General features: G+C 71.8%; 587 protein-coding genes, 1 tRNA gene, 7 pseudogenes and 1 riboswitch. Of the genes and pseudogenes, 330 read left to right on the forward strand and 265 right to left on the reverse strand.

Features of this window, described 5'->3' with window-relative positions:
- Positions 1-37 precede the first annotated feature (37 nt).
- From scpB to RAN62_RS07300, 11 genes are all read left to right on the forward strand, one after another.
- Positions 38-826 (forward strand): SMC-Scp complex subunit ScpB, encoded by a 789-nt coding sequence (scpB, locus tag RAN62_RS07250; RefSeq protein WP_305784292.1) that lies wholly within the window; start codon positions 38-40, stop codon positions 824-826.
- On the forward strand, positions 813-1,565 hold the full coding sequence (locus tag RAN62_RS07255; protein WP_305783719.1) for a pseudouridine synthase: 753 nt from the start codon (positions 813-815) through the stop codon (positions 1,563-1,565). The genes scpB and RAN62_RS07255 overlap by 14 nt, the downstream gene beginning before the upstream one ends.
- 35 nt (positions 1,566-1,600) lie before the next feature.
- Positions 1,601-2,281 (forward strand): (d)CMP kinase, encoded by a 681-nt coding sequence (cmk, locus tag RAN62_RS07260; protein ID WP_438874477.1) that lies wholly within the window; start codon positions 1,601-1,603, stop codon positions 2,279-2,281.
- Positions 2,282-2,349: 68 nt separating this feature from the next.
- Positions 2,350-3,699, forward strand: coding sequence for a ribosome biogenesis GTPase Der (gene der, locus RAN62_RS07265; protein ID WP_438874481.1), 1,350 nt, complete (start codon positions 2,350-2,352; stop codon positions 3,697-3,699).
- A gap of 156 nt (positions 3,700-3,855) precedes the next feature.
- Positions 3,856-3,929: transfer RNA gene (locus RAN62_RS07270), tRNA-Pro, on the forward strand.
- A 152-nt stretch (positions 3,930-4,081) separates the two neighbouring features.
- The gene (locus RAN62_RS07275; protein WP_305784293.1) at positions 4,082-5,008 is read left to right on the forward strand and encodes a tyrosine-type recombinase/integrase; all 927 of its coding nucleotides are present in this window, start codon (positions 4,082-4,084) and stop codon (positions 5,006-5,008) included.
- A gap of 258 nt (positions 5,009-5,266) precedes the next feature.
- A complete protein-coding gene (locus RAN62_RS07280) occupies positions 5,267-6,187 on the forward strand; it encodes a tyrosine-type recombinase/integrase (protein WP_305783722.1) in 921 nt (306 codons plus the stop codon).
- Between the two features lie 147 nt (positions 6,188-6,334).
- Positions 6,335-6,466 carry a hypothetical protein gene (locus tag RAN62_RS07285; protein ID WP_305783723.1) on the forward strand — a complete coding sequence of 44 codons (132 nt, stop codon included), beginning with the start codon at positions 6,335-6,337 and terminating at the stop codon, positions 6,464-6,466.
- Between the two features lie 120 nt (positions 6,467-6,586).
- Entirely contained in the window at positions 6,587-7,663 is a 1,077-nt protein-coding gene (locus tag RAN62_RS07290) for a hypothetical protein (protein WP_305783724.1), read from the forward strand.
- 198 nt (positions 7,664-7,861) lie between these two features.
- The gene (locus RAN62_RS07295; protein WP_305783725.1) at positions 7,862-8,263 is read left to right on the forward strand and encodes a helix-turn-helix domain-containing protein; all 402 of its coding nucleotides are present in this window, start codon (positions 7,862-7,864) and stop codon (positions 8,261-8,263) included.
- 725 nt (positions 8,264-8,988) lie between these two features.
- The gene (locus tag RAN62_RS07300; protein ID WP_305783726.1) at positions 8,989-10,152 is read left to right on the forward strand and encodes a tyrosine-type recombinase/integrase; all 1,164 of its coding nucleotides are present in this window, start codon (positions 8,989-8,991) and stop codon (positions 10,150-10,152) included.
- A gap of 1,846 nt (positions 10,153-11,998) precedes the next feature.
- Here the strand turns inward: RAN62_RS07300 and RAN62_RS07305 are convergent.
- A complete protein-coding gene (locus RAN62_RS07305) occupies positions 11,999-12,166 on the reverse strand; it encodes a hypothetical protein (protein WP_305783727.1) in 168 nt (55 codons plus the stop codon).
- A 279-nt stretch (positions 12,167-12,445) separates the two neighbouring features.
- The gene (locus tag RAN62_RS07310) at positions 12,446-12,919 is read right to left on the reverse strand and encodes a transposase (protein ID WP_369077148.1); all 474 of its coding nucleotides are present in this window, start codon (positions 12,917-12,919) and stop codon (positions 12,446-12,448) included.
- A gap of 319 nt (positions 12,920-13,238) precedes the next feature.
- Between RAN62_RS07310 and RAN62_RS07315 the strand changes: the two genes are divergently transcribed.
- The 8 genes from RAN62_RS07315 to RAN62_RS07345 all read left to right on the forward strand — a co-directional run bounded on the left by RAN62_RS07315 (position 13,239) and on the right by RAN62_RS07345 (position 23,712).
- A complete protein-coding gene (locus RAN62_RS07315) occupies positions 13,239-13,991 on the forward strand; it encodes a DNA adenine methylase (RefSeq protein WP_305783729.1) in 753 nt (250 codons plus the stop codon).
- A 3-nt stretch (positions 13,992-13,994) separates the two neighbouring features.
- Positions 13,995-14,522: a hypothetical protein gene (locus tag RAN62_RS41070; RefSeq protein ID WP_369077149.1), complete on the forward strand. Its 528-nt coding sequence runs from the start codon at positions 13,995-13,997 to the stop codon at positions 14,520-14,522.
- Positions 14,522-16,636, forward strand: coding sequence for a DEAD/DEAH box helicase family protein (locus tag RAN62_RS07320; RefSeq protein ID WP_305783730.1), 2,115 nt, complete (start codon positions 14,522-14,524; stop codon positions 16,634-16,636). Before RAN62_RS41070 ends, RAN62_RS07320 begins: the two co-directional genes overlap by 1 nt.
- Entirely contained in the window at positions 16,623-16,814 is a 192-nt protein-coding gene (locus tag RAN62_RS07325) for a hypothetical protein (RefSeq protein ID WP_305783731.1), read from the forward strand. Before RAN62_RS07320 ends, RAN62_RS07325 begins: the two co-directional genes overlap by 14 nt.
- Before the next feature lie 2 nt (positions 16,815-16,816).
- Positions 16,817-18,760, forward strand: a complete 1,944-nt coding sequence (locus RAN62_RS07330; protein WP_305783732.1) for an AAA family ATPase — start codon at positions 16,817-16,819, stop codon at positions 18,758-18,760.
- A gap of 6 nt (positions 18,761-18,766) precedes the next feature.
- Entirely contained in the window at positions 18,767-19,111 is a 345-nt protein-coding gene (locus RAN62_RS07335) for a hypothetical protein (RefSeq protein ID WP_305783733.1), read from the forward strand.
- 1,020 nt (positions 19,112-20,131) lie between these two features.
- Entirely contained in the window at positions 20,132-22,054 is a 1,923-nt protein-coding gene (locus RAN62_RS07340) for an ATP-dependent nuclease (RefSeq protein WP_305783734.1), read from the forward strand.
- Positions 22,051-23,712: a UvrD-helicase domain-containing protein gene (locus RAN62_RS07345; protein ID WP_305783735.1), complete on the forward strand. Its 1,662-nt coding sequence runs from the start codon at positions 22,051-22,053 to the stop codon at positions 23,710-23,712. The genes RAN62_RS07340 and RAN62_RS07345 overlap by 4 nt, the downstream gene beginning before the upstream one ends.
- A 707-nt stretch (positions 23,713-24,419) precedes the next feature.
- On the opposite strand, the gene RAN62_RS07350 is transcribed toward RAN62_RS07345, so the two are convergent.
- Positions 24,420-25,376: a DDE-type integrase/transposase/recombinase gene (locus RAN62_RS07350; RefSeq protein WP_305783736.1), complete on the reverse strand. Its 957-nt coding sequence runs from the start codon at positions 25,374-25,376 to the stop codon at positions 24,420-24,422.
- A gap of 472 nt (positions 25,377-25,848) precedes the next feature.
- On the opposite strand from RAN62_RS07350, the gene RAN62_RS07355 reads away from it, so the two are divergent.
- Entirely contained in the window at positions 25,849-26,445 is a 597-nt protein-coding gene (locus RAN62_RS07355; protein ID WP_305783737.1) for an immunoglobulin domain-containing protein, read from the forward strand.
- Between the two features lie 15 nt (positions 26,446-26,460).
- Complete coding sequence (locus RAN62_RS07360) at positions 26,461-27,006, forward strand: hypothetical protein (protein ID WP_305783738.1); 546 nt, start codon at positions 26,461-26,463, stop codon at positions 27,004-27,006.
- A gap of 10 nt (positions 27,007-27,016) precedes the next feature.
- Here the strand turns inward: RAN62_RS07360 and RAN62_RS07365 are convergent, their stop codons facing one another.
- From RAN62_RS07365 to RAN62_RS07375, 3 genes are all read right to left on the reverse strand, one after another.
- Positions 27,017-27,616, reverse strand: a complete 600-nt coding sequence (locus RAN62_RS07365; RefSeq protein ID WP_369077150.1) for an EcsC family protein — start codon at positions 27,614-27,616, stop codon at positions 27,017-27,019.
- The gene (locus RAN62_RS07370; RefSeq protein WP_305783740.1) at positions 27,501-28,391 is read right to left on the reverse strand and encodes a hypothetical protein; all 891 of its coding nucleotides are present in this window, start codon (positions 28,389-28,391) and stop codon (positions 27,501-27,503) included. The genes RAN62_RS07365 and RAN62_RS07370 overlap by 116 nt, the downstream gene beginning before the upstream one ends.
- Before the next feature lie 129 nt (positions 28,392-28,520).
- Positions 28,521-28,883, reverse strand: a complete 363-nt coding sequence (locus tag RAN62_RS07375) for an aldehyde dehydrogenase family protein (RefSeq protein WP_305783741.1) — start codon at positions 28,881-28,883, stop codon at positions 28,521-28,523.
- A gap of 8 nt (positions 28,884-28,891) precedes the next feature.
- Between RAN62_RS07375 and RAN62_RS07380 the strand changes: the two genes are divergently transcribed.
- A complete protein-coding gene (locus tag RAN62_RS07380; RefSeq protein WP_305784294.1) occupies positions 28,892-29,596 on the forward strand; it encodes an LLM class flavin-dependent oxidoreductase in 705 nt (234 codons plus the stop codon).
- A 26-nt stretch (positions 29,597-29,622) separates the two neighbouring features.
- On the opposite strand, the gene RAN62_RS07385 is transcribed toward RAN62_RS07380, so the two are convergent.
- Both RAN62_RS07385 and RAN62_RS07390 read right to left on the reverse strand, forming a co-directional pair.
- Positions 29,623-31,077 carry a peptide MFS transporter gene (locus RAN62_RS07385; protein WP_305783742.1) on the reverse strand — a complete coding sequence of 485 codons (1,455 nt, stop codon included), beginning with the start codon at positions 31,075-31,077 and terminating at the stop codon, positions 29,623-29,625.
- Between the two features lie 62 nt (positions 31,078-31,139).
- On the reverse strand, positions 31,140-31,307 hold the full coding sequence (locus RAN62_RS07390) for a hypothetical protein (protein ID WP_305784302.1): 168 nt from the start codon (positions 31,305-31,307) through the stop codon (positions 31,140-31,142).
- Here RAN62_RS07390 and RAN62_RS07395 point away from each other — a divergent pair.
- From RAN62_RS07395 to RAN62_RS07405, 3 genes are read left to right on the forward strand one after another with little or no spacing between them, the layout of a single operon-like run.
- A complete protein-coding gene (locus RAN62_RS07395; protein ID WP_305783743.1) occupies positions 31,268-33,163 on the forward strand; it encodes a xanthine dehydrogenase family protein molybdopterin-binding subunit in 1,896 nt (631 codons plus the stop codon). The two genes, RAN62_RS07390 and RAN62_RS07395, sit on opposite strands and share 40 nt — an antisense overlap.
- A complete protein-coding gene (locus tag RAN62_RS07400) occupies positions 33,160-34,017 on the forward strand; it encodes an FAD binding domain-containing protein (RefSeq protein ID WP_305783744.1) in 858 nt (285 codons plus the stop codon). The genes RAN62_RS07395 and RAN62_RS07400 overlap by 4 nt, the downstream gene beginning before the upstream one ends.
- On the forward strand, positions 34,014-34,514 hold the full coding sequence (locus RAN62_RS07405; protein WP_305783745.1) for a (2Fe-2S)-binding protein: 501 nt from the start codon (positions 34,014-34,016) through the stop codon (positions 34,512-34,514). Before RAN62_RS07400 ends, RAN62_RS07405 begins: the two co-directional genes overlap by 4 nt.
- Here RAN62_RS07405 and RAN62_RS07410 read toward each other — a convergent pair.
- Positions 34,472-35,422, reverse strand: coding sequence for a cation diffusion facilitator family transporter (locus tag RAN62_RS07410; protein ID WP_305783746.1), 951 nt, complete (start codon positions 35,420-35,422; stop codon positions 34,472-34,474). The genes RAN62_RS07405 and RAN62_RS07410 overlap by 43 nt on opposite strands.
- Positions 35,419-36,135 carry a substrate-binding periplasmic protein gene (locus RAN62_RS07415; protein ID WP_305783747.1) on the reverse strand — a complete coding sequence of 239 codons (717 nt, stop codon included), beginning with the start codon at positions 36,133-36,135 and terminating at the stop codon, positions 35,419-35,421. The genes RAN62_RS07410 and RAN62_RS07415 overlap by 4 nt, the downstream gene beginning before the upstream one ends.
- Before the next feature lie 290 nt (positions 36,136-36,425).
- Between RAN62_RS07415 and RAN62_RS07420 the strand changes: the two genes are divergently transcribed.
- From RAN62_RS07420 to RAN62_RS07440, 5 genes are all read left to right on the forward strand, one after another.
- Positions 36,426-37,388, forward strand: coding sequence for a hypothetical protein (locus tag RAN62_RS07420; RefSeq protein ID WP_305783748.1), 963 nt, complete (start codon positions 36,426-36,428; stop codon positions 37,386-37,388).
- Positions 37,389-37,455: 67 nt separating this feature from the next.
- Entirely contained in the window at positions 37,456-37,722 is a 267-nt protein-coding gene (locus RAN62_RS07425; RefSeq protein ID WP_305783749.1) for a hypothetical protein, read from the forward strand.
- Positions 37,723-38,071: 349 nt separating this feature from the next.
- Positions 38,072-38,974, forward strand: coding sequence for a hypothetical protein (locus tag RAN62_RS07430; RefSeq protein ID WP_305783750.1), 903 nt, complete (start codon positions 38,072-38,074; stop codon positions 38,972-38,974).
- Between the two features lie 231 nt (positions 38,975-39,205).
- Positions 39,206-40,090, forward strand: a complete 885-nt coding sequence (locus RAN62_RS07435; RefSeq protein ID WP_305783751.1) for a hypothetical protein — start codon at positions 39,206-39,208, stop codon at positions 40,088-40,090.
- A gap of 542 nt (positions 40,091-40,632) precedes the next feature.
- Positions 40,633-41,802, forward strand: a complete 1,170-nt coding sequence (locus RAN62_RS07440) for an SGNH/GDSL hydrolase family protein (RefSeq protein ID WP_305783752.1) — start codon at positions 40,633-40,635, stop codon at positions 41,800-41,802.
- 224 nt (positions 41,803-42,026) lie between these two features.
- Here the strand turns inward: RAN62_RS07440 and RAN62_RS07445 are convergent, their stop codons facing one another.
- Positions 42,027-44,168, reverse strand: coding sequence for an MMPL family transporter (locus RAN62_RS07445; protein WP_305783753.1), 2,142 nt, complete (start codon positions 44,166-44,168; stop codon positions 42,027-42,029).
- A gap of 139 nt (positions 44,169-44,307) precedes the next feature.
- Here RAN62_RS07445 and RAN62_RS07450 point away from each other — a divergent pair, with 139 nt between their 5' ends.
- From RAN62_RS07450 to RAN62_RS07460, 3 genes are all read left to right on the forward strand, one after another.
- Positions 44,308-45,471: an amidohydrolase family protein gene (locus RAN62_RS07450; RefSeq protein ID WP_305783754.1), complete on the forward strand. Its 1,164-nt coding sequence runs from the start codon at positions 44,308-44,310 to the stop codon at positions 45,469-45,471.
- Positions 45,472-45,544: 73 nt separating this feature from the next.
- Entirely contained in the window at positions 45,545-46,228 is a 684-nt protein-coding gene (locus tag RAN62_RS07455) for a response regulator transcription factor (RefSeq protein WP_305783755.1), read from the forward strand.
- The gene (locus RAN62_RS07460; RefSeq protein ID WP_305783756.1) at positions 46,225-47,640 is read left to right on the forward strand and encodes a HAMP domain-containing sensor histidine kinase; all 1,416 of its coding nucleotides are present in this window, start codon (positions 46,225-46,227) and stop codon (positions 47,638-47,640) included. The genes RAN62_RS07455 and RAN62_RS07460 overlap by 4 nt, the downstream gene beginning before the upstream one ends.
- Positions 47,641-47,647: 7 nt before the next feature.
- Here the strand turns inward: RAN62_RS07460 and RAN62_RS07465 are convergent, their stop codons facing one another.
- Genes RAN62_RS07465 through RAN62_RS07475 form a run of 3 tightly spaced genes read right to left on the reverse strand, consistent with a single transcriptional unit; the run spans position 47,648 to position 50,345 of the window.
- Entirely contained in the window at positions 47,648-48,826 is a 1,179-nt protein-coding gene (locus RAN62_RS07465; RefSeq protein WP_305783757.1) for a hypothetical protein, read from the reverse strand.
- A gap of 32 nt (positions 48,827-48,858) precedes the next feature.
- A complete protein-coding gene (locus tag RAN62_RS07470; protein WP_305783758.1) occupies positions 48,859-49,647 on the reverse strand; it encodes an ABC transporter permease in 789 nt (262 codons plus the stop codon).
- Positions 49,644-50,345 (reverse strand): ABC transporter ATP-binding protein, encoded by a 702-nt coding sequence (locus RAN62_RS07475; RefSeq protein WP_305783759.1) that lies wholly within the window; start codon positions 50,343-50,345, stop codon positions 49,644-49,646. Before RAN62_RS07475 ends, RAN62_RS07470 begins: the two co-directional genes overlap by 4 nt.
- 112 nt (positions 50,346-50,457) lie before the next feature.
- Here RAN62_RS07475 and RAN62_RS07480 point away from each other — a divergent pair, with 112 nt between their 5' ends.
- The 4 genes from RAN62_RS07480 to RAN62_RS07495 all read left to right on the forward strand — a co-directional run bounded on the left by RAN62_RS07480 (position 50,458) and on the right by RAN62_RS07495 (position 54,519).
- Entirely contained in the window at positions 50,458-51,687 is a 1,230-nt protein-coding gene (locus RAN62_RS07480) for an amidohydrolase family protein (RefSeq protein ID WP_305783760.1), read from the forward strand.
- Entirely contained in the window at positions 51,684-52,205 is a 522-nt protein-coding gene (locus RAN62_RS07485; RefSeq protein ID WP_305783761.1) for an SMI1/KNR4 family protein, read from the forward strand. The genes RAN62_RS07480 and RAN62_RS07485 overlap by 4 nt, the downstream gene beginning before the upstream one ends.
- Before the next feature lie 700 nt (positions 52,206-52,905).
- Positions 52,906-53,364 (forward strand): hypothetical protein, encoded by a 459-nt coding sequence (locus RAN62_RS07490; RefSeq protein WP_305783762.1) that lies wholly within the window; start codon positions 52,906-52,908, stop codon positions 53,362-53,364.
- A gap of 165 nt (positions 53,365-53,529) precedes the next feature.
- Positions 53,530-54,519, forward strand: coding sequence for a carotenoid biosynthesis protein (locus tag RAN62_RS07495; protein ID WP_305783763.1), 990 nt, complete (start codon positions 53,530-53,532; stop codon positions 54,517-54,519).
- On the opposite strand, the gene RAN62_RS41075 is transcribed toward RAN62_RS07495, so the two are convergent.
- The 4 genes and pseudogenes from RAN62_RS41075 to RAN62_RS07515 all read right to left on the reverse strand — a co-directional run bounded on the left by RAN62_RS41075 (position 54,435) and on the right by RAN62_RS07515 (position 56,523).
- On the reverse strand, positions 54,435-54,758 hold the full coding sequence (locus tag RAN62_RS41075; protein ID WP_369077156.1) for an EAL domain-containing protein: 324 nt from the start codon (positions 54,756-54,758) through the stop codon (positions 54,435-54,437). The genes RAN62_RS07495 and RAN62_RS41075 overlap by 85 nt on opposite strands.
- A 103-nt stretch (positions 54,759-54,861) precedes the next feature.
- Positions 54,862-55,020, reverse strand: a pseudogene (locus RAN62_RS07505) (hypothetical protein); the annotation flags it as partial.
- Positions 55,017-55,340 (reverse strand): hypothetical protein, encoded by a 324-nt coding sequence (locus RAN62_RS07510; RefSeq protein WP_305783765.1) that lies wholly within the window; start codon positions 55,338-55,340, stop codon positions 55,017-55,019. The gene RAN62_RS07510 and the pseudogene RAN62_RS07505, both read right to left, overlap by 4 nt.
- A gap of 40 nt (positions 55,341-55,380) precedes the next feature.
- Entirely contained in the window at positions 55,381-56,523 is a 1,143-nt protein-coding gene (locus tag RAN62_RS07515; RefSeq protein ID WP_305783766.1) for a dienelactone hydrolase family protein, read from the reverse strand.
- Between the two features lie 66 nt (positions 56,524-56,589).
- On the opposite strand from RAN62_RS07515, the gene RAN62_RS07520 reads away from it, so the two are divergent.
- Genes RAN62_RS07520 through RAN62_RS07530 form a run of 3 tightly spaced genes read left to right on the forward strand, consistent with a single transcriptional unit; the run spans position 56,590 to position 60,042 of the window.
- Positions 56,590-57,228: a 4a-hydroxytetrahydrobiopterin dehydratase gene (locus tag RAN62_RS07520; protein ID WP_305783767.1), complete on the forward strand. Its 639-nt coding sequence runs from the start codon at positions 56,590-56,592 to the stop codon at positions 57,226-57,228.
- A 55-nt stretch (positions 57,229-57,283) separates the two neighbouring features.
- Positions 57,284-58,975, forward strand: a complete 1,692-nt coding sequence (locus RAN62_RS07525; protein ID WP_305783768.1) for a sugar ABC transporter substrate-binding protein — start codon at positions 57,284-57,286, stop codon at positions 58,973-58,975.
- Positions 58,972-60,042, forward strand: coding sequence for a glycoside hydrolase family 15 protein (locus tag RAN62_RS07530; protein ID WP_305783769.1), 1,071 nt, complete (start codon positions 58,972-58,974; stop codon positions 60,040-60,042). Before RAN62_RS07525 ends, RAN62_RS07530 begins: the two co-directional genes overlap by 4 nt.
- A 12-nt stretch (positions 60,043-60,054) precedes the next feature.
- Here RAN62_RS07530 and RAN62_RS07535 read toward each other — a convergent pair whose 3' ends face one another.
- The gene (locus RAN62_RS07535; protein ID WP_305783770.1) at positions 60,055-60,495 is read right to left on the reverse strand and encodes a MarR family winged helix-turn-helix transcriptional regulator; all 441 of its coding nucleotides are present in this window, start codon (positions 60,493-60,495) and stop codon (positions 60,055-60,057) included.
- Positions 60,496-60,829: 334 nt separating this feature from the next.
- On the opposite strand from RAN62_RS07535, the gene RAN62_RS07540 reads away from it, so the two are divergent.
- The 5 genes from RAN62_RS07540 (at position 60,830) to RAN62_RS07560 (ending at position 69,273) form a co-directional block, all read left to right on the forward strand.
- A complete protein-coding gene (locus RAN62_RS07540) occupies positions 60,830-61,744 on the forward strand; it encodes a ParB/RepB/Spo0J family partition protein (protein ID WP_305783771.1) in 915 nt (304 codons plus the stop codon).
- 126 nt (positions 61,745-61,870) lie between these two features.
- Positions 61,871-63,052: an MFS transporter gene (locus tag RAN62_RS07545; RefSeq protein ID WP_305783772.1), complete on the forward strand. Its 1,182-nt coding sequence runs from the start codon at positions 61,871-61,873 to the stop codon at positions 63,050-63,052.
- A gap of 197 nt (positions 63,053-63,249) precedes the next feature.
- On the forward strand, positions 63,250-66,225 hold the full coding sequence (locus RAN62_RS07550) for a hypothetical protein (RefSeq protein ID WP_305783773.1): 2,976 nt from the start codon (positions 63,250-63,252) through the stop codon (positions 66,223-66,225).
- Positions 66,206-67,891, forward strand: a complete 1,686-nt coding sequence (locus RAN62_RS07555) for a hypothetical protein (RefSeq protein ID WP_305783774.1) — start codon at positions 66,206-66,208, stop codon at positions 67,889-67,891. The genes RAN62_RS07550 and RAN62_RS07555 overlap by 20 nt, the downstream gene beginning before the upstream one ends.
- Positions 67,888-69,273, forward strand: a complete 1,386-nt coding sequence (locus RAN62_RS07560) for a hypothetical protein (RefSeq protein ID WP_305783775.1) — start codon at positions 67,888-67,890, stop codon at positions 69,271-69,273. Before RAN62_RS07555 ends, RAN62_RS07560 begins: the two co-directional genes overlap by 4 nt.
- On the opposite strand, the gene RAN62_RS07565 is transcribed toward RAN62_RS07560, so the two are convergent.
- From RAN62_RS07565 to RAN62_RS07580, 4 genes are read right to left on the reverse strand one after another with little or no spacing between them, the layout of a single operon-like run.
- Positions 69,239-70,063, reverse strand: a complete 825-nt coding sequence (locus tag RAN62_RS07565; protein ID WP_305783776.1) for a glycosyltransferase family 2 protein — start codon at positions 70,061-70,063, stop codon at positions 69,239-69,241. The two genes, RAN62_RS07560 and RAN62_RS07565, sit on opposite strands and share 35 nt — an antisense overlap.
- Positions 70,060-71,037 carry a glycosyltransferase gene (locus tag RAN62_RS07570; RefSeq protein ID WP_305783777.1) on the reverse strand — a complete coding sequence of 326 codons (978 nt, stop codon included), beginning with the start codon at positions 71,035-71,037 and terminating at the stop codon, positions 70,060-70,062. Before RAN62_RS07570 ends, RAN62_RS07565 begins: the two co-directional genes overlap by 4 nt.
- Complete coding sequence (locus tag RAN62_RS07575) at positions 71,028-72,116, reverse strand: glycosyltransferase (RefSeq protein ID WP_305783778.1); 1,089 nt, start codon at positions 72,114-72,116, stop codon at positions 71,028-71,030. Before RAN62_RS07575 ends, RAN62_RS07570 begins: the two co-directional genes overlap by 10 nt.
- The gene (locus RAN62_RS07580; RefSeq protein WP_305783779.1) at positions 72,113-73,198 is read right to left on the reverse strand and encodes a glycosyltransferase; all 1,086 of its coding nucleotides are present in this window, start codon (positions 73,196-73,198) and stop codon (positions 72,113-72,115) included. The genes RAN62_RS07575 and RAN62_RS07580 overlap by 4 nt, the downstream gene beginning before the upstream one ends.
- 110 nt (positions 73,199-73,308) lie before the next feature.
- On the opposite strand from RAN62_RS07580, the gene RAN62_RS07585 reads away from it, so the two are divergent.
- From RAN62_RS07585 to RAN62_RS07600, 4 genes are read left to right on the forward strand one after another with little or no spacing between them, the layout of a single operon-like run.
- Positions 73,309-74,214 carry a WcbI family polysaccharide biosynthesis putative acetyltransferase gene (locus RAN62_RS07585; protein ID WP_305783780.1) on the forward strand — a complete coding sequence of 302 codons (906 nt, stop codon included), beginning with the start codon at positions 73,309-73,311 and terminating at the stop codon, positions 74,212-74,214.
- On the forward strand, positions 74,211-75,194 hold the full coding sequence (locus RAN62_RS07590; RefSeq protein WP_305783781.1) for a glycosyltransferase family protein: 984 nt from the start codon (positions 74,211-74,213) through the stop codon (positions 75,192-75,194). Before RAN62_RS07585 ends, RAN62_RS07590 begins: the two co-directional genes overlap by 4 nt.
- On the forward strand, positions 75,188-76,462 hold the full coding sequence (locus RAN62_RS07595) for a glycosyltransferase family 2 protein (protein WP_305783782.1): 1,275 nt from the start codon (positions 75,188-75,190) through the stop codon (positions 76,460-76,462). The genes RAN62_RS07590 and RAN62_RS07595 overlap by 7 nt, the downstream gene beginning before the upstream one ends.
- Positions 76,463-76,514: 52 nt before the next feature.
- A complete protein-coding gene (locus RAN62_RS07600) occupies positions 76,515-77,747 on the forward strand; it encodes an FAD-binding domain-containing protein (protein ID WP_305783783.1) in 1,233 nt (410 codons plus the stop codon).
- Positions 77,748-77,772: 25 nt separating this feature from the next.
- Here RAN62_RS07600 and RAN62_RS07605 read toward each other — a convergent pair whose 3' ends face one another.
- Together RAN62_RS07605 and RAN62_RS07610 are read right to left on the reverse strand one after the other, a co-directional pair.
- Positions 77,773-78,144, reverse strand: coding sequence for a DUF4267 domain-containing protein (locus tag RAN62_RS07605; protein WP_305783784.1), 372 nt, complete (start codon positions 78,142-78,144; stop codon positions 77,773-77,775).
- Positions 78,145-78,220: 76 nt separating this feature from the next.
- Entirely contained in the window at positions 78,221-79,066 is an 846-nt protein-coding gene (locus RAN62_RS07610; protein WP_305783785.1) for a helix-turn-helix domain-containing protein, read from the reverse strand.
- 103 nt (positions 79,067-79,169) lie between these two features.
- On the opposite strand from RAN62_RS07610, the gene RAN62_RS07615 reads away from it, so the two are divergent.
- The 5 genes from RAN62_RS07615 to RAN62_RS07635 all read left to right on the forward strand — a co-directional run bounded on the left by RAN62_RS07615 (position 79,170) and on the right by RAN62_RS07635 (position 85,164).
- Positions 79,170-80,090, forward strand: a complete 921-nt coding sequence (locus tag RAN62_RS07615) for a hypothetical protein (RefSeq protein ID WP_305783786.1) — start codon at positions 79,170-79,172, stop codon at positions 80,088-80,090.
- Positions 80,087-80,914 carry an aldo/keto reductase gene (locus RAN62_RS07620; RefSeq protein WP_305783787.1) on the forward strand — a complete coding sequence of 276 codons (828 nt, stop codon included), beginning with the start codon at positions 80,087-80,089 and terminating at the stop codon, positions 80,912-80,914. Before RAN62_RS07615 ends, RAN62_RS07620 begins: the two co-directional genes overlap by 4 nt.
- A 143-nt stretch (positions 80,915-81,057) precedes the next feature.
- The gene (locus tag RAN62_RS07625; protein ID WP_305783788.1) at positions 81,058-83,307 is read left to right on the forward strand and encodes a putative bifunctional diguanylate cyclase/phosphodiesterase; all 2,250 of its coding nucleotides are present in this window, start codon (positions 81,058-81,060) and stop codon (positions 83,305-83,307) included.
- Positions 83,308-83,469: 162 nt separating this feature from the next.
- On the forward strand, positions 83,470-84,318 hold the full coding sequence (locus RAN62_RS07630; protein WP_305783789.1) for an LLM class flavin-dependent oxidoreductase: 849 nt from the start codon (positions 83,470-83,472) through the stop codon (positions 84,316-84,318).
- A gap of 42 nt (positions 84,319-84,360) precedes the next feature.
- Complete coding sequence (locus RAN62_RS07635; protein ID WP_305783790.1) at positions 84,361-85,164, forward strand: inositol monophosphatase family protein; 804 nt, start codon at positions 84,361-84,363, stop codon at positions 85,162-85,164.
- Positions 85,165-85,181: 17 nt separating this feature from the next.
- On the opposite strand, the gene RAN62_RS07640 is transcribed toward RAN62_RS07635, so the two are convergent.
- Both RAN62_RS07640 and RAN62_RS07645 read right to left on the reverse strand, forming a co-directional pair.
- On the reverse strand, positions 85,182-86,333 hold the full coding sequence (locus tag RAN62_RS07640) for an FAD-dependent monooxygenase (protein WP_305783791.1): 1,152 nt from the start codon (positions 86,331-86,333) through the stop codon (positions 85,182-85,184).
- 48 nt (positions 86,334-86,381) lie between these two features.
- The gene (locus tag RAN62_RS07645) at positions 86,382-87,176 is read right to left on the reverse strand and encodes a helix-turn-helix transcriptional regulator (protein ID WP_305783792.1); all 795 of its coding nucleotides are present in this window, start codon (positions 87,174-87,176) and stop codon (positions 86,382-86,384) included.
- Between the two features lie 92 nt (positions 87,177-87,268).
- On the opposite strand from RAN62_RS07645, the gene RAN62_RS07650 reads away from it, so the two are divergent.
- The 7 genes and pseudogenes from RAN62_RS07650 to RAN62_RS07680 all read left to right on the forward strand — a co-directional run.
- Positions 87,269-87,823, forward strand: a complete 555-nt coding sequence (locus RAN62_RS07650) for a helix-turn-helix domain-containing protein (RefSeq protein ID WP_305783793.1) — start codon at positions 87,269-87,271, stop codon at positions 87,821-87,823.
- A 134-nt stretch (positions 87,824-87,957) separates the two neighbouring features.
- Complete coding sequence (locus RAN62_RS07655) at positions 87,958-90,150, forward strand: MMPL family transporter (protein WP_305783794.1); 2,193 nt, start codon at positions 87,958-87,960, stop codon at positions 90,148-90,150.
- 9 nt (positions 90,151-90,159) lie between these two features.
- Positions 90,160-90,843 carry a response regulator transcription factor gene (locus tag RAN62_RS07660; RefSeq protein ID WP_305783795.1) on the forward strand — a complete coding sequence of 228 codons (684 nt, stop codon included), beginning with the start codon at positions 90,160-90,162 and terminating at the stop codon, positions 90,841-90,843.
- A complete protein-coding gene (locus tag RAN62_RS07665) occupies positions 90,840-92,279 on the forward strand; it encodes a sensor histidine kinase (protein ID WP_305783796.1) in 1,440 nt (479 codons plus the stop codon). The genes RAN62_RS07660 and RAN62_RS07665 overlap by 4 nt, the downstream gene beginning before the upstream one ends.
- Entirely contained in the window at positions 92,272-93,297 is a 1,026-nt protein-coding gene (locus tag RAN62_RS07670) for an NAD(P)-dependent alcohol dehydrogenase (protein ID WP_305783797.1), read from the forward strand. Before RAN62_RS07665 ends, RAN62_RS07670 begins: the two co-directional genes overlap by 8 nt.
- Before the next feature lie 32 nt (positions 93,298-93,329).
- Positions 93,330-93,695, forward strand: coding sequence for a MerR family transcriptional regulator (locus RAN62_RS07675; protein WP_305783798.1), 366 nt, complete (start codon positions 93,330-93,332; stop codon positions 93,693-93,695).
- Between the two features lie 119 nt (positions 93,696-93,814).
- Positions 93,815-95,719: pseudogene (locus tag RAN62_RS07680) on the forward strand (endo-beta-N-acetylglucosaminidase); the annotation flags it as partial.
- Here the strand turns inward: RAN62_RS07680 and RAN62_RS07685 are convergent.
- Positions 95,629-96,684: a DMT family transporter gene (locus RAN62_RS07685; protein ID WP_305783799.1), complete on the reverse strand. Its 1,056-nt coding sequence runs from the start codon at positions 96,682-96,684 to the stop codon at positions 95,629-95,631. The pseudogene RAN62_RS07680 and the gene RAN62_RS07685 overlap by 91 nt on opposite strands.
- Positions 96,685-96,756: 72 nt before the next feature.
- Here RAN62_RS07685 and RAN62_RS07690 point away from each other — a divergent pair, with 72 nt between their 5' ends.
- A complete protein-coding gene (locus RAN62_RS07690) occupies positions 96,757-97,668 on the forward strand; it encodes a LysR family transcriptional regulator (protein WP_305783800.1) in 912 nt (303 codons plus the stop codon).
- Between the two features lie 2 nt (positions 97,669-97,670).
- Here the strand turns inward: RAN62_RS07690 and RAN62_RS07695 are convergent, their stop codons facing one another.
- Positions 97,671-97,973, reverse strand: coding sequence for a hypothetical protein (locus RAN62_RS07695; RefSeq protein ID WP_305783801.1), 303 nt, complete (start codon positions 97,971-97,973; stop codon positions 97,671-97,673).
- A 159-nt stretch (positions 97,974-98,132) separates the two neighbouring features.
- Between RAN62_RS07695 and RAN62_RS07700 the strand changes: the two genes are divergently transcribed.
- The 3 genes from RAN62_RS07700 (at position 98,133) to RAN62_RS07710 (ending at position 103,627) form a co-directional block, all read left to right on the forward strand.
- Positions 98,133-101,729: a S8 family serine peptidase gene (locus RAN62_RS07700; protein WP_305783802.1), complete on the forward strand. Its 3,597-nt coding sequence runs from the start codon at positions 98,133-98,135 to the stop codon at positions 101,727-101,729.
- A 75-nt stretch (positions 101,730-101,804) separates the two neighbouring features.
- On the forward strand, positions 101,805-103,280 hold the full coding sequence (locus RAN62_RS07705; RefSeq protein WP_305783803.1) for a competence protein CoiA family protein: 1,476 nt from the start codon (positions 101,805-101,807) through the stop codon (positions 103,278-103,280).
- A 95-nt stretch (positions 103,281-103,375) separates the two neighbouring features.
- Positions 103,376-103,627 (forward strand): hypothetical protein, encoded by a 252-nt coding sequence (locus tag RAN62_RS07710; RefSeq protein WP_305783804.1) that lies wholly within the window; start codon positions 103,376-103,378, stop codon positions 103,625-103,627.
- A gap of 157 nt (positions 103,628-103,784) precedes the next feature.
- Here the strand turns inward: RAN62_RS07710 and RAN62_RS07715 are convergent, their stop codons facing one another.
- Positions 103,785-104,735: a helix-turn-helix domain-containing protein gene (locus tag RAN62_RS07715; protein ID WP_305783805.1), complete on the reverse strand. Its 951-nt coding sequence runs from the start codon at positions 104,733-104,735 to the stop codon at positions 103,785-103,787.
- 52 nt (positions 104,736-104,787) lie between these two features.
- Here RAN62_RS07715 and RAN62_RS07720 point away from each other — a divergent pair, with 52 nt between their 5' ends.
- Genes RAN62_RS07720 through RAN62_RS07730 form a run of 3 tightly spaced genes read left to right on the forward strand, consistent with a single transcriptional unit; the run spans position 104,788 to position 107,423 of the window.
- Positions 104,788-105,633: an aldo/keto reductase gene (locus RAN62_RS07720; protein ID WP_305783806.1), complete on the forward strand. Its 846-nt coding sequence runs from the start codon at positions 104,788-104,790 to the stop codon at positions 105,631-105,633.
- A gap of 22 nt (positions 105,634-105,655) precedes the next feature.
- Complete coding sequence (locus tag RAN62_RS07725) at positions 105,656-106,480, forward strand: rhamnogalacturonan acetylesterase (protein WP_305783807.1); 825 nt, start codon at positions 105,656-105,658, stop codon at positions 106,478-106,480.
- A complete protein-coding gene (locus tag RAN62_RS07730) occupies positions 106,473-107,423 on the forward strand; it encodes an N-acetylglucosamine kinase (protein ID WP_305783808.1) in 951 nt (316 codons plus the stop codon). Before RAN62_RS07725 ends, RAN62_RS07730 begins: the two co-directional genes overlap by 8 nt.
- On the opposite strand, the gene RAN62_RS07735 is transcribed toward RAN62_RS07730, so the two are convergent.
- Positions 107,404-108,321, reverse strand: coding sequence for a MurR/RpiR family transcriptional regulator (locus tag RAN62_RS07735; protein ID WP_305783809.1), 918 nt, complete (start codon positions 108,319-108,321; stop codon positions 107,404-107,406). The genes RAN62_RS07730 and RAN62_RS07735 overlap by 20 nt on opposite strands.
- 210 nt (positions 108,322-108,531) lie before the next feature.
- Here RAN62_RS07735 and RAN62_RS07740 point away from each other — a divergent pair, with 210 nt between their 5' ends.
- The 6 genes from RAN62_RS07740 (at position 108,532) to RAN62_RS07765 (ending at position 116,572) form a co-directional block, all read left to right on the forward strand.
- On the forward strand, positions 108,532-109,440 hold the full coding sequence (locus tag RAN62_RS07740; protein ID WP_305783810.1) for an N-acetylmuramic acid 6-phosphate etherase: 909 nt from the start codon (positions 108,532-108,534) through the stop codon (positions 109,438-109,440).
- Between the two features lie 24 nt (positions 109,441-109,464).
- Entirely contained in the window at positions 109,465-110,724 is a 1,260-nt protein-coding gene (locus tag RAN62_RS07745; RefSeq protein WP_305783811.1) for an ABC transporter substrate-binding protein, read from the forward strand.
- Positions 110,721-111,620 carry a carbohydrate ABC transporter permease gene (locus RAN62_RS07750; RefSeq protein ID WP_305783812.1) on the forward strand — a complete coding sequence of 300 codons (900 nt, stop codon included), beginning with the start codon at positions 110,721-110,723 and terminating at the stop codon, positions 111,618-111,620. The genes RAN62_RS07745 and RAN62_RS07750 overlap by 4 nt, the downstream gene beginning before the upstream one ends.
- Entirely contained in the window at positions 111,617-112,435 is an 819-nt protein-coding gene (locus RAN62_RS07755; RefSeq protein ID WP_305783813.1) for a carbohydrate ABC transporter permease, read from the forward strand. The genes RAN62_RS07750 and RAN62_RS07755 overlap by 4 nt, the downstream gene beginning before the upstream one ends.
- Before the next feature lie 16 nt (positions 112,436-112,451).
- Positions 112,452-115,484 carry an AfsR/SARP family transcriptional regulator gene (locus tag RAN62_RS07760; RefSeq protein ID WP_305783814.1) on the forward strand — a complete coding sequence of 1,011 codons (3,033 nt, stop codon included), beginning with the start codon at positions 112,452-112,454 and terminating at the stop codon, positions 115,482-115,484.
- A gap of 107 nt (positions 115,485-115,591) precedes the next feature.
- Entirely contained in the window at positions 115,592-116,572 is a 981-nt protein-coding gene (locus RAN62_RS07765) for a PLL family lectin (protein ID WP_305783815.1), read from the forward strand.
- 30 nt (positions 116,573-116,602) lie between these two features.
- On the opposite strand, the gene RAN62_RS07770 is transcribed toward RAN62_RS07765, so the two are convergent.
- Together RAN62_RS07770 and RAN62_RS07775 are read right to left on the reverse strand one after the other, a co-directional pair.
- Entirely contained in the window at positions 116,603-118,150 is a 1,548-nt protein-coding gene (locus tag RAN62_RS07770; protein ID WP_305783816.1) for a serine/threonine-protein kinase, read from the reverse strand.
- A gap of 39 nt (positions 118,151-118,189) precedes the next feature.
- Positions 118,190-119,059, reverse strand: coding sequence for a cyclase family protein (locus RAN62_RS07775; RefSeq protein ID WP_305783817.1), 870 nt, complete (start codon positions 119,057-119,059; stop codon positions 118,190-118,192).
- A gap of 66 nt (positions 119,060-119,125) precedes the next feature.
- Between RAN62_RS07775 and RAN62_RS07780 the strand changes: the two genes are divergently transcribed.
- From RAN62_RS07780 to RAN62_RS07790, 3 genes are all read left to right on the forward strand, one after another.
- Positions 119,126-120,922 carry an ATP-binding protein gene (locus RAN62_RS07780; protein WP_305783818.1) on the forward strand — a complete coding sequence of 599 codons (1,797 nt, stop codon included), beginning with the start codon at positions 119,126-119,128 and terminating at the stop codon, positions 120,920-120,922.
- Between the two features lie 115 nt (positions 120,923-121,037).
- Positions 121,038-126,446 (forward strand): DUF6531 domain-containing protein, encoded by a 5,409-nt coding sequence (locus RAN62_RS07785; protein WP_305783819.1) that lies wholly within the window; start codon positions 121,038-121,040, stop codon positions 126,444-126,446.
- A 75-nt stretch (positions 126,447-126,521) separates the two neighbouring features.
- Entirely contained in the window at positions 126,522-127,442 is a 921-nt protein-coding gene (locus tag RAN62_RS07790; protein ID WP_305783820.1) for a hypothetical protein, read from the forward strand.
- A 10-nt stretch (positions 127,443-127,452) separates the two neighbouring features.
- Here RAN62_RS07790 and RAN62_RS07795 read toward each other — a convergent pair whose 3' ends face one another.
- Complete coding sequence (locus RAN62_RS07795; RefSeq protein WP_305783821.1) at positions 127,453-127,617, reverse strand: hypothetical protein; 165 nt, start codon at positions 127,615-127,617, stop codon at positions 127,453-127,455.
- 123 nt (positions 127,618-127,740) lie between these two features.
- Here RAN62_RS07795 and RAN62_RS07800 point away from each other — a divergent pair, with 123 nt between their 5' ends.
- Genes RAN62_RS07800 through RAN62_RS07815 form a run of 4 tightly spaced genes read left to right on the forward strand, consistent with a single transcriptional unit; the run spans position 127,741 to position 135,057 of the window.
- A complete protein-coding gene (locus RAN62_RS07800) occupies positions 127,741-128,646 on the forward strand; it encodes an ABC transporter ATP-binding protein (protein ID WP_305783822.1) in 906 nt (301 codons plus the stop codon).
- A complete protein-coding gene (locus RAN62_RS07805) occupies positions 128,643-129,320 on the forward strand; it encodes an ABC transporter ATP-binding protein (RefSeq protein ID WP_305783823.1) in 678 nt (225 codons plus the stop codon). Before RAN62_RS07800 ends, RAN62_RS07805 begins: the two co-directional genes overlap by 4 nt.
- Complete coding sequence (locus RAN62_RS07810) at positions 129,317-132,388, forward strand: FtsX-like permease family protein (RefSeq protein ID WP_305783824.1); 3,072 nt, start codon at positions 129,317-129,319, stop codon at positions 132,386-132,388. Before RAN62_RS07805 ends, RAN62_RS07810 begins: the two co-directional genes overlap by 4 nt.
- The gene (locus tag RAN62_RS07815; RefSeq protein ID WP_305783825.1) at positions 132,385-135,057 is read left to right on the forward strand and encodes an ABC transporter permease; all 2,673 of its coding nucleotides are present in this window, start codon (positions 132,385-132,387) and stop codon (positions 135,055-135,057) included. Before RAN62_RS07810 ends, RAN62_RS07815 begins: the two co-directional genes overlap by 4 nt.
- A gap of 29 nt (positions 135,058-135,086) precedes the next feature.
- On the opposite strand, the gene RAN62_RS07820 is transcribed toward RAN62_RS07815, so the two are convergent.
- Positions 135,087-135,704 carry a TetR/AcrR family transcriptional regulator gene (locus tag RAN62_RS07820; RefSeq protein ID WP_305783826.1) on the reverse strand — a complete coding sequence of 206 codons (618 nt, stop codon included), beginning with the start codon at positions 135,702-135,704 and terminating at the stop codon, positions 135,087-135,089.
- 85 nt (positions 135,705-135,789) lie between these two features.
- On the opposite strand from RAN62_RS07820, the gene RAN62_RS07825 reads away from it, so the two are divergent.
- Positions 135,790-137,247, forward strand: coding sequence for an MFS transporter (locus RAN62_RS07825; protein ID WP_305783827.1), 1,458 nt, complete (start codon positions 135,790-135,792; stop codon positions 137,245-137,247).
- A 10-nt stretch (positions 137,248-137,257) separates the two neighbouring features.
- Positions 137,258-138,016, forward strand: a complete 759-nt coding sequence (locus RAN62_RS07830) for an SDR family NAD(P)-dependent oxidoreductase (RefSeq protein WP_305783828.1) — start codon at positions 137,258-137,260, stop codon at positions 138,014-138,016.
- A 54-nt stretch (positions 138,017-138,070) separates the two neighbouring features.
- On the opposite strand, the gene RAN62_RS07835 is transcribed toward RAN62_RS07830, so the two are convergent.
- Positions 138,071-138,424 carry a hypothetical protein gene (locus RAN62_RS07835; protein ID WP_305783829.1) on the reverse strand — a complete coding sequence of 118 codons (354 nt, stop codon included), beginning with the start codon at positions 138,422-138,424 and terminating at the stop codon, positions 138,071-138,073.
- A gap of 113 nt (positions 138,425-138,537) precedes the next feature.
- Here RAN62_RS07835 and RAN62_RS07840 point away from each other — a divergent pair, with 113 nt between their 5' ends.
- The 3 genes from RAN62_RS07840 (at position 138,538) to RAN62_RS07850 (ending at position 143,467) form a co-directional block, all read left to right on the forward strand.
- Positions 138,538-141,468 carry an AfsR/SARP family transcriptional regulator gene (locus RAN62_RS07840; RefSeq protein WP_305783830.1) on the forward strand — a complete coding sequence of 977 codons (2,931 nt, stop codon included), beginning with the start codon at positions 138,538-138,540 and terminating at the stop codon, positions 141,466-141,468.
- A 33-nt stretch (positions 141,469-141,501) separates the two neighbouring features.
- Positions 141,502-142,521: an SGNH/GDSL hydrolase family protein gene (locus tag RAN62_RS07845; RefSeq protein ID WP_305783831.1), complete on the forward strand. Its 1,020-nt coding sequence runs from the start codon at positions 141,502-141,504 to the stop codon at positions 142,519-142,521.
- Positions 142,522-142,681: 160 nt separating this feature from the next.
- Positions 142,682-143,467: an SGNH/GDSL hydrolase family protein gene (locus tag RAN62_RS07850; RefSeq protein WP_305783832.1), complete on the forward strand. Its 786-nt coding sequence runs from the start codon at positions 142,682-142,684 to the stop codon at positions 143,465-143,467.
- On the opposite strand, the gene RAN62_RS07855 is transcribed toward RAN62_RS07850, so the two are convergent.
- On the reverse strand, positions 143,460-145,070 hold the full coding sequence (locus RAN62_RS07855; protein WP_305783833.1) for a CocE/NonD family hydrolase: 1,611 nt from the start codon (positions 145,068-145,070) through the stop codon (positions 143,460-143,462). The genes RAN62_RS07850 and RAN62_RS07855 overlap by 8 nt on opposite strands.
- Before the next feature lie 62 nt (positions 145,071-145,132).
- The gene (locus RAN62_RS07860) at positions 145,133-146,161 is read right to left on the reverse strand and encodes a hypothetical protein (RefSeq protein WP_305783834.1); all 1,029 of its coding nucleotides are present in this window, start codon (positions 146,159-146,161) and stop codon (positions 145,133-145,135) included.
- A gap of 129 nt (positions 146,162-146,290) precedes the next feature.
- Here RAN62_RS07860 and RAN62_RS07865 point away from each other — a divergent pair, with 129 nt between their 5' ends.
- Both RAN62_RS07865 and RAN62_RS07870 read left to right on the forward strand, forming a co-directional pair.
- On the forward strand, positions 146,291-147,709 hold the full coding sequence (locus RAN62_RS07865) for a hypothetical protein (protein WP_305783835.1): 1,419 nt from the start codon (positions 146,291-146,293) through the stop codon (positions 147,707-147,709).
- 160 nt (positions 147,710-147,869) lie between these two features.
- Positions 147,870-150,260, forward strand: a complete 2,391-nt coding sequence (locus tag RAN62_RS07870; RefSeq protein WP_305783836.1) for an ATP-binding protein — start codon at positions 147,870-147,872, stop codon at positions 150,258-150,260.
- Here RAN62_RS07870 and RAN62_RS07875 read toward each other — a convergent pair.
- Together RAN62_RS07875 and RAN62_RS07880 are read right to left on the reverse strand one after the other, a co-directional pair.
- Complete coding sequence (locus RAN62_RS07875) at positions 150,236-150,835, reverse strand: response regulator transcription factor (protein ID WP_305783837.1); 600 nt, start codon at positions 150,833-150,835, stop codon at positions 150,236-150,238. The two genes, RAN62_RS07870 and RAN62_RS07875, sit on opposite strands and share 25 nt — an antisense overlap.
- 83 nt (positions 150,836-150,918) lie before the next feature.
- On the reverse strand, positions 150,919-151,377 hold the full coding sequence (locus RAN62_RS07880) for a helix-turn-helix transcriptional regulator (protein ID WP_305783838.1): 459 nt from the start codon (positions 151,375-151,377) through the stop codon (positions 150,919-150,921).
- A 180-nt stretch (positions 151,378-151,557) separates the two neighbouring features.
- Here RAN62_RS07880 and RAN62_RS07885 point away from each other — a divergent pair, with 180 nt between their 5' ends.
- On the forward strand, positions 151,558-152,304 hold the full coding sequence (locus RAN62_RS07885; protein WP_305783839.1) for an AfsR/SARP family transcriptional regulator: 747 nt from the start codon (positions 151,558-151,560) through the stop codon (positions 152,302-152,304).
- 368 nt (positions 152,305-152,672) lie between these two features.
- Here the strand turns inward: RAN62_RS07885 and RAN62_RS07890 are convergent, their stop codons facing one another.
- The 19 genes and pseudogenes from RAN62_RS07890 to RAN62_RS07980 all read right to left on the reverse strand — a co-directional run bounded on the left by RAN62_RS07890 (position 152,673) and on the right by RAN62_RS07980 (position 175,472).
- On the reverse strand, positions 152,673-153,188 hold the full coding sequence (locus RAN62_RS07890; protein WP_305783840.1) for an NADase-type glycan-binding domain-containing protein: 516 nt from the start codon (positions 153,186-153,188) through the stop codon (positions 152,673-152,675).
- Positions 153,189-153,320: 132 nt separating this feature from the next.
- A pseudogene (locus RAN62_RS41350) lies at positions 153,321-154,034 on the reverse strand (zinc-ribbon domain-containing protein); the annotation flags it as partial.
- Positions 154,031-154,612 (reverse strand): phage tail protein, encoded by a 582-nt coding sequence (locus RAN62_RS07900; protein WP_305783842.1) that lies wholly within the window; start codon positions 154,610-154,612, stop codon positions 154,031-154,033. The pseudogene RAN62_RS41350 and the gene RAN62_RS07900, both read right to left, overlap by 4 nt.
- A complete protein-coding gene (locus RAN62_RS07905) occupies positions 154,609-156,558 on the reverse strand; it encodes a putative baseplate assembly protein (RefSeq protein ID WP_305783843.1) in 1,950 nt (649 codons plus the stop codon). The genes RAN62_RS07900 and RAN62_RS07905 overlap by 4 nt, the downstream gene beginning before the upstream one ends.
- A complete protein-coding gene (locus RAN62_RS07910; RefSeq protein ID WP_305783844.1) occupies positions 156,558-156,980 on the reverse strand; it encodes a GPW/gp25 family protein in 423 nt (140 codons plus the stop codon). Before RAN62_RS07910 ends, RAN62_RS07905 begins: the two co-directional genes overlap by 1 nt.
- A 1-nt stretch (position 156,981) precedes the next feature.
- The gene (locus tag RAN62_RS07915) at positions 156,982-157,371 is read right to left on the reverse strand and encodes a PAAR domain-containing protein (protein ID WP_305783845.1); all 390 of its coding nucleotides are present in this window, start codon (positions 157,369-157,371) and stop codon (positions 156,982-156,984) included.
- 11 nt (positions 157,372-157,382) lie between these two features.
- On the reverse strand, positions 157,383-159,149 hold the full coding sequence (locus RAN62_RS07920) for a VgrG-related protein (protein ID WP_305783846.1): 1,767 nt from the start codon (positions 159,147-159,149) through the stop codon (positions 157,383-157,385).
- A gap of 61 nt (positions 159,150-159,210) precedes the next feature.
- The gene (locus RAN62_RS07925; RefSeq protein WP_305783847.1) at positions 159,211-159,936 is read right to left on the reverse strand and encodes a CIS tube protein; all 726 of its coding nucleotides are present in this window, start codon (positions 159,934-159,936) and stop codon (positions 159,211-159,213) included.
- 235 nt (positions 159,937-160,171) lie between these two features.
- Positions 160,172-160,600 carry a phage tail protein gene (locus RAN62_RS07930; RefSeq protein WP_305783848.1) on the reverse strand — a complete coding sequence of 143 codons (429 nt, stop codon included), beginning with the start codon at positions 160,598-160,600 and terminating at the stop codon, positions 160,172-160,174.
- A gap of 64 nt (positions 160,601-160,664) precedes the next feature.
- Positions 160,665-160,850 carry a hypothetical protein gene (locus RAN62_RS07935; protein ID WP_305783849.1) on the reverse strand — a complete coding sequence of 62 codons (186 nt, stop codon included), beginning with the start codon at positions 160,848-160,850 and terminating at the stop codon, positions 160,665-160,667.
- 3,135 nt (positions 160,851-163,985) lie between these two features.
- Positions 163,986-164,144, reverse strand: a complete 159-nt coding sequence (locus RAN62_RS07940) for a DUF6760 family protein (protein WP_305783850.1) — start codon at positions 164,142-164,144, stop codon at positions 163,986-163,988.
- Positions 164,141-164,608, reverse strand: a complete 468-nt coding sequence (locus RAN62_RS07945; protein WP_305783851.1) for a hypothetical protein — start codon at positions 164,606-164,608, stop codon at positions 164,141-164,143. The genes RAN62_RS07940 and RAN62_RS07945 overlap by 4 nt, the downstream gene beginning before the upstream one ends.
- Entirely contained in the window at positions 164,605-165,045 is a 441-nt protein-coding gene (locus tag RAN62_RS07950; RefSeq protein WP_305783852.1) for a phage tail protein, read from the reverse strand. The genes RAN62_RS07945 and RAN62_RS07950 overlap by 4 nt, the downstream gene beginning before the upstream one ends.
- A 22-nt stretch (positions 165,046-165,067) precedes the next feature.
- Positions 165,068-166,612 (reverse strand): phage tail sheath family protein, encoded by a 1,545-nt coding sequence (locus RAN62_RS07955; RefSeq protein ID WP_305783853.1) that lies wholly within the window; start codon positions 166,610-166,612, stop codon positions 165,068-165,070.
- 118 nt (positions 166,613-166,730) lie between these two features.
- The gene (locus tag RAN62_RS07960; RefSeq protein ID WP_305783854.1) at positions 166,731-168,929 is read right to left on the reverse strand and encodes an eCIS core domain-containing protein; all 2,199 of its coding nucleotides are present in this window, start codon (positions 168,927-168,929) and stop codon (positions 166,731-166,733) included.
- Between the two features lie 10 nt (positions 168,930-168,939).
- Positions 168,940-170,988 (reverse strand): ATP-binding protein, encoded by a 2,049-nt coding sequence (locus tag RAN62_RS07965; protein ID WP_305783855.1) that lies wholly within the window; start codon positions 170,986-170,988, stop codon positions 168,940-168,942.
- On the reverse strand, positions 170,985-171,683 hold the full coding sequence (locus RAN62_RS07970; protein WP_305783856.1) for a Pvc16 family protein: 699 nt from the start codon (positions 171,681-171,683) through the stop codon (positions 170,985-170,987). The genes RAN62_RS07965 and RAN62_RS07970 overlap by 4 nt, the downstream gene beginning before the upstream one ends.
- Positions 171,680-174,811, reverse strand: a complete 3,132-nt coding sequence (locus tag RAN62_RS07975; RefSeq protein WP_305783857.1) for a hypothetical protein — start codon at positions 174,809-174,811, stop codon at positions 171,680-171,682. Before RAN62_RS07975 ends, RAN62_RS07970 begins: the two co-directional genes overlap by 4 nt.
- Positions 174,812-174,911: 100 nt before the next feature.
- Complete coding sequence (locus RAN62_RS07980) at positions 174,912-175,472, reverse strand: helix-turn-helix transcriptional regulator (protein WP_305783858.1); 561 nt, start codon at positions 175,470-175,472, stop codon at positions 174,912-174,914.
- Between the two features lie 200 nt (positions 175,473-175,672).
- Here RAN62_RS07980 and RAN62_RS07985 point away from each other — a divergent pair, with 200 nt between their 5' ends.
- Together RAN62_RS07985 and RAN62_RS07990 are read left to right on the forward strand one after the other, a co-directional pair.
- Positions 175,673-177,007, forward strand: coding sequence for a COG1470 family protein (locus tag RAN62_RS07985; protein WP_305783859.1), 1,335 nt, complete (start codon positions 175,673-175,675; stop codon positions 177,005-177,007).
- Between the two features lie 383 nt (positions 177,008-177,390).
- Complete coding sequence (locus tag RAN62_RS07990) at positions 177,391-178,350, forward strand: pectate lyase family protein (RefSeq protein WP_305783860.1); 960 nt, start codon at positions 177,391-177,393, stop codon at positions 178,348-178,350.
- A 59-nt stretch (positions 178,351-178,409) separates the two neighbouring features.
- Here the strand turns inward: RAN62_RS07990 and RAN62_RS07995 are convergent, their stop codons facing one another.
- The 4 genes from RAN62_RS07995 to uxaC form a co-directional block, all read right to left on the reverse strand.
- Positions 178,410-179,174: a class I SAM-dependent methyltransferase gene (locus tag RAN62_RS07995; protein WP_305783861.1), complete on the reverse strand. Its 765-nt coding sequence runs from the start codon at positions 179,172-179,174 to the stop codon at positions 178,410-178,412.
- Positions 179,175-179,242: 68 nt separating this feature from the next.
- On the reverse strand, positions 179,243-181,519 hold the full coding sequence (gene katG / locus RAN62_RS08000; RefSeq protein ID WP_305783862.1) for a catalase/peroxidase HPI: 2,277 nt from the start codon (positions 181,517-181,519) through the stop codon (positions 179,243-179,245).
- Positions 181,516-181,938 (reverse strand): Fur family transcriptional regulator, encoded by a 423-nt coding sequence (locus RAN62_RS08005; RefSeq protein WP_305783863.1) that lies wholly within the window; start codon positions 181,936-181,938, stop codon positions 181,516-181,518. Before RAN62_RS08005 ends, katG begins: the two co-directional genes overlap by 4 nt.
- Before the next feature lie 131 nt (positions 181,939-182,069).
- The gene (gene uxaC, locus RAN62_RS08010) at positions 182,070-183,422 is read right to left on the reverse strand and encodes a glucuronate isomerase (RefSeq protein ID WP_369077151.1); all 1,353 of its coding nucleotides are present in this window, start codon (positions 183,420-183,422) and stop codon (positions 182,070-182,072) included.
- A gap of 117 nt (positions 183,423-183,539) precedes the next feature.
- Here uxaC and RAN62_RS08015 point away from each other — a divergent pair, with 117 nt between their 5' ends.
- From RAN62_RS08015 to RAN62_RS08045, 7 genes are read left to right on the forward strand one after another with little or no spacing between them, the layout of a single operon-like run.
- Positions 183,540-184,853, forward strand: a complete 1,314-nt coding sequence (locus RAN62_RS08015; RefSeq protein WP_305783864.1) for an ABC transporter substrate-binding protein — start codon at positions 183,540-183,542, stop codon at positions 184,851-184,853.
- A gap of 54 nt (positions 184,854-184,907) precedes the next feature.
- Positions 184,908-185,738, forward strand: coding sequence for a carbohydrate ABC transporter permease (locus tag RAN62_RS08020; protein WP_305783865.1), 831 nt, complete (start codon positions 184,908-184,910; stop codon positions 185,736-185,738).
- The gene (locus RAN62_RS08025; RefSeq protein WP_305783866.1) at positions 185,735-186,598 is read left to right on the forward strand and encodes a carbohydrate ABC transporter permease; all 864 of its coding nucleotides are present in this window, start codon (positions 185,735-185,737) and stop codon (positions 186,596-186,598) included. Before RAN62_RS08020 ends, RAN62_RS08025 begins: the two co-directional genes overlap by 4 nt.
- Positions 186,595-187,548, forward strand: coding sequence for a Gfo/Idh/MocA family protein (locus RAN62_RS08030; protein WP_305783867.1), 954 nt, complete (start codon positions 186,595-186,597; stop codon positions 187,546-187,548). Before RAN62_RS08025 ends, RAN62_RS08030 begins: the two co-directional genes overlap by 4 nt.
- A gap of 13 nt (positions 187,549-187,561) precedes the next feature.
- On the forward strand, positions 187,562-188,389 hold the full coding sequence (locus RAN62_RS08035; protein ID WP_305783868.1) for a sugar phosphate isomerase/epimerase family protein: 828 nt from the start codon (positions 187,562-187,564) through the stop codon (positions 188,387-188,389).
- Positions 188,386-189,402, forward strand: coding sequence for a Gfo/Idh/MocA family protein (locus tag RAN62_RS08040; protein WP_305783869.1), 1,017 nt, complete (start codon positions 188,386-188,388; stop codon positions 189,400-189,402). The genes RAN62_RS08035 and RAN62_RS08040 overlap by 4 nt, the downstream gene beginning before the upstream one ends.
- Positions 189,399-190,289, forward strand: coding sequence for a sugar phosphate isomerase/epimerase family protein (locus RAN62_RS08045; RefSeq protein WP_305783870.1), 891 nt, complete (start codon positions 189,399-189,401; stop codon positions 190,287-190,289). The genes RAN62_RS08040 and RAN62_RS08045 overlap by 4 nt, the downstream gene beginning before the upstream one ends.
- On the opposite strand, the gene RAN62_RS08050 is transcribed toward RAN62_RS08045, so the two are convergent.
- The gene (locus RAN62_RS08050; RefSeq protein WP_305783871.1) at positions 190,222-191,217 is read right to left on the reverse strand and encodes a LacI family DNA-binding transcriptional regulator; all 996 of its coding nucleotides are present in this window, start codon (positions 191,215-191,217) and stop codon (positions 190,222-190,224) included. The genes RAN62_RS08045 and RAN62_RS08050 overlap by 68 nt on opposite strands.
- Before the next feature lie 188 nt (positions 191,218-191,405).
- On the opposite strand from RAN62_RS08050, the gene larE reads away from it, so the two are divergent.
- The 3 genes from larE to larC are packed head-to-tail and all read left to right on the forward strand — an operon-like array spanning position 191,406 to position 194,201.
- Positions 191,406-192,242 carry an ATP-dependent sacrificial sulfur transferase LarE gene (gene larE / locus RAN62_RS08055; protein WP_305783872.1) on the forward strand — a complete coding sequence of 279 codons (837 nt, stop codon included), beginning with the start codon at positions 191,406-191,408 and terminating at the stop codon, positions 192,240-192,242.
- On the forward strand, positions 192,235-192,915 hold the full coding sequence (gene larB, locus RAN62_RS08060) for a nickel pincer cofactor biosynthesis protein LarB (RefSeq protein ID WP_305783873.1): 681 nt from the start codon (positions 192,235-192,237) through the stop codon (positions 192,913-192,915). The genes larE and larB overlap by 8 nt, the downstream gene beginning before the upstream one ends.
- Entirely contained in the window at positions 192,912-194,201 is a 1,290-nt protein-coding gene (gene larC, locus RAN62_RS08065) for a nickel pincer cofactor biosynthesis protein LarC (RefSeq protein ID WP_305783874.1), read from the forward strand. The genes larB and larC overlap by 4 nt, the downstream gene beginning before the upstream one ends.
- Before the next feature lie 656 nt (positions 194,202-194,857).
- On the opposite strand, the pseudogene RAN62_RS08070 reads toward larC, so the two are convergent.
- Positions 194,858-195,409: pseudogene (locus tag RAN62_RS08070) on the reverse strand (lactate racemase domain-containing protein); the annotation flags it as partial.
- On the reverse strand, positions 195,410-196,450 hold the full coding sequence (locus RAN62_RS08075) for an Lrp/AsnC family transcriptional regulator (protein ID WP_305783875.1): 1,041 nt from the start codon (positions 196,448-196,450) through the stop codon (positions 195,410-195,412).
- Between the two features lie 57 nt (positions 196,451-196,507).
- Between RAN62_RS08075 and RAN62_RS08080 the strand changes: the two genes are divergently transcribed.
- Together RAN62_RS08080 and RAN62_RS08085 are read left to right on the forward strand one after the other, a co-directional pair.
- The gene (locus tag RAN62_RS08080; protein ID WP_305783876.1) at positions 196,508-197,461 is read left to right on the forward strand and encodes an amidohydrolase family protein; all 954 of its coding nucleotides are present in this window, start codon (positions 196,508-196,510) and stop codon (positions 197,459-197,461) included.
- A 559-nt stretch (positions 197,462-198,020) separates the two neighbouring features.
- A complete protein-coding gene (locus RAN62_RS08085) occupies positions 198,021-199,706 on the forward strand; it encodes a hypothetical protein (RefSeq protein ID WP_305783877.1) in 1,686 nt (561 codons plus the stop codon).
- A gap of 463 nt (positions 199,707-200,169) precedes the next feature.
- Here the strand turns inward: RAN62_RS08085 and RAN62_RS08090 are convergent.
- Positions 200,170-200,349: pseudogene (locus RAN62_RS08090) on the reverse strand (GAF domain-containing protein); the annotation flags it as partial.
- Positions 200,350-200,495: 146 nt separating this feature from the next.
- Here RAN62_RS08090 and RAN62_RS08095 point away from each other — a divergent pair.
- From RAN62_RS08095 to RAN62_RS08115, 5 genes are all read left to right on the forward strand, one after another.
- Positions 200,496-200,684: a hypothetical protein gene (locus tag RAN62_RS08095; RefSeq protein WP_305783879.1), complete on the forward strand. Its 189-nt coding sequence runs from the start codon at positions 200,496-200,498 to the stop codon at positions 200,682-200,684.
- Between the two features lie 25 nt (positions 200,685-200,709).
- Entirely contained in the window at positions 200,710-202,920 is a 2,211-nt protein-coding gene (locus tag RAN62_RS08100) for a glycoside hydrolase domain-containing protein (protein WP_305783880.1), read from the forward strand.
- 8 nt (positions 202,921-202,928) lie between these two features.
- Positions 202,929-204,179 (forward strand): glycosyltransferase family 4 protein, encoded by a 1,251-nt coding sequence (locus tag RAN62_RS08105; protein WP_305783881.1) that lies wholly within the window; start codon positions 202,929-202,931, stop codon positions 204,177-204,179.
- 64 nt (positions 204,180-204,243) lie between these two features.
- A complete protein-coding gene (locus RAN62_RS08110) occupies positions 204,244-204,900 on the forward strand; it encodes a response regulator transcription factor (RefSeq protein ID WP_305783882.1) in 657 nt (218 codons plus the stop codon).
- Positions 204,893-206,119 (forward strand): sensor histidine kinase, encoded by a 1,227-nt coding sequence (locus RAN62_RS08115; protein ID WP_305783883.1) that lies wholly within the window; start codon positions 204,893-204,895, stop codon positions 206,117-206,119. Before RAN62_RS08110 ends, RAN62_RS08115 begins: the two co-directional genes overlap by 8 nt.
- A gap of 316 nt (positions 206,120-206,435) precedes the next feature.
- On the opposite strand, the gene RAN62_RS08120 is transcribed toward RAN62_RS08115, so the two are convergent.
- Together RAN62_RS08120 and RAN62_RS08125 are read right to left on the reverse strand one after the other, a co-directional pair.
- The gene (locus tag RAN62_RS08120) at positions 206,436-206,798 is read right to left on the reverse strand and encodes a hypothetical protein (RefSeq protein WP_305783884.1); all 363 of its coding nucleotides are present in this window, start codon (positions 206,796-206,798) and stop codon (positions 206,436-206,438) included.
- A 210-nt stretch (positions 206,799-207,008) separates the two neighbouring features.
- Complete coding sequence (locus RAN62_RS08125; protein WP_305783885.1) at positions 207,009-207,377, reverse strand: hypothetical protein; 369 nt, start codon at positions 207,375-207,377, stop codon at positions 207,009-207,011.
- Between the two features lie 161 nt (positions 207,378-207,538).
- On the opposite strand from RAN62_RS08125, the gene RAN62_RS08130 reads away from it, so the two are divergent.
- Positions 207,539-208,615, forward strand: a complete 1,077-nt coding sequence (locus RAN62_RS08130; RefSeq protein ID WP_305783886.1) for a glycoside hydrolase family 26 protein — start codon at positions 207,539-207,541, stop codon at positions 208,613-208,615.
- Between the two features lie 32 nt (positions 208,616-208,647).
- A complete protein-coding gene (locus RAN62_RS08135; protein WP_305783887.1) occupies positions 208,648-209,406 on the forward strand; it encodes a glycerophosphodiester phosphodiesterase in 759 nt (252 codons plus the stop codon).
- Between the two features lie 26 nt (positions 209,407-209,432).
- Here RAN62_RS08135 and RAN62_RS08140 read toward each other — a convergent pair whose 3' ends face one another.
- Entirely contained in the window at positions 209,433-210,788 is a 1,356-nt protein-coding gene (locus RAN62_RS08140; protein ID WP_305783888.1) for a DUF2079 domain-containing protein, read from the reverse strand.
- Between the two features lie 94 nt (positions 210,789-210,882).
- Here RAN62_RS08140 and RAN62_RS08145 point away from each other — a divergent pair, with 94 nt between their 5' ends.
- The 4 genes from RAN62_RS08145 to RAN62_RS08160 all read left to right on the forward strand — a co-directional run bounded on the left by RAN62_RS08145 (position 210,883) and on the right by RAN62_RS08160 (position 213,711).
- Positions 210,883-211,566 carry a response regulator transcription factor gene (locus RAN62_RS08145; protein WP_305783889.1) on the forward strand — a complete coding sequence of 228 codons (684 nt, stop codon included), beginning with the start codon at positions 210,883-210,885 and terminating at the stop codon, positions 211,564-211,566.
- Between the two features lie 49 nt (positions 211,567-211,615).
- On the forward strand, positions 211,616-212,656 hold the full coding sequence (locus RAN62_RS08150) for a sensor histidine kinase (RefSeq protein ID WP_305783890.1): 1,041 nt from the start codon (positions 211,616-211,618) through the stop codon (positions 212,654-212,656).
- A gap of 127 nt (positions 212,657-212,783) precedes the next feature.
- Positions 212,784-213,383, forward strand: coding sequence for a hypothetical protein (locus RAN62_RS08155; RefSeq protein ID WP_305783891.1), 600 nt, complete (start codon positions 212,784-212,786; stop codon positions 213,381-213,383).
- Positions 213,376-213,711, forward strand: a complete 336-nt coding sequence (locus RAN62_RS08160; RefSeq protein ID WP_305783892.1) for an MmcQ/YjbR family DNA-binding protein — start codon at positions 213,376-213,378, stop codon at positions 213,709-213,711. Before RAN62_RS08155 ends, RAN62_RS08160 begins: the two co-directional genes overlap by 8 nt.
- On the opposite strand, the gene RAN62_RS08165 is transcribed toward RAN62_RS08160, so the two are convergent.
- The gene (locus RAN62_RS08165; protein WP_305783893.1) at positions 213,683-214,606 is read right to left on the reverse strand and encodes a Clp protease N-terminal domain-containing protein; all 924 of its coding nucleotides are present in this window, start codon (positions 214,604-214,606) and stop codon (positions 213,683-213,685) included. The two genes, RAN62_RS08160 and RAN62_RS08165, sit on opposite strands and share 29 nt — an antisense overlap.
- A 118-nt stretch (positions 214,607-214,724) precedes the next feature.
- Here RAN62_RS08165 and RAN62_RS08170 point away from each other — a divergent pair, with 118 nt between their 5' ends.
- From RAN62_RS08170 to RAN62_RS08180, 3 genes are read left to right on the forward strand one after another with little or no spacing between them, the layout of a single operon-like run.
- Complete coding sequence (locus tag RAN62_RS08170) at positions 214,725-215,117, forward strand: hypothetical protein (RefSeq protein ID WP_305783894.1); 393 nt, start codon at positions 214,725-214,727, stop codon at positions 215,115-215,117.
- Complete coding sequence (locus RAN62_RS08175) at positions 215,114-216,526, forward strand: caspase family protein (protein ID WP_305783895.1); 1,413 nt, start codon at positions 215,114-215,116, stop codon at positions 216,524-216,526. Before RAN62_RS08170 ends, RAN62_RS08175 begins: the two co-directional genes overlap by 4 nt.
- Before the next feature lie 33 nt (positions 216,527-216,559).
- Positions 216,560-216,967, forward strand: coding sequence for a thiol-disulfide oxidoreductase DCC family protein (locus RAN62_RS08180; protein ID WP_305783896.1), 408 nt, complete (start codon positions 216,560-216,562; stop codon positions 216,965-216,967).
- Here RAN62_RS08180 and RAN62_RS08185 read toward each other — a convergent pair.
- Together RAN62_RS08185 and RAN62_RS08190 are read right to left on the reverse strand one after the other, a co-directional pair.
- Positions 216,946-217,788 (reverse strand): MFS transporter permease, encoded by an 843-nt coding sequence (locus RAN62_RS08185; protein WP_305783897.1) that lies wholly within the window; start codon positions 217,786-217,788, stop codon positions 216,946-216,948. The two genes, RAN62_RS08180 and RAN62_RS08185, sit on opposite strands and share 22 nt — an antisense overlap.
- The gene (locus tag RAN62_RS08190) at positions 217,785-218,222 is read right to left on the reverse strand and encodes a hypothetical protein (protein ID WP_305783898.1); all 438 of its coding nucleotides are present in this window, start codon (positions 218,220-218,222) and stop codon (positions 217,785-217,787) included. Before RAN62_RS08190 ends, RAN62_RS08185 begins: the two co-directional genes overlap by 4 nt.
- 257 nt (positions 218,223-218,479) lie before the next feature.
- Here RAN62_RS08190 and RAN62_RS08195 point away from each other — a divergent pair, with 257 nt between their 5' ends.
- From RAN62_RS08195 to RAN62_RS08205, 3 genes are all read left to right on the forward strand, one after another.
- Positions 218,480-219,823 carry a radical SAM protein gene (locus RAN62_RS08195; RefSeq protein ID WP_305783899.1) on the forward strand — a complete coding sequence of 448 codons (1,344 nt, stop codon included), beginning with the start codon at positions 218,480-218,482 and terminating at the stop codon, positions 219,821-219,823.
- Positions 219,824-219,944: 121 nt separating this feature from the next.
- Positions 219,945-221,087, forward strand: coding sequence for a helix-turn-helix domain-containing protein (locus RAN62_RS08200; protein WP_305783900.1), 1,143 nt, complete (start codon positions 219,945-219,947; stop codon positions 221,085-221,087).
- Positions 221,084-221,638 carry a PIN domain-containing protein gene (locus RAN62_RS08205; protein ID WP_305783901.1) on the forward strand — a complete coding sequence of 185 codons (555 nt, stop codon included), beginning with the start codon at positions 221,084-221,086 and terminating at the stop codon, positions 221,636-221,638. The genes RAN62_RS08200 and RAN62_RS08205 overlap by 4 nt, the downstream gene beginning before the upstream one ends.
- 9 nt (positions 221,639-221,647) lie before the next feature.
- Here the strand turns inward: RAN62_RS08205 and RAN62_RS08210 are convergent, their stop codons facing one another.
- Positions 221,648-222,382 carry an IclR family transcriptional regulator gene (locus RAN62_RS08210; protein WP_305783902.1) on the reverse strand — a complete coding sequence of 245 codons (735 nt, stop codon included), beginning with the start codon at positions 222,380-222,382 and terminating at the stop codon, positions 221,648-221,650.
- Between the two features lie 67 nt (positions 222,383-222,449).
- Here RAN62_RS08210 and pcaH point away from each other — a divergent pair, with 67 nt between their 5' ends.
- Both pcaH and pcaG read left to right on the forward strand, forming a co-directional pair.
- Entirely contained in the window at positions 222,450-223,184 is a 735-nt protein-coding gene (gene pcaH / locus RAN62_RS08215) for a protocatechuate 3,4-dioxygenase subunit beta (protein WP_305783903.1), read from the forward strand.
- A complete protein-coding gene (gene pcaG / locus RAN62_RS08220; protein ID WP_305783904.1) occupies positions 223,181-223,702 on the forward strand; it encodes a protocatechuate 3,4-dioxygenase subunit alpha in 522 nt (173 codons plus the stop codon). The genes pcaH and pcaG overlap by 4 nt, the downstream gene beginning before the upstream one ends.
- Here the strand turns inward: pcaG and RAN62_RS08225 are convergent.
- Positions 223,693-224,574, reverse strand: a complete 882-nt coding sequence (locus RAN62_RS08225) for an SDR family oxidoreductase (RefSeq protein ID WP_305783905.1) — start codon at positions 224,572-224,574, stop codon at positions 223,693-223,695. The genes pcaG and RAN62_RS08225 overlap by 10 nt on opposite strands.
- 85 nt (positions 224,575-224,659) lie before the next feature.
- On the opposite strand from RAN62_RS08225, the gene RAN62_RS08230 reads away from it, so the two are divergent.
- A complete protein-coding gene (locus RAN62_RS08230) occupies positions 224,660-225,229 on the forward strand; it encodes a helix-turn-helix domain-containing protein (RefSeq protein ID WP_305783906.1) in 570 nt (189 codons plus the stop codon).
- Position 225,230: 1 nt separating this feature from the next.
- Here RAN62_RS08230 and RAN62_RS08235 read toward each other — a convergent pair whose 3' ends face one another.
- Positions 225,231-226,262, reverse strand: coding sequence for an ATP-binding protein (locus RAN62_RS08235; RefSeq protein ID WP_305783907.1), 1,032 nt, complete (start codon positions 226,260-226,262; stop codon positions 225,231-225,233).
- A gap of 232 nt (positions 226,263-226,494) precedes the next feature.
- On the opposite strand from RAN62_RS08235, the gene RAN62_RS08240 reads away from it, so the two are divergent.
- The 3 genes from RAN62_RS08240 (at position 226,495) to RAN62_RS08250 (ending at position 228,805) form a co-directional block, all read left to right on the forward strand.
- Positions 226,495-227,433, forward strand: a complete 939-nt coding sequence (locus tag RAN62_RS08240; protein WP_305783908.1) for an AraC family transcriptional regulator — start codon at positions 226,495-226,497, stop codon at positions 227,431-227,433.
- Positions 227,434-227,504: 71 nt separating this feature from the next.
- On the forward strand, positions 227,505-227,852 hold the full coding sequence (locus tag RAN62_RS08245) for a PadR family transcriptional regulator (RefSeq protein ID WP_305783909.1): 348 nt from the start codon (positions 227,505-227,507) through the stop codon (positions 227,850-227,852).
- Positions 227,849-228,805 carry a permease prefix domain 1-containing protein gene (locus tag RAN62_RS08250; protein WP_305783910.1) on the forward strand — a complete coding sequence of 319 codons (957 nt, stop codon included), beginning with the start codon at positions 227,849-227,851 and terminating at the stop codon, positions 228,803-228,805. Before RAN62_RS08245 ends, RAN62_RS08250 begins: the two co-directional genes overlap by 4 nt.
- 213 nt (positions 228,806-229,018) lie before the next feature.
- On the opposite strand, the gene RAN62_RS08255 is transcribed toward RAN62_RS08250, so the two are convergent.
- Complete coding sequence (locus RAN62_RS08255) at positions 229,019-230,548, reverse strand: pectate lyase family protein (protein ID WP_305783911.1); 1,530 nt, start codon at positions 230,546-230,548, stop codon at positions 229,019-229,021.
- Between the two features lie 219 nt (positions 230,549-230,767).
- Between RAN62_RS08255 and RAN62_RS08260 the strand changes: the two genes are divergently transcribed.
- Both RAN62_RS08260 and RAN62_RS08265 read left to right on the forward strand, forming a co-directional pair.
- A complete protein-coding gene (locus tag RAN62_RS08260) occupies positions 230,768-233,701 on the forward strand; it encodes a discoidin domain-containing protein (RefSeq protein WP_305783912.1) in 2,934 nt (977 codons plus the stop codon).
- 78 nt (positions 233,702-233,779) lie between these two features.
- Positions 233,780-235,129 carry a YncE family protein gene (locus RAN62_RS08265; RefSeq protein ID WP_305783913.1) on the forward strand — a complete coding sequence of 450 codons (1,350 nt, stop codon included), beginning with the start codon at positions 233,780-233,782 and terminating at the stop codon, positions 235,127-235,129.
- A 93-nt stretch (positions 235,130-235,222) separates the two neighbouring features.
- Here RAN62_RS08265 and RAN62_RS08270 read toward each other — a convergent pair whose 3' ends face one another.
- Complete coding sequence (locus tag RAN62_RS08270; protein ID WP_305783914.1) at positions 235,223-236,011, reverse strand: hypothetical protein; 789 nt, start codon at positions 236,009-236,011, stop codon at positions 235,223-235,225.
- Positions 236,012-236,184: 173 nt separating this feature from the next.
- Positions 236,185-236,340 carry a hypothetical protein gene (locus RAN62_RS08275; RefSeq protein ID WP_305783915.1) on the reverse strand — a complete coding sequence of 52 codons (156 nt, stop codon included), beginning with the start codon at positions 236,338-236,340 and terminating at the stop codon, positions 236,185-236,187.
- A 25-nt stretch (positions 236,341-236,365) separates the two neighbouring features.
- Between RAN62_RS08275 and RAN62_RS08280 the strand changes: the two genes are divergently transcribed.
- The 3 genes and pseudogenes from RAN62_RS08280 to imm40 all read left to right on the forward strand — a co-directional run bounded on the left by RAN62_RS08280 (position 236,366) and on the right by imm40 (position 237,774).
- Complete coding sequence (locus tag RAN62_RS08280; RefSeq protein WP_305783916.1) at positions 236,366-236,746, forward strand: hypothetical protein; 381 nt, start codon at positions 236,366-236,368, stop codon at positions 236,744-236,746.
- A gap of 12 nt (positions 236,747-236,758) precedes the next feature.
- A pseudogene (locus tag RAN62_RS08285) lies at positions 236,759-237,406 on the forward strand (polymorphic toxin-type HINT domain-containing protein); the annotation flags it as partial.
- 2 nt (positions 237,407-237,408) lie between these two features.
- Positions 237,409-237,774 carry an Imm40 family immunity protein gene (gene imm40, locus RAN62_RS08290; protein WP_305783917.1) on the forward strand — a complete coding sequence of 122 codons (366 nt, stop codon included), beginning with the start codon at positions 237,409-237,411 and terminating at the stop codon, positions 237,772-237,774.
- Positions 237,775-238,095: 321 nt separating this feature from the next.
- Here the strand turns inward: imm40 and RAN62_RS08295 are convergent, their stop codons facing one another.
- The gene (locus tag RAN62_RS08295; RefSeq protein ID WP_305783918.1) at positions 238,096-239,475 is read right to left on the reverse strand and encodes a DUF1996 domain-containing protein; all 1,380 of its coding nucleotides are present in this window, start codon (positions 239,473-239,475) and stop codon (positions 238,096-238,098) included.
- 137 nt (positions 239,476-239,612) lie between these two features.
- Here RAN62_RS08295 and RAN62_RS08300 point away from each other — a divergent pair, with 137 nt between their 5' ends.
- Complete coding sequence (locus tag RAN62_RS08300; RefSeq protein WP_305783919.1) at positions 239,613-240,647, forward strand: LacI family DNA-binding transcriptional regulator; 1,035 nt, start codon at positions 239,613-239,615, stop codon at positions 240,645-240,647.
- A 93-nt stretch (positions 240,648-240,740) separates the two neighbouring features.
- The gene (locus RAN62_RS08305; protein WP_305783920.1) at positions 240,741-241,118 is read left to right on the forward strand and encodes an STAS domain-containing protein; all 378 of its coding nucleotides are present in this window, start codon (positions 240,741-240,743) and stop codon (positions 241,116-241,118) included.
- Here RAN62_RS08305 and RAN62_RS08310 read toward each other — a convergent pair.
- Complete coding sequence (locus RAN62_RS08310; RefSeq protein ID WP_305783921.1) at positions 241,112-241,273, reverse strand: hypothetical protein; 162 nt, start codon at positions 241,271-241,273, stop codon at positions 241,112-241,114. The two genes, RAN62_RS08305 and RAN62_RS08310, sit on opposite strands and share 7 nt — an antisense overlap.
- 244 nt (positions 241,274-241,517) lie before the next feature.
- Between RAN62_RS08310 and RAN62_RS08315 the strand changes: the two genes are divergently transcribed.
- From RAN62_RS08315 to RAN62_RS08345, 7 genes are all read left to right on the forward strand, one after another.
- Positions 241,518-241,820 (forward strand): GNAT family N-acetyltransferase, encoded by a 303-nt coding sequence (locus tag RAN62_RS08315; RefSeq protein WP_305783922.1) that lies wholly within the window; start codon positions 241,518-241,520, stop codon positions 241,818-241,820.
- Positions 241,821-242,021: 201 nt separating this feature from the next.
- On the forward strand, positions 242,022-242,270 hold the full coding sequence (locus RAN62_RS08320) for a DUF3040 domain-containing protein (protein WP_305783923.1): 249 nt from the start codon (positions 242,022-242,024) through the stop codon (positions 242,268-242,270).
- A 99-nt stretch (positions 242,271-242,369) separates the two neighbouring features.
- Positions 242,370-243,821, forward strand: coding sequence for an MFS transporter (locus RAN62_RS08325; protein ID WP_305783924.1), 1,452 nt, complete (start codon positions 242,370-242,372; stop codon positions 243,819-243,821).
- Positions 243,790-257,682, forward strand: a complete 13,893-nt coding sequence (locus RAN62_RS08330) for a non-ribosomal peptide synthetase/type I polyketide synthase (protein ID WP_305783925.1) — start codon at positions 243,790-243,792, stop codon at positions 257,680-257,682. The genes RAN62_RS08325 and RAN62_RS08330 overlap by 32 nt, the downstream gene beginning before the upstream one ends.
- A gap of 172 nt (positions 257,683-257,854) precedes the next feature.
- Positions 257,855-259,195 (forward strand): cellulase family glycosylhydrolase, encoded by a 1,341-nt coding sequence (locus RAN62_RS08335; RefSeq protein ID WP_305783926.1) that lies wholly within the window; start codon positions 257,855-257,857, stop codon positions 259,193-259,195.
- Positions 259,196-259,361: 166 nt separating this feature from the next.
- Complete coding sequence (locus RAN62_RS08340; protein ID WP_305783927.1) at positions 259,362-259,538, forward strand: hypothetical protein; 177 nt, start codon at positions 259,362-259,364, stop codon at positions 259,536-259,538.
- Positions 259,539-259,568: 30 nt separating this feature from the next.
- Positions 259,569-260,624, forward strand: coding sequence for a LacI family DNA-binding transcriptional regulator (locus RAN62_RS08345; protein WP_305783928.1), 1,056 nt, complete (start codon positions 259,569-259,571; stop codon positions 260,622-260,624).
- Here RAN62_RS08345 and RAN62_RS08350 read toward each other — a convergent pair.
- From RAN62_RS08350 to RAN62_RS08360, 3 genes are all read right to left on the reverse strand, one after another.
- Positions 260,621-261,769: a hypothetical protein gene (locus RAN62_RS08350; protein WP_305783929.1), complete on the reverse strand. Its 1,149-nt coding sequence runs from the start codon at positions 261,767-261,769 to the stop codon at positions 260,621-260,623. The genes RAN62_RS08345 and RAN62_RS08350 overlap by 4 nt on opposite strands.
- Entirely contained in the window at positions 261,766-262,293 is a 528-nt protein-coding gene (locus RAN62_RS08355) for a SigE family RNA polymerase sigma factor (protein ID WP_305783930.1), read from the reverse strand. Before RAN62_RS08355 ends, RAN62_RS08350 begins: the two co-directional genes overlap by 4 nt.
- A gap of 229 nt (positions 262,294-262,522) precedes the next feature.
- Positions 262,523-262,843: a hypothetical protein gene (locus RAN62_RS08360; RefSeq protein WP_305783931.1), complete on the reverse strand. Its 321-nt coding sequence runs from the start codon at positions 262,841-262,843 to the stop codon at positions 262,523-262,525.
- A gap of 349 nt (positions 262,844-263,192) precedes the next feature.
- On the opposite strand from RAN62_RS08360, the gene RAN62_RS08365 reads away from it, so the two are divergent.
- Positions 263,193-264,305 carry a hypothetical protein gene (locus RAN62_RS08365; RefSeq protein WP_305783932.1) on the forward strand — a complete coding sequence of 371 codons (1,113 nt, stop codon included), beginning with the start codon at positions 263,193-263,195 and terminating at the stop codon, positions 264,303-264,305.
- 9 nt (positions 264,306-264,314) lie between these two features.
- Here RAN62_RS08365 and RAN62_RS08370 read toward each other — a convergent pair whose 3' ends face one another.
- Both RAN62_RS08370 and RAN62_RS08375 read right to left on the reverse strand, forming a co-directional pair.
- Positions 264,315-265,469: an outer membrane protein assembly factor BamB family protein gene (locus RAN62_RS08370; RefSeq protein WP_305783933.1), complete on the reverse strand. Its 1,155-nt coding sequence runs from the start codon at positions 265,467-265,469 to the stop codon at positions 264,315-264,317.
- Positions 265,470-265,711: 242 nt separating this feature from the next.
- On the reverse strand, positions 265,712-266,710 hold the full coding sequence (locus RAN62_RS08375) for an aldo/keto reductase (protein ID WP_305783934.1): 999 nt from the start codon (positions 266,708-266,710) through the stop codon (positions 265,712-265,714).
- A gap of 11 nt (positions 266,711-266,721) precedes the next feature.
- Between RAN62_RS08375 and RAN62_RS08380 the strand changes: the two genes are divergently transcribed.
- From RAN62_RS08380 to RAN62_RS08395, 4 genes are all read left to right on the forward strand, one after another.
- The gene (locus RAN62_RS08380) at positions 266,722-267,660 is read left to right on the forward strand and encodes an MFS transporter (RefSeq protein WP_438874482.1); all 939 of its coding nucleotides are present in this window, start codon (positions 266,722-266,724) and stop codon (positions 267,658-267,660) included.
- A 184-nt stretch (positions 267,661-267,844) separates the two neighbouring features.
- Positions 267,845-269,956, forward strand: coding sequence for an MGH1-like glycoside hydrolase domain-containing protein (locus RAN62_RS08385; protein WP_305783936.1), 2,112 nt, complete (start codon positions 267,845-267,847; stop codon positions 269,954-269,956).
- A 30-nt stretch (positions 269,957-269,986) separates the two neighbouring features.
- Positions 269,987-270,283 (forward strand): GlsB/YeaQ/YmgE family stress response membrane protein, encoded by a 297-nt coding sequence (locus RAN62_RS08390; protein ID WP_305783937.1) that lies wholly within the window; start codon positions 269,987-269,989, stop codon positions 270,281-270,283.
- A gap of 194 nt (positions 270,284-270,477) precedes the next feature.
- Positions 270,478-270,918: a hypothetical protein gene (locus RAN62_RS08395; RefSeq protein WP_305783938.1), complete on the forward strand. Its 441-nt coding sequence runs from the start codon at positions 270,478-270,480 to the stop codon at positions 270,916-270,918.
- On the opposite strand, the gene RAN62_RS08400 is transcribed toward RAN62_RS08395, so the two are convergent.
- The gene (locus RAN62_RS08400) at positions 270,915-271,733 is read right to left on the reverse strand and encodes a helix-turn-helix domain-containing protein (RefSeq protein ID WP_305783939.1); all 819 of its coding nucleotides are present in this window, start codon (positions 271,731-271,733) and stop codon (positions 270,915-270,917) included. The two genes, RAN62_RS08395 and RAN62_RS08400, sit on opposite strands and share 4 nt — an antisense overlap.
- Positions 271,734-271,813: 80 nt before the next feature.
- On the opposite strand from RAN62_RS08400, the gene RAN62_RS08405 reads away from it, so the two are divergent.
- Positions 271,814-272,638 carry an SDR family oxidoreductase gene (locus tag RAN62_RS08405; protein ID WP_305783940.1) on the forward strand — a complete coding sequence of 275 codons (825 nt, stop codon included), beginning with the start codon at positions 271,814-271,816 and terminating at the stop codon, positions 272,636-272,638.
- Positions 272,639-272,714: 76 nt separating this feature from the next.
- Here the strand turns inward: RAN62_RS08405 and RAN62_RS08410 are convergent, their stop codons facing one another.
- Positions 272,715-273,311, reverse strand: a complete 597-nt coding sequence (locus tag RAN62_RS08410; RefSeq protein WP_305783941.1) for a TetR/AcrR family transcriptional regulator — start codon at positions 273,309-273,311, stop codon at positions 272,715-272,717.
- A gap of 58 nt (positions 273,312-273,369) precedes the next feature.
- On the opposite strand from RAN62_RS08410, the gene RAN62_RS08415 reads away from it, so the two are divergent.
- Complete coding sequence (locus RAN62_RS08415; RefSeq protein ID WP_305783942.1) at positions 273,370-274,062, forward strand: alpha/beta fold hydrolase; 693 nt, start codon at positions 273,370-273,372, stop codon at positions 274,060-274,062.
- A gap of 35 nt (positions 274,063-274,097) precedes the next feature.
- Here the strand turns inward: RAN62_RS08415 and RAN62_RS08420 are convergent, their stop codons facing one another.
- From RAN62_RS08420 to RAN62_RS08445, 6 genes are all read right to left on the reverse strand, one after another.
- On the reverse strand, positions 274,098-274,826 hold the full coding sequence (locus tag RAN62_RS08420) for a 3-keto-5-aminohexanoate cleavage protein (RefSeq protein ID WP_305783943.1): 729 nt from the start codon (positions 274,824-274,826) through the stop codon (positions 274,098-274,100).
- Positions 274,823-275,482: a YqeB family protein gene (locus RAN62_RS08425; protein ID WP_305783944.1), complete on the reverse strand. Its 660-nt coding sequence runs from the start codon at positions 275,480-275,482 to the stop codon at positions 274,823-274,825. Before RAN62_RS08425 ends, RAN62_RS08420 begins: the two co-directional genes overlap by 4 nt.
- Positions 275,479-275,841: a DUF2203 domain-containing protein gene (locus RAN62_RS08430; RefSeq protein ID WP_305783945.1), complete on the reverse strand. Its 363-nt coding sequence runs from the start codon at positions 275,839-275,841 to the stop codon at positions 275,479-275,481. Before RAN62_RS08430 ends, RAN62_RS08425 begins: the two co-directional genes overlap by 4 nt.
- Positions 275,841-276,413, reverse strand: coding sequence for a nucleosidase (locus RAN62_RS08435; protein ID WP_305783946.1), 573 nt, complete (start codon positions 276,411-276,413; stop codon positions 275,841-275,843). Before RAN62_RS08435 ends, RAN62_RS08430 begins: the two co-directional genes overlap by 1 nt.
- A gap of 111 nt (positions 276,414-276,524) precedes the next feature.
- A complete protein-coding gene (locus RAN62_RS08440) occupies positions 276,525-277,655 on the reverse strand; it encodes an outer membrane protein assembly factor BamB family protein (protein WP_305783947.1) in 1,131 nt (376 codons plus the stop codon).
- Positions 277,656-277,674: 19 nt separating this feature from the next.
- The gene (locus RAN62_RS08445) at positions 277,675-280,719 is read right to left on the reverse strand and encodes a tetratricopeptide repeat protein (RefSeq protein WP_305783948.1); all 3,045 of its coding nucleotides are present in this window, start codon (positions 280,717-280,719) and stop codon (positions 277,675-277,677) included.
- A gap of 202 nt (positions 280,720-280,921) precedes the next feature.
- On the opposite strand from RAN62_RS08445, the gene RAN62_RS08450 reads away from it, so the two are divergent.
- Complete coding sequence (locus RAN62_RS08450) at positions 280,922-282,103, forward strand: spore photoproduct lyase family protein (protein WP_305783949.1); 1,182 nt, start codon at positions 280,922-280,924, stop codon at positions 282,101-282,103.
- A 16-nt stretch (positions 282,104-282,119) separates the two neighbouring features.
- Positions 282,120-282,410 carry a hypothetical protein gene (locus RAN62_RS08455; RefSeq protein WP_305783950.1) on the forward strand — a complete coding sequence of 97 codons (291 nt, stop codon included), beginning with the start codon at positions 282,120-282,122 and terminating at the stop codon, positions 282,408-282,410.
- An 80-nt stretch (positions 282,411-282,490) separates the two neighbouring features.
- Here the strand turns inward: RAN62_RS08455 and RAN62_RS08460 are convergent, their stop codons facing one another.
- Positions 282,491-283,795 carry an acetamidase/formamidase family protein gene (locus RAN62_RS08460; protein ID WP_305783951.1) on the reverse strand — a complete coding sequence of 435 codons (1,305 nt, stop codon included), beginning with the start codon at positions 283,793-283,795 and terminating at the stop codon, positions 282,491-282,493.
- Between the two features lie 183 nt (positions 283,796-283,978).
- On the opposite strand from RAN62_RS08460, the gene RAN62_RS08465 reads away from it, so the two are divergent.
- Complete coding sequence (locus tag RAN62_RS08465) at positions 283,979-284,473, forward strand: hypothetical protein (protein ID WP_305783952.1); 495 nt, start codon at positions 283,979-283,981, stop codon at positions 284,471-284,473.
- Between the two features lie 50 nt (positions 284,474-284,523).
- On the forward strand, positions 284,524-285,924 hold the full coding sequence (locus RAN62_RS08470; protein WP_305783953.1) for an amino acid permease: 1,401 nt from the start codon (positions 284,524-284,526) through the stop codon (positions 285,922-285,924).
- On the opposite strand, the gene RAN62_RS08475 is transcribed toward RAN62_RS08470, so the two are convergent.
- Positions 285,921-286,796, reverse strand: coding sequence for a LysR family transcriptional regulator (locus RAN62_RS08475; RefSeq protein WP_305783954.1), 876 nt, complete (start codon positions 286,794-286,796; stop codon positions 285,921-285,923). The two genes, RAN62_RS08470 and RAN62_RS08475, sit on opposite strands and share 4 nt — an antisense overlap.
- Before the next feature lie 124 nt (positions 286,797-286,920).
- Here RAN62_RS08475 and RAN62_RS08480 point away from each other — a divergent pair, with 124 nt between their 5' ends.
- Both RAN62_RS08480 and RAN62_RS08485 read left to right on the forward strand, forming a co-directional pair.
- On the forward strand, positions 286,921-287,670 hold the full coding sequence (locus RAN62_RS08480) for an SDR family NAD(P)-dependent oxidoreductase (RefSeq protein WP_305783955.1): 750 nt from the start codon (positions 286,921-286,923) through the stop codon (positions 287,668-287,670).
- An 81-nt stretch (positions 287,671-287,751) separates the two neighbouring features.
- A complete protein-coding gene (locus tag RAN62_RS08485) occupies positions 287,752-288,543 on the forward strand; it encodes an SAM-dependent methyltransferase (RefSeq protein WP_305783956.1) in 792 nt (263 codons plus the stop codon).
- On the opposite strand, the gene RAN62_RS08490 is transcribed toward RAN62_RS08485, so the two are convergent.
- The 3 genes from RAN62_RS08490 to RAN62_RS08500 form a co-directional block, all read right to left on the reverse strand.
- Complete coding sequence (locus RAN62_RS08490; RefSeq protein WP_305783957.1) at positions 288,510-289,307, reverse strand: cytochrome c oxidase assembly protein; 798 nt, start codon at positions 289,305-289,307, stop codon at positions 288,510-288,512. The two genes, RAN62_RS08485 and RAN62_RS08490, sit on opposite strands and share 34 nt — an antisense overlap.
- Positions 289,304-289,750: a DUF2243 domain-containing protein gene (locus tag RAN62_RS08495; RefSeq protein ID WP_305783958.1), complete on the reverse strand. Its 447-nt coding sequence runs from the start codon at positions 289,748-289,750 to the stop codon at positions 289,304-289,306. Before RAN62_RS08495 ends, RAN62_RS08490 begins: the two co-directional genes overlap by 4 nt.
- A 96-nt stretch (positions 289,751-289,846) precedes the next feature.
- Positions 289,847-290,533, reverse strand: coding sequence for an SDR family oxidoreductase (locus RAN62_RS08500; protein ID WP_305783959.1), 687 nt, complete (start codon positions 290,531-290,533; stop codon positions 289,847-289,849).
- Between the two features lie 74 nt (positions 290,534-290,607).
- Here RAN62_RS08500 and RAN62_RS08505 point away from each other — a divergent pair, with 74 nt between their 5' ends.
- Complete coding sequence (locus tag RAN62_RS08505) at positions 290,608-291,174, forward strand: TetR/AcrR family transcriptional regulator (protein WP_305783960.1); 567 nt, start codon at positions 290,608-290,610, stop codon at positions 291,172-291,174.
- Here the strand turns inward: RAN62_RS08505 and RAN62_RS08510 are convergent.
- Together RAN62_RS08510 and RAN62_RS08515 are read right to left on the reverse strand one after the other, a co-directional pair.
- On the reverse strand, positions 291,161-291,913 hold the full coding sequence (locus tag RAN62_RS08510) for an SGNH/GDSL hydrolase family protein (protein ID WP_305783961.1): 753 nt from the start codon (positions 291,911-291,913) through the stop codon (positions 291,161-291,163). The genes RAN62_RS08505 and RAN62_RS08510 overlap by 14 nt on opposite strands.
- Positions 291,914-291,915: 2 nt before the next feature.
- Positions 291,916-292,341 carry a hypothetical protein gene (locus RAN62_RS08515; protein WP_305783962.1) on the reverse strand — a complete coding sequence of 142 codons (426 nt, stop codon included), beginning with the start codon at positions 292,339-292,341 and terminating at the stop codon, positions 291,916-291,918.
- Positions 292,342-292,524: 183 nt separating this feature from the next.
- On the opposite strand from RAN62_RS08515, the gene RAN62_RS08520 reads away from it, so the two are divergent.
- Positions 292,525-295,188: a hypothetical protein gene (locus RAN62_RS08520; RefSeq protein WP_305783963.1), complete on the forward strand. Its 2,664-nt coding sequence runs from the start codon at positions 292,525-292,527 to the stop codon at positions 295,186-295,188.
- On the opposite strand, the gene RAN62_RS08525 is transcribed toward RAN62_RS08520, so the two are convergent.
- From RAN62_RS08525 to RAN62_RS08540, 4 genes are all read right to left on the reverse strand, one after another.
- Complete coding sequence (locus tag RAN62_RS08525; RefSeq protein ID WP_305783964.1) at positions 295,156-296,046, reverse strand: ATP-grasp domain-containing protein; 891 nt, start codon at positions 296,044-296,046, stop codon at positions 295,156-295,158. The two genes, RAN62_RS08520 and RAN62_RS08525, sit on opposite strands and share 33 nt — an antisense overlap.
- A complete protein-coding gene (locus RAN62_RS08530) occupies positions 296,043-296,906 on the reverse strand; it encodes a phosphotransferase (protein WP_305783965.1) in 864 nt (287 codons plus the stop codon). Before RAN62_RS08530 ends, RAN62_RS08525 begins: the two co-directional genes overlap by 4 nt.
- A 110-nt stretch (positions 296,907-297,016) precedes the next feature.
- The gene (locus RAN62_RS08535; RefSeq protein WP_305783966.1) at positions 297,017-297,739 is read right to left on the reverse strand and encodes a 2OG-Fe dioxygenase family protein; all 723 of its coding nucleotides are present in this window, start codon (positions 297,737-297,739) and stop codon (positions 297,017-297,019) included.
- A gap of 32 nt (positions 297,740-297,771) precedes the next feature.
- The gene (locus RAN62_RS08540) at positions 297,772-298,941 is read right to left on the reverse strand and encodes an FAD-dependent monooxygenase (RefSeq protein WP_305783967.1); all 1,170 of its coding nucleotides are present in this window, start codon (positions 298,939-298,941) and stop codon (positions 297,772-297,774) included.
- 71 nt (positions 298,942-299,012) lie between these two features.
- Here RAN62_RS08540 and RAN62_RS08545 point away from each other — a divergent pair, with 71 nt between their 5' ends.
- On the forward strand, positions 299,013-299,528 hold the full coding sequence (locus tag RAN62_RS08545) for a MarR family winged helix-turn-helix transcriptional regulator (protein ID WP_305783968.1): 516 nt from the start codon (positions 299,013-299,015) through the stop codon (positions 299,526-299,528).
- Here the strand turns inward: RAN62_RS08545 and RAN62_RS08550 are convergent.
- The 5 genes from RAN62_RS08550 to RAN62_RS08570 form a co-directional block, all read right to left on the reverse strand.
- Entirely contained in the window at positions 299,493-300,689 is a 1,197-nt protein-coding gene (locus RAN62_RS08550; RefSeq protein WP_305783969.1) for a serine hydrolase domain-containing protein, read from the reverse strand. The two genes, RAN62_RS08545 and RAN62_RS08550, sit on opposite strands and share 36 nt — an antisense overlap.
- 12 nt (positions 300,690-300,701) lie before the next feature.
- Entirely contained in the window at positions 300,702-301,505 is an 804-nt protein-coding gene (locus RAN62_RS08555) for a DUF3152 domain-containing protein (protein ID WP_305783970.1), read from the reverse strand.
- Between the two features lie 394 nt (positions 301,506-301,899).
- Positions 301,900-303,117 carry a cytochrome P450 family protein gene (locus RAN62_RS08560; RefSeq protein ID WP_305783971.1) on the reverse strand — a complete coding sequence of 406 codons (1,218 nt, stop codon included), beginning with the start codon at positions 303,115-303,117 and terminating at the stop codon, positions 301,900-301,902.
- Complete coding sequence (locus tag RAN62_RS08565) at positions 303,114-303,560, reverse strand: hypothetical protein (protein ID WP_305783972.1); 447 nt, start codon at positions 303,558-303,560, stop codon at positions 303,114-303,116. Before RAN62_RS08565 ends, RAN62_RS08560 begins: the two co-directional genes overlap by 4 nt.
- Positions 303,561-303,914: 354 nt before the next feature.
- Complete coding sequence (locus RAN62_RS08570; protein WP_305783973.1) at positions 303,915-304,808, reverse strand: LLM class flavin-dependent oxidoreductase; 894 nt, start codon at positions 304,806-304,808, stop codon at positions 303,915-303,917.
- 59 nt (positions 304,809-304,867) lie between these two features.
- Between RAN62_RS08570 and RAN62_RS08575 the strand changes: the two genes are divergently transcribed.
- Positions 304,868-305,329 (forward strand): MarR family winged helix-turn-helix transcriptional regulator, encoded by a 462-nt coding sequence (locus tag RAN62_RS08575; protein WP_305783974.1) that lies wholly within the window; start codon positions 304,868-304,870, stop codon positions 305,327-305,329.
- 104 nt (positions 305,330-305,433) lie between these two features.
- Positions 305,434-309,030: a SpoIIE family protein phosphatase gene (locus RAN62_RS08580; protein WP_305783975.1), complete on the forward strand. Its 3,597-nt coding sequence runs from the start codon at positions 305,434-305,436 to the stop codon at positions 309,028-309,030.
- 14 nt (positions 309,031-309,044) lie between these two features.
- Here the strand turns inward: RAN62_RS08580 and RAN62_RS08585 are convergent, their stop codons facing one another.
- Complete coding sequence (locus tag RAN62_RS08585) at positions 309,045-309,308, reverse strand: hypothetical protein (RefSeq protein ID WP_305783976.1); 264 nt, start codon at positions 309,306-309,308, stop codon at positions 309,045-309,047.
- A 27-nt stretch (positions 309,309-309,335) separates the two neighbouring features.
- Here RAN62_RS08585 and RAN62_RS08590 point away from each other — a divergent pair, with 27 nt between their 5' ends.
- Together RAN62_RS08590 and RAN62_RS08595 are read left to right on the forward strand one after the other, a co-directional pair.
- Entirely contained in the window at positions 309,336-309,488 is a 153-nt protein-coding gene (locus RAN62_RS08590) for a hypothetical protein (protein ID WP_305783977.1), read from the forward strand.
- Positions 309,488-309,889: a VOC family protein gene (locus RAN62_RS08595; RefSeq protein ID WP_305783978.1), complete on the forward strand. Its 402-nt coding sequence runs from the start codon at positions 309,488-309,490 to the stop codon at positions 309,887-309,889. Before RAN62_RS08590 ends, RAN62_RS08595 begins: the two co-directional genes overlap by 1 nt.
- Positions 309,890-309,968: 79 nt before the next feature.
- On the opposite strand, the gene RAN62_RS08600 is transcribed toward RAN62_RS08595, so the two are convergent.
- The 3 genes from RAN62_RS08600 to RAN62_RS08610 form a co-directional block, all read right to left on the reverse strand.
- On the reverse strand, positions 309,969-311,300 hold the full coding sequence (locus tag RAN62_RS08600) for a glycoside hydrolase family 6 protein (RefSeq protein WP_305783979.1): 1,332 nt from the start codon (positions 311,298-311,300) through the stop codon (positions 309,969-309,971).
- 61 nt (positions 311,301-311,361) lie between these two features.
- Positions 311,362-312,435, reverse strand: coding sequence for a lytic polysaccharide monooxygenase auxiliary activity family 9 protein (locus tag RAN62_RS08605; RefSeq protein WP_305783980.1), 1,074 nt, complete (start codon positions 312,433-312,435; stop codon positions 311,362-311,364).
- A gap of 13 nt (positions 312,436-312,448) precedes the next feature.
- A complete protein-coding gene (locus tag RAN62_RS08610; protein ID WP_305783981.1) occupies positions 312,449-315,052 on the reverse strand; it encodes a cellulose binding domain-containing protein in 2,604 nt (867 codons plus the stop codon).
- A 208-nt stretch (positions 315,053-315,260) separates the two neighbouring features.
- On the opposite strand from RAN62_RS08610, the gene RAN62_RS08615 reads away from it, so the two are divergent.
- Both RAN62_RS08615 and RAN62_RS08620 read left to right on the forward strand, forming a co-directional pair.
- Complete coding sequence (locus RAN62_RS08615; RefSeq protein WP_305783982.1) at positions 315,261-316,577, forward strand: cellulase family glycosylhydrolase; 1,317 nt, start codon at positions 315,261-315,263, stop codon at positions 316,575-316,577.
- 123 nt (positions 316,578-316,700) lie between these two features.
- Positions 316,701-318,467, forward strand: coding sequence for a glycoside hydrolase family 6 protein (locus RAN62_RS08620; RefSeq protein ID WP_305783983.1), 1,767 nt, complete (start codon positions 316,701-316,703; stop codon positions 318,465-318,467).
- Positions 318,468-318,594: 127 nt separating this feature from the next.
- Here RAN62_RS08620 and RAN62_RS08625 read toward each other — a convergent pair whose 3' ends face one another.
- On the reverse strand, positions 318,595-319,032 hold the full coding sequence (locus tag RAN62_RS08625) for a MarR family winged helix-turn-helix transcriptional regulator (protein WP_305783984.1): 438 nt from the start codon (positions 319,030-319,032) through the stop codon (positions 318,595-318,597).
- 70 nt (positions 319,033-319,102) lie between these two features.
- Between RAN62_RS08625 and RAN62_RS08630 the strand changes: the two genes are divergently transcribed.
- From RAN62_RS08630 to RAN62_RS08645, 4 genes are all read left to right on the forward strand, one after another.
- Positions 319,103-319,471 carry a VOC family protein gene (locus RAN62_RS08630; RefSeq protein ID WP_305783985.1) on the forward strand — a complete coding sequence of 123 codons (369 nt, stop codon included), beginning with the start codon at positions 319,103-319,105 and terminating at the stop codon, positions 319,469-319,471.
- Complete coding sequence (locus RAN62_RS08635; RefSeq protein WP_305783986.1) at positions 319,464-319,883, forward strand: EVE domain-containing protein; 420 nt, start codon at positions 319,464-319,466, stop codon at positions 319,881-319,883. Before RAN62_RS08630 ends, RAN62_RS08635 begins: the two co-directional genes overlap by 8 nt.
- Before the next feature lie 117 nt (positions 319,884-320,000).
- Positions 320,001-320,978: a Ppx/GppA family phosphatase gene (locus tag RAN62_RS08640; RefSeq protein ID WP_305783987.1), complete on the forward strand. Its 978-nt coding sequence runs from the start codon at positions 320,001-320,003 to the stop codon at positions 320,976-320,978.
- A 27-nt stretch (positions 320,979-321,005) separates the two neighbouring features.
- The gene (locus RAN62_RS08645) at positions 321,006-321,503 is read left to right on the forward strand and encodes a hypothetical protein (protein ID WP_305783988.1); all 498 of its coding nucleotides are present in this window, start codon (positions 321,006-321,008) and stop codon (positions 321,501-321,503) included.
- 7 nt (positions 321,504-321,510) lie between these two features.
- Here the strand turns inward: RAN62_RS08645 and RAN62_RS08650 are convergent, their stop codons facing one another.
- Positions 321,511-322,230, reverse strand: coding sequence for an SDR family NAD(P)-dependent oxidoreductase (locus tag RAN62_RS08650; protein WP_305783989.1), 720 nt, complete (start codon positions 322,228-322,230; stop codon positions 321,511-321,513).
- Between the two features lie 29 nt (positions 322,231-322,259).
- Here RAN62_RS08650 and RAN62_RS08655 point away from each other — a divergent pair, with 29 nt between their 5' ends.
- Positions 322,260-322,823 (forward strand): TetR/AcrR family transcriptional regulator, encoded by a 564-nt coding sequence (locus RAN62_RS08655; RefSeq protein WP_305784296.1) that lies wholly within the window; start codon positions 322,260-322,262, stop codon positions 322,821-322,823.
- Here RAN62_RS08655 and RAN62_RS08660 read toward each other — a convergent pair.
- The 5 genes from RAN62_RS08660 to recC all read right to left on the reverse strand — a co-directional run bounded on the left by RAN62_RS08660 (position 322,789) and on the right by recC (position 333,958).
- Positions 322,789-323,493, reverse strand: coding sequence for an ANTAR domain-containing protein (locus RAN62_RS08660; RefSeq protein ID WP_305783990.1), 705 nt, complete (start codon positions 323,491-323,493; stop codon positions 322,789-322,791). The two genes, RAN62_RS08655 and RAN62_RS08660, sit on opposite strands and share 35 nt — an antisense overlap.
- 138 nt (positions 323,494-323,631) lie before the next feature.
- Positions 323,632-324,990: an outer membrane protein assembly factor BamB family protein gene (locus tag RAN62_RS08665; protein WP_305783991.1), complete on the reverse strand. Its 1,359-nt coding sequence runs from the start codon at positions 324,988-324,990 to the stop codon at positions 323,632-323,634.
- Between the two features lie 53 nt (positions 324,991-325,043).
- Entirely contained in the window at positions 325,044-327,245 is a 2,202-nt protein-coding gene (gene recD / locus RAN62_RS08670; protein ID WP_305783992.1) for an exodeoxyribonuclease V subunit alpha, read from the reverse strand.
- Positions 327,246-327,341: 96 nt separating this feature from the next.
- The gene (locus tag RAN62_RS08675) at positions 327,342-330,617 is read right to left on the reverse strand and encodes a UvrD-helicase domain-containing protein (RefSeq protein ID WP_305783993.1); all 3,276 of its coding nucleotides are present in this window, start codon (positions 330,615-330,617) and stop codon (positions 327,342-327,344) included.
- Positions 330,614-333,958, reverse strand: a complete 3,345-nt coding sequence (gene recC / locus RAN62_RS08680) for an exodeoxyribonuclease V subunit gamma (RefSeq protein WP_305783994.1) — start codon at positions 333,956-333,958, stop codon at positions 330,614-330,616. Before recC ends, RAN62_RS08675 begins: the two co-directional genes overlap by 4 nt.
- Positions 333,959-334,064: 106 nt before the next feature.
- Here recC and RAN62_RS08685 point away from each other — a divergent pair, with 106 nt between their 5' ends.
- On the forward strand, positions 334,065-334,466 hold the full coding sequence (locus tag RAN62_RS08685) for an NUDIX hydrolase (protein ID WP_305783995.1): 402 nt from the start codon (positions 334,065-334,067) through the stop codon (positions 334,464-334,466).
- A gap of 324 nt (positions 334,467-334,790) precedes the next feature.
- The gene (locus RAN62_RS08690; RefSeq protein WP_305783996.1) at positions 334,791-336,068 is read left to right on the forward strand and encodes an HNH endonuclease signature motif containing protein; all 1,278 of its coding nucleotides are present in this window, start codon (positions 334,791-334,793) and stop codon (positions 336,066-336,068) included.
- A gap of 673 nt (positions 336,069-336,741) precedes the next feature.
- On the opposite strand, the gene RAN62_RS08695 is transcribed toward RAN62_RS08690, so the two are convergent.
- From RAN62_RS08695 to RAN62_RS08710, 4 genes are all read right to left on the reverse strand, one after another.
- A complete protein-coding gene (locus RAN62_RS08695) occupies positions 336,742-337,332 on the reverse strand; it encodes a hypothetical protein (RefSeq protein ID WP_305783997.1) in 591 nt (196 codons plus the stop codon).
- 76 nt (positions 337,333-337,408) lie between these two features.
- Positions 337,409-338,917 carry an FAD-dependent monooxygenase gene (locus tag RAN62_RS08700; RefSeq protein WP_305783998.1) on the reverse strand — a complete coding sequence of 503 codons (1,509 nt, stop codon included), beginning with the start codon at positions 338,915-338,917 and terminating at the stop codon, positions 337,409-337,411.
- A 276-nt stretch (positions 338,918-339,193) separates the two neighbouring features.
- Positions 339,194-341,974, reverse strand: a complete 2,781-nt coding sequence (locus tag RAN62_RS08705) for a helix-turn-helix transcriptional regulator (protein WP_305784297.1) — start codon at positions 341,972-341,974, stop codon at positions 339,194-339,196.
- Between the two features lie 199 nt (positions 341,975-342,173).
- Complete coding sequence (locus RAN62_RS08710; RefSeq protein ID WP_305783999.1) at positions 342,174-344,651, reverse strand: anthranilate synthase family protein; 2,478 nt, start codon at positions 344,649-344,651, stop codon at positions 342,174-342,176.
- A 459-nt stretch (positions 344,652-345,110) separates the two neighbouring features.
- Between RAN62_RS08710 and RAN62_RS08715 the strand changes: the two genes are divergently transcribed.
- The 7 genes from RAN62_RS08715 (at position 345,111) to RAN62_RS08740 (ending at position 353,909) form a co-directional block, all read left to right on the forward strand.
- Complete coding sequence (locus RAN62_RS08715; RefSeq protein ID WP_305784000.1) at positions 345,111-346,094, forward strand: beta/alpha barrel domain-containing protein; 984 nt, start codon at positions 345,111-345,113, stop codon at positions 346,092-346,094.
- Positions 346,095-346,180: 86 nt separating this feature from the next.
- Positions 346,181-347,437 carry a 3-dehydroquinate synthase II gene (locus tag RAN62_RS08720; protein ID WP_305784001.1) on the forward strand — a complete coding sequence of 419 codons (1,257 nt, stop codon included), beginning with the start codon at positions 346,181-346,183 and terminating at the stop codon, positions 347,435-347,437.
- Positions 347,438-347,745: 308 nt separating this feature from the next.
- Positions 347,746-348,588 (forward strand): amidohydrolase family protein, encoded by an 843-nt coding sequence (locus RAN62_RS08725; protein ID WP_369077157.1) that lies wholly within the window; start codon positions 347,746-347,748, stop codon positions 348,586-348,588.
- Between the two features lie 231 nt (positions 348,589-348,819).
- Positions 348,820-350,232 carry a phenylacetate--CoA ligase family protein gene (locus tag RAN62_RS08730; RefSeq protein ID WP_305784002.1) on the forward strand — a complete coding sequence of 471 codons (1,413 nt, stop codon included), beginning with the start codon at positions 348,820-348,822 and terminating at the stop codon, positions 350,230-350,232.
- Positions 350,233-350,256: 24 nt separating this feature from the next.
- A complete protein-coding gene (locus RAN62_RS41080; protein ID WP_369077158.1) occupies positions 350,257-352,041 on the forward strand; it encodes an FAD-dependent monooxygenase in 1,785 nt (594 codons plus the stop codon).
- Complete coding sequence (locus RAN62_RS08735; RefSeq protein ID WP_305784003.1) at positions 352,038-352,784, forward strand: 2,3-dihydro-2,3-dihydroxybenzoate dehydrogenase; 747 nt, start codon at positions 352,038-352,040, stop codon at positions 352,782-352,784. The genes RAN62_RS41080 and RAN62_RS08735 overlap by 4 nt, the downstream gene beginning before the upstream one ends.
- 573 nt (positions 352,785-353,357) lie before the next feature.
- Complete coding sequence (locus RAN62_RS08740; RefSeq protein ID WP_305784004.1) at positions 353,358-353,909, forward strand: isochorismatase family protein; 552 nt, start codon at positions 353,358-353,360, stop codon at positions 353,907-353,909.
- A 524-nt stretch (positions 353,910-354,433) separates the two neighbouring features.
- On the opposite strand, the gene RAN62_RS08745 is transcribed toward RAN62_RS08740, so the two are convergent.
- The gene (locus tag RAN62_RS08745; protein WP_305784005.1) at positions 354,434-355,831 is read right to left on the reverse strand and encodes a helix-turn-helix transcriptional regulator; all 1,398 of its coding nucleotides are present in this window, start codon (positions 355,829-355,831) and stop codon (positions 354,434-354,436) included.
- A 145-nt stretch (positions 355,832-355,976) separates the two neighbouring features.
- Complete coding sequence (locus tag RAN62_RS08750) at positions 355,977-356,678, reverse strand: Crp/Fnr family transcriptional regulator (RefSeq protein WP_305784006.1); 702 nt, start codon at positions 356,676-356,678, stop codon at positions 355,977-355,979.
- A 475-nt stretch (positions 356,679-357,153) separates the two neighbouring features.
- Here RAN62_RS08750 and RAN62_RS08755 point away from each other — a divergent pair, with 475 nt between their 5' ends.
- Entirely contained in the window at positions 357,154-357,537 is a 384-nt protein-coding gene (locus RAN62_RS08755) for an RDD family protein (protein WP_305784007.1), read from the forward strand.
- Between the two features lie 51 nt (positions 357,538-357,588).
- A complete protein-coding gene (locus RAN62_RS41085) occupies positions 357,589-357,957 on the forward strand; it encodes a helix-turn-helix transcriptional regulator (protein WP_369077152.1) in 369 nt (122 codons plus the stop codon).
- A gap of 58 nt (positions 357,958-358,015) precedes the next feature.
- Here the strand turns inward: RAN62_RS41085 and RAN62_RS08765 are convergent, their stop codons facing one another.
- The 14 genes from RAN62_RS08765 to RAN62_RS08830 all read right to left on the reverse strand — a co-directional run bounded on the left by RAN62_RS08765 (position 358,016) and on the right by RAN62_RS08830 (position 372,965).
- Complete coding sequence (locus RAN62_RS08765; protein ID WP_305784008.1) at positions 358,016-358,780, reverse strand: sulfite exporter TauE/SafE family protein; 765 nt, start codon at positions 358,778-358,780, stop codon at positions 358,016-358,018.
- A complete protein-coding gene (locus RAN62_RS08770) occupies positions 358,777-360,378 on the reverse strand; it encodes an amidohydrolase (protein WP_305784009.1) in 1,602 nt (533 codons plus the stop codon). Before RAN62_RS08770 ends, RAN62_RS08765 begins: the two co-directional genes overlap by 4 nt.
- A 202-nt stretch (positions 360,379-360,580) precedes the next feature.
- Complete coding sequence (locus RAN62_RS08775; protein WP_305784010.1) at positions 360,581-362,044, reverse strand: gamma-glutamyltransferase family protein; 1,464 nt, start codon at positions 362,042-362,044, stop codon at positions 360,581-360,583.
- A complete protein-coding gene (locus RAN62_RS08780) occupies positions 362,041-362,679 on the reverse strand; it encodes a cyclase family protein (RefSeq protein WP_305784011.1) in 639 nt (212 codons plus the stop codon). The genes RAN62_RS08775 and RAN62_RS08780 overlap by 4 nt, the downstream gene beginning before the upstream one ends.
- Before the next feature lie 11 nt (positions 362,680-362,690).
- Positions 362,691-363,434 (reverse strand): creatininase family protein, encoded by a 744-nt coding sequence (locus RAN62_RS08785; RefSeq protein WP_305784012.1) that lies wholly within the window; start codon positions 363,432-363,434, stop codon positions 362,691-362,693.
- Positions 363,428-363,838, reverse strand: a complete 411-nt coding sequence (locus RAN62_RS08790) for a cytidine/deoxycytidylate deaminase family protein (protein WP_305784013.1) — start codon at positions 363,836-363,838, stop codon at positions 363,428-363,430. The genes RAN62_RS08785 and RAN62_RS08790 overlap by 7 nt, the downstream gene beginning before the upstream one ends.
- A gap of 26 nt (positions 363,839-363,864) precedes the next feature.
- Positions 363,865-364,632 (reverse strand): amidohydrolase family protein, encoded by a 768-nt coding sequence (locus RAN62_RS08795; protein ID WP_305784014.1) that lies wholly within the window; start codon positions 364,630-364,632, stop codon positions 363,865-363,867.
- Positions 364,629-365,588 (reverse strand): ABC transporter ATP-binding protein, encoded by a 960-nt coding sequence (locus tag RAN62_RS08800; RefSeq protein ID WP_305784015.1) that lies wholly within the window; start codon positions 365,586-365,588, stop codon positions 364,629-364,631. The genes RAN62_RS08795 and RAN62_RS08800 overlap by 4 nt, the downstream gene beginning before the upstream one ends.
- Positions 365,585-366,592, reverse strand: coding sequence for an ABC transporter ATP-binding protein (locus tag RAN62_RS08805; protein WP_305784016.1), 1,008 nt, complete (start codon positions 366,590-366,592; stop codon positions 365,585-365,587). The genes RAN62_RS08800 and RAN62_RS08805 overlap by 4 nt, the downstream gene beginning before the upstream one ends.
- Positions 366,589-367,263 carry an alpha/beta fold hydrolase gene (locus RAN62_RS08810; protein ID WP_305784017.1) on the reverse strand — a complete coding sequence of 225 codons (675 nt, stop codon included), beginning with the start codon at positions 367,261-367,263 and terminating at the stop codon, positions 366,589-366,591. The genes RAN62_RS08805 and RAN62_RS08810 overlap by 4 nt, the downstream gene beginning before the upstream one ends.
- Positions 367,264-367,265: 2 nt before the next feature.
- A complete protein-coding gene (locus RAN62_RS08815) occupies positions 367,266-368,354 on the reverse strand; it encodes an ABC transporter permease (protein ID WP_305784018.1) in 1,089 nt (362 codons plus the stop codon).
- Positions 368,351-369,232 carry an ABC transporter permease gene (locus RAN62_RS08820; protein ID WP_305784019.1) on the reverse strand — a complete coding sequence of 294 codons (882 nt, stop codon included), beginning with the start codon at positions 369,230-369,232 and terminating at the stop codon, positions 368,351-368,353. The genes RAN62_RS08815 and RAN62_RS08820 overlap by 4 nt, the downstream gene beginning before the upstream one ends.
- A complete protein-coding gene (locus RAN62_RS08825; RefSeq protein WP_305784020.1) occupies positions 369,225-370,865 on the reverse strand; it encodes an ABC transporter substrate-binding protein in 1,641 nt (546 codons plus the stop codon). The genes RAN62_RS08820 and RAN62_RS08825 overlap by 8 nt, the downstream gene beginning before the upstream one ends.
- Positions 370,866-371,027: 162 nt before the next feature.
- Positions 371,028-372,965 (reverse strand): primary-amine oxidase, encoded by a 1,938-nt coding sequence (locus tag RAN62_RS08830; protein ID WP_305784021.1) that lies wholly within the window; start codon positions 372,963-372,965, stop codon positions 371,028-371,030.
- Between the two features lie 163 nt (positions 372,966-373,128).
- Here RAN62_RS08830 and RAN62_RS08835 point away from each other — a divergent pair, with 163 nt between their 5' ends.
- Entirely contained in the window at positions 373,129-373,806 is a 678-nt protein-coding gene (locus RAN62_RS08835; protein ID WP_305784022.1) for a GntR family transcriptional regulator, read from the forward strand.
- 142 nt (positions 373,807-373,948) lie between these two features.
- Here the strand turns inward: RAN62_RS08835 and RAN62_RS08840 are convergent, their stop codons facing one another.
- From RAN62_RS08840 to RAN62_RS08865, 6 genes are all read right to left on the reverse strand, one after another.
- The gene (locus tag RAN62_RS08840) at positions 373,949-375,034 is read right to left on the reverse strand and encodes an FAD-dependent oxidoreductase (RefSeq protein ID WP_305784023.1); all 1,086 of its coding nucleotides are present in this window, start codon (positions 375,032-375,034) and stop codon (positions 373,949-373,951) included.
- Positions 375,031-376,326 carry an aminotransferase class V-fold PLP-dependent enzyme gene (locus RAN62_RS08845; RefSeq protein WP_305784024.1) on the reverse strand — a complete coding sequence of 432 codons (1,296 nt, stop codon included), beginning with the start codon at positions 376,324-376,326 and terminating at the stop codon, positions 375,031-375,033. The genes RAN62_RS08840 and RAN62_RS08845 overlap by 4 nt, the downstream gene beginning before the upstream one ends.
- Positions 376,323-377,768, reverse strand: a complete 1,446-nt coding sequence (locus RAN62_RS08850) for an aldehyde dehydrogenase family protein (RefSeq protein WP_305784025.1) — start codon at positions 377,766-377,768, stop codon at positions 376,323-376,325. Before RAN62_RS08850 ends, RAN62_RS08845 begins: the two co-directional genes overlap by 4 nt.
- Entirely contained in the window at positions 377,746-379,272 is a 1,527-nt protein-coding gene (locus RAN62_RS08855; RefSeq protein ID WP_305784026.1) for a glutamine synthetase family protein, read from the reverse strand. Before RAN62_RS08855 ends, RAN62_RS08850 begins: the two co-directional genes overlap by 23 nt.
- Positions 379,265-380,581 (reverse strand): Rieske 2Fe-2S domain-containing protein, encoded by a 1,317-nt coding sequence (locus tag RAN62_RS08860; protein WP_305784027.1) that lies wholly within the window; start codon positions 380,579-380,581, stop codon positions 379,265-379,267. The genes RAN62_RS08855 and RAN62_RS08860 overlap by 8 nt, the downstream gene beginning before the upstream one ends.
- An 82-nt stretch (positions 380,582-380,663) precedes the next feature.
- Positions 380,664-381,410: a Pr6Pr family membrane protein gene (locus tag RAN62_RS08865; protein WP_305784028.1), complete on the reverse strand. Its 747-nt coding sequence runs from the start codon at positions 381,408-381,410 to the stop codon at positions 380,664-380,666.
- 55 nt (positions 381,411-381,465) lie between these two features.
- On the opposite strand from RAN62_RS08865, the gene RAN62_RS08870 reads away from it, so the two are divergent.
- The gene (locus RAN62_RS08870) at positions 381,466-382,125 is read left to right on the forward strand and encodes an MSMEG_1061 family FMN-dependent PPOX-type flavoprotein (protein ID WP_305784029.1); all 660 of its coding nucleotides are present in this window, start codon (positions 381,466-381,468) and stop codon (positions 382,123-382,125) included.
- Positions 382,126-382,196: 71 nt separating this feature from the next.
- Here the strand turns inward: RAN62_RS08870 and RAN62_RS08875 are convergent, their stop codons facing one another.
- Positions 382,197-383,207 (reverse strand): aldo/keto reductase, encoded by a 1,011-nt coding sequence (locus tag RAN62_RS08875; RefSeq protein ID WP_305784030.1) that lies wholly within the window; start codon positions 383,205-383,207, stop codon positions 382,197-382,199.
- A gap of 53 nt (positions 383,208-383,260) precedes the next feature.
- On the opposite strand from RAN62_RS08875, the gene RAN62_RS08880 reads away from it, so the two are divergent.
- On the forward strand, positions 383,261-384,877 hold the full coding sequence (locus RAN62_RS08880) for an amidohydrolase (protein ID WP_305784031.1): 1,617 nt from the start codon (positions 383,261-383,263) through the stop codon (positions 384,875-384,877).
- A 21-nt stretch (positions 384,878-384,898) separates the two neighbouring features.
- On the opposite strand, the gene RAN62_RS08885 is transcribed toward RAN62_RS08880, so the two are convergent.
- Positions 384,899-385,699, reverse strand: coding sequence for a hypothetical protein (locus RAN62_RS08885; protein WP_305784032.1), 801 nt, complete (start codon positions 385,697-385,699; stop codon positions 384,899-384,901).
- Positions 385,700-385,859: 160 nt separating this feature from the next.
- Here RAN62_RS08885 and RAN62_RS08890 point away from each other — a divergent pair, with 160 nt between their 5' ends.
- Positions 385,860-386,249: an ester cyclase gene (locus RAN62_RS08890; protein ID WP_305784033.1), complete on the forward strand. Its 390-nt coding sequence runs from the start codon at positions 385,860-385,862 to the stop codon at positions 386,247-386,249.
- A gap of 5 nt (positions 386,250-386,254) precedes the next feature.
- Here RAN62_RS08890 and RAN62_RS08895 read toward each other — a convergent pair whose 3' ends face one another.
- From RAN62_RS08895 to RAN62_RS08905, 3 genes are read right to left on the reverse strand one after another with little or no spacing between them, the layout of a single operon-like run.
- Positions 386,255-387,133 (reverse strand): hypothetical protein, encoded by an 879-nt coding sequence (locus tag RAN62_RS08895; protein ID WP_305784034.1) that lies wholly within the window; start codon positions 387,131-387,133, stop codon positions 386,255-386,257.
- On the reverse strand, positions 387,130-388,434 hold the full coding sequence (locus RAN62_RS08900) for a hypothetical protein (RefSeq protein WP_305784035.1): 1,305 nt from the start codon (positions 388,432-388,434) through the stop codon (positions 387,130-387,132). Before RAN62_RS08900 ends, RAN62_RS08895 begins: the two co-directional genes overlap by 4 nt.
- Positions 388,431-388,724 (reverse strand): DUF6403 family protein, encoded by a 294-nt coding sequence (locus tag RAN62_RS08905; RefSeq protein WP_305784036.1) that lies wholly within the window; start codon positions 388,722-388,724, stop codon positions 388,431-388,433. Before RAN62_RS08905 ends, RAN62_RS08900 begins: the two co-directional genes overlap by 4 nt.
- A gap of 117 nt (positions 388,725-388,841) precedes the next feature.
- Here RAN62_RS08905 and RAN62_RS08910 point away from each other — a divergent pair, with 117 nt between their 5' ends.
- The 3 genes from RAN62_RS08910 to RAN62_RS08920 are packed head-to-tail and all read left to right on the forward strand — an operon-like array spanning position 388,842 to position 392,168.
- Positions 388,842-389,906: a P1 family peptidase gene (locus RAN62_RS08910; RefSeq protein ID WP_305784037.1), complete on the forward strand. Its 1,065-nt coding sequence runs from the start codon at positions 388,842-388,844 to the stop codon at positions 389,904-389,906.
- Positions 389,907-389,955: 49 nt separating this feature from the next.
- The gene (locus tag RAN62_RS08915; RefSeq protein ID WP_305784038.1) at positions 389,956-391,197 is read left to right on the forward strand and encodes an alpha/beta fold hydrolase; all 1,242 of its coding nucleotides are present in this window, start codon (positions 389,956-389,958) and stop codon (positions 391,195-391,197) included.
- A 2-nt stretch (positions 391,198-391,199) separates the two neighbouring features.
- Positions 391,200-392,168: a quinone oxidoreductase family protein gene (locus tag RAN62_RS08920; RefSeq protein ID WP_305784039.1), complete on the forward strand. Its 969-nt coding sequence runs from the start codon at positions 391,200-391,202 to the stop codon at positions 392,166-392,168.
- Positions 392,169-392,323: 155 nt separating this feature from the next.
- Here the strand turns inward: RAN62_RS08920 and RAN62_RS08925 are convergent, their stop codons facing one another.
- The 3 genes from RAN62_RS08925 to RAN62_RS08935 form a co-directional block, all read right to left on the reverse strand.
- Positions 392,324-393,436, reverse strand: coding sequence for an alpha/beta fold hydrolase (locus tag RAN62_RS08925; protein ID WP_305784040.1), 1,113 nt, complete (start codon positions 393,434-393,436; stop codon positions 392,324-392,326).
- Positions 393,437-393,510: 74 nt separating this feature from the next.
- Positions 393,511-394,695, reverse strand: a complete 1,185-nt coding sequence (locus tag RAN62_RS08930; protein ID WP_305784041.1) for a serine hydrolase domain-containing protein — start codon at positions 394,693-394,695, stop codon at positions 393,511-393,513.
- A 1-nt stretch (position 394,696) separates the two neighbouring features.
- The gene (locus RAN62_RS08935; RefSeq protein WP_305784042.1) at positions 394,697-395,605 is read right to left on the reverse strand and encodes a hypothetical protein; all 909 of its coding nucleotides are present in this window, start codon (positions 395,603-395,605) and stop codon (positions 394,697-394,699) included.
- 158 nt (positions 395,606-395,763) lie between these two features.
- Here RAN62_RS08935 and RAN62_RS08940 point away from each other — a divergent pair, with 158 nt between their 5' ends.
- The 4 genes from RAN62_RS08940 (at position 395,764) to RAN62_RS08955 (ending at position 398,525) form a co-directional block, all read left to right on the forward strand.
- Positions 395,764-396,381, forward strand: a complete 618-nt coding sequence (locus tag RAN62_RS08940) for a hypothetical protein (protein WP_305784043.1) — start codon at positions 395,764-395,766, stop codon at positions 396,379-396,381.
- A gap of 72 nt (positions 396,382-396,453) precedes the next feature.
- Positions 396,454-396,702, forward strand: coding sequence for a hypothetical protein (locus tag RAN62_RS08945; protein ID WP_305784044.1), 249 nt, complete (start codon positions 396,454-396,456; stop codon positions 396,700-396,702).
- Positions 396,703-396,885: 183 nt separating this feature from the next.
- Complete coding sequence (locus tag RAN62_RS08950) at positions 396,886-397,896, forward strand: LacI family DNA-binding transcriptional regulator (protein WP_305784045.1); 1,011 nt, start codon at positions 396,886-396,888, stop codon at positions 397,894-397,896.
- A 74-nt stretch (positions 397,897-397,970) separates the two neighbouring features.
- Positions 397,971-398,525: a cysteine hydrolase family protein gene (locus RAN62_RS08955; RefSeq protein ID WP_305784046.1), complete on the forward strand. Its 555-nt coding sequence runs from the start codon at positions 397,971-397,973 to the stop codon at positions 398,523-398,525.
- Positions 398,526-398,687: 162 nt separating this feature from the next.
- On the opposite strand, the gene RAN62_RS08960 is transcribed toward RAN62_RS08955, so the two are convergent.
- The 3 genes from RAN62_RS08960 to RAN62_RS08970 form a co-directional block, all read right to left on the reverse strand.
- Complete coding sequence (locus tag RAN62_RS08960; protein ID WP_305784047.1) at positions 398,688-399,911, reverse strand: DUF4037 domain-containing protein; 1,224 nt, start codon at positions 399,909-399,911, stop codon at positions 398,688-398,690.
- Positions 399,912-400,150: 239 nt separating this feature from the next.
- Positions 400,151-400,363 (reverse strand): helix-turn-helix domain-containing protein, encoded by a 213-nt coding sequence (locus RAN62_RS08965; RefSeq protein WP_305784048.1) that lies wholly within the window; start codon positions 400,361-400,363, stop codon positions 400,151-400,153.
- On the reverse strand, positions 400,363-400,842 hold the full coding sequence (locus tag RAN62_RS08970) for a DUF2975 domain-containing protein (protein ID WP_305784049.1): 480 nt from the start codon (positions 400,840-400,842) through the stop codon (positions 400,363-400,365). Before RAN62_RS08970 ends, RAN62_RS08965 begins: the two co-directional genes overlap by 1 nt.
- A gap of 106 nt (positions 400,843-400,948) precedes the next feature.
- On the opposite strand from RAN62_RS08970, the gene RAN62_RS08975 reads away from it, so the two are divergent.
- From RAN62_RS08975 to RAN62_RS08995, 5 genes are all read left to right on the forward strand, one after another.
- Complete coding sequence (locus RAN62_RS08975; RefSeq protein WP_305784050.1) at positions 400,949-402,394, forward strand: MDR family MFS transporter; 1,446 nt, start codon at positions 400,949-400,951, stop codon at positions 402,392-402,394.
- Positions 402,395-403,050: 656 nt separating this feature from the next.
- Positions 403,051-406,296 carry an amidohydrolase family protein gene (locus tag RAN62_RS08980; protein WP_305784051.1) on the forward strand — a complete coding sequence of 1,082 codons (3,246 nt, stop codon included), beginning with the start codon at positions 403,051-403,053 and terminating at the stop codon, positions 406,294-406,296.
- A 442-nt stretch (positions 406,297-406,738) separates the two neighbouring features.
- A complete protein-coding gene (locus tag RAN62_RS08985) occupies positions 406,739-409,360 on the forward strand; it encodes an iron-containing alcohol dehydrogenase (RefSeq protein WP_305784052.1) in 2,622 nt (873 codons plus the stop codon).
- Positions 409,361-409,432: 72 nt separating this feature from the next.
- Positions 409,433-411,178 carry an FAD-dependent oxidoreductase gene (locus RAN62_RS08990; protein WP_305784053.1) on the forward strand — a complete coding sequence of 582 codons (1,746 nt, stop codon included), beginning with the start codon at positions 409,433-409,435 and terminating at the stop codon, positions 411,176-411,178.
- A 267-nt stretch (positions 411,179-411,445) separates the two neighbouring features.
- Positions 411,446-412,012 carry a GNAT family N-acetyltransferase gene (locus tag RAN62_RS08995; RefSeq protein ID WP_305784054.1) on the forward strand — a complete coding sequence of 189 codons (567 nt, stop codon included), beginning with the start codon at positions 411,446-411,448 and terminating at the stop codon, positions 412,010-412,012.
- A gap of 108 nt (positions 412,013-412,120) precedes the next feature.
- On the opposite strand, the gene RAN62_RS09000 is transcribed toward RAN62_RS08995, so the two are convergent.
- The 3 genes from RAN62_RS09000 to RAN62_RS09010 form a co-directional block, all read right to left on the reverse strand.
- A complete protein-coding gene (locus RAN62_RS09000; RefSeq protein WP_305784055.1) occupies positions 412,121-412,759 on the reverse strand; it encodes a 3-oxoacid CoA-transferase subunit B in 639 nt (212 codons plus the stop codon).
- Positions 412,760-412,880: 121 nt separating this feature from the next.
- Positions 412,881-413,534, reverse strand: coding sequence for a 3-oxoacid CoA-transferase subunit A (locus RAN62_RS09005; RefSeq protein WP_305784056.1), 654 nt, complete (start codon positions 413,532-413,534; stop codon positions 412,881-412,883).
- Positions 413,531-414,709, reverse strand: coding sequence for a thiolase family protein (locus tag RAN62_RS09010; RefSeq protein WP_305784057.1), 1,179 nt, complete (start codon positions 414,707-414,709; stop codon positions 413,531-413,533). The genes RAN62_RS09005 and RAN62_RS09010 overlap by 4 nt, the downstream gene beginning before the upstream one ends.
- Positions 414,710-414,778: 69 nt before the next feature.
- Here RAN62_RS09010 and RAN62_RS09015 point away from each other — a divergent pair, with 69 nt between their 5' ends.
- A complete protein-coding gene (locus RAN62_RS09015) occupies positions 414,779-415,870 on the forward strand; it encodes a LysR family transcriptional regulator (protein WP_305784058.1) in 1,092 nt (363 codons plus the stop codon).
- Between the two features lie 94 nt (positions 415,871-415,964).
- On the opposite strand, the gene RAN62_RS09020 is transcribed toward RAN62_RS09015, so the two are convergent.
- Complete coding sequence (locus RAN62_RS09020; RefSeq protein ID WP_369077153.1) at positions 415,965-417,296, reverse strand: NAD(P)H-binding protein; 1,332 nt, start codon at positions 417,294-417,296, stop codon at positions 415,965-415,967.
- Between the two features lie 26 nt (positions 417,297-417,322).
- Here RAN62_RS09020 and RAN62_RS09025 point away from each other — a divergent pair, with 26 nt between their 5' ends.
- Both RAN62_RS09025 and RAN62_RS09030 read left to right on the forward strand, forming a co-directional pair.
- Positions 417,323-418,246: a lamin tail domain-containing protein gene (locus RAN62_RS09025; RefSeq protein WP_305784060.1), complete on the forward strand. Its 924-nt coding sequence runs from the start codon at positions 417,323-417,325 to the stop codon at positions 418,244-418,246.
- 271 nt (positions 418,247-418,517) lie between these two features.
- Entirely contained in the window at positions 418,518-419,762 is a 1,245-nt protein-coding gene (locus tag RAN62_RS09030) for an FAD-binding protein (protein ID WP_305784061.1), read from the forward strand.
- Positions 419,763-419,771: 9 nt separating this feature from the next.
- Here RAN62_RS09030 and RAN62_RS09035 read toward each other — a convergent pair whose 3' ends face one another.
- The gene (locus RAN62_RS09035) at positions 419,772-420,608 is read right to left on the reverse strand and encodes an SDR family NAD(P)-dependent oxidoreductase (protein ID WP_305784062.1); all 837 of its coding nucleotides are present in this window, start codon (positions 420,606-420,608) and stop codon (positions 419,772-419,774) included.
- 74 nt (positions 420,609-420,682) lie between these two features.
- Here RAN62_RS09035 and RAN62_RS09040 point away from each other — a divergent pair, with 74 nt between their 5' ends.
- Together RAN62_RS09040 and RAN62_RS09045 are read left to right on the forward strand one after the other, a co-directional pair.
- Positions 420,683-421,327: a TetR/AcrR family transcriptional regulator gene (locus tag RAN62_RS09040; RefSeq protein WP_305784063.1), complete on the forward strand. Its 645-nt coding sequence runs from the start codon at positions 420,683-420,685 to the stop codon at positions 421,325-421,327.
- Between the two features lie 128 nt (positions 421,328-421,455).
- The gene (locus RAN62_RS09045) at positions 421,456-421,752 is read left to right on the forward strand and encodes a hypothetical protein (RefSeq protein ID WP_305784064.1); all 297 of its coding nucleotides are present in this window, start codon (positions 421,456-421,458) and stop codon (positions 421,750-421,752) included.
- Here the strand turns inward: RAN62_RS09045 and RAN62_RS09050 are convergent.
- The 4 genes and pseudogenes from RAN62_RS09050 to RAN62_RS09065 form a co-directional block, all read right to left on the reverse strand.
- The gene (locus tag RAN62_RS09050; RefSeq protein WP_305784065.1) at positions 421,749-422,780 is read right to left on the reverse strand and encodes a glycosyltransferase; all 1,032 of its coding nucleotides are present in this window, start codon (positions 422,778-422,780) and stop codon (positions 421,749-421,751) included. The two genes, RAN62_RS09045 and RAN62_RS09050, sit on opposite strands and share 4 nt — an antisense overlap.
- Before the next feature lie 2 nt (positions 422,781-422,782).
- Positions 422,783-424,294, reverse strand: coding sequence for an alpha-amylase family glycosyl hydrolase (locus RAN62_RS09055; RefSeq protein ID WP_305784066.1), 1,512 nt, complete (start codon positions 424,292-424,294; stop codon positions 422,783-422,785).
- A 204-nt stretch (positions 424,295-424,498) separates the two neighbouring features.
- Positions 424,499-425,608 (reverse strand): annotated as a pseudogene (locus RAN62_RS09060) (fatty acid desaturase family protein); the annotation flags it as partial.
- Positions 425,609-425,616: 8 nt separating this feature from the next.
- Positions 425,617-426,690: a ferredoxin reductase gene (locus RAN62_RS09065; protein ID WP_305784067.1), complete on the reverse strand. Its 1,074-nt coding sequence runs from the start codon at positions 426,688-426,690 to the stop codon at positions 425,617-425,619.
- 76 nt (positions 426,691-426,766) lie between these two features.
- Between RAN62_RS09065 and RAN62_RS09070 the strand changes: the two genes are divergently transcribed.
- The 3 genes from RAN62_RS09070 to RAN62_RS09080 all read left to right on the forward strand — a co-directional run bounded on the left by RAN62_RS09070 (position 426,767) and on the right by RAN62_RS09080 (position 431,794).
- Positions 426,767-427,984, forward strand: a complete 1,218-nt coding sequence (locus RAN62_RS09070) for a PucR family transcriptional regulator (protein ID WP_438874478.1) — start codon at positions 426,767-426,769, stop codon at positions 427,982-427,984.
- Positions 427,985-428,243: 259 nt separating this feature from the next.
- Positions 428,244-429,278, forward strand: a complete 1,035-nt coding sequence (locus RAN62_RS09075) for an aldo/keto reductase (RefSeq protein ID WP_305784068.1) — start codon at positions 428,244-428,246, stop codon at positions 429,276-429,278.
- Between the two features lie 44 nt (positions 429,279-429,322).
- A complete protein-coding gene (locus RAN62_RS09080) occupies positions 429,323-431,794 on the forward strand; it encodes an FdhF/YdeP family oxidoreductase (RefSeq protein ID WP_305784069.1) in 2,472 nt (823 codons plus the stop codon).
- On the opposite strand, the gene RAN62_RS41090 is transcribed toward RAN62_RS09080, so the two are convergent.
- From RAN62_RS41090 to RAN62_RS09110, 6 genes are all read right to left on the reverse strand, one after another.
- Entirely contained in the window at positions 431,773-432,105 is a 333-nt protein-coding gene (locus RAN62_RS41090) for a response regulator transcription factor (RefSeq protein ID WP_369077154.1), read from the reverse strand. The genes RAN62_RS09080 and RAN62_RS41090 overlap by 22 nt on opposite strands.
- A complete protein-coding gene (locus RAN62_RS09090) occupies positions 432,045-432,614 on the reverse strand; it encodes a DUF6518 family protein (protein WP_305784070.1) in 570 nt (189 codons plus the stop codon). The genes RAN62_RS41090 and RAN62_RS09090 overlap by 61 nt, the downstream gene beginning before the upstream one ends.
- Positions 432,615-432,795: 181 nt before the next feature.
- Positions 432,796-433,455: an AraC family transcriptional regulator gene (locus tag RAN62_RS09095; RefSeq protein ID WP_305784071.1), complete on the reverse strand. Its 660-nt coding sequence runs from the start codon at positions 433,453-433,455 to the stop codon at positions 432,796-432,798.
- 96 nt (positions 433,456-433,551) lie between these two features.
- Positions 433,552-436,668, reverse strand: a complete 3,117-nt coding sequence (gene ileS / locus RAN62_RS09100) for an isoleucine--tRNA ligase (RefSeq protein ID WP_305784072.1) — start codon at positions 436,666-436,668, stop codon at positions 433,552-433,554.
- A 263-nt stretch (positions 436,669-436,931) separates the two neighbouring features.
- Positions 436,932-437,333, reverse strand: coding sequence for a hypothetical protein (locus tag RAN62_RS09105; protein ID WP_305784073.1), 402 nt, complete (start codon positions 437,331-437,333; stop codon positions 436,932-436,934).
- A 128-nt stretch (positions 437,334-437,461) separates the two neighbouring features.
- Positions 437,462-437,710: an alpha/beta fold hydrolase gene (locus tag RAN62_RS09110; protein ID WP_305784074.1), complete on the reverse strand. Its 249-nt coding sequence runs from the start codon at positions 437,708-437,710 to the stop codon at positions 437,462-437,464.
- A 98-nt stretch (positions 437,711-437,808) separates the two neighbouring features.
- Here RAN62_RS09110 and RAN62_RS09115 point away from each other — a divergent pair, with 98 nt between their 5' ends.
- The gene (locus RAN62_RS09115; RefSeq protein ID WP_305784075.1) at positions 437,809-438,636 is read left to right on the forward strand and encodes a siderophore-interacting protein; all 828 of its coding nucleotides are present in this window, start codon (positions 437,809-437,811) and stop codon (positions 438,634-438,636) included.
- A gap of 52 nt (positions 438,637-438,688) precedes the next feature.
- On the opposite strand, the gene RAN62_RS09120 is transcribed toward RAN62_RS09115, so the two are convergent.
- Complete coding sequence (locus tag RAN62_RS09120; protein WP_305784076.1) at positions 438,689-440,110, reverse strand: dihydrolipoyl dehydrogenase family protein; 1,422 nt, start codon at positions 440,108-440,110, stop codon at positions 438,689-438,691.
- Between the two features lie 153 nt (positions 440,111-440,263).
- Between RAN62_RS09120 and pulA the strand changes: the two genes are divergently transcribed.
- Entirely contained in the window at positions 440,264-445,477 is a 5,214-nt protein-coding gene (pulA, locus tag RAN62_RS09125) for a pullulanase-type alpha-1,6-glucosidase (protein WP_305784077.1), read from the forward strand.
- Between the two features lie 69 nt (positions 445,478-445,546).
- Here pulA and RAN62_RS09130 read toward each other — a convergent pair whose 3' ends face one another.
- Together RAN62_RS09130 and RAN62_RS09135 are read right to left on the reverse strand one after the other, a co-directional pair.
- Positions 445,547-446,086, reverse strand: a complete 540-nt coding sequence (locus tag RAN62_RS09130; RefSeq protein WP_305784078.1) for an Rv1352/Rv1906c domain-containing protein — start codon at positions 446,084-446,086, stop codon at positions 445,547-445,549.
- A gap of 52 nt (positions 446,087-446,138) precedes the next feature.
- Positions 446,139-447,119, reverse strand: a complete 981-nt coding sequence (locus RAN62_RS09135) for a LacI family DNA-binding transcriptional regulator (RefSeq protein WP_305784079.1) — start codon at positions 447,117-447,119, stop codon at positions 446,139-446,141.
- Between the two features lie 18 nt (positions 447,120-447,137).
- On the opposite strand from RAN62_RS09135, the gene RAN62_RS09140 reads away from it, so the two are divergent.
- Both RAN62_RS09140 and RAN62_RS09145 read left to right on the forward strand, forming a co-directional pair.
- Entirely contained in the window at positions 447,138-448,271 is a 1,134-nt protein-coding gene (locus RAN62_RS09140) for an MFS transporter (RefSeq protein WP_305784080.1), read from the forward strand.
- Between the two features lie 38 nt (positions 448,272-448,309).
- Positions 448,310-449,047, forward strand: a complete 738-nt coding sequence (locus RAN62_RS09145) for an endonuclease/exonuclease/phosphatase family protein (protein ID WP_305784081.1) — start codon at positions 448,310-448,312, stop codon at positions 449,045-449,047.
- Here the strand turns inward: RAN62_RS09145 and RAN62_RS09150 are convergent.
- Positions 449,011-449,598, reverse strand: a complete 588-nt coding sequence (locus RAN62_RS09150; protein WP_305784082.1) for an acyltransferase — start codon at positions 449,596-449,598, stop codon at positions 449,011-449,013. The genes RAN62_RS09145 and RAN62_RS09150 overlap by 37 nt on opposite strands.
- 239 nt (positions 449,599-449,837) lie before the next feature.
- On the opposite strand from RAN62_RS09150, the gene RAN62_RS09155 reads away from it, so the two are divergent.
- The 5 genes from RAN62_RS09155 to RAN62_RS09175 are packed head-to-tail and all read left to right on the forward strand — an operon-like array spanning position 449,838 to position 454,702.
- Positions 449,838-450,908 carry a Gfo/Idh/MocA family protein gene (locus tag RAN62_RS09155; RefSeq protein WP_305784083.1) on the forward strand — a complete coding sequence of 357 codons (1,071 nt, stop codon included), beginning with the start codon at positions 449,838-449,840 and terminating at the stop codon, positions 450,906-450,908.
- On the forward strand, positions 450,905-451,870 hold the full coding sequence (locus RAN62_RS09160) for an NAD-dependent epimerase/dehydratase family protein (RefSeq protein WP_305784084.1): 966 nt from the start codon (positions 450,905-450,907) through the stop codon (positions 451,868-451,870). Before RAN62_RS09155 ends, RAN62_RS09160 begins: the two co-directional genes overlap by 4 nt.
- Positions 451,867-452,988 carry a DegT/DnrJ/EryC1/StrS family aminotransferase gene (locus tag RAN62_RS09165; protein WP_305784085.1) on the forward strand — a complete coding sequence of 374 codons (1,122 nt, stop codon included), beginning with the start codon at positions 451,867-451,869 and terminating at the stop codon, positions 452,986-452,988. The genes RAN62_RS09160 and RAN62_RS09165 overlap by 4 nt, the downstream gene beginning before the upstream one ends.
- Entirely contained in the window at positions 452,985-453,620 is a 636-nt protein-coding gene (locus tag RAN62_RS09170; protein WP_305784086.1) for an acetyltransferase, read from the forward strand. Before RAN62_RS09165 ends, RAN62_RS09170 begins: the two co-directional genes overlap by 4 nt.
- Positions 453,617-454,702 carry a DegT/DnrJ/EryC1/StrS family aminotransferase gene (locus RAN62_RS09175; RefSeq protein WP_305784087.1) on the forward strand — a complete coding sequence of 362 codons (1,086 nt, stop codon included), beginning with the start codon at positions 453,617-453,619 and terminating at the stop codon, positions 454,700-454,702. The genes RAN62_RS09170 and RAN62_RS09175 overlap by 4 nt, the downstream gene beginning before the upstream one ends.
- 5 nt (positions 454,703-454,707) lie before the next feature.
- Here the strand turns inward: RAN62_RS09175 and RAN62_RS09180 are convergent, their stop codons facing one another.
- Positions 454,708-455,367: a class I SAM-dependent methyltransferase gene (locus RAN62_RS09180; protein WP_305784088.1), complete on the reverse strand. Its 660-nt coding sequence runs from the start codon at positions 455,365-455,367 to the stop codon at positions 454,708-454,710.
- Between the two features lie 94 nt (positions 455,368-455,461).
- On the opposite strand from RAN62_RS09180, the gene RAN62_RS09185 reads away from it, so the two are divergent.
- Genes RAN62_RS09185 through RAN62_RS09210 form a run of 6 tightly spaced genes read left to right on the forward strand, consistent with a single transcriptional unit; the run spans position 455,462 to position 461,399 of the window.
- The gene (locus tag RAN62_RS09185) at positions 455,462-456,691 is read left to right on the forward strand and encodes an MFS transporter (RefSeq protein WP_305784089.1); all 1,230 of its coding nucleotides are present in this window, start codon (positions 455,462-455,464) and stop codon (positions 456,689-456,691) included.
- Positions 456,684-457,685, forward strand: coding sequence for a TolB family protein (locus tag RAN62_RS09190; protein WP_305784090.1), 1,002 nt, complete (start codon positions 456,684-456,686; stop codon positions 457,683-457,685). The genes RAN62_RS09185 and RAN62_RS09190 overlap by 8 nt, the downstream gene beginning before the upstream one ends.
- A 17-nt stretch (positions 457,686-457,702) precedes the next feature.
- Entirely contained in the window at positions 457,703-458,884 is a 1,182-nt protein-coding gene (locus RAN62_RS09195; RefSeq protein ID WP_305784091.1) for a glycosyltransferase, read from the forward strand.
- Complete coding sequence (locus RAN62_RS09200) at positions 458,881-460,110, forward strand: glycosyltransferase family 4 protein (RefSeq protein ID WP_305784092.1); 1,230 nt, start codon at positions 458,881-458,883, stop codon at positions 460,108-460,110. The genes RAN62_RS09195 and RAN62_RS09200 overlap by 4 nt, the downstream gene beginning before the upstream one ends.
- A gap of 9 nt (positions 460,111-460,119) precedes the next feature.
- On the forward strand, positions 460,120-460,611 hold the full coding sequence (locus RAN62_RS09205; RefSeq protein ID WP_305784093.1) for a pyridoxamine 5'-phosphate oxidase family protein: 492 nt from the start codon (positions 460,120-460,122) through the stop codon (positions 460,609-460,611).
- A gap of 5 nt (positions 460,612-460,616) precedes the next feature.
- The gene (locus RAN62_RS09210; protein ID WP_305784094.1) at positions 460,617-461,399 is read left to right on the forward strand and encodes an SAM-dependent methyltransferase; all 783 of its coding nucleotides are present in this window, start codon (positions 460,617-460,619) and stop codon (positions 461,397-461,399) included.
- Here the strand turns inward: RAN62_RS09210 and RAN62_RS09215 are convergent.
- Both RAN62_RS09215 and RAN62_RS09220 read right to left on the reverse strand, forming a co-directional pair.
- Entirely contained in the window at positions 461,318-461,989 is a 672-nt protein-coding gene (locus tag RAN62_RS09215; RefSeq protein WP_305784095.1) for a DNA-3-methyladenine glycosylase family protein, read from the reverse strand. The genes RAN62_RS09210 and RAN62_RS09215 overlap by 82 nt on opposite strands.
- A 122-nt stretch (positions 461,990-462,111) precedes the next feature.
- The gene (locus tag RAN62_RS09220) at positions 462,112-462,735 is read right to left on the reverse strand and encodes a TetR/AcrR family transcriptional regulator (RefSeq protein WP_305784096.1); all 624 of its coding nucleotides are present in this window, start codon (positions 462,733-462,735) and stop codon (positions 462,112-462,114) included.
- A 246-nt stretch (positions 462,736-462,981) separates the two neighbouring features.
- Here RAN62_RS09220 and RAN62_RS09225 point away from each other — a divergent pair, with 246 nt between their 5' ends.
- Positions 462,982-463,452 (forward strand): ester cyclase, encoded by a 471-nt coding sequence (locus RAN62_RS09225; RefSeq protein WP_305784097.1) that lies wholly within the window; start codon positions 462,982-462,984, stop codon positions 463,450-463,452.
- Positions 463,453-463,455: 3 nt separating this feature from the next.
- Positions 463,456-463,773, forward strand: coding sequence for an NIPSNAP family protein (locus RAN62_RS09230; RefSeq protein ID WP_305784098.1), 318 nt, complete (start codon positions 463,456-463,458; stop codon positions 463,771-463,773).
- Between the two features lie 18 nt (positions 463,774-463,791).
- Here the strand turns inward: RAN62_RS09230 and RAN62_RS09235 are convergent, their stop codons facing one another.
- The 7 genes from RAN62_RS09235 to RAN62_RS09265 form a co-directional block, all read right to left on the reverse strand.
- Complete coding sequence (locus RAN62_RS09235) at positions 463,792-464,178, reverse strand: nuclear transport factor 2 family protein (protein WP_305784099.1); 387 nt, start codon at positions 464,176-464,178, stop codon at positions 463,792-463,794.
- A gap of 9 nt (positions 464,179-464,187) precedes the next feature.
- Complete coding sequence (locus tag RAN62_RS09240; RefSeq protein ID WP_305784100.1) at positions 464,188-465,615, reverse strand: lipopolysaccharide biosynthesis protein; 1,428 nt, start codon at positions 465,613-465,615, stop codon at positions 464,188-464,190.
- A gap of 7 nt (positions 465,616-465,622) precedes the next feature.
- Positions 465,623-469,255, reverse strand: a complete 3,633-nt coding sequence (locus RAN62_RS09245; protein ID WP_305784101.1) for a DUF4082 domain-containing protein — start codon at positions 469,253-469,255, stop codon at positions 465,623-465,625.
- A 101-nt stretch (positions 469,256-469,356) separates the two neighbouring features.
- Complete coding sequence (locus tag RAN62_RS09250) at positions 469,357-470,727, reverse strand: O-antigen ligase family protein (RefSeq protein ID WP_305784102.1); 1,371 nt, start codon at positions 470,725-470,727, stop codon at positions 469,357-469,359.
- Positions 470,724-471,497: a hypothetical protein gene (locus RAN62_RS09255; protein ID WP_305784103.1), complete on the reverse strand. Its 774-nt coding sequence runs from the start codon at positions 471,495-471,497 to the stop codon at positions 470,724-470,726. Before RAN62_RS09255 ends, RAN62_RS09250 begins: the two co-directional genes overlap by 4 nt.
- Before the next feature lie 92 nt (positions 471,498-471,589).
- On the reverse strand, positions 471,590-473,410 hold the full coding sequence (locus tag RAN62_RS09260) for a DUF4082 domain-containing protein (RefSeq protein ID WP_305784104.1): 1,821 nt from the start codon (positions 473,408-473,410) through the stop codon (positions 471,590-471,592).
- Positions 473,407-474,270 carry a glycosyltransferase gene (locus RAN62_RS09265; protein ID WP_305784105.1) on the reverse strand — a complete coding sequence of 288 codons (864 nt, stop codon included), beginning with the start codon at positions 474,268-474,270 and terminating at the stop codon, positions 473,407-473,409. Before RAN62_RS09265 ends, RAN62_RS09260 begins: the two co-directional genes overlap by 4 nt.
- Positions 474,271-474,449: 179 nt before the next feature.
- Here RAN62_RS09265 and RAN62_RS09270 point away from each other — a divergent pair, with 179 nt between their 5' ends.
- Together RAN62_RS09270 and RAN62_RS09275 are read left to right on the forward strand one after the other, a co-directional pair.
- Positions 474,450-475,217, forward strand: a complete 768-nt coding sequence (locus RAN62_RS09270; RefSeq protein WP_498371876.1) for a WecB/TagA/CpsF family glycosyltransferase — start codon at positions 474,450-474,452, stop codon at positions 475,215-475,217.
- Positions 475,214-476,188 (forward strand): glycosyltransferase family 2 protein, encoded by a 975-nt coding sequence (locus RAN62_RS09275; RefSeq protein ID WP_305784107.1) that lies wholly within the window; start codon positions 475,214-475,216, stop codon positions 476,186-476,188. Before RAN62_RS09270 ends, RAN62_RS09275 begins: the two co-directional genes overlap by 4 nt.
- A 61-nt stretch (positions 476,189-476,249) precedes the next feature.
- On the opposite strand, the gene RAN62_RS09280 is transcribed toward RAN62_RS09275, so the two are convergent.
- From RAN62_RS09280 to rfbA, 3 genes are all read right to left on the reverse strand, one after another.
- Positions 476,250-477,755: a sugar transferase gene (locus RAN62_RS09280; protein ID WP_305784108.1), complete on the reverse strand. Its 1,506-nt coding sequence runs from the start codon at positions 477,753-477,755 to the stop codon at positions 476,250-476,252.
- Positions 477,756-478,058: 303 nt separating this feature from the next.
- On the reverse strand, positions 478,059-478,658 hold the full coding sequence (locus tag RAN62_RS09285; RefSeq protein WP_305784109.1) for a dTDP-4-dehydrorhamnose 3,5-epimerase family protein: 600 nt from the start codon (positions 478,656-478,658) through the stop codon (positions 478,059-478,061).
- Positions 478,655-479,539 carry a glucose-1-phosphate thymidylyltransferase RfbA gene (gene rfbA, locus RAN62_RS09290; protein ID WP_305784110.1) on the reverse strand — a complete coding sequence of 295 codons (885 nt, stop codon included), beginning with the start codon at positions 479,537-479,539 and terminating at the stop codon, positions 478,655-478,657. Before rfbA ends, RAN62_RS09285 begins: the two co-directional genes overlap by 4 nt.
- 46 nt (positions 479,540-479,585) lie before the next feature.
- Between rfbA and rfbB the strand changes: the two genes are divergently transcribed.
- A complete protein-coding gene (gene rfbB / locus RAN62_RS09295) occupies positions 479,586-480,560 on the forward strand; it encodes a dTDP-glucose 4,6-dehydratase (protein WP_305784111.1) in 975 nt (324 codons plus the stop codon).
- On the forward strand, positions 480,560-481,384 hold the full coding sequence (gene rfbD, locus RAN62_RS09300) for a dTDP-4-dehydrorhamnose reductase (protein ID WP_305784112.1): 825 nt from the start codon (positions 480,560-480,562) through the stop codon (positions 481,382-481,384). The genes rfbB and rfbD overlap by 1 nt, the downstream gene beginning before the upstream one ends.
- On the opposite strand, the gene RAN62_RS09305 is transcribed toward rfbD, so the two are convergent.
- From RAN62_RS09305 to RAN62_RS09315, 3 genes are all read right to left on the reverse strand, one after another.
- Complete coding sequence (locus tag RAN62_RS09305) at positions 481,374-483,296, reverse strand: S8 family serine peptidase (RefSeq protein WP_305784113.1); 1,923 nt, start codon at positions 483,294-483,296, stop codon at positions 481,374-481,376. The genes rfbD and RAN62_RS09305 overlap by 11 nt on opposite strands.
- Before the next feature lie 66 nt (positions 483,297-483,362).
- Positions 483,363-484,838 carry an AAA family ATPase gene (locus RAN62_RS09310; RefSeq protein ID WP_305784114.1) on the reverse strand — a complete coding sequence of 492 codons (1,476 nt, stop codon included), beginning with the start codon at positions 484,836-484,838 and terminating at the stop codon, positions 483,363-483,365.
- Positions 484,839-484,893: 55 nt separating this feature from the next.
- A complete protein-coding gene (locus RAN62_RS09315; protein ID WP_305784115.1) occupies positions 484,894-486,210 on the reverse strand; it encodes a class I SAM-dependent methyltransferase in 1,317 nt (438 codons plus the stop codon).
- A 236-nt stretch (positions 486,211-486,446) separates the two neighbouring features.
- On the opposite strand from RAN62_RS09315, the gene RAN62_RS09320 reads away from it, so the two are divergent.
- Positions 486,447-488,012 carry an NAD(P)/FAD-dependent oxidoreductase gene (locus RAN62_RS09320; protein WP_305784116.1) on the forward strand — a complete coding sequence of 522 codons (1,566 nt, stop codon included), beginning with the start codon at positions 486,447-486,449 and terminating at the stop codon, positions 488,010-488,012.
- Here the strand turns inward: RAN62_RS09320 and RAN62_RS09325 are convergent.
- The gene (locus RAN62_RS09325) at positions 487,997-488,704 is read right to left on the reverse strand and encodes a response regulator transcription factor (protein WP_305784117.1); all 708 of its coding nucleotides are present in this window, start codon (positions 488,702-488,704) and stop codon (positions 487,997-487,999) included. The genes RAN62_RS09320 and RAN62_RS09325 overlap by 16 nt on opposite strands.
- Positions 488,705-488,770: 66 nt before the next feature.
- Positions 488,771-490,549: an ABC transporter ATP-binding protein gene (locus tag RAN62_RS09330; protein ID WP_305784118.1), complete on the reverse strand. Its 1,779-nt coding sequence runs from the start codon at positions 490,547-490,549 to the stop codon at positions 488,771-488,773.
- Between the two features lie 80 nt (positions 490,550-490,629).
- Between RAN62_RS09330 and RAN62_RS09335 the strand changes: the two genes are divergently transcribed.
- The 7 genes from RAN62_RS09335 to RAN62_RS09365 all read left to right on the forward strand — a co-directional run bounded on the left by RAN62_RS09335 (position 490,630) and on the right by RAN62_RS09365 (position 498,382).
- Positions 490,630-491,049: a MarR family winged helix-turn-helix transcriptional regulator gene (locus RAN62_RS09335; protein ID WP_305784119.1), complete on the forward strand. Its 420-nt coding sequence runs from the start codon at positions 490,630-490,632 to the stop codon at positions 491,047-491,049.
- A 323-nt stretch (positions 491,050-491,372) separates the two neighbouring features.
- The gene (gene mmsA, locus RAN62_RS09340; protein WP_305784120.1) at positions 491,373-492,920 is read left to right on the forward strand and encodes a multiple monosaccharide ABC transporter ATP-binding protein; all 1,548 of its coding nucleotides are present in this window, start codon (positions 491,373-491,375) and stop codon (positions 492,918-492,920) included.
- Positions 492,917-494,239 carry a multiple monosaccharide ABC transporter permease gene (gene mmsB, locus RAN62_RS09345; RefSeq protein WP_305784121.1) on the forward strand — a complete coding sequence of 441 codons (1,323 nt, stop codon included), beginning with the start codon at positions 492,917-492,919 and terminating at the stop codon, positions 494,237-494,239. The genes mmsA and mmsB overlap by 4 nt, the downstream gene beginning before the upstream one ends.
- A gap of 86 nt (positions 494,240-494,325) precedes the next feature.
- Positions 494,326-495,432: a substrate-binding domain-containing protein gene (locus tag RAN62_RS09350; RefSeq protein ID WP_305784122.1), complete on the forward strand. Its 1,107-nt coding sequence runs from the start codon at positions 494,326-494,328 to the stop codon at positions 495,430-495,432.
- 333 nt (positions 495,433-495,765) lie between these two features.
- Positions 495,766-496,962, forward strand: a complete 1,197-nt coding sequence (locus RAN62_RS09355; protein WP_305784300.1) for an ROK family transcriptional regulator — start codon at positions 495,766-495,768, stop codon at positions 496,960-496,962.
- Positions 496,963-496,965: 3 nt separating this feature from the next.
- A complete protein-coding gene (locus RAN62_RS09360) occupies positions 496,966-497,649 on the forward strand; it encodes a helix-turn-helix domain-containing protein (RefSeq protein WP_305784123.1) in 684 nt (227 codons plus the stop codon).
- 7 nt (positions 497,650-497,656) lie between these two features.
- Positions 497,657-498,382 (forward strand): SDR family NAD(P)-dependent oxidoreductase, encoded by a 726-nt coding sequence (locus RAN62_RS09365; protein ID WP_305784124.1) that lies wholly within the window; start codon positions 497,657-497,659, stop codon positions 498,380-498,382.
- A gap of 3 nt (positions 498,383-498,385) precedes the next feature.
- On the opposite strand, the gene RAN62_RS09370 is transcribed toward RAN62_RS09365, so the two are convergent.
- Complete coding sequence (locus RAN62_RS09370) at positions 498,386-498,790, reverse strand: hypothetical protein (RefSeq protein WP_305784125.1); 405 nt, start codon at positions 498,788-498,790, stop codon at positions 498,386-498,388.
- A gap of 19 nt (positions 498,791-498,809) precedes the next feature.
- Positions 498,810-499,406 carry a hypothetical protein gene (locus tag RAN62_RS09375; RefSeq protein ID WP_305784126.1) on the reverse strand — a complete coding sequence of 199 codons (597 nt, stop codon included), beginning with the start codon at positions 499,404-499,406 and terminating at the stop codon, positions 498,810-498,812.
- A gap of 146 nt (positions 499,407-499,552) precedes the next feature.
- On the opposite strand from RAN62_RS09375, the gene RAN62_RS09380 reads away from it, so the two are divergent.
- Positions 499,553-501,850, forward strand: coding sequence for a putative bifunctional diguanylate cyclase/phosphodiesterase (locus RAN62_RS09380; RefSeq protein ID WP_305784127.1), 2,298 nt, complete (start codon positions 499,553-499,555; stop codon positions 501,848-501,850).
- Here RAN62_RS09380 and RAN62_RS09385 read toward each other — a convergent pair.
- On the reverse strand, positions 501,813-502,352 hold the full coding sequence (locus RAN62_RS09385) for a DUF4760 domain-containing protein (RefSeq protein WP_305784128.1): 540 nt from the start codon (positions 502,350-502,352) through the stop codon (positions 501,813-501,815). The genes RAN62_RS09380 and RAN62_RS09385 overlap by 38 nt on opposite strands.
- Before the next feature lie 193 nt (positions 502,353-502,545).
- Between RAN62_RS09385 and RAN62_RS09390 the strand changes: the two genes are divergently transcribed.
- The 3 genes from RAN62_RS09390 (at position 502,546) to RAN62_RS09400 (ending at position 506,378) form a co-directional block, all read left to right on the forward strand.
- Positions 502,546-503,460 carry a sugar phosphate isomerase/epimerase family protein gene (locus tag RAN62_RS09390; RefSeq protein ID WP_305784129.1) on the forward strand — a complete coding sequence of 305 codons (915 nt, stop codon included), beginning with the start codon at positions 502,546-502,548 and terminating at the stop codon, positions 503,458-503,460.
- A gap of 15 nt (positions 503,461-503,475) precedes the next feature.
- Positions 503,476-505,548: a PQQ-dependent sugar dehydrogenase gene (locus RAN62_RS09395; protein ID WP_305784130.1), complete on the forward strand. Its 2,073-nt coding sequence runs from the start codon at positions 503,476-503,478 to the stop codon at positions 505,546-505,548.
- A 74-nt stretch (positions 505,549-505,622) separates the two neighbouring features.
- Entirely contained in the window at positions 505,623-506,378 is a 756-nt protein-coding gene (locus RAN62_RS09400) for a hypothetical protein (protein WP_305784131.1), read from the forward strand.
- Between the two features lie 10 nt (positions 506,379-506,388).
- Here RAN62_RS09400 and RAN62_RS09405 read toward each other — a convergent pair whose 3' ends face one another.
- From RAN62_RS09405 to RAN62_RS09415, 3 genes are read right to left on the reverse strand one after another with little or no spacing between them, the layout of a single operon-like run.
- Positions 506,389-507,222 carry a hypothetical protein gene (locus RAN62_RS09405; RefSeq protein ID WP_305784132.1) on the reverse strand — a complete coding sequence of 278 codons (834 nt, stop codon included), beginning with the start codon at positions 507,220-507,222 and terminating at the stop codon, positions 506,389-506,391.
- Positions 507,219-509,465, reverse strand: coding sequence for a hypothetical protein (locus RAN62_RS09410; protein ID WP_305784133.1), 2,247 nt, complete (start codon positions 509,463-509,465; stop codon positions 507,219-507,221). The genes RAN62_RS09405 and RAN62_RS09410 overlap by 4 nt, the downstream gene beginning before the upstream one ends.
- Positions 509,462-510,211 (reverse strand): hypothetical protein, encoded by a 750-nt coding sequence (locus RAN62_RS09415; protein ID WP_305784134.1) that lies wholly within the window; start codon positions 510,209-510,211, stop codon positions 509,462-509,464. Before RAN62_RS09415 ends, RAN62_RS09410 begins: the two co-directional genes overlap by 4 nt.
- Positions 510,212-510,291: 80 nt before the next feature.
- On the opposite strand from RAN62_RS09415, the gene RAN62_RS09420 reads away from it, so the two are divergent.
- Complete coding sequence (locus RAN62_RS09420; RefSeq protein ID WP_305784135.1) at positions 510,292-510,879, forward strand: Pycsar system effector family protein; 588 nt, start codon at positions 510,292-510,294, stop codon at positions 510,877-510,879.
- Positions 510,880-510,946: 67 nt separating this feature from the next.
- Positions 510,947-511,636 carry a Crp/Fnr family transcriptional regulator gene (locus tag RAN62_RS09425; protein WP_305784136.1) on the forward strand — a complete coding sequence of 230 codons (690 nt, stop codon included), beginning with the start codon at positions 510,947-510,949 and terminating at the stop codon, positions 511,634-511,636.
- 106 nt (positions 511,637-511,742) lie between these two features.
- Here RAN62_RS09425 and RAN62_RS09430 read toward each other — a convergent pair whose 3' ends face one another.
- The 3 genes from RAN62_RS09430 to RAN62_RS09440 all read right to left on the reverse strand — a co-directional run bounded on the left by RAN62_RS09430 (position 511,743) and on the right by RAN62_RS09440 (position 513,970).
- Positions 511,743-512,192, reverse strand: coding sequence for a hypothetical protein (locus RAN62_RS09430; RefSeq protein ID WP_305784137.1), 450 nt, complete (start codon positions 512,190-512,192; stop codon positions 511,743-511,745).
- Positions 512,185-512,706 carry a Panacea domain-containing protein gene (locus RAN62_RS09435; protein ID WP_305784138.1) on the reverse strand — a complete coding sequence of 174 codons (522 nt, stop codon included), beginning with the start codon at positions 512,704-512,706 and terminating at the stop codon, positions 512,185-512,187. Before RAN62_RS09435 ends, RAN62_RS09430 begins: the two co-directional genes overlap by 8 nt.
- 142 nt (positions 512,707-512,848) lie before the next feature.
- Entirely contained in the window at positions 512,849-513,970 is a 1,122-nt protein-coding gene (locus RAN62_RS09440; protein ID WP_305784139.1) for an epoxide hydrolase family protein, read from the reverse strand.
- A 62-nt stretch (positions 513,971-514,032) separates the two neighbouring features.
- Between RAN62_RS09440 and RAN62_RS09445 the strand changes: the two genes are divergently transcribed.
- The gene (locus tag RAN62_RS09445) at positions 514,033-514,554 is read left to right on the forward strand and encodes a CGNR zinc finger domain-containing protein (protein ID WP_305784140.1); all 522 of its coding nucleotides are present in this window, start codon (positions 514,033-514,035) and stop codon (positions 514,552-514,554) included.
- 105 nt (positions 514,555-514,659) lie between these two features.
- On the opposite strand, the gene RAN62_RS09450 is transcribed toward RAN62_RS09445, so the two are convergent.
- The 8 genes from RAN62_RS09450 to RAN62_RS09485 are packed head-to-tail and all read right to left on the reverse strand — an operon-like array spanning position 514,660 to position 522,854.
- Positions 514,660-515,769: an ABC transporter substrate-binding protein gene (locus RAN62_RS09450; protein WP_305784141.1), complete on the reverse strand. Its 1,110-nt coding sequence runs from the start codon at positions 515,767-515,769 to the stop codon at positions 514,660-514,662.
- 9 nt (positions 515,770-515,778) lie between these two features.
- A complete protein-coding gene (locus RAN62_RS09455; RefSeq protein ID WP_305784142.1) occupies positions 515,779-516,525 on the reverse strand; it encodes an ABC transporter permease in 747 nt (248 codons plus the stop codon).
- Positions 516,522-517,286, reverse strand: coding sequence for an ABC transporter ATP-binding protein (locus RAN62_RS09460; RefSeq protein WP_305784143.1), 765 nt, complete (start codon positions 517,284-517,286; stop codon positions 516,522-516,524). Before RAN62_RS09460 ends, RAN62_RS09455 begins: the two co-directional genes overlap by 4 nt.
- A complete protein-coding gene (locus tag RAN62_RS09465) occupies positions 517,283-518,143 on the reverse strand; it encodes an ABC transporter permease (protein WP_305784144.1) in 861 nt (286 codons plus the stop codon). The genes RAN62_RS09460 and RAN62_RS09465 overlap by 4 nt, the downstream gene beginning before the upstream one ends.
- Positions 518,140-519,123 carry a TIGR03842 family LLM class F420-dependent oxidoreductase gene (locus RAN62_RS09470; protein WP_305784145.1) on the reverse strand — a complete coding sequence of 328 codons (984 nt, stop codon included), beginning with the start codon at positions 519,121-519,123 and terminating at the stop codon, positions 518,140-518,142. The genes RAN62_RS09465 and RAN62_RS09470 overlap by 4 nt, the downstream gene beginning before the upstream one ends.
- Before the next feature lie 6 nt (positions 519,124-519,129).
- The gene (locus tag RAN62_RS09475) at positions 519,130-520,614 is read right to left on the reverse strand and encodes a CoA-acylating methylmalonate-semialdehyde dehydrogenase (protein WP_305784146.1); all 1,485 of its coding nucleotides are present in this window, start codon (positions 520,612-520,614) and stop codon (positions 519,130-519,132) included.
- 12 nt (positions 520,615-520,626) lie between these two features.
- Complete coding sequence (gene hydA / locus RAN62_RS09480; RefSeq protein WP_305784147.1) at positions 520,627-522,021, reverse strand: dihydropyrimidinase; 1,395 nt, start codon at positions 522,019-522,021, stop codon at positions 520,627-520,629.
- A complete protein-coding gene (locus RAN62_RS09485) occupies positions 522,018-522,854 on the reverse strand; it encodes a nitrilase-related carbon-nitrogen hydrolase (protein ID WP_305784148.1) in 837 nt (278 codons plus the stop codon). Before RAN62_RS09485 ends, hydA begins: the two co-directional genes overlap by 4 nt.
- 184 nt (positions 522,855-523,038) lie before the next feature.
- On the opposite strand from RAN62_RS09485, the gene RAN62_RS09490 reads away from it, so the two are divergent.
- A complete protein-coding gene (locus tag RAN62_RS09490; RefSeq protein WP_305784149.1) occupies positions 523,039-524,394 on the forward strand; it encodes an aminotransferase-like domain-containing protein in 1,356 nt (451 codons plus the stop codon).
- Between the two features lie 61 nt (positions 524,395-524,455).
- The gene (locus RAN62_RS09495; protein WP_305784150.1) at positions 524,456-525,745 is read left to right on the forward strand and encodes an aspartate aminotransferase family protein; all 1,290 of its coding nucleotides are present in this window, start codon (positions 524,456-524,458) and stop codon (positions 525,743-525,745) included.
- Between the two features lie 21 nt (positions 525,746-525,766).
- On the opposite strand, the gene RAN62_RS09500 is transcribed toward RAN62_RS09495, so the two are convergent.
- The 4 genes from RAN62_RS09500 to RAN62_RS09515 all read right to left on the reverse strand — a co-directional run bounded on the left by RAN62_RS09500 (position 525,767) and on the right by RAN62_RS09515 (position 529,493).
- A complete protein-coding gene (locus tag RAN62_RS09500) occupies positions 525,767-527,611 on the reverse strand; it encodes an EAL domain-containing protein (RefSeq protein WP_305784151.1) in 1,845 nt (614 codons plus the stop codon).
- Positions 527,608-528,180, reverse strand: a complete 573-nt coding sequence (locus RAN62_RS09505; protein ID WP_305784152.1) for an RNA polymerase sigma factor — start codon at positions 528,178-528,180, stop codon at positions 527,608-527,610. The genes RAN62_RS09500 and RAN62_RS09505 overlap by 4 nt, the downstream gene beginning before the upstream one ends.
- Positions 528,177-528,446: a hypothetical protein gene (locus RAN62_RS09510; RefSeq protein ID WP_305784153.1), complete on the reverse strand. Its 270-nt coding sequence runs from the start codon at positions 528,444-528,446 to the stop codon at positions 528,177-528,179. The genes RAN62_RS09505 and RAN62_RS09510 overlap by 4 nt, the downstream gene beginning before the upstream one ends.
- A gap of 222 nt (positions 528,447-528,668) precedes the next feature.
- The gene (locus tag RAN62_RS09515) at positions 528,669-529,493 is read right to left on the reverse strand and encodes a TIGR03620 family F420-dependent LLM class oxidoreductase (protein ID WP_305784154.1); all 825 of its coding nucleotides are present in this window, start codon (positions 529,491-529,493) and stop codon (positions 528,669-528,671) included.
- Between the two features lie 321 nt (positions 529,494-529,814).
- On the opposite strand from RAN62_RS09515, the gene RAN62_RS09520 reads away from it, so the two are divergent.
- The 19 genes from RAN62_RS09520 to RAN62_RS09610 all read left to right on the forward strand — a co-directional run bounded on the left by RAN62_RS09520 (position 529,815) and on the right by RAN62_RS09610 (position 554,210).
- Positions 529,815-530,324, forward strand: a complete 510-nt coding sequence (locus RAN62_RS09520) for a Panacea domain-containing protein (protein WP_305784155.1) — start codon at positions 529,815-529,817, stop codon at positions 530,322-530,324.
- Entirely contained in the window at positions 530,317-530,766 is a 450-nt protein-coding gene (locus RAN62_RS09525) for a hypothetical protein (RefSeq protein WP_305784156.1), read from the forward strand. Before RAN62_RS09520 ends, RAN62_RS09525 begins: the two co-directional genes overlap by 8 nt.
- 229 nt (positions 530,767-530,995) lie before the next feature.
- Complete coding sequence (locus RAN62_RS09530) at positions 530,996-532,222, forward strand: inorganic phosphate transporter (RefSeq protein WP_305784157.1); 1,227 nt, start codon at positions 530,996-530,998, stop codon at positions 532,220-532,222.
- A gap of 13 nt (positions 532,223-532,235) precedes the next feature.
- Entirely contained in the window at positions 532,236-532,535 is a 300-nt protein-coding gene (locus tag RAN62_RS09535) for a hypothetical protein (protein ID WP_305784158.1), read from the forward strand.
- Between the two features lie 10 nt (positions 532,536-532,545).
- Positions 532,546-532,869: a DUF3349 domain-containing protein gene (locus RAN62_RS09540; protein ID WP_305784159.1), complete on the forward strand. Its 324-nt coding sequence runs from the start codon at positions 532,546-532,548 to the stop codon at positions 532,867-532,869.
- Between the two features lie 441 nt (positions 532,870-533,310).
- On the forward strand, positions 533,311-535,419 hold the full coding sequence (locus tag RAN62_RS09545) for an Agd3-related carbohydrate deacetylase (protein WP_305784160.1): 2,109 nt from the start codon (positions 533,311-533,313) through the stop codon (positions 535,417-535,419).
- Between the two features lie 531 nt (positions 535,420-535,950).
- Complete coding sequence (locus tag RAN62_RS09550) at positions 535,951-538,059, forward strand: Agd3-related carbohydrate-binding protein (RefSeq protein ID WP_305784161.1); 2,109 nt, start codon at positions 535,951-535,953, stop codon at positions 538,057-538,059.
- 34 nt (positions 538,060-538,093) lie between these two features.
- A complete protein-coding gene (gene pelF, locus RAN62_RS09555; protein ID WP_305784162.1) occupies positions 538,094-539,650 on the forward strand; it encodes a GT4 family glycosyltransferase PelF in 1,557 nt (518 codons plus the stop codon).
- Entirely contained in the window at positions 539,647-541,320 is a 1,674-nt protein-coding gene (locus RAN62_RS09560) for a hypothetical protein (protein ID WP_305784163.1), read from the forward strand. The genes pelF and RAN62_RS09560 overlap by 4 nt, the downstream gene beginning before the upstream one ends.
- Before the next feature lie 18 nt (positions 541,321-541,338).
- Positions 541,339-542,067, forward strand: coding sequence for a sugar phosphate nucleotidyltransferase (locus RAN62_RS09565; protein WP_305784164.1), 729 nt, complete (start codon positions 541,339-541,341; stop codon positions 542,065-542,067).
- Positions 542,064-542,939: an NAD-dependent epimerase/dehydratase family protein gene (locus RAN62_RS09570; protein WP_305784165.1), complete on the forward strand. Its 876-nt coding sequence runs from the start codon at positions 542,064-542,066 to the stop codon at positions 542,937-542,939. Before RAN62_RS09565 ends, RAN62_RS09570 begins: the two co-directional genes overlap by 4 nt.
- The gene (locus tag RAN62_RS09575; protein ID WP_305784166.1) at positions 542,936-543,829 is read left to right on the forward strand and encodes a glycoside hydrolase family 191 protein; all 894 of its coding nucleotides are present in this window, start codon (positions 542,936-542,938) and stop codon (positions 543,827-543,829) included. The genes RAN62_RS09570 and RAN62_RS09575 overlap by 4 nt, the downstream gene beginning before the upstream one ends.
- Positions 543,820-545,124, forward strand: coding sequence for a nucleotide sugar dehydrogenase (locus tag RAN62_RS09580; protein ID WP_305784167.1), 1,305 nt, complete (start codon positions 543,820-543,822; stop codon positions 545,122-545,124). The genes RAN62_RS09575 and RAN62_RS09580 overlap by 10 nt, the downstream gene beginning before the upstream one ends.
- Complete coding sequence (locus tag RAN62_RS09585) at positions 545,121-546,068, forward strand: NAD-dependent epimerase/dehydratase family protein (RefSeq protein ID WP_305784168.1); 948 nt, start codon at positions 545,121-545,123, stop codon at positions 546,066-546,068. The genes RAN62_RS09580 and RAN62_RS09585 overlap by 4 nt, the downstream gene beginning before the upstream one ends.
- Positions 546,065-546,766 carry an endo alpha-1,4 polygalactosaminidase gene (locus RAN62_RS09590; RefSeq protein ID WP_305784169.1) on the forward strand — a complete coding sequence of 234 codons (702 nt, stop codon included), beginning with the start codon at positions 546,065-546,067 and terminating at the stop codon, positions 546,764-546,766. Before RAN62_RS09585 ends, RAN62_RS09590 begins: the two co-directional genes overlap by 4 nt.
- Before the next feature lie 29 nt (positions 546,767-546,795).
- Complete coding sequence (locus tag RAN62_RS09595; protein WP_305784170.1) at positions 546,796-550,287, forward strand: NACHT domain-containing protein; 3,492 nt, start codon at positions 546,796-546,798, stop codon at positions 550,285-550,287.
- A 91-nt stretch (positions 550,288-550,378) separates the two neighbouring features.
- Positions 550,379-551,524 (forward strand): hypothetical protein, encoded by a 1,146-nt coding sequence (locus RAN62_RS09600; protein WP_305784171.1) that lies wholly within the window; start codon positions 550,379-550,381, stop codon positions 551,522-551,524.
- Between the two features lie 106 nt (positions 551,525-551,630).
- A complete protein-coding gene (locus RAN62_RS09605) occupies positions 551,631-553,136 on the forward strand; it encodes an FAD-binding oxidoreductase (protein WP_305784172.1) in 1,506 nt (501 codons plus the stop codon).
- Between the two features lie 120 nt (positions 553,137-553,256).
- Entirely contained in the window at positions 553,257-554,210 is a 954-nt protein-coding gene (locus RAN62_RS09610) for an SLAC1 family transporter (protein ID WP_305784173.1), read from the forward strand.
- 154 nt (positions 554,211-554,364) lie between these two features.
- Here the strand turns inward: RAN62_RS09610 and RAN62_RS09615 are convergent, their stop codons facing one another.
- Complete coding sequence (locus tag RAN62_RS09615) at positions 554,365-554,742, reverse strand: hypothetical protein (RefSeq protein WP_305784174.1); 378 nt, start codon at positions 554,740-554,742, stop codon at positions 554,365-554,367.
- 91 nt (positions 554,743-554,833) lie between these two features.
- Positions 554,834-555,130: a nuclear transport factor 2 family protein gene (locus RAN62_RS09620; RefSeq protein WP_305784301.1), complete on the reverse strand. Its 297-nt coding sequence runs from the start codon at positions 555,128-555,130 to the stop codon at positions 554,834-554,836.
- On the opposite strand from RAN62_RS09620, the gene RAN62_RS09625 reads away from it, so the two are divergent.
- Together RAN62_RS09625 and RAN62_RS09630 are read left to right on the forward strand one after the other, a co-directional pair.
- The gene (locus RAN62_RS09625) at positions 555,068-555,280 is read left to right on the forward strand and encodes a hypothetical protein (RefSeq protein WP_305784175.1); all 213 of its coding nucleotides are present in this window, start codon (positions 555,068-555,070) and stop codon (positions 555,278-555,280) included. The two genes, RAN62_RS09620 and RAN62_RS09625, sit on opposite strands and share 63 nt — an antisense overlap.
- Before the next feature lie 44 nt (positions 555,281-555,324).
- The gene (locus RAN62_RS09630; protein ID WP_305784176.1) at positions 555,325-555,666 is read left to right on the forward strand and encodes a hypothetical protein; all 342 of its coding nucleotides are present in this window, start codon (positions 555,325-555,327) and stop codon (positions 555,664-555,666) included.
- A gap of 73 nt (positions 555,667-555,739) precedes the next feature.
- Here RAN62_RS09630 and RAN62_RS09635 read toward each other — a convergent pair whose 3' ends face one another.
- The 5 genes from RAN62_RS09635 to RAN62_RS09655 all read right to left on the reverse strand — a co-directional run bounded on the left by RAN62_RS09635 (position 555,740) and on the right by RAN62_RS09655 (position 561,002).
- A complete protein-coding gene (locus RAN62_RS09635) occupies positions 555,740-556,390 on the reverse strand; it encodes a hypothetical protein (protein WP_305784177.1) in 651 nt (216 codons plus the stop codon).
- A 29-nt stretch (positions 556,391-556,419) separates the two neighbouring features.
- Positions 556,420-556,695 (reverse strand): hypothetical protein, encoded by a 276-nt coding sequence (locus RAN62_RS09640; RefSeq protein WP_305784178.1) that lies wholly within the window; start codon positions 556,693-556,695, stop codon positions 556,420-556,422.
- Positions 556,696-556,950: 255 nt separating this feature from the next.
- Entirely contained in the window at positions 556,951-558,657 is a 1,707-nt protein-coding gene (locus RAN62_RS09645; protein WP_305784179.1) for a glycerol-3-phosphate dehydrogenase/oxidase, read from the reverse strand.
- Positions 558,650-560,167, reverse strand: a complete 1,518-nt coding sequence (gene glpK, locus RAN62_RS09650) for a glycerol kinase GlpK (protein ID WP_305784180.1) — start codon at positions 560,165-560,167, stop codon at positions 558,650-558,652. Before glpK (RAN62_RS09650) ends, RAN62_RS09645 begins: the two co-directional genes overlap by 8 nt.
- Positions 560,160-561,002: an MIP/aquaporin family protein gene (locus RAN62_RS09655; RefSeq protein ID WP_305784181.1), complete on the reverse strand. Its 843-nt coding sequence runs from the start codon at positions 561,000-561,002 to the stop codon at positions 560,160-560,162. The genes glpK (RAN62_RS09650) and RAN62_RS09655 overlap by 8 nt, the downstream gene beginning before the upstream one ends.
- A 105-nt stretch (positions 561,003-561,107) precedes the next feature.
- Between RAN62_RS09655 and RAN62_RS09660 the strand changes: the two genes are divergently transcribed.
- The 6 genes from RAN62_RS09660 (at position 561,108) to lepB (ending at position 566,747) form a co-directional block, all read left to right on the forward strand.
- Positions 561,108-561,860, forward strand: coding sequence for an IclR family transcriptional regulator (locus RAN62_RS09660; RefSeq protein ID WP_305784182.1), 753 nt, complete (start codon positions 561,108-561,110; stop codon positions 561,858-561,860).
- On the forward strand, positions 561,857-563,350 hold the full coding sequence (gene glpK, locus RAN62_RS09665; RefSeq protein WP_305784183.1) for a glycerol kinase GlpK: 1,494 nt from the start codon (positions 561,857-561,859) through the stop codon (positions 563,348-563,350). Before RAN62_RS09660 ends, glpK (RAN62_RS09665) begins: the two co-directional genes overlap by 4 nt.
- A 43-nt stretch (positions 563,351-563,393) precedes the next feature.
- Entirely contained in the window at positions 563,394-565,412 is a 2,019-nt protein-coding gene (locus tag RAN62_RS09670) for a serine/threonine-protein kinase (protein WP_305784184.1), read from the forward strand.
- 61 nt (positions 565,413-565,473) lie between these two features.
- A complete protein-coding gene (locus RAN62_RS09675) occupies positions 565,474-565,680 on the forward strand; it encodes a hypothetical protein (RefSeq protein ID WP_305784185.1) in 207 nt (68 codons plus the stop codon).
- Between the two features lie 42 nt (positions 565,681-565,722).
- Positions 565,723-566,052 carry a PadR family transcriptional regulator gene (locus RAN62_RS09680; RefSeq protein WP_305784186.1) on the forward strand — a complete coding sequence of 110 codons (330 nt, stop codon included), beginning with the start codon at positions 565,723-565,725 and terminating at the stop codon, positions 566,050-566,052.
- Positions 566,049-566,747 carry a signal peptidase I gene (gene lepB, locus RAN62_RS09685; RefSeq protein WP_305784187.1) on the forward strand — a complete coding sequence of 233 codons (699 nt, stop codon included), beginning with the start codon at positions 566,049-566,051 and terminating at the stop codon, positions 566,745-566,747. Before RAN62_RS09680 ends, lepB begins: the two co-directional genes overlap by 4 nt.
- Positions 566,748-566,801: 54 nt before the next feature.
- On the opposite strand, the gene RAN62_RS09690 is transcribed toward lepB, so the two are convergent.
- Both RAN62_RS09690 and RAN62_RS09695 read right to left on the reverse strand, forming a co-directional pair.
- Complete coding sequence (locus RAN62_RS09690; protein ID WP_305784188.1) at positions 566,802-567,179, reverse strand: nuclear transport factor 2 family protein; 378 nt, start codon at positions 567,177-567,179, stop codon at positions 566,802-566,804.
- Positions 567,180-567,228: 49 nt separating this feature from the next.
- The gene (locus RAN62_RS09695; protein ID WP_369077155.1) at positions 567,229-570,174 is read right to left on the reverse strand and encodes a glycine--tRNA ligase; all 2,946 of its coding nucleotides are present in this window, start codon (positions 570,172-570,174) and stop codon (positions 567,229-567,231) included.
- Between the two features lie 43 nt (positions 570,175-570,217).
- Here RAN62_RS09695 and RAN62_RS09700 point away from each other — a divergent pair, with 43 nt between their 5' ends.
- A complete protein-coding gene (locus RAN62_RS09700) occupies positions 570,218-571,360 on the forward strand; it encodes an acyl-CoA dehydrogenase family protein (protein WP_305784190.1) in 1,143 nt (380 codons plus the stop codon).
- Here RAN62_RS09700 and RAN62_RS09705 read toward each other — a convergent pair.
- Complete coding sequence (locus RAN62_RS09705; protein WP_305784191.1) at positions 571,344-571,661, reverse strand: hypothetical protein; 318 nt, start codon at positions 571,659-571,661, stop codon at positions 571,344-571,346. The two genes, RAN62_RS09700 and RAN62_RS09705, sit on opposite strands and share 17 nt — an antisense overlap.
- A 62-nt stretch (positions 571,662-571,723) precedes the next feature.
- On the opposite strand from RAN62_RS09705, the gene RAN62_RS09710 reads away from it, so the two are divergent.
- Positions 571,724-573,481, forward strand: a complete 1,758-nt coding sequence (locus tag RAN62_RS09710) for a phosphatase PAP2 family protein (protein WP_305784192.1) — start codon at positions 571,724-571,726, stop codon at positions 573,479-573,481.
- A gap of 69 nt (positions 573,482-573,550) precedes the next feature.
- Positions 573,551-576,232 (forward strand): hypothetical protein, encoded by a 2,682-nt coding sequence (locus RAN62_RS09715; protein WP_305784193.1) that lies wholly within the window; start codon positions 573,551-573,553, stop codon positions 576,230-576,232.
- 53 nt (positions 576,233-576,285) lie between these two features.
- Here RAN62_RS09715 and RAN62_RS09720 read toward each other — a convergent pair whose 3' ends face one another.
- Positions 576,286-577,392, reverse strand: a complete 1,107-nt coding sequence (locus RAN62_RS09720) for a glycerophosphodiester phosphodiesterase (protein WP_305784194.1) — start codon at positions 577,390-577,392, stop codon at positions 576,286-576,288.
- A gap of 218 nt (positions 577,393-577,610) precedes the next feature.
- Between RAN62_RS09720 and RAN62_RS09725 the strand changes: the two genes are divergently transcribed.
- The gene (locus RAN62_RS09725; protein ID WP_305784195.1) at positions 577,611-578,048 is read left to right on the forward strand and encodes a hypothetical protein; all 438 of its coding nucleotides are present in this window, start codon (positions 577,611-577,613) and stop codon (positions 578,046-578,048) included.
- Between the two features lie 3 nt (positions 578,049-578,051).
- Here RAN62_RS09725 and RAN62_RS09730 read toward each other — a convergent pair whose 3' ends face one another.
- Positions 578,052-578,867: a helix-turn-helix domain-containing protein gene (locus tag RAN62_RS09730; protein WP_305784196.1), complete on the reverse strand. Its 816-nt coding sequence runs from the start codon at positions 578,865-578,867 to the stop codon at positions 578,052-578,054.
- Between the two features lie 91 nt (positions 578,868-578,958).
- On the reverse strand, positions 578,959-579,180 hold the full coding sequence (locus RAN62_RS09735) for a hypothetical protein (RefSeq protein ID WP_305784197.1): 222 nt from the start codon (positions 579,178-579,180) through the stop codon (positions 578,959-578,961).
- A 255-nt stretch (positions 579,181-579,435) separates the two neighbouring features.
- On the opposite strand from RAN62_RS09735, the gene RAN62_RS09740 reads away from it, so the two are divergent.
- Positions 579,436-579,654 (forward strand): hypothetical protein, encoded by a 219-nt coding sequence (locus RAN62_RS09740; protein WP_305784198.1) that lies wholly within the window; start codon positions 579,436-579,438, stop codon positions 579,652-579,654.
- Positions 579,655-579,662: 8 nt separating this feature from the next.
- On the opposite strand, the gene RAN62_RS09745 is transcribed toward RAN62_RS09740, so the two are convergent.
- Both RAN62_RS09745 and RAN62_RS09750 read right to left on the reverse strand, forming a co-directional pair.
- Positions 579,663-580,289: a YdcF family protein gene (locus tag RAN62_RS09745; protein ID WP_305784199.1), complete on the reverse strand. Its 627-nt coding sequence runs from the start codon at positions 580,287-580,289 to the stop codon at positions 579,663-579,665.
- Between the two features lie 22 nt (positions 580,290-580,311).
- On the reverse strand, positions 580,312-581,958 hold the full coding sequence (locus RAN62_RS09750) for a helix-turn-helix domain-containing protein (RefSeq protein ID WP_305784200.1): 1,647 nt from the start codon (positions 581,956-581,958) through the stop codon (positions 580,312-580,314).
- Between the two features lie 122 nt (positions 581,959-582,080).
- Between RAN62_RS09750 and RAN62_RS09755 the strand changes: the two genes are divergently transcribed.
- The 4 genes from RAN62_RS09755 to RAN62_RS09770 all read left to right on the forward strand — a co-directional run bounded on the left by RAN62_RS09755 (position 582,081) and on the right by RAN62_RS09770 (position 587,336).
- Positions 582,081-582,746 (forward strand): esterase/lipase family protein, encoded by a 666-nt coding sequence (locus RAN62_RS09755; protein WP_305784201.1) that lies wholly within the window; start codon positions 582,081-582,083, stop codon positions 582,744-582,746.
- Positions 582,747-582,816: 70 nt separating this feature from the next.
- The gene (locus tag RAN62_RS09760; RefSeq protein ID WP_305784202.1) at positions 582,817-583,350 is read left to right on the forward strand and encodes a hypothetical protein; all 534 of its coding nucleotides are present in this window, start codon (positions 582,817-582,819) and stop codon (positions 583,348-583,350) included.
- Between the two features lie 103 nt (positions 583,351-583,453).
- A complete protein-coding gene (locus RAN62_RS09765; RefSeq protein WP_305784203.1) occupies positions 583,454-586,927 on the forward strand; it encodes an nSTAND1 domain-containing NTPase in 3,474 nt (1,157 codons plus the stop codon).
- Positions 586,928-586,979: 52 nt separating this feature from the next.
- Complete coding sequence (locus tag RAN62_RS09770) at positions 586,980-587,336, forward strand: PRC-barrel domain-containing protein (protein ID WP_305784204.1); 357 nt, start codon at positions 586,980-586,982, stop codon at positions 587,334-587,336.
- On the opposite strand, the gene RAN62_RS09775 is transcribed toward RAN62_RS09770, so the two are convergent.
- Positions 587,333-587,845 (reverse strand): 2'-5' RNA ligase family protein, encoded by a 513-nt coding sequence (locus RAN62_RS09775; RefSeq protein ID WP_305784205.1) that lies wholly within the window; start codon positions 587,843-587,845, stop codon positions 587,333-587,335. The two genes, RAN62_RS09770 and RAN62_RS09775, sit on opposite strands and share 4 nt — an antisense overlap.
- Positions 587,846-587,952: 107 nt before the next feature.
- On the opposite strand from RAN62_RS09775, the gene RAN62_RS09780 reads away from it, so the two are divergent.
- The 4 genes from RAN62_RS09780 (at position 587,953) to RAN62_RS09795 (ending at position 592,316) form a co-directional block, all read left to right on the forward strand.
- Positions 587,953-588,564, forward strand: coding sequence for a hypothetical protein (locus tag RAN62_RS09780; RefSeq protein WP_305784206.1), 612 nt, complete (start codon positions 587,953-587,955; stop codon positions 588,562-588,564).
- A complete protein-coding gene (locus tag RAN62_RS09785; protein ID WP_305784207.1) occupies positions 588,564-590,075 on the forward strand; it encodes a glycosyltransferase family 2 protein in 1,512 nt (503 codons plus the stop codon). Before RAN62_RS09780 ends, RAN62_RS09785 begins: the two co-directional genes overlap by 1 nt.
- A gap of 152 nt (positions 590,076-590,227) precedes the next feature.
- Positions 590,228-591,310 (forward strand): Fic family protein, encoded by a 1,083-nt coding sequence (locus tag RAN62_RS09790; protein WP_305784208.1) that lies wholly within the window; start codon positions 590,228-590,230, stop codon positions 591,308-591,310.
- 10 nt (positions 591,311-591,320) lie between these two features.
- A complete protein-coding gene (locus RAN62_RS09795) occupies positions 591,321-592,316 on the forward strand; it encodes a serine hydrolase domain-containing protein (RefSeq protein ID WP_305784209.1) in 996 nt (331 codons plus the stop codon).
- A gap of 46 nt (positions 592,317-592,362) precedes the next feature.
- Here RAN62_RS09795 and RAN62_RS09800 read toward each other — a convergent pair whose 3' ends face one another.
- A complete protein-coding gene (locus RAN62_RS09800) occupies positions 592,363-592,911 on the reverse strand; it encodes a hypothetical protein (protein ID WP_305784210.1) in 549 nt (182 codons plus the stop codon).
- Between the two features lie 163 nt (positions 592,912-593,074).
- On the opposite strand from RAN62_RS09800, the gene RAN62_RS09805 reads away from it, so the two are divergent.
- Positions 593,075-595,168 carry an FUSC family protein gene (locus RAN62_RS09805; RefSeq protein ID WP_305784211.1) on the forward strand — a complete coding sequence of 698 codons (2,094 nt, stop codon included), beginning with the start codon at positions 593,075-593,077 and terminating at the stop codon, positions 595,166-595,168.
- On the opposite strand, the gene RAN62_RS09810 is transcribed toward RAN62_RS09805, so the two are convergent.
- Positions 595,165-596,715, reverse strand: coding sequence for a sensor domain-containing diguanylate cyclase (locus tag RAN62_RS09810; protein WP_305784212.1), 1,551 nt, complete (start codon positions 596,713-596,715; stop codon positions 595,165-595,167). The two genes, RAN62_RS09805 and RAN62_RS09810, sit on opposite strands and share 4 nt — an antisense overlap.
- A gap of 130 nt (positions 596,716-596,845) precedes the next feature.
- Between RAN62_RS09810 and RAN62_RS09815 the strand changes: the two genes are divergently transcribed.
- Together RAN62_RS09815 and RAN62_RS09820 are read left to right on the forward strand one after the other, a co-directional pair.
- Positions 596,846-598,216, forward strand: coding sequence for a UDP-glucose dehydrogenase family protein (locus tag RAN62_RS09815; protein WP_305784213.1), 1,371 nt, complete (start codon positions 596,846-596,848; stop codon positions 598,214-598,216).
- Positions 598,217-598,282: 66 nt separating this feature from the next.
- On the forward strand, positions 598,283-599,002 hold the full coding sequence (locus RAN62_RS09820) for a hypothetical protein (protein ID WP_305784214.1): 720 nt from the start codon (positions 598,283-598,285) through the stop codon (positions 599,000-599,002).
- Here RAN62_RS09820 and RAN62_RS09825 read toward each other — a convergent pair.
- Positions 598,999-599,667 carry a copper homeostasis protein CutC gene (locus RAN62_RS09825; protein ID WP_305784215.1) on the reverse strand — a complete coding sequence of 223 codons (669 nt, stop codon included), beginning with the start codon at positions 599,665-599,667 and terminating at the stop codon, positions 598,999-599,001. The genes RAN62_RS09820 and RAN62_RS09825 overlap by 4 nt on opposite strands.
- A 167-nt stretch (positions 599,668-599,834) precedes the next feature.
- Here RAN62_RS09825 and RAN62_RS09830 point away from each other — a divergent pair, with 167 nt between their 5' ends.
- The gene (locus RAN62_RS09830; RefSeq protein WP_305784216.1) at positions 599,835-602,297 is read left to right on the forward strand and encodes a LamG-like jellyroll fold domain-containing protein; all 2,463 of its coding nucleotides are present in this window, start codon (positions 599,835-599,837) and stop codon (positions 602,295-602,297) included.
- A 24-nt stretch (positions 602,298-602,321) separates the two neighbouring features.
- On the opposite strand, the gene RAN62_RS09835 is transcribed toward RAN62_RS09830, so the two are convergent.
- Complete coding sequence (locus tag RAN62_RS09835) at positions 602,322-603,608, reverse strand: S1 family peptidase (protein WP_305784217.1); 1,287 nt, start codon at positions 603,606-603,608, stop codon at positions 602,322-602,324.
- Positions 603,601-603,933: a CU044_2847 family protein gene (locus RAN62_RS09840; protein WP_305784218.1), complete on the reverse strand. Its 333-nt coding sequence runs from the start codon at positions 603,931-603,933 to the stop codon at positions 603,601-603,603. Before RAN62_RS09840 ends, RAN62_RS09835 begins: the two co-directional genes overlap by 8 nt.
- Before the next feature lie 79 nt (positions 603,934-604,012).
- On the opposite strand from RAN62_RS09840, the gene RAN62_RS09845 reads away from it, so the two are divergent.
- The 5 genes from RAN62_RS09845 to RAN62_RS09860 all read left to right on the forward strand — a co-directional run bounded on the left by RAN62_RS09845 (position 604,013) and on the right by RAN62_RS09860 (position 607,598).
- Positions 604,013-604,750 carry an LLM class flavin-dependent oxidoreductase gene (locus tag RAN62_RS09845; RefSeq protein WP_305784219.1) on the forward strand — a complete coding sequence of 246 codons (738 nt, stop codon included), beginning with the start codon at positions 604,013-604,015 and terminating at the stop codon, positions 604,748-604,750.
- Between the two features lie 105 nt (positions 604,751-604,855).
- A complete protein-coding gene (locus RAN62_RS09850; protein ID WP_305784220.1) occupies positions 604,856-606,247 on the forward strand; it encodes an OFA family MFS transporter in 1,392 nt (463 codons plus the stop codon).
- Positions 606,244-606,351, forward strand: coding sequence for an MFS transporter small subunit (locus RAN62_RS41355; RefSeq protein WP_438874479.1), 108 nt, complete (start codon positions 606,244-606,246; stop codon positions 606,349-606,351). The genes RAN62_RS09850 and RAN62_RS41355 overlap by 4 nt, the downstream gene beginning before the upstream one ends.
- 48 nt (positions 606,352-606,399) lie before the next feature.
- A complete protein-coding gene (locus RAN62_RS09855) occupies positions 606,400-607,104 on the forward strand; it encodes an SDR family NAD(P)-dependent oxidoreductase (RefSeq protein WP_305784221.1) in 705 nt (234 codons plus the stop codon).
- A gap of 17 nt (positions 607,105-607,121) precedes the next feature.
- On the forward strand, positions 607,122-607,598 hold the full coding sequence (locus tag RAN62_RS09860) for a GNAT family N-acetyltransferase (protein ID WP_305784222.1): 477 nt from the start codon (positions 607,122-607,124) through the stop codon (positions 607,596-607,598).
- A gap of 279 nt (positions 607,599-607,877) precedes the next feature.
- On the opposite strand, the gene RAN62_RS09865 is transcribed toward RAN62_RS09860, so the two are convergent.
- Entirely contained in the window at positions 607,878-608,663 is a 786-nt protein-coding gene (locus RAN62_RS09865) for a hypothetical protein (protein WP_305784223.1), read from the reverse strand.
- Between the two features lie 401 nt (positions 608,664-609,064).
- On the opposite strand from RAN62_RS09865, the gene RAN62_RS09870 reads away from it, so the two are divergent.
- From RAN62_RS09870 to RAN62_RS09920, 11 genes are all read left to right on the forward strand, one after another.
- Complete coding sequence (locus RAN62_RS09870) at positions 609,065-611,209, forward strand: translation initiation factor III (RefSeq protein WP_305784224.1); 2,145 nt, start codon at positions 609,065-609,067, stop codon at positions 611,207-611,209.
- Between the two features lie 28 nt (positions 611,210-611,237).
- A complete protein-coding gene (locus tag RAN62_RS09875) occupies positions 611,238-612,710 on the forward strand; it encodes an NADH-quinone oxidoreductase subunit NuoF family protein (protein WP_305784225.1) in 1,473 nt (490 codons plus the stop codon).
- Complete coding sequence (locus RAN62_RS09880; protein WP_305784226.1) at positions 612,707-613,198, forward strand: TlpA family protein disulfide reductase; 492 nt, start codon at positions 612,707-612,709, stop codon at positions 613,196-613,198. Before RAN62_RS09875 ends, RAN62_RS09880 begins: the two co-directional genes overlap by 4 nt.
- Positions 613,199-613,201: 3 nt before the next feature.
- Positions 613,202-614,035, forward strand: coding sequence for a cytochrome c biogenesis CcdA family protein (locus tag RAN62_RS09885; RefSeq protein WP_305784227.1), 834 nt, complete (start codon positions 613,202-613,204; stop codon positions 614,033-614,035).
- Between the two features lie 20 nt (positions 614,036-614,055).
- Positions 614,056-615,960, forward strand: a complete 1,905-nt coding sequence (locus RAN62_RS09890) for a serine/threonine protein kinase (RefSeq protein ID WP_305784228.1) — start codon at positions 614,056-614,058, stop codon at positions 615,958-615,960.
- Between the two features lie 65 nt (positions 615,961-616,025).
- Positions 616,026-616,898: an FAD binding domain-containing protein gene (locus tag RAN62_RS09895; protein ID WP_305784229.1), complete on the forward strand. Its 873-nt coding sequence runs from the start codon at positions 616,026-616,028 to the stop codon at positions 616,896-616,898.
- A gap of 3 nt (positions 616,899-616,901) precedes the next feature.
- On the forward strand, positions 616,902-617,357 hold the full coding sequence (locus RAN62_RS09900; protein ID WP_305784230.1) for a (2Fe-2S)-binding protein: 456 nt from the start codon (positions 616,902-616,904) through the stop codon (positions 617,355-617,357).
- Entirely contained in the window at positions 617,339-619,720 is a 2,382-nt protein-coding gene (locus RAN62_RS09905; RefSeq protein WP_305784231.1) for an aerobic carbon-monoxide dehydrogenase large subunit, read from the forward strand. Before RAN62_RS09900 ends, RAN62_RS09905 begins: the two co-directional genes overlap by 19 nt.
- A gap of 8 nt (positions 619,721-619,728) precedes the next feature.
- The gene (locus RAN62_RS09910) at positions 619,729-620,553 is read left to right on the forward strand and encodes an XdhC family protein (RefSeq protein WP_305784232.1); all 825 of its coding nucleotides are present in this window, start codon (positions 619,729-619,731) and stop codon (positions 620,551-620,553) included.
- Complete coding sequence (locus tag RAN62_RS09915) at positions 620,540-621,391, forward strand: AAA family ATPase (RefSeq protein ID WP_305784233.1); 852 nt, start codon at positions 620,540-620,542, stop codon at positions 621,389-621,391. The genes RAN62_RS09910 and RAN62_RS09915 overlap by 14 nt, the downstream gene beginning before the upstream one ends.
- The gene (locus tag RAN62_RS09920; RefSeq protein WP_305784234.1) at positions 621,378-622,001 is read left to right on the forward strand and encodes an SRPBCC family protein; all 624 of its coding nucleotides are present in this window, start codon (positions 621,378-621,380) and stop codon (positions 621,999-622,001) included. Before RAN62_RS09915 ends, RAN62_RS09920 begins: the two co-directional genes overlap by 14 nt.
- A gap of 21 nt (positions 622,002-622,022) precedes the next feature.
- On the opposite strand, the gene RAN62_RS09925 is transcribed toward RAN62_RS09920, so the two are convergent.
- Positions 622,023-622,982, reverse strand: a complete 960-nt coding sequence (locus tag RAN62_RS09925) for a ketopantoate reductase family protein (protein WP_305784235.1) — start codon at positions 622,980-622,982, stop codon at positions 622,023-622,025.
- Between the two features lie 84 nt (positions 622,983-623,066).
- Here RAN62_RS09925 and RAN62_RS09930 point away from each other — a divergent pair, with 84 nt between their 5' ends.
- Positions 623,067-623,639 (forward strand): TetR/AcrR family transcriptional regulator, encoded by a 573-nt coding sequence (locus RAN62_RS09930; protein WP_305784236.1) that lies wholly within the window; start codon positions 623,067-623,069, stop codon positions 623,637-623,639.
- Positions 623,636-624,811, forward strand: coding sequence for a vWA domain-containing protein (locus RAN62_RS09935; RefSeq protein ID WP_305784237.1), 1,176 nt, complete (start codon positions 623,636-623,638; stop codon positions 624,809-624,811). The genes RAN62_RS09930 and RAN62_RS09935 overlap by 4 nt, the downstream gene beginning before the upstream one ends.
- Here RAN62_RS09935 and RAN62_RS09940 read toward each other — a convergent pair.
- On the reverse strand, positions 624,795-625,754 hold the full coding sequence (locus RAN62_RS09940) for a LysR family transcriptional regulator (protein WP_305784238.1): 960 nt from the start codon (positions 625,752-625,754) through the stop codon (positions 624,795-624,797). The genes RAN62_RS09935 and RAN62_RS09940 overlap by 17 nt on opposite strands.
- Before the next feature lie 230 nt (positions 625,755-625,984).
- Between RAN62_RS09940 and RAN62_RS09945 the strand changes: the two genes are divergently transcribed.
- A complete protein-coding gene (locus RAN62_RS09945; RefSeq protein WP_305784239.1) occupies positions 625,985-627,733 on the forward strand; it encodes a serine/threonine-protein kinase in 1,749 nt (582 codons plus the stop codon).
- 464 nt (positions 627,734-628,197) lie between these two features.
- Here the strand turns inward: RAN62_RS09945 and RAN62_RS09950 are convergent, their stop codons facing one another.
- Both RAN62_RS09950 and RAN62_RS09955 read right to left on the reverse strand, forming a co-directional pair.
- A complete protein-coding gene (locus tag RAN62_RS09950; RefSeq protein WP_305784240.1) occupies positions 628,198-630,744 on the reverse strand; it encodes a Tex family protein in 2,547 nt (848 codons plus the stop codon).
- A 128-nt stretch (positions 630,745-630,872) separates the two neighbouring features.
- Positions 630,873-631,889, reverse strand: coding sequence for a helix-turn-helix transcriptional regulator (locus tag RAN62_RS09955; protein ID WP_305784241.1), 1,017 nt, complete (start codon positions 631,887-631,889; stop codon positions 630,873-630,875).
- 64 nt (positions 631,890-631,953) lie between these two features.
- On the opposite strand from RAN62_RS09955, the gene RAN62_RS09960 reads away from it, so the two are divergent.
- Positions 631,954-632,676: a PP2C family protein-serine/threonine phosphatase gene (locus tag RAN62_RS09960; protein WP_305784242.1), complete on the forward strand. Its 723-nt coding sequence runs from the start codon at positions 631,954-631,956 to the stop codon at positions 632,674-632,676.
- 124 nt (positions 632,677-632,800) lie between these two features.
- Positions 632,801-633,340, forward strand: a complete 540-nt coding sequence (locus RAN62_RS09965) for a GNAT family N-acetyltransferase (RefSeq protein ID WP_305784243.1) — start codon at positions 632,801-632,803, stop codon at positions 633,338-633,340.
- 76 nt (positions 633,341-633,416) lie between these two features.
- Here RAN62_RS09965 and RAN62_RS09970 read toward each other — a convergent pair whose 3' ends face one another.
- Positions 633,417-633,833 (reverse strand): VOC family protein, encoded by a 417-nt coding sequence (locus RAN62_RS09970; protein WP_305784244.1) that lies wholly within the window; start codon positions 633,831-633,833, stop codon positions 633,417-633,419.
- A gap of 147 nt (positions 633,834-633,980) precedes the next feature.
- On the opposite strand from RAN62_RS09970, the gene RAN62_RS09975 reads away from it, so the two are divergent.
- Positions 633,981-634,493: a DUF4240 domain-containing protein gene (locus RAN62_RS09975; RefSeq protein ID WP_305784245.1), complete on the forward strand. Its 513-nt coding sequence runs from the start codon at positions 633,981-633,983 to the stop codon at positions 634,491-634,493.
- 65 nt (positions 634,494-634,558) lie between these two features.
- On the opposite strand, the gene glgB is transcribed toward RAN62_RS09975, so the two are convergent.
- The 5 genes from glgB to RAN62_RS10000 form a co-directional block, all read right to left on the reverse strand.
- Positions 634,559-636,718 (reverse strand): 1,4-alpha-glucan branching protein GlgB, encoded by a 2,160-nt coding sequence (gene glgB / locus RAN62_RS09980; protein WP_305784246.1) that lies wholly within the window; start codon positions 636,716-636,718, stop codon positions 634,559-634,561.
- A 21-nt stretch (positions 636,719-636,739) separates the two neighbouring features.
- Positions 636,740-638,050, reverse strand: a complete 1,311-nt coding sequence (locus RAN62_RS09985; RefSeq protein WP_305784247.1) for a maltokinase N-terminal cap-like domain-containing protein — start codon at positions 638,048-638,050, stop codon at positions 636,740-636,742.
- On the reverse strand, positions 638,047-639,822 hold the full coding sequence (treS, locus tag RAN62_RS09990) for a maltose alpha-D-glucosyltransferase (protein WP_305784248.1): 1,776 nt from the start codon (positions 639,820-639,822) through the stop codon (positions 638,047-638,049). The genes RAN62_RS09985 and treS overlap by 4 nt, the downstream gene beginning before the upstream one ends.
- Positions 639,823-640,104: 282 nt before the next feature.
- The gene (locus RAN62_RS09995; protein WP_305784249.1) at positions 640,105-642,072 is read right to left on the reverse strand and encodes an alpha-1,4-glucan--maltose-1-phosphate maltosyltransferase; all 1,968 of its coding nucleotides are present in this window, start codon (positions 642,070-642,072) and stop codon (positions 640,105-640,107) included.
- A 137-nt stretch (positions 642,073-642,209) separates the two neighbouring features.
- The gene (locus tag RAN62_RS10000; protein ID WP_305784250.1) at positions 642,210-643,025 is read right to left on the reverse strand and encodes a spermidine synthase; all 816 of its coding nucleotides are present in this window, start codon (positions 643,023-643,025) and stop codon (positions 642,210-642,212) included.
- A 92-nt stretch (positions 643,026-643,117) separates the two neighbouring features.
- Between RAN62_RS10000 and RAN62_RS10005 the strand changes: the two genes are divergently transcribed.
- Entirely contained in the window at positions 643,118-643,741 is a 624-nt protein-coding gene (locus RAN62_RS10005; protein WP_305784251.1) for a hypothetical protein, read from the forward strand.
- 12 nt (positions 643,742-643,753) lie between these two features.
- Here the strand turns inward: RAN62_RS10005 and RAN62_RS10010 are convergent, their stop codons facing one another.
- Positions 643,754-644,500: an RNA polymerase sigma factor SigF gene (locus tag RAN62_RS10010; RefSeq protein WP_305784252.1), complete on the reverse strand. Its 747-nt coding sequence runs from the start codon at positions 644,498-644,500 to the stop codon at positions 643,754-643,756.
- Between the two features lie 224 nt (positions 644,501-644,724).
- Between RAN62_RS10010 and ppgK the strand changes: the two genes are divergently transcribed.
- Positions 644,725-645,504 (forward strand): polyphosphate--glucose phosphotransferase, encoded by a 780-nt coding sequence (gene ppgK / locus RAN62_RS10015; protein WP_305784253.1) that lies wholly within the window; start codon positions 644,725-644,727, stop codon positions 645,502-645,504.
- Complete coding sequence (locus RAN62_RS10020; RefSeq protein ID WP_305784254.1) at positions 645,504-645,965, forward strand: PPOX class F420-dependent oxidoreductase; 462 nt, start codon at positions 645,504-645,506, stop codon at positions 645,963-645,965. The genes ppgK and RAN62_RS10020 overlap by 1 nt, the downstream gene beginning before the upstream one ends.
- 117 nt (positions 645,966-646,082) lie before the next feature.
- Here RAN62_RS10020 and RAN62_RS10025 read toward each other — a convergent pair whose 3' ends face one another.
- From RAN62_RS10025 to RAN62_RS10040, 4 genes are all read right to left on the reverse strand, one after another.
- The gene (locus RAN62_RS10025; RefSeq protein ID WP_305784255.1) at positions 646,083-646,592 is read right to left on the reverse strand and encodes a hypothetical protein; all 510 of its coding nucleotides are present in this window, start codon (positions 646,590-646,592) and stop codon (positions 646,083-646,085) included.
- 1 nt (position 646,593) lies between these two features.
- Complete coding sequence (locus RAN62_RS10030) at positions 646,594-647,781, reverse strand: hypothetical protein (protein ID WP_305784256.1); 1,188 nt, start codon at positions 647,779-647,781, stop codon at positions 646,594-646,596.
- A 76-nt stretch (positions 647,782-647,857) separates the two neighbouring features.
- On the reverse strand, positions 647,858-648,394 hold the full coding sequence (locus tag RAN62_RS10035) for a YflT domain-containing protein (protein ID WP_305784257.1): 537 nt from the start codon (positions 648,392-648,394) through the stop codon (positions 647,858-647,860).
- Between the two features lie 15 nt (positions 648,395-648,409).
- Complete coding sequence (locus RAN62_RS10040) at positions 648,410-649,351, reverse strand: phosphatase PAP2 family protein (protein ID WP_305784258.1); 942 nt, start codon at positions 649,349-649,351, stop codon at positions 648,410-648,412.
- A 192-nt stretch (positions 649,352-649,543) separates the two neighbouring features.
- On the opposite strand from RAN62_RS10040, the gene gsmA reads away from it, so the two are divergent.
- Entirely contained in the window at positions 649,544-650,683 is a 1,140-nt protein-coding gene (gene gsmA / locus RAN62_RS10045; protein ID WP_305784259.1) for a sporangiospore maturation cell wall hydrolase GsmA, read from the forward strand.
- Positions 650,684-650,744: 61 nt separating this feature from the next.
- Complete coding sequence (locus RAN62_RS10050) at positions 650,745-653,006, forward strand: ATP-binding protein (protein WP_305784260.1); 2,262 nt, start codon at positions 650,745-650,747, stop codon at positions 653,004-653,006.
- Here RAN62_RS10050 and RAN62_RS10055 read toward each other — a convergent pair.
- Positions 652,948-653,304 (reverse strand): response regulator, encoded by a 357-nt coding sequence (locus RAN62_RS10055; RefSeq protein ID WP_305784261.1) that lies wholly within the window; start codon positions 653,302-653,304, stop codon positions 652,948-652,950. The two genes, RAN62_RS10050 and RAN62_RS10055, sit on opposite strands and share 59 nt — an antisense overlap.
- A gap of 81 nt (positions 653,305-653,385) precedes the next feature.
- Between RAN62_RS10055 and RAN62_RS10060 the strand changes: the two genes are divergently transcribed.
- The 5 genes from RAN62_RS10060 (at position 653,386) to RAN62_RS10080 (ending at position 661,747) form a co-directional block, all read left to right on the forward strand.
- Complete coding sequence (locus RAN62_RS10060) at positions 653,386-654,162, forward strand: aldo/keto reductase (protein ID WP_305784262.1); 777 nt, start codon at positions 653,386-653,388, stop codon at positions 654,160-654,162.
- A gap of 43 nt (positions 654,163-654,205) precedes the next feature.
- Positions 654,206-658,126 (forward strand): ATP-dependent RNA helicase HrpA, encoded by a 3,921-nt coding sequence (gene hrpA, locus RAN62_RS10065; RefSeq protein WP_305784263.1) that lies wholly within the window; start codon positions 654,206-654,208, stop codon positions 658,124-658,126.
- Between the two features lie 46 nt (positions 658,127-658,172).
- The gene (locus tag RAN62_RS10070; RefSeq protein WP_305784264.1) at positions 658,173-660,470 is read left to right on the forward strand and encodes a putative bifunctional diguanylate cyclase/phosphodiesterase; all 2,298 of its coding nucleotides are present in this window, start codon (positions 658,173-658,175) and stop codon (positions 660,468-660,470) included.
- A gap of 87 nt (positions 660,471-660,557) precedes the next feature.
- Positions 660,558-660,947 carry a DUF6401 family natural product biosynthesis protein gene (locus tag RAN62_RS10075; RefSeq protein WP_305784265.1) on the forward strand — a complete coding sequence of 130 codons (390 nt, stop codon included), beginning with the start codon at positions 660,558-660,560 and terminating at the stop codon, positions 660,945-660,947.
- A gap of 65 nt (positions 660,948-661,012) precedes the next feature.
- A complete protein-coding gene (locus RAN62_RS10080) occupies positions 661,013-661,747 on the forward strand; it encodes a LamG-like jellyroll fold domain-containing protein (RefSeq protein WP_305784266.1) in 735 nt (244 codons plus the stop codon).
- 97 nt (positions 661,748-661,844) lie between these two features.
- On the opposite strand, the gene RAN62_RS10085 is transcribed toward RAN62_RS10080, so the two are convergent.
- Positions 661,845-662,267 (reverse strand): MarR family winged helix-turn-helix transcriptional regulator, encoded by a 423-nt coding sequence (locus RAN62_RS10085; RefSeq protein WP_305784267.1) that lies wholly within the window; start codon positions 662,265-662,267, stop codon positions 661,845-661,847.
- Positions 662,268-662,327: 60 nt separating this feature from the next.
- On the opposite strand from RAN62_RS10085, the gene RAN62_RS10090 reads away from it, so the two are divergent.
- Entirely contained in the window at positions 662,328-663,272 is a 945-nt protein-coding gene (locus RAN62_RS10090; RefSeq protein WP_305784268.1) for an NAD-dependent epimerase/dehydratase family protein, read from the forward strand.
- 94 nt (positions 663,273-663,366) lie between these two features.
- On the opposite strand, the gene RAN62_RS10095 is transcribed toward RAN62_RS10090, so the two are convergent.
- From RAN62_RS10095 to RAN62_RS10125, 7 genes are all read right to left on the reverse strand, one after another.
- The gene (locus tag RAN62_RS10095) at positions 663,367-663,687 is read right to left on the reverse strand and encodes a hypothetical protein (protein WP_305784269.1); all 321 of its coding nucleotides are present in this window, start codon (positions 663,685-663,687) and stop codon (positions 663,367-663,369) included.
- Positions 663,688-663,948: 261 nt separating this feature from the next.
- Positions 663,949-664,995: a cobalamin B12-binding domain-containing protein gene (locus RAN62_RS10100; RefSeq protein ID WP_305784270.1), complete on the reverse strand. Its 1,047-nt coding sequence runs from the start codon at positions 664,993-664,995 to the stop codon at positions 663,949-663,951.
- Entirely contained in the window at positions 664,995-666,656 is a 1,662-nt protein-coding gene (locus RAN62_RS10105; RefSeq protein WP_305784271.1) for a PP2C family protein-serine/threonine phosphatase, read from the reverse strand. The genes RAN62_RS10100 and RAN62_RS10105 overlap by 1 nt, the downstream gene beginning before the upstream one ends.
- 129 nt (positions 666,657-666,785) lie before the next feature.
- Positions 666,786-667,565, reverse strand: a complete 780-nt coding sequence (locus RAN62_RS10110) for an exodeoxyribonuclease III (protein WP_305784272.1) — start codon at positions 667,563-667,565, stop codon at positions 666,786-666,788.
- A gap of 122 nt (positions 667,566-667,687) precedes the next feature.
- The gene (locus RAN62_RS10115; protein ID WP_305784273.1) at positions 667,688-667,855 is read right to left on the reverse strand and encodes a hypothetical protein; all 168 of its coding nucleotides are present in this window, start codon (positions 667,853-667,855) and stop codon (positions 667,688-667,690) included.
- A gap of 204 nt (positions 667,856-668,059) precedes the next feature.
- A complete protein-coding gene (locus tag RAN62_RS10120; RefSeq protein WP_305784274.1) occupies positions 668,060-670,330 on the reverse strand; it encodes a putative bifunctional diguanylate cyclase/phosphodiesterase in 2,271 nt (756 codons plus the stop codon).
- A 23-nt stretch (positions 670,331-670,353) separates the two neighbouring features.
- The gene (locus RAN62_RS10125; RefSeq protein ID WP_305784275.1) at positions 670,354-671,208 is read right to left on the reverse strand and encodes a universal stress protein; all 855 of its coding nucleotides are present in this window, start codon (positions 671,206-671,208) and stop codon (positions 670,354-670,356) included.
- Between the two features lie 179 nt (positions 671,209-671,387).
- Here RAN62_RS10125 and RAN62_RS10130 point away from each other — a divergent pair, with 179 nt between their 5' ends.
- From RAN62_RS10130 to RAN62_RS10155, 6 genes are all read left to right on the forward strand, one after another.
- Entirely contained in the window at positions 671,388-672,671 is a 1,284-nt protein-coding gene (locus RAN62_RS10130; RefSeq protein ID WP_305784276.1) for a citrate synthase, read from the forward strand.
- Positions 672,672-672,785: 114 nt separating this feature from the next.
- Positions 672,786-674,381 carry a gluconokinase gene (locus RAN62_RS10135; protein ID WP_305784277.1) on the forward strand — a complete coding sequence of 532 codons (1,596 nt, stop codon included), beginning with the start codon at positions 672,786-672,788 and terminating at the stop codon, positions 674,379-674,381.
- A gap of 120 nt (positions 674,382-674,501) precedes the next feature.
- Positions 674,502-674,625, forward strand: a riboswitch (cobalamin riboswitch).
- Between the two features lie 35 nt (positions 674,626-674,660).
- A complete protein-coding gene (locus RAN62_RS10140; protein ID WP_305784278.1) occupies positions 674,661-676,673 on the forward strand; it encodes a VWA domain-containing protein in 2,013 nt (670 codons plus the stop codon).
- A complete protein-coding gene (gene cobO, locus RAN62_RS10145; RefSeq protein ID WP_305784279.1) occupies positions 676,673-677,275 on the forward strand; it encodes a cob(I)yrinic acid a,c-diamide adenosyltransferase in 603 nt (200 codons plus the stop codon). Before RAN62_RS10140 ends, cobO begins: the two co-directional genes overlap by 1 nt.
- Entirely contained in the window at positions 677,269-678,663 is a 1,395-nt protein-coding gene (locus RAN62_RS10150) for a cobyrinic acid a,c-diamide synthase CobB (RefSeq protein ID WP_305784280.1), read from the forward strand. Before cobO ends, RAN62_RS10150 begins: the two co-directional genes overlap by 7 nt.
- Positions 678,660-678,995 carry a cobalamin biosynthesis protein gene (locus tag RAN62_RS10155; protein WP_305784281.1) on the forward strand — a complete coding sequence of 112 codons (336 nt, stop codon included), beginning with the start codon at positions 678,660-678,662 and terminating at the stop codon, positions 678,993-678,995. Before RAN62_RS10150 ends, RAN62_RS10155 begins: the two co-directional genes overlap by 4 nt.
- 101 nt (positions 678,996-679,096) lie before the next feature.
- Here the strand turns inward: RAN62_RS10155 and RAN62_RS10160 are convergent, their stop codons facing one another.
- Complete coding sequence (locus tag RAN62_RS10160) at positions 679,097-679,723, reverse strand: sugar O-acetyltransferase (protein WP_305784282.1); 627 nt, start codon at positions 679,721-679,723, stop codon at positions 679,097-679,099.
- Positions 679,724-680,065: 342 nt separating this feature from the next.
- On the opposite strand from RAN62_RS10160, the gene RAN62_RS10165 reads away from it, so the two are divergent.
- The 4 genes from RAN62_RS10165 to RAN62_RS10180 all read left to right on the forward strand — a co-directional run bounded on the left by RAN62_RS10165 (position 680,066) and on the right by RAN62_RS10180 (position 682,058).
- A complete protein-coding gene (locus RAN62_RS10165; RefSeq protein ID WP_305784283.1) occupies positions 680,066-680,500 on the forward strand; it encodes a DUF6232 family protein in 435 nt (144 codons plus the stop codon).
- Positions 680,501-680,616: 116 nt separating this feature from the next.
- Positions 680,617-681,507: a helix-turn-helix domain-containing protein gene (locus tag RAN62_RS10170; RefSeq protein WP_305784284.1), complete on the forward strand. Its 891-nt coding sequence runs from the start codon at positions 680,617-680,619 to the stop codon at positions 681,505-681,507.
- Positions 681,508-681,582: 75 nt separating this feature from the next.
- Positions 681,583-681,771, forward strand: a complete 189-nt coding sequence (locus RAN62_RS10175) for a DUF397 domain-containing protein (protein ID WP_305784285.1) — start codon at positions 681,583-681,585, stop codon at positions 681,769-681,771.
- A gap of 98 nt (positions 681,772-681,869) precedes the next feature.
- Positions 681,870-682,058 (forward strand): DUF397 domain-containing protein, encoded by a 189-nt coding sequence (locus RAN62_RS10180; protein ID WP_305784286.1) that lies wholly within the window; start codon positions 681,870-681,872, stop codon positions 682,056-682,058.
- Positions 682,059-682,061: 3 nt separating this feature from the next.
- On the opposite strand, the gene RAN62_RS10185 is transcribed toward RAN62_RS10180, so the two are convergent.
- The gene (locus RAN62_RS10185) at positions 682,062-683,540 is read right to left on the reverse strand and encodes a glutamate-cysteine ligase family protein (protein WP_305784287.1); all 1,479 of its coding nucleotides are present in this window, start codon (positions 683,538-683,540) and stop codon (positions 682,062-682,064) included.
- 121 nt (positions 683,541-683,661) lie between these two features.
- Between RAN62_RS10185 and RAN62_RS10190 the strand changes: the two genes are divergently transcribed.
- Complete coding sequence (locus tag RAN62_RS10190; protein ID WP_438874480.1) at positions 683,662-683,940, forward strand: DUF3817 domain-containing protein; 279 nt, start codon at positions 683,662-683,664, stop codon at positions 683,938-683,940.
- Positions 683,941-683,966: 26 nt separating this feature from the next.
- Entirely contained in the window at positions 683,967-685,190 is a 1,224-nt protein-coding gene (locus RAN62_RS10195) for a GDSL-type esterase/lipase family protein (protein ID WP_305784289.1), read from the forward strand.
- Between the two features lie 11 nt (positions 685,191-685,201).
- Here RAN62_RS10195 and RAN62_RS10200 read toward each other — a convergent pair whose 3' ends face one another.
- Entirely contained in the window at positions 685,202-685,744 is a 543-nt protein-coding gene (locus RAN62_RS10200) for a hypothetical protein (protein ID WP_305784290.1), read from the reverse strand.
- A gap of 163 nt (positions 685,745-685,907) precedes the next feature.
- Between RAN62_RS10200 and RAN62_RS10205 the strand changes: the two genes are divergently transcribed.
- Entirely contained in the window at positions 685,908-686,873 is a 966-nt protein-coding gene (locus tag RAN62_RS10205; protein ID WP_305784291.1) for an iron-containing redox enzyme family protein, read from the forward strand.
- Positions 686,874-687,014: the final 141 nt, after the last annotated feature.

Genomic DNA, 687,014 nt, shown 5'->3' on the forward strand with positions numbered 1-687,014 from the left:
GCCGGCCGCCGAGTCGCCGGCCGCTGAGTCGCCGGCCGTGAGCGCGGCGACGGCGGAGGAGATCGACTTCGCGGGGATCGTGGCGGAGACGGATGCTCAGGATCTGCTGACCGCTCAGGGTGGCGAGGAGGTGGAAGTCACTGCCGAGGCCGCCAAGCCCTCGTCCGGGGTGCCCGCCCAGTCGCGGCGACGGAAGAAGCCGGCTGAGTCCGACGGCGTTCAGGGCGCGCTTGACGTACGTACGGATGAAGGGGTGGAAGTTGTTGATCTGAAGCCCCTCGATGACCAGGAGATGCGCGCGGCGCTCGAGGCGATCATGCTCGTGGTGGACGAGCCGGTGGCGGAGATGCAGCTCGCGCAGGTGCTGGAGCAGCCGACCGAGCGCGTGGCGGCGATGCTGGAGGACATCTCGGCCCGGTACACGGCGGCGGGGCACGGGTTCGACCTGCGGCGGGTGGCCGGCGGGTGGCGGTTGTACACGCGGCCGGAATACGCGCCGTACGTCGAGCGGTTCGTCTTGGACGGGCAGTCGGTCAGGTTGACGCAGGCCGCCCTGGAGACGCTGGCAGTGGTGGCGTACAAGCAGCCGGTGACGCGTTCGCGCATCTCGGCCATCCGCGGTGTGAACTGTGACGGCGTGATGCGTACGCTTGTCACGCGCGGCCTCATCGAGGAATGCGGCACCGAGAGTGAAACCGGGGCACATCTGTACCGGACCACGGGGCTGTTCCTCGAGAAGCTCGGCCTCAACTCGGTCGGTCAGCTGCCGCCGCTTGCTCCGTTCCTGCCCGACGACGTGGAAGAAGTGCTCGATGCCTCAGGCTGATCCGGACAGCTCCGTGCGGTTGCAGAAGGTCCTGGCGACCGCGGGGATCGGATCCCGCCGTGCCTGTGAAGACCTGATCTTCCGCAGGCGGGTGACCGTCAACGGCCGCGTCGCCAAGCTCGGCGACAAGGTCGACCCCGCCACCGCGACCATCGAGGTCGACGGCTCGCGGGTGGTCACCAACCAGAAGATGGTCTACCTGGCCATGAACAAGCCCCGCGGCGTCGTCTCCAGCATGGACGACGAGAAGGGCCGCAACGAGCTGGCCGACTTCCTCGGCACGTTCGAGCAGCGGATCTTCCACGTCGGCCGGCTCGACGCCGACTCCGAGGGCCTGCTCCTGCTCACCAACGACGGTGACCTCGCTCACCGCCTGATGCACCCGTCGTTCGGTGTGGCGAAGACTTATCTGGCCGAGGTCGAGGGGCCGCTGCCCCGCAACGTCGGCCGCCGGCTCCTCGCGGGCGTCGAGCTCGAGGACGGCCCCGCGAAGGTGGACGCGTTCAAGCTGATCGACGCGCTGGGGCGTACGGCGCAGATCGAGGTCGTCCTGCACGAGGGCCGCAAGCACATCGTGCGCCGCATGCTGGACGAGGTGGGGCACCCGGTGCTGCGTCTGATCCGTACGGCGGTCGGCCCGATCCGCCTCGGTGACATGCGTCCCGGTGGCTTCCGTCACCTGTCGCAGGCCGAGGTCGGCGCCCTGTTCAAGGCCGTCGGGAGCGAAGCGGCAGAATGAACGGCGCATTCGTCAGCGATACCCGGGAGGAAACAGTGGCGGAAGTAGTGCGGCCCTCGACGTGTGTGGTGGCTGTCGACGGCCCCTCCGGATCGGGCAAATCCACTGTTTCCCGGCGGCTCGCGACGCTTATCGACGGCATCTACCTGGACACGGGGGCGATGTACCGGGCGATCACCTGGGCCGTTCTGGAGTCGGGCGTGGACATTTCGGACACGGATGCCGTGACGAAGGTGGCGCACGAAACGGCACTCTTCGTCGGCACGGACCCGGCCGCCCCGACATTCCGGGCGAACGAGGTCACGGTCGACGTCGCGATCCGGGGGCCCGAGGTGACGAAGGCTGTGTCGGCCGTCGCGTCGATCCCGGCCGTACGCGCGCAGTTGGTCGCCCAGCAGAAAGCGATCATCGCCGCGGCTCCCCGCATCATCGTCGAAGGCCGCGACATCGCCTCCGTCGTCGCGCCGGACGCGGACCTCAAGGTCTATCTGACCGCGTCCGCCGCCGCCCGCGCCGCCCGCCGCAGCGCCGAGGACGCCACCGACGTCAAGGCGACCGAGGCGGACCTCATCCGCCGCGACACCATCGACTCGACCCGCAAGGCCGACCCGCTCAAGCTGGCGGCGGGCGCGATCGAGGTCGACACCACGGGCATGGGCATCGACGAGGTCGTGTCCACGCTGCTGGACATGCTCAACAGCAAGGTGAGTAAGTGACTGACTTCCCCGTCGACCTCTCCGAGTTCGACGCCGTCGACTTCACGGACGGGACCGCTGACTCCGGTCTGATCGCCGGTCCGCAGCCCGTCGTGGCCGTGGTCGGTCGCCCCAACGTGGGCAAATCGACCCTGGTCAACCGCATCATCGGCCGGCGCCAGGCCGTCGTCGAGGACGTCCCGGGCGTGACCCGGGACCGCGTCCCCTACGACGCCTCGTGGAACGGCCGCCGCTTCACGGTCGTCGACACGGGCGGCTGGGAGCCGGACGCGCGCGACAGGGCGGCGGCGATCGCTGCCCAGGCCGAGATCGCCGTGCAGACCGCCGACGTGGTCGTGTTCGTGGTCGACGCCACGGTCGGCCCCACGGACATGGACGAGAAGGCCGTCCGGATGCTCCGGCGCAGCTCCAAGCCGGTCATCCTCGTCGGCAACAAAGCGGACAACCAGAACATCGAGGTCGAGGTCACCTCGCTGTGGTCGCTGGGCCTCGGCGAGCCGTACCCGGTCTCGGCCCTGCACGGCCGCGGCTCCGGCGACCTGCTCGACGCCATCCTGGCCGCCATGCCGCCCGCCCCCCCGATCATCGAGGGCGGCCCCCGCGGCCCCCGTCGCGTCGCGCTGGTCGGCCGCCCCAACGTCGGCAAGTCGTCCCTGCTCAACCGCATCTCCAAGGAAGAGCGCGCCGTCGTCGACTCCGTCGCCGGCACCACGGTCGACCCGGTCGACAGCCTCGTGGAGATGGACGGCGAGATCTTCCAGTTCGTCGACACCGCCGGCCTGCGCAAACGGGTCAACCAGGCCTCGGGTACGGAGTATTACGCGTCCCTGCGTACGGCCGGGGCCATCGAGGCCGCCGAGGTCGCCGTGGTCCTGCTCGACGCCGGTGAAACGATCTCCGAGCAGGACCAGCGCGTGCTGACGCAGGTCGTCGAGGCCGGCCGAGCCCTGGTCATCGCCTTCAACAAGTGGGACCTGGTCGACGAGGACCGCCGCTTCTACCTCGACAAGGAAATCGACCGCGACCTGAAGCGGATCCCGTGGGCGATCCGCGTCAACATCTCCGCCAAGACCGGCCGGGCCGTCGACAAGCTCGCGCCGGCCATCCGCCGGGCGCTGGCATCGTGGGAGAAGCGGATCCCTACGGGCGCGCTGAACCAGTGGCTGACAGCTCTTACCCAGGCGACGCCGCACCCTGTCCGGGGTGGGCGGGCGCCGCGGGTGCTCTTCGCCACGCAGGCGGGGGTGGCGCCGCCGCGCATCGTGCTGTTCACGACCGGGCCGTTCGACGCCGGGTATCAGCGCTTCGTGGAGCGCAAGCTGCGCGAGGAGTTCGGCTTCGAGGGGTCCCCGGTCGAGGTGTCCGTGCGGCCGCGCAAGAAGCTGGGCCCCGGTGGGCGCGGTAAGGCCCACGGCTGACGTCCTCCCGGCCGGGCTGCGCGCTTTTACCGGCCGGGCTGCGCGTGCCTTCCGGCCGGGCTGCGCGCGCAGGTGGTGTGCCGGTGCAAACCCGGTTGGGGGGCTGGGGTAAGGTAGTTGTGTTGCCGCGGTACGGGGGAGCCCGGAGCGCGGCATCGGGCTGTAGCGCAGCTTGGTAGCGCACTTGACTGGGGGTCAAGGGGTCGCAGGTTCAAATCCTGTCAGCCCGACAGCGAAGGGGTTTTCGCAGGTCAGAGACTTGCGGGAGCCCCTTTTTCGTGTCTGACGACGTCAGCCGGGTCGAGCACGCCGCTTGTAGACCCCTTGACTCGGCAGGTGACGAGAGATGCCCCTACTGAAGCTCGACTGACTGTGCGAAGGCCTGGAGTCCGGCGACTGGGCCGGCTTCCTCCGCGACTGGGACCGCGCCCTGCGGGCCGGGAATCACCCGGAGACGACCCGCTACAACTATCTCCTGGCCGCCGCCCAACTGGCGAAGTATCTCGCCGAGGAATCACCGGACCCGGACGCGGATGACGCCTCCCAGGACCCGACCGTGGTGACGAAGGCACACATCGAGTCGTTCCAGGCGTGGATGATCGAGACGCGTTCACCGCCGACGGCTTTGAACAAGCACAAGTCGTTGCAGCAGTTCTTCAAGTACCTCCTCGAGGAAGAAGAGATCGACCGGTCTCCGATGGAGCGGGTGAAGCAGCCGCAGACCCCGCAAAAGCTGGTCCCGATCATGGGCGACGACGACACGAAGAAACTGCTCGACGGCACCAAGGGCAAGACGTTCATGTCGTTGCGCGACGAGGCGCTGATCCGGCTGTACTACAACACCGGCGCCCGGCTGTCCGAGATCGGCAATCTGCTGCTGACCGATCTGGACATGAACACCGAGTCGGTCCACCTGCACGGCAAAGGCTCCAAGGACCGCCGGGTGCGGTTCGGCTCGAAAACGTCCCGGGCGATCGCCCGATATCTGCGGGCCCGGGCGAAGCGTAAAGGCGCCGCTGAGGTGCCGCAGCTGTGGATGGCGGAGAAGGGCGGCAAGCCTTTGTCGCCGAACGGCATCAAGCTGATGCTGAAGCGTCGTGGTGCTGCCGTGGGCGTGACGAATACGCACGCGCACCGGTGGCGGCACAACTTCGCCCACGAGTGGCACAAGGGCGGCGGAAACACCGGCGACCTGATGCTGTTGCTGGGGTGGGCGTCGGAGGACATGCCGCGGCGTTACGGCGCGAGTGCTGCGGCGGAGCGGGCGCAAGAGTTGCAGGTGCAGATGGGCATCGGCGAGCGGGTCTGATCAGTTCACCGGCTGCGGCGGCGCGTAGGGTCGACGCAGCCGGACCAGCCGCCGGGGATTGGGTGGGGGAGGAGTTAGGGGAGGACAGCCACAGACAGCTTTCGCCTGTTGCGCCGCAGCTCGGATGATCGAACGAGCGCCGCGCGTACGGGCTCGCGGTGCGATACGTGCCCTTGTACGTAGTCAAGGGATGCACGGTGTCGGCCCGGCGAAGCGTCTGCGAGGTGGATGTGCTCGATCTGCAGAAGGTGTGCCGCGGTGTGCCGCCCGCCTGGTTTCGACTACCTGCGCGATTGGGATCGCATGTTGCGCTCCGGGAACTACCCGGAGACCACCCGCTATAGCTACCTCCTCGCCGGCGCGCAGCTGAGTCGGTTCTTGGCCGACAACGCCGAGCAGCTGGGTGCTCAGGACGCTGCGGAGGATCCGATCGAGGTCGAGCGGGGGCACATCGAGGAGTTCCAGGCCTGGATGGTCCGGACGCGGTCGGCGGCGACGGCGTTGAACAAGCACAAGGGGTTGCAGCAGTTTTTCCGGTGGCTGACCGAGGAAGAGGATCTGGAGCGTTCACCGCTGGACCGGGTCCGACAGCCGAAGACCGCCCAGACGCTGATCCCCATCCTGGGCGACGACACCGCGAAGATCCTAGCCACGTGCAAGGGCAGGGATTACCTGTCGCTGCGCGACGAGGCGATCATCCGGCTGTTCTACAACACTGGTGCCCGGTTGTCGGAAGTCGCCGGGCTGCAGCTGGACGACGTGGATCTCAACAGCGATTCGCTGTTGTTTCACGGCAAGGGCATGAAGGACCGCCGGGTGCGGTTCGGCCCGAAGACCGGCCATGCGCTGACCAAGTTCCTTCGAGCGCGTAGCCGGCGTAAGACGGCCTCGTCGACGGCGATGTGGTTGCCGGCTCGAGGCGCGGTGCCGCTGTCGAGCAACGGGATCAAGCTCATGCTGCGCCGCCGTGGAGGTCTGGCCGGGGTGGACAACGTGCATGCGCATCGGTGGCGGCACAACTTCGCGCACGAGTGGAAGCTCGCCGGCGGTGACACCGGCGACTTGATGCTGGTGTTGGGCTGGTCGTCGGACGACATGCCCCGGCGTTACGGCGCGTCGGCGGCGGCCGAGCGAGCCCAGGCAACTCATGCGCGGCTACGGATCGGCGAACGAGTATGAGCGGGGGACGCAACTATGGCGTTGACGTCGAGGCAGAGGTCCCGGCGGGCGCGGATTGCTGCGCACGCCTCGTGGGCGAACACAGCGGATCGGCAGGGTCGAACTGCGTCGGCGACGGCATCTTTCCTGGCGCGGTTCGAGAAGCAGGTGGATCCGCTGGGCGTGCTGGAGCCGGAGGTGCGGAAGACGATGGCGCTGCATGCGCGGCGGGCGTACATGCTGCAGCTGGCGGAGCGTTCGGCGAAGGCCCGCGCCCGGGCCGCGGGTGGTGACGGCTGATGTCCCCGTTCGAGATACCAGCTCGGCTGTTGTCCATGAGCCGCGCGACGATCGAAGCGGCACCGTGGTTCGAGATCGGCAAGGCGACATGACTCCCGTCTACTTAAGAAGGAGACCATCGTGACCAACTACGCCGTCGACGAGGACACCGGAATGCTACTGCGAGTCTGGCCGACGGGACGAGGGCAGCGTGCGGCCGTGGTGGGCAGCCTGCCCACCACGGCCGCGGTGGAGGACCGGTTATTGCTCGCTGCGGCTCTGACGTCGTTGTCCGAAGCGCTGTGGCGCTGCTACACCCATCCCGGCCTCGCGACCGACGACCGCGACGGCAACGGTGAGGGCTGGCGGCGCGAGCAAAGCCGGCAGGCCTTCTCGCAGCTGGTCGGCTTCATCAAGGAGCCGAACCTGCCCAGGGCGGACGGGGCCATGATCGAGAGCTACGACCCCGTCGAAGAATGGGCTCATCGTGTCGGCCGGGCAGTCCGCGCCGTCGACGACGCGCAGCTGCTCGAGGCGGTCAGCGCGGACGTCGCCGCGGAGATCGAAGCTGTCGAGTCCGCCGAACGCGGTGACTTGGATGGTCGAGCCCAGCAGGCGGTGGTGTTGAGTCGCACCGACGTGAGCCCGGTCCAGGTCGCCGCCGCCGATGGCATTCTGGCGCTGAATCCGTTTGATCGCGAGCGGCTGTTCCTCGACGTCGACCCGACGGCAGCCGCGGTGGCGGCGGCGCATTGGCTCAAGGCGGCAGCCGATGTCGTCGTCGAGGTCTCCGGCATGTCGCCGGACCAGGTGTTATACGCCGCCGATGACATCGAGGCGTTACCGGTCGAGACGCCTAGCGAAGTCTTGGAGCTGTTCGACTTCAGTAACACGTCCTACGGCGTAGTAGTGGAAATGGTCCGCGGGGCGATCGATGTGGGTGAGGGGGTCCTGGCTGACCTTGGTGCTTTTCTGGTCGCGCATGACACCGGAGACGACAACGACGATGTCGACGACGAGGCGACGCCAGTACGGCTGACCCCGCTTGACCCGCGACGACCCGCTGCGGATCTGCTCGAGGATCTGCTCACTGGCATCCGCGCCTGCCGTCTGGTTTACGAGGAATACGCCGGGACCGGAGACGCGGCATCGACCGACGCGCAATTCTGCGCGGCCGTTCGTGAGGAAGCGAGGAAGAACTACACCCGCCTGATGTGAGGACGATCTTGGCAGCACGGCGGCACGTGTTCCTCGCGTACTCTTTGGGCGAGGGACATGGTGCCGTCTCTGCCTCGCTTCCCCGCCACCGCCGTCACACTGGCAGTGTGGGGGTCAGCCCGGACACCTACCAGCAACCATTCTCGCCGATCGATCGTTGCGCCGGGTGGCGTTTCTATTGATATTGAGGTGAATCCCGTGGAAGACAGCAAGCCTCGGCGCGACGACAGGGTTCATGAACTCGCCACCGAGCTCGGGATCGGCGATCTGGAGAAGTTCCTGCGGGCATGCCTGGCGAACAGCGCGATGATGAGCGATCTCGCCTCGCCGTCCCGGCCTGTTCAAAAGATCCGGTATTCGGTGGAGGAGGCGGCGAAGCTGCTCGGAGTCTCGTCGAGGTGGCTCGCTGACGAGTGCCGAGCCGAACGAGTTGCGCATGTTCACCTCGCCCGGCATCGCTCGTTCACGCACGGCCAGTTGCTGGCGCTGCTCAAGAAGCACGAGGTGGAGCCATTGGATTCCAAAGCGGACCGTGCGATCGAGCGCATCAATCGGCGTATTGACCGTGATCGGGCGTTGCCTAGCTATCGTCGCCGTTGAGGGCTGTCGCGCTGCGTGCTGACGAGTCCCTAGCCCAGGCCCCTAGGAAGCTTGCGTTGGCAAAGGATGGTGGATGTCCACGCTCCCCGGTGGCGTTACAACTTCGCCCATGAATGGAAGCGGGCGGGCGGTGAATATCGGGGATCTGACGCTGGTTTTCGGCTGGGCTTCCGGTGATATGCCGCGTTGTTATGGAGCTTCGGCCGCTACCGAGCGGGCTCAGCACACCCACGCGCGGCTACAGATCGGCGAACAAGTCTGAAGCCGGGGGAGTGGTTATGGCGTTGACGGCCAAACAGCGTTCACGGCGGGGGCGGATTGCTGCGCTCGTGTCGTGGGCGAACACGGCGGACCGGCAGGGCGGACCGCGGCGGCAACTGAGTCGTTTCTCGGGCGGTTCGAGAAGCGGGGCGACCCAGCCTGCGTACTGGATCCGGAAGTTCGAGCGGTAAGGGCTGCGCTCGCTCGGCGGCCCTACATGTTGCAACTGGCGGAGCGGTCGGCGAAGCGCGCGCTCGCTCTGCTGCGCGGAACGGGCGCCTAGCGACGGGCGGTCAAGGCCGTAGCCCAGGTTCCTAGGTTGCTCACATAGAGTCAGATGCAAAAACCTACGACGCACTTACATCGTCACCTATCCGAGTGACGCCCAAACGGGGTCCTCTGATCAGCTCATCGTGGGTGGTTGGCTTGGCCGAGTGCCTCTCGTGAATTTGAGCCGCGCTCACATGCATTTGCTCAAAGCCAGCAGCGCCCTCGCCAGGCGAGCTCACGGTTTCACTGATGAGCAGCGCCGCCTGCTGCTAGACGCCCACCAGGTGTTGTGCAACGCGCTCCGAGGCGAGCATGAACATTTCGACCGCCTGCGAGCAGCACCGCGCGACGTCAGCGGCGATGTGACTGCGGACATGACCGTGGAAAAACTCGGCGACGCTTGGATTGACGAAATTCTCATCGAGAACCGGGTCAAGCGACAGACCGTCGACCATTACACCAACAACCTGCATTACTTGATCCTGCCCGCTATCGGGGATATGGCCATCCGGGAGGCCACCGTCGGGGCGATCGACCGCTACCTCAAGACCTTCGCCCGAACCCATCCGGCCGGGGCGCGGCGCTGTAAGAGCACTCTGTTACAGATGTTCAGCCTGGCCGTCCGCCACGGCGCACTTGCCGCCAATCCGGTCCGCGACGTCGGCCGGCTACCGAGACCACACACGACAGTCCAGGCCATGACCTGCAGCGAGATCACCAGAGTCCGGCACGCTCTGCACCTGTGGCACACCACCAAAGCCGTCGGGCCCAGGAAGAGCCGCGCCTGCACCGACCTATTCGACCTGCTCCTGGCGACTGGCTGCCGGATCGGAGAGGCCTGCGCTCTACGCTGGCAGGACATTGACCTGCGCGCCGGAACACTCACGGTCGCCGGCACCATGATCTTCTTGAGGAGCATCGGCTGGCAGCGCCAGGAATTCCCCAAGACCGCCGCCGGGCAACGCACGGTTTACCTACCGGCGTTCGCCGTAACCATGCTCCGGCGCCGCCAGGCGGAGGAACCCCATCGCCCGGACGACCCCCTCTTCGCCAGCCGCACCGGTACGTTCGTACAGCCGGACAACATGCGCCGCTCGCTGCGCTGCGCCCTGCAACGACAGGCCGACCTGAAATGGGTGAGTCCCCACGTGTTCCGCAAGACTGTCGCCACCGTCCTGAGCGGACGAGGCCTGGTCGTCGAAGCCGCCGCCCAACTCGGACACGTCGACGAGAGCATCACGAAAAGGTTCTACGTCCAGAAGCCCTCGACCGCCCCCGACGTCAGCCACGTCCTGGAAATCCTCGTCGATCCCGAATTCGGCGTACTGATCACCACCGAGCCGATGCCGACAAATTGAACCACGCTTGAGTGGTCTCATGCTCGATCCAGTCCAGCAGACGCCGCGCAGTACCCCGGCGTATTCGGTGTGCCTGGCGGCGACCTCGACCCTCGCCGCTAGCCACCGTTCGATCTACTCGTTAAGCAGCACTGGGAGCGGTCGTGTCAATGCCCGGGACGCGGTCAGGTATATCGCCTCAGGCATCTGAGCGAGCTCATCTGCGCGACGAAGTACAAGTCTCCTCGTGCCTGTGTAGAAACTGTAAGTCAACCTTGCCGCGCATCGGAGTGAGGCGGTGTAGACCAGACGGGGAGGGTGATGCGCTACTACACGGGTCAGCGCCACACGTTGCCTGCAAGCCACCAACCACATCGCCGACCTGGTCATATCGTCGGCCGACCGCCCGGGGGCCCACGTGTTCGGGTAACTGCTTGCATGACGGTCTGGGCTGGCGAGGTTGGACCGGCTTTATGCTTCGCGGATGAGTCCACCGGCGCGGCGGTTAACGATCAATGCCGAGTTGATGGTGGAAGGCCGGATCCGGAAGCTTTAGAGGCAGAGGCTTTACGCCGAGTCGCCGCCGCTGAGTTCATGGCCGATGCCGACCAAAGCATCGATGAGATCCGGGGCTGCGGAAAGTGTTGACGTCCGCGGCGACGTGGCGGCGGCTCTGAGTTGGCTCACCAGCTCGTCGATGCTCTACGGGGCGAAGGGTGTGGCTCGTATTCGAGCCGCACCCTTCGTCGCGTTGATCTTCGGTCAGCATGTGATCTGGAAAGTGGCGTCGCCTTGTGCGATCGTGGTAGTGCCGCTATGCCGGGTCAGCCCGGCAGCTGTTGGCGCGGTCGTCCACCCAAAGGAGTTCGCCTTGAGGCGAGACGGACACGGTGCGCAGTACTTGCTTAATACGTTCTGTATAGTCGCCGCCACCTGTCCGCCCGTGCTTGTCGCTTACGTATTGATGCCACCGCGACGGATGCCGAGGGCGGCCACCAACGCACCAGACTTGCCCCTTTCCGCTGGCGGCGAGCCGTTCAGTTATCCAAGAGACTTGGGCGTGGAAGTTGCGCTTGGCTGGCCCGCTCAACGGGCTTACGCCCCATCCAACCAACACTTCCGTTGACCGTGCGATGCCCGTTTCCAACAGGGGGCGGGCCTTCGCCCATCCGTCTGGAGACCGCCCGTGAATGTTGATTGCAGGTAAATCGTCTGTTTGGAGCCCAAATACGTTGGCTACGGTGACCGTCTCACAATGAAGCAAGTCCGCCGCTACCTGCAACTGCCGCAGCGTTCGCGTACCTGTCGTTGTGGGCGGGCTGCATAGGATTGCGCACAGCGCCGACAAAGTTCGACATCCCCTTTTCGACTGTTTCGGACACCGCAAGGATCGCAGAAGCATCTCGTCACCCTTGGGCCGCCCGTCGCTGCAGCGGACCCGGCCCGCGTGCACCGTGCCAAGACGGCCTTCACGCTAGTGCAACTGGGCCGGTGGGCCGCCGGTAAGGTCTTCTCGGCTTGCTCGGGCCGAGGGTGACGGGTGCGTACTTGTCCCGACCCGACTTCGCTGGTTGGCGCCACCTGACGGGCGTTGGCGTGGCCGTCTCGCCCCAGTCCATGGGCGGCCTTGCCACCCCTGGGCACATCCGGCCTGAGTGGCCCGTTCGGGATGCCCTGGACACGTACAGGGCTGTTCTGAACAGCTAGGTTGAACAGCTAGGTTGGCGGTGCGAATTTTCTCTACATCTTCAAGGCGGCTATCCCGGCCGTACGCGAGATCGTCTGCCAGGCCGTCCGCGCCTTGCCGCTTCACTCACGGCGCTGGCCGGCGGCGGTTACCGCGGTTAACGCTACGTCGGCCGAGCACTCATCCGCCCCTCATCAACGGAGTTCCAGGCCTGGCCGAAACGATGCGTTTGATCATGCGGGATTTGACGCGGATCCGGCGGTCGGGCAGCAGGTTGTTCGGGACGTGAGTGCCGATGACGCCGACCAGGTCGATGACGGTGCCGGCGATGACGCCGGCGGCGTTCACGATCTGGTCGGCCGCGCTTTTGAGGGCGGTGGTGAAGCTGGCCCGGTCGGGGTCGAGGCCGGTTGGCTGTCGGTGGGTCGACCATCGCGGTGCGTAGTACTTGGTAGGCGCTGAGCAGGGCGTAGACCTCCGCTCGACATCGTCGGGGGTGCGGGCGCGTAGCACGCATCCGCCCGGACCGAGAATTTGAGTTCGAGGTAGGCGTCTCGGTCTCCCAGCGCTGGTGGTGGAGCGCGACGATCTCGGCGGCGGGATGGGTGACGCGGTCGAGCAGAGTGCTCAGCAGCCGGTAGCCGCCGGTGTGGGTGCCCGTAGTGGTGGTGATCCGGATCTGCGTGTCGATGACCCGGACCCGCCGCTGGCCGATGATGGAGAAGAACGAGCCGTCGCGGTGACGGCGCAGGACCGGCAGTTTGCGTCCGGTTTGCAGCGGATCAGTAGATGCGCCCCCGTCGCGGCGAGGGTGGCGATCAGGGCGGCGGCGGCGTAGTTGCGGTCAGCCAGCAGCAGCATCCCGGGTCGCAGGCTGCGGGCCAGATATCGGGCGTGGTCCAGGTCGCCGGTGCTGACCGGGTCGAACACGGCGTCGATCACCGACCGGGTTCCGCTGGACAGCAGGGCACTCAGTCGTAGTTGGGGGTAGCCAGAACCGGCCGTTGCAGCGTTGTTTGGCATAGCAGTCGGTGCTGCACAGCCGTCACCGACTCCACATGCTGCAGCGCCCGCGGCGGACGGAACACGGCGAGGGAGCATCGCCGTGCCGTCGGGCCATCGGGATGGGTATTACGGGCCCTCCCATCAAGGCTCCGAGCCATGCCTCTCGCGTGGGCGGTGCGTAGTGCACGGATGCCCAGGACGATGATCACGGCGAACGAATCCGTGGGCGGCGCCGGGGACCTGCTCCGCCGGAGGTGGAGGTTGTCAGAACAAAGCACCGTAGGGTTGTTGGCGGCGGGACCAGCCTTCGGTAGCATGCCTTCATGATCCGGCCAACCGCAGATAAGCGACAAAGCAAATGAACAATGGAATTGCGGTTGATGCCCCGGAGAGCGCGAGTGGTGCTCTATTCAGCATGAGGAGCATCCCGAACAGCGCTATCGACCAACCGCAGCTCAGGCCATTCTTCGGGTATTTTGGTGGCAAGTGGCGGGACGCTGTCAAAAATTACCCCGAACCGAAGTACGACACGATTGTTGAGCCGTTTGCCGGATCTGCCGGATACGCGATGCGATATCCAAGCCGGAAAGTCATCCTCTGCGAGATTGATCCAATCCTGGCTGGAATCTGGAAATACTTGATCAACGTAGACCCCTCAGAAATTCTTTCGATTCCCGATATCGGTCCTGACGGTTCGGTCGACGATCTGAAGGTTTGCGAGGAAGCCAAATGGCTTGTCGGTTTCTGGCTCAACCGCGGTGCAGCCAGTCCTCGACGGTCCCCTTCCCGATGGATGAGGGATGGCATCCGTCCCGGATCGTTCTGGGGCGAACGCGTAAAGCAAACCATCGCGACTCAAGTCGAAGCTATCCGGCACTGGCAGGTGGTCGACGGGGGCTACTCCAGCCTGCCGCCACTTCACGCTGCGACTTGGTTCATAGATCCACCGTACGAGACGGCTGGAAAGAATTACCGGTTTGGTTCGGAGCAAATAAACTACGTTGAGCTAGCTGAGTGGTGCAAATCTCGGCCAGGGCAGGTCATCGTTTGCGAAAATGAAGGCGCGACTTGGCTGCCGTTCAGGAGCCTGGCGGATGTCAAGACGACGCGAGCGAACTCGCGATCTAAGGAAGTCGTCTGGATCTCTGATGAGAAATCAGCCGGCTGACCGATGCCTAATATAACTAAGCGCCTACATGCAGCCTTTCTAGAGCCGCTGGAAGATGCAGTCGAGTGGCATTCGGACATAGGTGTTAAGCCCCTCAGTGTTGACTTGGCGTTACCCAACCCTCCGCGCCTGCGCGTCTACATGTATTCCCTGGTTTCCGGCGGCACGGTCAGGCCTAACGAGTATAAGGGTGTTCTGCGCGTTCCTGGCCAGAAAGTCGGCGATTATGGATCGTTCGATCACTCGGGCGGTCGGTTGGCGCTCCTCGTAGCATATCGCGAGGACCTTGACGTCTTCGTGTTATGGGACGCAAGTTTGCACCCTCGTTTCAAAAACGGAGGCAACGTGCAGGTGCGCGACTACACTGTGCATGAGGCTGCTGCCCTTGGCCGAGCACGCCAGAGTCGACCGCTTGTATCAGGTGTTGTCGAAGCAGTTATTGCATGTCAATCTTGCAACCTGCTCGAGGCCCTTCGCGATCGGGTCGCGTGGACCGGCGGGTTCGACCGCACCGTTGTGAGCGGCCGCTGATGCAGGGACTGGCCGAGCTGCACTTGCAGACGTCCTATCACAAGGGCCGCGATGATATCGCTGCCGGCTTCTACCTGCCATGTATGAACCGGTCGACCAAGTATGACCGCGCCGTCGGTTACTTCAGAAGCACCGTCTTTCTGATTGCTTGGCCGGAACTCCGAGGTTTCGTCCAGCGCGGTGGCAAAATTCGGGTTCTTTGTTCGCAAGTTCTGGCCGACAAAGATGTCGACGCACTCGAGCGCGGATACTCTGCACGCGTCAATGCAGAGATCGACTCGAGGCTGCTCGAAGAGGTCCGTAACCTACTCAACGACCCGGTCATTTCAGATCCTGCGCGCGTTCTCGCTGCCCTTGTCGCGCACGGAACCGTGGACCTTAAGGTAGCGATTCTGCGCGACAGCGAGATGCGAAGCGTCAAAGGAAGAATATTCCATGATAAGTTGGGCATCTTTGGTGATGAATACAACAACCGCGTAGTGTTCAAAGGCTCAATGAACGAGACTTGGACGGGGCTAGCCAACGACGGGAATCTCGAATCGGTCGACGTCGCCGTGAGCTGGATGGGTGCACGAGACGTGGAACGCGTCCGCACGGAAGAGAGCTACTTCGCCGACTTATGGCATAACCGGTACCCGACGCTCAATGTCCGTCCGTTTCCTGACGTGGCTAGGCACGAGCTGGAAAATGCAAGTGAAGGCGACTGGCCAGGGTCCCTTACCGACGTCTTGGATCGCATGTCCGCGGGGAGGGACAAGGGCGAAGACGCCCGCGGCAGGACGCTGCACTCACACCAGTCCGCTGGTCTTGCGGCATGGCGAGCCAACGGACGCCGGGGCATCCTTGCCTTCGCCACTGGAAGTGGCAAGACCTTCACCGCGATTACGGCCATCCGTGAGGCGATCACCAAGCACGGTGATGTCGTGGTCGTGGTCGTTCCGGACCGGGTGCTGTTCCAACAGTGGTACCGAGAGCTCGAAGAGACGACCTCTGACCTTGACGTGAGCATCCTCCGGGCCGGCTCTGGATACCGTCGCTGGCGAGACAGTCTGCGGCTCTGGACTCTCCCCGACGGGCAACGTCGGATCGTCCTCGCTACCGTGAGAACGGCTGCCAGTGGAGAGTTCCGGCGAAAGCTGAGTGGGGGCGCCCACCTCATGCTGGTCGCGGACGAAGTCCACCGACTCGGTTCCGCCCGAAACCGCGAGCTTCTCGACGAAGAACTCTTCGGCGCCCGGTTGGGCTTGAGCGCGACTCCGGAGCGCGCCGGCGACCCAGAAGGCACCCAAGCGTTGTTGTCGTATTTCGGTGGAATCCTCCAGCCTCGGTACATGCTGGCGGATGCGGTCCGCGACGGCGTACTCACGAAGTACTTTTACCGACCTCACACCGTGCACCTGACCGAGCTAGAGGCCCAGGAGTGGCAGGAGATCACCGCACGTATCGCGACTCTGCGAGCCCGTATCGCGAACGGTGATCAAAGCAGCAATGCGCTAGCGCAGCGTCTTGATCTGCTTTACATCCGACGTGCTCGAGTGGTCAAGCACGCATCGGCGAAGGTGCCTCTGGCTGTATGCGTCCTCAGGCAGGAGGGCGTGGAGGGGCAGCGTTGGATCGTCTACTGTGAAGACTTGACACAGCTCAACCAGGTCAGCACCGCACTTGCGGACGCAGGGATACCAAGCCTTCCATTTCATTCCCAGATGGAAGGAAGCCGGGAGGAAACGCTTCAATGGCTGGACCGTCGAGGTGGGATCGTTGTGGCTATCAAGTGCCTCGATGAAGGAGTTGACGTCCCGTCTGTGACCCACGCCTTGATCCTCGCGTCCTCCAAAAATCCTCGAGAATTCGTTCAACGACGCGGACGAGTCCTTCGTCGAGCGGATGGGAAGTCGCTAGCTTTCGTCCACGATGCCATCGTGCTACCACCAGCCGGTGGTGGACGTGAAGGTGCGTCAGACCCTATTACCGCCGGCGAACTAGCCCGAGCCGTCGAATTCGCGCAACACGCGGACAATCCAGCGGCATCTGCTGACTTGCAGCAAATCGCCATCGATCTCGGCATCGATCGGCGCACACTCCTCCAGGACGGTTTCGAAGATGCAGACGACTGATCTCAAAGATTTACGAGAAGCCGTTGAACGAGTACGCAACGAACAGCATCCTCATCTCGACCTTGAATTCCTTCATGCGGTCATCCGCGCGGAAGACGAAAATCCCGAGGATGACACTGCGGCACTTCGAGAGATTCAGACCGCATTGAAGATGGCTCTCTCCTCGGCAGGGGCGTAATCGTGCTGCGGCTCACGAGCATCGAGATAGAAGGCTTCGGGCCCTTCGCCGAAAAGCAGACCATCACCTTCCCTTCCGGGCCAGGCGTGACGGTCATCTATGGCGAGAACATGCGAGGCAAGACTTCCTTGCTCAACGCTATCCGATACGCGTTTTTCGGCACGGTTCTGGGACGTGGATCCAGGGCCCAATGGCTCCACACCATCACGAACCGTGACCTTGCCGGCGAGGGGAAGTATGGCTTCCATGTCGCTTTGACGTTCAATTACGATGGGCATGACTACGAACTGGTTCGTGAGTGCCGGCCGTCGGTTGTAGTTCCAAGCAATGACGACGACTACATGGATAGCGTCATGCTTCGACGAGGAAATACGATCCTCGGCCCGGCAGAGCGCAAGAAAGCACTCCAGCTAATCTTCCCCGACGAGGTTTCGCGCTTCTTTCTATTCGACGGTGAACTCCTCCAAGAGTATGAGGAGCTACTCATCAACGAGAGCGACTCAGGCCGTAAGATTTCCGAAGCGATCGAACGTATCCTCGGCGTGCCAATCCTCAAGCGTGGCCGGGCGCACCTTACCCAACTGTCGGAGGACGCCGACAAGTTGGCGGCGCGCGAGGCATCGAAACGCCAGGAGACGCAAGCGCTCGGGACGGCGTTGCAGCAGGCAACGGAACAAAAAGAAGCCCATCAGGGCGAATTGGCACGCCTACAAAAGCAGCTTCAAGAGCTGACCAATCAAAAGACTGAGTACGAACAAGTTTTGCAGTCCATGCAGAAGTATTCCGGCCTGTTACAGGACCGCGATGAAGCGGAAGCCCGACTCGAACAGGCCCGTAAAGACGAAAAGAATTTTCAAAGCGATCTTCAGCGAGTTATGAGCGACTCGTGGAGATCGATTCTCCGTGAACCAGTCCGTGCGGCGCGAGAGCGCGCCGAGGGCGAGGTCAGGTCCGAGTTTGACAACCTCCTAGTAGCTTTGAGAGCTAAGGCGATCGCGGAGCGGCGCTGTGAAGTCTGCGGTCAGGATGTCGACGGTCACACCTCCACCATCCTCCAGCAGGCGCTCCCGCATGGCGCCGAAGCGCATGCCGAATGGGCACCCGTTACATCCACGGCCATGACGAGACTGTCGGATCTCAATCGCTTCAGAGATACAGACAACATTGGAGAAATTCAGCAACTATGGAGGCGGATCCAGAACCTCAAGCTAGAACAGATCACCCTCCAGGATCGCATCTCCGACCTTACGACGGCGCTGGCAGACTCTGACCCCGACACGGTCCGCAGGTCGAGAGCCAATTATGCCGAAGTTATCGAAAGAATGGCCGTCATAAAAAGGGCCATCGACGAAGAAAAGAAGAAGATCGACGAAACCGATCACAGTATCCAACGCTTGACCAAGCGCCTCGAAGCCTCGGGAACTTCCGACCTTCGAGCGGGTCAGGTAAGAGCGAAGATGCTGCGCGAAGCCGCTGAAGTTTTCGGTGGTGCGGTTGAAGCCTACAAAACAAAACTTCGCGCTCGCGTCGAAGATTCTGCTTCGAGTTTTTTCCTTTCGATGACCACAGAAAAGCTTGACTATGTAGGCCTAACTATCAATGAAAGCTACGGCCTTACCATTCGGCACCGCGATGGCAAGGCCGAAGAAGCTCGCTCTGCTGGTGCGGAGCACGTTGTCGCGCTAGCTCTCATGGGAGCACTGCAGAACAACGCTCCTCTGCGCGGCCCGATTGTCATGGACTCGCCATTCGGGCGCCTAGACGAAAACCATACCGCGAATGTTGTGAGCACTCTGCCTAAAATGGCGGAACAAGTCGTGCTGATGGTCTACGAGGCCGAAGTTGGAATCAAAAGAGTTCGCGAGCTTCTGGGCGCTGACTTGGTGCGAGAGTATCGTTTGGAACGAAAATCTGCCCGCCGCACCAACGTCCGTGAAGTAAGGTAGGGGGATATGGATCGCGATCGGGAAAGCATCGGCCTTACCAGCCAATCTCAGGTCTACCTGACCGAGATTGAGGACCGCGGTTGGTTCCTCGAGGGACAGGACATCGCCCGGTTCAGCCTCGCCTATGCCGTCCGCTCCAAGATCGGCGAGGGGTCTACCTCGGGCACGGAAACACGGTGGGCCGCCGGCAACTTCGACAAGACCGGCGAGATTCGGGCGCTACTCTCGGCGCTGTATCCGGACTGTCAAACCCCTGTGCGCCTCATGGAACACCTAGTCAATGAAGGACTCAGGATGGTTGCCGCGAGGGCTCGAACGGAGGACCTCGGGCCCGCCGACCTCATGGACTAGAACTAATACGCGGAGCGTGGGCGCAGTCGACCCCAAAGCGATCGATCGTCAGGCGCCATAACCTCAGACCCATCCAGATCGGGGCCTTTGAGGTTGACTCTGCTGGTCTGCGAGACCAGTATTCGCTGCCTCCTGCCCGATTATTACCCGGACCGAATGTGAGCTAGCAAGTCTCCTGCCACGTGTAGTAAGGCCGAAGCCGGTGCCCATGTCTCGGCCTCGGACACCCATGCCTGTGAAGTCGGCGGTGATCACCACTGCCGTTGGATCGATGGGGACTCGACTCCCACGTCGGGAACTCGGGAGCTGCGCCCAGCGGCAGCGGGCGAGCCCGGTCAGCAATTCCGCGACGGCCACGGCTGATCAGCGAGCGACGTGAGTTGCCGCTTGCTCACGCAGCCGCCGGAGATCGCGCTCGAGATCCACGGTCACGTTGCTGGACCCTTCTCGAGGCCCAGGCGTTTTAGTGCCCAACTCGGCAACACCCCGCCATGGTGGGAGACGTGCACGCACAGCTCTTCTGAGCCGTAGCCGCCTGGAACACCCTCACCCACCGCAGCCCAGAAAGCCTTCGAGTCGGGCATGTGTCCGCTTGCGGCGTACCAGGCCGTCACCTCGGGATGCTCGGCGCGAAGAGCTTCAAGGCCGGCGGCGGCCAGCCCGCGGCGTTGGTATCGCTCGTCGGTATAGGGTCGGTCGACCCACCCAATGTGGCAGTACGGGCACACGGGCCTATTAACCAGAGCGGCTGACGGATGAATCGCCAGGGAGTCGCGCTAAGCCCGGGAAAAATTCGAGCTGCGGCAAGCTGCCGTCATCACATGCTGCGGAAGGCCAGCCCTCGCCGAGCCGAAAGATCGGACGCCGGCTCGATCTGCCGCACCGCCGAGAAGTGGTACGTCAGGGTGATCTCGACCTGCCCGGCAATCGATGCCGCTAGGCTGCGGGCGCGTCAAGCCAGCGCGGCCCGGCTGGGCGATGTCGTGAGAAGCGATCTGCCGGAAAGGTGAGCGAGCGCCGATGAAGATCAAGACGTTGCGGCTGAGCAATTTCCAATCGTTCGGTCCAGAGCCGACGGTCATCGAGCTCGGAGAACTGACCTATGTCCTCGGCCCGAACGGCGCCGGCAAAACCGCCGTGCTCGAAGCTCTCTCGCGTCTGTTCAGCCCGCTGGAGGCCCAGCGTAAGGTCCGCGTCGAGGACTTCCATGTGCCGATCGACCAGAGCGCGGGCGACGTGCAGACCGCGGAGCCGAGCCTATGGCTGGAGGTCGACGCTGAGTTCCCGGAGGCGGGAGCCGAGGGCCAGCACGCTTCGGTCGCTCCGAACTTCTCGCATATGGCGATTGACGACGCGGACGGGATTCCGCGCATCCGCGTGCGGCTGACGGCCACGCTCGCCGCCGACGGCGTCATCGACGAGAAGATCCAATACGTGCTGGCAGCCGATGACACCGGCGAGCCCGTCGAACGTGCCGAGATGTCGCGCTACGACCGCAGGAACATCGAGGTGCACTATCTGCCTGCCCGCCGCGACCCGGCTGACCACATCTCCTACACCACGGCCTCGCTTATCGGGCGGATGCTGCGCGCCGCCGACTGGACGACCGAACGGCAGACGCTGAGCAACCTGACCGATCAGATCACCGCATCGCTCGCCGCCAACGCCGCGGTGGCCGGCATCGGCGTCCAGCTGACCGGCGAGTGGCAGGGCATGCACAGCGGAGCTCACTTTAAAGACCCCTCGATCGCGTTCGGGCGCGGCGACCTGGAAGGCGTGCTGCGCCAGCTCACCGTGATGTTCTCGCCCTCGCACAGCGGCACGCCGCTGCCGTTCGACCGGCTCAGCGACGGGCAGAAGTCGTTGCTCTACATCTCACTCGTGCTCGCCTGGCAGTCGCTGGCCAGGCAGGTGCTCGACGGCACAGAGACCTCCCTCGATCCGGACCGCCTGCGACCACCGGTACACACCGTCATCGCCTTGGAGGAGCCGGAGAACAGCCTCGCGCCGCAGTATCTCGGCCGGATCATCCGGCAACTGCGCCGGGCCACCTCGCACGGGGACGTCCAATCCCTCATCGCCACCCACGCGCCGGCCCTGCTGCGCCGCGTCGACCCCCACGCGATCTGCTTTCTGCGGCTGAACGCGGTGCGGGAGACGACCGTGCACCGCATCCTGCTTCCCACCGCCGACCAAGAGGCCGCCAAGTACGTCCGGGAGGCGGTCCAAGCCTACCCCGAACTTTACTTCTCCCGGTACGTCGTGCTCGGCGAGGGCGACAGCGAGCAGGTCGTCATGCCCCGGGTCCTGGCCGCCGCGGGCATCGCCGAGGACGACGCGTCGGTATCGGTCGTCCCGCTCGGTGGCCGGCACGTCAATCACTTTTGGCGACTGCTCAACGAGCTGCAGATCCCGCACGCCACCCTGCTCGACCTCGACAGCGGCCGCTTCCAGGGTGGTTGGGGCCGAGTGCGTAACGCCCTGAAGCAGTACAACAAGGTCAAGCCTGGGACCTACCCGAAAGACAAGATCGATGCCCTCCCCGCATGGGATGACGACCGCGATTTTCCGACATTCAAAGAAGGCCGGGGAGCCCTCTGGTCCCTGGAACAGCGCGGTGTCTTCTTCTCCAACCCGGTAGATCTCGACCTGATGATGCTCGAGGCCTACCCCGACGCCTACGACACCGACCCGGCCCACCCGGACGACAAGACGATCGTCGCCGTGCTCGGCAAGAGCCACACCAACGAGAGCCGCCTGCCCGATGAGGCGTTCCAGCTCTTCGACGCTTACCACGACAAGTTCGACCTCGCCAGCAAACCCGCCTCCCACCTGGGCGCGCTGGCAGAACTGAGCGACCAGGAACTACTGGACGACCTGCCCGAGGTTCTCGAGCGGTTGGTGGAACACGTACGGGCGAATCTCGACGGGCTACCAGAATGATCCGCCCCGAGCAATGGCATCCGGTCGGCGGCCTGGTCCTGGAACCGAACGCGATGACGGCCGCCACCATGTCCGACGAGAACGTCGTTGTCTCGGCTGGGCCGGGGGCGGGAAAGACGGAACTGCTCGCCCAGCGGGCGGACTTCGTTTTGCGCACAGGCCAATGTCACTACCCGCGCCGGATTCTCGCGGTCTCATTCAAGGTCGACGCCGCCCGAAATCTGCGCGAGCGCATTCGAGAACGGTCCGGGCCGCAACTCGCGGCCAGGTTCGACAGCCTCACCTTCCACGCCTTCGCCAAGCGCCTGATCGACAATTTCCGGCCCGCGCTGACCGGACTGAATGCCCTAGACCCGGACTATCGGATCGATCCCGATAACCGGGTAGCCCGCCGCCAGATCACCTTCGCCGACCTGGTGCCGCTGGCTTTGGAGATCATCGAGACCAATGCCTACGCCCGCGAAGGTCTCCGCCAGACATACAGCCATGTCTTCCTCGACGAATTCCAGGACTGCACCAGCCAGCAGTACCGGCTGATCAAGGCGGCGTTCGGCCAATCCGCCGCCGTCCTGACAGCCGTGGGCGACACCAAGCAGCGAATCATGGCCTGGGCCGGCGCACTCGACGGCGTGCTGAGGACCTTCGCCACGGACTTCGCCGCCACGTCGCTTCCGCTCTACCAAAACCGGCGTTCCGCATCACGTCTGCGCCGGATGCAGAACCGGATGATCGCCTACATGGATCCCGCAGCGGTCAGCCCCGCCGAGGACCTGACCGGCGACGGCGGCGTCATCGATGTGCTGGCCTTCGACACCGACAACGACGAAGCACAAGAGGTCGCGGACCTTATCGAAAACTGGCTGGCCGAAGGCACGGCGCCGCGCGAGATCGCTGTCCTCGTGCGTCAGCAACCACACCTCGTCGCGGCAACACTCGGTGACGTGCTCACCGACCGCGGCATTCCATTCCGCAACGACCAAGAAAGCCAGGACCTCACCGCGGAGCCGGCCGCTGCCCTGGTGTTTAACTTCATCCGGGTGATCGCCGACGACCGGCGACCTGACGCCTACGCCGAACTGATCCGGATGGCGAACCCCATGAGCGCCTCCGAGGACGAGGCCGCCAGGTTCGACAGCCAACTCAAACGGACCCTGCGCGAAGCCCGCTCCACCGTCCGCAATCCCGCGTTCAAGGTCAACCACCCCGCCGCGTGGAGACACCTCGTCGACGAGTTCCTCCAACTGGTGTCGCGACCAGTTCTGACCGCACTGTCACCTGGGTACCAGCAGGGCACACGGCTCGACGACCTGATCGAGCAAGCCTTTGACGCCTTCAGCAGAGAGCTCGCCATTGACGGAGAGTCCGTCCAAGCGCTCAGACGGCTATCGGAAGCCGACGCCATCCGTTTCCTCACGATCCACAAGTGCAAGGGTTTGGAGTTCGAGAAAGTCGTCGTTCTCGGCGTGGAAGAACAACTCTTCTGGGGCAGCGACCCGACAACCATCATGTCCGAGTTCTTCGTGGCGATATCTCGCGCGAAGCACCACCTTCTTCTGACCTACGCCGAGTACCGCGAGCGCCCGGCGAGAGCCACGAGGCGATGGGATGAGTGGCGTACGCCCCACGAACAACTGCTGGGCTTCGCTCAGGACGACTAGCAAACCGACTACCTTGGACAGCGCGACTCTGCCGACAGGTCATCGGCGCGAAGGCTCGGGCGGTGTCCAATTTCGATGCGATTGGTCAGGATCCGGTGACAGGGTTGTCTGGTTTTCGGCTAGAGATAGGCCGTGGCCCTGGCGGGATCCGTATGCAAACAAAGCGAGGCGCCTTCACCACGGCGGAGGCCGCGAGCACCGAGTGCAATGGCTGTGCCGGCGACCTCGGATGCGCTGCATCCGAGACCGCGGCTGAGAGCCGATGTGCTGCGGTAAGGGAGCATCGTTAGGACTGCCGATATGGACTCGGGGCCCCGCGTGAAATCGGCGGAAGGAAATTCTCGCAGGAGGGGAAATGCGATGAAGGCTGGTGCGAGTCAAGGGGTCGCTCCGATGCCGGTGTAGTACGCCGCTCGTTGTCCAAAATCTGCTCGTCGGAGTTGCTGCGAGACACAGGCAACACGTCTAGGAAAACCCATTTGAGAGAACCTGGGCGGCGAAACCGCAGGTAGAGTTGTTGTGGTTGGCTCGGCAGTAGGTGGTTGGTAGCGACACCTTTACTCGGCCTGGTATGCTTATCAGTGACCTGGTAAAACGTTTGTTAGCACGTCGCTGGGCCCTCTAAATGCTGGGGGTCAAGGGGTCGCAGGTTCAAATCCTGTCAGCCCGACAGTTGTGATGTCTCAAGACATCGGAAACGCCCTGACCTACGAAGTTGTAGGTCTGGGCGTTTTGTTTGTGCGGGTGGGGCCGGGTGGCTGGCCGGTGGGCTGGTAGTCGCGGTCGGGGTCGATGGTGAGCTCGCGCAGGAGTTCGCCGGTGGCGGCGTCGAGGACGCGGACGTCGAGGTCCTGGACGAGCAGCAGGACGTAGGTTTCGGCGTAGGTTTTGCCGATGCCGATGTGGCGCAGCCGACCGGCGACGCGCAGGGTGACGGTGCCGGCTTTGCTGATCTTGTCTTTGCGGACCCGGTCGTGGCTGGTGCTGGTGTTGGTGCCGGGGGTGGCTTTCGGTCGGTCGTGATAGGCGGCGGCCGGGGTGGTGCGGTGCGTGAGAGATCGGTGCGGGCGGCGGTGATTGTTTCGTCGATGAATGCGTCGATCAGTGTTTGTAGCTGTGTGATGGTTGCGGGTTGTGGTTGGTGGGATCGCAGCCAGAGTTTCAGGGTTTGGTGGAAGCGTTCGACTTTGCGCCCGGGTGGTGGGATGGTTCGGGCGTGAGTTCTTCTGCACGATGTTCAGACGGTGTAGTTCGTGTTCCAGGCCGTTGCGTCCGCGGCTGCCGCGTCGGCTTCCGCCGGACAGGCGGGTGGCGAACACCATGCCGTTGTCGGTCAGCGTGGAGGCCGGAGTCCCATAGGTGGTAACGGTTTCACGGAACGCGAGCAGGACGACGGGGCCAGTGACGCGCCGGTTGGCGGTGACGCTGAGGGCGTATCGGGAATGGTCATCGATCCAGCACAGGATTTCGACATCGTTGCCGGGACGGGTGTCGGGCCGGGTGAGCCGGTAATGGGTGAAGTCGGCTTGCCGGCATTCGTTGGGTTGTTCGACGGCGAAGCGGATGTAAGACGATTTCGGCCGTTTGGCCGGCTCTGGAACAACCACTGGTACGCCGGCTCGGAAGTGCGTAGGTAGTGCGATCCGCACCGCCTTGTATCTCATCGCACAGATCTCCAGCAACTTCCGTATCGCACCAGCGGGGTACAGAAATCGGCGTGTTCCAGCGAGAAAGACTTGGGGACCTGCAGGTGGCTGAGATCAACCGGTACGAAGCGGGCCCGCCTGGACGGACGAGGTGTCAGGACCGGCCGCAATGCTGACAGCCGAATGGAGGAGCCGCTCGTTGGCGAGGTATCCCGGCTCGACTGTCAGCGTCTTGTACGAGTCTCGGTGAGATCGTAGCTGGGAGGACTCCACCGAACCTGCCGCGGTATGGCCACGCGCGGGCCGGCAAAGCGGTGACGACGAGGCGGGGTAGTGACGCCCGGGTCGATCCTTCTAGCATCGGTCGATGCGAATGTGGTCCGGGGCTTTGCGAGCCGGCGTCGTGGGCGTCGCCGTGGCGGTGCTTGTTGGGTGCGGTGATGCAGCCGCCCCGGGAAGCGGGACAAGGTCCGGGTCTCCGGCTGCGGCGGTGTCCGCGGCCGTGATGCCGTCGGTGGCTGCGGAACCCGCTGCGCCGGTGCGGCGGCCGGATCAGATCCTGGCTGACAACGTCAAGGCTGCCTACTCGGCGTGCAAGGGCTGCGGCGGCGAGCTCAACGCGGACGCCGCTACGGTGCAGAAGCTGGTCAAGAGGTTGGTGCGCGAACATTCCCAGCACAAGACGTTCCCGCTCAGTGCGGAGAACGCCGAGCAGGCTCTGTACGGGCCGCCCGGCTCGGTGCCGAAGCTGGCCGGCGCGAATAATCCGCCGCCGGACGTCTCCTTCCGAGACGCGGACGGCGCGGAGGTGTATCGGCGTGAAGTCAAGACCTTCTCCGGTACGGCGACGACGTTCGCCAAGCAGTTCGAGGACTACGGCAAGAAGCTCGGGTACCGCGGCGAATTGTACGTGCAGGTGCCGGCCGGTACCGATGTGCGGGCGCTCATGGACGCGCTGTGGGCGAAAAATACCAGCGACGCCCGGCTGGCGCGATATGCCGATGTCTACGTTGCGTTCCATGATGAGGGCGGTCGGCGCTTGGGATTGTGGATGATGGGGGCTCGGGGGATGGGGGTTCCGGGTTGACGAAGGGGTCATCGGATGAGTGAGTCGGCGTTTCTGATTTGTTCGTGCAATCGGATCGGCTGGGGGTTGGGGAAGCCGTTGCGGGAGGCGGACGGGTTGGTGGCGCGGTTCAGTGAGACGCCGGGTGAGACGCCTTCGGAGAAGTCCGCGGTGTTGTGGAAGGTGTTCGCGGATCATGCCGGGCATCGGCTGCGGGTGGCGCCGGATTGGGACGAGCAGGTGCACGAGCAGATGAGCACTGTGTTGCTGCCGGCGATGCTCGATGAAGACGTTACGTACGAGCAGTTTCTGGCGGGTTGGCCGGAGGCCGGCTTCGATGAGCTCGCCGAGGCCGGGTTCGAGGTGCGTGGTGAAGGCTTTCTGGTGTGCGCGGAGTGCGGGGAGCGGCTGCCGCTCGGGCGGCCGGTGCTTGATCGGGAGTCGGCCGTGCTCTTCTTCCATTCCGGCGGTAAGGGGGCGGCGCCGAATTCGCATCAGGCCGATGTGAGTGACGCGGCGTGGCGTTTTCTGGCCGAGCACTACGGCCATTCGCTGCGCGCCGAAGTGGATGGACTTGGCTAGTCCTCAGAGGTTACGCCGCGTCGCTCGTCCCCGGCTCTGTGATCACCCCGTCCAGCAGGTCGTCGATCTCAACCGCGGTCGTATCGGTGTCCGGAGCGGGCTCGGAGGCGGGGCTCGCAGCTGGCTTGTTGATCCACTCTTCCCACGAGAGATTGTGCTTCTCGGACAGGTAACGAGCACGGTAGAGCCGCGTCGCGTCCTCGATGGCGGAGCTGAGCATGTTGAAGCTGAGCCCGGCGGCGACGATGCTGCCCGCGATCGGCACGACCTGCGCGAGGCGGGCTTTGGTCAGTCTCAGCCCGAGCAGCTTGAAGATTTGTGCGATGACGGCGACCAAGGGCTCTTTACCTAACTTCCCCCAGGTCGCGCGGCGCATCATTTGCTGGGTAGGGCGCGACAGGCTCGCGAGGGCAGCTGTCTTGCTCGTCGACGAGGATGCCATGCTGTAGTTCAGAACGCCCATGAGGAACAGCTCCTCCTCGGGCCTGCGCGGGTCATAACCATAGTGGACGGCCACCTCGGATACCGCGCGGCCGAGAAGAGCCAGCGAAGCTACGGCATCGCCGGCCACTGCCGTCACGGCGACGGCTGCTGTTGTGCCGCCGCTCACCGTCGTGCTGACCGTTGCTCCGGTGACCGCGACGGAGGCGAGGCCGGTTCGCCAGGAAGCCGATGCCGTTGGTCAAGGCGCCCGCGAGGACCGTGCCGCTGCCGACGTACTTGGGCATGTTGCGGTTGTCGGTTTTCTTGGGCGGTTCGGCTGCCTCGAGGTTGGGTTCAGGCTTGGTCAGCGGCGGTACGGGCTTCCGCTGCTCGCTCATGAAGTCGCCGAACGCCGTCGACGCGTTGACGATGGTCGCGGTGCCGCCGAGCGGTACGGCTTTGAGCGTGGTGTAGGTCGCGCCGGCCCCGAGACCGAAGGCCAGGGAAGCGGCGGCCGCGCCGCGTTCCTTCCACTTGTCGCCGTCGCGGTTGAGCCCTCCGCTGGGCCAGGCCCCCGGCATGTTCGCCGTGACATCCTCCTCGACGACCGGCGCGGGTTCTTCGACAACCGGCGGCGATTCTTCGTGGACCTGCGGCGGATCCGGGATGGGCGGCGGGGTGCGGATGGGCGCGGGCGGCGGGGCCGGGGTGCCCGAGTCCTCGTCCATGATGCGCAAGCTCTCCTGGACGATCGCCGCGAAGGTGGGGTCGGCCGCGATCTGCTGGGCGAGGGCGGCGTCCACCTCCTCCGGAGCGCGGGCGATGATCTGGTTGACGGCGCTGTTGCCGACCTGGCGCTGCAGGGCGAGGAGTGCCTGCGGGCCCTGCTGGGCGGGCCGGGCGGGCGGGGCTGCCGAGCGTACGGCCGGGGCCGCCGGACGGGTGTGGGCGTGCTGCGGCACCGCGGACTCCCCACAGTGGACTCGGCCTCTGTGCCGCAAGATAGGGACGCGGGTGAACGTGGGGTAGCGCCGAGGTTCACGACGTGCTGGACCCCGGCACAGCGACGGGGCCCAGCTGCGGGAGGATCCTCAGAAGGTGGGGTGGCTCTGGGTGTCGCGGACGGTCACCCACTGCCAGACGGTGAACTCGTCCAGGTTGGTCAGCGCGCCGAAGCGGCTGCTGCCCCCGGAGTCGCCCAGCCCGCCGAAGGGCGCCGGGGTCTCGTCGTTGACGGTCTGGTCGTTGATGTGGATCATGCCGGCGCGCAGCCGGTCACCGATCGCCTGCGCGAGGGCGGGCGAGCCGGAGTGCACCCCCGCGACCAGCCCGTACGGGGTGCCGTTCGCCAGCCGGACAGCCTCGTCGTCGTCGTGGAAGGTGGTGATGACGGCGACCGGGCCGAAGATCTCCTCGGCGAAGGCGGGCATGTCCGGGGTGACGCCGTCCAGCACGGTCGGCCATCCTCTCGCCCGGCCGGGTCTTCCTCGGCGTCGGCACCGGCGAGGCCCTCAACGAGCAGGCCGCCACCGGGCGCTTCGGGCGCTATCCCGAGCGCCGGGCCCGGCTGGCCGAGGCGATCGATCCGATCAGGGCGGTCTGGAGCGGCAAGCGTGTGTCGTTCCGGGGCACCTACTACCAGACCGAGGACTACAAGTTGTACGACCGCCCGGCGCGGCCGGTGCCCATCTACGTCGCCGCCAGCGGGCCGAAGAGCGCGTACCTGGCCGGCGAGCGCGGCGACGGGTGGATCACCAGCGCGGCGGACTTCTCCCGGCCCGAGCTGCAGGAGGCCTTCGCGGCCGGGGCGCGCGCCGCCGGGAAGAACCCGGCCACCATGCCGAAGCTGGTGGAGACCTTCGTCGTGGTCGGCGGGCGCCGCGAGGCCGAGTACGCCGCTCGCAAGTGGCGCTTCACCGTCGACGCCTTCGGCGACCTGCTCTACCAGCCGGACCCGGTCGACATCCAGCGCATCGCCGAGCAGCGGTGGACGCTGCCCGAGGTGTACGCGAGCTGGCCGCGCGGCACCGATCCGCAGGTCCACATCGCGGCACTGCAGAAGATCATCGACGCCGGCGGCACGCCCATGGTGCATTCGGGGCAGGCCGACCAGCGCCGGGTCATCGACTTCTACGGCGACCGGGTCCTGCCGCACCTGCGCGCCTGACGGTCACCGCAGCCGGGCGGCGCCGGTCAGCGGACGCCGCCCATCAGGCGCGAGATCGGCCGGGCGCCCAGGGCCAGCGCCGCGCCGAGGACGATCGCGATCACGCCGAGGATGCCGAAGTACGGCGTCTCCCAGTCGGCGCTGTAGTAGCCGGCGAGCGTACCGGACAGGGCGGTGCCGAGCGCGACGGACAGGAAGAACAGGGCGACCATCTGCGTGTGGAACACCCGGGGTGCCAGCTTGGTGGCCAGTGACAGCCCGACCGGGGACAGCAGCAGCTCCGCGACGGTGAACACCAGCAGGATGCCGGTGAGGGCGAGCAGCGGCGCACTGTTCGGGCCCCCGCCCGCGAGGGGCAGGAACAGCAGGAAGGCGACGCCCATGACGGCCGTTCCGGCGGCGAACTTGATCGGGGTGGACGGCTGGCGGGTGCCCAGCCGCGTCCACAGGGCGGCGAACACGCCGGAGAGCAGGATGATGAAGACCGGGTTGATCGACTGCACCCAGGACACCGGCATCTCCCAGCCCAGGATCTCCCGGTCGAGACGCTGGTCGGAGTAGACGGTGACGACGGTGAACTGCTGCTGGTAGAGCGACCAGAACGCGGCGCTGGCCAGGAACATGGGGACGAAGGCGAGCACCCGGCGCCGCTCCTCGCCGGTGATGCGCCGGCTGCTGAGGATGACGACGAAGTAGCAGGCGGCCGCGGCGGCGCTGAGCACCACGACGATGGTGGAGAGCCGGTCCGCGGCCAGGACGCCGGTGACGGCCAGGACGACGACCAGCGCGACGACGGCGGCGGCGGCCACAGCCACGCCCGTACGCGCCCGGGCGGGCAGCGGGTTCGGCACCTCGTTCGCGGACGCGGGCAGCCGGCGCCGCCCGAACGCGTACTGTGCCAGGCCGACGGCCATGCCGACCGCCGCCAGCGCGAAGCCGAGATGGAACCCCGCGTTCTGCTGCAGTAGCCCGGTGAGCAGCGGCCCGGCCAGCGCGCCGAGGTTGATGCCCAGGTAGAACAGCGAGAACCCGGCGTCGCGCCGCTCGTCGCCGGCCGCGTAGAGGGTGCCGACCAGCGACGTGGCGTTGGCCTTGACCCCGCCGCTGCCGACGGCGATGAGCACCAGCCCCACGCCGACGCCCGGCAGCCCCGGGAGCACGGCCAGCGCGATGTGCCCGCACATCACCAGCACCGCGCTCAGGAACAGCACCCGCTCGGACCCCAGCAGCCGGTCCGCCAGCCACGCGCCGAGGATCGTCGACAGATAGACGGCGCCGCCGTAGGCACCCACGATGCTGGTGGCGGTCTCCTCCCGGATTCCGAGCCCGCCGTCGGCCGCCGAGTAGTAGAGATAGATCAGCAGGATGCCTTGCATGCCGTAGAACGAGAACCGCTCCCACAGCTCGACGCCGAACAGGGTGGCCAGGGGACGGGGCTGCCCGAAAAACGTCCGGTCCCGGTCGGTCGCTGTCACGGACATGGGGAGCCTCCCGTTGTCGTGCCGGACTCCTGTCACGTACCCCGGTCGTGGACGACCATGCGTTAGACATCGGCGGGCGGGGGCAGGCCGCTGTCATGAGCAGCGTGATCGGCGCGCGGCTGCCGCGCCGCGAGGACGAGCGGCTGGTGCGCGGCGCCGGCTGCTATGTCGGTGACCTGCGCGTCGACGGGTGCCTCGAGGCGGTGTTCGCGCGCGGGGATGTGGCGCACGGCGAGCTGCGAGGCGTGGAGCTGGACGCGGCGCGCCGGGTGCCGGGGGTGACAGCTGCCTGGGCGTACGCGGATCTGCCGTTCCTGCCCGACCTGCCGCCGAGAAGGAGTTCGGCGACCCGATCGACCCGGAGGTGTGGCGCCGGGCCGCGGTGGTCGTCGAGGCGTCGTACCGTCAGCAGCTGCTCGCGCACACGTCGATCGAGGCCCGCGCGATCCTGGTCCGCCCGGAGGACGACGGTGCGCTGACCATCTGGGTGTCGCACCAGGCGCCGCACCGGCTGCGCCGCGATGTCGCCGGGAGTTTCGGGCTGCGCGAGGAGCAGGTGCGCGTCGTCGTGCCCGACGTGGGTGGGGCGTTCGGCGGCAAGAGCGAGACGTGGCCCGAGTACTTCGCCGTGATCGCGGCGGCGCGGCGGCTGGGCCGGCCGGTGCGCTGGCTCGAGGACCGGGCGGAGGCGCTGACCGGGCCGCCGCACGGGCGCGGGCAGAACCAGCGGGTCCGGCTGGCCGCCGGCGCCGACGGGCGCATCCTGGCGTACGAGCTGCACGTCGACGCCGACATCGGCGGCTATCCGCACACCGGGTCGTTCGTGCCGATGGCGACGTCCATGATGGCCACCGGCGCGTACGCGATCCCGCACGTGCACGTCCGCACCCGCGCGGTGGTGACGAACACCGCGCCCACGGCTCCCTACCGCGGCGCCGGCCGTCCCGAGGCGGCGTCGGCGATCGAGCGTACGGTCGACCTGCTCGCGCACCGGCTCGGCCTGGACCCGGCGGAGGCGCGGAGGGTCAACTTCATCACCCCCGATGCCTTCCCGTACGACACCCCGACCGGCTTCACCTACGACAGCGGCGACTACGCGAAGGCCCTCGACGTGGCGCTCGACGAGCTCGGCTACGCGGGCTGGCGCACCGAGCAGGCGCGCCGCGCCGCGGCCGGGGAGCCGCCGATCGGCATCGGACTGTGCACCTATGTGGAGCGCTCGGGAGCGGGTGAGGAGTTCGGCGCGGTCGAGGCGTGCGCCGACGGCAGCTTCGTGGCGCTGTCGGGCTGCTGCTCCACCGGCCAGGGGCACGAGACGTCGTTCCCGCAGGTCGTCGCCGCCGTGCTGGGCGTGGCGCCGGAGCGGGTGCGCCTGGTCGAGCGGGACACCGCCGTCGTGCCGCGGGGCATCGGCTCGTTCGCCAGCCGGTCGATGCAGACCGGCGGCGCGGCGCTGCACCGGGCCGCCACCAAGCTGATCGGCGCCGCGCGGCAACGCATCGCCGAACGCTGGGCGGTGCCGGTCGCCGATGTCACCTACGAGGCGGGCACGCTGCGCGCGGGGGAGCGGTCGGCGACGTTGGCGGACGTGGCGGCGCACGGGGTGCTGCGCGCCGACGAGACGTACGCACCGCCGGAGGCGTTTCCCTTCGGCGCGTACGCCGCCGTGGTCGAAGTGGACCCGGAGCTCGGCAACGTCACCGTGCTGCGGCTGGTCGCGGTCGACGACTACGGCGTGGAGGTCAACCCGCTCATCGTCGACGGGCAGGGCCGCGGCTCGACCGTGCAGGGCCTCGGCCAAGCCCTCTACGAGGACGTGCGCTACGACGCCGGCGGGCTGCCACAGACGCGCAGCCTGCTCGACTACCTGATCCCCACGATCTCCGAGCTGCCGCCGACCCGCTTCGCCGAGACGTGCACCCCGAATCCGAACACGCCGCTGGGTGCCAAGGGCGCCGGTGAGGCGGGTTGCATCGGGGCGCCGCCGGCCATCGTCAACGCGGTCGCCGACGCCCTCGGGCTGCGCGAGCGGGACACGTTGCAGATGCCGCTGACGCCGTACACCTGCTGGAGTGCCGCCCGATGAAACCCGCACCCTTCGAGTACGTCGCCGCGCGCACCGAGGACGACGTCGTGGCCGCTCTCACCGACGGGCACACCGAGGTTCTCGCCGGCGGGCAGAGCCTCGTCCTCGAGATGAACTACCGCTCCCGCCGGCCCGCCCGGCTGGTCGACATCAACCGGGTGCCCGGCTTCGACCGGCTCGCGACCGGCGGCGACGTGCTGCGTGTCGGCCCGCTCGTGCGGCACCGGGCCTTCGAGGGCGACGCTGTGCCCGGGCCGCTCGGGGTGCTGCTGCGGCGGGTGGTGCGTCACATCGCGCACCCGCCGATCCGCGCCCGCGGCACCATGCTCGGCAGCCTCGCGTACGCCCACCCCGCCGCCGAGTGGCCGGCGGTGCTCACCGCGCTCGGCGCCGACCTCGAGCTGGCCGGACGGGACGGCCGCCGCACGATCAGCGCCGGCGACTTCTTCCTCGGCCCGCACACCACTGCCCGCCGCCCCGGGGAGCTGCTCGCCGAGGCGCGCCTGACCCTGCTGCCCGCCGGCACCCGGGTGGGCTTCGCCGAGCACCGGCGCACCCACGCCAGCTTCGCGCAGCTCGCCGTCCTGGCCGCCGTGACCCTCACCGGCGGGCACGTGTCGGCCGTCCGGGTCGGACTGGTCAACGCGGCGGACCGCCCGGTGCGCGCCCACCACGCCGAGGCGGCGCTGCTCGGCCGCCCGCTCGACGACGCGGCGATCACGGCCGCCGGGCAGGCCGCGGGGGCTCAGGACGCCGACCCGCGCGACCAGCCGTACGCCGGCCTCGACTACCAGCGGCACGCCGTCGCCGTGCTCACCCGCCGCGCCCTCGCGCAGGCCCGGGACGAAGGATGACCACGGTGCATCTCACCGTCAACGGCCGGCCGTACGAGCTGGACGTCGAGCCCCGGCGCACCCTCGCCGACGCCCTGCGCGAGGACTGCGGCCTCACCGGCACCCACCTCGGCTGCGAGCACGGCGTCTGCGGGGCGTGCACGGTGCTGGTGGACGGCACGGCGGTGCGCTCGTGCCTGATGTTCGCCGTGCAGTGCGAGGGCGCGCGGATCCGTACCGTCGAAGGTCTGGCCGCGGACGACGGCACCGCGCACCCGCTGCAGGACGCCTTCTCCGCCGAGCACGCGCTGCAGTGCGGCTTCTGCACGCCCGGCTTCCTGATGCTGGCGGCCGGCGCCCTCGAGAGCGACCCGGAGATGGTGCGGGACGACGAGCGGCTGCGTGAGCTGCTGACGTCGAACCTGTGCCGCTGCACCGGCTACGAAGCCATCCGCCGCGCGGTCGAGGCCGCCGGTCAGGTGTCGATGCGCGACACCGGGGCCACCACCAGGTCGTGAACGCGCCAGTCGAAGTCGCGGGCGAACCGCTCCAGCGCTTCGAGCCGCTCGACGAGGCGGTCGGTGCCGGGGCTCGGGACCACGATCAGCTCCCCGACGAACACGTGACCCTCCTCGCGCAGCCGCAGCCGGGCGTCGGTGATCCAGTCGTGGTCGAGGACGGCGCTCAGCAGCCGGCCGGGCAGGGGATGCTCGCGGCTGCCGTCGACCACGCGCGGCTTGTTGTCCATCAGGTCGGCGACCGCGCCGCGGGTGGTGCGCACGCCGTCGCGGACGATGTCGGCCCCGATGATCAGCGCGGCGACCGCGTCGGCCCACCACAGGCCCACAGCGATGCCGGCGATGCCCAGCACGGCCGCGCCCGCGGTCAGCCAGTCGGCCCTGTTCATCTCCGCGTCGGCGAAGAGCACCTTGTCGTGCAGCTCCCGGGCGATGCGCTGCTTGGCGCGGCCGAGCAGGATCGCCGGCACCATGGTGGCCAGCAGCACGACGATCATGAGCCAGCCCAGCCAGAACCGGTGCCCGAGGATCTCGACCAGCCCGATCGGCGGGCGCTCCCGGGCGAGCAGCCGGACGATCGAGTCGTAGACGACGTACCCGCCCAGCCCGAGCAGCGCCACGGACCCGGCCAGGAAGGCGACGCTGACCGAGCGGTGGTAGCCGTACGGGAAACGGTCGTTGGGTGTGCGGTTGCGATAGCGGGCGGCGATCAGGAAAGCCGCGGGCGGCACGAGCCCGAGCATGTCCTCGATCCAGGCGGCCTTCATCGCCTGCGACTGCCCGAGCGTGACGGCCAGCAGCCCGACCGCGGTGGCGAAGAACACGATCGTCCACCACTCGAGGCGGATCGCGCGCCGGTGCAGGGCCGCCTTGTCCGGGGGCAGCTCGAAGCGGTCGTACATCCTCATCGGCCCGCCTCCGCCCGCTCGGCGGCGACCAGCAGGCGTACGACCTCCGCGTGCGACAGCCCGAGCAGGAACCGCTCCACCTCGGCCTGCCAGCCGTTCTCGCCCGGCGGCAGTGCCCAGACGTGATCGGCGGCGCCGAGCTCGTGCCGCGAGGCCGTGAGACCGAGCTCGGTCAGCCGCCACTCGCCGACCACCACCGGCAGCCCCTCGTCACCGGTCACCTCCGGCACCGCGACGACGTCGGCGCCTTCGCTGGTCAGCGCGGCCACCTCGGCGGTGCCGCCCGTGACGGCCACCCGCTGCCCGGTCAGGTCGCCAGGGACCCGGACGCCGGCCGGGGCGGCGACCAGGGTGCGCATGGTGACGTACGGCTTGGTGAGCGAGGCTTCCTTGGTCCACGGCGCGTCCGCGGTGAGCCCGCCGACGACCAGATCGAGCACGCGGTCCTTGACGGCGGCCATGAGCTCCGACTCGGAGCCGGGATACCACTCGACGCGGGCGCCGAGCCGCTCCGCGAGCCGGGTGACCAGCACGGCCTCGGCACCTGCGGGCTGTTCGTCACCGGCCACGGCGACCCACGGCGGGTTGTCCGTGACCCCGACGCGCAGCACGCCGCCGCGGACGTCCGCCAGGGTCGTGCCGGTGTCGCGCGGTAACCCGCACGCTGTGGCCACCAGCAGCACAAGAACCAGTACAGCGCAACCGCGTCGCATGCCGTCCACTGTATGACGGCGACCTTCCCGAGCCGATCACCGCCGCCGGTGTGGAGGCATCCGGGTAAGAACGACGACGCGAACCGGGCGGGCTCACCCGGACGGCGGCCACGACACGATGATTGTTCGGCGGCAGGGGGGCTTCCGCTGCCGGCCGCCCCAACGGCATCGCCGAGCGCGTGAAGCTCGAGACGTAGCCGTGGGCCGGGCGAAGGTGCGCGGCTGCACCTGGCAGAGGTAGCCACGAGCGGGCCTGGATAGCGGCATTCCGGCGGTTCAGGCTCGTGGACATGACTTACCGCAGAACCGTTACTCGTGCTCTGCTCGCCGCGGCCGTCGTGGCTTCAGGGGCTTTGCCGCCCACCGAGGCTTTCGCCATGAAGGGCGAGGCTTCCGTCAAGGCGCGCGCCATCGTGCATCTGGACCTGGCGGCAGGGCAGATGCCGGAGAACATTGTCCCGGACCGCGACGGCAGCGTGGACGTCACCTTTGCGGGGGCTCGGCAGGTCGCGCGCATCGATGCGTACGGGAAGATCAGGGTGTTGGCCACACTGCCGGCGCCGGCGGATGCCTCGGCGGTGACGCCGTTGCTCGGGTTCCCGCTGACCACCGGGCTCGTGCGGGACGGCGGCACCTTCTTCGTGCTCTACGCGACCGGGTCGGCGGAGACCGGGCTGTGGACGTTCCGGGAGGGGCAGGCGCCCCGCAAGCTCGCCGATCTGCCCGCCGACGGACTGCCCAACGGGCTCACCCGCGACAGCAAGACCGGCATCATGTACGTGACCGACAGTGCCAAGGGCGTCGTCTACGCCGTCACCGCCGGGGGCCGGGTCCGGGTGTTCAGCCGCGACGAAGCGCTCGCGCCGGCCGGCTTTTTCGGGGTCAATGGGGCCAAGGTGCGCGACGGCCACCTGTACGTGTCGAATCTGGACAAGGGCACGGTGTCGCGTACTCCGCTGAGCGGTCGCCGGGCCGGTGCCTTCACGACGGTCGCGACGGGCCTGACCGGCATCGACGACTTCACCTTCACCGGGCGCGGCGAGCAGATCGTGGCGGCCCTGGTCACCGAGAACAAGGTGGTGTTGTCCGACGGCACCACCGTGCTCACCGAGGCCGACGGCCTGTCCAACCCGACGTCCGTCCTGGTGCGCCACGGCAGAGCGTACGTGCCTAGCGCCGCCTACACCACGCAGCGTGACCCCAACCTGCTGGTCGTCCGTCTCCCCGCCCCGGCACCATCCGGCCGCGCCTGAGGGTCCGGCGGGGCAGGATCACCGGCCGTCGATGGCGCCGCGGGCGGGTGGCCGCCACGATGGCGGCATGGACATCGGCTTTCTTCTCGGGGTCATCGGCGGCCCGCTCCTGATCATCGCCGGGGCGCGCCAGATCTGGCCGATCGTCCCGCTGCTCCGGTCCGGCGTGCGGGCCACGGGGACGGTCGTGCGGCTGGACCGGACGTGGGAGAAGGAGGAGAGCGTCTGGCTCTACGCGCCGGTGGTGGTCTTCCGGGACGAGGCCGGCGCCGAGCACGATCGCCGGCACCGAGTTCCCGCCGGCCGAGGCGAGCACGACCATGGCCCGCCGTAATCGAATCGGTGAGCCGGTGCCCCGACGAGTGATACGCAGCAGCGTCTGACCTTCCTGGTCAGGGCACTAGTACTGCCTCTCGGCGCTGGGCTGCCTGGCGGGTCTCCATGCCCACCCGCGCCAGCAGTGCGTCCCGGAAGCCCCGGTGCGGGCACACGTTCACGCTCGACCTCGAACCGAGTGACAAGCACAACCATTTGTCCGTACGAGCGGCCGGCAAGCGCGCCCATCTCCTCTCAGAGTTGGTCCGCCAGGTCGGCGCTGGGCGCGCACGGCCTATGAGCCTGGCCAGGATGGGCTGGCCCTGGCCGGCGCCCCGGCCGCGACGACAACCATTACAGTCGCATTCGTGAGCGCAGACCAGGGTCTTGTCCGGGTGTCCGATTCGTTCGGCGTACGCCGTACCCGAACCGGATCGATCCTCGCGGATGACGGGACGAACTACCAGGTCAAATGGGATGACACCGATGAGGAAGAGCTTGTCCCACGGGGCGCCGGCGTTTACGTCGCGATGAGGGGGTCGTTGCGTTTCCTGGCCCTGTCCGACTCCCGGCTGTTCCACGGCGTCTTCGCTCAAGAGCCCCTCGCGGTGGTTCTCCACCTGCTGGCCGAGTCGTCGGTCCCGCTGAACGTGCGAGAGATCCGGGAGCGTCTGGCCGAGTTCGGTCTCCGGAACGAGACCTGGGCCCGGCATGGGCCCCGCGCGCTGGCGGTTCTGCCCAAGTGGCCAAATGTCGTCCGACGGCAGAAGGGCGACACTCTGGCCTACGCGTGGGTGGGGGACGACCTTCCCGAACTCCCGTCAGAGGCCGAGCCTGACCCGGAGCCGGCACCTCCGCCCGCGCCTGTGTCGAAGCCCCCTTCTTCTCCCGCTAAGCCGATCGCGGCGGCTGCGACACCGGCCGAACCGGCGGTACCGTCCGCCGAGCGCCTTCGGCGCCAGATGAGCGCCGCGCGGAGCCTCGGCGAGGTCGCTCGGCTGCTCACGCTTCCGAGGGAGTTCGTGGCTGAGTTGTCGCCGGAGGTGGTCGCCTCCGCGCTTCGCCGGGTCGCCGCTGAGGATCGGCTGGTCGCGGGCTTGCTCGATGCCCTGACCGCCTCCGGGCCGATCGGTGCGCTGACCGAGGAACTGGCGGCGGCCCGGGCGGCGAACGCCGCACTCCAGAGCCGGGTCGATGAGTTGGAGGAGTGGTGGACGGCTCTTGAGCAGAGCACCGATCCGGGCGCCGCAGCCCGTCAGCCGGGTAGCTGACTCGGAACGACCGAGCTGCTCGCGCAGCCGGCCGTGAACGGTGCCACTCGCATTCTGCTGGCCTGCGGCCGGGTGCCCGCGGACGGGGGGCGCGACGATGCTGGCGGCTGCACGCCACGGGAGGATCGTTAAAGAAACTTTAAGGAACGCTTGCTCAGCGTCATGAACTGCTGCCACATCATTGCTCGTACATCTCGGCACAAGCAGTACCGAGACCAAGAGGAGCCGTGCATGTATCGACGCGGAATCAGCAGCCGGACGCGCAAGCTGGTGATTGGAGGCGCCGCCGCAGCGCTGCTCGGCTCGGCGCTCGCGGTCGGCACGGGGATGAGCCAGGCCGCCGAACAGGGCAACGCCGGGGCCGGCGCCGGTAGCATCGACGCTTTGGTGCCGGCGCTGGGTTTCAGTCCGGGTGATCCGAACGCGACGGCTGACCGTGTGGGCCCCACCGGGGTGAATGTTCCCGGTCGCTGCCCGCCCACTCAGGCTCAGGTGAACGCGCAGGTGGCGCTCAAGAATGGGAGCCTTCCGAGCGGGACGGACCTGGAGAGCCGTATCCAGCGTTTTGAGAGGACCTTGTCGGCGATTCAGGACTTGAAGTGCCCGGCGTCTTCGACGACTTTGCTGGGCCGTTTGAATTCCTTGACCGCGCTGCGTGGAAACGCGGACCGCGATGATGTCCTGCGTGGTTTGGGTCTGAACGAGACGCCGGCGGACACGGGTTCGGGCCAGAGTGGAGCGCCGGGGAACGCCGGAGCCGGCTCCGATGACATCAATGCTTTGGTGCCGGCGCTGGGTTTCAGTCCGGGTGATCCGAACGCGACGGCTGACCGCGTGGGCCCCACCGGGGTGAATGTTCCCGGTCGCTGCCCGCCCACTCAGGCCCAGGTGAACGCGCAGGTGGCGCTCAAGAATGGGAGCCTTCCGAGCGGGACGGACCTGGAGAGCCGTATCCAGCGTTTCGAGAAGACCTTGTCGGCGATTCAGGACTTGAAGTGCCCGGCGTCTTCCACGACTTTGCTGGGCCGTTTGAATTCCTTGACCGCGCTGCGTGGAAACGCGGACCGCGATGACGTTCTGCGTGATCTGGGTCTGAACGAAACGCCGGCGGGATAAAGCCGCGGGGGACGCGGCGCCGCAAAGCGCGCCAGCGAAACAAGCGGCGCCCCGGACAACGGCAACCTGATCCACCGCACGGAACCGCCTCGCCGGAGGCCCCCGCACCACGGAGGGTCTCCGGCGCGTCCGTGTGTGGGCCATGCGCGCGGTGATCGTCGGCTTCTTCGGCACGCTGACCGACCCCGGCGCTGAGGAGTGTCGCGAGCCCCTCGCGCACCGCACCGGCGAGCTGCTCGGCGGCGGCGAGCTGCTCGGCGGCGGCGACGGTCGTCACCGGGGCCTTGGCCGCGGATGTTGCGAACGGTGGGCCGGCGAACGTGAGCATGGGGGCTGCAATGAGCCCAGCTCGGTGTCAGGTTGCCCTCGCCGAAGGCATCGCTATGAAAGACGCCGAAGGCATCACCATGGAAGACACGGCGACTTCGCCGACTGGTGGGGCCGTTCGCGCGGGACGGACAACCGTCGTCGGCCAGCCCTATGATGATCCGGAATTCATCGATGCCCATGGTCACGCCGAGCTCGAGGAGCCTCTCTCCGCCATGCGCCTTCGCCACCTTGCTGCCACGCTCGCCACGCTGCTCGTCGTGGGCGGCGCCAATGCGGCTCCGGCCTGGAGTGCTGCCGGCGACGCGGTCGAGCCCTCGGCGGCGGCCGATGCGGCGCCGGCGGATCTGCTGCAACGGCTCGACAGTGGTCAGCCCACCACCATCACGCTGCTCGGCGACTCCACCGGCGACGCGGAGGACGAGTGGTTCTCCAGCCTCTCCGTCTGGCTGGCCGGCCGCTATCCCGCGCACCGCACCACCTACCAGCTGTGGGACGACCGCGGTCAGGCCTACGGGACCGAGACCGTGCTCGGCGGCGCTGTGGGCGGACCCGCGCTGAAGATCTACAACGGCAGCGTGGCCGGGAAAACGGCCGCATACGCCCTTGATGACGACCATTTCCGCGAGCTCACCAGCCACGTCTCCCACCTGTACGTGATCAACTACGGTCACAACGAGCGCGACGCCACTACCTACCCTGACTACGCCGTACTCACCGGCAGGCTGCACGCCAAGCACCCGGCAGCCGGCATCGTCCCGGTGCTCCAGAACCCCGAGAGCACGGCCAACGCCGTCGCGCACGCGGAGCGCATCCAGACCGTCAGAACCCTGGCCGGCGAGAACCGGTGGCCGGTCATCGACGCCTACAACGCGTTCCGCGCCGACCCGCGCCCCCTGTCCGACCTTCTGATCGATGGCGTGCACCCGAGGCCCGCCGGGCACGCGCTCTGGCTGGCCGCCGCCCAGCGCGTGTTCCTGGACCAGTCCGCGCAGGGTGATTGGACCGACTGCCCGACCGGCACCCCGGCGACCGGCGGATACATCTGCCTGTGGGACAACACCAACTACGACGACGGCCGCCTGCAGCGGACGTACGAAACCCTCAGAAGGACGACTACGGACGGCATCGACGGCTGCTGGAACCTCACGGGCAGCGCGTTCTCCAGCGGCCTCTGGGCCTACGATTCGGCGTCGTCCTGGGCGCTGCGGAAGAACCCCGACAGCAGCACTCGGTACCGGGTGCAGATCTTCGAGTGGATCAACTGCAACACCGAGGGCAACTACCGCACGTACGTCGTCGACCAGGACTTCGCGGCGGCGGACCTCAGGACGATCGGCTGGAACAACACGGCCGCCTCCATCCGGGTCACCATCGCTCCCTGAGAGCGAGTCCTCCCAAGACCGCACAGGTCGACGAGGCGGTCCGCGGCGTCGGGGCCATCCTGTCGCGCTGAGCGAAGGCCCCGGGGGGCGACGGTCATCGGGGCGCCGGCCCACATCCTGTGGCCCGGCGATCCGGAGTTCTCCGGGAAGCTGCGGCGCCGGGCCCAGGGAACGATCCGGACGGGCCCGGGGGCCCGTCCGGGATTTGCTCCGTGCGGACGTGCTCATCGTTGCAGCGCGGGCTCCGCGTCGTCGGCCGGCGAGTGCCGTCCGGTCGGCGGCGCCTCCGCCGGGGGCCGGGACAGCCGGCTCGGCCACCAGATCCGGCGGCCGATCAGCAGGGTGAGGGCGGGCACCAGGACTGACCGTACGAGCAGGGCGTCGAGCAGCACACCGAAGGCGACCAGGAAGCCGACCTCGACCAGCATCACCAGCGGAAGCGAGACGAGGACCGCGAACGTGGCGGCCAGGACCAGACCGGCCGATGTGATGACGCCGCCGGTGGCGGAGAGGGCTTTGAGCATGCCATCCCTGGTGCCGAGACGTACGGTCTCCTCCCGGGCTCGGCTGGTGAGGAAGATGTTGTAGTCGACGCCGAGCGCCACGAGGAACATGAATGCCAGCAACGGCACCGAATAGTCGATGCCCTTGAAACCGAGGATGGTCTCGAAGACGAACACGCTGCCGCCGAAGGCCGCGGCGAAGGAGACGATCACGGTTGCCATCAGGACCAGTGGGGCCACGATCGCGCGCAGCAGCAGCCCGAGGACGATCAGGACGACGGCGAGCACCAGCGGGATCACGAGCTTTTCGTCGCGGCTGGTGGTGACTTCGGTGTCGAGGTTCTCCGCGCTCGGCCCGCCGACGATCGCCTCCGCCCCGTCGATCGCGTGCACGGCGGTGCGTACCCGCTTGATGGTGTCGTACTCGACGGGGGTGTCCGGAGCGTCGGCCGGGTAGACCGAGATGTCGGTCCAGCCTTGGACGGTCTCACCCGGTTCGGCCTGCGCCACGCCGGGAGTGCGCTTGACGACGTCGAGAATCTGCTTCTCGTACGCCGGTCGCGTGTAGATGGTCATCGGCTGGCCGCCGAGCTCGGGGAAGTTCTGGCGCAGCACGGTGAAGCCGGTGACCGACTCCGGCGGGGACAAGAACTGATCCTGCTCCCGCAGCGCGCCGGTGTTGCCCGTCAGCCCGAGGCAGAGAGCGGCGAGGATGCCGAACGAGCCCAGCGTCGCCACCCACCGGCGGCGGCTGATGGCGGTGCCGAGACGTCCCCACAGTCCCGGCTTCTCCTGCGGGGCCGGGTCGAGCCGCGGGATGGCGGGCCAGAAAATCCGGCGGCCAAGCACCACAAGCACCGCCGGGAACAGGGTCAGCATGGCGACCAGCGCGCACAGGATGCCGGCCGCGCCGATCGGTCCGAGCCCGCTGATGCTGTTCAGATCCGCGGCGAGCAGGCAGAGCAGGCCCGCGACCACGGTGGCCGCGGACGCGATGATGGCCGGCGCGGCGCCACGCAGCGCGTGGATCATGGCGACTCGGGCGTTCTGGTGGTGGTGCAGTGTCTCGCGATATCGGGCGATGAGCAGCAGCGCGTAGTCCGTGCCGACGCCGAACACCAGGATCGTCAGCAGTGCCGAGTTCTGGTTGTCGACCACGATGCCGAAGCCCTTGACGAGCAAGTAGACGGTTGCCATCGAGGTCAGCGCGGCCACGCCCACGACCACCAGCGGGACGAACCACAACACCGGGCTGCGGTAGGTGAGGATGAGCAGGATCGTGACGACGATGACGGTGGTGAGAAAGACCTGCAGGTCGATGCCGTCGAAGACGGCGTCCAGGTCGCCGTCGATCGCGGCTGGGCCGGTCACCTCGAGGGTCAGGCCGGTGGGCCGGTCCTCGGTGGCGTCCCGCAACGGGCCGACGAGATCCTCCGGCGGGCCGTAGGCCGTGCTCAGGTCGAGGGTGAACATCATCGCCTGGCCGTTGGTGGAAGGCCTGATCGAGGGATCGTCGCCGGGCATCGCCGTCTTCGGTGGGTACCGCTCGGCGAGGGTGTCGTAGTGGCGTTCGACCGTGGCGTTGTCGGCGGCGGTCAAGCCACCGGCGCGGTGGTAAACGAAGACGAACGTGTTGTCCTCCGCACCGGGGAGGCTCTCCTCCAGCTCCGCCACCTTGGTGGACTCGGCACTGGCGGGCAGGGCGTCCACGGCTTTGTCGGTGGTGACCGAGCTCAACTTGCCGCTCAACGGCACCATGACCGCGGCCAGCGCCACCCACAAGCCGATCACCAACCACGGCACCCACCGGCCGGCCAGCCGGCCGGGCGGCGCTTCCTTGGTCGGGCTTACTTTGGCTGTCATCGATCCTCCTGAGAAACGTCCGAGGCCGAATTCGTACCGAGCGAATCTGAGACGAGCATTAAGCGCCGCATTAATGCTCGTCTCAGATTCGCCAGGTACGAAGTTGGCGTCAGATCAGCGAGGTGAGGAGAGACGTGACATGAAGCCCATGGGACGCCGCAGCTTCCTGGCCGCCGCCACGGCACTCGGCATAGGCGCCGGCGTGTCCTCGCATGCCATCGCCTCGGCGGCGAGCGACACCAAGAAAACCCCGGACCAGGCTCCGGAACACGACGCGGACAAGACCGCGGAGATTTACCGGAGAGATCGGGACCTGCCCTTCATCGGCGCGGAGGAGACGTTCTCCACCCCCGCGTTGCTGAAGCTGAACTCCATCAACGCCGATCACATCGCGTACCTCGAGGAAATCGGTCTTGCGGATCTGGGCCAACGCCGCATCGACGATATGGACGCGGGTGGACTCGACGTTCAGATCCTCTCCGCTCATACACCGTCCGTGCAGAATGTCCCGGGGCGAAGGGGCATAGACCTTGCCCGCCGTCTCAACCGGCAACTCGTGGACGGGCCGATCGCCAAGTATCCGGGCCGCTTCCAAGCTTTCGCCACCTTGCCCTTGCAGAGCCCGGAAGCGGCGGCGGACGAGCTGGAACGCTCGGTGCGGGAAGACGGCTTCCTGGGCGCTCTGACCAACGGGCACATCACGAAGAAGTATCTCGACCATCCCGACTTCGAGCCCGTGCTGGCCCGGGCCGTTGCGCTCGATGTGCCGATCTACCTGCATCCCGGCTACCCGGCTGACGAGATCTTCAAGATTCTCTACAGCACCACGCGGTCTCAGTACACGAAGGAGTTCCAGCCCTACATTTTCAGTGGGTCCGGATATGGCTGGCACCAAGAGGTGCTGACCCAGTGCATTCGGATGATCACGTACGGGGTCTTCGACCGGTTCCCCGCGCTGAAAATCATCATCGGCCACATGGGTGAAGGTCTTCCCTTCTACTACGAACGGATCGTCAACGACATGGGCGAGCCGACCGAAAGCTCGCTCAAGAAGCCCTTCGGGCAGTACTTCCAGGACAACTTCTGGGTCACCACCAGCGCGTTCCCGCAGACCGAACTGCTCACTCTCCTGCTGAGGCACATCAGCGTGGATCGGGTGATGTTCGCAACCGACTACCCGTTCGCGGACATCAAGGCGCAGACCGACTGGTTCCGCGGAGTCGACCTGCCGCGCGAGGACAAGGAGAAGATCGCGTTCCGGAATGCCGAGAAGCTGTTCAGAACGAAGGTGCCCGTGAAGTGAGGCGTCTCGCATGTTGATCGGGGAGGATGAGCGTCAAAGGCGTCGATCGGAGGGGCGGGGCGGAGTGCGGATCATGATCGCGGATGACGAGGCGGCCATCCGTGACTCGCTGGAGCGGGTGCTCCGGATCGAGGGGTATGACACCAGCACGGTGGCCAACGGTCTCGCTGTCCTCGACGGGCTCGAGGCCTTGCGAGGCGACACGCTGGATCTGTTGATCCTGGACGTGATGATGCCCCGTCTCGGCGGGCTGGAGACCTGCCGGCGGTTGCGGGCGGCGGGCCGGGATCTCCCGGTGCTGATGCTGACCGCCCGGGACCAGGTCTCCGACCGGGTCGCGGGGCTGGACGCGGGCGCCGACGACTATCTGCCCAAGCCGTTCGCCACCGAGGAGTTGCTGGCCCGGGTGCGGGCGCTGCTGCGTCGGCGCGCGCCGGCCGGCGCGGAGTCACCGGTCCTGTCGTTCGCCGACGTGCGGATCGATCCCGACCGTTTCGAGGCGTGGCGTGGCGGACGGCCGCTGCGCCTGACCCGGACCGAGTTCTCCCTCCTCGAGGTGTTCGTGCGCAACGCGACCCGCGTGTTGACCCGCGACACACTGTTCGAGGCGATCTGGGGCTTCGACATGAGCACCACCGACAACAACCTGCAGGTGTACGTGAGCTATCTGCGCCGCAAGATGGAGGCCGAGGGTGAGCCGCGGTTGATCTACACGCTGCGGGGACTGGGATACACGTTGCGGGAGACTCCTCCGTGAGCAGAACCGGAGGCCGGGAGCCGCGCCGGTTGACCCGGTGGTGGCGCGGGCGGTCCCTGCGGACCAGGATGACGGTGATCGCGGCGACCGCCATCGCGGTCAGCGTGTTCGTGTCCTTCCAGGTGGCCAGCGAGCTGATGGATCGCAAGCTGCTGGAAACCGCCGAGGATCAGCTGCACGCCGACTCCCGCGTCCTGGCGACCGGCGCGGAGCGCGCCGGTCCGGCGCAGGTTCAGCTGCCGCCGTACCCGGGATCCGGCCGGCTGGTGCGGGTCGTCCTGCCCGACGGCTCGACCCGGACACCGGCCGGCCAACCCGAGCTGCCCCCGGTCAGCGAGCAAGCCGGGCGCGTCGCGGCGGGCGCGTCGGCCGACCTGCTGGAGTCGACCGACTGGAACGACGGCTACCGCGTCTACACCCTGCGGGTGGGCGGCGGCGCGGTCCAGGTGGCCGACCTCGCCGACGACAGCCCGGTCAACCAGTTCGGGTTCGGCATGCTGGTGATCGGGCTGCTCTGCGTGGCCGGCGGCGCCCTGGTCGGGCGGACCGTGGCGCGGGCCGCGCTGGCACCGATCGACCGGCTGACCGCCGCCGCGGTGCATGTCGCGGACACCCGGGATCTCGACGCCGGCATTCCGGACGAAGGCGGTGGGGAGATCCGGCAGCTGATCCAGTCGATCAACAACATGCTCGCCGCGCTGCGGGAATCCCGGCAGGCGCAGCGGCTGCTCGCCGAGGACGCCTCCCACGAGCTCAAGACCCCGCTCACCAGCCTGCGCCTCAACGTCGAGCTGCTGATCCGGCTCGATCGGCGGGGCACCCTGGACAGCGCGCTGCCGGCGGAGAGCCGGACCCGGCTGCTCCACGATGTCGGCGCCCAGGTGGCCGAGTTGAGCACCCTGGCCGCCGAGCTGACCGAGGTGGCGCGCGGTGACGTCAGCGACGAGAGCACCGAGCTGATCGATCTCGCCGACGTGGTGGTGGCCGCCGTGACCCGAGCGCGTTCGCGCATGCCCGGCACAGAGGTCGCACTCGACGTGAGCTCGGTGTGGGTGAGCGGGCGTCCCGCCGCGCTGCAGCGGGCTGTGCTCAACCTCATCGACAACGCGGGCAAGTGGTCTCCCGAGGACCAGCCGGTCCAGGTCCGGCTCCGTGCCGTCGGCGGGTCGGCGGTGCTCGAGGTCGACGACGCCGGACCAGGCATCGACGCCGCCGACGCGCCGCGGGTGTTCGACCGGTTCTACCGGGCCGACAGCGCCCGGGCGTTGCCGGGATCCGGTCTCGGACTGTCCATCGTGCGGCGGGTCGTCGACGCCCACGGCGGCCGGGTCACGGTCGCCCGCTCCGGCCGCGGTGGCGCACTGCTTCAGGTCGGCCTCCCGGCCGCGTCCCCGCCTACCGGCAGCGAATAGACCGGTGCTACTTCAGGCCGATGGAGGTGTCGATGAACTCGTTGGTGTAGAGGTCGCCGACCTTCAGGCCGGCGGCGACGGGGGAGCCCAGTCTGGTGTAGATCGGCTGGGCCGTGCCGAGAAACTTCGCCATCCGGTCGGGGTCGAAGTCGCCGAGGGTGCTGTTGGTGCCGTTGCTGACGAGCTTGGTCTCGATCATGGTCCTGCGGGCGTAGTCGGCGACGCCGGGGCTGTACGTCCATCCGGTGTTGTACTCGGTGACGAGCTTCTGGATGAGATCGTCGGCCGCCGCCGGGTTGGCGAAATAGTCGACCTCAGACTTCTGCAGCACCGGCGTGAGGGCCTTCAGGCAGGGGGAGAGCTTGTCGAAGTCCGCCACCCGGACCGCCATCGCCGACGGGTAGGGATTCCAGCCGGTCTCGGAGATCAGGGCGTACTTCACGGGCTTGCCCCACGCCTTGACCTCGTGCTCGTAGATGTACGGCTCGGAGGAGGAGTACCCCTGCTGGACGTCCTTGCCGCGGGCGGCGACGAAGTTGGCCGGCGTGCCGTCGTAGCCGGCGTCCTGGCTCTTCTTGGAGACCAGGCCGGCGTCGAGGAGGTAGTCCTGGTAGGCCGCGCCCGCGAGGTAGCGCCACACACCGCCCGACTTGTCGAGGGCGCCCTTGAGGTCGGCGACCCGGTTGACTTCGGGATACGTGGCGGGATCCCACATCACCATGGCCGGACTCTGGTCGAGCGGGGCGAAGAACGCCCTGGTCGGTGTCGTGGCCGAGGCGGCGATCTGGTCGTCGGTCGTGATGTAGCCCATCGTGATCGACGTGTCGGTGTACAGCTGCGCGCCCACGCCGGTGTAGCCGATGGCCGGGCCGCCGGCGCGGACCTCGAGCTTCACCCCGGTCGACCGGCCGCCGAGATACAGCGGGCCGGAGACCGACTTCTTGCCCGCGTCGACGACCGCGTCGTCGCCGAGCATCTGGTAGGTGTAGCCGTGCTCCGACTCGGGGTTCCAGTCGGTCTGGACGACGATGGTGGCCGGACAGCCGGCGGCCTTGAGGTCGACAGCGCCGGCGCTCGCGGCGGGAGCCGGTGCGTCCGGCCCGGAGGAATCCGTGCAGCCGGTGATCAGGGGGGCCGAGACGACGAAGGCGCCTAGTGAGGCCATCAGCCTCCGGTGTGCGGTCATGAGCGGATCCCACTTTCGCAACGGGAAGATTGTCAGGTCGCGGGTTGGTACCAGCGGCCGACGGCGAGCTTCGACAGAAAACCGAAGAGCCCGAACATCGTGACCCCGAGGAGCGCCGCCACGAAGATCGCGGCGAAGAGGGCGGTGTAATCGAGCAGGCGGGCGTACGTCTGCAGCAGAGAGCCGAGGCCCGGGGTGCCGCGCTGGAAGAAGAAGTCGCCGACGATCGCGCCGACCACCGAGAGACCGGCCGAGGTGCGCAGGCCGACGAAGATGGACGGCAGGGCCGCCGGGAACATCAATTTCATCAGTACGGTGCCACGGCGTACGCGTTGCAGCCGGAAGAGCTCGTGGAGCGACTTGTCCACCGACTCCAGCCCGAAGAGAGTGTTCGCAACCATCGGGAAAAGCGAGATCAGTACGCACACGACCACACGGGCCCGGAACTCGTAGCCGAACCAGACGCCGATCAGCGGGACGATGGCGAGGATCGGGATGCACTGGAGGATCACGGCGTACGGATATGTCGAGCGTTTGGCCCAGGCTGTCGAGGCCATGGCGACCGCCCAGGCGATGCCGATGACCGCGGCGATCGCGATTCCGGTGAGTGCGACCGCGGTCGAGTGCCAGACTCCGCGCACGATCTGGCCGCGGGTCCGGGAGTCGAGGAATCCGTCGGTGATCACCTGTCCGGGGGTCGGGACGAGGAAGTTCCGGGCCGGTCCGAGCAACGCGTGGACGGCGTACCAGAGGCCGACGATGACGGCGAGGACGAGCAGCGGCGGCATGGCGTTCAGGGCGGCGGAGCGTACACGAATCATCGGCGTCCCTCCCGCAGGGCGTGCGAGACCTGGCCGACCAGTTCGGCGTACTCGCCGGTGTAGCGGATCTCGGGGTCCCGCGGCATCGGGAACGGGACGTCGAACGAGCTCACGAACGTTCCCGGACGGCCGGACATCACGACGACCTTCGTCGACAGATAGACCGCCTCGGCGACCGAGTGGGTGATGAACATGCCGGCGAACCGCTCGGCCACGAAGATGCGGATCAATTCGTCGTTGAGGCGTTCCCGGGTGATGTCGTCGAGCGAGCCGAACGGCTCGTCGAACAGGAACAGCTCCGGATCGAGGGTGAGGGAACGAGCTAGCGAGGTCCGCATCCGCATGCCACCCGAGAGCTGCCGGGGCAGGTGCTTCTCGAACCCTTGGAGTCCGACCAGCTCGATGGCGGCGGCGGCTTTCGCGCGCCGGGTGGCGGCGCCGATCCCCTTCAGCTCGGCCAGAAGTTCGACGTTACGCCGGACGTCGCGCCACGCCAGCAGGGTGGCGTCCTGGAACACGTAGCCGATGCGCTCGGTCCTGGTCGTCACCGTGCCACCGGTCGCCGTCTCCAGGCCGGAGGCGACCCGCAGCAACGTCGATTTGCCGCAGCCCGACGGCCCGACGACGGTGACGAACTCGCCGCGGCTCACGTCGAGGTTTACTTTGGACAAAGCGACAGTGCCATTGGGAAAGCGCATCTCGACATCCCGGAGGTCGATCAGAGTCCCGGCCACGGACGCTCACTCTCGCTCGCCGGCTGAGTGACGCTTAGAGGATATCGTCTTGCGCCGATGTCGAAAGGTGGCCCCGATGCCACTTCCTCGGACTGTGGAAGTGCTCCGGCACGCGCTCCTGCCCGGCGGCCGCCCGGTCGACGTGGTGATCGAGGGGGAATTGGTCGGCTCCGTCGTCGATGCCGGCACTGCGCCGGCCGCCCTCGACGGGCTCGACCTGACCGGCTTCGTCCTGCTCACCGCGCCCGCGGAACCGCACGCCCACCTCGACAAGGCGGGGAGCTGGGACGCCATCCGGCCACCGGCGGGCGACCTCACGCGGGCCATCGGGTCCTGGGTCCGGTACGCCACGACGATGACATCGGCGGAGGTCGCGGACCGGGCCCGCGCGCAGCTCACCCGGCACCTGCGCAACGGCACGACCGCCGTACGCTCCCATGTCGACCTGCTGCCCGACGGAGACCCCCTGCGCGCCGTCCGGGCGCTCGTGCAGGTACGCGCGGAGTTCGCGGGACTCATGGACGTGCAACTCGTCGCGCTCGCGGGCGAGTACGTCGGAGACGAGGCCTACCGCGGCGCGATCGCGCTCGGGGTGGACCTGATCGGCGGCGCACCGCACCTGGCGGCCGATCCGGCCGGGCAGCTCGGCCGTCAGATCGCCCTGGCGGCCGAACTGGGCGTCGGCATCGACCTGCACACCGACGAGTCCCTGCGCGGCCCGGTCACGATCCTCGACTTCGCGCACGCCGTCGCCGGCTGGACTGTACCGGTCACCGCCGGGCACTGCGTCCGGCTCGGCACGATGCCGCCGGCCGAACTCGCCACGGTCCTCGATGCGGTCGCGGCCGGCCCGATGGGCCTGGTCACTCTGCCCATCACCAACCTCTATCTCCAGGGCTGGGCGGAACCCGTGGCTACCCCGCGGGGCCTTACCGCGCTCCGCGCGATCCTCGAGGCGGGCATCCCGCTCGGGGCGGGCGCCGACAACGTCCGCGACCCGTTCAACCCGGTGGGGCGCAGCGATGCGCTGGAGACCGCCTCTCTGCTCGTCACCGCCGGCCACCTCACCCTCGACGAGGCCCTGCACCTGATCACCGACGGCGCCCGGCAGGTGATGGGCATGGTCGCCGCCGGGGCCCACCCCGGCGCCCAGGCCGACTTCCTCGCCGTCCGGGGAACCGGCGCCGGCGAGATCGTCGCCGAGGCGGGTCCCGACCGCTTCGTGATCCACCGCGGGCGCCTGGTCTCCGCGTCGCGCGTTCACCATGACACCGCCCTTCCGCTGACCCCTCGGAAGCCCGCATGACACTCGAGCGGCTGACCCGGGCGGTTCAGCCTCCCCCGCGGCAGGAGGTCCTGTCCGACTGGGACGAGGTCGAGAGCGCCTTGGGGTTCGGGTTGCCCGGCGACTACAAGGAACTCGTCGACCGCTACGGGCCGGGGAGGTTCGACGACTTCCTCGCGATATTCCAGCCGCATCATGAGGTGCAGCGACTGGACCTGCTCCACGCCGTCACGGAAACCGCCGAACTGCTGGAGGCGTACGAAGCGAGCGGCGAGACGCTGCCCGCGCCGGCCCATCAGCTGCTGGCGGCGGGCCTTACCGACAATGGCGACACGCTTTACTGGGTTCGGGACCCGCCGGAGTCCCCGGACCGGTGGCGTGTCGCGGTCAACGCCGCCCGGGACTTCGACGAATGGTTCGTGTTCGACGGCTGCCTGAGCGACTTCCTGGCGGCCGTGCTGAGCCGCGAGCTGGTGGTGCCGGTTCTTGCCGGCGATTTCCCCTACCCCGACAAGGCGCCGGTCTACCGGCCGGACTGACTGGCGCCGAGCGTGCGGAGAACGGAAATCGCGCTGTCCATATAGACCGACCCCGTACTCGCCGGCGAGCGCGCCTCTCGGAGCGACATCGCCGCGATGCTCTGCCACGTGTTGTTGCCTCTGGTCGAAGTCGGCCGCCACGCCGACGCGGTCGAGGCGTACAGGTGGGTCATGCCGGCCATGGCGGGCGGCGTTCACCGGTACGAGACCTATGCGCTTCGCATGGAGTTCTGTGCGCTCACCGGGAACGCCGACGAGGGGTTCGAGCTGCTCACCCTGCTCGACGGGTTCGACCGGTTCGAGCGCCCGGCGGGCAAGATGCATCTCGCGACCGCGATCACCGTGCTGACCTCCGCCTACCTGCGCACCGGCCGCGGCAAGTACGTGGTGGGGCAGGGGGACGGCGAGGGAACTCCGGTGTGGATGCTGCACGACCGGATGCGCATGATTGCCCTCGACCTGGCCGAGCAGTTCGACCGGCGCAACGGCACCACGGCGTGCAGTGACAGGGTGCGGGCGCGGCTCGACCGCGTACCGCTGATCGACTTCCTTCCCCTGCGGCCCGGTGCGGTCTCCGGCGACGTGCACCCCGCCGCCGGGATGAGCGATGCGCACCTGCTCGAACGGGTGCGATGGCACCACGCGCGCAACGAGTTCGCGCAGGCCCGCGCCTGCCTGGAAGCCGTACGCGAGCCGGCTGGTGCGGCGCGACCTTCCGGCCGAGGTGCGCGGCCACCTGCGCCACCTGCGCGGCGCGTATCTCGTCGGCTGCGGCCGGGCCGCCGAGGCCGTCGACGATCTCTACGACGCCCACGGCCAGCTCTTCGCCCGCGCCCAGGAGCACCGCGAGGCGGCTCTGCAGTTGATGCGGGCCTGCGCCGCGGCGGGCCGGCCCCGCGAGGCGCTGGAGGCCGGTGTGCTCGCGACCCGACCGGCCGCGGAGAGCGAACGAAACCCGGCCCGTACGAACCTGCTGCGCTTCACCATGGCCGAGTCGTACGTGCGTATCGGCTGGCTGGAGGCGGCGCTGCCCGAATACGAGTCGCTGGTCGAAGCCCTGCGGCGCCTCGGCGAGACCAGAACACCGATGTACGAGTCCGCGATGACGACGCTGGAGAACCTCCGGGTGGCGGTGACCGAGGACAGGCAGCGCGGCTGAGGTCGAACGGGGTCGGGTGGCGCGGTTGTCAGGTCGGTGCGTCGTCTCCTCGGAACCGTATTGAAGGCCACGCTTCCTCTTGCCTAAGTGAGAAGATGTTCCGTATGGTGAGGCGCATCTGAGAAGCCTTCTCAGTTGCCGATCGTACGTGACCGGAGGTCTGCCATGCCGCACCGCACCCTCGAGAGGGCCGGGACCGCGTCATCCGGGTGGGACACCGCCGCCCGCGTTCTCACCGGGCTGGCCGTGCTCGTCACGGTCGCCATGCCGTTCGCCGGGCTGACCGGCAATGTGGTGATCTTCGCCGCGGTGCCGCTCGCCGTCATCCTGGCCGGGCGCCGGTACGGGTGGAAGGCGGCCGGCATTTATCTGGTCGTGGCCTTCGTCGTGGCCAATGTGTTCGAGAATCTCAGCATCGCGACCGGGTTCCCCTTCGGCACCTACCACTATCCCGGCACCAGCCCGCGGATCGGCGACTTCCCCGTCCAGGTCGCCGTGGCCTACTGCGCGATCGGCATGATCTCGTGGCTGGTCGCGTCGACCTTGCTGGACAATGCCGACCGGCGCCTCGCCGACCGTGATGACCCGGCCCGGCGGATCACCGTCGTGACGCTGCCGGCGCTGGCTGCCGCCGTGATGACCATGTTCGACGTCGGCACGGACTCGGCCGCCTCGACCATTCAGCACGCGTGGGTGTGGGACAACGGCGGCGGTGTGTTCGGGGTGCCGTGGACGAACTATCTGGGCTGGTGGTTCGTCACGTACATCTTCTTCCAGATCTTCGCCCTGGTCCTGTTCCGGGGCGGGGCGACCACCCGGGCCGCCGACGACACCCGCCGCGAACCGCTGGCCCAGGCCGTGACCGTCTACTTCCTGCTGGCCGCCGTCACCATGATCCAGTTCTTCACGCAGGAGAACGAGGTGGTCGTCGACGCGGCCGGCCAGACCTGGAACACCGGCGACCTGTACGCGAGCCTGTTCACGTTCAATCTCTTCGGCCCGGCTGTGATCGTCCTGCTCGCCGCCACCAAGCTCGCCCGCAACGACCTGGCGGCCGGGGCCGTCCGGATTCAGGACAACAGTGGCGCGCGGCGCAACAGGCCGGCGGTGGCCGCCGGGGTGAGCGGAGCGGAGAAGAAGGGGCCGTGGGCGTAGTCGCAGCCGAGTTCCACCAGTTTCCGGGCCTGCTCGGCGGTGTCGACACCTTCCGCGACCGTGGCCAGGCCGAAGGACTGGCCGAGCCGGATGACCGCCGGCGCGATCGGGGGCGCGTCGGCCCCGGCGCGGAAGCCGATGAAGCTGACCGGCAGCCGGCTCAGGGTGTTGAGCTCGAGGTGGCCCGAGCCGACGTCGTGGATCGCGAAGCGGACCCCTTGATCCCGGAGCGTACGCAGGCGGCCGAGAGCGGAGTCGGGGAGCGTGCGGCGCGCCCGAGCCGTTGACGGGCTTGAACTTGTCGAGGTCGATCACGATGACCGCCGAGCAGCGGCCGCCGCGTGAGCCCCGGCCGGTCACCTGGGCGAGCCGGCTGTTGATCAGGCTGCGGTTGGCCAGGCCGGTGAGCGGATCGGTGACGGCCAGCTCCCGGTTCTCGTGCTGCGCGTACATCTGCCGGGCCACCACCAGCACCGTCAGGACGATCGCACCGACGATCATGCCGCCGAGCGGATAGACGTCCTGGTCCCGAGCCAGAAAACCGAGCACGCCGTACGCGACGGCGATCGCGCCGTAGGGCAGCCACTCGAGCGCGGGGCGACGGCCGGCCGGTCGGCTCGATACGCGGCGAGCAGCAGAAGATAGTCGCCGCAGAGCCAGGCGGCGTCGGGCCACATGCCGCTCTCGAACGTCGCGTGCAACTGCAGGTAGCCGTACCCCACGTCGGCGAGCACGAACAGGGTGACGGCGAGGGCCAGGACGCGTACCGCTGGAGGAGCCGCAGCCCGGCGGCGCAGCAGAAGCACCGCCAGGGCCAGCACCAATCGGCATCGCGGCGGGCCGGCTGAGGCGGGGGCGGGGTCACCTCTTCAGCCAGCGGTCCAGCCAGGCGAAGGCGTCCTCCTGCATGGCCCGGTTGAAGACGTGGCCGAGGCCCGGCCACAGGGTGGTGACAAGGCGATCGCCGGCGTGCTGGGAGTTCCAGACCTGACGGAGCTTGGCGTACGCCACGTCGACGCCGGCTGGGGGGAAGAGGGTGTCGAGTTCGCCGTTGAAGACGAGCATCGGGTTCGGGGCGGCGATGCTGGCCACGTCGGGGATGTCGAGGTAGCGGGTCAGGCCCGGGTGCACCATGTGGAAGGCCGAGGCGCCGCGCAGGGTGTTGTTGCCGGTGACCATCATCTCCTTGACGCCGGTCATCCAGCAGACGGCGACGGTCGCGGCGATGTGGCGGGACAGGGCGGCGACCTGCCAGGCGCGATAGGAGCCCATCGAGAAGCCGACCGCGGCGACGCGGCGGTCGTCGACCTCCGGCAGGCCGGCGAGCAGGGCGGCGGCGCGCATGTCCTCGTACGCGAGCAGGCCCGCCAGTGACGAACCGAGGTGGAACATGTTGCTGGCAAGCGCTTGCTGACCCTCGTACGTGAGTCCGCCGCGGTCGCCCCAGCCGAGGGCGTCGACGGCGAGGACCGCGTATCCCCGGGCGGCCAGTTCGTTGCCCACGAAACGGTTCTCGAAGTATCGGGCCGCCCACGCTTGCGCCGAGGCTCGACGGGTTTCGTCGTACCAGGGCTCGATCAGCTTTTCCTTGCCGATGTCGAATTTCGAGCCGTGGTCGTGCAACAGGAGCGCGGCGGGAAACGGGCCGGAGCCTTCCGGTACGAGCATCGTCGCCCGGACGCGGCTGTGGCGAGTGACATTGAACAAGATCTGTCGCCGGCGGTAGCCGTCGCGCGGTTGGTCGTCGACGATCTCCACGTCGTACGGGGTCCGGTCCTCGGGTTGCCACAGCAGCTCGCGCACCTGGGCCCGGGCGCGCCGCTTCCACGTACGGAAATCGCCGCCCGTGTGGGCCCAGGACAGCGGGAAGTCGAGTTCCGCCTTGAGCTGATCGGCGAAGATCGGCATATTGCCCTCGATCACCGAAGGCTCCGCCGCGGGAAGTGCGGTATCGGTGGGCAGGAGGGCGGCAGCCGGCAGCGCGACAAACGTCCGTCGTTTCATACATTCCTCCTCATCAATGTCTTGTCACGGTACCCGGGGATTTCCGGCGGCTGGCATGATGCCGCCATGGACAACGCGCTCACCGGGCAGCAGATCGCCGACGAGAAGCTCACCGGCTGGACGTACTTCCTCAACCGGCTGCGCACCCGGGTCGCCACGCCGGACTTCACCGCCGGCCTGGCCCTGGTCAACGCGATCGCCGCCGAGGCCGGGCGCCGCGACCACCACCCCGGCCTCGACCTGCGCTACACCCACGTCGGCATCACCCTGACCAGCCACGACACGGGCGGCGTCACCGGGCGCGACGTGCGGCTGGCCCGGGCGATCTCGGCGCTGATCGCCGAGGCCGGGCTGACTCAGGAGTACGCCGGGATCAGCCGGATCGAGTTCGGCCTCGACACCCCGGACCTGGCGGGGCTGCTGCCCTTCTGGGTGGCCGTGCTGGGTGGCGAGGCCGTCGACGGCGACGTGCGCGATCCGTACGGTGAACTGCCGGCGGTGTGGTTCCAGCGGTCAGGGTCGCAGGAGCCGCGCCAGCACTGGCACCCGGACGTCTGGCTCGACCCGTCGCAGGTGCAGCCCCGCATCGACGCCGCCGTGGCCGCGGGCGGCACCCTCGTGGACGACTCGTCGGCGCCGGCGTTCTGGGTGCTGGCCGACCCCGAGGGCAACCGCGTCTGCCTGTGCACCTGGCAGGACCGCTGAGCGACTCGGGTGAGATGACGAGGCGCGGGCAGTGATCTTGGTGAATACTTGGTGAATGGAGCGCCTGGATCCGGCGACGGCGATAGCGGTGGTGACGGCGATGGTGGCCGTGGCGGCCGCGGCCGCGGCGATCTGGCAGGCGGTGTCGGCGAAGCGGCAGGCCGGGCACGCCCGGAGACAGGCGGATGCGGCCGACAAGGCCGCGGCGGTCGCGGTCTCGACGCTCGAGCTGCAATCCAAGCAGGACCGCGGGGCCGAGGCCCGGCTGCTCCGGTCGCAGAGCTCGCAGATATCCGCGTGGTGGGGTCAATCGGACCGGGGTGAGGGGTGGGGCGTCCATCTTCGGAACGGGTCGGAGGCTCCCGTCTTCCAGGTTCACGCGACGGTCCTCGGGCCGGACGATCGGGCCGAGATCATCCAGACCCACGTGCCGGTCCTTCCGCCCGGTTCCGATCCTCTCTTCCGAGTGCTGGAGACGGAGGTGGAGACCGGGGACTTCGCCGCCAGCCGGAGTGCCCGGCGCGTGCGGATCACCTTCACCGACGAGGCGGGTGAGAGGTGGATGCGGGACCAGCACGGGCGGCTCCGGCACTTCGAGGCGGGGCTGGTGGTGGTCGCCACCGATGCACCGCGGGCCTCCGGGCTCGAGCAGTTCACCGACGAGTTCCAGGCGGCCTACGGGGTCACGCTGACGTTCGAGGTCATCCGCACCTCCATCTCCGACGAGCTCGGTCCGCTGTTCGGCGTCGGTGACGGGGACGGCAACGTCGATGCCTTGATCGGAGCGCACGACTGGATCGGCGGCCTGGCGCATCACGGGCTGATCGAGCCGACCGTGCTGTCGAGGGAGCACCGCGAGGCGTTCCGTCCGTGGACCCTCGACGCGCTCACTCACGACGGCGCGCTCTACGGCATCCCCACCACGCTGGACACGACCGCGCTCATCCGCAACGTCGACCTCGCCCCCGAGACGCCGAGAACGATGGAGGACCTGATCGGCACGGGCAACGACCTCGTCTACCGGCGCCGGGTGTCCGAGATCCTCGCGGTTCGCGTCACGGAGGAGGGGGACCCGTTCCAGATCTGGCCGCTGTTCGCGAGCGCCGGCGGGGCGCTCTTCGGCAGAGCGGGCGGATCGTGGGACCCCCGGCGGATCGACCTCGACACGCCCGCCTCGATCGCCGCGTTCGAACGGCTGCGCAGCCTGGGCGAGCAGGGCTCTCGCCTGTTGCGTACGTCGATGGACCGGACCGAGGCCCTCGACCTCTTCGCGAGCGGCCGCACGGCCTATCTGATCACCACCTCCGACGGCCTCGAGTACGCCCGCCGATCGGGCGTGCGTATCGCGGTGTCCCCGGTGCCGCCGTTCGCGGGCGGGCAACCGGCGACGGCGATGTCCCTCGTGCACGGCCTCTTCATCACGCGCGAGGGTCGGAACCAGTTGCTCGCGCACGATCTGTTCTCCGACTACCTCACGCATCGGACCGTGATGTCGGCGCTGTCCAGGATCGTCGTGTGCCCGGTTGCCCTGCGGGACACCGCGGGACAGGACGCCGACCTGGAGGCCTATCAGCGCGTCTGTGAGCAGGCCGTTCCCATGCCGTCCTTCCGGCCGATGCGGCATGTGTGGGAGATCGTGGGCCGGGCGCAGGCCGACGTCATCCGCGGGGCGGCGGCCGAGGGTGCCGCGCGGGCGGCGGCGAAGGAACTGGCCTTGGCCGTACGGACGGAAGGCGAGCAGGCATGACAACACCGGCGGTGTCCGCGCTCGTGGCGAACAGCATCTCCTTGATCCGCCGGGAGCAGCACCCGTCCGGGTCCTATCCCGCGTGCCCGTCCTATCCCACGTATCGCTACTGCTGGTTCAGGGATGGTTCCTTCATCGCCGACGCCATGAGCCGGGCTGGTGAGGTGGCCAGCGCCGAGGCCTTCTTCGGATGGTGCACGCGCGTCCTCACCACGCGCTCCGACCGGATAGCGGCGCTGGCCGGCGCGGGACCCGGTTCGCCACGGGTTTATCTCCCCACTCGTTACGAGCTGGACGGCGGAGAGAGCGTCACGCCATGGGCCAACTTCCAGGTCGACGGGTACGGAACCTGGCTGCGCGTGCTCGTCGATCACTGTGCCCGGCATCGGCGGCCGGTGGCGCCGTACTCCGCGGCCTTGAACCTGACGGTGGACTACCTGAACGCGGTGGGAACGTTGCCGTGCTACGACTGGTGGGAGGAGTTCCCCGAGCAGCGTCACACCTCGACTCTGGCTGCGGTGAGCAGTGGTCTGAAAGCGGCCTTGAGCAGCGAGGCGCTGACCAGCGACCGTCGCGGGGCAGCGGTGGCGACATCGGGGGAAATCGATCGGCTGGTGGCGGCCGACACTCGCCGGCACGGCCGGCTCGGCAAGTGGCTGGGCAGCGATGTCGCCGACGGGAGTCTGCTCGCCTGCCTCACGTCGTACGGGACTCTGGCGGTCGACGATCCGGTGGCGGAGCGAACAGTCGCCGCCATCCGCGACTCCCTGGTCCGCGAGGGGGTCTACCGCTATGCCGGTGACACGTTCTACGGCGGTGGGGAATGGATCAATTTGACCGCGTGGCTCGGGTGGTACGAGGTCTTGCGAGGAGACAGCAGCAACGCTCGCCGCCGCCTGGACTGGATCGCGTCCCAGGCGGACGGCGGCCTGCTGCCGGAGCAGGTGACCGGTCGCGCCCAACGGCCCGAGCACATCGCCCACTGGGAGCGGACCTGGGGCGCGGTGGCGACGCCTCTGCTGTGGTCGCATGCGATGTTCCTGACCCTGGCCACCGCCTGCCGGTGATGCGACCGGGCGTCAGTGGCCGCGGATGTGGTCGGCGAGGTCGGTGAGTTCGGGGACTTCGCGGGCCTCTTCGAGGGCTTCCTGCAAGATTTTGTCGTGGACCGGGGCGGCCGAGGCCAGGAGAGCCCGGCCCTCGGCGGTGAGCTCGGTGTAGATGCCGCGGCGGTCGTCGGGGCAGATGCAGCGGACCAGGAGGTTCCGGTTTTCCAGGCGGGTGACCAGGCGGGTGATGGCGCTCGGGCTCAGGGCGGCGGCTCGGCCGACCTGTTGCATGCGCATGTGCCAGCCGTCCTGGCGGCTGAGGGCGTCGAGGACCGTGTATTCGACGACCGACAGCTCGAACTGGGCGCTGAGGGCGCGTTCGAGGGCGGTCTCGATGCGGCCGTGCAGGGCGGCCAGCCGGCGCCAGCCCTGGGCCCTGATCTCGACGGCGGCGTCGTCCGCGACTCCCATGCCGCTCCTTTCCCGCGGGGCACGCGGGATGTCGGCGCGTGCGGGGACCAGTCTACGAGGCGATCGCGCCGGTGTCTCGGATGGTGGGACGGTGAGGGGTGTCGTGATTCACAGGAAGCGATGATGATCAATCGCTGAGGTGGTACGTCATCTGCGCGCAATGTGTGTGACGGGCGGCCGTGGGAATGGGCGTTGCGGGGCGCGTCCGGGGCGGCTTAGTTTCCGCTGCGAAGGTGTGAGCGAATGCGATTGCCGGACGGGGGTCGGCGGCAGTCATGAGCGGGATGCCAATTCCTGCCCGGTGGGTCCGTGCTGCGAGCCGGGAGGGTGCGCCATGAGTCGGGCGGCCGCGGGTGCCGAGAGCGTGCGCATGGTGCCGACCGGCAGTTTGCGCGGGGCTTTCTCGCCGCGTTCCGGCGGGGAGGACGAGGCGCACGTCCGGGTGCTGGCCGAATCGGAGACGGAGCTGCCGCCCATTCTCGTGCACCGGCCCACCGGGCGCGTGATCGACGGCATGCACCGGCTGCGGGCCGCCAGGCTGCGGGGAATGCGCGACATTCCCGCCCGCTTCTTCGACGGCTCCGAGAGCGAGGCCTTCGTCCTGGCGGTCCGGAGCAACGTCACGCACGGGCTGCCGCTGTCGACGGCCGATCGGCGGCAGGCGGCGCGCCGGATCCTGGCGTCGCATCCGCACTGGTCGGATCGGGCGGTCGCGGAGGTGGCGGGCCTGTCCGCGAAGTCCGTGGCGGCGCTGCGGCCCGCCCCGCCGGTGGTGGGGGACGAGCCGGTGGCGCGGCTGGGCCGGGACGGCCGGGCCCGGCCGCTGAGCACCGACGACGCCCGTGAGCGGGCGAGCCGGCTGCTGCTCGACAACCCGGACGCGTCGCTGCGGGAGATCGCCGGCCTGACCGGCATCTCGCCCGGCACCGTGCGGGACGTGCGACGGCGGCTGAAGCAGGGCGAGAGCCCGGTGCCGGCGCGCCGGCGGGCCGGGCCGGCGGAGCGGGAGGGCGCGGCCCTCGAGGAGCTGTCCGGGTCGCTCGAGTTCCTCGTGGCGGATCCGGCGCTGCGCTACAGCGAGTCCGGCCGGGCCCTGCTGCGCCTGCTCACCGCCCATCTGACGCTGGGGCGTCGCCGGCGGGAGCTGATCGCCGCGGTCCCGGCGCACTGCCGTCCCGCGCTGGCCCGGGCGGCCCGGGCGAGTGCCCAGTTGCTGGTGGCCCTGGCTGACGGTCTGGCTGGTAGCTAGCGGTTCGTGCAACTGCGGAGAGGCAGCAGTCGCACACTCGATGTCCGTCTTGCTTGCGCTGATATCCCGCGTACGCAATGATTGCTCGCGACGTATAACAGCGCACACACTCCTCGGAGGTACGACATGCCCCTCGGGCTTATCGCCCTGGCGCTGGGCGGCTTCGGCATCGGGCTCACCGAGTTCGGGATCGTCGGACTGCTGCCCGAAGTGGCCGCGGACTTCGACGTCAGCAGCCAGACGGCCGGCTACCTGGTGTCGGGCTATGCGCTCAGCGTGGCGGTCGGGGCGCTCGCACTCACGGCGGCGATCACCCGCTTCGACCGCAAGAAGGCGCTGCTCGGCCTGATGCTGCTGTTCATCGCGGGCAACCTGATCTCCGCGGTCGCGCCCACCTACTCGGTGCTGCTGACCGGCCGGATCGTCGCCGCTCTGTGCCACGGTGCCTTCTTCGGTGTCGGCGCCGTGGTCGCGGCCGAGATGGTGCAGGCCAACCGCAAGGCCGGCGCCATCTCGCTGATGTTCGGCGGGCTCACGCTGGCCAACGTGCTCGGCGTCCCGCTCGGCACCTTCCTCGGTCAGCAGCTCGGCTGGCGCTCCACCTTCTGGGCGATCACCGTCATCGGCGTCGTCGCCATCGCCGGCATCGCGGTGCTCGTGCCCGCCACGACCGGCATGCCCGCGACCAGCCTGCGTCGCGAGCTCGGCGTCTTCGCGCGGCCGCAGGTGTGGGTGTCGGTGGCGATCAGCGTCCTGGCCTTCGGCGGCGTGATCGGCGGCTTCACGTACATCGCCTTCACGCTCACCGAGGTCACCGGCTTCACGACCGGCGCCGTCCCGTGGCTGCTCGTGCTCTTCGGCGTCGGCACCTTCGCCGGCAACTGGGCCGGGGGCAAGGCCGCCGACCGCGCGCTCAGCAAGGCGCTGATCATCAACATGGCCCTGCTCGCCGTGGTGCTCGCCGGCTTCGCGCTCACCGCCGAGAGCAAGGCCGTGACGATCCTGTCGCTCTTCCTGATGGGCGCGGTCGGGCTCGCCACGGCGCCCGGCCTGCAGCTGCGCACCATGCGGTACGCCCAGGACGCGCCCACGATGGCCTCGGGCGCGAACATCGCCGCCTTCAACGTCGGCAACGCGCTCGGCGCCTGGCTCGGCGGCCTGGCGATCGGCGCCGGCTTCGGCTACGTCTCCCCGCTGTGGGTGGGCGCGGGCGTCGTGGCGGCCGGGCTCGTCGTCCTCGTGGCGGGAACGGTCGCGCCGCAGCCCCGCACGGCCGCCACTGAGCCGGTGCCGGCCGCGGTGAACTGACCCATGAACTGAATTCCGCACAACCCCCGAAAAAGCGCCGGCGACACATTCTCGCAATGTGTCGCCGGCGCTTTTTCTGTGCGAGAGAGACGTTGGTCACCGGCCCGGCCGGCCCGGCAATCGTTGACGGAAAAGCCGATCGATTCTTCAATGGGAATCAAGGTTTGACAGACGGCGCATCCGCTCGGGAGGACCACGTGAAACGGCTCGAAGAAATGCCGGAACAGGATGTCGTGGCGTCGTTGCGCCGCGCTTATCCGCGCGGCCACGCCGCCATTCTGAAAGCAGCGGGAGACGTGTCCGGGCTCGGGGACATCGAGGTCCACGCGGGCCGTCTGCGCCTGGTACCCCGCGACGGCGGCCCGGCACGGGACGTCCCCTTCGACATCGCGGACATCACGCCGCGTGGCGGGACCTTCGATCTCCTGCTCGACCACGACCGGCAGACCGTGCTGACAGAGGCGGTCCACCCGGGACAAGGAGAAGAAGCCGACCCGCTCCGGCCCTGGTACCACCTGGTCGAGGGCGCCGTGGAGCCGGCGGCCGGGGCGCAGGTGCTCGGCTCCCGGCGTACCCGGGAAGTGCTCGACCAGGTCTTGGGCCGCCCGGGCCTGAGCGTCGTCCACGCGCCGGTGCGAGCGGCGGCCCGGGCCGCCGAGCGCTCCCGCGGCAGCGACCCGGCGGTGCTGCGGCACCTGCGGCAGGCGGTCTGGGAGCTGCGGCGCTGCGACCTGGACCCGGCCCTGACGGCCGAGCTGGCCGGCCTCGCCGAGCTGGCGCACCGGCTGCGCGGCGGGGCCCGGCCCGTGCTGGCCCTGCGCCGGGTCCCGCGCGCGACGATCCTGGCCGGGCTGGGCCGCGACGACGCCGAGTCCCTGCGCCGCGTCTTCACGGACCCGGTGGTCCTGGCCCGGCTGAACCCCGCGCACGCGATCGACGCGGCGGCGGTGCCCGGCCTCGCCCGCGACGACCTGCTGCGGCTGGCCGGCGAGCTGCGGGAGTACGAGTTCCTCGCCGTCTTCCTGACGGACGGCAAAAGGCCCGGCGCCACGAGCTTGGTGCCCGCCGGCCTCGACGACACCGCCCAGCTGGTCCGTTCCCTGTCGCGGAGCAGCGCCTTCCTCTTCACCCGGGAGCAGGCGCGCCGGATGGACCTCGCCGTGCCGGAGTACCTGCCGCAGACGCAGAGCGGGCGGATGGCCGGCTTCTTCCCGGGGCTGGGCAGCCGGGCCGCGCACCGGGACCTGGGCCGGACCCTGCTCGACGCCGGTCTCGAGGAGGTGTCCGCCGTCTATGCCGAGGCCGCCCGCGCGCTGGGTCTGGACCGGCCGGAGCAACTGCTGCCGGAGCCGGAGAACCTGCCCGCCAGCCGGATGGCCCGGCAGGGCTTCCTCGGCGCCGCGATGCTCGCGCACGGGCTGGCCCTCGACGCCTGCCTGCGCGCCCAAGCGGCCCGGGAGGGGGTGCCGCTACGCTTCGCCGCGTACACGGGGGAGAGCTTCGGCATCATCACCGCGGCGGTGGCGGGCGGCGCCCTGAGTGTCGCGGACGGGGCCCGGATCGCGCGGGCCTTCACCCCGCTGCTGCTGCAGGCGGCCGAGGGCATCACCGACGGCGGCGCCTTCGAGCGGGACATCGCCTCCTTCCTGCCCGAGGCGGTCCGGGGCCGGCCGCTGGTGCCCGAGCCGCACCACGTGCTCGGACTGGCGGCGGACCCGGAGCACCTGGGCGCGCTGCTCGACGACATCGAGGCGGTCTACCCGCGCGCCGACGTGGAGGTGCACAAGACGTACTCGCCGCGGCAGGTCAATGTCTATGTCCGGGCCGGGGTTCGGGAGTCGTTCGACGTCTTCGTGCGCAAGTTCCCGTCCGTACGGGTGGAGGAGCTCAAGCCCCCGACGACCTTCCTGGCCCACGCCCGGCGGATGCGGCCCGCCCGGGAGGCGCTGGAGAGTTTCCTCGACGCTCACGGCATCGAGTTCCGCCGGCCCCGGGTGCCGATCGTGTCCAACAGCGGCGGGGGGCTGCTGACCACCGCCGCCGAGGTCCGCGCCGGGGTTCTCGCGATCACGGACGAGGTCATGGCCTCGCGGGAGACCGTGCAGACCCTGGCCGACCTGCGCCCCGACCTGATCGTCGAGCTGGGCCCGGGCGGCAGGTCGCTGCGGCTGCTGGCCGACAACGATGTCGACCTGCCCCTGCTCGCCTGGACCGGCGCCCCCGAGGAGGCGGACCTGCTGCTGGCCACGGCGCGGCTGGTGCACGAGGTCGTGGCGGAGCTGGAGAAGCTCTACAGCACCGGCGACCGGCTCACCGAGCGCCACCACGACCTGCTGCGCGAGCTGTTCCGGCTGGCCGGGCGGGCCGAGTTCGCCGAGCGGTCCCTGGTCCGGACGGTGGGCCGGGTGATCACCAACGAGATGCTGCACCCGCACCGCGACGGCGCCCCGGCGTTCTACCGCTTCCTGGAGGTCTTCCAGCACACCCGGCAGCACCTCGGCGAGGTGGACGCCGGGGCCGGCGAGCTGGTCCTGCACGCGCGGATGAAGAAGGACATGACCGGTGGCGCCGGGGCCGCCCCGGTCTACGCCGAGCTCACCGTCGTGGACGCCGCGGGCGCCGTGACCGACCGCCGCACCACCGACGTGCCGCAGCCCGAGGCGCTGGTCTTCCACTTCGACCGGCTGGCCGGCGTGGGCTTCGCCGACCTCGCCCGGCAGACCCGGACGCTGCTCGACGGTCAGCCGCTGGCCCGGCAGATCTACGACCACGAGCTCGGCCGGCTCGGGATCGAGGACGACAGCTTCCTCACGGTGCCCGGGGCGGCGGCGCCCACCCCGGACCAGCTCGCGGTCGCGTACGTGCTCTACCAGTACGTCCTGTTCCACGTGCTGCGCCTGCACCGGCCGGCGATCTTCGCGCACGACTTCTACGTCGAGGGCAGCGACCCGATGGGCTGGCTCGTCGCCCTCGCCGTGGCGGACGCGGTCGCGGTGCCGGACGCGGTCGCGCTCTACCGCTCGTACCTGCGGGGGGAGGGGCCCGGTCCGGACCTGGACCGGGTGCTGACCGGCCTGCGCCGGCCCGGCCGTCCCGTCATCTCGCCGGACGGCGTCCCCCTGCAGTCGACCAAGGATCTGGAGGCAGCCACCCGTGACGTCCTCACTCGCTGACGCGCCCGCCGTGCCGGTGCGCAGCATCAACCTCAACGGCACCTGTCAGGTCGTCTCGCTCGGGTCCGCGCTCGAGCCCGGGACGATGGACGCGGGCGCGCACCAGGTGGAGATCATCTCCGTGCGCGACCCGGCGAGCATCTGGCGCAAGCGCGTCGACCCCGCCCTCGACGACTTCGAGGACCGCTCGACCCTGATCCTCACCGACGAGCACGAGAACGTGCTGCGGCACGCGCAGGGCCGGCGACTGCTCAGCAGCACGGTCAACGCCTATGTGCACGCCCGGGAGCGGGTCGTCGGCTTCGGGAAGGGCGGCAGCGAGTCCATGACGATCTTCCTGCGCAAGGAGGGCCACGACGGCATCACCGTGCGCAAGATCCTCAGCGAGGCCCTGACCACGGCCCGCTGGGACCCCGCCGGCACCGGCGTCATGCTGCCGCCGTTCGCCAAGGCCCGCAAGCAGGCCGAGTTCCTGCAGGGCCTGCCCGAGCCCGTACGCCACAACTTCCCCCTGGTCCACGACGTGCGCGAGCGTCGCATCCCGGCCGGGGCCGGCGCCCTCCGCGAAGTGATCTACGAGATGAGCTATGTGGACGGCGAGGAGGTCAGCCGGTTCGTCGAGCGGCACTCGCCCCCGCCGGCGGTGATCGCCCGGCTCTACGAGGTGATCATCGGCGTGCTGCACGAGAGCATCCACACGGTCAACCGCGTCCCGGCGCCCGGTGACACCCTGGAGACGTCCTACTTCGCCAAGATCGAGGACCGGCTGGCGCTGTGCCGCAGCACCGCGCCGGCGACCTTCACCGCGGATCTGCTCGACACCGACGAGATCGTCATCGACGGGCGGGCCTACCGCAACGCCGGGGCGCTGCTGCGCGTCTTCCGGGCCCGGGCCGACTACCGGCGGATCCTCGAGCCCCGGCACCACGCGCTGGTGATGGGCGACACCAACACCGAGAACATCAAGATCGCGGACACCGGGCCCCTGCTGCGGGCGCAACGGCTGATCGAGGCGGGGGCGCCGGAGGAGCAGGTGGCCGCGGCGCTGGCGGCCGTGACAGCGAGCAGCGTCGGCATCAAGTTCCTCGACCCGCGCGCGATCGGCTTCCGGGGCGAGGGCCGGCAGACCCGCGACGACCCCATGTACGACAACAAGCCCTGGCACAACTCGATAGGCCACTACGACGAGATCCACTACGAGCAGTTCGACCTGCGGGTGACCGTGGGCGGCGGCCGGACGCCCGAGGTGGACATCGCCTTCCACGAGGGGAACCCGTACCAGCGGGCGTACCGGGTGCGGGACGTCACCGAGGCCGGTGAGCCCGTCGACGGCAGCCGGCCGCGCGGGATGGAGGACTACTTCGCGGGCGTGATGACCCGGGCGTACGGGCTCGACGCCCCGCATCCGGCGTTCCTGGACGACGACCCGTACTGGCTGATCCGGTTCGTGTTCCTGATGGGCACCCACTTCACCGCCATGCCGCCGTTCCACTTCCAGGCCGAGCTGGACGGGACGCTGACCGACACGTACCAGACCCAGCGGCGGCCGGTGGCCATCTACTGCACGGGCGTCAAGTGGCTCAACTGGGCCCTGGAGATGCTCGAAGGCACACGCACGGAGTTCCTCGGGCTGCCCGTGCCCGCCGGCGGAAGGACCCCGCGATGATCCGCGCCGATCTGACCGTGGAGAACCGGATGATCGCCACGCCGTGGAGCCGCATCGTGCGCGGCATCGGCCTGGGGCAGTACCCGACCGGCCACGACCCGGTGCTCGCCACCCGGCTGCGCGCGGCCGGCGACCAGCTGGCGGCGCGCGTTCCGGGCGACGCCTACACCGCCTTCGCCCGGCGCACGACCGACCTCGTCCTGACCCTCACCGGCTCCGGCGGCGATGTCCCGTGGCCGCGGCTCGAGACGGATCTGGACGCGGTGCTCGCCGAGCTGCGGGGGGTGGAGAACCCGTACCACCGCGTCACGGGCGGCGCCATCCTGCTCGACGCGCTGGCCAAGCTGGAGGTGCCCCGGCGACTGGTCATCGGGGGCGGACGTGATCTGCCCGCGGAGGTGCTGGCCACGGTCGACGAGATCAAGCCGGACGGGATCAAGGACGAGAACGCCGGGCGGCACGGCGACTACGAGCGGCTGTCGGCCTTCACGGCCGCCTTTCTCGCTTACGGGCAGTGGGGGCTCGGGGAGCGGCTCGTGGCGGGGCCCCGGAACTACGTACTCGAAGCCCTGGATCTGCTGGACCACGTGCCGGCGCCCTTCTTCCGGGGCCGGGGCGGCTCGATGCTGCTGTCCGTCGCCGGCCGGCTCGGGCACGGCCACCTCGTCACGGCGGGCGGGCGCGACCGGATCGCGGAGACCCTCGACCACCTGGACCGGGCGGACGAGGTGAACCTGCCGCCGGCCTTCCCGCAGCCCCTGTCGCCGGCCTTCGGCAAGATCTATCCGCTGCTCACGATGCTCAACGCGGTCGCGTGGAGCGGGACCGGCGCGCATCTGAGCCACGGGCGCGACCGGCTCGCGGAGGCGCGGTCACTGTGGGGGCAGCTCGCGCCGGTCGAGCGTACGCACATGGGCCTCTACTACCTCGTCGCGTTGCACAACCTGGGCCGCCTGCGCGACGAGATCCCTGACACCGGCGCCTTCGTGACCGGGCTCGTCGGGCAGTGGCGTGACATCGATCCGGGCGAGAACTACTTCCTGCACGGCATCGCGTACCCATACCTGATCATGACGGCTCTCATCTCCGGGCGCCGCGACCTGATCACCGGGACCGTGGTCGACCGGCTGGTGGACGCCTTCCCGGACCTGGACCGGACGGCGGAGGACCGGCTCAACCGCCCCTATCCGTTCGCCTATGCCCTGACCGCGCTGGGGGAGCTGGGGGTGGCCGACCGGCTCTTCACCCCGCGCCCGCGCTACGGCGGCAGCAGTCCGGTGGCGTGGGTCATCGACCGGCTGCCCGCCGAGGAGAGCAGCCGCCTCTACATGCTGAACCACGCCCTGATCAATGCCGCCCTGCGGATGCGGGGAGCGGGCTGAGCCCGGCCGTGCGCCGCCAGCCGGTGGGGGTGCGCTCGATCGCGCCGGCCGCCGCGAAGGCGTCGAGCCACCCCCGCATCGGCCAGAAGCCCCAGCGGCCGGCGAAGAGGCGGCCGTTGCGCAGGATGTCGTCGAGGTGCTGCCACGGCGGGGAGGAGGTCGGGTGGTACTGGTGATAGGCGTGGGCGCCGCCGGTCCAGACCAGGGGGACGCCGGCGGCGCGGGCGGTCCAGGCCAGGTCGGTGTCCTCGCCGCCGTAGCCCTCGTAGTCCTCGCAGAAGCCGCCCAGTGTGTCCCAGGTGGATGCCGTCACGGCGAACGACAGGGACCAGAAGAGGCGGTAGTCGTCCGGGCCGGCGACGAGGTTCTCGCCGTCGGGCGGGGCGGGGCGGGCCGCGTGCGGGGAAGTGAGCGACGGGAGTGACGCGGCGTCCTCCGGCAGGACGCTCTCGGGCAGGTAGGTGACCGGGCCGCACAGGATGGCGTCCGGGTGGGCTCGGGCGGCTGCTTCATAGCGCGCGAGCAGGCCGGGCCCGGGCAGGCAGTCGGCGTCGAGGAAGACGAGCAGGTCCGCCCCGGCGGCCGCGGCGCCCCGGTTGCGCCCGGCGGCGAGGCGGAGGCCCAGGGGACCGGGCGGGACATGAACCACCTCCGCGCCGGGGAATGCCGGCGGCGGCGTGGGGTCGAGCCAGACCAGGATCCGGCGTACGGGCTCAGCGGCGAGCAACCGCTGCTGCCGGCGCACGTGATCGAGCCGCGCCTCCGAGCACAGGGTGATGACGGCGATCATGCGTGGACCTCGGCAATCGCGTCGGCCGCACGACGGGCGGCGCCGGTGACACCCCACTGGGTCCAGTCGGGTTCCAGGGCTCGCGCCCGGTCGAGCAGGCCCGGCCAGGCGTCCGCGCCCGGCCAGGCGTCCGAGACGACGGCGAGCCGGCGCTCGGCGAGGATGCGGCCGGTGGCCACCTGCTCGTCGAAGGGGCGGGGCTGCGGCACGACAACGGCTCGGGCCCCGGCGGCGGCGAGGTCCGCGACGCTGTTCTGCCCGGCGGCCGTGACGACGACCTCGGCCCGCTGCAACGCCTCCCACGGGTCCTCGATCCAGGTGGAGGCGGTGCCGCCCGCGTGCTGCCAGCGCGTTCCCGGGGTCGCCGCGGCCGCCGCGGCGAGATCGCTGTCGGCCACGCCGTTGCCCAGCACCAGCACGGTGCCCGGGTCGGGGTCCGACGAGCGCGTGCGGCCGTCGAAGCGCGAGATGCCGCCCACTTCAACGATCCGGTGCGCCGCGGGGGACGGGTGGACGCCGGTGGGCCACGGCGCGAGGATGCGCGACGCGGACGCGTACGCCAGCTTGTGCGGTGTGTCGCTGCGGTCGCCGGGCTGCGTGACGACGACCGTGGGCACGCCGTGGAGGCGGACGAGCAGCGCCACCTCGACCGACACGTCCACGACGAAGCGGTCGAACCGGCGGTGGCCGAGGGCCCCGGCGATGGTGGCGAACCGGCGCGCGTGGCCCGGATGACCGAGCGGCGCCCAGTGCAGGAGGCCACCCACGGTGGGGTCGGCGAGCGCCGGATCGGGCGAACCCGGCGGCCGGTCGTTGTCGGGGTCGAGGCGCACCCACGTGGTGCCCGGCGGCAACGCCGGGGCCGGGAGCGAGCTGAAGACCACGACCTCGCCCGGCAGGTGCGGGCGCACCGCGCGGAAGCGGGTCAGGTGGCCGGCGCCGTGGTGGTGGACGTACCAGCCGGTCAGACCCATGCTCCGGCTCCCGCCTGGTCGAAGACGGTCTCGAGCTCGGCGGCCCGGTGCTCCAGCGAGAAGCGGGCCAGGGCCGCCGCGCGGGTGCGCTGCCGGCCGAAGACGCCGTGGGTGCTCGCGAGCTGCTCGGCCGCGACCGCCAGGGCGTCGGCGTCGCCCATCGGCACCAGCCGGACCGCCGACGCGGACCCCGCGACCTCGCCGATGCCGCCGGTGTCGAACGCGGCGACCGGGGTGCCGGTCGCCAGCGCCTCGGCGACCACGAGCCCGAACGGTTCCTGCCACAGCGGCGTGACCAGGGCGCAGGCGCTGCCGCCGACGAGCTCCGCGAGCGCCGGCTGCCCGAGCGGGCCCAGGTAGTCGACGCCGTCGCCGAGGAACGGGCGGATGTGCTCCTGGAAGTACGGGACGTCGCCGACGCGGCCCGCGATGCGCAGTCGCCGGTCGGTCAGCCGGGCGGCCTGGACGGCGAGATGGACGCCCTTCTCCGGCACGATCCGCCCGAACCACACGAGGTCCCGCCCGCCGGGCCCGAGCCCCCAGCGGCCGGCGTCGACGGCGTTGGGCATCACCAGCGCCTCGACCCCGTGCTCGCGCCACTCGGCGGCCGTGTGCGCGCTGACCGCGAGCAGGCGCCCGTGGTCGGTGAACGACCGGGCCGCCGGGACGAGCCGGGGCAGCGGCGGGGTGTGCAGCGTGGTCACCATGGGCACGCCCAGCTCGCCGGCCCGGGCGAGCGGCTGCGGGTGCAGGCTGTGGTTGTCCACCAGGTCGATCGTGTCCGCGTGCCGCTGGATGAAGTCGAGCGCCCGCTCCAGGGCCGGAAGAGCCACCTCGAGGTGCCCGGGCGGGAAGGTGGAGTCGGTGGCGTCACGCTCGTCGGGCCAGACGACGGCCGGCAACCGGAACTCGGCCGGCCCGTCCTCCTGGAACTGCGAGCCCTCGACGGCGCAGAGCAACACCCGGTGACCACGGGCGCGCAGCACCCGGACGCGGTCCCACACCATGGCCTCGAGGCCGCCGGCGTGCGGTTCCCGGATGGGGTGGCGCAGGGGCGCGATGACGGCGATCGTCTTCATGCGCTCAGCACCCGCTCGTACACGGCGGTGTGGGCGGCGGTGATCGCCTCGGCCCGGGCGATCCGCTGTCCGCGGCGGTCGGCCAGCCGGGCCACGCGCGCGGCCGAGCCCGGGCGGGAACCTCCGGCCAGCAGCCGGCGGACGGCCCCGGCGAGCGCGGCGCCGTCCCCGGGGGCGAAGAGCGCGAAGTCGTCGGGATGCTGCTCGCGCGCATAGCCGACGGGTGGGCCGGCGACCGGGACGCCGAGGTCCCAGCAGAGCTCGGCCCAGCCGGAGTGCGTCCCGGTGCGGTAGGGCAGCACCGCCACGTCGAGGTCGGCGATCGACCGGGCGAGGGCGTCGTCGCCGAGGCGCTCGGTGCGGTGCAGCTCGGCGGCGGCGTGCCCGGCCACCAGCGCGGTGACCCGGTCGCGGGCGGCCTCGTCGCGGACCCGCTCGTTGACGTGCACCCGGGCGGTCGCCGCGATGCCCTGCGCGCGGAGGCGGTCGACCGCGTCGAGCAGGGTCGCGACCGCGCGGACGGCGTCGGTGCCGGGCCGGATGTCGCGCAGGTGTACGCCGAGGACGTACTCCGGGGAAGGTGTCCCGGCCGGGAGGGGTGCGTCCAGCGGCAGCACGTGCGGGTGCGGGACGACCTCGGCGGTACGCCCCCAGCGGCGCTCGATCGCCGCGGCGGCCCCCGGCGTCAGGGTGATCAGCGCGTCGGCCGCCCGGATCAGCACGTCGAGGTGCTCGCGGTGCGGGGCCTGGTCCGTCAGTTGCGGGTTCTCGAGGTCGTGCACGGTGTGGACCAGTGGACGTCCGGTCGCGCGCAGCGCCCGCACGAGCGCGCGCAGGTGGCCGGCCGGGTACGACTCCGTGCCGAAGTGCAGGTGCATGAGGTCGAAGGAACCGGCGTTCGCGGCCACCCAGCCGGCGTCGCACATGACCGGCGGCCACCAGCGCCCGTCCGTGGCGCCCGGCGGCGGCGGATCGGGCAACAGGCGCACGTCGGCCGGGGCGAGCACATTGCGGACGTACGGATGGGCCGCCGGGATCGAGGCCACTCTGACAGCGGGTACGACGGGTGCGGCAAGCGTCATCGTGGCGTCCTCGGGTCGGTGGGAGGCCCCCTACTTCCCTTGCCGCACTGCAAAGAATCTTGTTGTTCACAAGATCACTGAAACGGGGTGGCCCGGGGTACAACCGGGCCGTGTCAGAACCAGACCCGCGCACCCGGCACTACGGGGCGTTCTACGGGCTCGACGAACCGGCCGGCGACGGTCCCGTCGCCCTCGTCCTCGGCAACTGCCAGGCCGAGTCGCTGCGACTCATGATCGATGGCGGCGGGCTGCGCACCGTACGGACCCCGCCCGTGCACGAGCTCACCCCGGCCGACCTGCCGTGCCTCGACCGGTGGCTGGCCGCGGCGGCGATCCTCGTCACCCAGCCGATCCGCGACGACTACCGCGGGCTGCCGCTCGGCTCGGCGCAGCTGCGCGCCCGGCTCGGGTCCGGCGCCCGGGCGCTGCGGGTGCCGGTGATCCGGTTCGCCGGCCTCTACCCGGCGCACGCGATCGTGCGCCCGCCCGCCGATCCGGGGCTCGTGCCGCCCGTCGTCGCCTACCACGACCTGCGCCTGCTCGCCGAGGCCGCCGGGCTGCGCGCCCGGACGCCGCTCGACGTTCCGGCCGTCCGGGCGATCGCCGAGCTCTCCCTCGACGAGCTGCGCAGCCGGGAGGCCAAGCACGACACCGTCGTCGTCTCCGACCTGTTCGCGACGCCGTCGTTCGCGCTGATGCGCACGCTCAACCACCCCGGCAACCCGGTCTGGACGGCGCTGGCCGCCCGGGTCCGCGCGGCCCTCGGGCTGCCGGAGCACGTCGTCGATCCGGGCCGGCCGCTGCTGAACTCCGTCCACGCCCCGCGCGAGGCGGTGGTCCTCGAGGCGTGGGGGCTCGACGAGCCGGAACGCCCGCACTGGATCGTCGAGGACCAGGTCGTCCCGGCCGGCGCCGTCCGGGAGGCCCACCTTGCCTGGTACGCCCGGCATCCCGACGTGGTGCAGGCCGGGCTGGTCCGGCACGCCAACGCGCTGCGCCTGCTGGGGCTGTCATGACCGGGCTCCCGGCGCTGGCCGTCACCGCCGACGCACGGCACGGGGTCACCGTCGCCGCCCGGGACCTCGCCGGGGCCGTCGAGTCGGCGACCGGCGCGCGGCTCGAGGTCGCCGCGGACACGCTGCTCGGTTCCGCGCCTCCGCGACGGGCGCATCTGCACTTCACCGATCGGCTGTGGGCCCGGTCTCCGGAGGAGGCGGCCGCGGTGGTGGAGCGCATCGCCGCCCGGACAGCGCTGACCGTCACCCTGCACGACGTCCCGCAGCCGTCCGACGGGCCCCGGAACCTGCCACGCCGCACCGACTGCTACGCGCGGGTGGCGGCGGCCGCACGCGGGGTGGTCGTCAACAGCCGGCACGAGGCGGCCCATCTCGCCGAGGCCGGGATCGAGCCGCGGGCCCTCGGCGTGGTGCCCCTGCCGGTCAGTCCCGTGTCCCTTTCCGGCGCTCCGGCTCCGGTCGGCCGCGATGTCGCCGTGCTCGGCTTCTTCTATCCCGGCAAGGGACACGCGGAGGTGGTCGACGCGGTCGTCGGCCTTCCCGCGAGCGTGACCGTGCTCGGGGGGCCGTCGGCCGGGCACGAGGGCGACCTGCGGGACTTCACCGAGCAGGCCGCGGCGCGCGGGGTGACCGTCGGCGTGACCGGCTTCGTGCCCGAGGCGGATCTGATCGCGCGGTGCCGGGCGGTCGCCGTGCCGGTCGTGGCGCACCGGCACTTCTCCGCCTCCGGCTCGCTGGCCACGTGGATCGCCGCGGGCCGCCGTCCGCTGGTCGTCGAGAGCCGGTACACCCGGGAGATGGCTGCCCTCCGGCCCGGGACCGTCCGGCTCGTCGCCCCTGACCGCCTCGGGCCGGCCATCGCGGACGCACTCGCCGATCCCGCCTCCACGTGGCTCGCGGCGGACGCGGTCACCCGGCCCCATCTCGACGACACCGCCGCGGCGTACGTGCGCTGGTGGACAGGAGACATCGCATGGTGAACGGCCGTTCCGTGCCCGGCAACCGCTGGGACCTGCTCGACGGTGCCGAGCCCGCCGAGCCGCCGGCCGTGTCGGTGGTCGTCGTGCACTACCGGCAGCAGGCCGAGCTGGACCGGACACTGGCGGCGCTGCGGCGCCAGACCCACCCCGCCGGGCGTACGCAGATCATCGTCGCCGACGACGGATCGCCCGAACCGCCGCGCGTGCCCGCCGAGGTCGAGCTGGTCCGCCAGGCCGACGAGGGCTTCCGGGCGGCGGCGGCGCGCAACCTCGGCGCGGCGGCCGCGACCGGCGACGTGCTCTGCTTCCTCGACGCCGACACGGTGCCCGAGCCGACGTATCTCGAGCGCATGTCCCGGCTGCCCGCCCTCGCCCCCGAAGCGGTCGTCGTCGGCCGGCGCCGCCACGCCGATCTCGCCGGCCTGCCCGTCGACGCCCCGGTCGAGACGGCCGGACCCGCCGCCGAGCTGCCCGAGCCGCAATGGCTGCGCGACGGCTACCGGCAGTCCCGCGACCTGCTCGACGCCGACGACCGCTCCTACCGGTACGTCATCAGCGCCGCGCTCGCGTGCTCCCGCTGGTTCTTCGAGCGGGTCGGCGGCTTCGACGAGACCTTCCGCGTCTACGGCGGCGAGGACTGGGAGTGGGCGTACCGGGCCTGGCTCGCCGGGGCGGTCCTGGCCCACGCCGCCGACGCGGTGGCCTGGCACGACGGCCCCGACTGGGCGGGCCGCGACCTCGACGATCCCGAGCGCCGGGCCCGGAAGGACGCCGAGACGCTGCTGCTGGCCGACCGCATCCCGGTCGCCGGCTCGCGGGGGCACGGGGTGCGCAGCGCCGGGGCCGACGTGGTCGTCCGGCTCGGCTCGGCGCCTTCGGCCGCGGCGGCGTACGTGTGCGTCGACTCACTGCTGGCTGTGCTGCCGTCGGCGCGGGTGAACGTACCCGGGGAATTCTCCGACCTGTTCGAGGCAGACGAGCGAGTGTCGTCCGTGCCTTCGGCATCCGCCCGGGTCGTCGTCGACGTGCCGGTCGCCGTGCGGGCCGACGGCGTGGCGAAAGAGCTGCAGGACGCGGTGGCGTCGGTCGGCGTGGGCACGCTCGGCACCGCGGTGCTCGGCGACATCCGCATCGACTCGGCGCGCGCCCGGGCCCGCCGCGCGACGTGGGGGGAGGAGCTGTTCGAGACCCGGGTGTACGCGGACCCGGGGCTCGCCCCGCTCGGCGCCGACCCGGGCCTGGCCGGCTACCTCGGCGGCTGGGCCTGACCGTCGGCGTGCCGTCCGGTGGCCCGGGCGCCCGGTCGAGCAGACTTGACGCGTGCTGCTTCCCTCGCCCGAGCCGGGCCCCGATGCCGCCGTCGCGTGGGTGACCGCGCATCTCGGCGACCTCTGCGGTGACGTCCCGGCCGCGTCGCCGGGGTTCCGCGGGGGTCAGACGGCCGCCGACGCTGTGCTCGCCGCCCTGGACCTCACGGGTTACGCCGCCCGGCGCAACACCGTGCTCCCGGCCACGCGGCGCGGCGCCAGCCGGATCTCGCCGTACGTCCGGTACGGGTTGATCGACCTCCCGGCGGCCTGGGCGGCGGCGGCCCCGGCGCCGGCGCGGGACCGGACCAAGTTCCGTGACGAGCTGGCCTGGCAGGAGTACGCCCGGCATCTCTACGCCCGGGTCGGCCGGCGGAACGCGGCTGCCCTCCGGCACGCCCCGGCCCGCCCGGCGCGCGGCTGGGACGAGCCGTGGCCGGCGGCGATGAACTGCGTGTCGACTTGCGTCGAAGAGTTGGAGACCGGCGGCTGGCTGGTCAACCAGACCCGGATGTGGCTGTCGTCGCAGTGGACCGTGCGCGCCGGGGCGGAGTGGACCGCGGGCGAGGACCGGTTCTTCACCCATCTGCTGGACGGGTCCCGGGCAGCGAACCGGCTGGGCTGGCAGTGGACGATCGGCGCGGGCACCGGCAAGCCGTACGGGTTCTCGCGCCGGCAGGTCGAGAAGCGGGCGCCGCAACTGTGCCGGGAGTGCGTGCTCAACTCGGCGTGCCCGATCCAGAACTGGCCCCCGGCGCCACCGCCCGCCGATCGGCCCGATCCGGAGCCGCTGCTGCGGCGTGACCCCGACCCGGAGTCCACCGGCGGCCCGCGCATGCCGGTCCGGACCGGAGAGCCCGCCGCGGTCTGGCTGACCGCCGAGTCGCTCGGTGACGCCGATCCGGCGCTCGCCGCCCATCCGGACCGGCCGGCGGTGTTCGTGTTCGACGAGCCGCTGCTGGCCCGGCTGCGACTGTCCGGCAAGCGGCTGGTGTTCCTGGCCGAGACCCTGGCCGACCTGGCCGCCCGGCGCGATGTCGAGATCCGGCGCGGGCGGGTGGCCGAGGAGCTGGGCGGCCGGACGGTGGCCGTCACTTACGCGCCGGTGCCCGGTTTCCGGAGGCGCGCGGAGGCCGTCGCGCCCGGTGTCGTCCACCCGTGGCGGTGGTTGTATCGGCCGCACGCCGGTCCGATCGGGTCGTACTCGGCCTGGCGGAAGGGCCTCGGGGCCGTTCTCCAAGGCTGAGTCGTTCTCAAAGAGTGAGTCGTTTTCAAAGAGTGAGGAGCAGGACGGCGTCGAGGAGGAGGACGGCCGCGGTGGCCAGGTGGACGCCGTAGGCGGTGGCCTTGGGGCCGTGGTGGCGCAGGACGATCAGCATGTCGCCCACCGGGATGATGGCGCCGATGAGCATGTACCAGCCGGCGGCCTCCGGGGTGGTGAAGGCGAGCAGGGCCGCGCCGAGCAGGGCGAGGGTCGAGTCGCGCAGGCCCTTGATGGTCAGGTAGGCGGGGTCGCCGCCGGGGCGGGCGGGGACGCCGTAGCCGGTCGCGGCGACCGTCGGGGCCAGGAGGAAGCGGATGCCGATGGCGGCGACGAGGGCGACGATCACGACGGCGAGGCCGTAGGCGGACCAGGTGTGCATGGCGCATCTCCGTTTTTCTAGCAGCGCTAGGAACGGAGACCACGCTAGCAGAGCGGTGGCATGTTTGCTAGCGGTGCTAGAAAGTGCGGAGAAGGGTGAGGGCCTCGGCCGAGGACGTGCCGGGCTCCGCCGTCATCGTGACGAGGACCTGACCGGATTCGCCGGGGACGCGGAGGGACTGCTGGGTGACGGTCAGCTCGCCGACCAGGGGATGGGCCAGGTCGAAGACGTCGCGGGCGCAGGACTGGACGATGTGGCCGGCCCAGAGGGTGGCGAAGTCGGGGCTCTCGATGGCGAGCTCGCCGACGAGACCGGCCAGGGCGGCGTCGCCCCGGTGGCGGGCGGTCATGATCCGGAGGTTGCCGACCACGGCGCGGGCCTTGCTGTCCCAGTTGCGATAGAGGGCGCGGGTGTGGGCGTCGAGGAAGACCATGCGCGACATGTTCGGGCGGGTGCGCGGGTCGTCGGGCGACGCGGGGTCGAGGTGGCCGGCGAGGAGCGCGTGGCCCGCTCGGTTCCAGGCAAGGACGTCGTTGCGACGACCCACGACCAGGGCGGGGACGTCGGTCATGGCGGTCAGGAGCGTACGCAGATCGGGGTCGCACTCCTCCACCGGCGGCGCCGGCGGGGCCGATCGGTGGCCGGCCGACGCGGACAGGTCGTGCAGGTGCTCGCGCTCGGGCGTGGTCAGGCGCATCGCGGTCGCGATCGCGTCGAGGACCTCGGGGGAGGCGCCCTGCGACTGACCCTGCTCGATGCGCGTGTAATAGCCGGCGCTCACCCCGGCCAGCAGGGCGAGCTCCTCGCGGCGCAGCCCAGGCACCCGGCGCCGGTCGCCGTAGCGGGGCAGACCCACGTCCTCCGGGCGCAGCCGGGCCCGCCGGGCCTGCAGAAACTCGCCGAGCGGCGACCTGACGTCCATGGTCGCCAAGTATGCGCGGGACCGGTGGCCGTAGCCTGCCCCTGACAGGTGCACCCACAAGCGGGTCTGGCTGGCGGCTCCCCGGCGCCGCAGGCTCGTCGGCATGATCCTCACCAAAATCGCCGCGGCCGTGCTGGCCGTCGGCACGCTGCTGCCCACGACGGCCGGCGCCGCCGCGCGGGCGGACATCCTGGTGCACCTCGACCTCGCCGCCGGGCAGATGCCCGAGAACGTCGTCCCGGACCGCGACGGCAGCGTCGACGTCACGTTCGCCGGGGCGCGGCAGGTCGCGCGCATCGACGCGTACGGGAAAATCAGCGTGCTCGCCACGCTGCCGGCGCCCGCGGACCCGGCGGCCGTCACGCCACTGCTCGGCTTTCCGCTGACCACCGGGCTGGTCCGCGACGGGCGCACCTTCTATGTGCTCTATGCCACCGGGTCGGCCCGGGAGACCGGCCTCTGGACCTTCACCGAGGGGCGGGCGCCGCGCAAGCTCGCCGGCCTGCCCGCCGACGGCCTGCCCAACGGGCTCACCCGGGACCCCGCGACCGGCACCATGTACGTGACCGATTCCGCCCGGGGCGCCGTCTACTCCGTCACTGCCCGGGGCCGGGTCCGCGTGTTCAGCACCGACGCGGCGCTGGCGTCCACCGGCTTCTTCGGCGCCAACGGGGCCAAGGTGCGCGCCGGACACCTGTACGTGTCGAACCTCGACCAGGGCACGGTGGTGCGTACACCCCTGAGCGGCCGCCGGGCCGGGGTTTTCACGACGGTCGCCACGGGCCTGACCGGCATCGACGACTTCGACTTCACCGGCCGGGGCGAGCAGATCGTCGCGGCCCTCGTCACCGAGAACAAGGTGGTGCTGACCGACGGCACCACGGTGCTGACCGCGGCCGACGGACTGTCCAATCCCACGTCGGTGCTGGTCCGGGGCGGCCGGGCGTACGTGCCGAGTGCCGCCTACACCACCCAGAAGGACCCCAACCTGCTCGTCGTACGCCTGGGAGGAACCCACCGATGACCACCTTCACCCTCGGCGGCGACCTGACCGTCAACCGCCTCGGCTACGGCACGATGCAGCTCCTCGGCGCCGGCTACTGGGGCGAGCCGCGCGACCGGGCCCAGGCCGTCGCCGTGCTGCGCCGGGCCGTCGAGCTCGGCGTGACGTTCATCGACACGGCGGACGCGTACGGGCCGTTCGTCGCCGAGGACCTGATCCGCGAGGCGCTGCACCCGTACCGGGACGATGTGGTGATCGCCACCAAGGGCGGTGTGCTGCGGACCGGGCCGGACGAGTGGCCGCCGCTGGGCCGCCCCGAGTATCTGCGCCAGGCCCTCGAGATGTCGTTGCGCCGGCTCGGCGTCGAGCGCATCGACCTCTACCAGCTGCACCGCGTCGACCCGCGGGTGCCGCTGGAGGACAGCGTCGGCGAGCTGGCTCAGCTGCGGCAGGAGGGCAAGATCCGGCACATCGGCCTGTCCGAGGTCAGCGTCGCGCAGATCAAGGCCGCGCAGGCGATCGCGCCGATCGTGTCGGTGCAGAACCTCTACAACGTGGCCAACCGGGCCGCGCAGGACGTGCTCGACCACGCGCGGGAGCAGGGGATGGCCTTCATCCCGTGGTTCCCGATGGCGACCGGCGAGCTCGCCCGGACCGGCGGTGTGTTGGACGCGGTGGCCCGGCGGCACGGCGCGACCCCGGCGCAGATCGCGCTGGCGTGGCTGCTGCGGCAGGGACCGAACGTCCTCCCGATCCCGGGCACCGCGAGCATCGCCCACCTGGAGGAGAACGTCGCTGCGCTGCGCTGGGCCGCTGTCGAGGAGGTGACCCAGGCGCTCGACTGACGGCACGGCCGTGGGCAGCTCGCACGAGGTGCCGCAGGACCAGCCGGACCTCGTGCTGCGGGAGATCGAGAAGCGGGTGGCGCCCCGGACTTCGTGATCCGTAACGGCTCACGATCGTCCCGGTCGCGCCGAACAGGGGGGTGATGTTGACCTGGTTCCGGACCGGCCGGGCGGCCGCCGCGAGTGTGCTCGCCTGCGCGGTCCTGCTCGTCGTGCAACAGGCCTGGTACTTCGGCGAGTGGGGTGGCGCCGCGGTCAGCACCTTCGTGACCGACGCCTCGTACGTGCCGCAGGCGCTGGTCTTCACCGTGCTGGCCGCCCGGGTGGCGGTGTCGAGGCGGCAGGAGCCCCGGACCCGGCGCGCCTGGCAGGTGATCACCGTCGCGTTCGCCTGTCAGCTGGTGGCCCACTGCTCCTGGTTCGTCCAGAGCCAGATCCTGCACTCCACCGGCTACCCGTCGACCGCCGACTACTGGTTCCTGCTCTTCTCGCCGTTCATGTTCGCCGGGCTGCTGATGCTGCCCGGCCAGTACCGGCGCCGCCGGGACCGGCAGAAGCTCGCACTGGACGCGCTGATCGTCGGCGCCGGGGGCTTCATCGCCATCTGGTACCTGCTGCTCGGCCCGATCCTCAACGCGCCGGGGATGACGTCGTGGGAGCGCTCGTTCACGGCCGCGCTGCCGATCGGCGACCTGCTGCTCGTCCTGGCCATGTCGACCGCCCTGCTGCGGCGGCACCAGCCCGAGGCGCCCGCCCCGATCCGGCTGCTCGCCGGGGCGATCGCGCTGACCGTGACGGCCGATGTCTCGTACAGCTGGATCCAGCTGCACGGCGGCTTCACCGGCGGCTCGTGGCCGGACCTGTTGTGGCTGGCGGGCTGCTTCCTGCTGGTGGTGGCGGCCGATCAGCAGTATCGCCGGCCGCGGCACCCCGCGCCGCGCCGCCAGGATCGCAACGCGGTCGCCATTTTCCCGTACGTGGCCAGCGTCGCCGCCTACCTCCTGCTCGCCGAGCGGTCGTCCCACCTGCCGCTCAACCCGTACGGCGGAATGATCCTGGGTTCGGCTGTGCTCACCCTGCTGGTCATGGCCCGTCAGCTGCACGCCCTGCGCGACAACCGGGAGATGGCGGTCACCGACGGGCTGACCGGGCTGGCCAACCGCACCCTGGTCGGCGAGCGCCTGGAACAGCTCGCGGCCCAGCCGATCCGCCCGGGCCGGCACGCCGCGGTCATGCTCATCGACCTCGACCGGTTCAAGCCGGTCAACGACACGTTCGGCCACGAGGCGGGCGACGCCGTGCTGATCGCCGCGGCCGACGCCCTGCGCGGCGTGATCCGGGCCGGCGACCTGGCCGGCCGGCTCGGCGGCGACGAGTTCACCGTCCTGCTGCAGGACCTGCCGTCCCGGGAGGCCGCGGGCGCCGTCGCCACCCGCCTGCTGGAAGCGCTGCGCACGCCCGTGATCTTCGGCGAGCACGTGCTCATGGTCGAGGCGAGCATCGGCGTGGTGGTCCGCGACGACCCGGCCGCGTCCGGCGAGACCCTGCTGCAACAGGCCGACACCGCCCTGTACGCGGCGAAGCGCGCCGGCCGCGGCCGCTTCGAGTACTACTCGACCGTCATGGACACCAAGGCGCGCGAGGCCGAGCTGCGCCACGCGGTCGCCCACGACGAGCTGGTGGTCCACTTCCAGCCCATCGTCGCCCTGGCCACCGGTGAGCTGCGGGCGGTCGAGGCCCTGGTCCGCTGGAACCACCCGGTCCGCGGGCTGCTGGGCCCGGGCGAGTTCATCGACCTGGCCGAGGAGACCGGCGCCGTCGTGCCACTGGGCGCGTGGGTGCTGCGCGCGGCCTGCCGGGAGGTGTCGGGCTGGCCTGCCGGCTCGCTGCGGCTCTCGGTGAATCTGTCGCCGAAGCAGGTCGCCCAGGCCGACCTGGTGGAGACCGTCGAAACCATCCTGGCCGAGACCGGCTTCCCGGCCGACCGGCTCACGCTCGAGATCACCGAGAGCGTCATCCTGCAGCCCGACCCGCTCATCATCGGCCGCCTGGAAGCGCTGCGCGACCTCGGCATCCAGCTGGCGGTCGACGACTTCGGGACCGGTTACTCGGCCCTGAGCTACCTGCGCCGGCTGCCGGTCACCACGCTGAAGATCGACCGGTCCTTCGTGACCGGCATCGCCGACGACGCCGAGGCCCGCTCGGTGTGCGAGGCGGTCGTCCACCTCGGCGACGCCTTCCGGATGACCGTCGTCGCCGAGGGCATCGAGACGGCCGACCAGGCGGCCGCCCTCATCGACATGGGCTGCACGGTCGGCCAGGGCTTCCTCTTCCACCGCCCGCTTCCGCCGGGGGACGCCGAGGCGCTGGTCCGTGGCCTGGAGCACGTCTAGCGGATCACGACGGCCTGCGCCGGGCCCAGCTTCCGCCTCGCCGCGCGGTCAGACCGCCCGGATACAAAACCGGTATCCGGACGATCTGCCCACTTGCGAGACGAAACCTGGACTCCGGCTCGGCGACGCCGTGATCCGCCAGACGCGCTCTAGAGTTCACCCATGATGCGGTACGCGGTCAATCTGCCCGTGATCGGTGAGTACGCCGACCCGCGCACGCTGGTGAGCCTGGCCCGCGACGCCGAGGAAGCCGGCTGGGACGCCGTGTTCGTGTGGGACTCCCTCGTCTTCGACACCCGCACCGCGCCGCCCGTCACCGACCCGTGGGTCGTGCTCTCCGCCATCGCCGCCACGACCTCGCGCGTCAGGATCGGCACCATGGTCGCCCAGCTCGCCCGCCGCCGCCCCTGGAAGATCGCCCGCGAGATCGTCGCCCTCGACCACCTCTCGGGTGGCCGCATGATCCTGGGCGCCGGCCTCGGCTTCTCCGGCGAGGCCGAGTTCGAGCAGTTCGGCGAGGACGGCAACGCCCGGGTCCGGGCCGACAAGCTCGACGAGTGCCTGACCATCGTGCGCGGCCTCTGCACGGGCGAGCCCTTCGCCTTCACCGGCAAGCACTACACCGTGAAGGAGACCACCTTCCGGCCGCGCCCGGTGCAGGACCCGATCCCGGTGTGGGTGGCCGGGTACTGGCCGAACAAGCGACCCTTCCGCCGCGCCGCCCGCTGGGAGGGCGCCGCCCCGGCCGAGATGGACATCCGCGACGACGGCTTCTCCATCCTGCCCTCCTCGCCCGACTCCGCCCGCACGATGATCGACTACATCAACCAGCACCGCACGAGCTCCGGCCCGTACGACGTCATCGTGAGCCGCGTGCTGCCGCCGGACCCCGCACCCCTGATCGCCGAGTACGAAGCGGCCGGCGTGACCTGGATCCTGCGCGACATGCTGCCGTGGGAGACGCCGCCGGCCGAAGCGACCCGCATCGTGCGCGCGGGCCCGCTCGGCTGACAGCCTCCGGCGGTCCGTGCGGTGGGCATCTATGGTCTCCGCATGTCGATCAGCGATCAGGACTTGGTCATCGAAGCGGCGGAAGCCGGTGCCGCGGTCGTCCGCTCACACTACGGATCGGCGCTGACCCACTTCCCGAAGGACGCCGGTGACTTCGCCACCACGGCCGACGTCGAGGCGGAGCAGGCCATCGTCGATGTCTTGCGCGGGGCGCGGCCGGAGGATCCCGTCCTGGGCGAGGAAGGCGGGCGCACGGGCCGTGGCGCGACCGATCGGCTGTGGTTGGTCGACCCGCTGTGCGGAACGTTGAACTACGCCGTGCGAAACATGCTGGCCTCGGTGAATGTGGCGCTGCGAACAGGCGCGCGAACCACGGTGGCCGCCTCCGCGGACCCGTTCACGAACGAGGTGTTCTGGACCGGCGGCGCCGCCGCGTACGTGCGTCGCGGTGGAGCGGACGAGCGACTCACCCCCTCGGCCGGCTCGAAGCTGGTCGACGTCAACCTCGACCCGCCGTTCCCCAACCACGCGGTCTTCTCGGCGGCCCGGATGCTCGCCGACGAGGGATTCATCGGACAGTTCCGCCCCCGGGTCGTCTCCACCACGCTGGCCGTGGCCTGGGTCGCCGCCGGCCGCCGCGCCGCCTACGTCACCGACGGCCACCTGCGCGACAGCGTGCACTTCGCGGCCGGAATCGCCCTCTGCCAGGCGGCCGGTTGTGTCGTCACCGGGATCGACGGCGGGCCGATCCACGCCGGAGCCGGCGGTCTCGTGGCGGCCGCGGACGAGCGGACCCACGCCGCCCTGCTGACCCTGATCGCCGGCCAGCGCTCACGACAGGATTGATCCGGGTCTCCGGGGCGCTACTGGTCGTCGAGGTCGGGGCCGGGGGCTGCCTTGCCGCCGGCGCGCAGGGCGAGGGCCCGGCCCACCCGGTTGCCCAGGATCAAGTCGCGCAGGCGGAGGCGGAGACGGCCGGCGGGGGCCAGGAGCTCGGCGGGGGAGGAGCCACCCTGAGTGCGGGCCGCGTACGGGCGGATGATCTGTTCGTAGCGCGCGAAGGCCTGGGCATGGTCGGGGGTGCGCGTCAGCTCACGAGCCAGCACGTAGGCGGCGACCACGGCGAGTCCGGTGCCGGTGCCGCTGAGGGTGGCTCCGCAGGCGGCGTCGCCCAGCAGTGCGATGCGGCCGGTCGACCAGGTGGGGACGGCGACGCGGGCGACCTGGTCGAAGTAGACGTCGGTGGCCTCGGGGAAGGCGGCGAGCATGGTGGGAACTTCCCAGCCCTGGCCGGCGTAGACCTGTTCGAGGCGGCGGTGGCGGTCGGCCCGGCCGACGTGTGGGGACGGGTCGGCGAAGAGGGCGTAGGCGTCGGCGCGGGCCGGGTTGCGGGCGGCGGCGGAGAGGCCGGCGAGGGTGCCCGGGCGGTTGTGCAGGTGGATCTCGCCCTTGAGGTCCCAGGCGTTGGGGAGATCCCAGCCGGCGACCTGGTAGCCGAGGTAGGTGACGCATTCCTCCTCGGGGGCGAACGCCAGGCCGCGTACGACGGAATGCATCCCGTCCGCGCCGATGACCAGGTCGAAACTCTGGTCCGGGGCGTCCCGGAAGGACACCCGCACGCTGCCGGCCGTCTGGTGCAGGGCGGTGATCGTGTCGCCGTAGCGGTACTCGACCGTGCTGCCCCGGTCGTGCAGCAGCTCGGACAGTTCGGCGCGGGGCAGTTCGAGGTCGCCGCCGGTGAACTCGGGCGGCAGGGTGAACAGGGTGCGGCCGGTCTCGTCGACGAAGCGGCTGGTCCGGCCGCCGGTGGCCCGGGCGCGGAGGTCCGGCAGCAGGCCCATGCGGTCGAGCACGGTCAGATGCGCCGGCCCGCTGAAGTCGATGGCATAGCCGCCGGTGCGCCGGGCCGGGGCGATCTCGACGACGGTGACGTCGAAGCCGGCCCGCGCGAGCAGCATCGCCAGGGCGGGCCCGGCGACGCTCGCCCCGGAAATCAGGACTGATCTGGTGGTCACCGGCCGAAGTGTGGGCCCCGGGCCGGCCCCGCAGCCACTGATGGATGATCAGAGGCTGCCCGGCGCGGCCCGGAAGACGGCCAGCCGCTGCCCCGGCCGGTGCCCGGGCACGACGGCGCACTCCAGCTCGACGAGCCCCCGCCGGTGCAGCACCAGTTTCGAGCCGGCGCGCAGCGTCGCCACCTCGTAGTGGCCCCACAGCTCGTCGAACTCGGCGCTGGCCGCGCGCATCCCGCGGACGAAGGCAGCGTCGTCCGGGCCGCCGCGGAGCGAGGCGCGCAGATCCGCCACGTACGCCGCGCTGGTCAGCTGTTGATCTTCTCTGCGCACGAGCGCGTCGCGCCAGGGCCGGTCGGTGAACCACCGCCGCACGATGTTGCCCGGGCCGCCGTGGAACCGGCCGAAGACGGCGACGCTCAGCTCGTTCTCCGCCAGGACGTCGCCGACCTCGTTGCAGATCATGCCGGCGGTCGTGCCCGACAGCGAGGCCAAGGTGGTACGCAACCCCGCGTCGACCCCGGCGGCCGACGTGACCTCCACCGGCAGCGCGAGCCCGGCCAGCGTGTAGAGATGCGTGGTCTCGTCGGGAGACAGCCGCAGCGCCCGGGCCAGCGAGGCGATCACCGCGTCCGAGGGCTGTGGACCCCGCGCCTGCTCCAGCTGCTCGTAGTAGTTCGCCGACATGGCCGCGAGCGCGGCGACCTCCTCCCGGCGCAGCCCCGGGGTGCGGCGCTGAGCCGGCGCCGAGGGCGGCGGAGCGATCCCCGCCCGTCGCCGGCGCAGGAAGACGGCGAGTCCCGCCCGATCGATCCGGCGGTTCGCGGACGACGCTACTCCAGCCATGCCGCGACCCTAGCCGCCCCGGTCAGGCCCGGGCCCGGGCCCCGGCGCCCCGGCGGGTTGCGAATCCTGGTGCGGATCGGGAACCTGGGCCCATGATCGACGCGGATGTCGGGGCTCGGCTGCGGGCGCTGCGCAAGGGCCGGGGGTTGCGGCTGGCCGAGGTCGCCGGGCTGACCGGGCTGGCGACGAGCACCCTGTCCCGCCTGGAGAACGGGCTCATGCGGCCCACGCTGGCCCAGATGGTGCCGCTGGCCCGGGCCTACGACGTGAGCCTGGACACCCTGGTGGGCTTTGCCGGCAAGACGGAGCGGCCGCCGGTGATCCGCCGCCACGGTGCCGAGTTCCACCCGCTTGCGCGGCAGGCGGGCGGGATCCAGGCGTACAAGCTGGTGTCGCCCGCGCGCACGACGCTGCCGGCGCCGGATCCGCGCCGGCATGAGGGACACCAATGGGTGTACGTCCTGAGCGGCCGGCTCCGCGTCGTCGTGGGTGACCGTGACGTGGTGCTGACGCGGGGTGAGGCCACGGAGTTCGACACCGCGCTGCCGCACTGGATGGGGCACGCCGATCACGAGCCGGTCGAGCTGCTGGTCATGTACGGACCCCAGGGTGAACGCGCTCGCATGATCGGCCTCGCCGGAGGTTGACAGCCGGCGCTCGCCGTCGCAATACTCACACCGTCCAGACCGTCAAGGAATCGTCAAGATCGGCGACGGCTGGCCGTCAAGGTGGAGCACGAGGCTGAGCAGGTCCGCAACTCCTGTCTCGGAAAGGCAGTCTCGTGGCCAGATTCCTCTACCGGCTCGGTGCCCTCGCGGCCAAGCGCCGGCTCGTGTTCTTCGGCGCGTCGCTGGCCGTCCTGGTGGCGACGCTCGTCGCGATGGTCCTCTACGGCGGCTCGTTCTCGCCCGGCCAGGCGATCCCGGGCGCGCCGGCCCAGGTCGCCCTCGAGAAGGTCGAGCAGCACTTCCCGGAGCGGCGCGGCGTCGAGGGCACCGTGCTCTTCGTCGCCCCCAACGGCGGCCAGGTCAAGGACGCGCCGGTCGTCCAGCAGATGCGGGCGGTGACGGAGCGGATCAAGACCGTGCACCCGGTCGCCGATGTCAGCGACCCGCTGGAGGACGTCTCCGAGGACGGCCGGATAGCGGTCGCCGCCATCAGTTTCGACCTGCCGCCGGACACCGAGGTGGAGCCCGAGCTGCAGGCGGCCGTACGGGCGACCGGCGGCACGTACAACGACGCCCTCGGTGACCACGGCGGCCGCGTGATGTTCGGCGGTGACGCCTTCGAGGAGGAGCTCGAGCCGTTCGGCGTGCCCGAGGCGATCGGTATCGGTGTGGCGCTGCTGGTCCTGCTGGTGACCTTCGGCTCGGTCCTCGCGGCCGGCATCCCGCTGCTCACGGCGGCCCTCGGCGTCGGGGGCACGGCCGCCGGCACGCTGCTGGTCGCCAACCTCTTCGACGTCTCGCAGCACGCGCTGACCCTGGCGATCATGCTGGGCCTGGCCGTCGGCATCGACTACGCCCTGCTCATCGTCTCGCGGCACCGGGCCCAGCTCACCCGGGGCATGGGCATCCGGGAGTCGATCGCCCTCTCCATCGCCACCGCGGGCAGCGCGGTCGTCTTCGCCGGCCTCACGGTCGTCATCGCCCTCGCCGGCCTGACCCTGGCCGGGGTGCCGCTGCTCACCTCGATGGGCGTGGCCGCCGCCGGGGCCGTCGCGATCGCCGTCCTCTTCGCGCTCACGATGCTGCCCGCCCTCATGGCCCTGGCCGGGGAGCGGCTGCGGCCCAAGCCGGACTCCCGCGCCGCCCGCCGCGAGCTCGACCCCCGCAAGCGCGGCCTGGCCGCCCGCTGGGTCGGCGGTGTCATCAAGCACCCCCGCAAGATCGTGGTCGCGGTCGTGCTCGGGCTGGGTGTGCTCGCCGTGCCGGCCGCACAGCTGGAGCTGGCCCTCAACGACAACGGCTCCGCCGCCCAGGGCTCCGAGCCGCGGCAGGTCTACGACCTCCTGGCCGGCGCCTACGGCCCGGGCGTCAACGGTCCGCTGGTGGTGGTCGTCGAGGGCGCCGGGAGCGAGGCCACCGCGAAGACGGTCATGGACAAGGTGGAGACCATGTCCGGGGTGGCCGAGGTCAACGGGCCCATCCTGACCGAGGACGAGCAGGCCGCGCTGATCCGGATCGTGCCCACCACCGGACCGCGCGACAGCGCCACGGCCGAGCTGGCCGACGACGTCCGCGCCCAGCTCAAGCCGATCGGCAACCAAAGCGGCACCTACGTCGAACTGACCGGTCTCACCGTCGTCAGCCTCGACGCCGTCGAGCAGATCGACAACGCCATGCTGCCCTTCGCCGTCGTGGTCGTCGGCCTCTCCCTGCTCCTGCTGCTGCTCGCCTTCCGGTCCTGGACGGTCCCGCTCAAGGCCACCGCGGGCTTCCTGCTCTCCGTCGGCGCGGCGTTCGGCGCCATGGTGGCGGTCTTCCAGTGGGGCTGGCTGGCCGGCCCGCTCGGCGTACCCCTGGTGGGCCCGGTCCCGAGCTTCGCGCCCATCATCGTGATGGCGGTGCTCTTCGGCCTGGCCATGGACTACGAGGTCTTCCTGGTCTCCGCGATGCGCGAGCACTACGCGCAGCACGGCGACGCCTCCGAGGCGATCCTGGCCGGCAGCCGGGCCGCCGGGCGGGTGGTCGTGGCGGCGGCGGTCATCATGATCACGGTGTTCGCGAGCTTCATGTTCTCCCACGACCCCAACGTGATGCCGATCGCCCTGGCCCTGACCTTCGGGGTGCTCGTCGACGCGTTCATCGTGCGGCTCACGCTCGTACCGGCGGTGCTGAAGCTCCTGGGTGACCGCGCCTGGCGGCTGCCGCGCTGGCTGGACCGGATCGTGCCCAAGGTGGACATCGAGGGCCACCAGGTGGCGGAGACCAAGGAGCCCGTCGTCCGCGAGCCCGAGCCCGAGCTGGTCTGAGAGGACATCATGGACCGCGTACTCGTCGTCGACGACGATCCCGGCATCCGGGGCCTGCTGACCTCCGCCCTGCGGTTCGCCGGCTACGAGGTGGACGTGGCAGCCGACATCCCCGAGGCGCTGCACGCCGTACGCACCGCCCTGCCGGACGTGATCGTGCTGGACGTGATGCTGCCGGGCGGCACCGGGTTCGACGTCCTCGCCCTGGTTCGCTCGCAGTCGATCGGGGTGCCGGTGCTGTTCCTCACCGCGCGCGACGCCGTCGAGGACCGGGTGCGCGGCCTGCAGCTGGGCGGCGACGACTACGTGGTCAAGCCGTTCAGTGTCGTGGAGATCGGGGCCCGGATCGAGGCACTGCTGCGCCGCTCGCGCGGCACGGCGGTGCCCGCCGGGTCGGCCCTGAGCTTCCGCGACCTGTCCGTGGACCCGCAGCGCCACGAGGTGCGCCGCGGCGATCGGCTCGTCAAGCTCTCCCCGACGGAGTTCAAGCTGCTGCACCTGCTCATCACCCGGCCCGGGCAGGTGCTGTCCAAGGCGCAGATCCTCGAGCAGGTCTGGCAGTACGACTTCGGCGGCGCCTCGGTCGTCGTCGAGCGCTTCATCTCGAACCTGCGCCGCAAGGTCGACGAGGGACACGAGCCGCTGATCCAGACCGTGCGCGGGGTCGGCTACACCCTCCGGTACGAGCCGTGAGGCGCTGGCAGTCCGGCATCCGGGGCCGGCTGCTCGCGGGCTTCCTGATGCTCTTCGTCCTGGCCCTCGCCGCCAGCGGGATCATCACCGGCCTGCTGGTCGACGACTACATCAACGAGCGGTCGGTCACCAAGCTCCGCGACGACGAGCAGCGGATCACCGCCCTGGTCCGCTCGGGCCCGCAGACCATCAACGCGGACCAGTTCGAGACCATGCTCGGGCCGCCGCTGGGCATCATGGGCCAGGACGCGAGCCTCGACATCCTCTTCGCGATCGGGTCCAGCGCCGGCCGCGAGTACGAGCTCGCCCGGCTGGCGGCCACCGCGAGCCCGGGGCAGATCCTCAAGACCAGCGACGACGTCGTCGCCGTGCTCATACCCACCCCGGGCATGCGGATGACCTACGACGACCGGGACCCCGACGACGTCGCCCGGCTGATCCTGGTCAACGACGCCCAGGTCGACCGGCGGACCATCCTCGGCTACGCCGGCAGCATGGCGGTGATCGCGTCCGTCGCCGTCGTCGTGCTGATGGGGCTGGGGGTGCTGGTCCTCCACATCGGGCTCAAGCCGCTGGCGGACATGGCCCAGGCCGCCGACGCCATCGCCGAGGGCTCGCGGGACGAGCGGCTGCCCGTCACCGACCGGCACGCCGAGACCGACGTGCTGGCGGCGGCGGTCAACCGGGCCTTCGACGCCCAGGCCCGGGCCGAGGACCGGGCGCGGACCTTCGCCGCCGACGCGTCGCACGAGCTGCGGACCCCGCTGGCCACCATCTCGGGCTGGCTCGAGCTCTCCCGGCAGGGCTCGCTCACCGGCCCGGACCTGGAACAGGCCGTCGCCCGCATCGAGGACGAGGTGGGCCGCATCCGGCTCCTGGTGGACGAGCTGGGCCTGCTGGCCCGCCTCGACACCGGCCGGCCGCTCGACAGCCGGCCGCTCGACCTGGCCGAACTCGCCGACAGCGTCGTGGAGGACGCCCGCGTGATCTATCCCGATCTCTCCGTCCAGCTGCAGGCGCCCCCGGGTGGCCTGCCCGTGCTCGGCGACGCCGCCCGGCTGCAACAGGTCCTGCGCAACCTGGTCGGCAACGCCGTCCAGCACAACCCCCCAGGAACGAAGATCCGATTGACCCTGTACGCCGACCACGGCGACGCCCGCGCCGACGTCACCGACGACGGGGCCGGCATCCCCGCCGCCGATCTGCCCCGCCTCTTCGACCGCTTCTGGCGGGCCGAGGCCAGCCGCAGCCGCGACTACGGCGGCTCGGGCCTCGGCCTCGCCATCGTCCAGGCGATCGTCCGCGCCCACGGCGGCCGGGTCACCGTCGCCTCCGAGGCCGGTCACGGCACCACTGTCAGCCTGCACCTGCCCGCCGCCCCGGGAGAGCTTGCGGTGGAGTGCACTCCAGCGAATAACGTCCCGAATCATGCGTAAGACAACAGGTATGGCCCTGCTGCGCCCGGGCGGGCCCTGGGAACCGTTCTCCTTCGAGCGCCGGGACCTGCGCGCCGACGACGTCGCGGTGCGCGTCACGTGGTGCGGGGTGTGCCACTCGGACCTGCACGCCGCGGAGGCGCTGACCGAGGGCGCGCCGCCGCTGGTCCCGGGGCACGAGTTCGTGGGCGAGGTCGCCGCGGTCGGACCGGACGTGACGTCCTTCCGGGTGGGCGACGCGGTCGCCGTCGGCAACATCGTCGACTCGTGCGGGGCGTGCGCCGCGTGCCGGGCGGGGGAGGAAGTCTTCTGCGCCGAGTTCCCGGCCCTGACCTACGGCGGGGCGGAGAACACCTTCGGGGGGTACGCGCAGGAGTACGTCGTACGCGAGGGATTTGTCTATGCTCTTCCGCCCGGTCTCGACCCGGCGGGCGTGGCGCCGCTGATGTGCGCGGGGGCGACGGTCTTCGGGGCGTTGCGGACGTGGGACGTCGGGCCGGGCCAGGTCGTCGGGATCGTGGGGCTGGGCGGGCTCGGGCACCTCGCGGTGAAGTTCGCCAAGGCCCTCGGCGCCCGCGTCGTGGTCTTCACCACCTCGCCGGACAAGCAGGGCCCGGCCCTCATGCTCGGCGCCGACGAGACGGTCGTGTCCTCGGGCGCCGTGGCGATGGCCTCGCAGGCCGGCCGGTTCGACTTCATCCTCGACACCGCGTCGGGGAAGCACGATCCGACCCCGTACCTGCGGACTCTGAAGATCGACGGCACCCTGTGCATGCTCGGCACGCCGGACCGCTACGAGCCCGAGTCCATGGTCATGGCCATGGGCCGCCGCCGGCTGGCCGCCTCCGCGGGCGCCGGTCGCCCCCGGGTGCGCGAGATGCTCGACTTCGCCGCCCGCCACGGCATCACGGCCGACGTCGAGAAGCTCCCGGCCACCGAGGCCGGCACCGCCCTGGCCCGGCTGGCGGCCAACGACGTGCGGTGGCGGTTCGTCCTCGACCTGCGGGAGCTGGGCTGAGCACCGAGGAGCCGACGCTGGGGATCCGGGAGATGGCCGAGCTGACCGGCCTGACCCCGGACACCCTGCGCTGGTACGAGCGCGAGGGCCTGATCCCGCCGGTCGGCCGCACGGCCGACGGCCGGCGCCGCTACGACGCCGAGGCCGTGCGGTTCGTCCGGCTGATCCAGGCCCTGCGCCGCACCGGCATGCCCATCGCCCGGGTCCGCGACTTCGTCACCCTGGGCCCGGCGACGCCCGCCGCCACGGCCCGCCGCCTGGAGCTGCTGCAACGCCAGGAGGACGAGCTCCACCGCCGCATCGCCGGCCTGCACGACGACCTCCGCGTGATCCACGCCAAGATCGCCGACTATCGCAGCCTCCTCGCCGACGGCCGCGTGTGCCAGCATCCGGACTGATCGGACATTGACCTTGATGCATCTCTTGCCTACCGTGGACCACGCGCGTTGACAACGTTGGCAGACGTGGGGAGACGGCCGTGAGACCACTACGCCTTCTGGTGCCCGGGCTCGTCGCGATGCTGGCCTTCGGGAGCTCCCCGGCCCTCGCGAGCGCGGCGGAATCGGGCACTCAGCCCTACGCCTCCTACTGGCATCCGAGCACCATTCTCGACTGGGACCCGGCCACCGATCCGGACGCCCGGTTCAACCGCTCGCACGTCCCGCTGGCCGGCCGCACGTCGGACCCCGCGCTCAAGGCCAATCCGCATGCCCGCGCCGGCGAGGGGCGGATCGCGTCGCTGGTGTCCTTCGCGCCGACCTCGGACAATCCGTCGCAGGGCTCGGCGGATCCGAATTACTACGCGTTCCCCTACTGGCAGTACATCGACACGCTCGTCTTCTGGGGCGGCTCGGCGAGCGAGGGACTCATTCTCGCGCCCAATCCGACGGTCATCGACGCGGCGCACCGCAACGGCGTGAAGGTCTACGGGACGGTGTTCTTCCCGCCTGTCGCGTACGGGGGTCAGCTGCAATGGGTCCGCGACTTCGTCCGCAAGGACGGTGCCGTCTATCCCGTGGCCGACAAGCTCGTCGAGGTCGCGCGGTATTACGGCTTCGAGGGCTGGTTCATCAATCAGGAGACCGGCGGCGGCGACGCGGCTCTGGCGACCGAGCTGCGCAACGCCATGACCTATGCGCGCTCGCGCGGGCCGGTGGATTTCATGTGGTACGACGCCATGACCGAAAGTGGCTCAGTGTCCTGGCAGGACGGTCTCACCTCGGCCAACGACGCCTTCCTGCAGAGTGGCGCCACGCGGGTCGCCGACTCCATGTTTCTCGACTTCGGCTGGAGCGCGACCAAGCAGAACGCCTCCCGCGCCAATGCCCGCGCGCTGGGCCGCAGTGAGTACGACCTCTACGCGGGCATCGACACCGAGGCGAACGGTTACAACACGTCGGTGCCGTGGAGTGCCGTCTTCCCGGACGGCCAGCCGCACGTGACCGGGCTCGGCCTCTATCGCCCCGAATGGACGTGGAAATCGTCCACCTCCCGCGCCGACTTCTACGCCCGGGACGCGCGGTACTGGGTCGGGGCCAACGGCGACCCGTCGAACACGAGCACCACGTCGGCGTGGAAGGGGCTCGCCACGTATGTCGCGGAGTCGAGCCCGGTGACGGCGAAACCGTTCGTGACCGATTTCAACGCCGGCCACGGCGACTTCTATGCGATCGGGGGCGAGCGGCTGGGCGCCGGCGGCTGGAACAATTTGTCGCTGCAGGACGTGCCGCCCACGTACCGGTGGATCGTGCAGTCCGCGGGCACGAAACTGACGCCGGCGATCGACTTCTCCGACGCGTACGAGGGGGGCAGCTCTTTGCAGTTGACCGGTCGCCTCGACGCCGCGAACACCGTCCGGCTCCATCAGACCCGCCTGCCGGTCGCCGCGGACACCAAAATCGCCGTCACCGTGAAGACCCCGCAGCCCGGCGCCACTCATCTGGCCGCCGCGGTGTCCTTCACCGACGATCCCACCGCATTTACCACCATCGACGTCGGATCGACGAGTGGCCCGGGCTGGGAAAGCAGGACCCTCGACCTTTCCCCGTACGCGGGCCGCACCATCGCCCAGCTCGGTCTGCGCGTGGCGGCCCCCGAGCCGGTCGCCGATTATGCGATTCATGTCGGGCGCCTCGCCGTGTACGACGGCGACGTGGACACCGTCGCCGCCCCGACCGGCGTGTCGATCATCGGTGCGACCGACGTCTCGCCGACGCGCAGGTCTCTGCGCCTGGCCTGGACGCCCGCTCCGGGCTCGGTCGACCACTACGACGTCTTCCGCCGCGCCGCCGACGGCACCCGGACTTATCTCGGCGGCACCACGAACGACGCCTACTTCGTCGCGGCCTTCGACCTGCCCGGCACGGTCGAGGTGGAGGCGGTCGGCGCCGAGGGCGGCCGCTCCGAGCCGGCCGGAACCTCCGCGGGGTAGCCGGCCTCGACCCGCGCCGAGGGTGATCCGGCCGGGGCCTTCGCGCGGTAGCCGGCCTCGACCCGCGCCGAGGGTGATCCGGCCGGGGCCTTCGCGCGGTAGCCGGCCTCGACCCGCTGGCCGTACCAGGTGCCGCCGAGCACGAGCGCGATCCCGGCGATCCCGGCCGGGGTCAGGCGCTCGCCCGCGACGCCGACGCCGATCAGCACCGCCCACACCGGCTCGGTGCCCAGGAGCAGGCTCGCGCGGGTCGCCGACGTGCGGCGGATCGCCCACAGCTGCACCAGGAACGCGAACACGCTGCAGCCCAGCGCGAGATACAGCACGCCGAGCCACTGACCCGGGCCGAAGGACCGCACGGCCGCGGGCAGGGCGGGCGCCGCGACGAGCGTGAACAGCAGCGCGCCGACCACGGTCTGCAGCCAGGTGAGCGTCACCGTGTCGTACCGGCGGCCTTCCGTCAGCCGCCCGGACAACGTGACGTGAGCCGCGCGGACGACGGCCGCGGCGAGCATCAGCGCGTCGCCCGCCGTCGGGGCGTGCAGTCCCGGCCCGGCGACGAGCAGGACCACGCCGGCCACCGCGACCGCCGCGGCCGGCCAGAACCGGCGCGGCAGCCACCGCCGCCGCACGGCTCCCTCGAACGCCGGCGTCAGCAGGATCGTCAGGCTGATCAGCACCCCGGCGTTGGTCGCGCCGGTCAGCGACACCCCGTACGTCTCCAGCACCAGCACCGCCGCCTGGGTGAGGCCGAGCAGGGCCCCGGTCCGGAACTCCGGCCGGCTCGGGCGGCGCACGACCATGGCCGGCGTCAGGGCGAGCGCCGAGACTCCGAAGCGCAGCGCGAGGACGGCCAGCACACCGCCGGCCAGGACGAGGGTCTGGGCGGCGAGGTAGCTGCTGCCCCACACCACCGCCACGGTCAGCAGCAAGAGATCGCTGCGGCGAATCGACATGATCGCAGCCTGAGGCCCGACGATAGTGAAGACAAGATGCGTCCTGCTCAAGCAATGGTGTAGTGATGCCTTATGGATCTGCACCACCTGCGGCTGCTCCGGGAGTTGGGAGACCGCGGCAGCCTGGCCGCCGTGGCCCAGGCGATGCACATCACCCCCTCGGCGGTCTCGCAGCAGCTGCGGACGCTGCAACGCTCGGCGCGGGTGCCGCTGACCGAGCGCCGCGGCCGCCGTCTCGTCCTGACCGAGGCCGGCCGCGCCCTGGCCGCCGCGGCGATCGAGATCTCCACCGCGCTCGACCGGGCCGCCCGGGCGGTGGACGACCACCTCGACGACCCGGCCGCACCGGTCACGGTGGCCGCCTTCCACAGCGCCGCGCTCACCTTCTTCGGCCCGCTGCTCGGCCGGTCGGGCCTGCCGCCGCTGCGCTTCGCGGACGAGGACGTGCCCCAGGCCGGCTTCCCGGCGCTGGCCGCCGATCACGACCTGGTCCTGGCCCACCGGCTGGCGCACAGCCCGCCCTGGCCGGCGGACCGCCTCGCCGTCGTCCCGCTCGTGCGCGAGCCGCTGTACGTCGCACTGCCCGCGCGCCACCGGCTGGCCGCGCAGAGTTCGCTCTCCACCGCCGACGTCGCCGCCGAGCCGTGGATCGGCGTCCACGAGGGCTTCCCGCTGGAGGGCGTCCTGACGGCCGTCGCGGCTGCGGCCGGGCGGCCCCTCGACATCGTCCACCGGGTCAACGACTTCACCGTGGTGGCCGCGCTCGTGGCGGCCGGGGGCGGGCTCGCGCTGCTGCCCGGCCGCACCGGCCGGTTCGATCCCGCCGTGACGCTGCGGCCGCTGGCCGACCTGCCGGTGGAGCGCCACATCGACGTTCTCGCCCGGCCCGAGAGCCTGCACCGGGTCGCGGTGCGGACGGTGCTGGCCGCGCTGCGCGAGACGGCGACCGGGCCGGCGCGGCCCACCGGCGACAGCGGGGCGTGAGGTCAGCGCACCGGCAGCCGCACCTTGCGGCCCAGGCCGAACTGCGGGGCGTTCGTGTTGGTGACCATGGCGAAGGCGCCGGCCGGGACGCCCTTGCGGGTCGCCACCCGGGAGGCCGCCTTGAGCAGGGTCCGCTCGTTCGCGCCGGCGATGAAGAAGATGTAGACGTCGCCGTACTCCTCGCCGTCGTCGTGCTCCTCGATGCCCAGCTCCTCCTCGAGGTCGATCAGGTAGTCGCCGATGTCGTCGACCCACTCGACGACGTCGCCGGTCAACGGAACGTGGATCTCCACCAGCACAGCCATGCCGAGAATGATCCGGCACGGGCCCGGCGCCGGATGTTCCGGGTGGCTACACGTTCGGTTTCCAGGCGGTTAACGGTCAGGATCAAGTGGCCGGACATCGATCTCCGTGCTTGTAGCGTCGGCAGCACTTCAAGCCTCTGATCGAGTCGGGGTGTTCCGTTGACGCGTTTCTCCCTCAGTACAACCGTGGCGGTCGTGACCGCGCTGGCGATGCTGCCGGCGCCCGCTCGCGCCCAGGAAGCCACCAGTGCCCGCGCCACTGCGGCCGGTACGACCATCACGCTGATCACCGGGGACAAGGTCACGGTGCGGCCCGGCGCCACCACGGTGCAGGGGCCGGACGGCGAGCAGGTCGGCGCGCACGTCACCACCGTGGGCCCGGACACCTACGTCTATCCGGACAGCGCCCTGCCGTACGTCGGCACCGGGCGGTTGGACAAGCGGTTGTTCAACGTCACGTATCTGCTGCGCGAGGGCTACGGCGACAGCGCGACCGGGGAGCTGCCGGTCATCCTCGGCTACCAGGCCGCGGCCCCGAGCCGGCGGGCCGACACGCTGCCCGAGGCCAGCACCGAGGTGCGGTCCCTGCCCAGCATCCGGGGCCGTGCGGTCAACACCGACCGCCACCGCGCCACCGACTTCTGGACCTCGCTGACGGGCGCCCGATCAACGACAACCGACACCTCCTTCGCGTACGGCATCAGCAAGGTCTGGCTCGACGGCAAGGTGCACGCCGCCCTGGCCGACAGCGTCGCGCAGATCGGGGCGCCCGAGGTCTGGGCGAGTGGCGACACCGGCGCCGGCGTCGACGTGGCCGTGCTGGACACCGGCGTCGACGCGGAACACCCGGACCTCGCCGGGCGGATCGAGTCGAGCGTGAGCTTCGTCCCGGGCGAGGACGTCACCGACCGGCACGGGCACGGCACGCACGTGGCCTCCACCATCGCCGGGACCGGCGCGGGCTCGAACGGGCTCGAGCGCGGCGTCGCCCCCGGCGCCGACCTGGAGATCGGTAAGGTACTCGACAACGGCGGCTCCGGCCAGGACTCGTGGATCATCGCGGGCATGGAGTGGGCCGCCCGCGAGCGCAAGGCCAAGGTCGTCAGCATGAGCCTCGGCGGCGATCCCACCGACGGCACCGACCCGATGAGCGCCGCGGTCAACGAACTCAGCGCCGAGACCGGTGCGCTCTTCGTCATCGCGGCGGGCAACAGCGGCCCGGACGCCACCACCGTCGGCTCGCCCGGCGCCGCCGACGCCGCGCTGACCGTGGGCGCGGTCGACGGCGACGACCACCTCGCCGACTTCTCCAGCCGGGGCCCGCGGCTGGTGGACAGCGCGCTCAAGCCCGAGATCACCGCGCCGGGCGTCAACATCCTGGCCGCGCGCTCGCAGTTCTCGATCGAGGGCGAGGGCCTCTACCGGACGATGAGCGGCACGTCGATGGCCACCCCGCACGTGGCCGGGGCCGCCGCCCTGCTCGCCGCCCAGCACGGCGACTGGTCCGGGCAGCAGCTCAAAGATGCCCTGGTGAGCACGGCCAAGGAGACCCCCGACTACGGCCCGTACGACGCCGGCAGCGGGCGGCTCGACATCGCCGCGAGCACCAAGGCGACGCTCTTCGCCACCGCGTCGGCGTACCTGGGCATTCACCCGCTCGACGAGGAGCCGGCCGGCGCGACCGAGCGGCCGATCACCTACACGAACACGGGCGCGGCTGACGTCGTACTGACGCTGAAGCTGGAGGGAACCGGCCTGCTCGCGCTGTCGGCGCCGAGCGTGACCGTGCCCGCCGGCGGGACCGCGACCGTGACGGTGTCCGCGGACCTGACCCGCATCACGGAGAAGGGCCACTTCACGGGGTCCGTCGTCGCCACCGGCGCGGACGGCCGCCGGGCGGACACGATCGTCGGCGTCAGCACCGAGGACCAGCCGCGGCACCTCGTGATCAAGCCCACCGGCCGCCACGGCGAGCCCATGCCCGGGTCGATCAATCTGGTCCGCGAGGGCGACCCGGCCGGCGGCTACTACAACTTCTGGACGCAGGACGGCAGCCCGATCGACGTGCTGCTGCCGCAGGGCCGCTACTCGGTGTGGATGTACGGCGACGTCGAGGGCACGCACGGCCCCCACTCGCGCGGCATCGCCCTGCTCACCGCGCCGACCGTCACGGTCGAGGACGACATGACCCTGACGCTGGACGCCGGCGCCACCCGCGAGCTCAAGGCGGTCACGCCCCGGACGACGGCGGACGCCGAGGTGCGGCTCGACTATCACCGTGAGCTGGGCGCCACGGCGTCGGCCACCGACTCGTACATCCTGTCCCGCTGGTACGACAGCATGTGGGTCGTCCCCGGCCAGAAGGCCCGCGACGGCAAGATGTCGATCACCGCCCGCTGGCGCAAGATCCAACCGGCGCTGGCCGTCGACTCCTACGACGACCTGCTCAAGCTGCCCGGCTCGACCCTGCCCGCCGAGGGCACCCGCCAGATCCCGGCGGTCTTCGCCGGCACCGGCACCGCGGCCGAGTTCGCCAAGGTCAACGTCAGGAACAAGATTGCCGTCGTACGCCGCAGCGACCTCGACGCCCAGGTCACAGCGGCCGAGAAGGCGGGCGCCAGCACGCTCCTGGTCGTCAACACCGAGCCCGGGCGCTACTTCGACGCCACGTACCGGACCGCCCTGACCGTGGCGTCGCTCACCAAGGACAGCGGCGAACGCCTGATCACGCAGCTCGGTCAGCGTCCCGTGACCCTGCGCGTCACTTCCCACCCCACCACCGATTACCTGTACGACCTCGTCCGCTACTGGAAGGGCGCGGTCCCCAAGTCGGTCACCTACGCACCGACCGAGCGCGAGCTGGCCCGGGTCGACGTCGACTTCCAGAGCACCTCCGGCCGCGAGATCTCCGAGAAGCGCTTCGACCGCAACCCGGACCTGCCCGTGAAGACCGGCAACACCCTGCTCAACCTGTCCGGCCGCTTCCGCACCGACTGGGTGACCGTGCAGGACGGCGTCACATGGTCGACCGACCTGGACGACCTGCGCTCCTTCCAGCTCGGCGGCACGAAGACCTACCAGGCCGGCACCCGCACCACCGAGAAGTGGCTCGGCGCGATCCAGCGCCCGCGCATCAACGACGCGGTCACGCTGCCCTACCGCTCGGGCGACCGCATCGTGGCGGAGATCCCCGGCTGGGGCGACTCGGGCGCCGACCACGCCGGCGTGGCGTTCCCCGAGACCGGCGAGATGACGGCGACGCTCTCGCAGGGAACGAAGGTGATCGAGCAGAACGCGTACAACTGGATCGACAGCAACTCCGGCCTCAGCCCGCGCCGCCTCCCGTACCGCCTCGTCACCACGACGAAGCAGGACGCGGCCGACTCCCCGTCGACCCGGACCGTCTGGGACTTCCGGTCGGACGCCACCACCACCCGGCTGCCCCTGATCCAGCTCGACTACGACGTGGACACCGACCTCGACCACCGGGCCGCCCGCTCCACCGAGATCACCGTCCAGCCGTCCCACCTGCCCGGCGCCCCGAGCACCCGCTCGATCGTCACGGCCACCCTCGACGTCTCCTACGACGACGGCGCCACCTGGGTGAGCCAGCGCCTGCGCCGGACCGGATCAGGCTGGACCACCGACCTGCGCGCCCCACGCGGCGCCCAGCACGTGACCCTGCGGGCCGGCGCGAAGGACGCGTACGGCAACGGCGTCAGCCAGACGATCGTCCGGGCCTTCGGCCTCCGCTAATTCAGTGCTGCGGGCCGCTCCCACCCGGGGGCGGCCCGCGCCGTACATGTCATACCCCGCCGCTACCGTCGCACCATGTCCACGGACGAGACCACGTCGACCGCCGCCCCGGCGTTCGGCGCCCGTGCGACCGGACGCGACGAGCGGCACCACCAGTTCCAGTCGCGGCTTGGAGCAGGCAAACAGGTTCTCGCCCGTGACCGCGACGACCCGACCGGCCGGATGATCGTCATTCCGGCCGGAGGTGCGGCCAGGCTGCGACCTCTGGCCGACGAGGGGCGTTTGCTGTGCCCCCTCGCGGAGTGCTCCACGCCGGCTATGACCGTCGTCGGAGGTTCCCGCCGGCATCACTTCCGCCATCTGCGGGCGACAGGCGCCGGCTATCCTGGCCCTGAGACGATCGACCATCTGACCGCCAAGGCGGTTCTTGAGCGATGGCTGCTGGCCCAGGCCCCCGACGCTGTCGTCCGACGGGACGGATTCAAGCTGCCCTCTGGGCAGGGCCCAGATCTGTACGCGGAGGTCGATGGGCACCGCGTCGCCTTTGAAGTGCAGTATTCCGCTCTGACCACCGCCCACTGGAAGCACAGGCATCAGCAGTACGTCGATGCTGGGATCGCTGACGTATGGCTCTTCAGCCACCGAGGTATCTACTGTCGTACTGCGACCGCTCCGCGCGGCACCGATGGCTTGTGGCTGAAGATTCCTGATGTCGGCCGAGAGCTCCTCGCCGCCGGGCTACCACTGATGTGGATCAACCCAGCGGAGGGGCTGATCGCTACTGCTGTCATGGAATGGAAAGAGCTGCAGGCGGCTCGATCGCCGAAGACCGGCCCGGTTCGGGCCCGGACAGCTGTCGACCTGCTCGAGGCGTGCCGACTCACCTTCGCCGAGCGCGTCACGTTTGATGACGGTGCCTGGTTCGAGGCGTATCAGAAGCTGCGGAAGCCGCTTGTTCCCGACGCGCACGGTCTGCGAACCCCTGCGACCGACGCGGCACTGGCCGGCTATGCGTCGCACATCGCGGCGTGGGTACGGAGGGTGCCCACTCCATCGATCGCTCACACGGGATCTCCCGCTCCTGTGCCACCAGCGGTTGAACGTCAAGATGAGCAGCATGGCCGGTCGGGCCCCCTCGCCGGCACCTCACTCGCCGCCTCGGCCGGAAGGCCGGTGCCACCGTTCCTCGAGGAAGATTCGACCGGCATGTCCATGGGTGCCGTGCCTGAGGCGGAGTGGCGGCTGGAGCTGCTGCGGATCTTCGACGACATCGCCCCGGCAATCGTTGATTCATGGTGGCTGGCCGCCGCCCTTAGTCAGGCTCGCCCCTCCGCCTCGATGCCGCTGCCTCAGATGGCCGCCATGATCACCACATTCCTCGATCTCTTGGCGCGATACGGCTACGTCACCGCCGCCGAGGGAAAGGTGAGGGTGAACCGAGGGCTGCGAAGGCGGCCGATCGTCACGGTGTCCGGCACGGCCCTGTTGGTCGGTGGTACCGACACACCCACGACCGCGCAACAACTGGATTTGTTCGGTCAGCCCGGCTGACGCAGCCTCACTCGGGCATGCGACGACCGAGCGCTGGGTCGCGGGACATCGAACGGCGCGCAGAGCAGTGTGCCGAGCACTTGGCGGAGCTACCTATGACGACCGATCAAAGCGATCATGCGGGTACAGCCGTGGTCTTTTCGGGTAGTTCGCATCTGTTCGGATCCGCGGTCAGGGCTTCACCGCACTTCCGTGCCGATCTGCGCGGTGCGGCCGCCGTCGGCGCCGCCACCCTCCACACATCGACCGTACCCGGCAAGTCGAAGGCCGCGACGAATGAGGCGTCGTTCGTGATGCCGCCGGGATACGTACAGGTGCCGTCGGCGGCGTGGCGGAAGACATCGTAGTGATCGACCGGGCCCGGGGCAGGCGTCCGGACCAGGGCGTCCACGCGCAGGCCGAGCTGGGCGATGGTGCGGCCTGCGTACGGAAGGTCGAGGGTCTCGTTCCTGAGCCCGTGTCGCAAGTCGATCCGGTGCCGACGGTGGTGGGGACGCTGACTGGTCAACGCCCGCGCGGGGTGGTGCCGAAGTGGTGCTTGAAGGTGCGGATGAAGTGGCTGCTGTCGGAGAACTGGAACCGGGCGGCGACCTCGGAGACGCCGGTGGGGGCCGCGAGCAGCGCCCGGCGTGCCTCCTCCAGCCGGCGCCGCCGTACGTACGCGCTGGCCGGCTCGCCCGTGCCGGCGAAGGCGCGCTGCAGGGTCCGGACCGAGACGCGCAGGTCGCGGGCCAGCGTCGCCGGGCTCAGGCCGGGCTCGGTCAGGCGGCTGTCGGCCAGGTCGCGGGCCGCGCGGACCAGGGCGGGCGCGAGGGCGCTCTCCTGGTCGTCGAAGCGGCCCAGGGCCACCGCCGTGGTGAGCTCGACCAGGGTGCTCTCAGCCGCCCGCAGCCCGGCGTCGCCCAGCTCGGACAGCGTCTCCCGCACCGTTGCGGCGTGGGCGAGGAGCAGGCGCAGCTCGGGTGCGCCGGTCGAGCCGGTGACCACGCGATCCTTGAGGACTTTCTTGAGCGACCGGTGCGGCAGCATCAGGATGGTGGCCGCCGTGTCCGGGGCGGTGGCGAAGTGGCTCGTGGCGGTGACGTGCTGGAGCAGGAAACGGCCGGCCGGGATCCGGTGCGGGCCGCGGCCGTAGGGGTCGGCCAGGTGCCACTGGCCGTGCTTCACGGCCCAGAGCCGGACCACGTCCTCGGCGGCCCGGGGCAGGGCGGCCGTCCGGACAGGGGACAGGGCCCTCATCTGATTGAGGGCCGCGGCGCCGGCCCGGCCCGCCCAGCTCTGCCCGTCGAGCTCCGGCGAGGCGAAGGCCGGCAACGGGATGGCGTCCCCGATCGTGGTCCGCCAGCCGTGGGCGAACGCGGCGCCCATGCCCGGGCCCCGGCCGGACTCCACGAAGAACTCCCGCGGAATGTCGCCTGCGTTCTGCAGTGTGACGCCGGCGTTCAATGCACCCACCCGCCCTCGCCCTAGCTTGGACAAGGAGCTTATAGAGGAGGAGATCGGCACTGTGTCACGCATAGAGGTCGCCGGGAAGTCTGTGCACCGTCTCGGGTTCGGGGCGATGCGGCTGGCCGGGAGCGACATCTGGGACCCGCCGGCCGACCGGGCCCACTCCGTGCGGGTGGCGCGCCGGGCGGTCGAGCGGGGCGTCGAGTTCATCGACACCGCGGACTCGTACGCCTTCGGGGTCACCGAGGAGATCCTGGCCGAGGCGCTGCACCCCTATCCGGAGCACCTGCTGATCGGCACCAAGGTCGGTCAGGTGCAGACCCGGCGGCGGGAGTGGGTGCCGGTCGGGCGCCCGGAGTACCTGCGCCAGCAGTGCGAGGCCAGCCTGCGGCGGCTGCGGGTGGAGCGCATCGACCTGCTCAGCCTGCACCGGGTCGACCCGGCGGTTCCGTTGGAGGACCAGGTCGGCGAGCTGAAGGCGCTGCGGGACGAGGGCAAGATCGGCGCGGTGGGGCTGTCCGAGGTCGGCGTCGAGCAGATCGAGCAAGCCCGCGCCGTCGTCGACATCGCGAGCGTGCAGAACATCTACAACCTCTCGGTCCGGGGCTGGGACGCCGTGGTGGACCACTGCACGCGCGAGCGGATCGCCTTCGTGCCCTGGTACCCGATCCTCAGCGGCGGCCTGGCCGGCGCCGGGGGAGTCGTCGCGGACATCGCCCGGGAGCACGACGCCACCGTGGCCCAGATCGCCCTGGCCTGGTTGCTGGCCCGGTCGGACGTGATGGTGCCGATCCCGGGGACCGGCTCGCTGGGGCACCTGGAGGAGAACATGGCCGCCACGCGGATCGCTCTGAGCCCGGACCAGTACGCCGCACTCCTCGCCGCCCCGGTTCCCACAGATTGACGATCGTTGATTTAATGGCGGGATGGGGATTCCGCGGAGAAAGGTTCTCGGGGGTGCCGTGGGCGCCGCCTGGGGGATTCCGGTGGTGGCCGGGCGACGGCGGCGGACGGTGTTCGTGGCCGGGGACTCGACGGCCGCCACCTATGCGACGGCCGACGTGCCGCGGGCCGGCTGGGGGCAGGCGCTTCCGGTCTTCCTGCGGCCCGAGGTCGGCGTGCACAACGCGGCGCTGTCCGGGGCGAGCTCGAAGAGCTTCGTCGACCTCGGGCGGCTCGACCTGATCCTGGACGCGATCCGGCCCGGCGACACGCTGGTCGTCTCCTTCGGGCACAACGACGAGAAGGCCGAGGACCCGGCCCGTTACACCGAGCCGTGGACGACCTTCCAGGACTACCTGCGGCTCTATCTCGACGGCGCGCGGCGGCGGCGGGCCCACCCGGTGCTGGTGACGCCGGTCGAGCGGCGGCGGTTCACGGCGGACGGTACGCCCTATCTGTCACACGGCGAGTATCCGGACGCCATGCGGGCGCTGGCGGCGCGGACGCGGACGCCGCTGATCGATCTCACGGCGCTGTCGTTCGCGCTGTGGGGGCGGCTCGGGCCGGAGGGGACCAAGGACCACTTCCTGTGGCTGGACCCGGGCGAGTCGGTCAACTATCCGGCGGGCGTGGCCGACAACACCCACTTCCAGGCACACGGCGCGATCGAGGTGGCGCGCCTGGTCGCCCGGCACGGGCCGACGCTGCCGGGGCGGGACCTCGCGGCCGTCCGCGACCCCCACATCCCGGACAACGTGCTGGTGTGGCCGCCGACGAGGCCGGCCGAGAGCGCGGCCGGTCTTGGCTGAGCTGGTCGTCGGGGCCGATGCCGGGGGTACGTCGACCCGCGTCACCGTGGCCACGACGGCCGGCGCCCGGCTGACCACGGTGGCGGGCGGCGGCGCGAATCCGACCACGCACGGGGTCGAGGCGGCCGCGGGCGAGCTGGGCGCCACGGTCCGGCGGGCGCTGGCCGGGCTCGACGAGCAGCGGGTGGCGGCCGTGTTCGTGGGCCTCGCCGGGCGGGCGACCCTGGGCGACCCGGCGGCGGCGCGGCTGTTCAGCGCAGCGATCGGGGTCGCGGCGCGGCCGGTGTTCGTGGCGGACACCGAGGTGGCGTTCTGCTCGGCGACGCCGGCGGCCGACGGGACGGTGCTGGTGGCCGGGACGGGGGCCATGGCCGTGGACATCCGGGACCGGGCGTCCGCGCGGACCTCGGACGGCCTGGGCTGGCTGCTGGGCGACGAGGGGTCGGCGTTCTGGCTGGGCCGGGCGGCCGTCCGGGCGAGCATCGCGGACATCTGCCGGACCGGCCCGGCGACAACACTGACCGCTGCGGTGACAAAGCACCTGCGGGTGAAGCCGGCGGGAAGATCGGCGCTCATCCGGGCCGTGGCCGCCCGGCCGCCGATCGCGCTGGCCGAACTCGCGCCGCTGGTCACCACGGCGGCGGACGCGGGCGACGCGGTGGCCGGGCTGATCTGCGACGACGCGGCCGGGCGGCTGGTCCGGCTCGTTGCCGACGTACGCGACCCCGCCGCGACCACCCCGATCGTGCTCACCGGCGGCGTGGCCGGACCGGCGGGCTCCCCGGTCGGCCGGCGGGTCCGCGAGCAGCTCGAGGGCGAGGTCCTGGCAACGTCCGACGGAGTCGCCGGTGCGGCGTGGCTGGCCGTGCGTGACGTCCACCCCGAGTGGCCGGAGACGCGCCTGGCCGAGGTGCACGCCCGGCTCAGGAGCGGGGTGGCGTAGCCCGGCGCGGGACGTGGCGGGTGCCGACGGCGGTGCGGGTGGCGTCGAGGGCGGCGAGGGTCTGCCCGTACGACCGCTGGGCCACCCCCACGAAGAGGTAGTCGACCACCGTCAGCTGCGCGAGCCGGCTGGCCATGGCGCCCGACCGGAACGTGGTCTCCCGGGCCGCCGTGGTCAGGACGTGCTCGGCGGCCCCGGCGATCGGCGACCGGGGGAAGTTCGTGAGTGCGACCGTCGTGGCGCCGCGGGCGCGGGCCTCGGTCAGGGCGTCGATCGTGTCGGTGGTGGTGCCGGTGTGGGAGATGCCGAGGGCCACGTCGCCCGGGCGGAGGAGGGCGGCGCTGGTCAGGGCCACGTGGGTGTCGGAGGAGGCGAAGGCGACCCGGCCGATGCGCAGCAGCTTGTGCTGGAAGTCGAGGGCGACGAAGGCGCTGGCGCCGACCCCGTAGAGGTCCACCCGCTGGGCCCGGGTCAGCGCCTCGACCACCCGTTCGAGGACGGCGAGGTCCATCTGGGCGCCGGTCTCCTCGACGGCGCGGGCGTCGGCGAAGGTGATCTTCTCGACGACCCGGGCGAGGTCGTCGCCGGGCTCGATGTCGGTGGCGATCGCGCGGCCGTCGTGCCCGGCCCGGCTGTTGCGGCCGGATTCGGTGGCCAGGGCGAGCCGCAGCGGGGGATAGCCGGAGAAGCCGATCGCCTTGCAGAAGCGGATGACCGTGGCCTCGGACACGCCCGAGGCCAGCGCCAGCTCGGTGACGGTCAGCGCGGCGGCAGCGTCGGTGTCGGCGAGGATCTGCTCGGCCACCTGGCGCATCGACGGCTGCAGGCTGGGCAGCAGCGCCCGGATGTGGACGGCGGTGGCGGCGCCGGGCTCGGCGGTCTCGGGGGAACGGGCCATGGCGCTCAAGCTAGCCCAAGCGGCCCGCGCGGATGGGCGAGGTGCTGCCCGCCCATCCGCGGGCCCCCGATGCTGATCCCTGGTGCCACGCGCCGACCTCCGAGCTGATAGGTAGGAAGGTTACGGACAGCAGTCAAGCCGCGTCAATAACTTCCCGGTGTCCGTTGTCAACCGTTGACTCATTCGCGTCGATGGTGGGAAGTTTTCTACGTGACCGCTCAGACGCCTCCCTGGGTCGTCGCTCCGACCGAGGAGCGCCACCCCGGCACGGTCGGCATCGACCTGGCCGGGACCCTCGACATGTTGCGCATGATCAACGACGCGGACGCCACGATCGCCGGCGCGGTCCGCGCGGTGCTGCCGGCCCTGGCGACGGCGGTCGATCTCGGCGTGGCCGCGCTGCGGGGCGGCCGGCGCGTGCACTATTTCGGGGCGGGCACGTCGGGGCGGATCGCGGTGATGGACGCCGCCGAGCTGCGCCCCACCTTCGACATCGACCCGGACCTGGTGGTCGCCCATCACGCCGGGGGCGCCGACGCGACCGTCCGGCCCATCGAGAACCTCGAGGACGACGAGGCCCGCGGCGCCACCGACGCGGCCGGCCTGCAGCCCGGCGATCTCGCGCTCGGCCTGACCGCGAGCGGGCGGACCCCGTACGTCCTCGGCGCCCTGCGCACCGCCCGCGCGCGCGGCAGCCGCACCGTGCTGATCTCCGCCGACCCGCAGGCGCGCTTCGGCACCGAGGTCGACGTGCACGTCGGCGTGGCGACCGGCCCCGAGGTCATCGCCGGGTCGACCCGCATGAAGGCCGGCACCGCCCAGAAGATGCTGCTCAACGCCTTCTCGACCGCGCTCATGGTGCGCATGGGCCGGACGTACTCCAATCTGATGGCCGCGGTCGGCGCGCGCAACGACAAGCTCCGCGGCCGCGTCGTGCGCATCCTGGTCGAGGCGACCGGCCTCGACCCGCGGGTCTGCGCCGACGCCGCCGACCGCGCCGGTGGCGACTGCCGCGTCGCGCTGGTCTGCCTGCTCGCCGGCGTGCCCGTGGACGCCGCGCGCCGGGCGCTCACCGAGTCGGGCGGAGCGGTGCGCCAGGCGCTGACCCTGATCGGCTGAACGATCGAACGGAGATGGCCCACGATGAGAACGCGCACCGGGTTCGCTGTTCTCGCGCTGGTGGCCGCCCTGGCCTCCGCCGCCTGCACCGCGACGGGTTCCACCGACGACCGCACCACCCTGTCGCTCTGGTCGTGGCGGCCGGAGGACGTCGCCGCCTACGAGCAGATCCTCGACACCTTCCACGACGCGCACCCGGACATCCGGGTCGAGGTCAAGGCCTACAAGTCCACCGAGTACAACACCATCCTGTCCACCGGCCTGACCCGCGCGGGCGGCCCCGACGTCATGCAACTGCGGGCGTACGGCGGCCTGCAGCCCCTGATCGACGCGGGCGACCTCGTGCCGCTCGACGACCGGGTCACCGGCCTGGCGAACTTCGAGAAGAGCTCGCTCGACGGCGCCCGCGGCAAGAAGGACGGCAAGGTCTACGGCGTACCGCTGGAGATGTCGACCTTCCAGATCTATTACGACAAGGACGTCTTCGCGAAGCATCAGATCGAGCCGCCGGCCACCTGGGAGCAGATGCTCGCGGCGGCGCGGACACTGCAGGGAGCGGGCATCACCCCGTTCGCCACGGCGGGCAAGGACACCTGGCTGCTTCCCCTGTACGCCGACATGTTCGCCGCCACCCGATACGGCGGCCCGGCCTTCGAGAAGAAGGTGCTGGCGGGCGACGTCACGTTCACCGATCCGGCCTATGTCGCCGCTCTGGACGTCCTCAATCAGTTGAAGTCGTTCTTTCCGAAGGACATGATGGCGCTGGGCGAAACGGATGTGCAGACGCTCTTCGCCACCGGAAAGGCGGCCATGATCCCGGAAGGCTCCTTCGCGCTCGCCCCGTTGAAGACCATCAATCCGAAGCTGAATCTGGGTGTCTTCAACGCGCCGCCCCCGCCCGGCGCCGTGGTGACCGAGCCGCTGCAAGTGGGGTGGGTGGACGCGTCGTACGGGCTCAATGCCACATCCGAGCATCAGGAGGAGGCGCTGCAACTTCTGCAATGGATGACGACCGCGGAGTTCGGGCAGCAGGTGGCCGACACCTTGAAACAGGTGTCGCTCGTGAAGGGTGTGCAGCCGGCCGACCCGTTGCTCGCGGACATGGTCGCCGCCTATCGGGCCGCCCCGACGCCGTACCTCATGCTCGTCGATTTCCGTTACGGCACGCCGCTGGGCAGTGATCTGCAGGCGGCCGGGCTCCAGAAGATGCTGCTCGGGCAGCAGACCGCCGCGGAGGTGGCCGCCGACATCCAGGCCGGCATCTCGCAGTGGTTCCGGCCGTGAGACGAAGGCTGATCGCCTTCTGGTTCGTGCTGCCCGCGTTTCTGCTCTACACCGTCTTCGCCGTCTATCCGCTGCTGTCGGCGCTCGCGAACAGCTTCTGGCGCTGGCAGGGCACCGCGCGGGCCGGATTCGCCGGGACGGACAATTTCACCGGTCTCTTCACCACGTTTCCGCTCGACCAGCAGCTGTGGCCCGCCTTCTGGCACACGATGGCATTCTTCGCCGGCACGATGCTGATGCAGAACACCGTCGGCCTGTTGATCGCCGTGCTGCTGGCCGAGCTGCCGGTGGCGCGGCGCTTCCTGCGGACGGTCTTCACGGTGCCCTATCTGGTCGGCGGGCTGGTCGTCGGCTATCTGTGGAGCCTGCTGCTGAGCCCGGTCTTCGGCCCGGTCGGCGCCGGGCTCGACGCCATGGGCCTCGGCGCGCTGGCCCGCCCCTGGCTCGGCGACCCGGCCACCGCGTTGCCGACGGTCATCCTCGTCAATGCGTGGCATCATCTAGGCTTTCCGATCCTGCTCTTCGGCGCGGCCCTGGCCGGACTGCCGCCCGAATACGGTGAGTGCGCCCGGGTCGACGGCGCCACCGCGTGGCAACGTTTCCGCCGGGTCACCCTGCCGCTGCTCCTGCCGTCGATCGGCGTGATCTCGATCCTGACCTTTCTCGGCTCGATGAACACCTTCGAGCTGGTCTATGCGCTCTCCGGCGCGCAGGGCAATCAGCCCACCGGGCCCGGCGGCGCCACCGACGTGCTCGGACTGCTCTTCTATCGCATCGCCTTCGCCGAGGGCGGCACCAATGCCATCGGCCAGTCCTCGGCCCTGGCCGTGCTGCTTTTCATAGCCACCTTCGTCGTCGCGGTCACGGCCGACCGGTTCATCCGCAGCCGCTCATGACCCGCACTGTCCGGCTGGCCGGCTATCTGCTGCTGTGGTCCTATGCGGCGGTCGCCCTGGCCCCGATGCTCGTGATGCTCCTGAATTCGTTGCGCCCCAATGCCGACGTGTTGTCCGTGCCGCTCGGGCTGCCCTCCACTCTCGACTTCACGAACTACGAGACCGCGTGGACCGAGGCGTCCTTCTCCACGTACGTGTGGAATTCGGTGCTGGTGACGGCGGGCGCGGTGGCGCTCGACGTGGGGGTGGCGCTGCCGGCGTCGTACGCGCTGGGGCGGTTCGGTTTCCGGGGGCGGGCGGTGCTCACGGCGTACTTTCTCGCGGGTCTGATGTTGCCTGTCCGCCTGGGCATTCTGCCGACCTTTCACCTGCTCGGCAGCATGAACCTGATCGATTCGCGGCTCGGCCTGATTCTCGTGTACGCCGCCGGCGGCATCCCCTTCTCGGTCTTCGTCATGACGGCCTTCTTCCGCGGCCTCCCCGCCGATCTCGACGAAGCGGCCCGCCTCGACGGCGCCGGCGAACTCCGCATCTTCGCCCGCATCATGGTGCCGTTGGTCAAACCCGCCATTGCCACCGTGGTGGTGTTTCGTTTCGTGCCCTTGTGGAACGACTTCTTCTATCCGCTCGTCCTGCTCCGCAGCTCGGACCGCTACACCTTGCCGGTCGGCCTCACCCAGTTCTTCGGCGAGTTCCAGACCAACTGGGCGGCGCTGTTCGCCGGCCTCGTCATCACCACCGTCCCGCTCATCGTTCTTTTCGTGGTGGCCACCCGCCAGATCGTCGAAGGGCTGACAGCCGGGCTGGGCCGATAGGTGGTGAGATCGGGACATGGGTGTGCGCGTCCGCCTGCTCGGCCCGGTCGACGTCCTCATGGACGACATGCCGCAGCGGCTCAACGGCAGCAAACGCCAGGCTTTGCTGGCCGGTCTGGCGCTGTCGGCGGGCCGGGTCGTCGGTGGAACGCGGCTCACCGAGCTGATCTGGCAGGGCACCCCGCCGCCCGCCGCCGCGAACGCCTTGCAGCGCCACGTCTCCCACCTGCGCAAGGTGTTCGGGGCCGGCGCGGCGATCGTCGCCCGCCCGCCCGGATACCAGCTGGACCTCGGCGCCGGAACCACCGACGTGCACGTGGCCGAGCGGCTGCTGGGCGCGGCGGCGGCCGCCTCCGGCCCGGAGCAACGCCTGGCCCACCTGCGCACCGCCGCCGGGCTGTGGTGCGGGCCCGCGCTGGCCGGGCTGCGCGACCGGCCCTGGTTCGACGAGCAGGCCCGGCGGCTCGACGAGCTGCTGCTGCGCGTCCGGCTGGAGCTCGCCGACGCCCGGCTGGCCGTGGGCGAGGGACCCCGGCTGGTGGCCGAGCTCGAGAGCCTCACCCGCGCCCACCCCTGGCACGAGGACATCGCCGCGCTGCTGATCCGGGCCCTCTGCAGCGCCGGCCGGCAGTCCGACGCGCTCGCCGTCCACCAGCGGGTGCGGCGGAGCCTGCGGGAGGAGCTGGGCATCGAGCCGGGTCCGCGGCTGCGCGAGCTGGAGATCGCCGTGCTGCGGCAGGACCCGGCGCTGGCCGGGCCCGTGCTGTCCGGTCCTGCGCAACCGCCCGCCCCGGCCGGTCCTGCGCAACCGCCCGCCCCGGCCGGGCCGGCGCAGCTGCCCGCGCCGGTCGCCGCGTTCACGGGCCGGGAGGCCGAGCTCGCCGCCCTGGACCGGCTCGCCGCCGAGACGCAGATCGTCGCGATCGCCGGGACCGCCGGAGTGGGCAAGACCGCCCTGGCCGTGCGGTGGAGCCGGCGCATCGCCGGGCGGTTCCCCGGCGGCGGGCTCTACGTGAACCTGCGCGGGTACGACCCGGACCAGCCGGTGCCGCCGGCGGAGGCGCTCGCCGGCTTCCTGCGCGCGCTCGGCGTGGCCGGGCCGGACGTGCCGCTCGGCCTGGACGAGCGGGCCGGGTGCTACCGGACCGCCCTCGCCGGCCGGCGGGTGCTGATCGTGCTCGACAACGCGGGCAGCGCCGACCAGGTCCGGCCCCTGCTGCCCGGGGCGCCCGGCTGTCTCGTCGTCGTCACCAGCCGCGACTCGCTCGCCGGCCTGGTCGCTCTGGACGGGGCCCGCCGGCTCGACCTCGGCCTGCTGCCGGCCGCCGACGCGCTCACCCTGCTGCGCCGGCTGGTCGGCGCCCGGGTGGACGCCGAACCGGAGCGGGCGGCGGAGCTGGCCGACCAGTGCGCCCGGCTGCCGCTGGCCCTGCGGGTCGCCGCCGAGCTGGCCGTGACCCGGCCGGAGGTCAGCCTGGCCGGGCTCGCCCGGGCCCTCGCCGACCAGCGGCACCGGCTCGAGCTGCTGGACGCGGGAGGCGAGGTCCGCGCCGCAGTCGCGTCGGTCTTCTCCTGGTCCTTCCAGCAGCTCCCGGCCGACGTGGCCCACGCCTTCGCGGCCGCCGGGCTGCACCCTGGCCCCGACTTCGAGGCGGGTGCGGTGGCCGCGCTCATCGGCGGCGACGCCGGTCACGCCGCGCGACTGTGCGCCCGGCTGGCCCGGGCCCATCTCGTCGAGGCGCACGGGCCGGGCCGCTACACGATGCACGACCTGCTGCGCGCTTATGCCCGTACGCGGGCCGCACTGACCCCCGCGGAGGCCGCGGCCGCGATGACCCGGCTGCTCGACCACTATCTGGCCGGGGCGGCCGCCGCCATGGACGTGTTGCACTCCGCGGAGCGGGCGAAGCGTCCCCGGATCGAGCCGGTCGCCACGACGCCGCGGTTCACCGGCCCCGGTGACGCCCGCGCCTGGCTCGACGCGGAGCTGCCCGACCTCGTGGCCGCCTGCGCCTACGCCGCCGCGCACGGCCGGGCGGCACACGCGACAGCCCTGGCGCAGACGCTCTTCCGCCACCTCGACATGAGCGGCCACCACGCGGAGGCGCTCACCGTGCACGAGCATGCCCGCCGGGCCGCGCGGGACTCGGGTGACCGTTCCGCGGAGGCGCGGGCGCTCAACAACCTGGCCGCGGCCCACTGGTGGCGGGCCGAGTACGCGCGGGCGGCGGCGTACTACCGGGACGCGGCCGTGCTGTTCCGCGCGGCGGGCGACCGGATCGGCGAGGCGGACGCGCTGTGCAACCTCGGTCTCATCGCCCGGACGACGGGCGTGGTCGCCGACGCCGCCGGGCACTATGCCGAGGCCCTGCGGCTCTATCGGGAGAACGGCCACGCCCTGGGGGAAGTCAGCGCGCTCAAGGGGCTCGGGGTCGTGCACACACTCACCGGGCGGCTGGACGAGGCCGCCGGGCACCTGGGCGTGGCGCTCCGGCTGGCGCGCGCGGCGGGCAAGGTCGACGGGGAGGCGGACATCCTCACCGACCTGGCCGGCGTCCAGCTGCGCCGGGGCGAGCTCGAGCCGGCCGCCGCGACCCTCGGGCGGGCGCTCACGCTCTACCGGAATCTGGGCTATCCCGGCAACGAGGCGACCACCCTCAACCTGCTGGGCGCCGTCGCCCGCGCGGCGGGTGACCTGGCCGGGGCTCTCGCCTATCACGAAAGCTCGCTCGAACTGCGCCGCGCCACCGGCACTCGCAACGGGGAAGCGGCCGCCCTCAACGACTTCGGCGGCACCCTGCTGGCCACCGGCGCCGGCCCGGCGGCCGCCGACCGGCACGCCGAGGCACTCGCCGTCGCGGCGGCGGACGGGGACCGCTACCAGCAGGCCCGGGCCCACGACGGCCTGGCCGCCGCCCACCGCGCCGCCGGTGACGACGCCGCGGCGCGCGGCCACTGGGAGCAGGCCCTGCGGCTGTTCGCGGCGCTCGGCACGGCGGAGAGCGACGCGGTGCGGAGCCGGTTGCGCGAGCTGCCCCGGGCGGCGTGAACGGGCCTGCGTCAGCGTCGGGTCAGCCCGGCGTCAGGGTGCTCGGGAGGCTGGAGATGCGGGCCGGTGCCGACCGGTCCGCGACTTGAGTCGAAAGGAAGCCTCCTGTGCGCATTCTCCTCGCTGCCGTCTCGAGCGTGGCCGCCGTTCTCTCGGTCACCGCCGCGCCGGCCGCCGCCGCACGTCCGGTGCCGGTCGCACCGTCCCTGGCCGCCACCGTGTTCGGATCGTCGGTGGCCGTCGCCCGCAACGCGGACGGCCGGCTGCAGACCTTCGGGACGAACCCGGCCGACCTGGTCTTCACCCGCACCCAGATCCTGCCCGGCGGGCCCACCGGCTGGACCGGCTGGACGCCCTTCACCGAGGGGCAGCTGCACGCCGTCGGCGCGGAGCGGAACGCGGACGGCCAGGTCGAGCTCTTCGGGATCACCGCCGCCGGTCAGGCCGTACATCGCCGGCAGACGGCTCCCGGGGCGAGCACCTGGACCTCCGTGGAGTCGTTCGGCAAGGCCCTGAACTCGATCTCGGCCGCTCTCAGCCTCGACGGGCGCCTGACGGCCTACGGCACCGACAGCTCCCGGCAGATCTGGTACCGGGTGCAGTCCAGCCCCGGCTCCTGGGACGGGTCGGTCTGGCGGACGCTGCCCGGCCAGCTGTACAACGTCGTGGCGGAGACCGACACCGACGGCCGGATCGAGCTGGTCGGCTTCAATGATCACGGCGTGGTGTTCCACAGCGCCCAGCTGAGCCCCGGGAGCAGCGACTACACGGCATGGACGAGCCTGCCCGGGGTGGCCGCGACCCAGCTGGCGATCGCCCGCAACCAGGACGGCCGGCTGGAGGTCTTCGCCAGCGGCGCCGGCGCCCACGTGTGGCACACCTATCAGCAGAGCGCGGGCTCGGCCGGCTGGAACGCCTGGTCCGACTTCGGCGGGCTGCTGACGCAGGTGGGCGCGGACACCGACAGCGACGGCCGGATCGAGGTGTTCGGCGTCAACGCGGCTGGTCAGGTCTGGCAGCGCTGGCAGATCGGCCCGGGCAACGGCTGGAGCGAGTTCTCGCCGGTGGACGGTGAGCTGCGCCCCTGACCGTCCGCATCCTGCGCGGCGGCGCGGACTTCAGGGCAGCTTGCGGATCTCCACGCTCCGAAAGGCGACGCGGCCGTCGGGGCTGGTGTCGTCGGTCTCCAGGCCCAGCTCGACGCGGCCGGTGCGCAGGCGGCGGTCGTTCACCGCGCCCCGGCCCACGGGCAGGCCGTCGACCTCGACGGTGGCGACGCCGCCGCGCAGGCGCAGGTCGACGCGGTGGTCGCCGCCGCCGGCGAGGACGGGGGAGCGCACGGTGCTCAGCGTCGAACGGTTGTCGTCGGCGTCCTTGGAGAGGGTGACGTGGGCGGCGCAGAGGAAGAGGTTGTAGCCGAGGTCGTCGCTGGTGCGGCGGAAGCCGATCCAGCCGCAGCTGCGCGGGTCGAGGAGGGCGACGGTGACGGTGATCGACTGGTCGCCGGCGATCTGGTCCTCGGGGCCGGGGCAGGAGTTGGCGCCGGAGCCGCGGGCGGTGACCACCATCCGGCCGGCGGCGAAGGAGCAGGTGCCGAACTCGTCGTCGGCGGCGGTCCAGCGGCCGGGCTGGTCGAGCCGGTCGCCGATCAGCAGCCGGCCCGCCGGGGCGGAGGTGGCGGCCACGGGTGGCGCCGGGGCGGGGGCGGGCTGCCGGCTGGTCAGGGCCCAGGCCCCGGCGGCGCCGAGCACGGTCACGGCCGCGGCGGCCACGGCCAGGGTCCGGCCGTGGCGGCGGCGCGGGGTGACGGCGGCGCGGGCCGCCCGGCGCAGGTCCGGCGCGCTGTGCGAGCCGGTGTCGAGCAGCAGCTCCAGCAGCTGGGCGGCGGTGGGCCGGGCGGCCGGGTCCTTGGCCAGCGTGCGGGCCACGATCCCGCGCAGCGGCGCCGGGAGCCGGCCCAGCTCCGGCGGCTGGGTGAGGATGCGGGCGGCGGTCGCGGCGGGGGAGTCCGCGGCGAAGGGCGTACGGCCGGTGCCCGCATAGGTGATCAGCACGCCCCAGGCGAAGACGTCGGCGGCCGGGCCCACGCCGGGACCGTCGGTGTCGAAGCGCTCCGGCGCCATGTACGAGACCGTGCCCACCATCTGGTCGGTGTGCGTGTGGTGGCTCGTCGCCTCGAACGGGCGCGCGATGCCGAAGTCGATCACCTTCGGGGTGCCCAGGGCGAAGAGCACGTTGCGCGGCTTGAGGTCGCGGTGGATGACCCCGGCGCCGTGGATGGCGGCCAGCGCCGTCGCCACGCCGATCGCCACGCTGTCCAGCTCGCCGCCGGACAGCGGGCCGCGCTCGTCGACCACCTCGGCCAGGTCGGGGCCGTCCACGTACTCGACGACCAGGTACGGGGTCGCGTGGTCCGGGTCCGCGTCCAGCACCGGGGCCGTGCAGAAGGACGGCACCGCCCGGGCCCGGTTGACCTCGCTGCGGAACCGGCCCCGGAACTCCGCCTGGCTGGCCAGGTCGGGCCGGATGACCTTGACCGCGACCGGCCGCCCGTCCCGGCCGCGGCCCAGGTAGACGGCGCCCATCCCGCCCGCCCCGAGCCGGCCGAGCAGACGGTAACCTCCCAGCTCCACGGGGTCACCGGGCTGAAGCGGTTGAGTGGGCATGACCAGGTACGGTACCGCCGGTCCACACCGGACGAAAGGTCAGAAGACCGCCAAGGGGTTCACCGGCAGCCCGGTCGTGCCGGTGATGCGGGGCACCGCGACGACGAACTGGAACGTCCAGCGGCCGAGCCGGGCGCACGTCTCCGCCAGGGCGGCCGGGTCGGCGCCGTCGACGAGCGGGATGGCCAGCCGGCCCAGGGCGAAGCGGTGCAGCGCCCCGGGCACCTCCCCGGGCAGCGGCGGACGGGCGTCGCCGATGTCCCCGGCATAGACGGCGACCCCGTGCTCGTGGAGCCAGCGCACCGCGTCGAGGGTCAGCCCCGGCAGCGCCTCGTCGCCGTCGCGCACCCGGTCCCAGCCGCCACGCACCACCACGGCGTCGCCCGGAAGTACCTCGACGCCTGCCCTTGCGGCCGCGGCGTCGAGGACGGCGGCGGTCACCGGGGTGCCCGGGTCCAGCCGGCCGCCCGGTGCCAGGTCGAGCAGGATGCCCCGGGTGACGATGCCGTCGGCGTAGACGTCGGCCGCGCCGTGCCGTACGCCGGCCGGGCCGGAGCTGTCCGCCGCGTCCACGCCCGGATAGACCCGGCCGCCCTCGACCCAGTGACCCATGGCGTCGAGATGCGTCACCTCCGGATGGTGGGTCGTCACGATCATCACTTCCGCCATCGCGGGGGCGCCGGCGCCGGTGAATTGCATGACCGTCTGCACCGCGGTCGTGGCCGCCGTGGTCGCCGCCATCGGGCCGCCGGTCAGCGGGAACGGGACCGTGGCGCGGGCGATCGAGACGGTCAGGCCGGTGCGGGCCTCGGCGGCGGCGCGGGCGCGTACCTCGGCGGTGATGAGGTTGACGGCGCCGCGCTCGTCGTCGGCGCCCCACCGGCCCCAGTTGCTCGGGAAATCAGACATGGCCCGATCCTGACCGGGCCGGACAGGGGCGAAGTGCCCATTCCGGTGCCCAACTAGGGTCTGCGCATGACTCTGCTCGCGGAGACCCTGGACGACCTGCGGCGGCGCTCGCTCGTGGGGCGCGACGCCGAGCTCGCGCTCTTCCGGGAGGCGCTGGGCGGGCCGGGCGTGCTCTTCGTCCACGGGCCCGGGGGTGTGGGCAAATCCACCTTGCTGGACGGCTTCGCGGAGCTGGCCGCCGCGGCGGGCCGGGAGCCGGTCCGGGTGGACGCGCGGCATCTGGCGCTGGCGCCGGGCCCGCTGCCGGTGCCGGCCGGGGTGCGCCCGGTCCTGCTCATCGACACGTACGAGCTGCTGGAGCCCCTCGACGACTGGATGCGCGAGCACTATCTGCCGTCCCTGCCGGGTGGCGCGCTCGTGGTGCTGGCCGGTCGGCGGGAGCCGGGGCCCCGGTGGCGGGCGGACCCGGCGTGGCGGGCGCTGACCCGGGTCGCCGAGCTGGGCAACCTGACCCGGGAGCACGCGCACGCCCTGCTGGCGGCGCGGGACGTCGGCGCCCCGGCGCGGGACCGGCTGGTGACGATCAGCCGGGGCCATCCGCTGACGCTGTCGCTGCTGGCGGACGCGGTCGCCCGGGGCGCCGCGCCGCGTACCCTCGCGGACGTGCCCGACGTCGTGGGGGCGCTGGTCGGGCAGCTGGTCGAACAGGCGCCGAGCCCGCACCACCGGGCCGCGCTCGAGGCGTGCGCGCTGGTCCCGGCCACGACCGAGGACTATCTGCGCGCGATGGTCGGGGGCGACGCCGGGGAGCTGTTCGCGTGGCTCCGGGCGCAGCCGTTCGTGCGCGACAGCCCGTACGGGCTCTGTCCGCACGACGTGGTCCGCGACGTCCTCGACGCCGACCTGCGCTGGCGGGACCCCGAGCGCTACGCCGCCACGTACGCCCGGAAGCTCGTCGCCTTTCGCGACCACGTCCTGGCCCTGGCCGACGAGCGGGCGCAGCTCGAAGTGGTCGTGCGGATGATCGTGCTCAACGGGGCCCGCTCGCGGCTGGAGGCGCTGAGCACGCTGCCGCCGACCATGGGCGCGTACGCCGACCGGCTGCGCGACGGTGACGAGGCGCATGTGGCCGCCGCCGGGCCGGAGCCTGTCACGTACTGGCTGCGGCGTCAGCCCGAGGCGTTCCGCGTCTTCCGGACGGCCGCCGGTGAGTTCTGCGGATACGCCGCCTGCCTGGAGCTCGACGGCACCGATGCGGGCGTGGATCCGGTCGCCGACGCGATGTGGCAGCACGTGCAGCGCCAGGATCCGCCCCAGCCGGGGGAGCGGGTACGGGCCTGGCGCTTCTTCCACGCCCGGAGCCCGCAGGCGGCGACGCTCTTCCTCGCCGGCCAGATGCTCGCCGTCATGCGGCTGGAGGACGATGTCGCCTGGACCCTGGTGGGCCCGCTGGACGACGCGGAGTTCTGGACGCCGGCCATGGAGTTCCTCGACTTCTGGCCGACCGGCGACGGCTGCTTCGCCCACGACTGGCGGCGCACGGGCGTCGAGCGGTACACGCGTGAGCTGCACGCCCGTCAGCTGGGCGGGCCGGTGCGCCGGGAGCCGGCCCCGTCGCGGGCCGAGTTCGCCGACGCCGTGCGCGCGGCCCTGCGTACCCCCGGGAAGCTGTCCCCGCGGCTCGAAGCGGGCATCGCGGGGCTGGATCCCCGGGCCCGGGAGCTGCTGACCCGGACCTACGTGCGGCCCACGATGAGCCAGGAGCGGCTGGCCGTCGCGCTGCACCTGTCGTTCAACACCTACCGGCGGCACCGGGACAAGGCCGTCGAGCAGCTCGTGGCCCGGCTCTGGGAGCGGCAATGAGTCCACATCGGACGTAACACGCGGGTTTCTGGCGTGTCCCCGACAGTCGGTGGAGTTGGATCTCGGCGCGGCGCAAGCATCGACCGGCATCCATTCCGATCACGGGGAGTGAATCATGTCGATATCGTCGGCCGGGCGGATATCCGTCCGGCTCGCCGCGGCCGTCGCCGCCCTGACCGCCGCGCAGTTCCTGGTGGCCCCGGCGGCCTCGGCCGCCCCGCCGCCCGCCCCGCGAGCCGTGGGGGAGACGCCCGAGGCCCCGCCCGGGCCCGGCCCGGTCGACCGCCCGTTGCCCGCCTCGTCCCGGCCCGAGCACGGCCTGCCCGCCGGGCAGCGCCCGCCCGTCGTGCCGCCGGGCGCCGACGCCGCCGGCAAGCCGCGGCAGCTCGGCCGGGCCCAGGTGCGGCAGCGCCAGGGCCTGACGGCCACCGCCGCCCCGGCCGCGGCGCAGAACCTGGTGCTGCGCCCCGGCTTCGCCATCGCCGACACCTCGCTGGTGCTCTACTTCGACGTCGCCGCGCCGGGCACCGGCGACTGGCAGACCTGGCGGGCCACCGTCTACGACCCCGAGACCGGCGCCGCCCAGGAGTCGGTGCCGATCGCCGCGAGCGACCTGTCGCGCTGCGGCACGCCCCGGCAGTTCTGCCGGACCTTCGGAACCCTCGACGGCTGGGTGCTGACCGGCGACCACGACTACTTCGTCACCGTCACCGTCACCCTCAAGGACGGCACCGAGCTGGTCTCGGACGCGTCGCCCACGGCCAAGGCCCGGATCACGGCCGAGCCGCCCGCGCTGCCGGCCGCCCAGGCCGCCGGGTGCGCCTGCGGCAACGTGCTCGCCCCGACCACGGTCGGGCAGGCGGTGCGCGGCGGCGGCGTCAACACCGGCACCGGCGCGTTCACGTTCAGCTCCACCGACCTGCGGATGGCCGGCTTCGCGGTGCCCTTCCGCGCGGTGCGGCGCTACTCGTCGACCAACGGCACGGCCGGGTCGCTCGGGCTGGGCTGGGCCTGGACCTACGACGTCCGGGTCATCCCGCCCGCGGGCGCGGAGACCGCCGTGACCGTCCGCGCCGACGACGGCGCCCAGGTCACCTATCAGCGGGCCGACGACGGCTCCTTCCGGCGCCCGCCCGGCGTCCGGTCGAACCTCAGCGCGGCCGGTGACGGCTGGAAGCTGGTCACGCCGGACCAGATCACCTACACCTTCGACGCCTCGGGCCGGCTCGCCGCGATCCGCAACTCCCGCGGGCTCGGTGCCACCGTCGCCTACACCGCGACGAGCTGGAAGATCACCGACGCGGCGGGCCGGGTCGTCACCGCCGACCTCGGCCCGGACGGGCTCATCCGCAAGATCAGCCTGCCCGACGGCCGCTCGGTCAAGTACACCTACACCGACGGCCTGCTCACCGCCGCCACCGACGCCGAGGGCAACACCTGGAAGTACGGCTACACCGGCCGGCTGCTGACCAAGGTGCTCGACCCGGCCGAGCGGGTGCAGGTGACCACCACCTACGCCGCCGGTCGCGTGGCGAGCCAGGCCGACGCGCTCGGGCAGGTCACCAGGTTCGCCTGGGACACCGCGAAACAGGAGGCGAAGACCACCGACCCGGACGGCGTCAACTACTTCGACGGCTACCGCGGCAACGTGCTGATCTACAGCCAGAACGGCAACGGGGACACGACCAACCAGCGCTACAACGCGCAGGTCGACCCGACGCTGCTGGTCGACGCGAAGGGCAACCAGCTCGCGGCCGGCTTCGACGCGGCGGGCAACATGACCACGATGACGGCGCCCGAGCCGTTCAACTACACGGTCAGCAACACCTTCGACCCGCACAACAACCTGACCGCGCACCGGGACGGGCTCGGCAACACGTCGACGTTCGGCTACAGCGCGTTCGACGAGCTGACCCGGATCACCAGCCCCGGCGGCGACACGACGGTGGTCACCGTCGACGACCGCGGCCTGGTCACCGAGGTGGCCGACCCGCGCGGCAAGAAGACCACGATGACCTACGACGCGGCGGGCAACCTCACCGCGCGCACGTCGCCGCTGGGCAACAAGACCGCCTTCGGGTACGACACCGTGGGCCGCCCGGTCCGTGAGACCGACCCGCGCGGCACTGTCACGGGCGCCGACCCGGACGACTACACCACCCGCTACGTCTACGACGCGCTCGACCGGCTCCGCAAGTCCTTCGACCCGGGCAAGGAGAACGCCTGGGTCACCGACTACGACGCGCTCGGTCAGCTGGTGCGCGCGGCGGACCCGGAGGGCAACGCGACCACGTACGCGTACCTGAAGGTCCTGGGCCGCACCGCCGCGGTGACCGACCCGACCGGCTACCGCACCGAGTACTCCTACACCGCCGCCGGACGCCGCTCGGCCGTCACCGATCCGGCGGGCGGCAGGACGACCTTCGGCTACGACAGCCGGGGCAACCTGTCCACGGTGGTCTCGCCGCGCGGCAACGTCAAGGGCGCCAACCCGGCGTCGTTCACGACCACCTACACGTACGACTTCAACAGCAACCTGGTCCGCGCCCAGCGCCCCTACCCGGGCGGCGGGTTCGCCACCGTGGACACCGGGTTCGACGAGCTGAACCGGGCCACCACGAGCACCGACGCCTTCGGCAAGGTGACCGTCAGCCGCTACGACAACAACCACAACCTGGTCTCGACCGTCGACCCGCTGGGGGAGGAGACCGCCGTCGAGTACGACGCGGACGGCAGCCCCACGGCGGTCACCAGCCCCGAGGGCGGCAGCCTGCGCACCGAGTTCGACGCGGCGGGCAACCCGACGGCGCGGATCTCGGCGACCGGCGGCCGGACGACCTGGACCTACGACGACGACGGCCGGGTCACCACGGCGGTCGAGGCGCGCGGCAACGCCGCCGGCGCCGACCCGGGCGACTTCACCACCCGGTACGCCTATGACCGGGCCGGCAACCTGACCACGGTCACCGACGCGCTCGGCGCCGCCATGACCTTCGGCTACGACGCCACCGACCGGGTCGTGCGCAACGCCGACCGGCTCGGCAACGCCACCACGTACGCCTACGACCAGGCGGACCGGCTGACCAAGGTGGTCGCGCCCGGATCCGCCCGGCCCGCCACGAAGTACGACTACGACAAGGCCGGGCACGTCGTCAAGCGCACCGACCCCAACGGGCACAGCGGCACGTACACGTACGACTCGCTGGGCCGGGTCGCCACGGTCACCGACGCGCTCGAGCGCACCAGCACCTACGCGTACGACGCCGAGGGCAACATGACGCGTTACACCGCGCCGGGTTCCGGCGACGCCGCGGCGCGCAGCATCGTCAACACGTACGACATCCTCAACCGGCACGTCGGGCAGGACCAGAAGGCGGGCGGGCTGATCTACGCGTACGGCTACGACGCGGAGAGCCGGATGACCAGCATGGCCGACCCGAGCGGGCTGCGGACCATGGCGTACGACGCGGCCGGGCGGCTGACCCGGGTGAGCCGCGACGACGGCAGCTTCACCTACGGCTACGACGGCAACGGCAACATCACGTCGCGCACCTGGCCGGACGGCACGAAGATCAGCACCACGGTGGACGCCGCCGACCGGGAGACCGCCGTCACGGCGACCGGCGGGATCGCGGGCGCGGACACCGACACGTGGTCGTTCGGCTACGACCCGGCGGGCCGGCTGACCCGGACCACCATGCCGGGGGCGGAGACGGCCCGGGCGTACGACCGGGCGGGCCGGCTCACCGGGATCAGCACCACCGCGGGCGACGAGGTCCTCGCCCGCTTCGAGGTGGCCCGCGACGCGGTGGGCAACCCGACCACCGTCACGACCACCCGCGGGACGGCGTCGCAGGCCGTCGGCTACAGCTACGACCCGTCGAACCGCGTGACCGCCGCCTGCTACGGCGTCGGGACGTGCGCGGGCTCGCCGGCGAACGCGGTCACCTACAAGTACGACGGCGTCGGCAACCGGCTGTCCCAGACCCTGACCGGCACCGCCGGCTCGGGCACCACGAAGTACGACTACGACAAGGCCGATCAGCTGATCGAGGCGACCACGGGCGGGCGGACCGTCAAGTACGACTACGACCAGCAGGGCAACCTGGTCAAGGCGGGCAATGACAAGTACACCTACAACCTCGACCACACGATGGCGTCGGCGACCGTCGGCGGCAAGCAGGTCGACTTCAGCTACGACGGGCAGGGCCTGCAGCTGAGCGCCGTCTCGGGCACGGGCAGCGACGTGCGGAGCCGCACGTGGCGCTACGACATCAACAACACCGTGCCGCAGCTCGCGCTGGACTCGATCAGCCAGGGCACCGACACCGCCACGCGCGGGTACGTCGCCGGTCCGCAGGAGACTCCGCTCGGGCTGCTGCGGGAGGAACAGACCGACTCGTACGCCCTCGACTGGCTGGGCGGCGTCGCGAACGTCGTCGACGGGGCGGGGGAGACGCTGGCCGCGTACGACTACGACCCGTACGGGAACGCCCGCACCAACGGCACCGCGGCGGGCGTGACGACGGCCGGCGCCGACAACCCGAAGCAGTTCACCGGCGCCTACCAGGACCCGCAGCTGGGCTCCCAGTACTCGTTCCCGGCCCGCACCTACGACCCGGGCACCGGCCGCTTCGGCAGCCAGGACCCGGTCGCGCAGCCGCTGCGGGCGCCGGCGATCAGCTCGTACGGGTACGTGGACGGCCGCACGACCGTCTTCACCGACCCGTCGGGCGCCAGCGCCAACGCCGATCACGACGCGGCCCAGGCCCTCGCGCTCGAACAGCTCGACGCCCGTTACGGCTCCTTCAACGTCTATGCCGACGACGTGCCGGGGCGCCAGATGCTGCAGGGCGTGGGCGGCCGGATCTGCCCGCCCACGGCGAGCCCGATGCCCGGCGACCCGGCGACGGGCTGCCCGGACATCATCGCCCGGTTCGGCGCGCAGACCCTCGTCTGGGACGTGAAGCCGGCCAGCGACCAGCTCTCGTCGATCAAGCCGAATCTGCCCACCCGGGAGGTCGCCAACGCCAACCAGATCGCCCGCTACGTCCGGTCGCTGGCGGCCGCGGGCTATCCCAACGTGCAGCGCGGCCCGGACATCGTGCCGGCCAGCCGCACCGACGCCGACGGCACGCTGACCATCTTCTCGCGCGCGAACTGGGGCGGCTGGGCCCGCAAGGGCGCGCGGCCGGCCAGCGCGGCCAACGCGTCCGGAATCATCTACTACCTGCGGATCAAGCCGCCGCGGGTGCCGGCGCCCAAGCCGACCGGCAAGCCGACCCAGCAGCCCACGCAGCAGCCGGGTCAGCGGCCGACGACCGCGCCGACCGCCCGGCCCGGTGACCAGCCCACCCAGCAGCCGGTCGACTCGCCGGTGGTCAGCGACGTCGTGGTGGGCGTGCTGGTGGCGGTCGCGGTGGTCGCCGTGGTGGCCCTGGCGATCGTCCTGCTCCCCGTCGAGGCCCTCGTCGCCGGCGCGGTCGCCGTCGTCGGCGGCTTGTGGGCCTGGGCGACCGCCTGATACCGCTGTCCCGACCGGCCGCGCGGTCCTTCCTTCCGGGAGGGCCGCGCGGCCCCCTTCCCTCATGAGGTGCCGATGGATCCGCTCCACGACCGGCGGCAGGAGATGCCGCAGGCCGAGTTCGACGCGGTGCACTACTTCGTCCACGAGCCCGGCCGCGCCCCCGCCCCGCCGCCGCAGCCCGCGCTCTACCTGGCCGCCGCCCTCACCCAGCCGGCCCTCGCCGATCGCCTCGACGCCCTGGTGGCCGACGTGGGCGCGCTGGCGCCCGGCTGCACCCCGGTCGCCACCGGCTGGGCCTCGGCGGGCGAGGCCCCGGCCGGATCCCCGGGCGGGCCCGGCGCGCGCGCCCACGCCGCGCTGCGGGCGGGCCGGGTCGAGATGCTGCAGGTGTCCTTGGCCGATGAGCTCGGGCGCCGGATCGTGCTGTCGCTGGAGGCGCTGCCCGACGATCCGCACGCCTGCCTCGGCCTGTCCGTCACCGGCGAGGACGATCCCTGGTCCGCCGGCCCCGACGCCACCGCCGAGGCCCTGCTCACGCTCGTGGCGGCGCGGCAGCGGGAGTGGTCGCTCACCACGGCCGCCGTCACCCTGGACCGCGCGGGTGCCGACCGTACGCCATGGGAGCTCTGGTACTCCGCCCCGAACACGGTCGTGCTGCCCGCCGTGGCCGACCACGTGCGCGGCTACTACTGGGCCAATCTGCTGACCGAGGGGCACGTGGCCGCGTACGGCGGGATCGGCGAGCTGCGCGCCCGGGCTGCGGCCGCCGGCATGACCGTCCACCCCGCCGGTGACGGGGTGGTCGTCCGCGACCCGGGGCCGGTCACCGGTTTCGGCGACGACCGGCTCGCCGCGATGAAGGAGCTGCTCGCCCCGGTGCTCATCGACCGGCCCTACCTGTCCTACCAGGGCTATCCGCTGCGGATCGTCAAGGACCCGGGCACGGCCTTCCGGCGGGTGCCGCCGGGCGACCCGTTCCCCCGGGTCGTCTGACCCGCGGGCGTCAGCGGCCGGAGGCGGCGTGCTGGGCGGCGATCGACCGCTGGATCTCCACGGCGCGGAAGCGGTCGGCCTCCCGGGCGTCCTCCCGGTGCTGGGAGGTGGCGACGCGCTGGGACAGGATGAGCTGCTGGGCGTGGGCGGAGTCGCCCGGCGAGGACGTGGTCATGGAAGCAACCTTCCTGGTAGCCGTTCGGGTGCAGGCTCCCCGTATCGGCCCCGCTCGTGGACGGCTGAGCAGCATGAGCGGGCCTTGAGTCGATCCTGAGCAACCCCCGGCCGTGGTACAAAGGTGCGCTCAAGATCCGAGGGGGAGACGGTGTCGGGGAGCGCGCTGATCGTCTGCGAGAGCCTGGTGCGGATCTATCAGACCGGCTCGATCGAGGTGCAGGCGCTGCAGGGCCTCGACCTCGTCGTGGACAGCGGCGAGATGGTCGCCGTGGTGGGTGCGTCCGGGTCCGGCAAGTCGACGCTGCTGTCGATCCTGGCCGGGATCGACGCCCCGACCGCGGGGAAGGCCCGGGTCGGGGAGTGGGACCTGCTGGCCATGTCGCGCGCGGACCGGGTGCGCTACCGGCGGCACACGGTCGGCTTCGTCCGCCAGCAGACCGCCAGCAACCTGGTGCCCTATCTGACCGCCCGGCAGGTGGTCGACCTGCCGATGGTCGCCGCGCGCCGGCCCGCCCGGGAGCGCCGCGAGCGCGTCGACGAGCTGCTCGAGGCGCTGGGCGTCGCGGGCTGCGCCGATCGCCGGCCGGGCGAGATGTCCGGCGGCCAGCAGCAGCGGGTCGCGATCGCGGTCGCCCTGGCCAACCGGCCCCGGGTGCTCTTCGCCGACGAGCCGACCGGGGAGCTGGACACCGCCACCTCGGCCGAGGTGTTCGGCGCGCTGCGCGAGGTCAACCAGCGCTACGGCGTGACGGTCGTGATCGTCACCCACGACCAGGCGGTCAGCGGGCAGGTCGAGCGGACCGTGGCCATCCGCGACGGGCGCACCAGCAGCGAGGTGCTGCGGCGCACCGCCACGAACGAGGACGGGGACACCCACGTGATCGCCGAGGAGTACGCGGTGATGGACCGGGCCGGCCGGGTGCAGATCCCCCGCGAGTACCGGGAGGCGCTGCAGCTCACGACCCGGGTGCGGCTCGCCCTGGAGACCGGCCACGTGCAGATCCACCCCGACGGGACCGGGCGGTGACCGCGCCGCTGGTGTCCGTACGCGGCATCGAACGTACCTTCGGCACCGGACCGGCCGCCGTCCACGCCCTGCGTGACGTCTCCTTCGACGTCGAGCCCGGGACCATGGTGGCCCTCGTGGGGCGCTCCGGCTCGGGCAAGACCACGCTGCTCAACGTGATCGGCGGGCTGGACCGCCCGGACGCCGGGAGCGTGACGGTCGACGGCGCGGAGATCACCGGGCTGGACGAGGACGGGCTGGCCGAGCTGCGGCGCCACAAGGTGTCGTACGTGTTCCAGACCTTCGGCCTGATCCCGGTGCTGTCCGCGGCGGAGAACGTCGGCGCGCCGCTGCGGCTGGCCCGCACCCCGGCCGCCGAGCGCGAGCAGCGGGTACGCCTGCTGCTCGACCTGGTCGGGCTGGCCGGGCACGCCGAGCAGCGCCCGGGTGAGCTCTCCGGCGGCCAGCAGCAGCGGGTGGCGATCGCCCGGGCCCTGGCCGCCTCGCCCCGGCTGCTGATCGCCGACGAGCCGACCGGGCAGCTCGACGCGGAGACCGGCCGGTCGGTGATGGCCCTGCTGCGTGGGGTGGTCGAGTCCGAGGGCGTGACAGTGCTGGTGTCCACGCACGACCCGGTGATGATGGCGCTGGCCGACCGGGTGATCCGCATCGGGGACGGGCGGCTCGAGGAGTGATCGCGCTCGTGCGCCGCCGGGCCCGCGCCCAGTGGCCCGTCCTGGCCGCCCTGCTCGCGGTGGTCACGCTCGGCGCGACACTGCTCGGGGTCTGCGCGCTGCTGGTGACCCGCAGCGCGTCGCTGGCGCTCGGGGTGGCGGCCGGCCAGACCGAGGCGGAGCGGACGACCGTGACCGCGTACGCGTCGGCCGTCGGCGGGGCCGACACGGCGACCGTCACCGAGGCCACGCGCGACGTGCTGACCTCGGCGCTGGCGCCCTTTCCCGCGCGCACGGCGGCCCGGGCGTCGTCGGTGCTGCGACCGCTGCCCGGGCGCGAGGAGGACGCGCGGACGTACCTCTCGGGGGTCGAGGATCTTCCTTCCCGGGCCGCGCTGACCGGCGGACGCTGGCCCGCCGCCGCCGGGGAGACGGTCGTGCTCGACTCGACCGCCACGCTGCTGAAACTGCACGTGGGCAGCCGGGTGGCGGGCCTGACGGTCGTCGGCGTCGCGCGGCCGCTGCCCGGCGGCGGCTGGGACCGCGACCCGCTGGGCGGCGCCGGGTACGACCCCGAGTTCACCGACACCACGAGCATGCGCAAGTTCCCGGCGTACGGGCCGTTGCTGGTCGGCTTCGACGACCTGATCGCGGGCGGCTCGCCGCTGAGCCGCCTCGAGATCACCGCCCGTCCCGACCTCGCCGGCGCCACCCCGGCCACGCTGGCCACCGTGGCCGCCGGGGTGCGGGCCGCCGACTCGCGGCTGACCGGTGCCCTCGGGGAGCGGGCGCAGTTCGTCCGGGTCGCCTCCGAGCTGACCGGCACCCTGGGCGCCCAGCGGCACCAGCAGGACGTGACCGAGGCCGCCGTGCTCGCGGTGGCGACGCTCGGCACCGTGCTGACCGCGGTCGCCCTGGCCCTCGCCGGCCGGCTCACCGCCGGACTGCGCGCCCCGGAGACCGCCCTGCTGTCGGCCCTCGGCACCAGCCGCGCCCAGCTGGCGGTCGTGGCGGTCGCCGAGGCGGGACTGATCGCGCTGCTGGCGGCGGCGGTGGCCGTACCGGTGTCGGCGCTCGTGCACAGCGGCCTGAGCCACCTGCCGCCGATGGCCGGGGCCGGGCTCGCCACCGGCCCGGCCGCGACCCTGCCGCAGGTGCTCGCGGTGGCGGCCGGCGCCCTCGCCCTCACCGTCGTCCTCGTGCTGATCGCGATCCGGGCCGAGGCGCCGCACGGCGAGCGCGGCCGCCGGGAGCTGCTCGCCCGCTCCGGCGCCGACGTGCTGCTGGTCGTCTTCGCCGCCCTCGGCTGGTGGCAGCTGCACGCGCGTGGCGGCGACACCGACATCTTGCAGGTGCTGGCGCCCGGGCTGCTGCTGATCGCCGGGGCCGCCGTGGCCCTGCGCCTGGTCCCGCCCGCGCTGCGGGTCGCCGACCGGCTGGCCCGCCGCTCCGACGGGCTGCCCCTGCCGCTGGCCGCCTTCGAGGCCGCCCGCCGCCCGCAGGCCGCCGCGGCCGGGCTGCTGATCTGCCTGGCCGCCGCCACCGGCACGTTCGGGGTGGCGTTCGACAGCACCTGGCACCGGTCGCAGCAGGACCAGGCGGACCTGGCCGTGGGCACCGATCTCGCCGTCGCCCTCACCACCGCGCCGGTCGCCGGGCAGGGCGCCGCGATCGCCGCCGCCACGGGCGCGGCCGTCGTCAGCCCGGCCACCGGGCGGGGCCTGGCGATCGGCCAGTGGCTCGGCGACGGCGACCCGCCGCGCCTGGTCGCCACGGACACCACCCGGGCGAACGAGCTGCTGCGGGGCCGGCCGCCCGGCGACGAGGACTGGGCGGGGGCGACCCGCGGGCTCGCCCCGGCATCGCCCGTGCGCGGGGTGCCGCTGCCCGCCGACGGGACGTTCTCCCTGGCGGTGACGGCGACCGGCGACATCCCGCTCGTGGCGACGCCGGCCCTGCTGCTGCAGGATTCCGCCGGACTGCGGACCACGTGCACCGGCCGGCCGCTCCCGGCCGACGGCAGGCGGCACGCGATCACCGGGTGCCTGCCCGTCGCCGGGATGCAGCTGATCGCCGTGCTGGTGCCGGTCGATCCGGGGCCCGGCTACTTCTCGGCCGGCGACACCAGTGAGATCTGGGCCGACCTGCGCCTGCCCGGGCCGGTCGGCGACCTGGGCGCGTGGACCGTCGCCTCGGCGCGGCCCGACGCGGGACGGGTGGCGAACCCGGCGCTGACCGGCACCGGCAGCACCCTGCGCATGACGGCGACGGCCCAGCTCGGCGGCTCCTCGAGCGTCACGCCGACCCTGGTGGCGACGGCTTTCCGGGCGCCGGACGCGGTGCCGGTCGTGATCTCGCAGCGGCTGGCCGACGGGATCGGGGTGCGCGCCGGCGCCGAGCTGGACGTGCTGGTCGGCGACACCGGGGTGCCGGTCGAGGTCACGGGCGTCGTGCCGGCCGTACCCTCCGCACCCGGCGCGGCGGCCGTCCTGGCCGACCTCGACACGCTGACCCGGGTCCTGGTCGCGTCCGGCGACCCGGGCAGCCCGGTCGACGCCTGGTGGGCGGGCACGCCGGCCCGCGACGACGTCGCCGCCCTGCACCTGGGCCCGGTCACCACCCGCGCCGCCGAGACCGCGCGGCTGACCGCCGGCCCGCTCAACGCCGGGCTCCCCGCCGTGCTGCGCCTGCTGGTGCCCGCCGCGGTGCTGTTGTTGCTCGCCGGGGTGCTGCTGCACGTGACCCACGACCTGCGCGACCGGGCCGTCGAGGTGGCCCGGCTGCGCGGCCTGGGCCTGACCGGCCGGCAGATCCGGACCGTGCTGCTCGGCCAGCACGGCTTCGTCCTGCTGCCCCTGCTCGCCGCGGGTGCGCTGGTCGGCGCGCTGGCCACCTGGATCGTCACGCCGCTGCTGGTCCGCTCGGAGACCGGCGCCGCCCCGATCCCCGGCGTGGCCCCGATGTGGCCCTGGGCCGGCGAGGGCCTGATCATCCTGCTGCTGGTGACCGGATGCGGCGCGGCAGCCGGGATCGTCGCCGCCGTCCAGGCCCGCCGGGCCGGCGCCGCCCAACTGCGGGTGGCGTCGTGATCCGGCGACTGCTGCCCGCGCTGCACTGGCCCAGCGTCCGCGGCCGGGCCCGCGCCGACGCCGGACCGCTGATCCTGGCGGCCGTGGTGGTCGCGGCCGTCACGGCGCTGGCCGGTGCCGTGCCGGTGCTGCTCACCGGCACGGCCGACGAGGCGGTGCGGCAGGCCGTCCGGGACGCCGGCAATCAGGCCGAGGTCCTGGTCCGGGCCGACTGGGAGTACGACGACGGTTCCCTCGGGCGCGTGCGGGACCCGCGGTCCACCGACGCGCTCGACGACCTGCGCGACCAGGCCCTCGACCAGCTCGGCCCGCTGCGGGACCAGATGCTTCCCCCCATCGAGTACGCCGAGGGCCCGTACCTGAAGTTCGTCGGCGCTCCCGACCCGCGCAGCATGCGCCTCGCCTACGTGGCGTCCGGCTCGGGCCCGGCGGTCACCTGGGTCGCCGGCAGCGCGCCGGCGGCGTCGGCCGAGCCGCCGGACGTCGAAGTGCCCTACACGGGTGACCCGTGGCCGGTGCAGGTGGGCATCTCGGAGACCACCGCGGCGCGGCTGGGGGCCGGCCCGGGCGATCGGCTGCGGCTCGAGGACGGCCAGGCCAATTCCCGTGACGTACGCGTCAGCGGGGTCTTCCGGCCCGCCGACCGCGCCGATCCGGTTTGGCAGGCCGCTCCCTGGCTGCTCGACCCCACCCTGGGCGCGGACGGGCCGGGCGTCACCCGCTTCGGCGGCCTGCTCTCCGCGGAGTCGCTGCCCGACGCCCGCCTCGCCTTCGCGCTCGACGAGGTCAGCCGGACCGTCCGCTTCCGCCCCGACCCCGGCTCGCTGACCCTGGACTCGGCCGAGCGGATCGTGGCGACCGTGGTGACGCTCAAGGCGACCTCCGGCTCCTCCGCGACCCGGGGCGGCAGCCAGTGGGCCACCGCGCTCGACCGGCTGCTGCGTGCGGTCCACGACCAGGTCGACGCGGCCCGGGCCCAGGCCGCGGTGCTGCTCAGCGCGGTGTCCCTGGGCGCGGTGCTGATCCTGCTGCTGGCCGCGCACCTGCTGGCCGGGCGCCGGGCGGCGGCCCTGACCGTGGCCCGGCAGCGCGGGACCTCCCTGGCCGCGCTCGGCGCCGAGCTGCTGCTGGAGTCGCTCCTGGTCGCCGTGGCCGCGGCCGCCGCCGGCGCGCTGATCGCCGCGGCCGTCGCCGGCGGCGTCGCGTGGGGCTGGCTGCTGCCCGTCGCGGTGACCGCGGTGCTGGCCGGGCCCGGCTTCGGCCTCGTCACGGCGTACCGGGCCACCCGGGACAAGCGGGTCCCGGCCAACCGCAGCGCCCGGCGCCGGGCGGGACGGACGGCGGCCCTGCGCCGGTTCACCGCGGAGTTCGCGGTGCTCGCGGCGGCGGCGATCGCGCTGACCGTGCTCCACCAGCGCGGGGTCCAGGACTCGACGATCCTCCCGGCCGCGGCCCCCGCCCTGGGCGCCCTGACCGGCGCGCTGATCCTGCTGCGGCTGCTGCCCCCGATCACCCGGCTCGTCCTGCGCCTGGCGGTGCGCTCGACGCTGCCGCTCGCCGTCTTCGGTGCCGCCCGGGCCGCCGCGGCGACGCGGGCCCTGCCGGTGCTCGCCCTGGTCACGTCGGCCGCCCTCGCGACGTTCGCGCCGGCGCTCGGCAGCACGATCGGCGCCGGGCTGGCCGACGGGGCCTGGCGCAGCGTCGGCGCGGACGCCCGGGCCGACCTGCCGGCCCGACCGGCCGCCGAGACCACCGCCCTGGTCGAGCGGATCGCGGCCGCCCCCGGGGTCCGCCACGCCGTCGCCGCCCAGGTCACCTCGGCCGCGCCCGTGGTCGTCGGGGGCGCCTCCCGCCCGGTGCGGCTGATCGTCGTCGACAGCGCCGCCTATCGCGCCCTGCTCGCCGACACCCCGCTGCCGGCACTGCCCGCCCTGCCGGCCTCCGGCAATCCACTGCCGGTGCTGGTGCATTCCGCCGACGGTGTGCTGCGGGCCGGCGTGACGCTGCAGCTGACCCGCGAGGGCGCGCCCGCGCTCGACCTGACCGCGGTCGCGTCGGCCCCCGCGATCGGCGACACCGACGACGTGGTCCTGGCCGACGCGGCCGCCATGACCGCCGCCGGCGTCCCGGTGGTTCCGAACACGATCTGGGTCACGGGTCCCGGCGCCGCCCGCGCTCTCGCGGGCACGACGATCGTCGACCGGGCCGTGGTGGAGCGCGAACGCCGGGACGCGCCGCTGGTCGCCGGTCTCGTCGGGCTGGCGTGGGTGGCGACGGGCACGCTGCTGGCCCTCGGACTGCTCGGCTTCGCCCTCGGCGCGGCGGCCGGGGCGCCGGCCCGATGGCAGACCTTGAGCCGGCTGCGGACGCTGGGGTTGCGTACGGGGGAAGCTCGCCGCGTGGCTGCCGCCGAGCTGTTGCCGCTCGCCCTGGCTGCCGCTCTGGGCGGACCGCTGCTCGGCGTGCTGCTCGCCGCCGTGACGCTCGGCCCCCTGGACCTGCGCCTGCTCACCACCCAGCCGACCGATCCGGCCCTGCTCCTGCCCTGGGTCGCCGTCGCGCTGCTGGCCGCCGCCTTCCCGCTCGCCCTGGCCGCCCTGGTCCCCATCGAGGCCGCCGCCCGCCGCCGCCGTCGCCTCAGCGAAGTCCTCCGCCTCGGCGGCGCCTGACCCCCGGCCACCCGCGCGCGGGGGTTTGGTCAGGCGGGCGGGTTCGTGCCGTAGATCAGGCGGAGGATCGCGTCGGTGAGGGTGTCGAGGAGGACGTCGTCGGCGTCGGCGGCGGGGTCGGCGTAGGCCTCGGCGAACGTGGTGCTGCGCAGGTGGACGGCCATGCGGGCGAGCAGGCCGGGCGGGCCGCCCACGGTCAGGCCGGCGCGGGCGTGGCGTTCGATGCGCTCGGTGAAGAGGGTGCAGCCCTGGTCGACGAGGCGGTCGCGGACCTCGCGCACCTCGGGGCCGGGGTCGGGCGCGACGAACGCCTCGCGCAGCCAGCGGCCGTCGACCTTCCAGCGGGCCAGCCCGGAGGCCAGGGCGCGGCGGAGGGCGTCGCGGCCGAGGCCGTCGGAGGCGAGCCAGTCGGCCATTTCCCGGTCGGACTCGGCCATGCCCTGGTCGACCACCGCGGCGAGCAGGGCCGCCTTGGACTCGAAGTAGAAGTAGAACCCGGAGCGGGTGATGCCGGCCGCCCCGGCCAGCTCGTCGATCGTCACCTGGCTGATCGGCTTGTCGCGGAAGACGAGCCGGGCGGCGTCGACCAGGGCCTGCTCCCGCTGGTCGCCCTTGGTGGGGGCGCGGCGACTCCTGATGGCTGGCACGCCCCCGATCCTACTTGCTTGACGTCACATCCAGAATTTTTGACACAGCGTTGAAAATAGTCGGCACCGCGTCTACGTTGAGCGCATGCGAAATCCCGCGCGCGTCGCGCTCCCCGTCGCCTGCTACGTGGTGCTGCTCGTCTCCGCGCTGCAGACCCTCGTCGTCCCGGTCGTCGCCGACATCCGCACCGAGCTGGGCGTCTCGGCCAGCGCGGCCGGCTGGGTCGTGACCGCCAACCTGCTCGCCGCCGCGGTGCTCACCCCGATGCTCGGCCGCCTCGGTGACCTGCACGGCCGCCGTCCCGTGATGCTCGGGGTGCTGGTCGTGGTGCTGCTCGGCGGCGTGCTCGCCGCCACCACGTCGAGCCTGCCGCTGCTGCTCGCCGCCCGGGTCGCCCAGGCGGCCGCCTTCGGGCTCTTCCCGCTGGCCATCGGCGTGCTCCGCGAGGAACTGCCCCCGCACCGGCTGACCGGCGCGATGGCCCTGGTCAGCGGGATGCTGTCGGTCGGCGCCGGCTTCGGTCTCGCGGTCACCGGGCTCCTGATGCGCGACGGCGGCGACTATCACCGGCTGTTCTGGCTGGCCGCCGCGCTGACCGCGATCGGCCTGGCCGGAGTGTGGATGCTGCCGCGCCGGGCGGGTGCCGCCACCGGCACGCTCGACTGGGCGGGCGCCGGGCTGCTCGGGCTCGGCCTGGTGCTGCTGCTCCTGCCGCTGGAGGAGGGCAACGGCTGGGGCTGGGCCTCGGCCCGGGTGCTCGGCTCGCTGGCCGCCGCGGCCGTCGTGCTGGCCGCCTTCGTGCTGGTCGAGCGGCGGGTGACGTACCCCCTGGTCAGCACCCGGATGCTCAGCCACCGCCCGATCGTCATGGCCAACGCGGCCGGGCTGTTCCTCGGGTTCGCGATGTTCGCCGTCTTCCTGGCGGTCTCCGGGCTGGTGCAGACGCCGCCCGCGCTCGCCGGCTACGGCTTCGGCGCCTCCGTGCTCGCCGCCAGCCTCGTCTATCTGCTGCCCGGCACGGCCGCCGGCGTCGTCACCGCCCCGTTGGGCGGGCGCCTGGTCGCCCGCTTCGGCGCCAAGGCGACCCTGGTGCTCGCCGCCGCCGTGGCCGGTGCGGGCTTCGCCCTGCTCGCCGCGCTGCACTCGGCCACCTGGGAGGTCGTCCTGGGCGCGCTGATCGTCAACACCGGGGTCACCTTCGGCTACGCCGCCCTGCCCGCCCTGCTCGTCGCCCACGTCGCGCCGGCCGAGACCGGCATCGCCAACAGCGTCAACTCGATCGCCCGCTCGGTCGGCATGTCCCTGGGCACCGCCTTCGTGGTCACCATGTCGACCCGCAACCCGATCCCGGGCCCGCTCCCGCTGCCGCGCGAGGAGCAGTTCGTGACCGTCTTCGTGGCCGGCGCCGTCCTGGCCGCGATCGCCGCTGTGGCCGTCGCCCGCCTCCTGCCCCGGGCCCCCGAGCCGCACCTGACGGCCGCCGAGGCCGAGGCCGACGACGTCCTCGGCGCGGCCGGCCTGGACATCCCCTCGCACCGTTAGGGAACGAGACATGCTGACTGACAAGATCGCCCTCGTCACGGGTGGCAGCCACGGCATCGGCCGGGCGATCGCCGAGCGGTTCGCCCGCGACGGCGCGGTCGTCGGGGTCGGCTACGGCCGGGACGAGACCGCGGCGGCCGACACCGTCGAGGGTATCCGCAAGAACGGCGGCCGGGCCTTCGCCGTCCACACCGAACTGGGTCTCCCCGGGGACGCGGCCCGGTTGTGGGAGACCTTCGACGACGCGGGCCGCGAGTACGCCCCCGACGGCAAGCTCGACATCCTCGTCCACAACGCCGCCAAGGGCAGCTTCACCCGGCTCGACGGACTCGGCGAGGAGGAGTTCGACCGGGTCTTCGCCACGAGCGTCAAGGCGCCGTTCTTCATCACCAAGCTCGGGTTGCCGCGGCTGCGCGACGGCGGCCGGATCATCAACGTCTCCAGCGTGGCCGCCACGCTCGCGAGCCCGCACCTGATCGCCTACGGCGCGAGCAAGGGTGCCCTGAACGCCTTCACACTCAGCCTGGCCCAGGACCTCGGCCCGCGCGGGATCACGGTCAACGCGGTGGCGCCGGGCGTCGTCCTCACCCGGAACAACGCGCACTTGCGGGAGGACGAGGAGGCGGCGGCCCGGGCCACCGCGCGTGTCGCCCTCGGCCGGCTCGGGGAGGCGGCGGACGTCGCGGGCATCGTCGCCTTCCTCGCCTCCGCCGACGGGCGCTGGGTGACCGGGCAGATCATCGACGCCTCGGGCGGCACCGCGCTCTGAGTGCCGGGTCCGCCGTCCGGGCCGCGCAGGCGGTCCGGACGGCGGTCGGTGGGATCAGCCCCAGTGCAGGTCGTTGATGAAGTTGTTGTAGTAGTGCATGTCGGCGGGCAGGATGCTGTCCCAGTTGGTGCCGTCGGTCAGCAGACCGGGCGTCCAGTCGATGTCCCACTTCATCATGTGCGCCACGACCGGACCGGCGCTGTGCCAGCTGAGGTCGTGGTTCATCAGCGAAGAGATGGCGCCCCAGCTGAGCTCGTGGTTCATCAGGCCGTCCGCGGCGACGCGGGTCCAGCGGCTGTCCGCCGCCGGGCTGAGTGCCGTGGCCGCGACCGGTGCGGCGACCGCGGCCACCGCGGCGGCCACGAAGGCTGAGGCCGCGACGGCGGCTCGCTTGTGGATCTGTCGCATTGTCGTCCTTCCCCGTGGTGGTGCCGGAATTCCTGGCGGCCAGCGTCGTCCGGGCCGCTCTCGACGGGCTCTCGGGCGCTCTCGGCGTGCTCTCGAAAAGTAGACTGGCCGCCATGGAGGACCGCGTCCACCTGCGACTTCTTGGTCAATTCGAGGTTGTCGACGGCCCGGCGACGATCGATCTCGGGGGCAGCCGGCAGCGGATCGCGCTCGCGGTGCTGGCGCTCGCGGCCAACGAGACAGTGTCCGCCGCGCGGCTCATCGAGGGCATCTGGGACTCGCGGCCGCCGGCGACCGCCCACCGGCAGGTGCACATGGTGATCTCGGTGCTGCGGCGGGCGTTGCGGGCGCTGCCGGACGAGGTGGAGATCCGCACCGAGCGCAACGGCTATCGGCTCGTGGTCGCCGGCGACCGGGTCGATCTGCTGCGGTTCGAGGCGGAGGTGGCGGCGGGCCGGCGGTTGCTGGCCGAGCAGCGGGTGCAGGAGGCGGCGCAGGCGTTCCGGTCGGGCCTGGCGTGGTGGCGGGGTCCGGCGCTGGGCGGGCTGGACGGACGGTTCCAGCCGGAGGCGGCCCGGCTGGAGCAGGCCCGGGTGGACGCCTGGGAGTGGTGCCTGGAGGCCGAGGTGGCCGGCGGGGAGTCGCCCGGCACGCTGTCCGATCTGGAGCGCGCGCACGCCGAGCACCCGCTGCGCGAGGGCATCACCGCGGCGCTGATGCTGGCCCTCTACCGGGCGGGCCGGCAGAGCGAGGCCATCGCGGTCTACCGGCGGACGGCCGGGCTGCTCGCCGAGGAGCTCGGTGTCGATCCCGGCCCGGCGCTGGCTGCCCGCTTCACCGACATCCTGCGGGCCGACGCCGGGCTCACGACGACGGCGGGCGCGCCCGCCCCGGGACCCGAGCAGCTGCCGGTGGACGTGTCGTCGTTCACCGGGCGGCAGGGCGAGCTGGCGGCGCTCGACGCCTTCGAGGGCGGCGTCGTGGTGGTCTCGGGCACGGCCGGTGTCGGCAAGACCGCTCTGGTCACGCGGTGGGCGCACCGGCGGCGCGGCCGGTTCCCCGACGGGCAGCTCCATGCCAACCTGCACGGCTACGGGCCCGACGAGCCGACGGGACCGGCCGAGGCGCTCACCGGCTTCCTCCGGGCGCTCGGCGTGGCGCCCCGGGACATCCCGGTGGAGACCGAGCGGCTCGCGGCCGATTTCCGTACGCGCCTCAGCGGCCGCCGCATGCTGATAGTGCTCGACAACGCGGCGACGGTGGGCCAGCTGCGGCCGCTGCTGCCCGGGGCGCCGGGCTGCCTGGTGCTGATCACCAGCCGGGACAGTCTCGGCGGGCTCGTGGCGCGCGACGGCGCCCGCCGGCTCGACCTCGACCTGTTGCCGCATGCCGACGCGATCGCGCTGCTCACCGCGCTCCTCGGGGCCGGGCCGGTCGCCGAGCTGAGCGAGCTGGCGGTCCTGTGCGCCCGGTTGCCGCTGGCGTTGCGGGTGGCCGCCGAGCTGGCGCTGTCGCGTACGGGGGAGCCGTTGTCGGGGTTGATCGCCGAACTGGCCGGGGAGCAGGACCGGCTCGACCGGCTCGACCCGGGCGGCGACCCGTACTCGGCGGTGCGAGCGGTCTTCTCGTGGTCGATGCACCACCTGAGCGAGCCCGCCGTGCGACTGTTCGCGCTGCTCGGGCGGCACCCGGGCGCGGACTTCGACGGGTACGCCGCCGCGGCGCTGACCGGCGGCGACCTCACCGGCACGCACCGGGCGCTGGACGAGCTCGCGCGGGCGCATCTGGTCCGGCGGGAGCCCGGCGGGCGCTTCGGGATGCACGATCTGCTCCGGGCGTACGCCCATGGTCTGCTGAGCGACGACGAAGCCGCCGCCGATCTGCGGCGTCTCTACCACCACTACCTCGCGGCCGCGGCCGTGGCGGCGCGGACGCTCTACCACTCCTTCGGCGGGCGGGCGCCGGCCGTGGAGCCGTCCGGCACGGTGCTGCCCCCGCTGGCGGACCGGCCGGACGCGCTGGCCTGGTTCGACCGGGAGCTGTCCACGCTGCTGGCCGTCACCGCGCGCACGGCCGGCAACGACCCGCCCGGGATCGCCGCCCGGCTGCCCGCCGTCGTGCAGGACTATCTGCTGTCCGGCCGCTACGCCGACGGGCTGACGATGTGCGAGCTCGGGCTGCGCGCCGCGCGGGCGGCCGGGGACACCATGGCCGTGGCCCGGCTCGAGCAGGCGCTGGCGATCCTCAACCTGCACCTGGGCCGGACCGAGATCGGCGTGCGGCACGAGGAGACCACGCTCGTGCTGCTCCGGGAGCACGGCGACGCGGTCAACGAGGGCCGGATGCTCTGCTATCTGGGCGACGTCCGGAAGGCGCGCTGCGAGTACCAGTCGGCGTCGGACTACTACGCCCGGGCGCTGGCCGTCTTCCGGCGCCAGGACTACCGCAACGGCATCGCCGGCGCGATGACCTCCATGGGCAACGCGTTGCGCCGCATGGGCCGGCGCCGGCAGGCGGTCGCCTTCCACGAGTACGCGCTGCGGACCTTCCGGGAGGCCGGCGACGTCTCCGGCATCTGCGTCGCCCTGCACAACCTCGGTCACACGCAGGCCGATTTGGGCCTGCTCGAGCCGGCGCTCGCCAGCCAGCGGGAGGCCATGCGGCACGCCCGCGCCGTCGGTCACCTGACGACGCAGGCGGTGGCGCTGAACGCCGTCGGGGCGATCCTGTCCCGGCAGGGCGACCAGGCCGCCGCGGCCGACCACCATCGCCGGGCCCTCGACCGGGCGCGGGAGCTGGGGGAGCAGCGGTTCGTGGCCGCGGCGCTGACCGGGCTCGGCGACGCGGCCCGGGCGGCGGGGCGGCCTCGGGAGGCGGTTGCCCACCACACCGCCGCGCTGAGTGCCGCCCGCGACGGCAACTGGCGCGACGAGCAGGCCCTCGCGCACGCGGGACTGGCCGCCGACCACGCCGCGCTGGGCGACGCGGTGCGGGCCGACCGGCATCGGGACGCGGCGCGGGAGCTCGATCCGTACCTCCCGTGACATTGATGGACTTCGATGTTAGCGTGCGCAGTCATGAGGCGCATCGTCCTGACCGTCACGGCGGCGCTCGTGCTGAGCGTCGCGGGGCTGACGAACGCGACACCGGCCGCCGCGGCGACCGGTGACGGCTCCCCGTCGGACCCCAACATCAGCTTCACCGGGCGCTGGAACACCACGAACAGCGTCGCCTACGTGCCCTACTGGGCCGGGGCCTACCTGCGGACCGGCTTCACCGGCCGGACCGTGAAACTCAAGCAGCGCAACACCGTAACGCTGTGGGCCAGCATCGACGGTGGCGCCTTCACCGCGTACACCAATGTGTCCGGGACGGTGAATCTCACGCCCACCGCGCTGGCCGCCGGGAACCACACCCTCGTCGTCACCTATCGGCAGGTCGCCGGCTCGTACACGGGGGATGCGGTCTTTCAGGGTCTGGTGCTGGATGCCGGCGCCGCCACCTTCCGGGCGCCCGCGCGCACGAAGCTCGTCGAATTCGTCGGCGACTCGATCACCGCCGGTCAGACCAGCAGCAAGCTGGCCGTCACCGGCTACGGCTTCGTGACCGGCGAGCGGCTCGGCCTCGACCACACGCAGATCGCCATCGGCGGCATGTGCCTCGCCGAGACCGCGGACGGCTGCTGGGCGCACGAGACCCGTTACTGGTTGTCCAGCGGCGGCCAGGTCGGCACCGACCAGTGGACCTTCAGCCGCTACACCCCGGCGGCGGTCGTGATCAACCTCGGCACCAACGACAAGAGCCACGGCGTCACGGGCGCGGCCTTCCAGGCCAAGTACACGACGTTCCTGCAGCAGCTGCGGGGCAAGTTCCCCAACGCCACGCTGATCGCGCTCCGGACCTTCATCGGCCGGTACGCCGCGGAGACGCAAGCCGCCGTGCAAGCGCGCACGGCTGCGGGCGACGCCAAGGTGCGCTACGTCGACACCACGGGCTGGCTCCCGGCCGACGGGCTGAGCGACTCCGTGCACCCCAACGACAAAGGCCACGCGGCGATCGCCGACCGGCTGGCCCCTCTGGTAGGGGGTGTTTCGTGAACCAGGACGGCCGCCGCCGGGCCCAGCTTCCGTCTCGCGGCGCGGTGCGAATGCGCCGATACAACACCGGTATCGACCCATCCGCCCCACTTGCGAGACGAAACCTGGACCTCGCCGGCGACTCGCCCTGGCCCACGAAGCACCCCCTAGGAGCGCTGTGATGAGACTGCTGACCCTGCTGCTGCTCCTCGTCGGGAGCGTGGCCGTCACCCAGACCGTCTCGCCGTCGTGCGCGGCCGCCGCCTCGACCAAGGTGTGGATGGCCGGCGACTCGACGATGATGAACGCCAGTAATTGCCCGATCGGCTGGGGCAGCCAGATCACCCAGTTCCTCACCGCCGACGCGACCGTGCAGAACAGCGCGGTCGGCGGCCGCAGCATCCAGACCTGGCTGTACGAGGGCAATGTCACCGGCACCAAGAACAGCGCCGGCGAATGCGTGCTCAGCTCGACCGCCTACAGCTCCCGCTGGACGGCCATGCTCACGGGCATGAAGGCCGGCGACCACCTGCTCGTCCAGTTCGGCATCAACGACGGCGACACGAGCTGCCCACGTCACGTCGGCTCGGCCCGCTTCCAGGAGCTGCTCGGTGTCATGGCCCAGGCGGCCAAGTCCCGGGGCGTCAACCCGATCTTCTTCACCCCGGTCGCGGCCATCACGTGCAGCGGCAGCACCGCCGTCGGCAACCGCGGCTTCCTCACCGAGACGAGGAACGCAGCCGCCGCGAACGGCGTACCGGTGGTCGACCTGCACAGCCGCAGCGTCGCTCTCTACAACTCGCTGCGGCTGTGCCCGAACAACGGCGACTACACGTCCGGCGCGGTCGGCGCGTTCTTCTGCAATGACCACACCCATTTCGAGGCGGCGGGCGCCCGGCAGATCGCCGGTCTGGTCGCCACGGCCCTGCGCGAGCAGAACCTCCCGCTGGCCGCCTATCTCAGATGACAGTGAATTCCACGGACGACGGATGCGCGTCGTCGTGGAAGACCTCGAAGCGATTGGTACGCCCGGCCGTGGCGGCGCCGAACGGCTCGCCGGTGCCCATGTTCCGGGCGTACCGGGGGAAGGCGCCGCCGCTGACCTGCACCCGCACCCGGTGGCCGGGCCGGAAGCGGTAACCGGTCGGGAACAGCTCGACCTCCACCGCCCTGACCTCGTCCGCGGTGTGGTGCCCGGGATCCAGCCGCTGGATCCCGTCGGTGACGTTGCGGGAGACGCCCTTCTCGTCGACGTCGCAGACCCGGACGAACACATCGGCGTACGGCAGCTCGGTGCGCACGTGGATCGTCGCCCGCACCGGCCCGACGGCGTCGAGCGGCTCGCTCAGCGCCGGACCGGTGAAGACCAGCACGTCGTCGCGGGCCTCGATCTCCCGGTTGTCGGCCTGCTTGCCCGGCGGCTGCAGCAACGGCCCGCCGACCGTGGGCGTGGGGTCGGCCGGGTCGTACGTGAACCCGCTCGACGCCCCCTCCTTGCGCAACCGCAGCTGCCGGGGCCGCGCCTCGGGAGGCGGCCACTCGTCGAACTCCAGCCACTTGCTGGTCTGCTGCAGCTTCACGCGCACCCGGGCGCCCTCCGGGGCCGGTCCGCCGTTGAGGTGATGGTCGAGCCAGGCGGCATCGGTCTTCGCCACCGCCCGCAGCTCACCCGGCTCCCCGTGCAGCCACGGCCCGACCACGAGCCGCGCCTCCACCCCGGCCGCGCGCAGGGCCGTGAAGTCGGCGAGGTTGCCGGCCAGGAAGAGGTCCCACCAGCCGGTGACCGTGCTGACCGGCGGCATCCGGCTCAGGTCGGCGCCGTCGTGGTCGGCCTGCTCCCAGAACGTGTCGCCCGGCGCCGCGTGCCCGACGAAGTCGCGCCAGAACGGCACCGGCGCCCCGGCGACCTGGACGTCGGCCGCCTGCAACGGCAGCTGCCGCAGCGCCTTCCGCACCCGCCGCCGCACCCGCGGGTCCGGCAGCGCCCCGAGCAGGGCGGGCGCCTCCTGCCGGCCGATCTGCGCCGACCAGCTCAGCGCCGTGTGGATCTGCGGCACGCCGTGCTCGTAGAACAGCCGGTCGGTGACGTTCGCGGAGGTGATGTGCGGGGAGACACAGACCAGCGGCGGATCCGCGTACGGCGCCAGGGCCCACTGGGTGTGCCCGAAATAGCTGCCCCCGGTCATCGCGACCCGCCCGTCGCACCACGGCTGTTCCCGCAGCCACGCGAGGGTGGCCAGCCCGTCGTCACGCTCGGTCGTGAACGGCCGGAACTGCCCGCCCGACCCGAACGTCCCCCGCGTGGCCTGCACGAACACCTGGAAGCCGCGGCGGGCCAGGGGCAGGGCGAACATCTGCTTGAAGGCGCCCGCCCGCCCGTACGGCAGGCGGACGAGCACCACGGGCAGCGGCCCGCCCGCCCCGGCGGGACGGTAGTGGTCACCGAGCAGGGTGACGCCGTCCGGCATGGGCACGGCGACCCCCTCCCGGACCTCGTAGGGGGCCGCCGTCACCGGCAGCCCCAGCGCGACGTCCGCGACGAGACCGGTCAACCGGGTGAGTTTGTCCATTCCCGCACCCTACGGCGTGTTGACCTCGAACGGGACGGCTCAGTCGTCCTTCTCGAGCCCCGTCAGCCGGCCTGGGTGAGGATGTCGTTGACCATCTTCTGGACGACGGCCTTGGTGGCCGGCTGGCTGTAGGTGCCGACCGCGACCTGCCACTTCGGGGTGCCGGTGGCGGGGAAGAAGTGGCTCATGCCGAGGGTGTAGCGGCCCTGGCTGTCGGTGCCCTGGATGTACTGGGTGCGGGCGCCCAGGAGGGTGGGCACAGCGTCCTGGCCGAACCAGTCGGCGCTGAGGCGGTCGCGTTCGGTTGTGCCGCACGGGGCGGGGCACGGGCGCAGCAGGAGTTGGAGACGCTTGCCGCGGTCGGGGGCGGGGGCGCTCGCGTCGAAGGGGTCGCCCTCGTCGACGCAGACCCAGCCCTTGGCGTCGTCGATGTCCGTGCGGCCGGCCATGCAGCCCCAGGTGGGCGGGGTCCGGAAGGCGAACGGGACGCCGGACAGGGCCATCGTGTACGTCTTCTCGCCGGCCGCGTAGGACGGGCCGACCAGGGTACGGGCAGGCGCCGGGCGGAGGGTGGCGCCCGGTGACGTGGGGCCCGGTGACGTGGGGGCCGGTGAGGACGGCGGCGCGAGGGAACGGGTCGGCAGCGGCTCGAAGGTCGGGGCGGGGGCCGCCACCGGGTCGTTGCCGGTCAGGTTGATCAGGCCGATCGCCCCGCCGATGCAGCACAGCAGGAGCAGCGGGACCAGCGTGAGCGCGATCGCGGCGCCCACGCCCCGGTAGCGCTGGGGCGCCGGGCCGATCGAGCCGCCGAGCCAGCCGATCACGGGCGCGCGGTACTCGACCTCGACCGTCTGGCCGGGGTGCACGGGAACGAGCGTGTCGGCCGTACCGATGCGGGGTGGAATGAGGTAGGGCACGTGGACGTGGACCTGGTACTGACCGGGTGGCACCGGCACGACCGTGCGGCCCCAGCCCGCCGGGACCGGGTGCCCGTTGATCGCCAGGAACGGCCGGAACAGGGCCAGCATGAACGCCATCCAGTGGTACTTGGCGGTCAGGGCGATGGCGCTGGGCGGCTGCTGGTCGTACATGGTGATCCTCCCCCGTCTGAACCCGGGAAGTGTACGTATCCGCAGCTCAGCGGGCGGCGTCGGGTCGGGGGTACGCGGCGTTCAGGGCAGGGTCGGCCGGCGTTCACGCGGGGGTCGTAGCCTGCGGCGGTGACTCGGTCCAGAGTGGAGCGTACGGCGGATCGGCCGCGCCGGTCCGGGGCGGCCGCGCGCGAGCGGCAGGCGGGCGGCGCCGGGGCGGTGCTGGCGTTGCAGCGGCAGATCGGCAATGCCGCCGTGGGGCGGTTGGTTGCCGCTCAGCGGGCGCCGGTCGACGGGGCTTCCTCGTCCTCTTCCTCGGCGTCGGCGGCGCTTGAGCAGGTGGCGCCGTTGCCGGTGTCGGCGCTCGGGCTCGACTCGTTTCCCGAGGTTTCCGTGACGGTGCCGGAGAGTCTCCGGGAGCAGCCGGCCTACCCGGTCTCGGATGTGAAAGCCTGGTGGGCGCGTCCGGCATACCCGGTCTCGGACGTGGACGCCTGGTGGAAACGGCCCGAGCTGCAAGCCCCGGCGGTGCACCAGGACCCACTCGCGGCGCCGCCGGCGGTGGGCCAGGAGCCGGTGCCGTCGCCCGTTGCCGCCGACCAGATTCCGTTGCCGGCGCAGACGGAGGACGAGCAGCGGGAGCTGCGGACGCCGCGGGAGGTCGAGGAGCAGCCCACGGCGGAGACTTTGGGCAAGAAGTCGCTGCGGGGGGACGTACCCAAAGGTGTCGGCGCGCTTGTCGCGGAGGCCGGGCCTGCCATCAATCAGCGGGTCATCGATCTGCAGATGCGGCAGCAGCCGACGGGCGTGCTCCCGGCCGGGGGCGTCGGGATGGCGAGCGCGTCGGCCGTCGGCGACGCGATCAGTGAGGCGGCCAAGTGGGCCGAGTCGCGGGACAAGTCGACCGTCAACTGGGGCAAGATGCTGGCCGGTGTGGTGACCGCCGCGGGCATCTGGGCGAACGCCGGGGGCATGGGCGGGCAGCCGTCCGTCGGGGCGCGGATCGGTGGCCTCTACACGCAGGGCGTGGGGCTGGGCATCAAGGGCGCCGGCGAGGCGTGGAAGCCCGAGACCGCGGCGAAGGACGGGGTGCTGGCCGGCTTCAAGGACGGCGACTATCTCAAGATGGCCGGCGCGTTCATCTCGGTCGCCGCGCCGATTCTGCAGGCGCACGGCATCAGGGTGGCGAACGCCGGGGGCAACGCCACGATCTGGAACGCCGTCTCGGCCGGGCTCGCCGGGGGCACCGCGCTCGGGGACTTCGGCAGTGAGGCGTACAAGATGCTCTTCGCGGAGGGGCTGCGCAGCGGGGTCACGATCGGGAAGGTCAACCTCGGGAAGATGATGGGCGGGCTCTTCGGCGCCGTCGGGGCGGGGCTCAACGCGGGCGGCATCGCGAGCAACGACCCGTACCTGCGGATCGCCGGACTCACCGTGCAGGAGGCCGGCCTGCTCTTCAAGGCGCTCGGCGAGGGCGTCAAGCTCGAGAACCTGCCGATGGGCGACGCGCCGGCGCTGGCTGCGTGGCTGCGGACCACGCGCGAATAGCGCGGGGTCCGGCCGATCGGCTCATGATAAGTTTCACACTCGTCGATGCAACCCGCCGCTGCTGCTCAGCCCGGCGGTGCGGGATACAGCAAGGTGATCGACGATGTCGGCAAGGTGACTTCGGGTGGTTATCCCAGAATCCTGTGCCATCATCCGCAAGGTGACAGTTGTCGCGGATCTGCTGCGCCGTCACCGGCTGGCGGCCGGTCTCACCCAGGAGGAGCTGGCCGGCCGGGCCGGTGTCGCGGTGCGCACCGTGCGCAATCTCGAGCTCGGCTCGGTCTCCCGGCCCCGGCGGCACACCCTGCTGCAGCTCGCCGACGAGCTGCGGCTGACCGGGCCCGAGCGCAGCCGGCTGCTCGGCACCCGCCGGCCCGCCGCGCCGGAGCCGCCGGCGCCCCCGTCGGTCGTGTCGCTGCCGGCCGACCTGCCCGACTTCGCGGGCCGGGCGGAGCCGCTGCGCCAGATCACCGCGCGGGCCGACGGCGACGGCACCCCGTGGGTCGTCATCGCCGGGCCGCCCGGCATCGGCAAGACCAGCCTGGCCGTCCGGGCCGCCCACCGGCTCGCCGCGCGGTTCCCGGCCGGCGTGTTCTTCGTCAGCCTCCGGGGCATGGACGACGAGCCCACGTCCACCACCGACGCCCTCAGCCAGGTGCTCGCCGCGCTCGGCGTCGCCCGGATGCCCGAGGCCGCGGACGAGCGGATGGCCGCCTACCGGGCGCTGACGGGCGGCGGGCGCGGGCTGCTGGTGCTCGACAATGCGCGTGACGAGGCCCACGTACGCCCGCTGTTGCCCGCGGGGTCCGGCTGGCTGACGCTGATCACCAGCCGCAACCCCCTCGGTGGCCTGTCCGCGGCCGAGCGGATCGTGCTCGGCGTGCTCAGCGCGCAGGAGTCCTACGGCCTGCTCTCCCGGGCCGTCGGCGCCGACCGCATCAGCCTCGAGCCGGCCGCCGCCACCGAGCTGGCCCGGCTCTGCGGCGGGCTGCCCCTGGCGCTGCGCGTCGCGGCCAACCGGCTCGCCGTCCGTCCGGAGTGGAGCGTCCAGTCGCTGGCCGAACGGCTCCGCGACGAGCAGCACCGCCTCGACCAGCTGCACGTGGGCGACCTGGGCGTGCGCAGCGCGTTCGAGCTGTCCTACCGGCTGCTCGACGAGCCCGCCCGCCGCACCCTGCGCCTGCTTTCGGTCGCGCCCCTGCCCGCCTGGCCGGTCCCGCTGGTGGCCGCCCTGACCGGCACCGGCGAGGTCACCGCCGAGCGGCACCTGGACACCCTCGTCGACGCCGGCCTGCTCGACCCGGCCCAGGTCGCCGGGCAGTTCGCGTGGCACGACCTGCTGGCGCTCTTCGCGGCCGGCCGCTCCGAGACCGAGGACGATCCGGCCGAGCGCCTCGCCGCCCAGGACCGGCTCGCCCGTCACCTGCTCGGCCGCTGCTCCGACGCGGGCGCCTGGCTGGAACCCGAGCCGTCCCGGCCCACGGGCGTCTTCCCGGCCGCGGCCGAGGCCCTGGCCTGGCTGGACGACACGCGCGCGGCCCTGTGGTGGGCGGTCCGGCACGCCGCGGCCCGGGGACGCTATCGGGAGGTGCTGACGGCGGCGCGGGATCTTTACTGGTACTCGGATCGGCGCCACGGCGCGCTGCCGTGGTCCGAGTTCTTCCACCTGGCGGTGCACGCGGCCCGGGCGCTCGGTGACGTGGCGGCGGAGTCGCGCCAGGAGAACAATCTGGGCTGGGCGCTGCGGATGGTCGGGAACAGGCCGGCGCAGGCGTACCCGCACCATGTCACGGCGCTGCGGCTCGCGCGGGCGGCCGGCGACCGTACGAGCGAGGGGTGGGCCCTGCGTTATCTCGGCGCGGTGCTGGCCACGCGCGGCGACCTCGACGGCGCGATGGACCGGCTGGCGCAGGCGCGCGACATCTTCGCCGCGTCGGGAGACCGGCTCGCGGGGGTGGTCGTGGCCCGGGCGCGAGCGGAGCTGCTGCGCTCGCGGGGTGATCTGGCCGCCGCGCACGACGTGCTCACGGCGGCGCTGGCGGACTGGGACGGGCTGGCGGTGCGGTTGCCCGGTTTTCCGGTACGGGGTTATCTGCGCGTGCAGCTCGGGTTGGTGCTGGTGGGGCTCGGGGAGCCGGAGCGCGCGGAGGAGACGCTCGAGGCCGCGCTCGCCGATTTCGCGGCTGGCGATGACGCGGGCGACTCGGGGACGGCGCATCTGACGCTGGCGGAGATCGCGCTCGACGGGTCGTCTGCCCTGGCGGCTTCGGGTCCGCTCGACGTGGCCGCGGTGCATCTGGATCGGGCGGCCGCGTTCTTCTCGGCGGCCGGCTTCAGCGCCGGGTTGCTCGAGGTGCAGCGCCTCCGCGACCGCTTGGCCGACCGGGGCCGCGAGGAGGCCGGGCTCGGTGGCGCTGGTCCGGAGCCGGGTCAGCGGGGCGCCGAAGCCGGGCACGTTGCTGGTCATCCCACACAGGCGCGACGTGGCGACGACGGCGGGCTCGGTGGTGCTCGTCCGGGGGCGGGTCAGCGAGGCGCCGGCGCCGGGTGAGTCAGGCGCATGGTGAGGGCGCGGCGGGTCAGGTCGGCGGTGTTGCCGGCGGTCAGCTTGCCCCGCAGCCGGGTCACGTAGGAGTGGACGGTCGCCTCCGAGACGCCCAGCAGGCGGGCCGTCTGGGCGTGGGTGAGCCCCTGCGCGATGAAGTCGAGGGTCTCGCGCTCGCGCCGGTTGAGCACCGTGCCGGGCGTGGCCGTCGCGTGCTCGGTGCGCAGCCGGGCGGACAGTCGCCGGCACAGGTAGCCACCGCCGGCGCGGGCCACCCGCAGCGCCATCCGCACCTCGGCCGTCTCCGCGGACGTGCTCACCACCGCGCGCACCCCGGCTCGCCATGCGGCCTGGACCTGCTCCGGGGCGGCGTCCGGGACCATCGCCACCGTGGCGAAGCGGCCGGCCAGCAGCCGCATCGCCGTGGGCGACTGGCCCACGAGCACCACCACGTCGGGTGACCCGGTCACGGCCGCGGCCGAGTCAACCACCACGCAGGTCCTGACGTTGTCGAGCTCACCGGCCAGCTGACGCATGCCTCGCTGCGCCAGCGGATCGGCGACCACCGCCCACAGCTCCATGCCGGCCTCCCGTGCTTCCCCCGAGATCGAGTCAACCGCGCCGCGACCGGAGGCACGAGGCAACATCACCGGCAAGACCGAAGTCACATCGGCAGATAACCCAGCTCCGCGGCCTTGCGGGTCAGCTCGGCCTTGTTGGCGGCGCCGAGCTTGCGGCGGAGCCTTTTCGCGTACGTGTTGACCGTCTCCTCCGTCACGCCCAGCTGGCGCGCCGTCTGCCGGTGGGTGAGCCCCGCCACGATGTAGCGCAACGTCTCCACCTCGCGCGGGCCCAGCCGCGGGGCCGGCGCGGCGGTCGCGTCCAGCCTGGACAAGATCGAAGGCGACAGGTACGAGCCCCCGGCCAGCACCGCCTCCCGCGCCGCCCCCAGCTCGTCGTCGCCGGCCACCACCGCCCGGGCCCCCGCCGCGACCAGGGCCAGTGGATCCGCCGTCACGCCCCGGGGCAGCACGACCACCGGCAGCGGCACCCGCGTGAGCAGCGTCTCGTCGGTGACCGGCCAGCGGAGAACGGTCAGCTCACCAGGCGTCTCTGCGGGCATGGGGCCTCCCTGCTGCCGACTATGTCCCCGAACTGACGCCTACCATTGTCCCTCCCCGATCATCGACACTTGCCGGGCTGCCCTTCCGCGCCCGTTTTCTCCCCCCGGCGAACGGCTCCACCAGGGTTCCGCCGCGTCGAGCTCCACGACGGGCCCGCCGCATCGAGAGGGAGAAGGACGATGACGCTGCGCTGGTACTGCTTCGGCGGCTTCCGGGTCGAGGACGACGGCCACGAGCTCGACCTCGCCGCCGTCCGCCCGCGCAGCCGCGCCCTGCTCCGCTATCTGGCCGCCGCCGGCGACCGGTCCGTGCACCGCGAGCAGATCATCGACACGCTGTGGCCGGACCTCGCCGAGTCCACCGCGGTCAACAGCCTCCACGTCGCCGTCTCCACCCTGCGCACCTTCCTCGAGCCGGGCGTCGCCCGAGGCGCGTCGCGTTACATCGTCCGCAGTGGGGAGTCCTACCGACTGGCCGTCGGCTCGCCGGACCAGAGCGACGTGACCGCCTTCACCGAGAACTACCGCGCGGGCAAGCGAGCCGCCGCCGACGGTCGCACCGCCACGGCGACGGGACTGCTGCGCACCGCCCTGCAGCACTACGACGGCGACCTGCTGCCCGAGGACGGCCCGGCCACCTGGGTGGTCGCCGAGCGCGACCGCTACCGGGCCCAGGCCACCACCGCCGCCGGGCTGCTCGCCGGGCTGGAACTCGACCGCGGCCGCCCCGCCGCCGCAGCCACCGCCGCCCGGCGCGCCCTCGAACTCGACGGCCACGACGACGCCGGCTGGCGCCTCCTCATCGCCGCCCAGCAACGCGCCGGCGACCACGCGGCCGCCGCCCACTCCCGCCTGCGCTACGACCGCGTCCTCCGCGACCTCGACGTCGCCGCCGCCCGAGCCGCCCTCACCAGCCGCGCCGCCTGACCCCGCCGCCCGGCCCGGCCTGCCCGCGACGGCCGCCTCGCTTGCCCGCGTGGCCCGGCGCAAGTTGCCCTCCACTCCCGCTCCGCTTGCCCGCCTGGTCCGGCCCGGCTTGCCCACGACGGCCACCCCGCCTGCCCGCATGGCCCAGCCCGGCTTGCCCTCGACGGTCACGCCGCTTGCCCGTGTGGTCCGGCTTGAGCTGCCCCCAACCGCCGCCGCGCTTGTTCGCGTGGTCCGGCTCGAGTTGCCCTCAACGGTCGCGCCGAATGCCCGCGCGGTCCGGCTCGAGTTGCCCTTGACGGCCGTCCGGCGTGACCGCGGGGCTCGGCGCGGGCGCGTCCGGGTTCCGATGGCCTCCTCCACGGGCGTCACGGTCGGCGGAACACCTCGATCTCGGCCACGGCCGGCGCCCGGCCCTTGCCCAGCGCGTAGCCGGAGACGATCGTCACGCGCAGCCGCTTCGTGCCGCCCGCGGTGAAGACGAACGTCTGCGGCCCGGCCCGGTCGGCGAGCAGCACCTGCTTGTCTTTGCGCACCCCTTCCGCGGTCCACGCCGACAATTGGACGGCGGCCGGGCGACCCTGCTTCAAATAGTCGTCCTGCTCCGGCGACACGCCGCCACTGATGATGACGTTGAGGATGCGGATCGGCTGGTCGTAGGTCAGCTCCACCCATTGTCCGGCGCCCTTGCCGAGCGCCGGCGACCAGAAGCGGTTGTTCAGTCCGTCGGAAACCAGCTCCGGCTCGTGTCCCTTCGCGGAGCTCGACGCGGCCACCCCGTCCGGCGTGGTCAGCACGGGTTTGGCGAGCCGGTCGCGGACGGCGTCGACCCCGCGTGGACCGTAGGTGATCGCCGCCCACGCCGCCGCCGCGGCCAGCGCCATGATCAGGAGCATCGCGAGCAGCCGCCGCAGCCACGACCAGCGCCGCGGCCACCGAACCGTGAACCGCCGCCGCGCCCGAGCCGCCGGCGCCGCCGCGACCAGTGAGTTGCCGCACTGCCGGCAGAATGAGCGCCCGGCCGGGTTCGCGGTGCCGCACACCGGGCAGACGACCTGCCCGCCGCTGTCACTGTCGGTGAACTCCCGGAGCACCGGCCGCGGCGCCACCGGCTTTCCCGGCTGGACTGCTCCGGGCTGGTCGTCGCCGGGCGCCCTCTCCGGGGCTGGCGGTTCGGTACGCACAGTGGCCCGCACGTGCGCCTCCGACACCGGCACCACGAGCGCTGCGGCCCGATTCGCCCGATCGGGCGCCGCCACGGGCACCGGCGCGTCGTCCGAAGCCGCATCCGCACCGCTGTCCGGAAGCGAGGAGGCCGGCGGCGCGGAGGCCGATGGTGCGGAAGCCGATGGCGCGGAGGCCGATGGCGCGGAGGCCGGCGGCGCGGAAGCCGATGGCGCGGACGGGGGAGAGGCGGAAGCAGAAGGCACAGCAACCGGCGGCACGGAGAAAGGCGACGCCCCGGCCGGAGCCACAGGCGGCGACGCGGAAGACAGCGAAGCGGAAGGCGAAGAAGACGGGGGCGACGCCGCAGAAGACGACGGCGCAACGACCGGAGGCGCGGACGGCAAGGCCGCGGGAGGCAAAGTGGCGGCAGGCGAAGGCGCGGGAGACGAAGAAGCGGCAGGCGAGGGCGACGCCTCATCACCCCAGTCCAGATAAGCCCCGCAAACCCCGCAGAACGCATCCCCCGGCGTCACCGGCGAACCACAGTTGTCGCACAGTGTCATCGGCCGGCCACCTCAACGGTGCAGGGCACGTGCGCCGGCCGGTTCGCCTCGACGAACTCGCGGACCCGGTCGGCGAGACCCGGCGTGACATCGGCGCTCGGGATGCGTACCCGCAGATGGGCGTCCGGACGACCGGGCAGGCGGCCGCCCGGCGTGGCCGACCACGACGTGCCTCCGCTCTCCTCGATCTCGGCCTCGACGCCGAACGTGTCGCGCAGCGCCGCCCGCAGCCCCGGCACCGTGCCCCGGATCCGATGCCCGGCCACCGCGTTGACGACCGCGTGCCGGCGCTGGGCAGCGGGCCAGTCCCGACCGGCGGCGGCGCCGACCCACTCGCCCAGCCAGTCGACGAAGTCGTCCGGGGCGACCGACGGCGTGAAATAGGCCCACAGGTTGTCCAGCGTGGCGTGCACCGGCGCGAGCACGGTGTCGAAGCCCTCGGTGAGCCGCTGGGCCAGGTCGTCGGCGGCATAGACGGCGGGCAGGCGGCGGCCGAGCGGGTCGGGAGTGCTCAGACCGGGGACAGCGGCGCGGCGGCCGGCGACCTCGGCGACGGGGGCGGGGAGCGGGGTGGTCATCGTTCCTCCACGCGGACCTGGTGCTGGTGGGAGAAGACGAGGGCGTGCCGGTCGAGGTCGAGCCGGCTGACCTCGTCGCCGCGGCGGCCGGTGAGCGGGTCGGCGGGGAACATGCGGACCTCGTCGACGACCTCGACGCCGGGCAGCCGCTGCAGGACGCCGAAGACCTCGCCGGCGTGGACCGGGCGGCCGAAGGGCCAGCCCCGGCCGTCGGGGCCGCCGCGCAGCGGATCGAGATAGGCATAGAGGGCGGCCTCGGCCTGGGCGCGCAGCCGCACGGCCGAGGTGTCGGGGCGCGCCCGCAGCCGGGCGACGACCGTGACGCCCTGATAGAACGGCGGCTCGACGACCAGCCGGGCGCCGATCGGGCGGCGTTCGTCGAGGTGGGCGGCGATGGTGGCGAGCATCTCGTCGCTCGGGACCAGGTCCTCGAAGGGGATGCGCCCGGTCTCGTCCGGCGCCACGGCCGGCACGACCAGCAGCCGTACGCCACCCGCGTCGCTGCCGTCCCCCGCGGGCAGCGCGCGCACCCGGGCGGCACCGGGGGCGGCCTGCCGTGCGAGCAGCTCGTAGTCGGCGGCGGTCACGGCCCGGTCCTGGGCGCGCAGCTGCACCGGCCCGCGCAGGCGCGCCTCCGCGACGGTCTCACCGTCGACACCGCCGGCCGCGGGTCCGCGATTCTCGACCACACTCACGTACGGGATGGAGCTGCGCAGCACCGACAACGCGCGCCGGGCCACGTTGCCGCCACGCCCGCCCCCGCTGCGATACTGGCGCACGCGCACCCGCGAGCCGGCTGCGGGCACGGCCCCGTACTGATGCAGTGTGCCGTCGGCCTGCCGCACCGCCGGGCCGAGCGTGATCTCGCCGCTGGTGCGCTCGACCATGAAGTGCCGGTCGGTCGGCTCGGAGCGGCCGAAGCCGTCCACCTCGGACCACGGCACCCACCCGTCCCCGCTCGCGACCTCGACGAGCAGCGGCACGGTGTCGGCCACGATGGGCGGACGAGCAACGACAAACCGCTGCCCGGGTACGCCCTCCGCCTCGCCGATCAGCTCCCCGGTGATCGTCTCGGCGTGCACGGCGGCGACCGTCCCGCCGATCGTCGACACGACCAGCGACCGTACGGTCGGCGACTGCGCGTAGAACGGCTGCCCGGCCTGCGCCTCCACCAGCCGTAGCCGCAGCCACGCCGCCTGCTGACCGCCCTGCACCGAACTCGCGTGGCCCCCGGGCACGTGCAGCACCACGTCGCCGGGCCGGTTGAGCCCGCCCGTCTCGTCCCGGTCGACCTCGCACGTGGTCCAGCCGTCGCCGGTCCAGGCCTCCCACACGATCGGCGGCTGCCGCGGGTCGACGCCGACACCCTCGACGCGGCTGTCCAGCTCGAGCAGCACCGCGCAGTGCGGGACGGGCGCCGACAGCCCGACGAGCAGGCTGTCGCCCACGGCCGGCGTCTCCTGGAACACCGCCGTGTCCCGGCCCTCGGCCACCGGGTCCAGCAGGTCCGCCGGGGCGCCCGCGCTCGGGTGGCGGCGCAGCCGGGTCAGCTCGCCGGGCACGATCGCCAGGTCGGTGACGGTGGTGAAGACCACGCCCTCGTCGGTGACCGTACGCTCGGTGGACACCTCGGTGCCGGCCGGGATGACGACCGGGTTCTCCTGGGCGCCCGACAGCCAGAAGGTCACGTCGCCGCGGGCCGGCGCGGGCGGGAAGAGCGTGACGCCGATCAGGTCCAGGAACGCCAGGTAGTTCTTGTCGGGCACCCTGTTCAGCCGGTAGAGCAGCTGGTCGGTCATGTGCGCGAACGCCTCGATCAGCGTGACGCCGGGGTCGGAGACGTTGTGGTCGCTCCACTCCGGCGCGCGCTGCTGGATGAAACGCTTGGCCTCGTCGACCAGCTGCTGGAAGCGCCGGTCGTCGAGATGGGGTGCGGGCAGCGGCATCAGGCGGCGCTTTCCTGGGCGGCGTCGTCGTGCGACGGGATGACGTAGAACGGGAAGACGAGGTTGCGCGGGTCGTTGGTGCCGCGGATGGCGTAGCGCACGTCGATGTAGAGCACCCCGGTGTCCTCGTCGTCGAAGCCGACCACGACATCGGTGACGTCGATCCGCGGCTCCCAGCGGTCCAGGGCGCGGCGCACCTCGAAGGCGATGCGCCCGGCCGTGTTCTCGTCGGCCGGCGCGAAGACGTAGTCGTGCACCCCGCAGCCGAACTCCGGGCGCATCGGGCGTTCGCCCGGCGCGGTGGCCAGGATCAGCCGGATGGCCTCGGCGATCTCCTTCTCCCGGCTGACCAGGGCGATGCCGCCGGTCGCGTCGACCCGCAGCGGGAACGCCCAGCCGTTGCCGATGAACTGCTCCGCCATCTCAGCCCCCGATCAGCACTTTGCGCGGGAGGGCGGCGTCGGCCGGCGACGGCACGATGACGGCCAGGCAGGTCGCCTTGTCGCCCATCCGGGCGGCCGGGAAGCCGCCGATCAGGACCTGGCCCCCGATCCGCGGCGGCACCGGCGGCAGCAGCGGGTTCGGCTGGATCGCCGCGCCGTCGATCGCGCAGGTCACCAGCGTGCCGGTCACGGCGGCGGGGCGGCCGTTGATGCGTACGGTGCTGATCCCCAGCGTCGGATTGCGCGTCGGCACGGGCGGCGCGGCGATCATGGCCAGCGCGGGCGGCGTGCCGACGGTGCCGGTGGGCATGAGCGGGTTGGCGGTCTGGCTGATCGGGTCGCCGATCTTGGCGGCGGGCAGGTGCGGCATGGGTCGGCTCCTCAGTTCAGCTTCACGATCGGCGCGTGGATGTCCACGTCGACGCGACCCTCGATCTCGACCTGCGGCGCGCTCAATCTCAGCTTGCGGCCGGCCTGCAGGTTGATGTCGCGCCCCCGGATCTCGACGTCGGCCATCGCCTCGATCTCGATGTCGCCCTTGCTGTCCACGACGATCTTTTCCCGGAACCGGTCGAGAAAGATGAACAGCCGGTCCTTCTCGGTGGCCAGGCGGATGCCCTGCGGCTTGAGCCGGAAGTCGAGCAGCTCGATGCGGTCGTTGCTGCGCGAGGCGATCGACCTGCGGTTCACCTTGCCGGTCGTGCGGTCGATCAGGTCGCCCTCGTGGTCCCGCGACGGATTGTCCTTGCCGTTGTAGAGACCCCCGATGACGTACGGGCGGTCGAGCAGCCCCTGCTCGAAGCCGACCAGCACCTCGTCGTTGATCTCGGGCACGAAGACGCCGCCCCCGCCGGCGCCACCGAGCTGCACCGTGCGGACCCAGTCGGTCTGGTACTCGTTGTCGTCGGTCAGCCAGGGGAACCGCAACCGGACCCAGCCCTGGTTCTTGCGGTTCCGCGACCGGCCGCGCGACCGCGGATCGGCGTCGACCTTGGTGTCCGTGACGATGCCGATCGCCATCCCGGGCACGCGCACCGGGCGCACCGGCGCCGAGGTGCCGCCCGCCAGCCCGTACATCGTGCGGTCCTGCCGGCCGCTCACCGTGACCCACGTCTCGTACGGCTCGGCCTGCTGGAAGACGTGCCGGCTGGAGGTGATCGTGTACTTGCCGTCGAAGTCGGGCCCCAGCTTCTGCAGCGACATCGCCACCCCGGCCCGCAGCTCCGGCCGCCCGCGCACCCCGACCTCCAGCTCGGCCAGCGCCGCCGTCACGTCCGCGGCGACGGCGTTCGCCACGGTGCGGGTCTCGGCGTCGGTCTCGTAGGGCACGTCGGTGATGTTGAGCCCGGCGGTGCTACGGAACGGCGCGATCGCCGTCGCGGGCTTCATCCTGATGTCGAGCTCGGCGCTCGGTGCGGTCCTGACCTCGGTCTTGACTGCCTTCTTGCGTACGGGATCCCAGCCGCGCACGGTCACGCGCGGCACCTGCCCCACCGACGTCACGGTCGACCGTACGGCCAGGACGTTCTTCTGGATGTCGACGACCTTGGGGCTCTGCTCGGGCGTCAGCCCCGCACCCGGTCCCGTGGAGGCGCGTTCGCTTTTGCGGAAGAAGAACTTCCCGTCGACCATCACGGCCTCGGCCTCGTTGTCGACGGCCAGCATCTTGAGAAACTCCCAGTCGCTGACGTTCGGCTGCGTGATCATGTCGTACGACCGGCTGAACGAGTCGATCTTCCCGACCGGCACCCCCGCCGAGCTCACCAGGTCCCGCGCGATCACCGACGCCGTCTGCTTCACGAAGCTGCGCACCCGCTGGCCCCGCATCAGCCGGTGCGACAGGTCCAGCGCCCGCACCACCGCGAACGACCCGTGCCCGTCGAACTGCGTCTCCATCGTGACGACCTCGCCGGCGAACAGGTCGACCGCGGCGAGCTGGGCCGGCTTGACCTTGAGGTCGACCTTGCTGCCGATCGTCACCCCGGTCTCGGTGAAGAACTTGTGGTCAGGATCGCGGAACCGCAGCTCGGCCACGGCCGCCAGATTGCTGCTGTCCTCCACGACCGTCTCGACCATGGCCGCGTTCCACTTGGCCTCCAGCGGTCCGGGGAAGCGGATGACCAGGTTGTAGATGTGCTCGGTGCTCACGCCCGGCCCTCCTCGTGCGGCTCGCGCTTCCCGCTCGAGGCCGGTTGTTGACGTTTCGCGCTCACGCCCGTCCCTCCCCGCTCAGCCCGGTGGCGCCGTCCACCGCCGGGATCAGCAGCTGCCGCCCGGGGCGCAACCGCACGGGGTCGTCGATGTCGTTTGCCTCGGCGATGACCCGCCAGGCCGTCGGACTGCCGTACTCCCGGTACGCCAGCATCTCCAGCGTGTCGCCCGCCACGAGCCGGTGCACCCGCTGCGCACTCAGCGACCCCGACGTCGGGTTCTGCCCCGGCGTCGACCCGCTGATCTCGGTCAGCGTCATCGAGCAGGTCGCCCGCAGCGGCGTACCGTCCGGGTCGAAGAGCTTGTAGGTGGCGTCGACCGAGCTCACGTACGAGTAGAAACTCACGGTCTGGAACTGCCCCCACACGAACTTCACCCACGGTGGCGACGGCGCCTTGGCCGCGATGCTCGCCTTCGTGGGCACACAGGTCGTCAGCAGCTTCTCCACCCGCTGCTGCACCGACCGGTCGTGCGTGTCGGTCGCGTCGAGAAAGACGGTGAGCGACAACTCCCGCGGCCCCGACCCACTGAACTCGGCCACGCCCACGTCCTGCGCCGACCGCGCCACGTGCGGAATCCAGTTCGCCGACTTGCGCAGCGACAACTCGTTCGGATTGAACGTGAACGACACCGGCCCGCCGAGCGGCCCGCCCGGCTGATTCCCGCCCGCGGGCGGCGGATTGAACAACTGCAACCCCGCGGCCACCTTCCCGGTCCGAGCCATCAGCCGTCCACCCCCTCCCCGGTACGCCCCACCAGCCGTCCTTCTCCATCCCGGCGCGCACTGTCCGGCGCGCCCGTCCTGTTCGGTGAGGTCGCTCCACGTCCGTCCTTGTGCGCGGCGCCGGTCGTCGACGTCTTGGCCGGTGCCATCGGTCGATGTCCGTCGCGGTAAGCACTGTCAGTCGTCCGCGTCCTGGCCGGCGCCGCCGGTCCACGACCGTTCCGGAGGGTCGCCATCAGTCGTCCACTTCCGAGAAGCCGTGGTAGGCCAGCTCGATGCTCTCCGAGGCCACCTCCGAGCGGCTCGGATCGAACGTCGGCCCGGACCACCGCACGAGCACCACGTCGGCCAGTCCCCACTGCACGAGCAGATCCCGATTGGGCTTGAGCGCCGCGATCTGCGCCGTCCCGCGCCTCACCATGCGCGGCAGCTTCGACAGATACTTGAAGACCTTCTCGGTGTCGTCGGTCAACGGCCGGGTGAGCGTGACATTCGAATAGACGAGCCGCGACGGCAACTGCCACACGAAATCGTTGTTGCCGCCCTCCTGGTGCTCCTCCAGCTCCACCTGGATGCCCAGCCCGTCGCAACTGTTCCACTCGCCGAGGTCGATCCCGTCGATCTGCAGCCGGAAGTGAACACTGGTCCCCGGATCGTCACTCATCTCGTCGTCCCCGTCGTCGTCGTCCCCGTGCTGTCCGTAGCCCCGGCCCCGATGCCCGCCCCCGTCATCGCCAGCCGTCCCGCAACCGCGCCGACCGCTCCCGGCTGGCGCGCATGTCGGCCCGCACCATCCGCTGCAACGGATCGTTCAGCCGATGCGCCAGGGCATCGATGTGCTCCCGCTTGAACTTCCCCAGCAACGCAGTCAGCGTCGAGTCGTCGATCTGCTCCACCAGCGAGCCGATCGTCACCGGCGCCTGCTGCGTCGATGCGGCGCGCTGACCGCCCCCGGCCGACGCTGCGGTGCGCTGACCGCCCCCGGCCGGCGCGCCGGCGCGCTGCCCGCCTCCGGATGATGTCGCGGCGCGCTGACTGCCTCTTGGCGGTGCCGCGGCGCGTTGGCTGTCTCCGGACGCGGCGGCAGCATCCGAGACGGCGCGCCGCGCGACGGTTCCGGGCCGGAGAACCGGTGCCGGTCGTGGCTGGCTCTGGGCTTGTGCCTGAGGTGCGGCCACGGATCGCAGCACTGATGCCGGTTGCGGCTGGCCCTGCGCCTGAGCCGCGCCTGTCCGCTGCACCACCGGCACAGTCTGCGCCGACGCACTCAGCGACCCCTGCGCAACCGGCGCGGTCCGTGGTGGCGCCGCCGCGTTCTGTATCGGGACGATGGGTGCGGGCCGTGTCGCCGCCGCCGCGCTCTGCTGCAGCGGAACGACCGACCGGAACCCGGCGCTTTCCGCCGGCCCAACCGTCCCCGTGGGCTGAATTGCCGGGCCCGGCATCGTGCTCGCCTGCTGAGCGAGTGGACGCCACGCGACCGCCGGACGCGAGCCGGCATCCACCGAACGCGTCCGAAGCGTCGCCGGCGCCGCCTCAGCCCGCTGAACGGACCTTGTCCTCGGTGGACTACTGACCGGCCGCGGGTTCACAGGCGCCGGGCTCGGCCGCGCTCCAGTAGCGCGGCTCGCCGACATGACAAGGGGCGAGCCGTCCGAACCGGATGGCACCGAAGGCGCAGCAACGCTCCCCTGTCCGGCCGCCCGCGCCTCCCGACGCCCCGCTTCACCCAGAGCCGCCGTAGCCCGGGGTACGCCCGGCTCAGTGACAGCCCGAGACGTGACCGCCGGCATAGTGACGCTGCGCTGCACGACGTGCGGGCCCGCCGAGGTGGCCGAACTGACCGAGCGGCCCGAATCCGACGGCCCAGCCGGCAAAGGCGCATCGGTACGCCGCGGATTCACCGGCGCCGGCGCACTCGGCGGCGCCGTCAACGGAGTCGGAGCGCTGGGCGGTGCTGTCAACGGAGTCGGAGCGCTGGGCGGTGCTGTCAACGGAGTCGGAGCGCTGGGCGGTGCTGTCAACGGAGTGGGTGTCGCGGGCGGTGCGGTCGCCGGCTCCGGTGCAGGCCGCGCCGGACCCACAGGCTCCGGCTCCGGCCGACGGCGAAGAGGCACAACGGGGCGCTCCCCGGCCTCCGCCCGCTGCACTGTGCTCCCACGCCGCCCACCCCGACCGTCCTGCCCCGCCTGACCAGTCCGCGCTATCGGAGCAGGCTGACCAGCTTGCGTTGTCTGGGCGCGCTGCTGAACCAAAGCCGGCCGCGCAGTCTCGGCTGGCTCCGAGCTCCGAGCGGATTGCGGGCTCTGGGCGGGCTGCGTCGAATGCCCAGAGCGCGCGGGCTCCATGGCAGGAGCGAGCTGCGTAGGTCGTGCCTCCTCCGCCCGCTGTATCGTTTCCGCTCCTTGCCCACTGCCCGCCCGCAGCACAGTCTCCGGGCCCGGAGCGGAGGCTCCAGGTGACGTGTCTCCGCCAAGTGAGGCCACGGCTCGCTGCACCGGGCCGGCAACCGCGGCGGACTGAGCCGGGCCGGTAGACGCCTCACCCGAGCGAACGTCCCCAGCCGCAGCCTCAAGGACCGGCCGCGGCGTGACTACACGCGGCCGGGCGGACGAGGCCAGTTCCCCCGGAGCCGTCGCGGACACCGCCGGAGGCATCTCGGACATCGAAGAGGGAGTCGCAGGCAGCGGGGCGCCCAGCCCCGCCCGGCGCGGAGATTCCGCCCGCTGAACCGGCTGCCCACCCGTGCTCCGCCCCGCCGACGAGTCGGTCGCACGCGGAGCCCCCACTTCTCCGGTCGTGCTCGACCTCGCTGGTCGGCCGGTAGCACGCGGCTGGGTGGCCTCCTGCGCTTCGGTGACCCGGCGCTGCACCAGCGGCACACCGAGATCCGGCGATGCCCCGCCGCGCGTGGCGGAACGAGGTAAAGCGCCGCCACCCTCGACAGGAAGCGGCGAAGCGGCCCGCGAGTCACTCGACCGAGGCAAAGGTGTTCGAGCGTCCTGCGGTCGCGGCGATGCAGCAGAAGTCTCAGGCAGACGCGGCGAAGTGGCGCGCCGCTCGGCAGGACGCGGCGAAGTGGCCGGACGGCGGGCCCGGTCAACGTCCTGGTGACTGAAGCGGGCCGACGCAGGTGGCCCCTCCATGGGCTCACCCAAGCCAAGAGCACGGCTGCGCACCACCGCCGGAGAGGTCTCCTCACGCTGCCGGCCGTCCCGCAACGACCCCGGCCCGCGCGGCAAAACAGCACGCTGGACCGCCGCGTCCCCCGCAGAAGCAGACCCCGAAGGAGCCGCCCCCTGCGCCGACGTGTCCGAGCCCGGCGGCCAAGCGCCCTCTCCCAAGCGACCGAGGCGAGACTCAGCGTCCGGCGCGCCGGACTCCAGCTGCGACGGCGAGACCATCGCCCGCTGACCAGCGTCGGACGGCGCAACCTGTGCCCCCGTGGCACCGGCAACAGCGGGCACCACGGGCGCCGGATGACTCGCCCAGCGCTGCACAACCCCGGTGGACGGAGCACCGGCAACGGAAGGGACGCCAGGAGGCCTCGGCCGCACGGGCAGCCGGCGAGCCGCTTCGGCCGGCCCGGACGACACCAGCGAACGGGCCCGAGTCACCGCCCGCGGAGCCGTCACCGGACGCGAGGCAGCCGGCACCGGCAGGAGAGAGTCAGGCGCCGGCGTGTCGGTGACGTCCGGCACCGGAGTGCGTACGGGCAAGGGAGACCCGGCGGCAGGACGCCGAGCCGGACCAGCCGGCCGCAGGAAGTCGCGCACCACGCCGACCGGCCCGTCGTGCCGGGTCTCGAGCCCGGACTGGAAGGACGGATCGCGCTGCGTGCTCAACTGGGCCGTGAACCTGTTGCCGTCGCTGAGCAGGCGCGGGCTGTCGGCCAGGGCCGGCCGCAGCGGCGGCACCGACGCCCACCCGGGGTCGCGCGGAGCGGAGGTCACGGGATCCGCCGGAGCATCGACAGGAGCGGGCGCGGGCGAAGGAGCAGAAGAGCTCGCGACTCGGCGCCGCCGGAGCCTGTCCCATACCGCCATCTCTTACCGACCCTCGTTCATCCTCGTGTTGATCCGCGCGATCTCCTCGACGTGGCGGACGCGGTCCGCGTGGGTGAGGCCCATGATCTCCGTGCGCGGCCAGTGGAAGTGGTAGGCGACGTACGCGACCTCCTCGTGCAGCCGGTCGGCCCCGTACGTCACGATTCCCCCGGGCGACCACCTGCCAGGTCGACGTCGAAGGTGGTGTCGCAGTGCGGGCAGGTCACCTCGGCGAGGGTGTGGCCCTCCGCGTTGATCCGCCTGTACATGTCCTGCAGGAACGCCAGGTCGGAGGCGAAGAGCCGCTCGATCGTCTCGGTGCGGATCGTGGTGACGGTGCCGAGGCGGGTGACGACGAGGCTGAGCAGGACCACCGACAGGTAGGCCGGGTTCTGCTTCACCCGCACGTCGATCAGCGGGGTCAGCTCGTCGCGGGCCGTGGCGAGGCGCATGCTGCCGTCGCGGTGGACGGTGCCGTTGTCGTCGACATAGCCGCGGGGGAGCGTGAACGTGAAGTCGGTCTGCAGCCGGGGCGGCGGCGCCGGGCTGACCGGCGCCGCTTCCTCGTCCTGCTGGTCTGCCAGGAGGGTGTCGAGATCTCCGGCGGAGACGGCGCGGCGTCTCATGACGTGGTGATGTCCTCGTAGACCACGGTGACCTTCTCGGTGGCGGCCGTGGAGTCGCCGGCCTTGAGGCTGGGGCCCTCCCACTTGTTGACCCAGGCGTTGGTGAGGTCGAAGCGGCGGCCCTCGTTGCGCTCGGAGTCGTTGATGATGATGCTGATGTTCTGCCGGGCCTCCTCGACCGCGCCGCCGACGAACGTCTTCTTGATCCACTCGGTGAACGAGCTGCTCTTGTCGAGGCCGCGGGTGATCGTGCACTCGCCGCCCTTGCGGGAGCCCGGGATCTTGCGGATGACGAGCTCGCCGGTCGAGGTCACCTGCTGGACCTCGATCGCGTCGAGCTCGAAGGTCAGCCCGCTGACCTCCTGCACATACTCGACCTGGATGCCGCCGAGCTCGACGGCGAAGCTGTGGACGATAAGGGTGTCGCCACCGGCCATGTCCCTCTACCTTTCGGAGAAATTACTCGTTGACCAGGCTGGTGCTGTCGGAGAACTGGGACAGCCGGAAGACCACGAACTCGGCCGGCTTGACCGGGCACAGCCCGATCTCGCAGATGACCTGGCCCCGGTCGATGACCTCGGGCGGGTTGGTCTCGGCGTCGCACTTGACGTAGAAGGACTCCGCGGCGGTGGCCCCGAAGAGCGCGCCGTTGCGCCACTCCTCGGTCAGGAACGCGGTGATGTTGCGCCGGATGGTGCCCCAGAGCCGCTGGTCGTTCGGCTCGAAGACGATCCACTGGGTGCCGAGGAGGATCGACTCCTCGATGTAGTTGAACAGCCGGCGCACGTTGATGTAGCGCCACGCCGGGTCGGAGGAGAGCGTGCGGGCACCCCAGACGCGTACGCCGCGGCCCGGGAAGGCCCGGATGCAGTTGACGCCGATCGGGTTGAGCAGGTCCTGCTCGCCCTTGGTGATGTTGTTCTGCAGGTCGACGACGCCGCGCAGCACCTCGTTGGCCGGGGCCTTGTGGACGCCGCGCTCGGTGTCGGTGCGCGACCACAGGCCGGCGACGTGACCGCTCGGCGGCATCATGATGGTGCGGCCGCCCGCCGGGTCGAAGACCTTGACCCAGGGGTAGTAGAGCGTGGCGAACTTCGAGTCGTAGCCCGCGGTCTCCTGCCGCCAGGCGCGCACCTGCTGGGCGGTGAGGTCCGGCGGCGGGTCGAGGATCGCCATGCGGTCGCCCATGTTCTCGCAGTGGGCGATGAGGGCCAGCTGCGCGGCCTTGACGTCCTCGAGGCCGAGCGCGCCTTGCTGGTAGGCGCCCATCAGGTCGGGCGCCACCACCATGGTGATCTCGTCGATGGCCTCCAGCCCGCCGAGGCCCGAGCGGGCGTCGACGTCCCCGGCGAACTCGTCGACCGACAGGCCGGCCGGCACGATGTCAGCGGCCGGCGCCGGGGCGGGCAGCGTGACGGACTGGTTGGCCGGCCGGGCCAGCGCGTTGGCCGGGGCGGCCTCCTCGAGGGTGATGACCTTCGAGTGCTCGCGGACCTGGGCGACCACGTTGCGGTCGGCGCGGCGGCGGAACGAGCCCTCGAAGGCTTCGACCTCATTGCCGTTCTGCCGGACGATCAGTTTGAACCGATCCTCCCCGGCGCCCTCGGCGTCGGAGTCGACGACCTCGACGCTGACCTCGCCGTTGCCCGCGGCGCTGCCGAGCGCGGCCGCCCGGAACGTGCCGACCTGGGCGGCGTCACCGTTGGAGATCTCCCGGCGGGACGAGCCGTTCGGGGCGGAGGGGGCACCGACGCGCACCACGTAGGCGATGCCGCCGCCGTTGGTGAAATAGCCGTAGACGGCGTTGGCGAGGTAGGTGCCCTCGACCATGCCGCCGAACAGCTGAACGTACTGGCTCCAGTTGGTCACCAGCGTGGGCGTGTGGAACGGCCCCTTCTCGGCGAACCCCACGAACGCGGTCACGGCGGTGCCGACACCCTCGATCGGGCGTGATCCGCTCGGCGCCTCCTCCACGTAGACGCCCGGGGAAAGGTACGTCGGCATGTAGCACTCCTTCAGAGCCAGTTCGACGGACCTTTGCAGCCTTTCTCGCGGGGAGGGGAACGCCAAGGTCCCCATGGGCTGCCGGGCGGGCAGACCTCGTGCCCCTGCGGCCCCGGTCTCAGCCGGTGGCCCGCGGCCCGACGAGTTCCTCGTAGAGCGGCCGCTTGTCCTCGGCGTCCCGCAGGCGCTCCTGCCAGTTGTCCCTCATGTCGGTCAGCACCTCGAGCCAGCCCTTGTCGCCGTCCCGCACCTGGGCCAGCTCCACCAGGCGGGTGTTGTCCTTGGTCTTGCCCTCGCCGATCTTGTCGGCCTTGTGACCGTGCAGCACGGACTCCGGGTTCGCGGTCGCCTCGGTGGACGTCATGCCGTGCACGTAGCCGACCGGGCTGTCCGCGCCCATGGCCACCGTCTCGATGCCGACCAGCAGCGAGCCGTCCTTCCGGGCGGTCGGCGGGGACCAGACGAGCAGCATGTGCCCGTACGAGCCGTTGGGCAGCACGACGTCACCGTTCCAGTCCGTGGTGCCGACGCCGCCGGCCGCGATGTCGATGCCCATCAGCTCGGTGGCGCCGCGGTCGGTGGCCGCCTTGTTGAGCAGTCCGCCGGTGATCTTCTCGCCCAGGTAGCCCGGGCCGTTCACGGCCACGTTGCGGGCCCCGGCCAGCCCGCCGCCCTTCTCCACGAACCGGCCGGGCTGCCCGGCCTTGTTCTCGCCGATGTCGGTGTAATGGGTGGCGCCGCTGCGTCTGTCCACGACGGAGCTGCGCTTGCCGCCCTGCAGGACCCCGAGGTACTCGAGCAGATCGTCGGGCCTCGCGGTGCCGGTCAGCGCCGGGATCCGGATGTTGACCCGGCCGCCGTGCGCGAGCGCGCGGATGACGTCGCCCTCGTAGTTCCGGTAACCGCCGCCGTCGTTGCGGACCTGCAGACCGGCCTGCAGCACCTGCAACACGTTGGTGAGGATCACATTCGCGGCGGCCGCCTTCGTGCGGGCCGCGTCCGGCACCGCGCCGGCCGATTCCGGTGGGTACAAAGTGTCGACGGCGGTGTCGCGAATCTGCGCGTCCCGCTCCTGCTCCAGCGGGGCGCGGCCTTCGTCGCCGGGCTTCAGGCCCTGCGTGGTCATGAAACGCCCCAGGGTGTACGCCGGATTGATGGGCGCGCGCTGGCCCGGCGCCGGCCGCTGGGTGTTGAACGCGATGGTCGCGGCGAGGATCCGTGTGCCCGGTGCCATCTGCATCCACGTCCGGAACCGATCCGGATGCCGCCCGCCGGCCAGGGCCTCGGCCTCCTCGTAGGTGCCGATGCCGATCGTCCTCAGCCAGTCCGGGTCCTCGCCCGAGAGCTGCTGGATGAGCGTGAGCTCCCGCCCCGAGAAGGGCTTGCCCTTGATCACCCGTCGTCCCAGAGCGTCGCGCAGCCGGGTCCGCTCCCGGCTGTAGACGATGTCGGACCACTTCCGCGCGACATAGTCCCAGAGGCCCGCCTTGCCGGGCTGGACGAGCGTGTTGGCGGTGATGTCGTTGCTCAGCTTGTGCCGGGGGTCCCGGAGTCCCTCGGGGGAGACCGGACGGCCCGACGAGACCGGTTCGCCGGCGGCGGGGATCGTCTCGATCTCCTCCTCGCCGAAGGCATCGCCCGCCGTCGAGGACTCCCCGGTCTGGGCGACCCGCTGCACGGCCGCGTGCCCATGCCCGTCCTCCGGATGATGCAACTCCAAGGCGGCACCTGGATCCGGCGCCGGCTTGCGCATCTCCGCGGCGGCGAAGCTGGCCGCCTCCCGCTCGGCGGTGTCGCCGGGATGGCTCAGGTGCAGGCCGCCGGACGTGGCCTGGCCCGGGACGGCCCCGCGCGCCTGCTGCTCGACGTGCTTGGCCTCGTGCAGCAAGGTCTCGGGATCACTCCCGCCGCTGCCCACGACGATGTCGGAACCGACCGTGTACGCCCGGGCCCGCAACGCGGCGGCGGAAGCGGCCGCCTCCGGGCCCGTGTGCACCCGGACGTGCGACATGTCCATGCCCGTGGCGCCCTCGGCCCGTTGCAGGATCGGCTCGTCGAGCGGTTTGCCGCCGCCGCGGGTCACGGCGCCGATCTGCTCGGGAGTCACCTCCTCGACCGTGGACTGCTCTTGCAATGCCGCCCGGCGCTGCGCGACGAGGTGACTGACGGCCCGGTTGCCCGCGAGGTGTTGCAGGCCGGCCGCATCCGAGCGGGAGAACCGGGCGAGGTCGGGCGTCTCGCCGGGGCTCGACGAGCGCCGCCGCGTACCGGGGGAAGTGTCCTTCGCCTCGCTCTGCCGTTCGTGATGTGCGGGCATGGCGGCTCCTTCAGTCGGCGGGCAGGAGGCGGCCGAGCTTGCGGTACTCGCGCTGGGCCGCGGCGATCAGATGCGCCATGGTGACCGGGCCGTCGTCCGCCGCCGCCAGATAGCCCGCAGTCACGGCGCACGCCCGGATCGCGCCGCCCGACAGCTCGTACACCCGGGCGCAGCGGTCGAGATCCAGGTCGCCGGCCCGGGGCAGGTCGCGGCCGAGGCAGTGGTCCCACAACGCGCGGCGCTGGGCCCGGTCGGGCACCGGGAAGTCGACGATGACGTCGAGGCGGCGGATGAACGCCTCGTCCAGATTGGCGCGCAGGTTGGTGGTGAGGACGGCCACACCGTCGAAGGACTCCATGCGCTGCAACAGGTACGCGCTCTCCATGTTGGCGTAGCGGTCGTTCGCGTCGGACACCTCCGAGCGCTTGCCGAAGATCGCGTCGGCCTCGTCGAAGAGCAGCACGCCGTTGACGCCGGCCGCCTCGGTGAAGATGCGCTCGAGATTCTTCTCGGTCTGGCCGACATATTTGTCGACGACCGTGGAGAGGTCGACGACGTACAGGTCGAGGCCCAGATCGGCGGCGATCACCTCGGCCGACATCGTCTTGCCGGTGCCGGAGTCGCCCGCGAAGAGGGCGGTCACCCCGCGCCCACGGCCGCCGCCGGGGCGCAGCCGCCACTGGCCCAGCACCCGCTCGCGGTGCCGCACCCGGGCGGCGAGATCACGCAACTGCGTCGCCGCGTCGTCCGGCAGGACCAGATCGTCCCAGGTCACGGCCGGTTCGACCCGGCGCGCCAGCTGCTCCAGTCCGGCCGCGTTCTGCGTACGCACCCCCGTGCGCAACGCCCCGGCATCGACCACCCCCGACCCGGCCACCAGCGCCTGCTGCGCCGCCACGACAGCGGCCCGGCGCACCTGCGGGGCGGTCAGCGTGTACGGCGCCAGCTCCCGCTCGACATCTACCGTGGCGGCGGCCGGCGTCCCGTACGCGGAAAGCGCCGCCCGCCACGACCGCGCCCGCTGCTCCACCCCCATCTCCGGCGCCGTGACCAGGACCGGCGCCGTCGGTGCCCAGAACGGGTCCCAGCGCGACCGCCCGCTCAGCACCACCGGCACCGGGGCGTCGAGCAGCCCGCGCAGCGACCCCAGCCGGGCCGGGTCGACGGGCCCGGCGATCAGCCCCGCGCCGGTCAGCCGGGCCTCGCGGACGGCGGCCGGAACCACCTCGGCCGGCGCCGGATCGGTGGCGAGCGCGTCGAGGTCGAGCCGCAACGCCGGGCGCCCGGTGGCGAGCAGCGCGGCCGTGGCCAGCTCGTCGGGGGAGCCCGCCCCCGGATCGTGCAGGTAGAAGAGCTGGTGCCCGGCCCGCAGGGCGGCCGCGAGCCCGGCGGTGCCCCGGGGCTGCCAGCCGGGGTCGGGCACCGCGCGCACCAGGCCGGTCAGCCGGGCATCCGGGCGCGGATCGCCCAGCAGATGCCCGATCAGCCTGTCCGGCACCCGCAGCGTCCGGGTGAGGAACGGCCGGTCGCCGTCCTCGGGCAGCACCAGCCCGCCGTCGACCAGCGGGCAGCCGGCGGTCAGGCGGGCGCGGGCGGCGCCGAGCACCGGCGGCAGGCCGCACAGCTCCAGGGCGAGCCCGACGGTCGCCCGGGGCCGGGTCACGTCGTCGTTGAGATAGCCGTAGAGCTTCTCGTAGCGTCGGTCCAGATCCGGTAGCAACGCCACCAGCAGCAGGTCGATATCGAGGGCGGTCAGCCCGAAGGACTGGGCCAGCACGCGCAGCGGCAGCGGCTCGACAGCCCGGTCGGCCGCCTCCTCGACGGCGGTGAAGGACGCGGCGTCCCGCAGGTCCGGCAGCGCACCCGCGGCGGGATCGTCGAGCAGCCGTTGCACGTGCTCCGCGGAGAGGTGCAGCCCGCGCAACGGGTCGTCGGGGTCGGGGTCGACGGACCGCCGGGCGGCCGCGGCCTGCCGGACGCGCAGCTCCACGAGGGACAGCCGCAGCCGGAAGTGCCCGGGGCCGTCCACCCGCAGGTCGTCGGTGGCCGGCGCGCTCATCGGAGCGGCCCGCCCCGGCGCCGGCGAGCCGTGGGCAACTCGCGCTCCCGCTCGGCCCCGAGCGGCGCCGCCGGATCGGCCGCGGCACCCGCGATGCGCAGCCGCCGCGTCTCGTCGGCGGGGCTGTCGTTGTCGTGCAGGCGCAGCCGCATGCCGTCGGTGACCACGGCGCCGGCCCGGATCACGGACGCCGCGAGCGGGGCGAGCACGACCAGATCGAGCGAGGGCTTGAGGTTGCCGCCGACCGCGGTCCAGATGTCGGCCAGGCCCCGGTCGCGGGCGGGCGGCATCGCCACGGACAGGCGTACCGGGATCTCCATCGAGGCCAGCGTGCCGCCCAGCCGGTCGGGCGGCACCGCGTCGTGCCGCACCAGCCCGGCCAGGAGGATGGAGAGGATGCGGTGCTCGTCCTGCGCCCGGTTGGTCCAGGCGGTCACCAGGTACGACAACGCGAAGTACCGTGGCGGCTCGTGCTCGGCCACCAGCACGCCCTCCGCGTCGTACTCGGCCATCGTGCCGTGCTGCCGCAGCTCGGTGTCCTCCTGGATGTCGTAGAGGAAAAGGTTGACGGTCGGAGCGGTCCGCCGGGCCGCCCAGTCCTTGGTGGGCGCGTCAAACGCCACCTGGATGTCCGTGCCCGCCAGGGTCTCCCCGGTCAGCAGCCCTTGCAGCGCGGTGTCCACCTCGTCGATCATTTGCGCACCACCGATCCGGGCGGCTGCTGCGCGGGCAGAACCACGAGGAAGTCCGTGGTGACCCGCCGGAACCCGCTGCCCGTGCCGATGACCTCGCGCGGGCCGAGCTCGTCGCGGAACAACACCTGCAGCTGGGCGTCGAACCGCCCCCGCGCGTCGGGTACGGCCGGGTTGGCCGCGAGCGTGACGCCCTTGTCCCACGTGAGCCGCACGCGCACGCCGGGCGGGAAGTCGGTGCCGCGGATGATCGTGACGAACCCGGGCGGCCCCATCGCGGGGACGGCCTCGATCTTCGGCTCCAGCACCCGCAGCGGCGCCCGCACCGTGCGCGGGGGCAGGGTGGTCGCGGTGATCGTGCCGCGCACGCTGGTCGTGATCTTCTGGCCCGGGACGAGGACGAACACCAGCGTACGCACGGTGCCCGGCGCGAACGTGCCCAGCGCGCACGTCGTCGTGGTGCACACCCCCGGCCGGCTCGCGACCGGGATGCCGGCGGGCAACTGCGGCCGGATGCTCACGTTCGTCGCCGTGCCGTCGCCGACGTTGCGGATCGTGTAGGTGACGGTCGTGCGGTGCCCAACCCAGGTGGGCGTGGGGTTGACGACCACGCTGACCCGGATGTCCGGCGCGGTCGCCGGCCGTGGAACCGGAGCCGGCGGCGTGGTCGTCGGCGGCGTGGTCGTGGGTGGCGCGGTCGTCGGGGGAGCGCTGCTGGGTGGCGGGCTCGACGGGGGCGGGCTGGACGGCGGCGGGCTGGAGGCCGGTGGGCTCGACGGCGGCGGGCTGGTCGGCGCCGCCTCGAAGACCAGCGGCACCTCGGCGGTGTTGTCGCCGGGCACCGCGTCGGCCAGATAGCCGCCGACGGTCCAGCTGAGCACGGTCGTCACGGGCGCGGACGCGGTCAGCTCGGCCCGGATCACCCGCTCGTTGCCGATGCCGATCCCGCCGAGCTGGCACGACTGCTGCACGACGTCGCACGTGGTGCTCTCGTCGGCGGCCGCCAGCCCGGTCAGCTCGACGCCGTCCGGGACGGCCAGGTCGACATGGATCCCGTACGCGGGCGTGGGCCCCTTGTCCGTCACGGACAGCTCCACCGTGGCGGTCTCCCCGACGCCCACCGGGCCCGGCTCGCGCACGACCGCCGTGGCGACGTCGTTGGCCCGCTGCCACGCCGGCCACATGTGCCGCCCGGGGATCTCCCAGGTCAGGCCGTCGGGGAAGTCCGTCTCCAGCTCGTACGTCTTCAGGTATTCCGGCGAGGCGAGGTCACCGAAGCGCCGCGACACGTAGGCCAGCCGGCTGCCGTCCGGCGACCAGTCGATCTGCGCCGGCCGGTGCGGCGCGACGGTCGGCTCGGTGGAGAGATCGTCGCCGCAGGCCCGGCCGGTGGGCTCGAGAACCCGGCACCCGGCGCCGAGCACGTCGGTGACGACCATGCCGTCCGGCGACCGGCCGAAGGCGAGCTGCTGGCCGTCGGGCGAGAAGGCGGGACTGTAGTCGCTGCGGCATTGGCAGCCGGACGCCTCGCTGATGTTGCGCGCGGTGCCCGTACCGTCGGCGGCGATGACCCACACGTGGCTGCTCGGGCTCTGGGTGTGCGGCTGGCCGCGGGTGAAGGCGATCTCCCGGCTGTCGGGCGACCAGGCCGGCTCGGTGTCGCCGTAGCCCTCCGCGGCCGCCGGCAGCGCTGCCACCTCGGCGCCCGTCGCCGCGTCGACGACACGGATCTGGGCCGGCTGCCCGGCCTCCCGGCGTGAGTAGGCGATCCGCGTCCCGTCCGGCGACCAGACCGCTTCCGTCTCGCTGCTCGTGGCGGTGCGGCCGGCGACCGCCAGCGGCTGCGGATTCGACCCGTCGGCGTTGACCACCCACAGCCGCGCCACCCGGGCCGCGCCCGCGCCCTCGAAGATGCTCACGAGGATCTGCTGGGCGTCGGGGGAGTAGGACGGGCGCGACCACCACGGGTCGCCGTTGCTCGTGGCCCAGAGCAGATCGGGGTCGGTGTCGGCGGCCGGGTCCTGCCGGCCCAGCGTCACGCCGAGGTCGCGCGGGTCGATGGCGCCGGGACGGATGTCGGAGAGCCGCACGGTGGAGCGGTCCGGCGCGGTCGTCCGGGTGATCAGCAGCTCCTCGATGCCGCCCGGCGGCGTGTACCACCCCGGGTTGGAGGGCAGCCGGTCCTCCGCCGAGTGCAGAATCGCGGCGCAGGTGCAGCCGTTGTCGGGCGGCACGGCGGTGTAGACCCGCTCGATGCCGTCGGGGGCGATCTCGCCCGTCCCGACGCTCCGGCTGAGGAAGGCCACCGTCGTGCCCGCGGCGTTCCAGGACGGCTGGCGGCCCTCCCACGGCTCGTTGAGCATCGGGCGGTCGGCGCTGCCGTCGCGGTTGGCGAGGTGGATCCGCCGCTGGTCCGGAGTCTGCGGAGCCCGTGTGTACGCGATGAGGCCGCCCCGCCCCTCCGCGGTGTTCCACGACGGCTCGCCGGCCCCGGCGCCGCCCCCGTCGGTGACGATGAGTGCCGAGCCGGGGTCACCGACCGTGACGCACCACACCTTGGGCAGGTCGCCGTCGCGGCGGCCCTCGAAGTCGATCTCGGTGCCGTCGGGGGACCAGCTCGGCCAGTAGTTGTCACCCGTGCCGTCGGTGACCCGGGTCGGCGCGCCGCTGCCGTCCACGTCGGCCACCCAGATGTCGCGCTGGCTGCCCACGCCCTCGCGGGTCAGGGCGAACGCCACGCGCGACCCGTCGGCCGAGACCACCGGGTGGCCGGCCACGTCGTCGACCGGCGTGACGATCCGCCGGACCGGGCCGTCGCCGGCCCGGACGAAGACCTGCGCCCGGAACGTCTCCCGGCGGCTCACCCACGCGACCGTGCCGCCCCGGGCGGACGCCTCGTCGTCGAAGTGCTGCTGGGCCGAGCCGAAGAGCGGCCTGGTGGCCGGCTCGGCGAGCGCGGCCACCCCGATGGACCGGTGCTGGGTGCCCGCGTAGGCCACCCGGAGCTGGTCGGCCGCGGGCGGCGGGTCGCCGGGCGCGGCGTCCGCGTCGCCCGCCACCACGGCCCAGGCCGTGAGCGACGCCACGACCACGGCCAGCGGAGCGGCCAGCAACTTCCGGGGAAAACGCACGACGACACCTCGGGACGGAGGATGGAAAGGTCCAGCATTTCTCTGCTTCCGGCGATCGACACCGGCCATCGGGGCAGCGTTGCGGGCAGACGGGCTGCCCTCAGATGAGGTCGTGCCGCAGCGCGTACGCCACGGCATGCGCGCGGTTGCGCAGCTGCAACCGCGTGGTGAGCTCGTGCAGCACGTTCTTGACCGTGCGCTCCGAGTAGGACAGCTTCGACGCGATGTCCCGGGTCTCCAGCCCGTCGGCCACCAGCCGCAGCACGTCGGTCTCCCGGGTGGTCAGCCCGTGCAGCGTGAGCCCGTGCGTGGGCAGGACGTCGCGCTGCAGCCGGCCCATCTGCTCGAGCAGGCGGCCCAGCAGATCGCCGGGCACGCTGCCCTCGCCGCGAGCCGCGCCCGCCACGACCTGGCCCAGCCGGGCACTGGTGGCGTCGCTACGGCGTACCACGCCGACGATGCCGCACTCGACCGCCCGGGAGAGCTGCCCGTCGTCGATCACCGACGGCACCAGGACCGTCTGCGTGGGCCCTCGCCGGAGCTCGCGCAGAAGTGCGAACGTCTCTTCCGTCACACCGTCGGTCACGACCACCGTGACGACCGCCGGCTCGCCCTCGTCCACCACCCGGATCTCGGGTCGCGCGCTCAGCAGAGCCGTCATACCCTGACCCGTGACCGGGTCCGAAGCCTGTACATGAACCGTTGTCCGTTGCATCGTTCCCCCTGACTTGCCGACGGTCCCCAGTGTCCGGAGGCCGCTTAGCAACGACTTAACGGGCGGTCGGACGGGCAGCGGTTCTGCCCCGGATGCTTCCCCCACGGCTCCTGCCACGGCGCCCGGGGCTTCCTAACATCGGTTTCATGCGCGCATCGGCCTCACTGGGTTCCACCTCCCTCTCCGTGACACCTGGCTCCACGGCCACCGTGCCCGTGACGGTGCGTAACTCCAGTGACACGGTCGAGGCGTACACCCTCGAGGTCCTCGGGGAACCGGGCGAGTGGGCGGTGGTCGAGCCGGCGGAGATCACGCTCTATCCGGCCGGCAGCGCCACCGTGACGGTCACGTTCGCGCCGCCGCGGTCCGCGCGGGTGCCGGCCGGCGAGCGGGCCTTCGGCGTGCGGATCGTGCCGGCCGAGCATCCCGACGCGACCGTCGTCGAGGAGGGCACGCTCACCGTCGAGCCGTTCAGCGAGCTCGCCACCACGCTGCAGCCGGGCTCGCAGTCCGGCTACAAGCAGGGCCGCTACCGCATCGACACCGACAACCACGGCAACGTGAGCGAGGAGCTCACGTTCGCCGCGGCCGACGGCACCGACCAGCTGACCTTCGCCCTGCACCCGGCGAGCGTGGTCGCGGGCAACGGCACCCGCACCGAGACCCGCCTGACCGCCCGGTCGCGGCGCTGGATCTGGTGGGGCGCCCCGCGCGAATACCCGTTCACCGCCGAGGTCCGCGGCACCGACGACCAGCCGCTGACCATGGAGGGCGTGTTCGTGCAGCGCCCGGTCGTCTCGCCGGGGCTGCTCAAGCTGCTCGCCGCGCTGCTCGCCCTGATCCTGCTGCTCCTCGCGCTCTGGTTCGGGCTGGTGCGCCCGGCCGTGAAATCGGCGGCCAAGGAGGCGGTCGACGCCCAGGCCGTCGCCGCCCAGCAGGCCGCGGAGCAGGAGCTCGCGACCACGCCGCCCGACCCCACCCCGACCCCCACGACCGGCGCCAACGGCGGCAACGGCACGCAAGGCGGTGCCAACGGCAACGGCAACGGCTCCGGTACGGGCACAGGCGCGGGAGTGGGCGGCGCAGCGGGCGGCCAGCAGTTCTCCGCCGCCGTGACGTTCCGCACCAACACCGGCGGCTCGGCCGAGCGGTCGTTCACCGTGCCCGCGCGCAAGACGTTCCTGCTCACCGACTTCCTCGTCGACAACGTCCAGGGCGACGAGGGCACCCTGCGCGTCACGGCCAACGAGGTGCCGGTGGTCACCTATGCCCTGGAGAACTTCCGCAACCAGGACTACCACTCGGTGACGCCGATCCGGGTGCCCGCCGGGGCCGAGGTGAGCATGCTGGTGGTCTGCCGCCGGCCCGGCACCCCGGCCAACTCCCGTCCCGCGAGCCAGTGCCGGGAGTCGCTCTACCTCAACGGCCTGATGCAATCCAACCCGGCGCCGAAGAAGACCACCCCCGCGCCCGCCGAATAGCCCGCCGCCCGGAGCCCGACTCGCCCGCGCCGGAGACCACGCGGGCGCAGGAGCCGGCCGAGCGTGCCATGCCCGGCGCGGGGAAGGTCGCCTCAGCATGAGAGGGCCGCCCCGCGCCGGCGAGGCGTCGCCTGCCCGCAACCTGCCTTGGCGCCCGCGCCGCCCCGCGCCCGCGATCTGCCAACAACGTTTTCCATTGACAGGTCTCGATGTTTGGGCCTAGCGTGCGGAAAGCGCTTACCTAGAGGACTTTCCCCCCGCCGCGGGCAGTGCTCGGCGGGGAGGCTCCGTGGTCCCGGGGGCGCAGCGCCGGTCCCGCCGTCACCACCGGCGGCGGACGAAGCCGGTCCACCTGCATCCGCTCCCCCTTGGAGGAAGAGCTCATGTCCATGTCCCGAAGAAGGGTCATCGCCGCCGCCTCGGCCGCCGTCCTGGCCGTCGGCGGTGCCCAGATCGCGGGCCAGTCCACCGCGATCGCGGCCGAGTCCAGCCCGGTGGGCTTCGCCAGTCTCAACGGCGGCACCACCGGCGGGTCGGCGAGCACCGTGGTCACCGTGACCAGTTCGTCCGCGCTGCAGTCGGCGATCAGTTCGGGCACGTCGCAGACCGTGCGGGTGTCCGGGTTGATCTCGGTGTCCGGCATGCTGAACGTCGCCTCGAACAAGACGATCATCGGGGTCGGGTCCGGCTCCGGGATCACCGGCGGCGGGTTCAACCTGTCCGGGGTGCGGAACGTCATCATCCGCAACCTGGTCTTCCGGAACGCGAACGACGACTCGATCAACGTGCAGACCAACACGACGAACGTGTGGATCGACCACAACGACCTGGCCAACGGCTACGACGGGCTGATCGACATCAAGCGCGGCTCCGACTTCATCACCGTGTCGTGGAACAAGCTGCACGACCACGACAAGTCGATGCTGCTCGGGCACAGTGACGACAACGGGTCGCAGGACATCGGCCACCTGCGGGTGACCTATGTGCACAACTGGTTCGACGGCACCAACCAGCGGCACCCGCGCGTGCGCTTCGGCAACCCGGTGCACGTGCTGAACAACTACTACAGCAACATCGGGTCCTACGGCGTCGCCTCCACCGAGAACGCGGGCGTCTTCGTCGAGCGCAACTACTTCGAGAACGTCGACAGTCCGACGATCACGCAGACCGGCGACTCGGCCGAGGGCAACCTGAAGGTGCTCAACAACTACAAGGTGAACTCGGGCACCGAGCAGGTCCGCAACGGCGCCAGCGTCGCGGCGATCCCCTACTCCTACACCCCCGAGTCCAACAACACGGTCAAGGCCACCGTCACCGCCGGCGCGGGGACAGGCAAGATCTGATTTTCCCGTACGACGTGAGCGCCCGGCCGTTCCCCCGCGGAGCGGCCGGGCTCCGCCGTTCAGAGATGCGCGCGCACCGTGAGAGCGTGCGGGCAGTCCAGATAAGGCTTCCAGAACGCCTTGCCCAGCGCCTCGATCCCGGCCTCGGTCACCAGCGGACCGTCCCAGGTCACCCCGGTGAAACCGGCCCGGGTCAGCGCCGTCTCCAACGCCCCGGTGGACCACGTCCACGCGGCGATCGTCTCGTCCAGGTCGTCGTAGACCAGATCCAGGGTGACCGGATCGGGCTCGGCGCCCGTGGCCGCGCCGTGCGTGCGGAAGCCGTACCTCTCGTAGTAGTCCTTGTCCCGGCGCAGGCCGGGGTTGGCCGGGAGCGCGACCAACCGCCCGCCCGGCCGCAGTGCCCGGGCCGCCTGCAGGCAGAAGCCGTCGAGCTCCGCCTGGTCCGGCACGTAGGGCAGCACGTAGACGGCGAGCACCACGTCGAACACGCCGTCGAGCTCCTCGGGCAGCGGGCCCGCCAGATAGTCGATCCCCAGCGGCTGGGCCTCCTCGATCGCCCGGGCGTGCTCGATCATGCCCGGGGTCAGATCGATCCCGACCGCCCGCCGGGCGCCGCGCTGTCTCACCATCCGCGTGTAGACGCCGCTGCCGCAGCCGACGTCGAGCACCGCCAGCCCCGTCACGTCGCCGAGGTGGCTCAGCACGGTCGGAAATTCCAGATAGCGCCGGAACGGGGAGCGCGAGAACGTGTCGTACGCCGGGCCGAGGTCGTCGAACTGCGCGGCCGCCTGCATGCCGGGGGAGCCGGGATCCTGGGTCATGACTTCCAGCAAAGGCAAAAGCCCGGCCGATCACCAAGGATCGGCCGGGCTTTTCAGGTGACGCGGAATCAGGCCAGGTCGAACCGGTCGTTGTCCATGACCTTCACCCAGGCCGCCACGAAGTCCTTGACGAACTTCTCCTTGGCGTCCGCGCTGGCGTAGACCTCGGCGAGGGCGCGCAGCTGGGAGTTCGAGCCGAAGATGAGGTCGACCGCGGTGGCGGTCCACTTGACCTCGTCGGTGGCGAGGTCGCGGATCTCGTACCCGTGCTCCTGGGTCTTCGACGCCACCCACCGGGTGCCCGGCGAAAGCAGGTTGGCGAAGAAGTCGTTGGTCAGCACGCCCGGCTTGTCGGTCAGCACGCCGTCGGCGCTGCCGCCGACGTTGTTGCCCAGCGCGCGCAGACCGCCGACCAGCACGGTCATCTCCGGCGCGGTGAGGTTCAGCATGTACGCGCGGTCGACCAGCAGGATCTCCGGCTGGGTCTTCTCGCCCGGGCGCAGGTAGTTGCGGAAGCCGTCGGCGCGCGGCTCCAGGACGCGGAACGACTCGACGTCGGTCTGCTCCTGGGTGGCGTCGGTGCGACCGGCGTGGAACGGCACGGTCACCTCGACGCCGCCGTCCTTGGCGGCCTTCTCGACGGCGGCCGAGCCGGCCAGCACGATCAGGTCGGCCAGCGAGATCCGCGCGCCGCCCGCGGCGTTGAACTCGCCCTGGATGCCCTCGAGGGTGCTCAGCACCGACGCGAGCTGCTCGGGCTGGTTGACCTCCCAGGAGCGCTGCGGCTCGAGGCGGATCCGGGCACCGTTGGCGCCACCGCGCTTGTCGGTGGAACGGAAGGTCGCGGCCGACGCCCACGCGGTGGAGATCAGCTGCGCGGTGGTCAGGCCCGAGTCGAGCACCTTGGCCTTGAGCGCGGCCACGTCGGCGTCGCTGACCAGCGGGCCCTCGACGGCCGGCACCGGGTCCTGCCACAGCTGCGGCTCCGCGACCCACGGGCCGAGGAAGCGGCTGACCGGACCCATGTCGCGGTGCAGCAGCTTGTACCAGGCCTTGGCGAAGGCGAGCTGGAAGTCGTCCGGGTTCTCGAGGAAACGGCGCGAGATCTTCTCGTACGCGGGGTCGACGCGCAGCGACAGGTCGGTCGTGAGCATCGTGGGCTTGTGCTTGCGCGCCGGGTCGTGGGCGTCGGGGATGATCTCCTCGGCGTCCTTGGCGACCCACTGCTTGGCCCCGGCGGGACTGGTGGTCAGCTCCCACTCGTACGCGAAGAGGATCTCGAAGAAGCGGTTGCTCCACTGGGTCGGCTTGTCGGTCCAGGTGACCTCGAGGCCGGAGGTGATCGTGTCGCCGCCCTTGCCGCTGCCGTGCGTGTTGAGCCAGCCGAGACCCTGGGCCTCGATCGGCGCCGCCTCGGGCTCGGGGCCCACGTGGTTGTCGGCCGGCGCCGCGCCGTGCGTCTTGCCGAACGTGTGACCACCGGCGATCAGCGCGACGGTCTCCTCGTCGTTCATCGCCATCCGGGCGAAGGTCTCCCGGATGAAGTGCGCCGCGGCCAGCGGGTCCGCGTTGCCGCGGGGACCCTCCGGGTTGACGTAGATGAGGCCCATCTCGGTCGCGCCGACGCCCTCGGCCATCGTCGAGTCCGAGACGTAACGCTCGTCGCCGAGCCAGGTGTCCTCGGGGCCCCAGAAGATCTCCTCGGGCTCCCACACGTCGGGGCGGCCGAAGCCGAAGCCGAACGTCTTGAAGCCCATCGACTCGAGCGCCACGTTGCCGCCGAGCACGAGCAGGTCGGCCCACGAGATCTTCTGGCCGTACTTGGCCTTGACCGGCCAGAGCAGGCGCCGCGCCTTGTCGAGGTTGGCGTTGTCGGGCCAGCTGTTGAGCGGCGCGAAGCGCTGACCGCCGTCGCCGGCGCCACCGCGGCCGTCCTGGATGCGGTAGGTGCCCGCCGCGTGCCAGCTCATCCGGATCATGAGGCCGCCGTAGTGACCGAAGTCGGCGGGCCACCAGTCCTGCGAGGTGGTGAGCACCTCGGCGATGTCCCGCTTGAGGGCCTCGACGTCGAGCTTCGCGAACTCCTTCGCGTACTCGAAGTCCTCACCCAGCGGGTTGCCCTTGTTCGAGTGGGCGTGCAGCACCGACAGGTCGAGCGAGTTGGGCCACCAGTCGCGGTTGCTGTGCGGGCGGCCGCCGGTCCGCGGCTTCGGCGAGTCGATCGCCGGGTTCTCGCTCTCGCTGCCGTGCGAGGTCACGGAGTCGTGGGCGACCGGGCAACCGGCCGCCGCCTTCTCGTCGACGCCCTGCGCGCTGGCGGAGACGTTGTCCTGGGTGTCGCTCATGCAATTCCTTCCGAGCAGGCGGGGCAGGTGCCCCAGTAGACGACCTCCGCCTCGTCCACCACGAACCCGTGGTCGTCGGAGGCGGTCAGACAGGGGGCATGGCCGGTCGCGCACGCGACGTCGGCGATCGCGCCGCACGAGCGGCACACGATGTGATGATGGTTGTCGCCGGCCTGGGCCTCGTAGCGCGCGGTGGCGCCGGCGGGCTGGATGCGGCGCACCAGACCGGCGGCGGTGAGCGCATGCAATACGTTGTACACCGCCTGGTGCGACACCATGGGCAGATCGGCCCGGACCAGGTCGATCACCGTGTCGGTGTCGACATGCGGATGGTCCCGCAGCGCGGCGAGCACCGCCAGCCGCGGCCGCGTGACGCGCAACGAGACCGCCCGGAGCTGCGCTGCGAGATCGGACGGCACCGGACGACCATAGGCCCTTTTCTGGAACAGTTCAAGTTTATGCCGCCCCGTAACAGGTGAATCCTGCCCCTCTCAGCGCTGAACGCCCGGGTGTCCGCCGAGCCCCAGGTGCACCACGGGGACCTCCCGCCTCACAGCTTGAACACCGCCCGCGGCTGGTCCACGACGAGGGCACGGAGTGTGTCGTGGGCCTCGTCCTCGTCCAGGCGGTGCTCGGCGACCAGCTCGGCGAGGTGGCCCGCGTCGAGGCGGCGGGACATGTCGTGCCGGGCCGGGATCGACAGGAACGCGCGGGTGTCGTCGATGAAGCCGGACAGCCGGCTGAATCCGGCCGTCTCGGTGACGGCGCGCTGGAAGTTCCGGATCTCGGACGGGTTGTCGAGGAACCACCAGGGCGCGCCGGCGTAGACCGACGGGTAGAAGCCGGCGAGGGGCGCGATCTCCCGGGCGTACACCGTGGGGTCGACCGTGAAGAGCAGCAGGTGGAAGCCGGGATGCGTGCCGAAGCGGGACAGCAGCGGCCGCAGGGCGCGGGTGAATTCCGCGGCCACCGGGATGTCGTGACCGGTGTCCGGGCCGTAGCGCGCCAGCGAGGCGGGGTGGTGGTTGCGGTAGACGCCGGGGTGCAGGGTCATGACCAGCCCGTCGTCGCAGGACATCCGGGCCGACTCGAAGATCATGTGCCGCCGGAAGGCCACTGCCTCGGACGGCGAGACGTCACCGGTGAGCGCGGCTCGATAGATGCGGGTGGCCTCGGAAAGAGAGAGCGGCACCGCGACGGCGTCGTAGTGGCCGTGGTCGGCGGACACCGCGCCGTGTGCGATGAAGTACCGCCGGCGCTCGGACAGCCACGACACGAAGGACTCGTAGTCACCGAGGCCGGCCACCAGCGCGGGCCACCCGGGCTGGTCGATCAGGAAATACCGGTCGGGCCGGAAGGTGGGCGCCACCCGCACCACGGACTGCAGGGCGTCATGAACCGACAGGTCGGAGGCCGGGTCGTCCGTGGTCGCCAGGAACGAAAGGCCGAAGCCGGCGAGAGCGGCTCGCGGCCGGAGCGCCTGGCCGGCGATCTGGTCGTAGAGAGCATCGGCGTTGTCAGCCGAGGGCCGCTCAGTGATCCCGAAGAAGGACTCGAGCGACGACGAGAGCCAGTACCGCACCGGCGTTCCCCGCAGCAGATGCCAGTGCGAGCACAACAACCGCCAGGCGGCGCGGGAGGAAGAAGGCGATAAGGAGCCGGCGCCCACTCCGAGCGCGTCGAGGCTCACCCCGCCGGCGTGCAGCAGCCGCGTCACGTAGTGGTCGGGCTGGATGAACAGCGCCGCCGGATCGGTGAACGGGAGATCGTCCAGCAGCAGTCGCGGGTCGACGTGCCCGTGCGGCGAGATGATCGGCAGCTCCCGGACCGCGGCGTAGAGGCGGCGGGCGATGTCGCGCACGGCCGGGTCCGGGGGCAGCAGCCGGTCGGGATGGAGGGCCATGCCGGTCAGTGTCCGGTCTCCGGGGAGCGGACAGCAATTCATCGATGACAACAAATGGCAACTCGTTGCCTTCCACCGGCCCCGGGGCGAAACCTTCTCGTAACAGAGGGAGGGGCGATGAGCCGGAGAACAAGGCACGCGGCCGTGGCGCTGGTACTCGTGGCGGGGCTCGCCGGCTGCGGCGGGGACGACGGCGGGGGCGGCGACGGCAAGACCCTCGACGTGCTGATCGGGGCCAACACGCAGTACCCGCGGGAGTTCAAGGCCTGGCAGCAGTCGATCGCGGCGCAGTTCAAGGCACAGACCGGCGCCTCCGTGACGTTCGAGGAGTTCGCCAGCGCCAACGACGAGCTGACCAAGATCCAGACCTCGGTCGTCTCCGGTACGGGACCCGACGTCTACGCGGTCGGCACCACGCTCACCCCGACGGCGTACTCGACCGGCGCCTTCGTGAAGCTGGACGACGAGACGTGGGGCAAGGTCGGGGGCAAGGACAAGTTCGTGCCCGCCACCCTGGGCATCTCGGGGCCGGACGAGCAGAACCAGGTGGGCGTGCCCTTCGTCAGCCGCCCGTTCGTCATGGTCTACAACACCGAGCTGTTGCAGGCGGCGGGGATCAGCAAGCCGGCGACGTCCTGGGACGAGCTGCGCGACCACGCGAAGAAGCTGACCAAGGACGGACAGTACGGGCTCGCGGTCGCCTACAAGGACAACTACGACCCGTGGAAGTTCGTCTGGGGCATGTCCGCGCAGGCCGGCAACCCGCTCGTCGACGGCAGGACCGCGAAGCTGCGGGATCCGATCGTCAAGCAGGCGTACGACACGTACTTCGGCTGGCTGACCACCGACAAGGTCGTGGATCCCGCCGCGATCGGCTGGACCAACTCGCAGGCCATCGCCGCGTTCGCCGAGGGCAAGACCGGATACATGGCGCTGACCTCCACCACGTCGGCGAAGGCGCTGGACAGCGGCGCGACCAAGGGCAAGTGGAAGTTCGCGCTGCTGCCCACCGTGCCGCCCGGCGCGACCGCCCGCCCGGCCGGCGGCGTGGAGGCCGCGAGCATCCTGTCCGGCGACAACCTGCTGGTCGCCGACTACTCCGACGACCAGGACCTGGCGTTCCAGTTCGTCAAGCTGGTCACCGATCAGCCGGCGCAACTCGACTTCTACCAGGCCGCCGGCAACCTGCCCGCCAACGCCGCCGCGCTGCGGACCCTGCAATCGGATCCCATGCTGGCCCCGGTGGCGCAGGCCGCGCAGAAGTCGGTGGCGACCCCGTTCACCGGTGCGTGGGCCGACATCCAGCTGGCCCTGACCAACGTGGTCGTGCAGTCGATCCCCGACCTGGCCCAGGGCGGCGCGGTGCCGGTCGACGCCCGGCTCGCCGACGCCCAGAAGGCCGCCCAGTCGGCTCTGGACCGGGCGAAGTAAGTGCCGCGCCCGTCGAAAAGAGATCTTTGGCTGCTGACGCCGGGCGGCGTGCTGATGACGCTGATCATCATCGTCCCGCTGCTGCTGGCGCTCTATCTGTCGCTGATCGACCTCGACCAGTACACGCTGCGCCGCTGGCTCGACGCGCCGTTCCTCGGGCTGAAAAACTTCGGCGAGGCGTTCGGCTCGGGGTTGCCGCACGCCATCTGGATCAGCGTCTCCTTCGCGGTGCTCGCCACGGTCGCCACGGTGCCCTTCGGGATCGCGGCGGCCCTCGCGACGCAGAACGCGTACCGGGGAAGGGGTCTGGTCCGGGCCGTTTTCCTCGTGCCCTATGTGCTGCCGTCGTTCGTCGTGGCCACCGTCTGGCGCACGATGCTGCAGCCCGACGGCATCGTCAACACGGTGCTGGCGAAGGCGGGCATCGACGGCGGGCTGTGGCTGAGCGGGCCGAAGTCGTACTGGACGCTGATCCTGGTCGAGATCTGGGCGGCCTGGCCCTTCATCTATCTGATGGCGCTGGCCGGGCTGCAGAGCGTCGACAGCGAGGTGTACGAGGCCTCGGCGATCGACGGCGCCGACTGGTGGCCCAAGCTCGTCCGCGTCGTGCTGCCCTATCTGCGCGGGCCGGTCCTGCTGGCGTGCCTGCTCGCGACGCTCAACCACATCAACAACTTCACCCTGCCGTACGTCCTCTTCGGCGCACCCGCCCCGGACGACGTCACCGTGATGCCGATGATCGTCTATGTCACGAGCTTCCAGAGCCTGCGCTTCGGGCTCAGTGCCGCCATGGCCATCGTGTCGTTGCTGATCGTCGCCGTTCCGCTGTTCGTCTATCTGCGCGCGCTCCGGCTGGACGTGCACGACGAGGGAGGTCGCCGATGAGTGCCTCGTCCGAGGCGCACCGCCTCTTGCCCCGCCCGCTGCTGGTCACCGTCACCGTGATCCTGTGCGCGATGGTGCTGGTGCCGGTCCTCTACATCCTGCTGGCCTCGCTCAACTCCGACCTGGGCGTGGCCTCCGGCGAGTTCTGGCCGGGCAGCTTCTCGGTGGAGAGCTACGGCAGGATCTGGACGACGGCGGACCTGGCGAACGGGCTCGTCAACAGCATCCTGGTGTGCGCGCTGGTGGCGGTCGCCTCCGCGGTGCTGGGGACCATGACCGCGTACGTGCTGGTGCGCCACACCTTCACTGGCCGGCTGACCATTCTGCGGGGCCTGGTCGGGCTGCAGAGCATTCCCGGGACGCTCATGTTGCTGCCGGTCTTCGTGCTGTTCTCGTCGGCCGGCAACTACCTCGGCGTCACGGTCGTCGGCACGCGGTGGGGGCTGTTCCTGGCCTACCTGACCTTCGCGTTGCCGTTCTCCACGTGGGTGATGGTGACCTATCTGCGCGGGCTGCCCCGCGAGCTGGAGGAGGCCGGCCGGGTCGACGGCGCCTCGACGCCGCGGATCCTGGTCCGCATCATCATGCCGCTGAGCCTGCCCGCGATCGTGGTGTCCGGCATCTTCGCGTTCCTCCTGGGCTGGAACGACGTGCTGTTCGCCTCGGTGCTGACCCGCCCCGGGACGCGGACCGCCGCCGTCGCGCTGTCGGCCTTCGGATCCACGCAGGAGGGCGGCGCGTTGCCGGTCTACTCGCAGGTGATGGCGGCGGCGCTGGTCTCCGCGGCGCCGGTCGTCCTGCTCTACCTGGTGTTCCAGCGCTATCTGGTCGGCGGCCTGACCGCGGGCGGCGTCAAGTGATCCGGGCGGCGGTCGTCGGCTGCGGCGACGTGTCGGTCGTGCATCTGCGGGCGATCGCCAACCTGCCGGACGTGGCGCTGGCCGGGGTGGCCGACCCCGACCCGGCCCGGACCGCCGCGTTCGACGGACCCGTCTTCCGCGATGTGGATACGTTGCTCCGGGCTGTGCATCCCGATGTCGTCCACGTGTGTACGCCGCACGACCAGCACGTGCCGGTCGCACTCGCCGCCCTCGAAGCCGGCGTCGCCGTGCTGCTCGAGAAGCCGGTCGCGCACACGGTCGCCGAGGCGGACAAGTTGATCGCGGCGGCCCGTGCCTCCCGCATACCCGTCGGTGTCTGTCTTCAGAACCGCTACAACGCCACCAGCCGCGCCGCCAAGAAGCTCCTCGGCGAGCTGGGCGCCGTCAAGGGCGCCTCGGCCACCGTGTTGTGGCACCGGGACCAGGCCTATTACCGGGCCCGGCCGTGGCGTGGACAGAAGGCTCGCAGCGGCGGCGGGGTGCTCATCAACCAGGCGATCCACACCCTCGATCTGCTCGAATGGCTCCTCGGCGACGTCGAGCGGATCCGCGGGCACGCCGGCCGGTACGCCCTCGACGACATCGACGTGGAGGACACCGCGAGCGTCGTCCTCGACCACGCCGGCGGCGCGCGCAGCGTCCTGTTCGCCACGGTCGCGAACGCCGTCGACGCGCCGGTCACCATCGAGATCGTCACCGAGCGGGCGACGCTGCTGATCCGCGGCGACCTGACCGTGCGGCACGCCGACGGGCGCGTCGAGACCGTCGCCGAGCCGGCCGCCGCGGGCGGGGGCCGCGCGTACTGGGGGGCCTCGCACGAACTGCTCATCGCCGACTTCTACCGGTCGCTGGCGGGATCCGAGCCGTTCGGGATCGGACCCGCCGAGGGGGCCCGGTCGCTGCGCCTGATCCAGCAACTCACCACCTGAAAGGACCGGATCCATGTGGACCCTCTCCGGATTCGTCGACGAGATCTCCGCCGACTTCACCGAGCAGTGCCGGGTCGCGGCCGGCCTCGGGCTGCGGCACGTGGAGCTGCGCAGCGCCTGGGACGTCAACATCCTCGACCTGGATCCCGGGCGGCTCGCCACGATGCGGCAGACGCTCGCGGAGCACGACCTCCGCGTGTCGAGCATCGGCTCCCCGATCGGCAAGATCGGGATCGAGGACCCGTTCGAGCCGCATCTGCGCCGGATGCGGCACGCGGCCGAGGTCGCCTACTTCTTCGAGGCCCCGTACGTGCGGATCTTCTCGTTCTTCCTGCCGGCCGGCGCGGATCCGGGCGTGTACCGGGACGAGGTGATCGACCGGATGCGCGAGCTGGCCAAGGTCGCCGAGGACGCCGACGTGGTGCTGCTGCACGAGAACGAGAAGCAGATCTACGGCGACGTGCCCGCCCGGTGCCTCGACGTCGTGCGCTCGGTGGGATCCCCGCACCTGCGGCTGGCGTGGGATCCGGCCAACTTCGTGCAGGTCGGCGTCCGCCCGTACACCGAGGGTTATGACGTGCTGCGGCCGCACGTCGCCTATGTGCAGATCAAGGACGCGCTGGCCGCGGACGGCACCGTCGTGCCGACCGGCGAGGGCGACGGGGAGGTCGCCGAGACGATCCGCGCCCTGCACCACGACGGGTTCGACGGGTTCTTCTCGCTCGAGCCGCACCTCGCCGCCGGGCATGCCGCCGGCGGCTTCTCCGGGCCGGAGCACTTCGGCCGCGCCCACCGGGCCTTCACCGGCCTGCTGCAGACCGAGGGGATCGCATTCGCGTGAGCAAGCCCAAGTTCGCCCTGGTGGGAGCCGGTGTCATCGGCAAGCACCACCGGCTCGTCGCCAGTCAGCTGGCCGACCGGCTCGACCTCGTGGCCGTCGCCGACACCGATCTGTCCCGCGCGGCCGCGCTCTCCGGCCGCGCGTACCCCTCGCTCACCGAGCTGGTGGAAAAAGAGGACGTCGACGTGGTCGTCGTCTGCGTCCCGACCGGCCTGCACGGCCCGCTCTCGATCGAGGCGCTGCGGGCCGGCAAGCACGTGATCATCGAGAAGCCGGCCGAGACGACCGTCGCCCGCACCGACGCGATCATCGAGGCGCAGCGGGCGGCCGGCACCCTGGTCACGGTCATCTCCCAGCACCGCTTCGACCCGTCCACCGAGACCGTCCTCGCCGCGATCCACCGGGGCGAGCTGGGACGCATCACGTCCGGGATCGCATCCATCGACTGGTGGCGGGGTCAGAGCTACTACGACTCGGGCGACTGGCGGGGCACGTGGGAGCTCGACGGCGGCGGCGCGCTGATGAACCAGGGCGTGCACACCGTCGATCTGCTGGTCGCGGCGCTGGGCCGGCCGGTCGAGGTGTTCGCCTACACGGGCACCCTGGCCCACGAGCGCATCGAGGTCGAGGACGTGGCCGCCGGCGTCGTGCGCTTCGAGAACGGATCCCTGGGCGTGCTGCACGCATCCACGGCGGCCAACCCGGGACTCAGCGCGCGGCTGCAGGTGCACGGCGACCGGGGCTCGGCCGTCATCGACAACGACCAGCTCGTGTTTCTCGAGACTTCCACCGAGGAGCGCTTGATGGGTACGACCTCCAGCCGCCGCCCGGTCGCCGCAAGCGACCCGGGGCAGCTGTCCGACGCGCACCGCCTGCAGTACCTGAACTTCCTCGACGCCCTCGACGGGAAAGCCCCGCTGCGGGTGACCCTCGAGACCAACCGCCAGTCGATCGCGGTCATCACCGGCGCGTACGAGTCGGCCCGCACGGGGAAGCCGGTGACGCTGTCGTGAACCGCATAGCCGCCAACCCGATCCCGTACTGGCTCGCCGGGGGCAAGACCGTGCCGGTGTTCGAGGAGGCGTTCCGCGACTTCCAGGAGATCGGGTTCACCGCCGTCAAGGCCGACGTCCCCGAGCACATGACCGCGCCCGCCTACGCCCGCTGGATCGCCGGGTACGGCCTGTCGCCGTCCCTGAGCCTCTTCAACTCGTCCTTCGACGGCGACCTCGCGGCGGACGTCGAGCGGGCCAAGCAGTTCGCGGCCACGCAGACCGCGCTCGGGCTCGACCGGACGATGATCTCCTCCATGAGCGTGCCGGCCCGACTGGATACCCCGGCGGTGGGCGCGGACTTCGACGCGGGCCGGTTGGATCGGGCGATCGACCAGTGCGGCGAGGTGTGCCGGGTGTTGCGGGCGGAGGGCCTGCGGCCGCTGCACCACTCGCACGTCGGCGGCGTCTTCGAGACCGAGGAGGAGATCGTCCGGCTGCTCGACGATCTCGGCCCGGACGTCATCGGCTTCGGCCCCGACACCGGGCACCTGCGCTGGGCCGGCGTGGATCCCGCGGCCCTCGTCCGCCGCTACGCCGACCGGCTCGGCGGGATCCACATCAAGGACGTGTACGCCGACCACCTCGACGGCTCGCCGCTGAGCTATCGGGACGCGCAGCGCACCAAGCGGTTGTGGGCCGAGCCCGGCCGGGGCGTCATCGACTTCGCCGCGGTGCTTTCCGCGATCCCGGACGGCTACGACGGCGACTTCATGATCGAGGTGGACGAGCCGAGCGTGGCGACCGCGCGTGAGTCGCACCGGATCTCGTACGAGTGGGCTATCGCCGGTGGGTTGTCGACTGCCGGACGACCAGGCGGACCGGCAGCACCAGGGGAGTGGCGCTGAGGTGGGCCCCCTGGGCGAGGGCGATGCAGTTCCGCACCCCGGTCAGCCCCATCCGGTAGAGCGGCGCCGCCACCGTGGTCAGCGCCGGCTCGACCAGCTCGTCGAGCAGGATGTTGTCGAAGCCGACCACGCTGATGTCGGCCGGCACCGCCACGCCCAGCTTGCGCAGGCCCTTCATCACGCCGATGGCGAGGGCGTCGTTGTAGGCCAGCACCGCCGTCGCGTCGGCCCGGGCCACCCGCCGCGCCGCGCTCAGCCCGGCCAGCACGGTCGGCTCGTGCGGGCCGATCCGCCGCACGTCGAGACCCAGCCGGGCCGCCGCCTCGCGCAGCGCCCGCCAGCGTGTCCCGTCCGACCAGCTCGTGCCCGGTCCCGCCACGTAGCGGATCCGCTCGTGCCCGAGCGCGGCCAGGTGCTCCGCGGCCCGGTGGATCCCGCGCCGGGTGTCGCTGACGACGCAGATCGCCTCGGGCAGGATCCGGTTGAGCAGGACGACCGGCCGCTGCTTGGCCATCATCCGCAGCGCCGAGTCGGTCATCCGGGAGCTGGCGATCACGATCCCGTCGACGTGGGCGAGCTCCCGCTCGATCGTGCGGCGCTCCTCCTCCGGCGACTCGTTGGTGTGCGACAGGACCAGCTGATATCCCGCCCGGCGGGCGGCCTCGTACGCGCCCTTGATGATCTCGCCGTAGAACGGGTTCGTGACGTCGGCGATCACCAGGGCGATGGCCTCGTGGGCGGCGCGGGCGCCCGGCGGCGGCCCGCCGTCGAGCCGCGTGGTGCGATAGCCGAGCCGCTCGGCCGCCGCGAAGACCCGGCGGGCGGTGTCGGTGTTCACGCGGCCCGGCCGGGCGTACGCCCGGGACACGGTCGACGCCGCCACGCCGGCCTCGCGCGCGACGTCGTAGATGGTGGGACGCTGTCCCATGACGCCATGCTAGGGCCTGTGTCAAAGTGGAGGCCGGGCTGCGGCGGCCCCAGACGCCGCCTGGCCGCACGCCGCGATCACCCACATCCAACACCGGGATGCGGGCGACCACGTCGCACACCCAGCCGACGCCTGGACCTCGCCTCGCCGTCGACCCCCACTTGGACACAGGCCCAACGGAGTGATCGATGACTGACGATGATTTCGCGGGCGCCGCCGTGCTCGGCGCGCGGCGGCTGCTCTCGGGCGTCGACCGGCTCGGGGTCGCGTTCTCCGGCGGGGTCGACTCGTCGGTGCTGCTCGCGCTGGCCGCCCGGGCGCTGGGCGCCGATCGGGTGGTCGCGATCCTCGGGGTGTCACCCGCCCTGGCCGCCGACGAGCGGGTCGCCGCGCACGACGTCGCGCGCCACGTCGGCGTACCCGTGGTGGAGGTCGTCACCGACGAGGGCGCGCGGCCGGGCTATCGCGCCAACGGGCCCGACCGCTGCTTCCACTGCCGCGACGAGCTGTTCACCCGCATCGGCGCCGAGGTGGTGAGCGAGCACCGGCTGGACGCGGTCGCCTACGGCGAGAACCTGTCGGACACCGCCCGCCCGGACCGCCCGGGTGCGCGCGCCGCGACCGAGCACCGGGTGCTGCGCCCGCTCGTCGATCTGGGCCTGGACAAGGCGGCGGTGCGCCGGATCGCCCGCGCCTTCGCGCTGCCGAGCGCCGACAAGCCCGCGGCGCCCTGTCTCGCGTCGCGGATCCCGCACTTCTCGATCGTGATCCCGGAGAAGCTGCGCCAGATCGAGCAGGCCGAGGCGGCCCTGCGCCGGCTGGGTTTCCCCGATTCCCGCGTACGCCACCACGGCGACATCGCCCGCGTGGAACTCCCGCCGGAGGATCTCCTCCGAGCCGTCACGCCACCGTTGCGCTCGGAGGTGCACGCGGCAGTGACGGCGGCCGGCTTCCGCTTCGTCACCGTCGACCTGGCCGGGATCCAGTCCGGCGCCTTCACCCTGCCCCTGGTGACCCGTGACTGAGTCCTCGCCTTCCGGCTCGCCCGGGTTCACCGGCCTCAACCTGGACCTCGGCCGGGCCGCGCGCCGGGGCTATCCCGAAGCCGTCTACTGCGAGGGCAAGACGCCGGCGCAGGTGGCCGCCATCGCCGGACAGGTCGGGCAGCTGGACGTGGTCACCCTGTTCACCCGGGCCGCCGCCGAGCACGCGGCCGCCGTGCTGGCCGTGCTGCCCGACGCCTTCCACGACGACGCGGCGCGGCTGCTCGCCTGGCCGCCGCAGCCCCCGCCCCCGACCGGCGGACGGGTCGTGGTGGTCGCCGCGGGCACCTCCGACCTGCCCGTGGCCCGCGAGGCTGAGCTGACCGCGCGCTATCTGGGCCGGACGACCGAGCTGATCGTGGATGTCGGCGTCGCCGGACTGCATCGCATCCTGTCCCATCTGGACACCCTGCGCCGCGCCCGGGTCGTCGTCGTGGCGGCCGGGATGGACGGCGCCCTGCCCAGCGTCGTCGCCGGCCTGATCGCGGCGCCGGTGGTCGCGCTGCCCACGTCGGTCGGCTACGGCACGGCCTTCCAGGGCGTGGCGCCGCTGCTGGCGATGCTCAACGCCTGCGCGCCCGGCATCGGCGTGGTCAACATCGACAACGGCTACGGCGCGGGCCATCTCGCCGCCCAGATCGCGGCGCCGTCGTGACCCGGCACATGTGGATCGACGCGTCCGCCGGGATCGCGGGCGACATGCTGCTGGCCGCCCTGATCGACGCCGGCGCCGACCCGGTTGTCGTGCAGCGGGCGGTGGACGCGGTCGTGCCCGGCGCCGTCCGCATCACCACGGCGACCGTGACCCGGGCCGGCCTGCGCGCGGTGAAGGCGGACGTCGACGTGCTCGTCCCGGATCCGCCGCACCGCACCTGGGACACGATCGAGCGGATGCTGGACGGCAACCCGCGGGCTCGGGCCGTCTTCTCCTGCCTGGCGGAGGCCGAGGCCCATGTGCACGGGATCCCGGCCGGTTCGGTGCACTTCCACGAGGTCGGCGCCTTGGATGCCATCGCGGACGTCGTCGGCATCGGTGCGGCCCTCGACGACCTCGGCATCGCGACCGTGTCCGCGAGCGAGGTGGCGCTCGGCTCGGGCACCGTCCGCTCGGCGCACGGCGTGCTGCCCGTCCCCGCCCCGGCCGTCGCCCATCTGTCGCGCGGGTGGCAGGTGCGTGGCACGCCCGCCGGGGCCGGGCCCGGCGAGCTGGCGACTCCGACCGGCATGGCCGTGCTCCGCACCCTTGCCACCGACTGTGAGGACCTGCCGTCTTTGCTGGTCGAGGCCGTCGGCGTGGGCGCGGGCACCCGTGACACCCCGGGCCGCGCCAACGTGGTCCGCGTCGTCATCGGATCGCCGTCGCGGTCGCCGGGGCCCGCGCCCGCGGGGCAGCCGGTGGATGCCGTGCTCCTCGAGGCCAACGTCGACGATCTGGATCCGCGCCTGTGGCCGGGCGTGCTCACCCGCCTGCTGGAGGCGGGCGCCGACGACGCCTGGCTCGTGCCGATCGTCATGAAGAAGGGGCGCCCGGCGCACACCCTCAGCGTCCTCTGTCCTCCCGGGCGGGCGGCGGCCCTGCGCGACCTGATCTTCGAGCACACCAGCACGCTCGGCGTCCGCGAGCACGACACCCGTAAGCACCCGCTCGGCCGCTACTTCGTGGACGTCCCGGTCGCCGGCGGCACGGTCGCGGTCAAGGTCGGTCACCGGGACGGGATCATCGTGCAGGCGATGCCCGAGTTCGAGCAGGTCGCCGCGCTGGCCCGGGCGCTGGGCCGCCCCGAGCGTCAGGTGCTGGCCGAGGCCCTGCGCGCGGCGGCGGACGCCGGACTGGTGACAGGGTCTCGCAGCCGGAACAACATCTCACCGGCGCGCGGCACGACCAGTGTGCCGGGCTCCCGCGCGTACGCCGACAAATCCACCGATGCGGGATCCCGATAGCCGAGGTTGGCGGCCCGGCACACCTCCTCCGGGATCCCCGTCGCCAGGGTCACCCGCACGCGCAGCCGTTCCTCCCCGGTCGCCGGGTCATAGGTGCCGGCCCCGCGCAGATGCGTCGAGTGCGCCAGCACGCCCCACGGCACGGCGGCGAAGCGGTCCCACTGCGCCACGAAGTAGTCGCGGCAGTGGTAGCCGATGTCGTAGATCTCCGGGTGCGTCGACGACAGCTCGGTGACATGCGGGGCGTACAGGATGACCTCGCCGCCGTCCGCCACCACCGGCTCGACCTTGTAGAAGCCCTTCGCCGCCGTCCAGATCTCGTCGTACATGGCGGGCACGATCGACAGCACCCGCGGCACCGGCCGGTCGAGATAGGTCACGTGGGTCGCGGCGCACACCTCGGCCGCCGACGCCCACGACGAGCGCGTGTCCCCGAACGAGACCGAGTGCAGCCCGCTGGACACCACGGGCGTCGCCACCTGGTCGTCGACCGCGCTGTCGGCCTCCCCGTCGGCGACCTCGGCGGTGACCACGCTCAGGGCCAGCTTCTCCGCCGGGATCAGCGCGGCGCCGTCGTCGATCAGCGCCCGTACGGGCGTCAGCGCCAGCGTCCCGATGATCTCCGCCGACGTGATCAGCGCGCCCAGCCAGTGCGACACGTCAATGATGGTTTTACCCCCGGCGCCGGGGAAGAAGTACTTGTTGCCCCCGGACATCCCGACCACCTCGTGGGGCAGCACCGGGCCCACCACGAGCGCGACGTCGTGCTCCACCACGGCCCGGTTGAGCAGCACCGGCACGTCGACGCTCATCCGGCCGCCGCTCAGCTCCGCCACCCGTACGGCGGGAATGGTCCCCAGGTCCGCGAAGGTCGCGGGATCCCACCACTCGTGATTGGACACGATCGTCCCCGGATAGGTCTCCGCCAGCCGTCCGGGCTCGTAGCCGAGGTGCCGCGCGAGCGCCTCCTCGCCCATGGGCGCGTGCGTGCCGAGGGCCACGAGCACGGTCAGCTTCGTCACGCGCCCGTGCAACGCCGCGTGCACAGCGCGCATCAGCAGCGGCAACGGGCACGTGCGCGTCGCATCGGGGACCAGGACGCAGACACTGCGCCCGTCGAACGCGTACGCGGAAAGCTGGTCCTGGACGAACGCGGTGACCTCCTCCGCGTCGAGCACCCTGCCGGCATCCCCTGCGCGCACCGCCATTCACCCAGCCTGCCCCCGCAGCCGCTCGTTGTCGACCCGGGTGCCGACCTGCTTGACCTGACGCAGCGTCGGGCTGACCTCCAGCCGCTCGACCCCGGGCAGCACCCCCACCCGCTCCGTCGTGAACTCGAACAGCGCGTCGAGGTCCCGGCAGTTGACGACGGCGTGCAGGTTGTCCGGCCCGGAGAGCGCGGCGGCGAAGACCACCTCCGGCATCCGCGCCAGCGCCCGCCCGGCCTCCTTGAGCCGTGCCGGGTGCACCCGCAGGTGAAGGTTGGCCCGGGCCCGCAGCCCCAGCGCCGGCGGGGCGATCTCCACGTCGAGATAGACCACCCCGTCGGCCAGCAGCGCCCGCATCCGCCGGGACACCCGCCCCGGGGTCAGCCCGGTCGCGGCGGCCAGCTCGACGAGGCTCGCCCGCCCGTCCGCCGCGAGCGCCCCGATCAGGGCGTCGTCCTGCGCGGTCAGCGGCGCGGCTTGATTTCGTACGACGGGAAGCTCCACGAACGGGCTCGCGCCGGTCGATCCGAGCGCGGCCTCCTGCTCACCTGTCAGCACCCCGTCGAGCGCCGCCCAGTAGTGCCCCCGCCCGGCCACGAACTGGCGCAGCTGCACCGACGCCTGCAGATCCAGCACGGCGGCCGCCCGGGGGAGCCGCCGGCCGAGCAGATCGTCGCGCTCCTCGCTCGACCGCGACCGCACCGCGCACGTGACCTCGGACCCCGCGGCGGTCAGCGTGACCCAGCTGACGTCGTCCCGCTGGGCCAGCGCCTCGGCGATGGCGGTGACACTGCCCGGCCGGCACCGCAGCCGCACCATCCACTGGCTCTGCCCGAGCGCCCCGGGATCGACCACGCCGACCACCCGGATCGCCCCGGCCCGGCTCATCCGCCGGTAGCGCCGCGCGATGGTCAGCTCGGAGAGCCCCAGCACCTTGCCCACGGTCGCGAACCCGATCCGCGGATCGATCTGCAGAGCCCGCAGGATTCGTACGTCGTCGGGCTCCAGCATGACGGATTCGACTGTTTCCGACGGTGCCATGATGGTGATGCTACGTCTTCGGTCCTGTTCCGGCGGCTCGTGCGTGAGTCTTGGGGCATGACGCTGATCGCCATCGAAGAACACTGGCTGCTGCCCCAGCTGAACGCCGCCGACGAGAGCGCCGTCCTCAACGACCAGGGGGACCACCAGGAGCGGCTGCGGGACCTCGGCGCCGGCCGGCTCGCGACGATGGACGCCCAGGGCATCGACATCGCGGTGCTCGCCCTCACCCCGCCCGGCACGGTCGCCCTCCCGCCGGACGACGCCGTACGCCTCAGCCGCACCGCCAACGACCGCGCCGCCGCAGCCGTCGCCGCCCACCCGTCCCGCTTCCGAGCCCTGTCCACGCTGCCCATGTCGAACCCCGGCGCGGTCGTCACCGAACTGACCCGAGCCGCCGACCTCGGCCACGTCGGCACGATGGTCTACGGCCGAGCCGGCGACCTGTTCTTGGACGACCCCGTCTACGACGACTTCTTCGCGGCGTGCGCCCGCCTCGGACAGCCGGTCTTCCTCCACCCGCAACTGCCGTCGCCGGCCGTCCGCGACGCCTCGTACCGTGGTTTCGGCCCGGCCACCGACCTGGCCCTCGCCACCTTCGGCTGGGGCTGGCACCTGGACGCCGCCACCGCCGCCCTGCGCCTGATCCTCCGCGGTACCTTCGACCGCCACCCGGGCCTCCAGATGGTTTTGGGCCACTGGGGCGAAATGCTGCTCTTCTGGCTCGACCGCGCCGACAGCCTCTCCCGCGTCGCCGGCCTGCCCCGGCCGGTGTCCCACTACGTCCGCTCGAACTTCCACATCACCACGTCGGGCATGCTCAACCCGGCTCTGCTCCAGCACGCCCTGTCGGTCACCACCCCGGACCGCCTGGTCTTCTCGACCGACTACCCGTTCCAGCACCCGTCCCGCGACGACATCACCGCGTTCCTGAAACACCTCCCGTCGGACGCCGACCGCACCCGCTTCACGTCGGCCAATGCGGCCGCCCTCTTCGCCATCACCCTCTGACCACGAGCCCACCCACCCGAACGCTCACTAGGCAATGCGGCGGGGGAGTAGCGACAGCAAGCGGACGCTTTACACGGAAACCGGCGCACCTGTCGCCACTGAATGTCACGGCGCAGCCTCTGCCGAGCCAACGACCCCGGGCGTGGCTCCGTTCGCGAGTTCGGACTCTCGGCAGTGCTTTACCAGCACCGGTCGTCTCAATGTTCACGACGGCTGGCACCACGCGCGGACCTTGGACCGCTCTATGGCGCTGGCTATCCCTCAGGAGCGCCCGCTCACGATGCGTGCAAGCGAGAATGAGAGCCACTCGAGGCTCGGGTGCGGACTGCCGACGAGAACGGTCGAACCAGACAGCAACCGTTTCGATGAATGTTGCAAGTCGGAGTCATAATCTCGCGGCGCTACGGGCGATATACTGCCATGCTCAGCACACCAAGGAGTTGCAGGCGTGGGGAAGTCAAGAAAACCAAATCGAAGCGGGCATCCATCCCCGAAAGGGTCAAGCGGTAGCGGGGGCCGGAACGCGCCCCGGTCCGCACGTACTCCAGCGGCGGCCCGTTTGTCCGATGTCGCCGAGGTTGCCCTAGCTGAGCGCCTCGATGAAATCCAGGGGCGCGAAGGTGACATCCTCGCGGCTGTGCAACGCTCAGAAATTGGAGAAAGATTAGGGCGGTCCGGGTGGGCCGGGTCTGCGCATCGCCTGGAGAAGCAAGACGCGCGAGAGTATCTGCTGGCATACGAGGCAGCTGCGGCAGATCAGGCGGCAGAAATTGTCTCCTCGATGTCTTCTGGCGAGTGGCTCTGGTACCTGCGGCGCGTTCCGGCAGCATTCACAGCTGGATCGGTAAGGACGACATCCGGCTATGTGCGTGAAGTGGCTGAAACCATGTCGGGCGCCTCGGAGGCCTTGCCGACACACGAACCGGGACGCTACAAGATGGGATACGTCCTCCCAGTCAATGACTTCGTAGCCCGCAATGTACTTGCCCTGATCAAGATCGCTCGACTTGTCACATATACCCATTCAATGGCCCGCTGGTGCGGAAAAGGCGCCGCCTTGAAGCGTCAGGCGGACGGGTACCCGTATGCGGTGGAAGTGCAAAATATCAAGAAATTCGTGCAAATTTACGACGATCGAATGTCCAGAGATTACGGTAATCTGCTTGGTGGATTGGGCACCGCCTTGCCTGCACTGAACAAGCGAGGAGTGTTTACGAGTCGCGGCGTCCAGATGCAGTTCTTCGCTGAGACCCGTGATGCCGAAAGCATCACACTTCCGCATCCCGTTACCGGCCAAGAAATTCATTTTGTGCCGAATTTTTGGCGGACCGGCGTACCCTTCAACCATGTGATCGACCTTGTTGAAAATCTTGACCATTCAACAGCGAGGCCGGACGATGGAATTCTAGGCCTGAACTTACTGCTCCTTCAGACGGCCAGCGACTTGCTCGGCGTATCTCCGGGTTCGACCATTGACATGTTGCGCCGCGGATATTCAATCATGACGCTCAGAACACTGAAATCCGAGCTCGGTGCGACGCTTCGTTCCATACGAGCCGATGTCGACACCGACAGCTTGCCTTTCGTTTTTCCGGACTCGGCGGATGCGGCGCTCCAGTCTCTGTTGAGCTGGCAAGGTACGACGTTCCCCCTATTTCCCTCCGCGCCCATACGGGAGCTGGCCGACGCAGTGATCTTGGATGTCGTCGGTGCTACCACGAGCCTTCGACGTATCCTTACATACTCTCCTGCTGATGGGGAAATTGCCAATGTGCGTGGGAGGCACTTCGAGCGGAAGCTGCAGGAACTGATAGACAGCACGCCCGCACGGCCGAATGGGATGGCAAGAAAACTCATCAACAGAAAAGTAAAGCGGAAAGGATCAAACTATACCGACATCGACGCGGTTGCCGAGCTGAATGGCACGCTATTCCTGATCGACTGCAAAAGTAAGCGTTACGACGAGGCGTACGAGACAGGCGCGTGGAGTGCGGTAAAGAATCTCCGTGACGCTCTTGACAAAGACGCGACCAAGTGGCAGGAGCAGATCAAGACCATAGCGCGGGAAAGGCTGGCGACCGAGTTGGAGGGGTTCAACGATATTCGTGGTTTCGTTTGTACGCCCTTCGTTCCGTACCTGGAGAACGAGGACTCGTTGCAATACGTCATTGATGGGCTGCGAGTCGTTGCTTCCAGTGGCGAGTTCGAGGCATGGATCAATCAGAACGGACCGGAACGCGTATGAGCCGGATTGAAGCGTTCAGGTCACATGCTGCATCCTTCGATCGGGTGAGTGAATCGGTGAGAGTGCGTCCCGAGCCGTCTGCCGCTGCGTAGCAACTACCCGCCGAGAGATGGTCGGAGTAGTAGAACGTCATCGGCCGGCACGACGTCGGGCGACGTCAGGAGCCGGTTGCTCGACGGCGGTCCGTACGCGGTGCGGCAATAACCTTGAGTGACGATCCGATGACACAAAGCGCGGCGAGATGGCTATGGGGTCGGGCGGGAGGACGTCCTGGCCATTCTGGCGCCGCCGCTGAAGCCGCGGCGGGCAGCTGCCGGTCCGACGCGCCACGACCCGCCGCGCACACTCGACGTCGCGGTACGGGTCGACGATGACTCCTGCCCCGGCTGCGGGAGCCGGATCTCCGTGGTGGGCACTTGCCGGTGCTCCTGAGGCGTCGTCGACCCGGCCGCGGCGATGCTGCTCAGCCGGGCGCGGGGACGGCCGGGTCGGCGTTCATGGCGATCGCGATGGAGCCGGCCAGAGACTCGGCGAGCAGGACGGCGGTGTCGTCGAGGGCTCCGGGCGTACGGGCGTAGATGTTGAGCGCCCCCAGCGGGTGGCCGCCGGCGGTGAGGCAGGTGGACAGCACGCATCGGGCGTCGGCGGCGACGGCGGTCGGATCCTCCGGTCGCGGACCGCGCCGCTGTCTGACGCCGTCCGGGCCATACCCGGCCCGCGATTATTGACACGGGTGAGCTTGGCCCCGGGCGGCCACATGGTCGGCCGCGACCCGGGTAAGCGGCCCGCATGACGAATCCTCAGCAGCCCGAGATCCGCCGCAGCGACGAGTCGCCCACGACCAAGCAGCGCACCGAGGACGCGGACCCGACCACCGCGCCGGGTGGCAGCCACGACCGCGCCGAGGACCGGCCGGTGCCCGAGGGGCAGGTGTCGCCGTACGGCCCGTCCGGCAGCACCGCGTCCGACAATTCCTGACCGGACGCGATAGGTTGAGGGGATCTTGGAGAACATTGATCCCTTCATCGGCACCGCGGCGACCGATCTGCCGGCTCCGCGGGGGCTCGCGGCGGCCTGGTGGTGGCCCAAGCCGCAGGTCGGCAACACCCACCCCGGCGCCACGTCGCCGCTGGGCATGGTGTCGGCGTGCGCCTACTCAGGGGCCTATCCGACCGGGTACGGGCGCTATGCCAAGGGCACGGAGGGCGTACCCGAGGAGATGTTCGATCGTCTCCAGGCGTCCGGCTTCACGCATTTCCAGCAGTCGGGCACCGGCGCCATCCGCAAGTACTACAACTACGTGCGCGTGACGCCCATGGTGCAGCCGCTCGAGGCGCTCGGGCAGGCGTGGGCGTTGCACGACGAGCAGGCGAGTCCCGGCTACTACGCGGCGACCCTCGACACCGGGGTGCGCTGCGAGGTCACGGTCGGGGAGAAGGTGGCCGTGCACCGGTACACGTTCCCCGAGCAGCGCGACGCGCGGGTGGTCGTCGATCTGTCGCTCGGCGGGCTGGCGATCGATCTCGGCCAGACCGTGCCGCTGCGGGCCCAGGTCGAGAGCCTGGGGCAGGGCCGGGCGCAGGCCAGCGTCGTCATGGAGGGCGTGCCGCTGTCGGTCCATGTCGAGGTGGACAGCCCGGGCTGGCGGCAGAGCGTCTGGTACGACAAACGGCTCGTCGACGGCGGCACGCGCCTCGACTTCGACAGCATCCGGCAGACCACCCTGAAGCCGTTCGGGCTGGCCTTCTCCGGCGCGGCCCGGGCCGGGCGAACCATCGAGGTGCGGCTCGGCTTCTCGCTGCGCGGCGGCGACCAGGCCCGGGCGAACCTGGAACGGGAGTGCGGCGCCACCGGTCCCGCCTTCGACACCGTGCACGCGGCGACCCGGGCGCGGTGGCGCGAGCTGACCGGCAAGGTCACCGTCGACGGCGGTACGGACAACCGGCGCACGATCTTCTCGACGGCGCTTTACCACTCGCTCATCAAGCCGTGCGTCGCCGCGGACGAGAGCCCGTTCTGGCCGGCCGGCGGCCCGTACGCGTTCGACATCTGCACGATGTGGGACATCTACAAGACGCAGTTGCCCCTGCTGGCCGCGATCGCTCCCGAGCAGCATGCCGCCGTACTCGAATCGCTGGTCCGGGTGTGTGAGGAAGAGGGCAACTTTCCCATCGGCTATCGCATGGCCCGGGGCGCGGACCGGTTCTTCCGGCAGGCCAGCGCCCTCGCGCACACGGCCCTCGCCGACGCGCACGCGCTAGGCCGGACGGACATGGACTGGTCGTGGGCCCTGGTGCACATGGTCGACGACCTGCACCGCATGTACGGCGAGGACTTCTTCGCGCACGGCGTGGTGCACCCGATCACGCACACGCTCGACCTCGCGTACGGGCATCATTGCACCGCGCTGGTGGCCCGCGCCCTGAACGACCACCGCCTCGCCGCCGACCTGGCCGGGCGCAGCCGGGGCTGGATCAACGCGTTCGACCCGGCGACCGGGCTGCTGCGCGACTCGGAGTTCTACGAGGGCGGCAAGTGGAACTACTCGTTCCGGCTGGTGCACGACATGGCCGCGCGCATCGAGCTGGCCGGCGGCGAGAAGGCCTTCGCGGTGATGCTCGACAAGTTCTTCGGGTACGGCGCCGCCCCCGTCACGCAGCCCGGCGTGCGCCCGGGCCCCGAGGAGATGCGGCGCGGCTTCGCCCTTCACCGGTTCGAGGGGCTCAACAACGAGCCGGACATGGAAGCGCCCTGGGCCTATCACTACGCGGGGCGCCCCGACCGTACGGCCGAGGTGGTGCAGTCCGCTCTGACCTGGCAGTTCGGTCCGGGGCGGGGCGGCCTGCCGGGCAACGACGACTCCGGCGGGCTCAGTTCCTGGTACGTGTGGGCGTCGCTGGGCCTCTTCCCGGTGGCCGGGCAGAGCCTGTTCCTCGTCAACGCCCCGGCCTTCGAGCGGGCGGCGCTGACGATCGGCGACCGGGAGCTCGTGATCGAGACGAGCGGTCACCGGGAGACTCCGGTGAGTGCCGACGGCCTCGATCGCGACCCGCCGACACAATATGTTCAAGCGGCGACATTCAACGGGAAACCTTTGCGTGGTACACATCTGTCCGCCGCTGACGTGCACAAAGGCGGACGGTTGCACCTGGAGCTGGGTCCGGAGCCGTCCTCGTGGGCACACGGCGTGCGGCCACCGTCCGCTTCCCTTTAGGACCCGCCATGGAACAAGCTCCCCGCCGGCTCGTCATCGCCGTCCGGGCCGACCCGGTCATCTGCGGTCACTCCGGTGAGGCCCGCAACCTCGCCGAGGTCGCGCTCACCCGCGGCTTCACCGACGTCCGGCTGCTGACCTGGCCGATCGACGCCCTGGAGGCGGCCGGCCTGCCGCTCAAGCCGCTCGACCGGCTGCTGCCCTACAGCGACGGCATCACGGTCGAGCGCCCCGGGCCGGTCGGCGACTACCGGGTCCCGGACGGCCGGCACCTCGCGGGCCTGACCGGGCGCCTGGTCGAGCTGCTGGCCGAGCCGATCCCCACGGTGTGCCTGTCGATGTACCTCGTGCCGCACATGAACGTCATCATCGACGGCGTCAACGCTGCCCGGGCCGCCGGCTTCGCCCCGGACGTGCACACGATCGCCAAGGCCGTCGGCTCCGACGTCACCAACGTCATCAAGTCGTGCCTGCGCGACGGGAGCTTCGGCGCCGCGATCGCCCTGTTCACCACGTTCCTGGCCAACGACGAGGTCACGGCCGTCTCCGAGTACACCCGGGACGAGATCATCGCCGCCGCCGAGGAGGTCGACGCCCGGTGCGGCACCCGGTTCGCGGAGCAGTGCCGGTCCCGCGTGACCGTCAGCTATCCGCCGATCGACACGAGCGCCTATCTCGACCTCGACGACGACGCGGTCGACGCCGCGCTCGCCGCGCGGGGGCTGGAACGGGACGGCTACATCCTGTTCCTGTCCCGGGTCGCCCGGGCGAAGGGCATCTACGACCTCATTCCCGCGTACGGGCAGATGCGCTGCCGGGACGACGTGAAGCTGGTCGTGGCGGGCACCGGGCCGGCGCTCGAGCACGTGCGCGCGATGGCGGCCGAGGACGAGCGGATCCTGTTCTTCGACGACGTCGACGACACCGAGAAGGCGCTGCTCATGCGTGGCTGCGCGGCGTACGTGCTGCCGACCAAGCCGGAGCCGGAGTTCGTCGAGACGTTCGGCATCGCGCTGACCGAGAAGATGCTCGCCGGCGGCGGCCCGGTCATCACCACGATCACCGGCGGTACGGGCGAGGCGGTCGGCGACACGGCGATCATCGTGGAGCCGGGCGACGTGGTGGCGCTGGCCGAGGCGGTCGACGCCGCGGTGCTCGACATGTCCGCGGAGGAGCGGCTCGACCGGGAGAAGCGGGCCCGGGAGCATGCCCTGGCCTTCGACCGGGAGCGGGTCTTCGACGACTTGTTCGGGCGCTGACGTTCAGCGGGCTTTCAGGGGCGGTGGGGGACGATGAACGTCCCGCCACCCCTGGAGGCCCGTCATGCGTGTGCTCGTCGTCGACGACGAGAAGCTGCTCGCCCGTACCCTCAAACTGGGTCTGGAGGCCGAGGGCTTCGCGGTCGACGTCGCCCATGACGGCACCGACGGGTTGTGGCTGGCGCGCGAGAACCCCTACGACGCGATCGTGCTCGACCTCATGCTGCCGGGCGTCAACGGCTACCAGGTGTGCGCGACGCTGCGGGCCGAGCGCAACTGGACGCCGATCCTCATGCTCACCGCCAAGGACGGCGAGTGGGACCAGGTGGAGGGGCTGGACACCGGCGCGGACGACTATCTGACGAAGCCGTACTCGTTCCCGGTGCTCGTGGCCCGGCTGCGCGCGGTGGCCCGGCGGGGTGCGCGCGAGCGGCCGACGCTCATCGAGGTCGGCGACCTGCGCGTCGACCCCGCCGCCCGCCGGGTGTGGCGCGGCGGCGCGGAGATCGAGCTGACGGCCCGCGAGTTCTCGCTGCTCGCGTTTCTCGCCCGGCACCCCGGCCAGGTGGTGTCCAAGCGGCGCATCCTCGACGCGGTGTGGGACAACGACTTCGAGGGAGACCCCAACATCGTCGAGGTGTACGTCCGGCATCTGCGCACCAAGATCGGCCGCGACGTGATCGAGACGCTGCGCGGGGCGGGGTACCGGCTCGATGGCTAGAACCTCCGTGCAGGTGCGCACCACGTCGGCGGCCGTGCTCGTGGTGGCGGTCGCGCTGGTTCTCGGGGCGTTCGCGCTGGTCTTCCTGGTCCGGTCGTCGCTGCGCGAGGGGGCCGAGACGACGGCCGAGCAGCAGGCGGCCGCCCTGGCCCAGCAGATCTCGACGTCCGGCCTGCCCTCCTCGACCTCGGACGACTTCCCGTGGCGGGTGCTCGACGCCGAGGGCTCGGAAGTGCGTTCAACGCCCGATTTTTCGGATGAGTCGGACTTTTCGGTCAGCGAGGAGGCGGGGCCCTACACCGTCGTCGTGGGCGCGTCGCTCGAGGAGGTCGACGACTCCACCGAGGCCCTGACCACCCCGCTGCTCGTCGGCGTGCCCCTGCTCCTGCTCCTCGTCGGCGCCACGACCTGGATCGTCGCCGGCCGCGCCCTGGCCCCGGTCGAACGCATCCGCCGCGAGGTCGAGGAGATCACCGGCGACCGCCTCGACCGCCGCGTCCCCGAACCGGCGTCCCGCGACGAGATCGCCCGCCTGGCCCGCACCATGAACCAGATGCTCGTACGCCTGGAGACCGCCGCCACCCGCCAGCAGCAGTTCGTCGCCGACGCCTCCCACGAGCTCCGCTCCCCGCTGGCCGGCATCCGCCAGGCGGCCGAGGTCTCCCGGGCCCACCCGGACGCCCTGCCCCCCGGCGAGCTCGCCGACGCCGTCCTCCAGGAATCCGCCCGCCTGCAACGCCTGGTCGAACAACTCCTGACCCTGGCCCGCACCGGCTCCGCCCGCCCCACCACCGACGTCGACCTCGACGACCTGGCCCTCGCCGCCGCCCGCCGCATCCACCAGCTCTCCGTCGACACGACCGGCATCGGCCCCGCCCGGGTCCGCGGCGACGCGACCGCCCTCACCCAGGTCGTCCGCAACCTCACCGACAACGCCGCCCGCCACGCCACATCCACGGTCGCCGTGTCCGTCCGCACCCACGGCGACCAGGTTGAACTCCTGGTCGACGACGACGGCCCCGGCATCCCGCCCGGCCAGCGCACCCGCGTCTTCGAACGCTTCGTCCGCCTCGACGAGGCCCGCGCCCGCGACGAGGGCGGCAGCGGCCTCGGCCTCGCCATCGTCCACGACATCATCACCGCCGCCGGCGGCACGGTCACCATCTCACCCTCCCCCCACGGCGGCGCCCGCTTCACCGTCACCCTCCCGGCCGCATGACCTCTCCGCCCCAGGCCCGCAGCCGCGCCGTCCCGTCCGGTGTTGCCGGATTCCCGCTTACGGGTACTGCTGCACTGCGCCAGGCCAACGCCGATATCGACATGATCATGTCCGGACCAACTACGGGCTGCGTCACGACGCGTGTTTGCTCCCTTTGGCCGGCTCCACGCTCAGTGGCAGAGGAGTGTGTCGTGAGCATCTGCGCTCAGCGCGTATATCTGATGAGCTCCCAATACTGGTCTGTTGAGGTTTCCGCCCGTATTTTGCACGGTTTCACGGAAACGTGCTCGTTCGCGCCCAGGATATGTGAATACAACTAGCGGGCGGCGGCAAATTTCACTCGCCAGCGGTTCGTGAATCGGTCCCAGTCGAACTGGTAACCGGTTGCACGCTTGCGGTCACGCTCGTACTCGGCGTCCGCTTGTGCCCGCCTTCTGTTCGCCTCACGGAAGTCCGCACGCGCGGCCTCGATCCAGCGCAGCTTACCGTCGGGCGTCCGGGCCTCAGGGGCATCGCGTCGCATCCGGGCGGCATGGCTCAGAGCTTTTCCGAACGCTCGCCGGACCCCGTGCGCACGCCGGAAGCCCTCCTTCTCCCCGGAATAGTTGCGCCGCCGGGCCGAGTCGCGCAGCCACGCCAATTCGACAGCCGAGAATATTTCCGTCTGAACCCACCTCATTCTTTGATTCTTCTCCCGCGGCCGCAAGATCGGAAGTGGTGAGTACATGAGGGGCGCCACGCAGAATTGAATGGCAAATAGTGCACACCGGCAAGCCCGCAAGGCGGCGCGCTCGCCTGCCGTCTGTACGCCCGGGAAGCTGCGCCACATCGCGGCGTGAGGGGCCCGCCGGCCGCGCTCGTGAAGCGGTCGGGTGAGGTCGGCTCGTGGTCAGAGGTCGATGCCGGAGGGGGCGTCGGGGATGCGCCAGATCTCCACGCCGGTGGCGGTCAGGGTGCGGAGGTCGGGGACGGCGATGCCGGATCTTGCGCACAGCTCGCGCAGGGCGGAGGTGAAGCCCTGGGCGTCCGCGGTCACTTCCAGGAACTCGCCCCACGTGGTGTCCACCGTCAGCAGGGCCAGGCGCGGGTCGGCGGGCGCGAACTCGCCGGCCGACAGGGAGACGCGCAGGATGTCCTCCCAGGCGAGCTCGTCGACGGCGGTGGTGGCCGGGCGCATCTCCTTGCCGAACGCGGACAGCATCGGCTCGGTCACCGATGTCACGGTGATGCCGTTCCTGGTCACCTCGATGCGCTGCATGATCCCTCCAGCCTGCCACGGTGGCGGGCCGGCAGTGGTGACTGATTCGTCCCGGACGGGCGGGCAGCAAGCGGGCGGATCGGGCGCGAGAGTTGGGTTTCCGCAGGTCAGGGCGGTAGCGTCCGACGCTGATCTTCAGGGGGAGACGGAGGGGACGGCGCATGGTGTCGCGACGGGGAATGCTCACACTGGCGGCGCTGGCTGCTCTTCCGGCGGCTTGTTCGCGGCAGGCGCCCAGTTTGTCCGCGGCGCCCACGAGCGCGGCGCCCACCAGTGCGTCACCGTCGCCGTCCGCGTTCTCCAGTCTCGGGCCCGCCGCGACGGTCACCGCGTCGCCGAAGCCCACCCCGTCCGAGACCGAGAAGGCTGCCGCCGCTCAGAAGGTCAAGGACACCGGCCGCGGCGGGCCGGTGTCGCCGACGGCCGGGAAGGTGATGCTCGGGTCGTACCTCAGTCTCAGCGGCCGGTCGCAGAGCGAGAGCCTGGCGCTGCGCCGCTCCCAGCTCGGCCGCGACCAGCGCATCGTGCACCAGTTCTGGGCGTGGGACGAGAAGCTTCCGCGTACGCGCGCCGGTGTGCCGTCGGACAGCACGCTCATGATCTCGTGGCACGCGCCGGCGTGGTCGCGGATCACCGGCGGCGGGTCGGACCAGCTCATCGCCGCGGCCGCGCGCAACCTCGGCGCGCAGGGCAAGCCGCTGCTCGTGCGCTGGGCGTGGGAGATGAACGGCGACTGGTTCGAGTGGGGAGGAGCCAACAACGGCAAGGACCCCGGCGCGTACGTGACCGCGTGGCGCCGCATCCACCGTATCTTCGCCGAGGAGGGGGCGGACAACGTCTCCTGGGTGTGGAGCCCCAACTGGAACGACAGTCCGGCCGTCTCGTGGAACAAGATGCGCAACTACTACCCGGGCGATGACTACGTGGACTGGGTGGGCGTCTCGGGTTACGACTTCTACCAGGAGAAGCCGTCGACGCTGTTCGACCCGATCGTCGGGTCCTACGGGGCGAAGAAGCCGATCATCGTCAGCGAGACGGCGGCGATCGACTTCGGCGGCTCGACGAAGGCGGACTGGACCGACGACCTGAACGCGTACGCGCGGAGGACCCCGGAGATCAGCGCGCTCGTCTGGTTCGACACCGACACGCACAACGACACGAACTTCCGCATCGACAGCACGCCGGGCGCCCTGGCCGCGTACCGGAGAATGGCTCGGAATTCGCACTTCGAGGGCTGACCTGTTCACCTGGCGTCATCTACCGTCGGGGCATGGACGATCGCCCGCTGCTCGCCGTCGCCCACCGCGCCGGCAACCGCATCGCTGACCTCCGGGCCGCGCTCGCGGCCGGGGTCGATCTGGTCGAGGCCGACATCCACCTCTACCGGGGTGCGCTCGAGGTCCGCCACCGCAAGGCCCTCGGCCGGCACTACTACTACGAGAAGTGGACCGACCTGTCCCGCCGCCGCGACATCGTCGTCCCCGAGCTGCCGGAGCTCCTCGCCGTCGCCGCCGGTGACCCGCGCCTGCTGCTCGACCTCAAGGGCCCGTCCCTGGCCGTCGCCCCGGCCGTCGCCGCGATGCTGCGCGACCGGGCCCCCGGCGTCCCGGTCGCCGTCTGCACCAAGCAGTGGCGCATGCTCGACGCCTTCACCGACGACCCGAACGTCCGCCGCGTCTACTCGGCGAGCGACCCGCTGCAGCTGGCCCGCCTCCGCGCCCGCCTCCGCCGGGGTCCCGTCCACGGCGTCTCCGTCCGCCTGAGCCTCCTCACGGCGCCGATCGTCGCCGAGCTCCGCCGCTCCACCGACCTGGTCCTCGCCTGGTCGGTCGACACCGAGGAAGCCCTCGCCCACGCCCGCCGCGCCGGCGTCACGGGCGTCATCAGCAAGAACATGTCGATCCTGACCCGCCTGGTCGCCGAGCGCGACGCCCGCCCCGCGGCGGCCGCCCTGCCGCCCGCGCCGCTTCCTCCGCCGCTGCGAGCACCCCGCCCGCGGTCCCTGCGACGGCGAACGATGACCGGGTAGGACGGCCTCGCCCGGCCCTCGTCCCGTCAGGGCTGTCGTACCCCGGGGCGTTCCAGCAGGAGAAAACCGCTGTCCTGCACCAGGATCCGGTATCCGCCGGCGATCGCCCGGTCGGTCAGCAGCCGCTGGGCGTCCAGGCTGAGGGGAAAACCGGGCCGCGTCGTGTCGACCAGGATGTAGTCGGGCGCGGGTCGGGCCGCGGTGGTCCCCACCAGGCGTACCTCGGCCCGGGCGGTCAAGTGGGGGACAAGATGGTTGGCGGCGTCGACGGTCACGTCGTCCGGTATCCGGTGCAGGACCCGGTGGGCGGCGGCGATCCGCGGGTCGGGTCGCCAGGAATGCACCTCGACGAGCCGGACCAGCGGTGACCAAGGGAGCAACGCGAGCGTCACGGCAAGTCCCGCGGCAAGGGGAGGCGTGAGCCGGTGACCGGAGATCCGCCACCGGCGCAGGCCGTCGGCGAAGGTCAGGGACGCGATCGGCATCAGCACCGCGCTGTAGTGGAATCCGGTGCCCCAGTAGTTCGCGTTGTCCGACATGAAACGCCAGGCCAGAGTGGGCAGGACGACCCATGACAACGGTGATCGCAGCGCGAGTAGTGCGGTCGGCGCGAGCAGCACGAGGACTGTCGTCGCCTTGATCGGCGCGCCCGTGACGGCGGTGGCGAACAACCCGGCACCGTGCGTGGTCGTGTAGGCATAGGTGGCGTTCGGATTCAGGGCGGGGATGACGACCAGCACGGCCAGCAGCGTGCCGGCGATGCCGAAGGCGGCCAGCGCCACTCCTGCCCGGCGGGCACCTCGCACGGCCAGGAGCACGCCGATGACCGCCACGGTCAACCCGAGATCTTCCTTGACCAGCACCAGCGGCAGCGCCCACAGAGCTGTAGCGGTGTGCCGCCCCTCGGCCAGGGCGCCCAGGCTGAAGGCCAGCAGTGGTACCGCCAGACAGATCTCGTGGAAGTCGAAGCCGACTGCGTGCCCGATGCCGGAGGACAACCCGTACCCGGCCGCCACGACGAGGGCGACGGTGCCGCCCAGCACCCGGTGGGCGTACCGGATGATCGGCACGACGGCGACAGCGAACAGCAACGCCTGGGCGACGAGCAGGGTCAGCGGCGAGGGAAAGATCCGGTAGGCCGGGGCCAGCACGACGAGGGCGGGCGAGAAGTGATCTCCCAGCTGCGGGAAGTGTTCCCCTTTGAGCGCGGTCAGCCCCGGGCGCCCCTGCGTGTACGAGCGGACGACCTGCTCGAAGATGCCCAGGTCGAAACCGGTGGTCCGGAACCGCAGATGGGCCAGGACGGCACAGGTGCCGTAGACCACGGCCAGGGTCGCGGCGGCGATCCAGGCGAGCAGGCGGCTCGCCGACGAATTGATCATCGGGCGAGAGTCGGCTCCGGGGGCTGACCGGAAGCTGACCGATGCTGATTTCTCGATCAGCCGGCCGATGTGCCGCCGTGTCATGCTCGTGGCCATGCGTCTGCTGGTGGTCGACGACGAACCGGAACTCACCGAGATCCTGCGGCGCGGGTTGCTCGCCGAAGGCTGGACGGTGGACGTCGCCCACGACGGGCCGGCGGCGCTGGACCTGGCCCGGTTCGAGGAGTACGCGGCGATCGTGCTGGATCTGATGCTGCCCGGCCTGAACGGCTACCAGGTGTGCGCGACGCTGCGCCGGGAGCGGATCCGCACCCCGATCCTGGTCCTCACCGCCAAGGACGGGGACTTCGACCAGATCGAGGCGCTGGACACCGGTGCCGACGACTACCTGGCCAAGCCGTTCTCCTACCCGGTACTGGTGGCCCGGCTGCGGGCCCTGCTGCGGCGGGGGCCGGTCATGGCAGAGGCGCAGACAGCGGTGGGCGACCTGTCGCTCAACCGGACCACGCACCGGTGTCACCGTGCCGGAGTGCCGATCGCGCTGACGCCGCGCGAGTTCGCCGTCCTGGATCTGCTGGCCCGCAAACCGGGGATCCCGGTCTCCAAGACCGAGATCCTGCGACAGGTGTGGCCGGACGACGCCGAGGACCCCAACCTGGTCGAAGCGCGGATCAGCGTCCTGCGCCGGAAGATCGACACCCCGTTCGGCCGCACCACGCTGCGCACGGTCCGCGGGCTCGGGTACCGGCTGGTCGACGACCGGGGCGGCCATGATTAGCCGGCTGCGGCGGGTCGAGTCCCGAGCGGCTCTCACCGCCATCGGGGTCATGACCGCTGTCGTCGCCGCCGTCATCGCCTCCCTGTGGGCCGTGGCCGGGTTCGCGTCCTTCACGCTGCGGGCGGAATGGTCCGACACGTTGTCCGCTGCGGCCGCGTCGGCGTCGCCGGCTGTTGCCCAGGTCCTCATGCTGCTGGCGCCACTCATGGTGGTGACGGTGGCAGCGATTGCCTGGTACGCGACCCGCCGTGCGCTACGGCCGGTCAAACGGGTGCGGATCCGTGCCGCCCAGCTCATGGTGGCGGACCCGAGCGGGCGGGTGGAGGTGCCGGAGACCGGGGGCGAGATCGCCGCGCTCGCCGAGGTGGTCAACGGCACCCTTGCCCGGGCGCAGCGCGCCGGGGACGCCCAGCGCCGGCTGGTCGCCGATGCCGCCCACGAGCTGCGCAGCCCCTTGGCCGTCCTGCAGGCGGGACTGGACGTAGCCCTCGCCTACCCGGACCGCACCGACTGGCGCCGGACCGTGGTCACCGCGGCCGAGCAGGTCGGCCGGTTGACCGCGCTCACCGATGACCTGTTGCTCATGGCGCAGCTCGACGCGGGCAGAGGAACGCCGGTACCGCCCTCTCCGGTGGACGTGCCCGCGACGCTGATCCGGCTCGCCGGCGAAGCTGAGGTCGTCGGCCGCGACGTCCGGGTGTCCGTCCTCGACCCGGTGCCTCTGCTGGTCCTCATCGACCGCACCGCGTTCGAACGGATCGTGCGGAACCTGCTCGACAACGCTGTGCGACACGCGGCCGCCGTGGTCGAGGTCCGGGCCGCAACCGGCACGCGCCGCCTGCGTGTCAGCGTCGCCGACGACGGCCCCGGCATTCCCGGGGCCGACCAGGACCGGATCTTCGAACGATTCACCCGCCTCGGTGACGCGCGCGACCGGCACCGGGGCGGCACCGGTCTCGGCCTGGCCATCGCCCGCGAACTGGCCCACCGCCTCGGCGGCACCCTCGTCGTCGCCGGCAGCGAGGCGTCCGGAGCGACCTTCACGCTCGACCTGCCGGCTGACGCCCTGGACGAGTCACCGGGCACCTGAGTGCCACGGCGGGTCGGGCGCGGGGCCGGTCCACGGGGTTGTTCCGGGCAGGATTCCTGTTCGGGCCCCCGGCGACCCACGGCGTGAGAGCGTCGGGGGAGGGGCCGGGAAGCGCGGGAGGACAGCCATGGTCACGGTGCCGGCGGGCAGCACGCTCACGTTGCGGTGCCCGGGGGAGCCCGGCCTGGTGCTCATCTCGCTGGCCGAGGTGCGGGCGGAGTTCGTCGGTCGGTTGCCGCCCGTGCCGGTGCTCAGCCTGGACGGGCCCGGCACCCGGCGGTACGGGATCCTCGAGCTGGTCAGCAGCGCCGGCGTCACGTGGGTCGAGGCGGAGTTGCGGGACGGGTTGCTGACGGTGAGCGGGGATCCGGACACCGACGTGGTGCAGCGGCGGGGTGCGGCGCGCAGGCCCGGGGCGTACGCCGCCACGGGCACCGCGCAGCTCGACGCGGAGCCGGGGCGGCGGCTGGTCAAGGTGAGCGGGCAGGTCGAGGACGTGTCGACCACCGGGTTGCTGCTGCGGGCGAGCGGGCCGGTGAGTGCGCACCTGCCGGCGGGCGTCGTACGTACTCTGCTGCACATCAGTATGCCGTGGGGCGACATGACCGCGGCCGTGACGCCGGTGGAGCAGCGGGCCGATCAGTTGCGCGGCACATATGAATGGATCGACCCGGCCGACGCGGCCGCGCTTCAGGAGTACTGCCGAGTACCATCGGCCGATGGCTGACGCCGACGACGTACGCAGGATCGCTCTCGCGCTGCCGGACGCGGTCGAGATCGAGAGTCCCGGGTTCGACTTCCGGGTGGGCGGGCACGGCTTCGTCTGGTCCTATCCGGAGCGTCGCCCGGGGCAGCCGCGCGTCATCCGTACGGACATCGCGGTCCTGTATGTCGGCGACGAGGCGGAGAAGCAGGCCCTCGTGCTCGGCGAGCCGGACCTGTTCTTCACCGTCCCCGGTTACGAGGGCCTGCCGCTGGCGATGCTGCGGCTGCCCGAGGTCTCCGTCGACCGGCTGACCGAGCTGATCACCGACGCGTGGCGGATGCGAGCGTAGGCACGTCGACGTCGAGGGCGCGCAGCAGCCGGACGGCCCGGTTGTCCTCGTGGGCGAGGAGGCGGCGCAGCAGCTCCGCCGTGTCGGCCGGCCAGTTCCGCCCGTACTTGAGCAGGGTCTTGACCTCGACGGCGTCGCTGCCCAGGTCGCGCGCCGCCGCGGCATCGGCCAGCGTCGCGGCGTCGAACCCGGCCCCGGCGAGGGCCTGCGCGCCGTCGTACTGTCCCGCGTCGGCCTCGGCCAGCAGATGGGGGTACGCCTGAGCGACCTCGTGGACGCCGAGCAGCGCGACGAGCAGATCGTCGGTCCGGGGCTCGCGCGTGGTCCGCTCCGCCTCCAGCTTGGCCCACAGCACCGGCGTCTTCGCCCAGTTGGGCCGCATCGCGACGGCGATCGCCAGCGACAGGTTGCGCAGCCCGGGATTGCGATACTTCGTCCGGCCGATCAGGTGGTCCCGCGCCGCCTCCAGCCGAGCCGGCACTTGCACCGGCCGCAGGTCGACGTCGACCCCGCAAGCCCGGATCATCCGTACGGCGAGGGAGTCCTCGTCCCGCAGCAGCGCCGTGAGCAACGTCCCGGGCTCCGGCTCACCGGACAGGGAGAGCTCCAGCGCCGCCACCGCCGCCCGGCTCACCTGCTCGGTCCGGCCGATCTCGGGGAAGCGCACGGGCACCGCGTCGCCCTCCGGAAGCTCGGAGAATCCGCTGCGCAACTGGGTGACGAGCACGGTCCGGGTCAGCCCGGCGGCCTCGAGCCGCTCCCGCGCCCCCGACTTGGCGATCGCCAGCCCGATGAGCAGATGATGCGTGCCGATCACGCCGGTCCCGCCACTGTGGGCCCGCGCGGCGCCGACGACGTCGTTGGTCCGGTTGTCTCCGGTGAACTCGGTGAGCATGCGAACCAAGGTAGGGGCGGCCGGGCCCCCCGCGCGTCGGACCGAGGACAGATCTTCGCCTATGCCTTGAGGCATAGCGCGCCGCGGGTGCATCGTGAGGGGCGAGGAGGTGGCTCCCATGGGCGGTGAGCTGCGACTGCACCTGGTCGAGGAGGGTGCCGGCGACGAGCGGACGGACGAGCTGACCCGGTTGCTGCGGGCCGAGCTGCGCCGGCTGGACGTGGAGGACGTCCGGGCCCCGGCGGGAGAGGCCGCCCCGCCCGGCGCCCGGGGCCTCGACGCGGAGGCGGCCGGGGCGCTGCTGATCAGCCTGGGACCGGCGGCGGACTCGTTGCGTGCGGTCGTGGGGACGCTGCGGCAGTGGCTCGGGCGCGGGGGAGGGGTGCGCCGCACGGTGCGCATGGAGCTCGACGGCGACGTGCTGGAGCTGTCCGAGGTGTCCGCCGGGGAGCAGCAGCGGCTGATCGACCTGTTCGTCGGCCGGTACGCGGCGCGGGACGACCCGCGATGACCGGCGCCCGGCGGGCCCTGCTCGTCGCCAACGACACGTACGAGCATGAGGGGCTGGAGCGGCTGCACGCCCCGGCGGCCGACGTGCGGGCGCTGGCCGGGGTGCTCGGCGACCCGGGGATCGGCGGCTTCGACGTCCGGGTGGTGCGCGACGAGCCCGCGCACACGATCCAGCGCGAGATCGAGGACATGCTCGCCGACAGCCGCGCCGGCGACGTGGTGCTGCTGCACTTCTCGTGCCACGGGCTCAAGAGCGACTCCGGCGAGCTGTTCTTCGCCGCGCGCACCACCCGCCCCGACCGCCTCGCCTCCACGGCCGTCCCGGCTGACTTCGTGCAGCGCTGCATGCGTACGAGCCGAAGTCGCACTGTGGTGTTGTTCCTGGACTGTTGTTACGGCGGGGCGTTCGGCCGGGGCGTGACGGTCCGGGCCGGCGGGGCCGTCGACGTGCTCGACAGCTTCGCGGCCGCCCGGGCCGGAGGCGGGCGCGGGCGTGCGGTCATCACCGCCTCGAGCGCCATGGAGTACGCCTTCGAGGGCGACCACCTGGCCGGAAGCCCCGTGCCGAGGCCGTCGGTCTTCACGTCGGCGCTGGTGGAGGGCCTGTCCACCGGTCTCGCCGACCGCAACGGGGACGGCTGGGTGTCGCTCGACGAGCTGTACGACTACGTCTTCGACAAGGTCCGCGAACGCACCCCGCACCAGACCCCCAGCCGGTACGTGGAGATGCAGGGCGACCTCTACCTGGCCCGGACCCCGGACAGCCCGGCGCCGCCGCCTCCTCCGGTCGAGGAACCGCCGGTACGAAGCCGGCAGTGGTGGCCCTGGGCCGTGTCGGCCGCGGTGGCGCTCGCCGCGGCCGCCGTGCTCACCGTGGTCCTGACCGGGGACTCCGGCGACGATCCGCCCGCCGCGCGGGGCGACGCGGACCGGCTCACGGCCACGGCCCCCTGGCGGCTGCGGGTCCGCGACAACATCCAAGGACACGATTCCGGCTGTACGGTCACCATGACCCACGACGCGAGCGGGAGCCCGGTCGACGTGCCCGCCGAGGTCTACGGCACCATCCAGGTCCAGGTGCACCAGTCGGGCACGTTCACGTGGCGCGCCAACGACAAGGGTTGCCTGGTGATCCCGTACGCCGGGGCGGGTGAGGTGGCCCTGCCCTTCGCCAAGAACATGAACGGCGACACCGACGCCTTCACCGTGGCCGGGCGGGTCGCCGTCGAGGTGACCGACTTCCAGGGCAACCCCGAGTGCGAGGTCGTCCTGCACGACGCCGCGACCGGCGACCCGGCCGACTTCGGCTCGGCGACGCCGGACAGCGGTCGCCTGGTGCTCGACCCGGGTGGCCGCACCCAGGTCTACGTCGCCGGCCGCTACTGCGTCCTGCGCGTCACCGCCGCCTGACGACGTCCGCGCGGGGGCGGGCACAATGGGAGCGTGACGACTCCGACTTTCGTGTACGACGGCGACTGCGCGTTCTGCACCACCTGCGCCGAGTTCGTGCAGAAGCGCATCCCGACGCTGGCGACCGTGGTCCCGTGGCAGTTCGCCGACCTCGGCGCGCTCGGGCTGACGCAGGAGCAGTGCGAGGAGGCCGTCCAGTGGGTCGGGGCCGACGGGGTGACCGCCTCGGGGCCGGAAGCGATCGGGCTCATGCTGCGGGACGCGGGCCGGTGGTGGGAGCTGGCCGGCACGACGCTCGGGTGGAGCCCGGTGCGCGCGGTGGCGTGGCCGGCCTACCGGTGGGTGGCCGAGCACCGGCACATGATGCCCGGCGGGACCGCGGCGTGCGCGTTGCCGCAGGCCCAGCGCGAGGCGCTCGGTCACACCACCAGGTCGGTCTGAGCCTTCCGCCGCCGGGGCAGGCGCAGCTTCTCCAGCGGCAGGAAGCTGCCCATCGCCGCCAGGTGCGGGGCGAACGAGATGGTGATCGCCGAGAAGGTCGCCAGGTGGAACGCGTAGAAGAAGGCGACGATCCGCGTCCGCCACTTCGGCGGCACGAAGAAGACGACCGGGCTCAGCAGCTCGAAGGCCATGATGCCGAACTGCGACAGGATCAGCAGCCCGGGCACCCCGGCGATCTGGTCGGCGAACCAGGTTCCGCGCCGGATGATGGCCTGGGCCAGCACCGAGCTGGTCACCCAGTCCAGCCCGCCGAAGCGCACCTTCGCGAACGCCGCCAGGAAGTACGTGGCGATGACCGCCAGCTGCGTGATCCGCAGCGCCCACCCGCCGGCCTCGGTGAGCTCCGGATCGCGGTGCCGGGCGCGCCCCGCCGTCGGCAGCACCGCCAGCGCGACGAGCAGGCCGACCCGGTCGTGATCGACCTTGCCGTAGCTCATCGCGATGATCATCCACTCGAAGTACAACAAAAAGACCGGCCAGCCCAGCAGCCGCGGCGCGCGCCCGCTCGCCGCCGCGAGGGCCAGGACGAGCAAAATCCAGAAGACGCCGTGTACGAGCCACGGGGTCGGCGTGGGCAGCGGCAGGATCCGCCCGATCAGCAGCGGCTGGTAGAGGTCGCCCGGAGTGTCGGCGTGCGAGCGTACCCACGGGGTGAACACCACGAGGTCCGCCGCCACGAACAGGTAGACCAGGGTGCGGAACGCCGCGATGCGTCCCTTCGGCACGGGCTCGGTGAGCCAGCGGGTCAGGCGCCCGGTCACGGCCGCACCCAGTCCGCGACGACCTCGTCCCGCCAGGTGCCGACCGGCCGGCTGTTCTCGACGTCGTGCCACCGGATGACGATCCGGACCTCGCGCAGCGGCGGTGCGGCGGGACTGCTCTCGGCGTACGCGTCGGCGACCTGCTGGAGGCGTGCGGGCTCTTGCTCGTACGCGGCCTGCTGTCCCTCGATCTCGGCCCGCCGGATGCCGGTGTTCGCCTCGGTGAGCGCCACCGTCCGCCCGTTCGCGTCGACCCCCTCGACCCGCGTGTCCTTGGCGTCACCGTCCGGGTCGGGCGCCGTCGAGTACATCCGGAACGGCCCGAACGGGAAGTCGTCGTCCTGCCCCCAGAAGGTGCCCGCGAGTAGCAGAACCACCCCCGCCAGGGTGCACGTCACACGCAGCCGGCGGCCACGCTCGGTGAGCTGAGACATCAGCGCAATCTAGTGCCCGCCGGCAACAGTCCCGCACCCGACCGGCGACCTTCACTGTTCCGTGATGAGATCGCTCGCTGGGCGGGGCGAGCCTGCTGCCGGGCCCCGTCGTCCGCACCGGCCGACGGGCCGCGAGTGATCTACGTCGCTTTCGGGGCGATGCTGGACACAGCGAGGCCCGGCGCGTGCCGGGGGCGGGGTCAGGGTCGTAGCCTCGGGGGCGGAGAGTTTCCACCACTGCTCCCGAAGGAGATCCGATGCCGGAAGCGCAGTCGCGTACCGACCTCGTCGAGGACCTGATGGGCCGCTTCCCGCACGTTCCGCGGGAGGCGGTCATCAAGGAGGACCTGCTGCGGGGCGGGCTGGCCTTCGACGACTCGGCGCTGACCGACAACGAGCACGGCGAGGTCAAGCCGAAGTCCTACTTCATCTTCTCGTTCGACCACCGCACGCTGCCCGAGCTGGGCACCGCCGCGCTGCGCCGGCCGCCGGAGGAGATCGTGCTCACCGGCGGGCCCTACGGGCTGCGGCGCACGGTCGTGTCGGTGCGCACCAACCCCGACTCGCCCTATCGCGTCAAGAGCGGCGACGACGGGCGGCTGCAGCTCTTCCTCGACGGGCGGCCGATCGCCGACGTCGGGCTGCCCCCGATGCCGGACTATTACCGGCACACGCTGGCCAACGGCAAGCAGGTGATGGAGGTCGCCCCGACGATCCAGTGGGGCTACCTGATCTATCTGACCGCGTTCCGCGTCTGTCAGTATTTCGGCGCCAAGGAAGAGTGCCAGTACTGCGACATCAATCACAACTGGCGCCAGCACAAGGCGGCCGGGCGCCCCTACACCGGGGTGAAGCCGGTCGACGAGATCCTCGAGGCGCTGGCGATCATCGACAAACACGACACCGCCAAGGCGTCGCAGGCCTACACGCTGACCGGCGGCAGCATCACCTCGACGGTGCAGGGCAAGGCCGAGGCCGACTTCTACGGACAATACGCCCAGGCCATCGAGGAGCGCTTCCCCGGCCGCTGGATCGGCAAGGTCGTCGCCCAGGCGCTGCCCAAGGCCGACGTGCAGCGGTTCAAGGACTACGGCATCCAGATCTACCACCCCAACTACGAGGTGTGGGACAAGAAGCTCTTCGAGCTCTACTGCCCCGGCAAGGAGCGCTACGTGGGCCGCGAGGAGTGGCACCGCCGCATCCTCGACTCGGCCGAGATCTTCGGCCCGCGCAACGTCATCCCCAACTTCGTCGCCGGCGTCGAGATGGCCGCCCCGCACGGCTTCACCACCGTCGACGCGGCGATCGACTCGACCGTCGAGGGCCTGCAATACTTCATGTCCCGCGGCATCACGCCCCGCTTCACCACCTGGTGCCCCGAGCCGACGACGCCGCTCGGCCGCACCAACCCCCAGGGCGCGCCCCTCGAATACCACGTCCGGCTGCTCGAGGCCTACCGCGCGACGATGGAGGCCAACGGCCTGAGCTCGCCCCCCGGCTACGGCCCGCCCGGCCCGGGCCGCGCGGTCTTCTCGGTGAGCTCGTTCATGGACAGCCTCCCCGCCCCGGACGAAGCGGCCATCGCCCCCGCGACCGCCTGACCCACCCACCCGCGAGCCGGGCCGCCCACCCCGGCCTGGCTCGCGGTGTACCGGCTCCCTACGGCGCTGTCCGCACATCGATCGGGTCGGCGCCGCGGAGTGGTGTGCGATAATCGCACACATGGCTGAGCTGGACTCTCAGGCGCTGGGCGACCGCATTCGCGCAGCGCGCAGGCGTGCTGATCTGAGCCAGGATGATCTCGGCCGGGCGATAGGACTCGAGCGCACCATCGTCAATCGCATCGAGAGCGGCATCCGCAGAGTCACGGCGCTCGAGCTCTCAGACATCGCGGCCGCGATCGGTGTCCGCATGTCGACATTCTTCGAAGAGCCGCCTCCCGCGCTCGTCGTGCACCGATCCAGCCAGGGGCTCGACACCGCGGACTCCCAGATCGACGCCATGCTCGCCGGGTTCGCCGCCGATGTCGAGTTCGTCGCTTCCCTGGGCGGGACCGATCTGGGGCTGGACGGCGACGGAGCCGTCCGGGCCATCGATCCGCGGGTCCCGGCGAACGGCGCCGAGGCGGAGGAGCTCGCTCGCGTGGCCCGTGACGTGATGAATCTGTCCGGGAAAGAGCCGGTCCGAAGACTCGTCGAAAGTGTCTCCGCCGCCGGACTCCTGGTGTTTTCTCGCGACATCGGCAAGGACACCGCGGACGCCGGCACGATTCTGCTGCGGGCCGGAGGGGTCAGCCTCGTCAACAGCCACATGAAAGTCGGACGGCGTCGACTCGCGCTGGCCCACGAGTTCGGCCACTACCTGATCGGGGACGCTTACACCGTCGACTGGCGCGTAGCGGAACACGGAGACAACGCCGTACCCCTGGAGTCGCGTCTCGATCGTTTCGCCCGCGCGCTTCTGCTGCCGGAGGACGCGGTCAGGGCGAGGTGGCCGGAGGCCGTGGCTCGTCTCGAGGAGCGTGAAGCGGCGATCCTGGTGGCCAGCGAGTTCCGGGTCGACATGGCGACTCTCGCCACCCGGTTGCGGGAGCTGGATCTGGCCGATGCCGAGACCGCGGCCGCGGTGCGCCGATGCCGGACCACTCAGGCGGACATCGTCGAGCTGAACCTGCACGTGCCCTTGGAGGAGATGCGGGGAACCACCGTTCCGCGATCGTTCGCGCGTGCGATCCTCCGGCTCGTGCGCGAGGAGCGCCTCAGTCACGAGCGGGCGTTGGACCTGTTGCAGGGGACCTTCGACGAAGCGGATCTGCCGGCCCCGCGTGAGCGTCGCGCCGATGAGATCTGGAAGTTCGTGTCGTGAGGGTCCCCAAGGACGCGCAGGTCTTCGACACCGGTCCGCTGCGGCATTTCGCAGCCAACGGATGGCTGGGCGTCCTGAGGTTCCTCGCGGGTGATCGCCCCGTCTACATCCCCGATGTCGTCGAACGCGAGCTCCGCAATGCTTCTGCCCACGTCCCGGCTGTGCACTCGGTGCTCGAAGCCGAGTGGATCAGGGTCCATCGCTCGTCGGACCTGAGCTTCCTGGAGGCATTCGCGCACTACGCCGATCGTCTGGCCGTCGGTGACAAGAATCTGGGCGAGTGCGGGGTTCTCGCCATGGGGCAGGTCTACGGCTGCGAGGTGGTGCTGGACGATGCGGCGCCCCGCGTGATCGCCGATGAGAAAGGGATCAGAGTCACCGCCACCGTTCCTCTGTTGTGCGCGGGAATTCAGGCTCGTCAGCTCACGACGATCATGGTGGAAGCCTTGGCGGACGATCTGCTGGAGAGCAAGTATTTCCTGCCCTTCGGCCGTGGTGGTTTTCGTCAGCACGTCTTGGAGAACGGGCTGCTGGACTACGACGAGCTCTGATCGGGAGGCTCAGGAGCGGGCGAGGGTGCGGCTGATGCCCTGGGCGGCGACCTGGAGGGCGGCGACCAGCTTGGGGCGTTCGCGGCGGAGGGTGGGGACGACGATGCCGAGGGCGGCGACCACCTCGTCGGCGGGGCCGCGGACCGGGACGGCCACCGAGCAGGCGCCGAGGCTCATCTCCTCGCCCGTCGTGGCGTAGCCCTCGGCGCGGATGCGGCGCACCTGGGCGAGCAGCCGGGCCGGCTCGGTGACCGTGTAGGGCGTGATGCGGGTCAGGCGGGCCAGGGCCGCGGCCACCACGTCGTCCGGCGCGTGGGCCAGCAGGACCTTGCCGACCCCCGTGGCGTGCAGGGGCAGGCGGGAGCCGACGTCGCTGACGATGGGGACCGACACGTGGCCGGCCAGCCGGTCGATGTAGAGGGCCTCGGCGCCGTCGCGGACGGCCAGGTGGACCGTGGCGAGCGTGGCGCCGTAGAGGTCGTGCAGGAAGGGTGATGCCGCCTGGCGCAGGCCGGTCCGCATCGGGGCGAGCAGGCCGAGGTCCCACAGGCGCCGGCCGATGACGTACTCGCCGTCGGGCCGGCGGTCCAGGGCGCCGCAGCGGCGCAGGTCGGCGACCAGCCGGTGGGCCGTGGCCAGGGGCAGGCCGGCGCGGCGGGCCAGGGCGCTCAGGGTGAGGCTGCGGTGGCCGGCGTCGAACGCGCCGAGCAGGTCGAACACCCGGGAGGTGACGGTGGCGCCCACCGCGCTCCTTCCGTTCAGCGGAAGGCAAGTATCGCGCCGGGCCGCGAAAAAACCTAGCGTCACGCGGGTGACCACTCAGGCCGACATCAGCGCGGAGATCGCGGCGCTGGCCGGGCAACCGGGGGAGCAGCCGCGCAAGGACTACCCGCCCTATCGCAGCAGCGTGCTGCGGCATCCGGCGCAGGAGCCGGTGCTCGCCGACCCGGAGGGCGTCGAGTTGTGGGCGCCCGCCTTCGGGCACCGGGACGTCGACGACGCCGAGGCGAACCTGACGAACCGGCATCCCGGCGAGCCGATCGGGGAGCGGATGGTCGTCACCGGCCGGGTGCTCGACGGGCAGGGCCGGCCGGTGGCGCACCAGCTGGTCGAGATCTGGCAGGCCAACGCGGCCGGCCGCTACTGGCACCAGCGCGACCAGCATCCGGCCCCGCTCGACCCCAACTTCACCGGCGCGGGGCGGTGCCTGACGGCGGCGGACGGCACGTATCGGTTCCTGACGATCAAGCCGGGGCCCTATCCGTGGCGCAACCACGGCAACGCGTGGCGGCCGGCGCACATCCACTTCTCGCTGTTCGGCACCGATTTCACGCAGCGGCTCGTGACGCAGATGTACTTCCCGGGCGACCCGCTCTTCGACCTCGACCCGATCTATCAGTCGATCACCGACCCCCAGGCCAGAAACGCACTGCTTGCCGCGTACGACCACGAGGTGACCGCCCCGGAGTACAGCACCGGGTACCGCTGGGACATCGTGCTGACCGGGAGCCACCGCACTCCCTTCGAACCTGGGGAGGCGCCGTGATCCCGGCCCCGGGGCAGACCGTCGGCCCGTTCTTCCACCTCGGTCTCCCGTACGCGGGGGGCAATGAGCTGGTCCCCCCGGCCGACCCGGCGGCGATCCGCCTGGGCGGGCGGGTCCTCGACGGTGACGGCCACGGCGTGCCGGACGCCCTGATCGAGATCTGGCAGGCCGGCCCGGACGGGAAGGTCGTGCGCGAGCCCGGCTCCTTGCGCCGCGACGGCTGGACCTTCACCGGCTGGGGGAGGACGGCGACCGAGGCCGACGGCAGCTACTGGTTCTCCACGTACGCCCCGGGCGGTCCGGTGCCGTTCTTCGCGGTGACCGTCTTCGCGCGCGGGCTGCTCGACCGGCTCTTCACCCGCGCTTATCTGCCGGACCCCGACCCGGCCGACCCGTTCCTCGCCGCCCTGCCACCCGCGCGGCGCGCCACGCTGATCTGCGCGCCGCAACCGCGCGGGCTGCACTTCGACATCCGCCTCCAGGGCGACGACGAGACGGTGTTCCTGGCTTACCGCTGAATGTTCTCGAGGTCGTCGAGCAGGCTCGGGCAGACCGGCTTCCAGCCGAGCTGCTCCTGGGTGTACGCGCTGGTGGCGGGCTGGTCGGCGGCGAAGATCGGGCCGATGGGGCCGAAGGTCTCCGTGGGCACCGGCCGCACCGGGAGCTCCAGGCGGCGGCCGATGACCTCGGCGATCGCCCGGACCTCGTCGCCCTCGTCGGCGACGGCGTGCCAGACCGTGCCGCCGGGGGCCTGCTCCAGGGCCAGCCGGAAGAGCGCGGCGGCGTCCCGGGCGTGGACGGCCGGCCAGCGCTGGGCGCCGTCCCCCGGGTAGCCGGAGACGCCGGTCTGACGGGCGATCTGGGTGAGCAGGCCCGCGAAGCCGCCGTCGCCGTTCTCGTGCACGGTCCGGGGCAGGCGCACGGCGGAGACCCGCACGCCGCGGGCGGCCAGTTCGAGCGCGGCGACGACCGTGCTGCCGCGGCTGCCCACCGGCCCGTCGGTCGAGGTGGGGTCCTGCTCGGTGGAGGCCCGGCCCGGGATCCAGGGCGTGCCCGAGACCACGACGAAGGGCCGGTCGCTGCTGGCCAGCTCCTCGCCGAGGGTGGTGATGGCCGCGCCTTCCTCGGCGAGGTTGCGCTCGAGGGCCTCGGGGCTGCTGAAGTCGTTGCCGAAGGCCAGGTGGATGACGCCGTCGGCCCGGGCGGCGCCGGTGCGCAGGACGTCGAGGTCGGCGAGGCCGCCGCGGAGGACCTCGGCGCCCGCCTCCGTGGCCTTGGCCGCCGAGGCGTCGGAGCGGGCGAGCGCGAGGACGGTGTGGCCGTGGCCGAGCAGCTCGGCGACGACGGCGGTGCCGATCAGGCCGGTGCCGCCGGTGATGAAGACATGCATGGAACGCTCCCGCACGGTGATGGGACTCTTGTCCCGTCACGCTACCACGATGACGGGACAAAGGTCCCGTCACTATGATGGGGGCATGGCTCGCTGGGAACCCGGAGCGCGGGAGCGTCTCGTCGTGGCCGCCGTCGACCTGTTCGTCGAGCAGGGCTACGACGCGACCACGGTCGCGCAGATCGCCGAGCGGGCCGGCGTCACGAAGAGCACCTTCTTCCGGCATTTCCCCGACAAGCGGGAGCTGCTGGTCGCCGGGCAGGAGACGCTGAGCCGGCTGCTGGCCGAGGGCATCGCCGAGGCGCCCGCGGAGGCCGCCCCGCTCGCGGCGGTCGCAGCCGGGCTCGAGCGCGCGTCGAGCGCGATGGGGCCGCTCAACAAGGAGATCGGCCCCCGGATCAAGGCGGCGGTGGCCGCCAGCGCCGAGCTGCAGGAGCGCGACGCCCTCAAGAGCGTCGGGATGGCGGCCGCGATGACGGCCGCGCTCGTCGCGCGGGGCGTGCCCGACCCGGTCGCGGCGCTCGCGAGCGAGCTCGGCGTGCTGGCGTTCAAGCGCGGCTTCGCCGAGTGGTCGGTGAGTGAGAAGGACGACCTCGCCCCGTACGCGCTGGCGGCGCTCGGCGAGCTGCGCGCGGCGAGCGCCGCCCTGGGCTGAGTCACGCCGGGATGCGACAGCCCAGCTGCACCCGGGTCCCCGTGCCGTCGGTGAGCAGGGCGACGCTGGTGCACACCCGCCGGATCAGCGACAGCCCCCAGCCCGTCGACCAGTCGCTCTCCGGGTCCGGCACCCGCCGCTCGGCCAGCGCGTCCTGCGGGATGCCGGTGCCCTGGTCGGTGATCTCGCACCAGAGCGTGCCGCGGGCCCGCCAGAGCAGCAGCTGCCCGAGCCCGCCGCCGTGGCAGATCGCGTTGGTCGCGGCGGCGTGCACGGCCAGCAGGAAACGGTGCAGGTCGGCCCCGGTGAGACCCTGACCGAGGCCGGCGGCGCGGACCTGCCGGCGCAGAGTGGCCAGCTGGGCCGGCCCGAACCAGCGGATCAGGAGGGCCTGGCCCTCGGGGCCGCCGCCGGGGACCGGTGGCGGCTCGTCGCTCACGGCCGCGCCCGGGCGCCGGGCCGCCCCGAAGACCCCGGTCAGGTCGAGTTCGTGCTGCTCGAGGGCGAGCAGCTCGGCGATCGCGGCCGCGAAGGCGGTGGCCTCGGCCTGGTGGTCGTCGGCCCAGCGGCCGGGGGCCCGCCGATAGAGGTCGAGGGCGCCGGCGTGGTGGACCCCACCGGCGTGCAGCGGCAGCGCGTGCACCGCCCGGGCCCCGGCCTCCAGGGCGCCCTCGGTGAAGCGCGGCCAGCGTCGGTGCCACGGCTGCGCACCCAGGTCAGGGGCCAGCAGGGCGGTGCGGCGGGCGGTCACGTCGCGGCACGGGCCCTCGTCGAGGACGTACTGCAGCGCCTCCAGACGAGCGCTGGGCGTGTCGCTGCTGTAGCGGATCGGCGGGCGCTCGTGCTGCGGCCCGCCCGCGGACAGACCCAGCCCGGAGATGCCCGGCATGAGCGCCGGTCCCGCTCGCAGCAGGTGGTTCACGTTCGGCCCGTACGCGCCCACGAGCGCCCACACGCGTTCGACGAACCGTTCCCGTACGACCGGATCGTCGAGGCGCACCGGCTGCTGGGCGTGGCTGTCCCTGGCGGTCATGCTCCGGACCTCGGCAGACGTCGCTGTATCTGACGATTCGTACGCTATAGCCGGGATGCGCGTGCTGGACAGGGGTGGTCTTGAATCGTTTCGCAGATGACGGGTCCTCTTTCGTTTCCTGCGTGGTGCAAATAGTTACCGGCGTGGGAGGGTGGACCACGCGAGCGGAGCAGCCCGGCCCACAATCCGGCGGAGGACCGCAATGTCAAGCCGCGAAGTGCAGCGTCACGAGGTGTCCACCACGGACCGCGAGGTCGCCGCGGAAGCGCTCAACCGCATCGTGGCGCACCGCCCGCGGGTCTCCTTCGACCAGCAGGCTGGGGTGCGCTTCCTCGTCCGCACGGCGACCCACGGATCGCTCGGCGCCGACCTGATCCGCATCGAGAACGGCAGCTACGCGTCGTTCACCCCGCCGACCGACACCGTGCTGGCGGGGTTCGTCGCCGCCGGGACGGGCCGCCTCGGCCACCCGGGCGGCGAGGTGTCGCTGGGCCGGGACGACGCCATGCTGGGTCCGGTGGGCCGGGCCTTCGAGGCAGAGTTCGCCCACCCGGCGGTGGTGCTGGTGCGGCTGCCGTTCGCCACGGTCGCGCGGGTGGCCGAGGAGCTGACCGGGCTGCTCGCCGCCGAGCTGCGCTTCGACGGGATGTCCGCGGTGTCCCCGGCGATGCGCCGGCACTGGGTGGGCACCGCCGGCTATCTCCACCGCCAGCTCGTGGACACCCGGCAGGAGCTGCCGGAGCTGGTGGTGGGCCAGCTTGAGCGGCTGGTCGCGACGGCGCTGATCACGACGTTCCCCAACACGACCATGACCGCGGCCCGGCTGCCCGCCTCGGGCGACGCCGCGCCGTCCGTGGTGCGGCGCGCGGTGGCCTATGTCGACGGTCACGCCGACCAGCCGCTGACCGTCACCGAGATCGCGGCGGCGGCCGGCGTCGGGGCGCGGGCGCTGCAGGTCGCGTTCCGGCGCCATCTGGACACCACGCCGATGGCCTACCTGCGCCGGGTCCGCCGCGAGTACGCCCACCGGGACCTGCGCGCCGCGAACCCGGCCGACGGCACGACGGTCACCGGGATCGCGCGGCGGTGGGGCTTCACGGACGTGAGCCGCTTCTCGGCCGCGTACCGGGAGTCCTACGGCCAGAGTCCGAGCCACACGCTGCGCACCTGACATCGACCGCGACCGAGATACTTTGTTGTATCGCGTTGCCATAGTGTGTGAGACACAGTATTGTTCTCGACATGACAAGCGACGCGACGCTCTCTCAGCATCTGCAGGAGTTGCGCCGCGGCACCGTCGTCGTCGCCAGCCTCACCGTGCTCCGCACCCCGGGATACGGATATGCGCTGCTGGAGACGTTGAGCGCGGCCGGCTTCGAGGTGGAGGCCAACACGCTCTATCCCTTGCTGCGCCGGCTCGAGTCCCAGGGCCTGCTCACCAGCGAGTGGAACACCGACGAGGCCCGGCCGCGCAAGTTCTACCGGACCACCGAGCAGGGCGACGCGGTCGCGACCGCCCTGCGCACCGAATGGACCCGGCTCGACCGGGCCGTCACCGACCTGGGCACGACCACTGGGGAGCGCACATGACCAGCCTCATCGACCGCTACGTGTTCACCGCCCTGCGCCGGGTCCCCGAGCAGCAGCGCGCCGACATCGACCGCGAGCTCCGCGCCTCCATCGCCGACGCCGTCGACGCCCGCGTCGACACGGGCGCCGACCACGACACCGCGGTCGAGCAGACCCTCCTCGAGCTGGGCGACCCGGACGCCCTCGCCGATCGTTACGCCGGCCGCCGTTCGTACCTGCTGGGTCCGGAGCTCTTCGGCACCTGGCGGCGAGTGATGAAGATGCTCTTCACCCTGGTCCTGCCGATCGTCGTGGTGGCCCTGGCCGTCGCGGAGGCGGTCGGTGGCGGCAATGTGGGCGAGGTCATCGGGTCCGCCATCGGCACGCTCATCACCGTCGGTGTCCACATGGCCTTCTGGACCACGGCGGTCTTCGTCCTCCTCGAGCGCACCGGGCAGGGGCGCGAGGAGCTGGGCCTGGTCTGGAAGCCGGACGACCTGCCGCGCTACGCGGAGGGCCGGCGCGTCGGGTCCCAGCTCGTCGTCGACCTCGTCTGGATCACGCTGCTGATCGCCGCCCTGGTGCTCCAGCAGTTCACGTTCACGGCCGAGCCGCTGCTCGACCCGGCCGGCTGGACCTTCTGGTGGCCGTACCTCATCGTCGTCATGGTCCTGGAGGGCGCCTACGTGATCTGGACGTCGCGCCTGCCGGTCCGCACCCACCTGGTGACCGTGGTCAACGCCGTCCTCGCCCTGGCCGCCGGCATTCCGCTGGTCTGGCTGGCCGCCACCGACCGCTTCTTCAACCCCGACGGTCTGCTCGGCGACCCCGACGTCCACCCGTGGGCGACCGGCAGCATGATCGTCCTGACCGTGGTGGCCACCGTCTGGGACATCGTCGACCAGGCCCGGCGCACGCAGCGGTCCCGCAAGGGTGAGCCGGTCGAGATCCCCGGCACCGGCCTCGCGATCTGACCGGCGTCCCGCAGCCCCCGCCACGGCACTCGTGGCGGGGGCTGCCACGCTTTTCGCCGGGCCGCGGGCTCGCGCGGACGCGCTTTCGCCAGGCCGCGGGCTCGCGCGGACGCGCGATAACCCTCCGCCCGGGCGGGGCTCGCACGGATGCGCCGCAGCTTCTCGCCCGGCCCGGGGAGGCGGGGTGATCGGCTGCGGCGTGCTACCGCGAGGTCAGGAGGCGTACGTCTCGAACTCGGCGATCTTCGGGGTGCCGGAGGCGGCGGTGATGTCGACGGTGATCTTCTTCGCCGAGGTGGCGGCGAACGTGACGACGCCCGCGCGGGAGCCCGTGGTTAGGACCGCGCCCGTGTCACTGTTCAGGACCCGGAAGGCCGTGACCGTGCCCTCGGAGCCGGCCAGCTCGCGGACGTTGATCCGGGACACCGTCGTGGCGGCGTCCCACTTGACGGAGATGGATCCCGTCGAGCCCGAAGGGGACCAGATCGTGGACAGGTTGCCGTCCTTGACGTTGCCGTAGCTCGTACCACTGGCCTTGCTCGAGCCGTCGGCGCCGCCGGACAGGCTCAGGTTGGTGCCGCTGGGCTGCGAGGGCGGCGTCGACGGGGTGGTCTGGCTCGGCGTCGGCTGGGTCGGGTTCGTCGGCTGGGTCGGCGTGCAGCTGCCGTCGGACACCTGCAGGCCGGTTCCGGATCCGGCCGTACGCGCCACGACCGACGGGACGCACGACGCGGGATCCAGCGTGTACGCGTACGGGATGCTCACCGACGTGTTCGACACCGGGTTCGGCCCGGCGGGGTTGTTCTCGTCACCGGGCGCCGACCAGGTCACGTTGTCGAAGACGTTGCCGGCGACCTGCCAGTAGCCGGCCGCGTCGGTGTAGAAGGTGCCGAGCACGTCCTTGGAGTTCTTGAAGTAGTTGTTCTCCACCTTGGCGCGCGCCCCGGCCCGCGAGTTGATGCCGGACTCGTTCAGGCTCACGTACGAGTTGTTGTAGATGTGCGCGATGCCGCCGCGCAGCAGGGGCGTACGGGAGTCGATGTTCTCGTACAAATTGTGGTGGAAGGTCACGTAGCCGTTCGACGTGTCCGACTCGCTGGATCCGATGAGCCCGCCGCGGCCGGAGTTGCGCAGCGTGCTGTAGGACAGGGTGACGTACTGGGTGTTGTCCTTCATGTCGAACAACCCGTCGAAGCCCTCCGCCTCGCCGCCCGAGGCGAGCAGCGACACGTGGTCCACCCACACGTTGCGCACGTCGGACTCCATGCCGATCGCGTCGCCGCCGTTGGAGGTGGGGGAGCCGGACTTCTTGACGTTCCGCACGGTCACGTTCTGGATGATGATGTTGCTGGACTCGCGGATGTGGATCCCGAGCTGATCGAAGACCGCCCCGGAGCCGACTCCGACGATCGTGACGTTGCTGATCTGCTTGAGCTCGATCACGCCGGCCGCGGTGTTGCAGCTGCTGCCGGAGACCTTCGCGGTGTTGCCGTGGTTGATCGTGCCCTCGACCTGGATAATGATCGGCGTGCTGCTGCTGGCCCGTGTGCACAGTGCCGTGTGGATCGCGGTGCCGGTCGTGGCCCGCACGGTGGCGCCGCCCGCGCCGCCGGTCGTGCCGCCGTTCTGCGTCGCGAACCCGGTGACCCCGCCGGTCGCCGCCGAGGCCTGGGTCAGCGGCAGCGCCACGCCGAGCCCGGCCACGACGGCCGTCGCGGCGAGCCCTGTCCACAGTCGTCTCATCGTCGCCTCCGTTACGTATAGATGAGCATCAGTGTAGGAAAGCGCTTACCCGGGCCGTCAACAGTGCGGATGTGCAGGTTTGTTGCAGCGACCGGTTCGGAAAGCGCTCTCCCGGGTGCCCGGAATGACCGTTATCAAGGCGCCGGGGATTGACATGCGTGAAACACTGCGGACATCTCGGAGAGCGCTTTCCCCCGTCAGCTCCCCTCAGGAGTCCGCATGGCACTCACCCGCCTGGGGCTGTCCGTCCTGACAGCCCTGGCCACCGTCCTCATGGTCCCCGCCTCCGCCCGCGCCGCCGACACCCTGCTGTCCCAGGGGCGCCCGGCCACCGCCAGCTCCGCCGAGGGCGCCGACGTCGCCGCCCCGAACGCGGTCGACGGCAACACCGGCACCCGCTGGTCCAGCCAGTTCACCGACGCCCAGTGGCTCGCCGTCGATCTCGGCGCCGCCGCCACGATCAGCCGGGTCGTGCTGCGCTGGGAGACCGCGTACGGGAGCTCGTACCAGATCCAGACCTCGCCCGACGGCAGCACCTGGACCACCGTGCACACCGCGACCGGCCGCACCGGCGGCACCGACGACCTGACCGTGACCGGCGCCGGCCGTTACGTGCGCATGAACGGTCTGCAGCGCGGTACCGGCTACGGCTACTCGCTGTGGGAGTTCGAGGTGTACGGCAGCCGGGCCGCCGCCGACACCTGGACCACCGTGTGGAGCGACAGCTTCGACGGCCCGGCCGGCAGCGCGCCCAGCGCCGCCAACTGGCTGATCCGCACCGGCACGCAATATCCGGGTGGCGCCGCGCACTGGGGCACCGGATCCGTGGAGACGGCCAGTGCATCCAATGTGACGCTCGACGGCGCCGGGCGGCTCGCGATCCAGGCCCGGCGCACCGGCACGGACTGGACCTCCGGACGCATCGAGACCCAGCGCAGCGACTTCACCCCGCAGCCGGGGGAGATGCTGCGCTTCGCCGCCGTGCTCCGCCAGCCCGACGTCGCCGACGGGCTCGGGTACTGGCCCGGCTTCCGCGCGACCGGCGCCGCGTACCGGGGGAACTATCAGAACTGGCCCGGCGTCGGCGAGACCGACATCATGACCGACGTCAACGGCCGGGGCCAGCTCGCCCAGACGCTGCACTGCGGCACCGCGCCCGGCGGGGTGTGCAATGAGTACACGGGCCGGTCGAGCGGCTTCGCGTCCTGCGTGGGATGCAAGACCGGCTATCACGAGTACGCCCAGGTGGTCGATCGCACGAAAACGGACGAGGAGATCCGGTTCTACCTCGACGGCCGGCAGACGTGGGTGGTGCGCGAGTCGCAGGTCGGGGTGGCCGCGTGGCAGGCGGCCGTGCAGCACGGCTTCTACCTGCGGCTGGACCTCGCGATCGGCGGCTCCCTGCCCGACTCGGTGGCCGGGCTGACCACGCCCACGGCCCGCACGACCTCCGGCGGCACGCTGCTCGTCGACTCGGTGACCGTGTCGCGGCAGTCCGGCGCGACCGCCCCGGCGATGACCGACCCGCCCACGCCGGCCGGCCCGAGCACGGTCCGCGTCACCGGCACGCAGGGTGCATGGCAACTTCAGGTCAATGGATCCCCGTACGAGATCAAGGGTGTCACCTACGGCCCGCCGCAGGGCGCCGCCGACGGGTACGTGCGTGACCTGCGCACCATGGGCGTCAACACGATCCGCACGTGGGGCGTCGACGACGCGCAGACGCCGGTGCTGCTCGACAAGGCGGCGCAGCAGGGGCTGAAAGTGATCGTCGGGCACTGGCTCAACCAGGGCGCCGACTACGTGAACGACACGGCGTACAAGACCGCGGCCAAGGCCGAGATCGTCGCCCGGGTCAACGCGCTCAAGAACCGCCAGGGCGTCCTCATGTGGGACGTCGGCAACGAGGTGATCCTCACGATGCAGGACCACGGGCTGCCCGCCGACGTGGTGGAGGCGCGGCGGATCGCGTACGCCCAGTTCGTCAACGAGATCGCCGTCGCCGTCCACGCGGCCGACCCCAACCACCCCGTGACCTCCACCGACGCGTACACGCAGGCGTGGACCTACTACCAGCGCTACGCCCCGGCGCTCGACCTGCTGGCCGTCAACTCCTACGGCGCGATCGACACGGTCAAGCGCGACTGGATCGCCGGTGGATACACCAAGCCGTACGTGGTGACCGAGGGCGGCCCGGACGGCGAGTGGGAGGTGCCGGACGACGTCAACGGGGTGCCGCAGGAGCCGTCCGACCTGGCCAAACGGCAGGGCTACACGGACAGCTGGAACGCGATCAAGTCGCACCCCGGCGTGGCGCTCGGCGCGACCGAGTTCCACTACGGCCTCGAGAACGACTTCGGCGGCGTGTGGCTCAACACCACCACGGGCGGCTGGCGGCGGCTCGGCTACCACGCGCTGCGCCGCGCCTACACGGGGCAGGACGCGCCCAACACCCCGCCGGAGATCACCGCCATGACCGTGAGCACGCCCACCGCCGTCCCGGCCGGCGGCACGTTCACCGTCTCCGCCTCGGTCAGCGACCCGCAGGGGGACCTGATCCGTTACAACCTCATGGCCTCGGACAAGCACATCACGGGCAACGTCGGCCTCTCGTTCGTGAACTTCACCGAGAACGGATCCACTTTCTCCGTACGCGCACCCGAGCGCCTCGGCGTCTGGAAGATCTACGTCTACGCGTACGACGGCCAGGGCAACGTCGGCATCGAACAACGCTCGTTCCGCGTCGTCCCGCCGGCCGTCCCGGGCACGAACCTCGCCCGCGGCCGCACCGCCACCGCCTCCTCCTTCCAGTCCGCCGACGCCAAGCCCCCGGCGCTCGCCGTGGACGGTGACTATGCGACCCGCTGGGCCAGCGAATGGGTGGACACGGCGTGGCTGCAGGTGGATCTGGGCTCGGTGCAGACCTTCGATCACGTTCTGCTGGCGTGGGAGGACGCGTACGCCAAGGCGTACCAGATCCAGACCTCGCCGGACGGCACCACCTGGACCACCGTCCACACCACGACAACAGGCGACGGCGGCTTCGACAATGTGGCCGTCAACGGGTCCGGCCGCTACGTGCGGGTGACCGGGACCCAGCGGGCGACGGCGTACGGGTATTCGCTCTGGGAATTCGGCGTCTATCGCAGCTGATCGTGGAGTTGGCCGGCAGCTCCTTCCGGGGTTGCCGGCTGCTCGCGGGTCGTGCAGCGCTGCGGCACACTGGCCGGGGTGAAGACGCTGCCCTGTGGGCATGTGGCGCACGCGGCCACCAACCGGCTGTGCCGGCACCTGCTCCCGGCCACGATCGACTATCACGCCCTGCTGACCGGTCGCGGGCTCGAGGCGGACTACTGCTGCGCCGACTGCCTGCGAGCGGCGGAGCGTGGGGAGGCGGTGCCGCTCGTGCCGGTGTGCGAGGGATGCTACGCCCGGTACGCCGACGACGAGGACGGGCAGTTCAGCGGCTGGCACGGGGAGCCGGGCATCGCCGAGCGGCCGGAGCCGGTCGGCGGCAGGCTGCTCGTGACGCCGTTGCCGGACGAGCTCGGGACGGTGCTCGACATCGCCGGAGTGCCGTCTCTCGGCCGGGCGTCCCTGGGCGGGCAGCAGCGTGCCGGGGGCAGCCAGGCGGATTGGCTCGTGCTGACGGCAGATGCCCGGCTGGTCCTTTTCGATCCGGCGAGCGGCACCTGCGAGGAGATCGCGACGGATGTCCTGACCCCGGAAGCGGACGAGCGGCCCTGGGTCCGGCGCGTCTTCCGGCACCGGCTGCACGTCTCCGACGACGGCCGGTTCGCCGCGGTGGTCAACGACCGCGGCCACCACGGGCGGGTCGTCGATCTCGGCACCGGGCGGGTCACCATGACGCTGCACGGCGGGGACTACCACCCCGAGGAGGTGCCCTTCTCGCTGGCTTTCACCGTGCACGCCGGCCGTACGGTCGTCGTGCACCGCACCGACTGGAACCGGCTCGACGTGAGCGACCCCGCCACGGGGGAGAGGCTGACGCCGCCGGGGCGCGAGGGCGGCTACCAGGATTACTTCCACGGCGCGTTGTATCCCTCGCCGACCGGCCGGTGGCTCGCCGACGACGGCTGGGTCTGGGCGCCCTGCGGCCTGGTCACGGCCTGGGAGATGACGGCCTGGCTGGGCGCCGGCCCGCCGGAGTCCGCGGACCGGGGCAATCCGGAGGAGCCGGGCGACGGGCTGAGCGTCCAGGATCTGTGCCAGCGCTGGTACGGCTGGAACCAGCCGATGTGCTGGATCGCCGACGACCTCTTCGCGGTGGGCGGCATCGGGGACGACGAGGAGCGGCTGCTGGCGGGCGTCCGGATCTTCGACCTGGCGGCGGGGACCGAAGTGCGCGCCTTCGCCGGTCCGCGCGGGCCGCTCTTCGGCGTCGGCCGGCGGCTCTACGCGGCGGCGCCGGCCGGGCTGGAGATCTGGGACCCCTTCACCGGGCACCGGACCGGCCGGGTGCCGGGCTTCGTCCCCACCGCCCTCCACCGCGCCGCCCAGGAATTTGCCGCAGTCGACGGCCGCCGCCTGCTGCGCCTGTCGATCGCCGCGCAACCCTGAGCGCTGCCTTTGCGCAGCGCGGCTCCGAGCGGTATCCCGCTGTCGGTTCAGCGCCCCCGTGGACGTGGCACCTTCGCCGCCCGGGCCGGCGCGTCACCTTCGTCGCTCGATCGGGCGCGTCACCTTCGTCGCCCGCCACGAGGGCCAGCTGTGCGGCCAGGTGTCCGGCCACTCGCCGGCGGTGGCTCCGGGCCCCGCCGGACCTGTCGGCGCTCCGGTGACCGCCGCGGCGAAGCGTCCGGCGATGTCAGCGACGTCGGCGGCAGTCGGCCACACCCAGCTGTCATAGAGCCGGCCGAGGGCACGATCCGCGAGGTCGTCGCTGTCCCGCGGCGGGATCCCAGCGGCGGTCAGCAGCCAGACCAGGCTGCGCTGACACGGCCCCTGCCACTCGTCCGCCTCCCCGGCGCCGCCGAACGCCGCCGTGATCACGTCGGTGGCGGCTGCCTCCCAGGCCGCCGGGTCGGCGCCGAGCTGCGGCCCGTGCCGCCCGATGACGACGGCCAGCCGTTCGAGCCGATCCCGCCACGCCCCGAGCGAGGTCACCACCCGGTCCGCGGTCCGGGCCGCGTCGGTGACGATGGGATCGTTCCAGTACCAGCCGTCGGGCGAGGCCCCGATCCAGCCGGTCCACCACCAGCCGCCGGCCCACTCGCCGTAGTGCCCGACCAGCGCCGCGGTCATGCGGCCACGCCAGTCGTCGGCCGCGCGCCCGGCGTCCGGCCACCGTCGCCCCGAGCCGGGCCTGCCTGACCCGGACCCGGGGCCGGGTCCGCCGTCCATCGTGGGCAGCGGCGGCATGAGGGACCGGACCACGGCCGGCGCCCCGGCCCGGTCGAAGGGATGACGGGCCGGATCGACGACCGCCCACGAGTCGAGCATCGCGGATCACGATAGATCCCGGCGGCACCCATCAGCGAGGACACATTGCCGTGTCGGTCGACCTGCTGACCGACACGGGCGAACAACAGCCCGGGCACCTTCAGCGACCCGAGCGGGTTGAAGTACTGCTCCGACGACGGCGCGGACTTCGTGGACTACACCGGCGAGTACCACTAGGTGGAGGGCGACAACGACGGTTGCGGCGGGTGCAACAGCACCCCCAGCACGGGCTCGGACTCTTCCGGGACCAGCGGCACCTCCTCCGGCAGCAGCAGCAACTCGACCGCGAGCACCGGCTCCCACACCTCGGAGGCCGTCAAGAAGGCCAAGAGCGCGGAGCAGAAGGCCAAGGAGATGGTCGCCAAGGTCGGCCGCGAACTGGTCAAGTTCATCGCCGACGAACTCGGCATCACCGACGCCATCGACTGCTTCACCCAGGGCGACATCGAAGGCTGCGTCAACACCGCCCTCAACATCGTCGCCAGCGTGGTCGGCGGCGCGGCCGGCAAGCTCATCGCCCGCTATGCGTTCCGAGCCAACAAACTCGTCGCCGCCATCAAACGCGGCAAGTCCCTCGCCGGCCAGCTCTTCAACGCGCTCGGCGAATACAAGAAGAGCCGCAAGGCCGTCGAGGAAGCCACCAGCTGCATCTTCCACAGCTTCGTGGCAGGCACGTTGGTTCTGATGGCTGACGGCTCCTTCAAGCCGATCGACGAGATCGACGTCGGCGACTAAGTCGTCACTCACGACCCTGCGACCGGAGCCGACCGGGCCGAAGAGGTCACCGCCACCCACGTCAACCTCGACCGCGAGTTCGCCGACGTCACCGTCTCGACCAGCGACGGCAACTCGGTCCTGCGGACGACGACCCACCACCCCTTCTGGAACGAGTCGGCCTACCGATGGGTCAACGCCGCCGACCTGAATCCAGGCGACGATCTCCGGACCATGGGCACCGGCGAGCCGGAAGTGGTGCGGGTCCACACCTACGACGGCCGGCGCCAGATGTTCGACCTCACCGTCGACAACACCCACACCTACTATGTCCTTGCCGGCGCAACGCCGGTACTCGTACACAACTGCGACACTCCTGCGCCGTCGATGGCGGACAATGTGCTGGGGCCGGAGCGGCCGGACGCCAATCCGCTTCAGGGCACTCGCTACACTGAAAAAGTCCAGGAACAAATCAAGAGCGGGGATAATCATGGGTTCCCTGCGCAGATTGATGCCATGCCCACCATGCGGGACACCTCGATGGTCAGAGGAGGCGACGGCATCTCTCGGCTACACGTCAAGCTTCCTGGATCGGTGAACGGTTCCAGGGGCACGTTCCATTGGATTGTCGAGGCTGATGGTTCGGTCAACCATCGATTCTTCGACCGGAGGATGAAGTGACCATGGTGAGCGAAGCGCAATCCGACATGCTCCGCGTGCTGTCGCCCAATTTGGCGGCACTGGCCGTGGATCTAACCGTCATTGCAGGGTCGCGAGAGTATTGCTTCCCTCTCGATGCGGCTCCTGCAGTGTTCGAGGCCCTCGTGAAGAACGGCGTGGTCATCTTGGGTGGAGATCTCTGGGAATGCGAAGAGGATGGCTATTTTCCAGTAGGGGAGACCTGGTATGTCGACTCTTCGGAGGGAAAGTCGTCCTCGGGCCACGAAGCACGGGTGAGAGCTGCGGCAGGTGAATTCTTCGCTCGCTACGGGTCAATGGACGACAAATGGGTGACCTTCGTCGTGAAGCCGGTGCAGGCGGCATCCTGACCCTCTCGACAGGGCCGCTGGCCACGACGTGATGTCGGTGTCGGTTCTCCCTGGTGCGCGGGACCCGTCGCGGTGCGGCAAGTTTTCGCTCGGCGCATCGTGTTACGCGGCCTTCTGCGGGAGACGGCACCGACTCGCCTCGTGGATGTTGTGTTGTGCGCCAACGGTTCGGCGGTACCCGGAATCCGAGCGGAGGTCACTGCTCGTGCCATTCACGATTGGCGCGAGTGGATGATTTCGCTGCTATTTCAGGCTCGATGGGCCCGGCACGGTGCTAGTGGCCGATGGGACGGCTGCCGGCACCGCGCCGGGCGTACGGGATCAGTGGGGGAGTTGGTAGTTCTCGTCGAGGGCGGCGCCGCGGTCCGGCTTGTAGAGGTCGAAGCCGCGCGGGTCGCACTGCAGGCCGCCGTTGATGCAGTGGGTGGTGAGGGCGGCCAGGGTGGGTGCGTCCCAGACGTTGTAGAAGTCGTAGTGGAAGCTGTATCCGCGGCCGCTGGAGAGGCGGACGTCGGCGAGGTTTCCGGATACCGGCCAGGCCATCTTGAACTCGATCATCGGTACGGCGACGGGGTGGCTGTCGGGGCAGATGCCGAGCACCGGGTAGGCCATGTGGCTGCGGTGGTCGGGGGAGTCCAGATAGCGCCCGTCCCAGCAGCTCGGGGCCTGCAGGCGCATGTTGAGCTGGGTGCCGGCCGGGCACGACGCCGGGAAGTCCCAGTTGAAGGTGCTGTCGCCGCACTCCCAGCCCTCGACCGCGCCCGGGTTGTTCCGGAATTCGTCGAGCGTGGCGGTGGGGCTGCCGACCAGGTAGCGCAGGCCGGGCGGGGACGGGCGGACGCTGCGGTAGTCGATGACGCCGCTCTTGTAGTAGATGACCTGGCGGCCGACCGGCTGGATCGCGGTGTCGCCCTTGAGCAGGGTCGGCATCCAGTAGCCGGTCTTGTCGCCGGGCGTGATGCACGACGTGGCGCCGGCCTGGAGGCTGGTCAGGGTGCTTCCCGCGTTCGTTGTGGTGTTGCCCATGAACGTGTGTGAGTGCGAGGCGCCGGGCAGCCCGGGGAAGACGATCGGGTCGTCGGGCAGGTTGCCCCGGCTGACCGAGCAGTTCATCTGGAACTCGTGGTGGGTCGTCGGCGGGTTGGTGTCCGGCGGGACCGCGCGGGACGGGACGACGCCGGTGACCGGGTTCGGGGCCGGGATCCAGCCGGGTCCGCCGGGCGGGGTGGTGGATGCCGTCCCGTAGACCTGGAATTCGTACAGGGAGTAACCGTATCCGGTGGCGCGCTGGGTGCCGTACAGGCGGACGTAGCGCCCGGTGCCGCTCACCGTGAGCGACTCGGTGCCGCCCGCGCCGGTGGTCGTGCTGTGGACGGTGGTCCAGGCGGTGCCGTCGGGCGAGGTCTGGATCTGGTACGCCTTCGCGTACGCGGCCTCCCACGCGATGGTCACGCGGCTGATCGTGGCCGTGGTGCCGAGATCCACGCGCAGCCATTGCGGATCCGCCCAGACGCTGCCCCAGCGGGTGTCGGAGCGCCCGTCGACGGCGGCGGTGGCCGGGGCGCCACCGTTCTCCTGGGACGAGGCGAGGACGGGCTTGCCCTGCGACAGCAGCGTGTCGGCGGCTTCGGCGGCGGACGGGGAGACGGGGACGGTCAGGGCCACCGCGAGAACGGCGACGAGCCCTAGACGACTTCTCATGGGGATCTCCAGGGTAGGGGGTTGGAGAGCGCTTTCCGAAGTGTGCCTCCCGTGCTGACGGCGGTCAATGTCCGTACGGGGAAAGCGGCTTTTGCCGGGGTGCTGAGGAGAGCGCTTTCCGTGCTATAACCATCGTCATGGATGCCACCCGCCTGCCCACGCTGGAAGATGTGGCCCGGGCGGCCGGCGTCTCCCGGGCCACCGCGTCCCGGGTCATCAACGGCGTGCGCAACGTGGATCCCAAGCTGCACAGCGTGGTGTGGGACGCCGTCAACGCCACGGGTTACGTCCCCAACCGCCTCGCCCGCTCGCTGGTCACCCGGCGCAGCGGCACGATCGTCCTGGTGGTGTCGGACTCCGAGACGCACGACGACGACCCGTTCCTGGGGCGCTTCTTCGCCGACCCCTACTTCGGGCGGGTGGTCGGCGGTCTCATGAAGGTCCTGCGCGTGGCCGGGATCCAACTCGCCCTGCAGATGGTCGGCACGGCCGAGCAGCGCACCCGGCTGGTCGGCGACCTGCGGCACGGCCAGGCCGACGGCGCCGTGGTGCTGTCGCTGCCCGCCTCGGACCCGCTGCCCGGCATGCTCACCGACGCCGGGGTGCCGGCGGTCCTCATCGGGCGGCCCGGCGAGCCGGTGCCCATCAACTACGTCGACCTGGCCAACGAGACCGGCGCCGGGCTGGCCGCCGACCATCTCGTCGCCCGCGGCGCCCGGACGATCGGCATGATCTCCGGCCCGCCGGCCGTGCCCGCCGGCGCCGACCGCATCGCCGGTTTCCGCCGCGCCATGGCCCGCCACGGCCACGGCTATGTGCCCCTGGTCTCCGGCAACTTCACCCGCGAGTCGGGCGAGGCCGCCACCCGGGACCTGCTCGGCCGTCATCCCGACATCGACGGCCTCTTCGTCGCCAACGACCTGATGGCTCTGGGCGCGGTGATCACGCTGCGGGCCGCCGGCCGGCGGGTGCCCGGCGACGTCGCCGTGGTCGGCTTCGACGACAGCAGCGCCGCCCTGGCCGCGGACCCACCCCTGACCACGGTCCGGCAGCCGCTGGAGGACATGGCGGCCGAGGCGGCCCGGCTCCTGCTCGCCCGGCTCGACGACGCGACCATGCGCCCGTCGTCGGTCATCTATGAGCCGGCCCTCATCGTCCGGGGGTCAGCCTGACCCGTGACGCCGGTGGCGCAGGGTCACGGGGCACGTTACGGTGGGACACACCTTCAGCAGTGAGGGCTGCGCGACAATCGCTGGGGGTCCCCCATGGCTCTCGATCAGGCGTCCGACGTGGATCCGGGCCTGCGGATCGAGGTGCGGCACGACGACACCACGTCCATCACCCGGATCATCATCCAGGGCGACGTGGACGCGGTGACCTCCGACCGGGTGTTCGAGGTCTTCCTGCAGGCTCTCCGGGAGCACCGTCCCACCTGCGTCGACATGGATGTCAGCGGAGTCACCTTCCTCGACTCCTCCGGCATCCGCACGCTGGCCCAGTGCCAGGCCGAGGCCCGCCGCGCCGGCAGCCACATCGTGCTGCTCAACCTGCCACCGATGGTCCGCCGAGTGCTCGAGATCACCGGCTTGCTGCACCACTTCGGCGTCGCCCACGTCTGGGACGACGTCGCCACCGGTCAGTGAGCGGTGCCCCGGCGGGCGCTCTCGACCAGCCGGCGCAGCACCTCCAGCCGTAACTGATCGTCGAAGTTCCCGCCGATCGCCGAGGCGGCCCGGTAGCACGCGTGCCAGGCCGCCTCGGCCGGATCGGGCCCCAGCGCGGCGGCGACGGCCTCCACGGCGTGGAACCGATAGAAGGCCGTTCGACTTCCGCAGCCCGGGCGAGGACCACGTCGCCGCCGTCCGGTTCGAGGTGTGGGACACCGAGCCCGGCCCGCCGGACGAGGGATGGGACGAGCTGGACGACGTGTCCGTGTCGCTCACGTCGGGATACGTAGGGATGACTCTGGCCTTTGGGGGTTTGGTCTGCGGTTTTGCCGGGGCTCGCGCGCGGCCGCGGCCGCGGCATGGTTGAGTGGGAGCGTGGAGTTCGTGGTGGCCGACGTCCCTGACAAGGAGCGCTTCGAGGCGCGGGACGCCGAGGGGGTGCTGGCGGGCGTGCTGACCTATCAGGTGACGGGCCCGATCATGGCCTGTACGCACACCCGCGTCGAGCCGGCCTTCGAGGGCACCGGCGCCGCGGACGCGCTGGCCCGGGCCGCCCTGGAGGACGCCCGCGCGAAGAGCCGGACCGTCGTGCCCATCGACCCGCTGCTCGGCGAGTGGCTGGACAGACACCGCGAGTACGACAAGATCGTGGCCCGCTCGACCCGCCGGATCAAGTAGTCCCACGCTCCCGGGTGACCGGCGGGCGTGAGTGATTGCGCCTGAATGCCGAGGTCGCGGGCCGGTGTGACGGAAGTCCTCCAAGTTGTCCGTCATGGGTTCGTCCGAAGCGGGAAGGCTGTGCGTATCTGCCTCTGGCGGCGGTCGCAGCGGTGCGGCCGCCGGCCGGTGGTTCCGGCATGTCGCGCTGCGGGAGGCAAGGTGCTCAGTTCGTACGATCGCCGGCGGTTCAACGAGATCGTCTCGGGGCTGCTGGAGGAGGACCCGGGCTTCGGGACCCGGCAGGTCGCCGAGCCGCGGGAGCTGCCCCGGCGGCCGGTCGTGGCGTTGCTGCTGTGGGCGAGCATGCCGTTCCTGGTCGCCCTGGGCGGCGGGACCGGGGCGCTGCTGGCGCTGCTCGCCGCCGTTTACGGCCTCCGGCTGTGGTTCCGGGGAACCGACCGGCGCTGACGCGCGGGCCGAGGTGCCACCGCGGCCGTGACCTGGGCCAAGGCATCGACCGATCTCGACGCCATTGATTGATGACCTTGAGCCTGGCAAGCTGGCGGCGTGGCGGACCCCCGCAGCCCTGCCCGTCCCTCGCTCGCCCGCTTCCGGGTGCTGGCGGCCGGGAGCATGGTCTCCACGTTCGGCGGCTACCTCAACATGGTCGCGCTCAACCTGTTCGTCTATCAGGCCACCGGCAGCGCGGTCGGCGTGGGCGCGTTCCTGGCCCTGCGGTTGGGCTGCGGATTCGTGGCCGGGCTGGGCGCCGGCTGGGTCGCGGCCCGGCTGCCCCGCCGCGCCGTCCTGATCGGATCCAACCTGGTCCAGGCGGCATCCCTCACCGCGCTCGCCGTGTCCCCCGAGCCGGTCCAGCTGACCCTGCTGCCCGTCGTCGCCGTGGTCTCGGGCGTCCTCGGCACCGTCTCGGCGGTCGTCCTCCGCAGCAGCGTGCCCGACCTGGTCGGCCCCGAGCACCGGGTCGCCGCCAACGGGCTGCTGGTCACCGGGCGCGCGGTCGCCACGGCGGCGGGCTTCGCGGCGGGCGCCGTGCTGGTGGGGTGGCTCGGCTACCGCGCCGCCTTCGCCGTGGACGCCGCCACCTTCCTGGCTCCGGCGCTGATCCTGCTCCTGGTGCCGATGCCGTTCGCCCGGCCCCGGCGGGACTCCGCACCGGTCCGGCGGGAGAGACACGACAAGACCTGGCGGCGTACGGCCTTCGCCGCGCTCGCCACCACCCCCGTGATCGCCGTGATCGTCGCCGTCCGCGCGGCCGACGCGTTCGGCTCGGCCTCCCACAACGTCGGCCTGCCCGTCTACGCGACGCAGATCCGGCCCGGCGACCCGGCCGGCTTCGTCGGCACCTTCTTCGCGGTGTGGGCGGTCGGCCTGATCGTCGCGCACCAAGCTGTCCGGCTGGCCCGCCGCCGGCTGGGTGCCGCCTATGACGACCCCGCCCGTACGCAACGCGGCTTCATCATCGGCACCTGCGTCATGTCGATCGCGTTCGTCGTGGCGTTCGCGGGGCTGCCCACGGCCGGCATGCTCGGTGTCGCCCTGGTCGCCGGGATCGCGGACGGCTACACCGAGATCACCTACTCCACGCGTCTGCAGGCCGAGCCCGAACCGGCCCGGGGCTACGCGTTCGGCCTCACCGCGATGGCCGAGAACGGCGGCTTCGGCGCCGGCATGCTCGTCGCCGGCGGCCTGATCGACCTGTGGGGTCCCTTCACGACCGCCCTGGCCATGCACGGCGTGGTCGTGCTCCTCGCCGTGGCGCTGTCCGCCCGGATCGGCCTCGCCCGCGCGAAGCCGGCCGCCGCGCCCGGCCCCGCCTCGACCGGCCCGGCCACGACCGGCCCCGCCTCGACCGGCCCGGCCACGACCGGCCCGGCCACGACCGGCCCGGCCACGACCGGCCCGGCCACGACCGGCCCCGCCTCGACCGGTTCCGCGTCGCCGGGACCGGCAGCCAGAGAGGAATCGCATGCCGCACGAGACGAGCGACCCGCCGGTTGACCTGTCCGAAGCGGCCGGCCTCGCCGGGGCCGCCGAGCTCGCGATGAGTGAGCGCATCGACGTGGCGGGGCGGCGGCGCACCGTCGTCTACGTGGCGCCCCTGCCCGGCGTGGATCCCGCCGACCTGCGTCGCGCGGTCACGGCGGCCGCGTCGGGATCCCATCCAGCGCTACCGGACGTCGTCGTGGTGACATCCATCCCGCGTACGGACACCGGCGACGTCGACTGGCCCGCTCTCCACCGCCTGCCCGTCGCCACCTCGGCCGGCGCCCCGATCCACCCCGCCGCGCCGCCGCCCGTGCCCACGTTCCCGCTCACGACACCCATGGCGCCGCCGGCCGGCGAAGAGGCCGGCCCGCAGGTGCACTCCGACGAGCCCGCCGGGCCGCCCGTGGTCATCGGCGGCGACGAGCTGCCGGAGGACGAGCACGACCAGCCCGACCTCGTCCGGGCCCTGCTCCACGCCGCCGCCACCTGGCCCGATCGCGGGCTGACCCTGGTCGAGGCGGACGGGACCCGGCGACTGTCCTATCCCGAGCTCGCCGGCGCCGCCCGCCGGATCCTGACGGGACTGCGCGCCGAGGGGCTGCGCCCGGGCGACCCGGTGATCCTGCACGCGCCCACGCTGACCGGTCACTTCACCGGACTGTGGGCGTGCGTTCTCGGCGGATTGCATCCCGTCGCCGTCGCGCAGGCGCCCACCTATGAGCGCCGGAACGCCACGCTCGACAAGCTGTTCCATGCCTGGCGCACGCTCGGCGAGCCCCCGGTGCTGTCGAGCGGGACGACGGTCGGGGCCCTCACGGCGTACGCGGGAATGCGCGGGATGCGCGTGCTGGACCTCGACGCCTGGCGGGACGCGCCGCCTGCCTCGGACGTGCATCTGCCCGAGCCCGGCGACGTGGCGACGCTGCAGCTGTCGTCCGGCAGCACCAGCCGGTCCAAGATCGTTCCGCTGACCCATCGCGGGCTCGTCCGCTACGCGCGGGGATCCCGGCTCGCCGGCCGCTTCCGCCCGGGCGGCACGGCCCTCAACTGGCTGCCGCTCGATCACGTCGCCGCGCTGGTCATGACCCATCTGGGGCCGGTGCTGCTCGGCTCGCCGACCGTACACGTGGCGACGCCGCTCGTGCTGGCCGACCCGTTGCGCTGGCTCGACCTGCTCGAGGAGCACCGGGCCGCGCACAGCTGGGCCCCGAACTTCGGATTCAAGCTGGTCGCCGAGGCCCTCCGGGCGGCCGACGGCACGCGGACCTGGGACCTGCGGCACGTCCGCAGCCTGATCAACGCCGGCGAGCAGTGCACCGAGCCGGTGATGCGCCGGTTCGCTCAGACGACCGAGCGCTTCGGGCTCGGCGCGCGCCCGCTGCTGCTGGCGTGGGGGATGGCCGAGACGTGCACGGTCTGCACGTACCAGCCGTTCGACGCGGCGGCCGTGCAGCGCGTGCGGGTCGGGCCGGACGGCGTACGCCTGGAACTGGATCCGTCCGGCAGCACCTTGCTCAGCATGGGGCCGCCCGTGGCCGGCACGGCGATGCGCGTCGCGGGCCCCGACGGGCGGACCGTGCTGCCGGAGCGGCACATCGGCCGGCTGCAGGTGCGTTCCGAGCGGGTGCTGCCCGGCTATCTGCACAACCCGGAGGCCGATCGCGAGGCGTTCCCGGACGGCGACTGGTTCGACACGGGCGACCTGGCCTACCTGCACGACGGCCGGATGACGATCACCGGCCGGGCCAAGGAAGTCATCATCGTCAACGGCGTCCACTACTTCTGCCACGAGATCGAGGACGTGGCCGGCGAGGTCGACGGGGTGGCCGTCAGCAACGTCGCGGCGCTGGGCGTGCCGGACGCCGAGGGCATCGAGCGGATCGCCGTCCTGCTGGTGCCCTCCGGCGGCGACGATCCCGGCCTGCTGAGCCGGGTCCGGGCCCATCTCGCCCACCGGATGCAGATCACCGGCGCGGAGATCGTGGCGGTGCCGCCGGACCGCTTCGACAAGACGACCAGCGGCAAGATCCAGCGCGCCGGGATGCGCGCCCGCTGGCTCGCCGGCGGCTACGACGACGTCCGGTCCTCGGATCCCCGCACCGCGCCGGACTGTGTCTATCGGGCCACATGGCATCCCCGGTCGTTCCCGGAGGATCCACACCCGGTCCCGTCGCCCCGCATCGTCCACACGGGATCCTCGGTGGCGGAGATGCTGGCGCTGGCTCGCCGCATCGCCGCGGAGGGCTGGACCGGCGAGTTGGTCACCGTGGGGTCGTCGTCGCCCGAGGCGGCCGTCGTCGCTTCGCTGGGAGCGAGCCTCGCGGCCGAGCATTCCGGCGTACGGGCCTGGCACCTCGACGTCCCGGACCACGACGACGCCGTCATCCGCCGCGCGCTCACCTGGCGCCACCACGAACCGGTCATCGCATGGCGCGGCCGGCCCCTGGTGCGGCGGCTCGAGCGCGTCCCGCTGGCCTTGGCCGACGGGGAGTCGCCGCTGCTGCCGGGATCGCGCTGGCTGGTCACCGGCGGGCGCGGGGGAGTGGCGGCCGCCCTGCTCGGCTCGCTGCCCCACGGCCTCGACCTGTTGATCACCGGCCGCACCCCCGTCCCCGCCGACGATCCGGCCCTCGTCGCGCTGCGCACCGCCGGACACCGCATCCAGTACGCCGCCCTGGACATCACCGACCCGCAAGCCCTGAACCAAGCCGTCGACGCGTGGGGCGGCGCCCTCGACGGCGTCCTGCACCTGGCGGGCCAATACCAGCTCGAACCACTGGCGACCGCCGACCCGGATCACTGGCACGACCAGCTCGCCGCCAAGGTGCAGGGGTCACTCGCCGTCTCGGAGCTGCTGGCCCGGTGGCCGGATGCCGCCCTGATCGCCTTCTCGTCGCTGGTCGCCCAGGTCCCGGTGGCGGGGGCGAGCGCCTACGCGGCCGGCAACCGCTTCCTCGAGGCGTGGTGCGAGCAGCTCGCGCGGGACCGGCCCGTGTGGTGCCTCGCGTGGGGCGCCTGGCGGGGCACCGGCATCAGCCGGAGTCAGGAGGCGATCGAGGACACCCTGCGCCGGTACGCGTACGTCCTCGAGCCCGCCCAGGCGGCCGCCCTCACCCACGCGGCCCTCCGTCTGCCGCCCGGTCAGCTGTACCTGGGCGTGGATCCAGCCGCCGTCCGTTTCCGTGGCCTCGTGCAGCCGCCGCACGCGCTGGAGACCGCCGCCGGGGCCGACGCCTTCGGCACCGAGCTGCCCCCGCCCCTGGTATCCCGAGCCGCTCCAGTGGTGTCCGATCCCGTGCCCGCGGGATCCGGTGTGGTGCGCCGGCAGGTCGACGCGGCCTTGCGAGCGGCGCTGCCCGGCGGGGTCCGCGACGACGTGCCGTTCTACGACGCGGGACTCGACTCGGTGGCCATTCTGCGGGCGCACGCGCTGCTGGAGCGGGCTCTCGGGCGTACCCTCCCGCCGACCTTGTTCTTCGAGCACGGCACCCCGGCCGCGCTGCGGGCCCACCTCGGGGGCTCGTCCGCGGCGGACGGCGCCACGCCGGCCGGGGCGGGCACCCGGGACGGCCGCGTCGCCGTGATCGGCATCGCGCTGCGCTTCCCGGACGCCGCGGACACCGGGCAGTACTGGCGGAACCTGCTCGACGGGCGGGTGAGCATCCGGCGCTTCGACCGGGCCGAGCTGCTCGCCGCCGGGCTGCCCGCCGCGCTGGTCGACGACGAGCGGTTCGTGCCGGCCAGCGGCGCCCTGGACGACATCGCCGGCTTCGACGCGGCGTACTTCGGGATCAGCCCGGGCGAGGCCGCGCTCATGGATCCGCAGCACCGCAAGTTCCTGGAGGTGTGCCACGAGGCGCTGGAGGACGGCGGCTACGCGGGCAGCGCCGGTCCCGTGGCGCTCTTCGCCGGCTCGGGGATGCACTTGTACTCCCTGCGGACGTATCTGCGCACGCAACTGGGCGATGTGGATCCCGGCGATCAGGTGGCGGCGCTGCGGGCCACGATCGGCAACGAGACGGACTTCCTGGCGAGCCGGGTGGCCTACAAGCTGGGGCTGACCGGCCCGGCCGTGAGCGTGCAGACCGCCTGCTCGACCGCCTTGGTCGCGGTCCATCAAGCCGTACGCGCCCTGCAGGCCGGCGACGCGGAGCTCGCGCTGGCCGGGGCGGCGGCGCTGCACGTGCCGGGCGTCGCCGGCTATCGCGCCGAGCCGGGATCCATCCTGTCGCCCACCGGCGTCTGCCGCCCCTTCGACACCGCCGCCGACGGCACCGTGGGCGGCAACGGCGTGGCGGCGCTGCTGCTCAAGCCGCTCGACCGCGCCCTCGCCGACGGCGACACCGTCCACGCCGTCATCACCGGCACGGCCGTCAACAACGACGGCTCGGACAAGGCGGGCTATGCGGCGCCGTCGGTCGGCGGGCACGCGGCGGTGATCCGGCGGGCCCTCGCCGCGGCGGGCCTGACCCCGGACGACCTCGGCTATCTGGAAGCCCACGGCACCGGAACGCCGATCGGCGACCCGATCGAGATCGAAGCCCTCCGCACGGTCTTCGGCGAGCGGCGCTTGCCGCTCACCGTGGGCGCGGTGAAGGGCAACATCGGCCACCTCGACACGTGCGCCGGCATGGCGGGACTCATCAAGGCCATCCTCGCCGTCCGGCACGGGCAGATCCCGCCGGTGGCCGGCTTGCGGGATCCGATCGTCGCCGGCGCCCTGTCGTTGCCGACCTCACCCGTGGACTGGCCCGCGGAGCAGCCGCGGCGGGCCGGCGTGTCCGCGCTCGGTGTCGGCGGCACCAATGCGCACGTGATCGTCGAACAGGGCCCTGCGCCGGATCCCGCGCCCTCCACGAGTGCTTATCTCGTGCCGCTGTCGGCGCCGACTTCCGAAGCGCTGACCACGCTGGCCGGGCGTCTCGCGGACCGCCTCGACGCGGCGGATCCGCCCCGGGCCGAGGACGTTCTCATGACGCTGGGCGCCGGGCGGCGGATCCACAGCGAGCGGCTTTTCATCCACGCCGCCACCGCCACCGCGGCAGCGCGCGCCTTGCGGATGCCGGCAGATTCCCCGGCCGCGCCAGTTATCGGCCCTGTCGTCTTTGCCCTCGCCGGGCAGGGGGCTGATGTCGCGGCCGCGATCGCTGCGCTGCAGGGCCATCCCGCCGCCCGCGACGTCCTCCGCGAGTGCGCCGCCCACCACGAACGCTGGTGGGGGACGGACCTGCTCGCCCCGGTCACCCCGGGCGACACCGCGGCCGGGCAACCCGCGCTGGTCGCCCTTCAGCTCGCTCAGGCCCGCTTCCTGCACACCATCGGCGTACGCCCGGAGCAGCTCATCGGTCACAGCGCCGGCGAGTACGCGGCCCTGTGCCTCGCGGGCGCGCTGAGCGTGGCAGACACCATGTACCTCGCGGGCCTGCGCGGCCACCTGATGCAGCATCGCACCGAGCCGGGCGCCGCAGTCGCCGTCTTCACCGACGACGCCACGGCCGGTGATCTCTGCGCCGCCGTGCCCGGCCTGACCCACACCGTGCGCAACGGCCCGGAGAACCAGGTCCTCTCCGGCTCGCCGGCCGTGGTGGATCAAGTCTGCGCCGCTCTCGACGAGGCCGGCATCGGCTACCGGCGCCTGGCCGTGAGCCACGCCTTCCACTCCGCCGCCATGGATCCGATCCTGGACGACCTGACCGCCCAGGCGGCCACCCTGGACTGGCAGCCCCTCCAGACCCCGCTGGTGTCAGGCTTCGACGGCACGATCCTTTCCCCGGGTACGCTCCTCGGCGCCGGCCACGTCCGCCGGCACACCCGCGACCGCGCGAACTTCCGGGCCGGCGTGGAGACGCTGCTGGCTCTCGACCGTGGTGCCGCCTCCTCCTTCATCGAGTTGGGCCCCGGCGCGGTCCTGACCGGCCTGGGTACGCAATGGCCGGACACCACGTGGATCCCCACGCACCGCCGCGACGGCTCGTTGGCCGGCGCCGTAGGCGAGTTGTTCCGCCGCGGGATCCACGTCGACTGGAGCAGCCTCGCCCCGGGCGGCCGCCGGATCCCGTTGCCCACCATGCCGTTCCGCGCCGACCGGCACTGGGCTCCCGCCGCTGCCGAACCTGCTCGCCCTGCCGCCGTTCCTTCGTCCGCTGATCGTGCCGCCGCTGGAGGTCCGCACCCCATGCCGAACGAGCCCGTCGCCGACCCGCCAACCACCGTCATACTCGACCGGGTGCGGCACATGGTCGCGCGCCACCTGGGCACGAGCGCGGACGCCATCCCGCCGGACCGCCCCTTCTTCGACCTCGGCGCCGACTCCCTCCTGATGATCAACTTGCTCCGCGACGTGGAGGCCGCCTTCGGAGTGCGCCTCGGCATGCGCGAACTCTTCGAGGACCACGACACCGCCGCCCTCCTCACCAAGGCCCTCACCACCCGCATGACCCCGGACCGCCTCGCCGCCCTCGCCCCCGCCCCGCCTCCGAGCGCCCCGGCTTCGCCGCCTGCTTTTTCGCCGCCTGCCCCTTCTGGGCCCGCTGGAGCGGGTGCCGCTGGCTCGGGTGCCGGTGGTGAGGGTGCCGCGCCCGCCGCCTTCCCGCCAGCTCCTACGGTTGCCCCTGCGCCGAACCCTGTCTTCGCCGCGCCTTCCCTCTCCGCCGCCCTTCCCTCCGCCGTCCTTCCGTCCGCCGCCCCTTCCTCCGCCGCCCCTTCTTCTGAAGTTCCCTCCTCCGGCCCGGCGCCGGTCTCCGACGACATCGTGCGGTCGCAGCTCGAGCTGATGAGCCGCTTCACCGACCTCATGGCGCAGCAACTCCAAGCCCGCCCGACCGCCCCGATCGCCTCGGCCGCACCGCATCCCACCGCGGCCTCATCGCATCTCGCGGCGCCGCAATCCGTGTTCCCCTCGGGCGGGCCGTCCACGACGTCATCGCCGGCGGGACAGCTCGGGCCGCGACCGCTCGGCGCGACGCCCAGCGCCGCCGGGGGACGGCTGACCGAGCAACAGCAACGCCACGTCGACGCCCTGATCGAGCGCTACACCGCGCGTACCGCCGCCTCCAAACGCATCGCCCAGCAGCACCGCCGCCGCCTCGCGGACAGCCGGGCCGTCGTCGGCTTCCGGCGCGCCACCAAGGAGATGCTCTATCCGATCGCGGCGCGCAGCTCCCGCGGCTCGCGCATCGTGGACGTGGACGGCAACGAATACGTCGACATCACCATGGGATTCGGCACGCTGCTCTTCGGACACGATCCGGACTTCGTGACCGACGCCGTGCGGGACTTCCTCGACTCCGGCATGCGGTTCGGCCCGCGCAGCGCCGAGACCGGAGAAGTCGCCGACCTGTTGTGCGAATTAACCGGCATGGACCGGGCCGCCTTCGCCACCACGGGTACGGAGGCCAACTCCGGCGCCCTCCGCATCGCCCGGGCGTTCACGGGGCGGTCGGTGGTCGTCACGTTCGAGGGGTCTTACCACGGGCATTTCGATCCGGTGCTGAGCCGCTCGGTGCCGGCCGGAAACGGCGAGAAGGAATGGCGGACCGTACCCGTGTCGGCGGGCATCCCGGAATCGGCCGTGGCGGACATGCGCGTGCTGACCTACGGCGACCCGGCCAGCCTGGAGACCATCGCACGGGAGGCCGGCCACATCGCCGCCGTGGTCATCGAGCCCGTGCCCAGTCGCCATCCCGACCGCCGGCCGGTCGCCTTCGTCCGCGAGCTCCGCGAACTCTGCGACCGCCACGGCATCGTCCTCATCTTCGACGAGATGCTGACCGGTTTCCGCCCTCATCTCCGCGGCGCGCAGGGCGTTTTCGGTGTCCGCGCGGATCTGGCCACGTACGGAAAAGTCCTCGGCGGTGGTTATCCCGTCGGCGCGATCGCCGGCCGCGCGGACATCATGGACTGGGTCGACGGCGGCTTCTGGCAGTACGGCGACACCAGCGCGCCGCCCCAGGAAACGACCTTCTTCGGCGGCACCTATCTGCAGCACCCGGTGTCGATGGTGGCCGCCAAGGCAGTGCTGTCCCGGCTGCGCGACGCCGGCCCCGAACTGCAAGAATCACTCAACCGCCGCACGGCCGCCCTCGCCGGCACGCTCAACGATTTCTTCGCCGCCGAGGACTTCCCGCTGCGGACCCTCCATTTCGGCTCACTGTTCCGCTTCGCGTCCACGGCCAATCTGGATCTGTTCTTCCACCACCTCCTGCTCGCCGGCGTCCACGTCTGGGAATGGCGCAACTTCTTCCTGTCCACCGCACACACCGACACCGATCTCGCCGCCATCTCGAACGCGGTCAAGAACAGCCTCACCGAGCTCCGCGCCGCCGGCTTCTTCCCCCGAACCGAACCAGCCCAGGTTCCTAGGACGCCCAACGCCGTGCGACGTGACGCGACCGGGGAACAGGACTCGTTCGCGCAACGGGACGCCACGGTGCAACTGGACTCCGACGTGTGGCAGGACTCCACGGAGGAACTGGATCTTGCCGAGCGGCAAAACTCCACGGAGCAACTGGACGCCACCGCGCAACGGGAGCCGGCCGAGCTCGACGTGGATGCCGGCAACCTGGACGAGACTCGGCAAGCGCCCGGGACGCCCGAGCCGCAGCCACCCAACGGAACACTCGATTTCAGTCTTTACTTCTTCGGGGACTATCCGCGGGAGAGCGCACCGGCGAAATATCAAGCCATCGTCGACGCCGCCGTCTTCGGGGACCGGCACGGGTTGCACGCGGTCTGGCTTCCGGAGCGGCATTTCGACTCGTTCGGCGGCATCTTTCCCGATCCGGCGGTGCTGGCCGCGGCACTGGCCACGCGTACGGAAAGGATCGGCTTGCGGGCGGGCTGCGTCGTGCTGCCCCTGCACGATCCGATTCTCGTCGCCGAGCAGTGGTCCATGGTCGACAATCTGTCGAACGGGCGAGTGGCGCTGGGGTGTGCGAGCGGCTGGCACGCCCGCGATTTCGTGCTCGCCCCGCAGGCGTACGGCAATCATCGCGACCGCATGTACGAGAGCATCGAGCGGATCCGCGAACTGTGGAGCGGCGCCGCGGTGGAGGCGACCGCGGGCGACGGCAGCCGTACTCAGGTGCAATTGTTCCCCCGGCCGGTGCAGGCGATGCCGGAGTTCTACACTGCGGTCGTCGGGAACCCGGACAGTTATCGGCGGGCCGGGGCGGCGGGACTCGGCGTCATCACCAATCTCATGGCGCAGACCGTCGATCAGCTCGCCGGCAACATCGCTCTCTATCGCCGGGCCCGCGCCGAGGCGGGGTTGGATCCCGAGGCCGGTCGCGTGGTTCTTCTGCTGCACACCTATTTGGGCGACGACGGCGAGCAGACGCGCGCGGAGGCCTTCGAACCGTTCTGCGACTATCTGCGCTCGTCGCTGGCTTTGTTCGGTCAGCTGACCAACAGCCTCGGGATGCAGGTCGATCTGGACGGGATGGCATCCGAGGATCTGAACTTCGTGTTCCGCCGGGCTTATGAGCGCTACACCACCGACCGCGCCCTCATCGGCAGCCCGCGCGAAGCAGCGCCCTTATTGACCCGGCTCACCGCGCTCGGGGTGAACGAGATCGGGTGCTTCGTCGACTTCGGAATCCCGCCCGAGAAAATGCTCGCGGCTCTGCCCCACATCGAGAAGCTCACCATCGCCCCGGCGCCCTCGCCGGCGCAGCGAGCGATCTGGCATGCCGAGCAATCGGATCCCGGCCCGGCCTACACCGAGTCGGCGGTCGTCCGGCTGACCGGCGCCCTCGACGTCGGAAAACTGCGCGCTGCGCTCGACCTGATGGTGCGGCGGCATCCGATGCTGCGGGCGACCTTCCCCGAGCAGAACGGCGAGCCCCGGCTGGAGATCGGCGCGCCCCGGCCGCTGCTGCTGCCGGTCACCGGCGGGGACGAGTCCGAGGTGGCCGACGCGGAGACGGCCCACCGGTTCGACCTCGCCGCCGGCCCGCTGTTCGAGCCGCGGCTGATCCGGGAGGGCCCCGAGCGGTATCTGCTCGTACTCCGCATGCACCACCTGGTCATCGACACCCTGTCCGCGGAAGTGCTGACCGAGGAGATCTCCCAGGCGTACCAGGGAAATACCGACTTGCCCGCGCCGCATCCCCTGCCGGCCCCGGTGGATCCCGGCGCCGCCGGACTCGAGCACTGGACGGCCACGCTGGCCCAACGCCCACCCCGCCCGGAGTTGCCCGTGGACCGGCCGCGCCCACCCGTGCGCACCGGCGCCGGTGACCATGTCCGGGCCACGATCGGCGCCGGCGACCACGAACTGCTGACGCGTTTCTGCCGGGAGCAGCGCGTCACCCCGTACGCCGTCCTCGTCTCGGCCCTGGCCGTCGCCCTGCGCAGGCTGACCGGCGAGCCGGACCAGATCATCGGCGCGCCGGTGGCGGACCGCCCGGCCGGTGCCGAGCGGGTCGTCGGCGCGTTCCTGAGCACCGTGCCGCTGCGGGTCCCGGTGGCGGACCAGGAGGGCTTCGCCGATCTGGTACGCACGACGCGCACCACCGTCCTCACCGCCCACGATCACCGCGCCGCCGGCCTGCCCGCCATCGTGGCGGCGCTCGGCGACGCGACCGAACCCGGCCGCACCCCGCTCTTCGACGTGGTCATCGAATTCGACCGCGCGCCCGTGTTCGCCTTCGACCTGCCCGGGATCCGGTCGGAGCCGCTGCCCGTGGTCGCCCGCCGCGCGCCCTTCGACCTCACCCTGGTCCTGACCGGCGGCGACGCGACGATCGACTGCCGGCTCGACTACGCCACCGACCTGTTCGACGAGGCGACCGCCCGGCGGGTGCTCGACCACTTCCGCCTGGCCCTGCACCACGGCCTCGCCCACCCCGCCGAGCCGCTGTCCGCCCTGCCCCGCCTCACCGCCACCGACGCCGCCCTGCTCGCCCGGTGGCAGGACGGCGGCCCGCCTGCCCCGGACGCCGACCGTCTGCTGTCGCCCCTCGACCTGTCCGCCGGCCTGACGGTCCATGGATCCGACGGGGTGGTCACCGGATCCGAAGTACGCCGCCGCGCCGCCGCCATCGCCCCGCGACTCGTCGCCGCCGGGGCGGGTCCGGGCCGGCTGGTCGGTGTGCACCTGCCCCGCGGGGCGGACGCCGTCGCCACGATGCTGGCCGTCTTCTGGACCGGCGCGGGTTACGTACCGCTGGATCCGGCCCAGCCCACCGCCCGCCTGGCCGAGATCGCCCGGGCCGCCGAGGTGGTCGCTGTGGTCGGTCCGGTTCCGCTGGCTGATCTCGTACGCGTGGATCCCGCAGTTGATCCCGCCGAAGAACCACCCGAGCCGGTGTCGCCGGGGCCGGCCGACATCGCGTACGTCCTCTACACCTCGGGATCCACGGGGCGGCCGAAGGGATGCCGCGTCCCGCACGCGGCGCTGGCCAACACCGTCGCCTGGTGGATCGGCGACCTGGGTATCACCGCCGCCGACCGGCTCAGCTGGTACTGCAGCCCCGGCTTCGACGCGTCCTGCGCGGAGGTGTGGCCGGCGGTCCGGGCCGGCGCGAGCCTGCACCCGGTGCCCGACGACGTCCGCCTCGACCCCGAAGCGTTACGGCAATGGCTCGTGGCGGAACGAATCACGGTCGCCATGCTGCCCACCCCGATGGGGGAGTTGCTGCTGGGGCTGGACTGGTCCGGCGGGGCCGGCGACCTGCGGCACCTCGTGGTGGGCGGCGACCGGCTGCACCATGGTGGCCCGGCGGGCCGGCCGTTCGCGCTGACCAACATCTACGGCCCGACCGAAGCCACCGTCGCCGTCACCACCGCTCGGATCCCGGCGGGCTCGTCCGATGTCCCGGCGATCGGGCGGCCGGTACCCGGGATGTGGGTGCGGGTGCTCGACGAGGACGGCCGGCCGGTGCCGCCCGGCGTCGCGGGGGAGATCTGGACCGGCGGGGTGCAACTGGCCGACGGCTACCTGGGCGCGCCGGAGGAGACCGCCGACCGGTTCGTCCGCCACGATCGGTACGGTCCCGCCTACCGTACCGGTGACGTGGGCCGCTGGCGGGGCGACGGGCACCTGGAGTTCCTGCACCGCAACGACGCGCAGGTGCAGATCCGCGGCTTCCGCGTCGAGCCGGGCGAGGTCGAGCACCACCTGCGCCGCCTGCCGTCGGTGCGCGAGGCGGCCGTCCTGACCGGCCTTGATCACCGGGGCGATGTCCAGCTGACCGCGCGTGTCGTACCCACCGGGCCGGACGTCACCCCGGCCGCGCTGGCCGAGGCTCTCGCGGCGCGTCTGCCCGCGTACATGATCCCGGCGGTGTGGACCCTCGCCGACGCTCTGCCGACAACCGTCAACGGCAAGCTCGACCGCGCCGCGCCCCGGGACGACCTGGAAGCACGGGTGCACGCGATGTGGTGCGCGGAGACAGGTCGTACGAGCATCGGGCCGGACGAGACGTTCTTCGCCGCCGGCGGCCATTCGCTGAGCGCGATCCGGCTCTTGAACGCGGTGCGCGCTGCCTTCGGGCGGGCGCCGGCCGTCCGGCAGTTCCTGGCCGGGCCGACCATCCGGCACATGGCTGACTTCCTGCGCTCGCCCTTCACGCCCGTGGATGCCGCCCCGGCTTCCGATGTGGTGCGGAGCGCGCCGGCTGCGGTGGTGCAGGCGCGGCAGCGGGAGAGCACCCTCGCCAGCGACGTGCCGAGCGTGCTCACCATCGCGGTGCGCTTCTCGTTGCGCGGCGACCTCGACGTCGGAGCGCTCACCTCGGCGGTCACCGCCCTGGTCGAACGGCATCCGGCGCTGCGCACCCGCTATGCCGAGCGTGACGGCGTCGTCCTGCAGGAAGTTCTCCGGCCGCGCCCGGTGTCACTGCCAATCCGGGATGCTGATCCGTCCGAATGGGATGCGATCGCCGCCGAATGGGCCGCTCAGGGCTTCGACCTGGATGCGGAGCCGGGCTTCCGGGTGGCGCTGCTGGCGTCGAAGGGGATCCACGAGCTGCTGTTCGCCATCCACCACGGCATCTGCGACGGCTGGTCGCTCGACGTCATGACCGACGACCTGGGCGCGCTCTACCGGGCGGCGCTCACCGGCGAGCCCGCGGGTCTGCCCGCCCTCGACGCGGACTTCATCGACTTCGCCACGTGGGAACGCGACCATCTCGCCGATCCGGCCACCCGGGCGGAGCTGCGCGCCTGGGCGGAACGCTTCCCGAACCTGCGCACCCTCGCCCTGCCCACCGACCACCCGCGCACCGCGGACGTGTCGCGCGCGGGGGCGGCGTACACCATCGATCTGTCACCGGATCTGATGCGCCGGGTCCGCGCGTACGCGACCAGCCGCACCAGCACCCCGTACGCCGTCCTGGCCGCCGCCTTCGCCTGGCTGGCCCACCAGCTGACCGGCCGCGACGACATCCCCCTCAACTCGACCGTCGCCAACCGTCCGGACGCCCGCTTCGACCGCGTCGTCGGCATCTTCGCGAGCGCCGCCTGGCTGATCGTCCCCACCGGCGGCGCCGCCAGCTTCGACGACCTCGTGGCCCGCGCGACCGAGGCCAACTGGCAGATGCTGGCCCGCCAGTCCGTGCCCTCCCGCGTCCAGACCGCGGCGCTGGGCCTCACCGCCCCGGAACGCGTCTACTTCGCCACCCTCGACGAGGGTGAATCCGTCCTGCGCCTGCCGGGATGCGACCCCGCCCCGGCCGGCCACATCGCCACCACCGGCTCCCGCGGCGACCAGGCCTGGCAACTCGCCGAGCTCCCGGGCGGCGGCCTGCGCCTGGAAATCATCTACGCGGTCGCCCTCTTCGACGAACCCACGGTCGCCGCCTGGGCCGCCCGCTACCTCGACCTCCTCCACCACGTCCTCGCCGGCCCGGCCGCCCCCCTGCCCACCTGACAACCCGCCCCTGCTGCCGCCGCACCACCGGCCGCTGGGGGAAGTGCCCACGGGCCCGCAGCGCGACCCCTGGCGGGCGACGGTCCGAAGTAACGAGCATGTTGCGTTCGTTTCAATCACGTGCGTCAATGGCTGGGAGCGCTCCCACCGTCCCCCTTGATCGGAGCTTGGCATGAGACGCCGACTGGCCACACTGGGCGCCGCGCTGATAGCGGCCGCCGCTTCCGTGCTCTTCTTCGTGCCGCCCGCCTTCGCCGCGACCGGGCTGCACGTCAGCGGCCGCGACATCGTCGAGGCGAACGGGCAGAAGTTCGTCATGCGCGGCATCAACCACATGCACACCTGGTACGCCGGGCAGACCCGGACCTTCGCCGACGTCAAGGCGCTCGGGGCGAACACCCTGCGCGTCGTGCTCAGCGGCGGACGCTGGACCGCCAACACCGCCGCCGACGTCGCCGATGTCGTGGCGCTGTGCAAGGCGAACCGGCTCATCTGCGTCCTCGAAGATCATGACACCACCGGCTACGGCGAGGATGCCGCCGCGTACTCCCTGGATCAGGCGGCCGACTACTGGATCAGCCTCAAGAGCGTGCTGGCCGGGCAGGAGGACTACGTCGTCATCAACATCGGCAACGAGCCGATCGGCAACACCAACCCCGGCCAGTGGACCGCGGCCACCGTCGCGGCGGTGCAGAAGATGCGGGCCGCCGGGTTCGAGCATCTGCTGATGGTGGACGCGCCGAACTGGGGTCAGGACTGGCAGTACGTGATGCGGGACAACGCCCAGGCCGTCCTGGACGCCGACACGCGGCACAACACGGTGCTGTCGATCCACATGTACGCGGTTTTCAACTCGGCGGCCTCGATCACGTCCTACTTGGATACGTTCGAGGACAAGGGCTGGCCGCTGGTGATCGGCGAGTTCGGGTGGCGGTTCGACGCGAGCCAGGTCGACCACGAGACACTGCTGGCCGAGGCGAACGCCCGGGACCTCGGCTATCTGGGCTGGTCGTGGACCGGCAACACGGATCCGATCCTCGACATGGCCACCAACTTCGACCCGGCGCAGCTCACCACCTGGGGCCAGCGGATCTTCAACGGCGCCAACGGCATCAAGGCCACGGCGAAGGAAGCCACCATCTACGGCGGCCCGACGACCCCGCCGAGCAACCCGACCACGCCGCCGAGCAACCCCACGACCCCGCCCGCCGGGAACGGGTGCACCGCCACGTACGCGACCACCGGCCAGTGGGCCGGCGGCTTCCAGAGCGAGGTACGCGTCACCGCCGGCACCGCACCGATCACCGGCTGGACGGTCAGCTGGACGTACGCGAACGGGCAGACCGTCGCGCAGGCCTGGAACGCCACGGTGACCAGTGCCGGGGCGGCCGTGACGGCCCGCAACGTCACCTACAACGGCCGGCTCGCCGCGGGCGCGAGCACCACGTTCGGCTTCCTCGGCACCTGGACCGGCACGAACACCGCCCCGGCCCTGACCTGCGCGGCCGGCTGACCCGCACCGACCCGGAGCAAAGAGTGCGGCCGGCAACGCGATGAGCGCGGCCCCAGCGGGATGCAACGGGAGCAACGAGCGCGGCGAGCGGAAACCGCCCGAGCCTCTTGACCGGTACAGAAGCGACGGCCTACTGTACCGGTACAGAGACCCGAGGGGAGCCACCATGGAACTGCCCGCCGCGCTCGTCACCGCCCTTCACGCCGTCGACCACGAGCTGCTCAGCGCGCTGCCCGACGCGCCGGTCCGGCCCGATCGCGTACGTCCCCGCCGTACCCGGGCCGTCCGCCGGGCCTTCGCCGCCGGCCTGGTCCGGGCCGCCCACGTGATCGCCCCCGCGTGACCGGCCGGGCGAAGCGCTAGCCTGGAGCACGTGGCGGCCCGTGTGACACTCCAGACCATCGCCGACCGGGTCGGGGTCAGCCGGATGACCGTGTCGAACGCGTTCTCCAAGCCCGACCAGCTCTCCGCCGCCCTCCGCGCGCGGATCCTCGCCGCCGCGGACGAGCTCGGCTACGTCGGGCCCGACCCGGCGGCGCGGGCCCTGGCCACGGGCAGCACCGGCGCCGTCGGGGTGCTGCTCACGACCTCGCTGCGCTACGCGTTCACCGATCTCGTGGCGACCAGCTTCTTCGGCTCGATCGCCGAGCAGCTGGCGCCGACCGGGCTGTCGCTGACCCTGCTGACCTCGTCCGACAGCGGCCCGATCATCCCGGCGCGGGACGTCGCGATGGACGGCGCGCTGGTCTTCTCGTGCGACCCGACGTCGGAGGCGCTGGGCTACCTGGTCCGGCGCCGGCTGCCGCTGGTCTATGTCGACCAGAGCCCGGTCGAGGGCGTGCCCTGCGTCAACGTGGACGACCGGGCCGGCGCCCGGGCCGCCGCCGAGCACATCGTCGCGCTGGGTCACCGCCGCGTCGGGCTGCTCATGTCCGGCGCGCACGGCCCGCACGGGATGATCGACACCGACGACATCAAGGTCGACGGGTACGCCTCCCGGCAGCGCCTGCTCGGCTGGCTCGACGCCCTGGAACCGGCCGGCGTCGAGCCGCTCGTGGCCCGGCAGGGCGGCGACGATCTCGAGCAGGCCCGGTGGGGCGCCCGGCTGCTGCTCGAGCGCCCCGACCGGCCGACGGCGGTGCTGTGCTTCTCCGACGCGGTCGCCTACGGCGTGCTGCAGGCCGCGGGCGAGCTGGGCATCAGTGTGCCCGGCGAGCTGTCGGTGGTCGGCTTCGACGACGGCCCGCTCGCCGCGCAGGCGTGGCCCGCCCTGACGACCGTACGCCAGGATGTGGTCGAGAAAGGCCGGGCCGCCGCCGCGGCACTCGCCGCCGCCGTCGCCGCCGCGCGCACGGGTGAGCCGGTCGCCGCGACCCACCTCGTGCTGCCCACGGAGCTGATCGTGCGAAAGAGCACCGCGGCAGTCTAGGAAGCGCAGCTCCACTGCACGGGGACATTGGTCCCGGCCGTGCCGATCACGGTGCCGGTGTCCGACAGATCCCGCGCCGTGCCCGTGACCCCGTCGACCGCGGCCAGCGTCACGTCGGTGTCCGCGCGGTACACGGCACTGTCGATGATCATCCAGCCCTTGTCGTTGACGCCGGCCACCGGCGCGGTGATGGGGACCTGGTCGAAGGCGCCTGTCCGGACGTTCCACAGCCCGACCGCGCCGGACGGCGACAGCGTGCCCGTCGCATAGTCGCCGCGGGCCGCGCTGAGCAGCGCGGTCTGCCCGGCCGGGGCCTTGAGCTCGGTGCCGGCGCCCCGCTGGTCCCACACCCACGAGGACTCACCCTTGGCGCCGGAGACCCGGAAGCCGAAGATCCGCCCGTCGTCGCGCAGCTGCTGGGTCTCGCCGCCCTCCGGGAGGGGCAGCACCGTGGCGTCCGTCGTGCCGGCCTTCCACAGCAGCGTCGTGCCGCCGAACAGCGGACCACCGACCGGACCGACCGTGGCCACGACGTCGCCGGCGGCGTTGATCGACGGGAACATGTGAATCTCCCAGTCGCCGGCCGGCAACCGCAGCTCGGTGGGCACGCCCGCGGTGTACCGGATGACGCTGTCCCACGTCTTGTCGTCGCCGCCCGACGCCACCACCGTGCCGCTCGCGTTGACACCGGCCGCGTACACGGCCTTCTTGCCCGCCAGGGGCAGCGCCGTGGGACTGCCGCCGGTCCACAGCACCGGGTGCGACGTGCCGATGCCGTCGAGCTTGCCCTCGGGTGTCAACTTCGTACTCACGTGGACGTCGTTGCCGACCACATAGCGGCCGGTCGGATCCACGGCCTTCAGCTCGACCTGCGTCAGCCCGGCGGGCACCGGCAGTTTCGCCGCCTCGCAGCGCACGATCGCCCCGGCCGCCGCGACCTGTGGATCCGGCTCGCCCCGTCCGCTCCGGACGAACGACGGCACCGCGACCAGCACGCCGGCCGCGAGCGCGGCCCCGCCCGCCACCCGGAAGGCGCGCCGCCGCCGGGCCGAGCGCCGCCCGCCGGCCACGAGCTCGTCGACCCGCAGCCGGCTGGCCGGCGGGACGACCGTACCGAAGCGCTCCCGCAGTTCTTCCTCGATCATGATTGGATCCCCATCCTCGTCGTGCTGATCCGGGAGACGGCGCCGAGCAACTCCCGCAGAGTCGCGAGACCGCGGGACGACTGGCTCTTGACATTGCCGGCCGAACAGCCGAGCACCTCGGCGGTCTCCTCGATCGTCAGGTCGTCGAGGAACCGCAGCACCACCACCGCCCGCTGCCCCTTCGGCAGCGACCGCAGCGCCGCGACGAGCTCGTCGTGCTCGGCCAAGCTGTGATCGGCCGCGGCGACGGTCACGCTCTCCGCGGGGACCCCGCCCAGCCGGACGCCCGCCCAGCGCAGCCGGCGCTCGTCGAGGTACTTGCGCACGAGGATCCGGTGCACATAGCCGTCCAGGTTGTCGGCCTGGGCGGCTTTCTTCCACTGTACGTAGAGGGCCGTGAGCGTGACCTGGACGATGTCGTCCGCCCGGTGGCCGTCACCGCAGAGCAGATACGCCGTGCGGTGCAGACGGGGTAACCGCCCCCGCACGTACTCCACGTACTCCCGTTCCCTGTCGGGGTGCATCGGCGATCCTTCCCTCGGCTGCCGTCACCCCTCTGTCGTGAACGGCCCTCGGGAAGGTTGCACCGAAGGGCCTGTCCTGCCGATCACGACGGCCTGCGCCGGGCCCAGCTTCCGCCTCGCGGCGCGGTGCGAACGGCCGAACACAACCCCGGTATCCGACCGCCCGCCCCCCTTGCGACGCGAAACCTGTGCCGTCGGCTCGGCGACGCCGTGACCGGCAGGACAGGCCCTACGAGCTCTCGATCGCCCGGCGCCGCATGACCACATCGGTCAGCGCCTGCCCGAAGATGCCGTTGACCACCCCGCACGACGCGCACGCGAAGTTGCCGTCCAGCAGGCCGCCGCAGTGCGCGCACACGCCGTGGTCGCGCGGATCCTGGTACGCCGCCAGCGCCGCCACCAGCGCGGCGGCCACCGGCTCCCGCAGCACCAGCCGCTCCCCGCGTCCGGCCAGGTCAACGGTCAGTTCGCCGGCGCTCGCGGCGGCCGGGTCGAGGGCATCGATGCGGGTGACGAAGTCGCGCAGAGCCTGCAGCACGTCGGACGGCATGGCCAAGACCCTACTCACGTAGTCAATAAGGGCCTTTCCTGCCGGTCCCGACGGCCTGCGCCGGGCCCAGCTTCCGCCTCGCCGCGTGGGGCGGGCGGCCCGATACAACCCCGGTATCGGACCGCCCGCCCCACTTGCGACGCGAAACCTGGACCGTCGGCCCGGCGACGCCGTGACCGGCAGGAAAGGCCCTCTAGCCGGAATGCTCCGACGATCGGTTGCGGCCGATCCGGCTGAGTGTGCGGAATCGGCCTCCGAACCGGTGCATCGCCCCCGCGCCCCTCCCTGCGCGCGGCCCGCTCCGCCAAGCTTCAACCATCGATCGCGGTCCCTTCGGAAGGAGCCTGGCGTGGGTTTCTCGAACAGCTCGACGGCGCAGCTGCAACCCGGCAAGCACCGGTCGGGCAACGCCGCGCCGCACGGCATGTACGCCTCGCGGCCCGCAGTCGGCGAAGCGCGGGTCCGGCTGGTGGCGACCGGCGCCGGGCGGCTGCGTGAGCTGGCCGCGCGGGGCGAGCTCGCGGCCCGCGCGCAGGGGGCCGGACGGGCCGGGCTGACCGGCCCCGCGTACGACCTCGCCTGGCCGATCGTTTTCAGTCGCCTGACTCGCCGCTTCGAGCTGCAGCGGGGCCACGCCGCGTGCGCCGCGGGCGTCGCCCACCTGACCGACGAGTGCCTCGACCGCTTCCACGACGACGTCGAGGCCGTGGTCGAGGACCTGCTCACGCACGCCGACCGGCCGATCGCCAACCTCGACGCCTGGGTCGCGTCGCGGCTCAACGCGGCGACCGTGGACGCGTACCGCAAACAGCGCGGCCGGCGCGGCGCGCTGCAGCGGCCGCGGCTGCCCGGGTGGCTCGCGGCCGCCCTCGGCCACGACGGCTGGCTCACCACCCTGGCCACCAACATGCTCGTCTGGGTCGGCACCACCGGCACCGCCGGCCACGAGGTCTGGCCGCTCGAGTCGTGGGCCCAGGAACGCGGCCGCCGCACCGGCGACTGGGTGGCCAGCGACCCCGCCGCGGTCGCCCGCGAGGTGGAGCACGTCCTGGCCGTGATGCGCCGCAAGCCCACCTGGTACGAGTCGTACGTCGAGCGGCCCCTCGGCGCCAAGCAGGCCCCGGTGGCGGCCGCCCCGGCCCTCGACGCGTACGGCGAACCGGCCGCACCCCTGCCCCTGGGCGACCCGGACGCCCACGTCGAGTCGGAGCTCCAGCGCCTCGCCGCCGACGCCGTCCGCGCCATCGACCAGCGCCTCGGCGGCGGCGAACCCCCCGAACAAGCCGTCGCCGAAGTCATCCGCACCGTCTTCGGCGGCGTCTTCACCGGCACCCTCGACCGCGCCCCCCACGGCACCGCCGACCCTCTGGGCGGCGTGACCGGCGCCCTCGCCGACCGCACCACCCTGGACCGCATCATCGCCACCGCCGTCGACATCGTCAGCGACCCCGGCCGCCCGTGACGGCGACCCTCACAGCCCGAGCACGACCAGGCCCTTCGCGTCCGCGCCGGCCAGCCGTCCACCGGCCACCGCGGAGAGGGAGGACAGCTGCGGCACCGTGGTGACCCTCGCACCGGTGGCCGCGTTGCGGACGGCCAGCGGCTTGCCGGTGAGCGACACGTAGATCAGGCCCCCAGCGCGGAACGGCTGTCCCACCTCGGCGCCGAGCACGGCCTTCCAAGCACGCTTGCCCGAAGTGACGTCGTAGGCCTCCAGGGAGGTGTCGCTCGCCAGGTAAAGGCGCCGGCCGTCGGTGGCCACCCGGCTCGACACCCGTGCGGTCGACCAGGCCACTCTGCCGGTGGACACCCGGACCGCCTTGAGCGACCAGGAGGCGCTGTCACCCACGAAGACCCAGTCGCCGTACGAGGCCAGCGGGGTCCACGTGGACGACCAGCTGCCCGTGGTGTTACCGGTGACCGCGTCCACCCGGCGGGACACTCCACCCCGGGTGATCAGAACGTCGTTGCCGACCGGGATCGGTGAGAACAGGGTGCGCCTCCCGTCGGTGTTGTCGCCGTCGGACCATACGGGCGTGCCGTCGGTCAGCCGATAGGCCTCGACGTTCGGCTCGGTGCCGTAGTCATTGCCGCTCACGATCACCATGCCCCGGGTGACGATCAGTTGCGCCGCGTCGGTGTTGGGCGACCGCCGCCACAGCAGGCGTCCCGTGGCGAGATCGAAGGCGCACACGTACCCGTCGGCGTCACCACCCTCGATGCCGCACAGGCTGTCGCTCGAGGTCACGACCACGGTCGTACCGGAGACGACCAGGTGATAGGCCAGCCGGTCGAAGAAGATGCCGGTGTCGCGCCAGACCTGGCGGCCGGTGGCCGAGTCGCGTGCGACCAGGCCGGCGGTGTCCTGAGTGAGGGTGAGGCCGCCGGCGACAACCGGACCGACCCGGCCCGGGCAGTCCGAAGTGGCGTCAGGAACGCTCCAGCGGCGCTTCAGCCGGCCGATGCTGGAGGCGTTCAGCAGATCTTCGCCGGCGTTGTAGAACGACCGGCCGGCGTCGGAACCGGTCTGCGGCCACGTCGAACGGCTGTCAGCGGGCGCAGCGGTGGCAGGTGCGGTGGCAGCAAGGACGAGGACCGCGGCGGCGGCCCACATGCGTCGGATCATGACGGCGACCATAGAGTCGCGCGATGGCGATGTGGGGGATATGGGCGTTTTCGTACTGTCGTTGCTGAGGCTGGCATGATCGGTTCGTGCTGTTCACCCGTGGCCCGCGCCCGGAAGGCCGAGCGCGGGCAGGGTGGGACGCCACGCCGGTGGCCCGTCCTCGTACTGACCGGCTGGCTCTTGCTCGCCCTGTGTGCCATGGCCCTTGGGTTATTTGATCGGCCCGAGCAGGGCAGCCGGAGCTAGCGCTTGCGCGGGGAGCGGGCCAGGTATCCGTACGGATAGGGCAAAGACTTGTCGCCCGCGGCGGTGAGGCGGTCGATGTGCTTGTCGTCCAGCGACCAGCCCGTCGCGCCGAGGTTGTCGCCGAGCTGGGCCGGCGAGCGGGCGCCGATGATCGGGGCGGTCACCTCGGGGCGTTGCAGCAGCCAGCGCAGCGCCACCTGGGCGGGGGAGCGGCCCACCTCGTCGGCCACGGCGAGCAGTGCGTCGGTGATCGTCCAGGTGCGCTCGTCGACGCTGTTCTCCCAGTCGCCCAGCCACGGCTGCTTGTCGGCTTCCCAGCGGGTGTCCGGCGGCGCCTGCGTCATGCCCCGGCGGTACTTGCCGGTGAGCCAGCCGCCGCGCAACGGCGACCACGGGATGACGCCGACGCCCTCGTTGCGGGCCACCGGCAGCAGGTCGAGCTCGATGTCGCGGTCGATGAGGTTGTAGAGCGGCTGCACGGCCACGAAGGGCTCCCATCCGCGGTGGCGCGCCACGTCGACGGACTTCTGCAGCTGCCACGCCGCGTAGTTGCTGACGCCCAGGTGGCGTACCTTGCCCGCGCGCACCAGCCCGTCGAGCGTGGACAGGCTCTCCTCGATCGGGGTGCCCGCGTCGAAGCAGTGCACCTGATAGAGGTCGATGTAGTCGGTCCGCAGCCGGCGCAGGCTGGCCTCCACGGCGTCGAGGATGTGCCGCCGCCCCGCGCCGATGTCGTTCTCCCCGGCGCCGGTCGCCCAGAAAAACTTCGTCGCCACCACTCCTGGGCACAATTCCTCCATGCGCGCCGGTACGCACGTGAGCGTCACCCTGGTCGCCACGGCGGCCATGGCCACCTCGACCCTGCCCCTGTACGGCGTCAGCGCCCTCGGTCCCGTCCTGGTCACCGAGCTGGGACTGTCCCGCCCGGCGCTGGGCTGGCTCGCCGCGTCCACGATCGGGACCGCCGCGTTGCTGTCGCCCCTCGGCCGGCGCACTGATCGACCGCATCGGGCCGCGCCGGGGCATGGTCGCGCTGACCGCCACCGTCGTGGGGACATTGATCGCCGCGTCGTTCGCCGGCTCGTACGGCTGGCTGCTCGCCGCCCTCGCCCTGGCCGGCATCGGGCAGGCGCTGGCCAATCCCGCGACCAATGTCCTCGTCCGCGCCCGTGTCCCGGCACCCGCCGACGGGGACGCCATTGGTTACAAGCAGGCCGGCGTGCAGGTGTCCGCCCTGCTGTCCGGCCTGGTCCTGCCCGCGGTCGCGGCGGCGCACGGCTGGCAGTGGGCCCTGCGCGTGTCCGCGGCGGCGGCCCTGGTGGTGGCGGCGACCATTCCCTGGGTACGCGCACCCGCCCCGCACCCCGCCCCGCCCAAGCGCCCACCGCTCCCGGGCTGGCTGCTGCGGCTGGCGTTGTTCTGCTTCGTGCTCGCCACGGCGAACGCCGCCGTCGCCACGTACCTGCCGCTGTTCGCCGCTCAGGACCTGGGCTACCGTCCGCGCGTCGCCGGCGGGGTGCTGGCCTGTTTCGGCCTCGCCGGGGTCGCCGGCCGCATCTGGTGGACCCGCCGCACCGCCCGCCGCGAGAGCCGCCCCGCCGCCCTGCTCACGCCACTGGCCGCCCTGGCCGCGCTGAGCACCGTGCCCCTGGTGCTGGCCACGCTGCCGCACCTGGGCGCACTGGTGTGGGCCGGTGCGCTCGGCGTCGGCAGCTTCGCCGTCGCCGCGTACGCGATCGCCATGCTCGACGTGGTCCGCAACACCACCACCGGCACGGGCCGCGCCTCCGGTGTCGTGTCGGTCGGGTTCTTCCTGGGCTTCGCCGTCGGCCCGGTGTCGTTCGGCCTCGTCGCCGATCACGCCGGCTACCGCGCCGCCTGGTCAGCCGTCGCCGCCGTCCTGGTCCTGGCGACGGTGGCCGGCCTCCCGTTCCGCCGCGTCTGACGCCCGCGCGGGTCGTCGGGCCGGTTTTCGCCGGCGCAGGGCGGCGCGCAACTCGTCCGTGAGCAGCCGCCGCAGGCGCTCCTTCTGTTCGGGGCTCACATCCCTGTCTGGCGGACAGCCCCGGCCGCCCGGTGTTTCGGGCAGGTTTCTTGACAGTCGGCGGTGGCCGTTGTGTGATCGATGAATGTCGACGTGGTGGGTGCGTTCCGCAGCTGTTGCCGCCCTGCTGATCCCGGGAGTGCCGGCGCACGCGGCTCCCCGCGCGACCCCTTTCCTCGACCACAAGGCGCTCCTGGCCTCCGCCGCCGAGCCGGGCGGCACCCTCGCCGAGCCCGGCTGGTACGAGGCCAACATCCCCTTCGTCGACCTGCCCGACGCCGACCTCGAGGCCGCCTACTACTACCGGTGGCGCACGTTCAAGGAGGCCCTGAAGTACACGGGCGCCAAGGACGGCTGGATCGTCACCGAGTTCCTCGGCCCGGTCGGTTATTCCGCGCCCTTCGGCGGCATCAACGCCGCGGCCGGGCACCACCTCTACGAGGGCCGCTGGCTGCGCGACCGCCGCTACCTCGACGACTATCTCGACTACTGGCTGACCGGCTCGGGATCCGAGGCCAAGCCCGCCACCGAGGAGCTCAACAAGAACACCACCGACTGGGCCCACCAGTACTCCTTCTGGGCCGTCGATGCCGCCGTCGCCCGGGCCGGGGTGACCGGCGACTGGCAGTTCCTCGTCGACCGGCTGCCCGCGCTGCGCCGGCAGTACGAGGGCTGGAAGAGGTCCAACTACGACGCCGCTCGCGGCCTCTACTGGCAGACCCCGGTGTGGGACGCCATGGAGTACACGGCCGGCTCCTACCAGACCGCGGATCCCTATCACGGCGGCGACGGCTTCCGGCCCACGCTCAATGCCTATCAGTACGGCGACGCGCTCGCGCTGGCGGCGATCCTGCGCAAGGCCGGGGATCCCACGACCGCGCAACGGTACGAACGTGAGGCGGCCGCCCTGCGCACTAACCTCACCAAACTGTGGGGCGGCGACTTCTACAAGCACGTGCAGCGCGGCTCCTCGACCCCGATCGCCGACCGGGAGCTGATGGGATACGTCCCCTGGTACTTCCACATGCCGCCCGCCTCCTCCGCCCCGGCGTGGGCGCAGCTGACCGATCCGCAGGGCTTCGCCGCCGCGTACGGGCCCGCGACCACCGAGCGCCGCAGCCCCTGGTTCATGCACGAGGCGACGAACGGGTGCTGCCGGTGGGACGGGCCGAGCTGGCCGTACGCGACGAGTCAGACCCTGACCGCGCTGGCCAACCAGCTGCTCGACTATCCGGCGCAGTCCTATGTCGACCGCGACGACTACACGGCCCTGCTCCGCGGGTACGCCTGGACACAACGCAAGGACGGCCGCCCGTACGTCGCCGAGGCGCACCACCCCGACGAGGACCGCTGGCTCTACGACAGCCGCGGGCACAGCGAGGACTACAACCACTCGACGTACACCGATCTCGTCCTGTCCGGGCTGCTCGGGATCCGGCCGCAGGCCGGCGCGTCCGTGCGCATCGCGCCGCTGGCCCCGGCGTCGTGGGACCATTTCGCCGTCGAGAACGTCCCTTACCACGGGCGCGAGCTGACCGTCGTGTGGGACCGCGACGGGACGGCGTACGGGCACGGGGCGGGTTTCCGGGTGTGGATCGACGGCCGGCTCGCGCTGAGCCGGCCGGCGGTGGGTGACGTCACGCTGAGCGTGGACACCGTCGCCCGCGCGCAGGATCCGATGATCGACGACGCGGTCAACGTCACGGGCGCCGGCTATCCCCGGGCGAGCGCGTCGTACACGTGGCCCGGCGACAGCCCCGCCGACGCGATCGACGGCCAGGACTTCCACCTCGACGTCCCGTCGACGCGCTGGACGAACTACGGCACCCCGAACGCCTCCGACTGGCTGCAGGTCGACCTCGGCGCCGCCACGGTGGTCTCCGACGTGCGCATCGCCTTCTACGACGACGGCGGGGGCGTGCGCGCGCCGGCCTCGTACGCGCTGCAGTATCTCGACGGCACCACCTGGCGCGACGTGCCCGGCCAGCGCCGCGACCCCGCCACCCCGGCCGGCCGCGCCGTCAACCGCATCACCGTCGACCCGCCGCTGACCACCGACCGGCTGCGCGTCGTCGCGCCGGGCGTGTTCGGCGTCACCGCCTTCCAGCTGTGGCGGGCCGCCGCGCCCCCGGCCCTCGGCCCCCGCCTCGACACCGGCACCCTGAGCATCGGCCGCGTGACGGTACGCGGCGTTTGATCGCCCCCGCCGCCGGGGCACGATGATCCAATGAATTACGTCGCGGCAATCATCTTCGGCGCGATCATCGGCGCGGCCGCCCGGCTCCTCCTGCCCGGCCGCCAGCGCATCGGCATCATCCTCACCGTGCTCATCGGCATGGGCGCCGCCGTCGCCGGCACGTGGGCCGGCGACCGCTGGAACATCGCCAGCACCCACCACATCACCGTCGCCGGCCGCACCTACGACTGGCTCGTCGTCGCCGTCCAGGTCGGCATCGCCATCCTCGGCGTCGCCATCGCCGCCCTCCTCGCCCGCGCCTTCACCACCGACCCCGCCGACGACTGAGGTGTGATCCCCGGCGCGGCGGGACCCGGTCGGGCTCGGTGGGATCCGGTCGGGCTCGGCGGGACCCGGTCGGGTGAGTCATTCTCCGCGTTGCTCGCATAAGCCACGCCCCGCGGCGACCGCGTCGCGGCGGGATCGTTGAGTGCTGCACCCGGGGTCCTCGTCGTGGTCCCGGCGGAGGAGCGGGGGCAACGATGGGGGAGCTGACCACTGCCGAGCAGTTCGTCGCCGGGTTCGCGCGCCGGATGGTCGCGGCGCTGGCCCCGGACGAGCTGGCGGCGTTCGACCCGGTGAGCCGGGCCTATCTGAGCGATCCGGGCGGGGTGCTCGACACGCGCCCCCGGCCCGAGGGCGGCCCCGATCCGGTCGTCCTCGTGGTGACCCCGGTGGCGCTGCCGGTGGCGACGGCCGTCTACGAGCACCTGCTGAGCCGGGCGACCGACCTGGCCGGGCGCCGGGCCGGCCGGGGACTGCTCCGGCGCCGCGATCCGGGACCGGGCGGGCCGATCGGGACCGAGGTGCTCGAGGAGACGGTCACCGGGGTGCGGCAGCTGGTGGACACCCGTACCGATGATCAACGGCTGGCCGCGCAATGCGCCGAGCTGGTCCGGGTCCTGCTGGAGCATCACGGCTAGGGCGCGGCGACCTCCTGCGCGCTCGCCAGCCTGGCGAGCGCGGCGGCGGACGGGCTGCCCGGCTCCGCGTGATACATGACCAGCTGCAGCCCGTCCGCGCCGAGCACCGCCAGCTTCTCGCGGCGCAGGGACAGGTCGCCGACGCGCGGGTGGCGGATGATGCCGCTCCCGCTGCCGCCCCGGCGCACGTCGTGCCGCGCCCACAGCTGCCGGAACCGGTCACTGCGCGCGGACAGGTCGCCGATCAGCTGCGCCAGCCGCGGGTCGCCGGTTTCCGTACCCGTTTCCGCGCGCAATTGCGCCACCACGCTCGCCGTGTTCTCCTCCCAGTCCGGGTGGTATTCGCGTGCGGCCGGATCGGTGAACAGCACGCGCAGCCGATTGGTGCCCGGCGCCATCAGCGGCGACAGCGCCACGGCGAGACCATTGGCGGCGAGCACGTCGCGATAGCGATTGACCACGAACGCGGGGACATTGACGGTGCCGACGAGCATCCGCAGCCCGTCCGGCACTTCGTCCACGCTGCGCGGCAGGCGCCGGCGCGGTTTCGGGCGGCCCAATTCCTGGAGGTACGCGGCAGCCTCCGCGTCCAGTCGCAGCACACGCGCGACGGCTTCCAGCACTTGCGCCGAGGGATTGCGGTCGCGGCCCTGCTCGAGCCGGAGGTAATACTCGGCGCTGATCCCGGCGAGCAGAGCCACCTCTTCGCGGCGCAAACCCTTCACCCGGCGCAGTCCCGTCGAAGGCAGGCCCACCTCCTCGGGGCGCACCAGCTCGCGGCGGGCCCGCAGAAAAGCGCCCAGCTCGTTGTCCATGGCCTCTGTTCCTGTTCCTCGTGGTACCAGTAACACGGGGGATCTGCCCGCTTCATGCCCTCCGGCGAACACTTGAATCTATGACACGAACGTGGTTCATCACAGGCGTCAACAGCGGATTCGGCCGGCACATGACGACGCAGCTCCTCGCGCGCGGCGACCGGGTGGCCGGAACCGTCCGCAAACCCGGCTCGGTGCGCGATCTGCAGGAACGCTACGGCTCGCAATTCTGGGTCGCCCAGCTCGACGTCACCGGCCCCGTGCGCGAAACCGTCGACCGCGCCTTCCGCGAGCTCGGCCGCATCGACGTGGTCGTCAACAACGCCGGCTACGGCCTCTTCGGCGCCGCCGAGGAACTGACCGACGACCAGGTGATCCAGCAGATCAACACCAATCTCGTCGGCTCGATCCAGGTCGTGCGCGCGGCGCTGCCCCATCTGCGGGCGCAGGGTGGCGGCCGGGTCATTCAGCTTTCCACGTACGGGGGCCAGGCCACCAATCCCGGCGCGTCCCTCTATCACGCGTCGAAATGGGGCATCGAGGGCTTCATCGAAGGCACCGCCAAGGATGTCGCCCCCTTCGGCATCGGCATGACCATCGTCGAACCCGGCGGGGCGCGCACCGAGTTCCGCTTCGACAGCCTCCAGCTGGCCGACCCGTCGCCCGCCTACGACAACACGCCCGCCGCCATGGTCCGCGGGGCCAAGGACCGCAGCCGCCCGCCGCTGGGCGACCCGGCGAAAATGGCCACGAAAATCATTGAGAGCGCCGACGTGGAGCCCGCGCCGATGCGGCTGGTGCTCGGCTCCGACTCGTACAAGTTCGTCACCGCCGCCCTGCGCGAGCGCCTCGCCCAGATCGAGCCCCAGGAAGCCGCCGCCGCCTCGACCGACTGGACCGCGTGACGCCGCGCTCCGCTTTCTCCCGGGTTTCGTCCGGCGTGGCTTTCCCACGCGTGAGCGACCGGTGCGGCGTGGCTGCTCAGCGCAGGAGCGTCCGGCGCAGCGTGTCGAGCAGCCATTGTTCGGCGTCGTCGAGGGTCCAGCCGTTGTCGTCGGTGAGCGCGTTGTAGGACGCGTTGTTCAAATAGAACCAGAGCAGATCCGTCGCCCGCCGTTCGTCGACGCCCGGCGGCAAGGCCTTCAGGTCCGCCAGCCGCCGGGCCGTGCGCTCGAAACCGTGCCGCATCGCGTTGCGCGCCTTCTCCTGCGCCTCGGCGGCGGCCGGCTCGTGCCCGGCGATGGCCGCCACCACCCGCATCACGTCGCGCCACCGCTCATAGCGCACCCGGGTGTTGCCGGCGATCAGCCGCAGCAGGGCGTCGGCGTCCGGCGCCGCGTCGAGCAGGTCGTAGATGCCCGAGCCGACCGAGGTGGCGACGGCGTCCTCGACCACCGCGCGCAGCAGCTTCTGCTTGCCGCCACCCACCGCGTACACCGTCGCGGGTGCCACCCGGGCCTCCGCGGCGATGTCATCGACGGTGGTGGCGACATAGCCCTTGGTCAGGAACAGGTCCCGGGCGGCCGTGTGGATCGCGGCCCTGGTGGCGGCGGCGTACTCGGCCCGGCGGTTGCTCACGCCGATCACACTAACCCTCCATTCGTCAGAGGATGACTCTGATGAGTAGAGTGCGCTCGTGACAAACTTCGTCTGCATCCCCGGGGCCTGGCACGGCGGCTGGTCCTGGCACCCCGTCGGCCACCGTCTGCGCGCCGCCGGCCACCACGTCACCGCCCTGACCATGCCGGGGCTCGCGCTCGGCGACGACCCGAGCGAGCTGGGCCTGTCCGACGCGGTCGGCTTCGTCGCGCACGAGATCGAGCGCCGCGACCTGACCGACGTCGTGCTCGTGAGCCACAGCTGGGGCGGCATCCCGGCGACCGTCGCGGCGCCGCGCCTGGCCGGGCGGGTGCGGCGGCTGGCGTACGTGAGCGCGTTCGTCCCGCTCGACGGCCAGTCCATGGCCGACGCGATGGGGGAGATGAGCGGCTATCTCAAGGCGGCGATCGACGCGTCGCCCGACCGCACGATCGGCCTGACGTTCGACCAGTTCCAGCAGGGCCTGATGCCCGACCAGCCCCTCGAGGTCCAGCGCATCGTCTTCGACCAGCTCGTGCCCCAGCCCGGCGGCTACATGCTCGACGCGCCCCGCCTCGCCGCCCACGACGTCCCGGCGGCCTACATCCTGGCCGAGAAGGACCAAGCCCTCGCCGCCCCGGGCCCTGAGCTGGCCGCCCGCGTGGGTGCCGAGCCGATCATGGTCCCCGGCTCGCACGAAGCCATCCTGACCCACCCCGACGACATAGCCGCGGCGCTTCTGGCCCTGTAACTCCCCAGCGTCCTGGTCTCCACCATCCCGGGGCTCTACTGCCGGCGCAGCTCGACGGCCGCCCGCACCAGGTCGGCGTTGCTGCGGGCGGTGCTGCCGTCGGGCAGCAGCACCGAGTCCTCGAAGCCCACCCGCGTGTCGTGCCCGCGCCGGAAGGCGTCGCGCACGAGCGGCCACGTCCAGTCGTTCATCCCGTGCGTGAGCCGCGGACAGGTCGAGCCGGCCGCATCCAGCGCGTCATTGATGCTCTGCGCGATCGCGGCCGGCTCCCCGGTCAGAAAATAAGGCTCGCCCGGGTCCAGCTCGATGCTGATCCGCTGCGCGTGCGGCAGAAAGCCCGAGTCCACGATCCGCGCAAGCTCGACCGGCGCCCACAGCCCGACGTCAATGCCGATTCCCCGGTCGAGCATCGCCTGCATCACCCGCTCGAACCCGTCCTCGGACAGGTTGACCGTCGCGCAGTCGACCCCTTCCCACTCCCGGATCATCGCCACGCGCTCGCCAAGGTCCGGCACGATCCACGCCCCGGTGGTCAACCCGATCTCGACGTCGAAACCCAACTCCCGCACCCGCCGGCACGTCTCGTTCACCGCCGCCGGATCCAGCGTCTCGGCGCCCTCCTCATCACGGACGTGCAAATGCACCCCCGTGGCGCCGGCCGCAAAACACTCCCGCAACTCCGCCAGCACCTCGTCGAGCGCCACAGGCATCGCCGCGTGCACATCCTTGCCCCACGGCCCGTTCGGCGTCACCTGCAGCATCATGTCCGGCGCCAATGCTGGGACTTGCCGGTGTCCCGCACGACGAGGCCCTCCTTGGCGAGTTCCCGGCGCAGTTCCTCGGCGTCGTCGGGGTCCTTCTTGGCGAGGGCCCGTTCGCGCGCTTTCAGCAGAGCGTGCTCCGCGGACGACAACTCGGGCAACTCCGGGACCCAGCGCCGGAACATCGCCGCGTACGGGTCCTCGTCCCGCCACGGGAAACCGTGCTCGCGGAATGCGGTGGCCACCCGGTCGTCGCTGAGATCCGACTTCAGCCGGGCCAGTTCGGTGGAGTCGCGGCCCAGGATCACGAGGTGGTCGTCGTCGAGGAAAACGGCGCTGGTGTCCGTACGCGCAATGGTGTGGGTCTTGCCTTTCAGGGTGAGCGCTGCGGCCTTGCCGTCGACGCGAAGCCGCAGATCCTCGTAGCGGCCGATCGCCCCGATGACCGCTCCGCCGGCGAGCCCGATCGCCGTCGCCACGAGCGACGCGGCCGGATCCGGAAGGGCCTCGAATCCTTCCAGCGCGAATCGCAAGGGCACCCACGGGAGATCGAGCAACCATCCCGAGGCCCGTTCCACGCCGAGGAGAACGGCCGCCCCCACCACCGGAATGATCCCGTAGTAGACCCACGCCGGATGGGCGACGACCGTGGGCCTCACGGCAACCGGCGCCTTCCGGCGAATCCGAGATCGGCCCGGTGGTACCACGTCAATGCCGTCTCGCCCTCGAGCCAGCACAACAGCACCGGCACCCCGTCCAGATCGGCGGGAAAATCGACGAGCAGCGGAGCCATTCCCTTCAACTCGGCGCCCGTTTTCTGCACCTGGGTCATCAGCTCGTCCAGGCGGGCCTCGACGGCTTTACGCTCCGGCAAACCGCCGAGATCCGTGGTCTGCCCGCCGGGCACGAGCGCCGCGGAAAGCTCCACCATGTCCGCCCGCCGGGCCACGATCTCCTCGAACACAGGAAGCAGCGCCGCCAATTCCGCGCGCGCTTCCTCCACCGTGAACAGCCCCATCAGCGATGCTCCGCCAGCCACGCCCCGAGCAGCCGCGAACAATCAGCCACCGAATCCCGCCAGCTCTTCGCCGCCCCGGCCCCGGCATCGTCACTGACATGCTTCACCAGCCGCACCGGCACCCCGAACTGCTGCGCCGCCGCGGCAACGGCATAACCCTCCATGTCCACCAGCGACGCGTCCCGGGCCAGCGCGTCCCGGGCGGCATCATCATTGATGAACGCGTCCCCGGTCGCCAGCACCGGCCCCGCCGGATCCCCGACCAGCAGCGGCGGCCCGGTCACCTCCCCGGTCAGCTTGAACAGCACGTCACCGTCGAGATCATGCTGCATCACCGTGCCCACGACGTGCGTGCCGCTGACCCCGGGGCGCAGGCCGCCGGCCGTACCCAGATTGATGACCTCGCTCGGCCGCGGCCCGGCGCCCAGCGTCGCCCCCAGCCCGAGCGCGGCATTGACCTTGCCCATGCCCGTGATCAGCACGGGCAGATCCGTCCCGAGATGGTCGGCCTCCAGCCGCACCGCCACCACCAGCAACGGCCGCCCGGCCTCGACAGTCCCCAGCAACTCCACACCGGCGATCCTAGCCAGCCTGTCGCCCGGCTCGCGTCCCAGCAGCGGACCGGTGACGAAAGGACGAAGCCGCCCGGCACCGTGGGGTGGCGGGCGGCTTCGAAGGTGTTGTCAGAGGGCGCTGCCGGTCAGGGTGTTGCCGGCGACGGTGTAGATGTGGCCGCCGGCGACGGTGACGCGGTTGGTGGCGGCCAGATTGCTGGTCCACTTGGTGGGGAGGGGGCGGCCGTTGGCGGCGTTCATGATGCCTACGGTCTTGCCCTCCACGGCGGCGTAGACGAGGCCGCCGGCGCGGACGGGGCGGCCGACCTCGCCGAGGAAGGTGCGCCACCAGACGCGTTTGCCGGTTTTCACGTCGAAGGCTTCGACTGTGTTGTGGTCGGGGTGGTAGATGCGGCGGCCGTCGGTGGCGTTGCGGCCGGAGGCCTTCGGCGCGGTCCACTGGGAGGCGCCGGTTGCCGCGTTGAGGCTGATCAGAGTGCCGGCGCCGTTCGTGACGAAGAAGCGGTCGGCGGTGGCCATCTCGGCGTACCACTTCTGGGGTCTGGTCCAGAGGGGCTTGCCGGTCGTGACGTTGACGGCGACCATCTGGGCCGCGGTGGTGCGGGTGAGCAGCAGGCGGCCGTTCGACGACACGCCCGGCGAGGTGAGGCGGGGGAGGGTCCAGCGGATGCGGCCGGTGGTGACGTCGAGGCCGCGTACGGTGGCCAGGTCGGACGCGGAGTCGCCGCCCACCGCCACGACACTCCGGTCGACGACCATTGTGTCGACGGGCGTGTCGAGCTGCTGGGACCAGCGCTGCTTGCCGTCCGTCACGGAGAAGGCCCGGACGGTGCCGTTGGGGTCGCTGGCCGACTGGCAGCCACTGTTGCCGGCCACGAGCAGGCCGTTGCTGACGGCCAGGTACGGCGTGGACTCGTCCTCCGGGTTCGGCCAGGTGTGCTGCCACAGCCGCTTGCCGGTGCCGGCCGCGTAGGCGCCGATGCCCGACGTGTCGGCGACGAACACACGCCCGCCGGAGACGACGGGCGGCGCCGGGCGCGTGCACGTCTCGCCGTCCACCGAGGGCAGGTCGGTCGTGAACCGGTCGGTCACCTTGCCGATCGTGCCCGCGTTGAGAACCGTCTCGGCCGGGTTGTAGTAGGTCTGCCCGGGCCCGTAGCCGGGTTGGTTCCAAGCACCGGGAGCCGGCGCCACCAGGAGAGCAGCGAGCCCCCACGCGAGGCCACTGGAAACGAACACCCGTCCTCCAAGCTAGTCGTCACGGAGACGCTAGAGGCGCCGGGGCGATTTGTCCGTTACGCCACGCGGGGCTTTCCGCCAGCAGCGCCCGGTAGGCCTCCACGCCCGGCAGGTCGGCCCGCACCAGCCGATGCAGCCCCGTCCGTACGGAATCCAGGCGCGCGCCCCCGCGCAGGTCGGCGAGGGCCTGCCGCAGCATGCCCAAGCCGTCGGCGTCGCGCCCGCCCAGCAGATGGGCCAGCGCCGCGAGTTCGTGCAGGTCGGCGTCGGGATGCGGCCGGACGGCCCAGCAGTGCGCGAAACCGGCGAGCGCCTCGGCGGCGTGCCGGCGACAGGTGACCGTGTCGCCCTGGTGATGGGCGAGCACGGCCAGGCGTACCCGGGCCGCCAGGGCCAGCGACGGCGCCGCGCGGACGCTGTCGTCGTACAGCTTGGCGATCTCCTCGAAGGCGCTGTCACGGCCGCACGCGATCTCCTTGCCCAGCACCACGTCGGCCCGCCCGAGCAACAGCCGCCAGTGCTCGGGATCCGCCTCCAGCCCCTGCTCGTACGCGTACCCCGCGTTGGCGTAGTCCCCGAGCCACGAGTACGCGCGGCCCAGCCCGTCCCACGACTCGGTACCGAGGCGGCTCTGCACGGTGCCCTCGCGGTACGCCTCGACCGCCTTGTCGTACGCGCCCTGCCCGAGCCAGGCGTCGCCCAGCGTGACGAAGCCGAGGTCCGAGTGCGGTGCCAGCCGCGTCGCGCGCGCCGCGGAGTCGACAGCGGAGGCGTAGTCGCCGCGCGTGACAGCGATCCGGGCGAGACCGTTGTGGGCGTACGCGTTGTCCGGGTGGATCCCGAGCGCCGTCCGGTAGTGCCCGGCCGCGTCGTCGTAGCGGCGCAACCGTTCGCACGCGTCGCCCAGCCCGTTCCACGCGAACGCCTCGCCCGGCCCGTCGTGCACGGCGCGCCGGTGCTCGCGCAGCGCGCCCGCGTAGTCGCCGCGCCGCAGCAGGATCGCGCCGATGCTGTGCGAGGCGTACGCGTCGCCGGCGTTGCTCGCCCGCGCCCGCTCGTGCGCGTCCAGCGCCGCATCCACTTCACCCAGCATCAGGTACGCCTTCCCGAGCCCGTCGAGCGCGAACGAGTTCCCGGGATCCAAGGCGAGCGCCCGCTCGTGCGCCTCGACGGATTTGTGCACCGCCCCGGCCTGGTAGTACGCCTCGCCGACCTGGTTCCACGCGAAGGGCTCACGCGGGTTCTCCTCGGCGGCGTGCTCGAAGGCCCGCAACCGCTCCTCGATGTCCCCGTCCCCGTCGGCGCCGGTCGTGCGGGCCAGCCCGTCCCACGCCGCCGCGTCCCGCGGATTCAGATCCAGGGCCTTCCGGTACGCGTCCTTGGCCTCCCGCGGCGACCCGGCGCGCAGGTACGCGTCCCCGAACCCGCGCCACACGTACGAGGCCTGATCGTCGATGCCCTTCGCCGTCTCCAGCGCCTCGAACGCCTCGGGAATCCGGTCCTGCAGCAGATAGGTGCCGGCCAGGCTGCGCCACGTGTACGGGTCGTCGCGCCGCAGCCCGATCGCCTTCCGGTGCGCCTGCACGGCCTGCTCCGGCTGGTCCAGCCGCGCGAGGGCCTCGCCGAGCCCGTTCCACGCCGGCGCGAACGTGCTGTCCAGCTCCAGGGCCTTCTCATGACACTTCCGGGCGCGGCCGGGCTGGTTGCGCTGGATCCACAGGTTGCCCAGGCCGTGCCACGGGTACGCCGAGTGGGGATCCAACCGGCTCGCCTCCCGGTACTGCTCCTCGGCCGGCTCCCACAGGTGCTGCTGCAGGTAGGCGTTGCCGAGGCCGTTGTGCAGATACGGCTCGCCGGGACACAATTCGATGCCCCGGCGATACGCCTCGATGGCTTTCGGATACTCGGCCAGCTCCACGTACGTGTTGCCGAGCCCGTTCCACGGGTGCGCGCTCAGCCCCGGGACCCCGGCGCTGTCCCACATCGTCGCCGGATCCAGCTTCGTGGCGGCGAGGAACGCGTCCCGGGCCTCGGCGAAGCGGCGCTGCTCGAACAGGGCGAGGGCGAACGCGTTGCCGATGACCGCGTCGTCCGGGTCGGCCCGGCGGGCCCGGCGCAACAGCAGCTCCGCGTTCTCCAGATCGCGCGCCTCGAGACAGGCGGCGCCCAGGTTGTAGATCAGCGCGCGGGCGTTGCGCCGATGGTCGTCCTGGCTCCGGATCGTGTGGGCGAGCGCGGCCGCCGTACGCAAAGGGGCCTTGTCCTTGGTCGCCTGGAACTCCTGATAGCTCTCCAGGGCCGTGGTGAGCCGCTCGAAGTCCTGCCACGCGATCGTCTCCGGGCGCGGGGACAGCGCGTGCGCGACCCGGGCGGCCGAGGTCCGCACGGCCTGGCCGACAGCGGCGGTCACGGTGTCGCCGCACGCGGTGGTGGCGAAGTCCAGCGACGGCCGGCGGCGGGCCGGCTGCAGATGCACCGTCAGCCGTACGGCATCGCCCTCCTGGAACAGCCGTGCGGTGACCGCCGGTCCGGAGGGCCGCAGCGGCCACGCCTGCTTGAGCGCGGTCAGCAACGCCCCGAGCGGCAGGCTCGTCCCGGCGACGTCGATGCTCCCGATGGCCACCACCGCCCCGGCCAGCCGGCTCGGCGCGGTCGGCACCAGGATGCTGTCGGCGATCCGGTCGCGGCGGCTGTGCACCACCGGCATGAGCGTCAGCAGCGGCGCCGGCGGGTGGCGGGCCGACTGCGTGTCCTGGCCCTCGTGCACGGCCTTGATCCGGCGCAGCTCCCCGGTCAGCGTCCGGGCCAGCACGTCCCCGTCGAGCTGCGCGTTGTCCGAGCAGTTCTCCACCGACACGCCCAGCGGCTGGCACAGCCACACGAGCAGGCCGCTGATCAGGCCCAGGAGCAGCAGCAGCCCGACGACCTCGAGGATCACGACCACCCCGTCGCGCACGTCGATCAGCGCCGCCCGATGCGTGCCGGTGGCGAACCACACCACGGCGGCCACCATGACGGCGACGACGGTCAGGGGTACGGCCAGCTCACGCGCCCTGCGGGCCATGGCAGTCACCTTCCGACGACCGGTCCCCGTGAGGCACCCGAGCCTAATGACGCCGAAGCCGCGGAACAGCCCTCGATCCGACACCGCTGCCGTTCCCGCGCCGTTCGCGCCGATGTCATCCGGGGCTGCGACGCTGCGATCCCAGGACGGCCGGGCGTATCTCCACCGATAGAAAAGCCCAGGCCGGGGTACGTGTCAGAGGGTGACCGACACCGTTGACCTGGCCGCCACGCTCGCGCCCGACTCCCCGCCCGCGCCGCACAGCGCGAGCGGGGAGGAGGTCGTCACGCATGATCTGAGCGCCGTCGCGCCGCCCGCGCGGCCGGCTCGCCGGTGGCTGCCGAAACGGGTCGTCGCCACCCCGGCGGCCTACGACCACCCGCACGGGTTGCGGATCATGTCCCGCGTCGAGGCGCTGGGACTCGAGGTCGAGCGGCTGGGATCCAACCGGCTCAGCGGGATCCGGGGCGCGAGCGAGCGGGAAACGTACGCCCGGGCGAAAAGCACGCTCGCGATCGTGGTCAGCCCGCCGTCGCGGCGCAAGCTGCAGCCGATCGCGCCGAGTGCGGACTGGCGGTTCGACCTGGCGGAGGGCTGCCCGGCGCACTGCCAGTACTGCTATCTGGCGGGCTCGCTCTCCGGGCCGCCGGTGACCCGCGTGTACGCCGACCTCGACGACATTCTCGCCGGGCTCGCCGAGTACGAGGGCCGGGGCACGATCACCAGCCGCCGGGACGCGCGACGCCACGAGGGGACGACCTTCGAGGCGTCCTGCTACACCGACCCGCTGGCGCTGGAGCATCTCACCGGCAGCTGGCAGCGCGCCGTCGAGCACTTCGGCGCCTGGGACGCCCCGGTGCAGCTGCGCTGGACGACGAAGTTCGACGACGTGGGCGGCTTCGTGGGGCTGGAGCACGCCGGGCGTACCCGGGTGCGCCTGAGCGTCAACTGCCTGCCCGTGACCAGCCGGATGGAGGGTGGCACGGCCAAGCTCGAGGACCGGCTCGCGGCCCTGCGCCGGCTGGCCCTCGACGGCTACCCGGTCGGGCTGACCATCGCGCCGATCATGGCGCTGCCGGACTGGCGGATCCACTACGGCGAGCTGCTGGATGCCGTCGTGGCGGCCGTGGACGGGGTTCCGGGGCTGGACCTGACCGCCGAGCTGATCACGCACCGCTTCACCCCGGGCAGCAAGGAGGTGCTGCTCGGCTGGTATCCCCGCACCAAGCTCGACCTGGACGAGACCACCCGCAGCCGCAAGCACGGCAAGTTCGGCGCGGTCAAGTACGTCTACCCGGCCGACACCATGAAGGAGCTGCGCGGCTGGTTCGAGACGCAGCTCGCCGAGCGCCTGCCCGCCTGCCGCGTCCTCTACTGGACATGACGTACGGTCGGCGGCTGTGGCTGTCGACGTCAACGCAACCCTGCCCCGGCCGGTGCGCCTGGGCCCGCTGATCGGGGAAGGCCGGCGGATCCTGGCGGAGGCGTTCGCCCTCGCCGCCGCCCGGCTCAGCGGGGGCGAGCTGCACGACTGGGAGCACGACCGCCTGCGTGGGATCACCGATCCGGACGAAGCGATCCGGCTCACCCGCCTCCCGCCCGGCGCCGGCGACTTCGGCGAGCGATGCGAGCGTTACGTGCGCCAGTTCGCGAACCTCAACGGCTGGCCCCGCGACCGGTCGATGGCCTAGCGCTGTTCCGGACGGGGCGCTGGTATGCCCCGGCGGAAGCGGGGCCGGCCGCAGCCCGGCGATCCCGTCCGGAACAGGCGTCAGAAGTGGTCCTTGGGAATCACGGCGTGCACCCCGACTGTGCGATCGACGACCTGGGAGACCTCGAAGTTCGCGGCGGCGGACAGGTAGGCGTACGCGACCGCGCGGTCCATGCCCCGGTCGCGCTCGAGGAAGTCCAGGGCGTTGACCACCGCGCGGCGCATGGCGATGCCGAGGTCGCTGCCCTGGCCGCCGGTGCTGCCGTCGGGGTCGGAGAGGCCGATCGGCACCCAGGCGTCCGCGGTCTCGGCGAAGGGATACCCGAAGGCCACCGACGGCGCCCCGCGCTTGCCGGGCTTGACGACCGTCAGCCGGTACGTGGCGCGCAGCGAGCCCTCCATCGCGGTCAGCGCCACCTCGCCGTTGCCCATCGCCAGGTGCGGGTCGCCCGCGTAGAACAGGGCGCCTTCGGCGAAGACGGGCAGATAGAACGTGGCTCCCCGGCCGAGCAGGTTGATGTCGATGTTGCCGCCGCCGAGCGTCGGCGGGATCGAGTTCAGGGTGGCGTCCGTGAGGGATCCCGAGGCGGTGAAGGCGACGCCCATCATGCCCATGAAGGGATTCAGCGGGAACGCGACGCCGGGCATGACGCCGGTCAGCCCGCGCCGGGTCGCACGGACGGGCGTGAAGACGGACACGTTGCCGTAGCGGACCGGGTCGCCGCCGGGGCGGCCGTCGGTGGCGACCGGGGGCATGATCTCCGCCTCGGTGATCCCGGCCGGGACCGCGCCGCCGGCCAGGCGCGGCAGCGCGCCCTTGCCGTGCCGGCTGGACACCACGCCGTAGGGCACGCGCGGCAGGACGGACAGAACCTCGATCTTGAGTACGTCCCCCGGGGCGGCCCCGGCCACGTGGATCGGCCCGGTCACCACGTGCGGCCCGTCGACGTCGAAATTCCGGACGGTACGGTCGTAGGAGCGCGCCACGGCGATCGCGTCGGTGAGCACCTCGCCCCGGGCGACGCCGTGCCGGCCGAACCATGCGACGGGATCGCGGCCCTGGTCCTCGAGGATCCCCTCGTGCGAGACCGTGTCCACGGTGACGGTCTCGCCGGACCGCATCCGCAGCACCGGGGCCGCCGTGGTGGACGGCACGTATCCCCAGCGCACCTCGTCGGGATCCGACCGCAGGTAGTGCCGGCCGTGGATCGGCCCCCGGCCCGGCTGCAGGATCTGTCCGATGCCGCCGGCCGCGGCGGGGGACGACGCGGCGCCGGACACGGCCCCGCCCGCCCCGGCTGCCGCGACAGCCCGCAAGAGAGTACGCCGGCCGAGCGCGCTGCGGATCCACGATGCACCGTCCATGCCGCAGTTCTAGGCAGGCGCCGTGTCGGCCCGGTTGCCGTCGCGTGTCGGTGAGGTCAAGGCCACACCCGGTCATGATTGCCGATGCATTCACCGGCTGGCGAGAAAATGAGCCCGCGTACGTATGACGGCTCCGCGGCGCACCCCATGATGGTGCGTTCTTTTCCGACGCGGAGGTGTTTCTTGATCGCGGTGATGATCGGCCTGGCCGGCGTGGCGGTGGCCCTGGCGGCGCTCGGGGCGGCGCTGTGGCAGGGCACGTTGCTGCGGCGTCAGCTGAGCCACGCGGGGCGGGTCAGCAATGCGCAGTTCTATCAGACCATCACGGTGCAGTGGCTCGAGTTCGACAAGTTCCTCATCGACCGGCCGCGCCTGTGGCCCTATTTCCACGCGAACCTGCCGGTGCCCGAGGACGAGGGCGAGCACGCCGAGCTGCTGTGCATGGCGGCGTTCATGGCCAACATGGCCGAGATCGGCGTGAACTCCAAGGCGATGCTCGGCCCGCTGTCCGGCGACTGGGAGAAGTACTTCCGGTTCGTCTATGGGAACTCGCCGTTCTTCCGCTACTTCTGGGGGCGCTACAAGTCGATGTGGTCCGACGAGGTGGACGCGGTGTTCACCACGCCGGTGCCGGGGTTCCCCTTCGAGAAGGTGCCGGAGCCGGCGTTGGCCGCGTGAGATCCATGCTCGTGGATGCGGAAGCGGGCCGGACGTGGTAGGCCAAGAGCATGACGGCGACTTCCGACCTGTTCCGCCGCAAGCCACTCGACGACGTGGCCGACGATCGCGGCACCGACCTCAACCGCTCGCTCGGCCTGTGGCAACTGACGGCCATCGGCGTGGGCGGCATCATCGGCGCGGGCATCTTCGCGCTGGCCGGGGCGGTGGCCCACGAGACGGCCGGGCCCGCGGTGCTCATCTCGTTCCTGCTGGCGGGCATCGCGAGCGCGGCGGCGGCGCTGTCCTACGCCGAGTTCGCGGGCATGATCCCGAAGGCCGGCTCCGCCTACACGTACGGCTATGTCGTGCTCGGCGAGGTGGTCGGCTGGTTCATCGGCTGGGACCTGCTGCTGGAGTACACGGCGATCGTGTCCGTGGTCGCGATCGGCATCTCGGGCTACTTCTCGTTCCTCATGGGCGAGCTCGGCGTCGACCTGCCGGCGTGGATGCTCGGGGCGCCCGGCACCGGCGACGGGCACGTGGTCGACCTGTTCGCGATGCTGTTGTGCCTGCTCATCGCGTACCTGCTCAATCGGGGGATCCGCGCCGCCGCGCGCGCCGAGACGGCCGTGGTCGCGATCAAGATCGCGGTGGTCCTGCTGGTCGTCATCGTCGGCTTCTTCCACGTACGGTCGCAGAACTACCAGCCGTTCTTCCCGTTCGGTGTCAGCGGGGCGATCACCGGTGCCGCCACGGTGTTCTTCGCGGTGTTCGGTTACGACGCGATGAGCACCGCCGCCGAGGAGTCGAAGGACGCCCGGCGCCACCTGCCCAAGGCCATCATCTACTCGCTGATCATCTCCATGGTCCTGTACGTGCTGGCGACGCTGGTGCTGACCGGCATGCAGGACTACCGCGAGATCGACCCGGAGAGCGGCTTCTCGTCCGCGTTCGCCGCGGTGGGGCTGAGCGGGCTCGCCGACGTGATCGCGATCGGGGCGATCATCGGCATCCTCACCGTGATGTTCACCTTCATGCTCGGCGTCACTCGCGTCTGGTACGCCATGAGCCGTGACGGCCTGCTGCCCGCCTGGTTCGCCAAGCTGCACCCGCGCCGCCGCGTCCCGTCCCGCGTCACGTGGATCGCCGGCGTGGCGTCCGCGATCATCGCCGGTTTCCTGCCCATCCGCGAGGCCGCCGAGCTGACCAACATCGGCATCCTGCTGGCCTTCGTCGTGGTCTGCGTCGCCGTGATCGTCCTCCGCTACCGCCGCCCCGAGGCCCCGCGCGCCTTCCGCCTCCCGTGGATGCCCGTCATCCCCATCGTCGGCGTGATCTTCTCGATCTGGCTGATCACCTTCCTGGCCCCGGTCACCTGGCTGCGCTTCGCGGTCTGGTTCCTCCTCGGCCTGGCCGTGTACTGGTTCTACAGCCGCCGCCACTCGAACCTCAACCGCACCGACGCCTAAGACCAGGTCTGCCTGCTCAGCTCGTCCAGCAAGGCGGCCTCCGCCCGGCCCGGCGCCGGGCGGACGCCCGCGACCACCGGCTCCGACAGGTCCGGGTCGAGCCGGCGGATCAGGTGTCCGAAGTCCTCGGGAATCGCGGAAGCCGGCGCGACCGTGACCCCGAGGCCCTCGGCGGCGAGCCGCACCGCGGTCGCGATCTGCGAGGCCCGCCCCACCGTGCGCGGGGCGAGGCCGCGGCCGGCGAGCAGCCGCGCCAGATACTCGTCGAGCTTGCTGGTGCGGCGGTAGCGCACCCACCCCTCCGCGGCGAGGTCGCCGAGGGTGAGCGGCTCGTCGCGGCGCAGCAGCGGGTGGCCCTCCGGCAGCACGGCGACGTAGGACTCCCGGCCCAGCACGTGCAGGTCGAACGTGCACCCCGGCGGGATCTCGTGGACCAGCACCACGTCGAGCGTGCCGAGCCGCGCGAGCCGTTCCATGTCCGTGGGGTCGGGCTCCTCGTGGATGGTCACCTGCAGCCGGGGATGACGACGGCGCAGCCGGCCGAGGGCGCGGGGGAGCTGGCGGGCGCCGAGCCCCAGGTGGACGGCGATGATCAGCTCGCCCGTCAGGTCGCCGTCGGCGGCGCGGGCGGCGGTCAGGGCGCGTCGCGAGGCGGTGGCGGCGATCTCCGCCTCGGCCAGGAAGGCCCGCCCCGCCACGGTCGGCGTCATGCCCTGCGGGGTGCGCGTGAACAGCCGCACCCCGACCTGCTTCTCCAGGGTGCCGATCTGCTGGGACAGGGACGGCTGGGCCACGCCCAGCCGCTCGGCCGCCGCGGTGATGCTGCCCTCCTCGGCCACCGTCAGCGCGTACTCGTACTGCCGCAAGTTCATCGGGAGCCACCTCGGTGCATAGGCGAACGCTATGCCCAGCATAGCGATCGTCGCTTTGCGTCTATGGCTCGCACGTGCGTACCTTCGGCCGGCAGGCACGGTTCACCCGAGCGAAGGAGAGAGCATGCGTCTCGCCGGCAAGGTCGCCCTGATCACCGGGGCGGGAGCGGGCCTCGGCCTGGCCATGGCCGAGAGGTTCGCGGCCGAGGGCGCCCACGTCTACATCACGGGTCGCCGCAAGGAGGTGCTCGACGACGCGGTGGCCGCGATCGAGGGCCGGGTCACGGCGGTCGCCGCGGACGTCACCGCGCCGGCTGATCTTCACGGGCTGACGGAGACCATCCGGGCGGAGAGCGGGCGCCTCGACGTGCTCGTCGCCAATGCGGGCATGATCGAACGGGCGGACTTCGGCGAGGTGACCGAGGACCACTTCGACCGGACGTTCGCGGTCAACGCGCGCGGCACGATGTTCACCGTCCAGACGGCGCTGCCGCTCATGCCGGCCGGCGGCTCGATCATCCTGGTGGGCTCGATCCAGGGCTTCAAGGGACTCCCCGGGTCGACCACCTACAGCGCGGCGAAGGCGGCCGTACGCTCCTACGCGCGCGTGTGGGCGGCCGAGTTCGGGGACCGGGGCCTGCGGGTCAACGTGCTGACCCCGGGTCCGTTCGACACCGCCATCATCGACGGGCAGGCCGAGTACTTCGGGCAGGACCCCGCGGCCCTGCGCGCCCAGATGGCCACGCACGTGCCACTCGGCCGCCTCGGCCGCCCCGCCGAGCTCGCCGCCGCGGCCCTGTTCCTGGCCTCGGACGACAGCAGCTTCATGACCGGGGCCGAGCTGTGCGTCGACGGCGGCATGGCCCAGGTCTGAGAATCGGCGCACCCCGGTCCCGGTGGCCGAGCTGCAACCGTGACGTACGGATGCGAGTCTGGGTTGCGTAGGCTCTCCACCATGACCGAGGAGCGATCCAAATTGGACACGACTGTTCCGCACTCGGCGCGGATCTGGAACTACTGGCTGGGCGGCAAGGACAACTTCGAGGCCGACCGGGCCGCCGGCGACGAGGTCATCGCCCACATCCCGGACATCCCCGTCGGCGCGCGGTCCGAGCGGGCGTTCCTCAAGCGGGTGGTCACCTACCTCGTCGAGGAGGCCGGCATCCGGCAGTTCCTCGACGTCGGCACCGGGCTGCCCTCGGCCGACAACACCCACGAGGTCGCGCAGTCGCTCGACCCGTCCTGCCGGGTGCTCTACGTCGACAACGACCCGCTCGTCATGGCCCACGCCCGGGCGCTGCTGGCCAGCACCCCGGAGGGCGCCTGCGACTACGTCGAGGCCGACCTGCGCGACCCGGAGATGATCCTCGCGGCCGCCCGGCGCACGCTCGACTTCACGCGGCCGATCGGGCTCATGCTGCTCGGCGTCGTCAACCACCTCATGGACGACGAGGTGGCGTACGGCTCGGTCGCGAAGCTGGTCGACGCCATGCCGGCCGGCAGCCACCTGGTCCTCACCCACTCCACCGCGGAGATCCACGGTGAGCCGATGCTGCGGGTGATGCGCGAGACCACCGAGCGCGGCGGCACGCCGATCCGGGCCCGGACCAAGGCGGAGCTCGAGCGCTTCTTCGACGGCCTGGAGCTGCTGGAGCCCGGCGTCGTGACCTGCTCGCGCTGGCGCCCCGACCCGGCGGCCGACGAGCCCGAGGTCTACCTGTTCGCTGGCGTCGCCCGGATCGGCTGACCAGGCCCGGCTGCGGACCGGCTGGGACCGGACGGTGTACTCGGTGCCGGTGCGGTCCTGAGCTCGTCGGGCAGGCGCCACGGCACGCGCGGCGGGCGGGTGGCGGGGATGCGCCGGGTGCGCGGGCCGTGCGGGTCCGCCGCCCGGTACCACTCGCGGCAGAACAGAGAGATGAGCACCAGGTCGACCGCGTCGCCGCCGTAGTACATGAGCGGCGAGTTCAGGTGCTTCGCGAGGATGCCGTGGGCGGCGAGGAAGCCGATGAGAGCGGCGGCCCGGACCACGCGGCCCGGGCGGTGCGGCGCGGGGTCGACGCCGACGATCGCGGCCGTGAAGAGGTAGCCCGACGCGAGGATGTGCCACGGGACGAGGCCGCCGGCCCGGTGCAGGTCGGTGAGGTAGATCAGCCAGAGGCCGCCGGCGTTGAGGACCGCGGCGGTCACCGGGTGCGTGAGGGCGCGTACCGGCCGGCTGCGCAGCAGACGCGACAGCCGGCGGGCGGCGCGCACCGGCAGCGCGCGCAGGGCCAGGGTCACGGGCGCGCCGAGCACCAGCAGCAGGGGAGCGATCATGCCCAGCAGCAGGTGCGCGACCATGTGGGCGTCGGGGTCGTGATGCGCGGCGGCGGCGAGCGGTCCGTGCCCGGCGACCGACGCGGCGATCACCCCGGCCATCCAGCAGGCGGCCCGCTCGGTGGGCCACCAGCTGCCTTTCCGATGTACGGCCAGCATGCCCGCCGCGTACGCGAGGGCGAGCAGGATCATCGGCGCCGGGCCCGCAGCAGCAGCGTGACACCGGCGGCGAGCAGGGCGACGGCGATGACGTTCCAGGCCCAGTCGTACGGGGTGATGTCCACGTCGTAGCGGATCTGGTGCAGCCTCAGGAGCTTGTGCTGCACCGTGCCGTCGTACAGCTGGAAGGCGCCGGCGCCCGCCAGCAGGCCGCCCCACCACGACCGGCGCTCGAAGGCGGCCCGGCGCCGGAGGTCGGCCAGCAAGAACAGCGCGGCGACCGTGGCGACCCAGCTGAACGCGTGGAAGACACCGTCGGACACCAGCCCCGCCGCCGGCGTCGACTTGTCGTAGAAGTGGTGCCAGTGCAGCAGCTGATGGAACACCGTCTCGTCGACGAAGCCGGCGACGCCGAGGCCGAGCAGGGCCCCGGACAGCACGCTGCGGCGCGCATCGGTGGACACGGCGACCGGCATGGGGAGACCTCCTGGGGGCGGGGAAAGCGACGCATTCCCCGCCTGCCCGAGGTCAAACAGCCGGCGCGGGGGCCCGCCGTCTTGGTGACACGGTCGTCACTGCGTGAGGATGCCGCCGTCGACGAACAGGTCGTGGCCGTTCACGCCGCCGTTGCGCAGCAGGAACTCCGTCGCGTCGGCGACCTCGTCCAGGGTGACCAGCCGGCCGATCGGGGTGCGGGCGACCGCATGCCCGAGGTCGGCGCCGGCCCAGCGCGGGCTGTCGCCGACCAGCGCCGGGTGCAGGGCGTTGACGCGGATCGGGGCGGCCTCGACGGCGAGGGTCCTGACCAGCCCGGTGATGCCGCCGTTGAACGTGGTGACCACCGTCGACCCCGGGTAGGGGCGCTCCTTGGCGAGCCCGCCGAACAGCACGACCGCCCCGCCCGGGTTGAACCGGTCGTGCAGGACGCGCACGGTCTCGGCGTACCCGACGAGTTTGGTCGTGACGGCGGTGACCGCGCCGGTGATGTCGAAGTTCTTGAACGTGTTGGGCTGCTGGTGCGAGGCCGTGATGATCAGGTGGTCGACCGGGCCGACGCCGGCGAGCGACGCCGCGACGGTCTCCGGGCGGGCCAGGTCCACGCCGATGCCCGTCACGTCCGGGCCGATCTCCTTGGCGATCGCCTCGGCGCGGGCGGTGTCGCGGCCGGCGATGACGACCGAGTCGCCGCGGCCCGCGTACCTCCCGGCGATGTGGCGGCCGATGCCGGCGGTGCCGCCGATGATGACTGCGCTGGTCATAGTGGTGATTCCTCCCCGGACGAAGCTTACTGACCACGTGGTCATTAAGAGCGTACCTCGGTTACGGTGGGGAGGTGAGTTCCCATCGCCGCGACCCCGAGGGCCATCGCCGGGCCATCCTGGAGGCCGCCCGCGCCAGCTTCGGCGAGCGCGGGTTCACCGGCGCCACCGTCCGCGACATCGCCGCGCGGGCCGGCGTGACCCACGGGCTGGTGCTGCGCCAGTTCGGGTCGAAGGAGCGGCTGTTCCTGGCGGCCGTACCGGGGCATCGCGAGCTGGACCAGGTCGTCGGCGGCGACCGGGCGACGCTGCCCGAGCGCGTCGCCCGCGCCTACGTCGAGCGCATGGAGGCGGGCGCGGCCGCGGACCCGCTGGTCGTGCTCCTGCGCAGCGTGGGCTCCGACCAGCAGGCGGCGGCCACGCTGCTCGCGGCGATGGCGGCCAACAGCATCGAGGCCTACCGCCCGCTGCTGACCGGCGACGACGTCGAGGCGCGCGTGGCCCTGCTGGGCGCGCAGATGATCGGGGTCACGTTCAACCGCTACATCGCCCGTACGGGTCCGCTCGCCACGATGACCGCCGACGAGCTGACCACGCACCTCACCCGCGTGTTGCGGGACATCCTGTTCAGCTCGCGCTGATCGGGGTCCACGTCACGTACTTGCCGGTGCGGTTGTCGCCCGACGACTGCCCGCGGAGCCGCCGGGTCACCCACGGGAGCACGTGCTCGCGGTAGAACCTGGCCTCCTGCAGCAGCCGCCTGTTCTCCTCCGGGCCCGGGTCGACGACGTGCGCCGCCCGCTCGTGGCCCAGCGCGGTCAGCACCAGCCCGGCCACCCGCTGATGCCCCGCGGCGTTGAGGTGCAGCCGATCGGCCGACCAGTACGCCGCCCGCCGGATCTCGGTGTCGTGGAACACGTCGACGAGCTGGAACCCGTACTTGCCGGCCAGCTGAACCGTCGCCTGGGTGAGGATCTCGCCGCGCTTGCGCATCATCGCCCCGAACGGCAGCCGCGCCGACGGGTCCGCCCCGCTGACCACGACCAGCCGCACGCCGGCCTCGGTGATGCGGCGTACGGCCTGCTCGATCAGCCCGATCAACTTGGGCGTGTCGGTGCCCGGCCGCATCATGTCGTTTCCGCCGCCGTTGAGCGTCATGAGCGTCGGCGCGGGCTCCAGCGCGAGCGCCGCCTCCACCTGGTCCCGCACGATCGGCTCGAGCAGGCGCCCCCGCACCGCGAAGTTCGCGTACTCCACCGGCTCGTCCACCGCACCCGCCAGCCCCGCGGCGACGAGATCCGTCCACCCGCGCGGAGTCCCGTCGGGCAGCTCGTCCCCCATCCCCTCGGAGTAGCTGTCGCCCACCGCCGCGTACCTCATGCTCATTCCTCCACCAGCCTCGCCGCCGCGTACTCGTCGACGGCGTCTCCCGCCCGCACACCCCACCAGCGCAACAGCCGATTGACCGCCATGCTGCCGGGCCCGGCGACCTCGTAGTGATCCTCCGCCTCCCCGGCGACGGTCTCCGTGAACACCGGCCCCCACACGACCGAGCCCCCGCGCCACGCCACCGCGGCCTGAAACCCATGCCCGCCGAAGAACTCCCCATGCACGTACGCCACCGTGCCGCGCGCGGAAAGCTCGCGCGCGCGCCGCTCGACCTCGCCGGTCAGCTCGTAGAAACCGAGCCGTGGCGGCTCCGCGGTCCCCAGGGGCAGACTCACCTGGAAGAGGCCGGTCCCGGGGGCGAGCGCCACCGCCCCGGGAACACTCTCCTCCAGCAGCAGCGCATGCAACGAACCAGCCATCGGGGCAGAGTCTATGACCGCGGGGCAGAGTCCATGACCGCACGTGGACCCGTGATCATCGGCACGCCGCCCGCCACCGGCCCGGGCGATCGCCGGAGTTCGTTCGTCCCGGCCCCGGAGCCCATCCGGTAAATTCGGCCTCGGCCCCTGTTTCCGGCGGGTGCCTTGTCACGAGGTGGGTCGATGGACATGGGCGGCGCAGGCGGCGAGATCCCGGCGCCTGACCTCGGTCTGCTCTTCGACAGCAACGCGCCGGACCTGCAAGCGGTCCGGACCTTCGTCGACCGGATGCCCGAACAGCGGGCGTTCGACGCCGCGGTGCTCGGTCATCGATCCCGATGGCAAGCCCAGGGTACGGACGTCCAGGACGTGGTGGCGCCCCGCGACAACGTCCTGGTGTATTACGGCGTCGGGGGTGTCGGCAAGACCTCGCTCGTGCAGGAGCTCGAGGCCCGGCATGGCGCCGCGCCGTCGCCCGGCGCCGGTGAGTGGCCGCCCCTCGACCGGAGCTTTCGCCGGTCGATGACTGTGCGGATCGATCTGGCCAGCGAGATCGGTGTCGACTTGGAGCGTGTGCTCCTCAGCATCCGGCTCGCGGTGGCGGGCCTCGGGCGTCCCATGCAGGCGTTCGACATCGCGTTCAGCCGCTACTGGGAACAGGTTCACCCCAATGAGAGCATCGCCGAGTTCCTGCGCCGGGACAGCCAGTTGTCCCGGGCCGCCGACGCGGTGCGCCTCTCGGATCAGATCACCGAGGGTATGAAGGACGTGGTGCAGGCGCTCGGCGGCGTCAGCACCATGGTGTCGGTCGGCACCAAAGTCGCCAGGATCCTCACCGACGGTGTGCGCGGCGTGGTGGCCCGGCGGCACGCCGTCCAGGGATGCCGGCGGCTGGCGCCGATGCTGTCGGCCAACGCCGACCTCGAAAATCTGAGCTACTACCCCCATTTGCTCGCCTGGGACCTGGCGGAATGCGCACGACGAGCCGACGACTTCCACGTGGCCGTCTTTCTCGACACCTTCGAGGACGTGTCGCACGACGGCCGGCGGCGCCTCGAGCAGTTGATGAATCGTCTGATCTGGTTGCTCCCGAACGTGCTCTTCGTGGTATCCGGCCGCAACCGTGTGGAATGGGCCGACGAGAACGCTGCCGGCCGGTTCTGGCGCGGCGGCCCGGCCGCCTGGCCCGGGCTGGCCGGCGGCCGGAGTCTCGAACCTGGCCAGCATCAGGTCGGGCACCTGTCCGCCCGGGATTCCGGCCGGTTCCTCCGCCGCCGCCTGCGCCGCGACGGCGTGCCCATCATCCCCGGCAAGATCCGGGAGCGGATCGCGCACGACTCCGACGGCTACCCGCTCTATCTCGACCTGGCCGTCACCCGATATCTGCAACTTTCTGCGACTGGTGGGCAGCCGACCACCGATGACTTCTCGGGTGGCTTCCCGGCTCTGGTCACCCGGCTGCTGCGCGATCTCGACCCGGTCGAGCGCCTGCTGGCCCGGGTCACCGCACTGCTCGACTCGTTCGACGTGCCGCTGATAGCAGCGATCGCGGGCCTTCCCTCGGAGGCGGTGGCGACGCGGCTGGCGCTGCGCGCCTTCGTCGAGCAGGACAACGGCGCCCCTTTCCCGTACGCGATGCACCGCCTGCTCCGCAGGGAGATCCGGCGGTCGGACAGCGGGCCTGACGCGTTCACCGAGGCGGACTGGGCCCGGTACGCGCGGCGGGCGTTCGAGGAGTTCGGCGCCCGGTTCCGCGCCCCGGGGGTGGTCGAGGACCGGGCCACCGTGATCAGCTTGCTCAACCAGGCGTTGCGACTGGCGGACGAGTTCGATCTACCGGTGGGGTGGACGAGCGACGCGGCGTATGCGTTCGTCGGCGACGCGCTCTGGGAGGCGGCGCTGCGGCCGCTGGTGCGGCTACCGGTCACCACGTCCGCCGCAGCCCTCGCGCAGGCGTTGCAGGCGATCACCGACCGGCAGCTGGAGGGCCGCCGGCGCACCGCCGAGGTCCTCACCGCACTGCTGGACCTCGGGCTGCTGACCGGCGACGGTGCCGATCTCGCCACATACTATGCCGCCGAGGCCTTGCGCGAGTCGGGCCGCAGTGACGAGTCCGCCGTCCTGCTCGAGTCGCTGGCCGCACGACCGTCCCGGGTCGCCGATCTGGCCGCGAAGGGCATGACGCATCAGCTGCGCCGCCGGGGAAAATTCCGGGCGGCTCTCGATCTTATTCGCTCCCGGCCGCGGTCGCCGATGTGGCTGCAGATGTCCGGCACGCTGTTCTGGTCCCAGGCCATGTTCGCGGAGGCGGTGGCAGCCTATCGCGAATCCCGGGACCAGTGGCGGGCGGCGGGGCGGCCAGGAAACGCCGCGGAGGCGGCCGGCTGTCTCGCCTTTGTCTGCGGGCTGGTCGGCGTGGACGCCACCGAGGTCGAGCAGGGCCGCCTGACACTGCGTGGTTCCCGGCAGACCTGGAGCCGGTTGATGGCCGACCTGGGCGGTGTGTTGCTCCGGGCGGACGGCGGGGACGTGACTTACGACCGCTTCGCGGTGCTGGGGGCCGAGGGCGACGCGACCGGTCTCACCTCGATTCAGGCCTACGCCGCGTTCGGCCGATGCTTCAACGCCGCGCTCAGCGGCAACGGTGTACGACTCGAGGCGGAGCGCACCGCGCTGGCGACACTGGTGGCCACGGATTTCTCCTGGCTGCTGGAGGTGGCCGGCTTCTGGGCCGGCGCCGAGCCGGAAGGAGAGCCGGCGGATTGGATCGGGGGCGTCGAAGCCGCTCGCGACCGGTGGTGTCATCTGGTCGAGTTACGGCGGTCCGCCCCTGCTCGCGACAGCTGACTCGATGCCGTCGAGCACGGCCCGCGCAGCGAGTTCATAGGCATCGACGTCGGAGACCGCGGCGACACCGCTCATGCCGGGCGAGGAATTGACCTCCAGGACAGCCCACTCCCCGTTCCATCGCACCAGGTCGACGCCGAGCAGGACACCGCCGAGGTGACGAGCGGCCGCGAGGGCCAGGTCGCGCACGGGCTCGGCCGCGGCGGCGAGCGGGGTGCCTCCGGCCTCGAGATTGTTGACCGGGAGCCCGTCCGGCCGGGTCAGCTGAGGCACCCGGTAGGCCGCGAGCACTTGGTCCCGCCCGCAGACCAGAGCGCGGACCTGATCGGTCACCGCGCCGCCGATCTGGGGCTGGGCCACGTGTACCTCATCGATCGGCGGAACGCTGCGGGCGGAGGCGATCCGCAGACCCCGGCCACGAGCACCCACCACCGGCTTGATCACGGTCGCGACACCGGGGAAGGCCGGCACCGGGTTACCCGGCGACAGCAGGGTGGTCGGCACGATCGGCACACCCGCGGCCGCGAGCGCGACGCTGGTGGACCACTTGTCGGCGCAGATCTCGTGGCACGGCAGCGGATTGATCATCGGCAGCCGCCCGGCCAGCAGCCGCTGTGCCTCGATGAACCGGTAGAGGTCGTTCTCGGAGATGCGCCACAGCAGGCCGTCCAGCTTGAACTCGTCGAGGTCGGGTTCGCCGATCCGGACACGGGGTGGGCCGGGACCGTCGACCGCGGCGGTGACGTCGCGGACGTCGATCGGAACATAGGTCGCCCCGAGCCGCTGGAGAGCGAGACCAAGTGGATAGCCGGCGCGGGACCGGTCCGTGTAGCGGCTGACGACCCCGATGCGCGTCACGGGCTCACCGAGCCGGGAAACTCGCGTTCCACGAAGTCGACCATGATGCGGAAGTAGTCGAAACGGGCGGGGTTGGGGAAGCGCATGTGGTGCCGCCGGTAGCGGTGGAAGGACACGATCACGGCCGCGTACTCCACGGCGGGACGAATCCAATCGTCCTCGAACCGGCGGCCGCTGGAGCGGTAACCCTCGGCGAACAAGCGCAGCCGCGCGGAGTCCAGCCTGCCCTCGGTCACGCACATGTTGAGGACGGACATGCCGCAGTCGAGCATCGGGTCGTCGACGGTGACGGTTTCCCAGTCTATGGCGAACAGCCGGTCGTCATCGGTCACGACGATGTTGGACGGGGTGAAGTCGCCGTGAATGACGGTCCACGCGGCACGGCGCGGGCCGCCGTCGGCGGGGAAGTACGGGTCGAGACGCGCCAGCCGGCCCCGGATCCACCGGGCATGCGTCTGATCCGGGAAGTCCGCCAGCAGGTTCCGTAACTGGGGGGAGAGTCGCCGCAGGCCGACCGGCACCTCGAGGCCGCCGGTCGCCACGCCGTGGATCCGGCCGAGCAGCCCGGCGGCAGTGATCAGCGTCGCGTCCGGAAGCCGTCTCAGCGTCCGGCCCGGCACGAACTCCTTGACGAGTACGCACTTGCCGTCGACCCGGCTCAGCAGGCGGCCGTCGGCCCGCGGGATCACGCGGCCGGTTGGCACGCCGTGCTGCCCCATGTGATCGACCGTGCGGGCCAGGCGCAGCGCGGCTTCGTCGTCCTGATTGTCGAGAATGCTGACGACGATCCGGCCGGCCGGCGTGGTCGCGATGAAACTTGATGTCGCCATCCCGCCTTCGAGGCGTTCGAGGCCCGACATCCGAAACCCGTACTGCTCCTCAAGACGTGTGACGTCTTCGTGCCGCAGATCGGAATAACTGGCCAAACGGAGCCTCCTGAGCGACCGGGTGCGGACAGGATAGCCGTGGTTCAGTCGTCGACCCGCTCGAAACTCATCAGGAGGACGTCGCGGCGCACGGTCCGATCATCTCCCTCGATCGGCGAGGTGTCGTGGACGTATGCCCGGTCGTCGAGGAACAGGCTGTCCAACGGCTCGGTCAGTGTCATCACAGTGCTGCTGCCGTCGGCGTCGGCGACCACCGTGGTCACTCCGCCGCCGTCGACATCCCGCTCGATCAGGTGAATGGAGATGAAGTCGAACCCGTCGCGGTGCCGGCCCTCGGGCACCGGCGTCCCCGCGTGTCCGGCGCCACCGAGTATGCGGATCTGATGCACATTGATCAGGACGGGGCCGGGCAGGCCGAGGACCCGAGTCACGCCGGTCCGGGCGAGCGCGCCGAGGACCCGCGTCCCGGTGTCGTCCCAGACCACCGGTGCGAATCGGCGTGACAAACCACCGAACAGCGGGTTGTGCGCCGGATCCTGGAGGTAATCGCCGGTCGGCAGGACGGAGACATCACCGGCGCCGTCGATCAGGAGCCGGCCGTGCCGACGGAAACGGTACGGCGTGTCCGCCTCGACATAGGGGTCGGGTGGCAGGCTGTCCCAGGTGCCGGCGAAGGAGGTGAGATCGCTTTCGACACCCGTCATCGCCAGCACGGTGTGACCCGCCAGGAAGACGCAACCGTCCATGCGTCCAGCCTCACCGCTCATCGCAATAGGCGCCTTTCGATGTCGCTTTCCCGACAGCATCCGCTCGGCGCCGAGGCCGGCTCCTGGGCGGGTCAGTGCTCGCGAACGAGAATTTCGGGGAGTTGGCGGTCGGTGTCGGCGACCTGGGTGAGCTTGGCGGCGACCGGCGCGAACAGGCGGGAGGTCAGGAGCTTGTCGGCCACGCCGCGGGCGGCGAGGCCGAGGCGGGTCCGCGGGTACGCGAAGTACTCCAGCCCCGGCGGCAGCTTCTGCACGTCGTCGACCAGCGGGCGCATCCACTTCTCGTACGCCGCCAGGGCCGCCGGCGGCTCCTCCGTGGTCAGATAGGCCGCTAGGACGTACCCGCTGATCAGCGCGAGGGAAGCACCTCCGCCGCCCATCGGGGTGACGCACCAGGCGGCGTCGCCGGCCAGGACCACGCGGCCGCGGTGCCAGGTGGACATGCGGATCTGGGTGAGGTGGTCGATGTAGACGTCGTCGGAGGTGTCGAAGGCGTCGAGGATGCGCGGCGCCTCCCAGCCCGCATCGGCGTATCGTTCCCTGACCCGGGCGAGCGCCTCGGGCCGGTCGAGGCCCGTGAGGTCCTCGCTGCGGGCATAGGAGAGGATCGCGCGCGTGGTGCCGTGGTTGTCGGGGCGCAGGTGGATCTGACGCCCGCCGACGGTGTTGTACCAGCGCCAGCGGTCGTCGTCGGCCGGGGTGCGGGGGATCGTGCCGAAGACCATGGTGATGCCGAGCTCGTGGCGGTCGACCTCCGGGCCGAAGAGCCTGTCGCGGGTCGCCGACCGCACTCCCTCGGCGATGACCACCAGGTCGGCCGGCAGCGTGCGGCCCGCGACCGTGGTGACGGTGTCGCCGGTCACCTCGTCGATCGTGTCGCCGTAGAGCATCGCGACGCCGTCCGGCAGGTGGTCCAGGATGGTCCGGGCGAAGTCGCCGCGCAGCACCTCCAGCTCGGCCGTCGCGGCGTCCGGACCCTCCGACGGCAGCTCGGCGCGCACCCGGCCGGACGCGTCGACCAGGACCGTGCCGGTCTCGGTGGTGTTCTGGGCCTTGATCGCGTCGAAGAGGCCCATCCGGCGGAGGACTTCGCGGGCCACACCGCGCACGTCGACGTTCTGGCCGCCGTCGCGGAAGGCCGGCGCGCGCTCGATCACGGTCACGTCCCACCCGGTGCGCCGCAGCCAGAAGGCGGCGGACAATCCGGCGATGCTGGCCCCGGAGATCACTGCTGAAGGCATAGCTGCTCCCTGAGTGCTTGACAGCGAAGAGATGCTTTACAGTGAAGCTACTACACAGTGAAGGAAGTTGCATGGGGACCGTGGACCCGCTCACCGCCGACTGGCTGCCCGAGCAGACCGCCGCGATGCAGCGGCTCCGCGACTGGGCCGTCAGCTTCGCCGAGCTCAACCAGCACCTGGCCACGTGGATGAGCCTGCCCACGTCGGACGCCAACGCCCTGGGCCACATCATCTGGGCGGCCGAGGACGACCGGCCGCTGACGCCGGCCGACCTCTCCCGGCAGATCGGCATGACCTCCGGCGCCACCACCGTGCTGCTCAACCGGCTCGAGTCGGCGGGCCACATCCGCCGCAGCCGCGAGCACGCCGACCGTCGCCGCGTCACCCTGCGCCCCGAGCCGGACGCCCGCGAACAGGCGCGCGCCTTCCTCGCCTTCGCCGGCGCCGAGATCGCCGAGGTCCTCACCAGCACCGGTACGGAGGACCTGCGTCACGTGGTCGCCTTCGTCGAGCGCCTCACCGAAGCCAGCGACCGCGCGAACAAACGCCTCTCAGCCGCGCGCGGAGCAAAGCAGCCCGACGCGTAGAAAAGCGATCCCACCCGCGGCGTCGCGCAGGAAGTCGACGTGACGCCGCGGCGCGGACACCCCGGGCACCAGGAAGCTGTCGCCGCCGAACGGCACCGCCCGCACCCCCGAGACCACGAGCGCGTCACCGTCCGCGACGACCTCGTGCTCGCCGTACCTTCCGGCGTACGCGTCCAGGTCTTCCCGCAGCGGCCCGCCCCTCGGCGCCCGCTCCCGCAACCCCGTCGCCACGTCGACCGCATCCAGCGCGATGTCCAGCACAGCGTCCTCGAGCTGCGGCCCGCGCCCGCCCCGGCGATCGCCGACCGCGAGCACCGCCACCGCCGTACGCCGGGCCGGCACCGACCACAACCGCGTCCGGAACCCGCCGCTCACCCCGCTGTGCCCCGTCACCAGCGTGCCGTCCGCCGCCCGCCACGCCTCCCAGCCCGGCCCCCAGAACCGCCCGCCGTACACCTCGGCGAACGGCGCCTCACCGAGCACCCCGAGATGGCCGAGGGCCCCGCCCGGCCAGGTCGCAGCGGCCAGCGCCAGCACATCGCCCACCGTCGCCCGCAAGCCCCCCGACGGTACGCGCACCCGCGGCATCGCCAGGTACGAGTTGCGGGCCGGATCGGGGTCGTCGTGAGCCAGCAGCGCGGGATCGTCGCGCCACGGCCGGCTGTCGGCGCCGGTGACCCCCGCCGGGTCGAGCACCAGCTCGCGCAGGCCCCGCGCGAAGGGACGCCCGCTCACTGCCGCCGCGTGCGCGCCGGCCAGCCAATACCCCGGATTCGCGTACGACCAGGGCGCGCCCAGCCACTCGATCAGCTCAGGATGCTCCGCGTACGCCGCCGGGGCGCCGTCCCCGTTCCCGAACCGCTCGATCCCGCCCTCGTAGCCGGGCCCTGCGCCACCGGTGTGCCGGAGCAGCTCCCGCCACGTCGCGTCACGCCACGCGCGTGCGTCCAGGTCGAGATCTCCCCGCGCGTGCAGGGCGTGCAGCAGAGCCGCGGTCGCCGGCTTGGTGATCGACGCCACGGGAAACGGTGTGTCCGCCGTCAGGGGCGCCCCGCCCGGCCCGCGCAGCCCGGCCACCCGCACGTCGACGTGGTCCCCGCGCCGCACCCCGAGCACGATCCCGGCCGCCGCCCCGCCGCGCACCGCATCGATCAGTTCCACGACGTGATTCTGCTACTTGCGGCCCTTCTCACGCTCGGGTGTGCCGTCGGGGTAGGCGCCCGACGGGCCGTGGTAGCTCTCGCCGTCCACGTACGGGGCGTCGTTCGGCTGGCATCCGTGCAGGCCCAGCGTCTGCTGCTGCATGACCGGCGCCGGCTCGCCCGGGCCGGGACACAGCTCGTGCCCGTGGCCCAGCCGGTGGCCCACCTCATGATTGACCATGTACCGGCGGTAGGACGCGAGATTCTTCCCGTACGAGGGGACGCCCTCGACCCACCGCGCGACGTTGAGCACCACCTTGTCGCCGCTGCGGCACGACGTGTAGCCGTCCGGCACATCGCGGCACAGCTCGTCGCGGGTGTCCGGCGTCGCCAGATAGAGCGTGAAGTCGTACGCCTGGCCGGGCCCCACCCGCTTGAAGCGCCACTGCCCGCCGGCGGTCCACCCGTCGTCGGCCCCGAGCGTGGCCGCGACCGCGGTGGCGAACGTCGCCGCGGGCAGCCCCTTGATGTCCCGCTCCACCAGCACCCGGTAGCGCAGCAGCGTCCCGCCCTGCCCCGATGCCGGCCCGGTCTGCCCGGCCGCCGCCAGCCACCGCCGCGACCCGTCCGCCGGATACGTGATCCGCGCCGCGGCGGGCTTCGACCGTACGGGAGCGGTGTCCGGCGCCGGCTCGGTGTCCTCGTCCACCGTCGCCTGCTGCCGATCGCCGCCGGCCCCGGTCCCGTGCACCTGAGGCGCCCGGAAGCTCCCGCACCCCGCCAGCACCCCCACCGCCACGACGGCGGCGATCACTCTCGGCAGACCCAACGACATGCTCAACCCATTTCGGCAAGGAACCCCGGCGCCCACAGTGACGCATGCCCCGCCCCGAAGGTTGCATGCTCAGCTAATCACCACTCCCTGACCTGGCATTTCGGTGATTCTCGGCACGTACCCCCCAGCACTCGATCGCCACCGCCCCGACCCGGCCGCGGCCACGCCGTCGTGCAGCAGCGTTGCCCACCGCCCGAGCCCGCCGGAGCGCGAAGTCGAGCAGCGCCAGGCTGCGGTCGGCGGTGTTCGCCACGTGCGCGGGTCCGCGCAAACCGCCGGTAGCTGTCGAGATGTCTTCTCCGAGCTGGTGCATGGTCGCGGCCGCAGAAGCCGGGCGGGGAACGGAGAACGCCGCTGCGAATTCCACGGGGGAAGAACTCGCAACGGCGTGACCTCAATGTAGGCCGCTCGTCCCGCCTTGTCCAGCGGTGCGGACCGGCAGGGACAGCAGCGCCCGCGAGCGGTAGGAGTCGCGCCATCTGAGCTCGGCTGCGGGGACGGCCAGGGTGAGGCCCGGGAGGGCGCGCAGGACGGCGCCCAGCGCCACCTCGGCTTCAAGCCGGGCCAGCGGCGCGCCGACGCAGTAGTGGATGCCGTGGCCGAAGGTCAGCTGGGCGGTGGTGTCGCGGTGCGGGTCGAGGGAGTCCGGGTGGGGGTAGCGGGCGGGGTCGCGGTCGGCGGCGGCGATGGCGATCATCACGGTGTCGCCGGCGGGGATGGTGACGCCGGCGAGCTGCGTGTCCTGCTTGGCGAAGCGGCGGATGGAGACCGGGGCGGGCGGCTCGAAGCGCATCAGCTCGCGGACCGCGTTCGGCAGCAGGGCCGGGTCCTGGGCCAGTTCCGCCCACTGCTCGGGGTGCTGGAGCAGCGTGAGGACGCCGGTGCCGATCAGGTGCACCGAGTTCTCGTAGCCGGCGACGAGGATGAGGAAGGCCAGGGAGGTCAGCTCGTCCTCGCTGAGGCGGTCGTCGTCGTCCCGCGCGGCGACGAGGGCCGACAGGATGTCCGTACCCGGACCGGTCCGCTTCTCGGCGATCAGCTGGGTGAGGAAGGCGACCAGCCTGCCCACCGCGCGGGCCGGAGCCGCCGGGTCGTCCTTCGGCGGCGCGAGCATGGTGCCGGCCCAGTCGCCCAGGTCGGCGCGGCGCTCGGCGGGAATGCCGAGCACGTCGCAGATGACCGCGACCGGCAGCGGGACGGCGAAGTCGCGGACCAGGTCGCCGCCTCCGGCCGCGGCCACGGGCGCGAGCAGGGCGGCGGCGACGCGTTCGACCTCGGGTCGCATCGCTTCGACGCGGCGCGGCGTGAAGGCCTTGCCGACCAGCCGGCGCAGCCGCGTGTGGTCCGGCGGATCCAGATTGAGCAGGTTGTTGTCCAGGGCCGGCGGGAGACCGAAGCCCTTCCAGGCGCCCTCGCCGGCGTGGGTCTTGCTCAGCGACAGGCGCGGGTCGGCCAGGGCGGCGCGGGCGTCGTCGTAGCGGGTGACGATCCACGCGTACGCGCCGTCGGGCAGGGCGAAGCGGTGGATCGGGGCCTCGTCGCGCAGGCGGGCGTAGACGCCGTGCGGATCGGTGACGATCGAGTCGGGGAGCGGGGCGGCGGGGACGGTCACTGGGGGGTTTCCTTCGCGGTGGTCAGGCCCTCGACCTCGAGGAGCTGCTCGAAGATGGTGGTCATGGCGGCCTGGCTGCGGTCGGAGAGGCCCGCGCCGGCCAGGACGTCGCGGAGGCGGCCCGGCGGGGGCGGGGTGGCGTCGTCGACGAAGTAGCCGACCGGGACCTCGAAGGCGATGGCCAGGGCCTTGAGGTGGCTCAGGCGCGGGTCGGTGACCTTGCCCTGGCGCAGCTCGCCGATGTAGGCGCCGCTGATGGTGACCGGGCCGACCGTGCGGTGGATGCGGTCGGCGACCTCGCCGGGGCCGTTGATGCGCTCGGCGACCTCGCTGTTGAACCATTCGCGGCCGGGGCGGCCGCGCTGGATCTCCTCCGGTCGCGGGCGGACGGTCGCGAACAGACGGTTCAGTCTGGCCGCCAGCGAGCCCGGTGGGTGGGCCATGGTTCGCCTCCCCCTTTGATAAACGCCTGTTGAATGCCCGCGACTCGCGCGTGCGACGCTGGGCTGCGGAAACGCGACCCCGCGCGGATCGTCACTCAACAGGCGTTGCGTGCGTGCCAGGAGTGAGCGTAATGTTCCCCTCCCACGATGCCACCCGCGGGCTCGACTGTGGAGGGTCGCCGCCGGGGGGAACGGGTTAGCGGCGCATTCAGGGGCAGACGACGGGCCACGGCCCGGAGTCGTGCGCCGCACACGGCCTGACGCCGGGCGCCGGGCTGCACCGGCGACCCGGCCGGGCCGGCCCTGACCACACAGCGGCGCGCTGAACAAAGGGCGCGCTGAACAAAGGGCGCGCTACAGAGCGGCCCGCACCGCCGGCGCGATCTCCGCCGCCCACCGCCCCAGCGACACCTCGTCCGGCGTCCCGCCGCCGGGGGAGAAGAGCATGAACCCGCCGGCCCCGTGCGACACCACCGCCGACGTCAACTCCTCGACCCACTGCGCCACGGACCCGCCCACCCACCGCCCGTCCCCGTCGCGCGGGGCGGCCAGCGGCGCGTCGGTGATCCGCCCCGGCAGGTTGTAGACCGTCCGGATGTCGCCCGGCTTGCGCCCCACCGCCCGCGCCGCCTCGTCGATGATCGGCCGCGACTGCCGATACCGGCTGCTCAGCCAGTCGGCGGCGTGCCCGGGGATCCAGCCGTCGGCGACGCGCCCGGTGGCGGCGAGCGACTTCGGCCCGACCGAGCCCGTCCACACCGGCGGCGCCGGGGCGTCCGCCGGTTCGAGCCCGCTGACCTGGTAGTACGTACCGTCGAAGGTGACCGGCGCCCCGCCGCCGCCCAGCAACCGGATCAGGGTGATCGCCTCCTCGAAGGCCTCGACGGCGGCCGCGGGGGTGAGCTGCGGCACGCCCATGCTCGCGATGCGGTCCCAGCGGCCGCCCGCCCCCGCGCCCAGCACGATCCGCCCGCCCGACAGCGTGGCCAGGGAGGTCACCGTGCGGGCCAGCATCGCGGGCGGCCGCAGCGGCAGGTTCGTCACGTTGGCCAGCCCGGCGAGCCGCTCGGTGCGACCCAGGATCAGGCTGATCGCCGCGTACGCGTCCAGCCGCGCCCCCAGATACGGATGGTCCGACAGTGAGAACAGTTCGAGCCCCTCGCGGTCGGCGAGCCCGGTCAGCCGCAGGAGCCCGGGCGCCTCCGCCACGGTCGAGTGGGCCCCGAAACCGAATACCACGTCCGTCATGATTGCCTCCCCGTTCGTAGTTCGTACTACGAACTAGAACCTACCAATAGACTCGCCGAATGGACATCGTCGCGGCCCTCGTGCGGACGTCGTTCCTGGTGGACGCGGTCTACACCGAGTCCGCCCGGGAGTACGGCATCACCCAGCAGCAGGGCCAGCTCCTCTGCGTGCTGATGCCCCGCGCCTATGCGATGGGCGAGCTGAGCACCACGCTGCGCCTGGCCAAGTCCAGCCTGAGCGGCCTGGTCGACCGCACCGAGCGCCTCGGACTCGTGCGCCGGGAGCCCGACCCGCGCGACACCCGCGGCGTCCTCGTGGGGCTGACGGCCGACGGCGACCGGCTCGCCCGGCAGTTCTACGACGAGACGTGCCGCCGGATCGCCGAGCTGCCCGCCGGGCTGGCCGGCGGCGACCGGGAGACCCTCGCCGGGCTGCTCGCCCGGGTGGTGCTCGGCAACGAGGTGCCGGTCGTCTTTCCCGCCGGAGCCGGAAAAGATCCCGCCGGAGCCGGAAAAGAGTGACCCGGGCTCAGGTATCAGCAGGTCAGGACGCGGGTAAGGGCAGGTAGTGTCGGCAGGGCGGCGCCGCGGGGCGCGAGGGGGACGTGATGACGGAGTGACCAGCGATGTCGGCTGACGAGCCGCTGACCACCGGGCTGTTCACCGGTGGCGAGACCGGGCGGCTCATGGCCCGGCTCGACTGGTCGCGCACCCCGCTCGGGCCGGTGGACGACTGGCCGCAGAGCCTGCGCGCCGCCGTCGGCATCGTGCTGTCCTCCCGCTATCCGATGCTGCTGCTGTGGGGCCCCGAGTTCACCCAGCTCTACAACGACGCCTACTCCGCGCTCATCGGCGACCAGCACCCGCGGGCGCTCGGCGGCGACGTGCGGGTCACGCTCGAGGCGGGCTGGGACGTCCTCGAGCCCCTGATCAGCGAGGCCATGGCGACCGGCGTGGCCAGCTGGGTGCCCGCGCTGCAGCTCGCGCTCGAACGGGCCGGGTACCGCGAGGAGGCGTACTTCAGCGTCTCGCACGCCCCGGCCCGCGACGACGCCGGGCGTACGGCCGGCGTCCTCACCGTCTGCAGCGAGGTCACCGAGCAGGTCGTCGGCCAGCGCCGGCTGCGGCTGCTCCGCGAGCTGTCCGTGGGCAGCGGCAGTGTCGCCGAGACCACCGAGCGCCTCGTCGCGGCCGTCGCCGGGCACCCCCTCGACGTGCCGTTCGCCGCGATCCGCCTCAGCGACGGCAGCGTGACGGCCACCCACCCCGGCATCGCGCCGGAGGTCGACCCGCCCGGCTCCCTGCAGGTGCTCGACGTGCCCGCCGGCCTGACCGTCCCCGGCGGCCCGTGGGGCGACCCCGTCCGCCAGATCGTCGCCGTGCCGCTGCCGTCGGGCGAGTCCGGCCGCCCGCTCGGCGTGCTCGTCGCCGCGGTCAGCCCGAGCCGCGGTCTCGACGACGACTACCGCTCGTTCTTCGAGCTGCTCGGCCGGCAGGTGTCGGTCGCGGTCCGCAACAGCCTCGCGTACGAGGAGGAGCGCCGCCGCGCCGAGAAACTGGCCGAGCTCGACCGGGTCAAGACGGCCTTCTTCACCAACGTCAGCCACGAGTTCCGGACGCCGCTGACCCTCATGCTCGGCCCGCTCGCCGACGCGCTCGACGACACCGGGGAGCCGCTCGGGCCCCGCCAGCGTGAACGCGTCGACGTGGCCCGGCGCAACGCGACCCGGCTCCTCACCCTGGTCAACAACCTGCTCACCTTCTCCGGGCTGGAGGCGGGCCGGGCCGGCACCACCCCGCGCCCGGTCGACCTGGCCCGGCTCACCGCGGGGCTGGCCGGCGTGTTCCGGGCCGCGGTCGAGCGCTCCTCGCTGCGCCTGGTCGTCGACTGCCCGCCGCTGCCGCGGCCCACCGCCGTGGACCCGGCGCACTGGGAGACCATCGTCACCAACCTGATCTCCAACGCGCTGAAGTTCACGTTCGTCGGCGAGATCCGCGTGACGCTCGACAGCGACGACGACGGCGTACGCCTGCGGGTCTCCGACAGCGGCATCGGCATCGACCCGGGCGACCAGGCCCAGCTCTTCGACCGCTTCCACCGGGTGCAGGGGGCCCGGTCGCGCAGTCACGAGGGCAGCGGCATCGGGCTCGCCCTGGTCCGCGAGCTGAGCCGGCTGCTCGGCGGCGACGTCACCGTGGCCAGCACGCCCGGCCGCGGCAGCACGTTCACGGTCACGCTGCCCTGGCCGGCCGTGGCCACGGACGGCCCGGCCGAGTCCACGCCCCTCGGCGGCGCCGCGCTCGCCCTCGCGGAGGAAGCCCTCAGCTGGACCGTCGCCGACAGTCCCGCCGCCGGCGACACCGGCACGCGGATCCTGGTGGCCGACGACAACGCGGACATGCGGGCGTACCTGATGCGTCTGCTCGCCGATCAGCGGTGGCAGGTGCAGGGCGTGGCCGACGGGCGCGCCGCGCTCGAGGCGGTGCGCCACGACCCGCCCGACCTGCTGGTGACCGACGTGATGATGCCTGGGCTCGACGGCTTCTCGCTGATTCGCGAGCTGCGGCGCGACCCCGCCACCCGGGCGCTGCCGATCCTGGTGCTGTCCGCCCGGGCCGGCGGCGAGTCCGGGGCCGAGGGCATCGACGCCGGCGCCGACGACTACGTGGTCAAGCCGTTCACCGCCGCGGACCTGCTCGCGCGGGTGCGGGGGGCGCTGCGGCGCGGGCGGCCGCAGGCGCCGGTCGAGGGCTCCGGGCGTACGGCCGCGGCCGCCGCCACCACCGCGGTGATCGCCTCCGGCCGCGCCCTCGAGGAGGCCGTCCGCTCCGCCACCGACCAGGCCCGCGCCCTCCTGGGCGGACTGCGCGCGACCACCGTGCTGCAGGCGGGCCCCGGGCGCGACGCCCTCACGTTCCACAGCGACGCCGGGGACAAAGACACCCGTACGGACGACGCGGCCGACGTCGTCGTGCCGGTGCGCAGCGGTACGGGCGAGAACCTCGGCTCCCTCACCGTGCTCCTGCCCGGCACGTCGCCGTCCGCCCGCGCCGCCAGCACGCTCGAGCCCATCGCCGTGACCCTCGCCGCGCTCGCCGAGAGCCGCTGGGAGCTCAGCCACGAGCGGCAGATCGCCGCCACCCTCCAGCACAGCCTGCTGCCGCCCACCTTGCCCGCCCTCCCCGGCTGGGAGCTGGCCGCCCGCTACCGGCCCGTCTCCGGCGGCGTCGGCGGCGACTGGTACGACGCGTTCACCCTCCCCGGCGGCGACCTGCTGCTCAGCGTCGGCGACGTCGCCGGCTACGGCCTGGGTGCCGCGGTCACGGCGGCCCAGCTGCGCAACGCCGTCCGCGCGTACGCGGGGGAGGAGCCGGAGCCGCCCCGCATCCTCGACCGTCTCGTCGCCATGCTGTCCCGGCTCAGCACCCCGCACTACGCGACCGTGCTGCTGGCCCGGCTGACCCCGGCGACCGGCGAGCTGGTCTGGTGCTCCGCCGGGCATCCCGCCCCGGTGCTGCGGATCCCCGGGCGCCGGGCGCAATGGCTGCGCGGGCACACGAGCCCGCCGCTGGGCCTGACCTCCGCCACGTACACGGTGAACCGCACCGAGATGCCGCCCGGCGCCGTCCTCGTCGCCTTCACCGACGGCCTGGCCGGTGACCGCCGCGGCGACCTCGGCCTCGGCGTGGGCCGGCTCCTCGCCCGCTGCGACGCGGCCGGCGACGCCGTCTCCGCCGCCGGCCTGATCGACACCGTGGTCAAGGGCGCCGCCGACACCGACGACGTGGCCGCGCTGGTGGTCCGCCACCTGCCCCGCCTCGCCGCCGCCGCGGCGACCGCCCCGGACGACATCGACCGGCACTGGACCTACCCGCTGGAGCCGACCGCCTCGGCGGCCCTGCGCCGCGACCTGCGCGCCGCCCTGGCCGGCCCGGTCACCGACGACGACCTGATGCAGGACCTCCTCATCGCCGCCACCGAGGCCGTCAACAACGCGGTCGAGCACGCCCAGCAACCCACCCGCCCCGACGTCGACGTCCGCCTCCGCGTCGCGGGCGGCGTCGTCCACCTCAGCGTCCGCGACTACGGCACCTGGCGCGCCCGCCCGGCCCCCGCCGACCGCGGCCGCGGCGCCCTCCTGATGAACGCCTACGGCGCCGTCAACGTGACCTCCACCGCCACCGGCACCGTGGTCGAGATCGAGCGCAGCCTGACCCCCTGAACCGCCGGCCCGCGCTACGCGTCGGCGACCTCGCCGTAGGGGTAGCCGATCCACGGGCCGGCGCCCTCGGCCGGGCAGTGGTCGTCGATCGCCTTCTTGACCACGACGTAGTCGGCGGGCGCGCGCCGGTACATCAGGCCGACCAGGTCGACGTCGCGCTCGACCCGCCCGTCCGCCCAGCGCGCGTCGTAGTGCAGCACCCGCCGGGGCCGGCGCCGCCACCGGGACTTCTCGACCCGCGCCTCGGCCCGGAACGCCACGGGATACTCGTCGCTCACTGTCCCATGCTGTCATGACAGCGCCGTGTGGCCGGCCCGGCGGCGGAGGAGCTGGTCTACCTGTACGGAAAGCGGAACCCGGCGCTGCTCGCCCAGTACGGCGCCTACTTTCGTAAGCTCTTCGCCGGCTGGGCGTCCGTCACGTCGCCCGGGCTCCGGCGCGTGGTGGAGGGGATCTGATGCAGGTCGACCTGGTGGCCCTGATCGTGGACGACTACGACCCCGCGATCGCCTTCTTCACCGGGGTGCTCGGGTTCGAGCTGGTCGAGGACTCGCCGTCGCTGACCAACGACGGGCGGCCGAAGCGCTGGGTCGTGGTGCGCCCGCCCGGCGCGCAGACGGGGCTGCTGCTGGCCCGCGCGGACGGGGAGCACCAGAGCGCCGCCGTCGGGACCCAGGCGGCGGGCCGGGTCGGGTTCTTCCTCCGGGTCGACGACTTCGACGCCGCGTACGGGCGGATGGCCGACGCCGGGGTGACGTTCGTGCGGGAGCCGCGCGCCGAGCCGTACGGGCGGGTGGCGGTCTTTCTCGACATCGCGGGGAACAAGTGGGACTTGCTGGGACCCGGCCGGTCCGGCTGATCTTCGCGCCCGGGGGAACGCGAAGATCAACGGGCGGTGGAAGGTGGGCCCGGGGCAGGACCGGACCGGCCGGGGGCTTCTACAGCGTGGCCGTGCAGGGCGTGCCGTTGAGGGCGAATCCGCTCGGCGCGCCCGGGGATCCGGTGAAGGACGCCTGGAATCCGGTCGTCACCGAGCCGCCGTTGGGCAGGCTGCCCGCCCACGACGGGTTGGCCACGGTGACGGTGGTGCCGGACTGGGACCAGACGCCGTTCCAGCCGTTGCTCACGCTGACCGTCGAGCCGACCGTGAAGGTCAGGCGCCACGACGCGAGCGGCGGGCCGCTGTTGGTGATGCGCAGGTCGGCCGTGAAGCCGGTCGCCCACTGATTGCTCGTGTACGCCACCGAGCACGCCCCCGGGTTCGCCGGGGTCGAGGCGCTGGGAGTGACCGAGGGCGTCACCGGCGTGGTGGTCACGGGACCGGCGGCCACCGCGAGGTCGTAGGCGCGCTGCGGCACGAACTGGCCCGCCGCGGCGATGCAGCCGTCCGCCTCACCGGGCAGTTTGATCCACAGGTACGCGTCCAGGATCGGATCGGCCACCTGATCGGTCGACGGCGTCCCGATCGCCCGGCCCGCCGGGTCGCACCACTCGCTGCCCGCGGGGCCATTGCCGTTGCGCGACGTGTCGATGACGCCCTTCAGGCCGCTCACGCCGGTCGCGGCGATGACGTTGCGGACGTACGGGATGCTCTCCGCCGTGGTCCGATAGTTGGACACGTTCACGGAGATGCCGTCCGCGCTCGTGGCGATCTCGGCCCGGTTGAGCCGGGCGGCGATGTCGGCCGGGGCCAGCCACGCCGAGTGTCCCGCGTCGAAGTAGACCTTGGCCCGCGCCGAGGCCGCCTTCAGCTTCTTCCCCGCGTACGCCATGGACGCGTACACCTGGTTCTGCAGGTCCTGGCTCTGACAGGTGCTCATCAGGGCGAGCACGTCGGGTTCCAGGATGATGGCGGCGGGGCGGCCCTGCAGTCCCGCCGCGACCCGGTCGATCCAGGCCCGGTAGGACGCGTGGTCCGGGGCGCCGCCCGAGCTCGCGCCGGAGCAGTCGCGGCCGGGGATGTTGTAGAGCACCATGATCGGCGTCTTGCCGGCCTGGGCCGCGGCGGCGGTGAAGCCGTCCACCTCGGCCTGGACGGTGGCCGGGTTGTAGGAGGCGAACCAGCGTGCCTGCGGGACGTTCGCGATGCGGTCCCGGATGACGGCGGCGCGGGAGTCGTTCGGGTTGGCGGCGACCCAGCGGGCCGCGCTGGTCTGCGGATCGACGTAGTACGGGGACTCGGCGGCGTCGGCGGCCGGCGCGGCGAGCATGGTGACACCGGCCACCGCGACGGAGGCGAGCGCGGCGGCGAGGACGTGACGTGGACGCACGGGAACTCCAAGGGGATGGCGGGCCCGCGGCGGTGGATCCACGGGCCCGCACCGGGAAGGGTCAGACGGGCGCGCAGGCCAGGTCGGGCAGCGCGGCGGGTCCGGTGCCGCTGCCGAGGAAGCCGACCGTGGCCGTGCCTCCGGCCGCCAGGCTGCGGTTCCACGACTCGGGGCTGACCGTCGCCGCGGTGCCGGCGGTGCTGATGACGCCGCCCCAGGCCTGGCTCGAGCTCTGGCCACCGGGCCAGGTGAAGCGCACCGACCAGTTCGCCAGGGCCGCGGCCGCGGTCACCTTGATCTCACCCTGGAAGCCGCCGGTCCACGAGCTGGTCAACGTGTACGCCGCCGAGCAACTGCCGTTCGACGGCGGCGGCGTGGTCGGGTTGGACGGCGGCGGCGTGGTCGGCTGCGTCGTACCGTCGCCGACCCCGGTCACCTCGCCGTTGCCGCCGTCGAACACCACGTCCGAGCAGCCGTAGAACGTCTCCTGGCTGTCCGAGCGGGCCCACACCGAGTAGATGAGGTGCCGGCCGCTCTTGCCCGACGGCAGGTTCGCCGTCCACGAGTAGCGCCCGTCCTCGGTGCCCGGGCCGCCGATCGACTCGGGGTTGGTCACCGTGGAGAACGGCTGGGACTCCAGGTCGCTCCACGCCAGCGCCCGGGTCGGGCTCCACGTGTCCTTGGTGATGTAGAGCCGGAAGGTGCCCGGGTGCTTGGCCCAGTTGTTGTAGTCGAAGCGCAGCGCCGCACCCGACGTCAGGTGCGTCACGGGCCAGTCGTTGCGGGCCAGGTTGAAGCCGGTGAAGTCGTACGGGCCGCCGGTCCCGCCGCTGCACGGCTGGCCGTCGGGGATGAAGCCGGAGGTACGCCCGGCGCCGTCGGAGCGCAGCACGGCGAACCAGTTGTACATCGAGCTCGGGCCGCTCTGGGCGATGGCGGCCGCGCACGCCGGGTTCTTGGGCTGGACCTGACCGGTCGCGCCGACACTGTCCTTCCAGCACAGGTACGTACGGCTGCCGGGCACCATCATCGCGCCGTGCGCCTCGGCCGGGCCGCTGGTCAGGACCACCACCCCGGCGGTCGCGGCGAGAATCGCGCTCGCCGCCGCCATCAGGAATCTGTTGCGGACTTTCATGCGGGTTCCCCTTTCAGGAGCGGGCGCAGGCCACGGTGGGTGCGGTGGCCGGACCGGTGCCGGTGAGGCCGAACGTCGTGGTGGCGCCGGCGGCGAGCGAGCCGTTGTAGGCGGCGTTGCGAACGGTGACGGCCCCGCCGGACTGGGTGAGGACGCCGTTCCAGACCTGGGTGACGGCCTGGCCCGAGGGCATGGTCCAGGTGGCGGTCCACGCGGTGCTCGCCGTGGCGCCGTTCTGCACGGTCACCTCGGCCTGGAATCCACCGGACCAGGAGTTGGTCACGTGGTAGGCCGCCGTGCATCCCGTCGTAGGCGGCTGGGATGCGCTCGGCGTGACCGACGGCGTCGCCGATGCGGAGGCCGAGCCGCTGGGCGTCGCGCCGCCGAGCCGGTCGCCGTAGAGGATGCCGCGGCCGTTGGTGCCGAGGTAGACCCGGCCGTACGTGTTCGGGTCGGCGGCGAGCGCGTCACCGGAGTTGCCGTACTGGTGCTGCGCGTCGTTGATGCGGACCCAGGTGGCGCCGGTGTCGTCGGAGCGGAACACGCCGTCCACGCCGTCGACCACGCCGACCAGGTAGACGGCCGGATAGGTGGCACCGGGCGCCGCCTTGCCGAACGCCACGTTGATCGCCGACGTCACGGATCCGAGCTTGGTGAACGTGGATCCGGAGTTCGTCGACCGGTGCAGGCCCGACTCGCCGGCCAGCCACACGTCGCCGGTCCTGCCCGGCACCGCTTTGACGTTGCGGGCGGCGAGGGCGGCCGTGGTGGCGAACGTGGCACCGCCGTCCTTGCTGACGTAGACACTGCTCCCGGCGTACGCGTAGAAGGTCTTGGGGTCGACCCTGTCCGACTCGACCTTGGCGCCGGCCGGCACGCCCGTGGAGGCGGTCCAGCTGCTGCCGCGTGTCGTCGAGTAGTGCACGCCCGCGCCGACCGGCGCCCACACGAAGGAGCCCGCGTCGGCGCCGACCGCGATCGTGCCGCCGCCCGTGACCCCGGCCGGTTCCTGCCCGGCGTACCAGTTCTTGCCGCCGTCGCTGGACACCCCGATGTGCGGGGCCGCGTCGGCGTTGCCCACCCGGGCGAACACCTGCGGGCTCAGCTCGGCGAAGTCGAGGCTTGTGTTGGATCCCAGGCTCGGGGTGTCGTGGAAGTTCGGCGGGACCGCGTCGAGGGCGGCGTGGTGGAAGCCGCCGATGTCGCCGAGCGCGCTGACCAGCGGGGCGCCGGTGGGCGGGGCGGCCAGGTCGAGCACGGCCGTCTCCTCGATGCCCTTGGCCATCGGCTTGATGGTGATCGTGCCGCCCGCGTCCCAGGTCGTGAGGTTGGTCGTGCCGTAGAGCGTGGCGCCGGTGCCGTAGAGCATCCGGTCGGAGTCGAACGGGTCGATCTCGAGGGACTCGTTCATCCAGCCGAGCTTCGGCGTGGACTCCGGCGGCTGCGGGTTGTTGTTGAAGTCCAGCCACGGATTCGCCGAGATGTCCATGGTGTACCGCTTGGACTGGCTCGGATACCCGTTCCAGTCCCAGATCCGGGTCCACGTGGCGCCGTAGTCGGTGCTGCGGAAGAAGATCGCGTCCGGCCACCAGGAGATCTGCGTGGCGACCATGATCGTGCCCGGGTGCTGCCGGTCGGCGGTCAGGCCCGAATATCCGTAGTACGCGTCGGAGGTCCCGGCCGGCGTCGGGCTGATGTCGGTCCAGGTGCCGGTGGTGGTGTCCAGCCGCTGCACCTGTCCGGCCCCGCCGTCGTACGGGCCGCCGGTGTCACTGGTCGCGATGAAGAGATATCTGCCCTGCACGACGCCCTTGTGCGCGAGATAACCGGTCGGCTGACCGGGGATCCGCTCCCACGTGGCCCCGCCGTCCGTACTGCGGTAGACGGGGTTCTGCTTGTCCGCCACGCCGACGAAGATCGTGCCCGCCTCGCCGAAGGTGACCCAGGTCAGCCCCTGGTTCTGGCTCTGGTAGCCGCTGGTGTCCGACGGGTCGGCGACATAGTTGCCGGCGTTGGGAAAGGCAGTCACCTTCGCCCACGTGGCGCCGGAGTCGGTGCTGCGCCACAGCCCGTTGCCGCCCTCGGCCGCGAAATAGACGTTCCGGTTGTTCGCGGGGTCCACGGCCAGCCGCTCGCCCATGCCCCGGCCCGGCATGTTGCCGCCCACCTTGAACGGCAGCGTCGTCGCCTGCCACGTGGCGCCGCGGTCCGACGAGCGCAAGATGGCGCCGTTGTTCGGGTCCCAGCTGTTCGTGTACATGCCGACGGCCGCGTAGACCCGGTTGGCGTCGACGGGATCCGGGGCGATGCTGAGCACGCCGTTCCAGCCCCACTTGTCGCGGCCCACCCAGTCCAGCAATGGGGTCCAGCTCTGACTCGCCTGGCTCCACCGGTAGGCGCCGCCGATGTCGGTGCGGGCGTAGACCAGGTTCTTCTCGGCCCGGCTGAAGACGATGCCCGGCACGAAGCCGCCGCCGTCGATGCGGACGTTCTTCCAGCTGTACGTGTCGGCGGCGGCGGCCCGCGCGCCGGGCTGAGCGAGCAGGGGTACGGCCAGCGTGGCCGCGCCGGCCAGGGAAAACGCGGCTATGAGAACGGCTGTGCGTAGGGGGCGCACGGAGGTTCCTCCCAGTACATAGACGTACGTCTTTGTGGGAGCGCTCCCATACCATTCCGCCGCGTTACGTGGATGTCAAGTTCCCGAAACAAACTGGCACCGGCCGGGTGGATTCCGGCCGACCTGTTGACTTCTCGCGGGCGCCGACATACAAAGACCGGCGTCAATCCATCGTGGGAGCGCATCCACAGCGATGGAGGGCCTTCAAGTGAAGAAGTTTCTGGCCGCCCTGGCGGTCCTGGTCACGGCGCTCGCCGTCGGGCTCGCCGCCCGGCCGGCCTTCGCCGCGTCCGGGTTCACCGTGAGCGGCACCCGCATCCTCGACGCCACCGGCACCGAGTTCGTCATGCGTGGCGTCAACCATCCGCACGCCTGGTACACCAGCCGCACCCCGCAGGCGCTCGCCGACATCAAGGCGCGCGGCGCGAACACCGTACGCGTGGTCCTGGGCAGCGGGCAGCGCTGGGGGCCGACCACCGCCGCCGAGATCACCACGCTCATCGGCCAGTGCAAGGCCAACCGGCTGATCTGCGTGCTCGAGGCGCACGACACGACCGGCTACGGCGAGCAGGCCGGCGCCGCGACGCTCGATCAGGCCGTCGACTACTGGATCAGCGTCAAGTCCGCGCTGGCCGGCCAGGAGGCCTACGTCATCCTCAACATCGGCAACGAGCCGTACGGCAACACGAACGCCACCGCGTGGACGGCCGCGACGACCAGCGCGATCACCCGGCTGCGCGCGGCCGGCTTCGAGCACTCGATCATGGTCGACGCGCCCAACTGGGGCCAGGACTGGCAGTTCGTCATGCGCGACAACGCGGCCGCCGTCTTCGCCGCCGACCCGCGCCGCAACACCATCTTCTCGATCCACATGTACGGGGTCTTCGACACCGCCGCGGAGGTGACCGACTATCTCGGGCGCTTCCGCTCGGCCGGCCTGCCGCTGGTGATCGGCGAGTTCGGCAACCTGCACTCCGACGGCGACCCGGACGAGAACGCCATCATGGCCACCGCCCAGCAGCTCGGGGTCGGATATCTCGGCTGGTCGTGGAGCGGCAACGGCGGCGGCGTCGAATACCTCGACCTGGTGACCAACTTCGACGGCACCGCCCTGACCTCATGGGGCCAGCGTCTGTTCACCGGGGCCAACGGCATCGCCTCGACGTCGCGCGAAGCCGCCGTCTTCGGCGGCAGCCCGTCGTCGCCGACGCCGTCGAACCCGCCGCCCGCCTCCTCGTGCGCGGCTGCCTTGTCCGTCAACTCCTGGGGCGGCGGCTTTGTCGCCACGGTCAAGGTGACGGCCGGCGCGACGGCTCTGACCGGCTGGCGGGCGTCGGTGACGCTGCCGTCCGGGACCGCGGTCACCAACACGTGGGGCGCCACGGCCGGCTCGTCCTCCGGAACAGTGCAGTTCACGAACGTCGCGTACAACGGCCGGCTGGCCGCGGGCGCGAGCACGGAGTTCGGCTTCCAGGGCACCGGCTCGGCGCCGTCCGCGGCGCCGTCCTGCGCCGGGATTTCCTGAAAGTTTCGGATTCGTTAACGGCCTATTGCGCTGGGAGCGCTCCCATGTCAGGCTGTGATGCACCAGACACCGATGAGTGTCGATCCCCTGTTTTGCTCTCCGTCCTCTGAGGAGCAATCTGCGATGAGTCTCCGACTTCCCCCCTCGGCCAGACGGCTCGTGACCGTCGCCGGCGCCGCCGCGCTGGTGACCGGTCTCGGCGTCGTGGCCGCCACCCAGGCCAGTGCCGCCGCGGGCTGCCGCGTCAGCTACTCCGCCAACTCGTGGAGCACCGGCTTCACGGGCAACGTCAGCGTCACCAACCTGGGCGACCCGATCTCCGGCGGCTGGCGCCTCGAGTGGGACTTCGCCGGCAACCAGCGCGTCACCCAGGGCTGGAGCGCCACGGTCACCCAGAGCGGGACGCACGTCACCGCCACGGGCCCGTCGTGGGCGTCCTCGCTGGCCACCGGCGCGTCGGCCACGTTCGGCTTCAACGCCGACTACTCCGGCACCAACGCCGCCCCGGCGTCCTTCTCGCTCAACGGCACGGTCTGCACCGGCAGCGCCGGCCCCGGCAACCCGTCGCCGTCGAACCCGACGCCGTCCAACCCGGGCCCGTCCAACCCGACCACGCCGCCGCCCGGAACGAACGCCAAGGTCGACAACCCGTACGCGGGAGTCCAGGGTTACCGCAACCCGGAGTGGCAGGCCAAGGCCAACGCCGAGCCCGGCGGCAGCCGCGTCTCCAACAACCCGACCGCGGTGTGGCTCGACCGCATCGCCGCCATCGAGGGCACCGAGGACAGCAGCTCCAACGGCTCGATGGGCGTGCGGGACCACCTCGACCGGGCGCTGGCCCAGGGCGCGGGCTACATCCAGTTCGTCATCTACAACCTGCCGGGCCGCGACTGCGCCGCCCTGGCGTCCAACGGCGAGCTGGGCCCGAACGACCTGCCCCGCTACAAGAGCGAGTACATCGACCCGATCGCCGCGATCCAGGCCGACCCCAAGTACGCGAGCCTGCGCATCATCAACATCGTCGAGATCGACTCGCTGCCCAACCTGGTCACCAACACCTCGGGTCAGGCCGGCGGCACCGCGCAGTGCGACACGATGAAGGCCAACGGCGGCTACGTGCAGGGCGTCGGGTACGCGCTTAACAAGCTGGGCGCCCTCGGTAACACCTACAACTACGTCGACGCCGCGCACCACGGCTGGATCGGCTGGGACAGCAACTTCCTGCCCACCGCGAACATCCTGCTGCAGGCCGCCCAGGCGTCGGGCAGCGTCAACAACGTGCACGGCTTCATCGTCAACACCGCGAACTACTCGGCGCTGCGGGAGCCGTACGTGCAGCCGACCACCACGGTCAACGGCGTCTCCGTGCGCCAGTCCAAGTGGGTCGACTGGAACCAGTACACCGACGAGCTCACGTTCGCCCAGGCGTTCCGGAACCAGCTCGTCTCGGTCGGCTTCAACTCCGGCATCGGCATGCTGATCGACACCTCGCGCAACGGCTGGGGCGGCTCGGCCCGGCCCACCGGCCCGAGCACCGCGACCGACGTCGACACCTTCGTCAACCAGTCGCGCATCGACCGCCGGATCCACGCCGGCAACTGGTGCAACCAGAGCGGCGCCGGCCTCGGCGAGCGGCCGCAGGCCAACCCGGCCTCGGGCATCGACGCCTACGTCTGGGTCAAGCCCCCGGGCGAGTCGGACGGCTCCAGCACGCTGATCCCGAACGACGAGGGCAAGGGCTTCGACCGGATGTGCGACCCGACCTACACCGGCAACGCCCGCAACGGCAACAACCCGAGCGGTGCCCTGCCGAACGCGCCGATCTCGGGCGCCTGGTTCTCCGCTCAGTTCCAGCAGCTGATGGCGAACGCGTACCCGCCGCTCAGCTGATCTCCCGCCGCCTCCCGGGACCGACCGGCCCCGGGAGCGCGGCCCCGGCTTGACCCGCACCCGAGTCGAGGGCCCGCGGACCGCTCCCTTCCCGGCGGTTCGCGGGCCCTCGGTGTGCTGCCCGGGCCTACGCGCGCAGGGACTGGATCATGCTGCGCAGGATGCGGACCGCCTCGGACTGGTCGTCCCCGCTCAGGCCCGCGAGCATCCTGACCTCCACCGACCGGACCGCCGCGCTCGCCTTCTCCAGGCTGCGCCGCCCGCGCGGGGTGAGCCGGGTGGGCAGCGCCTTGCCGGCGGGCGGCGCCGCGGGCCGGGTCACGTACCCGTCGCGTTCCAGGGCCTGGAGCAGGACGTTCATCGACTGCCGGGTGACGAACGCGCCCCGGGCGAGCTCGGAGTTCGAGAGACCGGGCCGTTGCGCCAGCAGCTCGAGGCAGGAGTAGTGCGTCACGGTCATCCCGAGCGGCCGCAGCACCTCCTCCATCGCCGCGCGCAGGGCGCTCGACGCCTCCTTCAGCAGGTAGCCCAGTGATCGCTCCAGGTCGACGCCGTCTTGACTCATGTCAGCATCCTGACATACGGTGGTGCGTGTCAGGCAACTGACACGCCATTCACCGCGAAGGAGCTCGACCATGCCCGTCACCGGACCCGACTTCGTCTCCCTGCAGGCGCGCGACCTCGACGCGTCGCAGGCCTTCTACGAGCGCTATCTCGGCCTGATCCGCTCGCCGGCCGGCCCGCCGCACGCCGTCGTCTTCGAGACCGAGCCGATCGCCTTCGCGCTGCGCGACGTCGTCCCCGGCACCGATCTCGGCGCGGTCGCCCAGCCCGGCATCGGCGCCGCGATCTGGCTGCACGCCACCGACGTCCAGGCCATCCACGACGCCCTCGCCGCCGACGGCCACACCATCGTCGCCGCGCCGATCGACGGCCCCTTCGGCCGCACGTTCACCTTCGCCGACCCCGACGGCTACCGCATCACCCTCCACGACCGTGCCTGAGTTCTGGATCAACACCGTCACCCTCGATCACGTCGAAGCGGCCGTCCGGGGCGGCTTCACCCAGGCGGACCACGGCGCGGGCACCCGCCTCCGCCGGCCCCGCCCGGGCGACGGGATGGTCTTCTACTCGCCGCGCACGACCCTGTCCGGCGGGCGCCCCGTGCGGCAATTCACCGCGTGGGCCACCGTCACCGGCGACCACCCCTATCGGGTACGCGTCAGCGACGACTTCCAGCCGTGGCGGCTCGCGGTCGACTTCCACGCCTGCGCGCGCGTGGAGGCGAAGCCGCTCGTGGAGCAGTTGTCCTTCGTCACCGACCCCGCGCACTGGGGCCTGCCGTTCCGCCGGGGCTTGTTCCGCATCCCGGAGCGCGACTTCGCGACGATCACCGCGCGCATGGCCGTGCCCTGACCGGTGTGCCTGTGGTCTCTTTCCCGGACTTCGCGCAGGTCGGCGGCTTAGGCTTCCCGGACGGTTAGCTGAGGCCGGACGGGGAAGGCGGCGCGGATGCGCATAGCGGTGCTTGATGTGGGGTCCACGACGGTGAACCTGGTGGTCGCCGACGCGGAGTCGGGCGTGCCGGTGCCGGTGCACACGTGGAAGGCGCGCACCCGCGTCGCCGAGCAGGTCGGGCCGGACGGCTCCGTGGCGGCGCGCGGGCGACGGCGCATGATCGCGGCGGTGCAGGAGGCCACGCGCGAGATCACCGGCGCGCGGGTGGACTCCCTTTTCGCGTACGCGACCGCGGTGGTGCGCGACTCACCCGACCGCGACGAGGTGCTGACCCAGATCGAGCAGGCCACCGGCGTACGCCTGGGTCTGCTGTCCGGTGTGGAAGAGGCGCAGCTGACCTTTCTCGCCGCCCGCCGCTGGCTGGGCTGGCGGGCCGGTCCCATGCTGCTGGCCGACATCGGGGGCGGCTCGATCGAGCTGGCGTTCGGCCGCGACCGCCTGCCCGAGTCCGCGCTGTCCCTGCCGCTGGGCGCCGGCCGGCTCACCCGCGAGTTCCTCAGCGACGGGGATCCGCCCTCGCCCGAGGCCGTCGCCCGCCTGCAACGGCACGTCCGCAGCCGCATCAAGCGCATCGCCGCCCGGACGTCCTGGGAAGCGCCGGCGACCGCGGTGGCCGCGTCCAAGACCTTCCAGCAGCTCGCCCGGCTCACCGGCGCGGCACCCCAGCGGCGCGGCCCGTTCGTCACCCGCGAGCTGCGCCGCCGCGCCCTGCGCCCATGGATCGAACGCCTCGGCGCGCTGCCCGCCGAGCGCCGCGCCGAGCTGCAGGGCGTGTCCTCGCACCGGGCCCGGCAGATCCTCGCCGGCTCGGTGGTGGCGTACGAGGTGATGCGCGGCCTGCGGATCGACTCTCTGCGCATCTGCCCGTGGGGGTTGCGCGAGGGGATCCTGCTGCGCGAGCTCGAGGTACGCCGCCCCGAGCTCGAGTCGGCCGGTTGGGTCGATTGGCCGGGACGCGAGGGCGGTCACGGCCGTACGCTGTCGGTGGTGTGAGCTTCCGAGCGGCGATCGGGGGACGGCATGGGTGACGACGGCGTCCTCCCGCGTCTCGCGCAGTGGGCCTTCGCCAAGGCGTGGCTGGGTTGCGTGTTCTCCGGCGTCTACGCGCTCGGCGGCCACTTCGGCTGGCCCGGTGGCGTCCTGACGGCGGCGGCGGTGCTGGCGGCCGTGGCTCTGGCCGTCACGGTCGCGTGGCTGCCGGGCTGGACCCATGAACGCCCGACCGGGATCCGGGTCGCCGACATCGGGGCCCGCGCTCTGGTATGGACCGGCTTCGCGGCCGCCGTGGCCGGTCTCCTCGTCGGCTCCCCGGCCGTCGGCGCGGTCGCCGGCGCCCTGCTGCTCGACACCGCCCGCCGCACCTTCGCGCCCGGCTGGGACCCGCTCCGCGCCCTGCGCCCGCGCCCGATGCCGCCCCGCTCCCACCCGGCGGCCGGGGTTTCTCGCGCCCGGAAGGCATCCCCATCAGGCCGGCTCGGATCCCGCCCGCACTCGGTGGTACGCACCCGGTCCCGATGACCGGTCGTCAGAGGTGGTCAAGTGAAACCGTCCACAGGCGTTCGGCGGCGGCGGGATCGAGGGCCCACCGCTTGACGGCGTGACTGTGATCGAAGAGCTTCGCGTCGTCGGGCACGGTGTACGCCTCGATGCCGTCGTCGAGATAGTGGCCGCCGGTGCGGGCGAACTCCGGGGACACGGCGGCGACCAGAGTGGTGGCGGCGCCCTGCTGGGTGGTCTTGTAGGTGAAGGCTCCGGACGCTTCGGCCCGCGCGAGGTAGTCCTTCTGCTCCGGGGTGAAGTCGCGCTGCAGACCGGTGACGACGCCGCCGGGATTCACCGCGTTCGCAACGATGCCGTCGCCGGCCCAGCGGCGGGTGGCTTCGACGGCGAAGAGCACGTTGGCCGTCTTCGCCTGCCCGTAGGCCAGCTGAGGATCGTACGCGCGCCGCTCGAAGTGGATGTCGTCGAACACGACCGGCGAGTTCATGTGGGCGCCGGAGGTCAGGGCGACGATCCGCGCCTCCCCGCGCCCGGAGGCGCCGGTGGCGAGGGCGCCGTGCAGCCCGAGGGCGAGCGCGAAGTGGCCGAGGTGGTTGGTGGCGAACTGCAGCTCCCAGCCGCGTCCGGTGCGGTGCAGCCCGCTGGTGAACACCCCGGCGTTGGCGACCAGCAGGTGCAACGGGCCGGCCCACCGGTCGGCGAGCGCGGCCACGGAGGCCAGGTCGGTCAGGTCGAGCGCTTCCACGCGTACGCCATCGTTGGCTGGAGGCGGCGCTGACGACGTTCGCACGCTTCGGCTATCGCAAGACGTCGATGGAAGATGTCGCCCGGGCCGCCGACATCTCCCGCCCCGGCCTCTACTTCCTGTTCACGTCCAAGCAGAGCCTCTTCCAGGCCGCCGTCGTCCAGGCCCTCGACCAGGATGTCGCCGCGGCCCAGCAGGCCCTGGCCGACCCCGTCCGCCCGCTGCGTGACCGGCTGGTCGAGGCGTTCGACCGGTGGAGCGGGCGCTACATCGGCGCCATGGCCCGCGAGGTCGCCGTCCTCGCCGAGACCCACCCCGACCTGCTGGGCCCGGTCGTCGCCGACCATCCCCGGCGCTTCGCCGCCCTGGTCACCGCGGCGATCGCGCACGAGGTGCCCGCCGCGGCCGCGGGCCCGGCCGCCGAGGTGGCGCGCACTCTGTTGAGTGCCGCCGCCGGCATCAAGCACGAGGTGGCGACCCGGGACGAGTTCGTCGCCCGGACCACCGTCGCCGTCGACCTGCTCCTGGCCGCGCTCGACTGCCGGGCCGATCACGCACTCACTCGGTGGGGGGAAGCGAGCCCGTCCGGGTGACGTCGTCCGCGACGAGGATCAGCTTGCGGTTGAGGTGCTGGCTGGTCAGGCGGAGCAGGGCGAACGCCTCCTCGGCGGTGACCTTGTGCACGCTCATCAGGATGCCGACGGCGGCGCCGATCCGCCGGCTGGTGGTCAGGGCCTCGGCGAGCTGGGCGGCTCGGGCGTGGGCCTCGGCGTGCAGCAGCAGGACGCGGGCGTGGGCGGCGAACAGGGAGGCGGTCGTGAGAGCGGCACTGCCGGCGGCCCACGGCCGGGCGCTGTAGAGGTTGAGGGCGCTGCGGTCGAGTCGCTCGGTCAGAGGAAAGGACAGGACGCCGCGTACGGGGGCCCGGGCCAGAGCGGCGGCGCGGAAGGCCGGCCACCGGTCGTCGCCGGTCAGGTCGGCCACGTGGACGGTCGCCTCGCCGGCGACCCTCAGGCAGGGGCCGTCGCCGGCGTCGTACTGCAGCTGGTCGGTCGTGAGCGCGATGTCGTCGGAGTGGGCGAGACTGTGCGGCTGCGCCTTGTCCGGCCAGGCGGTGACGGCGGCCCAGTCGCAGCCGGGCACGGCGGCCACGGCGAGACCGACCAGCCGGCGCAGCGCCGCGGCCCGGTCCCCGCCGGCGCGCAGGAACTCGTTGAGGCGCACGAAGTCGGTGGCCAGCTCGGCGGCGGACGGCTGGGTCATCGCAGGCCTGCCTTCACCTCCGCCGGGACATGCCGGCCCCATCGGTACGGCGGGGTCGTGACCAGCATATCGATCGCCGGCGGCCGTCCGGCCCCGATCTCACTACAGTGGATCGTGGCTCGGTATCAGCACCGCGGGCTACTTCGCCGCGTACGCCCGGACCAGCGTGAGGTAGGCGGTCGTGAACACGCGCCCACCGCCCACGGCCACGGCGCCGGGGCTGTAGCCCGGGCTGACCCCGAGGGTGCGCAGGCGCTTGCCGGTGCGGGCGTCGACGGCGGCGAGGTAGGTACGGTCGGTGTCGGCGCCCGGGTGGTGCTGGAACCACAGGACGCCGGTGGCTGCCGTGAGGGGGCCGGTCGGGCGGGCGGGGGAGGACCAGCGGACGCGGCCCCGCGAGTCCAGCGCGGCGACGTGCGCGGTGGCGGTCGTGGCGAACACCCCGGTGCGGCCGGCGAGGACGTCGGTGTAGCGGCCGGGCGGCGTACTGAAGCGGATCTTCCCGTCCGTGGCCCGGAAGGCCTGCAACCGGCCCGCCGCGACGTACACCGCGGCCCCGTCGATGGCCAGCACACCCTCCGCCACCCGCGACCGCGACCACAGGCGACGCCCGGTGCCCGCGTCGATGCCGTGCAGCCTGCCGGTGGTGACGTCGATGCCGCGCGACATGCCGGTGGCGACGCCGATGTCGTGCGGCGTGGTGGCCTTGACGTCGCGCGGCGTGCCGGTGGTCGCTTCGTTGTTGTGCGGCGCAGTGGTGGCGCTTGTTCTGTGCGACGTGCCGGTGATGGCGTTTGACTTGTGTGGCGTGCCGGTGGTGGCGTCCGTTTCGTGTGGCGTGGCGGTGGCGGGCGTACCCGCCGGGGGCAGGAGGTGGAGCGCGAGCCGTCCCGCCGCGGCGGCCAGGCGCGGGGAGCCGCCCGCGAAGGTGCGCTGCCAGGCCAGGGTGCCGTCGGCGGCCGACCAGGCCGTCACGGTGGTGTGCGCGCAGCCGGTGGCGCCGGGCCGGTCGCAGCCGGTCTCGGCCGCCGCGAGGACCAGCGGCCCGGCCGCGACGAGCTCGGTGGGGAACTTCTCGCCGGGCAGGTCACGCTTCCAGGCGGTCCGGCCCTCCAGGGTGTACGCCCGGACGGTCGCCTTGACCCGCGCCCGCTCGTACGCACTGAGCGTCAGGATCCGTCCCCCGGCCGCCAGCGGTCGCGTGAGAAAGAGCGTCGCCACGGGGTCGGCGCCGAACGGCAGCAGCGCCCCCGTGGCGGCGTCGCGCCGCGTGATCCGAACGGCGGTGCCCGGCGCGGTCGCGGGCTGAGCATCCTCGGTGTAGTAGACGGAACCGCCGGCATAGGTGGGACTGGATCCGATCGTCGACGCCACGGGTCCGGCGCGCCAGGCCGCGTGCACCCGGCCGGCAGCAACGGGATCCGGCCCCTGCGACGCGCTCGGCGCGGGGAGGGCGGCCAGCAGCATGGCGACGGTCGGCAGAACGGCGGCGAACATCCCCGTACGATGCCGCGCCACACCCGGAAACGCCCAGCTCGGCACGCTGATGATCACTCCGTCGTGGGCGTGCCGTGTCCCCCGTTCGACGTCAGCCCGGCAAGACTCGGCGCCGCGCCGCCAGGATCCGATGTCGGCTCGGCGAAAGCGGATGCCGGGGCGGCGAGGCTGTCGCGGAGGCCGGTGGCGCGGGCGACCGGGCGGGCGACGGCGGCGCGGATCGCGTCGGGGGTGCCGAGGATCCTCAGGCCGGTTCGCGCGCGGGTCACAGCGGTGTAGAGCAGTTCGCGCGTCAGCAGCGGCGACCCGGCCTCCGGCAGGACGAGCGTGACCCGGCCGAACTGGCTGCCCTGGCTGCGATGCACGGTCAGCGCGTAGAGCGTCTCGGCCGACGACAACCGAGACGGGGGTACGAGCACCGGGGTCCCGCCCCGCGCGAAGGCCGCCCGCGGCCCGTCGGGCGTGCCGACGATGACGCCCGTGTCACCGTTGTAGAGCCCGGAGTCGTAGTCGTTGGCCGTGATCAGCAACGGCCGGCCGAGATCGAGGTCGGCGCCGGCGGGCGCGTCGAGCCAGCGGGCGATCTCGCGGGTCCAGCGCGTCACGCCGTAGGGTCCCTCGCGGTGTGCGCACAGCAGCCGGTGGGTGTCCAGGGCGGTCAGCGCGGCGGCGGCGTCCCCGGCGACGGCGGCTTCGGAGACCGCGCGGAGGGCGGTGACGGCGTCGGTGCGGAGGCCGTCGACGTCGGCGGGATCCGTGAACTCGACGGCGGGATCCCCGGAGATGAGCACGGCGAGGGCGGCTTCCGCGTTGCCGGTGCGGACGGCGGTGGCCAGGGCAGCGATCGCGCCTCCGAAGCGCCAGGTCCGGGTGAGGGTGACGACGCCGTTGTGGATCCGGCGGCCGGGTTCGAGGACCCCGGCGGCGGTCAGGGCCGCGTGCAGGGCCGGTTCGGGTGGGCCCCCGGCGCGGACGATGTCGCCGAGCACGGCCCCGGCTTCGACCGAGGCGAGCTGGTCGGGGTCGCCGACGAGGATCAGCCTGGCCTCCGGGCGTACGGCCTCCAGCAGCCGAGCCATCAGCGTCAGCGACACCATGCTCGTCTCGTCGACGACCACCACGTCGTACGGCAGACGATTGCTCCGGTCGTGCCGGAAGCGCGTGTGCGACCCGGGCCGGCGGCCGAGCAACCGGTGAATGGTCGACGCGTGCAGCTCGCCGAGCGTCGCCCGGTCGGCGTCGGGCAACGTGGCCGTGACCTCGCGAACCGCCTCCTCGAGCCGGGCGGCCGCCTTCCCCGTGGGGGCGGCGAGCGCGATGCGCAGCCGGCTGCCACCGGGCCGGGTGACTCGGCCGGGCTCGGAAAGGCGGCCGGGCTCGGCGCTGGTGGGCCGGTCGGGATCCGTGCCGGGGGATTGGGCGGGCTCGGGGCTGAGCCGGCTGGGCTCGGCGCTGGTGGGCCGGCCAGGATCGGTGCCGGGGAACTGGGCGGGACTGGGCCGGCCGGGGTCGGCGGGGGAGGGCTGGGCGAGTTCGGGGCTGGTGGGCTGGGCGGCGAGGACAGCGAGGAGGCGGGCGATGGTCGTGGTCTTGCCGGTGCCGGGGCCGCCCGCGAGGACCGAGACGTGGCGCAGGGTGCTGACGGCGGCGGCGAGGCGCTGGCTGCCGCCGTCGGGGAAGAGGCGGTCGAGGTCGGCGCGCAGCCGGTCGGGGTCGGCGTCCGGGCCGGGTCCGGCGGCGCGGGTCAGCAGCTCGTGGCGTACCTGATCCTCCTGCCGCCAGTAGCGGTCCAGATAGAGGAGGTCGCCGACCAGTCGCAGCGGCCGCCCGGCCCTGTCGAGCGGCCTGCCGACGCCGGGCGAAGTTCCGGGAGCGCCGTCAAAGGCGGCGAGCGGGTTTCCGTCGCCGGGAGCGTTGCCACGAGCGGCGAGCGGGTTTCCGTCGCCGGGAGCGCTGTCACAGGCGACGAGCGGGCTCCGGCGACAGGCGGCGAGCCAGGACTCCGGCTCGGGCCACGGCAGGGCGACCGGCTCCTCCGTGACAGTGGTCAAGTGGACGCGCGGCAGGTCGAGGCACACCGAGCCGAGCCGCAGTGCGCGGACCGTCAGCGCCACGGCCAGCCGTACGCCGTCATCGGTCTCACCGCCGAGGCGGGCGACGCGATCGGCGGTGTGCACGTCGGCGAGATCCAGGATCCCGGCCACGTTGAAGACCTGCAGCAGCCCGGTCGCCCGGTGCGCGAGCGTGACGGTCATGAGACGCCGTCCAGCAGCCCGGTGGCCCGGTGCGCGAGCGTGACGGTCATGAGACGCCGTCCTGCAGCCCGGTGGCCCGGTGCGCGAGCGTGACGGTCACGAGATGCCGTCCAGCAGGTCGGACACGTCCACGATCAGCGCCGCCGGGGGCTGCCAGCTGAAGACGCCGTACGGAAAGCCGTCCGGCCCGCACATGCCGCGCAGGAACAGGTACAGCACGCCGCCCAGGTGCTCCTCCGGGTCGTATCCCGGTTGGCGCCAGCGCAGATACCGGTGCAGGGCGACGGCGTACAACAGGGCCTGCAACGGATACTGGGCGGCGATCATCGCCCGGGTCAGGGCCGCGGGTCGGTAGTGGTGCGCGGTGAGGGGCTGCCCGGGCTCGCCGAGCCAGTTCGATTTGTAGTCCACGACGACGTAGCGCGGCCCGGGCAGCCGGAGCACGGCGTCGATGCTCCCGGTGAGGTAACCGCGGAGCCGCTGGTCGCCCAGGCCCGGGGCGCGCAGCTGGTCGGCGTACCCGGCAACGGGGTCACCCGGACCGAGATGGCGCGCGAGCAGATCGCCCAGCGTGCCCAGCGTGACCGGCGGGGTGTCCCGGGAATGGTCGCCGCCGTCGAGGGGCAGCTCGAAATCGAGCTCGGCGAGGCGGTCGGCCGGCGCGAAGTCCGTCAGCGACCGGCCCCCGGCCAGCGGCCCGAGCGGAGTGTGCAGCGCGGGCAGCAGGGCGGCCGCCAGCGCGGCGGGCTCGACCGTCAGCGCTGTGCGGGCCAGCAGTTCGGCCGCGCGGGCGGTGAGCGCGGTATACAGGTCGGCCGACGTGAAATCCAAATCCTCGAGCAAGGTATGCACCAGAGTGCCGAAGGCGGCGCCGCTCGGCAGGTCTGCCATCGGGGACAGGGGGCCGCCTCCGGCTTCGGGAGCGGCGGGGAGTTCCTCGTCGGTGATGACCCCGGTCTCCGGTTCGCTGCCCACACCGGGCGTCTCGTGCACCCCGGCGGTCAACCGGGAGTACGACGTCCGCCGCCATCCGAAGTCCAGCGACCGCGTGAACCGGGCCGCCGCCAGCTCGGGGCGGGCGGGCGTCAGCGCGGGCAGGCGTACGGGCGGCGCCGGTTGCACCCGTTCCACAGTGACCGCCGGGCCGGCCAGGGACTGCAGGTGCGCCCAGGCCGTGGCGTCGTCGGGCACGGGGTACTCCGGCTTCGGCGTCTCCCCGGCGGCGGGCCGGCCGAACAGGAACCGGTGCAGCGCCGACGCCTTGGTGTTCGCGGTCGGCGCCCACCACGTGACGACCTGGCACGCCGCTCGGGTCAGGGCGACGTACAGCAGGCGCAGGTCCTCGCCGCCCTCCTCGGCCAGGTGCCGCGCGGCGCCGGTGGCGTAGCCGGGGCCCTGGGATCCACCGACGTCGAGCACCCGGGCGCCGGTGTCGTCGTGCAGGTGCAGCAGATCGGGCTGGCCGACGTGCCGATCCCACGCATACGGCAGATAGACGACGGGATACTCGAGGCCCTTGCTCGCATGCACGGTGAGGATCTGCACGGCTTCCGCGTCGGACTCGAGGCGCCGGCTGCGTTCCAGGCTCATGTCGTGCGGGGCCTCGTCGATGCGCCGGCGCAGCCACTCGGCGATCGCGGTGAGCCCGAGCGTGCCCTCGGCCGCGGCGGTGTGCAGGGCCATGCCGACGTGGCGCAGGTCGGTCAGGTGCCGCTCGCCGGAGCGCCACGCCAGCAGCCGGGCGGGCATCCCGGCCGCGGTCACGGCCTCCAGCAGCGCCGCGACCCCGCGCGTGGCGAGCAGCCGGGCCCAGCCGCGCAGGGTGACGCCCAGCTCCTCGAACTCCTGCTCCCCGGCGCCGGCCAGCTGCTCGGTGGTCCATCCCACCAGGCCGGTACGCGCGGCCGCCGCGACCCGCGTCCCGCGATGCGGCTGCTCCAGGGCTTCCAGCAGGGCCAGCCAGTCGCGGGCGGCGACCGTGCCGAAGACGCTCGTGGTGCCCGCGAGCACGGCCGGCACCCCGGCGGCGGTGAGCGCGTCGTGCACCTGCAGGCTCTGCCGGTGCGTACGGACGAGCACCGCGACGTCGCCGGGGGCGATTTCCCGGTCGCCGAGCCGGGTTCCGGGGCCGAGCAGGCCGACCATGTCCACGGCGAGGTCCCGGGCGATCGCGTCCCGGGCGGCGTCGGTCGCCACGAGACCGCTCTTGTTCGCCGGGAGGCCGTCGCGGGGTACGACTCGGATCCGCAACGGGGAGCCGGGATGCAATCGCCGGGCGGAGTGGGCCGCGGCCACCGGCCGTACGGTGATGCGACTGTCGCCCAGGGCCGCCTCGCCGAGCACCGTCGCGAAGGCGTCCAGCACCGGGGCGTCGCTGCGCCAGTTGGTCGCCAGCGTCGCGTGGTGCGGGGCGGCGCCGGCCGCGGCGAGATAGCTGACCACGTCGGCGCCCCGGAAGGCGTAGATGGCCTGCTTGGGATCCCCGATGAGCACCAGCGTCGCGTGACCGTGGAAGGCCGTCCGCACGATCGTCCACTGCACCGGGTCGGTGTCCTGGAACTCGTCGACCAGCACCACCCGGTAGCGCTCACGCAGCCGCCGACTCGCCTCGGGCCCGCGGACGGGATCCGTGAGCACGGCTGCGAGTCCTGTGAGCATGTCGTCGTATCCCGTCAGGCGGCGGGTGCGTTTGCGGTGCGCGACTTCCCGGCGTACGGCCTCGGCGAATCGGTAGCGCGCCTCGGCCTCGCTGCCGGCCGGCGCCGAGCACGGTTCAAGCCGGGCCTGGCTGTCCGCGACCGCCTGCCGCGCGACGTCGAGCGCGCAGTCCCGGGACATCGCCGGCGCCGGGGCGCCCGGTTGGGCGTACTTGCGCAGGTAAAGGTCGTCGGCCACCTCGACCACCAGGTCGTCCGGATCCTCGGTGAAGACGGCGTCCCGGTCGGTGTCCGCGGCGATGCCGAGGCTCGCCAGCACCTCGTGGCAGAACTGGTGCGTCGTGGCGATCGTGGCCGCGTCGAAGCCGGCGATCGCCGTGGCCAGCCGCGCCCGCCGCCGGGCGACCTCCTCCGGCGGCGCGTCGGCCAGCCGGGCCACGACCTCGTCGTGTTCCGCCTCACCGGCCAGCCCTTTCTCCGCGGACACCAGCCTTTCCCGTACGCGTTGCCGCAGCTCCGCGGTGGCCGCCCGCCCGAACGTCACCAGCAGCAGCTCGTGCAGGCTCGCGTGACCCTCGGCGACGTACCGGGCCGCCAGCGCCGCGATGGTGTACGTCTTCCCGGTGCCCGCGCTGGCCTCCAGCACCACCGTGCCCTCGGGCAATTCGCCCCGCACGTCGAAGGCGGCCACTCCGCGCGTCATCGTGGCGGTCACGGCTGGTCCTCCCGCTCGGCCGCGCACAGGGGCCGCCACAGCCGCATCGCCAGCTCCCCGAAACGGGTCGGCTCGGTCGTGCCCGCCGCCGTCAGCAGCCGGTCGAAGGGCGCGTGGTCGCCGAGGACCATGGCGTGGCCCGCGTCCTCGTTCTCGCCGATGCCTTGGAACCGGGACCACTCGGCGGCGGCCTTGGTCTGCGCGGCTTCCGCGGTGCCGTTGCGCAGGCGGCACCGGGCGTACGCGTGGGAGCTCTTCGCGGGCAACGGCAACGGCTCGCGCATCCCCTCGTCGTGCAGGCCGACCAGATCGTGCAGGGTGCGCCGGGCGGTCTCCGGACCGAGTGGGCCGTACGTGCAGCGGCGCACCCCGCCCGTGCCCCGGCCGATGGTGACGGCCTGCCAGGGGGTTCCGGGGCGGGCGGCGGTCAGGGCGAGGACGGTCAGCCAGGCGCGCAGGCGGTGTTTGGGACTGATCCGGGCGTACGAGACCACAACCGCACAGTTCCCGTGCACGCCGGATACGGTTCCGTCGAGACGGCGTCCGTCCGGCAGTGTCAGGGATACGTCGAGCGCGGTGGGCGTACCCGTCAGATGCGTCTGCGCCGCGGCCGCGAGGGGCGCCACTTCATCGGCCATAGCCTGCAGCAGCCGCCGTCCGAGGGGGCCGGGTGGCACCGTGCCGCGCCGCCACTCGGCCTGGACGCAGCGGTCGAGGTCGGCGCCGCGCAGCAACGCCTGCAGCAGCCGCTCGCCGACCGCCCAGCGCTGCAGGCCGTCCAGCTCGACGGGCAGCCCGTCGCCGGGGTCGGCGTCGTCGGTGAAGAAGCTCAACCCGAGGCGCCGCCGCAGAAACGCGCGCACCGGATGCTCCACAAAGGACTTGAGATCGTCGAGGCTCGTCACGTCGGCCACGGTCGACTGGAGGGGCGTGGCCAGGAACGGCGGGTCGGCCCTCCGTGGCCCGGCGCCGGCCTCCGCCCCGGCCAGCGCCACCGGATCGAAGCTGAACGGCGCGCCGGCGGCGAAGTTGCGCTGGTCGAAAGGCTGCAGCGGGTGCCGGGTCACGCTCGTTCCGAGTACGTCCAGCATCTCGTCGAGAGGTACGGCCGGCGGGCGCGGCGCGTTGGTCCGCTCGTCCGCACCCGAGTAGAGCAGGACGAGCTTGTCCGTCGCCGCCATGACGGCGTCGAGCAGCAGCTGGCGGTCCTCGCCGCGCGGATCCCGTTCCCCGGCACAGGGATCCCGGGCGAGCACGTCGTCGCCGTCCACCCCGGCCGAGCGCGGAAAGACGCCGTCGTCGAGCCCGAGCACGCACACCACCCGGTGCGGCACCGAGCGCATCGGCACCATCGTGCAGATCGTCAGGTCGCCGGTCCGGAAGTTGGCCCGGGTCGGCCGCCCGCGCAACCGCTCGTCGAGCAGGGAACGTACGTCCGGCAGTGTGAGCATCGTGTCGACCGGCTCCGCCGTGAGCTCGGCCCGCAGTTGAGCCGCCTGCCAGGAGTCCGCATCCGGCACCGCCGTCAGTGCATCCACGGCGGCCACCAGCGCATCCAGCCAGGCCTGCGGCGGATGCTCGCCGGACAGGCTCGCCAGGGCGCTCGTCAACCGGTCGGTGAACTCCGCCAGCCGCCCCACGAGGTCCACGTCCCCGGCGTCGACGTCGTCCAGCGGCAGCGCGGTGCCGAGCCAGCTCAGCTCGTCCTCGCTCATCGCCACGCCGAGCAGCACCCGGTCGAGCCCGGCCTCCCACGTGTTCGGGCGCACGCCGTCGAGCTTCCACCGCGCGCGATGCGCCGCGTCCAGACCCCAGCGCACGCCCGAGTGCACCACCAGGTCACGGAGGCGGTCCAGGTCGTCGTCGCGCAGCCCGAAACGCCGGCGTACGGGCGCCGCGGCGATCAGGTCGAGCACCTGCGCGGCGGTCACCCGGGCGCCGGCGAGCTCGAGCAACCGTGCCGCCACCCCGAACAGCGGGTTCACCTGGCGCAGCGCCCGATCGGCCAGCTTGACCCGCAGCCGGTGCGCCGGATGCGCCGCCTCGGATCCCAGCCCGAACGAAGCGGACACCAGCGGCGCGAACGTCTCGATGTCCGGGCACATGACAAGAATGTCGCGCGGCTCGAGGGTGGGATCGTCGGCCAGCAGATGCAGGACTGTTTCGCGCAGGACCTCGACCTGGCGGCCAGGGCCGTGGCAGGCGTGGACCTGGACGCTGCTGTCGGCCGGGCCGATGGCCTGAGTGGTCGAGGTGTCGTCGGTGATCGCTTGTTGCAGCCGCCGGAGTTGCGTGTCGGGTGCTCCTTGCATGGGTTCTTGCGTTGTGGCGGCCTCTCTCTTGCCGGCCGGGTAGTGGTGATCCTCGACGGGGACGCCTGGCGCGGCGAGGAGCAGTTGCAGCTCCCGGGCGTCGCGGCCGAGCGAGGCGAGCAGCGGGTGGCGGGGGAGCGCTGCCGTCGGATCGTCGCGCCTCGGGAGGCGGGTGCGCTTCCGGGCGTACGGGCGAACGGCCTCCCACAGCGCGGGGGAGGGGTGCGGCAGCCAGAGGTGAACGTCACGGTGCTCGGCCAGGGCAGCGAGAACGGCGATGTGCGCGGCGGGCAGCCGGGTGAGCCCGAAGACCGACAGGCGACCGGGCAGGGAGGAGACCTGCGGATCGGTGTGCAGCAGGTCTTGCACGGTACTCAGACGGGTGGCCGGATCCGGCTCGGCGAGATGCCGGGTCAGGCGGCGCCAGAGCTCGGGCTGCCAGCGCAGGTCCCCGGGCACGCCGGTGTCACTGCCTGCGGTCCACTGCCGGAGCATCTCGGGCCGGTGCAGCGCATAGGAGGTGAAGAGGCCGGCGAGGTGCCGGGCCGTGGCGTACCGGCGGCCGCGACGGATCTCGTCCCCGTCCAGGTAGGTCGCGAGCGGACGGCACCAGTCCTCGTGCAGCGACCCGTCGATGACGTCGAGCACCGGCCAGACGAGCCGGTCGGGGTGCCAGGGATCCTCGCGCGGCGCATCGGTGTCCGCCTTGTCGGTGGCCCGCGCGATGAGCTCGGGGACGCCGGGGAACTCGACGTTCGCGCACACGCCGCCGCTGCTCTTCAAGGCGACGCCAGGCCGGATGTCGCTGCTGGTCTCCGCGGGTCCGTGGCGGGCGGTGGCTTGGCTTCGGTGGGCGGGGGCTCCGGCGCCGAGGTGGTGGCTCAGGCGCTGGGCAAGCCACCGTTCGACGCCGCGGGACGGGACGCTGACGATCTCGGGCGTGAACGGATCGCCGAGCGGCTCACGGAGGACCCCGGCCAGGGCATCGGCGAGGCGATCCGCCCGTTCGGCCCGATGTACTCGCAGCATGCCTGCCTCGTCCCCGCTCGAGACTGCTCAGGCCGTACCGTATATGAGTATTTTTCGAACCTCGCCCGGTTCCGGGGAACTGCTCCCGCCGGAATATGATCGCCGCGTGCCCACCCTGCGCATCGTCGCCGCCGTGATCCGCAACCCGCAGGGCCACTGGCTCCTCGTCCGCAAGCGCGGCACCACCGCCTTCATGCAGCCCGGCGGCAAGCTCGAACCCGGCGAGTCCCCCGACCAGGCCCTGGTCCGCGAGCTGAAGGAAGAGCTCGACCTCGCCGTCGGCCCGGCCGACCTGACCCACGTCGGCCGCTTCACCGCCCGAGCCGCCAACGAAGCCGGCTTCATGATCGACGCCGACGTCTACACGGCGCCGTCCATCACCGACGCCGTCCCGCTGGCCGAGCTCGAAGAGGCCCGCTGGGTCGACCTGCTCGCCTCCGGCGCCCTCGAACTGGCTCCCCTCCTCACCGACCACCTGCTTCCCCTCCTTCGCGACGGCCGCCTCTGAGCTGCATCGGCTGCTGTCGAGCACGCATCGGTCGCCCCTGAGTCCGCGCCGCTCTCCTCAGCCCGCGCCGCTCTTCTCGGCCCGCGCCGCTCTTCTCGGCCCGCGCCGGTCGCCTCTGGGTCCGCGCCGCTCTTCCAGCCCGCGCCGGTTGCCCTGAGTTCTCGCCAGACTGTCCAAGCCTGCACGCCTTCTGTTGGCGCGCGCGGAGGCTCGACCGGCCGTTTGCGTACGCCGACGATCGAGTTGTGCAGATGGTGGCAGTCGATCTCCACCGCCGGGTGCTGGATTCGGAAACCGTCGTACAGGTGTTCGATAATGGGCCGCATGTTGGCAGACGTGCAGCAACTCGGGCAGGACGCGGCGAAGCTCGCCGCGTCCCCCTTGTGGCCGCTCGCCGACGACGATCTCATCGAGGTCCTGCGCGCGGCGCGCCACCTCGAGCAGGCCGCAGCCGTCCTCCAGGCCCGCGTGGTGCAGCAGGCCGCCTCGCGAGGTGTCCCGCAGGCGCAAGGTCACCGCAGCACGGCCGGCTGGCTACGGTCGACGCTGGTTCTCGACGCTCAACCGGCCCGCGAGCTGACCGAGTTCGCCGCCGCCATGAAAAGCCCGGCCCTCCAGGAGGCGGTGCTCGACGGGCGAGCCGATCTGCGCCAGGCGACCGTCATCGCGGCCACCTGCAAGTCGATCCCCGCCGAGCTGGCCGACCACGACGAGGTCGGCCTGGCGGAGGCAGCCGGCCTCGTCGAGCAGGCCGAACGCACCCAGATCGACATGGCCGCCCGCCTGACCGCCCACCAGCTGCGCCGGATCGGTGAGCGCATCCTCGCCCACGTCGCCCCGCAGATCGCCGAGCGCGCCGACGAGGCCGCCCTCGCTCGTCAGGAGGCCCGCGCCCACGCCGGCCGCGGCCTCACCCTGTCCCGGCCGCACAACGGTCTGGTGCGCGTGTCCGGCCTCCTTGAGGCCGAGGACGCCGCCGTGGTCCAGTCCGCCCTGCACCCCCTGTGCCGCCCGGTTGCCGGCGACGACCGCACCCCGCCGCAACGCCGAGCCGACGCCCTGACCGAGGTGTGCCGCCTCGCCCTGCGCACCACCGAGCTCCCCGCCGACGGAGGCGAGCCCGCCCACCTGGCCGTCACCGTCGCCTACGACCCCCTGACCCGCACCCTGGGCAGCGCGGTCACCGACACGGGCGAGCGACTGTCCGCCGGTGCCGCCCGCCGCCTGGCCTGCGACGCCCGCATCCTCCCCTTCGTCCTCGGCGGCGCCGGCCAGATCCTCGACGCCGGCCGCAGCCGCCGCCTCGCCACCGGCCCCCTGCGCCGGGCCTTGGCCGTGCGCGACCACGGCTGCGCCTTCCCCGACTGCGAACGCCCCCCACGCTGGACCGAAGCCCACCACATCACCCCCTGGACCGAGGGCGGCCCCACAGCCCTGGACAACCTCGTCCTCCTCTGCCGCCCCCACCACCGCCTGATCCACAACGACAACCCCACCTGGCGCATCCACCTGGACCCCGACCGCCTGCCCACCTTCATCCCACCGCCAACCCTCGACCCCGACCAACACCCCCGCCGCAACCTCTACCACCCACGCCGGTAGACCCCGCGCCGGTAGATCCGTGCCCCGGTCGACCCGTGCGCTGTTAAGCCGGCGCTGGTGGGCCCGTGCGCTGGTGAGCCCCACGCCGGTAGGCCCGTGCGCTGGTAAGCCCCGCGTCGGGTGTATCCCATGCCGGTGAATCCCGCGCCGATGAGCCACCGCGCGCCGACAGACGCTCGGGCCGTCCGGCTGCCCCTGTGGTCTTCAGGCAGCCGCCCGTGCCGTCCGTCAGACCGCCCCGCAGTGACTCCGGTCGCCTGCTCACCGTCGTACGCGGTCACTCCGGCCGTGTCATCAGCTCTCCGTCGTCCGGCACTCGCCTTCGCCGATCCGCCTGCCCGTCACTCTCCGGTTCGCCGGACCGCCACTGACAGCCCGCAGCCCGCAGCCCGCAGCCACAGCCGCAGCACCCGCCGAGCGCCGCGAGCCCGCAGTCACAGATACAGCCGTGAGCGACGCGAGTTCGCAGCGCCGGCCGCAACCGTGAGTGCCGTGAGCCCCGTAGCGCGGCCGCAGCCGTCAACGCCGCGAGCCCGCAGCCGCAGCCGTCGGCGTCAGGAATCCGCAACTGCTGGCCACAGCTATCAGCCGCAGACACGTCAGCCGTGAGCTGCCAGCTGCAGCTGCCAGCTGCCGGTCGCCAGTCGGCGGAGTGCTGGCGGGCGGGTGGTGGTCAGGCGCGGAGTACTTCGGAGAGTTTGCCGGCGGCGCGCATGGCGGCGAGGCGGCCTTGGTGGAGGACGGTGAGGTCTTCGACGGCGCAGGCGGGTGGGCTGTGGTTGACGGCAGCGGCGAGGGCTTCGTGGCGGCGGGACCAGGTGTGGAGGCTTTCGACGAGTTCGTGTTCTTGTTCGGTAGGGGTGAGGTCGGTGCTGGCGAGGCGGTCGAGGAGGCGGGTGCGGTAGGGCCAGTAGGACCAGACTTTGGTTTCGTCGATGAGTTGTTCGACGGGGTCGGTGCGGAGGTAGCGGAGGGCGAGTTGGATGGCGTCGGGGGTGCCGGCGGCGATGAGGTCGTCGACCATGCGGTGGCGGGCGTGGGCGCCGGCGACTTCGTAGAAGGTGCTGCGGCAGCCGTGGGGGCGGGCGGCGGCGACGACGCTTTTCCAGGTGAGGGGGGTGCCGGGGCGGGCGGCGAGGAGTTCGGTGACGGCTTGGAAGTAGACGATCTTGGTGTGCCAGTGGTTGCGGCGCGGCGACCGGTTGGCGGACAGCCGGGCGTGCCAGTCACCGATGACGGTGTGCTGCAGGTCCATTGTGATCATCGACGACATCGCGGTGTGTCCCTTTCACGTCGGCTGGAGGCGTTTCGAGAGTGACGGGCCCGGGGTGCCGGGCGCATCACGCGTTCACGTGGTCCTGGCGGACACGACCGGTGACGGCGTCCAGGACCCGGTCCCAGTCGGCCGGCGCGTGGTCGCCGTCCCAGGCCACCTGCTGGTCCGGGCGGACGAGCAGCAGGCGGCTGAGGCGGCTCGCGCGCACTGTCGCGTCCGCGAGACTCAGGTGGGTCATCGGGATGCCGCGCTTGTCGGCGGCGGCGACCATCGGCTCGCCCGTACGCTCCTCGGTCAAATCCACCAGCGTGAGCTGCGGGCCGAGCCGGTCGAAGAGATTGGCCCCGTCGGTCAGCCGGACGGCGGGCAGCCGGGCGCCCGCCTCGGCCGTGCCCGCGACGTCCACCTGCGGCGCCTCCTGGCTCAGCACCCCGGCCAGCACCTCGGCCGACGCGCCCGCCGCGGCCAGCCGGCCGAAGCGGTGCCGGGTCTCCAGGGCGCGGGCCGCCAGTTCCCGGTCGATCAGCGCGCGGCGGCGGCGCTCGTCCTCGTAGCTGGCCAGCAGTGCCGGGCCGCCCCAGCCACGTACGGTGGCGGCCAGTTTCCAGCCCAGGTCCACGGCGTCGCCCACGCACGTGTCCACGGTGTCCCCGACGGGGTGGAACCGGTGCGCCGACTCACCCGCCAGATACACCGTGCCCTGCCGGTACGCGGCCGCCACGCGCAGCGCCTCCTCCGACTGGGCGACCCCGAGCACCTCGGCTGTGCCGGCGCGGATGCCCAGGCGGGCCAGCAGCGCCGCCGGGTCGGGCAGAGCGGCCTCCTCGGCGGACAGCGGCAGGTGACCGATCCACAACTTCCGGTCGTGGTGCCACGTCAGGGTCACCCCGCTCGCGATCACGGTGCAGGGATGAGCCGTCGTACGGGCCACGTCCGCGCTGCGGAACCACACGGTGCAGTGGTGCACGGGCGGCGTCAGATGCTCCATCGGCACGCCCAGACACCGGCGTACGGTGCTCTGCGCGCCGTCGCACCCCGCGAGGAAGCGCGCCTGCACCACGTGCCGGGTGCCCGTGCCCGCCTCGAGCAGCGTGGCGACCGTACCGGTGGGCTCGGGCCGCAGGTCGGCGAACGTCCAGCCCTCCCGCAGGTCGACCAGCTCGTTGCCGCGGATCGAGTCGCGCAGCCCGGCGATCAGCAGCTCGGCCGGCAGCAGCGAGTACGGCTCGACGGGCGGCGTGCCGTCGGTGCTCCCGGCGTACGCGCGGAGCAGCTCGTTGGCCGACGGCACCTGCGAGACGTGCACGGGCGGCTGGTCGAGGCGCCGTGTCCAGATCACGTCGGCGGGGGAGTCGGGGTCGAGCCCGCGCCCGCGGATCCAGCCGGTGAGCCCGAGGCGGCGCAACAACTCCATGCTGCGCCCGCTGACCAGCGTCAGGCCCGGTTGATGCGGGGGCTTCGCCGAGCGCTCCACGACCGTACTGCGGACGCCGTGATGGGCCAGTTCCAGCGCGAGCACCGAGCCCGCGACGCCGGCCCCGACGATGAGAACGGGAGTGCGCAGCGTGGCCATGATTGGATTCCTTCCCCCGGACGGCCTGACAAGGGCCATGCTGGGGCGGATCCTGTCGCGCGGCTATCACGTATCCACGGGGTTCTGCGCCGGATGCCGCTCGGTGGTGCCGGAATTGTCCGGCTGAGCCCGCTGGCGACGCCGGAAGACAGGTCGACGCTACGCGGTCTCGCGCGGTGAAGACTGTCGGCGCTTGAAGACAGGGCGATGCCACACGGGCTCGGCAGCGACGGTCGTCGGCAGGCTCCCGGGGTCAGGGCGACGCCGCGCGGGGTTCTACGGTGGATGGCGCCGGGCGGCGACCAGGGCGGCCAGCTCGACGCGGCGTTTGATCGTCAGCTTGACGAAGATCTTGCGCAGGTGGCTGTCCACAGTGTGCCGCGACAGGAAAAGCTGCGTGGCCACCTGGCTGTTGGTGAGACCGCCGGCCACGAGCAGGGCGACGCGTTCCTCGGCCGGCGACAGCTCGGGCAGCAGACGTGGCGGGACAGCCTTGCCGTCCGGCGGCGTCATGCGCCAGGCGCCGAGACGTTCCTCGAGCTGCCGGCGGGCCCCGTCGGCGCCGCAGTCGGTGACGATGCTCAGCGACTCGTCGTACCAGCTCTCCAGGACCGCGCGATCCTCGGTGTCCTGCCCGGCGGCGGCCGCGTCGGCCAGGGCCGCGGCCACGGCCAGGGGACGGCCGGCGTGCCGGAACTCCTCGACGGCGCGCCGCAGCCGTACGGTGTCGCCCTGCACCAAGCCGGCCGCGTGAGCCGCCGCACCGGCCGCCGAGCGCGAGCCGGGGTTGCGACGGGACAACTCCGCCGCCGCTTCGGATACCGTGGCGGCCTGATCGGGATCCCCGGCGGCGAGCGCCACCCCGGCCAATGTCGCCGCGGCGCCGGGATCCTGCACGAGCAGGGCGAGGCGGTGCGGAAGCGCTTCGTACAGGCCGGTCAGCAGCCCGTACGCGGCCTCTTCGTCGGCGGTGGCGTGCAGGTAGACGGCCTCGGACCACACCACGTCCTCGGGGGCGGCCGTGATGCCCGACGCGATGAAGGCGCGCATCCGGGTGAGCTGGGCGTTGGCGGCCACGAGATCGCCGCGCAGCACCGAGATCCGGGACAGGGCACCGAGCAACGGGACGGCCAGCTGGTATGCGGTGAGGCGCTCGGCGGTCTCCACGCCGGCGTCCGCTTCGGCGGCGGCCTCGTCGAGGTTACCCCGGGCGGTCAGCAGCGCGGTGCGGTAGTAGTGCCACAGCGGCTTGTCCCAGGCCGTGCCGAGCGCGTCGGCCTCGGTGCTGCCCCGCAGCAGGGTCTGCTCGGCGCCGGTGAAGTCGTCGAGGCTCGTCTGGGCGCTGGCCAGCCAGATCCGGGGGTGGCGGTGGCGGGCATGGCCGCGAGCCTGGTCGGCCAGGCGGGTGGCGGTCGCCGCGTGGGCGTACGCGTCGTCCATGCGCCCTTCGGCCTGGGCGGCCAGGCTGCGGGCGGTCAGGCCGAACACCGCCGCCCCGAACTCGCCGCCCTCGCGTCCCAGCTCGTCGGAGGCCCGTCCGTCGGCGTCGGCCCCGGCGAGATCGTCGGTGTAGACCCGGGCGTGGGCCCGGATGGCGTGCAGCCGAGCGCGGGTTCCCGTGGTGATCGCTTCAAGACCAAGAGCGCGTTCGGCGTACGCGACCGCGGTCTCATTGTGTCCGGCGTGCTTGAACGCCTCGGCCAGGCCGAGCAGCAGCTTGGCTTCCGTCTCGGCGTCCAGGCCGGCGGCGAGGGCCTGTTCGCCCAGCTCGCGGGCCTTGTCGAGGCGGGCGGCGGAGGCGAGCAGCCCGACGGCCTCGGCGACCAGCGGCGTCCGCTTCGGATCATGGGCGCCGAGCGTGTCCAGGGCGTGGACCATAAGATCCGCCGCCGTCGCCGGGGCGGCCACGGCGACCTCCCGGGCGGCGGTGCTGAGCATCGTCACGGCCTCGCCGGTGCCGTCCCGGCCGCTGCGCAGCAGGTGCTCGGCCACTTCGAGCGCCGGGCGCCCCTCGTCGCGGGCGATCTCGGCGGCGGTGCGATGCAGCTGTTCACGTACGGCATGGGGAAGGTTGTTGCGCACGGCCTGGCGTACCAGATCATGGGTGAAGGTCAGCCCGTCACCGTCAGTGAGAAAGTCGCCGAGAGCTTGGCGCAACAGGGGGTAGAGAGCCGTGCTCGGGCGGCCGGTGAGCCGGGCCGCGGCCGCCATGCCGAACGGGCGGTCGAGCACCGACGTGGCGCGGACCAGCCACTGGGCGTCCTCGGACAGACTGGTCAGGACGTTCTCGACGGTGTCCATGAAGCTCGACGGCAGCTCGTCGCCGGTCACCGTGGCCCGCCCGGCCTGCATGAGCACCTGATGGCTCGCCCGCAGCGCCCGCATCAGCTGGGTGACGCGCAGCGGGATGCCGCCGCAGCTGCCGGCCAGCGCGAGCACGGTGTTGTCCACGTCGGCGCCGAGCACGTCGGCGCTGAGCTCGGCCACCGCCGCCTCAGCCAAGATCGGCACGTTGATGCTGGTGGCGTGGTGCCCGGCGAGCCAGTCGAGCGTCTGCATCCCCGGCGTGGCGTCACCGTCCGGGCGTCCCGCGAGCAGCCAGCGCACGGGCGCCGAGGCAAGGGCAGGGACCAGCTCGCGTACGGCCAGAGCGCTCAGCTCGTCCATCCACTGCGCGTCGTCGATCACGATCAGCAGCGGCTGGCGTGCGGCGAAGTCCTCGAGCGCGGTGCGCAGGCGGTCGATGGTCCGGAACGGCTCCTCGCCCCGGGCACTCTCGAACAGCCAGCCGAACTCGGGCGCCTCCTGAGTGCACGTCCGGAGCGCTCCCGCCAGCGTGACCAGGGGCGCGGCGAGGTCGAGCTTGAACGCCTCACGGTGGGCGACCGCCACGTCGAGTTCCGCGGCCAGTGCCACGGTGGCCCGGAGCAGGTGCGACTTGCCGACGCCGGCCAGGCCCCGCAGCACCAGGCAGCCGCCGGCGCCCGCCGCCGTGTCGGCCAGGGCGGCACGAAGGGCGGAAAGCTCTCCGTCACGGCCGAATGTGTGCTCGCTCAGGACCGGCTCCCAGTGTCCGACGTTTCTGCGGTCGTGCGGTGGTTGGCGTTTTCCGGCTTGTCGGCGGTGCGGCTTCTCCGGTGTGCCGGTTCTCGGGGTACCCGGGCGATTCTGTCCGTTTTCGATGATCCACTGAAGACCCGTTCGGACGGTTCCCCGGCTCTGTCCGGAGCCGGTTACGGGCCGGATGATTTTTCTATCACCGCACGGTCAGACGTGCATCCTCGCCGGATCGGACCGCCGGGTGGACGGAATTCCTGTCCGTCAAGGCGCCGGCCAGCATGCCTCTGAGCAGGTCGGGGCCATGCTCGGTGAGCACCGACTCCACGTGGAACTGCGCGGATCGGATCCCAGGGCCGGCGAGCGCGTGCACGGTGCCCGATGCGGGATCCCGCACCACCCGCACTGGACTCGTGACCAGCGGACTGTCCAGAATGTCGCCCGCGCTGACGGCGGCGAACGAGTTGTAGAACCCGACCGAGTACCGCCGGCCGCCGAGCGTGACATCGGCGCGGACGCCCTGTGCAGGTTCACTCTTACGGGTGATGAGCAAGCCGAGTTGCGCAGCGAGAACCTGATGACCAAGACAGACCGCTACGAGCGGGGTACGGGCGGCGAGCAGTGATCGGGCGAGTCTGTGCAGCCGGTCGACCCGGGGATCGTGGCGGTCGAGCGGGTCGCCGGGGCCGGGGCCGAGCAGCACGACGTCGGCGCTGGTGGACGTGGCCGGGGTGCACGAGGCGGAGGAGCAGCTCGCGGCGGCGGAGTCCGGGGGCACGGTGTCACGCCGGCTCTGCGCGTCGATGTGGACGCCCGGGGGCGCGGTGTCACGCCAGTTCTCAACGTATCCGCTGCTCCGCCGCGTCTCGGGTTGCCGGCAGTCGATGCCGATACTCGAGGGCACGGTGTCACGCCAGCTTCGGACGTGGACGTGGGCGCCGAGGCTTTCGGCCATGCGGGCGAGCATCTGTGTGAAGTCGTCGCCGGCGTCGATGATCAGGAGTCGCGTGTTCTCGAGCATCGTTGCGGGCGGCGACTCGGTGTGTGGACCTTGGCGGGTGTGGCGTGGATCCGGGGCGCCGGCGTGTGGTTCTTGGGTTGCGTGGAGTGGATCCGGGGCGCCGGCGTGTGGTTCTTGGGCCGCGTCGCGTGGATCCGGGGCGCCGGCGTGTGGTTCTTGGGTTGCGTGGTGGCGGTTGGGGGCGCCGGCGTGTGGCTCTTGGGTCGCATGTCGTGGATTTGAGACGCCGGTGCGTAGCTTCGGAGTCGTGTGTCGTGGACCTGACGTCGGCGCGTCGTCGGCGGTGGGGAGCCAGAAGCGGGAGAGGCCCGCGTTGCGTTCGCGCAGCTGGTGGCGTACGGCGGATGTGATCAAGGTTTGGGGGGTTGGTGTGGTGTCGGCCTGGTCGCCGCGCAGGCCGGCCAGCAGAGCGGCGGCCTTGGCGTGGGTCTCACGGGCCTCGGCGCGTGGATCGGAGCCGCGGACCAGCGTCGCCCCCACGCCGGCCGTCACCTGACCGTCCGCGGTGATCTCGGCCGTGCGGATCAGGAGCACCGAATCGAGGTCGCCGGGGCTGCTCAGGGCCAGCACGCCGCCATAGATCCCGCGCGCCGACCCTTCGTGCGTGGCGATCACTTCGCAGGCGCGCGCCACCGGGCTGCCTGTCACCGTCGGGGCGGGCGTGGTGAGACGTAGGACCTCGGCCGGCGTGCGGCTGGTCGGGCCGGAGATCAGGTATTCGGTGTGCGCGAGGCGGGACATCACCCGCAGCCGCGGCCCGTCGACCCGGGGCAGGCCGCGGTCGCACACCCGGGCCATCATCTTGAGCTCCTCGTCGAGCACCATGAGCAGCTCGCCGGTCTCCTTGCCGTCGGCCAGAAACCGCTCGAGCCCGCCGGGATCCGCCCCGCCCGGCGGGAAACGCCAGGTGCCGCTGATCGGATTCATCACCGCCCGGCCACCCCGCAACCGCACGTGACACTCGGGTGACATGCCCGCGACGGTACGGCCGCCGACGTGCACCACGAACGTCCAGTACGCGCCCCGCTCGGCCAGCAGGAACCGCCGGAACAATGCGCGCGCCGCATCGGCCGACCAGTCGTCGTACCGCGCCCGGAGCGTCCGCCGAAGCACGAAATTGGATCCGTCGCCGCGCGCGATGTTCCCGCTGATCACATCTTGAACCAGGGCCTCGTACTCGGCGTCGCTCCGATCGAACCCCTGCACCTCCAGCCGGGGCACCGCCACGGGCAGCCGCCGCACCGCCTCCGCGACCGTCATCTCCGTCCGCCCGGTCACCGTCAGCACCGTCGCCGGCGCCCCCGTGTCGCCGGCCAGGTTCCGATAGGGCAGCAGCGTCAGCGTCTCCCGTTCGCCGGGGGCGATGGTGTCTGTGTGTCCCCGCTCGCTGGATGCGTCGGTGGGCTCGCGGTTGCCCGCTGCGTCGGTGGGCTCGCGGTTGCCCGCTGCGTCGGTGGGCTCGCACTCGTCCGAGCTGTCCGCGGACTCGCGCTTGCCGGGGACGACCTCGGGCCCTCGCTTGCTGACGGCGCCGGTGGGCTCGCGCCCATCCGTGGCGTTCGTCGGCTCCCGGTCGCCGGGCGCGTCGGCGGGCTCGCACGTCAGCAGCTCGACCCGGTCGGGTGCCCTCCGCAGCAGGGCAAACGCGTTCGTCATGACAGCAGGGTCGCGTGTGCGGCGCGGTGCCCGGTACCTACCGAAACGAGTAGTACCGGTCGTCCGCGCCCGTCCCTAGCGTCGGAAGCGACTTCCACTCCTGCTTTCGCGGAAGGCTCTGACATGGAGGACACCATCCCGTTCGCCCGGCGCCTGCGACTCCGCCGGCTGTCCCGCCGCGACGGTCCAGGCCTGCTCGTGGTGCCACTCGACCACGCCATCGGCAGCGGGCCGCTCGCTCAGCTCGGACACGCCGGCAGCGGGCCGCTCGCTCACGTCGACCGTGCCGCCGGTGGTCCGTTCGCTCACTCGGAGCGTGTCGCCGGTGGGTCGTTCGCTCACTCGGAGCGTGTCGCCGGTGGGTCGTTCGCTCACTTCGACCGTGCCGCAGGAGGGGGGCCCGTCGCTGGCCTCGACCGCGGCGTCAACGCCGGATCGCTCACCGCTTCCGACGACCGCATGGGAGCTGGATCGCTCGCCGGCCCCGAGCATGGCGGCAGTGTCGGCCCGCTCACTCATCCCGATCACGGCGTCGGTGGCGGCCCGGTCGCCCGCTTGCACCTCGACGGCCTGCTCGCCCAGCTGGAAGCCGCGGGCACCGACGCGGTGATCCTCCACAAGGGCGCCCTGCGTCGCGTGGATCCCGCTCGCTTCCGCCGCATGTCGCTGGTGCTGCACCTGAACGCGAGCACCGCGCTCGCCCCGGATCCGGACGCGAAGTACCCGGTCGCCACGGTCGCCGAAGCGCTCAGCCTGGGCGCCACCGCGGTCAGCGTGCACGTCAACATCGGCTCGGCCACCGAGGACAAGCAGATCGCCCATCTGGCCGAGGTCGCCGCCGACTGCGCCCGCTGGGGAATGCCCCTGCTGGCCATGATGTACGTCCGCCCGCCCGCCTGGGGTCCCGATCGGATCGCTCCCAACGCCGGCCGGCTCACTCCGGATGCTAGCCGGCTCACTCCGGATGCCAGCCGACTCGCCACGGATGGCAGCCGGCTCGCCCCGGACGTGGGTCGGCTCGCCCCGGACGTGGGTCGGCACGCCCCGGACGTGGGCCGGTTCGCTTCGGACGTCAGCCGGCTCGCTCTGGATGGCGGCCGGTTTGCTCGGGACGTCGCCCGGTTCGCTCCGGATCCTGACCAGCTCGCTCACGCCCTCGCCGTCGCCACCGAACTCGGCGCCGATCTCGTCAAAACCGCTCTGCCGTCGTCACCGGCCGCCGCGGCGCAGGTCATACGCAGTTGCCCGGTGCCCGTCCTGGCCGCCGGCGGTGCGGTGGACGGCGACAGCCTGGACCGCCTCGCGGTAGCCATGCGCGCGGGCGCCGGCGGCATCGCGGCCGGCCGGCTCGTCTTCACCGCCCCCGACCCCGGCGCCATGGCCCGCCGGCTCGCAGAACTCGTCTCGTCCTCTTCCCGCGCCCCGGAGGTGCTCGTCGGATGACTCTCTCACCTGCCCACCACCAGTCTCCGTCTCCCGACAACGCCTCTCCGAACCCGTCACCGTCAACCTCCACTCCGACGTCGACGGTGACCTCGACCTCGGATCCGGCCTCAGGCGCGACCTCGACGGTGACCTCGACCTCGGATCCGATCTCAGGCTCAACCTCGACGGTGACCTCGACCTCGAACCCGGCCGCAGCACCGGGCCCGGCACTTTCGGTGGGTTCCTCCGCAGCCGGTGGTTCGTCGCCTGAAGGGAAACAGTGCTGGCTGGATCTGCGTGGCACCGGACACTGGCTCGACGCGGCGCGCACGGAGGCGATCCATCAGCGCTTCGATGCCGTACTCGCGGATGATCCGGCCGATCTCGAAGGTCTGCCGCCGACCGTCACCCGCGTGCTCGCGCCGGCCGGGCCGGTTCCCGCCGACCTCGGCGCCGTCGATCTCGTTCTGCTCGCGCCCGACCGGATGCACGAGGCGAAGAGCCATCCCGGCACCCGCTTCGGCACGCGCCACGACGTCATCGACCCCGCCACGCTCGAGGCGGCCTGCCGTGCCGTTCGCCACGACGAGTGCACGCTGCTGACTTTCCGCGACCCGACGAACATCCCGATGGAGATCGTTCTCGCCGCCGCCGACGGGGCGCCGGGCACGATCATCACGGCTGTGCGCGACGTGCAAGACGCGCGTGTTCATTTGAGCGTTCTCGAACACGGACCCGATGGCGTCCTGCTGGCCCCGCGCGAACCCGGCGACGCGACTCGCCTGGCCGCCGTCGTGCGGGACCACTCGCCCGACATCGAGCTGGTCACCCTCACCGTCGACGCCGTCGACCATGCCGGTACGGGCGAGCGCGCCTGCATCGACACGTGCACGTGGCTCCGTCCGGACGAGGGCATCCTGGTCGGATCGCGCTCCCGAGCCCTGATGCTCTGTGTGAGCGAGACGCACCCGCTGCCGTACATGCCGACCCGTCCGTTCCGCGTGAATGCCGGCGCCGTCATGTCGTACACGTTGGCGGACCATGAGCACACCCGCTACCTGAGCGAATTGACGGCAGGAAGCACCGTCCTCGCCGTCTCCGCCGACGGGCGCACCCGCCGTGTCACGGTCGGCCGGGTCAAGATCGAGACTCGCCCGCTGCTGGCCATCCACGCCACCGCCCCTGACGGCAGCCGAGCCACCCTCATCGTTCAGGACGACTGGCACGTCCGAGTCCTCGGCCCCGGCGCTGCTGTTCGCAATTCCACCGACCTCAAGCCGGGCGACCAGATCCTGGGTCACCTCCCCGGCCGCGAACGTCACGTCGGTTATCCCATCGACGAATTGTGCTACGAGCAATGACTCCCATGATCTCGCCAGTCGCCACCCGCCCCGCTGAGCCTTGCGTCTCCGCTGGTGCCGCTGGTGCCGGTGGTGCCGGTGGTGCCGATATTGGGTCTCGCGCTTCTGATCCGGCCGTTGCCAGTCGCGGGGCTGACGAGGCGTCTTCGGTGACAGTGACGGGTGGAGTGCTGATCGATCCTCGTGGTCGGTGGACCGGCCCGGGAGCCGATGAGCGGGTTTCGGTGTCGGCCGCCGGGGGTGGGGTGTTCGACTTTCATGCCCGGTGTGCGGGGAACGTGCGATCTGCGCGTGCGCTCCTGTCCGTGATGGACAGTCATGGCATTACGCGTGCGGCGGTTTCGGCCGGCGGGGTGGTGCCGCTCCAGCAGCTGTCTCGGCAGATCAACGACGGCGGACGGGCGGATGCGCGAGCGGACAATGCCGCAACGTTCGCAACGTGCAAGCGCGCACCGGGGCGGCTCGTGCCGGTCTACTTTGCCGATCCACTGCGCGATGTCGATGCGTACAGCAGGGATGGCGGGCGTTTTCGAGGGCTCGAGATCTCTCCGGCCGTACATGGCTTCCGCTATGACGATGCCGGGGTGGCCGAACTGGTTGCCGCTGCGGGGGATGCCGGTCATTCCGTTTACACGGTCACGCTGGCCCGGGCCGGCGCCCGGTCCGCTGACCTGGCGGCGCTGGCTCGCGACTTCCCGCATGTCACCTTCGTCTGGGGGCATTGCGGGCACACCGGTCTCGATGTCGCCGGGCTCGACGACCTGGCCGCCGAGCCGAACGTACTGGCCGAAATTTCCGGTTGCCTCACCGTGACCGCCCGTGCCGCCGTCGATCGGCTCGGCGCTGGGCGCGTGTTGTTCGGCACCGAGTATCCGCTTCAGGCGCACTCGGTCGAGCTGGCCAAGGTGGCGGCGCTTCATCTGTCTCCGGCCGATCGGCACCGGGTGTTGTGGGCCAACGCCTGCCGGGTGCTCGGTGAGGATCCCGGCCCTGCGCCTCAGATGAAGACGACTTCGGAGGCATCGAGGGAAGCGCGTCGCGCTCCTTCGGAAGAGCGGATCCCTGGGGCTAACAGCGACGCCCGAGTCGACTTCGGCTGGATCCAGCGCGATCGCCGAGCAGGCACGGGATTCCTGGCAGGCAAGGAGTAAGGGAGGAAGGGCGTGGGGACGGTGGTTTCGGGGCGGCCTCGGCTGGGGGACTGGCGGGATGCCGGGGAGTTGGCTGCTCTTCAGGATCGTGCGTTGGGACGAGTGTTGGCGGCGGCGGGGCGGTCCCCGTTCTATCGGGCGCGGGCCGGGGGCGTGCCGGGGAGTCGGGCGGAGCTCGAGGCGTATCCGCTTACGACCAAGAGTGATCTGCGGAAGGCGTACCCGTGGGGGATGTTGGCCGTTGATCGGCGGGAAGTGGCGACCTATCACGAGTCCAGTGGGAGCAGCGGGACGCCGACCGCTTCGTACTACACGGATGAGGACTGGCTCGATCTGACCGAGCGGTTCGGGCGGAAGCATGTGGGGATCGGGGCGGACGACACGTTTCTGGTGCGGACGCCGTATGCGCTCATGATCACGGGGCATCTCGCGCATGCGGCCGCGCGGGCGGCGGGCGCGACGGTGGTGCCGGCGGACAATCGGTCGCTGGCGACGCCGTACGCGAAGGTTGTTCGTTTGGTGCACGACCTTGGCGTTTCGCTCACCTGGTCGTTGCCGACCGACGTTCTGGTCTGGGCGGCCGCGGCGGAGCGTGCCGGGTATCGGCCGGATCGGGACTTCCCGGCGCTGCGCGCTTTGTTCGTGGGGGGCGAAACGCTCAGTCCGGCGCGCAGAACGCGCATTGCAGAGATCTGGAACACCACGGTGGTCGAGGAGTACGGCGCCACGGAGACGGGCAGCCTCGCCGGCGAGTGTCCGTATGGGCGGCTGCACCTGTGGGCGGATCGCGCGATTTTCGAAGTGCACGATCCGCGCACCGGCCGGATCAGTGCGGCGGGGCGGGGGCAGCTCGTCGTGACGCCGCTCTACCGGGAGGCGATGCCGTTGCTGCGGTATGCGATCGCCGACGAGGTGGATATCAGCGACGGGGACGGGTGTCCGTGCGGCTGGGCGCTGCCGGTGGTGCGGATTCTCGGGCGGGGCGGGGTGGGTAGTGCCGGCGGTGACGGCGTAACGGGATCCGCGGACGAGAGCGGCCCGGTGCCGGTTCAGATCGACCTGGAGGAGCAGGTCTTCCGGTTGCCACGGGAGTACGGCGTCATGTTCTGGCGTGCGCGGTGGGAAGTGGCTGGGGGCTCGGCCCGTGGCGAGCAGGTGACTGGTGGTGCGCGAGCCGGATCGGCTGCCGATGGCGTTGCGGGCGTGTGGGGACTGAGCGATTCGCTCATCGCTGGTCGTAGTGCGCGCGCTGGCGGGGTTGGCCTGAGTGCTGGTCGCTCTCCGGGGGCTGGTGGGGACCAAGGGAGCGGCCTGGAGTCGGGGGCTGCTCGAGATGCAGGGGTTGGCCGGGACTCGCGGTCGGAGGTGGCGGGCAAGGGCGGGCGGCGGGGGTATGGGCGTGGCTCGGGCGGTGGATTTCGGATTCGGGTGCAGATCGAGGTGGCGGATCGGTTCCGGGCGGCGGCGGTGCGGGAGTTGGATGCGTCGCTGCGGGATGGGCTCGGTGTTGAGGCCGTGGTGGATCCGTTGCCGCCCGGTGGGCTCGTGCCGATCGAGTTGCTCACTTCCGCGCCCGATGTGATGAAGCCGCGCGGTCTGTTCGGGCCGGGCGAGGACTGGGACAAGGCGCTGCGCTACTACTGAGGAGACGTTGTGACTCGCATTCTTGTGGCGGGCGCCGGGATTGCCGGGCTCACCACTGCTCTTGCTCTTGGTCGCGCCGGGTTCGGGTGCGACGTGATCGAACGTGCAAATGAGCTGCCCATTTCTGGTGGTGGGATCCAGCTTTCCCCGAACGCCACGGCTGTGCTCGAACGGCTCGGCGTCACGCTGCCGGCGGCGGAAATTGTTCAGCCCGTCACTCGTGACTTGCTGCGCTGGGAGGACGGACGGGTGTTGGGCCGGATGCCGCTGGATGGCTACAAGACGCCTTATCTGACTGTGCGCCGGGCGACTCTTTGCCGTGCGTTGCTGGCGGAGGTGCAGCGTGTGCAGGGGCTGCGTACGGTGCGCTTCGGGGTTGCCTGCACTGGCGTGGATGACGGATCGAGCAATGCGGTTGCGCGTTTGAGCGATGGTTCGACGTGGAGTGGCGAGCTAATCGTCGGTGCGGACGGCTTGCGATCCACGGTACGGGCTGAGCCGGGTGCTCCGGTTCGGCACAGCGGCTGGGCTGCGTACCGCTGCGTTGTGCCGGTCGGGCGACTCGGGTGGGGCGGGTATGCAGCCGGGCCGGCGCGGGTGCGGGTGTGGCTCGGGCCCGGGCGGCATTGCGTGGTGTATCCCGTCGATGGTGAGCGTTCGCTCAATGTGGTGGCCGTCGTGCCGGCACCGGTGCCGCCCAGGGCGAGCCGGGAGGTTGTTGCCGGGGAAGTGCTCGCGGAGTTCGGCGGGTGGGATCCGGCGCTGCGGGCGCTGATCGCCGTGGCGGGGCCTTGGGAGCTGCATGGGCTGGCGATGCGGACGCCGCCAGCGGCGCGGTGTGCGGGACCGGTTGTTCTGGTCGGGGACGCTGCGCAGCCGATGCTGCCTTTTCTGGCCCAGGGGGCGGCGCAGGGCATCGAGGACGCGGCTGCGTTGGCGGCCTGTCTGTATGAGGAGAAGGGGCGGGCATCTGGTGCGCTGGGGGGTTGCTTGCTGGAGGGGCAAAGGCCGGTTTCTGGTGCGCCGGGCGGGTGCTTGCGGGAGGAGCCGGGGCGGGTTTCCGGTGCGACGGGCGCCTGCTTGCGCGAGGAGATGGGGCGGGTTGTTGGTGCGCGGGTGGCTTGCCTGCAGGACGAGTATGGGCGGGCTTTCGGAGGCGGTCGCGGCGTGAGCCTTTGTCAGCGGGGAGGGCTCGAACGGGAGGAGCGCCTGGGTTTGGAGGGGGGCCCGGTCCGGGATTCGGAGCGTTCGGTGGTGGTGCGGCGGGCGACGGAAGCCGAGGCCTGGGAGCGACGTGGTCGCCAGGATGGGCAGGCACAGGGTTTGTGGCGTTGTCACGGTGTCACGGCGGCTGGGATTCAGGATGCGCTTGTGCGGTATGAGCGAGTGCGCATGCCGCGGGCGGCTCGGGTTGCTGCCGTGGCTGCGGCCGGGGCGGTTGAGCATCATCTGCCTGATGGGCTCGCGCAACGCGAACGGGACGCTCGGTTTGCGACGGGAACGGTGGGGCTTGGATCGGCGCGGCTTGGAGCGGCCGGGGTCGGGCCGGCGGGGCCTGGGTCTGCGGGGCCTGGGGCGGCGGGGCTTGGGGCGGCCGGGCTTGGGTCTGCGGGGCCTGGGGCGACGGAGTTTGGAGCAGCCGGGCTTGGGTCGACGGGCTCTGGGGCCGCGGGGCCTGGGGCGGCTGGACTCGGGTCGACGGGGGCCGGAGCGGCGGGGCTTGAGCCAGTGGGGCCTGGAGAGGCAGAGCGCGGGAGCGGGGGACTTGACTGGCTGTACGCCCCGGAGGACGGGGTGGTGTCGCGATGACGGCGCTGGTGACTGGAGCGGGGCGGGGGATCGGGGCGGCGGTGGTTCGGGCGCTGGTTGCTGACGGGCATGTTGTTGCTGCCACGGATGTGATCGGTGTGGGGGCGGCGGGTGGTCGAACGAGCAGAGTGCGCATGTTTGGGTTGGACGTTCGAGACAGTCGGGCTGTTCGGGATGTCGTTGCGCGGGTGGAGGACGAGCTCGGGCCGGTGGATGTTCTGGTCAATGTGGCGGGCGTGTTGCGTACCGGATCGGTGGTGGACACCAGCGACGCGGAGTGGGCCGAAGTCTTCGACGTGGATGCGGGTGGGGTGTTTCGGGTCAGCCGGGAAGTGGCGCGGCGGATGATGGCGCGCAGGCGGGGTGCTGTCGTGACGGTCGCGTCCAATGCCGCTTCGGTGCCGCGGGCGCACATGGCGGCCTATGCGGCGGCCAAGGCTGCTGCCGCCCATTTCACTCGGTGTCTGGGGGTGGAGCTGGCGCCGTACGGGATCCGGTGCAATGTGGTTTCGCCCGGATCCACCGATACGGCTATGCAACGGGGCATGTGGGCTGATCCGGTGGCCGGGGCGGCCGGCGTTGTGGCGGGGAGTCCGGAGTTGTTCAAGTTGGGCATTCCGTTGGGGCGTATCGCTGATCCGGACGACGTTGCTGCGGCGGTCGCTTTTCTCGCGTCGGAGCGGGCTCGGCACATCACTATGCACACCTTGACGGTTGACGGTGGCGCATCGCTCGGGGTGTGACGCGGTATGGGTTGCGGACGTTCTGCTCAAGGTGCGGTGCAGTGCGCGTCGCGAACGTTTCGCTCGGGGTCGTGACGCGGTGCGGGTTGTAGACGTTTCGCTCGGGGCTCGGGGCTCGGGGCTCGGGGCTCGGGGCTCGGGGCTCGGGACGCGGGGCGCGGGGCGGTGCGGGTTGTCGACGTTTCGTTCGAGGTGCGGGCGATGCGGGTTGCGGACTTTCGCTCACTGTGACGCGGTGCGGTTGGACACGTTTTCGGCTGCGGAGATGTCTCGCCTGCAGGATGACGGGCAAGGGGCTTGGGCGCGTCGCCACGTGCCACCGTGTTGGGTCGCCACGTCGCCACGTCGCCACGTCGCCACGTCGGCTCGTCGCCACGTCGGGAAATCAGCTCGTCGGCACGTCAGCATGTCGAGACATCAGCACGTTGGCTCGTTGGCTCGTTGGCACGTAGGCGCGTTGGCTCGTTGGAGGGGACTGCTGTGGGCGTACCTGTGATTGGGGAGTATGCGATGCCGGGTGGGAGGGCGATTCCGGAGGCGGTGGTGGGGTGGCGGCTTGAGGCTCGGCGGGCTGTGCTGCTCGTGCATGACATGCAGCGGTATTTTGTTCGTTTCTTGCCGGAGGGGCGGTCGCCGACTGTTGAGTTGGTGGCGAACGTGCAGCGGTTGTTGCGCGCGGCGCGCGGGGCGGGGGTGCCGGTGATCTATACCGCGCAGCCGGGGGACATGAGCCGGGAGGAGCGGGGGCTGCTGCACGACTTCTGGGGGCCCGGAATGAGTGGGGCAGTCGAGGATCGGGCTGTGCTCGACGCGGTGGCTCCGGCGGCGGGGGAGTGCGTGGTTACGCGCTTTCGGTACAGCGCGTTTGCGCGTACTGATCTGGCGGAGCGGATGGGTGGCCGCGACCAGCTTGTGGTGTGCGGGGTGTTCGCGCACATCGGGTGTGTGGCGACGGCGGCGGATGCGTTTGTTCGAGATGTGGAGCCGTTTCTGGCTGCCGATGCGCTGGCGGACTTCAGCCGGGCGGACCACCTGCGGGCGTTGCGGTGGGCGGCGAGTAGTTGCGCTGTTACGGCTTCTACGGCGGCGTTGAGCGCGGCTTTGTCAGGCGCGGGAACAAGCTGACCGCGTGAAGGCGTGTGACAGTCTGCGCGCGGGGGACGCGTAATGAGACGCGTAATGACTTGCGCCCGTGGGCGTGCGACAACCAGCGCACGGCGGGCGAGCCGCCGCTTGGGACCTGCACACCGATGCGGGGCGTCTGAAAGCCGCTTTCGTGCGGGCCTGTGACGACCTACGCCGGTGGGAGCGCGTGACAATTTCGGACGATGAAGGCTTATGACGCCTACGGCGTTGGGCGCGTGAGCTTGTCGGGTTCGCGCGGCCCGCATCGACAGCTTTGGTGCGCGGCAGGGGCGCGCGGGTGGGCGGATGCGTTGGGTGGGGCTTGATGCGCGACGGCTTTGGTGTGCGGTTCGGGCGACAGGCCACAGGCGACACGTGGTGAGCGCCACGCGATACGTGGTAAGCGCCACGCGATGCGTGGTGAGCGATAGGTGGCAGGCGGTAAGTGACAAGAGGTAGGCGGTAGTCGCTCGGGGCGGAAAGATGCGTGGACAGCGGGACGGGCGGCTTGCGGTGGAGGGGCTTCACGGGTGGGTGTGGTGGATCAGGGCGGCGAGTTCTACTCGGGACACGATGCCTAGCTTGTGGAAGATCTGGCGTAGGTGGAAGTTGACCGTGTGCGGTGAGCGGCCTACCCGGGTGGCGATCTGCTGGTTTGTGAGGGCTTGACCGGCCAGGATGGCGATCTGGCGTTCTCGGGGGCTCAGGGATGCCCAGCCTGCTGCCTCTTCGCGCGGGGTGGCCGGCGCGGGAGACAGTGCTGACGCGGTGGGCGGCTGGGCTGCTGCGGGAGGCAGTGCCGATGCGGTGGGGGACGGGGTTGCCGTAGAGGGCAGGGTGGGCGGCTGGGTCACCGTGGGAGGCAGTGCCGGCGCAGTGGGGGGCTGGGTTGCCGTGGGAGGCGGTGCCGGCGCGGCGGGGAGCTGGGCGGCCGGGGGGAGGGCGGCTGTTGCGGGGAGTGAGGCTGGTGGGGGGAGTTGGGCTGCGGCGGGATGGAAGGGGTCGGGCTCTTCGCGGAGGGCGGCGGCTATGGGGCGGGGGAGGTCGGCGGCTACGGCTCGGCGGACGAGGTCGTGGGTGAAGGTGAGTAGTTCTCCGTCGCTGGTCAGGAGGCCTGAGTCGAGGAGTTCGGCTATGGCCGGTACGACTTGGAGTGGGTGGACGGCCAGGGGGCGGGTGAGTTGCACCAGGGGGAACGCCGCTTTCAGCGTTGTCGCGGCGTGGGCCAGGTGACGGGCCTGCGGGGAGAGGGCGGCGAGTTGGTCGCGGATCCAAGCGAGGGTACGGGCGGGGAGGCGCGTGGCGGTCAGCGTGCCCGAGGAGGAGAGCAGGCCCTCTTCCTGCAGGCCGCGGATCAGATCGTGGATCACTCGGGGGCGGCCGGCGGCGACTCGGAGCAGATCGGCCAGAGCGCGGCCGGGGACGGCGAAGTCGCGGCCGGGGGAGGCGCTGAGGGCGTCGGGGGAGGCGCTGAGGAGGTCGGCTGCGAGGGCGCCGGCCGCGGCGGGGCTCAAGGGGGACAGGTCGACCCGTTGCACGCGCGGGGAGGTGAGGCGGTCCGGCGGGAGGGGGTTGTGGCCGGGGCGGGCGGTGAGGGCCACCAGCACCGGTACGGACTCCGCGAGCCGGTCGAGCTCGTCCCAGTCCGCCGGGGTGATGCGGTGCGGGTGGTCGCTGCAGACGACGAGAGTGGATGCGGTTCGGGGCGTTTCGGCGGGCTCGGTGACGACGTCGTATCCACGGTGGCGGGACGCGTCCGCCGTCTCGAGCAGCATCCGGGAACGTCCGCTGCCGCTCGGGCCGGTCAGGAGGAGCACCGTGAGCTGCCCGGCTCGTACATGATCGATTGTCGCCCGGACGAGGCGCAGCTCGCGGTCGCGTCCGGTGAGCCGTTGCAGTGGGGTGTTCAGGCGCGTGGCCATCGCTCCTCCTCGGTCGTCCCGGCCCGCCGGTGGGCCGATCAACACGACCGATGGTGGGGCGCGACGGCGGGCGAGACCGGCCAGAAGTAGGGAATCGGGCGCCGTAGTCGGGTTGTCGACCATGTGTCCGTACATGGGAAGGGTCTTATCGCCCTTCGCCCAGCGCGCGCAGGGCCGCGGGGTCGAGGATCACCACCCGGCGGTATCCCGTCGCGACCAGGTTGCGTTCGCGCAGCTCGCCGACGGCCTTGTGCATGGTCGCCTGGGCGATGGCGATCATGGTGGCCAGCTCCGGCTGACTCAGCGGCACGGTGATCTCGACGCTGCCGTCGGGGCGCTCCTGGCCGCAGACCTCGGCGATCTCGGTCAGGACGCGGGCCAGGCGCAGATGGGCGGGGAACGCCGCGAACTCGCTGCGCCGCCGGTTGGCCCAGCGCAGCTGGCGTACGACGGCGGCGGTCACCGAGGTCGCGGCTTCCGGGCGGCGGCGCAGAAAGGCTTCGAAATCGCCCCGGGGTACGAGCACCGCACCGACCCGCCCGCACGCGGTGACCGTGGCATTGCGCGGCTCCCCGGTGAGTACGCCGATCTCGCCGACCACTTCGCCGGGCAGCCGGATGCCGAGCAGCGTGGCGAGCCCCTCGACGGCCGTGGTCACCTTGGCGAACCCGGTGAGCAGCAGCACCACGTGCGCCGCGGTCGCACCTTCACGCAACATGGTGGCGCCCGAGGCGTACTGGCGGCGTACTCCCATGGTGAGCAGCTCGGACACCGTGCCGGCGGAAAGTCCGCCGAGGAAGGTCGCGGCGGCCCACGGGCCGGCGGCGCGGGCGGGATCGTCCGGCATCGAGCAGCTCCCAGCGGTGACTCGGGTCCGGGGCGGTGCGTGGGATGGTGAGGTGGCTCCGCCAGGTAATCATGCTCGGAGATCCACGGCAACGGACGGGACGTGCCACGGGGACGAGCCGGAATGGCGGGCCCGATCGCCGGGTGTCCGATGTCGATCATGCCGAAGTGGGCTGCGAACGGATCGAGGCGCTGCTCAGCCCTCGTGCGGCGGGGTGCGGCGTGGTCAAGCTGGAGCCTGCCGTTCGGTGCCGCCGGCGGTGAGATGACAGCCGCCCGGTCCGCCCGGCGGCGAGACGAACGCCGGAGTGTGTGCGATGAGCCAGTATCCCCAACCGTACGACTCGGATCCCGGCCGCTCGTCCGGGCCCGGGGAGCATCCAGCGGACGTGCGTGGCCCCGGTCTTCCCGTGCACCGGCCCGGGCCGTATCCGCCGGCGGGTGGACAGGTGATGCCGATGTATACGGGAGCTCCCGTGCCGTATCCCACGGGCGCGTCGTTGCCCTTCGTGCGGGCCGCCGCCGGTGACCGCATCGTGGCGGCGCTGCTGGACTTCCTGCTCGTCGTGCTGACGCTCGGGATCGGCTGGATGATCTGGTCGCTGGTCACCTGGCAGCAGGGACAGTCGCCGGCGAAGTCGATGCTCGGGCTGACCGTGGTCGACGCGGCTACCGGGCGGCCGTACGGGATGGGGCAGATGTTTGTTCGTGAGTTCCTCGTGCGGGGGCTGCTCTTCGGGGCGGGCGCGGCGCTGACCTGCGAGTTGCTGACGGTCGCCGACGTCGTCACGCTGTTCCGCGAGGACGCCCGGACCTTGCACGACCAGGTCGCCGGGTCCGCCGTGGCCGCTCGGCAGTGACGTGTCTTACTCTTGTTGAATGACTAGTTGACCTCTGCCTAACGTCGAGGGGTGACACGGCATCTCATGGGCGCGCAAGAGATCGCGAAACGGCTCGGGCTGAGCCGGCAGCGCGTCCAGCAGCTGATTTCGCTGACTACCTTTCCTGCTCCCTTCGACGTGCTGGCCATGGGTCGCCTCTGGCGCCGGGAGGATGTCGAGGAGTGGATTCGCACGTGCCGTCCGGACCTCAAGGACGGCCCTCGGACCCGGCGCCGCGGCGTCCGGCAGCCCGGCAACGGCAAGATCACCAAGACCGGCACGACCGGCACGACCGCTGCGACCGGCACGACCGCTGCGACCGGCAAGATCACCGGGACCGGCAGGGGGCGCCGCAATCAACAGGATCGGCGGGACCGGCCGGACCGCTGGGAGTGGTGAGCCGCTGGGGCCGCCACACGGGAGCGGGGGCGGCGGCGGTGGTCCGGTGTGCCCCGTGTCAGCTGAAGGCCTCGATAAGCAGGAGGACGCCGACCACGGCGCCGAAAGTGATGATCAGGCGGCGCAGTAGGGTGGCGGGCATGCGGCGGGCCAGGCGGGCGCCGAGGACGCCGCCGGCGATGGTGGCCGGGACGAGGACGGCGACCGCCGCCCAGTTGACCGGGCCGAAGATGCTGTAGATCAGCACCGTCGTGGATCCGACCACGGCGGACAGGACGTTCTTCAGCGCGCCGATGCGCTTGATGCTCTCGTCGAGGACCAGGGACAAGCCCGCGATCAGGAGTACGCCCAGCGCGGCATTGAAGTACCCGCCGTACAGCCCGCACAGGAACACCGTCAGGTGCAGCAGCAACGCGGCCTTGCGAGGCGTGTGGCGTTCGGGATGTCCCGTGAGACCGCGCAGCTTGGTCTGGAAGGCCATCATCGCCGTCGCGCCCAGCACCAGGAACGGCACCACGTAGTCGAAGGCCTCGCGCGGCGTGAGCAGGAGCAGTGCGCTGCCGCCCAGGGTGCCGGCGACGACCGTCGGGATGATGCGCAGGATGCGGGGGCGCTGGCCGGCGAGTTCCGGGCGGCTGCTCAGGGCGCTGGCGAAATAGCCCGGCGCCACGGACAGGGCGTTCGTCACGTTGGCCGCGACGCCCGGCAGTCCGATTCCGACCAGGATCGGGAACGAGATCAGCGATCCGCCGCCCGCGATCGCGTTGATGCCGCCCGCCGCCAGGCCCGCCCCGAGCAGGGCCAGTGCTTCCCAGATGCTCACTCCGAATACCTCACTACGCCGTCCACGATCGTCGCCAGCACGCGGCCCGTCCGCAGCTCGTCCGCCACGGGCGTCAGTGGATCCACGGTCAGGGCGACCAGGTCCGCGGGGTCGCCTACCCGGATCCGGCCGGTTGAACCGAACCCGGCCACCGCCGCCGCCCCGGCCGTGAACAGGTCGAACGCCTCCGCGGCGGTGATCGCCTGCTCCGGGCCCAGCGGAAGATCCACGTCGTGCACCCTACGAGTCCGGGCCTGCCACATGCCGTGCAGCACCGACATCGGCGGCCCGGGCGCGTCCGAACCGCCGCCGACGAGCACCCCGGCATCCAGCCACGACCGCAGGGGATTCGCCGCGGCTGCCCGGGGATGCCCGAGCCGCCCGATGAGACCCGCCCCGAAGTCCCACTGCAACGCCGGATGCGCCGACACCGCCACGCCCAGCTCCCGGGCCCGCGTCATCGCCGCCGCCGACGGCCCGAGATAGGCGTGGATCAGATGGCACGGCGCCGCCGGCCGGACAGCAGCGATCACGTCCAGCACCAGGTCGATCGCCGCGTCGCCGACCGCGTGCACGCCGACGCCACGCGGAGCCGCTCGCACGGCCGCCACGAGCTCGTCCCGGGACACCGTCTGGTTGCCGTGGTATCCATCCGTGCCGGGCCACGGCGTCGAGAGCAACGCCGTACCCAGCGACCCGCCCCCGTCGAGAAAGATCTTCGTCGGGCCGAGCCGCAGCCGGGAGGTCTCGTGCACCGCGGGCGACGCGACCCCGTGCGGCATGGCCACGATCCGCGCCGTCAGCTCACCGGTCTTTCCCAGATCCGAGTACGCCCGGAGCCCGCCCGCATCGACCGCCGGATCCACCGCGGTGGTGATGCCGTGGCGCACCAGCTCGGACTGCGCGACCCGGATCCACTCCGCGCGGTCCGCATCCGTCGCATCGGGCATGACCGCGCGGACGAGAGCCACGGCCGGATGCTCCACGAGCAGTCCCGTCGCCACCCCGTCGCCGGAGCGCTCGATCCGGCCGCCGGGCGGGTCCGGGGTGTCCGCCCCGATGCCCGCCCGCCGCAGCGCGGTCTCGTTGACCAGGGCGTCGTGCCCCTTGATGTCGATGACCACCCCGACGCCCGGGGCCGCGGACTCGAGCTCGGCGGCCGAAGGCAGGGGACCGTCGCCGTGGAAATCAGCCTCGATCCACTCCCGATCCGGATGTGCAGCGGCGAACCGGGCCACGGCGCCCACGACCCCGCCGGCCGAAGGCGAGGCGCCGGCAATCCCGCTGGCCGAAAGCGAGGCGCCGGCAGCACCGCCGGTCGCGGACATGGCGCCGGCGGCCCCGGCAGCAGAGGACAGGGCGAGCCGGGTGGCGGCGCGTCCGGCCCAGAGCACGTGCACGTGACTGTCCACGAAACCCGGGGCGACGAAGGGCGCGTCGAGCACGGGGGTCCCGGCGGGCAGCCGGCGGCGTACGGAAGCAAGGTCGCCGACCGCGACGATGCGGGAGCCGGCGACGGCGACCGCCTCCGCGACCGGCCGCTCCGGGTCCTGCGTGCGCACGTGACCGGTCACCAGCAGAAAAGGGCCGCTCACCATCGGGAAGAGCTTCCAGCGCCGCCGCAGGAAACCGATCGTCGGAGGAGGCTCCCCGCGGCGCCGCAGGAAACCGATCGTCGGGAGATGCTCTCAGCGTCGCCGGAGGACGCCGGCCGTCGAGGAGAGTTCTCAGCGTCGCAGGAAACCGATCGTCGGAGGAGGATCCCCGCGCCGCCGCGAGGGGCCAGGCCTCGGCGGAGAGTCACAGGACCGCCGCGGTGCCGTCGGCGCGGGGGTCGCTGGCGGCGGTCAGCGTGCCGGCGGACAGGCGGGCGACCTGGACGTGGCCGGCGTCGTCATGGGGGCCGGCGGTCGTCACGACGTCGAGACCGAGGGTGGCGGCGGTCGCGGCGAGCGCATCGGGGAGGCCGGGCTCGAGGACCAGGGTGTACTGGTCGTAGCCGACGTCGCGGCTGCCGATGACCCAGCGGGGGCGGGTCACGGCGGTGGACGGGTCGGGGGCGGTGAGGGCGTCCGGGGCGACCTGGGCGAGGATCCAGGGCTGGGATCGGCCGCCCTGACAGCCGAGCGCCAGCACGGTGTCGCCGGTCAGGGCGAGCGACGGGCACAGGGTGTGCGGCGGGCGGGCGCCGGGGGACAGGCGGCCCGGGTGCTGCGGGTCCAGGCTGAACATGGAGCCGCGGTTGTGCAGGACGATGCCGGTGTCCGGTTCGAGGAGGCCGGCGCCGAAGCTCTGGAACACGCTCTGGATCAGCGTCACCGCGGTCCCGTCCGCGTCGACGGCGGTGACGGCCACGGTGTCGCCGGTGGGACGCGGTCCGGCGGCGACGGGATCCCAGGTGCGGGCCGTGCGCAGCAGCAGGCCGTCCACGTCGACGGGGCCGGTGCGCGGGTCGCCGAGCAGCGCGTCGCGGGCGAGCTGGGCGCGCCGGGAGGTGGTGAGCAGGTCGGTGGCGCCGAGCACGGCGAGGAAGGTGGCGCCCTGGCTCGGCGGGGGAGCGGCGTACCACTGGGCACCGTGGGCGGTCGCGGTGAGCGGCTCGGTCGCCTCGGCGGTGTGCGCGGCGAGGTCGGCGACGGTGAGCGGGCTGCCCAGCGCGGCAAGGCCGGCGGCGAGACGGTGCCCGAGGTGGCCCTTGTAGAACGTGCGCCAGTTGCGGGCGATGGCCGTGAGCGATGCGGCCAGCGCGGGCTGCACGAAGGTGTCGCCCTCGCGGAGGCCGCCGAAGACGGCGGCCAGACCGGGGTCGGCCTCGACGATGTCCGGGCGGGTGCGGATCGTCCGGCCCAGGCCGGCGCTCACCACGGCGCCGGACGAGGCCAGGGCGATGGCGGGGGCGAGCCGGTCGGCCCAGGACAGGCGGGCGCCCAGGCCGGCGAGGGCCGCCCAGCCGGCGACCACGCCGGGCACGGTCACGGTGAGCGGGCCGTTCATCGGCATGCGCTCGCCCGCGACGCGCAGGGCGGCGACGTCGATGCCCTGGGCGGCCGCTCCGACGGACAGGATCGCCGAGGGGGTGCCGCCGGCGGGGCGGACGACGGCGATGAGGTCGCCGCCGATCGAGCACTGGTGCGGGTAGACGACGGTCAGGGCGGCCGCGGCGGCCAGGGCGGCGTCGAGCGCGTTGCCGCCCGCCGCCACCACGGCCCGCCCGGCCTCGACCGCGGCCGGGTGCGGCGCGGCAAGGGCAACAGACACGGTCACGCATCCCTCTTGATCAGGATGGCCCGCGTGAAGGAGCCATCGGCATCCACCAGCTTCGCAGGGAGGCAGACGAGTTCGTAGTCCCCGGCGGGCACCGCGTCGAGGTCGGCGTTCTCCAGGATCAGCACGCCGGCGCCGAGCAGGGCGTGGTGGGCGTCCCAGGTGTCGGTGAGCGTGTGGCTCTCGATCGTCAGATAGTCGATGCCGATCAGCTCGACGCCGGCCTCGATCAGCAGAGCAGCGGCCTCCGGCGACAGCCCCACCCACGACGGCGCCCGCTCGGTCTCCTTCAACGGGCCGGCCGAGTTCGAGGTCTTGAGGAGGATGCGCTTCCAGGTGCCCGGCAGCCCCGCCGCTTCCAGCTGCGCAGGGGTGATGTCGCCGGTCACGTGGGTCAGGTCGGCCACGACGGCCGGGCCGACCAGCGAGTGCAGCGACACCTTGTCGATCGGGGTCGCGCCGTTGACGAAGTGCGCGGGCGCGTCCACGTGAGTGCCGGTGTGCGCGCCGAGCCGCCAGCGGGTGACATTGGAGGCGTCGCCGTTGTCCACCGACTCGACGATCTCCACCTCGGGCTTGCGCCCCCAGTGCAGCATCCGCGGGTGGATCGGCAGCGTGATGTCGAAGATCTCCATGGAAACGCCTTTCAGGGGCGGTGCTTCGCGGACGGCCACGGCTCGCGGACGGCGGCGGCGACGGCCGCGGCGGTGGTGGATACGCACCGGTCGAACTCGGACTTGCCATGCTCGGCGCTGGCGGTCTGCACGTCGCGTCCCCACACACCGGTCTCGCTGACCTGGTCCATCCGGTAGTCCCAGAACGAGTCCACGTCCTGGTGCGACACGGCGCGGTCCATCCGGACGAGGTCGGGGCGCAGGTGCAGCATCACCGAGGTCTCGAAGAAGTTGGCGTGCATCAGGCCCCGGCCGTAGGTGACGTGCCCGTCGACCTCCGGCCCCGGGTACATGGACACATAGCCGATGGATCGGATCCGGGAGTCGCGGTGGCGGACCCGGAGCTTCTCGGCCGTGACGTCGAGCGAGCCGCTGTTCCAGATGTGCCCGCTGATGATGACGAACTGCCGGATCCCGCCGGCGTGCAACGAGTCGATGACGTCCTCGAAGACCGCGATCAAGGTCTCCGGGCGCAGCGCGATCGTCCCGGGGAAGTCGCCGTGCGAGGCGGACACGCCGTACTGCAGCGTGGGCACCACCGGCACGCCGGTCCGCGCGGAGACCTCGTGCGCGACGGCGGTGACGATCGTCGAGTCGACCGACAGCGGCAGGTGCGGGCCGTGCTGCTCGATCGCCCCGACGGGAATGATCACCGCGTCGCCGGCCTCCCCGGCATCGGCGAAGGTCTGATCCTCCCAGAAGAACGGTTTCACCATGCTCGCCTCGTCTTCTCCGGCAACAGGTCCAGGGCGCGCAGGGGCGCCGGCCCGTCGTCGGTGGTCAGCCAGACGGTCGCGTCCGGGCTGTAATCACTGATGAGTTCCCGGCACACGCCGCACGGCGCGATGATCCGGAAGGTGCCGGCCGGCTTGATCTGCACCGACACCACCACGTCCACGTGCAGCGGCGCGCCGGCGGGCAGGCCACCGCGGGCCGCTCCGAGCGCGATCCCCTCGGCGCAGATCGAGCTGCGGCGACAGGAGCCTTCGAGGTGCACACCCGTGAAGACACTGCCGTCGGCCGTACGCAATGCCGTGGCGACCTCGTGCCGCCCGTGCACGTACACCTTGGTCAGCAGTTGCTCCGCCAGCCGCAGCAGCGAGACGTCCTCGGATGGCATGGACGGCGGAGCGGATACGGGCTGGATCATTTCGCATCCAGTTTGAGGATCCGGGCCATGTTGCCGCCCTCGATCTTCGCCCGGTCGATCGCATCCGGCACCGCCTTGGCGATCTTCATGCGCTCGAGGTCGAAGTCGGAGCCGGGCCACTCGGTGCCGAGCAGGATCTGGTCGGGGCCGATCCGGGCGTACGCGCGCTTGACGTCCGCGATCAGCGTGGCCGAGGTCTCCAGGTAGACATGCGGGTTGCGCTCCGCCACGATGATCGCCTCGGGCACGTTCCACACCGCGCCCATGTGCGCGATGATCGTCGGCACGCCGGGGTGGCCCTTGGCGATCTCCTCGATGGCCAGCGGCGCGCAGAAGGCGTCGTCGAGCGCGTTGATGAGCACCGGCAGCCCCACCTCGGCGCACTTTTCGAAGACCGGATCCAGCAGCCCGTGATCCGCCACGTGGTAACCGTGCAGGCTCGGGTGCAGTTTGAGGCCCGACAAGCCTGCCGCGGCGATCCGCTCGATCTCGTCGAGGGCGTCGTCGGCCTGCGGCATCACCATGCCGAAGCCGAAGAGCCGGTCGGGGTGCTTCTTGACCAGGTCGATGATGAAGTCGTTCTCGATGCGCTGGGCCAGTGAGCAGACCATCGCCATGTCCACCCCGGCGGCGTCCATGCGGGTGAGGATCCGCTGCGGGTCGAACGGGGTGTGAGGCGGCGGCGCCTGTCCCGGCCGGGCGCCGGTCAGATAGTCGGAGCGCCCGCGGACGTCCTGCGTGGTGTTGTAGGCATCAATGATCATCGGGCGGGCTCCAAGGGGACGAGCGGAAGATGACACCGGACGGAGCGGCCCGGCTGGATCTCCGCGAGGGGTGGCTCGACAGTGCGGCACTTGTCGACGGCAAGACGGCAGCGCGTGTGATAGGCGCAGCCGGGCGGCGGGGCGGCCGGATCGGGCAGCTCGCCCTCGAGGACGATCCGCTCGCGCACCGGTCCGGGATGCAATTGCGGCACCGAGGAGAGCAGAGCCTCGCTGTAGGGATGCGCGGGCGCGGCGAAGAAGGCGTCGCGCGGGGCGATCTCGATGATCCGGCCCAGGTACATGACGGCGACCCGGTCGGCGACGTGCCGCACCACGCCGAGGTCGTGCGAGATGAAGAGCATGGTCAGCCCGCGGTCGCGGGTCAGGTCGGCGAGCAGGTTGATGACCTGCGCCTGGATCGACACGTCGAGCGCCGAGACCGGCTCGTCGGCGACGATGAAGCGCGGGCCGGGCGCCAGCGCGCGGGCGATGCCGATGCGCTGCCGCTGGCCGCCGGAGAACTCGTGCGGGCGCCGGTCGCCGGCCTCGGCGCCCAGCCCCACGAACTCCAGCAGCTCCGCGGCCTTGGCCCGCGCGGTGGCCTTGTCGGCGCCCCGGGCGCGCAGCAGCGGCTCGGCGATGATGTCGGCCACCTTGCGGCGCGGATTGAGCGAGCCGAACGGGTCCTGGAACACCATCTGCAGCTCGGCGCGCGTGCTGCGCAGCGTGGTCCCGCGCAGGCCGGTGATGGTCAGCCCCCGGTAACGCACGGCACCGGCGCTCGGCTCGATCAGTCGCAGCATCGCCTTGCCGAGCGTGGACTTGCCGCAGCCGGACTCGCCGACGAGTCCCAAAGTCTCGCCTTCGTACACAGTCAGGTCCACATCGCGTACAGCGCGCACGCGATTGGCGAACTCGACGCGAAGGGCCTCTGCCTCGATCAGCGGAGTCGTCATGGGACAGCCACCAGGTTCCTGTCGGGGCCGAGCACGCACGCGTCCAGCTGGCCCGGTTGTCCGTACCGATGAAGGAGAGCCGGCGGCGCGGGCAGGCAGGCCTCGTGGGTGAACGCGCAGCGCGGGGCGAAGGCGCAGCCGGGCGGGCGCGTCACGCCGGTCAGGGGGCTGCCCGCGATGGCCGGCAGGCGGTCCTGCGCCGGGCCGTCGATGCGCGGCACCGAGGAGAGCAGGGCCTTCGTGTACGGATGCTGGGGCGCGAAGAGCACCTGGTCGCGCGAGCCCTGCTCGACGATCCGCCCCGCGTACATGACGGCGACCCGGTCGGCGACCTCGGCCACGACGCCCAGGTCGTGCGTGATGAGCACGATCGTGGTGCCGTGGTCGGTCTGGAGCCGCTTGAGCAGCCGCAGCACCTGCGCCTGGATCGTCACGTCGAGCGCGGTCGTCGGCTCGTCGGCGATGAGCACGCCCGGCTCGTTGGCCAGCCCGATCGCGATCATCACGCGCTGCCGCATGCCGCCGGACAACTGATGGGGGTAGGCCTTCGCGCGCTGCTCCGGGTTCGCGATGCCTACCTCGCGCAGCAGCTCCACCGACCGCGCCCAGGCCGCCTTGCGCGACAGCTTCTGATGCGTGCGCAGCATCTCGGAGATCTGCGCGCCGACCTTCTGCGTGGGGTTGAGGGCGGCCAGCGCGTCCTGGAAGACCACGGCGACGTCCTTGCCCCGGACACTCCGCAGCTTCTCCTCGCTCGCGGCGATCAGGTCGGTGCCGTGCAGCATCGCCGTCCCGGTGATGTGGGCGCGCGGGCCGCGATTGAGTCCCACGAGGCTCATGCTGAGTGCGGACTTGCCGGATCCGGATTCACCGACGATCGCGACCACCTCGCCCGCGCCCAGGTCGAGGTCGATGCCGCCGACCGCGGGCAGCCGGCCGCCCGGCACGTCGAACTCGACCCGCAGCCCCCGGATGGAGAGCAGCGGCTCGGCGGCGGCAGTCATGCGGCGACGGCCTTCTCGATGAAGGCCACGACCGCTTCGGGGTGCACGCGCGGGGTGAAGTGGCTGCCCTCGATCTCCTCGACGGTCATCCGCGCCCGCGCCGACATGTCGCGCTGGATCTCGGGGCGCAGCGTCTTGTCGTCGGCGGCCACGAGGTAGAACGCCGGCACGGTGCGCCAGGCCGGGACGCCGGTCGCCTGGGTGTAGATGAGGTTCGAGACCTCGCGTGACTCCTCGTTCCAGGCGCGGCGCTGCGAGGGGGCCAGGTCCCAGGCGATCTCCGCGTAGTACTCCTCGGAGTGGTCCGACCACCACTCGCCGTCGGGTCCACGCTTCATGAACTTGGACACCTCGGCGGGCGGATAGGCCGAGACGATGCCGTTGACGGTCTCGCCCTCCTCCGGGGCGAAGGCGGCCACGTAGACCAGCGCTTCGACGCCCGGCTCGCGCCCCGCGCCGGTGATGACCGCTCCGCCGTACGAGTGCCCGACCAGCACCACCGGCGTGCCCAGCGCACGGATCGCGGCGACCGTGGTGGCGACGTCGTCCTCGAGCGAGGTCATCGGGTTGGTGACCGTGACGACCTCGTGGCCGGCGTCGCGCAGCAGGGGTGCCACTTCGGTCCAGGTGACGGGGGTGCCGCCGGCGCCGTGTACAAGAACGATATTCATACTTAGGCCTTCCGGAGCCGGGGGTCGAGCACGAGATAGAGCAGGTCGACGACGACGTTGACCAGGACGAACAGCAGCGCGATGGCCAGCGCGGCGCCCTGCACCACGGGATAGTCGCGCTGCAGGATGGCGTTGACGAGCTGGTTGCCGACGCCGGGATAGCTGAAGACGGTCTCGGTGATGACGGATCCGCCCAGCAGCGAGCCGAACTGCAGGCCCAGGACCGTGACGATGGGCAGCGACGAGTTGCGCAGCACGTGCCGGCGCAGGATCTGCCCGCCGGACAGGCCCTTCATCCGCGCCGTACGCACGAAGTCGTCGCCCAGCACCTCGAGCACCGACGCCCGGACGATCCGCGTGATGAACCCGGCCATCGACAGCGCGAGCGTGGTCGCGGGCAGGATCAGGTGCTGGATCCACGGCCACACGAGCTCGGGCCGGTTCTGCAGGATCGCATCCAGGAGCACGAAGTTGGTGAACGGCTTGTAGTCCAGCTGGTTCGGCAACCGCCCGATGACCGGCAGCCAGCCGAGCCAGACGCCGAAGACGACCACCGCGAGCACGCCGAGCGCGAACCACGGGAGCGAGAAACCGATGGTCCCGGCCGTACGGATGGAGCTGTCGACCCACGTGTCCTTGCGCAGCGCGGCGATGACGCCGGTGACCAGGCCCAGCCCCACGGCGATGAGCATCGCCGCCACGGTCAGCTCGATGGTCGCCGGCAAGGATCCCCCCAGCAGGCTCGTCACCTTGGTGCCGCCGAAGAACGACGAGCCCAGGTCGAACGTCACGAGGCTGTGCAGGAAGTCGCCGTACTGATGGGCCAGCGACTGGTCGAGGCCGAGCGCCTCGTTGATGCGCGCCTGGTTGCGGGTGATCTCGGCGGCGCTGGTGTCGCCGCTCGCGCCGCCCGCGGCCAGCGAGGTCGCGGGGGATCCCGGCAGCAGCCGCATGGCCACGAAGACGATGCCGGCGAGAAAGAACAGCACCACGGGTACGGCCAGCAGCCGCCGCACGATCAGCCACGGCGTGCCGAGGCGCTGCCGCAGCGAGGGCCGCACGGCGACGGGTGCTACGGGTGTGACAGTCATCGTGAACCCCGGGGGTCGAGGGCGTCCCGCAGGTCGTCGCCGGCGAAGTTGCAGGCCACGACGAAGATCAGGGTGGCGGCGGCGGGCAGCACCACCAGCCGGGGCGCGGTGTAGAGGAACTCCTGCGCGGCCTGGACCATGTAGCCCCAGTCCGGCGTCGGCGGCTGGATCCCGAGCCCGAGGTAGGACAGGCCCGCGGCGAACCCGGCCGCCACCGACAGGGTCATCACGACCTGGGCCAGCAGCGGGCCGGCGATGTTCGGCAACACTTCCTGGGCCATGACGCGCGGCGCCCGGGTGCCGCCGAGACGCGCGGCGAGCACGTAGTCGCGGCCGGCCTCCCGGGCGGCGAGGGCGCGGGTCAGGCGGGCGAGCCCGGGCGCCAGCGAGACGCCGACCCCGACCACCAGACTGGGTACGCCCGGCCGCCACGCCGCCACGATCAGGATGATCAGCAGCATCGACGGGAAGGCCAGCGCCAGGTCCATGACGCGCATCAGGATCCACTCGACCTTGCCGCCGTAGTAGCCCGCGACCAGTCCCGTCGCCACGCCGAGCGCCGCCGCGAGCGCCGTGGACAGGAACGCGACCAGCAGCAGCGGCCGGGCCCCGTAGACCATCCGGGCGAGCATGTCGCGGCCCAGGTCGTCGGTGCCGAGCAGATGCCCGGGTGAGCCGAAGGGCAGCATCGCATCCGCGGTCTGCCGGGCCGGATCCGCGCCGGCGAGAAACGGACCCACGAGCGCGATCAGGACGAAGAGCGCCACGACGGTCCACGAGACGGCGGCCAGCGCCGACCGGGCGACCCGGCGCCGCGCGTACGCGGTCCGCAGCCGCCCGGCCGGTGCCGGCCGCGAGCGCAGGGCTTGCTCAGACACTCGCCTTCTCCATGAAGCACCGGTGGCTGCCGAGGGCGGGGACGTTCACGCCTTCCACCTTCGACCCGGTGACCACCGGGTTGCAGGAATACGCCAGCATCGAGAGCACCATGTACTTCTCGGCGTACGAGCGCTGGATCTCCGTGTATTTCGCGGTCCGCTCGTCGCCGTTGGGCAGGTTCTTCGCCTCGGTGAGCAGCGTGGCGTAGTCCGCCGAGCCGTCGAGCGTGCCGAAGCCGGTGGCGAAGTCGCCGTAGACGCCGGTCGGCAGGCCCATCGAGCCGATCATGTTGTCCGGGTCGGGCACGTAGGAGTTGCGCTCCCAGATCATCAGGTCGTGCGACGCGTCCCCGGCGTCGGCGATGCGGCCGAAGTAGCTCGCGGGATCCACCGACTCGGTGACGACCTTGAGCCCGATGTCGGTGAGGTTCTGCGCGACGATCTGGGCCGCCTTCGGGTGCCAGCTGTCGCTGGCGGCCATCAGGTGCACCGTACGCCCGGTCGCGCCGGCCGCCTGGATCAGCCGCTTGGCCTCGTCGAGGTTCTGCGTGCTCAGGTCGGCCAGGCTCGGGTCGTGGCAGGGCTGCGAGGGCGGAATCGTGTATCCGACCGGCAGCGCCCCGGCGCCGAAGAAGGCCTGCTGGAGGATCGCGTTGCGGTCGACCGCCAGGTTGATGGCCTTGCGGACGTCCAGTTCCTTGATCCGGCGCGCGTCGATGAGCATGATCGCGTCGAAGCTGTACGGGGTGTCGTGCACCGTGACGGCGTCGTTCTTCCTCAGCTGTTCGAGCGCGGAGTACGGCGCGAACTGCGTACCGCCGATGTCGCCGGAGATCAGCGAGCTGACGATGGTCGAGGGGTCCTGCACCTGCTGGAGCACCAGGCGGTCGATCGGGGGCCGGCCGAGCCGGAAGCCGTCGAAGGCCTCCAGGGTCACCGACTGCCCGCTGGTGGCCGCCGAGAACTTGAACGGGCCCGTGCCGACCGGGTTCTTGCCGATGTCCTTGCCGTACTTGTCGAGCGCGGCCTTGCTGATGATGCGCCCGCCGATGTCGGACAGCCGGGCGAGCACCGTGGCGTCGGGCGACTTGAGCGTCAGCACGACCGTGGCGGCGTCCGGCGCCGTCAGGCTCGCGACGTTCTTGCCGAGGCTGTTGAGTGGCCGGGAGGCGCCGTCAGGCAGCGTCTTGTCGTTCTCGTCGAACTGCCGGCCCAGGCTGGCGAGCACGTCGGCCGAGGTGAAGTCGGTGCCGTCGTGGAACTTCACGCCCGAGCGCAGCTTGAACGTGTAGGTCAGCTTGTCATCGGAGATGGTCCAGCTCTCGGCGAGGTCGGCCTGCGGGTCGTTGGAGTCGAAGGAGATGAAGGTCAGGCCGCGCATCACGCAGTCGACGGCCATCCAGTCGCCGAGGGTGGTGTAGAAGGCCGGGTCGATGACCGCGCTGGTGCCGTCGACCGCGAGGGTGAGGGTGCCGCCGCTGCGGCCGCCGTTCGCGTCGGCGTCGTCGTCGGCGGCCACGCCGCAGGCGCTCAGCAGGCCGGTGAGGCCGAACCCGGCGCCCATGCCGAGCAGGGCGCCGCCGCGCAGGATGGATCGTCGGGAGAAGGAACGGGTTGCGAGGGAATCCGTCATCGGGGCGACTCCTACATCCAGCGTTCGGACTATGGGATGAGATTTCTTGTAAATTGGATCCAATGCATCGTGGCAACGGGCCGTCGCGGTCGCGTGTCACATGTGTGAAGGTCGCGTTACATAGCCTGTGGATAGGCCCTGTGACCAGGGCCTATCCGGGTGTTACGAACAGCAGGAGCTGCCCTCGCCGCCCGCCGCGGCGGGATCCGGGATGTCGAGGGCGGGATTCCGGTCGAAGAAGCCGTCCGGTTCGAGGGCCAGGTGGATCGACTCGACCGGCATGACCGGCCACTGCTCCGGGCGCGGCACGTGATGCACGCCGAGGACGGGCCACAGCACCAGCGGTACGCCGTCGATCGACCGGTCCTGCCGCTGCCACACGTGGACGCCGTCCTCGCCGGGCTCGGCGTGGTTCGGGTACTGCCCGCCGACGAACTGCTCCGCCGGGTCGTACGGGGTCGCCCACAGGTGCTGGTGGGTGAAGGGCGCGCGGCGGTGCATCACCGAGTCCGGCAGCCCGAAGGAGCGCGTCGTGTTCTTGATCTGCAGCCGGTAGGCGGTCGGCTCGCCGTAACGGTTGGTCTTGTCGGCGCTCTCGATGCGCCAGTGGCGGGCGACGGACGGATCCACGCGCTGCGCCGCCTCGGACTCCTTGACGAGCGGGGTGCGTACGGCGCGGACGGCGTTGCCGTAGGGGTTGAGGGCCGGATCGGTCTCCGCCTCCGCGTGCTCCTCGACGAGCCGGTTGAGCTCGCCGTCGACCGCCGTGTCCAGGCGCAGGCCGAAGTAGTGCTGGTGGGTGGGCGTCTGCACGCGGCTCGACACCACCCGCCCGTACGGGGCCTCGTCGCCGTCGTTGATCCCGGAGGCCGAGAGCATGCCGGTGAGCTTGACCTCCAGCTCGATCCGGCCGTCCTGCCACAGCGACCAGAAGAAGCCGTAGTCGTAGTTCGCGACGGTCTGGAAGTTGCTGATGATCAGCCGGCGCGCCCGGCGCACCTCGCTGACGCCGCGGCGCAGATCGTTGTGCTTCCAGAGGATCCCGGCGTCCTCCTCGTGCATGCAGATCGCCTGCGGGATGACCGTCGGCTCGCCGTAGCCCCCGAGCACGGTCGCGTCGAAGTAGCGGATGACGCCGAGGCAGTCGCAGCCGAGTGCGAGCGAGTTGGTGAGCGGGCCGGCGCCGTACTCGCCCCAGTCGAAGAAGTTCTTGCGGTACTGGGTGGAGTTGCTGTCGAGGTACGGCACGTACATCTCGTTGCAGGCGGCGCGCTTGAGGATCGGGCGGCCCAGGAACTCCAGGTCGTAGAGGACCAGGCCCTCGCGATGGGTGAAGCCGACCCGGAACTTCCAGCCCTGCCAGTCGACCTGCCAGCCGTCGACGGTGAAGCTCGGGCCGTCCTCCTGCACCACGTCGAGGGCCTTGAGGCCGTCGCGGTCGGGGCCCCACGCGCCACGCTCGATCGGGCCGGCCTCCTCCGACAGCGGGACGACGCCGTGATCCTCGACCTCGAGGACCTCCATCGTGTGCATGTCGATGATCGGCACGACGCCCTGCACCGGGCGGGCGTAGCCGTTGTCGCCCTCGGTCGTGCGGTGCCAGACCGTGCCCCACGTGACGCGGCGGTCGCGGTACTTCTCCGGCTCGAAGCCGCCCATCGACTCGGCGTCGATCATGACCAGCGAGACGTCGTGGATGCCGCGCCTGGCAAGGGCCTCGCGGAAGAGCGGGCTCTCCCGGCACGCCGCGGCGGCGGCCCGGGCCTCGTCGGAGGTGATGCCGGGGCGGCGCGGATCGATCGGGCGCCAGTCGAGGCAGCGCGGCTCGGCGCCGAGCAGGATGTCGATCTCCCACGCGGCGGCACCGCTGTGGTCCATGGCGACGATGCTCACCTTGACCTCGCCGGCCGGTGCGGTGCCGGCGACGACCTGGCGGGCGTGGTCCTCGTCGAGATAGACGCCCCAGAAACGGGTCCGCTCGCCGAGACGGCCGTCAGCGCGAGCGGTGGCGATCGCCACATCGATCTCGGCGGCGCTCACCGGGTCGAGCGGGTGCGTGCGCTCGGTCGGGCCGGTCGCTTCGGTCGGATGGCAGTTCACAGGCGTTTCCCTCCCGTTCCCGCATTCGCGGTGTTCCGGCTGTCTGCAACGTACGGTAGATTGGGATCCAACGGAATAGTCATTGGATCCAAGGATCCAAAGATCTTGCGCGGAGTGTTGTTATCGTGCTGGCACCTTCGATCCCCACTTTGGATGGACCCCCATGGCAAAGCCTTCTGCCAGCGCGCTTGTCGATGACACCGCCGCCGAGATCCGGGCCCGGATCATGTCCGGAGAGATCCCGATCGGTGCCCAGCTGCGCCAGGACGACTTGGCCAAGTCCCTGGGCATCAGCCGCACCCCGGTCCGCGAAGCGCTGCGCCAGCTGCAGGCCGGCGGCCTCATCGAGGTGATGCCGCGCCGCGGCGCGGTCGTGCGCGTGCCGGCGCCCTGGGACGTCCGGGAGACATATGAGGTGCGCGCCGAGCTGGAGGGCATGGCCTGCGAGCGGGCGGTCTCCCGGATCACCGGCGACGGCCTCCGGGAGCTGCGCCGCGCCAACGACGCGGTGCGCCCGGGCGCGATCCTGTCCGCGGGCTCCAGCACGGCCGCCAACGACGAGTTCCACACGCTGATCCACGGCGTCGCGGGCAACGAGCGGCTGGCCAAGGTGATCAGAGAGATCAACGAGGCCTTCCCGCGCAACGTGTCCGCGCTGGTGCTGCAGGACAACCCGCGCCACCGGGAGGACAACTTCCACGAGCACGAGCGGATCATCGCCGCGCTGGAGGCCGAGGACGCCGAGACCGCGCGCCGCGAGATGCGGGCGCACGTGCTCAGCGCGGGGGAGCAGCTGGCCCGGTGGTACGAGCGCCGCTCCGCCACGGTCTTCAAGGGCTGACGCTCAGGGCGGCCGGACTGTGGCCGGCTCGCTTCGGTCGTCACGGGGTGACGTCCGGGGCGGCCGGGCGGTGGCTGCCTCGCTCCGGTCGTCACGGGCTGACGCTCAGGGCGGCCGGGCTGTGGCTGCCTCGCTTCGGTCGTCACGGGGTGACGCCCATCGCGGTGGGGCTGTGGCCGTCGAGGTCGGGGCGCTCGACGCCGGTCGCCAGGTCGGCCAGCGCCTCGCCCACGGCCGGGCCGAACTTGAAGCCGTGCCCCGAGCAGGCCGCGCCGACGAGCACCTGCGGCGTGCCGGGCAGCTCGCCGATCGCGAAGCGGTTGCGCGGCGCCATCGTGTAACGGCACGCCACCGAGTCCACCACCGATCCGTCCACGCCGGGCAGGAACGGCGCAGCCAGGGCCGCCAGCCGGTCGATCTCCGCCCGCCCGGGCGCCCATTGCGTCCGCGTCATGCCGTCGTCCGGACCCGGCTCCAGGCCCACCTTCAGCGCGTCGCCGTGGATGGCCGGGATGCCGAAGAGCAGCCCGACGTCCGGGATCGCCACCGAGAAGGCACCCAGGCCGGGTGCACCCACCAGTTCGGGGTCGCGGGCGCCCAGGTTGATCGTGATGATCCGCTGCACGGTCAGCAGGGACGCGAACTGCGGCAACAGCTCACCCGTCCACGGGCCGGCGCACACGATCAGGCGGTCGGCGGTCAGCTCGCCGTCCCCGGTGACGACCCGCACGCCCGCGCCGTCGGTGCGCCAGGAGGTCACGGCGACGCCGGTGCGCCGGTCGGCACCCTCGGCGCGGGCCAGCTCGCGCAGCGTCGTGAGGGCGGCGGCCGCGTCGATGACGCCGGCCTCCGGGTCGTAGTGCGCGGTCCAGCCGTCGCCCAGGCGCAGCCCGGGGAAGATCAGCGACGCCTCCTCGTGGCCCATGGTCCGGCCGTGCGGGCTGCGCAGGCCCGGGTCGCCGTCCGAGCGGGCGTAGAGGCCACCGGTACGGGTCACCAGCGGCGTGCCCGCGGCGGTGCTCAGCTGATCCCATGCCCGGTACGCCCGGTCGACCAGCCCGTCCCAGAACGCCGACGGGTACGACCGGCGGATCATCCGCGTGTGCCCGTGCGACGACCCCTCGGTGTGCCCGTCGGGGTGCCGGTCGAGCTGCGTCACGCGGATCCCGCGCCGGGCGAGCTGCCACGTCGCCGCGCTGCCGTGGATCCCGGCGCCGATCACGATCACGTCAGAGTGGGTGCTGCCGCCCATGCGTGCCGGCCCCCTTCCCGCTCGGTCCCGGTCAGTGCCGCCACGAGGGCGTCGAGATCGGTCTCGTCGTTGTAGACGTGCACCGACGCCCGCACCACCGCGTCGATCCCGCGCCGGCCCAGGTCCCACTGGCCGTGGCTGGCCGGGACGCTGGTGACGTGCACGCCCGCCGCGCGCAGGCGCAGCACGGTGTCGCGCGGCTGCTCGCCCTCGCGCCGGAAGGTCACGATCCCGCTCGGCGACGCCGCCGGATCGGTCAACTGGATCCCCGGCAGACCGGCCAGGACCGCGCGCAGCCGGGCGGCGAGCCCGGAGACGTACGCGTGGATGGCCGGCACGCCCAGCGCCAGCGCCTCGTCCAGGGCCACCCCGAGCCCGAGGCGCAACGCATGAGCGGCTTCCCAGGTCTCGTAGCGGCGGGCATCCGGGCCGACCTCCACCCGGCGGTCCCCGGACCACGTCGCGCCGCGCACGTCGGGGAAGACGGGGTGCATCCGCTCGCGCATCGCGGCGCTGACGTAGAGCAGCCCGGTGCCGCGGGGGGCGCGCAGGAACTTGCGGCCCGTACCCATGGCGATGTCGACCTCAGCCGTGGTGACGTCCAGCGGGATCTGGCCCAGCGACTGGGTCGCGTCGAGCAGCAGTGGCACGCCGGCCGCCCGGGTGAGCGCGCCGATCCGCTCCACGGGCTCGACCAGGCCCGACGAGGTCGGCACGTGGGCGACCGTGACCAGGGCGGCGGGGGTGCGCAGGCATTGCTCCAGCGTGTCCAGGTCGGTGCCCCCGGTCGCGTCGACCGGCAGCACCTCGACCGTGACGCCGTCGCGGCGGGCGCGGTCGAGCAGATGCATGGCCGAGCTGACATAGCTGGACGCGGCGGCGAGCACCCGGCTGCCCGCGGGCAGGGCCAGCGCGTCCAGGGCGCGGTGCCAGGCGACGGTGGCGCTCTCGACCAGCGCGATGTCCTCGGGCCGGGCGCCGATCAGCCGGGCCGCCTTGGCGTAGACGGCGTCGTGGCGCTCGCGGGCCGCCTCCGCCGCCTCGTAGCCGCCCATGCGCGCCTCGAGCTCCAGGTGCTCGACGACCGTGCGCAGGACGGCCTCGCTGGGCAGGGAAGCCCCCGCGGCGTTGAGGTGTCGCGCGTGCCGCATCCCGAGCGTGGCCTCCCGCAACGCCGGGACGTCGAGTCCGGCCGACGGGATCCCGCCGGCCGCGAACGGGATGCCGGCGGCGGCGCTCGGCGGGCTCTCCGCGGGGGTTGCGCTCACAGGGCGATCACCACGCCCTTGGACTCGCAGAAGGACGTGAGCGCCTCGTCGCCGAGGTCGCGGCCGAGGCCGGAGTCGCCCACGCCGCCGAAGGACAGGGCCGGGTCGAAGATGTTGTACGTGTTCACCCAGACCGTTCCGACGTGCAGCGCGGCCGCCATCCGGTGCGCCCGGGCCAGGTCGCGCGTCCACACGCCGGCCGCGAGCCCGTAGGCGGTGTCGTTGGCGATCGCGAGCGCCTCGGCCTCGTCCTCGAAGGTGATCACGCCCGCCACCGGGCCGAAGATCTCCTCGCGGGCGATGGTCATGTCGTTGGTGACCCCGGTGAACAGTGTGGGGGACACGAAGTAGCCCGGGCGGTCCGGCACGTCGCCGCCCGCAGCCAGGGTCGCGCCCTCCTCGACACCCTGGGCGATGTAGCCGAGCACGATCTGCCGTTGCTCCTCGGAGACCAGCGGGCCGACCGAGACGCCGCCGTCGAGCCCGTTGCCCACGGGCACCTTTCGCGTCGCGGCGATCAGGCGCTCGTGCATCTCGCCGGCGATGGACTTCTGGACCAGCAGGCGGCTGCCGGCCGTACACATCTGGCCGGAGTGCCCGAACGACGCGCGCATGGCGGTCGCGACGGCCGCGTCCAGGTCGGCGTCCGCGAAGACGATGTTCGGGCTCTTGCCGCCCAGCTCGAGGGTGAGCCGCTTGGTGGTCGCGGCGGCCGAGGCCATGACGCGACGGCCGACCTCGGTGGATCCCGTGAAGGACACCTTGGCCACACCGGGGTGCGCGACGAGCGCGGCACCGACCTCGCCGTCGCCGGTGAGCACGTTGAGCACGCCGGCGGGCAGCCCGGCCTCCTCGCACAGCGCGGCCAGGCGCAGCATGGTCAGCGGCGTCTGCTCGGCCGGCTTGACCACGACCGTGCAGCCCGCGGCGAGCGCCGGGGCGAGCTTGTGCGCAGCCGTCATGATCGGGAAGTTCCACGGCAGGATCAGCGCGACCACGCCCACCGGCTCGAGGACCGTGTAGACGTGGTGCGCGCCGCCGTCGATCGGGGTCACGGTGCCGGTCAGCCGGCTCGGGGCACCCGCGAAGTGCCGGAAGTCCTTGGCGCTGAACAGCGTGTCGGCTCGCGACCGCTCGATCGGCTTGCCGTTGTCCCGCGTCTCCAGCACGGCCAGCTCCTCGAGATTCTCCTCGACGAGGTCGGCGATGCGGCTCAGGATCCGGGTGCGCTCCAGCGGGGCGAGACCGCTCCAGCGCCGGTCGGCGTGGGCCCGGGCGGCGGCGGCCACGGCGGCGTCGACGTCCGCGGCGTCCGCCTGGGCCACGCGCGTGAGCACTTCGCCACTGGCCGGATCGAGCACGGGGAACGTGGGCCGCGGGCCCGGCGCGATCCACTCGCCGTCGATCAGGAACGGCTCCTCAGAAGAGATCGAAGTATTCACGCTGCTCCCAATCGGATACGTGGGCGAGGTAACGGGCGAACTCGTCGCGCTTGAGGTGGGCGTACCACGCCACCACCTCGGGGCCGAGCGCTTCGCCGAAAACGGGGTCGGCCTCCAGCGCGGTCACCGCCTCGGCGAGACTGGCCGGCAGCCGGTCCGCGGCGGTCGCGTAGGGATCCGTCACCGGGGCGGGCGGATCCAGCTTGCGGGCCAGGCCGTCCAGGCCGCTGACGACCTGCGACGCGATGTAGAGGTACGGGTTGGCGGCCGGCTCGCCACCGCGGTTCTCCAGGCGTACGCCCGTGTCCTGACCGCCGCCGACCACCCGGACCATCGCGCCCTTGTTGTCGGCGCCCCAGCAGATCCGGTCCGGCGCGAGGGAGAAGGCGCGGTAGCGCTTGTAGCCGTTGACGGTCGGCGTGGTGAACGCGGTCGCGGCGGGCGCGTGGGCGAGCAGACCGGCCAGATAGTGCCGGGCGGTGTCGCTCATCCCGCCGAAAGCCGCGCTGTCGCCGTCGAAGACCGCTTCCCCCGTACGCACATCGCGCAGCGACTGGTGCAGGTGCCAGCCCGCGGAGGCGCCGTTCGCCCCGGCCGGCCGGGCCATGAAGGTCGCGTGGTGCCCGGTGCGCCGGGCCAGCTGCCGGATCGCCGAACGGGTCAGGATGACGTCGTCCGCCGCCCGGGCCGCGTCGGCCGCCTGCAGCGTGATCTCCAGCTGGTTGGGACCGAACTCCAGCTCGACCGAGCGCAGCGGCAGATCCAGCGCATGCAGCCCGCGGTGGAAGGTGTGCACGAGGTCGTCGACGCGATCCAGTCCCTCCTCCAGCAGCAGCTGCGAGCCGGTGCTGACCGGGCCCACCAGCGGCGCCCGGCCCGGCGTGCCCGGCATGCCGGTGCGGTCGTCGGTCAGCGCGCCCTCGGTGTCGCGGAAGACGTGGAACTCCAGCTCGACGCCGACGGTCATCGCCAGGCCGGTCTCGCGCAGCCGCTCGAGCTGCCGGCGCAGGATGCTCCGCCCGCAGAACGGCACCGGCGAGCCGTCGGGGAAGCGCAGGTCGCAGAGGATCCATCCGGTCTTCGGCGCCCACGGCAGCACGCGGAACGTCGTCGGGTCCGGGACCAGCACGATGTCGCCGGCGCCGGAGAAGCCCTCCACGCCCACGCCGGTGTCCGCGCTGAACACCCCGAACGCCGAGCGCCCGGACGTGTCCTTGAGCAGCAGCGAGCTGGGCGCGGTCACGCCGGAGCGCAGGGCGCCGGGCAAAGCGGCCCGGGTCAGCGTCTTGCCGTGCAGCACCCCGTGCTGATCGGCGAACGAGAAGCGGACCAGCTCCAGCCCGAGCTCGTCGACGACCCGGCGCAGCTGCCCGGCCGCCGCGAACTGGGCCTGCGTCCACAGGTCGTGCCGGTCGACGAAGCCGCCCCGGTCGGCGGCGAGCAGCGGCCGGGCGTTCCAGCCCCCGCCGCCCTCGGCGATGTCCCGCTCGTCGGTGCTAGGCATCCGTGGCCGCCCAGGGGGACTTCTGCCGGCGCTCGTTCTCGCGCTGACGCCACGTCTGCTCCCACGTCTCGGTGGGCGCGACGGTATCCACGGCGAGCGGCCCGGTCAGCGCCGCGGCCGTGGTCGCATCCACCGCGCGGGCCGGGATCGAGCCGCCGGCCTCGAACGCCTCGATCGCCTTGAGCAGCATCCGCCGGTTGGCCGTGACCGCGCGGTCGGAGACGCCGAGCCGCTCGGTCGTGCGGTCCTGGATCCGCCCCATGCTCTCCACGGCCCACTGGTCGTGGACGTTGATGTCCAGACCCATTCCCGTGTACGTGAGATCGCGCTGCTCGGCCGGGTCGTAGCCCCAGTTGTTCGAGCGGTTGCGCAGCGGCCGGTAATCAGGCAGCGAGACTTCCTTGAGCCGCTGCTCGAGCAGGGTCGCCTTGTCGGTCTCCTCGGCGAAGTCGTACCAGATCATGTACCAGTAGTGGTTCTCGTCGTCGATCGGCACGTGCCACTGGATGAACACCTTGGAGTTGCCGAAGGGCACCACGAACGCGTTCGGGAACACGAGGTTGGTGATGCGCACGTGGCGCACCTCCTCGGTCAGCTGCCGGATCGCATAGACGCGCAGCCCGTGGTCGGCCGTCTCCACCTCGATGTCGGGGCGGTTGCTGTCGCCGACGAGCATCGACAGCTTCTTGCCGGTGCCTTCGACGATCTCGCTGAACTGCTGCCCGTACACCTCGCGGGGGTCTTCCTCGATGAACTTGTGCAGGAAGCTGACGTGGGACGGGTCGATGCCGCCCTCCACGCCCTGCAGCCAGTTGCACTCCCACAGGCCCTTGAAGGCGAAGGTGTATTCCTCCGGGGCCAGGAACGCGTCGTAGTGCGGGAAGGGCGGCGGCTCCCCGTCGCCCAGGTAGGCGAAGACGATGCCGTTGCGCTCGACGCACGGGTAGCTCGGGATCGTGATCTTGTCGGCGAACCGGCTGTGCGCGGGCTCGGCGGGCTGCTCCCGGCAGCGGCCGTCCGGCCCGTAGAGCCAGCCGTGATAGAGGCAGCGCAGGCCGCCGTCCTCGTGCCTCCCATAGGCCAGGTCGACCCCGCGGTGCGCGCAGAAGCGGCCGACCAGTGCCCAGCCCCCGTCGTCGCGCCGGAAGAGGACCAGGTCCTCGCTCATCAGGCGGACCGGCTTGACCGGGCGCTCGGGCGGCATCTCGGACACCAGCGCGGCGGGCTGCCAGTAGGCCCGCATCAGCTGGCCGAGCGGCGTGCCGGGGCCGGTGCGGGTCACCCGCTCGGTGTCCTCGGGCTTGAGCACGGCCCACCTCCCGTATCCATCAGCTGCAAGATTGGATCCAATACTTGCACGATGGGGTGCGGTCAGTCCATTCCTGGATTCGTTACAAGCTCTTTTCGGCGGGGGCCGGGGCGGTCGAGGCGCGCGGCTCAGGGTCGGCAGTCGCCGGGCGCGGCTCGGGGGCGGCGGTCGGGGTGGTCACCGGGCTCGGCTCGGGGGCGGCGGCGGGCTTGGACAGGGCGCGGTCGAGACCCAGGAGGACGGCGCCGAGGACATAAATGCCGAGGCCGAGGGCGAGCATCCACAGCGCCACGCCCCCGTAGCCCTGGCCGGCCGGGTCGAGGAAGAAGTACGGATAGCGGGTCGTCGCCGCGGGCAGCACCGCGGCGCGGAGCTCGGAGAGGAGGCCGTACCCGAGCGGGAAGAGCAACCACGCGGGCAGCTCGCGCCAGGCCGACACCCGCCGCGGCCCGAACATCACCCAGTCGGCCAGCACCATGACCGGCACCACGTAGTGGACCAGGAACGTCGACCGCTCGGCCAGCACCTCGGCCGGAGCACCGTGCACCAGCCCCGGGAACGGGTTGGCGCCGTCGTTGAGCAGGAAGTGCGCCACCAGCCCGGTCACGAGGATCCACGCGGTCACCGGGCCCCGCAGCCGCGGCGCCGCGACCACGGTCTCGTTGCGGCGGACCATCCAGTAGACGGCCGCGCCGAAGTAGACGGCCACGACCAGGTTGCTCTGGGTCGTGTAGTAGACGATCCGGCTGTCCCCGGCCCACAGCCCGGTGACGCCCGCCACCACGATCAGCACCCGCCACCACAGCTCGGGCCGTCGCCAGATCCGCATACTCCGCCTCCGATACATCGGCGATCAAGTATGCCCGCGCCCGTAGAGTCGGTGCATGGATCCCGTTCTCACCGCCAGTGCGTTCGACTCCCTGCGCGAGGATGCAGTGCCCGACCAGGAGGCGCTGCGCCGGATCTACGCGCTCCCCAACGACAACGCCGTCCGCAAGCAGATGACCGAGCTCACCGAGCAGACCCGCCGGCTGGTCGCCTGTGCCTCGCTCGTCCTGATCGCCAGCACCGACGCCGACGGCAACTGCGACGTCTCCCCGCGCGGCGGCCCCGCCGGCTTCGTCACGGTCCTCGACGCGCGCACGGTCGCGATCCCGGACGCGACCGGCAACAAGCGCCTGGACACCTGGCAGAACGTCATCGCGACCGGCCGGGCCGGCCTGCTCTTCGTCATCCCGGGCCGCACCACGACCCTGCGCATGAACGGCCGGGCCTGCGTCTCCACCCGCCCGGAGCTGCTGTCCCGGCTGACCGCGGTCGGCAAGCCCCCGGCCAGCGCACTGGTGCTGGGCATCGACGAGGTGTATCCCCACTGCCCGAAGTCCCTGATGCGCGGCGCGGTCTGGCAGCCGGACCGGTGGCTGCCGGCCGAGGCCCAGCCGACCTCGGCCGAGGTCACCCTGGCCCAGCTGCGCCGGCCCGGCCTGACGATCGCCGACATCCAGCAGACCGAGGCCGACGCCCTGAAATACCGCTACGAGTAGGAGCAAGGTGAGACGCCCCTCCGGCCGTGACGAGGCGGAGGGGCGGGACGGCGGGACGGAGGGCGGGCGGGTCAGACGCCGGCGGCGGTGAGGCGGGTGAACTGGTCGTCGGTGAGTTTGATGTGCAGGGCCGGGAGGGCGGCCTCGAACTGCTCGGGAGTGCGCGGGCCGATCAGCGGGACGACGCGCGGGCTCGTGTGGTGCAGGAGCCAGGCGAGGACCAGCTGGTTCGGGGTGACGGCCAGCTCGGCGGCGATCTCGGTCAGGACGGCGAGGCGGGCCTCGGAGTCGGGGCCGGCGTACTTCTCCATCGCCCAGTGGCCGGTGCGCTTGGCCGGGTCGTCGTAGACGCCCTTGAGGATGGGGGAGTAGGACACCAGGGTCTGGTCGCCGTGCTCGGCCAGATAGTCGAGCTGCTCGGCGGTGGCCACGGAGGGCGTGTCGGCGCCGCCACGCAGCCGCAGGTACGTGTATTCCTGCTGGACGGCGACCGGAAGGGGCCAGCCGTTCCGCTCGCACAGGCGGCGGATCTTCTCGAGCCGCCACGTGCGTACGTTGGACCAGCCGAGGTAGCGGACCTTGCCCGCTTGCACGAAGCCGGCCAGGGTCTCCAGGGTCTCCTCGAGCGGGGTCCGGCGGTCGTCGACGTGGATGTAATAGAGGTCCACGTGGTCGGTGCCGAGCCGGCGCAGGCTGCCGTCGAGGGCGTCCCGCAGCGTCTGCGCGCCGGCGCCGGCGAAGGTGCGGTTGGCCAGGTCCCAGTCGGGCTCGCCGTCAGCGTCCCAGAGGTCGGGCGACGCGGCGGGCAGCGCGCTGCCCTTGGTGGCGAGGAAGACCTTGTCGCGGCGGCCGTCCTTCGCGAGCCAGCGGCCGAGCAACTCCTCGCTCTCGCCGCCGCGGCTGCCGGGCCGGCGCCACCACTCGTAGCAGTCGGCCGTGTCGATGAAGGTGCCGCCCTCGTCGAGGAAGCGGCCGAGGATGTGGACGGAGTCGGCCTCGCTGGTCACGCCGCCCATCTGCATCGCGCCGAGGGCGATCGCGCTCACGCGCTGCCCGGTGCGCCCCAATTCAGTGGTCTCCACGACATCGACACTAGTCAACCCGGCCGGGCGTCCGCGATGCGATTATGACCTGCATGGATACGCTTTTCACGGGCGGACATCTCTTCGGTACGACCGGGGACGCGCTGCTGGTCCGCGACGGCCGGATCGCCGCGGTGGGCGGGGACGACGTCCGGGAGCTGGCGACCGCCCGGACCGAGGTGGTGGAGCTGCGGGGGCGCCTGCTGCTGCCCGGATTCCAGGACGCGCACGTGCACGCCGTCACCGGCGGGGTCGAGCTCGGGCAGTGTGACCTGAGCGGCACCACGAGCGTCGACGAGTACCTGCGGCGGATCGAGTCCTATGGGCGGGCGCACCCCGGCGCCGAGTGGGTCATCGGGGGCGGCTGGTCGATGGAGAGCTTCGCGGGTGGCGTACCGGAGAAGGAAGTCCTGGATCGGGTGACCGGCGGCAGGCCGGCGTTTCTCATGAACCGGGACCACCACGGCGCGTGGGTGAACACCGCGGCGCTGGAGCGGGCCGGGATCGACGCGCACACGCCCGACCCGGCGGACGGGCGGATCGACCGGCGGTCGGACGGTGAGCCCGCCGGCGGCCTGCAGGAGGGCGCGATGGACCTGGTCGCCGCGCTGGTGCCCGAGGCGACCGCGGCGGACCGGCTCGCGGGGCTGCTGCGGGCGCAGGAGTTGCTGCACTCGCTGGGCGTGACGGCGTGGCAGGACGCGCTGATGTGCGGAGCCAACGGCTACCCGGATGTGTCCGACGCCTATCTGACCGCGTCCCGGGACGGCTCGCTGGTATCCGATGTGGAGGGCGCGCTGTGGTGGCGGCGCGATCAGGGCAGTGAGCAGATTCCCGCCCTGGTGGAGCAGCGGGAGCGGCTGACCGGGGGGCGGCTGCGCTGCCGCACGGTCAAGTTCATGCTCGACGGGGTGGCGGAGAACTTCACCGCCGCGATGACGGCGCCCTATCGGGACGCGTGCGGGCGGCCGACCGGCAACAGCGGGATCTCGTTCGTCGAGCCGCAAGCCTTGGCGGAGTACGTGACCGCGGTCGACGCGCTGGGCTTTCAGGCGCACTTCCACGCGCTGGGCGACCGGGCGGTCCGGGAAGCCTTGGATGCGATCGCCGCGGCCCGGGATGCCAACGGCCACCGGGACACCCGTCCGCATCTCGCGCATCTGCAGGTCGTGCACCCCGATGACGTACGCCGCTTCGGGGCGCTGGACGCGACGGCCAACCTGCAGTCGTACTGGGCGGCGCACGAACCGCAGATGGACGAGCTGACGATCCCGTTCCTGGGGCCCGGGCTGGCGGAGCGGCAGTACCCGTTCGGGGATCTGCACCGCGCCGGGGTGCGTCTGGCGGCGGGAAGCGACTGGCCGGTCAGCACGCCCGACCCGCTGCAGGCGATCCACGTGGCCGTGAACCGGTCGTTGCCGGGGTCGGACGAGCCGGCGTTCCTGCCGGAGCAGCGGCTCGGGCTCGAGGTGGCGCTCCGGGCGTACACGGCGGGGTCGGCCTTTGTGAATCACCGCGACGACACCGGCGCGCTGCTGGCGGGACAGCGCGCCGACCTCGTCGTGCTGGACCGGGATCCCTTCGCGGGCCCGGTGGATGCCATCGGCGGGACGCGGGTGGCACTGACCTATGTCGACGGCGAGCGGGTCCACGCCTCGCGGGAGGCGTGAACGGGCCCACACGTCGCGGGTCTATCCCTCGCGGGAGGCGTGGGCGCCGGGGCGCTCCACCTCGTCGTCCTCGACGATCTCCCCCTCGACCTCGTCACCGAGCGAGCCGGACGAGCCGGACGGGCCGGGGGAACCAGCGGCCGCGGGCGGTGCGACCGGGCCGGTCAGCTCGCCGGTGACCTGCGGCTGCTCGACCCACAGGGCACGCAGCTGGGTCTGCATGAAGGCGGTCAGACGGCCCCTGTACTCCCGGTCGAACCGCTCGAGCGCCTCGATCTGACCCTGCAGGGCCTCCCGGCGGGCGCCGAGGCTGCCGACCACGTCGTCGAAGCGCTGCTGCGCGGCCAGCCGCAGCTGGTCGGCGTTGGCCTGGGCGTCGGCGGTGATCCGGCCGGCCTCGCCGCGCGCCTCGAGCACCACCTTGGCCGCGCTGCGCTGCGCCTCGTCGGCCCGCTCCTTGGCCTGGTGGGCGATCTGCTCGGCCTGCGCGCGCGCCTCGGCCAGCACCTTCTCGGCCTGCCCGCGCACGTTGTGCGCGTGCATCTGCGCCTCGCGGCCGATCTCCTCGGCCGCGGCCAGCGCGTCCGTGCGGATCTTGTCGGCCTGCTGCTGCGCGCGGGCGAGGTGCTCCTCGGCCGTGCGCTGGGCCATGGTCAGGACCTGCAGCGCCTGGCTGGGCGGCACCGAACCCTGCTGCTGCTGCATCGCGGCGCCCTGCTGCTGGGGAACCGCACCCTGCTGCTGCGGAATCTGCACCACCTGGTGCTCGGAAGTGGCGCTGTCGGCCGGGCCGTTGAACATCACTTTCACGCGATCCTTCATCCGATCGTCCGTCACGGAGACCTCCGCCATGGCCGGGAACGGCGGGATGCTACCAACCCGCGAGCCCCGCGCGCGAGATCCCGCGGAAGGCTTCATCGATCGGGGGAGGGGCCGGCCACGCGCGACCGGACGTCGGTGAGCATCGACCGCACGGCCGCCTATGACCCTGTGGAACGGCGAGCTGGGCCTCGCCCCGGAGCTCGTCACGCCGGACTTCCGGGTGCACGCCGCCATGGCCGACGGCGGCGACTCGGCGGACCTGGTGGGCCCGGCCGCGCTGGCCGGCTGGATCGGGCAGGTCCGGTCCGCGTTCAGCGAGCTCACGTACGCCGTCCAGGTCGGCCCGATCGCGCAGGACGACCTGCTCGCGGTGCGCTGGTCGGTGACCGGCACCTACCGCGGCGGGTTCCCGGGAGCCACCGCCGAGCCGGGCACCCAGGTCGCCTTCACCGGCACCGACGTGCTCCGGACCGCCGGCGGGCGGCTCGCCGAGTACTGGGTCAACTCGGACATGCACGTCCTGCTGGCCCAGCTTCGCGTCGCGGGCTGACGGCCCTACAACAGGCCCCGGGCGCGGGCGGTCAGCTTCTCCACGCGGGCCGTCAGGCCGGGGGCGGTCGTGGCGTCGGCGGTGGCCATGTCGTCGAGCAGGGCGAGGTAGTCGCCGGTGAGCTTGCGGTAACCGCGGCGGAAGGTGTCGTTGCCCGTGCGGTAGCGGGCGTCGAGATCGAGGAGCTGCTGCGCGAGGACGGCGGCGGCCGCGCTGAGGGCGGTACGGGCGTCGGTCGCCTCGTGAAGCTGGGCGCGGCGGCGGACGGCGGCCCGGCCCACGCGGCGGCTGGTGGTCCACAGGAGCAGGGAGCCGAGGACGACGACGAGGATCGCCGCGGCGGCCACCAGGTAGCGGGGGAGGGACGGGCTGATCGTGCGGGCGTCGCGCGGGACGAGGGCGGCCCGGACGAGCAGGTCGTAGTTGACGACGATCACCTTGACCGCGTCGAGGGGCCGGCCGGGGAACTGGTCGACGCCCCGGGCGATCGTGGTCTCGGCCACGAGGGCCTTCGCCTGGTCGCCGGCCTTCGCCTGGTCGCCGCCGAGGCGGGAGCAGCCGTACGTGCGGTATTCGTCACCGTCGCGGGCGAGCGCGATCACCAGCGTGCCGTCCGCCGCGTTGCCGAGCCGCTCGCAGCCGTCGCGGGGTGTGCTGCCGGGCGCCAGCAGCAGCACGACCAGGCGGCGGTTGCCGATGACCCGCTCCGCGGCGGGCACGTCGAGCCCGGTGCCCGCGGCGGCGTAGACCGGCGACGTGCGGACCTGCCGCGCGATCGGGCCGTCGAGGACGCCCCCGGACCACAGCGCCCAGCCGGCCAGGAGCAGACAGGCGAGGGTCGCCACGCCGAACGGGGTGGTGACGAACCGCAGGGCGCGTCTCACACCAGCCGTCCCTTCAGGTATTCCGCGGGGCGGTAGCCGGGCAAGGTGCGAGCGGCGCGGTCCAGGTCCGACTCGGCGTCGACCAGCAGCTTGCGTACGGACGAAGGGGGCTGATCCTCCGCGAGGGCCGACCGCGCCGCCCGCAGCGTGCCCAGCGCCCGGGTCAGCGCAGTGCCCGCCGCCGGGGGCAGCAGCGCCTCGAGGGCGGACAACTCGACGGCCAGCGCGGTGAGTCCCGCGAGACGCGCCGGCTCGGAGGTGCTCGTCAGCCGGCGGGGCGGGCGCAGCAACGAGCGCACCGACAGCGCGAAGAAGACGAGCACGCACGCCACGAACAGCCACGGCAACGCGGGCAGGGCGACACGCAGCGGATCCATCGGGCGGTAGGGCAACGGCCGGTCGAACAGCCCCGCGTAGCGCACGTCGGCGACGCGGCCCACGAACTCGTTCACCACCTGCTCCTGCGGGAACGCGTAGCGGGCGAGGCGTCCGGAGCGCTGGGCGTAGTAGGTGGTGGCGGCGACCTTGGACTCGGGACCGTCGTAGTCGACCCAGGTGCCGTAGGCCACGACGATCGGGATGCCGGGGAAGGCCTTCGCGAGCTGCGGCGCGTACCGGGGAAGGGGCCGGCCGGGCGCCTGGCGGGGGAGCGCGACGTAGCGCGCGGTGCCGCCGGGGAAGGCCGCCGCGTCGTTGTCCGGCACGGCGGTCAGGGTCGCGCCGGGCGCTTGATAGACCCGGGTACGCCGCAGCGCCGCCGTGACCGTGTCCAGTTCCGTGGCGGTGGGATCCCGCCACGTCACCGTGTCCACGTCCGGGGGCGCCGGCTGATCCCGCAGCTTCGCGATCAGGAGCGCCAGCGGACCCGTCACGTCGGCCGTCGCGTACTCGGCGCGCCAGCCGGCCAGATCGTCGGGCGTGGCCTGCCAGATGTCGCCGGACACCTGGGTGCCGACGATGCGGATGTCGGCGTTCCCGACGTCGTAGACCTTGTCGTGCTCGACGTCGTCCAGCCCCGGCGGCGCGACGAGGATCCGCAGGCCGTCGGCGTGGATCCGGGACACGTCCCAGGTGGCCGTGGCGCCGGGCAGCCGGACCACCGGACTCTTGGCCAGCCGCGCGGTCATCTCGGCGACGCTGGGCACGGTGGCGTCGTCGGCCGCGCCGAGGTCGGTCAGCTGCGCGGTCGAAGGGCTCTGGCCGTACGTGACGTCGGTGGTCTGGCGTTGCGCGGCGAGGAACACGACCAGGACGGCGACAGCGAGGGCCAGGGCAGCCCACCGGGCGAGGCGGACGATCACTCGCCGGCCTCGCGCCACTGGAGATCGGCGGCGCGGGCCAGCCGGGCGGCCTCGGCGGCGGCGTGCTCCCCGCCCCGGGCGGCGGCGATGGCCTCGGCCCGGGCGAGCAGGTGTTCCGCCTCGGCGACCGGTGTGGCGCAGCCGTCGCGGGTCACCTGGGCGGCGGCGATCGCCGCGTGTGCTTCGGACCAGGCGGTGCGGCGGGCGGCGGCCTGCTTGCGCCGCGACGGGAGTACGACGCCGGCGAACCCGGCCGCCACCAGCACCGCCACGCCGATCGCCCACACCATGATCACCGATTGTGCCTGCCGGTGCGGCGTTTGTCGCCCCGCGTTCCGCTGTCGCCGCGCCTTTGCCGGCCGGTCTGTCGCCGGGCGCGCCGGGCGTGGGGCATGCATGATCGGGGGATGGTGGATCCGCAACTGCTCGGGGCGTACGCGGGACATTGGACCGGGGACGGCACCGGCGTGACCGTCGTCCTGCCGCCGCCGGGCACGGTGGCCTCGGGCGAGGTGCGCGGCGGGGCCCCGGCGACCCGGGAGTTCGCGCTGCTGGAGCCGACGCGGCTGGTCGACCGGGTGGACGCCGTGGTGCTCTCGGGCGGATCCGCGTTCGGGCTGGCCGCCGGCGACGGGGTGCTGCGCCTGCTCCGCGAGCGGGGCACCGGCTTCGCGACACCCGCGGGCCCGGTCCCCATCGTCGTCGGCATGTCGATCTTCGACGCCTCGGTCGCCGCGGCCGGCCCGCCGGATCCCGCCACCGCCGCTCCGGCCGGCCCGTCGGATCCCGCCACCGCCGCTCCGGCCGGCCCGTCGGATCCCGCCACCGCCGTCCTGGCCGCCGCGTCGCCCGATGCGGATCCGGCCGTGGGTCCGCCGGCTCTGGGTGCCGTCGTAGACCCGCCGCCGGACGCGGGGGCCGTCGCGGGTCCGCCGCCGGATGCGCTCGCGGGGCGCCGGGCCGCCCTGGCCGCGCTGAGCGGCGAGCCGCTGACCACCGGCCGCGCCGGGGCGGGCACGGGCGCGACCACCGGCAAGTGGCGCGGCCGCTTGGACCCGGGCGGCCTCGGCCGGGCCGAACGCACCGCCGGCCCGGCCCGCGTCGCCGCCCTCGTCGTCGTCAACGCCTGGGGCGACGTCCTCGGCCCCGAGGGCACGCCGGTCTTCGACGGCCCCGGCCGCCCGGCCCCGCCGCCCCTCGGCCTCACCAACACCACCATCGCCGTGGTGATCACCGACGCGGCCCTGACGAAGAACGACTGCCACCTGCTCGCCCAGAGCGCCCACACCGGCTTCGCCCGGGCCTTGCACCCGGCCCACTCCCGCTACGACGGCGACGCCACCGTCGCCCTCGCCACCGGCCACGTCACCACCGGCGTCGACCTCGACCGCCTGAGAGCCGCCACCACCGAAGCCACCGCCGCCGCCATCCGCGCCGCCGTCACCCCGGCCGGACCCGAGCGAACGAGTTGATCATCACGTCGGGCGGGATACGGGGGACGGCGGGCTTAGGGTCGGAGGCATGATCGCGCATCCCGGGGTTTCGTTCACGGATCATGTTGTCAGCGTGCCGCTGGATCATGAGCGACCCGGGGGGCCGGCGATCGAGGTCTTCGCGCGGGAGGTCGTGGCCGCGGGGCGGGAGCGGGAGAGCCTGCCGTGGCTGGTCTTCCTGCAGGGCGGGCCGGGCGGGCCCTCGCCCCGGCCGCACGGGGCCGACGCGTGGCTCGGGCGCGCCCTGCGTACCCACCGGGTGTTGTTGCTCGATCAGCGCGGGACCGGCCGCAGCACGCCGATCACCGCACGGACGGTGGCCGGGAAGAGCGACGCGGAGCTCGCGGCCTACCTCAAGCTCTTCCGGGCCGACAGCATCGTGGCCGACGCCGAGATCCTGCGGGTGCGGCTCGCGGGCGGGCGGCCGTGGGAGACGCTCGGGCAGAGCTACGGCGGGTTCGTCACGATGACCTACCTGTCGTACGCGCCGGAGGGGCTGAAGGCCTGTTACGTCACCGGTGGGCTGCCCGGGCTGACGGCGACCGCGGACGACGTGTACGCCCGGACGTATCCGCGGGTGGCGGCGAAGAACGCGGAGTTCTACGCGGCGTATCCCGAGGACCGGGCCAAGGTCCGGCGGCTCGCGGATCGCCTGGCGGCCGACGACGTGCGGCTGCCCGACGGGGATCGGCTGACGGTGGCCCGGCTGCGGCACTTGGGATCCAGTTTCGGCATGAGCACGGGCTATTCGACCGTGCATTGGATGCTCGAGCAGACCGAGGACGAGTTCCTCTACACCGTGATGACGGCCACCGGGTTCGTCGACCGGCCGTTGTTCGCGCTGCAGGAGTACATCTACGGCTCCGGCTCGACGGCGACGAACTGGGCGGCGCAGCGCGCGATCGAGCAGCGGCCGGAGTTCGCCGAGGACGCGGATCCGCTGCTGTTCACCGGCGAGATGATGTACCCCTGGATGTTCCGGGACATCGCCGCGCTGCGCCCCTTCGCCGGCGCCGCCGACCTGCTCGCGGCCGAGAGCGACTGGAAGCCCCTCTACGACCTCGAGCGCCTGCGGACCAACACCGTGCCGGTACGGGCGGCGGTCTACCACGACGACATGTACGTCGACGCGGGCCTGTCGCTCGAGACGGCCGCCACCGTCGGCAACGTGCGCGCCTGGGTCACGAACGAGTACGAGCACGACGGCGTCCGGGTCGGCGGGGAGCACGTACTCGGCCGGTTGATGGACATGGAAGCGGGTACGTGCTGACCATGAAGGCAGCTGTCTACTACGAGAACGGCGGCCCGGAGGTCCTGCGCTACGAGGACGTTCCCGACCCCGAGATCCGGCCCGGCGAGGTTCTGCTCCGCATCGAGGCGATCGGCGTGCAGGGCGGCGACCTGCTGCACCGGCAGTCCACGCCGCTGCCGCGCAAACCCCACGTCGGTGGCTACCAGGCCGCGGGCACGGTCGAGGCGGTCGGGGCGGAGGTCGATGCCGTACGCCCGGGGCAGCGCGCGGTCGCCTTCATGCCGGCCGGGTCGCACGCCGAGCTGGCCGCGGTGCCCCAGCGCAACGTGTACGCCATCCCGGACGCCCTCGATCCCCGCCTCGCCGCCGGCATCCCCGTCGAGTTCGGAACCGCCGACGACTGCCTGTTCGAGTTCGGGCGGCTGCGGAAGGGCGAGACCGTTCTCGTCCAGGCGGCCGCCGGAGGCGTCGGACTGGCCGCCGTCCAGCTCGCCAAGGCCGCCGGCGCCACGGTCGTCGGCACGGCGTCCAGCGCCGAGAAGCTGGCCCGCCTCGGCGACTACGGCCTCGATCACGCGATCAACTACCGCGAGCAGGATGTCGTAGAACGGATCCGAGAGCTGACCGGCGGGCGCGGCGTCGACGTCGTCGTGGATCCCGTGGGCGGGCGCACGCTCGAGGGCAGCATCGCCGCGCTGGCGTACCGGGGGCGGATCAGCTGGGTCGGGCAGGCCGGCCGGGAGGCGTACGCGCCGCAGCTCGGTCCTCTGATGGGCAAGAATGCCTCGCTGAACGGCGTGTACTTCGGGGGCGAGATGGCCCACGACCCGGAGCGCACCCGCGCGCTGATCGAGCGGCTGATCGGCCGGGTGGCTGCGGGCGAGCTCACCGTGGTGCTGGACAAGGAGTTCCCGCTGGCGGAGGCGGCCGAGGCGCACCGCTACATCGAGAGCCGCGCCGCCTTCGGCCGGGTGCTGCTGATTCCGTAGGCGGGAAGCACGGCACCCCACGCGAGGGGTGGACGCGTGGGGTGCCGTGTTCCGGGGGCCGGAATCGGGTTGATGCCTGGCGGGGGCGACTCCGGACCGGATGTGGGGAAAGCGGGCGGGCCCGGGAGCACGCGACACCCCCGGGCGGGGACAGGTCAGGTGAAGCGGGCCGCGATCCAGGTGGCCACGGTGTCGACCGAGGCGAAGACCGCGCCGTCGTGGGTCTCGCCCTCGAGGGTCACGAACTCGACCGGCTGCCCGTACGTGCTGAGCGTGCTGACCAGGGGCCCGGCGGACAGGTCGTAGGGCACGGCCTCGTCGTTGGTCCCGTGGACGATGAGGATCGGGCTGCTCGGCGCGGTGCCGCCCGGGTTGCCGTACTGGTCGAGGCGGCTGAGGACCGCGGCCGGGACCGTGCCGCCGGGGACGAGCTGGGCCGGGGTGAGCGGCGCGTAGGCGGCGAGGATCTCGTAGAGGCAGCCGGTCGTCAGCACCGACTTCTTGGCCTTGGCCTCGGGCGCGAGATAGGTCTCGGGGTTGAAGGTGGGCTCGATGGCGTTGATGCCGTAGAGGGCCATCACCAGGTAGCCCTGGCCGGGCGTGCCGGGGATGTCGGGCGCGATGAGGTCGAGGTTGCTGGCCGGTGCGATGGCCGCGACGCCCTTGAGCACCAGCGCGCCGTCGTAGGAGGGGGCGATCTGGTTGGCGAAGAGGCCGCCCTGGCCGCCCTGCGAGTGGCCGTCGATGACGTACTGGGTGCCGAGCGTGCTGTCGAGGTTGCGGGCCGCCTTGACGCTGTCGATGATCGCGCGGGCCTCGCTCAGACCGATCAGGTAGGGGTGGTTGCCGAGCGAGCCGAGCCCGGTGTAGTCGGGCGCCGCCACGGTCCAGCCGCGCTGCAGCAGCTTGGCGACGGCGGCGCGGGCCTCGGGCCAGAAGACGTCGTTGCTGGCCGACGGCGCGCACTTGTCGGCCAGGCCGGTGGTGCCGTGGGCCCAGACGACGGTCTTGCCGGTCTTGCCCGTCTTCGGGGTCAGGATCAGGCCCGAGGCGGTGAAGGTGGCGCCGCTCGGGGTGGTGGTCAGATATTGGATCTTCTTGCCGGTGGCGAGGGGGGACAGCTCGGCCGGCAGGGTGGCGGTGGACTGCAGCAGGACGGTGCCGGGAGTGACCGCGGCTTGCGCCGGGGAAGCGACGGCGACGCCGGCGACGGCCAGGACGAGCAACTGGGCGGCGGCCACCCAGCGGCGGGGCGGGGCAATTCTCACGTAAGGGCCTTTCGCGGATGAATTTCGGGCAGGAAGGAACGCCTCCCCCATGGACGGGAGGAAGAACGGAATGGTCAGGCGAGGTGGTCGGCGATGCGGCGCAGGGCGGTGATCGTCTCCCGGTCACGGGCCGGGTCGTCCTCGGTGGGCCAGGCGCTGCACTTGACGACGACCACGTCGGCGACCGGATCCACGAAGAGATATTGACCGTGCACGCCGAGGCCGGTGAAGGCCTGGAAGCAGCTGTCGCCGAGGGTCCACCACTGGTTCGCGTACCCGTAATGGTCGTAGCCGCTCGGGCCGAGCGCACCGACGGCGAGGTGGGGCAGGTCGGCCCCGCGACTACGGCGGGCCCAGTCGCGGGGCACGACCTGCCGGCCGGCGATCCGGCCGTCGTGCGCCATGAGCAGTCCGAGACGAGCGAGGTCGCGCGCGGTGGCGTTGAACGCGCCGGCCCCGATCGCGGTGCGCGGGTGGGAGCGGGTCAGGCCGTAATAAGCGTCACGCTCGGCGCCGATGCGGCGCCACAACTGCTCCGACGCGTACGCGGCCAGGGTCTGACCGGTGGCGGCCTCCAGCACCCAGCCCAGCAGTTGGGCGTCGAGTGTCGAGTAGTTGAAGCGCTCGCCGGGTTTCGCGGTGCGCGGGGCCGAGCGGACGATCGCCGGCACGTCGCCGCCGTTGAGCACGGCCCGCTCGAACGACCGGATGATGCTGCCCGGGACGTCCCAGATCTCCAGGTCGCCGACGCCGCTGCTCATGTCGAGCAGTTCGGCCAGCGTCACGCCGTCGTAGGCCGTGCCCCGGAAGTCGGGCCGATAGTCGATGACCAGGTCTTTCACGCTGCCGATGTGCCCGTCGGCGATCGCGATGCCGACCAGCATGGACGTGACCGACTTCGAGAGCGAGAACAACTGCATCCGGGTCCGCGGCCCCGCGAACGCCCCGGGATAGCTCTCGTGCACGACGCGCCCGTGGTGCAGCACGACGAACGCCGTGGTGAACGTGCGCCGGTGCAGCTCGGCGAGCGTGTGGTCGGCGTCGTCGAAGCGGTAGGTCAGGTGGTCCAGGGGCACGGGGACCGTCGGCAGCGGCAGGAAGTCGGTGCCGCACGCGACCCGCTCGGTCGGCATGAGCCAGTTCATGTGCGTGAACGTCCACTCGTTGAGCGGGCGGCGCATGATCACGTCGCTCTGCCGCTCCCACCAGGTCGGCTCGTCGGCGTCCTGGGCCAGCGCGGGCTGTGCGGTGCTCGTCATGTCATTCCTCGCTCGGGTCGAGGGTGCGATCGGCGGGGCGGGCAAGGTCGGACACGTTACGGAAATGGTCACGCAAGCTGAGGCCGCTCGGTTCAGCGACGGGCTCGAGATAGCTCGCGAGGATGCCGAGCACGGCCATCCCGACCAGGTTGCCGGACTCCTCGGCGCCGGCGATCCCGGCGTTCGGATCGCCCAGGTGGTGCAGCGCGAAGCCCTCCGTGATCGCCGCGAGCATCATGGCGATCTGCTCCAGGCTGACGCCGGGGCGCAACTGGAACCCGCGCGAGGCGAAGGTGGACTCGTACGCCTTCTTCCAGGGCGCCAGGGCCCCGTCGTAGCTGCCGGCGATCGCGTCGTGGATGCCGTCGTTGCGGTCGGCGGTGGCCACCATGATCAGCTGCAGCCGGAAGAGCGGCATCCGGCAGATGGCCTGCAGCTCGGCGTGCGTGGCCCGGTCGATGGCGTCGACGAAGCTCTCCTCGTCGTCCAGCCAGGACCGGGTCTCGACGTCGGCCGCGTACTGGGGGTCGTAGCTCATCGCGTGGAAGAGGAAGGTGAGGAGGTCGTTGAGGTAGTCGTCGTGGCTGGCCCAGGTCGCGCGGTAGGGACCGTCGCCGCGCTGGCGCAGGAACGGGGGCTCAAGCTGCTCCATCTCCTTGCTGAGCGCGCGCTCGGTGAGGAACCGCAGCCCCGACCAGTACTGCTTGCGTCCGGCGTCGGCGACCGCTGTCCAGTCGCACGCGCCGAGGTTCTGCTCGACGAGGTTGGCGCCCGCCTTGAGGTACGAGGCCACCTTCGGTGAGTTGACCAGCGCGGCGCGTGTTGCCTCCCGGACACCCTTCACGCGGGTGACGATGCCCGTGAAGTCCTGGTTATACGGATAGGGCAGATCTGCCTTGCCGAACGTCATGCTGCGATTCTTCGGGCCATTCCCCGGCCCGGACAAGTGCGCGCGTGCGTAGTACTCGGAGGACAGGCCTCACCGTTTGCCACCAGCCGAAACTCTTACTTTGAGTGGCCGTGCAATTACGGAGAGGAATTGTCGGCGGGATTGTGTATAACCATCGCATGCACAGTGAAGCTCTGGTCGGCCTGCTCGGTGAACTTCCGGGCACCGAGGTGTCCGTGGCGCACGGCGTCGTGACCGTGTCGATCGCCGCCCTGGGCGACGCGGTCCGGATCCCGATGGCCGACGTGCTGGGCTTCGAGCAGATCGTCACGCCGCTCGGCGAGCCCGGTCTCGAGCTGGGCATCCGCCGGGGCCACGAGGAGCTGCCGCTGATCGTGACCGTCGACGACGTCGTCTTCATGCCGGCGTACGCGGCGGACATGCTGGTGCCCGGGGCGGAGGTGCGCGTGCCGGCCACGCCGCACCTCATCACGTACTCGGAAATGCACCGTGACGTGCGCGCCCTGGGCCGCGCCGTCGACGAGGAAGGCGTGGAGTTCGACGAGGACATGCTCGCCGCGACCCTGCTCGTGCACCGGTGCTTCCTGGCCGGGGCGGTGCGCGTCGGGCTGTGGCCCGTGCGCGTGGCCGCCTGGTGGGAGTACTCGTGGGCCCGCGTCGGCGGCGGGCTGGCGGTCGGCCCGTTCCGCCCGGACGAGGCGTGGGACCGGCTCATGGCCGACGTGACCGAGGCCCGGCGGCAGACATCTCCCGAGCCGGTCCGTCAGGAATTCTGATTACGCCGTGTCCTCTGTGGGTAGTCGAAACGGCATCGGCCCGTACGACGGCCCTCACGGAGGAGGAAGAACATGGCGCAGGTCACCACCACCCGTCCCGCCCGTTCCGGCGTTTCCGCCGCCCGGGTCTGCACCATTCTCGGCTTCGTCTTCGCGGCGATCGCGGTGCTGTTCTTCCCGCTGCTGTTCGGGCTCGCGGGTCTCGTTCTCGGCATCGTCGGCGGCGCGCTCGGCGACCGGCCCCTCGGCTGGTACGCGGCCGCGGCGGGCGTCGCGGGCGGTGTGCTCGGCACGGTCCTCGCCGTCCTGCTGGTCTCCTGATTCTTTCCTCTGCCCGGTAACCCCCCGCCGGGCTCGGACGGGCCGCGCCGCCATCTGCCCCGGTGGCGCGGCCCGCGTTCGCTTTCTCTCCTGCCTGGGTTGGGGTGGGCGGGGCGTGGCCCGCGTTCGCTTGATCACCTGTGCGGCGGGTAGGTTGGCGGGGGACAGCGGGAGGAGCGGCGCATGGCAGAGCGGGGCCGGTCGGCCGGGCGTGCGCCCACCCTGGACGAGGTCGCCCACCGCGCCGGGGTCGGCCGCGGCACGGTCTCCCGCGTCGTCAACGGCTCGGCCCAGGTCAGCGCCCAGGCCCGCGCCGCCGTCGAGACCGCGATCGCCGAGCTCGGCTACGTGCCCAACCAGGCCGCCCGCGCCCTCGTCCGGCAGCGCACCGACTCGATCGCCCTGGTCGTCTTCGAGTCCGGCGAGCGCTTCTTCGCCGAGCCGTTCTTCGGCCGCATCGTCCAGTCCATCTCCACCGGCCTCGTCGACCGCGGCCTGCAGATGGTGCTGATGATCGCCCAGGCCCCGCACGAGCGCCGCCGCCTCGAGGGCTATCTCACCCGGCAGCACGTCGACGGCGCGCTGCTGCTCTCGCTCCACGGCACCGACCCGCTGCCGGTCCAGCTCGAGGGGCGCGGCGTCGCCACGGTGCGCGCCGGGCGCCCCACGGGCGGCGACAGCTGCTGCTTCGTCGACGCCGACAACCGCGGCGGGGCCCGGGCCGCCGTGGGCTATCTGCGGGCCAAGGGGCGTACGAAGATCGCCACCATCGCCGGCCCGCAGGACATGGCGCCGGGCATCGCGCGGCTCGTGGGCTTCCACGACGAGGCCGGCGCCGGCCCGGTGGCCTACGGCGACTTCAGCGAGGAGAGCGGCGCCGCCGCCATGGCCAAGCTGCTCGACCGCGACCCCGATCTCGACGCGGTCTTCGCCGCCTCGGACACGATGGCGGCGGGGGCGCTGCGCGTGCTGCGCGAGCGCGGCATCCGTACGCCGGACCAGATCGCCGTGGTCGGCTTCGACGACTCCGTCGTGGCGCGCCACACCGACCCGCCGCTCACCAGCGTCCACCAGCCGATCGAGGAGATGGGCCAGGAGATGGTCCGCCTCCTCCTCGCCAAGATCGACGGCGAGCCGCTGCCCGCGACCGAGATCGTCCTCGACACGCAGCTGGTCGTCCGCGGCTCGGCGTAGGACGCGCTGTCCGCCGTTTGTTCGGCCCTTCTTCGCTCGGCGCCCTGACCTGCCCTCATGATTCCGGAGTCGCTGTGACCGCTACCGCCCTGCTCGTGATGGACGTGCAGAATTCCATCGTCGCGCGCTACCCCGACCTGGAATATCTGCCGCGCCTGCGCTCCGCGGTCGACGCCGCCCGGGCCGCCGGGGTGACCGTCGTCTTCGCCGGCGTCGGCTTCCGCCCGGGAGCGCCGGAGGTCAGCCCGCGCAACAAGATGTTCGGCGCGATGGCGGGCCGCGATCTGGGTCCGGCCGCGGCGGAGGCTACGGCCTTCCACCCGGACGTGGCTCCGCACGAGGGCGACCTTGTCGTCACCAAGCGCCGCGTGTCCGCGTTCGCCGGGAGCGACCTCGAGATGCTGTTGCGCGCGCAGGGGATCGGGCACCTCGTTCTGGCCGGCATCGCCACCAGCGGGGTTGTGCTGTCGACGGTGCGGCAGGCGGCGGATCTCGACTTCGAGCTCACCGTTCTCGCCGATGGCTGCCTCGACAACGATGCCGAGGTGCACCGGGTGCTGACCGAGAAGGTCTTCCCCCGCCAGGCCGACGTCGTGACCGTCGCCGAGTGGGTTGACGGGTTGTCCTGACGGCCCTTTCGGCGGGCGTCTTGGCCGGCCTCCCCGCTGGGTTCTTTGCCAGCCTCTTTGCCGGGCTTCCCTGCCGGGCTTCCCTGCCGGGCCTTTGTCAGATCGCCGGCCGTCATTCTTGCGCTCGGGGTGACACTGCTGATTGCTGCCATTGAGGTGATGTCACACCGCTGACCGCTGCGTGGCGTCCAGGATTGCGCGGGTCGTGTCCGGCCGGCTGAGGACGTCGGTGCTGTCGACGAACTGATCGATCGCGCCGGACATCTCCCCGCCGGCGCCGGCTGCTTCGTGATCGGCGGCCGCTTCCTTGCCGGCGACTGCCTCTCCGGTGTCGGCCGTCGTTCTGCCGGCGGCTGCCCTTCCCATGTCGGCCTTCCTCCCGCCGGCGGCTGCTTCTTCGGTGGCGGCCGCTTCCTCGCCGGGGGCTGTGTCCCGGCCGGCGGCGGCGAGCGCCTCGGCGAAGCGGGCCGCGTCGATCACCGGGTAGGGGCGGTCGAAGTAGGGGCGGCGCCGGGGATCCACCGGTGCGGCGAGGCCGAGTTCGTTCTGGCGCCGGGCGGCCGCCTCGTAGGCCGTGCACAGCGCTGCCTGCCGCCGCTCGGGATCCCCCGTGGCCACCGCCTCGTGCAGTGCCGCGGCGACGGGATCCACGCCGGGCAGCGCGGCGAAGGCGGTGCCCAGCCATTTCTGGTACGGGGGATAGCGGCGCTCCAGCAGCAGAAAGAGCCGCATGACGTCGCGCGCCAGTCGTCCCGCGATGAGCCGGCTGCCCAGATCGTCGCCGGCCTCGGCGGTCCGGCCGACGAAGGCTTCCTCCTGGGCGATGCGGGTCCATTGCGCGGCGAGCACATGCCGCCAGACGTCACGTGGATACCATCGCAGCCGCTCCCGCAACGCGGTCAGCTCACCGGTTCCGTCGTGGAAGACCGCGCCGCCCGTGACCTCGGCCAGCCTCTGGGAAGGAACGGCCAGCCAGTCCCGTACGCGTAGATCGCGCCGCGCGTCGAAGCCGAGCTGCCCGCGGGTCCAGGTGCCCACGTCGGTCGTGGTGACCCGGTGCGCGACCGGTCCCGTGGTGGCGGCCATGACGCGCACCCGGGCGCCGGGCGGCTCGAAGTGCGTCGGCCAGCCCCGCACCTCCTTGGGCAGCCGGGCCGACAGCAGCTCCGACACCTCCGGCCCCGCGCCCGGCGGCAGGAACAACTCCAGCCGGGGTCCCCAGTCGTGGTCGACGGACCGGGGCGAGTCGTATCCCAGGACCTCGGATCCGGGTCCCAGCCGCGCTGCCGCGTACACCATGGTGGGGAAGGCGTGGCACAGCAGTGGGCGGACCGCCTCCACGTAGAAGGTGCGGCAGAGGTCCAGTCCGGGAAGGAAGATGGGCACTCGCTCACGGTAGGGAGCGGGCGCGGGATCGGCGAACAGGTTTCGCCGCTGGCCCGTTTCCTTCGCCGGCCTGTGCCTCGCGGGCCTGTCCTTCGTCGGCCTGTCTTACGTCGACCTGTCTCAGGTCGGTGGCCCGTCCGCGTCTCCGGCTGGTTCTGGGCGTCGAGCCATGGTGGGTCGTCCGGGCGGGTGTGCGCGTCGAGCTGGGTCTTGTCGTCCGCGCGGGTGTGCGCGTCGAGCTATGTGTCGTCGTCGACCCATTCGAGGAGATCGCCGGGCTGGCAGCCGAGGACGCGGCACATCGCCTCCAGGGTGCTGAAACGGACCGCCTTGGCGCGGCCGTTCTTGAGGACGGCGACGTTCGCGGGGGTGAGGCCGACCCGGTCCGCGAACTCGCCGACGCTCATTTTGCGCTTGGCCAGCTCGACGTCGATGCGGACGACGATGGGCATCAGATCACCGCTTCCATGTCGGTCCGCAGCGTAGTGGCCTGCCGCAGCAGCGCGCGCAGCACCACCATGAGCAGGCCGAAGACGGTGACTCCGGTGGTGAGCAGGAACAGCAGCAACGGCAGGCCGGGATCGTCCGCGTGAAAACCGACATAGAGGAGTACGCCCACGAGCACCAGCCACGCGGCGCCGATGGCCCACACGATCCCGTCGACCCAGACCAGTGACGCCTCGGTGAAGATGCGGTCCCTCGCGACCAAAGTGAGCAGTCGCCACGTGCAAACGATCACGATCTGCACACACAACACCCAGAAAACCGTCACCGCCGTTGCGGGCCAGCGCAGGTAGGCGTCTTCCGGATGCTCCTTCGCCATGTACGCGAACTGGCCCGGCAGCGACATCGTCTGGAACAGGACGAGCACCCCGAACAGCACCACAAGGAACGCCTTGAGCGGCACCACCGCTCGACTAGCAGTCAGCATGTATCGAATGTCGCGTACTACCTATCGATTGTCAATCGCAACCGCGACGCGGCGTGGCGGGTGTCACGGGGCGCTCCCGGCCGGCAACCGTTACGGTCGGAGAATCATGGCAAATACAGGTGTCGGGTTCCGGTCCGAGCGAGGGCCGGTGCTCGCCGCGGTGATGCTCGCGACCGCGCTCGTGGCGGTCGAGGCGTCGATCATCGCCACCGCGGTGCCGTCCATCGTGGCGGAGCTGGGCGGGTTCGCGCAGGTCCCATGGCTCTTCTCCATCTATCTGCTCGCGCAGGCGGTGTCCGTACCCGTCTACGGCAAGCTGTCCGACCTCTTCGGCCGCAAGCCGATGGTCCTGATCGGGATCGGTCTGTTCCTCGCCGGCTCGATCGGCGGCGGCGCGGCCTGGGGGATGGGCTCGCTGATCGCCTTCCGGCTGGTGCAGGGTCTGGGCGCCGGCGCGATCATGCCGACCACGGTGACGATCGTCGGCGACCTCTACTCGGTGCGGGAGCGCGCCCGGGTCCAGGGCTATCTCGCCAGCGTGTGGGGCGTGTCGTCGATCATCGGCCCGACGCTGGGCGGCGTGTTCAGCGAGTGGGTCTCGTGGCGGTGGATCTTCTTCATCAACATCCCGCTGTGCCTGATCGCGGCGGTCACCATCTGGCGGCGCTTCGACGAGCGGCTCGACCGCGGGCGCCCCGTCGTCGACTATCGCGGTGCGGTCCTGCTCACCGTGGGCCTCACGCTGCTGGTCCTGGGTGTGCTGGAGGGCGGCGAGGCCTGGGCGTGGACATCCCCGGCGAGCCTCGCGATCCTGGGCGCCGGGCTGCTGCTGCTGATCATCTTCGGTCTTGTCGAGCGGCGCGCCCCGGAGCCCGTACTCCCGCTGTGGGTCTTCCGCCGCAGGCTCCTCGTCGCCACCGGCCTGACGTCGTTCGGCATCGGCGCGATTCTGCTCGCGCTCAGTTCCTACATTCCGACGTACGCGCAGACGGTGCTCGGCCACGGCCCGCTGGTGTCCGGCTTCGCCATGGCCACGCTGCTGCTGGGCTGGCCGTTGTCGGCGAGTCAGGCCGGGCGCGTCTTCCTGCGGCTGGGGTTCCGCGGCTGCGCGCTGATCGGATCGGTGATCGTGCTGGCCGGCGTCGCCCTGCTGCTCCTGCTGGGTGAACATTCGAGCGTCGTCGAGGTCGGCGCGTACTGCCTGGTCATCGGCATCGGCATGGGCCTCACCGCGCCGCCGACCCTGGTGGCCGCGCAGAGCAGCGTCGGCTGGGCGGAGCGCGGCGTCGTCTCCGCCAACAACATCTTCCTGCGCTCGCTGGGCAGCTCGCTCGGCGTGGCAGCCTTCGGCGCGGTCGCCAACGCCGCCGTCGGATCCCATTCCGACGATCCCGTACGCGTCGCCGCGGCCGTCCACAACATCGTCATAGGTTTGGTGGTCGTGGCCGCCGTGATGATCGTGATGGTCGCCCTGATGCCGCGCGGGGATCGTCCGGAGCCGGCCGCCGAGCCCGCACCCGCCGACGCGGAGCCGGCGACCTCGGACACCTAGTGCTCGGCGCTTGACGCGTGTGCTCGTCGCCCGGCGTACTGCCTTCGGCCTCCTGCGCTCGTCACCCGGTGTCCGGGGCCGGCGCTCGCCGTCTTGTATCCGAGGCACGGCTGCCGTCCTGCGCGCATCTTCCGGCGCCCGGCATTCTGCGCTCGTGCCTTTCGTTGAGTGCCCTGCCGCTCCCGCTCTGGCTACCTGCCGCCCTGCGCTCGCCGCTTGTTGCTGCAGCTGTGCAGCCCTGGCTCGCCGCTTGTTGCTGCAGCGGTGCAGCCCTGGCTCGCCGCTTGTTGCTGCAGCTGTGCAGCCCTGCGGTCGTCGCGGCAGCCGTCGTCGCCGCCGTGCGTCTGTCCCCCTGAACCCTGGCGCTCGCCACCCTGCGCCCGTCGGCCGGCACACAAAGGAAGATCGAAAAGCGTGACCCTCCGGACATTGATGGTTACCGTGCTGTAGGCGGTTGTTGCCGGCCGGAGGGAGCGCGGATGAGCGGCATCACCAGGCGCGGACTGCTCGCCGGCGCCGCGGGTGCGGTCGGCGCAACGGCTCTGACCAGCGCGGCCGCTGCCTCACCGGGCCTTGCCGCCGAGCCACCACTCGCCGCCGTGCCGCCCCTTGCCGATCCGGAAACGAACACCAAAGCGACAGAGCGACATGTTCGTTTGAGCGCCGGCACCAACATCGCCGCCCAGATCTCGCCCGACGGCCGCTGGATCGCGATCGACCTGGCCGGGGTCCTCTGGGTGCTGCCAGGCTCGGGCGGCCCGGCGCGCCGGCTCACGAGCGACCTCTACGACATCGCGCAGCCCGCGTGGGCGCCGGACAGCCGGACGATCATCTTCCAGTCGTACCGGCACGGCTCCTTCGACCTGTGGACCGTCCGAGCCGACGGATCCCGCCTGCGCCGGCTGACATCCGGTCCCCGGGACCACCGGGAACCGCGCTACTCGCCCGACGGCACCCGGGTGGTCTTCTCGGCCGACCTGTCCGGCAGCTACGGCGTGCACGTTCTGCACGTGGCGAGCGGCGCGGTGAGCACGGTCGCCGACAGCTCCGCCGAGGAGTACGAACCCAGCTGGTCGCCCGACGGCAGCCGCATCGCGTTCGTCGTGGCGAACACGCGCATCGACGTGGTCGAAGTGGCAACCGGCACGCGCCGGACCGCTGTCTCCGTGCCGGCCGGGCAGGTGCTGCACGCCCCGGCCTGGACGCCCGACGGCGCGGAGCTCCTCTACTCCCGCACGTACGACGGCCGTGCCGAACTGTGGCGAACGTCGTCGCTCGCAGGAACAGGCTCCACCGACGGCGCCGGTTCTTCCCGCGGGTCCGGTGTCTCCCACGGCTCCGGCTCCTCCGGCGGCTCAGGTTCCTCCGACGGTGCGGGCTCGGCTGCTTCCTTCGAGGGTGCGGGCTCGGCTGCTTCCTTCGAGGGTGCCGGCTCGGCTGCCTTCTCCGAGGGTGCCGGCTCCGCTGCGGGCGCGAGCTCGGCCGAGAGGGTGGCCGTCGCTGATGGCGTCGCCGAGGTCGTGGGCGAGGACGTCTTCCCGTTCCGGGTGTCGTGGCGCGGCCCGCGCGAGTTCGTCTACACGGCCGACGGTCAGATCCGCCGCCGCACCCTCAGCGCTACCGGCGCCGGCGACGGCACGCACACGAGTGGCGGAAACGTGCGAACGAACGTGATCGGTTTTAGCGCGGCGCTCACTCTTGTGCAACCTCAGTATCGGCGGCGATCGCGGGACTTCGATGCGGTTCGGCCGCGTCCGGTTGTGGGGATCGGCAGTCCGGTGCTGTCGCCGGACGGGATGCGCGTGGCGTTCCGGGCGCTCAACGACATCTGGACGATGACGATCGGGCAGGCGCCGCGACCGGTCACCCGGGACAGCTGGTGGAAGTGTGACCCGGCGTGGTCACCGGACGGCCGCTACCTGTCGTACTCGTCGGATCGTGGCGGTTCGCTCAACATCTGGCTGCGAGATTTGCGTACGGGGGAAGACCGGCAGTTGTCCGACCTGGCCGGCGCCGCGGCAGTGAGCGGAAGTTGGTCACCCGACAGTGCGCGTTTGGCGTTTCTCGATCAGACCGGCGCGCTCTACACGGTCGAGGTGGCGACCGGCGAGATCCGGCGCGTGTATCCCGCGACGTTCGAGCCGGGGCGGCCGACCTGGTCCGCCGACGGGCGCACGATCGCCCTCGCCGCGATCGTGCCGTTCTCCGCGCGCTTCCGGGAGGGCTTGAGCAAAATTCTGCTGGTCGACGTGGCCACGAGTACCGGCCGGTACGTGGATCCACTGCCGGAGCGATCGATCCAGACGCGCGGCGACGACGGTCCCGTGTGGTCGCCGGACGGGACACGCATGGCATTCGTCGTCGCCAGTGTTCTCTACGTCGCCGATGTGTATCCCGACGGCACGATCAAGGGTCCACCGCGACAGGTCACGCGCGAGGTGACGGATGCGCCGTCGTGGAGCGGCGACTCGTCCACGCTGCTCTACCTGCACAACGGCACGCTGCGGCTGGTGCCGGCGACGGGCGGGACACCCCGGACCGTACGCGTGGCGCTGACCTGGGCAAACACCGCACCCCGCGGGCGTACGGTCATCCGGGCCGGTCGGCTCTGGGACGGCCTGACGCCAAACGTGCAAACGAACATAGACGTAGTGATCGAAGGGCACCGCATCACCGCCGTCGAGCCGATCGCCCCCGGCCGGGACGGTCACGTGATCGACGCGCGCGGGTCAATGGTCATCCCCGGCCTGGTGGACATGCACCACCACCGCGAGATGCAGGGATATGCGTACGGGGCCAGGCAGGGCGCACTGTGGCTGTCGCTCGGCGTCACGACGACGCGGTCGCCGGGCAGCCCCGCCTATCACATGGTGGAGGAGCGCGAATCCGTACAGTCCGGCGCGCGGATCGCACCCCGCTACTTCGCGACCGGCGAGGCCGTCGACGGCAGCCGCATCTACTACAACTTCATGCGCCCGACCTTCGACGACGCGCAACTCGCCCTCGAACTGTCCCGCGCCGGGGCGCTCGACTACGACCTGATGAAGGCGTATGTGCGGCTGAGTCCCGAGCGGCAGCGCAAGGTCATCGCCTGGGCCCATGCGCACGGCGTCCCGAGCACGTCGCACTATCATTACCCGGCCTTCGCCTTCGGCGGCGACGGCATGGAACACGTGGGCGCCACGAGCAGATTCGGCTATTCGCGTACGGTCACCGCGCTCGGAAACGTGCAGAGCGACGTGGCCACTGTGTTCACTTCGACGGGCGCCACGCTCACCCCGACTCTGTTCAACGCCATGAGCCTGTTGCGCGAGGACGACAGCCTGGTCACGGACGAGCGGGTCCGGATCCTCTACCCCGCCTGGGAGTACACGACTCTGCAAGCCTTGGTTGCACAAGCGCGCACGACCGATCAGACGGTCACGCGCGAAAACCTCGGCCGCCAGGTCGCTCACGTGGCGCGGGTGCTGCGCGGCGGCGGTCGCGTGATCAGTGGCACGGACTCGCCGATCGCCCCGAACGCGGTGAGCCTGCACTACAACCTGCGCGCGATGGTGGCGTACGGGATGACGCCTTTTGAAGCTTTGACGACCGCGACGCGCATTCCTGGGGAGGTGCTGGCCGCGCCGCTCGGGGTGGTGCGGCCGGGGGCGTACGCGGATCTGGCTGTGCTCGGAGGGGATCCACTGACGGACATCCGGCAGGCCGCCAACGTGCGGCAGGTCGTGGCGAACGGGGTGGTGCACGAGGTGGCGGAACTGGTGCGGCCGTTTGCCGCGCTGCCCACGCGGCCGGTGCCGCTGACTGCGCACATGGGCGCGCATCCGGACACCGCCAAGTACTGGTGGCACGACCCGGCCTACCTGGAGGAGGCGAAGCACGCCTGCTGCGAGCAGGGCTGATGCTCGTCGGCGGCGGGTTGCGGCGGGTTGCGGCGGGTTGCGGCGGGTTGCGGCGGGCTGCGGCCGGCTTGCCTGGGAGGCGAAGCACGCTTGTTGCGACGAGGGCTTGACGGCGTCGGGTGGTCGGCCGTGGCGGGCTCGCCTGGCGGAGACGAAGCGTGCACATTGCGACGAGAGCTGATGCTCGTCGGCGGCTGATCGCGGCCTCGGTCGTTCGTTGGCCGCTTACTCGCGAACTTCAGCCCTTGTCGGCGGCCGATCGCGGCCTCCAGTGTTTTGTCGGTGGCGGGCCGCGGCTTTCGGTCGTCGGCGAATGCGCATGTCGATTTCCGGTGGGCGGGGATTGAGTGGATCTCACCTTTTCGCCAGAGTGGACACTGTCCCGGCGTGAGGCGCGGCGTGGGACGGAACCGCGTGGGTGGGCGCGTCCTGGGGAGGGCGCATGGCCGTACCTCTGAAGTTCGACCGCTGCACGTACGGACAGAATGTTGTGTTCGGAGCTGGCGTTGTGCGCACTCGGCTCGCCGCGGAGGTCCGGCGGCTCGGGGCGCGGCGGGTGCTGCTCGTCGCGGGGTCCACGGGCCGTTCGCTGGCATCCGAGCTCGACCTGCCGCTGGCCGGGCAGGTGGACGAGGTGCGGCAGCATGTTCCCGCCGACGTCGCCGAGAAGGCCCGCGCCCGTGCCGCGGAGGTCGGCGCTGACCTGCTGCTGAGCATCGGGGGCGGCGCCGCGACCGGCACGGCCAAGGCAGTCGCGCTCACCACCGGCCTTCCGATTGTTGCCGTGCCGACCACCTATGCCGGCAGCGAGGCCACCCCGGTATGGGGAATGACCGAGGACGGACACAAAACGACAGGCCGGGATGCGCGAGTGCTCGCTCGCACCGTCCTCTACGACCCGGAACTGACCGTCTCGCTGCCCGTCCCCCTGTCCGTGGCGAGTGGCCTCAACGCACTGGCCCACTGCGTCGACGCGTTGTGGGCGCCCGGCGCCGAGCCGGTCACCACGGCCCTCGCGCTGGAAGGGGTGCGCGCGCTCGCGCAAGGCTTACCCCAGGTGTACGCCGGCCCGGCTGCCCTGCCCGGCCGCGAGTCCTGCCTGTACGGGGCCTACCTGGCCGGGCTGGCCCTCGCCGGCGCGGGATCCGGGCTGCACCACCGCATCTGCCACATTCTCGGCGGCGCCTACGATCTGCCGCACGCTGCGACGCACGCAGTGGTGCTGCCGCATGTGCTCGCTTTCAACGCGCCGGCCGTGCCGGAACTGGCCGGTCGGCTCGCGGCGGCGCTTGCGCCGGAGAGCCCGCACAACAGAACAGCGTCGGCCGCCTTGAGCGAGTTGTACGAAACGATCGGCGCACCACGCTCGTTGCGAGCATTGGGTCTGTCGGAGGAGGCTCTGCCCGCCGCCGCGGAACTGCTCGTGGATGCCGCCCCGCCCGGCAATCCGCGCCCGTTCGGCCCGCTCGACGCGGATCGTCTGCTCAGCGCCGCCTGGGCCGGAACCGACCCCGGCCTGCCCGGCGGTCCCGCCCTGGCGGGGCCGGTCGCGCTGAGCTCACCCCTCGGCCATTCGAGCTTGTCGCCGATCGCGCCGGATCGGGATCCTGCCGCGCCGGGCTTGTCCTTCGGTCAACCGAGTGCGTCGCCGATCGTGCCGGGACAGGATCCCGTCGCGCCCGGATCGCATGCTCGTGCAGCCTTCCCCACAGTGGCTTCTCCGAACGTGACCGGCTCGGGCGTGGCTAGACAGGATGTTCCTGGCTCGGGGGTGGCTGGACAGGGTGTTCCTGATTCGGGCGTGACTGGGCATGGCGTGGCTGGTTCGGGCGTGGGTGGATTCGGCGGGGCTGGAGAGGGCACGGCCAGCTCCAGCGTGGCTGGACAGGGGGTCGCTGGGCGGGGAGCGGCTGAGGTGGGCGACGCAGCCGCGCGGGAGACGGCAGCGGCTCGCGAGGAATATGTGACCGAGCAGGTGCTGCGCAGTTTCGATGCCACGGACGATGCTCGTTTGCGCGAGTTGATGCGCGCTTTGGTGAGACACGCGCATGCGTTTGTGCGCGACACGCGGCTGACTGAGCAGGAGTGGCAGGCGGGCGTCGAGTTCCTGACCCGTACCGGGCAGATGTGCGACGACCGGCGACAAGAGTTCATCCTGCTGTCCGACGTGCTCGGGCTGTCCATGCTGACCATCGCGGTCAACCAGCCGGCCGATCCGAGGGCGACCGAGGCGACCGTGTTCGGGCCGTTCTTCGTGAGCGGGGCGCCGGAGATCCCGTACGGCGGGGACATCGCAGGCGCCGCGAGCGGGCAACCGTGCTGGGTCGACGGGACGGTGCGTGGCGTCGACGGCGAGTCCGTGCCCGGAGCGCGGGTCGACGTGTGGGAGGCGGACGACGAGGGCCGCTACGACGTGCAGTATCCGGGCTCGCGCACCGCGGGGCGCGCGCACCAGCGGACGGGCGAGGACGGCGAGTACGGGTTCTGGTGCGTGACGCCGACGCCGTACCCGATCCCGCATGACGGCCCGGTGGGCGAACTGCTCGCCGCGACCGGCCGCGGGCCGATGCGTGCGGCGCACCTGCACTTCATGGTGACCGCGCCGGGCTACCACCGCCTGGTCACACACATCTTCGTCCGCGGCGACGCCTATCAGGACTCCGACGCGGTGTTCGGCGTGAAGGAGTCGCTGATCGTTCCCTTCGACGAACAGCCGCCCGGCACTCCGGCCCCCGCCGGCCGCCGGCTGACCGTCGCCTGGACGCGGGCCCACTTCGACCTGGTGCTCGCTCGCGATGACGGTTCCACGAGCCATGAAGATTCTGCACGCGGCGAACATCTCGCGGGTGGCGAGGGCTCCACGCGCGGCGAGGGATCTGCGCGTGGCGAGGGATCTGCGCGCGGTGTAGGTGCTGTGCACGGCGTACATCTCACGCGTGGCGACGGTTCCGCGCGTGGCGAGGGATCTGGGCGTGGCGAGGGATCTGGGCGTGGTGAGGGGGCCGAGCGTGGTGAAGGTTCTGCGCGAGGCGAACGGTTCGCTCGCGACGAGGGGGAGCAGTGAGTGCGGCCGCGGGGCAGCTACAGCCTTGGGGCGTTGAGCGAACGTGCAGAGCGATATGAGCGAGGAGCGAGCATGACCGCGCTGGAGACCGATGTTCTGGTGATCGGGAGTGGGCCGGCGGGGGCTTCCGCCGCGCTTTTCCTTGCCACCTATGGTGTGCGGCATCTCGTTGTCACGAAGTATCGGTGGACGGCCAATACGCCGCGGGCGCACATCACGAATCAGCGGACCGTCGAGATCATGCGCGACATGGGAATCGAGCGGGAAGTGCTCGCCGAGGGCACGCCGCACGAGTTGATGGGCGACACGGTGTTCTGTTCGAGTCTGGCCGGGGACGAGATCGGCCGGGTGCGGACGTGGTTCACGCACCCGTCGCGGGAGGCCGACTATCTGGCGGCTAGTCCGTCGCCGAACTGCGATCTGCCGCAGACGCTGTTCGAGCCGATTCTGATCGGCAATGCGGCGGCACGCGGGAGCCACATCCGGTTCGACACCGAGTACGTCGGGCTGGTGCAGGACGAGGAGGGCGTGACGGTCCAGGTGCGCGATCGGCTGTCCGGACATGAGTACGCCATCCGCGCTCGCTATGTCATCGCGGCCGACGGTGGACGCAGCAAAGTGGCGGCGGACATCGGGTTGCCGATGGCGGGACAGATGGATCTCGCCGGCAGCATGAACATCGTCTTCCACGCCGACCTGAGCAGATTCGTCGCCCATCGGCCGAGCGTTCTTTACTGGGTGCTGCAACCGGGCGCCACGATCGGCGGGATCGGGCTGGGCCTGATCCGCATGGTCCGGCCCTGGAACGAATGGCTCGTGACCTGGGGCTACGACATTTCCCAGCCGCCACCGCAGCTCGACGACGACCTGGCCGTCGGCATCGTGCACAGCCTGATCGGTGACGACACCGTGCCTGTGACCATTCGCAGCTTCTCCTTGTGGGGCAACAACAAAATGTACGCGGAGCGCTATCGCGAGGGCCGTGTGTTCGCTGTGGGAGATGCGGTGCACCGGCATCCGCCGTCGAACGGGCTCGGGTCGAACACGAGCGTGCAGGATGCGTACAACTTGGCGTGGAAGTTGGCTTTTGTGCTGTCCGGGCGGGCCGGGACGGGACTGCTGGACAGTTTCGATGCGGAGCGCGCACCGGTCGGCCGCCAGATCGTGCTGCGGGCGAACAAGAGCATTGAGGAGTTCGGCGCGATTCTGGACGCTCTGGGCGTACAGGGGGATCAGGATGTGGCCGCGATGCAACGTGCCATCGCGTCTCGGGGTGAGGAGACGCCCGAGGGTGCGGCCCGGCGTGAGCAATTGCGGAAGGCGCTGGAGCTGAAGGACTACGAATTCAACGCGCACGGGGTCGAACTGGGCCAGCGCTATGCGTCCGGTGCGGTGATTTCGGACGGCACGCCCGAGCCGAGCTATACGCGTGATCCGGAGCTGTTCTATCACCCGACGACGTGGCCGGGTGCTCGTTTGCCGCATTGCTGGCTGGGGCGCGACGGACACAAAGTGAGCACGCTCGACATAGCCGGCAAGGGTCGTTTCGCTCTGCTTACCGGCCTGACCGGGCGGCCGTGGGCACGCGCTGCGGCCGAGGTCGCCGTCGAACTCGCCGTGGAGATCCACCCGGTGATCGTGGGACCGGGCGGCGATCTGACCGATCTGTACGACGATTGGGCTCGCCTGCGCGAAGTCGACGAGGACGGCTGCGTGCTCGTCCGTCCCGATGCTCACGTCGCGTGGCGTGCCCCGCGTCTGGTGAGCGATCCGCGCGAAACGCTCACGCGCGTTTTGCGCGCCGTGCTCGACCGGTAGACCGATCACCTTCTGGCGCCTGAGTCGAGCGAGCACTTTGCCATCTGCGTCGATCGCATTCTCCGTTCCCCGCGTCGGGCGAGTCCTGCGCGGTCTGCGTCCAGCAAGTGCCGCGCGGTCTGCGTCGAGCGCGTTCTCCGTTCCCCGCGTCGGGCGAGTCCTGCGCGGTCTGCGTCCAGCAAGTGCCGCGCGGTCTGCGTTCGGCGAGTTCTCTGGCGTCCGCGTTGGGCGCACCTCTGGCGTTCGGGTCCGGCTGATCGTGTGCGTATGCGAATCCGGTTGCCCGGCGGGCGGCGGGCGGCGAGGCTGTCGGGCATGGACCTGCCTGTTGTGATCGATGCCGGCCCCGTGGAGCTGCGGCGTTGGGAATTGCCCATGGCCGAGGAGGCCGCCGCCGCGGTGGTGGAGTCGCTGCCGGAGTTCAAGCCGTTCCTGCCGTGGGCGACGGACGGCTACGATCCCGCGAGCTCGCGCGACTTCATCGAGCAGTCGATCGAAAGCTGGGGCAAGGGGACCGAGTTCAACTACGCCATGTACGCGAAGGACGGCGGACTGGTCGGTTCGATCGGCCTGATGACGCGGATGGGGCCGGACGTGCTGGAGATCGGCTACTGGGTGCGCACGTCGCAGACCGGGCGCGGCTACATGACGGCGGCGGTCGAGGCGATCACTCCGGTGGCGCTCGCCCAGCCCGGCATCGTGCGCGCCGCCATCCGGCACGACGCCATGAACGGGGCCTCGGCGGCGGTCGCGATCAAGTGCGGCTTCGCGGAGGTCGCCCGCATCCCCAATGACACGAACGGCACCGACGTCATCCGCGAGCGGCGCGCCTGACCGAAGCCACGATGAGCGTCGCGCGCCTGTGAGGACGCCGCGCGGCTGCGTGAACGTCGGGCGGTGCGATCGATTGGCGCGCGCCGCAAGGACGGACGGGGCGGAGGGCTACTGGCGGGCGTCCTTCAGGGGGAGTTCGAGGCGGTCGGCGAGGGTGGCGTACTCGATGTCGTGGAGTTCGAGGACCTCGAGGCCGGCGCCGGTGACCTGGAGGGTGGCCACGTCGGTGTAGATGCGGTCGACGCAGGCCGGGGCGGTCAGGGGGTACGTGCACTCGGGCACGATCTTCGGGCTGCCGTCCTTCGCGAACATCGTCGTCATGACGAACACGCGTTTCGCGCCGATGGCCAGGTCCATGGCGCCGCCCACGGCGGGGATGGCGTCCGGGGCGCCGGTGTGCCAGTTGGCGAGGTCGCCGCGGGCGGAGACCTGGAAGGCGCCCAGGACGCACACGTCGAGATGGCCGCCGCGCATCATGGCGAAGGAGTCGGCGTGGTGGAAGTACGCGGCGCCGGGGAGCTCGGTGACCGGGATCTTGCCGGCGTTGGTCAGGTCGGGGTCCTCGGCGCCGGGCTCGGCGGCCGGGCCCATGTTGAGCATGCCGTTCTCGGTGTGCAGCACCACGCCCGAGGTGGGATCCAGATGCTCCGCGACGAGGGTCGGGAGGCCGATGCCGAGGTTCACGTACGAGCCGGGCGGAATGTCGCGCGCGACGACCGCCGCCAGGGCCGACTTGGACAAGCTCATGACACCACCACCGTCGCCGGAGCGGACCTGGACAAGGTCAATGACGCCGTCACCGCCGCCAGGGCGGACCTGGACAAGGTCAATGACGCCGTCACCGCCGCCGGGGCGGACTTGGACAGGCTCATACGGCCACCACCCGATCCACATAGATGCCTGGCGTGACGACGGCTTCCGGATCCAGGTCGCCGGTGTCCACGACCGCGGCGACCTGCACGGCCACCGTCTCGGCCGCCGTCGCCATCAAGGGGCCGAAGTTGCGGGCTGTCTTGCGGTAGACCAGATTGCCCATGCGGTCGGCCCGGTGGGCGCCGATCAGGGCCAGATCGCCCCGGATCGGATACTCGAGGACGTACTCGCGGCCGTTGATCTCGCGGGTCTCCTTGCCCTCGGCGAGCAGCGTGCCGACGCCGGTCGGGCTGTAGAACGCCCCGATGCCGGCGCCGCCCGCGCGGAGGCGCTCGGCCAGGGTGCCCTGGGGGACGACCTCGAGCTCGATCTGGCCGGCGCGGAAGAGGCCGTCGAAGACCCACGAGTCGCTCTGGCGCGGAAACGAGCAAACGACCTTGCGCACTCTGCCCGCCGCGAGCAGAGCCGCCAGACCCGTGTCGCCGTTGCCTGCGTTGTTACTGACCACGGTGAGGTCGGTGGCGCCCTGGCGGATGAGCGCGTCGACCAGGTCGACCGGCATGCCCGCCATGCCGAATCCGCTGACGAGGACGACGGATCCGTCGGCCGTGCCCTCGACCGCCTCGTCCGGCGAGCTGCACACGATCATGCGGTCACGTTCTCCAGGACGACGGCGAGCGCCTGCCCCACGCCGATGCAGATCGCGGCCACGCCCCACCGGTCGCCGGATTCGCGCAAACGCGCAGTGAGCGTTCCGAGGATTCGTGCACCGGACGCTCCGAGCGGGTGGCCGAGCGCGATCGCGCCCCCGCGGGCGTTGACGATCGCCGGGTCGATCTCCCACGCGTCGACGCACGCCAGGCTCTGCACGGCGAACGCCTCGTTGAGCTCGACCGCGCCCACGTCGCCCCACGTGATCCCGGCCCGCGCGAGGGCTTGCGCAGCCGCGGCGACCGGTGCGAAACCGAACATCTGCGGCTCCACCGCGGCCACGCCGCGACCGGCGATCCGGGCGAGCGGCTCGCTGCCGAGCCGTCCGGCGGCCTGCTCCGAGCCGATGAGTACGGCCGAAGCCCCGTCATTGAGCGGCGAAGCGTTCCCGGCCGTGATCGTCCCGTCCGGGCGGAACGCCGGCTTCAAGGCGGCCAGCTTCTCGAGGGTCGTGCCGGGGCGGATCCCCTCGTCGCTGGTCAGGTCGGCGACGGGCACCACGAGGTCGTCGTAGAAGCCGTCCTCCCACGCCTGATGCGCCAGCTGATGCGACCGCAGCGCGAACTCGTCCTGCCGCTCGCGCGAAATCGCGTACTTCTCCTGCAGTTGTTCGTTCGCTTCGCCCAGCGAAACCGTCCACTCGGCGGGCATTCGCTCATTCACGAGCCGCCAGCCGAGCGTGGTGGACACCGCGGTGACGTTGCCCGCGGGGAAGGCCTTCTCCGGCTTGGGCAGCACCCACGGCGCCCGGGTCATCGACTCGACGCCGCCGGCCAGCACGATCTCCGCGTCGCCGGTCTCGACGGTCCGCGACGCCTGCATGGCCGCGTCGAGGCTCGAGCCGCAGAGCCGGTTGATCGTGGTGGCGGGCGTGGTGACGGGCAGCCCGGCGAGCAGGACCGCCATCCGGCCGACGTTGCGGTTGTCCTCGCCGGCCTGGTTGGCGCAGCCCCAGTACACGTCGGCCACAGCATCGGAATCCAACCCGGGGAACCGGGCCAGCAGCCCGGTGACCGCCGCGGCGGCGAGGTCGTCGGGCCGGACGCCGGCCAGCGCGCCACCGAACCGGCCGAAGGGCGTGCGCGAGGCGCCGTACACATAGCTCGCGGTCATCCTTCCAACCTACGGCCGCACACTCATTGGATCCAATACTTGGTGAGCGAGGATTGATAAGCTCAGACAATGGATGTACGCCAGCTGACGTCCTTCACCGTCCTGGCGCAGGAGCTGCATTTCGGGCGGGCGGCGGCGCGGCTGCATCTGGCCCAGCCGGCCCTGTCGCAGCAGATCCGGCAGCTGGAGAAGGAGCTGGGCAGCACGCTGTTCCTGCGTTCGACCCGCCGCGTCGAGCTGACCGAGGCGGGGGAGTTGCTGCTCGGGCGGGCCCGCGCGGTGCTCGCGCTGCTTGACCGGGCCGCCGACGAGCAGGCCCGGCTGGCGCAGGGCAGGCTGGGCACGGTCGGCATCGGCTTCATCGGCACGGCCACGTACGACGTCCTGCCCGGCGTGGCCCGCCGCCTCCGCACGACCCTGCCCGACCTGCGCCTCGACCTGCGCGGGGAAATGCTGACTCCGGAACTGGTCGCTGGGGTCCTCGACTTCTCGCTGGACGTCGCCCTGATGCGGCCGCCGATGGATCCCACCGGCCTGCGGCTGCTGCCCCTCCGTACCGAACCCCTGGTGGCGGCCCTCCGCGCCGACGACCCTCGCGCCGCCGGGGCCGCACCGCCCGGCCGCGCTGACGACGTCCGTGCCGCCGGGGCCGCACCGCCCGGCCGCGCTGACGATCCACGCGCTGACAATCAACGCGCTGACGATCCCCGCGCTCGCGACCCGAACGCCGGCGACCCGCGCACTGTCTCCGCTGCGCCGCGCGGCCGTGGCGTTGAGGGGCGGCCCGATCCTGGTCACGCGGGCGGCGGCCTGGATCTGCGCAGCCTCGCGGACGAGCCGTTCATTGCTCACCCGTCGCGGCGGAAGTCGTCGATGCACCAGAGCATGCTGGACGCCTGCCACGCGGCCGGGTTCGAACCCCGCGAGATCATCGAGGTACGCGAGACCTCGACGCTCGTCACCTTTGTCGCCGCCGGGCTCGGGGTCGCCCTGGTCCCGGCCTCGGTCCGCTCCCTGGGCATCGACGGTGTCGCCTATGTCCCCCTCACGGGCGTCGCTCCGACCGTCGAACTCGTCATGGCGACCCGCGAGGGCGACACGTCCCCGGGCGTGCGCCGGGTCGCGGACGTCATCGAGGAGTACGTCCGCGCCGCCGCCTGACGGCGTCAGCGATACCGGTTGACGGTGTCATCGGGCCCGGCTGGTGGCGTCGCTGAAGCTGGCCGCACGGTGTCGTCGGTGCTGGGTGACGGCGTCATCGGGAGCGGCTGACCTCGGCCATGGTCAGGGGCGGGCGGCCCAGCAGTTCGGCCAGGTCCGGCGTCTGTGTGGTGAGCAGCCCGGCTCGGGCGAGGCCGTGCAGCATGCCCATCGGCCCGGGGACTTCGCCCTCGCGCGCGTCGATGCCGAGTTCCGCCGCCAGGTCGGGATGGGTCCAGTGCGGGCCCGTCAGGGTCCAGGTCCGGCCGGTTTGCGTTCCGAGCAGGGCCAGCGCGGCGGCTTCGGCGAGATCGGAGCGGGCGGCCGTGTTAAGCGGCCGGCCGGCGGTGGCGTAGACGAGGGACGCAGGCGCGGAGGCACCCGGCGTGGAGTCACCCGGTGTGGAGGCACCCGGCGCGGAGGCGGCTGACGGGACGGGTCCGGGGAGGAACGCCTCGCTGTAGAACGGGTTTCGCAGCACGGTGAACGGGATCCCACTCGCGGCGATCGCATCTTCCGTCGCCAGATGGGCCCCGGACAGCGGCGGGATGTCGAGGAAGCTCGTGTAGACCAGCCCCTGGACACCCGCCGCCACGGCCGCGGCCACGACAGCGCGGTGCTGCTCGGTGCGGCGGGCGGGGTCGAGCTCCGGCGACGAGACGAAGAGGAGACGGGAGACGCCCGCGAAGGCCGTACGCAAGGTGTCGGGTCTGTCGTAGTCGCCCAGCCGGACGGCCACGCCCAGGCCGGTGGCGCGCCGGGGCTCGCGGACGACAGCGACCAGGCGATCGGCGGGCACGCGCTCGCGCAGCGCGGTCAGCGCCAGACCGCCGAGCTGTCCGGTGGCGCCGGTGACAGCGAGAAGACCGCCGGCCCGGTCGGATGCGGAGGAGGCGCGGTCGGATGGGGAGGAGGCGCGATGCGATGGGGAGGAGGCGCGATGGGATGGGGAGGAGGCGCGGTCGGATGCGGAGGAGGCGCGATGGGATGGGGAGGAGGCGCGGTCGGATGCGAGGGAGGAGCGATCGGATGCAGAGGAGAAGCGGTCAGACGGGGAGGAGGTGCGGCTGAACGGGGAAGCGGCGCGGTCGGGTGGGGAAGAGGGCTGGTCGGAGCGGGGAGCGACGGGGCCGGCATCGTCGGTGGGGGAGGAAGGTGACGAGGGCGGGGGATCGCTGACCATGCGGACAGGGTCGGGATGCCGCACCCGGACGTCAACCGAATTGCCGCCGTACGGCGATCGGATCCACCGGGGCAGCCGCCGATCGGAAACCCATGCTGCGCCGACTCGCCACCGCCGTTCTGACCTCCGCCGCGATTCTGGCGCCTGCCGTTCCCGCTGCCGCCGCTCCGCAAGCCGGCCCGAGCCCTGCCTCGAGTCTCGCATCGAGTCTCGCCCCGGACACCGCCTCGATGGCCGGTGCGACTGCTGTTCCGCACGGCGGCGCGATGGGTGCCATGCAGGCCGCCGCGGCAGGCGGCGCGGCGGGCGCCACGACGGGTGCTTGCTACCCGGGCAGCTTGGTGCGGTGCTTTGTCTGGACCGGCAAGGTCGTCCGGGTGAACGACGGCGACACGCTCGACGTCGACATCGCCGGGGACGGGACGAGCGCTCCGCGGTCCGTACGTCTGGCCGACGCGCAGGCGATGGAACAGTCCGTCTATTCGTCGACGCCTGCGAAGCGCCGCGGGGACTGTCACGCGCTGGCGGCGACTGCGCGTTTGGAGCAACTTGTGCGCGCTGGTGGCGGAATTGTGCGACTGACCGCGCAGTCTCCGGCCAGTTCGAGTCGTAACCGGCCGTTGCGGGGTGTTCAAGTGCGCATCGGGGGCACGTGGCGCGATGTCGGCCTGGACCTGGTGCGCCGGGGGCTCGTGCTCTGGCAGCCCTTCCCGAAGGAGGGGGAGTGGGCGTGGAACAACACCTACCGACAGGGTTCGCTGAGCGCGGCGCGCGCTCGGATCAACCTGTTCGACACGGACGCGTGCCGCACCGGCCCGTACCAGTCGGCGAACATCACCGCGAACGTCGACTGGCGCGCCGAGACCGTGACCGTCACCAACCACTCCACCGTGCGGATCAACTTGTCGCGGTGGTGGATCCGGGACTCGGGGCTGCGGCGCTACACCTTCGGGACGGGTACGACGGTTGCGGCCGGGCGCAGCGTGACTCTGCACGTGCTGGGGGCCGGGACCGACACGGGCGCGGACAAGTTCTGGCGGTTGAGCACGCCGATCTTCGACAACCCGGTCGCCGACGGGCAGGGGCACGGCGACGGCGCGTACCTCTTCGATCCCGACGGTGACCTGCGCGCCTGGGACATCTACCCGGCGTGACCGCGCCCGGCAGGCGGAAATCCGGCGGGAGCAGGCCCGGCAGGCGGAAGGCCAGCGGGAGCCGGCCCGGCGGGCGGCATCCGGCGGGACCGGGCCCGGCGGGCGGAAATGCGGCGGGAGCAGGCACGGCGGGCGGACATCCGGCGCGAGCAGGTCCGGCGGGCGGGAATCGAGCGAGGAAAGAGCCGGCGAGCGGCGGCCCGGCGTGATTTTGCGATCATCGAGGCCGGGCCCGATGACGGCAGGCCCTCCGGCGTGATGTGCTGGAAACATGAGTGACGATCGGGTGACGAACTGGGCCGGCAACGTCGTCTTCGGGGCGCGGCGGCTGCACCGGCCCGGGACGGTCGAGCAGGTGCAGGAGCTGGTGGCGGCCGGCGGCCCGGTCAAGGTGCTGGGCAGCGGGCACTCGTTCAACCGGATGGCCGACACGACCGGTGGCCTCGTGTCGCTGTCCGACCTGCCGCGGCTTGTCGAGATCAGCGCGGACCGCCGCACCGTACGCGTCGACGGCGGCATCCGCTACGGCGAGCTCGCCGCCCGGTTGGATGCCGAGGGGCTGGCGCTGCACAACACCGCGTCCCTGCCGCACATCTCCGTGGCGGGCGCCGTCGCCACCGCGACGCACGGTTCCGGGGAGCGTCACAAGAACCTCGCCTCGGCGGTCGCGGGCGTGGAGATCGTCCGGGGCGACGGCAAGCTGGTCACGTACACCCGCGGCGACGCCGCCTTCCCCGGCGCGGTCGTCGGCCTGGGGGCGCTGGGGGTGGTCGTCGCGCTCACCCTGGACGTCGTCCCGGCCTTCCAGGTGCGTCAGTACGTGTACGACGACGTGCCCCGCGCCTCGCTGGAGTCCAGCCTCGACGCGATGCTCGGGGACGGATACAGCGTGAGCCTGTTCACCAACTGGACCGGCCGGGACGTGAACATGGCCTGGCTGAAGCGGCTCGACGAGATGCCGCCGGGGGACTGGTTCGGCGCCAAGCGCGCGGACGGCCCGCGTCACCCGGTGCCCGGCATGCCCGCGCAGAACAGCACCGACCAGTCGGGCGAGCCGGGCCCGTGGCACACCCGGCTGCCGCATTTCCGCATGGAGTTCACCCCCAGCAGCGGGGAGGAGCTGCAGTCGGAGTACCACGTGCCCCGCTCGCGGGCGCTGGAGGCGATCGACGCCGTCGCGGGCATCGCGGAGCATGTCTCCCCGGTGCTGCAGATCTGCGAGCTGCGGACGATCGCGGCCGACGACCTGTGGCTGAGCCCGAACTACGAGCGGGACACCTTCGCCCTGCACTTCACGTGGATCGCCGACACGGACGCCGTCCTGCCCGTCGTCGGCCGGCTCGAGGAGGCGCTCACCTCGCTGGCCCCGCGCCCGCACTGGGGCAAGGTATTCACCACGACGCCGGAGACGATCCGCGCCGAGTACGCCCGCTTCGCCGACTTCGCCGCCCTGGCCGACGCGCACGACCCGGACCGGATCTTCCGCAACCCGTACCTGGACGCCCTGCTCGACTGAGCCGCCCGGTCACGCCGCGTCGTAGTCGACGCTGCGGCCCACGCCGGCCCAGCGGTCGTCCTCGGCCTTGAGCTGCTTCATCTCGGCGTCGATGATGCCGACCGCGTCGCTGCCCAGGAGCAGGTGCAGCGGCGGGTCGGCCAGGGCGGCCACGTCGAGCAGGACGCGCGCGACCTTGGCCGGGTCGATCGGCTCCTGACCCGCCCGGTCGCGCAGGTAGCGGCCCATGGCGCCGACCGTCGCGTCGTACTGGGGGGAGACCGCGGGAATCGCCATGGACGAGCCGGCCCAGTCCGTCCGCATGGCGCCGGGCTCGGCCAGGGTGACCTTGACGCCGAGCGGGCCGGTCTCCTTGGCGAGCACGCCCGAGAAGCCCTCGACGCCCCACTTCGCGGACTGGTAGGCGCCGACGCCCGGGGCGGTGCCGCGGCCCCCGACCGAGGTGACCTGGATGAAGTGGCCGGCGCCGCGGGCGACGAAGTGCGGCAGGGCGGCCTTGGTGACGTGCACGGTGCCGTAGAAGACCGTATCCATCTGCGCGCGGAAGTCATCCAGCGAGATGTCCTCGATGGCGACCAGGTTCGCGTAGCCGGCGTTGTTGACGACCACGTCGAGGTGTCCGAAGACCGCGATCGCCTCGTCGACGGCCTGCTGCGCCCGGATGGGATCCGTGACGTCCAGCGTGATCGGGAGCAGCCGGTCGCCGTACCGCGCGACCAGGTCGGTCAGCGACTCCGTGTGGCGGGCGGTGGCGGCGACGCGGTGACCGGCGGCGAGGGCCTCCTCGACGATCGAGCGGCCGAGACCGCGGGAACTGCCGGTGACGAACCAGACCTGTGCTGACATGTGATCCTCCTGGGCTGTAGTTAACGCAAGCGTATTGCGTAAACAACGCAAGTGGCTTGCGTTAGGCTGGTGTCATGGCTCACAGCCCGTCGTTCCAGCGCGCGCGTTCCGCCGAGGCCAAGGAGGAGCGCAGCGCCGCCCTGCTGACCGCCGCCCGGTGGCTCGCCGCGGACAAGGGCGTCCGCGCGGTCACGCTGACCGAGATCGCGACCGCGGCGGGCGTGCACGTGTCGGGGGTCCGGCGCTACTTCGGGTCGCGCGAGGAAATCTTCCTGCGCCTGGCGGCCGACGAGTGGGCCGCCTGGACGGAGGAGGTCCGCCACGGGCTGCAAACCCGCGACGACCTGCCCGCACTGCTGTCGGAGACGCTGGCCGGCCGCGGCCTGTTCTGCGATCTGCTGGCCCACGTCCCGCTCACCCTCGAGCGCGAGGTGCCCGCGGGTCCCGTCCGGGAGTACAAGCTGGCCGCCCTCGCGGCCGTCGACGTCTTCGTCGCCGCCGTGACCAGCGCGACTGCCCTGTCCGAGCGCGACGCGGTGGATCTGGTCGCGGCCGTGACCGCGCTGGCCGGCAACCTGTGGCAGATCTCCCACCCCCCACAGACCCTCATTCGCCTGTACGCCGAGGACGCGCGCGTGGCCCACGCCGCGTCCGACTTCACCCCCCGCCTGACCCGCCTCGTCGCCGCGCTCGTCGAAGGCCTGGCCCGCGCGTCGTGATCGTCGAGCTGCCGCGCTCGTCGAAGGCCTGGCCCGCGCGTCGTGATCGTCGAGCTGCCGTGCTCGTCGCCTCGTGATCGCCGGGGCGGTGGGCTTACCACCGGGGCGGGCGGGGTAGACAGGCGTCCATGACACGCTTCACGTACCTCGGCCGCCCGCTCGTCCCGCGTCCCCAGGGCGACGGCGCGATCATCGAGTCCTATCCGGATCCCGACCGGCCGCGCTTCGAGGTCGCCGACGCGGGCGGCATGATCCAGCTCAGCATCCCGCAGCTGCTCAGCGAGACGACCTCGCTGCCCTGGCCCGCCGACGGCACCGGACCCGTCGAGCTCGCCCCGGTCATCGTGGAGACCGTCGACCGCGTGGATCCCCAAGGGTCGAACGGTGAGCTGCACGTCCTGCGCAGCGAGGCCCAGCGCGGCTAGTCCCGGCGGTGCCGCCCGGCCGGGGCCAGCACGCGCAGCCGCTCGACCAGGGCGGAGACCTCGGCGAGGCGGCGCGGATCCCAGCGGCGGCCGGTCGTGTCCACGATCTCGGTGACGCCGTGCAACAGCTCGGCGGCCGTGTGCGGGTCGCCGAGCTGGGTCAGCGCCTGGGCCGCCAGCCAGTCGCAGTAGACCGGGTCGGCGCCCGCCTCGCGCAGCTGCTCCACGAGGACCAGGCAGATCTTGTCGTACCCGGTGGCCAGCACGAGCCGGGCCAGCGCGTCGGTCGCGTGGATCCACTCCGGCGTACCGGGGAACAGCTCGCGCAGCAGCTCGAACGTGTCCGCCGCCTGTTGCCGGCGCTCCGCCGCGGCACAGTCCCGGCCGAAGGCGAGCAGCGCCCGGGCGATCTCGTGCCGGTCGGCGCGGTGCTCGGCCAGCTGCCCGGCGAGGTCGTCGATGGTGGCCTGGCCCAGCGCCAGGTTGCGGTCGGCGCGCCGGATCCGGTCCGCGTACGTCGCGTGGCCCAGATGGCGCATCCGCATGATCGAGCCGGGCACCGCCGCCCGGACCGGCTCGGACCCGTACGGCCGGACCAGCCGCTCGTGGACCCGGCCCGTCCAGCGCAGGATCCCGGGCCGGTAGATGCGGGTCTCCTGCTGCTGGTACGGGTTCGCGTGGTGCGCGTCGTCGATCGTGACGGTCAGTGCCTCCGCCGTGGCCGTCGCCAGGAACCGCCGCAGCGCCGGTGGATCCGCGGTCACCCGATGGTCCGCGTCGGCGGCGAGGACCCACTGCGCCCGTACGCCCGCCACGGCCGCGTTCCGTGCGGCGGAGAAGTCGTCCCTCCACTCGCCGTGCGTCACGTGGACCCCGTACCGCGCGGCGATCTCCGGCGTCCCGTCGACAGACCCCGTGTCGTGCACGTGGATCTCGTCGGCGATCCCCTTCAGGAACTCCAGGCACGCCGGCATCATCCGGGCCTCGTCCCGGACGATCACCACGGCGGCCAGCAGCGGTCGTTCCACGTCTAGATCTTCGGCTCGGCCCCGGAAAGCCTGAGCCACGCCGCGGTGTCCGGCGGCAGCCACCCGTCGCTGGTCAGCGGGTCGCTCGACAGCAGCACCTGTCCCGCCGGCACCGGTACCGCCCGGTCGCCCATGGCGATCACCAGCGCGAACCAGCCTGCGCGCACCGCCGTGAACACGTCGTCATCGGCGGAGAACACGACCTCGTCATCGGGGGAGAAGGGCAGTGACGACCGCAACTCCAGCGCCCGCCGGGTCAGGGCCAGCGACGGTGGATCCGACTCGACGGCATACTGCCCCCATCCGGGCGGAAACGGGAGCCACGGCGGGGCGAGCGAGAACCCGTACGGCGGATCGGTGGTCCACGGCATCGGCACGCGGCACCCGTCCCGGCTGAAGCCGGACCGCGCCCACGCCGGATCCTGGCGCGCGTCCGGCGGCACGTCCACCTCCGGCAGGCCGAGCTCCTGGCCCTGATAGAGGTACGCCGCCCCGGGCAGCCCGAGAATCGCGAGGATCGCCGCCCGGGCCCGCGCCGGGGAGCCGTACCGGGAAGGGGTCCGCACGACGTCGTGGTTCTCCACCACCCACGTCACGCCGCCCGGGGTCCCGGTGGCCAGCGCGGTCCCCGTCGCCGCCCACGCCCGCGCGTCCCACGGCGCCGTGACCATCCCGAAGGCGAACACCTGGTGCAGCAGCCCGGGCCCGGTGTATCCCACGGCCCGCTCGGGCGGCAGGTTGACCTCGCCGACGAGGACGCGCGGCGGATCGTACGAGTCCGCGATGCTCCGCCACCGCCGGTGGATGTCGTGCACCTCGGGCCGGTCGGAGGCGAGCGTGTTGGCGCGCAGCCGCATCGGTTCCATCGCGTCCGGGTCCGGCAGGTCGGGCAGCCCCGGCGCCTTGACCATCCCGTACGCGACGTCGATGCGCAGCCCGTCCACGCCCCGGTCGAACCAGAACCGCAGCACGTCGTCGAAGAGCTCGGCCGTGCGCGGGTCGTCCCAGTTCCAGTCGGGCTGCGACGAGTCGTAGAGGTGGAGGTACCACTGGCCGTCCGGCACCCGGGTCCAGGCCGGCCCGCCGAACACGCTGGGCCAGTTGTTGGGCGGCGAGTCCCCGTCGGCGAAGTGGAAGCGGGCCCGCTCCGGACTGCCCGGCCCGGCCGCGAGCGCCGCCCGGAACAGCGGGTGCGCCGACGAGCAGTGGTTCGGCACGACGTCGATGAGAACCCGGAGACCGAGCTCGTGCGCCCGGGCCAGCAGCGCGTCGAAGGCATCCAGATCGCCGAAGAGCGGATCCACGCCGGTGTAGTCGGACACGTCGTACCCGTGATCGGCCTGGGGTGACGGCTGGAACGGCGTCAGCCAGACCGCATCGGCACCCAGCCGGGCGACGTGGTCGAGGCGGGCGGTGATCCCGGGCAGGTCGCCGACCCCGTCCGCGTCGGAGTCGGCGAAGGACCGCGGATAGATCTGATAGACGACGGCATCCCGCCACCACGCCTCGCGCATGGTGGCAGGAGACCACACCCGTCAGGACTTCGCAGGAGTCACCGCGGCCGAAGCAGCGGCAACAGCGGCCGCATTGGATGCAGCGGCGGTCACGGTGGATGCGGCCGCGGTGACGGTGGACGCGGCGGTGGCCACGGCGGCGGCGACGGGCTCGGCCCGCTTCCAGCGCTGCGCCTTCGGGGCCGCCGGGTCGATCTTCTTGCGCGCCGGGCGCTCGGTCGCCGGCCCGCGGTCGGGCAGCGCCAGCCGGAACACCTTCGCCCACGCGGAGCCGACCTGCTTGGGCAGCGGGCCGGTCACGTACTTGAGGTCGTACTTCTCGAAGAGCGCGCGGATCTTCGGGGCGATCTCGGCGTACCGGTTGCTCGGCAGGTCCGGGAAGAGGTGGTGCTCGATCTGGTGCGACAGGTTGCCCGTCATGATGTGCATGGCCTTGCTGCCGCTGATGTTGGCCGAGCCGAGCATCTGGCGCAGGTACCACTCGCCGCGGGTCTCGCCCTCGATCGACGTACGCTCGAAGGTCTCGACGCCCTGCGGGAAGTGGCCGCACATGATGACCGAGTGGGTCCACAGGTTGCGGACCAGGTTGGCCGTCGCGTTGGCCGCGATCGTGTGCAGGAAGGACGGCCCCGACAGCGCGGGGTGCAGCACGTAGTCCTTGAGCATCTGCTTGCCGATCTTGTTCCGGGTCGCGCGGAGGGCGGCACGGAACTTCGGGTCACGGCGGCGCTTCTTGGTCTTGAGGTTGCGGCCCAGCTCGAGGTCGTAGGCTGCGATGCCGTACTCGAAGAAGCAGGCGTTGATGAAGTTGTAGAGCGGCTGGCCGAGCAGCGCCGGCGACCACGGCTGGTTCTCGTCGACGCGCATGATGCCGTAGCCGAGGTCGTTGTCCTTGCCGACCACGTTCGTGTACGTGTGGTGCAACTCGTTGTGCGAGTGCTTCCACTGCTCGGACGGCGACGCGTTGTCCCACTCCCACTTGGTCGAGTGGATCTTCGGGTCGCGCATCCAGTCCCACTGGCCGTGCATGATGTTGTGGCCGATCTCCATGTTCTCGAGGATCTTGGCGATCGACAGGCCGGCCGTGCCCAGGATCCACGCCGGCGGGAAGAGCGAGAAGAGCAGCACCGCGCGGCTGCCCAGCTCCAGCCCGCGCTGCGTGCGGATGACCTTGCGGATGTACGCGGCGTCGCGCTCCCCGCGGCTCTCGATGACCTCGTCGCGGATGGCGTCGAGCTCGCGCCCGATCTGCTCGATGTCCTCGGGCGTGAGGTGGGCGATCGGGTTGTTTTCCTTGCGCTGCATGGTGGTCATGGGCAGTCCTAGAGTTCGATGCGGCAGGGGCCGGCGGCGGCGTTGATGCAGGTCTGGATGGGGATGTCGTCCCCGGGCTCGGCGACGGTCACGGTCCCGTCGCGCAGGTCGCGCACCGCACCCTCGCGCAGGGGCAGCACGCACTTGAAACAGATGCCCATCCGGCAGCCGGAGGGCATGAGCACCCCGGCGGCCTCCCCGGCGTCCAGGATGGGCTCGGCACCGGAGGCGGGGACCGATTTCCCCGTACGCGAGAAGGTCACCTCGCCCCCGGCGGACGCGTCACCGACCACCACGGGCCGGAAGCGCTCGGTGCGCAGGCGGGCGGTGGCACCGGCCTGCGCCCAGTGGGCCTCGAGATCGTCGAGGAGCTCGTTGGGGCCGCACGCCCACGCGTCCCGCTCCAGATGGTCGGGCACGAGGTCGTCGAGGTCGGCGGGCTTGAGCCGGCCCTGCTCGGCGGTGTGCCGCTCGATCAGCCGGATCCGGCCCTCGGCGGCCAGCTTGCGCAGGTCGTTCCCGAAGACCACATCCCCTCCGGTACGCGCGGAGTGCACCACCACCACGTCCCGCAGCGAGGACAGGTGACCGCGCAGCAGGCCCATGACCGGGGTGACCCCGCTGCCCGCCGTCACGAACAAAGCCTTGTCCGGGGTTTGTGCGCCGAGGGTGAAGTCACCGGCCGGCAGGTCGAGGTGCACGATCGTGCCCGGCTTCGTGTAGCGCACCAGATGCGTACTGACCGCGCCGCCCGGCACCTCGTTGACGGTCACGGAGAAGCGGCCGTCGCGCAGGCCGGGGACGCTCGTCACGGAATAGGAGCGCCACAGCCGCACGCCGTTGACGTCCACGCCCAGCCGCACATATTGACCGGGGGTGTGCGGGCGCCAGCCGACGCCGGGGCGCAGCAGGAGCGAGGCGCTGCGGGCCGTCTCGGGCCGGACCGACTCGATCTTGGCGCGCAGGACCGTGCGGTTGCGCAGCGGGGCCACTGCGTCGAGATAGTCGGTGGGAACCACCGGCGTCGTGATGAGTTCCACGACCCGCCAGGCCCCGTTGCGAAGCGCGTGCGTGACTGCCATCACTCAAGGGTGCTGTGAGACGGGGACAAAGTCCTGACCGACAGAAGGGAATTGTCGGCCGGGTTATTGTTCGCAAGTGACAAGTTTGAGCTTCCGATTGTCGGAGAAGACTGTCGCGCCGCTCGCCCAGGCGCTGCCCGAGGTCGCCCAGCAGACCATCGAGGCGATCACCTCCGAGGTGCCCGCCTACACCGAGGCGTTCGCCGGGGAGATGGGCGGCAAGATCGAGAAGGCGGTCCGGGCCGCCCTCGGCACCTTCCTCAAACTCGTCGCGCGCGCGGAGGGCCCCGACCCGGGTTCACCGCTCGCGCCGGCGCTCGAGGCCGCGTACGCGCTGGGGAGGGGTGAGGCACGGCAGGGCCGCAGCCTCGACGCGCTGCTGGCCGCGTACCGGGTCGGTGCTCGTGTCGCCTGGCGCGAGCTCGCCGCGATCAGCGTGCGCAGCGGCCAGCCCGCGTCCACCATCGCCCACTTCGCCGAGCTGGTCTTCGCCTACATTGACGAGCTCTCCGCCGCCAGCGTCACCGGCCACGCCGACGAGCTCGCCCTCTCCGGCCGCGAGCGCCGCCGCCGCCTCGAACGCCTCGCCCAGGTCCTCCTGGCCGGCGAGCCCCCGCAGGTCGTGGCGACGGCCGCCGAACAGGCCGACTGGCAGCCCCCGCAGACGCTGACGGCCGTCCTGCTGCCCGCCAGTGCCAGCCGCTCGATCGTCGACCTTCTCGACGCGCGCACCCTCTACGTTCCGGGCGACGACCAGACGACGGTCCTGCTCGTCCCGGACGCCACCCGGGCCCCGCTCCTGCGCCTCCTCGCCGCCGAGCGCGCCGTCGTCGGCCCGGCCCGGCCCTGGCTGCAGGTCCGCGACTCCCTAGACCGGGCGGTCCGCGTCGCCCGCATCGCCGGCCCGTCCGCGTCCGGCTCCTCCGTCGCCGGCCCTTCCGCCGCTGGCTCCTCCGCCTCTGGCACGTCTGCCTCTGTCATCGACGCCGAGGATCACCTGGTCGAGCTGGTGGTGGGCGCCGACGCCCGGGGCCTGGCCGACCTGCGCGAGAAGGCCCTGGCCCCGCTGGCGGGCGAAACGGACGCAGCGGCGGCGAAACTGGTCGAGACGCTGCGCAGCTGGCTCCTCCACCAGGGCCGCCGCGAGGACGTCGCCGCCGACCTCTTCGTCCACCCCCAGACGGTCCGTTACCGCATGACCCGTCTCCGCGACATCTACGGCGACCGGCTCAAGGACCCGGCCTGGATCCTGCTGCTCACGGTCGCCCTGGCCCTCCCTGATCCTCAGGCCTGACGGCGTCCTCCTGGGCCCGCTCCCACCCCTCGGGGTCGGCGTCGTAGCTTCTCCTGTCGGCGAGCCACTGCTCGTACCCCGTGCCGTCGCCGTGGTAGAGCACCTGCAGGCCGAGCCACGTGATCGGGCCTCCCCTGTGCACGGTCCGCCCATCCCACCACGCGGGTACGACAGTTATCAGCCCGCGCGGACCACGGCTGCCGCGACCGCCGCTCGACCCGGCGGGCGGGGCAAGATCGGCGGGCGTAGCCTTCCCGGCATGGATCATCGTCCGCTGGGGCGCACCGGCGTCCAGGTCAGTCCGTTGTGTCTCGGCACCATGATGTTCGGGTCGTGGGGCAATCCGGATCATGTCGAGTCGATCCGGATCGTGCACGCGGCGCTCGACGCGGGGATCAACTTCGTGGACACCGCGGATCTCTACTCGCACGGGGAGTCCGAGGAAATCCTGGGCAAGGCGCTCGCCGGGCGGCGGGACGACGTGGTGCTGGCCAGCAAGTTCCACCATCCGGCCGGGGACGACGTCAACATGCGGGGCAACTCGCGGCGCTGGATCATGCGCGCGGCCGAGGACAGCCTGCGGCGGCTCGGCACCGACTACCTCGACCTCTACCAGGTGCACCGGCCGGACCCGCTGACGGACATCGACGAGACGCTGGGCGCGCTGACCGATCTCGTACGCCAGGGAAAGATCCGTTACTTCGGCACGTCGACCTTCCCGGCCCACCAGATCGTCCAGGCGCAGTGGACGGCCGAGCGGCGCCACCGTGAGCGCTTCGTCACGGAGCAGCCGCCCTACTCGATCCTGGCCCGGGGCATCGAGGCCGACGTGCTGCCGGTCGCCCAGGAGTACGGGCTGGGCGTCATGACGTGGAGCCCGCTCAACGGGGGCTGGCTGAGCGGGAAGTTCCGCAAGGGCGCCGACCCGGGGAGCAACCGGGCGAAGGGCTCGTGGCTGCCGGAGAAGTACGACATCGGCGACCCGCGGAACGCCGCCAAGCTCGACGCGGCCGACGCGCTGGGCCGGCTGGCGGACGAGGCGGGGCTCTCGCTCGTCCACCTGGCGATCGGGTTCGTCCTGGCCCATCCGGGCGTGACCGCGCCGATCATCGGGCCGCGGACCATGGCCCAGCTGGAGAGCCAGCTCGGCGCGGCGGACGTGCGCCTGAGCGACGACATCCTCGACCGGATCGACGCGATCGTGCCGCCGGGGAGGAACCTGTCCGACGACGACGCCGACTACGTGCCGCCGGCCCTCGCCGACGCGAGCCTGCGCCGGCGGGCGACCCGATGAGCATCGACGGTGATCGGCTGGAACAAAGCCTGGGGGACGGTCCGATGAGCGTCGACGGCGATCGGCTGGGGCAGGGCGCTCCGGGCGTACCGGCGCGGGGGCGCGGACCCGGCAGCAAGGCCGCGCCGGCGCAGCGGGACTGCACCCATCCCTCGGCCGGGTGGGGGGCCGCGCTGAGCGTCGGCAATGTGGTCGCCAAGACCCGCGAGCCGCTCGCCGGACCGCACGCCATGCTCAAGATGAACCAGCTCAAGCTGGGGAAGAAGGGCGGCGGCTACGACTGCCCGGGCTGCGCGTGGCCGGACGACCGCAACGGCCTGCACCTCGACATCTGCGAGAACGGCATCAAGCACGTCACGTGGGAGATGACCCGCAAGCGGGCCGGCGCGGACTTCTTCGCTCAGCACACAGTGAGCGAATTGAACACGTGGACCGACTTCGACCTGGAGAACGCGGGCCGGCTCACCGAGCCGATGGTCTACAACGCTCAAACGGACAAGTACGAACCGATCGCTTGGGACGCGGCGTTCCGGCTGATCGGCGACACGCTGCGCGCCCTGCCGAGTCCGCACGCCGCGTCGTTCTACACGTCGGGGCGGCTCAGCAACGAGGGCACGTTCGTCTATCAGCTGCTGACCCGCGAGTTCGGCACCAACAACCAGCCGGACTGCTCGAACATGTGCCACGAGGCGAGCGGCCGGGCGCTGACCGCGGCGATCGGGACGGGCAAGGGCACCTGCGACCTCGAGGACTGGGAGTCCACCGACTTCCTCATGCTGATGGCGGTCAACGCGGCGTCCAACGCGCCGCGGATGCTCACGGCGCTGGCGAAGGCCGCCGCCAACGGGGCCGAGATCGTGCACGTCAACCCGCTGATCGAGGCGGCGTCCCGGCGCACGATCGTGCCGCACGACTTCACGGACATGGCGCTGTTCAAAGCGACACGAACGGGCACCATGAACGTGCAACCGCGCATCGGCGGCGATCTCGCGCTGCTGCGGGGCATCGCCAAGGTGGTGCTCGAGCAGGGCGCGGTCGACCGGCACTTCATCGAGGAGCACACCGCCCGGTACGACGCGTACGCCCGGCAGGTCGGCGACACGTCCTGGGCCGACATCGTCCACCAGTCCGGCGTGACCGAGGACGTCATCCGTGAGCTGGCCGGGAAGTACATCGCGTCCAAGCGTGCGATCATCGCCTGGTGCCTCGGGCTGACCCAGCAGATCCACAGCGTCGACACGATGCGCGAGATCATGAACGTCCTGCTGCTCCGGGGCATGATCGGCGTCAAGGGCGCCGGCCCGTCCCCGATCCGCGGGCACAGCAACGTGCAGGGCAACCGCACGTGCGGCATCAACCACCACCCGACCGAGAAGTGGCTGGCCAAGCACGACGCGGCCACCGGCATCGTGTCGCCCCGCGAGCGTGGCCTGGGCACGGTCGAGACGATCGAGGCGATGCGGGACGGCCGGGTACGCGTCTTCGTGAGCCTCGGCGGCAACTTCGCCCTGGCCGCGCCGGACACCGGGCACACCTTCGCGGCGCTGCGTAACACCGAGCTCACCGTGCAGGTCAGCACGAAGCTCAACCGCAGTCATCTCGTACACGGCAAGCAGGCTTTGATCTTGCCGTGCCTGGCCCGGTCCGAGCGCGACGACACCGACGCCGGCGAGCAGGGCATCACGGTCGAGGACTCGATGAGCTACGTGCACCTGTCCTACGGCAAGCGGAAGCCGCCGTCTTCCGCGCTCAAGTCGGAGATCGCCATCATCTGCGGCATGGCCCGCGCCACGCTGCCGACGTCGGCGACGCCGTGGGAGACCTATGCCCGCGACTACGACACGATCCGGGACGTGATGGCCGAGGCGCTCGACGGCTTCGAGAACTTCAACAAGCTCGTCCACGACAGCATCGGCTTCCGCCTCCCGCAGCCCGCCCGCGAGCGCGTGTGGCTGACCGCCACCGGCAAGGCCGAGTTCCACACGTCGCCGCTGCCCGACGTGGTGCCGCCCGCGGACAGGTTCATGCTGTCCACGGTTCGCTCGCACGATCAGTGGAACACCACGATCTACTCCGACAACGACCGTTACCGGGGTCTGAAGAACAGCCGGACCGTGCTCTTCATGAACCCGGACGACATGGCGGCGCTCGGGCTCACGCAGTTCGCCCTGATCGACATCACGAGCCACGCGCGCGACGGCAGCACGCGATCGGTGTACGGCTATCGGGCGGTCGCCTATGACACGCCGCGGCAGAGTGTCACCGGCTACATGCCCGAGCTGAACGTTTTGTGCGCGTTGAGCGATCACAGCCCGCAGAGCGAGCAGCCGCTGACCAAGCACCTGATCGTGTCGATCACTCCGCACGTTCCCGCTCAGGCCGACCCGCGCGCTTCCGCTCAGGCCGATCCGCACGCTTCCGCTCAGGCCGACCTGCACGCTTCCGCTCAGGCCGACCTGCACGCTTCCGCTCAGGCCGACCTGCACGCTTCCGCTCAGGCCAGCCCGGCGCGGTGAGCCAGGACCGCTAGTTGCGTACGGTCGCGCGCCTGCAATTTCCCGAGCAGGCGCCCGACGTACGTCCGCGCCGTGGCCGGGCTCAGGAAGAGAGCCGCCGCGATCTCCTGGTTGGACTCGCCGAGCCCGACCCGGGCCAGCACCTCGCGTTCCCGGGTCGTCAGCCGGTCGAGCCGCGGATCCGGAGCGGGGGCGGGCCCTGCGCGGCGAGCCGGCTCATGACCCAGGGGCGCCCCACCGAGCCGCGTGCTCAGGCGAAGCCCGTCGCGGCGAAAAGGCCATAACCCACAGCCCCCACGGGTACGAGACACAGCGCCGCCGCCGCGCGTAAACGCCAGGTGGGAGCGACCGCCAGCGTCAGCAGCACCGCGAGCACGAGCCGGACCGCGACCACGCCGGTCTCGCCGTGCTCCCGCGCGGCCAGCAGCACCGCCTCGGCGACCAGCACCCCGCCCGGCAGGCTGAGCGCCACGATGCGCCGCCACCCCTCGCGCCGGGCCAACCCGCCCGCGACCCCGAACACGATCCCGCTCACCACGCCGAAGCCCATCCACAGCAGCGCGTACGGGGCCCACATGTTCGACCAGTCGTCCTGCTGGATGAGCGCCGCGGCCAGGTAGTAGCTCGGCACCGCCACTACCAGCATCACCACGGCGCCCGCGACGCCCCAGCGCGTGCGGAACGTCAGCAGAAACGCGGCCACCGCCCAGATCGCCATGCTGTTCCCGAGATCGCCCAGCGGCCACGGCACGTACTTGATCCAGACGAAGTCGAGGAACCCGAACAGGAACCCGGCCCCGGCCGCCCGCACGATCTTCATGCCCCGATCGTAGGGACGCCGCCGTCCCGCCGGATCCAACCGGCGGCGGAACCCGCTCGCGGCGCCTGCGACTTTCGGCCTATTGTCGCGACCGCACGCCTCGGTGGCGGCTGGACCGGCGGCTGAAGGCGGCGGGACCGGAGACGCCCTGGGCGACCGGCGTGCCCGCCACCGGGCTCGGTCAGGGCAGCGATCGGGCGTGCCGGAGGGGCGATGCGCCGTACCGGAGGCGGTAGTCGCGGCTGAACTGCGAGGCGCTCACGTATCCGACCGCGGTGGCGGCCGACGCGGCGCTGTAGGAGCCGGTCGCCAGCAGCTGCCGGGCGCGTTGCAACTTCAGCTGCTTGTGGAACTGCATCGGACTGGTGCCCGTGGCCTGCCGGAAGTGCTTCGTCAACGTGCTCGGGCCGCAGTGCGCGACGGCCGCCAGCTCGGCGAGCGAGACCCTCTGGTCCACCTTCCCGGCGAGATGAGCGGCGGCCACCCGTACCGTCGCCAAGGGGCCGGACGCCAGCACGGCCGGCAGCGCGCCACCGAGCGGGCCGGTCAGCACGCGATAGAGGATCTCGTCCTCCACGCGCCGGGACAGAACATCGGCGTGGTCCGGCTCCTCGTTGAGTTCCACCCAGCGCGACACCGCATCGAGCAGCCGCTCGTCCATCCGCGCGGTCGCGAAGACCCGGCCCGCCGGCCGCACGGTCCCTCGGTCGTCACCGACCTCCACGACCAGCTCGGCCAGGACGCGCTCGTCGAGGACCAGGGTCACCGCACGGTACGGAGTCTCGAACACCGCCGAGACGGGCGCGTCGATCACTCCGACGAACAGTCCGCTGGTCAGCAAGTATCACCGTTTCCGGGAGGCTTCCCGCCCCCGGGCCACGGCGTAGGCCGTCCGGCCCGGCCGCCGCGAGAAGGGTCGCGGCGGCCGGGCGTACGGTCAGGCTTTCTTGAGCCAGAAGGTCAGGCCGATGGCTTCCTCGGTGAACGGGGTGCCCCACCCGGCCTCGCCGGCCGCGTAGTCGGTGGCCAGCACCTCGTCCGACACCAGGTCGCGGTGCTCCTCCAGGGCGGCGGCCGTCTCCTCGGCGGTGGCCACGTAGCGCAGCACGATGCGGTCGGAGACCTCGAGGCCGCTGGTCTTGCGGGCCTCCTGGATGAGGCGGATGGCGTCGCGGGCCAGGCCGGCTCGTTTGAGCTCGGCGGTCAGGTGGAGGTCGAGGGCCAGGGTGGCGCCCTGCTCGGAGGCGACCGCCCAGCCCTCGCGCGGGGTCTCGGTGATGATGACCTCCTCCGGGGACAGGGACACCGGCGCGCCGTCGAGGTCGACCGTTGCCGTGCCGTCGGCCAGGGCCTGCTTGAGGGCGGCGGCGTCGGTGGCGGCGATGGCCTTGGCGATGTCCTGGACCTGCTTGCCGAAGCGCTTGCCGAGCGGCCGGAAGTTGGCCTTCGCGGTGGTGTCGACGAGCGAGTCGCCCGCCGAGGCCACGTCGAGGACCAGGCCGACGTTGAGCTCGGAGGCGATCTCGGCCAGCAGGTCGGGGTGCAGCGCGCCGAAGCCGGGGCCGGACGCGAGGGCCCGCGACAGCGGCTGGCGGGTCTTGACGCCCGACTCCGCGCGAGCCGTGCGACCCAGCTCGACCAGGCGCCGGACCAGCACCATCTGCTCACCGAGGCGCTCGTCGACCAGGTCTTCCACGACCGAGGGGTACGCGGCCAGGTGCACCGACGTCGCCGCGGTCGGGTCCACCGGGGCGACCATGTCCTGCCACACCCGCTCGGTGATGAACGGGGTGATCGGCGCCAGGAGCAACGTCACCGTGCGGAGCGCCTCGTGCAGCGTGGCGAGGGCCGCCGCGTCGCCCCGCCAGAAACGGCGGCGGCTGCGGCGCACGTACCAGTTGGACAGGTCGTCGACGAAGGCCGCGAGCAGCTTGCCGGCCTCCTGGGTGTCGAACGCCGCCATGGCCTCGTCGACCCGGCGGACCAGCAGGTTGAGCTCGGACAGCACCCAGCGGTCCAGCACCGGGCGGTCGGCCGGCGCCGGGTCGGCGGCCGAGGGAGACCACCCAGCGGTACGCCCGTAGAGCGCCTGGAAAGCCGCCGTGTTCCAGTACGTCAGCAGGGTCTTGCGTACCACCTCCTGCAAGGTGTTGTGACCCACCCGGCGCTGCGCCCAGGGTGACCCGGACGCGGCCATGAACCACCGCACCGCGTCGGCGCCGTGCCGCTCGAGCAGCGGGATCGGCTCGAGGATGTTGCCCAGGTGCTTGGACATCTTGCGGCCGTCCTCGGCCATGATGTGCCCGAGGCAGACCACATTCTCGTACGGCGACTTGTCGAACACCAGCGTGCCGATCGCCATCAGCGTGTAGAACCAGCCACGCGTCTGGTCGATCGCCTCGGAGATGAACTGGGCGGGGAAGCTGCGCTCGAACAGCTCCTTGTTCTTGTACGGGTAGCCGAACTGCGCGAATGGCATCGACCCGCTGTCGTACCAGGCGTCGATGACGTCCGGCACTCGCGTGGCGGTCGCTCCGCACTCGCCGCACGGGAACGTCACGGCGTCGATGAACGGCCGGTGCGGGTCGAGCCCGGACAGATCACTGCCCGTCTTCTCTGACAACTCCGCCAGTGATCCGACACACGTCAGGTGGCCCTCGGCGCAGCGCCAGATCGGCAGGGGAGTGCCCCAGTAGCGCGAGCGGGACAGCGCCCAGTCGACGTTGTTCTTGAGCCAGTCGCCGTACCGGCCGTGCTTGATGGTCTCGGGCTGCCACGTGGTGGCCTCATTTTCCCGGATCATCTGCTCGCGGACGGCGGTGGTGCGCACGTACCACGACGGCTGCGCGTAGTAGATCAGGTGCGTGTGGCAGCGCCAGCAGTGCGGGTAGCTGTGCTCGTACTGCAGCTCACGGAAGAGCAGCCCGCGCGCCTGGAGGTCGGTGACCAGCGCCGGGTCCGCGGACTTGAAGAACTGCCCGCCGACCAGCGGCAGCTGCGGCTCGAAGGTGCCGTCCGGGCGGACCGGGTTGACCATGGGCAGCCCGTACGCCCGGCAGCTGGCCAGGTCGTCCGCGCCGAACGCGGGGGACTGGTGCACGAGACCCGTGCCGCTGTCGGCGGTGACGTAGGAGGCGAGGATCACGTAGTGCGCGTCCGGGATCTCGACCAGATCGAACGGCCGGCTGTACGCCCACCGCTCCATCTCCTTGCCGGAGAAGCTTTCCCCGGTCCGCGTCCAGCCCTCGCCGAGCGCCTGCTCGACCAGCTCGTCGGCGACGACCAGCTGCTCGCTGCCGTCGGTCGCGACGACGTAGGTGAACTCGGGGTTCACGGCCACCGCGGTGTTCGACACGAGCGTCCACGGCGTCGTCGTCCACACCACGAGCGCCGCCTGCCCCGCGAGCGGCCCGCTGGTCAGGGGGAACCGCACGTAGACGGACGGGTCGACATCGGTCTCGTACCCCTGGGCCAGCTCGTGGTCCGACAGGGCGGTCTGGTCCCGCGGGCACCAGGGCGCGACGCGGAAGTCCTCGACGAGCAGTCCCTTGTCGAAGATCTGCTTGAGCGACCACCACACCGACTCCACGTACTCCGGATCCATCGTCCGGTACGCGTCGTCCATGTCGACCCAGTAGCCCATGCGCTCGGTCAGCGCGGCGAACGCGTCGGTGTGCCGGGTCACCGACTCGCGGCACTTCGCGTTGAACTCCGCGATCCCGTACGCCTCGATGTCCTGCTTGCCGGTGAAGCCCAGCTCCTTCTCCACCGCCAGCTCGACGGGCAGGCCGTGGCAGTCCCAGCCGGCCTTGCGGGCGACGTGGAAGCCCTTCATCGTCTTGTAGCGCGGGAACACGTCCTTGAAGACGCGGCTCTCGATGTGGTGCGTGCCGGGCATGCCGTTCGCGGTCGGCGGGCCCTCGTAGAAGATCCAGTCCGGGCGGCCCTCGGTCTGCTCCAGGCTCCGGTTGAACACGCTGTTGGCGTGCCAGAAGTGCAGCACCTCGTGATCGACCGCGGGCAGGTCGACCTGGGCGGGTACGGGCTTGTACATGAGTCCCTTCCTCCGTCGGGATCGGTCACCAACGGAGGGACGAGGCTGTGACGCCCCGCGGTACCACCCTCCTTGACCGCGGACAGTCATCCGCGGCCCCCTCATTTCAGGGGCGCGCTCGGCTCGGAGGGTGATCTTCGCGGCGTGCACACCGCCGGGCTCCCACCGCCCCCGGCTCGCTCTCGGCTGCGTCCACCGTTACTCGTCCTCGTCAACGCCTCGCGCGGTCAAAATGGTAGCGCACCCTTTTGTCCCCCCGCGATTCAGTTCCGCACGATCCCCCGTACGGCCCACGCGCGCGCCGCTCCCATGCGTCCCGGACCGATCAACCCGCCTCGGGCAGCGCCTCGAGCACGATCCGCGTGTGCAGAGCGGTGGCAGCCGCCCAGCAGCAGAACGATCCGGTCGCCGTGTACGGCGAAGAACACGCCCAGCAGCACCTTGCCGCCGGTCGGAGCGTCGGCCGGAACGCTGACGCCCGCTTCCTGGCACACCGTGGCCAGCGATCGTCGCAGCCGGAACTCGTACAGGCCGTGACCAAGCGGCTTGCCCCACTCGGTCGCGCAGACGAGATGTCCCTGGCGGGCGAGAACGGTGTCGATCGCCAGTTCAAGCGGGATGACCCGATAGCGGTTCAGGGACCGGACGAAGACGGCGAACGGCATCTGCCCGCCAGGTCCTTCGTACAGCTCGACCTTCCAGTCGCCAGCATCTTGCTGTGCATGAACTGTCACCAAGCCAGTTCACTTGCGCCTATCAGGCACGCCGCTACTCCGTCATGGCGCGGTCGTCGTCACAGGCGGATCAGGTCGGCGATCTTCGCGGGGAGGCCGGGGGAGGTCCAGACGTGGCCCATGCCCGGCACGACGTGCAGGACCGCGCCCGGGATCGCGGCGGCGAGGGCCTCGGCGTGCGGGAGGGGAAAGACCGGGTAGTGGTCGCCGTGCACGATCGTGGCCGGGGCGGTGATCGACGACAGCGGGGCGAGGAGGGCGGGATCGTCGCGGTAGGCGGCCCGGTCGTGGTTCGCCGCGGCCGTCACCCAGCTACGACATAAATCTCTTGCTCTTCCGGCTCTTCCCGGCGGGGCCGCCGATAAGGGTAGCCTTACCGGGTCGCCGATCAGGAAGAAGTGATCCCATGCCGAACAGGCCAGTCCGCGCCGCCAAGGAAGGCGTGGTCACGCGGGTCGAGCAGCTCACGCCGCACATGGTGCGGGTCGTCGTGGGCGGGCCGGGGCTCGCGGCGGTGGAGTGCGGGGAGTTCAGCGACCACTATGTGAAGGTGCTGTTCCCGCCGCCGGGCGTCACCTATGCCGAGCCGTTCGACGTGAGCGAGATCCGGGAGAGCCGGCCGCGCGAGGAGTGGCCGATCACCCGGACCTACACGGTGCGCAAGTGGCTGCCGGAGGTGCCGGAGCTGTGGCTCGACTTCGTCGTCCACGGCGACGAGGGCATCGCCGGGCCGTGGGCGCGGGCCGCCCAGCCGGGCGATGTGGTGCGTTTCATGGGTCCCGGCGGCGCCTATGCCCCCGACCCCGCCGCCGGCTGGCACCTCATCGCCGGTGACGAGAGCGCCCTGCCGGCCATTGCGGCCACGCTCGAGCGGATGCCCGCCGGCGCCAAGGTGCACGCGTTCGTCGAGGTCGAGGACGCCGCCGAGGAGCAGAAGCTGGAGACCGCCGCCGACGCCGAGATCACCTGGCTGCACCGCGGCACCACCCCGGTCGGCGACCTGCTGGTCGCGGCCGTGCGCGCGCTCGACTGGCCCGAGGGTGAGGTGCAGGCCTTCGTGCACGGCGAGGCGAACTTCGTCAAGGAGTTCCGCCGCCTGCTGCGCGTCGAGAAGCAGATCCCGATGGCGCGGCTGTCGGTCTCCGGCTACTGGCGCCGCGGCATGAACGAGGACGGCTGGCAGAGCAGCAAGCGCGAGTGGAACCAGCAGATCGAGGCGGAGCAGGGGGCGTAGAGCAACCGTGGCCGTGCGGCCCTCGTAATGAGGGCCGCACGCGCGGGGCGGATCAGGGGCGGCCGTAGGTTTCGAGGAGCCGCAGCCAGATCTCGTTGATCGTCGGGTAGGCGGGGACCGCGTGCCACAGGCGGTCGAGAGGCACCTCGCCGACCACGGCGATCGTGGCGGCCTGGAGGAGGCCGTCGACGTCGGGGCCGACGAAGGTCATGCCGAGCAGGACCTTGCGCTGCTCGTCGACGATCATGCGGGCCTTGCCCTGGTAGTTGTCGCGGTAGACGCTGGCGCCCGCCACGTTGCCGATCTCGTAGTCGACGACGCGGATGTCGTGGCCGGCCTCGCGGGCGGCGGCTTCGGTCAGGCCGACCGAGGCGATCTCGGGGTCGGTGAAGACGACCTGGGGGACGGCCCGGTGGTCGGCGGTCGCCACGTGCGTGCCCCACGGCTGGTCGGAGACGGGCTTGCCGGTGGCGCGGGCAGCGATGACGTCACCCACGGCGCGGGCCTGGTACTTGCCCTGGTGGGTGAGCAGGGCGCGGTGGTTGATGTCGCCGGCCGCGTAGAGCCAGTCGAAGCCCTCGACCAGCAGCGTGTCGTCGGTGGTCAGCCACTCGCCGGGCTTGAGGCCGACGGTGTCGAGGCCGATGTCGGTGCTGCGCGGGGTGCGGCCGGTCGCGACGAGCACCTCCTCGGCGGTCACGGTGCTGCCGTCGCCCAGGGTCAGCGTGACGCCGTTCTCGTCGCGGGAGGCCGCCGTGGTCGACGTGTTCAGGAGCACCTTGACGCCCTGCTCGCCCAGCGCGGCGGCCAGCATCTCGCCGGCGAAGGGCTCCGACCCCGCCAGCAATCCCGTACGCGCGATCAGCGTCACCGAGCAGCCGAAGCTCGCGTACGCGGTGGCCATCTCGACCCCCACCACGCCGCCGCCGATGACCGCCAGGCTGGCCGGGATGTCCTTGGCGCTGGTCGCCTCGCGGCTGGTCCACGGGTCGGCGTCGGCCAGGCCCGGGATGCCCGGGATCAGCGCGTCCGAGCCGGTGGCGACGACCACGGCGTGCCGGGCCGTGAGCACGCGCTCGGAACCGTCCTTGGCCGTGACCGTCACCTGCTTGACGCCGCTGAGCCGGCCGTGCCCGCGGGCCAGGGCGATGCCGGCGCTGTCGAGCCAGGAGACCTGGCCGTCGTCCTTCCAGTTGCTGGTGAAGGAGTCGCGGCGCGCGAGGATCGCCTCGACGTCGACCGACCCGGTGATCGCCTCGGCCGCGCCGGCCACGTTGCGGGCCGCGCGCAGCGCCTCGGCCGGGCGCAGCAGCGCCTTGGAGGGCATGCACGCCCAGTACGAGCACTCGCCGCCGACCAGCTCGTGCTCGATCACGATCGTGCTCAGGCCGCCCTTGACCGTCCGGTCGGCCACGTTTTCGCCGACCGGGCCGGCGCCCAGCACGATGGCGTCGTACTCATTGGTCTCATCCACAGCTCCCAGGCTAGGGACACCGGCGCCGCGGTGTGGGCCGGGGCAACGAAAGTCACTACGAAGGCTGCAAGGTCACGTCAGGGTCTGCAAGCTCTTGCAGTGATGTTCGTCGACGGGTTAGCGTGCGGCGGTCGTCCAACGAGAGGTCTCGATGTGAAACGGCTCCTGCTCGCTCTCCTCCTGGTCCTGGGCACCGGCGTGCCGGCAGCCGCCGCGGACACGAAACCCGCGGACAACACCGCGCGGAAGACCAACGAGCAGTTCTACTTCGTGCTGCCGGACCGCTTCGCCGACGGCGACAAGAGCAACAACCGGGGCAAGCTGACCGGCGACCGGCTGACGACCGGCTACGACCCGGCGGACAAGGGCTTCTATCATGGCGGGGACCTCCGGGGCGTCCTCGACCGGCTCGACTACATCCAGGGCCTGGGCACCACGGCGATCTGGCTGGCGCCCGTCTTCAAGAACAAGCCCGTGCAGGGCACCGGCGCCGACGTCTCGGCCGGTTACCACGGTTATTGGATCCAGGACTTCACCCAGGTGGATCCGCACTTCGGCACGAACGCGGACCTCCAGCGGCTCGTGGATGCGGCGCACCGGCGGGGCATGAGGATCTACCTGGACATCATCGTCAACCACACGGCGGACGTCATCACGTACGCCGAGAACAAGAACACGTACATCGACAAGGCCACGTCGCCCTATCGTGACGCCGAGGGCCGCGCGTTCGAGGACCGGAATTATGCCGACGGGACGCGCGCCTTCCCGAAGGTGAACACGCGGTCGTTCCCGTACACGCCGGTGGTGGATCCGAACCAGAAGAAGGTGCCGGCCTGGCTCAACGACCCGACGATGTACCACAACCGGGGCGACTCGACCTTCACCGGCGTGAACAGCGAGTACGGCGACTTCTTCGGCCTCGACGACCTGTGGACCGAGCGCCCCGAGGTCGTCAAGGGCATGACGAAGATCTACGGCGACTGGGTCAGGAACACCGGCATCGACGGCTACCGGCTCGACACGGTCAAGCACACCGGACTCGACTTCTGGCCGCAGTTCTCCGCCGGGATCGAGCAGGCGGCGCGGCAGGCGGGCAAGCCGGGCTTCTTCATGTTCGGCGAGGTCTACAGCGCGGACCAGGACATCGAGTCCACGTACGTGCGCCGCGGCAAGCTGCCCGCCACGCTCGACTTCTCGTTCCAGGACGCGGCGAAGACGTACACGGCAAGCGGAAGTGGATCCGCCGAAGTCCTGGCCGATCTGTACGCCGAGGACGGCCTCTACACGACGCCGACGACCGATGCCGGGCGGCTGCCCACGTTCCTCGGCAACCACGACATGGGCCGCATCGGTGCCTTCGTGGCCGGCGGCGGCACCGACCCGGCCACGCACCTGCGCCGCGACGAGCTGGCCCACGAGCTGATGTTCCTCACCCGCGGCCAGCCGGTGATCTACTCCGGCGACGAGCAGGGCTTCACCGGCCCGGGCGGCGACAAGGACGCCCGGCAGGACATGTTCGCGAGCAAGGCGGCCGACTATCTCGACGACGACCTGCTCGGCACCGACCGCACCCACGCCGTGGCCAACTACGAGACCGGCCACCCGCTCTACCGCACGATCGCCACGCTGGGCGCGCTGCGGAAGGCCCACCCGGCGCTGCGGGACGGCATCCAGATCACCCGGTACGCGGCCGACGGTCCCGGGGTCTTCGCCGCGTCCCGCGTGGATCCCGCCGCCCGCCGCGAGTATGTGATCGCCGTGAACAACGCGACCACCGCCCAGACTGTCACCCTCGACACCTGGACGCCGGGCACAGCCTTCCAAGGCGTCTACGGCGGCGCCGGGTCCGCGCGCACAACACAAGACGGCAAGCTGACGATCACCGTGCCGCCGCTGGCGGCTGTCGCCTACCGCGCCCTGAACACCGTGCCCAAGCCCGCCGCCGCGCCGACGGTGTCGCTCACGGCACCCGAGTCGCCGGCCACCCGCGCCGACCTGACCGCCACCGTCACCGGCGACCCCCTCGCCCCGGTCAGCTTCGAGGCGAAGGTGGGCACCGGCCGCTGGCAGCAGCTCGGGACGACCACCGGCACCCATCACATCAGCCACGACCTGACCGGGCTGGCCGGTGGCACCCCGATCACCTACCGCGCCTCCGTCACGAACAGCAGCAGCAGCACCGCGAGCAGCACTGTCGGCACACCCGTCGTCGCGACGGCGCCCGGCTACGCGGTCGTGCACTACAACCGGCCCGCCGGGGATTACGAAGGCTGGAGGCTGTCCGTCTTCGGAGACGTCGAGGATCCGCAGGAGAGACCGTTCGACGGCGAGGACGCGTACGGCCGGTTCGCCTGGGTGAAGTTGAAGCCCGGCGCCACGAACGTCGGCTTCGTCGTGGTCGACGAGAACGGCACCAAGGACGTGAGCGCCGACCGCGTCCTCGACCCCACGGCGAACCCGGAAGTGTGGCTGCGTCAGGGCGACCCGGCCGTGGGCACCGAGCGACCGGCCGGCGGCGAGCAGACCGACGCGGTCATCCACTACCACCGCGACGACGGCGACTACAGCGGCTGGGGCCTGCACGTGTGGGACGGCGCCGCGACCCCGACCGAGTGGACCGCGCCGCTGCGGCCCGCCGCGACCGACAACTTCGGCGTGACGTTCCGGGTGCCGCTCGCGCCCGGGGCCACGGGGGTCAGCTACATCCTGCACAACGGGGACACCAAGGACCTGCCCACGGACCAGCGGCTCGACGTGGCGGCCGCGGGGCACGAGATCTGGGTGCTGGGGGGCGTACCCGAAAGATTGGTGCCCCTGGCCCGCCCGGCCGGCGGCGGAGGCGGCACCGATCTGGGCCAGGCGTCGGCCGTGTGGCTGGACCGCTCGACGATCGCGTGGCAGGCACCGAACGGCACCGACGGCCGCATCCATGACCTGATCTGGGACGACGACGGCGGGCTCGACCCGGGCGCGCCGCAGCACAGCCTGCGCCTGAGTGCCCAGCGCAACGGCCTCACCGAGGCTCAGCGCCAGAAGTATCCGCACCTGTGGCAGTACGACGCCTTCCGGCTGCCGGCGAAGGACATCCGGGGCATCCTGCGCGCCCAGGTGGCCGTCACCGAACGGGATGCGAACGGCAAGCTTTTGTCCGCCACCGGCGTGCAATTGGCCGGCGCCCTCGACGATGTGTATCCCAAGGCGACCGCAGCGCGGCTGGGCCCGGTCTTCGCGCGGAACAGGCCGACCCTGTCGGTGTGGGCGCCGACCGCCCGCAGCGTCCAGCTCGAGCTCGGCGGGCAGCTCCGGGACATGCGCCGCGACGACGCCACGGGCGTGTGGTCGGTCACGGGTCCCGCGTCGTGGAAGGGCAAGGACTACCGCTACCGCGTCACCGCGTGGCAGCCCGCGGCGCAGAAGTTCGTCACCGCTAGCGTCACGGATCCGTACTCGGTCGCGCTGTCCGTGGATTCGACCCACAGCCGCATCGCCGACCTGAACGACCCCGCGTCGAAACCGGCGGGCTGGGCGACCCTCCGCAAGCCCACGCCGGGCAAGACCCAGATCACCGAGCTGTCCGTACGCGACTTCTCCGCCGACGGTACGTACAAGGCGTTCACGACGGACTCGCCGGGCACCCGGCACCTGGCGTCGCTCGCGAAGGCCGGCACCACGTACGTCCATCTGTTGCCGGTCTTCGACTTCGCCACCACCCCGGAGCGCCGCGCCGACCAGCAGCAGCCGCCCTGCGACCTGGCCGCCCTCCCGCCCGACTCCGACGAGCAGCAGAAGTGCGTCGCCCAGGTGGCCGCGACCGACGGCTACAACTGGGGGTACGACCCGCTGCACTACACGGTCCCCGAGGGCGGCTACGCGTCGTCGCCCGACAACCGGACCGAGGAGTTCCGGGAGATGGTCGCCGCGCTCAACCGGACCGGGCTGCGCGTGGTCATGGACGTCGTCTACAACCACACGTCCGCCGCCGGCCCGGATCCGCACTCGGTGCTCGACCAGATCGTGCCCGGCTACTACCAGCGGCTGCTCGCGGACGGGACCGTCGCCAACTCCACGTGCTGCGCCAACACGGCGCCCGAGAACGCCATGATGGGCAAGCTCGTCGTCGACTCGGTCGTCACGTGGGCCCGCGAGTACAAGGTCGACGGCTTCCGCTTCGACCTCATGGGACACCACCCGAAGGCGAACATCCTGGCCGTACGGGCGGCACTGGACAAGCTGACGCCGGCGCGCGACGGCGTGGACGGCAAACGGATCCTCCTCTACGGCGAGGGCTGGGACTTCGGGGAGGTCGCCGGGGACGCCCGGTTCGTGCAGGCGACCCAGGCCACCATGGCCGGCACCGGCATCGCCACCTTCAACGACCGGCTGCGCGACGCCGTCCGGGGCGGCGGCCCCTTCGACGAGAACCCGCGCGTGCAGGGCTTCGCCTCCGGGCTGCTCACCGACCCCAACGGCGACCCCGTCAACGGCACCGAGGCCGAGCAGCGCGCCCGGCTCCTGCACTACCAGGATCTGATCAAGGTGGGCCTGACCGGCAACCTGGCCGGCTATCGCTTCACCGCCAGCGACGGCTCGGCCCACACCGGCGCGTCGATCGACTACAACGGCGCCCCGGCGGGATACACGGCCGCGCCGGGCGAATCCATCACCTACGTCGACGCGCACGACAACGAGATCCTGTACGACGCCCTCGCCTACAAGCTGCCGCAGGCCACGTCGCCGCTCGACCGGGCGCGCATGCAGGTGGTCGCGCTGGCCACCACGGCCCTCGGGCAGGGTCCCGGCTTCGTGACCACGGGCAGCGAGCGGCTGCGCTCCAAGTCGCTGGACCGCAACTCCTTCAACAGCGGCGACTGGTTCAACCGCATCGAGTGGGATTGCCGGGCGGGCAACGGCTTCGGCCGCGGTCTGCCCCCGGCCGCGGACAACGAGAGCAAGTGGGCGTACGCCAAACCGCTCCTCGCGGATCCGGAACTGGTGCCCTCGTGTGCGGCCGTGGACCTGGCGCAGCGCGGCTACGAGGAGCTGCTGCAAGTCCGGAAGTCGTCGCCGCTCTTCGCCCTGCCCACCGCGGCCGAGGTCCAGAAGCGCCTGACGTTCCCGCTCTCCGGCGCGGCCGAGACCCCGGGCGTCGTCACCATGCACCTCGACGGCCGCGGCCTGGATCCCCGCTGGAAGTCCGTCACCGTCGTCTTCAACGCCACCCCGGCGACCGCCACCCAGACGGTGACCTCCCTGCGCGGGGCCTCGGTCGCCCCGCACCCCGCGCAGAAGGGCACGGGCACCTTCGACAAGGCGCACGGCACGTTCAGCGTCCCGGCCCGCACGGTGGCGGTCTTCGTCCAGAGCTGACTGGCTCGAGCCGGCCTCCGCGAGGAGGCCGGCCCGGCGACCGGTGACACCCGGCCCGGCGTCCGGGTCTCAGCCGGCCAGGCGGGTCCAGGGCTTGCAGCCGCTCGTGCGGAAGACGAAGTCGGTGGCGGCGACGGTGACGATGAGCTGGCCCTGGGAGAGGCCGTTGGCGATGATGCCGCTCGAGGTGCCGTCGGCGTTCTTGGCGCGCTCCCAGTAGCAGTGGCCCGTGTTGCCGGTCGAGCGGTAGGTGCCCGGCCGGAAGTCGGACCCGGCGAAGTAGGCGCCGTCGCCCGGGATCGTGACCTTGCGGGACTTGAGGCGCAGGGTGGGGCTGAGCACGCGGACCCAGGTGCGGCAGTTGCGCGTACGGAAGATCTTGTCGGTGGCCCGGATCTGGGCCAGGCGCTGGCCGGAGCCGATGTCGTTGCTGATGATGCTCGCGGTGGTGCCCGAGGCGTTGCGGGCGCGTTCCCAGTAGCAGGACGTGTTGCCGGTCGAGCGGTAGATGCCGGCCGGGACGTCCTGGCCCACGACGAAGGCGCCGGTGCCGGGGATGGTGTTCACGGCGAAGGCGGCGGACAGGACGGCGACGACAGGAACCAGCATGACGGCCGACGTTACGGCGGCGGAAATGGATCCGGAGCGACGCCACGCGGCCTCAAACGGATGACGAGGCGCGCTCGACCAGCTCCCACTCGGCGAGCGCCGTGCGCAGGGTGCCCTCGACCAGCTGGCGGGCACAGGCGGCGCCCTGGTCGCGCAGCGACTGGCGGATCGTGGTGAGCCCGGCCTCGGCCGCCCCGGCGGCGTCGTCCCAGCCCGAGAGCCGGAAGCCGCCGCGGGGCAGGGCGAGCGCGACCTGGTCACCCATGGCGGCGACGGCATCCACGGCACCCAGATCGGCGAAACGGGAAGCAGCCTCGGCCGGATCGTTGCGGGCGAGCACCAGCACCGGTACGTCCGTCCAGGCCACGCCCAGCGCGACAAGAGCGTCCCGATAGCCCGCCAGCCGGTGCCGGGTCACCGGGAACGAAGCCGTGGCGGGGTCGGGGCCGTGCAGCAGGCCGGGCTCCCGGGCCCGGCTCAGCGGGAAGGAGACCACGGCCGGGCGGCGCGCGCCCCGGAACACGGCCCGCCCCACGGCCTCAGCGGCGGCGCGGTCGTCGATGGTCACCAGGCCGGCGCCGGGCACGGCGGGGCCGCCGAAGACCACGGTGGGCCGGCGGGTCACGACCTCGAGGACCGGGTCGTCGTCGCCCGTGGTCCAGACGACGTAACCGTCGACGGCCGCCTCGCGGACGCGGGCGGGATCCGACGGGCCACCGGTCACCGGGATCAGGGTCAGGCCCAGGCCGGCGGAGACGCAGACGGAGGCGACACCGGCCAGGAAGCGGGTGGCCTGGGGATCCTCGAAGGCGTAGGTCAGATGCTCGCCCAGGACCACCCCGATCGTGCCGGTGCGGCGGGTGCGCAGGGCCCGGGCGCCGGGGTCGGGGCCGGCGTAACCCAGCTCGCGGGCGACCCGGTGCACCCGCTCCCGGGTGCCGGCCGAGACCCGCTCCGGCCGGCTGAACGCATAGGACACCGTCATCACGGACACTCCCGCGGCGGCGGCTACCTCGGCCATGGTCACCGGCATGTGTGTAACGATACACAGATGCGGGCGTACGGGCCATGGGCGGTGTTCGGGTTGTTCTGGGGCGCGTGGGGCGCGTCGATCCCCGCGGTGCGGGACCAGGCGGGCGTCACGGACGGGCAGCTGGGAGTCGCGCTGCTGTTCATCGGGCTCGGGGCGCTGCCCGCGATGGCGTACACGGGAAGGGTTGTCGATCGGTGGGGCACCCGGGTCGCGAGCCTGCTCATCGCCGCGCTCGGGGTGACGGGCCCGCTCATGGTCCTCGGCGCGCGGGGGCTCGTGAGCCTCGCGGCGGGCCTGGCCCTGCTCGGCGCGGCGTCCGGCGCGGCCGACGTGGCGATCAACGCCCTGGCCGCCGAGTCCGAGCGGCTGAGCGGGCGGCCGGTGATCGCCCGCTCGCACGCCACCTTCTCGGCGTCGGTGGTGCTGGGCAGCATCCTGGCCGGGGTGCTGCTCGCCGTGGGCGCGCCGGTGGTCGCGCCGTTCCTGGTGGTCCTGGCCGGCTCACTCGTGGCGCGGGCGGGAAGAAGAAGCGCGCCGGCACCGAGGAGAGAAGCAGCTCCGCGCGTCAACCGGCTCATGGTGATCGGGCTCGTTGCCGCCCTCGCCTTCGCTGTGGAGAACGCCCATCAGAGCTGGTCGGCGGTCTTCCTGCACGACGTCCTCGCCGCGGGCCCGGGCGGGAGCGCCGCCGCCCCCGCCGTCTTCGCGGGCATCGCGAGCATCACCCGTTTCGCGCTCGGCGGGCTGGGCGGGCGGCACCCCGGTGCGGTCCTGGTCGCCGGGGGAGCGGCCGCCGTCGCCGGTACGGCCACCGTGGCCGCCGCGAACTCGTCGGCCCTCGCGCTCACCGGCCTCGCCGTGGCCGCCGCCGGCACCGCGGTCCTCTATCCGACGCTGATCGGCGCGGGGCTGTCCCATGTCCCGGACGCCGCCCGGGGCCGCGCGACCTCCCGGGTGGCCACGACGGCGTACCTGGGCTTCCTCGCGGGCCCGGTCTACGTCGGTTTCGTGGCCTCCCACGGCGGGCTGCGCGGGGCGTTCCTCGCGGTGGCCGCCCTCGCCGCGCTCTTCGCCGTCGTGGCGGCGCCGGTGGTGAAAGTGACAGGCGCCGCACACATTCCTCTCAAGTCCCCTGGTCACGATCGCGATTAGGACCATGCGAACGACGATCAGCGGACGGAGACCACCCGGTGAGCCTCAGCCTGGCCAGCCTCAACCTGCACGCCGGCCGCGACCGTGCCTCGGCCCGCTACGACGTGGGCGCCGCGATTGCCGCCCTGGGCACCGACGTGGTGGTCGTGCAGGAGAACTGGCGGCCGGACGGGCAGCGCAGCCTGGCCGAGCGGGCGGCCGCGGCGACGGGCTACACCGCGTACGCGGAGATCGACGTCGTCACCGGGCGCACGCTGCGGCAGCTGGGCGTGGCCGAGGACGACGCGGAGACGGGCGCCTGGGGCCTGGCGATCATGAGCCGGGTGCCGTGGCGCAGCCTCGGGGCGATCTCCCTCGGTGCGGCCCCGGGCGACGTCGTGGGCGTCCGGCGCGCGATCGTGGCCGGGATCCCGGTGGGCGGCGGGCTGCTGCGGGTGGCCGGCACGCACCTCACGCACCGGCTGGTGCACGGTCCGGCCCAGCTGAGCCGGCTCAAGAGCGCGCTGGCGGCCGAGGACGTGCCGACCGTCATCGCCGGCGACCTCAACATGTGCCGGCCGACGGTGTGGCTCGGCGGCCCGTACCGGCCGGTGCTGCACGGGCGCAGCTGGCCCGCGCACCGCCCGGTCGCGCAGATCGATCATGTCCTGGCCGGTCCGGGCGTCACCGTGACCGGCGGCGAGGTCGGGCCGGCCGTCGGCTCCGACCATCTGCCGGTCCGCGTGACGCTGACCGTGGCTCACAAGGCGGTCAAGATCCCGTCCCTCTCCGCGTAGGTGGCACCCGTCGCGGGGCAGACCCAGACGCCGTCCGTCTTCTGCGTCAGCGGGCGCCCGGCGTGGCCCACCCAGCCGATCCGCCGGGCCGGTACGCCCACCACGAGCGCGAAGTCCGGCACGTCCTTGGTGACGACGGCCCCCGCCGCCACGAGCGCCCACCGGCCCACGGTCACCGGGGCGACGCAGACCGCCCGGGCGCCGATGGACGCACCTTCGCCGACGGTGACGCCGACGGCGGTCCAGTCGTCGCCGGTCTTCAGCCGGCCGTCCGGCGTCACGGCCCGCGGGTACTCGTCGTTGGTCAGCACCGCGGCCGGGCCCACGAAGACGCCGTCGCCGAGCCGGGCGGGCTCGTAGACCAGGGCGTGGTTCTGCAGCTTGACGTTGTCGCCGATGACGACGCCCGGGCCGACGTAGGCGCCGCGGCCGACGGTGCAGTTGGCCCCCAGGACCGCGTCCTCCCGGATCTGGGCCAGATGCCAGATTCTGGATCCGGTGCCGATGTGGGCGCGCTCGTCGACATCCGCAGTGGATGCAAAGGAAGACATGGCGGATCAGCGTAGCCGCCGCGGCCGTCATGAAGGTGTCAGCAGATTGACGCTCACGGTCCAATGTGACTGAAGGTCGGCGTGTCCGATGACCGAGCGTCCACCACTCGTGACCGAAGGTACCGGCGGCCCCTCCCGGCTTCCGCCAGAATATGAATCCGGATCTGGCGCCCTGAGCGCGTGCGTCGATAGCTTGCCGGACGGAAGCGTCCTGTCCGTCGTCGATGAAACGGATGCCCGTGAATCCCACCGCACCCGAACCGGATCCGATCGGTGTCGCCGTGGTCGGGGCCGGCTACTGGGGCCCCAACCTCGTCCGCAACTTCCAGTCCTCGCCCGCCTTCCGCCTGCGCTGGCTCTGCGACCTCGACGCCGCACGCGCCCGCCGGGTCCTCGGGGGCTACTCGACCGTCCAGGTGTCCGCCGAGCTCGACGAGGTCCTCGCCGACTCGCAGGTCGACGCGGTCGCCATCGCCACACCGGCCGGCACCCACCTGCCCGTCGCCCTGGCCGCCCTGCGCGCCGGCAAGCACGTGCTCGTCGAGAAGCCGCTGGCCGCGACCTATGCCGAGGGGCTCGAGCTGGTCGCCGAGGCCGATCGCCGGGGCCTGACGCTGATGTGCGACCACACCTACTGTTACACCCCGGCCGTGCTACGCATCCGCGAGTTCCTGCGCTCCGGCGACCTGGGCGAACTGCACTTCCTGGATTCCGTACGCATCAACCTGGGTCTCGTGCAACGCGACATCGACGTGGTCTGGGACCTCGCCCCGCACGACCTGTCGATCCTGGACTTCGTCCTGCCGCCCGGCGTGCGCCCGGTGGCCGTGGCGGCGCAGGGCGCGGACGGCATCGGCGCGGGCCGGGCCTGCGTGGCCTACCTGACGCTGCGCCTCAATACCGGCGCCATCGCGCACGTCCACGTGAACTGGCTGTCGCCCGTGAAGGTCCGCACGACCATCGTGGGTGGATCCAAGCGCACGCTCGTGTGGGACGACCTCAACCCCAGTCAACGGCTGGCCGTGTACGACCGGGGCGTTGACGTGGCAACCCAGGACGAGCTGGGCGACGAGCAGCGCCGCGACGTGCTGATCTCCTACCGGTCCGGGGACATGGTGGCGCCGGCGCTGGCCGAGCGGGAGGCGCTGCGCACCATGGTGGACGAGTACGCGCGGGCCATCACCACCAAGACCCCCGCCCTGACCGACGGGCGCTCGGGCCTGCGGGTCCTCGCGATCCTGCAGGCCGCCACGCGCAGCCTGGCCGAGGGCGGGACGATGATCGACATCGACGAAGGGCACACGGCGTGACAGGCGTACCGATCGAGGGCGCGCGCGCCCTGGTCACCGGCGGGGCGGGCACCATCGGCTCGCACGTGGTCGACGAGCTGGTCCGGGGCGGGGCGGCGGAGATCGTCGTGCTCGACAACCTCGTGCGCGGCCGCCACGTCAACCTGGCGTGGGCGCGGGCGAACGGGCCCGTCCGGCTGGTCGAGGGCGACATCCGCGACCAGGCGCTCGTCCGGGAGGTGACCGCGGGCAAGGACCTGGTGTTCCACCTCGCCGCGATCCGCATCACCCAGTGCGCCGAGGAGCCCCGGCTGGCCAACGAGGTGCTGGTCGACGGCACCTTCAACGTGGTCGAGGCGGCCGCCGCGGAGGGCGTGCGCAAGGTGATCGCGTCGTCGTCGGCGAGCGTCTACGGCCTCGCGGAGCAGTTCCCGACCACGGAACGGCACCACCCGTACAACAACGACACCTTCTACGGCGCCGCGAAGGCGTTCAACGAGGCGACGCTGCGCAGCTTCCACAGCATGGCCGGGCTGGACTACGTGGCCCTGCGCTACTTCAACGTGTACGGGCCCCGGATGGACATCTACGGTCTCTACACCGAGGTCCTCATCCGCTGGATGGAACGCATCGAGTCGGGCACGCCGCCGCTGATCCTCGGCGACGGGCTGCAGACGATGGACTTCGTGCACGTGGCCGACATCGCCCGGGCCAACATCCTGGCCGCGCGGGCGCCCGTCACCGACGAGGTCTTCAACGTGGCCAGCGGCACCGAGACCAGCCTCAAGGAGCTGGCCCAGGCGCTGAGCGAGGTCATGAAGTCCGAGCTGGCCCCCGAGCACGGCCCGGCCCGCGCGGTCAACGGCGTGACCCGGCGCCTGGCCGACACGAGCGCCGCGGCCGACAAGCTCGGCTTCCGGGCCGAGATCGGGCTCCGCGAGGGTCTCGAGGGCCTCGTGGACTGGTGGAGGTCCTCCAAGTGAAGAAGATCCCCGTCATGATCCCGCAGCTGGGGGAGGAGGAAGCGCAGGCCGCCGCCGAGGCCGTCCGCTCCGGCTGGGTCGCGCAGGGGCCGCGGGTCGCGCAGTTCGAGCGCGAGTTCGCCGGGGTCGTCGGTGCGAGCCACGGCGTCGCGGTCAGCTCGTGCACCACCGCGCTGCACCTGGCGCTGGTGCTCGCCGACGTGGGCCCGGGCGACGAGGTCATCGTGCCGTCGTTCTCGTTCATCGCCACGGCCAACGCCGTCCGCTATGTCGGGGCCACCCCGGTCTTCGCCGACGTGGACCTCGCGACGGGCAACGTCACGACCGAGACCATCGATGCCGTACGCACCCCGCGTGCCAAGGCGATCATCGCCGTCCACCAGGGCGGCGTCCCCTTCGACACCGTGGGACTCCGCAAAGCGGCCGAGGACTGGGGCCTGCGCCTGGTCGAGGACGCGGCGTGCGCGGCGGGATCCACGGCGTACGGGGGGCCGGCCGGGGCCGGGGCCGCCGTCGCCGCGTGGTCCTTCCACCCGCGCAAGCTCCTCACGACCGGCGAGGGCGGCATGGTCACCCTCGACGACGGGGACGACGCCGTGCGCCTGCGCCGCCTGCGCGAGCACGGGATGAACGTCTCCGCCGCCGACCGCCACGCCAGCGCCCAGCCGGTGCTCGAGGCGTACCTGGAGACCGCCTACAACTACCGGATGACGGACATCCAGGCGGCGGTCGGGCTCGTCCAGCTGGGCCGGCTCGCCGGACTGGTGGCGCAGCGCCGGGCCCTGGCCGCCCGCTATCACGAGCTGCTGGCGGACATCCCGGGTCTGGTGCCGGTGCGGGATCCCAGCTACGGCCGGACGAACTACCAGTCCTTCTGGGTGCTGCTGACCGAGGAGTACGGCACCAGCCGCGACGATCTGCTGACCAAGCTGGCCGAGCACGGCGTCTCCGCGCGTCGCGGCATCATGGCGGCGCACCTGGAACCGGCCTACGCCGACGTGACGCCCGGGCCTCTGCCGACCACCGAGCGGCTGACCCGGAACTCGCTCATCCTGCCGTTGCACCACGCGCTCACCGAGGACGACCAGACCTTCATCGCCGGGCTCCTGCACCGATGAAGGACCTCGTCATCGTCGGCGCCGGCGGTTTCGCCCGCGAGACCGCCGCCGCCGCGACGGCCGCCGGCTGGCAGGTGCTCGGCTTCGTCGACGACGACCCGGCCCTGCACGGCACCACCCGGTCCGAGCTGCCGGTCCTCGGCGGCGTGGACAGCGTGACCGACCTGGACGCCGCCGTCGTGGTGTGCGTGGGCAACCCCCGCAACTACACCGCGCGCCGCAGCATCGTCGAGCGCCTCGATCTGCCCGCCGCCCGCTACGCCACCGTCGTCCACCCGGCGGCCGAGCTGGGCGCCGGCAGCCTCGTCGGCCCGGGCACGGTGCTGCTGGCCGGGACCGTGCTCACGGCCGACGTCACTGTCGGATCCCATGTCGCTGTGATGCCCCACGCCGTGCTCACCCACGACGACAAGGTGGCCGACCACGTGACCATCGCCTCCGGGGTGCGCCTCGGCGGCTCGGCCACCGTCCGGGCCGGGGCCTATCTCGGCTCCGGCGCCCTGATCCGCGAGGGCGTGACCGTCGGCGAGCGGGCCCTGGTGGGCATGGGCTCGGTGGTGCTGCACGACATCCCGCCCGGCGAGGTCTGGGCCGGGAATCCCGCTCGCCCGTTGCGAAGGAAGCTTTCATGACCAGCATCCCGCTCGTCGACCTGGCCGCCGCGCACGCCGAGGTGGCCGAGGAGGTCGAAGCCGGCTTCAAACGCGTCCTCGCCGCCACGGCGTTCGTGGGCGGCGCCGAGGTGACCGCCTTCGAGGAGGAGTACGCGGCCTTCTCCGGCCTGCCGCACTGCGTCGGCGTGGCCAACGGCACCGACGCCCTGGAACTCGCCCTGCGGGCCGTCGGCGTGGGCCCCGGCAGCGAGGTGATCCTGCCCGCCAACACGTTCATCGCGACCGCCGAGGCCGTGGCCCGGGCCGGGGCGGACGTCGTGCTGGTCGACTGCGATCCGCGTACCTATCTCATCGACACCGACGCGGCGCTCGCCGCGGTGACGCCCAGGACCAGAGCCATCATTCCCGTCCACCTGTACGGTCAGCTCGCCCCGGTCGAGCGGCTGCACACCGCCGGGGTGGCCGTCGTGGAGGACGCCGCCCAGTGCCAGGGCGCCACCCGTCATGGCCGCGGCGCCGGGGCGGACGGGATCGCGTCCACCAGCTTCTACCCCGGCAAGAACCTCGGGGCCTACGGCGACGCGGGCGCGGTGGTGACGGCCGACGAGGAGCTGGCCACCACCGTCCGGACGCTGGGGAGCCACGGCGGCCTCGCGAAGTACCGGCACGACCTGATCGGGATGAACAGCCGGCTGGACGGTCTGCAGGCCGTGGTGCTCCGGGCGAAGCTGACCCGGCTGGCCCGCTGGAACGAGCTGCGCCGGGCCGCCGCCGCCCGCTACGACGAGCTGCTCGCCGATCTCGACGTGGTGCGGCCGGTGACGCTCGGTGGCAACGAGCACGTGTGGCACATCTACGGGATCCGGGTGCCCGGCGGGCGCCGCGACGAGGTGCTGTCCCGGATGCACGCGGCCGGGGTGGGCGCGGCGATCCACTATCCGTTCCCGGTCCACGCGACGGGCGCTTTCGCGTACCTGGGCGGGTCCTTCCCGAACGCCGAGGCCGCGGCGGGCGAACTGCTGTCGCTGCCGATCTATCCGCAGATCACCGAGGACCAGCAGGCCCGGGTCGCGTCGGCCCTGGCTTCCGCCTTGCGATGACCGGCTCAGTCCCGGATCGCGGTGACCGACTTGACGAGACCGCCGACGCGCTCGCACCACAGGCGCGACTCCGGGAAGTAGGCCCGCATCTCGGTGAGCGACAGCAGCTCGACCGAGGCGGCGTTCGCGATCGCCTCGGGCAGGTTGTCCGCCCGCCCGGGGCTCAGCGGCCAGCGCCGGGTCACCTCGGCGCGCATCCGCAACGGCAGGAACTGCATCCCGGGGAAGACCCAGTGCGGCTCCACGGGGAAGTAGCGGTAGGGGGTCTGCACCCAGTGCCGGTCGGCGGCGCGCCGCACGACCTCGGCGAAGCGCTGCCGGGGCCCGTGCCCGCCGACGTGCTCGATGACCGAGTTGGACACCACGAGGTCGAAGCGGCGTCCCGCCAGCGCCGGCGGGGGCGCGCAGGCGTCGCCGGTGAAGGACTCGAGCCACGGCGGCTCGGGCTCGCACGGCATGAGGTTGAGGATGGTGACGGCGGCGGGGCGGACGGCGACCGTACGCCAGAAGTGGGGCTCGCCGCCCAGGTCGAGCACGGTCATGCTCGCGAGCTCGGGGAAGGACTCCAGGAGCTTCGCGGCGCGCCGGGCCCGGGCGCGGTGTCCCAGCGAGCCCGGCCGGGATCCGTCCGCCACTCGTGCGCGCAGTCTGCTGCCGAACGCCATCCCGTAAGTATCCACATTGCTGCCGGGCGCACCCGAAAGGACGGCGGAAACCGGCACCAGGCGCCATTAGCGTGAGGACGGGAAGGGGGACCACGTGTACGTGACGTTGCGGGACCGGCCGGGCGCGGACGCTCGCACCGGCACGGTCGTCCGGCGGGTCTCCTCGACGGTCGTGCTGCTCGGCGTCGTCAGCCTGCTCACCGACGTGTCGTCGGAGATGGTCGCCTCGGTGCTGCCGCTCTATCTGACCGCCGCGGTCGGGCTCAGCCCCCTGGCGTACGGCTTCCTCGACGGGATCTACCAGGGCGTCAGCGCGTTCGTCCGGATCGCCGGGGGTTATGCCGGCGACCGCGGCGGGCAGCCCAAGTGGGTCGCCGTGCTGGGCTACGGCGCGTCCGCGCTCAGCCGGCTGGCCATGCTGCCCGCGACCGGGTTCGCCGCGATCACCGCCGTGGTGACCGGCGACCGGCTGGGCAAGGGCCTGCGCACGGCGCCGCGCGACGCGCTGATCGCGGAGGCGTCCGACCCGGGCGCGCTGGGCCGCTCGTTCGGCGTGCACCGGGCCCTGGACACCGCCGGCGCCGCCCTGGGTCCACTGGTCGCGTTCGCGTTGCTGGCGTCCGTACCGGGCAGCTACGACTCGATCTTCGTGGTGTCCTTCGGGTTCGCGCTGCTCGGGCTGGCCGTGCTGGTGCTCTTCGTGCCGAACCTGCGCCCGGCCACGGGCGCCGCGCGGATCGGGCTGCGGCGGGCGCTGCGTGCGATCGCGGGCCGTCCGTTGCGCCGGCCGCTGCTGGCCGCCGGGATGCTCGGGCTGCTCACCGTCGGGGACGGCTTTCTCTATCTCTCGCTGACGGAACGGGACGACCTCGCCGCCGGCTGGTTCCCGTTGCTGTACGTGGGGACGAACGTCGCGTACCTGGCGCTCGCCGTGCCGCTGGGCCGGCTCGCCGACCGGGTGGGGCGGGCCCGGGTGCTCGTCGCCGGGCACGGGGCGCTGCTCGCCTGCTATCTGCTCGCCGCGTTGCCGACCGGCGGCTTCGGGCTGACGCTGAGCGTCCTGCTGCTGCTCGGCACGTTCTACGCCGCGACCGACGGGGTGCTGCCCGCCCTGGTGAGCCGGCTCGTCCCGGACGAGGCGCGGGGGAGCGGGATCGCGGCCGCGCAGACCGTGGTGGCCCTGGCCCGCTTCGCGTCGTCGCTGCTCTTCGGCCTGCTGTGGAGTTTGCAGGGGCCGGGGGCGTCGCTGCTGCTCTTCGCGGGGTTGCTCGTGGCGGCCGTCCCGGCGGCGGGCTTCCTGGTGCGAGGCGTCGGCCATGAGTGACCGGTGGCGGGTGGTGGCGTTCGGGGCCGTCGTCGCCGTGGTCCTGGCCGGTGCGGGCGGCTACGTGTGGCACGAGCGGACGCGGCAGGCCGACGAGCTACGGGCGGCCCCCGCGGTGCCGACCCGGGACGACGCCGCCGCCGTCCGGGACGCACCGCATCTGGTCTTCCGCAGCACCGCGCTGGGACAGGGATACGGTTCGGTGGCTCTGGTATCCCTCGACGCGCCGGACGGACCCCGGGCGTTCACCCCGGCGCACTGCGAGCGGGTCTACGCCACGGGCACCGGCGCGGTGTGCCTGTCCGCCGAGCGGGGACTGGTGACCAAGTATCGGGCCCAACTGCTCGACCAGAGCTGGGCGCCCGTACGGGATCTGCCGCTCACCGGCATTCCGAGCCGCACGCGGTTGTCGCGCGACGGGGCGTACGCGGCGACGACGACGTTCGTGTTCGGGGACTCGTACGCGAATCCGGGGCAGTTCTCCACGCGTACGGTGGTGACCGGGGCGGGGGATCTGGAGACTTTCGCCCTGACCGTGGACGGGCGCCGCGTCACCAGCCCCGACCGCAATTTCTGGGGCGTGACGTTCGCGGGCGGCGACCGGTTCTACGCGACGGCGGCGTCGGGCGGGAAGACGTGGCTCGTCGAGGGCAGCCTGAGCCGGAAGACGATGACAGCGCGGCACGCCGACGTCGAATGCCCGTCACTGTCGCCGGACGGGACACGGGTGGCGTACAAGAAGCACGGGAAGTTGCCCGCCGGCCAGTGGCGGCTCGCCGTGCTCGACCTGCGCACCGGCGCCGAGACCCTGCTGGCCGAGACGCGCAGCGTGGACGACCAGGCCGAGTGGCTCGACGACCGGACCGTGCTCTACGGGCTGGCCCGCGCGGGCGAGGGCACCGCGACCAGCGACATCTGGCGGGTCCCGGCCGACGGCTCGGGTGCGCCCGCGATCTTTGTCCACGACGCCTGGTCGCCGGCGGTCGTCCGGTGAAACCTCGGGGGAGAACAGTGACCGACAAGCTCGGCGGGTCGCGCGGCGACCTGCTCGTCTACGTCGCCAGCACCCGCTACGACGGGCCGGCCGGCACGGATCGGCACGTCGCCGACGAGCTGTCCCGGCTGACCCCGGTGCTCTACGTCGACCCGCCGGTGTCCGCGCTGACCCGGCTGCGCAACCCCCAGCTCGCCGAGTCGTGGAAGCTGCCGCCGCTGAGCGTGCTGCGCCCCGGCCTCGCCCGCCTCGCGCCCCGGGTCACGCCCGGCATGTACCGCCCGGGCGCCCACCGCCTCGTGCCGCCCCTGATGCGCCGGGCGATCCGCAGCGCCGCCGCCACGCTCTACGGCGAGTCGCGGACCCCGGTCGCCGCGATGGTCACCACCCGCACGGAACCCTTGCTCGGCGCGGTGCCTGCCCGCCGGACCGTCTTCTACGCCACCGACGACCTGGTCGCCGGGGCCGAGCTGTTCGGCATCCCCCGCGAGCGGATCGTCGCCCAGGAGGATGCGGTCCTGCGGCGCGCGGATGCGGTCGCCGCCGTCTCGGGTCCCCTCGGCGACCGGTACGCCGCCCTCGGCGTCACTGCGACCGTGGTCCCCACCGGCTGCGACCCCGGCGCCTACGCGGGCGTGGACACCGCCCCGGTGCCGGCCGACGCCACCCTGACCGGCCCGGTCGCCGGGTTCGTGGGCTACGTCAACGACCGCATCGACCTGTCCCTGCTCGAAGCGGTCGCGGACACCGGCTGCTCGCTGCTGATCGTCGGTCCCGTGGCCCCCGGCTACCAGGCCGCGCGCTTCTCGGCCCTGGCCGGCCGGCCCAACGTCATCCACACCGGCCCCAAGGCGTTCGCCGAGCTGCCCGGCTATCTGCGGGTCATCGACGTGGGGCTGACGCCCTATGCCGACACCGCGTTCAACCGCGCCAGCTTCCCGCTCAAGACGCTGGAGTATCTGGCCGCCGGGCGCGATGTCGTGTCCACCCCGTTGCCCGCCAACGAGTGGCTCGGCTCGTCGCTGGTCACCGTGGCCGCCGGCGCCGCCGATTTCGCGGCCGCCGTGCGGGGGGCGCTGGGCCGGGCGCGTACGCCCGTATTGATCCGGCAGCGGCGGGAGCTCGCCGCCCGGCACACCTGGACCCACCGCGCGGGCGCGCTCGCCCGGCTGGCCGGCCTATGTCAGGAGACGCCGTGAGAATCCTGGTCTTCCCGCACTCGCTGGAGATCGGCGGCAGCCAGATCAACGCGATCGAGCTGGGCGCGACGATCCGCGACCTCGGCCACGAGGTGACCGTCATGGGCGACCCCGGCCCGCTCACCGGCTTGATCGACAGCCTGGGCCTGGAGTTCGTGCCGCTCGACGGCTATCACCGGAGGCCCGCCCCGGCGCTCGTCCGGCAGATCCGCGAGCTGGTCCGGACGCGCTCGTTCGACATCGTGCACGGCTACGAATGGCCGCCCGCGCTGGAGGCGGCGGCGGCCACCTTCCGGGATCCACATGCCGCCGCCGTGTGCACGATCATGTCGATGGCCGTGGCGCCCTTCCTGCCGGCGCGGATGCCGCTCGTGGTGGGCACCGAGGCGTTGCGCGAGCACACCGCCGCCCGCCGTCCCGGCCCGGTGTATCTCATCGAGCCCCCGGTGGACGTGCGCACCAACGCGCCCGGGTTCCCCGTCGAGGACTTCCGGCGCACGTACGGGCTCGACGGCGACTTCGTGGACATCGCGGTCGTCAGCCGGCTCGTGCCGGAACTCAAGCTCGAGGGGGTGCTCACGGCCATCGACGTGATCGGGGAGCTGGGCGCCACGCGGCCCGTGCGCCTGATCGTCGCCGGGGACGGCACCGCCCGCGCCGAGGTCCAGTCGCGGGCCGACGCCGCGAACGCCCGGGCGGGGCGGCGGGCGGTCGTGCTCACCGGCGAGCTGCGGGATCCCCGGCCCGCGTACGCGGCAGCCGACGTCATGCTCGGGATGGGCAGCTCCGCGCTGCGCGCCCTGTCGTTCGGCCGTCCGCTGGTGGTGCAGGGCGAGCGGGGCTTCTGGGAGCTGCTGACGCCGGACACCGTCGATCTCTTCCTGCACCAGGGCTGGTACGGCCTCGGCGACGGGACGGGCGGCGCCGAGCGGCTGCGGGCGGCACTGCTGCGGCTGCTCGACGACCCGATCCTGCGCGCCAAACTCGGCCAGTACGGCCGCGACCTCGCCGTCGAGCGGTTCAGCCTGCAGCACGCCGCCGACGTCCAGCTCGACATCTATCGCGCGGCGCTGACCGGCCGCCGCTCCGGGCTATCCACCATGGCGGGATCCGCGGCGGGCCTGCTCGCGTACAAGATCAATCGCAAGTACGAGGCCCTCCGCGGCACTCAGCGGCGCGACGACTTCAACGCCGCGACCCTCGCCCAGTCGGCGCTGAAACGCTAGCGTGAGGTGGTGCTGGAGACGCCATCCGAAGTCGCGGCCCTGCAGGAGCTGCTCGACAAGTCGCGCGCGGGCGCGACCAGCCACCTGCGCGAGATCGTCAACGACGACCGCGCCGCGACCGCCGCCGACCTCGTCCGCCTGCTGACCGGCATGAAGGTGCTCAGCGTCGCCACCGTGACCGCCGCCGGCGAGCCCCGGATCAGCGCGCTGGACGGCCACTTCCTGCACGGCACGTGGACTTTCGGCACGTCCGGCACCGCCGCCAAGGCTGTTCACCTGCGCAAGCGCCCGGCCGTCAGCGTGGCCCACGTGGACGGCGAGAAGCTGGCGGTCTTCAGCCATGGGCAGGCGGAGGAGCTGACCCAGGACGATCCGGGCTTCACGGAGATCATCGAGCACTGGACGGCCCACTACGGATCCTCGCCGCTGACCTGGGGACCGGACATCCGCATGTACCGCCTGCGCCCGCACTGGATGATCGGTTACCGGGCCCCGGAATGACCTCGGTGGAGGACACTGCCACCGGCGCCGGCCTCATGCGGGCGCTGGAGCGGTACGCCTCCCCGCCGCTCGTCGACGACCCGCTCGCCGAGCGCTTCCTGACCGGCTGGCCCGCGGTCGTCGCCCGCCACCGCCTGCTGCGCGAGGGCTTCCTGCGCACCCTGGAGCGCGCGGGCCCGGGCTTCTACGGCGCGGTCGTCTGCCGTACGCGGGCGATCGACGACGCGTGCCGCGAAGCCTTGGATACAGGACTCGCCCATGTGGTCATCCTCGGCGCGGGCATGGATACGCGGGCCTATCGGATGTTTTCCTGCGACGTCTGGGAGCTGGACCTGCCGCGCGTTCAGGAAATCAAGAAGGCCGCGGTGGTACGCGCCCTCGGGGCGTTGCCGGGTCACGTCCGGTACGCCCCGATCGACCTCGCGCGGCAGCCCGTCCCCGCGTTGACCGAGGCGCCGGTGCTGGTGTTGTGCGAGGCGGTGAGCATGTACTTGCCGTCGTTGGAGCACGTGCTGGCGTACGCCGGGTCGCTGCCGCCCGGAAGCCGGTTCATCTTCACGTATCTGCCGCGGGGTGTCTTCGAGGATCCGCGCCAGTCCGGCTGGCGGCGCCGGCTGCACTGGCAGACCGCCTTCGAGCCGTCCGCCCTGTCCGGGCTCGGGTTCACGATCCTGGCCGACCTGGGCGGCTCGGACTACGAGTCGCTCTACCTGCGTCCGGCGGGCCGGTCGCTCGACGTCTTCCCCGGCGAGCGGGTCGTGATCGCCGCCCTTCTTTCTCCGAGGTAGTGCTGCCACAACAGGCGCGCCGCCACCGCCCGCCAGGGCCGCCACGCCCCGGCTCTCTCCTGCGCCTCCGCCGCGGTGGGCACCCTCGGCAGCTGCCACAACTCGGCGATGCCGGCGGCCACGGCCAGATCCCCGACCGGCCACGCGTCGGGTCGCCCCAGCGCCGACAACCGGTAGACCGACGACGTCCACGGCCCGATGCCCGGCACCCTCTGCAAGGCGCGGTCGACGTCGTCGTCCTCGAGCTCGCCGAGCATCTCCAGCACCAGGTCACCGTCGTCGACCGCCGTCGCCAGCGCCCGCGCGTACCGCGCCTTCTGCCGGCTGAAGCCCGCCGCCCGCAACTGCTCGTCGCTGAGCGCCAGCAGACTGCCGGCCGTCACCGGGCCCGCGAGCTGCTGAAGCCGCTCGTACGCCGCCCGCGCCGAGGCCAGCGACACCTGCTGCTCCAGCAAGATGTGCACGAGCGTCCCGAAGCCCGGCTCCCGCCCCCACAACAACGGAAACCCGTGCCGCTCGACCACCCGGGCGAAAAGCGGCTCACGTCCTGTCAGCTCCGCCACCCCGGCTCGCAGCACCGCCTCGCTCATCATGCCCCGCCTGATGCCCCCGGCAGCCCCGGCTAACCTGGCGTGATGACCGCTGCGTGCTACCCCGGCACGTTCGACCCGTTCACCCCGCTTCACCGGAGGCGCCGCCGCCATCCGGCCTCTCAGTCGCGGCGGGCCGGGTCACCGTGGCGGGCGCCGCTCTCGCCCTGCAGCACGCGCAGCGCGTCGAGGGCGACCGCGGTCAGCGCGGCGCGGCCGACCCCGGCGCGGCCGAGCAACTCCATGCCCCGGGTGACGGAGACGAAGTACATGGCGAGCGACTGCACGTTGGCGTCCGCCGGGATCTCCTTCTCCTCGCGGGCGTGCTCCAGGCAGGCGGCGTAGACCTCGGCGAGCTGGTCGATGCCGGCCCGGGCGGCCGTCGACAGCCCGTCCTCCTCGCCGGTCGACTCGACCAGCGCGCGCGTGGTCAGCGAAACCCGCCGATCGCTGCTGCTGAACTCGATCGCCAGCACGAGCAGATGACCCCGGATGCGTTCCAGCGGCGAGGCATCGTCGTGGGCCAGCGCTTCGGAGACCGCGCGCGCCGCCTCCTCACGGTCCTCGGAGAGCGCCCGGAAGAACAACTCCCGCTTCCCGCCGAACGCGTTGTAGAGGCTCTGCTTGCCCAGACCGGTCGCCCGCACCAGGTCGTCCAGCGTCGCGGCGGCCAGGCCGCGCACCGCGAACACCTCGCTGGCGCTGCTGACGACATCACTCTCGACGAACTTCCGGGGCCGGGCCACGTGATCAATCTTACGTTATTGTCCGTCCAGTCAAAAACTTGCTAGCGTCGGCTTCGGACGGGGCGTCGGAGCGAGGCCGAGTCCAGGTTTCGTCTGGGTGTGCGCCGCGGGCGCCCTCATACCGGCGGTATGTGGGTGTTCGCGGCGTGCGGCCAGGCGGAGGCTGGGCCGGCCGCAGCCCGGCGATCCTGTCCGAAACCGGCGCTGGCGTCGTTCTTGGCTACCGCACCTCAAGGAGAAGCTGACATGGCAAGTAACGAAGAGATCGTGCGCGAGGCGTACCGGCTGGCGGAGGGAGACGTGCTCGACGGAGCCGGTTTCCGCGCCCTGTTCACCGAGGACGGGACGTTCAACGACGTGCCGAACGCGCTGACCTTCCGCGGGGACGAGATCCCGCAGGCGCTGGCGGGCTTCGCCGGCGTGTTCCCCGACGTCCACCGCGAGCTGCTCGGAGTGCACGCGCTCGGTGACGTCGTCGCCGTCGAGCTCCGCATCCAGGGCACGCATCGCGGCGTGTTCCCGACCCCGGCCGGCGAGATCCCGCCGACCGGTCACCGGATCGACGTGCCGACGGCGGACCTGTGGTACCTCCGGGACGGGAAGATCGAGCGGTTCGCCTGTTACAACTCGGCGAACGTGCTGCTCGCGCAGCTCGGGGCCGGGCCCGACTTCGCGTCGGCGATCGAGGCCGCGGGCGCAGCCCGCGCGGGAGCGTAGCTCATGTATCAGCTCCGGATCTACACCCTGCGCACGGCGGAGGCGCTCCAGCGGTACGCCACCGTGCACTGGCCGCGCCACCTCACCAGCATGCCCGCGTTCGGCGTCACCGTGCAGGGCTTCTGGACCGAGCACCAGGGCGGTGCGCCCCGGCTGTTCGCCCTGCTCTCGTTCCGGGAGGGCACCGGTCCCGCCGAGTTCACCGCCGCTTACCTTCCGAGCCCGGAGCTGGCGGCGGACATGGACGGCTTCGACGTCGGCGACATCCTCGGCGTCGAGGAGGTGCTGCTCGATCCGGTCGCCGGATCCCCCCTGCCCTGAGCGTCCCCCGCCCGTCTCTCAGGTGGTGGCGGCCTCGCGCTGGATCCGGTCGAACTGGGCGGCCATCGCGGCGGCCAGCGCCTGGGCGGCGGACAGGGGGCGGACCATGACGGTGAACTCGTCGATCAGGCCGTCGTCGTCCAGGTGGAGGAAGTCGCAGCCCTCGACGGCCACGTCGCCGATCCGGGCCGCGAAGACCAGCGCGTGGTCCCGGTCGCCGCTCAGCTCGCGGACGTAGTGGAAGTCTTCGAAGACGCGCAGCACGCCGCGCAGGATCGCCGCGGTGAGCGCCTTGCCGGGGTAGGGCTTGAAGGCCACCGGGCTGCGGAACACCACGGTCTCGGCCAGGGTCGCCGCGATGGCGTCGGGATCACGGGCCTCCACGGCGGCACGGAAGTCGGTCACCGGGCCAGCCTACTGTCCGACCGAGCGCAGGGAGCGCAGCGCTGCCCGCGACCGGTGGAGCAGCAGGGCCAGCACGGCGGCGCCCACCACGCCCATCGCGGCCAGCGAGCCGAGGTCGGTGGGCACGGCCCGGCCCACCGACCAGGCGAGCCCGGCGGCCACGAGACTGCCCAGGGTGGGCCCGGCCAGCCGGCCCAGGAACGCGCGCGGGGCGATGCCCGCGCGCCGGAGTTCGTACAGGTAAAGGGGGAGGACGACGGCGAGGCCGACCGCGAACTGGGCCGCCGCCGCGCCCGGGGAGCCGCCGGAGCGGGCGCCGAGCCAGACGGCGGGCACGAGGGAGACCAGCCAGATGACCTGGACGGTGAAGACCACGCGGGTGTCGGCGAGCACCACGAAGTAGTCGTAGATCAGCTCGAAGACGATGCGCAGCGCGCCCAGCAGGGCCAGCCACGGGAGCACGTCGGCCGCCGGCCCCCACGTCGAGCCGTAGACCAGGCGGATGAGCGGATCGGCGGCCACGGCGAGCAGGACGCACACCGGCATGGTGAGGGAGGTCAGGAGCCCCGCGGTGGACAAGAAGGTGGCGCGCATGGATGCAGGGTCGTGCTGCAGGCGGGCCAGCGCGGCCGGGGCCACCGCGCGGACCGGCTGGGAGAACATGGTGACCGGCCAGTTGGACAGGTTGACGGCCAGGACGTAGAAACCCAGCGGCACCGGGCCGAGGACCGCGCCGACGAGCAGGCGGTCGATGTTGGCGACGGCGAAGACGATGATGCTCGAGCCGGCCAGGGGCAGGCCGAAGCGCAGCAGCTTGCGGGCCGTGGCGCGGTCGAAGCCGGCACGCAGGCCGGCCGGGGCGAACACCGCGAGCAGGACGCCGCCGAGGACCGCGCCGGTGAGCTGCCCGTACGCGAGGCTCATGGCGCCGAGCCCGCCCAGCGCGCAGCCGATCGACACGAAGGACCCGAGCCACGTGGTGACCTGGTCGGCGATCATCTTGCGGTCCTGCCGGAAGTGCCGTTGCAGCAGCGCGGCCGGCGCGGCGACGATGCCGTTCACGAGCACACAGAGCGCCAGCACGCGGACGACCGGAGCGGCGTCGGGGGAGCCCATGAGACCGGCGAACGCGGGGGCGCCCAGCCAGCACGCCGCGTAGACGACGGCGCTGGCGGCGATGGAGATCGTGGCGACCGTGGGGACGACGGCGCGGGGATCCCCGGGCCAGCGCACGATCGCGAGCGAGACGCCGAGCTCGTTGAAGCTCAGCACGGCCAGCAGCGCCACCATGGCGACCGCGAACGTGCCGAACTCCTGCGGTCCGAGGATCCGGGCCAGGGCGACCCCGATGGCCAGGGTGCCCAGGCGGGCGAGCGCGGTGCTGGCGAAACTGAACCCCAGCGCCCGGCCCGCCCTCGAGGCGAGCGTTTGCGACATAGATTCCCTACTCCACGAAGTACACGTCGACCCAGAAGTTGTGGTTGGATCCCTGCCCCGGGAAGCCGTTGGTCCCGTAGCCGAACATCCCGCCGCTCTGCGGGACGCGCAGCGGCACGTTGACGACGCCGGCCTGAGCGAAACCGTTGATGGTGGCCGAGTAGCGCCCGGCCGCCGTGTGATAGCTGACCACATAGGTCGTTCCGGCGGTGACCGCCACCGGTGTCGGGAAGCGGACCGACTGCCAGCCGGACGCCGTCTCCCCGCCGAAGGTGGCCGAGGTGATCGGGTCGCCGTCCGCGGTCCACAGCGTGCCGACGTGCTTGCCGATGTTGCCCGGGCCCTTGTGGAAGCGCATGCCCGTGATCGTCCCGTCCACGTCCGGGATGATGCGCACACCGACGTTGATGGGATCCTCGTCGGCGTACTCGACATCCACCGGGAGGTCACCGGCGCCGAAGACGGTCACGCCGTCCGGGACGGGCGTGGGCGCGGCGTCGTCGTCGGGCAGGAAGAGCGGGTCCACCCAGTAGTTCGCCGAGCCGTAGGACTGCGCCGGGAAGCCGCTGGATCCGTACCGGAAGACACCGTTGGCCCCGCCGGGCGCGCGCAGCGGCCCGTTGGTCCGGGCCGATCCGAAGAAGTTGGACGTGTACGCGTACCCGCCGTTGGGCGCGAAGTAGGAGATCACGTACGACCCGCCCGCCTCGACCTCCACCGGACTGCTGAACACGGCCGTCTGCCAGCCGTTGCCCGACCCCGGCCCGAAGGTGACCTGCCGCAGCACCTGCTCCGAGGCCGACCAGAGCGTGCCGGTGTGGGTGCCCGTGTTGCCGGGGCCCTGGTAGTAGCGCAGCCCGACGATCTTCCCGCTGGTCAGCGGCACGAACCGGGTGCCCACCTCGATCGGCGCGGTCTCGTCGCTGCTCGCCACCGCCGGCGTGGCGTCGTTCGCGAACAACTTCTTGACCGAGGGATCCAGATCGACGGTGAACGTCCACGTGACCGGCTCCTCGGTCGCGATGCCGTTCGTGTCGGTCGCCGTGACCCGGGCGGTGTAGGACGTGGCCGCCCGCAACGGATCCGCCGGCGTGAAGGTGGCCGTCTTCGTCGCCGCGCTGTAGGCCACGGTCCCGTCCACCGCGGCGCCCGTCCCGTCCTTGACCGTGAAGTCGATGGTCGAGGCGGCCAGAGGCTTGGTGAACACCACGGCCGGGTGCACCGCGGGATCCACGCCGCTGGCGTTGTCGAGCGGCGTGGTCGCCACGGGCGCCGGCGGGGCGCTCGCGCTGGAGATGAACTGCACGTCCACGTAGTAGTTCGTGTCGTCGTAGCTGCGCTGCGGGAAGCCCGCCCCGTAGCCGAAGACGCCGTTGCCGCCGGTCGTCGCCGACCGGGGCACGGTCAGCGGGCCGGCCTTCCCGTCGGTGAGGGCGAGGGCCTTCGCGTCGGCCGCGTAGTGCCCGTTCGGGGCGAAGTAGGAGACGACGTACGTACTCCCGGGCTGCACCTCGACCGGCTTCGCCAGCTTGAGCGTCTGCCAGCCGTTGGCGGTCTCGCCGGTGTAGATGCCCGTCGCCAGCCGGTCCCCGTCGGCGTTCCACAGGCTGCCGGTGTGCGTCCCCGTGTTGCCCGGGCCCTTGTAGAACCGCAGCGCCGTGACGAACCCCTCGACGCCGGGCACGAACTTCACGCCCAGCTCCAGCGCCGTGGCGTCGCCGGCCGCGGTGGTGCCGGGCACCCGGTCGCCGAAGAGCGTGTTCTTGCCGGTGAGCATGAACTGCCGGGTCGCCGGGGCGCCGATGTTCACGCTGTCGTCGATCGCCCGGACCTGCACCACCTGCGCGCCGAGGCCGGTCGTGTGGAAGCTGTACGTCCAGGAGGTCGTCCCGGTCGCGGGGTGCCAGCTGACGCCCGCGTCGGTGGACACCTCGACGCCCGCCACACGTCCGCCCACGTCGCTCGCCGAGCCGGAGAGCGTCACCTGGGATCCGTTGGCGACCGTCGTGGTCGCGGCGGGCGAGGTGATGGACACCGTCGGCGCCGTCGTGTCCGCCGACGCCGTCGCCGGGTCGAGCGAGCCCATCAGCGTCGCCGGCTGCACGCCCATGTCGGCGAAGAGGTTGACGGTCGCCTGCTGCATCCGCTCGTCGACCGGCTGGACGTCACCGTCGTGGTAGTCGTCGAGCCCCCACGCCCACTGGATGGTGCCGGCCGAGAACACCAGCGCGTCGCTGGCCGCCCGGTACATCGTCATGTGGTGGGTCGTCGTGCCCGCCGCGACGTTCTTGCCCCAGTCCAGCAGGTATTCCGGGGTCGGGCCGGTGGTGGTGGACAGCCGGATCAGCCCGGCGGGCCGGAAGCCGTTGTCCAGGTCCTCGTTCGACTCGTAGCCGACGGTGTGCGGGGCGAGCGTCGCCAGCCCCGAGGTCAGATCGGCGACCGTGGTGTTGCGCCACAGCCGGTACTTGCCCTGCGCGGCGGGCACGGTCATCGGCAGGTCGGTGGAGTTGGCCATGTACGCCGTTCCGATCAGCGCGTTCTCCGGGTTCCCGCCGCCCGTGGCCGGGGGACTGAACCGCGGGTCCCGCCACGTCCCGGTCCACTCGCCCGTGGGATCCAGCGTGTCCGTCTCCGCCCACGTCTCCTTGTAACACGTCAACGTCCGGTACGGGGTGGGATCCCCGGCGGTGCTCGGCTCGTAGCGGGTCCGCCAGTAGACGTCGTTGCCGCTGAAGAAGGCGAGATGCGTCCCGGCGTCGCGGGCCTGCTCCACGTGCAGGCGCTGCGCCGCGGACCAGTACTCGTCGTGCCCGTTGGTGACGAACACCTTGTGGTTGGAGATGAGCTGCCCGCGCCGGTCGCTGTCGACGTTCGTGGTGTAGCTCAGGTCGTAGCCGTTGCGCTCCAGGAACCGCACCATCGGGTACTCGGCGCTGAAGAAGAAGTCCCGCCCCTGCATCGCGCCGCGGGTCGCGAACGGGCGGTTGTAGCTCGTCTTGTACGCCCGCCCGTTCTCCCCGCCCTCGTAGAAGTCGGCGCCGCCGTAGAGGTTGTACGCCTGCCACGTCGCGTCCGAGGTCTGGAAGAACAGGTCCGAGGTGCTCGCGTCGTTGCGCACCACGAAGATGATGTGGCTCGCGCCGCCGGTGTCGGGGCGCGTCAGCTTGGCGATGTAGACCCCCGACACCTGGCTCGCCGGGACGTCCCACGAGGCCGTGACGCCCCACTCGCCGCAGTCGAAGATGCTGGTCGTCGCGTTGGTGGCGCAGTCGGGCTGGTCGTTGGCGACCGCCACGTCCGGGGTCAGCGGGGTGATGTGCCGGGCGCCCTTGCCGTCGTACCAGCCGAGCCGGTAGACGTCGATGTCGAAGTCGAGCGCGTCCGTCTTGATCTTGAAGTCGATCCGCCGGCCGGCGTCGACGCTGATGTCGGTGCCGAAGCCCTGGATCGACTCGTCGCCCGCCCCGAGGATGTCCCACTCCTCCTTGGGCGAGCCCGGTTGGCTGTTCTCGCACACGATCGGATTGACGACGGGCGCACATGGATCCGCCGCGGCGGCCGTGGTGGTCACGAACGCACCTCCCGCCAGGCCGAGCACGACGGCCACGACAAAGGAAAGACCCCGATTGGTTGTCATGATGTTTCTCCCCCACGCCGGCCCCCGGAAAGGCCCCCGTCGTGAAGCTATCGCCGCGTGCTCCGGTGTGACTCGGCCATTCGGTCCACAATCGCCGGTCGTCAGGCGAGCAATTTTCGCGGAAGTGTCGTGCGGACCATCCGGGCCGGGTGCGTCAGCCGCCACACGGCACCGGTCAGGCCGACCGTCAGGGCCAGCACCATGGTGTACGTACTGAAGCTGAGCGAGTCGAAGAAGGCGGCCACCACCAGCGCGATGAGCTGCGTGGCGATGAGCGCGGTGCACAGGTGCCGGTCCTCGGCCGTCGCCGCCCGGCGCGCCGCGATCCACGCCAGCGCGATCGCGGAGAGGTGCAGAACGGCCAGCATGGCCACGCCCACGACGCCGGTGCTCAAGGCCTGGGCGAGCCATTGATTGTCGAGAAATTGATACTGCGGGGAGATCCAGGTGCCGGTGCCGCGCCCGAACCACGGCCTTTGCGAGAAGTAATAGCCCACCATTTCGTACCGCTTGGTGCGGGTGGTGATGCTCGTGTCGGTGCCGGCGTTGGCAAAGAGATCGACAAGCGTATTCATGAGCGACGGGCGCACGAGCATCAGGCCGGTCACGAGGACGACTCCGATGGCGGCCATGTTGTAGCGCATCCGCCAGCCCCACACCGGCAGCATGACGAGCAGGGCGATGCCGATGGCCACGAAACCCGTGCGGGAGACCGTCGCCGGGACGGCCGCCGCGACGATGACCGCGGCGACGGCGAAGAGCTGCCGGGTCCGCCGGTGCGGGGCGAACCGGGCGAAGTGGATGGCGAACGGCAGCGTCATGGCCATGACCGTGCTGAACTCGATGTAGTGCGTCATCGTGCTCGCCACCCGGATCGCCCCGCCGCGCAGCTCGAAACCGGGCTCCACGCCGTTGGAGGAGAGCCCCGGGATCGAGATGTACTGCGTGAAGTCGAGCCAGAAGGCGAACTGCACGAGACCCAGGAAGGCGACGACCGTGGCGCACCACACGAGCACGCGCAGCACCCCGCGCAGCCGGTCCCAGTTCGGGATCCCGTCGGCCGCCGTCAGGATGACACCCGTGAAGGCCAGCGCCGCCAGCAGTGCCCGGTCGGCCCCGTTGGCCTCCATGGCCGTCAGGCCGCGCCAGTAGCCGGCCGCGTACGAGATGAGCAGCGCGACCATGTAGGCCAGGACGGTCCACCGCAGGGGTTGCGGGCCGCCGACCATGAGCCGCGGGTTGAAGCGGACCAGCACCCACCAGCACCAGAGCCCGATGCCGAGCAGCACGGCCGGGCGCCCGACCTCGCTGAGCGCCGGGATGATGAGCCGGGCCGGGATGAGCATGATCAGGACCACCATGAGGCTGAGCAGGCCCGCCGCGTCGAGCTTGGTGAAGCGTCGCCGGCTCGCGTAGGTGGCCGGGGCGAGCAGCGACGGCTCGAGGTCGGTCGGGTGCGGCAGGACGCTCAAGGACGCTTGCTTCCGTTGGCGCCGCCGGGTGACGGCAGCACGACGGTCTCCTCGCCCGGCGGCCGGGAAATGACCTGCGTCTCGTCGCCGGCGGAAGCCGCCGGTGCGGGGGAGCCGGCCGCCACGGCCGTCCGCTGCTTGGGCAGGACGCTGGCCACGGCCGGAACCTCGGGCGCAGGCGTGGGTGTCTCCGCCGGAGCGGCCTTCTTGCGGGAGCGGCGGCGCAGCAGGGCGTCGGCGGCCACCGTCAGCGCCGCGGCGAGCAGGGCCCCGACCCCGGCGACCGCGATGAGCGCCCGCTTGACCTTCGAGGTCGACTCCTCGATGTTGTCGCCCAGGTCCAGCCGCCGCGCGGTGATCATCTGGTCCTTCGGGGCGCCGTAGTCCTTCTGCAGCGTCCCCACCGTGTCGGAGAAGTGCTTGATGAGCCGCTCCGACGTCAGGGTGGCCTGCGCCTCGTCGTCGCCGATGACCTCGAAGGTGACGATCGGCAGCTGCGGGTCCTGCGTCGCCGTGAAGTCGTCGCTGAAGCCGGCGTCGTGCAGCTGCTTGACGACCTTCTGGTCCTGCACCGAGATCATGCCGGCCTTGGTCAGCGAGGCCAGCCCCAGGTCGAGCCACGGGTTACGGGCGCTGGCCTTGGTGTCGTCGACCGCCTTGGGCGTGATCGCCGGCGGCACGAGCTGGACGTAGCTGGTCGCCACGTAGTCCGGCTCCACCCGGGAGGCGACGAATCCGGTGGCGCCGATCGCCACGAGGAACAGGGGCACGGAGACATACCAACGCCGGAACATCAGCTTGGTAAGGTCCCAAAAATCCACTTCTACCCCTCAATAGTGGTGGTCTGCTTCAGTGTCGCCGCTCAGGCTTTGATGCGATAGATGTGGTACGAGAACTCCTGGGCGAAGGTGTCCGTGATCGCGCCGCCCGCGATCGGCACCTCGCGGTCCTCGAACATGACCTCGGCCGAGGAGCCGGTGACGCCGAGGGGGAGGGTCAGCTTCTGCTCGCCCGTCCCGCCCTCGCGGCCCGGCATGGCGAAGACGTAGAACGAGCCGTCGTGCGCCTTGATCATCGTGTCGAGCGCCGGGTTGAGCTCGAACTCGTACGACTGGGTGTTGAGCACCGGCGCCAGCTCGCGGATGCGCCGGTTGAGCTCGGTGACGACCGGCCGCACCTGGGCACCGCAGGCGTCGCGCAGCACGTGCTGGGAGACGCAGTCGCCGCCGAAGTTGTGGTTGAAGTAGAGGACGCCGCGTGCTTCGTGGACGATCGAGTTCATGACCGCCCCGGCGATCTGGTCGCCCGTGATGGTCGGGGCATCGGCGTCCTCGAACGGATGGCCGACCTCGACGAACGCGTACACCGGCTGGCGTTTGCCGTCCATCGCGTCGACCTCGCGCATCCGGTCCATCGTCAACCCGTAGTTGGCGGCCCGGCGGCAGGTGTCCGGGGTGACGCCGAGGCGCGGCCCCTCGGAGGGGGATCCGCAGACGTTCGGATCGGTGTACCAGTAGACGTCGTTGGACACGACCGTGGTCCACGCGTTGACGAACTTGCTCGCGTCGGCGTCGGACTGCCAGAACATGATGCCCTTGCCGAAGTTGGCGTAGCGCATGCGCCCGTCGCCGGACGGCAGATCCCGCGCCAGCTTCGTCATGACGTCGAAGCCGCAGTCCTGCTTGCCCGAGCGGCAGGGCGGGCCCTCGCCGGGATACTTGCCGCTCCACGCGCCGGTGCCGGCGCCCGCCCACATGTCGACCTCGTCGTTGAGGATCCACGCGGTGGTCTCGTCCCCGCTGCCGGGGCGCTTGTCGGCCGTCATCGCGTGCATGCCGTTGCTCCGGATCAGCTTCAGGTCGGAGTCGGCGGTCAGCATCACGTAGGTGTTGAGCCCCGCCGACCGGTCCAGGTCGATGTCGGCCTGGGAGTGGACGCCCTCGTACCAGACGCCGATCGGGAAGAAATCCGGATCGGTCCACTTCTTCGCGTACTTGGCGTAGTAGCCGGGACCGCCCTCCCACGGCACGCGCGGCAGGTCGAGGTCGGTCGCCGCGGCCGCCTGCGGGGGGACGACGCTCGGCGCCGCCATGCCGGGTACGAACACCACGTCGACCCAGTAGTTGCTGGACGAGAAGCTCTGCGTGGGGAAGTCGCCCTCCCCGTACGCGTAGAGCCCCGCCCCGGACGTCACCAGCGGTCCCGCCTCGGCCGCCCGGTCGGCGAACCAGCCGGCGCTCACCTTATAGCGCGACGTGTGGTACGAGACGACGTACTCGCGGCCGGGCTCGAGACCGACCGGTGCGGGCAGCGCCACCTCCTGCCAGCCGGCGGGCGACTCCCGCTCGACGTCGGCCGAGGCGAGCTTCTCGCCCTTGCCCGTCCACAGCGTGACGCGGTGCGGTCCGAGGTCGCCGTCGGCCTTGAGGAAGCGTACGGCGGTCAGCGTCCCCGCCTGCCGGGTGGCGAACCGCAGGCCCAGCTCCACCGGGCGCTCGGCCGGATCCATGGTGGCCCCGGCGGTGTCCGTGGCGGCGAAGAACGAGACCGAGGCGGCCCGGCTCGGCGCCGGGGTGGCCACCGGCTTGTCGTCGCGCCGGAGAACGGCGACCGTCAGGGCCGCGGCCAGCAGGACGACGGCGGCGCCGGCAGTGATGACGATCCGGGTGCGGGTGCCCGTCACGGCCGCTTCGCCAGGGAGTCGTCCGCGCGGCGCTGCCCCGGGATCGCCGGACGCCCCCAGCCCGACCGCACGTCCCACGACGGCGACCGCCGTTTGCGCTCGGCCAGCAGCACGACGGCGACGTAGACCACCGCCGCCGGGGCGAGCCACGGCCGGCGCAGCACGACGTCCCGCAGCCACGACGTGTTGTCGGGCGTCACGGCCGTGCGGAACGGGCTCGTCGCCAGCCAGCGCTGGAACTCGTCGTTGCCGTCGCGGGCCCGGGCTACCCGGCGGATCAGGTCGCCGGCCGTGCGCGGCGCGATCACGCGTACCGGCACGTCGATCTCTGCCTTCTCGGCGGGCGCGACGATCGCGTCGAGGAACATGTCGTCGGCGGTCAGCGGCGGGAAGTCGGTGAACCGGGCCCGGGCCGCCGCGGAGAGCGCGATGACGCCTCGCCCGAACAGCCGCCCGCGGAAGACCGGCAGGCGCGCGTTGACGGCGTAATAGGCCCGCACCGGCCACGAGCTGTGGGACGCGTCGACGACGGGCCGGGGGACCGCCGCCTCGATGCCCGGCCGCGTCACGGCCTCGGCCAGCCGCCGGATCAGCTCGGGATCGGCGGGAACGTCGGCGTCCAGATAGATGCGCACGTCGCCGGAGGCGACCCGGTCGGCCGCGCTGAGGGCGGCGGTCTTCGACGGCGTGGCCACCTCGACCACGCGCGCGCCCAGCGACCGGGCCGTCTCGGCGGTGCGGTCGGTGCAGCCGTTGGCGGCGACGACAATCTCCGTCGCCGGGCTCCCGGACAGCCTGCGCAGGGCAATTCCGATCCCCGCCTCCTCGTTGAAGGCAGGGATCAGCACGCTCACGGTCATGCTGTGATGCTGGCGCCCGCATTGGCCGACGGGAATGGGGCGAATGGCCGAGGGCTTATCGCATAGTCGACACACGTATCGGCCGAACGTCGCCTTGCTCCGATCGCCTCCGTCGATAGGTTGCTGATGTGAAGGTGACTCAGGATGCCTCCGATTCCCTTGTCCCGCAACGAGTTCCGGTGTTGTTGTCTAGTGTCCATTTTGACCCTCTGCGTGAGTCCGAGGTTGTCACGCGGGTGCTTGCCGAGCTGGCCGCCGGGCGTGGCGGAAATATCGTCACCCCCAATGTGGACATTCTGCGGCGAGTCGTGCGAGACGCCGAATCCCGGCACCTTCTGGAATCGTCCGAAATCGTGGTGGCCGACGGCAAACCCCTCGTCTGGGCCAGCCGGATAGCCGGAAATCCCCTGCCCGAACGGGTGGCCGGCGCGGATCTCATCTGGAGCCTTTCCGCCGGAATGGCCGACGCGGGCCGCAGCGTCTATCTGCTCGGCGGCGAGCCCGGCACCGCCACGCGCGCCGCGGACGTGCTGCGCGAGCGCTTCCCGGCCCTCAAGATCGCCGGGCAGCTGAGTCCCTCGCTGGGCTTCGACACCCGCCCCGAGGAGTACGCGGAGGTCTGCGCCGAGGTCGCCGGGGCCGCCCCGGACTTCGTGTTCGCGGGCTTCGGCTTCCCCAAGCAGGAGCGCGTCATCGCCCGGCTGCGCCCCGAGCTGCCCCAGACCTGGTTCATGGGCTGCGGCGCCGCGATCGGCTTCGTGGCGGGCGTGCACTCCCGGGCGCCGGGCTGGATGCAGGAGCGCGGCCTGGAATGGGTGCACCGGCTCGTCAGCGAGCCGCGCCGGCTGATGCGGCGCTATCTCGTCGACGACGTGCCGTTCGCCGTCCGGCTGCTGGCCGGCAGCGCGCGCACCCGCGTCCGGGGCACCGCGGGGGTAACCCGGTGAACCGGCCCGACGTCTCCGTCGTCATCGTCTCCTACAACACCAGCGAGCTGACCCGGCGCTGTTTGCGCGAGCTGATCGCCAGCCGCACGCCCGACGTGGCGTTCGACATCACGGTGGTCGACAACGCCTCCTCCGACGACTCCGCCGGTGCGATCGCCCGGGACTTCCCGGAGGTCCGGCTGATCCGCCTGGCGGAGAACGTCGGCTGGGGGCGGGGCATCAACCGCGGAGCAGCCGCCAGTACGGGACGGCACCTGCTCTTCCTCAACCCGGACACCGTGCCGGTGGGGCACCCCGTGACCGAGCTCGCCCGTTTCGCCCGGCTGCACCCGCGGCACCGGATCTACACCGGGCGCACACTGCACGCCGACGGCACCGACGACCTGTACTGCGCCTGGGGCCTGCCGAGCCTGCGCGGTTACGTGGGTTTCGCCACCGGGCTGTCCACCGTCTTCCCGGGCAGCGCGTGGTTCAACCCCGAGGGGCTGCCCGGCTACGACCGGAGCAGCGTCCGGGAGGTCCCGGCCGTGTCCGGGTGCTGCATGCTCGTCGAGCGCGGGCTCTTCGACGAGCTGGGCGGCTTCGACCCGCAGTACTTCCTCTACAGCGACGACATCGACCTGTGCACGCGAGCCGCGGCGCTGGGCGCGCGCCCGGTGGTGGTGTCCGATGCGGCCGTCGTGCACGTGGGGGGCGCCTCGTCGAGCTCCGAGGGGCAGCGCGTGAAGATCCTGCGCGGCAAGGCTACGTACGTACGCAATCATTGGTCGTCTCCCCGCGCCCGGCTGGCGCTGTCCCTCCTCAAGGCGGGGGTGGGGTTGCGCGCGGCCGGGAAGGCCGTCCTGGGCCGGGATCGCGCGCGGGGGGTGGACTGGGCGGCGGTGTGGCGGGAGCGGGCCGTGTGGTCCGCCGGGTGGCCGCCCGTCGACGAGCCCCGGCCGCCGCGCAGCGCCCTGGTCCCCACTCCCTGACCTTCCGCCTGTCGCAGGAAAGGCCGGCTCCCCGCGAGGGGAACCGGCCTTTCCGTGTGCGTCAGTAGGCTCCGGAGCTGCGCAGGACGGCGCTCAGCGTGCGGCCCAGGATGGCCAGATCCATGGCCAGGGACCAGTTCTCGACGTACGTGAGATCGAGGCGGATCGACTCCTCCCACGACAGGTCCGAGCGGCCCGACACCTGCCACAGCCCGGTCAGTCCCGGCTTGACGACGAGCCGGCGCCGCATGTCGGCCGGATAGCCGGCCACCTCGCGGGCCAGCGGCGGGCGCGGGCCGACCAGCGACATGTCGCCCTTGAGCACGTTGACCAGCTGGGGCAGCTCGTCCAGCGAGAAGCGGCGCAGCCACCGGCCGACGGGCGTGATCCGCGGGTCCTCGCGCATCTTGAACAGCTCGCCGTCGCTCTCGTTGCGGTCGCGCAGCTCGGCCAGGATCGCCTCGGCGTCGACCACCATCGTGCGGAACTTGTAGAGCGTGAACGGCTGCCCGTCCTTGCCGACCCGCTCCTGCCGGAACACCACCGGGCCGCGCCCGCCCCGGCCGAAGGCCACCAGCAGCGCCACGACGGCGAGCACCGGCGCGGCGAGGACGAGCAGCGCCAGCGCGCCGGCCCGGTCGAAGGCGGCCTTGATGACGCGGGTGCTGCCCTTGAGCCGCGGGTGCTCGACGTGCAGCATCGGCAGGCCGTCCACCGGGCGGATCGTCGTGCGGTCGCCGGCCACGTCGACCAATGTGCTCGCGAGAATCAGGTCGATGTCGTCGCGTTCGAGCTGCCACGCGAGCCGGCGCAGTGCGACACCGTCGATCTCGGGGCAGGACAACACGACCACGGTGTCCGCACCGGACAATGCGACGGCCGCGGCGACACCCTCGAACGTGCCGTAGACCGGTGGCAGCCCGGGCAGCGCCTCGGCGGTCGCGCCGGGCGGCAGGCAGGCGCCGACGATCCCGAGCCCGTGGTGGCTCTCGTGCCGCAGCCGCCGCGTCATGTCGGCGACGGCCCGGGCGTGCCCGACCAGGACGACCCGGTGCAGCCGCTCACCCCGGGACCAGCTGCGGTGCAGCAGCCGGCGCAGGGCGAAGCGGGCGGCGACCCCGGCCAGGGTGGCCAGCGGCACCGCGATGATCACGTATCCGCGCGCCAGCCGCAGGTCGAACGCGAACGAGAAAATGGCCAGCGTCGCGGTGAGGCCCAGGCCCGAGCGGACCACTCGTGCGTATTCGTCCGTGCCCACGAACAAATGTCTCGCCTCGTATGCGCGATTCAGTGCGAGCACGCCCGTCCAGGCCAGCGGGAAAAGCAGCGTGAGCAGTAAGTACTCATGCAGGAACGGATGCGCCGGGGCCGGGCCGAAACGCAGCAGGAGGGCCGCCGACGCGGCGGTGATGCCGACCGCCACGTCCACCATCAGCGCGGCCAGCACGTAGCGGGTGCGCCAGGCGGAGCCCGCCGCCGCGCCCCGGTAGTGGGCGTCGGGAGCGGGATTGACCTGTGGTTTCACCTCGATGGTGTCGACAGCCGAGAACGGGTCGATCGTCTGCACGCCTGTCCTCCGTGATCGGCTGCGATGCGGTGCAGCCAGAGCTCGGGTCACCCTCGGGGCGCGCGGTGGCGCCGGGCGACGAGTCCCCGGCGGTGCCCCGGGACCTACTTAAAAGACTGCTAAGGATCCGTCGCCCGCGCGTCGTCCTATCGTTCGAGACGAATGGCGAATCGGATGATGCGGAGCACGCTCAGGGGCAAGGCGCCCGGATCGGACGAATCCGATCCGGGTCGTACAAGCCGCGCGTTCCCCGTAGCTGCGAGATTGTCGGACGTCAATAGACCTACGGGGCTTTGGTTTGTATTAAATCCGACGCTTTGTTTCGATGAACGCCGAACACTCGGCGAAGCTCGGCAACAGGCCCGTGGCGGTGGCCTCCGCCAGCGAGGGCGCGGCGGCGTCTTTTGTGGACAGCAGCGGAACCGCGGCGGGCCAAGGGATGCCCAGCTCCGGGTCGAGCGGGTCGATGCCGTGCTCGTGCCCCGGCCGGTAGGTGCTGGAGCACAGGTACGCCACCGTGGCGCCCTCGGTCAGCGCGCAGAACCCGTGGCCCAGCCCCTCGGCCACATAGACCGCCCGCCGTTCGATGTCGTCCAGCGTCACCGTCTCCCAGCTGCCGAACGTGGGCGAGCCCATCCGCAGGTCCACCACCACGTCGAGGACCGCGCCGGTCACGCACGTGATGTACTTCGCCTGGCCCGGCGGCACGTCGGCGAAGTGGATGCCGCGTACGGAGCCCCGGGCCGACGTGGAGAGGTTGGCCTGGGCGAGGTCGAGCCGGTGGCCCACGGCGGCTTCCAGCGCGTCGAAGCGGTACCACTCCAGGAATGTGCCGCGCGAGTCCCCGTGCTGCACCGGCGTCACCTCGAAGGCGCCCTCGACGGCCAGCGGGCGCACCTTCACAGCACACCTCCGTACGGGCCGGAGGCCAGCAGGCGCAGCAGATAGTCGCCGTAGCCGCTCTTCAGCAACGGCTCCGCGAGCTCCCGCAGCCGGTCGTCGTCGATGAACCCCAGGCGCCAGGCGGCCTCCTCGACGCAGCCGACCTTGAAGCCCTGGCGCTCCTCGATGACGCGGACGTACTCCGAGGCCTGCACCATCGACTGGAACGTGCCGGTGTCGAGCCACACGGTGCCGCGGTCGAGGACGGTCACGTCGAGCCGGCCCTGCCGCAGGTACGCCTCGTTGACGGCGGTGATCTCCAGTTCGCCGCGGTCGCTGGGCTCGAGACCGGCGGCGATGTCCACCACGCCGGCGTCGTAGAAGTACAGGCCGGGGACGACGTACGTACTCTTGGGCTTCTCGGGTTTCTCCTCGATGGACACCACCTTGCCGGCGTCGTCGAACTCGACCACGCCGTACCGGTGCGGGTCGGCCACGGGGTAGGCGAACACGCGCCCCCCGTCCGGCCGCGTGAAGCGGGTCAGCTGCCGCCCGAGTCCCGGGCCGTGGAAGATGTTGTCGCCCAGCACGAGCGCCACCGGCTCCCCGGCGATGAAGCCGGCGCCGATCCGGAAAGCCTGGGCGATCCCGTCCGGTTCGGGCTGTTCCGCATAGGAAATGGCGAGCCCGAGCCGGCTGCCGTCGCCCAGCAAACGCTCGAAATGGGGCTGGTCCGCCGGCGTCGTGATCACGAGAATCTCCCGGATCCCGGCCGACACCAGCGTGGTCAGCGGATAGTAGATCATCGGTTTGTCGAAGATCGGCATGAGCTGTTTGGACATGGCCCTCGTGATCGGCCAGAGCCGCGAGCCGGTGCCACCGGCGAGCAGAATTCCACGCACGGCTTCACGCTATGCGGCGGGCCCGCGGCCGGTACACTCGCCAGTCGTGCGGATTTTCGTGACCGGCGGCGCCGGATTCATCGGATCGGCCTATGTACGCGCCCTCCTGCGGGATGAATTCTCCGGTGCGGCGGGCGCGTCCGTGACTGTTCTGGACCTGTTGTCCTATTCGGGCAATCGCGCGAACCTGCCCTCTTCCCCGCGGCTCGATTTTGTGCAAGGGGACATCGGCGACGCCGATCTGGTGCGGCAGCTCCTCCCGGGCCACGACGCCGTGGTGCACTTCGCGGCCGAGTCCCATGTGGACCGGTCGATCTCCGGCGCGCTCCCGTTCGTGACCACCAACGTGCTCGGCACCCAGGTGCTGCTCGACGCGGCGCGCGCGGCCGGCGTCGGCCGGTTCCTGCACGTGTCCACCGACGAGGTGTACGGATCCATCGACCAGGGCTCGTGGACCGAGACGTGGCCCGTCGCGCCCAATTCCCCGTACGCGGCGTCGAAGGCCGGCTCGGACCTCCTGGCCCTCGCCGCGCACCGCACCCACGGCATGGACGTCGTGGTGACCCGGTGCTCCAACAACTACGGGCCCTACCAGTTCCCCGAGAAGGTCATCCCGCTCTTCGTCACCAACTTGCTGGACGGCAAGCCGGTCCCGCTCTACGGCGACGGCGGCAACATCCGCGACTGGCTGCACGTCTCCGACCACTGCCGCGGGATCCAGCTCGCCCTGGACAAGGGCCGCGCGGGGGAGATCTACAACATCGGCGGCGGCACCGAGTTGTCGAACAAAGAACTCACCGGGCGGCTGCTCGAGGCGTGCGGCGCGGGCTGGGACAGGGTGCAGCCGGTCAGCGACCGCAAGGGTCACGACCGGCGCTACTCGCTGGACATCACCAAGATCAGCGAAGAGCTGGGGTACGCGCCGCAGGTCACGCTCGACGCCGGGCTGGCCTCGACCGTGGCGTGGTACCGCGACCACCGCGGCTGGTGGGAGCCGCTGAAGAACCGGGCCGCCCTCTGATGCGCTGGCTCGTCACCGGCGCGGGCGGGATGCTGGGCCGCGATGTGTGCGCGGTGCTGGCCGGTGCCGACGTGGTCGCCGCGACCCGGGCCGAGCTCGACATCACCGATGCGGCGGCGGTCCGGGCGGCGGTCGCCGGGGCGGACGTGGTGGTGAACACGGCCGCCTGGACCGATGTCGACGGCGCGGAGTCCTCGCCCGGTGCCGCCACGGCGGTCAACGGTGATGCCGTCGCCGTCCTCGCCGCCGCGGCCGGCAAGCGCCTGATCCACGTCTCCACGGACTACGTCTTTCCCGGCACGGCGGCTTTCCCGTACGCGGAGGACGCTCCCGTGGATCCCGTCAACGCCTACGGGCAGTCGAAGGCCGCGGGGGAGCGGGCCGTTCTGGCGCACGGCGGATACGTGGTGCGGACGGCGTGGCTCTACGGCGAGCACGGGCCGAACTTCGTCCGGACGATGCTGCGGCTGGCCGGGTCGCACGAGACCGTCGACGTGGTGACCGATCAGCAGGGGCCCCCGACGTGGTCCCTGGCCCTGGCCCGCCAGCTGGTCGCCCTCGCGTCGTCGGGCGCGGCGCCCGGCGTCTATCACGGGACGGCGGCGGGGTCGACGACGTGGCACGGGCTGGCGCGGGCGGTGTTCGAGGAGGCCGGGCTGGATCCGGCGCGGGTCCGGCCGACGACCAGCGACCGGTTCCCGCGGCCCGCCCGGCGGCCGGCTTACAGCGTGCTGGGCCACGACCGCTGGGCGGGGACGGGGATCGCGCCGCTGCCGCACTGGCGGGCCATGCTCACCTCCGCGATGCCCGTGCTCAGGCCTTGACCGTGGCGCTGGTGGCCGCGGCCAGGGTCGTGGTGGCGGGGACGACGACGCGGTAGCGGGCGCCGGCGACCAGGCTCCTCACCGTGCGGCTGGTGGCGGCCGCGTAGGATCCGGCCGCCCGCCAGGTGGATCCGGTCCAGCGCTGGAGCTGGACGCGCTGGCCGCCCACGCCGGCCATCGTGATGCGGATGGTGTGCACGCCGGTGCGGGTGACGGTGATCCGCGGCCGCACCGAGTAGGTCGTGATCGGGGAGCTGACGGCGACCAAGGTGGCGGTGGCCGGCACGGTCAGGCGGACCCGGCGGGCGGCGGTGGCGGTGGCGGACACGGTCACGGTGCCGGCGGAGGTGGTGACGCCGGTCGTGCAGGCGAAGGGCTTGCCGGCGGTCGACGCGCAGATCTGCACCGCGTGGCCGCTCCACGCCCGGCCCGCGGCGGTGACGGTGTAGCGCGTGACGATGCGGTCGCCGTGGTTCACCACCCGGGTGCCGGCGACGACCGTGATCCTCGGGGTCACCTTGGGCGCGGGCGCCGGGGTCACGGTGACTGTCGGTGTCGGTGTCGGGGTCGGGTCGTGGGTCGCGGCCGGGGACGGTGTGACCGTCGTCGGGGCCGGGACCGGCGTGGCAGTCGCCGGGGCGGCCGCCGTCAGGGCCGCGAGGGCGTCGATCCGGCCGTACCCGTAGCTGGTGTCCTTGCCGCCGGCCCCCAGATCCACGGCGGTGTCCTCCAGGATCCGTTCGATGTCGTCCGGGGTCCCATCGGGCCGGGCCGCCTCGAGCAGCGCGGCCACGGCGGCGACGTGCGGCGACGCCATGGACGTGCCGCTCTCGGTCGCGTAGCCGCCCGGATAGGTGCTGACGATGGTGGTGCCCGGCGCGGCGACATCGACATAGCTGCCCCGGGTCGAATAGGCGGCGACCTGGTCGGACGAGTCGGTGGCCGCCACCGCGAGCACGCCCGCGTCGGCGCCCGGATAGCTGGCCGGGTTGCCCTTCTGCCCGTCGTTGCCCGCGGCGGCGACCACGGTGACACCCTTGCCCCGCGCGTACGCGACCGCCTGCGTCACCGCCGTCAGCTGCGTCGTGGATCCCAGCGACAGGTTGACGACATCCGCGCCGTGGTCGGCCGCATACACGATGCCGGTCGCGACATCCGACATGTCGCCGCTGCCGTCCGCGTCCAGCACCCGGATCGGCAGGATCTTCGCGTCCGGCGCGACGGCCGAGATGCCCACGCCGTTCCCGGTCACCGCGGCGATCGTCCCCGCCACGTGCGTCCCGTGGCCGTTCGGATCGGTGCTGGTCCCCGACGTGCCCGCCACCAGGTCGATCCCCGGCAGCACGTGCCCCGCCAGATCCGGGTGCCCGGCGTCCACCCCGGTGTCGATCACCGCGACGATCACCCCGGCCCCGGTCGACCGCTCCCACGCCCCGGCCACGCCGATCTTGGCAAAATCCCACTGACTGGCCCGGTACGGATCCGATCCGGCCGGCACCTCCGACGTGTGCGCGACGGCGTCGATCTCGCCCCCGTCCCGCACGAGCGCGAGCGCCGCAGCCCGGTCGGTCACCGTCCGCACACTGACCACGGGCCGCCCCGCCGCGTCGAGCGCCGTGCTGACCACCCGCGCGGGCCGCCCCTTCGTCACCACGGCCGGGATCGACGCCTCGATCGCGGCCGGCGTCCTCGTGGCGGGCGTCCGGGCCGCGATCGGCGTCCTCGTGGCGGGCGTCTGGGCCGCGATCGGCGTCCCCGTGGCCGGCGTCCGGGCCGGGATCAGCGTCCTGGCCGCGTCCGGCGTCGTGGTCACGGCCGGCCGGGCGGTGAACGGCCCGCCCCCGGCCCCGGTCGTCAGCGCCCCGGCCACCGTCGTGACCGCGAGCGCCCCTGCTACCAGCGTCTTTCGCACACGCCAACAGTCGGCCGGGATCGTGCGTGCCCGGTGACCACCGAGGGGCAACCAGGTTGCGGCGGCTCAGCGGTAGAGGTCGGCGACCCCGGCGAGCACGATCCTCTCGTCCGCCGCGGCCGCCGCGACCAGCTCGTCGGTGAAGCCGGCCCCGGAGAAGCAGGCCAGCCGGGCCCGCTCGGCCCCGAGCCGCCCCTGCGCCACGAGCAGCGCTCGGATGCGGCGCAACCGCTCGAGATGGCCGAGTCCCATCGTCTCGCCCCACCTGGCCTCGCCCACGGCCAGCAGCGGCCGCCGGTTGTCGTCGTCCAGGCCGAAGACCGCGAGATCAACTTCGTACATGGTGTGCCGGCCCGGATCGTTGACGGTGCCGCTGCCCACCTGGTTGGGGAAGTCGCCGAACATCTCCTCCGGCGCCATGTGCCGGGACCATTCCCGGCAGATGTGCTCGAAGTGCGGTCCGAGAATGCCGCCCGAGAAGCGCCGCGCGGACCGCTGCCACAGCCGGGTCGCGTCCCGGGTGTGCTCGAGGTCGGCCCAGATCGGGCGCATGACGCCGTGATAGAAGGTCACCAGCGGCTCGGCGATGCGGAACCGGGTGCGGTTGGCCTTGAAGACGTCCGGCTCGCGAGTGATGAGCCCGCAGTCCTCGAGCACGGTGAGCGGGTGCGCCAGGTCGCCGGACTTGCGGCCCAGGAAGGACGCGATGCCGCCGCGCTGGGTGTTGCCCGCGGCAATGGCGGCGAGCACCGAGTGGTAGAGGCCGGCGTCGTGCAGCTCGGGCTCGTCCGCGAGCAGGTAGCGAGCCTCGCGGAAGAGCGGGCTGGCCGGCGACAGCACGGTCCGCAGCACCCAGGCGTCGAAGTCGTCCGGGCCGGCCGGGGTGTCGTCGCGGGCGAACTCCCGGCGGTAGGCCGGGGTGCCACCGACGATCGCGTTCGCCTTGAGGGCGGTGACGGGATCCTCGATGCCCCAGAACTCCGCCGCCAGCTGATGATCGAGCGTCGGCACGATCAGCTCGAGGCCGGCCCGGCCGCGCAGAGGTGCGTTGCCGCTGAGCAGCCGGCCCATGAAGGACATGGCCGACCCGCACAGGAGCAACCGCGTCCGGCTGGTGTCGCGCTCGGGGCGCAGGGGGGCGAGCGCGTTCTGGATGATCGAGGGCAGCTGGGGGTTCGCCCGCACCAGGTACGGGAACTCGTCGATCACGACCGGGATCTGCTGGTCCCGTCCGAGGGCCAGCAGCGCGTCGACGGCGCTGTGCCAGGTCTCCAAGGAGAAGGGCGCCGGAGCCCCGAGGTGCTCGGCCAGCGTCGCGCCCAGCCGGTCGAGCGACTCCCGGTCCGTCCCCTCGTCGGCGGCGAAGTAGAAGCCGCCGGCGGCCCGGCACAAGGCGCGCAGCAGGAAGGTCTTGCCCTGCCGTCGTCGCCCCGACACCACGCCCAGGGTGGCGCCCGGCGCGGGGTCGGCGGCGAAGGCGGTGAGTGCGCGCCACTCCGGCTCCCGGTCGAACATCTCAGGCGGCTTGAGCAAGGCTGCCATGATCACCATCTTTCATAAGTCGAGTTATCATAACTCGACTTATGAAAGTTGGCCCTTACGTGTTGAGGGGGCGGCGGGCGACGAAGAGGACGTGGGTGACGGGCCAGTCGAGCGGCTCGCTCGCCGGGGTGCGCAGGGACGCGACCGGGGCCAGGCGGTTCTCGACGATCCAGTCGTTGCGGGTGGTCTCCGAGGCCGGGTCGAGCTCGAAGCCGACGTCGGTGAGCAGGCTCTTCCAGTCCGCGAACTCGAAGCCGCAGAACTGCTCCTGGGTCTCCGACAGCCAGTTGTCCGTGTAGTCCTTGCGGGTCAGGAAGTCCATGGCGTCGCCCAGGGTCAGCTCGACCGTGTCGCCGGACACCGGGCGGTAGGTGAACGGGAACTTGTAGTCGGCGGCGAACTGGTCGAGGCGGGCCCGGGTGGAGAGGGCGGCGACGTGCGCGGTCACCTCGGACGAGGCCAGTTCCGCCAGGTCATGGCGTACAGGATGGGGAAGGCCGTCGTCGGTCCGCAGGGTGAGGTGGACGCGGCGGTCCCGCCCGTCGGGGCCGCAGACGTCGCTGTTGATCCAGACGCCGCCGGGGGCGGTGTGGTCGTAGATGGCCTGGACGAAGGCGCGCAGCGACGCCTCCTGGGAGCCGTAGGACCAGATCTCGTGGGTGAGCGCGAACGTCAGCGTCGTGTCCACCGACCGCGGCGGCAGGACGGCGCCGCCGAGCACGTTGCGGCGGTAGAAGTAGACATTGGCGTTGCGGAAGACGCCCTGCGCCTTCTTGTGGACGCACTCTTCGTAGAGGTGGCGGGCGATCTCGACGCCGATCAGGTCGCTCTCGCGCAGCGCGGGCTCACGGTCGGCCTCCTCGAGCACGGCACCGGCACCGCAGCCGATGTCGACGATCCGCCCGGGCCGCACGTGCGGGCGCACCGTCCGCCACTTGCGCTGGGCGGCGTCCGCGAAGGCCTCGGCGTACGTACGGTAGTCGCGCGTCGCGGTCAGCCCGCCCTCGTCACCGACCACCGGGTCGTTGACCACCGAGCGGACGGTCTCGGTCAGCCGGTAGCGGTCGAACACGTCGACGGTCGCCTCGTGAGCCAGCTCACGCCAGGTCTCGTCGCCGGCGGCCAGGCGCAGCAGCACGTCCCACGGGCGCTCGGGCTCCGGCGAGACGCCGTCTTCGACCGGGGCGACCTTGAAGCCGAGCGCCGCGTAGAGAGCCGCGACGGCGGGCGTGGAACAGGCCACGACCGTGTTCGACGGGGTCAATGTCAACCCCGTGGCGACCGTCACGTTTTTGAGGGTCACCTCGGCGAAGCGGTCGGTCGGCGCGGTGTCGAAGACCGGCACGACCAGCGAACGCAGGCCCGTGAGCACGCTGAACCGCTCGATGGCGGCCTCGCGCCGGTGGTACGGAACTGGGTTCCGCTTCGTATTCGCATGATTGGCGGACGTTACCGCCCATATGATCGTCGCATCGGGGAAACCGGCCAGACACCTCGCCTGGAACCTGGTTAGGACATGGTGACGACCGGGGAAGAGGACGAACTGAGACTCCACGTCTCGTTGATACACCTACGACAAGGCGCACCAGAGGACCGGAGGCCCGGAAAATGGCTGAACGCACTGCTCACCGCCACCGCGTGGTGATCGTCGGCGCCGGATTCGGCGGGCTCTTCGCCTGCAAACAGCTCAAGAACGCCGACGTGGACATCACGCTGATCAACGGCACCGCCTACCACCTGTTCCAGCCGCTGCTCTACCAGGTGGCCACCGGCATCCTGTCCGAGGGCGAGATCGCGCCGCCGATCCGCGAGATCCTGCGCAAGCAGGACAACGTCGACGTGCGGCTGGGCTGGGTCACCGACGTCGACGTGGAGAAGAAGGTCGTCTCCGTCGAGGCGCCCGACATCCGCTACACCGTCGAGTACGACACGCTGATCGTGGGCGCCGGCGCGTCGCAGTCCTACTTCGGCAACGACCACTTCGCCGACCACGCGCCCGGCATGAAGAGCATCGACGACGCGCTCGAGCTGCGCGCCCGGATCTTCGGCGGCTTCGAGCTGGCCGACCTGCAGACCGACCCGGTCGAGCAGGAGCGCTGGATGACCTTCGTGGTCGTCGGCGCGGGCCCCACCGGCGTCGAGATGGCCGGGCAGATCGCCGAGCTGGCCCACCGCAACCTGGTCGGGCAGTTCAAGCACATCGACACCCGCAAGGCGCGGATCATCCTGATCGACGCGGTCGACGCGGTGCTCAAGACCTTCGGCGACGCGCTGTCCACCCGCGCGCTCAAGCAGCTCCACGAGCTGGGCGTCGAGGTGGAGCTGGAGACCAAGGTCGTCAACGTCGACTCCACGGGCATCGAGGTCGAGACCAAGCGCGGCCACGAGCGCATCGAGTCGCGCACCAAGATGTGGGCCGCCGGTGTCGCCGCCCCGCCGCTGGCCAAGAAGCTGGCCGCCGCCGCGGGCGCGCAGACCGACCGGGCCGGCCGGATCATGGTCGAGCCCGACTGCACGCTGCCCGGGCACCCGGAGATCTTCGCGGTCGGCGACATGATGGCCCTCGACCGGCTCCCGGGCGTCGCGCAGGTCGCCATCCAGAGCGGCACGCACGCCGCCAAGATGATCAAGCGGCGGCTCGCGGGCAAGGAGGACGGCCAGAAGTTCGAGTACTTCGACAAGGGCAGCATGGCGACCGTCTCCCGGTTCCACGCCGTGGCCAGCGTCGGCAAGATCCACCTGTCCGGCTTCCTGGCCTGGCTGATGTGGCTCGCGGTGCACGTGTTCTACCTGGTCGGCTTCAAGAACAGGTTCACGACCGTCGTGCACTGGTTCGTCAGCTTCCTGGGCCGCGGGCGCTCCGAGCGGGTGGCGACCTTCCAGCAGTCGTACGCCCGGATGGCCATCCGCGCGTACGGTGACCCGTTCGAGCGGCGGCGCGAGCTCGAGGCGCAGGAGGCCGCGGCGCGCGCCGCGGCGGCTGCGGGGGCCTCGGACGCGGCGGCCGCTCCGACCGCGGGGACCGCTGCTCCCACCTCGGGTAACCAGGCTCCGGCCGCGGCGGCGACGCCGGCCTCGACCACCGAGGCGACCGCGGACAAGGGCGCCCCGGCGGCGGACGGCAAGAGCATGTCGAAGCCGCAGCCGGCCAAGGCGGGTCAGAGCAGGCGGTAGGACAGCGCGGCGCCCGCTTCGATCACCGGGCCGAGCTTGCGGCGCAGGGCGGCGACGCAGAGGGCGACGATGTCGGTGCGCCCGCCGGGGAGGCGGGCGGCCAGTTCGGCGGCGGCCACGGGCTCTCCGGCGGCCGCCGCGAGGGTGCGCAGCACGTCGAACTCGGCCGTGGTCAGCGGGATCGTCGCGCCCCCGCGGCGGACGGTCCGGTCGGCCGGGCGCAGCTCCAGGTCGCCGGCGCGCAGCACGGCGGCGGGCGTCGCGCTCTGCCCCGGGACGGCCGGGGCGAGCAGCTCACGCACGTGCGCGAGCAGGTCGTCGAGCCCGAAGGGCTTCGTCAGGTACGCGTCGGCGCCCGCCCGCAGCCCCGCCGCGCGATCCTCCTCGGAGTCGCGGGCCGTCACGAACATCATCGGCAGGGCGGGCCACGTCGCGCGCAGCCGGCGCAGCAGCTCCACGCCGTCGAGGTCGGGGAGCATCATGTCGAGCAGCACCGCGTCGGGCGGGAACAGTGTCGCCAGCTCCAGGGCGGCGGCCCCGTCGCCGGCGCTGCGGACCTCCCAGCCCTCGTAGCTCAGGGCCAGGGTGAGCAGCTCGGTGAGGGCCGGCTCGTCGTCCACCACCAGGATCCGCGCGGGCCGGCCGGGGTCGCTGTGGCGGCTGCCCGGGACGGCCGATGTCACCGTTGTCATGACATGAATCGTCGGCCCGGGGCTTGTGTGCGCCCTGAGCCGGCCTTGTGGAAACGCTGTGGGCGATCACGCCGCCAGGAGGGCGTAGCGGCCGCCCTCGGCGACCAGGTCGGCGTGGCTGCCCGACTCCAGGATGCGGCCGTGGTCGACCACGGCGATCCGGTCGGCGGCGCGGACCGTGGAGAGCCGGTGCGCGATCGTCACCGTCGTGCGGCCCTTGCTCAGCTCGTCGAAGGCGCGCTGCACGGCCCGCTCGGTCTCGGTGTCGAGCGCGCTGGTGGCCTCGTCCAGCACCAGGATGCGCGGGTCGCGCAGCAGGGTCCGGGCGATGGCGATGCGCTGCTTCTCGCCGCCGGAGAAGCGGTGGCCGCGCGAGCCGACGACCGTGTCGTAGCCGTCGGGCAGGGCCGCGATGTGGTCGTGGATCTGCGCGGCCCGGGCGGCCTGCTCGATCTGCTCGTCGGTGGCGTCCGGCCGGGCGTAGCGCAGGTTCTCGCGGATGGTGGTGTGCAGCAGGTACGTCTCCTGGCTGACCACGCCCACGATCGCCGCGAGGTCGGCCAGTCGCAGGTCGCGGACGTCGACGCCGTCGATGGTCACACGGCCGGCGTCCGGGTCGTAGAGACGGGCGATCAGTGCGGCCAGGGTGCTCTTGCCGGAGCCGGTCTCGCCGACCAGGGCGAGCGAGGAGCCGGCCGGGACGTCGAGGGTGACACCCGCGACCGCGGCGGACTCGGCGCCCGGATAGGTGAAGGTGACGTCCTCGAAGCGCAGGTGGCCGGCGACCCGGGCGGGGTCGATCGCGACGGGGTGCTCGGGCTCGTCGACCTCGACCGGCAGGTCCAGGTACTCGAAGATGCGGGCGAAGAGGGCGAGCGAGCTGGTCAGCGACACCTGCACGCCGAGCAGGCCCATGATCGGCCGGAAGATGCCGGCCTGCAGGGACGTGAAGGCGACCAGGGTGCCGATGCTGAGCTTGCCGCCGGTGAAGGGCAGCCCGGCGCTGAGATAGAGCACGGCCGGGATCGCGGCGAAGATGATGCTCATGGCGGCCATCCGCCAGCGTCCGGCCAGCTCGGAGCGCAGCTCGAGGTCGATCAGGCGCTCGGACGAGGAGGTGAACCGGTCGACCAGCGCGGCGCCGGTGCCGAGGGTCTTGCTGAGCTGGATGCCGCTGACCGACAGGCCCTCCTCGACGGTGACGTTGAGGTCGGCGAGCTCGCGCTGGCGCTGCGCGGTGATCTCGCGGCGCAGCTTGGCGACGCGGCGGCTCAGCACGATCGCCGGGGGCAGCACGATCAGCGTGACCAGCGACAGCTGCCACGAGAGCGCGGCCATGGCGACGGCGGTCGCGACGACGGTGGTGAGGTTCGAGGCGATCGAGGTCGCGGTGGAGGTGACGACGGACTGCATGCCGCCGATGTCGTTGGTGATGCGGGACTGGACCTCGCCGGTGCGGGTGCGCGTGAAGAAGGCGATCGACTGCCGGTGCAGGTGCCGGAAGACGTCGGTGCGCAGCCGGTGCATGACCTGCTGGCCGACCTTGGTGGAGATCCAGGTCTGGACGACGCCGAAGGCGCTCGTGACGGCGGCGACGGCGACCATGCCGGCGACCAGCCAGGCGAGCAGGGAGAGATTCTGATCGGGGAGGGCGACGTCGATGACCTCGCGCAGGAGGAAGGGGGAGGCCAGGGAGACCACCGAGGAGGCCACGATGATCGCCACGACCACGGTGAGCTGCCCGCGGTGCGGGCCGAAGAGCCGGCCGATGCGGCGCAGGGAGACCTCGCGGGCCTGAGCCTTCTCGGCGGCGGTGACAGTGCGTTGTTTGCGGGGGCTGTCCAAGTGGAACCTGCTTCCGTCGGTGTAATGCTGAGGTTACCTCAACATGAGGGAACAACACCACCTCCTGGTACGGTATTCCCGTGTCGGAGAGCGTCGAGGACAGCACCCTCACCGAGCTGTTCTTCGCCGTCGCGCGGCGGTTGCGGCACCTCAGCCGCGAGACCCTCGAGCCGCTCGACGTCTCCCCGTCGCAGGCCCGCGCGCTCATGGTGCTGATGCGGCACAGTCCGCGCCGCCCGGGGGCGATCGCCGAGCACCTGCGCATCGCCGCCCGCTCGGCCACCGAGGTCGTCGACGACCTGCAGGCCCTCGGGCTCGTCGAGCGCGGACCCGACCCCGCCGATCGCCGCGCCACCCTGGTCTCGCTGACCGGGGCGGGCCGGGCGGCGGGGGAGCGGATCCGGGCGGCCCGGCAGGCGGAGTCGGAGCGCTTCTTCGAGGCTCTCGACCCGGGCGACCGCGCCGAGCTGACCCGGCTGCTGCGCAAGCTCCGCGACTGAGGGTTACTGCTTCATTACGTACGGCAATCGGTTGTCGGGTTCGGTCGCACCGCTTTCACCAGGGGTTCCGCCGGGGGCAACCAGGCCGCTGATCCCTGCTATTTTCCCGAATCCGCAGGTCAGAGCCGTGATGGCAGCCGACGGCGGGGGATCGAGGGTCGTCAGCCGCGGCGCTCCGGGCCTTCATTGCGAGATTGTTACCGAATCCGGTGATCTCGAAACTTGCGAATCATCTTCGGAGCGGAATAGGTTGCCGCTGGCAACAAAACGAAGACTCAGACCCCTCCGGAGGCATCCATGACGTTCGAGAGGTGGTGCGTGCGATGACAACAGACGCCCCCATCCTCCTGGAGATGCGATCCATCACCAAGGAGTTCCCCGGAGTCAAGGCGCTCTCGGACGTCAACCTGGTGGTCAGGTCCGGCGAGATCCACGCCATCTGCGGGGAGAACGGCGCCGGCAAGTCCACGCTGATGAAGGTGCTCAGCGGCGTCTACCCGTACGGGACTTACTCGGGTGACATCGTTTACCAAGGGCAGGAGGCGCGGTTCTCCGACATCCGGCAGAGCGAGCGCGCCGGCATCGTGATCATCCACCAGGAGCTCGCCCTCATCCCCGACATGTCGATCACCGAGAACATGTTCCTCGGCAACGAGCCGCGCAGGCGCGGCGCGATCGACTGGAAGGTCGCGCAGAAGCGGGCCAAGGAGCTGATGCGTCAGGTCGGCCTCGACGAGGACCCCGACACGCTCATCAAGGACATCGGCGTCGGCAAGCAGCAGCTGGTCGAGATCGCCAAGGCGTTCGCCAAGGACGTCAAGCTGCTCATCCTCGACGAGCCGACCGCGGCGCTCAACGAGGCGGACTCGCAGCACCTGCTCGACCTGCTGCGCGGCTTCCGCGAGCAGGGCATCACCTCGATCATGATCTCGCACAAGCTGAACGAGATCGAGGCGATCAGCGACTCCATCACGATCCTGCGCGACGGCCGCACCGTCGAGACCCTCGACGTCAAGGGCGACGGCGTCGACGAGGACCGGATCGTGCGCGGCATGGTCGGCCGCGAGCTGAGCAGCCGCTTCCCGGACCACACGCCGAAGATCGGCGAGGTGTTCTTCGAGGTCAGCAACTGGAACGTCAAGCACCCGATCACCGACCGGCTGGTCTGCAAGAACGAGACCTTCACCGTCCGCCGGGGCGAGATCGTCGGCTTCGCCGGGCTCATGGGCGCCGGCCGCACCGAGCTGGCCATGAGCGTCTTCGGCCGGTCCTACGGCGTGTTCCAGTCGGGGCGCATCGTCAAGGACGGCAAGGAGATCCAGCTCAAGACCGTCGCCGACGCGATCCACCACGGTCTCGCGTACGTGAGCGAGGATCGCAAGGCGATCGGCCTCAACCTGCTCGACGACATCAAGACGTCGACGGTGGCCGCGAAGCTCTCCAAGATCTCGCACCGCGGCGTGCTGAGCGAGGTCGAGGAGTACGAGGCCGCCGAGGCCTACCGCAAGGAGCTGCGCACCAAGGCGCCCACGGTGGACGAGGGCGTCTCCAAGCTCTCCGGCGGCAACCAGCAGAAGGTCGTCCTGGCGAAGTGGATGTTCACCGACCCCGACCTGCTGATCCTGGACGAGCCCACGCGCGGCATCGACGTGGGCGCGAAGTACGAGATCTACGGCATCATCCAGCGGCTCGCCGACCAGGGGAAGGGCGTCATCGTCATCTCCTCGGAGCTGCCTGAGCTGATCGGGCTCTGCGACCGCATCTACACGGTGTTCGAAGGCCAGATCACGGGCGAGCTGTCCCGTGAGCAGGCGAACCCGGAATCCCTCATGAAGCAGATGACCTCGACGAAGAAGATGCAGACCCGATGAGCCGATTCAAGGAACTCCAGAAGAACCTCTTCGGAGGCACGACCTCCAACGCCCGCCAGTTCGGCATGATCTTCACCCTCGTGGCGATCGTCCTGCTGTTCCAGCTCCTCACCGCGAACAACATCGGGGTGGGCTTCGGCGACGGCCTGACGCTGCGGTCCGACAACCTGATCGCGCTGCTCCAGCAGAACTCGTACATCCTCATCCTGGCCATCGGCATGCTGATGGTGATCGTGGCCGGCCACATCGACCTGTCGGTCGGCTCGGTCGCCGCGTTCACCGGCATCCTGGTCGCCAAGTCGATGGCCGAGTGGGACTTCCCGTGGCCGGTCGCCATCCTCTTCGGCCTCGCCATCGGCGCGGTCATCGGCGCCTGGCAGGGCTTCTGGGTGGCGTACGTCGGGGTGCCCGCGTTCATCGTCACGCTGGCCGGCATGCTGCTGTTCCGCGGGGCCAACCAGTTCGTCGGCAACGCGAACACGATCCCGGTGCCCGAGGGCTTCCAGGACATCGGCGCCGGCTTCCTCCCCGAGTGGGGCCCGGACACCGGCTACAACAACTCGACGCTGCTGCTCGGCCTCATCGCCTGCGTCGCGGTCGTCTGGCGCGAGTGGTCGGCCCGGCGCACCCGGATCGAGATGAGCGCCGACCCCGCCCCGCTGTGGGTCTCCGGCATCCGGGTCGCCATCATGCTGGCCGTCCTGATCTTCGTCACCCTGCGCTTCGCGGGCGGCCGGGTCGGCACCAGCTTCCCGGTCTCCGGCCTCATCCTCGTGGTGCTGGTTCTGCTCTACAGCTTCTACACCCGCAACACCGCGGGCGGCCGTTACATCTACGCGGTCGGCGGCAACTCGCGCGCCGCCGAGCTGTCCGGCGTGAAGCTCAAGCGGGTCAACTTCTTCGTCATGATGAACATGTCGGTCCTGGCCTCGCTGGCCGGCATGATCTTCGTGGCCCGCTCCGCGGCCTCCGGCCCGCAGGACGGTCTCAACTGGGAGCTCGACGCGATCGCGGCCGTCTTCATCGGTGGCGCCGCGGTCTCCGGCGGCATCGGCACGATCTCCGGCTCCATCGTCGGTGGTCTGGTCATGGCCGTTCTGAACAACGGTCTCCAGCTGCTCGGCGTCGGCACCGACCGGGTGTCGATCATCAAGGGCCTGGTGCTGCTGCTCGCCGTCGCGCTCGACGTCTACAACAAGAGCCAGGGGCGCTTCTCGATCATCGGCAGCCTCACGCGGCCGTTCCGCAAGGACACGCCGCCGGCCCCGGGGGCGACCGGGTCGAACCCCGAGCCCGCCAAGACCACTGTGGGCGGCTGACCCCGCCTGCCTCCGGGTGGCCGGCAACGGCCACCCACCCCCTCTCACCCCAGTTACATCTCTCACCAGAAGGGTTAATCCCCGAAATGCGTAACTTCTTCGGCAAGTCGGTGGCCGTCGGCGCCATCGCGATGCTGGCCCTGACCGCGTGTGGCGGCGGCCGCGAGGGCGACGACAGCGGCAGCGGCGACAGCGGCAGCGCCAAGGGCTTCGAGGCCAACTCCGTGATCGGCGTGGCCCTGCCCGCCAAGACCTCGGAGAACTGGGTCCTCGCCGGTGACCTGTTCACCAACGGCCTCAAGGAAGCCGGCTTCCAGGCCGACGTCCAGTACGCCGGTGCGTCGACCACGGTCGCCGACCAGCAGCAGCAGATCACCGCGATGACGACCAAGGGTGCCAAGGTCATCATCATCGGCGCGACCGACGCCGCGCAGCTGTCGACCCAGGTCGCCGCCGCGCACGCCGCCGGGGCCAAGGTCATCGCGTACGACCGCCTCATCCTCAACACGCCGGACCTCGACTACTACGTCGCGTTCGACAACCGCAAGGTCGGCCAGCTCCAGGGCCAGGCCCTGCTGGACGGCATGAAGGCCAAGAAGCCGAACGGCCCCTACACCATCGAGCTGTTCTCGGGCTCGCCCGACGACAACAACGCCGGTGTCTTCTTCCAGGGCGCCATGGACGTGCTCCAGCCGGAGATCGACAAGGGCAACGTCGTCGTCGGCTCGGGCCAGAAGGACGTCAAGCAGACCGCCATCCAGGGCTGGAAGGCCGAGGGTGCGCAGGCCCGCATGGACCAGCTGCTGACCTCGACCTACGGCAGCAAGGAGCTGGACGGCGTCCTCTCCCCGAACGACACGCTGGCCCGCGCCATCATCCAGTCGATCAAGAGCCGCGGCAAGACCGTCCCGGTCGTCACCGGTCAGGACTCCGAGGTCGAGTCGGTCAAGTCCATCATGGCCGGCGAGCAGTACATGACCATCAACAAGGACACGCGGAACCTGGTCAAGGAAAGCATCAACATGGTCAAGGCCCTCCAGGGTGGCCAGGAGCCGCAGATCAACGACACCAAGTCGTACAACAACGGCAACAAGGTCGTCCCGACCTACCTGCTTCCCCCGGTCGCCGTGACCAAGGCCAACGCGGCCGAGGCGTACGCCAACGACCCGAAGCTGTCGGCGCTCACCAAGTAACACCCGCCGCATCACCTTGACGGCCCTTGGGTCCCCGGAGTCCGTCTCCGGGGACCCATCGCCGTTTTTCGGGCAGGGTCTGTCCTGTCGGTCCCGGCGTCGCCGAGCCGACGGTCCAGGTTTCGCGTCGCAAGTGGGGCGGGCGGTCGCATACCGGTGTTGTATGCGGCCGTTCGCACCGCGCAGCGAGGCGGAAGCTGGACCCGGCGCAGGCCGTCGGGGGCCGACAGGACAGACCCTCGCTTAACCGGTTCACCGGCCCTGCGGTGCCCTGTCCGATTTATGTCATGATCATCGCTGCCGTCACGTCCGGAAGGGAGCCCGCCCGTGGTTCTGCCGCTGCGCCGCGGGGCCCCGGCCGCCGACCCCGGGTCCGCGCGCTACGCCGCCGGCCAGGACGAGGTGCGCCGCAACAACCTGGGCGCCGTGCTCCGCCACGTGCACGTCCACGGCCCCACCACGCGCGCCGAGCTGACCACGCGACTCGGGCTCAACCGCAGCACCATCGGCGCCCTCGCCGCCGATCTCACCAGCGCCGGCCTGGTCACCGAGGAGCGCCCCGCCCCCGGCGACGCCGCCCGCCGGGCCGGTCGGCCGTCACTGCTGGTCAGCCCGCGCTCGGACGCCGTCTACGCGAACGCCCTGAGCATCGAGCCCGACCGCCTCCGCGCCGCCCAGGTCGGCCTCGGCGGCCACATCCTGGCCCTGCGCGAGACCCCGCGCCCCCGGGACGCGGCCCTGCTCGACACCGTGCCGCTGCTCGCCGGTCTCGTCCGGTCCTTCGAGCCCGCCGCCGGCACCCGCTGCGCCGGTGGTGCCGTCGCCGTCGCCGACACGACCCGCGCCGGCAGTGCCGACGTGGCCGGCATCGACGCCACCCTGACCGCGGCGCTCGACGCCGAGCTCGCCCTCTCCGGCTTCGTGGCGGGCGACCTGGCCGACATCGCCGCCCTGGCCGAGCACACCCGGGGCGTCGCGGCCGGCGTGGACGACCTGCTCTACCTGCACGGCGACTCCGGGGTCAGCGCCGGGATCGTCACCGGCGGCCGGCTGGTGCTCGGCCACAGCGGCCACAGCGGCCGGGTCGGGCACATGGTCGTCAACCCCGAGGGCCGGCGCTGCGCCTGCGGCTCACGCGGCTGCTGGGAGACCGAGATCGGACCCGAGGCGCTGCTCCGGCTGGCCGGCATGGTCCCGGCCCCGGAGGTGGGGACACTGACCGTCGTACGCGCGGCAGCCCTCGGCGACCAGCGCGCCGCCCACGCCCTCGAGCGCGTCGGCGACTGGCTCGGCTTCGGCGTCGCCAACCTGGTCAACGTCTTCAACCCCGACCTGGTCGTCTTCGGCGGCACGCTCAGCGCGGTCTACGAGGCCGCCGCCCACGCCGTCCGCCGCCGCCTCAACTCGATGGCCCTGCCCGCCTCCCGCAAGCACCTCCAGCTGCGCGCGGCCACCCTCGGCCCGGACGCCGCCCTGATCGGCGCGGCCGAGCTCGCCCTCGACCCGCTGCTCTCCGACCCCCTGGGCTGAGCCGTGACCGGTCGCAGTGTGGTGGACGGCGCCTTCCGCGTCCTGCGGGCGCTGCCGGCGACCGGCCCCGAGCATCAGCTGGCCCGGCTCGCCGCGCTGACCGGCCTGCCCCGGCCGACCGTGCACCGGCTGCTCACCCAGCTGCGCGAGTCCGGCGCCGTGGAGTGGGCCGACGGGCGGTGGGCCCTGTCGCCGGGGCTGCTCGGGCTGACCCGGGAGGTCGAGCCGGTCCCGGGCCTGCGCCGGATCGGCGCCCGCGTGATGCAGTCGCTGCGCGAGCAGACGGGTGCCACGGTGTCGCTTGTCGTCCCCGCCGGCACCGCCTACGTCGCGCTCGAGATGATCCCGGGCCGGTTCGGGCTGCCGATCGAGGCCCGGGCCGGGGCCGGGATGCCCGCGGAGACGGCCGCCGGGATTGCGCTCGATCCCCGTCGGACACCGTCGGCGCGGCGCCGGCCGTTCGGGGCGGCGGTCGACGATCAGGACATCTTTCCCGGGCTCACGTGCTATGCCGTCGCGGTGGCGTTGCCCGGCGGACGGCGGGCGGCTCTGCAGATCGCCCGGCCCGCCGTGCGACCGGCGCACCGGGCGGCCGCCGCGGTGCATCACGCCGCCGTTGCTCTGGAGCGCGGGATGCTGTCCGTTCAGCGGACAACTCCGGGTCCCGGGCCGGACGGCTCCGCATGATCGGCGCATGACCAACCAGAAGATCGCACTGATCACCGGCGCCACCCGCGGACTGGGCGAGGGCATGGCGCGCCGGCTGTCCGAGGCGGGCGTCGCCGTGGTGGGCACCTACCGCGGCGCCGAGCCCGGCGACGGCGTCACCGCCGCACTGCCGCTGGATGTCACGCGCTTCGACACGTACCCGGAATTCACCGCGCAGCTGGCAACCCTGCTGCGTGACCGGTTCGGGGCGAGCGGCTTCGACCATCTCGTGAACAACGCGGGCATCGGCATCTTCGCGCCCTACGCGCAGACGACCGCCGAGCAGTTCGACCAGCTGGTCGACACGAATCTCAAGGCGCCGTACTTCCTGACCCAGAGCCTGCTGCCGCTCATCAACGAGGGCGGCCGGGTGCTGAACGTGACGACCGCCCTGACCCGGGGCGTGGTGCCGGGGATGTCCGCCTACGCCGCGGTCAAGGGGGCCGTCGAGGTGCTCGGCCGCTATCAGGCCACCGAGCTCGCCGAGCGGTCCATCCGCGTCAACACGCTGATGGGCGGCGCGGTGGACACCGGCTTCGGCGGCGGGATGATGCGCTCGCCGCAGGTGCAGGAGCTGGCGGCGCACACGATCGCCCAGGGCCGGATCGCCACGGTGGACGACATCACCGCGGCGGTGCCCGCGATCCTGTCCGACGCCTTCCAGTGGGCGACGGGCGGCATCATCGACTTGTCCGGCGGCCAGAGCCTCTGACGATCAGTCAGCGAGCAGGCGGTCGAGGACGGCGCGGAGGGGGATGCGCTCGCCGTCGCGGCCGCCTTCGCCCAGGATCAGGCGGGGGGTGGCCGGCTCGGGGCGGGCGCCGGTGAGGCGGGCCGTCAGGGAGGCCGGGACGGTCAGGAGGTAGAACTGGCCGTCCTCGGCCACGGCCATCGTCTCGTCGCGGCGCAGGTACCAGCCTCGGAGCCTGGTGCGGTAGCGGGTGCCGGCGTAGGAGCGGGCGGTCAGGGGCACCGGCGGCGGGCCGTGGTCCCGGGCCGCGGTCACGAAGTCGTGCAGCATCGCGGCTGCCTGGGCGGCTTCGGCTGCCGCTTGCCGGGTCAGGTCGGCCGCATGGGCCGCCACGGCCCGGTCCCGCTGCGCCTGCCACTCCGGATCCATCCCGCGAGCCTACGACCGGTCAGCGGGAGTTGCGGAAGCCGGGGAGCAGGGTGACGGCGGCGAGGTTCGCGCCGGCGATACCGAGGACGTACGCGATGACCAGCCCGGGAAAGCTCAAGCTGGTCGACACGGCGGCCACGAGGACGAAGAACGACAGCAGCAGCGAGCCGAACGACAGGGTCCCGGCGGCGGCCTTGGCGGCGGGGGTCCAGCGTGGAGACGCGAGCGCGACGACCGTACCGGCGAGGGGTCCCGCACCCGGCAGGAAGACGGACCCGGCGGTGAGCAGACCGAGCGCGACGGCATCCGCGGCAGGTGCGGGTGGCGCGGCAGGCGGCCGCGGGGCCGGCGGGAGCGCGGGGGTGCGCAGGTGGGCCGGGATGCGGCCGCGGCGGGCGGCGTCGGCCAGGTCGCCGGGCGGGCCGAGGCGGTGCAGCACCGCGGCCGGGTCGTCGCCGGCGCGGCGCACGGCGATGTAGTCGGCGACGGTCGTCATGAGCTCGTCGCGCAGGGCCGGCTCGATGTCCTCGGTCGCGGCCCACAATGCCGCCAGGTAGTCGAGGACGAGGCTGTCGGCGTGGGCGAGCGGCGCGGTGGCGAGGTGGTCCGTGGTCATGCCACCCAGCTTCGCCGTCCGGGGCGGGGGTGCGCATCGGGCCGGGGGAGGGGCCGGCGCCCGCCGCTCTGCGACTTTCGGCCGAGGGTGCGCGATGGGCCGTTTCGCGGATGGTATTCACGTCCGTCGTGGTGCAGCGTGGGCTGGTGACTTCGGAGGATCTTGCGGGTGGCGGCCCGCGGGTGCCGTGGCGGTTCGTGGCGGCGGTCGGTGCCCTGACCCTGGCCAGCTGGGTCTGGTACGCCGTCTGGGCGCTGACCGGCGCGGGCCCGGTCGCCGTCGCGTACGTGACCGTGCCGGCCGGGGGCGTCCTCGCGATCGCCGCGGTGTGGCGGCTGCGGGCCGTGGTCCGCGGCGACGGGCTCGCGCGGCGCTTCTGGGACCTGGTGCTGGCCGGCGCGGTGCTGATGACCCTCGGGTACGCCCAGTCCGCCGTCAACGCCTTCCGGCACGGCGACGACGCCCTGGCCGCCGACATGCCCGTCCCGGCGGCGATCTGCGTCATCATGGGCTTCGGCACCGTGATGGCCGCGGTGGCGCTGGTGCCCGTCAAGGTGGCCGGGCCCCGGGAGCGCCGGCGCATGTTCCTCGACCGGGCCATCGCGTTCGTGGGCTGCGGCACGCTGCTGTGGCACTTCGGGCTCGCGCCGATGATCACCATGGCCGACCCGTGGAGCCCGCAGACGCTGTCCGTGGTCGGTGTCGCCTTCCTCTTCTCGCTCGGCAGCATCACCAAGGTGTCCTATCTGGGCGACGACGGGCCGGTCGACCGGACGGCCATGCGACTCGTCGCCGCGGTCGGGCTCACCGGCACCGGCGTCGCCGTGCTGGGCTCGACCTTCGGCGATCCCGGGGCGGCCCCGGCGCAGGCCGTGGTGCTCCCGCTGGCGCCGGTGCTCGTCGCGGTGGCCGTACACGGGCAGTGGGAAGCCTCCCTCGGCCGGCGGCGGCCCGCACGCCGGACCCTCTCCTCGCTCCCGTACGTCGCCATCGCCGCGGTCAGCGTCTCCCTGGTGGCCGTGGCGATCGGGCGTCCCGAGTGGCCGGACCGCGTCACGCTGGCGGCCGCGATCGGGGCGAGCATCCTCGTGGCCGTGCGCCAGTTCCTGTCGGCCCGCGAGAACCAGCGGCTGCTCGCCGGCCTGCGCCGCCAGGAGGAACGGCTCCAGCACGAGGCCGGTCACGACGCGCTGACCGGGCTGGCCAACCGGGCGACGTTCCGGGCGGCGCTGGCCTCGGCCGGGGCGGGCGCCACGGTGCTGCTCGTGGACCTGGACGACTTCAAGACGGTCAACGACTCGCTCGGGCACGACGTCGGCGACGAGCTGCTGATCGCCCTGGCCGAGGTGCTGCGGAAGAGCAACGGCATGCCCGTACGCATCGGGGGCGACGAATTCGCCGTGCTCCTGCCCGGCGGCGAGCCGGGGGAGCCGGTGGCCCGCGCGATCCTGGACGCGTTGAACGAGCCGCTCGGGGCGCACCGGCTGCTGGTGCAGGCCAGCATCGGCATCGCCACCGCGGGGCCGGGCGCCGTGGACAATGTCCTGCGCGAGGCCGACATCGCCATGTACGCGGCCAAGCAGCGCGGCAAGGCGTCCTGTGTCCGCTATCAGCCGGGCATGGCGGAGCCCGTGGTCGCGCACATGCGCTTGGGCGGGGAGCTGCGCCGGGCCCTGGACCGCGGCGAGTTCGGCGTCGTCTACCAGCCGGTCGTGGAGCTGGCCACCGGGCGCGTCATCGGCGTCGAGGCCCTCGTGCGCTGGCACCACCCGGCGCGGGGACCGGTGCCGCCGGCCGAGTTCGTGCCGGCGGCCGAGCGTACGGGCCTGATCGTCCCGCTGGGCCGCTTCGTGCTCCGCGAGACGTGCCTGCAGGCGGCCAAGTGGTTCGCCGAGTTCGGCCCGGACGCGCTGCAGAAGCCGGGAGTCAATGTGTCCGCGCGGCAGCTGCACGACCCCGACTTCGTCGCCGACGTGCTCGCCGCCCTCGCCGAGTCGGGCCTGCCCGCCGACCGGCTGGTGCTGGAGGTCACCGAGTCGGCCGCGCTGCGGGGCACCCAGATCTCCCGTACGCTGCACGAGCTGGACAGCCTCGGCATCAAGCTGGCCCTCGACGACTTCGGCACCGGCGAGTCGTCGCTGAGCCTGCTGCGCGCCTTCCCCGCGGCGATCGTCAAGCTGGACAAGTCGTTCGTGGACGGCATCGAGATCGAGGACGCCGATCCGGTCGCCCGCGATGCCCGGCAGGCCGTGGCCCGCGCGGTCATCCAGCTGGCCTCCGCGCTGCGACTGGACACCGTCGCCGAGGGCATCGAGAACCAGGCGCAGGCGGACCAGCTGCAGGCGCTCGGCTACACGCTCGGGCAGGGCTTCCACCTCGCCGCGCCGATGGACGCGGCGGCGATGACTAGGATGCTGGCCTCTTCGGCCGTACGTACGGCGTGACGTCGTAGCTCCAGCCGGCGGGCACCTTGTCGAGCTTCGGGGGCTTCGCCGGTCGCAGGCAGACGGCAGCCAGGTGCTCGAAGTACTGGTTGTAGCCGGGGTCGTTCCGCCGCGCCCGCTCGACGCGGATGTAAGGCGCCGCCCGGTCCCAGGCGCGCAGCACCGAGTGGTTCATGAAGCCGCGGACGATGGCCGGGTCGACGACGCCCTGCGCCACGAGCAGGCCCAGGTTGTTGAAATAGCTCACGGCCGGGACGACCTGGGCCCGGACGTCGTCGGGTAGCGAGAGGATGCCCTCGTCGCCGGGCGGGTGCTCGCGCTGCAGGTCCTCGGTGAGATACCGCATGTAGCCACGGAACTCGGGCGTGCGGAACTCGGCGAACATGTCGAGCGCCACCGGCAGCATCGTGCCGTGGCGCATGTAGTTCAGCTGGCGCCACGCTACCCCGGCGGACACGAACAGGGCCAGCGCGGCGACCACAAGAGACGCGAAGCTCAGCATGCCTCTCAGGATCGCAGCCTGTGTCGATGTCCAGCCTGTCCGTGTTGACGTGGACTTATGCACCGTCCGATCCGAACTTTTGCATATTCCGAAGATTCTTTTTGCCACGAGAGCGAAACCTGTGATTAACATCAGGCCGGAAGCTTCGAGCAGCATCAATCCCGCACCATCGACCGGGAGGCAGTGCAAGACGATGCAGAACCCACCCAACATCAGCCGCAGAGGCATCCTGGGCGCGGCTGCGGCCGGCGCCGCCGCGGCCACTGTGCTTCCCGCTGCCGCCATGGCCGGCGGCAGCAAGGGTCACCTCACGCGCGTCCCGCGCGACCAGATCAGCGTGCAGCTCTACACGCTGCGCAACCAGCTCGCCATCGACCTCGACGCGAGCCTCGCCGAGCTGGCCCATATCGGTTACCGCCGGGTCGAGCACGCCGGCTTCGTCGGGCGCACGGCCACCGAGTTCCGGGCCGCCCTGCGCCGCGCCGGCCTGCGCGCCACCTCGGGCCACGTCGGCATCCCGCAGCCCTTCGACGCCGCCACCTGGGAGGCGGCGCTCGAGGACGCGAACATCGTCGGCAACAGGTACATCGTCCACCCCTACTTCGGGACGGACGCGGCCGGCAACCCCATCCGCGACAGCGCGGTGTGGAAGGCGTTCGCCAAGGACCTCAACAAGGCCGGCAAGCTGGCCCGCAAGCACGGGCTCGACTTCGGCTACCACAACCACCACAACGAGTTCGCGCGGCAGGACGGCGGCAAGCTCACGGGCTTCGACGTGCTGACCCGCGAGACCGACCCGGGTCTCGTACACCTGGAAGTCGATCTTTTCTGGGCCTTCCGCGGCGCGGCCGATCCGGTCGATCTGATCGGGCGCAACCGGGGCCGGATCAAGCAGGTGCACGTCAAGGACCTCGCGCCCTCGGGCAGCTTCGCCGACCCGGGCGACGGGTTCATCGACTTCGGGCGCATCTTCGACCACTCCCGCGAGGCGGGACTCATCGAGTACATCGTGGAGCGCGACGACGCGGGCAGCCCGCCGCGCACGCCCGCCGACGCCCTGATCACGGCGCGGCGCGGCTTCCAGTTCCTCGACACGCTGCGCTTCTAGAGAAGGGGAGGCTCCATGAAGCGACTGTTCACGGCCGTACCCGGGGCTCTGCTGGTGGCGACCGCCCTCTGGGTGCCGTCCGCCGGGGTCTCGGCCGCGCCCGCCGCGGCGCCGCCGCCCGACTCCAACTTCCAGAAGGTCACCCTCAACGACTTCCCCGGCGAGCCGATCGCCCTCGCGGTCCTGCCGGACAAGCGCGTGCTGCACACGGCGCGCAAGGGTGAGGTACGCATCAACGACCCGAAGACCGGCGAGAACTTCCTCGCCGCGAACATCCCGGTCTACCTGCACGACGAGGAGGGCGTGCAGGGCATCGCGATCGACAACAACTTCAAGAGCAACAAGTGGGTCTACATCTACTACTCGCCGGTGCTCAACACGCCGTCGGACGACCCGTCGACGCCCACGGTCAACGAGGGTGACGCCCCGTTCACCGGCACGGCCGCGGACTTCGCGCCGTTCAAGGGCCACATGCAGCTGTCCCGCTTCAAGCTGGTCGGCAACGAGCTGAAGCTGGGCACCGAGCAGAAGATCCTCCAGGTGCCCACCGACCGCGGCATCTGCTGCCACGTCGGCGGCAAGATCGACTTCGACGCCGCGGGCAACCTCTACCTGTCCACGGGCGACGACAGCAACCCCTTCGAGTCCGACGGCTACGCCCCGCTCGACGAGCGCGCGGACCGCAACCCGGCGTTCGACGCGCAGCGCACGGCCGGCAACACCAACGACCTGCGGGGCAAGGTGCTGCGGATCAAGGTGGGGGCCAACGGGTCGTACACGATCCCGAAGGGCAACCTCTTCAAGGTCGGCACGGCGAAGACCCGGCCCGAGATCTACGCCATGGGTCTGCGCAACCCGTTCCGCTTCACCGTGTCGCCCGAGGGCGTCGTCTACGTGGGCGACTACTCGCCGGACGCCAACACGGCGAACCCGCAGCGGGGCCCGGACGGCCGCGGCCGCTGGATGGCCATCGACAAGCCCGCCAACTACGGCTGGCCGTACTGCGTCGCGCCCGACCTGCCCTACGTGGACTTCGACTTCGCCACCCGGACCTCCGGGGCGCCGTTCAACTGCGCCGCGCCGGTCAACGACTCGCCCCACAACACCGGCAAGCGCAATCTGCCGCCGGTCGAGAAGGCCGAGATCATCTACGGGTACGGGCTCAGCGCCGAGTTCCCCGAGCTGGGCACCGGTGGCATCGGCCCGATGGGTGGCCCCGAGTACCAGTACAGCGCCGCGAACAAGTCGCAGACCAAGTGGCCCAAGTTCTACGACGGCAAGCCGCTCCTGGCCGAGTGGACCCGCGACTGGGTCAAGGCGCTGACGCTCGACGAGAACAACCAGGTCACCAAGATCGAGGACGTGCTGCCCTCGTTCGTCTTCGACAACCCGATGGACCTCGAGTTCGGCCCCGACGGCGCGCTCTACGTCCTCGAGTACGGCGACGGCTACTTCTCCGAGAACCCGGAGGCGCAGCTCGCCCGGATCGACTACGTGCGCGGCAACCGCTCGCCTTCTGTCGCCATCACCGCCAACCCGACCAGCGGCGAGTCCCCGCTGACCGTGACGTTCACCAGCACGGCGACCGACCCCGACGGCGACTCGCTGCGCTACGCGTGGGACTTCGACAACGACGGCGTCATCGACTCCCGTCAGCCCAACGCGGTCTACACCTTCACCGAGAACGGCAACTACCGCCCGACCCTCAAGGTGACCGACCCGACCGGCCGCTGGGCCGCCGCCGAGGTCATCCTCCCGGTCGGCACGGCCGCGCCCGTGGTGAGCTTCGTGACGCCGCAGGAGGGCCAGCCGTTCCAGTTCGGTGACACGGTGAACTTCGAGGTCACCGTCACCGACGACCAGCCCGTGGACTGCTCGCGGGTCACCGTCACCTACATCCTGGGCCACGACCAGCACGGGCACCCGCTCTCCACGGCGTCCGGCTGCACCGGCTCCATCACCACGTTCCTCGACGCCGGTCACGCCGGCGCGTCGAACCTGACCGCGGTGTTCGTCGCCGAGTACACGGACACCGGCACCCCGCCGCAGTCCGGCAGCGACCAGGTCGTCCTGACCCCGTCGTCGTAAGCGTCCGGACCCGGGCCGGGCCTCTCCACCGAGGGGCCCGGCTTTCGCCCGTTTTGTCCGCTATCCTGAGGGGCGTGGACGCAAGCTGGTGGGCCGAATTCCCGGCCGCCTCCGACCGGTTCGACCGCGCGTACCTGCTCGAGGGTCTCGCCGACCTCGTCCTGCCCACCATCAAGGCGCCGCTGCTGCGCCGCGAGGTCAAGATCGGCACCGACACCGTCATCCGCTACCTCGAGCGGCCCCTTCCGGTGCGTCTCGCCGCCGCCGAGGAGGCCGTCGACCGCCTCGAGCGCACCCTCGCCCGCATCGAGGAACGCTCCACCGGCTCCGCCATCGCCACCGACGAAGCCCTCGTGCTGCTGACGGCCATGCGCGGCGACTTCGCCTCCGCCGCCGCCGAGGCCGCCGGCTTCGTCAGCCGCTCCCGCCTGCAACGGCTCTTCGTCACCGCCCTGCGCCTGGAACGCTTCGACATCCCGCTGACCCTCCGCCTCCTCGACGGCGGCCAGCGCCCCGCCGACGCCATCCGCTCCGGCCACCTCATCGGCCGCTACAGCTGGTGGCCCTCCTGGCTCCTGCGCGTCGTCACCGAACGGGCCTTGGCCGGCACCCTCGACGAAGCCACCATCGCGGCGCTCGACCAGTGCGCGTACGCCGAGCTCAGCCCCACCCAGGCCACCATCGCCCGCAAACTCCTGAGCGGCGACGCCCGCCTCATCGACACGACGGCCGAGCGCCTGGTCAGCCTGGGTGAGCCCGAAGCCGCCCACCGCCTGCGCGAGGGCGACCTCAACGCCGTCGCCCTGGCCGCCCGCCTCGTCCCACTCTAGTGAGCTGCTCTCACGAACCGCCGTTGCGCTTGTGCAGGTCGACATACATGTCGAACGACTGTGCCTTCTCCATCGGTCCTGCATCGCTGTTCATGATCTGCTGCAGCGACTCCTTGAGGTGCTCGTCGGCTGCCTTGTGTTCGGCCCTGATCTCGGCGACCACCGTTGCGAACGCCTCCTCCGTCAGCTTGGCCGCCCCGGCTGCCAGGGGATCATTGGCCAGCTTGGCCAGGACCTTGAGCCACTCCGCGCTCAGCTCGTCGGCCAGCCGGGCCCGCTTGACGTCGGCCTCGTGGGCGCACTCGATCTCGATCATCCGCTCCCAGTGTGGTCGGACGTGCTTGCGTACCTCCTCGTCCAGCCGGAGCCAGACATACGGCTGGCAAACGACGTGGGCATCGCCGACCGGGAACCGCCACGGTGTCTTGGACCGGATCACCTGTTGAACATCACTCTCGGCTTCCCGCACCCGGTGCGGCGGGTAGTTGCGCGTCCGGTCGGCGGAAAGCCGGTGTACATCCCGGAGGACCAGATGCTCGAAACGCCGGCTGGCCTCGTGCAACTCGGCGCGCTCCAGGCCCTCCGAGCGCCAGATACAGGTGACGTGCACCTGGAACTCGAACACATACCCTTCGGCCGGGGCGGCGAAGGCCTGGCCAAGGTCGTGCCGTTCGACGAGCCGTCCGGGCGGTTCGGGGGCAGGCATCGGCTCCGGCTCCGGCGTTGCGGAGGGTGTTCCCAGCCATGCCCTGAAAGCGTGCCAAAGGGACCTGAACCACTCGCCGAGCCCTGGCCGCGTGTCGGATGAGCGGCCGGTGGCCGGTGCCGCCTCGTCCATGGTCATCGTTCCTCCAGCGCGTCGGTGATCCAGCTCGGCACGGTGTGGTCCCGCCCGTGCCAGATGCGTTCCAGGAAAAAGGCCAGCCGTCGCCGCGTCGGTTCGGCGCGTGCCAGTGAGGTGAGCAGGCGGGCGGTGCCCGTACGGAGGTCGTGCCCCTCGTTGGCCCGGTCCAGCCACTCGCCGAGGAGTTCCCAGCCCCGGCTCGCGAGACGGGCGTCCAGCAGGGCGTACTGGAAAAGCAGCGTCAGGTCCGCCGTCGCCAAGATGTCCTGACCCAGTTGGCGTTGCATCTCCGAGGACGAGCCCGAAGCGGCGTCGCGGGCGGCGAGGGCCAGGAACGCGCGGGCGGCATGGACGTGTGCCCACCGGTCCGCGCCCGTGGCGGGGGAACGGAGCCAGCGGGCTAGTTCTCCCGTCAGCCCGGGCAGATTCTCCGGAAGATACAACTGGTTGACTGCTTCAGCGATGAGCTCCGAGTCTCTCTGGAGGGCGTCCGGGGATATCCGTCGCAGGTCGGCGAGATGCCACCGGGGGTCGGGCAGTTGGAGACCGTTCGTATACACCCGGAGGGCGGTGTCGTGCTTGCGTTTGCCGGACCCCGCCACCCACGACTGCAGCGTCTCCTGGACGCGGGTGCCGACCTGGCCGCTGGTGGCAGCGACCACGACGGCCCGGGCTGCGGTCTGCCGGACCTCGTGCGCGGGAGAGATGGCCCACTTGTCGATGAGGTCCTTGCGGATCCGGTCGTAATCGTGGCTGGCCAGGAGGCCGGCCACATCCGCCGCGGTCGTCTTCATCGTCGGCGAGCTTTCCTCGTCGGTCACCAGTCTGTTGAGCCAGGCGAGGAGAGCCGGACGAGTGTGGTCGAAATCGTGCCAGGCTACATCCAGAATGGCACCGCGGAGTTCGACGTTGCGCAGCCAGGCCCGCCGTGAGGCGCCGGGCGAGGTCGGTGACTGCGCACCCTCCTCCCAGTCGATCTTCAGACCGTCACCGAGCAGATCTGTCACCGGATGAGCAAGAGCGAGCCGCCCGAGGTCGGGGCGGCGTGATTGACCGTCGATGGCCTGCAGCAGCCAGCCCGCGGCCACGAACACATCATTGAGCGGCTGGTTGCAGAAGGCGGCGTAGGCAATCCGGAATGCGCGTTCGTGCTGGCCGGGACGGTGCGGAGCAGGGGCGTCGCTACGCGGCGAGATGAGGGCCTTGGCTGCCCGGGCTCTGATCTCCGGCCCGGTGGTCGCGAGCACCTGCGCGATCTCTTCGTCGGTCCGGGGAGTCCGGACGGCGAAGCGTTCGCCGATGGCGGCGGCTTCCTTGGGCGAATAGGTTCTCCTGAGCACTTCGCAGAGTGCGGCCCGCTCGGCAGAGATCTTGACGTAGCCCGTGATCTGCTGGTCGTCCCAGTCGCGCGCGGTGTGCAGCTTGGCCCTCAGGTGTTGGGCGAAGACCTCGACGGGGTCCGGTCGCTGATGGTGCACCTCGCCGCCGGAGCGTTCGCCGTCCCGGGGGTCCGCGTCGCGCACGACGACGATACTGGCCCCGCATTCCGTCGCGGCTGCGCTCAGCTGCCTCACCAACCGGACATGATCGCCTCCGGCGAGCCGGATCACATAGCCATGCCCGTGCACCAGCTTCCCCTGGAGCCGGGTGGTCCATCCTGTGCGTTCTCCGGCGGGCGCCAGGATCTCGTGAACGTTCCCGTCGCCTCTGCGCCGGGCGAGTGCCGCACAGGCGGTGGTGAAGCGGCCCGTCCCGGGGAGCCCGATCAGGCTCGCGACCGGCCGCACGTCGAGGCGCTGGTCGAGAGGAGCGTCGGAAGACGTGCCCGCGTACGTGGCGACCAGATGCGCCTTGTCGGGCAGGTCGCGGATGACAGCTTCCTGCACGGCCTCGGCAAAATAGTTGATGGTGCCGTTGTCACCCTGGTTGGCGAAACCGTGATTGACGTTGTCGGTCGAGGGCTGTTCGCGTGGCTCGTCCCGGAGCGGCTGCCGACGGAGCACGGACTCGTCGTATCGCTCACCGAAAAGGGCTCGCGGAACGCCGCTCGGGACGCGGTGCTGATCGGCCGCGATAGGCCCGGTCCGGTACGGATCGTCGTCGTCGGCGGCCTTGTCCCCGGAAGTCGTACGGCTGTCGCCGCTTCGCTGAGGCGTCGCTTCCTTCTCCGGTTCGGGAGCAGGAACGGCTGCGTCCCGGTCTGCTGGATCTTCGGCCCGCGGCGAATCCGCTTCGTCGGTCATCGCTGCCCTGATCCGAACGAGACGGGGCCGGAATTGGTGATGGTGCCGTTGTCGCCCATGTTGGCCTGGCCGTTGTTCACGTTGGTAACTGCCCGTCCGCCCGGGACAGGCGGTGTCGTAGCCGGCCCCGGACCGGGGGAGTCTTGCGCGCCGGAGGCGTCCTCGTCAGGTACGTGGATCCAGGCGGTCTGCTCGAAGCCCTTGTCCGGCAGGGCCGCTGTCACCTGCTGATAGCGCTCTGGGCGCAGTTCCCGATATTGGCGCACCACGTCCTGGTAGATGCGGTCGGAGACGATCATGGCGACACCGGCCGACGGGAACCGCTTGAGGGCGGCCTTCAGCTGCGGGGAGTCGATCAGGCGGGAGACGGTGACGACCGCCTCTCCGGGGAAGCCGTTGGCGCCGTCGAGGTGGACGAGCCCCTCATGAACGGCTACGCGCAGGCGGACCTGGGCCTGCTGCTCCAGACCGTGGTTGTGCTGCCGCAGAAGCCGGTCGAGGGTCGTGGGGAGTTGTGAGATCAGATGCCGTTCGCTGGTGCCGGGCGGAAGGGTTGCCAGCTCGCCGTCTCCCGCCTGCTGGATCGTCCAGTTGCTGCGGTCCAGCCCGAGTTCGTCGGAGGCCTGGCTCATGATGTCGCGAAAGGACTGCTGGGCGCGGTACTGGAGCATGTTGTCGCGCCGGCTGTAGCTCTCCATGTCGACGGAGACGATGATGCGGCGCGTCGGATCGGCGATCTGGGGCACGCGGGTTCCCTCCTCGGGACGCTGACGTCAGCTCAGAAGTCTGCGGGCCGCAGGGGGAGAGGAATACGTCGAAGTAGGGAATGTCAGAAAGCCGGCACAAGATCGGGATCACCTATTTCCATGCCATGGCGGGGCGCCGGTGGAGCTTCACTGAGGCCATGACCACACCCCGCCGCCTCCGGCCCCGTCGTCCGGCCCCTCGCCAGGACCTCGACCTGCAATTGGCGCTGGCGCTCTCCGCTTCGCTCCAATCGGCCATCCGCCTCGGAGACGCCAAAGTTGTCTCCCTCGCGACCGTGGTTTGCGGAGCCGTCGCGTTCGTCTCCGACCGATCCGCCGCCCCGGGCGGCCTGCCCTTCTGGGGGATGCTGGCGATGCTCGTATGCGCGTCCGGCGCCGCGTGGCATCTGCTGGCGGCGATCGTCCCTCGCTTCGGAGCGCCGGCGAAGGCGGGTCGTTTACTGGCCCATGACCTGATTGCTGCCGGCGGGGAGGCCGGGTCTCATCGAGCACTCGAGAACGCTCGTCTGCACGCGGAGGTCCTGGCGGCGATCGCTTCACGGAAGCACGCGGAGATTCGGCGAAGCCTGCCCTGGGTGGTGGGGGTGCTGGTGGCGGGCACAGCCGCTCTGGTCCTCGCCGACTTCCCCATTCACCTGCCCGGCTGACCGTGGCATGCTCTCAGTGTCCTTCCTGTGACCCTGAGTGTTATTGATCCTGAGGAGGGTTTACTTGGTGAACGGCTCGTGGTCGGCTCAATCGTTGCTCGGCCGGCTCGAACCCGCGGCTCGTGACAAGTTGCTGGCCGTCGGTGTGGCGAAGACCGTCGGGTCCGGACAGGTCATCATGCGCGAGGGTGCCGAGGAGACCTTCGTGGTCCTGCTGGAGAACGCCATCACCAAGGTGACGATCGGATTGTCCGACGGACGCCAGGCGTTGATGGCCATCCGCATGTCCGGCGATCTCGTCGGGGAGATCTCCGCCCTCAACGGTACGCCGCGGTCCGCCACTGTGACTGCCTGCCAGCAATCCCGCATCCGCATCCTGCATCGCGCCGAGTTTCAGGCCTATCTCAGGAGCCACCCGGATGCGGCCATGGCCATCGCCGGCATCGTGGCGGACAAGCTGCGGTGGTCGAACGGGCGGCGTACCGACTTCGCGTTGTTTCCGGTCAAGGTGCGGCTGGCGCGGGTGCTGTCCGACATCGCAGGCGCATATGGTCGCAGGGCGCCGTCCGGCGTCGTGGTCGACCTGCACATCACCCAAGCCGAGCTGGGCACGCTGTGTGGTGCGGCGGAGGCCAGCCTGCAGAAGGCCATGAAGGAGCTGCGGGCCGCGGACATCGTGGAGCAGCGATACCGCGGATTCGTGGTGCGGGATGTGAACGCCCTCCGGGAAGCTGCTCACCTCGGTCTGCCCATGTGACCGGCGGTGATTCCAAGCGTCAGCGAGGTGCTGGCACTGGGTGACGGCCGAGCTGGTCGCCGCGACGGGTGCCCTGGTCGCCACCCTGCTCTCCTGCCGGGCGGTCCTACTTCTTCGCGATCGGATAGACCTGGTGCTCGGCGTCCCACCACACGACGTAGAACACCCCGTGGTTGACGAAGCCCCACAGCCTCTTCCGGCCGCCGACACGGAACCGGAAGATCGTCGTGCCGAACTTGTGCGTGTGCTTGAGCGCGACGAGGCGCTGCTGAGCCTCCGAGCAAAGGTGCTCGACGTGCTGCTCGTGGTGTTTGCGGTGACTGCCGCTCCTCGAGCCGGTCATCTGCCCCTTGACTTCGTTCCAGGTCGAGGAGCCGATGTGGCAGAAGAAGTTGAGCACCTCTTCGGCCTCGGCGGCCCGCGGCCAGGCCCAGGCTCCGCGGTAGCCATGGTCGGCATAACGGAAGGAAAAGATGAGCCTGTCTTCGGCCGCTGCCAGTTCCTGCTCGGCGGAGTGGTGGATCGTGCGCTGGGTTTTCGCTTTCCTGTCAGGCAACGCCGAACCCCAGACTCCGGTCGACCAGCCTGTCCCATGCGTCCTCGGTCATGGCCTCGATCGGGATCGCGTCATCGTCCGTGGCCAGTGAGCTGTAGTACTTGTACAGCGCAGCCGGGGTGATGGGATGGTGTGAGATCTCGAGGGGATCCAGTCCCGCGCGGGCGTCCCGCCACGGAGCTTCGGAGGTCACGAGGGCGGCGAGATGGATGTGGCTCAGGCGGCCGTAGTTCTCGAGCGCGTCGTCGATCGCTTCGCGCTCGGTGGCCGTCAGGCGTTCGGCGTCGCCGCGGGGCCACGCGTCGAGCAACCCCACCATGTCGGCGTGGAGCTCGAACAGGTCCGGGAGAACCGGCTGCGGAGGCCACGCCTCGATACGGTCGGCGAAGAGCGGTTCCTCGTCGTCGACGAGGTGCCAAGCCTGCGCGTAGTAGAGCAGGGTGTGCACCTCCATGCTCCCTGTGGGTCCGTTCTTCTGGAGCAGGTAGGCGATCAGATCGTGAATGGATGCCATGGTTACCTCGCTTGTCGCTCGGCATCTTGTCGCAAAGCAACGATGGCGTCGGGTTCGCGGTCGGGTCAAGGCGGCTGCGGACCCATCACTGATCCGGCATCGCCGGGCGTGCGGCCATGCCTGCGAGCGAATGGATCCCCGGCTACGCGAGTGTGCGGAAGAAGGCCCTGAGGTCGGCGGCGAGGAGGTCCGGCTCCTCGTACGCGGCGAAGTGGCCGCCTCGGGGCATCAACGTGTACCGGGCGACCCGGTAGTTGCGCTCGATCCAGCTGCGCGGCTTGCGGGCGCCCAGGTCGGACGGGAAGAGGGCGACCGCGGTCGGGACGTCGACGCGGGTGACGGCGGGGACGAGGTTGTGGTGGCGCTCGTAGTAGGGGCGGAAGGAGGTCGAGATCGAGTTGGTGAACCAGTAGAGCGAGGCCTGGGTCAGCACGAAGTCGTCGGTGAAGCGGGTCGCGCTCCAGACGCGGTACTTCTCGAGGATCCAGGCGAGCAGGCCGGACGGGGAGTCGGACAGGCCCTGCGCCAGGGTCAGCGGGCGGGTCTGCTGCTCGTGCGAGTAGCCGCGCTCGTCGACCGCCCAGGCTTCCTCGGCCGCGAGATAGGCGCGCTCCTCGGGGGTCAGGCTTTCCTGGTCGTACGCCTCCGGCGCCGCCGTGTCCAGCAGGTGCAACCCGGCCACCACCGGCGGGTACGCCTCCCCGAGCCGGCTGACGTCGCCCGCGCCGATGTCGGATCCGTGTGCGCCGTAGCGGGCGAAGCCGAGTTCGCCGGTCATGAGCCGGTGCCACAGCTCGTGCGTGTGCGGGCCGGAGGCGGGCCGCTGCGGAGCCACCCCGTAGCCGGGCAGGGCCGGGACGATCACGGTGAACGCGTCGTCCGGGTCGCCGCCCCACTCGGACGGGGCCGACAGCCGCTCGGCGAGGCCGGTCAGCTCGAGGAAGGAGCTGGGCCAACCGTTGGCGAGCAGGAGCGGCAGGCGCCCGGGGCGCTCGGCGTCGTAGCGCAGATAGTGGACGGTGGTGCCGTCGATCTCGGCGAAGTGGGACGGCAGCGCGTTGATCGTGGATTCGTGCTTACGCCAGTCGTATCCGTCGGCCCAGTAGCCGGCCAGCCGGCGCAGCTCGTCGCCGTCGACGCCCGTGGCGCCGGGCTCGGCGGCGGGCAGCCAGGGCTTGGCCCAGCGGGTCGCGCGCAGCCGGGCCCGCAGGTCCTCGAGCTCCGCCTCGGGTACGTCGATCAGGTGCTCGCGAGAAGTAGACACCACCGAAACGTAATACCGGTGTCGCGACCGAGTCAACACCGGCGTAGCGGTATAGTGGTGTCGTGGCGGACCTGCGGCTCATCGAGGAGTTCCTGAACACGGCCGACGAGCGCACCTTCAGCCGGCACGGCGAGCAGCACGTCGCCGGCGACCGGCTGACCTCGCCGGCGGCCCTGGCGGACTGGCTGGCGGCGCACGGTCTGGCCACCGAAGGTGCCGACCTGAGCGCCGCGGTCTCCCTGCGGACGGCGCTGCGGTCTGCCGTGGACGGACAAGGTGAGGCGACGCCGGCGCTGGCCGGGCATCCGCTGCACCTCGTCGTGGATCCGTCCGGCGAGCTTCGGATCCGGGCGCGGTCCGCCCGGCCGTGGGTCGACGTCATCGTCGAGACCGTCGCGCAGAGCGCCGCCCGGGGCGACTGGCCGCGGCTCAAGCTGTGCGCCGCGCCGGACTGCCGGTGGGCCTTCCTCGACACCTCGCGCAACGGGCGCGGGCGGTGGTGCGAGATGGCGGTCTGCGGCAACCGCCAGAAGACCCGCACCTACCGCGAGCGCCTGCAGCACGAGCCCGACCGGCGGCGATGAGCCGGACGTACGATCGGCGGGTGGGTGAGGCGCGGCTCCGCGAGCCGCTCTCGACATCGCGGGCGGGCATCCCGGCCGGGCGCGTCAGCGAGGACTGAACCCCCGTCACGCCCCGCCGGGGGAGAGGGTGACGGTCTCGGGCTTGAAGGCGGCGCCGGTCGTGTCGACGCCGGCCTGGTCGAGGGCCTGCCGGATGTAGTCGTTGGTGTAGGCCTGACCCGACGGCTGCTTGGTCAGCACCGTGTCGCCCGTCTGGTTCTTGGCGGTCAGCGAGATGTCGACCGTCTGCTTCCAGGCGGCCTCGTCGATCAGGCCGATGCCGCCGGTGGAGGGCCAGATGAGCTTGTTGACCTCGTTCATCTGCCAGAGCTGGTGGCTCCGGCCGAGCTTGGATCCCTTCGCCACCACCAGATCGCGGCACTCGACGGGATTGTCGCGGCAGTAGGCCCAGCCCTTGATCGTGCCGGTCAGGAACTTCACGGTCTGCTGCTGGTAAGCCGGGTCGCTCAGCCGCGGCGTCGAGGCCCACACCGCGTCCTGCAGCATCGCGGATCCCACGGTCTTCCAGTCGATGATCTGGAAGGCGTCGGGGGTGTACAACGTGCCGGTCGCGGGATCCGTGGCCTCGAGGAGCTGAGCGTACTCGTTGTAGCTCATCGCCTGGGCGACGTCGATCTCCTTCTTGAGCAGGGCCTGCATGTCGAACTGCTGCTGCACGAGCGTGACGTCCTTGCCGGGATCCACGCCGGCGCCGGTCATGCCGGCGAAGAGCTCGAACTCGTTGCCGAAGCCCCAGTTCCCCACCTTCTTGCCCTTGAAGTCGGCCGGTCCCGTGATCCCGGAGGACTTCCAGGCCACCTGGTACGTCCCCGAGCGCGCGAAGATCTGCCCGACATCGGTGATCTCGGCGCCCTGCTCGCGCGAGGCCAGCGCCTTCGGCACCCAGGCGACGGCGTAGTCGGCCTTGCCCTGCGCGAGCACGGTCTGCGGCACGATGTCGACGCCGCCCTCGAGGAGTTCGACGTCGAGGCCCTGTTCCCGGTAGAAGCCCTTGTCCACGGCGGCGATGTAGCCCGCGAACTGGGCCTGGTAGAACCACTGCAACTGCAGCTTGATCGGGGTGACCCCGCCGGATGCGGCGGTGGTGGGGGACTGGTCGGCGGTCCCGCAGGCGGTCAGGAGGAGAAGAGACGCAGCGATCGCGAAGAGGCGCACACGGACTCCCTAAACGACGGAAGGAGGCAGAACAAGGCGTTCCAGCAGGAGCGTGACGAGATAGAAGACGAGCCCGAGGACGCAGGCTCCGACGACGAAGGCCCAGGCCCTCGGGTACGCGGTGAAGGCGGCCGCCGACGTGATGCGCGACCCGAGCCCGTTCTGCAGACCCCCGAAGTACTCGGCGACGACGGCGGCGATGACCGCGAGCGACGACGCCTGCCGGAGGCCCGTGAAGACGAACGGCAGCGCCCCGGGGAGGCGTACCAGCCGGGTGAAGGTCCATCCCGAGGCGGCGTAACTGGTCATGAGGTCGCGGTGGACGGGATCCACCTCGCGCAGTCCGCGCAGCGTGTTGAGGAAGACGGGGAAGAAGACGATGATCCCGGCGACCAGCCGGCGGGGCACGCTCGAGGTGGACTCGAACATGTTGTTGAGGATCGGGGCGAGCGCGATGATCGGCAGCGCGTTGAGCACCGCCGCCACCGGCACGGACACGTCGGAGAGCAGGCGGAAGCGGCTCGCGGCCATGGCGAGCAGCACCCCGGCCACGCTGCCCCAGGCCAGTCCGACGAGCGCGTTGAGGCCGCTGGCGAGCGCGGCCGACCAGATGTTGCCGCGCTGCACGAGCAGCTCGTGCCCGATGGCCGACGGCGCGGGGAGGATGAAGGGCGCGATCCGGCCCAGCGAGACCGTCAGCTCCCACAGGGCGAGAACGACGAGGCCCACGACGAGCGGCGGCAGCACACGCTTCACGCGGCCTCCCGCAGCGATTTCCGCACGAGCGTGACAAAACCGAAGAAGTCCGGGGACTGGCGGACGGACTCGTCGCGCGTGGGCAAATCGATGTCGACGGTCGCGGTGATCCGGCCGGGCCGCGGCGACATGACGACGACCCGGTTCGACAGGAACACCGCCTCGGAGATGGAGTGCGTGACGAAGACCGTGCTCGTGCCGGTCGCCCCGCAGATGCGCAGCAGCTCGTTCTGCAGCCGTTCGCGGGTCATCTCGTCCAGGGCGCCGAACGGCTCGTCCATCAGCAGCAGGGGTGGATGCACGGCGAGCGCGCGGGCGATGGCGACCCGCTGCTGCATGCCCCCGGACAGCTGCGCCGGATAGTGCTCCGCGAAGTCGCTCAGCCCGACGAGGCCGAGCATCTCGTCGACGCGGGCGCGTTGCGCGGATCGGGAGAGCTTGCGCAGTTCGAGCGGCAGCGCCACGTTGCGGCGTACCGTCCGCCACTCGAAGAGGCCCGCCTGCTGGAAAGCGATCCCGTATCCCTGCCGCAGCCGGGCATCGCGGGCGGAACGTCCCGCGACCGAAACGGTCCCGGCGGTAGGGGATACGAGATCGCCGATCAGGCGCAGCAGCGTGCTCTTGCCGCATCCCGACGGCCCGATCAGGGATACGAACTCGCCCTCGGCCACGGTCAGGTCGATGTCGGACAGCGCGGTGACCGCGTCGCTGCGGCCCTCGTTGAAGGTCTTCGTGACACCCGAGACGGACACGGCAGTCACATCGTCACCACCCGGATTCGGCGCCGGTGCCGCATCAACGGCAGCTCCAGCAGGCTGACGAGGGCCGCCACGAGCAGCCCGAGCAGGGCCGCGCCGAGCATGGCGGTGTAGACCTTCGCGGGGTCGCTGGTCGCCTCCCGCGAGTATTCGATGACGAGCCGGCCGACCCCGCCGCGCGTACCCGTGGAGATCTCTCCCACCACCGCGCCCACGACGGCGGCCGCGCCGGCCAGCCGCAGCGCGGGGAACAGGTAGGGCAGCGACGCCGGCAGGCGGAGCTTGAGCAGCGTGCGCCACCAGCCGGCGGCGTAGCTGCGCATCAGCTCGGCCCCGCTCGCCGGCGGCGACTGCAGCCCGCGCAGCATGCCGACGGCGACCGGGAAGAACGACAGATAGGCGGCGATGACGGCCACGGTCATCCAGTCCTGCCATGGATACGGACCGAAGGACAGGTTGCCGCTCCAGCCCGCGACCAGCGGCGCCAGCGCGACGAGGGGCACGGTCTGCGACAGGATGACGTACGGCAGGAGCCCGCGCTCGACGATGCGGAAGCGCTGCATCACGACCGCCAGCAGCAGCCCGACCACCGCCCCGGCGGCGAACCCCACGGCGGTGATCCCGAGCGTGAACAGGCACGCGCCCAGGACCACCTGCCACACCGGCCGCCCGCCGGTCAGCTCGGGCTGTCCGAGCCGCCGCAGCATGTCCCACACGTGCGGCATGGACAGGTCGTCGGCGCGGGGCAGGATCCGGGTCCCGAGGACCACCGTGCCGTCCGGGTCGCCGACGGCCTTGTATCCCTCCCACAGCGCGACGGCGGCGATCAGCCCCGCGAGCACGCTCAGCGTGCGTCTCATGAGACCGCCGGAATGACGTGTTTCCCGTACGCCTCCAGGGTGGCCTCCTTGTCGTCGTGCTGCAGGTACAGCGCGAACTGGTCGACCCCGAGCGCGCGCAGGGCCGCCAGCCGTTCCAGGTGGGCCTCGACCGGTCCCAGCACGCAGAACCGGTCGACCACCTCGTCGGGTACGAACGTCGTGTGCGAGTTCCCGGCCCGTCCGTGCTCCGCGTAGTCGTATCCCTGCCGCGCCTTGATGTATTCGGTCAGCGCCTGAGGCACCGCGCCGTCCGTGCCGTAGCGCGCGACGATGTCCGCCACGTGGTTGCCGACCATCCCGCCGAACCACCGCGTCTGGTCCCGCTGATGGGCCAGGTCGTCGCCGACGTAGGCGGGCGCCGCCACGCAGAACTTGATCGCCATGGGGTCGCGGCCCGCGTCGGAGGCGGCGGAACGGACGGCGGCGATCATCCACGCGGCGATGTCGGGATCCGCGAGCTGCAGGATGTAGCCGTCCGCCACCTCACCGGTCAGGGCGAGCGCCTTGGGTCCGTAGGCGGCGACCCAGATGTCGAGCCGGCTGTCCGGCGCCCAGGCCAGGCGGAGATCCCGGACCGTGCCGCCGTTCGCCAGGGCGCGCACCTCGTGGATGCAATCCCGCAACTCGGCCAGGGTGGTGGGCTTGCGGCCGATGTAGCGCAGCGCGGAGTCGCCGCGGCCGATGCCACAGACGGTCCGGTTGCCGTACATCTCGTTGAGGGTGGCGAACTGCGACGCGATGACCGTCCAGTCGCGGGTGCCCGGGTTGGTCACCATCGGCCCGACGACCACACTGCTGGTTTCCGCCAAGATCTTCGAGTAGAGGACGAACGGCTCCTGCCACAGCACGTGCGAGTCGAAGGTCCACACGTGGCTGTAGCCCAGGTCCTCGGCCTTGCGGGCCAGGTCGACGACGGCGCTCGACGGCGGGTCGCACTGCAGGACGACACCGATGTCCATCGGCGCTCACCGCACCTTCGGGAAGCCGAGGTCGACCCGCGAGGTGGCCGGGTCGGGCCAGCGCGAGGTGACGACCTTGGTCCGGGTGTAGAACTGCAGGCCCTCGGGCCCGTACATGTGCAGGTCGCCAAAGAGGGACGACTTCCAGCCGCCGAAGCTGTAGTACGCGACGGGGACGGGCACCGGCACGTTGACGCCGACCATCCCGCACACGGCGTCGTACTGGAAGCGGCGGGCCGCCCCGCCGTCGCGGGTGAAGATCGCCGTGCCGTTGCCGTAGGGGTTGGTGTTGACCAGCTCGACCGCCTCGTCGTACGTGTCCACGCGCACCACCGACAGCACCGGTCCGAAGATCTCGTCGGTGTAGAGCGGCGAATCGGGCGGCACCTTGTCCACCAGCGAGGCGCCGAGGAAGAATCCGGGCCCGCCGGTGCACGGCGCGTCCCGCCCGTCGACCACGACCTCGGCCGGCCCGGGGTCGGCGAGATAGCCGGCCACCCGGTCCCGGTGCTCGCGGCTGATCAGCGGGCCCATCTCGGCGCTGGGATCCGTCGCCGGGCCGACCTGGATCCGGCCGATGCGTTTTTGGATGGCATCCACGAGTGGGTCCCCGCTGTCGCCGACCGCCACGACCACGGAGACGGCCATGCAGCGCTCGCCGGCCGAGCCGTAGCCGGCGGACACCGCGGCGTCGGCGGCGGATCCGATGTCGGCGTCGGGGAGCACGACCATGTGGTTCTTGGCGCCGCCGAGGGCCTGCACACGCTTGCCGTTGCGGGTGCCGCGCTCGTAGATGCTCTTCGCGACGGCGGTGGAGCCGACGAACGAGATCGCCTCGACGTCCGGGTGGTCGAGCAGCGTCTCGACGGCCACGCGGTCACCCTGCACGACGTTGAACGCGCCGTCCGGGAGCCCCGCCTGGCGCAGCAGGTCGGCCAGCAGGAGCGACACCGAGGGGTCCTTCTCGCTGGGTTTCAGCACGAACGTGTTGCCACACACGAGCGCGTTGCACAGCATCCACAGCGGGACCATGGCCGGGAAGTTGAACGGCGTGATGCCCGCGACCACGCCGAGCGGCTGGCGGATCGAGTAGACGTCGACACCCGTCGCCGCCTGCTCGCTGTATCCACCCTTGAGCAGATGGGGTGCCCCGGCGGCGAACTCGATGTTCTCCAGGCCCCGAGCCAGCTCGCCGGACGCGTCGGCCACGGTCTTGCCGTGTTCCGAGCTGATCAGGGCGGCGATCTCCTTGCGGTTGGCGTCGACCAGCTCGCGGAAGCGGAACATCACCTCGGCCCGGCGGGACAGGGAGGCGGCGCGCCAGCCGGGGAACGCCTCCTTCGCCGCCGCCACGGCCGCCCCGGTCTCGGCGGCGGTCGCGGCGAGGACGTACGCCTGCGGCTCACCCGTGGCGGGGTCGAACACATCCAGTTTCGTGTCGCTGGTCCCCGGTGTGGCCGTACCGCGGATCCAGTGGTTGATCTCGCGCATCCCAGCCCTCCTTCAGAGCAGGTAGTCGGAGAGGCCGCGCGGCACGTACCTGCCGTGGCCGGCGTGGCCCAGGTACTCGCCGCCCCGGACGATGACCGTGCCGCGGGACAGGACGGTGTCCACGCGACCGGCGATCTCCCAGCCCTCCCAGGCGGAGTAGTCCATGTTCATGTGGTGCGTGTCCACGGAGATGCGGGTGCGGCCCGCCGGGTCGTAGAGCACGATGTCGGCGTCGGAGCCGGGGGCGATGACGCCCTTGCGCGGGTACATGCCGAACATCCGCGCCGGCGTCGCCGCGATCGTCTCGACCCAGCGCCCGAGCGAGATCTTGCCGTCCACCACGCCCTGGTAGAGCAGGTCGACGCGGTGCTCGACGCTGCCGATCCCGTTCGGGATCTTCGAGAAGTCGCCGATCCCCAGCTCCTTCTGGTCCTTCATGCAGAAGGGGCAGTGGTCGGTCGAGACCACGGCCAGATCGTTGGTACGCAACCCGCGCCACAAGTCGGCCCGGTGCGTCTCGTGCTTGGAGCGCAGCGGCGTCGAGCACACCCACTTCGCGCCCTCGAAGCCCGGGGCGCCGAGCTGGTCCTCCAGCGTCAGGTAGAGATACTGCGGGCACGTCTCCGCGAACACGTTGCGTCCCAGATCGCGCGCCGCGGCTACCTGTTCGAGGGCTTTGGACGCACTCAGGTGCACGATGTAGAGCGGGCAGTCGGCGGCCACGCTCGCCAGCCAGATCGCCCGGCTGGTCGCCTCGGCCTCCAGCTCCTGCGGCCGCGTGACGCCGTGATGGAAGGGATCGGTCTCGCCGCGTTCGAGGGCCTGCTTCACGAGCACGTCGATCGCCGGCCCGTTCTCCGCGTGCATCATGATCAGGGCGCCGTTGTCGCGGGCCTTCTGCATCGCCCGCAGGATCTGCCCGTCGTCGCTGTAGAAGACGCCGGGGTACGCCATGAAGAGCTTGAAGCTCGAGATGCCCTCGGTGGCGACGAGCTGGTCCATCGCCTTGAGCGACTCGTCGTCCACCCCGCCGACGATCATGTGGAAGCCGTAGTCGACGTGGCAGTTCCCGGCCGTCTTCTCGTGCCAGGCGGCCAGCCCGTCCTGGATCACCTCGCCGTAGCGCTGGATCGCGAAGTCGACGATCGTGGTCGTCCCGCCGAACGCGGCCGCCCGGGTGCCGGTGTCGAACGTGTCGCTGGCCTCGGTGCCGCCGAACGGCATCTGCATGTGCGTGTGCGCGTCGATCGCGCCCGGGATGACGTACTTCCCGGTGGCGTCGATGGTCTCGTCCTGGACCGGCGCGGTGCCGGGGGCGTACAGCGCGACGATCTTCTCGCCGTCGACGAGAACGTCCATCTCCACCGGGCCGGCCGGGCCCACCACGGTCCCGTTGGCGATGATCACGGGGTCACCAGGCCCTCGTAGGAGTCCGGGCGCCGGTCGCGGTAGAACTGCCAGCGGTCGCGGACGGTGTGCAGCAGCGACAGGTCGAGGTCGCGCACGATCAGCTCGGGATTGTGTGTGTCGCCGACCTCGCCGACGAACTTGCCCTCGGGATCCACGAAGTACGACTGCCCGTAGAAGTCGTTGTCCCCGAGGGGTTCCGTGCCGACCCGGTTGATCGCGCCGATGAAGTACTCGTTGGCGACCGCGCTGGCGGGCTGTTCCAATTGCCACAGGTAACTCGACAAGCCGCGGCTCGTCGCCGACGGGTTGAAGACGATCTGCGCGCCGCCCAGCCCCAGGGCCCGCCAGCCCTCGGGGAAGTGCCGGTCGTAGCAGATGTAGACGCCCACCTTGCCGACCGCCGTGTCGAAGACCGGGTAGCCGAGGTTGCCGGGGCGGAAGTAGAACTTCTCCCAGAAGCCCTTGACCTGCGGGATGTGGTTCTTGCGGTACTTGCCGAGATAGCTCCCGTCGGCGTCGACCACCGCGGCGGTGTTGTAGAGGACGCCGGGCTGCTCCTGCTCGTACATGGGCAGGACCATGACCAGCCCGAGCTCGGCGGCGAGGGCCTGGAAGCGCTCGGTCGTGGGGCCGGGGACCGACTCCGCGTACTCGTAGAAGGCGGTGTCCTGCACCTGGCAGAAGTAGGGCCCGTAGAAGAGCTCCTGGAAGCAGATCACCTTCGCGCCCTGGGCGGCGGCCTCGCGGGCGTGGTCCTCGTGCGCCTTGATCATGGTTTCCTTGTCGCCGGTCCATGTGGTCTGGACCAGGGCGGCGCGGACGACGGTCATCCTGTGCCCCTCTCTCGAAAGGTGGCCTGGGTCACCCCTCGATTGTGATCGCGGCTCTACCCCGTGTCATCGCCCCAGCGTCGGCTTGACATCGAGGGTCGTCATGGGGCGACACTAACGACACAGATCGAGGCGAACAATTGCCTGGCTGTTACCAAATGTTTCGGAGAAGTAATTGCTTGGGTTGATCACTTCTTCAGTTGCCGATCGCAGCGCCCGGGGCATCGCCGCCGCTGTCAGCCGGCTCGTCACTGGCGGTGAGCTGCCGGTCGGGACGCGACTGCCCACAGTGCGCGATGTCGCGCGGGCCTTGAGCGTGAGCCCGACGACGGTGAGTGAGGCGTGGCAGAGCCTGGCCCGAGCCGGCGCCATCGAGACCCGCGGCCGCTCCGGATCCTTCGTCGCCGCGCCGCGTTCGTCTCTGCGCTACAGCCGATTGGCTGGTGCATCGTCCCTGCCGAGAGACCTCTCGACCGGCGTGCCGGACTACGACCTGCTGCCGTCGCTCACGTCGTCGCTGGCCCGGATCGGGGACGCCCGGCTGACGCACAGTTACCTCGAGGCCGCTGTGCTGCCGCCCCTGGAGACCGTGCTGCGCGGGCGATGGCCCTTCCCGCCGGAGCAACTCACCGTGGTCGACGGGGCGATGGACGCCCTCGACCGGGTCAGCGCCGCCGTCGTCCGCCTCGGCGACCGGGTGCTCGTCGAGCATCCCGCCTTCCCGCCCGTGCTCGACCTGCTCGACGCCCTCGGCGCGACCGTGATCGGGATCCCGCTCGACGCGGACGGGATGCGCCCGGACGCGTTCGCCGCAGCGGTGCGGCGACACGACCCCGTCGCGGTCTTCCTGCAGCCCCGGGCCCACAATCCCACCGGGGTCAGCATGTCGGGGCGGCGCGTGGACGAGCTGGGTGACGTGCTGGTCGCGTACCCGGGAATGATGGTCGTGGAGGACGACCACGCGGGGGACATCGCGACGGCGGCCCCGGTCAGCCTCGGCACCCGGCTGCCGGACCGGACCGTGCACATCGCCGGCTTCTCCAAGAGCCACGGGCCCGACCTGCGGCTGGCCGCGATCGGCGGCCCGGCCCGGGTGATCGCCGCGGTGACGGACCGGCGGCTGCTCGGCCCGGGCTGGTCCAGCCGCCTGCTGCAGGCCGTCCTGCTCGACCTGCTGACCTCGGCCGACGTCGCCGCCCAGGTGGCGGCCGCCCGCGACGAGTACGCCCGGCGGCGCGCGACCCTGGTCACCGCCCTGACCGAGCGGGGCGCCACCGCCACCGCCGCCGACGGCATCAACCTGTGGCTGACCGTCGCCGACCAGCAGGCGGCCATGGTGGAGCTCGCCGGTCACGGCGTCGCCGTCGCCCCGGGCGCCCCCTTCGACGTCATCCCGTCCGGCCCGCAGCACATCCGGATCACCGCCGGTCTGATCCGCGACGAGTTCGTGGAGTACGCCGACCTGTTCGCCTCCGCCGCCCGGGCCGGTGCCCGGGGCAGTGGCTCGCCTCGCCGCCCGCACCCGCGCGGATGGCGCTGACCGTCCCGCGGTTCACCCGACTTCCTTGCCAGCGGTTCACACGACTTCCTTGGGGGTTCACATGACCGATGACCTGCTCGCCCGGCACCGCGCCGTCATGCCGTCCTGGGTGGCCGCCTACTACGGCGACGACGCGATCGAACTGGTCTCCGGCTCGGGGCGCCGGGTCACCGACAGCGCCGGCCGCACGTACCTGGACTTCTTCGGCGGCGTGCTCACCACCATGATCGGCCACGACATCCCCGAGGTGCGCGAGGCGGTCGAACGCCAGCTGGCCACCGGCATCGTGCACAGCTCGACCCTCTATCTCATCCGGCAGCAGGTCGAGCTGGCCGAGAAGATCGCCCGCGTCTCCGGCATCCCCGACGCCCGCGTCTTCTTCGCCAACTCGGGCACCGAGGCCAACGAGGCCGCCCTGCTCTTCGCCACGAACCACCGCCGCACCAACCAGATCCTGGCCGTGCGCAACAGCTACCACGGCCGGTCGTTCGCCGCGATGGCCGTCACCGGGCACCGCAGCTGGTCCGCCTCGGGTCTGAGCCCGTTGCAGGTGAGCTGGCTCCCGTCCAGCGACGGCCTCCGCGGCCGTATGGTGGGTCTCTCTTCCGCCGAGCACATTGATGTTTTTCTTGACGACCTGCGCGAGGTGCTGGCCACCACCACGGCCGGCGACGTCGCCGCGCTGATCGCCGAGCCGATCCAGGGCGTCGGCGGCTTCGTCCACGGGCCCGACGGGCTCCTCGGTGCGGTCAAGAAGGAGCTCGACAACCACGGGATCCTGTTCATTGCCGACGAGGTCCAGACGGGCTGGGGGCGTACCGGCGCGCACTTCTGGGGTTATCAGGCCCACGACGTCCAGCCCGACCTCATCACCTTCGCCAAGGGCATCGGCAACGGCTTCGCCCTGGCCGGCGTGGTCGGCCGGGCCGAGCTGGTCAACGCCGTCCCGGGCACCAGCTTCTCCACCTTCGGCGGCAACCCGGTCGCCACGGCCGCCGGCAACGCCGTCCTCGACTACGTCCTCGACCACGACCTGCAGGCCAACGCCCGCCGCACCGGCGACATCCTCCTCACCGGCCTGCGCGCCCTCGAGTCCCCGATCGTCGCCGAGGTCCGCGGCCGCGGCCTGATGATCGCCCTCGAGATCTGCCACCCCGGCACCACCGACCCCGACCCGGCCGCCACCGTCCGCGTCGCCGACGAATGCCGCCGCGGCGGCCTCCTGATCGGCAAAGGCGGCCTCTACGGCAACGTCCTCCGCATGGGACCGCCCCTCACCCTCACCGACGGCGAGGCCCGCGAAGGCCTCGCCATCCTCACGGCCGCGCTCAGAACAGTCGCCAGGGTGTGACTCATCCGGCCTCGGAACGGGTCATCCGATGGCTCGATCGAGTTCCGCAGCGCGTGTCGGCGCCCGGCCGGGTGCGGAGGGAATGATCGCTTCCGCCCGGCCGACGGCGTGACCCTGCGCGAAATCCACACCCAGCTCACGAAGCAGTGCAAAGGACGATGATTCCTCGACATACTCAGCCACTGTCCTGATGCCCAGCTGCCGGCACATCTCGACGGTTGACCGGACCGCGATCCGGTCGAAGCCGCTGGTGGCTAGATCGGTGATGAACTGCCCGTCGATCTTCACAAGATCAATCGGCAACTGCTTCAAAAGTACGAGCGAGGAGTGCCCTGTTCCGAAGTCGTCCAGGGCGAGGCCGCACCCTGCTGCGGTGACGCGTGCGGCGAAATCAGACGCCACCGTCAGGTTGTCAACCGGTTCGGACTCGGTGATCTCAAAGGTGACCGCGGTCGGATCCACCTGGTGCCGGTGCAGGGTGTCCAGCACGAAGCTCACGACACCCGGCGTCGAAATCGTCCGGCCGGACACGTTGATCTGATAGTGCGAGGTCTGTGGGCCCTCCCCGATGTGACCGAGGGCCTGGTCCATCACCCACTTGTCGATGTTCACGCTCTCCGCGCCTCGGCGAGCGGTGGCGAGGAAAGCGGCCGGGGCATCCGCCACCGTTCCGGGGCGAGCGATCCTCAGCAGGATCTCGTGCCGGGTGACAACGCCGAGCTCGAGATCGAGGATCGGCTGAGCATAGAGACTGAGCTGGCCGGAGCGAACGGTCGACTGGATGTATTCCCGCATCATGCTCTCTCGTCCGTTGGCCAAAGGCGCGGGGAGGACGGTCAAGGTGGTCTTCTTCCGGCGGCTCTCCCGCCAGGCGTAAGCGGCGTCGATCACGAGGTCCTCACCTCGGACTCGATAATCCGGCGCGTAAGGGACGATGCCGTGCCAAGACCGAAGCCGCACGCCACAGACCATGGCCGATGACAGACTTCGATGCAGATCGGCCGACAAAGCGGCCGCGAGGACTTCGTTCGCCGCCACGATGCCGAACTGAGCCGGGCCGACGACGCCGCTCCGATGCCCGGCCGGCAGAGCCTGCTGCACCAGTTCGGCCACTGTGCGCGTCACTTGGTTCGTCTGATCGGCCGACAGCGAGTGAGGCAACTCCACGGCGATGACAAGCAGCGCCCCGGATTCCGTGCGGCACAGAGCATCGATCTCATCAGCGAAGGCCGCCGGTGCCGGCCGGTCGCTCAGTCGATCGACCTGGTCGGCCAGAGTGGCAGCGAGGCGGGCTCGCAGGCGGTGTCGGGCCCGGTCCTGCCGTTCCCGCTCGGCGTCCGTCATGTCGTGAGCAGTCACGATGATTCCCGCCGGGTGGTATCCGTCCAGGGTGAGCACCTCGACCAGGCAGCGCAGGTGACGGACGGTGGCGTCCGGACGGACGACGCGGCAGGTTAGTTCGGCCGGCCGCATCTCGCGCCAGGCCAGGCGCACCTCTGCGCTCACGCTTCCGGCATCCCGGGGATGCAGCCCGCCGGCCAGCACATCCTGACCGATGCGGGACGCGACAGCAGGGTAGCCGAATATCCGTGACATCTCGTCGGACCAGGTCAAGGCACCGGTTCCGGCGTCCCAGTGGATCCAGCCGGCCTTGGCCGCCTCCGCGCCACGCTTGATCCCGGTGATCTCGTCCGCGCCCGGCCCCAAGGGGTCTGACGGGTCGAGATCACCGGCCGGGTTCCGTCCCGCTGCCGCCTCCACGGCATGGGCGCTCTGCACGCGCTCGGCAGCTCTGCGCGTGCGGGCCCGGTCCAGGACGGTCGGTTGTCGTGCGGCAGCCAGCTCTATGATGTCCTCGAGGTTCACCTGCGCCTCCTCCCCGCCGGGGTGATGAAGCCGTCGGCCTCGGCCAGTTGTTGCAACTTCTGCTTCGCCTTGACTTTGTATTCGCGCACGGTGTTACAGGAGATGCCCAGGATGTGGGCGATCTCCAGATCGGGGTAGTTGTCCAAAGTGAGACTGATGACCCGCCCCTGCTGTGCGGGAAGAAGCTGGATCCAGCCGGCGAGAAGGTCGTCGGCCTCGGCCGGGGTCTCGGGCGGCGCGACATCCGGCATGTCGCCTAGGTCGATGTAGATCGTCGATGTCCGCCCACGGCGCTCCTGATGATCACAGAGCTTGTTGAAGGCGACCTTCATCAGATAGGCGGCGGGCTTCTGGTAGCTCTGCACCTCGGCCCACCTGTCCCGGACGGCGACGAAGGCCTCCTGGGCCACGTCCTCGACCATCCCCTTGTCATACTCCGACCTGCCCAGGATGCGCAGGACGGAGTCGTAGTTCCGGGTGAAGAAGCCGGTGAACGACGCGTTCAAGGCAGCTTGCTTGAGCTTCTCCGCAGCGGCCGGATCAGCGGCCGACGAGTGCGACGTCGTCACGCGGTCTCCTCCTCCCGGGAGTGCCGGGCCCCGCGCAGCTCGACGATGCGATGACCGTCCTGGTCCTTCTCGTCGATGCGGACCCATCCCTGACGGCGGGCGAGCCGCGCCAGGCTGTCCGCACGGGTGGTGGTCCGCAGGGACCGCTGCCGTTCCAGTTGAAGTCTTGTGCGGTGCCGGATCCAGCTACGGATCAGACCGCTGATGCCGAGACTGCTCGCGAAAATTGCCAAGCCGCTGAGCAGCTCTCCGCCGATGTTCTCCACCGTTGCTCCGCTCGTCCTCCGAAGCCCGTGGCCGGGCCTCCGATCGTTACTCTCCGTCGGAGGCCCGGTTGTGGGGGTAGAGCGGTGTGCCACCTTGTTCGGAAGATCGTCAGAACACCTCTGACCTGGGCGAGGGGGCCCGGGCGTCTACTTCGGAATGACCGTTCGGGCGATGCGGGCGATCATGCTGCTCCGTCACCGGAATATTACTTTGTGTGATTGTTACGCTTTTTGGAAGGGGAGCGCCTGAGCCAGATCGGTGAGATCGTCGAGCGGGGAGTCGCCCAGGGCTTGCGCGAGGACCTGGTCGGCCCCCGCGTCGAGGTGGGCGCGCAGCCGGGCGGCGACCGCGTCCGGGGTGCCGAGCGCCACGACGGCGTCGAGGAAGGCGTCGGAGCCGCCGTCGGCCAGGTCCTGCTCGGTGAAGCCGCTGCGCAGCCAGTTGTTGCGATAGTTGGTCAGCTGCAGGTAGGGGGCGACCGCCTCGCGCGCGACCGCTGCCTTGTCACCGAGGGCCACGTGCTGCTCGGGGACGAGGAGCTTGTCCGGGCCGAGCGCCGCCCGGGCCGTACGCGTGTGCTCCGGGGTCGTCAGATAGGGGTGCGCGCCGCCGGTGCGGTCGCGGGAGAGCTTGAGCACCCGCGGGCCGAGTGCGGCGATCACGATGCGCTCGGCGGGGATGCCGGCTTGCTGCAATTCGTCCAGGTACGCGACCAGGGCCTGATAGGGCGTCGCGGCCTGCGGGCCCACGGCCTCCCGGTGGCCCGTGCCCACGCCCAGCACCACACGCCCGGGATACTGCCCGTCCACCCGCTGGAACCAGCCGGCCGCCGTCGCCGCGTCGATGGTGAAGATGTTCACGATGCCCGTGGCGACGACCAGCTTCGTGGTCGCGGCCAGGAGCTCGCCGGTGCGCTCGAGGTCGTCGTCCGTCACGCCGCCGAGCCAGAGCGACGAGTAGCCCAGCCCCTCCACGGCCTGCGCGAACGCGGCATCGGTGTCCCGCCCGCGCCGCCACACCCCGTACTGTCCACCCAAGTTGGTCATGCCCCCATTGAAGCGCGCGGCGGACGTCACCGCAGGGCGCCGCGCGCCGTCCGGTCTGGCTTCGGTGATGGTGGGCTGACGCGGGCCGGCGCCCACGACGGCGCCGTGGCCGACGCCTCCGGCTCGGTGCTGGACTCGGCCTCGCTCCGCCGCCCCCTCCGAGACAGGCGCTGGCCGCGACGATCGGAACATGGTGCGGAGCAATGGATCGCGCCCGATCCATCGAGGATTCCGATGCCGGGCGGGTGCGGCTTGATCGGGCCGCGGATCCGGTGCCATAGTTGCGGAGCGACCAGCTGTCCAGTGACAAGGTAGGTAACGGTGGCTTCCATCCATGACGTGTCGGCGTACATCCTGCGCCGCGTCGGGCCCATGTCGCCCATGAAACTGCACCTGCTCCTCTTCTACTCGCAGGCCTGGTACCTGGCTGACGTGGGGGAGCCGCTCGTGCCCGACCGCTTCGAGGCGTGGCCGCCCGGGCCGGTCGCGGCGGAGCTGTTCGAGTTCCACCGCGGCGTGTTCTGGCTCACGTCGTGGTCCGACGGCGACCCCGACCGCCTGACGGCCACCCAGCGCGCGTCGATCGACGAGACGGTCGACGACTACGGCTCCTTCGATGAATACCAGATCGGCGCGCTGGTGGAGAGGGAGGACCCGTACTGGGAGGTCCGGCGGGGGTTGGACCCGGTCGATGAGTGTCACGACGCCATCACCGAGGACGCGATGCTCAAGTACTACAGCGCGCTCGCGGCGAACGAGGACGCGGGCCTGGTCAAGGACTACGTCTGGACCGAATGGAACCTTCCCGTGATGAGCAGCGCCGATGTCTAGGCGAAACCCCCCGAACAAGCAGCAGGGATCAAAGCCCGTCGACGGGGGGCTCGACGCCGGTGAGCACAGGTTGACCTTCTCGTTCCGCTTCGCCGACCGCGGCTATCGCGGAGCCTGGTCCTGGCCGGGTGCCGCCGAGTGGGAGGAGATCGTCAACTTCCTCTGCGACGTCGGCGCCTCGACGTGGCACGAGGTCAGGGCGCAGCTGTTCAGCTCGAACAGGGGCAGTCATCGAAAGCACCACACGCAGCACGTCGAGACCTTGGCTCCTGAGGCGCAGGAGCGTATCAACGCGCTCAGGCATACGGAGAAGTTCGGCTTTGAGCTCTTCCGTTTCCGGCTCGGCAGCCGACAGCGGCTCTGGGGTTACACGAAGGGCGGGGTGTTCTACGTGTTGTGGTGGGACGCGGAGCACAAGGTCTATCCGGTCGGGCGGGAGTGAGGGCGTCTCAGGGAACGTTCAGGCGATTTGTCCGCCGGGCGGCGGGCAGGTGGGGCATCATGGTCGGCGGGGCGTGCGGGCGGGGCAGCGAGGGCTGTCCATCTTTGCCGGTCGGTAAACGTGGGGGCCGGTGACCTTCTGGCGACATGTTCGCTACGGGGTGCTCAACAGCGGCGGAAGCCTGGACGGGCGTCTTTTGGCGATTGCCTGGCGGGGGCACTATCTGCATGTGACAGAGACTTCTGTGATTCTCGCCCTCGTGGTGGTCACAGCCCTCGGGTTCGACTTCACGAACGGGTTCCACGACACCGCCAACGCGATGGCCACGTCCATCGCGACCAAGGCGCTCAGGCCGAAGGTCGCCGTCGCCCTTTCCGGCATTCTCAATCTCGTCGGCGCCTTCCTCTCCGTGGAGGTGGCCCTCACCGTCTCGAACGCCGTGGTCAAGATCCAGGACAAGAGCGGCGCGCCCAAGGCGGAGCTGCTCGCGGACGGCGGGACGGCGCTGTTGCTGATCGTGCTGGCCGGGCTGGTCGGCGGCATCATCTGGAACCTGCTGACGTGGCTGCTCGGGCTGCCGTCCAGCTCGTCGCACGCGCTCTTCGGCGGGCTCATCGGCGCCACCATCGCCGGGCTGGGCTGGGCCGGGGTCAACTGGAACGGCGACGGCAGCAAGCTCGACGGGGTCATCGGCAAGGTGATCCTGCCCGCGATCATGTCGCCGGTCATCGCCGGGGTGGTCGCGGCCGTCGGCACCTGGCTGATCTATCGGATCACGGTCGGCGTGGCGGCCCGATTCACCGACAACGGGTTCCGGTGGGGGCAGATCGGCAGCGCCTCGCTCGTCTCGCTGGCCCACGGCACCAACGACGCGCAGAAGACGATGGGGGTCATCACCCTCGCGCTCATCGCGGCCGGCGACTGGGACGACACGGGCAGCATCCCGTTCTGGGTCAAGGCGGCGTGTGCGCTTGCCATCGCGGCGGGCACCTATCTGGGCGGGTGGCGCATCATCCGTACGCTCGGCAAGGGTCTGGTGGAGATCGCCCCGCCGCAGGGTCTGGCGGCCGAGTCGGCCTCCGCCGCGGTCATCCTGGCCTCGAGTCACCTCGGCTTCGCGCTGTCCACGACGCACGTCGCCACCGGCTCGATCCTCGGCTCCGGGGTCGGCAAGCCCGGCGCGCAGGTCCGCTGGCGGGTCGCCGGCCGCATGGTCGCCGCCTGGCTGATCACGCTGCCCGCCGCCGCGGTCGTCGGCGCGCTCATGTGGTGGATCGGGCACGGGCTCGGCGACGGGCTGGTGGGCTCGCTCGCCGTCTTCGTCATCCTGCTGGCGGCGGCCACGTTCATGTACCTGCGCTCGCGCCGCACGCCGGTCGACCACAACAACGTCAACGACGAGTGGGACGACGCCCGGCCCCCGGCCGACCGCGTGCCCGCCGAGTCGGCGCACTGAGAGGCGGACGGACATGCACAACCTGGGATTCGCGCTGGAAGGCGCGTGGAAGGTGCTCGCCGCGGGCCTCGTGCTCGGCGCCGGCCTGCCGGCCCTCTTCGCCCTCGGCATCCGTACGCTCGCCTGGGGCGACGGTGGCGCCGCGGAGGCCGACGCGTCCGCGGCCCCGCACGCGGCCGGCAAGGTGCTCGGCTGGGTGCTTTTCGCGGTGGTGTTGCTCGGCGTGCTGCTGGGCATCACCTTCATCGTGGCCAGCGGCCTGGGCAAGGCGCTGAGCTTCGAGCACGTGTTCCCGACGATCGTGGACAAGTGAGGGGGCGGCGATGTCCGAGCTGCGCTCCAGCTTCCTGACCCGTGCGATGGAGTGGCTGCGGGCGGGCTATCCGACCGGCGTGCCCCGGCAGGACTACGTCGCCCTGCTCGGCGTCCTGCGGCGCAAGCTGACCGAGGACGAGGTCCGCAAGATCGCCCTGTCGCTCGCCGAGCAGCAGCACGCGGCCGAGGGCGACGAGCCGATCACCCCGGCCGACATCGAGGCGATGATCAGTTCGTCGGTGCTGCAGCAGGCGAGTGCCGAGGACATCGTCCGAGTCTCGGCCCACCTGGCCGCCGGCGGCTGGCCCCTGGCCGATCCGCCGACCGAGTAATTGCCGCCCCGCCATTAAGTAATCGATATCCGCAACGCCCGGTGCCCCGGTGGTGCCGGGCGTTTGCCGTCGGCCCTCAAGGCCATTTACGGAATTGGATCGAACAAAGGTGTATTCGAGCGACCGGCGGGCAACCTCGCGCTCCGGTCGCTTCGCCGGTTACCCGGCCATCGCGGACATTCGGGCCCGTCTGAGCTGGTCCGATGGGGCCACGTGGCATTGACGAACAGTTATGGGACATCGGCCAGAATTGCTCGTCGGGCAATTTCGATCACCGATTCCGGGCGGGCTATCACCGCATTGCCGGGGCGTCAACCGGTCCGCGGGTCAGTTCCCGGACGGTTGTTCGGGGCTGATTCCGATCTCGGCATTCTGCCTAGAATCGCCGTCGGCCGGCTCCGGACGACCACGAAATTGCGAATCTCGCCGTGGAGGTGCTCGATGGCCACTGTCCATGACCCACAGAGAAGACTTCGTTCGATCCTCGCCGTGCTCTGTGCCGGCCTTCTCGCCGGGGCGGCCGCGGGCCCCGCCGGTGCCACCCCTCGCAAGTCCGGAGACGGGCCCGCCGCGCCGGTCCTCGGGCAGGCCGCGCCGGTGCGCGTCAAGCCGCCCGCGCCGCTTCCCGTCCGTACGGGGAAAGTCGCAGTGACCCGGAGCACCGCGAGAGCCGCCGCCGGGCCGACCGACCGGGTCGCCCTGCGCGCGCTGGTCATCGCCACCGACAACGCCGACTGGGGTGTGCCGACGCTGACCACGACGCTCAACCGGGTCGGCGCCGCCTACGACGTGCTCTACTCCGCGTCGAGCCCGCTGACCGCGAGCACGCTCGTGCGCGGCGACGGCGTCGGCAAGTACAACGCGATCCTGCTGACCAGCAGCATGCTCGTCTACTCGTCGGGCGGCAGCTTCATCAGCGGTCTCGACGGCGTCGAGTGGAACACCCTGTGGACCTACGAGCGGGACTACGGCGTGCGCCAGGCCGCGCTCTACACCAGCTACGGCACCTATCCCGAGGACTACTGCCTGCGGGCGGTCAGTGAGACGGCCGTCGGGGACACGCCGCTGACCGTCTCTCTGACCAGCACCGGCGCCGGCGTCTTCGACTACCTCAAGGCGACGGCCACGGTCCCGCTGGTCCAGTCGTACGTCTACCGCACCTCGATCGCGTCCGGCTGCAGCGCCACCTCGACGATGACGGCCGGCTCCGACGTGCTCGGCGTGCGCACCACGAGCACGGACGGCCGGGAGCGGCTCGCGCTGACCTTCACGAACAACGTCAACCTGCTGCAGTCCGACCTCGTCGTCCACGGGCTGATCCGGTGGGCCACCAAGGGCATGTTCCTGGGGGAGCAGCGGCATCATCTCAACGTCGACGTCGACGACTGGTTCAACAGCGCGGACCACTACTTCCCGGACGGCCACATCGAGTCCGACCCCGGCTTCCAGGTGTCCGCCCACGACGCGTACGCGCTGAACACCCGTCAGACGGCGCTGCGCACGGCCCAGCCCCTCGCCAGTACGTTCAAGCTGAACCTGGCCTACAACGGCGGCGACATCCAGTCCCCGTCGAACACCACGTGCAGTCCCAACGGCGGGATCAGCCAGCTGACGTCGACGAGCCGGTGCCTGCGCAACTCGTTCCGCTGGATCAACCACACGCTGACCCACCCGGAGCTGACGACCACCGACTACACGACCACGTACAACGAGATCAACAACAACTTCACGGCCGCGTCGGCGATCGCGCTGCCCGTGCCCACCAATGTGCTCAAGACGCCCGAGTACTCGGGGCTGGGGGTGTGGAACGACAACCCGGACGACGACACGTCGCCGCCGGTCGACCACGGCCTGGGCGCCTCGAACGTCAATCTGCTGACCGCCGCGCAGAACCTGAACATCAAGTACCTGCACGGCAACTTCTCGTTCCCCAGCCACGTGCCGGCGAACTTCAACGCCAACATCGTGCACCCGCTCAACTCCGCGGTGTCGGTGGTGCCGGACTGGCCGACGAACATCGCCTACTTCACGACCACGCCGGAGGAGGAGACCGCCTGGTACAACACGGTCTACGGACCCGGCGGCTCGATACCGACCTTCCCCACCGACCGCACGTACGCCCAGATCATCGACTTCGAGGCGAGCATCGCCCTGCAGCACGTCGCCTCGGGCAGCATCGCCACGCACACGTTCCACATCGCCAACGTGCGCGACTACAGCAGCGGCAAGTCGCTGGTCATGGACTGGGTGGAGGCCGTCGCCGCGAAGTACGCGTCCTACTACAAGACGCCTCTGCTGAACACGGACTGGCCCGCCATCGGTGCGTACACGACGCTGCGCAACGCGCACTTCGCGCAGCGGACCGCGGGGGTGGACCCGGTCTACGACAGGTCCGCGGGCACGGTGACGGTGAGGTCGCCGCTGGCCGGCACGGTGCAGCTCAGCGGGGTCAACACCGCGGCGAGCACCACGTACGGCAGTGACCGCACCGCCCCGGTGACCCTCGCGGCGAATGCGCCTGTGACGGTGACCGCGGCACCGCGGCTCTGAGAATGGCCGCGGGGTTCGCCCGGCGCCCGAGGAGCGCCGGGCGAATCCGCGCCTTCGTTTTGTGCGGCCTGTGCGCACAGCGAACGAATTCCCACTTGAATAGACGCCGGTGAAACAAACGGTACGTATTTGCCCCCATGGATGTACAGCCGGTGTTGATCCGACAGCGCGGCGTGGCCGGACGGCGTCGGTTCGTGCGCGAGCGGCGGATCCGCGCGGACCGCCTGCTTCGGCCGTAAGGGGGGCCAATGTGGACATTGTGCCGGCCCGGGGAGATCAACGAGGGGCGCGGTTTATTAACGGTGCATTATGCGTCATTCACTGGAATTGCTCGTCAGGTTCTTTCGATCAAGCGCAACAAGCGCGGGCTATCACTGCGTATCGGGTGCGTCAACCGGTCCATGGGTCAGTCTGCGGACGGTTGTTCGGGGCTGAAAGCGATCTTTCGCTTCTGCTTAGAATCGCCGTCGGCCAGCTCCGGATGACCACAGAATTCTCCAGTCCCATCGAATCTCACCGTGGAGGTGCTCGGTGGCAACTGTCCGTGTCGCACGACGACGACTTCGCCTGATCCTCGCCGCGCTCGGCGCCGGTGTGCTCGTGCTCGCCGCGCCCGCCGCGGCCGGCGCCGCACCCCATGAGCCGGGTGCGGGGTCCGGGGCCCCCATCCTCGGTCAGGTCGCCCGCCCCCAGGTCAAGCCGCCGGCGCCCCTGCCCGTGCGCACCGGCTCAGTGCCCGTCACCGGCACCCGGGCGAAGGCCGCGGCCGGCCTCAACGACCGGGTCGCCCTGCGGGCGCTCGTCATCGCCACCGATGCCGCCGACTGGGGCGTGCCGACGCTGACCACGACGCTCAACCGGGTCGGCGCCGCCTACGACGTGCTCTACTCCGCCGACACCGCGCTCACCAGCGCCACGCTCGTCCGCTCCGACGGCGTCGGCAAGTACAACGCGATCCTGCTGACCAGCAGCATGCTCGTCTACTCCTCGAACGGCAGCTTCCTGTCCGGCCTCGACGGCACCGAGTGGAACACGCTGTGGAACTACGAGCGCAACTTCGGCGTACGCCAGGCCGCGCTCTCCACCAGTTACGGCACCTATCCCGAGGACTACTGCCTGCGATCCGTCAGCGAGGGCGCGGTCGGGGACACGCCGCTGAACGTCTCGCTGACCAGCGCCGGCGCGGCCGTCTTCGACTATCTCCAGGCGGCCGCGACCATCCCGGTCGTGCAGTCGTACGTCTACCGGACCTCGATCGCGCCCGGCTGCAGCGCCACCGCGACGATGACCGCCGGCACCGACGTGCTGGGCGTGCGGACCACGAGCACGGACAACCGGGAACGGCTCGCGGTGACCTTCAGCAACAACGTCAACCTGCTGCAGTCCGACCTCGTCGTCTACGGGCTGGTCCGGTGGGCGACCAAGGGCATGTTCCTCGGTGAGCAACGGCACTACCTCAACGTCGACGTCGACGACTGGTTCAACAACGCGGACCACCGCTTCCCGGACGGCCACATCGAGACCGACCCCGGCTTCCAGGTCTCCGCGCACGACGCGTACGCGTTGAAGACCCGGCAGGACGCGCTGCGTACGGCCCAGCCGCAGGCCGCCGCGTTCACGCTCAACCTGGCCTACAACGGCGCGGACATCCAGCCCGGCTCGACCACCGCCTGCAGCCCGGACGGCGGCATTGACCAGCTGACGTCGACGAGCCGGTGCCTCAAGGACGACTTCCGGTGGATCAACCACACGCTGAGCCACCCGGAGCTCAACGTCACCGACTACGCGACCACGTACGCCGAGATCGCCGACAACTTCTCGGCCGCGGCGGGCATCGGGCTGACCGTGCCGGGCGACGTGCTCAAGACGCCCGAGTACTCCGGCCTCGGCGTCTACAGCAACGACCCGGACGACGACACGTCGCCGCCGATCGACCACGGTCTCGGCGCGTCGAACACGAACCTGCTGACCGCCGCGCAGGACCTCGGCGTCAAGTACCTGCACGGCAACTTCTCGTTCCCCAGCCACGTGCCGGCGAACTTCAACGCGAACATCGTGCACCCGCTCAACTCCGCGGTGTCGGTGGTGCCGGACTGGCCGACCAACATCGCCTACCACGTGACCACGCCCGAGGAGGAGACGTCCTGGTACAACTCGATCTACGGACCCAGCGGCTCGCTCCCGACGTTCCCGACCGACCGCACGTACGCCCAGATCGTCGACTACGAGGCGAACGTCGCCCTGCAGCATGTCGCCGCGGGCAGCATCGCCACGCACACGTTCCACATCGCCAACGTGCGGGACTACGGCAACGGCCGGTCCCTGGTCATGGACTGGGCGGAAAGCGTCGCCGGCAAGTACGCGTCGTACTACTCGACGCCTCTGCTCAATGTGAACTGGTCCGCCCTCGGCGCGTACACGACGCTGCGCAACGCGCACTTCGCGCAGCGGGCGGCCGGGGTGGACCCGGTCTACGACAGGTCCACGGGCACGGTCACGGTGACCTCGCCCGCGGCCGGCACGGTCCAGCTCAGCGGCATCAACACCGCGGACAGCACCACGTACGGCAGTGACCGCTCCGGCCCGGTCACCCTCGCGGCGAACACGCCCGTGACGGTGACCGCGGCCCCGCGGCTCTGAGTGAAGCAGAAACGCCGGGGGAGGCGAAGGACAGGTGCGGATCGCACTGGTGTCGGAGGGTACCTACCCGTACGCGATGGGTGGGGTGAGCGTCTGGTGCGAGCAGCTCATCCGGGGCATCCCGGAGTACCGCTGGGAGGTCGTCGCCCTCACCGTCGACGGCAGTGAGCGACCTGTCTTCGTCCCCCCGGACAACCTCGACCGGGTGCGCCCGATCCCGTTGTGGGGCGGCAAGCCCGCGGGCGCCCGCCCCGCCCGGACCGGTTACCGGCCGGGGCCCGCGTTCACCGAGTCGTACGAGGTGTTCCTGCGCGCCCTGATCACCCCGGTCGAGAGCACCAACTCGGTGCAGGGCAACGTGAGCCGCAGCCTGTTCCTGCTGGCCCTGCGCGGGCTGTTCGAGTACGCCGCCGACGGGGGCGACCTGAGCGCGGCGCTGGTCTCCAACGACGCGCTGACCATGACCCTCGACGCGTGGCGCGAGCTGCGCGTCGAGGAGAACGGCCCGGTGCCGACCGTGGCCGACGCGATCCAGGCGGCGTGGCTCATCGAGCACATGCTGCGCCCGCTCAGCGCCCCGCCCGTACGCGCCGACGTGGTGCACTCGTCGATGAACGGCCTGTCCACGCTGGTCGGCATGGCCGCCAAGTGGGCCCACGGCACGCCGCTGGTGATGAGCGAGCACGGCATCTACCTGCGCGAACGCTACATCGCCTACCTGGCCGAGGACGCCTCGCACGCGGTCCGGGTGCTGGCGCTGAGCTTCTTCCGGTCGCTGGCCGGCGCCGCCTATCTGATCACCGACGTGCTGGCGCCGCACTCCGCGTACAACCGGCGCTGGCAGCTGCACAACGGCGCCGACCCGGACCGGATGTGGACCATGTACAACGGCGTCGAACCGGCCGAGTTCCCGGCCGCGACCAGCGAGCCCGAGGTCCCCACGATCTCGTTCATGGGCCGGATCGACCCGCTCAAGGACCTGCACACGCTGATCCGGGCGTTCGCCGTGGTGCGCAAGGAGATGCCCGAGGCGCGGCTGCGGATCTTCGGGGGCACGCCGGCCGTGAACCGCATCTACCACGAGTCCTGCGAGCAGCTCATCGCCGAGCTGGGACTGACCGGCGCCGCCGTGCTCGAGGGGCGGGTCGCCAACGCGGTGGACGCCTACCACGCGGGCAGCCTGGTCGCGCTCACGAGCATCTCGGAGGGGTTCCCGTACACCGTGGTCGAGGCGATGGCCTGCGGGCGGCCGACGGTCTGCACCAATGTCGGCGGCGTGGCCGAGGCGGTCGGGGACACCGGTTTCGTGGTGGCGCCGCGCGACCACGTCGCGGTGGCCGAGGCGTGCCTCAAGCTGCTGCGCGACGACGAGCTGCGGCTGCGGCTGGGCTACGCCGCGCGCGCCCGCGTGCTGGAGCACTTCACCCTGAGCCAGTCGCTGCAGATGTACCGCAACGTCTACGAGGGCCTCGTGACGCCGCTGCCGGCGCCCGAGCCCGCCGCGCCCCTGCCCGGCGCGAGCCACCTGCCCGTGCTGCGGCCGGCCTATCCCGGCCTGCGCCACTCCCGTGTCTACGGGAGCCGGCGATGAGCGTCGAGGAGAACGAGGCGGAGGCGACCCAGGTCATCCTGCCGGGCGAGGCCACCCAGGTGATCATCCCCGGGGACCGGACCCAGCGGATCATCCCGGGCGAGTTCACGCAGGTCATCGAGCCCGGCGACCGCACCACGCGGATCCGGATCGAGACCGGCGTCCCGGACTCGACCGCAACGCCGCACCAGCGCCGGGGCCGCCGGAGCAGCATGCCCGGGCCCGCCCGCCCGCCGGGAGCGCCCGACGGCCCGCAGATCGTCACGCCGGGCGTCTCCGCCGACCCGCTCGACGCGCTGGTCGACCGGATGCGCCCCAAGCTGGCCAAGGCGGTCGACGGCCTGCAGGTCGCCGCGGCGCTGGAGGCCGAGGGGCTGACCGACCGGATCGCCCGCGTGGGGTACGGCTTCAGCGACGTCTTCGCCCTGGCCCTCGAGGTCTACCGCCGGCTCGGCCCGCCGTCGCCGGACCGGCCGGCGCCGCTGCTGCCCGGGCGGAACTGGCAGGAGAGCCTGCGGGTGGTGTCGCACGGCCCCCTGTACGCGCTGCCGGGCTTCGTGTTCCCGGCCGTGCTCGTGGTGCTGGACCCGCGCGCCGTCGTGCTCGCGGTCTCCGTGGCGGGCGCGCTCGGCTGGATCTACGCGGGGACGGCCGCCTTCGCCGCGTACAAGCTGCTCGGGTCGTACCGGCCCCGGTCCGCCGCCCGGCTGCTGATGTGGTCGGCCCTGGTGTCCCCGCTCGTGGGCGCCCTCGCCGGACTGGTCGTGATGCTCTGCACGAGCGGCGGCTGGGGCCTGATCCCGCTCGCCGTGGGACAGCTCGCCTATCAACTGGCGGCGACGGTCTTCATGTTCTACCGCCGCGAGGGACTGCAGGTGGCGCTCATGGTGCCCGCGGTGGTCGGCGGGGTGGCGTACCTGGTGCTCGGCTCGGAGGCCAGACAAGTCGCCATCGGGACCGCCGTCGTGGGCGTCAGCGCGGCCTTCGCCGTGTCGCTGTGGCTCACCCGGGGCCGCGGCGAGGACGGCGAGCCGCCGATGCTCCCGCTGCTGCGGCACCGGGCCGCGGGGCTGGGCGGCGTCACCGCGTACGGGGCGTTCTCCGCCGTGCTGCTGCTGCACGCGGAGGCGCCGTACCTGCCCGTCCGGCTCGATCTGGCGGTCGCGGTGGCGCCGCTCATCCTGTCGATGGGGTTCGTCGAGTGGCGGGCCGAGGGCTTCCGGGCGCAGGCCGTCCTGCTCACCCACCGCCACCACGCCCCGTCGGTCTTCCAGCAGGCGCTGTGGCGGTCCATCCGGCTCGAGACCTTGTACTGCCTGGTCGTCCCGTCGGTGCTCGGCCTGCTGCTGGTGGCCGGTCTCGGCGTCCTCGGCCGGCTGACGCCCGAGGGCCTGTTCCTCATCGCCGCCCACGTCGCCCTGGCCGGGGCCTACTACGTGGCCTTCCTGCTCGCCGGGTTCGAGCGCTTCGGGCTGCTCTGCGGCGCGATGGCGGCCGCGCTCGCGCTGCACCTCGGCGTGGGCGCCGCGCTCGGTGCCGCGCCGCTGTTCGGCATGACCGGCGCGCCCGTGACCGACACGACGCTCTATCTCGTCAGCGTCCTCACGCTGCACGTCCTGTTCCTGATCGGCCTGTCCCGCCACGTGGGCCAGGTCCGCCACTACCGGTAGTTCACTGGAGGGGGAGCCATGCACGCGGTGATACTCGCCGGCGGCAAGGGGGTGCGGCTGCGGCCGTACACCACGACGCTGCCCAAGCCGCTCATGCCCATCGGCGACAAGCACGCGATCCTCGAGATCGTCCTGGATCAGCTCGCCACCAGCGGGTTCACCTCGGTGACCCTGGCCATCAACCACCTCGGCCCGCTCATCCGCGCGTTCGTCGGCGACGGCGCCCGCTGGGGGCTCGACGTCGGCTATGTCGAGGAGGACCGGCCGCTGTCGACCGTCGGGCCGCTCTTCGGGCTCAAGGACCGGCTGCCCGAGGACTTCCTCGTCATGAACGGCGACATCCTGACCGACCTCGACTACGCCGACCTGCTGCACCGGCACGTCATGGCGGGCAGCGCGCTCACCGTCGCCATCGCCGAGCGGGTCCACAAGGTGGAGTTCGGGGTCCTCGACGTCGAGGCGTCGCGCATCGTCGGGTTCCGCGAGAAGCCGGACCTGCGCTACCGCGTCAGCATGGGCGTGTACGGGATGTCGAGGCGCACGCTGGCCCCGTACCCGCCGGGGTTGTGCTTCGGGTTCGACCAGCTCGTGCTCGACCTGCTCGATCGGGGCGCCTACCCGGCCACGTATCCGTTCGCGGGGTTCTGGCTCGACATCGGGCGCCCGGAGGACTACGACGAGGCGAACCGGAGCTTCGACGAGATCCGGCCCCGGCTGCTGCGGGAACGGGCCGGTGAACCGGTGTGAAGACCGTTCTCTTCGGGGCGTCCGGGTTCATCGGGCGGCACGTGCGCGAGGTGCTGGCGCAGGAGGGTGACGTCGTCACGCCCGGCCGGGCGCGCCACGACCTCATCGCCGGGGACCACGACTCGCTGGTGGCGCTCTTCCGGTCGGAGCGGCCGGACGCGGTCGTGAGCTGCGTGGGCGCGCTGGGCGGGTCGGACGAGTCCCTGCTGCGGGCCAACGCCCTGGTCGCGGCCAAGCTGGTGGCCGCGGTGGCGGAGGCGGTGCCCGGCGCGCGGGTGGTCCGGCTGGGCTCCGCCGGCGAGTACGGGATCGTGCCCCACGGTCACGCGGTGCGCGAGGACGACCGCCTGGAACCCGTCGGGGCGTACGGGATCAGCCATGTCGCCGGCACGCAGTTGTTCACGCTCGCCGGTTCCTCGGGGCGGGCGGACACGGTGACGGTGCGCGTGTTCAACCCGATCGGGGCGGGGCAGCCGGCCGAGAACGTGCTCGGGCGCGCGGCCTATCGGATCCGGGAGGCCCTGGGCACGGGGGCCACCGACATCACTCTGGGTCCCCTCGGCGCGTATCGGGATTTCGTCGACGTGCGGGACGTGGCGTCGCTGATCCGCGCGGCCGTCACGGCGTCCACGGTGACGCACCGGGTGTACAACGCGGGCAGCGGGCGGGCGGTGACCGTACGGGAGGCTGTGGGGTTGCTCGCTCGTCAGGCCGGTTGGTCCGGGACCGTGCACGAGGCCGGGACCGGGCCGCAGCGCTCGGCGGCGGTGGACTGGATCCAGGCCGACATCGCGCGGGCGGGGGCCGACTTCGGCTGGAAGCCCGCGCACGACCTGGTCGCCTCGGTGGCCGCGATCTGGGCCGCGGGGTGATCCGCCGGGCCCTCCTCGCCGCCGTGGTGCTGCTGACGGCCTGTTCCTCCGCGCCCCCGGCGCCGGTCGGCCCGCTGCGCTCGTGGGCCTATCAGCTGCAGGGCTACGCCGGCGGGAAGCTCGACCAGCTCGCGGCCGGCGACTGGCAGCTCGTGGTGGTCGACCTGGCCCGCGACGCGCACGACGACTGGTTCAGCCGCGACGAGATCGCCTCGGTGCGGGCGACCGGCAAGAAGGTGCTCGCCTACTTCGAGATCGGGAGCATCGAGGACTTCCGCCCCGAGTATCCCGGCCTGCGGTCGGGGGCCGCCGACCTGATCGCCAACGAATGGCCGGACTGGCCGGGGGAGTACTTCGTCCGCTACTACGACGAGCGCTGGTGGGACCTGGTCGTGCGGCCGCGCGTCGACCGGGCCCTGAAGGCCGGGTTCGACGGCGTGTACCTGGACACCCCGCTGGCGTACGAGGAGATCGATCTGTCCTTCACGCCGGGGCGCGACCGGGACGCGCTGGCGGCGGACATGGCTCACCTCATCGAACGGATCAGCGGGTACGCCAAGGAGCGCCGGCCCGGCTTCCTGATCGTGCCGCAGAACTCGCCCGAGCTGCGGCACCAGAGGGGATACACGAAGGCGATCGACGGGATTGGCATGGAGGAACTCTTCTACCAGGCCACCGACGAGCGCTGCACCGAGGACTACTGCGCGGAGAACCTCGCCGAGACCCGCGCGCTGCGCGACGCCGGCAAGTTCGTGCTCAGCGTCGACTACGCGACCCGGCCGGCGGACGTCCGCGCGGCCTGCTCGCACTACCGCACCGAACGGTTCGCCGGCACGGTCACCGTGCGCGCCCTGGACCGTCCCTCATCCAAGGAGCAGCTATGCCATTGACCATCGGAGTGGTCGGTCTCGGCTACGTCGGCCTGACCCTGACCGCGGCGCTCGCCGATCGCGGCTTCACCGTGCACGGAGCGGACGTGTCGCCCCGGGTGATCGAGACCCTCGGCCAGGGGCGCTCGCACATCTTCGAGCCCGGCGTTTCCTCCGTTTTCGCGTCCAAGATCGGGTCCTCCGTCTTCGTGGCGGCGGAGTTGCCGCGCGACACCGTCGACGTCGCGGTGATCAGTGTGTCCACGCCGGTGGACGAGGCGACGCGGCGACCCAATCTGGCCAATCTCGCGGCGGCGGCCCGGTCGGTGGCGGCGACGTGCCGGCCGGGGACGCTCGTCGTCGTGCGCAGCACCGTGCCGATCGGCACCAGCCGGGCCGTCGTGCTGCCCGAGCTGCGGGCGGCGTGGGGGGACGACGTCAAGCTGGTCATGGCGCCCGAGCGGACGATCCAGGGGCAGGCGCTGCGGGAGCTGGTCGAGCTGCCGCAGGTGATCGGGGGGCTCGACGCCGCGAGTCTGGCGACGGCGGTGGAGTTCTTCAGCGGGCTCGCGCAGACCGTGGTCGAGGTGTCGAGCCTCGAGGCGGCCGAGATGGTCAAGCTTGCGAACAACTGCCACACCGACCTGATCTACTCGTACGGGAACGAGCTCGCTCTGGTCGCGGAGCAGCACCGGCTGGATCCGCTCGAGGTGATCCGCGCGGCCAACCTGGACTATCCGCGACCCGATCTGGCCAAGCCGGGATACGTGGGCGGCGGCTGCCTGTCCAAGGACCCGTACATCATGCTCGACAGCTCGGGGGACTACGAGCCGTTCCTGGTCGGGCGGGCGCGGGCGCTCAACGAGTTCCTGCCGGTGCACGTGGCCGAGACCGTCGTGGGGCTGCTGGCCTCGTCCCGGGGCGAGACGCGCGGGCTGCGGCTGGCGGTGCTCGGGTGGGCGTACAAGGGCTGGCCGCCCACCGACGACATGCGGGGCACGCCGATCGCGGACATGATGCCGGTCTTCTCGGCCGCGGGCATCACGGTCACCGGGCACGACCCGATGGTCAGCGACGCGGTCATCCGCCAGTACGGCGGGGAGCCGATCAGCCTCGACAAGGCGTTCGCCGACAGCGACGCCGTGCTGGTCATCAACGACCACCCGGACTACCGGGCGCTGGCCGTGACCACCCTGCTCGGCTCGCACCGGCCGGACCTGATCTTCGACTCGTGGCGGATCCTCGACGAGTCCGCGATCACGGGGCTCGGGATCCGATACGCGGGGCTGGGATACCTTCCGGCGGTGCCCGCATGAGATCACTGCTGCTCGGTGGCGCCGGCTTCATCGGACTGCACCTCGCCCGGCGGCTGCTGGCCGACGGGCACGAGGTCACGATCGTCGACGACTTCTCGCGGGGGCGCAACGACTTCCAGCTGGACGTCGAGCTCATCTCCGCGGATCTGACGGACCCTGCCTCGTACGCGGCCCTGCCGCACGGGTGGGACCAGATCTATCTGCTCGCGGCGGTCGTCGGGGTGCGCAACGTCGAACGGGATCCCGCCCGGGTCGTCCGGGTCAACACGCTGTCCGCGCTGCACCTGCTCGACTGGGTCGCCCCGGGGGAACGGGTCTTCTTCGCGTCCACGAGCGAGGTCTACGCGGGGGGTGTCGACGCGGGCGTGGTCCCGGTGCCCACCGGCGAGGACGTGCCCACGATGATCTCGGACGTGACGGCGCCGCGGTTCGCGTACGCGGTCAGCAAGCTCCTCGGCGAAGCCGCGTTCCTGCACACCGCGCGGGCGCGGGGCTTCGAGGCCGTGGTGGGCCGGTTCCACAACGTCTACGGGCCGCGGATGGGCGCCGACCACGTCATCCCCGAGATGGCGTTGCGGGCCCGGGCCGGCGAGAGCCCGTTCCGGGTGCCCGGGGCCGACCAGTACCGGGCCTTCTGCCACGTGGACGACGCGGTGGAGGCGATCGTGCGGCTGATGGCCGTGCCCGAGGCGGCCGGGCAGATCGTGCACATCGGCAACGACCGGGAGGAGACGCTCATTCTTGACCTCGCCAAGGCTGTCTTGGCCGTGGCCGGTGCGGCGTCCGCTCTGGATCCGCAGCCCGCACCGGCGGGATCCGTCCACCGCCGCTGCCCCGACCTGACCAAGCTGCGCGCCCTCACCGGTTACGAGCCCAAGGTCTCGCTCGAGGACGGGGTGCGCTCCACCTTCGACTGGTACGCCGAGCACGGGAGGCCGGCATGAATCTCGACGAACGCCCGCCCATCTGCTTCTACTACGGCAACGGTCACCTGGTCGACCTCGCGGAGTACCCGCGCGTGGTCCTGCAGCCCGACTTCTACTCCGCCGCCGAGCTGGCCTATCTCAAGGGCCGCGGCGTGCAGACCCTCGCCTACCTGACCCTCTCGGAGGACCAGGGCCCGCCCGCGGTCTGGCAGCGCCCCGAGCGCAACCCCGACTGGGGCGGCGCCTTCGTCCAGGTCGGCCACCCCGACTGGGTCGCCCACGTGGTCGCCCAGGCCAAGGCCGCCCTGGCCGCGGGCTTCGACGGCCTCTTCCTCGACACCCTCAACGTCGAGCTCACCTATCCCGAGGACGTCCCGCACCTGCTCACCCTGGTCGCCGCCCTGCGCACCGAGGCCCAGCCGGCCTACATGCTGGCCAACCGCGGCTTCGGCATGCTGCCCCGCTTGGCCGAGCTGGTCGACGGCGTGGTCTTCGAGTCCTTCTCGGCCCGCTGGACCGAGGAGGGCTACGCGCCGTGGCCGCCCGACGTGCTCGAGTTCCACGCGCAGATCGCCGAGCAGCTGCTGGGGTTGCAACTGGACCTGTTCGCGTTGGACTATGCGGACGACCCCGGGCTGACGGACTTCGCGATCCGGCGGGCCCGGCAGTTCGGCATGCAGTGCGTGGTGAGCGACCGGGCCCTGTCCCGCGTCTGACGTTCTTTCCGGAAGGTGCGGCGGGCAGCATGGCTGTGGTGGAGACCGGGACACTCGTCAAGCTGCTCGCCGTGGGGGCTCGGCCCGCTGCCGAGCGGTTGAAGCGGCGGGAGTCGGTCGTGGCGGTGCTGCGGCGGCTGAAGCTGGCGCCGGAGCAGCCGCCGGGGGACTTCGACGGCGTCTACACGTACGCCATCGTGGAATTTTGTTACGGGAAGCCGGAGCCGGTCGTCCGGCTGTTCCGCTACGAGTATGTGCGCGCGGCGTTCCGGAAGGCGTTCGAGAGCGGCGACGAGGCGCATCTGCGGCGCGAGGTCGACGAGATCCTGCGGTGGAACGACGAGACCGGCGAGCTGGGGCGCATCGACTACAACCTGGCGCTGGAGCTGACCGGCTTCCGGGTGGTCTTCGAGGAGCTGGTCGATCGGACGCGCAGTGCCGCGCAGACGCGCCTGGAACGCCGGGTGGGGGACGTCCAGCGGGCGATGACGGACATGGCGCAGCTGCTCGGGCGGATGACGACCCCTGAGGAGATCATCCGGTACGCGACCCGCGACGCCCCGCCCGCCGTGCAGCTCGCGGGTCAGGTGCGCGAGTGGTTCGCCGCCGTGGAGTACCGCATCACCTCCGTGGTCAGTGCCGGGCCGGACGAGTTCGTGTGGCTGGTGCGGGTGCCGGCGCGCCGGGGCTACGACACGGTGGTCGTGCGGGGGGTCGGCGGCGAGTTGAGCGCACCGGACATGGCGCGCATGAGCGAACTGCTCGTTTCGTCATCGGCGACCGAGGCGTGGGCCGTGGCGCCGCAGCGGATCAGCCCGGCCGCCCGTTCCCTGGCTTCTTCCCTGCCCGGGGTGTTCTGCTACACGTTCGACGAGCTGATCGACGAGCGGGCGGACTTCTCGCCGTACCTGGAATGGCTGGAGGCCGAGGTGCGCACGCGACGCCTCGCCTCGCGCTACGTGCCGCTCAGCTGCGCGAAGGAGGAGGTCGACAGCCGGACCCGGCAGGTGGCGGCGACCAGCGTCTACCCGTGGAACGAGGGCGGGCTCGACGGCTACGTGAGCCGGTGGCTGGACGACGACAGCAAGGAGCACCTGTCGATCCTGGGCGAGTTCGGGACCGGGAAGAGCTGGTTCTGCCTGCACTTCGCGTGGACGCTGGCGCTCCAGTGGCGGGCCGCGCGTGACGCCGGCCGCAAACGCCCCCGGCTGCCGCTGGTCGTGCCGCTGCGCGACTACGCCAAGGCGGTGTCGGTGGAGTCGCTGTTCTCGGAGTTCTTCTTCCGCAAGCACGAGATCCTGCCCGACGGCTATCGTGTGTTCGAAACGCTCAACCGGCTCGGGCGACTGCTGCTCGTCTTCGACGGTTTCGACGAGATGGCCGCCCGGGTCGACCGGCAGGCGATGATCAACAACTTCTGGGAGCTGGCGCGGGCGGTCGTACCCGGGTCGAAGGTGCTCCTGACCTGCCGCACCGAGCACTTCCCGGAGGCGCGGGAGGGCCGCAACGTGCTGGGCGCCCGGCTGGCGGCGTCGACGTCCGCGCTGACCGGGGAGCCGCCGCAGTTCGAGGTGGTCGAGCTGCGGCCCTTCGACGACGAGCAGATCGGCCGCCTGCTCGGACCGCTGGCCGGGACGGTCGCCGCGCATCCGGGGCTCATGGACCTGATGCGCCGGCCGGTCATGTCCGAGCTCGCCCTGGCGGCGCTGCCCGAGATCGCGCAAGGCGCCAAGGTGGATCTCGCGCGGGTCTATCTGTACGCGGTGCGGCAGAAGATCGACGCGGACATCCGGGCCGAGCGAACGTTCACCTCGCTCGCCGACAAAGTGTTCTTCCTGTGCGAGCTGTCCTGGCACATGCTGGCCGAGTCGGTCATGACGATCAACTACCGGGAGATCCCGGACCGGATCCGGGCGTCGTTCGGGGCGGTGGTGCGCGAGCAGCGGGACCTCGACCACTGGCACTACGACATGATGGGCCAGACGCTGCTGGTGCGGGACGCGGAGGGGAACTACTCGCCGGCGCACCGGTCGCTGCTGGAGTTCTTCGCCGCGTACAAGCTGGTGGCGTCGCTCGGGGTGATGGACGACGACTTCCTGGCGCTGATGGGCGGGGAGGTGGCGCGGCTCGCGCAGCCGGACGTGCTGACCGCCTTCCGCTTCTCCCGGGCCCTCGCCGACCTGGCCGCGCCGATGGTGGCCGGCGGCGCGCTGCCCCGGCTGATCGACCGGCTCGCCGCGAACCGCGACGACGTGGCCGGCGCGAACCTGATCGAGCTGATCGGTGCCGTCGACCCGGCCGGGCTCGAGGGGGCGCGCCTGGACGAGGCCGGGCTGGCCGCCGCCGACCTCGCCGCGCGGGGGATGAGCCTCGCCGGCACCTCGCTGCGCCACGCGCACCTGGCCGCCGCCCGCCTCGACGGCGTGACGCTGGCCGGCGCCGACCTCACCGGCGCGGACCTGACAGGCGCGGACGGGACAGGCCACGCCCGGAACGCGGTGGCCTATTTCTGCGAGGAGACCGGGGCCGAACGGTACCTCCTGACCCGGCGCGACGAGATCTTCCACCGGCGCCCGGACGGACCGGTGCGGGTCTACGCCACACCGGACCGGATTCTGCGCGTCCGGGCGTTCCGCGACGGGCGGCTGCTGATCATGCCGGACGGCGACACGCGCGGCTGCGTCGTGCTCGACCCGCGGACAGGGGAGTGCACGGAGGAGCACACCGGGGTCCGCTGGGCCGAGGCCGTGGACATCGCCGGGCGGGACTTCCTGGTGCTCGAGCGGGCCGGCCGCGACGAGGTCACCCTCGAGTTCCTGGACCATCCCTCCGGGGCCCCGGTGACCACGTGCACGCTGCCCTATCCCGAGATCTCGCACGGCCCGGACGGCCGGGGCCGCATGATCGCCTACGCCTACCGGCCGGGCACTGCCGGAGTGCCCTGGCAGGGCGAGCTGGTGGAGTTCTTCCTCACCCCGGAGGGAGTTCCGCAGTACCGGCAGCGGTACGACGTGCCGATCGACGAGACCACGGAGCTGTTCGGACCCTTCCGGCCGGGCACCCTGCTCCTGATCCGGCGGGCCCGCTACGGGACGACCGTCCTCGATCTCGCGGACCTGGACACCGGGCACACCCGGTCGCTCGGCATCCCGTGGGACTTCTGGACGTCGCAGTGGCGGTGGGGCCGGCGGCTGCGATCGTGCGCGGTCAACGAGCGGGGCACGCATGCCGTGGTGCTGCGGGACAAGCGCATCAGCGTGGTCGCGCTGGACGACCGGACACGGCCGAGCTTCACGGTGGACGGTGTGCCGGACTTCACCGACTACACGATTCCGCCGGGGACGGACCAGCTGGTGGTCGCGGACGCGTACGGGCGGATCCTGACGTTCGACCTGCTGACCGGCGAGCTGCTGGACGAGGTGTCGTGGACGTCCGTCGTGCGGGGCGCGGTCCTGGATGGAGTCACCGGTGTCGATGCGGCCGTGCTGGCCGCGCTCGGGCGCAGCGGGGCCGTTCTTTAAGAATTCTTTAAGGTCGATCCGGCGCTGATCCGCGCTGGAAGCGCTCCCGTATTGATCGCCGAGGTCCTACGACAGGAAGGCTCTGGCGAACATGCGTTTCTCCCGTAGTTCCCGCCGCTGGCAGATCGCCGGTGTCGGGGCCGTTGCCGTGGCACTGGTGGGCGTCGGCCTGGGCGTCGCCTCGGCCGACGAGACCGCTCCCACCGTCAACTGCCCCGCCGTGGCCGACCAGCTGGGCACCATCCCCGCCCAGTCGCAGGCGGAGATCGAGCGCAACCTGGCCCTGCTCAACACGCAGATCGACGAGGCCAACAAGCGGCTCGCCGCGAGCAACGGCAAGGCCGGCTTCAGCGCGCAGAACTCCGTCATCGGCCCGCTGAAGGACAAGCGCGGCTCCACCATCGACCGGATGCTGATCTCGATCGGCCGGCACGCGACCGCGCCCAAGCTGGACACGCAGGCCCTGGCGACCTGCACCCTGAACGAGGACGGCGGTGCTCCCACGCCGGAGAAGACCGTGGTCGCGCCGGCCGACCCCGCTGCCGGCGGCAACGACGCCGGCGGCGACGCCGGTGGTGAGCAGGCGATCAGCTGCCCGGCCGTCGCCGGTGAGCTGGGCACCGTCCCGGCCTCCGCGCAGGCCGAGATCGAGCGCAACCTCGCGCTGCTCAACACGCAGATCGACGAGGCGAACAAGCGGCTCGTGAGCAGTGCCGGGGAGGGCGGCAAGAACTTCGTGCAGAACGCCATCCTCGGGCCGCTGAAGGACAAGCGCGTCGCGACGATCAACCGGATGCTGACGGCCATCGGGCGTACGGCGACCAAGCCTGTCCTGGATGTCGACACCCTCGCCACTTGTTCCCTGGGTGCCGCGGCCGACCCCGAGCCCACCGCGGTCGAGACGGCCGACCCCGCCGACCCCGCCGACGGTGCCGCCTCCGGCGACGTGGCCACGGTCAACTGCCCGGCCGTGAGCGGCCTGCCGTCGATCCCGGCCGAGGCCGCCGACGAGGTCAGCCGCAACCTGGCGCTGCTGGACACCCAGATCGCCGAGGCCAATGCCCGGATCGCGTCGACCCTGGGCCAGGGCGGCCCGAACTTCGTCCAGAACGCCATCCTCGGCCCGCTGGAGGACAAGCGCGTCGCGACCCTCAACCGGATCGAGACCGCGATCGGCCGGCACGCCGCGAAGCCGGAGGGCCTCGAGAAGTTCGCCCCCTGCAGCCTGAACGAGTAAGCACCGCACTGTCCGGCCCGCCGGGGCAGGGGTGGGGACTGCACCCCCCTGCATCGGCGGGCCAGCGTCATTCTCGTGGGCGCGAGGCGCTCCTAGCGTCGTCCTCATGAGACTTCGACGCAGAGAACTGATGACCGCCGCGGCCGCGGCACCGGCGGTCCTGGCCCTTCCCGGCCGGGCCGTCCCGCCCGATCCGGTCCGGGTGACGCCGGGCGATCCCCGGTACGCCGGCCTCGTGCGGCGGGGCAACCGGCGCTTCACGGGCAGCCCCGACGAGGTGTGGGTCGCGGACACCCCCGGCGAGGTCCTGGCGGCGGTGCAGGCCGCGGTCACGGCGGGCCGGCGTCCGGCGGTGCGCAGCGGGGGCCACGGGTTCGAGGACTTCGTGGACAACCCGGATGTGCGTTCGCTCATCGACATCTCCGGCCTGACGGGTGTGACATACGACGAGCGGCTCGGGGCGTACGCCGTCCTGGCGGGCACGACGCTCGGTGAGACGTACCGCCGGCTGTACCTGGACTGGGGTGTCACGCTGCCGGGCGGGTCGTGCCCCGGCGTGGGGACGGGCGGCCACGTCGCCGGCGGCGGGTACGGCCCGCTCTCGCGGATGCACGGCCTGATGGCGGATCACCTGTACGCGGTGGAGGTCGTCGTGGTGGCGGACGGCCGGGCGCGCACGGTGGTCGCCACGCGCGAGCCGGCGGATCCGCACCGGGACCTGTGGTGGGCGCACACCGGCGGCGGGGGCGGCTCGTTCGGCGCCGTCACGCGCTACTGGTTCCGGGACCCGCCGCGCCCGCCCGCGTCGGTGACCAACTTCGACGCGACGTGGTCGTGGGACGGCCTCGACCTGGTCCGGCTGGCGCGCAACTTCACGGACTGGTGCCGCCGGTACGACCGGCCCGGCCTGCCGCAGTCCCGGCTCTACGCCGAGCTGTTGCTGACGAATCGCGCCGCCGGGGCTGTCACTGTGCACGGCCGGGTCGCCGGGGCGGGGCTGATCGACGACTTCCTGGGCTCATTGACCGCCGGGGTGGGCGTGACTCCGCAGGTCACCCGCGAGACCCTGCCCTGGTTGCAGGCCACGCTGCGGGATCCCGGCGACGACGGCAAGCGCTGGCGGCTCAAGACCAAGGCCGCTTACGTACGCCGTCCGCTCAGCGACGAGCAGTGGGCCGTCGCCTGTCGTTCGCTCTCGGATCCCGGCTATCCGAATCCGGCCGCGTCGATGAGCCTCAATACGTACGGTGGGGCCGTGAACGCGGTCGCACCGTCGGCCACGGCGGTGGCCCGGCGGGATGCGGCCGTGCTGATGTTCTTTCTCACCGCGTGGAGCGATCCGGCTGAGGACGCGCGGCATCTGGGCTGGATCCGCTCGCTCTACCACGGGATGTACGCGGCTTCGGGTGGGATCCCCGTGGACGGTTCGTACATCAACTATCCGGATGCCGACCTGGCCGATCCGCGATGGAACACGTCCGGGCGGGGGTGGGCGGAGATCTACTACGGCGGGAACTATGCGCGGTTGCAGCGGGTGAAGCGTCGTTACGACCCGGAGGATGTGTTCCGGCATCGGCTGTCGGTGCGGCCGGTTTCCGCTCCGGTTTCGTAGCCGCCTGCGGTGCGTCGGGATGACCGGTCTCCGTCCCGGTCTCTTGGCCGCCTGTGCCGCGTCGGGATGACCGGTCGAATTACTGATGGAGGCGGGGGCCGGCTGCGGCATGCTCGTCGCATGAGTGGGATTCCGGGGCGGGTGACGCCCAATCTGTTCGGCATCGCGTTCGGCTTCGCCGGCCTCGCGGCCTGCTGGAGCCAGCAGAGCCGGGCGGTGGGCGACGGGCTTTGGCTGCTCGCGGCCGCGGTCTGGCTCGGCCTCCTGATCCTGTACGCCGCCCAGCGGCCCCGTGATCACCACGATCCCGTGTTCGCGCCGTTCCTCTCGCTGATCGCGATCGTGCCGATGATGGCCGGCCCGCCCCTCGCCGCCCACGCGCGCGCCGCCGGTGTGACGGTCTATGTCGTCGGGCTGCTGCTGACCGTTCTCTACGGCGGCTGGCTGAGCGCGCGCTGGATCGTCGAGGACATCCCGTTCGCCACGTGGCACCCCGGCTATTTCCTGCCCACCGTCGCCGGCGGCCTGATCGCCGCGCAGGGGGCCGCGCTGCTCGGGTTCCGCGATCTCGCGTTCGTGATGCTGGGTTTCGGGGTGGTCTGCTGGCTGGTGCTGGGCTCGATCCTGCTGCTGCGCCTCTTCACCCAGCCCACGCTGCCGCCCGGCCTGCTCCCGACCATGGCCATCGAGGTCGCCCCGCCGGTCGTCGCGGGCAACGCCTGGTTCGCCGTCAACGGCCAGCGGCCCGACGTGGTGGCGCTGCTGCTCGCCGGCTACGCCCTGCTGATGGTGCTGCTGCAGGTGGGGCTGCTTCCGCTCTATCGCCAGGCGCCGTTCGGCCCGGGCTGGTGGGCGTTCTCCTTCGCGTACGCCGCCGTGGCCGCCGACGCCCTCCAATGGCTCCACGCCAAGGACGTCCCGGCGCGGGCAGCGTGGAGCTACGTTCTCCTCGCGGCTATCACCGCCTGGGTCGCGTGGCTCGCGTTCCGCACGATCCTCGCCGTCGCCCGCGGCACGTTCCTCCCGCCGCGCCCCGCTCCGGCCGCCCCGCCCAAGGAGCCGGTGCCTGCCTGAGTCCGCCGATCGCGGGCGCCTCGCTCCGGCCGCCTCGCCCTGGGAGCCGGTGCCTGCCTGAGCCCGTCGGCCGTGGCGCCCCAGGCAGCTGAGTCCACGGAGCCGGTGTCCAGCCGAGCCCGTCGACCGTCACGGGTGTTGAGGTCGGTGCTGCTCATGGCCAGACGGGAGGGAGCGGGTCCGCCTCCGGGGACGGGCCGTAGGGGGTGTGGCCGGCGCGGAAGTCGCGCAGGGTGTTGACGATGCCGGCGAGGACGGCTTCGAACTGGGCGGGCTCCGCTGCGAGGGATCCTTGGTAGCGGGCTGCGTCCTGCTCGACGGCGAGGTCTTTGATCGTCCAGCGGCCGGCGCCTTGTTGCTCGAGGACGGCCTGGTAGATCTGGTGCCCGGTCCACGATCGCCAGATGTGCAGGACGTCGGCGTCGTCGAGGTGGGCCGGCCAGCGGATCTCCATGTCGTAGCTGCCGAGGCCGTCGCGGAGCAGCTGTCTGGTGTCGGCGTCCACGAGCAGGCCACATGTGCCGGGGGCCATGGTTGGGCGCAGGGCGGGATGCGTCTCCGTGTCGCCGGAGAAACCGGTCGGAGATCAGCCACTCCGGAATCTCACCATGCCGGGGGCGGCGTCATCCCGCTGGGCGCGGCGAGGGGAGGGAGCCGGTCATGGCCTGGGCGATCAGGGCGGTGTGCTGGTACTCGCGCCAGCGGGTGATCTTGCTGTCCCGAACGGTGAGGACGACGGCGAAGGGGGCGGTGGCGGTGCCGGTGCCGTCGTTCATGGCGGCGGTCAGCTCGTACTCGATGATGATGGTCGCCGGGTCGGCGGTCTCGTGCAGGGCGCGGGTGCGGTGACCGGTGAAGTGGAAGGGCACCGCCGCGAGGCCGGCGCCGGTGAAGGCGAGGACGGCGTCGCGGCCGGTGATCGGCTCGGTGCGGCCGAAGGGGGTCTCGAGGACGACGTCGTCGGCGAGCAGGGCCGGGTCGGCGGCTGGGACGAGACGCTGCAGCGGCGGACCCTGGCGATCGTCCGGGCGGGGCTCAGCCAGGACCCTCGGGGGGACGTGGCTCGTTGAGCGTGTCGAGTCCGTACCGAATGTCCGAGAAAGAGGGGCCGACGATGGAACCGCTGACGATCGAGGTGCGCGTCCACGGCGCCGGGATCGACGCCGAGCAGCTGACCGCGCGCACCCGCAATCTGCAGCAGCTGATCCTCGCCATGGACGTCGAGGACGCCGAGGACACCGCGCGCGCCCTGCGACCGGAGGACGACGACGCCCTCGCCGTGACCGTCCCGCCGTCCGTGCTGAATCCGCTGGTCAGCGTGGTCGCCTCCTGGCTGAGCCGGCAGCCCGAGGCGGTGGACGTGGAGCTGGACGGCCGCCGCCTCGCCGGCAGTGTGACCCGTGCCCAGCGCGACGAGCTGGTCGCGGCCTATCTGGGCGACGTGGTCAGCGGCTGAGGCCCCGGATCTTCCGGGCTCGTGCTCTGGGAACTATGCGCAGGGGTAGTCGTCGGCGCGCGTCAAGCTCGCATTACGGTGACACGGCCCAATTCTGCTTGTGGGGTGCCCGGGCACTCCTCCGCGCCGGTGCGTCGGGCTGCTCGACGAGACGCTCGGCCAGGGATTCGATGACTTTGTCCCGGCGATGGATGTCCTCAATCAACAATGCGGCGGAAATCGACTGCATTGCCCTGGTCTCCCTGCTCACTTCCGCGAACAAGGACGTGCTCAACGATTGGCTGAATTGCAACACCGCCACCGCCAGGATGGCGGGTGCGGCGCCGAAAGCGATACTGAGCCATGTGGCACGAGAGCCGGATTCCCAGGAGCCGGACAGCAGGAAAGCCGCAGCGATCACCGCGAAGGCGGCCGCCACGGTCGCTACCACCACCACCAGGAGCCTCTGCTGGCGCCGCCGGAGGTAGAAAGCCTCCTCCAGCACGAGTTGGGTGGACTTCTCGATGCGTGCTTGCATGTCGAGGAAGGCCTTGCTGCTTCGTGGATCACGGGGAGGAACGCTCGCCCCGCCGGTCACGTCGGAGCCGAGCGGCTCGTGCTCGTGAACCACAGGAGCCGTGACCACGGAGACGGACTCGAGCTCGCCGAGGCGGCCGAGCGTCGCGTCGAGACCGAGCTCGTCGTCGTCCACCCAGTCGTACGCCTCGTGTGTCATGTAGTCCATCCTGCCTCGCTCAACCGTCTGCCGGAAGCTCATGACCCGGGCGACCGGGCGGTCATCAGATTCCAGACTCCGTCGGACGGGTCAACTGGGTACAAAGCCGCCAAGATGGGGCGCTGTACGGCGGTGTGCCCCAGAGCCACCACGCGTCGGCCGTGCTGCTCATGATTCTCCCAGCCTGCCGTGATGTCGGTGCGCAGAACCAGCGCCTCGCGGACCTTCTCCGGCGTGACATTGTGTTTTACTTTGATCTTGCGTTCGATCGGTGCGCTGATGCGAATTTCGGCGATGTAGATGGAGCGCGGCACCCTCACACACTCCTTCAGGCCTGGTCGGGCGACCTCGGGCAGGCGACGTGAAGGCTAACAATGCTCGTATTACGCGTCCAGTTTCATTCCTGGTTGTGATCGATCTTCACTCGATCGAACGTCATGGCGGAGAATGCATTTTCGGGAATGTGTTGCATGCAGAATCTTGCCTAATGCAACAGCGTGCCCACAGGCTGTTTGATGGCGGCTGCGCTGAGCGGGCCCGGGCCGGATGAGCCGGCCCGGGCGCACGGTTCAGGCCGTCTGCAGCGGGACGATCTCGGGGGCGCCCAGGCGGGCGGCGTCCGCGGTCTCGTCGTCGGGTTGTTCCTGGGAGGCGCGTTCGGCCTCGACGCGCAGGCGGTAGTGCTCGGCCTCGCGGTCGCGTTGCTCCTTGGACCAACCGAGGACCGCGCCCATCAGTTCGGCGGCCGGAGCTGCTGCCGCCGCGCCGCGGTCGAAGGTCTCGATGGAGACGCGGGTGCGGCGGGTGAGGACGTCCTCCAGGTGGCGGGCGCCCTCGGCGGCGGCCGCGTAGGCGATCTCGGCCCGCAGATAGTCGGTGGCTCCCTCCAGCGGCTCGCCCAGCGCCGGGTCCGCGCGGATCAGGTCCAGGACCTCGCTGACCAGCGAGCCGTAGCGGCCGAGCAGGTGCTCGATCCGGGCCACGTGCAGGCCCGACTCGGCCGCCAGCACGCGGCGGCGGTTCCACAGGGCGGTGTAGCCCTCGGCGCCGAGCAGGGGCACCCGTTCCGTGCAGGAGCGGGGGACCGAGCGGCCGAGACCGTGGACCGCGGCGTCGACGGCGTCGCGGGCCATGACCCGATAGGTGGTGTACTTGCCGCCGGCCACGACCACCAGGCCGGGGACGGGGCTGCCCACGGTGTGCTCGCGGGACAGCTGGGAGGTGGACTCCGACTCGCCCGAGAGCAGGGGGCGCAGCCCGGCGTAGACACCTTGCACGTCGGAGCGGGACAGCGGCGTGGCCAGATGCTCGTTGACCTGGGCCAGCAGGTAGTCGATGTCCGTGCTCGACGCCGCGGGGTGCGCCTTGTCGAGCTCCCAGTCGGTGTCGGTGGTGCCCACGATCCAGTGCCGGCCCCAGGGGATGACGAAGAGCACGCTGGTGGGCGTACGCATGATCAGGCCCGTGGTGGACTGGATGCGGTCGCGCGGCACGACCAGGTGGATCCCCTTGCTCGCGCGCACGTGGAACTGGCCGCGCTCGCCGACCAGGGCCTGCGTGTCGTCGGTCCAGACGCCGGTCGCGTTGACGACCTGCTGGGCGCGGATCTCGTACGTCCGGTCGTGCTCGAGATCGTGCACCCGCGCGCCGGTGACGCGTTCCCCCTCGCGCAGGAAGCCGACGACGCGGGCGCGCGAGGCGACGTGGGCCCCGTACGCGGCGGCCGTGCGCGCCAGGAACATGGTGTGCCGGGCGTCGTCGACCTGCGCGTCGTAGTACTGCAGCGCCCCGACCAGGGCGTCCTTCTTGAGCGCCGGGGCCACCCGCAACGCGCCGCGGCGAGTGAGGTTGCGATGCCGGGGGAGGCCGCTCTTCGTGGTGGCCATGAAGTCGTAGAGCTGCACGCCGGTGCCCGCGTACAGGCGCTCCCAGACGCGGTGCTTGAGCGGATAGAGGAACGGCACCGGCCGTACGAGATGGGGGGCGAGCCGCTGCAGCAGCAGCCCGCGTTCCCGCAGGGCCTCGTGCACCAGGCCGAAGTCCAGCATCTCCAGGTAGCGCAGGCCGCCGTGGATGAGCTTGCTGGACCGGCTGGAGGTGCCCGACGCGAAGTCGCGCGCCTCCACCAGGCCGACGGACAGGCCGCGGGTGACGGCGTCGAGAGCGCAGCCCGCGCCCACCACGCCACCACCCACGACGAGCACGTCGACCTCTTTGTCGGCGAGAGCCGTCAAGGCGGCCTCGCGCGCCGAGGGCGAGAGCGAGTTGTCAGTCAACGTCGACCCAATCGAGAGTGCGCTGGACCGCCTTCTTCCAGCGTCCGTAGCCGTCTTCCCGCTGCTCGCCCGACCATGCGGGCTGCCAGCGCTGCGATTCGTTCCAGTTCTCGCGCAGTTCGTCGGTCGACTTCCAGAAACCGACGGCGAGACCGGCGGCGTACGCGGCCCCGAGCGCGGTGGTCTCGGCCACGACCGGCCGGCTCACCGGTACGCCGAGGACGTCCGCCTGGATCTGCATGCACAAGTTGTTGACGGTGATGCCGCCGTCGACCTTGAGCACGTCCAGCGTCACCCCCGAGTCCTGCGCCATGGCGTCGACCACGTCGCGGGTCTGGTAGCAGATCGACTCGAGGGTGGCCCGGGCGATGTGCGCGTCGGTGTTGTAGCGGGACAGGCCCACGATGGCGCCGCGGGCGTCCGAGCGCCAGTACGGGGCGAAGAGTCCCGAGAACGCCGGCACGAAGTAGACGCCGCCGTTGTCGCTGACCTGCCGGGCGAGGGATTCGCTCTCGTCGGCGGACTTGATGATGTGCAGCTGGTCGCGCAGCCACTGGACGGCCGAGCCGGTCACGGCGATCGAGCCTTCCAGGGCGTAGACCGGCGCGGCGTCCCCGAACTTGTAGCAGACCGTCGTGAGCAGGCCGTTCTCCGAGCGTACGAGCTCGGTGCCGGTGTTGAGCAGCATGAAGTTGCCCGTGCCGTACGTGTTCTTGGCCTCGCCGACGTTGAAGCAGACCTGGCCCACCGTCGCCGCCTGCTGGTCCCCGAGATCACCCGTCAGCGGGACCTCGCCGCCCAGCGGACCGGGCCAGCGCGCGACCCCGTAGGTGTTGGGGTCGGACGACGGCCGGATCTCGGGGAGCATCTGCCGCGGGATGTCGAAGAACCCCAGCAGCTCGTCGTCCCAGTCGAGGGTCTCGAGGTTCATCAGCATCGTGCGGCTGGCGTTGGTGACGTCGGTGATGTGGTTGCCGCCGTCGACGCCGCCGGTCATGTGCCACAGCAGCCAGCTGTCGGTGTTGCCGAAGATCGCGTCGCCGCGCTCGGCCGCCTCGCGGACCCCGTCGACGTTCTCGAGGATCCACTGGATCTTGCCGCCGGAGAAGTACGTCGCCGGGGGCAGGCCGGCCTTGCGGCGGATGACGTCCCCGCGCCCGTCGCGGTCGAGGGCGGAGGCGATCCGGTCGGTACGCGTGTCCTGCCACACGATCGCGTTGTAGTAGGGCCGCCCGGTCGTCCGGTCCCACACCACCGTGGTCTCGCGCTGGTTCGTGATGCCCAGGGCGGCCAGATCGGTGGCCTGCAGGTTGGCCTTCTGCATGGCCGTGCGGATGACCGACGTGGTCCGCTCGGCGATCTCGATCGGGTTGTGCTCGACCCACCCGGCCTGCGGGAGGATCTGCTCGTGCTCCAGCTGGTGACGCGCGACCTCGTTGCCGCCGTGATCGAAGATCATGAAGCGGGTGCTGGTCGTGCCCTGATCGACTGCGCCGACGAAGTCAGCCACGGCGTGCCTCCACGGTCTCGGGTGTGTCCTGGGTCGGGATGCGGCCCGGCTCCGGCGGCTGGTCGGACGGCAGGAACCGTCCGATCAGTGCCTGGTAGAGCCCGGCGCCGAGGAGGCCGCCGACGATCGGGCCGACGATCGGTATCCAGAAGTACAGGTACCCCGTCTGGTCCCGGAAGGCGCCCCCGTAGCCGGTGAAGAAGCTGGCCAGGCGGGGCCCGAAGTCGCGGGCGGGGTTGATGGCGTATCCGGCGTTCGTGCCCCACGCCATGCCGATGCCCACGATCAGCAGGCCGATGACGAAGGGGGCGAGGTTGGCGGCCGGGGGAGTGCCGGCGGCGTCGGTGATGGCCAGGATGAGGAAGAGCAGGATGGCCGTGCCGATCACCTGGTCGCGCAGGGCGCCCCACTCGCTGACCGGCAGCGTGCCGTTGCCGGGCAGGGTGGAGAAGACGCCCTGGGTCTTGACGGTCAGGCCGGGGTCGGCCGCGTGCAGGACCTCGGTGTAGTTCCACCGCACGATCAGCGCGGCGACGAACGCGCCCAGGAACTGCGCGAGCGAGTAGGGAAGCACCTTGCGCCACGAGAAGCCCTTGAAGGCCGCGAGCGCGATGGTGACCGCGGGGTTGAGGTGGGCGCCGCTGATGCGCCCGGCGACGTAGACCCCCAGCATGACGCCCAGGCCCCAGGCCCAGGCGATGCTGTCGTGGTCGCCGATGCCCCCGCCGGCGACCTGGGCGACGACACCGACGCCGAAGAGAATGAGGATCATGGTTCCGGCGAACTCCGCGGCCAGCTCACCCGCGAGTCCCGGGACTTTCCGTATTGCTGCCATGACCCGAAGCTATTTTTCGTCCCGGGGCCGGGCAATGAACGGCGTTCGGCATTGTCGAACATCAACCACTGTTGCTTCGTAACACCGGGGCATAGAGTCCGTAACGTGCCTGGAACGGTGCAGTCGATCGAGCGGGCCGCCGCGATCCTGCGGATGCTGGCCGGCGGGCCCGGGCATCTGGCCCTCGCCGACATCGCCCGCTCGCTCGACCTCGCGAAGGGCACAGTGCACGGCATTCTGCGCACGCTGCAGCACGTGGGGTTCGTCGAGCAGGACCGCTCGTCGGGCCACTACCAGCTCGGGGCGGCCCTGCTGCACCTGGGCACGAGCTATCTGGACATCAACGAGCTGCGGTCCCGCTCGATCAACTGGGCGGACCCCCTGGCGGCACGGTCCGGCGAGGCCGTCCGCATCGGCACGGTCCTCGAAGGGAGGGTCCTCGTCGTGCACCACGTCTTCCGCCCCGACGACACGTTCCAGACCCTCGACATCGGCACGCTGCTGCCGCTGCACGCGACCGCGCTGGGCAAGGTGCTGCTCGCCTATCGCGCGGCGCCGCTTCCGTCGTCGGTGGACGGCTTCACCCGGCGGACGGTCGCTCTGCGGGATCTGCCCGCGGAGCTTGATCGCGTACGGGAGAACGGCTGGGCCGCCGACATCGAGGAGCTGACCCTCGGGGAGGCCGCCATCGCCGCGCCGATCCGGGGCTACGGCGGCCTCGTGGTGGGCGCGATCGGCATCTCCGGGCGGGTCGAGCGGTTGTGCGACAGCCGCTACAAGCCACAAGCCCGCCTCGTCGGATATGTGCGCAACGCCGCCCGCGCGATCTCCCGCGACCTCGGCTGGGGGGTGTCGTGACCGATCGTTACGTGGTCGCCATCGATCAGGGGACGACCTCGACCCGGTGCATCGTCTTCGACCGGCGCGGGCAGCTCGTCTCGCTCGCGCAGCAGGAGCACAAGCAGTACTTCCCGAAGCCCGGCTGGGTCGAGCACGACGCCGCCGAGATCTGGCGCAACGTGGAACGGCTCGCGCCCCTCGCCCTGCGCCGCGCCGGCATCACCGTGGACCAGGTCGCCGCCGTCGGCATCGCCAACCAGCGCGAGACGACCGTGCTGTGGGACAGGCGCACCGGCGTCCCCGTCGGGCGGGCGCTCGTGTGGCAGGACACGCGGACAGACTCCCTGGTGTCTGTTCTCAAGGAAGCGTCCGGCGCTGCTGCCGTACAGGAGGCTGCTGCTCTTCCCCTGGCGACCTATTTCTCCGGGCCGCGCATCCGGTGGATCCTCGACCACACGCCGGGGCTGCGGGCGCGGGCCGCACGCGGCGAGATCCTCTTCGGCACGATGGAGACCTGGCTCATCTGGAACCTGACCGGGGGCCTGCACGTCACCGACGTCACCAACGCGTCGCGCACCAATCTGCTCGACATCCACACCCTCGATTGGTCCCCATCCGCGCTGGCGTTCTTCGACATCCCCCGCGCCATGCTGCCCACGGTGCACCCCTCGATCGCGGAGCTGGGCACGGCCACGGCGGCCTTTCCCGGCGTACGGATCGGGGCTGCCCTCGGTGACCAGCAGGCGGCGCTGTTCGGGCAGACCTGCTTCACGCCCGGCGAGGCCAAGTGCACGTACGGCACCGGCTCGTTCCTGCTGCTCAACACCGGCACCGATCTCGTACGCTCGGAGCACGGCCTGCTCACGACGGTCGCGTACCAGATCGGCGGCGCGCCGGCCGTCTACGCCCTCGAAGGCTCGATCGCCATCACCGGGTCGCTGGTCCAGTGGTTCCGCGACCAGCTGGAGCTCATCGCCAGCGCCCCCGAGATCGAGACTCTCGCCCGCACCGTCCAGGACAACGGCGGCTGCTACATCGTCCCGGCCTTCTCCGGGCTCTACGCCCCGCACTGGCGCTCCGAGGCGCGCGGCGTCATCGTGGGCCTGACCTCCTACATCACCAAGGGTCACCTGGCCCGCGCCGTGCTCGAGGCGACCGCCTGGCAGACCCGCGAAGTCGTCGACGCCATGAACGCCGACTCCGGCCTCACCCTCAAGACGCTCAAGGTGGACGGCGGCATGACCGCGGACAACCTGCTGATGCAGGGCATCGCGGACGTCCTCGACGTGCCGGTCGTCCGCCCCCTCGCCGCCGAGACGGTGTCACTGGGCGCGGCCTACGCGGCCGGACTGGCCGTCGGTTACTGGCCGGACCTCGAGGACCTCCGCCACAACTGGCACCGCGCCGGCCAGTGGCTGCCGGCCATGGATCCCGGGCACCGCGCCAAGGAATACACCAACTGGAAGCGCGCGGTCGAACGCACCCTCGACTGGATCCAGCCCGCTTGAGCCGATCGACACCTCTGCCCGGGCTGGGTAGGCTTCGGCCCCGATGAGTATGCCGTTGTCCCCAGGCGACCCGACCCGGCTCGGCGACTACGAGCTGCTCGGGCGGCTCGGCCAGGGCGGGATGGGGTCGGTCTATCTCGGGCGCGGGCCGGGCGGGGCCCGGGTGGCCGTCAAGGTGGTGCGGCCCGAGTTCGCCGGCGACCCCGAGTTCCGGGGGCGCTTCCGCAGCGAGGTGCGCCGGGCCCAGCAGGTGCCGCCCTTCTCGACCGCCGCCGTGCTCGACGCCGACCCCGAGCACGAGCCGCCCTACCTGGTCGTCGAATACGTGGACGGGCCGTCACTGTCCACGCTGGTGCGCGAGCGGGGGCCCCTGGCCGGGCCGGCGTTGCACAGCGTGGCCGTCGGCATCGCCACGGCGCTCACGGCCATCCACGGCGCCGGGGTCATCCATCGCGACCTCAAGCCCGGCAACGTGCTGATCGCCCCGGGCGGCATCAAGGTGATCGACTTCGGGATCGCGCGGGCGTTCGAGGCGACGAGCCGGCACACGCGTACGGATCAGATGGTGGGCACGGTCGCGTACATGGCGCCGGAGCGGTTCGAGCCGGCGTACGGGACCGAGGTGACCGCGGCGGCGGACGTGTTCGCGTGGGGGGCCGTGGTGGCGTACGCGGCGACCGGCCGCACCCCGTTCGGCGCCGACTCGCCCGCGGCGACGGCGGTGCGCATCATGACGCAGCCGCCGGAGCTGACCGGGGTGCCGGGGCCGTTGCGGGAGCTGGTGGCCCGGTCGCTGGCGAAGTATCCGGGGGAGCGGCCGTCGGCGCGGGAGCTGCTGGACGCGCTGCTCGACACGTCGTCGCGGCCGGTGGCGGCCGTGACTCCGGGCCCGGTCCTTCCGCCGGCCGATGACACCGTGGTCGTAGCTCCGGCGGCTCCGAGTCGCCGTCGGCTCCGGGCGGGTGCCATCGCCGTGGGCGCGATGGTGCTCGGGGCGGGGGGACTGGTGGCCGGACACGAGGTGGGTCTGACCGGCGGCGACTCGCGGACCGCTGTCACGACAGGAATGGCGGAGACGGCCGGACCGGCGGCCCGGGACGCGGCCACCGGCATCCTGGCCGGGCAGCGGCGCTTCTCGATCCGGCTGCGGGAGTCGGGGCGCTACTTCACGATGGACGACGCGAGGCAGGAGCTGACGGTCGGCGACGGTACGGGCTCCGCGTCGGAGTTCGTGCTGGAGCCGGTCGGCGTCGACTACATGATCCGCTCGCTGGCCGGGGAGTCGTTCGCCGGGCCGGACCGCTGTCTCGGCGTCCAGCGCGGCGACGACATCTGGCCCGTGGTGAGCACCGCCTGCACGCCCACGCCGGGGCGGCTCTTCTCGTTGCGGGACACCGGGGAGCAGGACGACAAGGGGCGGCCGCTCTACAGCATCGCGACCGAGGGCGGCTGGCTGCTCTGGGACGAGGATGCCAAGCGGTCGAGCGTGACCGAGGTGGGCGAGGGGCGGTTCGCCGACAAGTACAGTCTCGTGGACCGGGGCGAGCTCCCGGAGGCGGCCACTCCCGCGCCCACGCCCAGCAGGACCACGGCCCGCGCCGCCAAGCTGGTCGACGCGGATCTGTCCCAGCTGGAGAGTTTCGACATCGATCTGGGCGTGCCGGTCGTGCTCACCAGCCCGCCCGACGCGGGCCCGGTGCGGTACCTCGACGCGCAGCCGGACGGCTCCCTCGCGTACACGGGAACGTCGGTCACCGAGACCGACCGCCTGCGGATCGATCCCGCCCAGGTCGCCAAGCGCAGCGAGGCGAACAGGAACAGTGTCGTCATCGTCGCCGCCTCCGGGGCGGAGACCTGCGTCACCGACGTGGCCGAGACCGAGCTGCGGATGACGCCGTGCGAGCCGGGCCGGGCCGACCAGCGGTGGCGGCTCACGCCGGAGGGCGACTCGGGCGTGTTCTCGCTGCACGGCGCGCACACCGACGTCCGGGTCGACGACAAGTACGAGATCGTGACCGAGGGCGGCTGGTCGGCGGTGCAGACGATCGCGGTCAAGCAGTGACCCCGTGTGGCGGGCGTAGCGGTGGGTAATCAGAGGGGGCACACCTTTCTGAGGAGACGACATGCCGTTTTTGATCAACCTGATCCGCCGGTACGCCATCGCGGCGATCGTGGTCCCGCTGGCCGCCGCGGGCGCCCGGAAGCTCAGCGACCGGATCGAGGCCCGGCACGGCGCGAACCGGGGCACCCGCTACCTGCGACAGGGCGCCGACACCGTGCAGAGCCTGTTCGGCCGGAAGCCGAAGAAGCGCCGCTTCTCGTTCCGCTGATCCCGGCTGGACCGGCATAGTCGAGTTATGTAGAGTTTCCGCATGCCGAGAGTCCCGCACTCCTCGCCGCAGACGTTGCGGCTCTTCGAGGCCCTGCTCGCCGACCCGCCGCGCTGGCGTTACGGCTACGAGCTGAGCAAGGAGACCGCGCTCGCCTCGGGCACGCTCTATCCGATCCTCATGCGGCTCAGCGAGCAGCGGCTGCTCGAGACCGGGTGGGAGCCGTCGGACGAGCCGGGGCGCCCGCCGCGGCACACCTACCGGCTGACCGCCGACGGCATCGCCCTGGCCGGGCAGCGCGTGGCCGCCGCGGCGTCGCGGCAGCGTCCCGCGCCGGCGGCCCGGCCCCGGCCGGCGGGCGGTGCGGCGTGAGCTGGGTGCGGCGGTTGGCGCGGGGCATGCTCGTGGTGGCGGTGCGCGGGCGGCGCGAGCGCGGCGGGGAGTGGGGCGAGGCCGTGCTGGCCGAGTTCGGCGAGACGCGCGGCGATCTCGAGGCGGTGCGCTGGGCCGCCGGTGGGGTGCGCACGGTGTGGCGCGAGCGCCGGCGACGGGTCCGGGCCCTTCCCCTGTACGACCGGATCGCCCGCCACGCCCTGACCGGCGCCCTCGTCGCAGCCGGCGCCGGGCTGCTGGTCAACCAGTTCGTCCTGTCGGTGCGCATGATGCCGAGCGGCAGCATGGAGCCGACCCTGCGGGTGTCCGACCGCTTCCTCGTCGACAAGGCCGGCTTCCGGCTCACCGGCCTCCACCGGGGCGACATCGTCGTGCTCGCCGGCCCCGGCGGCTCCGAGCGCGTCAAACGAGTGATCGGCCTCCCCGGCGACCACATCGAGTGCCGAGCCGGCCACGTCTGGCGCGACGGCGTCGCGGTCGACGAGCCCTACCTCCCCGGCAACCCGGCCGAGGACCGCACGGAATGCGCGCCCACCACCGTCCCGCCGGGCCACCTCTTCGTCCTCGGCGACCACCGCGTCGTGTCCACCGACTCCCGCCAGGACGGACCCGCCCGCGAGGACGACGTGCTCGCCCGGGTGCTCACCCCGCTCCGACTCGCCGGAGCCGGCTAGTTCGTCACCTGCTGCGCTGATGGGCCGATCGACTGCTCGGATCGGCGGCGGGCGTCAGTCGTCGTGCCAGGAGAGGGCGGCTATGCGCCAGCCCTGGGGCGTGCGGACGAGCTGGAGCATCTTGGTGCCGCTGCCGGTGAAGGGCTTGCCGTCCCGGACGCCTTCCTTCGCGTACGTGCACAGGTGTTGCGCGATGTCGCCCACCACTGTGGTCGTTCCCGTCACCTCCCACTCGCGGAACGAGGTCAGGCCGCCGCCGGTCAGGAGGGTGCGTCTCGGAGCGATGAAGGAGTCGACGGTGTCGACGGCGAGACCGGGGCGGACGATGAGGGCTTGCGGGAGGAAGAGGGCCGGCAATGCGTCGAGGCGGGCCGCGCAGTCCGGGCCCGTGGCGAAGGCCGCGAAGAACGTGTCGATCAGCGGCTGGATCATCGGCGCGGGTCCTTCCTGGCGGTGGCCGGCACGACAGGCCGGCGGGGGGTCAGAGCTTGAGCTGCGGCCAGTCGATCATGCCGGCGCCGAGGTCGCGAACGGCGGCCAGCAGGCCGAGGCGGGCGGCCCGGACCGCCGGGTCGTCGTCCATCACGAAGACGTCGGTGAAGAAGCGGTGCACCGGCGCCACGATCGGTGCGGCCTGGACGGTGAAGCGGCCCAGGTCGGGGGCCAGGTCCATGGTCGTGGCGACCTCGGTGACGGCCTCGTGCAGGGCCAGCTCGGCGGGCTCCTTGAGGACGGCGGCGTCGTAGGTGGCCGGGGTGCCCTCGGGGACGATGCGGCGGGCGCGTTGGATGGCCTCGGCGAGGGCCCGGAATCCGTCCTCGGAGACCAGGCGGCCGAGCTGGGCGAGCAGCCGGTCGGCGACGGCGGGGCGGCCGGCCTGGGGCAGCACGGCGCGGACCCGGTCGACGGGGTGGCCCTCCTCGGTGAGGATCTGCTCGAGGCGGCGGGTCAGGAACTCGCGGATGCCGGCGAGGACCGTCTCGTCGACCGCGACCGGCTGCAGCGACGCGGCCCACTTGAGGCCGTCGAAGAGGCTGAGCCGGGCCAGGTCGGGGTGGGCGCGGTGCACGGCGAGCAGGCCCAGCGCGGCGCGGCGGACGGCGAAGGGGTCGCTGCTGCCGGTCGGCAGGCCCACCGTCGCGGCCAGGCCGGCGAGCAGGTCGAGGCGGTCGGCCAGGGACAGCAACGCCCCGGGTACGGACTCGGGCAGGGCGTCCCCGGCGGAGCGCGGCAGCTCGGCCTCGTAGACGGCCTGCGCGACGGCCGGGTGCTCGCCCGCGTGGAGGGCGTAGTCGCGGGCCATGACGCCGGCCAGGCTGGTCATCTCGGTGACGAGCTGGGAGCCGAGGTCGAACTTGACGAGCTCGCCGGCCCGGTCGGCCACGGTGTCGTGGGCGCGGCTGACCCCGGCGGCCGAGGCGAGCAGGCCGGTGAGCGAGTCGATGCGGGTCGCGCGGTCGGCCATCGAGCCGAGCTTGTCGGTGAACGTGAGGCGCTGCAACCGGTCGCGCAGCTCGGGGATCGGGGTGCCGCGGTCGGCGCGGTAGAAGAAGGCCGCGTCCTCGTAGCGGGCCCGCAGCACCGCCTCGTTGCCCTCGCGGACCAGGTCGGTGTCAACCGGGCCGTTGGCCACGGTGACGAACATGGGCAGCAGCTCGCCGTCGTCGCCGAGCACCGGCAGGTAGCGCTGGTGCTTGCGCATCACCGTGGTCAGCACGGCGTCGGGCAGCTCGAGATAGCGCTCGTCGAAGCGGCCGAGCAGCGGCGTGGGCTGCTCCACGAGATAGGTGATCTGGTCGATCAGCGCGCTCTCGCCGGCGACGTCGATGCGGCCCTCGCCGTGGACGAGCTCCTGCGCGCCGGAGACGATCAGCTCGCGGCGGTCGTCCGGGTCGGCGACGATGCCGTTGACGGAGATGGTCTCCACGAACGTCTCGGCCGACGCGACGCGGAGCACCGGCTCGGCCGCCGTACGCAGAATCCGGGTCTCGCGGCCGGCCTCGAGCGCACCCACCGCGACCGGCACGACGTCGTCGCCCCAGAGCGCGAGGAGCCAGCGGATCGGGCGGGTGAAGGCCAGCCGGGGGTCGTTCCAGCGCATGTTCTTCGCGGCGCGCAGCCCACTGACGGCCTTGGCCAGCACCGGCGCGAGCACGTCGAGCGCCGCGCCGCCGGTCACCTGCTTGCGCACGACGAAGGCCCCGGCTTCGACCTCGAGAGCAGCCACGGGTACGCCCTGCGAGCGCGCGAAGCCTTCCTTCGCCTTCTCGGGCGCGGTGGTCTTCGGGCCCTTCACCGTCTGCGTGTAGTCCTCCTCACGCGCGGCGACGCCGGGCACCACCGCGACGAGCCGCCGGGGGGTGGCATGGATCGTCACGGTGCCGTGCGCGAGCCGGGTCTTGTCCAGCTGCTCCGAGAGTTCGTTCCGCAACCACGAGCGGGCGGCGCGCGCCTCGGACGGCGGGAGCTCCTCGGTGCCGATCTCGAAGACCAGCGTCCGCGGCCGGTCGCTCGCCGGGGTGGACGCCGCCGGCGCGATCGCCTCGGGCAACGGCTCCGACTCGCCGAGCGGATGACCCAGCTCGTCCCGGCGCGCCACCCAGAGCCGGGCCACGTCCCCGGCGAGGCGGCGCATCCGGGCGAACTCGGCGGCCCGGTCGGCGGTCGACACGGCGCCCCGGGAGTCGAGGACGTTGAAGGCGTGCGAGCACTTCAGCACGTACGTGTGGGCGGGCACGGGCAGGCCCTCGTCGATGAGCCGCTGCGCCTCCGCCGCGTACAGCTCGAGCAGCTGGCGGTTGGCCGCCACGTCGGCGTCGTCGAGGTAGTAGCGCGACATCTCGTACTCGGACTGGCCGAACACCTCGCCGTAGCTGACGCCGGCGGCGTACTCGATGTCCTTGAAGTGGGTCTTGCCCTGCAGCGCCATGATGATGCGCTCGATGCCGTAGGTGATCTCGACGCTGACCGGGTCGAGCTCGACCCCGCCCGCCTGCTGGAAGTAGGTGAACTGGGTGATCTCCAGCCCGTCGAGCCACACCTCCCAGCCCAGCCCCCACGCGCCCATCGCCGGGGCGGCCCAGTTGTCCTCGACGAACCGCACGTCGTGGGCCTTGACATCGATGCCCAGCGCTTCGAGGCTGCCCAGATAGAGCTCCTGCGAGTTGCCGGGGTCGGGCTTCAGGATCACCTGGAGCTGCGTGTGGGTCTGCAGGCGGTTCGGGTTCTCGCCGTAACGGGAGTCGTCCGGGCGTACCGAAGGCTCGGTGTAGACCACGCGCCACGGCTCCGGGCCCAGCACCCGCAGGAAGGTGGCCGGGTTGAGCGTGCCCGCGCCGACCTCCGTGTTCATCGGCTGGACGACCAGGCATCCCTGGCCGGTCCAGTACGCCGTGAGGCGGGCGAGCGCGTCCTGCATGGTGAGCATGAGGCCGAAGTCTAGTGAGCCCGTTCGCGGGTATGGGTCCGTCATGCTGACGGGTGACCTTTACCGCTTCCAGGACCTGCTCGCGCCCGCCGAGGCGGACGTCGTCGCGCGGGTGCGCGAGTTCCTCGCCACCCAGGTCGTCCCGATCGCCAACGAGCACTGGTCGCGCGCCAGCTTCCCGCACGACCTGATCAAGGGGTACGCGGACCTGGGCATCGCCGGCACGGACCAGTCGAACCTGCTCTCGGGCTGGCTGTCCCTGGAGATGGCGCGCGCCGACGCGTCGATGGCGACCTTCTACGGGGTGCACGCGGGGCTGGCCATGGGCAGCATCGAGACCTGTGGCTCCCCTTCGCAGAAGGAGCGCTGGCTGCCGTCGATGCGTTCCTTCGACAAGATCGGTGCTTTCGCACTGACCGAGCCGACGGGCGGCTCGGACGTGGCAGCCGGCCTGCGCACGACGGCCCGGCGCGACGGCGACCGGTGGATCCTCAACGGCGCGAAACGCTGGATCGGCAACGGCACGTTCGCGGATCTGACCGTCGTCTGGGCCCGTGACGTCGACGACAATCAGGTCAAGGGCTTCGTCGTCGAGAAGGGCACCCCCGGCTTCACCGCCACCAAGATCGAGAACAAGATCGCGCTCCGCATCGTGCAGAACGCCGACATCGTCCTCGAGGATTGCGTCGTGGGGGACCCGAACCGCCTGCGTGGTGCCGCCACCTTCAAGGACACGGCCAAGGTGTTGCGTGCCACCCGCAGCGGCGTGGCCTGGGAGGCCGTCGGCGTGATGCTCGCCGCGTACGAGATCGCCCTGAACTACGCCCGGGAACGCGAGCAGTTCGGCCGCCCGATCGGCAAGTTCCAGCTGGTCCAGGATCTGCTCGTCCGCATGCTCGGCAACCTCACCGGCTCGCTCGGCATGGTCGTCCGGCTGGCCCAGCTCCAGGACGCCGGCGACTTCAGGGACGAGCACTCGGCGCTGGCGAAGGCGTACACGACGACCCGGATGCGCGAGGTCGTCGGCTGGGCGCGGGAGCTGCTGGCGGGCAACGGCATCGTGCTCGACTACGACATCGGCCGCTTCGTCGCGGACGCCGAGGCGCTGTACTCGTACGAGGGCACCCGCGAGATCAACACGATGATCGTCGGGCGGGCGGTCACCGGGCTCAGCGCCTTTGTGTGACCACCTCGGCGTAGTGCGGCCACGGTCCCGGCCGGTTCCGCAGGTGCCGGTCGACGAACGCGGCGACGTACGCCCGGGTGATCTCCAGGCACCGCGTGCCGGAGAGCGGCTGCACCCGCCGGCCCAGCTGCTCGCCCCGCGGGGTCACGTACTCGGCGGTGGGTCCGCCTCCGCCGCACGCCGGGTACCAGACCGAGACCATGAGCTCGCGCGGCCGGCCGGGCAGCCACGGATCGGCCCGGCCGCCGATCACATCCGGGATGCCACTTACAGCCCTCCCCGGGCCGGGTCCGTCGCTCACTGTCCGGCCGATCGCCATGTGCCGTTCGCCGGGGCGCCATCCCGGTCGATGATCTTGGTGGCGTGTCCGATCTGCTGCTGAACCGTCGTACCCTGCTGCGGGCCGCCGTCGCCGCGACCGCCGGTGTCGTGGCCGGGCCCGCGATCCTGCGGGGCCTGCCCGCGGCCGCCGCGAGCCTGCCCTTCGTCGCCGACTACCGGTCGAACGTCACGGCGAACCTCACGGCGGAGACCAACGCCGCCGTGCGCGTCCTCTCCGGGATGCAGCGCGTCTGGCGGACCGGCGCCACCTGGGACACCGGCACGGTGCTCGATCCGGCCACCCTGCACGCCAGCATGCGGTACGTCACCCGAGTCACGAAGACCCGCACGCGCGCCCAGGCCGACCGCGCGTTCGTGCAGGACCGGCAGCACCAGAGTTACGCGGCCATCGCCGGGCTCGGGGCGCTCGCGGCGCCGTACAAGTCGATCGCCCAGGCCGTCACCGGCATCACCACCGCGCCCGCGACCACCCCCGCGACCAAGATCGACGACGCCGTGCCGGCCGGGGCGCCCGCGGGCTCGGCGCTCGGGGCCGGGTCGCCCGACTCGCCGCTCGGCCAGGTGGTGACGCTGGTCAACACTGTGCGCGGGCCCTACGCGTCCGGCAACCCGAGCAAGGCCGCCTACCAGTACCCGCGCCCGTGGCGGATGACGGCCGGCAGCGAGGTCGTGGACACGGGCGCTGTGGACGCGTTCGGCTACCCGGTCTACGACTCCCCGGTCCAGGTCGTGCCCACGCTGCTGCGCCAGCGCAGCACCACCCCGGCCGACGACGGGGGTTTCCCCAGCGGGCACACCAACGCTTTCCATCTGGCCGCGCTGGCTTTCGCGTACGCGATCCCCGAGCGCTTCCAGCAGCTCGTCACGGCCGCCTTCGATCTCAGCGACACGCGCATCGTCGCCGGCATGCACTCGCCGGTCGACGTCATCGGCGGCCGGATCCTCGCTACCGCCCTGGCCGCCGCGACGCTTGCCGACCCGGCCAACGGGGCCCTCAAGGCAGCCGCCCGTCGCCAGGCGATCGACGTCCTGCTGCCCGCCGCCGGAAAGGGCCCCGACGAGTACGCCGACCGGCGCGCGAACCGGCGCATCGTTGAGCCCCGGCTCACGTACGGGCTGCCGCGCACCGGCCGGCGGGACGCCCCGATGGTCGTACCGCAGGGGGCTGAAGTGCTCCTGGAGACCCTGTTCCCCTACCTCTCGCCGGCCCAGCGCCGCGAGGTCCTGCGCACGACGGCCGTGCCGTCCGGCTATCCGCTGCTCGACGGCCCGGAGCTGTGGGGCCGCCTCGACCTCTTCGCCGCGGCGGACGGCTACGGCGCCTTCGACCACGACGTTACGGTCACCATGGACGTCGCCGGCACCTGGCGCAACGACATCACCGGCCGGGGCAGGCTCGTCAAGCGCGGCACCGGCACCCTGACCCTGACCGGCGCCACGACCTACCGGGGCGGCACCCTGCTCCAGGCGGGCACCCTGGTCGCGGCCACCCTCGGCACCGGCGACGTCACCGTGACCGGCGGCACGCTGCAGCCGGCGGGCACCCTGCGCGTCCACGGCGACTACCGGCAGCGCGGCGGCGCCCTGACCGGCCGTCTCGACGTGGCCGGCCACGCCGAGCTGGGCGGCACCCTGGCCCTGACCGCCGCCACGCCGGCCACCGTGCTGACCGCCCGCCGCGTCACCGGCCGGTTCGCGCACGTGACCGCTCCCGCCGGCTACCGCGCCGACGTCACCTACGGCCGGACCCGGGTCACCGCCCGTCTTTGCCGCGCCTGAGCTGCTCTTTCGCCTGCATCGAGCCCGAACGGGATCGAAACCTGTCGCGCCATCGGCTAGACACGAGGTATGTCGATCCGGAGACTGCTCGTCGCGGCGCTCGCGGGGGCGCTGGTGCTCAGTGGTGCGACGCAGGCCTCGGCCACTCCCGAGCCCGGCCCGCCGCCGGCCGGGGCCGCGCTGCCCGACGGCTGGTCGATCGAGCAGGGCCAGCTGGTCTGGCGGGCCGGGCGGCAGGTGCCGCCCGGCGACGCCGTCGTGGAGTTCTACGCGGGGGAGCGCCGGCTCGGCGTGCCCCGCTTCACCCCCGACCACAAGACCTTCCGGCTCGGCGTCGGCCAGGTGCCGAGCCTGACCGATCTCTCGGTACGCGCGGCCGGCCGCCGCCTCGACCGGACCGGCCCGGTGCCGCAGCCCCGGACGAAGCAGGCCGTCAGCACCCCGGCCACGCTCCCGGCGCACACCGCCGACCCGGGCGTGCGAGGGCGCTATCGGACGGCCGAGGGCGAGTACCGGCTCGCCTCCGTCACCCTGCCCGGCTTCGCCGCACCGATCGAGATGCAAGCCGTGGTGGTCGCCCCGAGGAACGCCCCGGGCCGGCGGCCACTGGCGTTGTTCCTGCACGGGCGGCACATGACCTGTTACAGCGGCGACGAGTGGGTCGTGGACTGGCCGTGCCCCGCCGGCTCGCAGCCGATCCCGAGTCACCGGGGCTATCTCCAGGCGCAACGGCTGCTCGCCTCGCAGGGCTGGATCACCGTGTCGATCGCGGCGAACGGCATCAACGGACAGGACGGGGAGCTGGAGGACGGCGGGGCGCAGGGACGGTCGTCGCTCGTACGGCGGCATCTCGCACTCTGGGCGGACTGGGCCGGCGCCGGCCGGGCGGCAGCGCCCGCGATCGTGCGGGCCGTGCCCCGCGCCGACCTGGGCACCGTCTTCCTCATGGGACACTCGCGGGGCGGTGAGGGCGTCAACCGGGCGGCGATGGACTCGCTCACCCCGCCGCCGGGCTCCTCGCGGAAGGCCCGCTGGACGATCCGCGGGATGCTGCTGATCGGCCCCACCATGGTCGGGCAGAACCCGGTCCCGGACGTCCCATCCGTCACGATCCTGCCCGGCTGCGACGGCGACGTCGCGAACCTGGAAGGCCAGATGGTCACCGACGCGACCCGCGGGGTCAGCACCGGCACGGCCCTGCACAGCTCGGTGTACGTCGTCGGCGCCAACCACAACTACTTCAACACCGAGTGGACCCCCGGCCAGTCGGTCGCGACCTCCTTCGACGACTGGCAGTTCGTCGACCCGGAGGACGCGGTGTGCGGCACGGCGGCGCCCACCCGGCTGACCGCGCGGCAGCAGCAGAACGCCGGCGCCACGTACATCGCGGCTGCCGCCCGGCTGTTCGCCGGCGACGACCGGATGCTGCCGCTGCTCGACGGCAGCGGCGTCCGCGCCCCGTCGGCGGACCCGGCGCACGTGCTCACCCACGCCCTCGGCGGCGCCCGCAAGGCCGCGGTCCTGCCGGACCCGGCCGTCGCCGCCGGCGGCGGCGCGAGAATCTGCGAGCAGGTCACGTACGAACCCGCGGACTACTGCGTGAAGTCGCTGGCCGGCCGCAACCAGTCCCTGCACTTCACCCCCTTCCGGCAGGTGATCCCCGAACCGGGTCGCTACGCCGCCGAGCTGCGCTGGTCGGCGACGGGGACGCCACTGACCCTCACGCCCGCCCGGCCGGTGACGCTCGGCGGCTCCCGGGACCTCGCGCTGCGGCTGATCGTGCCGCCGAACTCGACGGGCACCCGGTTCGGTGTGACCGTCGTGGACCGCTCCGGCCGGCGCACCACGCTCGGGGACATCGGCGCCGACGGACTGCCCGGCACCGAGTCGACAGTGGGGCTCTGGGCCCAGGAGGTACGGGTGCCGTTGCGCGGCTTCCGGGGCACCCTGACGAGCCTCGAACTGACCCCGCGCACCCCGGCCGGCCAGGCGTGGCTGCTCGACGCGTGGGGCTACCGGCCGGGCACTCCCGACCCGCGGGCGCGCTCCCTGCCGCGCATCGACATCGGCGGCCTCTCGGTGACCGAGGGCGACTCGGGCAGCCGTACGTATGAAGTGCCGGTCAGGGTGACCGGCGACGGCGGCGGACGGGTGCGGCTGGCTCTGTTCGACACGTCCACCTACGAGAGCAAGGTGTGGACCGAGACCGTCGAGCCCGGCGAGCGTCTCATCGAGGTGCCGGTCGAGGTCACGGGCGACACCCTCTACGGCGAGGGCGAGGAGCTGCGCGTGCTCGCCAAGGCGGAACGGGGCCTGGTCGTCGGCGACTTCCAGGGCACGGTCAGCGTGGTCAACGACGACCCGGCGCCGGAGATCAGCCTCGCCCCGGTCGCGGGCACGGTCGCCGAGGGCGGCACGCTGAGCTGGCGCGCGACGCTGTCCACCGCCGCGGAGTCGGTGATCCTGGTGGCCGGCGAGTTCGAACCGCCCGCCGCCGGGACCGAGCTGTCGACCCTGGACGTCGACCCCGACTGGTTCTGGCTCAACTCCGCGGAGCGGCCCGAGCCGGAACGGCCGCTGTCGCAGACGGGCGCGGTCGCTTACACCTTCGTGTACGCCGGGGAGCTCACCGCCGACGTCGAGGTCCCGACGGTGACCGACGCCGTGGCCGAGGGGCCCGAGGTGGTGTCCCTGCAGTTCGGCCCCGACATCGGCGCGGCCGCCGGGACGGTGACCGACAGCACCGACTGACGACCCGGGCCCGCCGGCTCGCGCTTTTTCGGCCGGCGGGCCCGGGGGCGTGCTCAGACGCGGGCGAAGGCGATGCCGCGGGCCAGGACGCCGATGTCGGCCTGGTCGGTGAAGAGGCCGTCGAGACCCGTACGCAGGAAGGTGACCTGCTCGTCGATCGCCCGGCCGTACGCCGTCGGGTCGGTGCCCACGCGGTAGTCGGCGGGCAGGAACTGGTTCTCGGCACGGAACGTGTACGGCATGACCTTGATGCCGGCGGCGTGCGCGTCGCGGACCAGGCTCGTCGGCTCGCCGAGGGTGTCGGCGGCGGTCCGGGGGATGATCTGGTTCTTCTCCGGGCCGATGCCGTCGACATAGCGGGACAGGGCCTTCAGGCCGGCCGGCGTGAGGTACTCGGCGTACGGCTTGGGGTCGTTGAAGGGCGTGCCGGCGGCGCTGGTCAGGAAGACGAGCGGGGCCCGGAGCTTGAAGTCGTCGTTGAGGGCCTCGAGGTTGGCCGCCTCGAAGGACTGGACGAAGACCTTGGCGTCCTTGCGGTCCAGCCCGGCCCGGCGGAGGGCCTTGACCAGCGGGGTCTCCAGATCCAGCCCGAGCTTGCGGAAGAACGTCGGGTGCTTGGTCTCCGGATAGACGCCGATCTCCCGGTCGAGTTCGTCCGACAGCTTCTCGCGCAGGTCGAGGACCTCCTGGAAGGTCGGCACCGGGAACAGGCCGTCGTAGAGGGTGTTGTGCTGGCGTACGGCGGGAATGCGCTCCTTGGCCCGCAGGGTCCTCAGCTCGGCGAGCGTGAAGTCCTGGGTCCACCAGCCGGTGACCGCCACGCCGTCCAGGGTCACCGTGCGCTTGCGCGAGGCGAACTCGGGCCGCGAGCCGACGTCGGTCGTCCCGCCGATCTCCGGCTCGTGCCGGCAGACGAGCACGTGATCCTTGGTGGACACCAGGTCGGGCTCGATGAAGTCGGCGCCCATCCGGGCGGCCAGCTCGTAGGACGCCAGGGTGTGCTCGGGCCGGTAACCGGAGGCGCCCCGGTGACCGATCACCAGGCTGCCCCTCCGCTCGTGCGAGCCGCCCGCGAGCGCGGGACCCCCGGTGGCGCCCAGCACGGCCGGCGCCCCGGCGGCGAGCGCCCCGATGCGCAGGACCTGTCGGCGGTCAGCCACGTCTCCTCCACGGGACCACCCCGAGCGACGGTCGCCGGGCGTCCCCGCGTGAGAGTCCAGGTCACCCGCGCGACACGCGAGCAACGGCGCCATGACGCGCGGGCCAACACCGCCGAAAGGATCTCCCGGGTGACCCCCTGCGGGTGGGACCGTCTTGAGCCGGTGGCGTGCCCGGCCTACGGTGGTGCGGGCACAGCCCTCTCCCGGAGATGTCGACCATGGCCCACCTGAGCACGGCCGTCCCTGCCCGCCGCGTCGGCCGCCCGGACCTGGCCCTGGTGCTGGGCCGCCCGGCCCGCGACCCCGGCATCCGCCGCCTCTGCGCGGAGTACGGGCTGACGCCCCGCCCCGGCCGCGCGACCGCCCGCCACACCGGCGTCGAGGTCCACACCGGCCCGGCCGGCCTGATCACCACGGTGGTCCTGCACTTCACGCCCGGCCCGTTCACCCCGTACCACGGCGAACTCCCCGCCGGAGCGGGCCCGGTCCCGCGCCGCGCCGCCATGTGGTCGGCCCTCGGCGGCCCCGCGCAGACCGGCCCCGAGGACCGCTGGCAGCTGCGTACCCTCTCCCTGCACGCCAGGTACGCTCCCGACGCCGACCACCTCGACCGCCTGACCCTGTCCCTCCCCGGCCCCCTCCCGCGCGCCGCCTGACGGCTATCCGCGCAAACGCCGGACGTAAAGCTCCTCGTACTTGTCGAGGGTCGGATCGACGGCGCCCGCGGAGTTTTCGAACAGGTCGAAGACCCGGCGATAGCTCCGCGTGTCCTTGCGGCTCCGCGAGATCAGGCCGGTGTTGAACGCGTCGACCACGACCATGGTGTCGTCGAAAAGCACGAATCCGTGCACCGGCGGAATGGCGATCGATGTGTCGGCAGTGATGACGCGGAGGTCCACGTTGTCCTGACGCGCGACTTCGCGCACCCGGCCGATCTGCGCGATCATCTCCGTCGGCGGGCAGATCGCATAGCTGAGGACCGTCTCGGTGAAGACGATGTGAAAGGATTTGGCGGTGTCGGTGAGGATCTCCTGCCGGCGAATCCGCTCGGTCACGGCAGCCGGCACTGCGCGGTGCGCCTCGTCCGGCGTGTCGATCTCGTGCAGCTGCTGGAACCCGAGCAGCATGGCGCGGGCGTAGCCACTCGTCTGCAGCAGCCCCGGGACGACGGCGGGTTCGAAGTCCCTGATCTCCCTCGCCGTCGCCTCCCACCGCGCCACGGACACTTGCCGCGTGGCGAGCCCACCCGCCTCCGGACGCCAGTCCGTCATGTGGCTGTGCGGCCGTTCCGCCCGCTCCACCAGGGAGTTCGCTTCTCGCTCGCTGGCGCCGAGGGCCCGCGCGATCCGGCGGACGTCCTCGGGGTCGGGCACGGCCACGCCCCGTTCGAGGCGGGAGATCTTCGGCTGACTCATGCCGACGCGCGCGGCCAGGTCGGCGCCGGTGAGACCTTGCGAGTGCCGCAGTCGCGCCAAGGCGGCGCCGACACTTTCTTCCGGCTCCGCGGGGGGCTCTGATCCGGGCGACACGGATCACCCCCTCGCGGACGTCGCAGCTGAACCGGGCTCAGAGATGGCGAGCGGCTTCTCGCAGCAGCTCGACGGGAATCTCGATCAGCATCTCCCCGTCCGGAACGTCCAAGCCCGCCTCCTGCGGCGTGACCGAGAACCCCTGGACCACCAGGACCCCCGGAGTGTCACTTCGATAAACGGTGGGGCAGGAGCTGCTGGCACATTTGTTGGCGATCGGCTGCAGGGCGCCGAAGCGTCCCGGAGATGGCGTAGTCACTATCAGACCCTATTCAACCAGACTGAGGATCGTGGAATATCGGCCAAGACTCGCCGCAACTATTCGACCTTCTCATGATCCGCGATGCGGCACGTTCATCACCTGCTGTACGGCTGATGGCTGTACCTCAGCTTGCCATACGGCTGAAACGTCACGCAACGTGATCCTCTGCCGCAATGTGAATTGGCGTGGAAATTCATCGGCGGCGAATAGACGCTGACCATGTCGTCTCTTGTCTCCCTGGGGTGGTTCGCCATGATCGACCGAAGACCGCAAGTACTGACGGAACGCAGCCGCCGGCGTCAGGTGGCAGTCGTCCTGATACTGGCCCTTGTCATCGGCGCAGCCGCGGGGATGCTGTCCCTCGCGGCAGGCAACAACGTGCCTTCGGCTGTCCTCACCGGCGGTGCTGCCTTCGCCGGCAGCGTCGGACTCCTGCTGGCGCTGGCCCGGTTCGCGGGCGACCGGAATTGACGCGTCCCTCAGTAGGTGCCGCCTGCCGCGCCGGCTGCGGGGGTGAAGGGGGCGGCCGTGTAGGCGGAGTGCGATGTGAAGAGCCACCGGTGCAGCTCCGGCAGGCTGGTCAGCGACTGGCGGAGGCTGAACACATTGGTCAGGGCCAGGCGTTCGCGCTCGACGCGGGCTCGGAGGGCGACGCCGTCGAGGCCCGCGTCGGGGACGGATTCGTACAGGAGGCTGTAGGTCGTGCCGGGGAGGCCGAAGATCCAGTCGAAGACGGCGCGGGTGCGGGCGAGGTGGAACTCGGAGGTGATGACCAGCGGGCGGCGGATGCCCATGGGGCCGGTGTGGACGACGCGGGCGAAGTAGGCGTTGCCGATCGTGTCGTAGGAGGCGGTCTCGCTGTAGAGGACCTCGCCGGGGATGCCTTGCTCCTGCAGGTAGCGGCTGCTGGCGACCGCCTCGAAGATCGGGAAGCCGCGGGCGTCCCGGGGCGGCGGCTTGTGGGTGGTGCCGGCGCTCAGGGCGATGATCGGCTGGCCGGACCAGCGGCGGATCGCCTGGTCGAGGCGGGCCCGGACCCAGGGGGCCGGGCGGCCGTCGGGGGTCAGCCCGCCGCCCGGGACGAGGATCGCGTCGTAGTCGGTCACGGTGATCATGATTGACGGCGCGTCACGGCTCCGTCAATGGAAGTCGGCGGGCCAGCTCGGTGCGGGAGCGGACGCCCAGCCGCGCGAACACGTTGCGTAGATGGTGGTCCACGGTGCGCGGGCTGAGGACGAGCTGCTGCGCGATCTCCCGGGTGGTGGCCCCGTCGGCGGCCAGGCGGGCGATCCGCTCCTGCTGCGCGGTCAGATTCCCGCGTACGCCCGGAGCCGCCGCCCCGGCCGCCCGCAGCTCCGCCGCCGCCTGTCCCGCCCACGGCCCCGCCCCGAGCAACGTGAACGTGTCGGTGGCGCGCCGCAGGTGCTCGCGGGCGTCGGCGGGGCGGCGGTGGGCGCGCAGATGCCGGCCGTACAGGAGCTCGGTGTGCGCCCGGGCATAGTCGGTGTCGCCGCGGTCGTGCTCCGCCAGTGCCTCCCGGAACAGGTCGTCGGCGTCGCCCGGATCGGTCGCCAGCAGGGCCCGGCACCGGGCGCGCAGGGCCAGCCACGGCGCGCGGCCGGTCGCCGTCGTCCAGCGTTCGAACGGCCCGAGCACCCCGGCGGGCACCTCGTTCAGAGCCGCCTCGACCAGGTGCGGGGTGGCCGCCACCTGGAGCACTGCGTTGCCGTGCCCGGACGGGGTGACCACGAGCCCGGCGAGCCGTCCGGCCGCGGCCGCCGCCCGGCCGTCGATCAGGTCGAGCACGGCCAGCGCCCATTGACACAGGGCGCGCGCCGAGCCCGGGCCGGTGGTGCTGTCCTGCGCACCTGACTGGCGTACGCGATGAAGGGTGGTCTCTCGATCTCCGGCCAGGGCGGCGAGCACCGCGAGGATGCCCAGGTGCACCTCGGCGAGGGCGGTCTGGCCGGTGCGGGCCGCCAGCTCGGCCCCCTCGGTGGCGGCCGTGGTGGCGGCGTCGTGCCGGCCGGTCGCGAGCGCGGCGAAGGCGGCCGCCTCCAGGGCGCGGGGGAGCAGGGCCGTCTCGCCGCGCTGCCGGATCAGGCGGACGGCCCGGCTGGCCAGCGGCAGCCCGTCGGCGCCGGTCAGCACCGCGGCGGTCGAGCCCGGCACGAGGTCCTGCCCGGTCGCCGCGGCCCGGGCCTGCGCCGCCCGCAGGTGCGCGAAGCCGGTGGCCTGGTCGTCCCGGCACAGCGCGGCGAGCCCGGCGACCAGCTCGGCGGCCGGCGTCGGCTCGGGGTGGCGGGCGAGGACGAGGCGGGCCACCTCCGCGAACCGCCGGTCGTCCCCAGCGCGGTGCAGGGCGTCCGCCGCGTGCAGCAGCGCCTCGACGGCCGGGCCGGGCGGCAGCTGCACGGCCGCCGCGATCAGCTCGTCGGCGCCGCCGGGCCCGGTGTGCAGCGCGATCTCCGCGGCGACGAGCCGGGTGCGGGCGCGCGGTCCGGCCTCGCGCAACAGGGCGGTGGCGGGGCCGGGCGCACCCGCCAGCCACGTCTGCCGGGCGGCCGAGACAAGAGCGTTTTCCCTGGTACGCGGGTCCGCGGTGACCCGGGCGGCGTGGCGCAGCGCGGTGGCGGCCGTCGCCGGGGGAGTCCGGGCGGCGAGGGCGCGCAGGGCGGCGGCGAGGGCTTCGTCCGTACCCGTGACGGCCTTGGCCCGGCGCAGCAGGCGGGCCGGGTCCGCCGGATGTTTTTGCACGAAGCGTGCAGGTGCCATGTCGACCAGTGTCGATGCTTCGGCCCCGGAACGGAAGGCCGGTGATTTCACCGATGTGTCATTTCCGTTACGGGCCGACGCTGCGAGGACGCGATCCCCTCAGGAGGTTCCCCTTGCGCCGGATGCTCGCACTCGTCACCGCCCTGCTCGCCGGGCTCGTCACCCTCGTCGCCCTCCCCGCCGGACCCGCCGCGGCCGCCCCGGGGACGCCCGTCGTCTTCGTCCACGGCTACACGGGCAGCGCCTCGAACTGGACCAGCGCCATCGCCCTCTTCCGCGCGGGCGGCTACAGCAGCAGCGACCTGTACGCCTACGAGTACAACTCCTACGGCAACAACATCACCAACGCCCAGGGCCTGGCCTCCTATGTCGCCTCGGTCCGCAGCCGCACCGGCGCCGCCAAGGTCGACATCGTCAACCACTCCATGGGCGGCCTCGTCACCCAGTGGTACGTCAAGCAACTCGGCGGCGCGGCCTACGTCGACCACGTCGCCTCCCTGGCCGGCGCCAACCACGGCACCACCGCCGCGGGCGCCTGCCTGACCTTCGTCACGTGCCAGCAGATGTACCCGGGCTCCTCCTTCATCCGCACGATCTCCGCGGGCGACGAGACGCCGGCGCCCACCCGCTACGCCACCTGGTACTCCCCGTGCGACGGCGTCATCCTGCCCTACACGAGCACCACCCTGAGCGGCGCGACCAACAACTACGTCGCCTGCGAGAACCACATCACCTACCTGACCGACACGTCGATCCTCACCGAGGTCCGCCGCTTCCTGGCGAGCTGACCCCGGCCCGCGTGTCGGGATCTGGACTGCACGCCCTGCCCGGCCCGGGCGACCTGCCATGGTCATCGTCATGACAGCGATCGTCGGGGTCGAGCAGGGCGGCAGGGTCTTCATCGGCGGCGACAGCGCGGGGGTCTCGGGCTATTCGCTGACCGTCCGGGCCGACGAGAAGGTGTTCCGGAAGGACAAGTACCTGTTCGGCTTCACGACGTCGTTCCGGATGGGTCAGCTGCTGCGCTACTCCCTGACGCTGCCCAAGCCCGCCGGCGATCTCGAGGCGTTCATGTCCACGGTGTTCGTGGACGCGCTGCGCGAGTGCCTCAAGACCGGCGGCTGGGCCCGTAAGGAGAACGACCGGGAGGAGGGCGGCACCTTCCTGGTCGGGGTGAAGGGGCGGCTGTTCACGGTGCACGACGACTACCAGGTGGCCCAGGCGGCGGACGGCTTCGCCGCGGTCGGCTGCGGCGACGAACTCGCGCTCGGCGCCCTGTACGCGACGGCGGGCACCAGCCTCGGCCCCCGCAAGCGCGTCCTCCGCGCCCTGGGCGCCGCCGAACGGTTCAGCGCCGGCGTGCGCGGGCCGTTCATCTGCCTCAAGTTCTGAGCGGGTGGCACACCGGCGTTCTTGAGCTGATCTGGACACTCGGCCTAGCGTGGGGAAACAAGTTCGTGCCTTGGTGCTTGCCTCGCGCCCGTGAGGAGGCGGCTTGCGCAAAGACGGCGCCGCCGTGGAACTGAGCCCATTGCTGCTCAGTGTGTTCTTCGGGTTCGCGATCAACCTGTTGACGGCTGAGACGTCGAGCTGGTGGGGACCACTCCGGCCCCTGACGGCATATCCCTACGTCTGGGTGCCCGCTTCCATCGGCGCATGGGCTGCCTGGGTGTGGTGGCGCAGGCGCCGGACCGTTGTCACCTGGGTCAGCGGTAATCCGTACCCGGGACTGGCCGCCTTCGACAAGGATCACGAAAGTGTCTTCTGCGGCCGTGACGGCGAGACCGCTGCTCTGCGTGAACGACTGGAGGGATCCGGAATCGGGCCGGCTCAGCGCTTCGTCGCCCTGGTAGGCCCGTCGGGTAGCGGCAAATCGTCGGTACTGCAAGCGGGTCTGATCCCGGCCATGGGATCCGGATGGCAAGTGCTGGGGCCTGTGTTGCCCGGGAATGATGTCTTCCGCTCCCTAGCCGGGGCCGTCGTCGAAGCGGACGCCGCTGCGCTGGCCGGCGCGTTACGTGCAGCTGCCGGCGATCGCGTCCGGGACGTGTCCCCGCTGTCGTCACGGATCGTGCAGGGCGGCCGGCGCAATACTCTCCTGGTCATCGACCAGTTGGAGGAGGTGTTCGCCGCAGCGGTCGTCGCCGACGCCGCGCCTTTCCTCACGCTGCTGCGACGCTTGCTCGAAGTGCAGCCTCGGATGCATGTCGTTGCCGCGATCCGGCCGGAGTATCTCGCCGCGGCGGCCGATGCCGAACCCGCTCTCTTCCAACAGCCTGTCCCGATCGGTCCCCTGGAACCTCGCTACGTCCGGGAGGCGATCGAGAAGCCCGCAGCTGCGGCCGGCATGACGTTCGAAACGGGTCTGGTCGACGTCATGGTGGCCGAGGCCACAGTGGGGGACGCGCTCCCGCTGCTGGGTCTTCTGCTGCAGCGCCTCTTCTCGGAGATCGGTGACGGCACTGTCACGCACACCGCGTACAAGAACGCCGGCCGGGTGCCCGGTGCGATCGCCGAGCAGGCGGACGAAGTCCATCGGCGGCTGTCCTCCGCGGCGCCGGTGGAAGCGACCCTGCTGAGGTTTGTCAGCTATGAGAACGGCGACTTCGTGCGGAGCAGGGTTCTTCGCAAGCACCTGAACGCTGCGTCGCTGGCCGTGGTGGAAGAGTTTCGTCAGGCCCGGCTCCTCGTCGATGCCGCGGATGGCACCGCATTCCAGTTCGCTCATGATGCCGTCTTCCGCCAGTGGGGCACGTTGTCCGAGATGGTCTCTCGGCACAAGCATCAATTGCGGCAGGTCGGGTTGCTCGAAGAGCGAGCCTCCGAATGGTGGGCCGCTCGCAGCGAGCACGACCTCATACGCGGCCGAACCCTGCGGCAGGCCGAAGCGTGCGTCGAGGCGCTGGCTCATTCCGGTCGCTTAGCGGACTTCTTGCGTGCTTCGCGCGCCGCCGAGAACCGCCGCCTCAGCGATCGCTCTGATCGTGTGGCCTTGGCGGCACAGGACGTTTTCGCCGAGGATCCCGGGTTGGCGACGGCCATCGTGGCGGCAGCCATCGACGAGATCTTCCCTTCACGCATCGCTGAACTGACCCTGTGGGGCTTCACCGCAGAGCCTGGTCGGCGACGCCTGATGATTGGTCACGCCGCCGCTGTGACCTCGGGCGTACTGTGCGCGGACGGCTCGTTTGTGACGGTGGACAAGCGCGGGCGTCTTTGCCGGTGGGACAAGGCCGGAAGTCTGCTGGAAACCTTGCTGCTGCACCCCGACGACATCGAAAGCACCACTGCCATCAGCCGCGACGGCAGGTATGCGGTGCTCGTATCGACCGTCGGCGCGATCGAGCTGCACCAACTGGCCGGCGAGAAGCGCCTCCACGAGATCGGCCGAACCGAAGTCGCGGCCCCCGAGGCGTTGCGATGGATCGGCGACACGGTGTTCACGGTCGCCTCCGCCTCCAGCATGGAGATCTGGAAGGTGGAAGGCGAGGTGGCTTTACGGCGGCTAATTCGGATCGCGTTGGGCCCGAACTCTCAGCTGACCTGGTCGCCCGACAAACGGTTCCTAGCCGTGATCGACAATGGCCATATGGCCGTCTGGCGGTGGATGCCGCAACCCGAGGTGGTCTTCGCCGACGAGGTGGGCAGCGCGCTTGGTGGCCGGACGGTCGAGTGGTCGCCGACAAGTGATTTTCTGTTGGTGGCTTTCGGCGACGGCCGTGACGGAAGAGTCGTGCGGGTCTTGACCTCCGTCGGGCAGGTTCTGGCCGTGTACCGGACCTCATCCGCGTCCGGCATCGTATGGTCCGCCGACGGCTCGATGATTCGTGAGATTGGTGCCGATGGGTCCAGCACCTTCCGCAAGGTTGTCGAACATCCTCCTTCCACGGCCTCGGCTACACGAGAGGTGTTTCTGAACAGCGAGGCACTCGAGGCCAGGGGCGATCCGAGAGCTCGATGGTCTCGCTGGCCGGCACCGCAGGGGTGGCGTGACGGTCCCTTCCCGCCGCCGGGTGACGTCGAGGGCATTTCGTGGAGTCCCGGCCGGGACAGGGCCGTGACGTGGTCGAGATCGGGGCCGCCGTGCATTGTCTCGACAAACCGGATGCCGACGGTCCTGCACACCCCGCCGCGGCCGGCCACTCACCACCGGCAGCGCGGATCAGCCAAATGGTCCCCGTCGGGGCGCCTCATCGCAGGATCGGACGGCCGCCAGATCGTCATATGGGATTCCTTCTCCGGCGCCCAACTCCGGACGATCAACGCGGACTGCGAGGGAGGTGATCTATCGTGGTCGCCCGACTCCAGTCGCATAGCGGCGGCACGGCGCGGTTTCGCGGGTTACCGGCGGGCCTCCTCCGTGAGCATTTGTGATGTGCAGTCAGGTCACGTCTTGCGCGACATAGCAGCTTCCACCCATCTCGAAGGCTGGGTGGCCTGGTCACCCGACGGCCGTTTCATCGCGACCGTGGACGGCGACGATCTCGTCACCTACTACGCCGATACCGGCGATCCATGCCGAAGATGGCGTATCGCCCATGAGGTGGTGCGTGGGCTGTGCTGGTCCGACGATGGCATGCGGCTGGCCCTTTCGTCCTCCCGAAGGCTTTACATCTTCGAGCCGAAGTCGGAGCGGCCCCGCGGGCAGCTGGATCGGGCGGTGTCCTGCTTCTGCTTCCATGCCCGGGCCCGGTGGGTGGCGTGCAGGTACAAAGAAGGTGGCCTCGACCTGTGGGACGGGGATCTCACCCAGCGCATCGCCACGCTGCCGATGACACCCGCCGACGACGTCCGAGGCCTCCGCTGGGACGACGATCTGGTCGCCGTGACGCGCGAGGGAGCTGTCCTCACGTGGCGCCTGCCGCCGCCGGGCTCAACCGTTCGGGCGACACACACAACGCGTCCCCTATCTGAGCTGGAACGGCGTAAGTTCGACCTTCCGCAGGCGCTTGCCGATGCGCTCGATTGACCCACAGGCTGGTGCAGCGTTTCGCGCGGGGCCGTCCGGGCACTTGAGGAGCATGTTCCCTGCTGAGAACCTGCGCGACTGGCGCGGGGAGAAGGTCATCGACCCCGACGGCGACAAGATCGGCGACCTCGAGGCGGTGTACGTCGACACGGCCACCGACCAGCCGGCCTTCGTGACCGTGAAGGTGGGCATCATCGGGCGGCACCGGCTGGCGTTCGTGCCGGTGGACGGGGCGACGGTGCTGCCGAGCGCGGTGCGCGTGCGCTACGGCAAGAAGCTGGTCGGGGACGCGCCGAGCATCGACCTCGACGGCGAGCTGACCGCCGCGGACGAGCCGGGGGTCTTCGCGCACTACAACCTGCCCTATGTCACCGGCGCCTCCGGGGAGCGCCGGCTGGCCCGGCGTTAGGTCAGCGGGTACGCGATGTCGTTGGCGTGGTCGGCGACGGCCGCGCCCGCCACGTGGGCGCGTACCGGAAGGATCTCCAGGCAGCGGCGGACGGCCTGGGCCATCATCGGGTTGGGCACGCGCAGCGACACCGTGCAGTGGGGGATCCAGCGCCCCGGCCGGTAGTGCTCCCACACCTCCACGCCGCCCGCCGCCAGCCGCTCGTGCACGGCCTGGTGATGGCCGAGCAGCTCGGCCGTCGGCGTGACGCCGAGCCACAGCACCCGGCCGACGAACTGTCCCGTGAAGTCCAGGTCGAGCGTCAGCTCCCGGGCCACGGGCAGGCCGTCGAGCGCCTTCGCCACCGCTGAGGGGTCGAGGGTGCGCGCCGCCGCCAGGGACAGGTGCGGGCGGTGCTTCTCGTGCAGGGACCCCATCGTGGGGATGCCCTCGGCCTCCAGTGCGCGCCACAGCGTCCGGAGCCGCCGGGTGGCGTCGACGTCGAGATAAAGCTCCAGGGCCGCAACCATTCGATCACCGTATCGGTTGCCTCAACCTTCGCTCAGGAACGCTCAGCTGCCGGAGGGCCCCGCCGACAGGCACGGTCGACCCCGTTCCGACGCGAAGGGCCCCACCTGTGCGCTTCCCCCGACCTGTGGCCGCCGGCCTGGCCGCCACCGTGCTGTGTGCCGGCCTCACCGGCTGCACCAGCCTCAGCGAGCTCACCAGCAGCAGCAAGTCGCTCGGCGTCAAGGCCTCTCCCTCCGCTGCGCCGACGGCCAAGGCCAGTGCCACCCCCAAGGCGCCCGTACGCCCCAGCGGCCCCCTCGACACGGGCACGGTCACGCATCGCATCGACCAGGGCAACTTCTCGGTCGCGCTGACCTACTGGACCTCGGACAACGCGAAGCTCTACACCGCGGACTCGCTCAAGACGATCAATGTCGCCGCGCACATCGAGGACGCGGACAGCACCCACCGGGTGTCCGTGAGCACGTTCCAGGTGACCCAGGACGACGGGACCAAGCGGGCGAACGTCGCCACCGACAACGGCAAGTTCGACGTCACCCCGCCGTACCCCTACAACACCGTGGTCGTCGTCCCGGCCGCCACGGCGGGGGCGAAGACGCTCACGCTCAGCTTCCGGATGGACCTGCTCGTGGAGACCGCCCCGAAGTCGAACAGCTACTACCGCTCCACCGCGCTCGACACCCTGACCCTGCCGCTGCTCACGAATGGTGCCAGCTGATGTCCGAGACCAGTCCCGGCCTGCGCCGGGCCACCGACCGCCAGATCCTGGTGCCGCGCAGTGCCAAGGCGGGACCACTGGCGCTGCCGCCGGCCGTACCCCAGCTGCTGGAGCTCGAGGCCGTCGAGACCGCCGCCGGGGAGATCGCCGCGGTCGCCGCCGCCACCCCGCGCAACGCGACCATCAGCTGCATCATCCCCTGTTACAACGAGCAGGAGACGATCGCCGACGTCCTCAAGAGCCTGCTGGCGCAGACCCGGCTGCCCGACGTCATCCACGTCATCATCAACAACACCGACGACGACACGCCCGAGATCGCGCGGAGCTTCGAGGGCCGGCACACCCGTACGGTCAAAGGTGAGGACTTCGTTACGACGGTCCATGTGCACGACATGGGCGTCAACCCCGACAAGAAGGTCGGGGCGCTCAACTACGGCTACTTCCTGTCCCGCGGCTTCGACTACATCCTCGGCGTCGACGGCGACACGACACTCGCCCGCGACACCGTCGAGCGCCTCGAGCTGGAGATGACCGACGACCCGCGCATCGGCGGGCTCAGCGCCATCTACAGCATCGACAAGAACCGCAAGGGCCTGATGGCGCGCTTCCTGGTGGCCGGACAGCGCGCGCAGTTCGCCGCGTTCAACATGGACAACCTGCTGCGCGGCCGCAACATGGCCGTCCTCGGCGGGCAGTGCAGCCTCTTCAGCATCCGCGCGCTGGAGACGGTCATGATCCGCCACCACCAGCAGGCCCCCTGGGTGCGCGACAGCGAGGTCGAGGACAGCAAGCTCTCGCTGCAGATCAAGGACGCCGGTTTCAGTACGAAGATCAGCGCCACCGCCCGCGCCTACGTCGGCCCGATGACGAACCTCCGGGCGTTGCACGGCCAGCAGGTCAAGTGGAACTTCGGCGCCATCGACCTCTTCTGGCCCGGTCAGCGCGGCGACAACAAGGGCCAGCCGCTGCACCCCAACCTGCGCCTGCGCTGGTACGAGAACATCGCCATGGTCTTCAACATCGCCTCCCGCCTCGGCTTCATCCTGCTGCTCGTGGCCGCCCTGTCCATCCACGCCTTCGTCTTCAACCCGATCTGGCTCATCCCGCCGGCCGTCGCCGCCCTCCTCAACCTGCGCCTGGCCCTGGCCATGAAGGACAAGAGCGCGAGCGATCTGCTGTACGCGGCCCTGATCGTCCCGGCCGAGCTCTACATGTGGATCCGCATGGGCCACTTCGTCTCCGCCTGGACCCAGTTCCTGGCCCAGACCGACAAGGACAACTGGGCCGCCCAGGCCAACGCCGAGAAGGGCAAGGGCTCCGCCTACGTCATGCCCCTCGTCGTCCTGGTCGCCGTCCTGGGCGGCGCCATCTACGCCTGGACCCAGCAGAGCGTCGGCGTCCAGTCGGCGATCCTGTCCCTGGGCTGGCCGGTCCTCTACCTGGCCACGATCGCCCAGACGGTCTTCATGCTCCGCAAGCTGGTCCGCCGCCACCGCGGCTTCGCCGTCTGACCGATCGCTCGCGGCCCCGTCCGGATGATTTGGGGCGGGGCCATCGCGGGTCGATTGACGTAATGATTGCGTCATTCTATCATCGAGAGGTGCTTTTCCCGACTCCTACGCTGGCTGCTGCCGACCGTACCGTGCTGACGGACATTGAAGAGATGCGCGATCGGCTCCGTCATCAAGTCCAGGCCCGGCCGGGAAAGTGGACATCGGGGCTGCGGAAATTCCTGACGGCTGATGCTGTTGCCGCGTCGAACTCCATCGAGGGGTTCCGGGTCAGCACGCAGGATGTGCAGGACCTCATGGACGGCGAGCGGGACGTCGACGTGTCCGACGAGAACCGCGAGGAGACGCTCGCCTACCAGCGCATGATGACGTACGTGCAGTCGCTGCACGACGCCGCCGACTTCGAGTACAGCAAGGGTCTGCTCAATGCTCTGCACTGGATGTTGCAGGGGCACCGCCACGCCCGGAACAAGCTGGCCGGACAGTGGCGTGCCGGCCAGGTCTACGTCACCGATCCGCGCGACCCCGAGGTGGCGGCGTACACGGCGCCCGGCGCGGCCGACGTGCCGGAGCTCATGGCAGAGCTGGTCGCCTGGCTCAACGCAGCCGACGACACGCATCCGCTGATCCGCGCGGCCATGGCCCACCTCCATCTGGTGTCGATCCATCCGTGGGCGGACGGCAACGGGCGGATGTCGCGGTCGCTGCAGACTCTTCTGATCGCCCGGGAGGGTGTCCTCGCCCCGGAGTTCTCCTCGATCGAGGCGTGGCTCGGCCGGCCGGGCAACACCTGGGAGTACTACCGTGAGCTGCAACGGCGGGGTCCCGTCTATCAGCCGGACCAGGACGTGTCGGGGTGGGTCCGCTTCAACTTGACCGCCTATCACCAGCAGGCGCAGACAGTGCAGCGCCGGATGGACAAGTCCGCCGCGGTCTGGGACCAGCTCGCCGGTTTTGCCGGAAAGACAGGGCTGGACGATCGCGTTGTCTCGGCGTTGCATGACGTGGCCATCGGGGGCCGGGTCCGGCGTACGCGATATGAGCAGGCCGAGGGGCTCACGCTGCAGCAGGCGCAGCGGGACCTGCGGGACCTGGCCGCCGCCGGGCTGCTCGCCCCGGTCGGGCGTACCCGGGCTCGTTTCTACACCGAGGGGCCCCGGTTTCCCGGGGAGATCCTGGAAATGGCACGCACACCCTTCTCGCTGACCGCGCCCTACCCGGACGACATCCGCTAGAAAGAACACTATGGACTGGCGGCGGAGGTTGGCGGCGATTCTGGGGGAGGAGTCGGCGGCGGGACGGTTCGCGGGGACCGTGCTCGTGACGCGGCGGGACGAGGTGCTGTTCGAGGGGGCTTACGGGCCGGCCGACCGGGAGCGGGAGATTCCGGTGAGCATGGAGACGCGGTTCTCCGTCGGGTCGATCACGAAGCTTTTCACGGCGACGCAGGTGGTGCGGCTCATGCAGGACGGGCTGGTGACGCCCGGCGATCCGGTGGGGCGGCATCTGCCGGACTACCCGAACGCCGAGGTGGCGGAGAAGGTCACCGTGCATCACCTTTTGACGCACACCGGCGGGACCGGAGACATCTTCACCGACGACTATTGGGAGCGGCGGGCGGAGGTTCGGACGCCGCAGGAGTTCATCGGGATGTTCGGGGAGCGGCGGCCGAGTTTCGAGCCGGGCAGTGCCTATGACTACAGCAACTACGGCTACATTCTGCTGGGGGCGATCATCGAGCGGGTCGCCGGCGGCTATGGCGAGCATCTGGAGAGGGCCGTGCTGCGGCCGGCCGGGATGAGCCGGTCGGGGATCGGGGCCGAGCCGGAGGTCGCCGTCGGTTACACGGGCGACGACGGGGTGCCGAACACCGACTTCGACGTGGTGCGGGGCAACCCGGCCGGGGGTGCGTATGCCACGGCCGGGGATCTGCGGCGGTTCGTGCTCGCGGTGCTGCACCATGAGCTGCTCGACGCCGCGCACACCGAGCTGCTGACGAGCGGCAAGGTGAACGCGGGGTTCGGCGGGCGGCAGGCGTACGGCTTCGGGGAGCTGAGCGTGCACAGCATCCGGTCGATCGGGGGCGCCGGCGGGTTCCCGGGGGCGAACGCCGTGCTGACCCTCTATCCCGGGTCGGAGCACGTCGTCGCGGTGCTGGCCAATCAGGACCCGCCGGTCGCCGAGCGGGTGGCGCAGTTCATCAACTTCGCGCTGCCCGCCTCCGACCTGCTGCACCGGTGAGGAGACAGCGCGCTGCCCGCGTCCGATCCGCTGCGCGCATGAGCATTCAGCGGGTGAAGCGGCTCAGGAAGCCCTTCTTCACCTCGCTCGGCCGCTGCTGCTCGCCGGCCAGCGCGCTGACGACGATGAGCGCGCCGGTCAGCACCGGGACGACCCACTGCAGGGCGGAGAGCTGCTTCTGCGCCTTGGCCACGTCGGCCGGGGTGCTTGCGGCGGGCTCGGTGCCGGCCAGTGCGGGCACCGACTCGTCCTGGGCGACCTTGCGGCCCAGCACCCGGCTGTAGCCGGTCACGGCCAGCGCGGCCACGGTCAGGCCGGTCTTGGCCAGCGCGGTCGAGGCGGCGCCCTGCTGCACGGCCAGCCGGCCGCTGTTGCCGACGAGCTCGCCGACGCTGCCGGCCAGGTGCGCGCCGATCGCGGTCGCGTTGACCGGCGTCCACTTGTTCCACCCGGTGTTCGCGACGCGGCCGGTGCCGTCCGCCGTGTCGGCCTGCGCGGAGGCCGGGTTGAGGGCGACCGCGTTGGCGAGCGTGCCGCCGAACCAGGCGGCGAGGCCGACGTCGTGCAGGGAACGGGACAGGGTGTTCGTAGCCACTGAATCCTCCGGGTTCGAGTTACGGTTCCTCGTCGGCTACCCGGGGCACGGCCCGCTACACCGCCGCGCGGCGTCGTGAGAGTGACAGTTGTCGCTGCTGAGAGGCCCCTTCGGACCGTTTGGCGCGGCCCCGGCCGGGTAGCCGCGCGTACACTCCCGGACCATGCGATGGGCGCGGGCGCGGGATCCGGTGCGGCGGGCGGGGCGGGTCACGGTGGTGGCGTGCCTGGGCTTCTTCGTCTGCCGGTACGGGCTTCAGCAGCCCGCCATGGCCCCGTACGCGCTCTTCGGCGTCGTCGCGCTCGGCGTGCTCTCGCAGATCTGGGGGAGTCCCGGGCGGCGGGCGCGGACGTTGCTGGCCGTGCTGCCGGTGTGCTGGGTGCTGGTGACGCTGGGCACGCTGCTGAGCGTGAGCACGTGGACCGCGGCGGCCGGGATGTTCGTGCTCGGGTTCGCGATCCCCTTCGCCGGGGTGGGCGGGCCGCGGCTCGTGGGGCTGGCCGCCGGCATGCAGCTGCTCTACATCTTGCCCTGTTTCCCGCCGTACGACCCCGGCGCCCTGCCGTGGCGGCTGGCCGGCGTGACCCTGGCCGTGCTGCTGCTGGCCGCCGCGGAGCTGTGGCTGTGGCCCGATCGCACGCCGGTTCCGTACCGGGAGAAGCTGGGTGACGCGGTCGAAGCCGTTGCCGGATGTCTCGGCGCGGTGGCGGCGATGTGGGCGGGTGACCCGGCCGGGCGGGAGCGGCTGGCGGCGCTGTTGCCGGACGCGACCGAGGCCAGCGACGCGTTGCGGCCCTCGCGGTTGCCGGCGATCCAGCGGCCGGCGTCGGCGGGGCGGCGGGACCGGGCGCTGAGCGCGGCGGCGGGGACGGCGCGGCTGATCCTGGGGCGCGCGGTCGACCTCTACTTCCACGACGACGCGGGCGCGCTCGGCAAGGCGGCCGCGGCGGAGCTGATCCGGGTGACGGCGGGGTGTGCCCAGGCGGCGGCCGACTGTCTGCGGGGCCGCGGGGAGCTGCCCGACACGAACCTCATCGCGGCGGCGCTGGCGGACTTCCGGGCGGCGCGGGAGCGTACGGACCCGAACGGGGTTGATCCTGATCTCCTGCGGCTGGGCTCGCACGCGCTGAGCGTGGGCGAATGGACCAAGAACCTCGTCGCCGAGCTGCGCATCGTGGCCGGCGAGCCGGTGCACCGCTCCGACCGCTACTGGTACGCGGACCAGCCCGCCTGGCGCCTCTGGTGGCACCGGCTGCGCGAGCACCTGACCCCGCGCTCGGTCTATTTCCAGGGCGCGCTGCGGCTGGCCGTCGCCCTGGCCTGCGCGCGGGTGCTGGCCGGGGTGCTCGACCTGTCGCACGGCTTCTGGGTGCTGCTGACGATCATCACGCTGCTGCGCACGTCGGCGGCGGAGACCCGGTCCGCGCTGCGGCCCGCCCTGGTGGGCACGGTGCTCGGCTCGGTGGCGGCCGCGGTGGTGCTCATCGCCGGTCTCGACCCTCTGGTGTACGCCGTAGCGCTCCCGCTCGTGATGCTGATCGGCAACGCCGCGGGGCCGTTGCTCGGGCCCGCCTGGGGTCAGGGACTGTTCACGGTGACGATCGCCCTGGTGTTCGCGCAGCTCGCCCCGGTCGACTGGCGGCTGGCCGAGGCCCGGGTGCTCGACGTCACGGTCGGCGCGGTGATCGGCGTGCTCATCGGCCTGTTCGCGTGGCCGCGGGGCGGGGCCGGGGAGCTGCACCGGGCCACGTCGGCGTTCCTGAGCGACGGGGCCGCCGTGGTGCGCGAGACCGTGCGGGTGCTGTCCCGGCACGGTGCGCGGGACGGCGCCCTGGTCCGGGCGCGGCACGACGAGCGGCTGGCCGGGGCGTCGTACGCGCTCTATCAGACCGAGCGGCACGGCCCGGCGCCGCTCGACTGGCAGGCCACGCTCATCGCCGGGCAGCACGCGGTGCGCGGGGCCGAGGCGCTGCTGCGGGTCACCCCGGAGGGCCGGCTGCTCCCGTGCGCCACGGTCCTCGACGCGGCCGCCGCCGACGTGGCCGGGCGGTTCGAGGCCGCCGCGGCCGCCGTGCTCGCCGAGCGCCGCCAGTCACCGGCCGGGCCCGCGCCGGAGCTCGACTGGCCGACCGATCTGGGACGGGACCTCTATCACCTGGCGGATCTGCGGGTCTGGCTCGACGGGCTGCGCGAGGACCTGGCCCGGATCGTCGGCCGCCCCGGCCGCACGGGCCCGGTGCCGGTCAACCTGGCCTAGGGTCTGTCCGGCGACTCGCCTGATCCGCGGGACAGACCCTGAGCCGCCGCGACTCCGCCGCCGGTGCGCTTGGCCTGGTACATGGCGGCGTCGGCCGTACGCATCAGGGCGGCCATGCCCGCCGCCTGGGCCGGGAACATGGTGATGCCGACGCTCGCGCCGATGTCGACGCGGCTGCCCTCGACGGTGTAGGGCGCGCACAGCCGCTCGTGCAGGCGCTGGGCGATCGCCCCGGCCTGCTCCTCGTCGGGGTCGCGGGTGAGCAGGACGGCGAACTCGTCGCCGCCGAGCCGGGCCACCACGTCGTGCCCGCGGACCGCGCGCTGCAGCCGGCGGCCGACCGCCTGGAGCAGGGCGTCGCCGGCGTGGTGGCCGACCGTGTCGTTGACCCGCTTGAAGCCGTCCAGGTCGATGAGCAGCAGGGCCAGCCGCTCGCCGGCCGCGGTCGCCGCGGCGACCTCCTGCTCGGCGCGTTCGAGCAGGTGGGTGCGGTTGGCCAGGCCGGTCAGGGCGTCGTGGTACGCCTGGCGGGTGAGCTCGGCGACGTGCAGCTGCTCGGCCTGGCGCAGCCGGGCGCCGTCGACGACCAGGGCGCCCTCGAGCGCCATCTGCTGGGCGAGCGTGCGGTCGCGGCCGGTCCAGTGCCGGGGGCCCGTGGTGTCGCCGCACAGCACCATGCCGACCGGGCCGGACGCCGACATCAGCGGCAGCACGACGATCGAGCGCAGCCCGAGCGTCTCCACCAGCCCGCCGGGGCGGGTCGCCGCGGCCGACGTGTCGTCGAGCAGCAGCGGCGCCCCGAGCTCGTGGACGGTGCGCCAGACGGGGGAGTCGGCGGCGAGGCGGCCCTCGAGCGCCCGGGTCAGGGCGGCCTCGGTCGCCGGGGGCAGGTTGATGCCGGTCACGCAGCTGATCCGCCCGTCCGGGCCGATGAGGTGCATGGCGGCCCGATCGGTGCGGAACGCCTCGTTGGTGATCCGGGCGAGCACCCGGCCGGCCGCCTCGATGGACCGGGCGCCGGCGCCCTCCTCGTACATCTTCTTGATCGTGTCGGTGGCGTGGGTGACGTACTGGCGGTCGCGCTCGGCCGCGAGCACCTGGAGCGTCGCGGCGAGCTGCAGGGCCACCCCGGCGGCGACGTCGGGGAGCAGGTTGTCCAATTCTTCACCGGTGAGCACCGCGACGCCGTGCGTCTGGCCGCCCATGCGCAACCTGAGGGCCGTACGGTCGGCCACACGCACCCCCGGCGCTCCCGCAGCGACGCGGAACACCCGCCCGGCGACCTTGAGATCGTCGGCGGCAGCCGGTCCGAGGGTCTCGGCGACGCGCAGGCTGCCGTCGTCGGGGTCGAGGGTGAAGACGGTGATCGCGCGCAGGCCGCAGGCGCCCGCCAGCCGCCGCGCGATCAGCTGCAGGGCATGGGCCAGCGAGGGGATGTCCCGGGTCATCGCCTCCACGAGATCGACGAGCAGCCGCAGCTGCTCGGCGCGCGGGGAGAGCACCGCGACAGTGTCGCTGTCGGTGTGCATCTGGATGCCGGGAGTCACGACGGTAAGCATCGGCACCGGCGTGACGCGCCTGAGCGTCCGGGTGGTGCGGGTCATGGTGACCCGACCGACTACCGTTCGACCGACCGGGTACTTCCTGCCCGGCGGAACGCGAGAGGGAGTACGGGCCATGAGGGTGTGCGTCGTCGGTACCGGGTACGTCGGTCTCACCACCGGCGTCAGCCTGGCGTTTCTCGGCCACGACGTGACCTGTGTCGACCTCGATCAGGCGAAGGTCGACCTGCTGTCGGCCGGCCAGTCGCCGATCTACGAGCCGCACATGGACAGCCTGCTCGCCGACTCCGCCGAGCGCCTGCGCTTCACCACCGACTACGGCGCCGCGGTGCCCGAGGCCGAGGTGGTCTTCATCGCGGTGCAGACCCCGTCGCTGCCCGACGGCAACCCCGACCTGCGCTACCTGCGCTCGGCGGCGGAGAGCGTCGGCGCGCACATCGGCGAGGGCTTCACCGTGGTGGTGAACAAGTCGACCGTACCCATCGGCAGCTCCAACTGGGTCGACTCGATCCTGCGCGAATCGTTCGAGCGCACCCACGAGCGCCGCAGCAACGGGGAGTTCTCGGTCGCCTCCAACCCCGAGTTCCTGCGCCAGGGCGCCGCGATCAAGGACACGCTCTACCCCGACCGGGTCGTCGTCGGCTCCGACAACCCGCGCAGCCTCGACGTGCTCAACCGCCTCTACCGGTCGCTGCTCAACCAGACGTTCACCCCGCCGACCTACCTGCCGCGCCCCGCCGAGCTGGGCGCCGTGCCGATGGTCTCCACCGACCTGGCGTCGGCCGAGCTCATCAAGTACGCGGCCAACGCGTTCCTGGCCCTGAAGATCAGCTTCGCCAACGAGATCGGCCAGCTCGCCGGGCGCGTCGGCGCCGACATCACCCAGGTCACCCGGGGCATCGGTCTCGACACCCGGATCGGGCCGCGCTTCCTGCAGCCCGGCATCGGCTGGGGCGGCTCCTGCTTCGGCAAGGACACCGCCGCGCTGATCGCCACGGCCGCCGACTACCACCTCGAGATGCCGATCGTCGGCGCCGCCCGCGAGGTCAACCAGCTCCAGCGCCGCCTCGTCGTCGACCGCCTCCTCGACGAGCTGCGCATCCTCAAGGGCCGCCGCATCGGCCTGCTCGGCCTGGCCTTCAAGCCGGACACCGACGACATGCGCGACGCGCCCGCCCTCGACATCGCCCGCATGCTCCTCGACCGCGGCGCCCGCATCTCCCTGCACGACCCGGTCGCCGCCGACCGCTTCCGCCGCGAGCAGCCCGACCTGGTGCAGTACCTGGCCGACGACGTCGAGACGGTCTTCGACGACAGCGACGCGGTGGTCCTGGTCACCGAGTGGGCCGAGTACCTCGACCTCGACTGGGGCAAGCTGGCCGGCCTCATGCGCTCCCCGGTCATCCTCGACGGGCGGCACATCCTCGACCCGGAGAAGCTGGGCCGCTTCGGCTACCGCTATCTGGCGGTGACGTCGACGCGGTGAAGCTGTTCCTCGCATCGGTAATGTCGACGCGGTGAAGCTGTTCCTCGCATCGGTAATGTCCACGCGGTGAAGCTGTTCCTCGCGGAGGGGCCTGCCGGGACGCTGCTCAGCACCCGGGCGCCGTTCACCCGGGTGCCCTGCGACCGGCTCACCCTGGGCGCGATCGTCGTCGTCCGGCCCCGGCCCGGCGAGGAGGCGGCCGACGCCTTCGCGCCCCCGCGTGCGCCCTGGTGGCGCGGCTCGCGCGGCGCGGCCGAGCCGGTGCACCGGTGGGTGAGCGCGCCGGAGGACCGGCAGCCGCTGACCACCGCGGCGGACGCGGCGGTGCTCACCCTGCACCGGTGGCCGTCGCTGCGCCGCTACGTCGACCTCGACGACCCGGGCCCGGCCCTGGCCACGGCGCTGTGGGAGCTGGCCGGCACGCTGCTGGACCGCGGCCGGGTCCGCGCCACGCTCGCCGAGCTGATCGGCACGCAGGCCGAGCTGCCGGCCGGCTCCGGCCTGGTCGCGGAGATCGCCGAACGGGCGGACCTGGCCCGGGCCCGCACGGCCCGGCTCGACACCGCGGTCGCGGCGCAGGTCGGCCATCTCACCCGGCTGGCCGACGAGACGGAGGCCTTCGTTGAGCGGCAGGAGGCGCTGCAGCGGGCCCGGTCCGTGCTGCGCGACGCCGACTACCTGGTGCAGTCCGCCCCGGCGCCCGGGGTGCCGCTGCCGGACGCCGCGGATCTGGCCGACCGGACGAGCGCGGTGCTCGCGGCCTACCGGGAGCTGACCGCACCTTAGGGCAGGATGCGGCGCCAGAGCTCGACGAGGTGGGGGTCGACCGGGAGGGTGAAGGAGCCGCCGGGGCGGACGGCGCTGCCGACGTGGAAGGCGCGGACGCCGGCGCCGAGCAGGGGCGCCAGGTGATGCTGGCGGAGGCCGCCGCCCACCAGGACGGGCGGGGTGTTGCCGGCCTCGGTGAGGAGGGTGCCCAGGCCGGCCTCGACGCCCGACGGGCTGCCGGCGGTGAGGACGCCGTCGAGGCCGGGGAGGCCCTTGATCGCCTGCCACGCGGACTGGCGGTCGGCGGCGTGGTCGAGGGCGCGGTGGAAGGTCCACGGGCAGCCGTCGATCGCGGCGAGGACGGTTTCCAGGGCGGACAGGTCGACGTCGCCCGCGGGGGTGAGCCAGCCGAGGACGAACTCCTGGGCCCCGGCGTCGCGCAGGGTGCGGGCGGTCATGGCGAGGGCGGTCGCGTCGCGGGCCGCGTACCCGTCGGTGTCGCGCAGCATGACGCGGACCGGGAGGCCGGCCGCGGCCCGGACCGCCGCGACGGTCGCGGGGGCGGGGGTGAGGCCCTGGGCGCTCATGTCGGTGACCAGCTCGATCCGGCCGGCACCACCGTCGGCGGCGGCGCGGGCGTCGTCGGGCGTGAGGGCGATGACTTCCAAGATCGATTCTGGCACGGGCGCATCGTCCCACATTGACCTGAACGGCGAGGTCCGGGCGGTCCGGGGGATCGACATTCTTCGCTCGTAATCTTGACGTTACGTGAGCAACGTTGGTGAAATGTGTGAGGTCTTGTTCATTGTCGTAGGTCAATTCCTCCCCGCTCCGAGAGGATCCCCCACACATGATCAGAAACAGACATCTCGCCGTGGCGGCGGTGGCCTCGCTGCTGGCCGCCGCGGTGGCGAGCCCGGCCCGGGCCGCCGAGCCCACCTGGCACAAGGGCATCCCGCCGATCGCGACGCCGTGGACGGACGCGGTCGGCCCGGCCAACGCGCTGCCCGAGTACCCGCGCCCGCAGCTGGTGCGCGGCAAGTGGCAGAACCTCAACGGTGTGTGGGAGTTCGCCAAGGCCGCGGTCGGCGAGGCGCCGCCCGTGGGCCGGGCGCTGGGCGAGCGGGTGCTGGTCCCGTACCCCATCGAATCGGCCCTGAGCGGCATCCAGCGGCACGAGGACCGCATGTTCTACCGCCGCACGTTCACCGTGCCGGCGGGCTGGCGGACCGGCGGGCAGCGGCTCCAGCTGCACTTCGGGGCGGTCGACTACGACGCCAAGGTGTGGGTCAACGGCACGCAGGTCGCCACGCACCGGGGTGGGTACGACGGTTTCGACATCGATGTCACCGACGCGCTCACGGCCTCCGGGCCGCAGGAGCTGATCGTCTGGGCCGAGGACCTCACCGACGCGACCGGGCAGCCGATCGGCAAGCAGCGGCGGCAGAGCGACCGGGGCATCTTCTATCAGGGCAGCTCGGGCATCTGGCGTACGGTCTGGATGGAACCGGTCGCCGGGAGCAGCATCACCGAGCTGGTCCAGACGCCGTCCCTGGCCTCCTCCTCGCTCGAGCTCACCGCCGGTGTCGCGGGCGGCGCCGGGTTGCGGGTCCGCGCCACCGCGGCGGGCAAGGTCACCACGGGCGCCGCCGGGGCGAAGCTCTCGCTGCCGATCAAGCGGCCGCACCTGTGGACCCCCGATGATCCTTATCTGTACGACCTCAAGGTCGAGCTGCTCCAGGGATCCAAGGTCGTCGACACCGTCACGTCGTACTTCGGGATGCGCGAGATCGGTGTGCGGAAGGGCGCCGACGGCAAGAACCGGATCGCGCTCAACGGCAAGATCCTCTTCAACATGGCCACCCTCGACCAGGGCTTCTGGCCCGACGGGCTGAACACCGCGCCCACCGACGCCGGGCTGAAGTTCGACCTGCAGCAGCACAAGGTCATGGGCTTCAACGCCGTCCGCAAGCACATCAAGGTCGAGCCCGACCGCTGGTACTACTGGGCCGACAAGCTCGGCCTGCTCGTCTGGCAGGACATGCCCGCCGCCAACACCGGCCCGATCCCGGCCGAGTGGCGCGGCCAGTTCGAGGCCGAGCTGCACGAGATGGTCCGCGAGCACCGCAGCTGGACCTCGATCGTCGCCTGGGTGCCCTTCAACGAGGGCTGGGGCGAGTGGGACCGCGCCGCCACCGGCCGCATCGCCGACGAGGTCAAGGCCCAGGACCCGAGCCGCCTCGTCAACGCGCACAGCGGCGTCAACTGCTGCAACTCGCACGGCGACTCCGGCCGCGGCGACGTCATCGACCATCACCAGTACCTCGGCCCGGCCACCCCGCAGCCCGACGCCACGCGCGTCGCGATCGACGGCGAGCACGGCGGGTTCGGCCTGAAGACGTCCAACCACATGTGGTTCGGGGACGGGCAGGCGTACGAGATGGAGCCCGACTCCGCCACGCTCACCCGCAAGTACGTCGAGAACCAGCGCGCGGTGATCGACTCGGCGCGGCAGTGCGGCATCAGCGCGGCGATCTACACGCAGATCACCGACGTCGAGGGGGAGCTCAACGGCTTCTGGACGTACGACCGGCAGGTCGCCAAGATGGACCTCTCCCAGGTCCGCAAGATCAACCGCGAGATCATCGCCGCGGGCGGCGGCAGCGCGACCAACACCCCGCAGCCCCCGCCCGGCACACCCGGCCTCGGCGGCGTCGCGGCCTACCCCTTCGACGGCACGCCTTCGGACGTCGCCGGTGATCATGACGCGACGCTGATCGGCAGCCCCGGCTACGTCTCCGGCTTCTCCGGGGAGGCGCTCTCTCTGGACGGCTCCTCCCAGCACGCCGACACGGGCGCCCCGATCCTGGACACGTCCACGGATTACACGGCCGGCGCCTGGGTCAAGCTCGACAAGGCCGACGGCGCCTTCCAGACCGTCGTCAGCCAGGACGGCCCGGCGGTCAGCGACTTCTTCCTGCAGTACTCGGGGCAGGACCAGCGCTGGGCGATGAGCTTCGCGGGCGTCCGCGCCCTGTCGCCCACCAAGCCCGAGGTCGGCCGCTGGTACCACCTCGCCGGCGTCCGCGACTCGGTCAAGGGCGAGTTGCGCCTCTACGTCGACGGCCAGCTCGCCGGGGCGGTCAGCGCCTGCGCCCCGCAGGTCAAGCCGACCGGCAACACGGTCATCGGCCGCGGCAAGTACAACAGCAACCCGGTCGACTACCTGGACGGCGCGGTCGACGACGTCCGCCTGTTCGACCGGGCGTTGTCCGCGAGCGAGATCGCCCAGCTGGCGGCGGCTCCCCGCTGACGGAACGGCCCGTGCGGCGGCCGATCAGTCGCTGCACGGGCTCTCGCCGAGCGCACGCTCCTCGCTGTACCAGCGGGAGTCGTCCGGCATGACGATCTCCGTCATGACCAGGCGGCCGGATCCGGAGAGCTTGCCCTCGGGTTCGGCCGCGAAGGGTGTCGGCTGCCGGCGGCCGGCGAGGTAAGTGGCTGCTCCGGGCGTCAGATGTTCGGTCACTTGGTCGTACCAGCGTGACGGTCGGGGATCGGGCGGGTTGACGGCCTCCGGGTCCGACCAGCCGCAGCGTCTCAGCTCGACGCGCCGGCGGATGGTGACGGCGACTGCCCCGGGGGCGTCGGCGAGATCCAGGCGTAAGGCTGCCTGGGCGCCCTCGTCGGAATACAGGGTGCAGGAGCTGCCGTAGATCTTCGGCGGCTGCGGCCCGGGTTGTCCTATCGAGCCCACTGCCAGCAGAACCTGCTCCGAGCACAGTGCGTCCGCCGCGGGGCGGCTGGGTTCGCTCCCGGCGGGCAGCGAAACCGCTGCCTTGGGCTCGTCCGTCCGATCATCGTCGTCCGGTTGGAGCAGCAGTCCCAGAACGATGGCAAGGACGCCCACGGCAACGCCGAGCGCCACCATCGTCTTGTGCCGGATGCTTCGCCGGGACACGCGATGCCCTTGCGCGTCGATGGCATCCGGGGCGGTCGCGAGCCGCAAGCCGGAGGCCCGCGCTGTCGCCGACTCCCGCATGATCCCGGCGATGGCGGCGGAGGTCAGCGCGGCGGCATTACCGCCGTTTGCCGTGCCGCTCTCGGCCAGTCCGACGAGACCGGCGACACCGTGTCCCTCGATCCACAGCCCGCCCCCGCTGAACCCCTGCTCCACTCCGTACTCCGAGGTGGTGACGAGCCGGACCCAGCCCCAGCGGAGCTGGTCCTCCACGGTGCCGTAGGCGGTGCTCCCGGCGGGGTTGTCCTGCGGATGTCCGAATGCCCACCAGGGTTCGTCCCGCAGCTCCGGCGCGGCGCGCAAGTCGATCGGCGCCGGCCTGACCTGGGTGGGAACACGCTCCTCGAGGCGGAGGACGGCGACGTCGTCGTCACCGTTCTCCGGGGCCCACTCGAGGCGGGCCGGCCGGCGGAGTTTGTTCCGGACGCCCGCCCGGGGGAAGCCCACCCACACCGGGGCTCCGGCGTCGAAGACGTGCGCACAGGTCAGGATCCGGCGATCGTCGAGCACCACCCCGACGCCGGCCGGCGCGGCGCCGTCGGCCGGATCGGTGTAGATCGCGGCGACCCAGGAGGAGTCGCGAGGCTCGGTATGCCTACGCATCGGCAGGGGGTGGCTCGTCGCGGGCCCCGGGCTCGGGTCGCCAGGTCAAGGTCACCTCGAAACTCCCCTCAGTAGCGGCCTTGGCGACGAGCCAGTTCGCGGTGCCGGTCACCTTCACACCGAATTTGACCTCGACCTGGTCAGGGCCGGCCGCGCGGGCCTTCTCAAGAACATCGCGCGCGGCGGCGATCACTGGTTCGGCCGCCGCACTGACCTGACCCGCCAAGCCGGCGGTGGAAGCCGGGCGGAAGCCGGGAGGGGGCGTCACTTCGAACGAGACGAGGACACCGTCGTCGGTGGCGTACTGCACTACCTGCGTCGACACCGGCTCATCATAGATAGTGATCTATGCGTAAGACCTGTTTCGGTCGCCAGGCCGACAAGGAGGCTTTTACGGTGGCGCGATGAGATATGGACTGGAGTTGCCGTGCGGGGGCGACGGCGTCACGGCCGGGCTGCTGGTCGAGCTGGGAGTGCGAGCCGAGGCGGCCGGCTGGGACGGGGTCTTCTTCGAGGACTATCTCGTCTATTACCGGGGCGAGGCGCCGGCCACCTATGACCCGTGGGTGCTGCTGACGGCCATCGCCGCGCGGACGGAGCGGGTGCGGCTGGGGACCACGGTGTCCGGGTTGCTGGCCCGCGACCCGGTGAAGCTGGCGCGGGAGGCAGCGACCCTGCAGGCGCTGGCGCCCGGGCGGGTCGTGCTCGGCGTGGGGCTGGGGGATCCGGCCGACAAGGGGGCGGAGCCGTTCGCCGGGGCGCGCGGGCCGGAGATGGATCGGCGGCTGGCGCGGTTGCTCGATCTGCTGGGCGGGGAGGTGCCCGTGTGGGTCGGTGGGAGTGCGGAGGCCGGGGCGGTGCTGCGGCGGGCCGCGACGGCGCAGGGCATCGTGCCGTACAAGCTGAGCGACACGGAGGATTGGAGCGACTTCTCCGCGGAGGAAGTGCGGCGGCTGGACGTACGTCCGGAATTTGACATCGCGGTCGGCGGACGGCGGCGGCTGGCCGACGTGGCGGCGGAGCGGGCGGCGATCAAGGCTGTGGCCAGCGGTGGAGCGACCTGGTGGCTGGAATTCGTGCATCCCGGGGAGCCGGAGGGGATGCGACAGGCGGTCGGGGCCGGACCACTGAGAGTGGCCTGAGCGGGCCCAAGGGGCAGCGTTATCAGCTAATTGTTGCGGCAAGTTTTCGGCGGGTCGATGATGAGGCTCAGTAGATCTTGATTTCGGCCGGGGAGGCGCCCACATATGTTGTCCGCGTTGGATCGCAGCCGCTCGGTGGCGCCACCGGGGTTCAGCCGCTGGCTGATTCCGCCGGCCGCGCTCGCCGTCCACCTGTGCATCGGCCAGGTGTACGCCACGAGCGTGTACAAGAACTCGTTCGTCGCCCACTTCGACAGCTCGGCGACCGCCGTCGGCGTGATCTTCAGCATCGCGATCGTGATGCTGGGGCTGTCCGCGGCCGTCGGCGGCACGTGGGTCGAGCGCAACGGGCCCCGTAAGGCCATGTTCGTGTCGGCGTGCTTCTGGGCGGCCGGCTTCCTCATCGCCTCGCTCGGCATCAGCACCAAGCAGCTGTGGCTGGTCTACCTGGGCTACGGCGTGGTCGGCGGCATCGGCCTGGGCATCGGCTACATCTCGCCGGTGTCGACGCTGATCAAGTGGTTCCCGGACCGGCCCGGCCTGGCCACCGGCCTGGCGATCATGGGCTTCGGCGGCGGTGCGCTCATCGCGAGCCCGCTGTCGCGGCAGCTGCTGTCGTTCTACGACGCGAACTACGACCCGGACGTGGCGACGTCGGTGGCGGGCGGCGGCGCGCTCGTGGCGCTGTTCCTGACGCTGGGCATCGGCTACTTCGTGATCATGATGTTCGGCGTGGCCAACATGCGGGTGCCGGCCGACGACTGGAAGCCCGAGGGCTTCGACCCGGCCAGCATCAAGGCCAAGCCGCTGGTCACCACGGCCAGCGTGTCGGCGGCCAACGCGATCAAGACGCGCTCGTTCTGGATGCTCTGGATCGTGCTGTTCTGCAACGTGACCGCCGGCATCGGCATCCTCGAGCAGGCCAGCCCGATGATCCAGGACTTCTTCCGCGGCGGGGACGGCAAGTCGGAGGTCGCGGTGGCCACGGCAGCGGGCTTCGTCGGCGTGCTGTCGCTGTTCAACATGGCGGGCCGGTTCGCGTGGTCGACCACCTCCGACTTCATCGGCCGCAAGCGGATCTACATGGTCTACCTGGGCGTCGGCATGATCCTGTACGCGCTCCTCGCCTCGATCGGCGACAGCGTCGTGGCGGTGTTCGTGCTGCTGGCCGGCGTGATCCTGTCGTTCTACGGCGGCGGCTTCGCGACGGCGCCGGCGTACCTGCGGGACCTGTTCGGCACCTTCCAGGTCGGCGCCATCCACGGCCGGCTGCTGACGGCGTGGTCCGCGGCGGGCGTCGCCGGGCCGCTGATCGTCAACGGCTTCCTCGACGCGCAGGGCAAGCCGGGCACGCTGACCTCGTCGGCGTACCAGCCCGCGCTCTTCACCATGGTCGGCGTGCTGGCCGTCGGGTTCGTCGCGAACCTGCTGATCAAGCCGATCGCGGAGCGCTACCACGAGAAGCCCGCGGCGGCGGAGAAGGAGGCAGTGGCGTGAAGTCCACGACGACGGTCCGGCTGGTGCTCTCGTGGGCGCTGGTCACGGTCCTGCTCGGCTACGGCGTGATCGAGACCGGCATCACGGCCGCCAAGCTGTTCTGAGCTGTTCTGCCGGCGAGGCCCGGGCCCGCCGTCCGTAGAGTGATCACCATGGTCGATTCACTGTCCGGGCGGCGGGCTCTGGTCACGGGTGCCTCGGGCGGGATCGGCGCTGCCGTCGCCGAGGCCCTCGCGCGCGCCGGCGCCGATCTGGTCCTCTCCTACTCGGCCCACCGCGAGGACGCCCTCCGCGCCGCGGCCACCGCCGGCCGGATGGGCCGGATCGCCACCGTGCTGCAGGCCGATCTCAGCGGTCCCGAGGCCGGCCGCGACCTGCTGCAGCGCGCCGCCGAGAGCGGGCCCGTCGACCTGCTGGTCGCGAACGCCGGGGTCGGCATCGCCCAGGACTGGGACGAGGTCGACGACGACCTCTGGGCCCACACCCTCGCCGTGAACACCACCGCCCCCTGGCAGATGGCGCAGGCCGCCCTGCCGGGCATGATCGAGCGGGGGTACGGCCGCATCCTCTTCGTCTCCTCGGTCGCCGCCCTGACCGGCGGGGTGGTCGGCCCGCACTACGCCGCGAGCAAGGCGGCCCTGCACGGGCTGTTGCACCACCTCGCGCCCCGGGTCGCCCCGCACGGCGTGACCGTCAACGCGCTCGCCCCGGCGCTGGTGGCCGGCACGCGCATGCTGCCCGCCGCGGAGAAGAAGGGCGACCCCGCGGACATCGCGGCGATGGCCGTGGCGATGCTGACCAACCCGTACCTCACGAACAAGGTCGTCACGCTCGACGGCGGGCTCCATCCGGTCTGACCGGTAGGCTGCGGCGGGTGCCCGACATCCAGCTGCGCCCCGTCGCCGACGCCGACCTCGACGCGATCTTCGATTTCGCTCGCGACCCGGTCGCCGTCCGCATGGCGGCGTTCACCGCCGACGACCCGGACGACCGGGCCGAGTTCGACGCGCACTGGCGGCGGATCCGGACCGACCCGCGCATCCGCGACCGGGCGATCGTCGTGGACGGCGAGCTGGCCGGGACGGTGGCGAGCTTTCCGGTCGGCGCCGACACCGAGATCACGTACTGGCTGGGCCGGTCCTTCTGGGGGCGCGGCATCGCGACCGCGGCCGTGAGCCTCTTCCTGGAGACCTTGCCGGCGCGCCCGGTGCTGGCCCGCGCGGCCAGCGACAACATCGGGTCGCTGCGGGTGCTGCACAAGGCCGGCTTCCGGAAGATCGGGACCGAGATCGCGTACGCCAACCAGCGCGGCGAGGAGATCGAGGAGACCCTGCTGAGGCTGCCCGCCTGAGTCACGTCCGCGTGGCCGGCCAGCCCGCCATGGCCCGCACGCCGTGGCCGATCGCGCGCTCGTCCGGGTCGAAGGCGCGGCACGACACAAAGATGCCGGTGCCCCCGGCCGCTGCAGCACGGCGGGGGCACCGGCATCCGGCCCCTCGGAAATGTCTGTGGTGACGCGCTCTCGTCGCGCCGGACCCACCTTAGGGCTACCGTCCGCGACCTTCCCTTAACAGTTCCTGAAGCTTTGCGCAGGTTTGCCGCAGAGAAGTGTGGAGGAAGATCGAATGTCCTAGCGGCTGGGGTAGAAGCCCGTCGGGAGGGCGGCGGCCTGTCGTTCCGCCTCCCGGCTCCGCATGCGCAGCCTCAGCAGCAGGGCGACGCCGACGAAGACGAGCAGGGCGCCGACGATCAGGCCCGGCCCGAGCAGGCTGGGCGGGCCGCCCCCGCCGGCGGCCGGGACGGCTTCGATGTCGTCGGCGGACTTCTCGGGCTCCGGGGTGTCGATGGGCGCCAGGGACGTCTCCGAGGGGGAGGGCTCCGCGGTGGGGGAGGGCGACGGCGACTTGGTGGCGGCTGGCTCCTGGCCCACGACCGGGCTCGTCCCCGACGTTTCCTGCAGCAGCGTGCCGTCCTGGGTGAAGGCCTGCGGCTGGAAGAGCACCCGGCCGGTGTCCGCGTCCTCGTCGAAGCTGATCCGGTAGGTCGCGGTGACCGTGCGGCCGCGGCAGAGCTGGCCCGGGTCGAGCTCGCGGTCGGTGATCCGGGCGACCTTGCCCTCCTCCTGCCGGCGCACGCCGAACTCGCCGTTCTCCTCGATCCGGGTGACCCTCAGGTCGTCCAGGTCCGGCCCGTCCACCTGCGCCAGCAGGGACCACTGCACCTTGATGCAGCGGTTGCGGTCGGAGGACACGACGACGGTCAGGGTCCGGGCCTCGGCGCCGGCGCCGAAGGTGGCGGGCAGCTCCGTGATCTTGACCTCGAACCCGGGCTCGACGGCCGCGGCCGCCCCCGGGGTCGTGACCAGAGCCGCGGCGGTGGCCAGTGCGGCCCCCGCCGCCGCAGCGCGATACCGCACAGCGATCATCTCCTCACGCACAGTTATTGACGTGCCCCGCACGTGAGGTAGTTCGGCCCGCCCGCGCGAAAGGTTCACGCGCGCGGGCGGATGTCACCCGGGCCCGCCTTATTTTTCGCTTAGCTCCCTGTTACTTGACAGTGTCTTCGCAGCTCAGAGGGCTTATGGTCGGCCCCGGCCCGATCATGGGAGGAAAAACGCGCCAAAGAACTTCCCGATCGTTCATCCGAAGCGGCCCGCGACACGTAGATGGGGGAGGGCAGGGACCGGGGCAACGCACCGTGAGGAAAGGCAGGAAGCACCGGACCGCCCGACAGTACTGAGCGCGGGGCATCCCCCACGGATGCCGGCACCGGCACCGCCCACGCCGGTCGTCTCACCGCTGCGGAGAACGAGGAGCTATGGCCCGGACGAAGACGAAAGAACGCGCCACCGCCAAGGTGGACGTCGAGATGGGTGCCACCGGCGGACCTACCCCGCCGTCGAAGCTCACCATCGCCTTGCTCGGCGTCAGCATCGTCGCGGCCCTCTGGGCCGCCATGATGCTGGTTCCGGCCGGGCGTGTCGCCTACGTCTACATCTTCAGCTACCTGGAGTACTACATGGGCGTCCTGTCGCTCGTGTCGCTCTCCATCACGATCATGGTCGGGCTGCTGTCGACGGACCGCCTGGTCCTGTCGATCCGCCTGCGCCTGATGTTGCAGTCCACCCACCGCACCACCGGCGTCATGGCCGTCTCCGCCCTCGGCGTCCACCTGTGGACCAAGTTCGCCGAGGGGCACATCCGGCTGATCGACATGTTCATCCCGGGCCTCTACCCGGGCTTCAACAAGGTCTGGGTCGCCTTCGGCACCATGTCCGGCCTCATCATGGTCTTCACCATGTGGACCGGCATCATCCGCGCCCGGTTCATCGGCCGCGGCAAGCCGTGGATGTGGCGCGCCCTGCACAGCGTCTCCTACCTGATGTGGCCGATCGCCATCCTGCACGGCCTCAACGCCGGCCGCCCGGGCGCCGTCTACGTCATCGTCGGCTACGTCCTCTGCGTGCTGCTGGTCGTCATCGGCCTGGCCGTGCGGATCGCCGTCAGCCTCAACCGCCGCAAGGACTTCGCCTCGCAGCAGGGCACCGCCGGCGGCGGCGGCATCACCGGCGGCATGAGCCCGGTCGGCAAGATGGCGGCCGCCGGCAAGGGCCGCGGCCGCGCCCGCGGCGGCATGGACGACGCCCTGGTCTCCGACCGCGGCAACGCCGTGCAGGCGTGGAAGCCGGCGGCCCCGCCCAAGCCCGCCGCCGCGCCGGCCCCGGCGGCCGAGCTCGCGCCGCCCGCCCCGGCCGCGCCCGCCCCGGCCGGCCCCGCGGCCGCGCCGGCCCTGCCGGAGCGCGAGGACACCCAGACCCGGATGCGCCGCCCGCGCCGCGACGACGACGAGCGCTACGACACCCAGACCCGGATGAGCCGCCGGGAGCTGGAGCAGACCGGCCGCTGGGAGCTCGAGGACGACGACGAGCCGATCCGCCGCCCGCGCCGCCCCCGGGTCGAGGAGGACCTGCCGCCGGCCCCGCGCCAGCGCCGCGGCGAGGAGTTCGACGAGCCCACCACGGCCATCTCGCGCCGGGCCCTCGACGACGGGCTGCGCCGCTACGACGACGAGGAGGACGTGCCGCCGCGCCGCCGCCGCCCGGACGACGACGAGCGCTACGACACCCAGACGCGCATGCGCCGCCCGGCCCGCTACGCCGACGAGGAGGACGTGCCGCCCCGCCGCCGCGCCGACGACGACGAGCGCTACGACACCCAGACCCGGATGCGCCGTCCGGCCCGCTACGCCGACGACGAGGACGCCGCCATGCCGGCGCCCCGGACCCGCCGGGCCCTGCCCTCCGCCGAGGAGGACCTGCCCGCGCCCCGGGGCCGCCGCGCCGCCATGGACGACGACATCCGCGAGGACACCCAGACCCGGATGAGCCGGCGGGCCCTCATGGACGACGACGTGCGCGAGGACACGCAGACGCGGATGAGCCGCCGCGCGATCATGGACGACGACGACCGCGAGGACACGCAGACGCGGATGCGCCGGTCCCGCTACGCCGACGAGGAGCCGCCGGCCCCGCGCCAGCAGCGCCGCTACGCCGACGAGTACGCCGAGGACGAGCGTTACGACACGCAGACCCGCATGCGCCGCCCCGCCCGGTACGCGGACGACGAGCCGCCGGCCCCGCGCCGCCGCTCGTCCCGCTACGCCGAGGAGGGCGAGGAGGTGCCCCGGGGCCGGCGCGACCGGGGCGCCGACGTGGACCGCGCCGACTCGGGACGCCACAGCCGCAGCGAGTTCGTGGACCTCGCGGCGGACGTGGATCCGGCGGACGACGACGAGACGCCGACGATCGTCGACATGGCGCAGCGCCGCGCCCGCCGGGCGGAACAGCAGGAACCCGTACGCTCCGGGACGGGCCGGGGGGCCCGCCGAGGATCCCGGGGCGCGACGGCTGAGGAAGCAGACGACGCCGGATACTGGGCGACGCTGCGAGGGGAAGCTCAGTGAGGCACGACGCACCAAGTGAGGCACAGGCGTGAGCGGCGGCAAGGTTCCTCCGGTCACGTCGATCGGGACACCGCGGATCACCGCGGGCTTCGACGAGTACGGCCGCCTGGACCTGCTCGCGCACCAGGAGGTGCACGGCGGGTTCGCGGCCCTGTCCAGCGGTGAGCTGGTCGGTCTGGCCGACCGGATCGAGCTGCGCGGGCGCGGCGGGGCGGGCTTCCCGTTCGCCCGCAAGGTCCGCGCGGTCATCGACTCCTGCCGCCGGCAGGACCTCCCGCCGATCATCGTGTGCAACGCCACCGAGGGCGAGCCGCCGTCCTGGAAGGACAAGGCCGTGCTCACCCGCGGCCCGCACCTGATCCTCGACGGGGTGGCCCTGGCGGCCGCGGCGCTCGACGCCGAGGAGATCGTGATCGGCGTCGCCGACGACGGCATCGGCATGGAGTCGCTGGCCGCGGCCCTGGCCGAGCGCCGGATGCCGGTGCCGACCCGGATCGTCACCGTCCCGCACCGGTTCATCTCCGGCGAGGGCGGCGCCCTGGTCCGCGGGATCAACGGCGAGGCGCACATCCCGCCCGGCCGCAAGGTGCGCTCCAGCGACAACGGCGTCGGCGGGCTGCCCACCCTGCTCTCCAACGCCGAGACGTACTCGCAGCTGGCCATCGCCGCCCGGCTCGGCCCGTGGGAGTACAACTCGGTCGGCATCCCGGAGGAGCCCGGCACGGTCATGCTGACCGTCGGCGGCTCGTCGACCGCGCCCGCCGTGGTGGAGGCGCCCTCGGGCACCCCGCTCATGGAGGTGCTGGAGATGTGCGGCGCCGACATCGGGCCCGGCCTGCTGGTCGGCGGCTACCACGGCAAGTGGATCACGCCGGAGGCCGCGAAGACCGTCACGATCTCGCGCAAGGGCTTCGCCAAGGTCGGCGGCACGCTCGGCGCGGGCATGCTCATCCCGATCGGCTCGCAGACCTGCCCGCTGGGCGAGGTCGCCCAGGTCGTGCAGTACCTGGCGGGCGAGTCGGCCGGACAGTGCGGCCCGTGCCGCCTCGGCCTGCCGGACCTGGCCCGCGCGGTGACTCTCGTCTCGCTGGGCGGCAACGCGGTCGAGAACGTGCGCCAGGCCGCCGGCGTGGTCAAGGGCCGCGGCGCCTGCAGCCACCCGGACGGCACGTCGCGGTTCGCGCTGTCCGCCCTGGAGGTCTTCGCCCGCGACGTGGAGCTGCACGCGAACGGCGAGGGCTGCGGCAAGCAGGTCCGCGGCATCCTCCCGCTGCCCTACCACCAGCAGCAGGGCGCCCGGAAGCTGGCGCTGGACTGGTCGCGCTGCGACGGGCACGGCCTGTGCTCGGCGGTCGCGCCCGAGATCATCCGGCTCGACGCCAACGGCTTCCCGGCGTTCCCGCAGACGCCGCTGCCGCCGTGGCTGGAGAACGGCGCCCGCAAGGCCGTCAACGTCTGCCCCGCGCTGGCCCTGCGGCTGACGGAGGCGGGCAAGAAGTGAGACGACGGGTCCTGCTCGCGGCGACGGCGGCGCTGGCTCTCGGCGCCTGCGGCTCGCCCGCTCCGGCGACGTCCGGCGCGGCGAAGCCCCAGCTGCTGGCCTTCACGGGCAGGACCCTCGACGGTACGCCGTACGACGCCGCGACTCTCGCCGGCAAGCCCACGATCCTGTGGTTCTGGGCGCCGTGGTGCGCCACGTGCGCGAGCGAGGCCATGTCGATCGCCGACCTGCACGACGAGTACGGCGACCGGCTCAACATCCTCGGCATCGCCGGGCTGGGCGGCAACAAGGAGATGCACGAGTTCGTCCGCGACCTCGAGGTCGGCCAGGTCACGCATCTCGACGACGAGGCCGGGGACATCTGGCGCCGGTTCGGCATCACCGAGCAGAGCACGTACGTCATCCTCGACGGCGCCGGCACCAAGGTCGTCGAGAGCTACCTCGACGATCAGCAGCTGACCAAGCAGGTCAAGGCGCTGGTGGCCTGACCCGTGGGGACGCCGGTGCTGCTCGCGCTGACCGCCGGGATGCTCGCGGCCGTCAACCCGTGCGGGTTCGCGGTGCTGCCCGCCTATCTGTCCGTCCTTGTCGCCGGGGACCGGTCACTGGGCCGGGCGCTGACCTGCACGGCCGCGCTGACCGCCGGGTTCGTGGCGGTCTTCGGGACGTTCGGGCTGCTCCTGATGCCGCTCGCGGGCACGCTGCAACCCCGGCTGCCGTGGCTGACCGTGGGCTTCGGGCTGCTGCTGGCCGTACTCGGCGGATGGTTGCTCGCGGGGCGGTCGCTGCCGTCGATCGGGCGGCTCGCGCGGGCGCCCCGGCTGACCGGCACGCTCGCGTCGATGGTGCTCTTCGGGATGGCGTACGCGATCGCCTCGCTGGGTTGTGCGATCGGCCCGTTCCTCGCGCTGGTCGTGTCGGGGCTGCGGGCCGGGCCGACCTTGTCGGGCAGTGTGGTGTTTCTCGCGTACGCCGCCGGCATGGGCCTGGTCATCGGCATGACGGCCGTGGCGGTGGCGCTTCTGCGGCAGTCCGTGGTGACGCGAATGCGGCGAGTGGCGGCTTTCGTCCCCCGCGCGGGCGGCGCCGTCCTGATGCTGACCGGAGCGTACGTGGCGTGGTACGGAGGGTACGAGCTGCGCCTTGTCAAGGACCTGGGTACTTCCGGGCAGGATCCCGTCGTGAATCTTGCCTCCGCCGCCCAGCACGCGTTGAGTGATCTGGTCAGGCGGCTGGGTGCCAGCTGGTTCGCGGTATTGTTCGCCGTCCTGGTGCTGACAGCCGTGCTGTCCGCCCGCCGTCGCCGCACCGCAGTGGGGAGTTGATCGTGGACACCGCGTACCGCGTGAGTCCACTCCGTCAGGGTGACCCCGAGCAGCTCGGGCGCTACCGGCTGACCGGGCGCCTCGGCTCCGGCGGCATGGGCGTCGTCTATCTGGCCCGCGACCCCGACGGCACGTACGTCGCGATCAAGCAGGTCCACGTCACGCTGATCAACGACCCGGAGTTCCGGGGCCGCTTCCGCAGCGAGGTCGAGCGGGCCAAGCAGGTGCCGCCCTTCGCCACCGCCGAGGTGCTCGACTACGACCTCGACCACCAGCCGCCCTACCTGGTCGTCGAGTACGTCGACGGGCCCAGCCTGGCCGAGGTCGTCGAGGACCGCGGCCCGCTGCGCTCGGCGGCGCTGCACTCGCTGGCCGTCGGCGTGGCCACCGCGCTGTCCGGCATCCACGGTGCCGGGGTCATCCACCGCGACCTCAAGCCCGACAACGTGCTGCTCGCCCCGGGCAGCCCCAAGGTCATCGACTTCGGCATCGCCCGGGCGTTCGAGGCGACCAGCCAGCACACGCGCACGGACCAGATGGTGGGCACGGTCGCGTACATGGCGCCGGAGCGCTTCTCCTCCGAGCCCGGCACGCCGCTGACCGCCGCCGCCGACATCTTCGCGTGGGGCTGCGTCGTGGCCTACGCGGGCACCGGACGCACGCCCTTCCACGGCGACTCGCCCCCGGCGACGGCCGGGCGCATCCTCACCCAGCCGCCCTATCTCGAGGGGCTGTCCGAGCCGTTGCGCGGGCTGGTCGAGCTGACCCTGTCCAAGGACCCCGCCGACCGGCCGACCGCGCGTGAGCTGCTCGACATGCTGCTCGGCGACGTGCCGGTCCCGCGCCCGGCGTCCGCCGCCCCGGCCGCGACTCCCGCCGCCCCGGCTTCGTCGAAGCCGGCCGCCACCGGACCCGAGTGGGCGGTCCCGGCTCCGGGGTTGCTGCGCGGCGAGACCCCGGCGGACCCGTACGCCCCGTCGTGGAAGCCCTCCGACGAATACGGCCTGAGCGCCGGCCCGTACGAGCACTACCAGTCCGCCCCCGCCACCGACCGCCGCCGGGCGCGCCGGGGCAAGCTGCTGGCCGGCTTCGCCGTGCTGCTCGTGGCGGCCGGGCTCGGCACCACCGGGCTCGTGCTGGCCCAGGCGGACGAGAGCAAGCCGCCCGTGCGCGCCGCGGACAGCGGCGGCGCGGCCGGGGTGGGCGCCGTGGTGCCCGGATCGGCCACGCCGTCGCGGGAGCCGGCGCCGGGCTCGGTCCCCGCGACCGACCCGCAGGACTACACCGAGCCGGAGCCGAGCCGCGCGGCCACGCGCACCTCCAAGCCGAAGCCCTCGAAGACGGTGAAGCCGACGCCGAAGGAGCCGACCGGCGGCGAGCCGATCATCCAGGACCCGCTCAACCAGCCCGGCCAGTGGCTGGACAGCGAGATCCGCGAGCAGCAGGCCAACTGCTTCACCCAGGACGTCATGCGGGCGGGCCGCGTCGACCGGGGCACCTATCAGTGCGTCGGGCCGGACGAGTCGGTGACCAACGACTTCGGCGTCGAGGTGACCACCTCGCTGCAGTCGGCCGGCAGCTGCGCGGCGATCTGGTTCCACTGGGCCGACGACCGCGGCGGCGACGTGCTGCGCGTCTGCCAGGACGAGATCTCGGTCGCCGCGGACAAGCCGGACAGCAAGACGGTCTTCGACAAGGTCACGCTCAAGAAGAAGATCGCGCTCAAGAAGTCGGTCCGGGTGCACGCCGTGGTGCGCGAGGGCTCGGTGCAGGTCTTCCGGGACGGCGCCTTCGTCACCGACCTCGACCTGCCCGCCTCGGAGCCCGACCGCGGCCAGATCCGGCTCGGCATCAGCGTCGAGGCCGTCGACGTCACCCCGCCCTACACCGTGCACTTCGCGAACGTGGACATCCGCTCGCTGTAGAGGGCCGATTAAGCCATCGCTTAACTTGCCGTTGACACTCTGATCTCAGGGCGAATCATGGCGGCATGCAGGTTCCGGCCCCGTTCGAGTACGCCCGTGCGTCCACGGTGGACGAAGCCGTCGCTCTGCTCGAGCGGCTCGGCGACACCGCCCGGCTGATCGCCGGCGGGCACAGTCTGCTGCCCATGATGAAGCTGCGCCTGGCGAGCTTCGACCACCTCATCGACATCAACGACCTGCACGGCGAGCTGGGCTACATCACGGTCACCCCGGACGAGGTACGCATCGGCGCCCTCGCCCGGCACCGCGAACTGCTCGAGTCCGACGAGCTCGCCGCCGTGCACCCGATCTTCCGCGACGCGGAGCGCGTCATCGCCGACCCCGTCGTCCGCAACCGCGGCACGCTCGGCGGCTCGCTGTGCCAGGCCGACCCGTCCGAGGACCTGTCCGCGGTGTGCACCGCGCTCGGCGCCTCGTGCGTGATCCGCGGGTCCGGTGGCTCGCGCGTCGTGCCGATGGCGGACTTCCACCGCGGCCCGTACGAGACCGCGGTCGGCGAGGGGGAGATCCTGACCGAGGTACGCGTCCCGGTGCACGCGCGCGCCGGGAGTGCGTACGCCAAGGTGGAACGCCGCGCGGGCGACTGGGCCGTGGTGTCCGCGGGTGCCTTCGTGCGCCTCGCCGCGGACGGCACGATCGCGGACGCGCGCGTGGGGCTGGCCGCGGTCGGGCCGAACACGACCGGGATCCCCGGCATCCCGGCGGCGTTGCGCGGGCGGGCGCCGGCGGAGGACGTGTACGCCGAGGCGGGCGCGATCGCCGCGGAAGGCTGCGACCCCGCCACCGACCAGCGCGGGAGTGCCGACTACAAGCGCCATCTCGCGGCGGAGCTGACCAGGCGGACCCTGCGCGTCGCGGTGTCCCGGGCGGGGGGTTGAGGCATGCGGGTCACGATGATCGTCAACGGCGACGAGGTCACCCGGGAGATCGAGGACCGGCTGCTGCTCGTCCACTTCCTGCGCGACACGCTGGGCCTCACGGGTACGCACTGGGGCTGCGACACGAGCAACTGCGGCACCTGCGTCGTGTGGCTGGACGGCGAGCCGGTCAAGTCGTGCACCGTGCTCGCGGCGATGGCCGGGGGCCACGAAGTGCGTACGGTCGAGGACCTCGCGGCGAACGGGACGCTGGATCCCGTCCAGGAAGGCTTCATGCAGTGTCATGGGTTGCAGTGCGGTTTCTGCACGCCCGGGATGCTCATGACCGCGCGGGCGCTGCTGGACCGCAACCCGGACCCGTCCGAGAGCGAGATCCGCGAGGCGATCTCCGGGCAGATCTGCCGCTGCACCGGCTACGCGACAATTGTCCGATCTGTGCGATGGGCGGCTTCGTCATGACGACGGTGGACAACGACCTCAAGCCCGTCGGGTACGGCCGCATGTTGCGCAAGGAGGACCCGCGCTTCGTCCGGGGCCGCGGCCGCTACACCGACGACGTCCAGCTGCCCGGCATGCTGCATCTCGCGATCCTGCGCTCGCCGTTCGCTCATGCGCGCATTGTTCATATGGACACCACGGCCGCCGCCGCCCTGCCCCGGGTGAAGGCGGTCGTCACCGGCGCCGATCTCGCCGGGCTCGGCCTGGCCTGGATGCCGACGCTCTCCGGCGACGTGCAGGCCGTGCTGGCCACCGACAAGGTCCGCTTCCAGGGCCAGGAGGTCGCCTTCGTCGTCGCCGAGGACCGCTACGCCGCGCGCGACGCCCTCGAGCTCATCGACGTCGAGTACGACGTGCTCGACCCGGTGATCGACGCCCGCCGGGCCCTCGACCCCGCGGCGCCGGTGATCCGGGACGACCTCGCCGGCAAGACGGACAACCACTGCTTCGACTGGGAGACGGGGGACGCGGCGGCCACGGCTGCTGTCTTCGAGCGCGCCGACGTCGTGGTGTCGCAGGACCTCGTCTATCCGCGCGTGCACCCGGCGCCGATGGAGACGTGCGGGGCGGTCGCCGACTTCGACGCGGTCGAGGGCCGGCTCAAGCTCTGGTCGACCACCCAGGCGCCGCACGCCCACCGCACGCTCTACGCCATGGTCGCCGGCATCCCCGAGCACAAGATCCAGGTCATCTCGCCGGACATCGGCGGCGGCTTCGGCAACAAGGTCCCGATCTACCCCGGCTACGTGTGCGCGATCGTCGGCTCGATCGTCACCGGCAAGCCGGTCAAGTGGATGGAGGACCGCTCGGAGAACCTCGTCAGCACCGGCTTCGCCCGCGACTACATCATGCGCGGCGAGATCGCGGCCACCCGCGACGGCAAAATCCTGGCCATCCGCACCCACGTGCTCGCCGACCACGGCGCCTTCAACGGGACGGCCGCGCCGGTCAAGTATCCTGCCGGCTTCTTCGGGGTGTTCACCGGCAGCTACGACATCGAGGCGGCGTACTGCTCGATGACGGCGGTCTACACGAACAAGGCGCCGGGCGGGGTCGCGTACGCGTGCTCCTTCCGCATCACCGAGGCCGTCTATCTGGTCGAGCGGATCGTCGACTGCCTGGCCTACGAGCTGGACATGGACCCAGCTTTGTTGAGACTGCGCAACCTGCTCAAGCCTGATCAGTTCCCCTACATGAGCAAGACCGGCTGGGAGTATGACTCGGGTAACTACGAGCCGACGATGCGGCTGGCTCTCTCGCTCGCAGGCTATGACGACCTCCGCCGGGAACAAGCGGAACGACGTTCCCGAGGCGAGATCATGGGGATCGGGATAGCGTTCTTCACCGAGGCGGTGGGGGCGGGACCGCGCAAGAACATGGACATCCTCGGCCTCGGCATGGCCGACGGGTGCGAGCTGCGCGTTCATCCGACCGGCAAGGCCGTCGTGCGGCTCTCGGTGCAGTCGCAGGGCCAGGGGCACGAGACGACGTTCGCCCAGATCGTGGCCGAGGAGATCGGGATCCCGCCGGCCGACATCGACGTCGTGCACGGCGACACCGACCAGACGCCGTTCGGCCTGGGGACGTACGGCAGCCGATCGACGCCCGTCTCCGGAGCCGCCGCCGCGCTCGTCGCCCGCAAGGTGCGGGACAAGGCCAAGCTGATCGCGGCGTCGATGCTGGAGGTGTCCGTCGCCGACCTGGAGTGGCAGAAGGGCAGCTTCTCCGTCAAGGGCGACCCGGGCGCCGCGGTCACGATCCAGGACATCGCGATGCGCGCGCACGGCGCCGGTGACCTGCCCGACGGGCTCGAGGGCGGGCTCGAGGCGCAGATCTGCTACAACCCGTCGAACCTGACCTACCCGCACGGCGCGTACATCTGCGTGGTCGACATCGACCCGGGCACCGCGGTGGTCAAGGTGCGGCGGTTCGTCGCGGTCGACGACTGCGGTACGCGGATCAACCCGATGATCATCGAGGGTCAGGTGCACGGCGGGCTCACCGACGGGGTCGGCATGGCGCTCATGGAGATGATCGCGTTCGACGAGGACGGCAACTGCCTGGGTGCGTCGCTCATGGACTACCTGCTGCCGACCGCGCTGGAGGTGCCCGACTGGGAGACCGGCTTCACGGTCACCCCGTCGCCGCACCACCCGATCGGCGCGAAGGGCGTGGGGGAGAGCGCCACGGTCGGGTCGCCGCCCGCGATCGTCAACGCGGTGGTCGACGCGCTGCGCCCGTACGGGGTCCGGCACGCCGACATGCCGCTCACGCCCTCCCGCGTGTGGGACGCCATGCGCGGTCACGCCCAGCCGCCGATCTAGGGGGTTCCGTGCTGTCCATAGCCGAGCGGGCCGCGACGCTCACCCAGCAGCGGCAGCCCTTCGTGCACGCGACGGTCGTCCGCGCGCAACAGCCCACGTCCGCCCGGCCCGGCGACGCGGCGGTGATCCTGTCCGACGGATCGCTCGAGGGCTTCGTGGGCGGACACTGTGCCGAGGGTACGGTCCGGGCCGCGGCCCTGGACACGCTGCGCGACGGGTCCACGCTGTTGCTCCGGGTGCTCCCGTCGGCGTCGGACGACTTTCCCGAGGCGCCCGGGGCCCGCGTGGTCGTCAACCCGTGTCACTCGGGCGGCGCCATCGAGATCTTCCTCCGGCCCGTCCTGCCCGCCCGGGTGGTGACGGTGGCGGGCTCGTCGCCGATCGCCGCGGCGGTCCGGGAGCTGGCGCTCTTCCTGGAATGGGAGGTGGGGTCCGCGTACTCCGGCGCCTCCGCGGCCGTGGTCGCCTCGCTCGGCTCCGACGACCATGCCGCCGTCCGGGCCGCCCTCGACGCCGAGGTCGGGCATGTCGCCCTGGTGGCGAGCCGGCGACGCGGGTCGGCGCTGGTCGAGGAGCTGGGGCTGACGGCCGGGGAACGGGCGCGGGTGCACTTCCCGGCGGGGCTCGACATCGGGGCGCGTACCCCGCAGGAGATCGCCCTGTCCATCATGGCCTCCCTTGTGGGGGTGCCGCGCGTGGCGGCCGTCGCGGCGCCGCGCACCGCTGTCGACCCGGTGTGCGGGATGACGGTCACTGTCGGTCCGGATGCGGTGGTCGCGGGAGACCATTACTTCTGCTGTACGGGATGCCGCGACGCGTATGCCGCCCGATAGCTCGTCGGATCTGCGGCGCCGGCTCGATGCCGTGGGTTACCTGGCGGACGACGGGCTCGCCATGGCCGCGTTCCTGGCGGTGCGGCTCGGGCGGCCGCTGCTGCTCGAAGGCGAGCCGGGCGTCGGGAAGACCGCGGCGGCCAAGGCCCTCGCCGGCGCGCTCGGCACCGTGCTCATCCGGCTGCAGTGCTACGACGGGCTCGGCGTCGCGGAGGCGCTCTACGAGTGGAACCACCAGCGCCAGCTCCTCGCCGTCCGCTCGCCCTCGGTGAGCGACCTGTTCACGGAGGAGTTCCTGATCGAACGGGCGGTGCTGCGGGCCGTACGCCATCCGGGCCCCACGCCGCCCGTGCTGCTCATCGACGAGATCGACCGCGCCGACGACGAGTTCGAGGCGCTGCTGTTCGAGTTTCTCGGGGAAGCCGCGGTGACCGTGCCGGAGCTGGGCACCTTCACGGCCGCGCAGCCGCCCCTCGTGGTCCTCACCTCCAACCGCAGCCGCGACCTGCACGACGCGCTGCGCCGCCGCTGCCTCTACCACTGGATCGACTACCCGGCGCCGGCGCGGGTGGCCGAGATCGTCCGCCGCACGGTGCCGGGCGCCTCGGAACCGCTGATCGGCGCGGCCGGTGACTTCGTCGGGCGGGTACGCGCGCTGAGCCTCGACAAGGCGCCCGGGCTGGCCGAGACCATCGACTGGGTTGCCGCGCTGACTGTGCTCGGCGTCACCGACCTGCTCGCGCCCGAGGTGCCGGCCACCCTCGGCGCCCTCGTCAAGACCCCGGACGACCTCGCCCTCGTCACCGCTCTCGGAAGGCCTGGCCATGAAGATCGTTAACGAGTTCACGGTGCACACGCCGGTCGCCCGGGCCTGGGAGGTGCTGACCGACCTGGCCGGCATCGCCCCGTGCCTGCCCGGCGCGCGGCTGACCGGAGTGGACGGCGACACGTACCAGGGCCGGGTGAAGGTCAAGGTCGGGCCGGTCGTCTCCGACTTCGCCGGCACGGCCCGCTTCGTCGAGAAGGACGCCGGGGCCCACCGCGCGGTCATCGACGCCAAGGGCCGCGACGCCCGGACCTCGGGCAACGCGAGCGCGACGGTGATCGCGGCGCTGCGGCCCGAGGGCGACAGCACGGTCGTCAGCGTCGACACGGACCTGCGGATCTCGGGGAAGCTGGCCCAGTTCGGCAGCAGCATGATCAAGGAGGTGTCGGGCAAGCTGCTGGCCGAGTTCGTCACCAACCTCGAAGCCAAGCTGGCCGCCGATTCGCCCGCGCCTGCCCCCGAACCCGCCTCTTCTCCCGCACCGGTTTCCTTGCCCGGGACGGACGGCGACGCACTCGATCTCGTGCAGTTCGCGGGCGGCTCGGTCGTCCGGCGCCTCGTCCCCGTCGCCGCCGGACTGGTGGTCGCGGCGGCGGTCATCGTCTGGCTGGCCCGGCGCTGAACGCGACGGATGGCTCGCTCCTCAGCCGGTCTTCTCCGCCGGCGCGGTGAAGCTGGGCTCGGCCGCCGCCAGCCGGGGGACCGCCACGCCGAGCCGGCGCGCTTCCGCCAGCGTGTCCCGGCCGATGGCGCGCAGCTCCTCGGGATTGGCGTGCGCCTCCAGCACCAGCCGCACCGGTGCGAAGCGGCGGACCACCCACGGCAGCACCCGCGCCGTCAGCCCCGCGGGCACCCGGAGCGGCAGCACGTCGCTTCGATGCCGTCGCAGGTCGATGCCGCGCGCCTCCACGAGCGGCAGGAGTTCGCGGATGGCGAGCACCGCCTCGCGTACGGCGGCGGGCTTTCCCATCAGGGCGGACAGCGACCCGAGCCGCAGGCTCTGCGTGTGCAGGCCGGCGTTCTGGACGAAGTGGAGCCACAGCCAGCCCCGGAAGTCCTGCTGTTCGCTCAGCCTGAAGCCGGCCCCGCGGAGGAGCTCGCGCACGGCCCGTTCGCGTTCGGTCGGCGGCCCGTCGAGGGTGCCGACGAAGACGACGGGCAGCAGGGAGGCGCGCAGCACTCCGTCGTCGCCGAAGCCGCCGCCGGCGCCGGGGAAGCCCCAGGCGACCTGTCCGGCGGGCAGCGCGGCGACCGCGTCGGCCGGCTCGACCCACAGGTTGTTGAAGACGAGCACCGTGGCCTTGCTCACCCGCGGTCCCAGGAAGGCGACCGCCTCCGCGAAGTGATAATGCTGCACGCTCAGCACGATCAGGTCGAAGTCGTGGTCCGGCTCCAGCGACTCCCGGCAGCGCACCGGCCACGACTCGGCGACGCGCTCGCCGCGCAGCTTGCGCCGGGTGTCGAGGATCTCCAGATCGATTGCTTCCCCGTACGCCGCCGAGCGGCCCGGCCGCACGTAGAACTCGACCTCGTGTCCGGCTCGCGCCAGGGCCCACCCGTACGCGGCGGCGATCACGCCCCGGCCGAACATCAGGATCTTCATGGCGCTCCCCATGGCCTACAATCGGAGGCTGTCTCCATTTCCAAAATATGGAGACTGTCTCCACTTGTCAACGTGAGGTTCCGCGTGAGTCCTGAGAAGCCGTTGCGCGCCGACGCCCGGCGCAACCGTGAAGCCCTGGTCGCCAAGGCGCGCGAGATCTTCGCCGCGGGCGACTTCGATCTGCGCTTCGACGACTTCGCCAAGCTGGCCGGCGTGGGCACGGGCACGCTCTACCGGCACTTCCCGACCCGCGAGGCCCTGGCCGAGGCGGTCTATCGCGAGGAGCTGACGGCGATGGTCGCCCGGGCCGGCGAGCTCCGGAAGACGCACCCGCCCGCGGAGGCGCTGGCGGCGTTCCTGCGCGGCGTCGTGGACCTCATGTACTCCCACCAGGGGCTCGCCCGCACACTCGCCACGCTCATGTCCCCGCAGGTCGACGTGCTGGCCGAGGGCGACCAGACGCTGGGACGGGCCGTCGCCGAGCTGATGACCGCCGCCGCCGAGGCCGGTGCCATCCGCGCCGACGTGGGGGCCGGCGCCGTGATGCTGGCGGTGCAGGGCATCTGCACGACCGCCGAGCATCCGAGCAGCCGCGCCGACGCCGACGACATCATCACTGTCGTCCTCGACGGCCTGCGGAGGGAAGCGGCGCCATGATCCCGCGGGGCGTCGATCGGGCGGCTTTCGCGGTGGCGCTGGCCGAGCGCTCACGGCAGGCCGGAGTCGTGAGTGGAGTCACCGCGGCGGGCGATCTGACGGCGGCCCTGGGTGTGACGCGGCCGGCGACGTGGGACGACCTGTACTGGGTGTGCCGCGTCACCCTGGTGAGCCGGCGGGCGGATCTGACCGCCTTCGACCGATTGTTCGCGGGGCTGAGGGAAGAGGCGGCGCGCCCGGCCGGTGCGGCTGCCGCCACGGGCGCTTTCGTGCGGCTTCCGGCGGCTGACGGCGTACGGGATCAGGGGGGTCTGCCCTGGGCCACGCGCCCGGCGGTGGTCGCCGCGGCGGACCGGGCCGACGGGAAGCCCGCGGTGCCCCGGTTGCGGGCCAGTGTGGGGGAGGCGGCGGCGGACCGGCCCTTCGCGGAGTGGGCGCCGGGGGAGCTCGAGGCGCGGCTGCGGGAGGCGGTGTGGCCGCTGCGGCGCTCGCGACGGGTGACGTACGACACGAGCGGGCGCGGGATCGCTCTGCGGGAGACGTTGCGGCGGGCCCGGCGTACGGGCGGGGAGCCGATCGAACTCGTCCGGCGGCGACCGGTGCGGCGGCCGCGCCGGGTCGTGCTGCTGTGCGACGTGAGCCGGTCGATGCAGGCGCAGGCCGAGGCGTACCTGGCGCTGGTGCGGGCCGTGGCGACGGTGGCCGACGCGGAGGTGTTCGCGTTCGCGACCCGGTTGACGCGGCTGACGCCGGTGCTGCGCGACGCGGGGCCGGCCGAGGCCGTACGGCGGGCGAGTGAGCTGGTCACGGACCGGTTCGGCGGGACGCGGATCGCCGGGTCGGTGCGCGCGCTGCTCACGTCGCATCACGGCGAGTCGGCGCGCGGGGCGGTGGTGGTGATCGGCTCCGACGGCTGGGACGGTGATCCGCCGCACGAACTGGGGCCGGCGCTGGCGCGGCTGCGGCGGCGCGCGTACCGGATCGTGTGGCTCAACCCACGGGCCGGCGCTGCCGGCTTCGCCCCCCGGACCGGCGCGATGGCCGCCGCCCTGCCCTACTGCGATGCCCTGCTGCCCGCGGCGACTTACGCGGACCTGGTGGCCGCGATCCCCGAGCTGGTGATCAGCTCCACAGTGTCACGTGCACGCTGGGTCTTCAGCTCCACAGCGTGACGTGCACGCTGGGTTTGAAGTGGCCGGCGGTGACGCCGGCGCCGCGCATCATCGCCTGGATCGCGCGCGGCGTCGCGGTGAAGCGGCTCAGCTCCGCGGCCGGCGAGGTGCCCGGCTCGGCCAGGAAGAGCGAGTGCCACACCGCGTCGGACGACACCTGCGGCCCGGTGACGTGCACCAGATGCCCGTGCGCGACGTCCTGCGCGATCGTGAACGACAGCGCCGCCGCCACGCCCTTGCCCCGCTTGGCCTCCTCGAGCGCCGCCGCGTGACTTTGAAAGATCTGCTGACGCTCCTCGGGGATGCCGAGGCGGCGGAGCATGGCGGGAATCACGCCGGTCGCTGCGGCCGCGGACGGGCCCAGCAGCCACGTCTGCTCGCGCAGCCGTGGCGCGCCGGCGGGCACCCCGGCCAGCGGATGCTGCGGCGCCACGGTCAGCACGACCCGGCAATTCAGGACAGGACGGCTGGTCAGGGCCGGATCGCGACCGCCGGCGAGCGGGTGGGCACCCAGGGCGATGTCGACGGTACGGGACATCAGCAGCGACTCGAACTGCTCCGGCGCCCGGACGCTCAGCTCCACGTCGAGATCCGCCGCCCGTTTGGCGAACGCCTCGAGCAGCCCCGGGGCGGCGTGCTCGGCGAAGAGGCTCGACGCCGCCACGCGCAGCAGCCGCCGGCCCCGGCCCGCCGCGCTGACCTCGAGCACCGTACGGTCCTGGAGCCCCAGCAGCTCCGTCGCGCGGCTCGCCAGGCGCAGTCCGCCCGGGGTGAAGGCGAGCCCCGCCGCCGTCCGCGCGAAGAGGCGGTCGCCCAGCTCCCGCCGCAACTGTCCGATGTGCAGCGACACGGCCGCCTCCGACACGCCGAGCTGGGCGGCGGCGCGCTTGACCGACCCCTGGCGTACGACCGTCGAGAACGCCCGGAGCTGCGCCGGGGTCATGAGCGCGTACCCATGCCGGGAATCTATCGCGCCCGGGGCATCGGCGGCGGCCGATCGAGCAAGCTTTTGCGGCCCCTGCTCGGTGACGGTTGGGCGGCAACCGGCGGACGGGTCTTCGCCGGGGTGACAGCGCCCTATAGGGTGCCTTCCTGTCGGGGGTGTTGCATCGTGCGCGCAGGCGTGCGAGGTCGGGCGGCAGGCGAGCCGCCATGGGGGTGTGGGAGCGGCGCATGGCGGAGGAGCGGAGCACCCCGCTGCGCCCGCGTGACCCGCGCAGCCTGGGGCAGTACGAGCTCGTCGGGCGGCTCGGCGAGGGCGGCATGGGCACGGTCTACCTGGCCCGGTCGGGCGGCGGCACCCTGGTCGCCGTCAAGATGATCCGCGCCGACCTGGCCCACGACGACGAGTTCCGCCGGCGGTTCCGCAGCGAGGTCGAGCGCGTACGCCAGGTGCCGCCCTTCTGCACCGCCGAGGTCCTCGACGCCGACCCCGACCACGAGCACCCCTACCTCGTCGTCGAGTACGTCGACGGGCCCAGCCTGGCCGACGTGGTCGAGGAACGCGGCCCGCTCACCAGCGCCAACCTGCACAGCGTCGCGATCGGCGTGGCCACGGCCCTCACCGCCATCCACGGCGCCGGCATCATCCACCGCGACCTCAAGCCACGCAACGTGCTGCTCGCCCCGGGCAGCCCGAAGGTGATCGACTTCGGCATCGCCCGGGCCATGGAGGGCGCCACCGGGCACACGGCGGCCGACCAGATGGTGGGCACGGTCGCCTACATGGCGCCCGAGCGCTTCGACGACGCGCTCCTGCTCACCCCGGCGGCGGACGTCTTCGCGTGGGGCGGGGTCGTGGCGTTCGCGGGCACCGGGCGTACCCCCTTCAACGCCGGCTCCCCACCCGCGACCGCCGCCCGCATCCTGACCGGCCAGCCCGACCTCTCGGGTCTCGGCGGCCCCCTGCGCGACCTGGTCGCCCACGCGCTGGAGAAGAACCCGGCGCACCGGCCCACCGCCCGCGAGCTGCTCGACCTGCTCGTCACCGGCCCCCAGGACTCCGGCTCCAGCCCCGCCGCCGCGGCCCTCGCCCACCAGCCCGGCCTGCGCGTCGCCGCCGCCGAGGCCCAGGCCGCGACCGAGCACCACACCGGCCGCCAGGTCACCGCCCTGGCCCCCGCGCGCGAGCTCGTCGGCTACAGCGAGGACTCGATCGTCACCCACCCGCTGCCCGACGGCCCGGCCCTGCCGCCGTCCCCCTTCGGCCGCGACCCGCACCCCCGCCGCCCCTGGGTCCTGCCCCTCGCCGTCGCCCTGCTCGTCATGTCCCTCCTCGCCGTCGGCGGCGTCGTCCTCTCCTTCTGGAGCGGCACCGACCCCACCGGCGGCTACACGGGCAGCAGCCCGGTCACCGACCCATTCCTGCGCGACGCCCTCTCCGGCCCCCGCCTCTGGCAGGAGTCGCAGGACAAGGACGAACAGGCCGGCTGCACCTTCGACGACAACCTCGGCGCCCTCGTGGTCCGCCGCGAGACCAGCGGCGTCTACCGCTGCCGGGGCCCCGCCGACGCCGAACCCGACGACATCCAGGCCGACGTCGACATCCGCCTCCTCACCAAGGACAGCTGCGCCGCCGTCTGGATGCGCTTCGAGGACAACCGCGGCTACCAGGTACGTTTCTGCGAGCGCAACGTCTACGTCAGCACCCACAAGGGCCCCAGGATCGACGTCCTCCGCACCTTCCCGCTGGACGACGCCCCCATCACGATCGGCGCCCCGCCGACCAGCATCTCCGTCACCGCCGCCGGCTCCACCCTCGAAGTGCTCCGCGACGGCGCCACGATCGGCACCGTCGAGCTCACCGACCCGGACATCGCGGGCGGTCAGGTCGTGCTCGGCATCTTCACCGAGCGCTACGCCAAGAACCGGGGGCCGTACGAAGTGGCTTTCAGCGACATCGCCCTCTGGCACCTCGCCTGACCCGCAATCGACCCTTCCGTGCGTCTCGTCTCCGGCGGCGACGCTTGGTGGGTAGTTTGTTCGTCTCCTACCGACCACATTCGGGACTGGTGATAGCGCACTCGCCGAATGTGCCCCTTCTCTTCGCCGCTGTCCGGTTCACGTCGCCGAGACGCTCGCGCATCCCCGTGGAGAAGCGCAGATCGGGCGACGGCCGGTTCCGGTTCTCGGCGCGCAGGCTGATCTCCGGGCGGCTGTCCGGCTTTTCCCCGACCGGAGCTCTCGGCCAGGCTCTGGCCGTAGTGGCGTGACGTCAGGTGACGGTGGGCCCAGCCGTTGGCTCCGATCCCGCACGAGTTCGCCGGCGTTGCCGTCCCCGCGAACGGCCGAAGCCCGGCCCGCGAGCGGCGTGCCGGGCTTCGATCGGTCGTGCTGAGCTGCTGCTGTGGGGTTGTGCTGCGTGTCTGGTCGTATGCCGGCGGGAATCAGTCGCGGGTGAGGCCCGCGCGGCGGAGGGCCTCCGCCATCTCGCTGTTGATCGGGGCGCCGCCGCCCTGGCCACGGCGCTGCTGGCCGCCGCCCTGGCGGGGCTGGCCCTGGCCCTGGCGCTGACCGTCGCGACCGCCGCCGCTGCCGCGCCCGTCGCGACCGCCGCCTTGACCTCCGCGTCCGCCGCCGCCGTCCCGGCCGCCCTGACCGCGTGCGCCGCCCTGGCCGCCGCCGTCCCGCCCGCCGCTGTCACGCCCGCCGCGTCCGCCGCTGCCCTGGCCGCCGCCGCGTGCGTCACGTGCGCCGCCGCCGCGGGCGTCGCGCTGGCCGCCGGGGCCGCTGCTGCCGTAGCCGCCGCGCCCGCCGCCCTGGCGGGGCTCGTCGTTGAGGCGCATGGTCAGTGAGATGCGCTTGCGGACCGGGTCCACCTCGACCACGCGGACCTTGACCACGTCGCCCGACTTGACGACCTCGCGGGGGTCGCTGACGAAACGGTCGGCCAGGGCGGACACGTGGACCAGGCCGTCCTGGTGGACGCCGATGTCGACGAACGCGCCGAAGGCGGCCACGTTGGTGACGACGCCCTCGAGGACCATGCCGGGCTGGAGGTCGGCGATCTTCTCGACGCCCTCGGCGAAGGTGGCGGTGGTGAAGGCGGGGCGCGGGTCGCGGCCGGGCTTCTCCAGCTCCTTGAGGATGTCGGTGACGGTGGGGAGGCCGACCGTGTCGGTGACGAACTGCTCGGGGCGGATCGCCTTGAGCAGCGGGCTGTTGCCCATGGCCGTCCTGAGGTCGGCACCGGCCGAGGCGAGGATCGTGCGGACCACCGGGTAGGACTCGGGGTGCACGCTGGAGGCGTCGAGCGGGTCGTCGCCGTCCGGGATGCGGAGGAAGCCGGCGCACTGCTCGAAGGCCTTGGGGCCGAGGCGGGCGACCTTCTTGATCTCGGAGCGGTTCTTGAAGGGACCATTTTGGTCGCGGTGGAGCACGATGTTCTCCGCCAGGCCGGCGCCGATGCCCGACACCCGGGTCAGCAGGGGAGCGGAGGCGGTGTTGACGTCGACGCCGACGGCGTTCACACAGTCTTCGACGACGGCGTCGAGGGAGCGGGAGAGCTTCACCTCGGACAGGTCGTGCTGGTATTGCCCGACGCCGATCGAGCGCGGATCGATCTTGACCAGCTCGGCCAGGGGGTCCTGCAGCCGGCGGGCGATGGACACCGCGCCGCGCAGGGAGACGTCCATGCCGGGCAGCTCCTGCGACGCGTAGGCCGACGCCGAGTAGACCGACGCGCCCGCCTCCGACACCATGACCTTGGTCAGGTTGAGCTCGGGGTGCCGCTTGATCAGGTCGGCGGCCAGCTTGTCGGTCTCGCGGGACGCGGTGCCGTTGCCGATCGCGATCAGGTCGACATTGTGCTGCTGGGCGAGCTGGGCGAGGGTGTGGATCGAGGCGTCCCACTTGTTCTGCGGGACGTGCGGGTAGATCGTCGAGGTCGCCACGCACTTGCCGGTGGAGTCGACCACGGCCACCTTGACGCCCGTACGGAAACCGGGGTCGAGGCCCATCGTCGTGCGCGTGCCGGCGGGCGCGGCCAGGAGCAGGTCGCGCAGGTTGGCCGCGAAGACCCGGACGGCCTCGTCCTCCGCCGCCTGCCAGAGCCGGACCCGCAGGTCGGCGCCGAGGTGGATCAGGATGCGCGTGCGCCACGCCCAGCGCACGGTGTCGGCCAGCCAGCGGTCGCCGGGGCGGCCCTGGTCGGTGATGCCGTTGCGCCCGGCGATGGCGGCCTCGAAGGACGGCGCGTCCGCCTCGTCGGCGGTGGGCTCCATCGTGAGGTCGAGCACCTCCTCCTTCTCCCCGCGGAACATCGCGAGGATCCGGTGCGAGGGCAGCTTGGTGTAGGGCTCGGCGAAGTCGAAGTAGTCCGAGAACTTCGCCCCGTCGGTCTCCTTGCCCTCGCGCACCTTCGCCACCAGGCGGCCCCGGGTCCACATGCGCTCCCGCAGCTCGCCGATCAGGTCGGCGTCCTCGGCGAACCGCTCGATCAGGATCGCCCGGGCCCCCTCGAGGGCGGCCGCGGCGTCGGCCACGCCCTTGTCGGCGTCGGCGAAGGCCGCCGCCTCGGCCCGCGGGTCCTTGCCCGGGTCGGCGAGCAGCAGGTCGGCGAGGGGCTCGAGGCCGGCCTCGCGGGCGATCTGGGCGCGGGTGCGGCGCTTGGGCTTGAAGGGCAGATAGATGTCCTCCAGCCGGGCCTTCGACTCCGCGGCCATGATCTGCGCTTCCAGGGCGTCGTCGAGCTTGCCCTGGGACCGGATCGACTCGAGCACGGCGGTGCGCCGCTCCTCGAGCTCGCGCAGATAGCCGAGCCGCTCCTCCAGGGCGCGCAGCTGCTGGTCGTCGAGGGTGCCGGTGACCTCCTTGCGGTACCGGGCGATGAAGGGCACGGTGGCGCCGCCGTCGAGGAGCTCGACGGCCGCGGTCACCTGACCCTCGCGGACCCCGAGCTCCTGGGCGATGCGCTGATGGATGGCTGTCGTCACGGCCACGATTGTGTACGAGGGGTCCGACACTTGTCGCGGCGCCCCGCGTATCGGGCGCGATGATCACCCCGTCCGGGCTACGGAAGCCGTGGTCACGGGGGCTGCCCGGCGGCTTTCGGTGACGGCGCTCACGCCTTCAGGCTGTCGCGGTCGTCCTCGCCGGCGGCCGGGCGCTGCACCGGCACCGCGGACGGCCGCGCGTGCCGCACGGCCCACAGGGCCACCTCGGTCCGCGACGACGCGCCGGTCTTGCGCAGGAGATTGGAGACGTGCACGGTCACCGTACGCACAGAGATCCCGAGCACCCGCGCGATCTGCTTGTTCGGCATGCCCTCCGCCAGGCAGCCCAGCACTTCCCGCTCGCGCGCCGTCAGCTCCGCGGAGGCGGGCAGCCGCAGATAATCGGTGAGCGCGTCGGCGTCGCCCGCCTCGGCGAGCAACTCCGTGAGGCGGTACGGGTTGCCACGCGTGTGCCGCCACGCCGCGTCGGCCAGGGCGGCGCTCGGGGCGCTCCGGGCGTACACATGGTCGAGGATCTCGCCGACGTCGCCGGCGGTCAGCGCACCCAGATGGCGCCGCACGGACCAGGGCGCTCCCGCGAGCCGCTCGAGCGTGCGCACGGCGAGCGCCGGGTTGACGGCCACGTCCGGCGGCCGCGACGTCACGACGAGCAGGGCCGGCAGCTCCGCCCCGGCCAGCTCGGCGATCAGGTTCAGACTGGCCGGATCAAGAGCGTGAAGATCCTCCACCACGAGTACGCACGGCAGCCCGCCCACCAGCGCCCGCACCGTGGTGACGGCGAGCCGCAGCAGCGCATCGGGCGTGTACCGCTCGCGGGGGACATCGGGGTCCTGGGCCAGCCACGCGAGCGCCTGCGGGGGCACGGGCAGGTCCGCCCGCGGCGTGGTGGACGCCAGCACCGCGGCCAGCCAGTCGTAAGGTGCGGGGGAGTGCAGCCGGGCCGACCCCCACAACGTCAGCTCCGGCGTCGCGACCTGCACCGCGGCGGCGGCGAGGGTGCTCTTGCCGGTGCCGGGCAGCCCCGTGATCACCGCGGGCACGCACCGGCCCGAGCCCCGCACACGCTCCCACGCGTGCCGAAGCTCGTCGAGCGCGTCCGCGCGACCCACCATCGGTACCGGCATCACTCTCCAACCCTACGTACTACGTACTACAGACATGCCCGGCACCCTTTGGCACTCTGGTGTCATGAGCATGGTGCTACGTGCGGTCGCCGCCACGGACCAGGGTCTGGTCCGCTCGAACAACGAGGACTCGGTCTTCGTCGGCAGCCGGCTGCTGATCGTCGCCGACGGCATGGGCGGGCTGCCCGCGGGCGAGCTGGCCAGCGACATCCTGGTCAACGCGGTCTCCGTCGTCGACGCGCTGCCGGACACCGGCGAGCCGCTCCAGGATCTCATCGCGGCCCTCGGCACCGCCAACGAGCGCATCGAGGCCGCCGTGGCCGACGACGACGCCCGCGACGGCATGGGCACCACGGTCACGGCCCTGCTGCTGGCGGGCGACCGCGTGGCGGCGCTCAACGTGGGCGACTCGCGCTGTTATCTCGTCCGCGACGGCAAGCTCCAGCAGATCACCAAGGACGACACCTACGTCCAGGCGCTCGTGGACCAGGGCGTCCTCACCCCGGCCGACGCCCGCCGCCACCCGCAGCGCGCCCTGGTCACCCAGGCCGTGCAGGGCGGCCCGTTCCGCCCGGCCGGCCGCATGGTCCCGATCCGGCCCGGCGACCGCTTCCTCCTGTGCAGCGACGGCCTCAGCGACTACGTCGAGGACTCGGTGATCGAGGACACGTTGCGCTCGCACGAGCAGCGCGAGGAGTGCGCCGGTCGTCTGATCGCCCGCACCCTCGAAGCCGGCGCCCCCGACAACGTGACCGTCATCGTGGCGGACGTCGTCGAGGAAGCCTAGAAGTGCGCCCGGCCGGGGCGGAGGCCGTCGAGCACAGGCTCGGGCCGCTGACCCCGGTCGGCCCGGTCACCCGTCCCGGGAGTGCTGGCTCGCCGGTGCCGTAGCCGGGGCATAGGCTCGGCGGGTGGTGATCGAGACCGAGCGGCTGGTGCTGCGCCGCTTCCGCACCGAGGACGCCGTGGCGCTGGCCGCCTATCGCAACGATCCCGAGGTGGCGCGCTACCAGTCGTGGAGCACGCCCTACTCGCTGGACAAAGCGCGCTACTCGGTGCAGACGATGGTCGCCGCGGACCCGACGATGCCCGGCTGGTTCCAGTGGGCGGTCGAGCTGGCTGAGACCAGGAGCCTGATCGGCGACGTCGGCGTCAATCTGGCCGACAACCTGAAGCAGGCCGAGATCGGCTACACCCTGGCCACCGAGCACCAGGGCCACGGCTATGCCACCGAGGCGGTCCGCGCCGTCCTCGACCACGAGTTCAAGGTGCTCGGCCTGCACCGCATGTCCGCCGAGTGCGACGCCCGCAACACCCGCTCGTCCCGCCTCCTCGAGCGCGTCGGCTTCACCCGCGAGGGCCTGCGCCGCCAGCACACCTGGATCAAGAACGAGTGGACCGACGACCTCGTCTACGGCCTCCTCGCCGACGAGTGGCTCATCCCCCGCTGACCCGGATCCGGCCGGACAAGGCCGGTCCCGCCCACCTGAGCGGCTCCGGCTCGGCTGGCTTCGGCAAGGCGTCGGCTCAGCCGGCGGCTCCAGCGATGTTGACCATCCATTCGACGCCGAAGCGGTCCTTGAGCGCCCCGAACTCGTCGCCCCACATCTGCTTCTCCAGCGGCACGCTCACCGTGCCGCCCTCGGCCAGCGCGTCCCAGTAGCCGTGCAGCTGCTCCGCCTCGTCGCCGCTCAGGCTGATCGAGATGGCGCTGCCCGGCGTCACGTCCATGCCGGGCGGCGGGTCGGAGGCCATCAGCGTGAACCCGTTCTCCGCGACGAGCATCGCGTGCATGACCTTGTCGGCGAGCGCGGCGTCGGGCGCCCCGAACTCACCGAAGGTGCTGACGTCGAGCTTGCCGCCGAACACCGACTGGTAGAACTCCATGGCCTGGCGCGCGTTGCCGTCGGGAAAGCCGATGTACGGGTTGAGGCGAACGGTCATGACCAGCTCCTTCGGTGGGTGACGTCCTCGCACCATAGACCCGTCGCGACCTCCTCGGGAGCCCTCCTGTGGACAACGCCCGAACGCGTGTCGCGGGCCTGTGGACAACGGGCGTTCCGGCCCCGCCGGCGTGCCAAGGTTGCCGCCATGCGAAGCGAGGACTTCTGGGCGCTGATCGACGAGAGCGCCCGTGTGACCGACAGCAAGGAAGACCGGACGGCCTGGCTCGTGGACACTCTCGCGGGCCGCCCGGCGGAGGACATGGTCGCTTTCCAGCGGCAGTTCGAGGAGCTGGTGGCCAGGGCCGGCACCGAGGACATCAGGGACGCCGCCTGGATTCTCGGGGCCGGGCTCCTCCTCGACGACGAGTTCGGCGAGTTCCGCGTCTGGCTCATCGGACAGGGCCGGCAGATCTACGAACAGGTGGTGGCCGAGCCGGACACGCTGACGACGATTCCCCCGGTGCGGAGGCTCATGGGCCGTCCCATCGCGTCGTGGGACGACGAGGAGTGGCCCGAGTGGGAGGTGCTCCGGCGCCTCACCGAGTCCATGCACAGCCGGATGGCGTCGGAAACCGCGCAGGGATGGCGGGCGACCGATGCGGCCGCCATGGCCCGGCGCCTCCCTCAGCTGAGCGCCATGTTCCCGAGAGAGAGGTGAGGACCGGAGGGTGACATCAGGGCGGGCACCCGATGCCGGATGCCCGCCCTGTCAGAAGAAGATCGTCAGCCCTCGTACTTGAGCCACACCGCGCCCAGCGGCGGCACGCGCAGCGCCGCGGAGGCGTTCAGCCCGTGCCACGGGAGGCCCTCGGCGTGCACCTCGCCGAGATTGCCGACGCCCGAGCCGCCGTAGAGCTCGGAGTCGGTGTTGACCACCTCGCGCCAGACGCCCTCACGGGGGAGGCCGATGCGGTAACCCTCGTGCGGCACGGCGGCGAAGTTGACCACGCAGGCGAAGGCGTCCCCGTTGGGGGCGAAGCGCAGGAAGGAGAAGGTGTTGTGCTGAGAGTCCTCCGACGTGATCCAGCGGAAGCCCGCCGGGGTGGTGTCCTGGGTCCACAGCGCCGGCGTCTCCTTGTAGACGCGGTTGAGGTCCGTGACGAGCCGCTGGATGCCGCGGCCCGAGGCGTCCTCGGCGATCAGGTCCCAGTCGAGGCCCCGCTCCTCGCTCCACTCGCGCTCGTCGCCCATCTCGGCGCCCATGAAGAGCAGCTGCTTGCCGGTGAAGGCCCACATGAAGCCGAGCAGCGCCCGCGTGTTCGCCAGCTTCTGCCAGCGGTCGCCGGGCATCTTGCCGGTGAGCGAGCCCTTGCCGTGCACGACCTCGTCGTGGCTGATCGGCAGGATGTAGTTCTCGCTCCAGGAGTAGACCGTGGCGAAGGTCATCTGGTGGTGGTGCCACTGGCGGTAGATGGGCTCCTTCTCCATGTAGGAGAGGGTGTCGTTCATCCAGCCCATGTTCCACTTGAAGCCGAAGCCCAGGCCGCCGAGGTGGGTGGGCCGGGTGACGCCCGGCCACGCGGTCGACTCCTCGGCGATGGTGACCACGCCCGGGTTGTTCTTGTAGACCGTGGCGTTCATCTCCTGCAGGAAGCTGATCGCCTCGAGGTTCTCCCGGCCGCCGTACTGGTTGGGGGCCCACTCGCCGTCCTTGCGCGAGTAGTCCAGGTAGAGCATCGAAGCCACGGCGTCGACCCGCAGGCCGTCGGCGTGGAACTCCTCGCACCAGTAGAGCGCGTTGGCCACCAGGAAGTTGCGGACCTCCTTGCGGCCGAAGTCGAAGACGTAGGTGCCCCAGTCGGGCTGCTCGCCGCGCCGCCAGTCGCCGTGCTCGTAGAGCGGGGTGCCGTCGAAGCGGGCCAGCGCCCACTCGTCCTTCGGGAAGTGGGCCGGCACCCAGTCGAGGATCACGCCGATCCCGGCCTGGTGCAGCTTGTCCACCAGGTATCGGAACTCGTCCGGGCTGCCGAAGCGCGACGTCGGCGCGTAGTAGCCGGTGACCTGGTAGCCCCACGAGCCGCCGAAGGGGTGCTCCATGACGGGCATCAGCTCGACGTGCGTGAAGCCGGTCTCCTTGACGTAGGCGACCAGCTGCTCGGCCAGCTCGGTGTAGGACAGGCCGGGCCGCCACGAGCCGAGGTGCACCTCGTACGCGCTCATGGGCTCCTGGTGCCACGCGCGGCCGGCGCGCTCGGTCAGCCAGTCGCCGTCCTGCCACTCGTAGGACGACTCGTAGACGACCGACGCCGTGGCCGGCGGGACCTCGGTGTGCTGGGCGAGCGGGTCGGCCTTCTCGCGCCAGTGGCCGTCGCGGCCGAGGATCTTGAACTTGTACTTGGCGCCGGCCTCGACCCCGGGGACGTAGATCTCCCAGACGCCGGTGCTGCCGAGCGAGCGCATCGGCCAGCCGTCGAAGGGGCCCCAGCCGGTGAAGTCGCCGATGACCTGGACGCCGCGGGCCGCCGGGGCCCACACGGCGAAGGCGGTGCCGGTGCCGCGCGGGTGGGCGCCGAGGACGGTCCACAGCTTCTCGTGGCGGCCCTCACCGATGAGGTGCAGGTCCAGCTCGCCGAGGGTCGGCAGGTGCCGGTACGGGTCGTCGCACAGCGTCCCGTCGGCCTCGATCCGATAGTCGAGGACGGTGCCGGGCAGCTCCGCGGCGAAGACGCCGTCGGGGTGCACCTCGGTCATCTCGAAGCGCTCGTCCCCGGCGACGACCGCCACGGTCTTGGCGCCCTTGCGCATCGTGCGGATCACGGTGTGACCGCCCGACGGGTGCGCGCCCAGCACGGCGTGCGGGTCGTGGGTGTCGCCCGAGACCACGGCGCTCAGCTGACGCTGGTCCCCGGCCAGGGAGGGGGTGGACGAAGTCTGTCCGATCATCGGTTATTTCCTCCGGGGGTGTCAGCCGACGAGCCGGGTGATGGAGCGCAACGGGATGCGCAGCCAACCGGGCCGGTGCCGGGCTTCGTACGCGGCCTCGTAGACCGCCTTGTCCAGCTCGTACGCCGCCAGCAGCGCGCCCTGCTCCCGCGGATCCGTCCCGGCGGCCGCCGCGTAGCCGTCGCAGAAGGAGGTCCGGTTGCGGTCCACCCACTCGCGGGCCCGGGCGGCCAGGTGCTCGTCCTCGGCCTGGTCGACCAGCAGCTGATAGGCGGCGTACTCATAGCTGCGCAGCACGCCGGCGACGTCGCGCAGCGGCGAGTCGGGGCGGCGCCGGTCCTCCAGCGGCTGGCCGGGCTCGCCCTCGAAGTCGATGAGCAGCCACGCCTCGGGGGTGCGCAGCACCTGGCCGAGGTGCAGGTCGCCGTGCACCCGCTGGACGGTGACGGGCTCGCCGCCGAGCTTGCGGAAGCGCTCCTCGATCACGGCGACGTGCTCGCGCAGCTCGGGGACGGCCTCGGCGGCCGACTCGAGCCGGGCGATCAGCGTGTCGGCCGGGAAGGGCGCCGGACCGGTGCCCAGCTCCTCGGCGAGCGTCTTGTGCACGGTGGCGACGGCCTCGCCGAGGCGGTAGGATTCGCCGGCGAAGTCGCCGCCCACCTCGTCGGCGGCGAACTCGGCGTCGGCGAAGAGGTCCCGTGCGCTGGCGGTGGCCATGGCCCAGCCCTCGGCGGAGTTCGCCGCGTAGGCGGTCACCATGCCGAGCGGGCACGGCCCGTCCGGGGTGCTCACCTCGAAGGCGCCGAGCAGACGGGCGACGTGCGCGTTGCCGGCCCGGCCGAGGACCCGGTTGAGCTCGATGTCCGGGTTGATGCCGACGTCGACCCGGCGGAAGATCTTGAGGATCGCGTCCTGGTCGAAGATCACGCTGGTGTTGCTCTGCTCCGCGTCGAAGACCCGCGGCGCGGCCTCCAGCGGCAGGTCGACGCCCGGCTCCTTGGCGAAGGACACCTCGCCGGCGGTCGCGGAGGAGTCGACCAGGCGGAGCAGGAAGTTGACGGCCTCCGGGTCGTACATCGCGTCGTACCCGGTGCGGTCGCCGTCGGTGCCGATGGTGGCGACCGCGCTGTACTCGGAGATCGGCCCGTCGTTCCACGCGACGAGCACCTGGTAGCGCTCGGTGTGGCCGTCGGTGTAGGCGGCGTCCACGAGCATCAGGTCCAGGTCCTCCCGCAGCGGGGTGACCGAGGAGGGCGCGGCGGAGGCCAGGGTCCGGCTGCGGCCCGCGTACCAGCGTTGCTGGGGGAGCCATTCGTCGAAGGGCAGCGTCATTGCTTCTCCTCGGACCCGCAGAGCTGGAACCAGTAGAACCCATGTCCAGGCATGGTCAGCAGGTAGGGCAGCTGCCCGATGCGCGGGAAGTTCACGTGCCCGGTCAGCTCGACCGGCGTGTACCCGTTCCAGTGCTGCAGGTTGAGCTCGATGGGCTGGGGAAAGCGCGAGAGGTTGTTGACGCAGAGCACCACGTCGTCCTCGGTCTCGCGCAGGAAGGCGAGGATCGACGGGTTGGAGCCGCCGAGCTCGCGGAACTCGCCCACGGCGAACGCGTCGTGGCGCCGCCGCACGGCCAGCATCGTGCGGGTCCAGTTGAGCAGCGACGTCGAGCTGTCCCGCTGGGCCTCGACGTTCACCGACTGGAAGCCGTAGATCGGGTCCTGGTTGGCCGGCAGGTAGAGGCGGCCCGGGTTGGCCGTCGAGAAGCCGGCGTTGCGGTCCGGGGTCCACTGCATCGGCGTGCGGACGCCGTCGCGGTCGCCCAGCCAGATGTTGTCACCCATGCCGATCTCGTCGCCGTAGTAGAGCACCGGCGAGCCGGGCAGCGACAGGAGCAGCGCGGTGAAGAGCTCCATCTGGTTGCGGTCGTTCTCCAGCAGCGGGGCGAGCCGGCGCCGGATGCCGACGTTCGCCTTCATGCGCGGGTCCTTGGCGTACTCGCCGTACATGTAGTCGCGCTCTTCGTCCGTGACCATCTCGAGCGTCAGCTCGTCGTGGTTGCGCAGGAAGATGCCCCACTGGGCCATGTCCGGGATCGGCGGCGTCTGGGCCAGGATCTCGGAGATGGGGAAGCGCGACTCGCGCCGGACCGCCATGAAGATGCGCGGCATCAGCGGGAAGTGGAACGCCATGTGGCACTCGTCGCCACCGGTCTCCGCCTCGCCGAAGTACTCGACGACGTCCGCCGGCCACTGGTTGGCCTCGGCGAGCAGCACCCGGCCCGGGAACTCGTCGTCGATGACCTTGCGGCAGTGCTTGAGGAAGGCGTGCGTCTCCGGCAGGTTCTCGCAGTTGGTGCCCTCGCGCTCGAAGAGGTAGGGGACCGCGTCCAGCCGGAAGCCGTCGATGCCCAGGTCGAGCCAGAAGCGCAGGACGTCGAGCATCGCCTCCTGCACGGCCGGGTTGTCGTAGTTCAGGTCCGGCTGGTGGCTGAAGAAGCGGTGCCAGTAGAACTGCCGGCGCACGGGGTCGAACGTCCAGTTCGACTCCTCGGTGTCGACGAAGATGATGCGCGCGTCGGAGTACTTGTCGCTGGTGTCGCTCCATACGTAGAAATCGCCGTACGGGCCGTCGGGGTCGCGGCGCGACTCCTGGAACCACGCGTGCGAGTCCGACGTGTGGTTCATGACCAGGTCGGTGATGACACGGATGCCGCGCTTGTGGGCGGCGTCGAGCAGGGCCACGAAGTCCTCGACGGTGCCGAACTCGGGCAGCACCTTGTAGAAGTCGCGGATGTCGTAGCCGCCGTCGCGCAGCGGCGAGTCGTAGAAGGGCGGCAGCCAGAGGCAGTCGACGCCCAGCCACTGCAGGTAGTCGAGCCGCTCGATGAGGCCGCGCAGGTCGCCGGACCCGTCGGAGCTCGAGTCGTAGAAGGCCCGGACGAGCACCTCGTAGAAGACGGCGCGCTTGAACCAGGTCTTGTCCGCGGGCAGCACCCGGGCATGGCCGAAGTCGTCGGCGGTGGGATGCTCGACCACACCGTCCTCGACGTGGCTGCCCTCCGCGGGATCGTACTCGACCGATTCGTCGAGGTCGCTCGTCAGGTCCATCAGACGTTCACCTACCCCACCCCGCAGGAACTGAATCGCACACGCCGCCACCACGACGTGTCTTGCCGCCGGGCCGGCGGCCGATGCCACCCCGGCAATCCCCGGAACCACCGGGCCGGCGGCTCCGGGGACCCCTGGGATCCCCGCCGTCGGACCGGCGAATCCGGGGACCACAAAGATCCCCGCGGCCGCAGTGGCGGCCGGGAAGCACTTCACACCCCGGGGGACAGGCGCCGGGAAGCCGCCCGGGTCAGCGACGACCCGGGCGGACGGACCCGGGCGTCAGCGGCGCGGGCTGACGACGAACACGTGCGCCGGCTCGACGTACGGGTCGATCCGCACGGCGTTGTGCTGCCCCCACTCGTAGCTCGCCCCGGTGATCTGGTCGACCACGTCGAAGCGCTCGTGCCAGTCCATCCCCAGCGCCGGCATGTCCAGCGTGGTGTTGCCCCACTGCACGTTCTGCGCGTCGAACGTGCAGATCACCAGGACGGTGTTGCCCGTTTCCGGGTCCCGCTTGGACCAGCACAGCAGCTCGCCGTTGTCGATGTCGTGGAATTCGATGTTCCGCAGCCACTGCAGCGCCGGATTGTCCCGCCGGATCTGGTTGAGCCGGGTGATGTAGGGCGCCAGTGTCCGCCCGGCCCGCTCGGCGGCGGCCCAGTCGCGCGGCTTGAGCTCGAACTTCTCGTTGTCGATGTACTCCTCGGCGCCCGGCCGCGGGACGTGCTCGAAGAGTTCGTACCCGGAGTACATGCCCCACGACGGCGAGAGCATGCTCGCCAGCAGCGCCCGGATCTTGAACATCGACGGGCCGCCGGTCTGCAGGCTCTCGTGCAGGATGTCCGGCGTGTTCGGCCAGAAGTTGGGGCGCATCCAGTCGATCGAGGCCTTGAGCTGTCCCATGTACTCCCGCATCTCCCAGGCGGTCGTGCGCCAGGTGAAGTACGTGTAGGACTGGGTGAAGCCGATCTTGCCGAGCCCGTTCATCATCGCGGGGCGGGTGAACGCCTCGGCCAGGAACAGCACGTCGGGGTCGACGGCCTTGACCTTGGCGATGCACCACTGCCAGAAGTTCAGCGCCTTGGTGTGCGGGTTGTCGACGCGGAAGATCTTGACGCCCTGCTCGACCCAGTGCAGGACCACGCGCAGGACCTCCTCGCGCAGGCCCTTCGGGTCGTTGTCCCAGTTCAGCGGGTAGATGTCCTGGTACTTCTTGGGCGGGTTCTCGGCGTAGGCGATGGTGCCGTCGGCACGGGTGGTGAACCACTCCGGGTGCTCCTTGACCCACGGGTGGTCCGGCGCGGCCTGCAGGGCGAGGTCCATCGCGATCTCGAGGCCGTGCTCGTTCGCCGTCCGGATGAAGGCCCGGAAGTCGTCGAGCGTGCCCAGCTGCGGGTGGATCGCGTCGTGGCCGCCCTCGTCGGAGCCGATCGCCCACGGGGAGCCGACGTCCTCGGGCCGGGCCACGAGGGTGTTGTTGCGGCCCTTGCGGTTGATCTTGCCGATGGGGTGGATCGGCGGCAGGTAGAGCACGTCGAAGCCCATCGCCGCGACGGCCGGGATGCGCTCCGCGGCCGTGGCGAAGGTGCCGTGCTTGATCGGCGTCGCCTCGGGGCCGATCTCGGCCCCCTCGGAACGCGGGAAGAACTCGTACCACGACGAGAAGAGCGCGCGCGGGCGGTCGACCCAGATCGAGTAGGACCGGGTCGTGGTGACCTGCTGGCGCACCGGGTTCTGCCAGATGAGGTCCTCGAGGTCCAGCGCGGCGGAGACCCGGCTGAAGAGCGAGCGCCCCTCGTCGCGCAGGGCCTCGGCGGCGGCGCGGACCCGCTCCTCGTCGGCGTGCGGCACGATCTTCGCCGCGAGGTCGAGGATGTCGGCGCCCTCGGCGAGGTCGTTGGCCAGGTCGGCCAGGCCCTGGCCGGCGCCGATCTTCTTGGTGACGGCGTTGTGCCACGTGCGGTAGGGGTCGTCGAAGGCCTCGACGGTGAAGGTCCAGCGGCCGACGCGGTCGGGCTTGATCACCGCGTGCCACTGGTCGAGGCCGGGCTCACCCGGCTCGAGGCGGGTGAAGGGCTCGGACTCGCCGTTCGGGCCCTGCCATACCACGTTCACGCCGAGGGCGTGGTGGCCTTCCCGATAGGACACCGCCGAGATCGGCACGAGTTCGCCGACCACCGCCTTCGCGGGGTAGCGGCCGCAGGACACGGACGGTGTCACGTCTTCGATGGGAAAGCGACCGGTCATGATCCTCACCGTAGTCAGAGGAGCGGGGGCAGGCTCGGCGTCGGGCAAAAAGCAGCAGCCGTCGTCGCTAGTTTCTCCGCAATGGAGGAACCGCAAACGGCCGCGCACCCGGTGCCTGACAACCTACCGGAGACGTGTTACGAGATGCCGTCGAGGCGCGCCTTGGCGCCGCCGAGAAATGCATTCAATTCCGGGCCGTGCCATACCCGCGCGGGCTCCGGATCACGCATCGTCGCCGCCGCAAGCCGCGAAACGGGCAAACCGCCCGGAGTGGCGGTGGCCGCCAGCACCACGTTGCCCGCCTTGCGGCCACGGAGAATTCCCGGCGGCGCCACCAGGGCGACATCGCCGAAGGCCGCGCGCAGGGTCGCCGCCTGGATCCGGGAGTACGACAGCGGCGGCACGTCGGTCAGATTCATGATCAGGACGCCGCCGGGGCGCAGCACCCGCGCCGCCGACCGGGCGAAGGCGGTGGCGGCCACGCTCGCCGGCATCGCCGCGCCCTGGAAGACGTCCGCCACGATCACGTCGGCGCCGGCCGCCGGGGCCGCGTCGACGAAGAGGCGTGCGTCGCCGACCTCGGTGCGGATCTCCTCCGGCCACGGCAGGTGCTTCGCGACCACGGCCAGCAGCAGCGGGTCGAGCTCCACCACCGTCTGCGCCGACCCGGGCCGCGTCGCGGCGATCCACCGCGGCAGCGTCAGCCCGCCGCCACCCAGATGCAGGACCTCCAGCGGTACGCCCGGCGGCGCGCAGAGGCGCACCACGGCCGCGCACCGCCGCACGTACTCGAACGCCAGGAAGGTGGGATCGTCCAGGTCGACGAAGCTCTGGGGCACGCCGTCCACCGCCACGGTCCAGCCCCGGGGCCGCGCCGGGTCGGGCTCGAGCGTCGCGGTCCCCGAGGCGACCCGCGCGAAGACAGTTGCCCGTCGGTTGCCGCGTGTTGCCATCCGGGGCAGGCTACTCAAGCACCCCCGGCCGCCGCCGAGTGGTAGCGCGACGCACCCCGACAGGGGCGTGCGCCGAGCTCACGGGGGAACACATGGCCGGTCCGTCCACCGCACTGTCGCCGGTCATCGCCGCCAGCACGCACTGGCTCGTCCGCGCCTACCCGGCGACGGGCACCGATCAGGCCGCCGGCACCCTCAACGAGCTCCAGGCACGCCAGGCCGTCACGGTGGCCGCGTGGCTGCGCTATCCGACGCCCGTCGACGCCGAGCTGGTCGCCATGGCCGGCCCGGGCGGCTCGGCGACCCTCGACTGGCGCATGGGCAGCGAGCCCGACGACGAGATGGCCGAGGACGAGGGCTGGCGCACCTGGGTCGACGAGGTCGTCGTCAGCTGGGCCGCCTGCCTGCTCGCCGACCCGCTCCTGGCCACCCGCGCCGTGGACGCCGTCGCCGCCGCGATCCCGCTCGCCCCGGAGCCCGGCCCCGCCCCGGAGACCGCCCGCGGCCCGCTCGCGCAGGATGGCAGTGGCGCGGCGCGGCCCCGGCCCCGGCGGCGGGTCACCGATCTGCCGGCCGAGTTCCGGCGGCTGACCGCTCCGGACCCCCGGGAGAGCGCCGCGGCCATGCTGCTTCGTCACCCGGACCTGCTCGACTCGGTCGCCGGGCTGCACCGCGACGACCTGCTCTACCTGCTCCCGGGCGCCGTCAGCGCCTGAGGCCGGGAACGATCAGAACGAGGTCAACTGACCGCGCAGCTTCGTCAAAGCCCGGCTCAGCAGGCGGCTGACGTGCATCTGGCTGATGCCGATCTGGTCGGCGATCTGCGACTGGGTGAGGTTGCCGTAGAAGCGCAGCGTCAGGATCTTCTGCTCGCGCTCGTCGAGGGTGGCCAGGGCGGGGCCGAGGGCCACGCGGGTCTCGGCCAGCTCGAACTCGCTGTCCTCGCCGCCGAGGGTGTCGCCGAGCTCGGTGGTGCCGTCGGCGCTGATCGGGGTGGAGAGGCTGGTGGCGTTGTAGGCGCGGGCGCCCTCCAGGCCCTCCAGCACGTCCTCCTCGGTGACGCCCAGGTGGTGCGCGATGTCCGCGACGGTGGGGGAGCGGCCCAGGGTGTGCGTGAGGGTGCTGTTGGCCTCGGTGATCGATAGGCGCAGCTCCTGCAGGCGGCGGGGCACGCGGACCGACCAGGTGCGGTCGCGGAAGTGGCGCTTGATCTCGCCGATGATGGTCGGGATCGCGTAGCCGGCGAAGTCGACGCCGCGTGAAGGGTCGAACTTGTCGACGGCCTTGATGAGGCCGACGGTGGCGGTCTGGACGAGGTCGTCGGTGGGCTCGCCGCGGCCGGAGTAGCGGTGGGCGAGGTGGCGGGCCAGCGGCAGCCAGGCCTCGATGGCGCGGTCGCGCAGGGCGGGCCGGCTGCGGTCGTCCGGGGCGGTGGCGGCCAGGGTGACCAGGAGATCAGCGGCGAGAGCGGGCATGGCGTGGTCCTCCATCAGCGGGCAGAGAGCCGTGCCCGCACGCGGCGGAACTCCCTCTCACGCTAACCGCTCGGCGGAGCCGTGACCAGCCGAAAGGATGAGTACGCTACCGCAACAGCGGGCATATCACCCAGATCGCCCGCTCGATCCCCCGTCGGGAGGGATTCATGAACCGGTGTGCTTGGGTACACAGAGCGGAAACACACCGGAGACGGAGTTCTGGAATGGCCATCCTCGGCATCGACATCGGCGGGTCCGGCGTGAAAGGCGCGCCGGTGGACACCGCGCGGGGCGAGCTGCTCGCCGAGCGCGTGCGGGTGCCCACCCCCCAGCCGTCCGACGTCAGCAGCGTGGTCGAAGCGGTCGCCGAGGTGGCCGCGCAGTTCGACGGGTTCGACCGCGTCGGCGTGACCTTCCCCGGCGTCGTGGTCGACGGCGTGACCCGCACGGCCGCGAACGTCGACAAGTCCTGGCTCGAGGCCCCCGCCGCGCGGCTCTTCACCGAGCGCCTGGGCAAGCCGGTGTCGGTGCTCAACGACGCCGACGCGGCCGGGGTCGCCGAGATCGCGTTCGGCGGGCACGACACCAAGGGTCTCGTCATGATGCTGACCTTCGGCACGGGCATCGGCAGCGCGCTGTTCCTCGACGGCGAGCTGATCCCCAACACCGAGTTCGGCCATCTCGAGCTGGACGGCAAGGACGCCGAGCACCGCGCCTCCGACCGCGCCCGCGAGCAGGAGGACCTCGGCTGGGAGAAATGGGCCGGCCGCGTGCAGGACTACCTGCGGCACGTCGAGATGCTGCTCTCGCCGCGGCTGTTCATCGTCGGCGGCGGCGTCAGCAAGAAGGCCGAGAAGTGGCGCCCGCACGTCGAGGTCCGCACCCCGATCGTCACGGCCACGCTGCTCAACAACGCCGGCATCGTCGGCGCCGCCGTCACCGCCGAGCAGGCCCACGGCCACCCCGGCGCCATCCAGGTCGACGCCTCATCCCAGGGAAACTGATGCCACGCACTGTTGCCACGAACACCCGGGTCAGCCGCGAGGAGCTGCTGGAGTTCATCCGTCCGCGCCACCACGCGATCCTCATGACCACGCGCCGCGACGGCCGCCCCCAGGCGTCGCCCAACACGTGCGGCGTCGACACCGAGGGCCGCATCGTGATCTCGACGTACCCCGAGCGGGCCAAGGCCCTCAACATCCGCCGCAACCCACAGGTCAGCGTCTGCGTCCTGTCGGACGACTTCGGCGGGGCGTGGGTCCAGGTGGACGGCACGGCCGAGGTCATCGACCTGCCCGACTCGGTCGAGCCGCTGGTCGAGTACTTCCGGGTGATCTCCGGCGAGCACCCCGACTGGGACGAGTACCGCCAGGCCATGCGCGACCAGGGCAAGAGCCTGATCCGCGTGACGATCGACACCTGGGGCCCGATCGCGACCGGCGGCTTTCCGGCGCGTCTCGCCTGAAGATTTGATTACGCGTCACCGGGGCCGCCCACAAGCAGCCCCGGTCCGACCGTGGCGGCCGCCCGGCTCACTGCGTGGTCCCGCCCCGGATCGCAGCCGCCGGGCTGTCCCGGGTGGTCACCCGCCAGAGGTCAGCACGACGAAGACCGCGGCCGCCGTCATCAGCACGGCCAGCGCCTCACTCCGCACTGCTGCGCGTAGCGCCCGGCTCCGGCGCGCGTTCGCCTTCCGGGCGGAGCTGAGCAAGTCACAGCGGGCCAGGGTGACTTCGCGCAGCACGTCGGTATAGGCGGCCAGGGCCCAGTCCCGCCGGGTCAGGCCGAGGAGCTCGGCATCACCGATCTGGTCCTGCGCCACCGGCCGGTTGACGCTCAGAGCCGCGAGCACGGCGGTCACCAGGAGAATCACCGCCGTCAGGAGAAGAATCACGACCGCACCGGGCGTCACATACCCCTGGCCGCGGGCCCGCAGGTTGGCGAAGGCGAGCAGCAGGGTGACGAGCGCCCCGGACGTCGTCACCACCGACATGGCCCGCTGCTCGAGTGACGTCCGGACGGCGCGCTCGTGGGTCAGCTGGTCGGCGACGAGGTCGAGGTAGGCCTGCCCGATGTCGGTGTCGTCCGGCACGTCAGTTCCTCGTCCTCGTGGTCGGGATCGTGGGTCCGGCGGGCGGGGCGAGCACCTCGGCCGTCCAGCCCGGGGGCGGATGTGCGGCGCCGCGCCTGATCCGCCGCAGCTCACCAGGGCCCACCGCCGCGGCCAGCGCGCCGGTCAGAGCGAGGGACTGCTTCGCCCGGTCGTACCGGGCCAGGCACTCGATCCGGCGGCCTGCCCACTCGGCGGCGGAATGGGGCTCCGCCTCCGCCACAAGCCTCATGCTGTCGACCAGCCCGTTGAGGCCCGCTCTGATCTGACGGCGCATGCTGTCCAGCCGGACGAGGAACCGCTCGCCCGGCAGTCTGCCGCGCAAGTTTTTGAGCCGCTCGAGCGCTGCGTCCGGCGCGCGCCAAGCCTCGTACAACGCCTCCTCGAGGCCCGGGTCGTCGACGCCGGCAGCCCGGACCTCCGACATGAAAAAGGCGACCCTGTTCCGCCAATGTCGCACCCGGCCCCGAGCCTCGCGAAGGGCGAGTTCGGCGTCTTTGTGCCGATCGGCTGCCCGGGCCGCTCCGTCCTCCAGCGCCCGGAGCTCCGACCGCAACTCCGACACGGTGTCGACCCGATCACCGAGGGCCGTGACCAGCCTCTTGAAGAAGCCGTACGGATCAGCTGCACCCGCGACGGGAACGACGACCAGGCGGTGTTCCCACATCGAGAGGACGACGATGCATGGTACTGCCTCCTCGGGCAGCCCGAGCAGGCGCTTGAGCTGTTCGACGGCATTGGTCCCGCCCCGGCGGACCTTGTCCTCCGGCGGCGGCGAATCGGCGATCCGGCCGGGAGGGACCGTTCTGTACTCCGCGGCCAGAGGTCCGCCGCCGTCCCAGAACGCCTGTTGCCAAGCGGGGAACGCCGCACGCCCGTGCTCCACCGTGAACCCGCGGACGCCGAGGGCCTCACCGTGGGTGCGTGGCGACACCCACTGCTCGAAGCTGCCGGGGACGTCCGGCTCGCGACCCGGCATGGGACAGGCGATCGCGATCAGCTTGTCCGTGACGCTGTGCAGGCTCGTCCAGGTGTCCGTGACGGCGCCGAGCAGGTCGGGCCGGTCGGCGCTGCGGGCGACCACGATGCAGACCGCGGCGAAGTCGCAGCGCTCGGCGGCAGCGACGGTGCGGGCCAGGAACTCGCGGACATCGATCTCGATGAGCTGCATGCTGGCCTCCCCGGGCCGGACCGGTCCAGCTCATCAGATCGATCGCGGCCGGCGCAACACCGTCGCGCCGGGCGGCTCAGGACGCGCCGCTGGCCCGCCAGTTGATGCTGGTGAGCAGCGACCGGGCCTGGTCGGCGACCTCGGCGTCGACCACGACGGCGTACTGGGAGGCCTGCAGCGAGCTGCGCGACGTGAAGTCGCGGCGGCCCCCGGTCATGGCCTGGGCGATCGCGCCGAAGACCGCGCCCCAGACGGCGCCGATGGCCAGGCCCAGGAGGATGACGCCGGTCCAGTTGGAGTCGCTGAAGAGGCCGAAGAAGAGCCCGATGAACAGGCCGAACCATGCGCCGCTGGCCGCGCCGGCGAGGGCCGCGCGGCCGGTGGTGAAGCGGCCCAGGACGTTCTCGACCAGGCGCAGGTCGGTGCCGATGATGGCGCTGCGCTCGACCGGGAACTTGTTGTCCGACAGGTGGTCGACGGCCTGCTGGGCGGTGGCGTAGTCGGGATAGGTGCCCACCGCGACCGTCGCCGCCGGGAAGACGTCGGTGGTGGCGGGCGGGGTGGCGGGAACGCCGGCCGGGCCGGGCGGGACCGCGGATTCGGGGTTGGTCATGGCTGCCTCCGGTTTTCAGAGTCCCCCGGAGTGGGCGGAGGCCGGGATCGGCTCGCCGTCCGGGGAGGTCGATCGGTCGCCCGCCGCGAGGCGGACCCAGACGGTGAAGGTGACGGCGACCGCCGCCGCCACCGCGAAGGCACCGGCGAGGAAGGCGAAGCGGCCCGAGTAGTCGACGATGCGGCCCACCCGGTCGGCGGAGGCGATCGCGCCCAGGCCGAGCAGGGCGAGCACGCCGCTGATCCCGCCGGCGACGGCGAAGAGCAGCATCACGTAGCGGTTGGGGCGGGCCTTGACGCCGGTGATGCGCACGCGGCCCGCGCGGACCAGCGCCGAGGCGAGGGCGCCCCAGGCCAGGACGACCAGCAGGGCGGCGATGGTGTCGCTCGGGCGGTGCCAGCCGGCCCAGATCGTGGCGACGGCGATGATCAGCACGTACGCGGCGCCGGCCAGGGCCACGGTGCCGCGGATCGCGAACGGCAGCACCAGGATCAGCGCGAACGCCACGGAGGCGGCCGCGGTGGTGTGGCCGCTGGGGAACGAGTTCGGCATGTCGAAGCCGTCGAGGTCGGGCCGGGTGAGCCGGCTCTTGAGCAGCTGGCTGGTGGCGTTGGCCCCGAGGACCAGCAGCGCCGCGGCGGCGGCCAGGTCCTTGCGGCGGCGCATGATCCCGATGGTGGCGGCGGCCAGGCAGACCGCGACGAGGCTGACCAGGGTGGTGCCGTTGAGGGCCCGGCGCAGCACCGAGACCACCCGCGGGTGGTCGAGGTCGGCGCCGTTCATGACCATGCTGTCGACGACCTGCCCGAGCGGGTGGCGCACGCAGATCCAGTAGACGGCGGCCACGCCCGCGGCCGACACCAGGGCGATGAAGGCGTGGACCAGGACATGGGTGACGCCGCGGCCGCCGCGCGGGGCGGTGGGGGCGGTCTCGGGGCGCTCTGCCACAGCCGTCATCGGGCCCGTTCCTCCTGCGTCGTCTCGTCGGCGGGCACAGCTTTGCCCAGACCGCGTGATTTTCAAGCCTGCAGATCGTAGTGGGCACAACCTGACTGCACCCTGGCGCTCCCCGGGGCGGCAACGGCCGGATCCGACCTTCGTGGTGAGCCGAAGCACGGATGCCGACGCCGCAACCAGGGGGATTCCTACATGTCCTACTTCGCCCGACGGATCTTGACCGGGCCGCTGCTCGTCGCCGCGCTCGGCGCCGGGCTGGCCGTGGCACCGCAGGCGGCGAACGCCGCCGCCGGGGTGACCGCGACTGTCGAGGTCAGCAGCACGCTCCAGATCCGCAACGCGCCCTCGCTCGACGCGAAGGCGGTGGACAGCCTGCGCGGCGGCCGCAAGGTCACCGTGCTCTGCCAGGTCGAGGGGCAGAAGGTCCGCGGCTCGGTGCGCACCACCACCGCCTGGGACCGGCTGGCCACGGGCCGCTACATCTCCCACGCGTACGTGTCCACCACCCGCACGATCCCCGTCTGCGCGGTCCCCTCGGCCGCCGCCGTGCCGCAGAAGGTCAAGGCGCAGGCCGCCCGCCGCTTCGTGGTCGGCACGGTGAAGAGCTTCGACGGCAAGGTCAACCTGCGCTCGGCGCCGTCCACCCAGGGCCAGATCAAGGCGTCGGTGAACACCGGCCGGAAGATCAACCTCGTCTGCGCGGTCACCGGCGTGTCGGTCGCCGGTTCCGTCCGCACCACGGCCCAGTGGGACAAGACGTCGGTCGGCACGTACATCTCGCACGCGTACATGTACTCCGGCACCCTCAAGCCCTGCCCCGGCGCCTCGGTGCCCACCGCGCCCGCGGTCACCCTGACGCCCGAGCAGTTCATCAAGGCCGCGGTGCCCGGCGCCCAGCGCGGCTGGCGCGAGTACGGCGTGCCCGCCTCGGTGACGATCGCCCAGGCCATCCTCGAGTCGGGCTGGGGCCGCAGCGGGCTCTCGACCGCCGACAAGAACTACTTCGGCATCAAGTGCCAGGGCACCTCGTACGGCAAGCTGGCCAACGGCTGCCACGTCTACAACACCACCGAGTGCACCAAGGCCGGCAACTGCTTCGCCATGGCGGACGCCTTCCGCACGTACGAGACGATGGCCCACTCGTTCCGCGACCACGGCAGCTTCCTGCGGGTCAACCCGCGGTACGCGCCGGCGTTCAAGTACACCAAGGACGCGAACAAGTTCATCTGGAACGTCTGGAAGGCCGGCTACGCCACCGACCCGAACTACTACACCAAGGTCACGGGCCTGATGGCCTCCTGGAACCTCTACCAGTACGACACCTGGAAGTAAGTCTCCGCGAAAGCCCCCATCAGCCGCTGATGGGGGCTTTTTGCGTATTATGCTCGCATTGGTGAGGGGTGAGTCGGTCAGCGCGTGGCAGGGCCGCTGGGTCGGTCCGCTGCTCGCCGCCAACGTGGTCGTCATCGGCCTCACCGTCACCCTGCTCGTCGTCGGGGCGCTGCGTGACGACCAGCAGGCCGACGCCGCGCGGGTCATGGACCAGCGCACGGCCGTCGCCCGCAACGCCGTGCTCACCGAGACCAGCCGCTACCGCGACCTCATGCAGGCCGTCGCGGCCGGGCTGGGCACGAACGCCCGGCTGACCGCCGCCGACTTCGCCGCCGCCACCGCCCCGCTCGACCGGGCCCGGCTGCCCGGCGCCACCTCGGTCGCGTTCGTGGTCGCCGCCGATCTGCCCCAGGTCGCGGAGACCCAGCGGATGTGGCGCACCCGCGGCGCCCCCGGCCTGGAGCTGCAACCGAAGGGCACGGGCGCCGCGCACTACTTCTCGATCTTCCAGCGCAGCCTCGACGGGCCCCCGACGGTGAGCGCCGGCCTCGACGTCGCCGCTTCGCGGGAGGGCACGGCCGCCCTGGTCACCGCGCGCCGCACCGGGCAGCCGGCCGTCTCCGACGCGTACGTGCTCCTGCGCGACCGGGACATCCCCGCGCCCCAGCAGCAGCTGTCCTTCTTGTTCGTGACCCCGGTCTACGCGTCGTCGGAGTTCCAGGGCTGGCTCGCGCTCGGGCTGCACGGCCGGGACTTCCTCGGCGGCGTGCTCGACCAGGCCGGGCAGGGGGTGCTCGACGGGGAGCTCTACGCCGAGGACGGCGACCGGCGCCGGGTGCAGGTCGCCGCGTACGACGCCCGCGGCCGCCGCGACCTCGAACGCCGCGCCACCTTCCCCGTCGCCGACCGGCAGTGGACACTGGTGACCGGCGCGGACTCGCGGGTGCTGCCCGGTGCGCGCACCGCCACCCCGGCGACCGTGCTGCTGGCCGGCCCGCTCATCACGCTGATGCTGGCCCTGCTGGTGTGGGTCCTCGCCACCGGCCGCGCCCGGGCCCGGCAGCAGGTGCTCGTGGCGACCGCCGAGCTGCGCGAGGCCGAAGCCGAGAGCCGCCGCCAGGCCGGGCTGCTCGCCGCCGTCATGACCAGCATCGGCGACGGCGTCGGCGTGGTCGACGAGCACGGCGAGTTCCTGCTGCACAACCCGGCGGCCAAGGCCCTGCTCGGGGTCACCGACGAGGTCGACGGGCCGGGCGGCTGGCAGGCCCACTACGGGCTGTTCCGGCCGGACGGGCGCACGCCGTTCCCCCTCGACGAGCTGCCGCTGATGCGCGGGTTGCGCGGCGAGTCCTCCGACGGCGTCGAGATCCTGATCCGCAACGAGCAGCGGCCCGACGGGATCCTGGTCAGCGTGGACGGGCGCCCGCTCGATCCGAGCGCCGGGCTGCCCGGCGCGGTCGCGGTCTTCCACGACATCACCGAGCTGCGGCGGTACGAGACCGATCTCGCCGTCTTCGCCGGGGTCGTCGCCCACGACCTCAAGGCCCCGCTCGCCGTGATCCGCGGGCACTGCGAGACGGCCGCCGACGAGCTGGCCGACGCCCCGGAGGGGCCCGAGGTGTTCGAGGCACGCGCGGCCCTGGACCGGATCGCCAACGCCGTCGACCGGATGACGGCGCTCATCGACACGCTGCTCGCCTACACGACGGCCCGCGACGCCCCGCTGAAGCTGGACACCGTGCCGCTGGCCCCGCTGGTGGCGGACATCATCCAGACGCGTACGGAACACCTGCGTCCCGGCGCGGCGGCACCCGACTTCTACGTCGGCCCGCTGCCGGCCGTGGTCGCCGACGCCGCCATGCTGCGGCACGTGCTGGACAACCTGATCGGCAACGCCGTCAAGTACGTCCAGCGGGGCCGGGCCGCCCGGGTCGACGTCACCTGCGGCGAGGCGCAGCCGGGCTGGACCCGCGTCGAGGTGGCCGACCGCGGCATCGGCATCCCCGACGAGGACAAGCCCGCCGTCTTCGAGTCGTTCCACCGGGCGCAGTCCGCCGCCGGATACGCCGGCACCGGCCTGGGCCTCGCGATCTGCCGCCGCATCGTGGAACGGCACGGCGGCACGATCGGCGTGGCCGACAACCCCGGCGGCGGCACCCGCTTCCACTTCACGCTGCCCCTGGCCCCGCTGGCCGGCCGGCCGGCTCAGGCGGCGGCGCTCGAGCGCGCCCTGGCCGAGCGCAAGGCGATCGAGGGCACGGTGATCAGGCCGGCATCAGCGACGACACCAGTGCGAGAAGCTGGGCCGGCAGGAACGGCTTGAGCAGCGTCGCGCTCGCGCCCACCTCCTCGGCCCGGGTGTCGCCGGGCAGCATCGACCCGCTGGCCAGTACGACCGGGATGTGCCGCAGCTCCGCGTCGGCGCGGATGGCCCGGCACAGGTCGAGCCCGGTCATCCGGGGCATGTCGACGTCGGTGACCACGACGTCGGGCCGGTGCGCGCGGACGGCCTCGAGCGCGGCGGCCCCGTCGGTGGCGGCGACCACCTGGTGCCCGGCGCGTTCCAGGGCGCGCCGCAGCACGAACAGGATGTCCTCGTGGTCCTCGGCAACGACGATCATGGGTGGCCTCTCCTGACGTGACGACGGTGTCGCCTCCCCTAAAGACCGAGGGGCGGCGAGGAAACGGGGTAGAGAGGAGGGATGACTGTTCCCTCAGTGCCTCTCGGCAACGGCCGGGAGATGCCGTTGCTCGGCTTCGGCACCTGGCAGATCCGCGGCGACGCCGCGTACGAATCGGTGCTGGCCGCCCTGGCGGCGGGCTACCGCCACATCGACACCGCCACCATGTACGGCAACGAGGCCGAGGTGGGCCGCGCGCTCGCCGACAGCGGGGTGCCGCGCGACGAGATCTTCGTCACCACCAAGCTCCCGCCCGAGCGGGCCGGACAGGAGCGGCAGACGCTCGACGCCAGCCTGCAGGCGCTCGGCCTCGACGCCGTGGACCTGTGGCTCATCCACTGGCCGCCGCGCCGGGGCCAGTCCGTCGCGGTCTGGCGCGAGTTCCTGGCCGCCCGCGACGAGGGCCGGGCCCGGGCGATCGGCGTGAGCAACTACGACGTGGCCGAGCTCGACGAGCTGATCGGCGAGACGGGCGTCGCGCCGCAGGTCAACCAGGTCCGCTGGGGCCCGAAGCTCTTCGACGCCGAGCTGGTCGCCCAGCACCGCAAGCGCGGCATCGTCGTGGAGGGCTACTCGCCGTTCAAGACGACGAACCTGCACGACCCGGTGCTGACCGGCATCGCCGAGGCGCACTTCGTCGACGCGGCCCGGGTGGTGCTGCGCTGGCACGTGCAGCACGGCATCGTCGTCATCCCGAAGAGCACGACGCCCGAGCGCATCCGGAGCAACTTCGCGATCGACGGCTTCGAGCTCACCGACGACGAGATGGCCCGCGTCGACGCGCTCGGGGGACGTTAATCACGAGGCACTTCGCGCCCGGAGTGCCTATTGTTGACGCGCCATGTCTGTAGCTCCCGTCAGTGCCGATCTTGCCGCCCTCCGCCGCAGGATGTCCGACCTTCTCCCGCGCGACGAGCACCGCCTCGGGCGGCGTCTCGAAGGCACCCGCAAGATCCGCGACGAGGCCCGCAAGGCCGCGGCGATCGCCGAGATCACCGAGGCGGTCGCCGCCGCCGAGGCCCGGCTGGCGGCCGTCGCCGCGTCGGTGCCGGCGGTCACCTATCCCGAGTCGTTGCCGGTCAGCGCCCGCCGCGAGGACATCCTCGCCGCGATCCGCGACCACCAGGTCGTCATCGTGGCGGGCGAGACCGGCTCGGGCAAGACCACCCAGATCCCCAAGATGTGCGTCGAGCTGGGCCGGGGCCTGCGCGGGCAGATCGGGCACACCCAGCCCCGCCGCATCGCCGCCCGCACGGTCGCCGAGCGCATCGCCGAGGAGCTCGACCGGCCGCTGGGCTCGACCGTGGGCTACAAGGTCCGCTTCACCGACCAGGTCTCCGACGAGACCATGATCAAGGTGATGACCGACGGCATCCTGCTGGCCGAGATCCAGCACGACCGGCGGCTGACCCGTTACGACACCCTGATCATCGACGAGGCGCACGAGCGCAGCCTCAACATCGACTTCATCCTCGGCTATCTCAAGCAGCTCCTGCCGCAGCGCCCCGATCTCAAGCTGATCATCACGTCGGCGACGATCGAGACGCAGCGCTTCGCCGAGCACTTCGCGGACCGCGACGGGAAACCGGCCCCGGTCATCGAGGTCTCGGGCCGGACCTATCCCGTGGAGGTCCGCTACCGGCCGCTCGTCGAGGAGATCGACGAGAAGGAGGAGCCGGTCGACCTGGTCGACGGCATCGCCGAGGCCGTCGACGAGCTGGGCCGCGAGTCCGACGGCGACATCCTCGTCTTCCTCAGCGGCGAGCGCGAGATCCGCGACACCGACGACGCCCTGAGCAAGCGCAACCTGCGCAACACCGAGATCGTCCCGCTCTACGGCCGGTTGTCCGCCGCCGAGCAGCACAAGGTCTTCGAGCGGCACGCCGGCCGCCGCGTGGTGCTGGCCACCAACGTCGCCGAGACGTCGCTGACCGTCCCGGGCATCCGCTATGTGATCGACCCCGGCACGGCCCGGATCAGCCGCTACAGCAACCGGCTCAAGGTGCAGCGGCTGCCCATCGAGCCCGTGTCGCAGGCCAGCGCCAACCAGCGCAAGGGCCGCTGCGGCCGTACGTCGGACGGCATCTGCATCCGCCTTTACAGCGAGGAAGACTTCGAGGGCCGTCCGGAGTTCACCGAGCCGGAGATCCTGCGCACCAACCTGGCCTCCGTCATCCTCCAGATGACCAACCTGGGCCTCGGCGACCTGACGAAGTTCCCGTTCATCGACCCGCCGGACCGGCGCAACGTCACCGACGGCGTCAAGCTTCTGGAAGAGCTCGGCGCCCTCGATCGCGCGAAACTGACCCCTATGGGCCGCCGGCTGGCGCAGCTGCCCGTCGACCCGCGACTGGCCCGCATGGTCATCGAGGGCGGCGAGCAGGACTGCGTGGCCGAGGTCATGGTCATCGCGGCGGCGCTGTCGATCCAGGACCCGCGCGAGCGTCCGGTCGACAAGCAACAGCAGGCGGACGAGAAGCACAGCCGCTTCGTCGACAAGGAGTCGGACTTCTTCTCGTACCTCAATCTGTGGCGGCATCTGCGCGACAAGCAGAAGGAGCTGTCCGGCAACCAGTTCCGGCGGATGTGCCGGACGGAGTTCCTCAACTATCTGCGCGTACGCGAATGGCAGGATCTCTACGCCCAGCTGCGGCAGGTGGCGACGCGGCAGCTCGAGCTGACCGTCACCGAGGACGCCGAGGGCGTGCCCGAGGCGCAGCGGCTGCACACCGCGCTGCTGTCCGGCCTGCTCAGCCACATCGGGCTCAAGGACACCGACAAGCGCGAATATCTCGGCGCCCGCGGGGCCAAGTTCGCGATCTTCCCGGGGTCGGCGCTGTTCAAGAAGCAGCCGCGCTGGGTCATGTCGGCCGAGCTGGTCGAGACGTCGCGGCTCTGGGGCCGGGTCAACGCCCGGATCGAGCCCGAGTGGGCCGAGAAGCTCGCGCCGCACCTGGTCAAGCGCTCCTACAGTGAGCCGCACTGGGAGAAGAAGCAGGGCGCCGTCATGGCGTACGAGAAGGTCACGCTCTACGGCCTCCCGATCGTCCCGCGCCGCAAGGTGGGCTATGCCCGGGTCGATCCGGTCGTCTCGCGCGAGCTGTTCATCCGGCACGCGCTGGTCGAGGGCGACTGGGAGACGCACCACCCGTTCTTCGCCGAGAACGCCAAGCTGCTCGAGCGCATCGAGGAGATCGAGAACAGGGCCCGCCGCCGCGACATCAAGGTCGACGACGAGACCGTGTTCGCGCTCTACGACGCCCGCATCCCCGCGGACGTGGTCTCCGCCCGGCACTTCGACGCCTGGTGGAAGAAGGCCCGCCACGCCGACCCGAAGCTGCTCACCTTCACCCGCGAGATGCTGGTCAACACCGGCCGCGACGGCGTGGACCCGGGCGCCTACCCGGACGCGTGGCTGGCCGGCGGGGTGCGGCTGCCGCTGAGCTATCAGTTCGAGCCGGGGAAACAGGCCGACGGCGTGACCGTGCAGGTGCCGTTGCCGCTGCTCAACAAGCTCGACGGCGACGACTTCGGCTGGAACGTGCCGGGGCTGCGCAAGGACATCATCGTCGCGCTGATCCGGGCCCTGCCGAAACACCTGCGCACCAGCTTCGTCCCGGTGCCGGACTGGGCCGACGCCGTGCTCGGCCGCATCCCCGCCCGCCGGGGCGCGCTCAGCGACGCGGTCGGCGACGAGCTGCGCCGGCTCACCGGCACGGTCGTCCCGCGCGACGCGTGGCGCCCCGACCAGGTGCCCGACCACCTGCGCATGAACTTCCGCGTGGTCAGCGAGGACGGGCAGGTCGCGGGGGAGGGGCGCGACCTCGAGGTGCTGCGGGCCTCGCTCGCCCCGAAGGTGCAGGCCACGATCAGCCAGGCCGCCGGCGACATCGAGCGGCGGGGCATCACGACCAACGACTTCGGCACGCTGCAGCGCTCGGTCAAGCAGGTGCGCGGCGGCTACGAGGTCACGGTCTATCCGGCGCTCGCGGACGAGACGGACAGCGTGGCGATCCGGGTCTTCGAGACGGAGGCCGAGCAGCGGGAGGCGATGCGCGCCGGCACGCGCCGGCTGCTCCTGCTCACGCTGCCGCCGGCGGCGCGCTACCTGCAGGGACGGCTGGACAACCGGGCCAAGCTCGAGTTGTCGCGCGGGAACCCGTACCGGTCGATCGCGGATCTCCTCGACGACTGCGCGGGCGCGGCAGTGGACCGGCTGGTGCAGGACGCCGGCGGTCCCGCCTGGTCCTCCGAGGCGTTCACGAAGCTGCGCGACGAGGTGCGCCAGGACCTGGTCGACGCCACGGCGAACGTGGTCACCCAGGTGCAGGCGGTGCTCGCCACGGCCTACGACGTGAGCCAGCGCCTGGGCACGACCCGCGACCCGGCCCTCGTGCCCGCTCTCGCCGACATCCGGGCCCAGCTCAAGGGCCTGGTGTACGCCGGCTTCGTCACCGAGACCGGCTGGAAGCAGCTGCACCATCTCCCGCGCTATCTCAAGGGCATCGCGTACAGGCTGGACCGCCTCGGCGGCAACCTCGGGCGCGACCGGCAGCTGATGGCGCAGCTGCAGGAGATCGAGCAGGAGTACAAGGAGCTGCGCGCCGAGCAGGCCCGGGGCGGGCCGGCCGAGGAGGGGCTGCGGGAGGTCCGCTGGATGATCGAGGAGCTGCGGATCAATTTCTTCGCGCAGTCGCTCGGGACGGCCTACCCCGTTTCGGACAAACGGATCTTCAAGGCGATGGATCAGCTGCCTGCCTGACCGTTTTGCCCCTCTCTTCCCGTCGTTCGTGTCACCGTGAGTGATGATGACGGAAGGCGGGGTGGCGGCGCGGGCGGGCACGGCCCGGCCCTGGTGGCTGTGGTTCGCGGGAGCCATGGCCGTCGTCGTCGTGGCCACGCCCTTCATCCGCCCGTCCGGGCCGCGCAACGCCGCCGAGCTGACCGCCGCGGCCGTCGTGGCGCCCGCGCTGGTCCTGGGGCTGCGGCTGCACCGGCCCCGGTACCGGCTCGGCTGGCACGTCCTGCTCGCGGCGGTGATCTACACGGTCGTCAGCAACGTGCTCTGGCCGGTGCTCACGCCCGGCGCCGACTTCCTCTACTACACGACCTATCCGCTGCTGGGCGTGGCGCTCGCCGTCCTGCCCGTGCAGGGCCGCCGGAGCTTGTGGTTCGCCGGCTACACCGAGGCGGGGATCATCGCGGGCGGCGCGGCCGTGGTGTGGTGGACGCTGCTGGTCGACCCGCTCGTGCTCGACCCCGGCCGCCTGCCCGACCAGGCGCACATCGTCGTCTTCCCGATGCTCGACGTGCTGCTCTTCGCGCTGGCGTTGCGGTTGCTGCTGGTCGCCGGGGTGCGGTCGGTGGCGTACCTGCTCATCGCCGCGATGACCTTCGCCCTGCTGACCGCGGACACGGCGTTCTTCGTGTCGGTCGTCGCCGGCGGCGGCGCGCCCATGGTGAGCCAGGTCAGCTGGCTGCTCTCCAACACGCTCCTGGGGACCGCGGCCCTGCACCCGTCGATGGCGGTGGCCCAGCCGGCCCCGGGGGACGCCGAGACGCTGGACGGCGTGGGCGGCACCCGCGTCTACATCGTCACCGTGGTCGCCACCCCGATCCTGACCGGCATCTACCTGCTGCACGAGGCCATGAACGGCGGGGTGAACGCCGCGGACATCGTCGTCCCGGTGGGCGCCACGGCCCTGACGTCCGCGCTGGTCGTGACCCGGATGCGGCAGATCAACCAGATCGCCCGCCGGCACGCCGTGGCCCTGCAGGAGTCGCTGTCGCGCCAGGAGGAGCTGCAGGGGGAGCTGCGCCACCAGGCCCAGCACGACAGCCTCACCGGGCTGCCCAACCGCGAGGTCCTGTACGAGCGGATCACCGCCGCGCTCGCCGCGGGGAGCACCGGGGCGCTGATCGTCGCCGACCTCGACGGCTTCAAGGACATCAACGACCGGTTCGGGCACGCCGTCGGCGACGACCTGCTGCTGGCCGTGGCCGGGCGGCTGCTCGAGCTGGTGCCGGACGGGAGCGTGCTGGCCCGGCTGGACAGCGACGAGTTCGCCGTCGTCGTCCGGGACGCCGACGTGGTGGCGTGCACCCGGCTCGGCGAGCGCTTCCTGTCCGCCACGCGCGAGCCGTTCACCGTCCAGGCGCACGAGCTGTTCGCGACGGTGAGCCTCGGGCTGCGGGAGCTCGATCCGGAGTTGCTGACCGGGGATGTGCTGCGGGACGCGTACCTGGCGCTGCACGCGGCCAAGGCGGCCGGCCGGGACCAGCTGACCCGCTGGACGCCCGCGCTGACCGAGGAGAAGCTGGCGGTCTCCCGTACGGTCGAGCGCCTGCGCGGCGCGATCGAGCGCGACGAGCTCGTGGTCCACTACCAGCCGCTGATCCGCCTCGCGGACGAGCGCATGACCGGCGTCGAGGCCCTGATCCGCTGGCAGCCGGCCGGCGGGCCGATGATCCCGCCCGACAAGTTCATCGCCGCGGCCGAGGACAGCGGGCTCATCGTGCCGATCGGCACGTGGGTCCTGCACCGCGCCTGCGAGGTCGTCGCCGGCTGGCAGCGACTCGGTCACCCCCTCGCCGCCTCGGTCAACGTCTCGCCCCGGCAGCTGCGCGAGCCCGACTTCGCCGCCCTGGTCCTCGACGCGCTGCGCACCTCGGGGCTGCCCCCGGCCTCCCTGATCCTGGAGATCACCGAGGGGGTGCTGGTCGCCTCGGGCGCGGTCACCGAGCAGGCCATCCGGCACCTGGAGACGCTACGGGCCCGCGGGGTGCGCGTGGCGATCGACGACTTCGGGACGGGCTACTCGTCGCTGGCCTACCTGCGGGACCTGCCGATCGACCACGTCAAGATCGACAAGTCGTTCATGCCGTCCGGCGCCGGCGACCCGGCGCTGCGCGCGATGGTCAAGGCGATCGTGGACCTGGCCGCCGGGCTGCGCCTCGGCACGATCGCGGAGGGCGTCGAGACCGCCGGGCAGGCCGCCTTCCTGCGCGAGCTGGGCTGCGAGCGGGCGCAGGGGTACTACTACTCGCGACCGGTCCCGGCGGCCGATCTGCTGACGGCGTTTCAGGGGCGCAAGTCCGTTTTCTGACTCGCCCCGGTGCGTGCCGGGGAGCGGTCGGGTGCCGTTCGGTTACCTCGCTGTTTTCACCCCCGGGCAGGCCCTAGCGTTCTCGCCATGACGAACTCCGCCGCTGTCTCCGCCGCCGCCGCTGCCGCTCCCGCCTTCGTCCCGGCCTGCCCGGCGCGGGGTTTCCTCGACGAGATGATGGCCCGGGTCGGCGTCGACGGCCTCGCCGCCGCGCTCGGCGACGCGGGCCTGCTCGCCCAGGTCGACCAGCACGCGGCCGCCGTCCGGGACGCGCTCGCCGGGGCGGGCCGCGAGGTCGACGCCGACGGCCTGGCCGCGTACGCCCGGTCGATCGTCTTCGCCGCCAAGCGCATGGGCCGGGCCGTGCCGGAGCCCGGTCACGCGCCGCTGACCGGCACCGCGTGGCTGGCCGCCGACTGGCACCAGATGCGCCTGGTGGCCGTCTGCATGATCGCCGAGTCGGCCGGTCTGCTGTAACTCCTGCCCGAAACGCTGATCCTCGTCGTTATCCGCAGCAATCGGGCGAAGGTAACTTTTCGCTCATGCGCCTCACCGCCTCGTTCGTCCCCCTGCTGGCCCTTCTCGCCGGCGTTGCCCCGGCCGCGGCTGCTGCTTCGCCGGCCGCTCCTGCGGTGGTGGCTGCTCCCGCGGCCGGACCGGTCACCGTGGCGCGGTACTCCTTCGACGGCGGCTCGCTGGCCGACCGGTCGGGCCACGGGCCCGCGCTCGCCGTCCGTTCCGTCTCCGGCGGCCGGGTCACCCTCACCGGCGGGCACGCCGCCTTCCCGGCCCTCTGCACGACCGCCAAGCCCTGCCCGCGCGCCCTTCTCGAAGGCCCGGACGACCCCGACCTCGACCCGCAGAGCCGGCCCTTCCGGTGGGGCGCGAAGGTGCGCGTGACGAAGGCCCAGCTCGGCGCCGGCTCCGCCAACGTCGTCCAGAAGGGCGTCGCCGACACCGACAGCCAGTGGAAGCTGCAGATCGGCGCGCGCCAGGGCAAGGCCCACTGCGTCGTGGTCGGCCAGGGCGGGACCCGGGCGGTCATCCACCTCGTACGCTCCTCGGCCGGCGTCGCGGACGGCGCCTGGCACGACATCCTCTGCGTCCGGGCCGGCACGCGGCTCACCGTCTTCGTCGACGGGCACGACCGGGGTCACGGGACGATCCCGGCCGGGCTGTCCGTCGCCAACGCCCTGCCGCTGCGCATCGGCGGCCCCAACCTCGGCGGCGACCTCTATCACGGGGAGCTCGACGACGTGATCGCCCGCGTGGGCTGACGGACCCCCGGCCCGCCGTTTTCGAATCGGCCCGGACGGCGGGGCCCGGGAAAGGGGCGGGAGCCGGAACCCCGGCAAGGGTTCCGGCTCCCGTTCGTCACTCGACCAGCTCCCGCAGCGTGGCGCGCAACTGGGCCGCCGCCTGCGGGGGCACGGCCGCGAGAAAGTCCTCCTCCGCCTCCCGGTAGGCCGTCCGGGCGGCGTCGAGGGTCCGCTCGCCCTGCTCGGTGAGCTCGACGATGTTGCGGCGCCGGTCGCCCGGGTCCGGCCGCCGGGCCACGACGCCCTTGCGCTCGAGCTCGTCCAGCAGGGCCACCATCGTCGTGCGGTCGATGCCGAGCCGCTGCGCCACCTGCAGCTGCGAGGCCGGCTCCCGCCCGGCGAGCACCCGGAGCGCCCCGAAGTCCTTGCTGTCGATCCCGAGCGGCCGCAGCGCCGTGTCGGTCAGGGCGGTGAACCGCAGGTGGGCGTGCTTGAGCAGATAACCCAGCACGTCGTGCGGGTCGGGCGCCGTGGACATGCCGCCATCCTACGCGCTACGCTGATCGTCAGTAACGCTGACGATCAGAAGGACTGACACATGATCCTCGTGACCGGAGGAGCCGGCTTCATCGGCTCCCACACCGTCCGCGCCCTCGCCGCCGCCGGCCAGGAGAGCGTCCTGCTCCAGCGCCGCACCGCCGAGGTTCCGGCCTCCCTCGCCGACCTGCCCGTGCACGCTGTCCGGGCCGACATCGGCGACCTCGACGCGTTGCTGGCCGTCGGCAAACAGCACCCGATCACCGGGATAGTCCACCTCGCCGTCACACTCCCGTGGGGCGACGACGCCGCCGACCCGATCGACACCTCCGCGCGGTCGCTGGAGGGCTACCTCAACGTCGTCCGGGCCGCCCGGGCCTGGGGCGTGCGCCGCATGGTGACGGCCAGCACGATCGGCGTCTACGGCTTCGGGACGCCCGGCGCCCTCACCGAGGACATGCCGCTGTCTCTCACGCACACCCACGCCATCCCGACCTTCAAGAAGATCTTCGAGCTGCTCGGCGGTCACCTCGCGGCCGAGACCGGCATCGAGATCGTCAACGCGCGCATCTCCGGCACGTGGGGCCCCGGCGGCCACCTGCCCGACCCGTTCTTCGCCGCGCCGTCGATCCTGCAGGGCGCGGCCCGGGGCACGGCACCGGACCTGACCGGGCTGCTGCGGCCCGCGCACGCCGAGGACGCGCTCGACTTGCTGTATGTGCGCGACACCGGACGGGCGCTGGCGCTGCTGCAGCTGACCGAGGGGTTGCGCCACGGGACGTACAACGTCGCCTCCGGCCACGCCACCAGCAACGCCGACGTGATCGCGGCGATCCGGGCCGGGGAGCCGGGATTCCGGTTCGAGCTGCCGTCAGCGGGCGAGCAGCCGCGGAGCTGGCTGGACATCAGCCGGCTGCGGGAGGACACCGGGTTCGAGCCCGAGTACGACACAGCGGCGGCGGCGGCCGACTACATCGCGTGGCTGCGGGCCGGGAACGAGCGCTGACGCGGCGCCGCCCCGCCGGCTCGGTCGTCGGCGGGGCGGGCTTTCGGCCGCGGCCGGCCTTGGTTCGCTCGGCCGCTCCGCCGCGGTGGGCCGATCAGCTCCGGCGGAAGGCGTAGGAGCGGCCGCCGCCAGGGGTGCCCCGACCGGCCCGGGCGCGGCCGGAGCGTTCCCGGGCGGCCTGGCGCGGATCCCCGGCGCCGTGATGGGCCGGGGCGGTGCGGGACTTCCCCGCGCCGGCGTCCACGACGGGGACGATCGCCGCCGCCGGCTTCCGGCGTGCGGCCTCGTCGGCGTCGAGCCGCAGACCGTCGGCGCCGGGTAGCGGACCGGTGGTGCCGGGGCGCGGGTGGCCGGCGTCGAGGCGCAGGTCGCGGGCGTCGCCGGGCGGGGGAGGGGGAAGGTCGCGTGCAGGCATGAGCATCCTCCTGAGCAGGAGAGGGGGAAGCCGTGGTGACGAAAGAGATGAGCCCCGGGCGCCGGACGCGGCGGACCCACGGCGGACATGCGCCGCCGGAACTACCCGGTGCCGGGGCCCGCGGCGATCGAACGCCGGGCCGGGCCCGCATGCGGCAGAGGCAGTAGCTCAGGACTCCATGCCGAGAACAGTAGGCACGTCCCGGCATGCGCGCGAGTGATTATTCGCCTGCGGGGGATCTGCTCGCTCGGTGAGCGTGCTCTATTCGCCCGCGGCCAGGTCGAGACCCGCGCGCAGCGTCGCGGTCGCTGTGGGGAAGTCGCGCAGCTGCTCGGCCAGGACCTCCAGGCCGGCCCGCAGCGCCACCGGCGGCACCGCGCGCGCCCGCAGGACGGCCTGGGTCCAGTCGACGAAGTCGGTGAACACAGTCTCGTCGCCGACGTAGAGCGACGCGGCGAGGAAGTCGGCGATGTGGCCCATGTCCTCGGCGGTGGCGTCGTGCTGGCGCTGGTCGTAGGCGTTCATGGCCGGGTAGGCGGCGAGCAGGCGGGTCAGGGCGGTCTGCACGAGGTCGCCGCGGTGGCGGACGACGTACGTGTATTCGTCGTCGCCCAGGAACGCGGACTCGAAGGGGTCGGTGAGCGGCGGCGGCCACTTGCGGGCGAGCCGGGCGACGGCGTCGTCGGCGGTGGCGGCCCAGGCGTCGGCGCCCAGGCGGTGGGCCCAGCGGCCGTCCGGGCCGAAGCCGCGGCCGCCCGTGATGACCGGGACGCCGACCGAGCGGCAGGCGGTGATGGCGGCGTGGGCCCGGGGCAGACGGGTGGGGATCATGCAGCTCAGGGCGACGGCGTCGGGGCCGGTCTGGTGCAGGTGGGTGACCAGGTGCGGGCCGGGGACGTTGGCGCCGAGGAAGTCGACGCGCCAGCCGTCGAGCCGCAGCATCTCGCCGAGCATGCGCGACGGCAGGGCGTGCCACTCGCCGTCGACGCAGGCGACGGTGATGCGGCCGCGGGTGGGGCGGACCGAGGTGCGGGCGGCGACCGCGGCCAGGGCGCGCTCGCTGATCGCGGTGGCCGCGTGCTCGCGGGCGACGGACCACTCGTTGGCGGCCCACAGCTCGCCGACGCGGCTCTGGGTGGGGGCGATCAGGCCGAGGATGATCCGCTGCGGCTGCTCGCCCGCGTCCAGCAGGGCGGTCACGAGCTCGACCGCGCCGAACTCGTCGCCCTCGCCGACCAGGCGCAGGAACCGCTCGCCGGCGGCGGGGTCCTCCAGGGACCGGGGCGGGGTGGTGACGGTGACGGACATCAGCGGGTGCGGTTCCTCCGTTCGCCCCGCCGGGCGTCGATCGCGAAGGGCGAGACCGGCAGGCCGCCGGTCTCCATCGAGCGCAGCCGGGTGCGCGCGGGCGCCCGCACGGCGAGCATGGCGATGTCGTCGCGGACGCCGCCGTGCACCCAGTCGGACACGAGCTGGCGGACCCGCTCGACCGCGGCGTCGCCGGGCATGTCGCGGCAGCTGGCCAGGGCGTCACGCAGGCGCTGCTCGCCCCACTGCTCCTGACCGGTGGCGCCGCCGCGGGCCTCGATGAGCCCGTCGCTGTAGAACAGGCACGTCTCGCCGGGCGCCAGCTCGACCGTCGCCGGGTGCACCGAGATGTCCGGGACGACCCCGACCAGCGTGCCCTTGACCGGGACGGCCTCGACCGTGCCGTCGGTGCGCAGGATCAGCGGCACGGGATGCCCGCCGGTGGCGAGCTGCAGCCGGACCCGCCCGTGCTCGGCGCGGCCGATCGAGCCCACGACGAGCGTGACGAACCGGTGCTGCCGGCCGCCGCCGAGCAGGGCCGTGTTGAGCACCTTGAGCATGGTCGCCGGGTCGTCCTCGACGAGGCGCAGCGCGCGCAGCGTCTGGCGGATCTTGCCGGTGAGCACGGCGGCCTCGGCGCCCTTGCCGCACACGTCGCCCAGCACGACGATGGTCTCGGCGCTGGTGGCGGTGGGCCCGAAGACGTCGTAGAAGTCGCCGCCGACGCGCAGCTCGTCGCGCGCCGCCTGGTAGGAGCCGACGAGCTCCACGCCGTCGGGCTGCGGCAGCTCGGGCGGGAGCAGGTCGGCCTGCAGGATCGCCGTGGTCTCGACCTGCTCGCGATAGAGCGCGGCGGCCGAGATGGCCGAGCCGGCCCGGGCGGCGAAGATGCGGGCGAGCATCTCGTCCTCGGGCGTGAAGACGGCGTCGGGACCCCGGCGGGCCAGGATCAGCGCGCCGGCCGGCTCGGCGGCGCCCGGCAGCGGCGTGACCAGCAGCGCGCCGACCGGGCCGAAGTCGCCCGGCAGCAGCCAGGCGGGCACCTGGGAGGCGTCCAGCCAGCGGCTCGGGATGGGCGGGAAGCCGGCGAGCGCCTCCTCCAGCCCGGGCACCTCGCTCAGCAGGCGGTCACGCAGCGTGCCCTCGTCGAGGTCACCGCCGGTGGCGAGGCGCATCCACTCGCTCTGCCGGCGGCGCGGCGGCAGCACGACCACGGCCAGATCGGCCAGGTGCGACGCGGCCAGCTCGACGGTCGTCCGCAGGACCCGGCGGGTGTGCAGCGACGCCGACAGCCGCCGGCCGGCCTCGGCCAGGAAGGCGGTGCGCGCCCGCTCGGAGTCGAACTGGGCGGTGCGCCGGACCTCCTCGGTGACGTCCCGCAGGTACCACGCGTAGTGGCCGGCGTCGAGCGGGCGGCGCTCGCCCCGCAGGTGCCGGCCCTCGTGCTCCTCCTCGAAGCCGAGGCTGCCCTCGGCCGTCGCCCGGGCCAGCGCGGCCAGCGGCGCCCCGGCCGCCGGGACGCCGGGCTCGAGGCCGGGCACGAGCAGCATGGCGGCGCCGTTGACCAGCAGCACGGTGTGGTCAGCGGCGGAACAGAGCACGATCGCCTCGGAGGAGGCGTCGAGCGCCGCGCGCAGCAGGGCCGGCGCGGGGGCGGGCACGGGTGGACCATGCTGCCGGGCGCCGGCCTGAACGGGCAGGTGAGCTGTCACAACAAGTCCTCCTCTCTCCTCTCCCCGCCGACAAGTAATCCTGCACAGCCTACGCGGGAATCTTGCGAGCCGCCCGGCTCAGAAGGCGGAACCGGCCGCGAGATCGACCACGACGGGCGCGTGGTCGGAGGGTCCCTTGCCCTTGCGGGCCTCCCGGTCGACCAGCGCGTCCGTCACCGCGCCGGCCACGTCCGGGGTCGCGTAGACGAGGTCGATCCGCATGCCCTTGTTCTGGTGGAACATGCCCGCACGGTAGTCCCAGTAGGTGTACGGACGATCACCCTTGAGCGGCCGGGGCAGCACGTCCACGTAGCCGAGCGCCAGCAGGTCGGCCAGCGCCGCCCGCTCCGGGGCGGTCACGTGGGTGGAGTCGGCGAACAGCCGCGGGTCCCACACGTCGTCGTCGGTCGGCGCCACGTTGAAGTCGCCGGTCACCACGGCCGGGCCCTTCCGCTCGGCCAGCGCGTCGCGCAGGGCGGAGAACCACCGCAGCTTGTACGCGTAGTGCGGGTCCTCGGGCGTGCGCCCGTTCGGCACGTACACGGAGGTGAAGCGGATCCCGCCGCACGTGGCGGAGACGGCGCGCGCCTCGGGATCGGGGTAGCCGGGCTCACCGGGGAAGCCGCGCTCGACGTCGGCCAGGCCGATCTTCGAGAGGATCGCCACACCGTTCCAGCGTCCCTGCCCGTACGCCGCGGTGTCATAGCCCAGCGCGGCCACCTCGGCCTCGGGGAACCCGTCCGCGGTGACCTTGGTCTCCTGCAGGCACAGCACGTCGGGGGCGCTCTGCCCCAGCCACTCGAGCAGCCGGGGGAGGCGGGCCTTGACGGAGTTCACGTTCCAGGTGGCGAAGCGCATGCTCCCAGCCTGCCCCATCAGCGCTGACCGGGCACGACCGGCACGCGGGGGCCGGCGCGAGCGGCCCGGCTCAGGCGACGACGGCAGCGGCGGGACCGGCAGAGGTGGCGCGGTGGCCTCGCTCAGGCGACGGGCCGGCGCCCGGGGGTCGCGGGGCGGCGGTTCGCGCGCACCGGGACGGCGTCGGCGCGGGTGGCCGCGAGCAGAGCGGCGGCGAGGCCGGAGGCCAGCACGAGCAGAACAGCGACGAGCCAGATGGTCGCGCCTTCGGATCCGAGCAGTGTCTCCATGCAATCGCCTCCCTGGTGTTTCCATCTGATCGGCAGCGCCGGGCCCCATGCAAGGAACCCGGCCGTGCAAATATGCCGGACCCGCTGCGGGAAACGGAAGGGCTTGGGAAGACGTTTGTCACCGAATGGTGAAGATGAGGCCCCGGTGAACCCGACCTGTCCACCGGGGGGCTACAGCCCGTAACCGACGGGGGCGATACGCCGTTACCCCTGGTGCGTGGGGAGTCGGCGCTGAGTGCCCCAGTGCTGGGCGAAGTCGCCGGCCGGCACGCCCGGGCCCCAGAGCCAGCCCTGACCCTGGGTGACGCCCACGGCGGCGAGGGCGTCGCGCTGGGCGCGGGTCTCGACGCCCTCGGCGACGATGGTGAGGCCCAGCGCGCGGCTCATGGCGACCACGGCGCGGACGATCTCCTCGTCCTGGCCGGCCTCGCCCAGCCCGGAGACGAACGACCGGTCGATCTTGACTCCGGTGACCGGGAAGCGGCGCAGGTAGCCGAGGGCGGAGAAGCCGGTGCCGAAGTCGTCGACGAGCAGCTTGACGCCGAGCTCGCGCAGCTCGAAGAGGACCCGCGCGGCCACCCCGTCGCCGTCCACCATGACCGACTCGGTCATCTCCAGGGCGACGACCTCCGGCGGGAGGCCGAGCTCCCGCAGCTCCGCGGCGACCGTACGGGCCAGCGTGGCCTCCGACAACTGCCGCGGCGAGACGTTGATCGACAGGTAGAAGTCCGGTCCGACGGTGCCGTTCGCGCGCCACTCGGCCAGCCGGCGCAGGGCCTCCGTACGCACATAGGTGCCCAGCGCCCCGATGAGCCCGGCCTCCTCCGCCACCGGGATGAACGTCATCGGCGGGACCGGCCCGCGCTCGGGGTGGGTCCACCGCACCAGCGCCTCGGCGCCGCACGGCTGCCCGGTGCCGAGCCGGACGATCGGCTGGTAGACCACGGTGAGCTGGTGCTCGGCGAGCGCGGCGCGCAGGGCTCCCTCGAGCTCGATGCGCTCGCGGACCTTGTCGTGCATCGACGTGTCGAAGACCGTGGAGCGGCCGGGGCCCTCGGCCTTGGACCGGTACATGGCGGTGTCCGCGTCGCGCAGCAGCGCCTCGGCCGTCAGGGCGGGGTCGCCGCCGCCGGGCGCGTGGGCCAGCCCGATCGACGCGGTGATGACGACCTCGGTGTCGAGCACCGGCACCGCCGTGGCGAAGCAGCCCTGGATCACGTCGACCAGCCGCAGCGCCCGGCGCTCGTCACCGACGAAGGTGATCAGGAACTCGTCGCCGCCGACCCGGGCCGGTTCCTCGACGCCGTGCAGGGCCGCGCGCAGCCGGGTCGCCACCTCGATCACGAGCTGGTCGCCGGCGTCGTGCCCCCACGAGTCGTTGACCCACTTGAAGCCGTCGAGATCCAGGAACGCCACCCACACGCGCTCGGACCCGGTCGCCGGGACCTCGGCGACGAGGCGCTCGACCGTACTCGTGATCATGCGGCGATTGGGCAGGGCCGTGAGCGGGTCGTGGGTGGCCTGGTACTCCGAGTGCAGCTGGGCTTCGGCCTGCGCCCGCACCGCGGAGACGGCCCGGACCAGCAGCAGCACGACGATCGCGGCGCCGGTGCCGCCGATGAGGACGCGGTAGGTGGGGTACTGGCCGACGGTCAGCAGCAGCGCGAAGGGCGTCAGCACCGCCGGGGCGACCAGCAGCATGCGGCGCCAGGACCACGCCTGCACCGGATAGCGGTCGCCGTGGCCGACCTCGGTGATGGACGGGTGCAGCGAGGCGGCGGCCATCAGCGAGTACGAGACGAGGAAGGGCACGTCGAGCAGCGGTGACGCGTACGTCTGCCCGTCGACGCCGATGATCGCGTACCCGACGTCGCCGGCCATGAGCATGAGGATCGACGTCAGCAGCAGCACGAGGCTGGGCGGCCAGACGCGCGCGGTGAAGGTCAGATTGACGGCCAGTGCGAGCAGCACCACGTCGAGCAGCGGGTAGAGCCCGGCGAGCGACGACTCGAGGAACGGCCGGCCGGGCACGGCGACCGCGGGCGCCGCCAGCAGCAGCGCGCTCGCGAGACCGCCGGCGAGGCAGACGATGAGCCCGTCGAGCGCGGCGTGGCGTTCCATGGCGCCGCGGGCGCGGACGAGCAGCGAGAAGAAGACGCTGAGGCACAGATAGCCGGGCAGGGTCAGCGCGTCGGCCGTCAGCGGCCGGTCCGTGACGAACGGGCGCACCAGCGCGCCGGCCAGGAAGAGCACGCCGGCGGCGGAGATGGCCAGCCAGGCGGCGCGCGGCTCGGCCCCGAAGCGGCGGGGACCGGTCAGGTACGCGGCCACGCCGCCCAGCCCGATGAAGACGAAACAGGCGGCGTTGACCACGTCGTCGACGTCGAGGACGTACAGCACCGTGGCCGCCGCGCCGAGCACGATGGCCCCGAGCCACGCGTACCGCCAGGAGCGCGGCGCAGTCGAACCCCGCACCTCGCATCGCCCCCCGGCACAAGTCAGCTGATCAGTGCTCCCGTCGGCAACTTACCGTCCGGAACACCCGCCGTGGCAGCACTTCCGTGGACAAACACGGTCGGACAGGCGCCGTGGCAGAGCAGGTGCGCCGCCACGAGACCGAGCAGCCCGGGGCTTTCCGTCCCCCGGGGGCCGATCAGCAGCATTCGGGCCCCGCGCGACGCGCGTACCAGGGTGGCGGCGGGATCGCCGTGCAGCAGGCGCGTGCGGACCCGCGCGATCCCGCTCACCACGGCGGCCGCCTCGGCCAGCACCCGGCGCCCGCGCTCCGCGGCGGTGGCGTCCACGGCCACATGCACCAGATCAAGAGCGACTTCCCGGCGTACGGCCTCCGCTCCCGCCACGCGCACGGCGAGCAGTGCGCTGGCCGACCCGTCCACCGCGGCCAGCAGGGGTCCCGCCGGGGGCCGCACGCCCCGCGCCACGACGACCGGGCACCGGGCCCGGGAGACGGTCTGCACGAGCACCGACTCCAGGGGCAGGTGCCGCAGGGTCGCGAGCCCGTCGTCGGCGAGCACCAGCAGGCCGGCCGTGCGGCTCAGGCGCAGCAGCTCGCGGACCGGGCTGCCCTCGAGCACCCGCCCGTCGACCCGCACGCCCGGCACCGATCGCCGGGCCGTCTCCGTGGCGTCTCGCACCATCTGATTGGCAACCTGTCGCGCGCCGGCGAAATCCGGGGGATCATCGGAGGAGGCACCGGGCCAGGAGAAGGCGTGCACGATCCGCAGCGGCCGCCCGCGGGCGACCGCCTCACGCGCACCGAGCCGCGCCGCGGCCAGGCCCGCAGCCGTCCCGTTCACGGCCACGACGACAGGAGCAGGTTCCGGAGTCCGCATCGGTTTCACCGCCTCGCACCGCAACCATACGGTCACCAACCATTATCTATGTTGTGACCGCGCGCACGTTTTCGTGATCAATCCCTCAGCGATCGACCGGCTGATGACCCGTTCAGCTTGAGGGTTTACGGTGAACGGCAGGTTATTCGCGACATCTGCCGGTGAAGTGAGGGAAATACATGACGGATGTCAAGCTCGACCACCCCGGTGGCCAACTCTCGCTGCCGGTCCGGCCGGCCGTGGAGGGGCCGGGTGGCATCGAGATCAGCGCCCTCCTCAAGGAGACCGGTTACGTCACCCTCGACCAGGGTTTCGTCAACACGGCCTCCTGCGCGTCGGCGATCACCTACATCGACGGTGACGCCGGCATCCTCCGATACCGAGGGTTCCCGATCGAGCAGCTCGCGGGCCGGGCTTCCTTCCTGGAAGTCTCCTATCTGCTCATCTACGACGCCCTCCCGACCCCCGCGCAGCTGGCCGAGTTCGCGGACAAGATCCGCGTGCACACGCTGCTGCAGGAGGAGATGCGGACCTTCTTCTCCGGCTTCCCGCGCGACGCCCACCCGATGGCCGTGCTGTCCTCGGCGGTCACCGCGCTCTCCACGTTCTACCAGGACGCGCTCGACCCGGCCGACCCCGAGCAGGTCGACATCTCCGGCATCCGCCTCATGGCGAAACTGCCGACCATCGCCGCGTACGCGTACAAGAAGTCCATCGGGCACCCGCTGCCCTACCCGGACAACTCGCTCGACTACGTGGAGAACTTCCTGCGCATGACGTTCGGGCTGCCGACCGTCGCGTACGAGGTGGACCCGAAGATCGCCAAGATCCTCGACATGCTCTTCGTCCTGCACGCCGATCACGAGCAGAACTGCTCCACGTCGACCGTGCGCCTGGTCGGCTCGGCCGGCGCCAACCTCTACGCCTCGGTCGCCGGCGGCATCAACGCCCTCTCCGGCCCGCTGCACGGCGGTGCCAACTCGGCCGTCCTCGAAATGCTCGAGGGCATCCGCGCCGACGGCGGCGACGTCGACTCCTTCGTGCGCCGCGTCAAGGCGAAGGAGAAGGGCGTCAAGCTGATGGGCTTCGGCCACCGGGTCTACAAGAACTACGACCCGCGCGCCGCCATCGTCAAGAAGGCCGCCCAGGACGTCCTGTCCACGCTGGACGTGCAGGACCCGCTGCTGGACATCGCGTTCAAGCTCGAGGAGATCGCCCTCGCGGACGACTACTTCGTGAGCCGCAAGCTCTACCCCAACGTCGACTTCTACACCGGCCTGATCTACAAGGCCCTGGGCTTCCCGACCAAGATGTTCACGGTCCTGTTCGCCCTCGGCCGGCTGCCCGGCTGGATCGCGCAGTACAAGGAGCAGTCCGCCGACCCGGCCACCAAGATCGGCCGCCCGCGCCAGCTCTACACGGGCGAGGCGGAGCGTCAGTTCGTGCCGATCAGCGAGCGCTGAGCTCTTCTTTCCCAGCAGTGGCCGCCCGGCTCCGGGCGGCCACTGCTGTTTGCGCGGTTGTCCGCCGCGCGGTTCGGGCATGGGGTCTGGTGCACAGCGAGGCTGGAGGGCTGCATGGACGTCGTCATCGGGATCGACACCGGGACCACCGCGACCAAGGGGGTGGCCGCGGCGGCGGACGGCACCGTCCGGGCCGTGGTCAGCGTGCACTATCCGTTGTCGGTGCCCGGTCCGGGCCGCGCCGAGCTGGACGCCGCGCGCCTGCGGGACGCCGCCGTCGAGGCGCTGGTCAAGGTCGCCCACGAGGTACGCGACCAGGGCGACCACGTTCGCGCGGTGAGCCTGTCCGCCTTCCTGCACGGCCTCGCGCCCCTGAACGCCGACGGCAGCCCGCGCGGACCATTGATCACGTGGGCGGACAACCGCTCGGCCGGGCAGGCGCGGGAGATCGGCGACGGCGGGCGGGGCAAGGAGCTGCAAGCCCGCACGGGTACGCCGGTGCACCCCATGGCGCCCCTCGCCAAGCTCGCGTGGTGGCGGGCCACCGATCCGGGCACGCTGAAGGACACGCCACGCTGGGGCGGCGTCAAGGAGGTCGTGCTCTCCGGGCTCGCGGACGACCGGTTCGTGGTGGATCTCTCGCTGGCCTCCGGGACGGGGCTCTACGACATCCACGAGCGGCGGTGGGACGCCGAAGCGCTCGACCTGGCCGGCGTACGCGCTGAGCAGCTGGCCGAGGTCGTGCCCACCACCACCCTCCTCCGGCTGCACCCCGAGGTGGCGCAGGCGGCGGGACTGCCTGCGGACACGCCCCTGGTCATCGGGGCCGCCGACGGGCCGCTCGCGAACCTGGGCGTCGGGGCGACCCCGGCCGGCGTGGCCGCGGTGTCGCTGGGAACGAGCGGTGCCCTCCGTACAGTGGTCGATGGTCCTGTGGCCGACAAGGGCGGCCGCCTGTTCTGCTATGCGCTCACCGAGGACAAGTGGGTCCTCGGCGGTGCGATCAACAACGCCGGATCGGTCGTGCGCTGGGCCGGCCAGACGATGGCCGAGGGTTTCGACCGGCCGCCGGCCGAGGGCGAGGACGCCGACGTCCGCGACGCCGCCCTGCTCGTGGAGGCGGCGGGCGCCCCGGCCGGCAGCGAGGGGCTGCTGTGCCTGCCGTACCTGCTGGGCGAGCGGGCGCCGTGGTGGAAGGGCGGGATGCGCGGGGCGTACCTGGGCCTGCGGCGCGAGCACGGCCGGGCGCACCTGGTCCGCGCGGCCGTCGAGGGGGTGTGCCAGCAGCTGGCCCTGGTCCGCGACACGTTCGCGGACGAGGGCATCGAGATGCGCGAGGTACGCGCGACGGGCGGCGCGGTCGCCTCCGAGCTCTGGACCGAGACGCTCGCCTCGGCGCTCGACCTGCCCGTGGCGATCGCGGACACGCCCGAGGGCACGGCGCTGGGCGCGGTGCTGCTGGGCTTCCACTCACTCGGCGACCTGCCCGACCTCGACTCCGCCGCCGCGCTGGTCCCGATCAGTGGCCACACCCGGCCGGACCCCGACGACGCGGCCCTGTACAAGCGGCTGCGCCCCCTGGTGGAACGGTCCGCGCTGGCGGTGACCGACGTGCTGACCGAGCTGGACCGGCTGGCGCCCGAGCCGCTGCCGAGCACGGAGAAGGCGGTCGACGAGGGCCGCGGCCCGGCGGCCGGCGAGCCCGCGTGACGCCGGTTCCGGGTCGCGGGGGAATCTCCCCTACCGTAGTTGCCGGGGGCGCCTCGAACCTCACGTAACGGCGTGGGGAAGCCCACCACCGCTCACGTTGACGTCGTGGGTGCGGGTGAGAAAGAGTGCTTCTCGAGCGGTAGCGGAGGAACCCGGTGCGAGTCCGGGGCGGTCCCGCCACTGTGACCGGGCGTCGCGCGGCGCCCGGGAGTCAGGAGACTCCGGCCGCTCGCACCGACCGACACGCGGGCGTGGACACCCGCGGAAAGGACTCTGGCCGTGACGCCGTACCCGTTCTCCGCCGTCGTCGGCCTCGACGATCTGCGCCTCGCCCTCCTGCTCACCGCCGTGTCGCCCGCCGTGGGTGGCGTGCTGGTGCGCGGCGAGAAGGGCACCGCCAAGAGCACCGTCGTGCGGGCCCTCGCCTCGTTGCTCCCCGAGGTCGACGTGGTGCGGGGCTGCCGCTTCGCCTGCGACCCCGCCGCGCCCGACCCGGGCTGCCCCGACGGCCCGCACGAGCCGGGCGCCCCGCACGGGCACCGGCCGGCCACGCTGGTCGAGCTGCCCGTCGGGGCCACCGAGGACCGCGTGGTGGGCACGCTCGACATCCAGCGCGCGCTCGCCGACGGGGTGAAGGCCTACGAGCCGGGCCTGCTGGCCGCCGCCCACCGGGGCGCGCTCTATGTCGACGAGGTCAACCTGCTGCCCGACCACCTCGTCGACCTGCTGCTCGACGCGGCCGCGATGGGCCGGGCGCACGTCGAGCGCGACGGCGTGTCGGTCAAGCACGCGGCCCGGTTCCTGCTGGTCGGCACCATGAACCCGGAGGAGGGCGAGCCGCGGCCCCAGCTGGTCGACCGGTTCGGCCTGGTGGTGACGGTGGCCGCGCCCCGCGACCCGGTGCAGCGGGCGGAGGTGGTGCGGCGCCGCCTGGCGTACGAGGCGGGGCCCGGCGCCTTCGCCGCGCGCTTCGCCGGCGACGAGGCCGCGCTGGCCGCCCGGATCGTCGCGGCGCGGGCGGCCGTACCGGCGGTGGTGCTGCCCGACGCCGAGCTGGACCGGATCGCGCGGATCTCCCTCGCCTACGGGGTCGACGGCATGCGCGCGGACATCGTCGTGGCCCGGTGCGCGGTGGCGCTGGCCGCGTGGCACGGGCGCGACACGGTGACCGCGGAGGACGTGCGCGAGGCGGCCCGGCTGGCGCTGCCGCACCGGCGCCGCAAGGACCCGCTCGACCCGCCCGGCACGGACGAGGAGCGGCTGGAGGAGGCTCTGGCCCAGGCCGACGCCGACATGCCCGGGCAAGACCCCGACGACGACCCGGACGGCTCGGGCGAGCCCGACGGCGGCCCGGACGATGACGGCGGGGGCCCTGGCGGGCCTGGTTCCGGGGGCGCGCCGCCTTCGTCCGGTCCACCGCCTGTTCCGGCTTCCGGCACCGACTCGCCCGCGACGGGCGACGAGGAAGCCGCCGTGCCGCCGTCCCCGGGCGACAAGCCGGGGAAATCGGGCCCACCGGCCTCGGCCGGAGCCGTCTTCCGCACGCGCAGGTTGACGATCGCCGCCCGCGGTGAGGGCGGCCACGCGGGGCGGCGGTCCCCGGCGTTCTCGCGGCGCGGCCGGGTGGTGGGCTCGCGCGTGCCGCAGGGCAAGCTGCGCGGGGCGCCGCACCTGCCCGCCACGCTGCGCGCCGCCGTGCACCGGGGCGGGGGCGCCGGCGAGACGTTCGTGCAGCCGCGGGACCTGCGCGAGGCCGTCCACGTCGGGCGGGAGGCCAACCTCGTGCTGTTCGTGGTGGACGCGTCCGGCTCGATGGCGGCCCGCCGGCGGATGACCGTGGTGAAGACGGCCGTGCTGTCGCTGCTGCGGGACGCCTACCAGCGGCGGGACCGGATCGGGATGATCACGTTCCGGGGCCGCGACGCCGAGCAGGTGCTCCCGCCCACGTCGAGCCACGAGGTCGGGGTGCTGCGACTGGCGAGCTTGCGCACCGGGGGGCGTACCCCGCTGGCGGCGGGCCTGCGCACCGCGGCCGCGACCATCGCGACCGAGCGCAGGCGGGATCCGCGGCGCAGGCCGTTGCTCGTCGTCGTCACGGACGGGCGCGCGACCAGCGGCCCGGACCCGGTGTCCGTGGCGCCCGCGCTGGCCGGTGTGGCCACCGTCGTCGTCGACTGCGAGTCGGGGCCGGTCCGGCTGGGTCTCGCCCGGCGGCTGGCCGGGGCCCTCGGCGCCGACGTCATGCCGCTCGACGCGCTGAACGCGTCCGGAACGATCGCGAGGGCTGCCTGATGCCGCAGGGAAAGGTCACCACGGTTCCCGACGACGGGCTCACCACGCGGCAGCGCCGCCGGCAGGCCGTGCTCGCCGTCCACACGGGACACGGCAAGGGCAAGTCGACTGCCGCGTTCGGCATGGCCCTGCGGGCGTGGAACGCGGGCTGGCCGGTGGGCGTGTTCCAGTTCGTCAAGTCCGAGAAGTGGCGGGTCGGCGAGGAGTCGGCGCTCAAGGCGCTCGGTGAGGTGCCCGGCGGCGCGCCCGTCGTGTGGAACAAGATGGGCGAGGGCTGGTCGTGGATCCAGCGCGCCGGCAGCGAACGCGACCACGCCGCCGAGGCCGCCGAGGGCTGGGCGCAGATCAAGCGCGACCTGGCGGCGGAGAGCTACGGCTTCTACGTGCTCGACGAGTTCACGTACCCGATGAAGTGGGGCTGGGTCGACGTCGCCGACGTGGTCGAGACGCTGCGCGCCCGGCCCGGCACCCAGCATGTGGTGATCACCGGCCGCGACGCCCACCCCGACCTGCTCGGGGCGGCCGACCTGGTGACCGAGATGACCAAGGTCAAGCATCCGATGGACGCCGGCCGCAAGGGTCAGCGAGGCATCGAATGGTGACCGTCCCGCGGATCGTGATCGCCGCGCCCGCGTCCGGGCACGGCAAGACGACGGTGGCCACGGGTCTGCTGGCGGCGTTCGCCCGGCGCGGCCTGGCCGTCGCGCCGTTCAAGGTCGGCCCCGACTACATCGACCCGGGCTACCACGCGCTCGCCGCCGGGCGCCCGGGCCGCAACCTCGACCCGGTGCTGGTCGGCGAGCAGCTGATCGGCCCGCTCTTCGCCCACGGCGCCGCCGGCACGAGCCTGGCGATCGTCGAGGGCGTGATGGGCCTCTACGACGGGCGCGTCGGCGGGGGCGACACGGGCTCCACCGCCCAGGTCGCGGGTCTGCTCAACGCCCCGGTCGTCCTCGTGGTCAACGCCGCCGCGCAGGGCCGGTCGGTCGCGGCGCTGGTGCACGGCTTCCGGAGCTTCGGCGACGTCCGGATCGGGGGCGTGATCCTCAACCAGGTCGGCTCGGACCGGCACGAGGCCCTGCTCCGCGAGGCGTGCGAGGAGGTCGGCACCCCGGTCCTCGGGGCGATGCGCCGCGCCACCGCCGTCGAGGCGCCCTCCCGCCACCTGGGCCTGGTCCCCGCCGCCGAGCGCCGGGCGGAGGCCCTGGCCTCGGTGGACGCCCTCGCCACGCTGGTCGAGTCCTCGGTGGACCTGGCCGAGGTGATGGCGCTGGCCCGCTCGGCGCCGCCGCTGGACGCTTCGCCGTGGAGTCCGGCGTCGGAGGATCCGGTGCCCGGCCGCCCGGTGGTGGCGATCGCCGGCGGCCCGGCCTTCACCTTCGCGTACGCGGAAACCGCCGAGCTCCTCGCCGGAGCCGGCGCCGATGTCGTGACCGTCGACCCGCTGCGCGACGAGTCCCTCCCCGAGGGCACGCGCGCGCTGGTCGTCGGGGGCGGCTTCCCCGAGGTGTACGCGGCGGAGCTGTCCGCCAACGAGCCGCTCCGAGCCGCCGTGGCCCGGCACGCGGCGCACGGCCTCCCGATCGCGGCCGAGTGCGCGGGGCTCCTCTGGCTGTGCCGCACCCTCGACGGCAAGCCGATGTGCGGGGTCCTCGACGCCGAGGCGGCCATGACCCCGTCGCTGACCCTGGGCTACCGGGACGCGGTCGCGCTGTCGGACAGCCCGCTCTTCCCGGCGGGTTCGCGGGCCACCGGCCACGAGTTCCACCGTACGACGGTGCACCCCCGCTCCGGTCTGCTGCTCGAGCCGGCCGGGGGAGCGGCGTGGGCGTGGCGCGGGGCCGACCCGGAGGGGTTCGCGACGCCGCAGCTCCACGCGTCCTATCTGCACCTGCACTGGGCCGGGGACCGCGCGATCGCCCACCGCCTGGTGACGGCCGCCGCCTCGGCCGGCCCGGTCCCGTCGGTCGCGGCGTCACCCGGCTCGTGACCGTCGCGCTGGGGATCGGCGCCCGGTCGTCGGTGTCGCCGGCGCAGCTCGACCAGGCGGCGGCGGCGGCGCTCGCCGTGGCCCCAGCGACGGTGATCGCCACGCTCGATCGCCGGGGGCCCGTGGTGCGGGAGCTGGCGGACCGGTTGGGACTGCCGCTCGTGACGTTCAGCGCCGCCGAGCTGTCGGACGTGCCCACACCTGGCACGGTGCGGCTGACCGGGGCGCCCAGCGTCGCCGAGGCCGCAGCTCTGCTCGCCGCGGGTCCCGGCGCCCGGCTCCTGCTGCCGAAGACGATCCATGCCGGGGTGGCGGTGGCTCTCGCCCGCTGATTTCGCCCTTGCCGGTTCCGCGCTCGCTTCGCCCGCGCCGGTTTCGCGCCCGCTGGTTCTGTGCGCGTTGTGCCCGGCGTCCTGCCTCTCGTCGGGGCCGCTCAGGTCAGGTCGCGGGGCGGCTTGTAGCTCCACTCGCGGTCGGCGTCGGTGATCGGCCGCACGACGCGCGCGGGCACCCCGGCCACGACCACGTCCGGCGGCACGTTGCCCGTCACCACCGCGCCCGCGCCGACCACCGAGCCGCGCCCGACCGTCACGCCCGGCAGCAGGATCGCGCCCGCCCCGATCCACACGTCGTCCTCGATCACCACGGGCGCCGAGAACTGCGTACCGTCGGAGCGCAGTGCGGGGTGAACCGGATGCCCGGTCGCCGTGATCGTCACGTTCGGCGCGAACATCACGCGGTCACCCACCCGCACCTCGACGTCGTCGACCACGGTCAGCCCGAAGTTGACATAGACGTCGTCGCCGAGAAAAAGATTGTTCCCGTACGCCACCCGCAGCGGCGGCTCGATCCACACCCGCTCGCCGACGCCCCCGAGCAGCTCCCGCAGCAACCGCTCCCGCTCCGCCGTCTCCCGCGGCCGCGTCGCGTTGTAGTCGTGCACCAGCTCCTTGCCCCGGACCCGCTCCGCATCGAGCGCCTCGAGCCCGGCCGCGGAGTCCCGGTAGAGCTCCCGCGACGCCATCCGCCGCCGCACTTCCCGCTCCGCCTCGTTGATCATGATCCGACCCTACCGGCCGGGCCGCGCCAAGCGGCTGGACAGCCACTGCGAGCATGGGAAGCGACGGGGGAGTGGGCGCCGAACCGGTCGATTGCGCAGATGGCGGGCCTCGCCGGCAGCTGTACCGCTGTCTGCGGTGTAGCTAGTACGTCCGATCGGCCCCATACTGAGGACAAGTCGCGACCGGGGCACGCAGACAAAGGAGGCGACACCCAGGTGGAGCTGGGCGCCGCCTCCGGGCATCCGCCCCCGCGGAGAGGGGAGGGAACACGCCCGTGCAGACGACATCCTTCTCCTCTTCTCCGGGCTGGTGCAAGCCCCGCCCGGAGGGAGGTGAACGAAATGACGGTCTACTACCGCGGGCCGGACCCCCGGCGCCCGGAGCTGGTCATCACCGGCCGGCTCGTCAAGGTGCGGGTGCCGGGCGGCTGGCGGGTCTGGCTCATTTCCGAGCTGCACGACCTCGGGGTGGTCCGCCGCCGCCCGGGCCACGAGCGCATCATGTCCGCCACCGGCGGCACGGTGATCCTCGTCGCCCTGGCGGCCCGCCACCTGCACGGCTGGCCGGTGCTGGCCGTCGTGGTGGTCCTTTTGATCAGCCTGGCGATCGCCGCGGCGGAGCACCGCGCCCACCGGCGGCGGGTCCCCGCGCAGCTCCGCGCGAGCTACCGGGGCACCGACGTGGTCGTCGCCGAGCTGCCCCGCCGTGATCTGGAAGCGGCCTGCCGCGGCTTGATCCGTGCGATCGAGCACAGACAGGACACAACCGGCGGGTAACCGAATGACAGGGCCGGGCCGATCCGGGTGCGATAGTCTCCCGTACCTGCGGTACCGCAGATTGCGGTACCGCCGACTCGGCCCCTGTCCCGACCGGCTCTCGAAAGGCAACCGACGTGTCTGCGCAAGGAGAGTCTCCCGCCGTCGCCCGGCGGCGGGTGCGCCTCGCCCTGCGCAAGGCCCGCGAGGCCACCGGCTGGAGCCAGGGTGTCGTCGCCGACCGCACCGGCTGGTCTCTCTCCAAGGTGCAGCGCATCGAAGCCGGTGACGTCAGCGTCTCCGGCACCGACCTCCGCGCGCTTCTCGATCTCTATGGCATCTCCGACCCGGAGGAGATCGACCTGCTTCTCGAGGAGGCCCGCATCTCCCGCCGCCAGCGCTGGTGGGCGGGCCGCGAGTACCGGGAGCATCTGACGCCTGCCTACTCCCAGCTCCTGCAATTCGAGGCGGAGGCCACGGCGATCCGGTTCTACCAGCCCGTGCTGGTTCCCGGCATCCTGCAGGTCCGCTCGTACGCGGAGTTCCTCATCAGCTGGTTCGACAAGAGTCTCTCGGACGAGGACCGCCGCGTGCGGCTCGATGTCCGCCTGCAGCGGCGGGCCAACGTGCTCGACGTCGAGGAGGGGCCGCAGCTGCTGCTGATCCTGGACGAGTCGGCGCTCAAGCGCGAGATCGGCGGTGTCCGGGTGATGGCCGAGCAGCTCGAGGATCTGGCCGAGGTTGCCCGGCGCCCCCAGGTCAACGTCCGGATAGTGCCGTTGCAGGAGGGGGCGATTCTCGGCGTCATCGGCTCCTTCCAGGTGCTGGATCTCAGCGACGACCCCGGCGACGCGGTGCTCTATCGCGAGCGGCACATTCGCGACAGTCTTGATCATGACCGAGCCGAAGTGCAGTTCCATCGCTCTACCTTCGAGGACCTCTGGCGGCTCTCCCTGAACGAGGAGAAGACGATTCGTGCGATCGAGGCGGAGGCCCTCTCGCTGCGCACGCGGGCTGATCGCTTGTAGACCGCCGTGTTGAGCACGCTCCGGAGAGCATCCGGCGGCGTTCGTTGATTGTTGAACAGAGAATGGATGAGAGGCATGGCAGCCACAATGAAGTGGGTCAAGAGCAGCTACTGCTCCGACAGCGCGTGTGTCGAGGTGGCCCTCGACGGTGACACTGTCGCGGTGCGGGACGGCAAGAACCGGGAGGGCGCCGTGCTGCGGGTGTCCAAGCCGGAGTGGCAGGGCTTCGTCGCGAAAATTCTCGCCGGCGACTACCCGCGCTGACACGATGGTGCGCACGACGGCGTGCTGTCGTGCGCATTCCGGCGCTCTTTCCTCCCAGTAGCCACGTCCGTACCCTGTGTGCAGGACAGGAGGTTCTCATGACTGAGAAGCCCGACCGGCTCAACTGGCAACGCAGCAAGGACTGCGCCGACTCGGCCTGTGCCGAGGTCGCCGAGGCCGGCGATACCGTCCACCTGCGCAACAGCGCGCAACCCGAGGTGGTGGTGACCTACTCGAGAGCGGAGTGGGAGGCCCTCAAGCGCGGGATCGCCGCCGGGCAGTTCTAACTCTCAGGGCAGCTCCCATTCGTGAACCGGGATGTTCTCGTGCATGAGGGGGAGGTAGCGCTTCAGCATTTCGTGGAGGGCCTGCTGGCGGTCCATGTGGCCCTCGCCTTCCAGGTGGTGCAGGGTGTCGACCTGCCAGGTGGCGCCGTTGCGGCCGGTCAGGCAGCGTTGCTCGATGATGCCCAGGAGGCGTTCGCGCTGGTCCGCCGGGACGCCCCAGCGGTTGAGGCCCTCGTGGGCCAGCGGCAGGAGGCGGCGCAGGACCAGCTCGGAGACGGGGACATAGCCCAGGCCGGGCCAGAAGACCGAGGCGGCGATGCCGTGGCGGGCGCAGGAGTGGAAGTTCTCCTCGGCGGCGCTGAAGGACATCTGGGTCCAGATCGGGCGGTCGGCCTCGGCCAGCATGCGGACGAGTCCGTAGTAGAAGGCGCCGTTCGCGACGGTGTCGACCACGGTGGGGCCGGCGGGCATCACCCTGTTCTCGACGCGCAGGTGCGGCCGGCCGCGTACGACGGCGTAGATCGGCCTGTTCCAGCGGTAGACGGTGCCGTTGTGCAGGCGGAGCTCGGAGAGGGCGGGGGTGTCGCCGCTCTCCAGGATCTGCTCCGGGTCCTCGTCGTCGCAGATGGGCAACAGGGCGGGGAAGTAGCGGACGTTCTCCTCGAAGAGGTCGAAGACCGAGGTGATCCAGCGTTCGCCGAACCACACCCGCGGCCGTACGCCCTGAGCTCTTATTTCCTCGGAGCGGGTGTCCGTGGCTTGCTCGAAGAGCGGGATCCGGGTCTCGCGCCACAGCTCGCGCCCGCAAAGGAGCGGTGAGTTCGCGCCCAGGGCCACCTGGACGCCGGCGACGACCTGGGCGGCGTTCCAGTACGCGGCGAACTGCTCGGGGCTCACCTGCAGGTGGAACTGGGTGCTGGTGCACGCCGCCTCGGGGGCGATGGAGTCGGTCGTCACGGCGAGGCGGTCGACGCCGTCGATGCGGATGTCGAGGTCCTCGCCCCGGGCGGCGAAGATCTGCTCGTTGAGCAACGCGTACCGCGGGTTCCTGGACAGCGACGTGGCCGTCAGGTGCTCGCGCCGCAGGGTGGGCAGGATGCCGATCATGGCGGTGTGCACGCCGACGCTCCGGGCGTGCTTCTCCGCGTTGTTGAGGCTGGCCCGCAGCTCGCGCTCGAGGTCGGCGTTGCCGTCGCCGCCGAGGCGCCGGGGCGCGACGTTGATCTCGATGTTGAACTGGCCCAGCTCGGTCTGGAAGTCCGGGTCGGCCAGCGCGTCGAGGACCTCCTGGTTGCACATCGCCGGGTCCGCGTCCTCGCCGACCAGGTTCAGCTCGATCTCCATGCCGGTCAGCGGCCGCTCGAACTCGAACCGCGACTCGCGCAGCATCAACGCGAACACGTCGAGGCTGCGCCGGATCTTCTGCCGGTACTGCGTACGGTCCTCGCGCGAGAACTCGTGCCGTGCGACCTCTTCGCCCACCTGCGCCACCGCCCTTCGCCGAGCCTGCAACTACTATTCCGATCAACAGTCAACGCCGACCGCCGGAGAGAATGTGCGCCGCATACCTGCCCTGTTCGCCGCCGTCGCAATCGCCGAAGCGGTGAGTTGGGCACTGCTGCTGACAGGGATGTTCTTCAAGTACGTCGTGGTCAAGAACGAGATCGGCGTGCAGATCGCCGGTCCGATCCACGGTGCCATGTTCATGGCGTACCTGGCGATGACCGCGCTGCAGGCCCGGGCCGGGGGCTGGCGCTGGTGGGTGACGCTGGTCGCGCTGGCGTGCTCGATCCCGCCGTTCGCGACGCTGGTGTTCGAGCGCTGGGCCCGGTCGCGGGGCCTTGTCACGGACGGGTCACCTTTGCCGGCGACGCAATCCTGAGCGCCTGAACGGGGCAAGAAGGGGGCATGCGACGCCTGCTCCCGGTCGTGCTGACGCTGGTGCTCGCGGCCTGCACCCCGCAGACCGCGAGGCAGGCGGCGCCCGCGGTGACCACGCCCGCGCCGGTGGCGCCGATCGCGTGGACCACCGGCTGGGCGGCCGCCCCGGCTGCCGCCGTGCGGTATCAGGACGCCGGCTACACGGTTCGCAACGTGGTTCACCTCACGGCCGGAGGCTCCGCCGTCCGCGTCCACCTCACCAACCGGCTCGGCGACAAGCCCCTGGTCGTCGGGCACGCGACGGTGGCGCTCCGGGCGTACCAGGGAAAAGCGCGAGCCGGGACGCTGCGGTCTCTCACCTTCGGCGGCCGCAGGGCCGTCACGATCCGGGCCGGCGCCGGCGCTGTCAGCGATCCCGCCCGGCTGGCCGTGCCCGCGCAGGCCGACCTGCTGGTCAGCGTCTGGGTGCCGAAGCCGGTGGTACGGGTCACGACGCACCCCACCGCCATGCAGGACTCGTACGTGAGCCGCAGCCGGGCCGACCACGCCGCCGACCTCTCCGGCCGCGCGTTCGGCGAGGTGACCCGCGTGTGGCACTACGTGAGCGAGGTCGACGTCGCCGGCGGTCCCGGGACGGTCGTGGCGCTGGGCGACTCGATCACCGACGGCATCCGCTCGGGGCGCAACGACAACGCGCGGTGGACCGATTGTCTGGCCGCCCGGCTGCGCAAGGACCGCAGGACCGACGACTACGGGGTGGCCAACGCGGGGATCACCGGCAACCGCATTCTGCTCGACGCCTACTGGCCGCACTACACCGTCTATCAGGACGCCGGGCCGCGGGCGCTGAGCCGGGCCGATGACGCGTTCGGGGCGGCGGGGGCGCGTACGGTGATCATCCTGCTCGGCATCAATGACATCCAGCAGTGGCCGCACCAGCGGGCGGAGGCCGTCATCGCCGGGCTGCGGCGGCTCATGGCCCGGGCGCGCGCCGACGGGTTGCGCGTCGTCGTGGGCACGCTGACGCCGTGGTACGGGTGGAAGACCTGGACGGCCGGCCGCGAGCGCACGCGGCTGGCCGTCAACAAGTGGATCCGGACCACGGGCGCGGTGGCCGATTTCGACGCCGCCGTCCGCGACCCGGACCGGCCCCGCCGCATGCGCCGCGAGTTCGACAGCGGTGATCACATCCACCCGAACGCGGCCGGGGACGCGGCCCTCGCCGCGGCCGTCCCGCTCGGGAAGCTCTAGGCGCGGCACGCCTACCGTAGCCAGGCTGCCACCAGCGCCAGCACGACCAGCAGACCCAGGGCGGCCTGCAGCAACAGCCCCGGGCCGAGGTGTGTCCACGGGGTGGGGACCCAGGGGGTGTACGGCCGCAGCGTCTCGCAGTTGACGATCTGCTGCAGCCGGGCGGCGAGATCGGGGTCCTTCTGCTGGACGGTGCGCACCTGCACGAGGTCGCCGCGGCGCAGCGCCGACTGGGGGAGCTGGCCGTGCATCTCGACCTCGTACACCTGGCCCAGGTCGTCGCGCAGCCGCACCGGCGTGACCAGGTACTCGGGGCCCTTCTTCAGGTCCTTGAACGAGCGGCGCTTCCCGCCGGTGCCGCCGCTGCGCAGCAGGGACAGCAGCAACGAGCCCAGGGTCTGCGCGATCATCGCGGTGACGTAGACCGCGACGAGGACGGGCTGACCGATCTTGACCGTACGTGTGTACGAGGCGCCGTAGCCGGCGAAGCGTCCGGTGATGACCGGCCCGGCGTGCCGGAGGATCTGCTCGCGGTACAGCTCGGTGTCATCCATGGGGATCACCTCCAGGGGGGTTCCACCATGATACGGAGAGCAATGTTGGCGACACAGTGAGTGAATCGAGCGTTCCTGGACCACGGTAGCGCCGCGGTGATCGTTTGACCTGGACATGAGCGGGAACCTCCTGGTCCGCCGCTCTTCATCTGGTGGAGGACCCATGAAACTGCCACTGCCACGTGGCCCCGTCTCCGAAGCCGTGACGGCCGCCCTCGTCCAGGCGCCGCACGACTTCGCGGACCCGGGGGAGCCGGACTCGCCCGACGACCTGCACCTCGCGCTCTTCGTGCTGTACGAGCTCCACTACCGCGGCTGGGACGGCGTTGACGACCGCTGGGAGTGGCAGCCGGGGCTGATCGGGCTGCGGAGCCGGCTGGAAGAGCTGTTCGAGGCGGACCTGCGTAGCTTCGAGGTTCCTTCGCCGGTGGACGACGTGCCGCACGCGCTGGTCAAGATGACGCAGGAGACCGGCGGCCCGTCGCTGTCCGGCTACATCCGCGGGCGGGCGACCTGGGAGCAGTTCCGCGAGTTCGCCACGCACCGCTCGGTCTACCACCTGCGCGAGGCGGACCCCCACACCTTCGCGATCCCCCGGCTCGGCGGTGCGGCCAAGGCCGCCCTCATCGAGGTCCAGATCGACGAGTACGGCGGCGGGGTGACCCACCGCATGCACCAGGAGCTGTTCAAGGACACACTCCGGGCGCTCGACCTCGACACCACGTACGGTGCCTACGTCGACGTGGTCCCCGCCGCCACGCTCGCCAACAACAACCTGATGTCGCTGTTCGGGCTGCACCGGCGGTGGCGCGGGGCGTTGCTGGGACACCTGGCCGCGTACGAGATGACCTCCACCGGCCCGAACCGGCACTACGGCAACGGCCTGCGCCGGCTCGGCGGGGACGAGGTGGCCACCCGCTTCTACGACGAGCACGTCGAGGCGGACGCGGTGCACGAGCAGATCGCGGCCTTCGACATGTGCGGCTCGTTCGCGGCGGCGGAGCCGGAGCTGGCGGGCGACGTGCTGTTCGGGGCGCGGTGTGTGCTGTCGATGGAGGATCGCTGGGCGGAGTATGTGCTCGGGCGGTGGGCGGCGGGGGAGTCGTCCCTGCGGATGGCGCTGGCCTGAGCTGGGCTTTCTCTGAGCTGGTCACTTTTTTGGGGCGCCGTTGCTTTCGACGGCGCCCCTTCCGCGTCCGCTTCGGCGGGCGCGTTCTGGCCCGATTCCACCGGGCGCGTTCCTGTCTGCTTCGCCGGGCGTGTTCTTGTC

Origin of the sequence: Symbioplanes lichenis (genome assembly GCF_030709675.1) — a bacterium.
Lineage (GTDB): Bacteria > Actinomycetota > Actinomycetes > Mycobacteriales > Micromonosporaceae > Actinoplanes > Actinoplanes lichenis.

Excerpts from the sequence above, each read along its gene's own strand:
- RAN62_RS08695 (WP_305783997.1), bottom strand. The coding sequence starts at position 337,332 with ATGATCACAATGGACCTGCAGCACACCGTCATCGGTGACTGGCACGCC.
- RAN62_RS08430 (WP_305783945.1), bottom strand. The coding sequence starts at position 275,841 with ATGGGGCTGTTCACGGTGGAGGAAGCGCGCGCGGAATTGGCGGCGCTG.
- RAN62_RS10080 (WP_305784266.1), top strand. The coding sequence starts at position 661,013 with ATGCGCCTCACCGCCTCGTTCGTCCCCCTGCTGGCCCTTCTCGCCGGC.
- larE (WP_305783872.1), top strand. The coding sequence starts at position 191,406 with ATGACTGACGATGATTTCGCGGGCGCCGCCGTGCTCGGCGCGCGGCGG.
- RAN62_RS08995 (WP_305784054.1), top strand. The coding sequence starts at position 411,446 with ATGCGAATCCGGTTGCCCGGCGGGCGGCGGGCGGCGAGGCTGTCGGGC.
- RAN62_RS08385 (WP_305783936.1), top strand. The coding sequence starts at position 267,845 with ATGTCGACGTGGTGGGTGCGTTCCGCAGCTGTTGCCGCCCTGCTGATC.
- RAN62_RS09540 (WP_305784159.1), top strand. The coding sequence starts at position 532,546 with ATGTCCGAGCTGCGCTCCAGCTTCCTGACCCGTGCGATGGAGTGGCTG.
- RAN62_RS09690 (WP_305784188.1), bottom strand. The coding sequence starts at position 567,179 with ATGATCCAGCCGCTGATCGACACGTTCTTCGCGGCCTTCGCCACGGGC.
- RAN62_RS07685 (WP_305783799.1), bottom strand. The coding sequence starts at position 96,684 with ATGTCGATTCGCCGCAGCGATCTCTTGCTGCTGACCGTGGCGGTGGTG.
- RAN62_RS07725 (WP_305783807.1), top strand. The coding sequence starts at position 105,656 with ATGGGGATTCCGCGGAGAAAGGTTCTCGGGGGTGCCGTGGGCGCCGCC.
- RAN62_RS08120 (WP_305783884.1), bottom strand. The coding sequence starts at position 206,798 with ATGAGGTGGGTTCAGACGGAAATATTCTCGGCTGTCGAATTGGCGTGG.
- RAN62_RS09635 (WP_305784177.1), bottom strand. The coding sequence starts at position 556,390 with ATGGACTACATGACACACGAGGCGTACGACTGGGTGGACGACGACGAG.
- RAN62_RS09925 (WP_305784235.1), bottom strand. The coding sequence starts at position 622,982 with ATGAAGATCCTGATGTTCGGCCGGGGCGTGATCGCCGCCGCGTACGGG.
- RAN62_RS08080 (WP_305783876.1), top strand. The coding sequence starts at position 196,508 with ATGACGCTGATCGCCATCGAAGAACACTGGCTGCTGCCCCAGCTGAAC.
- RAN62_RS08530 (WP_305783965.1), bottom strand. The coding sequence starts at position 296,906 with ATGTCGGGCCTCGAACGCCTCGAAGGCGGGATGGCGACATCAAGTTTC.
- RAN62_RS08920 (WP_305784039.1), top strand. The coding sequence starts at position 391,200 with ATGAAGGCAGCTGTCTACTACGAGAACGGCGGCCCGGAGGTCCTGCGC.
- RAN62_RS09420 (WP_305784135.1), top strand. The coding sequence starts at position 510,292 with ATGTCAGAAAGCCGGCACAAGATCGGGATCACCTATTTCCATGCCATG.
- RAN62_RS07255 (WP_305783719.1), top strand. The coding sequence starts at position 813 with ATGCCTCAGGCTGATCCGGACAGCTCCGTGCGGTTGCAGAAGGTCCTG.
- RAN62_RS08605 (WP_305783980.1), bottom strand. The coding sequence starts at position 312,435 with ATGAAAGTCCGCAACAGATTCCTGATGGCGGCGGCGAGCGCGATTCTC.
- RAN62_RS10200 (WP_305784290.1), bottom strand. The coding sequence starts at position 685,744 with ATGGATGACACCGAGCTGTACCGCGAGCAGATCCTCCGGCACGCCGGG.
- RAN62_RS08245 (WP_305783909.1), top strand. The coding sequence starts at position 227,505 with ATGACAAGCGACGCGACGCTCTCTCAGCATCTGCAGGAGTTGCGCCGC.
- RAN62_RS08340 (WP_305783927.1), top strand. The coding sequence starts at position 259,362 with ATGGAACTGCCCGCCGCGCTCGTCACCGCCCTTCACGCCGTCGACCAC.
- RAN62_RS09790 (WP_305784208.1), top strand. The coding sequence starts at position 590,228 with ATGCGCGATCGGCTCCGTCATCAAGTCCAGGCCCGGCCGGGAAAGTGG.
- RAN62_RS09845 (WP_305784219.1), top strand. The coding sequence starts at position 604,013 with ATGAGATATGGACTGGAGTTGCCGTGCGGGGGCGACGGCGTCACGGCC.
- RAN62_RS08930 (WP_305784041.1), bottom strand. The coding sequence starts at position 394,695 with ATGACGAGCACCGCACAGCCCGCGCTGGCCCAGGACGCCGACGAGCCG.
- RAN62_RS08395 (WP_305783938.1), top strand. The coding sequence starts at position 270,478 with ATGGGGGAGCTGACCACTGCCGAGCAGTTCGTCGCCGGGTTCGCGCGC.
- RAN62_RS08075 (WP_305783875.1), bottom strand. The coding sequence starts at position 196,450 with ATGGCACCGTCGGAAACAGTCGAATCCGTCATGCTGGAGCCCGACGAC.
- recC (WP_305783994.1), bottom strand. The coding sequence starts at position 333,958 with ATGCTGCGAGTACATCGGGCCGAACGGGCGGATCGCCTCGCCGATGCC.
- RAN62_RS10035 (WP_305784257.1), bottom strand. The coding sequence starts at position 648,394 with ATGACCAACCCCGAATCCGCGGTCCCGCCCGGCCCGGCCGGCGTTCCC.
- RAN62_RS07485 (WP_305783761.1), top strand. The coding sequence starts at position 51,684 with ATGACACTCGAGCGGCTGACCCGGGCGGTTCAGCCTCCCCCGCGGCAG.
- RAN62_RS10000 (WP_305784250.1), bottom strand. The coding sequence starts at position 643,025 with ATGGCAACACGCGGCAACCGACGGGCAACTGTCTTCGCGCGGGTCGCC.
- RAN62_RS10055 (WP_305784261.1), bottom strand. The coding sequence starts at position 653,304 with ATGATCGTCGTTGCCGAGGACCACGAGGACATCCTGTTCGTGCTGCGG.
- RAN62_RS08985 (WP_305784052.1), top strand. The coding sequence starts at position 406,739 with ATGGCCGTACCTCTGAAGTTCGACCGCTGCACGTACGGACAGAATGTT.
- RAN62_RS09035 (WP_305784062.1), bottom strand. The coding sequence starts at position 420,608 with ATGTCAGCACAGGTCTGGTTCGTCACCGGCAGTTCCCGCGGTCTCGGC.
- uxaC (WP_369077151.1), bottom strand. The coding sequence starts at position 183,422 with ATGGCCCTCCATCCCGACCGGCTGCTGCCCCCGGACCCGGCCGTGCGC.
- RAN62_RS08805 (WP_305784016.1), bottom strand. The coding sequence starts at position 366,592 with ATGACTGCCGCCGCCGAGCCGCTGCTCTCCATCCGGGGGCTGCGGGTC.
- RAN62_RS09630 (WP_305784176.1), top strand. The coding sequence starts at position 555,325 with ATGGAACCGCTGACGATCGAGGTGCGCGTCCACGGCGCCGGGATCGAC.
- RAN62_RS08260 (WP_305783912.1), top strand. The coding sequence starts at position 230,768 with ATGGCACTCACCCGCCTGGGGCTGTCCGTCCTGACAGCCCTGGCCACC.
- RAN62_RS09945 (WP_305784239.1), top strand. The coding sequence starts at position 625,985 with ATGGCGGAGGAGCGGAGCACCCCGCTGCGCCCGCGTGACCCGCGCAGC.
- RAN62_RS09585 (WP_305784168.1), top strand. The coding sequence starts at position 545,121 with ATGAGATCACTGCTGCTCGGTGGCGCCGGCTTCATCGGACTGCACCTC.
- RAN62_RS07445 (WP_305783753.1), bottom strand. The coding sequence starts at position 44,168 with ATGACAGCCAAAGTAAGCCCGACCAAGGAAGCGCCGCCCGGCCGGCTG.
- RAN62_RS08870 (WP_305784029.1), top strand. The coding sequence starts at position 381,466 with ATGGATCCCGTTCTCACCGCCAGTGCGTTCGACTCCCTGCGCGAGGAT.
- RAN62_RS09785 (WP_305784207.1), top strand. The coding sequence starts at position 588,564 with ATGTCCGAGACCAGTCCCGGCCTGCGCCGGGCCACCGACCGCCAGATC.
- RAN62_RS07625 (WP_305783788.1), top strand. The coding sequence starts at position 81,058 with ATGTTGACCTGGTTCCGGACCGGCCGGGCGGCCGCCGCGAGTGTGCTC.
- RAN62_RS07310 (WP_369077148.1), bottom strand. The coding sequence starts at position 12,919 with ATGCTCCCTCGCCGTGTTCCGTCCGCCGCGGGCGCTGCAGCATGTGGA.
- RAN62_RS08815 (WP_305784018.1), bottom strand. The coding sequence starts at position 368,354 with ATGACTGTCACACCCGTAGCACCCGTCGCCGTGCGGCCCTCGCTGCGG.
- RAN62_RS08115 (WP_305783883.1), top strand. The coding sequence starts at position 204,893 with ATGGCTAGAACCTCCGTGCAGGTGCGCACCACGTCGGCGGCCGTGCTC.
- RAN62_RS07880 (WP_305783838.1), bottom strand. The coding sequence starts at position 151,377 with ATGCCCGCAGAGACGCCTGGTGAGCTGACCGTTCTCCGCTGGCCGGTC.
- RAN62_RS07575 (WP_305783778.1), bottom strand. The coding sequence starts at position 72,116 with ATGAAGACGATCGCCGTCATCGCGCCCCTGCGCCACCCCATCCGGGAA.
- RAN62_RS09590 (WP_305784169.1), top strand. The coding sequence starts at position 546,065 with ATGAATCTCGACGAACGCCCGCCCATCTGCTTCTACTACGGCAACGGT.
- katG (WP_305783862.1), bottom strand. The coding sequence starts at position 181,519 with ATGAGCGACACCCAGGACAACGTCTCCGCCAGCGCGCAGGGCGTCGAC.
- RAN62_RS07910 (WP_305783844.1), bottom strand. The coding sequence starts at position 156,980 with ATGGCGGAGCAGTTCATCGGCAACGGCTGGGCGTTCCCGCTGCGGGTC.
- RAN62_RS08500 (WP_305783959.1), bottom strand. The coding sequence starts at position 290,533 with ATGACCAGCGCAGTCATCATCGGCGGCACCGCCGGCATCGGCCGCCAC.
- RAN62_RS09065 (WP_305784067.1), bottom strand. The coding sequence starts at position 426,690 with ATGGCAGTCACGCACGCGCTTCGCAACGGGGCCTGGCGGGTCGTGGAA.
- RAN62_RS07620 (WP_305783787.1), top strand. The coding sequence starts at position 80,087 with ATGACCACCTTCACCCTCGGCGGCGACCTGACCGTCAACCGCCTCGGC.
- RAN62_RS09805 (WP_305784211.1), top strand. The coding sequence starts at position 593,075 with ATGCGATGGGCGCGGGCGCGGGATCCGGTGCGGCGGGCGGGGCGGGTC.
- RAN62_RS10115 (WP_305784273.1), bottom strand. The coding sequence starts at position 667,855 with ATGGAGACACTGCTCGGATCCGAAGGCGCGACCATCTGGCTCGTCGCT.
- RAN62_RS09850 (WP_305784220.1), top strand. The coding sequence starts at position 604,856 with ATGTTGTCCGCGTTGGATCGCAGCCGCTCGGTGGCGCCACCGGGGTTC.
- RAN62_RS08825 (WP_305784020.1), bottom strand. The coding sequence starts at position 370,865 with ATGACGGATTCCCTCGCAACCCGTTCCTTCTCCCGACGATCCATCCTG.
- RAN62_RS07535 (WP_305783770.1), bottom strand. The coding sequence starts at position 60,495 with ATGGGAGTCGCGGACGACGCCGCCGTCGAGATCAGGGCCCAGGGCTGG.
- RAN62_RS07755 (WP_305783813.1), top strand. The coding sequence starts at position 111,617 with ATGACCCGCACTGTCCGGCTGGCCGGCTATCTGCTGCTGTGGTCCTAT.
- RAN62_RS07560 (WP_305783775.1), top strand. The coding sequence starts at position 67,888 with ATGATCCGCGCCGATCTGACCGTGGAGAACCGGATGATCGCCACGCCG.
- RAN62_RS08535 (WP_305783966.1), bottom strand. The coding sequence starts at position 297,739 with ATGCTGTCGGGAAAGCGACATCGAAAGGCGCCTATTGCGATGAGCGGT.
- RAN62_RS08490 (WP_305783957.1), bottom strand. The coding sequence starts at position 289,307 with ATGATCCTGCTCGCCCTCGCGTACGCGGCGGGCATGCTGGCCGTACAT.
- RAN62_RS07440 (WP_305783752.1), top strand. The coding sequence starts at position 40,633 with ATGCGCCTTCGCCACCTTGCTGCCACGCTCGCCACGCTGCTCGTCGTG.
- RAN62_RS09610 (WP_305784173.1), top strand. The coding sequence starts at position 553,257 with ATGAGTGGGATTCCGGGGCGGGTGACGCCCAATCTGTTCGGCATCGCG.
- RAN62_RS07850 (WP_305783832.1), top strand. The coding sequence starts at position 142,682 with ATGAGACTGCTGACCCTGCTGCTGCTCCTCGTCGGGAGCGTGGCCGTC.
- RAN62_RS08620 (WP_305783983.1), top strand. The coding sequence starts at position 316,701 with ATGAGTCTCCGACTTCCCCCCTCGGCCAGACGGCTCGTGACCGTCGCC.
- RAN62_RS07415 (WP_305783747.1), bottom strand. The coding sequence starts at position 36,135 with ATGCGACGCGGTTGCGCTGTACTGGTTCTTGTGCTGCTGGTGGCCACA.
- RAN62_RS08905 (WP_305784036.1), bottom strand. The coding sequence starts at position 388,724 with ATGGTGTGGGCGATCGGCGTGGCGGTGCTGGTGGCGGCCGGGTTCGCC.
- RAN62_RS07595 (WP_305783782.1), top strand. The coding sequence starts at position 75,188 with ATGGTGAACGGCCGTTCCGTGCCCGGCAACCGCTGGGACCTGCTCGAC.
- RAN62_RS09900 (WP_305784230.1), top strand. The coding sequence starts at position 616,902 with ATGCGGGTCACGATGATCGTCAACGGCGACGAGGTCACCCGGGAGATC.
- RAN62_RS08540 (WP_305783967.1), bottom strand. The coding sequence starts at position 298,941 with ATGCCTTCAGCAGTGATCTCCGGGGCCAGCATCGCCGGATTGTCCGCC.
- RAN62_RS41070 (WP_369077149.1), top strand. The coding sequence starts at position 13,995 with ATGCCTAATATAACTAAGCGCCTACATGCAGCCTTTCTAGAGCCGCTG.
- RAN62_RS08975 (WP_305784050.1), top strand. The coding sequence starts at position 400,949 with ATGGCAAATACAGGTGTCGGGTTCCGGTCCGAGCGAGGGCCGGTGCTC.
- RAN62_RS09755 (WP_305784201.1), top strand. The coding sequence starts at position 582,081 with ATGCTCGCACTCGTCACCGCCCTGCTCGCCGGGCTCGTCACCCTCGTC.
- RAN62_RS09005 (WP_305784056.1), bottom strand. The coding sequence starts at position 413,534 with ATGATCGTGTGCAGCTCGCCGGACGAGGCGGTCGAGGGCACGGCCGAC.
- RAN62_RS07965 (WP_305783855.1), bottom strand. The coding sequence starts at position 170,988 with ATGAGCGCGCCGGCCACCGACGACCTGCGGGTGGACGGCCCCGGGCAC.
- RAN62_RS08735 (WP_305784003.1), top strand. The coding sequence starts at position 352,038 with ATGACGGCGCTGGTGACTGGAGCGGGGCGGGGGATCGGGGCGGCGGTG.
- RAN62_RS07830 (WP_305783828.1), top strand. The coding sequence starts at position 137,258 with ATGCTGACTGACAAGATCGCCCTCGTCACGGGTGGCAGCCACGGCATC.
- RAN62_RS07470 (WP_305783758.1), bottom strand. The coding sequence starts at position 49,647 with ATGATTCGTGTACGCTCCGCCGCCCTGAACGCCATGCCGCCGCTGCTC.
- RAN62_RS09090 (WP_305784070.1), bottom strand. The coding sequence starts at position 432,614 with ATGAAGATCGTGCGGGCGGCCGGGGCCGGGTTCCTGTTCGGGTTCCTC.
- RAN62_RS07540 (WP_305783771.1), top strand. The coding sequence starts at position 60,830 with ATGAGTCGGGCGGCCGCGGGTGCCGAGAGCGTGCGCATGGTGCCGACC.
- RAN62_RS07520 (WP_305783767.1), top strand. The coding sequence starts at position 56,590 with ATGGACAACGCGCTCACCGGGCAGCAGATCGCCGACGAGAAGCTCACC.
- RAN62_RS07790 (WP_305783820.1), top strand. The coding sequence starts at position 126,522 with ATGGATCCGCTCCACGACCGGCGGCAGGAGATGCCGCAGGCCGAGTTC.
- RAN62_RS10010 (WP_305784252.1), bottom strand. The coding sequence starts at position 644,500 with ATGCCCGCTCTCGCCGCTGATCTCCTGGTCACCCTGGCCGCCACCGCC.
- RAN62_RS09030 (WP_305784061.1), top strand. The coding sequence starts at position 418,518 with ATGAGTGACGATCGGGTGACGAACTGGGCCGGCAACGTCGTCTTCGGG.
- RAN62_RS07955 (WP_305783853.1), bottom strand. The coding sequence starts at position 166,612 with ATGCCGACGTACCTTTCCCCGGGCGTCTACGTGGAGGAGGCGCCGAGC.
- RAN62_RS07775 (WP_305783817.1), bottom strand. The coding sequence starts at position 119,059 with ATGTCTGATTTCCCGAGCAACTGGGGCCGGTGGGGCGCCGACGACGAG.
- RAN62_RS07980 (WP_305783858.1), bottom strand. The coding sequence starts at position 175,472 with ATGACGGCTCTGCTGAGCGCGCGACCCGAGATCCGGGTGGTGGACGAG.
- RAN62_RS08175 (WP_305783895.1), top strand. The coding sequence starts at position 215,114 with ATGACCGGCGCCCGGCGGGCCCTGCTCGTCGCCAACGACACGTACGAG.
- RAN62_RS09680 (WP_305784186.1), top strand. The coding sequence starts at position 565,723 with ATGCCGAGAGTCCCGCACTCCTCGCCGCAGACGTTGCGGCTCTTCGAG.
- RAN62_RS08510 (WP_305783961.1), bottom strand. The coding sequence starts at position 291,913 with ATGAGGTACGCGGCGGTGGGCGACAGCTACTCCGAGGGGATGGGGGAC.
- RAN62_RS08990 (WP_305784053.1), top strand. The coding sequence starts at position 409,433 with ATGACCGCGCTGGAGACCGATGTTCTGGTGATCGGGAGTGGGCCGGCG.
- RAN62_RS09815 (WP_305784213.1), top strand. The coding sequence starts at position 596,846 with ATGAGGGTGTGCGTCGTCGGTACCGGGTACGTCGGTCTCACCACCGGC.
- RAN62_RS10040 (WP_305784258.1), bottom strand. The coding sequence starts at position 649,351 with ATGACGGCTGTGGCAGAGCGCCCCGAGACCGCCCCCACCGCCCCGCGC.
- RAN62_RS07630 (WP_305783789.1), top strand. The coding sequence starts at position 83,470 with ATGATGCGGTACGCGGTCAATCTGCCCGTGATCGGTGAGTACGCCGAC.
- RAN62_RS08095 (WP_305783879.1), top strand. The coding sequence starts at position 200,496 with ATGACGAATCCTCAGCAGCCCGAGATCCGCCGCAGCGACGAGTCGCCC.
- RAN62_RS08350 (WP_305783929.1), bottom strand. The coding sequence starts at position 261,769 with ATGATCGAGGAAGAACTGCGGGAGCGCTTCGGTACGGTCGTCCCGCCG.
- RAN62_RS09970 (WP_305784244.1), bottom strand. The coding sequence starts at position 633,833 with ATGACCGTTCGCCTCAACCCGTACATCGGCTTTCCCGACGGCAACGCG.
- RAN62_RS07385 (WP_305783742.1), bottom strand. The coding sequence starts at position 31,077 with ATGTCCGTGACAGCGACCGACCGGGACCGGACGTTTTTCGGGCAGCCC.
- RAN62_RS08800 (WP_305784015.1), bottom strand. The coding sequence starts at position 365,588 with ATGACGACTCCGCTGATCGAGGCAGAGGCCCTTCGCGTCGAGTTCGCC.
- RAN62_RS09405 (WP_305784132.1), bottom strand. The coding sequence starts at position 507,222 with ATGACCATGGACGAGGCGGCACCGGCCACCGGCCGCTCATCCGACACG.
- RAN62_RS08135 (WP_305783887.1), top strand. The coding sequence starts at position 208,648 with ATGGACGATCGCCCGCTGCTCGCCGTCGCCCACCGCGCCGGCAACCGC.
- RAN62_RS07905 (WP_305783843.1), bottom strand. The coding sequence starts at position 156,558 with ATGCCGCTGCCCGCACCCCATCTCGACGACCGGCGCTTCCAGCAGCTG.
- RAN62_RS10160 (WP_305784282.1), bottom strand. The coding sequence starts at position 679,723 with ATGATCAACGAGGCGGAGCGGGAAGTGCGGCGGCGGATGGCGTCGCGG.
- RAN62_RS08420 (WP_305783943.1), bottom strand. The coding sequence starts at position 274,826 with ATGATGCTGCAGGTGACGCCGAACGGGCCGTGGGGCAAGGATGTGCAC.
- RAN62_RS08165 (WP_305783893.1), bottom strand. The coding sequence starts at position 214,606 with ATGCTCACCGAGTTCACCGGAGACAACCGGACCAACGACGTCGTCGGC.
- RAN62_RS08160 (WP_305783892.1), top strand. The coding sequence starts at position 213,376 with ATGGCTGACGCCGACGACGTACGCAGGATCGCTCTCGCGCTGCCGGAC.
- RAN62_RS07420 (WP_305783748.1), top strand. The coding sequence starts at position 36,426 with ATGACTTACCGCAGAACCGTTACTCGTGCTCTGCTCGCCGCGGCCGTC.
- RAN62_RS07480 (WP_305783760.1), top strand. The coding sequence starts at position 50,458 with ATGCCACTTCCTCGGACTGTGGAAGTGCTCCGGCACGCGCTCCTGCCC.
- RAN62_RS09485 (WP_305784148.1), bottom strand. The coding sequence starts at position 522,854 with ATGACCGTCGTCCGCGCCGCCCTGGTCCAGACCACATGGACCGGCGAC.
- RAN62_RS09055 (WP_305784066.1), bottom strand. The coding sequence starts at position 424,294 with ATGCGCGAGGCGTGGTGGCGGGATGCCGTCGTCTATCAGATCTATCCG.
- RAN62_RS07325 (WP_305783731.1), top strand. The coding sequence starts at position 16,623 with ATGCAGACGACTGATCTCAAAGATTTACGAGAAGCCGTTGAACGAGTA.
- RAN62_RS10180 (WP_305784286.1), top strand. The coding sequence starts at position 681,870 with ATGACTGAGAAGCCCGACCGGCTCAACTGGCAACGCAGCAAGGACTGC.
- RAN62_RS08745 (WP_305784005.1), bottom strand. The coding sequence starts at position 355,831 with ATGGCCACGCGCCTGAACACCCCACTGCAACGGCTCACCGGACGCGAC.
- RAN62_RS09135 (WP_305784079.1), bottom strand. The coding sequence starts at position 447,119 with ATGCCGGTGACCATGGCCGAGGTAGCCGCCGCCGCGGGAGTGTCCGTG.
- RAN62_RS07735 (WP_305783809.1), bottom strand. The coding sequence starts at position 108,321 with ATGGCCCGTTCCCCCGAGACCGCCGAGCCCGGCGCCGCCACCGCCGTC.
- RAN62_RS09935 (WP_305784237.1), top strand. The coding sequence starts at position 623,636 with ATGATCCCGCGGGGCGTCGATCGGGCGGCTTTCGCGGTGGCGCTGGCC.
- RAN62_RS07645 (WP_305783792.1), bottom strand. The coding sequence starts at position 87,176 with ATGGCTGGAGTAGCGTCGTCCGCGAACCGCCGGATCGATCGGGCGGGA.
- RAN62_RS08915 (WP_305784038.1), top strand. The coding sequence starts at position 389,956 with ATGATCGCGCATCCCGGGGTTTCGTTCACGGATCATGTTGTCAGCGTG.
- RAN62_RS08575 (WP_305783974.1), top strand. The coding sequence starts at position 304,868 with ATGGACATCGTCGCGGCCCTCGTGCGGACGTCGTTCCTGGTGGACGCG.
- treS (WP_305784248.1), bottom strand. The coding sequence starts at position 639,822 with ATGGACCTGACGAGCGACCTCGACGAATCGGTCGAGTACGATCCCGCG.
- RAN62_RS09140 (WP_305784080.1), top strand. The coding sequence starts at position 447,138 with ATGCGGGCGTACGGGCCATGGGCGGTGTTCGGGTTGTTCTGGGGCGCG.
- RAN62_RS08280 (WP_305783916.1), top strand. The coding sequence starts at position 236,366 with ATGGTCGCCAAGGTCGGCCGCGAACTGGTCAAGTTCATCGCCGACGAA.
- RAN62_RS08460 (WP_305783951.1), bottom strand. The coding sequence starts at position 283,795 with ATGGACGGTGCATCGTGGATCCGCAGCGCGCTCGGCCGGCGTACTCTC.
- RAN62_RS09180 (WP_305784088.1), bottom strand. The coding sequence starts at position 455,367 with ATGGCGTTCGGCAGCAGACTGCGCGCACGAGTGGCGGACGGATCCCGG.
- RAN62_RS08595 (WP_305783978.1), top strand. The coding sequence starts at position 309,488 with ATGCAGGTCGACCTGGTGGCCCTGATCGTGGACGACTACGACCCCGCG.
- rfbD (WP_305784112.1), top strand. The coding sequence starts at position 480,560 with ATGCGCTGGCTCGTCACCGGCGCGGGCGGGATGCTGGGCCGCGATGTG.
- RAN62_RS09225 (WP_305784097.1), top strand. The coding sequence starts at position 462,982 with ATGGCAAGTAACGAAGAGATCGTGCGCGAGGCGTACCGGCTGGCGGAG.
- RAN62_RS08110 (WP_305783882.1), top strand. The coding sequence starts at position 204,244 with ATGCGTGTGCTCGTCGTCGACGACGAGAAGCTGCTCGCCCGTACCCTC.
- RAN62_RS09150 (WP_305784082.1), bottom strand. The coding sequence starts at position 449,598 with ATGTCTTCCTTTGCATCCACTGCGGATGTCGACGAGCGCGCCCACATC.
- RAN62_RS07760 (WP_305783814.1), top strand. The coding sequence starts at position 112,452 with ATGGGTGTGCGCGTCCGCCTGCTCGGCCCGGTCGACGTCCTCATGGAC.
- RAN62_RS09895 (WP_305784229.1), top strand. The coding sequence starts at position 616,026 with ATGCAGGTTCCGGCCCCGTTCGAGTACGCCCGTGCGTCCACGGTGGAC.
- RAN62_RS07945 (WP_305783851.1), bottom strand. The coding sequence starts at position 164,608 with ATGAGACGCCGCGCCGTCTCCGCCGGAGATCTCGACACCCTCCTGGCA.
- RAN62_RS09525 (WP_305784156.1), top strand. The coding sequence starts at position 530,317 with ATGTCTAGGCGAAACCCCCCGAACAAGCAGCAGGGATCAAAGCCCGTC.
- RAN62_RS09920 (WP_305784234.1), top strand. The coding sequence starts at position 621,378 with ATGAAGATCGTTAACGAGTTCACGGTGCACACGCCGGTCGCCCGGGCC.
- gsmA (WP_305784259.1), top strand. The coding sequence starts at position 649,544 with ATGTCCTACTTCGCCCGACGGATCTTGACCGGGCCGCTGCTCGTCGCC.
- RAN62_RS09350 (WP_305784122.1), top strand. The coding sequence starts at position 494,326 with ATGCGTAACTTCTTCGGCAAGTCGGTGGCCGTCGGCGCCATCGCGATG.
- RAN62_RS07770 (WP_305783816.1), bottom strand. The coding sequence starts at position 118,150 with ATGCCCACTCAACCGCTTCAGCCCGGTGACCCCGTGGAGCTGGGAGGT.
- RAN62_RS07985 (WP_305783859.1), top strand. The coding sequence starts at position 175,673 with ATGCGCGCATCGGCCTCACTGGGTTCCACCTCCCTCTCCGTGACACCT.
- RAN62_RS08970 (WP_305784049.1), bottom strand. The coding sequence starts at position 400,842 with ATGCTGACTGCTAGTCGAGCGGTGGTGCCGCTCAAGGCGTTCCTTGTG.
- RAN62_RS08570 (WP_305783973.1), bottom strand. The coding sequence starts at position 304,808 with ATGACGGACGTGGTATTCGGTTTCGGGGCCCACTCGACCGTGGCGGAG.
- RAN62_RS07405 (WP_305783745.1), top strand. The coding sequence starts at position 34,014 with ATGACCACGGTGCATCTCACCGTCAACGGCCGGCCGTACGAGCTGGAC.
- RAN62_RS08300 (WP_305783919.1), top strand. The coding sequence starts at position 239,613 with ATGGATGCCACCCGCCTGCCCACGCTGGAAGATGTGGCCCGGGCGGCC.
- RAN62_RS09390 (WP_305784129.1), top strand. The coding sequence starts at position 502,546 with ATGCAGAACCCACCCAACATCAGCCGCAGAGGCATCCTGGGCGCGGCT.
- RAN62_RS07970 (WP_305783856.1), bottom strand. The coding sequence starts at position 171,683 with ATGATCGACGAGGTGGACACCGCGCTGCAAGGGCTGCTGACCGGGGAG.
- RAN62_RS07410 (WP_305783746.1), bottom strand. The coding sequence starts at position 35,422 with ATGAGGATGTACGACCGCTTCGAGCTGCCCCCGGACAAGGCGGCCCTG.
- RAN62_RS07320 (WP_305783730.1), top strand. The coding sequence starts at position 14,522 with ATGCAGGGACTGGCCGAGCTGCACTTGCAGACGTCCTATCACAAGGGC.
- RAN62_RS09470 (WP_305784145.1), bottom strand. The coding sequence starts at position 519,123 with ATGGACATCGGTGTCGTCCTGCAGTGCGACCCGCCGTCGAGCGCCGTC.
- RAN62_RS08200 (WP_305783900.1), top strand. The coding sequence starts at position 219,945 with ATGGCTGAGCTGGACTCTCAGGCGCTGGGCGACCGCATTCGCGCAGCG.
- RAN62_RS07795 (WP_305783821.1), bottom strand. The coding sequence starts at position 127,617 with ATGACCACGTCCTCGCCGGGCGACTCCGCCCACGCCCAGCAGCTCATC.
- RAN62_RS10095 (WP_305784269.1), bottom strand. The coding sequence starts at position 663,687 with ATGCCTGCACGCGACCTTCCCCCTCCCCCGCCCGGCGACGCCCGCGAC.
- RAN62_RS07695 (WP_305783801.1), bottom strand. The coding sequence starts at position 97,973 with ATGGCTGTGCTGGTGGAGATCCACGTTCCGTTGACCGGCGACGTCGTC.
- RAN62_RS07900 (WP_305783842.1), bottom strand. The coding sequence starts at position 154,612 with ATGACCACCCCGCTCCCCGCCCCCGTCGCCGAGGTCGCCGGCCGCCGC.
- RAN62_RS08400 (WP_305783939.1), bottom strand. The coding sequence starts at position 271,733 with ATGGACAACGAGCTGGGCGCTTTTCTGCGGGCCCGCCGCGAGCTGGTG.
- RAN62_RS08645 (WP_305783988.1), top strand. The coding sequence starts at position 321,006 with ATGGGTGACGACGGCGTCCTCCCGCGTCTCGCGCAGTGGGCCTTCGCC.
- RAN62_RS08295 (WP_305783918.1), bottom strand. The coding sequence starts at position 239,475 with ATGAGAAGTCGTCTAGGGCTCGTCGCCGTTCTCGCGGTGGCCCTGACC.
- RAN62_RS09940 (WP_305784238.1), bottom strand. The coding sequence starts at position 625,754 with ATGACCCCGGCGCAGCTCCGGGCGTTCTCGACGGTCGTACGCCAGGGG.
- RAN62_RS08515 (WP_305783962.1), bottom strand. The coding sequence starts at position 292,341 with ATGGCTGGTTCGTTGCATGCGCTGCTGCTGGAGGAGAGTGTTCCCGGG.
- RAN62_RS07525 (WP_305783768.1), top strand. The coding sequence starts at position 57,284 with ATGGAGCGCCTGGATCCGGCGACGGCGATAGCGGTGGTGACGGCGATG.
- RAN62_RS08480 (WP_305783955.1), top strand. The coding sequence starts at position 286,921 with ATGCGTCTCGCCGGCAAGGTCGCCCTGATCACCGGGGCGGGAGCGGGC.
- RAN62_RS10165 (WP_305784283.1), top strand. The coding sequence starts at position 680,066 with ATGACGGTCTACTACCGCGGGCCGGACCCCCGGCGCCCGGAGCTGGTC.
- RAN62_RS09535 (WP_305784158.1), top strand. The coding sequence starts at position 532,236 with ATGCACAACCTGGGATTCGCGCTGGAAGGCGCGTGGAAGGTGCTCGCC.
- RAN62_RS09870 (WP_305784224.1), top strand. The coding sequence starts at position 609,065 with ATGGCCCGGACGAAGACGAAAGAACGCGCCACCGCCAAGGTGGACGTC.
- RAN62_RS08545 (WP_305783968.1), top strand. The coding sequence starts at position 299,013 with ATGGGGACCGTGGACCCGCTCACCGCCGACTGGCTGCCCGAGCAGACC.
- RAN62_RS08890 (WP_305784033.1), top strand. The coding sequence starts at position 385,860 with ATGACCCTGTGGAACGGCGAGCTGGGCCTCGCCCCGGAGCTCGTCACG.
- RAN62_RS07990 (WP_305783860.1), top strand. The coding sequence starts at position 177,391 with ATGTCCATGTCCCGAAGAAGGGTCATCGCCGCCGCCTCGGCCGCCGTC.
- RAN62_RS07995 (WP_305783861.1), bottom strand. The coding sequence starts at position 179,174 with ATGACCCAGGATCCCGGCTCCCCCGGCATGCAGGCGGCCGCGCAGTTC.
- RAN62_RS09115 (WP_305784075.1), top strand. The coding sequence starts at position 437,809 with ATGCCGAACAGGCCAGTCCGCGCCGCCAAGGAAGGCGTGGTCACGCGG.
- RAN62_RS08950 (WP_305784045.1), top strand. The coding sequence starts at position 396,886 with ATGGCAGAGCGGGGCCGGTCGGCCGGGCGTGCGCCCACCCTGGACGAG.
- RAN62_RS08035 (WP_305783868.1), top strand. The coding sequence starts at position 187,562 with ATGTGGACCCTCTCCGGATTCGTCGACGAGATCTCCGCCGACTTCACC.
- RAN62_RS07785 (WP_305783819.1), top strand. The coding sequence starts at position 121,038 with ATGTCGATATCGTCGGCCGGGCGGATATCCGTCCGGCTCGCCGCGGCC.
- RAN62_RS08230 (WP_305783906.1), top strand. The coding sequence starts at position 224,660 with ATGGCTCGCTGGGAACCCGGAGCGCGGGAGCGTCTCGTCGTGGCCGCC.
- RAN62_RS10075 (WP_305784265.1), top strand. The coding sequence starts at position 660,558 with ATGACGAACTCCGCCGCTGTCTCCGCCGCCGCCGCTGCCGCTCCCGCC.
- RAN62_RS08785 (WP_305784012.1), bottom strand. The coding sequence starts at position 363,434 with ATGGTGAAACCGTTCTTCTGGGAGGATCAGACCTTCGCCGATGCCGGG.
- RAN62_RS07915 (WP_305783845.1), bottom strand. The coding sequence starts at position 157,371 with ATGCCGCACCTGCCCGCCGCCAAGATCGGCGACCCGATCAGCCAGACC.
- RAN62_RS08565 (WP_305783972.1), bottom strand. The coding sequence starts at position 303,560 with ATGGCCCACCCACCGGGCTCGCTGGCGGCCAGACTGAACCGTCTGTTC.
- RAN62_RS07340 (WP_305783734.1), top strand. The coding sequence starts at position 20,132 with ATGAAGATCAAGACGTTGCGGCTGAGCAATTTCCAATCGTTCGGTCCA.
- RAN62_RS07425 (WP_305783749.1), top strand. The coding sequence starts at position 37,456 with ATGGACATCGGCTTTCTTCTCGGGGTCATCGGCGGCCCGCTCCTGATC.
- RAN62_RS10150 (WP_305784280.1), top strand. The coding sequence starts at position 677,269 with ATGGTGACCGTCCCGCGGATCGTGATCGCCGCGCCCGCGTCCGGGCAC.
- RAN62_RS08255 (WP_305783911.1), bottom strand. The coding sequence starts at position 230,548 with ATGAGACGACTGTGGACAGGGCTCGCCGCGACGGCCGTCGTGGCCGGG.
- RAN62_RS09975 (WP_305784245.1), top strand. The coding sequence starts at position 633,981 with ATGCGAAGCGAGGACTTCTGGGCGCTGATCGACGAGAGCGCCCGTGTG.
- RAN62_RS07960 (WP_305783854.1), bottom strand. The coding sequence starts at position 168,929 with ATGCCCGCACATCACGAACGGCAGAGCGAGGCGAAGGACACTTCCCCC.
- RAN62_RS09105 (WP_305784073.1), bottom strand. The coding sequence starts at position 437,333 with ATGCCGTTCGCCGTCTTCGTCCGGTCCCTGAACCGCTATCGGGTCATC.
- RAN62_RS09795 (WP_305784209.1), top strand. The coding sequence starts at position 591,321 with ATGGACTGGCGGCGGAGGTTGGCGGCGATTCTGGGGGAGGAGTCGGCG.
- RAN62_RS07455 (WP_305783755.1), top strand. The coding sequence starts at position 45,545 with ATGATCGCGGATGACGAGGCGGCCATCCGTGACTCGCTGGAGCGGGTG.
- RAN62_RS08270 (WP_305783914.1), bottom strand. The coding sequence starts at position 236,011 with ATGCTCGACTCGTGGGCGGTCGTCGATCCGGCCCGTCATCCCTTCGAC.
- RAN62_RS07300 (WP_305783726.1), top strand. The coding sequence starts at position 8,989 with ATGCATTTGCTCAAAGCCAGCAGCGCCCTCGCCAGGCGAGCTCACGGT.
- RAN62_RS09700 (WP_305784190.1), top strand. The coding sequence starts at position 570,218 with ATGCTGACGGGTGACCTTTACCGCTTCCAGGACCTGCTCGCGCCCGCC.
- RAN62_RS07350 (WP_305783736.1), bottom strand. The coding sequence starts at position 25,376 with ATGAGATACAAGGCGGTGCGGATCGCACTACCTACGCACTTCCGAGCC.
- RAN62_RS09395 (WP_305784130.1), top strand. The coding sequence starts at position 503,476 with ATGAAGCGACTGTTCACGGCCGTACCCGGGGCTCTGCTGGTGGCGACC.
- RAN62_RS09560 (WP_305784163.1), top strand. The coding sequence starts at position 539,647 with ATGAGCGTCGAGGAGAACGAGGCGGAGGCGACCCAGGTCATCCTGCCG.
- RAN62_RS09410 (WP_305784133.1), bottom strand. The coding sequence starts at position 509,465 with ATGACCGACGAAGCGGATTCGCCGCGGGCCGAAGATCCAGCAGACCGG.
- RAN62_RS09855 (WP_305784221.1), top strand. The coding sequence starts at position 606,400 with ATGGTCGATTCACTGTCCGGGCGGCGGGCTCTGGTCACGGGTGCCTCG.
- RAN62_RS09750 (WP_305784200.1), bottom strand. The coding sequence starts at position 581,958 with ATGGCACCTGCACGCTTCGTGCAAAAACATCCGGCGGACCCGGCCCGC.
- RAN62_RS09465 (WP_305784144.1), bottom strand. The coding sequence starts at position 518,143 with ATGAGACGCACGCTGAGCGTGCTCGCGGGGCTGATCGCCGCCGTCGCG.
- RAN62_RS07650 (WP_305783793.1), top strand. The coding sequence starts at position 87,269 with ATGATCGACGCGGATGTCGGGGCTCGGCTGCGGGCGCTGCGCAAGGGC.
- RAN62_RS07345 (WP_305783735.1), top strand. The coding sequence starts at position 22,051 with ATGATCCGCCCCGAGCAATGGCATCCGGTCGGCGGCCTGGTCCTGGAA.
- RAN62_RS09770 (WP_305784204.1), top strand. The coding sequence starts at position 586,980 with ATGTTCCCTGCTGAGAACCTGCGCGACTGGCGCGGGGAGAAGGTCATC.
- RAN62_RS08360 (WP_305783931.1), bottom strand. The coding sequence starts at position 262,843 with ATGCCGTCCGACGTGCTGCAGGCTCTGCGCGACTTCGTCACCCGCATC.
- RAN62_RS09015 (WP_305784058.1), top strand. The coding sequence starts at position 414,779 with ATGGATGTACGCCAGCTGACGTCCTTCACCGTCCTGGCGCAGGAGCTG.
- RAN62_RS09595 (WP_305784170.1), top strand. The coding sequence starts at position 546,796 with ATGGCTGTGGTGGAGACCGGGACACTCGTCAAGCTGCTCGCCGTGGGG.
- RAN62_RS10085 (WP_305784267.1), bottom strand. The coding sequence starts at position 662,267 with ATGTCCACGGCGCCCGACCCGCACGACGTGCTGGGTTATCTGCTCAAG.
- RAN62_RS09695 (WP_369077155.1), bottom strand. The coding sequence starts at position 570,174 with ATGCTCACCATGCAGGACGCGCTCGCCCGCCTCACGGCGTACTGGACC.
- RAN62_RS08700 (WP_305783998.1), bottom strand. The coding sequence starts at position 338,917 with ATGGCCACGCTGCGCACTCCCGTTCTCATCGTCGGGGCCGGCGTCGCG.
- RAN62_RS09385 (WP_305784128.1), bottom strand. The coding sequence starts at position 502,352 with ATGCTGAGCTTCGCGTCTCTTGTGGTCGCCGCGCTGGCCCTGTTCGTG.
- RAN62_RS10020 (WP_305784254.1), top strand. The coding sequence starts at position 645,504 with ATGCCACGCACTGTTGCCACGAACACCCGGGTCAGCCGCGAGGAGCTG.
- RAN62_RS10175 (WP_305784285.1), top strand. The coding sequence starts at position 681,583 with ATGGCAGCCACAATGAAGTGGGTCAAGAGCAGCTACTGCTCCGACAGC.
- RAN62_RS10110 (WP_305784272.1), bottom strand. The coding sequence starts at position 667,565 with ATGCGCTTCGCCACCTGGAACGTGAACTCCGTCAAGGCCCGCCTCCCC.
- RAN62_RS09715 (WP_305784193.1), top strand. The coding sequence starts at position 573,551 with ATGTCGATCCGGAGACTGCTCGTCGCGGCGCTCGCGGGGGCGCTGGTG.
- cobO (WP_305784279.1), top strand. The coding sequence starts at position 676,673 with ATGCCGCAGGGAAAGGTCACCACGGTTCCCGACGACGGGCTCACCACG.
- RAN62_RS09995 (WP_305784249.1), bottom strand. The coding sequence starts at position 642,072 with ATGACCGGTCGCTTTCCCATCGAAGACGTGACACCGTCCGTGTCCTGC.
- RAN62_RS07690 (WP_305783800.1), top strand. The coding sequence starts at position 96,757 with ATGGATCTGCACCACCTGCGGCTGCTCCGGGAGTTGGGAGACCGCGGC.
- hrpA (WP_305784263.1), top strand. The coding sequence starts at position 654,206 with ATGTCTGTAGCTCCCGTCAGTGCCGATCTTGCCGCCCTCCGCCGCAGG.
- RAN62_RS09170 (WP_305784086.1), top strand. The coding sequence starts at position 452,985 with ATGAAGGACCTCGTCATCGTCGGCGCCGGCGGTTTCGCCCGCGAGACC.
- RAN62_RS09245 (WP_305784101.1), bottom strand. The coding sequence starts at position 469,255 with ATGACAACCAATCGGGGTCTTTCCTTTGTCGTGGCCGTCGTGCTCGGC.
- RAN62_RS07875 (WP_305783837.1), bottom strand. The coding sequence starts at position 150,835 with ATGGAGCTGTGGGCGGTGGTCGCCGATCCGCTGGCGCAGCGAGGCATG.
- RAN62_RS08335 (WP_305783926.1), top strand. The coding sequence starts at position 257,855 with ATGAGACGCCGACTGGCCACACTGGGCGCCGCGCTGATAGCGGCCGCC.
- RAN62_RS10070 (WP_305784264.1), top strand. The coding sequence starts at position 658,173 with ATGACGGAAGGCGGGGTGGCGGCGCGGGCGGGCACGGCCCGGCCCTGG.
- RAN62_RS08140 (WP_305783888.1), bottom strand. The coding sequence starts at position 210,788 with ATGATCAATTCGTCGGCGAGCCGCCTGCTCGCCTGGATCGCCGCCGCG.
- RAN62_RS08810 (WP_305784017.1), bottom strand. The coding sequence starts at position 367,263 with ATGAATATCGTTCTTGTACACGGCGCCGGCGGCACCCCCGTCACCTGG.
- RAN62_RS09370 (WP_305784125.1), bottom strand. The coding sequence starts at position 498,790 with ATGGATCCGGAGTGGCAGGCGCAGCGGGACCGGGCCGTGGCGGCCCAT.
- RAN62_RS09310 (WP_305784114.1), bottom strand. The coding sequence starts at position 484,838 with ATGGCAGCCTTGCTCAAGCCGCCTGAGATGTTCGACCGGGAGCCGGAG.
- RAN62_RS09025 (WP_305784060.1), top strand. The coding sequence starts at position 417,323 with ATGGCCGGTGCGACTGCTGTTCCGCACGGCGGCGCGATGGGTGCCATG.
- RAN62_RS07435 (WP_305783751.1), top strand. The coding sequence starts at position 39,206 with ATGTATCGACGCGGAATCAGCAGCCGGACGCGCAAGCTGGTGATTGGA.
- RAN62_RS10205 (WP_305784291.1), top strand. The coding sequence starts at position 685,908 with ATGAAACTGCCACTGCCACGTGGCCCCGTCTCCGAAGCCGTGACGGCC.
- RAN62_RS07530 (WP_305783769.1), top strand. The coding sequence starts at position 58,972 with ATGACAACACCGGCGGTGTCCGCGCTCGTGGCGAACAGCATCTCCTTG.
- RAN62_RS07925 (WP_305783847.1), bottom strand. The coding sequence starts at position 159,936 with ATGGCTCGGACCGGGAAGGTGGCCGCGGGGTTGCAGTTGTTCAATCCG.
- RAN62_RS07670 (WP_305783797.1), top strand. The coding sequence starts at position 92,272 with ATGCGTAAGACAACAGGTATGGCCCTGCTGCGCCCGGGCGGGCCCTGG.
- RAN62_RS07545 (WP_305783772.1), top strand. The coding sequence starts at position 61,871 with ATGCCCCTCGGGCTTATCGCCCTGGCGCTGGGCGGCTTCGGCATCGGG.
- RAN62_RS10195 (WP_305784289.1), top strand. The coding sequence starts at position 683,967 with ATGCGACGCCTGCTCCCGGTCGTGCTGACGCTGGTGCTCGCGGCCTGC.
- RAN62_RS08370 (WP_305783933.1), bottom strand. The coding sequence starts at position 265,469 with ATGATCCGACGCATGTGGGCCGCCGCCGCGGTCCTCGTCCTTGCTGCC.
- RAN62_RS09175 (WP_305784087.1), top strand. The coding sequence starts at position 453,617 with ATGACCAGCATCCCGCTCGTCGACCTGGCCGCCGCGCACGCCGAGGTG.
- RAN62_RS08710 (WP_305783999.1), bottom strand. The coding sequence starts at position 344,651 with ATGACGAACGCGTTTGCCCTGCTGCGGAGGGCACCCGACCGGGTCGAG.
- RAN62_RS07450 (WP_305783754.1), top strand. The coding sequence starts at position 44,308 with ATGAAGCCCATGGGACGCCGCAGCTTCCTGGCCGCCGCCACGGCACTC.
- RAN62_RS08170 (WP_305783894.1), top strand. The coding sequence starts at position 214,725 with ATGGGCGGTGAGCTGCGACTGCACCTGGTCGAGGAGGGTGCCGGCGAC.
- RAN62_RS09040 (WP_305784063.1), top strand. The coding sequence starts at position 420,683 with ATGGCTCACAGCCCGTCGTTCCAGCGCGCGCGTTCCGCCGAGGCCAAG.
- RAN62_RS07400 (WP_305783744.1), top strand. The coding sequence starts at position 33,160 with ATGAAACCCGCACCCTTCGAGTACGTCGCCGCGCGCACCGAGGACGAC.
- RAN62_RS09045 (WP_305784064.1), top strand. The coding sequence starts at position 421,456 with ATGACACGCTTCACGTACCTCGGCCGCCCGCTCGTCCCGCGTCCCCAG.
- RAN62_RS07660 (WP_305783795.1), top strand. The coding sequence starts at position 90,160 with ATGGACCGCGTACTCGTCGTCGACGACGATCCCGGCATCCGGGGCCTG.
- RAN62_RS08660 (WP_305783990.1), bottom strand. The coding sequence starts at position 323,493 with ATGACCCAGCCGTCCGCCGCCGAGCTGGCCACCGACTTCGTGCGCCTC.
- RAN62_RS09905 (WP_305784231.1), top strand. The coding sequence starts at position 617,339 with ATGGGCGGCTTCGTCATGACGACGGTGGACAACGACCTCAAGCCCGTC.
- RAN62_RS10030 (WP_305784256.1), bottom strand. The coding sequence starts at position 647,781 with ATGCAGCTCATCGAGATCGATGTCCGCGAGTTCCTGGCCCGCACCGTC.
- RAN62_RS08485 (WP_305783956.1), top strand. The coding sequence starts at position 287,752 with ATGACCGAGGAGCGATCCAAATTGGACACGACTGTTCCGCACTCGGCG.
- recD (WP_305783992.1), bottom strand. The coding sequence starts at position 327,245 with ATGACCGTCACGCTCGCGCACCGGGCGACCGGGCTGCTGCAGGTCTTC.
- RAN62_RS07610 (WP_305783785.1), bottom strand. The coding sequence starts at position 79,066 with ATGGACGTCAGGTCGCCGCTCGGCGAGTTTCTGCAGGCCCGGCGGGCC.
- RAN62_RS09960 (WP_305784242.1), top strand. The coding sequence starts at position 631,954 with ATGAGCATGGTGCTACGTGCGGTCGCCGCCACGGACCAGGGTCTGGTC.
- RAN62_RS08935 (WP_305784042.1), bottom strand. The coding sequence starts at position 395,605 with ATGACGTTCGGCAAGGCAGATCTGCCCTATCCGTATAACCAGGACTTC.
- RAN62_RS09740 (WP_305784198.1), top strand. The coding sequence starts at position 579,436 with ATGATCGACCGAAGACCGCAAGTACTGACGGAACGCAGCCGCCGGCGT.
- RAN62_RS07615 (WP_305783786.1), top strand. The coding sequence starts at position 79,170 with ATGATCCTCACCAAAATCGCCGCGGCCGTGCTGGCCGTCGGCACGCTG.
- RAN62_RS07360 (WP_305783738.1), top strand. The coding sequence starts at position 26,461 with ATGAGTGAGTCGGCGTTTCTGATTTGTTCGTGCAATCGGATCGGCTGG.
- RAN62_RS09600 (WP_305784171.1), top strand. The coding sequence starts at position 550,379 with ATGCGTTTCTCCCGTAGTTCCCGCCGCTGGCAGATCGCCGGTGTCGGG.
- RAN62_RS08750 (WP_305784006.1), bottom strand. The coding sequence starts at position 356,678 with ATGCCGGACGATCCCGCCCGCGCCGCCGGCCCGTGGGCCGCCGCGACC.
- RAN62_RS07845 (WP_305783831.1), top strand. The coding sequence starts at position 141,502 with ATGAGGCGCATCGTCCTGACCGTCACGGCGGCGCTCGTGCTGAGCGTC.
- RAN62_RS08050 (WP_305783871.1), bottom strand. The coding sequence starts at position 191,217 with ATGGGACAGCGTCCCACCATCTACGACGTCGCGCGCGAGGCCGGCGTG.
- RAN62_RS08880 (WP_305784031.1), top strand. The coding sequence starts at position 383,261 with ATGGATACGCTTTTCACGGGCGGACATCTCTTCGGTACGACCGGGGAC.
- RAN62_RS08405 (WP_305783940.1), top strand. The coding sequence starts at position 271,814 with ATGACACGAACGTGGTTCATCACAGGCGTCAACAGCGGATTCGGCCGG.
- RAN62_RS09075 (WP_305784068.1), top strand. The coding sequence starts at position 428,244 with ATGGATCATCGTCCGCTGGGGCGCACCGGCGTCCAGGTCAGTCCGTTG.
- ppgK (WP_305784253.1), top strand. The coding sequence starts at position 644,725 with ATGGCCATCCTCGGCATCGACATCGGCGGGTCCGGCGTGAAAGGCGCG.
- RAN62_RS08105 (WP_305783881.1), top strand. The coding sequence starts at position 202,929 with ATGGAACAAGCTCCCCGCCGGCTCGTCATCGCCGTCCGGGCCGACCCG.
- RAN62_RS09130 (WP_305784078.1), bottom strand. The coding sequence starts at position 446,086 with ATGCTGGTTCCTGTCGTCGCCGTCCTGTCCGCCGCCTTCGCCGTGAAC.
- RAN62_RS09580 (WP_305784167.1), top strand. The coding sequence starts at position 543,820 with ATGCCATTGACCATCGGAGTGGTCGGTCTCGGCTACGTCGGCCTGACC.
- RAN62_RS07860 (WP_305783834.1), bottom strand. The coding sequence starts at position 146,161 with ATGTACGACCAGCAGCCGCCCAGCGCCATCGCCCTGACCGCCAAGTAC.
- RAN62_RS08150 (WP_305783890.1), top strand. The coding sequence starts at position 211,616 with ATGACCGCTGTCGTCGCCGCCGTCATCGCCTCCCTGTGGGCCGTGGCC.
- RAN62_RS09325 (WP_305784117.1), bottom strand. The coding sequence starts at position 488,704 with ATGACAACGGTGACATCGGCCGTCCCGGGCAGCCGCCACAGCGACCCC.
- RAN62_RS10060 (WP_305784262.1), top strand. The coding sequence starts at position 653,386 with ATGACTGTTCCCTCAGTGCCTCTCGGCAACGGCCGGGAGATGCCGTTG.
- RAN62_RS08330 (WP_305783925.1), top strand. The coding sequence starts at position 243,790 with ATGCCGCACGAGACGAGCGACCCGCCGGTTGACCTGTCCGAAGCGGCC.
- RAN62_RS09915 (WP_305784233.1), top strand. The coding sequence starts at position 620,540 with ATGCCGCCCGATAGCTCGTCGGATCTGCGGCGCCGGCTCGATGCCGTG.
- RAN62_RS09375 (WP_305784126.1), bottom strand. The coding sequence starts at position 499,406 with ATGACCACGGACCACCTCGCCACCGCGCCGCTCGCCCACGCCGACAGC.
- RAN62_RS07825 (WP_305783827.1), top strand. The coding sequence starts at position 135,790 with ATGCGAAATCCCGCGCGCGTCGCGCTCCCCGTCGCCTGCTACGTGGTG.
- RAN62_RS08780 (WP_305784011.1), bottom strand. The coding sequence starts at position 362,679 with ATGGAGATCTTCGACATCACGCTGCCGATCCACCCGCGGATGCTGCAC.
- RAN62_RS07605 (WP_305783784.1), bottom strand. The coding sequence starts at position 78,144 with ATGCACACCTGGTCCGCCTACGGCCTCGCCGTCGTGATCGTCGCCCTC.
- RAN62_RS07465 (WP_305783757.1), bottom strand. The coding sequence starts at position 48,826 with ATGACCGCACACCGGAGGCTGATGGCCTCACTAGGCGCCTTCGTCGTC.
- RAN62_RS09320 (WP_305784116.1), top strand. The coding sequence starts at position 486,447 with ATGGCTGAACGCACTGCTCACCGCCACCGCGTGGTGATCGTCGGCGCC.
- RAN62_RS07635 (WP_305783790.1), top strand. The coding sequence starts at position 84,361 with ATGTCGATCAGCGATCAGGACTTGGTCATCGAAGCGGCGGAAGCCGGT.
- RAN62_RS08965 (WP_305784048.1), bottom strand. The coding sequence starts at position 400,363 with ATGCCCATCGTCGTCCGCATCGACGTCGAGCTGGCCAAGCGCAAAATG.
- RAN62_RS08865 (WP_305784028.1), bottom strand. The coding sequence starts at position 381,410 with ATGCGGATCTGGCGACGGCCCGAGCTGTGGTGGCGGGTGCTGATCGTG.
- RAN62_RS10130 (WP_305784276.1), top strand. The coding sequence starts at position 671,388 with ATGACGGATGTCAAGCTCGACCACCCCGGTGGCCAACTCTCGCTGCCG.
- RAN62_RS07495 (WP_305783763.1), top strand. The coding sequence starts at position 53,530 with ATGCCGCACCGCACCCTCGAGAGGGCCGGGACCGCGTCATCCGGGTGG.
- RAN62_RS09670 (WP_305784184.1), top strand. The coding sequence starts at position 563,394 with ATGAGTATGCCGTTGTCCCCAGGCGACCCGACCCGGCTCGGCGACTAC.
- RAN62_RS08630 (WP_305783985.1), top strand. The coding sequence starts at position 319,103 with ATGCCCGTCACCGGACCCGACTTCGTCTCCCTGCAGGCGCGCGACCTC.
- RAN62_RS08470 (WP_305783953.1), top strand. The coding sequence starts at position 284,524 with ATGACGGCGACTTCCGACCTGTTCCGCCGCAAGCCACTCGACGACGTG.
- RAN62_RS10125 (WP_305784275.1), bottom strand. The coding sequence starts at position 671,208 with ATGCGGACTCCGGAACCTGCTCCTGTCGTCGTGGCCGTGAACGGGACG.
- RAN62_RS09725 (WP_305784195.1), top strand. The coding sequence starts at position 577,611 with ATGGCCCACCTGAGCACGGCCGTCCCTGCCCGCCGCGTCGGCCGCCCG.
- RAN62_RS08130 (WP_305783886.1), top strand. The coding sequence starts at position 207,539 with ATGGTGTCGCGACGGGGAATGCTCACACTGGCGGCGCTGGCTGCTCTT.
- RAN62_RS09985 (WP_305784247.1), bottom strand. The coding sequence starts at position 638,050 with ATGACGCTGCCCTTCGACGAATGGCTCCCCCAGCAACGCTGGTACGCG.
- RAN62_RS08225 (WP_305783905.1), bottom strand. The coding sequence starts at position 224,574 with ATGCATGTCTTCATCACCGGCGGCACCGGCCTGATCGGCACCGCCGTC.
- RAN62_RS07335 (WP_305783733.1), top strand. The coding sequence starts at position 18,767 with ATGGATCGCGATCGGGAAAGCATCGGCCTTACCAGCCAATCTCAGGTC.
- RAN62_RS10100 (WP_305784270.1), bottom strand. The coding sequence starts at position 664,995 with ATGTCCGTCACCGTCACCACCCCGCCCCGGTCCCTGGAGGACCCCGCC.
- RAN62_RS08020 (WP_305783865.1), top strand. The coding sequence starts at position 184,908 with ATGACGCTGATCATCATCGTCCCGCTGCTGCTGGCGCTCTATCTGTCG.
- RAN62_RS09835 (WP_305784217.1), bottom strand. The coding sequence starts at position 603,608 with ATGCGTAGGCATACCGAGCCTCGCGACTCCTCCTGGGTCGCCGCGATC.
- RAN62_RS09955 (WP_305784241.1), bottom strand. The coding sequence starts at position 631,889 with ATGCCGGTACCGATGGTGGGTCGCGCGGACGCGCTCGACGAGCTTCGG.
- RAN62_RS08475 (WP_305783954.1), bottom strand. The coding sequence starts at position 286,796 with ATGAACTTGCGGCAGTACGAGTACGCGCTGACGGTGGCCGAGGAGGGC.
- RAN62_RS08025 (WP_305783866.1), top strand. The coding sequence starts at position 185,735 with ATGAGTGCCTCGTCCGAGGCGCACCGCCTCTTGCCCCGCCCGCTGCTG.
- RAN62_RS08790 (WP_305784013.1), bottom strand. The coding sequence starts at position 363,838 with ATGCCATCCGAGGACGTCTCGCTGCTGCGGCTGGCGGAGCAACTGCTG.
- RAN62_RS10135 (WP_305784277.1), top strand. The coding sequence starts at position 672,786 with ATGGACGTCGTCATCGGGATCGACACCGGGACCACCGCGACCAAGGGG.
- RAN62_RS08725 (WP_369077157.1), top strand. The coding sequence starts at position 347,746 with ATGGACAGTCATGGCATTACGCGTGCGGCGGTTTCGGCCGGCGGGGTG.
- RAN62_RS08555 (WP_305783970.1), bottom strand. The coding sequence starts at position 301,505 with ATGTCGTTGGGTCTGCCGAGAGTGATCGCCGCCGTCGTGGCGGTGGGG.
- RAN62_RS09230 (WP_305784098.1), top strand. The coding sequence starts at position 463,456 with ATGTATCAGCTCCGGATCTACACCCTGCGCACGGCGGAGGCGCTCCAG.
- RAN62_RS07930 (WP_305783848.1), bottom strand. The coding sequence starts at position 160,600 with ATGAGTGACGATCCGGGGACCAGTGTTCACTTCCGGCTGCAGATCGAC.
- RAN62_RS07565 (WP_305783776.1), bottom strand. The coding sequence starts at position 70,063 with ATGATCGCCGTCATCACCCTGTGCTCGGAGGCGCGGCTCGATCACGTG.
- RAN62_RS08690 (WP_305783996.1), top strand. The coding sequence starts at position 334,791 with ATGTTGGCAGACGTGCAGCAACTCGGGCAGGACGCGGCGAAGCTCGCC.
- RAN62_RS07705 (WP_305783803.1), top strand. The coding sequence starts at position 101,805 with ATGTCCACGGACGAGACCACGTCGACCGCCGCCCCGGCGTTCGGCGCC.
- RAN62_RS07570 (WP_305783777.1), bottom strand. The coding sequence starts at position 71,037 with ATGGGTCTGACCGGCTGGTACGTCCACCACCACGGCGCCGGCCACCTG.
- RAN62_RS08715 (WP_305784000.1), top strand. The coding sequence starts at position 345,111 with ATGGGAGCTGGATCGCTCGCCGGCCCCGAGCATGGCGGCAGTGTCGGC.
- RAN62_RS07475 (WP_305783759.1), bottom strand. The coding sequence starts at position 50,345 with ATGCGCTTTCCCAATGGCACTGTCGCTTTGTCCAAAGTAAACCTCGAC.
- RAN62_RS07855 (WP_305783833.1), bottom strand. The coding sequence starts at position 145,070 with ATGGACAAACTCACCCGGTTGACCGGTCTCGTCGCGGACGTCGCGCTG.
- RAN62_RS08445 (WP_305783948.1), bottom strand. The coding sequence starts at position 280,719 with ATGGCCCGCAGGGCGCGTGAGCTGGCCGTACCCCTGACCGTCGTCGCC.
- RAN62_RS08520 (WP_305783963.1), top strand. The coding sequence starts at position 292,525 with ATGGACATGGGCGGCGCAGGCGGCGAGATCCCGGCGCCTGACCTCGGT.
- RAN62_RS10090 (WP_305784268.1), top strand. The coding sequence starts at position 662,328 with ATGATCCTCGTGACCGGAGGAGCCGGCTTCATCGGCTCCCACACCGTC.
- RAN62_RS08355 (WP_305783930.1), bottom strand. The coding sequence starts at position 262,293 with ATGCACCCCGACAGGGAACGGGAGTACGTGGAGTACGTGCGGGGGCGG.
- RAN62_RS08125 (WP_305783885.1), bottom strand. The coding sequence starts at position 207,377 with ATGCAGCGCATCGAGGTGACCAGGAACGGCATCACCGTGACATCGGTG.
- RAN62_RS09190 (WP_305784090.1), top strand. The coding sequence starts at position 456,684 with ATGAGTGACCGGTGGCGGGTGGTGGCGTTCGGGGCCGTCGTCGCCGTG.
- RAN62_RS07515 (WP_305783766.1), bottom strand. The coding sequence starts at position 56,523 with ATGAAACGACGGACGTTTGTCGCGCTGCCGGCTGCCGCCCTCCTGCCC.
- RAN62_RS08910 (WP_305784037.1), top strand. The coding sequence starts at position 388,842 with ATGGTGGATCCGCAACTGCTCGGGGCGTACGCGGGACATTGGACCGGG.
- RAN62_RS08665 (WP_305783991.1), bottom strand. The coding sequence starts at position 324,990 with ATGTTCGCCGCCGTTCTGCCGACCGTCGCCATGCTGCTGGCCGCCCTC.
- RAN62_RS09365 (WP_305784124.1), top strand. The coding sequence starts at position 497,657 with ATGACCAACCAGAAGATCGCACTGATCACCGGCGCCACCCGCGGACTG.
- RAN62_RS08885 (WP_305784032.1), bottom strand. The coding sequence starts at position 385,699 with ATGAAGGATCGCGTGAAAGTGATGTTCAACGGCCCGGCCGACAGCGCC.
- RAN62_RS09605 (WP_305784172.1), top strand. The coding sequence starts at position 551,631 with ATGAGACTTCGACGCAGAGAACTGATGACCGCCGCGGCCGCGGCACCG.
- RAN62_RS09000 (WP_305784055.1), bottom strand. The coding sequence starts at position 412,759 with ATGAGCTTGTCCAAGTCGGCCCTGGCGGCGGTCGTCGCGCGCGACATT.
- RAN62_RS08305 (WP_305783920.1), top strand. The coding sequence starts at position 240,741 with ATGGCTCTCGATCAGGCGTCCGACGTGGATCCGGGCCTGCGGATCGAG.
- RAN62_RS07890 (WP_305783840.1), bottom strand. The coding sequence starts at position 153,188 with ATGGCGCTGGCCGCGGCGGCGGCGTGGGCGGCGATCACCTACGGTCCA.
- RAN62_RS08235 (WP_305783907.1), bottom strand. The coding sequence starts at position 226,262 with ATGACCGCCAGGGACAGCCACGCCCAGCAGCCGGTGCGCCTCGACGAT.
- RAN62_RS09515 (WP_305784154.1), bottom strand. The coding sequence starts at position 529,493 with ATGACCAACTTGGGTGGACAGTACGGGGTGTGGCGGCGCGGGCGGGAC.
- RAN62_RS09565 (WP_305784164.1), top strand. The coding sequence starts at position 541,339 with ATGCACGCGGTGATACTCGCCGGCGGCAAGGGGGTGCGGCTGCGGCCG.
- RAN62_RS08390 (WP_305783937.1), top strand. The coding sequence starts at position 269,987 with ATGAATTACGTCGCGGCAATCATCTTCGGCGCGATCATCGGCGCGGCC.
- RAN62_RS08625 (WP_305783984.1), bottom strand. The coding sequence starts at position 319,032 with ATGAGTCAAGACGGCGTCGACCTGGAGCGATCACTGGGCTACCTGCTG.
- RAN62_RS08190 (WP_305783898.1), bottom strand. The coding sequence starts at position 218,222 with ATGTCTCAGCTCACCGAGCGTGGCCGCCGGCTGCGTGTGACGTGCACC.
- RAN62_RS08155 (WP_305783891.1), top strand. The coding sequence starts at position 212,784 with ATGGTCACGGTGCCGGCGGGCAGCACGCTCACGTTGCGGTGCCCGGGG.
- RAN62_RS09475 (WP_305784146.1), bottom strand. The coding sequence starts at position 520,614 with ATGCGCGAGATCAACCACTGGATCCGCGGTACGGCCACACCGGGGACC.
- mmsA (WP_305784120.1), top strand. The coding sequence starts at position 491,373 with ATGACAACAGACGCCCCCATCCTCCTGGAGATGCGATCCATCACCAAG.
- RAN62_RS08195 (WP_305783899.1), top strand. The coding sequence starts at position 218,480 with ATGCCGGAAGCGCAGTCGCGTACCGACCTCGTCGAGGACCTGATGGGC.
- RAN62_RS09775 (WP_305784205.1), bottom strand. The coding sequence starts at position 587,845 with ATGGTTGCGGCCCTGGAGCTTTATCTCGACGTCGACGCCACCCGGCGG.
- RAN62_RS07780 (WP_305783818.1), top strand. The coding sequence starts at position 119,126 with ATGACTCTGCTCGCGGAGACCCTGGACGACCTGCGGCGGCGCTCGCTC.
- RAN62_RS07580 (WP_305783779.1), bottom strand. The coding sequence starts at position 73,198 with ATGACGCTTGCCGCACCCGTCGTACCCGCTGTCAGAGTGGCCTCGATC.
- RAN62_RS09020 (WP_369077153.1), bottom strand. The coding sequence starts at position 417,296 with ATGCGAGACTCGAGGCAGGGCTCGGGCCGGCTTGCGGAGCGGCGGCAG.
- RAN62_RS09545 (WP_305784160.1), top strand. The coding sequence starts at position 533,311 with ATGGCCACTGTCCATGACCCACAGAGAAGACTTCGTTCGATCCTCGCC.
- RAN62_RS07675 (WP_305783798.1), top strand. The coding sequence starts at position 93,330 with ATGGCCGAGCTGACCGGCCTGACCCCGGACACCCTGCGCTGGTACGAG.
- RAN62_RS08250 (WP_305783910.1), top strand. The coding sequence starts at position 227,849 with ATGACCAGCCTCATCGACCGCTACGTGTTCACCGCCCTGCGCCGGGTC.
- RAN62_RS09080 (WP_305784069.1), top strand. The coding sequence starts at position 429,323 with ATGAGCGTCGACGGCGATCGGCTGGGGCAGGGCGCTCCGGGCGTACCG.
- RAN62_RS07590 (WP_305783781.1), top strand. The coding sequence starts at position 74,211 with ATGACCGGGCTCCCGGCGCTGGCCGTCACCGCCGACGCACGGCACGGG.
- RAN62_RS09010 (WP_305784057.1), bottom strand. The coding sequence starts at position 414,709 with ATGACCGCGAGCTATGTGTACGGCGCCTCGCGCACGCCCTTCGGCCGG.
- imm40 (WP_305783917.1), top strand. The coding sequence starts at position 237,409 with ATGGTGAGCGAAGCGCAATCCGACATGCTCCGCGTGCTGTCGCCCAAT.
- RAN62_RS09265 (WP_305784105.1), bottom strand. The coding sequence starts at position 474,270 with ATGACCGTGAGCGTGCTGATCCCTGCCTTCAACGAGGAGGCGGGGATC.
- RAN62_RS08855 (WP_305784026.1), bottom strand. The coding sequence starts at position 379,272 with ATGCCTAGCACCGACGAGCGGGACATCGCCGAGGGCGGCGGGGGCTGG.
- RAN62_RS09615 (WP_305784174.1), bottom strand. The coding sequence starts at position 554,742 with ATGGCCCCCGGCACATGTGGCCTGCTCGTGGACGCCGACACCAGACAG.
- ileS (WP_305784072.1), bottom strand. The coding sequence starts at position 436,668 with ATGTACAAGCCCGTACCCGCCCAGGTCGACCTGCCCGCGGTCGATCAC.
- RAN62_RS08145 (WP_305783889.1), top strand. The coding sequence starts at position 210,883 with ATGCGTCTGCTGGTGGTCGACGACGAACCGGAACTCACCGAGATCCTG.
- RAN62_RS07840 (WP_305783830.1), top strand. The coding sequence starts at position 138,538 with ATGGAGGACCGCGTCCACCTGCGACTTCTTGGTCAATTCGAGGTTGTC.
- RAN62_RS09435 (WP_305784138.1), bottom strand. The coding sequence starts at position 512,706 with ATGGCATCCATTCACGATCTGATCGCCTACCTGCTCCAGAAGAACGGA.
- RAN62_RS08795 (WP_305784014.1), bottom strand. The coding sequence starts at position 364,632 with ATGATCATTGATGCCTACAACACCACGCAGGACGTCCGCGGGCGCTCC.
- RAN62_RS10005 (WP_305784251.1), top strand. The coding sequence starts at position 643,118 with ATGGCCGGTCCGTCCACCGCACTGTCGCCGGTCATCGCCGCCAGCACG.
- RAN62_RS09495 (WP_305784150.1), top strand. The coding sequence starts at position 524,456 with ATGACCGATGACCTGCTCGCCCGGCACCGCGCCGTCATGCCGTCCTGG.
- RAN62_RS07950 (WP_305783852.1), bottom strand. The coding sequence starts at position 165,045 with ATGGCCGGTGGCGACACCCTTATCGTCCACAGCTTCGCCGTCGAGCTC.
- RAN62_RS08940 (WP_305784043.1), top strand. The coding sequence starts at position 395,764 with ATGCACAGTGAAGCTCTGGTCGGCCTGCTCGGTGAACTTCCGGGCACC.
- RAN62_RS08495 (WP_305783958.1), bottom strand. The coding sequence starts at position 289,750 with ATGCCGGTCGCCGTGTCCACCGATGCGCGCCGCAGCGTGCTGTCCGGG.
- RAN62_RS07885 (WP_305783839.1), top strand. The coding sequence starts at position 151,558 with ATGACGCTGCGCTGGTACTGCTTCGGCGGCTTCCGGGTCGAGGACGAC.
- RAN62_RS08835 (WP_305784022.1), top strand. The coding sequence starts at position 373,129 with ATGGCAAAGCCTTCTGCCAGCGCGCTTGTCGATGACACCGCCGCCGAG.
- RAN62_RS08945 (WP_305784044.1), top strand. The coding sequence starts at position 396,454 with ATGGCGCAGGTCACCACCACCCGTCCCGCCCGTTCCGGCGTTTCCGCC.
- RAN62_RS07835 (WP_305783829.1), bottom strand. The coding sequence starts at position 138,424 with ATGCGACAGATCCACAAGCGAGCCGCCGTCGCGGCCTCAGCCTTCGTG.
- RAN62_RS07710 (WP_305783804.1), top strand. The coding sequence starts at position 103,376 with ATGACGACCGATCAAAGCGATCATGCGGGTACAGCCGTGGTCTTTTCG.
- mmsB (WP_305784121.1), top strand. The coding sequence starts at position 492,917 with ATGAGCCGATTCAAGGAACTCCAGAAGAACCTCTTCGGAGGCACGACC.
- RAN62_RS08770 (WP_305784009.1), bottom strand. The coding sequence starts at position 360,378 with ATGGTGAGCGGCCCTTTTCTGCTGGTGACCGGTCACGTGCGCACGCAG.
- RAN62_RS08730 (WP_305784002.1), top strand. The coding sequence starts at position 348,820 with ATGTTGGCCGTTGATCGGCGGGAAGTGGCGACCTATCACGAGTCCAGT.
- RAN62_RS09240 (WP_305784100.1), bottom strand. The coding sequence starts at position 465,615 with ATGTCGCAAACGCTCGCCTCGAGGGCGGGCCGGGCGCTGGGGTTCAGT.
- RAN62_RS09760 (WP_305784202.1), top strand. The coding sequence starts at position 582,817 with ATGACAGCGATCGTCGGGGTCGAGCAGGGCGGCAGGGTCTTCATCGGC.
- RAN62_RS07315 (WP_305783729.1), top strand. The coding sequence starts at position 13,239 with ATGAGGAGCATCCCGAACAGCGCTATCGACCAACCGCAGCTCAGGCCA.
- RAN62_RS07745 (WP_305783811.1), top strand. The coding sequence starts at position 109,465 with ATGAGAACGCGCACCGGGTTCGCTGTTCTCGCGCTGGTGGCCGCCCTG.
- RAN62_RS09675 (WP_305784185.1), top strand. The coding sequence starts at position 565,474 with ATGCCGTTTTTGATCAACCTGATCCGCCGGTACGCCATCGCGGCGATC.
- RAN62_RS09830 (WP_305784216.1), top strand. The coding sequence starts at position 599,835 with ATGATCAGAAACAGACATCTCGCCGTGGCGGCGGTGGCCTCGCTGCTG.
- RAN62_RS08580 (WP_305783975.1), top strand. The coding sequence starts at position 305,434 with ATGTCGGCTGACGAGCCGCTGACCACCGGGCTGTTCACCGGTGGCGAG.
- RAN62_RS09215 (WP_305784095.1), bottom strand. The coding sequence starts at position 461,989 with ATGAGCGAGGCGGTGCTGCGAGCCGGGGTGGCGGAGCTGACAGGACGT.
- RAN62_RS09655 (WP_305784181.1), bottom strand. The coding sequence starts at position 561,002 with ATGGCAGCAATACGGAAAGTCCCGGGACTCGCGGGTGAGCTGGCCGCG.
- glgB (WP_305784246.1), bottom strand. The coding sequence starts at position 636,718 with ATGATCGGACAGACTTCGTCCACCCCCTCCCTGGCCGGGGACCAGCGT.
- RAN62_RS08015 (WP_305783864.1), top strand. The coding sequence starts at position 183,540 with ATGAGCCGGAGAACAAGGCACGCGGCCGTGGCGCTGGTACTCGTGGCG.